848 protein-coding genes, 9 tRNA genes, 3 rRNA genes, 1 other RNA gene, 5 pseudogenes and 2 riboswitches (1 of these 868 only partly in view) are annotated in these 922,746 nt (G+C 47.6%); of the genes and pseudogenes, 515 read left to right on the top strand and 351 right to left on the bottom strand.

From position 1 onward, the window contains the following. The 3 genes from AC3AP5_RS12960 to AC3AP5_RS12950 all read left to right on the top strand — a co-directional run. Window positions 1–1,966 carry the 3' portion of a S9 family peptidase gene (locus AC3AP5_RS12960; protein ID WP_487326846.1) on the top strand. The gene continues 359 nt to the left of window position 1, outside the view, so 1,966 of the gene's 2,325 nt are visible here — the last part of the coding sequence; the start codon falls outside the window, past its left edge; it ends in the stop codon at window positions 1,964–1,966. A 116-nt stretch (window positions 1,967–2,082) separates the two neighbouring features. Then, a complete protein-coding gene (gorA, locus tag AC3AP5_RS12955) occupies window positions 2,083–3,435 on the top strand; it encodes a glutathione-disulfide reductase (protein WP_272977586.1) in 1,353 nt (450 codons plus the stop codon). A gap of 147 nt (window positions 3,436–3,582) precedes the next feature. After that, window positions 3,583–6,474 carry an insulinase family protein gene (locus tag AC3AP5_RS12950; RefSeq protein WP_487326845.1) on the top strand — a complete coding sequence of 964 codons (2,892 nt, stop codon included), beginning with the start codon at window positions 3,583–3,585 and terminating at the stop codon, window positions 6,472–6,474. A 55-nt stretch (window positions 6,475–6,529) separates the two neighbouring features. Here the strand turns inward: AC3AP5_RS12950 and AC3AP5_RS12945 are convergent, their stop codons facing one another. Then, window positions 6,530–7,855 carry an IS4 family transposase gene (locus AC3AP5_RS12945; protein ID WP_287832378.1) on the bottom strand — a complete coding sequence of 442 codons (1,326 nt, stop codon included), beginning with the start codon at window positions 7,853–7,855 and terminating at the stop codon, window positions 6,530–6,532. A 160-nt stretch (window positions 7,856–8,015) separates the two neighbouring features. After that, window positions 8,016–8,345, bottom strand: a complete 330-nt coding sequence (locus AC3AP5_RS12940) for a hypothetical protein (protein ID WP_006954399.1) — start codon at window positions 8,343–8,345, stop codon at window positions 8,016–8,018. Between the two features lie 261 nt (window positions 8,346–8,606). On the opposite strand from AC3AP5_RS12940, the gene AC3AP5_RS12935 reads away from it, so the two are divergent. Next, window positions 8,607–8,777 (top strand): hypothetical protein, encoded by a 171-nt coding sequence (locus AC3AP5_RS12935; RefSeq protein ID WP_487326844.1) that lies wholly within the window; start codon window positions 8,607–8,609, stop codon window positions 8,775–8,777. A gap of 47 nt (window positions 8,778–8,824) precedes the next feature. Here AC3AP5_RS12935 and gdhA read toward each other — a convergent pair whose 3' ends face one another. Further along, window positions 8,825–10,177, bottom strand: coding sequence for an NADP-specific glutamate dehydrogenase (gene gdhA / locus AC3AP5_RS12930; RefSeq protein ID WP_487326843.1), 1,353 nt, complete (start codon window positions 10,175–10,177; stop codon window positions 8,825–8,827). 62 nt (window positions 10,178–10,239) lie between these two features. Continuing rightward, window positions 10,240–11,946: a M1 family metallopeptidase gene (locus AC3AP5_RS12925; protein WP_487326842.1), complete on the bottom strand. Its 1,707-nt coding sequence runs from the start codon at window positions 11,944–11,946 to the stop codon at window positions 10,240–10,242. A 199-nt stretch (window positions 11,947–12,145) separates the two neighbouring features. Here AC3AP5_RS12925 and AC3AP5_RS12920 point away from each other — a divergent pair, with 199 nt between their 5' ends. Then, window positions 12,146–14,806, top strand: coding sequence for a putative bifunctional diguanylate cyclase/phosphodiesterase (locus AC3AP5_RS12920; RefSeq protein WP_487326841.1), 2,661 nt, complete (start codon window positions 12,146–12,148; stop codon window positions 14,804–14,806). Here the strand turns inward: AC3AP5_RS12920 and AC3AP5_RS12915 are convergent. The 3 genes from AC3AP5_RS12915 to hemH are packed head-to-tail and all read right to left on the bottom strand — an operon-like array spanning window position 14,799 to window position 16,883. Continuing rightward, a complete protein-coding gene (locus tag AC3AP5_RS12915; RefSeq protein ID WP_487326840.1) occupies window positions 14,799–15,266 on the bottom strand; it encodes a hypothetical protein in 468 nt (155 codons plus the stop codon). The two genes, AC3AP5_RS12920 and AC3AP5_RS12915, sit on opposite strands and share 8 nt — an antisense overlap. Window positions 15,267–15,274: 8 nt before the next feature. Further along, window positions 15,275–15,778 (bottom strand): retropepsin-like aspartic protease family protein, encoded by a 504-nt coding sequence (locus tag AC3AP5_RS12910; protein WP_487326839.1) that lies wholly within the window; start codon window positions 15,776–15,778, stop codon window positions 15,275–15,277. Between the two features lie 7 nt (window positions 15,779–15,785). Further along, window positions 15,786–16,883, bottom strand: a complete 1,098-nt coding sequence (hemH, locus tag AC3AP5_RS12905) for a ferrochelatase (RefSeq protein WP_487326838.1) — start codon at window positions 16,881–16,883, stop codon at window positions 15,786–15,788. Between the two features lie 129 nt (window positions 16,884–17,012). Between hemH and AC3AP5_RS12900 the strand changes: the two genes are divergently transcribed. Then, complete coding sequence (locus AC3AP5_RS12900) at window positions 17,013–17,630, top strand: YqaA family protein (protein ID WP_272977712.1); 618 nt, start codon at window positions 17,013–17,015, stop codon at window positions 17,628–17,630. Window positions 17,631–17,640: 10 nt separating this feature from the next. Further along, the gene (locus AC3AP5_RS12895) at window positions 17,641–18,675 is read left to right on the top strand and encodes a CNNM domain-containing protein (RefSeq protein WP_487326837.1); all 1,035 of its coding nucleotides are present in this window, start codon (window positions 17,641–17,643) and stop codon (window positions 18,673–18,675) included. On the opposite strand, the gene AC3AP5_RS12890 is transcribed toward AC3AP5_RS12895, so the two are convergent. Next, on the bottom strand, window positions 18,640–19,365 hold the full coding sequence (locus AC3AP5_RS12890) for a sulfite exporter TauE/SafE family protein (RefSeq protein ID WP_487326836.1): 726 nt from the start codon (window positions 19,363–19,365) through the stop codon (window positions 18,640–18,642). The two genes, AC3AP5_RS12895 and AC3AP5_RS12890, sit on opposite strands and share 36 nt — an antisense overlap. A gap of 96 nt (window positions 19,366–19,461) precedes the next feature. Here AC3AP5_RS12890 and trhO point away from each other — a divergent pair, with 96 nt between their 5' ends. Together trhO and AC3AP5_RS12880 are read left to right on the top strand one after the other, a co-directional pair. Then, complete coding sequence (gene trhO / locus AC3AP5_RS12885) at window positions 19,462–20,391, top strand: oxygen-dependent tRNA uridine(34) hydroxylase TrhO (protein ID WP_487326835.1); 930 nt, start codon at window positions 19,462–19,464, stop codon at window positions 20,389–20,391. A gap of 57 nt (window positions 20,392–20,448) precedes the next feature. After that, window positions 20,449–20,925, top strand: a complete 477-nt coding sequence (locus tag AC3AP5_RS12880; protein WP_006954414.1) for a Dps family protein — start codon at window positions 20,449–20,451, stop codon at window positions 20,923–20,925. 55 nt (window positions 20,926–20,980) lie between these two features. On the opposite strand, the gene AC3AP5_RS12875 is transcribed toward AC3AP5_RS12880, so the two are convergent. Beyond that, window positions 20,981–23,446: a TonB-dependent receptor plug domain-containing protein gene (locus tag AC3AP5_RS12875; protein WP_487326834.1), complete on the bottom strand. Its 2,466-nt coding sequence runs from the start codon at window positions 23,444–23,446 to the stop codon at window positions 20,981–20,983. Window positions 23,447–23,621: 175 nt separating this feature from the next. Here AC3AP5_RS12875 and AC3AP5_RS12870 point away from each other — a divergent pair, with 175 nt between their 5' ends. Continuing rightward, on the top strand, window positions 23,622–23,819 hold the full coding sequence (locus AC3AP5_RS12870; RefSeq protein ID WP_006954416.1) for a DUF3185 family protein: 198 nt from the start codon (window positions 23,622–23,624) through the stop codon (window positions 23,817–23,819). A 30-nt stretch (window positions 23,820–23,849) separates the two neighbouring features. Here AC3AP5_RS12870 and AC3AP5_RS12865 read toward each other — a convergent pair whose 3' ends face one another. The 9 genes from AC3AP5_RS12865 to trxA form a co-directional block, all read right to left on the bottom strand. Continuing rightward, complete coding sequence (locus AC3AP5_RS12865) at window positions 23,850–25,166, bottom strand: MFS transporter (protein ID WP_487326833.1); 1,317 nt, start codon at window positions 25,164–25,166, stop codon at window positions 23,850–23,852. 9 nt (window positions 25,167–25,175) lie between these two features. Beyond that, on the bottom strand, window positions 25,176–25,892 hold the full coding sequence (locus AC3AP5_RS12860) for a phosphotransferase (protein ID WP_487326832.1): 717 nt from the start codon (window positions 25,890–25,892) through the stop codon (window positions 25,176–25,178). Further along, a complete protein-coding gene (gene pnuC / locus AC3AP5_RS12855; RefSeq protein WP_487326831.1) occupies window positions 25,889–26,470 on the bottom strand; it encodes a nicotinamide riboside transporter PnuC in 582 nt (193 codons plus the stop codon). Before pnuC ends, AC3AP5_RS12860 begins: the two co-directional genes overlap by 4 nt. Before the next feature lie 16 nt (window positions 26,471–26,486). Then, the gene (locus AC3AP5_RS12850) at window positions 26,487–26,747 is read right to left on the bottom strand and encodes a hypothetical protein (protein WP_006954420.1); all 261 of its coding nucleotides are present in this window, start codon (window positions 26,745–26,747) and stop codon (window positions 26,487–26,489) included. Between the two features lie 9 nt (window positions 26,748–26,756). Further along, on the bottom strand, window positions 26,757–28,871 hold the full coding sequence (locus tag AC3AP5_RS12845; protein ID WP_487326830.1) for a TonB-dependent receptor: 2,115 nt from the start codon (window positions 28,869–28,871) through the stop codon (window positions 26,757–26,759). 84 nt (window positions 28,872–28,955) lie between these two features. Beyond that, window positions 28,956–29,054, bottom strand: a riboswitch (TPP riboswitch). Between the two features lie 35 nt (window positions 29,055–29,089). Next, window positions 29,090–29,791, bottom strand: coding sequence for an NAD(P)H-flavin reductase (gene fre, locus AC3AP5_RS12840; RefSeq protein ID WP_286682109.1), 702 nt, complete (start codon window positions 29,789–29,791; stop codon window positions 29,090–29,092). After that, window positions 29,792–31,264, bottom strand: a complete 1,473-nt coding sequence (gene ubiD / locus AC3AP5_RS12835; protein ID WP_487326829.1) for a 4-hydroxy-3-polyprenylbenzoate decarboxylase — start codon at window positions 31,262–31,264, stop codon at window positions 29,792–29,794. Between the two features lie 3 nt (window positions 31,265–31,267). Continuing rightward, complete coding sequence (gene rho / locus AC3AP5_RS12830; protein WP_487326828.1) at window positions 31,268–32,536, bottom strand: transcription termination factor Rho; 1,269 nt, start codon at window positions 32,534–32,536, stop codon at window positions 31,268–31,270. 264 nt (window positions 32,537–32,800) lie between these two features. Beyond that, complete coding sequence (gene trxA, locus AC3AP5_RS12825) at window positions 32,801–33,127, bottom strand: thioredoxin TrxA (RefSeq protein ID WP_272977632.1); 327 nt, start codon at window positions 33,125–33,127, stop codon at window positions 32,801–32,803. A gap of 93 nt (window positions 33,128–33,220) precedes the next feature. Between trxA and rhlB the strand changes: the two genes are divergently transcribed. Together rhlB and AC3AP5_RS12815 are read left to right on the top strand one after the other, a co-directional pair. Further along, window positions 33,221–34,486: an ATP-dependent RNA helicase RhlB gene (gene rhlB / locus AC3AP5_RS12820; protein WP_286682111.1), complete on the top strand. Its 1,266-nt coding sequence runs from the start codon at window positions 33,221–33,223 to the stop codon at window positions 34,484–34,486. Between the two features lies 1 nt (window position 34,487). Further along, on the top strand, window positions 34,488–35,426 hold the full coding sequence (locus tag AC3AP5_RS12815) for a Ppx/GppA family phosphatase (protein WP_006954427.1): 939 nt from the start codon (window positions 34,488–34,490) through the stop codon (window positions 35,424–35,426). Here the strand turns inward: AC3AP5_RS12815 and hemB are convergent. The 12 genes from hemB to AC3AP5_RS12755 are packed head-to-tail and all read right to left on the bottom strand — an operon-like array spanning window position 35,418 to window position 47,701. Beyond that, entirely contained in the window at window positions 35,418–36,413 is a 996-nt protein-coding gene (gene hemB / locus AC3AP5_RS12810) for a porphobilinogen synthase (protein WP_272977629.1), read from the bottom strand. The two genes, AC3AP5_RS12815 and hemB, sit on opposite strands and share 9 nt — an antisense overlap. Before the next feature lie 5 nt (window positions 36,414–36,418). Then, on the bottom strand, window positions 36,419–38,203 hold the full coding sequence (locus AC3AP5_RS12805) for a sensor domain-containing diguanylate cyclase (RefSeq protein WP_487326827.1): 1,785 nt from the start codon (window positions 38,201–38,203) through the stop codon (window positions 36,419–36,421). A 2-nt stretch (window positions 38,204–38,205) separates the two neighbouring features. After that, window positions 38,206–39,000 carry a TatD family hydrolase gene (locus AC3AP5_RS12800; RefSeq protein WP_287830620.1) on the bottom strand — a complete coding sequence of 265 codons (795 nt, stop codon included), beginning with the start codon at window positions 38,998–39,000 and terminating at the stop codon, window positions 38,206–38,208. 14 nt (window positions 39,001–39,014) lie between these two features. Then, entirely contained in the window at window positions 39,015–39,737 is a 723-nt protein-coding gene (tatC, locus tag AC3AP5_RS12795; RefSeq protein WP_287830619.1) for a twin-arginine translocase subunit TatC, read from the bottom strand. After that, window positions 39,730–40,068, bottom strand: coding sequence for a Sec-independent protein translocase protein TatB (tatB, locus tag AC3AP5_RS12790; protein WP_487326826.1), 339 nt, complete (start codon window positions 40,066–40,068; stop codon window positions 39,730–39,732). The genes tatC and tatB overlap by 8 nt, the downstream gene beginning before the upstream one ends. Before the next feature lie 6 nt (window positions 40,069–40,074). Continuing rightward, complete coding sequence (tatA, locus tag AC3AP5_RS12785) at window positions 40,075–40,320, bottom strand: twin-arginine translocase TatA/TatE family subunit (RefSeq protein ID WP_006954433.1); 246 nt, start codon at window positions 40,318–40,320, stop codon at window positions 40,075–40,077. Window positions 40,321–40,327: 7 nt separating this feature from the next. Then, window positions 40,328–41,980 (bottom strand): ubiquinone biosynthesis regulatory protein kinase UbiB, encoded by a 1,653-nt coding sequence (gene ubiB / locus AC3AP5_RS12780; protein ID WP_006954434.1) that lies wholly within the window; start codon window positions 41,978–41,980, stop codon window positions 40,328–40,330. 9 nt (window positions 41,981–41,989) lie between these two features. Continuing rightward, a complete protein-coding gene (locus AC3AP5_RS12775) occupies window positions 41,990–42,583 on the bottom strand; it encodes a ubiquinone biosynthesis accessory factor UbiJ (protein WP_487326825.1) in 594 nt (197 codons plus the stop codon). After that, entirely contained in the window at window positions 42,583–43,338 is a 756-nt protein-coding gene (gene ubiE, locus AC3AP5_RS12770) for a bifunctional demethylmenaquinone methyltransferase/2-methoxy-6-polyprenyl-1,4-benzoquinol methylase UbiE (protein WP_071462076.1), read from the bottom strand. The genes AC3AP5_RS12775 and ubiE overlap by 1 nt, the downstream gene beginning before the upstream one ends. Window positions 43,339–43,390: 52 nt before the next feature. Beyond that, window positions 43,391–45,466 carry an ATP-dependent DNA helicase RecG gene (gene recG, locus AC3AP5_RS12765; protein WP_487326824.1) on the bottom strand — a complete coding sequence of 692 codons (2,076 nt, stop codon included), beginning with the start codon at window positions 45,464–45,466 and terminating at the stop codon, window positions 43,391–43,393. 3 nt (window positions 45,467–45,469) lie between these two features. Further along, window positions 45,470–46,162: a tRNA (guanosine(18)-2'-O)-methyltransferase TrmH gene (gene trmH, locus AC3AP5_RS12760; RefSeq protein ID WP_487326823.1), complete on the bottom strand. Its 693-nt coding sequence runs from the start codon at window positions 46,160–46,162 to the stop codon at window positions 45,470–45,472. Window positions 46,163–46,171: 9 nt separating this feature from the next. Further along, window positions 46,172–47,701 carry a bifunctional GNAT family N-acetyltransferase/carbon-nitrogen hydrolase family protein gene (locus tag AC3AP5_RS12755; protein ID WP_006954439.1) on the bottom strand — a complete coding sequence of 510 codons (1,530 nt, stop codon included), beginning with the start codon at window positions 47,699–47,701 and terminating at the stop codon, window positions 46,172–46,174. A 130-nt stretch (window positions 47,702–47,831) separates the two neighbouring features. Between AC3AP5_RS12755 and AC3AP5_RS12750 the strand changes: the two genes are divergently transcribed. Next, window positions 47,832–49,181: a Na+/H+ antiporter NhaC family protein gene (locus tag AC3AP5_RS12750; protein WP_006954440.1), complete on the top strand. Its 1,350-nt coding sequence runs from the start codon at window positions 47,832–47,834 to the stop codon at window positions 49,179–49,181. A 17-nt stretch (window positions 49,182–49,198) separates the two neighbouring features. On the opposite strand, the gene AC3AP5_RS12745 is transcribed toward AC3AP5_RS12750, so the two are convergent. From AC3AP5_RS12745 to gmk, 4 genes are all read right to left on the bottom strand, one after another. After that, window positions 49,199–49,591 (bottom strand): RidA family protein, encoded by a 393-nt coding sequence (locus tag AC3AP5_RS12745; RefSeq protein WP_006954441.1) that lies wholly within the window; start codon window positions 49,589–49,591, stop codon window positions 49,199–49,201. Window position 49,592: 1 nt separating this feature from the next. After that, window positions 49,593–51,698: a bifunctional GTP diphosphokinase/guanosine-3',5'-bis pyrophosphate 3'-pyrophosphohydrolase gene (spoT, locus tag AC3AP5_RS12740; protein ID WP_006954442.1), complete on the bottom strand. Its 2,106-nt coding sequence runs from the start codon at window positions 51,696–51,698 to the stop codon at window positions 49,593–49,595. Between the two features lie 170 nt (window positions 51,699–51,868). Continuing rightward, entirely contained in the window at window positions 51,869–52,141 is a 273-nt protein-coding gene (gene rpoZ, locus AC3AP5_RS12735) for a DNA-directed RNA polymerase subunit omega (RefSeq protein ID WP_006954443.1), read from the bottom strand. A 68-nt stretch (window positions 52,142–52,209) separates the two neighbouring features. Continuing rightward, entirely contained in the window at window positions 52,210–52,836 is a 627-nt protein-coding gene (gene gmk, locus AC3AP5_RS12730; protein WP_272977357.1) for a guanylate kinase, read from the bottom strand. A gap of 130 nt (window positions 52,837–52,966) precedes the next feature. On the opposite strand from gmk, the gene AC3AP5_RS12725 reads away from it, so the two are divergent. Beyond that, entirely contained in the window at window positions 52,967–54,160 is a 1,194-nt protein-coding gene (locus tag AC3AP5_RS12725) for a cyanate transporter (protein WP_006954447.1), read from the top strand. Here the strand turns inward: AC3AP5_RS12725 and AC3AP5_RS12720 are convergent. Then, the gene (locus tag AC3AP5_RS12720) at window positions 54,146–54,736 is read right to left on the bottom strand and encodes a TetR/AcrR family transcriptional regulator (protein WP_006954450.1); all 591 of its coding nucleotides are present in this window, start codon (window positions 54,734–54,736) and stop codon (window positions 54,146–54,148) included. The genes AC3AP5_RS12725 and AC3AP5_RS12720 overlap by 15 nt on opposite strands. A 122-nt stretch (window positions 54,737–54,858) precedes the next feature. On the opposite strand from AC3AP5_RS12720, the gene AC3AP5_RS12715 reads away from it, so the two are divergent. From AC3AP5_RS12715 to AC3AP5_RS12700, 4 genes are all read left to right on the top strand, one after another. Further along, the gene (locus AC3AP5_RS12715; protein WP_287830243.1) at window positions 54,859–56,898 is read left to right on the top strand and encodes a BCCT family transporter; all 2,040 of its coding nucleotides are present in this window, start codon (window positions 54,859–54,861) and stop codon (window positions 56,896–56,898) included. A gap of 77 nt (window positions 56,899–56,975) precedes the next feature. Further along, a complete protein-coding gene (locus tag AC3AP5_RS12710; protein ID WP_006954454.1) occupies window positions 56,976–58,124 on the top strand; it encodes an exonuclease SbcCD subunit D in 1,149 nt (382 codons plus the stop codon). Further along, window positions 58,121–61,189 carry an AAA family ATPase gene (locus AC3AP5_RS12705; RefSeq protein ID WP_487326822.1) on the top strand — a complete coding sequence of 1,023 codons (3,069 nt, stop codon included), beginning with the start codon at window positions 58,121–58,123 and terminating at the stop codon, window positions 61,187–61,189. Before AC3AP5_RS12710 ends, AC3AP5_RS12705 begins: the two co-directional genes overlap by 4 nt. Before the next feature lie 13 nt (window positions 61,190–61,202). Further along, window positions 61,203–62,075, top strand: coding sequence for a MaoC family dehydratase (locus tag AC3AP5_RS12700; RefSeq protein ID WP_286682122.1), 873 nt, complete (start codon window positions 61,203–61,205; stop codon window positions 62,073–62,075). Window positions 62,076–62,085: 10 nt separating this feature from the next. Here the strand turns inward: AC3AP5_RS12700 and AC3AP5_RS12695 are convergent, their stop codons facing one another. From AC3AP5_RS12695 to AC3AP5_RS12685, 3 genes are read right to left on the bottom strand one after another with little or no spacing between them, the layout of a single operon-like run. Then, window positions 62,086–63,351 (bottom strand): metal-dependent hydrolase family protein, encoded by a 1,266-nt coding sequence (locus tag AC3AP5_RS12695; RefSeq protein WP_287830245.1) that lies wholly within the window; start codon window positions 63,349–63,351, stop codon window positions 62,086–62,088. Further along, window positions 63,341–63,793, bottom strand: a complete 453-nt coding sequence (locus AC3AP5_RS12690) for an RrF2 family transcriptional regulator (RefSeq protein WP_272978153.1) — start codon at window positions 63,791–63,793, stop codon at window positions 63,341–63,343. The genes AC3AP5_RS12695 and AC3AP5_RS12690 overlap by 11 nt, the downstream gene beginning before the upstream one ends. Window positions 63,794–63,801: 8 nt before the next feature. Continuing rightward, a complete protein-coding gene (locus AC3AP5_RS12685; RefSeq protein ID WP_348671266.1) occupies window positions 63,802–64,734 on the bottom strand; it encodes an META domain-containing protein in 933 nt (310 codons plus the stop codon). A gap of 198 nt (window positions 64,735–64,932) precedes the next feature. On the opposite strand from AC3AP5_RS12685, the gene AC3AP5_RS12680 reads away from it, so the two are divergent. Continuing rightward, window positions 64,933–67,065 (top strand): TonB-dependent receptor family protein, encoded by a 2,133-nt coding sequence (locus AC3AP5_RS12680; RefSeq protein WP_272978151.1) that lies wholly within the window; start codon window positions 64,933–64,935, stop codon window positions 67,063–67,065. A 46-nt stretch (window positions 67,066–67,111) separates the two neighbouring features. Here AC3AP5_RS12680 and AC3AP5_RS12675 read toward each other — a convergent pair whose 3' ends face one another. Beyond that, on the bottom strand, window positions 67,112–68,011 hold the full coding sequence (locus AC3AP5_RS12675) for an ATP-grasp domain-containing protein (RefSeq protein ID WP_487326821.1): 900 nt from the start codon (window positions 68,009–68,011) through the stop codon (window positions 67,112–67,114). Window positions 68,012–68,055: 44 nt separating this feature from the next. Between AC3AP5_RS12675 and AC3AP5_RS12670 the strand changes: the two genes are divergently transcribed. From AC3AP5_RS12670 to pgsW, 6 genes are all read left to right on the top strand, one after another. After that, window positions 68,056–69,420, top strand: coding sequence for an SLC13 family permease (locus AC3AP5_RS12670; protein ID WP_286682125.1), 1,365 nt, complete (start codon window positions 68,056–68,058; stop codon window positions 69,418–69,420). Between the two features lie 62 nt (window positions 69,421–69,482). Next, on the top strand, window positions 69,483–69,818 hold the full coding sequence (locus tag AC3AP5_RS12665; protein WP_272978148.1) for a zinc ribbon domain-containing protein YjdM: 336 nt from the start codon (window positions 69,483–69,485) through the stop codon (window positions 69,816–69,818). A gap of 23 nt (window positions 69,819–69,841) precedes the next feature. Continuing rightward, a complete protein-coding gene (locus AC3AP5_RS12660) occupies window positions 69,842–71,062 on the top strand; it encodes an alkaline phosphatase family protein (RefSeq protein ID WP_286682126.1) in 1,221 nt (406 codons plus the stop codon). Window positions 71,063–71,202: 140 nt separating this feature from the next. Further along, the gene (gene pgsB, locus AC3AP5_RS12655) at window positions 71,203–72,456 is read left to right on the top strand and encodes a poly-gamma-glutamate synthase PgsB (RefSeq protein WP_487326820.1); all 1,254 of its coding nucleotides are present in this window, start codon (window positions 71,203–71,205) and stop codon (window positions 72,454–72,456) included. Next, entirely contained in the window at window positions 72,453–73,028 is a 576-nt protein-coding gene (pgsC, locus tag AC3AP5_RS12650) for a poly-gamma-glutamate biosynthesis protein PgsC (protein WP_006954481.1), read from the top strand. Before pgsB ends, pgsC begins: the two co-directional genes overlap by 4 nt. A 12-nt stretch (window positions 73,029–73,040) precedes the next feature. After that, on the top strand, window positions 73,041–74,192 hold the full coding sequence (gene pgsW / locus AC3AP5_RS12645; protein WP_272978145.1) for a poly-gamma-glutamate system protein: 1,152 nt from the start codon (window positions 73,041–73,043) through the stop codon (window positions 74,190–74,192). A 44-nt stretch (window positions 74,193–74,236) separates the two neighbouring features. Here the strand turns inward: pgsW and AC3AP5_RS12640 are convergent, their stop codons facing one another. Genes AC3AP5_RS12640 through AC3AP5_RS12625 form a run of 4 tightly spaced genes read right to left on the bottom strand, consistent with a single transcriptional unit; the run spans window position 74,237 to window position 77,707 of the window. Continuing rightward, entirely contained in the window at window positions 74,237–75,364 is a 1,128-nt protein-coding gene (locus AC3AP5_RS12640; RefSeq protein ID WP_487326819.1) for a DSD1 family PLP-dependent enzyme, read from the bottom strand. Continuing rightward, the gene (locus AC3AP5_RS12635) at window positions 75,361–76,254 is read right to left on the bottom strand and encodes an LOG family protein (RefSeq protein ID WP_272978143.1); all 894 of its coding nucleotides are present in this window, start codon (window positions 76,252–76,254) and stop codon (window positions 75,361–75,363) included. Before AC3AP5_RS12635 ends, AC3AP5_RS12640 begins: the two co-directional genes overlap by 4 nt. Before the next feature lie 9 nt (window positions 76,255–76,263). Further along, window positions 76,264–76,767, bottom strand: a complete 504-nt coding sequence (locus AC3AP5_RS12630) for a DUF1543 domain-containing protein (RefSeq protein ID WP_272978162.1) — start codon at window positions 76,765–76,767, stop codon at window positions 76,264–76,266. A 10-nt stretch (window positions 76,768–76,777) separates the two neighbouring features. Then, window positions 76,778–77,707 (bottom strand): LysR family transcriptional regulator, encoded by a 930-nt coding sequence (locus AC3AP5_RS12625; protein WP_272978142.1) that lies wholly within the window; start codon window positions 77,705–77,707, stop codon window positions 76,778–76,780. 106 nt (window positions 77,708–77,813) lie between these two features. Between AC3AP5_RS12625 and AC3AP5_RS12620 the strand changes: the two genes are divergently transcribed. Beyond that, window positions 77,814–78,668, top strand: coding sequence for a type 1 glutamine amidotransferase domain-containing protein (locus AC3AP5_RS12620; RefSeq protein WP_487326818.1), 855 nt, complete (start codon window positions 77,814–77,816; stop codon window positions 78,666–78,668). A 19-nt stretch (window positions 78,669–78,687) separates the two neighbouring features. Further along, on the top strand, window positions 78,688–79,776 hold the full coding sequence (locus AC3AP5_RS12615; protein ID WP_487326817.1) for an NADH:flavin oxidoreductase/NADH oxidase: 1,089 nt from the start codon (window positions 78,688–78,690) through the stop codon (window positions 79,774–79,776). A gap of 15 nt (window positions 79,777–79,791) precedes the next feature. On the opposite strand, the gene AC3AP5_RS12610 is transcribed toward AC3AP5_RS12615, so the two are convergent. Next, entirely contained in the window at window positions 79,792–80,214 is a 423-nt protein-coding gene (locus AC3AP5_RS12610) for a secondary thiamine-phosphate synthase enzyme YjbQ (RefSeq protein WP_487326816.1), read from the bottom strand. A gap of 24 nt (window positions 80,215–80,238) precedes the next feature. Then, on the bottom strand, window positions 80,239–80,685 hold the full coding sequence (locus AC3AP5_RS12605; protein WP_487326815.1) for a GNAT family N-acetyltransferase: 447 nt from the start codon (window positions 80,683–80,685) through the stop codon (window positions 80,239–80,241). A gap of 237 nt (window positions 80,686–80,922) precedes the next feature. Here AC3AP5_RS12605 and AC3AP5_RS12600 point away from each other — a divergent pair, with 237 nt between their 5' ends. Both AC3AP5_RS12600 and AC3AP5_RS12595 read left to right on the top strand, forming a co-directional pair. Then, entirely contained in the window at window positions 80,923–82,017 is a 1,095-nt protein-coding gene (locus AC3AP5_RS12600; protein WP_487326814.1) for a GGDEF domain-containing protein, read from the top strand. After that, the gene (locus AC3AP5_RS12595; RefSeq protein WP_006954500.1) at window positions 81,975–82,688 is read left to right on the top strand and encodes an SIMPL domain-containing protein; all 714 of its coding nucleotides are present in this window, start codon (window positions 81,975–81,977) and stop codon (window positions 82,686–82,688) included. Before AC3AP5_RS12600 ends, AC3AP5_RS12595 begins: the two co-directional genes overlap by 43 nt. On the opposite strand, the gene AC3AP5_RS12590 is transcribed toward AC3AP5_RS12595, so the two are convergent. Beyond that, entirely contained in the window at window positions 82,685–83,299 is a 615-nt protein-coding gene (locus tag AC3AP5_RS12590) for a hypothetical protein (protein ID WP_487326813.1), read from the bottom strand. The two genes, AC3AP5_RS12595 and AC3AP5_RS12590, sit on opposite strands and share 4 nt — an antisense overlap. A gap of 174 nt (window positions 83,300–83,473) precedes the next feature. Here AC3AP5_RS12590 and trhP point away from each other — a divergent pair, with 174 nt between their 5' ends. From trhP to upp, 3 genes are read left to right on the top strand one after another with little or no spacing between them, the layout of a single operon-like run. Next, window positions 83,474–84,763 (top strand): prephenate-dependent tRNA uridine(34) hydroxylase TrhP, encoded by a 1,290-nt coding sequence (trhP, locus tag AC3AP5_RS12585; protein WP_487327314.1) that lies wholly within the window; start codon window positions 83,474–83,476, stop codon window positions 84,761–84,763. After that, window positions 84,750–84,938, top strand: coding sequence for a 4Fe-4S dicluster domain-containing protein (locus AC3AP5_RS12580; protein ID WP_006954506.1), 189 nt, complete (start codon window positions 84,750–84,752; stop codon window positions 84,936–84,938). The genes trhP and AC3AP5_RS12580 overlap by 14 nt, the downstream gene beginning before the upstream one ends. A 57-nt stretch (window positions 84,939–84,995) precedes the next feature. Then, window positions 84,996–85,625 (top strand): uracil phosphoribosyltransferase, encoded by a 630-nt coding sequence (upp, locus tag AC3AP5_RS12575; RefSeq protein WP_487326812.1) that lies wholly within the window; start codon window positions 84,996–84,998, stop codon window positions 85,623–85,625. A gap of 47 nt (window positions 85,626–85,672) precedes the next feature. On the opposite strand, the gene AC3AP5_RS12570 is transcribed toward upp, so the two are convergent. After that, on the bottom strand, window positions 85,673–86,146 hold the full coding sequence (locus AC3AP5_RS12570) for a helix-turn-helix transcriptional regulator (protein ID WP_006954508.1): 474 nt from the start codon (window positions 86,144–86,146) through the stop codon (window positions 85,673–85,675). A gap of 94 nt (window positions 86,147–86,240) precedes the next feature. Between AC3AP5_RS12570 and AC3AP5_RS12565 the strand changes: the two genes are divergently transcribed. Genes AC3AP5_RS12565 through ppiC form a run of 6 tightly spaced genes read left to right on the top strand, consistent with a single transcriptional unit; the run spans window position 86,241 to window position 92,514 of the window. Further along, a complete protein-coding gene (locus AC3AP5_RS12565) occupies window positions 86,241–87,413 on the top strand; it encodes a TolC family protein (RefSeq protein ID WP_487326811.1) in 1,173 nt (390 codons plus the stop codon). Continuing rightward, window positions 87,410–88,426: an efflux RND transporter periplasmic adaptor subunit gene (locus AC3AP5_RS12560; RefSeq protein ID WP_487326810.1), complete on the top strand. Its 1,017-nt coding sequence runs from the start codon at window positions 87,410–87,412 to the stop codon at window positions 88,424–88,426. Before AC3AP5_RS12565 ends, AC3AP5_RS12560 begins: the two co-directional genes overlap by 4 nt. Continuing rightward, window positions 88,423–91,491 carry an efflux RND transporter permease subunit gene (locus AC3AP5_RS12555; RefSeq protein ID WP_487326809.1) on the top strand — a complete coding sequence of 1,023 codons (3,069 nt, stop codon included), beginning with the start codon at window positions 88,423–88,425 and terminating at the stop codon, window positions 91,489–91,491. The genes AC3AP5_RS12560 and AC3AP5_RS12555 overlap by 4 nt, the downstream gene beginning before the upstream one ends. Continuing rightward, on the top strand, window positions 91,481–91,783 hold the full coding sequence (locus AC3AP5_RS12550; protein ID WP_006954512.1) for a DUF3240 family protein: 303 nt from the start codon (window positions 91,481–91,483) through the stop codon (window positions 91,781–91,783). The genes AC3AP5_RS12555 and AC3AP5_RS12550 overlap by 11 nt, the downstream gene beginning before the upstream one ends. Before the next feature lie 53 nt (window positions 91,784–91,836). Then, window positions 91,837–92,184 (top strand): VOC family protein, encoded by a 348-nt coding sequence (locus tag AC3AP5_RS12545; RefSeq protein ID WP_006954513.1) that lies wholly within the window; start codon window positions 91,837–91,839, stop codon window positions 92,182–92,184. A 51-nt stretch (window positions 92,185–92,235) separates the two neighbouring features. Further along, window positions 92,236–92,514 (top strand): peptidylprolyl isomerase PpiC, encoded by a 279-nt coding sequence (ppiC, locus tag AC3AP5_RS12540; RefSeq protein ID WP_006954514.1) that lies wholly within the window; start codon window positions 92,236–92,238, stop codon window positions 92,512–92,514. Between the two features lie 18 nt (window positions 92,515–92,532). On the opposite strand, the gene AC3AP5_RS12535 is transcribed toward ppiC, so the two are convergent. Next, window positions 92,533–93,759: an NnrS family protein gene (locus AC3AP5_RS12535; RefSeq protein WP_006954515.1), complete on the bottom strand. Its 1,227-nt coding sequence runs from the start codon at window positions 93,757–93,759 to the stop codon at window positions 92,533–92,535. A gap of 80 nt (window positions 93,760–93,839) precedes the next feature. Further along, window positions 93,840–94,289, bottom strand: a complete 450-nt coding sequence (locus AC3AP5_RS12530; RefSeq protein WP_006954516.1) for a YaiI/YqxD family protein — start codon at window positions 94,287–94,289, stop codon at window positions 93,840–93,842. A gap of 107 nt (window positions 94,290–94,396) precedes the next feature. On the opposite strand from AC3AP5_RS12530, the gene AC3AP5_RS12525 reads away from it, so the two are divergent. After that, window positions 94,397–95,299: a sensor domain-containing diguanylate cyclase gene (locus AC3AP5_RS12525; RefSeq protein WP_006954517.1), complete on the top strand. Its 903-nt coding sequence runs from the start codon at window positions 94,397–94,399 to the stop codon at window positions 95,297–95,299. Here the strand turns inward: AC3AP5_RS12525 and AC3AP5_RS12520 are convergent. Further along, on the bottom strand, window positions 95,296–95,592 hold the full coding sequence (locus AC3AP5_RS12520) for a hypothetical protein (RefSeq protein WP_006954518.1): 297 nt from the start codon (window positions 95,590–95,592) through the stop codon (window positions 95,296–95,298). The two genes, AC3AP5_RS12525 and AC3AP5_RS12520, sit on opposite strands and share 4 nt — an antisense overlap. A gap of 107 nt (window positions 95,593–95,699) precedes the next feature. Here AC3AP5_RS12520 and AC3AP5_RS12515 point away from each other — a divergent pair, with 107 nt between their 5' ends. Next, the gene (locus AC3AP5_RS12515; protein WP_006954519.1) at window positions 95,700–98,843 is read left to right on the top strand and encodes a DUF3427 domain-containing protein; all 3,144 of its coding nucleotides are present in this window, start codon (window positions 95,700–95,702) and stop codon (window positions 98,841–98,843) included. 48 nt (window positions 98,844–98,891) lie between these two features. Here AC3AP5_RS12515 and AC3AP5_RS12510 read toward each other — a convergent pair whose 3' ends face one another. The 6 genes from AC3AP5_RS12510 to AC3AP5_RS12485 form a co-directional block, all read right to left on the bottom strand. Further along, the gene (locus AC3AP5_RS12510) at window positions 98,892–99,617 is read right to left on the bottom strand and encodes a hypothetical protein (RefSeq protein WP_487326808.1); all 726 of its coding nucleotides are present in this window, start codon (window positions 99,615–99,617) and stop codon (window positions 98,892–98,894) included. A 308-nt stretch (window positions 99,618–99,925) separates the two neighbouring features. Continuing rightward, the gene (locus AC3AP5_RS12505; RefSeq protein ID WP_006954521.1) at window positions 99,926–100,180 is read right to left on the bottom strand and encodes a hypothetical protein; all 255 of its coding nucleotides are present in this window, start codon (window positions 100,178–100,180) and stop codon (window positions 99,926–99,928) included. After that, entirely contained in the window at window positions 100,177–100,896 is a 720-nt protein-coding gene (locus tag AC3AP5_RS12500) for a hypothetical protein (RefSeq protein WP_006954522.1), read from the bottom strand. Before AC3AP5_RS12500 ends, AC3AP5_RS12505 begins: the two co-directional genes overlap by 4 nt. Before the next feature lie 42 nt (window positions 100,897–100,938). After that, the gene (locus AC3AP5_RS12495; protein ID WP_006954523.1) at window positions 100,939–101,217 is read right to left on the bottom strand and encodes a site-specific integrase; all 279 of its coding nucleotides are present in this window, start codon (window positions 101,215–101,217) and stop codon (window positions 100,939–100,941) included. Between the two features lie 208 nt (window positions 101,218–101,425). Further along, window positions 101,426–102,535, bottom strand: coding sequence for a hypothetical protein (locus AC3AP5_RS12490; protein ID WP_006954524.1), 1,110 nt, complete (start codon window positions 102,533–102,535; stop codon window positions 101,426–101,428). Window positions 102,536–102,564: 29 nt separating this feature from the next. Beyond that, window positions 102,565–102,807, bottom strand: a complete 243-nt coding sequence (locus AC3AP5_RS12485) for a helix-turn-helix domain-containing protein (protein WP_487326807.1) — start codon at window positions 102,805–102,807, stop codon at window positions 102,565–102,567. A gap of 72 nt (window positions 102,808–102,879) precedes the next feature. On the opposite strand from AC3AP5_RS12485, the gene AC3AP5_RS12480 reads away from it, so the two are divergent. From AC3AP5_RS12480 to AC3AP5_RS12445, 8 genes and pseudogenes are all read left to right on the top strand, one after another. Continuing rightward, window positions 102,880–103,683, top strand: coding sequence for a hypothetical protein (locus AC3AP5_RS12480; protein WP_006954526.1), 804 nt, complete (start codon window positions 102,880–102,882; stop codon window positions 103,681–103,683). An 86-nt stretch (window positions 103,684–103,769) separates the two neighbouring features. After that, window positions 103,770–104,327: a hypothetical protein gene (locus AC3AP5_RS12475; RefSeq protein WP_487326806.1), complete on the top strand. Its 558-nt coding sequence runs from the start codon at window positions 103,770–103,772 to the stop codon at window positions 104,325–104,327. Next, complete coding sequence (locus AC3AP5_RS12470; RefSeq protein WP_242603642.1) at window positions 104,299–106,353, top strand: McrB family protein; 2,055 nt, start codon at window positions 104,299–104,301, stop codon at window positions 106,351–106,353. The genes AC3AP5_RS12475 and AC3AP5_RS12470 overlap by 29 nt, the downstream gene beginning before the upstream one ends. Then, window positions 106,353–107,654, top strand: a complete 1,302-nt coding sequence (locus AC3AP5_RS12465) for an McrC family protein (protein WP_006954529.1) — start codon at window positions 106,353–106,355, stop codon at window positions 107,652–107,654. Before AC3AP5_RS12470 ends, AC3AP5_RS12465 begins: the two co-directional genes overlap by 1 nt. A gap of 218 nt (window positions 107,655–107,872) precedes the next feature. After that, on the top strand, window positions 107,873–109,435 hold the full coding sequence (locus tag AC3AP5_RS12460) for a type I restriction-modification system subunit M (RefSeq protein ID WP_487326805.1): 1,563 nt from the start codon (window positions 107,873–107,875) through the stop codon (window positions 109,433–109,435). Continuing rightward, window positions 109,435–109,983, top strand: a pseudogene (locus AC3AP5_RS12455) (restriction endonuclease subunit S); the annotation flags it as partial. The gene AC3AP5_RS12460 and the pseudogene AC3AP5_RS12455, both read left to right, overlap by 1 nt. Before the next feature lie 15 nt (window positions 109,984–109,998). Then, window positions 109,999–110,715, top strand: coding sequence for a restriction endonuclease subunit S (locus AC3AP5_RS12450; protein ID WP_242603643.1), 717 nt, complete (start codon window positions 109,999–110,001; stop codon window positions 110,713–110,715). Further along, a complete protein-coding gene (locus AC3AP5_RS12445) occupies window positions 110,712–113,930 on the top strand; it encodes a type I restriction endonuclease subunit R (protein ID WP_487326804.1) in 3,219 nt (1,072 codons plus the stop codon). The genes AC3AP5_RS12450 and AC3AP5_RS12445 overlap by 4 nt, the downstream gene beginning before the upstream one ends. A 121-nt stretch (window positions 113,931–114,051) precedes the next feature. On the opposite strand, the gene AC3AP5_RS12440 is transcribed toward AC3AP5_RS12445, so the two are convergent. The 7 genes from AC3AP5_RS12440 to AC3AP5_RS12410 form a co-directional block, all read right to left on the bottom strand. Continuing rightward, entirely contained in the window at window positions 114,052–115,293 is a 1,242-nt protein-coding gene (locus AC3AP5_RS12440) for a hypothetical protein (protein ID WP_131382119.1), read from the bottom strand. Window positions 115,294–115,353: 60 nt separating this feature from the next. Then, a complete protein-coding gene (locus AC3AP5_RS12435) occupies window positions 115,354–115,590 on the bottom strand; it encodes a hypothetical protein (protein ID WP_006954538.1) in 237 nt (78 codons plus the stop codon). Window positions 115,591–115,756: 166 nt separating this feature from the next. Next, the gene (locus AC3AP5_RS12430) at window positions 115,757–116,479 is read right to left on the bottom strand and encodes a hypothetical protein (protein WP_006954541.1); all 723 of its coding nucleotides are present in this window, start codon (window positions 116,477–116,479) and stop codon (window positions 115,757–115,759) included. A gap of 780 nt (window positions 116,480–117,259) precedes the next feature. Further along, window positions 117,260–117,490, bottom strand: a complete 231-nt coding sequence (locus AC3AP5_RS12425) for a helix-turn-helix transcriptional regulator (RefSeq protein ID WP_006954543.1) — start codon at window positions 117,488–117,490, stop codon at window positions 117,260–117,262. A 103-nt stretch (window positions 117,491–117,593) separates the two neighbouring features. Continuing rightward, window positions 117,594–118,133 carry a hypothetical protein gene (locus tag AC3AP5_RS12420; protein WP_006954546.1) on the bottom strand — a complete coding sequence of 180 codons (540 nt, stop codon included), beginning with the start codon at window positions 118,131–118,133 and terminating at the stop codon, window positions 117,594–117,596. Beyond that, window positions 118,120–119,355: a tyrosine-type recombinase/integrase gene (locus AC3AP5_RS12415; RefSeq protein ID WP_006954548.1), complete on the bottom strand. Its 1,236-nt coding sequence runs from the start codon at window positions 119,353–119,355 to the stop codon at window positions 118,120–118,122. The genes AC3AP5_RS12420 and AC3AP5_RS12415 overlap by 14 nt, the downstream gene beginning before the upstream one ends. A gap of 179 nt (window positions 119,356–119,534) precedes the next feature. Next, on the bottom strand, window positions 119,535–120,398 hold the full coding sequence (locus AC3AP5_RS12410) for a YicC/YloC family endoribonuclease (RefSeq protein ID WP_487326803.1): 864 nt from the start codon (window positions 120,396–120,398) through the stop codon (window positions 119,535–119,537). A gap of 197 nt (window positions 120,399–120,595) precedes the next feature. On the opposite strand from AC3AP5_RS12410, the gene AC3AP5_RS12405 reads away from it, so the two are divergent. After that, window positions 120,596–121,495 (top strand): alpha/beta fold hydrolase, encoded by a 900-nt coding sequence (locus AC3AP5_RS12405; RefSeq protein ID WP_487326802.1) that lies wholly within the window; start codon window positions 120,596–120,598, stop codon window positions 121,493–121,495. After that, window positions 121,488–122,567 (top strand): sigma-70 family RNA polymerase sigma factor, encoded by a 1,080-nt coding sequence (locus AC3AP5_RS12400; RefSeq protein ID WP_006954554.1) that lies wholly within the window; start codon window positions 121,488–121,490, stop codon window positions 122,565–122,567. Before AC3AP5_RS12405 ends, AC3AP5_RS12400 begins: the two co-directional genes overlap by 8 nt. Window positions 122,568–122,585: 18 nt before the next feature. Here the strand turns inward: AC3AP5_RS12400 and smrA are convergent, their stop codons facing one another. Further along, complete coding sequence (smrA, locus tag AC3AP5_RS12395; RefSeq protein WP_006954555.1) at window positions 122,586–123,173, bottom strand: DNA endonuclease SmrA; 588 nt, start codon at window positions 123,171–123,173, stop codon at window positions 122,586–122,588. A gap of 154 nt (window positions 123,174–123,327) precedes the next feature. On the opposite strand from smrA, the gene rph reads away from it, so the two are divergent. Next, window positions 123,328–124,041 (top strand): ribonuclease PH, encoded by a 714-nt coding sequence (rph, locus tag AC3AP5_RS12390; protein ID WP_006954556.1) that lies wholly within the window; start codon window positions 123,328–123,330, stop codon window positions 124,039–124,041. Between the two features lie 9 nt (window positions 124,042–124,050). Then, on the top strand, window positions 124,051–124,695 hold the full coding sequence (pyrE, locus tag AC3AP5_RS12385; protein ID WP_006954557.1) for an orotate phosphoribosyltransferase: 645 nt from the start codon (window positions 124,051–124,053) through the stop codon (window positions 124,693–124,695). Window positions 124,696–124,777: 82 nt separating this feature from the next. Here pyrE and AC3AP5_RS12380 read toward each other — a convergent pair whose 3' ends face one another. Continuing rightward, a complete protein-coding gene (locus AC3AP5_RS12380) occupies window positions 124,778–126,475 on the bottom strand; it encodes a cyanophycinase (RefSeq protein ID WP_006954558.1) in 1,698 nt (565 codons plus the stop codon). Between the two features lie 229 nt (window positions 126,476–126,704). On the opposite strand from AC3AP5_RS12380, the gene AC3AP5_RS12375 reads away from it, so the two are divergent. Then, a complete protein-coding gene (locus tag AC3AP5_RS12375; RefSeq protein WP_006954559.1) occupies window positions 126,705–128,084 on the top strand; it encodes a substrate-binding periplasmic protein in 1,380 nt (459 codons plus the stop codon). On the opposite strand, the gene trmL is transcribed toward AC3AP5_RS12375, so the two are convergent. Then, on the bottom strand, window positions 128,068–128,532 hold the full coding sequence (trmL, locus tag AC3AP5_RS12370; RefSeq protein ID WP_006954560.1) for a tRNA (uridine(34)/cytosine(34)/5-carboxymethylaminomethyluridine(34)-2'-O)-methyltransferase TrmL: 465 nt from the start codon (window positions 128,530–128,532) through the stop codon (window positions 128,068–128,070). The genes AC3AP5_RS12375 and trmL overlap by 17 nt on opposite strands. A gap of 66 nt (window positions 128,533–128,598) precedes the next feature. On the opposite strand from trmL, the gene fieF reads away from it, so the two are divergent. Continuing rightward, window positions 128,599–129,525 (top strand): cation efflux pump FieF, encoded by a 927-nt coding sequence (gene fieF / locus AC3AP5_RS12365; protein ID WP_006954561.1) that lies wholly within the window; start codon window positions 128,599–128,601, stop codon window positions 129,523–129,525. On the opposite strand, the gene AC3AP5_RS12360 is transcribed toward fieF, so the two are convergent. From AC3AP5_RS12360 to glnA, 6 genes are all read right to left on the bottom strand, one after another. Further along, on the bottom strand, window positions 129,503–130,489 hold the full coding sequence (locus AC3AP5_RS12360) for an alpha/beta fold hydrolase (RefSeq protein WP_006954562.1): 987 nt from the start codon (window positions 130,487–130,489) through the stop codon (window positions 129,503–129,505). The genes fieF and AC3AP5_RS12360 overlap by 23 nt on opposite strands. 31 nt (window positions 130,490–130,520) lie before the next feature. Next, window positions 130,521–131,876 carry a sensor histidine kinase gene (locus AC3AP5_RS12355; protein ID WP_006954563.1) on the bottom strand — a complete coding sequence of 452 codons (1,356 nt, stop codon included), beginning with the start codon at window positions 131,874–131,876 and terminating at the stop codon, window positions 130,521–130,523. Next, the gene (locus AC3AP5_RS12350) at window positions 131,876–132,553 is read right to left on the bottom strand and encodes a response regulator transcription factor (protein WP_006954564.1); all 678 of its coding nucleotides are present in this window, start codon (window positions 132,551–132,553) and stop codon (window positions 131,876–131,878) included. Before AC3AP5_RS12350 ends, AC3AP5_RS12355 begins: the two co-directional genes overlap by 1 nt. Window positions 132,554–132,631: 78 nt before the next feature. Next, entirely contained in the window at window positions 132,632–134,026 is a 1,395-nt protein-coding gene (gene ntrC, locus AC3AP5_RS12345; RefSeq protein ID WP_006954565.1) for a nitrogen regulation protein NR(I), read from the bottom strand. Then, window positions 134,023–135,087 carry a nitrogen regulation protein NR(II) gene (gene glnL, locus AC3AP5_RS12340; RefSeq protein WP_006954566.1) on the bottom strand — a complete coding sequence of 355 codons (1,065 nt, stop codon included), beginning with the start codon at window positions 135,085–135,087 and terminating at the stop codon, window positions 134,023–134,025. The genes ntrC and glnL overlap by 4 nt, the downstream gene beginning before the upstream one ends. A 92-nt stretch (window positions 135,088–135,179) precedes the next feature. Further along, a complete protein-coding gene (gene glnA, locus AC3AP5_RS12335; RefSeq protein ID WP_006954567.1) occupies window positions 135,180–136,589 on the bottom strand; it encodes a glutamate--ammonia ligase in 1,410 nt (469 codons plus the stop codon). Window positions 136,590–136,991: 402 nt separating this feature from the next. Here glnA and typA point away from each other — a divergent pair, with 402 nt between their 5' ends. After that, window positions 136,992–138,830, top strand: coding sequence for a translational GTPase TypA (gene typA, locus AC3AP5_RS12330; protein ID WP_006954568.1), 1,839 nt, complete (start codon window positions 136,992–136,994; stop codon window positions 138,828–138,830). Between the two features lie 65 nt (window positions 138,831–138,895). On the opposite strand, the gene trhA is transcribed toward typA, so the two are convergent. Both trhA and AC3AP5_RS12320 read right to left on the bottom strand, forming a co-directional pair. After that, on the bottom strand, window positions 138,896–139,558 hold the full coding sequence (gene trhA, locus AC3AP5_RS12325; protein ID WP_006954569.1) for a PAQR family membrane homeostasis protein TrhA: 663 nt from the start codon (window positions 139,556–139,558) through the stop codon (window positions 138,896–138,898). Next, a complete protein-coding gene (locus AC3AP5_RS12320; RefSeq protein WP_006954570.1) occupies window positions 139,555–139,836 on the bottom strand; it encodes a DUF3081 domain-containing protein in 282 nt (93 codons plus the stop codon). The genes trhA and AC3AP5_RS12320 overlap by 4 nt, the downstream gene beginning before the upstream one ends. A gap of 213 nt (window positions 139,837–140,049) precedes the next feature. Between AC3AP5_RS12320 and AC3AP5_RS12315 the strand changes: the two genes are divergently transcribed. Further along, window positions 140,050–140,664, top strand: coding sequence for a TetR family transcriptional regulator (locus AC3AP5_RS12315; RefSeq protein WP_006954571.1), 615 nt, complete (start codon window positions 140,050–140,052; stop codon window positions 140,662–140,664). Here the strand turns inward: AC3AP5_RS12315 and AC3AP5_RS12310 are convergent. The 5 genes from AC3AP5_RS12310 to AC3AP5_RS12290 form a co-directional block, all read right to left on the bottom strand. Continuing rightward, window positions 140,661–141,167 carry an MgtC/SapB family protein gene (locus AC3AP5_RS12310; RefSeq protein WP_006954572.1) on the bottom strand — a complete coding sequence of 169 codons (507 nt, stop codon included), beginning with the start codon at window positions 141,165–141,167 and terminating at the stop codon, window positions 140,661–140,663. The two genes, AC3AP5_RS12315 and AC3AP5_RS12310, sit on opposite strands and share 4 nt — an antisense overlap. Beyond that, window positions 141,167–141,679 (bottom strand): NADPH-dependent FMN reductase, encoded by a 513-nt coding sequence (locus AC3AP5_RS12305; protein WP_006954573.1) that lies wholly within the window; start codon window positions 141,677–141,679, stop codon window positions 141,167–141,169. Before AC3AP5_RS12305 ends, AC3AP5_RS12310 begins: the two co-directional genes overlap by 1 nt. A 21-nt stretch (window positions 141,680–141,700) precedes the next feature. After that, complete coding sequence (locus tag AC3AP5_RS12300) at window positions 141,701–142,345, bottom strand: DUF2959 domain-containing protein (RefSeq protein ID WP_006954574.1); 645 nt, start codon at window positions 142,343–142,345, stop codon at window positions 141,701–141,703. Beyond that, on the bottom strand, window positions 142,345–142,581 hold the full coding sequence (locus AC3AP5_RS12295; RefSeq protein WP_006954575.1) for a YqaE/Pmp3 family membrane protein: 237 nt from the start codon (window positions 142,579–142,581) through the stop codon (window positions 142,345–142,347). Before AC3AP5_RS12295 ends, AC3AP5_RS12300 begins: the two co-directional genes overlap by 1 nt. A 78-nt stretch (window positions 142,582–142,659) precedes the next feature. Further along, entirely contained in the window at window positions 142,660–143,376 is a 717-nt protein-coding gene (locus AC3AP5_RS12290) for an SDR family NAD(P)-dependent oxidoreductase (protein WP_006954576.1), read from the bottom strand. Between the two features lie 65 nt (window positions 143,377–143,441). On the opposite strand from AC3AP5_RS12290, the gene AC3AP5_RS12285 reads away from it, so the two are divergent. The 3 genes from AC3AP5_RS12285 to AC3AP5_RS12275 are packed head-to-tail and all read left to right on the top strand — an operon-like array spanning window position 143,442 to window position 145,689. Further along, entirely contained in the window at window positions 143,442–144,290 is an 849-nt protein-coding gene (locus tag AC3AP5_RS12285) for a virulence factor BrkB family protein (protein ID WP_006954577.1), read from the top strand. Window positions 144,291–144,344: 54 nt separating this feature from the next. Further along, the gene (gene dtd / locus AC3AP5_RS12280; RefSeq protein ID WP_006954578.1) at window positions 144,345–144,785 is read left to right on the top strand and encodes a D-aminoacyl-tRNA deacylase; all 441 of its coding nucleotides are present in this window, start codon (window positions 144,345–144,347) and stop codon (window positions 144,783–144,785) included. Window position 144,786: 1 nt separating this feature from the next. Then, window positions 144,787–145,689, top strand: a complete 903-nt coding sequence (locus tag AC3AP5_RS12275) for a bifunctional GNAT family N-acetyltransferase/hotdog fold thioesterase (RefSeq protein ID WP_006954579.1) — start codon at window positions 144,787–144,789, stop codon at window positions 145,687–145,689. On the opposite strand, the gene hutH is transcribed toward AC3AP5_RS12275, so the two are convergent. The 3 genes from hutH to hutC are packed head-to-tail and all read right to left on the bottom strand — an operon-like array spanning window position 145,686 to window position 149,623. Further along, window positions 145,686–147,212: a histidine ammonia-lyase gene (hutH, locus tag AC3AP5_RS12270; RefSeq protein WP_487326801.1), complete on the bottom strand. Its 1,527-nt coding sequence runs from the start codon at window positions 147,210–147,212 to the stop codon at window positions 145,686–145,688. The genes AC3AP5_RS12275 and hutH overlap by 4 nt on opposite strands. Before the next feature lie 9 nt (window positions 147,213–147,221). Then, on the bottom strand, window positions 147,222–148,895 hold the full coding sequence (gene hutU, locus AC3AP5_RS12265; protein ID WP_286682408.1) for a urocanate hydratase: 1,674 nt from the start codon (window positions 148,893–148,895) through the stop codon (window positions 147,222–147,224). A gap of 14 nt (window positions 148,896–148,909) precedes the next feature. Beyond that, window positions 148,910–149,623, bottom strand: coding sequence for a histidine utilization transcriptional repressor HutC (hutC, locus tag AC3AP5_RS12260; protein WP_272977705.1), 714 nt, complete (start codon window positions 149,621–149,623; stop codon window positions 148,910–148,912). A 127-nt stretch (window positions 149,624–149,750) separates the two neighbouring features. Between hutC and hutI the strand changes: the two genes are divergently transcribed. Next, window positions 149,751–150,971, top strand: coding sequence for an imidazolonepropionase (gene hutI / locus AC3AP5_RS12255; RefSeq protein ID WP_006954583.1), 1,221 nt, complete (start codon window positions 149,751–149,753; stop codon window positions 150,969–150,971). Here hutI and AC3AP5_RS12250 read toward each other — a convergent pair. Continuing rightward, window positions 150,922–151,977, bottom strand: a complete 1,056-nt coding sequence (locus AC3AP5_RS12250) for a formimidoylglutamase (RefSeq protein ID WP_006954584.1) — start codon at window positions 151,975–151,977, stop codon at window positions 150,922–150,924. The genes hutI and AC3AP5_RS12250 overlap by 50 nt on opposite strands. After that, on the bottom strand, window positions 151,977–152,462 hold the full coding sequence (gene rraA, locus AC3AP5_RS12245) for a ribonuclease E activity regulator RraA (RefSeq protein WP_006954585.1): 486 nt from the start codon (window positions 152,460–152,462) through the stop codon (window positions 151,977–151,979). The genes AC3AP5_RS12250 and rraA overlap by 1 nt, the downstream gene beginning before the upstream one ends. A 171-nt stretch (window positions 152,463–152,633) precedes the next feature. On the opposite strand from rraA, the gene AC3AP5_RS12240 reads away from it, so the two are divergent. Further along, the gene (locus AC3AP5_RS12240) at window positions 152,634–154,700 is read left to right on the top strand and encodes a putative bifunctional diguanylate cyclase/phosphodiesterase (protein ID WP_006954586.1); all 2,067 of its coding nucleotides are present in this window, start codon (window positions 152,634–152,636) and stop codon (window positions 154,698–154,700) included. A gap of 9 nt (window positions 154,701–154,709) precedes the next feature. Here the strand turns inward: AC3AP5_RS12240 and hslU are convergent, their stop codons facing one another. The 5 genes from hslU to priA all read right to left on the bottom strand — a co-directional run bounded on the left by hslU (window position 154,710) and on the right by priA (window position 161,322). Further along, window positions 154,710–156,053 carry an ATP-dependent protease ATPase subunit HslU gene (gene hslU, locus AC3AP5_RS12235; protein WP_006954587.1) on the bottom strand — a complete coding sequence of 448 codons (1,344 nt, stop codon included), beginning with the start codon at window positions 156,051–156,053 and terminating at the stop codon, window positions 154,710–154,712. A 10-nt stretch (window positions 156,054–156,063) separates the two neighbouring features. Further along, the gene (gene hslV, locus AC3AP5_RS12230) at window positions 156,064–156,609 is read right to left on the bottom strand and encodes an ATP-dependent protease subunit HslV (protein ID WP_040487670.1); all 546 of its coding nucleotides are present in this window, start codon (window positions 156,607–156,609) and stop codon (window positions 156,064–156,066) included. Between the two features lie 124 nt (window positions 156,610–156,733). Next, window positions 156,734–157,297, bottom strand: coding sequence for an SPOR domain-containing protein (locus AC3AP5_RS12225; protein WP_287830404.1), 564 nt, complete (start codon window positions 157,295–157,297; stop codon window positions 156,734–156,736). Window positions 157,298–157,300: 3 nt separating this feature from the next. Beyond that, window positions 157,301–159,043, bottom strand: a complete 1,743-nt coding sequence (gene argS / locus AC3AP5_RS12220) for an arginine--tRNA ligase (RefSeq protein WP_272978375.1) — start codon at window positions 159,041–159,043, stop codon at window positions 157,301–157,303. A gap of 83 nt (window positions 159,044–159,126) precedes the next feature. Beyond that, window positions 159,127–161,322, bottom strand: a complete 2,196-nt coding sequence (gene priA, locus AC3AP5_RS12215) for a primosomal protein N' (protein WP_006954591.1) — start codon at window positions 161,320–161,322, stop codon at window positions 159,127–159,129. A gap of 171 nt (window positions 161,323–161,493) precedes the next feature. Here priA and rpmE point away from each other — a divergent pair, with 171 nt between their 5' ends. Further along, on the top strand, window positions 161,494–161,706 hold the full coding sequence (gene rpmE / locus AC3AP5_RS12210; protein WP_006954592.1) for a 50S ribosomal protein L31: 213 nt from the start codon (window positions 161,494–161,496) through the stop codon (window positions 161,704–161,706). Between the two features lie 253 nt (window positions 161,707–161,959). Then, window positions 161,960–163,204: a malic enzyme-like NAD(P)-binding protein gene (locus tag AC3AP5_RS12205; protein WP_272978373.1), complete on the top strand. Its 1,245-nt coding sequence runs from the start codon at window positions 161,960–161,962 to the stop codon at window positions 163,202–163,204. Here the strand turns inward: AC3AP5_RS12205 and metJ are convergent. Beyond that, entirely contained in the window at window positions 163,201–163,527 is a 327-nt protein-coding gene (metJ, locus tag AC3AP5_RS12200) for a met regulon transcriptional regulator MetJ (RefSeq protein WP_006954594.1), read from the bottom strand. The genes AC3AP5_RS12205 and metJ overlap by 4 nt on opposite strands. A gap of 174 nt (window positions 163,528–163,701) precedes the next feature. Here metJ and metL point away from each other — a divergent pair, with 174 nt between their 5' ends. After that, on the top strand, window positions 163,702–166,140 hold the full coding sequence (metL, locus tag AC3AP5_RS12195) for a bifunctional aspartate kinase/homoserine dehydrogenase II (protein WP_487326800.1): 2,439 nt from the start codon (window positions 163,702–163,704) through the stop codon (window positions 166,138–166,140). Here the strand turns inward: metL and AC3AP5_RS12190 are convergent. Next, window positions 166,137–168,596, bottom strand: a complete 2,460-nt coding sequence (locus tag AC3AP5_RS12190) for a penicillin-binding protein 1A (protein WP_487326799.1) — start codon at window positions 168,594–168,596, stop codon at window positions 166,137–166,139. The two genes, metL and AC3AP5_RS12190, sit on opposite strands and share 4 nt — an antisense overlap. A gap of 141 nt (window positions 168,597–168,737) precedes the next feature. On the opposite strand from AC3AP5_RS12190, the gene AC3AP5_RS12185 reads away from it, so the two are divergent. The 13 genes from AC3AP5_RS12185 (at window position 168,738) to AC3AP5_RS12125 (ending at window position 179,456) form a co-directional block, all read left to right on the top strand. Then, a complete protein-coding gene (locus AC3AP5_RS12185) occupies window positions 168,738–169,439 on the top strand; it encodes a hypothetical protein (protein ID WP_487326798.1) in 702 nt (233 codons plus the stop codon). Then, on the top strand, window positions 169,427–169,909 hold the full coding sequence (locus AC3AP5_RS12180) for a hypothetical protein (protein WP_487326797.1): 483 nt from the start codon (window positions 169,427–169,429) through the stop codon (window positions 169,907–169,909). Before AC3AP5_RS12185 ends, AC3AP5_RS12180 begins: the two co-directional genes overlap by 13 nt. 11 nt (window positions 169,910–169,920) lie before the next feature. Further along, window positions 169,921–170,685, top strand: a complete 765-nt coding sequence (locus tag AC3AP5_RS12175) for a hypothetical protein (protein WP_487326796.1) — start codon at window positions 169,921–169,923, stop codon at window positions 170,683–170,685. A 44-nt stretch (window positions 170,686–170,729) separates the two neighbouring features. Beyond that, entirely contained in the window at window positions 170,730–171,926 is a 1,197-nt protein-coding gene (gene pilQ, locus AC3AP5_RS12170; protein WP_488301211.1) for a type IV pilus secretin PilQ, read from the top strand. A gap of 119 nt (window positions 171,927–172,045) precedes the next feature. After that, window positions 172,046–172,576 carry a shikimate kinase AroK gene (aroK, locus tag AC3AP5_RS12165; RefSeq protein ID WP_272978369.1) on the top strand — a complete coding sequence of 177 codons (531 nt, stop codon included), beginning with the start codon at window positions 172,046–172,048 and terminating at the stop codon, window positions 172,574–172,576. A 20-nt stretch (window positions 172,577–172,596) separates the two neighbouring features. Then, a complete protein-coding gene (gene aroB / locus AC3AP5_RS12160; RefSeq protein WP_006954602.1) occupies window positions 172,597–173,667 on the top strand; it encodes a 3-dehydroquinate synthase in 1,071 nt (356 codons plus the stop codon). A 24-nt stretch (window positions 173,668–173,691) separates the two neighbouring features. Next, window positions 173,692–175,179 carry an AAA family ATPase gene (locus AC3AP5_RS12155; protein ID WP_487326794.1) on the top strand — a complete coding sequence of 496 codons (1,488 nt, stop codon included), beginning with the start codon at window positions 173,692–173,694 and terminating at the stop codon, window positions 175,177–175,179. 57 nt (window positions 175,180–175,236) lie between these two features. Continuing rightward, entirely contained in the window at window positions 175,237–176,106 is an 870-nt protein-coding gene (locus tag AC3AP5_RS12150) for a Dam family site-specific DNA-(adenine-N6)-methyltransferase (RefSeq protein ID WP_286682419.1), read from the top strand. Next, complete coding sequence (locus AC3AP5_RS12145; RefSeq protein ID WP_006954605.1) at window positions 176,103–176,558, top strand: GNAT family N-acetyltransferase; 456 nt, start codon at window positions 176,103–176,105, stop codon at window positions 176,556–176,558. The genes AC3AP5_RS12150 and AC3AP5_RS12145 overlap by 4 nt, the downstream gene beginning before the upstream one ends. After that, window positions 176,555–177,232 (top strand): class I SAM-dependent methyltransferase, encoded by a 678-nt coding sequence (locus tag AC3AP5_RS12140; protein WP_006954606.1) that lies wholly within the window; start codon window positions 176,555–176,557, stop codon window positions 177,230–177,232. The genes AC3AP5_RS12145 and AC3AP5_RS12140 overlap by 4 nt, the downstream gene beginning before the upstream one ends. After that, the gene (locus AC3AP5_RS12135; protein WP_272978366.1) at window positions 177,229–177,717 is read left to right on the top strand and encodes a peroxiredoxin; all 489 of its coding nucleotides are present in this window, start codon (window positions 177,229–177,231) and stop codon (window positions 177,715–177,717) included. The genes AC3AP5_RS12140 and AC3AP5_RS12135 overlap by 4 nt, the downstream gene beginning before the upstream one ends. Further along, on the top strand, window positions 177,717–178,913 hold the full coding sequence (locus AC3AP5_RS12130; RefSeq protein ID WP_487326793.1) for a BaiN/RdsA family NAD(P)/FAD-dependent oxidoreductase: 1,197 nt from the start codon (window positions 177,717–177,719) through the stop codon (window positions 178,911–178,913). The genes AC3AP5_RS12135 and AC3AP5_RS12130 overlap by 1 nt, the downstream gene beginning before the upstream one ends. 72 nt (window positions 178,914–178,985) lie before the next feature. Beyond that, window positions 178,986–179,456 carry a hypothetical protein gene (locus tag AC3AP5_RS12125; RefSeq protein WP_487326792.1) on the top strand — a complete coding sequence of 157 codons (471 nt, stop codon included), beginning with the start codon at window positions 178,986–178,988 and terminating at the stop codon, window positions 179,454–179,456. A gap of 16 nt (window positions 179,457–179,472) precedes the next feature. Here AC3AP5_RS12125 and AC3AP5_RS12120 read toward each other — a convergent pair whose 3' ends face one another. Then, window positions 179,473–180,678 carry an IS256 family transposase gene (locus tag AC3AP5_RS12120; RefSeq protein WP_487326572.1) on the bottom strand — a complete coding sequence of 402 codons (1,206 nt, stop codon included), beginning with the start codon at window positions 180,676–180,678 and terminating at the stop codon, window positions 179,473–179,475. 188 nt (window positions 180,679–180,866) lie between these two features. Between AC3AP5_RS12120 and AC3AP5_RS12115 the strand changes: the two genes are divergently transcribed. Continuing rightward, window positions 180,867–181,331, top strand: coding sequence for a hypothetical protein (locus AC3AP5_RS12115; protein ID WP_287830456.1), 465 nt, complete (start codon window positions 180,867–180,869; stop codon window positions 181,329–181,331). A 39-nt stretch (window positions 181,332–181,370) separates the two neighbouring features. On the opposite strand, the gene AC3AP5_RS12110 is transcribed toward AC3AP5_RS12115, so the two are convergent. Then, on the bottom strand, window positions 181,371–182,015 hold the full coding sequence (locus AC3AP5_RS12110; RefSeq protein ID WP_272978332.1) for an SDR family oxidoreductase: 645 nt from the start codon (window positions 182,013–182,015) through the stop codon (window positions 181,371–181,373). Between the two features lie 148 nt (window positions 182,016–182,163). Here AC3AP5_RS12110 and AC3AP5_RS12105 point away from each other — a divergent pair, with 148 nt between their 5' ends. After that, the gene (locus AC3AP5_RS12105; protein WP_287830458.1) at window positions 182,164–183,192 is read left to right on the top strand and encodes a phospholipase A; all 1,029 of its coding nucleotides are present in this window, start codon (window positions 182,164–182,166) and stop codon (window positions 183,190–183,192) included. Here AC3AP5_RS12105 and AC3AP5_RS12100 read toward each other — a convergent pair. Then, window positions 183,189–183,740 carry a DUF1415 domain-containing protein gene (locus AC3AP5_RS12100; protein ID WP_487326791.1) on the bottom strand — a complete coding sequence of 184 codons (552 nt, stop codon included), beginning with the start codon at window positions 183,738–183,740 and terminating at the stop codon, window positions 183,189–183,191. The genes AC3AP5_RS12105 and AC3AP5_RS12100 overlap by 4 nt on opposite strands. An 18-nt stretch (window positions 183,741–183,758) precedes the next feature. Here AC3AP5_RS12100 and AC3AP5_RS12095 point away from each other — a divergent pair, with 18 nt between their 5' ends. Beyond that, window positions 183,759–184,217 carry a methyltransferase family protein gene (locus tag AC3AP5_RS12095; RefSeq protein ID WP_272978329.1) on the top strand — a complete coding sequence of 153 codons (459 nt, stop codon included), beginning with the start codon at window positions 183,759–183,761 and terminating at the stop codon, window positions 184,215–184,217. Here AC3AP5_RS12095 and yjjG read toward each other — a convergent pair whose 3' ends face one another. The 8 genes from yjjG to recC form a co-directional block, all read right to left on the bottom strand. After that, a complete protein-coding gene (gene yjjG / locus AC3AP5_RS12090; RefSeq protein ID WP_487326790.1) occupies window positions 184,218–184,895 on the bottom strand; it encodes a pyrimidine 5'-nucleotidase in 678 nt (225 codons plus the stop codon). It lies immediately after the preceding gene. Between the two features lie 9 nt (window positions 184,896–184,904). Next, window positions 184,905–185,417 carry a DUF2937 family protein gene (locus tag AC3AP5_RS12085; RefSeq protein ID WP_006954620.1) on the bottom strand — a complete coding sequence of 171 codons (513 nt, stop codon included), beginning with the start codon at window positions 185,415–185,417 and terminating at the stop codon, window positions 184,905–184,907. Further along, on the bottom strand, window positions 185,414–186,019 hold the full coding sequence (locus tag AC3AP5_RS12080) for a uracil-DNA glycosylase family protein (RefSeq protein ID WP_006954621.1): 606 nt from the start codon (window positions 186,017–186,019) through the stop codon (window positions 185,414–185,416). Before AC3AP5_RS12080 ends, AC3AP5_RS12085 begins: the two co-directional genes overlap by 4 nt. Window positions 186,020–186,083: 64 nt before the next feature. Continuing rightward, window positions 186,084–186,866 carry a ferredoxin--NADP reductase gene (locus AC3AP5_RS12075; protein ID WP_006954623.1) on the bottom strand — a complete coding sequence of 261 codons (783 nt, stop codon included), beginning with the start codon at window positions 186,864–186,866 and terminating at the stop codon, window positions 186,084–186,086. A gap of 195 nt (window positions 186,867–187,061) precedes the next feature. Next, complete coding sequence (locus tag AC3AP5_RS12070) at window positions 187,062–191,960, bottom strand: diguanylate cyclase (RefSeq protein WP_487326789.1); 4,899 nt, start codon at window positions 191,958–191,960, stop codon at window positions 187,062–187,064. 93 nt (window positions 191,961–192,053) lie between these two features. Continuing rightward, entirely contained in the window at window positions 192,054–193,958 is a 1,905-nt protein-coding gene (gene recD, locus AC3AP5_RS12065; protein ID WP_487326788.1) for an exodeoxyribonuclease V subunit alpha, read from the bottom strand. Further along, window positions 193,945–197,637 (bottom strand): exodeoxyribonuclease V subunit beta, encoded by a 3,693-nt coding sequence (gene recB, locus AC3AP5_RS12060; RefSeq protein ID WP_487326787.1) that lies wholly within the window; start codon window positions 197,635–197,637, stop codon window positions 193,945–193,947. The genes recD and recB overlap by 14 nt, the downstream gene beginning before the upstream one ends. Continuing rightward, entirely contained in the window at window positions 197,634–201,086 is a 3,453-nt protein-coding gene (gene recC, locus AC3AP5_RS12055) for an exodeoxyribonuclease V subunit gamma (RefSeq protein WP_487326786.1), read from the bottom strand. Before recC ends, recB begins: the two co-directional genes overlap by 4 nt. A gap of 178 nt (window positions 201,087–201,264) precedes the next feature. Between recC and AC3AP5_RS12050 the strand changes: the two genes are divergently transcribed. After that, window positions 201,265–202,353 (top strand): sensor domain-containing diguanylate cyclase, encoded by a 1,089-nt coding sequence (locus tag AC3AP5_RS12050; protein ID WP_487326785.1) that lies wholly within the window; start codon window positions 201,265–201,267, stop codon window positions 202,351–202,353. Here the strand turns inward: AC3AP5_RS12050 and AC3AP5_RS12045 are convergent. Both AC3AP5_RS12045 and AC3AP5_RS12040 read right to left on the bottom strand, forming a co-directional pair. Beyond that, the gene (locus AC3AP5_RS12045; protein ID WP_487326784.1) at window positions 202,350–203,126 is read right to left on the bottom strand and encodes a hypothetical protein; all 777 of its coding nucleotides are present in this window, start codon (window positions 203,124–203,126) and stop codon (window positions 202,350–202,352) included. The two genes, AC3AP5_RS12050 and AC3AP5_RS12045, sit on opposite strands and share 4 nt — an antisense overlap. Before the next feature lies 1 nt (window position 203,127). Beyond that, complete coding sequence (locus AC3AP5_RS12040) at window positions 203,128–203,883, bottom strand: hypothetical protein (protein ID WP_487326783.1); 756 nt, start codon at window positions 203,881–203,883, stop codon at window positions 203,128–203,130. A 132-nt stretch (window positions 203,884–204,015) separates the two neighbouring features. On the opposite strand from AC3AP5_RS12040, the gene AC3AP5_RS12035 reads away from it, so the two are divergent. The 4 genes from AC3AP5_RS12035 (at window position 204,016) to AC3AP5_RS12020 (ending at window position 207,221) form a co-directional block, all read left to right on the top strand. Further along, the gene (locus tag AC3AP5_RS12035) at window positions 204,016–205,170 is read left to right on the top strand and encodes a sensor histidine kinase (protein WP_487326782.1); all 1,155 of its coding nucleotides are present in this window, start codon (window positions 204,016–204,018) and stop codon (window positions 205,168–205,170) included. Beyond that, the gene (locus AC3AP5_RS12030) at window positions 205,167–205,805 is read left to right on the top strand and encodes a response regulator transcription factor (protein ID WP_487326781.1); all 639 of its coding nucleotides are present in this window, start codon (window positions 205,167–205,169) and stop codon (window positions 205,803–205,805) included. The genes AC3AP5_RS12035 and AC3AP5_RS12030 overlap by 4 nt, the downstream gene beginning before the upstream one ends. Before the next feature lie 69 nt (window positions 205,806–205,874). Continuing rightward, the gene (locus AC3AP5_RS12025) at window positions 205,875–206,126 is read left to right on the top strand and encodes a hypothetical protein (RefSeq protein ID WP_006954641.1); all 252 of its coding nucleotides are present in this window, start codon (window positions 205,875–205,877) and stop codon (window positions 206,124–206,126) included. A 3-nt stretch (window positions 206,127–206,129) separates the two neighbouring features. Continuing rightward, a complete protein-coding gene (locus AC3AP5_RS12020; protein ID WP_487326780.1) occupies window positions 206,130–207,221 on the top strand; it encodes a threonine aldolase family protein in 1,092 nt (363 codons plus the stop codon). A 3-nt stretch (window positions 207,222–207,224) separates the two neighbouring features. Here AC3AP5_RS12020 and AC3AP5_RS12015 read toward each other — a convergent pair whose 3' ends face one another. Next, the gene (locus tag AC3AP5_RS12015; protein ID WP_006954645.1) at window positions 207,225–207,608 is read right to left on the bottom strand and encodes a DUF6746 family protein; all 384 of its coding nucleotides are present in this window, start codon (window positions 207,606–207,608) and stop codon (window positions 207,225–207,227) included. 116 nt (window positions 207,609–207,724) lie between these two features. Between AC3AP5_RS12015 and AC3AP5_RS12010 the strand changes: the two genes are divergently transcribed. Together AC3AP5_RS12010 and AC3AP5_RS12005 are read left to right on the top strand one after the other, a co-directional pair. Continuing rightward, entirely contained in the window at window positions 207,725–208,801 is a 1,077-nt protein-coding gene (locus AC3AP5_RS12010) for a transporter substrate-binding domain-containing protein (protein ID WP_487326779.1), read from the top strand. Window positions 208,802–208,823: 22 nt separating this feature from the next. Next, window positions 208,824–210,677, top strand: a complete 1,854-nt coding sequence (locus AC3AP5_RS12005) for an ABC transporter ATP-binding protein (RefSeq protein ID WP_487327313.1) — start codon at window positions 208,824–208,826, stop codon at window positions 210,675–210,677. Here AC3AP5_RS12005 and AC3AP5_RS12000 read toward each other — a convergent pair. The 3 genes from AC3AP5_RS12000 to AC3AP5_RS11990 all read right to left on the bottom strand — a co-directional run bounded on the left by AC3AP5_RS12000 (window position 210,607) and on the right by AC3AP5_RS11990 (window position 213,753). After that, window positions 210,607–211,836, bottom strand: coding sequence for an EAL domain-containing response regulator (locus AC3AP5_RS12000; protein ID WP_272978247.1), 1,230 nt, complete (start codon window positions 211,834–211,836; stop codon window positions 210,607–210,609). The genes AC3AP5_RS12005 and AC3AP5_RS12000 overlap by 71 nt on opposite strands. Window positions 211,837–211,935: 99 nt before the next feature. Beyond that, window positions 211,936–212,739, bottom strand: a complete 804-nt coding sequence (locus tag AC3AP5_RS11995) for a mechanosensitive ion channel family protein (RefSeq protein WP_487326778.1) — start codon at window positions 212,737–212,739, stop codon at window positions 211,936–211,938. A gap of 12 nt (window positions 212,740–212,751) precedes the next feature. Further along, window positions 212,752–213,753, bottom strand: coding sequence for a hypothetical protein (locus tag AC3AP5_RS11990; protein WP_487326777.1), 1,002 nt, complete (start codon window positions 213,751–213,753; stop codon window positions 212,752–212,754). A 210-nt stretch (window positions 213,754–213,963) separates the two neighbouring features. Here AC3AP5_RS11990 and AC3AP5_RS11985 point away from each other — a divergent pair, with 210 nt between their 5' ends. After that, a complete protein-coding gene (locus AC3AP5_RS11985; RefSeq protein ID WP_006954656.1) occupies window positions 213,964–214,428 on the top strand; it encodes an Hsp20 family protein in 465 nt (154 codons plus the stop codon). Between the two features lie 77 nt (window positions 214,429–214,505). Here AC3AP5_RS11985 and AC3AP5_RS11980 read toward each other — a convergent pair whose 3' ends face one another. Genes AC3AP5_RS11980 through recQ form a run of 3 tightly spaced genes read right to left on the bottom strand, consistent with a single transcriptional unit; the run spans window position 214,506 to window position 219,436 of the window. Next, window positions 214,506–217,292, bottom strand: a complete 2,787-nt coding sequence (locus AC3AP5_RS11980; RefSeq protein WP_487326776.1) for an EAL domain-containing protein — start codon at window positions 217,290–217,292, stop codon at window positions 214,506–214,508. A gap of 52 nt (window positions 217,293–217,344) precedes the next feature. Further along, window positions 217,345–217,602, bottom strand: coding sequence for a DUF3630 family protein (locus tag AC3AP5_RS11975; protein WP_006954659.1), 258 nt, complete (start codon window positions 217,600–217,602; stop codon window positions 217,345–217,347). Then, window positions 217,595–219,436 carry a DNA helicase RecQ gene (gene recQ / locus AC3AP5_RS11970; RefSeq protein ID WP_487326775.1) on the bottom strand — a complete coding sequence of 614 codons (1,842 nt, stop codon included), beginning with the start codon at window positions 219,434–219,436 and terminating at the stop codon, window positions 217,595–217,597. The genes AC3AP5_RS11975 and recQ overlap by 8 nt, the downstream gene beginning before the upstream one ends. A gap of 84 nt (window positions 219,437–219,520) precedes the next feature. Between recQ and AC3AP5_RS11965 the strand changes: the two genes are divergently transcribed. Together AC3AP5_RS11965 and rarD are read left to right on the top strand one after the other, a co-directional pair. Continuing rightward, window positions 219,521–219,976: a thioesterase family protein gene (locus tag AC3AP5_RS11965; RefSeq protein WP_006954664.1), complete on the top strand. Its 456-nt coding sequence runs from the start codon at window positions 219,521–219,523 to the stop codon at window positions 219,974–219,976. A 15-nt stretch (window positions 219,977–219,991) separates the two neighbouring features. After that, window positions 219,992–220,921, top strand: a complete 930-nt coding sequence (gene rarD / locus AC3AP5_RS11960) for an EamA family transporter RarD (RefSeq protein ID WP_006954666.1) — start codon at window positions 219,992–219,994, stop codon at window positions 220,919–220,921. Here rarD and AC3AP5_RS11955 read toward each other — a convergent pair. The 8 genes from AC3AP5_RS11955 to lptM all read right to left on the bottom strand — a co-directional run bounded on the left by AC3AP5_RS11955 (window position 220,914) and on the right by lptM (window position 228,179). Then, entirely contained in the window at window positions 220,914–221,336 is a 423-nt protein-coding gene (locus AC3AP5_RS11955; RefSeq protein ID WP_287830352.1) for an OsmC family protein, read from the bottom strand. The genes rarD and AC3AP5_RS11955 overlap by 8 nt on opposite strands. A 62-nt stretch (window positions 221,337–221,398) precedes the next feature. Next, on the bottom strand, window positions 221,399–223,573 hold the full coding sequence (gene uvrD / locus AC3AP5_RS11950) for a DNA helicase II (RefSeq protein WP_286682529.1): 2,175 nt from the start codon (window positions 223,571–223,573) through the stop codon (window positions 221,399–221,401). A gap of 69 nt (window positions 223,574–223,642) precedes the next feature. Then, complete coding sequence (locus AC3AP5_RS11945) at window positions 223,643–224,350, bottom strand: HAD-IA family hydrolase (protein WP_487326774.1); 708 nt, start codon at window positions 224,348–224,350, stop codon at window positions 223,643–223,645. Continuing rightward, complete coding sequence (locus AC3AP5_RS11940) at window positions 224,347–225,255, bottom strand: tyrosine recombinase XerC (protein WP_487326773.1); 909 nt, start codon at window positions 225,253–225,255, stop codon at window positions 224,347–224,349. The genes AC3AP5_RS11945 and AC3AP5_RS11940 overlap by 4 nt, the downstream gene beginning before the upstream one ends. Continuing rightward, entirely contained in the window at window positions 225,242–225,937 is a 696-nt protein-coding gene (locus AC3AP5_RS11935) for a DUF484 family protein (RefSeq protein WP_006954675.1), read from the bottom strand. The genes AC3AP5_RS11940 and AC3AP5_RS11935 overlap by 14 nt, the downstream gene beginning before the upstream one ends. Next, window positions 225,934–226,761 (bottom strand): diaminopimelate epimerase, encoded by an 828-nt coding sequence (dapF, locus tag AC3AP5_RS11930; RefSeq protein WP_286682536.1) that lies wholly within the window; start codon window positions 226,759–226,761, stop codon window positions 225,934–225,936. Before dapF ends, AC3AP5_RS11935 begins: the two co-directional genes overlap by 4 nt. Window positions 226,762–226,765: 4 nt before the next feature. After that, the gene (gene lysA / locus AC3AP5_RS11925) at window positions 226,766–228,019 is read right to left on the bottom strand and encodes a diaminopimelate decarboxylase (protein WP_487326772.1); all 1,254 of its coding nucleotides are present in this window, start codon (window positions 228,017–228,019) and stop codon (window positions 226,766–226,768) included. Continuing rightward, complete coding sequence (gene lptM / locus AC3AP5_RS11920) at window positions 228,000–228,179, bottom strand: LPS translocon maturation chaperone LptM (RefSeq protein ID WP_006954679.1); 180 nt, start codon at window positions 228,177–228,179, stop codon at window positions 228,000–228,002. The genes lysA and lptM overlap by 20 nt, the downstream gene beginning before the upstream one ends. 89 nt (window positions 228,180–228,268) lie before the next feature. On the opposite strand from lptM, the gene hemC reads away from it, so the two are divergent. The 4 genes from hemC to AC3AP5_RS11900 are packed head-to-tail and all read left to right on the top strand — an operon-like array spanning window position 228,269 to window position 232,229. Further along, window positions 228,269–229,201, top strand: coding sequence for a hydroxymethylbilane synthase (gene hemC / locus AC3AP5_RS11915; RefSeq protein ID WP_286682532.1), 933 nt, complete (start codon window positions 228,269–228,271; stop codon window positions 229,199–229,201). Beyond that, entirely contained in the window at window positions 229,185–229,910 is a 726-nt protein-coding gene (locus AC3AP5_RS11910; protein ID WP_286682533.1) for a uroporphyrinogen-III synthase, read from the top strand. Before hemC ends, AC3AP5_RS11910 begins: the two co-directional genes overlap by 17 nt. Then, window positions 229,903–231,057, top strand: a complete 1,155-nt coding sequence (locus AC3AP5_RS11905; RefSeq protein WP_272977396.1) for a uroporphyrinogen-III C-methyltransferase — start codon at window positions 229,903–229,905, stop codon at window positions 231,055–231,057. The genes AC3AP5_RS11910 and AC3AP5_RS11905 overlap by 8 nt, the downstream gene beginning before the upstream one ends. Then, window positions 231,054–232,229 carry a heme biosynthesis HemY N-terminal domain-containing protein gene (locus AC3AP5_RS11900; protein WP_006954687.1) on the top strand — a complete coding sequence of 392 codons (1,176 nt, stop codon included), beginning with the start codon at window positions 231,054–231,056 and terminating at the stop codon, window positions 232,227–232,229. Before AC3AP5_RS11905 ends, AC3AP5_RS11900 begins: the two co-directional genes overlap by 4 nt. Here the strand turns inward: AC3AP5_RS11900 and AC3AP5_RS11895 are convergent, their stop codons facing one another. The 7 genes from AC3AP5_RS11895 to AC3AP5_RS11865 all read right to left on the bottom strand — a co-directional run bounded on the left by AC3AP5_RS11895 (window position 232,230) and on the right by AC3AP5_RS11865 (window position 239,327). Continuing rightward, on the bottom strand, window positions 232,230–232,811 hold the full coding sequence (locus tag AC3AP5_RS11895) for a YceI family protein (protein ID WP_006954690.1): 582 nt from the start codon (window positions 232,809–232,811) through the stop codon (window positions 232,230–232,232). Between the two features lie 14 nt (window positions 232,812–232,825). After that, window positions 232,826–233,362, bottom strand: a complete 537-nt coding sequence (locus AC3AP5_RS11890; RefSeq protein WP_272977394.1) for a cytochrome b — start codon at window positions 233,360–233,362, stop codon at window positions 232,826–232,828. Window positions 233,363–234,051: 689 nt separating this feature from the next. Then, window positions 234,052–234,167 (bottom strand): 5S ribosomal RNA (gene rrf, locus AC3AP5_RS11885). A gap of 103 nt (window positions 234,168–234,270) precedes the next feature. Beyond that, window positions 234,271–237,155 (bottom strand): 23S ribosomal RNA (locus tag AC3AP5_RS11880). 242 nt (window positions 237,156–237,397) lie between these two features. After that, window positions 237,398–237,473: transfer RNA gene (locus AC3AP5_RS11875), tRNA-Ala, on the bottom strand. A 127-nt stretch (window positions 237,474–237,600) separates the two neighbouring features. Continuing rightward, window positions 237,601–237,677: transfer RNA gene (locus AC3AP5_RS11870), tRNA-Ile, on the bottom strand. 108 nt (window positions 237,678–237,785) lie between these two features. Further along, window positions 237,786–239,327 (bottom strand): 16S ribosomal RNA (locus AC3AP5_RS11865). Together the 16S, 23S and 5S rRNA genes with 2 tRNA genes alongside form the textbook arrangement of a ribosomal RNA operon. Window positions 239,328–239,801: 474 nt before the next feature. Here AC3AP5_RS11865 and AC3AP5_RS11860 point away from each other — a divergent pair. Beyond that, window positions 239,802–240,350, top strand: a complete 549-nt coding sequence (locus tag AC3AP5_RS11860; protein WP_006954694.1) for a gamma carbonic anhydrase family protein — start codon at window positions 239,802–239,804, stop codon at window positions 240,348–240,350. 13 nt (window positions 240,351–240,363) lie between these two features. Here AC3AP5_RS11860 and AC3AP5_RS11855 read toward each other — a convergent pair whose 3' ends face one another. Genes AC3AP5_RS11855 through AC3AP5_RS11845 form a run of 3 tightly spaced genes read right to left on the bottom strand, consistent with a single transcriptional unit; the run spans window position 240,364 to window position 245,455 of the window. Beyond that, window positions 240,364–243,447: an error-prone DNA polymerase gene (locus AC3AP5_RS11855; RefSeq protein ID WP_006954696.1), complete on the bottom strand. Its 3,084-nt coding sequence runs from the start codon at window positions 243,445–243,447 to the stop codon at window positions 240,364–240,366. After that, complete coding sequence (locus AC3AP5_RS11850; RefSeq protein ID WP_286682540.1) at window positions 243,447–244,862, bottom strand: Y-family DNA polymerase; 1,416 nt, start codon at window positions 244,860–244,862, stop codon at window positions 243,447–243,449. Before AC3AP5_RS11850 ends, AC3AP5_RS11855 begins: the two co-directional genes overlap by 1 nt. Next, entirely contained in the window at window positions 244,859–245,455 is a 597-nt protein-coding gene (locus tag AC3AP5_RS11845; RefSeq protein WP_006954698.1) for a hypothetical protein, read from the bottom strand. Before AC3AP5_RS11845 ends, AC3AP5_RS11850 begins: the two co-directional genes overlap by 4 nt. Before the next feature lie 125 nt (window positions 245,456–245,580). Between AC3AP5_RS11845 and yihG the strand changes: the two genes are divergently transcribed. Both yihG and AC3AP5_RS11835 read left to right on the top strand, forming a co-directional pair. Continuing rightward, window positions 245,581–246,495 (top strand): 1-acylglycerol-3-phosphate O-acyltransferase, YihG family, encoded by a 915-nt coding sequence (yihG, locus tag AC3AP5_RS11840; protein WP_487326771.1) that lies wholly within the window; start codon window positions 245,581–245,583, stop codon window positions 246,493–246,495. A gap of 11 nt (window positions 246,496–246,506) precedes the next feature. Then, window positions 246,507–247,778, top strand: coding sequence for a mechanosensitive ion channel family protein (locus tag AC3AP5_RS11835; RefSeq protein WP_487326770.1), 1,272 nt, complete (start codon window positions 246,507–246,509; stop codon window positions 247,776–247,778). A 48-nt stretch (window positions 247,779–247,826) separates the two neighbouring features. Here the strand turns inward: AC3AP5_RS11835 and AC3AP5_RS11830 are convergent, their stop codons facing one another. The 6 genes from AC3AP5_RS11830 to AC3AP5_RS11805 form a co-directional block, all read right to left on the bottom strand. Next, window positions 247,827–248,447, bottom strand: coding sequence for a thiol:disulfide interchange protein DsbA/DsbL (locus tag AC3AP5_RS11830; RefSeq protein ID WP_286682543.1), 621 nt, complete (start codon window positions 248,445–248,447; stop codon window positions 247,827–247,829). 27 nt (window positions 248,448–248,474) lie between these two features. After that, on the bottom strand, window positions 248,475–249,461 hold the full coding sequence (locus tag AC3AP5_RS11825) for a serine/threonine protein kinase (protein ID WP_487326769.1): 987 nt from the start codon (window positions 249,459–249,461) through the stop codon (window positions 248,475–248,477). A 6-nt stretch (window positions 249,462–249,467) separates the two neighbouring features. Further along, entirely contained in the window at window positions 249,468–250,892 is a 1,425-nt protein-coding gene (gene ccoG, locus AC3AP5_RS11820; protein ID WP_272978503.1) for a cytochrome c oxidase accessory protein CcoG, read from the bottom strand. A gap of 62 nt (window positions 250,893–250,954) precedes the next feature. Continuing rightward, on the bottom strand, window positions 250,955–252,184 hold the full coding sequence (locus AC3AP5_RS11815) for an allantoate amidohydrolase (RefSeq protein ID WP_487326768.1): 1,230 nt from the start codon (window positions 252,182–252,184) through the stop codon (window positions 250,955–250,957). Between the two features lie 140 nt (window positions 252,185–252,324). Next, window positions 252,325–252,855: a carboxymuconolactone decarboxylase family protein gene (locus AC3AP5_RS11810; protein WP_487326767.1), complete on the bottom strand. Its 531-nt coding sequence runs from the start codon at window positions 252,853–252,855 to the stop codon at window positions 252,325–252,327. Window positions 252,856–252,918: 63 nt separating this feature from the next. After that, window positions 252,919–253,464, bottom strand: a complete 546-nt coding sequence (locus AC3AP5_RS11805) for a peroxiredoxin (RefSeq protein WP_487326766.1) — start codon at window positions 253,462–253,464, stop codon at window positions 252,919–252,921. 127 nt (window positions 253,465–253,591) lie between these two features. On the opposite strand from AC3AP5_RS11805, the gene AC3AP5_RS11800 reads away from it, so the two are divergent. Further along, entirely contained in the window at window positions 253,592–254,506 is a 915-nt protein-coding gene (locus tag AC3AP5_RS11800; protein WP_487326765.1) for a LysR substrate-binding domain-containing protein, read from the top strand. A gap of 2 nt (window positions 254,507–254,508) precedes the next feature. Here the strand turns inward: AC3AP5_RS11800 and AC3AP5_RS11795 are convergent, their stop codons facing one another. Both AC3AP5_RS11795 and AC3AP5_RS11790 read right to left on the bottom strand, forming a co-directional pair. Continuing rightward, window positions 254,509–256,023, bottom strand: coding sequence for an FMN-binding glutamate synthase family protein (locus AC3AP5_RS11795; protein WP_006954720.1), 1,515 nt, complete (start codon window positions 256,021–256,023; stop codon window positions 254,509–254,511). Continuing rightward, window positions 256,023–256,448 (bottom strand): hypothetical protein, encoded by a 426-nt coding sequence (locus AC3AP5_RS11790; RefSeq protein WP_006954722.1) that lies wholly within the window; start codon window positions 256,446–256,448, stop codon window positions 256,023–256,025. The genes AC3AP5_RS11795 and AC3AP5_RS11790 overlap by 1 nt, the downstream gene beginning before the upstream one ends. Window positions 256,449–256,597: 149 nt before the next feature. Between AC3AP5_RS11790 and AC3AP5_RS11785 the strand changes: the two genes are divergently transcribed. Next, window positions 256,598–257,731, top strand: coding sequence for a PQQ-dependent sugar dehydrogenase (locus AC3AP5_RS11785; protein ID WP_487326764.1), 1,134 nt, complete (start codon window positions 256,598–256,600; stop codon window positions 257,729–257,731). A 2-nt stretch (window positions 257,732–257,733) separates the two neighbouring features. Next, the gene (locus AC3AP5_RS11780) at window positions 257,734–259,749 is read left to right on the top strand and encodes a TonB-dependent receptor family protein (protein ID WP_487326763.1); all 2,016 of its coding nucleotides are present in this window, start codon (window positions 257,734–257,736) and stop codon (window positions 259,747–259,749) included. A gap of 22 nt (window positions 259,750–259,771) precedes the next feature. Here AC3AP5_RS11780 and AC3AP5_RS11775 read toward each other — a convergent pair whose 3' ends face one another. The 3 genes from AC3AP5_RS11775 to AC3AP5_RS11765 are packed head-to-tail and all read right to left on the bottom strand — an operon-like array spanning window position 259,772 to window position 263,318. After that, window positions 259,772–260,458 carry a type 1 glutamine amidotransferase domain-containing protein gene (locus tag AC3AP5_RS11775; protein WP_006954726.1) on the bottom strand — a complete coding sequence of 229 codons (687 nt, stop codon included), beginning with the start codon at window positions 260,456–260,458 and terminating at the stop codon, window positions 259,772–259,774. A gap of 42 nt (window positions 260,459–260,500) precedes the next feature. Next, the gene (locus AC3AP5_RS11770) at window positions 260,501–261,847 is read right to left on the bottom strand and encodes a sigma-54-dependent transcriptional regulator (RefSeq protein WP_487326762.1); all 1,347 of its coding nucleotides are present in this window, start codon (window positions 261,845–261,847) and stop codon (window positions 260,501–260,503) included. Then, window positions 261,834–263,318 (bottom strand): sensor histidine kinase, encoded by a 1,485-nt coding sequence (locus AC3AP5_RS11765; RefSeq protein WP_487326761.1) that lies wholly within the window; start codon window positions 263,316–263,318, stop codon window positions 261,834–261,836. Before AC3AP5_RS11765 ends, AC3AP5_RS11770 begins: the two co-directional genes overlap by 14 nt. A gap of 163 nt (window positions 263,319–263,481) precedes the next feature. Between AC3AP5_RS11765 and AC3AP5_RS11760 the strand changes: the two genes are divergently transcribed. Together AC3AP5_RS11760 and AC3AP5_RS11755 are read left to right on the top strand one after the other, a co-directional pair. Continuing rightward, window positions 263,482–263,868 (top strand): DUF4168 domain-containing protein, encoded by a 387-nt coding sequence (locus AC3AP5_RS11760; RefSeq protein WP_006954729.1) that lies wholly within the window; start codon window positions 263,482–263,484, stop codon window positions 263,866–263,868. 114 nt (window positions 263,869–263,982) lie between these two features. Continuing rightward, window positions 263,983–265,629, top strand: coding sequence for an acetolactate synthase large subunit (locus AC3AP5_RS11755; protein WP_006954735.1), 1,647 nt, complete (start codon window positions 263,983–263,985; stop codon window positions 265,627–265,629). On the opposite strand, the gene AC3AP5_RS11750 is transcribed toward AC3AP5_RS11755, so the two are convergent. Together AC3AP5_RS11750 and AC3AP5_RS11745 are read right to left on the bottom strand one after the other, a co-directional pair. Beyond that, on the bottom strand, window positions 265,626–266,201 hold the full coding sequence (locus AC3AP5_RS11750) for a glutathione S-transferase family protein (RefSeq protein WP_006954736.1): 576 nt from the start codon (window positions 266,199–266,201) through the stop codon (window positions 265,626–265,628). The genes AC3AP5_RS11755 and AC3AP5_RS11750 overlap by 4 nt on opposite strands. A 14-nt stretch (window positions 266,202–266,215) precedes the next feature. Beyond that, a complete protein-coding gene (locus tag AC3AP5_RS11745; RefSeq protein WP_040487614.1) occupies window positions 266,216–267,103 on the bottom strand; it encodes a cation diffusion facilitator family transporter in 888 nt (295 codons plus the stop codon). A gap of 188 nt (window positions 267,104–267,291) precedes the next feature. Here AC3AP5_RS11745 and AC3AP5_RS11740 point away from each other — a divergent pair, with 188 nt between their 5' ends. Both AC3AP5_RS11740 and AC3AP5_RS11735 read left to right on the top strand, forming a co-directional pair. Further along, window positions 267,292–268,362 carry a hypothetical protein gene (locus AC3AP5_RS11740; RefSeq protein WP_006954738.1) on the top strand — a complete coding sequence of 357 codons (1,071 nt, stop codon included), beginning with the start codon at window positions 267,292–267,294 and terminating at the stop codon, window positions 268,360–268,362. A 411-nt stretch (window positions 268,363–268,773) separates the two neighbouring features. Next, a complete protein-coding gene (locus AC3AP5_RS11735; protein ID WP_131382123.1) occupies window positions 268,774–269,247 on the top strand; it encodes a hypothetical protein in 474 nt (157 codons plus the stop codon). A gap of 87 nt (window positions 269,248–269,334) precedes the next feature. Here the strand turns inward: AC3AP5_RS11735 and glmS are convergent, their stop codons facing one another. From glmS to AC3AP5_RS11655, 16 genes are all read right to left on the bottom strand, one after another. Beyond that, entirely contained in the window at window positions 269,335–271,167 is a 1,833-nt protein-coding gene (glmS, locus tag AC3AP5_RS11730; RefSeq protein ID WP_006954740.1) for a glutamine--fructose-6-phosphate transaminase (isomerizing), read from the bottom strand. A gap of 2 nt (window positions 271,168–271,169) precedes the next feature. Beyond that, window positions 271,170–272,540 carry a bifunctional UDP-N-acetylglucosamine diphosphorylase/glucosamine-1-phosphate N-acetyltransferase GlmU gene (gene glmU / locus AC3AP5_RS11725; RefSeq protein WP_006954741.1) on the bottom strand — a complete coding sequence of 457 codons (1,371 nt, stop codon included), beginning with the start codon at window positions 272,538–272,540 and terminating at the stop codon, window positions 271,170–271,172. A 111-nt stretch (window positions 272,541–272,651) separates the two neighbouring features. Continuing rightward, complete coding sequence (locus AC3AP5_RS11720; RefSeq protein ID WP_006954742.1) at window positions 272,652–273,068, bottom strand: F0F1 ATP synthase subunit epsilon; 417 nt, start codon at window positions 273,066–273,068, stop codon at window positions 272,652–272,654. A gap of 17 nt (window positions 273,069–273,085) precedes the next feature. Next, window positions 273,086–274,471, bottom strand: a complete 1,386-nt coding sequence (gene atpD / locus AC3AP5_RS11715) for a F0F1 ATP synthase subunit beta (RefSeq protein WP_006954743.1) — start codon at window positions 274,469–274,471, stop codon at window positions 273,086–273,088. 41 nt (window positions 274,472–274,512) lie between these two features. Continuing rightward, complete coding sequence (gene atpG / locus AC3AP5_RS11710; RefSeq protein ID WP_006954744.1) at window positions 274,513–275,379, bottom strand: F0F1 ATP synthase subunit gamma; 867 nt, start codon at window positions 275,377–275,379, stop codon at window positions 274,513–274,515. Between the two features lie 55 nt (window positions 275,380–275,434). Continuing rightward, window positions 275,435–276,976, bottom strand: a complete 1,542-nt coding sequence (gene atpA / locus AC3AP5_RS11705) for a F0F1 ATP synthase subunit alpha (RefSeq protein ID WP_006954745.1) — start codon at window positions 276,974–276,976, stop codon at window positions 275,435–275,437. 14 nt (window positions 276,977–276,990) lie between these two features. Continuing rightward, entirely contained in the window at window positions 276,991–277,524 is a 534-nt protein-coding gene (gene atpH / locus AC3AP5_RS11700) for a F0F1 ATP synthase subunit delta (protein ID WP_006954748.1), read from the bottom strand. A 17-nt stretch (window positions 277,525–277,541) separates the two neighbouring features. Next, window positions 277,542–278,012, bottom strand: a complete 471-nt coding sequence (gene atpF, locus AC3AP5_RS11695; protein WP_006954751.1) for a F0F1 ATP synthase subunit B — start codon at window positions 278,010–278,012, stop codon at window positions 277,542–277,544. Window positions 278,013–278,049: 37 nt separating this feature from the next. Beyond that, window positions 278,050–278,307, bottom strand: a complete 258-nt coding sequence (gene atpE / locus AC3AP5_RS11690; protein ID WP_006954753.1) for a F0F1 ATP synthase subunit C — start codon at window positions 278,305–278,307, stop codon at window positions 278,050–278,052. Between the two features lie 54 nt (window positions 278,308–278,361). Beyond that, window positions 278,362–279,159, bottom strand: coding sequence for a F0F1 ATP synthase subunit A (gene atpB / locus AC3AP5_RS11685; RefSeq protein ID WP_286682554.1), 798 nt, complete (start codon window positions 279,157–279,159; stop codon window positions 278,362–278,364). Window positions 279,160–279,171: 12 nt separating this feature from the next. Then, a complete protein-coding gene (locus tag AC3AP5_RS11680) occupies window positions 279,172–279,558 on the bottom strand; it encodes an ATP synthase subunit I (RefSeq protein ID WP_006954758.1) in 387 nt (128 codons plus the stop codon). A 161-nt stretch (window positions 279,559–279,719) separates the two neighbouring features. Next, window positions 279,720–280,616: a ParB/RepB/Spo0J family partition protein gene (locus tag AC3AP5_RS11675; protein ID WP_286682555.1), complete on the bottom strand. Its 897-nt coding sequence runs from the start codon at window positions 280,614–280,616 to the stop codon at window positions 279,720–279,722. Between the two features lie 32 nt (window positions 280,617–280,648). After that, entirely contained in the window at window positions 280,649–281,446 is a 798-nt protein-coding gene (locus AC3AP5_RS11670; protein ID WP_286682556.1) for a ParA family protein, read from the bottom strand. 20 nt (window positions 281,447–281,466) lie between these two features. Beyond that, window positions 281,467–282,108, bottom strand: a complete 642-nt coding sequence (gene rsmG, locus AC3AP5_RS11665) for a 16S rRNA (guanine(527)-N(7))-methyltransferase RsmG (protein WP_165477439.1) — start codon at window positions 282,106–282,108, stop codon at window positions 281,467–281,469. Between the two features lie 9 nt (window positions 282,109–282,117). After that, on the bottom strand, window positions 282,118–284,013 hold the full coding sequence (gene mnmG, locus AC3AP5_RS11660) for a tRNA uridine-5-carboxymethylaminomethyl(34) synthesis enzyme MnmG (protein ID WP_006954764.1): 1,896 nt from the start codon (window positions 284,011–284,013) through the stop codon (window positions 282,118–282,120). Window positions 284,014–284,467: 454 nt separating this feature from the next. Continuing rightward, complete coding sequence (locus AC3AP5_RS11655; protein ID WP_286682558.1) at window positions 284,468–284,929, bottom strand: flavodoxin domain-containing protein; 462 nt, start codon at window positions 284,927–284,929, stop codon at window positions 284,468–284,470. Window positions 284,930–284,985: 56 nt separating this feature from the next. On the opposite strand from AC3AP5_RS11655, the gene AC3AP5_RS11650 reads away from it, so the two are divergent. Continuing rightward, the gene (locus AC3AP5_RS11650) at window positions 284,986–285,474 is read left to right on the top strand and encodes a protein tyrosine phosphatase family protein (RefSeq protein WP_286682559.1); all 489 of its coding nucleotides are present in this window, start codon (window positions 284,986–284,988) and stop codon (window positions 285,472–285,474) included. Here the strand turns inward: AC3AP5_RS11650 and gloA are convergent. Continuing rightward, on the bottom strand, window positions 285,454–286,005 hold the full coding sequence (gloA, locus tag AC3AP5_RS11645; RefSeq protein WP_006954770.1) for a lactoylglutathione lyase: 552 nt from the start codon (window positions 286,003–286,005) through the stop codon (window positions 285,454–285,456). The two genes, AC3AP5_RS11650 and gloA, sit on opposite strands and share 21 nt — an antisense overlap. Window positions 286,006–286,025: 20 nt before the next feature. Here gloA and AC3AP5_RS11640 point away from each other — a divergent pair, with 20 nt between their 5' ends. Next, window positions 286,026–286,331 carry a GIY-YIG nuclease family protein gene (locus tag AC3AP5_RS11640; RefSeq protein WP_487326760.1) on the top strand — a complete coding sequence of 102 codons (306 nt, stop codon included), beginning with the start codon at window positions 286,026–286,028 and terminating at the stop codon, window positions 286,329–286,331. Here AC3AP5_RS11640 and AC3AP5_RS11635 read toward each other — a convergent pair. From AC3AP5_RS11635 to rpmH, 7 genes are all read right to left on the bottom strand, one after another. Beyond that, window positions 286,321–286,647, bottom strand: coding sequence for a putative signal transducing protein (locus tag AC3AP5_RS11635; RefSeq protein WP_487326759.1), 327 nt, complete (start codon window positions 286,645–286,647; stop codon window positions 286,321–286,323). The two genes, AC3AP5_RS11640 and AC3AP5_RS11635, sit on opposite strands and share 11 nt — an antisense overlap. Continuing rightward, window positions 286,610–288,325, bottom strand: a complete 1,716-nt coding sequence (locus AC3AP5_RS11630) for an FUSC family protein (RefSeq protein WP_487326758.1) — start codon at window positions 288,323–288,325, stop codon at window positions 286,610–286,612. Before AC3AP5_RS11630 ends, AC3AP5_RS11635 begins: the two co-directional genes overlap by 38 nt. A 5-nt stretch (window positions 288,326–288,330) precedes the next feature. Next, on the bottom strand, window positions 288,331–289,734 hold the full coding sequence (gene mnmE / locus AC3AP5_RS11625; protein WP_487326757.1) for a tRNA uridine-5-carboxymethylaminomethyl(34) synthesis GTPase MnmE: 1,404 nt from the start codon (window positions 289,732–289,734) through the stop codon (window positions 288,331–288,333). A gap of 123 nt (window positions 289,735–289,857) precedes the next feature. Beyond that, window positions 289,858–291,522: a membrane protein insertase YidC gene (gene yidC / locus AC3AP5_RS11620; RefSeq protein ID WP_487326756.1), complete on the bottom strand. Its 1,665-nt coding sequence runs from the start codon at window positions 291,520–291,522 to the stop codon at window positions 289,858–289,860. 24 nt (window positions 291,523–291,546) lie between these two features. Then, window positions 291,547–291,825, bottom strand: coding sequence for a membrane protein insertion efficiency factor YidD (yidD, locus tag AC3AP5_RS11615; RefSeq protein ID WP_083773219.1), 279 nt, complete (start codon window positions 291,823–291,825; stop codon window positions 291,547–291,549). Then, window positions 291,780–292,151, bottom strand: coding sequence for a ribonuclease P protein component (gene rnpA, locus AC3AP5_RS11610; protein ID WP_040487619.1), 372 nt, complete (start codon window positions 292,149–292,151; stop codon window positions 291,780–291,782). The genes yidD and rnpA overlap by 46 nt, the downstream gene beginning before the upstream one ends. A 19-nt stretch (window positions 292,152–292,170) precedes the next feature. Continuing rightward, on the bottom strand, window positions 292,171–292,305 hold the full coding sequence (gene rpmH / locus AC3AP5_RS11605) for a 50S ribosomal protein L34 (protein ID WP_040487621.1): 135 nt from the start codon (window positions 292,303–292,305) through the stop codon (window positions 292,171–292,173). A gap of 344 nt (window positions 292,306–292,649) precedes the next feature. Between rpmH and dnaA the strand changes: the two genes are divergently transcribed. The 4 genes from dnaA to gyrB are packed head-to-tail and all read left to right on the top strand — an operon-like array spanning window position 292,650 to window position 298,669. Continuing rightward, window positions 292,650–294,014 carry a chromosomal replication initiator protein DnaA gene (dnaA, locus tag AC3AP5_RS11600; RefSeq protein ID WP_272977463.1) on the top strand — a complete coding sequence of 455 codons (1,365 nt, stop codon included), beginning with the start codon at window positions 292,650–292,652 and terminating at the stop codon, window positions 294,012–294,014. A 32-nt stretch (window positions 294,015–294,046) separates the two neighbouring features. Beyond that, window positions 294,047–295,150 carry a DNA polymerase III subunit beta gene (gene dnaN, locus AC3AP5_RS11595; RefSeq protein WP_006954141.1) on the top strand — a complete coding sequence of 368 codons (1,104 nt, stop codon included), beginning with the start codon at window positions 294,047–294,049 and terminating at the stop codon, window positions 295,148–295,150. 7 nt (window positions 295,151–295,157) lie between these two features. Beyond that, complete coding sequence (gene recF, locus AC3AP5_RS11590; RefSeq protein WP_487326755.1) at window positions 295,158–296,246, top strand: DNA replication/repair protein RecF; 1,089 nt, start codon at window positions 295,158–295,160, stop codon at window positions 296,244–296,246. A gap of 2 nt (window positions 296,247–296,248) precedes the next feature. Beyond that, entirely contained in the window at window positions 296,249–298,669 is a 2,421-nt protein-coding gene (gene gyrB, locus AC3AP5_RS11585) for a DNA topoisomerase (ATP-hydrolyzing) subunit B (protein WP_286682322.1), read from the top strand. Window positions 298,670–298,744: 75 nt separating this feature from the next. Here the strand turns inward: gyrB and glyS are convergent, their stop codons facing one another. Both glyS and glyQ read right to left on the bottom strand, forming a co-directional pair. Continuing rightward, window positions 298,745–300,811, bottom strand: coding sequence for a glycine--tRNA ligase subunit beta (gene glyS / locus AC3AP5_RS11580; RefSeq protein ID WP_487326754.1), 2,067 nt, complete (start codon window positions 300,809–300,811; stop codon window positions 298,745–298,747). A 2-nt stretch (window positions 300,812–300,813) separates the two neighbouring features. Then, window positions 300,814–301,734, bottom strand: a complete 921-nt coding sequence (glyQ, locus tag AC3AP5_RS11575) for a glycine--tRNA ligase subunit alpha (RefSeq protein ID WP_006954133.1) — start codon at window positions 301,732–301,734, stop codon at window positions 300,814–300,816. Between the two features lie 90 nt (window positions 301,735–301,824). Here glyQ and AC3AP5_RS11570 point away from each other — a divergent pair, with 90 nt between their 5' ends. Further along, window positions 301,825–302,439 (top strand): DNA-3-methyladenine glycosylase I, encoded by a 615-nt coding sequence (locus AC3AP5_RS11570; RefSeq protein ID WP_006954131.1) that lies wholly within the window; start codon window positions 301,825–301,827, stop codon window positions 302,437–302,439. A 1-nt stretch (window position 302,440) separates the two neighbouring features. Next, window positions 302,441–302,920, top strand: a complete 480-nt coding sequence (locus AC3AP5_RS11565) for a GNAT family N-acetyltransferase (protein ID WP_006954128.1) — start codon at window positions 302,441–302,443, stop codon at window positions 302,918–302,920. A 22-nt stretch (window positions 302,921–302,942) separates the two neighbouring features. Here AC3AP5_RS11565 and tusA read toward each other — a convergent pair whose 3' ends face one another. From tusA to fadB, 3 genes are all read right to left on the bottom strand, one after another. Then, on the bottom strand, window positions 302,943–303,182 hold the full coding sequence (gene tusA / locus AC3AP5_RS11560) for a sulfurtransferase TusA (RefSeq protein ID WP_487326753.1): 240 nt from the start codon (window positions 303,180–303,182) through the stop codon (window positions 302,943–302,945). Window positions 303,183–303,262: 80 nt separating this feature from the next. Continuing rightward, on the bottom strand, window positions 303,263–304,426 hold the full coding sequence (gene fadA, locus AC3AP5_RS11555) for an acetyl-CoA C-acyltransferase FadA (RefSeq protein WP_006954125.1): 1,164 nt from the start codon (window positions 304,424–304,426) through the stop codon (window positions 303,263–303,265). Window positions 304,427–304,444: 18 nt separating this feature from the next. Beyond that, the gene (fadB, locus tag AC3AP5_RS11550) at window positions 304,445–306,601 is read right to left on the bottom strand and encodes a fatty acid oxidation complex subunit alpha FadB (RefSeq protein ID WP_006954123.1); all 2,157 of its coding nucleotides are present in this window, start codon (window positions 306,599–306,601) and stop codon (window positions 304,445–304,447) included. 134 nt (window positions 306,602–306,735) lie between these two features. On the opposite strand from fadB, the gene AC3AP5_RS11545 reads away from it, so the two are divergent. Both AC3AP5_RS11545 and AC3AP5_RS11540 read left to right on the top strand, forming a co-directional pair. Continuing rightward, window positions 306,736–308,697, top strand: coding sequence for a transglycosylase SLT domain-containing protein (locus tag AC3AP5_RS11545; protein WP_272978774.1), 1,962 nt, complete (start codon window positions 306,736–306,738; stop codon window positions 308,695–308,697). Between the two features lie 14 nt (window positions 308,698–308,711). Then, complete coding sequence (locus AC3AP5_RS11540) at window positions 308,712–309,344, top strand: YigZ family protein (protein WP_287830586.1); 633 nt, start codon at window positions 308,712–308,714, stop codon at window positions 309,342–309,344. Here AC3AP5_RS11540 and trkA read toward each other — a convergent pair. From trkA to def, 4 genes are read right to left on the bottom strand one after another with little or no spacing between them, the layout of a single operon-like run. Continuing rightward, entirely contained in the window at window positions 309,315–310,691 is a 1,377-nt protein-coding gene (gene trkA / locus AC3AP5_RS11535; RefSeq protein WP_006954118.1) for a Trk system potassium transporter TrkA, read from the bottom strand. The two genes, AC3AP5_RS11540 and trkA, sit on opposite strands and share 30 nt — an antisense overlap. Continuing rightward, window positions 310,688–312,001, bottom strand: coding sequence for a 16S rRNA (cytosine(967)-C(5))-methyltransferase RsmB (gene rsmB, locus AC3AP5_RS11530; RefSeq protein WP_487326752.1), 1,314 nt, complete (start codon window positions 311,999–312,001; stop codon window positions 310,688–310,690). Before rsmB ends, trkA begins: the two co-directional genes overlap by 4 nt. Next, entirely contained in the window at window positions 311,991–312,965 is a 975-nt protein-coding gene (fmt, locus tag AC3AP5_RS11525) for a methionyl-tRNA formyltransferase (protein ID WP_487326751.1), read from the bottom strand. Before fmt ends, rsmB begins: the two co-directional genes overlap by 11 nt. 4 nt (window positions 312,966–312,969) lie before the next feature. Further along, window positions 312,970–313,491, bottom strand: a complete 522-nt coding sequence (gene def / locus AC3AP5_RS11520; protein WP_006954113.1) for a peptide deformylase — start codon at window positions 313,489–313,491, stop codon at window positions 312,970–312,972. 54 nt (window positions 313,492–313,545) lie between these two features. On the opposite strand from def, the gene dprA reads away from it, so the two are divergent. From dprA to aroE, 6 genes are read left to right on the top strand one after another with little or no spacing between them, the layout of a single operon-like run. Beyond that, window positions 313,546–314,589 (top strand): DNA-processing protein DprA, encoded by a 1,044-nt coding sequence (gene dprA / locus AC3AP5_RS11515; RefSeq protein WP_287830591.1) that lies wholly within the window; start codon window positions 313,546–313,548, stop codon window positions 314,587–314,589. Between the two features lie 2 nt (window positions 314,590–314,591). Next, window positions 314,592–315,065, top strand: a complete 474-nt coding sequence (locus AC3AP5_RS11510) for a DUF494 family protein (RefSeq protein ID WP_006954110.1) — start codon at window positions 314,592–314,594, stop codon at window positions 315,063–315,065. Between the two features lie 21 nt (window positions 315,066–315,086). Beyond that, window positions 315,087–315,605 carry a DNA topoisomerase family protein gene (locus AC3AP5_RS11505; protein WP_272978763.1) on the top strand — a complete coding sequence of 173 codons (519 nt, stop codon included), beginning with the start codon at window positions 315,087–315,089 and terminating at the stop codon, window positions 315,603–315,605. A gap of 34 nt (window positions 315,606–315,639) precedes the next feature. Next, window positions 315,640–316,194: an L-threonylcarbamoyladenylate synthase type 1 TsaC gene (gene tsaC, locus AC3AP5_RS11500; protein ID WP_272978762.1), complete on the top strand. Its 555-nt coding sequence runs from the start codon at window positions 315,640–315,642 to the stop codon at window positions 316,192–316,194. 13 nt (window positions 316,195–316,207) lie between these two features. Beyond that, window positions 316,208–317,137 carry an oxygen-dependent coproporphyrinogen oxidase gene (gene hemF, locus AC3AP5_RS11495; RefSeq protein ID WP_487327312.1) on the top strand — a complete coding sequence of 310 codons (930 nt, stop codon included), beginning with the start codon at window positions 316,208–316,210 and terminating at the stop codon, window positions 317,135–317,137. Then, window positions 317,130–317,951 carry a shikimate dehydrogenase gene (gene aroE, locus AC3AP5_RS11490; RefSeq protein ID WP_487326750.1) on the top strand — a complete coding sequence of 274 codons (822 nt, stop codon included), beginning with the start codon at window positions 317,130–317,132 and terminating at the stop codon, window positions 317,949–317,951. The genes hemF and aroE overlap by 8 nt, the downstream gene beginning before the upstream one ends. Here the strand turns inward: aroE and AC3AP5_RS11485 are convergent. Further along, window positions 317,934–319,556, bottom strand: coding sequence for a VRR-NUC domain-containing protein (locus AC3AP5_RS11485; protein ID WP_487326749.1), 1,623 nt, complete (start codon window positions 319,554–319,556; stop codon window positions 317,934–317,936). The genes aroE and AC3AP5_RS11485 overlap by 18 nt on opposite strands. A 412-nt stretch (window positions 319,557–319,968) precedes the next feature. On the opposite strand from AC3AP5_RS11485, the gene polA reads away from it, so the two are divergent. Further along, a complete protein-coding gene (gene polA / locus AC3AP5_RS11480) occupies window positions 319,969–322,743 on the top strand; it encodes a DNA polymerase I (RefSeq protein WP_487326748.1) in 2,775 nt (924 codons plus the stop codon). 124 nt (window positions 322,744–322,867) lie between these two features. On the opposite strand, the gene AC3AP5_RS11475 is transcribed toward polA, so the two are convergent. Next, window positions 322,868–323,791, bottom strand: a complete 924-nt coding sequence (locus AC3AP5_RS11475) for a DMT family transporter (protein ID WP_487326747.1) — start codon at window positions 323,789–323,791, stop codon at window positions 322,868–322,870. Continuing rightward, the gene (gene yihA / locus AC3AP5_RS11470; RefSeq protein ID WP_040487530.1) at window positions 323,781–324,428 is read right to left on the bottom strand and encodes a ribosome biogenesis GTP-binding protein YihA/YsxC; all 648 of its coding nucleotides are present in this window, start codon (window positions 324,426–324,428) and stop codon (window positions 323,781–323,783) included. The genes AC3AP5_RS11475 and yihA overlap by 11 nt, the downstream gene beginning before the upstream one ends. A gap of 194 nt (window positions 324,429–324,622) precedes the next feature. On the opposite strand from yihA, the gene AC3AP5_RS11465 reads away from it, so the two are divergent. The 5 genes from AC3AP5_RS11465 to cysE all read left to right on the top strand — a co-directional run bounded on the left by AC3AP5_RS11465 (window position 324,623) and on the right by cysE (window position 328,186). Next, window positions 324,623–325,249 (top strand): c-type cytochrome, encoded by a 627-nt coding sequence (locus AC3AP5_RS11465; protein WP_006954101.1) that lies wholly within the window; start codon window positions 324,623–324,625, stop codon window positions 325,247–325,249. Between the two features lie 455 nt (window positions 325,250–325,704). After that, the gene (locus AC3AP5_RS11460; RefSeq protein ID WP_487326746.1) at window positions 325,705–326,391 is read left to right on the top strand and encodes a class I SAM-dependent methyltransferase; all 687 of its coding nucleotides are present in this window, start codon (window positions 325,705–325,707) and stop codon (window positions 326,389–326,391) included. A gap of 56 nt (window positions 326,392–326,447) precedes the next feature. Further along, a complete protein-coding gene (yihI, locus tag AC3AP5_RS11455; RefSeq protein WP_487326745.1) occupies window positions 326,448–326,903 on the top strand; it encodes a Der GTPase-activating protein YihI in 456 nt (151 codons plus the stop codon). Next, window positions 326,903–327,358, top strand: coding sequence for a DUF2489 domain-containing protein (locus AC3AP5_RS11450; RefSeq protein WP_006954098.1), 456 nt, complete (start codon window positions 326,903–326,905; stop codon window positions 327,356–327,358). Before yihI ends, AC3AP5_RS11450 begins: the two co-directional genes overlap by 1 nt. Window positions 327,359–327,370: 12 nt before the next feature. Further along, on the top strand, window positions 327,371–328,186 hold the full coding sequence (gene cysE, locus AC3AP5_RS11445; protein WP_006954097.1) for a serine O-acetyltransferase: 816 nt from the start codon (window positions 327,371–327,373) through the stop codon (window positions 328,184–328,186). Here the strand turns inward: cysE and AC3AP5_RS11440 are convergent. From AC3AP5_RS11440 to AC3AP5_RS11430, 3 genes are all read right to left on the bottom strand, one after another. Then, window positions 328,183–329,754: a methyl-accepting chemotaxis protein gene (locus AC3AP5_RS11440; protein ID WP_487326744.1), complete on the bottom strand. Its 1,572-nt coding sequence runs from the start codon at window positions 329,752–329,754 to the stop codon at window positions 328,183–328,185. The genes cysE and AC3AP5_RS11440 overlap by 4 nt on opposite strands. A 144-nt stretch (window positions 329,755–329,898) precedes the next feature. Next, complete coding sequence (locus tag AC3AP5_RS11435) at window positions 329,899–330,105, bottom strand: cold-shock protein (protein WP_006954095.1); 207 nt, start codon at window positions 330,103–330,105, stop codon at window positions 329,899–329,901. A gap of 177 nt (window positions 330,106–330,282) precedes the next feature. After that, a complete protein-coding gene (locus AC3AP5_RS11430) occupies window positions 330,283–330,828 on the bottom strand; it encodes a hydrolase (RefSeq protein ID WP_272978749.1) in 546 nt (181 codons plus the stop codon). A gap of 182 nt (window positions 330,829–331,010) precedes the next feature. On the opposite strand from AC3AP5_RS11430, the gene purE reads away from it, so the two are divergent. Both purE and AC3AP5_RS11420 read left to right on the top strand, forming a co-directional pair. Beyond that, window positions 331,011–331,502, top strand: a complete 492-nt coding sequence (gene purE, locus AC3AP5_RS11425; protein ID WP_006954093.1) for a 5-(carboxyamino)imidazole ribonucleotide mutase — start codon at window positions 331,011–331,013, stop codon at window positions 331,500–331,502. After that, window positions 331,499–332,590: an ATP-grasp domain-containing protein gene (locus AC3AP5_RS11420; RefSeq protein WP_272978746.1), complete on the top strand. Its 1,092-nt coding sequence runs from the start codon at window positions 331,499–331,501 to the stop codon at window positions 332,588–332,590. Before purE ends, AC3AP5_RS11420 begins: the two co-directional genes overlap by 4 nt. Here AC3AP5_RS11420 and AC3AP5_RS11415 read toward each other — a convergent pair. Genes AC3AP5_RS11415 through AC3AP5_RS11405 form a run of 3 tightly spaced genes read right to left on the bottom strand, consistent with a single transcriptional unit; the run spans window position 332,587 to window position 336,111 of the window. Beyond that, entirely contained in the window at window positions 332,587–333,237 is a 651-nt protein-coding gene (locus AC3AP5_RS11415) for an alpha/beta hydrolase (protein ID WP_006954091.1), read from the bottom strand. The genes AC3AP5_RS11420 and AC3AP5_RS11415 overlap by 4 nt on opposite strands. Before the next feature lie 8 nt (window positions 333,238–333,245). Further along, complete coding sequence (locus AC3AP5_RS11410; RefSeq protein ID WP_272978744.1) at window positions 333,246–334,064, bottom strand: prephenate dehydratase; 819 nt, start codon at window positions 334,062–334,064, stop codon at window positions 333,246–333,248. Window positions 334,065–334,071: 7 nt separating this feature from the next. Next, on the bottom strand, window positions 334,072–336,111 hold the full coding sequence (locus AC3AP5_RS11405) for a S9 family peptidase (protein ID WP_487326743.1): 2,040 nt from the start codon (window positions 336,109–336,111) through the stop codon (window positions 334,072–334,074). A gap of 105 nt (window positions 336,112–336,216) precedes the next feature. Between AC3AP5_RS11405 and alr the strand changes: the two genes are divergently transcribed. After that, window positions 336,217–337,371 (top strand): alanine racemase, encoded by a 1,155-nt coding sequence (gene alr, locus AC3AP5_RS11400; RefSeq protein WP_487326742.1) that lies wholly within the window; start codon window positions 336,217–336,219, stop codon window positions 337,369–337,371. On the opposite strand, the gene AC3AP5_RS11395 is transcribed toward alr, so the two are convergent. Together AC3AP5_RS11395 and AC3AP5_RS11390 are read right to left on the bottom strand one after the other, a co-directional pair. Further along, window positions 337,368–338,402, bottom strand: a complete 1,035-nt coding sequence (locus tag AC3AP5_RS11395) for a PepSY-associated TM helix domain-containing protein (protein ID WP_287830370.1) — start codon at window positions 338,400–338,402, stop codon at window positions 337,368–337,370. The genes alr and AC3AP5_RS11395 overlap by 4 nt on opposite strands. Before the next feature lie 7 nt (window positions 338,403–338,409). After that, complete coding sequence (locus AC3AP5_RS11390) at window positions 338,410–340,512, bottom strand: TonB-dependent receptor (protein WP_272978737.1); 2,103 nt, start codon at window positions 340,510–340,512, stop codon at window positions 338,410–338,412. A 214-nt stretch (window positions 340,513–340,726) separates the two neighbouring features. Between AC3AP5_RS11390 and AC3AP5_RS11385 the strand changes: the two genes are divergently transcribed. After that, window positions 340,727–342,316 carry a serine hydrolase gene (locus AC3AP5_RS11385; RefSeq protein ID WP_487326741.1) on the top strand — a complete coding sequence of 530 codons (1,590 nt, stop codon included), beginning with the start codon at window positions 340,727–340,729 and terminating at the stop codon, window positions 342,314–342,316. A gap of 58 nt (window positions 342,317–342,374) precedes the next feature. Here AC3AP5_RS11385 and AC3AP5_RS11380 read toward each other — a convergent pair whose 3' ends face one another. Beyond that, a complete protein-coding gene (locus AC3AP5_RS11380; protein WP_487326740.1) occupies window positions 342,375–343,910 on the bottom strand; it encodes a leucyl aminopeptidase family protein in 1,536 nt (511 codons plus the stop codon). 216 nt (window positions 343,911–344,126) lie between these two features. Here AC3AP5_RS11380 and AC3AP5_RS11375 point away from each other — a divergent pair. Both AC3AP5_RS11375 and AC3AP5_RS11370 read left to right on the top strand, forming a co-directional pair. After that, a tRNA-Arg gene (locus tag AC3AP5_RS11375) sits at window positions 344,127–344,203 on the top strand. A gap of 626 nt (window positions 344,204–344,829) precedes the next feature. Then, on the top strand, window positions 344,830–345,003 hold the full coding sequence (locus tag AC3AP5_RS11370) for a dsDNA nuclease domain-containing protein (protein WP_487326739.1): 174 nt from the start codon (window positions 344,830–344,832) through the stop codon (window positions 345,001–345,003). Between the two features lie 124 nt (window positions 345,004–345,127). Here AC3AP5_RS11370 and tnpC read toward each other — a convergent pair whose 3' ends face one another. From tnpC to tnpA, 3 genes are all read right to left on the bottom strand, one after another. Continuing rightward, complete coding sequence (tnpC, locus tag AC3AP5_RS11365) at window positions 345,128–346,696, bottom strand: IS66 family transposase (RefSeq protein WP_006954081.1); 1,569 nt, start codon at window positions 346,694–346,696, stop codon at window positions 345,128–345,130. Window positions 346,697–346,810: 114 nt separating this feature from the next. Further along, window positions 346,811–347,167, bottom strand: coding sequence for an IS66 family insertion sequence element accessory protein TnpB (tnpB, locus tag AC3AP5_RS11360; RefSeq protein ID WP_006954082.1), 357 nt, complete (start codon window positions 347,165–347,167; stop codon window positions 346,811–346,813). Then, window positions 347,164–347,463 carry an IS66 family insertion sequence element accessory protein TnpA gene (gene tnpA / locus AC3AP5_RS11355; RefSeq protein WP_487326738.1) on the bottom strand — a complete coding sequence of 100 codons (300 nt, stop codon included), beginning with the start codon at window positions 347,461–347,463 and terminating at the stop codon, window positions 347,164–347,166. Before tnpA ends, tnpB begins: the two co-directional genes overlap by 4 nt. Window positions 347,464–347,512: 49 nt before the next feature. Here tnpA and AC3AP5_RS11350 point away from each other — a divergent pair, with 49 nt between their 5' ends. Next, window positions 347,513–348,460 carry a dsDNA nuclease domain-containing protein gene (locus AC3AP5_RS11350; RefSeq protein ID WP_487326737.1) on the top strand — a complete coding sequence of 316 codons (948 nt, stop codon included), beginning with the start codon at window positions 347,513–347,515 and terminating at the stop codon, window positions 348,458–348,460. Window positions 348,461–348,626: 166 nt separating this feature from the next. Here AC3AP5_RS11350 and AC3AP5_RS11345 read toward each other — a convergent pair whose 3' ends face one another. Both AC3AP5_RS11345 and AC3AP5_RS11340 read right to left on the bottom strand, forming a co-directional pair. Then, window positions 348,627–349,832, bottom strand: a complete 1,206-nt coding sequence (locus AC3AP5_RS11345) for an IS256 family transposase (RefSeq protein ID WP_487326572.1) — start codon at window positions 349,830–349,832, stop codon at window positions 348,627–348,629. Between the two features lie 178 nt (window positions 349,833–350,010). Then, on the bottom strand, window positions 350,011–351,216 hold the full coding sequence (locus AC3AP5_RS11340) for an IS256 family transposase (protein WP_487326376.1): 1,206 nt from the start codon (window positions 351,214–351,216) through the stop codon (window positions 350,011–350,013). Window positions 351,217–351,482: 266 nt separating this feature from the next. On the opposite strand from AC3AP5_RS11340, the gene AC3AP5_RS11335 reads away from it, so the two are divergent. From AC3AP5_RS11335 to AC3AP5_RS11300, 8 genes and pseudogenes are all read left to right on the top strand, one after another. Next, a complete protein-coding gene (locus tag AC3AP5_RS11335; RefSeq protein ID WP_487326736.1) occupies window positions 351,483–352,850 on the top strand; it encodes a hypothetical protein in 1,368 nt (455 codons plus the stop codon). A gap of 384 nt (window positions 352,851–353,234) precedes the next feature. After that, a complete protein-coding gene (locus tag AC3AP5_RS11330) occupies window positions 353,235–354,329 on the top strand; it encodes a hypothetical protein (RefSeq protein ID WP_487326735.1) in 1,095 nt (364 codons plus the stop codon). Beyond that, entirely contained in the window at window positions 354,326–354,844 is a 519-nt protein-coding gene (locus AC3AP5_RS11325) for a hypothetical protein (RefSeq protein ID WP_487326734.1), read from the top strand. The genes AC3AP5_RS11330 and AC3AP5_RS11325 overlap by 4 nt, the downstream gene beginning before the upstream one ends. Before the next feature lie 472 nt (window positions 354,845–355,316). Next, the gene (locus AC3AP5_RS11320; protein ID WP_487326733.1) at window positions 355,317–356,684 is read left to right on the top strand and encodes a hypothetical protein; all 1,368 of its coding nucleotides are present in this window, start codon (window positions 355,317–355,319) and stop codon (window positions 356,682–356,684) included. Between the two features lie 91 nt (window positions 356,685–356,775). Next, window positions 356,776–358,164 (top strand): ApeA N-terminal domain 1-containing protein, encoded by a 1,389-nt coding sequence (locus AC3AP5_RS11315; RefSeq protein WP_487326732.1) that lies wholly within the window; start codon window positions 356,776–356,778, stop codon window positions 358,162–358,164. Window positions 358,165–358,264: 100 nt separating this feature from the next. Then, window positions 358,265–358,891 carry a DUF2026 family protein gene (locus tag AC3AP5_RS11310; RefSeq protein WP_487326731.1) on the top strand — a complete coding sequence of 209 codons (627 nt, stop codon included), beginning with the start codon at window positions 358,265–358,267 and terminating at the stop codon, window positions 358,889–358,891. A gap of 104 nt (window positions 358,892–358,995) precedes the next feature. Next, on the top strand, window positions 358,996–359,439 hold the full coding sequence (locus tag AC3AP5_RS11305; RefSeq protein WP_487326730.1) for a hypothetical protein: 444 nt from the start codon (window positions 358,996–358,998) through the stop codon (window positions 359,437–359,439). Window positions 359,440–359,519: 80 nt separating this feature from the next. Continuing rightward, window positions 359,520–360,131 (top strand): annotated as a pseudogene (locus AC3AP5_RS11300) (IS3 family transposase); the annotation flags it as partial. 119 nt (window positions 360,132–360,250) lie between these two features. Here the strand turns inward: AC3AP5_RS11300 and AC3AP5_RS11295 are convergent. Together AC3AP5_RS11295 and AC3AP5_RS11290 are read right to left on the bottom strand one after the other, a co-directional pair. Next, complete coding sequence (locus AC3AP5_RS11295) at window positions 360,251–360,946, bottom strand: hypothetical protein (RefSeq protein ID WP_487326729.1); 696 nt, start codon at window positions 360,944–360,946, stop codon at window positions 360,251–360,253. A gap of 236 nt (window positions 360,947–361,182) precedes the next feature. Further along, window positions 361,183–361,227, bottom strand: a pseudogene (locus AC3AP5_RS11290) (hypothetical protein); the annotation flags it as partial. Between the two features lie 304 nt (window positions 361,228–361,531). Between AC3AP5_RS11290 and AC3AP5_RS11285 the strand changes: the two are divergent. Further along, window positions 361,532–361,696 carry a hypothetical protein gene (locus AC3AP5_RS11285; RefSeq protein WP_165477432.1) on the top strand — a complete coding sequence of 55 codons (165 nt, stop codon included), beginning with the start codon at window positions 361,532–361,534 and terminating at the stop codon, window positions 361,694–361,696. Window positions 361,697–361,760: 64 nt separating this feature from the next. Here the strand turns inward: AC3AP5_RS11285 and AC3AP5_RS11280 are convergent, their stop codons facing one another. The 3 genes from AC3AP5_RS11280 to AC3AP5_RS11270 form a co-directional block, all read right to left on the bottom strand. Then, window positions 361,761–364,967, bottom strand: a complete 3,207-nt coding sequence (locus AC3AP5_RS11280; protein ID WP_487326728.1) for a S41 family peptidase — start codon at window positions 364,965–364,967, stop codon at window positions 361,761–361,763. A 138-nt stretch (window positions 364,968–365,105) separates the two neighbouring features. Beyond that, the gene (locus tag AC3AP5_RS11275) at window positions 365,106–366,698 is read right to left on the bottom strand and encodes an ABC-F family ATPase (RefSeq protein WP_006954012.1); all 1,593 of its coding nucleotides are present in this window, start codon (window positions 366,696–366,698) and stop codon (window positions 365,106–365,108) included. A gap of 73 nt (window positions 366,699–366,771) precedes the next feature. Further along, window positions 366,772–367,419 (bottom strand): cupin domain-containing protein, encoded by a 648-nt coding sequence (locus AC3AP5_RS11270; protein ID WP_487326727.1) that lies wholly within the window; start codon window positions 367,417–367,419, stop codon window positions 366,772–366,774. A 176-nt stretch (window positions 367,420–367,595) separates the two neighbouring features. Here AC3AP5_RS11270 and AC3AP5_RS11265 point away from each other — a divergent pair, with 176 nt between their 5' ends. The 7 genes from AC3AP5_RS11265 to AC3AP5_RS11235 all read left to right on the top strand — a co-directional run bounded on the left by AC3AP5_RS11265 (window position 367,596) and on the right by AC3AP5_RS11235 (window position 373,415). Then, window positions 367,596–368,015, top strand: a complete 420-nt coding sequence (locus AC3AP5_RS11265; RefSeq protein WP_286682468.1) for a hypothetical protein — start codon at window positions 367,596–367,598, stop codon at window positions 368,013–368,015. 1 nt (window position 368,016) lies between these two features. After that, window positions 368,017–368,235: a helix-turn-helix transcriptional regulator gene (locus tag AC3AP5_RS11260; protein ID WP_006954006.1), complete on the top strand. Its 219-nt coding sequence runs from the start codon at window positions 368,017–368,019 to the stop codon at window positions 368,233–368,235. Window positions 368,236–368,318: 83 nt separating this feature from the next. Continuing rightward, window positions 368,319–369,023 (top strand): ZIP family metal transporter, encoded by a 705-nt coding sequence (locus AC3AP5_RS11255; RefSeq protein ID WP_006954004.1) that lies wholly within the window; start codon window positions 368,319–368,321, stop codon window positions 369,021–369,023. 16 nt (window positions 369,024–369,039) lie between these two features. Further along, window positions 369,040–369,408: a diacylglycerol kinase gene (locus AC3AP5_RS11250; RefSeq protein WP_006954002.1), complete on the top strand. Its 369-nt coding sequence runs from the start codon at window positions 369,040–369,042 to the stop codon at window positions 369,406–369,408. 58 nt (window positions 369,409–369,466) lie between these two features. Next, complete coding sequence (locus AC3AP5_RS11245; protein ID WP_006954000.1) at window positions 369,467–370,141, top strand: SDR family oxidoreductase; 675 nt, start codon at window positions 369,467–369,469, stop codon at window positions 370,139–370,141. Continuing rightward, window positions 370,141–371,190, top strand: a complete 1,050-nt coding sequence (locus AC3AP5_RS11240) for a lysylphosphatidylglycerol synthase transmembrane domain-containing protein (protein WP_006953998.1) — start codon at window positions 370,141–370,143, stop codon at window positions 371,188–371,190. Before AC3AP5_RS11245 ends, AC3AP5_RS11240 begins: the two co-directional genes overlap by 1 nt. Then, window positions 371,187–373,415 (top strand): glycosyltransferase, encoded by a 2,229-nt coding sequence (locus AC3AP5_RS11235; RefSeq protein ID WP_272978123.1) that lies wholly within the window; start codon window positions 371,187–371,189, stop codon window positions 373,413–373,415. Before AC3AP5_RS11240 ends, AC3AP5_RS11235 begins: the two co-directional genes overlap by 4 nt. An 11-nt stretch (window positions 373,416–373,426) precedes the next feature. On the opposite strand, the gene AC3AP5_RS11230 is transcribed toward AC3AP5_RS11235, so the two are convergent. Then, window positions 373,427–375,325: a metallophosphoesterase family protein gene (locus AC3AP5_RS11230; RefSeq protein ID WP_487326726.1), complete on the bottom strand. Its 1,899-nt coding sequence runs from the start codon at window positions 375,323–375,325 to the stop codon at window positions 373,427–373,429. Window positions 375,326–375,440: 115 nt separating this feature from the next. Between AC3AP5_RS11230 and AC3AP5_RS11225 the strand changes: the two genes are divergently transcribed. Further along, window positions 375,441–377,618 carry a prolyl oligopeptidase family serine peptidase gene (locus tag AC3AP5_RS11225; protein ID WP_487326725.1) on the top strand — a complete coding sequence of 726 codons (2,178 nt, stop codon included), beginning with the start codon at window positions 375,441–375,443 and terminating at the stop codon, window positions 377,616–377,618. Window positions 377,619–377,637: 19 nt separating this feature from the next. After that, a complete protein-coding gene (locus tag AC3AP5_RS11220; RefSeq protein ID WP_487326724.1) occupies window positions 377,638–377,988 on the top strand; it encodes a cytochrome b/b6 domain-containing protein in 351 nt (116 codons plus the stop codon). Here AC3AP5_RS11220 and AC3AP5_RS11215 read toward each other — a convergent pair. From AC3AP5_RS11215 to AC3AP5_RS11175, 9 genes are all read right to left on the bottom strand, one after another. After that, entirely contained in the window at window positions 377,985–378,392 is a 408-nt protein-coding gene (locus tag AC3AP5_RS11215) for a SufE family protein (RefSeq protein ID WP_006953982.1), read from the bottom strand. The genes AC3AP5_RS11220 and AC3AP5_RS11215 overlap by 4 nt on opposite strands. A gap of 31 nt (window positions 378,393–378,423) precedes the next feature. Continuing rightward, complete coding sequence (gene sufT, locus AC3AP5_RS11210; RefSeq protein WP_487326723.1) at window positions 378,424–378,957, bottom strand: putative Fe-S cluster assembly protein SufT; 534 nt, start codon at window positions 378,955–378,957, stop codon at window positions 378,424–378,426. A 10-nt stretch (window positions 378,958–378,967) separates the two neighbouring features. Then, window positions 378,968–379,327, bottom strand: coding sequence for a HesB/IscA family protein (locus tag AC3AP5_RS11205; RefSeq protein ID WP_286682476.1), 360 nt, complete (start codon window positions 379,325–379,327; stop codon window positions 378,968–378,970). A gap of 16 nt (window positions 379,328–379,343) precedes the next feature. Beyond that, entirely contained in the window at window positions 379,344–380,561 is a 1,218-nt protein-coding gene (locus AC3AP5_RS11200; RefSeq protein ID WP_487326722.1) for an aminotransferase class V-fold PLP-dependent enzyme, read from the bottom strand. Beyond that, complete coding sequence (sufD, locus tag AC3AP5_RS11195) at window positions 380,558–381,805, bottom strand: Fe-S cluster assembly protein SufD (RefSeq protein WP_487326721.1); 1,248 nt, start codon at window positions 381,803–381,805, stop codon at window positions 380,558–380,560. Before sufD ends, AC3AP5_RS11200 begins: the two co-directional genes overlap by 4 nt. After that, window positions 381,802–382,563 (bottom strand): Fe-S cluster assembly ATPase SufC, encoded by a 762-nt coding sequence (gene sufC, locus AC3AP5_RS11190; RefSeq protein WP_487326720.1) that lies wholly within the window; start codon window positions 382,561–382,563, stop codon window positions 381,802–381,804. Before sufC ends, sufD begins: the two co-directional genes overlap by 4 nt. A 3-nt stretch (window positions 382,564–382,566) precedes the next feature. Next, on the bottom strand, window positions 382,567–384,003 hold the full coding sequence (sufB, locus tag AC3AP5_RS11185) for a Fe-S cluster assembly protein SufB (protein WP_487326719.1): 1,437 nt from the start codon (window positions 384,001–384,003) through the stop codon (window positions 382,567–382,569). 214 nt (window positions 384,004–384,217) lie between these two features. Further along, complete coding sequence (locus tag AC3AP5_RS11180; protein WP_272978304.1) at window positions 384,218–384,850, bottom strand: peroxiredoxin; 633 nt, start codon at window positions 384,848–384,850, stop codon at window positions 384,218–384,220. Window positions 384,851–384,866: 16 nt separating this feature from the next. Further along, window positions 384,867–385,916: an isopenicillin N synthase family dioxygenase gene (locus tag AC3AP5_RS11175; protein WP_286682478.1), complete on the bottom strand. Its 1,050-nt coding sequence runs from the start codon at window positions 385,914–385,916 to the stop codon at window positions 384,867–384,869. A gap of 163 nt (window positions 385,917–386,079) precedes the next feature. Here AC3AP5_RS11175 and AC3AP5_RS11170 point away from each other — a divergent pair, with 163 nt between their 5' ends. Further along, the gene (locus tag AC3AP5_RS11170) at window positions 386,080–387,726 is read left to right on the top strand and encodes a GGDEF domain-containing protein (protein ID WP_286682479.1); all 1,647 of its coding nucleotides are present in this window, start codon (window positions 386,080–386,082) and stop codon (window positions 387,724–387,726) included. On the opposite strand, the gene AC3AP5_RS11165 is transcribed toward AC3AP5_RS11170, so the two are convergent. Further along, window positions 387,723–388,532, bottom strand: coding sequence for a UDP-2,3-diacylglucosamine diphosphatase (locus AC3AP5_RS11165; RefSeq protein WP_487326718.1), 810 nt, complete (start codon window positions 388,530–388,532; stop codon window positions 387,723–387,725). The genes AC3AP5_RS11170 and AC3AP5_RS11165 overlap by 4 nt on opposite strands. A 160-nt stretch (window positions 388,533–388,692) precedes the next feature. On the opposite strand from AC3AP5_RS11165, the gene AC3AP5_RS11160 reads away from it, so the two are divergent. The 5 genes from AC3AP5_RS11160 to AC3AP5_RS11140 all read left to right on the top strand — a co-directional run bounded on the left by AC3AP5_RS11160 (window position 388,693) and on the right by AC3AP5_RS11140 (window position 395,683). Further along, window positions 388,693–389,409, top strand: coding sequence for a YebC/PmpR family DNA-binding transcriptional regulator (locus AC3AP5_RS11160; RefSeq protein ID WP_272978308.1), 717 nt, complete (start codon window positions 388,693–388,695; stop codon window positions 389,407–389,409). An 81-nt stretch (window positions 389,410–389,490) separates the two neighbouring features. Continuing rightward, complete coding sequence (locus AC3AP5_RS11155; protein WP_272978309.1) at window positions 389,491–390,189, top strand: OmpW/AlkL family protein; 699 nt, start codon at window positions 389,491–389,493, stop codon at window positions 390,187–390,189. Window positions 390,190–390,269: 80 nt separating this feature from the next. Next, window positions 390,270–392,345 (top strand): polyphosphate kinase 1, encoded by a 2,076-nt coding sequence (ppk1, locus tag AC3AP5_RS11150; RefSeq protein WP_272978310.1) that lies wholly within the window; start codon window positions 390,270–390,272, stop codon window positions 392,343–392,345. Further along, window positions 392,329–393,843, top strand: a complete 1,515-nt coding sequence (locus AC3AP5_RS11145) for a Ppx/GppA phosphatase family protein (RefSeq protein WP_487326717.1) — start codon at window positions 392,329–392,331, stop codon at window positions 393,841–393,843. Before ppk1 ends, AC3AP5_RS11145 begins: the two co-directional genes overlap by 17 nt. A gap of 139 nt (window positions 393,844–393,982) precedes the next feature. Beyond that, on the top strand, window positions 393,983–395,683 hold the full coding sequence (locus tag AC3AP5_RS11140; RefSeq protein WP_272978312.1) for a bacteriohemerythrin: 1,701 nt from the start codon (window positions 393,983–393,985) through the stop codon (window positions 395,681–395,683). A 24-nt stretch (window positions 395,684–395,707) separates the two neighbouring features. Here the strand turns inward: AC3AP5_RS11140 and AC3AP5_RS11135 are convergent, their stop codons facing one another. From AC3AP5_RS11135 to AC3AP5_RS11115, 5 genes are all read right to left on the bottom strand, one after another. Continuing rightward, window positions 395,708–396,880, bottom strand: a complete 1,173-nt coding sequence (locus AC3AP5_RS11135) for an acyl-CoA dehydrogenase (protein ID WP_272978313.1) — start codon at window positions 396,878–396,880, stop codon at window positions 395,708–395,710. Window positions 396,881–396,897: 17 nt separating this feature from the next. Then, entirely contained in the window at window positions 396,898–397,587 is a 690-nt protein-coding gene (locus AC3AP5_RS11130; RefSeq protein WP_487326716.1) for a helix-turn-helix domain-containing protein, read from the bottom strand. A 161-nt stretch (window positions 397,588–397,748) separates the two neighbouring features. Then, window positions 397,749–399,104 carry an oxygen-independent coproporphyrinogen III oxidase gene (gene hemN / locus AC3AP5_RS11125; protein WP_487326715.1) on the bottom strand — a complete coding sequence of 452 codons (1,356 nt, stop codon included), beginning with the start codon at window positions 399,102–399,104 and terminating at the stop codon, window positions 397,749–397,751. Window positions 399,105–399,203: 99 nt separating this feature from the next. After that, window positions 399,204–399,590 (bottom strand): YbaN family protein, encoded by a 387-nt coding sequence (locus AC3AP5_RS11120; RefSeq protein ID WP_006953962.1) that lies wholly within the window; start codon window positions 399,588–399,590, stop codon window positions 399,204–399,206. Between the two features lie 64 nt (window positions 399,591–399,654). After that, window positions 399,655–400,137 (bottom strand): magnetosome magnetite crystal formation protein family, encoded by a 483-nt coding sequence (locus AC3AP5_RS11115; protein WP_006953961.1) that lies wholly within the window; start codon window positions 400,135–400,137, stop codon window positions 399,655–399,657. A 92-nt stretch (window positions 400,138–400,229) separates the two neighbouring features. Here AC3AP5_RS11115 and AC3AP5_RS11110 point away from each other — a divergent pair, with 92 nt between their 5' ends. From AC3AP5_RS11110 to AC3AP5_RS11085, 6 genes are read left to right on the top strand one after another with little or no spacing between them, the layout of a single operon-like run. Continuing rightward, window positions 400,230–402,911 (top strand): M14 family zinc carboxypeptidase, encoded by a 2,682-nt coding sequence (locus tag AC3AP5_RS11110; RefSeq protein WP_487326714.1) that lies wholly within the window; start codon window positions 400,230–400,232, stop codon window positions 402,909–402,911. 18 nt (window positions 402,912–402,929) lie between these two features. Then, window positions 402,930–403,961 (top strand): GGDEF domain-containing protein, encoded by a 1,032-nt coding sequence (locus AC3AP5_RS11105; protein WP_272978316.1) that lies wholly within the window; start codon window positions 402,930–402,932, stop codon window positions 403,959–403,961. Next, a complete protein-coding gene (locus AC3AP5_RS11100) occupies window positions 403,961–404,614 on the top strand; it encodes a potassium channel family protein (protein ID WP_006953958.1) in 654 nt (217 codons plus the stop codon). Before AC3AP5_RS11105 ends, AC3AP5_RS11100 begins: the two co-directional genes overlap by 1 nt. Window position 404,615: 1 nt before the next feature. Continuing rightward, a complete protein-coding gene (locus tag AC3AP5_RS11095) occupies window positions 404,616–405,986 on the top strand; it encodes a TrkH family potassium uptake protein (protein WP_272978317.1) in 1,371 nt (456 codons plus the stop codon). 29 nt (window positions 405,987–406,015) lie between these two features. After that, on the top strand, window positions 406,016–407,908 hold the full coding sequence (locus tag AC3AP5_RS11090; protein ID WP_006953956.1) for a methyl-accepting chemotaxis protein: 1,893 nt from the start codon (window positions 406,016–406,018) through the stop codon (window positions 407,906–407,908). Between the two features lie 19 nt (window positions 407,909–407,927). Further along, window positions 407,928–408,365: a DUF4399 domain-containing protein gene (locus AC3AP5_RS11085; protein ID WP_272978318.1), complete on the top strand. Its 438-nt coding sequence runs from the start codon at window positions 407,928–407,930 to the stop codon at window positions 408,363–408,365. Here AC3AP5_RS11085 and dinB read toward each other — a convergent pair. Continuing rightward, a complete protein-coding gene (dinB, locus tag AC3AP5_RS11080; protein ID WP_242603635.1) occupies window positions 408,362–409,423 on the bottom strand; it encodes a DNA polymerase IV in 1,062 nt (353 codons plus the stop codon). The genes AC3AP5_RS11085 and dinB overlap by 4 nt on opposite strands. A gap of 143 nt (window positions 409,424–409,566) precedes the next feature. On the opposite strand from dinB, the gene AC3AP5_RS11075 reads away from it, so the two are divergent. Beyond that, complete coding sequence (locus AC3AP5_RS11075; protein WP_487327311.1) at window positions 409,567–409,938, top strand: c-type cytochrome; 372 nt, start codon at window positions 409,567–409,569, stop codon at window positions 409,936–409,938. Between the two features lie 194 nt (window positions 409,939–410,132). Next, the gene (locus AC3AP5_RS11070; protein WP_272978319.1) at window positions 410,133–412,733 is read left to right on the top strand and encodes a sensor domain-containing phosphodiesterase; all 2,601 of its coding nucleotides are present in this window, start codon (window positions 410,133–410,135) and stop codon (window positions 412,731–412,733) included. On the opposite strand, the gene rep is transcribed toward AC3AP5_RS11070, so the two are convergent. After that, a complete protein-coding gene (gene rep, locus AC3AP5_RS11065; RefSeq protein ID WP_487327310.1) occupies window positions 412,730–414,751 on the bottom strand; it encodes a DNA helicase Rep in 2,022 nt (673 codons plus the stop codon). The two genes, AC3AP5_RS11070 and rep, sit on opposite strands and share 4 nt — an antisense overlap. Window positions 414,752–414,846: 95 nt before the next feature. On the opposite strand from rep, the gene AC3AP5_RS11060 reads away from it, so the two are divergent. The 3 genes from AC3AP5_RS11060 to AC3AP5_RS11050 all read left to right on the top strand — a co-directional run bounded on the left by AC3AP5_RS11060 (window position 414,847) and on the right by AC3AP5_RS11050 (window position 417,474). Further along, window positions 414,847–415,098, top strand: a complete 252-nt coding sequence (locus AC3AP5_RS11060; protein WP_006953950.1) for an accessory factor UbiK family protein — start codon at window positions 414,847–414,849, stop codon at window positions 415,096–415,098. A 14-nt stretch (window positions 415,099–415,112) separates the two neighbouring features. Next, window positions 415,113–415,853: a ferredoxin--NADP reductase gene (locus AC3AP5_RS11055; protein WP_006953949.1), complete on the top strand. Its 741-nt coding sequence runs from the start codon at window positions 415,113–415,115 to the stop codon at window positions 415,851–415,853. Between the two features lie 85 nt (window positions 415,854–415,938). After that, the gene (locus tag AC3AP5_RS11050) at window positions 415,939–417,474 is read left to right on the top strand and encodes a YifB family Mg chelatase-like AAA ATPase (RefSeq protein WP_487326713.1); all 1,536 of its coding nucleotides are present in this window, start codon (window positions 415,939–415,941) and stop codon (window positions 417,472–417,474) included. A gap of 112 nt (window positions 417,475–417,586) precedes the next feature. On the opposite strand, the gene ltaE is transcribed toward AC3AP5_RS11050, so the two are convergent. Then, window positions 417,587–418,600, bottom strand: a complete 1,014-nt coding sequence (ltaE, locus tag AC3AP5_RS11045; protein ID WP_272978297.1) for a low-specificity L-threonine aldolase — start codon at window positions 418,598–418,600, stop codon at window positions 417,587–417,589. Window positions 418,601–418,718: 118 nt separating this feature from the next. Here ltaE and AC3AP5_RS11040 point away from each other — a divergent pair, with 118 nt between their 5' ends. The 4 genes from AC3AP5_RS11040 to AC3AP5_RS11025 all read left to right on the top strand — a co-directional run bounded on the left by AC3AP5_RS11040 (window position 418,719) and on the right by AC3AP5_RS11025 (window position 421,709). Next, complete coding sequence (locus tag AC3AP5_RS11040; RefSeq protein ID WP_006953892.1) at window positions 418,719–419,684, top strand: cysteine synthase A; 966 nt, start codon at window positions 418,719–418,721, stop codon at window positions 419,682–419,684. A 12-nt stretch (window positions 419,685–419,696) separates the two neighbouring features. Next, on the top strand, window positions 419,697–420,869 hold the full coding sequence (locus AC3AP5_RS11035) for a trans-sulfuration enzyme family protein (protein WP_006953890.1): 1,173 nt from the start codon (window positions 419,697–419,699) through the stop codon (window positions 420,867–420,869). A gap of 183 nt (window positions 420,870–421,052) precedes the next feature. Further along, entirely contained in the window at window positions 421,053–421,280 is a 228-nt protein-coding gene (locus tag AC3AP5_RS11030) for a hypothetical protein (RefSeq protein ID WP_006953888.1), read from the top strand. Window positions 421,281–421,286: 6 nt separating this feature from the next. Continuing rightward, on the top strand, window positions 421,287–421,709 hold the full coding sequence (locus AC3AP5_RS11025) for a VOC family protein (RefSeq protein ID WP_272978296.1): 423 nt from the start codon (window positions 421,287–421,289) through the stop codon (window positions 421,707–421,709). Here AC3AP5_RS11025 and AC3AP5_RS11020 read toward each other — a convergent pair. Beyond that, complete coding sequence (locus tag AC3AP5_RS11020) at window positions 421,706–422,653, bottom strand: threonine ammonia-lyase (RefSeq protein ID WP_487326712.1); 948 nt, start codon at window positions 422,651–422,653, stop codon at window positions 421,706–421,708. The genes AC3AP5_RS11025 and AC3AP5_RS11020 overlap by 4 nt on opposite strands. 34 nt (window positions 422,654–422,687) lie before the next feature. On the opposite strand from AC3AP5_RS11020, the gene AC3AP5_RS11015 reads away from it, so the two are divergent. After that, entirely contained in the window at window positions 422,688–423,299 is a 612-nt protein-coding gene (locus tag AC3AP5_RS11015; protein WP_006953884.1) for a YjaG family protein, read from the top strand. On the opposite strand, the gene AC3AP5_RS11010 is transcribed toward AC3AP5_RS11015, so the two are convergent. Next, a complete protein-coding gene (locus AC3AP5_RS11010) occupies window positions 423,284–423,562 on the bottom strand; it encodes a DUF1145 domain-containing protein (RefSeq protein WP_006953882.1) in 279 nt (92 codons plus the stop codon). The two genes, AC3AP5_RS11015 and AC3AP5_RS11010, sit on opposite strands and share 16 nt — an antisense overlap. Continuing rightward, entirely contained in the window at window positions 423,559–424,158 is a 600-nt protein-coding gene (gene rsmD, locus AC3AP5_RS11005) for a 16S rRNA (guanine(966)-N(2))-methyltransferase RsmD (protein ID WP_487326711.1), read from the bottom strand. Before rsmD ends, AC3AP5_RS11010 begins: the two co-directional genes overlap by 4 nt. A gap of 109 nt (window positions 424,159–424,267) precedes the next feature. Here rsmD and ftsY point away from each other — a divergent pair, with 109 nt between their 5' ends. The 5 genes from ftsY to AC3AP5_RS10980 all read left to right on the top strand — a co-directional run bounded on the left by ftsY (window position 424,268) and on the right by AC3AP5_RS10980 (window position 428,617). Continuing rightward, window positions 424,268–425,548 (top strand): signal recognition particle-docking protein FtsY, encoded by a 1,281-nt coding sequence (gene ftsY / locus AC3AP5_RS11000; protein ID WP_272978292.1) that lies wholly within the window; start codon window positions 424,268–424,270, stop codon window positions 425,546–425,548. Window positions 425,549–425,565: 17 nt separating this feature from the next. Further along, the gene (gene ftsE / locus AC3AP5_RS10995; protein ID WP_272978291.1) at window positions 425,566–426,243 is read left to right on the top strand and encodes a cell division ATP-binding protein FtsE; all 678 of its coding nucleotides are present in this window, start codon (window positions 425,566–425,568) and stop codon (window positions 426,241–426,243) included. After that, window positions 426,240–427,232, top strand: coding sequence for a permease-like cell division protein FtsX (gene ftsX, locus AC3AP5_RS10990; RefSeq protein ID WP_272978290.1), 993 nt, complete (start codon window positions 426,240–426,242; stop codon window positions 427,230–427,232). Before ftsE ends, ftsX begins: the two co-directional genes overlap by 4 nt. Window positions 427,233–427,415: 183 nt before the next feature. Then, complete coding sequence (rpoH, locus tag AC3AP5_RS10985) at window positions 427,416–428,276, top strand: RNA polymerase sigma factor RpoH (RefSeq protein ID WP_006953876.1); 861 nt, start codon at window positions 427,416–427,418, stop codon at window positions 428,274–428,276. An 83-nt stretch (window positions 428,277–428,359) separates the two neighbouring features. After that, window positions 428,360–428,617: a YkgJ family cysteine cluster protein gene (locus AC3AP5_RS10980; RefSeq protein WP_083773204.1), complete on the top strand. Its 258-nt coding sequence runs from the start codon at window positions 428,360–428,362 to the stop codon at window positions 428,615–428,617. Here AC3AP5_RS10980 and AC3AP5_RS10975 read toward each other — a convergent pair. Genes AC3AP5_RS10975 through gpmI form a run of 3 tightly spaced genes read right to left on the bottom strand, consistent with a single transcriptional unit; the run spans window position 428,579 to window position 432,021 of the window. Then, the gene (locus AC3AP5_RS10975) at window positions 428,579–429,355 is read right to left on the bottom strand and encodes a divergent polysaccharide deacetylase family protein (protein WP_242603630.1); all 777 of its coding nucleotides are present in this window, start codon (window positions 429,353–429,355) and stop codon (window positions 428,579–428,581) included. The genes AC3AP5_RS10980 and AC3AP5_RS10975 overlap by 39 nt on opposite strands. Further along, window positions 429,343–430,485, bottom strand: coding sequence for a murein hydrolase activator EnvC family protein (locus AC3AP5_RS10970; protein ID WP_487326710.1), 1,143 nt, complete (start codon window positions 430,483–430,485; stop codon window positions 429,343–429,345). Before AC3AP5_RS10970 ends, AC3AP5_RS10975 begins: the two co-directional genes overlap by 13 nt. 3 nt (window positions 430,486–430,488) lie before the next feature. Then, complete coding sequence (gene gpmI / locus AC3AP5_RS10965) at window positions 430,489–432,021, bottom strand: 2,3-bisphosphoglycerate-independent phosphoglycerate mutase (RefSeq protein ID WP_006953872.1); 1,533 nt, start codon at window positions 432,019–432,021, stop codon at window positions 430,489–430,491. Window positions 432,022–432,207: 186 nt separating this feature from the next. Here gpmI and AC3AP5_RS10960 point away from each other — a divergent pair, with 186 nt between their 5' ends. The 3 genes from AC3AP5_RS10960 (at window position 432,208) to gpsA (ending at window position 434,234) form a co-directional block, all read left to right on the top strand. Beyond that, window positions 432,208–432,639 carry a rhodanese-like domain-containing protein gene (locus tag AC3AP5_RS10960; RefSeq protein ID WP_006953871.1) on the top strand — a complete coding sequence of 144 codons (432 nt, stop codon included), beginning with the start codon at window positions 432,208–432,210 and terminating at the stop codon, window positions 432,637–432,639. Window positions 432,640–432,721: 82 nt separating this feature from the next. Further along, window positions 432,722–433,216 carry a protein-export chaperone SecB gene (secB, locus tag AC3AP5_RS10955; protein ID WP_006953870.1) on the top strand — a complete coding sequence of 165 codons (495 nt, stop codon included), beginning with the start codon at window positions 432,722–432,724 and terminating at the stop codon, window positions 433,214–433,216. 16 nt (window positions 433,217–433,232) lie between these two features. Further along, window positions 433,233–434,234, top strand: a complete 1,002-nt coding sequence (gene gpsA, locus AC3AP5_RS10950; protein ID WP_006953869.1) for an NAD(P)H-dependent glycerol-3-phosphate dehydrogenase — start codon at window positions 433,233–433,235, stop codon at window positions 434,232–434,234. Between the two features lie 15 nt (window positions 434,235–434,249). On the opposite strand, the gene slmA is transcribed toward gpsA, so the two are convergent. Genes slmA through coaBC form a run of 3 tightly spaced genes read right to left on the bottom strand, consistent with a single transcriptional unit; the run spans window position 434,250 to window position 436,551 of the window. After that, the gene (gene slmA, locus AC3AP5_RS10945) at window positions 434,250–434,843 is read right to left on the bottom strand and encodes a nucleoid occlusion factor SlmA (protein WP_487326709.1); all 594 of its coding nucleotides are present in this window, start codon (window positions 434,841–434,843) and stop codon (window positions 434,250–434,252) included. Between the two features lie 16 nt (window positions 434,844–434,859). Next, window positions 434,860–435,315, bottom strand: coding sequence for a dUTP diphosphatase (gene dut, locus AC3AP5_RS10940; protein WP_272978287.1), 456 nt, complete (start codon window positions 435,313–435,315; stop codon window positions 434,860–434,862). A gap of 18 nt (window positions 435,316–435,333) precedes the next feature. After that, a complete protein-coding gene (gene coaBC, locus AC3AP5_RS10935; RefSeq protein ID WP_006953866.1) occupies window positions 435,334–436,551 on the bottom strand; it encodes a bifunctional phosphopantothenoylcysteine decarboxylase/phosphopantothenate--cysteine ligase CoaBC in 1,218 nt (405 codons plus the stop codon). Between the two features lie 106 nt (window positions 436,552–436,657). On the opposite strand from coaBC, the gene radC reads away from it, so the two are divergent. The 3 genes from radC (at window position 436,658) to rpmG (ending at window position 437,917) form a co-directional block, all read left to right on the top strand. Then, window positions 436,658–437,332, top strand: coding sequence for a RadC family protein (gene radC, locus AC3AP5_RS10930; RefSeq protein ID WP_040487498.1), 675 nt, complete (start codon window positions 436,658–436,660; stop codon window positions 437,330–437,332). Window positions 437,333–437,512: 180 nt separating this feature from the next. After that, window positions 437,513–437,749 carry a 50S ribosomal protein L28 gene (rpmB, locus tag AC3AP5_RS10925; protein WP_006953864.1) on the top strand — a complete coding sequence of 79 codons (237 nt, stop codon included), beginning with the start codon at window positions 437,513–437,515 and terminating at the stop codon, window positions 437,747–437,749. A 12-nt stretch (window positions 437,750–437,761) separates the two neighbouring features. Next, the gene (rpmG, locus tag AC3AP5_RS10920; RefSeq protein ID WP_006953863.1) at window positions 437,762–437,917 is read left to right on the top strand and encodes a 50S ribosomal protein L33; all 156 of its coding nucleotides are present in this window, start codon (window positions 437,762–437,764) and stop codon (window positions 437,915–437,917) included. 78 nt (window positions 437,918–437,995) lie between these two features. Here the strand turns inward: rpmG and AC3AP5_RS10915 are convergent, their stop codons facing one another. Beyond that, window positions 437,996–438,628 (bottom strand): 2OG-Fe(II) oxygenase, encoded by a 633-nt coding sequence (locus AC3AP5_RS10915; protein ID WP_006953862.1) that lies wholly within the window; start codon window positions 438,626–438,628, stop codon window positions 437,996–437,998. A 79-nt stretch (window positions 438,629–438,707) separates the two neighbouring features. Here AC3AP5_RS10915 and AC3AP5_RS10910 point away from each other — a divergent pair, with 79 nt between their 5' ends. Both AC3AP5_RS10910 and mutM read left to right on the top strand, forming a co-directional pair. Continuing rightward, a complete protein-coding gene (locus AC3AP5_RS10910) occupies window positions 438,708–439,193 on the top strand; it encodes a hypothetical protein (protein ID WP_006953861.1) in 486 nt (161 codons plus the stop codon). Window positions 439,194–439,205: 12 nt separating this feature from the next. Beyond that, window positions 439,206–440,018, top strand: coding sequence for a bifunctional DNA-formamidopyrimidine glycosylase/DNA-(apurinic or apyrimidinic site) lyase (mutM, locus tag AC3AP5_RS10905; protein WP_272978284.1), 813 nt, complete (start codon window positions 439,206–439,208; stop codon window positions 440,016–440,018). On the opposite strand, the gene bioH is transcribed toward mutM, so the two are convergent. Further along, on the bottom strand, window positions 440,019–440,783 hold the full coding sequence (bioH, locus tag AC3AP5_RS10900) for a pimeloyl-ACP methyl ester esterase BioH (RefSeq protein ID WP_487326708.1): 765 nt from the start codon (window positions 440,781–440,783) through the stop codon (window positions 440,019–440,021). It lies immediately after the preceding gene. A 322-nt stretch (window positions 440,784–441,105) separates the two neighbouring features. Between bioH and AC3AP5_RS10895 the strand changes: the two genes are divergently transcribed. From AC3AP5_RS10895 to AC3AP5_RS10885, 3 genes are all read left to right on the top strand, one after another. Further along, a complete protein-coding gene (locus AC3AP5_RS10895) occupies window positions 441,106–441,561 on the top strand; it encodes a ComF family protein (RefSeq protein WP_487326707.1) in 456 nt (151 codons plus the stop codon). 38 nt (window positions 441,562–441,599) lie between these two features. Continuing rightward, window positions 441,600–442,178: a Fe-S biogenesis protein NfuA gene (gene nfuA / locus AC3AP5_RS10890; protein WP_006953856.1), complete on the top strand. Its 579-nt coding sequence runs from the start codon at window positions 441,600–441,602 to the stop codon at window positions 442,176–442,178. 116 nt (window positions 442,179–442,294) lie between these two features. After that, complete coding sequence (locus AC3AP5_RS10885) at window positions 442,295–443,689, top strand: DUF4397 domain-containing protein (protein ID WP_272978282.1); 1,395 nt, start codon at window positions 442,295–442,297, stop codon at window positions 443,687–443,689. Here the strand turns inward: AC3AP5_RS10885 and AC3AP5_RS10880 are convergent. Continuing rightward, window positions 443,660–444,973: an MATE family efflux transporter gene (locus AC3AP5_RS10880; RefSeq protein ID WP_286682187.1), complete on the bottom strand. Its 1,314-nt coding sequence runs from the start codon at window positions 444,971–444,973 to the stop codon at window positions 443,660–443,662. The two genes, AC3AP5_RS10885 and AC3AP5_RS10880, sit on opposite strands and share 30 nt — an antisense overlap. Window positions 444,974–445,045: 72 nt before the next feature. Here AC3AP5_RS10880 and AC3AP5_RS10875 point away from each other — a divergent pair, with 72 nt between their 5' ends. Further along, on the top strand, window positions 445,046–446,116 hold the full coding sequence (locus AC3AP5_RS10875; protein ID WP_006953853.1) for a polysaccharide deacetylase family protein: 1,071 nt from the start codon (window positions 445,046–445,048) through the stop codon (window positions 446,114–446,116). On the opposite strand, the gene AC3AP5_RS10870 is transcribed toward AC3AP5_RS10875, so the two are convergent. From AC3AP5_RS10870 to AC3AP5_RS10850, 5 genes are read right to left on the bottom strand one after another with little or no spacing between them, the layout of a single operon-like run. Continuing rightward, window positions 446,113–446,733, bottom strand: a complete 621-nt coding sequence (locus AC3AP5_RS10870) for an SCO family protein (protein ID WP_487326706.1) — start codon at window positions 446,731–446,733, stop codon at window positions 446,113–446,115. The genes AC3AP5_RS10875 and AC3AP5_RS10870 overlap by 4 nt on opposite strands. A gap of 9 nt (window positions 446,734–446,742) precedes the next feature. Beyond that, window positions 446,743–447,639 (bottom strand): heme o synthase, encoded by an 897-nt coding sequence (gene cyoE, locus AC3AP5_RS10865; protein WP_006953851.1) that lies wholly within the window; start codon window positions 447,637–447,639, stop codon window positions 446,743–446,745. Between the two features lie 9 nt (window positions 447,640–447,648). Beyond that, complete coding sequence (locus AC3AP5_RS10860) at window positions 447,649–448,641, bottom strand: COX15/CtaA family protein (RefSeq protein WP_006953850.1); 993 nt, start codon at window positions 448,639–448,641, stop codon at window positions 447,649–447,651. A gap of 9 nt (window positions 448,642–448,650) precedes the next feature. Next, entirely contained in the window at window positions 448,651–449,193 is a 543-nt protein-coding gene (locus AC3AP5_RS10855; protein WP_006953849.1) for a hypothetical protein, read from the bottom strand. Then, complete coding sequence (locus AC3AP5_RS10850; protein ID WP_040487462.1) at window positions 449,190–449,936, bottom strand: SURF1 family protein; 747 nt, start codon at window positions 449,934–449,936, stop codon at window positions 449,190–449,192. Before AC3AP5_RS10850 ends, AC3AP5_RS10855 begins: the two co-directional genes overlap by 4 nt. On the opposite strand from AC3AP5_RS10850, the gene AC3AP5_RS10845 reads away from it, so the two are divergent. Next, window positions 449,914–450,129: a DUF2909 domain-containing protein gene (locus AC3AP5_RS10845; RefSeq protein WP_006953847.1), complete on the top strand. Its 216-nt coding sequence runs from the start codon at window positions 449,914–449,916 to the stop codon at window positions 450,127–450,129. The genes AC3AP5_RS10850 and AC3AP5_RS10845 overlap by 23 nt on opposite strands. Window positions 450,130–450,132: 3 nt before the next feature. On the opposite strand, the gene AC3AP5_RS10840 is transcribed toward AC3AP5_RS10845, so the two are convergent. The 6 genes from AC3AP5_RS10840 to lexA all read right to left on the bottom strand — a co-directional run bounded on the left by AC3AP5_RS10840 (window position 450,133) and on the right by lexA (window position 455,644). After that, on the bottom strand, window positions 450,133–451,011 hold the full coding sequence (locus AC3AP5_RS10840; RefSeq protein WP_006953846.1) for a cytochrome c oxidase subunit 3: 879 nt from the start codon (window positions 451,009–451,011) through the stop codon (window positions 450,133–450,135). Window positions 451,012–451,024: 13 nt separating this feature from the next. Beyond that, on the bottom strand, window positions 451,025–451,594 hold the full coding sequence (locus AC3AP5_RS10835) for a cytochrome c oxidase assembly protein (protein WP_006953845.1): 570 nt from the start codon (window positions 451,592–451,594) through the stop codon (window positions 451,025–451,027). A 4-nt stretch (window positions 451,595–451,598) separates the two neighbouring features. Continuing rightward, window positions 451,599–453,185 (bottom strand): cytochrome c oxidase subunit I, encoded by a 1,587-nt coding sequence (gene ctaD / locus AC3AP5_RS10830; protein ID WP_286682182.1) that lies wholly within the window; start codon window positions 453,183–453,185, stop codon window positions 451,599–451,601. A 10-nt stretch (window positions 453,186–453,195) separates the two neighbouring features. Further along, entirely contained in the window at window positions 453,196–454,320 is a 1,125-nt protein-coding gene (coxB, locus tag AC3AP5_RS10825) for a cytochrome c oxidase subunit II (RefSeq protein ID WP_040487493.1), read from the bottom strand. Window positions 454,321–454,610: 290 nt separating this feature from the next. After that, entirely contained in the window at window positions 454,611–455,030 is a 420-nt protein-coding gene (locus tag AC3AP5_RS10820) for a hypothetical protein (protein ID WP_286682181.1), read from the bottom strand. After that, window positions 455,027–455,644: a transcriptional repressor LexA gene (gene lexA, locus AC3AP5_RS10815; RefSeq protein ID WP_006953841.1), complete on the bottom strand. Its 618-nt coding sequence runs from the start codon at window positions 455,642–455,644 to the stop codon at window positions 455,027–455,029. The genes AC3AP5_RS10820 and lexA overlap by 4 nt, the downstream gene beginning before the upstream one ends. A gap of 146 nt (window positions 455,645–455,790) precedes the next feature. On the opposite strand from lexA, the gene plsB reads away from it, so the two are divergent. Continuing rightward, window positions 455,791–458,241: a glycerol-3-phosphate 1-O-acyltransferase PlsB gene (gene plsB / locus AC3AP5_RS10810; RefSeq protein ID WP_487326705.1), complete on the top strand. Its 2,451-nt coding sequence runs from the start codon at window positions 455,791–455,793 to the stop codon at window positions 458,239–458,241. 25 nt (window positions 458,242–458,266) lie between these two features. On the opposite strand, the gene ubiA is transcribed toward plsB, so the two are convergent. After that, entirely contained in the window at window positions 458,267–459,118 is an 852-nt protein-coding gene (ubiA, locus tag AC3AP5_RS10805) for a 4-hydroxybenzoate octaprenyltransferase (RefSeq protein ID WP_487326704.1), read from the bottom strand. Window positions 459,119–459,126: 8 nt separating this feature from the next. Beyond that, window positions 459,127–459,669 carry a chorismate--pyruvate lyase family protein gene (locus AC3AP5_RS10800; protein WP_487326703.1) on the bottom strand — a complete coding sequence of 181 codons (543 nt, stop codon included), beginning with the start codon at window positions 459,667–459,669 and terminating at the stop codon, window positions 459,127–459,129. A 77-nt stretch (window positions 459,670–459,746) separates the two neighbouring features. On the opposite strand from AC3AP5_RS10800, the gene AC3AP5_RS10795 reads away from it, so the two are divergent. Then, entirely contained in the window at window positions 459,747–460,154 is a 408-nt protein-coding gene (locus AC3AP5_RS10795) for a flagellar basal body-associated FliL family protein (protein ID WP_006953837.1), read from the top strand. Here the strand turns inward: AC3AP5_RS10795 and AC3AP5_RS10790 are convergent. Genes AC3AP5_RS10790 through AC3AP5_RS10775 form a run of 4 tightly spaced genes read right to left on the bottom strand, consistent with a single transcriptional unit; the run spans window position 460,148 to window position 463,522 of the window. Continuing rightward, the gene (locus AC3AP5_RS10790; protein WP_487326702.1) at window positions 460,148–460,948 is read right to left on the bottom strand and encodes a rhomboid family intramembrane serine protease; all 801 of its coding nucleotides are present in this window, start codon (window positions 460,946–460,948) and stop codon (window positions 460,148–460,150) included. The genes AC3AP5_RS10795 and AC3AP5_RS10790 overlap by 7 nt on opposite strands. 4 nt (window positions 460,949–460,952) lie before the next feature. Continuing rightward, a complete protein-coding gene (gene glpE / locus AC3AP5_RS10785; protein ID WP_487326701.1) occupies window positions 460,953–461,282 on the bottom strand; it encodes a thiosulfate sulfurtransferase GlpE in 330 nt (109 codons plus the stop codon). Between the two features lie 2 nt (window positions 461,283–461,284). Continuing rightward, the gene (tdh, locus tag AC3AP5_RS10780) at window positions 461,285–462,310 is read right to left on the bottom strand and encodes an L-threonine 3-dehydrogenase (protein ID WP_487326700.1); all 1,026 of its coding nucleotides are present in this window, start codon (window positions 462,308–462,310) and stop codon (window positions 461,285–461,287) included. Window positions 462,311–462,331: 21 nt separating this feature from the next. Beyond that, window positions 462,332–463,522, bottom strand: a complete 1,191-nt coding sequence (locus AC3AP5_RS10775; protein WP_487326699.1) for a glycine C-acetyltransferase — start codon at window positions 463,520–463,522, stop codon at window positions 462,332–462,334. Between the two features lie 155 nt (window positions 463,523–463,677). Here AC3AP5_RS10775 and coaD point away from each other — a divergent pair, with 155 nt between their 5' ends. After that, window positions 463,678–464,169, top strand: coding sequence for a pantetheine-phosphate adenylyltransferase (gene coaD, locus AC3AP5_RS10770; protein WP_006953832.1), 492 nt, complete (start codon window positions 463,678–463,680; stop codon window positions 464,167–464,169). 4 nt (window positions 464,170–464,173) lie between these two features. Here coaD and AC3AP5_RS10765 read toward each other — a convergent pair whose 3' ends face one another. Further along, complete coding sequence (locus AC3AP5_RS10765) at window positions 464,174–465,493, bottom strand: sodium-dependent transporter (protein WP_487326698.1); 1,320 nt, start codon at window positions 465,491–465,493, stop codon at window positions 464,174–464,176. A 207-nt stretch (window positions 465,494–465,700) separates the two neighbouring features. On the opposite strand from AC3AP5_RS10765, the gene pckA reads away from it, so the two are divergent. The 3 genes from pckA to AC3AP5_RS10750 all read left to right on the top strand — a co-directional run bounded on the left by pckA (window position 465,701) and on the right by AC3AP5_RS10750 (window position 469,560). After that, on the top strand, window positions 465,701–467,305 hold the full coding sequence (pckA, locus tag AC3AP5_RS10760; protein WP_006953829.1) for a phosphoenolpyruvate carboxykinase (ATP): 1,605 nt from the start codon (window positions 465,701–465,703) through the stop codon (window positions 467,303–467,305). Between the two features lie 124 nt (window positions 467,306–467,429). Next, the gene (locus tag AC3AP5_RS10755) at window positions 467,430–468,377 is read left to right on the top strand and encodes an ABC transporter ATP-binding protein (protein WP_487326697.1); all 948 of its coding nucleotides are present in this window, start codon (window positions 467,430–467,432) and stop codon (window positions 468,375–468,377) included. Then, complete coding sequence (locus AC3AP5_RS10750; protein WP_487326696.1) at window positions 468,364–469,560, top strand: ABC transporter permease; 1,197 nt, start codon at window positions 468,364–468,366, stop codon at window positions 469,558–469,560. The genes AC3AP5_RS10755 and AC3AP5_RS10750 overlap by 14 nt, the downstream gene beginning before the upstream one ends. Window positions 469,561–469,614: 54 nt before the next feature. Here AC3AP5_RS10750 and AC3AP5_RS10745 read toward each other — a convergent pair whose 3' ends face one another. Both AC3AP5_RS10745 and fabR read right to left on the bottom strand, forming a co-directional pair. Next, entirely contained in the window at window positions 469,615–471,633 is a 2,019-nt protein-coding gene (locus AC3AP5_RS10745; RefSeq protein WP_286682177.1) for a S9 family peptidase, read from the bottom strand. A 28-nt stretch (window positions 471,634–471,661) separates the two neighbouring features. After that, a complete protein-coding gene (gene fabR, locus AC3AP5_RS10740) occupies window positions 471,662–472,291 on the bottom strand; it encodes an HTH-type transcriptional repressor FabR (protein ID WP_348671179.1) in 630 nt (209 codons plus the stop codon). Between the two features lie 178 nt (window positions 472,292–472,469). Between fabR and AC3AP5_RS10735 the strand changes: the two genes are divergently transcribed. Genes AC3AP5_RS10735 through AC3AP5_RS10725 form a run of 3 tightly spaced genes read left to right on the top strand, consistent with a single transcriptional unit; the run spans window position 472,470 to window position 474,672 of the window. Continuing rightward, entirely contained in the window at window positions 472,470–473,603 is a 1,134-nt protein-coding gene (locus AC3AP5_RS10735; RefSeq protein WP_272978271.1) for a fatty acid desaturase, read from the top strand. 57 nt (window positions 473,604–473,660) lie between these two features. Continuing rightward, window positions 473,661–473,963, top strand: a complete 303-nt coding sequence (locus AC3AP5_RS10730) for a flagellar basal body rod C-terminal domain-containing protein (RefSeq protein ID WP_487326695.1) — start codon at window positions 473,661–473,663, stop codon at window positions 473,961–473,963. Between the two features lie 7 nt (window positions 473,964–473,970). Beyond that, window positions 473,971–474,672 carry a putative metalloprotease CJM1_0395 family protein gene (locus tag AC3AP5_RS10725; protein WP_487326694.1) on the top strand — a complete coding sequence of 234 codons (702 nt, stop codon included), beginning with the start codon at window positions 473,971–473,973 and terminating at the stop codon, window positions 474,670–474,672. Here AC3AP5_RS10725 and AC3AP5_RS10720 read toward each other — a convergent pair. After that, entirely contained in the window at window positions 474,669–476,975 is a 2,307-nt protein-coding gene (locus AC3AP5_RS10720) for a Tex family protein (RefSeq protein WP_487326693.1), read from the bottom strand. The two genes, AC3AP5_RS10725 and AC3AP5_RS10720, sit on opposite strands and share 4 nt — an antisense overlap. A 34-nt stretch (window positions 476,976–477,009) precedes the next feature. Further along, window positions 477,010–477,519, bottom strand: a complete 510-nt coding sequence (gene greB, locus AC3AP5_RS10715; RefSeq protein WP_286682174.1) for a transcription elongation factor GreB — start codon at window positions 477,517–477,519, stop codon at window positions 477,010–477,012. A gap of 97 nt (window positions 477,520–477,616) precedes the next feature. Between greB and AC3AP5_RS10710 the strand changes: the two genes are divergently transcribed. From AC3AP5_RS10710 to envZ, 5 genes are all read left to right on the top strand, one after another. Beyond that, entirely contained in the window at window positions 477,617–480,163 is a 2,547-nt protein-coding gene (locus AC3AP5_RS10710) for an EAL domain-containing protein (protein WP_487326692.1), read from the top strand. Window positions 480,164–480,203: 40 nt separating this feature from the next. Further along, window positions 480,204–481,205 carry an efflux RND transporter periplasmic adaptor subunit gene (locus AC3AP5_RS10705; RefSeq protein ID WP_487326691.1) on the top strand — a complete coding sequence of 334 codons (1,002 nt, stop codon included), beginning with the start codon at window positions 480,204–480,206 and terminating at the stop codon, window positions 481,203–481,205. After that, window positions 481,198–484,404, top strand: coding sequence for an efflux RND transporter permease subunit (locus tag AC3AP5_RS10700; protein ID WP_487326690.1), 3,207 nt, complete (start codon window positions 481,198–481,200; stop codon window positions 484,402–484,404). Before AC3AP5_RS10705 ends, AC3AP5_RS10700 begins: the two co-directional genes overlap by 8 nt. Window positions 484,405–484,489: 85 nt before the next feature. Next, entirely contained in the window at window positions 484,490–485,215 is a 726-nt protein-coding gene (gene ompR / locus AC3AP5_RS10695) for an osmolarity response regulator transcription factor OmpR (protein WP_286682170.1), read from the top strand. Next, window positions 485,215–486,528: a two-component system sensor histidine kinase EnvZ gene (envZ, locus tag AC3AP5_RS10690; protein ID WP_487326689.1), complete on the top strand. Its 1,314-nt coding sequence runs from the start codon at window positions 485,215–485,217 to the stop codon at window positions 486,526–486,528. Before ompR ends, envZ begins: the two co-directional genes overlap by 1 nt. On the opposite strand, the gene sthA is transcribed toward envZ, so the two are convergent. Continuing rightward, a complete protein-coding gene (sthA, locus tag AC3AP5_RS10685) occupies window positions 486,525–487,940 on the bottom strand; it encodes a Si-specific NAD(P)(+) transhydrogenase (protein ID WP_040487486.1) in 1,416 nt (471 codons plus the stop codon). The genes envZ and sthA overlap by 4 nt on opposite strands. A 151-nt stretch (window positions 487,941–488,091) precedes the next feature. Here sthA and nudE point away from each other — a divergent pair, with 151 nt between their 5' ends. Together nudE and cysQ (AC3AP5_RS10675) are read left to right on the top strand one after the other, a co-directional pair. Further along, window positions 488,092–488,640 (top strand): ADP compounds hydrolase NudE, encoded by a 549-nt coding sequence (nudE, locus tag AC3AP5_RS10680; RefSeq protein WP_006953812.1) that lies wholly within the window; start codon window positions 488,092–488,094, stop codon window positions 488,638–488,640. Window positions 488,641–488,651: 11 nt separating this feature from the next. Beyond that, window positions 488,652–489,485, top strand: a complete 834-nt coding sequence (gene cysQ / locus AC3AP5_RS10675) for a 3'(2'),5'-bisphosphate nucleotidase CysQ (RefSeq protein ID WP_487326688.1) — start codon at window positions 488,652–488,654, stop codon at window positions 489,483–489,485. Here the strand turns inward: cysQ (AC3AP5_RS10675) and AC3AP5_RS10670 are convergent. From AC3AP5_RS10670 to AC3AP5_RS10660, 3 genes are read right to left on the bottom strand one after another with little or no spacing between them, the layout of a single operon-like run. Next, window positions 489,472–489,705 carry a YheU family protein gene (locus AC3AP5_RS10670; RefSeq protein ID WP_006953810.1) on the bottom strand — a complete coding sequence of 78 codons (234 nt, stop codon included), beginning with the start codon at window positions 489,703–489,705 and terminating at the stop codon, window positions 489,472–489,474. The two genes, cysQ (AC3AP5_RS10675) and AC3AP5_RS10670, sit on opposite strands and share 14 nt — an antisense overlap. Next, on the bottom strand, window positions 489,702–490,691 hold the full coding sequence (locus AC3AP5_RS10665) for a hydrolase (RefSeq protein WP_487326687.1): 990 nt from the start codon (window positions 490,689–490,691) through the stop codon (window positions 489,702–489,704). The genes AC3AP5_RS10670 and AC3AP5_RS10665 overlap by 4 nt, the downstream gene beginning before the upstream one ends. Further along, on the bottom strand, window positions 490,688–492,613 hold the full coding sequence (locus AC3AP5_RS10660) for an ATP-binding cassette domain-containing protein (protein ID WP_487326686.1): 1,926 nt from the start codon (window positions 492,611–492,613) through the stop codon (window positions 490,688–490,690). Before AC3AP5_RS10660 ends, AC3AP5_RS10665 begins: the two co-directional genes overlap by 4 nt. A 116-nt stretch (window positions 492,614–492,729) precedes the next feature. Between AC3AP5_RS10660 and AC3AP5_RS10655 the strand changes: the two genes are divergently transcribed. Further along, complete coding sequence (locus tag AC3AP5_RS10655; protein WP_040487456.1) at window positions 492,730–492,933, top strand: YheV family putative zinc ribbon protein; 204 nt, start codon at window positions 492,730–492,732, stop codon at window positions 492,931–492,933. Window position 492,934: 1 nt separating this feature from the next. Here AC3AP5_RS10655 and queG read toward each other — a convergent pair whose 3' ends face one another. Continuing rightward, window positions 492,935–494,086: a tRNA epoxyqueuosine(34) reductase QueG gene (gene queG, locus AC3AP5_RS10650; protein ID WP_487326685.1), complete on the bottom strand. Its 1,152-nt coding sequence runs from the start codon at window positions 494,084–494,086 to the stop codon at window positions 492,935–492,937. Between the two features lie 18 nt (window positions 494,087–494,104). Here queG and AC3AP5_RS10645 point away from each other — a divergent pair, with 18 nt between their 5' ends. The 29 genes from AC3AP5_RS10645 (at window position 494,105) to AC3AP5_RS10505 (ending at window position 524,843) form a co-directional block, all read left to right on the top strand. Continuing rightward, complete coding sequence (locus AC3AP5_RS10645) at window positions 494,105–495,616, top strand: NAD(P)H-hydrate dehydratase (protein ID WP_487326684.1); 1,512 nt, start codon at window positions 494,105–494,107, stop codon at window positions 495,614–495,616. Window positions 495,617–495,625: 9 nt separating this feature from the next. After that, window positions 495,626–496,087, top strand: coding sequence for a tRNA (adenosine(37)-N6)-threonylcarbamoyltransferase complex ATPase subunit type 1 TsaE (tsaE, locus tag AC3AP5_RS10640; RefSeq protein WP_487326683.1), 462 nt, complete (start codon window positions 495,626–495,628; stop codon window positions 496,085–496,087). Continuing rightward, window positions 496,087–497,412 carry an N-acetylmuramoyl-L-alanine amidase gene (locus AC3AP5_RS10635; protein ID WP_286682164.1) on the top strand — a complete coding sequence of 442 codons (1,326 nt, stop codon included), beginning with the start codon at window positions 496,087–496,089 and terminating at the stop codon, window positions 497,410–497,412. Before tsaE ends, AC3AP5_RS10635 begins: the two co-directional genes overlap by 1 nt. Then, the gene (gene mutL / locus AC3AP5_RS10630) at window positions 497,412–499,136 is read left to right on the top strand and encodes a DNA mismatch repair endonuclease MutL (protein WP_006953802.1); all 1,725 of its coding nucleotides are present in this window, start codon (window positions 497,412–497,414) and stop codon (window positions 499,134–499,136) included. The genes AC3AP5_RS10635 and mutL overlap by 1 nt, the downstream gene beginning before the upstream one ends. Next, window positions 499,126–500,082, top strand: a complete 957-nt coding sequence (gene miaA / locus AC3AP5_RS10625) for a tRNA (adenosine(37)-N6)-dimethylallyltransferase MiaA (RefSeq protein WP_487326682.1) — start codon at window positions 499,126–499,128, stop codon at window positions 500,080–500,082. The genes mutL and miaA overlap by 11 nt, the downstream gene beginning before the upstream one ends. Window positions 500,083–500,245: 163 nt before the next feature. Further along, window positions 500,246–500,503, top strand: a complete 258-nt coding sequence (gene hfq / locus AC3AP5_RS10620; RefSeq protein ID WP_006953800.1) for an RNA chaperone Hfq — start codon at window positions 500,246–500,248, stop codon at window positions 500,501–500,503. A gap of 25 nt (window positions 500,504–500,528) precedes the next feature. After that, window positions 500,529–501,812, top strand: a complete 1,284-nt coding sequence (hflX, locus tag AC3AP5_RS10615; protein ID WP_487326681.1) for a ribosome rescue GTPase HflX — start codon at window positions 500,529–500,531, stop codon at window positions 501,810–501,812. A 30-nt stretch (window positions 501,813–501,842) separates the two neighbouring features. After that, the gene (gene hflK / locus AC3AP5_RS10610) at window positions 501,843–503,006 is read left to right on the top strand and encodes an FtsH protease activity modulator HflK (protein WP_006953798.1); all 1,164 of its coding nucleotides are present in this window, start codon (window positions 501,843–501,845) and stop codon (window positions 503,004–503,006) included. A gap of 2 nt (window positions 503,007–503,008) precedes the next feature. After that, window positions 503,009–503,902, top strand: a complete 894-nt coding sequence (hflC, locus tag AC3AP5_RS10605) for a protease modulator HflC (RefSeq protein WP_006953797.1) — start codon at window positions 503,009–503,011, stop codon at window positions 503,900–503,902. 105 nt (window positions 503,903–504,007) lie between these two features. After that, a complete protein-coding gene (locus AC3AP5_RS10600; RefSeq protein WP_006953796.1) occupies window positions 504,008–505,306 on the top strand; it encodes an adenylosuccinate synthase in 1,299 nt (432 codons plus the stop codon). 177 nt (window positions 505,307–505,483) lie between these two features. Next, window positions 505,484–505,559 (top strand) — tRNA-Thr (locus tag AC3AP5_RS10595). 19 nt (window positions 505,560–505,578) lie between these two features. After that, a tRNA-Tyr gene (locus tag AC3AP5_RS10590) sits at window positions 505,579–505,663 on the top strand. Window positions 505,664–505,698: 35 nt separating this feature from the next. Further along, window positions 505,699–505,773: transfer RNA gene (locus tag AC3AP5_RS10585), tRNA-Gly, on the top strand. 11 nt (window positions 505,774–505,784) lie between these two features. Further along, window positions 505,785–505,860, top strand: a tRNA-Thr gene (locus tag AC3AP5_RS10580). 86 nt (window positions 505,861–505,946) lie between these two features. Then, a complete protein-coding gene (tuf, locus tag AC3AP5_RS10575) occupies window positions 505,947–507,131 on the top strand; it encodes an elongation factor Tu (RefSeq protein WP_006956842.1) in 1,185 nt (394 codons plus the stop codon). Window positions 507,132–507,302: 171 nt separating this feature from the next. Beyond that, window positions 507,303–507,379, top strand: a tRNA-Trp gene (locus tag AC3AP5_RS10570). A gap of 58 nt (window positions 507,380–507,437) precedes the next feature. Beyond that, on the top strand, window positions 507,438–507,818 hold the full coding sequence (gene secE, locus AC3AP5_RS10565) for a preprotein translocase subunit SecE (RefSeq protein ID WP_286682733.1): 381 nt from the start codon (window positions 507,438–507,440) through the stop codon (window positions 507,816–507,818). Between the two features lie 4 nt (window positions 507,819–507,822). Then, a complete protein-coding gene (nusG, locus tag AC3AP5_RS10560; RefSeq protein WP_286682732.1) occupies window positions 507,823–508,362 on the top strand; it encodes a transcription termination/antitermination protein NusG in 540 nt (179 codons plus the stop codon). Window positions 508,363–508,498: 136 nt separating this feature from the next. Continuing rightward, complete coding sequence (rplK, locus tag AC3AP5_RS10555) at window positions 508,499–508,927, top strand: 50S ribosomal protein L11 (RefSeq protein WP_006956851.1); 429 nt, start codon at window positions 508,499–508,501, stop codon at window positions 508,925–508,927. A gap of 3 nt (window positions 508,928–508,930) precedes the next feature. Further along, window positions 508,931–509,626: a 50S ribosomal protein L1 gene (gene rplA / locus AC3AP5_RS10550; RefSeq protein WP_006956850.1), complete on the top strand. Its 696-nt coding sequence runs from the start codon at window positions 508,931–508,933 to the stop codon at window positions 509,624–509,626. 231 nt (window positions 509,627–509,857) lie between these two features. Then, window positions 509,858–510,376: a 50S ribosomal protein L10 gene (gene rplJ, locus AC3AP5_RS10545; RefSeq protein ID WP_006956849.1), complete on the top strand. Its 519-nt coding sequence runs from the start codon at window positions 509,858–509,860 to the stop codon at window positions 510,374–510,376. A gap of 53 nt (window positions 510,377–510,429) precedes the next feature. Beyond that, the gene (gene rplL / locus AC3AP5_RS10540; protein WP_006956848.1) at window positions 510,430–510,807 is read left to right on the top strand and encodes a 50S ribosomal protein L7/L12; all 378 of its coding nucleotides are present in this window, start codon (window positions 510,430–510,432) and stop codon (window positions 510,805–510,807) included. Between the two features lie 213 nt (window positions 510,808–511,020). Continuing rightward, on the top strand, window positions 511,021–515,049 hold the full coding sequence (gene rpoB, locus AC3AP5_RS10535) for a DNA-directed RNA polymerase subunit beta (RefSeq protein ID WP_348671533.1): 4,029 nt from the start codon (window positions 511,021–511,023) through the stop codon (window positions 515,047–515,049). 71 nt (window positions 515,050–515,120) lie between these two features. Continuing rightward, window positions 515,121–519,356, top strand: coding sequence for a DNA-directed RNA polymerase subunit beta' (gene rpoC, locus AC3AP5_RS10530; protein WP_286682730.1), 4,236 nt, complete (start codon window positions 515,121–515,123; stop codon window positions 519,354–519,356). A 195-nt stretch (window positions 519,357–519,551) separates the two neighbouring features. Beyond that, entirely contained in the window at window positions 519,552–519,926 is a 375-nt protein-coding gene (rpsL, locus tag AC3AP5_RS10525) for a 30S ribosomal protein S12 (RefSeq protein ID WP_006956845.1), read from the top strand. Window positions 519,927–519,999: 73 nt separating this feature from the next. Continuing rightward, entirely contained in the window at window positions 520,000–520,470 is a 471-nt protein-coding gene (gene rpsG / locus AC3AP5_RS10520) for a 30S ribosomal protein S7 (RefSeq protein WP_006956844.1), read from the top strand. A gap of 30 nt (window positions 520,471–520,500) precedes the next feature. Continuing rightward, window positions 520,501–522,624: an elongation factor G gene (gene fusA / locus AC3AP5_RS10515; RefSeq protein WP_006956843.1), complete on the top strand. Its 2,124-nt coding sequence runs from the start codon at window positions 520,501–520,503 to the stop codon at window positions 522,622–522,624. A 60-nt stretch (window positions 522,625–522,684) separates the two neighbouring features. After that, window positions 522,685–523,869 (top strand): elongation factor Tu, encoded by a 1,185-nt coding sequence (gene tuf / locus AC3AP5_RS10510; protein ID WP_006956842.1) that lies wholly within the window; start codon window positions 522,685–522,687, stop codon window positions 523,867–523,869. 260 nt (window positions 523,870–524,129) lie between these two features. After that, window positions 524,130–524,843 (top strand): substrate-binding periplasmic protein, encoded by a 714-nt coding sequence (locus AC3AP5_RS10505; protein ID WP_487326680.1) that lies wholly within the window; start codon window positions 524,130–524,132, stop codon window positions 524,841–524,843. On the opposite strand, the gene AC3AP5_RS10500 is transcribed toward AC3AP5_RS10505, so the two are convergent. The 3 genes from AC3AP5_RS10500 to uvrA are packed head-to-tail and all read right to left on the bottom strand — an operon-like array spanning window position 524,840 to window position 529,031. Continuing rightward, complete coding sequence (locus AC3AP5_RS10500; RefSeq protein ID WP_006956840.1) at window positions 524,840–525,796, bottom strand: glutaminase; 957 nt, start codon at window positions 525,794–525,796, stop codon at window positions 524,840–524,842. The two genes, AC3AP5_RS10505 and AC3AP5_RS10500, sit on opposite strands and share 4 nt — an antisense overlap. Then, window positions 525,786–526,193 (bottom strand): acyl-CoA thioesterase, encoded by a 408-nt coding sequence (locus tag AC3AP5_RS10495; RefSeq protein ID WP_286682742.1) that lies wholly within the window; start codon window positions 526,191–526,193, stop codon window positions 525,786–525,788. The genes AC3AP5_RS10500 and AC3AP5_RS10495 overlap by 11 nt, the downstream gene beginning before the upstream one ends. Before the next feature lie 9 nt (window positions 526,194–526,202). Then, window positions 526,203–529,031 carry an excinuclease ABC subunit UvrA gene (gene uvrA, locus AC3AP5_RS10490; RefSeq protein ID WP_487326679.1) on the bottom strand — a complete coding sequence of 943 codons (2,829 nt, stop codon included), beginning with the start codon at window positions 529,029–529,031 and terminating at the stop codon, window positions 526,203–526,205. Between the two features lie 31 nt (window positions 529,032–529,062). On the opposite strand from uvrA, the gene AC3AP5_RS10485 reads away from it, so the two are divergent. The 6 genes from AC3AP5_RS10485 to AC3AP5_RS10460 all read left to right on the top strand — a co-directional run bounded on the left by AC3AP5_RS10485 (window position 529,063) and on the right by AC3AP5_RS10460 (window position 536,505). Then, on the top strand, window positions 529,063–530,529 hold the full coding sequence (locus tag AC3AP5_RS10485; protein WP_272977543.1) for an MFS transporter: 1,467 nt from the start codon (window positions 529,063–529,065) through the stop codon (window positions 530,527–530,529). A gap of 45 nt (window positions 530,530–530,574) precedes the next feature. After that, window positions 530,575–531,198 carry a single-stranded DNA-binding protein gene (ssb, locus tag AC3AP5_RS10480; protein WP_286682744.1) on the top strand — a complete coding sequence of 208 codons (624 nt, stop codon included), beginning with the start codon at window positions 530,575–530,577 and terminating at the stop codon, window positions 531,196–531,198. Window positions 531,199–531,349: 151 nt separating this feature from the next. Then, window positions 531,350–531,844 carry a MarR family transcriptional regulator gene (locus AC3AP5_RS10475; protein ID WP_286681539.1) on the top strand — a complete coding sequence of 165 codons (495 nt, stop codon included), beginning with the start codon at window positions 531,350–531,352 and terminating at the stop codon, window positions 531,842–531,844. Continuing rightward, a complete protein-coding gene (locus AC3AP5_RS10470) occupies window positions 531,841–532,902 on the top strand; it encodes an HlyD family secretion protein (protein WP_487326678.1) in 1,062 nt (353 codons plus the stop codon). The genes AC3AP5_RS10475 and AC3AP5_RS10470 overlap by 4 nt, the downstream gene beginning before the upstream one ends. Window positions 532,903–532,915: 13 nt before the next feature. Then, window positions 532,916–533,941, top strand: coding sequence for a DUF2955 domain-containing protein (locus AC3AP5_RS10465; protein ID WP_487326677.1), 1,026 nt, complete (start codon window positions 532,916–532,918; stop codon window positions 533,939–533,941). Window positions 533,942–534,039: 98 nt separating this feature from the next. Then, the gene (locus tag AC3AP5_RS10460; protein WP_487326676.1) at window positions 534,040–536,505 is read left to right on the top strand and encodes a putative bifunctional diguanylate cyclase/phosphodiesterase; all 2,466 of its coding nucleotides are present in this window, start codon (window positions 534,040–534,042) and stop codon (window positions 536,503–536,505) included. Here AC3AP5_RS10460 and AC3AP5_RS10455 read toward each other — a convergent pair. After that, the gene (locus tag AC3AP5_RS10455; RefSeq protein ID WP_487326675.1) at window positions 536,451–537,689 is read right to left on the bottom strand and encodes an adenosine deaminase family protein; all 1,239 of its coding nucleotides are present in this window, start codon (window positions 537,687–537,689) and stop codon (window positions 536,451–536,453) included. The genes AC3AP5_RS10460 and AC3AP5_RS10455 overlap by 55 nt on opposite strands. Window positions 537,690–537,766: 77 nt before the next feature. Here AC3AP5_RS10455 and AC3AP5_RS10450 point away from each other — a divergent pair, with 77 nt between their 5' ends. From AC3AP5_RS10450 to tldD, 29 genes are all read left to right on the top strand, one after another. Continuing rightward, window positions 537,767–538,348: a thymidine kinase gene (locus AC3AP5_RS10450; RefSeq protein WP_487326674.1), complete on the top strand. Its 582-nt coding sequence runs from the start codon at window positions 537,767–537,769 to the stop codon at window positions 538,346–538,348. 70 nt (window positions 538,349–538,418) lie between these two features. Continuing rightward, window positions 538,419–539,450 carry a dihydroorotase gene (gene pyrC / locus AC3AP5_RS10445; RefSeq protein ID WP_272977549.1) on the top strand — a complete coding sequence of 344 codons (1,032 nt, stop codon included), beginning with the start codon at window positions 538,419–538,421 and terminating at the stop codon, window positions 539,448–539,450. Window positions 539,451–539,564: 114 nt separating this feature from the next. Beyond that, window positions 539,565–541,187: a methyl-accepting chemotaxis protein gene (locus AC3AP5_RS10440; protein WP_487326673.1), complete on the top strand. Its 1,623-nt coding sequence runs from the start codon at window positions 539,565–539,567 to the stop codon at window positions 541,185–541,187. A gap of 100 nt (window positions 541,188–541,287) precedes the next feature. Continuing rightward, the gene (locus AC3AP5_RS10435) at window positions 541,288–542,220 is read left to right on the top strand and encodes a hypothetical protein (protein ID WP_006956826.1); all 933 of its coding nucleotides are present in this window, start codon (window positions 541,288–541,290) and stop codon (window positions 542,218–542,220) included. Then, window positions 542,217–542,810, top strand: coding sequence for a PilN domain-containing protein (locus AC3AP5_RS10430; protein WP_487326672.1), 594 nt, complete (start codon window positions 542,217–542,219; stop codon window positions 542,808–542,810). The genes AC3AP5_RS10435 and AC3AP5_RS10430 overlap by 4 nt, the downstream gene beginning before the upstream one ends. After that, on the top strand, window positions 542,803–543,438 hold the full coding sequence (locus AC3AP5_RS10425; protein WP_487326671.1) for a hypothetical protein: 636 nt from the start codon (window positions 542,803–542,805) through the stop codon (window positions 543,436–543,438). The genes AC3AP5_RS10430 and AC3AP5_RS10425 overlap by 8 nt, the downstream gene beginning before the upstream one ends. Further along, the gene (locus AC3AP5_RS10420; RefSeq protein WP_006956820.1) at window positions 543,428–543,781 is read left to right on the top strand and encodes a hypothetical protein; all 354 of its coding nucleotides are present in this window, start codon (window positions 543,428–543,430) and stop codon (window positions 543,779–543,781) included. The genes AC3AP5_RS10425 and AC3AP5_RS10420 overlap by 11 nt, the downstream gene beginning before the upstream one ends. Beyond that, window positions 543,778–545,460 carry a pilus (MSHA type) biogenesis protein MshL gene (gene mshL / locus AC3AP5_RS10415; protein WP_006956818.1) on the top strand — a complete coding sequence of 561 codons (1,683 nt, stop codon included), beginning with the start codon at window positions 543,778–543,780 and terminating at the stop codon, window positions 545,458–545,460. The genes AC3AP5_RS10420 and mshL overlap by 4 nt, the downstream gene beginning before the upstream one ends. A 14-nt stretch (window positions 545,461–545,474) precedes the next feature. After that, a complete protein-coding gene (locus tag AC3AP5_RS10410; protein WP_487326670.1) occupies window positions 545,475–546,404 on the top strand; it encodes an ExeA family protein in 930 nt (309 codons plus the stop codon). Further along, the gene (locus AC3AP5_RS10405; RefSeq protein ID WP_487326669.1) at window positions 546,401–547,528 is read left to right on the top strand and encodes a tetratricopeptide repeat protein; all 1,128 of its coding nucleotides are present in this window, start codon (window positions 546,401–546,403) and stop codon (window positions 547,526–547,528) included. Before AC3AP5_RS10410 ends, AC3AP5_RS10405 begins: the two co-directional genes overlap by 4 nt. Then, window positions 547,509–549,272 carry a GspE/PulE family protein gene (locus AC3AP5_RS10400; protein ID WP_006956812.1) on the top strand — a complete coding sequence of 588 codons (1,764 nt, stop codon included), beginning with the start codon at window positions 547,509–547,511 and terminating at the stop codon, window positions 549,270–549,272. The genes AC3AP5_RS10405 and AC3AP5_RS10400 overlap by 20 nt, the downstream gene beginning before the upstream one ends. A 2-nt stretch (window positions 549,273–549,274) precedes the next feature. Next, a complete protein-coding gene (locus AC3AP5_RS10395; protein WP_487326668.1) occupies window positions 549,275–550,528 on the top strand; it encodes a type II secretion system F family protein in 1,254 nt (417 codons plus the stop codon). After that, complete coding sequence (locus AC3AP5_RS10390) at window positions 550,525–550,983, top strand: hypothetical protein (protein WP_487326667.1); 459 nt, start codon at window positions 550,525–550,527, stop codon at window positions 550,981–550,983. Before AC3AP5_RS10395 ends, AC3AP5_RS10390 begins: the two co-directional genes overlap by 4 nt. 53 nt (window positions 550,984–551,036) lie before the next feature. Beyond that, on the top strand, window positions 551,037–551,654 hold the full coding sequence (locus tag AC3AP5_RS10385; RefSeq protein ID WP_006956806.1) for a prepilin-type N-terminal cleavage/methylation domain-containing protein: 618 nt from the start codon (window positions 551,037–551,039) through the stop codon (window positions 551,652–551,654). Between the two features lie 38 nt (window positions 551,655–551,692). Next, a complete protein-coding gene (locus AC3AP5_RS10380; RefSeq protein ID WP_487326666.1) occupies window positions 551,693–552,193 on the top strand; it encodes a type II secretion system protein in 501 nt (166 codons plus the stop codon). 69 nt (window positions 552,194–552,262) lie between these two features. Then, entirely contained in the window at window positions 552,263–552,766 is a 504-nt protein-coding gene (locus AC3AP5_RS10375) for a prepilin-type N-terminal cleavage/methylation domain-containing protein (protein WP_487326665.1), read from the top strand. Beyond that, on the top strand, window positions 552,756–553,292 hold the full coding sequence (locus AC3AP5_RS10370) for a type IV pilus modification PilV family protein (protein WP_272977719.1): 537 nt from the start codon (window positions 552,756–552,758) through the stop codon (window positions 553,290–553,292). Before AC3AP5_RS10375 ends, AC3AP5_RS10370 begins: the two co-directional genes overlap by 11 nt. Continuing rightward, window positions 553,292–554,116, top strand: a complete 825-nt coding sequence (locus AC3AP5_RS10365; protein WP_487326664.1) for a PilW family protein — start codon at window positions 553,292–553,294, stop codon at window positions 554,114–554,116. Before AC3AP5_RS10370 ends, AC3AP5_RS10365 begins: the two co-directional genes overlap by 1 nt. Next, the gene (locus AC3AP5_RS10360) at window positions 554,106–554,519 is read left to right on the top strand and encodes a hypothetical protein (RefSeq protein ID WP_006956797.1); all 414 of its coding nucleotides are present in this window, start codon (window positions 554,106–554,108) and stop codon (window positions 554,517–554,519) included. The genes AC3AP5_RS10365 and AC3AP5_RS10360 overlap by 11 nt, the downstream gene beginning before the upstream one ends. Then, on the top strand, window positions 554,516–560,089 hold the full coding sequence (locus AC3AP5_RS10355) for a LamG-like jellyroll fold domain-containing protein (RefSeq protein WP_487326663.1): 5,574 nt from the start codon (window positions 554,516–554,518) through the stop codon (window positions 560,087–560,089). Before AC3AP5_RS10360 ends, AC3AP5_RS10355 begins: the two co-directional genes overlap by 4 nt. A 193-nt stretch (window positions 560,090–560,282) precedes the next feature. Then, the gene (locus AC3AP5_RS10350; RefSeq protein WP_487326662.1) at window positions 560,283–562,157 is read left to right on the top strand and encodes an SUMF1/EgtB/PvdO family nonheme iron enzyme; all 1,875 of its coding nucleotides are present in this window, start codon (window positions 560,283–560,285) and stop codon (window positions 562,155–562,157) included. Between the two features lie 50 nt (window positions 562,158–562,207). Then, window positions 562,208–563,251 (top strand): rod shape-determining protein, encoded by a 1,044-nt coding sequence (locus AC3AP5_RS10345; protein WP_006956882.1) that lies wholly within the window; start codon window positions 562,208–562,210, stop codon window positions 563,249–563,251. A gap of 32 nt (window positions 563,252–563,283) precedes the next feature. Continuing rightward, window positions 563,284–564,138 carry a rod shape-determining protein MreC gene (gene mreC, locus AC3AP5_RS10340; RefSeq protein WP_286681514.1) on the top strand — a complete coding sequence of 285 codons (855 nt, stop codon included), beginning with the start codon at window positions 563,284–563,286 and terminating at the stop codon, window positions 564,136–564,138. Window positions 564,139–564,140: 2 nt separating this feature from the next. Continuing rightward, window positions 564,141–564,620, top strand: a complete 480-nt coding sequence (mreD, locus tag AC3AP5_RS10335; RefSeq protein ID WP_006956880.1) for a rod shape-determining protein MreD — start codon at window positions 564,141–564,143, stop codon at window positions 564,618–564,620. Further along, entirely contained in the window at window positions 564,620–565,204 is a 585-nt protein-coding gene (locus tag AC3AP5_RS10330) for a nucleoside triphosphate pyrophosphatase (protein ID WP_286681513.1), read from the top strand. The genes mreD and AC3AP5_RS10330 overlap by 1 nt, the downstream gene beginning before the upstream one ends. A gap of 4 nt (window positions 565,205–565,208) precedes the next feature. Next, entirely contained in the window at window positions 565,209–566,678 is a 1,470-nt protein-coding gene (gene rng, locus AC3AP5_RS10325; protein ID WP_006956878.1) for a ribonuclease G, read from the top strand. Then, on the top strand, window positions 566,678–570,550 hold the full coding sequence (locus AC3AP5_RS10320) for a YhdP family protein (protein WP_487326661.1): 3,873 nt from the start codon (window positions 566,678–566,680) through the stop codon (window positions 570,548–570,550). Before rng ends, AC3AP5_RS10320 begins: the two co-directional genes overlap by 1 nt. Continuing rightward, window positions 570,513–571,352 carry a carbon-nitrogen hydrolase family protein gene (locus tag AC3AP5_RS10315; protein WP_006956876.1) on the top strand — a complete coding sequence of 280 codons (840 nt, stop codon included), beginning with the start codon at window positions 570,513–570,515 and terminating at the stop codon, window positions 571,350–571,352. Before AC3AP5_RS10320 ends, AC3AP5_RS10315 begins: the two co-directional genes overlap by 38 nt. Further along, window positions 571,349–572,785: a metalloprotease TldD gene (gene tldD, locus AC3AP5_RS10310; protein WP_006956875.1), complete on the top strand. Its 1,437-nt coding sequence runs from the start codon at window positions 571,349–571,351 to the stop codon at window positions 572,783–572,785. The genes AC3AP5_RS10315 and tldD overlap by 4 nt, the downstream gene beginning before the upstream one ends. Window positions 572,786–572,788: 3 nt before the next feature. On the opposite strand, the gene yjgA is transcribed toward tldD, so the two are convergent. Continuing rightward, the gene (gene yjgA, locus AC3AP5_RS10305) at window positions 572,789–573,322 is read right to left on the bottom strand and encodes a ribosome biogenesis factor YjgA (RefSeq protein WP_272978203.1); all 534 of its coding nucleotides are present in this window, start codon (window positions 573,320–573,322) and stop codon (window positions 572,789–572,791) included. Window positions 573,323–573,406: 84 nt separating this feature from the next. On the opposite strand from yjgA, the gene pmbA reads away from it, so the two are divergent. Next, window positions 573,407–574,753, top strand: a complete 1,347-nt coding sequence (pmbA, locus tag AC3AP5_RS10300) for a metalloprotease PmbA (RefSeq protein ID WP_487326660.1) — start codon at window positions 573,407–573,409, stop codon at window positions 574,751–574,753. Window positions 574,754–574,774: 21 nt separating this feature from the next. Here pmbA and mgtE read toward each other — a convergent pair whose 3' ends face one another. The 11 genes from mgtE to AC3AP5_RS10245 are packed head-to-tail and all read right to left on the bottom strand — an operon-like array spanning window position 574,775 to window position 582,870. Further along, entirely contained in the window at window positions 574,775–576,136 is a 1,362-nt protein-coding gene (gene mgtE / locus AC3AP5_RS10295; protein WP_006956872.1) for a magnesium transporter, read from the bottom strand. 2 nt (window positions 576,137–576,138) lie between these two features. After that, window positions 576,139–576,417: an HPr family phosphocarrier protein gene (locus AC3AP5_RS10290; protein WP_006956871.1), complete on the bottom strand. Its 279-nt coding sequence runs from the start codon at window positions 576,415–576,417 to the stop codon at window positions 576,139–576,141. Next, on the bottom strand, window positions 576,414–577,259 hold the full coding sequence (gene rapZ, locus AC3AP5_RS10285; RefSeq protein ID WP_272978204.1) for an RNase adapter RapZ: 846 nt from the start codon (window positions 577,257–577,259) through the stop codon (window positions 576,414–576,416). Before rapZ ends, AC3AP5_RS10290 begins: the two co-directional genes overlap by 4 nt. Further along, window positions 577,244–577,720, bottom strand: coding sequence for a PTS IIA-like nitrogen regulatory protein PtsN (gene ptsN, locus AC3AP5_RS10280; RefSeq protein ID WP_006956869.1), 477 nt, complete (start codon window positions 577,718–577,720; stop codon window positions 577,244–577,246). Before ptsN ends, rapZ begins: the two co-directional genes overlap by 16 nt. Before the next feature lie 3 nt (window positions 577,721–577,723). Next, window positions 577,724–578,011 (bottom strand): ribosome hibernation promoting factor, encoded by a 288-nt coding sequence (gene hpf / locus AC3AP5_RS10275; RefSeq protein WP_006956868.1) that lies wholly within the window; start codon window positions 578,009–578,011, stop codon window positions 577,724–577,726. Between the two features lie 28 nt (window positions 578,012–578,039). Continuing rightward, a complete protein-coding gene (locus AC3AP5_RS10270) occupies window positions 578,040–579,491 on the bottom strand; it encodes an RNA polymerase factor sigma-54 (protein ID WP_487326659.1) in 1,452 nt (483 codons plus the stop codon). A gap of 29 nt (window positions 579,492–579,520) precedes the next feature. After that, entirely contained in the window at window positions 579,521–580,246 is a 726-nt protein-coding gene (lptB, locus tag AC3AP5_RS10265; RefSeq protein WP_006956866.1) for an LPS export ABC transporter ATP-binding protein, read from the bottom strand. 3 nt (window positions 580,247–580,249) lie between these two features. Continuing rightward, a complete protein-coding gene (gene lptA / locus AC3AP5_RS10260; protein WP_006956865.1) occupies window positions 580,250–580,792 on the bottom strand; it encodes a lipopolysaccharide transport periplasmic protein LptA in 543 nt (180 codons plus the stop codon). Further along, the gene (gene lptC, locus AC3AP5_RS10255) at window positions 580,764–581,324 is read right to left on the bottom strand and encodes an LPS export ABC transporter periplasmic protein LptC (RefSeq protein ID WP_006956864.1); all 561 of its coding nucleotides are present in this window, start codon (window positions 581,322–581,324) and stop codon (window positions 580,764–580,766) included. The genes lptA and lptC overlap by 29 nt, the downstream gene beginning before the upstream one ends. Continuing rightward, complete coding sequence (gene kdsC, locus AC3AP5_RS10250) at window positions 581,321–581,893, bottom strand: 3-deoxy-manno-octulosonate-8-phosphatase KdsC (protein WP_272977416.1); 573 nt, start codon at window positions 581,891–581,893, stop codon at window positions 581,321–581,323. Before kdsC ends, lptC begins: the two co-directional genes overlap by 4 nt. Next, complete coding sequence (locus AC3AP5_RS10245; protein ID WP_006956862.1) at window positions 581,893–582,870, bottom strand: KpsF/GutQ family sugar-phosphate isomerase; 978 nt, start codon at window positions 582,868–582,870, stop codon at window positions 581,893–581,895. Before AC3AP5_RS10245 ends, kdsC begins: the two co-directional genes overlap by 1 nt. A gap of 164 nt (window positions 582,871–583,034) precedes the next feature. Between AC3AP5_RS10245 and AC3AP5_RS10240 the strand changes: the two genes are divergently transcribed. The 8 genes from AC3AP5_RS10240 (at window position 583,035) to murA (ending at window position 588,284) form a co-directional block, all read left to right on the top strand. Further along, window positions 583,035–583,595 (top strand): TetR/AcrR family transcriptional regulator, encoded by a 561-nt coding sequence (locus AC3AP5_RS10240; protein ID WP_272977418.1) that lies wholly within the window; start codon window positions 583,035–583,037, stop codon window positions 583,593–583,595. 90 nt (window positions 583,596–583,685) lie between these two features. Beyond that, entirely contained in the window at window positions 583,686–584,489 is an 804-nt protein-coding gene (gene mlaF / locus AC3AP5_RS10235; RefSeq protein ID WP_272977419.1) for a phospholipid ABC transporter ATP-binding protein MlaF, read from the top strand. Further along, window positions 584,482–585,258: a lipid asymmetry maintenance ABC transporter permease subunit MlaE gene (gene mlaE / locus AC3AP5_RS10230; RefSeq protein WP_006956859.1), complete on the top strand. Its 777-nt coding sequence runs from the start codon at window positions 584,482–584,484 to the stop codon at window positions 585,256–585,258. The genes mlaF and mlaE overlap by 8 nt, the downstream gene beginning before the upstream one ends. Window positions 585,259–585,263: 5 nt before the next feature. After that, window positions 585,264–585,731: an outer membrane lipid asymmetry maintenance protein MlaD gene (gene mlaD / locus AC3AP5_RS10225; protein ID WP_006956858.1), complete on the top strand. Its 468-nt coding sequence runs from the start codon at window positions 585,264–585,266 to the stop codon at window positions 585,729–585,731. An 18-nt stretch (window positions 585,732–585,749) separates the two neighbouring features. Beyond that, entirely contained in the window at window positions 585,750–586,406 is a 657-nt protein-coding gene (locus AC3AP5_RS10220) for an ABC transporter substrate-binding protein (RefSeq protein ID WP_006956857.1), read from the top strand. A 9-nt stretch (window positions 586,407–586,415) separates the two neighbouring features. After that, complete coding sequence (locus AC3AP5_RS10215) at window positions 586,416–586,718, top strand: STAS domain-containing protein (protein WP_006956856.1); 303 nt, start codon at window positions 586,416–586,418, stop codon at window positions 586,716–586,718. Window positions 586,719–586,755: 37 nt separating this feature from the next. Beyond that, entirely contained in the window at window positions 586,756–587,010 is a 255-nt protein-coding gene (locus AC3AP5_RS10210; protein ID WP_006956855.1) for a BolA family protein, read from the top strand. A 17-nt stretch (window positions 587,011–587,027) separates the two neighbouring features. Next, window positions 587,028–588,284: a UDP-N-acetylglucosamine 1-carboxyvinyltransferase gene (gene murA, locus AC3AP5_RS10205; RefSeq protein WP_006956854.1), complete on the top strand. Its 1,257-nt coding sequence runs from the start codon at window positions 587,028–587,030 to the stop codon at window positions 588,282–588,284. On the opposite strand, the gene AC3AP5_RS10200 is transcribed toward murA, so the two are convergent. The 3 genes from AC3AP5_RS10200 to AC3AP5_RS10190 form a co-directional block, all read right to left on the bottom strand. Continuing rightward, window positions 588,278–589,348, bottom strand: coding sequence for a trypsin-like peptidase domain-containing protein (locus tag AC3AP5_RS10200; protein ID WP_272977420.1), 1,071 nt, complete (start codon window positions 589,346–589,348; stop codon window positions 588,278–588,280). The two genes, murA and AC3AP5_RS10200, sit on opposite strands and share 7 nt — an antisense overlap. A gap of 87 nt (window positions 589,349–589,435) precedes the next feature. Further along, the gene (locus AC3AP5_RS10195) at window positions 589,436–590,797 is read right to left on the bottom strand and encodes a DegQ family serine endoprotease (RefSeq protein WP_487326658.1); all 1,362 of its coding nucleotides are present in this window, start codon (window positions 590,795–590,797) and stop codon (window positions 589,436–589,438) included. Window positions 590,798–590,894: 97 nt separating this feature from the next. Next, the gene (locus AC3AP5_RS10190; RefSeq protein ID WP_272977422.1) at window positions 590,895–591,335 is read right to left on the bottom strand and encodes a Z-ring associated ZapG family protein; all 441 of its coding nucleotides are present in this window, start codon (window positions 591,333–591,335) and stop codon (window positions 590,895–590,897) included. Between the two features lie 95 nt (window positions 591,336–591,430). On the opposite strand from AC3AP5_RS10190, the gene zapE reads away from it, so the two are divergent. The 8 genes from zapE to AC3AP5_RS10150 all read left to right on the top strand — a co-directional run bounded on the left by zapE (window position 591,431) and on the right by AC3AP5_RS10150 (window position 597,626). Then, a complete protein-coding gene (gene zapE / locus AC3AP5_RS10185) occupies window positions 591,431–592,540 on the top strand; it encodes a cell division protein ZapE (protein ID WP_487326657.1) in 1,110 nt (369 codons plus the stop codon). Window positions 592,541–592,761: 221 nt separating this feature from the next. Then, complete coding sequence (gene rplM, locus AC3AP5_RS10180) at window positions 592,762–593,190, top strand: 50S ribosomal protein L13 (protein ID WP_071463061.1); 429 nt, start codon at window positions 592,762–592,764, stop codon at window positions 593,188–593,190. Between the two features lie 15 nt (window positions 593,191–593,205). Further along, window positions 593,206–593,598: a 30S ribosomal protein S9 gene (gene rpsI, locus AC3AP5_RS10175; RefSeq protein WP_071463062.1), complete on the top strand. Its 393-nt coding sequence runs from the start codon at window positions 593,206–593,208 to the stop codon at window positions 593,596–593,598. Between the two features lie 252 nt (window positions 593,599–593,850). Next, window positions 593,851–594,441: a ubiquinol-cytochrome c reductase iron-sulfur subunit gene (gene petA / locus AC3AP5_RS10170; protein WP_006956791.1), complete on the top strand. Its 591-nt coding sequence runs from the start codon at window positions 593,851–593,853 to the stop codon at window positions 594,439–594,441. After that, on the top strand, window positions 594,441–595,706 hold the full coding sequence (locus AC3AP5_RS10165; RefSeq protein WP_006956790.1) for a cytochrome b: 1,266 nt from the start codon (window positions 594,441–594,443) through the stop codon (window positions 595,704–595,706). Before petA ends, AC3AP5_RS10165 begins: the two co-directional genes overlap by 1 nt. Continuing rightward, window positions 595,706–596,440 (top strand): cytochrome c1, encoded by a 735-nt coding sequence (locus AC3AP5_RS10160; RefSeq protein ID WP_287830230.1) that lies wholly within the window; start codon window positions 595,706–595,708, stop codon window positions 596,438–596,440. The genes AC3AP5_RS10165 and AC3AP5_RS10160 overlap by 1 nt, the downstream gene beginning before the upstream one ends. A gap of 70 nt (window positions 596,441–596,510) precedes the next feature. After that, window positions 596,511–597,134: a stringent starvation protein SspA gene (gene sspA, locus AC3AP5_RS10155; RefSeq protein ID WP_006956788.1), complete on the top strand. Its 624-nt coding sequence runs from the start codon at window positions 596,511–596,513 to the stop codon at window positions 597,132–597,134. 42 nt (window positions 597,135–597,176) lie between these two features. Beyond that, on the top strand, window positions 597,177–597,626 hold the full coding sequence (locus AC3AP5_RS10150; RefSeq protein WP_287830236.1) for a ClpXP protease specificity-enhancing factor: 450 nt from the start codon (window positions 597,177–597,179) through the stop codon (window positions 597,624–597,626). Window positions 597,627–597,647: 21 nt separating this feature from the next. Here the strand turns inward: AC3AP5_RS10150 and dolP are convergent, their stop codons facing one another. From dolP to AC3AP5_RS10130, 4 genes are read right to left on the bottom strand one after another with little or no spacing between them, the layout of a single operon-like run. Further along, window positions 597,648–598,232, bottom strand: coding sequence for a division/outer membrane stress-associated lipid-binding lipoprotein (dolP, locus tag AC3AP5_RS10145; protein WP_487326656.1), 585 nt, complete (start codon window positions 598,230–598,232; stop codon window positions 597,648–597,650). 1 nt (window position 598,233) lies between these two features. Further along, on the bottom strand, window positions 598,234–598,782 hold the full coding sequence (locus tag AC3AP5_RS10140) for an SIS domain-containing protein (RefSeq protein ID WP_006956785.1): 549 nt from the start codon (window positions 598,780–598,782) through the stop codon (window positions 598,234–598,236). A 1-nt stretch (window position 598,783) separates the two neighbouring features. Then, window positions 598,784–599,134 carry a YraN family protein gene (locus tag AC3AP5_RS10135; RefSeq protein ID WP_006956784.1) on the bottom strand — a complete coding sequence of 117 codons (351 nt, stop codon included), beginning with the start codon at window positions 599,132–599,134 and terminating at the stop codon, window positions 598,784–598,786. After that, complete coding sequence (locus AC3AP5_RS10130; RefSeq protein WP_487326655.1) at window positions 599,134–600,978, bottom strand: penicillin-binding protein activator; 1,845 nt, start codon at window positions 600,976–600,978, stop codon at window positions 599,134–599,136. The genes AC3AP5_RS10135 and AC3AP5_RS10130 overlap by 1 nt, the downstream gene beginning before the upstream one ends. Window positions 600,979–601,063: 85 nt before the next feature. Between AC3AP5_RS10130 and rsmI the strand changes: the two genes are divergently transcribed. The 18 genes from rsmI (at window position 601,064) to lpxC (ending at window position 620,365) form a co-directional block, all read left to right on the top strand. Beyond that, the gene (rsmI, locus tag AC3AP5_RS10125) at window positions 601,064–601,939 is read left to right on the top strand and encodes a 16S rRNA (cytidine(1402)-2'-O)-methyltransferase (RefSeq protein WP_286681503.1); all 876 of its coding nucleotides are present in this window, start codon (window positions 601,064–601,066) and stop codon (window positions 601,937–601,939) included. Between the two features lie 45 nt (window positions 601,940–601,984). Further along, window positions 601,985–602,340: RNase P RNA component class A (gene rnpB / locus AC3AP5_RS10120), an RNA gene on the top strand. 259 nt (window positions 602,341–602,599) lie between these two features. Next, on the top strand, window positions 602,600–603,058 hold the full coding sequence (gene mraZ, locus AC3AP5_RS10115) for a division/cell wall cluster transcriptional repressor MraZ (protein WP_071463071.1): 459 nt from the start codon (window positions 602,600–602,602) through the stop codon (window positions 603,056–603,058). Then, window positions 603,058–604,005 carry a 16S rRNA (cytosine(1402)-N(4))-methyltransferase RsmH gene (gene rsmH, locus AC3AP5_RS10110; protein ID WP_006956778.1) on the top strand — a complete coding sequence of 316 codons (948 nt, stop codon included), beginning with the start codon at window positions 603,058–603,060 and terminating at the stop codon, window positions 604,003–604,005. The genes mraZ and rsmH overlap by 1 nt, the downstream gene beginning before the upstream one ends. After that, the gene (ftsL, locus tag AC3AP5_RS10105; RefSeq protein ID WP_006956777.1) at window positions 603,998–604,315 is read left to right on the top strand and encodes a cell division protein FtsL; all 318 of its coding nucleotides are present in this window, start codon (window positions 603,998–604,000) and stop codon (window positions 604,313–604,315) included. Before rsmH ends, ftsL begins: the two co-directional genes overlap by 8 nt. Continuing rightward, on the top strand, window positions 604,306–606,072 hold the full coding sequence (locus AC3AP5_RS10100) for a peptidoglycan D,D-transpeptidase FtsI family protein (protein WP_272977426.1): 1,767 nt from the start codon (window positions 604,306–604,308) through the stop codon (window positions 606,070–606,072). Before ftsL ends, AC3AP5_RS10100 begins: the two co-directional genes overlap by 10 nt. Continuing rightward, complete coding sequence (gene murE / locus AC3AP5_RS10095; protein ID WP_487326654.1) at window positions 606,059–607,516, top strand: UDP-N-acetylmuramoyl-L-alanyl-D-glutamate--2,6-diaminopimelate ligase; 1,458 nt, start codon at window positions 606,059–606,061, stop codon at window positions 607,514–607,516. Before AC3AP5_RS10100 ends, murE begins: the two co-directional genes overlap by 14 nt. After that, complete coding sequence (locus AC3AP5_RS10090; protein ID WP_487326653.1) at window positions 607,509–608,921, top strand: UDP-N-acetylmuramoyl-tripeptide--D-alanyl-D-alanine ligase; 1,413 nt, start codon at window positions 607,509–607,511, stop codon at window positions 608,919–608,921. Before murE ends, AC3AP5_RS10090 begins: the two co-directional genes overlap by 8 nt. Continuing rightward, window positions 608,915–609,997, top strand: coding sequence for a phospho-N-acetylmuramoyl-pentapeptide-transferase (gene mraY / locus AC3AP5_RS10085; protein WP_287831041.1), 1,083 nt, complete (start codon window positions 608,915–608,917; stop codon window positions 609,995–609,997). The genes AC3AP5_RS10090 and mraY overlap by 7 nt, the downstream gene beginning before the upstream one ends. Before the next feature lie 10 nt (window positions 609,998–610,007). After that, complete coding sequence (murD, locus tag AC3AP5_RS10080) at window positions 610,008–611,375, top strand: UDP-N-acetylmuramoyl-L-alanine--D-glutamate ligase (protein WP_287831040.1); 1,368 nt, start codon at window positions 610,008–610,010, stop codon at window positions 611,373–611,375. Then, the gene (ftsW, locus tag AC3AP5_RS10075; RefSeq protein ID WP_006956771.1) at window positions 611,359–612,585 is read left to right on the top strand and encodes a putative lipid II flippase FtsW; all 1,227 of its coding nucleotides are present in this window, start codon (window positions 611,359–611,361) and stop codon (window positions 612,583–612,585) included. Before murD ends, ftsW begins: the two co-directional genes overlap by 17 nt. After that, window positions 612,582–613,721 (top strand): undecaprenyldiphospho-muramoylpentapeptide beta-N-acetylglucosaminyltransferase, encoded by a 1,140-nt coding sequence (murG, locus tag AC3AP5_RS10070; protein WP_487326652.1) that lies wholly within the window; start codon window positions 612,582–612,584, stop codon window positions 613,719–613,721. Before ftsW ends, murG begins: the two co-directional genes overlap by 4 nt. Then, window positions 613,718–615,187: a UDP-N-acetylmuramate--L-alanine ligase gene (murC, locus tag AC3AP5_RS10065; RefSeq protein ID WP_272977432.1), complete on the top strand. Its 1,470-nt coding sequence runs from the start codon at window positions 613,718–613,720 to the stop codon at window positions 615,185–615,187. Before murG ends, murC begins: the two co-directional genes overlap by 4 nt. Then, a complete protein-coding gene (locus tag AC3AP5_RS10060; protein ID WP_272977433.1) occupies window positions 615,184–616,110 on the top strand; it encodes a D-alanine--D-alanine ligase in 927 nt (308 codons plus the stop codon). The genes murC and AC3AP5_RS10060 overlap by 4 nt, the downstream gene beginning before the upstream one ends. Continuing rightward, window positions 616,111–616,875, top strand: a complete 765-nt coding sequence (locus tag AC3AP5_RS10055; protein ID WP_287831404.1) for a cell division protein FtsQ/DivIB — start codon at window positions 616,111–616,113, stop codon at window positions 616,873–616,875. It abuts the gene before it with no gap. Between the two features lie 6 nt (window positions 616,876–616,881). Beyond that, a complete protein-coding gene (ftsA, locus tag AC3AP5_RS10050; protein WP_006956766.1) occupies window positions 616,882–618,114 on the top strand; it encodes a cell division protein FtsA in 1,233 nt (410 codons plus the stop codon). Between the two features lie 40 nt (window positions 618,115–618,154). Beyond that, window positions 618,155–619,348: a cell division protein FtsZ gene (gene ftsZ, locus AC3AP5_RS10045; protein ID WP_286681498.1), complete on the top strand. Its 1,194-nt coding sequence runs from the start codon at window positions 618,155–618,157 to the stop codon at window positions 619,346–619,348. 102 nt (window positions 619,349–619,450) lie between these two features. Then, the gene (gene lpxC, locus AC3AP5_RS10040; protein WP_006956764.1) at window positions 619,451–620,365 is read left to right on the top strand and encodes a UDP-3-O-acyl-N-acetylglucosamine deacetylase; all 915 of its coding nucleotides are present in this window, start codon (window positions 619,451–619,453) and stop codon (window positions 620,363–620,365) included. Between the two features lie 60 nt (window positions 620,366–620,425). Here the strand turns inward: lpxC and AC3AP5_RS10035 are convergent, their stop codons facing one another. Further along, a complete protein-coding gene (locus AC3AP5_RS10035) occupies window positions 620,426–620,884 on the bottom strand; it encodes a DciA family protein (RefSeq protein ID WP_272977436.1) in 459 nt (152 codons plus the stop codon). A 43-nt stretch (window positions 620,885–620,927) separates the two neighbouring features. On the opposite strand from AC3AP5_RS10035, the gene AC3AP5_RS10030 reads away from it, so the two are divergent. The 3 genes from AC3AP5_RS10030 to mutT all read left to right on the top strand — a co-directional run bounded on the left by AC3AP5_RS10030 (window position 620,928) and on the right by mutT (window position 625,069). Beyond that, window positions 620,928–621,854, top strand: a complete 927-nt coding sequence (locus AC3AP5_RS10030) for a M23 family metallopeptidase (RefSeq protein WP_287831676.1) — start codon at window positions 620,928–620,930, stop codon at window positions 621,852–621,854. A gap of 81 nt (window positions 621,855–621,935) precedes the next feature. Continuing rightward, window positions 621,936–624,653 (top strand): preprotein translocase subunit SecA, encoded by a 2,718-nt coding sequence (secA, locus tag AC3AP5_RS10025; RefSeq protein ID WP_348671337.1) that lies wholly within the window; start codon window positions 621,936–621,938, stop codon window positions 624,651–624,653. Between the two features lie 2 nt (window positions 624,654–624,655). Then, the gene (gene mutT, locus AC3AP5_RS10020) at window positions 624,656–625,069 is read left to right on the top strand and encodes an 8-oxo-dGTP diphosphatase MutT (RefSeq protein ID WP_006956760.1); all 414 of its coding nucleotides are present in this window, start codon (window positions 624,656–624,658) and stop codon (window positions 625,067–625,069) included. On the opposite strand, the gene yacG is transcribed toward mutT, so the two are convergent. From yacG to nadC, 8 genes are all read right to left on the bottom strand, one after another. After that, window positions 625,066–625,251 (bottom strand): DNA gyrase inhibitor YacG, encoded by a 186-nt coding sequence (gene yacG / locus AC3AP5_RS10015; protein ID WP_040488200.1) that lies wholly within the window; start codon window positions 625,249–625,251, stop codon window positions 625,066–625,068. The genes mutT and yacG overlap by 4 nt on opposite strands. A 16-nt stretch (window positions 625,252–625,267) precedes the next feature. Beyond that, the gene (zapD, locus tag AC3AP5_RS10010) at window positions 625,268–626,029 is read right to left on the bottom strand and encodes a cell division protein ZapD (RefSeq protein WP_487326651.1); all 762 of its coding nucleotides are present in this window, start codon (window positions 626,027–626,029) and stop codon (window positions 625,268–625,270) included. Window positions 626,030–626,093: 64 nt separating this feature from the next. After that, window positions 626,094–626,699: a dephospho-CoA kinase gene (gene coaE / locus AC3AP5_RS10005; protein WP_006956756.1), complete on the bottom strand. Its 606-nt coding sequence runs from the start codon at window positions 626,697–626,699 to the stop codon at window positions 626,094–626,096. Further along, the gene (locus tag AC3AP5_RS10000) at window positions 626,699–627,559 is read right to left on the bottom strand and encodes a prepilin peptidase (protein WP_272978344.1); all 861 of its coding nucleotides are present in this window, start codon (window positions 627,557–627,559) and stop codon (window positions 626,699–626,701) included. Before AC3AP5_RS10000 ends, coaE begins: the two co-directional genes overlap by 1 nt. Before the next feature lie 10 nt (window positions 627,560–627,569). Next, window positions 627,570–628,616, bottom strand: coding sequence for a type II secretion system F family protein (locus AC3AP5_RS09995; protein WP_272978343.1), 1,047 nt, complete (start codon window positions 628,614–628,616; stop codon window positions 627,570–627,572). After that, window positions 628,594–629,856 (bottom strand): GspE/PulE family protein, encoded by a 1,263-nt coding sequence (locus AC3AP5_RS09990; RefSeq protein WP_487326650.1) that lies wholly within the window; start codon window positions 629,854–629,856, stop codon window positions 628,594–628,596. The genes AC3AP5_RS09995 and AC3AP5_RS09990 overlap by 23 nt, the downstream gene beginning before the upstream one ends. Beyond that, entirely contained in the window at window positions 629,853–630,302 is a 450-nt protein-coding gene (locus tag AC3AP5_RS09985; protein WP_272978340.1) for a pilin, read from the bottom strand. Before AC3AP5_RS09985 ends, AC3AP5_RS09990 begins: the two co-directional genes overlap by 4 nt. Window positions 630,303–630,359: 57 nt before the next feature. Next, a complete protein-coding gene (nadC, locus tag AC3AP5_RS09980; protein ID WP_487326649.1) occupies window positions 630,360–631,235 on the bottom strand; it encodes a carboxylating nicotinate-nucleotide diphosphorylase in 876 nt (291 codons plus the stop codon). Window positions 631,236–631,260: 25 nt separating this feature from the next. Here nadC and ampD point away from each other — a divergent pair, with 25 nt between their 5' ends. The 9 genes from ampD to AC3AP5_RS09935 all read left to right on the top strand — a co-directional run bounded on the left by ampD (window position 631,261) and on the right by AC3AP5_RS09935 (window position 642,425). Further along, a complete protein-coding gene (gene ampD, locus AC3AP5_RS09975) occupies window positions 631,261–631,869 on the top strand; it encodes a 1,6-anhydro-N-acetylmuramyl-L-alanine amidase AmpD (RefSeq protein ID WP_272978337.1) in 609 nt (202 codons plus the stop codon). Continuing rightward, complete coding sequence (gene ampE / locus AC3AP5_RS09970; RefSeq protein WP_487326648.1) at window positions 631,866–632,702, top strand: regulatory signaling modulator protein AmpE; 837 nt, start codon at window positions 631,866–631,868, stop codon at window positions 632,700–632,702. The genes ampD and ampE overlap by 4 nt, the downstream gene beginning before the upstream one ends. 116 nt (window positions 632,703–632,818) lie before the next feature. Beyond that, a complete protein-coding gene (gene pdhR, locus AC3AP5_RS09965; protein ID WP_006956747.1) occupies window positions 632,819–633,565 on the top strand; it encodes a pyruvate dehydrogenase complex transcriptional repressor PdhR in 747 nt (248 codons plus the stop codon). 27 nt (window positions 633,566–633,592) lie between these two features. After that, window positions 633,593–636,265: a pyruvate dehydrogenase (acetyl-transferring), homodimeric type gene (gene aceE, locus AC3AP5_RS09960; RefSeq protein WP_487326647.1), complete on the top strand. Its 2,673-nt coding sequence runs from the start codon at window positions 633,593–633,595 to the stop codon at window positions 636,263–636,265. A gap of 11 nt (window positions 636,266–636,276) precedes the next feature. Next, the gene (aceF, locus tag AC3AP5_RS09955) at window positions 636,277–638,022 is read left to right on the top strand and encodes a dihydrolipoyllysine-residue acetyltransferase (RefSeq protein ID WP_286681487.1); all 1,746 of its coding nucleotides are present in this window, start codon (window positions 636,277–636,279) and stop codon (window positions 638,020–638,022) included. Between the two features lie 111 nt (window positions 638,023–638,133). Continuing rightward, window positions 638,134–639,561 (top strand): dihydrolipoyl dehydrogenase, encoded by a 1,428-nt coding sequence (gene lpdA / locus AC3AP5_RS09950; protein ID WP_287830969.1) that lies wholly within the window; start codon window positions 638,134–638,136, stop codon window positions 639,559–639,561. A gap of 145 nt (window positions 639,562–639,706) precedes the next feature. After that, window positions 639,707–641,791 carry a M13 family metallopeptidase gene (locus AC3AP5_RS09945; RefSeq protein WP_287830970.1) on the top strand — a complete coding sequence of 695 codons (2,085 nt, stop codon included), beginning with the start codon at window positions 639,707–639,709 and terminating at the stop codon, window positions 641,789–641,791. 57 nt (window positions 641,792–641,848) lie between these two features. Continuing rightward, window positions 641,849–642,163: a hypothetical protein gene (locus AC3AP5_RS09940; protein WP_487326646.1), complete on the top strand. Its 315-nt coding sequence runs from the start codon at window positions 641,849–641,851 to the stop codon at window positions 642,161–642,163. Window positions 642,164–642,209: 46 nt separating this feature from the next. Then, a complete protein-coding gene (locus tag AC3AP5_RS09935) occupies window positions 642,210–642,425 on the top strand; it encodes a heavy metal-binding domain-containing protein (RefSeq protein WP_287206963.1) in 216 nt (71 codons plus the stop codon). Between the two features lie 5 nt (window positions 642,426–642,430). Here AC3AP5_RS09935 and AC3AP5_RS09930 read toward each other — a convergent pair. Continuing rightward, a protein-coding gene (locus AC3AP5_RS09930) for an IS3 family transposase (RefSeq protein WP_414653239.1) occupies window positions 642,431–643,506 on the bottom strand; the annotation gives its coding sequence in 2 pieces (ribosomal slippage) (window positions 642,431–643,257 and window positions 643,257–643,506; 1,077 coding nt in all). Between the two features lie 144 nt (window positions 643,507–643,650). On the opposite strand from AC3AP5_RS09930, the gene AC3AP5_RS09925 reads away from it, so the two are divergent. The 7 genes from AC3AP5_RS09925 (at window position 643,651) to AC3AP5_RS09895 (ending at window position 653,067) form a co-directional block, all read left to right on the top strand. Beyond that, window positions 643,651–644,637, top strand: coding sequence for an efflux RND transporter periplasmic adaptor subunit (locus AC3AP5_RS09925; RefSeq protein WP_272978567.1), 987 nt, complete (start codon window positions 643,651–643,653; stop codon window positions 644,635–644,637). Further along, window positions 644,630–647,743, top strand: coding sequence for an efflux RND transporter permease subunit (locus AC3AP5_RS09920; protein ID WP_487326645.1), 3,114 nt, complete (start codon window positions 644,630–644,632; stop codon window positions 647,741–647,743). The genes AC3AP5_RS09925 and AC3AP5_RS09920 overlap by 8 nt, the downstream gene beginning before the upstream one ends. Before the next feature lie 166 nt (window positions 647,744–647,909). After that, window positions 647,910–647,996, top strand: a riboswitch (cyclic di-GMP riboswitch). Window positions 647,997–648,013: 17 nt separating this feature from the next. Continuing rightward, window positions 648,014–648,517, top strand: coding sequence for a Csu type fimbrial protein (locus AC3AP5_RS09915; protein ID WP_006956728.1), 504 nt, complete (start codon window positions 648,014–648,016; stop codon window positions 648,515–648,517). A 72-nt stretch (window positions 648,518–648,589) separates the two neighbouring features. Beyond that, window positions 648,590–649,294: a fimbria/pilus periplasmic chaperone gene (locus AC3AP5_RS09910; RefSeq protein WP_272978572.1), complete on the top strand. Its 705-nt coding sequence runs from the start codon at window positions 648,590–648,592 to the stop codon at window positions 649,292–649,294. Then, complete coding sequence (locus AC3AP5_RS09905; protein WP_487326644.1) at window positions 649,263–651,647, top strand: fimbria/pilus outer membrane usher protein; 2,385 nt, start codon at window positions 649,263–649,265, stop codon at window positions 651,645–651,647. Before AC3AP5_RS09910 ends, AC3AP5_RS09905 begins: the two co-directional genes overlap by 32 nt. Further along, a complete protein-coding gene (locus AC3AP5_RS09900; RefSeq protein WP_272978577.1) occupies window positions 651,644–652,513 on the top strand; it encodes a hypothetical protein in 870 nt (289 codons plus the stop codon). Before AC3AP5_RS09905 ends, AC3AP5_RS09900 begins: the two co-directional genes overlap by 4 nt. An 8-nt stretch (window positions 652,514–652,521) precedes the next feature. Then, entirely contained in the window at window positions 652,522–653,067 is a 546-nt protein-coding gene (locus tag AC3AP5_RS09895; RefSeq protein WP_272978578.1) for a prepilin-type N-terminal cleavage/methylation domain-containing protein, read from the top strand. A gap of 68 nt (window positions 653,068–653,135) precedes the next feature. Here the strand turns inward: AC3AP5_RS09895 and AC3AP5_RS09890 are convergent, their stop codons facing one another. After that, window positions 653,136–655,724: a bifunctional aconitate hydratase 2/2-methylisocitrate dehydratase gene (locus AC3AP5_RS09890; protein ID WP_286681547.1), complete on the bottom strand. Its 2,589-nt coding sequence runs from the start codon at window positions 655,722–655,724 to the stop codon at window positions 653,136–653,138. 142 nt (window positions 655,725–655,866) lie between these two features. Next, the gene (locus AC3AP5_RS09885; protein ID WP_272978583.1) at window positions 655,867–656,742 is read right to left on the bottom strand and encodes a LysR family transcriptional regulator; all 876 of its coding nucleotides are present in this window, start codon (window positions 656,740–656,742) and stop codon (window positions 655,867–655,869) included. Window positions 656,743–656,876: 134 nt separating this feature from the next. Between AC3AP5_RS09885 and AC3AP5_RS09880 the strand changes: the two genes are divergently transcribed. After that, entirely contained in the window at window positions 656,877–657,950 is a 1,074-nt protein-coding gene (locus tag AC3AP5_RS09880; protein ID WP_487326643.1) for an efflux RND transporter periplasmic adaptor subunit, read from the top strand. After that, window positions 657,950–661,009 (top strand): efflux RND transporter permease subunit, encoded by a 3,060-nt coding sequence (locus AC3AP5_RS09875; RefSeq protein WP_272978586.1) that lies wholly within the window; start codon window positions 657,950–657,952, stop codon window positions 661,007–661,009. The genes AC3AP5_RS09880 and AC3AP5_RS09875 overlap by 1 nt, the downstream gene beginning before the upstream one ends. 72 nt (window positions 661,010–661,081) lie before the next feature. Here AC3AP5_RS09875 and AC3AP5_RS09870 read toward each other — a convergent pair whose 3' ends face one another. Then, window positions 661,082–662,839, bottom strand: coding sequence for a DUF885 domain-containing protein (locus tag AC3AP5_RS09870; RefSeq protein ID WP_272978588.1), 1,758 nt, complete (start codon window positions 662,837–662,839; stop codon window positions 661,082–661,084). A gap of 107 nt (window positions 662,840–662,946) precedes the next feature. Between AC3AP5_RS09870 and AC3AP5_RS09865 the strand changes: the two genes are divergently transcribed. Beyond that, entirely contained in the window at window positions 662,947–663,882 is a 936-nt protein-coding gene (locus tag AC3AP5_RS09865) for a Dyp-type peroxidase (RefSeq protein WP_272978590.1), read from the top strand. 16 nt (window positions 663,883–663,898) lie between these two features. On the opposite strand, the gene argR is transcribed toward AC3AP5_RS09865, so the two are convergent. Next, window positions 663,899–664,378, bottom strand: a complete 480-nt coding sequence (argR, locus tag AC3AP5_RS09860) for a transcriptional regulator ArgR (protein ID WP_272978592.1) — start codon at window positions 664,376–664,378, stop codon at window positions 663,899–663,901. Between the two features lie 122 nt (window positions 664,379–664,500). Between argR and mdh the strand changes: the two genes are divergently transcribed. Continuing rightward, window positions 664,501–665,433, top strand: coding sequence for a malate dehydrogenase (mdh, locus tag AC3AP5_RS09855; RefSeq protein ID WP_006956704.1), 933 nt, complete (start codon window positions 664,501–664,503; stop codon window positions 665,431–665,433). A 71-nt stretch (window positions 665,434–665,504) separates the two neighbouring features. Here mdh and ispB read toward each other — a convergent pair whose 3' ends face one another. Beyond that, entirely contained in the window at window positions 665,505–666,476 is a 972-nt protein-coding gene (gene ispB / locus AC3AP5_RS09850; protein ID WP_487327309.1) for an octaprenyl diphosphate synthase, read from the bottom strand. 216 nt (window positions 666,477–666,692) lie between these two features. On the opposite strand from ispB, the gene rplU reads away from it, so the two are divergent. The 8 genes from rplU (at window position 666,693) to AC3AP5_RS09810 (ending at window position 673,091) form a co-directional block, all read left to right on the top strand. Continuing rightward, on the top strand, window positions 666,693–667,004 hold the full coding sequence (gene rplU, locus AC3AP5_RS09845; protein WP_110574123.1) for a 50S ribosomal protein L21: 312 nt from the start codon (window positions 666,693–666,695) through the stop codon (window positions 667,002–667,004). Window positions 667,005–667,022: 18 nt separating this feature from the next. Next, complete coding sequence (gene rpmA / locus AC3AP5_RS09840) at window positions 667,023–667,280, top strand: 50S ribosomal protein L27 (protein WP_006956701.1); 258 nt, start codon at window positions 667,023–667,025, stop codon at window positions 667,278–667,280. 104 nt (window positions 667,281–667,384) lie between these two features. Beyond that, on the top strand, window positions 667,385–668,551 hold the full coding sequence (gene cgtA, locus AC3AP5_RS09835) for an Obg family GTPase CgtA (protein ID WP_286681476.1): 1,167 nt from the start codon (window positions 667,385–667,387) through the stop codon (window positions 668,549–668,551). A gap of 22 nt (window positions 668,552–668,573) precedes the next feature. Beyond that, window positions 668,574–669,074 (top strand): type 3 dihydrofolate reductase, encoded by a 501-nt coding sequence (gene folA / locus AC3AP5_RS09830; protein ID WP_487326642.1) that lies wholly within the window; start codon window positions 668,574–668,576, stop codon window positions 669,072–669,074. Window positions 669,075–669,188: 114 nt separating this feature from the next. Further along, window positions 669,189–669,566, top strand: coding sequence for a DUF3718 domain-containing protein (locus AC3AP5_RS09825; protein WP_487326641.1), 378 nt, complete (start codon window positions 669,189–669,191; stop codon window positions 669,564–669,566). Between the two features lie 144 nt (window positions 669,567–669,710). Further along, a complete protein-coding gene (locus tag AC3AP5_RS09820; protein ID WP_487326640.1) occupies window positions 669,711–671,210 on the top strand; it encodes an alpha/beta hydrolase in 1,500 nt (499 codons plus the stop codon). A 1-nt stretch (window position 671,211) separates the two neighbouring features. Next, on the top strand, window positions 671,212–671,946 hold the full coding sequence (locus tag AC3AP5_RS09815; protein ID WP_006956890.1) for an ABC transporter ATP-binding protein: 735 nt from the start codon (window positions 671,212–671,214) through the stop codon (window positions 671,944–671,946). Continuing rightward, window positions 671,946–673,091: an ABC transporter permease gene (locus tag AC3AP5_RS09810; protein WP_006956889.1), complete on the top strand. Its 1,146-nt coding sequence runs from the start codon at window positions 671,946–671,948 to the stop codon at window positions 673,089–673,091. The genes AC3AP5_RS09815 and AC3AP5_RS09810 overlap by 1 nt, the downstream gene beginning before the upstream one ends. Window positions 673,092–673,104: 13 nt before the next feature. Here the strand turns inward: AC3AP5_RS09810 and AC3AP5_RS09805 are convergent, their stop codons facing one another. The 7 genes from AC3AP5_RS09805 to folE2 form a co-directional block, all read right to left on the bottom strand. Next, window positions 673,105–674,427: an NAD(P)/FAD-dependent oxidoreductase gene (locus tag AC3AP5_RS09805; RefSeq protein WP_487326639.1), complete on the bottom strand. Its 1,323-nt coding sequence runs from the start codon at window positions 674,425–674,427 to the stop codon at window positions 673,105–673,107. A gap of 3 nt (window positions 674,428–674,430) precedes the next feature. Continuing rightward, window positions 674,431–675,012 (bottom strand): GNAT family N-acetyltransferase, encoded by a 582-nt coding sequence (locus AC3AP5_RS09800; protein ID WP_348671160.1) that lies wholly within the window; start codon window positions 675,010–675,012, stop codon window positions 674,431–674,433. A gap of 2 nt (window positions 675,013–675,014) precedes the next feature. Beyond that, complete coding sequence (gene ahcY / locus AC3AP5_RS09795; RefSeq protein ID WP_006956886.1) at window positions 675,015–676,400, bottom strand: adenosylhomocysteinase; 1,386 nt, start codon at window positions 676,398–676,400, stop codon at window positions 675,015–675,017. Window positions 676,401–676,435: 35 nt separating this feature from the next. Next, window positions 676,436–677,440, bottom strand: a complete 1,005-nt coding sequence (locus tag AC3AP5_RS09790; protein WP_487326638.1) for an adenosine kinase — start codon at window positions 677,438–677,440, stop codon at window positions 676,436–676,438. Between the two features lie 49 nt (window positions 677,441–677,489). Then, a complete protein-coding gene (locus tag AC3AP5_RS09785) occupies window positions 677,490–678,440 on the bottom strand; it encodes a cobalamin biosynthesis protein (protein ID WP_487326637.1) in 951 nt (316 codons plus the stop codon). A gap of 24 nt (window positions 678,441–678,464) precedes the next feature. Beyond that, the gene (locus AC3AP5_RS09780) at window positions 678,465–679,049 is read right to left on the bottom strand and encodes a DUF2726 domain-containing protein (protein WP_286681468.1); all 585 of its coding nucleotides are present in this window, start codon (window positions 679,047–679,049) and stop codon (window positions 678,465–678,467) included. Between the two features lie 123 nt (window positions 679,050–679,172). Next, window positions 679,173–680,099 carry a GTP cyclohydrolase FolE2 gene (folE2, locus tag AC3AP5_RS09775; RefSeq protein WP_286681467.1) on the bottom strand — a complete coding sequence of 309 codons (927 nt, stop codon included), beginning with the start codon at window positions 680,097–680,099 and terminating at the stop codon, window positions 679,173–679,175. A gap of 188 nt (window positions 680,100–680,287) precedes the next feature. On the opposite strand from folE2, the gene AC3AP5_RS09770 reads away from it, so the two are divergent. Then, the gene (locus AC3AP5_RS09770; protein ID WP_286681466.1) at window positions 680,288–680,641 is read left to right on the top strand and encodes an Hpt domain-containing protein; all 354 of its coding nucleotides are present in this window, start codon (window positions 680,288–680,290) and stop codon (window positions 680,639–680,641) included. On the opposite strand, the gene arcA is transcribed toward AC3AP5_RS09770, so the two are convergent. The 8 genes from arcA to AC3AP5_RS09730 all read right to left on the bottom strand — a co-directional run bounded on the left by arcA (window position 680,635) and on the right by AC3AP5_RS09730 (window position 688,693). Continuing rightward, window positions 680,635–681,357 carry a two-component system response regulator ArcA gene (gene arcA, locus AC3AP5_RS09765; RefSeq protein ID WP_006957035.1) on the bottom strand — a complete coding sequence of 241 codons (723 nt, stop codon included), beginning with the start codon at window positions 681,355–681,357 and terminating at the stop codon, window positions 680,635–680,637. The two genes, AC3AP5_RS09770 and arcA, sit on opposite strands and share 7 nt — an antisense overlap. A 113-nt stretch (window positions 681,358–681,470) precedes the next feature. After that, window positions 681,471–683,090: a HAMP domain-containing histidine kinase gene (locus AC3AP5_RS09760; protein WP_006957036.1), complete on the bottom strand. Its 1,620-nt coding sequence runs from the start codon at window positions 683,088–683,090 to the stop codon at window positions 681,471–681,473. Between the two features lie 106 nt (window positions 683,091–683,196). Then, on the bottom strand, window positions 683,197–684,216 hold the full coding sequence (locus AC3AP5_RS09755; protein WP_487326636.1) for a class I SAM-dependent methyltransferase: 1,020 nt from the start codon (window positions 684,214–684,216) through the stop codon (window positions 683,197–683,199). 3 nt (window positions 684,217–684,219) lie between these two features. Continuing rightward, window positions 684,220–685,923 carry a flagellar assembly protein A gene (locus AC3AP5_RS09750; RefSeq protein WP_488301210.1) on the bottom strand — a complete coding sequence of 568 codons (1,704 nt, stop codon included), beginning with the start codon at window positions 685,921–685,923 and terminating at the stop codon, window positions 684,220–684,222. Between the two features lie 80 nt (window positions 685,924–686,003). After that, window positions 686,004–686,351, bottom strand: coding sequence for an Hpt domain-containing protein (locus tag AC3AP5_RS09745; RefSeq protein WP_487326634.1), 348 nt, complete (start codon window positions 686,349–686,351; stop codon window positions 686,004–686,006). Then, entirely contained in the window at window positions 686,344–687,369 is a 1,026-nt protein-coding gene (locus tag AC3AP5_RS09740; protein ID WP_006957040.1) for a succinylglutamate desuccinylase/aspartoacylase family protein, read from the bottom strand. The genes AC3AP5_RS09745 and AC3AP5_RS09740 overlap by 8 nt, the downstream gene beginning before the upstream one ends. Further along, a complete protein-coding gene (gene rimK / locus AC3AP5_RS09735; RefSeq protein ID WP_006957041.1) occupies window positions 687,369–688,274 on the bottom strand; it encodes a 30S ribosomal protein S6--L-glutamate ligase in 906 nt (301 codons plus the stop codon). Before rimK ends, AC3AP5_RS09740 begins: the two co-directional genes overlap by 1 nt. After that, window positions 688,271–688,693 (bottom strand): ATP-dependent zinc protease family protein, encoded by a 423-nt coding sequence (locus tag AC3AP5_RS09730; protein ID WP_006957042.1) that lies wholly within the window; start codon window positions 688,691–688,693, stop codon window positions 688,271–688,273. The genes rimK and AC3AP5_RS09730 overlap by 4 nt, the downstream gene beginning before the upstream one ends. Before the next feature lie 159 nt (window positions 688,694–688,852). Between AC3AP5_RS09730 and AC3AP5_RS09725 the strand changes: the two genes are divergently transcribed. Next, on the top strand, window positions 688,853–689,599 hold the full coding sequence (locus AC3AP5_RS09725) for an EAL domain-containing protein (RefSeq protein ID WP_272977664.1): 747 nt from the start codon (window positions 688,853–688,855) through the stop codon (window positions 689,597–689,599). On the opposite strand, the gene AC3AP5_RS09720 is transcribed toward AC3AP5_RS09725, so the two are convergent. Both AC3AP5_RS09720 and mutH read right to left on the bottom strand, forming a co-directional pair. Then, window positions 689,596–690,282, bottom strand: coding sequence for a DUF2982 domain-containing protein (locus AC3AP5_RS09720; protein ID WP_006957020.1), 687 nt, complete (start codon window positions 690,280–690,282; stop codon window positions 689,596–689,598). The genes AC3AP5_RS09725 and AC3AP5_RS09720 overlap by 4 nt on opposite strands. Continuing rightward, a complete protein-coding gene (gene mutH / locus AC3AP5_RS09715) occupies window positions 690,272–690,952 on the bottom strand; it encodes a DNA mismatch repair endonuclease MutH (protein ID WP_487326633.1) in 681 nt (226 codons plus the stop codon). Before mutH ends, AC3AP5_RS09720 begins: the two co-directional genes overlap by 11 nt. 66 nt (window positions 690,953–691,018) lie before the next feature. Here mutH and rppH point away from each other — a divergent pair, with 66 nt between their 5' ends. The 8 genes from rppH to tcdA are packed head-to-tail and all read left to right on the top strand — an operon-like array spanning window position 691,019 to window position 698,524. Continuing rightward, on the top strand, window positions 691,019–691,558 hold the full coding sequence (gene rppH, locus AC3AP5_RS09710) for an RNA pyrophosphohydrolase (RefSeq protein ID WP_006957022.1): 540 nt from the start codon (window positions 691,019–691,021) through the stop codon (window positions 691,556–691,558). Window positions 691,559–691,560: 2 nt separating this feature from the next. Then, window positions 691,561–693,831 carry a phosphoenolpyruvate--protein phosphotransferase gene (gene ptsP, locus AC3AP5_RS09705; RefSeq protein WP_272977676.1) on the top strand — a complete coding sequence of 757 codons (2,271 nt, stop codon included), beginning with the start codon at window positions 691,561–691,563 and terminating at the stop codon, window positions 693,829–693,831. 3 nt (window positions 693,832–693,834) lie between these two features. Further along, on the top strand, window positions 693,835–694,629 hold the full coding sequence (locus AC3AP5_RS09700) for a sulfite exporter TauE/SafE family protein (protein ID WP_487326632.1): 795 nt from the start codon (window positions 693,835–693,837) through the stop codon (window positions 694,627–694,629). Between the two features lie 10 nt (window positions 694,630–694,639). Continuing rightward, window positions 694,640–695,437 (top strand): prolipoprotein diacylglyceryl transferase, encoded by a 798-nt coding sequence (lgt, locus tag AC3AP5_RS09695; RefSeq protein WP_487326631.1) that lies wholly within the window; start codon window positions 694,640–694,642, stop codon window positions 695,435–695,437. 7 nt (window positions 695,438–695,444) lie between these two features. Beyond that, on the top strand, window positions 695,445–696,296 hold the full coding sequence (locus AC3AP5_RS09690; RefSeq protein WP_487326630.1) for a thymidylate synthase: 852 nt from the start codon (window positions 695,445–695,447) through the stop codon (window positions 696,294–696,296). 18 nt (window positions 696,297–696,314) lie between these two features. Continuing rightward, window positions 696,315–697,319, top strand: coding sequence for a response regulator (locus tag AC3AP5_RS09685; RefSeq protein ID WP_487326629.1), 1,005 nt, complete (start codon window positions 696,315–696,317; stop codon window positions 697,317–697,319). Between the two features lie 10 nt (window positions 697,320–697,329). Next, the gene (locus AC3AP5_RS09680) at window positions 697,330–697,749 is read left to right on the top strand and encodes a PAS domain-containing protein (protein WP_071463145.1); all 420 of its coding nucleotides are present in this window, start codon (window positions 697,330–697,332) and stop codon (window positions 697,747–697,749) included. Next, window positions 697,715–698,524, top strand: a complete 810-nt coding sequence (tcdA, locus tag AC3AP5_RS09675; protein WP_487326628.1) for a tRNA cyclic N6-threonylcarbamoyladenosine(37) synthase TcdA — start codon at window positions 697,715–697,717, stop codon at window positions 698,522–698,524. Before AC3AP5_RS09680 ends, tcdA begins: the two co-directional genes overlap by 35 nt. On the opposite strand, the gene AC3AP5_RS09670 is transcribed toward tcdA, so the two are convergent. Beyond that, window positions 698,496–698,885 (bottom strand): SufE family protein, encoded by a 390-nt coding sequence (locus AC3AP5_RS09670; RefSeq protein ID WP_006957030.1) that lies wholly within the window; start codon window positions 698,883–698,885, stop codon window positions 698,496–698,498. The genes tcdA and AC3AP5_RS09670 overlap by 29 nt on opposite strands. 137 nt (window positions 698,886–699,022) lie before the next feature. Here AC3AP5_RS09670 and AC3AP5_RS09665 point away from each other — a divergent pair, with 137 nt between their 5' ends. The 4 genes from AC3AP5_RS09665 to AC3AP5_RS09650 all read left to right on the top strand — a co-directional run bounded on the left by AC3AP5_RS09665 (window position 699,023) and on the right by AC3AP5_RS09650 (window position 704,839). Further along, window positions 699,023–699,772, top strand: coding sequence for an electron transfer flavoprotein subunit beta/FixA family protein (locus AC3AP5_RS09665; protein WP_006957031.1), 750 nt, complete (start codon window positions 699,023–699,025; stop codon window positions 699,770–699,772). Further along, window positions 699,769–700,698 carry an electron transfer flavoprotein subunit alpha/FixB family protein gene (locus AC3AP5_RS09660; protein WP_006957032.1) on the top strand — a complete coding sequence of 310 codons (930 nt, stop codon included), beginning with the start codon at window positions 699,769–699,771 and terminating at the stop codon, window positions 700,696–700,698. The genes AC3AP5_RS09665 and AC3AP5_RS09660 overlap by 4 nt, the downstream gene beginning before the upstream one ends. A gap of 176 nt (window positions 700,699–700,874) precedes the next feature. Further along, entirely contained in the window at window positions 700,875–702,695 is a 1,821-nt protein-coding gene (locus tag AC3AP5_RS09655) for a DUF1302 domain-containing protein (protein ID WP_487326627.1), read from the top strand. A 119-nt stretch (window positions 702,696–702,814) separates the two neighbouring features. Then, on the top strand, window positions 702,815–704,839 hold the full coding sequence (locus AC3AP5_RS09650) for a S9 family peptidase (RefSeq protein WP_487326626.1): 2,025 nt from the start codon (window positions 702,815–702,817) through the stop codon (window positions 704,837–704,839). 59 nt (window positions 704,840–704,898) lie between these two features. Here AC3AP5_RS09650 and AC3AP5_RS09645 read toward each other — a convergent pair whose 3' ends face one another. From AC3AP5_RS09645 to AC3AP5_RS09635, 3 genes are read right to left on the bottom strand one after another with little or no spacing between them, the layout of a single operon-like run. Continuing rightward, on the bottom strand, window positions 704,899–706,011 hold the full coding sequence (locus tag AC3AP5_RS09645; RefSeq protein WP_006956967.1) for a glycosyltransferase: 1,113 nt from the start codon (window positions 706,009–706,011) through the stop codon (window positions 704,899–704,901). After that, window positions 706,008–706,730, bottom strand: coding sequence for a glycosyltransferase family 25 protein (locus AC3AP5_RS09640; protein ID WP_006956966.1), 723 nt, complete (start codon window positions 706,728–706,730; stop codon window positions 706,008–706,010). The genes AC3AP5_RS09645 and AC3AP5_RS09640 overlap by 4 nt, the downstream gene beginning before the upstream one ends. Next, window positions 706,730–707,827: a glycosyltransferase gene (locus AC3AP5_RS09635; protein ID WP_487326625.1), complete on the bottom strand. Its 1,098-nt coding sequence runs from the start codon at window positions 707,825–707,827 to the stop codon at window positions 706,730–706,732. The genes AC3AP5_RS09640 and AC3AP5_RS09635 overlap by 1 nt, the downstream gene beginning before the upstream one ends. Window positions 707,828–707,902: 75 nt before the next feature. Here AC3AP5_RS09635 and ung point away from each other — a divergent pair, with 75 nt between their 5' ends. Beyond that, complete coding sequence (gene ung, locus AC3AP5_RS09630; protein WP_487326624.1) at window positions 707,903–708,577, top strand: uracil-DNA glycosylase; 675 nt, start codon at window positions 707,903–707,905, stop codon at window positions 708,575–708,577. On the opposite strand, the gene AC3AP5_RS09625 is transcribed toward ung, so the two are convergent. Beyond that, entirely contained in the window at window positions 708,564–709,076 is a 513-nt protein-coding gene (locus AC3AP5_RS09625) for a cytochrome b/b6 domain-containing protein (protein ID WP_286681453.1), read from the bottom strand. The genes ung and AC3AP5_RS09625 overlap by 14 nt on opposite strands. 265 nt (window positions 709,077–709,341) lie before the next feature. Between AC3AP5_RS09625 and AC3AP5_RS09620 the strand changes: the two genes are divergently transcribed. After that, window positions 709,342–709,515, top strand: coding sequence for a DUF3545 family protein (locus tag AC3AP5_RS09620; protein WP_006956962.1), 174 nt, complete (start codon window positions 709,342–709,344; stop codon window positions 709,513–709,515). A 50-nt stretch (window positions 709,516–709,565) separates the two neighbouring features. On the opposite strand, the gene suhB is transcribed toward AC3AP5_RS09620, so the two are convergent. Further along, the gene (gene suhB, locus AC3AP5_RS09615; protein WP_272978711.1) at window positions 709,566–710,363 is read right to left on the bottom strand and encodes an inositol-1-monophosphatase; all 798 of its coding nucleotides are present in this window, start codon (window positions 710,361–710,363) and stop codon (window positions 709,566–709,568) included. 113 nt (window positions 710,364–710,476) lie between these two features. Here suhB and trmJ point away from each other — a divergent pair, with 113 nt between their 5' ends. From trmJ to AC3AP5_RS09600, 3 genes are all read left to right on the top strand, one after another. Then, complete coding sequence (trmJ, locus tag AC3AP5_RS09610) at window positions 710,477–711,202, top strand: tRNA (cytosine(32)/uridine(32)-2'-O)-methyltransferase TrmJ (protein ID WP_487326623.1); 726 nt, start codon at window positions 710,477–710,479, stop codon at window positions 711,200–711,202. Between the two features lie 76 nt (window positions 711,203–711,278). Next, window positions 711,279–711,746, top strand: coding sequence for a Fe-S cluster assembly transcriptional regulator IscR (gene iscR / locus AC3AP5_RS09605; protein WP_006956955.1), 468 nt, complete (start codon window positions 711,279–711,281; stop codon window positions 711,744–711,746). Between the two features lie 15 nt (window positions 711,747–711,761). Continuing rightward, on the top strand, window positions 711,762–712,913 hold the full coding sequence (locus AC3AP5_RS09600) for an IscS subfamily cysteine desulfurase (protein WP_487326622.1): 1,152 nt from the start codon (window positions 711,762–711,764) through the stop codon (window positions 712,911–712,913). On the opposite strand, the gene msrA is transcribed toward AC3AP5_RS09600, so the two are convergent. Further along, window positions 712,899–713,447: a peptide-methionine (S)-S-oxide reductase MsrA gene (gene msrA / locus AC3AP5_RS09595; protein ID WP_006956951.1), complete on the bottom strand. Its 549-nt coding sequence runs from the start codon at window positions 713,445–713,447 to the stop codon at window positions 712,899–712,901. The genes AC3AP5_RS09600 and msrA overlap by 15 nt on opposite strands. A gap of 164 nt (window positions 713,448–713,611) precedes the next feature. Here msrA and ndk point away from each other — a divergent pair, with 164 nt between their 5' ends. The 9 genes from ndk to der all read left to right on the top strand — a co-directional run bounded on the left by ndk (window position 713,612) and on the right by der (window position 722,732). Continuing rightward, window positions 713,612–714,043, top strand: a complete 432-nt coding sequence (gene ndk, locus AC3AP5_RS09590; RefSeq protein WP_006956949.1) for a nucleoside-diphosphate kinase — start codon at window positions 713,612–713,614, stop codon at window positions 714,041–714,043. Between the two features lie 79 nt (window positions 714,044–714,122). Then, window positions 714,123–715,259, top strand: a complete 1,137-nt coding sequence (gene rlmN, locus AC3AP5_RS09585) for a dual-specificity RNA methyltransferase RlmN (protein ID WP_006956946.1) — start codon at window positions 714,123–714,125, stop codon at window positions 715,257–715,259. Between the two features lie 49 nt (window positions 715,260–715,308). Further along, window positions 715,309–715,719, top strand: a complete 411-nt coding sequence (locus AC3AP5_RS09580) for a tetratricopeptide repeat protein (RefSeq protein ID WP_487326621.1) — start codon at window positions 715,309–715,311, stop codon at window positions 715,717–715,719. A 48-nt stretch (window positions 715,720–715,767) separates the two neighbouring features. Further along, on the top strand, window positions 715,768–716,931 hold the full coding sequence (locus AC3AP5_RS09575; RefSeq protein WP_286681451.1) for a RodZ domain-containing protein: 1,164 nt from the start codon (window positions 715,768–715,770) through the stop codon (window positions 716,929–716,931). Window positions 716,932–716,951: 20 nt separating this feature from the next. After that, the gene (gene ispG, locus AC3AP5_RS09570; protein WP_040488229.1) at window positions 716,952–718,070 is read left to right on the top strand and encodes a flavodoxin-dependent (E)-4-hydroxy-3-methylbut-2-enyl-diphosphate synthase; all 1,119 of its coding nucleotides are present in this window, start codon (window positions 716,952–716,954) and stop codon (window positions 718,068–718,070) included. 66 nt (window positions 718,071–718,136) lie between these two features. Further along, window positions 718,137–719,414, top strand: a complete 1,278-nt coding sequence (gene hisS, locus AC3AP5_RS09565) for a histidine--tRNA ligase (protein ID WP_487326620.1) — start codon at window positions 718,137–718,139, stop codon at window positions 719,412–719,414. Window positions 719,415–719,423: 9 nt separating this feature from the next. Next, complete coding sequence (locus AC3AP5_RS09560) at window positions 719,424–720,041, top strand: YfgM family protein (RefSeq protein WP_006956937.1); 618 nt, start codon at window positions 719,424–719,426, stop codon at window positions 720,039–720,041. Beyond that, on the top strand, window positions 720,041–721,279 hold the full coding sequence (gene bamB, locus AC3AP5_RS09555) for an outer membrane protein assembly factor BamB (protein WP_272978700.1): 1,239 nt from the start codon (window positions 720,041–720,043) through the stop codon (window positions 721,277–721,279). The genes AC3AP5_RS09560 and bamB overlap by 1 nt, the downstream gene beginning before the upstream one ends. Window positions 721,280–721,292: 13 nt before the next feature. After that, a complete protein-coding gene (gene der / locus AC3AP5_RS09550; protein WP_006956933.1) occupies window positions 721,293–722,732 on the top strand; it encodes a ribosome biogenesis GTPase Der in 1,440 nt (479 codons plus the stop codon). Window positions 722,733–722,783: 51 nt separating this feature from the next. Here der and hslO read toward each other — a convergent pair whose 3' ends face one another. Both hslO and hslR read right to left on the bottom strand, forming a co-directional pair. Beyond that, the gene (gene hslO / locus AC3AP5_RS09545) at window positions 722,784–723,620 is read right to left on the bottom strand and encodes an Hsp33 family molecular chaperone HslO (RefSeq protein WP_487326619.1); all 837 of its coding nucleotides are present in this window, start codon (window positions 723,618–723,620) and stop codon (window positions 722,784–722,786) included. After that, a complete protein-coding gene (gene hslR / locus AC3AP5_RS09540) occupies window positions 723,617–724,012 on the bottom strand; it encodes a ribosome-associated heat shock protein Hsp15 (protein WP_487326618.1) in 396 nt (131 codons plus the stop codon). The genes hslO and hslR overlap by 4 nt, the downstream gene beginning before the upstream one ends. 203 nt (window positions 724,013–724,215) lie before the next feature. Between hslR and gspC the strand changes: the two genes are divergently transcribed. The 13 genes from gspC (at window position 724,216) to AC3AP5_RS09475 (ending at window position 736,333) form a co-directional block, all read left to right on the top strand. Beyond that, window positions 724,216–725,097, top strand: a complete 882-nt coding sequence (gspC, locus tag AC3AP5_RS09535) for a type II secretion system protein GspC (RefSeq protein WP_487326617.1) — start codon at window positions 724,216–724,218, stop codon at window positions 725,095–725,097. A gap of 5 nt (window positions 725,098–725,102) precedes the next feature. After that, window positions 725,103–727,190 (top strand): type II secretion system secretin GspD, encoded by a 2,088-nt coding sequence (gene gspD / locus AC3AP5_RS09530; RefSeq protein WP_006956925.1) that lies wholly within the window; start codon window positions 725,103–725,105, stop codon window positions 727,188–727,190. Then, window positions 727,183–728,664 carry a type II secretion system ATPase GspE gene (gspE, locus tag AC3AP5_RS09525; protein WP_272978694.1) on the top strand — a complete coding sequence of 494 codons (1,482 nt, stop codon included), beginning with the start codon at window positions 727,183–727,185 and terminating at the stop codon, window positions 728,662–728,664. Before gspD ends, gspE begins: the two co-directional genes overlap by 8 nt. A gap of 3 nt (window positions 728,665–728,667) precedes the next feature. Then, on the top strand, window positions 728,668–729,894 hold the full coding sequence (gene gspF, locus AC3AP5_RS09520; RefSeq protein ID WP_006956923.1) for a type II secretion system inner membrane protein GspF: 1,227 nt from the start codon (window positions 728,668–728,670) through the stop codon (window positions 729,892–729,894). 2 nt (window positions 729,895–729,896) lie between these two features. Beyond that, window positions 729,897–730,334 (top strand): type II secretion system major pseudopilin GspG, encoded by a 438-nt coding sequence (gene gspG / locus AC3AP5_RS09515; protein WP_006956922.1) that lies wholly within the window; start codon window positions 729,897–729,899, stop codon window positions 730,332–730,334. Window positions 730,335–730,337: 3 nt separating this feature from the next. Then, window positions 730,338–730,916: a type II secretion system minor pseudopilin GspH gene (gspH, locus tag AC3AP5_RS09510; RefSeq protein ID WP_487326616.1), complete on the top strand. Its 579-nt coding sequence runs from the start codon at window positions 730,338–730,340 to the stop codon at window positions 730,914–730,916. Next, window positions 730,903–731,304: a type II secretion system minor pseudopilin GspI gene (gspI, locus tag AC3AP5_RS09505; RefSeq protein WP_006956920.1), complete on the top strand. Its 402-nt coding sequence runs from the start codon at window positions 730,903–730,905 to the stop codon at window positions 731,302–731,304. The genes gspH and gspI overlap by 14 nt, the downstream gene beginning before the upstream one ends. Then, complete coding sequence (gspJ, locus tag AC3AP5_RS09500; protein WP_006956919.1) at window positions 731,294–731,962, top strand: type II secretion system minor pseudopilin GspJ; 669 nt, start codon at window positions 731,294–731,296, stop codon at window positions 731,960–731,962. The genes gspI and gspJ overlap by 11 nt, the downstream gene beginning before the upstream one ends. Next, window positions 731,955–732,923: a type II secretion system minor pseudopilin GspK gene (gspK, locus tag AC3AP5_RS09495; protein WP_487326615.1), complete on the top strand. Its 969-nt coding sequence runs from the start codon at window positions 731,955–731,957 to the stop codon at window positions 732,921–732,923. Before gspJ ends, gspK begins: the two co-directional genes overlap by 8 nt. Before the next feature lies 1 nt (window position 732,924). Next, the gene (gene gspL, locus AC3AP5_RS09490) at window positions 732,925–734,142 is read left to right on the top strand and encodes a type II secretion system protein GspL (RefSeq protein WP_487326614.1); all 1,218 of its coding nucleotides are present in this window, start codon (window positions 732,925–732,927) and stop codon (window positions 734,140–734,142) included. Continuing rightward, window positions 734,139–734,669: a type II secretion system protein M gene (locus tag AC3AP5_RS09485; RefSeq protein WP_487326613.1), complete on the top strand. Its 531-nt coding sequence runs from the start codon at window positions 734,139–734,141 to the stop codon at window positions 734,667–734,669. Before gspL ends, AC3AP5_RS09485 begins: the two co-directional genes overlap by 4 nt. Beyond that, window positions 734,666–735,403 carry a type II secretion system protein N gene (gene gspN / locus AC3AP5_RS09480; RefSeq protein WP_487326612.1) on the top strand — a complete coding sequence of 246 codons (738 nt, stop codon included), beginning with the start codon at window positions 734,666–734,668 and terminating at the stop codon, window positions 735,401–735,403. The genes AC3AP5_RS09485 and gspN overlap by 4 nt, the downstream gene beginning before the upstream one ends. A gap of 105 nt (window positions 735,404–735,508) precedes the next feature. Then, on the top strand, window positions 735,509–736,333 hold the full coding sequence (locus AC3AP5_RS09475; protein WP_006956914.1) for a mechanosensitive ion channel family protein: 825 nt from the start codon (window positions 735,509–735,511) through the stop codon (window positions 736,331–736,333). Between the two features lie 31 nt (window positions 736,334–736,364). On the opposite strand, the gene AC3AP5_RS09470 is transcribed toward AC3AP5_RS09475, so the two are convergent. Together AC3AP5_RS09470 and AC3AP5_RS09465 are read right to left on the bottom strand one after the other, a co-directional pair. Further along, on the bottom strand, window positions 736,365–737,639 hold the full coding sequence (locus AC3AP5_RS09470; RefSeq protein WP_272977376.1) for an O-acetylhomoserine aminocarboxypropyltransferase/cysteine synthase family protein: 1,275 nt from the start codon (window positions 737,637–737,639) through the stop codon (window positions 736,365–736,367). Next, window positions 737,636–738,586 (bottom strand): alpha/beta fold hydrolase, encoded by a 951-nt coding sequence (locus AC3AP5_RS09465; protein WP_487326611.1) that lies wholly within the window; start codon window positions 738,584–738,586, stop codon window positions 737,636–737,638. The genes AC3AP5_RS09470 and AC3AP5_RS09465 overlap by 4 nt, the downstream gene beginning before the upstream one ends. A 123-nt stretch (window positions 738,587–738,709) precedes the next feature. Between AC3AP5_RS09465 and xseA the strand changes: the two genes are divergently transcribed. From xseA to AC3AP5_RS09440, 5 genes are all read left to right on the top strand, one after another. Then, the gene (gene xseA, locus AC3AP5_RS09460; protein WP_487326610.1) at window positions 738,710–740,029 is read left to right on the top strand and encodes an exodeoxyribonuclease VII large subunit; all 1,320 of its coding nucleotides are present in this window, start codon (window positions 738,710–738,712) and stop codon (window positions 740,027–740,029) included. Window positions 740,030–740,096: 67 nt separating this feature from the next. Continuing rightward, window positions 740,097–741,566, top strand: coding sequence for an IMP dehydrogenase (guaB, locus tag AC3AP5_RS09455; RefSeq protein WP_006956910.1), 1,470 nt, complete (start codon window positions 740,097–740,099; stop codon window positions 741,564–741,566). A 69-nt stretch (window positions 741,567–741,635) separates the two neighbouring features. After that, window positions 741,636–743,213 (top strand): glutamine-hydrolyzing GMP synthase, encoded by a 1,578-nt coding sequence (gene guaA, locus AC3AP5_RS09450; protein WP_272977373.1) that lies wholly within the window; start codon window positions 741,636–741,638, stop codon window positions 743,211–743,213. Between the two features lie 107 nt (window positions 743,214–743,320). After that, entirely contained in the window at window positions 743,321–745,777 is a 2,457-nt protein-coding gene (locus AC3AP5_RS09445) for an ATP-binding protein (protein WP_006956908.1), read from the top strand. Between the two features lie 6 nt (window positions 745,778–745,783). Continuing rightward, window positions 745,784–746,161: a response regulator gene (locus AC3AP5_RS09440; protein WP_006956907.1), complete on the top strand. Its 378-nt coding sequence runs from the start codon at window positions 745,784–745,786 to the stop codon at window positions 746,159–746,161. A gap of 31 nt (window positions 746,162–746,192) precedes the next feature. Here AC3AP5_RS09440 and AC3AP5_RS09435 read toward each other — a convergent pair whose 3' ends face one another. Next, window positions 746,193–747,386, bottom strand: a complete 1,194-nt coding sequence (locus AC3AP5_RS09435; protein ID WP_416361480.1) for an endonuclease/exonuclease/phosphatase family protein — start codon at window positions 747,384–747,386, stop codon at window positions 746,193–746,195. 140 nt (window positions 747,387–747,526) lie between these two features. Here AC3AP5_RS09435 and AC3AP5_RS09430 point away from each other — a divergent pair, with 140 nt between their 5' ends. The 4 genes from AC3AP5_RS09430 to AC3AP5_RS09415 all read left to right on the top strand — a co-directional run bounded on the left by AC3AP5_RS09430 (window position 747,527) and on the right by AC3AP5_RS09415 (window position 757,129). After that, complete coding sequence (locus tag AC3AP5_RS09430; RefSeq protein WP_487326572.1) at window positions 747,527–748,732, top strand: IS256 family transposase; 1,206 nt, start codon at window positions 747,527–747,529, stop codon at window positions 748,730–748,732. A gap of 398 nt (window positions 748,733–749,130) precedes the next feature. After that, on the top strand, window positions 749,131–752,334 hold the full coding sequence (locus AC3AP5_RS09425) for a TonB-dependent receptor (RefSeq protein WP_272977371.1): 3,204 nt from the start codon (window positions 749,131–749,133) through the stop codon (window positions 752,332–752,334). 129 nt (window positions 752,335–752,463) lie between these two features. Then, complete coding sequence (locus AC3AP5_RS09420; RefSeq protein WP_487326609.1) at window positions 752,464–755,619, top strand: TonB-dependent receptor; 3,156 nt, start codon at window positions 752,464–752,466, stop codon at window positions 755,617–755,619. 118 nt (window positions 755,620–755,737) lie between these two features. Then, a complete protein-coding gene (locus AC3AP5_RS09415) occupies window positions 755,738–757,129 on the top strand; it encodes a Na+/H+ antiporter NhaC family protein (protein WP_487326608.1) in 1,392 nt (463 codons plus the stop codon). Here the strand turns inward: AC3AP5_RS09415 and tadA are convergent. After that, window positions 757,088–757,585 (bottom strand): tRNA adenosine(34) deaminase TadA, encoded by a 498-nt coding sequence (tadA, locus tag AC3AP5_RS09410; RefSeq protein ID WP_487326607.1) that lies wholly within the window; start codon window positions 757,583–757,585, stop codon window positions 757,088–757,090. The two genes, AC3AP5_RS09415 and tadA, sit on opposite strands and share 42 nt — an antisense overlap. 115 nt (window positions 757,586–757,700) lie before the next feature. Between tadA and AC3AP5_RS09405 the strand changes: the two genes are divergently transcribed. Together AC3AP5_RS09405 and mltF are read left to right on the top strand one after the other, a co-directional pair. Further along, window positions 757,701–758,963 (top strand): amidohydrolase, encoded by a 1,263-nt coding sequence (locus AC3AP5_RS09405; protein WP_487327308.1) that lies wholly within the window; start codon window positions 757,701–757,703, stop codon window positions 758,961–758,963. Next, entirely contained in the window at window positions 758,964–760,337 is a 1,374-nt protein-coding gene (mltF, locus tag AC3AP5_RS09400; protein WP_487326606.1) for a membrane-bound lytic murein transglycosylase MltF, read from the top strand. 6 nt (window positions 760,338–760,343) lie between these two features. Here mltF and rfaH read toward each other — a convergent pair whose 3' ends face one another. Both rfaH and AC3AP5_RS09390 read right to left on the bottom strand, forming a co-directional pair. Next, entirely contained in the window at window positions 760,344–760,841 is a 498-nt protein-coding gene (gene rfaH, locus AC3AP5_RS09395) for a transcription/translation regulatory transformer protein RfaH (protein ID WP_006956899.1), read from the bottom strand. Between the two features lie 203 nt (window positions 760,842–761,044). Further along, window positions 761,045–761,188 carry a hypothetical protein gene (locus AC3AP5_RS09390; RefSeq protein ID WP_006956898.1) on the bottom strand — a complete coding sequence of 48 codons (144 nt, stop codon included), beginning with the start codon at window positions 761,186–761,188 and terminating at the stop codon, window positions 761,045–761,047. A 146-nt stretch (window positions 761,189–761,334) separates the two neighbouring features. Here AC3AP5_RS09390 and purL point away from each other — a divergent pair, with 146 nt between their 5' ends. After that, window positions 761,335–765,225, top strand: a complete 3,891-nt coding sequence (purL, locus tag AC3AP5_RS09385; RefSeq protein ID WP_487326605.1) for a phosphoribosylformylglycinamidine synthase — start codon at window positions 761,335–761,337, stop codon at window positions 765,223–765,225. 135 nt (window positions 765,226–765,360) lie between these two features. Next, window positions 765,361–765,864 (top strand): porin family protein, encoded by a 504-nt coding sequence (locus AC3AP5_RS09380; protein WP_242603679.1) that lies wholly within the window; start codon window positions 765,361–765,363, stop codon window positions 765,862–765,864. Window positions 765,865–765,897: 33 nt separating this feature from the next. Here the strand turns inward: AC3AP5_RS09380 and AC3AP5_RS09375 are convergent, their stop codons facing one another. Next, window positions 765,898–768,819 carry a zinc-dependent metalloprotease family protein gene (locus AC3AP5_RS09375; RefSeq protein ID WP_487326604.1) on the bottom strand — a complete coding sequence of 974 codons (2,922 nt, stop codon included), beginning with the start codon at window positions 768,817–768,819 and terminating at the stop codon, window positions 765,898–765,900. Between the two features lie 211 nt (window positions 768,820–769,030). On the opposite strand from AC3AP5_RS09375, the gene AC3AP5_RS09370 reads away from it, so the two are divergent. From AC3AP5_RS09370 to AC3AP5_RS09315, 12 genes are all read left to right on the top strand, one after another. After that, complete coding sequence (locus tag AC3AP5_RS09370; RefSeq protein ID WP_487326603.1) at window positions 769,031–769,381, top strand: hypothetical protein; 351 nt, start codon at window positions 769,031–769,033, stop codon at window positions 769,379–769,381. A 96-nt stretch (window positions 769,382–769,477) separates the two neighbouring features. Then, window positions 769,478–770,215 carry a YjbF family lipoprotein gene (locus AC3AP5_RS09365; protein WP_487326602.1) on the top strand — a complete coding sequence of 246 codons (738 nt, stop codon included), beginning with the start codon at window positions 769,478–769,480 and terminating at the stop codon, window positions 770,213–770,215. Beyond that, complete coding sequence (locus AC3AP5_RS09360) at window positions 770,215–771,069, top strand: capsule biosynthesis GfcC D2 domain-containing protein (protein WP_272977577.1); 855 nt, start codon at window positions 770,215–770,217, stop codon at window positions 771,067–771,069. The genes AC3AP5_RS09365 and AC3AP5_RS09360 overlap by 1 nt, the downstream gene beginning before the upstream one ends. Before the next feature lie 5 nt (window positions 771,070–771,074). Then, window positions 771,075–773,219: a YjbH domain-containing protein gene (locus AC3AP5_RS09355; protein ID WP_286681426.1), complete on the top strand. Its 2,145-nt coding sequence runs from the start codon at window positions 771,075–771,077 to the stop codon at window positions 773,217–773,219. Between the two features lie 19 nt (window positions 773,220–773,238). Further along, window positions 773,239–774,405, top strand: a complete 1,167-nt coding sequence (locus AC3AP5_RS09350; RefSeq protein WP_487326601.1) for a nucleotide sugar dehydrogenase — start codon at window positions 773,239–773,241, stop codon at window positions 774,403–774,405. A 74-nt stretch (window positions 774,406–774,479) separates the two neighbouring features. Then, entirely contained in the window at window positions 774,480–775,502 is a 1,023-nt protein-coding gene (gene galE / locus AC3AP5_RS09345; protein ID WP_006954166.1) for a UDP-glucose 4-epimerase GalE, read from the top strand. Window positions 775,503–775,516: 14 nt separating this feature from the next. After that, a complete protein-coding gene (gene pgi / locus AC3AP5_RS09340; RefSeq protein ID WP_286681424.1) occupies window positions 775,517–777,019 on the top strand; it encodes a glucose-6-phosphate isomerase in 1,503 nt (500 codons plus the stop codon). Beyond that, window positions 777,019–777,774: a 3'(2'),5'-bisphosphate nucleotidase CysQ gene (gene cysQ / locus AC3AP5_RS09335; RefSeq protein ID WP_272977572.1), complete on the top strand. Its 756-nt coding sequence runs from the start codon at window positions 777,019–777,021 to the stop codon at window positions 777,772–777,774. The genes pgi and cysQ (AC3AP5_RS09335) overlap by 1 nt, the downstream gene beginning before the upstream one ends. Window positions 777,775–777,907: 133 nt before the next feature. Further along, a complete protein-coding gene (locus AC3AP5_RS09330) occupies window positions 777,908–780,130 on the top strand; it encodes a S8 family serine peptidase (protein ID WP_487326600.1) in 2,223 nt (740 codons plus the stop codon). 23 nt (window positions 780,131–780,153) lie between these two features. Next, window positions 780,154–780,639, top strand: coding sequence for a hypothetical protein (locus AC3AP5_RS09325; protein WP_286681422.1), 486 nt, complete (start codon window positions 780,154–780,156; stop codon window positions 780,637–780,639). 122 nt (window positions 780,640–780,761) lie between these two features. Further along, window positions 780,762–782,069: an alkaline phosphatase gene (locus AC3AP5_RS09320; protein ID WP_487326599.1), complete on the top strand. Its 1,308-nt coding sequence runs from the start codon at window positions 780,762–780,764 to the stop codon at window positions 782,067–782,069. Between the two features lie 139 nt (window positions 782,070–782,208). After that, window positions 782,209–782,607, top strand: coding sequence for a hypothetical protein (locus tag AC3AP5_RS09315; protein WP_487326598.1), 399 nt, complete (start codon window positions 782,209–782,211; stop codon window positions 782,605–782,607). 25 nt (window positions 782,608–782,632) lie between these two features. Here AC3AP5_RS09315 and AC3AP5_RS09310 read toward each other — a convergent pair whose 3' ends face one another. Beyond that, a complete protein-coding gene (locus tag AC3AP5_RS09310) occupies window positions 782,633–783,808 on the bottom strand; it encodes a DcaP family trimeric outer membrane transporter (RefSeq protein WP_487326597.1) in 1,176 nt (391 codons plus the stop codon). Window positions 783,809–783,966: 158 nt separating this feature from the next. On the opposite strand from AC3AP5_RS09310, the gene acs reads away from it, so the two are divergent. The 9 genes from acs (at window position 783,967) to AC3AP5_RS09265 (ending at window position 793,209) form a co-directional block, all read left to right on the top strand. Then, complete coding sequence (acs, locus tag AC3AP5_RS09305) at window positions 783,967–785,907, top strand: acetate--CoA ligase (protein ID WP_487326596.1); 1,941 nt, start codon at window positions 783,967–783,969, stop codon at window positions 785,905–785,907. A gap of 12 nt (window positions 785,908–785,919) precedes the next feature. Continuing rightward, window positions 785,920–786,552 carry a response regulator transcription factor gene (locus tag AC3AP5_RS09300; protein ID WP_006954150.1) on the top strand — a complete coding sequence of 211 codons (633 nt, stop codon included), beginning with the start codon at window positions 785,920–785,922 and terminating at the stop codon, window positions 786,550–786,552. Between the two features lie 51 nt (window positions 786,553–786,603). After that, on the top strand, window positions 786,604–790,050 hold the full coding sequence (locus AC3AP5_RS09295) for a PAS domain-containing hybrid sensor histidine kinase/response regulator (protein ID WP_487326595.1): 3,447 nt from the start codon (window positions 786,604–786,606) through the stop codon (window positions 790,048–790,050). Between the two features lie 10 nt (window positions 790,051–790,060). After that, window positions 790,061–790,216 carry a hypothetical protein gene (locus AC3AP5_RS09290; protein ID WP_487326594.1) on the top strand — a complete coding sequence of 52 codons (156 nt, stop codon included), beginning with the start codon at window positions 790,061–790,063 and terminating at the stop codon, window positions 790,214–790,216. A 9-nt stretch (window positions 790,217–790,225) separates the two neighbouring features. Then, window positions 790,226–790,492, top strand: a complete 267-nt coding sequence (locus AC3AP5_RS09285; RefSeq protein ID WP_487326593.1) for a hypothetical protein — start codon at window positions 790,226–790,228, stop codon at window positions 790,490–790,492. A gap of 9 nt (window positions 790,493–790,501) precedes the next feature. Further along, window positions 790,502–790,840: a hypothetical protein gene (locus tag AC3AP5_RS09280; protein WP_487326592.1), complete on the top strand. Its 339-nt coding sequence runs from the start codon at window positions 790,502–790,504 to the stop codon at window positions 790,838–790,840. A gap of 127 nt (window positions 790,841–790,967) precedes the next feature. Beyond that, the gene (locus AC3AP5_RS09275; protein WP_487326591.1) at window positions 790,968–791,732 is read left to right on the top strand and encodes an RHS repeat-associated core domain-containing protein; all 765 of its coding nucleotides are present in this window, start codon (window positions 790,968–790,970) and stop codon (window positions 791,730–791,732) included. Further along, window positions 791,729–792,370: a hypothetical protein gene (locus AC3AP5_RS09270; protein WP_286682728.1), complete on the top strand. Its 642-nt coding sequence runs from the start codon at window positions 791,729–791,731 to the stop codon at window positions 792,368–792,370. Before AC3AP5_RS09275 ends, AC3AP5_RS09270 begins: the two co-directional genes overlap by 4 nt. Window positions 792,371–792,606: 236 nt before the next feature. Then, entirely contained in the window at window positions 792,607–793,209 is a 603-nt protein-coding gene (locus AC3AP5_RS09265; protein WP_487326590.1) for a DUF6012 family protein, read from the top strand. A 30-nt stretch (window positions 793,210–793,239) separates the two neighbouring features. Here the strand turns inward: AC3AP5_RS09265 and AC3AP5_RS09260 are convergent, their stop codons facing one another. Next, on the bottom strand, window positions 793,240–794,445 hold the full coding sequence (locus AC3AP5_RS09260; protein WP_487326572.1) for an IS256 family transposase: 1,206 nt from the start codon (window positions 794,443–794,445) through the stop codon (window positions 793,240–793,242). A 302-nt stretch (window positions 794,446–794,747) separates the two neighbouring features. Next, complete coding sequence (locus tag AC3AP5_RS09255; protein ID WP_487326589.1) at window positions 794,748–795,011, bottom strand: hypothetical protein; 264 nt, start codon at window positions 795,009–795,011, stop codon at window positions 794,748–794,750. Window positions 795,012–795,502: 491 nt separating this feature from the next. Between AC3AP5_RS09255 and AC3AP5_RS09250 the strand changes: the two genes are divergently transcribed. Then, entirely contained in the window at window positions 795,503–796,303 is an 801-nt protein-coding gene (locus AC3AP5_RS09250) for an RHS repeat-associated core domain-containing protein (RefSeq protein ID WP_487326588.1), read from the top strand. Between the two features lie 9 nt (window positions 796,304–796,312). Continuing rightward, the gene (locus tag AC3AP5_RS09245; RefSeq protein ID WP_487326587.1) at window positions 796,313–797,014 is read left to right on the top strand and encodes a hypothetical protein; all 702 of its coding nucleotides are present in this window, start codon (window positions 796,313–796,315) and stop codon (window positions 797,012–797,014) included. A gap of 75 nt (window positions 797,015–797,089) precedes the next feature. On the opposite strand, the gene AC3AP5_RS09240 is transcribed toward AC3AP5_RS09245, so the two are convergent. Then, window positions 797,090–797,407, bottom strand: coding sequence for a hypothetical protein (locus AC3AP5_RS09240; RefSeq protein WP_487326586.1), 318 nt, complete (start codon window positions 797,405–797,407; stop codon window positions 797,090–797,092). A 373-nt stretch (window positions 797,408–797,780) separates the two neighbouring features. Between AC3AP5_RS09240 and AC3AP5_RS09235 the strand changes: the two genes are divergently transcribed. The 7 genes and pseudogenes from AC3AP5_RS09235 to AC3AP5_RS09205 all read left to right on the top strand — a co-directional run bounded on the left by AC3AP5_RS09235 (window position 797,781) and on the right by AC3AP5_RS09205 (window position 805,277). Next, window positions 797,781–798,449 carry an RHS repeat-associated core domain-containing protein gene (locus AC3AP5_RS09235; RefSeq protein ID WP_487326585.1) on the top strand — a complete coding sequence of 223 codons (669 nt, stop codon included), beginning with the start codon at window positions 797,781–797,783 and terminating at the stop codon, window positions 798,447–798,449. 8 nt (window positions 798,450–798,457) lie between these two features. Next, the gene (locus tag AC3AP5_RS09230) at window positions 798,458–798,883 is read left to right on the top strand and encodes a hypothetical protein (protein WP_487326584.1); all 426 of its coding nucleotides are present in this window, start codon (window positions 798,458–798,460) and stop codon (window positions 798,881–798,883) included. A 1,234-nt stretch (window positions 798,884–800,117) separates the two neighbouring features. Beyond that, the gene (locus AC3AP5_RS09225) at window positions 800,118–800,399 is read left to right on the top strand and encodes an RHS repeat domain-containing protein (protein ID WP_487326583.1); all 282 of its coding nucleotides are present in this window, start codon (window positions 800,118–800,120) and stop codon (window positions 800,397–800,399) included. Further along, a complete protein-coding gene (locus AC3AP5_RS09220) occupies window positions 800,396–802,363 on the top strand; it encodes an RHS repeat domain-containing protein (RefSeq protein ID WP_487326582.1) in 1,968 nt (655 codons plus the stop codon). The genes AC3AP5_RS09225 and AC3AP5_RS09220 overlap by 4 nt, the downstream gene beginning before the upstream one ends. 143 nt (window positions 802,364–802,506) lie before the next feature. After that, a complete protein-coding gene (locus tag AC3AP5_RS09215) occupies window positions 802,507–803,307 on the top strand; it encodes an RHS repeat-associated core domain-containing protein (RefSeq protein ID WP_487326581.1) in 801 nt (266 codons plus the stop codon). Window positions 803,308–803,318: 11 nt separating this feature from the next. Further along, on the top strand, window positions 803,319–803,660 hold the full coding sequence (locus tag AC3AP5_RS09210) for a hypothetical protein (protein WP_487326580.1): 342 nt from the start codon (window positions 803,319–803,321) through the stop codon (window positions 803,658–803,660). A gap of 160 nt (window positions 803,661–803,820) precedes the next feature. Beyond that, window positions 803,821–805,277 (top strand): annotated as a pseudogene (locus AC3AP5_RS09205) (IS3 family transposase). A gap of 50 nt (window positions 805,278–805,327) precedes the next feature. On the opposite strand, the gene AC3AP5_RS09200 reads toward AC3AP5_RS09205, so the two are convergent. After that, window positions 805,328–805,660 carry a hypothetical protein gene (locus AC3AP5_RS09200; protein WP_487326579.1) on the bottom strand — a complete coding sequence of 111 codons (333 nt, stop codon included), beginning with the start codon at window positions 805,658–805,660 and terminating at the stop codon, window positions 805,328–805,330. 145 nt (window positions 805,661–805,805) lie between these two features. On the opposite strand from AC3AP5_RS09200, the gene AC3AP5_RS09195 reads away from it, so the two are divergent. From AC3AP5_RS09195 to AC3AP5_RS09165, 7 genes are all read left to right on the top strand, one after another. Next, window positions 805,806–806,549, top strand: coding sequence for an RHS repeat-associated core domain-containing protein (locus AC3AP5_RS09195; protein WP_487326578.1), 744 nt, complete (start codon window positions 805,806–805,808; stop codon window positions 806,547–806,549). Next, window positions 806,530–806,802 carry a hypothetical protein gene (locus AC3AP5_RS09190; protein ID WP_487326577.1) on the top strand — a complete coding sequence of 91 codons (273 nt, stop codon included), beginning with the start codon at window positions 806,530–806,532 and terminating at the stop codon, window positions 806,800–806,802. Before AC3AP5_RS09195 ends, AC3AP5_RS09190 begins: the two co-directional genes overlap by 20 nt. 854 nt (window positions 806,803–807,656) lie before the next feature. Further along, complete coding sequence (locus tag AC3AP5_RS09185; protein ID WP_487326576.1) at window positions 807,657–808,418, top strand: RHS repeat-associated core domain-containing protein; 762 nt, start codon at window positions 807,657–807,659, stop codon at window positions 808,416–808,418. Then, a complete protein-coding gene (locus tag AC3AP5_RS09180; protein ID WP_487326575.1) occupies window positions 808,418–808,843 on the top strand; it encodes a hypothetical protein in 426 nt (141 codons plus the stop codon). Before AC3AP5_RS09185 ends, AC3AP5_RS09180 begins: the two co-directional genes overlap by 1 nt. 680 nt (window positions 808,844–809,523) lie before the next feature. Continuing rightward, window positions 809,524–810,267: an RHS repeat-associated core domain-containing protein gene (locus tag AC3AP5_RS09175; RefSeq protein ID WP_487326574.1), complete on the top strand. Its 744-nt coding sequence runs from the start codon at window positions 809,524–809,526 to the stop codon at window positions 810,265–810,267. A 10-nt stretch (window positions 810,268–810,277) separates the two neighbouring features. After that, complete coding sequence (locus tag AC3AP5_RS09170) at window positions 810,278–810,682, top strand: hypothetical protein (protein ID WP_487326573.1); 405 nt, start codon at window positions 810,278–810,280, stop codon at window positions 810,680–810,682. Window positions 810,683–810,757: 75 nt separating this feature from the next. Beyond that, window positions 810,758–811,963 (top strand): IS256 family transposase, encoded by a 1,206-nt coding sequence (locus AC3AP5_RS09165; protein WP_487326572.1) that lies wholly within the window; start codon window positions 810,758–810,760, stop codon window positions 811,961–811,963. Window positions 811,964–812,085: 122 nt separating this feature from the next. On the opposite strand, the gene AC3AP5_RS09160 is transcribed toward AC3AP5_RS09165, so the two are convergent. Beyond that, on the bottom strand, window positions 812,086–812,409 hold the full coding sequence (locus AC3AP5_RS09160) for a hypothetical protein (protein ID WP_487326571.1): 324 nt from the start codon (window positions 812,407–812,409) through the stop codon (window positions 812,086–812,088). A gap of 145 nt (window positions 812,410–812,554) precedes the next feature. Between AC3AP5_RS09160 and AC3AP5_RS09155 the strand changes: the two genes are divergently transcribed. Continuing rightward, window positions 812,555–813,367, top strand: coding sequence for an RHS repeat-associated core domain-containing protein (locus AC3AP5_RS09155; protein ID WP_487326570.1), 813 nt, complete (start codon window positions 812,555–812,557; stop codon window positions 813,365–813,367). A gap of 8 nt (window positions 813,368–813,375) precedes the next feature. Beyond that, window positions 813,376–813,606 carry a hypothetical protein gene (locus tag AC3AP5_RS09150; protein WP_487326569.1) on the top strand — a complete coding sequence of 77 codons (231 nt, stop codon included), beginning with the start codon at window positions 813,376–813,378 and terminating at the stop codon, window positions 813,604–813,606. Between the two features lie 43 nt (window positions 813,607–813,649). Here the strand turns inward: AC3AP5_RS09150 and AC3AP5_RS09145 are convergent. Continuing rightward, window positions 813,650–814,621 (bottom strand): annotated as a pseudogene (locus AC3AP5_RS09145) (IS30 family transposase). 128 nt (window positions 814,622–814,749) lie between these two features. On the opposite strand from AC3AP5_RS09145, the gene AC3AP5_RS09140 reads away from it, so the two are divergent. The 23 genes from AC3AP5_RS09140 to AC3AP5_RS09030 all read left to right on the top strand — a co-directional run bounded on the left by AC3AP5_RS09140 (window position 814,750) and on the right by AC3AP5_RS09030 (window position 848,219). Then, window positions 814,750–815,022 carry a hypothetical protein gene (locus tag AC3AP5_RS09140; protein WP_487326568.1) on the top strand — a complete coding sequence of 91 codons (273 nt, stop codon included), beginning with the start codon at window positions 814,750–814,752 and terminating at the stop codon, window positions 815,020–815,022. A 1,045-nt stretch (window positions 815,023–816,067) separates the two neighbouring features. After that, on the top strand, window positions 816,068–816,676 hold the full coding sequence (locus AC3AP5_RS09135) for a hypothetical protein (protein WP_487326567.1): 609 nt from the start codon (window positions 816,068–816,070) through the stop codon (window positions 816,674–816,676). 165 nt (window positions 816,677–816,841) lie between these two features. Further along, window positions 816,842–817,108: a DUF4212 domain-containing protein gene (locus AC3AP5_RS09130; protein WP_006954159.1), complete on the top strand. Its 267-nt coding sequence runs from the start codon at window positions 816,842–816,844 to the stop codon at window positions 817,106–817,108. Between the two features lie 6 nt (window positions 817,109–817,114). After that, window positions 817,115–818,821: a sodium:solute symporter family protein gene (locus AC3AP5_RS09125; RefSeq protein ID WP_487326566.1), complete on the top strand. Its 1,707-nt coding sequence runs from the start codon at window positions 817,115–817,117 to the stop codon at window positions 818,819–818,821. A gap of 70 nt (window positions 818,822–818,891) precedes the next feature. Further along, window positions 818,892–820,730, top strand: a complete 1,839-nt coding sequence (locus AC3AP5_RS09120) for a DUF294 nucleotidyltransferase-like domain-containing protein (protein WP_487326565.1) — start codon at window positions 818,892–818,894, stop codon at window positions 820,728–820,730. Next, window positions 820,730–821,383, top strand: coding sequence for a 3'-5' exonuclease (locus AC3AP5_RS09115; RefSeq protein WP_487326564.1), 654 nt, complete (start codon window positions 820,730–820,732; stop codon window positions 821,381–821,383). The genes AC3AP5_RS09120 and AC3AP5_RS09115 overlap by 1 nt, the downstream gene beginning before the upstream one ends. 134 nt (window positions 821,384–821,517) lie before the next feature. After that, complete coding sequence (locus tag AC3AP5_RS09110) at window positions 821,518–824,478, top strand: TonB-dependent receptor (protein ID WP_487326563.1); 2,961 nt, start codon at window positions 821,518–821,520, stop codon at window positions 824,476–824,478. A gap of 251 nt (window positions 824,479–824,729) precedes the next feature. Next, window positions 824,730–827,630 (top strand): TonB-dependent receptor domain-containing protein, encoded by a 2,901-nt coding sequence (locus AC3AP5_RS09105; RefSeq protein WP_487326562.1) that lies wholly within the window; start codon window positions 824,730–824,732, stop codon window positions 827,628–827,630. 288 nt (window positions 827,631–827,918) lie between these two features. Beyond that, window positions 827,919–830,573 (top strand): TonB-dependent receptor plug domain-containing protein, encoded by a 2,655-nt coding sequence (locus tag AC3AP5_RS09100; protein WP_487326561.1) that lies wholly within the window; start codon window positions 827,919–827,921, stop codon window positions 830,571–830,573. A gap of 106 nt (window positions 830,574–830,679) precedes the next feature. Continuing rightward, the gene (locus AC3AP5_RS09095; RefSeq protein ID WP_272977271.1) at window positions 830,680–831,609 is read left to right on the top strand and encodes a class I SAM-dependent methyltransferase; all 930 of its coding nucleotides are present in this window, start codon (window positions 830,680–830,682) and stop codon (window positions 831,607–831,609) included. Between the two features lie 161 nt (window positions 831,610–831,770). Further along, a complete protein-coding gene (locus AC3AP5_RS09090) occupies window positions 831,771–834,734 on the top strand; it encodes a TonB-dependent receptor plug domain-containing protein (RefSeq protein WP_006954823.1) in 2,964 nt (987 codons plus the stop codon). Between the two features lie 211 nt (window positions 834,735–834,945). Next, window positions 834,946–835,278 carry a LytR/AlgR family response regulator transcription factor gene (locus AC3AP5_RS09085; protein WP_165477441.1) on the top strand — a complete coding sequence of 111 codons (333 nt, stop codon included), beginning with the start codon at window positions 834,946–834,948 and terminating at the stop codon, window positions 835,276–835,278. Between the two features lie 72 nt (window positions 835,279–835,350). Then, entirely contained in the window at window positions 835,351–835,902 is a 552-nt protein-coding gene (locus tag AC3AP5_RS09080) for a FlgO family outer membrane protein (protein ID WP_006954825.1), read from the top strand. A gap of 9 nt (window positions 835,903–835,911) precedes the next feature. After that, complete coding sequence (locus tag AC3AP5_RS09075; RefSeq protein ID WP_286682009.1) at window positions 835,912–836,478, top strand: FlgO family outer membrane protein; 567 nt, start codon at window positions 835,912–835,914, stop codon at window positions 836,476–836,478. Between the two features lie 64 nt (window positions 836,479–836,542). Then, window positions 836,543–837,250, top strand: a complete 708-nt coding sequence (locus AC3AP5_RS09070; protein ID WP_006954833.1) for a DUF1499 domain-containing protein — start codon at window positions 836,543–836,545, stop codon at window positions 837,248–837,250. 13 nt (window positions 837,251–837,263) lie between these two features. Further along, window positions 837,264–839,564 (top strand): TonB-dependent receptor, encoded by a 2,301-nt coding sequence (locus tag AC3AP5_RS09065; protein ID WP_487326560.1) that lies wholly within the window; start codon window positions 837,264–837,266, stop codon window positions 839,562–839,564. An 11-nt stretch (window positions 839,565–839,575) separates the two neighbouring features. After that, the gene (lpdA, locus tag AC3AP5_RS09060; protein WP_487326559.1) at window positions 839,576–841,717 is read left to right on the top strand and encodes a dihydrolipoyl dehydrogenase; all 2,142 of its coding nucleotides are present in this window, start codon (window positions 839,576–839,578) and stop codon (window positions 841,715–841,717) included. Beyond that, window positions 841,714–842,799 (top strand): ABC transporter substrate-binding protein, encoded by a 1,086-nt coding sequence (locus AC3AP5_RS09055; RefSeq protein ID WP_487326558.1) that lies wholly within the window; start codon window positions 841,714–841,716, stop codon window positions 842,797–842,799. The genes lpdA (AC3AP5_RS09060) and AC3AP5_RS09055 overlap by 4 nt, the downstream gene beginning before the upstream one ends. After that, window positions 842,799–844,373, top strand: a complete 1,575-nt coding sequence (locus AC3AP5_RS09050; RefSeq protein WP_487326557.1) for an ABC transporter permease family protein — start codon at window positions 842,799–842,801, stop codon at window positions 844,371–844,373. The genes AC3AP5_RS09055 and AC3AP5_RS09050 overlap by 1 nt, the downstream gene beginning before the upstream one ends. After that, window positions 844,360–844,992, top strand: coding sequence for an ATP-binding cassette domain-containing protein (locus AC3AP5_RS09045; RefSeq protein ID WP_487326556.1), 633 nt, complete (start codon window positions 844,360–844,362; stop codon window positions 844,990–844,992). The genes AC3AP5_RS09050 and AC3AP5_RS09045 overlap by 14 nt, the downstream gene beginning before the upstream one ends. After that, entirely contained in the window at window positions 844,985–845,599 is a 615-nt protein-coding gene (locus AC3AP5_RS09040) for a CDP-alcohol phosphatidyltransferase family protein (protein WP_286682015.1), read from the top strand. The genes AC3AP5_RS09045 and AC3AP5_RS09040 overlap by 8 nt, the downstream gene beginning before the upstream one ends. 4 nt (window positions 845,600–845,603) lie before the next feature. Next, window positions 845,604–846,389: a sterol desaturase family protein gene (locus tag AC3AP5_RS09035; protein WP_487326555.1), complete on the top strand. Its 786-nt coding sequence runs from the start codon at window positions 845,604–845,606 to the stop codon at window positions 846,387–846,389. A gap of 216 nt (window positions 846,390–846,605) precedes the next feature. Further along, window positions 846,606–848,219, top strand: a complete 1,614-nt coding sequence (locus tag AC3AP5_RS09030; RefSeq protein ID WP_487326554.1) for an EAL domain-containing protein — start codon at window positions 846,606–846,608, stop codon at window positions 848,217–848,219. 11 nt (window positions 848,220–848,230) lie between these two features. Here the strand turns inward: AC3AP5_RS09030 and AC3AP5_RS09025 are convergent. The 6 genes from AC3AP5_RS09025 to flgA all read right to left on the bottom strand — a co-directional run bounded on the left by AC3AP5_RS09025 (window position 848,231) and on the right by flgA (window position 851,697). Continuing rightward, a tRNA-Arg gene (locus AC3AP5_RS09025) sits at window positions 848,231–848,307 on the bottom strand. A gap of 55 nt (window positions 848,308–848,362) precedes the next feature. Beyond that, window positions 848,363–849,547: a flagella assembly protein FlgT gene (locus AC3AP5_RS09020; RefSeq protein WP_006954842.1), complete on the bottom strand. Its 1,185-nt coding sequence runs from the start codon at window positions 849,545–849,547 to the stop codon at window positions 848,363–848,365. A 66-nt stretch (window positions 849,548–849,613) separates the two neighbouring features. After that, a complete protein-coding gene (locus AC3AP5_RS09015; RefSeq protein ID WP_272977877.1) occupies window positions 849,614–850,081 on the bottom strand; it encodes an LPP20 family lipoprotein in 468 nt (155 codons plus the stop codon). A 63-nt stretch (window positions 850,082–850,144) separates the two neighbouring features. Then, window positions 850,145–850,549 carry a flagellar export chaperone FlgN gene (gene flgN / locus AC3AP5_RS09010; RefSeq protein ID WP_487326553.1) on the bottom strand — a complete coding sequence of 135 codons (405 nt, stop codon included), beginning with the start codon at window positions 850,547–850,549 and terminating at the stop codon, window positions 850,145–850,147. A 17-nt stretch (window positions 850,550–850,566) separates the two neighbouring features. After that, window positions 850,567–850,902, bottom strand: a complete 336-nt coding sequence (gene flgM / locus AC3AP5_RS09005) for a flagellar biosynthesis anti-sigma factor FlgM (RefSeq protein ID WP_006954845.1) — start codon at window positions 850,900–850,902, stop codon at window positions 850,567–850,569. 93 nt (window positions 850,903–850,995) lie between these two features. Then, window positions 850,996–851,697, bottom strand: coding sequence for a flagellar basal body P-ring formation chaperone FlgA (gene flgA, locus AC3AP5_RS09000; protein ID WP_006954846.1), 702 nt, complete (start codon window positions 851,695–851,697; stop codon window positions 850,996–850,998). 159 nt (window positions 851,698–851,856) lie between these two features. On the opposite strand from flgA, the gene AC3AP5_RS08995 reads away from it, so the two are divergent. The 19 genes from AC3AP5_RS08995 (at window position 851,857) to AC3AP5_RS08905 (ending at window position 870,229) form a co-directional block, all read left to right on the top strand. Further along, window positions 851,857–852,804: a chemotaxis protein gene (locus tag AC3AP5_RS08995; protein WP_040487708.1), complete on the top strand. Its 948-nt coding sequence runs from the start codon at window positions 851,857–851,859 to the stop codon at window positions 852,802–852,804. A 16-nt stretch (window positions 852,805–852,820) separates the two neighbouring features. Continuing rightward, window positions 852,821–853,660: a CheR family methyltransferase gene (locus AC3AP5_RS08990; protein WP_487326552.1), complete on the top strand. Its 840-nt coding sequence runs from the start codon at window positions 852,821–852,823 to the stop codon at window positions 853,658–853,660. Window positions 853,661–853,714: 54 nt separating this feature from the next. Next, window positions 853,715–854,119 carry a flagellar basal body rod protein FlgB gene (gene flgB, locus AC3AP5_RS08985; RefSeq protein WP_006954849.1) on the top strand — a complete coding sequence of 135 codons (405 nt, stop codon included), beginning with the start codon at window positions 853,715–853,717 and terminating at the stop codon, window positions 854,117–854,119. A 10-nt stretch (window positions 854,120–854,129) separates the two neighbouring features. After that, the gene (flgC, locus tag AC3AP5_RS08980) at window positions 854,130–854,582 is read left to right on the top strand and encodes a flagellar basal body rod protein FlgC (RefSeq protein WP_006954850.1); all 453 of its coding nucleotides are present in this window, start codon (window positions 854,130–854,132) and stop codon (window positions 854,580–854,582) included. A 13-nt stretch (window positions 854,583–854,595) separates the two neighbouring features. Beyond that, a complete protein-coding gene (locus tag AC3AP5_RS08975) occupies window positions 854,596–855,279 on the top strand; it encodes a flagellar hook assembly protein FlgD (protein WP_006954851.1) in 684 nt (227 codons plus the stop codon). Window positions 855,280–855,294: 15 nt separating this feature from the next. Next, window positions 855,295–856,695, top strand: a complete 1,401-nt coding sequence (flgE, locus tag AC3AP5_RS08970) for a flagellar hook protein FlgE (RefSeq protein WP_006954852.1) — start codon at window positions 855,295–855,297, stop codon at window positions 856,693–856,695. 151 nt (window positions 856,696–856,846) lie between these two features. Next, window positions 856,847–857,590: a flagellar basal-body rod protein FlgF gene (flgF, locus tag AC3AP5_RS08965; protein ID WP_006954853.1), complete on the top strand. Its 744-nt coding sequence runs from the start codon at window positions 856,847–856,849 to the stop codon at window positions 857,588–857,590. Window positions 857,591–857,611: 21 nt separating this feature from the next. Beyond that, window positions 857,612–858,400 carry a flagellar basal-body rod protein FlgG gene (gene flgG / locus AC3AP5_RS08960; RefSeq protein WP_006954854.1) on the top strand — a complete coding sequence of 263 codons (789 nt, stop codon included), beginning with the start codon at window positions 857,612–857,614 and terminating at the stop codon, window positions 858,398–858,400. A 14-nt stretch (window positions 858,401–858,414) separates the two neighbouring features. Next, a complete protein-coding gene (gene flgH, locus AC3AP5_RS08955; RefSeq protein ID WP_006954855.1) occupies window positions 858,415–859,089 on the top strand; it encodes a flagellar basal body L-ring protein FlgH in 675 nt (224 codons plus the stop codon). Window positions 859,090–859,107: 18 nt separating this feature from the next. Continuing rightward, window positions 859,108–860,208, top strand: a complete 1,101-nt coding sequence (locus AC3AP5_RS08950) for a flagellar basal body P-ring protein FlgI (RefSeq protein WP_006954856.1) — start codon at window positions 859,108–859,110, stop codon at window positions 860,206–860,208. Then, complete coding sequence (gene flgJ / locus AC3AP5_RS08945; protein ID WP_272977878.1) at window positions 860,189–861,166, top strand: flagellar assembly peptidoglycan hydrolase FlgJ; 978 nt, start codon at window positions 860,189–860,191, stop codon at window positions 861,164–861,166. The genes AC3AP5_RS08950 and flgJ overlap by 20 nt, the downstream gene beginning before the upstream one ends. A 95-nt stretch (window positions 861,167–861,261) precedes the next feature. Next, window positions 861,262–863,319, top strand: coding sequence for a flagellar hook-associated protein FlgK (gene flgK, locus AC3AP5_RS08940; RefSeq protein ID WP_487326551.1), 2,058 nt, complete (start codon window positions 861,262–861,264; stop codon window positions 863,317–863,319). Window positions 863,320–863,325: 6 nt separating this feature from the next. Then, window positions 863,326–864,540, top strand: a complete 1,215-nt coding sequence (gene flgL, locus AC3AP5_RS08935) for a flagellar hook-associated protein FlgL (RefSeq protein ID WP_487326550.1) — start codon at window positions 863,326–863,328, stop codon at window positions 864,538–864,540. A gap of 400 nt (window positions 864,541–864,940) precedes the next feature. Continuing rightward, on the top strand, window positions 864,941–866,497 hold the full coding sequence (locus tag AC3AP5_RS08930; RefSeq protein ID WP_487326549.1) for a flagellin N-terminal helical domain-containing protein: 1,557 nt from the start codon (window positions 864,941–864,943) through the stop codon (window positions 866,495–866,497). Between the two features lie 351 nt (window positions 866,498–866,848). Next, a complete protein-coding gene (locus AC3AP5_RS08925) occupies window positions 866,849–867,220 on the top strand; it encodes a four helix bundle protein (RefSeq protein ID WP_487326548.1) in 372 nt (123 codons plus the stop codon). Between the two features lie 390 nt (window positions 867,221–867,610). Beyond that, window positions 867,611–868,048: a flagellar protein FlaG gene (locus AC3AP5_RS08920; protein ID WP_006954864.1), complete on the top strand. Its 438-nt coding sequence runs from the start codon at window positions 867,611–867,613 to the stop codon at window positions 868,046–868,048. An 11-nt stretch (window positions 868,049–868,059) separates the two neighbouring features. Next, entirely contained in the window at window positions 868,060–869,445 is a 1,386-nt protein-coding gene (gene fliD, locus AC3AP5_RS08915; protein ID WP_487326547.1) for a flagellar filament capping protein FliD, read from the top strand. Window positions 869,446–869,467: 22 nt separating this feature from the next. Continuing rightward, complete coding sequence (fliS, locus tag AC3AP5_RS08910) at window positions 869,468–869,938, top strand: flagellar export chaperone FliS (RefSeq protein ID WP_006954866.1); 471 nt, start codon at window positions 869,468–869,470, stop codon at window positions 869,936–869,938. A gap of 3 nt (window positions 869,939–869,941) precedes the next feature. Beyond that, on the top strand, window positions 869,942–870,229 hold the full coding sequence (locus AC3AP5_RS08905) for a hypothetical protein (RefSeq protein WP_487326546.1): 288 nt from the start codon (window positions 869,942–869,944) through the stop codon (window positions 870,227–870,229). Between the two features lie 53 nt (window positions 870,230–870,282). On the opposite strand, the gene AC3AP5_RS08900 is transcribed toward AC3AP5_RS08905, so the two are convergent. The 3 genes from AC3AP5_RS08900 to rpsT form a co-directional block, all read right to left on the bottom strand. Then, window positions 870,283–872,214 carry an alpha/beta hydrolase family protein gene (locus AC3AP5_RS08900; RefSeq protein ID WP_286682027.1) on the bottom strand — a complete coding sequence of 644 codons (1,932 nt, stop codon included), beginning with the start codon at window positions 872,212–872,214 and terminating at the stop codon, window positions 870,283–870,285. 126 nt (window positions 872,215–872,340) lie between these two features. Further along, the gene (locus tag AC3AP5_RS08895) at window positions 872,341–872,823 is read right to left on the bottom strand and encodes a hypothetical protein (RefSeq protein ID WP_272977886.1); all 483 of its coding nucleotides are present in this window, start codon (window positions 872,821–872,823) and stop codon (window positions 872,341–872,343) included. Window positions 872,824–873,012: 189 nt separating this feature from the next. Then, the gene (gene rpsT, locus AC3AP5_RS08890; protein WP_006954872.1) at window positions 873,013–873,273 is read right to left on the bottom strand and encodes a 30S ribosomal protein S20; all 261 of its coding nucleotides are present in this window, start codon (window positions 873,271–873,273) and stop codon (window positions 873,013–873,015) included. A gap of 167 nt (window positions 873,274–873,440) precedes the next feature. Between rpsT and AC3AP5_RS08885 the strand changes: the two genes are divergently transcribed. From AC3AP5_RS08885 to ispH, 7 genes are all read left to right on the top strand, one after another. Continuing rightward, window positions 873,441–875,741 (top strand): sensor domain-containing diguanylate cyclase, encoded by a 2,301-nt coding sequence (locus AC3AP5_RS08885; protein ID WP_487326545.1) that lies wholly within the window; start codon window positions 873,441–873,443, stop codon window positions 875,739–875,741. Between the two features lie 42 nt (window positions 875,742–875,783). Beyond that, entirely contained in the window at window positions 875,784–877,346 is a 1,563-nt protein-coding gene (gene murJ, locus AC3AP5_RS08880; RefSeq protein WP_487326544.1) for a murein biosynthesis integral membrane protein MurJ, read from the top strand. Between the two features lie 74 nt (window positions 877,347–877,420). Continuing rightward, the gene (ribF, locus tag AC3AP5_RS08875; protein WP_487326543.1) at window positions 877,421–878,347 is read left to right on the top strand and encodes a bifunctional riboflavin kinase/FAD synthetase; all 927 of its coding nucleotides are present in this window, start codon (window positions 877,421–877,423) and stop codon (window positions 878,345–878,347) included. Window positions 878,348–878,394: 47 nt separating this feature from the next. Further along, the gene (gene ileS / locus AC3AP5_RS08870; protein ID WP_487326542.1) at window positions 878,395–881,229 is read left to right on the top strand and encodes an isoleucine--tRNA ligase; all 2,835 of its coding nucleotides are present in this window, start codon (window positions 878,395–878,397) and stop codon (window positions 881,227–881,229) included. Continuing rightward, window positions 881,222–881,755, top strand: a complete 534-nt coding sequence (gene lspA, locus AC3AP5_RS08865) for a signal peptidase II (protein WP_487326541.1) — start codon at window positions 881,222–881,224, stop codon at window positions 881,753–881,755. Before ileS ends, lspA begins: the two co-directional genes overlap by 8 nt. 2 nt (window positions 881,756–881,757) lie before the next feature. Beyond that, window positions 881,758–882,198 (top strand): FKBP-type peptidyl-prolyl cis-trans isomerase, encoded by a 441-nt coding sequence (gene fkpB / locus AC3AP5_RS08860; protein ID WP_006954889.1) that lies wholly within the window; start codon window positions 881,758–881,760, stop codon window positions 882,196–882,198. Window positions 882,199–882,216: 18 nt separating this feature from the next. After that, window positions 882,217–883,146, top strand: coding sequence for a 4-hydroxy-3-methylbut-2-enyl diphosphate reductase (gene ispH, locus AC3AP5_RS08855; RefSeq protein WP_487326540.1), 930 nt, complete (start codon window positions 882,217–882,219; stop codon window positions 883,144–883,146). On the opposite strand, the gene AC3AP5_RS08850 is transcribed toward ispH, so the two are convergent. The 3 genes from AC3AP5_RS08850 to AC3AP5_RS08840 are packed head-to-tail and all read right to left on the bottom strand — an operon-like array spanning window position 883,121 to window position 884,534. Further along, window positions 883,121–883,426, bottom strand: a complete 306-nt coding sequence (locus AC3AP5_RS08850) for a hypothetical protein (RefSeq protein ID WP_487326539.1) — start codon at window positions 883,424–883,426, stop codon at window positions 883,121–883,123. The two genes, ispH and AC3AP5_RS08850, sit on opposite strands and share 26 nt — an antisense overlap. Before the next feature lie 44 nt (window positions 883,427–883,470). Then, on the bottom strand, window positions 883,471–884,124 hold the full coding sequence (locus tag AC3AP5_RS08845) for a PulJ/GspJ family protein (RefSeq protein WP_487326538.1): 654 nt from the start codon (window positions 884,122–884,124) through the stop codon (window positions 883,471–883,473). After that, window positions 884,115–884,534, bottom strand: a complete 420-nt coding sequence (locus tag AC3AP5_RS08840; RefSeq protein WP_286682033.1) for a hypothetical protein — start codon at window positions 884,532–884,534, stop codon at window positions 884,115–884,117. The genes AC3AP5_RS08845 and AC3AP5_RS08840 overlap by 10 nt, the downstream gene beginning before the upstream one ends. A gap of 165 nt (window positions 884,535–884,699) precedes the next feature. On the opposite strand from AC3AP5_RS08840, the gene flhA reads away from it, so the two are divergent. The 12 genes from flhA to AC3AP5_RS08780 are packed head-to-tail and all read left to right on the top strand — an operon-like array spanning window position 884,700 to window position 896,924. Beyond that, window positions 884,700–886,838, top strand: coding sequence for a flagellar biosynthesis protein FlhA (gene flhA, locus AC3AP5_RS08835; RefSeq protein ID WP_006954895.1), 2,139 nt, complete (start codon window positions 884,700–884,702; stop codon window positions 886,836–886,838). A gap of 15 nt (window positions 886,839–886,853) precedes the next feature. Then, a complete protein-coding gene (gene flhF, locus AC3AP5_RS08830; protein WP_487326537.1) occupies window positions 886,854–888,161 on the top strand; it encodes a flagellar biosynthesis GTPase FlhF in 1,308 nt (435 codons plus the stop codon). A 47-nt stretch (window positions 888,162–888,208) separates the two neighbouring features. Then, on the top strand, window positions 888,209–889,081 hold the full coding sequence (locus AC3AP5_RS08825; RefSeq protein WP_006954897.1) for a MinD/ParA family protein: 873 nt from the start codon (window positions 888,209–888,211) through the stop codon (window positions 889,079–889,081). Further along, window positions 889,074–889,799 carry an RNA polymerase sigma factor FliA gene (gene fliA, locus AC3AP5_RS08820; RefSeq protein WP_487326536.1) on the top strand — a complete coding sequence of 242 codons (726 nt, stop codon included), beginning with the start codon at window positions 889,074–889,076 and terminating at the stop codon, window positions 889,797–889,799. The genes AC3AP5_RS08825 and fliA overlap by 8 nt, the downstream gene beginning before the upstream one ends. A gap of 36 nt (window positions 889,800–889,835) precedes the next feature. After that, complete coding sequence (gene cheY, locus AC3AP5_RS08815) at window positions 889,836–890,219, top strand: chemotaxis response regulator CheY (RefSeq protein ID WP_006954899.1); 384 nt, start codon at window positions 889,836–889,838, stop codon at window positions 890,217–890,219. 11 nt (window positions 890,220–890,230) lie between these two features. Further along, the gene (locus AC3AP5_RS08810; protein ID WP_487326535.1) at window positions 890,231–890,971 is read left to right on the top strand and encodes a protein phosphatase CheZ; all 741 of its coding nucleotides are present in this window, start codon (window positions 890,231–890,233) and stop codon (window positions 890,969–890,971) included. 13 nt (window positions 890,972–890,984) lie between these two features. Next, a complete protein-coding gene (locus AC3AP5_RS08805) occupies window positions 890,985–893,141 on the top strand; it encodes a chemotaxis protein CheA (RefSeq protein WP_487326534.1) in 2,157 nt (718 codons plus the stop codon). 15 nt (window positions 893,142–893,156) lie between these two features. Next, window positions 893,157–894,335 carry a protein-glutamate methylesterase/protein-glutamine glutaminase gene (locus AC3AP5_RS08800; protein ID WP_487326533.1) on the top strand — a complete coding sequence of 393 codons (1,179 nt, stop codon included), beginning with the start codon at window positions 893,157–893,159 and terminating at the stop codon, window positions 894,333–894,335. Between the two features lie 3 nt (window positions 894,336–894,338). Next, the gene (locus tag AC3AP5_RS08795; RefSeq protein WP_487326532.1) at window positions 894,339–895,112 is read left to right on the top strand and encodes a ParA family protein; all 774 of its coding nucleotides are present in this window, start codon (window positions 894,339–894,341) and stop codon (window positions 895,110–895,112) included. Window positions 895,113–895,120: 8 nt separating this feature from the next. Continuing rightward, window positions 895,121–895,972: a chemotaxis protein CheW gene (locus AC3AP5_RS08790; RefSeq protein WP_487326531.1), complete on the top strand. Its 852-nt coding sequence runs from the start codon at window positions 895,121–895,123 to the stop codon at window positions 895,970–895,972. Between the two features lies 1 nt (window position 895,973). After that, a complete protein-coding gene (locus AC3AP5_RS08785) occupies window positions 895,974–896,477 on the top strand; it encodes a chemotaxis protein CheW (RefSeq protein WP_006954905.1) in 504 nt (167 codons plus the stop codon). Window positions 896,478–896,486: 9 nt separating this feature from the next. Next, the gene (locus AC3AP5_RS08780) at window positions 896,487–896,924 is read left to right on the top strand and encodes a DUF2802 domain-containing protein (RefSeq protein WP_487326530.1); all 438 of its coding nucleotides are present in this window, start codon (window positions 896,487–896,489) and stop codon (window positions 896,922–896,924) included. On the opposite strand, the gene AC3AP5_RS08775 is transcribed toward AC3AP5_RS08780, so the two are convergent. Together AC3AP5_RS08775 and AC3AP5_RS08770 are read right to left on the bottom strand one after the other, a co-directional pair. Next, entirely contained in the window at window positions 896,921–897,196 is a 276-nt protein-coding gene (locus AC3AP5_RS08775; RefSeq protein ID WP_272978870.1) for an EscU/YscU/HrcU family type III secretion system export apparatus switch protein, read from the bottom strand. The two genes, AC3AP5_RS08780 and AC3AP5_RS08775, sit on opposite strands and share 4 nt — an antisense overlap. Continuing rightward, window positions 897,193–898,896, bottom strand: coding sequence for a flagellar hook-length control protein FliK (locus tag AC3AP5_RS08770; protein WP_487326529.1), 1,704 nt, complete (start codon window positions 898,894–898,896; stop codon window positions 897,193–897,195). The genes AC3AP5_RS08775 and AC3AP5_RS08770 overlap by 4 nt, the downstream gene beginning before the upstream one ends. Before the next feature lie 117 nt (window positions 898,897–899,013). Here AC3AP5_RS08770 and ccmA point away from each other — a divergent pair, with 117 nt between their 5' ends. The 11 genes from ccmA to AC3AP5_RS08715 all read left to right on the top strand — a co-directional run bounded on the left by ccmA (window position 899,014) and on the right by AC3AP5_RS08715 (window position 907,879). After that, on the top strand, window positions 899,014–899,700 hold the full coding sequence (gene ccmA, locus AC3AP5_RS08765; RefSeq protein ID WP_487326528.1) for a cytochrome c biogenesis heme-transporting ATPase CcmA: 687 nt from the start codon (window positions 899,014–899,016) through the stop codon (window positions 899,698–899,700). Beyond that, window positions 899,697–900,371 carry a heme exporter protein CcmB gene (gene ccmB / locus AC3AP5_RS08760; RefSeq protein WP_006954910.1) on the top strand — a complete coding sequence of 225 codons (675 nt, stop codon included), beginning with the start codon at window positions 899,697–899,699 and terminating at the stop codon, window positions 900,369–900,371. The genes ccmA and ccmB overlap by 4 nt, the downstream gene beginning before the upstream one ends. A 1-nt stretch (window position 900,372) precedes the next feature. Beyond that, window positions 900,373–901,137, top strand: coding sequence for a heme ABC transporter permease (locus AC3AP5_RS08755; RefSeq protein ID WP_487326527.1), 765 nt, complete (start codon window positions 900,373–900,375; stop codon window positions 901,135–901,137). Next, window positions 901,137–901,346 (top strand): heme exporter protein CcmD, encoded by a 210-nt coding sequence (gene ccmD / locus AC3AP5_RS08750; protein WP_006954912.1) that lies wholly within the window; start codon window positions 901,137–901,139, stop codon window positions 901,344–901,346. Before AC3AP5_RS08755 ends, ccmD begins: the two co-directional genes overlap by 1 nt. A 4-nt stretch (window positions 901,347–901,350) precedes the next feature. After that, on the top strand, window positions 901,351–901,833 hold the full coding sequence (gene ccmE, locus AC3AP5_RS08745) for a cytochrome c maturation protein CcmE (RefSeq protein ID WP_006954913.1): 483 nt from the start codon (window positions 901,351–901,353) through the stop codon (window positions 901,831–901,833). After that, window positions 901,830–903,794, top strand: coding sequence for a heme lyase CcmF/NrfE family subunit (locus tag AC3AP5_RS08740; RefSeq protein ID WP_006954914.1), 1,965 nt, complete (start codon window positions 901,830–901,832; stop codon window positions 903,792–903,794). The genes ccmE and AC3AP5_RS08740 overlap by 4 nt, the downstream gene beginning before the upstream one ends. Next, window positions 903,791–904,363, top strand: coding sequence for a DsbE family thiol:disulfide interchange protein (locus AC3AP5_RS08735; RefSeq protein WP_487326526.1), 573 nt, complete (start codon window positions 903,791–903,793; stop codon window positions 904,361–904,363). Before AC3AP5_RS08740 ends, AC3AP5_RS08735 begins: the two co-directional genes overlap by 4 nt. Continuing rightward, on the top strand, window positions 904,363–904,839 hold the full coding sequence (locus AC3AP5_RS08730) for a cytochrome c-type biogenesis protein (RefSeq protein WP_006954916.1): 477 nt from the start codon (window positions 904,363–904,365) through the stop codon (window positions 904,837–904,839). The genes AC3AP5_RS08735 and AC3AP5_RS08730 overlap by 1 nt, the downstream gene beginning before the upstream one ends. Further along, window positions 904,832–906,055, top strand: coding sequence for a c-type cytochrome biogenesis protein CcmI (gene ccmI, locus AC3AP5_RS08725; protein ID WP_006954917.1), 1,224 nt, complete (start codon window positions 904,832–904,834; stop codon window positions 906,053–906,055). Before AC3AP5_RS08730 ends, ccmI begins: the two co-directional genes overlap by 8 nt. Then, the gene (locus tag AC3AP5_RS08720; RefSeq protein WP_006954919.1) at window positions 906,048–906,788 is read left to right on the top strand and encodes an MlaA family lipoprotein; all 741 of its coding nucleotides are present in this window, start codon (window positions 906,048–906,050) and stop codon (window positions 906,786–906,788) included. Before ccmI ends, AC3AP5_RS08720 begins: the two co-directional genes overlap by 8 nt. 89 nt (window positions 906,789–906,877) lie before the next feature. Continuing rightward, window positions 906,878–907,879, top strand: coding sequence for a response regulator (locus tag AC3AP5_RS08715; protein WP_272978858.1), 1,002 nt, complete (start codon window positions 906,878–906,880; stop codon window positions 907,877–907,879). On the opposite strand, the gene AC3AP5_RS08710 is transcribed toward AC3AP5_RS08715, so the two are convergent. After that, a complete protein-coding gene (locus AC3AP5_RS08710) occupies window positions 907,849–908,187 on the bottom strand; it encodes a DUF6170 family protein (RefSeq protein WP_272978856.1) in 339 nt (112 codons plus the stop codon). The two genes, AC3AP5_RS08715 and AC3AP5_RS08710, sit on opposite strands and share 31 nt — an antisense overlap. Window positions 908,188–908,296: 109 nt before the next feature. Between AC3AP5_RS08710 and galU the strand changes: the two genes are divergently transcribed. Beyond that, window positions 908,297–909,196, top strand: coding sequence for a UTP--glucose-1-phosphate uridylyltransferase GalU (gene galU / locus AC3AP5_RS08705; protein WP_006954924.1), 900 nt, complete (start codon window positions 908,297–908,299; stop codon window positions 909,194–909,196). Between the two features lie 41 nt (window positions 909,197–909,237). On the opposite strand, the gene AC3AP5_RS08700 is transcribed toward galU, so the two are convergent. The 3 genes from AC3AP5_RS08700 to cmoA are packed head-to-tail and all read right to left on the bottom strand — an operon-like array spanning window position 909,238 to window position 911,907. Continuing rightward, on the bottom strand, window positions 909,238–910,164 hold the full coding sequence (locus AC3AP5_RS08700) for a LysR family transcriptional regulator (RefSeq protein ID WP_272978854.1): 927 nt from the start codon (window positions 910,162–910,164) through the stop codon (window positions 909,238–909,240). A gap of 30 nt (window positions 910,165–910,194) precedes the next feature. After that, on the bottom strand, window positions 910,195–911,166 hold the full coding sequence (gene cmoB, locus AC3AP5_RS08695) for a tRNA 5-methoxyuridine(34)/uridine 5-oxyacetic acid(34) synthase CmoB (protein WP_487326525.1): 972 nt from the start codon (window positions 911,164–911,166) through the stop codon (window positions 910,195–910,197). Window positions 911,167–911,169: 3 nt separating this feature from the next. After that, window positions 911,170–911,907: a carboxy-S-adenosyl-L-methionine synthase CmoA gene (gene cmoA, locus AC3AP5_RS08690; RefSeq protein WP_487326524.1), complete on the bottom strand. Its 738-nt coding sequence runs from the start codon at window positions 911,905–911,907 to the stop codon at window positions 911,170–911,172. A gap of 166 nt (window positions 911,908–912,073) precedes the next feature. Here cmoA and AC3AP5_RS08685 point away from each other — a divergent pair, with 166 nt between their 5' ends. The 11 genes from AC3AP5_RS08685 to tolB all read left to right on the top strand — a co-directional run bounded on the left by AC3AP5_RS08685 (window position 912,074) and on the right by tolB (window position 922,678). After that, on the top strand, window positions 912,074–913,498 hold the full coding sequence (locus AC3AP5_RS08685; RefSeq protein ID WP_487326523.1) for a diguanylate cyclase domain-containing protein: 1,425 nt from the start codon (window positions 912,074–912,076) through the stop codon (window positions 913,496–913,498). A 77-nt stretch (window positions 913,499–913,575) separates the two neighbouring features. Beyond that, complete coding sequence (gene aspS / locus AC3AP5_RS08680) at window positions 913,576–915,348, top strand: aspartate--tRNA ligase (RefSeq protein WP_487326522.1); 1,773 nt, start codon at window positions 913,576–913,578, stop codon at window positions 915,346–915,348. A gap of 19 nt (window positions 915,349–915,367) precedes the next feature. Further along, window positions 915,368–916,117 (top strand): YebC/PmpR family DNA-binding transcriptional regulator, encoded by a 750-nt coding sequence (locus AC3AP5_RS08675; protein ID WP_006954935.1) that lies wholly within the window; start codon window positions 915,368–915,370, stop codon window positions 916,115–916,117. 6 nt (window positions 916,118–916,123) lie between these two features. Next, window positions 916,124–916,663, top strand: coding sequence for a crossover junction endodeoxyribonuclease RuvC (gene ruvC, locus AC3AP5_RS08670; protein ID WP_006954938.1), 540 nt, complete (start codon window positions 916,124–916,126; stop codon window positions 916,661–916,663). A gap of 36 nt (window positions 916,664–916,699) precedes the next feature. Continuing rightward, on the top strand, window positions 916,700–917,320 hold the full coding sequence (ruvA, locus tag AC3AP5_RS08665) for a Holliday junction branch migration protein RuvA (RefSeq protein ID WP_272977561.1): 621 nt from the start codon (window positions 916,700–916,702) through the stop codon (window positions 917,318–917,320). Between the two features lie 27 nt (window positions 917,321–917,347). Continuing rightward, entirely contained in the window at window positions 917,348–918,373 is a 1,026-nt protein-coding gene (gene ruvB, locus AC3AP5_RS08660) for a Holliday junction branch migration DNA helicase RuvB (RefSeq protein WP_286682052.1), read from the top strand. 440 nt (window positions 918,374–918,813) lie between these two features. Continuing rightward, on the top strand, window positions 918,814–919,227 hold the full coding sequence (ybgC, locus tag AC3AP5_RS08655; protein ID WP_487326521.1) for a tol-pal system-associated acyl-CoA thioesterase: 414 nt from the start codon (window positions 918,814–918,816) through the stop codon (window positions 919,225–919,227). 1 nt (window position 919,228) lies between these two features. After that, on the top strand, window positions 919,229–919,933 hold the full coding sequence (gene tolQ, locus AC3AP5_RS08650; RefSeq protein WP_286682054.1) for a protein TolQ: 705 nt from the start codon (window positions 919,229–919,231) through the stop codon (window positions 919,931–919,933). Continuing rightward, a complete protein-coding gene (gene tolR, locus AC3AP5_RS08645; RefSeq protein ID WP_414653223.1) occupies window positions 919,930–920,358 on the top strand; it encodes a protein TolR in 429 nt (142 codons plus the stop codon). Before tolQ ends, tolR begins: the two co-directional genes overlap by 4 nt. A 2-nt stretch (window positions 920,359–920,360) precedes the next feature. Then, window positions 920,361–921,314, top strand: a complete 954-nt coding sequence (gene tolA, locus AC3AP5_RS08640) for a cell envelope integrity protein TolA (RefSeq protein ID WP_487326520.1) — start codon at window positions 920,361–920,363, stop codon at window positions 921,312–921,314. A 14-nt stretch (window positions 921,315–921,328) separates the two neighbouring features. Continuing rightward, complete coding sequence (gene tolB / locus AC3AP5_RS08635; RefSeq protein WP_272978164.1) at window positions 921,329–922,678, top strand: Tol-Pal system beta propeller repeat protein TolB; 1,350 nt, start codon at window positions 921,329–921,331, stop codon at window positions 922,676–922,678. Window positions 922,679–922,746 lie beyond the last annotated feature (68 nt).

The raw sequence follows: 922,746 nt of genomic DNA, 5'->3' as shown, positions 1-922,746 counted from the left end.
CTGGGATCACGCGCTTAATATTGCAGATTACCAATGGTCTAACGACGGCGATAAGGTATTAATTTTCACTAATACTAAGCGCAGTTGGCGTACGCATACACTGGGCGACTATTGGGTCCTGAATCGCACAACCGGTGAATTGCGTCAGTTGGGCGGTGATGCGCCTGAATCAACGCTTCAGTTTGCAAAATTTAATCCACAAGGCACTAAAGTCGCTTACGTGATGCAGAACAACATTTACGTACAAGACTTGGATACGTTTAACATTCAAACGTTAACTAATGACGGTAGCGACACCATTGTTAACGGTACCTTTGACTGGGTTAACGAAGAAGAATTCTTCTTGCGTGATGGTTTCCGCTGGAGTCCTGATGGTCAGCACATTGCTTACTGGCAGTTAGATACGGAAGGCACGCCGACCTTTACGATGATCAATAACACCGATTCGCTTTATCCGACGTTAAAGCAGTTCCCTTATCCTAAAGTGGGTGAAACCAACGCTGCCATGCGTATTGGCGTGATGCCAGCAGACGGAGGCGACACCACGTGGATGCAACTACCTGGCGACCCACGCATGCACTACCTCGTACGCATGAATTGGGCGGGCAATTCAAGCCAACTGTTAATTCAACAACTCACGCGTAAACAAGACGTCAATCGCGTTTACCTGAGTGACATCAGCAACGGACGTAGTCAAAAATTATTAAGTGAAACAACCGACTCGTGGGCCGAATACGTTGATGACGTCAAGTTCCTCGATAATGGCAAGTCATTCACTTGGCTGAGCGAACGCTCTGGATACCGTCATATTTACCGTGTTGAACGTGATACCGGCAAGATGACGACGATTACTCGCGGTAACTGGGACGTGGTTGAAGTCTTGCGTATTAACGAAAACGACGGCTGGGTTTACTTTATTGCATCACCTGAAACGCCACTCGAGCGCTATTTATTCCGTGCCAAACTCGATGGGAGTGGTGTATTAGAGCGTTTAACGCCTGATCAACCAGGCACTCACAGTTATAGTGTTTCACAAGATGCAAAATACGCCGAGCACACCTATAGCGACGTCAACCATGTTCCCGTGACTGATATGGTCAGTTTACCCGACCACAAAGTTATTCGTACGGTTGTCGCTAACGATGAAGCGCAAAAAGCCGTTGATGCACTTAACCACAAGCCGCTCGAGTTTTTCCGAGTATCCGCTCGCGATGGGTTAGCGCTTGATGGCTATATCATGCGTCCGACTGACTTTGACCCTAATAAAAAGTATCCCATTTTATTCTACGTTTATGGTGAACCTTGGGGTCAAACGGTTGCTAATCGCTGGGGTGGTTGGTTGTATCTTTGGCATACCATGCTAACCCAACAAGGCTATATCGTAGCTTCAATTGATAACCGCGGAACTAAATCTCCACGCGGCTTCGATTGGCGTCGTTCGATTTACAAAAATCTCGGTGTTGTGACTGTTCGTGATCAGTACGATGCACTGCAAGAAATGGCAAAACGTTGGGATTACATCGATACCGATCGTGTCGGCATCTGGGGTCACAGTGGCGGCGGTTCACAAACGCTGAACGCCCTATTCCGTTATCCTGAAGCCTACGATATGGGTATGGCACTCGCCCCCGTACCAGACTTAACGTTATACGACACAATTTACCAAGAGCGTTACTCAGGTCTGTTGCCGGAATCAGCTGAACGTTATAAAGAAACTTCAGCTATCACTCACGCCAAAAATCTCGAGGGTGATTTGCTACTGATCCACGGTACCGGCGACGATAACGTCCACTTCCAGGGCAGTGAACGCTTAGTCAACGAATTGATTAAATACAATAAGCAGTTTGAATTTTTTGCTTATCCCAATCGTTCACACGGTCTTTATGAGGGCGAGGGTACCACGCTACACCTTCGGACCATGATGACTGAGTTCTTGAAGGAGAACCTGCCAGCAGGTGCTCGCTAACTGATCTTCCGATTAAGTTAATCGGTATTAACCACTGATAAACCCCGTATCTTCGTTGCATGATACGGGGTTTTTACTCATCATATGCGCATCTTAGATTTGAGGAGTCGATTTTCATGAGCAGACATTATGACTATTTAGCTATCGGTGCAGGAAGCGGCGGCATCGCTTCAGCTAACCGTGCGGCCATTCGCGGCGCAAAAGCCGCTGTTATAGAAGCCAATGCGGTGGGTGGCACCTGCGTTAACGTCGGTTGTGTACCGAAAAAGGTCATGTGGTATGGCGCTCATATTGCCGAAGCAGTGAAATACTCATCCGCATATGGCTTTGATCTCGATCAGAAAGGTTTTGATTGGGCAACGATGGTTAAAAACCGTGAGGCTTACATTGAACGTATTCACGGCGGTTACCATCGTGGGTTCCAAGGCAATGGTGTTGAATTTATCGAAGGCTTTGCCAAATTCGTTGACCACCGCACCGTCGAAGTTAACGGTGAGAAAATTACTGCCGACCACATTACCATCGCTACTGGCGGTCGACCGATGATTCCCGATGTGCCGGGTGCAGAACACGGTATCGATTCAGATGGCTTCTTTGCGTTAACAGAACAACCTAAAAAGGCTGCCGTAGTAGGTGCAGGCTACATTGCCGTTGAGATTGCCGGCGTTTTTCAGGCGCTAGGAACAGACACACACTTACTCGTGCGTCGTGATCGTCCACTACGTTCGTTCGACCGTTACATCACCGATGGTCTATTAGAACGTATGGAGCAAGACGGACCTACGTTGCATACCGAAACCGTGGTTAAAGAAGTGGTTAAAGAGCAAAACGGTACGCTCACCTTGCACTTTGAAAACGGCGAAACCATGAAGGATGTCGACTGTCTTGTGTGGGCAATTGGCCGTGTCCCTGCAACCGATAAGATCAACCTCGAAACAACAGGTGTTGAGCTTGACGCGCAAGGCTTTATTAAAGTCGATAAGTTCCAAAACACCAGCGTGCAAGGCATTTACGCCGTAGGCGACAATACCGGTGCTACTGCACTCACGCCCGTTGCCATTAAAGCGGGTCGCCAGCTGGCTGAGCGTTTGTTTAATGATATGCCGAACGCTCATATGGATTATGAGAATATCCCGACCGTGGTTTTCAGCCATCCAACCATTGGTACTGTCGGCTTAAGCGAAGAAGATGCCATCGTTAAATACGGTAAGAGCAATATCAAAGTGTATACCTCTTCTTTTGCTGCGATGTATAACGCCGTCACGCCACACCGCGCACTCAGCTACTTCAAAATTGTGTGCTACGGAAAAGAAGAGCGAGTCGTCGGTATTCACGGCATTGGTGAAGGTATGGATGAAATCCTACAAGGCTTCGCGACTGCGATGAAGATGGGCGCAACTAAAGCTGATCTCGATTCAACCGTGGCTCTGCACCCGACCAGCGCGGAAGAGTTTGTGACGATGCGCTAGCCACTTACTGACAGTCGCTTAGTCTGCAAAGGCAGGCGGCTGTCAAATTCTGTTACAAATTGCTTTGTGCCGTTGCATTTCTTTACTGCAAGAAACGGCGTATTTCTGTTTATTATAAAGTACACCCTAAACAGGAATATGACGCTTATGAAGAATCTATTTATGCTGTCTGCACTCACTTCAGCCCTTATTTTGGCTGGTTGCAGCAGTTCAGAAACTCAATCTAATAATGGGCAAGTAGCAGCGCAGTCACAACAAGCACTCGCTGAACAAGTCGTAAAGAGTCCGAACGACGAACGCCAATATCGAGTCGTCACACTGCCCAACCAACTCGAAGTCATGCTCATTTCTGATCCAAACACGGAAAAATCAGCAGCTGCTTTGAGTGTAGGCGTTGGCTTGCTCAAAGATCCCATGACCCAACAAGGTATGGCGCATTATCTTGAACACATGCTGTTTCTCGGAACCGACAAGTATCCGGATACCAATGGTTATAGCGAGTTCATGAGTAATAACGGTGGTAGCCAAAACGCATCCACTTGGCTTGATATCACGAACTATATGTTCAAAGTCAACAACAGCGCCTACGACGAAGCACTCGACCGCTTCTCAGACTTTTTCAAATCACCCAAGTTATATGCCGAATACGCCGACAAAGAAAAAAATGCTGTCAACGCCGAGTGGTCTATGCGCCGCGAGATGGACTTCTTTGGTCAGTTTAAGCTCGCTCGCATGCTTTTAGGTGAACACCCGGCAAACCGCTTTTTAATTGGTAACAACGATTCACTCGGTGATAAAGAGAACAGCAAGCTGCACGAAGAGCTTGTGAACTTTTATAACCGCTATTACTCAGCGAACATCATGAAAGTTGCAATGATCAGCAACGAATCGCTCGACAAAATGGAATCATTAGCGAAAAAGCATTTCGCCAGCATCGAAAATGATGACATTGAGCCACCAGAAACCACTGATAAAGTCGACTTTGCGAAAGCGGGTAAAAAGCGTATCCACTACGTACCCAATGAAGATGTTAAGCAATTGCGCCTTGAGTTTATTATCAACGATAACCAAGACCAGTTTGCGGTCAAACCGAATCGCTTTGTGACCTATCTGTTGGGCTCAGAAATGCCAGGCACACCGACTGAGCGCCTCAAGGCAATGGGCTTGATTTCTAGCTTAAATGCGTCAGCGTCCCCGACTGAATATGGTAATTACGGCGCATTGACCGTCGATATTAACCTGACTGATGCAGGTATGAAGCATCGTGAAGATATCACCGCCTTAATCATGCAATATATCAACATGATTAAAGAGCAGGGCGTTGATAAAAAATACTTTAAAGAAATTCAAACTAGTCTAGCTAACAGCTTCCGCTTCTTAGAAAAAGGAGACGAGTTTGGTTACGTTGCTTCACTTGCTTCCGCGATGCAGAATTATCCTGCTCAGTACGTGATCAGCGCACCTTACGAATACAAAGAATTTGATGCCGAAGCGATTAATAACGTACTTAATCAGTTAACGCCTGAACACCTGCGCGTTTGGTACATTTCTAAAGATGAACCTCACGACAAAGAGCTGAGTTTTTACGACGGTAAATACCAAGTCGAAGATATTGCAGCTTCAGAGGTTGCCACTTGGTCAGCCGAGCCACAGCTCGCAATTAACTTACCTAAAGTTAATACGTTGCTTCCTGAAAACTTCGATTTAAAGAAAAATGCTGACTTTGACCAGCCGAAAGTCGTTATCGAAGAGCCCGGCATTGAGGTATGGCAGTACCCAAGCCAAGTATTTGCCGACCAACCACGAGGCGTGCTAACCACCATCATTAACAATCCAGATCCGATTACTGATGTTAAGAAATCAGTACTGCTTGCTTTATGGCAGGATCTTTACAACCTGCGTGTGAGTGCTTTATCGACTGAGGCGAGCATCGCGGGCATGAGCTTAAGTCTTAACGATAACCGGGGTCTTACCTTTAATATTTCGGGCTTTACCGACAAGCAGCCAGAACTCATGCAACGAGCATTAGATGAGCTCACGTTTGATGTCGAGCCGCAAGCATTTGCACAGGCTGTTGATCGTCTGGTTCGCGGTATTAAAAATAAAGGTCAGCAATTCCCGCTGTATCAATCTTTTGATGCTTATGGTCAGATTATTCGTGAAGGCCAGTTTGCTGATGACAGCCTTATCGAAGCTGCTCAGAACGTAAAACCAGCTGATTTAGCAACTTACATGGATGAGCTATTAGCGAATAACTCAATTAAAATGTTTGCCTTTGGTAACTACGACAAGGCTGATTTACAGTTAGCAGTCAATGAAATCAAAGATCTATTGCCCGCCGACAGAAGCGTCACCGAATACCGCACTGCACGCTTCTGGAAGCCGCAAGCTGACACTTCTTTAGTGTTACGTAAGGACTTATCTGTTGCAGACGTGGGAATTGTTGATGCCCATATCAACGGCACACCGAGCTTCGCTACACAAGCAGCAGCGACCGTATTGCAAGGCCACTTCCGTACCGAGGCGTTTGATACCTTACGTACCGAAGAGCAGCTTGCCTATGCGGTAGGTACTTTTGCACCACAACTGGACCGCTACACCGGCTTTGGGCTTTATATTCAGACTCCGGTGAAAAATGTTGCCGATATGCAGGCGCGTTTTGAATCCTTCAAAAAGGAGTACTGGGAAACATTGCAGAACTTAAAGCCTGAGACGTTTGAACAGTTGAAATCAAGCACCTTAGTCACGCTTAACGAACCGCCGAAGAACCTGTCTGAAGAGTTACAGCCGGTGTTGAGCGATTGGTATTTACATCGTTATGACTTTGATACCAAGCAACAGCTGATTAATGCGGTTGAGCAAGTGACTCTGGAAAACGCGAAACAGTTCTACAAGGATACGGTATTAAACGAAGATAGTGCCCGGATCTCTGTACAACTACGCGGTGAGAAGTTCCAAGATGCTAGCTTTGCTGACCTTCCAAATCAGCAAGTGATTGAAGACTTAGCAGAGTTCCATCAAGAGATGCCTAAGCAATAGGCGATGATATGAAGAAAAGTAAAAGGCGCCGCTAGGCTAATGCTTGTCAGTTAAGCTAACGACTAGCATTTTTTCTAGGCGACCGCATCGGATAACGTTGCGGTCGCCTTTTTATTGCTCGTGGATAGTGCCGTTCTCGTCGGTCAGGTAATACAAACGCGCTGGCCATTTCCATCATCTGCTCCATGACTTTGGGTATTTTCCCTGGAGAGATATTTACGAGCATATGAAGCTGTCCAACGAGGTAGTGCGATGCCTGTTTAAAGCTGATTTGATTGGGCTCGACCTGCTTCAGGCTGTAAGCCATTTGAGCCATCATATATCGTAACAAGTTGTATGCTACGAGCATGCCCCAGAGCTCTTGTTCAACTAGCTCGGGACGCTTACTTCGCAAGGTCAGTTCATTTTTCAGCATATACTGCTTCATTTCTCGGTAAGCTTGTTCGATTTCCCAGCGGTGAGCATATAAGTCCACGATATCCGCTTCCGGATAGCGCATCGTATCTGTCATTGAGGTTAAGATAGCCACATCTTTCTTACCGACTTTCTTGCTCACCAACCGAGCTTCAACGGTTTCGGGTGCGTTATCCCACTTCTTTTTTGCCTGTGGGGATAACTTAATTTCCACCAGTTTATCGGTGCTACTGAATGATGTTTTTACAGTATATTGCGCGCCTTTTCTGAGCGGGATAAGCCAGTGGCGCTCTTCACCCGCCCGATGCCACTGCTCTAATAGCCCCAGCGCATAGAAGCCCTTATCGAATAGCGTCAGTGAATGGTCAGGCGTTCGCTCGATAAGTTTAGCTGCCAAATCAACTTCACTGGCTTGTGCAATACTGCCAAACTCCGTTGCTGTCACTAAATGACTGCTGACTTCCATTTGATTAACCATACGAATTTGAGGATAGTCTGACTCTTTGAGTTGATTCGCTGTGCGTCCAAACCTCGCACTATTTTCAGGCGTATCGGGTGTACGCCAGACAGTCCCGTCTACTGCCAAAATCGATAGGTTATTCCAATGAGACGTGGGTAATTTATCGAACCATAACTGATTAGTGAGCTCAAACATCCGCTTCATCACATCAGCGCCTAAGCGCTGACGTGCCTGAACCACAGCACTGGGTGCAACGTAGGGCCTGTTACCAGGCAACATTAAATCAAGATGCGAAACCAGTTGCCGCATGGGCATGTCTCTGAAAAGCGCCATGCCAACAACAGCCCACACCATAAAATCCATGGGCAAACGACGCTTACGCACCGTCGTAACGCCTGTATCCTGCAAGCATTGCTCGACTAATTCAGGCTCGAGTAAGTCGGGTAACTTACTGAAATCATCTGGGGTAAACTCTTGCAGCTGTTCTAACGCTTGACTTAAAAACATAAAAAAATCCATAGCCAGAAATTCTGACTATGGATTTTGAAGACTCTGCCGGATCGGTCAACCGATCATTGAAAATTTCTTAACTGATCGGCATTACGCCGCTAGGCGCCTTTTTTATAACTGCCGAATCAACTCGACAGTGGTTGGGAACAAGGTACAACTATTTGTCAGCGCGGAGCTTTAGTGCACTCGGAAATCCGGTTGCCGCAACGCTGCTCGTCCGAAACTGCTCACGAACTTGAGATACGACGGTTTGAGCATCATTCGCTAACATCGCTTGGTTACTTAACATCAGGTCATACATCATGCGCTGCTGAGTCAGACGCACACTGCCACGAATGGTTTCATGATAACCCGTTTGTCCTGGTGTCACTGTGTAGTGTTGCATGACACTTGATGACGCAGGTGCCTGTTCTATATTCATTTCTGCACTTGCCATTACGTTCGCTGATACGACTAAGCCAGCGACTATCGAAATTAAACGTTTCATAATCTTGACTCCTAATCTTGAGGCTTACTTAATGAGTCGTACTCGCGTAAGCAAAGGTTGCATCACCGTGAAATTATTTTTGTTATGAGCTAACTATAGCGAGTTATCTATGTATTTGGGTTTCAAAAAGATGTCCATTTGTAAATGATTGGATCAAATCACGCAGATTAGGCTGGCTTTGATGAAATTTTTCGAACACAGCATCCAAACTGGTTATTTTTTCGTCTAATAGGTGATTGCCCTAATCTAGAGGAACTTATCATGGCTAACAGCAACCACTCGCAATGGGATTCACACCCCGATATTGGACCACAACCCGCCTGTACTGGAGCAGACTTGGATAACGAAACAGGCTTTTGGGAGCGGAGTCGACCTATCGACCCCTTTATCGAACAGAAAGAGTCGGACAGTATCGATGATCAACTGGAATAAAAAAAGGGAGTGCGTGCACTCCCTTTTTTAATGATGCCATCGTCAGATTAAACGACACCCTGCTCAATCATCGCATCAGCGACCTTTTTGAAGCCCGCAATATTGGCCCCCAAAACGAGGTTATTAGGTGAGCCAAATTGTTCAGCCGTGCGCTTACAGTCAGAGTAGATAGTTTTCATAATCTCTTGTAACTTACGATCCACCTCATCAAACGACCACTGCTGCATACTCGCATTCTGGGCCATTTCTAGCTGACTGGTTGCCACGCCGCCCGCATTCGCTGCTTTACCGGGACCATAACCGATTTTTTGTTCAATAAAGAAGTCGACCGCAGCTTGCGTCGATGGCATATTCGCTCCTTCAACCACCGCTAAACAGCCATTTTCAGCGAGTGCTTGAGCATCCTGCTCAGTCAGTTCATTCTGCGTTGCACACGGAAACGCGATATCCCCCTCATAACGCCAGACACTATGCCCGTCTTCAGGGTAATCTTCACGAGCGATATATTCAGCGTCGCCGTGGGTGTCTAAATATGTTTTTAGGCGTTCATGGTTTTCTTCTTTAATCTGTTTAACTAGGTCTAAGTCAATACCTGATTTATGATAAACCATACCATTTGAATCGCTGCATGTGACCGGTTTAGCACCGAGCTCGTAGAGCTTTTCCATCGCGTATATGGCGACATTACCGGATCCAGATACAAGGCACCGCTTGTCACTGAGCTTTTCGCCACGATCACCTAAAAGGCATTGAGCAAAGTAAACAGCCCCGTAGCCAGTGGCCTGTTTGCGTGCGTGCGAACCTCCCCAACGCAAACTTTTACCAGTCAGTACACCCTCGAATCGATTTTTTAGCCGCTTATACTGGCCAAAAAGATAGCCAATCTCGCGGGTTCCCACACCAATATCGCCTGCCGGAACATCGGTATGAGGACCTATGTGGCGATGCAACTCGGTCATAAACGATTGACAAAAACGCATGATCTCCGCGTCAGACTTGCCCTTCGGATCAAAGTTTGAGCCGCCTTTACCGCCCCCAATTGGGAGTCCAGTCAACGCGTTTTTAAATATCTGCTCGAAACCAAGAAACTTAATGATGCCAGCGTTCACTGATGGATGGAATCGCAACCCACCTTTATAAGGACCTAGGGCTGAATTGAATTCAATCCGATAGCCCTTATTCACATGAACCTGACCTTCATCATCTTGCCATGGCACGCGAAACATGATCTGTCGCTCGGGTTCTACGAGTCGCTCAATGATCGCCTGTTGACGATATTTGGGGTGCTCCTCCAACAACGGTTCGATAGACTCCAATACCTCTTCCACCGCTTGATAAAACTCATTTTGCGCCGGAGAGGTGCGTTTCAACATATCAATAGTTTCTTTTACGTAGCTCATGCGTTCCTTCTCGTTTCTAAAAGATACTTAATAAATAAACCTTCCATGGTGTTTTGGATCGCTTATTTGGCTTCAAACGCCGAATATTCATCCAAATAATCTTGTTGCCGCAAAATTTTCGACTCTGGATCGAGTACAATGTGTACGTCGTTAGACGGGAGTGTAATTGTCTTCGCCTCCTTCGATACGACAACGGTTCTTACCTCACCACCGACGCGTATTTCGACGGGCATCGTAAAAGGAGCCTTTGCTGCCGATTTAAAGTGCAGCGTAAGTTGGTCGCCGTCGCGTTCGGAGACTAACTCGGGTAGAGCCGCTTGATAAATATAATGCTCAAAAAACCATGTCATGTCTTTTCCCGTTTCGGCATTAACGGCATCGATGAAGTCTTGGGTATCGGCAAAATGTGGCTTGAAGTTACCTGGCTTGGGATCGTCCGTACCGTAGACAAGCTGTTGGGTTGCGTTAAAAAAGGCTTCATCGCCAATCAGGTAACGCAGCGTGTGCAAGACCCAAGCGCCTTTTTGATAAATATCGCTACCCGGTCCACGATCAGCTTTGTAGACGTCATCCTCGGACATTGGTTTATTTGAAACAATGGGATGCTCGTTACGAATCCCAATACGCTGGTCATACATCATTGTATGGTATAGGGCATCACCATGTAGATACTGGCCGTAGAGTGGTTGCATATAAGTACCAAATCCCTCATGTAGCCACATATGGTCCCAGTCCGTATTCGTGACTTGGTTGCCAAACCACTCATGCGCCAGCTCATGTTGTAGTAGCCAGTCAAAGTCGTACTTCCCTGGTTTATAATCCTGCCCATAGGCATTAATGGTCTGGTGCTCCATCCCTAAATGAGGTGTTTGTACAACCCCCATTTTTTCAGCATAAAAGGGGTATGGCCCTATGACCCGTTCGTAAAATTCAAGTTGCTTAGGAAACTCCGCAAAGAGTTTTTGTGCTTTTTCCTTCTCGCCTCGCAAGTAATAGAATACAAGCGGGTATTCATGCCCGTAACGACTGTGATAGGTCGTCTCGAGCTTATCGTAAGGACCGATATTTAACGCGATGCCATAATTATTTTGTGACTGTTCGCTACGCCAATGATATTCGCTCCAATCATCGCCCTCAGTGGTTTCGATAAGTCGACCATTGCTTGCCGCGACGAGTCCCTTTGGCACACGAATGCGAATATCTGTTTGCTGCGGCTCAAACGTTGGGTGATCGAGGCAGGGCCAAATTAAATCACATCCCTCACCTTGCACTGCGGTCGCGATCCACGGTTGACCTGACTCAGTTTTAGACCACACATAGCCGCCATCCCAGGGCGCTCGTTCAGCCACATGAGGCTGGCCCTCATAATTGATAGTTACCTCGAACGGCTGGTTGACGGTGACATTATCAGGTAGGGTAAAACGGATCTCACCCTTTTCGTGACTAAAGTCACTCACCGGATGCCCTGCGGCGGTAATTGATGAGATACGATAGTTGTTGTCCAAGTCTAACAATAGCTGCTTCTGTTCAGCCGTTACGGTGAGTGTCAATGTCGTTGTGCCAATTACCGACTTTGTCTCAGGGTGAATATCAAAAAATAAGTCCGCCTGATCGAGTTCAATGTTTTTTTGTAAAGGCTTAAGCGCACCTCCAGTTTCAAGCGTTTGCGCTAGTGTTGGTTGTTTTTGAATTGGTGTGCTGCACCCTGACAATGCAGAAGCAGATAAGACCCCCAGCACGAAAGCCGATTTTATAGCGTTAGACCCCATGTTTTCACCTCGTTTGTTTTTGTACTTATACACTAGCGCGTCTTCCACTTGGCATACAGTTCGTTAGTCGCTTCAAATACGGTGTTGACAGAAAGTTACATGACATTGATCAAAAATATATGTGCTCAGCGACATAATCTGTTACCTTGCAAATATACAGATATCAATAATAAAAATAACCTAATTAGAGAGAGCCGCTTTGTTAAAAGCATTACTCAAACATGCATCAACTTCCGTTGTTCATACGGCGGCATTTACGTGCGTGTTATTTGGAATGTTAGGCTTTGCAAACTATCTTTTTATCGAACCATCAAGCCGTATTAATTCTGCAAGTCTGTCATTAAGCGCCGCAGCGCTATGTATTGGCGTCGCACTTTACGGTCAGCAAGCTCATCGATACTGGCTTGCACGTATTGGTGGGATTGGGTTATTCGCCACCGGCCTCTACGCACTTAAAGCCACTGATCTGCAATTGCCCCTATTCCTGCCCACCTGTTGTTTCATATTAGCGGCGGTCTACATCACCACGGGTAAGACTCAATTACATCGCATTGTTTGGAAAGCCGTCGGTAGTATTTTTATCTTTGTTGCGCTGATTAGCTTTGCTATTACTTGGCTCGATATTACTACCTACCCACTGATTCAAAACCCTATCGCATTTTCAGCAGCCACCATCATTGGTCTCATTGCTGGTTTGGGCATGCTATTTTATTGCTTTAATCAATCACCCCCAAAGCAATCTGTTCTTTCTCTAACTGGCTTAGTCTTAGCCTTGAGTGCCACAATCGCAATTTGGTTCGCTCAATCGAATGCCGACATTAATGAAATACGCAGTCGAGGCGAAGTAAACCTGACTCAGTCAGCGGATGTGATTGGCCAAAGGCTCAGCTCTCAATTCAGCGCGCTTCAGCGCCTCTATCGACGTTGGAGCGAGCTACCAGCAGAATCTGTCGAACAAATTATCAATATTGATACAGAGGACTACACGCGCGACTTTTCATTGATTGAGTGGATGGGAGTCTACGATGATAGTCAACAGCTGATGTTTAGCCCTATCCCGATATCGGATATTGATAAAGAGATTTTAGAGCAGCCTTCAATCAAGGCATGGCGCGCCAATAATATGCATAATGAAAGTCGCGTTATTTCCGCCTATTCATTACAACAAGGCGTTCCACGATTAATTCTTAGTTACCCGATCACGAACCCAGACATCGAAGCCGACCAGTTAATCGTCAATTTAAATATCAAAGACCTCATGCGGATCGATCGCATACCTTATTTAGATATCTTCGACAGTTACGTCGAACTATCAGAAAATTACCTATTACCGATAAGTAGTGATTCATTTGATGTTATTTCACTGTCCGAACTCACGGACATCCATGCCTACAAGGTATCGACCATGTCTTCGATTCTTGGGCAACCCATTAAGCTACACGCTGTTATTGCCGACGCTCATGTATTCTGGCAAGCGGCTCGCGTTAATCAAACCATACTCATCGCCGGAATCCTTCTTGCCTTTTTATTGTTGGAGTCGATAGAGAGTAACCGCAAACTAACCGAACAACAGGGTCGCTTGATTCAAATGGCAAATTTTGACTCGGTGACTCAGCTAATGCGTCGCGATGTCTTAGAGACGAATATCAACCAGTGGCTATCGGTCAATCCAACTGACGCGCATATTTTGTTTATTGATTTAGATGGGTTTAAGCCCATTAATGATAGTTTAGGGCTTCATACAGGTAATGAGTTACTCAAGCGTATTGCGACACGCTTAGCAGAGGTCAGCCCTGCAACGGCGCAGTTATCAAGATTTAGTAGCGATGAGTTTATCGTCTTTCTACCCGGAGCCGATAAAACATCGTCGACGGAGGTGGCGCGTTCTTTGTTAACTGCGCTACGCGACAAGTTTGAAATCGATTATATCGATCTGTACCTCACTGCAAGTATCGGTATTGCATCGCGTGAGTTTCAAGTGTCTTCTGCCGAAGCCTTTATTCAAAATGCTGACGTCGCGATGACTAAAGCGAAAGAGAGTGGGGGAAATACCTTCGCCTTCTTCACACAAGCGATGGGGCTGAAGTATCAGACAGATTTAACGCTACGTAATCAACTTCAAGTGGCGATTGAAAACCAACAACTGGAAGTCTTCTATCAACCATTCGTCGACCTCAAAAGCGAGCAGATAATCGGCGTTGAGGCGCTCGCTCGTTGGCGTGATAAACAAGGCAACTGGATACCTCCCGACGTCTTTATACCGCTAGCTGAGCATACTGGACAGATTATGCCGCTTTCCGATTTGATCCTAGAAATGTCAATTCGTGAGGTAGCTCAGTATGTTGCTCAACCGAACTTTATATTGTCGATAAATTTGTCACCCAAACAGTTGCAAAATGGTCAGTTGGTCAGTCAAGTGACACAGTTGGCTCACAAGTACAAGATACCGTTCAGTACGCTACAGTTTGAGTTGACAGAAACTATGCTAGTCGATGATGCAAAGGCTGCATTTAAACAACTCGCCGAGCTCAGAACACTCGGCTGCAAAATCGCTATTGATGACTTTGGCACCGGTTACTCATCGCTTTCTTATTTGAATGATTTACCCGCCGATATTATTAAAATTGACCGAAGCTTCACACGGCGAGTGCTTACCGATAGCTCATCGCACCCCATCACTGAGGCAGTGATTTCGATGGCGTTGGGTCTGAATAAGTCAATTACTGTTGAGGGAATTGAAAATGCCGAAGAAGCAGCTTACTTTGCTCGGCGTAGCTGCCAAGCGGCACAAGGTTTCTATTTCTACCGCCCTATGCCGCTCGAGCAACTCATAGAAGTGATTAATCCTACGACTACTTAATGCGTTCGATTTTCATGCGTTTATTGACCTCTTTGCGTGACAGAAAATACGCATTAAACATGCCTCGCGTAATGGTATAGTTGCCCTCATCGTGCCAAGGAAAATAGTCTTCTGAGCCCTTTTGCTTCCAAACTTGACCGTTATCGAAAGTAAGTATCCATTTACCGTAAGCATCCTTGTCGCGACTTGTCAGTTTAACTGACATGCTTTCATCTTGTTTCAGCTTTTTATGCTCTAAACCAAAGTCAGCATTGTTGTCACGCTTCTGCTCGACTTTCTCTTTCATTTTGGCAGCAGGGACCGGCTTTTTATCTTGCTCATTCAATCGGTCGTAGCACATCAACCGCTCTTGGTCATCCTGAATGAGCGCACAATCACGATATGATTGCTGTGCCATGGCCGCTGACGATACAACGCCAGACACGAGTACTAACGAAATCGTCACAATATTAACTCTCATACCACCTCTTAATATTTAATGGTTAATGTATCGCCCTTTTGTACCAACTCCAGTTGTTTTAACGCACTCATGCCCAACAAGATCACATCATCCTCTAAGCCAGGCGTGATCGAGGCATCCACATTATCGAGTACAATATCGCCCAGAGTTAATGAGTTTAGGTGGGTTCTATAGGTAACAATACGTCCATTGGCGGTTGCAGAAATACCCTTTCGTCCTTTTACAAGGCCCAGTCTGTCAGCAATATGTTCTGGAATAGCCACTAAGGTAGCGCCGGTATCTAATAGAAACGTAACGGGTTGCTGGTTTATCTTGCCTGATACTACGTAGTGACCCATGCGGTTTTGCGTCAGTTCGACCACAGTTTGACCACTCAACCGCTGAGAAACAACCTCTTGATTGGGGTTAAATTGCTGTTCGAGCTTGTCTTGGAAGAACCAAAAAAGTAGCGCGAGGGCAAGTCCCCACGCTATAAAACTAAATGTTTTACCAAATCCTTGAGTGCTACTCATGCTTGACTCAATTCGCCGTATTTCGCTCTACCTTATCAGCTTCACGTTGTCTTGTCGCTAACGCTTCAGCTTGTTGCTCAGGCACCGTCCAGCCCGCGAGGTTATCTTTAATTAAGCTAACAAGTGCCGAGATATGCTCCTCTTCGGCATTGAGAGCGCTAATATATTCATAGCGTTCGCCCCCGTTCTCGATAAAGTACTCACGATTCTCTTCGCCTATCTCTTCAATAGTCTCCAAACAGTCGGATGAGAAGCCCGGACACATCACTTGAACTGATTTGACTGACTGCTTCGGCAACGCCTTTAACGTCTCATCGGTGTATGGCTTTAACCATTCCTCACGACCAAAGCGCGATTGAAAAGTTGTCATATACTCTTGCTCACTGAGGCCGAGACGTTCAGCCACTAGGCGCGTGGTCTTATAACACTCACAATGATACGGATCACCGTTTTTTAGATAGCGCAAAGGCACACCGTGATAAGAAAAAATCAGCTTATCGGCACGTCCGTGCGTTTCCCAATGGCGCTCTACCTTATTAACTAAAGCGCTGATAAACGGGTCATAGTCGTGATAATGCGAAATGAAACGAAACTCGGGTAACCAACGTCGCTGAGTAAAGTCATTCGCTATTGCATCGAAGGTTGAGCCTACGGTAGATGCGGAATATTGAGGATAGAGTGGTAACACCAATAGTTTGCGTACGCCCGCACGCATCATTCTGTCCAGCGCATCTTGAATCGATGGTTTTCCGTAGCGCATCGCATAGTCCACTATCACATGTTCACCTAAATCCTCCGTCAGCGCGTGTTGCACCGCAGCGGCTTGGTCCTCTGTGTGATACAGCAAGGGCGAGCCCCGATCAGTCCATACGGTCTTATACGCCTCTGCAGAACGTTTAGGTCTGATATTCAGAATGATACCGTTAAGGATAATTTTCCAAAGCCAACGTGGAAACTCAACAACTCTGGGGTCAGACAGGAATTCTTTAAGGTAAGGCTTGAGCGCTGCTTTAGTCGGCGCATCGGGCGTACCTAAATTAGTGAGCAAAACACCGACTTTATCAGCTTGTTGATGTGAGAACGCGCTATTACCACGATAATTCATTGAGGAAACACCTTATTAACTTCATTCTGGGTTTAGTTTACGAAATTTTTCGACTTTACGATCCACTAAATTCCAATTTATGCAGTATAACGATACGATTAACTTAATCGAGTAAAAAGGATACCTAAAGTGAGTAACGAGCCTGCTTCAGCGCAGAAAATCGAACCGGATGATAAAAAAGCGAACAAGTGGTTCCAGAAACTCATTGACTCGCCTCATGCATTGGTGCTTTTATTTTTCTTCTCAGCGCTAGAAGCCACCATTATACCTATTCCTTTAGAACTCATATTAGTGCCATACATGCTTGTTGAGCGCCAGCGCATTTGGCTCATTGCTTCTGTCGCGCTAGCAGGTTGTCTAACAGGTGCGACCGCAGGCTATTTCGTGGGTCAAGCATTCATGGATACGGCAGGCGTTTGGGCAATCAACTATTTTGGTATTGAAGACTCTTTTGAACAATTTAAAAGCACACTCGAAGCTCAAGGTTTCTGGGCCGTATTTTTAGTCGGCGTAACACCCGTCCCCTTTCAAACAGCGATGTTAGCTGCCGGCGCTGTTGACTACTCCTTTGCTATGTTCATGCTGGCATCCGCGCTGTCACGCGGTATTCGCTATTACGGACTGGCGTTACTCGCTCTCTGGTTAGGTCCTTATGCACAAAAATGGTGGCAAAAGCACGCTGTTAAGCTTGGTTGGGGGGTTGTACTTATAGCCGCAATGGTTATTATCGGCGTTCAACTCGTATAGGTACTCATTCATGTTTTTGCTGATTGTATTTGCGTTTATAGCTATTGGTATATCGTTTTTGTGCTCCATGCTTGAAGCGTCGTTGCTTTCGATTACACCAAGCTACATTGCTGGCCTCAAAGAACAGCGCCCCAAGCTGCACAAACAGCTATCTAAATTGAAACAGACGATTGATCGCCCGCTCGCCGCTATCTTGACCCTGAATACGATCGCGCATACGGCCGGTGCGGCGGGTGTGGGCGCCCAAGTCGGTGTTGTATTCGGAGATGGTTATCTCGGTGCCGCGAGTGCAGTCATGACTTTACTGATTTTGATTCTGTCAGAAATCATTCCGAAAACCATCGGTGCAAAATTTTGGCGTTCGCTCGCGCCTCTACTCCCGGGGGTTTTGAACTTCTTAATCACTAGCCTTAAGCCATTTATCTGGCTATCGGATCAAATCACCAAACGTATTGGCGCCAACGAAGCGGATATCGATGTGCGCTCAGAAATAAAAGCGATGGCGACTATGGGACTTGAGCAAAATGCCCTCGATGAGGACGAGCGCCGAGTTATTTGGAACATTCTAGACCTACACGATATTCGCGTTAAACAAGTCATGACGCCGCGCACAGTATGCGAGACAGTGCGTCCGGATATGACCATTAGCGAATTCTATAAGCACACTAAACAACTACCATTTTCTCGTTTCCCAGTCATCGACGCTGATGAGGAGCCGCATGGTATCTTGTTTCGCAGTGACGCGTTAGAGGCCGATCAAGAAACACAACTTGCAGAACTTACGCGTCCGGTTGAAATTGTCACTGAAACGGTGAGTGTTGAAGCGTTAATGGCGCATCTGCTAAAAGAACGCCAGCATATGTGTTTGGTCTACGATGAGCATGGAAGTTGGCTTGGGTTAATTACTTTAGAAGATATCATCGAGACCATTTTAGGTACGCCCATAATGGACGAAACAGATAATATCGCCAGCCTGCGTCGTTATGCTCGGCAGCGCTGGGATAAACGCTTAAAAAGCACTCCAAAGCAAGCGCAGAGCGAGTAAGGTAATGACCCATTTAAAGAGTTGGTCAAAGTGCTGGTTAGTCATTTTCTTTAACCAGCGAACCCCTATATAGGTTCCTAAAAAGCCTGCAGCTATCATACACATGATAAGCAGCCACCACTGCTCAAAGACAAAACCTTGTGCGCCAAAGACAATTGCTTTCGGCGCATGTTGCATTGTCATAATAGCGGCAAATGTCGCCACAACCGTATGCCTATGATCAAAGCGTGCTTTTACGAAACTGGCGACCACAGGCCCTGAAGCACCAACAAACAGCGAAATAAAGCCACATAATGCCGCGCCAAGCGCTAAACCAACACGTCCCAAAATTAATTTAGGTAACCGCGGCCCCCAGGTTAAAAACAACAGAAACCCAGCAATACTCAACTGCAACCAGTGTTGCGGTAATTGCAACAATACGAGGCTACCCAGCAGCGTCCCGACCAGTCCAAAGGGCACGAACCAAATGACGGTTCGCCAATCAATATGCCGCCACGTCAATGCTGAACGCCCTACATTCGATCCCATTTGCACAAAACCGTGTACCGGGATGATTGCATGCGCCGGCAATACCGAAGCTAGGACGGCAATCAGCACAGCGCCACCGCCCGCACCCGCGACAGCACTCAATAGTGATGTCAAAAACGAAAGACCCACTAATAAACTAAACCAGATATCCTGAACGCCCAACTCGCCCCCCTACACACACCGCTCTAATTTGGTTATAATCCGCTCGATTTTAACGCCTCGGATTTGCGATCCGACCTGCTGAAAAAGGAAGTAAACATGTATATCTGTGCAGCGCTCTATAAGTTCGTTGAACTCAACGACTTTGAATCCCTCCGTGAACCACTCTACCAAGTGATGTTAGAGAATGATGTCAAAGGCACATTATTGCTCGCACGTGAGGGCATTAACGGTACTATTTGTGGCACCCGCCAAGGCATTGACAATGTACTAGCACACATCAACGCGGATGAACGCCTCGCTGGTATTGAGCATAAAGAGTCACCGAGCGATGAACAAGCGTTCTATCGCACAAAAGTGAAGCTCAAAAACGAGATTGTCACCATGGGTGTTGATTGGGTGGATCCGAAGAACACTGTAGGCACTTATGTCGAGCCAGAAAAGTGGAACGACCTTATCTCAGATCCCGAAGTGCTTTTAATTGATACCCGTAATGAGTACGAATACGCCGTAGGCACGTTCAAAGGCTCGGTCAACCCCAAAACAGAAACCTTCCGTGAGTTCCCTGAATACGTCAAGGAGCACTTAGATCCGTCTAAACACAAAAAAGTAGCCATGTTTTGTACCGGCGGTATTCGTTGTGAAAAGTCGACAGCTTACTTGAAAGAGCAAGGATTTGATGAGGTTTATCATTTAAAAGGCGGCATCTTAAAGTACCTAGAAATGGTGCCAGAGGAAACCAGCCTTTGGGATGGTGAGTGCTTTGTCTTTGACCAGCGTGTAACGGTAAAACACGGTTTAGAGCAAGGTGCGTACGACCAGTGCTATGCTTGCCGCATGCCTATCACTGATGAAGAGAAGCAATCGGAACATTATGTGAAAGGGGTCAGTTGTCCACACTGTTACGACAAAACAACTGACGAGCAAAAAGCGCGCTATGCCGAACGCGAACGCCAAATCCAACTTGCTAAACAGCGAGGCGAAGCACATATTCGCGATGGTAAACGCGATGCCACACTACAAAACTGATCGGAATTGCGCTAGATTCGTATCAGTTCAACAGCATCGATTTACTGGAGATAGGTAATGAAGCAATTAAAAGTGATTGGTTTAGATGAGAAAAAAGCTGAGCAATTAGCCGACAAACTCAACGAGTTGTTGTCTAACTATCAGATTTTTTACATGAACGTTCGTGGCTTTCACTGGAATATTAAAGGTGAGCGCTTTTTTGAGCTACATGCCAAGTTCGAAGAAACTTACGACGATTTATTGTTGAAGATTGATGAAATTGCCGAGCGTATTTTGACATTAGGTCAACGCCCGATGCATGCCTATTCGACTTACATCAAGACCAGTGACATCGAAGAAGTCAAAGACGTTCATGATGGTCGTGCGTGTGTGGCTAACATCTTAGATAGCTATCAAACGACAATTCGCCTACAACGCGAAATTCAAGATCTGGCGAATGACGCAAATGATGAAGGCACCTCAGCACTGATGAGTGATTATATTCGCGAGCAAGAGAAAACTGCGTGGATGCTCACCTCATACCTAAACGACTAAAGTTACGAAGCTAGAAAATGAAAGCCCACCCTGCGGTGGGCTTTTTTGTGAGCGATTAAAAGCTGTACTTCGCTTTTACGTAGTAGTAGCCGCCGTTGATACCAAAAGGTAGTGTTTCCCAGCCATATTTAAAACCTGCTTGAGAGAACGGAACGCCTGCACTCCCCCATTCATCCGGATAAGTATCAAACAGGTTGTTTGCACCCACGACCAGTTTAAAATCATCAGTCAGGTCGTAACCGACCGACAAGTCAGTAAGCCACTTTCCATCCCATTTATGTTTGATACCGGTGAAAGCCTGACCTTCTACGGCGCCAAAGTAGTTAAATGCAAGATTAACGCTCCAACGATCACGCTCCCAGTCGGCCATAATCGATGCTTTCTCACTCGGTTGACCTTCTTCGATACGTAATACTTGAGTTTCGTTAAATATCTGCTCGGCAGGGATAAGTGATGAGACTGAGTTAACGCGTTCAACATCGGTATTAACAAAGCTCAACGCCGTAGTTAATACAAGATCGCCACTCAAAACTTCTGTCGGATATGACGCGATAATATCGACACCCTGCGTTTTGGTATCCACAGAGTTAGTGAAGAACTGCGCCGCGCCGAGATTGTTATTATCGAGTATAGTTGCGAACTCGGTACCAATATCTGCCGTTAGGGGCTCTGAGATAACGATGCGATCATCAATATTTATTTGATACAAATCGATGGTTAGGTCGAGTCCGTTTCGCCAACGTTTGATGATACCGATACTCGCGCTCTCAGATGTTTCTTCTTCGAGTCGGTTAATGCCAAATTGACGGGCAACTTCATCGTCATTCGACACAGTACCCGTTTGTACCAAAGTACCATTTACGATATTAGTAAGCACTTGTGAGTAATATATCTGTTGCACACCGGGCGCTCTAAAACCGGTCGCCAAAGTGCCACGGACCGAGAAATCATTGGTAATATCGTACCGCGTTGAGATTTTACCGGAGATGTTGTCACCGGCGATATCGTAATCTTCGTAACGCAACGCACCAGCAAGTAGCCAATCCGGTGTTACGTAGTACTCGGCATCAACGTATGCGCCGTAGCTATCACGTGAGGCATCTACTTCTTGTCCTGGACTAAAGCCAGGAAAGCCTTGGATACCGGCTTCTGCGGGCGCACCGGAAGGCGTTAGAATGGTTATTGAAGGATCATTGCTACGACCATAAGCCCAAGACACAGGATCACCTGCATTGATCTCATAACCATCGGTTCTAAACTCAACGCCCAAAGCCAGGTAGAGCAATTCGTTGTTGACGTCGATGGTGCCATTAAAATCGAGGTTGAAGGTGGTTTGGTCAAACACTAATTCACCATCAAAAGCCTCGGTCGGCGTGTCTGCGTAGATTCCACCGCCGGGTGCCGGCTCATAATACCAACTGACGTTTGCTGAGTTAGCGGAGTTAAAACCAAACTCATTTTTGCCATACACAATACTCGCGTCCCACAACCATGCATTGGGTAAGTCCCCCCGCAACCCAACCGCTATCGACTGATCATCCGCTTCGGTTTTAAGTTGTGGCAAAAAGCCATCTGGATAGATTGTCTCAATTGTACGAGGGTGTCCGCGACCACGGAAAAAGCCCGCTGAGCCACCATCGCGTGATGAAATACCACCAAAAGCATAGAGCTCGGTCGAGCCCGTCAATGTGTAGGCTGCGTTAAACCAAGCGTAATAGTTTTCTGAATCTGCATCACCCACATGTAAACGTACAACAGGATCACCATTACGATCCCACCAGTCACCGATTAATTGTCCACCGGTCGCTTCTAAGGTCGCTGGTGCAGCGCGATTAGTCATACCGCGATCACGATATTCTAGAGTAAAATTAAAGTAGCCTTTATCGTTCGTAGTGCCCAAGTTGAGGCCAACTTGATTAACCTCACCATCACCTTCATAAGTTTGTCCGATTTCCGCACTCACGCTTCCACCGTCTCCTGATTTAAGCGTGATGTTGATAACGCCTGCAATAGCATCCGATCCATATTGTGCGGCTGCACCATCCCGCAGGATTTCTACGCGCTCAACCGCAGTGATTGGAATCGCATTGATATCGTAGCCTGCCGAACCTTTGCCGATGGTTTCTTGAACGTTAACAAGCGCTTGTTGATGACGACGCTTACCATTGACGAGTACAAGTACTTGGTCAGGTCCTAGACCACGTAACGTCGCTGGTCGAATGATATCCGAGCCATCTGAAATGGTGGTGGAAGAAAAGTTAAACGAAGGCGCACTCATTTGAATAGCTTTACCGAGTTCAGAAGCGCCTGTCTCAGCCAGTTGCTCACTTGAGATAATGTCCACAGGTGACGCCGACTCAGTGGCCGTTCGCCCGTTTACTCGTGAACCCAAAGTAACAATACGCTCGATATTTTCAGGCACTTCTTCAGCTTGCTGTTGCTGTGCCAAAACCGGTGAGGCACTGCAAACGGCTGATACAGCAAGCGCGATGACACTCAATTTTATTGTTTTTTCTTTCATGCTCGCTCTTCCTTCACCATTTTGTAATAGTTCATTTACAGTGTTTACTTATATTGGTGAAGAATATATATATGACATTTGACGTAACGTTGACGTCAAACTAAAAAATACATGCTATGGTAGTCATTGCAGTTAAATTATTTAATATATATAACAACAAGTTAGGAAGATTCAGATGAACAAAATCGTAGGTCTTATTCTTTTAGTGGTCGGAGCAATTTTATTGTACTTTTCTTATGAGGCATCTCAGTCGCTTGCTTCTGAAGCTTCACAAATGGTCACCAATGAGCCAACGGATAACACCATGTGGTATTTAATCGGTGGTGTAGTCGCCGTGATTATTGGGTTATACGCGGTATTTAAAGGAAAGTAAGTAAATTAGACTATAAAGCAGTGTGTCTGGCTAACTGCCAGACACATTTTTAAGTGAAAGCGATGACAGTGTGGCAAGCACCCCAATGCCGACAAGTAGCCATAATACTGCCGACACACCGTAAGAAGCATCGAGCCAACCAAGCAAGATACCAGCCAGTAGAATAACGCCCATCACCGTATTAGATACTGCAGTCAACTGCGCTCGGTTATCTTGATTTGCCATGTCCACTAGGTAGGTTTTGCGCCCCACACGCGCGCCATGATGCGCCACTGCAGATAGGAACATTAAACCACCCGCCGCCCAAATTGAACTTAACGCTTGTGGGAACCAGTAATAAATCGCCAAGGCTACTAACATCACAAGCGTCGACATTACCGACGCCGCCGCCATCACATGATGGCTAGCCGAATCTGACCAACGTCCCCAAAACCGTCCGGCCAATAAGCCGGCTAAGCCACTAGCCAATAGTAAACTCCCTAGACTGGTATAGCCTGCATCGCCTTCGCGCTGAATAAGAACAACGATATAGGGAATCGCAAAAGCCGCCGCAACTAATAAAGCTCGGGTAAGGACAAAGTGACCAAAAAGCGCATTACGCCACAGTAATGACAGTGACTTTAACGCTTCGCTGATAGCGTTCCCGCCGCCCTCAGTTGCACCAGCAACTTCCGGTATACCCGCGTAGGTGATTGCCGCACAGGTCCACAGCAGCACGCCACCACCGAGCAATACGAGAAAGAGACTGCGTTGCCCCTCAACATCGGGAAACATCACAATGACTAACGCTGTCACTAAGGTCAGTAATCCCGCAGCTGAAGCGGCGACACCCGACAGTCGCCCACGCCGCGTTTTCGAGACGGTTTTGCCAGTCACGTCTTTATTGGCTACGGAACAAACTCCACGCGACAGTGAAAAAGTAATTAGGAATAAAATGACTGTCCAGCCCAACGCCGAACCGTCCAAAGTCGCGACAGCCACAAGCATTAAAGCCAATGACACGGCTTGACCACCGCTTCCGGCGACCCAAAACCACTTTCGTACAGGTTGCTCGCGTAATTTTTGCGCAACAAAGAGTTGTGGTAGTAACGCCAAAGATTCTCTTATGGGCACTAAGGCACTAATAAATACGGGTGGCGCGCCCAGTGCACTGAGCATCCAGGCTAAGACTAAACGTGCGCTCACCAGTGAATCGCCAAGTTTGGTCAGCATTAGAGAAACAAGCATCAACACGAATGAACGCGGTTGTTCATTGCATGCATTTTCGGGGATATCTTTACAAACGCGTGCGTCTTCGTCTTCAGCAAGGTAGCCGTAGACACGATTCATCAATTGCTTATCAGCCATCACATTTCCCTAATCGTCAGCTAATTGATACCAAATGTCATTGACCCATTGCATCAATTGCAGCGCAGCTAGCACATCATCCCACTTTAAAGGTACCGGCGACTGCCGACGGTACTCATCAAAGCAGTCATGCTGTTCAGCCACTGAGCAGCGATTAATTAACATAGCACTGGCAAAATCAACGGCGGGGTTACCAAAACTGGCGTACTCCCAGTCCAACGCCACAGGTCGTTCTGTTAGTACGATATTATCGAAAGAAAGATCGAAATGGCAAAGACAAGATTGCGCTGCATCAATCGTTAACTGTTCTTGCAGTGCATGTATGCGTGCTAACTGTTGCTCAGAAGCGCACGCAAAATAGCCCTCAAGGCGTTGCCAGAAAGAAGGACCCTGGTAATCAACGCGCGTTTGATGCAACGTGACCATAAGGCTGACCATGGTCGTTAGTTTTTCGGTTCGCGGTAACTGGCTTTGCGCTAGGGTAGGTCCTTCAACGAACGCTTGGAGCACCCAACGACTGTAGTCGCTATCAATAATCTGAGGGGCCAAACCTTGCACCGCCAGAGCACTTTGCAACTTCAGCTCATCCTCGCGATTAAGTAATAGCCCCTGTGCCGCATTGAGCCACTTAAACAAGTAGCTTTCCTGAGCGCAGTTAATGCGCCAAACATCGTTCACTTGTCCAGTCGATATGCGTTCAACATGTTGAGGGGCCGGCAGTTTCATGTCGTCTGAACCGCAGGTCCATCATCCACTCGCCAGCGGTACATGGCATACACCACGAGTACCAGGTAGAGCACAAATAACATGGCTGTAGCGACGAATCCTTTACTTAAATAGAGATATACATAGACCGAATCGATTACAAGCCAATACCACCAGGTTTCCATCGCCTTTTTGGTAACCAAGTAGGTCGCTAGTAGACTAAATGCGGTCGTAAAGGTATCGAGCCAAACTGCATCTGCATCGGTATAATTTTGTAAAAGCAAGGCGGTAACCACCGCAACCACTGATACCCAAACCCATTGCTTGAAATGCCACTTAAAGGAATAATGATGACCGCGTTGATTTTCCTCAATTGCAGTCCCCTGCTGTCGCCATTGCCACCAGCCATAACCTGCCATGATGACGTATATCACTTGCAGTAGCGATTCCATATACAGCTTTGCGTCCCAAAAGATGCTCGCATAAACACAACAGCTTAGCGCCGCAGCCAGCCAACACCCTTGCCTTTGATGCGCGGCGAGCACTAAGTAAGCAAGCGCAAGTAGCAAAGCGCCGAGCTCCCAAAAGGAGCTCAGCATAAGTTGGTCCATTAACTCACTTAACATGGTCAGGGGTCAGATCTTTATTGATAAACTTACAAACAAGAACCTGCGATGGCACCCGATCGTATAACCAGTTGAGTTCCTTTGTTAGGGCGCCCATGACCACCTCAAGGTCACCAAATACTTGCGTACTCATCGTGTTAGTGAGCACTGTTAAATCAGGATACTCATTCAGCCTATCAATAAACGCTTGAATCACCTCTAAGTAATTATTTGCAAGCGGATAGAGCGAGAGTTCTGCAGAAAATGGCATACAACCTCCTTAAAATGTGTAACGTGCGGTAAGGCCAAATCGACGCGGCTCACCATATTGGACGTAGGTCTCCGTCACGTATTCATCGCGCGGGTCGTTACCGAAATAGAAGCCTCGAATTTCGTAGTCTTCATCGGTTAAGTTACGTCCCCAAAGGGTAAAACGCCACTGGTTCCAATCGTAGTTAAGTTGCGCGTGCAGCAAGGCCATACTATCGGCCTGCTGATTGTGTGAGTTAGAGAAGTAAAAGCCATCTTTTAGATCGGTTTGAACGCTCCAGCTCAACGCATTCGTCAGTTGTCCCTCTAAGCCAATGTTGGCTTGGTAGTTAGGTGCGTGAGCTTGATCGCGCCCACTCATATCCCTGCCATCTTCAGTGACGAAGCCATCGATTTCCGTATCCAACCAGCCCATTGATGCAAACGCACTGATGGAATCACTCAAACGGTACCTCAGCTCGGCTTCTAACCCATAGTTACTGCCTTGTGCGGCGTTCTCAATGTAACCCACGAACGACTGATTGCGATTTACCCAGCTCTTGAGCTGCACATCATCACGCCAGTTGTAAAACGCCGCCACCCGATAACTCCAATCGCTGCGCGTGGCCTTCATACCCACTTCCGCATTCCACAATATTTCAGGGGCAAAAGTCGCACGATCGAGTAAATAGGCTTCAAGTTCGTCGAGTTGTTGGTCTTTCGCGCGCCCTAACGCCTCACCATTAACACCACCCGCTTTATAACCGCGTGCGAGCGTGGCATAAGCATAACTTTGCGGCGCATATTGATACCGTAAACTCAGATTTCCACCAACCATGGTATCGCTAGGCTCTGCAACCACTCCGTTACTATCAACATAGTCATTGTCGTAACGTTCGATACGCAAACCACCAATCCAACTCCAGTTATCGTTGACTTGCTGGACAAGCTCACCATAAACAGCTTGGTTCTGAGTTTCATAGTGACTACCGAAAATACTTGGTGAGTCGATGTCCCAATTATAGTAATCACGGGTCAGGTTCACGTCTTTACTGTAATAATAAACACCGGCTGTCCAATCTGTTGGCAAACCCCACAGGTTAATGGGTGCATCCGATGTAAAACGAACTTCAGCAGTTACATCGTCTCGCTCACGATAATACGCGTCAAAAGAAGAGTACTCCCAACCCGGAGCGATGCCGACGTAAGTCCAGTCTTCATCAAATGCGTAGTCTTTGTCAGCGCTGAGCACATTTAATGCGGCCTCGACGGTAAAATTTTCAAAACCGCTGTAATCGAGTTGTAATCGAGCTGCCGTTGAATCCAAACGATCAAACCCAGGTTCATCAGATAAGGTGGTGCGGTCGTTCTCTAAACTAAAGGCATCGTAGCCATTATCAATATCCATTTTATGGATACGCGTTTTTAAAAGCCAATCTTGCCCGAGCTGAGTATCGATGCTTAAGCGCGCAGTGAATTCATCACGTTGCTCAGTATCATCGCGGTTTAGAAAGGTATTTTCGGTGTAGCCATCTTGGTCGAATTGCATGAGGGATAAGCGTGCATTGCCCAACGCGCCCAAGGAACCACCCACAGCGCCGGCCAATGTGCTTTCAGAGTAGTTACCCACACCGATTAGCCACTCACCACTGGTAACCTCGGTGGGCCGATTCGACTCGAGCAACACCATACCCGCCAGCCCGTTAACGCCAAAGCGCCCACTTTGTGGACCACGGTAGACTTCCACTTGTCCGACATCGAATAGTGTCGCTGCAGAACCCAACCCAGAATAGTCGATGCCATCAATGACTAAGCCGACCGATGGATTAATTGCATCAACAAATTGCGAACGTTCGCCGATACCGCGGATCTGGATGAAACGTGCCGTACTGGAGCCACCCGAAAAATTGACGTTAGCAACCGAGTTCAAGACGTCCTGCAAGTGACGTGATGCGCGTTGATGCATTGAGTTTTCATCAACAATGGCGATGCTGCGAGTGGTTTGTGTGATGGTCTGCTTTTGAAAGTCACCGACCACCTCAATGGATTCATCAATAGTGGTTTCGTTGGTGTCTTGTGCCCAAACAGAAGTGCTGCTCAGCACACCGATCAGAAGCGCAGATAGTTTAAAACTGTTGTTATGCATGGATCATTTCCCTTATTGACTGCAAAGAAACGACCCGGTTGGATCAGTCAGAGACTGATACTGAAGGAGGTTATTCACTCATTGTATGCGAGACTTTACCATCCCTACGCCAGTATTAACCGGATCAGGTAAAAAGGGTTCGCTTTCGCATCTCAGCCTAAAAAGGCACCCCTTGGTACTCGGGCGCTAGTATAACGCCTTGTTTAAAATTGGCAAACCTAGATGAATGCCAACGCGTCACCGTGCATATTTTCCATTGGCACATCACGTGCCGTAAAATCATCACGAATGACACGAACCATTTCAAAACGCCCAGCCATATAAATCTGACATTCAGACAAATTCGGCTGCTGAGCCATGACTTCGTGATGGACTAAACCAACGCCATAAGCCCAACCCTGCGGCGCCTCTTCGACCACAGGATGGTAAGTAAATAATGGATGTTGAGTTGCTAATGCCTGCAGCTCCTTATGCAAATAAAGGTCATCCGCCGACTTTGCGCCCCAATAGAAATAAACAGGTTTATCTAAGCCATCTGTCAGCAATTTTTGCAAAATAGAATATGTGTAAGAGAAGCCCGTACCTCCGGCAATCAACACCGTATCTCCAGCACGATCGGACTTAAATACAGCCTCACCCGCCGGTGCTTCAATGGTGAGTTCGCCTTTATCTTTTACAACATCCAATACTTCTGTCGCGTAGCTGTTATCCGGTGGCGCGCCAATATGAAGTAACCATTCTTTATGCGCAGTCGGTGCAGACGCAATGCTAAACGGCCGTTTATCTCGCTCGCCCATCACCACCATTAAGTACTGACCCGCTTCAAATTTTGTCGCCTCAGGTAAGGTCACACTGACTTCCCAGACGTGCTCTGCTAACTGACGGCTCACATGCGCTTTACAGTGCATCACTTGCGACATTTACTTCTCCAAAATATTTAATTCATCCCACAGCGAATCAACGCGCTGCTTGACTGCTTCGCTCATCACGATGGGTTCGCCCCACTCACGATTAGTCTCCCCGGGCCACTTATTCGTGGCATCGAGACCCATTTTTGAGCCTAGACCCGAAACCGGTGAAGCAAAGTCTAAATAGTCAATTGGCGTATGCTCAACCATCGTCGTATCTCGCGCTGGATCCATACGCGTTGTCATCGCCCAAATTACGTCCTTCCAGTCGCGCGCGTTGACATCATCGTCACACACGATGACAAACTTGGTATACATGAATTGTCGTAAAAAAGACCAAACACCCATCATCACACGCTTTGCATGACCGGGGTATTGCTTTTTCATGGTCACAACGGCCAATCGATACGAGCAACCTTCGGGCGGTAAATAAAAGTCGACTATTTCTGGAAACTGTTTTTGTAAAAGCGGAATAAACACTTCGTTCAATGCAACACCCAATACGGCGGGCTCATCCGGCGGACGCCCGGTATAGGTACTGTGGTAGATTGGATCTTTACGATGTGTAATGTGAGTCACTGTGAAGACAGGGAACTCATCCACTTCGTTGTAATAACCGGTATGGTCGCCGTAAGGCCCTTCCGGCGCCATTTCTCCCGGCTCAATATAGCCTTCTAAGATCATCTCAGCGTGAGCCGGCACTTGTAAGTCGTTGCTTACACTCTGAGTCACTTGCGTACGACTATCGCGTAACAAGCCAGCAAAAGCATACTCCGATAAACTGTCTGGAACCGGCGTGACCGCCCCCAAAATTGTTGCAGGATCAGCGCCCAAAGCGACCGACACAGGAAACCGTTCACCCGGATTTTGCTGACACCATTCCTGGAAGTCGAGCGCGCCGCCACGGTGCGACAACCAACGCATGATGAGCTTATTTTTGCCAAGTACCTGTTGGCGGTAAATACCCAAGTTCTGACGCTCTTTGTGCGGACCTCGGGTAATCGTTAAACCCCACGTAATTAAAGGTGCGGCATCACCTGGCCAACAATGTTGAATAGGCAACTGGGTCAAGTCAACGTCATCACCCTCTACAACCACTTCTTGGCACGGCGCCTTTTTAATCGACTTAGGTGCCATGCTCAGCACTTTTTTGTACGTGGGTAGTAGATTTAGCGCGTCTTTGAAGCCTTTAGGGGGTTCAGGCTCTTTCAAAAAAGCCAATAGCTTACCGACATCACGCAGTGCAGTGACCGATGTTTGTCCCATACCCATGGCGACACGGTCGGGAGTACCAAATAAATTGGCGAGCACCGGGATGGTGTGACCTTTCACATTCTCAAATAACAATGCCGGCCCGCCCGCTTTTAGCGTGCGGTCGGCAATTTCTGTCATTTCTAAGTATGGATCGATCTCGTGTTGAATACGCTTGAGTTCACCTTTCGCCTCAAGCTGCTGAATAAAATCACGCAGATCTTGATATTTCATAGGTTAACTATTGCGTTGACGCTTCATTGACTCAAAGAACTCGTCGTTGGTTTTGGTCATTTGCAGACGATCGATTAAGAACTCCATGGCCTCAACTTCACCCATCGGGTTCATGATCTTACGTAGTATCCACATCTTCTGCAGTTCGTCTTGAGATGTAAGTAGTTCCTCACGACGAGTACCAGAGCGGTTAAAGTCAATCGCTGGGAATACACGGCGCTCTGCAAGCTTACGGTTTAAGTGCAGCTCCATGTTACCGGTACCTTTAAACTCTTCGTAGATGACTTCATCCATCTTCGAGCCAGTATCAATCAGTGCCGTCGCAATAATGGTTAAGCTACCGCCTTCCTCGACATTACGCGCAGCGCCAAAGAAGCGCTTAGGCTTATGTAACGCATTGGCATCAACACCACCAGTCAGTACTTTACCTGAACTGGGAATCACGGTGTTGTAAGCACGCGCTAAACGCGTGATTGAGTCGAGCAAGATAACCACATCTTTTTTGTGTTCAACTAGACGCTTAGCTTTCTCAATCACCATCTCCGCAACCTGGACGTGACGGTTTGCCGGTTCATCAAACGTCGACGCAACCACTTCGCCTTTAACCAAGCGATGCATTTCGGTCACTTCTTCTGGACGTTCATCAATCAACAATACGATGAGTTCAGCATCAGGGTGATTGGCTGCTAACGACGTTGCAATGTTTTGCAGCAACATGGTTTTACCCGCCTTAGGCGGCGCAACGATAAGACCACGCTGACCTTTACCGATAGGTGCTGATAAATCGAGCACACGTGCAGTGATGTCTTCAGTACTGCCGTTACCACGTTCAAGGTGGAAGCGCTCATTCGCATGCAGAGGCGTTAGGTTTTCGAATAGGATCTTATTACGTGAGTTCTCTGGTTTATCAAAGTTTACTTCACGAATTTTTAGTAGAGCAAAGTAGCGTTCGCTATCTTTCGGAGGGCGAATCTTACCGCCAATCGTATCACCGGTACGCAAGTTAAAGCGTCGGATCTGACTCGGCGAGACATAAATGTCATCGGGTCCTGCGAGATATGAAGAATCGGCTGAGCGTAAAAAGCCAAAGCCATCTTGCAATATTTCTAGGACACCACCGCCGTATATATCCTCACCACTTTTGGCGTGCGCCTTTAAAATCGCGAAGATAATGTCTTGCTTACGCAGACGAGCCATGTTTTCAAGGCCCATGCTATCGGCTAGTTCTACTAATTCATTTACAGGTTTATTTTTAAGTTCAGTCAGATTCATAGGGGGGTTTCGAATTATCGATTCATCACAAAGTCGGTAAGGACTCGCTAAGGTTATAAGTTAGGGTTACATTAAAATTTGAAATTTGGATTCCGAGCGGTTGGAAATCGAGTCAAGAAAGACTTGTTTTGCGTGCAATGATTAGCGCACATTGCCTCGATGCTCAGTTAATGAGCAAAACCTAACACCAAACTTCGGATTCGTCCAGTTTTTAGGCCATAAAAATTAAAAAACGGCGTCATGGACGCCGTTTTTTACGATCAATTAGATGTGTTGATCAAGAAACTCAGTTAATTGAGCTCGAGACAACGCACCTACTTTAGTGGCAACCACTTCACCGTTTTTAAACAACAGCAAGGTAGGGATACCACGAATACCATATTTCGGTGGCGTCTGATCGTTATGGTCTACGTTCAGCTTGCCGATGATCAAGCGACCTTCGTAGTCTTTCGAAATATCGTCCAAAATAGGCGCAATCATTTTACAAGGACCGCACCATTCTGCCCAAAAGTCTACTAAAACAGGTTTATCAGAATTGATGACATCTGCTTCAAAGCTGTCATCGCTAAGCTGAACAATTACTTCACTCATGTTAATCTCCGCTACTCTTTTCGCGACTAATGTGTGTATGATGATATTATTTCTGTTTTTGATTACAAGCGCAAACTGATATGCTTATAACCTATGAATAAAACACATTTAACTGAAACTCGATTTGAAACGCTGGGTTTGCATGACAAAATCCAACAGGCTCTCACGTCTGCAGGATTTGAAAATTGCACGCCTATTCAAGCACTTAGCCTACCAGTGGCGCTCTCTAATCAGGATGTAGCAGGCCAAGCCCAAACAGGTACCGGCAAAACCTTGGCATTTTTGTTAGCAACTTTCAACCGATTAATGCAATCGCAAAAATCGTCTGAAGCGGGTCCCCGCGCTATCATTATGGCACCGACGCGTGAACTTGCGATACAAATTGCCAACGATGCGAAAATTCTTACACAAACATGCGAGCTGAAAACGGCCGTTATTTATGGTGGTGAGGGTTATGAGGCGCAGCAGCAGCAATTAGCAGATAAACCCGACATCATCATTGGTACAACGGGTCGGATTATTGACTTCTATAAGCAAAGCTTATTCCCTCTCGATAACATCGAGGTGGTGGTACTCGATGAGGCTGATCGCATGTTCGATTTGGGCTTTATCAACGACATCCGGTATTTACTAAAGGCCATGCCCGATCCGAGTGAGCGACTCAACTTGTTGTTTTCTGCCACTTTATCTTATCGGGTGCAGGAGCTGGCGTATGAGCATATGAATGCGCCAACCAAAGTCGAGGTGGAGCCTCAACAGAAAACCGGCGTACGTATTTCGGAGGAGCTATTTTATCCGTCTAAGTACGACAAGATGCCGCTGTTGCTCACGTTGATTGAGGAAGACTGGCCTGATCGCGCTATCGTATTTGCCAACACCAAGCATGGTTGCGACAAAGTTTATCAATGGCTCGACATTAACGGTCACCGGGTGGGCCTCTTAACGGGCGATGTACCACAAAAGAAACGCCTGAAAATTTTGGATGACTTTGCCGAGGGGCACCTCGATATTTTAGTGGCAACCGACGTCGCAGCGCGCGGACTCCACATCCCAGAAGTTACGCACGTTTATAATTTCGACTTACCAGACGACTGCGAAGACTATGTACACCGTATTGGTCGAACAGGTCGTGCGGGAGCGAGTGGCGCAGCTGTTAGTCTTGCATGCGAAGAGTATGTCTATAACTTGCCTGCGATTGAAGACTATATCGGTCATACGATTCCGGTTACGAAATACGACGAGACCGCGATTCTGACGGATTTAAAACGTCCTCGAAATCAAAATCGTCGCCGCCGTGGGCCACATCCTAATAACCGTAATCGTAACCGTAATAACAAGCACCGAGGTCCTAAGAACTAACATGACCTCAAATAACCGCCGCATTGCTGCCATTGATTTAGGTTCCAACAGTTTTCACTTACTCTTGGCTGAAATGGTAACGCGCGGCGGTGTTGATTTTCCTCGTATCATCAAACGCGTAAAGCAAAAAGTGCGTTTAGCCGATGGCTTTGATGCCTCTCGAAACATCAGCCAACAAGGTATAGATCGAGCTAAGGCGTGCTTGAGTCTGTTTCATGATGAGATCGTTCAGTTCGGCGCAGGTACCATTAAAGCCGTTGCAACAGCCGCGATGCGCCAAGCGAATAACCAATCGGATGTCCTGCTCGCGCTCGAAACTGCGTTGAAATTTCCTATCGAGATAATTAGTGGGTTACGCGAGGCAGAACTGATATACGCAGGTGTGACCTCAACAGCGCGCAGTCGCGGTGATACGTTGGTCATCGATATTGGTGGTGCGAGTACGGAAATCATTGCGGGCCACGATAAAACCCCCAAACTATTGCACAGCTTTGATATGGGTTGTGTCGTATTTCAAAATAATTATTTTCCTGAAGGTATTATCACTCGGAGTCGTATCGAGTCCGCGCAAGCACAAGTGCGTAATCAACTCAGTCACTATCAACACGCATTTAAGCGTCTTGGCTGGAAACGCGTCATTGGTGCATCAGGCACCTTCAGAGCAGTGCACGAAATCGCTCAGGCGAATCAGCAAGATACCATCGACAGCGACTATCTAACCTCTTTGGTTTCAAGATGTATTCAATCAGGCGCAGTAAAAAACCTAACATTATTGGGTCTACGCGAGGATCGTAAACCCATTTTCTTAGGTGGCCTGGTGATTTTGGCCACCCTCGTCGAACAATTGGGGATAAACGCCATTGAGATCACCAATGGCGCTTTACGTGAAGGCTTACTCGCTGAAATATCTCAGCCCAATGAGCAATTAGCGCTACGCTAACTCGCGCGCAATCTGTTTCGCAAAATAGGTGAGAATCCCGTCTGCGCCAGCACGCTTAAATGCGAGCAAACTTTCCTGCACGACATCGTTCGCTAGCCAACCGTTCTCAATTGCTGCCTGAAGCATCGCGTATTCACCACTCACTTGATAAGCAAACGTCGGCACTTTAAATTGATCTTTGACTTCGCGGACAATATCTAAGTACGGCATACCGGGCTTGACCATCACCATATCGGCACCTTCTTCGATATCCAGCGCAATCTCATGCAACGCTTCGAGACGGTTAGCCGGGTCCATTTGATAGGTTTTCTTGTCGCCGCCTTTAAGGTTACCTGCTGACCCCACTGCATCCCTGAAAGGTCCATAAAATGCACTGGCGTATTTCGCTGAATAAGCCATGATTTGTGTGTTCGAGAACCCCTCATGTTCTAGCGCGTCGCGGATGGCACCAATTCGTCCATCCATCATGTCTGAGGGCGCGACCATGTCAGCGCCTGCCCGTGCATGGGACAACGCTTGTTTAACCAATACATCAGTGGTTATATCATTCAATACGTAACCCGACTCGTCGATAATGCCATCTTGCCCGTGGATGGTAAACGGATCGAGAGCGACATCGGTCATTACACCTAACTGCGGGAATTTGGCTTTAATTGCACGCACTGCACGTTGGGCAAGACCATCGTCATCATATGCAGCTTCAGCCATTTCTGACTTTACTGACGCGGGCGTAACGGGAAATAACGCCACCAGCGGAACCCCAAGCTCTACCAATTCAGCGCATTCATCGAGCAACAAGTCAATGGACTTACGTTCCACACCGGGCATCGAGGGAACTACTTCGCGTTGCTGCTCTCCCTCTAAAACAAACACGGGATAAATTAAGTCATTTACCGTGAGCGAGTTCTCTGCGACCAACCGGCGTCTAAAATCAGATACGCGATTGCGGCGCATACGCGTGCGTGGAAAATTGCCATTCGTCGACATGACGGTTACTCCTCAATGGACGTTGTTACAACTTGATCGCGGCCCTCGCGCTTGGCTTTGTATAGCGCCGAGTCTGCCGCAGTAAATAAATCATGCACACTATGATCGCGCGTATTATCTATCGCTGCAACTCCAGCGCTGATAGTAATTGAGTGCTCGCCGTCACGTGTCGAGAACACACATTGCCTAATATGCTTAACCAACCGCTCAGCGAACACCAAACCGTTCTGAGGGTCTGTTTCCGCCAAAATAAAAGCAAATTCTTCACCACCGTAACGGCAGACTGCATCGGTAGGACGACGTGCTTGCTTACGTAGTTCCGTACTCACAGCCTGCAAGATATCGTCGCCGACGCCATGACCATAGGTATCATTCACTGCCTTAAATTTATCAATATCGATCATCAATAAGCACATCGGCTTTTGATTACGGCGGCTACGACGATACTCTCGCTCAATTTGCTGAGTAAAATAACGACGATTATGTAAACCTGTCAAAGGGTCTTCTAAGTTACGTTGCTCTAACTCATTATTCGCTTCTTGTAGCTCTCGTAACGTGATTTCTAACTCAAATGTTCGCTCCTCTACACGTGTTTCAAGCTCCTCATTATAACGCTGTTGTGCAATCAAACGTTCCCGCCGTTGCTCGTTATAACGCACCGCCAAAACCCACGAGAGCAACAAAATTTCTAAACCAGAGCCCAGCATGATAGCGTGACGCTGGATAAACATACTGTCGATAATGCCAAGGTAGCCCAACGAGTTGACCATCACGGAGAGAAGTAATGCGCCCCATGCAATGGTGAACGTGCGCGCGTAAATTAGACCTTTTTTCCATAAGTAGACGCCAATAATCAATAAATAAAGGCAGCCGGGTACGGCTAATGCGAGTAGCGCATGGATACCGACTTTATAGCTACTGAAAGCACCAACAGCCAGACTAACCAAAGCCAAACCCGCCATGATAAAAAGACCACGCGCTAACGTTCGTCGATAGTTCTTAAGTCGTAATAATTGATAGGCAAATAACGCAGCCGTTAACAGCGTCAAACTCCCAAATATCGGTATACCTTTGTCTTGCAGGTACAGCCAGTTGGGCCATAAATACCGGAAACCAAGTCCATCAAGACTCAGCATTAAACCACCGAAGAAGATCGTATATAAAGAATAGATGCCAAATTCAGGTTCACGTGAAGCGATGAACCCAAATAAGTTATACACGGTCATACAAAAAAGCACGCCAAAATAGAGACCCTCTACAAGCCGTCGCTGTAGCTTGGCATCAAAAAAGTCGGCTTCCGAAATCAACGAAACAGGAACACGCATTGAACTTGATGTCACAACTTCGATGAAAACCTCGCCGGTTTGATTCGCCGGTACTGGAATCGCGAAATCAGAAATTAATATCGCTCGTTGAAAAAACGGTTGCTTATCACCTAGGTTGTATTCAATTAAACCGTCATTGGAAAACCAGTGGATGTGAATTGAATCGAGTAATGGATACGCCATGTATAGCACGCGATCATAATCGACGTCGCTAATGTTAAAGGTTAACCAGTAGTGATCATCGGTATAGCCGAATGAGCCGCGTGATCCATTGAGCACATGCCAATTTTCATCTGAGCGCGCCTTCACCGCTTCGATACTTAACGATTCCGGCGTACTAAAGTACTCAATATTTAAGGCTTCTGAGCTCCGACGTTGGTCCATAGTGAGCGATGAAAACACAAACCACAAAACAGTTGCGGCAATCACCACCAAAAATAAAACGATCGAGGACCATCGCGTCATATTCAACTCGAATAGTTGTCAAGTGCGAACAAACGTAAGGCGTTAGCGGTCGTCAATTGTGCAACCTCTGCTACGCTCATACACCAGCTTTCAGCCAGTGCCTCGCCGACGTAGGGCAGATAAGCGGGTTCATTATCTCGCGGTCGCGGGCGAATATTTCGCGGCAGTAGAAAAGGTGCATCGGTCTCAAGAACCGTTCGTTGTTTTGGCAACGCAGGCAATACTGACAATAATTCTTGATTTCTGCGTTCATCACACAGCCAGCCCGTTAGACCAAAGCAATGTCCACGTTCGTTATAGGCATCTAAGGCCTTATGCCCGCCTGTAAAGCAATGAGTCAGTCGTGGCAACTTGGGCTTCGCGTAACGGTCGAGTAGACTAATTTGTTCTTCCAGTGCATCACGCTCATGGAGATAAAGTGGCAAAGATAACTCATTGGCCACCTCGATCTGTTGAATAAATACACGCTTTTGATTTGCTGAGCTTGCGAAGTTGCGATTAAAATCCAAGCCACATTCGCCAATGGCTTTAACAAATGGAGATTGGGCTAATTCAAAGAGTTGAGACTGAAGGTCTGTTGGCGCGTTATCAGCTTCATGCGGGTGAACACCCACGGTCGTATACAATGAGTCAGGAAAGCGTTCGCACAGCTCGATCGCTGCATGCGCTTCAGCAATATCGGTTGCAATAACAAGTTGATGACTCACGCCGGCCGCATGTGCTCGCGTAATAACGGACTCAAGTTGGCGATGAAGCCGAGTGTGTGTCAGATTTACGCCCGCATCGAACCATTCCATAACACCTACTTATTTCACTTTTCGTTCATCTTAGGTTTATACCAGCTTCCGATAATAAGTCCAAACTCAAACAACAGCCACATTGGGACCGCCATCAATGTTTGTGAGATCACATCGGGCGGAGTCAATAACATACCGATAGTGAAGGCCGCGACAATAACGTATGGCCTTTTTTTACGTAAACTAGCCGGTGACGCGACGCCCGACAAAATAAGTAAAAAGATAGCGACAGGAGTCTCAAATGCGATACCGAAAGCGACAAAAATCGCCAGAACGAAGTCGAGATAATTTGAGATATCCGTAGCAACCTGAATGTCGTCAGGGGCGGCTGCCATAAAAAAACTCATTGCTAATGGCAACACAACGAAGTACGCAAACGCGATACCGAGATAGAACAGCAATGTACTACTGGCTAATAATGGCACGACAAAACGCTTTTCCTTTTTGTACAGCCCTGGCGCAATGAAGGCCCATATTTGCCATAAAATAATAGGCACTGCTAACGCGAACGCGACCACAAAAGTCAGCTTGAAAGGCGTGAAGAAAGGTGCCGCGACATTAGTCGCGATCATCTGCGAACCCTCTGGCAAGTACCGAATGAGCGGGTCAGCCAGTAAACGATATAGGTCATTAGCAAAATAAGCTAACGCAGCAAACACGACCACCACTGCGATGACAGCTCTGAGCAAGCGTTTGCGAAGCTCGATAAGGTGACTAAGGAGAGGCGAATCAGTCATGCTTTTTAGCCTCAGTATCAGATTCTTTTGCCGCTTGGTAGGGGCGCTGAACGTCAGCTGCGGCATTTTGTAACTCAACGATTGAACGCTGTAACTCAGGACTTAATTCGTGAAAATCTTTGCCTTCTTGCTCGAACTTACGTAAATGCTCGTGTAGCTCTTTAACTCTGAGTTCATGATCAAGCTCATTTTGTACGTTTTGAGAGAACGACTTTACTTTCGCCATACCTCGCTGAACGCCACGCAAAGCAGACGGCAAGCGCTCGGGCCCTAGCACTAATAGGCCGACCACGATAATGACCAGCAACTCCCAAAATCCAATATCGAACATAAAAAATTAGGCGTTCTTATCTTTCTCGGATTCGCTGGTTGTGCTTTCCGTTTGTTGGTTTTGCTTCAGGTTTTTGGTTGGCTCACCGTCTTCGTTAGCGTCGTCATCCTTCTTAGGTTCGTCACTCACTGACTTTTTAAAGCCGCGTACAGCACTGCCAACGTCTGAACCGAGGTTTCGTAGGCGCTTACTACCAAAAAGTAGCACGATAATGAGTAATAAAATCAGTAATTGCCAAGGACCTGGACTCATAATTCACCTATTCCTTTATCTTAATTTGAGGGCGCGCGCGCCACGCTTTTAATCCAACCATTACGGTAAGTATACCAGAACCCAGCGCCCACGCAGCAGTGCCCTGGCTAATTAACCATACCGAGCTGACAACTCCGCTTGCCGTCAAAATAGTCCAAAACTGACTAGTGGCCGCTTGCTGCTGCGTCATCAACTGCTCTATACGGTGCCGCTCTAGCTGCGCTTGAATACGTTGTTGCGAACGCAGTCCATCGTACAATAGATTCGGGAGCTCTGGCAGCTTTTCGGCCCAATAAGGTGCGTTTTCCTTCACTGAACGCACCACCGCTCGCCATCCTAGTTGCTCATTCATCCAACGCTCTAAAAACGGTTTAGCGGTCTTCCATAAATCCAATTCAGGATACAACTGGCGACCTAACCCCTCGATATACAGTAAGGTCTTTTGTAAAAGTACCAACTGCGGTTGTACTTCCATCTGAAACCGACGGGCGGTATTAAAAAGATTGACTAGCACATGCCCGAATGAAATCTCCGCGAGAGGTTTTTCGAATATGGGTTCGCACACCGTTCGGATCGCTGATTCAAATTCTTCGATATTCGTTTCTCGTGGCACCCAGCCCGAATCCACATGAAGCTCAGCCACCTTACGATAGTCGCGATTAAAAAAGGCGAGAAAGTTTTCCGCTAAGTATCGTTTATCTTCACGATTGAGGGTGCCGACGATACCAAAATCAATACCGATGTACCGAGGGTACGTCGGGTCATCCTTGGCGACAAAAATATTGCCTGGATGCATATCCGCGTGAAAGAAGCTATCGCGAAACACTTGTGTGAAGAACACTTCGACTCCACGCTCCGCTAACTTTTTCATATCCACGCCACGTGCCTTCAACATATCGACTTCGCTGACAGGGATTCCGTCGATACGCTCCATTACCATCACGTTTTTACGACTTAAATCGCTGTAAACCGTGGGGATATAAAGTAACTCAGAGTCCTCAAAGTTGCGCTTTAACTGAATAGCGTTGGCGGCTTCACGCAACAAATCTAATTCATCCAATAACGTCTTACGATATTCTCGTACCACTTCTTTCGGTTTTAATCGACGTCCATCGGGCAAATGCCGCGCTAATACGGCAGCAAGCGATTCCATCAGCTCTAAGTCAGCATTAATCGTCTCACGTATGTCTGGACGAATCACCTTAATGACGATGTCTTTAAGCTCGCCATCTTTTTGTTTTAGCTTGGCTGTATGTACTTGAGCGATCGATGCAGAGGCTAATGGCTTAACAGCGAAGTCTTGAAACAACTCACCGATATGCTCAATATCTAACGACTTTTCAATGATGCGTTGTGCTGCATGGCCATCGAATGGCGCCACGCGATCTTGCAAATAGGCCAGTTCCAATGCGATGTCTGGGGGCAGTAAGTCACGCCGCGTCGACAACATTTGGCCGAACTTGACCCAGACAGGACCCAGCGACTCCAGCGCTAAACGCAAACGCTCTCCAGCGGGCTTTTCTTTATGCTTATTAGGCCACCAAAACATCATATGGCGCCCAAAACGCAGATACCACGGTAGCCAACGTGCCGGAATCAAGTCATCCAAACCATAATTTAAAAAGGTTTTTGCAATGCGATATATACGTTTACTGCGCATGCTGGGTCTCTACTTTAATTTTCGCTGAAGTCGCTCAATTTGCGCACGCAAAGCCTGCACATCGTCTTTAAATAACTCGAATTCCAAACGGTTAGGAAGCACTTGCTTTTCTTCTGTGAGTACACCTTTTAGCCAACGTTGACGCATTTCACTTTGTTGCTGAAAGCGCTCGCGACTCTGTTTAAACAAGGTACTGATACGGTGCGCCATACCGTCACCGAGTTTTTCGGCTAGTTTGGCTTCCCAATCAATATCCAGCGCTTTAACCAAATTCACCAATTGCTGCGCCAGCATAGGATCGCCATCAATATCTAATTTATCAGCTTTAATAAGGCGCGTAAGGTTAGCTGTATCGCTTAACTCTGGTAACACGCCAAGTTCCGTTTTTACATGGCAATCCACTTCACCGCCATCGTCAACAGAGCTTAAACTGAGTCCGTCGGTGTGCACAGCGATATTGATGTCAAAGGGTAGCTCTTTGAAGCTAAATCGAAAATGCTTACCCGCCAACTGATTTAATCGCTCGGTTGAATTCGGGTCCTGCTGCAACAGTGCATTGATAGTGCGCTCAAGCACCATCCACGGAATCAATTGCCAAATCATTAAAATTTGTATCCTCGATGAAGTGCGACAATGCCGCCCGTCAAATTCTGATAGTCGACGTTCTCGTAACCCGCTTCCGACATCATCTGCTTCAAGGTGTCTTGATCAGGATGCATACGAATCGACTCAGCCAAATACTGGTAACTGTCTGCATCATTGGCAACCAGTTGCCCCATTTTGGGCAGAATATTAAATGAGTAAAAGTCGTAAAGCTGATTCAGTGTCGCTGTTGTTGGCTTGGAAAACTCTAAGATCAGTAAGCGGCCGCCTGGCTTCAATACCCTTAGCATGGAGCGCAAAGCCGCTGGCTTATCGGTCACATTTCGCAAACCAAAAGCAATAGTCACAATATCAAAGCTATTATCAGCAAAGGGCAGATTTTCCGCATCGGCTTGTACACAATTAACATTTCCCACGATGCCCTTGTCGCGCAATTTATCGCGACCCACTTTAAGCATGGCATCATTGATATCCGCTAAAACGACTTCGCCCGTCTCGCCAACGCGGCGTGAAAACTGTGCCGTTAAGTCGCCCGTGCCACCGGCAATATCGAGCACTTTCATGCCTTTACGCACACCACTGCAGTCAATGGTATAGCGCTTCCAAACACGGTGGATGCCCATCGACATGAGGTCATTCATGACATCATATTTGGCTGCCACTGAGTTGAATACATTGGCAACGAGGCCCTTTTTCGCATCTTTTGGCACGCGCTGGTAGCCAAAATCGATTCCATCTTCGTGTTTATCTGACATAATTATTCCTAACGACTTTTTACCCTATTGTACGGGCGTCACTGCTGTAATACTACACCTGAGCGTAATGATCTCGCCGAGGTAACCACCGCGCAATCAACGCATTGACAGTGTTGGGGTAATTGCGAATAAGCTCCTCGGCAACCGCCTGAGCCTCGGGTATTAATACCTCATCACGTTCAATATCCGCCACTTTCATCTGTGTTAGACCGGTTTGTCGTTGCCCAAGAAGTTCACCGTACCCTCGGATCTCCATATCTCGTTGCGCGATCACAAAGCCATCATTACTATCCCTTAATACGGACAAACGCTCGGTCGCGGTTCTTGATAAGGGCGTTTTGTAGAGCAAAACACAATGACTCGCTACCGAGCCTCGACCCACACGTCCTCGCAACTGATGAAGCTGCGCTAAGCCTAACCGTTCTGGGTTCTCGATAATCATTAAAGATGAATTAGGTACATCGACACCCACCTCGATCACAGTGGTCGCCACCAGCAAGTCAATTTCGCCGCTTTTAAAACGCGACATCACCGCTTCCTTTTGGTCGGCTTTCATACGCCCATGCACGAGCCCGACCGTCAACCCATCCAGTTGTTCTTGTAACTCCGTTGCGGTGTCTTCAGCCGCCTGACATTCCAACACCTCAGATTCTTCAATCAAAGTACAGACCCAATAAGCCTGTCGACCTTCGTGAGTACACACTTCGCGCACACGCTCGATCACTTGGTCACGTCGTGTATCCGGGATGGCCACTGTTGTGATCGGCGTGCGCCCCGGTGGTAGCTCGTCAATTACTGACGTCGCTAAGTCCGCATAGGCGGTCATCGCTAACGTTCGCGGAATCGGTGTGGCTGTCATAATTAATTGGTGCGGTTGAAAGCCCGCTTGTACACCTTTTTCTCGCAATTGTAACCGCTGATGCACACCAAAACGGTGCTGTTCATCAATAATAACTAACGCGAGTGAGTGATAGTGCACGTCGGCTTGAAACAATGCATGGGTGCCCACAATAAGCTGAACTCCACCGCTCGCAAGCTGGTCTAACGTGCGCTGACGCGCTTTACCCTTGCTGCGCCCACTGAGCCAAGCAACTTCAATACCTAAGGGCGCAAACCATTGTTCGAACGTCAATGCGTGCTGTTCTGACAGAATTTCGGTGGGCGCCATAATCGCCACTTGATGACCTTGCTCGATAGCGGCCAATGCGGCCAAGGCCGCCACGAGCGTTTTCCCCGAGCCCACGTCACCTTGAACCAAACGCATCATCGGCTGATCTTGCGCGAGATCCGCATGGATTTCACTTAACACGCGCTGTTGTGCAGCCGTTGGCTTAAACGGGAGTTGCTTTAAGAATTCACTTTGTAAGTGCGGATCCGCATTCAGCGCATGTGCACGCTCTTGCTGACGTTTTTCACGTAACTGCAATAAACTGACCTGATGTGCAATCAATTCTTCCATTGCTAACCGCTGTTGTGCAGGATGTGACCCCTGTTCAAGTTGCGCAAGACCAACATCCTTGGGCGGGTTATGCAATGTTTTGAGTGCCTCGACCAAAGATAGATCGTGGGGCTGAAGAGGTTCTGGCAATAACTCGGGCAACGCTCGCTCGGTCACATAAGAGAGAGCCTGGTCGATAATCTTACGTAGAGAAGCCTGATAGACGCCCTCGGTCGTGGGATAGATAGGCGTCAAGGTATCGGGTAACTCAATCGCATCGGATGAAGAAAGTACACGATATTCGGGATGAATCACTTCTAGACCGCTAAGCCCCGCACGCACTTCACCAAAGACTAATAACGAGGTGCCAGCGCTGAACTGTTTTAGTTGCGCAGCGCTAAATTGGAAAAAGCGCAATGTCATAGTGCCTGTTTCGTCACGCACTCGGCACACCAACATACGCTTGCGACCATATTTAATGTCCGCATTATCGACTGTTACCTGAAAGTGACCCGCCACCCCAGGACGCGCATAAGCAATTCGGTAAATCTGTGTGCGATCCTCATACCGCGCAGGTAGATGAAAGATCGCATCATTTACCGTCACTAAGCCCAGCTTTTCCAACTTCTTAGCGACTTTATCGCCGACTCCTTTGAGCGTGGTCAGTGGAATTTTGCTGAGAGGCTGCATTGATTAGGCTCGCTTTTTAGCTGCGCGCATGGCTAACCACCACTCGTTATCCGCGACAATTTGTCCATGTTCATCTAGCGGCGGATACGGTAGTCCCTTGCGTTTACAGGCTTTGGCATAAATTGGATGGCCACCTTCAAACAGTACGCGGTGCTGTTCGGCATCACTTAAACGTATAGCGTCATACATACCCGCTTGCTCACGTTGACGCTGCGCCTCATAAAGCATTACCGCACCTGCGACTGAGACATTCAGCGACTGCACCATACCAACCATCGGAATCTTGACGTGATGATCGGCAATTTTCAGCGCCTCTTCAGTCGCACCGTGCTTTTCCTGACCTAACAAGATTGCAGTAGGCTGGGTGTAATCGATTTCACGAAAATTCACCGCTTGATCAGACAAGTGAGTCACCACGACTTGCATACCTTGTTGCTTTATTTGCTCTACCGCAGGGCTTAACTGGCTATGATGATGCACGTTAACCCAGTTTTGACTTCCCAAAGCAGTGCCGCCGGACACACGCATTTTGCTGCTAAGCCATATGGCATGCATTTCATGGACGCCGACAGCATCCGCAGTACGCACCACCGCAGATAAATTATGGTGCTTATGCACCCCTTCCATGACGACGGTTAAGTCGGGCTGGCGAAACGCCAGCATCTCGGTAATGCGTTGATAACGTTCTGGACTCATTGATAGCCTTTAACTTCTATGCTTTCTTACTACATCGTAAATATCGGTACGACGATCTTTCTTATTAGTCACTGAACCTTCGTGATGCAGATAACGCAGTTCATCTAAATTCAAATCAGAGAACATTAACATTTCTGTATTCGGAGTCGTCTCTGACATCACCGCATCGTGTGGGAAGGCAAAGTCTGACGGCGAAAATACAGCAGACTGCGCGTATTGTACGTCTAAGCTTTCGACTTCAGGTAAGTTACCAACACTGCCACAAATCACTACGTAACACTCGTTTTCAACGGCACGTGCCTGTGCACAGTGGCGAACTCGCAGATACGCGTTCCGTGTATCGGTCCAAAAGGGCACAAACAAGATCTCAAGTCCCTCTTCAGCCATAATACGACCCAACTCAGGAAATTCGACGTCGTAACAAATCAAAATACCGACACGCCCCGCATCGGTGTCAAATACGCGCACATCATCGCCGCCTTCAATGACCCAGTCACGCTTCTCGTGCGGAGTGATATGCAGTTTACGCTGCTCTTCAACTGAGCCATCGCGACGACACAGGTAAGACACGTTGTAAATACTCTCGCCTTCTTGTAATGGCATTGAGCCCGTGATGATATTGACGTTGTAACTGACCGCCATTTGCGACATTTCGCGTTTAAATCGCTCGGTGAAACCGGCGAGAAAGCGAATAGCATTCATCTGTTGACTCTGATCGGTTAACCCCATCAGCGGCGCATTAAAGAATTCAGGTAGCACAGCAAAGTCACTCTGATAGCTTGAAAGCGCATCAACAAAGTACTCGACTTGCTGCAGAAGCTCATCGACAGACTCGACTGACCGCATTTGCCACTGCACCGCACCAACACGCACATTCTGAACCCGCGTATTCAACATGTTTGTCGAAGGATCGTAGAGGAAATTATTCCACTCCAACAACGTGGCGAAACCACGCGAACGTTCGTCCTCAGGCAAATATTTTCCGAGCAAACGCTTCACACTAAAGTCGTTCGCTAACTGGAACGTGAGAATCGGATCATAAATTTCACGACGTTGAACTTTGTCTAAGTACTGTGACGGAGACAGATCGTTTGAGTACTTGTGATAATTAACGATACGTCCACCGGCAAGAATAGCGCGCAGGTTTTTCTGTCGGCATAGCTCTTTGCGTGCATCGTATAAACGACGGCCTAAACGATAACCGCGATAATCCGGATGAATCAGCACATCAAGGCCATACAATGCATCGCCTTTCTTATCATTAAGAATGGCTTCGCGATGCCCAATCAAATCATCGTAAGTGTGCGGGTTCGAAAATTTGTTATAGGCAACTTTCACGGTCAACGCGACACCAATAATACGACCATTATCTTCGAGGCAAAACTGTCCTTCGGCGAAGTCTTTGATTAACTTCTCGATGGTAAAACTGCTCCACGCACCACCGATATCGGTGTAGATGGCATCCATTAACTCTTTTAACTGCTCGTAATCATCTAATCGAAGATTACGAATCTGAAGATGCAATTCTTCTGGGCTCATACTTGCCTCTTTACGTCAATTACTATACGAGTAGTGTACACGGTTTTTAATAAAGGTTGCATCACAACAGTTAGCTATATAAACTTCTGGACGTCTAAATATAATAATGAATTAACCATAAAGGTCACCTATGTCGTCACAAATTCCTGCGCAACCCGCCAGCGCTAAGGCACTGTTGCCACTCGCCTTGTTCCTCGCGCTGTTTTTAGGAACAGGCATTTATTTTCAGTCAGAGGGTGTGGAATACGCTTTTTATCAACTGCCAAGTCCCGTCGCTATTTTACCTGCGATTGCGTTAGGTATTTTGCTCAGCAAACAAGCGTTCGAGGAACGCATCGCCACCTTTGTCGCGGGCGTGGGTGACAGCAACATTGTCACCATGTGCATGATCTATTTATTAGCCGGCGCATTTTCTACGGTCGCCGAAGCAACCGGTGGTGTTGATGCCATGGTAGCTCTGGGGTTAGGTATTATCCCGGCGTCATTTCTCCTGCCTGGCCTGTTTATTATTGCTGGTGTGATCTCGACCGCAATGGGGACTTCAATGGGTACCTTGGCTGCCCTCGCTCCCGTCGCGTTGGGCATTGGCGAAGCAACAGATATCAGTCTGCCTTTGCTCGCAGGGGTCTTGGTCAGTGGTGCCATGTTCGGTGATAACTTATCCATCATTTCAGACACAACAATTGCAGCCACACGCACACAAGGCTGCAGTATGCGAGACAAGTTTAAAGCAAACTTAAAAATCTCGATTCCCGCAGCGATCATCACCTTGCTGTGGTTAGTCAGTTACGACACCAGTAACGCGCCTTTGAACATTCCTGAAGCCAACCTATGGTTATGTATTCCCTACTTCGCCATCATTGTGCTAGCAGTAATGGGCTTGAATGTATTTGCGGTGTTAGGTCTCGGTATCGTATTGGCTGCTGCATTTGGCATGGTTGCGGTAGATTACCAGTGGGTGAAATTTAGTCAGGATATCTACGATGGCTTTTCATCGATGCAAGAAATCTTCTTGCTGTCGTTGCTGATAGGTGGGCTTTCGGGCTTGATCCGTCAGCAGGGCGGTTTGGCTTTCCTTGCCAAAGCCGTTGAAGCGGTCACCAGCCGCTTAAGTAAGCACAAACAACGGTCTTCTGCGCTTGGCGTCGCTGGCCTTACATCACTTACAAATCTCTGTGTTGCGAATAACACGGTGAGTATTCTGCTTGCGGGAGAAGTCAGTGCACGCTTAGCTAAAAAAGGTAATTTAGCAGCGCGCCAAAGCGCCAGCTTATTGGATATTTTTGCCTGTGTTGTGCAAGGCGTCTTGCCTTATGGCGCGCAGGCATTACTCATGGGGGCGAGTTTCGGTATTTCGCCATTGTCGGTGAGTATCCATACCGGCTATTGCTTTATCTTAGGTGCAGTCGCTTTGGTGATTATCGTATGGCGCAAGCCACTTGAAGATCGTATACCGGAGCAAACAGAAGCGGTCACTTAGACCGCTTCTATCAAAAATTAATTGGTACTTGGTAATTCGAGAATACCGTCGATTTCAATCTGAGCACCTTTGGGCAGCTGCTTCACACCAATAGCCGCGCGCGCTGGATAAGGTTTGCTGAAGTGGCGAGCCATGACCTCATTGACGATGGCAAACTCACCTAAATCAGTTAAGTAGATTTGTACTTTCACCATATCCTGAAGTTCGCCACCGGCGGCTTCACACACCGCTGCTAGGTTCTTAAATACCTGCTCGGCTTGCTGTTGAAAGTCCTCAGAGACCAACTCCATGGTTTCGGGATCAAGCGGGATCTGACCCGAAAGGTAGACAGTAGTGCCAATTTTTACCGCTTGCGAATAAGTGCCGATCGCCGCAGGCGCTTTATCTGTTGCAATGATTACTTTAGACATTTTACTTCCTTAAGCGCGTCACGCGCTGAACATCGGGCATCTTACGGATATGACGGATCACGTCAGCAAGATGCTTTCTATTTTTAATAGTCAGTGCCACATCAATAAAATAAATGTTGGCATCGATTTCTTCAGTTTTAAGACCATCGATATTACAACCCGTCGTCGCAATAGCTGACGTGAGTTTAGCGAGCGCACCTTGATGGTTAATAATCTCGATTCTAATCTCTGAAATAAATTCCGCTTCAGGGTTATTATCCCACTCCACTGGAAAGTAGCGGCCTGGCTCTTCCTCATGACCGCGAACGTTTTTACACTCACGACGGTGAATGACCAGACCTTTCCCTGGACTCACATGAGCAATAATGTCGTCACCAGGAATGGGTCGACAGCATTTCGCAAAACTCACCAATAGCCCTTCGGCACCCTTAATGGATAAACTCTTGCGACTCAAACTTTCGTCCTTGAAAGGCTGTAGCTCACCCAGTAAGCGCTTTGCAACTGCCAATGACATGAGGTTACCCAGGCCAATTTGTTTTAATAACTCGCCACGTGTTTCTATTTTAAGCTCCGCGATTACCCGCTCAAACTCAGCGTTCGGAATCTCATCATAGCTCAGCGAACCTAAAGCAGATCGCAATAGACGCTCGCCTAAATGCTCAGCTTCGGATGCTTGCTGTCCTTTCAAAAACTGTCTAATTTTCGCACGAGCCTTGCCCGTTACAACGAAGTTGAGCCATGCGATATTAGGCCGTGAACCTGGAACGGTTTTAATTTCTACCGTTTGTCCCGTTTCCAATGGTTTACTCAATGAGTAAGTACGATGATTAACACGAGCACCGACGCATGTATTGCCCACATCGGTATGTACTGCATAAGCGAAGTCGACAGCAGTAGCGCCTTGAGGTAACTCGACGATGCGCCCATCTGGCGTAAATACGTATATTTCGTCGGGGAACAAATCCGATTTCACGTTTTCAATAAACTCGAACGAACTACCCGCGCTTTGTTGCAGCTCCAACAGGCTTTGCATCCATTTACGCGCTCTTACCTGAGCCGTGGTGCCCGAGTCATCATTATTTTTATAAAGCCAGTGTGCAGCCACCCCGCGATCGGCCATCAAGTCCATTTCTTCCGTACGAATTTGAATCTCGACAGGAACGCCGTGGGGCCCTTTGAGGGACGTATGTAGCGACTGATAACCGTTCGATTTCGGAATCGCAATGTAGTCTTTAAAACGTGTTTCAATCGGTTTATATAAGTTATGCAGCGCACCCAACACGCGATAACACGTATCCACTGAATCAACGATGACACGAAAAGCATAAATGTCCATCACCTGATTAAAGCGCAACTCTTTGTTCAGCATCTTGCGATAAATACTATGCAAATGCTTCTCGCGTCCCATCACTCGCGCGCTGATGTGGTTACCTTCAAGTCGAGCCTGAATTTCATGCTGAACACGCTCCATAAACTCACGCCGATTGCCGCGCGCTTTTTTGACCTCCGACTCTAGAAGTTTCGCGCGCCATGGAAACAGCGCCCAAAAGCCGAGTCGCTCGAGTTCATTTTTAACATCGTGAATACCCAATCGATGCGCAAGCGGCGCATAAATTTCTAGTGTCTCTCGGGCAATCCTGCGACGTTTATCGGGTCTTAAGTGCTGTATTGTTCGCATGTTATGCGTACGGTCAGCTAGCTTGATCAAAATGACACGAATATCCTGCGTCATCGCCATGATCATTTTACGATAGTTTTCGGCTTGCGCTTCTTCTTTGGAATTAAACTGCAATTTATCAAGCTTTGATACACCCTCGACCAACGAGGCAACCGTTGACCCAAACATCTCAGCGAGTTCTTCTTCTTTGATCTCGGTATCTTCGATCACATCGTGTAGTAAAGCCGCCATCAACGTTTCATGGTCAAGGCGCATATCGGCAAGCAAACTAGCCACAGCGACTGGGTGGGTTATATAAGGCTCACCGCTGCTGCGTTTCTGACTACTGTGTGCATCCTTGGCCACTTTAAAGGCATGTTCAACACGATCAATTTGATCGCTTGGTAAATACTCACTTATTTGATTTTTCAGGCCTTCAAATAAATACACCGAAAGACTCCATTTATGGGCGATAAGGCAAAGTTTCTTCTGCGGTTAATACCGACACTAACTGACAGCATAAGAGCAAAAGACAAAAAAGCCAACGGAATACACCGTTGGCTTTTAGTATGAGTGCGAACTCATTGTGCTAAAGGGCTAGCCTCTAGCTAATAATAAGCTTATTCAACGCGACGCAACGCATCAACGGCGCGCATCTCTTCTGCGTCTGCTTCTTGCTGCGCTGCACGTTCTTCAGCATCTAAACGATCTGCGTCGATTTTACCCTGCTCGATCTCGCGTAAAGCGATAACCGTGGGCTTCTCGTTTTTAGTTTCAACCAATGGATCTTTGCCTTGGACTGACAGCTGACGCGCTCGGCGTGCAGCAAGCAAGATCAAATCAAAACGGTTACCTACGCGGTCAACAGCGTCTTCTACAGTTACGCGAGCCATGCTCTACTCTCCATCCAACCTGAGTGAAATTCTTCGAAAGGCTAATAATTATACGGAAATAAGCGCAATTAGCCAAGTAATTCGTTAATCACCGCTTTATGGCGCTCTTGCTGCACGGCCATTGCATTGCGTTGCGCTAAAACAATATGCTCGAGCTGTGCCAGTGAGTCATCAAACTGGTCATTCACCAACAAATAATCAAACTCATGGTAGTGCGACATTTCTGCTTGTGCTTTTGCCATCCGCTTACTGATGACTTCATCACTGTCTTGTCCGCGGCGCCGAAGTCGCTGTTCTAAAGTTGCCAAACAAGGCGGCATAATAAAAATAGAGCAGGTGTCAGGATGATGTTCGCGCACTTGTTGCGCGCCTTGCCAGTCAATATCAAGAAAAATGTCAATGCCGGCGGCTAAGCCTTCTTCAATAACCTTTTTAGAAGTGCCGTAGTAGTTATCAAACACTTTCGCCCACTCGTAAAATTCACCTTTCTCGATACGCTCCTCAAAGCTTTCAGCCGATAAAAAGTGATAGTGTATGCCATCATGCTCACCGGGACGTGGAGCACGTGTTGTGCAAGAGACAGAGACCTGCATCGAGCCATCATTATGTTTGTTTAAAAGAGCACCGATAAGGCTCGACTTGCCCGCTCCGCTTGGAGCCGCGATGATAAATAGATTGCCAGTGTGATTTGCCATAGAAAACACAGTACCTTGCTTTATATGGCGAAGAAGAATAACACGAGCAACGAGATTTGGAAAAAGTTAACATTCACTCTTCGTGACTAAATCAGTATTATTAATGCTTTTAACGTGCGCTAGGGAAGCTATGAGCAATACACACCAAGGCAAAACATCGGTCGGCTTTGCGATTTTATTATTAATACTGCTAGGCTTAAACCTACGCCCGTTATTGACATCAATCGGGCCATTGACGCAAGCCCTACAAGCAGCTACAAGCATGCCTTACAGTAGTTTCTCGCTGCTCACCACTATTCCTATCATGATGATTGGTGTGCTCGCTTTGTTTGCCGGTCGAATGACCCGAGCGCTAGGCTATCAACGGGGAATTGCCACAGGTTTATTGGTACTGATTGCCGGCTTAGTCATTCGGGCATGGCCTGCCTCCGCCGCAATATTGGTGGTCAGCGCGGTTATTGGCGGTTTTGGCATTGCTTTACTGCATATCATTATTCCCGAACTGACTAAACAGCAATTTCGTCATCGTCTCGGAGCCATGACCGGTCTTTGGTCCGCAGCACTGATGGGCGGCGCGGCGCTTGGCGCAGTAGTGACACCATGGCTTGACGCTCACTTTAGTTCCCACTCAGTTGCTCTCGCCAGTTGGGCATTACTGGCACTTATAACGCTAATACTATGGCTGAGCCCAGCGAACCGTGTGCCTAAAGCCGATATCCCGCCACGCCATGAATTACTTAAAGCCTTTAAATATCCTCGAAGCTGGCTATTAGGTGCCTATTTTGCCCTAGTTAATGCAGGTTACGCCGGGTTTATAGCCTGGATAGCGCCTTTTTATGGTGAATTCGGTTGGACCACTCAACAGGCAGGTAATCTTCTCGCGCTGTTTTCGTTAGTGCAGGTGATGGGTGCTCTGATTCTTCCGACCCTATCACGTAGCATGGATCGCCGTCCGTGGCTGGCATTGGCGGTGATCACACAAATGGTTGGGTTTGCTGGGCTCTGTTGGCTACCTGAGCAGGCGCCTTGGCTGTGGTCAGCACTTTGTGGTTTCGGCTTAGGAGGTGCATTCCCATTGTGTATTGTCATGGCACTCGATCACATCGACGATCCGGTGCAGTCGGGCAGACTCGTCTCGTTTATGCAAGGTATCGGATTTATTTTTGCCAGCATAATGCCATTAGTGACCGGCGCATTTCGTGATATTAGCGGTAACTATCAGTTAGGATGGGGATTTCACATTCTAGTTGGCGTCGTCATCTTGTTAATGACGACGCGGTTTAGACCTTCAGGGTATAAAGCAGCTTTTTCAGTTACGCGGTAATACGCGCTCGAGAGCGTCTTCAACTAGCTGATTTAATGCTGTTTTTTCTAGACCTCGGTGAGCGTATGTGGTCACGCCAATGAGTGTAGCTTGATAGAGCACCGCAAGACGCTCTGGATCTTCATCTGGACCCAATTGACCGCGCTCTTTAGCAAGCAAAAATGCTTCTTTGAAGATGTTCTCGAATCGATCAATATAACTAATTGCGGTTGATGCATCCGCATCATCGAGCGTGTGTAACTCGAGAAGGCTTTTTACAACCATACACGCCATGCTTGGCTTTTGCTGACCACACTCATCCACCATGGTAATTAAGACTTTGCGGAAGCCTTCAATGGTGTCGGAACCCTCAAATAAAAAACCGGTGTACTGCTCTATAAGCTGTTCACCATAAGTTCTCAGTGCTTCATTAAATAGTGATTCTTTATTGCCGAAGGCCGCATAGATTGACCCAGGGCGCATATCCAATGCATATTCAATATCTTTCATTGACGTTGCGTGGTAGCCCTGTTTCCAAAACAAAAGCATCGCGTTGTTGAGTGCAATATCCCTATCAAATTGTGGTGTTCTAGCCATTTTCCTTCCCTAAGAATGATTTCTTTACCTTAAAACAGTAATGACCAATTGTGAGCTTTTTCCATAAAGACACAGTAGGCTATATGTAAATGAACAATAATTATAGAGAACAGGAGCAATTTATGTCCAACGCCAAAGGTAATTGGCGGAATGCCATTTTGGTTCCCGTCTTTCTCCCTGCAGTCATCGTCATAGCCTTATTGGTAATAGGCACTTTAAGCGCACCGGAGCTAGCTGGCAACCTTTTTAGTGCAACTCTTGCGGGAATCACCGAACACTTCGGATGGTTTTACATGCTGGCCGTCGCATTATTCTTGATTTTTATAGTCGGTGTAGCATTGTCACGCTGGGGACGCATCAAATTGGGTCCCGATCATTGCGAGCCGGAATACAGCTTCACCTCTTGGTTTGCCATGCTATTTTCCGCAGGTTACGGTATTGCACTACTGTTCTTTGGTGTCGCCGAGCCTGTCTTGCACTACGCCGAACCACCCGTTGGGGCTGCGGAGACGGTAGATGCCGCCAAACAAGCAATGCAAATCGCCTATTTCCATTGGGGCTTTCATATCTGGGCTATTTACGGTCTCGTCGGCTTGGTTTTGGCATACTTCTCCTTTCGGCATGGCTTACCGCTATCCATGCGATCAACCTTATACCCTCTAATTGGTGACAAAATACACGGTCCGGCAGGACATACGATCGACACCTTTGCCATCCTGAGCACCCTATTTGGTATTGCAACCACGCTGGGGCTTTCCGTTATCCAGATTAATACCGGGTTAAATTATCTGTGGGAGGACATCCCCGTTGATACCACGGTACAAGTGATTGCCATTGCCGTGATTACGCTTGCCGCCATTGCATCGGTCGTTGCCGGTATGGATAAAGGAATTAAACGACTGTCTTTGTTGAACATGGCGCTGGTGATGTTCTTGCTGATATTCGTTTTCGCCGTCGGTCCGACTATCCACATCTTAGAAACTTATCTACAGAATACAGGCGCATACCTGAGCGGTATCGTCGAACGAACCTTTAACCTGCAGGCCTATACTCGCAGTGACTGGATAGGCAACTGGACACTCTTTATCTTTGGTTGGACCATCGCTTGGGCACCATTTGTCGGTCTATTTATTGCCAAAATCAGTCGGGGGCGCACGATTCGTCAGTTCGTATTGGGTGTCATGTTAGTGCCAACCTTCTTCACTTTCTTTTGGTTCGCAGTATTTGGGGATACAGCGCTTAACATGATTATGAACGAGGGCTATACCTCGTTAATCTCTGAGGTGCAAAACAACCAGGCTATCGCGTTGTTCAAGCTATTTGAAAACTTGCCACTTACTAATGTGCTCAGTTTCGCAACCGTGCTATTGATAATCACTTTCTTCGTTACTTCGTCTGATTCAGGCTCGCTCGTTGTCGACTCATTAGCCTCTGGCGGTGTGGGTGAAACGCCCGTATGGCAACGTGTATTTTGGGCATCGACCGAAGGCGTTGTTGCTGCGGTGCTACTTGTCGCAGGAGGCTTAAATGCGTTACAAACCGCGGCCATCACAAGCGCCTTTCCGTTTGCAATTATTATATTAATTGCTGCCGTCGGCATGTGGCGCGCGCTAGTTATTGAGGGTCACCAGTATTCAAGTCTGAAGAGCCACCGTCAGTCTCATCGCCGTGGCGTTAATGAAGGACCCGACTATTGGAAGAAACGTCTACGTGGCTTGGTCAAGTTCCCACAACAAAGCGAAGTAAAAGAGTTTATTTATGGTCGTGCGAGCGAAGCTTTAGAAAAGGTAAAATCCGAGCTCGAAACACAAGATTGGCCCGCTCGATTCACTAAAGACGAGGAGCATGAGCGTATTATGCTGACGGTCGAACGCGAAGGCGACCTCGACTTTGCCTACGAGATTCGTTTACGCGAGTATTCGATGCCACAATTCGTGCTACGTCCGAGTCACAAGAATGAGCACTACTATCGTGCCGAATTATTCTTGCGCCAGGGCGGTCAGTCATACGACCTCTATGGTTACGAAATGACAGATATTATTAATGATGTCATTAACCAGTTTGAAAATTACTTGCACTTCAGACATCACAGCCCAGGCGTGTTGCCATGGGAGATGGAAAAACACGATGAGGATTTACAAGACATCGAAACCAATAAGTAGACAATTTAAGCCCTCAGCGATGGGGGCTTTTTTTATCTGATATACTGACTTTTTTGTTTGGCGTTCAGTTAATCATCATGAAGATTTTGCACACCTCAGACTGGCATCTAGGTCGCCTGTTTCACCAGCAGTCGTTACTAGAGCAGCAAATTGAATTACTCCAACAAATAGTGGAGATTATTGACCAGCAAGCGGTCGACGCCGTCATCATTGCAGGCGATATTTATGACCGTTCTGTGCCTCCTTCAGCGGCGATTAGCGCATTTAACGACTTTATTGAAGAAGTCGCAGTCTCGCGTCAGAAAACGATTATTGCGATATCAGGAAATCACGATGGCGCAGAGCGATTAGGATTCGCAACCTCCTTACTAAAGCAATCCAACCTTCATTTAGTCACCGAATTACCGCAAGCTTTGGAGCCCATCGTACTGAATGATTCGGCAACCACGATCGATATTTGGTGCGTCCCCTTTCACGACCCTCTACAAGTGAATAACTGGCTAGATACTGATTGTAAAGAATTTAATACGGCTCACCAAATGATCGTTGACCGAATCAATGCAGAACGAAACCCCGCTCATCTGAATATGATTGTAAGTCACTGTTATTTAGATGGCGCCTCAGAATCAGAATCGGAGCGTCCTCTATCGATAGGCGGTGCCGATCGCGTTGATTGGCAGTTGTTTAAGGACTTTGATTATGCCGCGTTGGGTCATTTGCACCAACCTCAGCATAAAGGCATGGAACATATTCGTTACAGTGGATCGCTAATGAAATATAGTTTTTCGGAGGTCAACCAAAGCAAGTCCATTACGTTGCTCGATGTTAACGAGAAAGGTGTACAAAACATTCAACAGATTTCTCTGAAGCCGAGTCGGGATATGCGAGTGCTCAAAGGCACACTAGCAGAGCTAATTGCTCAAGCGGAACACGATCCTCAGCGCAACGACTTTATCCAGGCAATATTGACCGATAAGCAAGCAATCTTATATCCGATGGCAAAGCTACGCGCCCATTATCCGAACTTAATGCAACTGCGCAAAGAGCAACTTGAGCACATCCGTAAAGCATCAGACACAAGTGGCCAGGAGCAACTAAAAAAGGCGGATAGCGAACTCATCCATGACTTTTTTACTGAAGTCTATGGTACCCCCCTAAATGCGGACCAAAAAGCCAGCATTAATCAGGTGATCCAACAGATTGAACAAGAGGAGTCAGAATCTTGAAACCACTCGTTCTTAAAATGCAGGCATTTGGTCCCTTCCCTACGCAGCAGTCGATAAACTTTACATTACTGGGTGAACACCCACTCTTTTTAATCAACGGAGCCACCGGTGCCGGGAAGACAACATTGCTCGACGCCATCAGCTTTGCACTTTACGGAGAAACTACAGGGCAAGATCGTATCGGCAAACAAATGCGGTGCGACCACGCAGCGGACGACTGTGCCACTGAAGTTGAGTTTATCTTTGCCGTAGGTGAAAAGACCTATCGCGTGATGCGTCAGCCTACACAGCATATACTCGGCCAGCGTGGGAACAGCAAAGTGGAGCGACGTACCACGGCATCGCTGTATCAGTTGCAAGGGGAGTGGTCAAACGATCAGTTGCCGAACGCGATGGATTGGCAGCCGCTCGAGACGCGCAAAGTTACCGAAGTGAATAAACACATAGAAACGTTGCTAGGTTTGCGGGCTGAACAATTCCGTCAGGTCGTTGTATTACCACAAGGCAAGTTTCGCGAACTACTTAATGCCGATGCGAATGAGCGCGAAACGATTCTGTCGCAACTGTTCCAAACTCAACGATTCAAGCGCTACGAAGAATTATTTAAGCAGCAAGCAAGCGAACTCAAAAAGAGCTTTGAGCAACTCGAACAGCAAAAAGCGCATATCCTCGACGGCTCCGAGTGTGAGGATCTAACACAGCTTGAGCAACACATCGCTGATCTAAAGCCGCAGTTAGAAGCTAAGCAAACTGTTCTAAACCAGCTTCAACAACAGATCAACGACACCGATTACCAACTTAAGCAACAACACACGCGCAACGCCAAATACAAAGATTTACAACACGCTAAACACCAACAGGATGCATTAAAAGCCAAACAAGCGGATATCGATTATAAACAGCAGCAAATCAAAGCCGCTCAAGCTGCCATTCGCTTGTTGCCGACATATAACGAATGGCAGCAAAACGAGAAGCACGTCAAGACAAGTCAAGAAAAGCAACTACAGCTCGAAACCAGACAACAACAGCAAGCTAAGACGCTAAAGGTTGCTCAGACGAGTCTCCAAGAGGCTAAGACGAAACTTGAACAGAATCATTCGCTTAGAACGACTCTCCAGCGATTAGAAGAGCTATTACCAACCGTTGAACAATTAGAAGGTTTGACAAAGCAAGTCGAGCAACATCAATCTAAGCTTGCGTTGCAAGAAAAAGAGGGGAAACAACTAAGAGCTTCGTATGATGCCGTTCAGTTAGATATTAAGCGGCTACGATCAGAACAACTGCAGGTGCAATCAAAAATTGATGAGTTGCCTGAGTTAGAAGTTCGTGTGCAGGCATTGTCTGAGCAACGCAAGCAACTGCTAAAAAAGCAACAGCTCACTGAGCAAGCGACGACAGTTAAAAATGACCAAGCTAAATTGCAGCACGCGTTAGAGAAAAGGCTGGACGACAAACAACAGGCTTATAACCGCGCCAACGAGCTCGAGCAACGCTGGCTGGCAAGCCAAGCTCCCTTGCTTGCCAGCCAGCTTAAGCCGCAACAACCTTGTCCTGTGTGTGGCAGCAAACAGCATCCGGACCCCGCTCAATCAGACACAACAGCATTAGTTTCGCAGCATGAGCTTGAGCACGCACGAGCAACCTATAGAGCTGCCGAGCAGGCGTTTTATGATGAACAAACAGCACTCACGAAAGCAAATGAACATGAACGTCAGTTAAATCAGCAGTTATCTGAATTCACCGATTTATCGGAAGCATTGATTGAGCAACAACAAGTCCAATTAAATGACGAACGAAGAACACGCGCAGAACTATTAACTCGCCGCCAAACCCTTCAAAGCAAACTCGATCAGGCGGAACAACAGCGCAGTGAATTGGAACACCAACTTGAACAGTGTCGCGCTAAGTACACTGAAGTTAAAGCTCAGCATGCTCGCGTAAATGCTGACCTGGAACACTTAAATCAACGTTGGCAACAAAGTGATATCAATGTTGCGGAAGTTAAACCACGGATAGATCAAATTAAGCAGCAGCTGCGTCAGCTTGAAAAGCAATTCGAGCAAGCACAGCATGCGATGCAACAGCAGTCTGAGCAATACCATGCGACACGCACTCAATTAAAGGCCGAAGTAGAAGAAAACAAACGACTCGCGCAAGCGCTCGAAGCGGCTGAAAAAGCATGGCAAGCACAGCTCGCCAGTAGCCCCTTTGCCACATACAACGAATTTCAGTCGGCGCACGTCAGTGAACCTGAACTTGAGCAACTTAATTCAGCGGTGGCGGAGCATAATCAACGTATGGTCGAGCTGCGTTCAATGATCGCAGAGCTACAACGCTATGTCGATGACATTCAACCCGCTGATACCGAGCAATTAACCTTACGACTCGAAAAGTTACGTAAAGATTTTGAGTCGGAACAGACTCAATTTAACCAGCAGCAAAGCGCATTATTTAACAACGAAAAGGCAGCGCAGCGGTTACGTCAGTTGGCAACACAGAACAAAGAGCTAGAAGCTAAGTATGCCAATATTGGTACACTTGCAAACCTGACAAATGGACAAAACGACCAACGTTTAAGTTTGCACCGATTTATATTAAGTGTTCTACTAGATGATATACTAATTGTTGCATCGAAGCATTTAGCACAAATGACGCACCATCGGTATCTATTAGTGCGCGAAAACGAAGTCAATGACGCTCGCTCCGCAAGCGGTTTGAACCTCGCGGTGACGGACGCTTACACGGGCATCCAACGCTCCACTAAGACACTTTCCGGTGGCGAGAGCTTCCAAGCAGCACTCGCATTGGCGCTCGGACTCTCCGAAGTGGTTCAGCAGTATTCGGGCGGAATTAGACTCGATATGTTGTTTGTTGATGAGGGCTTCGGCAGTCTTGATGAGCAAGCATTAGATGCCGCTATCGATGTGCTCGCCAATCTAAGAGCCAGTGGTCGGAGTGTCGGAATCATCTCCCATGTGCGAGAATTAAAAGAACGTATTGATATGCGCATCGATGTTCATAAAGGTCAATATGGTAGCCACATCACGACGAGGGTAAATAACTAATATGGATGGTGTCATGCATTCACCAACAACGCTCCCAGCAATGCCCGGCATGCTCGCACGTTCGTTACTCACCTTGCTACGTAACGACAATAGCGAAGCAGAAGCGGATAAAATCGAGCATGAGTATAGTTTAGAAGCCCTCTCTAGCAAGCGAATAAGCGCCTATAAAACTATGTTTGGTGGCTTTGTCAGTGATATACCGCTATCGCTTTTCTATTGCTTAGCGCAAAGAACCCATTTAGCCCAGATGCTCGATAAACGTTTTCCTTGGCCAGCCCCGGGTTTGGTGCATTTAAACAATCGATTAGAGCAGTTAGGCAACATAAAGACCGATCAACCTTTTTATATCAAAGCATCCGTCAACGTTCCGGCTCGTGGTCCGCAAGTATCTCCGCGTCGGTTACGTCCTAAATTTGAAGTCAGCTTCTTTCAAGATGGTCAAGAAGTTGTGCGGTGCGAGAGTACGTACCAGGTCATGAAAGCACAAGGCAAAGAAGCTCCTCGCGCTAAGAAGCCTGAGACGAAGATCGAAAAGCCAGATTGGACCTACTTACATCACTGGCAATTAGGCTCGGGCCTCGGCCGACGCTATGCTCGTGTTTCGGGTGACTTTAACCCCATCCATCTACACCCATTTACATCGCGTTGGTTTGGTTTTAATAAGCCCATTATTCACGGGATGTATATGATGGCAAGAGCGCAAGCCGACCTTGAACGCATCGAGGGAAAAAGCGCTAATTATATTGATGTGACATTTAAACGCCCTGTCATTCTACCTGCGCGTATACGTTTATGGCGCAACACTGAATCATCGGAAGGTTACGAAGTCCGAAACAACGATAATACGCAAGTACAACTCGAAGGGAAGATTCGCTTCCCTTCGTAGTTACTGCTCATTATTGCTTGTGAATTTCACCATCCTTCATAACAAAGGTCACTCGCTGTAGCTCCGTAATGTCTTCAAGCGGATTACCATCCACGGCAATGATATCCGCGTATGAACCGCTTTTAATACGACCTAAACGCGGGTCTCTTAGAATATCTGAGGCGGCAATTGTCGCCGCTTGAATGGCTTGATTCGCAGGCATTCCCGCCTCAACCATGTACTCAAATTCTTTAGCATTATCGCCGTGCGCTGATACACCGCTGTCAGTGCCAAAACCAATTTTCACACCGGCTTTATAAGCTTTGGCAAAGGTATCTTGAATTTTAGGTCCAATTGCAAGTGCTTTGGGTTTAACCACAGCCGGGAAGTAGCCGTCGATCTTTGCTTTTTCAGCAACGAACTTACCCGCCATAATCGTAGGCACTAAGTAAGTTCCATTAGCCTTCATCGCTGCGATCACCTCATCATCCATATAAGTGCCGTGCTCAATGGTATCGATACCCGCATTGACGGCACGCAACATACCGCTTTTGCCATGCGCGTGCGCAGCGATGTGGAAATTATAGTCATCCGCAATCGCGACCAATGCTTCAAGCTCTTCATCAGTAAACTGAGGATTCTCACCACTTGAAGCCATACTTAACACGCCTCCGGTAGCCGTGATTTTTATAAAGTCAGCGCCATCCTTGTAATGCTGACGAATCGCTTCCTTTATATCCGATGGACTATTTACAACCCCCTGCTTAGGACCGGGTTCTCCCATCAAATCGGGTCTCACACCGTTGGTGGGATCAGCATGACCGCCAGTGGTCGCAAGTGATTTTCCAGCACTATAGATACGTGGCCCTTTAACCTTGCCCGCCTTGATCGCATCTCGTAAAGCGAGCGTCACATTATAGGAGTCGCCTGGATTACGCACCGTAGTAAAACCCGCTAGCAAGGTCTTCATACCGTAATTTTGAGCAGTGTACGCAAGATCGGCGGGGCCTTCGGTAAAACGATTCAGATAGGCGCCCGGCCCCGACTGGCCATCCAAATGAACGTGCAAATCAGTTAACCCTGGGAGACAGGTTTTATCACTGAGATCAACACTGTCTGCTGCAGGTTTATCAGACGTCACGGCAAGGATTTTATTTGCATTAAAGTGAACATAGCGTTCGCCAACCAACTTACCTTGTTCGCTATCAAATAGGTTACCGCAATGTAACCAGCCATCTGCCTGCGCAGCAGAACTACAGACTGCTAACACCAACCCAAGCGCTATTCTATGATTCATCGTTCAACTCCTGAGTGTCTATGTGCCAACGCACTTTTATTTCCTCGGGTCTTTCAACCAACGAAGCAATGGTGTATTTAGCAAGGTAACTATAGAACTGCTCTTTACCTGCGTGGATAATTCCCTTCAAATCACATACTGAGTAAATCTTACAAGTTGGGTTCAGACAATCAATCCAGTCTTCATCCCCTTCAAGCTGGCGGATAACCGTATCCAAACGTGTGTGACGGGCATCCACGGCGAGTGAAAAGCCGCCGCCTTTGCCTCGCCACGTCTTTATCAGACCAAGCTTACCCAAGTGGTGAACCACTTTATTTAAATGATTTTTAGATACCGAGAATACGCTACTTAAATCGTTTATCGTTGCTCGCTCATCGGACTCTGCTGCCGCCAAGTAAATCAGTACCCGTAATCCATAATCTGTGTATTTCTTTAGTTGCACGCGATTTCCTAAGGCTTCTCATTTTTTAGCTTTAATTGGGTCCCGTTACGACTTTCTATAATGAGCCGATTATCTTCAAAGCTAATTGACCGTACATTATTAACAGCTTCGGCAAAGGTGGTTGCATCCTGCATAATGGATTCCGAGCAGGCACGACGTGTACTGCCTACCCACTTTAAATGAATCATTTCGCTACCAAACTGATATTGTCCAAAACGACGATTACACCCATCAGACCCCACTAGCTTGCCATCGGCTAAAAATTGAATGTACATATTAGATGATGGTGTCATCGATGCATTGGTTTCGGTCAAAATCCACTTAGGTCCTTGTAATAAGCTCAGTGTCTCACCACCACACCCGACACCGTCAAACTGTCCGGAGTAACTCACAGAAAAAGGATAGACCATACCGCTCATCGTGTCCCGACACACCTCGGACCGAATATCTACTTGATCACCGTTCGCGGTCGCGAGTCGCCACTGTGATACGGTGCCGTTTTCAAGCAAAGGCTGAACAGATGTCACTGAAGCAATCCACTCTTTTTCTGGCGTACTTACTTCGAGCTCTTGCCCCTCTAGCGATAATGCCCAAAATGGTTCATTTCCGGATGCTGAAAACGCTTTGGGAAGGGAGTCAGCAGCTCGGCACTCAGGAAGTGACTCGCCCCGCCAGATAAATGTGGCCATATTGCCTTTATTCCAGAAGCTACTTTCACCATCATCAGAAACAAATTTAGCGCCCGATGCCACGCGCTGCTGCTTCAATGTGTCATGACGATCACCAAAGCGTACTTTAAGTTGCTCATTCTGCCACTCGGTATACACCGTATAAGCGCCACAAATAAACACCTGCTCTTGGCTCATATCTCGTTGCGAAGAAGACGAGCACCCGGCGACAATGACACTAGTCAGAAAAATAACGACTGCAAACCGCAACATAATCAACCCAACAAAATTAATATAAAACGTTGATTGTCAGCATACCGCGCCAGGTTAAAAGCTCAAGCAATTAACTGCGCGTTTACATTAAATGCACCTTTGCTAAATAAAGAGTTAATAAATTCTTAATTTTTAATTGCGAATTATTCGTATTTTAATTACTATCTGCCGCATCAAAATAACGTGTGGAGATAAACCATGAATAAAGCCCCGATCGCATTAGCTATCGCAAGCTTGCTAAGTAGCCCGCTGGTAATCGCGGAAGAGAATACTGAGATCGAAACAATAAAAATTATTGGCTCAACCGAACAAGCGCGTCAGATTGCAGGCTCATCAGCCGTGATAGATGAAGAACAAATGCGCGTTGAAGTACCCACCGATATTAACCAGTTAATGAAAACCCTTCCGGGCGTTTACGTGTTAGAAGAAGACGGCTTCGGGCTACGTCCAAACATCGGTATTCGCGCCGCAAATGCGGGGCGGGTAAGTAAAGTCACACTATTAGAAGATGGTGTGATGATGGCGCCAGCCCCTTATTCAAACCCAGCAGCGTATTATTTCCCAACCACTATGCGCATGGCCTCTGTTGAAGTACTGAAAGGGGCACCATTACTGCGTTACGGCCCTCAAACAACGGGCGGCGTGCTTAACCTGGTATCTACTCCCATTCCTGAACAAGCTATTTCAGGTCAGGTATTAGCACAATGGGGTGAGTTCAGCAGTAACGATATTCATGCTTATGTCGGTGGCACGCAAGGCGCTTGGGGCTTCTTACTTGAGACAGTGCAACGCGAGAGTAATGGTTTTAAAGCCATTGATCGCAGTCATGGCGACAGCGGCTATGATATTCAAGACTACACCGCAAAGCTGAGCTTTGATCAAGGACCACACCACCTGCTTTTCAAGGCGCAGTACTCAGAAGAAATCTCTAACGAGACCTATCTTGGCCTAACCGATGCCGATTTCGCGAAGACACCAAATCGTCGTTACGGCATCTCATCGATTGACCAAATGGACAACAGCCATAAAGGCTTTAGCTTGGCTTACGGCTTTGATGTAAACAGTGATGTTACGCTCAATGCTGTCGCATATCGTAACGAATTCAAACGTGACTGGTTTAAGCTCAACGGTGGTGGGTCGTATGTTAGTGCCGCGAACCAAGGCGACATGCTAGCACAAGGTATTCTTGACGGTACCGAAGATGCCTTCGACCTTGAATACAAACATAATAACCGCGCTTATGAAAGCTATGGCATTGAGCTCAATGCACAGTGGCAACTTGGCGCGCATGCACTTGAAGTCGGTGGGCGCGACCACACGGATGAAATGGATCGCTTTCAACCTGTGGAGATCTTCGACCAAATCAACGGCAGCTTAGTCTATCAATCCACGGTCAGCCCTTCCGGTAGCAATAACCGTATTGAAGGTGCCGATGCAACCAGCCTCTGGGTGACCGATAGTTGGCAAGTTAACCAAGCGCTAAAAGTTAATTTAGCCTTGCGTTATGAAGATGTGTCATCATTCCGTAACCAGTACGATGAGGCTGCACGTACTACTGCGCCAGCATTCCGTTCCAACTCAAGCGATGAGTGGCTACCCGGCGCATCGTTTACCTACGACTTAAGCGACTCATGGCAGGTGCTTGCGGGCATCCACAAAGGCTTTTCACCACTCGGTGGCGGTGCAACAGAAAACCAAGAGCCAGAAACGAGTATCAACTACGAAGCCGGCCTACGCTATCAACAACAAAATACTTTTGTCGAAGCCATTGCATTCTATAGCGACTTTAGCGACACCACCCAGTTGTGCTCTATCGCTACACCATGTGATAACGGTGCTGAATCAGGTACTTATGTACTTGGCGAATCGGTTGTGCAAGGTTTAGAGTTCCAAGCGCAACACACCTTTGCTGCGGGCAAGTTTTTGATTCCGGTTGATATTGCTTACACCTACACTCAAGGTGAGATCAGTAAAGATAATGCAGTCTCGGGGCTGATGGACGGCGATCGGCTAAACGACATTCCAGAGCACACGGCAAACGTTCGTATTAGCCTTGATAACAATGCCGGTTGGGTTAACTACCTCAACTTTAAATATATTGATTCTATGTGTGTCAGCGTAGGCTGTAACAACAGCACTGCGGCGTTTAACGAAACAGAGTCTCTATTCGTTACCGATGCAGTCAGCCGCTACGAACTTAACACGCAGACATCCGTCTATGTAAAAGTCGAGAATATCTTCGACCAGCAAGCGATTGTTGCACGCACACCTGATGGTGCTCGCCCGAACAAACCACAGACCGTTTGGATGGGTATCGACTATAAATTTTAGTGGTAAAGAACAAGCGACCGAGCTCATCAAGAGCTCGGTCATTTTTCTATCCGGCTAATGCGATTAAATAATCCGCCAACGCACCCATGCCAGTTTTAGCAACGTGCGCACGCTGCTCTGCGTCTTGGTTATAATTTGTATTGGTATTCACATCATAAACAAACAGCTCACCCTGACTGTTTTCAATAAACTCAATGCCTGCCACGTCAATGTCGTTACTACGTAAGAACGTTTCCAATTGGTGAATAACCGAATGCTCATTAAAACGTGTGGTAATTTTGAATTTTTCAGCAATCTCACAAGCGTCCGCTGGGCACAATTCGAAACCCTGTTCAGTATTAACCTGCACCGCGTAAACGAACTTCTGACCGACGAATTCAGCCCGCGTAATAACCGGTGATTTAGCTTTTATGTATTGTTGCACTAACCAGGTGCCATCGAGCGGCTCCTCATAGTCGGCACTCTCTGTGTAAGCAACCAACTCATCAAGCTGATTGAACTTTTGTACGCCGAGACCTTTACCTCCGCGGTTAGGCTTAACGATTAAAGGCCAATCGTTAAATTGCCTCGCAGCTTCAACGAGTTGCGCTTTGCCCACCGCTGCAAAAGTGCGCGGTACCGACAAGCCTGAACGTTGCAATGCGGCATACTGCGAGAGTTTACACACCTCGAGCGCTAACACTTGCGAGCCATTCACGACGGTACGATTCTGGCTCTCTAACCAAGTTAACACCAGTTTCGTCAGTTCAGGCGCGAAGCGATGTCCCCGCGTATGTGACGACGCACTCATTCGATTGTAGTAAACCGCATCGTCAGGCTGATTGTGAAACGGCACAACACCTTCATCTAAAAACCAACTTTTAGGTGTAACGCCACGTTCTTTGAACGCTTCGTATAGAGGCTTCAACCATTCTTCATTTTCGTGCAAGATTACGATATCGCGCATGCTACACTTCCTTACAATAAAAAGAACACGCCTACAGGTCGCTCATGTCCCATAAAATTATCGGCCCTATTGCCGCCCTATTAAGTGTCATAGTAACACGAAGTTTAGACATGCCGCTTGATGCGGCGCTGACCCTAGCAATCGTCATATGGGTGGCTTGGTGGTGGGTTTCTGAATGTATTCCACTGGCGATAACAGCGTTGCTACCTTTTATTTTACTACCCGTTATTGGTGTTCTCGACCCTAAAGAGGCGGCGACAGCCTTAGGCGATAACATTATTCTGCTATTCATGGCGGCGTTCATGATGGCAAAAGCCATTGAAGCCAGCGGTGTACATAAGCGTCTCGCACTGTCATTAATTGCGCTCATTGGACCCGACAGTGGCCGTCGCATCGTCGTTGCATTTATGTGTGCAACCGCCTTCCTTTCGATGTGGATCTCTAACACCGCGAGTGTATTAGCTTTGCTCCCCGTGGCATTGGCACTTGCAGATGCCACCGACAACAAGCCATTCCAAAAAGCCCTATTATTAGGTCTTGCCTATTCAGGGTCGGTGGGTGGCATTGCCACCTTAGTGGGCACCCCACCTAATCTTATATTTGCCTCAATATATGAGAATATCTCAGGGCAAGGCTTCGACTTCACGCGTTGGCTAGGTATTGGCATACCCATGATGGTTATCAGCATTCCATTAATGGCTTGGTATCTCACTCGTAACGTTCATTTGAGCATGCCATTACAATTACCCCAACAAGATAAAATGTCAGCTTATGAGAGACGCGTGCTGACTGTGTTTGGTGTCGTGGTATTACTGTGGGTGATGCGCACCACCCCGTTTGGCGGCTGGACAGGTCTGTTGGGGCTACCCTCACTGAACGATGCGACTGTCGCTTTAGCGGGTGCGCTGGCCATGTTCATTATTCCAACGGGAGAAAAGCAACAACCCACCTTACTCGATTGGTCGCTAGCGAAAGACATCCCATGGGGTATTTTATTATTATTCGCGGGCGGTATTTGTCTCGCTAAAGGCGTCATGGCAAGTGGTCTCGGCACGTTAATGGGCGAGTCTTTAACGGTATTAGGAGAATGGCCACTGTGGTTGTTGATACTGGTACTCACGCTGGCGGTTTCATTTATGACCGAGTTTACCTCTAACACAGCCACAGCAACGCTTCTAATGCCCATTTTAGCAGCAACCGCACAGGCCATTAATCAGCCTATTGAGATACTCATGATTCCAGCGGTGATTGCTTGCAGCTGTGCATTTTGCATGCCCGTAGCAACGCCACCTAACTCAATTGTATTTGCGTCTAATCGCATCAGCATCCGCGATATGGCGCGCACAGGCGTTGTACTAAACATTATTCTAGCGTTTGTAACGACCGCAATTGTCATGGTTTTGGTCTAAATCAAATGTTCTGTTAAGCAAACTCAGGTAAACTGAGCGCTTTTTAAAGATGGAGTCTCTCGATGGATCAATTGCCTGCTTGCCCACAATGCGCTTCTGAATACGCATACGAAGACGGTAACGTATTAGTCTGCCCTGAGTGCGGACACGAATGGTCACCGCATGACGAGAGCAATGAAGACAATAAAGTGATTCGTGATGCCAATGGCAATGAACTTAATGATGGCGACACCGTCACCGTTATTAAAGACCTTAAAGTCAAAGGTTCATCATTAGTTGTTAAGGTCGGCACTAAGGTTAAAAACATTCGTTTAGTCGATGGCGATCATGATATCGATTGCAAGATTGACGGTGTAGGTGCAATGAAATTGAAATCTGAGTTTGTTAAAAAGGTCTAATAGACCGAATCAGGGAATCTGCCATGCAACGTTTTCTTACCTCACTACTATTAGTTTTTAGTGGTTTATTAGCCGCGACGTCAGCCTTTGCAAAAGCTGACCAACAGACTATTGTGCTTATTTCTATTGATGGCTTTCGCTACAACTATATTGAGCAACATCACGCCGAGCATCTTAGTCATTTAGCCGAGCAAGGTGTTCGCGCCAAGGGGCTCATGCCGGTTTATCCATCTAAGACGTTTCCAAACCATCTTTCCATAGTCACCGGTCAGTATCCATCACACCACGGTATCGTTGATAATAATTTTTATGATACTGAGCGCAAACAACGCTACAAAATGGCCGACGGTGCAAAGGATGGTACTTGGTTACATACCGTACCAATTTGGAATTTGGCTGAGTTCCAAGGCGTGAAATCAGCGACTTTTTTCTGGCCTGAATCGGGCGCTCGTATCAACGGACGCACACCCACTTATTACTATCCCTACAGCAATTTCACGCCTAACCAGCAGCGAGTTGATCAAATCATTCAATGGTTACAACTGCCCGAACAAAGCCGCCCTCGGATGATTACAGGCTACTTTTCAATCGTTGATTCGATGGGTCACAAGTTCGGTCCCGACTCGAAGCAAACGAAAGGCGCAGTTCAAGCAGTCGATAAGCTGATAGGACAACTGTGGCAGCGTATTCAGAACGAAACCGAAGGTTCAGTTAACTTAATTGTGGTTTCCGATCACGGCATGGCGCCGATCAAAGCAGATGCCATGATCGACCCAGATGACTTAGCTATTGATGAAGAAAAGTTTACCACCGTCAATTCGCAAACACGCTATCTCATTTATGCTAACGAAGACACCTGCGCTGATGATATTGCGGCACTTCGAACACAGCTAGAGGAAGGTAGCGACCTTGGCTATCGCGTTGAAACCGATGATAAGCTTAAACAATTACATGTCAGTGATGGCCCACGTAAACCCGCCATTGTACTTTCAACTGATGCACCTGTGAGTTTCGCAACTCGACCTGTCGAAGAGCGCTCTGACGGTGGCACGCATGGTTATTACAACAATCGTGACATGGATGGCTTATTTGTCGCAGTGGGTCCAGCGTTTAAAAACGGGGTGACTATCGATCGGTTTGAAAATATTCACATATATCCATTAATGGCGGATATTTTAGACCTTAAATTAATGACCCAAATTGATGGCGAAATAGCTGTTTTAAAACCTATTTTAAATAATTAATTCGCCTTCGAGTGATCTGTTTTAAATAGCCGAGCGAATTGTAAAGATTACTAAAATACTTGGTATTTTTCTTTGCAGTTCGCTAAATATATACATGCACGTTCGTATGTATATTCATAACCTAAAAGGCTATTTAAATTATGGCAGAGACACTCTCGTCACAGTATTGGGCCGAGGGATATTGGATGAACGATATTCCCACCCTGCTCGGAATTGTCGCTGCGATCTGGCTTTTACTGGTTATTGCTGCGGCGTTTGAAGCGTTCCGGCACAAATTACTGGTCGATAAAATTCCAGTACGAGTGCATGTTAATGGAACCCGCGGCAAAACCAGTGTCACCCGGCTTATCGCAGCGGGCTTAAGATCAGGTGGCAAGCGTATTTGCGCTAAAACCACCGGCTCTGCAGCCGCTATCACTGACCCTCAAGGAAGAGAGTTTCCCATCTACCGCATTAGCGGTGCCAACATTATTGAGCAAATGCGTACGCTCAAACGCATGGCCTCACTTAAACCCGAAATTGTAGTGATGGAATGTATGGCACTGCAGCCGCATTACCAATCGCTCAGCGAACTGCGTATGGTGCGCTCCAACGTGGGCGTCATCACCAATGCGCGCGCCGACCACCTTGATGTCATGGGTCCGGGCGAAGAGGATGTGGCTCTAGCATTAGCAGGTAGCACGCCTGTCAAGGGTAACCTCTTTACCGCGGAACGCGATTTACTGGGTGTTTTCGAGCACTCGACCAAAGACCGCAACAGCCAGCTACACGGCGTCACTGAACAAGAGGTCGAGGCCATCAGCGACGATATTCTCAAGCAATTTAAATATTCTGAACACGCTGAGAATGTGGCGTTAGCATTAAAAGTTTGCGAGCACTTAGGTGTTGAGCGAGAGCAGGCGTTGCAAGGCATGATTGGACTCGAACCCGAAGCCGGTGCTATGCAAGTACTTCACGTAAATTATTTCCGTCGCGAAATTGTTTTCGTTAATGCATTTGCAGCAAACGATCCCGAGTCGACCGGTAAAATTTGGGAAAACATGTTGGAAAAGCACGGTAATGAGCGCAGACGTATCGTATTAATCAACTGTCGTGCCGACCGTCCGCACCGTTCTCAGCAAATGGCTGAAGCGGCTGTTGAGTGGACCCAAGCTGACCGCTATATCCTAATGGGATCGGGCACCTTTATTTTTGTTCGCGCCGCAGTGAAATACGGACTCGACCCAGAAAAAATTCTCGTAATGGAGAACGCAGCCATTACTGATATTACCGAAACCTTGCTGGAAGAAGCTGGCAACAGTGCACTCGTTGTCGGCATGTGTAACATTCATGGTGGCGGCGAAGAAGTCGCTCGGTTCTTCCAAAACCGTTCCTTGAAGGAGGAAGACCTGTGATCGCATTAAATATTTTAGCCGTTGCCATTGGCATCGGATTATTCTTTACCTTATTGCTCACACAAACGCTCGGACTCGCCGCAGGTGGCCTCGTTGTTCCTGGTTATGTTGCCCTGCAACTGACCGAACCCATGAGTCTGGTGATTACGCTCGTCGCCGCCTTACTCACGTTCTTGATTGTGCGCGTAATATCCAGTTTTGCCATTATCTATGGACGTCGACAAACGATCATTATGATCCTGACTGGCTATCTCATCGCAGGCTTGATGGATTTGTTCCTCGGCAGTTTGGTTAACTGGGTCGACTTACAAATGGTTGCGGGGGGCGACGATGCACAAGCACAAGTCGCAACACTGGAGTCATCCTTTATGATGGCCGTCATGTCGAGCAATATTATCGGCTATATTATTCCCGGTCTGATAGCGATCTGGTTTGAACGCCAAGGTGTTCTGCAGACGCTGTGCGGCTTGGCCGTCACCGCCGTATTGGTGCGCCTCGCACTGATTGTCATCATGCCTGAAGCGTTGCAGATGTATGAAGCAAGCAGCGCCTTCCACATGCCTGGCTGGTAAGGAGAATCCCAAATGAGTAGTTTTACTAAGATTTATTGGCGTTCTTCAGGTGTGCCAGCCTGGGGACTCATCGTATTAATGATCGCGGCATTAATTGCTTTACTCGCCGTCGAAAACGTTAAAGAAACCGATCCAATCGTGGACGAAAACTATGCCACCATGGTAACGGCTGCAAAAATTATGCGCCAAGGAATGGAAGTTATCCGTCCCTTGCGCGCTGAAAAGGAGCCGATTAATCCAGAGTTCGACCCTCAGCGCTCGGGCTTTGTCGGTCTCGATAACAGCATCGTCACGACCAACCACGGTGGACGCGAGTCTAAACAGACCACAGTGAACCCCAACTGGGCAGCCGTGGCGGTTAAACTATTAGCTAAAGCAGGCGTTGAAAAAGGTGACTTAGTCGCGGTAACGGTCTCTGGCTCTTTCCCTGCTCTTAATCTTGCCGTGTATTCTGCATTAGAAGCCATGGAAGCGGAGCCGATTATTATCGCTTCGGCCTCTTCATCGCAGTGGGGGGCTAACGTACCCGGTTTCTTATGGTTGGACATGGCACGTGAACTCAACAAAGCCGGCGTGATTTCGTTCGAACCTAAGTATGCCTCGATTGGCGGTATCGAGGACCGCGGCATTGGTATTCCACAAGTCGGTATTCAATCGATTCGTCAAACGATTGAGCGCGCTGGCTTGCCGATTATTGAGCCGGCGAACTACCAAGAAGCGGTGGCCGACCGTATCGCGATTTTCCGTGAATACTCATCCGATCGTAACTACAAAGCGTTCGTCAACGTCGGTGGTGGTGCAACTATCGTAGGTCCTCCAGGTATCGATGATATGTTTAAGTCAGGACTACAGTATGACGCACCTGCTCGTGCATACGCGGTGGATACAGTGATGGGCTACTTCTTACAAGAGAATATCCCAGGCATTCATTTTATCGGCATTAAGAAAATGGCGGAACGCTACGGACTTCCACTGATGCCGCCCGAGCCGGTACCCGTCGGTAATGGTGGTATCTATTCTTCAAGCACCTACAGCCGGTTGCTCGCTTTCGGACTTGCTGTGGCATTGTTTGGACTCACTTGGCTCATCGTACGCTCAGCGCGGATCACCAGCCTCTGGCGTCGCGATAGTAGCAGCGGTAAAGGTACTAAACCGATGGTATAAACACCTCGGTCTCATAAAAAAGGAGCCAACTGGCTCCTTTTTTGTTACCAGAAATTAAACCGTGACCATTGTTCGCTCAATTGCCCCTCTGCATCAGCGACATAGTACTTATCGAACTGAGACGCTGTGGCACAAGCATGATTCGGAAGGATGCGTAATTTATCGCCGACCTGAACAGTGGTGGGTATCGCACTCGAACCTGAACGATGTTTAATAACCCCATGCTCTTGGCTAGCGCTCTCTACAATCCAGTCGGGAAGCGGTCGTCCTACAGCATCTAGCACCATACCGTAACCATAATCGACCGCTTGCGATGCTGTACCGCGGTCGCGCGATAACGCCATCCAGCCCGCATCAATGAGGATCCAACCTTTCTCTGGCTTCACCCCTATGACAGTAGTCACCACAGACAACGCAATATCATCAAGTGAGCACACATTGATATTTGCCATCACTAAATCAAAAAATGTATAAACACCGGCACGCACTTCCGTCACGCCTGTCAGATCTTGAGCAAAGTGTGCGGTAGGCGTAGAGCCGATACTGACCATCGGGCAGTCAACTCCTGCCAGTTCAAGTCGCTCCTTCACATGAACAGCAGTCGCGCGTTCGTTCTCAGCCGCCGCGACTTTTTCTGAACGCGTCGTACAACCGTATGAGCCACCTGCATGCAACAGAACACCTTTAAAAAGTTGAGCTTGCGCCAGGATCTGGCTGACATCCATCAGCGCAGGGCTCTCAGCAGTTAAGCCTGCGCGGCTGCCATCGCAATCAATTTCAATAAGCACGGGAATAACGATGTCATGCAAACGGCAAAACTCGACCACCTGAAGCGCCTGTGTCTCACTTTCTAAGATGATTTTTAAATCAACGCCTTGTTCGATCAATCGTTTAACGTGAGGCAATTTGTTCTGCGCAATTCCCACTGCATAGATTTGGTCAAAAAAGCCGTGTTCTGCAAAAAAGTCAGCTTCTTTTAGCGTCGATACGGTAATCGGTCCCGTGCCACCATTAAAGATAGCCTTAACCGCAGGCAGCGATTTGAGCGTTTTTACGTGGGGCCGTAAGGGCGTCTTTAATATACTAAGATGGCAATTCAAACGCTTGATGTTGGCATCAAACCGCGGACGATCAACACGTAAATAAGGCGTTTCCAGAGCATCCCATGTCATTTATTTATTCCCTCATTGAGTTCATAGCATCGGCAGATATGCGCCCACGCTTCTTCGGCCGTATTCACTAACGTAAACAACTTCACGTCATCGGGCGCTATTAAACCCTCTTCAATTAATAAGTCGAAATTAATTAACTTCGACCAAAAGCCTTTGCCTATCAGTACAATAGGCACCGGATCGATTTTCTTTGTTTGAATTAGGGTGAGCGTCTCGAACAACTCATCTAACGTGCCGTAGCCGCCTGGGAGAGCAACGAGAGCGCGTGCCCGCATCAAGAAATGCATTTTTCGAATGGCAAAATAGTGAAATTGGAAGCAAAACTCGGGCGTGATGTAAGGGTTCGGATATTGCTCCTTGGGTAACACAATATTAAGGCCGATACTCTCACCACCGGCCTCAGTCGCACCGCGATTAGCCGCCTCCATCACACCTGGACCACCGCCTGAAATTACCACAACCCGATGCTCAGGGTAATTCTGGCTGTGCTCAGTAACTAAATGCGCAAATTTCTGCGACTCCGAGTAATAGCGGCTGTTCTTTAAATCCCGCTTTGCTTTAATCCAGTGTGCTTTAGTGGTCGCATCGTTGGGGGTTTTATCAAGCTCAGCTTGCGCAATATCGAGGTTATATTGCGCCTGTTCCGGTGATAAAAAACGCGCGCTACCAAAAACGACTACCGTCGCGTCAATCTGATGCTTATCGAGCACGCGCTCAGGCTTTAAGTACTCTAATTGCAATCGAACATGACGAAGATCATCTTCCAGTAGAAAGTCGTTATCAGCAAATGCCAGTTTATAACTGTCATTATTCTGCAGTCGCGCGATGGCTTCTTCCGACTGCTTAGCCGAAGCGTGGTGTCGTTGGTGCAGGGGGTGTTTGTCCGCCATTCGAGAATCCTAAGGTAAAGGGTGGTAGCCCATCCAATCGGGCTTTAACGGCTGTTGCACGCCATCGTATTCAAGTTTAATGGCATAGCCATCGAGTAAATCAATCTTGAGGCAGTCATCGACTTCAAGCAAGTCGTCTTTATGCAGTTGTTCGGCGCCCGCAAGCCCTGTGGCAGAAACGTGCACTCGTGCCCGTTGTTTAGCATCCGCGGCTGACTTCGCCACCACTACAGTAAAATCATGGAATTCCGCCAAACGACCCGGGAAATAACCACCAAAATTCACAAAGTATAAGGATACTCCCTGATTGTCGACGGGCTCTTTGGTGAGCAAAATGCGATAGCCATCGACATGATGTAAGGCAACGTAGCTATCCATATGGAGACCCTGCTGCGAACCGAACCACTGCTGTCGTAATGCCGGAAAAGTGGCTTCAATCACTGGCGCGACCGCAAACCGCACATCATGGAGCTCAATATGTGCACCCGGCGCGCTACCGCCGATATAAATCATAAAAAGTTGGTTAACTTGAGTGCTCTCTGCAGACACGTTGGAGTACCTCTTGTATTGTGTTTCTTAACCATCGACGCATCGGATCAGCATCCGTCCGTTCATGCCAAATCTGCATTACCTGCACATTCGGAAGGTCAAGGGGTGGTTCAAGTATGACTAAATTATCATCCAATACGGTCGCCTGCTCAGCTATTGAGCGCAAACAAGTCAGCAACCAACGCGTCCCGGTTAATAACCGAGTCGGCACAATAAAACTGGATAAACCTGCAACGATACTACGTTCACGCCCCAACTCTGCCAGCTTTTGATCGACCAACCCTTTCAAATCACCGGTTAAGGTAGTAAGTAAATGCTCACACTCTAAGTAATCGTCAAGTGAAAAGCCGCCGATGACATGCGGATTATCCCTAGCTGCTAATACTTTAAATGGCTCCTCAATCAAGCGTTGTTGTCGCAACGTGTCAGGTAAGTCACTGTAAAACCCTGCAATAGCAATATCACATTCGCCGGTTTCCAACTCCTGGCGTGGGAGACGACCTCGCGTATTTTGCGTAACTATGGTGACATTAGGTGCAGCTTGCCGAACTAAAGGCAATAAATGAGGCAATAGCGCCTGCTCCATATAATCTGTCGTATAGATCCGTATCGACTCCGTTCTACTCAGATAATCATGTCCTTCGGTTTGTTCATAAAAGTTTCTGAGCTGATGAATAAGTGGTTGCATCTGACGCGCAAGCTCATGGGCACGCGGTGTCGCGGTCAATCCCCTCGCTGCACGCACGAATAATGAGTCTCCCATTTCGTGGCGAAGTTTATTTAACTTATGACTTAATGCGGGCTGACTCAGTGACATACGTTGCGCTGCCCGGGTAGCATTTAACTCTTCATAAAGTGTATGAAAAACCAACAGAAGGTTAATATCCTTAGTGTATAAATTCATTTGCTATTCATTTTTTCGATGGGTCAAATAGATTTTTTCTTATTATCGAATGATAGTACACACGCTACTATGAGCGCATCAAATTTACGCCTTAATTGGAGGCTTTATGACAACCGGTTTTGTCAAGTCACTCTTACTCACTGCCACTTTAGGTGCAGTATTGCTGTTTTGCCAAGTAGCGATGGCGAGCAAGGGCAAGGTACTCGTTTTACTCTCCAGTGAAACACAATTGGAACTTGCTGATGGCAGCCAATATCCAACGGGATACTACCTGAACGAATTTGGTGTACCGGCTGATGCGCTTCAGCAAGCGGGCTACGAGCTCGTTTTGGTCACTCCAAAAGGTAACGCACCGCGGGTCGACCAACGTTCTGTCGATACACAATATTTCGGCGGCGATGAGCAAGAAATGCAGCGCATTCAAAAAGTCATCGCTAACCTTGATGGTATTAACGATACCCGCAAACTCGCCGACGTACTCAAAGGTGATTTGAGCCAGTTTGAGGGTCTATTCATACCTGGCGGTCATGCACCTCTGATTGACTTGGTCGGTAATCCTGAAGTCGGTAAGCTACTGACTTATTTCCACAACCAACAAAAGCCTACCGCCGCAATTTGCCACGGCCCTATTGCGCTGCTGTCACCACAGCAAATGCCGGCACAGTTTATTGACCAATTTGCGAAAGATGGTCAATCACAAGCGCAAGATTGGATCTACAAGGGCTATAACATGACTATCTTCTCGAACCCAGAAGAACAAGTTTTCGAGCGCTCACTTAATGGCAAACAAATCCGTTATTACCCAGCCGCTGCGATGCAAGCCGCAGGCGCGAATCTCGAACAAGCCGAAGCGTGGCAGCCCAACGTCGTTATCGACCGCGAACTGATTACCGGTCAGAACCCTTTTTCCGACAAAGTTCTAGCAGAAGCGTTAATTAAGCAACTAGAACAAGCGCAGTAATCAACAAGGAGTACTTAGCGTGTCAGCTTTATTTCAACCATTTGAGTTAAAAGATGTTCGTTTGCGTAACCGTATTGCCGTACCTCCGATGTGCCAGTACATGGCAGAAGAAGGCGTGGTCAACGATTGGCACCTCAGTCACTACACCAGCTTAGCGCGCGGTGGTGCGGGCTTAGTTATTGTTGAGGCGACCGCAGTTTCTCCTGAAGGACGTATCACCCCGAACTGCACCGGGTTGTGGAATGACGAGCAGGCACAAGCGATGCAGCCGATTGTCGACAACATCAAAGCCGCCGGTGCGGTAGCGGGTATTCAAATTGGTCATGCGGGACGGAAGGCAAGTGCCAACCGTCCATGGGACGGCGACGACCATATTGCTGAAGAGGACGTCCGAGGCTGGGAGACGCTCTCGCCCTCACCAATCGCTTTTGGTGCGAACCTGCCTCGCCAACCCAAAGAGATGACTCTCGACGACATTCAGCGTGTGCAAAATGACTTTGTTGCTGCCGCAGAGCGTGCTCGCGACTTAGGGTTCGAGTGGTTAGAACTGCACTTTGCTCATGGGTACCTCGGTCAAAGCTTTTTCTCGCCACACGCTAACCAGCGTACTGACGAGTATGGCGGGTCATTTGAGAACCGCGCACGCTTCTTAGTCGAAACTGTGCGGGCGGTCAAAGCCGTATGGCCCGATAACTTCCCGCTAACTGCGCGTTTTGGCGTTATCGAATTTGATGGCAACGACGAGGAGCAGTTGCAAGAGTCGATTGAGTTAACTGAGTTACTCAAAGCAGAAGGGTTGGATTTTTTAAACGTCAGTATCAGTTTCTCAACGCCGCACGCCAATATTCCATGGGGACCGGGCTTTATGGCGCCGATTGCTGAACGCATCAGAAACGCCGCGGATATTCCCGTTGCATCGGCGTGGGGAATCGATTTACCACAGCTGGCAGAACACACCGTCGCACAGGGTCAGTTAGACTTAGTGATGGTTGGCCGTGCACATTTATCGAACCCACACTGGCCTTACGATACTGCTAAAGCATTGCGTGTTGAGAAGCCGTCTTGGGTATTACCCGCCCCTTATGCGCATTGGTTAGAACGGTATTAAGCTCACTTTTAAAGCTTAAACACCTTGTACAGTGAGCACCAGTTTTCGACTGCTGGCGCGGTCACGGTGCTCACACAAGTAGATACCCTGCCATGTGCCCATATTAAGACGCCCTTGTGTTAAGGGTACAGTCACACTCGCGCCCAGAATACTCGACTTCAAGTGAGCTGGCATATCGTCAGGTCCCTCGTAGGTATGCTCATAGTAGGGCGCATTCTCAGGCACCATCTCGTTGAAATGACGTTCAAAGTCACCCCGCACGGTCACATCGGCGTTTTCATTGATCGTCAATGAAGCCGAGGTATGTTGAATGAACACATGCACGAGGCCAGTCGATAATTGGCACTTTTCCGCTAATAACCGCTCTACGCGATCAGTGATTAAGTGAAAGCCTCGATTAAAGGCAGGCAGCGTTAACTCAAATTGTTGTACGTGCATAGAACTCTCAAAAATAAGCGTGTACTAGCGCATTAAACGCATAGGCACCATCTGTGGATCGCTATTGGTTTGCTCTACAAACCCTAAACTGCGATATAGATTCAATGCGCGATGATTTTCTGGCAATACGTTTAATGTAACATGCTCAACGTCAGGATGTTGCCAAGCGTAATCAAGTAACTCCTGCACAAATAGGCGCCCTAACCCTTTACCTCGCTCCTGTGGGTTTACAATCAAACATGCAATGTGTCTTGCACCCTCGTGCTTTTCATAACATTGTGCAAAACCAACTAACTTATTGTCGTACCAAAACCCAAGAGAAGGGCGTTCGTCACATTTTAAGCGCGCCCAAACATCATCTATGGGACTATTTGCATCAACATTTGGACCCAGCCAAAAGAGACGATCGCGTGCCGTTTGAGCCCATGAAAAAACTTCTTGAAACTGCTGTGGTGAAATCGTTTTTAGCATTTTGATTCTATTTAAAGGCTTTATCAGAACTATAAAGGATAAGCGCGTTAAGCCAATAAGCGGATTGTCAGATTCATAGCGTAATCGCCTAATTGCGCAGATATATACGATAAACCGACTATTAAAGGCGCTAGACAGCAAACTAACGGGTAAAAAATGCATTGAAATATTCTGTTACAACCAAGATAATATAACATAAATATATTATTATAATCATAAAAGGATGTTACTCGAGACATGGAACTGTCCTCGCTCAGCGCGCTTTCACCCAAGCGCCCACAGTTTTGGCAAGTTGCCAAGCGTTGCTGCATTATAGCGGCGTTCATCGATGTGGCGTTCTTCGTCATCTTTATGCTGCTCGACTCGCCCTTGCTTGCATGGATTAATCTATTAAGTATTACCATGTATCTGACCGCGTATTGGGCGTACACAACGCGTAAAAACACACTCGCAACTCTGCTAATCTGGGCAGAGGTGTTATATCACTCTGCATTCGGCACGCTGTTGATCGGTTGGGATAGTGGCTTCCATTATTTTCTACTGATGTTTGTACCCGCAATTTTTGTCAGTATGAGTTTAAAGCCCGCTATCCTATCACTGTGTGGCTTGTGGATTTACTATGTCTCGCTCGATTTATTCGGTTGGTGCTATCCGCCCATTCAGCCTATCCGCGGTGATGCATTGGTTTTGGTGCACCTATTCAACTTAACCGTTGTTTTTGCAATGTTTGCCTACCTTGCACTCTATTATCTCAATAAGGTCAATATCACACACGACAAGCTACGCTTTTTTGCCACCACCGATCCTCTAACGCGGTTACGCAACCGTCGCCACATGTCTGAATTATTGAAACGTGCGGTGGAGAGCTATCAAAAAGAACAACGGCTTGTCTCGGTATTATTGCTCGATCTCGACCACTTTAAGACAATTAACGATACTTATGGGCACGATGCAGGCGATACGGTACTAAAAGTAGCAGCGGATATTCTTCGCGACACCGTACGCGACCATGACAAAGTCTCTCGTTGGGGAGGTGAGGAGTTTTTGGTGTTTTTACCACGAACAAACTTAAATCACGCCGCGCAAGTTGCTGAGCGCATTCGCAAAGCAATTGCAAAATATCCCTGGCACACAATTATAAATGAGAACATTCAATTGACTACTAGCATCGGAGTGAGTGAACTCAAACCCGATGACTCGGTCAATACATTAGTAAAGCGTGCGGATGACGCGCTATATCGCGGCAAGGAAGCTGGTAGAAATTGGGTCGAACTCGAATCGGAGGCTTCATGTCGCAAACCAAAAACAGCATCATCATCGCCATCGGACTGATCGTCAGTTGTGGGGTACTTGGTACATTTTTTTCAAAAGGCTTAACCGACTTTCGATCAATGGATCGCAGTGTCACTGTGAAAGGGCTCTCTGAACGCGAGTATGTTGCCGACACCGTCATTTGGCCGATTCAATTTACCGCTGCCAGCAATCAGCTTTCGGATATTTATCAAACTATTGAACAAGGCAAACAGCAGGTCACCGAATTTCTAAAGGGTAAAGGGGTTAAAGCCGATGAGATTTCCGTCGCAGCTCCCTCGATCACCGATAAGTCGGCACAACGTTATGGTTCAGGTCAACCGGCTGAGTTTCGCTATACCGCCACCCAAACCATTACCGTGTATTCAACGCGCGTCGAAACAATACGCGACATGATGAGTTCGCTATCGGAATTAGGTAAACAAGGTATGGTGCTATCTACCGACGATTACCAAGCGCAACCCGAATACCTATTCACCCGATTAAACGATGTGAAACCCGAAATGATAGAAGAAGCCACTAAGAATGCACGCGAAGTGGCAGAGAAGTTCGCCGAAGATAGTAATAGCGAGCTCGGCAAGATAAAAGATGCCCGCCAAGGCCTATTCAGTATTCAAGAACGAGACCGTCATAACCCACACCTTAAAAAAGTACGTGTCGTCTCAACGGTTGAATATTACTTATCCGACTAGTCAGCCGTTTCATCATTTTTAGGTCGAGGGCATTGTCCCTCGACATTCACTTCAACATAATTCATATCGAAGCATCGCAGATAAGATTCAACAATAGTTAAGTTAGGTGGCCACGGCACTTCAATCGGATTACCTTCAGCATCGCGCGGATCAAATCCCTCGGGGCGCGGAACGGCTTTTAGACGCGCTATTGCATCAACCAGTTTCGGTTTGTCCTTTTTAATAAATGCAATGGTCGCATCCATATAGGGGTTCCACCCGCTACGGTCCTGCTCGTCCGGCTTATAACTCTGTCTAAATAAAGCAATCGCCGCCTCATTGTGACCCAACTCCGCATGCAACTGGGCTTGATGTAGACGGAGCGTTTGCTTCATACCGTCCGATAAATCAGTTCGTTGTTGTTGATACGCCTCAATCAGTTTAACCGCTTCTGGCTTACAACCGGGTGTATCGGCAACGGCGCGCCAGCCCCCTTCAAAGTCTTGGTCAAAACTCATAAAATCTAACTCAAGCAGCGCTGCCTTGTCTTCAATGCATGTGGCTTGCGCCGCTTTCGCACCAATAGGTACCAACATAACACTAACCAATAAGAACTGAACGAAACGACTCATTACAAATAACCAAAGTTTATTTATTTTGTTTATCATTAGCACTCTTTCGACCCCATCTCAAGCGCCTCACATCGGCAGTTTATTGATTCACATCAACGCGTGATAAGGCATTTAGCAGTAACCTGCGAGCATTTAGCTCCGCACGTAACTGGATCAGTACCTTAAACTATGTCGATGTATAAAAGCCCCGAACTACTCGCGCCAGCCGGTAACCCCACCGCCATGAAAATCGCCTTTGCCTACGGTGCAGATGCGGTTTATGCGGGCGAGCCACGCTACAGCTTACGGGTAAGAAACAACAGCTTTACGTTGGCAAATTTAGGTGAGTCTATCGACTACGCCCACAAACTAGGTAAACGCTTCTACGTCGTGGTCAACATCGCTCCGCATAACGCAAAACTGACGCAGTTTGTTGAACACATGGCTCAGGTGGTTGCTCTACAACCTGATGCATTAATCGTCTCAGATCCGGGTATCGTGATGTTGCTGCGTCAGCACTTCCCTGAACAAGCACTGCACTTATCTGTGCAAGCGAATACAGTGAACTGGGCGGCACTCAAGTTCTGGCAACAACAGGGCATCGAGCGGGTGATCCTATCACGCGAACTGTCTTTGCAAGAGATCAAAGAAATGCGCGAACACGTGCCTGATATGGAGCTTGAGGTGTTCGTCCACGGCGCTCTATGTATGGCTTATTCGGGTCGCTGTTTACTCTCCGGTTACACCAATAAACGTGATCCCAACCAAGGCGCATGCACCAACGCATGCCGTTGGAAGTACCACACGCAACCTGCACAGCAAGACGAAGTCGGCCAATATATACCTGACCCCATCTTAGTCGCCGATCCTCAACGTCCCGATGAGCCCATGCTACTGGATGAAGATATTCATGGCAGTTATCTGATGAACTCCAAAGATCTTCGTGCCGTTGATTTAGTCGAACCGCTGACGCAAATGGGTGTTCACTCACTGAAGATTGAAGGCCGGACCAAGTCCGACTATTACGTCGCACGTACAACCCAAGTCTACCGACGTGCCATTGATGATGCCGTAGCGGGCAAGCCATTCAACCCGCACCTGCTCAATGCGCTTGATGGCATGGCGAACCGTGGTTTTACTCATGGCTTCTTACAACGTCACAGCGCACAGTCACTGCAGAACTACGAACGCGCTCATAGTGAAGGAAAAGAGCAACTTGTCGGTCAGTTACTCGCAAGCGACAACCAAGATGCCTACCTTATTGATGTAAAAAATGCATTCTCGGTGGGCGATGAACTTTTACTCATCACGCCCAAAGGTAACTATCCACTTAAAGTCACTGAGCTTGTGGATAACAAGGGAACGCCTCTTTTACGTGCACCGGGCTCGGGTTATCAAGTCTATGTTCCTGCTGAAGTCGCTATCGACTCAGGAGATAGAGCCATGTGTTTTCTGATAAAAAGGAGCGAGCATGATCACCATTAACGAAGACTGCATCAACTGCGATATGTGTGTACCTGAGTGCCCGGTCGAAGCGATCGAGATGGGTGACGAGCATTACGAAATTAAGCAGTCGTTATGTGTCGAATGCGAAGGTTTCTATCCTGAGCCCAGCTGTTATGCAGTGTGTCCGGTCGATGCAGTGGACATCGGCAAGTAAAAAACAGCGAAATTTGCTATGCTTTGCCGCCAAGAACATGAATAAAGGGGCATCGCCATGGGATTACAGGTCATTAAGCATCCGCTTGTACAGCATAAGCTTGGATTAATGCGTAAACACGGGATCTCGACCAAGAGCTTCCGCGAACTTGCTAATGAAATCAGTACGTTACTCACCTACGAGGCGACCAGTGACTTTATGCTGGAGCCACATACCATTGAGGGCTGGAACGAAACACCTATTGAGGTCGAGCAACTTAAAGGTAAAAAAGTCACGGTAGTCCCTATTCTACGCGCGGGTATGGGGATGCTGGATGGCGTTACCACACTCATCCCCAGCGCAAAAGTTAGTGTTGTCGGCTTATACCGTAATGAGGAAACGTTAGAGCCCGTCAGCTATTTCGATAAATTCGTTAACGACATCGGCCAGCGCATCGCCCTCGTTATCGACCCGATGCTCGCTACCGGCGGCAGTATGATTGCCACCCTCGACATGCTCAAGCAACAAGGCTGTAAGGACATTCGCGTACTCGTGTTGGTGGCGGCGCCCGAAGGCGTTGAAGCCGTATTGGCCAAGCATCCCGATGTACGAATTTTTACTGCATCACTCGATGACAAGCTCAATGAGCAGGGCTATATCATCCCGGGGCTGGGCGATGCCGGGGATAAAATTTTTGGTACCCGTTAACCGAGCTAAACAAAGAGACTGCTAAAGCACTGACACTTTAGCAGTCATCAATTAAGTAATGCATCGATCAGCCACGCTGATAAATTATTGCGACCACTCAAACCAGACTTCGCATAGATGGCGGATGCCTGTTGTCGCACGGTTTTTTCCTTCGTACTCCTGACTTCCGCAATTTCGTTAAATGTCAGCCCTTTGATCATCAATACAGCGACCTCTTGCTCACTCGGCGAAAGCTTCCATTCATTAAACCAAGTTTTTACCGTTGAGTAAGAGGCCTCCTCTCTCGCATCTGCACTTTCTTGATGCTTTATCAACGCAGTGCGTAAATGCGCCAGTTCATTGTTTCTGCGAATAACACGACGCCAGAGCACGATGAAAGCGATAATAGAAATGACGACGGTAATCCCCTCAACGATCAAATGCCACACTGCCACTTCCATTTTATAGTCAGCTACAACGTCCGACACATTGGCCCCTGCAATCAACAAAAAAACGACCATCAACAATCGGTCAATTGTCATAAATCCCCCTGCTATAGCTGTTATAGGACATGTGTCCGATGTCTTTTCATCATAAAAACCCTAGATTATGTGTTGATATTAACCGATGGAGTTGATGATGTCTTTTACCCGCATCAAAGCACCGAAAATTTTTGTTTCGCTAAGTGCGTTATTTTTTCTGAACAATGCTTTTGCAAATGACCTCGTAGATTACGCTCGGTCGAATATTCTCGAACATGATCCTACGACCTTACAAACCTTCAACACACGGAGTTGGTTAGCAGAACCCATCACCGCCTCTATTATGCGCTGGCAGACCCAAGATAATGCGATAGGTAGTGATGAAACTGAACTATTATTTGAATTTGCGTTTCTCACACCCAAGCAACATGAACTTCTTCAGTCATCAAAACAATTGAGTCATCAATACCATGTTGTTCAACAGCAACAAATCGACTTGTGGATATCTGGCACAATTCGTCAACTGTTTTGGGAAACTCAACAAGCTGAGGTCGAGCAACGCTTTATAAAGCACACTATCGATGCACTCAATAAAATGCTGGCGACTGTCGAGCTTCAAGTTCAGCAAAAGCAATCGCCTAAGTATGCGCAACTCATTATTGAGCAGCGCCTTAATAGCTATAACGTTGAGCTCAATAAAAAGCAGGTCGAGTTACAGCATTTCTATCGGCTATGGCAGCAATACACGGGTCAAGCTCAGTTGCCCGACACCCTAGAAGAACCTAATTCGGACTCGTCGAATCTGACGCACCCGAGCGTTCAAGCGATTGAATTACAATGGCAACTTGCGCTATTAAACGCCGAAAATAATGCCGCGAGTCAAAGTAACTGGCGCGTAACGGCCGGTGTTAAAGATATTCGTTCAGTCGCAGGAACAGAAACACAGCTCGGGGGCGGACTCGCGATACCCTTAACATTTTCTCGGACACTTTCGTCGCTCGACCTTGATGCGTTGCAGCGCGAGCAATCTGATATCAATACCCGCTTAAAAACGACCGTGATCGACATTCAAACCCGAATCGCCCAGCGCCGAAGTCAGTATCAACAATTACAACAACAAGTTGAGCTGGCGAAACAAAATGCTTCTATCAGTTCGCAAGCACTCGATGAGCTCGACGCGCTATATCGACAACACCAAATTGATACAAAAATGTACATCGAGCGGCTGATAGAACAACTCAACTATCAGAAGTTCTTCCAACTCACGCAAGTACAGCTTCAGATGGCCAAAGCACAACTCAATCAAGCTCAGGGAGTCTCTTTATGAACCGTCGTACCCTTGGTTATTCATTTCTTTTAATACTAGTGGCGTTGAGTTCAACGCAAGTATCTGCACAAACAGCAGTCTCTATCGCAGAACTTAAGAACTATGAGCTTGGGCTACAGCAGCCGGAAGTTGCTGATATGGTACCAGGAGCACCGCTATTGGCGACTTACCAACCGATGACCCAGAAGCATTTAGTGATTGCGAATCCGTTCGAGAACGCACATGTCCAATTTGCAGTGACGGATGGTACTCGCGTTAATTTAGGTCAACGCATTGCAACCATCACGGGCCCGTCTGTCGAACACTTTTTTCACCGTCTCGAGACGGTAAAAGCACAATATGACGTTGCTCAACAACAGCATAAAAGTAAGTACAATTTATACCAACGCAATGCCTTGTCAGCTGATGATTGGCAAAACTTTTTAGACCAATACCTCCGTCTGTCGGATCAAATGCATGAAATTAAAATTCTTTTATTGCGCTTTCATCAACTCGCCGATGATAGCGCAGAACTAAAGGCCCCCATCGACGGCGTATGGCAATCAGACGCCGATGACATGCGAATTGGCTACGTCATTGATAGGTCTGAAATACGCCTTGCCGTTCAAGCGCCCAATGAACTTGCATCGTCGGTGCACCACATCAGCGTTCAAGGCGAACGATTCACTATTGACTATCGCGAGCAATCGACACGAAATGGCTTTACCACACTGTGGTCATCGCCGCTAACAGAGAGCAAATTTACACTTTACCAACGAATGAGTGTAATTCCGCTCCGAAACATCGCAAACGCATTCAAAGTACCTGGCTCAGCGGTGTCATCATTAAACGGCGAACCTGTCGTTTTTAGTGTTGATAAACAAACCATTCATCCGATTCCAGTTAGCGTAAGCGCTGTTGAAGGTGAAGATTACTATGTAGCCGCTTCCACATCGCTCGATAATCCCATCGTGACTCATTCTGTCGCTGCGCTTAAAGGTATAATCGATGGTCGCGAGGAGGCGCAGCAATGATTGCCAACTTGCTCAGTTTCTCATTAAAAAACCGACTATTCGTTTTTATCACCTTTTTGCTCATCATAGCAGCGGGAATACAATCATTTCGGCACCTCCCGGTGGATGCCTTTCCAGAGATATCACCGACACAAGTTAAAATTATCTTGCGAGCTCCCGGAATGGCTGCAGAACGGGTAGAAAATCAAGTCACGCACCCCATCGAAACCGAATTGCTGGGGATTCCTAACCAGACCATCTTACGTTCGACAACTAAATACGGTATCACCTCGATTACATTAGATTTTGAGGAAGGCACTGACATTTATTGGGCGCGCCAACAAGTGGCAGAGAAGCTTGCCGCAGTGCGCGATGCGCTGCCCGCGGGTATACAAGGTGGACTTGCGCCCATGAGTACACCATTAAGTGAAATGTTTATGTTCACTGTTGAAAACCCCGACCTCACGCTCAGTGAAAAGCGACACTTACTCGACTGGGTCATTCGTCCTGCGTTGCGTACAGTAGAGGGCGTAGCCGATGTGACTAATTTAGGCGGCAAGGTAAGGACTTTTCAGTTCAGTCCCGATCCCATCAAACTGAGCGAAGCTAAGGTGTCATTAGATGCCATCAAGACACGTTTGGAGGAAGCCAATCAAGTCGGTAACTTAGGACGCGTCACACTGGGCACCGAAACCTTTAGTGCTCGCGTCTCGGGCCGTATCGTTGAATTAAACGATTTAGCCGTACTGAGCGTGGAAAATGCCAATGGTGATATCTACCGACTCGAGCAGCTTGGCGAAGTCTCATTGAGTTACTTACCGCGATTTGGCGCTATCACCAAAGACGGTCAAGAGGCGGTAGAAGGCTTAGTGGTTGGCTTAAAAGGCGCTAATGCAGCGGCTGTAGTCGCGTCTGTTAAAGATAAGCTCACACAACTACAAAGCAGCTTGCCGCAACACACTGACATCAATGTTTTCTATAACCGTAAAGGCCTGATCGATACAGCGATTGCCGGAATTTCTGATGCGTTGATGGAATCTATTGTATTGGTCATCGCGGTATTGGTGTTCTTTTTACGAAATATCCGCGCGTCTATCTTAGTCTCGCTGTCCATTCCTATCGCAGCGCTCATTACATTCATCTGCTTGCGTCAGATTGGCTTATCAGCCAACTTGATGAGCTTGGGCGGGTTAGTTATTGCCATCGGTATGATTGTCGATTCATCCGTCGTCATTACCGAGAAAGTTGAAACCGAACTCAACTCAGAGAAAAACTTGCCGATTCTGCATAAAATTTATCGAGCAAGCTTATCGGTTGCGCCCTCAGTAGTCAGTGGAACCATTATTATCGTACTCGTGTTTCTACCCCTATTGACGCTGACAGGCCTTGAAGGCAAATTATTTTCGCCAGTCGCGCTCACAATTGTCATCGCTATTGCAGCATCACTTGTTACCGCATTGACCTTGATACCCGCACTCGCCTCGTTGATGATGCGTCCTAATAAACGCCGCAATAAGATGTTAGAACGCTTGCAGGCAAGCTACCGTGTAATACTCAATAGCGCATTAACGCACAAACCTTTGTTAATCACGGGTTTTGTAGTCCTGTTTGGTCTGAGCGCCTTAAGTTTCATCATGGTCGGTAAGACATTTATGCCGACCATGGATGAAGGCGACATTATCGTACAGTTTGAAAAAGCGCCCACCTTGTCACTCAGCGAGTCAATAGCCATTGATACGCAAGTCGAAAACGCACTACTAGAACAAGTCCCTGAAATTAAGCAAATTGTCGCACGTACAGGGTCTGATGAACTGGGTCTTGATCCCATGGGATTAAATGAGACCGATGTGTTTATGGAGCTGAAACCACGAGATGAGTGGCGTTTTGACAATAAACAAGCCTTAATTGATGCCATCCGTGAAGTTGTATCAGGTTACCCTGGCATGAATGTGAACGTGACGCAGCCGATTCAAATGCGTATTTCGGAAATGCTAACGGGCAGCACCGGTGCAGTTTCAATTAAAGTGTTCGGCGATGAGATGGACACATTGGCAGGTTTGACCGATGAAATTGTTGCGTCGGCACGCGATGTTGAGGGTGCCGTCGATGTGCAGGCAAGCGTGATAACCGGTGCGCAGTTTCTAAGTATCGTTCCTGATATGCAAAAGCTGAATTACTATGGCATTTCAAAGCGTGCCTTTAGCGAATTTATCCACTCACAATTAAGTGGCTACTCGGTCAGCGAGGCGGTGAATGGAAGAATTCGCACACCTATTGTGTTCGGCTCACAGAGTGAACGTTCCGGATACCAAGCTGTGACACGACTCAACTCGCTCACAATTATTGCCGAACAAGGTAAAGCCGTGCCACTTAGCGAGGTCGCTACTATCAGTTTCGAGCAAGGTCCAGCCATTATCGAGCGCGAAAATAGTCACCGTTATGCACTCATTACAACGAACGTTGAAAATCGTGACGTCGTTGGGTTTGTAAATGAACTACAAAGCCAAATTGAGAAGCAGGTTGAGCTACCTGCCGGCTATTTTGTCGAATATGGCGGTGAGTTCGAGAACCAAGCGCGTGCCAGCGCCAACCTACTGATGGTAATACCCGTTGCACTGTTGCTGATTGTCATACTTTTGTTTACTTCGATGGGCTCACTTGGGTTAACCGCGATCGTACTCACGAATATACCGTTCGCATTAAGTGGCGGTGCTATTTCACTGTGGATTAGCGGTCAATATATGTCTGTGCCTGCATCCGTAGGTTTCATCGCATTAATGGGTGTGGCGATTCTTAATGGGATCGTTATGGTCAGCCACTTCGAGCAAACCAAAATACACTTCTCGCACCTGCCCTCGCTCGTGATCGCTGGCGCAACCGATCGTTTAAGGCCGGTATTAATTACAGCCATCACGGCGATATTTGGACTCATTCCCCTGTTGGTCTCTACCGGTCCAGGTTCCGAGATTCAACGTCCGCTCGCCGCCGTGGTCATCGGTGGACTGGTAACCGCGACGCTGGCGACCTTGTTGTTATTACCGGCGCTCTATCAAATCACAAATAGGAAGCACTACCATGAACAGTAAACTGCTAAAGTTGTATTTTAGTCGTGAGCAAAAAGCGGATGTGGTCGACTGCCTATTACAAATAGACGCTCTTTCGGGCTTTAGCCTATATGAGATTGATGGCTTCAGTCGTCGCCACGAACGCTACGATATTGCCGAACAAATCCGCGGCGCCCGACGTATGTTAGCGGCCGAGGTCGTGTGTAACGAACACGACCTCACCGAAATAAGAGCCGCCTTGCAAAGACTCAACTTTAAAGAGCCCATTCGGTTCACCCTGCACCCTATTGAGGCAATGGGGCACTTAATTTGAGCACTCACAATTATGGGCTACACTTAGATGCCATGGTTGCTTAGGAGCCAAGAATGAGTACCACTAAAATTAATTATATTGAAATGCCTGCAAGCGATATCGCCGCAACTAAGCAGTTTTTCAATGACGCCTTCGGTTGGGAGTATATCGACTATGGTCCCGATTACGCGGCTATCAAAAATGCCGGCATTGATGGTGGCTTTTACAGTGCGCCTCTAAAAGCACAAACGGCACAAGGCAGCGTATTAGTGGTACTGTACAGCCCCGACTTACAAAAGAGTCTACATGCCGTCGAACAAGCAGGCGGTGAAATCATTAAGCCCATTTTCAGCTTTCCAGGCGGTCATCGATTTCACTTCACCTGCCCCAGCGGCAATGAATATGCGGTTTGGTCAGAGTAGTCCGTACAAGCTGTGATAAACTGATGAAAGTATCAGTAAAGGAGAAATCTCATGGCACGTGCGCATGCATTACACATTTTGGTTAAAACCAAGCCCGAAGCCGAAGAGCTAAAAAAGCAGCTCGCTAACGGCGCAAAATTTGCCGACTTAGCGCGTAAACATTCACTCTGTCCGTCAGGCAAACAGGGTGGCGACTTAGGCGAGTTCCGTCGCGGTGAAATGGTACCTGCCTTTGACAAGGTGGTATTCGGTCAACCGACACTAGAAGTACATGGTCCCGTTAAAACCGCATTTGGTTACCATCTTATTAAAACACTCTCGCGCGGCTAAACCGCACTATATGAGTAATTACCCAGGGCGGCCATCCGCTCTGGGGCTTCGCAAGATGTTCTGATACACACCAACAAAACAACCATAGCTCAACATCCATCCCAGTGCCGCAACCAATAACCAACTGAACGTAGCCTCGGGCATCACCACAATACCCACAACACGGGCTAACGCAGCCAGTACTATTAGCAAGAGCGCAACAGACATCACGGGTTTAGATTTTAAAGGGCGTCCGCTATGGCCGAGTGAGATACGTGCCATCATCGCCAAAATCAAGCTACCCATTGCACCGACGGTTAACGCATGCAGTGCTGTACTTTTGGCAAGCTGAATATGAGTTGCTAATAAACCTGCACTTTGCGCGTAATAGATAGCAAGCAAGCCCAACCCAACAGGAATAAACGCATAAGCGCCATGCAGGGACCATACTAACGGCACGCGCCAAGTTATCCATGGGCGCCAGCGCAACCAGCGGATAGTGTGGAACACACAGGCGAACGCAAACAATAAGGCAAGCACAGCGCCCGATACCACTCTATCTAGGCTGAACAAAAACATCGCCGCGATCAGCCACGAGCAACCCAAAGCAGCACGTTCTAACCAAGCCCAAGCGCTTACCCGAGCAGTACCGGTACCATTTGCAGTAAACATGGGTATGACACGCCCACCGATCACACTCATCAACAGGGTAATTAGAAAGACCGCAGCATAAGCGCCCTGTACCTGCCACGCATACTGCTCAAACCAAAGTCCTGCGTGCATCATCGCATTTGTCGCGGTGAGTAACAGTAAAATAGGCACAAAGAATAAGTTACGGGTTTGATTCACATTAAGCAACAGACGCGCAAACAACAGCGCCGCTATTGGCATTACGCTTAAATCAATAAGGACGACGGCAAGTGCAGGCAAATAGGCACCAAACAGCAACGCCAACCTTGCTAAGCTCCAAAGCATGACGAGAACAAACAATGTCTTACCATGAGTAGCGCGCTGCCCGGTCCAGTTTTGTACTGCGGTTAGTAAAAAACCGAGAATAATTGCAGTAACAAACCCAAATAGCATTTCGTGAGCGTGCCAAAACAGTATATTGCCGTAGACAGGTAGTGAGACCCAGCCGCCAAGCATCGCTATCCACAGACCAACCGCAACAATGCTAAAGCTAGCGCCGAATAAAAAGAAAGGTCGAAATGCCTGGCGCAGTAGCGGCGTCAGGCGCATTTCCTGTTCCATTTGTGTCACTTGCATGGATTACTCCTTGTTTGGCTATTTTAGCCCTATAGAGTAATCATACATTTAAAATGTATTTTAAAGCCAGTCGAAATAGATTAGCGAGTGAGCTGTGTCAAAATCCGGTCGAGTTGGTTCGCAAACGCCATTTTATCGCGGGCATGCAAAGGGGGAGGACCTCCGGTATGTTCACCGCTGCTGCGCATGGTATCCATAAAATCGCGCATATTAAGACGCCCACCAATATTTTCTTTGGTGTACAGTTCGCCTCTTGGGCTCAGCGCTTGCCCCCCTTTTTTGATCACATCCGCCGCCAACGGGATATCTGCGGTGATCACTAAATCACCTGCCTCGCAGCGTTCAGCAATTTCGTTATCCGCCACATCAAACCCCGACTCCACGCGCACTGAGCGAATGAACTTAGAGGGCGGCACGCGCAACGCTTGGTTAGCGACCAAAATAAGCGGCACCTGCTTGCGCTCAGCGGCGCGATACAAAATCTCTTTTATGACCGCCGGACACGCATCGGCGTCCACCCAAATATTCATATCCGTTCATCACTCACTAATAAAAGATGGAAAGCATAGACAGACGGGCTAATCTAAGCAAACATAAGGTTTTAGAACAATCATACTAACAAAATCTAAGGCGGCTTATGAATAAACCTGCATTTGCAGCCCTTGCAGAATATATGGATCTGCTCCTTGATGCCATTTGCGTTGTGGATCCAGACCACCGCTTTAGTTACCTCAGCCCAGGCGCCAAACGCGTATTTGGTTATGAGCCTGAAGAAATGATTGGCCGTTCAATGTTTGACTTTATGCACCCGGATCATCATGCCGAGACGCTGTTGCGTGCCGAGCAGGTCAATAATGGAGGGGACGTGCTACATTTTGAAAATCGCTACATACACAAAGACGGCTCTGTAATTTATTTGCACTGGACAGCACGCTGGTCCGAAAAAGACCAAATGCGTATTGGTGTGGCACGCGATGTCACTGCACAGCGAGCGTTGGAACACGAACGCGAAGCACTGATCGAGCGGCTAGAGCACATGGCGCTCACCGACTCCCTGACTCAACTCCCTAACCGGGCGTTATTTTATGACCGCGTGCGTACCGCACAAGCGCGTGCAGAGCGTGATGCCGGCGGGCTAGGTATACTCTACCTCGATCTCGATAAGTTCAAAGCGGTTAACGACCATTACGGTCATGCTACGGGCGATGAACTATTAAAAGCAGTCGCCACTCGGATTCAATCCGCGATCCGTAATACCGATACCGCAGCACGCTTGGGTGGAGACGAGTTTGTGGTGTTGGTGGATGCTTCGCATACCCGACAACTCGATAGTGCGATTGATAAGGTGGTTAATAAGATCCAGGCTGCATTAAAGCCACCCCACATCATGAAGCATGGATCGTTAGCCATTACTACCAGCATTGGCGTGGCCATGTGGCCGGAACACGGTCATAGCATTGAGCAACTACTACATCACGCCGATCAAGCCATGTATAACGCCAAACGGCGAGGAGGAAACTCGGCAAGCATCATCTGCTAATGCATCGTGTGTTCGTAGCGCGCCTCAATCTGACGTGCAGGCAAATCACCACCCACAATCGGCTTCAACGCGCGCTGCACTTCGGGCACTAACGCGGCCAAAGCCGCTAGCATAGATGACTCACTGACATACTCATCAAACACCAAGGTCACCACTAATCTCTGTGGAAAACGCTGATAGTTCACCTCGTGCGTGAGCCACACGAAGCCCTCATGCTCAACCTTGGCATCCTCGCAGACCTCGGTCAGCGCTCGAATAATGTCACGTTCGGTGTGTTTGTGTTTTGGGGGCATGGTTGGTCGCTATGCAAAAATGATGAGTTCATTCTAACCATCTTGCCCAAGCCCGACAAACCTGGCATCTTGAGATGCTTAAGTATTGGGCTCAAAGGACCATGGTAATGAAAAAGGGATTTTACGAGCTACTCAAAAGCGAAGAGCTACAGGAAGCTATTGATCAGTCGGGCTATACAGAGGTAAGCGAGGAGCTTGACCTCACCACCAGCAGTCGCCATTTAGCAGAAGTTCTAACTGAACAAATCGCCCAAGCGCTCTCTGAGCTCACTACCCAAACTCAAGAAAATGAGTCTGCTAACGATGCCAGGTTAAGACGGCAAATCGAAGTTCTTAATGAAGTGTTACTCACTGCTCGACAGCTCAGCCAAACTGAGACGAACACACCGACTTACTTAAATCCACCTTCAGTCTTGCGTGCTCTGCATTCTCCTGATCAGCCATTAAGTTTACCGCAAATAGGTATGTCGCAACCTTGGTTGTTTACATCAGGAAAAGACTCGCCAGGATTACTCAATGAGTTACAAGCGGAGCTTTCGCACTGCAATCACGTTGATATTTTGATGAGTTTTATCACCATGTCAGGTATACGAAAAATCATTAATATCCTCAAGGAAATTACCGCAGTAGACGCCGAACAACGTTCGCAGACCAGCATAAGAATTATAACCACGACGTACATCGGCGCGACTGAACAGTCCGCAGTCGATATGTTAGCTCAACTACCCAATTGCCAGGTTAAAGTGTCTTTGGATGGACGCCGTACTCGTTTACACGCAAAAGCATGGATATTTGAGCGAGACACAGGGTTTGGTTCCGCTTACGTCGGTAGTGCAAACCTCTCTAAAGCGGCACTGATGGGGGGCTTAGAGTGGACGGTTAAGTTCACCGAACAGGGTCAGAAGCAATTATATCAACGCGCCCGTGCGCACTTCGAAACACTTTGGCAGGATGAAGAGTTTCAACTTTACGATCCTAATAATGAAACACACAAAGCTGAACTCAAAAAAGCACTGACGCGCGAGAGCGGCAAGCCAGAATACAATGCCGATATCATTACCACTTTCTTTGACATTCGGCCTAAACCATTCCAACAGATTATCCTCGATCAACTACAAAATGAGCGAGACCACGGACGTTACAAAAACTTGTTAGTCTCAGCGACCGGTACGGGTAAAACCGTTATGGCCGCTTTAGATTATCGGCGGATCTGCTCACAAGAAGGCGGACAGCCTCGATTATTGTTTGTTGCTCATCGAGAACAGATTTTACAGCAGTCTCTACAAGTATTTCGTCACGTTTTACGAGACTCTAATTTTGGTGAGTTACTCTCGGGAAACCACCAACCTGACTCTGACTCGCATCTGTTTGCCACGATACAAACACTGAATTCGCGCGATTACACAACACGACACGATGAAAACTATTGGAATATGGTCATTATCGATGAGTGTCATCATATTGAAGCGGCCTCATTCCAGCGCATCACAGAAGCACTAACGCCTAAATACCTACTCGGTTTAACTGCAACGCCAGAGCGTGCGGACGGATTGAATATCATGCGTCATTTCGATCCCCGACCTGATGGTTCACCTGCTGTACAGTTGCGTTTATGGCATGCGCTAGAACAGCAACTGTTAGCGCCATTTGAATATTATGCATGCGACGACGGAGTTAACTATCGAGGTATAAATTGGCGCTCAGCTAATGAACGCTCACAGCTTGATAACCTATTATCTGAAAGTGATATAAGAGCACTTGCAGTCCTTCGAGCTTGGCAAGAACACGTGAACAACATCAGCGACTGTCGAGCGCTGGCATTCTGTGTTTCAGTGCAGCATGCCCAGTTCATGACTCACTACTTCTGTGATAAGGGCGTTAAAGCCAAGCTACTCACCGGCGAAACCCCACAAAGTCAACGCGAACAAATCAAAAGAGAGCTAGAGCAGCGAGACATTAATATCATCGTAACCGTTGACCTCTTTAATGAGGGAGTCGATTTACCCTATGTCGATACGCTCCTTTTACTGCGACCAACACAAAGTGTGTCGCTATTCCAACAGCAAATTGGGCGAGGATTACGATTATTCGAGGGTAAAGAGAGTTGTCTCATCCTCGACTTTGTAGGTCAATACGATACTCATTTCCGGTTCGATATTTTATACAGTGCGATTACAGGATTAAGTAAAAAAGAAGTTCTCGACGGTGTGGAAAATGGATTTTCGCGCTTACCGCCCGGTTGTTATTTGCAAATGAATCGGCAAGCGCGTCAGCAAATCCTGACCAATTTACGGCAAACAATCAATCTAAGCTGGAATCGCCTAAGGCAAGAACTTGTCCAATATCAACTGCGCCACCCACAAGACGAAATAAAATTAACGGATTTCGTTAATGATCAAGCGATTGAGTTAACTGACATTTACCGTAAAGGTAGCGGGCAAACCGCATCGGGCTGGACACGCCTCAAGCGTGATGCAGAAATTATCTCACCCGCATTTACTGCACAAGAAACGTCAATCAATCGACGCTTTAAAGATGTACTGCATCTCGATGACCCTGACTATATTGATGTTATTAGAAAGCTTGGACAACACGTCAGTATTTCACCAACCTCACCCCAATATAAAAGAGCGTTGATGTTTACATATCAGGTAAAAGGCGGTCGCTCTACACAGTCTGTTGCCGAGCTACAAACAGAACTCAATGAATGTCCTGAACTTGCAAAAGAGCTCATCGAGCTCAGTGATGCCTTGGACGCACGGACTAATCAAAGCTTTTATGAAATACCGGGCATTAAGTGGACCGGCTTGAAGCTACACAGTAGCTACAAAATTAGAGAGATATTAACCGCATTTGAATACTATACTGAGACCCGCTACAGCCCTTTCCAAGCTGGCGTGTGGCGCGACTTCGAACGGAAAATTGAAGCTTTGTTCGTAACCTTAGATAAATCAAATGCATTGCATGAAGGCGTCGAGTACAACGACTACGCAATAAGCCCCGAGCTATTTCATTGGCAATCTCAAAATACGACAGGGCCAGCAACAGCAGCGGGACTCCGCTATATACAAGGAGCTGAAGAAGGCTGGCAGTTTCAACTGTTCGTGCGTTTGAACAAGGACTCTCCTTATAGACCTTGTGGGCCTGTGGAATTTGTTAAACACGAAGGCGCTGCCCCAATGAGCATCACATGGCGCCTTGCACACCCTTTACCTGCTCATCTATTTCAAGAATTTTCGGTAGTTAGGTGATGGTGTGGTTGGTGAGTTTGGGCGGAGTCGCGCCAAAGGCGCGACAAATCAAACCAACCGCAAGTCCGGTCCTTGTTTATGCGGATTGGGAAAGTCACCTTCTTTGGTTCCCGGGATAGGACCGTCGCAGAGTCCTTTCGCATACCGGTACAGGTTGTCGTATAAGAATCGTTCAAGAGGTACAAACTCCGCACTTTTACGGCGTTGTTTGTTCACTCGTTTTGCTTCTTGATTAAGCATTTCACAAAAGTGCCAGGCGTGTTCGCTATCGAATAGGCGTGGTTTAACATCGCGTTTATAAGCTTCTAGCCAAAGCTTTGCATCGGCTAGATGGCCGTTAATGCTCATATCTAAGTTGCGATGGTATTCTGCTACCGGTTTCGTGTTAAATTGCCGCACGACTTCAGCAATTTGTGGATCTGTTCGCACAAAATCACCCATACGAAACCACGCCAAAATATGCTCTAACCATAACGCATCAAAATCCCGCGCAATTTCAGTCCAGACCGGTTTTAATACGTAGGGCATGACAATGCTATAGCGGCTATAAGATTCCATCGCAAACACCAACCAACAAAGCTCATCGCGCACGACATGAAATTGCCAGCCACATTGCACGCTGTTTGTTACCACTGGCTGTACACCAGGGTTTTCTCCGTTCACATCAGTAAGCCGGGGCAATTCCAGTTTACATAGCTTGGTGAGTTGATTTGAGATACTGAATTTGAGCTTCATCTGCTTTACTGATAGCTTGAAGAAAAGAAAAACCGCCAAGGTTTCGCGTTACCCTCTCGAGCACTAAGCGTGGCGGCTATGTTGCGTTCTATTTTACGCTCAAGTTGCGAATATGCAATGTACTGTCAAAGGCTCGACAAATGCATATACATAGATTTTAGTCATTGAAACTTGCATTAACCGGCCTATATGCAAGATTTGACCTATGAAACTTGTATATAGATTTGCTTATCCAAGATTGGCAGGATTTGCACTTCGTTTCACATTCACTCTTGCCAAGCAAGTCATCTACTATGGTATACTTCACACTGAAAGTGTTAGCCCCTCGTATATCTGTATCCGATCTGTCAATAGAAAATCAACTGGTCATACCACATAAGCATCCCAAATGTTTTATCATTACTTATAGTAAGAGCAGGATCGTTCGGATTGCGAAGTTTTACACTTCTAAAAACCCTGCCTCCCGCTGGATAACTGTACTGATGAGTCAACTGACGATTCAGGTGCCAGCGCTCTGCAAGACAGAGATAACTGGGTAATCCAGAAATAGGGATCTCGGAAAAACTATTGGAAACCTCGCCTTTTTGGCGAGGTTTTTTCATTTTTGGCGTTTCTTTTTTGCTTTTTTATAGCTTTTCTTGGCTCGCTTTTTTGCCTTCCCTTCAAACGGCTTTCGGTTAGCGAATACATTATTTGCAATAACGAAAAACGGTTTTCCTTTGTCCTTGGAGTTTAACAAGTGCACGCGAAAGTCATCTCCATCTATCAAAAATGCGGTTTCTATAACCATTGACAGCTGACGAGCACTTAGCTTATGTAATTTGAAAATGACTACGAAGCACTCTTTTTGTTGCGGCCCGTGCTCGAACTCAAATAACGCTGTTAAACAACTTCTGTCATCGTCTCGGTTAGCTAAAACGCATAGCTTGGCTGGACCGGCTTCAAGTGCATCGACAAAATCAGGTATGTTGAGACTCGACTGATATTTCTCTTCGCAAAAAGCGCGTACATCTGATGACACAACTGGATTACCATCATCGCCTTTTTTGATCTTATTTGGTGCATCCTCATGATGCTCATATCTAATTATTAATCGTCCGGTCTGTCTTAGGATGTTACGGTCTTCCTCCGGTTTTAGGGCACGACTGTATACATGGTTGGTTGGTCGGACAAAAACTTCAACAGTATCCGTTCTTCCATCCTCGAAGTGAAAATTCGGAATAGTGACGACGAGATCCCACAGGTGTTCAAGCGAATAAGACGCCTCTCTACCATCTTCGACAATCTTTATATCACTGACTCCATCATGGATCGTCACAATAGCTTCCCTACCTTCATGTATTCCAATGATCTTATGCGGCTATAGTTTACCATCAAACCCTACCCAAACCAGCGGCTCAATTACATCAGCAATCCTCTGATGCGCCTGCCGCCGTTCTTCGTAGTAATCATAACGGTCATAAATACCTTCCACGCCTTTCAGACTATGGTTTATGGCCCGCTCACCAACAGCACCACTGAAACCTAATGCTGACACTTGGCTGCGGAAAGTGCGTCGTAAATCGTGCACGGTAAAATGCGCGATATCACCCATCAAATTAGGGCCGGGTCGTTTGCGGCCTTGTTCGTTGCCACACATTTTGTTGATTACACGATTAATGCCGTCGTCGTGGACGAATCATTAAACCGCTAGGAGATGGTTGGGATAGGCGGAGTCGCGCCAAAGGCGCGACCTACTCGATGTTTTGGATCTGAATATTTATAAACTACTTATGTATATGATAGTTATGACGAATGATTGAAATAGGCGTTGCATTGTCACCATTTTAGTCACCAATCAAACAGCTTCAGATGAAGTCTTCGCCATGATATTCAACTTGGTCTTCGTTCAAGACTGCATGTCTGTAATGCAAGAGGCTGTTAGGTACCGGGTGGGTTGGCTCGGGACATAAGTATCGCATCGACTGAACGCTTTCTAAAGCATGCAAATTCAATCTGTCTACTATCCAAACGCCTGAAACACCTCTTTTACTTAGCTGCTGCTCTCTCAACTGCCAAAAACCATCATTTGCCCGGTAAACACTACTATCCCAAGCCCTCATCGTCGAAGTTCCGTAGAGAGCATCTACATTATCGTCCTCTATTCTGCCTGGGAGATCTATCGTTTGCACAGCAATAATAAACGGTTTATCGAGTTCACCATATCGCTTTGATTTTTTGCCTAGCTTTCTTATTAATGATGTCTTTCTGTCTAAAACGCCACCTTGTATCGAACCCATGCCGATTAAGCGATTCTCTCTAATATCTTCTTGATTCTGACGTATTGGGAGGGCCTCAACCTTTATGGTCAGGCCGCGATCCTCCCACTCTGTTCTGGGCAGGCTTTCTGGAGCAGTTCTTAAAGTTTTCTCACACACTTCAAAATCGAGATTATCAAGCCAACGATGAATATGATTAGCGGCCTGAACAGCACTAGGCGGAACAGCAGGCTCTCCCTCATATGAGATACCAATCATAAAATTGGGGTGTGGTCGTTGATCCAGTTCTAAAAGAAAATCTTCGATTTGTCGATTCGTTGGTAACCCACTGGCATTCATAACTACTGACGCTTCAATATAAAACTGTTCACCATTCTGGTCAGTAACTAAAAAGTCTGGTCGACGACCATTGTCGTTAGGCAAGACTGGATGTATCTCGAGATGAAAGCCGCGCTCAAGCATCTGAGATGCTAGATATAGTTCAAAAATGACGGAGTAAAAATGTTCGCTTTCACCACTTTGAAATTTAGCCTTTAACTCTTCACGCTCACACTCATCGGGAAAGTTCCTGAACCACCGCTCTATAAGCGACCGCGATGCGGCTATTTCCTCACTAGCACTTCGATTGTAAAGCGCGTATAGAGACTCTCGCGGAAGCAACGGACGACTATCAGTGCGTTCATAATCATCAAATAACATGTTACCGACTCCTTTCGATCCGACTTGAATTATCCGAGCGGCCCTCGCACTACTTTTATGGCATCCTCTGGTTTCAAGCCAAGGCACTCACAATACTGAATAAACTCAACTAAGTCTAACCGTCGCTCTCCCTGCTCGACCTTGCCCACAAAGGAGTGAGGAACTCCCAGCTTTACTGCCAGATCACGCATAGTGAGGCCTTGGTCGCATCTGGCTTTTTTGAGCCAGGCAACTAAGCGCTGATGTTGTGGGCTATGAAGTGTCTTGTGCATTGTCCCATTCTTAGGTACAAGTAGCGTTGTACCCAATTCGGGAACAAGGCTGAGCTAAGGAGGGAAACATCAATGAGCTATGGGTATGAGCCTGCGGTTTGGAAAGAACAAGCAAGAGAGCATTGGGCTGAGTTTCAACCAACACGGTTTCGTGAATTACATGAAGCGGGCAAGCTGGAAGATGCGCTTGATTATGCAGTGGAACAAACTTGGCGGGAAATGAAGAGCCTCATAGACTCGGGAGTCCCTGCGCACGAAGCATGGGTAATGGTGCGGGAAAACTATTTATTCTTACCGGAAGAGCCTGGTTTATGTGACGATGAGTACGAAAATACACCATTCGATGACATTATGAATGAGGTTCACCAGATATTGAATGAGGACTATCAGCGCCAACGTGAAGAGTGGCAAAAGGAATTTAAACAAAAAGCCGCTCAAACCGAAGAAGCAATTCAAATGATACCCGGTACTAACCAAGTCTCTTCACCAATAGACTGGCTGAATTTAGCTCGTTGGATACTGATGCTTCCGGTGGCGGTGACAGCTGCATATCTTGCTAGCCAACTAGCGCTGATATTGACAAGCATTGGAATGGCTAGCGATGGCTATTCTACTGCATCCTTTTGGGGACAGTTTTATCGCGTAACGACTGAGAATATAGCGTTAGGCGCAGTACTTATACTCGCTGGATCTGCAATCGCACCAACACACAAACACATGGTCGCAATTTCATTAGCAGTAGCTTCCTTGCTACTTACAGGATTTCTAGTATACCCAATGCTAGCCTTACGTGATTATTGGGCGTTGTGGGGTACTTTCTGTTTATTAGCTGCATTATTGTTAAGCACCGTTTCAGTTTATCGACGTCATCACTAACTTGCAGATGAATACGTAACAGGGGTATTTTATTGATTAATTGTTAGCGATAAGACAAGGTGATCACCCTAATAACCGAAAGGACTATGATGAGCAGCGGAGCGCACAATAAATTAATCGGCCAAATTGGTGAAAATCTCGTGGCCGCCAAACTTGGCACGTTGGGTTACTACGCATCACCTTATGCTGGGAATGTGCCCGGCTTCGATCTTACCGCAGTCGATAGCAAAACCTTATCGTCATTTCCCGTGCAAGTTAAATGCAGCACTGGCAACACACTGGTTCACTCTCAAATAGACCGTTGGGTTGAAACGCATATCGATTCAACAGGCAAATACTCTTTCGGTGAATTAATTCGGCTCGACCACCCGAATATGCTTTGGATCATGGTTAATCTACCCCATGGTCAGATTGAGAATGCCCGCTACTTTATTTGCCGTGAATCTGATATTCAGAAGCTGGCTGTCGAACGCTTTATTGCCTTTATTAAGCGTCATAATTACCGGCGCCCCAACGGCGGCAACTCAAAACAAGCCATACTAACTCTCAAAGAACTTGGTAGATATGAAGATAATTGGTCGCTCATTGCGCCAGCTAGCAAGACTGTAACAACTCATGATGGAAGGGAATCAAATGACTTATAGCTCAAATGGATTCAAAACCTTTCTCCGCAATGAGCGGAAATCCAATGGCGAGGCATATTCAAATAATACGGTTAGCCAGTATGTCTCAGCTGTAAATAGAGCCGCACACCATGCAGGTTTTGATTTGTGGTCCTCTCAAAGCGAAGAAGTCGATAACTTTGTGCAAAAGTTTGAACCGGGTCATGAATTTGAAGAGTTCGGCGCGCAAGGTAACAACACGGTCATATCTGCTTTGCGATTATTAAAAAGATACTTTGCCAGTAGCAACAGTTATTTACTCACGTGGAATCCCGAAAAATATCACGTTGGCGGTAATTCAGGCGTTGAACTGGGGAACGAACAACAGTGGAGTTGCAATAGCACCAAACCACAAGTGGGAGATCGTGTTTACCTCATGCAAGTAGGTGTTGAACCAAGGGGAATTATTGCAGCTGGTATCGTTACTCAGGAGTCTTTTGAAGACAAAGATTGGGGTGATGAAACCAAAACAAGAAAATATATAAAGTTCAAACCAGTAGCCGTACGGAACACCCCTGAAGCTGGTCAACAGATCTTGAACCAGCTGAATCAACTATCCCAAGAAACCGGCATTAATTATAGCTGGAGCCCCCAAAGTTCTGGCATCAGCATTCCAAATAAAATATCCGATAAATTGGCGAGTTATTGGTTTATTGAAGATAGCTTGGTTGAGGAGATATCAATGACCAACAACAGCACCACACAAGTATCTCAGCCTCTCAATCAAATCCTATTCGGCCCACCTGGCACCGGGAAAACGTTCACAACCATTGAGCGCGCGGTGCGAGCTGCAGAGCCAAATTTCAGTTGGGCCAACCGAGATGAGCTAAAAGCAAAGTACCAAGAACTCATTCGCGAAGGGCGCATTCGGTTCGTCACCTTTCACCAAAGCTTTAGTTACGAAGACTTTGTGGAGGGGCTTACCGCACATACTGATGATGAAAAGTTAGTCTATGAAAAGCGACTCGGGATTTTCCGTCAAATCGTCAGAGATGCGAAGGAGCACCAGAACACAGAAGTGAAGAACCCTACTAATTCATTTAGTGATTGTTGGGATGCTTTTTTAACGGAATTTGAAGATCATCCAGAGGGTGTTCAAATCTCGATGAAGCGGTCCAAATTCATCATCACAGAAGTAGACGGAAATACTATTAGGTTTGATAAAAACCAAGGTGATTCTGTTAATACCTTATCTGTCAGCACCCTGGAGGCGATATTTAATGGTGAACGCAGGTTTAATGGGGGGTTAAAACCTTACTATCAATCGCTCATATCGCATCTTGAGTCTCTGGGTGAGCAACTGGACAAGAAAGCTGTTAAGCGCCAGAACTACGTGCTCATCATCGATGAAATCAATCGCGGTAACATCTCACGGATTTTTGGTGAGTTGATCACACTAATCGAACCCTCTAAGCGCTCTGGTACTACCGAAGCGCTAGAGGTCACGCTTCCACTGACTGGCGATCGGTTCTCTGTGCCCGATAACCTTTACATCATCGGTACAATGAACACTGCCGACCGCTCACTTGCTGGGCTCGATTTGGCTTTGCGTCGTCGCTTCGATTTCATTGAGATGCCTCCCCTTCCTGAAGAGCTAAAAGGGGTTAGCGTTGACGGCATTAATGTTGAAAAGATGCTCGACGTTATCAACCGCCGAATTACGGCACTACTCGATAAAGACCACTGTATTGGCCATGCCTATTTTATTCACTTGAAAGATAGATCAGACGTTGCCTTAACCGACCTCGCTGAGATTTTTAAGCAGAAGATCATTCCGCTGCTTCAGGAATACTTCTTTGAAGATTGGCAGCGCATCCGTTGGGTATTGAATGACCAAAGCAAAGCCTCAGCAAATGCATTTATCGTAAAAGATGATGCGATTAATTTTGATGAGCTGTTCCCCGGCGATGTGCAGCTAAACTCGCGTGACCGGTGGCGATTGAATGAGTCTGCTTTTGAACAGGCGACATCTTACAAACGGATATATGAAGTAGGTAGTGCTGAGTAATGACGTCAACGGTTGTCGTTCGCGAATACGCCTATTTGACCACTGCATCGGTAGCGGCGAACACTCTTGATCGCGCACATATTAGCGAGTCGGCGTTTCGCTGGCTCGTTGAACTTGGGCAGCAGTTTCGACGCAATGGCCTCCCGTTATTTGAACTTGATAGTCAGAAGCTTCTTCGTTTGGATAATTACGTCGGCGTACTTGAGTCACCCTGCGGAACAGTGATTGAGGTGCTACCGAAGCACACCACAGAACAAACTTCGGCGGCCGAGGCTCGCGCTTTGCTTAAACGGCTAATCAAAACCTCGACGCAGCTCTCAGTGCGTGAGGCCGACTTTGCCGATGTTGAGCGATTTGAAATACCGATTCGCGAATGGCTTATCACTTGTTTTTTGGGCGAGCTGGAAGTTCTGCTCAAGCGAGGTCTGCAGTTCGATTACCAAGTTCGAGAGGAAGAAGCACGCTTCTTACGCGGCCAGCTGGATATCGCAAAACAACTGCGCCAGCCCCCCGGAAAAGCGCATGTATTTAATATCCGCCATGACTTGTTTTTACCGGATAGACCAGAGAACCGCCTTATTAAATCTGCACTTGTTACTGTGTGCTCAGCCACTCAAGACAACGACAACTGGCGGTTAGCACACGAGATAATCTCACAGCTCCTTCAGTTGCCCGAATCATCGGATATTAGGGCTGACTTCAAGTCTTGGTCAACAGACCGCTTACTGACGCATTACCGCCCGATTAAGCCTTGGTGTGAGTTTATCCTCAACCAACATGTTCCACTTTCTGTCTCTGGTGGCTGGCGCGGAATAAGCATGCTCTTCCCAATGGAAAAGCTGTTTGAGAACTATGTTGCTGAACAGCTTCGACGAGCGATTGGCAGCAAGGGTACAGTTAGGACGCAACTTGCTACTGAGTACCTTTGCCAACATAAGGGTAAAGGAGTTTTCAAATTACGACCGGATATTGAGGTTGTTATTGGTGACCAGCGATGGATCATGGATACCAAGTGGAAGCTGCTTGATGTAGATAACGGTGGTCAGACCTATGGGTTGAGTGAGAAAGATTTTTATCAGATGTTGGCCTATGGATCTAAATTATTACATTCTCAAGGAGACTTGGTGTTGATATACCCTGCATGGAAAAATTTTCCAAGCAACGAGAACATTTCACCATTTGAGTTTGATAATCAGACGACACTTTTGGTAACCAGCTTCAACTTAAACGATAATACTCGAACTAATGATTGTCGGTGGAACCTGACGTTGGCGGAATCATTTGCACAGGTGCACAATTGAGTAGACCATCTGCCATACGAGGCATCAATTTACTGACGGTTAGAACCATACTCAGTCAGTAAGCCTAGAATTTGAAACTCGGATCATCTTGACCGGATATGAGCGTGCAAATAATTTCATTAGAATATAGTTACAATTAATAGAATGACTTTTTGATATTATCGTAGATTGAAAAGCTGAAAGCTTATCAATAATCAGCTTTTATTTAGGGGTATATAGTGGTTAAAGGAAATGCAGCAAAGCGCTTATGGGCAGCAGCTGACCAGTTATGGGCGAATACCGGTCTTAAACCGGCTGAGTTCTCGGCACCTGTGCTGGGGCTCATCTTCCTGAAGTACGCCGACAAGAAGTACTCAGCCGCCGAGGAGAAGCTCGGGCCGGTGGGCTCCGGTGGCCGACGCAAGGTGAGCAAGGATGACTATCTTGCCGAGGGAGTGATCTTCCTCCCTGAGACCGCCCGCTTCTCGCACCTGCTGTCGCTCACCGAGGGCGACAATATCGGCAAGGCTATCAACGATGCCATGAAGGCCATCGAGGACGAAAACCCCGACCTCAAAGGTGCCCTGCCGCGCACCTACACGCGCCTGGAGAACTGGGTGCTGCAGGAACTGCTCAAGCAGCTCGCTCCGGTTGATCTGTCAGGAGACGCCTTCGGCAAGGTCTACGAGTACTTCCTGGGCAACTTCGCCCTGAAGGAAGGTCAGAAAGGCGGTGTCTTCTACACGCCCGAGTCCATCGTCAAGCTGATCGTTGAGATCATCGAGCCCTATCACGGTCGCATCTTCGATCCGGCTTGTGGGTCAGGTGGCATGTTCGTCCACTCGGCGGACTTCGTGGAGCGCCACCACAAGACGGCCATGGACGAAATCTCGATTTTCGGCACCGAGAAGGATCGGACCACCGTCAACCTCAACAAGATGAACCTCGCGGTGCATGGCCTCTCCGGCGATGTGCGGGTGTCCAACACCTACTATGAGGATCCTCACGGGGCGGTCTACAAGAACGGTGACGGCTTCTTCGACTTTGTGATGGCTAATCCCCCGTTCAACGTCTCGGGAGTGGATAAGGAGCGCTTGGAAGGCGACCCACGGTTCCCGTTCGGTGTGCCAAAGACCGATAACGCCAACTACCTCTGGATCCAGCTCTTCTACGCCTCGCTCAAGCCGACCGGGCGAGCTGGCTTTGTCATGGCCAACTCAGCGGGTGATGCCCGAGGCAGCGAGCAGGTGGTCCGTCAGAAGCTGATTGAGTCGGGTGCCGTAGATGTGATCGTCTCGGTGGGACCGAACTTCTTTTACACCGTCACGCTGCCCTGCACCTTGTGGTTTTTCGACCGGGCCAAGAGTGAGACCGAGCGCCGCGACAAAGTGTTGTTCATAGATGCTCGCCACATCTACAACCAGATCGACCGGGCGCACCGCGACTGGTTGCCGGAGCAGGTCGAGTTCCTAGCCAATATCGTCCGCCTTTACCGTGGCGAAGACGTCGAGCTGGATCAGGGCAGTGAGCCGCTGCTGGCCGAGAAGGGGCTAGCCGAGGGCTATGCCGATGTGCCTGGGCTCTGCAAGTTGGCGACTCGGGAAGAGATCGAAGCGCAGGGGTGGTCATTGAATCCTGGGCGCTATGTCGGGGCAGCTGCAAGAGACGCAGAGAATGTGGACTTTGCTGAGCGGCTGGAAGAGCTGGCTGAAGAACTAGAAGTGCTAAACGCTGAAGCAAGAGAGCTTGAAGACAAGATCTCAATGAACATCAGCGGAGTTCTGGGCGGAGGAGCTGCTTGATGACTTGGAACGAGTCGACGCTAGGTGACATCTGCGATGCTGGCCAAGGGATCATCAAAACGGGGCCTTTTGGATCTCAACTTCATCAGAGCGACTATTCCGATGCCGGAACCCCTGTGGTCATGCCAAAAGACATAGTCGGAGGACGGGTTTCTGAGTCTTCAATAGCTCGGGTTGCGGAGGAGCATGTGGAGCGCCTCTCTCACCACCAGCTTTACCCCGGCGATATTGTTTATGGCCGTAGGGGGGATATCGGGAGATGTGCTTTAGTAACACCCAGAGAAAGTGGCTGGCTATGTGGAACAGGCTGCTTGAGAATTCATCTTGGTAATGGCGAAGTCTCCCCCAAGTTCTTATTTTACTTCCTTAACAACCCGAGCACGGTAGATTGGATATACAACCAAGCCGTGGGCGCGACAATGCCGAATCTGAATACAAGCATACTCAGGTCGATTCCTGTCCGCTATCCTACTCGTGAAACGCAGGAGAGAATTGCCGCGTTCCTCTCCGCCTACGACGACCTCATCGAGAACAACACGCGCCGCATCGAGATCCTTGAGGAGATGGCTCGTCGGCTGTACGAGGAGTGGTTCGTCCACTTCCGCTTCCCGGGGCATGAGGGGGTGAGCTTCAAGGAGAGTGAGCTTGGGGATATACCTGAGGGGTGGGAGGTTCGACGCCTTGAGGATGCCGTCGCTCTGAACCCACGCACAAAGGTTCCCAAGGAAGGAGAAAAGTTGTTTGTACCGATGGGCGCGTTATCAGAATCGAGCATGATTGTAGGTAGCTTGGAGAGGAAAACAGGTAACAGTGGTGCAAAATTCCAGAATGGTGACACCTTGTTTGCTCGGATTACGCCTTGTCTTGAGAACGGAAAGACTGGATTTGTTGATTTCCTTCCTGAAGACCAGCCGACAGCATGTGGTTCTACTGAGTTCATCGTATTGCGTTCAGTCAGCTTGTGCCCAGAAATGGTTTACTTACTCGCGAGAAGTGACCGATTCCGTGATGTCGCGATTAAAAGCATGTCAGGGGCTACTGGAAGGCAGCGGGTGCGGGTCGAGAGCTTGGTAGAGTTTCCGGTGGTTCAACCTGACAACGCGACCTTGGAAGCCTTCCAGCGTTTTGTATCGCCGTGTTTCAAACAAGCACGCACATTGGCGCTAAAGAACGCGAACCTACGCGCCCAACGTGACTTGCTGCTCCCCAAGCTGGTCTCCGGTGAGATCGACGTATCAGACATTCCCATGCCCGACGATAGGGAGTACGAAGCCGCATGACGCCCCCGCCATCCCCCGCTTATGCCTACTCCGAGGATGCCCTGGTCGAGCAGCCCGCTATCGAGCTGTTCGCAGACTTGGGCTGGGACACCGCCAATCTCTATGGGGAGTGGTCGGGTACGGTATCGAGCGAGGGACGGCAGACACAACAGGATGTGGTGCTGGTGCCTCGGCTGCAGGTGGCTTTGGAGAAGCTCAACCCCGAGCTACCCGCCGATGCCGTGGAGAAGGCCATCGAGGAGCTGACCCGCGACCGCTCCAAGCTGCTCCCGGTGAACGCCAACCTGGAGGTTTACCGGCTGCTCAAGGATGGCGTAAAGGTCGAGGTGTCGGGCGATGATGGTGGCACCGCTATCGAGACGGTGCGGGTGATCAACTGGAGCAAGCCCGAGGAGAACGACTTCCTGCTGACCTCGCAGTTCTGGGTAAGGGGTGAGCTGCATACCCGACGTACCGATCTTGTCGGCTTCGTGAATGGGCTACCGTTGCTATTCGTGGAGCTGAAGGCCAGCCACAAGACCCTCAAGGCTGCCTATGACGGCAACCTGAGAGATTACCGCTCGGTGATCCCTCAGTTGTTCACCTATAACGCCGTGGTGATGCTCTCCAACGGCTCCGAGACCCTGGTGGGCAGCACCTTCTCCCCCTGGGAGCATCTCTTCGAGTGGAAGCGGATCAACGACGAGGGTGAGAAAGGCGTGGTGTCGCTGGAAACTGCCATCCGAGGGATCGCTGAGCGGACACGGCTTCTGGATATCGTGGAGAACTTCACGGTGTTCGAGGAGGCCCAGGGTGGCACCATCAAGAAAATCGCCAAGAACCACCAGTACCTCGGGGTGAATAAGGCCATCGCCGAGCTGCAGCGCATCAAGAATCGCCCTCCCGGTGAGGCGGGTCGGCTTGGGGTCTTCTGGCATACCCAGGGTTCGGGCAAGTCCCTCTCCATGGTGTTCTTCACTCAGAAGATCCACCGCACCATCCCCGGCAACTGGACGTTTGTGGTCGTCACCGACCGCAACGAGCTGGACGAGCAGATCTACAAGACCTTTGCTGCCACCAGGGCAATCAACGAGGTAGAGGCCCACGCCGAGAGCGGTGCTCACCTCAAGCAGCTCCTCAGCGAGGATCACCGCTACGTCTTCACGCTGATCCAGAAGTTCGGAACTAAGCAAGGTGAGACATATCCCAAGCTCTCCGACCGCCAAGACATCATCGTTATCACCGACGAAGCTCACCGCTCCCAATACGACACTTTGGCCATGAACATGCGGACGGCGCTGCCCCATGCTGCCTTCCTGGGCTTCACTGGGACACCACTTATGGCTGGTGAGGAGAAGACCAAGGAGGTGTTCGGGGACTACATCTCGGTCTACGACTTCGGACAGTCCATCGCCGATGGGGCCACGGTGCCGCTGTACTACGAGAACCGGATCCCCGAACTGCAGTTGATCAATGAGAACCTCAACGACGATCTGACTCGGTTGCTGGAAGATGCCGAGCTGGACGAGGATCAGGAGAAGAAGGTCGAGCGCGTGTTCGCCCGTGAATACCACCTGATCACCCGTGATGACCGCCTGGAAGCCATCGCCGAGGATCTGGTGCAGCACTTCGTCGGCAGGGGCCACCAAGGCAAGGCGATGATGGTCTGTATCGACAAGGCCACCGCCGTGAAGATGTACAACAAGGTTCAGGCCCACTGGAAAGACTACCTGGCCCGACTTCAGGCTGACCTGGCGTCTGCCCCCGAGGAGCAGCTGGAGGCGCTAAAGCACAAGATCAAGGTGCTGGAGACGACCGATATGGCAGTGGTGGTTTCCCAGGGCCAGAACGAGGTAAAGGAGCTGGCGGACAAGGGGCTCGACATCCTGCCTCACCGCAAGCGCATGGTAGAGGAAGACCTAGACGAGCAGTTCAAAGATCCTGATGGACCGCTGCGGTTGGTGTTTGTCTGCGCCATGTGGATCACCGGCTTCGATGTGCCGTCCTGCTCGACCATCTACCTAGACAAGCCGATGAAGAATCACACCCTGATGCAGACCATTGCCAGGGCAAACCGCAAGTACCCCGGCAAGGAAGCGGGCCTGATCGTGGACTACGCGGGTGTCTTCAGGAAGCTGCAGGAGGCGCTGGCCATCTACGGTGGAGCTTCATCCAAGGTCGCTGAACCGAGACCTGGATATGGGGATGAGCCACCCCAAGACGGTGATACACCGATCCACCAGAAGGCCGAACTGGTGGAGTACCTCAAGCATCTGCTGGCCAAGGGGATCACTTTCCTGACCGAGAAGCAGGTAGACACAGAGGCTATCAAAACGGCTGGAGGCTTCGATAAGGTTGCCCTGCTGGATGATGCCGTTGAGAAGCTACTTGAGAGTGAAGAGACCAAGAAGGCCTTCTTGAACCTAGCCAGGGCCACCTCCCGAGTCTACCGAGCCATCCTCCCCGACCCCTCAGCCAATGATCTGGCCCCCGATGCGGTACTGCTCTCCGTACTGGCCCAGAAGATCAAAGCCCTTGAGCCCGAGGTGGATATCTCTCAGGTGATGAAGGACGTGGACGACCTGCTGGATCAGTCGGTCGCTCCAGTGCCCTACGTCATCGAGGATGAGGATGACAAGCCCCTATTCGACCTCAGCCAGATCGACTTCGAGAAGCTCAAGGAGCGGTTCAATAAGGGCAAGAAGCGCACCGAGGCAGAGAAGCTACGGGCGCTGCTGAACCAGAAACTGGAGAGCATGGTGGCCAAGAACCCCAGCCGCACCGACTTCATGGAGAAGCTGCAGAAGCTGATCGAGAAGTACAACTCGGGAAGCCTGAACATCGAGGCGTTCTTCCAGCAGCTGATGAAGTTCACCGAAGAGCTGCAGGAGGAAGACCAGCGGGCAATCCGTGAGGGGCTGACCGAAGAGGAGCTGGCGCTGTTCGACATCATCACCAAGCCAGCCCCGGAGATGACCGACAAAGAGGTAGCCCAGGTGAAGGCAATGTGTCGGGAGCTACTGGAGACCCTCAAGGAGGAGAAACTGGTACTGGACTGGCGGAAGAAGGCCCAGGCTAAGGGCGATGTCCGCCGTACCCTGGAAATCGTCTTCGACCGGGGACTACCGGAGAGCTTCGATGAGGCGGTCTACAACGAGAAGTGCGAGGCAGCGTTCCATCACCTGATGACCAGCTACTACGGTGGTGGGCAGAGCGTCTATTCAGCCAGGTGTTAATTACCTCCAATACGTTGCTTTAGGAGGGATAAAATTCTGTCTGCTCATGAAGCTACTCAATTTAATTTTGTTTACTGAATAATAATCGGCAATGTTGCTTGGCAAAAGCTCATCTCAATTTTTAACTAGTCCACCAAGCCCATACCAATGCAATCATGCCAACGAGCGCCAGCGAAATTTTTAACAAAATACGAGAACCCCGTATATCATAGAGCTTTACCAAAAACTGAGCATTAGACACTCTCGAATAGTACTCTTTCGTGGCTAGATAAAGAATGAAGGCAAAAATAACAATCAGAAGAGGCCAAAACCATGATAAGTTGCCAGCCAATTCCACTTTAGGAGACCTTTGAAAATTAAAATTTGTAAATCCCCAAATGGAAATGAGTGCAAACCCCAACCATACTTTTGATTTTGCTTTTATAGTTTCAACTTTTTGTTCAGCTCTCGTAATTGTATATTCTTGAGATTCAAAGGAAGTTTCTACATTTTCTAAATATTTTTGCTCTCTATCGCGCTCCGACTCATCTATCAGGTTTTCTCTATACAACGCAATTACTAATGACTTAGCGTAGCCGATTATACCTTTAGCATTGTTAGACTCGTGCAGCCTGTTATCAATTCTTTGGGTTCTGCTAAGTGAGGTTAGTTCACGCTTAAGTTGACCAAGTAATCGAAGACCACACCCTGATGTTTCAAGCGTGATAGTGGTCAAAGAATCTTGTTCATCAACGTGGTGCCGATGACTATGGATTGAATACTTTAAATAATAAAATGCCTGTCGGGCTAACAGGTACAAACTCTCATCATCGAGTTCATCACCACCTTCGTTTTGCTCAATTCTAATCAAGCCAGTAGGCGTTACATTGAACTTAAACGAAGCTTTAAAACAGTCACTGTGAAGACCTGTAATAGAGCGAGGGTCATTGATTTGGCTATCAAGCTTATCAAACTCTGAACTAATATTACTTTTAGTTAGCTCATGAGAAATTTGATGGACCGAAACGTCATGAACTTCGTTTTTATCCGCTGGTTCAGCTTCCTTCGGATATAGCAGAATATTACCGCTTAAACTTCTACAGTCCATATGATCGGAGACCGAAACTTTAGCTGTAACAAAGACTCGAAAAGCTCCTAATGATTCTTCATGCTCATCAGTGTCTCGCCAATTAACTCTTGATTGAAGAACGATTAGTCTGTCGTGCTTGCTCGACACTCCCGATGCAGAATGATTTAGCTCAATAATTCGCTCATCACTGATTTTCTTGTCTGTAAATCCACCTTTAATACCGACCTTCATTAGCCCGAAATCAAGGTTACCGTTTACGCAAGGAATCCATCCTATATATTTATGTTTATGCATAAAAAATCCCGTCTAGTTGACGGGATCTTATTGTAATAATTAGGTGCCAGCAAGCAAACTTTATGCTAAGCGTTTAAACCACGAATCGCTGGGCTTTTCATCATGCACTACACGCCGCTTGTTAGTTTTATCAATGACGATTCCATGACATAAACCAGAACCAGACGGGGTGACGCCATTTTCGCGCAGTTCAACCTCTCGGCGCTTCATAGCCCGAGATTTCTTATATAGCGCTACTTGGAAGCCCACATACACTGCGAGACAGCCAACTACAAAAACTATTAATGCGTCAAACATGATCCTTCTCCCTTGCCTAACCCGTCAAAACGGGTGCCCGAATTTATCACAAATTAGGTCATTAGTCGAGCGAGTATGCTCTTAAGATGGTTTGTAAACTTTTCGTTGTCAAGCATTTTACGGTGAATGGTGAGAAGACTCCCGACGTCTTGATATGAATTAGTTGCTACGGATCCGGGTCACTCCACTCAACGCGATCAGGGTCTATTCTTCGGATGGGTTTAGCGGTCAGCATACCGTTTTTTCTCTCAACACGATAAGACCATCCCAATTGCATCATATGCCCTGACGCGTCAATAAATCGAAAAATGCGATACTGTTTGCGAACGCCGCTAAAATCCACCATCAAGGTAGATGCCCAACCAAGGGGGCGAGTCGGCTTATCGATTGACTCCACGATGCCGTATTTTCCCGCCATCTCGATGGCTCCGTAATAATGGTCGGCTGCAAAATCAGAACGCATTAATACTTGGCTACCCACCTCAATAGCTATCGTTTCTGGTTCTTCATCAAAAGCTCGTTCTGACCCGCAAAATTTCTTGTAGTCGATTTGAGATACGACCTTACCACCGATCTTTCTTGTCTTATCTCGCCCTTGTATTCTTATGTGTGACATTTTACACGGTCCAAAATTCTGCAATCTTAAAGCGAATCTCGACTCACTATCTCCAACGATCACCAAGTAATGCGTTCCCGGTATTAATGCAACTCCGTTAGGGTCACGAACTTTGTGAACAGCCATGTAACGAATCACACTATTGCGCTTTACTCGAACTCTAATCTCGTGCTGGAAGCTAAACCCTTCAACTTTCCACTTTGTCAAGTCTGAGAGCGTAACAATGTCGCCAGCTTGTACTCTGAATTGCTTGTCGTGTGAGCTACGTTTCATTTCAAATCCTTTTGCTCAACTAAAGGTTGTTCTTGAGATTTATAGATTAGGTCGAATCACCGCGATTAAGTTCAGTATAATTTCGTCAATGAGGTGCTAAACCGCCGCACATTGCTCAACTTGACTTCTTTTCCTCTAAGTTTCGCTAGATAACTTAAATGCCACACCACTTGGAATAATTGATCAATGTCAGGCCTATTTAGATTGTAGTATCTGATCGCTGTGTATCGCCCATAATTTCGCCAATATCGTTCAATCCATTCCGTCAAACGGTAGGACGAGTTAACTCTGCTGCCATCTAATGCAATTGCTATATGGTAATGTGGGGTCTTAGCAGAGTGAATTTCACGAGCCCAACATATTGCTACTCTTCTCGAGTAGTGCTCTCTACAGATTTTAGTTTTGATCCGACACAAAAATAGACTTAGTTGCTTATTATTCGGTTGCGATGTGTTACAGGATAGGTCGAACCGGAAAAGAAACACCTTTCTATGATGGGTCAGCATCCATAACGGTACATCAATAACTTTGCGAAGGATTTGAGGATCTAACGCACTCCCACGGGTATTAACTTGCCAGTCGACCCCTCTGTGATGAAACCAAGTTTCCTTATTAGGGAAAGCCATAAGATACCCATAAATTAGATATTATTAATTACCCAGTAAATTCCCCATGGACTGTGCTCCTCCATGAGCCATGTTGATTGGGCTAGGTATAAATAGTTGCACGCTCAAAAAGTTGGGTTGACGCTCTTAACAGTCCGAGAAAGACACCTGTGGATCAAGTCAGTCCATTTTCGGACACTTCATCAATCCACTTTTCAAGATCGCTCAAGCGCCATGCAACGGATCGCGTACCGAGGTGAACACGCTTAGGAAACTTGCCTTGCTTCTCAAGTTCCCAGCGTCGCTGACGTGCTAACCCGGTAATCGCTCTGCATTCCCGTTCACGAACTAAACGATCTTTAGGCTTTCTCTGCACAGGTATGAAGGTTGTGGTTTGTATTTTCATGTCGTTGCCTCTAACAGGTTGTGAATGTCAGAGGCAAATTAACTGATAGGAATCGGCGACATGCGCGCAACATTTGCGCTGTCCGTGGGGTTGCGCGCATGTTTCACGATAAATTTTGAATTGCTTTATAGAAGAAGTTTTTTGTCGGCTTAAATTTACGTTCGATCGGTGGCTCTGGACTTCCATGAAGGTTGCCCATCGTTGCGTCAATCGGCTTACCATCGGTTTCGGTTTCACTTTCAAATTTCCGATCTTCCCAATAAAGTTTTAAAAGCCATTCGTCGGCACTATTTGGAGCATCTTTCTTCGGCCGCATAACCTTCTCGTTATCGCGCCGCCATTGCTTTTCTTGCAGATATTTTTGTAACGCCCACTCTCGTAATTCGAATTTGTAATCATCTAATGAACGATGGCGAGCCAAGGCGGCATTTTTAGGCTGCTTTCTCCACTTCACATTAGCCTTGAAAACCGGTTCTACCGAATCATAAACAGCCCCAGCTTTCTGCCGCAGCATTTCAATCTCACTCCTAAGCAATTCCGCCTCGCGCTCAAATCCAGCATCTTTAATCCTCTGCAAGCTTTGCTCTATTTGCGCCAGCCTGAGTGCATTAGGACCTTTGATAAATTCATCACGTTGACTCATCACTACCTCCCTGTATTAATGGTTCAAGGAAATCAGCTACTTTGGCATTTGCTTCTCTACGCTCTTCCAGGTAATCGTATTGATTGTAGACCTTTAGGACGCCTCGCAGTTCATGGTTCAAGCATCTCTCGGCAATGGCATCTGGGACTTTCAACTTAGCAAGCAATGTTCGATAGGTTCTGCGTAGGTCATGCACCGTAAAGTGGTCGACTCCGGCTGAACCAAGAACATTGGGGTAGGGTTGTTTCTTGCTATCAACTTTCTGTCCGAATAGTTTGGCTAACGCATGATTCAACGTATCGTCAGAAATATACCCTCGTCTTTTGCTTCTTCTGCGCGAAGGAAACACATATTCAGAACCTGCACAGCGCACTTTTAGCTCTTCGATCACGGGTAGCATTTGATTTGGGATCGGCACCGTAATTGGTTTACTGGTTTTGTTCTCGGGAAAGAACCAGGTCTGGTCCTCTAAATCAATTTGTTCCCACCGCGACGATATGATTTCAGATTTTCGACAGCCTAGGTGCAAGAGCAAAAGGCATGCAAGATAGTTGTCACGAGTGAAAATGTCTTGCTGCTTTCGGAAAACAGAGAATGCAGTTTTTATTTCATCCGCCGACAACGACCGCTCTCGAGGCGAATAGTCTTGGCCAACATCGACTCCGGTAAAATAGATCGCTGGATTACTGCTGACCAAATTTAGTTTGATGCCGTGATTAAACATACGCTTCATTATGCTTAGCGCTCGCGATGAGGTCGTCTTATTACCTGTCTGCTGCAGCTCATCAAGAACATTGCGAACATCAATCGGTGTAATGTCTTTTAGTGAATATTTGCCCAAGCGACTTTTGAGGTAGTTACGATATACGCGCTCGTCATTACCTGGATGCTTAACGCGGTTCTTTACTGCGCGGTCAAACCAATCATTAAAAAGATCGTGAACTGTGTGAATAGCACCACCAGTTTCTCGACGACGTTCAAGCTGAGGGTCAATGCCATTCTTAACTTTTGAGCGAATTGCAGCAGCTTGGATCTTAGCGTCAGCCAACGAGCAGTTAGGATACCCTTCCGACAAGGTTATCGTCTTGCGCTTACCGGCGTAGGTATATCGCACAAACCATGACGCAGTACCCTGTTCAATTCTGAAATAAAGCCCATCACCGACACTTTTCCGAACGTCCTCTCCAGCTCTAACAAGTGCTTTGATCTGACTGCTGTTCATGACTATCTCCAAATGGTGACAAAACCTAAAGATGGAGACCCTATAAATTATTTGTCACCACCCTTGTCACCACAATATAGCGGACAATCACGAACATTGCATTACCATTAAATACAAAAAAGGCCGCAATGCCGCGACCTTATCCAAACTTAGTATACTTAACAAAACTTAACATGACCCTATTCAATATTCTGAATCTGCTCACGCATCTGTTCGATCAACACCTTTAGCTCGACTGCGGCCGCGGTGATTTCGGCGTTGATGGATTTAGAGGCGAGGGTGTTCGCTTCGCGGTTGAACTCTTGCATCATAAAGTCGAGGCGTCGGCCGCAGGCGCCGCCCTTTTTCAGGATCTTGCGGGCTTCGGCGACGTGGGCGTCGAGGCGGTCGAGTTCTTCGGCGACGTCGACTTTTTGCGCCAGCATGACCATTTCGGCTTCGAGGCGTTGTGGTTCGAGTTCGACTTTGGCTTCTTCAAAGCGGGTTAGTAAGCGCTCACGTTGCCATTTAACGACTTCTAGCATGCGTTCGCGTACAAAGGCGACGTGTTCGATGATGCCGTCTAAGCGTTGCTGAAGCATGGTGTTAATGGCTTCGCCTTCACTGGCTCGGTTTTCGATAAATTCGTTAAGCGCGGGTTTTACGGCGTCGAACAGTTCTTTTTGAAGCTCGTCGATATCTTGGTCGTCACTGCTGACGACGCCAGGCCATTTCAACACGTCGAGTGCGTTAATTTGTGCGTTGTGAACTTGGCGGTTGACCCATTTGGCTTGGTTGATCACGCTCTCGGCGAGTGCTTCGTTAATCACTAACTCGCTTTGCTTGCTCTCATCCAAATGCAGGTGCAAGCGACATTCGACTTTGCCGCGCTGTAATTGCTTGCGGAATAGCTCTCGCAGGTTGTTCTCGAGGGCGCGCACGCTCTCGGGCAGTCGAAAGTAGGTTTCTAAATAGCGTTGGTTAACCGAGCGGATTTCCCACACGGCGCTACCCCATTCTGCTTTGTGCTCGTAACGAGCGTAACCGGTCATACTTTGAATCATGGCGTATCCTACTTTTTTGTCGGGAGGTCTTTCCTTCAACCTGCCGAAAACAATGTGTGCGTTAAGCGTATAAGCCAAATATTACCTGCGCAAAGAGGCAATATGAAGTAATAGTACAAAAAAGATGTCACACTTTTCTGTGCGAGTCTGACCTTATTGAGCAACCTTTATTAAAAGTGACTCAATAGGAACGTATTATGTCTTTGAAAAACCAATTTTTTATCTTGTTATTAGGCGTGTCGTTTGGCCTTTTCAGCCTACCCTCGCATTCACAAAACACCGTGCTACATGCGCAGGTTTCGGGTCAGGGTCAGCCGGTGGTGCTTATCCCGGGTTTAATGTCCGATGAGCGTGTTTGGCAGCAAACTGAAGCGGCGTTGGCGCAGCATTATGAGGTGCACACGCTGGCATTTGCTGGCTTTGGCGCGCATCCAAGCAATCCTCAATTACGCGAGGCATTTACTGAAAACGCAGGTGCTGCGCTAGAACGTTATTTGCAGGAGAACACCGCTGGCGATGCGGTGGTCATTGGGCATAGTTTGGGCGCGTTTTTAGGCTATCAACTGGCAGGCCAGCAACCTCAGGCGTTGGAATGTCTTATCGCGGTTGATGGTGTGCCGTTTTTCTCGGCGCTGGTCAGTGGTAACTCGGCGTTAACCGCTCAAGCGGTTGAGCCGCAAGCACAGCAAATGCTGGCGGTGTATCAACAACTCACCCCCGAACAAATGGCGATGCAAGTGCAAATGGGGGCGTCACGGCAAACCTCATCTGAGGAGAATCAAGCGCGCGTGGTCGCGATGGCAAAAACGTCGGATCCTGCCACGGTGGGCCGCGCGATGTATGAGCTGATGACCACAGATTTACGCGCTGAGGTCGCTGACCTCAACGTACCGACGTTACAAATGGCGGCGACCGGTGGCTTCTCAACTGCCGAGCAAAAGCAAACGGCGCTTAATGCCTATCAACAGCAGATCGCTGGTGATAATGCCATCAACTTGCTAGAGTTTGCTGAGTCACGCCATTTTATTATGTGGGATCAACCCGAGGCCTTTTTGTCGGCCGTTAATCACTTCATCGAGGAGCGCTGCCATGACTAATCAAACTGCACCGTATGCGGCGCTTAACGCTTCGATTGAGCAAGCGCGCCAAGGGAATTCGCAGGCGTTCGCCGAGGTGGTCACACATACACAAAACTTAGTGGCGAGTATTGCCTTGGCCATTGTTAAAGATATCCGAGCCTCAGAAGAGGTGGCGCAAGAGGCTTATCTCATTGTCTGGCAAAAAATGAATACACTTCGTAAGACGCGTAGCTTTTTGCCCTGGCTACGACAAATCACGCGGCATTGTGCTTATCAGTGGTTAAGCAAAGAGCATGTGCGTCGTACCGACTATAGGGATAATCTCGATGAGGAGCTGGGTGCGGTACTGAGCGATGAATCACCCGAGGCGTCGCTCAGTGAGCAACAGCAGCAGGCGATTATTTATCATGCGTTGGATAAGTTGCCAGAGCAAAGCCGCGATGTCGTACTGCTGTATTACCGCGAACAGCAGTCGGCTGAGCATGTAGCGGACTTGCTAGGGATCACACCCGAGGCGGTGCGCCAGCGTTTGTCTCGCGCTCGCAAGCAGTTAGCTCAACAATTACTAAGCCGTGTGGGTAAAGCGGCGTTGCTTTCGGCGCCATCCATCAGTATTTCGACGTTACTGACAACAGGCGCGATGGTGGGTAGTGCACCTGCCGCTGCGGCGGGCTTTTCGTTGACCTCTGGTGTTGCCACAAGCGTGAAGTGGTTAGCATTATTAGGTGCCATGGCGGTCACTATTCTCGGTGGTTTGGCGGGTTTGTTTATCGGCTCTCACCGCGCGCAGAAGATGGCAGCTAACGACGCTATTCGCCAACAGTTGGTGCGAATGCGTAATCAGGCTGCAGTATTCATGATCGTTGTCGGTAGCTTGTTTATTCTAAGTTACGAGGTTGATCCCGGCTGGTTACTGCCGACACTCAGTTATCTAGTGCTATTGCTGGGCATTCTAACCTATCAACGCCGAGTGCAGCGTTTGGTATGCTCCGGTGGTCGGTCACTGAGCTGCTATTTGGGGCTAGCGCTTGGGCTTGGTGGCGGTCTAACTGGCTTCTTTGCGGGATTAATACTGAGTGGTCGTCTCTAACGACCACTCGTTTTACGGTTATTTTTTCGCGTGTTTTTCGCGGTTCTTTTGTTTTTGTTCCGCGTTCTTCTTCATCATGATATACACCGCGCCGCGTCCACCATGGTGGCGCTGTGCGCTATGAAACGCGAGTACTGGCGGCATTTCACGCAACCATTTATTCACATAGCTTTTTATCAGCGCGGGATGCGGTTTACTGTGTTTACCTTGTCCGTGAATAATCAGTGCCGTGCGTATACCGGCGTTATGGCAATCCTGAATAAAGTTAAATACTGCGGTACGCGCCTCGCGCAGCGTATGCTGGTGCAAATTGAGACTCGCTTCCATGGTGTAACGGCCTTGTTTAAGCCGTTTGTACACGCCTTCTTGCACGCCATCGCGCCGAAATTCGATGCATTCCTCTGGCTCCACCAACTCAACATACTCGGTCGATAAAAAGTTAACGTTTTCTTGTTCTTCGGCTTCAGCCGCACGGCGCCGCTCCTTTTGTGCCAATGTTGGCTCAAAAGCAGTGCGAATGTCTGCAACTTCCTCACCCACCAAGGGTGTTACGTCGTTCATTTCTTGGCGGAACAATTCAAATTCTTCGTCTTTTGAACGCGACATACGGCCTCCCGTTCAGTGATTACCACGTGTTTTCAGCTTGCGTTAGTTTAATACGTTACAGAACGATTCGCGATCCATTCAACGGTCAAATTTGCTACACTAACGGCTAATTCGTTTTACTTATCCCCGTTTACTATCAAATAAAGGAGATGCCATGCGTCCAAGTGGTCGTACTGCCCAACAAATTCGCCCGGTCACCATCACGCGTAACTTCACCAAACATGCCGAGGGTTCAGTTCTGATTGAATTCGGCGATACTAAGGTGTTGTGTAATGCCACGGTTGAAGCCGGTGTGCCACGCTTTTTAAAAGGTCAGGGACAAGGTTGGGTGACCGCTGAATACAGCATGCTCCCACGCTCTACCCACACTCGCTCGCAGCGCGAAGCTGCGCGTGGCAAGCAAGGTGGTCGCACGATGGAAATCCAGCGGTTAATCGCGCGTTCTTTGCGTGCTTGCATCGACCTTAAGGCGCTCGGCGAAAACACCATTACGCTCGACTGCGACGTATTGCAGGCTGACGGTGGTACACGTACCGCCTCAATTACCGGTGCTTGCGTGGCGTTGGTTGATGCGCTGAACTACATGCGCGCTAGCAAAATGGTTAAGGTCAATCCGTTAAAAGAAATGGTTGCGGCGATTTCTGTCGGCATTGTTGATGGCGATGCCGTGAGCGACTTAGAGTACATTGAAGATTCTCAAGCCGAGACTGACATGAACGTTGTGATGACGGAAGCCGGTAAGTTCATTGAAATCCAAGGCACCGCTGAGGGTGAGGCATTTAGTTACGACGAGATGCAAAGCCTAGTCGACATTGCGCGTGTCAGCATTAAAGAATTGATCGATATCCAAAAAGCAGCATTGGCATAAGGGATCAGCATGAAAACCTATCAAAAAGAGTTTATCGAGTTTGCGATTGAGCGCGGTGTACTAAAATTTGGTGAGTTTACGCTGAAATCCGGTCGCACCAGTCCTTACTTTTTTAATGCAGGCTTGTTTAACAAAGGTTCTGACTTGGCGAAGTTAGGGCGCTTTTACGCAGCGGCGTTAAAAGACTCAGGCATCGACTTTGATGTGTTGTTTGGTCCAGCCTACAAGGGTATTCCTATCGCCAGCGCGACGGCCGTAGCCTTGTTTGATCATTTTCAGACCGATACCCCTTACTGCTTTAATCGTAAAGAGAAAAAGGACCACGGCGAAGGGGGTAACTTAGTCGGTTCACCCCTTGAGGGTCGCGTGATGTTGGTCGATGATGTGATCACCGCGGGCACGGCAATTCGTGAATCCATGGATATTGTTGAGCAAAACGGTGCGCAGCTCGCGGGTGTGTTGATTGCCTTAGATCGTCAAGAAAAAGGCAAAGGCGAGCTATCCGCGATTCAGGAAGTTGAACGTGACTTTAATGCGCAAGTGATTGCGATTGTCTCACTGAACGATGTGATTGAGTATCTTAAGGACGACGAGCAGTTTAAAGCGCACTTACCTGCGGTTGAAGCGTATCGCGCTCAATACGGTGTAGCATAACGCGCTACGCCACTAAAAGGCAGCGCATAAAAAAGCTCGCCTCCGTGCCAACGGGGCGAGCTTTTTAGTAACTAGGTGCTACTTACAGTTTTTCTTCAGGCTGATAAGCAATACCGATTTTACCGTTAATCACTTGGCATTCACCACCGGCTTCAGCGGTACGGCTTGCGTCGTTGATACGCGCGATCAAGCGATAGTCTTTATTCAGAAGCGTTACTTCGTTGCGTTCTTCACCACACAACACGCGAATCGAATCAACTAAACCGCGATCGGTTAAGAAATTGGTGGTTGGGTTCTCTTTTACAATACCTGACTGGTCCGAGAATTCCGCAGTTTGTAAGCCATACGGATTCATCATACCGGACGCACCAGCGACTAAATAATGGAAGGTGCTTGCGACCGCCGTAGGCACCGATTGTGCGTTTTCTACAAAGAACACGCCTCGCTCGCCGACAATATCAAATAGACCTTTCTCAAGGTTCACTTTCATGGCGGTATTCTCATCAATCCCTAGCGAGAGCGGTGTACCACTATCGCCCGCGAGACGGATCAAGCGACCATAACGACCTTTATCAGAGAAGTCGCTATCCAAAATACCAAAGTGAAACAGCCCTAAACCGCCCAATGGATGAAACGTCAGCGTGTCTGGGTTGGTATTGGTTGGACAGGTTGCATCCAAATCACAACCGAACGGTGGTGGCTCAGAAGCAAAGGCGCCGTCTTTTATCGCTGATTCGGTGGTGCCGTTAGAAATCATCGGTTTAGATGTCAGCGCAACAGCACCCGCGCCGTTACCACCTACCACTAGACGCTTCGATTGCACGAAGCTAACGATGTCGCGTAACAAATCAGACGGCTGGTTATCTTCATTAATAAAGGTTGAGCGGGTAAGGTTCGCATCACCATCATTGATAAAAATCGCATTGGCTTGGCGCACCATCTTTAAGGCTTCTTTGGGCGCTTTACAAAACTCAACCTGTTGCTGATAGCGGTCGCGATACACACGGTCTCGCGCATATGCACCGAGCACTTCCTCTTGCACGTCAGCCAATTCGTCACAACGACCCTCTTGTTGCGCTTTAATTAAAGCCGCATCAACCGGGAACCAATGCGGCTCAGCTCCCAACTGACTGAACAAGTCCATGTAGTAATCGACTTCGTTGTAAGGATCGCGCGATGACGACGTCGTGAAGAAGACCACGGGCTTCTTGCTGTCATCAAAGCGAGTGGTCTTCGCCATATCAACGAACTGACGATAGATATCGATCGCAGGTTTATTCTGCGACTCATTTAAATTAATCTTTTCATCGAGCTCAGCAGGGACTGGCATTTCGAGTAAGTCGACCAGCTTGTTCCACTCAGCTTCAGATAATGAATTGTACGTTTTTAATGTGGCACGACGAGTAAATTCACGCATGAACACGCGTTCTGTGATGATTTCCTCGTTCATACGGTCATAAATGAGCTTTAACGCTTCGTCGACCTTCTTTCGAGCCTCTTCACGAAAGCCGGTCCAGTATTCATCTGAAACAGCCGTCTTGATTGACTTCTCCGACAAGTCGATATACCGATTAGTACGCATTGTCTTGCTATCAATCCAGTCGGTTTCGTTACAGCTATCGGACGCCATGCTCGTGCAGAGCGTTAAACCGCCCCCGGCCAACATTAAGTGGCGGTAACCATCATCTTTGATGGTTGGCTGTTCTTGTGCGGATACCGCACTGGTCATCAGTCCTGCAAGCACGATGCTGAGGCTTGATGCGATCCATCCTTTATTCATGAGACACCCTTCTGATTACTGCAAAGTTGCGGGTTAATGAATCCTAGTATAACGGGTCAATGGATAAAAATCGCTCTCAGTTTTATCAACATCGACCCCATCTGCTCTGACCTCAATAAGAAGAATAAATTCAATCACCCTGCGGGTGTTGGATTTTTGTAAATGCTGTGCATAATACCCTGCAATTGATATACTTCTGAGGTCAAATTGACCAAGGTTCTGTGTTCTGGTGATTAACTTATTTCGCGCTATCGTTTTTTCTACGCTTTTTTTTGTAAGTGGGCAGCCTCATGCGCAGCAATCATCAAGCAACCTATCGACTGACTTAAAATTAGACGATGAGCAAACAACCCAAACGCTCGTCTTTCGAGCGCCGCAAGACGGTCCATTGCCGGAGCTCGTTCAGTCGATATTAGAAGAAGCCTATGCTGAACTTAATATTAAACTACGCTATGAGTCTTTGCCGCGCCTACGCGGCGAACAGCTGGCTTCCGAGGGGATCATTGCTGGTGAGTTAGGGCGCATTCCTGGCCTATCTGAGCAACTCACCAATCTCATTCGTGTCGATTTTCCGATCTATGAGTTTTCCTTGCTTCTTATCGCCGACCCTTCACAGTGTGGTGTCTGTACGCCCGATAAGTTAAGTAATTTGGCTTACTTAAGTGGTTTACGCGCCGGTGATGAAGTGGTTGATTCTTACCAACTGGATATTCCGATTGCAAAGCCCATCAAATTAGAGCAGGTAATCAAGCTAATGGATGCGGGCCGCGTTGAAGCAGCGCTGATGGCTGACTTTCAGTATCGTGGTTCCGCGCTACATGACCGCGATGATTTGATTGTTTACGAAATTAAGCGCTATCAAGGCTATCACTATTTACATAAGAAGCACGCAGATCTCATTCCTGATTTATTAAGCACTCTAAAACTAATGCAAGCGACCGGTAGGATCACGGCATTGCGAGAAACGTATCAATCAAAAATCGCGCGTCCCATCACGCCCGTTCGTATTCCAAATCCATTAATTGGTGCCAGTGCGTTAATGCCCCGGCAAACCGAGATGGACGGTGAAGGAAGCTTGTGGCAACGGTTCATTGAACTAACTGCCGATTGGGCTGAACAGGTTGAAACCGAAACTTCGAACTGGCCGCGTGCTAAACAACTCGTTGACTCCGGGAAAGCACAAGTTCTCGTTGGAATCCGAGAAGAACAGATTGATCAACGCTTTATCAAAACAGAACATGCCTTCGCTCGCAGTGCGCCTGTATATCTATTTAGCAAAACTCAAGCAGCGATAGACGATACGCTTGACCACAAGAATGTAAGTTTGTGCGTTGCGGGTGGCGACTATCAACACTCATTGCTACCCTCAAATGCCAATATTTACACCGCGAATACGTCATTAGACTGCTTTGCACTATTGGATATGGGTCGAGTTGCAGGTGTTGTCGATTACGCGGCCAACTTACCAGACTGGATGGAGACGCCGTATGAACGTTACGCGTTGAGTGACGAAGTGCCACTCTATTTAGCATTCAAAGACAACGCACAAGGTCAGCTACTGCGCAGTCTGTTTGATAAAGCAATTAAAAACGCTATACCGCGCCCTTAAAACCCAACTGACGCCAGGCTTCATACGTAAAAATCGCGACTGAATTTGATAAGTTTAAGCTCCGGCTATCTGGCACCATTGGTAGACGTAACCAATTTTCCTGCGGAAATGTCTGTAAAACGTCCATCGGCAACCCGCGCGTTTCGGGACCAAACAACAGTACATCATTTTCCTCGTACGCGACCTCGGTGTAACGTGTTGAGCCTTTCGTCGTGCACGCAAAAATGCGGTTATAATCCACGTTTTCTAGAAAGTCCGACCAATTTTTATGGATTTTCACTTGGGTAAGGGCGTGGTAGTCCAAGCCAGCACGGCGCACCTTCTTCTCATCTAAGTCGAAACCCAGAGGTTCGATAAGATGCAATTGCATGCCCGTATTCGCCGCCAAGCGAATAACATTACCCGTGTTCGGTGGTATTTCCGGTTCAAATAAGACCAAATGCAACATAGTGATTTTATCAGCTACTTAAAAAACGCTAGAATACCATTATCTTAATACGAGGTGTGTATCGAATTGAATTCTCCAACGAGTTATAAGCATCAATACGCTTTTTGGGTAAAGCTCGCCAGTGCTTCATCGGTCACTACGGCCGCTTTGCTGATAGCCATGAAACTCTACGCTTGGTTTGATACTGAGTCGGCGAGTATGCTCGCCTCGTTAACTGATTCGTTGCTCGATAGTGGTGCCTCGATTTTTAGTTTTTTCGCCATCCGTTACTCTTTGCAACCCGCAGATGATGAGCACCGATTCGGCCACGGTAAAGCCGAATCCCTTGCCGCGTTAGCGCAAAGTGCTTTTGTCGCTGGCTCAGGCATGCTACTTATTTTTCACAGTGCGCAACAATGGATGGACGATTCACAACTACCTAACTTAGAAACGGGTATTTGGGTCAGTGTGGCAGCCATCGTCATCACCATGGTATTACTGGTGATTCAACGGATAGCCATCCGCGTCACCGACTCGCAAGCAGTTAAAGCCGATCATTTGCATTATCAGTCTGATATCTTACTCAACGCGGCGGTTTTAGTTGCGCTGGTACTGAGCCAGTTTGGCATGCACTGGGCGGATGGCGTGTTTGCCATTTTAATTGCGTTGTATCTAATCTGGGGGGCGATTCGCATCGGCACTGAGGCATTTAACTCGTTGATGGATCGCGAACTACCCGAACACTTACAAAAGAAAGTGGTGGATACGGCGCTAGCCATTGACGGTGTTTTAGGGATCCACGGCCTGCGTACTCGTGAGGCAGGCTCCACACGCTTTATTCAGTTACACATCGAACTCGACAATCATTTGTCTCTGCTCAAAGCCCACGCGATTTCTGATGAAGTCGAAAGTGCATTGATGAAGGTGTTCCCAAGCGCCGATATCATTGTCCACATGGATCCCGAAATAATCGCCTATGTTGAGGGTTCAATTACTGAGCGTCACTCGACTTGAGCCTGGCATAGATCGAGTCCATGATGGGCTGTCGATAAACGTCGCTCTCCATCATTAATTCGTGTTTCGCTCCTTTGATCGAGCGAAACTCAACGTTGGCACCCGCATTGTTAGCAAAACGCTGTTGCGCTTTTTTACTCACCACCACATCGGCTCCCGCATTGAACAATGTCGCCGTTACTTTGAGTTGGCTCCCCATGCCCTGCAATTGTTTACAAGTCGTCAGTGCTTCATGTAACCAAGCAAACGTCGGTCCGCCGAGTTTAACCCGGGGCTCGCTTTCATAGGCTTCGCGAAATACTTGGTAACGTTGCTCACTGTGGGTCAACACATTCTCAGCAAAAGGAATCGCAATATAGTCCTTCATACCTAAGAAGTACCACGGGTTATCCGGTGCAACAGTCTCGTTTAACCAGCGTCCTGCGCCAGCAATCGCACGCGCAATCGCTGCTGGAATACCGGCTGTTCTGATGCCGAACATCGGTGCCGTCAAAAACAAATGCTTAAATTTGAAATCCTGCTCGCAACACGCCCAGGATAAAATCGCTCCGCCCATCGAGTGCCCAAGTGCATAACGAGACGCTTTAGGAAAGCGCTCGTCGATGTGATTCATGAATACACTAAAGTCATCAATAAAATCGCGGAAGTTTGCGACATGGCCCTGATGGCTATTCTTCGTCATGCGCTCTGATAAACCTTGCCCGCGATGATCGATGACAGCACAGGAAATACCTTGTTGCGCCAGTTCCCAAATCACTTCTTGGTATTTAATCGCCGCCTCAATACGACCCGTTGAAATCACCAGTAGTGGCGCTGTATCGCTGACTTTATGATAGGCATAAAAAAGGCGCAGGCCATCCGCTGCGTCTAAATAAATGTGCTCAACTGAATCCGCCCAGAAAGGGGCGATATGTTGGTGATAAAATTCGAGCCATTGGGGCTCATTATCCGCCGGTCGGATCATCCGCTTTGATTCCAGTCGCTATGATTAAGCCCTAGTCTAACGGTAAATCCAAGATAACTTCTAGTCCTCCTTGTGGATGATTGCGTGCACGCAGTTGACCGCCTAGAACCAACGCTGAGCGCTGACTTAACGCTAAACCTAAACCGACACCTGCCTGATGCTTACGCGACGGGTCGCCGCGGTAAAACGGCTCAAATAGCTTCTCAATGGTTTCTTCATCAACGCCAGGCCCATGGTCACGCACATAAAGCTGCAACCACTTGCCATGCTTTTCGCAACCAAACTCGACCGCTTTGTCGGTGTAGTGCAGGGCATTACGCATAATATTTTCTAACACTAACCGGATCAGCTCATCATCGCTCTCAAGTTCGCGCCAATCGCCCTCGCGAATAACGAGCCGATCTTTATATTCAGGATGACTGTACAAGGTGTCGTCGACAAGCCGTTGCACCAACTTGCGCAGATCAACGGTATGCGTATTTAAGCTGATTAAGCCGTTCTCAAGTTTCGAGAGTGACAAGATACGTTCAATGATTTGATTCAAGCGCTCACTATCGCGACGCAACTGTTGCCAATGTGCATCCTCTTGATGCTCATCTTCGCTGAGATCGAGGGCGACTTGCATCCGTGCCATCGGCGAACGCAATTCGTGTGACACATCACTTAATAAGCGCCGTTGCGCATCACGAGAAATAGCAAGATCGCGCGCTGTCTGCGCTAGGGCTCGCGCCAGCTCGCCCACTTCATCTTTACGTCGAGGCAACTGGCCTAACTCAGGCTCAGCACTACCTTGAGCAACCTCACGGGTAGCTCGGATCATGCGCTTTATCGGTCGAATCAGCCAGATACCCAACAAAATCGCAATCGCTAAACTACCGCCCACCAACGTCCAACTGCGCGCCCGCATCAACTCTTGCTCTGCTTCTTCACGATCAGTCCACTCCGACGCTTTTAGTGGACGAGTGATTAGAAGCTTATTGCCTTTAAACTCGAAAGGACCTATCAACAAACGATCTTCGAGTGGCATTTGCATCGGCTCATCGTAGTTTAAAAAGCGCAACATGGTTTGCCGATAACGTTGCGATAAGAACTCATCCATCATCAACTTTTGCTGACCTTGCGCGAGTACTCGGGCTGCAACGCGATAATCACCTGTCAATAAACGTCCAGGCTGCAAAGAAAGATAGGTCAGCTCATTTTCGAGCAACGGCGCTAAGGTACGCCGAATGGGTTCCGCGATAGGTTTAACTTCGGGTGTGACTTTATTCCAGACCGCAAGCAAGTAACCGCTGCTGGCGGTTAAAAACAGTAACGCCCAAAACAGCAGGAGCAACCGCAGCGTAAGCGATTGGTACCAGCGGATCGGGCGTTTACGGTGCGGCTTCATTATTCGTTGACGAGACGATATCCCCGACCACGAACGGTTTGAATGCGCTCAGGATTAGCCGGTAATTTTTTACGAATATTGCTGATATGTACGTCGAGACTACGATCAAACGGCCCCATCTTACGGCCCAGCGCAGCCACCGAGAGTTGGTCTTTACTCACCATTTGTCCCGCTTGCTGCATCAAACAACGCAGAATATCGAACTCTGTCGGTGTCATAACCAACGGCTGGCGGTCGCAGGTGACTTCTGCCTTACTCGGATCGAGTGTAAAGCCACTCACCGTTAATACCTCGTTTTGCATCATGGTATTAGCCGTTCGGCGTAGTAGCGCTCGTACGCGTGCTATTAACTCACGCGGATTAAATGGTTTGGGTAAATAGTCGTCTGCGCCGAGCTCGAGCCCCATTACACGGTCATCATCATCTCCGCGCGCGGTTAACATCAGTACTGCGGTATCACGATGTTGCTGACGTAAGCGTTGTAATAACTGCATACCATCAATACCGGGCAGCATGACGTCTAACAAGATCAGCTCGAAGTCCCCGTTTAAAGCGGCATCCAGTCCTTTAACGCCATCATCAACTACGGTCAGCTCGACCGCCTCTCGTTTAAAGAGCTCGGTCAGCATCGCTGACATTTCATGGTCGTCATCAATGAGTAGAACAGAATGTGTCATGGTCAATTGAGTCCCGTTTAAAGTGTAAAGACCATCTTCTAAAATAGCACAGCGTAACGCGACTCTCTTTACAAAGATTTACTTGCTCAATAACTTGAGCTTGCGCGTTAGCGTATTGCGCCCCCAGCCAAGCCAATGTGCGGCTTTTTGCTTGTGTCCGTCGCACTTCTCCAGTGCAATGCGCAAGGCGATGCGCTCAACATCCTGTATAATAGGTGTCATATTATCATAGTTATGGGTTTGTGTGCGCAACTCGTGTGCCAGTAGCTCGCGCCAATTCCCTGTCGATTGACCGTTTTCCAGCTGTTCGCTCTGTTCTAGAAGCTCATGGGGCAGTTCATCGGGGCTGACTTGTTGTGCGGGCGCCATCACCGTAAGCCAACGACACACATTTTCGAGCTGCCTTACATTACCCGGCCACCCGTATGCTTCAAGTTGCGCCAACGCTGCGTCTGATAACTGTTTCTCGCTCACTTCGAGCTCAATAGCTGACTGCTTTAAAAAGTACCTTGCCAGCAAAGGTATATCCTGCTTGCGTTCACGCAAGGCAGGCAACCGCAACTGAATAACATTGAGTCGATGATATAAGTCCTCACGGAATTCGTTGTTTGCAACAGCCTCTTTTAAATCTCGGTGGGTAGCGGCGATGACCCGCACATTAACCTGTACCGGCTGATGCGCACCGACTGGATAAAACTGGCCTTCGGCTAACACACGCAATAAGCGGGTTTGCACCGAAAGTGGCATATCGCCAATTTCATCTAAAAATAGCGTCCCACCATCGGCTTGTAAAAACCGTCCATCGCGCTTTTTATCAGCCCCAGTAAATGCGCCTCGCTCGTGACCGAACAGCTCGGATTCAACCAAGTCGGCTGGAATGGCTGCCATATTCAATGCAATAAACGGCTTATCTGATCGTGGACTATGTTTGTGCAATGCACGCGCAACGCGCTCTTTACCCGTGCCCGTCTCACCCGTAATCAATACGCTTACGCTCGAAGCCGACAGCCGACCAATGGCACGAAATACATCTTGCATGGGGGCTGACTCGCCAATAATATCATTATTCGCTTGCTGCGCACTGACCCTCACCTCAGGCTTACTGCGATGCGCCATTGCTTTCGCAACCACGTTGCGAGCTTCCTCAATATCAAAGGGCTTAGCCAAATACTCGAAGGCACCGCCTTTGAAAGCACTCACCGCGGTATCCAGATCCGAATGAGCGGTCATAATCACGATGGGTAAATCAGGGTCTCGCTGTTTTATTTGCTTTAGCAAGGCTAAGCCATCGGTGCCCGGCATACGAATATCACTAATGATGGTATCGGGAACTTTCGAATCAAGCGCTCGCGTGAGTTCATCGGCACGCTCAAAGACTTGCACTTGATAACCCGAGCGTTCAAATGCTTTATGAAGTACCCATCGAATAGAGGGGTCATCGTCTAGAATCCATAGGTGTTGCGCTTGGCTCATAGATTCGCCTCCTCAGTAACTTGTCGTTGATACGGGAGGTATATCCTAAACACCGTGTTTCCCGGCTCGGAGTCGACCTCGATTTTGCCTTGGTGTTGATGAACTAAACTATGCGCCATGGATAACCCCAAACCCGTGCCTTCGGCTCGACCGCTCACCATTGGATAAAATAAACTCGCCTTAATTGCATCATCGATACCCGGGCCATCATCGATAATACTGATCACTGCACATTGACGATAACGACGCCCCAATAACGTCAATTGATGCTCAATGCGCGATTTAAAAGTAATTTGTCCCTCACCATTCAGTGCTTGAGCCGCATTTTGCGCGATATTTAAGAAAACTTGTTCACAGGATTCAGCCATTGCCCACAGTTCAGGCAATGAAGGATCATAGTCACGTTTTATGCTAAGACGTTCGCCGTATTCGTAACGCACGGTTTTGGCCACGCGTTCGAGTAGCTCATGCAGGTTAGTTTCACGTTTTTGCTCGGCTTGTACCGGGCCCATCATGCGATCAATCAAAGTACGTAACCTATCGGCTTGCGTCACAATAAGGTCGGTATACTCTTTTAATTCCTCATCTGGCAATTCGAGTGCCAGCAATTGCGCAGCGCCCCGCAGGCCCCCTAATGGGTTTTTAATTTCATGCGCCATCCCACGTAACAATGACTGTGTAGCAAATAGCTGCTGTTGTTGCTGTGTTTCACGTGAAATCTGGCGTTGTAAGTCGACTTGTTTGAGCTCGATAAGCCAGTGCTTTTTTGCATCATCATGCAATGACTGAATACTGACTTCAGTAGTCACCCTTTGCCCCGAATGAAGAAAGAAGCTGGCTTCGGAGTTCACCACGGTTTGGTCTTCGGACAAACAATTCTGCAGTGTACTTAATGGTAGGTCGCTCTCGTAGTATGCCTCAGCAAAAGGCTCACCAATAAGACGCTTGGCGCTATGGTCAAAAATCGATTCAGCTGCAGCGTTGACGTAACGCACGATCCATTGATCGTCGACAATAACCACACCGGTCAGTAGCTGATTCAATATGGACGCCAGATTCACTCAAATACACTCCACAATAGCCTGCACTAATTTGGTGCATATACACGGCTTAAAAAGGGAGGCTTTGCCTCCCTTCTTGCAACCGTCTTAATTTAAACGCTGTAGTACATATCGAATTCAACAGGGTGTGTTGTTTTCTTCAATGTTTCTACTTCGTTGTACTTGAGGCCGATGTATGCGTCGATCATGTCGTCATCCATCACACCGCCTTGCTTGAGGAAGTCACGGTCTTTATCCAGTGCATCCAGTGCCATTTCAAGTGAATGACATACTGTTGGGATGTCTTTCGCTTCTTCCGGTGGCAGGTTGTACAAGTCTTTGTCCATCGCATCGCCAGGGTGGATCTTGTTACGGATACCGTCCAAGCCCGCCATTAATAGTGCGGTGAAGCACAAGTATGGGTTCGCGCTTGGGTCAGGGAAGCGCACTTCGATACGACGCGCTTTAGCACTCGATACCAATGGAATACGAATCGATGCAGAACGGTTACGCGCTGAGTAAGCCAACATAACAGGCGCCTCAAACCCAGGTACCAAACGTTTGTACGAGTTAGTCGATGGGTTAGTAAACGCGTTGATAGCGCGTGCGTGCTTAATGATACCGCCAATGTAATATAACGCGGTTTCGCTCAAGCCTGCGTACTGGTCGCCGGCAAACAGGTTTTGACCATCTTTCGCCAGTGACATATGAACGTGCATACCCGAGCCGTTATCACCGACCAATGGCTTAGGCATAAAGGTCGCGGTCATACCATAGGAGTGCGCTACGTTGTGCACAACATATTTGTAGATTTGAATTTCGTCGGCTTTCTTAGTCAGGCTGTTGAACTGAGTTGCCACTTCGTTCTGACCCGCTGTCGCCACTTCGTGGTGGTGAGCTTCAACAACCAAGCCCATGTCTTCCATCACCAAGCTCATGGTGCCACGAATATCATGCGCAGAGTCAACCGGAGGCACTGGGAAGTAACCGCCTTTTACGCCCGGACGGTGCGCCAAGTTACCTTCTGAGTATTCACGACCCGAGTTCCACTTTGCTTCCTCGGCATCGATCTTGTAGAACGAACCGCTCATGTCGGTGTGGAAACGCACATCATTAAATAAGAAGAACTCTGGTTCAGGACCAAAGAATGCACTGTCAGCCACGCCTGATGCTTGCAAGAACTCTTCTGCGCGTTTCGCGATAGAACGAGGATCGCGGCTGTAGCCTTGCATGGTATCAGGTTCTAAAATGTCACACCGTACGTTCAGTGTCATTTCGTCGGTAAACGGGTCGAGTACCAACGACTCTGCGTCTGGCATCAACACCATGTCTGACTCGTTAATACCTTTCCAGCCAGCGATTGAAGAACCGTCGAACATTTTACCTTCTTCGAAGAAATCGTCGTCGATTTGCGACACCGGGATTGTGACGTGCTGTTCTTTACCTTTGGTATCGGTAAAGCGTAAGTCGACGAATTTGACGTCATGCTCTTTAATGGCGTCGAAAATCTTACTTGCTGACATGTTTTCCTCCAGCGGAATCTTGAATATCAAAAGTCAAAATAAACATATATCAATAACTGATTAAATCCAGTTTTATACAGCTATTGTTGTGTACCTCTTAGGATGCATATTGGATTGCAATCCACGTGCCAAATATATAACTCATTGTTTTTAAAGTTTTTTAATAAATTAGAGTTCCGTTGAAACGTTGAAAACAACTAAAATTTGCACCAATTTGGTTCATTGTAGACCATTTTGGTGCAAATAAGCATTAATTCCTATTGATTCATGTCATTCTGATGAAAAATTCAACAGCCCCTTTTTATATCGTTAGCAAACAGGTAGAATACGCCGCTATTTTCATCAACCCCTTGTCGGTTTAGACAACGTTGTTCACTTTCCGACATCAATAGGCTGTTCTTAATGACAACTCAGGCATTTGATATTAATAAACTTCGCAACATTGCGATTATTGCGCACGTTGACCATGGTAAAACGACATTGGTCGACAAGCTGCTTCAACAATCTGGCACGTTAGAGAGCCGTGGTGAGCTTGAAGAGCGCATCATGGACTCAAACGATCTAGAAAAAGAGCGCGGTATTACCATCCTCGCTAAAAACACAGCGATCAACTGGCAAGACTACCGCATCAACATTCTAGATACCCCTGGGCACGCCGATTTCGGTGGTGAGGTTGAGCGTGTCATGTCAATGGCTGACTCAGTTTTGCTACTCGTTGACGCTGTTGATGGTCCAATGCCGCAAACACGCTTTGTAACGCAAAAAGCGTTTGCTCACGGGCTTAATCCAATCGTCGTTATTAATAAAATTGACCGTCCGGGCGCGCGTCCTGACTGGGTCATGGATCAAGTGTTTGATTTGTTCGACAACCTTGGCGCGACCGATGAGCAGTTGGACTTCCCTGTTATCTATGCATCAGCATTAAATGGCTGGGCAAGTCTGGATGCGGAACAATCAGGCGGCGACATGACGCCATTGTTCGAAACTATCGTTGACCAAGTCAGTCATCCCGACGCGGATCCTGAAGGCGACCTGCAAATGCAGATTTCTCAGTTGGACTATTCAAGCTATTTAGGTGTCATCGGTATCGGCCGTGTCACTCAGGGTAGCGTTAAAGTGAACCAACAAGTGACTATCGTGGGTGCTGACGGCACAACCCGCAATGGTAAAGTCGGTCAAGTGTTTAATTACCTTGGCTTGGATCGCATCGATGCACAAGCTGCGCACGCTGGCGATATCTGTGCAATTACAGGTTTAGGTGAATTAAAAATCTCTGACACAGTGTGCGCTGTGGGTAAACCAAACCCGCTTAAGCCACTGACGGTTGACGAGCCAACGGTAACAATGACCTTCCAGGTCAACACCTCTCCGTTCGCAGGTAAAGAAGGTAAATTCGTTACTTCTCGTCAGATCCTTGAACGTTTGCAGCAAGAGTTGGTTCACAACGTTGCGCTGCGTGTTGAAGAGACTGATAACCCGGATAAATTCCGTGTATCGGGTCGTGGTGAATTACACTTGGGTGTTTTAATCGAGAACATGCGTCGTGAAGGCTTCGAGCTCGCAGTATCGCGTCCAGAAGTTATCATCAAGCATGAAGAAGGTCAGAAGATGGAACCGTACGAAACACTGACGGTTGATATCGAAGATCAACACCAAGGTGCTGTCATGGAAAAACTTGGCTTACGTAAAGCCGAGATGACTGACATGAATCCAGATGGTAAAGGTCGTGTACGTATCGACTTTGAAGTACCTAGCCGTGGCTTGATTGGCTTCCAAACCGAGTTCATGACCCTGACTTCAGGTACCGGTTTGATGTACCACACCTTTGATCACTACGGTCCGCATAAAGGCGGTACTATCGGTCAACGTGTGAACGGCGTGTTGATTTCAAACGCCCAGGGTAAAGCACTGACTTACGCACTGTTTAACCTGCAAGAACGTGGTAAGTTGTTCGCATCACACGGTGACGAAGTATACGAAGGTCAAATCATCGGTATTCATAACCGTTCAAATGACCTGACTGTTAACTGTTTGAAAGGTAAGCAGCTGACTAACGTACGTGCTTCAGGTACTGATGATGCACAAACCTTGAGCCCACCGATCCGTTATACACTTGAGCAAGCGCTTGAGTTCATTAACGATGACGAGCTGGTCGAGGTAACGCCGGTATCTATCCGTATTCGTAAACGCGCGCTCACAGAGAACGAGCGTAAGCGTGCGAGTCGCGAACCGAAAAGCTAAGTGTCTATGTGATGACACACAAAAAACCCGCCAACCGGCGGGTTTTTTTATGGGTGATATAAAAGTCATTGTGCTGCTATTAATTCGGGCTGCGGCAACACATAATAAAAAATCGAGAAGAAATGTAGGATGCTTCCGGCCAGCACAAATAAGTGCCAAATCGCATGGTGGTAAGGCATCTGCTTACGTACGTAAAATATCACGCCTAAGGTGTAGGCAAGCCCCCCTGCAAGTAGCAATAGTAAGCCGCCCGTATCAACGTTATCGAGCATCGGCTTAATGGCGACCAACGCCATCCAGCCGAGTCCAAGATACAACGTCAAAGACAACCACTTAGGTGGATTCTTCACAACCAACTCTAGAATCACGCCGAATAATGCGATTCCCCAAACCACACCGAGTAGTGACCAACCCCAAGGTCCACGCAGGTTAATTAGCGCAAAGGGTGTGTAGGTGCCCGCAATAAGTACAAATATAGCGGCGTGGTCTAACTGTTGGAATACAGCCTTAATACGCGGCCAAGGAAAGGCGTGATAAAGCGTTGAGGCGGTATAGAGCAAAATGAGGCTAGCCCCATAGATACTCGCTGCCACCACGTGCCAAGTATCGCCATAGGCGACAGACCACACCAGCATCACCACGAGCCCAACGATGCTCAGCACCGCCCCTATGCCATGCGTTAGCGCATGAGCGACTTCTTCTAAAACTGTATACGACTTATTACTCATCCACGCTCCAAACCTGGGGTTTCGTAGCCTTCACTGATATTTTTAAGCGCACGAATGAATTGGTCGAACTGCTTGCCATTGTCGTAATCTAACCGGTATTTGTTATGAAACTCTAGCGTCAGTTTTACGCCGTGGCCTTCCAAAAATACCGTGTAGCCATCATGGTCAGTATACGCAGTAATACCATCAAGGACGTGCTTGCCTTGCTTTGCCTCGCCATGCTCATGGATCTTCTCATAAGCATCTAAAATAAGACGAAAATCGATCTCGTTTTTCATGCACTGTCTCCTTGCTTGTCCATTAATGTATACACAGTAATTATACGTAACAACGCCACTACTAGACTTGTTCTGCTCCAAATGCCCTTTCAGAGTCTATCGAAATGACTCAGTTGTCAAATATGAACATGTACACAAAATATACATACAATAATGCATGATAAGCAGAAAATCGCTATAATCAGACTGTATTCTAATTTGATGAGGTGTAATTTGGTTAGGCGTACAAAAGAAGATGCGCTCGCGACTCGCTCACAGCTGCTTGATGCGGCCGAGCGTGTATTTAGTGAGCGAGGTGTCACCCATACGTCAATGGCACAGGTCGCCGAAGCTGCAGGTGTCACTCGAGGCGCTATTTACCACCATTTTAGTAATAAGATGGCGTTGATTGAGTCGTTAATGGAGCGTGTGCGTTTGCCCATTGATGAGATGCGCGAGCAAATTGCACAACAACCTGAGTTCGATGCGCTCGTCGAAATACAGGAACGCACCAATGAGTTTTTAAACCGTGTTGCCACCGATCCGCGCGTGCAAGCACTCGCAAATATTTTAATGCATAAATGTGAATACATTGATGAGGTCAATCCGATCAAGTTACGCCATTTGAGTGGCCGCAATGACTGTATCTGTGATGTCGAAGCGTTATTCGAGAAAGCGGTTAACGAGGGTCAGTTGCCACCCCAAGTGAGCCCACGCATTGCGGTTATCGGATTATTTGGCTTAGTCGATGGGCTGATTTACAACTGGTTAATGGATGATGGCTACTTCCCTCTTGTCGAGTATGGTGAAGCAGCCATAAATACGTATATGAACGGACTAAAAGCCTAAGGCTCGTTGCTATCTGCGCGGCGCTTGCGCCAGCCATCGTACTTTTGATGAACGCCGCGCGTAAGCGACTGAAAACTCTCTTCTAACAAGTCAACGCCCACTAATACCACCACAACGATCAGTGCTAAAGCGAAAGCTGTAGGATATAACCCTAAACCGGCAACAACGCCGATTGCTGCGAGCATCCAAATGGTGGCCGCCGATGTAACGCCGACTACCACTCCGTCTTTGGCAAGCATCACGCCCGCACCAAGAAAGCCAATACCCGTGATCACTTGCCCGATGATGCGCGAAGCGTCGGTGTGATCATTCATAACTAGTTTGGCACTCACTAAGAAGACGTAGGTGCCGAGTGTGATCAGTGCTGAAGTTCGAATACCGACAGGTTTGCCACGAATTTGCCGCTCAAGCCCTACAATGGCACCGCTGGCAATCGCGGTGGCAATGCCCTTCCAAGTGAAGGGCGCCATGTGCTCAAACACCAAAATATCCGAGAGGCTCATTAGTCACCCTGACTAAGGAAAGTCGATAGGAAATCTTCGTCCATTGCCGCGATGGTCTCATCATTAGCATTAGGACAGCAGGCAAAAAGAGGAGCTGTCCATGCCTGTACGTTACCCAAGATGTCACGCAAATGGCTGAGACCACGGATACCACCCAGCCCACCGGGTGAGGCAGCTGCCAGTAACACTTTTTTGCCTTTCCAGACCTGACCGTCAACGCGCGACGTCCAATCAATCGCATTTTTAATCAGTGGCGAAACAGAGGCGTTATATTCTGGGCTGACAAGCACAACTTTATCAGCCGCCGCAACAGCCTTTGCCAACTGTTGCATTGCCTTAGGAACACCTTCTGCCTGCTCGTGGTCGCCGTGATAGATCGGCGCGTCTAATGCGTCAGCATCGAGTAACTCAAAATCAAACGTGTGCTTTTCGGCAACCTGCACCAAGCGATGCTTTAATTTTGCATTAATTGACTCTTTACGACGACTGCCGCCGATAAACAAAATACTCATGAAAACTCCTGTAAAAGTGGGTTAAGCACCGCTGTTCATGCTTTCAATAAAGCGATTAGACTCATCAATGGCAGACTCCATCTCATCAATTAGGTCTGAGATATCGGTCTGTAAACGACTAAATTCACCGCGAATTGCGTCGATAGCACGCGCGTTCAGGTTGTGTTTGAGATACAACACGTTGTCTTGCATCTTTTGTAACACAGGGTCCATTTTTCCAGCCGCTCGTTCCATCACGCGAATGAGTTCACCATAATGACGTTCTGTCTCACGCAGACGTCGCTCACTCTCGCGGCGCATGGCATCATTACTGTAGAGCTCTAGCTCTTCGCTCCATTCATCAAACAAATCTTGAGCCACGTCGTCGACTTCTTCGATACGTTCGTTGACACGCTCAGCCGCAGACTTACTTGCCTCATAATCGTCACGCAGTGCGTTGTAGCGTTCTTCGAGTTCACCACCGTCAAATTGCAGCAGCGCATCCAAGCGCTCAAGAGCCGATTTGAACTCTTCTTGAGCATCGCTTTGTGCCTCTTTGGCGTCGTCAACACGATCGACCAAAATATCGCGCTTCTCGATGCCCAATTTCTCCATCGCTCCATAGTAGGCGCTTTGACAACCCACTAAGAACAACAACGTAAAAATACTTAACGCCAGCTTTTTCATTAGTCTCCCCTTACAGCGCGAACCAGTCGTTCATCTCGTTTATCTTGGTTGTAACTACGTACGACCAAAATCGCGTGAATGATCGCAAGGATATAAACTAAACCTAGAGCACCAAATGAAAAAACAAATAGCACAATGCCTAAAGCTGTGAGTATCACGTTAAATAGGAATTGAAAGATCCGTCCTGTCGTCAACACCGCGAGCGGTGGAATCAAAACAGCTAAAATGTAACGCATAAAACCCCCTGTCGAGATAAATGAAATCCCCCCGTACGACCTCATATTAATGCATTGGTTGCACAATGAATACAAGTCTTAATAGGGCAGTCGTTTGCCATCCCAATGAAATAAGCCACCGGAATCTTCAGCGGTGAGCCCCTGAATCACCTTAACAATGCGATCCGCCGAAAGTTCAGGCGAATAAAGTTTGTCTTCGGGCACACGCTTTTGAAATGGTTTCGAGAGATCGGTATCTGTCGTGCCTGGGTGGATTGCGGCAACCACAAAGGATTTATGTGAGCGTTTAAGTTCAATTGATGCAGTTTTGAGTAACATGTTTAAAGCCGCTTTACTGGCCCGGTAGCTGTACCAACCGCCCAAATAATTATCCTCGATGCTACCAACTTTCGCTGACAGTTGAATGAAAAAACGACTCTTCTTCTTGTCCAACAGCGGTTTGCACGCTTTAAGAATCATTAACGGCATGACAGCATTAACGCTAAAGAGCTTACTCAAGTTTGCTTCATTTAAATCGTCGAGCTGCTTTTCTGGGAACGTATCATCGTCATGCAGCATGCCTACCGTCGAAACAACGCCCTCAAGCACTTCACCGCGCTGATTAAATTCAGTGACCCACTGCTCTAAGGGTTCAGCGGTGTAATCCTCTATCGTCGTGTAATGTACACCGGCGACGCGTTGGTTAATTGGCTGACGCGATACTGCGATAATGGTGCTATCGTTGAACTTTTGCTTCAAAGCTTTCGTTAATGAAAGCCCGAGACCACCTGCGGCACCAAAGACTACAATTGCCATCTTGTGCGTTCTCCATCAATATAAGACTCATTCATCGTACGCAGAGATATGTAATTTTGACCAATATGAACTGGAAACTTTGGCTTAAACACGGTTTTAAATTTTCTCGGCATGTCGCACTTCGCAGTCAGTCCGACTCAATTAACGTGACCGCCGGCCATCTCACCTATGTCAGTTTATTGTCCCTAGTGCCATTGCTAGTGGTCACATTCACTGTATTTTCCGCCTTTCCAGTCTTCGATGATCTCAAAAACAACATAGAGAGTGCGCTGTTTGCTAACCTGCTGCCCACTTCGGGTGAGCAGCTAAAAGAATATATCGATGAGTTTGTTGGTAATGCATCACAGATGACCGCCGTCGGTATCGCATTTTTATTTTTTGTGGCTGTCGCCCTTATTTCGGCGATAGATTCTGCGTTAAATAATATCTGGCGCGATACCAGCAGCCGACGTTGGACAGTATCTTTTGCCATTTATTGGATGATTTTGACACTCGGCCCTGTTCTTATTGGTACGGGATTGGCGGCAACGTCTTACTTAGTCTCGCTGTCTCAGTTTGCAGAAACTTATGTTTCGGGGATTCGTAGCTTTTTGCTGTCCGCAGTACCGGTCGTGACTAGCTTCATCGCCTTTGTATTGCTCTACCAACTCGTGCCTAATCGCCCCGTTAAATTCCGCTATGCGGCTTTTGGTGCCGCCTTTTCAGCCATTCTATTCGAGGTCAGTAAACAATTATTCTCGCTGTACATCACCCACTTCCCAACCTATCAGGCGATTTATGGTGCGCTTGCCACGGTGCCTATACTCATCGTTTGGATCTATTTGTCATGGTTGATTGTCTTAGCAGGTGCAGAGATGACAGTGAGTCTGGAGGAATACCGTTTAATCCATAAAAAGCGTACGCAGTCAGATTGATCTGTGCGATAGAATCGACAACCATATACTTTTTCACAAGCAAGAGTAGATAGCATGATAGGTTTAATTCAGCGCGTAAGCCGTGCTCAGGTAGATGTCAATAACAACAAGGTTGGCGGAATCGACGCTGGGTTATTGATATTACTGGGTGTTGAGCAGGGTGATAACGAGCAAAAAGCCAAACGTCTTGCCGAGCGTATTATCCACTACCGCGTGTTTACCGATGCTGAAGGCAAAATGAATCAAAGCCTCGTCGACAAGGGCTATCCGACTCTAGTTGTGTCGCAATTTACGCTCGCTGCCGATACTCGTAAAGGGCGCCGTCCCAGTTTTTCGAGCGCAGCTCACCCATCCGAAGCACAGACGTTGTACCATGTATTTTGCGACCATATCCAAGCACAGGGTGTGCATGTAGAAACCGGTCAATTTGGTGCCGATATGCAAGTCAGTTTGGTAAATGACGGACCTGTCACCTTTGAACTACGAGTAGATTAATATGTATAAAGTGATAACCCCGACTACCGACACCGACTTTGAAAAATACTTTCATCTCCGATGGCGCGTATTGCGTGAACCCTTTCAGCGCCCGCTAGGTTCTGAGCAAGATGAGTACGATCAGGTCGGTTTGCACCGCATGGTCGTCAACGAAGCAGGTGAGCCGGTTGCGGTCGGACGTTTACATTTTAATAGCCCAGAGGAAGCGCAAATTCGCTTCATGGCCACCGCGCCTGAATATCGAGGCGAAGGTCATGGTGTTGCGATTATTTTTGCACTCGAAAGCGCAGCTCGCGCCGAAGGTGCCACTCACGTCATTATTAATTCACGTGATACGACCATTGGTTTTTATAAAAGATGTGGTTACCAGGTGGTGGAGGAAGCGGATACCGTCAAAAATCCGATGGCAGAACACCAACTGAAGAAGTCGTTCAGTGAACAAAACCGTATTATCTATCGCCCTGAATGGTGTGAAGAACTACAAAATACATGGACAAAAGAGATTCCTATATCTGACGCGATGGGGATCAAAATTCATCAATACACCGGACGCATGTTCGAAACGCGTGCTCAACTGTCACGTAACATCAACGTACACGGTACGATGTTTGCTGGTAGCATCTACTCGCTCGGCACATTAACGTGTTGGGGGCTGTTGCATCTGCAACTTTTAGAGAGAGAACTCGAAGGATCGGTTGTACTAGGAGATGGTAATATTCACTATCATAAACCGGTCACACGAGAGCCTCGAGCGGTCGCTTATTTGAGTGACGTAACAGGCGATTTTTCAGCGCTAAAAGAGGGTAAGAACGCGCGTATGATGATGAAAGCCCAGATCATGGATGATGAACGGCCTGTGGCTGAATTTACAGGCCGTTTTGTCGTGTTGGCTAAACGTGATTAAGCGGGCGTTATGTCCGCTAGCGTCACGCCTAAGCGACCCGACTTAATCAAATCACTCGCCGCCTTAATATCCGGTGCAAAATAGCGATCTTCCGCATAGTAGTCGACCTGTTCACGTAAGATAGCGAACACTTCTTCTAATTTTGCACTGGCTTTTAGTGGGCGTCTAAAGTTTAAGCCTTGCGCAGCCTCCAACCACTCGATAGCAACAATATCGGCGATATTGTCAGCAATATCACTGATTTTACGCGCTGCAAAGGTTGCCATGGAAACATGATCTTCTTGATTCGCTGAGGTTGGCAGACTGTCAATCGACGCTGGATGAGCTAAGGTTTTGTTTTCTGAGGCAAGCGCTGCCGCAGTCACTTGCACCATCATAAAGCCCGAGTTCACACCACCTTCCTCGACTAGGAACGCAGGCAAGTTGCTCAGATGTTTGTCAATCAATAGCGCGCCACGACGTTCTGACATTGCACCGATCTCACTCGCCGCGATAGAAATAATATCTGCCGCCATAGCCACGGGCTCAGCATGGAAGTTACCACCTGAAATAATATCTTCCTGCTCACTAAACACGAGTGGGTTATCGGTCACGCCGTTCGCTTCACGTTCTAAAATCGTCGCTGCGTGCTTCAATTGATCATAAACCGCACCCATCACCTGAGGCTGGCAACGCAACGAGTAAGGGTCTTGAACCTTCTCACAATTTTCGTGATCTTTAGCAATCTCAGAGCTATCAGTCAGGATATCACGGAATGCAGCCGCCACTTGTTGCTGTCCGATTTGTCCGCGGACTTGGTGAATACGCGCGTCAAACGGTGCGCGTGACCCCATCGCCGCTTCCACTGACAAGGCGCCTACAAGAATCGAGCTATGGAATACACGCTCCACTTTAAACAATCCAGCCAATGCCAATGCGGTGGATGCCTGCGTACCGTTCAACAACGCAAGGCCTTCTTTTGGCGCCAGCTCGAACGGCTCTAAACCAGCTTTTGCCAAGCCTTCTTTGGCGGGCATACGTTCACCATTAACACGCACCTCGCCCTCTCCTAACAACGGCAGCACCATGTGTGCCAGAGGCGCGAGATCACCGGATGCTCCAACCGAACCTTTGCTCGGAATACACGGATAGACCTGATGGTTCAGCAGCGCAGTAAGGGCATTGATAACTTTTAGGCGAATACCCGAGAAGCCGCGCGCCAACGAGTTTATTTTTAGCAATAGCATTAGACGGACGACTTCATCGTCCATAAGCTCACCCGTACCGACCGAATGTGACAGCACAATACGGCGCTGTAAGTCGGTTAACTTTTCGGGTGGAATGCGTGTATTGGCGAGCAAGCCGAAGCCGGTATTAATACCGTAAACAACGCGCCCTTTATCCAATACTTTTTGTACAGTCGCTGCCGATCGCTCAATATCTTCGATAGCGGATTCCGCGAGCTCAAGCTGCTGTGGTTCGAAGTACCACGCACGGAGGTCAGCCAATGTAAGCTGACCAGGATTTAATGGAAATTGGCTCATTGTTACTCCTTATTTCTCGAGCATGGGCAAATCAAGCCCCTGTTCTTGCGCACAGTTCTTCGCGATATCGTAGCCAGCATCCGCATGGCGCATCACCCCGGTGCCCGGGTCATTCCACAACACACGGCCCAAACGTTGCTCAGCTTCGTCGGTGCCATCGGCAACGATAACCACACCCGCGTGCTGGGAATAACCCATTCCCACGCCGCCGCCGTGGTGTAAGCTGACCCAAGTCGCGCCGCCTGCGGTGTTCAAGAGTGCGTTCAGTAGCGGCCAATCAGATACAGCATCGGAGCCGTCCGCCATACTTTCAGTTTCACGGTTAGGGCTCGCAACCGAGCCGCTGTCGAGATGGTCACGACCAATGACGATAGGCGCTTTTAATTCACCGTCACGCACCATTTCGTTAAACGCTTTCGCAATACGGGCACGGTCCTTCAGACCAATCCAGCAAATACGTGAAGGCAAGCCTTGGAAACTAATGCGTTCTTTCGCCATATCCAGCCAGTTATGCAGATGTGGGTTATCAGGAATCAGCTCTTTGACCTTAGCGTCGGTTTTGTAAATGTCTTCTGGATCGCCTGAAAGCGCAACCCAACGGAACGGACCAATACCCTCGCAGAATAACGGACGAATATAGGCTGGTACGAAGCCTGGGAAATCAAAGGCGTTAGCAACACCCTCATCTTGAGCCATCTGGCGAATATTGTTGCCGTAATCCAGTACGGCAGCGCCTTGTTGCTGGAAGTGCAACATTGCTTTCACTTGCACTGCCATTGAGCGTTTGGCTGCAAGCACAGTCGCCTGTGGATCGTTATCTTGCTCAGCCTGATATTTTTCGAGTGTCCAACCCTGAGGTAGATAACCATGCAAGGGATCATGCGCTGAGGTTTGGTCAGTCACCACATCGGGCGTTACGTTCCGTTGTTTTAGTTCTTCGTACACGTCAGCGGCGTTCCCGAGTAATCCAACCGAAATGGCCTTACCTTCCGCCATAGCGTTGTTCATTAATTCCAGCGCTTCATCCAAACTGGTCGCTTTGTGGTCCACGTAACGTGTGCGAAGTCTAAAGTCGATGCGGCTTTCATCACACTCAACCGCGAGCATACAAAAGCCCGCCATCGTTGCGGCCAGTGGTTGAGCACCACCCATGCCGCCGAGGCCACCGGTTAGAATCCATTTCCCGGTTGCATCACCCTCAAAGTGTTTGCGCGCTACCGCACCAAAGGTTTCATAGGTGCCTTGAACAATGCCTTGTGAACCTATATAGATCCAAGAACCAGCGGTCATCTGACCGTACATCATCAGACCCTTTTTATCGAGTTCGTTAAAGTGCTCCCAATTCGCCCATTCGGGTACCAAATTAGAGTTAGCAATCAGCACACGCGGCGCGTTCTCATGAGTCGGAAATACACCGACTGGTTTGCCAGATTGGACTAATAGTGACTCGTTCGGTTTTAACCGTTCAAGCGTTTCAACGATTTTATCAAAACACTCCCAGCTGCGTGCTGCACGACCAATACCTCCGTATACGACGAGCGCTTGCGGGTGCTCTGCCACCTCTTCATCAAGGTTATTCATTAACATGCGCTTGGCAGCTTCAATTTGCCAATTTGCGCAGGTTAATTCTGCGCCGCGATCAGCGCGGATAACGCGCGACTTATCTAAACGGGTAAATGACATTATTAACTCCTTTTTTAATCTAGTTTTGGCGCATCAAAGTTCATATGTCCGCCCAATTTGAATCGCGAGCCTGGGTGAGTCAGGATGGCGTAGCTCACGACGCCGCCGGAACTCCATGTCCGACGTATAATTCTTAAACACGGTTCGTCACGACTCACTTGCAGCAACTGACATACCGACGAAATCGGATGAATCGCTTCAATCTGGTGACTCGCTTCAGTCAGCGGCGTAACCACGCATAAATATTCGTGGGGCGTCACTTTGGTGTAATCCTGCTTTAAGTAGTCGGGCACCAGTTTGGGATTTACATAGCGCTCCTCTAACTGCACCGGTAAGTCGTTTTCCAAGTGCGTAATAGTGGAGTGCAAGACTTCGCTGCCCGGTTCAATTTGTAACGCCTCGGCGACTTGGCTCGACGCATCCTGAATTCGTAAATGATGGACCTTAGCGCGGTATTCGTGACCTCGGTCGCGCACTTCATCAGCAATGTTTTTAATCGCCATGAACGATGTTTGCGATTTAATCGGTGCCACAAACGTGCCAGCGCCTTGCGTTCGAATCACAAGTCCCTCATCTGCTAATTCCTGCAAGGCGCGACGAGCGGTCATGCGGCTGACAGAAAACTGTTCGGCAAGAACGTTTTCAGAACTAACGGGGTGATTCTCCGGCCACTCGCCGGTCTCGATTTTGTCGTAAATGAATTGCTTTATATTGGAAAACTTGGCCATAGGACACCCAGCGGCATAAGCGTTGAACATAACAAAAAGTTTAGATCAGATCATTTGTCTATACAACCTGTATTTGCTAATCTAACGAGTATCATCTAGCTAAACAGAATCCTAAGAGCCTTACATCATGCAACGAATCGAGAATATTCAACTAGTTACTTTAGATGCTGAACTGTCCGACTATGGACTGATTGAAGATGCCATCGTGATTGTTAACGGCACCCACATCGAGTGGGCAGGACCGGCGTTTGATGCCCCGTCCACACCCACCGCGGAAGTGATTGACGGTCAAGGTGGTTTAATGACGCCGGGGTTAGTTGATTGCCATACTCACTTGATCTGGGCTGGCTCGCGCGCTAACGAGTTTGCTCAGCGGCTGCATGGCGCTACTTACGCTGAGATAGCAAAAGCCGGTGGAGGTATAGCCGCGACCGTGCGAGCAACCCGAGAGGCAAGCTATGATGAGCTATTACAACTGGCACTAAAGCGCGCTAAAGCACTTATCGCACAGGGTGTAACAACTCTTGAGATTAAATCGGGCTATGGCCTTGACCTCGAGACCGAGCGTAAGCAATTACAAGTGGCGCGCGCAGTCGGCGAACAATTACCCGTACGAGTGAAAACCACGTTGCTAGCGGCTCACGCGATTCCACCCGAATTCAAAAATAACGCCGACGGCTATATCGACGAAATAGTAGAACGTATTCTCCCAACCCTTGCTGATGAGGGACTGGTGGATGCCGTTGATGCGTTCTGTGAATCAATTGGTTTCTCACCCGCGCAAACACAACGCGTATTTGAAGCGGCTCAATCCTTAGGTTTGCCCGTCAAATTACACGCCGAGCAAATCACGAATCAACAGGGTGCTCAGCTCGCAGCACAGTTTGAAGCGCTTTCGGCCGATCATTTAGAGCAACTCGACGAAGAAGGTGTTCAAGCCATGGCAGCGTCCGGTACCGTCGCAGTGCTGCTGCCTGGAGCGTTTTACTTTCTCCGAGATGACCAAGTGCCGCCGATTGAACTGCTGCGTAAGCACCGAGTGCCGATGGCGATTGCTACCGATGCTAATCCTGGATCGTCGCCGATTCACAACTTGCAACTGATGCTACAAATGGCGGCGACTTTCTTTAAGTTAACACCAGAAGAGTGTTTGCGGGGCGTCACGGTTAATGCAGCCAAAGCCCTCGGTATGTATGGGCAGGTCGGTGAAATCAAAGCAGGTATGAAAGCTGATCTAGCTTTATGGGACATTCAGGATGCCGCCGAACTGACTTATCAGTTCGGCGTCAATCCACTGATTAAGCGTTGGTACGACGGCGTCGTTCACGTCCCAGCATATAAGCAATAACGAGCTCAGTTAACACTTGCCCCGTTTGCTTTTGACCCTCGTCAAAACCGGTGGGGCATAATGAAGGTGCTGCTTCAGCAAGGTGCAGGTAGGCAGCATCTTCGAGCTCGGCCAAACGTTTCACGAAACTAAATCCTTGCGCAAGGCTCAAGCCACTATAATTAACTGCGCTGGCGGGAACGCCTGTTAAACAATCAACATCGACCTCGATACCCAGTGGACGTTGCCAGCTGACTGACTTAGCTGCGACTTCATCCATGACCTCCGCAAAAGGACGCCCGATAATACTGTGGATCGCATGATAGCGCATACCGGCATCAGCCATTTGTCGCAGGCTTGAGGCTGAATTTTTGGCTTGGTGTAAGCCCACAACATGATAGTGCGATAAAGCCCCATCGACATAGGCGTAACTGAAACCATTACCACTGTGCCGACCCTCACGAGCTCTAAAGTCCGCATGGGGATCGAGGTTAATAGCCCCACAAGGCTGCTGCTTAGCAGTCGAGAGACTTTTAAGTAACGGGTACGCGTTATTGTGTCCACCACCGACTAAAACAACTTCAAATCCGCGTACGAATAACGGCTCAACCACTTCGCGAACGCGCGCATCAACACGTTCAACAAGCTGTCGAATCGTTTGTAAGTCATGTTCATTATTGGCGTCTAAGGGTTCTGCCTGACTCATAAGATCGCTGCAGTCGACGGATCCGACAAGTAGCAATTCGTGCGTGGAAAGTAAGCCCGTATGTTGCAGGTTCGCAAAACTACCTAGGAAAGCCTGCCAGCCACCCTCTGCACCGGGGCGACCGAGGTTTCCTTTAACACCGATACTCTCAGGAACACCAACAAGGGCAACGCGTTGTCCTAATTCCCACGCTTTGTCTAACGCCTCAGAGTAAGACCCCGAAGGCAGACCATTCATGGCCTGCCCGACTTTTGTTTCATGTGGCCGAAGTTTAACGTAGCGGCTTAAATCGTCGGTAATTAAAAACTCAGGCTTTTGCATTATTCGATATCAAGTGGCTCAGGAGATAAAATAACGCCGGTGCTATCCACGTAAATATGATCTTCTGGTAGAAACGTTACTCCGCCAAAATTGACTGGAATATCTATTTCACCAATTCCTTCGCTTGAGGCACCTACAGGAATCGAGGCAACACCCAAAATTCCCATATCCAGTTCTTCAAGTGAGTCAACATCACGCACTGAGCCATAACAAATGATACCTTCCCAGTCATTATCCAACGCTTGCTCTGCAATGGCGAGGTCGATCAAAGCGCGGCGCACAGATCCACCGCCATCAATCAATAACACTTTGCCCCCACCATCTTGGTTCAGGGTCTCTTCAATCAGCCCTTTGTCTTCATGGCATTTAACGATGACGAGTTGTCCGCCAAATGAAGAGCGCCCGCCATAGGATTCAAACATCGGTTCAACGACATCGACCATATCGGGGTATAAATCACAAAGTTCTGAGGTATTGTATTCCATGACTGTATCCTGCGTTAGACAGTGCGAATTCAGGTAAGTATAACGGTAATTGGTGGTTTTAAAAATGCTCAATAGCCGCTTTGTTAAAATCTTTGAACGGTTATACTTGAATTACCCCACCAATGGCGCGTAATCTAATATAAATATAACAATAATTATTACTGTTTTCTGATGCCTGATCTCGATTTGGTCACCTCTTTGGCGATCGAAACATTAACTCATGTCATTCAAACCCTGATGTTGCTGGGATTCGCTGGCTTACTGCGGTTTTATCTTAAATCGTATCAGCAAGCATACCTCGGGGATTGGTCGGTCGCATGCTTGAGCTATGGTGCAAGCGAGCTTATTCGCGCTGTTCTAACATCGAGCGCACTCATCGGGACAAACTATCCTGAGTGGATTACACAGAGTCTTTATACAGGCTCAATTTTTCTTCACTACTTGGCACTCACCTATATTGCTCTCGGCGCCTACAACGCCATTAAGGAACGTCACCTAAGCCAAACAACTCGGCATTTACTCCTCCTTATAACTACGTTAGCTGCCTCAGCCACAATTGCCTGGATGTTCTCAAATCAAACCGGTGAGTTGTCATTATTTGAATCTGAATTGCCACGCTTTATCGTGCCGGCCCTATTGTTCTTAGGTATTGCGCTCTTCATGTTTTTGCGCATCCCACCTGGCTTAGGTCCCAAAATTGTCGCCTCCGCATTTACATTTTTAGCAATCAAGAATCTTATTTTGTCGGCGGTGTTGTTATTCACTAATACCATTTATTTAGATTGGGTTATCAGCACTCAGGGCTTATTTACCATTGTATTCCTGACTATCATAATGGTCGGTATCGTAATCTGGCTGTTGGAATCGGAGCGTTCGACCTCGTTTTATGCTGTGCAGCGCGCCGAATATTTACACACACACGACGCCTTAACCGGTGTCGCTAACCGTCATCAATTAGTCAGTAAAATCCCCGTTTTAGTCGACTACTGCCGTTCAAATAACCGTCACCTATCCGTGATGTTACTTGGCGTTTCACGGTTTAAGTCCGTCAACGAACGGTTGGGTATTCGGGGGGGCGATCAAGTATTAAAAGAAATTGCCCGACGCTTACAACAATTTAAGCGTAAACCCGTTACCGTAGCTCGAATTAGTGGCGACGTATTTGCAGTCATCTTCGATCACTTAAAAAGTCGTCGTCATATCATTGAACTTGCCACAGAGCTCCAGCACGAGTTGTCTCGTCCTATCGAGGTGAATCAGCGACAGATCACGCTGTCGGTTGGCGTGGGAATTTCACGCTACCCTCAACACGGTGTAAATGCTGAAATTTTGCTGAACAAAGCAACGCTAGCCCTAACCGATGCGAAGCGCCAAAACGCCTCCAATATTACTTTTTATGAACGCGGGATGGATGACGCGTTCTCTCAACTTATTGATATGGAGCCGATTCTAAGAAAGGCGTTTAAAAATAACGAATTTGTGATTTATCTTCAGCCTCAGTTTGATTTCGACTACCAGCAATTATGTGGCTTTGAGGCACTAATCCGTTGGCAGCACCCCGAACGAGGCTTGCTCTCGCCAGCTGAGTTTATTCCGCACATCGAACAGTTAGGCCTAACCGAGTTGCTTGATAATTGGGTACTTGAACGCGCTGCCGAAATACTCGCAGATTGGAACAAACGTTTTAGTCACGTGTGGCCTATCGCGGTGAACTTATCGGCACAACAATTCCAACAGTCTAAACTCGTCGAACACCTCACTCGATTAGTCGACAATTACCAATTAGATGCCAGTTATCTCGAGTTAGAAATTACCGAGACTGTCGCAATGTCCGATTTAAGTAATGGCATGGATGTCATTCGTCGACTTAGAGACCTCGGCTTTAAAGTCGCTATAGATGACTTCGGCACAGGTCATAGCTCACTTGCCTACTTGCGCTCTTTACCCATTAATAAGATTAAAATTGATCGAAGTTTTGTCAGCGAGCTGCAGGTTAATCGCACCGATGCGACAATATTAAAAGCAATGATTCGCTTGGCTCATGGTCTTGGTAAACGTGTCATAGCAGAAGGTATCGAAACACAAGACCAACAAGATATTCTGCAACAGCTTGGGTGCGACATGATGCAGGGCTATTTCTACTCACCGCCCATTAAGCTTGAGTTGGCAGAGCAGCTCATCGAGAACGAGCTCAAACTAGGAAGAGAGCCGTTGCCAGCATCTTTGGCAACGGCATAAAGGCACCACTTATAGAATAAAGCGGCTTAGGTCTTCGTCTTGCGATAACTCACCAATGTGTTTATCGACATACGAAGCGTCAACGCTAATGCTTTCACCGCTATGATCAGTAGCATTAAAGGAGATTTCCTCCATCAGACGCTCTAGCACTGTGTGTAATCGACGCGCGCCGATGTTTTCGGTGGTCTCATTCACATGGAAGGCGATTTCTGCGATCCGTTGAATGCCATCGTCTGTAAAGCCAATTTCAACACCCTCGGTATTCAACAAGGCCTTATACTGAGTCGTTAGTGAAGCATTCGGCTCTGTCAAAATGCGTACAAAGTCACCACTGGTCAGTGCATCCAACTCAACACGAATTGGTAGACGACCTTGTAGCTCTGGAATTAGATCCGATGGCTTGCTCATCTGGAAGGCGCCTGATGCAATGAATAGGATATGATCAGTACGGATCATGCCATGCTTGGTATTGACCGTCGTACCTTCCACCAACGGCAACAGGTCGCGTTGTACGCCTTCTCTCGAAACATCAGGGCCACTACTGTCACCACGCTTACAGATCTTGTCGATCTCATCGAGGAAGACAATACCGTTCTGCTCGACAGATTCAATTGCCGCTTCCTTGACCTCGTCCGGATTAAGCAACTTGGCTGCTTCTTCATCGATTAATTGCTTAAACGCATCTTTGATCTTTATTTTGCGCTTCTTGGTCTTGTCATTGCCCATGTTCTGGAACATGTTTTGTAGCTGTGACGTCATTTCTTCCATGCCTGGCGGCGCCATGATCTCAACGCCCATTTGCGGCATCGCCAAATCAATTTCGATCTCTTTATCGTCTAAGCTACCTTCGCGCAACTTTTTACGGAACACTTGCCGTGAGTGACGTTGCTCATCATTGCCTTTATCTTCTTCTGCACCCCAGCCTCCTGAGGTACGCGCAGGCGGTAGTAGCACATCTAAAATGCGGTCTTCGGCAGCTTCCTCTGCGCGATAACGCACTTTTTGCATCATTTCTTCGCGCTTTTGCTTCACTGCTACATCGGTCAAATCCTTGATAATGGATTCAATTTCTTTACCAACGTAGCCCACCTCAGTAAATTTGGTTGCTTCTACTTTAATAAAAGGTGCACGTGCGAGCTTAGCCAAGCGACGTGCAATCTCAGTTTTACCCACGCCCGTTGGGCCAATCATTAGAATATTTTTAGGCGTTACTTCATTACGCAAATCATCATCTAACTGCATCCGGCGCCAGCGATTTCTAAGCGCTACGGCTACCGCTCGTTTAGCTTTATCTTGACCGATGATGTGACGATTGAGTTCGTCTACAATTTCTCTTGGGGTCATATCTGACATCTTTTATCCCCTACTTATTTTTTGAGGCAGCGATTGACTGCTGTTCTTCGATGGTCTGGTAGCCATTCGTGTAAACACAAATGTCGCCTGCAATGGTGAGTGCCTTTTCTACGATATCGCGCGCCGATAACTCGGTCGTCTCCAACATGGCCGTTGCCGCTGCTTGAGCATACGGCCCACCGGAACCGATAGCAATCAGGTCGTTTTCGGGCTGAACTACGTCACCATTACCGGTAATGATGAGCGACGTTTCTTTATCGGCAACCGCGAGCAATGCCTCTAAGCGTCGTAGTGCGCGGTCTGTTCGCCAATCTTTCGCGAGTTCTACAGCAGCTCGCATCAAGTTACCCTGATGTTGCTCTAGCTTTGATTCAAAGCGCTCAAATAGTGTAAATGCATCTGCGGTTCCGCCAGCAAAACCGGCTAATACTTGATCGTGGTAAAGGCGGCGTACTTTTTTAGCGTTACCTTTCATGACGGTGTTACCAAGCGAGACTTGGCCATCACCACCAATAGCGACTTTGTCGCCGCGTCTTACGGATACTATCGTGGTCAAAACAAAACCCTCTCTAGCTAATACGGTGAACTGCAAGCGATGTTGCAATGCGATTATTAGCTATTTGAGGGTGTATTGATAAGATTTCAAGGCATCCAACGATGCCTTTGCAGTTTTAACGAGTTTAGTCGAGGTTCCAGTTCCAAATCGCGCAACCGTAAATCTTAGCTCGTTGCAATTTATGCCGCTCTCTTTCAGCCGCGCGCTTGGTCTCGTAAGGCCCAAGAATCACGCGATACCAAAGACCGTTTTTACCCTCAGAGCTTCGTACTTGACTCTCTAAGCCGGCCATTGCAATTTCAGCCCTAAGACGTTCGGCGTCAGATTGCTTTCTAAATGACCCACACTGCATCAGTTTGGGAGGTCCGAGTTCGCGCTCAGGCACATCGACTTCAACCTGTTTACTTTCTAGTTCCTGAATATATTGCCACTTTTCCTTTGGCTTTGGGGGTAACTCGTCAGCCGCCTGTTGGTCTGTCGGTTTCGCTGGCAACTTATCACCATCACCATTAATACTCAGCAAACCGTAAATAAATGCGGCCATTAAAGCCAAGACAAGCACAATTGCAACCCACGGAACTTGTTTGGGTTGCTTAGCGGCAGCACCGCGAGCCGACGGTTTACCCCGTTGACCGGACGATTTGCCAGACTTCTTTTTAGGTTTGGGTTTACGATTAGCGTAATCCATGACTTACATCTTTTCTAACGTCGGTATACCCAATAATGCTAAGCCTTTTTCAAGCGTATTAGCCGTTAAACGGGCTAGTTTAAGACGACTATTACGCACCGCCTCGTCCTCTTGGTTGAGGATAGGGCAGGCTTCATAGAAGCTCGAGAAGTAACCTGCGAGTTCAAACAAGTAACCACATAAGAAGTGCGGCATGGCTTTATCGAATACACGGTTCACCACTTCCTCAAACCGAATCAGTTGATTTGCGAGCGCAAGCTCACGCTCATCTTCGAGCAGCCAGTCAGCGTCCATATCAAACGAACGTTCACCTAACTTATCGAAAATACTATTCACGCGAGTAAATGCATAAAGTAGATAAGGCGCTGTATTGCCCTCAAACGTGAGCATTAAATCCCAATCGAAAATATAATCCGATGTTCTGTTTTTTGATAAGTCGGCATATTTAACTGAGCTAATACCGACCACTTTCGCGACCGCCTCTTGCTGCTCAGCAGTCAGGTCAGAGTTCTTCTGCTGTAACAGTTCGAGTGCTCTGCGCTCAGCTTCATCCAATAAATCAGCAAGTTTAGTCACACCACCGTCGCGACTCTTATAAGGACGCCCGTCCTTACCCATAACAGTGCCGAATCCATAATGCTGAGTTTTAATATCACCCTCAATGAACTTGGCTTTACGCGCTAAGGTAAAGATCTGTTCGAAGTGCAAAGATTGACGCGCATCGACAAAATACATCAGGTAGTCGCCACCGAGTTCTTTTTGACGATACTGGATTGCAGCAAGGTCAGTGGTCGCATACAAATAACCGCCGCCCTTTTTCTGCACAATAATTGGAAGGGGTTCACCTTCTTTACCTTTAAACTCGTCTAAAAATACGCACTGCGCACCTTGGTCTTCTACTAACAGCCCTTGCTCTTTGAGATGTTCGATAACACCGGGCAGACGGTCGTTATAAGCACTTTCGGCCATCACATCGTCACGGGTTAACTTCACACCCAAACGATCATACACTTCCTGACAGTGCGTCAGCGATACATCAATAAATTGATTCCACAGCTTCAAGCAATAGTCATCACCTGACTGTAGCTTGACGACTAATTCACGTGCCCGCTCGGCAAAATCTTCGCTTTCGTCGAAGCGCTTTTTGGCAGCTTTATAAAAAGTTTCTAAATTACTGAGCTCATAGTTAGCCGCTTCGCTATCCAGCTCTTCCATGTGCGCCAGCAACATCCCGAACTGAGTGCCCCAATCACCTACGTGGTTTTGGCGAATCACCTTATGGCCCAACATTTCGGCGGTACGCGATACCGCATCGCCAATAATCGCCGAGCGCAAATGACCTACGTGCATTTCTTTCGCTAGGTTAGGTGATGAATAATCAATAACAATGGTCATTGGCTTTTCAGCACGCTGAATACCGAGATCAGCACTACTCAGCATGGTGGTTAACTGACTCTTTAACTGGTCCTGTGCGATCGTAAAGTTAATAAAGCCAGGTCCAGCGATATCGGTTTTGGCAATCAGCGTGTTCGCCGGAATCGCTTCAATAACCTTTTCCGCTAATTGACGCGGATTCATTTTTGCAGGCTTTGCCAGCATCAACGCCAGATTGGACGCAAAGTCGCCGTGTGACTTATCTCGTGGTCGGTCCAACTGAATCTTCACGGTTAGATCCGTAGGAAGAATACCGTCAGCTTTTAATTGGCCCACAGCATCAGTAATTAACTGTTCAAGTTGCTCTTTCATCGACACGACTACCTGTATTAACGTTAAAAAGGAAAGAAAAAGTGATTCACAATAAGAGGGTTAGTTTACCTGTTTTTGCGCGTTTATGTGAAGTCTTGTGGATCAATGTCCAACGACCATCGTATACGGTTGAGAATACTGAGGTTTTCCCACTGGCTGAGTAAATATTTAACGACTTGATAGCGTTGTTTACGCGATGTCGTCTGCAGTATCCATTGATAACGATAACGACCTGCTCGTTTTTCCATTAACGCGGGAATCGGACCGACGCCCATGACGCCCGCAACCTCGGGTAAGCAAGCAGCCATATGATTCAATGCCTCGACAACTTGCGCTTTGTCGGTACTTTCGGCCCGCACCAGCGCCCAATGCTTGAACGGGGGAAGCGCTGTCGCCTGCCGTTCAGCCAAAGCGGTTAGCGCAAAGTGTTGGTATCCATTATTTAGCAAATCTTGCACTAAGTCGTGCTCGGGATGATGCGTTTGTAGCACGACTCGGCCGCGTTTGTGAGCTCGACCCGCGCGACCCGATACTTGTGTAAACAGCTGAGCCAACCGCTCTGGCGCGCGAAAATCAGCGCTATACAAAGCGCCATCGACATCCAACAGCGCGACTAAAGTCACATTGGGGAAATGGTGCCCCTTGGCGAGCATCTGGGTACCCACCAAAATGTGATGTTTATGCTCGGAGGCCGATTTTAAGTGTGCGTCTAACTCGCCTTTGCGTCGTGTAGAGTCCCGGTCTATCCGCAAAACGCTGTGCTCGGGAAATCGTTGATTAAGAAAATCTTCGAGTTGTTCGGTACCCACACCATGCGATATTAAATGCGTTGAGCCACATTGCTCACACTGCTTTGGGACAGGCCGTTGGCTATCGCAATGGTGACAATGTAGGCGCCGTTGTGCTTGGTGCAACGTATAATACGCATCGCAACGTTTACACTGAGCAATCCACCCACACTCATGACACATCAGCGCAGGTGCGAAGCCACGCCTATTTAAAAACAGTAGCACCTGGTTATGCTTACTTAGCTCCTGTTCTATTTGTTGTAGCAAGGGTTCCGACAAGCCCGCCTGCATCGGTAGACCTTTCAAGTCTATAAGTTCATGCTCAACGCTTTCTGCAACACCGGCGCGTTGAGTTAGTTGCAACCAGTGAAAGCGCTGATTAACGGCATTATTAAGGGTCTCGAGCGCAGGCGTAGCACTGCCTAGAATGATCGGAATATCAAGTAATTGCGCACGTTTAATCGCAATATCGCGAGCGTGATAACGAAATCCATCCTGCTGCTTATAGGACAAGTCGTGCTCTTCATCGACGACGATCATGCCTAAATCAGCGAACGGAGTGAAAATGGCTGAACGTGTACCAATGACAATGCCTGCCCGATTCGATCGACTGTTGAGCCAAGCATGAAGGCGTTCTGTATCATTAAGGTTAGAGTGTAAGACCTCGACTGGAACATCAAAACGTTGCCGAAAGCGCTTAATCGTTTGCATCGTCAAGCCAATTTCAGGTACTAAGACTAGCACTTGCCGACCTGCTGCTAAGACATGCTCGATAGCTTGTAAATACACCTCGGTTTTGCCACTCCCGGTTACACCCTCGAGGAGAAAGCTTGCATGACCAGATATTTGCTTAATTGCGCTAAGCGCAACCGCTTGTTCTTGGTTAACCGCGAGTGGTTCTTCGCTGAGCGCCATCTGCCAATGTTGTTCTGCATTAAGCTCAGGCCTTTCTTCAATGCGTCTAACCCAGCCTTTATCGCAAGCAGCGCTACTGACTGTGGTACTAATCTGAGCCTGCTTAAGTTGCGCTGCGCTGACTCGACCTTGTCTTAATAGCCCGAGTAATTGCTTCTGCTTGGGCGCTCGGTCAAGCGCAGTATCACTCGCACTCGGTGCATCCTGCGCCAACTCATAATAAGTAACGGGCGCATAGCCGATGGGTTTCCCCTGTCTCAACAATATGGGTAAAGCATTAGCAAATACATCACCCAGACTATGCTGATAGTAATCTGACGCCCAATTTAAAAGTTGCCACAGCTCGGCTTTCCATACCGCGGTGGTATCTAGTTGTGCCAGCACTGACTTGGCTTCAAACGTGCTCGGCGCTGCAACATTAAGTTGCGTTATAATGCCGACCAATTGCCGTTGACCAAAAGGCACCCGCACACGCGCACCGAGCACTGCCGGTTCCGACAAATCATATTGGTAAGTGAAGCTGCGCCGCAACGGCAACGGTAACGCCACTTCAATGTAGTGAGGGCTGTCTATCATAGCGCTATTCTGAAACGCAATGAGCGATAAAACAAGCGTAATAAGCCTCTTGAATGATCAGTGAAGATCGCATAAAATGCCGCGCTCTTAAACATTGTTGTTTTTTTACACATGGTGTCCTGCGCAGACGAGGCGACTGGATAGCGATGTGGCCTAACTCGAGGTATTCCCATGAAACAAGGTATTCATCCTAAGTACGAAGCAATCAAAGTAACTTGCTCGTGCGGTAACGAATTTGAAACTCGCTCTACTCGCGTAGAAGATCTACACATCGACGTATGTTCAGAGTGCCACCCATTCTACACTGGTAAGCAACGTGTAATGGATACAGGTGGTCGTGTCGACAAATTCAAGAAACGTTTTGGTACTTTGGGCAAAAAATAGTTGCCGGTACGCAAAACGTATAAAAATGAGCTTTTCAGCCCATTTTTACAAAAAAGGCGCCAAATGGCGCCTTTTTTCATATCTACTCTGCTCAGAGACACCATTGTTAAAGAAAAGTTGACTGGTGTGTTTTTAAACACATCAAAAGTTAGCATGATCTGAGTGAGTCCACATAAGCAGGTAAGATTTGTTATTTTCCTAATTGCCTTTATCCTAATACATCATCCTTTATTCATTTTTTCAGGTTGCCTAAATGTCAGATTTCCGCCAAAAAGCGTTGGATTATCACCAATACCCCACACCAGGTAAGATTTCAGTTGAACTCACCAAGCCAGCTGACTCTGCGAAAGACTTAGCGCTTGCCTACAGTCCGGGTGTTGCGGAACCAGTGAGAGCCATAGCTGAAGATCCCGACAATGCCTATAAATATACGGCGAAAGGCAATATGGTCGCTGTTATTTCTAATGGTACCGCGATTCTTGGTTTGGGTAACTTGGGGCCGCTGGCATCAAAGCCCGTGATGGAAGGGAAAGCACTGTTATTTAAGCGGTTTGCAGGATTAGACTCCATCGATATTGAAGTCTCCCATCGCACTACTCAAGATTTCATTAATACAGTGGCGAATATAGCCGACACATTTGGTGGTATTAATCTTGAGGATATCAAGGCGCCTGAGTGTTTCGAAATCGAGCAAGCGCTTATTGAAAAATGTAACGTACCTGTGTTTCATGATGACCAACACGGCACGGCTATTGTGACCGCTGCAGGCATGTTGAATGCACTTGAAATCCAAGGTAAGTCCCTTAAAGATGCCCATATTGTTTGCATGGGTGCGGGGGCCGCCGCCATCGCCTGTATGGAGCTACTTATCAAATGTGGTGCGCAACGCGAACATATTTACATGTTGGATTCCAAAGGTGTCATCCATACTCGCCGCGAGGATCTCAACGAATATAAAGCGCTCTTCGCAAACAACACTGACAAACGGACGCTCGAAGAAGTCATTGAAGGGGCCGACCTGTTTCTCGGTGTTTCGGGACCTGACCTACTCTCGCCAGAAACGCTTAAACTGATGGCTGATAAGCCGATCGTGTTCGCTTGCTCTAACCCGGATCCAGAAATTAAGCCCGAATTAGCTCAGCAAACTCGCGACGACATTATTATCGGCACAGGTCGTTCTGACTACCCTAACCAAGTCAACAATGTGTTGTGCTTTCCGTTCATGTTTCGCGGCGCTTTAGATGTGCGTGCAACCGCAATTAACGATGAGATGAAAATTGCAGCGGTTGAAGCCATCCGCCAGCTCGCAAAAGAGGAAGTGCCTGATGAGGTCAAAAAAGCAGCCGGTATTGATGAACTCACTTTCGGCGCTGATTACATCATTCCTAAACCCATGGACCCTCGCTTGTGTCAGCGCGTAGCTAAGGCAGTGGCAGAGGCAGCGGTCGATTCTGGTGTTGCCAAAATCCCGCTACCTGAAAACTATATGCAAGATTAAGGCGTATCGAGTTCATCATCTGCAGGAATTGGAAGCCCTCGTGCTTCTAATTCTTCGCGTACTGCCTTAGGTATTTTATTTGGATTGGTCTTTTCTAAATCGGTATCCGTCGGCAACGGTTGGCCCGTAAAAGCGTGTAAAAAGGCTTCGCAGAGTAGTTCGCTGTTCGTAGCATGACGTAAGTTCTTAACTTGACGGCGAGTTCGCTCATCGGTGAGTACTTTAAGCACGCGAGTCGGTATTGATACGGTTACCTTTTTTACCTGTTCGCTTTTACGCCCGTGCTCTGCATAGGGGTAGATATAATCACCATTCCACTTCATCGTGAGAGTCCTGCCTTAGTCAAAAACCATATAAGTTATATTGAATTTTACTCAATCCCAGATGAAGGTCAAATTTTATCCGTCTAGATGGCTAAAATTTGCTGACATTTGGCGTTTGATGTTTTAGCCTTAGTCATTACATCAGTTAATTCATTTATTTGAGAGGTATCGCCAATGACCGCAGAGCCGAGCTTAGATCAGATTCGGACGGTAGCCGATAACGTTCAAGTGCATAAGTTTGGCGGCAGTAGTTTGGCTGACGCTTTTTGTTATCGTCGCGTGGCACGCATTGTAACCGAATATGCAGGCGCAAGCGATGTTGTGGTGGTCTCGGCGGCGGGTGATACCACTAACCGTATTTTAGCAATTATTAAAGCTCAAAAGGAGTCTGGCGATACGGCTGATATTTTACTCGACCAACTGGAGCGGTTCCAACAAGGATTAATCCACGAACTTCTCGGTAGCGAGTTTGCGGCACCTATCCTTGAGCAGTCGACTGTGGATTTTCAACGCTTCCGCGACTTCGTTGCGGGTAAAGAAATTATCGAACACGAAGCAGAACTGCTGTCTTACGGTGAACTTTGGTCAGCTCGACTCCTTGCGGCATTATTAAGGAAACAAGGTACTAAAGCAGACCATATTGATGCACGTGACTTCCTAAAGGCTGAAGACGCCCCTGAGCCCGTTATTCAGGAGTTAGAGTCGCGCCATAATTTATTAAATCGCGTAGCACCTTTTCCCGGCACACGATTTATTGTTACAGGCTTTATTGCACGCGGTTTAAACGGTGAGAGCCTCACACTAGGTCGTAACGGCAGTGACTATTCTGCGACTTTGGTTGGTAGCTTACTTAATTCAAAGCAAGTCACTATTTGGAAAGACGTCGCCGGTGTTTATTCAGCCGATCCGCGTAAGATAGAACGTGTCGTCAGTTTGTCGACCTTAGATTGGAGCGAAGCAGAAGAGCTGGCTCGATTAGGCAGCCCGGTGCTACACCCTCGCACATTCCAACCTGTTGACCGCGATCGTATGGTCATTTCGGTGCGCTCAAGCCTAAAAGTTGAAAATCAGCAGACCCGTATTGGCAATTTCGAACATACAGAACCTAAGGGTAAAGTATTCACATCTTTGTCCGAAGTTGTATTGTTTAAGGTCGAACTCAACGACCGCGAGCTCGTCAAACAACTTGACGCGCTGGATTTAACGCCATTGGTAAGCTGGACCGAACCCGAAAAACATCAGCAATACTTGGTTTTCCACCAAAACCACTTGAACTACATCAGCCACTGGCTCGACCGCATCAATGCGGGTAATGCGGTCACGCAAATCCACGGCTATTCAATGGTGGCACTGGTTGGTAATCGCATTCAAGAGACGGATCAATACAATACCTTCAAACTACAGTTAGGCGAACAGAAGGTGCGTCGCTTTGCGGTCAGCGAAGATGGGTGCTCTGCGGTCGCAATATTAGAACAAAAACTCGATAACCGTTTACTCAATCGTCTTCATAGCCAGTTATTTAACTATCGCCGTAGCTTAGGCGTGTTAGTCATTGGTCGCGGGAACATTGGTACTGCTTGGTTGGACTTATTCCGCCAGCAACGCGACCGCATTAATCAGGTGATGGATGTACGTGTTATCGGTATCGCTAACTCTAAGAAGCTCTGGCTTGACTATAGCGGCGTCGAATTGAGTGAATGGCAAGCAGGGTTTGACCGTTTATCACGTCCTTACGTGCTAACCGAGTTACTACGCGAATTACCTAATGCCCCTTATGATGAACTGGTCATGATTGATTTAACCGACGCGAAGCCGGTCGCTCAACTGTACCCAAGCTTGTTTGCTAATGGTTTACATATTATCAGCGCAAATAAACGAGCAGGGTCGGCCGAGGAGGCACTGTATCGCGAAATTCGCACGATTCAACATGAGTATAAACGCGAGTGGCTATATAACACTACGGTCGGTGCTGGCCTGCCGCTTAATTATGCCATCAACGATCTGCGTGGTTCCGGTGACGAGATTCGCAGTATTTCAGGGATTTTTTCGGGCACCATGTCTTGGCTATTCGAGAACTTCACAGACGGTGTTAAATTCAGTGATTTAGTATTAGAAGCTAAAAAGCGCGGCTATTCAGAGCCCGACCCACGTGAGGATTTATCCTGTCAGGATCTGGTACGTAAGCTATTAATCTTAGCTCGCGAAATTGGTCTTAAACTTGATTGGGAAGATATCAGCGTGAGCAGTTTGGTGCCTGAAAGTCTTCGCGATATCTCTGCCAGTGAGTTTTTACAACGAGCTCACGAGTTAGACGAGCCAATGGATACCATGCTTAAGGAAGCAGCCAAAGACGGTAATGTGCCGCGCTTACTCGCTAGCTTCTCGGTCTCTGAAGAAGGGCGGGTCAGTGCGAAAATAGGTGTCGAATATATTCCAGCAGGCGATATGCTGGCCAACCTGATCCCTGGCGAGAATATCTTTGTGATATACACCGATTGGTATTCAGAAATGCCACTGGTTATTAGCGGCCCAGGCGCAGGTAAGCACGTCACAGCCGGCGGCGTACAATCTGATCTCAACCAATTACTGGCAAAACTAACGGTGACGGGTTAGAACAACCCGTCTTCGTTATTAAAGATATCTTTGTTATCGCGCTCATCTTGAGCATATTCAGTTGGCTCGGTGCCACTGATAAAATACTCGAAGCGGCTCGTGTAGTCGTTTCGATGCGATAACTTACCCGTTTCCATATCAATTCTCACACTCACCACGTTGGGTGGAATGGTAAAGTCATCGGCTGGAAATTTGCCGACCGCTTTTTCCATGAATAAGATCCACCCTGGCAATGCGGTTTTCGCACCCGCTTCACCTCCTGAGATTGGTTGTTCTTTACTACTCAGCAACGGGTTCATCGTAGTCCGACCCAACTCGCGTGATACATCGTCAAAGCCCACCCATGTGGTGGTCACTAACCCCGTCGTAAAGCCAGAGAACCAGGTGTCTTTAACATCATTGGTGGTACCGGTTTTACCTGTAATCGATCGTCCCGTGACATTAACGATAGGTTTAGAACGTTGGATGCGCCATGAAGTACCATTCCAGCCTGTTTTATGAGCCCAACTGCCTCCACCCCATACCGCTGAATTCATCGCTTGGGCAACCAAAAAAGCGTTCTGCTCAGAAATTATACGGGGCGCTGCATTCTCACAGTCTTCGCAAGCTAGCTTCGGCTGTGCTTCGTAGACCACCTCTCCTTCGCCGTCTTCTATTCGCTCGATAATGTAGGGGTTGATCAAGAAGCCGCCATTAGCGAAAGTCGCATAGGCACGCGCAACTTCCATCGGTGTCATAGATAACGAGCCCAGCGAGATGGATTCATTTTCTGGAATCGTATCGCGTGGAATACCAAACTTCGCGATATGATCGGCGGCGGTTTTAACGCCAAGTTCCCGTATTAGGCGAACAGAGACCACGTTTTTTGACTTAGCTAATGCCTTGCGAAGGCGAATAGGGCCTTCATAGACGTCCGGAGAGTTTTTAGGACGCCAGGCGATACCCGCGCCCGGATTCCACTGATTAATAGGTGCGTCATTCACCAAGGTAGCCAAGGTGAAACCTTGCTCGAAGGCTGCCGAGTAAATCAGGGGCTTGATATTTGAGCCTACTTGTCGCGCTGCTTGCAAGGCGCGATTATATTGGCTGAGATTAAAGCTATAGCCTCCAACTACTGCCTCTACGGCACCATCTTGCGGCTTTAAGGAAACAATCGCAGAACTTGGTTCCGGCACTTGTGCTAATCGGAGTTGATGCTCCTCACCCACCGAACGCACATAGATAACGTGTCCCGGCTGCATAATATCTGTAGCAGACTTAGGCGCCTCACCTTGGCGCTCTTCATTAAGATACGGACGCGCCCATTTCATCGCATCCCAGTTTAAGGTCGTTGCTTGTTCATCACCTTTGATTAGGATTTGCGCTGATTGTTCATCAACGCCCATAACTACTGCGGGAACGACAGCGCCAATGCGATCGACACGCGCTAAATAGTCAATAACCTCGGCCTGCGATAATGCCGGTTTACCCTCTTTTTCGTTCCAAAGTACGCTGACAGGTCCCCGATAGCCATGACGCTCATCATAACCATGTAGGTTATTCCAAATAGCCTGTTGAGCGGCTTGCTGGACATCGCTACGGACAGTGGTATAAACGTTGTAGCCGCCATTGTAGGCTTCCTCTTCACCAAACCGCTCGACCATATCTTGGCGCACAATTTCAGCAAGGTAAGGAGCGTTCACTGTTACTTCAGCACCATGACGACGCGCGGTTACAGGTGCGTTCACAGCATCATCAAATTGTGCTTGGGTGATTTTCTTCTCATCCAGCATCCGCAGTAATACTACACGACGGCGTGCTTTAGAAGCTTGTGGATTACTAATCGGGTTTAAATTCGATGGCGCTTTGGGCAACCCTGCGATAGTTGCGATCTGTGCTAAACTCAACTCATTTAAAGGTTTACCGTAATAAACTTGGGCAGCGGCACCCACGCCATAAGCGCGATGACCAAAGGCGATTTTATTCAGGTAAAGCTCTAGAATTTCGTCTTTTGTCAGTAGCTGCTCGATATGCAAAGCAATAAATGTTTCTTTTATCTTACGCATCCAAGCTCGGTCAAAACTTAGGAAAAAGTTTCGCGCCAACTGCATGGTGATGGTGCTGGCACCTTCTTTTACTTCACCCGTCGTAACAAGGACACCAAAAGCTCTCACGACACCGATAGGATCAACGCCAAAGTGTTGGTAGAAACGGCTATCCTCAGTTGCGAGAAAAGCATCAACCATGGTCTGTGGGACATCCTCAAGCTTAACTGGAATTCGGCGTTTTTCACCAAACTGCGAGATCATCTGCCCATCTTTGGTGAATACCTGCATTGGCGTTTGTAACTTGACATCCCTTAGCGTTTCAACACTCGGGAGCTCGGGCTTAACATAAAGATAGAGCCCTCCCACGGTCAAGATCCCCAATACGCCCAAAGCGGCGACTATCCACGCGAATCGCTTTAAAAACCTCAAAAACCTACCCCACTTCTGTGACGTTGTTGAATATCTGACACCTTTGTATAACTAACTATTATGGCTGATTTTCAAACTAAACACTACGCTTGCAACCCTCAACCCAAGACAAAATTTTATAACCCAAGATGGTGTAAATAAATGAAGCCTTATTTATCCGCTGCAATGATTGAAAACAATGACATAAGGCTAATGACGCTAGAAATAAAAAAGGGACAACTCGCGACCAAACATTACCTAACTGACGCAATTGATCAAATGAATTGGCGATACTATAAGTCCCGTTTAAGCCTATTAATCCCGTGTCAGTTTGTATACTTGCAGACAGAAATCAGCTCACAGCCAAGCAACCTCTATCAAGACAGTCACATCATCCCGATGCTCGGTCGCCAACAAATCAATGGTCATGAGGACGCTATCGAGCGACTGACCGAAAAGCTACCACTGAAACCCCGTGTATTGGAGCCTGCACCTCAGGCATGGGTACGCTGTACTAACTACTTCCTTCCGCGCCTGCCCGCCTACGCGAGACTCGCAAAACCGGCAACACAGTGGACCATCATTTTTCGCGAACAACATCTGTATATTGTGCTACGAGTGACACGAGGTGTTCTAGTGTCTTTACACTCAATTTCACTCCTTGAGGCCATCAACATCGAAGAGCTTGATTCAGTGGTGATGAGTTACCTAAGTACCGAAGAGGATGACATTTTAAAAGCACGATTATTTAATTTCTCGGGACTTTGGCAGAACCTATGCTCAGCGACACAGTCATTTGCAGGCGAGGCGTCACCCGCTTTAATCGGTGCCGCTCTGAGAGGCTTTTTCCCATGGCGTGGTTAAACCTCAGTGACTGGCGCACGGCTAACAGGCACAGAAATCAGCAACAACGTCTTATCGCCGTTGTTCTTTTAAGCCTATTTAGCCTACTTAATGTCACCGCAGTGGTGGAACCCTTATACAGTCAGTTTATCCTTCACAACTTAGATGTAGTCCATTCACGCGTGACTCAATGGCAAACAGCCCAACAAAATCAGTTATCGGCGGCAACACGTTACCAGCAAGATTCATTCGCTATCCAACAACAAGTCAACCAAGTTAGCCAGCTATTAACTTTAGAGTTGAGTAATTTGACGGGGTTAAACATCGACCGCGCTCATTGGACATCTTCCCAACTATCATTAAGTGGTACATACCATAGCCCCGCTGAGCTGACACAATTGAGTGAGCGTTTGCGGCACGATGGAACGCAGAGCGTACAACTGCAATTAAAAGCTCATAACCATGCACAACTCGATGTTTATAAACCATAGTAGAAGTGCCGATGAAAAGTACATTAGGTTTCTATTTAGCGCTATGTTTAACATTGGTACCTGCACCAGCAAGCTTTATCTTAGCTTCATGGTATTTCGAATCTAACCAACGGGAGACTCGCCATGAAACTCAGATACTTTGGCAACAGACAGAGAAAAGTAAACTCACCTTCGCCGCTCATCAACAGTCAGTAGAGCGACGCCCAATAGCGCGTTGGCTGACCCTCGCCTTAGCGGCAGCTCAACGTTATTCGCTAACCCAGCAGATCCCCATAGCATCGGATGTAAAACTGCGGATTAAGTTACGCGGTCAGTCGAAACAATTAATTGAGTGGTGGGCTGATGTATCTACCTCATGGCCAAGCCAAGATAAGCATCCATTTGTACTAGACAGTCTCATTATGACTCGGCACACAGATGATAAGAATGAGCTGATACTTAGCTTTGTTGAAAATGGCCTACCCATGCTTGCACTCTCTATCGCGCCGCGAGGCCAAAAGCCATGTGACTTATCGCCTCCGGGCAAATTACTCGGTGACTGGCACGATTACCAACTTCTTGCCACCCTCGCCACTGAAGGCAACTTCTCAGCTTACTTTCAAGGTAGTGATAAGCAATGGCTAACGGCCAAGGTTGGCGACTACTTTAGCTCACCAACCACGATGATTACGGCGATTTCTCGCGAGTCCGTCACCTTCAAACAATTGGAGTCATTTCCGTGCGTTGTTACAACACTTCAAAACAAGGTCAAACACACAAATGCAATCGCTTTCTGACACCTGCGAGCGTGTTGTTTTTTTACATGTTATGGCAACTCAATGTGACCAGCGCTGTGGCAGATGAATTGCCTAAAATCACGTTGAGCCTAAAAAATGTCGATTTAGTGACCGCCTTCGAAATTATTGCTGATAAAGTCGACTTAAACCTGATCGCTGATAAGGCAATTGACGAGACGGTCAGCTTATCCGTCAGTCATATTGATGCACTCAAATTAATGCGTGAGCTTGCCGACAGCTATGGTTTAACGCTACGGATGACGGATAACCTCATTCGGGTGACACGATCTCAACCTTCTCCAACTGACGAACAGGCAAATACATCTGTCACATTGCCACTTTTAATTCCGCTCAATCATGCCAAAGCCGAAGATATAGCGGCATTATTGTCACAAAGCGAGCAGCGCTTGCTCTCAGATCAGGGGGCGGTATCTATCGATGCTCGAACCAACACTCTTATTCTAAAAGAAACACCACACAACGTCAGCGGGATAAAGCAACTCATCACACAACTTGATATACCTGTTAAACAAGTAATGATCGAAGCGCGAATGGTGACCATGAAAAGTAACGCCATTGAACAGTTCGGAGTGCGCTGGGGCGATCTGACCCCACGCAACGACGATCAAGTCATTGCAGATGTAATAGACGGTATGCGAGTTGAGTTGCCGGCCGTGCCAGCCGCAGGACGCTTGAAAGCAAACGTCGGTAAACTCTCGGAAGGCCTACTATTGGATTTGGAGTTGTCCGCGATGGAGCAAGATAACGAGGCTGAAATTATCGCGCGCCCAAAAATATTTACCTCTAATCAACAGCCTGCTTATATAGAGCAAGGAACTGAGATCCCCTACGTAGAGAGTGCCGCATCGGGGGCGACTGCGGTCAAATTTAAAAAGGCAGTCATGGGTTTACGCGTGACACCACAAATTACGTCTAACGACTATGTCATGCTAGATTTAACTATTACACAGAATACGCGTGGCGATACGGTATCAACACCGACAGGACCTGCTGTGGCCATTGATACTCAAGAAATGGCCACACGCGTTTTGGTAAAAAGTGGAGAAACTATAGTTTTAGGTGGAATTTTTCAGCAATATGAGTTGAAGGACGATACAGGCGTCCCCATATTGTCGTCGTTGCCGTTTGTCGGTAATCTTTTTAAAAATCAGCGTGAACAATCAGAAAAACGTGAACTGGTTATTTTCGTTACACCCACGCTGTTAAGTGAATCGGAATAAATTTGCTAAAATGCAATCTAATTGAGATAATCCCGCTTCTTTTCGTTGAGTTGGGGGACGTCTCCAGACACTCCGGATTCGTGATTTACAGCTAATTTAACAGTGATGTAAGCAGGAATATGGCTGAGAAACGTAATATTTTTCTTGTCGGCCCAATGGGCGCCGGCAAAAGTACGATTGGTCGTCAAATTGCCAGACAACTTCATTTAGATTTCTACGATTCAGATACAGAAATTGAACGACGCACCGGCGCTGACATCAGCTGGGTTTTTGAGCTGGAAGGTGAAGAAGGCTTTCGTGCGCGTGAAGAAAAAGTTATCGAAGAGTTGACTGAGCATATGGGGATCGTTTTGGCGACAGGTGGAGGCTCGGTAATGAGCAAAGAGAGCCGTAACCGTCTCTCCGCTCGTGGCGTTGTGGTTTACCTCGAAACGACTATCGATAAACAATTAGCGCGCACACAACGTGATAAGCGTCGTCCTCTCATTGCTGAGGCAGACGATCCACGGAAGGTGCTCGAGGATTTAGCAGAAGTACGCAATCCGCTATATGAAGAAATAGCGGACATTGTTGTACGCACTGACGAACAAAGCGCCAAAGTCGTGGTCAATGAAATCATTGATAAACTCGGGGTTAACGGTCTAGGTTAATCTCTCTAGGGAGCTGTGTTATGGCCAATATACATGTCGAATTGGGCGAACGCAGCTACCTTATTCATGTCGCCTCAAATAACTTACAATGCTTAACCAGCCTATTGCCTGATTTAAAGCAGAGTATACTTGTGGTCAGCAACCCTACCGTATCAGAACTCTATTTCTCACAACTAAGAGAGTCGCTTTCAGGTCACCGTGTTGTCCTGTTTAATATGGAAGATGGCGAACAGTACAAAAGTCTCAAATCATTCGAATCTGTTACGAATAGACTGATTGAAGAAGGGTTTAGTCGGGATTGTGCAATTATTGCTCTCGGCGGTGGTGTAGTCGGTGATCTAGCAGGTTTTGTCGCCGCAACCTATCATCGCGGAGTTGATTTCTATCAGATTCCAACGACTTTGCTTGCACAAGTTGACTCTTCAGTTGGCGGAAAAACCGCGATCAATCATCCACAAGGCAAAAATCTTATCGGCGCCTTCTATCAACCCAAAGCCGTCGTCATTGATCTCAACTGTTTAATGACGCTGAACGAACGTGACTATCGCAGTGGCTTAGCCGAGATTGTTAAATACGGCATCATTTATGACGCTGAATTTTTTTGCTGGCTAGAGAAACATACCGACAAACTGTCGCAACGAGACGAGCAAACGCTTCAGTATGCTATTCAGAAGAGCTGCCAAATAAAAGCCGAAATTGTTGCTCAAGATGAACGCGAATCAGGCATTCGTGCATGGTTAAATTTAGGTCACACATTCGGTCATGCGATTGAAGCAGCGACTGAATACGGCACATGGACTCATGGTGAGGCGGTGGCAGCTGGCACTATTATTGCATCAAAGCTTTCAGAGAAAACACAGCGGATGTCCTCGTCAGATTTCCGTCGCGTTCTGAATCTTTTGTCAGCATTGAAGTTGCCGATAAAAGCGCCACATATGCCTTTGGCAAACTGGTTGAGTTACATGCAACGCGATAAGAAAGTCAAAGACAATCGGATTAACTTCGTATTACCCGTCGGCATTGGCCGAGCGGAAGTAACGAACGCAACAACTGATGAGGAAATTGCCGCTGTGCTGACTGAATGTTGCTAACACGCATCACATAGGAAGCAAATTATGCCGGCTCACGCCTACTCAACACATATTGTCGCAGCACCTGTAAAATCAAAACCCTCTCAGCAGGCCGTTATTGATCGGTTGCATGAGCACTGTCAACACAGTGACACGCTGGTCTTACTTCACGGTCCACAGGGTAGCGGGAAATCGACCATTAGTGAGCTATTTATTGAGCAAGCCTCTAATTATGCAGAGTGTGCATGGGTGCAAGTCTCTGAGCGGTCATCGGTCGAGCGATTACGAGCACAAATTCTCAACCAATTATTTGGTACCATTAGTTTAAATGACGATACGTTAAGCCGCGAAATACAGCGTCAACGCCCCTTAAATCATGCCGTTATTGTTATCGACAATGGCGAACTGATGCCTGACAGTTTTTTGGCTGAATGCGTTAATACTGTCAATCAACTATGTGCATTAGGGCAACGTGTTAGCATTATCATTTCGGCAGAATCGCGTTGGGTGTTTCAACAAACCCCGCCCCCACAATTACGTGTTAAACGTCCCGAATTAGTGGAAGTACCGCCGCTCGGCAAAGAGGAGCAGATGCGCTTTGTTCAAGCACTTTTACCCGAACGTCAGCGCCCGCTGTGGAGTCTCGATAAAGTCCAACAGTTTTTAGCCACCATCAATGGTTATCCAGGTGAAATTCAGCAGCGCCTGCAGCTCAAACTCATGACGCAAGCTCAACGTTATGTGGAGCCAGAAACGCAAGAAGAAGAAACCTTCTCAGCCTCTTTAGAACACGCCGAAAGCAACCTTGAATCTGTAAAAGCGAAATCGAGCACGCCACTCTTTAAGATTTTATTAGCCAGTACCATACTCGCTTTATTGGGTCTTGCAGCACTAAAACATGAAGCTATTATGACTGCATTTGGGCCAACCAGTTCGGAAGAGTCATCAATTACTGAAGCTGAAGCTAAAACCAATGAACAAGCAAAACCTGAGGCTTACACCGATATCAATGCAGCCAACGCGACGGTAGAATTTGAACCTATTGAGGTCAATCAGTTTGATTTTGTTCCGGCTGAGCTAGCTGCCTCCTATCGTGCTGCACTGCATTCACTTAATCGTGTCGCGGCCGCGGACGCCGACCCACGCGAGGTCGAGATAGCATTATTTAACGATAAGCGCGTCCCTGTTGCAGTTGCGGACTCCGACACGGCCTCTGGCAGTGAACCCAATCAATTAACCGATAGCCAGTGGATTCGTCAGCAGCCTGCAACAAATTACGCAGTACAAATAACTATCGCCAGCAATAAGCCCACACTGACCGAATTTATCAAGCGTCACGATCTTGAACAAACCGCACGCGTATATCAACGTCAAAAGGACAACAGCTATGTCGTCATTATTGGCAGCTATGACACTATCGCGGCGGCACGCGCTTATGCAGAATCACTCCCCGAGGCATTAAAAGCCGGCGGTCCTTGGCCTAAGTCATTTGCGGCAGTCCAACGAGAACAAGTTTCCGTCGGTGGAGAGTAATTTTCATATCTTTAGCTTTCGGGTACACTAGCCGTTCAATCCACTAAAGGCCGGCTAATGAAACGAAATCGGGCATTTTTAAAATGGGCAGGAGGCAAGTACGGCCTTGTCGAGCCCATAAAAGCTTGTTTGCCCGAGGGGCGTAAGTTAATTGAACCTTTTGTGGGTGCAGGATCAGTGTTCCTAAATACTGATTATGATCGCTATTTGCTGAACGATATCAACCCCGATCTCATCACCTTGTATCAATTTGTAAAGCGCCGTCCTAAGACGTTTATTGCCGATGCGCGTAGACTTTTTACCGCACGTAATAATCAATCAGACGCATACTACGCGCTCCGTAAGTCGTTTAACGAAAGCAATGATCCTTACTACCGTTCACTACTCTTTTTATATCTCAACCGGCATGGTTACAACGGCCTTTGTCGTTACAATAGTCGCGGTATTTTTAATGTCCCATTTGGCGATTATCGTAAGCCCTATTTTCCAGAGGCGGAAATCGAAGTTTTTGCAGAAAAGGCAAAGCGTGCTAAATTCGTCTGCAGCTCTTTTGAACAAGTGTTCAGGAGAGCCCGAAAAGGCGATGTTATCTACTGCGATCCTCCTTATGCACCACTTGTACAAGCAAGCAATTTCACAAGTTATGCGACGGGTGGCTTTAGTTTAGATGAGCAAAGTGAACTCGCTCGGCATGCCATACGGGCCGCTTGCAAACGTCATATTCCTGTACTAATTAGTAATCATGATACGCCGCTTACACGCGCATTGTACGAGCGAGCAAAAATTAGTAGTCTTAAAGTAGCTCGCAATATTAGCCAAAAGGGTGATGCACGAAAACCCGTCGCCGAATTATTGGCATTGTTCTCCCATGAACATCAGCAAAATGTGATTCCGATTAAACGTGACATTAAAAAAGTAGGGACATGAACTGGTTTTTAAGAACTTTTGAAGAATTAAACACCCATCAGCTATATGAAATTCTGCGCATTCGCCAAGACGTTTTTGTTGTAGAGCAAAACTGTCCATATTTAGATGCTGACGGAACTGACTTTGATGCCGAGCATCTTTTTGCTCGCAACAATCAAGGCAAAATGCTTGCTTACGCGCGCATTTTTAAAGCGTCTGACATAAATCCAATATCAAAAGTCGGTCGCGTTCTCACGACCGCAGACGCGCGACAGTTGGGCTTAGGACGAGAGCTCATGCAACGGGCAATTCAATATCTTGATTCGCGAGCACCGAACGCGCCTATTCAAGTCCAAGCTCAGACATACTTACGGGCGTTTTATCAGTCGTTTGGTTTTGAGGCCGTTAGCGAGGACTATCTTGAAGATAATATTCCACACGTCGATATGCAACGCTCTGCTAAAAATCAATGAGCTCTGAATTCGAACTACAACAAACCGCAGACGGCGTGCAATTAGTTTGGACAGCAGGGCCTAAAGGGATCAAACCGCTTCATCTTGACTTCCGGGCGGGAAAGTCAGGGTACCGCGCGGTGAACTCGAGCTTGAAATCAGAATCACTGATAAAGGCTCTCGGTATTACTGGCAAACGCAAACCATCCGTACTCGACGCAACGGCCGGTTTAGCGCGCGACGCACTCATGGTTGCTGCGTTCGGATCATCGGTTGATTTAATTGAGCGTCACCCGATGGTTCGTATTCTACTCCAGGATGCGCTTGAACGTGGTCGTAATGGCACCGATAAAATCGCGGACTGCTGCCGCCGTATGCAACTACTTGAGGTCGAGCACGTTAAACAGGTTTCTTCAGAACAATACGATGTGGTATACCTCGATCCCATGTATCCAAAGTCGGGTAAACAGCGCGCTCAAGTAAAAAAAGACATGCAGATGTTTCAGCAGTTGGTCGGCGGCGATGAAGATGCGAACGACCTAATTGCTCCAGCGCTAGATGCGGCTAAATTTCGTGTGGTCGTAAAACGACCCGATCATGCCGACTTTTTAGGGCAAAGAGAACCGAACACGCAAATCAAGAGTAAAAAGCATCGATTTGATGTTTATATAAAGCAAGGATTCGAACAGCTATGATTAAAGAAAACGATTTATTACCTTCTGGGTCACTCACTTCAAAAGGCGAACTCGGCATTCAACATTACGACCCGCAAGAGCTATTTGCAAAAGGCACACACATCCTGTTCGCTGTCCCGGGGGCTTTTACTCCGACCTGTTCGGAGAAACACTTGCCAGGCTATGTGTCACTCGCAAACGAGCTGGCTGAACAAGGGGTGCAGAGTATTAATTGCGTTTCAGTCAATGATGCATTTGTAATGAAAGCTTGGGGTGACCACCTAGGGATCGGAGATGAGGTTCGGTTATTGTCAGATGGTAACGGTGAATATAGCCAAACCCTAGGGCTCGCTAATGACACTGGCGCGTTTGGTGGCATTCGCTCAAAACGTTACGCCATGATTATCGTTGATGGCATCGTGGAACATCTATTCGTGGAAGATGAGAAGCAATTCGAAGTGAGTGCAGCAAAATACGTGCTTAATGTATTGAAATCTGAGCAGTAATGGCGTTATTTGATGTAGTGATTATTGGTGCGGGAGCTGCCGGTTTACACTGTGCAGCTCATGCCGCGCGAAACGGCCACAAGGTTATCGTGGTAGACCATGCCAAACAGGCTGGTAAAAAGATCCTCATTTCGGGGGGCGGTCGATGTAACTTCACTAACATGTATGCCAGTCCCGAAAACTACCTTTCCAGTAACCCTCACTTTTGTAAATCGGCGCTTAGTCGTTACACCCAGTGGGACTTTATTGGTTTAGTCTCAGAATACCAAATCCCGTATCATGAAAAGACTTTGGGACAGTTATTCTGTGATGAATCAGCAAAGGACATCGTTCGCATGTTACTCGACGAGTGCGCTCGCTACGGTGCCAAAGTACAACTGAGAACCGAAGTGCTGGATGTCGAATACGAGCATGACACTTATCGTATTAATACGTCGCAGGGTCAACTGAGCGGTCATCAACTAGTCGTCGCCTGTGGTGGACTCTCAATGCCCAAGCTAGGGGCGACACCGTTGGGCTACCAAATTGCAGAGCAATTCGGTCATTCGATCATACCGGTGCGTGCGGGCTTAGTGCCTTTCACTTTGCATCCAACCGAAAAGGACGCTTTTGCTGAGCTAGCGGGCGTTTCAATGAACGTAGCCGCCAGCGCCAATGATGGTCACTTTAGTGAGGCGATGTTGTTTACTCACCGCGGCTTATCGGGTCCGGCGATGCTGCAGGTGTCCTCTTATTGGCAACCTGGTGAGGCGATTACCGTTGACTGCCTGCCCAGTACCGATGCGTTTGAATGGCTACAAGAGAACCAAACTAAACAACCAAAGGCTCAGCTGAATACCGTATTACAGCAGCTGTTCGCGAAACGCGTCGTTACTCAACTCGGTGCGTATCATCAATGGCCGTTGAGTCAACGCCTTGCCGATATCAGCAAAAAGACGTTTAAAGCAATCGCTGAGCAACTTAACCAATGGCAAATCAAGCCCAATGGCACCGAAGGCTATCGCACCGCCGAGGTCACCCTCGGCGGTGTTAATGTCGATGAAGTCAGCTCCCAAACTATGCAAAGTAAACTACAGCCTGGACTATTTTTCATTGGCGAAGTGCTGGATGTCACCGGTTGGCTCGGTGGCTACAACTTCCAATGGGCATGGTCAAGCGCCTATGCGTGTGCGGAAGGGTTGGTTAAAATCAAGTGAGAGTAAACTCATTTAAACGCCTTTTTACAGAGAAGTAGAAGACTCTTTAAGTTGTCTTAAAGGTAAAAAATTATGTCTAGTAATGAAAAAACGTTTTCGTTTAATGTAGCAAATATAATTTGGATTTTGTTTTTTGTTGGTGTCCTCGTACTTTTTACAAATGCTTTTTCTTTCCACGGTATAATTGTATTAGATAAAGATATTGAATACGGAAGTGTCTTATCTATATTAACTCTTCCGGCGTATATATATTTTGTTTTTCACTCACTTAGAAAAATTAAAGAAAACAGAAACGATTACATTAAGATAGATGATAACCAACTAATTTACAGAACCTCTGAGGGTACAACGCGGGTGGCGATGAAAGAAATAACGAAGTCACATCTGATTCACAACTTCATGAATAAAGAAATATTTATTGAAACTAATGGCTCAAATTTTTTAATAGACGCTTTTGGATTTCCGAGAGAGGTACTCAAACTCCCTGAAATGATCGAACAAAACAAAAACTCGAAAGTGGAGACTGTAAAAAATTTTGTGTAAATGGCTGTTTGCACTGTTAAATCCGATCCTGATACATGATCTCGAATTGCGCCATGGCCGGTTTCCAGTTGCGTATGGGCATCGTCCACTTTTTCGATGCCTGATGCAAGGCTAAGTACAATACCTTCATGATGGCCTCATCATTCGGGAACGACCGGCGAGTCTTGGTAATTTTACGCAATGACGCGTTCAGCGATTCGATGGCGTTAGTGGTGTAGATAGCCTTACGTATCTCCGCCGGGTATTCGAAGAATACGCTTAAGCGTTCCCAGTTTGCCCGCCATGAGCGGCTTATGGTCGGATGCTCTTCATCCCACTTTTCAGCGAACTCTTCCAGCGCCTGCTCTGCTGCAGCGCGGGTGGCAGCACCATAAATTAGCTTTAAGTCAGCTGCGATGATCTTGCGTTGCTTCCAGTTTACGTAACGCATAGAGTGGCGAATTTGATGCACGATGCACAGCTGTACCTGAGTCTTCGGGTAAACCGCTTCAATGGCTTCGGGGAAGCCCTTCAAGCCATCGCAGCAGGCGATAAAGATATCATCGACGCCGCGATTTTTAAGCTCGTTCATCACAGATAACCAGAATTTAGCGCCTTCGGTTTGCGCCATCCACAGGCCAAGGAGCTCTTTTTCACCGTCGGTGTTAATACCAAGCGCCAGGTAGACTGACTTATTTTGAACAACGCCAGAGTCACGGCTGCGAACCACCAGGCAATCAAGGTAAACGACCGGGTAAAGCTTTGCCAGTGGTCGATGTTGCCAGGCCTTTACTTCGTCCATCACCTCGTTTGTAACCTGAGATATGAATGTGGGAGATACTTCAACACCGTAGGCTTCTTCAAGGTAAGCCTGGATATCCCGGGTAGTCATGCCTCTGGCATAGAGCGCGACGATGCGCTCATCGAATCCGTTAAGCTGGCGTTCACCTTTGCGAACCAGTTTAGGCTCAAAGCTACCGTTGCGATCACGGGGAATATCCAGCTCGACGTCACCGTTGGTGCTACGAACAGCCTTCTTGGTTTTACCGTTGCGGGAGTTACCGCTGTTATTGCCGGCCGCATCATTTGGGGCGTAGCCTAAATGGGCTTGCATCTCGGCTTCTAAAGCGCGTTCAGCGACTTTTTTGGTAAGCTGCTTGAGCAGCCCAGCTTCACCTAAAATGTCGTCGGGTGAGTCACAGCCATCAAGCAGCTGATCGATGAGTTTGTCTGATATTGGCATTCTGATATCCTTCTTCGATATTGCTAAGAATGCCATTTACACAGATATTTTTACACTCTCCGAAAGTGGGCATTGATAAATCCTGATGCTATAGAAGTCACGACTCTTTATCATTTTCATGTAAAGGACGCACTAAAAGCCGATAAATTACGTATACTCAATCAATAGGGACTTGTTTGGAGTGTATTATGCGTAACACTTTTTCTCGAATTTCGGCCTTGCTGACAACAACTGTTATACTGTTAGGGTTGGTGGCTTGTTCCTCGAAACCCTCTACCGTTATGGTTGGCGAGGCACGTCCTGCAATCAACGTCGACGCTGTCAAACTCTACCTAAAAGAACCCACGCAATATGAAACGGTCGCGCTCTTATCTGTTTCAAGTGACGGTAGTTGGAGCTTCGGTGATCAAGCCCAAATGGATGCTGTTGTCCAACGACTTAAGGAACAAGCGGCAAAGTTAGGCGCCAATGGTGTTCTGTTACAAGCGACGGGCGAAAAACGCGATAGCTCCGTCTATGTTGGTACCGGGTTGGGCAGTTATTCGGGTAATTTAGGCTTGAGTGTCCAACTTGGACGTATGTTTGGTTTAACCGATAAAACCGCCGAAGGTGTGGCGATATACGTGCCGGCGGAAGAATCCAAGAAACCATAGCAGCGTGCGCCTTAGCCGGACGCACGCCATGCAATTGGTCTAGATCGCCTTAACAGCGGCCTCTACACCTTGATCGCCTGTCAGCGCATCGAAGTGCTTGCCAATCGTATTATCTGCATCAAGACAACGGATTAGAATACGAGCCACATCTTCTCTTGCAATGGTGCCACGCCCTAAGTTCTCGGCAAGTTCCACCTTCTCTGTACCTGGCTCGTCTGTTAAGCCACCAGGACGCACAATAGTCCAGTCAAGCTCGCTACGCATTAACTCTTTATCGGCGTAATGTTTTGCGACATAGTAGGGCAGTAAATCTTCGTTCCAATGCTCGCGGTTATGTGCCTGCAACGCACTGACCAAGATAAAACGATCCGCAGCCACCGCATGCGCTGCTTCCATCGTTTTAACGGCTCCGTCTAAATCAACCATGAGCGTTTTATCATCGCCTGTCGCGCCACCAGAGCCCGCTGTAAAAATCACCGCATCGATATCTTCAAACGCTTTCTCAATGTCGTTTACAGGACCTTCAAGATCCAACAAACGCGCGTCGACACCCTGATCTTTCCAACCATCCACTTGTGCTTGCTTGCGCACCATAGCAACGACTGGATGGGTCTTTGCATGTTGCAACTGCTCGACCACATGCGTGCCTATTTTCCCATTTGCACCAATCACGGCAACTTTCATAACGCCTCCAGATTTTAATAAATTGTCTATATATATTTCACTTACGAAAAATTATCGTTAAGAGTTCATGAACTAGAGGGATCTGAGTAGACATTTAGATACGTATTAGTCATGATTTATTACATTCAATTATATGGAATTTTTTATCATGCCGCGTCGTACCTTACTCCCTGTATTCTGCTTATTCTTTGTTGCTATGCCTTCACTTAAAGCGCAGGAGTTATCAGCAATGCAAGAATGCCTCCTTGATGCAATGAATAAGGAAAAGGCCTCGTTAACGATTGCAGAAGTGCGTCAGCAATGCATGGAGAAGCTACGTCAAGAAGAGTCAGAAGACGTGGTTAAGATTGATAAAGTCGAAGATCCTGGCGCATTGACCAAACGCTTACAAAGCGAAAAAGTAACCGAGTTTGACCCGTACGTACTCACGCCTCACCGCCGTAATTACATCTTACCCGTTTGGGGAACAACCGACATTAACACGGCGCCGTACCAGAACTTCCAAGGCTATGAGGACAATCTTGAAGAGTACGAAGCAAAGCTTCAGCTAAGCTTTAAAGTGCCTGTCAATAAAGAGAGCTTGCTCGTTGAAGGCGACAAGCTTTTCTTCGGCTTTACAATGCAGTCTTGGTGGCAAGTATACGCGAGTAATATCTCAAAGCCGTTTAGAGAGACCAATTACCAACCTGAGGTATTTTATACAACACCGACAGGCTGGCATCCATTTGGTACTAATACGGGCTTAGCTGTTGGTGTTGAGCACTTGTCAAACGGGCGTAGCCAAGAACTTTCGCGCAGCTGGAACCGTGCTTACGTGCAGTTAGTCGCAGAAAAGGGGCCCTTTGTGTTCAGCCTAAAACCATGGATTCGCTTCCAAGAGGATGAAAAGTCCGATCCGATGCAGTCTTCAGGCGACGACAACCCTGATATTACCGACTACGTTGGCGACTATGAATTCACCATCGCTGCTAATATCGATGACTTTGAATATACATTAAACTTGCGACATGCCATCGAAACAGGTCGAGGCTCAGCAGAATTCAACTTCACTTTCCCACTTTGGGGCAAATTCATTGGCTATACCAGTTTGTTTACTGGGTACGGCGAGAGCTTAATTGACTACAACCACAAACAAACACGTTTTGGTGTGGGTATCGCGCTCAATAATGTTCTCTAACGCTTACCGGCCGTAATCGTCGCCAGCTGTTGAGCAAAATACTCAGCACCTCGGCGGCGGCAATATTCTATATTACGCTCGGGAATCTTCTCGGGGTGCTCGAATTGTTCCAATGCCTCTTCCATCATAGCCTCTCGAAGTAGGTGCAGTACCGGATAAGGAGAGCGATTGGTATAGTTCTCTGGGTCACTTTGCTTGGCATCCGCAAAACAGTAGTCGGGATGAAAGTGTGCCAGTTGAAATTCGCCATCAAAGCCTTGCATCACTATGAGTTCATTGGCTTGGTCTACCAAATCCAAGAAATCGTAAAACCCCTCCACGCCTCTAGGAACAATAAGAAGTGTAGTCGCAATAGCTTCGTTCTGTTGCAAGTTTAACAACTCATGATTCAGCGCTTCGAGCTGAGACTGTCGGTCTTGCTCAGCTACAACGCAGTACCGGATACGCTTAGCATCGACCTCCGGTCGAGCAAATGGGCAAAAGTTGAACTTAACCACAACCTCTTGTACCCAGCGTTGGGTTTGGTCAATAATGGTTTGCTGGCTCATCGTTAATCATCCTAAATTATGAAAGCACTTGAACTCAAAGTTCCACCGCTATTACTCATTTTTTTAATCGCCCTACTTATGTATGGTTGCGCGGTCCTGTTCCCTTCTGTTCGCTTCGGGTGGGTGCCGGTGTGGATACGCATTATTTTATTAGCACTGGGTATTCTATTACCTCTATTGGGATGGATTGAATTTCGTAAAGCAAACACCACCGTTGATCCCCGCATACCCGATAAGTCGAGCACATTGGTGACGCGCGGTATTTACCGCTGGACACGTAACCCAATGTATCTAGGCTTTCTAATTATTCTTTTTGCTTGGGGTTTATCACTACACAACATGGCAGCCTTGTTGGGCTTACCCCTCTATATGTTCTACATGAACCTATTTCAAATCAAACCAGAAGAGCGCCAGCTCGAAAGCTACTTTGGTGATACCTACCGTGACTATAAAAAACGCGTGGGACGCTGGTGGTGATTAAACCACTAGCTCCACCAGTTCGCTTAAATGACGGATAGTATGATTCGGTTTAACTTCTTCGGGACAAGTGGCTTGGTGTTCATTCAACCAGCAAGTATGCCAGCCTGCACGCTGTCCCCCCAATATATCCGAATACGGATTATCCCCGACCATTAAGATGCGACTGGTCGGAACCTCCTCCGAGATATGCTGACGATGCGTATGCTGGAAAATCTCAGGGTGTGGTTTTGCCACACCAAGCGCTTCAGAAACCACCACAAACTGAAAAAACTGTTCAAACTGATGCGTTGCGAGTCGCTCCTGCTGAAGCTCGACGAAGCCATTGGTGATAATGCCCATGCGAACTTTATCGTCGAGTGCAGTGAGCATTGACCCTGCCCCATCAAGCGTTGAGGAAATAGTACCCATCTGCGCCATAAATTGACGGTTGAGCTCTGTAGATGAAACCCCCAAACGATCTTCCCAATCCACAAAGCGTCGCGCTTTAATATCTGCGGCAGAAATTTCGCCACGTTGGAACGCCTCCCATAAGGGTGCATTCACTTCTTTAAACCGTTTAAAGTGCGCTTCGGTAAAATCAACGTCGTAAGACTGTAATAGTTGAGTTAGACCGCGCTTAGCATCGAACCTAAATAGTGTTTCATCGGCATCAAATACAACCCAATCATACGCCATTGCATACTCCTAGTTAGCGACTGTCCTGCGTTTTCTGAGCGGCCATAATAACAAGCTCAACAACAGATCGGCTAGCAAACTAATAAATAAGCCGACTACAACAGCCATAACGAGAGCCTCAGGTGTCAGGCGTACCGCATAGTCATAACGCGCCCAAGCTTCTCTACGAATATCAGTAATCGGAGACAAAAATGTCGTTTGGTAACGTTGCCAATAGCCCTGTTGGTATTGGTTCCAAGCGGACTGAAGCATCTGGTAGCGCTGATAAATGGTCTCGATGCTATCTCCGCCATCAATGAATACCGGATCATCTGAAGCGCGGTAATAGTCAATAAGACGCTCAATAGAGCCATCAAAATAGCGGTCGGCTTCCTGTTGAAACTCCGCTACGCTCGCTTTCGCCTCGTTAAGATGTGCGTAGACAGCATCACCGTATTGGTCGACAAATTGCGGTATTTGAACACCTATCATAGCCGCCACAAAAAAACATATTAAGCGTCCATACGCTGCTAATCTTTTCATTTTTGAGAGCCTCGCCATCGCGCGATCTGCGCTTTCAACTCGGGTAACACCTCATCTTCGAACCATGGATTTTTAGCAAGCCAGCGGTTATTGCGAGGGCTCGGATGGGGTAATGGCAGTATGCCCTGTTCTAACCACGCCTGCCAATTCTTTACGCGCTCTGTGAGTGTTCGCTGGAGCTTGATACCGGTAAGTTGCTGAGCATGCCATTGCTGAGCATATTGTCCGATTGCGAGCGTGAGTTGTAAGTGGGGTAGTTGTTCAAGTAATTGCTCGCGCCAAGCGTCGGCGCATTCAGGTCGTGGGGGCGCATCTCCAGAGCTCGTAGTACCCGGGTAGCAAAAGCCCATCGGTAGGATGGCAAACTGCCGTGCGTCGTAAAAATCTGACTTATCGACACCAAGCCACGCTCTCAAGCGCTCACCGCTCGGATCATCAAACGGTTTGCCCGAACGATGTACGCGAATACCTGGCGCTTGGCCGGCTATGAGTATCCTGGCGTGCGGATGAAATTGAATAACAGGGCGAGCCCCTAAAGGTAATTTGGGCTCACATAGAGAGCAATTACGTACATGTTGTACAGTGGTTTGCCACGCGCTCATTACAAGCTCCTTAATATAAGACGCTTAAATAGCGTGGCAAACTTACTCGCTCAATTCAATCGGTTTACTTTTCGATGAACGCTTGCTCGATAACGTAACTGCCTTGTTTACGCGAGGTCGCTTTACTAAAGCCGCGTTCGTTCAAGATAACCATTAAATCTTGTAGCATGGCATCATTGCCACATAACATGAAACGATCGTGCTCAGGGTCGATATCAGGTAAATTCAGCTTACGCGTAAGCGTGTTCGACTCGAGCAACTCGGTGATACGTTTCTGATGATCTTCATCACGGAAGGGCTCACGCGTCACTGTTGGGTAGTAGCGTAGCTTTTCCTTGACCCAATCACCGAAAAATTCATTGTTGGGCAAATCCTCGCCGATTTCTTTCTGATAGGCGAGTTCAGAAACATAACGCACACCATGCACCAACACCACTTGTTCGTACTGCTCGTAGATATCGGGATCTTTAATCACACTCATAAACGGCGCTAGACCAGTCCCCGTCGAGAGCAAATACAAGCGCTTACCAGGTAGGAGGTGTCCTGGTACCAAGGTACCTGTTGGCCGTGTTGACATGATCACTTCATCGCCTACTTCGATATGTTGAAGACGCGAGGTCAGTGCGCCATCCGGTACTTTAATACTGAAAAACTCGAGCTCTTCTTCATAGTTTGCGCTTGCAATACTGTAAGCGCGCAGCAGAGGTTTATCGTCGACCTCTAAGCCAATCATCACGAATTGTCCGTTTTCGAATGTGAACGAACGTTGTCGTGTGGTTTTAAAACTAAAGAGGGTATCGTTCCAATGACGTACTTGAGTGACTTTTTCTGCAATGGTACTGCGCATAGCGACTCCTAAATCACTGTTTAAATCTCGAACAGTTTAACATACGAAAATCTAAATGAGAATTTTTTTCATTTAGTATTGAAAATGAGAATAGATCGCATATAATTAAATTGCACTTCACGTTAGTTAGCTGTGTGAGCAGTTGTCGTACGGTGATTCGAATTACAGGCGCGAAGCACCGTACGGCTCACATTTCTAGAGTGCACCATGGCACACTCTGTTCTTACCTAAAGACTTGGCACGGTAGAGTGCTCTATCAGCACGATTCAGAATCGATTCAAATTCATCGTCTTGCGTCTCGAATAATGAAATCCCAATACTCACTGTATAATCCACTTCCTCGCCGCTGTGCACAATAGAGTCGAGCTCTATCGCTTGTCGTAATCGTTCTGCAATTGCCAACACCTGTGGCATATCTGCATCGCGGATTAACAAAGCGAATTCTTCGCCACCAATGCGGGCTGCAATATCGTTCATGCGTACAGCGTGATTAAACTGTTTTGCTAACGCCTTTAGCACCTCGTCCCCCGCACTATGGCCGTAGCGGTCATTGATGACCTTAAAAGAGTCGATATCCATCATAACGACAGCGGCTTGATGACCCTTTCGTTTGAATAAATCATGGCTTTGCTGCAGTTCACTCATAAAAAAGCGACGGTTGGGTAATTGCGTTAACGCGTCGGTATTAGCAAGATGCTGTAACTGTTTTGTTACTTTGTCATGGGAAGCCATCTCAGCATCCGCGAATCGCATGCGCATTTCTGCTTCCGCTCTTGCCTCGCCCTCTCGCGCCAGCGCACGCATCAGATCTAAATTACGGATGGAAATTGCCGCCTGTGCAGCAATAAATTCCACAATGGGCATCTGCCTGTCGTTAAAAGCATATCGGTTGCGGCTATGCTCCAAATACAACACACCGACCAATTCACCCAAATAAACCAACGGCACAGTCACTGCCGAACCGGAAAATTCACCTAATTGGTTACTCTTAATATCTTCGGCACGGTTGTGCCAACTTCGGTTGGTCAGCGTATTTTCATTAATGTGTTGCAGCTTTTTTACTCTGGCGACATGGCGAATCATTGCCGTCGGTAAATTATTTACGTGCTCCAACCTAACGCTTGGCTCAAAATATTTTTCCAAGTGATGTTCTACGTCCATTACTAGCTTTAGCTCGTCATCTTCACACTGCAAAAGTGCCAATCGCTGGGCGCCTGTTTGTCGAACCAGTATACGAGAAACTTCAGAAACAAGTTGCTCATGCTCAGTAAACGCGGACAGCGCTTGCGCAATTTCAATCACAACATCCATACTCATCGCGTACCCCGTCGACCGGGTCTTACGCTCGCTGTCATGTATCAATTCGATCGCATCCCAACGCTCCATCGCATGATGCCGTTGGGAGGAATACTCCGATGCAAATCCAGGGTGCCCTTTACTTTGCCAGTAATGCTGCGCGCGCGTCGCTATCATAGCTGCTGTGTGCCACTGCCCTTGCTTCTGCGCTTGGCGCAAGGCAGCGTCATAATCTTCCAATGTTTGCGGCATATCACCTTGTCGACGTGCTTGCTCAGCACGCATTAACGTCAACCAATGGCTAAAGTTATCAGGCTGCCATTCTGCCCAGGTTTGATAGCGCGTGATTGCTACGTTTAATGAATCTGTATCTAACTGTTCAAGCTGGCTCAATGCCAGCGCACGAAGGCCAGGCCAGTGCGCCATCGGCAGTAAGCTTTGTACCGATATATGTTCAATGTAGCGCTCGCACCGTTCGAGCGACTTTTGCACAATAATTCTATCGTTACCGACTAACCCTTCAATCAAACGCATGCAACTGAGGATGGCGAGCACTTGGTGATTATGGTTGGCTTCGGCTTGAGCTACATGTTGCTCAAAGCTACCTCGAAAGTGACCTATGCCACTCAACCGGTACATGACCCCTAACGCCCCTGTCATTAAATCAATGCCCCAAGTATTACCGCGCTGCATGGCGTACTCTAGGTAGTGCTCTACACGCGGAACGAGCTCGGAAAGCGGTTCCCCGGAAAAAAACCGACAGTAAGTATCATGACCAAAGCCATATACTGCATACTGTAAATTTCCCGACTGTTGACCACATCGGTATGCCGCCATGTAATCATCACTCGCGAGACGTTGGGCTCTAAACCAATGATTTAAGGAACTCCCCATCATCAGAAAACCCATACTTTGCGCACTCGTATCGCCACGTTTTCGAGTTAACCGTTCGGTGGCATCGTAAAGCATTTTAATTTGTTGACTATCAGCCAACTGGTGATTAACCATCAGCCCACCGAGCGCTGGTAGCGTATAACCGGTAGCACCGTTCGCACCATAAGCGCTGATTAACTTGAACTGCGCGATGACCACACTCGACCATAGACGTGGAAATGCTCGATAACACGGCGGCCCCATCGCTATCAATAAGGCGAGAATGGCCTGTTGTGTTTTATCGGTGAGCACTGGCAAATGCGCTAAGTCATTAAAAGAGAGGCTGTCTAAAGAATCCGATAAGTTGCAACGCAACGCTGCCGTGCTGAGTTGTGCTTCCTCAGGCAGGCTCACATCGAACAATGCAAGCCCTTCACGCGCTACATTGACCGCTTTCTGATAGTCAGCATTTAAGGTGGCTTGCTGCACCCATTGGGTATATAAGCTGGCCTTATCAAGTAACGAATCAGTATTGCCTATCGCTTGGCGTACAAAATACTCGGCGCGCTCAAGATTTGAGTTGAGGTACTCAAGTTCACCACGCTCAGAATACACTTGGTAAGCAAGTTCTGGATCTACCGACCATAAATCATCAAGGCATGGATTTTCATGCATTCCCTGATGCACGATCGTTAAAGCCTCGGCAAAGGCGCCTGCCGAAGCCGCTTTCTTAGCAGCATTGATAACTAGCCTAAGAAATTCTCTTTGTTCGACTCGAGTGTCAATAAACTGCTTACCACGGTACAAGTGATTAACGATTCGGATTGAGTAAACTTCTGGATGAGCCGTGGCTTGCTGCAATAAATGTGTACCCAACTGATAATGCACTTTGGCACGACTGCTCGCATCAAGCGTGCGATGGGCGACCTCCTGTACTCGATCATGGATGAAACGAAATCTCATGTTGGATTCATCCAATATCGGCGACTTAATATTAGCCTCTACGACAACAAACTCGTCGTTAATTGCAGGTAACAGTTGCTCCAAAATCGTTTCAGGTGTCTGTCCCGTCAGTCTAACTAAAGACGCCATATCGAAGCGCACACCAATGCACGCGGCTTTAGCGAGTAGGTACTGCACGTCAGTTTGCAAAAGTTGAAACCGCAACTGTATGACTGAGAAAATATCGTCAACTTGGTCCAACTCATTAATTACATCCATTCGCCACCGCCAGCCAGTCTCCAGTTGATACTGAAGTAACCCTTTCTGACTGAGAGCTTTTAATAGTTGCCAAACCATAAACGGGTTGCCGTGGCTATGTTGATGCAACCAATCAGCTAACTGTTTAAATTGACGCGTTTCGTGTTGAACCTTTTCAGCGAGCAACAAAGAAATATCGTCGACAGATAACTCGTCAAGTTGAATATGCTTAAACGGAATCACATTAGCACGTTCAATTTCCTGAACCGCGATACTGAGCGGATGTCCACTATTCACCTCATCTTCTCGCACTGAACCAATCAACAAAACAGGCGCTCGACTCGGTTGAGTCAGTATCCATTCCAACAGTTCCACGGACGCTTGATCCGCCCATTGCAAATCATCTAGAAAGATCACCAAAGGACGTTCAGCATACTCAAATACGGAAAGCAATCGGCGAACGGTTTCATTAAGTCGTTGCTTTGCCTCCGACGAGGGCAAATTAGTCTGTCGCGTTGCTATTGTCGAGTCGGAAAACCCAAGACTGCTTTTAATATCAGGTACCCAACTCAAAAAGGTAGCCAGGTAGTCAGACATTGCTTCAGCGAGCCAAGCTCGCCATTGAGTAAGCTGCTCACTCGACATCTGCTTAAAATAGCCCGCCAGCGACTCAATTGCTGACAGCCAACCAATGTATGGAACACCGCTAGTCGAGTGCTCATACTTACCCGAGATAAAAAAAGCATTGTCAGCGGTCATTTGTGGATACAAATTACGCACTAACGATGTTTTTCCTAAACCTGAGCGACCATTAATGAATACGCCTTGCGTTCCACCCTCGCGACTCATGCTGTATTTTTTTTCAAGCTGTCGAAGTTGGTTATCGCGTCCATAGAGCGAACCGACCCGCTCTATCTCGCTCGTGAATCCCAATCGCGAAATGATGCTGATATCATCCTTACGCTGTCCTAATACCACTTGGCGTACTGTCACGAGATCGTTCAGTAATGCATCTACGTCACGGTAGCGTTGATACGGCTGCTTAGCCAACAATCGCGCGACGACCTCTGCCAGAACCTCAGGTAACTGAGGATTAATGTGATTCAAACGTTTGGGTGTTACTACTAGATGCTGGTGGACGATTCGCGCACTTGAGTCAGCGGTAAATGGATAGGCTCCAGCAAACCAATAATATAAAATCACTCCAAGACTATAAAGATCACAGCGAGCGTCACCTATCGCTTGTGAACGACCGGTTAACTCCGGTGCGACGCACCTCAAAGAGGATACGTTCTGTGGAAGAGGGAGCCAGGGTGTGTGAATAAATCGAATCTGCGTGACGGTCGCTAAATCAATCACTATGGCATGTTGGTCGGTTACGTAGAAAATCGAGGGGTTCAAAGCACGATGAATTAAACCCGTCTGATGAATGTGCTTTACCGCACCCACAATACGCTCTGCAACACCAATCGCTTCAAGTAAGTTATCCCAACGTAGTTCGTCGAGCCAGCCTCCTTGAGGCAAAACAAGCCCATGCTGATCGCCGTTATCGAGGAAGTAGTTAGGATTAACAATCTGATGCCAACGGTTATCGTTTTTTAATCGCTCGCCTGCTAAAGACTCAGCCCCTGCCTCAACACGCTTTAACCAAACTGAGCGCTGATTGTCCCGTTCAATACAATCAAATAAAACGCGGTCATCGAGCTTTCGTGTTGAATATGGCATTCGCGACAGAGATCCTTTTGTCATGGTTCTCTAAATATAGTTAAAGATAGGCGTCTTTACATTACGATCTTTACATTTACGCTCGAAACGCTGTCAGCGATTAATTCGTTTTGAAACCGCGTTTAAGAATACTGACTTTTTACTCACAACTAAGGTCAGTTTTTTCTTCGCTCGAGTGACCCCTGTATAAAGGAGTTCTTTAGTTAGTACAGGTGAGTCATGCTGAGGTGTTACTAATACGGTATGCGCAAATTCTGACCCTTGAGACTTATGCACTGTCATCACATAAACGGTTTCAACATGATTTAGGCGACTCGGTAATACCCATTTTACTTTTCCGTGACTGTCAAAAAACGCCACTCTCAAGCGACCGGTTTCGGGCATCCGAAACGTGACACCGATATCTCCATTGTTCAACCTCAGCCCGTAATCATTTTTAGTGACCATAACCGGACGACCTTCATACCACCGGTCGGCTTCAACGCCCAAAACATCGGCAACATATCGATTCAGTGCATGAGCGCCCCAGGGTCCATTGCGTAAACCTGTTAATAGCTGAAATGTTGCGTATGCATCCAGCACTGCCGCTGTATCGCGTTGTTCAGCGGGGGCTTCGCGCCATTGTTCGAGCGCTCTTAAGTAGTGCGAAAAACCCTGTTTTATCAATGCGTCAAAACTATTCTGGTGATCGTGTTCCAACATGAGCCACGTGACAATACTGGACTCATTTTCTGACATGGGCGCCGCACTGAGTCGCTCGATCGTGCGTATATCCTGTTCATTAATTGCGTTAGCAACCTCTGCAATAGCCTGCTCAAAACGTCGTGTTTGACGCAGCATCACCACGTGCTGTAAGCGCTTGGGCCCGGCCTCATCCTGATACTGGATTAGCGTATCCCGTTGTGCATGGGTACTGGCCAAACTGTTAATCGTCGATGACCAATACCCCCCTTTCTCGGCCCCTTCACACAAGTTACCTAAAACAGCACCCGCCTCTACCGAAGCCAGTTGATCCTTATCACCTAGCAGTACCAATTGGGCCTGTGTCGGAGTCGCCTGAAGGAGTGCTGTCATCATTTCGATGTCTAACATTGATGCTTCATCAATCACTATAAGGTCGGCTCGAACAGGATTCTTTTCATGGTGACGGTAACGGCGAGAGTTAGCGATAACTCCTAACAATTTATGTACAGTGGAAGCTTCTATTTGAATAGTCGCCAGCAACGGTTGAAGCGTTTCCGGTAACTTTGTTTGTAGTTCTGACAACGCCTCGTTGATAGATTCACTTAAGCGCGCCGCCGCTTTGCCCGTAGGTGCCGCAAGTTTAATACGCAGTGGTCTTCCATGGGCTTGTTGAAATTGTTGCTGCAGTACTACGAGCAACCTTACAACAGTGTATGTCTTGCCGGTTCCAGGCCCGCCAGTAATCACACTAAAGGCGCTTCTCGCCGCGTTAGCACAGGCCATTCGTTGCCAGTCTAATTGTTTGCTGGTATCACCAAACAAGGCGTCCAAGGTCATATTGAGCTGGTCATCGTTTACCTCAAGCGTATTATCCATCCGCATCTCGAGGTTTTGGCTGTTGTAGTGTTCACAATACCAATAGCGCCGCAAATATAAGCGCTCACCATCGCTACTTTTATTCAGAACCAATGGACTACTGTCACTATTGAGTGAAACAGATGTTTGCCAATCGCCCTCAAACACACTCAACTCATTGAGTAGTTTGCTAGGCAACGTGACGTCATGACTTCGCCCCGACGGCGGCAACGCCAAACAGCGCTCGGGCGACGCTTTAAGGTCCTCAAGCTTTAACGAGGTTAACCCTCGTCCAGCCTGGTGAGACGTCAGCATAGCGAGCGCCAGCATAGCGACATTTGTTTCTCCGCTGCGGAATAGAAAGTCGACCATGGCACGATCCAGCGCACGTATCCATTCATGCTCAAACCACTCATCAGCAATAGCACGCAAATAGCTCAGTCGTTCATGCGACATCATGGTTCTCCCTTCCTTTAAACAGAGCATCGAGCTCGGCTATGAGTTCATAGGGAGGTTTTGCTCGATAAACACCACCCGTTTCCGCGTGATTACCCCTTAAAAATAAATAGGCAATACCACCAACGTGCGTATCGTAATCGTACTCATCGCCTAAACGCTGTTTTAACTGCCGATGCAGAGCTAAGGTATAGAGTACATACTGCACATCGTAGCGACTCGCTAATATCTTATCGGTCATGGCTACTTCACTGTAATCATCGTCCGAGTCGCCCAGCCAGTTTGATTTATAGTCAACGACGAAATACTGACCTTGATGCTCAAACACCAAATCGATAAAGCCTTTGAGCATGCCGTTTAACTCGATGCTCTCTAAACGAGGTCGACTTTGCCCTGGGTGAAGATGTCGCTGTATTAACGCATCCAACTGTTCTGCTTCAAGCTCAATTACCGGTAACCAGAATTCAGGCTCGGCTTTATAGCTTGTAAGGTCACTCAGTGCCGTTGGTTGCATAGTGTCACTGAATACCATCGGAAGTGCTAAATACTGCATAAGCCAATGTGCCAAATTATCCCGGTACTCATCCCAAACTTCGCCTCGCAGTTCTTGCGCGATAACATCGCTGAGCCGTTGTGGATCTGAGAGAACGGTCGAGAACCCTTCTATCGCGCAGTGTTCGAGAACGTTGTGTAAAAGCGTTCCTGGAGTCGCACCCTTCGGAAACTGATGTAAATGACTCGGTAAATAAGTCAAATCATTTGCCTCAACATTACCCTCGCCTGTGGCGGTGTTTGCCTCCTCTAATAGGTTCATTTCGACTGCCGTTTGCGGACCTGACTGTGTGTAGTCATTGGCTGCTCGATAACGCAATGCGCTATAACTCGACACCCACCAGCGCTCAAGCAGTTGGGTTCTGGGCATCTCACGCGCCTTCAAAGCCGTATATTCGGCAACTTGCTCTTGCAACGCTTCAAATCGCTCGTCGTCTTCTAGTTTGGAAACCACACTCACATCTGACTGTCCCCAGGCTTCGCTCGCAGCTTTATACAGATCGTCAGTTAGTGCGTCGTCACCAAGCAAATAAGCAAGCGGGTTATGCTCAAATTGTCCGACATTCTCGACTGTAATAAAAGTGGCGTGTTGTGCACGCGTTACGGCGACATAAAGCTTGCGTAAATCCTCAGCCAACAACTCATCTAACACACGCGATTTAGCAGAGTCGTCCTTTGACCAGAGCACTTGGACGTCACCTTGTTCGTCATGATAAGTCATCGGTGGCTTAATACGATATTGCTCTTGTGGCGTGTAAGTTATAAAGGGCAAAAACACCAGCGGGTATTGCAAACCCTTTGATTTATGAATAGTAATAACTTTAACAAGATCGTCATCACTCTCGAGTCTGAGTTGTTGTTCATCGCGCTGCGTGCGGCTACTTGCACCAAAGCTCTGCCGCTCATAAACTTTCTCGGCAAAGTCATTAACCAACGCGGCCATGCCCTCTAACGCCATGCTGTTCTGTTGCAGCAGCTCCGCAATATGTAGCGCATCCGCCAATTTACGTTCGCCGTTGATTTTATCCTGTAACAAAGTTGCCGGCACCTGAAAGTGATGCATTAAACGATGTAGCATGGCTAAGACACCTTGGCTGCGCCATACTTCATGAAAATCAATGAAGGTATCGACCGTTCTTTCCCACGTGTTCTCGTCTTCCTGTAATTGAATTAATTCAGACAAAGATAAGTTCAGCAAGGGCGCCGCAACCGCAGTTTTCAGTGCGCTGGCATTTCGGGGCGCAGCACAGGCTTTTAAAATATAGAGTAAATCTCGCGCAACGGGTTGAGCATAAACCGATTCTCGCTCGGATAAATAAACACTTTTAACGCCCCGCGCTGAAAGCGCCGTACGAATAGCATCCGCTTCGGCAAAGTTATTAACCAAGATCGCGATATCCTTGGCACAAACACGTTGGTGCAAAGCATCGTTGTCATCATAGTAGCCCGCTTGCGGATCATTAAGTAAATTAACGATTAGCTGTGCATGATGACTTGCGAGGTGATTAAACGCGTCACTCTTTTTTCGCTTTTGTTCTGAACTTACGCTCCAGTAGAGCGCAGGCGCCGGCTCAAGCTGTTGACTTCGCAACCGATGTCTAAATGTTGTTTTTACGCCGTTCGCGGATACGGGTTCAAAGGGTAACTCATTTTTTTCTTCTTGCTTAAACAAGAAAGCCCCGCGTTCATACTGCTCGGCACGCTGAAAAAGATAGTTCACGGCTTCAACCATCTGTATTGACGAGCGAAAATTAGTTGCCAGACTATAGTGCCGTCCTTCTGTATCACGACGCGCTTTTAGATAGGTAAAAATATCCGCATTACGGAAGCTGTAGATGGCTTGCTTGGGATCGCCGATTAAAAATATACCCGTGTCTGGCAACGGTTCTTTTAGGCGATAAATACGATTAAAAATTTCATATTGAACGGGATCGGTATCTTGGAACTCATCAACCAATGCGATCGGGTACTGTTGTCTGATTGTCGTCGCTAACTGCTCACCATCCGGTCCTCGAAGCGCATCGCGCAGTCTTGTCAGCATATCGTCATGATTCATTTCAGCACGTTGATTTTGCAGCTCGGTGAAACGCGCTTTAACCCATTGAGTTGCATGACGGTTAATTAGCTCGTCAAAACCGCGCTTAATTTGATGTACCGCTTCAAATTTAGCTTTGAACTGGGCCACTTGAAGCCAGTAAGGTGGTAACTCAGCACCCGCTAATTTCTTCTCGTGCAGTTTTGTTAAATCAGTTTCACTGATCGTTCGCCAGTTAGCATCTGTGAACTTCACATCGGTTTGTGCGTCACTCGCACACCAGTCAACAAATTTTTGTATCTGCTTGGTTTTCTGCGCCACACCTTTAACACCTTCAAGGTCGGCTAACACGCGCTCAAATGCAGAACAGCTATGTTGCTTGAGCGAGTTCAGCTCGCTTTGGTAGCGCTGAGCTTCGCGTTGTAATCGCTCCGCGATATCATCGTCAACCTGTACAGACCCGCTGTCCTCCACGCTCGACAGCTGTGCCAAAATCTTGTCGGGAGTATCAAACACCGCTAACAGAGCAGTTTGCGTAGCTCTATCACTTTGATAAATAAAGCGACGGAAGTAGTCCTCGGCCGCTTGCCGACGCAACTCCTCGTCATCGGTTTCAACATTTTGTGTAAACAGGCTTCCACTGGCGAATGCGTGTTCTTTAAGCATCGACTGACACCAGCCGTGGATTGTTTTTACAGCCGCTTCATCCATGGACTCGGACGCAAGCTCAAGCAGTCGCGCCAGGTAATTGAGTGATTCGCCTTGTGCTTCAGACGTGGCACGTAACTGCGTTAAAAACGGATCGGCAGCCACACTATCATCATCACGAAAATAACGCGCTGCTTCAGCGAGACGTGCACGAATACGGTCGCTTAACTCTTCAGTCGCCGCTTTGGTAAACGTCATCACCAGAATATTGCGTGGCAAGAGGGGGGTCTCTAATGCAGCGTTGCTGTCACTATCAGCCCGCATGCCAATAACGAGCCGAACATACAGCGCTGCGATAGTATAAGTTTTCCCTGTCCCCGCACTCGCCTCTATCAGCCGACTACCCGCTAACGGAAAGTCCAAAGGATTTTGTAATACCTGGCTCATGACTTTTCCCCTCCCTGTTGTTCGACGAACTCAAACATGGGGCGGTACAAGGAATTTATAAAAAGTTTAAAGTAGCGCTGACCGTGTATGTCATTAAAGGTACCTGCTGTACGAGCACAATACTGTGCTGTCTGTACCAGCGGTTTACGTTGTGATGTGCCAACCTCATAGTACTCACGCAACGCGGCTTCAGCGGCTGTTTCATCATCTTCTTTACTCATCGTTTTTAAATAGATACGGGCTAAATCAAGATGCATTGCTATAGGCTCGCGGTACGCCAGTGAAATTAACTTTGTTATCGCATCAAGCTGAAAGTTAACTACATCAGGAGCAACTGCCGGCAACTTAAAGTGGCAGCCACCGCGAGACACGATATGTGTCACTGTTGGTTGTCGGCTATTTAACAGCAAATGTCCTACGTAATAAGGTGCGAAATGCTTCCATCCACTATCTGTAATGTTATCAGCCTTTTTTGCGGCGACCTGACTTGCCGTAGTAATAATCCAAGCACACTGTCCATTATCATCCCAGTGCAAACCTTCGATACCCTCCTCAATAGTGACGTCATTATGTCGAACACCAACCCAATAAGGCGTTATATTTTGACGCGTGTACCCTTGCGCCACGACACCGTAAGTCTCTAGAATATCTTCAGCTTGCTGCTGAATGTGTTGTTGATGACGCTCCGCTATCATCGACGTACCAATCGCACCTTCTCGACGTATACGCGCCAGTTCTTCGTGCATCTGTTGCTCAGGCTCGAGTTCTTTCTTTACTGCTTCGCGCGTTTTATCCACCACCCGCTGTAACAGTTTCCACTCCGTTAACGCATCCAGTTGAAATGCCTCACGATCAATCGTTTCATCCGCGTCAACCGAAAAGTAAGTTTCCAACCGACTGTTAAAAAACAAACGCGCTGGCTCTTGAACAAAACGTTTAATATCGTTGAGGTTTACCGTCCGTTCATCCGCGAGGTCATCAGTAAGCGTAACCGAACTTGAAGACGATTGATGAGAGACGGAATCATGCGCCTGAGCCCACTCACTCGCGTATGAGAATACGCGCGAGCTGTCATCAAAGTAAGCTCGATTAAATGGCTGTAACTTATGCGCTAGCGTGTGCTCACTCAGATCGCTGTGCCATCCTTGCTGTAAATGTTCGCGTAGTTGCGCAACCAATACCGAAGGCGTGCGTGCGCTGTTATCTCGTGCGCTAAAGCCCACCCAGCTTACGTAAAAAACGTCACGAGCAGAGAGTAACGCCTCGAGAAATAGATAGCGGTCGTCATCTCGACGTGAGCGGTCACCGGGTCGATAACGTGATGCCATCAGATCAAAATCAATCTGACTGGTGTTTCGTGGATAATCACTCTCGTTCATGCCTAATATGGCAACAAACTTAAATGGAATAGCGCGCATCGGCATCAGCGTTGCAAAATTTACTGCACCGGCCAAAAACCGTTGATTTAAATTCTGCTCATCAACTCGGGATAGCCAAGACTCGCGGAATAATGCAATATTCAGTTCCGTTTTATTATCGGCCTCATCCACATGCTCGGCAACTTGATATAGCTGGTCGAGAATTTGGTTTTTCAGTAGCGCATCACTCGCCTCTTCCGACTCGAAAAAGGTGTCGATGAGCCACTCCGCTATGGGTAGCCAATCGCTATAAGTACGCGCCTCTCGCGAGTCATCCCACCAGCGCTCCAACTGCTCGATAAAATAACCGAAGCGTCCAACTAAGTCGGCACCTAGGCCGCCAATATCCGTATACGCAGCGATGTCTTGCCAGTCACTCTCTACTTCTGCGTAACCAATGCTATAGCCTGCCATCATTCGTTTGATCGCAAACCACCAACTATTGGTCTCATCGTCATCGGGCATGAAAAACAGTTTCCGGTGCTCAGCACTCAATCCCCATCGTCCACCCGCATTCGTCATCCAAGTTCGAAGTTGCTCGACATCATCATCGTCAATGTTAAATTGACGCTGAATCGCAGGTGTACCTAATAACGTCAGCAGATCGGTTTGGGTAAACCGAAGCTGATCACTCGAAAGCAGCAGCTCTAAGGCAATCAACAATGGTGCTCGATGACGCGACGTCTGATCAGCAATCGTATACGGAATAGCGCGCGTATCTTGTCCGTTACCATCTCGCGCATAGCGACCAAACACAGCGTCAATATAGGGCGCATAGGTATCGACATCAGGCAACATCACCATTACGTCTCGCGGCTTCAACGTGGGATCCTCTGCAAATGCCGCGAGTAAACGATCATGTAACACCTCAACTTCTCGCTGAGGACTGTGGCAGATATGAAACTGGACCGATTGATCCTGCACTGAAAGCGGCGACCAATGTTGCTGTGTTTCGTGCAGCGGCCTCAGGTTGAGAATGTCGTCTTGCAACTGTCCTAGCACATGCTCGGTGGCATGCGATTCAAACAGCTCCAGTGTCATATGACCCAATTCGGCCTGCTTTTGAATTGACTCATCATATAAATCGAGCAGGCGAATGTAGTCGCGACCCTGTTTACCCCACGATGCTAGCAAAGGGTGAGCAAGTTGATGCAACTCTTCGTCATTCCACTCCAACGGCATACCCGGTTTGTGAGCTAACCGCGACTTGGCTTTGACCACCTGTTTTAACTGTTCTTTTCCATCGACAATATCGGCCCAATAAAATTTTGACGGATTATGCACACACAACACGATCTGGCTGAGATGTTTTAAGGCATCGAGCACTTCTAGCATTTGTTGAGGTAAAGACGATATCCCAAACACCATAATACGAGGTGGTATCGTGGCGGGGCGTTGATTTAAAGCGCGTGCCGATTTAATAAATTGCTGATGTAAGGTGGCGCGGTTGTTCCACAAGTGTTCAGCACCAATGTCGTTTGCTACTCGACGCCATAACTCTGGTTGCCAAGCGTGCTCATTAGCGACAGGTTCGTCGTTATCGAGTACATCACGCTCGTTTAACCAGTTATCTAGCCAATCGGCACGATAGATAGCGTACTGATCAAATAAATCCGCTAAGCGTTCACTTAACTGATACAGCTTGCGATTATCGAGATCGTTAGCAATATAGTTTTTTAACGGCGTAAAACGCGCGTCCTGTTCGAGAACATCGGGTAGTAAGCGCAATAGTCGCCAACTCAAACGTGCTTTATCAAAAGGCGAGGTACGAGGTATATCGTCACCTAAAACGGCCCGATAAGCTTGCCACTGAAATCGCGCAGGCAACGTCACATCAATCATCGAAGCAATGCCGGCATGTTGTGCAAGGTTGATTTTTAACCACTGTGCAATACCGTTGCTTTGCACCAATACGGTTTCTTGCTCAAGTGGTGCAAGAGGAAACCGCTCAATAAAATTAACTGCGATATCCGTTAAGTCTTCCAATCGATGACTATGTGCAACAATGAACCCTGGCGCTTGATTAGCCAAACTCAACTCCTTTTACCCTTTCACTAAAGACAACGCTATGCCTATCCTAGGGCACTTAATGCCTTATCGATAGCGCTTTATCACGACCTTCACTGATTTAGTGGAAAAAATGATGATTTTTCGTGCAACTTTAGTAATCTTAAGGCAGTGTTATAGAAATACAAAAATTCAAAAATAAATGTCATCATTTGATCAATTGCTCTCGAAGCTCTCTACCCGCTTAATTAATTCTCAGGGTTCAGAAACATCTCAATGTGTTTCTGAGGTCATTGCTGCCTATGGTGATTATTGCCAAGCGGACAGATGCTACATTTTTGAATTTAATGAAGACATCACAAGCATGTCGAATACGTTCGAATGGGTACGCGAGGGTTTCACACGGCATATTGACGATCTTCAGAACGTCGGACACGATGATCTACCCTATTTTTTCGCCACGATGCGAAATGACTTTCGATTCGTATGCCCGGATGTATCGCGCCTCCCTGACTCTGCTAAGGCAGAGCGCGACGAGTTTGAACGTGAACAGATCAAATCGGTGTTATGCATTGGTCTAGTGGCAAAAGGACGCCTATTAGGGTTTGTCGGGTGCGACAAGGTGCGCCAAAAATACCATTGGACTGAGGAAGACATTCAGCACCTGAGTTTAATTGCTGACATGATAGCGAACACCATTGAGCGTGAACGTACACACGCCGCGTTGCTCGAGACCAAACGAGCGCTTGAGTTAGCCAACCAACAATTAACTCAGCAAGCCAATATCGACGGCTTAACCGGTGTTGCTAACCGTCGCGCGCTCGATGAGCGTTTAGCCACGGAGATTAGACGTGCTAAAAGGCAACAAACGGGGATTGCGATGTTGCTGTTAGATATCGACGACTTCAAAGCCTATAACGATCATTTTGGTCACTTGGCGGGTGATGATGCGCTCAAAGCCGTTAGTCAGAGCTTAGCTCAACTGGTAAAGCGAGGTACCGATTTTGTTGCTCGCTATGGCGGTGAAGAATTTGCCATTCTGATGTCTTCTGCCAATGCCAGTAGTGTATTAAAGATGGCAAATAACATCAGTGAACAAATCAGTCGACTTGCGATTACACATCCAAAATCACAGTGCGCAGACATACTGACTGTCAGCATTGGTGGCTATTATGAGCCACCGATTGCAGATTCTGAACTTGTTAAAACGAGTAAACGTTTGATTAAAAATGCAGATACGGCTTTATACCGTGCCAAGCTCGCTGGTCGCAACTGTATTCGCTTTTATTAACGCTTTGACAGCAGTGACTGCCACGCCTCGTTCAACATTTCTTCCTCATGTTTATCACGGGCTTTCACTAACTCATTAAATTGCTGCTGTGCACCCTGGTGAGCATATAACTGCGCTAAGCGATAGCGTGCCCAATCAGCACTTGGTAAAGATGTATCAGGTTTGTGCAGCGTTGTGATCTCTTTAAGGTACCTATTTAGCGCAGTCACACCATCAGCAGTTCGTGACTCCGAAAAGATACTCGTCCGAGCAAATTGATAATAACCCATCAATCGCTCATTTAGCCTTTCAGCAGACATCATCCTTTCAAAAACCTGAAACGCATCTGCCCAGCTTTTTTCTTCTTGCAGGACAAGCCCGTAATGAAGCTGAAATTCATAGCGTTCTGGGTAACCGGTGTAACTTTGCTTGATGAGCGCGCTTGCATGCGCTTCGCCACCTCCAACGATACCGGGCGCATTACGATAATAACCGACCAGCCCCATAACCATCATCGGGTTGTTGGGTTCCAGTTCGACTGCCTTTTTGAAAGCTTCAAGTGATTCATTCGCGTAACTGAAAGCACTAAAAAAACTGTTACTTGCCTGCACTGCCATTACGCGTCCATGCCAGAACCAGGCATTAGCATCCGTCGGCTTGTCCCGAATCCATTGCTGAGAAATTATCTCAGCTTGGTCATATTGCTCCATGTTCAGCAGTTTCTCGATGTCGCTCCTTTGTGCGTTTGAGCAGCAGCTCCAAAGGAGCACTATCATGAGTATTATTTTTTTCATATTAGACTCCTTTGCGCACATTTAAGGCTTCATACTTTTTGCTGTAAAAATAAATCGCAACACCACCCAACACACCAGGCATAACCCAAAACAGCAACTGCCATTGTCCGATGTGTGCTAGCGCATGCCGCGCACCAAAAGCAAAGAAGGCTGTGTAGACCGCGATACCGGAACCACACATTGAACTTAAGTGTTCAATTAACCAACGATTGCGCGCGACATTTTGGGAAAATATGTAAGACAGCATTTGATAGCCGTTGACGATGCCCAGCACAGCAAAAATAAAGTGTAAGTAAGGACTTACCAATGCATGTTGTGCCATCAATATCCCCTGCACAAAAAGCACACTGGCAACCACCATTAATAACACCGGCATTGCGACATAGTGCCATTTTCTTAGCGGTGCTCTATTGCCCTTCGTTTGCAACACACGGTTCGCATGATGAATAGATGTAAAGGTTAGTAATGACAAGAAAAGAAGCAACGTCCAAAACATGCGTACCGTCGCTAAGGTATCTTCTGGCGAGGTAGATTGATTAATCAATTGCCCCTTAAAGTAAGTCGGAGCTACGAGTACCATCACCGACATCACTAAGGCTGAGATGGCCAGTACATACATCGTGTAAGTGTAAAAACATCCATACTTACGATGATTGAGACTGCCTTTGCGAGCCACCATCGGGATGACAAATAAGACCATAGCCAGCGCACCTGCCAGAATGTGCGTGTATAAAAGAAAGGAATGTAATTGCAACATGGATGTTCTCCGTCAGTTCACTGATTGAAAGCTTAAGCAACTTAAGCCCTCTTTGTGAGTGACAAAGGTCATGACTTAAAAGGTGACTTTCGGCCTATTTCTAAAAGCTAATATTCACGGCATACTGCTAATATGAACATTGCCAAATATATTTCACATATCGCGCAAATGGGCGCTGACCGTTGGGCAGGCCTGCTCACTTGGCTCATTGTCTCCGCGACCTCGGTTTACTTTACTCATCGACAAGGTTTGCTACCGTGGAGTGATATAACAACTTACGTAACTTGCCTCGCATTGATTGGGTTTATTATTTGCTTTAGTCTCGCCACACGACAAAAGCCATTCAAACATGAACCCCATACTCGTTACGGCCTTATTTTTCTGCAATTAGCGTGTATTTACTTCACCTTCTTTTTTATCCCGCATAATTATGTCGCGATTCTGTTGGTAATCTGGGCCGCACAATTGCCCTATTTTATGTCGCTGCTAGGTGCAGTCATACTCATGGCTGTGTTATCCACTATTTTTGGTGTCATTTATCACGTTCATTGGCAACAGTCAGGCGCTTGGCTCAGCGCCGTTTTGTTTTGGACGTTTGAAATTTTTTCTATCGTAATGATGATGACCCAGCTAAAAGAGCAACAAGCCCGTGAGCGAGAAGAAGCAATTAATCGTGAGCTTCGCGCAACACAGGCACTACTCACTGAAGCGAGTAAACAATCTGAACGTACCCGTATTGCTCGCAATATCCATGACTTAGTCGGGCATCATCTAACAGCTCTCACTATTCAGTTGCAAGTAGCCGAACGAAAGTCCGAGGGTGAGGTAAAAACGCTTATTGAACGCAGTCAGCAGGTGGCCAAACTATTGCTTGCCGATGTCCGCGAAGCGGTGAACGATATACGCAGCACGGCTGCAATCGATGTTAAAAGCGCTTTGCTCGCCTTGCAACTAAGCAGCCAAGACAAGCAGGTCGTTTTTAATATTTCGGACGACCTTACCGTGACTGACGTTGCTACGGCCGAGACGCTATTACTCATTGCAAAAGAGGCCATTACTAACTTTTTCCGGCACTCCAACGGCAACACGCTGACTATTGAGCTATCGAGTAACGAGGATATCGAAATGCGAATTGCTGATTCGGGCACAATAAAGCAATCATTGCGGCCCGGTAATGGCCTGCGAGGCATGGTTGAACGCGTCACAGAACTTAAAGGCCAGTTACGCATTCATGACCAGCCAACGTTAACCATCACGGCGATACTACCTAAGGAGCTAGCGTTATGATCAGGGTACTACTGGTCGATGATCAAACGCTTATTCGACAAGGGTTAGAGAGTCTTTTGACCATGAGCGATGCGCTCACCATTTGTGGGCAGGCGAGCGATGGTGAGGAAGCCATTAACGTGATCGACTCAGTACAACCGGATGTCGTGCTGATGGATATTCGTATGCCACGTATGGATGGTATTGAAGCGACAAGACACCTGCGCCAGACACATCCTCAGTTACCGATATTAATTTTAACGACCTTTGATGATCACGAGTTAATTATTAAGGCCATTGCAGCAGGTGCGAAAGGCTATCTACTTAAAGATGTCTCTTTAGAAACGCTGGTTGATGCAATTCGCGCGCTCGTCGACGGCGGCACTTGGCTCCAGCCTGCTATTACTGAGCGCATCGTTAACAGCCTAACACACAATACCAACAAGACCGCTCCCGTCTTGATAGAGCCGTTAACCGATAAAGAACTCGCTGTTCTAAGACTGATGGCGGCAGGACTCAGTAATCAAGAAATCGCCGATAGCTTGTTTAAATCGACTGGGACGATAAAAAACCAAGTCTCGTCGGTTATGGCCAAACTGGGCGTTCATGACCGCACCCGCGCGGTACTCAAAGCAATTGATTTGGGAGTTTTATAGGCTTTCGTTAGCCAACCGACCTCCTCAGTTGCTAATATTAGCTAAAACCTACGCAACCTATTGGGAGATATGGCTAAGCCAAATAAAAAAGGTCCCGTTCGCACCGTACAGATTTCTTGTTTGCAATGTAAAACCACCTTATTTAAATATCGCAAAGGTGGTAAAGGTGCACTGGTAAAATGTTTTATCGAACGGATAGTCGAGGATCACACGCAAACCCCATGCCACTGCCCAGGTTGTGGGCAAGAGTTCGCACGGGAAACGATGATTCGAGGCACTCCAGCGTATAAAATGATTGGCGGCAAAGTCCATATGAAATAAGAGATGCACATCCCTGACGCTTTAAAATCTGAGTTTCACTCACAATTAAACACCGCCTCGGCGGTCATTCATCGCCATCCACAACCGACTCTAAAAAACGAGTTGGTGCAATTAAGCGAGTATGCGCAAGAACGCGACTCGCGCGATAGCTATGGAAGGGGCGGTATTGTCAGCGAGTTTGAAGAGCAAATCTGCGAACTCTTTGACAAACCTTCAGCGCTCTTCTTACCAACCGGCACACTCGCCCAGTGTGTTGCGATGAAGTGTTACAGCGAAGCCAGTGGCAAAAACGGCGTTGGTTTGCATCCGACGTCCCATTTACGACTCCATGAGCATGATGCGATACAGCACTTGTGGGGGCTGTCCGTACACTCTATGGGTGAAGCGCAGCGCGCGCTCACAGCGGTCGATATCACTCAGCTTAACCCTGAACACGTGGCTGCGATTATTGTCGAGACGCCGATGCGTGAAATAGGTGGCGCAATGCCGTCTTGGGATGATCTGCTCACGATGCGCGCATGGTGTAGCCAGCACAACGTACGTATGCACTTAGATGGTGCCCGTATTTGGCAAGCGACCGAATATTACCAACGCTCACTGGCTCAAATTGCCGAGTTATTCGACAGTATTTATGTCAGCTTTTATAAAGATTTAGGCGGTATATTTGGGGCCGCCCTGATTGGTACCGATGAATTAATGGAACCTGCACGTGTATGGTCACGCCGCGCCGGTGGAAATCCCATTACACTGTATCCTGAGGTGCTTTCCGCTCGCAAAGGGTTAGAGAGTTATCTGTTGAAGATGCCTGATTTCGTTGAATTCACTAAAACCCTGACGGACTTGCTAAGCTCCGCTGGCTTCGAAATCATTCCCTCACAGCCCAAAGCGGCTATGTTTCATATTCGTCTCCCATATAACGCGACAATAACGGCTGAAAAACTTGTTCATTATGCCCAACAACAGGGGATCATCGTGTTACCTTTGCCACGAGCCGAACATGATGAAAAGGCTATTTGCGAGGTTTCAATTGGCGATCGGGCACTTGAGCAAGCGCCCGAGTTCTGGGTTAAGCATCTATCCGCCTGTTTCTCATGAAGGCTAGTTTTTCTTAGCCGAGGTGATTGTGTCGAGCGTGCGTAGGTAGTCTTTCGCAAAGCCTTTCACGCGCGCTTGGTTCATGGCCTCTGAACCTAAGTGGACCTGCTCCAATGAATTCGCCGCAACATCCAGCTCTTTACTCAGGCGCGCCAGCGCAACTTCTAATGTGTAGGTAATTTCATGCACTTTGGCTAAATCCTGAGCGGTCATCTCGCCTTCGGTTAAAGATTTCAGCTTCGCGTTATACTCATCAATATTGGCGAGCGCTTGCGCTAAATTTTCAGAAGGCTTCGGCTTAAAATGCTGATAGCTTTGTTGTTGCGCTAGCGCGCCGGCAGTCATTAGCACACTACACGCCGCCAAGGTGTAAACCAGTTTTCGCATAGAACATTCCTCTTACTATTTTTCCAAAGTATTCAAATAATCAATCGGTATGACACTATTTTATGTAATCATAACTGCTAATCTTTAATTTGTATTAATTAATAAGGTACGTTCACATGCGTCATTTTGTTTTCGCGTTTATCGCCGTACTCATATCCTCATCTGCGTTTGCACAGCAGCAGGCGACACCGCAGCCTGAAGAGCCATTAAAAATTGCAGTACGCGTGAATGCGCCATTTGTCATAGAACAAAGTAACCAGCAATATCAAGGTTTGGCAATTCAACTATGGCAAGATATCGCAGATCGGTTAAACGTCAATTATGAACTGTATCCACTGCCCTTAGACGAGGTTATCAATGGTGTGGAGCGGGGCGACTATGATCTCGGCCTCGGTGCACTCACCATCACCTCTGAACGCGAAGCACGACTAGACTTTAGTCAACCGTTTATCAATGGCGGTCTGGCTATTGCTGTACCCGTCAATAACGAGTCAACTTGGTGGGCAATGACTAAACGCTTTGTGTCCTTTGATTTTCTATACATCATTATGATTCTATCGTTGGTGCTCTTTGTTGCCGGTGCATTAGTTTGGTATTTCGAGCGCAAAGAAAATACTGAAGAGTTCTCTGACCAGCCACTAAAGGGCCTGGGATCAGGCTTTTGGTGGGCCGCCGTGACCATGACCACCGTGGGTTACGGTGATAAATCGCCGCGGAGCTTGGGCGGACGAGCGGTCAGTCTGATCTGGATGTTTACCTGTGTCATCATTATTTCGAGCTTCACCGCAAGTATCGCTTCGTCGTTGACCGTTTCTAAGTTTCAGTCAAAAGTATCCAGTGTTGCAGATTTAGGTAATGCGCGTGTAGCGACCATTGGCTCTTCAGCGACAGCGCGCTGGTTAGAAGATAAGAATATCGGCTTTGAATCTGTAACCGATCTCAACACAGCCCTAGAGAAACTCGACAATGGTGAGCTCGATGCTGTGGTTTATGATGAACCTATCATTCGCTACCTGATTCGTACACAGTCATATAATAACGTCCGTGTATTACCCGAACGCGTGATTTCGCAAGACTATGGCTTTGTACTACCACAAGGCAGCCCGCTCCGCGAGTCTATCAACCGCGAGCTTTTAGCTATCATCCAAACTGAAGCATGGCGCCAAGAACGCAGCCGCTACCTCGGTCAATAATTTTTCTGGAGTTCAATTGATGTTGTTTAAATGGTTTGAAAATCGTATCAACCCGTTTCCCGAGGAAGAGCCAACGCAACCGCCGAAAGGCTTTTTTGCGTTTTGTTGGCACTTTACTAAAGGCTCAACGCCCTATTTACTGATGACTGCGCTCTTTATGGCTGGAATAGCCATCGCAGAAGTTTGGCTTTTCGGTTTTTTAGGGCAAATTGTCGATTGGCTGTCACAGCAAGATCGCGAAACAATTTTTCAAGATCAGTTCATACCTTTAGTGTGGATGAGCGCACTCGTCCTTATCGGACTACCCTTGTTGGTTTGGGTGCACTCCATGCTGACTCACCAAACACTGCTCGGCAACTTTCCTATGCGCATTCGTTGGCAGGGACATCGTTATTTAATGAAGCAGTCGATGAGCTATTATCAGGATGAGTTTGCTGGCCGCGTCGCAACCAAGCTGATGCAAACCTCGTTAGCTGTCAGACAATGTATCATGTCGTTTATTGAGATCATTAACTACGTAGTGGTCTATTTTATTGGCATGTTCTTTATTATTGGTTCCGCCGATTGGCGTCTCATGTTACCACTCGCAATTTGGCTCGTACTTTATGGGATCTTGTTGCGCTATTATGTTCCAAAACTGGGAAAGGTTTCCGCTTTACAAGCAGATGCACGCTCGGTGATGACGGGGCGTATTGTCGATTCCTACACCAATATCCAAACCGTCAAACTGTTCTCCCATGCACAACGTGAAGCACGGTTTGCTAAAGAGGGGATGAGCGAGTTTTTAACCACCGTCCATGCGCAAATGCGCCTCGTCACGCAACTCTACGGCTTTCTATATTTTATCAACTGTGGACTATTATTCGGCTCTGCTGCGACCGCCATCGTCCTGTGGAGAGGCGACTGGGTCACCTTGGGTGCCGTGGCGGTTGTCATTGGTTTAGTACTGCGCTTGTTCGGTATGTCACAAATGGTCATGTGGCAACTATCAACGCTGTTCGAGAGCATCGGCACCGTACAAGATGGTATTGGCTCACTCGCCGTTCCCCAGCGTATTGTTGATAAACCCGATGCCAAACCGTTAAACGTACCGCACGGTAACATTCGGTTTAACCATGTCAGCTTTCACTATGGAAAAGGCTCCGGTGTAATGGAAGATTTCAATCTAGACATTAAACCGGGTGAAAAAATTGGCGTTGTCGGTCGCTCGGGGGCGGGCAAGTCGACGTTGGTTAACTTATTACTGCGTTTTTACGATGTAGAAAAAGGTGCCATTACGATTGATGGTCAAGATATTAGCCAAGTACAGCAAGACACGCTGCGCGCTAATATTGGTATGGTCACGCAAGATACATCTCTACTGCATCGCTCCGTGCGCGACAATATCCTCTATGGCCGTCCCGACGCCACCGAAGAAGAGCTGTTACTCGCGGTAAAACGCGCGCATTGCAATGAGTTCATCGACCAACTTGAGGACTCAAAAGGACGACGGGGACTCGAGGCGCATGTTGGTGAACGCGGCGTTAAGCTCTCGGGTGGACAGCGTCAACGTATTGCCATAGCGCGGGTAATGCTCAAAGACGCGCCGTTACTTATTTTAGATGAAGCAACATCAGCGCTCGACTCTGAGGTTGAAAATGCTATTCAAGATAACTTGTATCAACTGATGCAAGGTAAGACCGTCATTGCTATCGCGCATCGTTTATCCACTATCGCTGCGATGGATAAACTGATCGTGATGGATAAAGGTCAGATTATTGAGCAAGGTAGTCACGAGCAGCTACTTGAGCAAGATGGCCTCTACGCTAAACTCTGGCGTCACCAGTCAGGTGGCTTTCTACCTGAGACACTTGATGAAGAGGCCACTCAATATTAAAAGCGCTCTCAATGGGTTGCGGTTTTGCAAAGCGGAAGCCTTGCATGACACCGCAGCCCATCTGAGTTATTAACTGTTCTTCTTCTACGGTCTCTACACCTTCAGCAACCACTTCCATATTAAGCTCTTTAGCAAGCTGCATAGAAGAGCGAATAACCGCTTGCGCAGAGTTATCTTTGACGGCGTCCTGAACAAAGGAACGATCGAGCTTAAGCTCTTCAAACGGTGTGTGCTTCAACCGATAAAGCGATGAGTACCCTGTTCCAAAATCATCAATGGAGAGACGGAAACCCGCTAGATGTAAACGTGCTAAAACCTCTAAAACATTAATTCGATCATGAGCTAAGCGAGACTCTGTTACTTCAATCACGATACGAGACGGAGAGACATTATATTCACGCAGCAGGTCGATCAGCATGTCCGGCAGGTGACGATCGCTAAGGCTCTCGATACTGAAGTTGACCGAAACGCTGACCTGCTCATCAAAGGCGTGAAACTGTTTAAAGTCGCTCAAGACAGTCTTTAAAAAGGTCAAACTCAGCTCACTGATAATACCAAACCGCTCAGCAACAGGAATAAACGTAGCTGGCGATAAAACCTGATCAGTTTTTTTATCGCGCCAGCGCGCCAAAGATTCAAAGCCAACCACCCGATTATCCTTCACATCAACCTTAGGTTGATAATAAGGGACCAATGCACCACTTCGAATGCCTTTGATAATCTGATTTGCTGATAACGAATATATAGAGTGAGGCTGTGGTGCAGGTTCATTAATCGGTCGCGCCATTAGCATGCGGACCACCTGATTGGGCGTAACGGGCTTGGTTAATCCCCCTAGAACTGAGTAGCCAAGTGAGCGAGCCAATTGCTGAACAACATCCAGCACTCGACTATCGTTGCCGCTGATAAATCCAATATCGCCTTCATAATGGGTTTCTGTTAAAAACCGTACAAATTGAAGACCATCCATATCCGACAAACGGAGGTCACATAAAATTAGGTCAGGGTGTTTGCTGTGTTCAACTTCATGCAACACCTCAAACCCGCTTTCAAATCGCGTGACCGATGTAATACCTTGTTTAACTAAAATGCTCGAAAGGTGTTCCGCGGTAACCGCATCGTCCTCAAGAATTAATACATGCTGGTAATTTGAGTTCATAACTGATTGTTCCGCAGCTTTATCGAAGTGCGCCCTGCTGACTAATTGAGTCTTTAGTTTTACATTAATCACTCAAAAACGGATTAAGCCCTTAAAAAATTAGTTCACTTTTGCGGTTTCAACTTTGGCAAACTTTATCTTCAAGTCGAGCAAACGTTGTTTACCACGAAGACTTAAGTCAGTGATGAACTTAAATTGCTGTCGCGGATCAACAGGGTATGCTTTCAAGCGATATCGTGTGCCCCACGGTTCATCGCTTACAGTGACCACGACAGGTTTGTGAATTTGTAGATAAGGGCTCGTTAATGCTATTTGCTCCAATGCCTCCTTTACCATCACCCCGTTAGATTCCGGGGTCAAAAAGAACTCTGTAACACACATCAACGACGGTCCACCGTTATTGGCATTGAGCACCGCATGTTGCCAAATTTTCTCGTGTGGCATCGCGACCACCGTATCATCGGGCGTGACCAACTCGACGGTACGCAATCCTATGTGGGTCACCTCACCATAAACGCCGTCAATGGTCACCCAGTCACCGGGGCGATAAGGCATTTCGTGAATCGCAACGACTCCCGCTATCAAGCTCGACACATAATCTTTAATCGCAAAGCCAATAGCTAACCCAAGCGCTCCCAAGGCTGCGACCATATTTTTTAGCGTCGGCTCTATAAAAATCGGCACAAGCATAACTAACGCGACGATTACGACAACTAAGCGAATCAAAGGAATCAGCGCCAGCGTGTACAAGCGCTGTTTGCTATGAAGTAAGTTCGCTAGACGAGGCAGTAATCGCTGACTCAAAAATACAATAAGCCACGCGATTAGGATGATCGTAACAACTTGCAGAGCTGCATTTGAATCAACCGTCTTAAACAAGTCGGAAATTTTTTCTGTGTCCATAAAATCCTGCACCTAACACGATGTCCAATTAAAGTCGCGTTGCGCTAAAAACTGCTTAGCGGCTGGGTAACCGAGTTCAGTGACCGACCACTGATCATCCTGATACCTCACAATTCCGTGACTACGCAATAAGTTTAGACTGTGCTCAATAAGGTGGGGCGCAATACTGTTGAGCACTTCTCCTAACAAAAACGTGCTAAGCCCACCATGTAAAAGTAGTGCATAAATGACAAACGTTGATGTTTCTCCATGAACGGTTGGCACCTGAGGCATTTCAAGTACAATTTCAGTTTGTTCAGCCGAGACAGCAAAAGCGTTACGATAAGCCGCCGCAATGCCCGGGTGACCCTCACTCACCGCAACGAGACGCTTAGCATGCGCTCGACTCACAGCGATGCGACTGGTCACCATAGACTCAGTATCGAAAGGTCGTAACGTTAACGCCTGACGATTGAGCCCGCCATGAGTCTTCTCTAAGTAGTAATATAACCAGCTACCACAAATGACAAGCCCCGGTGATTGAGGCGTCTGAAGCGTTTTTCTCAAAAAGTTTTGCAACCAACGTATACCAAGAGGATGCCGAACAAAACCGTGCGATAAATCGTCCACCACCCAGGGTTCAGACGGTATATTTAACTCATCAACCGAACTTGAAGTCAGTAATGAGTCACGCTGAGGCATTGATACGGGTTGCCAGCCGTTTTGATTAGCCCATTTTCGTATCACACTCCAAGCTGGAGATGCCGGTGCGAGTACTAGCCAAGTAACACGTGGATCATCTTGATTCTGCTGGTCCAATAGCGTGTTTAGCGAATCCAGTAAAGGTTGCTCATCAAACTTAAATTCGACGCCTTTCGGTTCCTCCTCTGCCGAGTTTGCGGTGGATACTTCGACGCGGCTCGGCCTGAGTGTTTGCAGCATCTTCTGCCACCAACGCTTTGCCAACATCGTTGTCGGCACACTGGGCGTTTCGTATTCGTTGAGTTCAATCCATCGCCAAAGGTTTTTGTCCACAGCTGTACTCGTTAGTTCATCTTAGTTTCATTTAAAAGGGTTGGTTGCCAAGATGCAATTTTTTTCTTTCTCTACTTGAATTAGCTTACGCCTGTCCCTATTTAGAAATTAAGGGTGAGGTCTCAAAGAGAGTCACCCTCAGCAAAGGCGACAACGATTTGTGCCTTTTTATTGAAAATTAAAATGTTATTGCTTCTAAGGAGAATGACTATGGCTACTATAGATTTAAGTCCTCTGTATCGCAGCAGCGTAGGTTTTGATCGTATGGCATCACTACTCGACGCAGCACTTCGTTCTGACACCAGTGCGAGCGGTTACCCTCCATACAACATTGAGCGTGTGGCAGATAATCAATATGCGATCACTATCGCAGTCGCGGGCTTCGAAGATGACGATTTAGAAATCGAAGTCGAGAACGGTGTACTACGTGTTACTGGCAAGAAAGCAGAAGAAAACGAACAACGTGAGTATCTGCATCGAGGTATCGCAAACCGAGCATTCGAGCGTAAATTCAGCCTTGCAGAACACGTCGAAGTAACGGGTGCAGCACTTAAGAATGGGTTGTTAACTATTGGGTTAGTAAAACGCATTCCTGAAGCGATGAAACCTAAGCGTATCGATATTGGTAGTTCGCCAAAAGAACTACTCGAGAATCGAGTTAAAAGCGAAAGCTAGTCTATTTTGTTTTCCCTGGGCAAAATAGTACAAGTTGAACAGAGGGCAGCATAAGGCTGCCCTTTTTCTTTGCATCATTACCAGCACGTCGGCTTACCGCAGGCAAAGCCTTGTAAGTAGTCAACCTGAGCTTTCGTTAACAACGCTCGCGTTTCATCATTTTCTACTCCGACTGCGGTCACTTCAATTTTATTAATTTGCGCTAAACGGATGCAGCTGTTTACCAACTCAGCATCAGTCGGGTCTAGCAACATATTTTGAACCCAAAATCGATTCACTTTTATCTGAGTCAGAGGTAAATACTTGAGCAAACGAAAGCTATTGAAGCCAGTACCAAACTGATCGATAGCCGTACCAAAACCTAAGTGATTTAACTCCTTGAATAGGCGATACGTTTCCTCAAATCGATCGTTTGCGATAGGTTCCGCAACTTCAAACATCAACTGCTTGGGTTGAATATTCGAGTGCGCTACCATCGACTCAATGAAGTTTATAAAGTCTGCATCCTCTAAGCTCTGCTGTGATAAATTCACATGACAACGCCAAGTACGTGTTGCTTCAAAGGGTTGTTCTTCGAAACGTTCTATAAGCTCTCGAAACAGCCAACGATCCGCCTTTCCCATAATCCCCGCTTGTACCGCGGCGTTTAGAAACTGCTGCGGAGCAATTGCTTCATCGGGCTCGAGTGCATCGTCATTGGGTAATCGCAACAAGATTTCATAACAGTGTTTATCCTGCTCAAGTGATGCGCTTAATATGGGCTGCCGAAATACTTGCCAGTCTTGGTTGACTAATGCACTACGAAGCCGATCTTCCCAACGCCGCTCTTCACTTGTCTGCAGCCGGCGATGATCATCCGCTGTAGCACTGTACACTTTAAAATCACCCAACTGCTGAGCAATTTTTTCTGCATCGTGCGCCTGTCGGATGAGCCGTTCTGCTATACTCAAGTTCGCATCTTTAGCAACGGCCATGCCCGCGTTTGCAGTGAACTGAAAAACGCGACCCTCGGTGCTATACCTAAACTCCCGTACAATTTGCACAAGCTGATAGCAAAGCGCGAAGACCGCTTGCTCGTCATCCGGTCCGAGAATAGCAATACCATTCACTGGGTAACGCGCAAGCCGCATTGTTTGCGGAGTTTTCTTCTTCATTTGCAGAATAAGTTGTAATAATGCCTGATCTCGATGTTGTCCTCCAACCTGATCACAGAGCACGTCGAAGCCTTTAATATCGATCAACATCACCGTACATGGCTTTTGCTTGTCGAGCTTCGCCTGGAAAATTCGCTTAAACTCTTCAAAGTTAAGCAAGCCTGTTAACGAGTCATGTTTGGCCAAATAGTTGAGTTGCATTTCTGCATCGATTTGCTTGGATACATCCATCACGTGGCCCAAACCATCTGGATAGATGGATACCGAAAACCAACGCCGTTGACCACTAATTAACGTGATATTCACCAACTGTTGCCAGTGCTCACTGCGACCTGGCTCGCGCCAGCTTAAAGCAGCTTCACCGAAAAGCTCTTCAGCACTGGGCCAATGTTGCACCAACATGCTTTTATTTGAACATCCCAGCATAGAAAGAAAAGGCTTGTTGGCACGGATCCACTGCATCTTTCTATCCAGCTCAAACCAACCCTCTGAGCTACGCTGCTGAAACAGTCGCATACGTCTGCGAATAGTTAGATTCGCCGCTTTTAAACGATGAACTTTGTGGGCAAGTTGCTCGGATATACGCTCGAAGTTGGCAATCAATAACGCCAAGAGTGTTGCTGTCATCGCACAATATACGACAATGGTATTCTGACCAACCCAGGTTGAAGACATTCGCGGCCATGTTATCAGTAAGCTGAGAACGGTTAGCACAGTGAGTAGGGAGGCTTCCCAAAAGACGCGGTTGCGCGCGCGGCTCGATGTAATAAAGAACATCGCTAATAGGGCGGTAAGCATCAACGCTGAATTTTGCGCCGCCAGCCACCAAGCGCTCCTTAGTATAGGAGCCCATGGCTGCAATACCGCACTAACGATGAACACTAAGGTAATCAACTTTAAGCCGCGTACAATTTGCGATTGACGCGCTAGCCGACTAAATAACTCAACACATGCCCACCCCAGAACAACCAATAACCATTGTTGCGAGTAGGGCATTAATAGTTGTGCAATACTGGGCTTTAACGGCGAGAAATAGGTGATCCAAAGACCACTGTGCAATAACACGACGAGTATGAGAGTGACGCAAACACACGCAATACTCAGCTGAAGACGTCTCCGATTGCCTCGAGTCATACTAAATGCTGCAACAGCAATCAATACCATCAATCCCACATTAATACCCAATGCAGTTTGTTTTTGTTGCAGATGGAGCTGTAATGAGCCGGGATTCCAAAGCTGTATTGGATTGACATATTCGGGAGGGGTTTCGACAGAGACGAGCAAACGTACTGTAGTGCGAGCCGGCACTTCTATGGGTAACATCATTTGTTGTGCAAGGTACGGACGCTGAATCAGGCCATCTTTAAAGCGAACATCAGCCGAATCAATAACTTCTTCATTCCGATTTATCACAAATACTTGTGCGTATTTGACGTAAGAACCGCCAAGATCAACGACAAAAGCCTGATTGATAGCACTGCGATTGTAGAGCGTTGCCAACCCCCATACCGTTGTGTCGTTGTTGGCTTGCGCGCTTTGTTTTAGCGCTTCGAAAGACTGCCAGTATCGGGCACGATTAATATCGAGCTGCTGTAGAGACGTATTCGCTGGCAACACGCGAAATGTCATGTGCTGCGAAAGAAGCAGACGGTCGGTTTGCGCCGAAACAGTAACGATATCGCTCGCTGAAGCGTGGCTACCTATTAACATCAGAGCCCATATCACCAATAAAAAGCCGCTCTGCCTAGCGAATTTCATGATATTACAATTTCCTGACTTGTGCTTCGATCCATTGCTCTGTTCCCTCAAGTGGCACTAACCACGCAGCATCGCACAATGACGAGTAATGCAATAACCAATGTTTGCCGTCAATCGCAAGACGCCAGCTCCATAAGTCTGCACTGCATTCTCGTTCCTTAATCGTTGCATTTATACGTTGAGTTACCAAGGTTAACCACGCATTAATTTCCTGGTCGGTATCATCTTTCGGAAGCCTCGGTAGTGTGACGGTCTCATCCATCCAATACATCCTTTTCCGAACTGAGTGTAAGAAATGACTCTATCTCATCAATGAACGTCTCGCCATAACGCTCCAATTTGACCTGACCAACACCACTAATCACCAACATTTCTGGAGCTGAAGTTGGATATTTCTGACACATTTCTACCAAACTATTATCATTAAATACAACAAACGGCGGAACGCCCTCCCGATCGGCGATGTCTTTACGCAATTTCCTTAAACGTCTAAACAGCACTTTATTGTAGTCACCTCGGTCAGTGATTTTGCTTTGACCCGACGTCAAATTAAGACGAGGCTTAGCCAGTTCAAGCGTACTTTCGCCGCGCAGTATGGGACGCGCTTCTGCTGTTAACTGCAGGGCTGCATGTCGGCGGATATCTTGTACCAAAAAGCCACGGTGAATCAACTGACGGAGTATCGAATACCAGTATTCATGTGTCTGATCACGACCCAACCCATAAGTACTGAGCTCGTGGTGTTGGTGTTCAAGTACCTTTTGATTTTTTGAGCCGCGCAACACTTCGACTACATGAGAAATACCAAACTGCTGACCAACCCGATAAACGCAACTTAATGCTTTTTGTGCATCTTCAAGCGCGTCAAAACGCGTTGGCGGATCGAGACACAAGTCACAGTTACCACATTCTTTTTCAGAAAACTCATTAAAATAATTGAGCAGTACTAAACGCCGACAAGTTTGGGCTTCTGCCATCGCTTGCATTGCAGAAAACTTTTGACGTTCTACGATCCCCCGATGCTCATTATCATGCTCATCTAGAATGCGCCGTATCCATTGCGCATCACTTGGGTCGTATAATAATAGTGCTTCCGCTGGCAAACCATCACGGCCAGCTCGGCCGGTTTCCTGATAATAGGACTCAATGCTACGCGGAATATCAAAGTGAATGACATAACGGATGTTGGGTTTGTTGATACCCATACCAAAGGCGACTGTCGCGACCACCACATCCAAGTCGTCGCGTAAAAACTGTCTTAATGTTGTCTCTTTCAGTTCACTCGCGAGACCTGCGTGATAAGGTGCTGCTCGAACGCCTGCATCTTGTAGGCTCTCGGCAATGTCTTCGGTCTTCTTTCGACTACCACAATAAATGATACCTGCTGCGCCTTTCTGCTTGCGTACGTAGTCTTTGACCTGCTTAAAAGGCTTATACTTATCTTGCACGACATAGCGAATATTCGGTCGGTCAAAGGAGCTACGGTGACAATAGGGTTGTCTTAGTCCCAACCGTTCGATGATATCTTGTTGCGTTGCCGCATCCGCCGTAGCAGTCAAAGCCATAAAAGGAACATTAGGTAATACGTGACGTAGCTGACCTAGTTGACCGTACTCGGGTCGAAAGTCATGCCCCCACTGACTGATACAATGCGCTTCGTCGATCGCAATAAACTGAGGTTGGTATGTTTGCAAACGCTCAATAAACGCAGCTTGCAACGCTCTCTCCGGACTTACGTAGAGTAAAGATACGTCGCCATTTTGTAAGCGTCTTAATACGTTTAAGGCTTGTTCAGAAGATAGACCCGAGTGCAACGCCTCAGCCGCAACACCCATTGCCTGTAATGCCTCGACCTGATCTTGCATCAATGACAACAACGGTGAAATAACGACCGTCAGCCCAGGTTGATGAATTGCGGGTAACTGATAGCAAAGTGACTTTCCACCGCCTGTTGGCATCAACACAAGTGTGTCTCGCCCTTCAAGCAGTTGCTGGATGACAGCTTCTTGACCCGCTCTAAATTGGGTATACCCAAAAACGTTGGCTAGCGTCTGCTGCAAGCTAGATGTTGTCGGCTGAGCTTCACTTAACGTCATAATAAAATCGGCTAGCTGTTATTGACTTAATGATTCGCATCACTCTATTGTAAGCGTCCTAGCCTCTTTGCACCATGATAAATAATGAATACCCAAGAAATTCTCACACGCGTATCTGCTTTTATGAACGAACAAGTACCTTTTCAAAAGTTACTTGGCTTTGAAATTACCGAGTTCACACCCGAGCGCGGCCAAGTGAAGTTTCGTTGGCAAGATCCACTCATGGGTAATGTTCCACAACGCATGTTACACGGCGGTGTAACCGCAACCGCCCTTGATACTGCCGGAGGGTTGGTCGCTATCGCCGGCATGATTGAACGTTTACAGGAGCCTTCAGAGCATTACCTGATGGAACGGTTGAGTCGGTGTGGCACAATTGATCTTCGCGTCGACTACCTGCGTCCCGGTCGGGGTAAAGAATTTATTGCAAATGCATCGATAATCCGTTCAGGCAACAAGGTTGCCGTGGCGCGAATGGAACTTCATAATGAAGACGGTACGCATATCGCCTTTGGTACAGGCACTTATCTCGTCGGATAATCACTAGGTAACATCATGACCGAAGATGCTGTTCGAGCGCGTCAGGGCGTTTTCTTCGCGCTGGCCGCCTATTCATTTTGGGGTTTCGCACCCATCTATTTTAAATCAGTCCAACAAGTGCCGGCGTTCGAAATCCTGGCACATCGAATTATTTGGGCGTTTATATTAGTTTTTATCCTCATCGTAGGCTTAAAACGACTGAATCGTTTAAAGCCGATTATCCGTTCACCAAAAATGATGTTTCGTCTTACCGTCGCCACCTGTCTATTGGGGGGTAACTGGTTTCTATTTATATGGGCGGTTAATGCGAATCATATGTTAGATGCAAGTTTGGGTTACTACATTAACCCACTGCTCAATGTCGCCATTGGCATGGCTTTTTTCCAAGAGAAGATGAGACGGTTACAACTATTTGCTATTGGGTTAGCCATTGTTGGTGTGGGAATACAAGTCGTTACATTTGGCTCAGTGCCTTGGGTGGCGCTCGCTTTAGCGAGCAGCTTTGCGATCTATGGCGCGATAAGAAAGCGTTTGCCTGTCGATTCGATTTCGGGTCTATGGTTAGAGACGACATTGCTTGTGCCGGTCATGTTGGGATATTTACTGTTTTTCGCAGACTCACCCAGTGCTGATATGACAGCCAACTCATGGCAACTTAACGTGTTGCTGATGGCCGCAGGGTTAGTTACGACGATACCGCTCCTTTGCTTTACGGCGGCTGCGCAACGCATTCGCTACGCAACACTCGGTTTTTTCCAATATATCGCACCGAGTCTGATGTTTATTCTTGCCGTGAACTTGTATGACGAACCGTTAGCAGAGAGTAAGCTCATTACTTTTGTGATTATTTGGAGTGCGTTGGCGCTATACACCTTTGACTCGGTGATACAGCGCCAGCGAAACCGCCGTCTAAAAAAGTCAGCGGTACAGGAGCCGATTAGTTAAGCGTTGCTTCCATCGTGATTTCTGCATTGAGAAGTTTGCTGATAGGACAGCCTTTCTTGGCTTCTTCAGCGAGCTTCTCGAACTCGTCCTGCCCAATGCCGTCAATATCGGCTTGCACTGTTAAGTGAATCTTATCCACTTTGAAACCACCGTCAGCTTCAACTAAGCTCACTTCAGCTTTTGCATCAATCGAGTTAGGCTCATAACCGGCCTCGCCTAGCATCAGCGAAAAAGCCATCGCGTAACAGCCTGAATGAGCTGCGCCGATCAACTCTTCAGGGTTAGTACCTTTGCCTGATTCAAAGCGGCTTTTGAACGAATACTGTGTTTCATCCAAGATGCCACTTTGAGTTGATACAACACCTGAACCTTCTTTGATACTTCCTTTCCAAACTGCGTTTGCACTGCGTTTCATAATAACTTCCTCATTAATGAGAGTGTATTATGGCTTACGCGCATAACGCGAATGTCGATCAACTAACTGATAGATGGTTCAAGTTTGGCATAAGCAACCACAAGCCACTTAGTCCCTACTTGATCGAAATTTATTTGGATACGGCTTTGCGGACCTGTGCCTTCATAATTGAGCACGGTTCCATCACCGAACTTCGCATGACGCACGCGCTGTCCCAACGAAAATCCAGTTTGCTCAAAGGCCTCATGACTTGCACCGGTATTGAAGCGTCCATAACTTGTCGGCTTTTGTACCTGAGTTTGCAAGCGCACTTCATGCAGAGCATCTGCTGGCATCTCGCTAATAAAGCGACTCACTTTGTGGAAAAAGTCTTGTCCATAAATACGCCGCTGTTCGGCGTATGTGATAACTAACTTTTGCATCGCTCGTGTCATACCGACATAGCACAACCGACGCTCTTCTTCTAAGCGTCCTGGTTCGTCCATCGACTGCTGCGAAGGAAATACGCCTTCCTCGACGCCAGTCATAAAGACCATCGGAAATTCGAGCCCTTTCGCACTGTGTAGCGTCATCAGCTGAACCGCATCTTGGTATTCATCGGCTTGCTCTTCACCCGCTTCCAACGCCGCGTGCGCTAAAAAGGCATTAAGGGGTGTAAGGTCTTCTTCAGTCTCGTCTTGAGTAAAGTTTTCGCAGGCACTAACTAACTCTTTCAAGTTCTCAACTCGTGTTTCCGCTTTCTCACCTTTTTCGGCCTCGTACATTGCTAACAAGCCTGAGCGCGAGATTACTTCGTTACTTAAACGACCCAGAGTAAAATCTTCCGTTTCATCGTCAGTGGTATTGATAAGTTCGATAAAGCTCGCCACGGCATTGCGCGCTCGACCCGCCAATTGCTTTTCATCTACAAGCTGGGTCGCCGCCTGCCAGAGAGACTTCTTCTGCTCTCGAGCCGTCTGCCGGATGATGTCTAAAGTGCGATTACCAATCCCGCGCGTCGGTGTATTAATGACACGCTCAATCGCCGCATCATCATCACGATTACTAACTAAACGTAAATAAGCGAGTGCATCTTTGATTTCTTGCCGTTCGAAGAATCGCAAGCCTCCATAAATGCGGTAAGGAAGACGCGCATGCAGTAGCGCTTCTTCAAGCACACGTGACTGCGCATTGCTGCGATACAACAGCGCTACGTCCTGTAAGGCACCACCTTGATCGCGCCATTCCTCAATGCGACCCACGATATAGCGTGCCTCGTCCATTTCATTAAACGCAGCATAGAGGCTAATAGGCTCGCCCTCATTGCCTTCTGTCCAAAGATCTTTGCCAAGTCTGTCTGAATTATTTGCGATCACTGAGTTCGCGGCACGCAATATATTTCCGGTCGAACGATAATTTTGCTCGAGGCGAATAGTCATAGCTGCAGGGTAATCGTCTAAAAACTGCTGAATATTCTCAACCCGAGCACCGCGCCAACCATAAATTGACTGGTCATCATCGCCGACAATGGTGACGATATTATCTTGCCCAGAAAGCAAACGAATCCAAGCATACTGAATCGAGTTAGTATCCTGAAACTCGTCTACGAGGATATGGCGGAAGCGTTTTTGGTAATGTTCCCGCACGGTTTTGTTATCACGCAGTAGCTCATGCGCACGCAAAAGCAGCTCGGCAAAATCAACTAGACCGGCACGGTCACAACTCTCTTGGTATGCCTCGTAAATCTGTTTTAAGGTTTGTTCGGTGGGATCAAAGGTTTCAATATGCTGTGCTCTTAAACCTTCGTCTTTTTTACCATTGATATACCATTGCGCTTGTTTTGCTGGCCAACGCTTTTCATCCAAATTCATTGACTTAATTAAGCGCTTAACCAAACGTTGTTGATCGTCACTATCCAATATTTGGAAGTTTTGCGGTAAGCCTACATCCATATAGTGCGCTCGCAACAGACGATGGGCGAGACCATGGAACGTACCTATCCACATATTTCTGACCGATGAACCGAGGAGTTGCTCAACACGACCTCGCATTTCCGAGGCAGCCTTGTTAGTAAAGGTCACGGCTAAAATACTGTAAGGAGAATAACGACGTTCTTGAATCAGCCAAGCAATTCGGTGCACTAATACCCGAGTTTTACCACTCCCGGCGCCAGCCAATACCAGCATAGGCCGATCATCAGCGCTTACCGCCGTGGCTTGCTTCTCATTTAAACCGGAAATTAACGGGTGCGTGCTCATGCATGACTCCTTGGCTAACTGAATGAGGCTCAGTGTAATGATCCAATACTGTATAAGCAACCAGTTATCTTAAAGGAGTAATGCGCTAAGTTCCTGTAAGTCATCAATGGTCACCGTTGGCAATACGCGCAACTGGTGTGAGCGTCCTAAGCCACTGGTTAACCAAACACTTTGCATTCCAGCACGTTGAGCACCGAAAACATCCGACTGCGGCGAGTCACCAACGTGCAAAATAGCCTCGGGTGCGCAATTCATTGCCTGCTTTACGCACTCGAACATATCGCTATTGGGCTTGCCACGTAAATCATGGGTCGGTTGTAAAGCAAGTTTAAAGTAATGCCCGATGCCCACGCGCTTAACATCGGCATTGCCATTACTTACAGCCACTAAGCTATACCGAGATGCTAATTGATCGAGCAAGTCATGCACTTGTTCACTGACACTAAAGTCGCTGCGAAAGGCGAGGAATGCATCCATAATCTCATCGGTTACCGTTTCCGCATCATCGATCTCAAGTTCACGAAAGCCTTGTAGCAAAGTGGCACGACGCAGCGCAGTCATATTGTCTGCTAGGGCATCATCGCGTCGCATTAAGTCCAACCGACGCTGCCGCCAGTGCTCAATATCCCACTCTCGCGTCTCAGGCACACGTTCAGTGATGAGCGAATGGGTACGCTCCTCAGTCCGTTTAATAATCGGAACGTTGTCGTATAAAGTATCGTCTAAATCAAAACTAATGACTTTAGGCGGATGAAAGCGTCGATGGAAACGTATCATGAGGACTTCTTACCTTTAGTTGCACGAGGATGAGCCGAATCGTAAACTTCTGCCAATCGCTTAAAGTCCAAGTGAGTATAGACTTGCGTAGTCGACAGGTTCGCGTGCCCGAGTAACTCTTGTACGGCTCTTAGGTCGCCACTGGATTCCAACATGTGTGAAGCAAAAGAGTGGCGCAATTTGTGTGGATGTAAATTGCCCACCACGCCTTGCTGTTTTCCCCAAAAATTGAGCCGTTGTTGCACGGTTCGCTGACTAATACGTTGGTTACGCTGACTAATAAATAGCGCGACCTCGGGACGCATAGCCAACCAATTGGCCCGTACTTTCAGCCAACGCTGTATCGCTTTTATAGCGACCTTACCCACAGGGACAATTCGTGTTTTGCTTCCTTTACCGACAACGCGCAGCTGTCCATAGCGAAGGTCGATACTATCCATATCTAAGCTCACTAACTCAGCTAAACGTAAGCCGCTCGAGTAAAGCAATTCCATCATCGCGGAGTCTCGGATCGCTAATTCATCATCGAGGGGAAGTTCCAATAAATGTGAAATACTATCGACATCAAGGTTTTTAGGTAGCCTTTTAGGGATCTTAGGTGCCTTTAGGCCACTGAGGGGATCATCATTTAAATGTTGATAGTCAAGCATGTACTGCACAAAGGTTCGCCATGCAGATAGTTTAAGCGCAATTGAACGTTCGCCGAGACCATCTCGGCGCCACCCCACAAGTAGTCGTTCAAAAATCGAGCGAGTCAATTGATGGGCATGCTCGACACCTTGTCGGTCGAGCTGCTCAATATCGATCCCCGTCAGGCGTTGATAGTTTTTAATCGTCAGCTGAGCTAACCCACGCTCGCCTTCAAGTTGTTGCAACCAACGATGCTGAATCTCATGCAGCTTCATGATCAACGAGCAAGCGAGGCAATAAGGCGCTTAACAAGGCTTGTAATTGATTAATTAACAAAGGATCCATTGCTGGCTCAAAGTGGTCCGCTTGGCTACTGCCGACCGCAAACATGCCGACTTCACCTTGATCACCGAGTGACATCAGCGCGACCGAATGAACCGCTTCATCTTGAAACAACAGCTTGCGTTCTTGTTCAGTTAAGCGTCCAAGATAGATGGGACTCTCCTCAAAGCGCTTACTCAATAACTGACGGTGAGTATCTGCCGCAAACACTAGTTGATCGCTGACTTCGATGGGGCTATCGAATACTTTCAACGTTAGGGCCGATAAACCTAAATCATCTTCAAATGTGTCACTTAAAGCATCGAGCGCCTGCTGTAGAGTTCGGCAATTTAGTAATTGAACATATAATTTACTATAGGCTTTAAAAATGGCCTCGTTTCGCCTTGCATTAATCATTAATTCGGTTATTTCTTCTTCCAACTGATTAACGCGCTCACGTAGCTTCTGTTGTTGACGTTCGACTAACGATACCGAGCCTTTACGTTCGTGAGAAACTGACAGACGACTGAGTAAATCATCATGTCGTTCGAAAAAGTCGGGATTTTGTTCCAAATAGGCTCGAATAAGGGTGTCATCAATGACAGGTGTATCAAGCGCTTGTTTGTTATCGTTCATATCACCATTTGTCCATCAAAAATAAGTGTTGCAGGTCCTGTCATTTTTACCGACTGACCCGCCTGCCAACGAATAGTCAACTCGCCACCGGGCAGCGCAACTTTAACTTGGCGCTCCAGTTTGTCTTGCTGCATTCCAATGACCGCGGCGGCACAAGCTCCGCTACCACAAGCTTGAGTCTCACCGACACCACGTTCAAACACACGTAATTTTATCTGCTGACGCGAGACAATCTGCATAAAGCCCACATTGACGCTTTCAGGGAAGCGCTCATGCTGAGCAATTTTTTCACCTAATGACGCGACCGGAGCGGTATTTACATCGTCAGTTTCGATAACGCAGTGTGGATTTCCAAGCCCCATTACACCACACAACACGGTCTCATCGGCGACTCTCAATACATAGGTATGCTCGGGTTTCTGAGCTTTAAAAGGGACACTGGCTGGCTCAAACATGGGCTCACCCATTTCGACCGTTACTTGGCCATCCTTTTCTATATGCAAAACCATCGTGCCGGCTTTGGTACTCACTTTTAGGTGATTTTTATTTGATAAACCTTTCGCTTTAACAAATTTAGCAAAGCATCGCGCCCCATTACCGCATTGTGCGACCTCGCTTCCATCAGCATTAAAAATGCGATAGTGAAAATCGAGATCAGGGTCATATGGCGGCTCGACCAATAGCAGTTGATCGAACCCGATACCACGGTGCCTGTCTGCCCACTGCTTGATTTGCTCAGGATTCACATAAAAGTTCTGTGTGACATTATCGATGACAACAAAGTCATTACCTAATCCGTGCATTTTTGAGAACTGCAGTAACATCATTCTACTCCTCAGCGATAAGCCGCTCACCGCGGATCAGATCATCGAATGTTTCACGCTCACGTATTAACCATGCTCGGTCGTTTTCAACCAAGACTTCAGCAGGTCGTACACGCGTATTGTAATTTGACGCCATAGTAAACCCATAAGCCCCCGCGTGCTTTATAGCAATAAGGTCATCGGCGTTTACATTGAGATGGCGCGCATGGCCCAAAAAGCAACCTGTTTCACAAACAGGACCCACAACATCTACGATGCCATCCGCAACCCCGGTCAACTCACGTACAGGCACAATATCGTGCCATGCTTGATAAAGCGAAGGACGCATCAGGTCGTTCATTCCCGCATCGACTAACACAAACTGTTTGTCATCTGAGCGCTTTATGTATTCAACTTTACTAATCAACACGCCAGCGTCCCCAACGATTGCACGTCCTGGTTCCAACATTAACGTGAGCTTAGGATAGTCGTGAGCTAGATCAATAACACCTTGAAGATAATTTTCTAAATCGAGGGTTGCGTGGCCTTCATAATCGACACCGAAACCTCCCCCTAAATCAAGGTGTGAAAGCTCAATTGCCTCTTCTTGCAGTCTTTCTAAGAGCTTAAACATACGCTTTGCTGCATCTAAAAAAGGCGCATCAGACATAATTTGTGAACCAATATGGCAATCTGCACCTAACAACTCGATATGGTTAAGCGTATGAGCTCTACGAAAAACTGCCATAGCATCATTTATGGCTATCCCAAACTTATTAGCTTTTAAACCTGTCGAGATATAAGGGTGTGTTTTAGCGTCAACATCGGGATTGACGCGCAGAGACACGGGAGCACGTGTTTTTAGCGCCCGAGCAACTTGCTCAATCCGCTCTAGCTCTGCTGCAGACTCAACGTTAAAACATGCAATGCCTTTTTCGAGTGCGAAACGAATCTCTGCTTCTGACTTGGCGACGCCCGAAAATACCACCTGATTAGCGGATCCACCGGCTGCTAACACACGCTTGAGCTCGCCTCCTGAAACAATATCAAACCATGCACCCTGTTGAGCAAGTAGTTGCAATATAGCCAAGTTGCTGTTCGCCTTAACCGCATAGCACAACTTATGCTGACTCGGCCAAAACGCACGAAACTTTTGCCAATTCGCTAAAATTTGGTTTTTTGAGTAAACATAAAGTGGCGTACCAAATTGCTCAGCTAACGCTGAAAGGTTGGTAGACTCTATATGAAGCTGTCCCGCTTTATAACTTAACTGACTCATCGGCGTTACTTGGTTGTTGTGGTTGTGGTTGCTGTTGGTTTTTTTCAGGCATTGGCGCTGGTTGCAGAGGTCCTTTTTGACCACAAGCGGCTAGGGCGCATACACTGGAGAAAACGATACACAGTTGAATCAATGGCTTGGTTACATTTCGCTTAAACATCGCTAAACTATATCTTTATATTGAATATGCTCGTGGCGCCTATCATCGCACCACCAAAGCGAAATGTCATTAAGTAGTAAGGGGTAGACATGTCAAAGACGGTAAGAATTGCTACGCGCAAAAGTAAACTCGCCATGTGGCAGGCGGAACATATACAAGCTCGTTTAGCGTCGCTCTATCCAGAGCTCACAATTGAGCTTGTACCCATGTCGACGCGCGGCGATATTATCCTCGATACACCTTTAGCTAAAATTGGCGGTAAGGGCTTATTCGTAAAGGAACTTGAAGCAGCGATGTTAGAAGGCAGAGCCGACCTCGCGGTACATTCTATGAAAGATCTTCCGGTTGAGTTCCCTCCTGGACTAGAGCTGCACACTATCTGCGAGAGCGAAGACCCTCGCGATGCCTTTGTCTCTAACCACTACCAGTCATTGAATGAATTGCCAGAAGGCGCTGTTGTTGGAACCTGCAGTCTGCGCCGTCGTTGCCAGGTTAAAGAGCGTTTTCCACATTTAATAATCAACGATCTACGCGGCAATGTTCAAACGCGCTTACGCAAACTGGATGAAGGTCAGTTTGATGCGATTATTCTAGCTGCTTCAGGTCTTATCCGATTAGAGCTCGGTGAACGTATTACATCATTTATCCCCGTTGAAGATTCATTGCCAGCTAATGGCCAAGGCGTATTAGGTATTGAAGTACGTAGCGATGATGACGAGATAAAAGCGCTGCTCGAACCACTGCAGTGCTCTACGACACGTTATCGCGTATTAGCCGAGCGTGCGATGAATCGTCGACTTCAAGGCGGCTGCCAAGTACCTATTGGTGCGTTTGCAGTGGTGGATGGTGATCGCCTCAGTTTACGAGGCTTGGTCGGCGATCCAGACGGTGTCGAGGTCATCCGAGAAGAAATCCAAGGTCCTGTCGAACAAGCCGAGGCGCTGGGTATCGAACTCGCGGAGAAGCTACTCGCACGGGGTGCAGGAGAAATTTTGAAGGCGGTGTATGACCAGCACGACTAAGGCGCTGATATTACAACCCGATGACTCTAGACAGCGTATTATCGGTGCGTTGTCGGAGTCAGCAATTCAATTCACACAACACAGTTTTATTGATATCGAGCCTATTAGCGTAAAGCCGCTTGTAAACCCGGACTACGATGGTGTGATTTGGATAAGCAAAAATGCTGTCAAGTTTGCGGCAGACGCCGGCTTTCGTTTTCTGCCCCAAACGTCAATGTTTGCAGTGGGACCAACAACGGCTCGACTGGCTGCCAATACGTTCGGCATTTCCGCATACTGTCCGACATATAAACATGATAGTGAGTCATTACTAGCTCTGCCAGAAATAGTTAATGTCGATAATCAAAAATGGCTTATTATCAAAGGCGAGAAGGGTCGGGATTTACTATTCGATACGTTGCGAGCACGAGGCGCTACTGTCAGTAGCATTGATGTCTATCGGCGAGTAAAACGGCCATTAAATGACGAAACGCAAGTGACGCAGTGGATGAATACAGTTAATCTAATTGTAGTGACAAGCGCAGAGCAGTTAGGCTATTTTTTATCCAGCCTGCCTCGAGAAGCTGGTGGATGGCTATCCCGTTGCGATTGGATTGTTCCGAGTGAACGCTTGAGAGACCTAATTCCCTTTGTTGCAGCAGACACTATCACCGTGACTGGCAGTGCAACTGAGAGCAAGATGATTGAGGCGATAATAAAACATGGATAACGATAAGAACGAAACCCCAGAAACGGCGGCTGATTTAGCAACAGAGTCTAATCAGGCCACTTCATCAGACCCACACAAGTCGCCTAAACGATCACGCTCGCGACTTAAAAGTGCTATTTATTGGCTGTTGCTTATTTCAGTCATAGGTCTGGCTGTTTGGATTTATTTAAAGCAGCCATATAAACAATTACCATTTTGGCCGGAATCTGAAACACAGACTCAAGTAAAAGAGCCCGTCATAGAATATGCGCGTCAGGCAACCGTCGCCCGCACTCAGAAGCAACTTGAACAGCTGCAGACCGAACTGCAACAGGCGAAGCGACAGATTGAACAAAACTCAGACAACCGTGAACAAACTCAGCTCAATCGACGCCTGAACCAGATAGAACAGGAACTCAACCGGCAACAACAAACGTTGCAACAATTAGCTGATCAGCTACCTCAACAACAGGCCGAGCGTATACGTGAGTGGCGTTTATTTGAAGTCAAGCAAACCTTAGCGGCAGCGGCTCGTTCAGCGATTTTTAATGCCGACGCACAAACCGCACTTCAACTTCTTGATATTGCCAGTCAGCAATTAGCAGGTATTGAATCATCAGGAGCCTTGCAAATTCGCCAGGCAATCGAAGAGGACAAGCAAGCCTTATTGGAGTACCAACAGAGCGATGCAACGCAATGGGTCGTTGAACTTGCGGCAGCAAAACGCCAAGCCCTCTCGCTAGCAAATAAAACACCGACCCATGATTTCGCAAGTGAAAATAGACAAACCAAAGAACCGACCAATTGGCGCGAACATCTTGCTTATAACTGGCGTGCCTTTATGGATAATTTTTTCCGTATTCAAAAGTCGACTGACTCTATAGAGCCCGTTATATCAAACGAAGCCATCACCCTTAAACAGCAACAGCTCGATTTGACGCTTAGCGTTGCAGAAAATGCCGCATTAAAAGGTCAAGTTGAGCTAGCCAAAACCAAACTGAAAGAAGCGAGTGCATTAATTAGTGACATAAAAGCGGATAGTCCGGCACAACAACGCGTACTGAAGAAGCTAGCGCAATTGGAGGATGGCATTAAACAAGCCGCTGAGCTGCCCGAAGTGTCGTCTCTTTCCGTAGCAGCAAGTCAGCTAGGGGGACGTTTACAATGAAATGGTGGGTGTACGTCCTAGTTGTTTTAATTGCGGGGGCTATTTTAGGTCCGATCTCTGCTGGCAACGCAGGTTATCTGTTAATTAATTTTGCGGGCTATACGATAGAAAGCACCGTTATTGGCTTGGTTGTATTTCTAGTAATCGCGATATTAGCGTTCAGCATAGTTATTGCTGCCATTAGAGCTTTATTAGGTAAGACGCGTGCAGGAAGTCAGTGGTTCTCGCGGCGAAAAGCTAAGAAACTTAAACAGCGAGAAAGGCGAGCTATACTTGCTATGCTGAAGCACGACTACACGTCCGCATTAGTCGATTTCGAGCTTCTCTATAAACAGCAACGTTCTGAGAATTTGGCTGCGCTATTAGCGTTCACCGCAGATAGAGCAGGGGAGCCTGGCAAAGCAAAATATTGGCTCGATACTGCGGGTTCAGACTTCAAGTCGGCGGTGGGTTTTATTTCTATGCAAAGTGAAACTCAGAATAATGGCGATCATCAGCAGCTTTCAATACGCCACGTGGAGAGTCAGCTCGATCGGGGTGAGCTTCCTCCTAGTCAATGGGCTCAGACCATTGAGTTATATAAAACCGAAAAGCGCTTAGATGACTTGCAACCTCATTTGAATCAAATCCAAGAGCAAGCAAAGCTCAGCCAACAGGATTATGACCAACTCGTATTATCGGTTTACCTGCAGCATTTTATTCGTATCGCCCATAACGATGCCAAAGCACTATTTAAAGACTGGAAAAGTCTAAGCCGCACACAGCGTAGCACACCGTCTATTCGACTCGCGTACGCAAAGGCACTTAACTACTACGGACAACACGCTGCGTGCACTAAAGTCGTCAAAAAGGGCTTGGAGCGTGGTGAGCTTAATTTGAATGACTGTGTTAATGAACACGTGTTAGTCGGTACCGACCCCAACATCATTGATTGGGTACAATCTCACTTGAAGCGCAAACCTAACGACAGTCAGTATATCCGCGCACTTGCTGTGTTAGCTTTGGGGAACAAAGACTATTCGTTGGCTCAGCGAGCGTTAAAGAAACTTAGCGATTTAAATGCGTGCAATAAGGACGATTACATTAGGATGGGTGACGCATACGCTGCGCTAGGTGATAACCGCTTAGCGGCTAATGCTTATAAGCAAGCACTAACCGCTAAAGCGCGCTAATTACTGGCGGACACCTTCGATGGAAAGGTATAGCTCAACTTCTTTGGCCTCTGGGCCTAAGTTGTAATCAATGTTGTAGTCGGCCAATGTCAGGTCGACTTCACCTTCAAAACCACGGCGGAAGCCACCCCATGGATCTTCGCCTGCACCGACCTGTTCTACTTCGATAGCAATTTCTTTGGTTACACCATTCAGAGTAAAGTTGCCGTACAGCGTACCCTCATTTTCATCATCACTATCTGGGACGTAACGTGTACTGACAAAGCTTGCCTCAGGGTATTCTCCCGTGTTTAAAAAGTCGTCGCTACGGAGATGTTTATCGCGTTCCGCATGGTTGGTATCAACGCTCGCTGTATCGATTGTCACTTCAACGGAAGCATTGCCCGGATTCGCCTCGTCGTAACTAAATTTGCCTTCAAAGTCATTGAAGCGCCCTAGCAACCAGCTATAACCTAAGTGTTTAATCTTGAACTGAATAAAAGCGTGTTGACCTTCAGTATCAATGACGTAATCGTCTGCAACCGCGGGAGCTGCTAATACGCTACCTACGATGGCGGATAATGCTAAAAGTTGTGTTTTCATAACTTAGTTTCCTCTTACGGTTTTATCATTCGAATAAGTGTTGAACGTTTATCAATAAAGTGATGCTTTACTGCCATAACGCCATGACCTAGCGCTAGGATCACTAAGACATAAGCGGCATATTCGTGGATGGCACCTGCTAATGTGGCTTGTTGATCTACCTGAAAAGGCAACGCAGGGACGTCAAACCAATCGAAAAAGCTAATAGGTTTGCCTTCACCCGTTGAGATTAAATAACCGCTAAAAACAACCGCGAGTAGACTGATATAGAGTAGTACGTGACCGAGTTTTGCAGCTTTTTTCTCGAGTGCAGAACCATCAATTGTCGGGGTGCCTTTTACAAGCCGCCAAACAACTCTAAAAAGGGTGATGAAGAGTACCAACAAACCAAGGGACTTGTGCCACCACGGTGCCGTTGTGTACCAATTAGAGTAGTAGGTAAGATCGACCATCCACCAACCCAGCACAAACAGCCCGAATACAAGCAGAGCACTGCTCCAGTGAATGATGATCATGAGGGCATCATAACCTTTTACCCCTACTTCTCTCATATTTCCTCGCTATTTCGCTGATATGTTATTGCATGACATCTGAATAATAGTATGGATATATAGAAATAAAAGCAGCCATTTTAGGAGATAACGTTCGATTTATTTGTAGCGTGCGCATTCTGCGCACGGCGCGATGTGGATTGTCGCGCACAATGCGCGACGTACGTGGCGCGGTCGTAGCGTGCGCCTTGGGCGCACGGGGCGATGTGGATTGTCGCGCACAATGCGCGACTTACGTGGTGCGGGCGTAGCGTGCGCATTCTGCGCACGGGTCGGTGTGGATGGTCGCGCAGGATGCGCGACGTACGTGGCGCGGGCGTAGCGTGCGCCTTGGGCGCACGGGGCGATATGGATTGTCGCGCACAATGCGCGACGTACGTGGCGCGGTCGTAGCGTGCGCATTCTGCGCACGGGCCGGTGTGGATTGTCGCGCACAATGCGCGACGTACAGGGTGCGGGCGCGACGTGCGTCTGGCGAGCAGGCATAAAAAAACCCCAGCCGCTTGGCTGGGGTCATTCTATTTGAAGTCTGGCGCCGCCACAGGCGCTCGCAGAGCTCGCACCGTTCAAGCGGCGTCTTGCCACATGGGTGGCAAGCCGAATTCCCGCTTTCACCCTACTCTCACGTAGCACACCACCAGGAAATAAAAAATCCCCCGTGCTTGCGCACGAGGGATTGTTCATTTGAAGTCTGGCGGTGTCCTACTCTCACATGGGGAGACCCCACACTACCATCGGCGCTGGTATGTTTCACTTCTGGGTTCGGAATGGAGCCAGGTGGTGCCATACCGCTATGGCCGCCAGACATAAACTGTCACAACATGGATTCGGCTGATTGTTTCGCCACTCTCTTATTCAATTCGATAAAGCGTCTTACGTGCTCAACAAGCAAACACCTTGGGTGTTGTATGGTTAAGTCTCACGGGCAATTAGTACGGGTTAGCTCAACGCCTTACAACGCTTCCACACCCCGCCTATCAACGTCGTCGTCTGCAACGACCCTTCAGAGCACTTAATGTGCTAGTGAGAGCTTATCTCGAGGCTCGCTTCCCGCTTAGATGCTTTCAGCGGTTATCGATTCCGAACTTAGCTACCCGGCAGTGCCACTGGCGTGACAACCGGAACACCAGAGGTTCGTCCACTCCGGTCCTCTCGTACTAGGAGCAGCTCCTCTCAACTCTCAAACGCCCACGGCAGATAGGGACCGAACTGTCTCACGACGTTCTAAACCCAGCTCGCGTACCACTTTAAATGGCGAACAGCCATACCCTTGGGACCGACTTCAGCCCCAGGATGTGATGAGCCGACATCGAGGTGCCAAACACCGCCGTCGATATGAACTCTTGGGCGGTATCAGCCTGTTATCCCCGGAGTACCTTTTATCCGTTGAGCGATGGCCCTTCCATTCAGAACCACCGGATCACTATGACCTACTTTCGTATCTGCTCGACGTGTCTGTCTCGCAGTTAAGCTGGCTTCTGCCATTACACTAACCGTACGATGTCCGACCGTACTTAGCCAACCTTCGTGCTCCTCCGTTACTCTTTGGGAGGAGACCGCCCCAGTCAAACTACCCACCAGGCACTGTCCCCACACCCGATTAGGGTGCTAGGTTAGAACATCAAACATACAAGGGTGGTATTTCAAGGATGGCTCCACACCAACTAGCGCCAGTGCTTCTAAGCCTCCCACCTATCCTACACATGTAGGTTCAATGTTCAGTGCCAAGCTGTAGTAAAGGTTCACGGGGTCTTTCCGTCTAGCCGCGGGTACACTGCATCTTCACAGCGATTTCAATTTCACTGAGTCTCGGGTGGAGACAGCGTGGCCATGGTTACACCATTCGTGCAGGTCGGAACTTACCCGACAAGGAATTTCGCTACCTTAGGACCGTTATAGTTACGGCCGCCGTTTACCGGGGCTTCGATCAAGAGCTTCGCTTACGCTAACCCCATCAATTAACCTTCCGGCACCGGGCAGGTGTCACACCCTATACGTCCTCTTTCGAGTTAGCAGAGTGCTGTGTTTTTAATAAACAGTCCCAGCCACCTGGTCACTGCGACCACCTTCAGCTTACGACGCGAAGTCTTCACCAAAGGTGGCGTACCTTCTCCCGAAGTTACGGTACTATTTTGCCTAGTTCCTTCACCCGAGTTCTCTCAAGCGCCTTAGTATTCTCTACCTGACCACCTGTGTCGGTTTCGGGTACGGTCAACATGTACCTGAAGCTTAGAGGCTTTTCCCGGAAGCAGGGCATCAATGGCTTCGCACCCGTAGGTGCTCGTCTCGTTTCTCGGCCTTAAGGGTCCGGATTTGCCTAAACCCTCAGCCTACTAACTTTCACCAGGACTACCAACGCCTGGCCCACCTAGCCTTCTCCGTCCCCCCATCGCAGTACATGTCGGTACAGGAATATTAACCTGTTTCCCATCGACTACGCGTTTCCGCCTCGCCTTAGGGGCCGACTTACCCTACCCTGATTAGCATGGGATAGGAAACCTTGGTCTTCCGGCGTGCGGGTTTTTCACCCGCATTATCGTTACTCATGTCAGCATTCGCACTTCTGATACGTCCAGCATGCTTCTCAACACACCTTCTTCCGCTTACAGAACGCTCCCCTACCCAGCACATAAATGTGCTGCCGCAGCTTCGGTGTATGGCTTAGCCCCGTTACATCTTCCGCGCAGGCCGACTCGACTAGTGAGCTATTACGCTTTCTTTAAAGGGTGGCTGCTTCTAAGCCAACCTCCTAGCTGTCTATGCCTTCCCACATCGTTTCCCACTGAGCCATAACTTGGGGACCTTAGCTGGCGGTCTGGGTTGTTTCCCTCTCCACGACGGACGTTAGCACCCGCCGTGTGTCTCCCGGATAGTACTCTACGGTATTCGGAGTTTGCATGGGGTTGGTAAGTCGGGATGACCCCCTAGCCCAAACAGTGCTCTACCCCCGTAGGTATTCATCCGAGGCTCTACCTAAATAGATTTCGGGGAGAACCAGCTATCTCCGGGCTTGATTAGCCTTTCACTCCTAACCACAAGTCATCCCCTAATTTTTCAACATTAGTGGGTTCGGTCCTCCAATTGATGTTACTCAATCTTCAACCTGCTCATGGCTAGATCGCCCGGTTTCGGGTCTATACCTTGCAACTCGACGCCCAGTTAAGACTCGGTTTCCCTACGGCTCCCCTATTCGGTTAACCTTGCTACAAAATATAAGTCGCTGACCCATTATACAAAAGGTACGCAGTCACCCCACAAGGAGGCTCCTACTGCTTGTACGTACACGGTTTCAGGTTCTATTTCACTCCCCTCGCCGGGGTTCTTTTCGCCTTTCCCTCACGGTACTGGTTCACTATCGGTCAGTTGGGAGTATTTAGCCTTGGAGGATGGTCCCCCCATATTCAGTCAAGATAACACGTGTCCCGACCTACTCGTTTTCACTCACTATGCGCCGTCACATACCGGGCTATCACCGTCTATGGCTCTGCTTCCCAACAGATTCTGTTAACGCATTGTCAGCTTAAGGGCTGCTTCCCGTTCGCTCGCCGCTACTAGGGAAATCTCGGTTGATTTCTTTTCCTCCGGGTACTTAGATGTTTCAGTTCTCCGGGTTTGCCTCCAAGCACCTATATATTCAGTGCCGGATACTCTGTAAACAGAGTGGGTTGCCCCATTCGGAAATCCATGACTGATAACGACTCTTACTGTCTCGTCATGGCTTATCGCAAGTTAGTACGTCCTTCATCGCCTCCAACTGCCTAGGCATCCACCGTGTACGCTTAGTCACTTAACCATACAACACCTAAGATGTCTGCTATGCAGAACCTCGTGCATTGTATTGCAACTAAGATTGTTTGTTCTCGCTGTACACTTGTAAGATACGCCTCTACCAATTTGAATAAGGTTCAAGTAGAGTGGCATTTCATTACTTTATTACAATCAGCTTGTCCATGTTGTTAAAGAGCATGTAACGCAAAGTTACCGGTAAACATTCAGCTTTGAACGCTTAACGCTAACATCGCTATAGAGAAGAAGTGGTGGAGCCAAGCGGGATCGAACCGCTGACCTCCTGCGTGCAAGGCAGGCGCTCTCCCAGCTGAGCTATGGCCCCACAGACCCCAGGTCTGTCGGCACATCCAACAAAACCCGAAAAGGGAATTTCAAGCTGTGGCAAGGCCGCAAGGAGGACGCATGCACCAGCATGCGACGACGCAGCAACGCAGTTCACAGCGCAGAAATGGTGGGTCTGAGTAGACTTGAACTACCGACCTCACCCTTATCAGGGGTGCGCTCTAACCAGCTGAGCTACAGACCCAGTATAATTTAAGGCTTTATCTTGTGCCAAAGGCACAAGCTACCCCAATTCTTCTCTATTCATCAAACCAAGCAATCTGTGTGGACACTTACATCCATAAGCGAAGTGTAAGGAGGTGATCCAGCCGCAGGTTCCCCTACGGCTACCTTGTTACGACTTCACCCCAGTCATGAACCACACCGTGGTGATCGTTCTCCCGAAGGTTAAACTAACCACTTCTGGTGCAGCCCACTCCCATGGTGTGACGGGCGGTGTGTACAAGGCCCGGGAACGTATTCACCGTGGCATTCTGATCCACGATTACTAGCGATTCCGACTTCATGGAGTCGAGTTGCAGACTCCAATCCGGACTACGACGCGCTTTATGAGATTCGCTTACCCTCGCAGGTTCGCTGCCCTTTGTACGCGCCATTGTAGCACGTGTGTAGCCCATCCCGTAAGGGCCATGATGACTTGACGTCGTCCCCACCTTCCTCCGGTTTATCACCGGCAGTCTCCCCAGAGTTCCCGACCGAATCGCTGGCAACTAAGGATAAGGGTTGCGCTCGTTGCGGGACTTAACCCAACATCTCACAACACGAGCTGACGACAGCCATGCAGCACCTGTCTCAGTGTTCCCGAAGGCACCAATCTATCTCTAGAAAGTTCACTGGATGTCAAGGGATGGTAAGGTTCTTCGCGTTGCATCGAATTAAACCACATGCTCCACCGCTTGTGCGGGCCCCCGTCAATTCATTTGAGTTTTAACCTTGCGGCCGTACTCCCCAGGCGGTCAACTTAGTGCGTTAGCTGCGTTACTCACGTCTTAGTGACACGAACAACTAGTTGACATCGTTTACGGCGTGGACTACCAGGGTATCTAATCCTGTTTGCTCCCCACGCTTTCGTACCTCAGCGTCAGTCTCTGACCAGGTGGCCGCCTTCGCCACTGGTATTCCTTCCAATATCTACGCATTTCACCGCTACACTGGAAATTCTACCACCCTCTTCAGGACTCTAGCGTGCCAGTTCAAAATGCAATTCCCAGGTTGAGCCCGGGGCTTTCACATCTTGCTTAACACACCGCCTACGTACGCTTTACGCCCAGTAATTCCGATTAACGCTTGCACCCTCCGTATTACCGCGGCTGCTGGCACGGAGTTAGCCGGTGCTTCTTCTGTGGCTAACGTCAATTCAGCAAGCTATTAACTTACTGACCTTCCTCACCACTGAAAGTGCTTTACAACCCGAAGGCCTTCTTCACACACGCGGCATGGCTGCATCAGGCTTGCGCCCATTGTGCAATATTCCCCACTGCTGCCTCCCGTAGGAGTCTGGGCCGTGTCTCAGTCCCAGTGTGGCTGATCATCCTCTCAGAACAGCTAGGGATCGTCGCCTTGGTGAGCCTTTACCTCACCAACTAGCTAATCCCGCTTGGGCCCATCTCTAGGTGTGAGGCCCGAAGGTCCCCCACTTTGGTCCGTAGACATTATGCGGTATTAGCCACCGTTTCCAGTGGTTGTCCCCCGCCTAGAGGCAAGTTCCCAAGTATTACTCACCCGTCCGCCGCTCGTCAGCAAAGAAGCAAGCTTCTCTCTGTTACCGCTCGACTTGCATGTGTTAGGCCTGCCGCCAGCGTTCAATCTGAGCCATGATCAAACTCTTCAATTAAAAAGTTCAATCAACTCAATGAATTACGTGTGCTTGCTACCTCAGTAGCTAGACACTCATTCAAAAGTTGCAATATTTTTTGTTGCTTACTTTTGCAAGTGCCCACACAGTTTGCTTGGCTTGATATATTGTTAAAGAGCGTTTCTCAGCAGCCTTGCTGCGAGAGGTGCGTATTCTACACACCGTCAGTTTTCTGTCAACACTTTTTTGAAAAAAGATTTTTTAGAAAACTTATGTTTTCGGCGACTTCGTTGTCTGCCTCAAACGTGGGGCGTATTTTAGACATTTATCTCCGTGGGTCAAGGGCTATTTTTCAATTTTAATTGATTTTTTTGCTGTTCGGTCAAAGTTAAATCAGTTCGTTTCTTTTATGACCAATTTTCCCAGTAGACTGTACAAACTATGCGCTTTTAAGCAAAACAGCTATAGTTAAATGCACAATTCGAAAAGACAAAAGATGATAGGAGTAGGGTTATGGCTGATATCCGTAGCTACCATGAAAAGGAGCCGCAATTAGGCGAGCGCGTCTATATAGATGATAGCTCAGTCATCGTAGGTGAAGTTACTATTGGCGATGATGCAAGCATCTGGCCACTCGTCGCAGCCCGTGGCGACGTTAACTATATCCATATTGGCGCTCGTACCAATGTACAAGACGGTTCTATTCTTCACGTGAGTCGCGCAAGCGCTGGTAAACCCGATGGCGATCCACTCATTATAGGAGAAGACGTCACTGTAGGACATCAATGCATGTTACATGGTTGTCGTATTGGTAACCGTGTATTAGTAGGAATGTCCGCTATCGTTATGGACGGCGTAGAAGTACAAGATGACGTCATCATCGGTGCGGGTAGTTTAGTTCCGCCGGGTAAAGTATTAGAGTCCGGCTTTCTTTATGTTGGTAGCCCAGTAGAAAAGAAGAGACCATTGAACGATAAAGAAATGTCATTCCTAAGTGCATCAGCAGAAAACTATGTTCGCTTAAAAGATGAGTATCTGATCGACGTTAAGCCAATATCGTGAATCACACTCGCAATTAATGAAAGCGCCGAGAGGCGAACTTGTTCAGTTGTAGCAGGTCACTTTTATCTTCTAAGCGACCTGCTACAACATGAACCACACCTTCACTCATCTCAATAACGCCCTTAACCCATAATAGTTGGGCCGATAAAAAAGCCTTTCTATATAGAGTCGCTGTATTGGCCCAAACTACAACATTCATATTGCCCGTTTCATCTTCTAAGGTTAAAAAAGTGACACCACTTTTAGTTCCCGGTCTTTGTCGACAAGTCACAAGACCGATAACCTCAATTACCTGCCCAGAGCGACAGCCTGCTAGAGTCTCGGCAGTAATACTCTTAGTCACTTCAGGGTGGTTGCGTATAAGCGCCATCGGATGTCGACGTAAGCTAAGTCCGGTACTCGCATAGTCTGCTTTTATATCCTCAGTCTCAGACGGCTTAATTGAGATTTCACTCTTATTATCAGCCACTTCATTAAAAAGTGGCATTTGCTGATCGCTGAGTGACAAAGCATCCCATTGGGCTTGATAACGATGTCCTGATAAAGATGTGAGTGCATCAGCTTTTGCTAGGGCTTGAATATCTGATTCATGTAAGCCCCCTCGACGTAACTGCTCAGTGTTAGCAAACAAAGCGTCTGCACGCGAGTTCAACAACAACGCGGTTCGTGAGCGAGATAGTCCGAAGATCTGGCGTAAGCCAATACGCACACAGTTCCCTTGGTCAGCAAGCCACTGGTAATCCCACTGACTATAATTAACATCCGCAGGTAGAAACCGAACACCATGGCGCTTTGCGTCTTGAATTAATTGGGACGGTGAATAAAAACCCATGGGTAAGCTATTTAATAAGCCTACAAAAAATGCCGCCGGATAGTGCACTTTTAGCCAAGCCGAGGCATACGCTAAATTAGCAAAGCTCGCCGAGTGTGATTCTGGAAAGCCATACTGACCAAAGCCACAAATCTGGTGAAACAGCCGTTGCGCAAAGGATTCACTGTAGCCTCGCGCTCGCATACCAGAAATCAGCTTATGCTCAAACTGCTGCAATTTACCAGTACTCTTCCAAGCTGCCATAGCACGTCTTAACTGATCGGCTTCACCCCCACTAAAGCCTGCCGCTACCATCGCCAACTTAATTGCTTGCTCTTGAAAGATAGGCACACCCAGCGTCCGTTGCAGAACTTGCCTCACTTCATCGCTGGGATAATCCACTTTTTCTTTACCGGCTCTTCGGCGTAAATAGGGATGCACCATATCGCCTTGAATAGGTCCTGGCCGGACAATCGCAATTTGTATGACTAAATCATAAAAAGTGTTGGGCTTAAGGCGCGGTAACATGTTCATTTGCGCGCGAGATTCAATTTGAAACACACCCACCGAATCACCTTGCTGCAAGGCCCGATAAACAACGGGATCTTCTTGAGGAATATCAGCCAACCCAAGCGTTAGATTACGTTTTTCTTTTAATAACCCAAGCGACTTACGTAATGCAGTCAGCATACCTAGCGCCAGCACGTCCACTTTCAATAGTTTAAGCACTTCAAGATCGTCCTTATCCCACTGGATAACAGTACGATCACGCATACTGGCATTTTCAATGGGGACGAGTTGAGTCAGTTCATTGGCAGCGATAACAAAACCACCCACATGTTGAGAAAGATGCCGTGGAAATCCCATTAGCTGCTCAGTTAAAGATAATAAGTGCTGTCCTCGTTTAGACTGAACGAGAGCAGGGTATTGCTCAGCAAGTTGCTCCTTCCAATTCTGTGTTTTATCCCGACGATCAAGGTTTTGTCGATACGTTTGTAGTTGTTGTTCGCTAAAACCAAGTGCTTTACCTACATCTCTAAAAGCACTTTTAAAACGATAGCGAATAACGGTTGCCGCTAAAGCTGCACGCTTACGACCGTACTTCTTGTAGATATACTGAATTACCTCCTCACGTCGCTCATGCTCAAAGTCCACATCAATATCAGGGGGTTCATCTCGCTCTTTGGATATAAAACGCTCAAACAACACATCGAACTGAGCGGGATTAACCGCGGTAATCTTAAGGCAGTAACAAACCACCGAGTTTGCCGCAGAGCCTCGCCCTTGATAGAAAATCCCCTGAGACTGAGCAAACTCTACTAGGTCATAAATGGTAAGAAAGAAATACTCATAGTGTTGCTCGGCTATCAGCTTCAGCTCTTTCTCATACTGACTCACAACTGACTCTGGAACGCCTTCTGGATAACGTTGCTGAGCACCCTGTTCTGTAAGGTGCCGTAAATACTGCTGTGCCGTCATACCTTTAGGCACCAGTTCGGCAGGGTATTCGTAACGTAACTCTGACAAACAAAAAGTGCAGCGGTCAGCTATTTTTGCAGACTCCGTTAACCAGTTGGCTGGGTAACACGCCTGTAATGCCTTTAGATCACGTAACCGACGTTCGCTGTTTAACGCACAGACCTCCGGATGCTGTACCAGCGACTGGTTAGCGTTAGTCGCACTCAGAATATCCAGTAATGGCTGCCGATTTTCGTCATGCATAACCGCGCCATTAGATGCTGTAACAGGTAATTTAACCTGTTGACTTAAGCGACAGACCATCCGAAATAAGGCTTTGTCATTATGTTGATAGTGTCTTTCGTAGAGTAACCATAAACGATCGCGCCAGTGACGCTTGAGTTGATGCCCCAAGTTTAAAGCTTTTGCGTAAGAAAGACCCTCGGTGTCGCACTGTGGCCACCATAGCAAAAGCGCTTCATCGAACCCATGCAAAAAGTCATCCAGCTGAACGGCGTATGAACCTTTCTCGGAACGTTGTCGAAATAAAGTGATTTTCTCACACAAGCCTGCATAAGCGCTGCGAGTAGGGCACAGCACCACAAAAACACCTGCTCCAGGCAGCATAAACTCACTCCCTACAATGAGTTTAATAGGCCGCTCGCGAGCCGCTTCATAGGCGCGTACCACACCAGCGACTGAGCATTCATCGGTTACTGCAATCGCCTCGTAACCGAGCTCTGTTGCTCGATCAACAAACTCACTAGGGTGAGAGGCTGAACGCAAAAAACTATAGTTCGACAAACAGTGCAGTTCTGCATAACGCATCAGCTAAACCACCCCTGTAAAAACCAGTGACTCTTTTCAAAGAAAAGCCAGCCTAGTCGTTGTTGCTCATCTTTAGCGAGCCAGTAATCTCTGCAGACTTCAGACGTTGACCACCAACCCGACTGGATTCGCTCGGGCCCTTCTAATAACTGCCAATGCTCAATTTGTACTAACTCGGGTTCCGTTAATAACCAAAGTGGTCGTCGCGGCGCATGCCGCTGAACTGTGAGTGTTGTCATTTGAGCGGCGCGCTGTTCATTGATTAAAGGGCGGGGATCACTCGATAGCTGCGGACTATAAACGGCCTTTTCGCCGAGTCGAGCTTGTAATCGGCTGACTAATTCTGTGACTGTTTGCTGATGTGCAACACCCTTTGTTAATAAGGACCCAGAGTCACGCGTCAATTCAAATAACTCAAGCGCTCTCATCTCAATAGCGATAACCGGCGCCGTAAGCGGGTAGCGATTCATTTGTAACTGCAATAAATTAAGAAACTCTGATGCCCGCCAACTATCCGAGGCTAACTTAAGCGGTACAGATGTTGGTTCCATATCACGGTGCTGTAACTCAATGGTTAACTGACGAATCACTTTTTGCCGCTGATATAAAAATTGCTCTAACTCTTGTAAGAGCCGCTTGAGAGGAAACAGCATACCTTGCCAGTGCTGTATTTCTGTTACTAAATCCAACTGCGTAATAAACGCATCGCGGGGACGGAAAAAGTCAAACGCTTGTGACTCATTGCCTTTTAAACGCTGAATATCATCCACCATACCTGCGCCAAAGCGCTTACCGATATCGGCTGCAGATAATGACCAAAGCTGTTTAAGTTGATGAATACCGGTGCTGAGCAGACGCTTTTCAATTTGAGAAGAAAGTAACAACTGCTTGATAGGTAAGTGCCCCAGCTCATGTTCAATCACACATCGATCCGTACTGAGTTGTTCAATACCTGCACACGCCAAACATTGTGCCGAGCGGGCACTAAACCCTAAACTCATCTGATAACTCACCCCTAGTGTATCGAGCTCTTCTTTTAAGTGATCGATTAAAGGTTGAGTACCTTGATAGAGCTTCAGTAGGCTATCAAGCTCGATAGCAATACCTTGCGGCTTAAACAGTACTTGTTTATCAACAGATAAATATAATCGCTCAGCCAGTCGCGTTAACACCCGCGACTCTTTTTCTTCAGAGTAGGGCATAAGTACGACATCGTTGACTAATGTATGGGCTAAAACCGCACTGTGACCCACTTCTAAACCTTGGCTAAGCGCAGTCTCATTACACTGTAAAAGCCACTCTTTTTGATGCTCCTGATAAACCAGCGCGACGGGCAACGGCTGAATCTGCGGTTGCAAACGCTGTATGTTGTCGAGCAATAGCCGAGGAAAATGTAAATAAAGCCACAGTTTCATAAACTGATATTATTAACTGGCCAACCATAACGACGCTTAACAACATCCACTGTGTGATTAGGATGCAAATGCAGCCGGTTAGTATAGGCACGCGCTTCCACTGTTTTCTCAAGTGCTGTTAAGACAAAGCCCATTTGATGGCCTTGCTGCACTGCCTTTTGCCAACGCCGAACATAACTCGACTGATTTTCGGACTCGGGTTGCCATAAAAACGCAACACCCGCGCCACTTTGTAGAATTTGTTCAAAAGCCCACGCCGCTTCGTTAGCCGAGGTGTTCAGCACAATATGCAAGCTATCGGCCTGCTTCAAGCGCCAGCGTAAACCCGCAGCCGATAGTAAAGCTGGGGGGTTTAACCAAAATATAGGCTGGTTCATCTCGTGTAATTGTTCGAGTAACGGCCAAAGTAACTTTTGCTCTATAAAAGGAGAGTCGAGCTGCCACTCATGCACCGCATCAAACTGCCACCCACCGCCTAACAACTCATTTAATGACGGATGTCCTGTACTGAGAAAACGCTGCTCTTGGTAATGTGTTTGCCGTCCTTGCCAGAGCAGTCCTTTATTCACCAATTGCTTTAATTTCGGTTGCATTGTGTCACCCCCGCAATACTGTATATATGTACAGTATATTAAAAATGGTGAATTTCGCAACAGACAACCTTTATTTGTTCCGTTATGATTGTTGTTTTAAACAAAGGGAAGGGAATGCCACCATCATGATCCGTACACTCTTAATTCCGTTTCGCGTCCTTATCAATTTCACATGGGCAGCACTGACGACGGCGATTGTCGGGTTAATGGTGATCTTGGTGGGTATATTTAAACTGCTGCTTCCTATTCCGCCACTCACTCGGTTTTTCTCTCACCTAGCCAACTCAGTATTTCGTATCTGGGGCTATTGCATGTCAGTCACCTTTCAGCTCACTCAGCGAATGACTTGGCATATCGAGGGGGACTTAAATATTCACAAAAAAGGTTGGTACCTAATTATGGCCAACCATATGAGCTGGGTTGATATTCTGGTACTCATGCACCTAACACGCCGTAACGTGCCTATGCCTCGGTTTTTCTTAAAGTATCAGTTACTGTGGGTTCCCATTGTAGGAATGGGCTGTTGGACGCTTGATATGCCGTTTATGCGCCGCTACTCAAAAGAGAAACTACAGAAAAAGCCGCACTTAAAAGGCAAGGATATCGAAACCACCGCGCGCTCTTGTGCAAAGTTTAAACATATCCCCACCACGGTAGTGAATTTCTGTGAAGGCACACGCTTTACACCTGAAAAACACGCCAAAAAGTCGAGTCCTTACCAACATTTACTCACACCCAAAGCAGGTGGTACTGCCTTTGCTTTACAAATCATGGGTGATCAATTTGAGGCTATTCTTGATATAACCATCGTATACCCTGGTAACGATGATCGCCCGGTCGTTTGGCACTTACTGAGTGGCCAACTCCGTGATGTGTACGTTGATATAAAAACACGACCTATTACACCTGAATTAATCGGTGACTATCAAAATGATCCCGAGTTTAAGGCGTCGTTTCAAACTTGGCTCAATGAACGTTGGCAGGAGAAAGATGCCACTATCAGTCGCTTAAAAACAAAGGCGGAGCAAGATAACCAATAAGGACAAACAGTATGGATTTAAACTTCATCAACGAATGGTTGAGCCAGCTCGGACTTGAAGGTGATTTACTGACCTACGCAGTGCTCGGCATACAATCCGTACTCGTCATCATCGCGGGTTATATTATTTATCAAGTCACCCGCTTAATCATCAATAAAACCATCCATCGCATGCTCAGAAAAGCCCCTGAGCGATGGTATAACTCTCTCGTAAACAGTGGTTTTTTTAAGCGGTGTGCTAATCTCGCCCCTGTTCTACTTATTAATCTATTTATTCCCGTAGTCTTCGTTGATGACTTCGAAAAATGGCAAGGTCCTCTACAAACCGCCGTTGGTATCTATTTAACGTGGGTGATCACCAGTATTTTATTGGCGCTAGCGAACGTCGTTTCAATTGCTTACGAGTATTCAAGCAAGGCCAAAGAGGTCCCCATTACCGGCGTCATTCAAGTCGCCAAGCTCATATTAGTACTCATGGCAATTATCATCTCAGTTGCTATTGTGATGAATAAATCCCCTATGTACTTATTGAGTGGCTTTGGCGCCATGACGGCGATACTGATGGTGGTCTTTCGTGACACCTTAATGGGATTTGTTGCAGGGGTACAACTTGCAACTAACCGTATGGTTGGTATTGGCGACTGGATTCAAGTCCCCGACTCGGACGTCGACGGTACCGTTCAAGAAGTCGGTCTTATCACTGTAAAAGTGGAAAACTGGGATAAAACAACGGTTTACTTACCCACCTATGTGCTCATTCATCAATCATTTAAAAACTGGCAGGGGATGATTAACTCCGGAGGTCGTCGCATCAAACGATCGCTGATGCTCGATCTCGACAGTGCCCAGATACTTGATGACGATACCCTTGAGTCGTTGGCATCAAGCTACTTTAATGAATCACTCGATGAGTGGCTCAACCGCCATCAGATTCAGAATCCTGTTTCCAACTTAACGGCGTTTAGATGTTACGTGCAAGACTATGTAAGTAGTCATGAACAAATTCATGAGGATATGACATTGATGGTACGCTTGCTTGAGCCTACTGCCTCTGGATTGCCACTTGAGATTTATGCTTTCTCTAAGCAAACAAGTTGGACAGACTACGAGCAAGTCCAGTCCATTCTATTCGAATACCTATACACTATTATGGGTGACTTTAAACTGAGCTACTATCAGTACTTCCCCAAAACACAGACCATCAAAAAGCAGCCTTCTGAGCAACAACGAGAAACTAATGATGACGAAAATGACCAGGATAGCAAAGATAAAGACGATCAATAGATAGAAAAAAGCCCCGCCATTTGGGCGGGGCTCTCATTCTGAATCTTTTTAAGACTTATTAAGTAAGTAACCTGCAAGCTTACTGAAGTCCGCAGCAAAGTCATCGCTATCGCGGAAGCCCTGAGGCAACATTTTATATTTACCGTTTACGATAAACGTTGGTGTTGCACGCACGTCCATATCTGTCGCTTTACGGTCCATTTTACTCGCCGCTGCACGCACCGCGAAGCTCGACATAGCTTTATCAAACTCTTCGCCAGAAACACCATTTAAGATGAATACATTACGGATATCATCCTCGCTGGTCAGCATATTGCGCTGAGCAAAATTGTAATCGAATACGGCTGGAATAATTTTTTCTTCAATACCGAGTTTTTGAGCAACAACAAACGCTTTTGTCATCGTTTCACCCACATCATCTTTGGGACTTAAAAATGACACATGCATTTTCTCAAAAGCGTCTGGGTATTCCTTTTTCAGGCGCTCCGCAATAGGTTCAAAGCGATAGCAATGAACACAATAAAACGAGAAAAACTCGAGTATTTGTGCGTCACTTGTCGCTGCATCAGAAATCACTTCGTAATGGGTGCCTTCCTCAAACTCTTGAGCTTGCACCATGCCCGTTACCAACAGTAACGCGCTCGCTAATCCTAACAACCAGTTTTTCATATGCTCTTACCTATTTAATTCGCTTTATTAATAACCGAGTTTAATGGGTGCTTCGTCTAATGCAGCCCGCTGTTCTTTAAGCGCTAATATTTGTGACTCCCAGTAGCGAGCTTCGCTAAACCATGGAAACGCACGTTGAAAAGCACTGTCCTGCCAACGTTTAGAAAGCCATGCCATGTAATGAATGAGTCTAAACCCGCGTAAAGGTTCAATAAACGCAATTTCTTTTTTATCAAAATTGCAGAAATCTTGGTAGCCCTCAACTAACGCATCGAGCTGACACGTTTGATCTTCACGAGAGCCATTGAGCATCATCCAAAGGTCCTGTATTGCCGGACCCATACGGCAATCATCTAAGTCGACGAAGGTTAGTTCTGTATCATACTGCAATACGTTACCAATGTGACAGTCGCCGTGTAATCTTTGATAGGTCAAACTATCCCATGCAAAAGTTTGTAGTGCCTCTGCTAACGGCGACAAAATGGCCCAGAACGCGGCATCTAACTCTCGAGGTAATAGTTGTGACTGCCGCAATTCATCAATGGATTCCGACAGCAGTCGTTGAATGTCTAATGATTCACGTGCCTTAAATGCGTCTTTCTTTCCAACTTGATGCAAACGACCTATTTGCCGTCCGAGTCGCTCCAAGTCATCTAAATCGTTCGGCTCAAAAGCACGCCCACCAATGCTTGGAAACACCGCAAAGCGGTAACCTTCATATTCATGCAAAGATTGACCTGACACTTTTAGCGGCGCTACAACGGGGACTTCGTCATCGAGTAGTTGTTGAGAAAACAGATGCTCTTCTTCTATTTGAGCATTGCTCCAACGGTAAGGGCGATAAAACTTAGCGACATAGCGCATGCCCTCGTCACAGCGAAATTGGTAGACCCTATTTTCGTAACTATTGAGGGGAAGCAAACCGGAGCTTGGGTAAATACCCAAGCTCTCGATAGCATTGATAACTACATCGGGCAACAGACCTGCGAATGCAAAGTCCTTGTCATTAACCATAGTGACCTATTGATAAATAAAGCGAGATTCTTGCTTTATAGTAACACCTTCCGATGTCTCCGAGGTCACAACAAAGTTAAATTCGGTAATTGAGTCACTCAATTCGGTTGGTGGTACCGCCAGAGTTATAGGTAAACTACCCACTTCTCCTGCACCCACTGATTTCTCAGCACTGCCAATCAAACGATACTGCGACAAGCCTTCTACATCAATCTTGTACGTTTGATCGATCTGCGACTTGTTGACAATTTTCAGGGTATACACGTTTTCTATCTCGCCCTGAATATTTTCTTGATACAGAGAGTTACGGTCACGCAATACATCCACCTCAAGCGGAACCCGTGTTGCGACATCCCAAATCATCACCGAAGTGACAACTAACATGATGACGAAGTAGCCAATTGTTTTCATTCGCCACGGATTGGTTTTCTTAGATTTATCCGTCGTGTTGAGGTTGCGTTCAGTGGTAAACCGAATTAAACCACGAGGATAATTCATCTTATCCATCACATCGTTACAGGCATCAATACACGCACCGCAATCGATGCACTCATATTGTAGTCCGTTACGAATATCAATCCCTGTTGGGCAGACCTGAACACACATGTAACAGTCGATACAATGCCCAAGGCCCTTTTCCTCAGGATCCGCTTTACGCGATCGTGGTCCACGTGGCTCTCCGCGGTTTGCATCGTAACTGACCGTATAGGTATCTTTATCGAACATCGCTGACTGAAAACGCGCATACGGGCACATGTGAGTACACATAATCTCGCGCATGTAGCCTGCATTACCGTAGGTACAAAACGCGAAGAACAATACAGAAAATGTTGCCCAGAAACCGGCGTCTAAGGTAAAAAAGTCAGCAAAAAGTTGGCGTACATCGGTGAAGTAACCGACAAAGGTCAATGAAGTGAGTAGCGCAACTGAAATCCAACCCAGTTGTTTACCGGTCTTACGCCAGAACTTGTCAAAGTCCATTTTGCGTTCGTCCAGCTTAATACGCTTATTACGCGGCCCTTCAAACTTCTTCTCAAACCACATAAAAATAAAGGTCCAGGTGGTTTGTGGGCACATAAAACCACACCAGACACGTCCCCATATTGTGGTCACAAAAAACAACGCTACAGCTGCAACAATCGCGAACCACGCCAACACCGTGAAGTCTTGTGGCCATAATGTAAGACCATAGATCCGGAAGCGTTGCTCCATGATATCCAGCAATACGGCTTGCTGACCGTTATAAGTTAACCAAGGGATGAGGGCAAAAACAGCAAGTAAAATAAAGCCCCAAGAACGCCGAAAGTATTCCATCCCGCCTTTGACGTCACGAACATAGATACGATTGCGAGCCGTGTCTGAGCCGCCTTTTTTGGAAGGACGCTGGATTTTGACCTTATCGGCCGATTGAACTGTGACTTTTTGTTCCATGACATTACCACTAGAAACAGGTCATTGTGCGAGCAGTATAACAGTTATCGTATAAAGCCGCATTACTCTGCTGAATTTAAGATGCAATCTAAAAGTATGTTTGCACCCGCCTCCACATCATGCCAGTGAGACCATTCATCAGGAGCATGGCTCACACCATTGACCGAGGGAATAAAGATGAGTCCAGCCTGCGTAATCTCTGAAAAAAACTGCGTATCGTGACCCGCACCACTAGGCATTCTGATGCAGCTTAAGTTACGCGCTTTGGCGCTTTTTTCTATGATCTGCGTCAACTTATCTGAACAGGATTGAGGCTTTAACCAACTGACTTGTTCATACTCAAACATCAACCGATGCTTCCGAGCGATAGCTGACAAGGCTTTCCGACACGCATCAGCAAGATCATTCATCACCTCATTACTCATATCACGGCCGACAATCGTAAATATGGCCTCACCCGGCACAGTGTGTGGACTACCAGGTTTGAGCTCAACCTTACCTACAGTGATGCGCGTTTTATCGGTGCCATCCTCGGCAATAATACGCTCAATTTCATGTGCAAAATCAGCTAATCCCATAAACGCATCGCTGCGCATATTCATAGGAGCGGTGCCCGCATGGTCAGCTTTGCCTTTTAAATGCACAATCCATTTAAACACGCCTGAAATGCCCTCAACTGCGCCGATACTCACCTCTTCATTAAAGAGCACAGGACCTTGCTCAATGTGTAGCTCGTAAAACGCTTTTAAGCGACTCGGCGGCCATGCAGCGTCGAGTACATCCATGACATCCAAGTCATGCTTTGCCATCGCATCTTTCAGGTACACCCCATCAGCGTCATGCGCAGACATCAACCAATCCATATTGACTACGCCAGCCAGTGCTTGCGAACCCATCATACCACCGAAACGACCTTCCTCTTCTGCCGTACCAACGACCCATACAGGATGTTTCAGCTTTACATCGTTTTCTTTCAACGTGCGCAATACTTCAAGTCCAGCTAGTACCCCGAGCGCACCATCAAACATACCGCCTGCAGGCACTGTATCAAGATGAGATCCTGTTAAAACGGCGGGGGTCTCATGGTAATCGCCGATGCCCGCGAACACATTACCCGCACCATCCATGTGACATTTAAAGCCTTCTTGTTCGGCCAAGTCTAGAAACCACCGACGAGCCTCCATGTCAGCATCGGTGAAGCCCCACCGATAAACACCGTGGTCCGACTCGTTGTAACCAATTTGAGAAAGCTCTCGTAACGTAGATTTCAGACGTTCAGCATTGATATTCATAGTTCCTCCGCTCATTGTATTAATAAGCTTAGGACACATCTTTGAAAAGATAAAAAAAGCCCACCGACAAGCGGTGGGCAAAGCGTTGTGAGCAGTTGGGGCTGCTCTAGACAGGGATCGGAGCACAGCTCCTAGGGGGATTACGACAGTTTACGTGCAGTCAATGCTGCATTAAGTACCGCCGCCAACTTAATTGATGTTTGAATCGCTTGTGCTGTGACATCATGTTGAACGAGTGTCTTCACGTGCGAATCAATACATAAACCACAACCATTTAACGCTGAAACAGCGAGCGAGAACAATTCAAAATCCGCTTTATCGACACCAGGATTTGCCATCGCATTCATCCGCAGACCCGCTGGCATCTTAGAAAATTGTTTATCACTCGATAAGTGAAGAAAACGATAATAGACGTTGTTCATCGCCATGAGCGTTGCCGCTAACTTTGCCGCTTGCTTCACGTTATCTTCGACTTTATCACCAGTCTCGTTCTCAATCGCCTGAATGAGTTCTTCATCGCCTAAGCTGTAAGCCAAGGATAAAGCAGTGCCATAGAATTGGTCTGTCGTTAGACCGGATGTATCGACACTGTTAAACAGACTCGACAAATTCAGCTTAGTATCTTTGCCGTGGTCGCCTAACAACTGTTTGTAATCTGCAATCGCCATCATTACCTCTACTTCGACGAGTCATTCATCAAGGGGACTCGAGTGAGCCCCCCAACCAATCATCACTTACAGAGTGTCACCACCGACAGCGCGGTTGCATGGGCACAGCTCGTCAGTTTGCAAACCATCTAAGATACGGAGGATCTCAGCAGGGTTACGACCGACATTTAAGTTGTTGACTGACACATGTTGAATAACGTTGTGTGGGTCTACAACAAAGGTTGCACGTAGTGCCACATTCTCTGCTTTATCACGCACACCTAAACCATCAACGAGTGAACCATTGTCAGCGAATGAATACTGGTTCAAACGGTCAAGGTCAGGATGCTCTCGACGCCATGCCAACTTAACGAACTCATTATCCGTGCTGCCACCTAAAACCACAGCATCGCGGTCAGCAAATTCTTCGTTCAACTTAGCGAATTCAACAATTTCAGTGGGGCATACAAAGGTGAAATCTTTTGGATAAAAGAAAATAATTTTCCATTTACCTGTAAAGCTGTCTCGCGTCACTGTTTCGAATGCGCTCTCGCCATTTTCCTCTGGCATATTAAATTTTGGCTTCGCAGCAACTACACTGAAATCTGGTAATTTATCGCCTACTGTCAACATAATGTTATCTCCTAATCATTGAGTCGTGTCTTAACGTTTCGAGGAGCATAGTAGGGAAATTTATTGATTGGATAAAACGAATAAAACCTATTAAGATAATCGAAAAAGCGATAACCACAGGTGAACAATGAGCAAATTACCGAGTTTGAAAAATCTGAACTACCTTATTGCATTACATCAGCAGCAAAACTTTAATCGCGCCGCAGCCGCCTGTAACGTCAGTCAGTCGACGCTAAGTAGCGGCATTCAGAACCTAGAAGAGCAATTGGGCTGCCAATTGATAGAGCGTGACCATAAGTCATTTTTGTTTACCGCGCTCGGTGAAGAGGTCGTTGAACAAGCGAGAAAGATTATCACCTCGACCGAAGAGCTGGTGCACTATGCCAAAGGCCATGGCAATATTATGGAAGGCCCTGTACGCCTAGGTATTATCCCTACCATCGCGCCTTTCGTCGTCGCTGAACTGAGTCGTCGCGTTCAGGCCAAGTTTACCAAACTCGATCTACAGATTTCGGAAGACACCACGGCCAATTTATTGAGTGCTCTACGCGACGGTGAGCTGGATATATTGCTGTTAGCGCTACCGATGGATATTCATGGCAACCAGAAGTGGTTACTCGGGCGCGATCCGTTCAAATTGGTTGCGCACAAAGAAATAGCTGATCAGCTTGGAGAGCCCGTTGACTACGATAAGCTACCCGATGGTAGTATTTTCTTGCTCGAGAAAGAGCACTGTTTAACGGGACATGCGGTATCGGCATGCCAATTAACCGATACGGTTAAAGTCAATCCGTTTACGGCGACAAGCTTACACAGCCTAGTTCAGATGGCCGACGCTAAGAAAGGTGCCACTTTTATGTCACAAATGGCGATTGACCGCGGCATCCTTGATAACACCGACCTCAAGCCTTTGAAGCCAGCAGGTCAGGAAGCGTTCCGTGATATCGGTATGGTTTATCGACCCACCACAAGTCGACGCCAAACTTTTCGTAAACTGGCAGAACTCATCGCGCCGTTACTGCCAGTGAATACGCTGAACTGAGTCTATCGCCTACGTGCTGGCGGAAGCGGATAACGCTCCGCCAGACTGATACTTTCACCATCCGGTTTAATGACACGCGCATGGCGACGATTAAGCTGACGCGGATCGGTGACCCCACACGAATGAGCAATTATATTAACGCCGTACTCAAGGTACTTGTGGTAATTGGCGACACGTTCCGATTTATCTTGCGGGTCTAAGCCACGTTGCAATTTAGGGTCATCAGTCGTCACACCGGTCGGACAAGTGTTTTTATTACACTGCATGGCTTGAATACAACCGAGTGAAAACATAAAACCACGGGCTGAGACAACAAAGTCCGCTCCCATCGCAATCGCCCACGCAACATCCGCAGGCGAGATCATTTTGCCAGAGCAAATAATACGAATACGTTTGTGTAAACCGGCTTCTGTTAACTTATCGACCAAGATAGGCAGACTCTCTGAAAGCTTTAGCCCGACATAATCAATGAGTGGCTGTGGTGCCGCTCCTGTACCACCATCCGCACTATCGAGCGTAATAAAATCTGGGGCCGCTTCTTCACCGCGGCTGAGTATGCTATCGACTAACTCGTCTATCCAACTTGGGTCACCCATGACAAACTTAAAGCCCGTGGGTTTGCCGGTAATCGTGCGTACTTTATCGATGAAATCGAGTAGCTCTTCATTATTGCTAATTTCAGGGTGGCGGTTAGGGCTAATCGCATCTTCACCCACCTTAATACCACGAATTTCGGCAATTTCTTGATTGACCTTAATGCCCGGTAGAATACCGCCTTTACCTGGTTTGGCGCCCTGGCTTAATTTAATTTCAAACATTTTAACCGAATCATGTCGCCCTAATTCAGCTAGACGTGACTCATCGAGTTTGCCGTCTTTCGTGCGCACACCAAACTTTGCTGTGCCCATCTGAAAAACCACATCGCAGTGACCCGATAAATGATAGGGCGATAAGCCACCTTCCCCGGTGTTAAGCCAGCAACCGGCCTTCTTTGCTCCTGCAGATAACGCTTTAACGGCAACCGGCGATAACGCGCCATAACTCATGCCGGAAATATGAAAATATGATGTCGGCGAGTAGGGCTTTTCACAATACGGACCAATTTTTACGGGTTGCGGACTCACCGATTGCTCGGCTAGTGGCGGATAGGGCGCATTACTAAAAATAATCGTCCCTGTGCGAGTCAAATCTCGGGTCGAGCCAAAAGCAACATTACGATCGGCGTTTTTAGCGGCGCGATATACCCAACTTCGTTGCGCTCGGTTAAAAGGCATTTCCTCGCGATCCATGGCGAAAAAATATTGCCGCATAAATTCGCCCATACGTTCAAATATATAACGAAAGCGACCAACTACAGGGTAGTTACGCCTGATCGTATGACGCGTTTGTATTTTATCAACAACATACATCACACCCACACTAACAACGAGCGTAATGATGCCTAAAACAAAAAGCGCTACTAACCACTGAGCAACGGTTAGTAGCGCTGAGTTATCAAACCAAGATTGACTTTGCATTATCGAGCTTCTTGTACCTTATTCAGTGAAGCAGTGATTGAATCCGCATTAACACGATCCATTGAATGCGTTTGCAATTGACTCCAATCGACAGGTCCACCGACGTGTTCCTCAATTAATCGACGGCTCTCATCCTTGGTGAGAGGACCATCTACTTTGATGGTATATAAGCCATCACCCTCGTTATTTTCTGCATTCGCAGAGTCCGGCAAATAAATTGTACCGTTGTTAAAGTCCACAGCGTAAGCAATAAGACCAGGAATAACGAATAATAATAAGCCAACACCGTTCAGAGCTGCGACGCCAGCATCAATACGTCCACCCGTTTGGCCTTTACGCTCAGGATATAACAAAGTTCCGCACGCAGTTAAGTGCAAAATCAGTGTGACACTCACGGCCGCCTTTAACAATGACTTGGATTTCATAAGCTTTCCTTTAGTTTTGTAATTAATAGTTAACAACATTATTAAGTAAGGCTGTGATTTATAAAGAGATCAAGAAAAGTCATCAAAATCTTAAATTAATACGTATACTAAAAATATTAAAAACTATACAAGTTAATTATGGAGGCTCCATGAAAAGCAACCTCACTGCAGTAGCAGCTGCGCTTTTGTCAGCGACGATGAGTACCTCGGTACTCGCGCAAGAAGTCGAGACAGAACGTCACACGCTGTCGCTAGAGACCATTAGCGAAGGACTTAACCACCCTTGGGGAATCGCCTTTTTACCATCGGGCGATATGCTGGTTACCGAGCGTTCAGGTACGCTAAATATTATTACTCAAGAAGGTCAGAAAACACCCATACAAGGTACGCCTGAGGTGGTTGCAAAAAGCCAAGGCGGTCTACTAGACGTTAACATCGATCCCGACTACGCAGATAATGGCTGGGTCTATATCAGTTATTCAGAAAAAGACCCCAAAGGAGGTAATGGCAATAGCACCGCCGTTATGCGAGGTAAAATTGACGGAGATAAGTGGACTCAAGGCGAGGTTATTTTCCGCCAAGCGCCAAAGTACGAAAGTAACGCTCACTTCGGGTCCCGTCTTGTATTCTCTCCCGAAGGGCATCTATTTATTACTTTAGGCGAGCGTTATTCCAGAATGCAAGATGCACAAACGTTAGATAATCATCACGGAAAAATTGTGCGTATTTGGCCCGATGGCTCAATCCCTAAAGATAATCCCTTTGTCGGCAATGACGATGCACTTGACGAGATCTGGTCTTATGGACACCGCAACGTCCAAGGTGCCGCTATTCATCCTGATACGGGCGAGCTATGGACGATTGAACATGGCCCACAGGGCGGTGATGAAGTTAATATTCCCAAAGCAGGTAAGAACTATGGTTGGCCGACCATCACTTATGGCGAAGACTACGGTGGCGGTGAAATCGGTATTGGCACACATAAGGAAGGCATGGAGCAACCGTTTTACTACTGGCTTCCTTCAATCGCCACGGCTGGCTCAATTTTCTATACCGGCGATAAATTTCCAAAGTGGAAAGGCGATTTACTGGTGACTGCCTTACGCGGACAAACAATTGCACGGTTAGATCTTGAAGAAGGTCGTGTTCTGCACGAAGAACGGATGTTAGAAGACGCAACCAGCTTCCGTATCCGTGATATTGAACAAGGTCCTGAAGGATTCTTATATATCCTGACCGATGCCGATAGTGGCCAACTTATTAAACTGTCACCCGTAAAATAATTATGAAGTATTTACGCACAATAACAGGGCTGGCTCTTACGCCAGCCCTTTGTTTTAGCCAAGAAATTAATGAAATCATCGAGGTGAATGCGCAGCAGTCCGGTAGCGAATGGCGCATGACCCCCGGTAGCGTTGACCTTATCGATATCAACCAGCAACTGCCATCTTTGAATATTGATGCGGGAGATACACTTCGCGCCATTCCGGGTATTCAGGCGGATACACGCTACAACTATGCCCAGGACACGCGTCTCGTCGTGCGTGGATTCGGTGCACGCGCAGCATTCGGTGTGCGTGGCTTGCAGTTGAATGTCGATGGTGTACCTCTGTCCATGCCTGATGGCCAAGCGCAAACCTCAAGTATCATTTTAGACGAAGCAGAAACAGTCGAAGTGTTCCGCGGTCCACTCGCTGTTCTATACGGTAACACGGGCGGAGGCGTGGTCGAATGGAACACGCGTGCACCACAGCGAACCACGAGTGAGATTGCTGTAGCCGCAGGTGCCAACGATCTTACCCGCGCCAAAGGCCAGTTTGACTGGGTCAATGATGCCCACAAATTGCGCTTCATCGCCACCGACTTGTACACCGCGGGACCTCGCCCTCACAATACGGCAAAGCGGCAGCAACAAGGATTGCGGTACTACTTTGATATCAACGACCAACAACAACTTATCCTACGGTACGACAACAACAACGCACCATTGTTAGAAGATCCAAGTGCGCTAACCCCCAGTGCTTGGCGCCAAAACCCCGACCAAACCGTCAGTCGAGCCATTGATTTCAATACCCGAAAATCCATTCATCATCGGCAAGGTTCTCTGACATGGAAGCTCGACGCAGATGGTTATCGCGCACGCATTGCGGCTTGGCAGGGTGATCGCGACGTTGTCCAGTTCCTACCCTTCGCAGGAGATGCCATTGGTAGTTCGGGCGCCGTGATCGATTTATCACGCCAGTTCGAAGGCAGCTCAGCTTATGTAGAGTGGCAAGCCACAGCGCAAACAGATATCGGTTTTGGTTTGCGATACGAGCGCCAGCAAGACCACCGGTTCGGTTTTGTGAACGATGAAGGTGAAAAGGGTGACTTGCGTCGCAGCGAGTTTAACTATGTTAGAAAGCAAGCCGTTTATACTCGTTTAACGCATCGGTTTAATGAACAATGGCGAATAACCGCTGGCGCTCGACACAGCCGCTTTGACTTCTCGGTAGACGACCAGTTTATTATGCCAGGCGATCCCGATGACAGCGGTCAAAATGAGCTCAGTGATAACTCCGGAGCGGTCGGTCTTACATGGGCGTTTGCGCCGCGTTGGTCAACCTATATCAGCCTAGGGTCAGGCTTCGAAACACCCACCTTGACTGAGTTGGCTTATCGTAATAATGGCAGTGGCCTCAATACCGAACTATCGCCCAGTCAATATCGACAAACCGAATGGGGCTTAAAGTTTAATTCAGCAGGGCGGTTTTCCTCGCAATTGGCAATGTTCGATATTCAGTCTGAGGACGACATTGTTATTGATCAATCGAACGACGGACGCACGACCTACCGCAACGCAGGTGAGACTGAGCGTCAAGGTATCGAGTGGCAGCTTAACGTACAGCTAACTGAGCAATTAGATAGCTTTGTATCCTATAGTTATATCGATGCCAACTATCAAGGAGGTCTTTATAACGGTAATCAACTGCCTGGGGTCGCTGACAGCCAATGGTTTACAAGACTCACTTGGCACCCCACACAAGCCACTCAAGTTCAATTACTTGGACAATATCGCGGTGAAACTTACGCCGACGATAGTAATACAGTAAAAGCACCGAGCTACGTAAAATGGGATTTGGCCATAACCCAGCAATGGCAAATAGCCGAGAACGAGTTTGAAGCTTGGCTTCGAGTGGATAATTTGTTGGATAGAAACTACGTAGGAGCAGTCGTTGTTAATCAGGGCAGTGGTCGTTCATTTGAACCCGGAATCGGTCGTTCGGCAAGTATCGGGATTAGCTGGCATCATCTATTTTGATGCCAGCTCTATTATCATACGATTACAACATTGCCCGTAACACATCGAGCAAACGCTCAGCCGTTTGCTCAGATGATGCCGGGTTTTGACCCGTAATCAGCATACCATCCTGCACAGCATAAGACTGCCAGTCGTCAACCTTACGATAGTGACCGCCTTTTGCTGATAACTCATCCTCGAGGAGGAAAGGAACCACGTCTGATAAACCGACGCCGTCCTCTTCGGAGTTACTAAATCCAGTAACCGTGCGACCTTGGACTAAAGGGTCTCCACCCGGTGTTTTTGCATTAAGCAGTACCGCAGGGGCATGACATACTGCCGCGACAGGCTTACCTTTCGACCAAAACTTTTCAATCAAATCAATCGATTGTTCATCGTTAGTGAGATCCCACAATGGACCATGTCCACCTGGGTAAAAGATAGCATCAAAATCATCAACACAGACTTCATCTAGCTTGCATGTACTACTGAGCTTGTTCTGCGCATCCTGATCTTCATTAAAGCGTTTCGTCGCCTCTGTTTGAGCATCTTCCGCTTCACTATTCGGATCAATCGGTGGTTGCCCGCCTTTGGGCGAAGCAATTGTCACATCCGCGCCAGCATCGACAAACGTGTAAAACGGTGCGGCAAATTCCTCTAACCAAAACCCTGTTTTATTACCCGTATCACCTAACTCATCGTGAGACGTCATAACCATTAAAATCTTCACGGTTTACTCCTTAGCGTTTGTACTCGTGCCCTTAATACGTTTTCAGCTTTCAGATTGATCAGTTTGACCTTCAAGCCAACGATAAAGCGTGCGCCGCGTGACCCCTAAAATCTCCGCCGCTTTCTTCTTATTGCCACCCACATGATTCATAACGTCCTGAATATATGCATCTTGATGGGCTTGCAATGTATGCCAGTGTGGTTGCTTATCGGCTGTCGGATCACGCACTTCCAGCATGCGCTCGGGTAAATCATCGACTTGTAAATGGTGCGACTGCGCGAAAGTCACCGCGCGCTCAATCGCGTTTTGTAGTTCTCGGACGTTGCCAGGAAAACGATAACGATAGAGTATATCCAAAGCATCGGTATCAATGTCAGTGATACGCTTGCCTGCCTTTTCTGCATACACACTAATAAAGTGATGCGCTAAACGCTCAACGTCCTCACCTCGCTCCCGCAACGCGGGGACTTTCACACTGAAGGTTTCTAGTCGGTAAAATAAATCTTCACGAAACTCGCCATCCCGCACACGCTGTTCTAAATTTTGATGAGTTGCAGCAATAATACGTACATCAACTTTTTCTTCCTCATCACTGCCGACCGCGCGTAGCGTTCCTTCTTGTAACACCCGCAGCAGTTTAGCTTGAAGTGCCAACGGCATTTCACCGATTTCATCAAGCAGTAGAGTGCCACCATCAACCTGTTTGAACAGCCCCAAGCGTTTACCCTGAGCGCCAGTGAATGCCCCTTGCGTATGACCAAAAAACTCACTTTCCATCAGTTCTGAGGGAATGCCCGCGCAGTTCACTGCTTGAAAAGGTTTGTCGCGCCGCTCGCTAAGCTCATGGATTGCGCGTGCAACCAGCTCTTTACCGGTGCCGGATTCGCCCGTAATAAGTACACTACCTCCGGCTGTGCCGAGCCGCTCAATTTGATGATACAACTTGCGCATTGCGGGACTTTGCCCGATAAGGCCCGCGGGTCCTTTTTGCTGTGACTTAAAACGAGTCAACTCTTGCTTTAATAAGCGGTGCTCCAACACACGTTGAACACTCAGAAGCAGGTGCTCAACATCAAGTGGCTTAGTCAAAAAGTCAGCTGCCCCTTGTTTTAGCGCATCAACCGCCTGGTCGACAGTGGCAAACGCAGTAATAAGAATAAGTGCAGGAGCGCCCGCCTCTCTGACATGCTCAAGTAGTGACAAACCTGAAGAACCGGGTAAGCGAATATCACTGACAACGACATCAACCGAAGGCAGCTCAGCTTGATAGTCCTCGGTTGATGGAAAGGCAAAAACTTTGTAGTCCTCTGCTTCAAGCTCCTCAACAAGTAGCTCACGTAGCGCTGAATCATCTTCAACAACGGCGATTTGCGCTTTACTCGCTGTCATTCGAACCTCCTGTCTTTAGTACCTTTTGAGGAAGTGACAAAATAACGCAACAACCACCTTCAGGGCGGTTCTCAAGCTTCAACTCACCCTCGTGATCGCTCATGATGTGCTGCACAATAGTCAATCCCAGCCCCGTGCCTTCACCGGTTGTTTTGCTACTGTAAAAAGGCGAGGTGGCATGTGCTTGAGCGCGCTGAGTGAGTCCGTCGCCATCATCCATAATCATGATTTCGGTCGAGCTAGGTGTTTGACTCACAGCAAGACGCACCTCTGATTTAGCCGCTTGATACGCGTTTCGTAGTACATTCACTAACGCAAGCTCCATACGCGAGACATCAACCGTACAAACATCATCGCCCTGATACTCAACGACACACTGGATATCATCATTCTCCAGCTCAAACCCCACACTGGTGCATGCACGCTCTATCAGCACTTTTATTGCCACTTGTTGGCGTTCACTCACAGGCGTGCGAGAAAAGGCGAGTAGTTGATTGACCAATCTTGTTAAGCGATGCACTTGCCCTCGAATGGCTTGTAACTGACGCCTGTCATCTTCAGAATCGGTATGCCGTAAAAGCTTTTTAGCACGATTATCAATCACCGTAAGCGGTGCACCTAGCTCGTGAGCGACACCACTCGAAACCGAACCGATAGCCGCCATTTTTTCTTGTTCACGTAAGGCTTCATTTAGACGCTGCTCTTCTTGACGTCTATCCCGGATCTCTTGCTCGGCACGAGTGACCGCTTCTAGCATCTCGTTAAGACCTTGGCTTATCGCGACGATCTCGCTCGGTCCATGGGTATCAACCCGAACATCGCGCCGTCCTTCAGCGACCTGTTGCATAATATTGCGAAGATACAAAACATGGCGCCCAACGCCGCGATAATGACCAAAAACTAAAACGGCAATCGTCACCACGGCAAAAATAAACCAACTAATCCACGCTACTTGGCTTAGTTGCTCAAACCGTTCATCAAAATCGCTGGCGCGTCGATTAATTTGCAGAAGGCCAATAATACGGCCGCCACGATCAACAATAGGAAGGAACTGGGAAAACACCTCACGCCCCTCAACTTGACGGTAGTCATCTTGTGAGACGCCAGTTTGTACAGTTTGTCGAGCTAACCAACTGTCTGATAAGTCAGTCTCAGTAACACCTGCCTCTGCGACTTGCTGACCATTTACGTCATAAACTGAAGCGCCATAAACGCGTCCAATATTAAAAACCGAATCTAAGTTCGCTTGCACAGTCGCCAAGTCATTGTTTAAAAGCGCATCACTGATCGGCAAACTAATCGCCCGCCCAATCAATTTAAGATCGGTCTTAAGACGTTCCTCTTCTTGCTGACCCGCTATATTCAATCCAAACGTTATCGCAGCCCCAGAAATTAATAGCATTGGAATAACCACATAAAGCAATAAACGGCGCTGAATACTCGAGAGCGGTAAAGTGTATCTTTTTGTCACATTACCTCCTTTGTGTGTATCAAAAGGATACATAAGAAATCGTAAATTTTCCTTGTTTGATTACAGGTATTTATTTTTTCCTTATTTTTCATGATGTTAAAAACTTGGCACAGTATTCGCTTTATCTAAAGTGATTAAATTTCTTGAACAACAGGAGTTCACGATGAAAAAGACAATGATTGCAATCGCATCAGCAATGACATTAGCGACTACTGCAGCCGCTGCGCAAACTCAAGACAACGCAGCACAAAATCAAATGGCACAACAGCAAGCTCAGCAAAAAATTACTGAAGGCATGCTGGTCAAGTTTGTCGCTGCAATGGAAGACGTTCAAAAAGTAACGACGAAATATCGCGACAAATTTCAAAATGCTGAAAATCAAGAAGAAGCGCGTAGCATCCAGCAAGAAGCGCAGAAAGAGATGATCGCAGCAGTGAAAGACTCTGGTCTTTCACCACAACAGTACAACATGATCATTCAACGCGCTCAAAGCGATAAAGAGTTGCGTTCTCGCCTTAAAGAAATGACTTCAGGTGAAGGTAACTCGTAAGCATCGATGTTAACGTTAATTTAAAGGGCGGTCATAGTACCGCCCTTTTTTGATCATAATTGACCTCCACAACGTAGCATTTAATATTCACACGAATTTAAAAGGAGTGTCTTAGTGAAAGCAGCAGACCTCATGGTAAAAGCTCTCGAAAATGAGGGTGTACAATATGTGTTCGGTATCCCAGGAGAAGAGAATCTCGATTTACTTGAATCTCTCTCAAACTCATCAATTGAACTGGTGTTAACGCGCCATGAGCAAGCTGCGGGCTTTATGGCGGCGACCTATGGGCGGTTGACAGGAAAGCCGGGGGTTTGTTTATCAACACTTGGGCCTGGAGCGACCAATTTAGTGACATCCGTTGCTTATGCACAACTTGGTGCGATGCCAATGGTCGTGATCACGGGACAGAAGCCAATAAAAGATCGGCCGCAAGGTCAATTCCAGATCATTGATGTCATCGATATGATGACGCCTATCACCAAGTACACTCAACCGATTATCAGTGCAAAGACGATACCTTCACACGTGCGGGAGGCTTTCCGTCGTGCCGAAGATGAACGACCAGGTGCAGCGCACCTTGAGCTATCAGACGATATTGCAGCTGAAGAAGTGGATGCTACCCCAATTACACCGAGTTACTCGCGTCGTCCAATTACTGAGCATAAGTCTGTCGATTACGTTTTGAAACTGCTTAAGGAAGCTAAGCATCCGCTCATCGTCATTGGTGCCGCAGCCAACCGTAAAATTACGGCAAAAATGCTTCGTGCGTTCGTCGATAAAACAGGAATTCCATTTATCACAACGCAAATGGGTAAAGGTGTCATTAATGAAGATCACCCACGTTGGTTAGGGAATGCAGCGGTATCTGATGGCGATTACCCACATCGTGCCATAGAACAAGCTGACTTAATCCTCAATGTCGGCCACGATGTCGTTGAGAAACCGCCATTCATGATGAAACCTGATCAACGCAAGGTGGTTCATATTAACTTCCAAGGCGCCCAAGTCGATTCTGTTTATTTCCCACACGCCAGTATGATTGGCGATATCGGCAACAGCATTTGGCAGCTTAAAGAAGGTATCGAGCCGCAGTCTCATTGGGATTTTGAATTTATGCTGAAAGTCCGCGAACACATGCGTGACCACACCGACGAAGGCGCACATGACGAGGCTTTCCCTATGCTACCTCAGCGCCTAGTAGAGGAAGTGAGAGAAGTTATGCCAGACGACGGCATCATTGCGTTGGACAACGGTATTTATAAAATTTGGTTTGCTCGCAATTATCCTGCACGCCAGCCAAACACCGTGTTGCTCGATAATGCACTGGCCTCGATGGGCGCCGGTTTACCATCTGCCATGGCTGCTAAACTGGTCCACCCAAACCGCAAGGTAGTTTCTATCTGCGGCGACGGCGGCTTTATGATGAATTCGCAAGAAATCGAAACCGCTGTTCGTATGAATCTCGATTTGGTTGTGCTTATTCTTAACGACAGCGCTTACGGTATGATTAAGTGGAAACAAGAGCACATGGGTTTGCACGACTTTGGCTTGGACTTTAAGAACCCTGACTTTATCAAATACGCGGAAGCTTACGGTGCTAACGGCTACCGGTTAGAAGCAACAGAAAAATTGCAGCCACTGATGCGTGACTGCATGGAGAAAGGTGGCGTGCACATCATCGACGTTCCCGTTGATTACTCACGCAATGTTGAATTACTCAACGAGGAAATTCCTAAACGCGCAAAAGCGATCCAAGCCTAATCTTTAAGGCTTGGATGCGTATCTGCAAAGATAGGATAGTCGTTAATTTTGTCTAAAAATGCCTGCAGCTTGGGGAATTCGTTTAACGAAATCAGTGAACGAAAGAGTCCCCAGCTCAGGAAACAGCCTAAGCGCAGTTCACCATCGCTGAACGGATGCGGTCCCTCATAAGCAACAGCATGGTCACGGCTCTCCATTAAAGCGAGAATTTCATGCACGCGCTCATGCTGGCGCTTCATGTAGCCATTGTTTTCTGGCGTCACACCTTCCTTGCTCAATAAGAACAGATTAATGGTGGCGTCCATCGCTGTATTCACCAAACAATACTGGTCAAAGTCAGTGGTGTCCGCGAAAAAACGCTCGCCGTTCTTTTCACGCACATATTTTAATATGCTCGAAGAATCAAAAAAGCGCAGGTCGTTATGATGTAAAAAAGGCACCTTTTTAGCAGGACTCAGCTTTGCACTCATATCGTGATCAGTCTCGGTAAACGAATACGCTAACCCCGTTTCTTTAAAGGCAATACGACAGTGCCGTACATACGGTGAAGTATAACTACCAAACAGTTCCATAAACCGCTCTCCTATTAATGGTCTCGACAGGGCTCGTCGGGATACTCAAGTTCAATTGTAGTATGCGCTAAATTAAAGCCTTGTAGCGCATCGGAAATATTAAGTTTGAGCCGGCCCCGCTGCTCCGCAGTCAGCTCACGCGCAACCACAATATGCGCGGTTAATACATGACGCTCACCATCAAGCGACCAAAAGTGAATATGATGAGCATCTTGCACATCATCTAGTTTTATCAGTTTTTCTTGAATAGCGATATAGGCCTCTTCGCTGGGCGCTGCTTGCACAAACAGTTTCACTGTAGAGGCCAAAGTGCGAATAACATTAAGTAAAATAAATAAGGTAAAACCGATAGATAACAAAGGGTCAAGAATAGGCCAGTCGACAAAATACAACACGATTGAGACTATCAATACCGCGACCCAGCCCAACACGTCTTCGATCAGGTGCCAATTTAATACGCGTTCATTAAGCGTCTCACCTGCACTTAATTTAAACGCCGCATAACCATTAACGGCGACACCAAAAACCGCCAGTCCGATCATTCCTTCAGCAACGGGCATCACGGGATCAAATAAGCGAGGGATGGCGGTATAAAGCACCCAGACCGAACCGGCAATTAGAATCACCGCATTAATAAAAGCCCCGACCAATGAAAGCCGCTGATACCCGTATGTGAAGGTGCGAGATGGATCCCGCTTACTGAACTTGTTGAGTAACCAGGCTAGGCCTATAGATAAGCTATCGCCTAGATCGTGCACCGCATCTGCAAGGATCGCTGTACTGTTCGTTAAAACACCACCAATAAACTCAATGATGGTGAAAGCCAAGTTGAGAAAAAATGCCCAACCAATCCGGTTCGAAGACATATCGTGGTGATGGTGATGATGGTGGTCGTGACTCATAAACTCCACTTGTTAACTCAGTGAGACGGACAACAGAGTGTGTGTTGGTTTAGTAACTACTATGACACGATAAGACGTATATGCGAAGCATATCGCGATTTATGTCGCTCTGACTTCGTCATTTTGGGCTGACAACACAGTACTATTATATTATTGTAAAAATAATGTTATCAAAATGAGAGAACACAGTGCGAAAACTTCTTATACTTGGATTGCTTTTAACGAGCTTCAACGCCCTTGGCAAAACATTTGAAACACCTACTTTTCTCATTCAATGCCAAGATTGTACAACCGGTCAACTCCGTGACTGGTTCTTCAACACGATCGTTCTTAATACAAATAAAAACCCGGAAAAAGAACATCAACGCATCTACTCAGAATATCGCATCATCGTACATCGACCTGAGTCATCTCGGTACGACGCGTTTAAAGTGATCGCACCCGTAACACGCTTAATGCAAGGCGATATTAAACCAGAAACCTTTAACGTCTCAAAGACCTCTCATACAAACAGTGAAACCTACCTCGCGAAGCAGCTGTTTGCCTATGCAAAGCAAATCGATAAACAATTAGATCATATCGGCGACCAATTAAGCCGTTCGTTTAAAACTACGGATGAGTATCAGCAATGGCTTAACTCAAATAACACGCAAGCTAATAACCACGTCTGCACAAATAACCCTCAATATCTTGGATTAACGTCTTTCTTTTCAGTTGATGCGCGTAAACAGTTACAACAACAAGCAAGCCAACTGTTCAGCGAAATCGACTTCAACAGTGAACCAACGACGATCGAGGTAGCCAACCAGTCTCGGTTTATTAAGGGCACTCTCAATCAGTCTTCTATTTACTTGATTAAGCGAAAGCCGTTTCATAATTCGACAATATCCTTAAATTTTGCCGATCCGGAGGACCCAAAAGACTCTGCGAAAGCAACATTCCTCCTGACATTAAAGGGCGATACGCTGACTATTAATCCTACTGAGTCGTTAACACGGCTAGGCAACAAGAGCCTGAGTCTTTTCGAAGACTTTGGCGGAGAAGTGTCGCCATGTGCTGTTGTGGCAATGAATAGCTATCAAACACCTCAAACAATTCGACAAACACAGAAAGAGCCTAGACTTGCAGCTAATGTTAATCCCGATAATCCACATTTATGCGCATACATTTATGATGCGCAAGATAAAACACGCAGATTGATTCTAGGAGCAACCTGTAGCTTGATGTCGGATGGAGCTGATACCGTTGATAGCCGCTAGCTATAGGATTCCGAAAGGCTTCTATCTTTCGTCTGACGGCAACAAATTGGTCAAGAGTTGAATTTACCAGAGGCTACATTATGACCTTAATACTAGTCCACGTTGCGATCATAGCTCTCATCACGCTAATCTGTATAAAAATTAAAGTATGGGTGCCTATGCTTATCACCTTAATTCTATCCTTTACTTATTTTTATTGGATAATCAGTAACAGCCAACCGGACGGTCTTTCAAACATAGTTTTCTTTATTTGGCCTCCTCTTTATACAATATTATGTGGCGGATTTTGGTTTCTCTTTAATAAAATACGGTTAGCGTTATAAAGGTTATCAGTGGGAAAATACGGGGTTTTATATCAAGCCTAATGACTATCGTTTTAATCTAATTAAAAAATTGAAGTAGGTTGTGCAAGTGATTAAATTTAAGTTCAATCATTTTTGGTTTGTTTTTCTTTTGTTGTTTTTTTTAAGTAGCCTCTATTTTATTTGGCCAGAAAAAGATCTAGTCATCAATTTTTATAAGACGGGCGACGGCACTCAGTTTGAAGCAAAAATGACCATTGGCATGACACTTATGATTTTTGCAGTTTTTATTTATATGCCATTTCGAATGATTACTGAACCGTTTTTTTCGTATTGGTTAGAAAATAATAGTCTTTTCATAAAAAAGTTTGGAAAAACTAAAGAGGTTCCACTTAGTAAAATGGTTTATGTGCTTCGGAAACCATTATGGACAAGGTTTTTTGGCGCACCATATATGCTATTTTACTATAATGACAAGCGTTACAGAATACCGTCAGGATTTTACCTTTCTGAAAAAGATTATGAGTATTTAAAAACAAAAGTAGATATAACGGAACAGGGTAACTTAGAGGTGAAAGTTTAGTGTCATCCAGCAAAAAAAGGACATCTAATGTTACTCAAAAGATACATTTTATGTCCTTATTAGCCGTTGTTTAAAACGCAGTGACGGTTATTCAACCGTCACTGACTTCGCAAGGTTTCTTGGTTGGTCGACATCGGTGCCTTTAATGATAGCCACGTAGTACGACAACAACTGCAGAGGAATGGTGTACACGATAGGCGCGATGACTTCATCACAGTGACAGACATTTAATACATTCATCGTGTCATCACTGGTGAAGCGTGCGTTCTTATCAGAGAACACATACATAATCCCGCCACGGGCGCGCACTTCTTCAACGTTTGATTTAAGCTTCTCGAGCAGCTCGTTGTTAGGTGCAACAACAATGACCGGCATCTCTTCGTCGATTAACGCTAATGGGCCATGCTTAAGCTCTCCAGCTGCGTACGCTTCCGCGTGAATATACGAGATCTCTTTGAGCTTTAACGCACCTTCCATGGCTATTGGGTATTGATTACCACGTCCAAGGAATAGACTATGATCCTTGCTTGCAAAGTCGGGCGCTAGCGCTTCAATTTCAGCATCGAGTTCAACCGCTTCTTCGAGTTTAGCAGGTAAGGTTTGTAACGCTTTTACAATAGCGGATTGCTGTTGTTCGTTCATGCCACGGTACTTACCAATCGCAACGGTGAGCATTAATAGCCCCGTAAGCTGGGTAGTAAATGCTTTCGTTGATGCGACGCCGATTTCTGCGCCAGCACGCGTCATAAAAGCAAGATCTGACTCACGTACCATGGACGAGGTTGCGACGTTACAAATCGTCAGACTGCCTCGATAGCCCATTTCTTTTGAGAGACGAAGCGCTGCGAGCGTATCCGCCGTTTCGCCACTTTGCGAGATAGTCACAAGCAGACTGTTAGGGCGCACAAACGACTGGCGATACCTGAACTCAGAGGCTATCTCTACATTACACGAGATGTTTGCCATTGATTCAAGCCAGTATTTTGCCACCATGCCCGCATGGTAACTGGTACCACAAGCAATGATTTGGACATGCTCAACCGTCTTAAATAACTCCGCTGCACCTTCACCAAACGCATCATCAAGCACGGTCGTTTCGGATAATCGACCTTCCAACGCATTTCGCACCGCGATAGGTTGCTCGTGAATTTCTTTCAACATGAAATGGCGATACTGACCTTTACCGCCTGCATCGTAATTGACATCTGAATCAACGACTTCGCGCTCAACAGCTTCGTCAGCGCTATCATAAATTTTGATGTCGTTACGGTTGATATCGGCAACGTCACCTTCTTCGAGATAAATAAACTTGCGTGTTACAGGTAATAGCGCCAACTGATCAGAGGCGACAAAGTTTTCACCAATACCTACGCCAATCACTAGGGGACTTCCAGAGCGAGCAACAACCAAACGTTCAGGATCATTGGTATCCATTACGACCGTTCCGTAGGCGCCCTCTAATTGTCTTACAGCCGCTTTCAACGCATCAAGTAAGTCATCATGGGTTTTACGTTCATGATGGATAAGGTGAGCAATTACTTCGGTATCGGTCTGACTCACAAATTCATAGCCTAACGCTTGCAGTTGCTCGCGCAAAGTCTCATGGTTTTCGATGATGCCATTATGCACAACGGCAATTTCGTGTTCCGATAGGTGAGGGTGGGCATTTCTCTCTGTCACTCCACCATGCGTGGCCCACCGAGTATGTGCGATACCTATGGTGCCATCAACTGGACTCTCATCAATAGCGTCTGCTAACGCTTGCACTTTACCTGTACGCTTAATCGTTTGTAAGTGTTGAGATTTATCGATAACAGCAATACCAGCTGAGTCATAACCTCGATATTCGAGACGTTTAAGACCTTCTAATAAAATTCCGCTGACACGTCGCTCAGACGTTGCTCCTACAATACCGCACATAATTACTGTTCCCTTTTCTTTGGTCTTTCCCAACCATCTATGTTTCTTTGCTTACCGCGCGCAACGGCTAGTTGCTGATCTTCAACATCTCGAGTGACGACAGAACCTGCACCGATAGTCGCTTCTTTGCCAATTTTCACAGGTGCGACTAGTGAACTATTAGAGCCAATAAATGCACCATCACCGATTTCGGTTTTGGATTTGTTAACACCATCGTAATTACAAGTAATAGTACCTGCACCGATGTTTGCTTGTTTACCGATCTCTGTATCACCTAAGTAAGTTAAGTGATTCGCTTTTGAGCCCTCGCCGAGACGAGTTTTTTTCATCTCTACGAAATTACCAACAAGGGCTCCTCGCTCCATAATCGCGCCTGGACGTAGTCGCGCAAAGGGACCGACTTGGCAATCGGTCTCTATGTGAGCATCCTCAATATGGCTGTTCGCCTTAATAACTGTGTTTGCACCAATTTTAGCGTTTCGAATAACACAGTTTGGCTCAATAACGACACCATTACCAAGTTCAACATGCCCTTCAAACACAACATTTACATCTATTACCACATCTTCGCCAACAACAACCGAACCGCGAACATCAAAACGCATCGGATCCATCAACGTAGCGCCTTGGGTCATCAAGTCGCGCGCAACTCGTTGCTGGTAAGCTCGCTCTAAGCTGGCAAGTTGAATACGGTTGTTCGCTCCCTCAACTTCGTTTGTTTCACCTGGTTGAGTTGAGGCGATATCGACGCCTTCACTAGCTGCCATAGCAACAATGTCAGTTAAATAATACTCTTGCTGGGCATTATTATTATCTAATGCGCCCAGCCAGCGCTTAAGCGCATCACCGCTTGCTACCATGATACCGGTATTTACTTCGTTCACCTGAAGCTCTTCGTCGCTCGCATCTTTCTGTTCAACAATACCAACGATACGCTGTGTAGCCTTGTCACGAATGATACGCCCATAACCAGATGGGTCATCTAACTTCATTGTAAGAAGACCTAAGTCGGTGCGTGTAGCAACGTCGAGTAGTTTAGATAGAGTTTCCGGCGTTAACAGAGGAACATCGCCATATAAGATTGCGACTTTTTCGTCAGGCAGGAGCTCATCCATTACTTGTTGAACAGCGTGCCCGGTTCCTAGCTGCTCCTTTTGTTCGTTCCACACCAAGGATGAGTCCGAAACGTGCGCTTTTAATTGCTCCCCTCCATGGCCATAAACTAAATTTATAGCGTGAGGCTTTAACACCTTTGCACAGTCAATTACGTGCTGCACCATCGGCTTGTGAGCAACCTTGTGTAACACTTTGGGCAGGCTCGAACGCATCCGTGTTCCTTTTCCCGCAGCCAAGATGATTACGCGAAGTTTCATATCTTTTACATCCTTAGTGTTATCGATTTGTTGAAAACGGACATATTCTACATACAAAAAAGGCCTTGTTGTACCAACAACAAGGCCTTTTGCGTAATTTTTTTCTAATTTTTAACGTCTAAGCTTACGAATAACTTCAAGTTGCGCCATCGCGCGTGATAATTCTGCAATTGCTTCAGCATACGACAAGTCAGAACCTGAATCCGCAATCGCTTCTTCCGCACGCTTACGCGCTGCTTCAGCTTCTTGCTCATCTAGCTCATGACCACGTACAGCAACATCAGCAAGAACAATCACTTGACCTGGTTGCACTTCAAGAACACCGCCGGCAACATACAGCAGTTCTTCTTGACCTTCCTCACTCAAAAAACGAACCATTCCTGGTTTGATTTTGGTCAGTAAGGGTGCGTGTCCTGGGTAAATACCCAGTTCACCTTCGCTACCCGACACCTGGACCGTCTGCACAACGCCGGTAAACAACCGACGTTCTGCACTCACGATTTCCAGATTTAACGTTTGTGTCGCCATTTAAACCTCCCAGTTGGTTACAGGTTTTTGGCTTTTTCAATCGCTTCTTCGATGGTACCTACCATGTAGAAAGCTTGCTCTGGAAGATCATCGTAGTCACCTTCAAGGATGCCCTTGAAGCCAGCGATAGTATCTTTGAGCGATACGTACTTACCAGGTGCTCCTGTAAATACTTCTGCTACGAAGAACGGCTGTGATAAGAAACGCTGGATCTTACGTGCACGAGCAACGGTACGCTTATCTTCTTCAGATAACTCATCCATACCCAAGATAGCAATGATGTCTTTCAACTCTTTATAGCGTTGAAGTACTTCTTGCACACCCATCGCTGTGTCGTAGTGCTCTTCACCGATAACCAGTGGGTCGAGCTGACGCGAGGTTGAATCCAATGGGTCAACCGCAGGGTAGATACCCAGTGATGCGATATCACGGTTAAGTACAACAGTTGCATCCAAGTGAGCAAAGGTTGTTGCTGGTGATGGATCCGTCAAGTCATCCGCAGGTACGTATACGGCTTGAACCGAGGTGATTGAGCCTGTTTTGGTTGACGTAATACGTTCCTGAAGTACGCCCATCTCCTCAGCCAATGTAGGCTGATAACCTACTGCTGATGGCATACGACCCAACAATGCAGATACTTCCGTACCGGCTAGGGTGTAACGGTAGATGTTATCAACGAAGAACAATACATCGCGACCTTCGTCACGGAATTTCTCCGCGATGGTCAAACCGGTCAATGCAACACGTAAACGGTTGCCCGGTGGCTCGTTCATCTGACCATAAACCAATGATACTTTGTCGAGAACGTTTGAATCGTTCATTTCGTGATAGAAGTCATTACCCTCACGAGTACGCTCACCAACACCGGCGAATACTGAGTAGCCGCTGTGCTCGATAGCGATGTTACGGATAAGCTCCATCATGTTTACGGTTTTACCAACACCCGCACCACCGAACAAGCCAACTTTACCACCTTTTGCGAAAGGACAGATCAAGTCGATAACTTTGATACCTGTCTCAAGCAAATCGCTGGTGTTTGACTGCTCTTCGTACGTAGGTGCTGCGCGGTGAATAGACATACGCTCTTCTTCACCGATAGGGCCCGCTTCATCGATAGGCTGACCTAATACGTTCATAATACGGCCCAGGGTTTTCTTACCCACTGGAACCATGATCGGCTCACCGGTGTTTTCAGCGATGATGCCGCGACGCAAACCGTCGGTAGTACCCATTGCGATGGCACGAACAATACCACCACCTAGCTGCTGCTGAACTTCTAGCACTAGGCCTTCAAGGTTACCTTCGGTCACTTTCAATGCGTCGTATACTTTTGGCACTGCGTCTTGTGGAAACTCAAAGTCCACAACGGCGCCGATAATCTGTACGACTTTACCTTGACTCATGACTATTCCTCTAACTCTTCAATTCTTTTACCGTTGCCGCGTTATACCGCTTCGGCGCCGGAGACGATTTCCGATATTTCTTGCGTAATCGCTGCCTGACGAGCTTTGTTGTACTGCAGCTGAAGCTTATCAATAAGGTCTTCAGCATTGTCAGTTGCAGCTTTCATCGCAATCATACGAGCAGCTTGCTCACTGGCGAAGTTATCTACAACACCCTGATACACCTGGGTCTCAACATATCGACGAATAAGCGTGTCGAGAATGCTTTCAGGGTTTGGCTCGTACAAGTAGTCCCAGCTACCCGTTTGGACATTTTCGTCCTTTTCCGCTTGCGGCAATGGCAGCAATTGGTGAATGGTCGGCTCTTGTGTCATGGTGTTAACGAACTTGTTGTACACCACGTACAAGCGGTCGATTTTGCCTTCTTCAAAAGCGTCCAACATAATTTGGACAGAACCTGTAATTTCTTTAAGTTCTGGCTTGTCACCTAGACCCGATACTTGGGCTTGCAACTTACCACCAAAACGTTTGAAAAAGCCGGTTGCTTTACTTCCGATGGCTGCAAAATCAGCCTCAATGCCTTGTTCTTTCCACTCGTTTGCGTGTTTTACGACGGCTTTAAACTCGTTAGAGTTAAGGCCACCACATAAACCACGGTCGGTAGAAATAACAATGTAGCCCACACGCTTCACTTCGCGTTCTTCCATAAATGGATGACGATACTCAATGTTTCCGCGTGCGACATGACCAATCACTTTGCGAATGGTGTCCGCGTATGGACGACTTTCATCCATACGTTCCTGCGCCTTTTTCATTTTTGACGCAGCCACCATCTCCATAGCGCTAGTGATCTTCTGAGTATTACCGATACTCGAGATCTGTGTCTTTATCTCTTTACCGCTGGCCATGATGATTCTCCTTTAACTCAACGACAAATGGCCGCTTACTAGCGGCCACCGCCAATTACCATGATTGCGTTTGCTTGAATTTCTCAAGTGCCGCTTTCAATTGGCTATCGATGTCGTCGTTATAGTTTCCGGTTTTATCAATTTCAGCCATCAGCTCAGAGTATTCGCTCGCCATGAATGATTGTAGAGACTCTTCAAAATCCATGATTTTGTCGATAGCCACATCTTTCAGGAAGCCTTTCTCAACGGCGTAAATTGATACAGCCATTTGAGCCACGCTCATAGGCTTATATTGCTTCTGCTTCATCAACTCGGTGACGCGCTGGCCATGCTCAAGTTGAGCACGAGTCGATTCATCAAGGTCAGATGCGAACTGAGCAAAGGCTGCCAATTCACGGTACTGAGCCAAGGCTAGACGGATACCGCCGCCCAATTTCTTGATGATCTTAGTCTGTGCAGCACCACCAACACGAGAAACTGAGATACCCGCGTTAACCGCTGGGCGAATACCTGAGTTGAACAGGTCAGTTTCAAGGAAGATCTGACCGTCAGTGATTGAAATCACGTTAGTCGGTACGAACGCAGATACGTCACCCGCTTGTGTTTCAATGATAGGTAATGCGGTCAAAGAACCTGTTTTACCTTTCACTTCACCGTTGGTGTGCTTTTCTACATAGTCAGCGTTGACGCGAGCAGCGCGCTCAAGTAGACGCGAATGTAGATAGAAAACGTCACCAGGGAATGCTTCACGACCTGGAGGACGACGCAGTAGCAATGAAATTTGACGATAAGCAACTGCTTGCTTCGACAAATCATCATAAATAATTAATGCATCTTCACCGCGGTCACGGAAGAACTCACCCATAGTACAGCCAGAGTATGCTGACAAGTACTGAAGCGCCGCAGATTCAGAAGCAGAAGCGGCTACAACAATGGTGTTTTCCAATGCGCCGTGCTCTTCCAGCTTACGAACAACTGCAGAAATCGTTGAGTTTTTCTGCCCGATTGCGACGTAAACACATTTAATTCCAGAGTTTTTCTGGTTGATGATTGCGTCAACTGCTAAAGCCGTTTTACCGGTTTGACGGTCACCGATGATCAACTCACGTTGACCACGACCGACTGGGATCATCGAGTCGATTGATTTGTAGCCGGTTTGTACTGGCTCATCAACAGATTGACGATCGATAACACCCGGTGCAATTTTTTCGACAGGCTCGTAAGCTTCCGCTTCGATAGGGCCTTTACCGTCGATAGGTTGACCAAGCGTGTTAACTACACGGCCAAGCAACTTGTTACCAACAGGTACTTCAAGAATACGACCCGTAGATTTAACTTTTACACCCTCTTGCAAGTCAGCATAAGGGCCCATTACAACCGCACCAACAGAGTCACGCTCAAGGTTCAGTGCGATAGCGTAGCGGTTTCCAGGAAGCTCGATCATCTCACCTTGCAAGCAGTCTGCAAGGCCGTGAACGCGAATGATACCGTCTTGTACAGACATGATGGTACCTTCGTTGCGCGCTTCGCTGGTGACTTCGAACTTCTCAATACGCTCTTTGATTAGTTCTGCGATTTCATTTGAATTCAGTTGCATGCTCAAGTCCCCAATTAGGATTGCAGTGCATAGGCAAGACGTTCTAGCTTGCCACGCAGTGAACCGTCAATCACGGTATCGCCTGCTTGAATGGTTAATCCGCCAATCATTGACGCATCTACACTGCAGTTCAGCTTAATTTTGCGTTGCAAACGTGCTTCGAGTGCCTTAGAAAGCTCAGCTTGCTGAGCATCCGACATTTCGACCGCACCCGTTACATCTACGACAATTTCCTTTTCGTAATCAGCACGGAGCACGTTAAATTGTTCCAACACCGCTGGCAGGGCAGTTAAACGTTCGTTTTCTGCCATCACCTTGATAAGATTCTGTGCTTGTTCGGTTAATGCGTCTCCGCAAACACCGATAAACACCTCACTCGTGCGACCAACGGTAGCAGAGCTACTCAAAAAGCTCGCCATACGGTCATCTTGCGCCACTGAAGCGGCAAAAGACAACATCTCGGCCCACTTATCGAGCGCTCCTTGTTGCAAAGCAAAATCAAAAGCTGCTTTTGCGTAGGGGCGAGCGACAGTAGTCAGTTCTGACATAAGCTCAAACCCCTTGATTAAAGTTCAGCGACCAGTTTTTCAACGATGTCGCGATGAGCGTTCTCATCAATCTCACGCTCGATAATTTTCTGAGCACCAGTCACAGCTAGAACAGCGACTTGCTTACGCAACTCTTCACGAGCACGATGGCGTTCAGCTTCGACTTCCTCATGACCAGACGCGACGATTTTCTCGCGTTCTTCGTGACCACGCTGAGTTTCGTCCTCAACGATTTTTGCGCCACGTTTCTTAGCCTGCTCAATGATTTCAGCCGCTTGCTGCTTCGCCTCTTTAAGCTGTTCAGCGATGTCTTCCTGGGCTTTTTCTAAATCTTTTTGAGCACGTTCACCAGCACTAAGCCCGTCAGCAATTTTCTTCTGACGTTCTTCAATTGCCTTGATGATCGGTGGCCACACGAACTTCATGCAGAACCACACGAACACGGCGAACGCGATCGTTTGTCCAATTATAGTAGCGTTGATATCCACAACGGACCTCCTTTATTTGGTGACCGTCGAATCGCGCTTAGCCTGCTACCTGAGTTAAGAACGGGTTTGCGAATGTGAATAGCAAAGCAACCGCAACACCGATCATAGCGATAGCATCGATAAGGCCCGCAACGATGAACATTTTAACTTGTAATTGAGGCGCTAGTTCTGGTTGACGAGCGGCCGCTTCCAAGAATTTGCCACCCAACATACCGAAGCCAAGCGCTGTACCCAACGCAGCAAGACCGATCATGATTGATACAGCGATAGCGGTAAAAGCAACTACAGTTTCCATTGATATCTCCAATTTTCAGTAGATTAAAGTTAAAAAATAAAAGTAAAACCAAACTTAGTGTTCAGATGATGCCATGCTTAAGTAAACAATGGTCAACATCATGAAAATAAACGCTTGTAACACGATAACGAGGATATGGAATACAGCCCAGGCGAAGTGCGCTGGCAACTGGAAGAATCCAATCATCGCAATAAGAATAAAGATCAATTCACCCGCGTAGAGGTTACCAAACAAACGCAGTGCCAGCGACGCCGGCTTAGCGAGTAGCGTGATACTCTCGAGCACAAAGTTCACAGGGACAAGCGCCCAGTGATTAAATGGCGTAAACGTCATTTCTTTGGCAAAGCCCTTGATGCCTTTGTATTTGATCGAATAGATAATGATCAAAGCAAAAACACTTAAGCTCAGTGCGAATGTAGTATTCAAGTCGGTGGTTGGCACCACTTTGAAATACACGTCATGAGGATCATTAACAAACCCTAGCCAATAGCCCGTGTACATAGCTGCCGTAGGCAACCAATCGACAGGTATTAAATCCATCAAGTTCATCAAGAAGATCCAGACGAAGATGGTTAACGCTAAAGGTGCAATGAGTTTATCTTTGCCGTGGAATGACTCTTTGACGCTGTTATCGACAAACTCGACAACCATTTCGACAAAGCATTGCCACTTACCAGGCACCCCCGCAGAGGATTTTTTGGCTACTCTGCGGAAACTCCACAGAAATAGCACACCTAGTAACACGGACCAGAAGATAGTATCGACATTTACCGCCCAGAATCCTTCACCAACCGTCCAGTTTTGAAGGTGGTGTTGAATATACTGAGTCGGAGTTTGCTCTCCACTTACCATGTTGTTTCCCAGTTACGTTGATTTTAAAAACAAAATCGGTGCAATCCACTGTGCAACAACGGCTAGAATAAAGCCGGTTAATAACCACAATGCATTAGAATTTGTAAGCAGTAAAACTAAACTCAGTAGTACTGCTGTAAGTACTAGCTTGACGCCCTCACCAACAAAAAAACTTTTGACCACTTGTTGGTTGGCACGCGCGCCCGCATATCTAAACGCTATCCAGCCAAACAGCGCGTTGGGAATCAGTGCCGAAAAACTCCCCAATAAAGCGGCTAATGCAGCATCTGTTTGGCTCACAAGAAAGGCCAATAAAGCAGTGCACAACGACACAACTAACTGACTCAAAACCGTTTTTCGTGCTAGTTTTTTTCCTGCCAAAGCAAGGGGCTGAGTCACTATTGAACCTTTCTTCAAAATTTGGGTGTTGACCTATTTTTAAACAGGCACAAATAAACTCGCGCTAGTATAAAGATCTGCCCGCTAAATGCAAACAAATTTGCCTACAGCCTTTGAGTTTAATGCTACTTAACATACCCGTTACAAATGTGACAAGGGTCTTATTTTATGTGCGCTAATATGCCATCTAACTCATCTAAGTTAGTGTAATTGATAACGACTTTTCCTTTACCTTTTCGGCCATGATTGATAGCAACTTTTGCGCCCAAGCGCTCTGATAAGGATGCCTCAAGGCGTTCGATATCAGCATCAGGTTGAGGTTTGTCTTGTTGTTTGGGAGGTTCAATGGTTTTGCGAACTAATTTTTCAGCTTCGCGCACCGTCATATCTTTTGCAGCAATATGCTGAGCAACGCTCGCTTGCTGTTCACCTTCGAGCGCTAATAATAATTTAGCGTGCCCGAGTTCAATGTCGCCACGTTCAAGTAGCAACTTAACGCTCGCCTCTAAGTTATTGAGGCGCAAAAGATTAGTCACCGTAGTGCGAGATTTACCAACCGCTTGCGCGACGTCTTGATGTGTCATATTAAATTCATCAAGTAGTCGTTGGAGTGCCGTTGCCTCCTCCATCGCATTAAGATCTTCGCGCTGGATGTTTTCAATTAAAGCAATCGCCACGGCAGCTTCGTCTGGCACGTCTTTTACCAAGCAGGGAACCAATTCAAGCTTAGCTAATTGCGCGGCTCGCCAGCGGCGCTCACCAGCAATGATTTCATATTCATCGTCTGCGATGATACGCACCACGATAGGCTGAATTATACCCTGTGCTTTTACCGAAGCAGCGAGATCTTCAAGTGCCTCAGGAGACATATCTTTACGCGGTTGATAACGTCCAGGTTGCAGTTGCTCGATAGGTAGCTTTTGAAGTTCACCTTTAACCAACGTATGTTGTTCATCTTCCACGGGTGGCTGTTGACCATCTTGGCGTTGTTGACTCGCCGAATTGCTTGTCAATAAAGCGTCTAATCCACGACCTAAACCACGTTTTTTCGGCGACATATATTTATTTCCTCAAACCCTACTACTCGTTTTTATGAATTAACCGATTGCTGCTCTTTTTCCAGCTTTTCAGCTCGCCGGATGATCTCTCCAGCAAGTGATAAATAAGCTTTTGCACCAGTTGATGACTTATCATAATACATGGCCGGAGCACCAAACGAAGGGGCCTCAGCCAACCGTACGTTACGTGGAATAACCGTGCGATAAACTTTTTCACCAAAATGTTGCTTAAGCTGTTCTGATACATCATTAGCTAAGCGATTACGCGGGTCGTACATCGTACGCAGAATGCCTTCAATTGTCAGGCTTGGATTAACCACTTCAGCAAGCTGTCGGATTGTCTCCATTAACGCAGTCAGTCCCTCTAATGCATAATACTCGCACTGCATCGGTACAAGAATAGAATCGGCTGCTGCCATCGCATTAACGGTCAACATATTTAAGGAAGGAGGGCAGTCGATAAAAATAAAGTCATAATCGTCTTGCACGCTCTTAAGTGCGTTTCGAAGCCGTACTTCGCGCGCAAAAAATTCCATTAATTTGATTTCTGCGGCTGTGACATCAGAGTTTGCAGCGATAAGATGATATTTGCCGTTAGTATCGGTAACAACCACTTCTTTAATGGGTTTTTCGTCCACTAACAATTCATACACGGTGCTATCGACTTCATACTTATCAACACCGCTACCCATAGTCGCATTACCTTGAGGATCTAAATCAATGAGTAGAACTTTACGCTTGGTTGCAGCCATGGATGCAGCCAAATTCACTGCGGTGGTCGTTTTGCCCACGCCGCCTTTTTGATTAGCTATCGCAATAGTTGTAGCCACGGGTGCATCACCTCTTATTATTAATGGGCGTTAATTGGACGGATAATAACCATGTGCCGCTCGCCTTCCAAGCCGGGCACCATCAATCGGTTGATTTCATCAATACCGTATTGGGTGTCAAGGTCAGCTATCTCTTGCTCTGGATACATACCTTTGAGCGCATAAAATCGCCCTGACGGCTTTGGTAAATGATGACACCATGAAAGCATATCATTAAGCGAGGCAAAGGCTCTACTCAACACACCGTCAAAATCGTGTAAGCGACTATCATAAGCTTCTACTCGGCTTTGTACGGCCGTTACATTCTCGATATTAAGTTCATGACAAACTTGCCTGATAAAGCGAATTCGTTTACCTAAGCTATCTAACAATACGAATTCACAGTGTGGCATACAAATAGCCAATGGCAAGCCAGGTAAGCCCGGACCTGTGCCTACATCAATAAATTGCTCACCTTTTAAATGTGGCATTACCACAAGGCTATCAATGATATGCTTAGTAAGCATTTCATTTGGATCACGGACTGATGTCAGATTATACGCTTTATTCCATTTATCCAGCAATTCAACCAGTTGCACAAGTTTAACCACTTGTTCATCTGACACTGTGCCACGGACAGAATCATCCGTTTGTGCAAGTAACCTCTCTAATTTTTCTTTCAAACTCATCCCTTACGCGCTTTTTCTGAGCAAACCTTGCTTCTTAAGATGTACGAGCAGCATTGATATCGCCGCGGGCGTAATACCTGAAATTCGAGCAGCTTTACCAACGGTTTCAGGTTGGTGTTGGTTCAATTTAGCAATCACCTCGTTAGAGAGACCTTTAATGCTCGTATAATCAAACTGATTCGGTAAACGCGTATTTTCATGGCGTTGTTGTTTCGCAATCTCATCTTGCTGCCGTGAAATATAGCCTGCATATTTAGTTTGGATCTCAACCTGTTCGGCTGCAGCTGAATCACTTAAACCCGGCGCAAAGAACGGTGTTTTAACCAACTGCTGATAGTTTACTTCTGGTCGACGTAGTAGCTCCTCACCACTGACCTCTTTTGTTATCGGACTTTTCACAAAGGCGTTAATACTATCAATTTCTGGGTGATCTTTATGAACCCAAGTGCTACGCAAGCGCTGCTTTTCTTGCTCGATAGCTTCCATTTTTAAATTAAACGCTTGCCAACGTTCATCATCAACCAAACCAAGTTCACGACCTGTTTCAGTTAAGCGAATATCCGCATTATCTTCACGCAATAATAGTCTATATTCTGCTCGTGATGTAAACATACGATAGGGCTCTTGCGTACCCAAAGTCGACAGATCATCAATGAGTACGCCCATGTAAGCTTGATCACGACGAGGAGACCACGTTTCTTTATCTTGAGCTAAACGTGCTGCATTTAGGCCAGCTATCAAACCTTGTGCACCTGCTTCTTCATAACCAGTGGTGCCATTGATTTGACCAGCAAAAAACAAACCATTAATCACTTTAGTTTCCAGTGACTGCTTGAGATCTCGTGGATCAAAATAATCATACTCGATCGCATAACCAGGACGTGTAATCACAGCATTCTCGAAACCACGAATTGACTGAACCAATTGCTGTTGTACGTCAAAAGGCAAACTCGTTGAGATCCCGTTGGGATACACTTCAAACGTATTGAGACCCTCAGGCTCTACAAATATTTGATGCGAAGTTTTGTCCGCAAAACGGACAATTTTGTCCTCTATTGAAGGGCAGTAACGCGGTCCAACACCTTCAATCTCGCCCGAATACATGGGTGAACGATCAAGTCCTGAACGAATCACATCATGAGTTTGCTCATTGGTATGTGTAATATAGCAAGGGATCTGTTGAGGATGATCAGCGCGACTTCCTAAGTACGAGAACACAGGTGTTGGTGTGTCACCGGGTTGTTCTTGCATGACTGAAAAATCAATTGAATGACTTGCAATACGAGGTGGGGTACCTGTCTTCAAGCGATCAACACGAAGTGGTAACGCACGTAAACGTTGCGATAGGGCATTTGCTGGTGGATCTCCTGCACGACCGCCTTGGTAATTATCTAAACCAATATGGATCCGACCACCAAGGAAAGTGCCCACTGTAAGTACGACTGCTCGAGCATGGAATTTGAGCCCCATTTGGGTCACTACACCCGTCACCTGATCATTCTCTACGATCAGATCGTCACAGCCTTGCTGAAATAACGTTAAGTTAGGTTGGGTCTCCAACGCATAACGGATTGCTTGCTTATATAGTTGACGATCGGCTTGCGCTCGCGTAGCGCGCACCGCAGGGCCTTTCGACGAGTTCAATGTTCTGAATTGAATACCTGCTTTGTCAGCGGCTTTTGCCATGATACCGCCGAGTGCATCGATCTCTTTGACCAAATGCCCTTTACCAATACCACCGATCGCTGGGTTACATGACATTTGTCCCAACGTATCAATGTTATGGGTTAGCAATAAAGTACGCGATCCCATGCGTGCTGCGGCTAGCGCTGCTTCGGTACCTGCATGTCCACCACCGACGACAATGACGTCATAGGTTTGGGCGTTATTTTTCAACATTCAGAACAACCTCGATGAAAGGAGATAAAGATAAAACTGATCATCATCAGTGAACCGCGTATTTTAACGCGTTTTGGCTGTGATCGAAACGGTTATTTTTTATTCAGACTGTAAAGCTATGCTCGATCAATAAAGATCAGTAAAGGATCTTTATTTAGATCTTTATTATTGCTTCTATTAGGATCGCGTTTTCTGTGAATAGATCGCTACAAGGCTTATTTTTACTGCTTTTTAGAGCGATCAAAACATGTGAAAAAGATCCCTTAAACTGCGATCATAGATCGTGGATAACTAGGGTGTTTATACACAGCTTGAGTTATCCCCACAGTTATACCCAATTCAATGACAGCGCTTATGTCTGCTTATCCTTATTTTGATCACAAGTAAAAAAATTTGTGTATAGAACTGTGGATACGATCACGTGATCGTGTTGCAAACCCCATAAAATACGCGATCAATCTTGTGGGTATGATCGCAATTTATCGATCAATTCAGTAACCCATTTTGATGCTTTGTCTTCAGGATCATCTTCCATCATGTCGATCTCTAATCGTTCAAATAGTCGTGTGGCATTCAAAACGCTGAGCTTTTTATCGCAATGTCGACCGGCTTCACAAAAAGTGTCATAACAAGATTCACCGATGGCACAGACCGCATAGCTAAGATCAGGCAATAAAGGGACATTCGTAGAAGCGATGACATCATAGAAATCAAGCATTGAATCGGCATAGTCGCCTGCTCCGTGAGTGGCTAGGAAGATCAGCCAAATACCTGATTTGGGTAAATCATCGAAAGTGGGTTCGTAATGCATCTGGGTAGAAAGATCATGACTTTCTAGAATTTGTTGAACGTGGTCGGCTAACGCTTCAGTGTTGCCCGACGTGGTGCCTACCAATATATGTATCGTATTCGTCATCGTAAAATGCTTAAATAGTTGTGACAGATACTCGTATTGTACAGGAGTGAAAAACCATGCGTGCAATTTATCTATTTGCAGTTGTCATATTGAGTTTGCCTATATTTTCCACGGCCAAAGGTATTGAGACTGCAAAGCAAGTTGAACAGAATTTGTGGGTGATGGGAATGCCCGCTGAAGCCGATATTGAACGTTTCGCCGAGCAAGGCGGCGATATCGTAATCAGTCTGTTGTCTGTACCAGAACAATCACAAACAGCTGAATCGACATGGGTAACAGAAAACGGCATGGCGTTTTACCATGTTGCAATTCCAGGCGCTGATGGTTTGACACTCGCAAAGGTGCGCTTGTTGGATAAAGTGTTACTTGAGCATAAAGATAAAAATGTGCTCGTGCATTGTGCATCGGGTAATCGAGTGGGTGCTTTGTTTGCACTGCGTGCAGCGTGGCTCGATGGAAAGGAAAAAGACCTAGCGCTCAAAATAGGGCGTGAGCGAGGTTTAACCTCGCTCGAAAAGACGGTATCAGAGATGCTCGCGCAATAAATCTGGTTGGCGATTCGGAGTAAAGATCTCGATCCAGTAGCCATCGGGATCTTTAATAAAAGCAATGCCTTTCATGTTGCCATCATTAGGTTTTTTCTGGAATTCAACGCCGAGCTCTTCAAAGCGCTCGCAGGCGGAGTCAATGTCGGGCACGGCAAAGCCGATATGACCAAACCCCTTTGGCTCTTGGTTACCGCTGTGATACGACACGTTGTCATCGTTCTCATCTCCCCAGTTATGCGTAAGTTCTAGCATGGCGGGTCGGCCAAAGGTTTGAACGATGCGTTCATCGTGATCGGTTGACCAATGACTGCGTTCTTCGGGCGAGATTGAGGCCATGAAATAGAGCGTGAACTTCATCTCAGGGAAGTCCAAACGCTTGATAAGCGTCATGCCGAGTACCTCTGAATAGAACTTTAAAGTACGCTCGGGATCTTTAATACGAAACATCGTCTGATTGAAAACAAATTTGTGGGTTGCGGGATCGTGATGTTCTGATAACCCCTTAGCTTGGTCAAAATGACGACTCATGGAATGCTCCTAAGACAACAATGTGTGAATCAATAGAAATTGGGAATAAGACATTAAATTTCAAGCCAGAGCCCGAAGCTCGTTGGTATGTATACATGGTTGAATGCGGTGATCGATCACTTTACACCGGTGTCACTACGTGTTTAGAACGACGCATTCGTCAACATAACGGCGAGTTAAGTGGTGGGGCTCGCTATACACAGAGTCGCCGACCAGTCGTGTTGAGTTGGCGTCAGGGGCCTTTTTCTAAAACTCGTGCCTGTCAGCTCGAAGCTCAATTGAAACAACTCTCGCGTGCAGATAAACGAAAATTAATTAGTCTGTAATCGGTCGTTCTTTTTGACACTGCCAACATTCTTCAAATGAGGCAGGATTAAGTTCACCACATGCAGGACAACACCATTCTGCGTTATTAGCGCTATTTTGTTCATAGAGACTGAGAATATGTTTCGCGGCATCGTAAGCTTCTGGCATGACGTAGATGGCCGTTTCGATAGCGTCAGCAGGTAACTCGCCAACGCCGCCGGCACTGGGATTATTGGGAACGTGAACCTGAATTCCCTCAGCACGCAATAACCCGCCGAGTAATTCGGCCTCTATCGGGCTACTGGCGCGATAAATCTTTATCCATTGATCGCTCATGAGACACCATGACTTGTTGATAACGTAATAACCAACTTATCACGCTTTTATATGATGCGTGAGTTTTGTCAGCAATTTGTATGAGTTTGAATATTCGGTGGTAAAATCGCGCCCGATAGCGACGCCGTCGAGAAGCGGATGCCGGTGTTTGGCCAAAGGCTTCAAGTTCATGGGCAATTGCGATAGTTAACGCATGTTCACGACGAGCGAGATTGGTTGGATAGAGCAGTTTGTAACCAAGCATCGCTGTGATAGGGGCTAACACAACAGCAAGCGCAATACTCACCGAATTAAATACCTCAAAACTGTACGGTATTACCGGCTGCATCAACAATAGAAAGACCAGAATAAAGTCCATGCTCCCGTTAATCGTACGGTGATGGGATAAAGGAAACGCGGCGATAAACATTATAGGTAGGAGTGACATTACCATGGCGCCGGTACTTTCTAGATAAGGCCATATTGCCGCATGAATGACTATCGAGAGTAATGCCCCTGCACATTGACCGATGAATACTGTTTTCATTGTCTTAGCAGGGTTATCTGTGGTGGAAAACAGCGTTAGCATGATGCTTGCGCCCAACAACAAAAAGGCGACTTGGAACCACTCGGTATACCACCATAAAGCACTGATTAATCCCATGATGACCATGGTTCGAATACTGGCCTCGCGTGCGCCTATCCAGTCACGGTGAAGCAACGATAGCGAGCGGCGTGTTGAGGACGCCGCGCGACCGGAATCACGAAATGAAAGACGCTCGTCACAGGCCTCAATAAATTCATCAAATGCACTGCGTAATGGTGACTGTCTAACGCTCAAAGAGGCGTTCTTTAATGCGGCTAAAATGTCTGAGCGTTTCGCATTTTGCCGGAGTAAACTTGCTGCATTAAGTAAGTGCTTACTTATCTCTTGGTTTGCTTCAAGGGGCAAGAAATAAATCTGAGCCAACCACTCAAGTTGGCTATTAATAACCTTTCTTACCAGTCGAGCGGATTCATGTGCTGCAGGAGAACCCGTACCATGTTCGAGCAATTGTGCTTCAATTTGTGCTAGTTTCGATAGCCGGTCATCAAAATTAAGGAGTGTTTTGTCTTGCTTACTGAATAATTGTGCTACATTTTCTAGAGAAATAATGGTTTCGCGTCGCATTTGGTTGATAAGGCTTTGCTCCGCGCGTTTGTAGGTGAATAACCAACCTACAACCAGTGCCATCATGACACCAACAAATACCGTTAATAACCGGTCGATCCCCAAAGGCAAGAGCGCATCAGGGCTGCGGCTTAGCAAAGCAACCATGGAAGCAGAATAACCCGCCAAAATAGTGCCATAAGACACTAAGCCATGAATTAGATTACCAAGATAAACACAGAGAGCGACCCAAAGTGTAAGACCCATCGCGACAGGCAGTATTTGATGATCCGCTGTCACCACTAAAATCATACCAAACAAGGTTCCGATTAGAGTGCCTAGCGCGCGATATGCGCCTTTTTCTAACAGCAGACCGCGAGTAGGTTGCGAAACAGCCCATACGGTCATAGCGGCCCACTGTGGGTGTTCTAATCCTAATGCCCAGGCTATGATCAATGATAAGCAGGCAGCCAACGCAGTCCGCAATCCAAAGCGGAAGCGAATATAGTCAAAACCGAGTTTAGCAAGCGGCTGCCTCACAAGCTCCATAAAGTCTATTTACCAATGCAGAACGAACCAAAGATCTGGCCCAACAGATCGTCTGAGGTAAATTCGCCCGTGATCTCATTTAAATGTTGTTGTGTCAGCCGAAGCTCTTCAGCGAGTAGCTCGCCGGCAAGGTTAAGCTCTAGGTGCTCTTGTCCGAGTAACAAATGAGACTTGGCTTTCTCCAAGGCATCGAGATGACGGCGACGCGCCATAAAGCTACCTTCCGAGGTAGCGCTATAGCCCACACAATGTTTTAGGTGTTCACGCAGTTGTTCAATCCCATGCCCTGTCTTAGCAGACAGTTGAATTACTGGGATACCGTTGTGTTCGGTTAACCCCGTGTTTTCTTGCGTCAGATCGATCTTATTGCGAATGACCGTAAACGGCGTATCATCAGGTAACTGGGCGAAAAACTCCGGCCAAATATCGTCGGGATGAATTGCACTGGTTTCTTGGCTATCAACCATAAACAACACGCGGTCGGCTTGGCGAATCTCATCCCAGGCGCGTTCAATACCAATACGTTCGACTTGGTCGGGTGAATCGCGCAAACCTGCGGTATCAATAATATGAAGTGGCATTCCGTCAATTTGAATGTGCTCGCGAAGCACATCACGAGTCGTACCCGCAATCTCCGTGACGATAGCGGATTCGCGACCCGCTAAGGCATTTAATAAGCTCGATTTACCGGCATTTGGGCGCCCCGCAATCACAATACGCATGCCTTCACGCATTAACGTGCCTTGTTTGGCTTGTTGTTCTATATGGAACAGCTGATCAATGATTTCTGCCAAATCGTTGGCGACCTTGCCATCGGAAAGAAAGTCGATTTCTTCATCGGGAAAATCGATCGCCGCTTCGACGTACATGCGTAGGTGAATAACAGCGTCGACCAGGACGTCTATTTTGTGAGAAAACTCGCCTTTTAAACTTTGCAGCGCAGCCTTTGCGGCTTGCTCGGAGTTGGTATCGATGAGGTCGGCAATAGCCTCGGCTTGGGTCAGATCGAGTTTATCATTTAAAAATGCGCGCTCGCTGAACTCGCCGGGACGAGCAGGACGAATATCGGGCAATTCTAGAATTGCCTTGATAATCATATCAATGAGAACAGGGCCGCCGTGTCCTTGGAGTTCCAGCACATCCTCACCGGTGAATGAGTTAGGGCCTTTGAAAAAGAGTGCGATGCCCTCATCGAGCAAATGACCTTCTTTATCATAGAAGGGGACATATTCAGCTTTACGTGGAGGTGGACAATGGCCAATGAGTGCATTCGCTACTTGTTTTGCTTGAGGACCGCTAACACGAACAATACCGACTCCACCGCGACCGGGGGGAGTTGCCTGTGCGACGATGCTGTCATTACTGAACTCATCGTCTGTGCTCGTTGGCTCATGTATTGAAGGGTTCATAAATGGGACCTCAACGCTAAATAAAAATGAATCTAATGACTAGTTTACAAGAAAATTGCTGCTAGTCGCTCAGAAAAAACAAAGCCCGGTCGAAACCGGGCTTTTTATTCTCACGCTCTACTGTTATTTACCGCGAACGTTAATACCTTTCTTCTCAAGCCCTTTATAAATAATGAGCATTTGAGTAATGGTTATCAGGTTACTAACCAACCAGTAGAGTACCAGGCCAGACGGGAACCATAAGAAGAACACCGTAAATATGACAGGCATATACTGGAATAACTTCTGCTGCATTGGGTCAGTCGCTGGCGTCGGTTGTAGACGTTGCATTACAAACATACTGATACCCATCAAAATAGGCAGTATGTAGTACGGATCCTTGGTTGATAAATCTTGGATCCAGAATACAAAGGATGAATGACGCAGCTCGACACTCTCTAACAGCACCCAATATAATGATAAAAATATGGGCAACTGAAGCAACATGGGTAGGCAGCCGCCAAGAGGATTGACCTTTTCCTCTTTATACAGCTTCATCATAGCCTGGCCCATCTTCTGGCGATCGTCACCATAACGTTCGCGCAGAGACTTCATTTTTGGCTGAAGCAAGCGCATTTTCGCCATTGACACATATTGCGCTTTAGTCAGTGGGAACAACAACGCTTTGATGATCACGGTAATCAAGATAATCGCTAGACCCCAGTTAATGACAAAGCTTTGTAAAAACTGAAGTAATTTGAATATCGGTTGAGCGAGCCACCACAGGAATCCGTAGTCGACTGTTAAATCAAGATACGGTGCAACTTTGGCCATCGCGTCTTGGTCTTTTGGACCTACGAATATAGTTGCGTCGATGGTTTTCGATGCACCCGATTGTACGGTGGTGGATGGATATAAAACGCCGATGACAGCTTGGTTCGAAGGTGTAACCTGCGAGTAAAACTTGTTTTGCTGTGTTTGCGTAGGGACCCAAGCGGCAACAAAGTAATGCTGCAGCATGCTAACCCAACCTGTCTGGGTTGTAACGCTCAGCTTTTTCTCACGCATGTCGTCAAACGGGTATTTCTCAAACTTATCTTCATCTTGAGAATAGGCAGCACCAAAATAAGTCGGCATGATCATGCTACCGCTTTCGCCTGCAGTCATTGTTTGTTGCAACTGCCCGTAAAACTGTAACTGAGCGGCCTCTGAACTTTGGTTTTCAATCGCATAGTTGACACCAATATCATAGTGCCCGCGCTTGATAACGAAAGTTTTAGTAACATTAAGCCCTGACTCGGTTTGCGTAGTCAAAGGGACTTCAAGGGTGTCGCCGGTTAAACGGTATCGCTCTTGAGCGGCTTGATATTGCGCACGACCGTTATTTGAATCGATACCCTGAGGGCCAATGAGTCCTGATTGCGCGATATAAATGTGATTGCTGTTACGTTTAAGTAATTGGAAACGCTCTTCGGAATCGAGTGTAGCCGCAAACTCTAAAAGCTTTGCTGAAACGATATCACCGCCGTTCAAATCGATTTTTAATTCGAGTTCGTCAGTTACTACGGTGATTAAGCGACCATTACTAGTGATGGCATTAGGGCTGTTACTCTCAGGTACAGCGGTATCTGCGGTATTTGAACCTGACTGAGGAACAGTGGAGCTATTTTGATCTTCGGTTTGCTGCGTCGTTTGTTGTGTTTGCTGAGGCGCTTTCGTGCCAGGGGCAGTGTCGATTGTCCATTGTTGGAACAAAAAGAACGACACAACAATAAACGCAACCAATAGTATCGAGCGTGGCGAATTCATAATGATTTCGTCTCTATTACTTGTCTATTTCTTTGACTGTGAATGATTCGGTTCGATGTTATCAGAAGAAACTTCCGGCACAGGATCGAAACCACCTTCGGAACCCGGATGACAACGGCTAAGCCTTTTTGCTGCCAACCCAATGCCGCGTATTGTACCGTGTTTCTTTATTGCCTCACAGGCATAATGTGAACATGACGGATAAAAACGACATCGAGGGCCGATTAACGGCGAAATAACCAGCTGATAAAACTTTATCAGGCCGATTGGTATTGCTTGCAACGCTTTGCTAACTTTCGCCATAGATAATTTAATGTATCAGCCATTTGAGCATTATCGAGAGTATCAATACCGTGCTTTGCAATAACAACGATATCGAACGCTGGGATATTATGCTGTTTTAGTCTGAACGTTTCGCGCACTTGACGCTTGAATCGATTCCTAGCGACAGCTGTTTTAGCACGTTTTTTGCTGATAGTAACGCCAATTCTGGGATGCCCAAGTTGATTAGGGCAGGCAAGCATGGTGATATGCGCTGTGACAGCTTTAACGGGAGGATTATCGAAAACCGTCTGGAAGTGCGAGGGAGTTAAGAGCCTTAACTCCCGTCCATAATGATAGTGCGTCACTGAGTGAACACTATCTATCTTATGCGCTTAATACTTTACGACCACGTGCACGGCGACGTGCAATAACTTTACGGCCGTTTTTGGTTGCCATGCGAGCACGGAAACCGTGAGTACGTTTGCGTTTTAGTACGCTTGGTTGAAAAGTTCTTTTCATAACATTAATTCCGTCGGTCAGATTGTTACTTTCCCACGCTGGCCGAAAATATTCTGAATCACCAAACGTGAAGGTAAAAAATTGTGAGCGCGGATCTTACTCGATCCTGCGTAGGCTAGTCAATGTATTTAGGCTAAAAAGTCACGTCTAGTTGAAAAAAATTAATCCACAATTTTGCCGGCATGCCGATCTTCGATTGTGGATAAAAAAGGTGTTATCCAATTCAAGGCTGTTGTTCAAAAAAACAACTTTCTATCGCTGAGGGGCTTTTATTAGTGGCGATTTTAGGTGGTTTAGCGTAAACTAACGGGTATTAAAATTATAATTAAAAGGGAGTGGGTAGTGTGAATAATTCGCTTTGGCAACAATGTGTTGAGCGACTGCAAACAGAATTGCCGTTGCAGCAGTTCAATACGTGGATCAGGCCGCTACAGTCTGAGCTAAATGGCGATACATTGACGCTATATGCACCAAACATTTATTCCCTTGATTGGGTACGTGATAAGTATCTTAATACGATTAACAGTTATTTAAGTGCTTTGACCAATGATAAAGCGCCTGATGTGGTGCTTGAAGTGGGCAACGTCAGTAATCGGTCACCGTCGCGCTCGTCGAATCAACCCCGTACAAGCCCGCGTCGAAGCCAGGTCAGTCGAGGCGCCGATAGTTCGCTTAGGTCGGAGTCTTTTGAAAGTAATATTCATCCCGAGTATACCTTCGATAACTTCGTAGAGGGTAAGAGCAATCAGCTGGCCAGAGCGGCTGCGATTCAAGTTGCTGAAAATCCAGGTGGTGTCTATAACCCGTTATTTGTATACGGTGGCACAGGTCTTGGTAAGACTCACTTGTTGCATGCGGTGGGTAACGGCATTATGCAACACAAAAAGGATGCAAAAGTCTTTTACATTCGAGCTGAGCGATTTGTTCAAGATATGGTCAACTCGATACGCAATAGTTCGACCAATGAATTTAAAAAGTACTATCGGTCTGTCGATGCTTTACTGATTGATGACATTCATTTTTTTGCCAATAAAAAAGGCTCTCAAGAAGAATTCTTTCACACTTTTAACGCCTTGCTCGAAGGTAACCAACAAATCATCATGACTAGCGATCTTTATCCCAAGGAAATCGATGGTGTTGAAGATCGGCTTAAATCACGTTTTGGTTGGGGTTTGACCATAGCGATAGAGCCACCGGAGCTAGAAACGCGCGTTGCTATTTTAATCCGAAAGGCAGAAGAACGTGGTTTGCATATGCCTCACGAAGTCGCGTTTTTTATCGCAAAGCGCTTGCGTTCGAATGTGCGTGAATTGGAGGGCGCTTTGAACAGGGTGGTCGCTAATGTATCGTTAACAGGTCGTCCGATTACCATCGATTTTGTTCGAGAAGCATTACGCGATTTGATAGCCGCGCAAGAAAAACTGGTAACTATCGACAATATTCAGAAAACAGTGGCTGAATACTACAACATTAAATTAGCTGATATATTATCTAAACGTAGAAGTCGTTCGGTAGCTAGACCTCGCCAGTTAGCGATGGCATTGGCAAAGGAACTAACGAACCACAGTCTTCCTGAAATAGGTGATGCGTTTGGTGGTCGTGACCATACAACAGTCTTGCATGCGTGCCGAAAGATTCAGGAATTAAAAGAAGAACAACACGACATAAAAGAAGACTATCGTAATCTAATTAGGACGCTATCCTCTTAATTGGAACGGCACTCTCAACAGGGGACTCATCAATGAAATTTACGGTAAGCCGAGATGCATTTTTAAAACCTCTACAAATTGTCAGCGGAGCGGTTGAACGTCGACACACGTTGCCGATTCTGTCGAACTTATTATTGAAGGTCGAAGGCGATACGCTACGCCTTACTGGAACCGACCTTGAAGTCGAGCTTATCTCTTCGGTCAAGGTGGAGTCCTCCGGTGGCGACGGGATGGTAACGGTGCCGGCGAAAAAGTTGCTCGATATTGTGCGTAGTCTCCCAGATGAGTCACCGATTGAGTTAGTCGGTGATGATGAGGGCGTCCGTGTTCGCTCGGGGCGAAGCAAATTTAAACTGAGTTCGTTGAGTGCTGATGACTTTCCTAATATAGAGGACTGGTCGAGCGAAGTGAATTTTATTACATCCCAAGATACTTTAAAACGACTCATGGAAAAGACTCACTTTTCTATGGCTAATCAGGATGTCCGCTATTATCTCAATGGCATGTTGTTTGAGACAGACGCGAATATGTTGCGTTCCGTTGCGACGGATGGTCATCGATTAGCAATGAGTAATTGTCACATAGAGCAGCCTGGTTTGAGTCAGCGGCAGGTTATCGTTCCAAGAAAAGGTGTCGTTGAGTTACTACGTTTGCTTAACGAAGATGACTCTGAGGTAGCCGTTGCTATCGGTAACAATCATATTCGTGTTGAGACTGCTGATATTGTTTTTACGAGCAAGCTGGTTGATGGACGGTTCCCTGACTATCGTCGAGTTGTTCCGCAGGGCGGTGATAAGCAAATCTTCGCGGATCGTGATCTTCTTCGCCAAGCATTTGGACGCGCGTCGATTCTGTCGAATGAAAAGTTTCGTGGTGTTCGCTTAAATATTACAGCTGGCGAGCTATGTATTACGGCAACCAACCCTGAACAAGAACAGGCGGAAGAGGTAATCGAAGTTAACTACGAAGGCGAAGCGATTGAGATAGGCTTTAATGTAAGTTATTTGCTCGATGTGCTTAATAATATTGAAGCGGAAGAAGTTTGCTTTGTTCTCTCTGATGCAAATAGCAGCGCGTTGATTGAGCCTAAAGATGATGACTCATGCTGCTATGTCGTGATGCCAATGAGATTATAATTCCTATATGCGACTTAATGCGCTTAAGGCAATAAATTTCCGGAATTTTAAGCGCTTTGATTTTGAGCCTTCGCCTTACGCAAACTTGATAGGTGGCTTGAATGGGTCCGGTAAAACTTCGCTGATTGAGGCGATATACCTCTTGGGCTTTGGTCGAAGCTTTCGCCCTGGAGGCTATAAGCAGCTGATAAATAGTAGTGAGTCAGATTTTACCGTGTTTTGCGAAGCGATGTCTGATACAGACGAAGTTTTTAAGATAGGGCTTCGTAGAACAAGTGAGGGCGAGGTTCAGCTTCGGTTGAATGGTGAGACAGTACATAAGTTGTCTGAAATAGCGCGTTTTATACCCGTTCAATTATTCACACCGGAGTCTGTAGAGCTCATTTTAGGCGGTCCTAGCCTTAGGCGTCAGTTTATGGATTGGGGAGTGTTCCACGTGGAACACACTTTTTATGAGCTTTGGGTCGCTTATACAAAATCCCTCAAACAGCGTAACTTTCTACTGCGTAGCAAAGGCGATGTAAGGCAAGACTCCTTTTGGCGCGCTCAGCTGGCTCGATTGGGCGAGGAGATTATTCAATTACGTATCCGGTATATACAAGAAATTGAAAATTTCATTACAAAGAGTGCAACATTCTTTCTGCCGGATGTTAAACTGGAAGTTGGTTTAAAGCAGGGCTGGGACCAAAGTTTGAGCCTGGCTGATGCCCTTGATAAGCACACAGAACGTGACCGGCGCTACGGGCATACATCGATTGGACCTCACAAGGCCGATATTAAATTAACGGTAGATGGCATAGATGCAAAGCTTGTATTGTCGCGAGGTCAGTTGAAGCTTCTCGTAGCGAGTTTAAAGCTTGCTCAAGCTGCTCATTATAATGAGAAGAGAGATAGCAGCTGCATTTTTTTAGTCGATGATATTACCTCAGAGTTAGATGAGGCGAATCAGAAAAAATTTATAACAGCGCTCGAGGGGTTGAAGTGTCAGAGTTTTATTACCGCGATTGACTCTTCGCCAGTGGCTCGGCTGTTTAAACAAAATCCGAAAATGTTCCACGTGGAACACGGGATATTGAAACAACAAACTGAGAACTAATTATGTCAGATAACAATTACGGCTCTTCGAGTATTAAAGTTCTTAAAGGACTTGATGCGGTGAGAAAGCGCCCGGGAATGTATATCGGCGACACCGATGATGGAACAGGTTTACACCACATGGTCTTTGAGGTGGTGGACAACTCAATTGATGAAGCGCTTGCAGGTCACTGTACCGGTGTTGATGTCCGCATTCATTCAGACGGTTCAGTGTCGGTACGCGACGATGGTCGAGGTATTCCCGTCGACCTTCACGAAGAGGAAGGCGTATCAGCTGCGCAGGTCATTATGACGGTACTTCATGCGGGTGGTAAGTTTGATGACAATTCGTATAAAGTTTCCGGTGGACTGCATGGCGTGGGTGTATCCGTTGTAAACGCCTTGTCTGATAAGTTGAAACTAACGATTAGACGCCAAGGTCACGTTTATGAGCAGACCTATCATCTCGGTGAGCCTGAGACTGACGTACAACAAATAGGCGACACTGACCAAACAGGCACAGAACTTCGTTTTTGGCCTAGCGCTAGCATATTCTCTGATACTGAGTTCCACTATGATATTTTAGCTAAGCGCTTGCGAGAACTCTCGTTTCTAAACTCTGGCGTTGCAATTCGTCTATCGGACGAGCGCGATGACCGCAAAGATGAATTTAAGTATGAAGGCGGAATTTCAGCGTTTGTCACTTATCTTAATAAGGCAAAAACGCCAATTCACCCGAATCCATTTCATTTCACGTCTGAACGTGAGGAAGATGGCATTTCGGTTGAAGTAAGCATGCAGTGGAATGATTCGTTCCAAGAAAATATCTATTGTTATACCAATAATATTCCACAGCGAGATGGCGGTACGCACTTGGCTGGTTTCCGAGCTGCGCTAACGCGTACGCTGAATAGTTATATGGAAAAGGAAGGTTTCACCAAGAAAACCAAAACAGCAGCAACAGGCGATGATGCGCGTGAAGGACTCACGGCTGTTATTTCTGTAAAGGTACCTGATCCGAAGTTTTCATCACAGACAAAAGAAAAACTAGTTTCGTCAGAGGTTAAGTCAGCTGTTGAGCAAGCGATGAATGAACGTTTAGCGGATTTTCTTTTAGAAAACCCGCAAGACTCAAAGCTTATCGTCAACAAAATTGTCGATGCTGCGCGAGCGCGTGAAGCGGCCCGTAAAGCGCGTGAGATGACGCGCCGAAAAGGCGCCTTAGATATCGCAGGCTTGCCTGGTAAGCTTGCGGACTGCCAGGAAAAAGATCCTGCACTTTCTGAACTCTATATTGTGGAGGGTGACTCTGCAGGTGGCTCAGCAAAGCAGGGTCGTAATCGTAAAAACCAAGCGATACTGCCTCTAAAGGGTAAAATTCTTAACGTAGAAAAAGCGCGTTTCGATAAAATGTTGTCTTCACAAGAAGTCGGCACATTAATTACCGCAATGGGTTGTGGTATCGGACGTGATGAATATGATCCCGACAAGACTCGCTATCACCGCATCATTATCATGACCGATGCTGATGTCGATGGCTCTCATATACGTACACTGCTTTTGACTTTCTTCTATCGTCAGATGCCAGAAATCATTGAGCGTGGTTACATTTATATCGCTCAGCCACCGCTTTATAAGGTTAAAAAGGGTAAGCAGGAAACTTACATAAAAGATGACCCTGCTTTAATTCGCTACCTAACAAGCTTGGCGTTAGATAACGCGTCACTCCACCCCACGGCTGAAGCACCTGGAATCGGTGGCGAACATCTTGAGAATCTCGTGAACGGTTATCAATTAGCGCAAGAGACAATTAAGCGTTTGTCACGTCGTATTCCTGAGAAGTTCTTGCAACGTCTATTCTATGCTCCGCGTCTGACCGATGATGCACTGCGTGACAAGGCGTACATGGAAGAATGGGCTCAGCAATTAAACGATGACCTGACTGCACGCGAAGTCGATTCAGCAACTTACACAATATCTTTGCATGAAGATTCTGAGCGTAAGATGTGGCTGCCTACAACGCGTATCCGTCAACATGGTGTTGATACCGATTATCCTCTTAATTATGAATTCTTGATGTCGAAGGATTACGAGCAAATCGTGACAGTCGGCAAGGAAATTCATGCATTAGTGGAAGAGGGCGGCTATGTGACACGTGGTGAAAAACGTCAGCCAGTTTCACACTTTGTTGAGGCGGTCGAATGGTTGATTTCAGAGTCTAAGCGCGGTCTCTACGTACAGCGTTACAAAGGGCTTGGTGAAATGAACCCAGAGCAACTATGGGAAACGACGATGGATCCCGAGACACGTCGTATGCTTCAAGTGACGATTGAAGATGCAATCGGTGCCGATCAGTTGTTTTCAACCTTGATGGGTGACGATGTTGAACCTCGTCGTAACTTTATTGAATCGAACGCACTAAAAGTGGCAAATCTGGATGTATAAAGTACGGTTAAGCTACTGACAAATAAGTATAAAAAAACCCGCTCACTGAGCGGGTTTTTTATTCCGTTATCTCATTTACTGCAATAACGATATATCAGCAACTCGCAAGAACATACCGCGGAGCTGATACAAAAGGTTCAATCGATTTTGGCGGACTGCTGGGTCTTCATCATTAACCATCACGTTTTCAAAGAAATCGTCGATAGGTGACTTTAATGATGCCATTCGTGTAAGTGCACCTTCGTAGTTACCCGCAGCGATTTCCGGCTCAGCACTTTTCTCTGTTTCAGATATCTGCGCTGCTAAAGTTTTTTCCTCTGCCGCCACCAAGAGCGCATGATCAATTTTACCCGTAAGATCGCCTTCGGATTTAGACAGTATATTACCGACACGCTTATTAGCCGCTGAGAGGCTCTCTGCCGCATCATGTTGCTTAAATGCATCAACAGCGTGAATGCGGAGGTTAAAGTCGGCAGGGCGTGATGGAGCGCGTGCTAAGACCGCCTGAATAACATCTACAGAGATACCTTGTTCTTGATACCAAGGACGGAAACGACCAATAATGAAGTTAAAGACGTTTTCGCGCACATCATTGTTACTAAGACGGTCACCGAATTCACCAATTGCTGCGTCAATTAACTCGTAAAGGTCGAGGTTTAAGTTAGATTCAACAATGATACGAATTAAACCTAGAGCCGCTCGGCGCAGCGCAAAAGGATCACGATCCCCTTTAGGTGTTTGGCCAATACCAAATATACCCACTAAAGAATCAAGTTTGTCGGCTAATGCAACGGATCGACTTACATCCGAAGTAGGCAAATTGTCGCCCGCAAAGCGTGGCCAGTAGTGCTGTTCAATAGCATCAGCCACTTCAGCATCTAAACCATCATTGAGCGCGTAATGACGACCCATTACGCCCTGTGTTTCTGGGAATTCAGAAACCATATCAGTGACTAAATCTGTCTTACATAACTCACCGGCTAAGCGCGCATGCTGCTCATCGGCATTAAGAGAACCTGCAATTCGAGCACTCAATCTAGAAATGCGTTCAGATTTGTCTTTCATCGTGCCTAGTTGCTTTTGAAACAACACCGTCCCAAGCTTATCGAGCCGCGAGGAAAGCGTTACCTTTTTATCAGATTCAAAGAAGAACTGTGCATCGGCAAGACGCGGGCGAACGACACGTTCGTTACCCTTAATGATTTGCTCAGGATCTTTGCTATCGATATTGGTGATAAAGATGAATACAGGCTTCAATTCACCCTTATCATCTTGGACGGGAAAGTAACGTTGATCGTCTTTCATCGTCACGATAAGCGCTTCTTTTGGCACTGTTAAAAACTGTTCATCAAAACTCGCTGATAGTGCAACGGGCCATTCAACAAGCGCTGATACTTCCTCGACCAAATCCTCGTCAGTTTCGACCGTGCCACCTAACTGTGAAGCGAGGTCATTGATGGAGGTGCGGATTAATTCCATACGTTTTGTTTGGTCGGCGATCACGTGGTGTTTATAAAGTTGCGCTTCGTAATCATCGGCATGCTGAATATCGAAACCATCAGGTGCGTGGAAACGATGCGTATTAATGTGCCGACCGCTTTTAATTCCAAGCAAGTTAGCATTAATGAGTTCATCACCAAACAGTAAGGTTAGGGTATGCACAGGGCGAATGAATTGTGCATCGGAATCGCCCCAACGCATCGGTTTCGGAATAGGAAGTTTCTTTAAAGCATCCTCGACAATGCCTGGCAATACCTGCGCAAGCGATTCGCCTTTAACCTCAGCTTTATGTAACAGCCAAGCACCTTTATCCGTCTCTAAACGTTCGGCTTCGCTCACCTCAATACCATTAGAGCGTGCCCAACCTTGTGCTGCTTTAGTCGGTTGACCCGCTTCATCAAAAGCAACATCTACTGAGGGACCACGTTTTTCGACCACTTTATCTTGTTGTTGGCCTTCTAACGAATTAACCAAAACAGCTAAGCGGCGGGGTGTTGCAAGGGCCTTAATTTCACCAAATGCCAACTCTGCTTTGTTTAAGCCTTCCTCAATACCATGCTTAAAGCTCTCGCTTAACTGCTTGAGTGCTTTCGGTGGAAGCTCTTCGGTTCCTAATTCAACGAGTAAAGTATCCTGCTTCACAACTAAGCTCCTTTCGCTTCCGATGAGGTTTCACATAAAGGAAACCCGAGTGCTTCGCGCGCTTGATAATAGACTTCAGCACATGCCTTAGCCATTGTTCTGACGCGCAAGATATAGCGTTGGCGTTCTGTCACTGAAATAGCGTGACGGGCGTCTAATAAGTTAAAAGCGTGTGACGCCTTCATGACCTGTTCATAAGCGGGTAGTGATAGACCACGCTCGATCAGCACATTACATTCTTGCTCACACTCATCAAAACGACGAAATAGGGTATCGGTATTGGCAATTTCAAAGTTGTACGTCGATTGCTCAACTTCGTTTTGGTGGAATACGTCACGGTAGAAAATTTTACCACGCGGGCCGTCGGCCCAAACCAAATCATAGATGCTGTCAACACCTTGAATATACATGGCAAGACGTTCAAGGCCGTAGGTGATCTCTCCAGCAACAGGTTTACATTCAATGCCGCCGACTTGCTGGAAGTACGTGAACTGAGTGACCTCCATGCCGTTCAACCAAACCTCCCAGCCTAAGCCCCAAGCGCCCAGTGTTGGACTTTCCCAGTTGTCCTCGACAAAACGAATGTCGTGAGTAAGTGGGTCGAAACCGAGCAACTTAAGTGAGCCAAGATAGAGTTCTTGAATATCCTTTGGTGACGGTTTCATGATGACTTGAAATTGGTAGTAATGTTGCAGTCGGTTAGGGTTTTCACCATAGCGCCCATCGGTCGGGCGACGACAAGGTTGCACATACGCAAAGCTTGCCGGTTCAGGACCCAGTGACCGCAAAAAGGTCATGGGGTGGAATGTACCTGCACCCACTTCCATGTCTAGCGGCTGTACTACCGCACAACCTTGCTGAGCCCAGTAATCTTGGAGGGCGAGTATCAGCCCCTGGAAAGTATTAACGTCGTATTTTGCCATAAGTGTATGCAACCTATTTTTTGGTTGACCAAAGATAATCATGTATGTCTAGATTATACCCTTTGATAAGCCTCGGTTATAGGGGATAAAATGACAAATCAGCAACTCGTTCGCTGTGGTTGGTGTGAAGGCGACAGCGAATACGAGCATTATCACGATACGCTCTGGGGGATGCCGGTTAAGGATCCGCAGGATTTGTTTGCAAAGCTATGTCTTGATGGACAACAAGCGGGATTAAGTTGGCTTACCATTTTACGCAAGTGGGACGCCTACCATGCGCTGTTCCATAACTTTAATCCAGATGCGCTTGTGAGAATGCCAGATTACGAACGTGAAGCACTGTATACCAACCCTGCCATCATTCGTAGCCAAGCGAAAATTGACGCGATATTTACTAATGCGCGTGCATACCTTAAATTGCGTGATAGGGGACAAGACTTTAGCGAATTTTTGTGGAAATTCGTCGACTTTGAACCCACAATTAATGCGTATCAGGCATTATCTGAAGTACCCACTGAAACAACTGCGTCGCGTCAGATGGCAAAGGCCCTAAAAAAAGAAGGCTTTAAATTTGTCGGCCCGACAATTTGCTACGCTTTTATGGAGGCCGTGGGTATGGTGAACGACCATTTGATCGACTGTCATCGCTATGAACCGTGTAAGACAGCGATGGAAACCTTTAGACTGAGCACTAAACGGAAGTGATATGATAGAAATTACCTTGGCTGACTACGCCAACCCAGCACATGCCCAAGCAGTGGTGAATATGCTCGACATGTATGCAAAAGACCCAATGGGGGGCGGAGAAGGAATATCGGAAGAGGTTAAGGATAACCTCATTAAAGAGATGGCCAAACGGGATAACGTATTTTCCTTACTTGCATTCGACGGTGACCAACCTGTAGGCGTTGTGAATTGTGTAGAAGGTTTCTCAACTTTTGCGGCAAAACCGTTGATGAATATCCACGACATTGCAGTGGTCGATGAGTATCGTGGCCAAGGTGTTGCTCAAAAGCTACTTGAAGAAGTTAAAACCTTGGCGCAGTTTCGTGGTTGCGTAAAACTGACTCTAGAAGTACTCACTCACAACGACCGCGCTAAAAAGGCATACGAGAACTTTGGCTTCAAGCCTTACGAGCTGGGCGATGTTGGCCAAGCAGAGTTCTGGGAGTGCTATTTAAACTAAATGGGTTACCAAAGTCGCACGTCTAATCGTGCGACTTTTCTATCCAGTATCTGAATGGTGTGTCTGCAACAGATTGTTGCACTAACTTGTGCTCCATGAACTCACAGAATTGTGGAATGTCGCGTCGCGTGGCAGGGTCATCGGCTATCACCATCAGTATCTGACCCACCGTTAGCTTACGGATCGTGGCACGCACCAACATGACGGGCTCCGGGCATCTCAGACCTAAAGTATCTAATTCTTTATCGACTTTGATTTGCATCGCTCATCGCTCGTATAAGGCAGTCATAAAAAAGCCCATGATACCATAGGTACCATGGGCTTTTATCTATCTAAGAGCGTTTAAACGCGCTCAAATACCGTTGCTATACCCTGACCTAGACCAATGCACATAGTTGCTAAGCCGAGTTTAGCGTCTTTCTCTTCCATTAAGTTAATCAGCGTCGTAGAGATACGGGCGCCAGAACAACCGAGTGGATGACCTAAAGCAATGGCGCCGCCGTTCAAGTTGACCTTGTCTTCCATTTGGTCGAATAGTTTAAGACCTTTAAGTACAGGGAGTGATTGAGCGGCAAACGCTTCGTTAAGCTCAACGACATCGATGTCATCCATACTTACGCCTGCACGTTTCAGTGCCTTTTCGGTCGCTGGCACCGGGCCATACCCCATGATGCTTGGATCGCAACCTGCGACGGCCATCGAGCGAATTTTAACGCGCGGCGTTAAACCTAATGCTTTTGCTTTTTCTGCAGACATGACTAGCATTGCTGCAGCGCCGTCAGATAGTGCAGATGAAGTACCTGCGGTAACCGTCCCGTTAGCAGGGTCGAATACTGGGCGCAGCTGAGCGAGAGACTCCGCTGTGGTTTCCGGACGAATGACTTCATCGGTTGTAACACGAACCAGTTCGCCTTTTTCGTTGTGGCCGTTAATTGCATAGATTTCCTTAGCGAAACGTCCCTCAACCGTGGCTTGATGCGCGCGTTGGTGAGAGCGTGCACCAAAGGCATCTTGTTGTTCGCGAGATATACCAAACTTGCGAGACAACAGTTCTGCGGTCATTCCCATGCTCCCCGCAGCGCGTGCCACGGACTTATTCATGCCTGGATGGAAGTCGATGCCGTGGGTCATTGGCACGTGACCCATGTGTTCAACACCACCCGCCATAAAGATGTCCCCGTCGCCATTCATGATTGCGCGTGTTGCATCATGCAGCGCCTGCATTGATGAGCCACATAAGCGGTTTACGGTAACGCCAGCTACCGAGTGCGGAATGCCTGCGATAAGCGCTGAATTACGAGCAATATTAAAGCCTTGTTCAAGCGTTTGCTGAACACAACCCCAATAGATATCTTCTAGTTCATTGACATCCACCTCGGGATTGCGCTCAAGAAGACCTTTCATCAATGCGGCCGAAAGGTCTTCGGCGCGCGTATGGCGAAAAACGCCATTCTTAGAACGTCCCATTGGGGTACGAATACAGTCTACGATAACTACGTCTTTCATTATAAAATCCTCCTCGCCTTACTTCGCGCTAGTTGTGTCGAAGTAAGATTTGCCCGCTTTCGCCATTTCGCGCATACCGTCAGTCACTTGGTAGATTTCACCTAAGTGCGCGTATTTATCTGCGAGCTTCACAAAATTCTCGATACCCACGGTTTCTAAGTAACGGAAAGGTCCGCCACGGAAGGGAGGGAAGCCAAGACCGTAAAGTAACGCAATGTCTGCTTCTGCAGCTGAACCAATAATGCCTTCTTCAAGACAACGAACGACCTCGTTCACCATTGGGATCATGCAGCGAGCGATAACTTCATCTTTATCTGCTTGCTTACCAGGTTCTGCACCAATGAGTTTATAGGTTTCAGGATCGGCTTCTTTCGTTGGTTTACCTTTCTTATCGGTGCCATACACATAGAAGCCTTTGCCGTTTTTCTGACCGTAGCGTTCTGCTTTTGCTAACTGAGCAATTGCGCTACTCTCGTTGCGCGCCATGCGCGATGGGAAGCCATCAGCCATGACCACGGTACAATGATCAGCGGTATCAATACCGACAACGTCGCTTAAGTAAGCAGGGCCCATGGGCCAACCGAACATCTTCTCCATGACCTTATCAATACCAACAAAGTCGATACCTTCGTCGACCATGCCAGCAAAACCAGCTAAGTAAGGAAAAAGTACACGGTTAACGTAGAAGCCAGGGCAGTCGTTAACAACAATCGGTGTTTTACCCAACTTCAGTGCGTAAGCGACAACTGCGGCAACGGTTTCGTCGGAGGTTTTTTCGCCACGGATAATTTCAACCAATGGCATTTTATGCACTGGATTGAAGAAGTGCATACCGCAGAATTTCTCGGGACGCTTGAGGTTTTTCGCCAGTTCCGTGATAGAAATAGTCGATGTGTTTGACGTTAAAATAGCATCGTCGCTGATCACGCCTTCGACTTCTGCTAACACCGAGCCTTTGACTTTTGGATTCTCAACAACCGCCTCAACAACGATATCAACGTCTTTAACTGCGTCGTTTAGTAACGTGGGTGTGATAGAAGAAAGTACCTTAATCATTTTTTCGCTAGATACTTTGCCGCGTTCAACACCTTTTTTAAGGATCTTGCCAGCTTCTTTCATACCCAGATCAAGCGCATCTTGCTTGATGTCTTTCATCACTGCAGGAACGCCTTTGAGGGCTGATTGGTAAGCAATACCGCCGCCCATGATGCCAGCACCCAGTACCGCTGCGGTGTTGATCTCTTTACTTGCTGACTTAGCGTATTTCTTTGATTTTCCTTTAACGGCTTGGTCAGCGAGGAAAATCCCCACTTGTGCGTGGCATGCATCAGTCTGAGTTAAATCAAAGAATGCCTGATTCTCGGCATTTAATGCACCTTCGCGCGCTTCGCGGGCACCGTTTTCAATGGCTTCAATAGCTTTATGAGGCGCGGGGTAGTGTTTACCCGCTTTGGCTGCGACCATACCTTTAGCGGTCACTAAAGTCATGGTTAGCTCAGTATCGTTCGCTTTAAGCGGTTCCAACTTCGGTTGACGCTTAGCTTTCCAGTCTTGTTCGCCTGCAGCAGCTGCTTTAGCAAGATTCAAAGCTGCTTCCGTGAGGTTGTCCGGTTCAACAACAGCATCGACGGCACCCACTTTTAGTGCGTCTAAAGCAGAGTTGTTCTTACCTGTAGTAATCCACTCAAGCGCGTTGTCAGGGCCGATTACACGCGGTAAACGCATCGTGCCACCGAAGCCTGGAATGAGACCTAACTTCACCTCAGGCAAACCAATTGTGGCAGTGCTATCGGCAACGCGATAATCACACGCAAGTAATGCTTCACAGCCACCACCGAGTGCAAAGCCTTTAACGGCACCAACGGTTGGAACCGGCAGGTCTTCTAATTGGTCGAATACGCGTGAAGCTTTTGCGACCCATTCGCGAGTGTTCTCAGGGTCTGCAAACATGTTTAAGAATTCAGTGATATCAGCGCCGACGATGAACGTTGGTTTAGAACTGGTGACAATCACACCACGCAAGTCATCGGTTTGTGCTAATTGAGTAAGTGCGTCACTAAACTCTTGTAAGGTTTTTTGGTCAAATTTATTAACCGAGCCTTTGGCATCAAACTGAAGCTCTGCAAAACCCGGCTCTATAAAATCAACCCGGATGCTTTCGCCTTGATAAATCATGTTGGGTCTCCCAAGACATCATTAAATTTTTACGTTTCCAATACTTTATTTGGAAAGTAGTTAAGTTAAAGTAAGAAGAGTGTGGCGCGAAAGCGCTAAATTTTCAACGGTTATTTAAACATGCGTTTGAATCAATGGATAAACTGACGTCTATCATTCGTTACAGCTTATTGGCTTGTTTTCTCAGCACAGTGCACGCTATCGCTGCGCAGCCGGGTGGACAATCCGTAGCCAATGCACCTCAGCAGTCGGCGGATGTTAGCCAACAGCGTGAGCTATTTAAAAAGGCTGAATATGCAGCCCGTCGAGGCCGCATTGCTGAATATAACCAACTTTTAGCCCAGTTGGAAAACTATCCTCTCAAACCTTATCTTGAACTTGAGCGGTTACAGCAGATCGGCTATTTAGCTAACGAAGATAGAGTAGTCAGTTTTCTTGAGCAATATAAAGGTACGCCGTTAGACTGGCAATTGCGTCAGCCGTGGTTAGATTACTTAGCGAACCAAGGGGAATATCAGCGTTTTATTCGCGATTTTCGACATCCAGGTACGTTAACGCATCAATGCTACCTCATTGAGGCGGAAAGGGCTCGCGGACTTCAAGACGGTCCCTTTATCCGGAAAGTAGACGCGATATGGCGGCATGGATTTTCCGTGCCTTCAGCGTGTGATGGTATTCTGAATGAATGGGCGGACTTAGGCGCGCGTACCAAAGATAAGGTTTGGCAGAGACTGGTACTTGCCGCAGAGGACGGAAACCCGACTTTAATCCCATATTTGACGAGTTTGTTACCCAACAAAGAACAGTATCTGGGCGATCTCTACTATAAAGTACGCTATTCACCCGCAGCGATTGGTCAGCTATCGAGATTTCGTGGTGTTGATGCTGCTAAAGAAGCACAAATAGCAACGTTTGCGTTGACCAAACTCATTTGGCGAGCAGAAGAGCTCGCACTTAAAGCCTATGAGCGCCTGGTGTCACGTTTGCCATTTACCGCAGCGCAGCGGCACAGAATAGCTGAGGAGTTTGCCGTCGCGTTGAGTTTGAAAGAGCACCCAGAAGCTCGGGTTTGGCATCAAAAAGTACCACCGTCTGAGCTCGATGAGCGCGTTTTACAGTGGCGTCTTGCGGCATACTTGCGTGATCATGACTTCGCGGCCTTAAAGATGACCATTCAAACATTGCCGCCGGCCATATCGGGTGGAAACCAGTGGCAATACTGGCTTGCTCGTGCCATGGAGGAAACGGGCGATAAGCTTAACGCAAATAAAATCTACTCGGAGCTGGCAAAAGAACGCCACTACTATGGCTTTTTGGCCGCGGCGCGTATTGGTGCACCGGTGAGTTTAGAGAAGGACCCGGTCAAGGCGACGCAAACGCAGATAACTACCTTGTTAGAGCGCGATGATGTTAAACGGGCTTATGAATTTCTTCAGCTAGGGCGCGATGTCGATGCCCGCCGCGAGTGGAATCATCTACTCAGTGACATCGACGGTGAGGCATTTAAGACCGCCGCCGTGATAGCCAGTGACTGGGGCTGGCATGATCAGGCGATTTGGACGTTGGCCCAAATTGGTCACTTTGATGCCGTCGAGATAAGGTTTCCCATGGCTTATAGCGAAATCATCAATCTCTCGTCCGAAAAATACGGTATCGACCCAGCGTGGGCGATGGCAATAACACGACGTGAGAGTAGCTTTCGAGCCGATGCCTACTCAGGAGCTGGCGCGCGCGGGCTCATGCAGATCTTGCCCGGTACCGCGAAGTTGCTACGCAATGATGATAGCTTTAAACGTCTCAACACACCGGAAGTTAATGTCGCGCTTGGTACTTACTATTTGAGTCGGCTGAAAGAACGCTTTGATGGTAATCATGTGCTGGCTACCGCGGCCTACAATGCGGGCTATTATAAGGTCAAAGATTGGCTACCTTCTGAGCCGACTGCGCTCGATGAATGGGTCGAGATGATTCCTTATTACGAAACGCGGGACTATGTAAAAGCGGTACTCAGTTATCAACAGATTTATGAACTTCTCAATGGTAAAGAGGTTAATTTATTTGATGCCTTTGCTACCATGAGAGTGAAAGATGACTAACGGTTCAGAAGTACGTGAAAAAAGCTAATTACCTGCGCTTGACGGAAGCTGTTGAGCATGAGATTGAAATTAAAAACAGTCGTTTCATTGCGTCGTTAGCGCCTATATTGAGCGCGGACGATGTGGCGAACCATATTGCCGACGTTAAGCAACGTTGGACTAAAGCCAATCACTATTGTACTGCATCTGTCGTCGGGAGCCCCTTTGATGATACCTGTTATGCAAGCAGTGATGATGGCGAGCCCAGTGGCACCGCGGGGCGACCAATGCTTAACGTATTAACCCATCATCCGTTAGGTGAGGTTTCTGCTGTTGTCGTGCGTTACTTTGGGGGGATCAAGCTAGGTACAGGTGGTTTACAGCGTGCTTACAGCCAAGCCGTAGCGGAAGCACTCCCGTTCATCAAAACAGCAGAGCGTAAATACCGTGAATACTACAGTTTAGTCTATGAGTACGGGGATCAGGGTGCTGTTGAGAGCATTTTGAGCAGCTGCGAATATAAAGTCATTGAGCAAACATACACTGAGACAGTACATCAAATCATCGCCATTGAGCCTGAATACCGCGCTCAACTCGACAAGCAGTTTCAGGCTCAAACACAAGGGCGCGTAAAGCTTTTAGAAGAACATCGCGCTGGGTTGGAATAATCGTTCGACCTGATCGATGTACTTCTTGTCTAGCAAGAATAGCATCACATGGTCATCAGATTGAATAATGGTCTCGCTATGAGCCATCAGTACTTCGCTACCTCGCACAACCGCACCGATAGTCGTTCCTGGGGGAAGCTTAATATCTTTAATGGCTTTACCCACCACTTTTGACGTTGATTCATCCCCATGTGCAATCGCCTCAATCGCCTCGGCCGCACCTTTGCGTAGCGAGTAAACGTTGACGATATCGCCGCGGCGCACGTGCGTTAACAAGGCGGAAATCGTTGCCCGCTGTGGTGATATAGCAATATCAATCTCACCGCCTTGAACTAAATCGACATAAGCACTGCGTTGGATAAGCACCATGGTTTTGCGGGCGCCCATACGTTTTGCCAGCATCGCCGACATGATGTTAGCTTCATCATCGTTGGTTACGGCAATAAAGACATCGGTATCTTCAACGTGTTCTTCTTCTAGTAACTTTTGGTCGGAAGCATCACCTTTGAACACTAGTGTGTGTTCAAGTTGCTGCGATAGAGCCTCTGCACGCGACTCAGACCGCTCAATGAGCTTAACGCGATGGTCCGCCTCAAGCTGTTTGGCAAGCCCTGCACCAATATTACCACCGCCCACAATCATAATTCGGCGGTATCTATTTTCGAGTTTTTGCAACTCTTCCATGACCCGGTTTACATGGCGTGTATCGGCAATGAAAAACACTTCGTCATCGGCTTCAATGACGGTAGTACCGGTAGGACGAATCGGTTTACCTTGGCGATAAATAGCCGCCACCCGCGTATCGATATTGGGCATGTGCTCTTTGAGTGTTGAGATAGCATGACCGACCAGCTTGCCTCCGTAATACGCTTTTACGGCCACCAAACTGGCTTTGCCTGAGGCAAACTCCATGACCTGCAGTGCGCCCGGGTAGTCAATCAACTTACGAATATAGTTAGTGACGAGTTGCTCCGGTGAAATGATGTAATCCACCGGTGCGTCGTTCTTGTGAAACAATTGATCACGGTACCGAATGTACTCTTCAGAGCGAATACGAGCGATTTTAGTCGGCGTATTAAAGATTGAGTAGGCGACCTGACAGGCAATCATGTTGGTTTCATCACTGCTTGTTACAGCGATTAATAAATCGGCATCTTCGGCGCCGGCGCGACGCAACGTGTCTGGATGAGAGCCATGACCTACAACAATACGTAAATCGTACTTATCTTGAAACGACTCTAGCAGTTCGGCATTAGTATCGACGAGTGTAATGTCGTTACGTTCGCCGACAAGGTTTTCAGCGAGCGTTCCGCCAACCTGACCTACACCCAATATAATTATTTTCATGACAGTTTTTCTATCTTCGCGTAAAAGAATCCGTCACCATCATTTTCGCCCGGTAGAAGCTGTAACATGGGACGGTTCGCCTCAATAGCTATAAGGTTAGCATCGGAATGCTGACCGAGGAAGCGCGATATTTGCTCACTATTTTCCTCGGGTAAGATAGAGCATGTGGCATATATGAGCTGACCTCCAGGCTTTAATGTAGGCCAAAGACGCTCTAACATGCTTTGCTGTAACTCAACAAGCTGATCGATATCTGATGAACGGCGCAACCACTTGATATCTGGATGGCGACGAATGACACCCGTAGCGGAGCAGGGGGCATCTAACAAAATACGGTCAAAAGGCTGCTTATCCCACCAACTATCAAGCTCTAAAACGTCGGCACAAACCACTTCGCATGAGAGGTCGGCGCGATATAAGTTCTCATTGACGCGCTCAAGGCGCTGCTCATCAACGTCAATAGCGATTAAGGGTGTTTGAAACTCGGTGCGTTCAAGCAGGTGAACCGTTTTCCCGCCGGGTGCTGCGCAGCAATCAAGCACTCTGTGCTCGGGTTGGGCGTCTACCATATCCGCTGCTAGTTGTGCTGAACGGTCCTGAACTGAGACCCAGCCTGCTTCAAAATGCGGGAGTTTAGTCACCGGCACCGGTTTAACAAGTCGAATCGCATCGCTTGCCTGACTGTCGGCAACGGCTTCAATACCGTTCTCAGCTAACAGTGCAGTGTAGTCAGTCACGTTAGTGTGGCGTCGGTTTGCGCGGAGCCAGAGTGGCGGCTGAGTATCATTCGCTGTGAAAACAGCTTCCGCTTTTTCACCGTAGGCGGCTTTAATTTTCTCTCTAAGCCAACGCGGATGGTTAACACCTTGCGCGCTTGGCAGGTCGCGTTCGCCATCATCGTTACGAGCAGGCGCTTCACGTAAAACTTGACGTAAAACCCCATTCACCAAACCACTTAATGCTTTACGTTTTAATAATTTGCTTGCCTCAACGGTGGCGCTCACCGCTGCGTGATCTTTAGTTCGCAATTTAAACAGTTGGTAAGTGCCCACTAACAGTAGCGACTGGATAATTTGGTTTTTGCCCTTCAAGGGTTTATCTAGCTTGCCGCTGACTTTTTCAGTCAACACGGGTAAGTAGCGCATGACACCATAACTAATCGCTTGTGCGAGGCGCTTATCTTCCGCGGATAACTGCTCACTATAGGAGGTTAATGCTTGAGTCAGTGACTGGCCTTGTTCCAGTACTGCGTGGATAGCTTGAGCGGCGACAGCGCGACTGTGCGCGCCCGTCGATGTGTTAGTCGACATTGGTTAAATTAACCCCAATTGCAAAGGTGGTGGCATACCCATTCAATAGGTCACTCACGGGTAACGGCTTTTTACCGGGTAACTGCAATGAGTGAAGGGTTAAGGCACCTTGTGAGCAGGCAACGGTAATACCCGCAGGTGAACAGTCGATAATGGTGCCTGGCGCTGAGCGGTGATCGGTTTGGCTAACGCTGGCTTGATGAACCTTAACAGTGCGTTGGCCGGGTTTACCGCCAGGAAGCTCAAACCAAGCAAACGGCCAGGGATTAAATGCACGTACATTTCTCTCGAGCTGGGTCGCGTCCGACCAGTCAATTTTGCCTTCGTCCTTACTCAGTTTTTTTGCGTACGTCGCGGCATCGTGGTTTTGAACTTCCGCGCGTTCACGGTAGCTTTCAATATCGTCCAATGTGGTTACCAGTGCACGGGGTCCGAGTTGAGCGAGTTTTTTATAAAGCGAAGCGGATGTCTCTTGTGCATCAATGGCACAACGCTCAACGTGAAGGACTGGACCCGTGTCGAGTCCTTTTTCCATTTGCATAACGGCAACACCGGAAGCCTCATCGCCCGCCCAAATCGAGCGTTGGATAGGCGCCGCTCCACGCCAGCGTGGTAGCAACGAACCATGTACATTAATACATCCATACTTGGGCGTGGTCAAAATAGGTTCTGGCAACAATAAGCCATAAGCGACAACGACCATCACGTCGGGACGATACTCCGCGAGTTGCTGCTGAGCCAACGCTGTGTTTAGTTTTTCGGGTTGCTCCACTGCAATCGTGTGTTCAAGAGCCAGCTGTTTGACAGCACTGGGCTGTAGCTTTTTCCCTCGTCCGGCTTTGCGGTCCGGTTGGGTATAAACCGCAACGACTTCGTGATCACTGTTAAGTAGCGCCGCTAAATGGTCGGCTGCAAATTCAGGTGTACCCGCAAAAACAATACGTAATGGTCTGTGTGTGCTCAATCGATTAGGCTCCAGTGCTTAATTTTTCTTGCAAACGTTGCTCTTTCTCGAGTTTCTTACGAATTCGTTCACGTTTAAGCGGTGACAAGTAATCGACGAACAGTTTGCCATCTAGGTGATCAATTTCGTGTTGCACACAGATGGCTAATAGACCTTCCGCATCCATTGAGAATCGCTCACCATTTTTATCCAACGCTTGCACGGTAATACTTTCTGCACGCTCAACTTTAGCAAAAACGTTCGGAAACGACAGGCAACCCTCTTCGTTGGTGAAATGACCCTCAGAGCGTGTAATCTCAGGGTTAATAAATACTAAGGGTTCGTTCTGATTTTCACTACAGTCAGCGACGAATAAACGTTGATGAACGTCTACTTGAGTAGCCGCTAAACCGACGCCTTGAGATTCATACATCGTCTCAAACATATCGTCAATTGTGGCGCGTAGCGCATCGTCAACCTGTTCGATAGGCTGCGCAACAGTGCGTAAGCGCTCATCGGGGTACTTAAGTACCGTTAACTTAGTCATTCCAAAATCTCCTTCGCTTTAACTACTTTTATTTTACCTTAAATTGGGGGAGGAATGACAGCCGTGCAGTATCATGAACTTGCTTTATTAATGAGTCTCAACAAAGCGCCAATCGCTGTACAGCGGGAATGTAGAGAGTCTGAGCAGCTAGAAGCGATTGAAGATCGATGTCTGCAATCGATTAAGTCGGTGCAGAGAGCTTACGTACTTCAGGCAATGCATTGGCTGGAAAACGATAACTGTGGTGTCGTGGGCTGGTTTGATGACCAATATCCCACACTTTTAAGAACCATAGAGCGCCCGCCTATGGTGTTATTTTATAAAGGGCGCACTGAACTACTATCCCAAGCGAGTGTCGCCATGGTCGGTAGTCGAAAGGCGAGTCACTATGGTATTCAGGTTACCGATCAATTGGCTCGGGAATGCGCGCAATCAGGGTTAGCAGTAGTGAGTGGCTTAGCGATGGGCATCGATGCGGCGGCGCATCGCGCAGCGTTAGACTATGGGGCGACCATCGCGGTATTAGGCACCGGCATCGATCAGATCTATCCGCGTAGAAATCGAGAGCTCTATGAGTTGATCAGCCATCAGGGGTTAATCATCAGTGAGTTTTCACCAGGCACGCCAGCACGCATGGATCATTTTCCGCGTCGCAACCGTATTATAAGTGGACTGTCGAAAGGTGTCGTTGTTATCGAAGCCGCTCGACGCAGCGGCTCCATTTCCACAGCGTTGTCTGCATTAAGAGAGGGCCGCGAGGTCGGTGCCGTGCCTAACAGTATTTTTGCGAAGTCGCAGGAAGGGTGTCACTGGTTGTTGAAAGAGGGTGCTCATTTGATCACGTGTGCAAGTGATATCTTGTCTTGGTTTGACATCAGTGCGAGTGAACCGAGTCAGCAAACAAGATGTACAATTCCTAAACACTTGGCAAACAATCCATTGTTCGCTAATGTGAGCAATGACCCAGTGAGTTTAGATGAGCTGGTTGAACGAACGGGGTTATCGGTTGCTGAGGTAAGCGAACAATTATTATTACTTGAGCTTGAAGGACTGATTACAGCAATTCCGGGTGGTTACATAAAAGTGGGGAGGCGCTAACCATGTTTGATATCCTCATGTACTTGTTTGAGAACTATATACATTCCGACTCTGAAGTTGTGGTTGACCACGATGAGTTGACGGACGAACTCGCCCGGGCCGGATTCCATCGGCAAGAAATCCAAAAGGCGTTAGCGTGGCTTGAACGCTTGGCGGATTTGCAGGAAACAGAGGCTAAGACCTATCTCAACGTCACACCTGTTGCTTCAATGCGGGTCTATACGGAAATTGAGTGCAGTCGGTTAGATACTCAATGTCGTGGGTTTTTAACTTATCTCGAAAACCTGGGCGTATTGGATTTTAGTACCCGAGAAATGGTCGTTGATAGAGTGATGGAGCTTGAAACCAGTCGATTTAGTCTCGACGATCTCAAGTGGGTTGTGCTTATGGTATTATTTAACCTACCAGGGCGTGAAGCGGCCTACGATAAGATGGAAGGTTTGCTATTTGAGGAGCCGGAGGGGCCGCTGCACTAATCTACTTAAGGATATAGAGTCATGCAGGCGTGTCCGAAATGCGGCCGAGAGCTGGTTGTAAAGCACAAAGGTCAGCAGAGTTTTTTGGGGTGCAGTGGCTACCCCGATTGTGAGTATACCCAAGGGCTTCGCGAACAATCAGAGATTGAGCCGGAGAGCTTGGGTGTGCCTTGTCCCCAATGCGGCAATGACTTGCAGTTAAAAAGTGGGCGGTTTGGGCTTTTTGTTGGTTGCAGTAATTATCCAGACTGTGACTTTATTGCTGAGGATCCAACTCAACGAGAACAGGACTCGGTTCCGTGTCCTGAGTGTGAAAAGGCTGGCCGAAAAGGTCGAGTTGTTGCAAAGACGGGTCGTTCAGGTAAACAGTTTTTTTCTTGTGATCAGTTTCCAACCTGCGATTTTTCATTGCCATTACCTCCCGTTAAGGAAGCCTGTCCCGAGTGTGATTTCCCTTTATTAATGCGAAAGCGCAGTCAGGGCTCCGAGCGACTTGTTTGTCCGCAAAAGCACTGCGACTACCGCTCCAAGCCGCTATAATACGCTTAGTTTTTAGTTTTAGAGAGGAACTCCAGTGTCAGCACTCGATATTGAATCAGCGCGTTCGGCGCTACTGAATGGTGTAATCGCGTACCCAACTGAAGCAGTGTTCGGTTTAGGCTGCGATCCACGCAATGAGGAAGCGATCCGCAAGATTTTAACTTTGAAAGACCGTCCCGAGGACAAAGGGCTTATTCTTATCGCCGCTGACTACAGTCAGCTGACGCCTTATGTTAAGGACTCTGCCATCGGTCAAGATAAGCGCTTTAGCGTGCTATCACATTGGCCTGGCCCGGTGACACTGATTCTTCCCGCGCGCGATACGGTTTCACCATTGCTGACCGGTGGGCGAGACACCATCGCAGTGCGTGTTACAGCGTATGAGCCCGTGCGAGAGCTTTGCCGAAAGCTAGGTACTGCATTGGTATCTACCAGCGCCAACCCCAGCGGTAAAGAGCCCGCTAGAACAGCATCAGAAGTGAGTGATTACTTCGGCGATAATATCGACTGGGTTTGGGATGAAGAAACAGGTGGCGCAGAGCAACCCTCTAAAATCATCGATCCATTTAATAACACCGTGTTGAGGTAAGGTTTTTGTCATGATGGAACAGACTATGTTGCAGCCGGTATTGAATTACCTGCTCAGCTTGCAAGATAGTATTTGCCAACAATTGGAAGCTGTTGATGGTGGAGGACGTTTCCAACAGGATGAGTGGCAGCGGGAGCAAGGTGGTGGCGGCCGCTCTCGAGTTATGAAAGAGGGCGAAACTTTTGAACAGGCTGGCGTGGGCTTCTCGCATGTATACGGTGAGCAGTTGCCAAAGAGTGCAACAGCGCATCGGCCTGAACTTGAAGGTCGTGATTTCAATGCCTGCGGCGTGTCTTTGGTCATTCATCCACGGAATCCCCATGTGCCGACCGTTCATCTTAACGTCCGGTTCTTTATTGCTGAAAAGGAAGGAGAGGATCCCGTTTGGTGGTTTGGTGGAGGCTTTGACTTAACACCTTATTACCCCTACACCAATGATTGCATTGAGTGGCATAAAAAGGCGAAAGCATCGCTCGATAAAGTAGATCCTGCTCTCTATGACAAATACAAAGTGTGGTGTGATGATTATTTCTATTTGAAACATCGAAATGAAGCGCGTGGCATCGGCGGTATTTTCTTTGATGACTTGAACGATCGATCGTTTGACGAGGCATTTGACGTAATCAAAGCGGTTGGCGATGCTTTTTGTGAAGCTTATGTGCCTATCGTAGAACGTCGCAAAGAACACGAATACTCAGAGCATCAACGTCAATTTCAATTGTATCGCCGTGGTCGTTATGTTGAATTTAATCTAGTCTGGGATCGAGGCACCTTGTTTGGCTTACAAACCGGTGGTCGAACCGAGTCAATTCTGATGTCGATGCCCCCGTTAGTGCGGTGGGAGTATGACTGGCAACCGCAGCCTGATTCAGCCGAGGCCGCACTGACGGAATACTATTTGCTACCGCGGGATTGGGCTGCCATGGACTATGTTAATGAGTGATAAGCTAGGCGTTTTCGGTAATCCAATTAAACACAGTCTTTCACCGAGAATACACAGCTTATTTGCTGAGCAAACCGGGCGCAGTGTTGATTACCAGCGTCTATTAGTCAGCCCTCACGGTTTTCCTAAAGCGGTAGCTCGGCAATTTTCGCAAGGCTTAGCTGGCGCCAATGTAACGGTGCCATTTAAGCAGGTGGCGTATCAGCTTGTAACTCAACATATGGGTTCTGCGGCACACAGCGGTGCCGTTAATACGCTTATTAGCGCGCCTCATGGTGGCCTGATCGGTGCCAATACCGATGGCGACGGGTTAGTCGCTGCGCTCAGATCGAAAGGCGTTAGTTTAGCGGGGCGCCGCATTCTCTTGCTTGGGGCCGGCGGTGCGAGTCGCGGTGTCATGCCAGCGCTTAATGCCGAGAAGCCGGATGTGATTTGGGTGTGGAACCGCACAGTGGAACGTGCCGAGCAACTTGCTTCGCTATTTAATTCGGCGCAGGCGTTACGGCATTGGTCTGATGCGCGTAAACCTGACCTCATTATTAATGCAACCAGTGCAAGTCTGTTTGGCGAGTCGTTGGCGCTCCCCGAACATATCATTGATACCGATACCCTTGGTTATGACATGGTTTACAGCCGTGATGCGACGGCTTTTCAAAGTCAGTTCAAGGCATCCGGTGGTGGTGTTTGTTTTGATGGTTTAAGAATGCTCGTGGAACAAGCGGCGGTCAGCTTTAGCCTTTGGTTCTCCTGTGACAAACCTAAAACCGAAGCCATCTATCATCAGTTGCGTAATGAGTTAGCCAAGCTTGACTAATGCGAGGTTGGCATTCACACCGATCTCGTTAAGAGCTCTCAGCCAACGGATTTGATTTGGGCGTAATGTGTCGCCTGGACCTTTAACTTCGATCAGCATGACCTGTTTATCGCGATACAACCATAAGTCGGGAAAGCCGGCGCGATTGTTGTGTACGTCGCGAGCGATACGCTCAAAAATAGCCGCCCATTGCTGACTATGGAGGCGTAACCACCAATCTATGAGCGCACTCTTATCAACACCGGGCCAGTAAATAAACGGATTCGCGAGGCCTATTTTTTCATCGATAACCTGAGTAATACGTTGCGTTACGGTGTCGGGGCTGTGCTTGATTTCATCAAGTCGTTTTTTTATTAACGCTTCGCGACGATGATAAAACTCATGACTATTGAGATCTCTGGGGCCTCGCTGAAACGGGTGAACAAAGGCCCCCTCGATATCTTCAAATATGATATCCCAAAAAAGAATGCCAAATAGTGTTTGTGGGATTGTGTTTTCGTGGTGTGCACCCTGCCAACCTTGCTGCTCAAAGTGAGTTAAGGTTTCTGCTTCTATTGAGGTTCCCCTCGATGCAAAGCTTAAATGGTACGTTTCAGGCTCGATTTGCTGTGCCTTAGGCTCAGCAAACCAACGTGACAATAATTGCTCAGCAATAGCGTGCTCTGGGTCGTTCCATGGGTCCCTTGCCATTTGATTCAGGGTCGAATAAGCCTGCTTATTGTTACCTTGCTTTCTGTAAATTCTTGCCATTCGCTCGCGGGCAGGGGGGCGAAATGACTGCTGATAAATCTTTAGAGCATCGTCGAGTGCATCGGCTCGTTCACAGTCCCGCGCGAGCTTATTGCAGAGTCGGCTATAGGCGCCCCGAAATTTCTTCCATCCTTGATGATTTGCTGCGCGTTTATACCAGTCGCGGATAATACGTATACGCTCAGTTAAGCCTTCTGTATCGGAGTAACGCTGGCGAAACGCACTCATCGCATGGTAGTTAGCAACATCCTCAGAACTATTGAATAAGCTTTTAGGTCGAATCGTGTAGGTTTCATAACGAACATGACCGAGTGCTGTCTTAATAAACTCGGTGAGATCTTGATGCGCGTTGCCAAAAAATAGTAGCGATAAGCGATCAAAGTTTGCTTGTTGTGTTAACGCATACCATTGCAGTTGAGCTGCGACTAGCCATGGCGTTGGACATGCCCGTAATGCCTCGAGAATGTCGGCTTTCTTAGCCGATGCAGAGAGCGTGCAGCCGTTTTCTCGCGCCAACTGCAGTAGTTCGGCGCGCTTTAACAGCTCAAGTCCTTCAGGACTATCAATCTTATGATATACGTTCAGCCAGCCCTCACGCTCAAGCGCGGCGAGTGCTCGATCGAGGTTGATTTCGGAGTAACTTAGGGCATCCCCCCGAAATTGTTGACCGCGGCGACTCGATAACCGGATCCATAGTTTTTGTGCGTCAGTGTTGAGCAACTCATAGCGTGCGAGTGTCAGCCGTGTCTCTTCATCCAACAGCGTATCGTGGTGGTGTCGCACCCAACGCAAGATAGTATTGAAGTTCTGCCAATAGTAATCGGGCTGATCAACATCAGCGGGTTCCCAACGCATTGAATTCTCGATATATAAGTTAGTCGATTATAAAGGTACGCTTAGTTTGGAAGAAAAGAGTATAAAAAAACCGACAGTGTGACTAGACCTTGTCTCATTTTGTGGTAGTCTACTTAGTCTGCTCGATTCGACATGTAGTCTGGCCTCGAAAAATCGGGTAGCAAAAATAAGTTTCCACAGCGAAACAAATAATAAGAAGTAGGGCACATAGGGTAGCCCGCCGTTTGAAAATCCCTTTTTAAATCAAGCAGTTACAACCAATCGAGCACACGATAACCATTTGGTTCTATTCGTGGGGTGAGCTATTGTCAACAGATTTATCCACAGCGTATCCACATTGACTGACTAGCCTTGTTTCAACGCCTATGGCATTCTTAGCCTATTAATTTTTAGATCAGCGAGAATCGCATTCATGGCGCAGACAGTACCTGAGAATCCTTTCATTTTAGTCGATGGCTCCTCGTATTTATTTCGAGCTTTTCATGCTCCGCCACATTTGACCAACTCAGCCGGAGAACCCACGGGTGCAGTTTATGGCGTCGTTAATATGCTGCGCAGCTTGCTTAAGCGTTACAAGCCGTCGCATATGGCGGTGGTATTCGATGCCAAAGGCAAGACGTTTCGCAGCGATATCTATGATGAATATAAAGCTCATCGTCCGCCAATGCCGGACGACTTGCGCACGCAAATTGAACCCTTACATGCCATTGTTAAGGCAATGGGACTGCCATTATTGTGTGTTGAGGGCGTCGAGGCGGATGACGTGATTGGCACGCTGGCTAAGCAAGCCGGTGATAAGGGTCGATTTACGCTGATAAGCACCGGCGACAAGGATATGGCGCAACTGGTTAATGATCATGTCATGTTGATTAATACCATGACAGATACGTTGCTTGATGAGTCAGGCGTGATCGAGAAATTTGGTGTAAAACCGAACCAAATTATCGACTACTTGGCGTTGATGGGCGATAGCTCAGATAATATTCCGGGTCTTCCCAAGGTTGGTGAGAAAACAGCGCAGGCGATGCTTCAAGGTATTCCAAGCATCGACAAAATCTACGAAGATATTGATGCGGTGACAGAATTGGGCTTTCGGGGCGCTAAATCAATGCCGAAGAAGTTGGAAGAATTCAAAGACCAACTGTTGATGTCGCGTGAGTTAGCAACTATCAAGTGTGATGTTGAGCTCGAGTGCGGCCCCGATGCGTTAACGATTGAGCCGGCGGACACCGATCAGTTACAAACGCTGTATGGCAAAATGGAATTTCGTCGTTGGCTGAACGAGCTATTAGAAACCGGCGCGGCAACGGATCAAGCCTTAGGCGAAGCGAGTCCTGCCGAAGAGCAAAGCGAACAGTTCAGTGTTAACCGCGATGCGTACAAGACGTTATTTAATGAAGAAGAAGTCTCTGATTATATTGAGCAATTAAAATCAGCAGACGTTATCGCATTTGATACTGAGACCACCAGCCTTAACTATATGGAAGCGCAACTCGTCGGTGTTTCGTTTTCAATAGTGGAAGGCGAAGCGGTTTACATACCCGTCGCGCACGATTATGTCGGGGTCGAACAACAAGTGGATCGTGACTGGTTGTTAAAAGTCTTAAAACCACTACTCGAAGATTCCAGTATTGCCAAAGTAGGTCAGAATCTTAAGTACGATGCGCACATTCTACGCCGTTACGGTATTAAGCTTCGTGGTATAAAAAATGACACCATGTTGGCGTCGTACGTTTATAATAGTGTCGGTTCGCGTCACGATATGGACACGCTCAGCCTTCAATATTTGAATCATAAGCCGATTAAGTTCGAAGAGATTGCGGGCAAAGGAGCAAAACAGCTTACTTTTAACCAAATTGAGCTGGCGCAGGCAGCACCTTATGCTGCGGAAGATGCCGATATTACGTTGCGGTTGCATCATATTCTATGGGACAAAGTCCACCAGACCGGTGAGCAGCTCGCTTCTGTGTTAACCGATATTGAGGTGCCTCTGGTCAGTATTCTAACCGACATGGAAGAGTACGGCGTAAAAGTTGATGCTGAAATGCTCGGTAAACAGAGTGAAGAGATCGCTAACAAGCTAGATGAACTCGAGCAAAAAGCCTTTGAAATTGCTGGTGAAGAGTTCAACCTCGGTTCACCTAAGCAACTGCAGCAAATTTTGTTTGAAAAGCTTGAGCTACCGGTCATCAAAAAAACGCCGAAAGGCGCACCGTCGACCGCTGAGGAAGTGTTGCAAGAGCTGGCGCATGACTACCCTCTGCCGGATGTGATTTTGCAGCATCGTAGTTTGGCTAAATTGAAGTCGACCTACACCGATAAATTACCGCGTATGATTAACCCCGACACTGGACGCGTGCATACTTCGTATCAGCAAGCTGTCGCCGCGACGGGTCGATTGTCATCTACTGAACCCAACTTACAGAATATTCCGATTCGTACGCCCGAAGGGCGCCGTGTTCGCCAAGCCTTTGTGGCTGAGGAAGGCTTTACGGTCGTAGCTATCGACTACAGTCAGATAGAGCTCAGAATCATGGCGCATTTATCGCAAGATGCCTCGCTGCTAAGAGCTTTTGCCCAAGGCCAAGACATCCACCGCGCGACGGCCAGTGAAGTGTTTGGTTGTAGCTTAGAGGAAGTTACTGACGAACAGCGTCGCCGAGCTAAGGCGGTTAACTTTGGTTTGATATACGGTATGTCTGCGTTTGGGTTATCGCGCCAACTCGATATTCCTCGACATGAAGCGCAAGCCTACATGGACAAGTACTTTGAGCGTTTCCCGGGTGTTTTAGAATATATGGAAAATACCCGCGAAACAGCGAAGAAACAGGGTTATGTATCGACACTCTTTGGCCGTCGCTTACCGCTTCCGGAAATCAAAGCATCTAATGGTGCTCGTCGCAAAGCAGCCGAGCGCGCAGCGATTAACGCACCGATGCAAGGTACAGCGGCCGATATCATTAAGCGAGCAATGATTAAGGTAGGCGACTGGATCGATGAAAAAGCCTGTCAGTCAGATGTTCGGATGCTGATGCAGGTGCACGATGAATTAGTTTTTGAAATTCGTACAGAACATGCCGAGAGTTATGCCAAAGCCCTTGCTGATGTGATGGGTGAGGCGGCTGACTTGGATGTGCCACTGCTTGCTGAGTATGGCTTTGGCGCGAACTGGGATGAGGCGCATTAATTTTTTTGAGAAATTTTGAACTTTCTTAATTAGGGCGACTCTGAATAAGTGAAGGCGAGAGGTAAGCCTTCAAAAATTTGTTCTCCCTGGATTGTTTTTAGCCCGGCCTTTTGGTCGGGCTTTTTTATTTGTTTTTCTGCGGGATACCTGCAAGTCCGCTACGACCACGGCGGTTAGCAAACCAAACACCGATTAAAATAGCGAGCATGCCCAAACCGTGCTGCAGAAAGAAGGGCTCGCCATCAAGCACTCCCAGCATCATAGCGACAATGGGAATCAAGTAAGTCACCGAGCTGGTGAACACGGTGTTGGTCAGCTGTACCACATAGTTGAAAATGATCAATGCACCGGCGGTGCCTACAATTCCTAGTACGAGTACAGCAGTCAGTGAAAGTGGCGCGTCAGGTCGTTGTGTATGGGCTAAAAAGTCAGTACCTATAAATAAGAAGATCGCTGCTGGAATACTGGCCATAAGGAGTGATACGCCCGTAATTGTTAGCGGCTTTAGGTCGGCAATTTTATGTTTAATTAGATTTAAGTTAATGCCGTAGCATACGGTTGCAAGCATGACCAATAACGCATAGCTATTAAACGTAAAGGAGCCATTTGCGGTTGCGGTAATCAACAATACGGTGCCAACTAAACCAATGACGATACCCACCCACTGTGCCCAGCGAGCTGACTGGCTAAACAGCAATACGCCAATCACGAGCGTCGATATGGGGGTTAACGCGTTTAATACACCCGTAACACCGCTTTGTAGCTGAGTTTGTGCGATAGCAAACATAAAGGCAGGTATGAAACTGCCTACTAAACCCACGCATGCCAGTTTAAGCCAATGTTTACGCGAAATTTGTCGCAATTTCGGCAGAATTAAAGGTGTTAGAACAATGCCCGCTGAGGCGATACGCAAGGCACCTACCTCAAGTGCAGTAAAGGCAATCAGTCCCTTTTTAATGAGTAAAAATGAACTGCCCCAAATGAGTGCTAAAAGACCCAGCAATAGCCATGCTTTTAGCGGCGGATTTTCTGAGGAGCTATGAGTCATCGCTTTGCACAAAGTTATCGTCTACAGGAGATTCGCCTAAAAACCATTGGTCGAGTTTATTCTCGAGTTGATCAATACCGAACTTTTTAAGAGAAGAAAACACCTCAACTTGAACATCACCATTAAAGGCAATCGCTGCTTGGCGCGCTTTTAGTAACGTCGACTTTCGAGCACCTTGTTTGAGTTTATCGGCCTTGGTTAATAGGGCCAATACTGGGATACCGCAATCCACCGCCCAATAAATCAGCTCTTGGTCGGTCTCACGAAACGGATGGCGAATATCCATGAGCACGACCAACCCTTTGAGCGAATCACGCTTTTCTAAGTACTCGGACAGTGAACGTTGCCACTGCTCTTTGACCTCCATGGGAACCTTGGCAAAGCCATAACCTGGTAAATCAATTAAGCGTTGACCGGTTGCGGTTTCAAAGACGTTAATTAATTGCGTTCGCCCAGGTGTCTTACTGGTCCGCGCTAAGTTGCGTTGACGCGTGAGCGTGTTCAACGCACTGGATTTCCCGGCGTTTGACCGGCCGGCGAAAGCGATCTCGATACCACTATCCTCCGGCAACTTGCGTATATTAGGGGCACTGGTAATAAAGGTAGCTGTTTGATAATTGATGCGCTTTTCTGACACGACAGGCTCACTTGCTTGTAAAATGTTCACTAATGCGCCGTATTATGAAGCATCTGTACACTTTCTCCAACGCTGAATTGCATAAACAATGTGCATTAGACGTTTAATCGTGCGTTGTTTTGTGTAAAATAAGCTACCGTTAGATGCGATCGGTTCAGGCACGAGGGTGCCTCACAGAGACAAGAGAAGCAGACATGAAAAAATTCGCGATCATTCTAGGATTGTTTATTAGTTCGACCAGCGTTGCGATGGCGCAACAGGGTGATGTCGAAGCAGGGAAACAAAAGTCTCAGGTATGTGCAGCATGTCACGGACCTAACGGCGTTTCCCCCTCAGATATGTATCCCAACTTAGCAGGTCAACACCCCAAGTACATCTATAAGCAGTTGATGGACTTCAAAACCGCCTCTGAAACAGGCGGTGAACAAGGTCGTAACAATGCTATCATGATGGGCCAAGTTGCTAACTTGTCGGAACAGGACATGAAAGACTTAGCCGCTTATTTTGCAGCACAAGATCCTGCAAAAGGTGATACCCCAGAGGACCTGATCGCTAAAGGCTCAGATCTATTCCGTCGCGGTAACCCAGAGACAAATATTCCATCATGTGCGGGTTGTCACGGACCACGCGGTAACGGTATGGGTCTTGCGGCTTTTCCTGATATTTCAGGCCAGCATCCGGCGTACGTTATTTCTCAATTAGAAAATTTCCGTAGCGGTAAGCGCGCCAATGATCCTAATGGCATGATGCGCGGTGTCGCTGCAAAAATGACCGATGAAGAGATGAAGTTACTCGCTGAGTACTTACATGGTCTGTATTAATAAGTGATTTTAATTCTGAAGGGTGGCTCGAATGCCACCCTTTTTTATTTCATTTGTTATGTTTTTATGCGTTTTTTACGTCTTATAAACAAAAATGTTATAAAAAAATGAATTTTTAGAGCGATAAAATCATTGAACTCATCCGTATAAATACGTAGTCTGTAAAGCGTCCGAGGGAGATACTGTCTTCCCAGACAAAAATAATAAAAAGACTGTTTTAAAACAGCGATAAAAATCGATACACAAAAATAACAATAAATCGATTCTGGATTTCGTTTCGCAAAAACAATAATAATTGAATAGAAATCCAGGGAGTAAAACGTAGTATTGGTTGCTCCTTTCAATAATAACAACAACTAGAAAACTAGGTTACGGAAGACCGAGACAACAACTCGGAAGCAGTGACAACCATTCTCATAGTTGCAGTGCGCTGCCAAATATGAGAAATAAAGGCGATGGAAACATCGCCTTTTTTCTTTTCTAAAGAGCCTATTATGTTGTTATGCCCACTATGTCACGCTTCTAGTTCATTCTATGCACGCGATAAAAGACGAGCCTTTCATCAATGTAGGCAGTGTAGACTCGTATTTGCTGATCCAGCAACTCATGTTGATCGAGAAGAAGAAAAGCGGTTATACGAAACACATGAGAACGATCCGCTTGACCCTCGTTATAGGGCTTTTTTAAATCAACTGTGGCAGCCACTGCAAAAAGTGTGTAGAGATTCCGGCTACCGAACAGCACTTGATTTTGGTTCCGGTCCAGGCCCAACTTTACATCTAATGATGGAAGAGTCGGGTCTTAATGCACGTCATTACGATCCTATCTATTCACCCGATGAAATACTGTTGAGTCATAGCTATGATGTGGTGACCTGCACCGAGGTTATCGAGCACTTTTTCTACCCACAACGAGAATTTGCACAGTTACGTCGTTTAGTTAAATCGGGCGGTACGCTAGCGACGATGACAAAGCCCTATGTGTCCGCGGAACGGTTTCCCAACTGGCATTACAAAAATGATCTCACCCATGTGTCGTTCTTTAATGACGAGACATATCGGTATATCGCTGAGCAGTTCGGATTTCGAGTCGAGCGAATCACAAATGAAGTAACCTTCTTTCGTTGCATTAAATCCTGCTGATTACAAGCGTGCTATGCGTTACAATAGGCACAACTTTATGAAATAAGGAGTCGGCTATGACTCGTAAGAAGAAAACACGCAAAACCGGTCCTCTGGCGCCGTCGAAAGCGCCCAAAGAAAAGCGCCAAGTTGAAAACCTATCTCGCGGTAAGAAAAAGGGTAAAGGACAGCCTGCGGGCAAACGTCATAGTGAACCTAAGCGGGAGCAACAGCCCGGTCAACACAATGAACTGCAAACGGATCCGCGAAAGGGAAGTAAACGTAAGATCGAATTGGTGCCTGTTGCTTCGGCAACGGCTGAAACGGCGCTATCGCCTCAACAAGAGCTTGAACAACTGCAAAGTGATTTACGATTGCAGGAGTTGGTTGAGCGTTTTGAGCAAGGCGAAGTGCTATCAAATGACGATCAACGTTATCTCGATGAGCAGTCTGAACGCTACGAAAAGCTAGCAAGTCAGCTAGGTCTCGATCTTGACGATGATGACGATGAGTGGGATGACGAGGAGTATTGATGTCTACATTAGCGATCATTTTATACATACTGGGTGTCATTGTTATCGTGGGGTTAGCTGTCTATGCGGTGACCTTGCTGAAGCGTTTACGCTATCAAAACCAGCTTCGCCAACAGGCTGTTAAGAAGCGTGTCGATCGTATTGATGAGAGCATTATCACAATTGCCAAGGGCATGCAGCAAGATCAATGTCCACTGTCGGAGGGATGTTTGCGTATTGTTGTGCTGCTGGATCATCGTCCTGAATCGACGGAGTATGACTACTCGAAAGATTATCCTGCAATGCATGATATGTACGAGCGAATCAAACATATGCCGACGCACGAAAACCGTAAAAAGTTTCCTAAGCAAAAGATTAAGGAACTTGATAAAGAGCGTGAGGGTTATGAGGTTGAGTTGAAAGACGTTATTTTAGCTGACGTCGAGAAATTGTTGCGCGAGTTTCCCACTCGGTAAAAGGAAGCGCCGATGTTATTTAAAGGCATTCGAGAAGATATAAAAAGCGTCTATAGTCGCGATCCAGCGGCCCGCAACGCCTTTGAAATACTCTTTAATTATCCTGGATTACATGCGATTTGGCTGCATCGATTCAGCCATCGCTTGTGGATGTTAAAACTCTATTGGTTGGCTCGTTTTATTTCCAATCTTGGGCGCTGGTTTACTGGGGTTGAGATTCATCCAGGCGCCAAAATTGGACGGCGATTCTTTATCGATCACGGTATGGGTGTAGTCATCGGTGAAACGGCGGAGATAGGCGATGACGTGACTTTGTATCATGGCGTGACTCTAGGCGGAACGTCTTGGAACAAAGGTAAACGGCATCCGACGTTAAAAAATGGCGTAGTCATCGGGGCGGGTGCAAAGGTATTAGGTCCGTTAACGGTTGGAACTGAAGCTCGAATCGGTTCAAATGCTGTAGTGGTCCGTGATGTACCTGAAGGTGCCACGATGGTTGGTATTCCTGCGCGCGTTGCTAAGTCAGGTCAAGACAAAGAAACAAACGAGCGAAGAGCGAAGATGGCAAAAGCTTATGGCTTTGATGCTTACGCTATCGCAGCTGATAACCCCGATCCAGTGGCAACAGCCATTGGTCGAATGCTCGATCATGTACACGTATTGGATCAAAAGGTCTCGGATTTGTGTCAAGCAGTCAACCGGTTAGGCGGTGACGTCTGTGGTGAATTGCCTGAAGTCGAGATGGATGACGTGGCGTTTCTGGAAGAAAAACAACGTGCTGCACAACAGCGCGAAGCGCAGCACGAAAGTAAGCACGAAGCAGACTAATTTTTCAGATTGAAGCGCTCAATAAGCTCGTATAATTCATACGATGTGCGCTTCAAGTCATCACTGGATTTTTGAGTACTTTCTGATGTTTGCTCGGTTTGACGAGCAATTTCGGCAATTTCTGAGAGCTGTTGGTTGATGTGTTCTGCAACGCCTGATTGTTGTTCCACGGCTGAGGCCATTTGCGTAGACATATCTGCAATTTGCTCAATAGAGGATGATATCTGCGACAACGCGTTATCTGCGCGCTTCACTTTATCGACACCTTCTGCCGCCGATTGTTCACCCTGCTGGGATACCGTGACCGCCTCTTTTGCGCGGCCGCGTAATTGGTTGATAACGTTGTGAATACTATCGGTCGACTCTGAGGTTCGGCGAGCGAGGTTACGAACTTCGTCCGCGACCACGGAGAAGCCTCGCCCATGTTCGCCCGCACGCGCAGCTTCAATCGCCGCATTCAATGCCAACAGATTGGTTTGTTCGGCAATCGATGAAATCAGATCGGCGGCTTCGCCAATTTCAGCGGTCGAGGCATCAAGCGCTTCCACGGTTTGTGCTATCTGCTTAACCGCTTCATGCAGTTCGACAATGACCGCACTCGCTTGACGCGCAAGGTTTACACTTTCATCGGTATTCTGTTTCGCGCTATCCGCTTGTTCTGCGTTTTGCTCAACGGTTGCCGCCACCTGTTGAATGGTCGTCGACATCTCGTTCATCGCAGCCGCTGTTTGGTCGGTGGCTTGAGTTTGACGTTGCACGTGCTCGTTCGACGTTTTGGCTTGTTGACTTGTATCATCAGCAACCCGGAGTAAACGCCCAACAGCATCTTTTATTCGTGCTAATGCTGTTCGGTTGCGCGCGCCTTCACTGAGTAACATCAGTGATAACTGAGCTTCTCGACCTTGAGCGTTAAAGTAAGTGCTACCGACTAGCTCATCATGAAACGCCTCAGGTCGGATATCCAACATACGTTGCATGATAGAAGACACGTAGCGCGCATACCACAACCCACTTACTGCCATTGCAGCAAAAGTTGTTGCACCGGCTTGCCAAGATCCAAACAGCGAAGCCGCGATAGTTGCAGCAATACCCGGTACGATCACCGGTAGCAAGTCGCGCAGTGCGTAATACGTGCTTGTCGCTACAGGCACAGGGCGTTTGCCTTGATTTATGCGTTGGTAAATAGTCATTGCGCGTATTTTACGCTCATCGGAGGTTTTTACCCGCACCGACTCAAAGCCAGCGGGTTTTCCGTCATGAATAATGGGTGTTACATACGCGCTTACCCAATAGTGGTCGCCATTTTTACATCGATTCTTAACCAGTCCCATCCATGGTTGACCTTTCTTAATGGTCCTCCACATATTTTCAAAGACAATAGCGGGCATATCGGGATGACGTAAAATGTTATGCGGCGAACCAATTAATTCTGCTCGGGTATAGCCGCTGACTTCTACAAAATCGTCATTGCAATGGGTAATGACACCCTTGCGATCGGTCGATGAGATGAGGCGATACTCATCCGGAATATGTCGTTCTTTTTGAGTGATGGGTCCGTTATCTTTCATAATATCCCTTTTAACTTGATATACATCAAGGATATACGATTATCGGAAAAATAAAAAAAATCTTTAGGAAGTGTGGAAGGTTTTGGGGCTGGCAATAAAAAACGCCGCTAAAAAGCGGCGTTTAGAATTCTTTTTAAACGTAGATTACATAGGAACTACGTTTTCTGCTTGAGGACCTTTAGGACCTTGAGCAACAGTGAAAGAAACTTGTTGGCCTTCAGCTAAAGTTTTGAAACCGTCAGCTTGGATTGCACTGAAGTGAACGAAAACGTCTGCGCCGTTTTCTTGTTCGATGAAACCAAAGCCTTTAGCTTCGTTGAAAAACTTAACTTTACCAGTAGTAGTAGACATGCTGATATTCCTCGTAATGCATGTGAATTAAAAATGCTCAGAAATTGGTATTACTTGGACTTACAAAACGAGGTACAGCAAAGAAGGACTTCGTACACAAATCTCAAAACAATAGCCGAATTTCATCAGCGATCATCAGTATATACCCTTGTTTAGGTCTGTCAATTAAACTCGGGCTTATTTTAGCCAGTTTTTGCTGATGTGTCGGAACGTGTCGGTCCCTGACTTTTCTAACCACTCAAAGGCAACCATTTCTGAAGTCACGATTTGCACACCGGCCTCTCGCATACGTGCAACGGCCGTGTCTTTATCATTAGGTCGACGAGAACCGACTGTATCTGTGGGCAAGAATACTTGATAGCCTTGTGCCACAAGGTCCAGCGCCGTTTGCATGACACACACATGGGTTTCCATACCCATGATTACAATTTGCTTTTTGTCGTATTCTTTAACCACATCTTGAAACGTTGATTCACGCCAGGCGCTAAAATGTGTCTTCTCGACAACACGTGCGACTTCGATAATTTCTGCCAATGCAGAGACCGTATAGCCTAATCCCTTAGGATATTGCTCGGTAATTAGTACGGGAACGTCAAGTTGCAAACCGATCTCGCCCAGCCAACGCATTCTAGAAGTCACAATATCGCGTTGGTGAATCGCTGGTGTAATGCGCTCCTGAGCATCGACAACCAAAATAATTGAATCATCACGTTTTAACAGCATACGACTGACCTTAATTCTCAATGTTTGAACTCATACTACCGAAAAGGTGTGTGATGTACATAGTGCTTTGGTCGCAACGGGGTTCGCTAACGGTCAAAAAAACCGCAGAATATTTGCAGTTTTGTCCCCTGATCGCTACAATTTCGGCCTTTTCAGCCCCCTCTCTTTCAAAAAGGTGATACATGGCTACCGTACTGATCTTAATGGGTTCGCAATCTGACTGGCCAACCATGCAGAAAGCTGCCTATATGCTCAAAGACTTGGGCGTAAGCTGGGAAGCAAAAGTGGTTTCAGCACACCGTACGCCTGATTTGCTCAAATCGTCTATGGAGCAAGCAGAAAAGGATGACGTAAAGGTAGTCATCGCAGGTGCGGGTGGTGCCGCTCACCTACCCGGCATGCTTGCCGCACACACGTCGATTCCTGTGCTGGGTGTACCGGTATCGAGCAAACAGCTTAAAGGACTTGATAGTTTGCTTTCTATTGTGCAAATGCCCAAAGGCGTAGCGGTAGGTACTTTGGCGATCGGTGACGCAGGTGCGGCTAATGCCGGCTTACTCGCAGCACAAATTGTCGGCTCATTCGACGCGACCGTGCGTCAGCGTGTGACCGAGTTTCGCAACCAACAGCGCGATAAAGTAATGGCGAATGCAGACTTGGAGTTACCAGAATGAAAGTACTGATTTTAGGTAACGGACAGTTGGGGCAGATGCTGGGTAAAGCGGCTATCCAGCAAGGTCATGAATGTATTTTGTACAGCGACCGCGACCATCAAGTGAAGGCACTGGGTAGCCAGCAAGCACTGGCTTTAACCTTGGAAGAAGCAAAAGAGTGGGCTGACGTTGTCACTTGGGAACATGAACACCTTGCCGATGAACTGATTGATGCGACCGCAGATAAGTGGTTATTAAAAGCCAGTTTGTTCCGTCAATTAACCGACCGTCGCACGCAAAAAGCCCTGTGTGACACGCTAGAGATTCCAACATCTGAATGGCAACCTTTTAATGACGCTGCTGAGCTCGAGAGCATTTTGGCTGACTGTGACCGTGCTGTTGTCATTAAATCAGCCAAGGGCGGCTATGATGGTAAAGGTCAGTGGCGCTGGAAGCCCGGTCAGGCTAAAGATGACATCATCGCCGAGGCGGGACAACGTCCGGGTATCGTCGAGGATATGATCGACTTTAGCGATGAAGTCTCAGTTGTCGCAGCACGCGATCATCATGGTGAACAGCGCGGATATCCATTGACGTTGAATGTCCATCGCAAAGGCATTCTGGCTTATAGCATTGCCGGTGCACAGAGTTTTTCCGAAGCACTGGAGCGTCAAGCACAAGCGTATCACCAAAAACTGACCGATGAACTCGATTATATTGGCGTGTTGGCTATCGAGTTTTTTGTGGTGGGCGAGGGTGACGACCAGCAATTATTGGTCAACGAAATTGCGCCGCGTGTTCATAACTCGGGTCATTGGACGATGAGTGGTTCAAATTGTGACCAGTTTAACCTGCACATGCGCGCAATTACAGGGTTACCCACGCCTGATTTACTGGTTGCTCCCACATTGATGCTAAATGCCATTGGCATTGACGGTTTTCCGGAAGTGTTATGGGAAGCCGGTGCCGCTGATTGTCATTGGTACGGCAAAGACGCGCGCCCCGGTCGTAAAGTGGGCCACGTCAACCTCATGGTCGACAGTGCTGAACGCGCTCATAAGCTCGCCGACCAATGGTGCGACGAGCTACAAGTGCTAAAAGACGCTTAAAGGCGCTCGATTAACCACTTCTGCATATCCTCAACCTGCTCCATGCACAGTGAATGCGGCATGGGGTAGGTTTGATAAGTCACTTCGTAACCCATCTCTTTTAAATGCGCCACAGCCCGTTGACCGAGCGTTTCAGGAACAACGGGGTCTTGCGTACCGTGTTGTACTAAAATCGGCAGTGAACGATTAGCCTCGGCAGGTTTTATGTCACCTTGCGTTGCGAAATAAGTCGAGTGTGCCATCAAACCACCCAAGGGTTTGGGGTAGGTTAACGCGGCCTCATAGCCGACCGCACCGCCTTGTGAAAAGCCAGCAATAATAATGCGTTTGCTATCAATGCCTTGCTCTATTTGCTCATCGATCATTTGATGAATCGCGGCAGCAGAAGCGCGTAATTGGGTCGCATCAATCTCACGATCAATGGTCATCGCTGTGATGTCATACCAAGCGGGCATCACCATACCTTGATTAATGGTGACCGGAAGACGTGGCGCGTGAGGGAATAAGAAACGTACGCGGGCCGGGGCCAAATTTAAGTGTTCAACCATGGGGACGAAGTCGTTTCCCGAGGCGCCCAGTCCGTGCAACCAGATAATGACCGCATCGGCGGGTTCGCTTGGATCGTGTTTGATTACTTCTAACTGCATAAAATCTCCTAATTAAAGGCTGGATACGAACCCAACCAGCGAATTTGATTCAACTCAGCGAGCTTTTTGAGCGCCTTTTGTACCGAAGGGTCCTGTTCATGACCATCAAAATCAATGAAAAAGTGATACTGGCCAAAATCATCCCCGGTAGGACGTGAAACAATCGATGTTAAGTTAATGCCTTGCTCGGCAAATGCTTTCAAACTATCGACGAGTAAGCCCGGGTGGTCATTATCGTCGATCAGCATCACGCTACTTTTCCAACGTCTATCTTGCAGTGCCAGCAAGGGCTCCGCGTGCGCGGATAGTAACACAAAGCGCGTTTGGTTTTTGTGGCTATCGGCGATAGTACGCTGAATGCAATGCAACTGTTCTGGGCAGGGTATATGGCTCGGGACGATGGCGGCCGATGGCTTATCGGCGGCGATTAACTCATTTAACGAAGCGGTGTTGCTTGCGGTATGCACAATCGGTAATGACAGGGTATTTAACGCGTGATGACATTGGCCAGCCGCGACAAACTGCGCCCACACCTGTTCGGGTTTCTCGCTATTGGCGAGCAAATGATACTGAATCGGTAGTCGGTATTCTGCGTGAATATACAATGGATGGTGCGCGAAATAGTCGACAACGGGCGAAACGAAACCATCAATCAGATTTTCGATAGGAACGACCGCAAGTTGCGTGTCATTTACACTGTGCAGGACATCTGCCAACGTGCTTTTAAACACGATGGGCACTGAATCGCCTAACTGCTGCTGAAAGTGCTGCGCGGCACGCTCCGAGAACGTGCCGGCAGGACCGAGTGTCACTAACTGTTCAATCATAAAACCTTTACTTCTTATAGTGTTCGAACCAGGCTAACGCGTGTTCGATCTTGGCAATCATATGTGAAGGACGGTGGGTTACACCGTGAGATGCGCCGGGCACACGTACCATGGCGGTATCGATGTGGCGCAATTTCAGCGCTTGATAGAACTGCTCGGTTTCCGAAATGGGCGTGCGGCGGTCATTTTCTCCAGTAAATAGCAACACAGGCGTCGAGACATTACCTACGAGTGACAATGGCGAACGTTTCCAATAATGGTCTAAATCCTCCCATGGCATCGCCGGAAACTGATTGGTAATTTGCCCAATGGAACTATCTGCCGTGAGTACTTTACTGACCCAGTTAATCACAGGGTTGGTGGCCGCTGCTGCATTAAATCGGTCAGTTAAGCCTACCGCATAAGCTGTGGCAATACCGCCCGCCGAGCCACCGGCTATAAACAAGTTATCGGCATCAACAAAGCCCTTATCAATCATCGCATCAACACCGCTCATGTGATCGGCAAAGTCATACTCTGAGGCGTAGTTGCCATCGAGTAGCATCGCAAAGTCTTTACCGTATGAGGTACTACCACGATAGTTTACATACAGAACGACGTAACCTTCAGCCGCGTAGCGCTGGTGCTCGGCCGCAAAATGAGGACCGTAAGACAGATGCGGACCACCATGAATTTCAACGATCAGCGGATACTCTTTATCCTCGTCAAAGTCGGGGGGTGTGATATACCAACCCTGAATCGGTTGATCATCGTAGCTTGAGTTGTATGTGATTTCGTGTACCTTGCCGAGCTTTTTGTTGCCCAACAAGTCTTCGTTAAGCTGAGTCAACGTTTGTGTTTCATCCCCAGACGCTTGATAACCTACATCAGCGGGACGGTAAGGAGTACCTTGCGTATAAGCGATAGCGCCATTATTCGAGGCACTGAAACTGCCCATCGTATATGGACGACTGACATAGGTACCTGACACATCATCAGCGCGGCGGGTTAATTCATCGTCAAGACTGACGTTGGCGATCACGGTTTTACCGCGGTCTGCAAATTGCACCGCAATCGTGTCTGCGCCATTCCACTGTGGGTTGGCAAACGAGCGATCCAATTCACTTTGCAGCTCGCGCTTTTGTTTCGAGGACCAGTCCATGACCCACAGTTCACCTTTGTGATAAGGAACCGGCTCATCACTACTGTGTAAATAAACCAAACGCTCACCATCGGGTGAAAACTGTGGTGCGTATTCCTGACCCGCCGTCTGAGTGATGCGCGTGAGCTGCTGAGTCTTCACATTAACGGCATAAAGGTCACTGTCATTCACCTCATAGGCCCAGTCTTTGTCGCGGTTAGCGGAAAACACGATCGACTCGCCATCGTGGCTCCAAGTCAGCGGCCCAGAATGGCGGAACGCCCCCGTGGTTAATTGCTGTACACTGCCACCGGTCGCTGGAACAGTAAAAATTTGTGCATGTGCGGGTTTTAGCACACCTTGACCATCGCTTTGATAGTAAGCTTCTTGCACAACAACCGGTTGCCCACCCCAGTCGGCGCCCTCCGGTTTAGTGGGACGTTTTACTTTCTTTTCAAAGGCCGTTTTTTCTGCCGGCACATCCATTAAGAACGCGATCGACTCACCATCAGGTGACCAGGCCAATTGACTTGGCGATTCATGCACATGGGTAATCTCTGCGTGCTTATCTTGGTTGAGCCAATACACATGAACCTGATAACTGTCCTTGCGATTAGATGTTAATGCCAGCTGTTGACTGTCAGGTGACCAAGTTAAGTTGCCGTAGGCGTCGCCCTTATCAAAGAGCGGATAATGTTGATTTGATGCCGTATCAAGGATCCAGACCGAGCGCTCGGTGTTGTCCTTCATATCGTTAAAGCGATTACGAATGTACGCGATATAGCGCCCATCAGGCGAGATGCTTACATCGTTGGCATACTCAAGCTGAAAGATATCGTCGATAGCAAAATAGTCATTGGTTTGCGCGTTAATAGACGGTGACAATGTTGCAAGCCCAATAACCAGGGCGGATGTTTTTAACCACATAATGCGTCCTTAATTTTTATTCTAACGGGTGTTCTGTAAACGCTTCGAAAAATCATCATTGAAACCGCGCTAAAACGCTCGAAGCCAAGCCACGAACATGATTAAATGTTCGCTATCATTTACCTATTTGAGCTTTGGATCGCCTGCATGTCTCAGCCGCATCGACAAACCCGCGCTCGTATCTTACTGACAAATTTACGGGACAATGCCAAACAATTAAAGTCGTATATCGACCAGCAGCCGATGCTAGGCGTTATAAAAGCGGACGGATATGGTCATGGCGCGACAGAAGTGGCGCATGCAATCGCGGATTATGTAGAGAAATACGCCGTTGCATTTATTGATGAAGCGATCGCGTTACGCGACTCAGGTATCGACAAACCCATCGTCATTTTGCAGGGGGTATACAGCACAGAAGACTGGTTGCTATGCGCTGAGCAGCAGTTTGAACCCGTAATACATAACGCGCAGCAAATTGAGTTTCTGAGCGAAATCACTTCGGAAGCCAATCGGGTTAACGTTTGGCTGAAGCAAGACTCAGGTATGCACCGATTAGGCTTTTTTGCCGATGACGTCGAAGGGGCGGTAGGGCAGCTTCGTGCGCATGCGCTGATCAACCAAATTGTGCTGATGACTCACTTTGCTGAGGCGGATAATCCTGAGAGCCCACTGACCGCGATACAGTTAGAACGCTTTTATGCGGTACTCCATGTGGTGCGCGATAAAATAGATGGCGTTAGCGTGGCAAACAGTGCCTTTATGTTGGGTGACGATGTACTGGACGCGATGGGCCTGACTAAATGGTTTCGGGCTGGGATTGCGCTTTATGGGCAAAACCCTTCTCAGGCTAAATTAAGCGATGCTGAACTACTCAAACCAACCATGGTGCTTGAAGCGCCCGTGATCGCGTTACGCACAATTCAGCCAGGTGAAACCGTAGGTTATGGGAGTCGCTGGCGAGCACAACGAGAGAGCCGTATCGCGACGGTGGCAATAGGTTACGCCGATGGCTACCCGCGTAGCTTACCCGATGGCACACCGATGATTATTAATGATCAAGTAGGCTGTTTAGTCGGTCGTATTTCGATGGATATGATTACTGTCGATGTGACCGATATTGAGGGTATTGAGCTCGGCGATAACGTTGAGCTCTGGGGTGAACAGCTACCGATACAAGTGATTGCCGATCAAGCGCGGACAATCACTTACGAGCTATTTGCTCAAGTGACACGTCGCGTGCCACGCGTTTATGCAGACTAACGTTTGTTGCGACGTTTTAGGTAAAACCAAACACCGGTCATAGGTAGTAGTAATAGCGCAATCCCCCCTGCCAAAATAACCAAGGTCATGGCGGTGCCACCGATAGCCGCCACATGCAGCGGATAGATCATATGGGACACTTGCTCACCTAAGGGGCGTGTCCGCACATCCGTAATGCTGGAAAGTGTCCCTGTTTCATCAAACGCAATGTAATTACGACCATTCGGATGCCACTCATCAGGCCATTTTAAGCGCATGCGCCCTGAATCTAAATAAATTAGGCGAATATCGGCGTTAGGTAGGACGGTACGGGCGACTTCAAAGCGTTCCTTCCAGTGTGTTGCTGAGAGTTCGGGTACTGAGTGGTGTATCCGTGAATCGGTCATCGGTAATAGGGTGGTTAAACCGCCTTTGACCGTGCTCGCATACATAATCGCACTACCAGTAAGCATCAGTAATGCCACCGGGATAAAGACGATAGCACCGGTGCTGCGGTGCAATTGCCATAAGGTTTGCATGCCTTTAGCCGAGAACGGGTTATAAAAGCGTACGGCGAGGTTTTTCCAGCGCCATTGTCGCTTAGGCCACCAGCGTACTAGCCCGGTGGTAATCAATACCAAGGCAAGTAGCGACAATACTCCGAGGATGTCCTTGCCGAACTCATCAAGCGCAAGATGATGGTGCAGTTCGACAAACCAGCTCACCGTGTCAGCGTAGGGCGCTCGAGTAAGCAGTTGCTCACCTTGAGGGCCAAAATAATGATGGTTACCGTCACCATCAACCAGCTCAAACCAGGGACGGTCGTCAGTAGGAAGATACGCGTACCCTGCCGTATAGTGATCGGCAATAGTTGCTGATGTCGCTTGCGACACGGGATTGTCGAGTCGCAGACTGGGGTATTGCCACATCAGCCACTGATTTTTGAATAACAGCATTGAGCCCGTCACTGCCATGAGCAGAACCCAGCCACTCAGCACAAGGCCAAGCCAGCGATGCCACTGTGTCAGTGACGGTAGCTTAATGCGCTTCACGTATGACTTACCAAGCGTAGTTCCAGTTTAAGCTGATAGTACGTCCGCGACCGGTAAAGTTACGGTTATCACCACCGACCGTTTGTGCATAGTAGGTGAAGTAGTACTCATCGAATAAGTTCTCGATACCGAGTGCAAATTGACCATAGTCGCGAGTTTCAAGCAAGACCGATGCATCGACGGTGTTATAGCCATCAAAGTTATTAACGGCTTCGGCACCTGAGTAGATGTCGCGGTCAAAGAACTTGTTCCATTGTACCCGGCTCGAAACTTGTCCAGTCCATTGTTGTGACCAGTACAGGTTCGCGCGTTTCGGGGCGATATTACGACCACCAAGCTGTGTATCGACTTGGTTATCGCCATCACTGTCAAACTCGCCGTCAGTATCAGCGTAGTTCAAACCAAATGCCGTATCGTTCGAGAACGCATATTCTGCGCTGGCTTCGATACCGTCGATTTCAGTGCGTTCACGTTTAACCGAGTAAATGCCATCAGCATCCGCTTGCAAACGAGCGCCTAAATCCGATTCAGAACGGTAATAGCTGATTGAAGCGCGCCATGCGTTGTTGTTGAACTCGACGCCGATTTCCTCGTTATCAGCAAGTACTGGCTGTAAGTCTAAGAAGCTACTGACACTCAAATCAGGTGTTGAGATACCGCGCAACACACGCCCTACGTCTGGCATGCTAAAGCCTTCAGAGTAACTCGCGAATACACGCCAGTTATCGTTCAACGCATAAACTGCGCCTAAGTTGGTGAGCAATTCATTGAAGCTTGGCTCGCCACCTTCAACGAACACACTGCCGTAAGAGGCGAGGGTGGTGAAGCTATCTGCTTTGAGCTTGCCGTATTCGTAACGTAAACCACCACTCAGCGTGAGTCCGTTGGCTTGATAGCTCAACTGTGCGTATGGCGCCCAGTTTTCAAATTCAGTCTCCGGTACCCACTTACGACCGGTTTGTGCGAGCTCTTGGAACGTCTTATCGTTCATGAAGTCGACACCTGCTGTTACATCAACAGGCAGGTCAGCAACTTTTGCCCAGTTCATGGTAATGCGAGAACCATACTTACGCGAGTCATTTCGAGACTGGTCAAAGATATCATCGCCGTACTGCGGATCTTGGAAGGTAGCATAGTTGCCGCCACCATAAAGTGCGGAGAAGTCTTGCAAGAACAGCTGCCAGTTGAGGTCAGCACCTAAAATATCGGTGTTTTTATATGTCAAACTACTGGTGGTGACTTCGTTTTCTGGTGCATCGCCTGGGTATTCACCTTCGACCGATAGAGCAGGAACGCCCAGTTCGCGGTTACCTACAGTAGCAAAGTAATCACCATTACCCGCCATATCAAAGTGATTGACCATTAACGCCAGTGACTGAGTGCTATCAATGCGGTATTCACCTTTGAAAAACACGTCGTAGCTCTTCGAGTCCATGGTGTCGCCTTGTGTGGTATCGACACCAATTAACTGACCCTTACCATCCACGTACATACCGGTATCGCGGTATTGTGCACCAGCAACAAACTTCCAATCGCCCTCGGCGTGACGTACTAAATAGCCCGCTTCGTAGCTGAGCCCTTCTGAGATTTCGCTATCGGGTGCTGTGAAACCGGCGTTTACTTCTTGCGTGGTGCCTTCTTGCGCTTGTTTAGTGACGATATTAATAATACCGCCGCTCGCGCCTAAACCTTGAATAGCGCTGGCGCCATGGATGACTTCTACACGCTCAATCATGAACGGATCAATGGTGTACGCCGCGCGCGAACCATCCCGTAATGGGTTGGACTGAGGCACGCCATCAATTAAGTATAGTGGTTGGCGGCCGCGTAATGTTTCGCCCGATGAGGTTAACTTTTGACGCGAGGGAGAAAATGCAGGAATCAACTTGCCGAGGACATCAGAAAGCGACTCTGCAACCATCATTTGCTGGCGCAACTGCTCTCCATCAATGACGGTCACCGTAGCTGGAATCGCGCTTTGAGGGATTTTAGTCCGTGTTGCAGTAATTTCGATGGTCTCATCGACACCTGTACGGTTAACTTCGTCTTGGGCCAACGCCTGACCCGATACAATGGATGCAATTAAAAGAGAAAGCAGCTTCTTGGACATGAGAATCCTTATCATTTTCTATAAGTGGCGCAGATGATAATTGTTCTCATTACATAGTCAACTACTTATTTTAATTTTCTTTTAAGAAAAACGTTTCGGCTATCGTTCAATTTGTTGTACGGCAGGCATACAGGGCTGAAATAGAAGTTTTCTCGGCATTATGGTAATTAATAGGGTCCTTTACATTTCCGTCGAGCCGAGAGAGAAACGAGATATGAAAACACGCATCAGTTTGTTAAGTGCCGTCATTAGTGTGGCGCTGCTTGCAGGTTGCTCAGAACCACAAACAACGACAAAAAAAGAAGCGACAAGCCAAAGCCAACAGCAGACTGTTGCACTGGATGAAAAGATCCGCACTACGGCGCAGCAAACGCTTAAGGCGTTTAATATTCCTGGGCTTGCCGTTGTCGCAGTAAAAGATGGCAAAGTGATTTTAGCCGAAGGCTTCGGCGTTCGCGATATCGAAAGCCAAGAACCGGTCACCAAAAATACCTTGTTTGGTATCGCCTCGCATACTAAGGCGTTTACGGCTGCCGCGATTGCTCACCTTGTCGACCAAGGTAAACTGCATTGGGATGACAAAGTCACTGATTATCTGCCGGACTTTAAGTTATCCGATCCGGAGCTGACCCATCGCCTGACCATTCGTGATTTACTAAGCCACCGTTCTGGCTTGGGTTTAGGCGCCGGCGACTTAATGATCTGGCCTAATACCGATAAATCGGTCGATGAGATTATAGCAGGCCTCGCTAACGTGCCGATGGATCACGGGTTTAGAACGCAATTTGCCTACAATAACTTAATGTTTTTAACAGCAGGCGAACTTATTCATCAGGTCACCGGTGTACCTTACTCCGACTACATTGAGCAGACGTTCTTCGAGCCGCTCAACATGGACGAGAGCGTCGTTGGCTTTTCTAACATCCCAACATCGAACGACAATGTCGCGGTCGGTACTATCGAGAAGGACGGCGAATTACATCGCTTTCCACTCGATTTTCTTGAAGACTTTGGCGGCGCGGGTGCAACGGCCGCAAGTGTTGATGACATGGGCAACTGGTTAATTACACAGTTACAGCATGGCAAAAGCCCATCGGGCGAGCAGGTCTTTTCGCCCGAGTCACAGCATCAAATGTGGCAATTAACCACCCCTATTGGCGTTTCGGATAAAGCCGCTGAGCAGGGCACGTTCTTCCAAGGCTATGGCTTAGGTTGGTTCGTAAAAGACTATCACGGCGTTAAACAGGTTTATCATAGTGGCGGTATCTTGGGCATGTTGTCATTAACCACACTCATCCCAGAAGAAAATTTCGGTATTACCGTGGTGAGCAACCAACAAGCCTTTGGCGGTCTGACAGCGATTACGCAAGAAGCACTTGAGCAAGTACTTAATCTACCTGACCAAGATTGGGTTGCAGAGCAGTCAGAAAATTATCGTCAATTTATGCAACGCAAAACGGACTTTAAAATACCCAAACCCGACACTGAAGAAGACGCCACGTTAGCTCAACAAGCATACGTGGGCACTTATACCGATGCGTGGTACGGCGATGTCGAGGTACGTAAGCAAGGCGATGAGTTACGCTTGGACTTTACTCATACCCCGATGCTCAAAGGCACCTTAGAACATTACAACGGTGATACGTTTATCGTACATTGGGATGAACCCTTGCTTGAAGCGGATGCCTATGTGCGTTTTGAATTGAACGAGGATGACTCAATAAAACAGGCGACCATGAAAGCGGTTGCGCCATTCACCGACTTTAGCTTTGATTTTCATAACCTGACGCTGGTGCGTCAGTAGTGTGACAGGCAGTAGGTGAAAAAAAGCACGGCACTAAGGCCGTGCTTTTTTATGTGTATTATTTATTCAGTTGGTGTACCCACTCTGTTAGCAAGCGAACACCAAAACCTGTCGGACCTGCCGGGTGAATACCCGTTGGGCTACTGACCATTGCATCAGCGGCCATATCAATATGAATCCACGGCGTATCACCCGCAAAGTGTTTTAAGAACGCTGCACCGGCTTGGGTACCTGGCGAACCAATATTACGGATATCGGCTAACGGGCTGTCGATAATACCGGGATAACCGTCTAATGGGAGTTCCCATACCTTTTCATCAGTCACCTTACCAGCCTCAATAATAGCGGCACGAAGATCATCCGCTGAAGCAAACATCGCCGCATAACCGGTACCCAGCGCACCGACTTTAGAGCCTGTTAATGTCGCAATATTAGCGATAGCGCGCGGTTTGAACACATCGTTCGCGTACCAGTTCGCATCACCTAAAATTAAACGACCTTCCGCATCAGTATTGGCGATCTCAACCAGCGTACCGTCACCGGCTTTAACCACATCCCCCGGTAATGTTGCTGAACCCGAAATCAGGTTGTGCGAAAGAGGGGCAATCGCGACCACGTTAACAGGCGCTTGCTGCTTGGCAAATGCCATGACCGCGCCAATGACAGCACCTGCGCCGGCTTTGTCGGTTTGCATGCGAAGAATCGAAGATGAGCTGGTTTTAAGGTTGTAGCCACCGGTATCAAAGGTGTTACCTTTGCCCACCAATGCGATCGGCGCCTCATCACTGCCTTTGTAATGCGCCGCTAATAGGTACGAACCATGTTGGCTGCCCGCACTCACACTCTCGAGCAAACCCATTCCCATTTCTTTGACTTGCTCAGGCGTAATAACGGTGAGCTCAATATCTAAATCGCTCATGGCTTGCTTAGCAAGCTCAACGATCGCTTCAGGATAGCCATCGCTGCCTGGTAATGCCGTAATATCACGCGCCACAAAAACGCCCTCGGCGATAGCACGATAATCTTCATAGTGTCGTTCAGCCACCTGCGGTGACTGTGTCACCCAGTGATAAGTGGTCTGCGGGCGCGCTTTGGGCTCAGACTGGTAACGATCAAAACGATAGTTGCGCAAGTCGATACCATGCGCCACTTGTGCACTGATTTCAGCCGCGACACCCGGGTTAGTAATTAACCGAGTATCAAAAACAACATCCGTTAGTTCCGGTTTTAACGCTGCCGCAATCGCCGCGCCTAACTTTTCAGCATTAAACCGTGATAATTCAGCAGGATTCCCCACGCCCGCCAGCATCAGGTGGTCCGCTTGGGTTCCTTCTGGTGCAATCAAAGTGACGTGCTGGGATGCCGCACCGGTGAACGCCTCAATGCGAGCTGCGCGCGCAACCGCCTGATTCTGCTCGGCAGTCCAGCCCTCAATAGCAATCGATTGATCTTCAGGCACAAAAACAACCCGCGTTGAAGCCGACGCGTTATCACTTGTAAAACGCACGTTGGTGGATAAATAGTCGCTTGCCGCCGCCGGCAAAGCCAACGCCGCTGAGATAGCAAGCGTTGATATCGCTCGTTGTAGAGACATAGTGGTTCCTTTTATTAAAAGACAGAGTGTTCTACCTGCACTATATCTCGACCAACACTACCAACAACCTGTATAAGACCAATTATCTAAAAAAAGCGACGTTTTTAAGAGGTTCTAAAATAACTATAAATAAAAACTTGAGAAATTGAACCGAAGGTCAACGCTGGACAGCGTGCGGCCAAATCCATATAATGCCCTCGCTTTTCTATCGCATGCGCACCCTTAGCTCAGCTGGATAGAGCGTTGCCCTCCGGAGGCAAAGGTCATAGGTTCGACTCCTATAGGGTGCGCCATTCGTAGGTCGCGCATTTTGCGCGACAATATGTTCCCATCGCTCCTTTGACCAGATTGCTTTCTTTTAATTGCTGAGGTCACAGGTTCGAATCCTGCCGGGCGCGCCATTAAAGGCTTTCAGCACATTATCCCTTTCGATTCCCATCGGTTTCCTCTTGTTGAGTTGAAGTCACTCTTAATACACTCATGACCTTTGCTCGAAACTGCTCAAATTCCCGAAAAAATAAGCCGTGACACATGCGTGACAAATCCGTGACAAAATTTTTTAAATGGATTTTTGAACCGAGTAATTTTGACCTTTACCCTGAAACGCTATCGGCCCAAATTGAGTCAAATTTCGAGTCTTATAAGAAGAATGCTACAAATCGTAGTTGTCCGCTTAGTGCCAAGAGCGGACATTTAGCTTAGTTCATAATTGGACATAAATGAACCAAGTTACTTGCTTTAACCAACTGCGTCAGAAAGGAAAATAGATCTAAAATCTAAAAAACCTAAGAACTCGTTTCACTTTTTAGAGGTAAGTTAAAAATCAGTTGCTAGTTCAATTGGATAAAAGATCTAAACACAAATTTTATGCTAAAGTGAATTTCAAGGTTACAAATCACTTTTAGCTAATACAGGTCATATGGAAGATAATCCACTCGCAGTAGCTCAACGAGAATCCGCAGGAGCAAACACCTTTGGTAAGTATAATTTCCAATTTCATTGGGCGTTATGCGAGATTATTGAGAAGCACAAGAACAATAAAGAGTATGCATTACTGGTTGAGTATCATGAGGATGTTGTAATTGCAGAGTAAGCGTCACATAAACCACACAACCGGCCAAGATAATTGTCGCTGAGATGATTTCGGTGCCACCCGATCACGCGTTTCGGTTTAATCCGATCATTGATTTCGGTCTATCCGAACAGTCTTTGGCGGGTCAGTTTGATTGACCGTTTTTGTCGGCGTTGATGTGCCAGGGCAGCAGTTGGTCGAGGTCATCACCGTCGTTGAGTAGCGGCAGTTGCTCGAACAACATCATGAGATAGTCGACCGGCATCAGGCCGTTGGCCTTGGCGGTTTCGACCATGCTGTACAGGATAGCGCTGGCCTGCGCGCCGCCTCGTGAGTTTGAGAACAGCCAGGCTTTGCGACCGATAACGAACGGTTTTATTGCGCGCTCGGCACGGTTGTTATCGATATTAACGTGGCCGTCATGCAGGTAAACCTGCAGTTTGTCCCATTGTTTAAGCGTGTAATGGATGGCTTTGCCGAGCAGTGACTGCGGGTTGACCTGCAGCGCCGACTTATCCAACCAGGTTTTTAGCTTGTCCATCACAGGTTGTGCTAAGGCGGTGCGTTTTTCCTGCTTTTGCACCGGGCAGGCGTCTTTGATTTTCTGCTCAACGCCGTACAGTTTCTGGATAAAGCTCAGCGCCTGGTCGGCTTTGCCGCTTTTGCCTTTACCTTGTACGGTTTTGGCTTCAATAAACTTACGACGGGCATGCGCCCAGCAACCGGCCAGCCGGGCGCCGGTTTGCTCATAGCCCTGATAGCCGTCCACCTGCAGTGGACCGCAATAGTCAGCTAAAAACGCAGCGGGGTGGGCGCCACCGCGCCCGTCCTGGTAATCATACAGCACGATATTCGGTGATTTATCCGGCCTCGGCTTATCGGTGCCACAGCCGTAAACCCACATGTAGCATTTGGATTTATCCACATCGAGCACGTTTAAGGTCGTCTCGTCAGCCCAGAGAGCCGGTTGTTTTAGCAGGATGTCGTGCATGCGCTGATAAAGCGGCCGCAGTTTGTCGCTGACGGTCAACATCCAGCGACTCATGGTCTGGCGACTCAACTCGATGCCGTATTGTTTGAACATCGCTTCCTGACGATACAGCGGCAACCCGAACTGGAACTTGGCGCTGATGATTTGTGCCAGCAAGCTCGGCGTTGCGATGCTCTTGGGCAGTAGGCTCGGTTTAACCAGTGCGATTTTGACAGCGGTTTGTGTGCCGTGCTTTTCGCAGGCGCGGCAGCTGTATTTCGGGCGTACATGGCGCACCACCCGGCTGGTGGCCGGGATAAATTCCAGCTCTTCGCTGGTTTCCTCGCCCATACGGTGCAAGTCATGGCCACAACAGTCACAGACTTTGTCTTCGTCTGCGATATCGTGCAACACCTCTTCGCGCGGCAATGATTCATCAATACGCGGGCGGCGCGGTTTTTTACGGGTGTAGGTAACGGTTTGCTCTGCGGCTACTTCTTCCGCTGTCGGCTCAAGAGCCTCTTCAAGCTCGTTAAACAATTCACCCTGACCGGGCAGCCCTTCGCTACTGGCACCGAAGCGTTTTTGCACCAACAGTTGCCACTGCTCTCTCAGGTAATCGAGTTGATGTTGCAAACGCGACTTCTCAGCCTGCTCTGTTTGCAGCTGAGATTGCATGTCGAGAACCATCTTTTTCAGGCTCTCAACATCATCCGGGAGTGTGTTTGCATCGCTCGTTTTCATGGGGGCTATTATACCCCAAAAATACCGTCGAAGCCGTTGTTTTAGCGGGTTTACTTAGACCAATTCGTGATCGTAAAACGGTTTTTATGCAGGATCTTTATAAGCCGTTTTCGATCAGATGGTGGCACTAAAATGCAATGGCTGATGGCCTTTCATCAGGGTAATATCGAGGCCCTCGAGCAACCACTGCCATTGCTGTGCGCTTAAATTAAGGACATCGCCTTTTACCTTGCGCGGCCATTTAAACTTATTCTTTTCCAACCGCTTATACCAAAGACAAAAACCGGTTTTGTCCCAGTAAAGCGCCCGGACTTTATCGCGCCGGCGGTTGCAGAACACAAACACGGCACCGCTGAACGGCGAGCGGTCCATCTCGGCTTCGACAATAGCACTGAGGCCATTGATGCTCTTGCGAAAATCGACCGGCTGCTTATACAAATAAATCGCCGGCGGCTCGACGAACATCTTCATACGCTGAGGGCTTTGACCAGCTCAGCCACCCAGCGGGGCGATACCGACATCGGCAATACTAACTGCGCATCGCCGACGCGAACCTGCATGGCCGCCGCGGATGCCGGCGACGACTCAGTCGCCACCTGTGCAAAACCGGTACTCTCGGTTTCCTGCTGCAACTGACGGCGGCGCTGACTAAAGTAGTTCGGATTAATACCCCGGGCTTCACAAAACGCCTTGCGGCTTAGACCGCTTTGCTCAAACTCATTAATTAGCGCCTGCCACTGCGCTTTAGAGCGGTATGCTCGACTCATAAATCACCTCGTTGGTTAGAACGTGGCGATAAATTAGGCTATCTGCAACGTGCTGACTAGGCGTGGTTTATGTGACGCTTACATTGCAGATAATTTAGATGCAGCTCAAGCTCAATTTGAATTTTATCAGGTAAAAAATCAACAGGCTAAGTATACGGCGGCTTCTTTAACTAAGAGAAAAAAAGGGGCTAGCGATACCCTCAAGAATTCGGTCCTTGGGAAGTTAATTAGCTCCTGCATCAATACAGAATACGAAAAGCGGATAACAACTATTGGGTTAGTCTCATCGAGCGGGTTTAGCCTGAACCTTGATAATGGTTTGACGCTGGACGTTATCAAGGTTGGAGACATTGCTGAAAATGATTTGGCAAGATTGACGCGAGATATTGATAATGAGCTAGGGATTGAAGTGCTACCTGAGCACTTACAGTTTATTGTTCCTGAAATACAGTTAAAGAATCAGGAAGACTACGTGTTGTCCCACTTTGCGCGTCTCGTAACTACGATATTTCCAGGAGCATTTTGCAATCCTGTAAACATTTATCGCTCAGTTATAGATGAGATGGGACGAATTGGTCGAGTAGAGTATGACTATAAAGATTGGGCTCGACTGATCGAGAAGAAAGCCCTCACTTCTAATGAAGTACATAACGTGATCACCCAGCATACAACTCACCCATCTGTCGATGATTTAAAAAGCGACTTTGACGACTTAGCAAGAGATTTAGGTTGGAAGTCGAAACAAAAGCGTACTTTCAAAAGTAAACTTGCTCTACTCGCACTGCGAAGAGCTGGATTTATGAGCGCATTAGATATTGAGATTACAAAGGAATTTGAACAGTCTCATATCAAGGTCGATGAAAATAACTATCCTGACGATAGTGCGTATCTTGAGGCTCTAAGTAAACAAGCAATTAAAGATGGATTACTTGCGAAGGTTAGTGACCAAAATGAATTGTTGTTAGAAATCATCTACTGCTTATTAAAGGCTCAATAATGAAAAATAATTACAAATTATTGATTAGAAATCTTAGGAAGCATAAAAATGAAAGGATTGCAATTTCAACGTCTAGTTCTTCTGTCCGATTCGAAAAGACTTGCGAATCAATTTACGTTTCCGAAGGAGACTGTAAAAAATTTTGTGTAAATGGCTGTTTGCACTGTTAAATCCGATCCTGATACATGATCTCGAATTGCGCCATGGCCGGTTTCCAGTTGCGTATGGGCATCGTCCACTTTTTCGATGCCTGATGCAAGGCTAAGTACAATACCTTCATGATGGCCTCATCATTCGGGAACGACCGGCGAGTCTTGGTAATTTTACGCAATGACGCGTTCAGCGATTCGATGGCGTTAGTGGTGTAGATAGCCTTACGTATCTCCGCCGGGTATTCGAAGAATACGCTTAAGCGTTCCCAGTTTGCCCGCCATGAGCGGCTTATGGTCGGATGCTCTTCATCCCACTTTTCAGCGAACTCTTCCAGCGCCTGCTCTGCTGCAGCGCGGGTGGCAGCACCATAAATTAGCTTTAAGTCAGCTGCGATGATCTTGCGTTGCTTCCAGTTTACGTAACGCATAGAGTGGCGAATTTGATGCACGATGCACAGCTGTACCTGAGTCTTCGGGTAAACCGCTTCAATGGCTTCGGGGAAGCCCTTCAAGCCATCGCAGCAGGCGATAAAGATATCATCGACGCCGCGATTTTTAAGCTCGTTCATCACAGATAACCAGAATTTAGCGCCTTCGGTTTGCGCCATCCACAGGCCAAGGAGCTCTTTTTCACCGTCGGTGTTAATACCAAGCGCCAGGTAGACTGACTTATTTTGAACAACGCCAGAGTCACGGCTGCGAACCACCAGGCAATCAAGGTAAACGACCGGGTAAAGCTTTGCCAGTGGTCGATGTTGCCAGGCCTTTACTTCGTCCATCACCTCGTTTGTAACCTGAGATATGAATGTGGGAGATACTTCAACACCGTAGGCTTCTTCAAGGTAAGCCTGGATATCCCGGGTAGTCATGCCTCTGGCATAGAGCGCGACGATGCGCTCATCGAATCCGTTAAGCTGGCGTTCACCTTTGCGAACCAGTTTAGGCTCAAAGCTACCGTTGCGATCACGGGGAATATCCAGCTCGACGTCACCGTTGGTGCTACGAACAGCCTTCTTGGTTTTACCGTTGCGGGAGTTACCGCTGTTATTGCCGGCCGCATCATTTGGGGCGTAGCCTAAATGGGCTTGCATCTCGGCTTCTAAAGCGCGTTCAGCGACTTTTTTGGTAAGCTGCTTGAGCAGCCCAGCTTCACCTAAAATGTCGTCGGGTGAGTCACAGCCATCAAGCAGCTGATCGATGAGTTTGTCTGATATTGGCATTCTGATATCCTTCTTCGATATTGCTAAGAATGCCATTTACACAGATATTTTTACACTCTCTTCCGAAGAGACTCAATCTCGTTACCGGAAGCGATAATAGTATTGGTAAATCAACACTAATAAAAAGCCTTTTCTGGGCCATTGGGAGAGTGTTCAATATTCTGTGTCAGCCAAGTTTTCATAAATCTATGTGGCCATCCAGTCGACCTTCAAAGTGGATGGTTAGCTGAGACAGTGTCAGATTCCAGTTCTGCACCGGGTGCGACCAGCGCTCAGTTGCTTTTAACATACCCGCGTACAGCAGCTTAAGCAAGCTACCTTCATTGCTAAAACCGCCTTTGGTTTTGGTCAGTTTTCTGAACTGGCGGTGTACCGCCTCAACGGCATTGGTTGTGTAGATGACGGTCCGCACATAGTCGGGGTATTTAAAATACGCTGAGAGTGTCGCCCACTTATTGCGCCAGGATTGAATAACGATGGGATATTTATCGCCCCATTTGGTTTCTAAATCATCCAGCGCGCTTTCGGCAGCGGATAGCGTCGCGGCTTTATACACGCATTTTAAATCGGCCATGAAGGCTTTCTGATTTTTGCTGGCCACGTACTTCAGCGAATTACGAATTTGGTGAATGATGCAGTGTTGCACCTCGGTTTTCGGGTAGATGCTTTCTATGGCTTCAGGGAAGCCTTTTAAGCCGTCTACGCAGGCAATCAGAATATCCTGAACGCCTCGATTATGGAGATCGGTCAACACACTCAGCCAGTGATGAGCGCCTTCTGACTCGGATAAATAAAGCCCCAGAAGCTCTTTTTTACCGTCAATATTGAGGCCTAGAATGGTATAAACAGCTTTGCTGATAAAACGCCCATTCTCTTTGATTTTATAGTGAATGGCATCGAGCCATACAATGGGGTAAACCGCTTCTAAAGGCCGTTCACGCCATGCCTGAAGCTCCGGCAGAAGCTTATCCGTGACGGCATTAATGGTGCCGTTTGAGACATGAATGCCGTACAGATCTTCAATGTGCATGCGAATGTCTTGATAGCTGGTTCCAAGCGAAAACAATGCAATAATTTTACGCTCCAGCTCATCGGTTAAATGCGTCTGATGTTTTTTAACCAGTTGCGGCTCAAACGAGCCGGCTCTGTCGCGGGGCGTATCTAATTCAAAGCTGCCGGCAGGACTCTTGACTGTTTTTGACGTCGAACCGTTCTTGCGGTTAGATTGCTCTTTATCACTGAGATGCTCTTCAAGCTCAGCCTGCATCGCGGCTTCGGTGAGTTGTTTAATAAGCGGTGTCAGGATGCCGTCTTTGCCGGTGAGGTCTTTGCCTTCACGCAACTGCTTTAAAGCGGCATCCATGTCGAAATTGTTTTTGGTCATATGTCATCTCTTTTTTGCTTAGTTTAACGAAATGACACAGAATTCTGAACACTACCGCCATTGGTTGCGATCCTCATTTTGATGAAGAGTGGAAGTCAAAAGACGTCAAGGCAACCCTGTATTTCAAAGTAAATCAACAGGAATACATTGTTAGTCGCTACTCGGATGGCATTTATTTTGGCCGTAAAGGTACCCCATTAAAGAAGTACTCTAAAGTAACAGGCGAATATGCTGAAGATTTCTCAACAGCAGTTAACTTTAATCTAATGCTTGCAAACAGACAGGATGGTCTAGATTGCCCTCCACCCGCTTTTTACTTCCTACCATTCTACATCGACCAAAAGAAAAGTTGGGATGAACCATGGAATGGGTTTGAAGGGCTTGGTCAATACAAAAATTTCAAAAAGACCTTAATAAAATACTTTTGTGGTTACTTACCAAGTGAACACTTTGAACTTGAAGAAGATATCTTTGCGCAAAAAGCCATAGAGCAAGAAGCTAATCAACAAGTAGCCCGTATTGCAGAAGCAATAAGTGTCCTTAAAGAGACAGGTCCAGAGCAGACTATTGCGGTCTCTCAAGCTGAATTAGAAGCTATTCAGATGGAGATTGAGAAGGAGTTAACAGAGTTTTCCGCACTCCAATCTAAACTGTTTGAGCAACAATCAGCGTTAGCAATTGAAATCCATGATTTAGAACATGAACACCTTATCGCGAGCACTTCAGCAAGAGAGCTCGACGAAGATTACACTTTTGCAGTAGAGAACGTACCATCAGATTCTCTAGAGTGCCCTTTATGTGGTGTTGAACATGATAACTCACTGTTAAGCCGTGCTGGGCTTTTGGCTGATAAGGAAGGCCTAGAGCAACAAGCAAATAGCATTAAGGTTGTACTTGAAGGTAAATATAGACAACGCAGAGAGCTAACTGACAAGTTAAATTTTGTAGTGTCTGAAATCGAGCGAATTAGTGAAAAGTACTTGAGCGAGGATGCTGCTCAAGATAAACCCGGGGAGCAACAAGCGTTTGAGCAAGCTCTTCATGCTGTTTCGCAAAAGAAAGTTAACACTTGCATTTTTAAGAAAAAAGAAAGTTATCTACTTCAGTCGCAATACGCTAAAGATAAGCAGAACGACATTAAGAAAGAACAACGCAAGCTAGTTAAAAAGAAAGATAAAGACGAGCTGAACGAGCTATTCATGGGCAACTTAGTTGAAAGCATCAATACACTATCAGCGACTGGAGTTAATCTAAGTGGTGTAAAAGCCCCTATGGATTATAGAAAGATTTTAGGTGGTGGTGCAGCAGAAGGTACACGAGGTACACTTGCGTATCAGCTAGCCGTTCTTCGTCAGATTAATTACGTTAATCATTGCCAACTGGCCCCATTTGTTATCGATACTCCTAATCAACAAGAACAAGCAAAACATCGATATGAGCAAGTTATAGATGTTGTCACTGAAAATATTCCTAATGGCTATCAAGTGATTTTATGTGCTATGAACAGCGATGCTTTATCGGTCTATAAAAAAGATGCTCATATCATTGAGCTAGGCGACAGTCGTCTATTGCAGCGTAAGCCTTATGCTCAACTTCGCGCTGAGTATGAGCAAGTTGTTTTAAACAATACTTAAATATAAGGCTACCCTCAGGTAGCCTTATATTTTTTGGGGACATATAGCAAAGTCGTTTTAAGAGGAGAAATGAGTTGCCTCTCATGTCTATTTTACCCACGAAACTGCAGAGCTATTCCAAGGATGCAAATGACTGTTGCTTGTCTAAGTCTGTTATTGCTGAATGCAACGCTATCCTTATTTAAGGGAGGGTCGCGTCATGAACAGCTCAATTCATTCCTCGAGTGGTTCTAATAATGGGGGCCTGTCATAAAACCGAAATTTCATCGATAAGATGGCGTTAGTTCAGGGGAAAGGTCAGAAGTAACAACTATTAACACGGTAACTTTGAGTTAAGCGCTGTTTGTGATTTACTGGAACTCATAATGAATAAATGGAGTTTTCATGAGCGAAGGGCTGGTTACATTTTTCAAATACAAGTCTTTGGGGTTTGCACGGCGAGGTGATGATTATTTCGAACCTTTAAGTATGAATGTATTACTCGACTCCTTACACGAGTGGTTTCAAGAAAGGATCTCTTTAGAAGATACGCTGCCATGGGACGACCAGACAGTCGGTTACGGTAACCGGAAAAAAGTATATTTGAAGTCAATAGAGTGTGATAAAGAAACAGGCGATTATATGCTTATCCTTTGGCGTGCTATTGGTCAGGGAAATGGCGTATACGGCATCAAGGCTGATGCGGGGTTAGAAGACACTAACCTTTATAATGCCGACGATAATGTGGGTAACGATCGAGTTATTTGGGGTGAAGCCGCCTATTACTGGTTTATTCCGTCGTTAGATATTTTCGCCTCTATTCGTTTTCCTAACTCTGTTGCTGACACAGAAGTTATGAATCGATTCATGCGTGACTATGTAGAACTACATAGCGACTTCAGACAAAGAAAAGTCGAAGAAAAAGAGCGGAAAGGTGGCAAAGGTAAGTATCTTTCTATTTCGTTTACCCCTACTAAACCTGGCGAGAAAGGCAATTTATGGTTTCAGGCTTATTCTGAACAGTTTAAGAAGCCGACTACTGAAGCTGATTTGGAGCAGCTGACAGGTGAAATCACGCACTTCGTTAAACGCGACGTGATTAGTGCTCAGGTAGTGAAGCAAGGCGGTTGGACTAACTTTTTCAAAGGTCTACCTTTTGTCTCAAGCCAGGTTACGAGAGGCAACCGTAGAGTAGAGGTTAACATTGAGGCTAAGCCGACAGTACAAGAGCTTAAACACCTCATTGATCTTTACGAGCGTGAGTACACGGGCGGTGACGAGTGGCGAAACATTGGCTTCAAAAAAGAAAACTCGGGGGTTGTCTGGTTAGATAAATTCGTCGTCAAAAGTATTTTTCCGGTAAACGACTTAGTAGGTGGCGGTCGTGATGACACAGGCCATTACACGACAGAGCGATTGTTTAAAGCAATGGAGTTTACGCGTTCTAAGCTACTGTCAGCGTTTATTGAGGAAGACCAGCAAGAAGCGGTTGGACAATGAAGGCCTTGTTTTGGCATATTATTTTAGCTTGCGTAATAGCGTTAGTTAGTTGGCTATTTAAAGGTGACATAACCTACGAAGACCTATCGCCTGTAGTGAGTATTTTGCAAAGCGGGTCGGCCATGATTTTTACTATTATGGGGATTTGGATTGCATACATTTACCCGCAAGCTATGCGTAAGGTTATTCAGCCAAGCTCGTCTGCTATCTTCCCGGAGGAAGACAAAAAGCGTGTCCGGTTGTTGGTTGGTGTAGTAGTTATCTCGGCAGTAATATTGGCGGCACTATTGATTGGTATTTCTATGAAACCATTTCTAGTGAATACGAAATTGTACCTGAAAGTGCCTGAGCTATTTTCTTTTGTTGGGCTTTTTGTGTTACTTTGCCTCGTCTATGCTCAGTTGTTTTGCATTTATAGCGTGATAGCGTCAAACATTAATTTCATAACGGATTTAGCTAATAAAGAGAATGACCAAAAACTAAACAAGAAGCTGAACAGAACGACTGAAAATTAATGAGCAAAAAAGTGGGAAAACGACTCGCTTATTCGGGACGCCAGAAAATTCGTAAAGGAGCATAGACAAGTTAGTGATAACGAATCTTTTTCTGTAGAGCTGAAGGTCGGCAATGGGCGGACTTTCTAATTCTCAGCCAACTCCAACTAGTGACTAGCCGTCCCTTTATTAGTAAGTGAGGGTATTGCTAGCGGTGTACGGCACATTCACTTCGGCAATGTTGTGCGCTTTATCGTTGTGTTGTGTATTTAAGTCGTTTACTGTCAATGACATAACAAGAAATAAATTTTGGATATTGTGCGCTCGGTAAGGAGTAACTGAGCATGCTTAAATTGCCTTTGCTAACTTGGAACCATTCAAGTCAGGAGTGCCGGCTTGATCAGTAAGTTAAGAGCCGAGAACTATTAATTGGACGAGTTTCTAGGTGTGTACGCACAATATTCAAATGTTAGGCTATCAATCAGGAATCGTCATGGACGAGATCATCGTAAAAAGTTTAGATCTAAAAAGATTCAATGCCTTGGCCGCTCAGTCTAGAAGCCCTGCAGCAGCATACATGAGTAAAGAGCTCGAATGGTATGCTGATGATTCCGAGGTTGTCTTGGGGATTGTTCTTCGCGATACAATTGATGATGACTTTGTTGGAATTATCTTGGGTAGAGATGAAGGCGACCGATTCAGAGCATTTGATGTGCAAGCCTCAATTGAAACGCTTGAAGAAGCCAGGGCGTGGGTGCAAGGCGGTATCAAGTGGCACGCTGGCACAGGCAATACTGTATTTCCTCAAGGTGATGAAACGAAGGGATTGGACTTATTTACACCAGTAGTACCAATTGCAAAGCAACACCCATTCTTTACAAAGTTATCTCAAGAAGATTCATTTATTCCTGCCAAAACAATTATCAATGAGCTTATGCCTCATTTTGTTGATATTGACGGGAATTTTATTGAGCAGTTTCAAAGTTCTGGTTTTGACGCCAGACTATGGGAGCTCTATTTGAATACGTATTTCAATGAAGAGCAGCTTTTTTTTGAGCGGGAACATCATGCCCCAGACTTTTTGGTTCAAAAATATGGGCATAAGGTTGCGATTGAAGCAGTGATAGTGGGCAGAAAAAATGACAATCCGGCCTCACTTCTCCAGACAGAGCCAAAATTTTTGCACCCGTCTGAGATAGCAGAAAAACACAAAAATGAAATGCCAATAAAATTTGGAAGCCCCCTTTATAGCAAGTTAAAAAAAGAGTACTGGAAGCTTGATCATGTGAGAGACAATCCACTCGTCTTCGCAATAGCGGATTTCCATGATGACCAGTCTATGCAATGGAGTTCCAATGCGCTAATAAACTACCTCTATGGAGTAAAGCACGAATTTACTAGAGATAAAGATGGAAAACTTATCATTTCCGTCCTAAAAATCGAAAAACATCAAGTGGGTGATAAGGTGATTCCATCAGGCTACTTCTTTCAGCCTGATGCCGAGAATATTAGCGCTGTGTTGTTCTCCGCAAGTGGGACTATATCTAAATTTAATCGCATAGGCCGTCAGGCAGGCTTCGGGCCTGATAACATCATAATGCATCGATTTGGTACCCATCATGATCATGATCCGAATGCATCTTTGCCTAAGCAATTCGCATATCAAGTCACTACAGAATCAAATGAAACTTGGGGCGAAGGTTTATCCATGTTCCATAATCCAAATTCTAAGCATCCAGTGCCAGAAGAGTTGTTTCCATCAATTGCACACCACTATTTTGATAACGGTCGAATAATCAGTCATTTACCGGAATTTCACCCGTATTCGTCGATGACAATAAACATGAAGATCGTGCCGTGATAAGCCTAACAAGCGCATGTTGTCGGACTGGTTTTCCGCTGCGCTCCAAACCAGCCGCAAATGCGGGCGTTAGATTTCTAAAGAGGACCTGATGAGAATCGAGAAAGAATACGTAAAAACAGGCTATTTCTGGCTTCCCGAAAATGAAGATAGAAAAATACCAGGTACATTAACTATATCGAATGGTGGAGATATAGAACTGGAGGTTGTTGGTCTTTTTGATGAAAGTATACAAGCACTTAACAGCAATGATGATCTGAGCAGAATAATTGGTCACATTGAGAAAGACGGCTTGGTAACATTAGATAACTGTTTCTACACCAAGAAAAATATATCATTCGGTGGCATTTCGAAATCAAAAGTTTGTGTAAATAGAGTTTTAAGTGGTGCTGCATACGATAAAGATGAACTCATCACGTTTAATTCTTTGTCATTTTCAGTCGATTGCTTTGACGAATGGATAGGGATTAGCGGAATAAGCGTAAATAACGACTGGGAAAATAAGACTGCCGCTATTACATATAAACCACCTAAAAATATTGACTATCAGCTAGACAATGGAATGCAGTTAAAAATCTTCTTTGCATATACCCTCCCCGGTTTTCCTAACACAACAGAAGCAAAAATAACGCAAAGAGCATATTTTAAGCTGGTGTCTGAAGACCTGAGGCCACTGGGTGACTTTACTGAAATTGCATATAAATTAACCAATTTAATGTGCTTTGCGATTGATACAACGGTTACATTAAATAATTTGATTGCAAAATCTACGGAAATACAAAGAGAGATTGGTGAAGGGAAAATGTATCCGGTTCCTATACGAATTTACTATCCTAGCATCCCTTTTTCGGAAGAAATACCAAAGAAGAGTTGGCACCAGATGTTGTTCAGTTATGGAGCGATCAAGTCTAATGCCCAGGATGTTTTTAATAATTGGATAAATGCATACGAGATTATTGCCCCCGCTTTAAGCCTGTACTTCTCAACAAAGATAGGCGCTCAAAGATATCTTGATGGTAAATTCTTGGCCTTAGCTCAAGGCTTGGAGACTTACCATAGAAGAACAAGTGATGAGAAGCTGATGGATTCTAATGAATTCGAGTCGTTGGTTTCTGAAATTATCGAAGCATGCCCAGCGCAGCATTTGGAGTGGCTCAGAGGGCGCTTAACGCATGGAAATGAAATAAATCTTGGCAAGCGATTAAAGCGAATTATTGAGCCCTTCAAAGACAAGTTGGGTAACAATAGAGAGAGGAGTAGTCTACTGAGAAAAATCGTAGATACACGTAACTATCTCACTCATTACAATGAGGATTTAAAAGATAGTGCAGCACAAGGCAATGATCTGTGGGTTCTTTGTCAGAAAATGGAAGTAATTTTTCAGCTACATTTTTTAAAAGTTATTGGTTTTAGTGATGAGGAAATATCTTCTGTCATAGAAAATTGTTACCCACTCAAGCGTAAAATAAGTGAAACCTAACAAGGCAATCAAATTCACTACGGCACTTCGTGCCTCCGTCGGACAGCTAATGCGTAGCTGCCGTTTATTGCGGCGTTAGCCATAAACGAGCACTTATCAAATGAAGTTTGATATTACACTTAAACAGTACGAGCTTATTTATAAAGTAGTTGCAAGCATTGGTCGCGAGCTTTCTCACGGGGCGGGAAAATCATGCCAATTCTACAATGTTAATGGGGCCTTCATTCTAGAAAATCTTTTTAAGGTAAAGGCCAGACCTGTTATGGGGGCAGCTGTTATTCGGCTCACAGAGAATGGCGACGCGCTGTCGTTCGCACACGAGGAGGAAGGTAATTTTTATAGTAGCCTTGACGCTTTTCATTGCTGGATTGAGACCGAGAACAATATTATTGATTTCACTGCTCCAGAATATAAAGAAGCGCTTAGCCAAGCTGGCTCCAAGAGCCGCGTAAAAAGAAATATGCTCCAGAAGTCAAAGTCCTCTGGCTGCCCAAGCCCCCATGATCTAGTCAGTATTGGGGACTTCTACTTTGAGTCAAATCCAGCACTAACTGCTCACTTGTTACAAAACATGTTTGCAAAGCCTGCCGCTCAAGATTTGGAAAAAATATGCTTAGAATGGTGTAAAAAAAGCAAAAAGAAGCTTTCCAAATTCGAAATCATTGATGACTTAGGTAAAAAGACAACTATTAGACCAATAAGCCACAGTGTGGTTGGGGCATGGTAATGCCTAACAATCTTCTCAAATTCGCTCCAGCCGCAAACGGCGTGGCCTCCACCGGGCTCGCTAACGCTCGCCGTTTAGCCGAACGTTATGCAAATAGGTAGGCGATGAAGGCTCAAGAATGGTTGCAAAGATCACGAGAGACGGAGGACCCAATTGATGGATTCTCAAATGTCTGGCGTGCATTCAACAACCTGTATTATCCAGTGAATGGAGCACGCGAACGAGCTAAAATCCTTCGCTATTTGGAAGAGAACGTTGAAGAGGAACTAGCTGAGGAGCTCCTAGCTGAACAAGAAAAAGAGGTGAACTATCTTTTGGGAGAGCCAGTGGTTGACATGCGGGGGAATGGTCGAAACACCGCTCACTATATTGAAGCGTTTCAAGCGGGTAATACATGCTTAGATAAGCTTAAAGAGCTTTTTATGATCATTTACCAAGTGAGGTGCAACCTAGAGCATGGTCAGAAATCACCGTTTAGAGATCGAGATGTTGAGCTTTGTAGGTCAGCGCGACTTCTCGTGGAGCTGGTCGTGGAAGCAAATGTATAACCAAGCAATTAAATTCGTTCCTCGAGCCTTTTTTTGCAGTCATTAACGTCCGCTCCTGGCACTGAGCGGACATCTATACACTTATCAGTTGTCAGGTTCCCGGACACACATACAAGAAAACAGGCGATGAACATGTTGAGATACAGAATCATTTAGAGCGTCAATTTGGTGTTAGTGCGCCGAATCGCGTGTGGTGTGGCGATGTGACCTATATCTGGACTGGTAGCCGTTGGGCATATCTGGCCGTAGTCATTGATTTATACGCCCGCAAACCTGTGGGCTGGGCAATGTCGCTTTCACCGGACAGTACGTTAACCAGCAACGCCTTGAAAATGGCCGATGAAAGCCGTGGACGTCCTAAAGGCGGGATGTTCCATAGAGATCAGGGCAGCCATTATACGAGCAGAAAGTTCCGACAGACGCTCTGGAAGTGCCAGATAAAGCAAAGCTTAAGTCGACGGGATAACTGCTGGGATAATGCACCAATGGAGCGCTTTTTCAGAAGTCTAAAGATAGAATGGATGCCGACTTATGGATATCGTTCATTTGTGCAGGCGCAGAATCACATATTGAAGTATTTAATCGGGTATTACAGCCAGCTTCGGCCGCATCAGCATAACAACGGTTTGAGCCCGAATCAGGCAGAGCAAAAATACTGGATTAACTATAAACCGGTGGCCAGTTTTTCTTGACCACTACACCACTGCCATGATATCGCCGTGGCAGAGAGACTTCTCCGCAATTTAAAGAGGAAAAAATACGTCGTCGTATTTTTATCAACTCGCGCTGAAGCTTAGCAGTCGGTATTTCATTACATCGAGCTTCTTCTAACGCCTTTAGCAAAAACACAATCTTTAATCTGACTCTCACTCTCCAACGGGTGCAAGCTTACAATATCTACTTTTCCCGAAAAATCAGTTTGAGTTTCAAATTCAACCTTATAATAAAAATTTAGCCCGGTACTATTTTTACTGAGATTTACATATGGCATCTCATTAATTTTCCACACTCCAGTCAATTGCTCGCTATTTGTATATTCAATAGAGAACTTGGAGTCGCTGTAGAGAGTAAGAGACTTCATTGACGCGCAGGTTTCAGCTATATACTTACCAGCAATCTTGTCCGTGGGATTACGCCGATATCCGTTGTCGACAAGATAAAGTCCAATGTTTCCGTCTCGATACCAATGATTGCCAGTTTCTATATATGCTACTTCAATATCGTCGTACCCTAAATCATTCAAAATAGGCATAAACTGATCAAAAGAGTCTTTAATAATCGCTTTCGAACCACTAACAACTGTTGATGTGTTAAAAGTATTAGGTGGCCGAACAGATATAACTTTTACCTTATACCCCTCCCTCTCGAGAGAAGTTCTTACTTTTTCAGTATTATGCTCTTTTAAATTATAATCATTTAAGTAGATAGTTGATGTTGAACAGCTACTAATAAAGGCTACGGCTAAAAAATTAAAAAATAAACTAATAAATTTTTTACTTGAAATCATTAAATAAAATCCTCAACCAATGAGACATTATTTATTAAATTAGGAAAACCCACTATGTCAGCCTAGTTGTCCAGTTGGCAATTTCGCCATTAGTTAATAAGCAGTGGGCGGCATAGGTTCATGTATGCCACGTTATTCTGAAGAGCGCAAAGCGGCAACGCTCAAAAAATTATTACCGCCACAGAGTCGTCCGTTATCTCCGCTTTTTGCATCGGTAGGCTTAGGGATATAGCACGACCGCCATCTACTTCTAACCACTCTGTGGCGTACTTAAAGCCCATACGGCCTTTTTTTAAGTACAACTCACCTACCGGAAACCCGTTCATAGAGCAATAAAGCGTTCGGGTATGCGATTTTCGTCCCATTAGAATCTCAATGATTTTTTCGCAAGTGAATTAGTCGGCGTGGACACTTCATTCTTGGGCAGGTTGACGATCTTAAACTCCAATTCGAGTACCGCACACAGTTTGATAAGCATATCGACAGAGACTTTTTCATGTCAGTTTTTTATGCAGAATTGTGAATAAAGCAAGTTTATACATATATCTGTATAAAAGCGGGCCGACGATTGGATCTTTAAACGATGTGAGTCTGTTTCGACGCTGGCTTTATTTTACATTGCGTTGGGATGTAACTGACTGGCTGATGGCACAGCAGAAGTTGTTCTATCAAACGCCACCGGAGCCTGAATTGCAACCGCCGGATATTGTTGAATGTCCGCAGGCATTACAGTTCTTTAGAAGTTTTTGACACCCCACAAAAAAAGCGAACCCTTAACAGAGCTCGCTTTTTATTAAACTACCCTTAAAACGGCTTAAAGCGTCTTCAACAACTCTTCAACGGCACGTTCTAATTGCGGATCCACGTTCTTAGCTTTATACGCCGGTGGATTAAAGACCTCAATATCGGGTTGTGCTGGGGTAAAGTCCATGTTGGCGTCGGACTCTTTTACCCACCAGCCTCTAAACGGCATTCTGATAATTGAGCCATCGACTAAGCGCTCAGCCCCGGTACTGATAACTGCGCCAAAGGTCGGGCGGCCAACGAGTTTACCAATATCTAATGACTTATACGCGTGAGCGAAAATTTCAGCGTTTGAGTAGCTGTTTTCGTTGCTCATGGCAATCGATGGTTTGGTCCATGCTGACAACGGTAAACGTTCAGAGTAGGGGTATTTATCTCTGAATTTCTTCTGGTCTTTGTCCAGATTGTCAGTCGCACCGCGCGGGATCGTGTAAGCGTGTTGCTCTACGTTTAATACCGCCATGAGGTAGTCGGTTGTCCAGCCACCACCGTTGTAGCGTACGTCAATGACGATACCGTCTTTGCCGTAACCGGCGGCCATTAGTTCACGCTCAAAACGTTCGAAGCTGGTCCAGTTCATACCGCGAATATGCAAGTAGCCTAGGCGACCGTTGGAATATTCTTCGGTCAGCTTGCGACGTGTTTCGACCCAGTTGTCGTACTTCTCGTCACTTAAACTTGTGGTTGGCCAAAGTACCACTTCGGTTGGCTGGTCGGCTCGATTAATATCGAGCAATACGCGTTGGTTAGCATAGCCGTTCAGCAGCTGATAAAAGTTTGCACTTTTAACCGACTGTTGGTTGACCTGTGTGATGACATCGCCGACTTGCAGGCGGCCCTCATCACGGGCGGCAGGGCTTTTATCCAAGACAGAGGTCACTTTTAAGCCATCGGCAGTGGGCACGACTTCGACACCCAGCAAACCGGTGCGGGTTTCTTGGGTGTCTTTCGGGTTTTCACCACGATACAAGCCCATGTGACTTGCGTTCACTTGGCCAAGCATCAAGTTAAAGATGTACTGAAAGTCTTCTTTCGTTGATGCCTTTAACGCCAGTGGACGATATTTTTCTTTCAGCGCTTTCCAGTCGTTACCGTGAAATTCAGGATCATAGAAACCTGCATTCAGCGCTTGCCACGCCTCATCAAAGATCTGCGCCCGTTCGGCCATATGCTCGATGGTTTGTTGAGATACCGTCGATAAGGTTTCTGGTTCGTCCTTTTTGGTATCTACCTTCACTAAAGTGCCGCGTTCGACAAGTGCAAAAAGGCTTTTGCCATCGGTACTTAGCGATAAGCTGCGAGGGCTTTGGTCGCCTTTAATAATGTGCTCTTTGTCTTCGCCATTCCACTTAATTTTGAACAGGTCTTGGTCCATCTCGAAGTTCTGGCGACCGGCACCACCAATGGTGTAATAAACGTGCTCGCCTTCTTTGTCGAACGCTAAACCGGATTCGTTACCTGCAAAACGTGTTACTTGAACAAGCCGTTTATAGATGCCGTCCAAATCAATCTGCATAGGCTCAACGGCGTCTTCCGCAGCGTCCGAATCGTCTTCAGGTTCTTTGGCATCCGCAGTTTCCTCAACAAACTCGTCGCGTTTCCACTCCTCTTGTGAACGTTGCCAATCGCTTTCTTTTAACCATGCAAACCAAATGTCGTAATCGCCATTGTTCCGCATGGAACTAAAGCCTAACTTGCTGCCATCCGGAGACCAGACTGGGCTGTAATCGCCTTTTGGATGCATGCTGACGTTAACGGGGTCTTGAGAGTTATCCGCCGCATGAATAAAGATTTCGCTGTTAAATGATAAGTCAGATTTAGCGTAGGCTAACCACTGGCTGTCTGGCGACCAGCTGACACCGCTCGGTGTTGCCCAGCCGTCTAATAGCACCACGGGGTTGGTCAGTGACTGATCATCGGCTACATCCGCGACAATGAGTTTTCCACGACCTTCACGGTAAGCCACTTTTTTACCATCTGGCGAGACCAAAGGCTCATGTTCTTCGGCATCTGTGCGCGTTACCGGTTTAACTGAATGCTTTAACGACCTAAATAGGTTTGGCTCTTCAGAATCCGCTGATGTCACTGCAAAAATATCATTTTGACCATCGCGGTCAGAAACAAACAACACGGTGTTGTCGTCTAACCAAGCAACATCTCTATCGCGTGCGGCACCCGAGGTGAGTCTGACCGAGCGCTTATCTTCTTTATCGTTGCGCTTAACAAATACGTCGCCGCGCACAATATAAGAAATCAATTTACCGTTGGGTGAGACACTGTACTCATCCAAAGCGTTGGTGGTTGATTTGTTGGTGACCGGGTCAAAACGAAAGTCTGTAGGAATCGATAGGTCGAGTGATTGGCGCTTGCTACCGGCTATTAACTGTACTTTATCGGCGGCTTGATAAACAAGGTGATTGGCCTGTTTATCGATGCTGAAGTGCTCGACGCCAAACTCGCGCTCATCAGTAATTTGCTCGGCGCGGTTTGAACCCAACTTCTGCCTAAACACGTTGTATTTGCCCGCGCGCGATGAAATAAAATACAGCTCGTTGTTACTAGACCATTGTGGCATAAAGTCGTTGCCATCAAAGTCGGTCAATTGCTCGTATTCACCCGTTTCGGTATCGTAAATCCAGATATTGCGGTTTGCCGGACCGCGATAATCTTCGCGTGAAATGCGGCATGTGCCTCGAACAAAAGCAATTTTTTTGCCGTCAGGCGATACCACCGCGTCAAAACCGAGCGCATCCATAAAGCGGGCTTCGGTCGCATCGCCACTTGGCGCAACGCCGTAAACTTCCCACTCACGCTCAACTTCAGCGTATAAACGACGCGTATTAAATAGCACTTGGTTGTCGTGACCAAACCCAAGCACACGATCAGGCGCACTATGATAGGTCAAACGATCGGGACGACCGCCTTGGCTAGGCATCACAAACACATCGTCATTACCAAATCGGTCACTACTAAATGCGATGGTTTTACCGTCTTTTGACCACTTTGGTGAGCTCTCATAGCCCTCGTGGATGGTTAAACGGTTGGGGTTTGTTCCCGACGTTGACATGGTCCAGATATCACCTTGATAACTGAAGGCGATTTGGGTGCCATCGGGGCTGATTTCGGGTTGCATGATTAGCGGTCGTTCTGGAGCTCCGTTTGACGCAGAGGCGCCAAAGGCCGCAGAAACAAGCAGGCTGGTTACCAGTCGTTTCATAGTTTAACTACCTATTTTAGTTAGAATTATTAAAATTTTGTTGATGGTAGCAAAAATATGAGGTCGGGTACGGAGGTTCAGCTCATTACTCGGTAGGTCGCGCATTTTGCGCGACGTACCATTTTTTAATTAATTAACTTAAGCGGATTGAAGTTGTTTCAAATAGTCGTCGTAACTTCCCGAGAAGTCACGCATGCCTTTGTCGGTTAATTCAATAATACGAGATGCCAGTGACGATACAAACTCGCGGTCATGACTGACGAAGAGCACTGTTCCATCGTAGTTTTCGAGTGCTAGGTTCAGTGCTTCAATTGATTCCATATCCAAGTGGTTGGTCGGCTCATCCATCACTAATACGTTGGGACGCTGCATAATGAGCTTGCCGAAGATCATGCGTCCTTTTTCACCACCCGATAAAATCGACACTGGCTTTTTGATATCGTCCTGAGAGAACAACATGCGACCCAATACACCGCGAATTGCCTGCTCATCATGGTGTGGTTGCTTCCACTGGCTCATCCAATCAAATACGGTCATTTCCTGTTTGAACCAGTCGGCATGGTCTTGTGCATAGTAACCTATATTAACGTTTTCAGACCACTTAATGATGCCATCGTCAGCTGCGTATTGATCGACCAAACACTTCAGCAGCGTGGTTTTGCCGATACCGTTAGCGCCGAGTATGGCGACCTTTTCGCCGACTTCGACCATGGCATTCAAATCTTTTAATACGTGTAAGTCACCAAAGGACTTATTGAGTCCCTCGATCTCGAGTGCTAAGCGATAAAGTTTCTTTTCTTGCTCGAAACGAATGTATGGGCTCACTCGGCTCGATGCTTTGACTTCGGCTAATTGAATCTTCTCAATCTGTTTTGCCCGCGAGGTCGCTTGTTTGGCTTTTGATGCGTTAGCAGAGAATCGGCTGACAAACTGTTGCAGTTCGGCGATTTTATCCTTTTTACGCGCATTCTCATTCAGCAGTTGTTCGCGTGCCTGTGTTGCGGCGAACATGTACTGGTCGTAGTTACCTGGATACACGCGTAACTCGCCGTAATCGATGTCAGCCATGTGGGTGCACACGCTGTTTAGGAAGTGCCGATCGTGCGAAATAATGATCATCGTCGCTTGGCGTTCATTGAGTACCGTTTCTAGCCAACGAATCGTATTGATATCCAAGTTGTTGGTCGGTTCGTCCAGTAACATAATATCAGGTTCTGAAAACAAGACCTGTGCGAGCAAAACCCGCAATTTAAGACCCGGTGCAAGTTCGCTCATCAAGCCAAAGTGCGCTTCGAGCGGAATACCGACACCGAGTAATAGTTCGCCTGCGCGTGACTCTGCTGTGTAACCGTCCATTTCGGCAAATGCGACTTCAAGGTCAGCAACACGCATGCCGTCTTCTTCGCTCATTTCAGGTAAGCTATAAATACGATCGCGTTCTGATTTTACTTGCCACAGTTCCTCGTGACCCATGATAACGGTATCAACGACACTGAATTGCTCATAAGCGAACTGATCCTGCCTCAATTTACCGACGCGCATGTTTGGATCAGTGGATACATTGCCAGACGAGGGCTCTTGGTCGCCGCTGAGGATGCGCATAAACGTCGATTTACCGCAGCCGTTGGCGCCGATCAGACCGTAGCGGTTACCTTCGCCAAATTTCACTGATATGTTTTCGAATAGAGGTTTTGCACCAAATTGCATGGTGATGTTTGAAGCAGAAATCACGTTTACGCACCTGAATAAAAAATAGGCGCGTAATCTACGCGTTTTGGGCGCAAATGACAAAGGAAGATTGCATTTATCCTAAATGTCCTGTTTTGACCCAGATAACGGTTTCTTCATCCACGAACGGGTGGTGAACGCTCATATGTGGGTTACGGAGCCAGGTTCCTCTAGGATAGCGACCGTGTTCATCGCAAAATTCGCCGGACAACACAAATATTTCTTCGCCACCGAGGTGCCTATGAGGCTTGAATCTCTCATTGTGTGGCCATTTTACGAGTGCGACGTGTTCGGTACCGTGACTATGCAACGGCATCACCTTGAGTCGGCCTTGACCGGCTAGCCAGTCCGTCTGCTGAGTATTAACTCTGACTGTGGCGGTATCATCCTGTTGGAACTGGTGGAGTTTTACCAATAATACGCAACCCTCTTTACTAAAAGGGGCATGGCTACTGCCGGGCGGATTTCTGAGGTAGGTACCCGCTGGATAGTCACCATATTCGTCAGAAAAAACACCCGAAAGCACCAGTATTTCTTCACCCAAAGGGTGTGAGTGGGTATTAAACGATGCGCCGGGCTTATATTCAACGATACTGGTTGCGCGACCACGCTCAGCCTCTTCTCGTTCGAGTAGTTTACGCTTAACGCCTGCTGAGGGGCTATCGATCCAATCTTGTTCTGAAGTATTAATTACGACACGTTGCTGAAAATCTAAATTTAACACAATGACTCTGCCGACTGACTAACGGGACTAAGTACAATTACGCAAAAAGCATAATATGTGGCTCACTTTGATGGATAATTATAATCTTTTTTTCTGCGGTGTTAAAAATATTTGACATCATAAGGCGATGAATCTAATCTTCAAGTGTTAACTATTTTTAACATGGTGGGTGGGTTATGGCATTTCGTGAAAAATCAGCATGGCTGATGTTAATCATTACTTTATTGGTCGGTGGCGGTCTTACTTTCGAGGTTGTGCAGGGCTTTAATTCAACAAGCCAGTGGCCGCCAGCGGTTTCGGTCTTTACACGTTTAACGGTGGGGCTCATTGTGCTGAGTATTGTCGGTCAGATCGCGCTAGCGCTTGTTGACCGCAAGTCGGCGAATCGCTCCGCAGATGAACGCGAGAAAACCATTCAACAACGTGCGGATGCCTATTCTGGTATCTTGTTGGGTGTGCTCATTGTTTCTAGTTTAATGACGTACTTGGTGCATCAACACGGGGACCTTCTGTTTTTGATGGCATTGTTGAGTTTAGTGGTGGCGCAAGCTGCGGAGTACGTTGTAGAAATTATCGGCTATCGACGGGGTTATTAATATGTTGCCCATTGATAACTGTGTGCGTGCTTTGCGCGAACAACACGGTGGAATGACCCAGGCCGAACTCGGCGACAAGGTTAATTTAACGCGTCAGACCATTGCGGCAATTGAACAACGACGTTATTCACCCTCACTTGAAACTGCATTTCTGATAGCGCGCGTTTTTGGGCAACGCCTTGAAGATGTATTCTGGTTTGACGAGAGTGCGACTTCCTAATGTGTTTTTAATCACGCATCGAGCTTTTTAACATAGGCCGCTTGCTTTAAGATGGCTTGAATCACTGTGCAAGGGAGCACTGTATGATTTTGAACATGATTGCCTTAACTTGGCTAGCCGGTTTTACGGCGTTCTTAGGCGCTTTGTTAGCCAAGTGGGAGGGGTCGGCCGAATCTGCGAATAAACAGAAATTAGTGCATGGCGTTGTCGCCATCGGTGGAGGGATCCTCCTTTCCGCGGTTATGTTTGCATTGTTACCGGAGGCCAACAATAACTTGCCCGTCTGGGCTGTCGCGTTGGCATTTATGGCTGGCGGTGTCCTGTTCTGTTTAGTTGACCAATGGCTAGCAAAGCAGGCAAGCCAAGCCTCCCAACTACTGGCAATGTTGTTGGACTTTATTCCAGAAGCTTTGAGTTTGGGTGCGATGTTTGCAATCAAGCCCGAGTTTGGCATGTTACTGGCGCTATTTATCGGTTTGCAAAATCTACCTGAAGGTTTTAATGCCTTTAGGGAACTCCAAGGTTCTAAGTTGTCTGAGAAAAAGCGTTTAGTGGGCTTTTTTCTGGTGGCGTTTATCGGCCCTCTGGCGGCACTCACTGGGCACTGGGTTCTTGCTGATTATACCGAGGCGACAGCTGTTATCATGGCGACTGCTTCAGGTGGTATTCTCTATCTTATCTTTCAAGATATTGCGCCGCAATCGACCATGCCACGTTATTGGACGCCGCCGCTAGGCGCTGTATTTGGATTTATTATTGGTTTATTAGGTAATCAACTACTCGGTTAAAACAAGGAAACGTTAAGTGAAGCCAAGTCAAAAAGGTTTACGCAGAATCATTAATGCGAACCGTTATTCTTTCCGTGGTTTAGTCGCCGCACTCCGAAGTGAAGCTGCATTTAGACAAGAATGTGCGTTGCTTATTATTATTGTTCCCACACTGCTATTTGTTCAGACAGGTTTGATTGCCAAACTGCTATTGATCATCACTTACGGAATTGTGCTGATCACTGAATTATTGAACTCTGCTATTGAAGCGGTCGTTGATCGTATTGGCCCTGACTTTCATGAGCTGAGTGGTAAAGCAAAGGATATTGCCTCGGCAGCGGTTTTCATTTCGATTCTGCTGATGTTAATCACATGGGTGAGTATCTTGTTTTTAGCGCCGAGCTAAACCGTTTAATCGAATTTATCGTAAGAACGACTTTAACAAACCGAAAGGAGTAGTTTCCATGGCCAAAGTATTGTTGATTACAGGCGCCTCTTCGGGGATTGGCGAGGCCACCGCGAAAGAAGCAGTAAAGCAAGGTTACAAGGTTGTGGCAACCGCTCGCAGTGAAGATAAGCTGCAAGCATTGGCAAATGATTTGGGCGCTGAGCACGTATTACCTATTGCGGCCGATGTAACGGACTATCAGCAACTGGAGCGCGTGGTGCAGCAAACCGTTGATCAGTTTGGTCAACTGGATGCCGTGTTCGCTAATGCGGGCAAAGGATTAAACGCTGCAGGCACTGAAAATGGCGACCCTAACGAGTGGCGCGAAATGATTGATCTTAATATCAATGCATTACTTTATACCGCCAAGCTTACTTTGCCACACTTAAAGAAATCCACGGGTCACTTTATTATGACCGGTTCGGCAGCAGGGCGCACAGCGATTAAGGGCTCTGTCTACGGGGCAAGCAAGTGGTTTGTGCATGGTTTTGCCCAAAACTTAGCGGAAGAGATGCGCGAATGGAGCGGACGCTGCACGGTGATTGCACCGGGTATGGTCAATACGCCGTTCTTTGATGAGCCCAAACCGGATAAATTGGACCCTCAAGATGTCGCCGACGCGGTCTTACATGCGCTTAATGCGCATCCGCGGAACTGTGTTCGCGAAGTGTTCTTAATGCCTGGCTACTAATGCCTATCAACACAGAGAAACAACCTATCGCGTGGAAGAGGCTGCTGATTTTCAGTGGCCTCTTTGTTGTATTAACGGCGCTTGGTTTTTACAGCATTCAGCAGTTTTTCCAAGGTGCCGAGCTACAATTTGATAGCCAGTTATTGCAACCTGCGGTGTTGCTCAGTTTACTGGCGCTACTCATTGTTTATTTCGCCAGTGACGGATTGCGCCTCTATTTTACTTTACGGGCACTGGGGTATCGTGTGCCGGCAGCGCCAATGACTCGGCTGATTTTTATTAATATGTTTTTTTCCAATGTTACACCGATGGCGACCGGTGGAGGCTTTGCGCAAGTATGGTATTTGGCGAAGCAGGGGGTGCCGGTGGGACGAGCGACTGCAGCCACAACGATTCGGACTGTGTTAGCGGTGATTTTTATCTTCACATTTACGCCGGTTTTATTGCTGATACTGCCTGCACTTTCTGACTCAACTTTGTCTAAAGGCATTGGCGGCTCGCTTGCTATACTGGTCACGGCTTACTTAGCATTCTTTGCGATGGTGCTTTTTAAAACCCACTGGCTGATTGCGCCAATCAATGGCGTGCTTAGAGTACTTGCGACAGTCAATTTAATGAGTGCACATAAATGCCGTGTACTTGGCTTTTGGAGCAAACGTGAAATGCTCCGTTTTGCTGGCAGTTTTCGAGATTATTGTAAGGGCAAACCGCTCTATGTGTGGGGCTCTGTGTTTTTCACGGTTGTCTTTTTATTAAGCCTCTTCAGCTTCCCCGCTATTCTATTATGGGGACTCGACTATACGGTGCCTTATTGGCAGTCCGTTGGTCTTTTGGTGGTGACTACCTTTGTCATGTATTTTGCACCAACCCCCGGAGCATCAGGCGTTTCTGAGGGAGTTTTCGGTTCGTTTTTCGCACAGTTTGTGCAAAGTCATCATTTATTATTAATTATCTTTAGCTGGCGCTTTATCACTATTTATTTGGGCATGCTGATTGGCATGGTGACGTTGCAGTATGAGATGTTGGCAAGTCGCAGGAAGGGCGCATGAATAAAAATCAATGGCTGAAGATACTGTTTTACGTCAATGTCGTCATTGTGGGGCTGGTTATCGGCTATAAGATTTATTTGAATTTTAGCCAACCAGAATTTGAGGTAGTACACAGTGAACAGGTCGCCAGCATCAGTAGTCGCTTACAAGGAGATTCAGATTATCAGTTTGCGGTACTCGGCAATATTAACAATTCGATTGGTATCTTTGAGCAGCGGATCATTCCTGAATTAAATCAAGCTGATATCGACTTTGTCGTATCTGCTGGTAATGCGGTCAGCGGTGGTGGAGAGGATAAATATCGCGCGCTCTATGGCAGTCTTTCACACTTGAATAAACCTTATTTGCTCACCTTTGGTGACAATGAATACGACGAGTTTGGTAGTTTTCGCTACTACGAACATTTTGGCCCTCACTTTTTTAGCTTTGTAGCAGACAGCACGCGTTTTATCTTTTTGGATAGTACGGGTAAAACGCCATGGCAGTGGCAGTTGCGTTGGTTGACGGATATTTTGCGCGCCGATGAGTCAAAGCATCGCTTTATTTTTGTATCTCACCCCCCGGTGCAGCCGAAAAACGAGACCTTGTTTGCGACGGAGGATGACTTTTTACAACCATTGGGTTTTCGCTCTGGGCTATTGCAACTGGTCGAGCAGCATTCAGTTGACGCGGTATTTTCCAGTCATTTATCGATTTACGATAAAGTCATGTACAAAGGTACGCCATTTTATATCACGGGTGGTGCAGGTGGCTTAGTACTTAATCACGATAACAGCTTCTACCATTACTTGATGGTGCGTGTAACAGATGCCGGTATCGAGGTGAATGTGAATGAGCTTGAAGTCGGTCAACATCCGGTGCTCAAAATACTCGAAAGCCTCTGGTTCTTTATTTACTCTTTGCTTTATGCAGGCTACATCAACTTTATTCTTATCGTAAGCGCACTGCTACTTGTGAGCGTAAAGCTGTATCAAATGGTGTTCGTGGGCAAGTCTTATTATCCTGATTATGATATCGACCCGAAGCCATGGTTAAGTAAGCCACTAAACATCGTGATGTTCACTAACAACTATTTGCCGTTCATCGGCGGTGTACCTATTTCTATCGAGCGCTTAAGAGTCGGTCTAAAGCATCTAGGTCATAAGATCTCGATCGTAGCACCCAAATACGCGAATGCGCGTACCGATGAGGCGCATGTTATTCGTATGCCTAATTGGTTCTCGTTTGGTGAAAACAGTGAATTCCAGTTCGCGCATTTATTTTCACGCGTCGTGAGACAAAAGGTGAAAGCACTCAAGCCTGATATTATTCATGTGCATCATCCGTTTTGGATAGGCTCGCTCGGTGTTTACATGGCCAAGCGTTTGAAAGTGCCCGTCGTTTATACCTACCACACACGGCTAGAACACTACGCTCATTATGTCATGCTGCCGGGTAACCTATTTCGGAATATCATCGCGCATATTATGGTGCGCCGTTTTGCCAACAAATGCGATAGTGTGATTGTGCCCACCCAGTCGGTTGAAGAGTATTTGCGTATGATTGGTGTGACGCGACCTATCTACGTACAACCAACGGGTATTGAGTATCAGCGCTTTCAAAAAGTCAGCCACGATAAAATTAAGTCAATAAAAGCGTCACAGTCCATGAATGACGACGAATGTATATTGGTAAGTGTGGCGCGTCTCTCTGACGAGAAAAATATCGACTTCATGATAGACGCGATGGTGGATATCCGTAAGCGTGCCAATAAGTCTGTGCGCCTGCTGCAAATCGGTGAAGGACATCAGCGCGACTATCTGCAACAGCGGATTGATGACAATGGGCTGACTGACTGTGTTCAGTTAGTGGGTGCCGTACCGCCCAAGGACATGCCTGAATGGTATGCGTTGGGTGACTTATTTGTGTTTGCGTCGCAGTCTGAAACTCAAGGTATGGTTATTCTTGAGGCGATGGCTGCGGGTATGCCGGTTGTTGCTGTGCGCTCGAGCGGTATAGAAGATGTCGTCGAAGATGATATTAACGGCTATAAAACGCCTGCAAAACAAGACCGTTGGAGTGAGCAAGTGGTCAAGCTCATCAATGACGATGAGCTTCGTGAGCGACTCGGTAAACAAGCACTTAGGTTCGCTGCGGACTACTCTGTGGAGGCGTTTACTCGCCATGTTGAGTGTGTCTACGGTGAAACTTTAGCGCGATTCAATAATAAGGATAAGCGCGACTAACAAACGAGTTTCTACTCTTCTTTTAGAAACTCGGTTTCGTTACCGTCTGCATTTAATTGTCGGATACGCGACGGAGCACCCTCCTGATCAAAACTGACCCAGCCGATACCAGAGTGGTTCCAGAGTCGTTCGCCGGCATCACGGCCCGTCGGCAGCCGTGGAGACACGGCGAAACGGCGTCGTTTAGTAAGCCAGTTGAGAGGTGAACGCGGGGAGTAAAGCCACCGGTTCATACGGTCGAGCCACTCTAATAAAGTGTTCGGAAATTCGTTTTTAACGCCACTACTGGTGATTTGCCAGATTGATGACTCGGCTTTTTCACGACGCAACTGCACGTCGTATACAAATGAATAGTGCACGTCACCCGAGAGAATCGTGAACTTTTGCGGTGTGCGTTTGTGAGAAAAGATATTGAGTAAGGTATTGGCGGCACCATTGTGCGCCATCCAGTTTTCAGCATCAACAACCAGCGGTTTACCCAACGCGGTAAACACCGTTTGGATCGCTTCTATTAGTTTCACGCCAAATATCGGTGCAGGGGACACTAAAATCACAGCCTCTTCATCCATAATTTGGTGCTGCATCTCCATTAAAGATTCCCAATCCATTAATCCCGATGGTTTGCGGATACTACGCTCACTTCGCCAGCGACGGGTGCGGGTATCGAGCACAAGAATTTTGGGGTGCGTGTCTAGGGTGAACTGCCATTGCTCCCAATCCAGCAGTTGCTCAATAAGTTGATCGTGCTCTTCCGGTTGCTCAGTTAATGGCTTTTCAAGTAATTGTGCAGTGGCATCCATAAGGGGGGTTACCACTTCGGGCTGGTTGCCCCAACCTTGAAAAATTAAATAGCCCCACAGCGCGTTGCCGACAATACGTTTTGAAAAAGGATGGTGGTAGGCCGTGAGCTCCCAAGCGGCTGATAAGTTCCAGTCATCGGTCACATCGTGATCGTCAAACATCATATAGCTGATGCTGTGTGCCATGGCACGCGCTGCTTGAGGCAATGTTTTAACGAATTTATCAACGGTTGCCTGTTCATCGGTAAAGCGCTTTTGTTGTTCTTGATTTAACTGCGACGGTTGTTGCACCTTGATTAAACGCCAAGGCGTGGGTGACCAACAGAGCAGATACATGGCGAAGACTTCAGCGGCAGTAATCAGGTGGTTACCCGCGTGTGCTGAGGTAAAAATCGGTTTTTTCACGCCACCAAAAAATTTCTCAGTCAGCGCTTCATTCGCTTTAGTATCCGGTAGCAAGGATTGGCGGCTGTAATAGCCATTTGGGTGTTGAATTAGGTCATCCAGTTGATTCAGTTGATCATCGGGCAAAGTCTCATCAGATAGCTTTAGTACTTCAATTAATGCGTGTATGGATGCCAACATCGGGCCAGCGACATCATCGACGTAGACTTGATCCCCTGTGTGCAGAAGAATACCCGCTCGTTTCGAGGGGCGATCGAGGTGTGCCTGAATCTCTTTATCAGCACGTGATAACCCATCATCAGCGGGATGATGAGGGCGGCGACATGAACCATGAAGCAGTTGGTCAATCGTCTCTTTATAAACAAACTGCGGACATGTTTGTCCTGAATAAAGCAAGAAGTCGTGTTGTTCTGATAAACGCTCGTTTTCGGTAGGCCAAACCAGGTCGTAACCGATTCGTTGGTTGTGGGCAAGCGGTTGAGCAGGCTCGACCCTTATCAACATCACATAAGCATGCTTGCCAATAGCAATGACTCGGTCTGTTTGTTTGATATCGACCGGCGTCTCATCGATACTACATTCCACCTGAGGAACATGGTCGCTTTTCGTGACCAGCCACAAGTAAAAATGATCAGACTCAACATGCCGAACTAAAGGACCGCAGAGCAGTTGCGGTAAGTCTTTTAAAGTCGATTCATTCTGCATTTTGGCTTTGTCTCAAGTTAGGCATGTTCGGTCGAAATACTGTTCTATCAAAGTTTCGCAATTCAGGACAGTCTGTTAACTTAATAGTTACAAAATAACAACAAAGGAACTATCTATGAAATACGTACTCAGTGCTGTCGCTGTTAGCGTACTTGTCGCGTGCTCTCCAGCACAAAACGATTCGTCGCAAACAGCCGAAACTCAGCAAGTGGAAAAGCAACAAGCGGAGTCGATGCAAGTGAAGTACCCAGAAACACGCAAAGGGGATACCGTCGATACTTATTTCGATACAAAAGTGAAAGACCCGTATCGTTGGTTAGAAGATGATCGGAGTGCCGAAACCGAAGCGTGGGTAGAAGCGCAAAATGAGGTCACCTTCAATCATTTAGAAAAAATCCCGTTCCGTGACAAAATTGAAAAGCGCCTGACGGAGTTGTGGAATTACGAAAAAGTCAGTGCACCATTCAAAGAGGGTGACTACACCTACTACTATAAGAACGATGGTTTGCAGAACCAATACGTGGTCTATCGTAAGAAGAACGATAGTGACGAAGAAGAAGTGTTCTTGGATCCGAATACCTTCAGCGAAGATGGAACAACGTCATTAGCACAACTGACCTTTAGTGAAGATGGAAAACTAGCAGCTTATTCGATTTCTGAGGGCGGGAGTGACTGGCGTAAAATTATTGTCATTGATGCTGAAACGAAAGAGCGTCTTGAGGACCCACTGGTTGATGTGAAGTTCAGTGGTATCTCTTGGAAAGGTAACGAAGGGTTCTACTATTCAAGCTATGATAAGCCGGAAGGTAGTGAGCTCTCGGCAAAAACTGATCAACATAAGCTGTATTACCATGAGTTAGGTACGCCACAGAGCGATGACGAGCTGGTATTCGGTGGCACGGACGCGCAGAAGCACCGCTATGTGGGCGGCTACGTGACAGACGACAATCAGTTTTTGGTGATCTCTGCCGCTAATTCAACATCAGGTAATAAACTCTTTATCAAAGACTTGAGCAAAGAGGATGCGCCTCTGGTCACTGTGGTTGACGACTATGACTCAGATGTATCGGTGTTAGATAGTGAAGACGGTAAACTCTATATCGAGACCAACCGTGAAGCGCCTAACGGCCGTGTCGTAGTCGTTGATGCTGGAGCGCCACAAGAAGCGAACTGGAGTGACTTGATCCCTGAGACTGAGCACGTACTCAACCCAACCACCGGGGCAGGCTACATTTTCGCGGAATATATGGTGGACGCGGTCTCGCAAGTGAAGCAATTTGACTACCAAGGTAAAGAAATTCGTCAAATTGACTTACCGGGTGTCGGGAGTGCAGGTGGTTTCGGCGGTAAAGACGACGCTGAAACGTTGTACTACTCATTTACTAATTACAGCACGCCACAAACTATTTATGCTTTGAATCCGGATACTGGCGAATCAACCGTTTATGAAGAGTCGGGCGCGGATTTCGATTCCAGTAACTATGAGTCGAAGCAGGTGTTCTACACGTCTAAAGATGGTACTCAGGTGCCGATGATCATTACCTATAAGAAAGGTACGGAACTCGACGGTAGTAATCCAACGATCCTATATGGTTACGGTGGTTTTAATATCAGCTTAACGCCTTCGTTCAGCATCGCAAATGCGGCGTGGTTAGAAATGGGCGGTGTTTATGCCGTTGCTAACCTACGCGGTGGTGGTGAGTATGGTAAGGCATGGCACGATGCCGGTACGAAGATGCAAAAGCAGAACGTTTTTGACGACTTTATTGCCGCTGCAGAGTACTTGATTGATGAAGACTACACGTCAAAAGAAAAACTTGCTATCCGTGGCGGTTCCAATGGCGGCTTATTAGTTGGCGCAACGATGACACAACGTCCTGACTTGTTTGCGGTTGCCTTACCTGCCGTCGGCGTTTTGGATATGTTGCGTTACCATACCTTCACTGCTGGCGCAGGCTGGGCCTACGACTACGGTACAGCAGAGGACAGCAAAGAGATGTTCCAATACCTGCTGAACTACTCGCCCGTTCATAACGTAAAACAAGGTGTGGAGTATCCAGCAACATTGATTACTACCGGTGATCACGATGACCGTGTGGTGCCTGCGCACTCATTTAAGTTTGCCGCAGAGTTGCAGGATAAAGCAGGTGGTGATGCACCGCAGCTGATCCGTATCGAAACAAATGCGGGACATGGTGCAGGCACGCCTGTATCGAAGACCATTGAGCAGTATTCGGATATTTTCGGCTTTACCCTATATCACATGGGTTATCAGTCGCTACCAAACGAATAGGAGGCGTAATGAGAGCGCTATGCAAATTTGGGACATCGGCATTCGTTTGTTTCATTGGAGCATAGCGCTCGTTTTTGTACTGAATTATTTCTTACTCGGGCCGGGTGAGACAGCGCATCAAATTGCTGGTTATTATGCCTTTGCTTGGCTTATTTTCCGCGTTGTCTGGGGCTTTTTAGGACCTCAACGCGCGAGGTTCAGTGACTTTTTTCCAACGCCCTCGCGCATTAAGACTCACATCACGCAGTTAAAACAACGTCAGTTACCTCGAGATGCCGGGCACAATCCGTTAGGTGGAGTCGTTATCTTTGTGCAATGGTGGGGGCGCATTCAATTAATACGCCCAATGATCACAGGTCGGCGCGACTAAGCGTTCTGTGCTATTGACTGAATTTTAGCGACAATCGCTTTAAGCCCATTACCACGGGTCGGCGTAATGTGATTTTCTAAATCCAGTTCTTTGAAGTAACCATCAATATCAAACGCTAAAATTTGCTCAGGTGTCTTATTGTGAAATGCCGCTAATACTAATGTCAGTAAGCCTTGTACGATGACTGCGTCACTGTCCACTTGAAACAATAAACGGCCGTCTTTTTGCTCAGCAATGAGCCACACATTACTTTGACAACCCCGCACGATAAATTCGTCTTTACGAAGCGCCTCAGGGAGACCCGGCAAGCCCTTACCGAGGTCGATAATATACTGGTAGCGTTGCTCCCAATCATCTAAAAACTCGAGATCTTCAATGATTTCATCAGTGCTGGGTAGATTCATCTTCACGTCGACCTTTATTGACTGCTAACAATTAAAAGAATACGCCTGCTTCAAGCTGAGCTTCTTCGGACATCATGTCGCGCGACCACGGTGGATCGAATACCAAATTGACTTGGACGTCCTTCACATGAGGCACTAAGCTCAAGCGATACTCGACATCACCTACGAGTACGGGGCCCATACCGCAACCGGGAGCCGTTAGCGTCATATCAATATCAATGCGTTGCGCATCTTGATCGATGTTGACGGCATAAATCAGTCCTAAAGAGACTAAGTTGATAGGGATCTCTGGATCGAAAATAGTCTCGAGTGCTTCCCATACTTGGGACTCACTAATCTGGCCATCAACAGGCGGCTCGAAGTTAAGCGTCTGCGGTTTACGACCAATCGCATCGGCGTCTGTGCCGTCAATGCGCAGCATGTTACCCATCCAAGTCACGGTGTAGTTGCCACCTAAGTCTTGGGTTATATTGACGAATTCGCCTTTAGGGATAATTTTAACTTCGCCCGAGGGTACTTTACGACACTTAACTTCGCGTTGGGTGGTGACCATTTTTTGTTGCATGAATCAGTACCTATTCCTGCACGCTGAAGCTTTCACCACAGCCACACTCATTAACCACGTTAGGGTTATTAAATTTTACCACACCATTGATGCCTTCTTTGACGTAATCAATTTCGGTATTACGCAGGACATCAACGGCATCTTTAGCAATGGCCACGGTGAGTGTGTCATTAACGTGCACCAGCTCATCATCAGCCTCAGCTTCAGGAACCGCATTCAACACGTATGCATAACCAGTACAACCGCTCATTTTGGTCGATAGGCGCAGTATCGCGCCAGGTTGATCAGCTAGTTTGCCCTCAAAATGCTTAATAGCGGTTGGGGTCATGCTAATGAGTTGTTGATTAGGTACAAAAGATTCGACAGACATAATTTACCTCCTGTCGTTACGCTAACATCATTTGTGCTTTTTTGATTGCACTAAACAAGCGATCGATGTCAGCTCGCGTATTATATATTGAGAACGATGCCCGCGCGGTGCCTGGCACGCCTAAGCGCTTCATCAAAGGCTGTGCACAGTGATCACCGGTACGTATCGCCACGCCTTGTTTATCGAGGATAAAACCAACATCCGCTGGATGAGTGCCTTCGAGCACAAAACTCATCACGCCAATTTTATTTTTCGCAGTACCGATTAAACGCATACCCTCAATGGTACTCGCACATTCGGTGGCATAGGTCAGCAAGTCTTGCTCATGCGCTAAAATTGCATCAGCATCGAACTGCTGTAACCAACGCAAAGCAGCAGCAAGACCGATAACGCCAGCGATATTGGGTGTGCCAGCTTCTAATCGGTTGGGTAATTCACCCCAGGTCGCATCTTGATAGGTGACTGTGGCAATCATCTCGCCACCGACCAACCATACAGGCCAGTCTTGTAGTAATTCGTAACGCCCCCACAGCGCGCCAACACCGGTTGGGCCAAATACTTTATGACCTGAGAATACGTAAAAGTCGCAGCCGATTGCTTGCACGTCAACGGCGCCATGAGCAACACCCTGAGCCCCGTCCACCAAAACCAATGCGTCTACAGCTTTGGCGATTTGGGTCAGCTCTTTAACTGGATTAATGGTGCCCAACGCATTAGAGATATGAGGGAATGCCACGAACGCTGTGCGCTCAGTGACGAGACCTTCAAATGCCGTGATATCAAGTTCGCCTGCATCATTAATTGGCGCGACCTTAAGTGTGGCTCCTGCCTTTTTACAAGCTTGCTGCCAGGTGACCAGGTTTGCATGGTGTTCCATTTCGGTCACAACAACTTCATCGCCGGCTTCTAAGCGCTGTGCAACACCGTTAGCAATCAAATTAATGCCTTCGGTGGTGCCTGAAGTCCAAATCATTTCTTCGGTGCGTGAAGCGTTAAGATAGTGTGCAATGACTTGACGCGCCTCTTCATAACGACGTGTTGCTTTATCCGATAAAAAATGCGCACCACGGTGAACATTCGAATTATAGGTCGAATAGTATTCGACTAATGCATCGATCACTGCCTGTGGCTTTTGCGTGGTCGCTGCGTTATCAAGATAAACTAACGGCTGACCGTTGACTTGCTCCTGCAACACCGGAAACTGGGCACGAATTTGCTCCACATTCAGGCTCATGAGCGCTCCATCATGTCTTCAAAGCGCTGCTTCAGAATAGGCTGTAACCATTCCGCTAACGCTTCATTTGGCATGTCGAAAACCATCTCTTGGACGAAACCAAAGTTGAGCATCACCAACGCTTTTTGCTTATCAATACCACGTGTCAGCAAGTAGTACAGTGCTTCTTCGTCTATTTCTGCGACGGTTGCGCCGTGAGCACATTGCACGTCATCTGCGTAGATTTCGAGCTCGGGTTTGGTATTAATTTGCGCTCCACGCGATAGCAATAGGTTGCGGTTATTCAGCTCTGCTAGTGTTTTTTGCGCATCGCGATGAATGTGGATACGACCGTTAAATACAGCTTTCGCTTTATCGCCGATGATGCCGCGTGCATTTTCTTCAGTGGTACCATTAGGCATCGCGTGCTCAATCGTACTGTGTAAATCAAAATGCTCTTTGGGTGCTAACAAGTACGCGTTATTAAATTTCGCGTGGGCGTGCTCACCTGCGTGAATAATATCCACGTCTAAACGCGTTAATTGTGAGCCGTAACCGATTAACGTGCTATTTAAACGACTTTTATTAGCGAGCTTAAAGTGACTACCGCCGACATGGATCGCTTCACCCTGATGCAGTGCAAAACGATAATGTTCTAAACGTGCATTATCAGCAATATCATACTCAGCAAAGGCGGTATTCAAGCTATGACCCGTACCGCTACCGTGCTCGATTACCGTTGCTTTAGCATTGTCGCCTAAGCTTACCAACACACGCGTGTGCGACTCGACGTTGTCGGTCGCAAAGTTCACGACACGGATAGGGCGCTCAATGGTTGCATTAGGCGCTACCTCGATAACGACCCCCTGTGTCGCGAGTACGTCATTAACCAGTCCAAATAAATGGTGACTTGGTTTTACCTGAGTAAAGACTTGTTCAGCGATGTCCGATTTATCCGTTAAAGAACGAATCGTTAAGCCTTCGGGCAGGTTGAGTGCCGCCAAATCGCTGGTTAAGCGTCCATCAACAAATACTAAGTCGATGGCATCGAGCCCCTTAATTGCGGGCGCTTCTGCTTGCGCATTACTCTCGGTCGGCAACGATAAATCTTCGACCGCGTGCAGCGACGTGTATCGCCACGCTTCGGTGCGACGTCCAGGCCAAGATTGTTCTTTCAGCTTGGCCAGTGCCTCCGCACGTACTGGTGATAACCAATCATCAACGGCGGCGGCACGCTCAATTACGTGGGCTAACCATTGACTCATGCTTTTTCTCCCTCGTCTGCTTGACCTAACCAAGCGTAACCGGATGCTTCAACTTCTTTCGCAAGCTCTGGACCACCACTCTTGACGATCTTACCCTGTGCCAGGATATGCACGTAGTCTGGCTCGATGAAATCAAGTAGGCGCTGATAATGAGTTACAACGATAAAGCTACGTTCGCCGTCACGTTGGCTATTAACGCCGTTAGCGACCACTTGTAATGCGTCAACGTCGAGTCCCGAGTCTGATTCATCGAGAATCGCTAGCTTCGGCTCTAGCATGATTAACTGCATGATTTCGTTGCGCTTTTTCTCGCCGCCCGAGAAGCCTTCGTTGACACCACGCTTGAGGAAGTCAAGCGGCAAGTTCACTTGTTTGCACGCTTCTTTCGCCTTTTTCAAGAACTCAGCAGAACTCAGTTCGTCTTCGCCACGCGCTTTACGCATTGCGTTAACAGATTCTTTCATGAACTCCATGTTGCTCACACCAGGAATCTCGACAGGGTACTGGAACGCTAAGAACAGGCCAGCTTGCGCACGTTCTTCGACTTCCATATCGAGCAGATTAGCGCCGTTGAAGTTGACTTCACCTTGTTCCACTTCATAGCCATCACGACCCGACAATACGTATCCTAAGGTACTTTTACCAGCACCGTTGGGGCCCATGATTGCGTGCACTTCACCGGGCTTAATTTCCAAGTTAAGCCCTTTGATAATGGTTTTTTCTTCGACGCGTGCATGTAGATCTTTGATCGTAAGCATTTATTACCCCACTGAACCTTCAAGACTGATTTCAAGCAACTTACCGGCTTCCACGGCGAACTCCATAGGAAGCTCGCGGAATACTTCTTTACAGAAGCCATTCACAATCATTGAGACTGCTTTCTCAGGGTCAAGGCCTCGTTGCTGACATAAAAAGAGCTGGTCATCGCTGACCTTAGATGTTGTTGCTTCGTGTTCAACAATCGCACTCGGATTGCTGCTTTCGATATACGGGAATGTATGCGCGCCGCACTTATCGCCAATGAGTAGCGAGTCACACTCAGTGAAGTTACGCGCGCCTTCGGCACCTGGCCCCATCCGTACCAAACCACGATAGGCATTATCACTGTAGCCCGCTGAAATACCCTTAGAGATGATGGTCGATTTGGTGTTTTTACCCAAGTGAATCATCTTAGTGCCGGTATCGGCTTGTTGTTTACCGCGGGTGAGCGCCACTGAATAGAATTCACCGACACTGTTATCACCTTTAAGAATACAGCTTGGATACTTCCACGTCACAGCAGAACCTGTTTCAACTTGCGTCCAAGAGATCTTGGCGTTTTTCTCGCACAGACCACGCTTGGTAACGAAGTTGTAGATGCCGCCTTTACCGTTTTCATCGCCTGGATACCAGTTTTGTACCGTTGAATATTTGATTTCTGCATCGTCTAAGGCGACGAGCTCTACTACCGCAGCGTGCAACTGATTCTCGTCACGTTGCGGTGCCGTGCAACCTTCGAGGTAGCTTACATAACTGCCTTCTTCGGCAACGATTAATGTACGCTCAAATTGACCTGTATTTTGCTCGTTGATGCGGAAATACGTTGAGAGCTCCATAGGGCAACGAACGCCTTTCGGGATGTACACGAAAGAACCATCAGTAAATACAGCGCTGTTGAGTGCAGCGAAGTAGTTATCGCCGCGCGGCACTACCGTGCCAAGATATTTTTTTACCAAGTCGGGGTACTTGTGCAGTGCTTCAGAAATTGGGCAGAAGATAACACCGGCTTCCTCGAGTTTCTCGCGGAAGGTGGTGACCACGGAAACAGAATCAAACACAGCATCAACGGCCACGCCCGCAAGCATTTCTTGCTCATGCAAAGGAATCCCGAGTTTTTCATAGGTGCGTAATAGCTCAGGGTCAACCTCATCCAGTGACTTCGGCTTGTCTTTCATCGACTTAGGCGCAGAGTAATAGGAAATATCTTGATAGTCGATCTTTGGATAATCGACGTGCGCCCACTCGGGCTCAGTTAGTTTGAGCCAAGTTCGGTAGGCTTTTAATCGCCATTCAAGCATCCACTCAGGTTCACCTTTAATGGCCGACAGGCGGCGGATGACATCCTCATCTAACCCCTTGGGAAAGGTTTCTGATTCGATTTCTGAGACAAAACCCGCATCATATTTACGTGCGAGTGCCTGATCAATTTGTTCGCTCATGCTTACCACCTTGCTGAACTTAAGATACTTTCATTATAAAATACCCGAGTAAAACACTCAACTTTAAACCGCCCTTCGGGCGCGTATTATATGCTTTTTTAATGCACAAGTCTTTGCTGGGATCGGTGGATGATCATGAAAGGATCGATTGTGGCAAGAGAGGAAACAAAAAAGCCGGCGAAAGTGCCGGCTCAATTAAACAGGTTCGTTTAAGTTACTTGTTGATATCCGTTAAGCGTAGATATGGACGCAATGTTTCATAGCCTTGCGGGAACTTCTTCTGTGCATCTTCTTCCGATACCGTCGGGCGGATTATCACACGATCGCCCGGCACCCAATCAGCGGGACAAGCCACTTCTTGTGAATCCGTAGTTTGTAGTGCGTCGATCACACGTAGAATTTCTGCAAAGTTACGACCGACTGTCATCGGGTAAGTCATGGTTAAACGAATTTTCTGGTCGGGATCGATAATAAATACTGAACGTACCGTTGCCGTTTGGCTTTCACCCGGGTGGATCATATCGTAGAGTTCAGCTACTTTGCGCTCTTGGTCGGCAACGATCGGGAACTCAAGTAATGTGTTTTGAGTGTCGTTGACGTCATTAATCCAGCCTTTGTGTGCGTCGACTGTATCCGTGGATAAGCCCAGTGGCTTCACATTACGCTTTTCAAATTCAGGCGCTAGCTGAGCTGTTCGGCCCATCTCGGTGGTACACACGGGGGTATAATCGGCTGGATGGCTAAAAAAGAAGACCCAAGAGCCTTTTGCCCAATCATGGAAGTCGATTTTGCCTTGAGTGGTTTCAATTTCAAAGTTTGGTGCTGTATCGCCAATTCGTAAACCCATTGCTGTTCTCCTTACATTAAATACTGCATTCATTACAAATATCGGTGATCGGCATGTATGCAAAACTTCTTGCCAACAATGTCCGTGCTTGTTGCTGACAGTAATACCGACGTGTCACATGTGTGTGTGAACGTAAACGACCTTTGAGTACATTATTACCGACATCGGTTAGTAACGGATTATCGGGATCGGTAGTTGGCCCTAATGCACGAGCCTTGAGCTCCTCAGGTAACGCGAGCACAGGCACTGTCGCAGAGAGCTGAGCCGCCATAAAAAAAGCGATCGAATAGCGTTCGACACCTTGCTTTGGACTTTCAACTTTGTGATTAGTTGCCTTTAAAAAGCCATTTGATGCAAGTTCTAGCAGTTCACCAATATTGACAACAAAAGCGCCGGGAATAGGCTCCACAGCTATCCATTGACCGTTGCGTTCAACCTTAAGCCCGCTTTGCTCATCTTGCATGACCAACGTTAAGTAACCTGGATCCTTGTGCGCTCCGACTCCTTGCTGTGGCCTATTTTGACCAGGGTAGCGAATCAATTTGGCGTGGGTATAAGGTTGCTTACCTATTGTGTGATCGAGGGCATGCGCTTCAACACCTAACGACGCACATAATCTTTGTAATAGATTAACGGTGATGTCGCTCAACTGATCTTGTAGCTTCGTTAACGACGGCTTTAACGCCGGCATACTGGTTGGCCATAGATTAGGCCCAATCAGCTTTTGCCAAGGTTGCGACAATGCTGAGTCAGGAATTGCCTGTTCTTCGTTCATCCAGTCAAACTGCTCACGCGCATCGAGTCGACCTGCAGTCATCTCACTACCCATCGCGTTATAGCCACGAAAGTGTGGTGAGTGAATCATATCGACTGACTGTTTTTGTTGTGCAGAGAGTTGAAAAAACTCACGGCTTAGCCGCAAATAGTCTTGCTGACTCTCGTGACTGATACCGTGATCAACTAAATAAAAGAAGCCTACATCACTGGCAGCGCGACGAAGTTCAGCTAATCCTGACTCAGATTCAAGCGCAGTCATTGAGATGACGGGTAATGTCGGTGCATTCATAAGCGCCTCCCTTAAATTTAATGACGCTCAATATATGACGCACGGTATACTTTATAAACGAACGAATGTTTCTATATTAGATTGAAACGCTATATTCACTGCTATATTCTGTTTTGCTGAATATTGAATCAAAAACCATTGAGCAAAAGGAACCTGCGTTCTGATGTTTACATCCTTAACTCCGCCTGAATCATTGTATGTAAAAAAGCTTTTATCGATGATTGAGGCGACTCAAGCAGGCACATGGGAATGGAACGTACAAACCGGCGAGTGTCGTTTTAACAAACGCTGGGCTGAAATCATTGGCTATCAACTAGATGAGCTAGCGCCGACCATTGATAGTTGGCTGCAACATTCACACCCCGAAGATTTGGTGCTATCGAATCAGCGCTTACAGGATCATTTTGCGGGTCGATCACCGTTTTATGAATGTGAAGCGCGTATGCGTCACAAAGACGGACATTGGGTGTGGGTACGCGATTCGGGACGATGTGAGACGTGGACCGACGACGGCAAACCTGAATGGGTCATTGGAAGTCATATTGAAATTACCCATCTGGTCGAGTTGCGTCATCGCTTTTCGACGATTGCTTCGTTAATTCCAGGTGTCGTCTATGAGTTTCAGCAGTTTAAAGATGGTCGCACACGATTCCCATACGCGAGCGCAGGCATTAAAGAAATTTACGGTGTCGAACCGGAGCACGTCATTGAGGATGCATCGGCGGTTTTTGAAACCCTTCACCCGGATGATATGCCTCACATCACAGAAACTATCGCAGAATCGCGTGCCAATATGACTGATTGGATCTGTGAATATCGCGTGGTCGTGGATGGTAAAGAGCGCTGGGTATTCGGGCAAGCTCGACCGGTTTATAAAACGAACGACTCGATTAGCTGGTACGGCATGATTGTCGATATCTCTGAGCGTAAAATGATGGAACTCGAGCTCGAACGCAGTCGGCGGAATTTAAAACAAGCGCAAGCGTTAACCAAACTCGGCCACTGGGAAGCCAACCTTAAAGAAAAAACAATCTATTGGTCAGATATGATCTATACCATCTTAGGTTGGCGCGAAAAGCCAGACAGTGGCGACTTTCACTTTTTTCGAGACAGAACCCACCCCGATGACCTCGATCAAATTATAAAAGCCGAACGTGAATTAAAGCCGGGTCACACGGTTGATATTCAGCATCGCATCCAACACACCGATGGGCATTATCTATGGGTGAGGCAGATCGTGGAAATGGAAGCTGACGGTGAAATGGTGTTGGGTACACTCAGGGATATTACCGAGGAAAAAGAACTCGAGTTGAAACTGAAAGAACAAGCTGAACGTGACCCGTTAACGGGGGCTTACAATCGACGTTTCTTTACCGAGGCTTTAGAAACACTAGTGTATCGAAGTGAGCGCTATCAAGAATCTTTGGCGATAGTCACGTTTGATATCGATCATTTTAAGCGCATTAATGATAATTTTGGACACGAAGCGGGTGATCGCGTATTAATTGATTTGGTGCAGACACTCGGTCGACTGGTACGAGAAAGCGATATCTTTGCGCGTACTGGCGGTGAAGAGTTTTCGCTTTTGTTACCCAATCAGACGCTGCAACAAGCAACCCGTACCGCTGAGCGATTCCGCGCCGCCTTAGAGACGTTAGTGATTCGATCTGAGGGTCATGAAATTCAAGTGACAGCGTCGTTTGGCGTTGCCATCCATCGCAACGGCGCGACGCATAATGAAGTACTACGTCACGCTGACAAGGCACTGTATGCCGCGAAAAGTCGCGGACGTAATTGTGTGGTGAGCTAAGCTACGCGAGGTTTGAGTTGTTTGATGCTCGCTTGGCTGTTGAGCCATGAAGGCACATCTAATAGTTCCCAATCGCCATTTTCGTGTTCAATGATAGCGCTGCAGGAGTCTTGCCAATCACCGGTATTTAAGTAGTGCGTGTTATTAAAATGACGCTCAGCAGGCACATGAATATGTCCGCATATCACGCCATCGTAACCTTTACGCTCTGCGTAGGCGGTCGCAGCATGTTGGTAACGGTGAACATATTTTAATGCTTGCGAAGAACGCGACTTTACCGCTTTGGCTAGGCTCCAATAGACATAACCCTTTCGAGAGCGCCAACGATTAAAGCAACGGTTAATTTTAAGCAACCCTTCATAGATGTTATCGCCAACCCAATTGAGCAAGCGGTGTCCTCTTACTTGATTATCAAATTGATCCCCGTGCATTACGATATAACGGCGACCATTTAACGCGTGATAATCATAGGTGTTGGTCAACTGGATATTGACGATCCCCTTATCAAAGGGGTAGTCGTCGAGTAGCTGGCGTAAGCCACCATCGTGATTGCCTGTAATATAAATTACCTGTACGCCTTCTTGCGCCTGCTTGAGCAGTTTGCGGATCACTTTAATATGCGACTCATCCAGCCCTTGGCCTTTGCTACGGATCGCCCATAAATCAATGACATCGCCCACCAATACTAATTTTTTAAAGCGAATATGCTTTAAAAACTCAAGTAGCAGTTCACAATGACTGGTGGATGAACCGAGGTGAATATCAGAAAGAAACAGCGTATTAACCGATAGCTTGTGTTTGCTCATGTTCAGCCTCCCGATGATGAACGCTGAAAAAATAGCCCGTAAAGATGACAGCCCGTTTAATAGCGCATGACAAATCTGTGAATAAAATAGACCGTTCAGCCCTGGCTGTGTAAAATCTGGTGCGTTTTATGAACTGATTTGTAAGGTAAGAGAGACTATTATGGGCCGCGCCTATCAAAACCGAAAAGAATCCATTGCAAAAACAGCGACCGCAAAAAGCCGTGTTTACAGTCGCTTTGGTCGCGAAATTTATGTCTGTGCAAAACAAAGTGGGCCCGACCCTGATGCGAACTTGGCATTACGGAGCTTGATTGACCGGGCTAAAAAAGAGCAAGTGCCGTCTCACGTAATTGATAAAGCGCTTGATAAAGCTCAGGGCGGTGCGGGTGAAGACTTTTCACCGGCTCGTTACGAGGGTTATGGACCCAGTAACTGTATGGTTATCGTCGAGTGTCTTACGGATAACCCAAACCGCACGTTTGGTGAGGTGCGCAACTGCTTCACGAAAAGCAAATGTAAGATTGGTGAGCAGGGCAGTGTCATGCACTCGTTCGAACATTGTGCGATTTTTGCGTTCAAACATGACAACGAAGATGACGTGCTAGAGGCATTGATGGAAGCCGATGTGGATGTGGGCGACGTGGAGTTTGATGACGGTGTTGTTACTGTATTTGCTCCCCATACCGAATATGCAGCTACGCGCCAAGCATTAACCGCTGCTTTCGCCGATATTGACTTTGACACGGACGAAATTCAATTTGTTCCTCATGTCACGACCGAAATTGCGGAAGATGACATGCCGATGTTTGAGCGTTTGATGGATATGCTTAACGATTGTGATGATGTGCAAAACATCTATCACAATGCTGAGGTATAAAAGGCTCTGTTGATACAGGTCAAGCCTCGCTGATCTCAAACTCGTTATGCTTCATGGGTCATCTAAAAGTAGGAGTGACCCATGAAGCGTTTAACTTCCGCCGTTGCACTTGCAACACTTTTCGCCGCATCTTTCGCTCAAGCGCAAGACTTTTCAATTAATGTGGGCGCTATTTCAGTGATTCCTGATGATAGCAGCAGCTCATTAAACACCGTAGAGCAAGTGGCAGGACTACCTGCTAATTCAACCGGTGTCGCCGTAAACACTAACACCCAGCTCGGTCTGACTTTTGACTATCAGTGGGAAAATGGTTGGGGTCTTGAATTGGTAGCAGCGACGCCATTCGCGCACGACATCTACGGTTCGGGTACGTTGAGTGGCTTATCGATTGGTAAGACCAAACATTTACCGCCGACCTTATTCGTGCAATACCATTGGGATACTGGCGTACAAGGACTTGAGCCCTTTGTTGGCGTAGGTGTTAACTACACCACGTTTTTCGATGACCAGGCATCGAGCGAGCTAACCCAAACGTTACAAACACTCGGTGTAGCGGGCGCTGACGACTCCGTAGATTTGGCGTTGTCGAACTCTTGGGGAGCCGCAATACAAGCGGGTGTCAACTGGAAGCTATCAGAACAATGGGGCGCGCAGTTAATGGTAAGCCATATCGATATTGATACCACAGCGTCGGTTCGTTTAAATGGTAGTACAATTGAGCAGACGGATGTAGCAATTGACCCTTATGTAGCGATGATTGCTCTACGTTATACCTTCTAGTTGTCATTTTACTGTCATACTGTAATCGCTTGGTCGCGCTATTCTGTATATTAAATAGATAAGCGGCCAGGCGTTTTTGTATGAAGTTCTATTTTAAAGAGTTGAGTTGGCTTTCGTTTAACGAGCGCGTGCTTCAAGAAGCCAATGACGAGGAAGTGCCCGTTATCGAACGGGTAAGATTCCTTGGTATATTTTCCTCTAACATGGACGAGTTTTTTCAGGTCCGTGTCGCCGACGTGCGTCGACGAATTTTCTTTGCTCAAACCGATGCACAGCGTAAAGACAGCGAACGTCTACTGCATCTTATCCAACAAAAGGTAGTGCAGTTACAGGAACAGTTCGAGCTGATTCACCGTAAAGTGATAAAAGCGTTGCGGGCTGAAAATATTATTTGGGCCTCTGGTGAGCAGGTTACAGAAGACGAAAAGGCAGGCTTACGGGAATATTTTGATAACAAAATAAAGCCACAAATTGTTCCCATCCTTATCAACGACACGACTGATTTAGTTAAAGTCATAAACGAAGACAAAACTTATTTACTGGCGCAATTGCAGCAATCTGGGCAACGTAAGTATGCTGCGGTGCAGATCCCCTCTCATGAGTTATCGCGTTTTGTTATTTTGCCTAAAAAGCGTGATAGTAAGTTGCGTAAAGTACTATTTTTAGATGATGTTGTTTTACTCAATTTGGCCAGTTTATTTAAAGGCATCGTGCCGTTTCAGTCTATCATTGCCTTTTCTTTCAAAATGACCCGTGATGCAGAGTACCGCCCCTCTGATGATATTGAGCAGAGTTTACTTGAACGTATGGAAGAAGGCTTAAAACAGCGCGAAAAAGCGGACCCGGTCAGGCTTGTCTATGATCGTGCAATGCCAATTCATATGTTGAACCTGTTGAGTAAGAAACTGCATCTCAATCAGTACGATGCCATGGTTGCGGGCGGGCGCTATCGTAATACGAAAGACTTTCTAAGTTTTGAAAACTTAGGTGGCAAAAAGCTCGAGCACCCACCGATTCCCGCACTGAAGCACCCGCGTTTTGAGCAGGCTGACAATGTATTTGATGCGATTAAGCGTAATGACATTTTACTCTACTACCCGTATCACCGGTTTGCACATTTTACTGAGGTAATTCGCCAGGCCTGTTATGACCCTCATGTATTAAAAATTCACATGTGTATTTACCGTGTTGCGCCTAATTCTAGGATTATTCATTCGCTCATGGAGGCTGTGCAAAATGGAAAGAAAGTCACTGTGATGGTCGAGCTGCAAGCGCGGTTTGACGAGGAGGCTAATATAGAATGGGCGAAGGAACTGACTGAATCGGGTGTGAAAGTGATTTTTGGTCTGCAAGGGCTCAAAGTGCACTCGAAGTTATTATTGATACATCGGCAAGAGGATCATGCTATTCGTCGTTATGGTGTTATTGGAACGGGGAACTTTCATGAAAAAACAGCAAAACTCTATACCGACTTTAGCTTGTTTACTTGTCATCCTGAGATCTGCTCAGACATTGAGAATGTGTTTAATTATCTCGAGCAACCCTATCGTTTTTACCCTTGGCACCAGTTGTTGGTGGCACCGAATAATCTGCGCACCCGAATTAACGAACTTATTGAGCGGGAAATTAACCACGCAAAGAATGGCAAGCCCGCGGAAATCTTTCTAAAGCTGAACAACCTAGTTGATAATGCGCTGATCGTACAACTCTACCGAGCGAGTCGCGCAGGCGTAAAAATTCGGTGTATTGTGCGCGGAATGTGTACGCTGCGACCGAATGTGCCTAAGCTCAGCGAAAATATCGAAATCATTAGTATTATTGATCGGTTTTTAGAGCATGCGCGTGTCTATATCTTTGGTAACGATGGTGATACAAAGGTCTTTATTTCGTCGGCTGATTTGATGACACGTAATGTCGATCATCGTGTTGAGGTCGCATGTCCTATATACGATCACACGGCACAACAAGATATACTGACGATTATGGACATGCAGTGGCGCGATAACATCAAAGCACGCCGCATCGATGCGGAACAAGTGAATGAGTATGTCACTCCAGTGTCTGAGCGTGGCAAAATCCCTCGTCGCAAGCGCTTGAGGTCACAGTTAAAAATACATGACTACTTTAAAAGCAGAGCCTATGACTCAAACAAATGACACGCAGCGGCTAACGTCTGACAGTCGAGAACACTTGGCGGCGCTTGATTTAGGCTCCAATAGCTTTCACTTGATCATTGGTCGAGTCATTGAGGGGCAAATTCAACCCATACATAAATTTAAGCAGCGAGTATCGTTGGCGGAAGGGTTAGTCAATAAGGGGATTAGTGTTGAGGCCTTTGATCGAGGCTTAGATGCGTTATCCCAATTTGCTATGCATTTACGAGATTTTGCGCCTGAACGCGTCCGTGTCGTGGCGACTCATACGTTGCGAGAAGCCAATAATCGCAAGGAGTTTATCCAGGCGGCTCGCCAGTTACTGCCGTTTCCAATTGAGGTCATTTCGGGTCGAGAGGAGGCGCGACTCATATACTTGGGTGTGGCACAAGCAGTTCCGTTTCGTGGTGTACGACTGATTATCGACATTGGCGGTGGTAGTACTGAATTTGCCGTGGGCCACGCTGAGGAACCAGAATTATTATTATCAAAAAGTTTTGGTAGTTTAGTGGTTTCTGAGCGCTTTTTTGCAAAAGGAAAAGTCACTCCCAAGCGTTTTAATAAAGCCGTATTGAGTGTGAAGCAGGAGCTTGAGCCGTTTAGTAAACAGCTTAAGAAAGCACGAGCCGAACAGGTATTAGGTACCTCAGGAACGATCAAAGCGCTGGCTAAGTGGATTCACGGTAGCACAGACGGTGATCTCACGATTACGCTCAAAGCATTGCATCAATTACGCGATAGGCTTTTAACTTTAAGGCATATATCGGAGATTAACTCGAGTGATGTTGAACAGCAGCGTATCCCCTCGATAGTCGGCGGGTTAGCAGTGCTTATCGCTGTCTGTGAAGAGATCGGTATTGATGAGCTCAGTTCTGTTGATGCAGCCTTGCGCGAGGGTGTGCTATTTGAACTTGCTGAACAGGCTGTATTTCACAAAGATATACGGTATAAGACGATTCAAAGCATGGCGGTTCGTTATCAAGTCGATGAAGCACAAGCCAAGCGGGTCCTTTCCTCGGCAGAGCTAATACTGGAAGGCGTAGGCAATACATGGCAACTTAATACACCCGATATCCGATTATTATTGGCCGGTGCGTGTAGCCTACATGAAGTAGGTATGAACATTAGCTCAAGCGGCATTCAAAAGCATTCAGGTTATATTCTAGCGAATGCCTATATGCCTGGATTTAGCTCTGATGAACAGCGTGTGTTGGCGATGTTGTGTCGTTATTATCGTAAAAAAATCATCGCTGAAGAGTTGACCGATTTTGCTCAGTTCGAGCATTTTACGGTGGCGCGCATGATAGTGGTGATACGCTTAGCTGTATTGCTTAATGCGAGTCGGCAAACTCACGAGGCGTTATGTTCGGTCTCGTTGAAGGGAGCAAAACTGATTCTTACCCTACAAGGGCCATTGGCAAAAAGTGCTATTTTAGAGGCCGACATTGCTCGCGAAAACAAGCACCTGAGTGTTTTAGGGTACCAACTGGTCATCGCTTAACTAACGCAAGCCACGGGCTCAGATCAAATCTTTGGTTAACTTTTGATCGGGATCAAATCATTTCCGACGCAAATTGGATAACGTGCCTTTTGAAATACTGCCGTTCGGGCAGCTATTTGAGTCAATTTGCGGAGGACTTGTGCAGGTACTTGTCTCAGTCACTAAACCAATTCAATTGTTTTTTAACAGTCTGCGTTTTAGAAATAAGTTTATCATTACCGGAATATTGTTATTTCTACCCGTGATCGTGCTGAGCCTGCTCATGATGTGGGACTCTTATCAGCGTCAACAAGCGGCGATCAGTGGACAGGCAATGGATATCAGCGACCCAAAGCAGGTAATTCTTTGGAACGCGGTTATGCTGGCCGGGATGGTCTTGGTGCAGTTGGTTGTCTTTACAGCAATGTATACTGGTATCAAGCGCTCTCTGGCTGAAGCGAATCGAATTTCAAATGCCCTGGCAAACGGCGATCTTAATAATACTGCCCAGCTCAAGGGGAGCGACGAGCTAGCACGACTCACCGAGCGACTCAACACGATTTCTGTTGAGACAAGCTATTCCGTACACGCGATCCGGACTGCAAGTGATGGTTTAAACCGTCTCGGGACGGCCAATTACGATGCAAACAAGGCGCTGGCAGAAAAAACGAAGCAACAGGCAGACACGATGTATCAGGTGTCGGCAGCGGCAGAACAAATGACGGCTGCTATTAATGAGGTATCAGAGTCGACACAGCGTGCAGCAACCAGTGCACATGAGAGCCTTAATGCTGCTAGCGGAGGACGTGAACGTGTTCAACAGTTAGCGCAACACAACATTACGTTAAGCGAAGATATTCTTCATTCTCAATCGGTTATCAAGAGTCTCTCTGAGGATAGCAAAGCCATCGGCACGATCTTAACCACTATCAATGACATTGCTGAGCAAACCAATTTACTGGCTCTTAACGCCGCTATCGAAGCAGCGCGAGCAGGGGAGACAGGACGTGGTTTTGCGGTAGTCGCTGATGAAGTGCGTAAGCTTGCTCATCGAGTACAAACATCAACTGGCGAGATCCAAAGTGTGGTGGAGCGTTTGGAGCAAAATACTCAGCAAGCGGTGAGCAGTCTCAACAATAATGCGCAACAAGCAGAGCGAGCTAAGTTATCAGCTGAAGAGGCGGAAGCTGCACTCGATACGATAGTCACTTTCACTCATCAGATTACTGACCTTAATACTCAAGTTGCTTCTGCGACTGAGCAGCAGGCAATGACGACGGCGACGATCAAAGAAGCGATTACTACTGCAACCGATGCAGCGAAAGAGGTCGACAGCTACTCTCAACATGCGCTTGAAAGCGCTGCGCAGTTAACAACGCTCGGCGGTGAGATACAATCATTAGGCGACCGCTATTCAGTCGACGCGCAAATAATCGAATCACGTCTGGCGCAGCAGGAAAAGCTAATTGAATGGTCGTCGCAATTTGACGTAGGCATTGAGGAGATTAATCGTCAGCACCAGCGATTGATTTACATTGCTAATGAGTTGTACCGAATACAGCAGCGAGGTGGCGACCGTCAGGCGGTCGAACGGCTGTTGAGCTCGTTGATTAACTACACTGCGACTCATTTTAGTTACGAAGAACTGTTGATGGAGCGCCACGACTACCCCGACCTGGATGCACATAAACACAAGCATCAGCAGTTGGTGCAGCAAGTCGTTGATTTTCGTAACCGTATCGAGCGGGGCGACCAAGTGGTCGGTGAGTTGCTCGAATTTGTGAAGCGTTGGCTATTGCAGCACATTCAGCACAGTGATAAAGCCTATCAAGCCCACCTGAATGATCGAGGGGTTCATTAACCCCTCGTCAATCTATCTACGTGGTTAAAAAGCGCTGATACCCGTTTGACTGCGACCTAAGATCAGTGCATGCACATCGTGGGTTCCCTCGTAGGTATTAACCGATTCGAGATTCATAACGTGACGTATCACATGATACTCATCGGAAATACCGTTCCCGCCATGCATATCACGCGCTTGACGAGCGATATCCAGCGCTTTGCCACAGTTATTGCGTTTAATAAGCGAAATAGCCGTTGGGTTAAGTGCGTCTAAATCGAGTTGACGACCCGCCTGAAGCGCTGCAAGCAAGCCCAAGCTTATCTCCGTTTGCATATCGGCTAACTTTTTTTGGATAAGTTGGTTTGCTGCCAACGGACGTCCAAACTGCTCACGGTCCAAGGTGTATTGACGCGCTGCATGCCAACAAAATTCGGCAGCACCCATGGCTCCCCAAGCGATACCGTATCGTGCTTTATTGAGACAGCTGAACGGTCCCTTCAGCCCGCGCACATTAGGAAGTCGTTGTTCTTCGCTGACTTCAACCTCATCCATTACAATTTCACCGGTAATCGATGCGCGTAATGAAAACTTACCCTCGATTTCCGGTGTAGATAAGCCTTTCATGCCTCGTTCTAAAATGAAGCCGACAATATCGTTTTCGAGTTTAGCCCAGATAACAAACACATCAGCGATAGGTGAATTAGTAATCCACATTTTTGAACCCGTTATGCGATAACCCGCCTCGGTTTTTATCGCCTTAGTTCGCATACTCGCAGGATCAGAGCCCGCGTCAGGCTCCGTCAAACCAAAGCTTCCGATCCATTCGCCGGTTGCCAGTTTAGGGAGGTATTTTTTACGTTGTTGTTCGTTCCCGAAGGCGTAAATAGGATGCATGACGAGCGAGGATTGAACGCTCATCGCACTGCGGTAACCACTATCGACGCGTTCGATTTCCCGAGCAATTAAGCCATAACTGACGTGATTTACACCGGCACCACCGTATGCTTCTGGAATGGTCGCACCGAGCAAGCCTAACTGACCGAGTTCTTGCATGATCTCACGATCAAAGCGTTCTTCGCGAAATGCAGATTGAACGCGAGGCATCAGCCTCGCCTGCGCATATTGATGAGCTGTTTTCTGTATTAACAGCTCTTCTTCAGTCAGTTGATGGCGTAAGTTCAGTGGATCTGACCAATCAAACGCAGGTTGTGGCATGATACCTCTCTTAAGTTTTAGTTCGCCATTTGTTTAAGTTCAGCTGGCGCTTGGATAAATAGAATCGACTGTTTGGTGTCGATGATATCCTTTTGTTTTAACGAGGAAAATACGCGGCTCACAGTTTCTACTGCTAAACCAAGGTAGTTCGCAATGTCAGTACGTGTCATGGGAAGTTTAAACTCATGACGGGAGAAGCCATGTTCATAAAGGTGGTCTGAAAGACCCATTAGAAATGAAGCAACCCGCTGTTCAGCTGTTGTATTGACCACGTTTAGATAATGCGTGTTACGTTGACCAATGCGATGACTGAGGAGTCTCAACAGATTTTTATCAACACCGGTGAAGTTTTGTGCGAATAAACGGTTAAGCTTTATTTCGCACAACATCGAGGTTTCCATCGCTTCGCAGTAGGTCACCGCGGCACCATTAGAAATAGACTCCATGCCAATGATATCGCCGGTTAAATGGAAACTGGTGATTTGTTGCTTACCTTCGCTGTCGATGGTGTAGCATTTCACGGAACCACTCTTTACCGCAAATAGTGAGTTAAGCGGTTGGTCAGGGCTGTATACCATATCACGCTTGCTATATACGTGAGGCTCACGGCTGCTTTTATCCAATTTATCGATCTCGCTCGAGACAAGACCTGCAGGCACGCATATAGATTGCATACTGCATTGGTTACATTGGATTGGGTTTCTCATACCTAACTCGCTTCGACGGTGATTCATGCGGCACATCTGACGTCCCCTTAACACCTATTGGTGTTGATATAGATCAGTATTAATCGTGATGCAGAGCGTAGCAAAAGCCTGCTTTGCAAAACTTGATCTATATCAAGTTGGTTATAAATTATCCGCTATCATTATATTACACGAGAATAACGCATTTGATGAATATTTAAATACTCATCGAAGCAGCTAGCAATTGTGCGTACAAGTAATTTGCCTGGGTTCGTGATAACTAAATGCTCTTCGGATAGCTTGACTAGCCCGTCATCAATAAATGGCTGTAGGCGCTGAAGCTCGTCGTGAAAGTGTTGAGAAAAGCTATTTAAAGACCACCGAGTCGAAAATTGTTGAAGATTGACTTCAAATTCACACAGTAATTGTTTTATCAGATCACCACGAATTTTATCTTCAGTGGTCGAGTGATAACCTTTAACGATGGGCAACTTATTTTTGATAAGCGCATTATAGTAGCTTTTTAAATCTTTTTCATTTTGCCAGTAATGCCCATCAATATGAGAAATAGAAGATACACCGAGCCCAAGTACTGCACTCTGATCCTTAGTGACATACCCTTGGAAGTTACGTGTGAGTTTTCCCTCTCGCTGCGCAATCGCCAGTTTGTCGTTGGGTTTTGCAAAATGGTCCATACCGATGAATTGATAATCCAGTCCTGTCAGGTGTTCGATGGCCTGTTTGAATAAACCTAACTTTTGCGCTGCCTTGGGTAGCCAGCTCTCTTTTATTTTGCGCTGTGCTGCGAATCGCTCGGGTAAGTGAGCATAGTTAAATAGCGATATGCGGTCGGGACTTAGGCGTTCAACTAAAGCCAGTGTATGTGCGAAACGGGCTTCTGTTTGCAGAGGCAGTCCATAGATTAGGTCAAAGCTAATCGACTCAAATCCGAGTGAGCGAGCATGATTGACTTGGTCAGCAACAAGCTTATAAGACTGCGTACGATGGATAGCGACTTGAACATCATTATCGAAATCTTGAATGCCGAAGCTTAAGCGGTTAAAACCTAGCGCCCTTAAGACACTGAGCTTATCATTATCACATTGGCGTGGATCGACTTCGATACTCAGTTCATCTATTGCTTGATTTGAACTGACGTCTTTAATTAACGCCATTAAACGTCTTAGTTGTGGCGTGTTCAAAAAGGTTGGCGTGCCGCCTCCCAAGTGCACACTGGCGATATCCTTTTTAGCGAGCACACTGCGATATAATTCTAACTCAGTGCCAAGCGCATCAAGGTATTCGTCTGCTTTATATTGATGCCGAGTAATCACTTTATTACAACCACAGTAATAACAAAGTGAAGCGCAAAACGGTAGGTGGATATAGAGCGAGATCGGCTTTTGATACTCGGCAACGACGTTTTGACAAGTCGCCGTATTAACGGACTCATGAAAGCTTAACGCGGTTGGATAAGACGTATATCTCGGTCCGTTAATATTGTACTTTTTTAACCAGTTCCATTCCCAGTGTTGCATACTGCACCTCTCGTTCTATCAATACGATGGCAGTTTAGCAGTTAAGTGTGGTGGGTTTAGACTCACCCTTGATTTGCATCAAGGGTGGTTTAAAAACGTTCAAACATGCTCTTTAGACTCTTTATATTCATCAAGGCACGCGAGCCATACAGCAACAACAAGTAAGATACTTCCCACAGTAATGCGCAGCCACATGGGTAACGGTATAAACCAAGAAATAAGATATCCACTTGCCATCATAAGGATGGCAATAATCTTATTGCGACGCCGTATTTGTCGATGTTCGCGCCAGGCAATCAGATCAGGGCCGTATTTAGGATGGTTTAACAGCCAAGTTTCCAGTTGTGGCCAGCCTTTACTGGCGGCCCATAAAGCGACAATAAGGAATGGCACCGTGGGCATGACCGGCAACGCAAGGCCGATGATGCCCAACAAGACAAATAAAATAGCAATACAACGCCAGACTGTGATGTACATCCACTTCATGGTAAACGCTCTATTTTTACGGTAGCCCGAGTTTACGCAAAAGGGGCTACTAAGACCAGTAGCGCTACTTCATGAAACGAATGGCCAATGGGTAGTCTTTGATAATGCCTTCTTTAGCATTTTTAGCGCCAAGAATGACGAATATGATTGAAAGCAACCCAAGAATGACGATGGGAATAAAAGTGAGTCCTAACGTGAACACTGCAAGCACTAAAAGTACGCTGGTATATATAGTAATACTTAGCAGCCAGTTGAAAATGACCTTACCGTGAGCATCGATATAAGGATCTTCTCGTTTCATTATCCACATAATCATGGGGGCTAGTAATCCGATTAGTGGAAGAATAAAAGTAGCGAACTGAGACAGGTGCATAAAAAATGCGTAGGTTTTTTCATCTTCAGTTAATTTTCGCAGATCATCGAATTCAGATTTGGAAGAGAGTTCGCTCTCACGACTCAGCTTCTCACGTTGCCGCTGATACTCTTCCTCTGAAATAGAACCTTCGTCTTTTAACTGATTGAGCACTCTTAATTTTTCATAATCCATAATTTGTCCATCTGATTGGAAAACGAGATATTAAATATCTATCCAATACGTAAAAAAGTCGGTAAGCTTATTGCTTAAAAAAGGTACGGAAAATGCTTAAACTGATTCGCTTATCACGTCCTAAACGACCCTTAATATGCGCGCTAATTTGGGCCTGCTCATTCGCTACGCCGGCGTTTTTGAATGCAAAACCAGTGTTCAATCAGTATCAACAGTCTGTGCCTACTGTCAAGGACACATTGGGTTACGAAATGGGCGCAAGAATTTCGTCACCTGACGCTATTTATAAGTATTTCCAAACTCTAAGCGAGCGCTATAGCGAGCGTGTGCGATTAATAGAATATGGCCGGTCATGGGAAGATCGTCCATTGTACTTCGTTGCTGTATCGGCACCTCACCATATTGCACAGTTAGATAAATACTCCCAGCGAATGGCAGCGTTCGGTGATCCGCGCAAAACCTCTGCTCGTGAAGCAGAACAGTTAATGAATAAGCTCCCAAGTAGTGTTTGGTTATCTTACGGCGTACATGGAAACGAGATATCGTCTCCTGAGGCCGCAATGATGACGCTGTATCATCTTTTAGCCGATACATCAGACGAAACAAAAAATTGGTTAGAGAATACTGTGGTATTTATCGATCCGCTACAAAACCCAGACGGCAGAGCGCGTTTTGTGAGTCGCTATTATGCCACCGTTGGGCTTACTCATGATGCCGATCGACGGAGCGCAGAACACAATGAACCTTGGCCGCAAGGACGCTCAAACCACTACTTATTTGATCTCAACCGTGATTGGATTGCGTTGACGCAACCAGAAATAAAAGGGCAAGTTGCAGCGCTTAAAGAGTTTCCACCGCTACTTTTTGTCGACTTGCATGAGATGGGGGGTGACTCAAGCTACTACTTTACGCCCGAGGCGCGACCTTACAACCCCTACATTACCGAGTCGCAACGCGAGATTTTACATTGGGTGGGAAGAAATAATGCGAACTGGTTTGATAACGCTGGCTACGATTATTACACGCGAGAAATTTTTGATGCCTTTTATCCGGGGTATGGTGCGAGTTGGCCGCTATACTCCGGTTCAGTAGCGATGACCTACGAAATGGCATCAGCGCGAGGACATACGTTCGCGCGCAAAGACGGAACTACGTTGACTTATTTAGACGGTGTTGAACGCCATTTCACAAGCAGCTTAGCTACTATTCAAACTGCTAGCGAGCGTCGTGAAGCATTGTTAAGAAGATATCGTGACTATCGAGTCAGTGCCGTGAATGAAGGGCGCGAAAGTGAGCAACGTACGTTAATTATTGCAGACTCCAAAAACGTTGCCGGACAACAGCGATTAGCGTCGTTATTGCAAGAGCACGGTATCGAGGTCACGCGTAACTCTAACGCCATTGATGCCTGTGGTAATCAATACCCAGAGGGAAGCTACTTTATCGATATGGCACAGCCGAATTACCGCCTCATTCGGGTTTTGCTAGACGAACAGATTAATATGGCGGGCGATTTTATCGAGCAGCAACAGCAGCGCAAGGCGAACTTATTAGCTGATCAAATATATGATGTCACCGGTTGGTCGTTGCCGTTGATGTTTAACGTCAATATCAGCGCTTGCGATGAGGTCGTACGCGTGCCAACAGCTCAGGAAAGAATTGAGCCGATTAAGCCGGGCACTGTCCATAATCTAGAGGCTCGTGTTGCCTTTTTGGTGCGGTCAGGAGATACGAATAGTAGTCGATTTATCGCCTCAGCGCTCCGCGCAGGCGTGAACCTAAAACAAAGTGAATTGTCATTTACGCATGAAAAAGCAGGCACTTTTGCTGCCGGCAGTGTGATTGTAACTCGCGCTGATAATCAGCGGAGCGATCTCCCGTCGGTGCTAACGCGTTTAGCTCGAGAGACAGGTGTCGATATCGTAGGAGTCGATAGCAGCTGGATTGTTAAAGGACCCAATTTTGGCTCCGAGAATGTGCAATCATTGGCAGCGCCAACTATCGCTATGGCGTGGGATGAGCCTGTTTCTTCATTAAGCGCGGGTCACACGCGCTTTGTCATTGAGCGACAAATCGGCTATCCCGTGATGGCGATTCGTACAACGCAACTGGTTCAGTCTGATCTGACCGGGATCGATGTATTGGTCATGCCGGAGAGTCAAGCGAGTTATTCAAGCTACTTCTCAACCGCTAGTGTGGAGAAATTACGTCGTTGGGTTGAGCACGGAGGTGTTCTCATTACCTTGGGGAGCGCCACAGGCTGGGCGGTAGAGGCGAACTTACTATCGACCCACATGGAGTATGCGGCTGACTCAGCTACCCCAGCAATGAATGAAGAGGAGACTTTGCAGACAGCGCAGCTGATTGAATCAGAAAGCCAACTGAAGGAAGTAGTGAAGGCGTCCGATAAACGCCCTGATTATGTTCCCGGTGCGTTGGTGCGAGTCAAGGTTGACCAGAATCACTGGCTAACCGCTGGCGTTCAGCGCGATCTCGTGGCAACGTTCACTGGGGATCAGGTCTTCGCTCCTTTGAGTATCGACGATGGACGCAATTTAGCGTGGTTTGCCCAACAAGAGGATGTGCTTGCAAGCGGTTTATTGTGGCCGGGAATAAAGCGACAGATTCCATTTAAGCCACAGTTAATGGTTGAACCCATGGGCGATGGAATGCTCATAGCCTATGCGCAATCACCGACTTACCGTGCTTACATGGATGGTTGGATACCTATTTTGACAAATAGTTTGTTTTTAGCGCCTGCAAAAACGCACTAATAGAGGACATGTTTTAGCATGGATTTAAACAAGGTCAGTGAAACGCCGAGTGATTCAGCTGAGGACGTTGTTAGTCAATTTACTGGGAAGGTTGCCCATCGGATATATTGGGGTGCGTTCTTAGTCACTTTACCACTGACGGTTATTCAGGCACTTGAGGGTAAGTGGCTCATGCTGGCATGGCTATGTGCTTTCTTGTGTTACACAGCTTTTACTGCATTGCGTGTAAAGAAAATGAGTAAGCGCCGTGGGCGCCACATTATTTTTATTACGTTATTGTGCGCCGCAGTGATGTACTCGACACTCGTTAATGGTATCCACGGTCTACTGTGGGCGTATCCGGTGATGGCTTCGATTGCTTTTTTGCTTGCGTGGAAATTAGCTATTGTAGTGACCGTGGTATTCGTCACACTGTTGACCGCTGTCAGCATTTATACCATAGAACCTGATGTTGCTTGGCGGGCTTTAGTCTCTCTGTTGGTGCTGATGATCCTCACTTTAACCTTGGTTAGATTATTGACTCGTATGCAACGTCACTTTACCGAGTTGGCGGTGACGGATACTTTAACGGGAGTCTATAACCGTAAGCAATTACAAACTGATCTTGAACATCTCGTGGCGCTAAAAAAGCGGCATGGTCGACCTATTTCAGCGGCACTATGTGATATTGACTATTTCAAAGAGGTGAATGATAAATACGGTCACTTTGATGGAGATAGGCTACTAATCCAGGCAGCGCAGCTGATTAAATCAAGTTTTAGGGCGTCTGATAAAGTATTCAGAGTGGGTGGTGAGGAGTTTGTTATATTAATGCCAGATACCGATCTTGAGGGCGCCACCCGAGCAGCGGAAAAGTTGCGTGCGACATTTTCAGCAAATCACTTTGAGTTGAAAGAAGACCCCGTCAATATGACGATATCGATTGGGGTCAGTGAACTTGAGAGTGAAGAGAATTGGCTGGCATGGCTAGAGCGTGCTGATAAGTTGCTTTATCATGCAAAAGACATGGGACGAAACCAAGTCCGTAATACGGTGCAGGAGATAACGTAATGGCGCAGTTTGGTGTGGTCGGTTTAGGGCGTTTTGGTGCACGGACCTCTTTAGAATTACTTAACTTAGGACATGAAGTCATCGGTGTTGATTCGGATGAGAAACGTGTCGATGCGTTGGCTGATCAATTAACACATGCCGCTATCGCCGATGTCACCGATGAACAAGCGTTGCGCGAATTAAACCTGGAAAGCTGTGACACGGTATTGGTTGCTATTGGTGAAGATCTGCAAGCTAGTTTGCTGACCGTCCTGCATTTGAAAAGCATCGGCGTTGAGACAATTTGGGCCAAAGCGACCTCAAAAGAACATCACCAAATACTTTCTAAGCTCGGTGTTTCAAGAATCGTCCACCCGGAAGAGGAAATGGGTATTCGTGTCGCGCAATCGCTAAACTATCCAATGGTTAACGAATACATGTCGCTGGGTCACAACTGGTTTTGTGTTGAGATCGCAGTGAGCGAAAACTTAGAGGGTAAAACAATCAACGATATTCTACCTGATGATGTTGATAATTTTCATGTCCTACTACTTAAACGTCGTGATGAAGTGCATGCAAGTCCTGACTTCACGAGTGAGTTACAGGGAAATGAGACAATGGTCATTGCGGGTAGCTTAAAAGCGCTCAAATCAATGGCTCCGAAGTTGAAATAATATGAAGTTGTGGAAGCCGTCACTCGCCTTTTTATATAAAACTTCTGCGCGAACCCAAAGCAAAGCGCTTAAAGCAAGCCCGCCCGTGGTGCTTGCTTCGGGCTTTGCTGTATTGATTCTCTTAGGCACACTTGCGCTCAAATTACCCTTTGCTACGGTTGTCCCTATTACTTGGTTACAAGCGGTGTTTACGGCAACGTCGGCGGTAACGGTAACAGGCTTGGTTGTAGCAGATACGGGGGGCGATTTTACGCTCTTCGGTACCAGTGTTATCGCAGTCTTAATTCAATTAGGCGGCATTGGCTTTATGACTTTTGCGATTCTGGCGGTGTCGTCGCTCGGCGGAAAAATATCAATTCAGCAGCGTTTGCTCGCCAAGGAAGCGATGAATCAAACCAGTCTTATGAATATCGTTAAAACGGCAAAAGCCGTATTAATACTCGCTGTGATTTGTGAGTTGGTAGCGGCTATTGCTTTGACGTTGTTATGGTGGCCTGAAATGCCACTTTTGAAAGCCTTTGGGCATGGTCTCTTCTACGCGATCTCTGCCTTTAATAATGCGGGTTTTGGGCTCTCACCCGATAGCTTGATTCCTTATGCGAGCAATGTGCCTATTAACCTCATTATCTCATGCTTGTTTATTGTCGGCGGACTCGGGTTTTCGGTCATTACCAACATGTATGAAGGAAGACGCTGGCGCAATTTTTCGGTATACACAAAAAGTATCCTGATTACCACGCTCGTTATTAACCTCGTATCAATGTTCGTGATTTATGGGCTTGAGCATAATAACCCCCAGACCTTGGGGGGGTTATCAAACGTTGGGCAGTGGACGGCTGCTTGGTTTCAAGCCGTGACCCCACGGACCGCGGGTTTTAATAGTGTGGATATTGGTGCATTAACTGATGCAAGCGCTGTATATATGCTTTTGCTGATGTTTATTGGTGGTGGCTCCATGAGTACTGCGGGCGGCATAAAATTAGGCACCTTCATTATTTTAATGCTCGCTACCTACACCTTTATTCGCCGTAGAGAGCATGTCACATTGATGGAACGTTCGCTCTCTCAAGAAGCGGTGATGAAAGCGCTCGCGGTGACGATGGTAACCATCGCAATGCTATTTATTGGTATATTTGTGCTAATGATTCTGAACAATCTGCCGTTTATAGATATAGCGTTTGAAGTTTTATCGGCTTCTGCAACCGTTGGGTTGTCCAGAGGAGTCACTGATCAGCTAACCCCGCTGAGTCAATGCATTATTATGCTTTTGATGTTTGCGGGACGCGTTGGACCATTGACTTTAGTTTATTTTTTAACAACCCCAAATAAAAGAAGAATTCGTTATCCACAAACCACAATTCAGGTCGGTTAGCGTGAAGTGGTGTTGAGAGATAGTAAAACATGTTGAAATCATTGAAGTTTACTCAAAAAGTTATTATTGCTGCATCGGCAATACTGGTGTTGGTACTCGGTATTTTTACGGCTACAAACTTTTGGCAGATGTCAGACCAGATACGCGAGGACCTGCGTACCCAGATAAATGCAATGTCCGACTCGGTATCAAACAATATTGCTCAGTGGCTGAATGACCGCATGCGGATAATTCAAGCGTCAGCGCAGTCTTATGACGCTTCTGATGATACGCAAGCAGCGTTACGTAAAGTCCAACAAGCAAAGCGATCGGGCGATTTCAAAAATGTTTACTATGGTCTGACGGACGGTCAGTTTATTCTTGATGACACAACAATTGACTTACCAGATGATTATGACGCGCGACAACGACCTTGGTATCAATTAGCGGTTAAGCAACAGCAGCCGACTTATACACAACCTTATATTGATGTAACCACCAACGAACTGACTATTTCTGCCGTTGTTCCAATGAAAGAGAACGGGCGTTTAGTGGGGGTAGCGGGTGGCGATATGATGCTCGATACTGTATCCGGGATTGTTAATAACACCGATTTTATGGGCTTGGGATTTGCCTTTTTGGTGAATAAAGAGGGTAAAATTTTAAGTCATCCGGTAACTGAAAATGTCGATAAGACGATTACGCAATACTTAGGTAAGGATGCGCGAATTACTAAAGATCTCGTTGATTATCAAATTAACGATCGCGAATTCATGCTCACTTTTCAGCCTGTTGAAGGAATTGATGGCGTAGATTGGTACCTTGCTGTAGCAATAGACAGTGAGAAAGCGTACGCCGACGTTGAATCGTTTGCATGGTCAGCGCTGATCTATCTGGTGATTGGTATTGTTGCCGTCATCCTACTTCTTAATGCGTTGTTATCGGTTCTGCTGAAGCCGTTACGTCAACTCAACTATGCAGTAACTGACTTGGCACGAGGTGAGGGCGATTTAACCCAGCGTATCTCGGTGACGAGTCACGATGAATTCGGTGTGGTTGCGTCTCGCATGAATGAATTTATCGAAAAAATTCAGTACGCGATTATGGATGTTCGTAAAGCGTCCCATCAGCTGGAAACCAATGTTCAGCAAATGGTGTCAGCAAATAGAGACTCAGTATCACTCGGTGATGAACAGTCCGAGCGCACCAATACGGTCGTGACTGCAATCAATGAATTAGGCGCCAGTTCAAGTGAAATATCCACAAGCGCGGGCAGTGCATCAGAGCAAGCAACGAGAGCAACAGAAATATCGGTTTCGGCACGTGAGGCTTTGAAGTTTAATATGCAGCAGATTACGACGCTCTCGCGCCGGATGAAAGAGTCGGTTGATGCCATTCATAGCTTAGACGAGAACACACAAAATATTGGTAAGATTGTCGAAGTTATCATGGGAATAACCGAGCAAACCAATTTGCTTGCACTGAATGCAGCCATAGAGGCTGCACGTGCGGGAGAAGCAGGGCGTGGCTTTGCTGTTGTTGCTGATGAAGTACGTAGCTTAGCTCAGCGCACGTCGCAGTCGGCTGGCGAAATTGAAACGATGATCTCGCAAGTCCGAGAGGGTACCCGTAAAGTGGTCGATATCATTAATGATAGTCAAGAAACCAGTGAGGCCTGTGTGGCAAGCGCCGATGAATCTACACGCCACATGAGCGAAATTGATCAAGTCATTGCACAAATTGATGATATGAATCATTCTGTTGCTTCTGCGACACAGCAGCAAAGCCAAGTGATTCGCTCGCTGGACCGTGATGTGACTGATATCAATGAAATGAATGAGCGTAGCCAGCACAACTTGAAGAAAACGCATCAGGCTTGTCAATCATTGAAAGGTGAATTTGATCGTTTAGAGTCCTTGGTCAGTAAGTTTAAATTGTCGTAACTAATTTAGGAGAAGGATTATGAAGCGCGCATGGTTAATTGGTGCCCTAGCAATGTTCGGTAGTACTGTCGTTGCGACGGCACAAGCTCAAGAGATGGCGCAGAGCCAAGCACCGAAAGATGCTCATGCCTATATTATTTCGCCACAAGATGGGGAAGTTGTAAATTCTACCTTTAAGGTTAAATTTGGCTTATCAGGCATGGGTGTCGCGCCCGCTGGCGTTGATGTGAAGAATACTGGACACCATCATTTGTTAGTGGATATGGATTCGTTACCACCAATGGATCAGCCGATGGGCGGTGATATCATCCATTTTGGTGGCGGTCAGACAGAGACAACGCTAACGCTTGAGCCGGGTGAACATACTTTACAAATTATTCTTGGTGATAAGAATCACGTTCCCCACAACCCAGCTGTTGTTTCGAAAAAAATCACCATCACTGTAAAAGCTGACTAATCGAGCTCAAGCTCGAGTTGAGTTTGTTGATTGGGATCAGGCAGAGTTACACTGATTCCAATCAATCTTACATGTTTTCCCGCGCCCCGTTGCCATGCCTCTTCAGCCAACTGATAATACAAACTGGGTGACACAAACCCGTGCCCTTTTGAAACGGTCGTCTGGTTGAAATCTGAAAACTTTAATTTCAGCGTTTGAGTCTTGATAGGCTGTTCGCGCCAATGGTCAATTTTGAGTCGTTTCTTTAACTGTGGCAGTAACTGTTGTTGTATATAATCTTGTACAGTACGGAGTTGCTGTATATCGGCGGGTAACGTTTGTTCAACGCCGACGCTTTTACGAATTCGGTCGACAGTCACAGGGCGTGGGTCGATACCTTGGCAACGTTGAAAGAGCAACCAACCTGCTTTTTCCCCTAGTATTTGTTGTAGCTGCTCAGTGCTTGCAGCCTGTATGTGGTGCCCGTGTGTAAATCCATATCGCGCAAGGGTTGCTTGGCTTTTCGGTCCCACGCCCGGGACACGTTTAAGCGGCAAAACGGCTAAATAATCAAATACGTTTTCTGGGGGCACCACCTTTTGCCCATTCGGTTTATTGTCGTCACTAGCAATTTTCGCAACCATTTTTTGATTAGAGATGCCCGCAGAACCGGTAATTCCAAGTTGACTGATTTCTCTCCTAATCGCCTCAACGGTAAGACTAGCACTGCCCTTGAAAGCATCATTTTCAGTCAGGTCGAGATAAAACTCATCGATTGATGCAGGTTCAACCAGCGGCGTGTAGCGAGCGAGTATGTCGCGGACTTGATAGGATAGCGCTTTATACTCGGCAAAGTTGGGTTTTACAAAAACAAGCTGAGGACATAGTTGGCGCGCTCGATGCCCCGACATGGCGCTGTGCACGCCAAAGCGACGGGCGATATAATTGGCCGTAGCCACCACGCCACGGTCGCCCCCGCCACCGACAGCAAAGGGACGATTTTGTAGGCTTGGGTCGCGTAACACTTCAACCGCCGCGAAGAAAGCGTCAAGATCAAGTAACGCAATTTTACGAGTCACTTCTTTCAAGTGTTTATCCTTTGAGCTTTTGTGGGTATAATCTCCTAGCACTGGGTATAGTGTACCAGCCAGATTCTTAGGAGACACTCGTGAAACGATTGACGACACTTGCACTTAAAGGCCTTTCATTTGGCTTGGCCGCCATGATTAGTTTTGGTGCCTCTGCCGCTGTTCAAGATGGCATGTCTAAGGACGCCATTGCAAAACGTATTGAGCCGATTGGTAAAGTCCGAGTAGCAGGCGAAAGCGCAGCTAACGAGGCCGCGGCGAGTGGACCTCGCTCAGGCGAAGAAGTATTCGGTCAGTACTGCACAGCGTGTCATACGGCAGGTGTGATGGGCGCCCCAAAAATCAATAACGCAGATGATTGGAAGCCGCGTCTAGCGCAAGGTATGGATACTGTCTTAAAACACGCGATTAATGGTTACAATGCGATGCCTCCGAAAGGTACGTGTGCTGATTGTTCTGAAGATGAAATCAAAGCTGCTATTGAATACATGACAGCTGAAATCTGATTATTACAGCGTGCCTCAAAGGCAGAATATGAGCCATCGCAAGTCGCGGTGGCTTTTTTGTATATATAAGCGGCAATTTCTTGCAACCCACTGGTTATAGTTTATACTTTACGTTTGTTAATAATTATAACAAGCCAATAAGAAAAACAACAAACAACTATAATTAGAAGTGATGGGTAGGGAGTCCCCGCAGCATGGCGGCAACGAATAGCCCGAATGATAATCAAACGGCGCTTGCTAAAGAAAATCAAAAGCTGACTAAGGTCATTGGACGCCTAAAGCGGCTTACGTATAGTTATCGCTCAGCAGAAGTCGTGCAGAAGGCGCTCTTTCGTATTTCTGAGCTTGCTGCGTCCGCACGCAGCATGGATAACTTCTACCAATCTGTGCATGCCATTATTGGCGAGCTAATGTACGCTCGCAACTTCTACGTTTGTTTTTATGAACCCGATAAAAAGGTTGTCAACTTTGCCTACTTCGTAGATGAACTCGACGAAAAGCAAGTGATCGAACAAATGCCTATGGAGTCCTTGGCACGCGGCTTAACGGGCTATGTAATGCGAACGGGTCAATCACTTCTTTGTCCTCCAGCAGTATTTAAAGAACTTATTCAGCAAAATGAAGTTGAGGAAATGGGGTCTGCCCCAATCGATTGGCTTGGCGTCCCGCTGATATCCGGTAACAGCGTGATTGGCGCGATGGTTGTACAGAGTTATCACGATAACCACCGCTATGATGAGAGTGACAAAGATCTCCTTACATTTGTATCCCAACATGTTGTTAATGCGCTTGAACGGCTTAAACAAAAGGAAATTTTACAAAAGGAAATAGCCCATCAAACGGCTGAGCTGCGTCATGCCAATGAAAGCCTCATGAAAGAAATAACCGTTCGAGAAAAGGTCGAGCAACAAACCTCAGTGTTATTTGCAATCTCAGAGCTGACCAACACATCGGAAGACATGGTTACTTTCTACGAAGCGCTACATAAGCAAATTGCGACACTGATTCATGCGGACAATTTTTATGTCGCGCTTGTGTCCACAGACAAAAAGTATATTCGCTTTCCTTACCATAAAGATGAACGAGACAATAAGGCCGAACGGCGGCGAATCGGAAAAGGACTGACTGAGTACGTCATGCGCAAGGCGGAGCCTGCATTCATTGACGCAGAACAACGTGCTCTGCTGACCCAAAATGGCGAAATTAATTTAACCGAAGATACAGGTATTGTTGCAAAGCAGTGGCTAGGAAGCCCGTTAGTCCTCGATGGCAAGGTGTTTGGCGTGATTGCCGTACAAACGTACGATGAGGAGTTTTTCTATAAGCACGAGGATCTTGAGTTACTTAACTTTGTCTCTCAACATGTCGCGGTCGCAATCGAACGTCGTCGAGCGAACGAAGAAATCCAACGGGTTAATCAATTCCTCGAGAAAAAAGTTGAGGAACGCACGGAAGAACTTGTTTCCGAGATCGAGCGCCGTAAAAAAATCGAAGCCCGACTGTTTCATGATGCGCACCACGATAATTTAACAGGATTACCGAATCGCGCCTTATTTACCGAGAGTTTGCAACAAGCGCTTGCTCACCAGAGGCGTCATCCAGAACACTTCTTTGCGGTCTTATTTTTAGACCTAGATCGCTTCAAAAATATCAATGATACGCTGGGACACTCGGCAGGTGATGAATTCTTACTCGATGTGAGTAAACGCATTCAAACTTGTGTTCGAGAGAATGATTTAGTTGCCCGACTTGGGGGCGACGAATTTGTTATTTTACTCGATACGATGTCTTCGGTCGATGATGCGCGTGAAATCGCTAAACGTATTATCTCGAGTTTGAATGCTCCATTTATATTAAACGGACATGAACATTATTCGGGCGCCAGTATTGGCATTGCTATTTGCGATGACTCTCAGGATTCTGTTGAACGTTTGCTGAGAGATGCAGATGCGGCAATGTACGAAGCTAAATCACAGGGTCGTGGTCGTTATGTGGTGTTCGATAATACCATGCACCGTACATTGGTTGAGTCGGTAAAACGCGAGCGCGCGTTGCGTCATGCCCGAATCGACCAAGATTTCTTCGTTGAGTTTGAAGCCATTGCAGATATTTCGGGTCGTCACAAACATGCATCAGAAGCTTTTCTGCGATGGAATATCGAAAACAATCGGGTAAAGACTTCGGATTATCTCGCTCTCGCTGAAAAAACAGGGTTGATCGTTAAGTTAGACCAATATCTGTTAAAGCGTTGCTGCGAGCACTTATTGAATACGGAGGTTGAAGCTGAACGTATTCATTTAAATCTCTCTGTGCGGCACTTGCTTAAATCCGGTTACATAAGGCAGTTGCTCAATATCGTCGAGCGCTATAAGGTCAACCCAGCGCAGCTGGTTTTAGAGTTTTCAGAAACAGCGTTAACCCAAAACGATAAACGCTCGGTAGCGAGTTTACGACGGTTATCTCAGGCGGGTTTCAAATTGGTTATTGATCACTTTGGTCGGGGCGCCGGACCACTACAATTTTTATACAATTACCCATTCTCTAAGCTTAAACTCGACCAAGACTATGTGCAGCGGCTTGAAACGAGTACTCGTGCTCGAGCAATGTTGCGTCACGTTGCCACACTGTGTGATGAGTTAGAAATTGAACTTTATGCAGCCGGCGTAAAAAATGAATCTTTGGCGAACATTCTCTGTGAATTAGGCGTAGAGTTTGGCCAAGGTAACTATGTCACAAAACGACTCAGGTCGCTGGAATCCAAGGCACCTAGCAAGGCTAACGGCACGCTAAGTTAAGAGGGTTTGTTAAGTGCGTTTTTAAGCATTTCTAAACCGCGCTGCCGGGTTGTTTCACGCTCTTCCTCGCTCGGTTTATGTTTGTCGTGCTCCCAAGAAATATCATCTTGCGGAAGTTCCAACAAAAACCGGCTCGGTTGAGGTTGAAATACCTCGCCAAACTGACGCCGCTCTTTTGCTAGAGTAAACACTAAACGATGTTGAGCACGGGTAATTCCTACATACGCAAGTCGACGTTCCTCCTCAATATCATCACCCTCAATACTACTTTGATGGGGAAGCAAGCCTTCTTCCATGCCAACCAGAAAAACAAAAGGAAATTCCAAGCCCTTGGATGCGTGTAATGTCATTAGCTGTACTTGATCAAACTGCTCGTCATCTTCATTGCGGGACATCATGTCGCGCAAACACAGCTTGGCGACTGCTTGCTCCAGTGATATTGGCTCGTATTCGTCGTTGCCCGCTAACATATCGGACACCCACTTATGCAACTCATACACGTTTTTAACGCGCATTTCCGCGGCCTTAGCGCTTGGGCTGGTTTCGAATAACCAGTCATCGTAGCCAATTTCCGCAAGCAGAGTGCGCACAGCGACGGCAGCACTGTCGTCATGATCGGCTTCCCGCGCAGCGTTTTTAATCATCTGAGCAAAGGTATCAACCGCGTTAAAGGTCTGCGTATTCAGTAAGGTCTTCAAGTGAATCGAGTCGCAGGCTTCTAGCAGGCTACAGCCTAGCTGCTTAGACAGCTCACCGATGCGTTGCACCGTCTGCGGACCTATCCCTCGACGTGGCACATTTATGATGCGTAGGAACGCAGTATCATCAGCAGGGTTAACCAGTAGGCGTAGATACGCCATAATATCTTTGACTTCCGCCCGCGCAAAAAACGACTGTCCACCAGTAATTTTGTAAGGAATCCGGTTGTTCATCAGCGCCTTTTCGAACAAACGAGACTGATGGTTGCCCCGATATAAAATCGCAAAATGATGATAAGGTGTTTTGCTTAAAAAGCGTTGCTTTACGATTTCGGCGACTACACGCTCCGCCTCATGTTCCTCGTTGCGGCCAAAAATAACCCGCAGGGATTCACCGTACTCTTTATCTGAAAATAATTTTTTCTCAAATACGTGAGGGTTATTTTCTATCAGAATATTCGCCGCTTTTAGAATACGACCGTGAGAGCGGTAATTTTGCTCCAACTTAACGACCTTCAAAGTAGGGAAGTCTTGCTGCAAAAGCGCTAGGTTTTGTGGTTGTGCGCCGCGCCATGAGTAAATTGATTGATCGTCGTCGCCAACTACAGTAAAGCGCGCACGCTCACCGACCAGTAGTTTGACCAAAAGGTACTGGCTCGTATTAGTGTCTTGGTACTCATCAACGAGTAAGTAGCGAAATTTCTTTTGCCAGCGAGCGCGAACGTGTTCGTTGCGTTGTAATAATTGACTCGGTAAGCGAATTAGATCATCGAAATCTACTGCATTGCATGCCAGCAAGTGTTTCTCGTATTGCGCAAAGACCGTAGCAAATTGTCGGTCATCTTCCGTCGAAGCCTCTTGCAACGCTTGCTCTGGCGATATCATGGCGTTTTTCCATTGACCGATACGGTGCTGACATTTTTGAATGACGGCTTTATCGCCTTCCCACGCATCTTCGGTAAGACCATTGAGCAGTGCATAGGTATCTTGATCATCGAACAAAGAAAATCCGGGCTTGAGACCGAGTGCGCTGAGCTCGCGTCGGATAATATTCAGACCGAGCGTGTGAAACGTGGATACTGTTAAGCCGCGTGCACCACCGGCCCCCATGGTTTGGTTGACACGCTCACGCATTTCGCGCGCGGCTTTATTGGTGAACGTAACCGCAGCGATTTGACGGGCAGTGTAAATATTTTCACGAATAAGATAAGCGATTTTTTCTGTAATTACGCGCGTTTTACCACTGCCTGCGCCCGCTAAAACGAGTAAAGGACCTTGCACATAGTGAACGGCTTGTCGCTGTCGATCGTTTAACATTATTAAGGCTCGGTTAGGAGTGGTACAATAAATCAAGAGCGGCGATTTTAGCGTACTTTTGTCTGAGCCCAAACGGTTAAATTAATTAAGGACCCCTTATGGACAACAAGACCATTGAAAACATTGCTAAACAAATTAGCGAAAGCATGCCATCTGGCGTTAAAGAGTTAGCCGGTAATGTTGAGCAGCGTGTTAAACAAACCTTGCAATCACAACTTTCTAAACTCGATCTCGTCACTCGCGAAGAGATGGATGTTCAGCAACAATTGTTGCTACGTCTGCGAGAGCGTGTAGAGCAGTTAGAGCAGCAATTAGCTGAACAGAATAAGCAAGACGACACTCAAGAGTAAGGGTAAAGAGCACGATGATTCAATGGATTAGCGGTAAAGTCGTTGAGAACTTTCAATGGAGTGACAGTGTTTTTAGCCTACGCGTAATCACTGAATCATTTGACTTTAAAGCCGGTCAGTTTGTGCGACTCGGCTTAAATGTGGGCGGCGAGCAGGTTCTACGTGCGTATTCGGTCGCCAGTGCACCGCAAGAGTCTATTCTCGATTTTGTGATTGCAAAGGTCGAAGGTGGATTATTGAGCCCACTATTAGCAGAGCTGAAGCCAGGCGATGAAGTCAATATCACTCAGCCGGCAGGGGGCTTTTTTACGCTGGATGAGGTACCCGATGGCGATGATCTGTGGATGCTCTCAACAGGCACGGGCATTGGCCCTTTTATTTCAATGTTGCGTACTGAGCAACCTTGGCGCCGGTTTAAACGCATCGTAATAGTGCAAGGTGTCCGCGAAGCGCAAGATCTGACGTATCGGGAATTTATTAATGAATGTCAGCAACGTTATCCTGGGCAGCTCGTGTACCAGCCGATCGTATCTCGCGAGGCGCTTCCGGAAGCATTGGCCGGTCGGATTCCGGACTTAATCGCGAGTAATGAATTACAAGAGGCCTGTGGTGTTCATTTTAACGAGCGTAGTCAGGTCATGCTATGTGGTAATCCCGATATGATACAAGCATCGCGTGAACAGTTAAAAGCGCTCGGTTTAGAGAAAAATACGCGCCGTAAACCCGGACAAGTAACCTCCGAGAATTATTGGTAATAGCTGCACCGACATGAAAGTCGGTACAAGCTGACATCGATGAACCTTGTTTAGGGCTATGCTCTCTCTATTTGCGAGAGAGAGTATGGCCACAGCAACTGTTTTTACCCGCGCCAGTATTGGTATTGAGGCTCCTGAAGTTCGCGTAGAAGTTGATCTCGCTCGTGGGTTACCGTCATTCACGATTGTTGGAATGCCTGCGACATCGGTAAGAGAAGCGAGGGATCGTGTTAAATCAGCGATTCTCAATGTAGGTCTCGAATTCCCCGCGGCAACGCGTATTATCGTCAACTTAGCTCCCGCTGAAATTCCCAAGCAGGGGGCTCGTTTCGACTTGGCGATAGCCGTAGGTATTCTTGCCGCCTCCGATCAGATTGATGCGGGTCAACTGGCTAAATTCGAATTTTATGGAGAGCTCGCTTTAGCAGGAAACACGCAAGCAGTGTCTGGCCTTATACCGGCATTAATAGCGGCTAAGCGTGCAGATCGCTCTGTTTTCGTTCCCTCTACTAATGTCGCCGAAGCGGGATATGCGGCGCAGCAAAATCACTTTTTAGTGCCCGATTTAGCTGCGCTGTTCGAACATTTGCAGGGACACAATCAACTCAACGCCGCAGAAAGCGATAAACCGTATTTATCGCAAGAAAACGATGTTGGCGATCTCGCGGATATTATCGGACAAACACAAGCGAAACGTGCTTTACTTATTGCTGCAGCAGGTCGCCATCACTTGCTCTTTGTTGGGCCGCCTGGGACTGGTAAAACAATGCTCGCGCAACGTTTTCTAACTATCCTACCCACCCCGACTCATAGTGAAGGTATGCAGATCGCATGTATTAAGTCATTGGTTGAGACACATCTTGCGCCACAACAACTGACTCAACGCAATTTGCGTATGCCTCATCATACATGCTCGGCAGCGGCATTGGTCGGTGGTGGCTCACCACCTAAACCCGGTGAAGTCAGTCTCGCTCATCAGGGCGTGTTGTTCCTTGATGAACTGGCTGAGTTCTCTCGCTATGTGCTTGATTCATTACGTGAGCCATTACAGTCGGGCGAAGTCACCATAAGTCGAGCGGGATACCAGACAACTTATCCGGCTCAATTTCAATTAATTGCGGCGCTTAATCCTTCTCCCTGTGGACAGTTTGACGGAACGCTTGAGAGTTGCCGTTCCACGCCCGATCAAATACTTAAATACCTCAATAAATTATCAGGACCATTGCTTGACCGGATCGATCTGCAAGTTGAGGTGCCAAGAGAAACACAGTCGCTTCGAGCGCTTGATGCTCAGCATAAGCCGACACCTCAGTCACCTCAAATTCGTAATCAAGTTGCTGCGTGTCATGTTAAACAGAGAGAGCGACAAGGCTGTCTAAATGCCGAACTGACCACACAAGCGGTGTTGGAACATAGTCAATTAAGCAAGGCGGATCATACGTTTTTAGTTGAAGTGGTGGAAAAGTTGGGTCTCTCACATCGTGCTTTTTACCGAACACTACGACTTGCCCGCACGATAGCCGATCTGGATGATGCGACCTCGGTGGGTCGGCGTCACCTTGCGGAGGCATTGAGTTACCGCGCCCTGGATCGTTTGTTAGAGCAATTAAAAAAATTATAAGCAACAATAAGCCTGGTGTTGCTAAGCTTGACCTCGGGCAACGCTTTTGCGGAACACGACTGATAAAGTGGCGCTTATAGCGCCACTTTACGCTAACGTTCGGTTAAATGCGTTATCTTTTTAGAAAGTCTTCAAAAAGCACAACAAAACGTTGTAAATTGTCTCGAGAAATATCTAAATGCGTGACTAACCGCAACTTCTTCGCTGCTCCAATTTTTATATGGTGTTGCTCCATAAAGTGCTTTAGAGATTGAGCGAGTTCAAGCGAGGGTAAGGTCAAGTAAACCATGTTAGTACGAGCATTGCTGACCACGATATTGGTGTCAGCGCAGATTGTTTTGAGCGTGGTAGCAAGCCACTGGGCATTATCGTGATCGTCTTGAATACGTTCAAGGTGATGATCTAATGCGTAATCGATCGCAGCTGCTAAAATACCCGCTTGCCGCATACCGCCACCGACCATCTTACGCCAACGTCGAGCACGGGCAATATAGTCAGCCGAACCGACAAGTAGTGACCCGACCGGTGCTCCTAAACCTTTTGAACAGCATACTGAAACAGAATCGAACGGCGCAGCCAGCTCGGTGGCCGTCAATTGCGTTGCTGCCATAGCGTTTACTAATCGGGCACCATCAAGGTGCATGTTTAAACCGTGCTGTTCAGCCAGGGTACGCGCTTGGTCGAAGTAGTCTTGAGCAATCACCTGACCGGCATGCGTGTTCTCAAATGCGAGTAGTCGGGTAATCGGAAAATGAGGATCATTTGGCTTGATGCGTTCGGCGATAGTGTCTAACGACAGAGTACCATCGGCTTCGACTTCGATGGTTTGTGGCACGATGCCTCCGAGCACCGCAGCGCCGCCTGCCTCATAGCGATAGGTGTGATATTCCTGACCCACGATATATTCTTCACCGTTACGACAATGACTGAGCAAACCTAATAAGTTACTTTGTGTGCCGGAACTGCAGAAAAGCGCATCCTCTTTACCTAACCACTGGGCAACGCGCTGCTCTAACGCGTTAATTGTGGCATCTTCACCATACACATCGTCACCCACATCAGCACGAATCATCGCATCACGCATGGCAGATGTTGGCTGGGTCACTGTATCGCTTCTTAAATCCATTTGCGTCTCGCTTAACTAGTTATTGTTTTGAACAAAGCGTTCTAAGGCGGTGGTTGTTAAGTGGTCAAAGTATAGGGATAATGAACCGCATTGAACAGATGAGAAAAAGCGACGCGATATGAAAGTATATGACAACGTATTGGAAATGATCGGCAACACGCCGTTGGTAAAAGTGAACAACATCGATACAGGTCCCTGCGATTTGTATCTTAAGTTAGAGCTGCAAAACCCGGGTGGGTCTATCAAGGACCGCATCGCCGTTGAGATGATTAATGCGGCTGAGCGTGATGGCAAATTGAAGCCAGGCGATACCATCATCGAGGCGACTGCAGGCAATACAGGCTTGGGCTTGGCGTTAGTTGCGGCGAGTAAGGGCTACCCCTTGATGATCGTAATGCCTGATAAAATGAGCCAAGAGAAAGTCAACAATTTGCGTGCGATGGGGGCGACTGTCAAACAGACTCGCTCAGATGTACAAAAAGGTCACCCTGAATACTACCAAGATATGGCCGCTCGCTTAGCCGAAGAAAACGGCTGGTTCTATGTAAACCAATTTGAAAACCCTGCCAACGTAGAAGCGCATTACAAAACCACGGGTCCAGAGATTTGGCAACAAACGGACGGCGACATTGATGCCTTCGTTTGTGGTGTTGGTTCAGGCGGTACACTAACAGGTATTGGCCGCTATCTCCGTGAGCAGAAGTCCGATGTTGATTTAGTGCTTGCCGATCCCGCGGGTTCAATTTTGGAACCATTAGTGAATCGTGGAGAGCATGTCGAAGCCGGTAGCTGGTTGGCAGAGGGTATTGGCGAGGATTTCGTACCAAAAATCTGCGAAATTGAATTAGCCAATAAAGCCTACGCTATCTCAGATAAAGAAGGTATGCAGATGGCGCGTCAGGTGCTCGAGAAAGAGGGCGTCATGGTGGGCTCTTCGAGCGGCACCTTAATCGCTGCTGCAGTGCGTTATTGCCAAGATCAAACCGAGAGAAAGCAAGTGGTGACACTTGCGTGTGATACAGGTAATCGCTACTTATCGAAGTTATTCAACGATGAGTGGATGCGTGAAAATAATTTGCTGTAAGGAGTTGTAATAATGGCATCAAACAAACCAATGAAATTTGCGACACGCACCATTCATGGTGGTCAGTCACCTGAGCCGGTCACTGGGGCAGTCATGCCTCCGATTTTTACCAGTTCAACCTACGCGCAAGAGAGCCCGGGTGAACACAAAGGCTTTGAATATTCGCGCTCGCATAACCCAACACGTTTTGCTTGGGAGCGCGCCGTCGCGAATTTGGAAGGGGGCACTCAAGGGCTTGCTTTTGCTTCCGGCATGGCGGCAACTTCAACAATTTTAGAGCTGCTTGATAGCGGTGATCACGTGGTCGCTATGGATGACTTATACGGCGGCAGTTTCCGTTTGTTCGACAAGGTACGTGGGCGTTCAGCAGGACTTAAGTTCTCATACGTTGACCTTGCCGACATTAAGCAAGTCGAACAGGCGCTGACCTCAGAAACACGTATGATTTGGGTTGAAACACCCAGCAACCCTATGTTGAAACTGGTTGATATCGAAGCCATTGTAAAAACAGCAAAGACACATAATCCAGACATCATCGTGGTAGTGGATAATACGTTCGCGACGCCTTTTAATCAGCGTCCAATTGAGCTGGGAGCCGACATCGTAATGCATTCGGCGACTAAGTACTTGAATGGGCACTCTGACATGGTGGGTGGTATCGCTGTTGTCGGTGATAACCAAGACTTAGTCGAACAGATGCTATTCTTGCAAAATTCGGTGGGTGCTGTTGCGGGTCCTTTTGACTCCTACTTAGCGCTCCGAGGTGTCAAGACGTTGGCGTTACGTATGCGTCATCATAACCAAGCAGCACTCGAGTTGGCACAGTGGCTCGAGCAACATCCGAAAGTTGAGAAGGTGATCTACCCAGGTCTTGAAAGCCACCCGCAACATGAGCTTGCTAAGCGTCAGATGTCCGGTTTTGGTGGCATGATCTCAATTTTATTGAAAGGCGATTTAGCGGCCGCTCGTAAGTTCTTAGAGTCGGTCGAAATCTTTGCGCTGGCAGAAAGCTTAGGGGGGGTCGAGTCGTTAATTGAACACCCTGCGATCATGACTCATGCGTCGGTACCTAAAGAAAATCGTGAGAAACTAGGTATCCTAGACAACTTTGTTCGTGTCTCGGTGGGTATTGAAGATCTAGACGATCTTAAAGCCGATCTGGATACTGCTTTAAACGCGTTCTAAACGATAGAACCGATTAAAATAAAAAACATAAAACTTAAAAACCGGTCAATAGACCGGTTTTTTTGTATTTAAATCAATAACTTATACATTATTTTACAGTTTAGTCATAATTGAGTAGGCTTAGAAATAACAAAAAACTGCAGTTTGCAGTGATAAAAATGTTCGCTAAAGAAGGAAATAATTATGCTATTGAGCCTACTGTTACTTCAGGGACTCGTAGCCGCGTTATTGTTTTACGGCTTAGTCGGTCAGTATCAATCTAAACCCCTCTGGAGTTTATTGGCGGTATTGACTGCAGGGTTTATTCCTCCGCTTAATTGGGGTCTATTGCTTGCTGCTATCGGGCACCGTATGTGGAAGCGCTCTCCAGCGATGCGTCAGTCGATTCATGAACCTCAAGCACGGATGTAATCGCCAATGTCAGCAGTACGTCCGTTTCATTTAGCCTTACCTGTAAAGTCCCTCGATAACGCCCGCAAGTTCTATGGTGAGATCTTGGGGCTGGAACAGGGGCGTAGTAGTGACGATTGGATCGATTGGAACTTCTTTGGTCATCAATTTGTTACGCATGTGGCACCTGAAATAGCGGGTGTTAAAAACCACAGCGGCGTCGATGGTCACAATGTGCCCGTGCCTCACTTCGGTGTCGTGTTATTACGCGAAGATTGGGATGACGTTGCGCGCAAGATTGCTGAGTCGGATATTGAGTTTGTCATCGAACCTTACATTCGTTTCCAGGGCAAACCGGGTGAGCAAGGCACGATGTTTTTTTACGACTACTGCGGCAACGCGCTTGAATTTAAAACGTTCAAAAGCGATGACGATATCTTCGCAACTTAAACCTTGAGCGGCTGACTGAGCTCGGCCGCGATATTCCCTCCACTTAATATAATTCCAACCCGTTTCCCGGCGAATCGACTTCGCTCTTGATTCAGCGCCGCCAGCGTGATCGCTGAGGATGGTTCTATAATGATTTTAAGACGCTGCCAGATCAGTTCCATGGCCGCTTTTGTGTCTTTATCCTCAACGACAAGCACAGCACTTACGTGGCGTTTTAATATTTCGAAATTATATTCCCCCAATTGCGTCAGTAAGCCATCGCAAATACTACGCGGTGGTTTAGCGGGTTGTCGGACTCCGGTGCTGAGCGACTCAAACCCATCATTGGCGAGCATCGGTTCAGCGCCATAAACTTCGAGTCCTTGCGCTGCTAGGCATGCGCCTGCCAGCAGACCACCACCGCCCAAAGGGGTGACGACGGCGTCTAAATCTTCGACTTGTTTGAGTAGCTCTAACGTTGCTGTTCCTTGTCCCGCGATAATATCGGGATGGTCATAGGGGGGAATAAATGTCTCTCCGGTCTGCGCTCGTTCTGCTGCAAATCGCTCTCGCGCTTCCATACCTGGCTCTATAGTCACTATTGAAGCACCGCTGGCTTCAATATTGTTACGTTTTATCGCAGGCGCATTATAGGGCACCGCGACCGTAACGGAGATGCCTAAACGTGCTCCAGCATAGCCCAGTGCGGCACCGTGATTACCTGATGATACGGTAAACACTCCAGTTTGCCGTTGTTGCTCTGACAGAGATAACAACGCATTGCTGGCGCCCCGGTACTTAAACGCGCCGGATTTCTGAAGGTTTTCGCACTTAAAGAAAACTTCACAGCCCAGGGCCTCATCGATTTCTGAACATGTGAGTACCGGTGTGTGTTTAATGAAACCTTCCAAGCGATTGGCAGCTAATACAATGTCATCGTAGCGAGGCAAGCTTATTTTAGGCATAATACGGGTCCTTCAGCGAAAACGAGGATTGCTTGTGGGTCAATTAAATACGTTTCAGCGCATCCGTGCGATGGAAGCCGAAAAACAATCATTGTTTGCATTGTATCTGTGCGAGCGGATGCTGCCAAATTATGAATTTTTTCATCAGCTCACGGGGTTCGGTGAACTCAAGCCGCTACGTGGCGCCCTCAACGCGCTATGGGACCGTCATGCAAATCCTAAACACAGCAAAATCAACGCAGAACGTTGGCAAGAGAAAGTCGATGAAGTGACGCCGAGTGAATACGGTCATGACATGCTTGGGGTTTATCCCGCGATGGATGCGTGTACTGCAATCAGTACCTTGCTGCAGGGCGTGCTTGATAAAGACTCAAAAAACTTTGTTGATGTGGCGAAAGTATCGCAAGCCTCGGTGGCTAAATTCATTGAGCTCAATATCGCCGATGAGGTACCCGCTGAACAGTTACGAGAGGCGGTTAATCAACATGAGCTGTATCAGTACGAAGTTGAAATGCAGCAAGCGATGCTCAATTACCTCGAAGCGCAACCGACCGTCACAAAGGCGTTGGTTAACCAGCTGAAGCAAATGGTGGCCGATGAAGGTATTTCTAACATCGGCCTTGAAGTGAATCAGTCATCAGACTGACGTGCGTAGATTGTTAGCCATCCGAAAATGCCGAAGATAAGAATCTGCCAGCCATCTCCCTTTTTCCAAGGGAGTTGAGCTTTCATCGTGGCAACAAAAATCCCCAGCAATAACAAATGCATAATCACAAGTACGCCGAGTAACATAGCAATCAGACCATAAGCTTGGGTGCTCATGTCGACGACTAAACCCGATAAAAGCGCAAGCAAAGCAATCCATATAATGGCAAAAATCGCTTTGCCGAGAAGTAAAATCATATTCATGCGTGTGTTGTCTCTTCAGTTGATGGAGTGAGCAGTCTAAAGCTGACTTGACCGTGATGTTTTTCTCTGAGGATATCGAAGTCATTGAAGATTTCAGGCGGTAAGTTGCGTTCACTTTCGACGTAAACTAGCGAATCCGAATGTAACCACTCACCTCGCTTCAGCGCGCCAAGCGTCGGACTGACGAGTGATTTATTAAATGGTGGATCGATAAATACGATGTCTAGTTTAGTGTGTTGAGTTGACTCCGCTTTTAGCCAATCGAGAGCGCTTTGTTGTATCACATTAATTTGTGGTGCCGATAAGCGACTGACATTTTGACTCAATTGCCGCGCCGCCGCTTTATCCATCTCTATCAATGTTACCTGTTGGGCGCCTCTTGATGCGGCTTCAAAGCCTAAACTACCGCTGCCAGCAAACAAATCGACAACCTGAGCGCCTTGAATATCAAATTGAAGCCAATTAAATAACGTCTCTCGTACGCGGTCCGTGGTGGGGCGAAGTCCCTCGGATGTCAGTATGGGCAGCTTGCGCCCGCGCCATTGCCCGGCAATAAGGCGCAATTCTCCTGTTTTCTTGTTGCTTTGTTTTCTCACAATATAATTGGCCTGGTTAATTATCTGGGTGCGTCGTCAGTTTCGCTACAGCGTGGTAAACTATCACTAGTTTAACGATTTAATGGTTGTAGTTCCAAGGTATTCAATTATGGCAAAAGGTTTGTTTTCAATGTTTCGACGCAATAAATCGTCGAAACAAGATGAGAAAGAAATAAAACAAGATGAGCAAGAGCAGCAGTCGACCCCACGTGATGCTGATGCAACGGAAGACTGTGCGCAAGTGACGGCCGATTCAGCCGCAGGAAAGCCGTTACCTGAGGTCGAGCCGGAACCTCCTAAGCAGTCTGAACCCGAACCTGAGCTCGAACCAGAACCTGAGGTTGTCTCTGCAGAGGAGACAAGATCTGAGTCTAACATTGAGCCTGAGCCCGAGCCTGAAGCCGCTCCAGCAATAGAACCTGAAGTTGAGTCAACACCCGAAGCGGCACCCGCTAAGAAGAAGGGGCTTTGGGCTCGCCTGACCGAGGGACTCAAGCGGACATCGGGCAGTATTGGTTCGGGCTTATTCGGCGTCTTTAAAGGTAAGAAGATCGATGACGATCTGTTTGAAGAACTTGAAACGCAGCTATTAATGGCTGATTTAGGCGTAAAAACGACCACAAAAATCATCGATAATCTGACGCAACAAGCGGATCGCAAACAACTTAAAGATGCCGAAGCACTATATGAATTGCTGCAAGAGCAGATGGAAGCCTTGCTCGAGCCGGTCGATAAGCCGCTCGCGATTGATACCAGTAAAACGCCGTATGTCATTTTGATGACCGGTGTTAATGGAGTGGGTAAAACCACCACCATTGGTAAGCTCGCTAAACAGTTCAAACGTGAGGGCAAGTCAGTCATGCTCGCAGCCGGGGACACGTTCCGCGCCGCTGCCGTAGAACAGTTACAGATCTGGGGCGAACGCAACGAAATTCCTGTTATTGCACAACAGACCGGTTCTGATAGTGCATCAGTATTATTCGATGCGATGCAGGCCGCTAAAGCGCGGGGTATCGACGTACTGATTGCCGATACGGCTGGGCGTTTGCAAAATAAATCTAACCTCATGGAAGAGCTAAAGAAAATTGTGCGGGTAATGAAAAAGCAGGATCCGGAAGCGCCACACGAAGTGATGCTGACGTTAGACGCGGGCACGGGCCAAAATGCAATCTCGCAAGCCAAATTGTTCACCGAAGCTGTCGGAGTGAGCGGAATTGTAATGACGAAATTGGATGGTACCGCTAAAGGCGGTGTGATTTTTGCCGTAGCCGATGAGTTTAAGATACCAATCCGATACATCGGTGTGGGTGAGCAACTGGACGATCTGAGGCCATTTGTCGCGCGAGACTTTATTCAAGCGCTATTTGACCGTAAGCTAGAACAAGAATAAAGCAACTTTAAGCCACTATGATACGCTTCGAGCAAGTTAGTAAAACTTATCCTGGGGGTCACCAAGCCCTCAGTCATGTTGATTTTCATGTTGAGCCGGGAGAAATGGCATTTTTAACGGGTCACTCCGGCGCCGGTAAAAGTACCTTGCTCAAACTAATCAGTGTGATGGAGCGCCCGACCGCCGGTCGAGTGCGTATCAATGGTCATGATCTCAACACGATTAAGCCGAAGCAGGTCCCTTTTGTACGTCGCGACATTGGTATGATATTCCAAGACCACCGGCTGTTAATGGATAAATCGGTGTTTGATAACGTCGCGTTGCCCTTGATCATTGAGGGTTACAGCGTACAAGAAGCACGTAAACGGGTACTTGCGGCCCTTGAAAAGGTTGGCTTGGCCGACAAATACCGGCATTTTCCCATGATGCTCTCCGGTGGTGAACAACAGCGTGTCGGTATCGCACGCGCTATCGTTACCAAACCGCCTTTACTATTGGCGGATGAACCTACGGGTAACCTCGACCCTAAGCTCTCTATGGACATTATTCGGCTATTTGAGGAATTCAACCAAGTCGGTGTATCGGTACTCATTGCTACGCATGATTTAGGTCTCATTGCGCGGTTAAAATATCGGACGTTGACTTTAAAAGAGGGGCTGCTCATTAATGATGGGTTAGAGGAGCAATCGGTATGAGTCTATTGTTCCGCAACCGAGTCGTCGAAAAAGGTGCTCAACAACAAACCAGCTTACCGTTTTGGCGGCGTATTTTGATGATCCCGGTGCATCATTTGCAACAGGCGGTCAGTAGTCTAGGGGAGTTGTGGCGTAATCCGATTGCGAGCTTAATGACTGTTGCTGTACTTGGTTTGAGCTTAACGCTACCTAGCGCACTCTATGTGATGGTAAAAAACACCTCCCAAATTGCTGGACAGTGGCAGCAAGCCTCTGAAATTTCTTTGTTTCTGCGTACCGATGCAAGCCAGCAATCGGTTGCTACATTAAAGCAGCAGATAAGTATCCGTAATGACGTCGAGTCAGTTCAGTGGGTTACCAAACAAGAAGGGTTTGAGCAGTTTAAAGCGACTTCTGGTTTTGGTGAAACATTGGATTATTTTGACAGTAACCCGCTTCCCGACGTACTGGTTGTAACACCAGCGCAACAAGCACGCACACCTGCGCGGGCGAAGGCATTGCTTGAAGAACTACAACAGGCTCGCGAAGTGCAGATGGGTAAACTCGATGTTGATTGGCTGTCTCGTCTGCAAGCGATTGTTGATTTAATTCAGGATGTATTGGCCGCATTAGCGCTGCTTTTATGTATCTCTGTCATTCTGATCGTGAGCAATACAATCCGACTGAATATACTCAGTAAACGTGATGAAATCGTGATTATGAAACTCGTCGGAGCCACTGATGCATTCATTCAACGGCCGTTTCTTTATACCGGTGTTTGGTATGGTGTGGCAGGCGGTGTGATTGCATGGTTGGCAACCCAGTTATTGATCTGGTGGATTGGTTCTGCCGTAACCAATGTAACTGAATTATATCAATCACAGTTTTCCCTTTCAGGATTGACTGTGGGCGAGATGTTAATGGTCTGGTTGGTTGCTGTGGCGCTGGGTTTAATCGGTAGTTTTCTAGCGGTGCGAAAGCACATAAAAAGTATCGAACCAGAGGCATGATCGAAAACGATCGCAAAACTTGCGTTGACAAACATGCGCGTTATACTGAGATTCTTGGCGATCGTTTTTTCGGGTCCAGCACTGACGATCTGTTGCGCTAAAAGGGAACTTGCGTGTAAAAAAGCGGTCATATGAATAGGTTATGCTAGTCGATACATGTAGTGAGTAATTAGAGGTTGTTAAATGAGCACTGAATTAAAAACCATGGCTTTATCGGTCCCTCAGGGCGGGGGTCTTGACGGTTACATTCAGTCAGTCAACCGCATTCCAATGCTGAGCGCTGAGAAAGAAAAAGCGCTGGCAAAACGTTTGCAGGAAGATAAAGACTTAGATGCAGCGAAAGAGTTAATCATGTCGCATCTACGTTTTGTCGTGCACATCGCCCGTGGCTATTCTGGCTACGGCCTGCCGCAAGCGGATTTGATTCAAGAAGGTAACATTGGTCTCATGAAAGCGGTAAAACGCTTTAACCCAGAAGTGGGTGTGCGCCTTGTTTCATTTGCTGTGCATTGGATTAAGGCAGAGATTCACGAATATGTATTGCGTAATTGGCGAGTTGTAAAAGTCGCGACCACCAAAGCGCAGCGTAAATTGTTTTTCAATTTGCGTAAGATGAAGAAACGTTTAGGCTGGTTCAATCAAGATGAAGTCGAAACGGTGGCAAAAGAGCTAGGTGTTTCGAGCAAAGAAGTCATGGAAATGGAAGCGCGCATGAGTGCCCATGACCAAGCTTTTGAACTGAGTTCTGACGATGATGATTCTAAAGAAGGCTCGACCTACTCACCGGCGATGTATCTTGAGGACAAACGCTCAGATCTCGCGGAAGAAATCGAGACTGAAGACTACGAAGCACACACTCAGAAAAAGCTGTTTTCAGCGATGAGCGAGCTTGATGAACGTAGTCAGGATATCGTTCAGTCACGCTGGTTGTCTGAAAGTAAAGTTACGTTACATGATTTAGCCGCGAAGTATGAAGTGTCTGCTGAACGTGTTCGTCAGCTGGAACAAAATGCGATGAAGAAATTGCGTGCAGCGATGTCATAACTGAGTCTGTATTGTGTACCAAAGGCGCTGCGCAAGTAGCGCCTTTTTCGTTTCTGATTGCCCAGTAGATTTTTGGAGGATTCATGGAGTGTCGTATGGGGTGTGGCGCTTGTTGCATTGCGCCGTCGATCAGTTCTCCGATTCCGGGAATGTCCGAGGGTAAAAGGGCAGGTGAGCGTTGTGTCCAACTCGATGACGATAATTTGTGTCGTTTATTTGGTGACCCGCGCCGTCCTCAGGTGTGCTCAGACTTTGATGCGACGCACGATGTATGCGGGGATAGTCGTGATCAAGCGCTGATTCTACTGACCCGTCTTGAACAAGCCACTGGCGATGCTTAACTCGCTTTTAACTGTCAATTCCGATGCGAAAACTAGCTGAACATCATCTTCTTTTAACGACTTTAAGCGCTGTTTTAAAAATTTAATCGTTTCCGGGTAAGGGTGACCAATTGCAATAGCACTCCCGTGTGCGTGAGCGATCTGTATTAGCTCATCAAACTGCTCAGTGAGATATTGCTCGTCTGTTTCATTATCGATAAAGACGTGTCGCCGGGCGACAGGTACTTGGTAGGACTGTGCCATCTTTTCTGCCACGGTGTACTCGGTTGTTCTACTGTCGATAAAGTACAAATCGTGATTTTTTAATGACTCCATCACCGCTTGCATAGGTTGAGTTAACTGCGTGAGTTGACTGCCCATGTGATTATTAATGCCGGCCACATAAGGAATATCATCTAATACTTGCCGTAACTTGAGCTTTATTTCGGCACTCGACATATCGGCGGTGAGCGCACCTAAGCCCAAGGCATTTCCCGCTAAAGCTTGCATCGGTACATGTGCCATAATTTGTTTGCCTTGGTGATGCGCTTTTAAGGCAAAAGACCGACCGTAAGGGGTAAAGGGAAGAATAGCAAAGGTAATATCTCCGGGGAGGTCCGCGGCTGCGAGATCTTCTGGGTGATTACCGATATCATCGATAATAATAGCGATCCTATCGGCAGCGACCACAGGGGAAACCATTATAAAACTGAGTACGAGTAGACACAGGTAACGGCCCATGACGGCTAGCGAATCCATTGGGTTGGATTTTCGGGCTGCCCTTTAAAGCGAATTTCGAAATAAAGTGCAGGAGAATTTTGCGCGCCGCTTTGACCCATGAGTGCAATTTCCTCGTTTTGTTGTACCTCTTCGCCGACATTCTTGAATATCACTTGGTTGTAGCCATACAAGCTCATATAGCCCTCACCGTGGTCGATCACAATAACCAGTCCGAATCCACGTAACCAGTCGGCAAAAACAACACGACCGTCTGCAATGCTACGGATGCTTTGCCCCTGTTCGCCATCAATGAGTACGCCTTTCCAACGGATAGGTCCCTCACGACGTTCACCGAACAAACGCTGTACTTTACCATTGGTCGGCCATTGTAAACTCGCTTTAATAGGCTTCAAACCGACTAACTCAACACGATCACTAAGTGCTTCCTCAATGGCAGCAATCACCTGCTCTAATTCAGCTTGACTACTTCGCAGCTCGGCAATTTTTTCTTCCTCTGAGCGCTGTTCATTACGCAGTTCGGCAATGGCTTGTTCTTGCTTTTGTTGTTGCTTCTCAAGTGCGGAACGTTGTGCTGACTGTTCGCCGCGCAACTCAGTTTGTTGTTGGTATTGCGCTTTTAATGCCTGTTTGACCTGTTCCAATTCAGTTTGCGTTTGTTTTAACTTATCAATCGCCGCGATGCGGGCATCGTTTAGGTACTTATAATACGTCAGTTGACGTTCGAGAGTGGATGCCTTTTGTTGATTCAATAGCAGTTTAAGATAATCGTAATCGCCGTTTGCGTAGGCGGCAACCACTTGATCCTTCAGCGCCTTAAGTTGTTCGCGGATATCGCTTTCCAACCGACTTTGCTCTGCTTCGTTGTTTTCAATCTCTCCAGCTAAGGTTTGCAATCGCTCGCGGGTGTTTTGCAGCGCTTCAGCCAATTTGGCGGTACGTAACTCTAATTTTTTGAGCGCCCGCTGACTCGATGTTAATGCTTGTTTGCGCGACTCAAACGCTTCAAGCCGAGATTCAATCTCGGCTTGAATTGCTTTAAGTTCTGCCTGTTTTTCAGCCTTGGTTTGCTCAGTCGGCTGCTGCGCACTAACGTCAGCAGCCAACAAAGTGATTGCAAGAAACAGACTCCATACAAACGCTTTCAGCATTAATTAACCGTCCAATTGCATGAGCGTTTTACCCGTCATTTCATTTGGCTGTTCAAGTCCCATTAAATGCAACATGGTGGGTGCCACATCGGAGAGAATACCATTACGTGGTGTAGCATGACGACCGACATAAATAAACGGAACAAGCTCACTGGTGTGCGCAGTATGGGCTTGGCCAGTGCTCGGGTCGCTCATTTGCTCGGCGTTACCGTGGTCAGCAGTAATAAGGCATTCACCGCCCACTTTTTGTAATGCTTCAACTACTCTTCCCACCGAATGGTCAACGGCTTCACAGGCTTTTACTGCTGCATCAAAGTTACCTGTATGACCCACCATATCACCATTGGGGTAGTTACAAATAATGACGTCATACTCTTGATTATCGACAGCTTCAACAATCGCATCAGTGAGTTGCTTTGAACTCATTTCAGGTTGCAGATCGTAGGTTTTTACCTTAGGTGAAGGAATAAGTTTGCGTTGTTCGCCATCAAACGCTTGTTCCCGTCCTCCACTAAAGAAGAATGTGACATGCGCGTATTTCTCTGTTTCAGAAATGCGCAACTGCGTTTTATCGTGCTTAGCTAACCACTCGCCTAACACATTGTCGAGTCTTACCGGTGGGAAGGCACAAGGCGTGTCAAATTCATCAGCGTACTGGGTTAACATGACAAAGCCGCTGAGTTGTTTGCGAATGCCACGCTCAAACGTATCGAGTTCATTATCAATAAACGCACGTGTCATCTCGCGCGCTCGGTCAGCGCGGAAATTCATAAAGAACACCGCATCACCGTCCTCTATCGCGGCCGGCTCTCCAATGACCACCGGGCTGACAAACTCATCGGATTCGCCCCGCTCATACGCGTCGGCGAGGGCGTTATGAGCGTTATTTGCGCGATGTTCAGCACGTCCATGATAAACGGCGTTAAATGCACCTTCGATGCGCTCCCAGCGATTATCGCGGTCCATTGCGTAAAATCGACCCGATAGTGAGGCAAAGCGACCTACACCGAGTCGTTCGAAGAGTGCTTCAAACTTTTCAATCGACGGACCTGCTGATTTAGGCGGGGTATCGCGACCATCAAGAAAGCCATGCACGTAGATACGTTGAGCGCCTTTTTTATGCGCCAATTCGACCATCGCCATGAGATGCTCCTCATGACTGTGAACACCCCCTGCTGAGAGTAGTCCCATGATATGGACTGCTCCGTTTTTAGCGACCGCTTGTTCCACGTTTTCGGTCAACACAGGGTTATCGAAAAACTCTCCCGTTTTTATACTTTGCGAGATGCGCGTAAAATCTTGATAAACAACGCGGCCTGCACCCAAATTAACGTGGCCTACTTCAGAATTGCCCATTTGGCCATCCGGCAAACCAACGGCGCCTCCCGAGCCGTCGACTAAACAGTGAGGGTACTCATTCCACAACCGATCCATCACTGGCGTGTTCGCCGCGGTTATCGCGTTGTCCGGAGCTGAATCACGGTATCCCCAGCCATCTAAGATCATCAAAACCAATGGTTTTTTATCATGTGCCATATCGACTACCTATGCGCTTGAAAGCAAAAATATATTCTGTCCAGTTTACTGGATTTCTGCCGATTTCGCATCCACTCGATTTGCTATTGGTAGTTAGGGCTACAGAGGGTATACTTTCACCCTCTAAAAGGACATACCCTCCTCCTGTGAGGGGTCACCATTAACCGAATAAATAAACGAGTTAGCATGCAACAACTAATGACATTTGTAGCGAATAATCCATTCATGAGCGGACTATGGGTTGTTCTTTTGCTCGCGTTAATCATTATGACCATTCGCTCTACCATGCAAGGTATCAAGCAGTTACAGGCGCAACAAGCGATTATCTGGACTAACCGAGAGGACGGAATATTTGTCGATATCCGTTCAGCGGATGAGTACCGAAAGGGACACGTGAGTGGTGCTAAATCATTGCCGCAGCAGCAGATCAAAGACAATAAGGTGCATGCTATTGAAAAGTTTAAGGATGCCCCCATTGTATTGGTATGCAACACTGGACACACGGCGGTTTCGGTCGCGAAAAGTTTACAAGCACAAGGCTTTAACCAAGTCGCTGTCCTAGCAGGTGGCATGAATGCTTGGCGTAATGATAAATTACCGATTGCAACAGGAAAGTAGTTTTTAACTAAAAATTTAGCTAAAGTCGTCAATCGACAATTTAGTTTAGTGAACAACCAACGTTTTAATAGGAAGTATCATCATGGCTGACGAACAGCAAGCAAATGGCGCAACTGCCGAAAATCAACAACAACAACCGCAGTTTGCTATCCAACGCGTTTACACTAAGGACGTTTCTTTTGAAGCGCCAAATTCGCCTTCAGTATTCCGTAAAGAATGGAAGCCTGACCTGAAACTCGACATGAACGTTAAGCATGAAAAACTTGAAGACAACGTTTATGAGGTCGTGCTGACTTTGACGGCAACTAATAAAGTAGGCGACGAAGTCGCATTCCTTTGTGAAGTTCATCAAGCGGGTATCTTCACCATCGGTGACGAAGTTCAAGAAGGTCAATTAGCGCATACGTTAGGTTCGTTCTGCCCGAACATCTTGTTCCCGTACGCACGTGAATGTGTAGCAAGCTTGGTTAACCGTGCGACTTTCCCACAGTTGAACTTAGCACCTGTGAACTTTGATGCGATCTTCGCGCAACACGTTCAGCAGCAACAAGCACAACAACAGCAAGCTGACGCGTAAGGACTGGTTGCTTAATATGAAGCAAGCAGAAGTTGCGATTCTAGGGGCGGGGTCTTATGGCACCGCCCTTGCTATTTGTTTCGCTCGAAAAGGGGTGAAAACCTTACTCTGGGGACGCGATGAGGTGCAAGTTGCGGCGATGCGAGAACATCGCGAAAATGCGCATTACTTGCCAGGTTGTAAATTTCCAGAAAGCTTAACAGTTACCGCAGATATTAAAGCGGCGGTGGATGGCGTGAAAAATGTGGTTGTGGTAGTACCGAGCCATGCTTTCGCTGACATCTTAAATACCATCAATCCGCTACTAGCAACGCACGCACGCGTCGCTTGGGCGACTAAAGGTCTCGAGCCAGAGAGTGGACGCCTATTGTATGAGGTCGCTGAGGATGTGCTTGGCAACACTCACGCATTAGCGGTATTGTCGGGTCCTACCTTTGCAATTGAAATGGCTAAAGGCCTACCGACGGCTATCTCGATGTCATCGACAGATCAAGATTTTGTGGATGAGCTGTCAGAAATGTTGCATTGCGAGCGTTCTTTTCGCGTTTATACCAATGATGACTTTATCGGTGTGCAACTCGGTGGTGCAGTCAAGAATGTCATTGCAATTGGTGCTGGTATGGCGGATGGCATTGGTTTTGGTGCGAACGCACGTACTGCGCTTATTACCCGTGGTTTAGCCGAGTTGACACGCTTAGGTCTCAAGCTGGGTGCCAAAAGTGAAACCTTCACTGGGATGGCCGGTTTAGGTGATCTTATCCTTACTTGTACAGATAACCAGTCACGAAATCGTCGTTTTGGATTAGCGTTAGGTCAGGGTAAGTCTGTAGATGATGCATTAGAATCCATCGGTCAAGCCGTCGAAGGCTACCGTAACACGAGAGAAGTCGTGTCTTTAGCGCATCGTGAAGACTGCGAAATGCCGATCTGTGAGCAGATTTATAAAGTGTTATACGAGGGTAAGGCGCCGGAAGAGGCGGCTATCGCGTTATTGAGTCGTGCTAAGAAGAATGAATGATACAATTACTGGCTGCTAGGATGCAGCCAGTAATTGTTGTTCCATAAGTTGCCACTGTTGCTCAAAGTGTTCCGTAGGTAAGCGTTTAAAATCTGAACGTACGAATTGACTAATCTTACCATCAGCGAATGACAATAATAGATTCGCGAGTACACCTTCTTCTACAGCGAACCGCTTTTGTTCTCTTAATGCCTTTTCACGTAAAACTTGCTTCAGTTGTGACTCAATACGGTTAAATAAATCCTCTATCCTATGGCGTAGCCTGTCATGCTCCCCCATTAATGCATCACCTGATATGACACGAGTAATTCCAGGATTTCTTTCAGCGAAAGTAAGCACTAACTTAAGGATCGTTTGGCAACGCATCAGCGTGTCTTTCTCTTCGTCCATAATTAAATTAATGCGGCTTAAAAGCGTATCTTCGACAAACTCAATAAGCCCCTCGAGCATACGTGCTTTTGATGGAAAGTGACGGTATAACGCTGCTTCCGAAACACCCAAGTTAGCCGCTAATTTTGCCGTGGTAATCCGTTGCCCGGGGCTTGTCTCCAACATGGCGGCAAGGGCTTGTAGAATCTCTTCACGACGGTTTCTTTTTTGTTGTGTCATCGCGTTACCTAATTAACTATTGCTTACCAGAATGGCCAAACCCGCCTTGGCCGCGATCGCTTGCAGCGAACTCGTTTACAATGTTGAGATCGGCCTGAATGACAGGAACAATCACTAGTTGTGCAATGCGGTCGCCAGGTTCAATTACGTAATCTCTTTCACTACGATTCCAAACGGACACCTTAAGCTCGCCCTGATAGTCCGAGTCAATGAGTCCGACAAGGTTGCCAAGAACGATACCGTGTTTGTGTCCAAGTCCAGAGCGAGGTAATAACGTCGCTGCATAGTTTGGGTTACCGATATGCATGGCAAGTCCAGTTCCGACTAAGTGCGTCTGTCCTGCTGCAATAGTCATGGGCGCATCAATACACGCGCGAAGATCCATGCCTGCTGAACCGCTAGTGGCGTACTCAGGAAGCGGGATGTCGGTGCCAATTTTAGGATTAAGTATCTTGACTTCTACCGAGGTCATATTGATTCGGTTCCTTAATTATCTACGAAAATTCTGATGAAAGTGGTTCGCAATATAGTGTGCCAGCTGATGGGCAAGCGATGTTTTACTTTGTTGCTCAAACACCACACGCTCGTCAGCACTGAGCACCACGGCGGCGTTATTATCACTATTAAAGCCAATATCACTATTGCTAACATCATTGGCGATGATGAGCGCTAACTTTTTACGTTTCAATTTATCAATCGCATACGTTTCTACGTCGCGTGTTTCCGCTGCAAAGCCAACGCACATCGGTGCAGGGTTCTGTTCAGCAATGGTTTTTAGAATGTCTGGGTTTTCAATAAGCTCGAGTTGCGGAGCACCCGATTGAGCGTTCTTCTTTATTTTGTGTTCGGCGATATTCGCGACACGATAATCTGCCACTGCAGCACAACCGATAAAAATGTCACTCGGGTTCGCCAGGGCTGCTTCTAACATCTCTTGCGCTGATTCTACATCAAGCCGTTTCACCCCCGTGGGCGTTTGAAGGTCAACAGGACCTGCTATCAGTGTCACTTCAGCACCGAGTTTGGCTGCCGACTGAGCCAGGGCAAATCCCATTTTACCGGAGCTGTGGTTACTGATGTAACGCACGGGGTCAATTGCTTCTCGCGTTGGACCTGCAGTGATAGTGAGTCGCACGCCTGCAAGCGGTTTACTCACTGAATCCTGTAACTGCTCAATGATGAACGTTTTAATTTGATGGGGCTCACTCATGCGTCCAGCACCTACATCGCCACAGGCCTGCGAGCCCGACTCGGGGCCAATCGCCTTGACTCCTTGCTCGCTAAGCCGTTGCATATTGGCCTTAACCGCAGGGTGTTGCCACATTTGTTGATTCATTGCCGGCGCCAGCAACAACGGTGCAGCAGTGGCAAGACAAACGGTACTGAGTAGATCATCAGCAAAGCCATGAGCGAGTTTAGCTAACGTATTAGCGCTGGCCGGCGCAATCATAACAATATCGGCCCACTTCGCCAGTTGAATGTGACCCATACCGGCTTCTGCTTGTGTGTCGAGTAGTTCACTATGCACTTCTTCACCGGATACCGCTTGAAGTGTCATGGGCGTCACAAAGGCTTCGCCACCTTTGGTCAGTATGACACGAACCTGCGCGCCCTCGTCTTTGAGGCGACGTATCAGTTCGGGTATTTTATAGGCTGCTATGCCTCCGGTGATACCGATTAAAATATGTTGACCTGCAAGTGCACTCATGATGAATCACCAACGTCCGTATGTTAAGACACGTAAAGATAACATGAGCTACGGCGAGGCGGTAGTCTGTAAGGCTACACTCGAGTATTTTAGCGGAGCTGAATCAATGAGTGTAAAGTCTTGGCCTGAGTCTGAAAGACCCCGGGAAAAGTTACAGCAGTTTGGAGTTAGTGCGCTGTCAGATGCGGAACTGTTGGCGATCTTATTGGGGAGTGGTTGTCGAGGTTTGGACGTGGTTACGTTTGCACGACAGCTGCTCGTGCAATTCAACGGGATTGGCCCATTACTGACATCCTCGAACCAGCAGCTGATGGCTGTAAAAGGGCTAGGGCCCGCGCGGATTAATCAGCTACAAGTGGTACTCGAACTCTCAAAACGCTACTTAGCTTGGCAACTTTCGCGGCGGGACGGATTTACTGAACCCTCGATGGTGAAGGAGTATTTGTCAACTCAGTTGCGTCATCAGCGGCGAGAGGTTTTTGCACTGCTATTGCTTGATAGCCAACATCGTTTGTTGCGTTATGAAGAGCTATTCTACGGTACGATTAATGCTGCTCCAGTTTATCCGCGTGAAGTGCTTAAACTTGTCATGCAGCATAATGCGGCTGCCGTTATCCTGGCGCATAACCACCCATCGGGAGTTGCGGAACCGAGCCAGGCGGATAAACGGGTAACAGAGAGACTCCAGAAAGCACTCGCCCTGGTTGACGTTGCGTTGCTTGATCACTTCGTGATCGGTAGTGGTGATCCTGTGTCATTTGCCGAAAGAGGGCTTATTTAATAATCACTGGAGATCTATTGCAAGATAGCGTAAAATTGCGCCCGAACGATCAAAGAGATCAAAAAACCGCCGTTTTAGCTTGATTAGCGGGCCTGTTTGCTGTATAAAATGCGCCCTCGGATTTCTAGGCAAGGTCAAATTGGGCGACAGGCGAGCTTGCAGCAATTTTGGAGTAGAGACATGTCACAAGTATGCCAAGTTACAGGTAAGCGTCCGGTAGTCGGTAACAACCGCTCGCACGCACGCAATGCGACTAAGCGTCGCTTTTTACCAAACTTACAAACTCACCGCTTCTGGGTTGAGAGCGAGAAGCGTTGGGTAAAATTACGCATTTCTACCAAAGGTATGCGTATCATCGATAAAAATGGTATTGACTCGGTATTAGCGGATCTCCGCGGCCGTGGTATCAAGGTGTAAGGAACAGATATTATGCGCGATAAGATTCGTTTGGTGTCGTCTGCTGGTACAGGTTATTTCTATACTACAGACAAAAATAAACGCACCATGCCAGAGAAAATGGAGATCAAAAAGTTCGATCCAGTGGTTCGTAAACACGTGATCTTCAAGGAAGCAAAAATCAAGTAATTTGGTTTTGTTTCGCAAAAAACCGGCTACTACGCCGGTTTTTTTATATCTAAAATTTATGCTACATGCGCGACTAGATTAGCGTGGTGGATCGATAATGCCGGAGATGCTGGCGTTTAACCGGAACCAACCTGTTAAACTGAAACGATCTTTTTGGCTAGGAAGTACCTCGTGTACAAACTGGTCGCTTAAAAACACAACTAATGTGCCACGTTTTGGTAACACTTTTTCCAACACCTCACCGCGCTTTCCGTACATTACTAATTCGCCGCCATCGGCCTCGCTCCACTTGGGGTTAAGATACAGCACCGTGGTTAACTTGCGATTACTTTTACCTTTAAACGCGTCCAGATGTTTTTTATAAAACGCGCCTTTAGGGTAGTGAGCTAAGTGACATTCGTAGTCGAACAAACCCATAAAGAGCGTGCGGTTAACAGCGAGTCGTAACTGTTCCATTAAATTCAGGAAGGGGGCGCCGTAAGTGCTGTTATCGTCTAGCCAAATAATCCTATCGTTACGAACCATCGTATTAATGGTATGTGTTTGAGCGCGTCCAATGGCAGCGGTTTGCCAATGAGCTGAGGCAATTTGGCTCGCTTCTTGATACAGTGGTTCTGCGACGGCGTGGGGTAAAAAACTCGGAATAATTGCGTATCCACGCTCAACGAGCGCGTCGATTATCGAGTCAATGTGATGGGATATTTTTTCCATAGCCATGATTAAATAAGATAAGCGGCGAGAATATAAAGTATTATTGTGATATCAACAATTGTTTTGTCGAAGAGAGTCTATGGATATTAACGAAAAGCGACGGTTTTTTGGACTCACATTTAAAAAAAGCACTTGGAATAATATCATCGTTTACGTGGTACTTATCATCGTGGCGACTTTTTGGTTTGCTTTTCCAAATCCGAATACCAAGATAAGCTCGGGACCCACTCAGTCGTTGATGGGCAAGTCAGATGAACTCACAGGAATCGAATTTGCAGGCTCAAAATACCAACTGAAGGAGCAGCAATGGACCTGCCAAGGCGATTGTATTCAATCCCAAGAGCAAGTGTTGGCGCTTATTAATCAATGGCTACAGTTGGCGATTTCAGCGACAAGCCAGAGGCCTCAAGGCGATCCAGTCATCGTTACTTTGTATTTTGGCAACGATAATTATGCTGAAGTTGAGCTTTATGATAAACCCACGGTAATGCTTAGGCTGCCGCAACAAGGACAATTATATTTAATAGAAAACGCAACTCGCGCGTCTCTAATTCCTAGTAACTAGTGGAGCCTCATTGTGCCAGAATTACCAGAAGTTGAAGTGAGTCGTATGGGGATAGCCCCGCATATTGAAGGGCATAAAATTGAGCGTGTTAATGTTCACGATACACGATTACGCTGGCCTGTGCCTGACCAAGTTCATCACGTTGAGGGAAGCCGTCTTCTTCGCGTGGTTCGACGAGCTAAATATTTACTGCTAGAAACTGAGCAGGGCACACTCATTTTGCATCTCGGCATGTCAGGAAAGCTACGCGTAGTGCCGATTGAAACACCGCGCGTTAAGCATGACCACATCGAAATAGAGTTCGCGACGGGGCAGTGTTTGCGGCTCAACGATCCGCGTCGGTTTGGCGCCCTATTATTTACTGAAACGAATGCTGACGAGCATAAGCTGCTAGCGATGCTTGGACCCGAGCCTTTGACGGATGAATTTAATGCAGATTATTTATTCGAGCGATCACGCAACAAAAAGCAACCGATAAAGACGTTCATCATGGACAACCATCAAGTGGTTGGTGTGGGTAATATCTACGCCAATGAAGCGCTCTTTAAAGCAGGTATTCATCCCAAGCGCGCCGCTGGAGCAATAAGTAAAGTGCGCTATGAACGATTGGTTAAGCACATCAAAGAGACATTAGCTGAGGCGATACAGCAGGGTGGCACGACGTTACGTGACTTTACTCGAGTGGATGGTTCCCCCGGTTATTTTGCCCAAAAACTTCAGGTTTATGGACGTGGAGGAAAAATGTGCATGGTCTGTAAAAAGCCATTGCGAGAAATTCGTTTAGGCCAGCGCAGTACGGTGTATTGCACACAATGCCAACGTTAATCAGCCTTTGATAAAGTTTATCAGGCGTTCGATAAACAATTCGGGTTCGGTGATAAACGGCGCGTGAGCGCTGTCATTAAATACGTAGGACGTGGACTGTGGAACTAAGCGCTCGATCGCCTGACGAGCGCTGATAGGTACCAGCCCATCAAGTCGACCATACATGCGTAGCATAGGCGCTTGGATATGCTTGAGAGTGTTGCGAAGATCGGTTTTTTCAAGCAATTTCAGTCCTGTAAGCAATGTTTCTTCAGAGGCTAACGGGGATTCAAATAACCACTGTTTGAGTTGCTTTACTTGCTGCTTTGCATTTTTACTGCCCATCGCTTGGAGTGATAAAAAGCGCTCCACCGTTTTACGAAAATCATTTTGTAAATCGGTTTCTAGCTGGGTCACTAATCGTGGCTTGATGCCTGGCCAATCACTCGACTCCAGAAAGTAAGGGGATGACGCTACGGTGATCAATTTATCGACGCGCTGGCAGTGTCGGGTAGCTAACGACGTGGCTATTAATCCACCCATTGACCAGCCCAATATATGGAAACGTTGAGGTAGGGAAGATAGCAATTGGTCAGCGATGGAATCGACGGAATTCGATAGGGTTTCTTCATGACTATCACCAAAGCCTGGTAGATCGACCAGCCATACATTGAAGTGTTTGCTGAGTTCGTCTTTTATCAAGCTCCATACGTGACGATTCATACCCCAGCCATGGAGTACAACTAAATCTTCCCCTTGCCCCTGTCGTGTTATTGCAATACTCACTATGTTTCTCTTTTTTTGTCGATATTGATGAACTATGCTATCTCGCCTTAATCACCTCGCCATCATACTGCAATTCAATGATTGTGTCTTTTGCCAACAACCAACGAACTCGCTAACCGGAATTTGCACTATTTGCAGTGCGCAGTTGCCTAGAATGTGCCCTCGTTCCTTTCGGCACTTGTTGTTGGAACATGCACCACCGCATGGAGAGCGTTGCTTCCGTCGACAGCGGCTTTGCATCGCAGTTTGGCGATATCACACGTCAATACGTTGGCTAATCAATCGCTTTAAGGAGAGTGGAAACAGTCACTGGGCTCGACTATTGGCATTACAACTGAGCGCACAGGTTTTGCTTACCTATCGCTATCACAGCATGCCTTTGCCTGACTATTTAGTCGCTATGCCAAGTACTGACAAGGATTGGTTAAAACGAGGCTTTCATCCCGCCGGCTTGATTGCTCACCATTGCGGATGTTTACTTTCGATCCCGGTTGCCAAACGTGGCTTGCTATGGATAAAACGTTTGGACAAGCAAAAGTATCGCAGTCGACAACAGCGCTGGCAGAGTCGAATAGGAGCTATTAAGGCGAATCGCAAATTATCGGGTCAGTCGATTGCGGTAATTGATGATATCTGCACAACAGGCGCAAGTTTTTGCGCTGCGAGTGAGGCACTACATGCCGTTGGTGCGCGTTCAGTTGATGTTTGGAGTCTGGCGTATAACCTAGGAGCGTCCCGCTCGAACACTAGTCTTTTGGCAGTGTCTGCGTTAGAATAAAACCTAGTAAATTACTCAAGTATAGGAACGGTGATATTATGATCCGCATTTCGGAATCTGCACAAAAGCACTTCTGTAAGTTGTTAGCTGATCAGCCCGAAGGCACAAACATTCGCGTATTTGTTGTTAATCCTGGGATGCCGAATGCTGAGTGCGGTGTATCTTACTGCCCACCCGACTCAGTTGAGCCAGATGATGAACGACTTCCTTTTAACGGTTTCGACGCAGTCGTTGATTCAGGAAGTGCGCCGTTTTTAGAAGACGCTGTGATTGATTTTGAGGAACAAGAACTTGGTTCACAATTGACATTGAAGGCGCCTAACGCTAAAGCACGCAAAGTGGCTGACGACGCGCCTCTGATTGACCGTGTGGAATATGTGATTCAAGCGGAAATTAATCCTCAGCTTGCCAATCATGGGGGTCATGTTTTAGTGACTGAAATCACCGAGGACGGTAAAGCGGTCTTACAATTTGGTGGTGGTTGTAACGGCTGTAGCATGATCGACGTGACGGTGAAAAACGGTATTGAGAAAGAACTCATCGAGCGTTTCCCAGATGAGATCACGGGCGTCCGAGATGTGACTGAACATGAACGTGGTGAACACTCGTATTACTAGATCATTCTAGCTATACAAGCTTACAAATTCTTTACAAAATTTGTTAAGCAAATGTGATCCCTCGCATTTGCACAGTTCGTAGTGATATTTGCCCTAATCATTACGAGGAAATTACAATGCGAGGAATCACTAAACTCAGTGTACTACTTTTGCCGACGCTTGTCTTGTCGGGATGTTGGTTAGATGACGATGACAACGACGATGAAGTAGTTGTCGACCCCACACCAGAAAGTAGTTTCGTACGCGTGCATCATACAGCCTCTGATGCGCCGAACGTCAATGTAATAGCAGAAGATACAACGCTTTTAGAAAACGTACCTTATCAAGCCAGCTCCAGCGTTATCGAAGTCGAAGAAGGTGAGTATTCGATAACGGTTGAGGGCATTTTACCCGACCAATCGACAGCTGCAGTCATTGGACCGGCGGACCTGACTTTTAACGCAGACACACGCTACGAAATATTTGCCGTGGGTAATGTGAGTGATGAAAGTCTCGAACCTTTAGTCATTAGTAATCCAGTGTCGGACGTTGCGAGTGGCAATAGCCGCATTCAAGTAGTCCATGCAGCTTATAACGCCCCCGGAGTTGATGTCTATCTGACTGCGCCTGACGCAGCACTTGCCGACGCATCGCCCGCGGCCACATTGGAGTTTAGTGATGACTCAGGTCAAGTCTCGGTTGAAGCCGGTGACTATCGTGTTCGTCTAACCCCAGTAGGTGAAACAACCGTGGTCTATGACTCGGGTACCATTACGCTTCCAGACGGCAGTGACTATATCGTGGCTGCAACAGATAATACAGCAACAGGCGATTCACCTGTGACGCTGCAGATTGCAACGGGTGACGGTACGGTTTTAGTTCCTGACGCAAACGCAGGAGCGGATGTACGTGTTATTCACGCCGCTGCCGACGCACCAAATGTTGATGTAACGCTGAATAACGCAGCCGATCCGCAAATCACTGATCTTGCGTTTCAATCAGCCACTGACTATATCAACGTCGCAGAAGGTGACTATTTGGTCGATGTCGCCGCAACAGGTGGCACACCGCAAGTGTTAGATGATGTCGAGTTCTCGCTAGAAGCCACAATGAGTTATAGCATTTATGCGGTGGGTGCTTTAGGTGATGACTCATTAGCTCTACAGGCATTAACTGAGCAACGTCGTAGTATTGCAACGGCCGCGCAGCTTCAAGTGGTGCACGCGTCTCCTTCAGCGGGTAACGTGGATATCTATTTGACCGCAGCTGAAGATATTAGCGATGCTGATCCCGTTGTTGCCGATGTACCTTTTGATGTTGAAGGCTTGGTGTCAACAGGTAGCTTACAAGTCACTCCAGGTGAATACTACGCGACTGTCACTGCAGCAGGCACTAAGACTGCAGCAATTGGTCCTGTATTATTCAACTTAGAAGGTGGTGGTATCTATACAGTTATCGCGGTCGATGCTGACGGTGGTGGCACACCTCCACAAGTTATTTTACTAGACGACCTTGCGACTCCTGCGCAGTAACCAAATCGCTTGGTAAACAGCACGCATAATGAGAAAGCCACTCAGAGCCAGCCACAAACCATGGTTCTCGAGTGGCTTACTTAGCCACCAAATCGGGATAAAACCAGTAATAGCCGCAAGCAACATGGTATCTCGCATGGCTTTTGACCATGCTAGACCGATAAACACACCATCCAGCCAATAGCTCCAATGTGCAAGCAACGGTAGTGCGATCACCCACGGTAAATAGCGCATTGCAGTATCCACTACGGCTGATAAGTCAGTAATCAAGCCAATAATTTGCTGCCCTAACAACCAAAATATGAGTGAATAGCCGACCGCGAACAGGCTTGACCACAACAGTGTAATCCTGCACCAGTAGCGTACTTGATTTGGGCGATTTCGTCCTTTGGCTTCGCCGGCTAACGCCTCAACAGCATATGCGATGCCATCAAGCCCAAGTGATATCAGCATTAAGAATTGCATTAACACTGCATTGGCAGCCACTATGGTCGTGCCATATCGTGCGGCGTAGCCTGTCATCATCGCCATGCAAAGTTGCAGTGTCAGGCTGCGAACAAAAATATTGCCATTAGCCTGTAAGAACAAGCTTAATTTACTGGCAACAATACGTGCCTTGCGCAACTGCCAACCTAAGGTGTGACGACACCAATAGAAACCGACGATAGCTGTTGTCCACTCAGCACAGAGTGACGCGTAGGCTGCACCTTTAACGTTCATGTTTAAGCCGACGATAAGGATGAGATCAAGTACGACGTTGACGAAGTTAGTAATAATCACTAACCACATCGCTCTTCGACTATCTTGACGGCCGAGTAAAACACCCAGGCAGATCAGTGTTGTGAGCGCCGCTGGCGCTGACCATAATCGAATTTGAATATAGTCCGTGGCGTAATTGAGTAACTTTGGGTCTGGTGCGACGAGCCACAATGACACTGAAGTTATAAAAGGACTCAAGCTAATGATTACCACGCCCAGTATTAAGGCGGTGAGAATCCCATGGGTGAACAGTTGATGTTGTTCTGTTTGATCATCGGCGCCAAAGGCTTGGGCAATAGCGCCCGTTGTCGCCATACGAAGAAATACCGCAAGTAGATATATAAAGCTGACGACCATGGCGCCAATCGCAACTGAAGAGAGATACACGCTGTTTGGCAAGTGCCCGATAATTGCCGTATCGACTAGCCCTAAAAGCGGTGCAGCGATATTCGAGATCATCATGGGTAACGCGATTGCAAATACGCGACGATGATCGGCGCGCGCAAAGCCCAACAACTTTTGCATTAAGCGAATTCCAACTAAATCATGTAGACTGGCATTAATGTAACATTCACCAGCAACTTTCTGGATAGTCTGATGAAATTAATCACAGGTTTATTGGCTCTTATCGCACTCTCTAGTTTTACAGTGGATGCCATGGCATCTAATGATTATTATCCGGGGGTACATATTCTTCAGTATCATCATGTCTCTGATAGCACCCCAGCGGTGACCTCGATTACACCAGAACAGTTCGAGCAACATTTAAAGTACTTGAAAGACAATAACTTTAATGTTGTTGATATCGAGCAAGCCGCAACATGGGTAGACGAGGGGGCAAGTATCCCGGCCAAGACCGTCGTTATTACTTTTGATGATGGTTACGACAATGTGTTTGAAAACGCTCATCCGATACTTACAGAGTATAATTATCCGTACGCTGTTTTCGTTAATCCTGATTTACTTGAAGCGCATCCATCGGCCTATATGAGTTGGCAGGAGTTGAAAACAATTGATGCAGAAGGCGCGACCATAGTGAACCATGGACAGACTCATGCTCACTTAATTCGTCGCAAAGACAATGAATCAGAGGCGCAATGGCAGGCTCGAATGAAACAGGATGTTGTTTCAGCGCAACAAGCGATTGATACTCAGTTAGGTGAACAACCTAAGTACTTTGCCTATCCTTACGGCGAATATTCGCCGGCGCTTGAGAAGCTACTAAAAGACTGGGGCTTTAAAGGGTTTGCTCAGCATTCAGGTGCTTGGAGTCAATGGAGTCCGACCACAGCGATCCCACGTTTTCCAGCATCAGGACGCTACGCTAACTTAGAGACGTTGGCGGTCAAACTGAATAGTTTACCTATGCCTGTAACTCATTATACGCCAGCAGATCCGTTAGTTTCACATTCCGAAACACGCCCGACTGTGACCGTCGAACTTAGTAAGAAAGAGGGAATGAACACCAATGCATTGCGCTGTTTTGCAGGAAGTGATGTGCTTGAGCCGCATTGGGACTCTGAAATGCAATTTAGCGTGACACCTAAGAACGACATCCCTATGGGACGCTCTCGTATCAATTGCACAGCTCCGAGTACCAGTGGTGGTTATCATTGGTTCTCGGTGGCGCTCATTCGTCCCGATAGTCAGGGTAACTGGCCCGACTAGCCCGCTAATATAGCAAAATCGCGTACTAGCTGTTCCATATCGACTGTTGGAATAGCGCCCGGCTCGTGAGTCGCATTAAAGATAGCGAGCCGCCTCCCGTTAGGATTCACCAAAATAATCGCTGCACTGTGATTGACCAAATAATTTGTTTCCCCTTCTTCAGGAACTGAATACATTAACCCTAAATCTCTGACAAATGGGAACAGTTGTGGGTGCTCAGCGCGCACCCCAACGAAATGTTTACCGAAGTAACCCGTGTACTCCGTTAAGCGCGCCAGTGAATCTCGCTGAGGGTCGACGGAGATCATCCAAACTTTGACCGGGACATCAGCATGAGCTTGCAACTGGGGCAGAATTGTTTTTAGAGAAGAAAGCGTGGTCGGGCAAATATCCGGACAATAGGTGTAGCCCGTAAAAAGTAATGTCCACTGACCCTTTAACGCTTCGTTATCAACGGTTCCACCAGTAGCCGTGGACTCAATCTTAAAAGGAGCAAGTGCCCTTGGTGGATCATATACCAAGGCTTCCGGCTTTTCTTGCGGCATTGTGATAAAAGCCAAAGCCCCGGCAGCGGCTGCCAATATTCCACCGATAATTATAAGCCAACGCGATTGCATGGTATGTCCTTACAAATAATGATCAACTAAGAGAATGACGAACATTAACATCAGATGCCAAATGGAGAAGGTGAACATGCTATATGCCGTATTTTTTTCCGGTGCATATTTAAGCTTCCATGCATACCCCAAGAAGATCATGTTTAAAGCGGTTGATCCAATCAGATAAAGCACGCCTGACATACCAACGAGATAAGGCAGAAGACATACCACCGATAGCAAAATAGTGTATAGAAAGATGCAAGTCTTGGTAAATTCGACGCCATGGGTGACCGGTAGCATTGGGACTTTAGCTCGCGCATAGTCCTTTTCTCGATGCACGGCGAGTGCCCAGAAATGGGGCGGTGTCCAGGTAAACACGATCATGACTAAAAGAATCGCAAAACCGTGGATCTCATTGGTCATGGCTGTCCAACCTAACAGCGGTGGCGCTGCACCTGCCAAACCACCAATCACAATATTCTGTGGCGTGGCGCGCTTTAAAAACATGGTGTAGACCACTGCATAGCCCACCATACTGGCAAAGGTTAACCAAGCTGTTAGTGGGTTTACCCACGCGTATAACATGACAAAACCTACGAGCCCCAGGATCGTAGCAAAGGTCAATACACGCGTTGGTGAGAGACTTCCTTGTGGTAGCGGACGACGTAAGGTTCGCGCCATCTTGGCATCAATATGGCGGTCGACTAAGTGATTAATCGCCGCTGCGGCGGCAGACATTAGACCAATACCCGCGAGGGCCGGAATCAGAGTCCAAACGGGCAACGCGTTCTGCGTCGACAAACACATGCCGACCACCGCCGTCAGAAGTAGCATGGCGACGACCCGTGGCTTTGTGAGCTCTAGATATTCGCGCCATTTGATGATGGGGTGTTCGAGCTTTTTATGGCTTGTTATGGTTTGCATAAACACCTCTTACGCTTTGCGTGAAAGATTATAATTGAGTGCAACGAGTGACAGCAGTAGTAGCGCACCCACAGCGTTGTGTGCGACAGCGACCGGTAAAGGAAGGCTGTAAATTACATTGCTAAGGCCAAGGCTGATCTGGACTGTGAGTAATAAGGCTACCCAAGCTAATGAGCGTCTAAAAAAGCCAGACTGAGCTTTGCGCCAACATTTAAATAATAGCCAAGCTAATACCAGTGTAGTAAAGATCGCACCAAAACGATGCATGATGTGCATCGTCATTCGGTCGTCGTAATCATGGGCGCCAAATTGATAACTCGTTGCCTCAGGTACACTGAACGCGCCCGCAAAATCGAGCTGAGAAGTCCAATTACCCTCACAAACGGGTAGCTCGGTACAGGCGACTGCCGCATAGTTTGCGGCAACCCACCCACCAAGCGCTATTTGTCCGATAACGACTAACAACGCAAATAGTGCCAGTCCACGATATTTGCGTAGCTCCGGGTCGCCTCCTCCCAATCGGTAGGGTTCTAAACGCAGTGATAGCAGAAATAACAGCGACAGTACGCTAAAGCCACCGAGCAAGTGTCCCATGACAATGAGTGGCTGCAGGTTCATTGTGACAGTGAGCATGCCAAGCGTTGCCTGGAATATGACTAATAGCAAAATAAACAAAGGTAACTTCTTAGGCGTTGACTTTGAGTCGAACGTAGAACGCCTCTTTAATACTGAGCCGACAGCGATGACTAGAATTAAAAGACCTAACGTGCCAGCAAAGTAGCGATGAATCATTTCATTCCATGCTTTATGGTGTTCAAGCGGCGCATCAGGGAAACGCATTTGTGCTTCAGCAACATGATGCTCTTGAGTAGGAACACTCATAAACCCATAGCAGCCAGGCCAGTCAGGACACCCCAAACCCGCCTCGGTAAGTCGGGTATAAGCACCGAGAACAATTACACAAAATGCTAAAAGCAAACTGATTTTAACGAGTGTACGCATGAGTCAATCCTACCCAATCCGAGAAAGCTTTAACATTTTGCGAAGGTCAGCCAAGATGTTCTTGCCTTCTAAAACCATCGTTTCATGATCGGCATAAGTGGGGTAGTGCAGCATGACGTGGCCTTGTGGATCGATGATAAATACATGATCTGACGGAATGACCTTAACGGCGTTTATGATCTCGGGTGACTGTATGGCTACAATATCCTGCCAATGAGGCAACTCGCGTTGTTTGGACACCGTGTGTGGTGATAGCACGACGGGGGTCACGCGGTCGCTATCTTTTCCCAAAGCCACATCGAGTTGACCCAGCACATATAATGTATTCTTACATTGCTGACTGCACTCGTCCGGCATTCGATAAGCGACGCGCCAACCTTCCGGTAACACTTCGAGTTGCGATAACGTGAGCGGTTGCTCAAGCAACACGCCTTTATTGGTAGCGGGCTGATACCAGTGTGTTTTAAGGGTCAGCCATGCGCCTATGACGGGCAGAGCGAATACTGCAATAACAATGAGCAACGTGCGTTGTGAGCGTGTGAGGGAGCTCATGGTGTCTCCTCTTGTTTTGATTTATTTAATTTGTATAGCACTACAAGGTATACCACTAAGCAGGCAATAGCGAGTGAAAACCATTGTACCGCGTAAGCCTGATGTTTTTCCGGTGCCATGACTTGAGGCTCCCACTGTTGCCGAAAACCTTTCAGTTGTGGCGAAACCAACAATAGCTCATAAGGTTTTAGCGCTATCCCCGTGTGCTCACTAATGGTTTGCGGGATAAACTCTTGGACGCGTTTTGGCCATTTCGTGTGTTGCTCCTCAAATACTTGAGAAATAAATTGATTCGCCTGAGGGATGCGAACTAAACCTTCTATTGTTAATTCCTGTTGCGGTAACTCGACGGTTGGAATTTCTGAGCGGGACCGTGGCGCCGCTATCCAACCTAAGTTAACAGGTAACAGCTCGCTTAATTGAGTGCTTTTGAGTAAAGCAATGACGTGATAACCAGGTTGCCCTTCAACCATTTGATTATCGAGCAAAAAGTAGCGTTTAGTATCGATTTGGCCTGTAACGCTAATTAACTCGAAGCGGTTTAGGGAGTTGCGATCCGATAGTCTGTCTGTCAGTGGGCGAGCCTGCTGATTTTGTGCCTGCGCAAAATCGGTGAACAGCTGTTGTTTCTGTTGAGCGCGATCGAGTTGCCAGAATCCCAACTTGACCAAAATGGCAATAGCAATCACAGTAACTATTGACGCTACTAAGGGGATTTTTATGTTACTTCTTTTCAAACTCATTATTGTCGCGCTTCTTCTTTATATGATTTTTAATTTATTTCGCGCTCTGTTCGTGATGTTGAGCAATGACCCAGAAAAACCGCCGATGTCGCGTTATTTAGGACGTCGGGTGGGTATCGCCGCGATCGTTTTACTGCTCATGGTGATCGCGGCGTATGCAGGCTTTTTACCGTTTCATCCAAGGCCCTATTAAGCCTTAAAGCACATACACAATCACAAATAGGCAAATCCACACCACGTCAACGAAGTGCCAGTACCAACTGGTTGCCTGAAAGGCGAAATGCTTTTGTGGCGTGAAGTGTCCTTTAAGCACGCGTAAAAACATAATGATCAACATCAGTGTGCCTAGCGTGACATGCATGCCATGGAAGCCTGTTAGCAGATAAAAGGTGTTTCCGTACACGCCAGATTGTAAGGTGAGTCCCAACTCCTCGTAAGCATGCACATACTCAGTGCCTTGCAAATAGAGAAATATCATGCCGAGCACTATTGTTAGGCCAAGCATTGCAGTGAGTTGGGTCCGTTTGTTTTTCTCCAGGCCCACGTGGGCAAAATGGCAGGTTATCGAACTGGTGATCAAGATGACGGTATTAATCAATGGTAATCCGTACCAGCCCATCGCTTGTGTTTTGGTTCCACCCGGTGTTTCAACGAGAGGCCATTGAGCAACGAACTGAGGCCATAAAACTTCACCTGTCATGACGTTATTGCTGGCGCCATCTAACCAAGGCACCGCAATCATTCGCGCGTAGAAAAGCGCGCCAAAAAAGGCACCAAAAAACATCACCTCAGAGAAGATGAACCAACTCATACCTTGCTTATAAGAGGTGTCGAGTTGATCGCTATGAAGTCCGCTCATTGTTTCATTGATCTGATCGCGGAACCAACCGAACAGCATCACCGCAATGACACCAAATCCGGCGAAAAGAACGTGCGACCCCCAACCTTGCGTATCGCTGGTTGCTTCAATAACGGTATGGGCGGCGCCCCATGCAATTAATCCTAAGCCAAGCGCTCCCACGATGGGCCAAATGCTTGACGGTGGTACATAATAACTTTGTTGTTGTTCTGCCATAACGACGTATTCCTTATTCTGTTGACTCAAGCAAAGCCAGAGCTTCTGGCGTCGCGTTGGCTGTCATATCATACAGCGTGTATGACAGGGTGAAGGTGGTGATATGGGCTGGAATGTCAGGGTCAATATAAAACTGCATTGGCATTTTGGCATCGTTGCCGGCGGCCAGCGGTTGCTGATTGAAACAAAAACATTCGACTTTATTAAGATAAAGTGATGCCTCTGCTGGCGCGATAGAAGGAATCGCTTGAGCGACCATATCATCAGGCGTTGGGTTCGCGGCAAGAAAGTTTACGACACGTACTTCGCCAGGATGAACGCGCACCTCTTTAATTTCCGGTTCGAACTTCCACGGAATGCCCTGTGCTGTTCGCGTAATAAATTGCACTCTGACGGTACGACTTTTATCGACCTCATGTTGACTGACCGCAGCAGGTTCGTTGTTGGTACGTCCGTTAAACCCGGTGACCTCGCAAAATACGTTATACAACGGTACCAGCGCAAAACCAAAGGCAAACATGCCTGCTACGGTGAGTAGCAGGCGTTTGACGATTTTACTATTGTTAGCACGTTTATCAGACATAAGATCACTCCACTTTGGGTGGTGTCTCAAACGTGTGATAGGGAGCTGGTGACGGAACGGTCCACTCGAGGCCTTCCGCGCCATCCCACGGCTTGGCTGCTGCTTTTTCACCACCACGCGCACATTTGATCACCAACCATAAAAAGATGAGTTGTGATAAACCAAAGGCGAAGCCGCCGATACTGGTGATTTGGTTGATATCTGCGAACTGCACCGCGTAGTCGGGGATACGACGAGGCATACCGGCTAATCCCGCGAAATGCATTGGGAAAAACAACACATTAACCGAGATGAGAGAGCACCAGAAGTGCAGCCTTGCCAATGTTGTATCGTACATGTGTCCGGTCCACTTCGGCAGCCAATAATAGCTTGCTGCCATGACAGAGAAGATTGCTCCGGTTACCAACACGTAATGAAAGTGAGCGACGACAAAGTAAGTATCATGATACTGGAAGTCGACAGGGGTCATCGCAAGCATGACACCGGAGAAGCCGCCAATCGTGAACAAAATCACGAATGCGAGTGCGAATAGCATGGGAACCTCAAACGAAATCGCGCCTCGCCACATCGTGGCAACCCAGTTAAAGACTTTAACACCTGTCGGTACAGCAATTAGCATCGTGCAGTACATGAAAAAGAGCTCGGCGAAAACGGGCATACCTGTAGTAAACATATGATGTGCCCAGACCAGAAACGATAAAATGGCAATCGAGGCGGTTGCATACACCATCGAGGAATAACCAAATAATTTTTTCCTTGAGAAAGTCGGTATGATCGCTGAAATAATGCCGAAAGACGGCAATATCATAATGTAGACCTCGGGGTGACCGAAGAACCAGAAAATATGCTGGAACATGACCGGATCACCGCCGCCGGCGGCATTAAAAAAGCTTGTGCCAAAGTACTTATCGGTGAGGACCATCGTCACAGCGCCTGCAAGTACAGGCATGACGGCAATCAATAAAAAGGCAGTAATTAACCACGTCCAGACAAATAAAGGCATCTTCATGTAAGTCATGCCCGGCGCGCGCATGTTGAATATGGTTACGATAACGTTGATCGCGCCCATAATGGATGAAATACCCATGATGTGTACGGCGAATACGAACAGCGCTGTGGAGTCATTACTGTACGTTGTTGAGAGCGGCGCGTAGAACGTCCAGCCAAAGTCGGGACCGCCGCCTTCCATGAATAATGATGACAAAAGAATCACGAAGGCGAATGGAAGAATCCAAAAGCTCCAGTTATTCATGCGCGGCAATGCCATATCAGGCGCGCCAATCATCATCGGCACCATCCAGTTCGCAAGTCCCGTAAAGGCCGGCATTACGGCGCCAAAAATCATAACGAGTCCATGCACGGTGGTCATCTGGTTAAAAAACTGAGGCTCCACCAGTTGTAAACCCGGTTGAAAAAGTTCGGCACGAATGACCATCGCCATTGCACCGCCAACAAAAAACATAATTAAACTAAACCACAAATACATCGAACCAATATCTTTGTGGTTTGTGGTAAACAACCAACGAGTAATGCCAGACGGCTTATGATCGTGGTGTGCTTCGTGATTGTGATCGTCCACTACTGTGCTCATCACCGTCTCCTTATTTATTCATTGCTGCGTTAATGTCGGCGGCTTGTACCATCTCGCCCGTATCATTACCCCAGGCATTACGCTCGTAAGTAATAACAGAAGCCAGCTCTTGCATTGTTAATTGCTGAGCAAAAGCTTGCATCGCTGATCCTTGGACACCGTGCAAAACAATATCAATGTGCTTATCGATATTTTCTGGCTTAGACGCAATCGGACTGCCTGCAAGCGCAGGGAAGGTGCCTGAAATGCCTTGACCGTTAGGCTGATGGCATGCAGCACACGTACTGTTATAAATTTTTTCACCCATCGCCATTAACTCGTCCATCGACATTTCCATATCAAGCAATTCTTGCTGGCGCTTTTGCTCGGCAATTTGCTTTGCTTCTGTCTCGTCGATCCATTTAGCGTAGTCTTCAGGGGTCTTTGCAATTACAACGATGGGCATAAAGCCGTGGTCTTTGCCGCACAACTCGGCACACTGACCGCGATAAATACCGGGTTCATCAATTCGAGTCCAGGCTTCGTTAATAAAGCCGGGGTTGGCATCCTTTTTAACGGCAAAATCAGGTACCCACCAACTGTGGATAACATCGTCAGAAGTGACGAGAAAACGAACCTTTTGACCCGTCGGCAAAACAAGTGGGTTATCGACCTCTCTAAGGTAGTTTTCACTCTTATCAAACTTATTATCTATTTGTTGTTGTTGAGTCGCTAAGCGACTAAAAAATTCTACTTCGCGATCAAAATATTTGTAGTGCCATTTCCATTGGGATCCGGTGACCTGAATAGTTACGTCAGCATCTGATGTATCTTCCATTGCTATTAAGGTCGATGTTGCAGGTATCGCCATACCCACCAAAATAAGGAACGGAATCAGCGTCCAAAGAATTTCAACCTTTACATTCTCATGGAACTTCGCGGGCTCACGACCGCGGGATTTGCGGTGTCTAATCATTGAATAGAACATCAGTCCAAAAACGACAACACCGATCACACAGCAGATATAAAATATCGTCATGTGCAAGTCGTAAACGTCCCGACTGACTTCTGTTACACCTTTCGTGAGGTTGAGGCTGCGCTCTTGGGAAAGCGCAGATGCACTATACAACAGGGGTAGTGCCCATAACGGCTTCATTTTCACGTGACTTCTCCTCTCATTCTTCTCTGCTTGAGCAAAATGCTAGCTTGGAAGAACAAAGAGGTAAGCAGAAAAAGGAACAGCTTCTCCCCAGAAATCACTTTCTCTACCAACTCTTTGTTGTAGTTTATAAGTTATACTAATTTATATAGTTGGGTAGTATCATTTATTAACTAAAATCTACACAAAGATCTAGATCAAAAACGTTAAATGGTCAAAAAGTGTCCATAAATGTTAAAAAAAAGGCTGCCGAAGCAGCCAGAAATGTATTAACCCTGTTGGGGGGATTAGTGCAGGTGGGGGGTTAATACATCCTCTTCAAACATGAAGCTCTGAGTTTGGCTCACTCGAGATGATAGACGAATACGCTGCGCAGCGCGCTTGTCGAAGCCACTAACCCAAGCGACCACAACGTCACTGGTTCCTGATAATACGGCTTGTTCGAGTGCCCATGCGCGATCGTCCGTCTTGCCTGGGCGTAGCCAACGAATACGTTGGCGAGGAATACCTGCGTTAACAAGTTGTTGTACAAAACTCGCCTGTCCACCGATAACTGTAATCCAGCGCTGTCCGATGCTGTGTACTGCCGCTTCAAGTGCCGCTGATAAACTAGGCGGAACAACATTAGGCGTAATCACTTCGGCCTGTTGATTGTTGTATGTCCATAGTCCAGGGTGATTGCTGCTGTTTGATTGTAGTCTTTTCATAAAGATGCTCCGTTACGAATGATGCCAACGGCAAGTCCTTCGATAGCAAATACTTGCTGGGCAAGGTCGACAACAATCGTAGAGAACTCTTCGTTCTCGGGATGCAATAGTACTTGACGACCTTTTTGTTCAAACCGTTTAACCGTGACTTCGTCTTCAACGCGGGCGACTACAATCTGCCCATTGCGCGCTTGTTCAGTTTTATGGACAGCGAGCAAATCACCGTCCAAAATTCCAATATTTCTCATGCTCATCCCGTTAACACGAAGCAAAAATTGTGCACTGGGATAAAACATTGATTCATCGAGTTGATAATGGCGTTCGATATGCTCTTGGGCCAATATGGGCTCACCAGCTGCCACTTGACCAATGAGCGGCAAGCCAAGCTCTTCTTCTATATCTTCAGCCACTAAGCGAATGCCGCGAGACATGCCCGGCATGATTTCAATCACGCCCTTTTTGGCTAACGCTTTTAAATGCTCTTCAGCAGCGTTGGCTGAGCGAAAGCCCAACCGACTCGCGATTTCGGCGCGCGTAGGCGGCATACCGGTTGCTTGTAAGTTATCTTTAATTAACTCAAGAATTTCGGCTTGTCTGGGAGTCAGTGGACGCATAGCAATTACCTGTTTATCTGTACAGTATACTGTGAGTATATACAGGTATTGTTGAGATGCAAGTCATTTTATTCGACGACTTTTTCGAACGGAATTGTTATGATTATTGTCTTACTGTTTTAAACGCAAGGGTAGCAAGGAATATCATGACCGCGGTGAGTTGGAGTTACGCGCTCTTTAAACATCCTATCCGTTGGATGACACGAGCAATGACCATAATTGATAAACCTGAGGCCGATCAGGCGGATATCACGGTAGCACCTGTGGTGTACGTGATGCGCTCAAATGCCAAGTCTGACTTCGCCATTTTGCAGCGTTCCGCGCGTGAAAATCAGCTACCCGATCCACAACAGCCCCTGTACATCAACGGAAAGTCGTTTGATCGAGTGCTACTGTTACCGGAGCGCGATGACGCCGCTTCAGCACGAGCACTTTCGCAATTTCAAGCGCTACTAGAAGCGCATCAAGCCGATCCTGAGCTGGATGTACAATTACTCCCAGTGGGGATATTTTGGGGCCGCAAGCCCGGACAAGAGGCCCACGCGGGAAATGCCATGACCGGTGACTTAGATAACCCGGGGCATTTGCGTAAGTTCTGGTTGATCATGTTCTCCGGGCGTCAAGTTCTATGCCGCATGTCGCGTCCTGTAAGCTTAGGCCAGATGAGTCGTCAAAGTGGCGCCGATTATCGTATCGCGCATAAACTAGCGCGTGTGGCACGGGTCCACTTCGTGCGCATGCGTTATGCGGTTGCGGGTCCTAAATTGAGCGATCGCAATGAACTTTTGAACCAGCTTCTGAAAACACCGGCGCTTAAAAAGGCGATAAAAGATGAGCAACGCTCGAATAAAGTGGATGAGGCGCAAGCCTTAAAAAAGGCTAAAGGCTATTTAAACGAAATTGCCGCAAACTACAGCGAAACCCTGGTACGTGTATTAGATCGCTTTATGACATGGATGTGGAGTCGAATCTATAACGGTATCGATGTACGCGGCGCCGATGAAGTGCGTAAGCTTGCCCAGCAAGGGCATGAAATCATTTATGTACCTTGTCACCGAAGTCATATGGATTACTTGCTGCTAAGTTACGTTATCTATAAGCAAGGTCTTGTACCTCCGCATATCGCCGCAGGGGTTAATTTAAACTTTTTCCCTGTGGGTTCGATTTTCCGCCGTGGCGGCGCATTCTTTATTCGTCGTTCGTTTCGCGGCAACAAGCTCTATTCATCTGTATTTCGTGAGTATCTATGCTGGTTGTTCCAGAAAGGCTACCCGGTCGAATACTTTACCGAGGGTGGACGCTCACGTACGGGGCGTTTATTGCCGCCTAAGACGGGTATGTTTGCCATGACCGTGCAAGGTATGTTGAGAGGTCAGCAAAGACCGATTTCGATTGTACCCGTGTACTTAGGTTATGAGCACGTAATGGAGGTAGCAACTTACCTCAAAGAGCTCAAAGGTAAAAATAAAGAGAAAGAATCGTTGTTCCAAGTTTTGAAGTCCGTCACTAAGCTGAAAAACTTTGGTCAGGGATTTGTTACTTTCGGCTCGCCCATCGATCTAAAAGCCTATATGGATGACCATGTTGAGGACTGGCAGCGTTCTGTCACACGAGGCGCAGAAGAGCCCGAAAGACCCAGTTGGCTAACACCGACGGTCAATGGCTTAGCCGAGCAAGTAATGCGCGGTATTAATGATTGTGCGGCTGCCAATAGCGTTAATCTCACGGCATTGGCGTTATTAAGTTCGGAGCATAACGCACTAACGCGAGAGGAACTGATTGCCCAAATCAATGTTTACCTGGATTTACTACGCGAGGTGCCATATACGCATCACGTCAACGTACCTGAGCAGTCAGCAGAAGAGCTGTTGTCGTTGGCGCTACGCACCGATAAGTTTGACGTACAAGATGACTCAATGGGGCAGGTCATCTCATTGCACGCAGCGAATGCTATTGCAATGACGTATTACCGAAATAATGTACTTCACTTAATGATATTACCCGGTGTGATTGCATCTTTGATTCATGCCAAACAAAAAGTGAACGTCACAACTATTATTGAGCGTTGTAGCGCAGTATACCCCATGTTGCAGGCTGAGTTATTTTTGTCACACAGCGACAAGGATTTAGATACTTGGGTGCGTGCTATCGTGGAAGAATTAGAACGCCAACAGCTTATTAGCCTTGATGGTGAGATGGTGCGCGCAGCAAACCGCGAAACGGCGGCGTGGTTACAACTTAAGTTATTGGCGGGCAGCGCAAGCGAAACGTTACAGCGTTATGCAATCGTTTTAGAGTTGTTGCAGCAAGCGCAGCCGATTAAGCGTGCCGAGCTTGAGCGTCAGTCGATAACGCTCGCTGAACGACTCAGCGCGATTCATGGCATTGATGCGCCAGAGTTCTATGATAAGAAAGTCATGACAAGTTTTATCGCAAGCCTTAAGGCCCAATCTCTCTTGCAAGTCAACGATGATGGCGATCAAGTGGCTGCGCCTGAAATAGGTCCATTAAGTGACGACATAGACGAGTTGCTCGATCCGACAATCTTGCAGACGATTCGTCAATCGGTGCAACAGTTGATGGTCAGCGCAGACTAAATGCGTTGACCATCCGCTCGAATCATTAATACCAGTAATGAAGCGCAAGGCTGACGCCAATCACCATTCCGACGTAGTGATTATGCAAAAAGGCTTGGAAACAGGCCTTAGGTGCTCGTTCTCGTATCATCCAATGTTGATAACTAAACAGACAAGCGGCGGCTATGAGACCGAGCCAAGCGTACCACTGCAAATTGAGGTGATGCCAAACCACGGTGAGAATAATTAAAGTCACAATCTGCAAGGCAGCGATAATGAGTCTATCGTACCGACCGAACAGGATGGCGGTACTTTTTATGCCTACTTTGAGGTCATCTGCTCGATCCGCCATAGCGTACTCGGTATCGTAGGCAATGGTCCAAACGATATTAGCAATAAACAAGCCACCCGCAAGCCACCATTGATCGCTATTCAGCGCACTAAATGCCATCAAAATACCGAAACTAAACGCGATACCTAACACGACTTGAGGAAGTTGTGTCCAACGTTTGCAAAATGGATAGAGAGATGCCACACCCGCTGCGGCAAAAGCCAGCATAATGGTTTGTGTATTAAACTGGAGCACCAGCAGAAATGCGAGTATCAAAAGTCCAAAGAATAACAGGATGGCCTCGGTGCTGTTGACCTCACCGGAAGCAAGAGGGCGTAATTTTGTGCGCTCCACATGACCATCAAGATTACGGTCTGCGAAGTCATTAATCACACAGCCTGCTGAGCGCATTAAAAATGTACCTAACATAAATATGACTACGACTTTGAGCGGTGGATTACCGTCACCGGCAATAAGAAGTGCCCATAACGTTGGCCATGCGAGCAGATAAGTACCAATAGGACGGTCAGCGCGCATTAAACGCCAATAGCTGTTAAGTTTACTCATTGATTACCTCAGTATATCGGTACAGGGCTTAAGAAAAACTCGCTTACTAAAACACTTTGTCCCTGGGTTTCGAACAGGCTCCGTCGTCCCCAAAGAGGGCCTTTTTGCTGATAAAAGTGCTGATTAATTTCGTTGATACCATGGTTTAAAGGTAGTTGAGTAACCTCAAAAGTCGAGCGAGTCAAATCGGGCTGGTTAAATAATGACTGACCTAACGACTGTGTCCCGAGCTCACCCAAATTAAGGTTATGCCGGTCTGCCGCCGATATAGGAAAAACGCTACGAGCGAATACGAATGGACGCTCGTCTAGAGTGAGTAATACTTCCCGAACAACAAAAAGAGTTTGCTGTGGAAACTCTGAACGTTCATTGGCAAAGGGTGATGCCGCAGTTTGACCGATGAGTTCCACCGCAAAAGAGCCTGGTAACGAACGTAACTTGGCTGTAAGTGAACTCTCGTCTAGTAACCAATCTCGGACGGTTGGTTCTAGTTGGATATCGGAGGCACGCTGCCAACAACAAGGTTCGGTACTGAGAAATTCAATAGACATAGTGATTGGTGCTCATGATATTCTTTGGCTATCATACCAAAGCCACTGCCGTTAAACATTATAAAGGCTAATGAATTATGACCTTGCAACGTTGGTTGTTCAGCATTTTGTTACTTTTCAGTCTGACGCTATTCTCGGCAAGCGCCGCGCGAGCTCAGGATGTCGCTTACTATGGATTTGAGCCAGATATCATTACAAATTTTATTAAGGATAAAGAAGAGTATCGACTTGGCTTTATTCGGGTTGCTGTAGAGGTCATGGTCGATAATCCACAAAATGTGAGCGTGGTAGAGCATCACGCTCCATTGTTGAGAGATGCTTTTATTCAGATCCTAAGTACAGCGAGTGAACAGCAAATCAGAACAATGACGGGCAGAGATCAGTTGCGACTTAAGTGTTTTGAACAAGCACAGCGATTGATGGCGAAGGAGACCGGCAGTACGGTGATCAAGCAAGTCATTTTCACGAAATATATTTATCAATAGCGTGGTTTGGGCGTGAGTTTGCGAACGGTGATCCCTGCAATGCAACCTGCTATCAGCCCAGCTAAGTGAGCTTCGTTTGCCACGTTGACCCAGAGCACATCAGTGTAGCCAAGTATCAGCCAACCCAGCATAAATAGAATGAGTGCAGGTGGCAGTTTAAGCGGAGTATTGCGCTGCCCACTATATAGCCAACAAAAACCCAATAAACCGTAAACCACACCGGACATCCCGCCAAAATTAGGACCACTTACTTGAAATTGAATGACGTTAGCACTGACAGCGGTGAGTACGAACAAGGCAAACAACCAACGTGTCCCTAAATAGACCTCTATCCGACCACCTAAATACCACCACCAAAATAAGTTAAAAACGATGTGGGTAGCGGAAAAATGAAGAAAGGCAGGCGTTATAAACCGCCAAGGAGCATCGAGCGGGAGCTGAGAAAAGCTATCGCTAATGATAAAGTAACGAACAAAAGCATCACCGCCCGCCATAATGCCCATAAACATAAGCACGCAAACCACGGCAATGATGCGGGTTAACCAACCTGTATTTTTCATCAGGTCATTCAGCAATTCACGATTTTTTGTCTGTTCACGAACCGCAACGATGTCTGGGTCAGCCTTAAACTCGTCTATAAGTTGGCGAGCTCGTGCCTCGTAACTGCTTTGATGCAGTAGCAAATCCAGTTTGCCATTTCGCTCACTCACACTGACAGGGATACCTTGGCTACGAAGCCACGCATATAACTGCTGAAGGTAAGGACCATCCTGAGTTGTGAGTAAGCGTTTCATTAATTTACCCCTGCTCGACCGCTTCTGGGTAGGCCGTTTGCCAAGCGGTAAAGCCGCCATCCATGCTACTCACTTGCGTGAGGCCTTGCGACTCCAGCACCAGCGCGGCTTGTTGACTGCTTATACCGTGGTAACACACAACAATGACCTGCGTGTCTTTATCGGTATTCGCTAGAAAGTCACCAATATTGTCGTTGTTGAGCGGTTGCGCATTAGGGATATGACCCGCGTGAAAGGATTGCGGGTCTCTAATATCAACGAACACAGGAGAGGCATCCGAAGCCCATGCTTGGTGGGCTTCTACCAATGAAATATGACGAACAGACTGAGTCATCGTTAGTCCCAATTAAGAATGACTTTACCTGACTGACCCGAAACCATGGTTTCGAATCCCTCTTCGTAGTCATCGACTGACATTTGATGGGTCAGAATCGGTGAAATATCTAGACCTGATTGCAGCAAACTGGCCATTTTGTACCAAGTTTCAAACATTTCACGACCATAGATACCTTTAATGACCAGTCCCTTAAAGATAACTTCGTTCCAGTCAATGGCAACGTTTTCAGGTGGAATACCTAACATTGCCACCTTACCGCCATGGTTCATCGTCGCGAGCATTTGCGAGAATGCTGACGGTACACCAGACATCTCTAGCCCAACGTCAAAGCCTTCTTTCATGCCCAGCTCTGACATAACGTCTTTGAGACTCTCTTCTGCCACGTTAACGGCACGAGTTACACCCATCTTTTTGGCTAGCTCAAGTCGGTACTCATTCACGTCGGTGATCACTACATGGCGTGCCCCGACATGGCGAGCCACTGCCGCCGCCATAATACCGATAGGACCTGCGCCGGTAATCAGAACATCCTCGCCAACGAGATCAAAGGCAAGGGCGGTATGTACCGCATTACCCAAAGGATCCATGATGGCCGCCATATCGTCGGTGACGTCGTCCGGCAACTTAAATGCGTTGTCAGCCGGGATAACGAGGTACTCGGCAAAGGCACCAGGGCGGTTGACCCCAACACCATAGGTATTGCGGCACAAATGACGGCGTCCAGCACGACAGTTGCGGCAGTGACCACAGGTAATATGCCCTTCACCGGATACACGGTCACCGATTTCAAAACCGCGCACACCATCGCCCATGGCGGCTACTTCACCCACGTATTCGTGGCCTACAACCATAGGCACTGGAATCGTTTTCTGTGACCAATCGTCCCATTTATAAATGTGAACATCGGTACCGCAAATCGCGGTTTTCTTAATTTTGATGAGTACGTCGTTATAACCATATTCCGGCTTCTCGACGTCTGTCATCCAAATACCCGGTTTTGAATGCAGTTTCGCTAGTGCTTTCATAATCAGTCCCCAGACTCGGCGTTAAATAACGCCGAGCTCTTTACCAATACGTGTGAATGCTTCAATAGTGCGGTCAAGTTGTTCGCGTGTGTGTGCCGCAGACATTTGCGTACGGATACGCGCTTTGCCCTTAGGTACGACAGGGAACGAGAATCCGATGACATAGATACCTTCTTCGAGCAAACGATCAGCCATTTCAGAAGCAAGGCGAGCGTCGCCAATCATGACCGGAATAATCGCATGGTCAGCACCGCTGAGGGTAAAGCCCGCCGCTTCCATTTCGGTTCTGAAATAGGTTGCGTTGTCCCAGAGTTGCTCACGCAATTCGTTACCTTGTTCAAGCATTTCAAGTACTTTGATGGATGCCTGCACGATAGCTGGTGCTACCGAGTTAGAGAATAAATAGGGACGCGAACGTTGGCGTAACCAATCGATCACTTCCTTTTTGCCCGACGTATAACCACCTGAAGCGCCGCCTAAGGCTTTACCCAAAGTACCCGTGATGATATCGACACGACCCAAAACGTCGCAGTATTCATGGGTACCTTTACCATTAGCGCCTAAGAAGCCAGTTGCGTGGCAGTCATCCATCATCACCAAGGCGTCATATTTATCTGCTAAGTCACAGATACCTTTAAGATCGGCAATAACACCGTCCATCGAGAATACACCGTCGGTCGCAATCAACTTAAAACGTGCGCCATCGGCATCGGCTTGTTTAAGTTGTTGTTCAAGGTCATCAAGATTATTGTTTTTGTAGCGGTAGCGTTTTGCTTTACTAAGACGGATGCCATCAATAATACTGGCGTGATTTAACTCATCGCTGATAATAGCGTCCTCTGGGCCCATCAAGGTCTCAAATAGACCTCCATTGGCGTCAAAACACGAAGAATAAAGAATCGTGTCTTCGGTACCCAGAAAGTCACTCAGTTTAGTTTCCAGTGTTTTGTGAATATCTTGCGTACCACAAATAAAACGCACCGACGCAGTACCAAAGCCGTGTTCATCAAGACCTTGCTTAGCCGCTTTAATTAGGTCCGGATGATTGGCAAGGCCTAAGTAATTGTTGGCACAAAAGTTCAACACTTGTTGGCCATTAACGGTAATTTCAGAACTTTGATCAGAAGTGATAATACGTTCTTTTTTGTACAGACCGTCTGATTTGGTCTGTTCGAGTTGCTCATTAAGGTGCTGATAAAAATTTGTGTTCATTACGAAATCCTGTTCAGTCATTTGGCTTTCTTAACATTACCCTGTATTTTACGCATGTTCACTGAAAGCCGCATCCCTAATTTGCAAAAGCTATAAAGATGAGCCAGTTTTGAGGATGTACTGTAAAGTTTGCACAACGTTAAAACGAGGAACCTATGCACCGTAGAGCTATTTATCCTGGCACTTTTGATCCCATAACTAATGGCCACGCCGACCTCATTGAGCGCGCTGCAAGCCTGTTCAGTGAGATCATCGTCGGTGTAGCAGAAAGTCCAAGTAAGAAGCCGTTATTTAGCCTGCAAGAACGGGTACTATTAGCTCAACAAGTGACTGAGAAGTTGGATAATGTGCGTGTGGTGGGTTTTTCAGGGCTGTTAGTTAATTTTGCTAAGGACCATGATGCATCGGTATTGATTCGTGGCTTGCGCGCGGTCTCGGATTTTGAGTACGAATTCCAGCTTGCCAATATGAATCGACGACTATTCCCCGAGCTGGAAAGTGTGTTTTTAACACCCGCTGAAGAAAACTCCTTTATTTCGTCGACTCTAGTTAAAGAAGTTGCTTTGCATGGCGGAGACGTTGGCGAATTTGTGGATGGGCGTGTGGCTGAGGCGCTGCAACAAAAATTTGCTGGTCAGCGCCCTTAATCAGCTAAGCAATCGCGCTTTGGTAAAAAACCAGCCCCATTAAGACTGGGCAAATATACCTTAAGTGCCAACGTAGCAATCGGTAGCGCAAGCCCTGCGCTGCCAGCGCTGTAACATGGTTACTGCGTTTCCAGAACCAGCCAACAACTAGTAAGTAAAACAGTCCCGACAGCGGTAATTGGAATTGGGTTACAGCGGTAACTACCCAGCCAAACAGCGGCTCAAACCAAAGCACTAAGGATAGTGCGAGCAACGCGATTACGAGCATGGCAATGGCAACGGCGACTGGGCGAGGTAAGTCGTGTTCTTCTAATAAATAAGAGACGGGCACCTCAGCCTGAGCCATAGTCGATGTGAGTGCGGCGATGCTGAGTAAAATAAAGAAGCCAAAGCCAACCCATAAACCGGCAAAGCCCATACTGCCGAACAGCTCCGGTAAAACAGCGAATATCAGCTGTCCCTCACCAATAAATTGGTTACCTTGTTCAACGGAAACGCCCAATTTAATAGCGACAAATAATGCAGGAATAATCAGCAAACCTGCTAAAAATGCGACCAACGTATCTAACGCGGCTACAGATAAACTTAAACGACCCAACTGTGCTCCGGGGCGCAAATACGATCCGTAAATCATCATGCCACCCAAGCCAATCGATAAAGAGAAGAATGCCTGACCCATGGCGGCGATATAGATATCGGGATCAGTGAATTGTTCAACCTCTGGGATCAGATAGGTTTTAAAACCTTCACCCGCACCCGGTAAACTGGCTATGTAAACGATGAGCCCGACTAATAGAATAACCAGAAGCGGCATTAAGCGTTTTGACCAGAGTTCGATACCTTGTTCGACACCTTTAAGTACGACGGATGCGGTGAGAACCAAAAACACCGAAGTAAAAACTAAATCGCGCACCATGCTGCCGGTAAGTAAAAACTCAGCAATGCCTGACAAGCCCATGGCAGTGGCAAGATAGCCTAGTGCGTGAACTAACATCCAACCGGCAACGATGTGATAGAAACTTAACATTAAACATGAGCCAATGACGTTGAGTAGTCCCATCGTCCCACCAACTGGGCGCATGCGTCCTTCGCTAAGTTGTTTGAGCGAGCGAACAGGGTTGGCTTGGGCATGATGACCAATCAGCATTTCGCTATAAAGCGCGGGAATAGCAAGGACAAAAATCACACACAAATAAACCAGCAAAAAAGCGCCGCCACCATGGTTAGCAACCTGGGTTGGAAACCCCCAAATGTTACCTAAACCAACAGCCGATCCTGCTGCTGCCAGCACAAATCCGATTCTTGACTTAAATGAGTCACGCATAAGGACAAAACAACTTTAGTTAAATATTAAGTAAAAGAGGGGGCATTCTAACGGACTGAGAAAATTTTGCCCTATCTTTTTTTGTCAATTAAAGGTAACATTCGCGACCAAATTTTATGCTTGTGGCGAGTGCGTAAAGGGATTAATGCGTGTGCCGCAAGAAGTAACGTTCGTTTAATGCAAGACCGTATCTCAGGAGCCCTTGTCATGCCAAATTTGGATCTGAGCCGCTACGGCATCAATGATGTCCAAGAAGTTGTTCATAACCCCTCTTATGATGTGTTATTTGAGGAAGAAACTCGCAATGACCTGCATGGTTTTGAAAAAGGAACCGTGACCAAGCTCGGTGCCGTTGCAGTCGACACGGGTATCTTTACCGGTCGTTCACCAAAAGATAAATACATCGTTAAAGATGACACGACACGGGACACTGTATGGTGGGCAGATCAAGGCAAAAATGACAACAAGGCGATGTCACAAGAAACTTGGACCCACTTAAAAGGATTAGTGACTAACCAGCTATCAAACAAGCGTTTGTTCGTCGTTGATACCTATTGTGGTGCTAATGAAGATACACGCTTAGCAGTGCGCTTTATTACTGAGGTGGCGTGGCAAGCGCATTTTGTGAAGAATATGTTTATCCGTCCTTCAGGCGAAGAGTTAGAAACGTTTGAGCCTGACTTTGTGGTGATGAACGGAGCAAAATGCATTAACCCAGATTGGCAAGAGCAAGGTCTTAACTCAGAAAATTTCGTGGCGTTTAACCTGACCGAAAAAATTCAGTTAATCGGCGGTACATGGTATGGCGGTGAGATGAAGAAAGGTATGTTCTCGATGATGAACTACTTCTTGCCGCTACAAGGCATGGCCTCTATGCACTGCTCGGCTAACGTGGGCAAAGACGGTGATGTGGCAGTGTTCTTCGGTTTATCGGGAACGGGCAAAACAACATTGTCGACGGATCCAAAGCGCGCCCTTATCGGTGATGATGAGCACGGTTGGGATGACGATGGCGTATTTAACTTCGAAGGCGGTTGTTATGCGAAAACGATCAACCTGTCGAAAGAAGCGGAACCTGATATTTATAATGCCATTCGCCGCGATGCGTTATTAGAAAACGTGACCGTGCGCGAAGATGGCAGCGTTGATTTTGATGACAATAGCAAAACCGAGAATACGCGCGTTTCTTATCCTATTTATCACATCGATAATATCGTTAAACCTGTTTCAAAAGCGGGCCACGCGAAGAAAGTGATTTTCCTAACTGCCGATGCGTTTGGCGTGTTGCCGCCAGTATCGAAACTCACTAAAGAGCAGGCGCAGTATCACTTTTTATCGGGCTTTACGGCCAAATTGGCGGGTACTGAACGTGGTGTTACGGAACCTACGCCAACGTTTTCAAGCTGTTTTGGCGCGGCTTTTTTGACATTGCATCCTACCCAATACGCTGAAGTATTAGTAAAACGTATGGAAGCAGCTGGCGCCGAGGCATATTTGGTAAATACCGGCTGGAATGGTACTGGTAAACGTATCTCGATTAAAGCGACGCGCGCGATCATTGATGCCATTCTCGACGGCTCAATTGAAGATGCTGAATTCCATCAGTTGCCATACTTCAACTTGGCTATGCCAACTGAATTGGCGGGTGTTGAAGATAGCGCTATCCTCGATCCACGTAATACTTACGAGGATGCAGAAGACTGGAACTTAAAAGCGAAAGATCTCGCGCAGCGTTTTGTAGCGAACTTTGAGAAGTTCACTGATACAGAAAACGGCAAAGCGTTAGTCGCTGCAGGACCGAGTGTTAAGTAAACACACAACTTACAAATTGAAACAAAATAAAAACCCGCAACGGCTGTTGCGGGTTTTTTTTGCTCTGTAATATATACTCAATTGGTTACTTAATTTTTACATTTATCTAAACGCTGCGAGAATCATGAATATACAAATAACAAACCTAACCAAGCGTTATAAAACCGTCACCGCGGTTGACAATATATCGCTTACGGTCAACTCAGGTGAAATATACGCATTGCTCGGACCCAACGGCGCCGGCAAATCATCTTTAGTGCGTATGTTGGTGGGGCTGACCCAAGCTGACGAGGGCAGTATTGAAATTTCCGATGCTAGCGGTCCTCGTCCTCAGCTCAGCCCTGAGGACTTTGCTTATCTACCCGAAGACCGAGGGTTATATCAAGATCGAACGATTGTGGATAATCTGGGTTTTATTGCCGAACTACGAGGTCTGGATAAATCATTGGCGCAGCAGCGCATTGACCAATGGTTGGATTACTTTGACCTTACTGAACGCAAAAAGGAGCCCATGCGACAGCTTTCTAAAGGTAACCAACAAAAAGTTCAGTTGATCGCGACATTGATACACGATCCCGATTTGGTCATTTTAGATGAGCCATTTTCAGGTCTTGACCCGGTGAACCAAGAACATGTGATGAACGTGTTAACCGATTTGAAGCAAAGGGGGAAAACGGTATTACTGAGCGCTCATCAAATGGCATTAGTGGAACGTCTTGCGGATAAGATGTTGTTAATGTCACATGGTCGCGCGCTAGCGCAGGGTACGTTGGCGGAAATTCGCGCCAAACTTCAGCCTCAGCGGGTTTATCGTATCGAATGTGACGCTGAAGTGGCTCGCGACCAATGGGGGCAGCACGAGGCAATCGTTGATGTGTCTGTGGTCGACACCGATCTAGCGCATGTGACGGTGGACCCTTATGTTGATGTTCAGCATTTATGGCCTGAGTTAAATCAGCATGTACCCATGCGCAGCTTCTCACCGCTACAGCTTGGATTGCATGAGTTGTACCTCAACACCATTGAGCAAAACAATAACAAATCAAAGGATGTTCAGCATGAGTCTGCTTAGTAGCAAAGTATCGAAAATCGCATGGTGGGAATTCCGCCGCTTTTTTAAATGGAAGCAAGAGCTCATTTCGATAGGCTTACTGGTTGTCATTATGGCAGTGAGTACAGGCTGGGGAGCTATCAGCGCAGTATTTGAAGAGCAATATAATGGCGCTATTTACTTTGAACAACGCGCGGATCCCGGCGGCTATGAAGCACCTAAAGATATTACTCTGCGTGACGCCGGTTCGATGGAGGTTGAGAAGTGGAAGTCGCAGCTACCGGAAACGCTCGATGTCGTGGTGATCGTTCATCCTGATAACACAGCGACACTGCGCGTGCATAAACGTGACGATTGGCAAAGCGATTTAACCGACTCACTACAAAGTTACTTACAAACGTTACGCGTTGCTGGATTAGCGCTTACCGATGAGCAGCGTGCAGTTCTCGACTCTAAACCCGAAGTAACGCTTGATATTGCGCAAGTCGACGTGGATGAGTCGGCAACTGATGACGAAGGGAGTAGCGAGCTGGGAATGTTCTTAGGTATTGGCATCTCTGTCGGCGTATTTACCGGCTTTGGTTTGATGATGATGTCAATTACGGCGGAGAAACAGCAGCGAGTGACTGAGCAACTACTAACGATTATTTCGCCACGCGAGTGGATGGATGGGAAAATTGTTGGGATCACCTTACACAGTTTGAAGGCGATGGTATTCATCGGTTTATTCTTTGGCGCTATCGCACTGCTTGCTGCAAGCTTTAGTAGCGAGGGTTCCATAAGTTTTACTTTTGATCCCTTTGTTGTGATCGCATCGTTCGTGTTTGTGTTGCTCGGCTTACTGATGATTAATGCAATGCTGGCAGGTTTCTCGGCCACGATTGATGATCCCAACCATTCATCACGTAGCTCATTTATGCTTATCCCGTTATTGCCGATATTCCTAAGTTTCAGCGTTGTCGATAGTCCAGACGGTACGCTCGCACAAATTATGAGTATTTTACCCGTTTCATCATTCATGATGATGCCCGCGCGTTTGGCACAAACTGATGTAGCGTGGTGGCAAATAGGCCTCAGTTTGGCGTTGTTAGTGGTCAGTCTTATCTGGATGCGGAACGTTGCGGCTCGTTTGTTTACGATGGGAATACAATTCTATGGTAAAGAGCCCAGTTGGAAAGATATTTGGAATGCTATACGAGGTTAATACTTAAACTAAAAAGACGCCGCAGAATGCGGCGTCTTTTATGAGACTCAAGACTTACTTGATTTGCTTAATATGGTCGATAGCAAAAGGTGGCTTTTCTTCTGCTTGCTCGACTAAGAATGAGTCCATCCAACGCATCAGACGAATACTGTAATCGAGTTGCGCCGCCATATGACGGTTACCATGTCCTTCTCCTGGGTATAACACCAAGCGGACGGGCACATTGCCATGCGTCTTAAGGTAACGATAAAGCTCCATTGACTGTGAAGGATGCACACGGGTGTCTTCCTTACCGTGCATAATAAGGATAGGCGTGCGCGCTTTTTCCGCATGATAAATGGGTGAGCGCTCGAGGTACCACTGCCATTTGTCCCACGGATAGCTGCGAGCGTGTACCGCGTTCATTTCTTTGGCAATATCGGTCGTACCAAACTTAGAGAGGTTATCGCTGATACCAACAAACATAACGCTTGCGGCAAAGTGTTCAGTTTGAGCGGTCGCGCCCCAAGCCGAAGCATAACCACCGTAAGAGCCACCCGTTATCCCAACGCGAGTCTCGTCAGCTAGACCCATATCGACCAGATGCTGCTTGCCATCAACAATATCGTCAAACTCTTTTCCTGCGTAGTCATTTTGGCTGAGTTTAGAGAACTCAACACCACGGCCTGTGCTGCCACGGTAATTAGGGAAGAATAACGCATAGCCTTGTGCGGCAGCATGTTTCACTGGCGATGAATAACGATCCAGCCAGCCATTAGAATAATGTGACTCAGGACCTCCATGAATAACCATAATCAAAGGGTATTTTTCACCTTCTTGATAGTCAGTTGGATAAACAAGGATTCCTTCGAGTTCAAGACCATCGCGTGCTTTATAAGTGATAGTTTCCTGCTTAGGCATCGTCACTTCTTCTAACCATGGATTAGAAACGGTTAAACGGTCTAAACCACGCGAGGTCAACTCAAATGCTTCATTAGGATGGGCAGGGCGGTTGCCTCGTAACACAATTTTATCCACGCCAGCAGAGCCGTCTAAACCGGTAAAGATCGCTTCACCCGCGTCGATCAAGTCGCGATTCTCCAGGAACTGAAGAGTTAACGCTTTGACTTCTGATTCGGTGCCCCGGTGACCTAACCAAACTAACTCCTGCTCAGTACGCCAGGTAAAGTCTTGAATTGAACCTTGGTAATCAGGTAATACACGACGGATGGTAGCGTTTTGCGTATTGTATACCTTGAGTACGCTGGCTGATGGGTCGTTGTAATCAGCGGCACTGATCAATGCAACATACTGACCGTTTGGTGAAAATTCAGCTTTGCCCAGCTTTCCTTCAGTAGGAATACTCGCAACAGTCTCACCATTTAAAGACATGATGTGGTACTGACTGCTCATGTAGTAGTCATCAATCAACGGTGTGGGTGCAGTACGCACCAGCAGTTGTTCGTCGTTTGGACTCCATTGAGCAGAGATGACCTGAACATCATCAGCCGTCACTTGCTTGGCTTCTGCATCGGCTTGGCTCAAGTCGACTTGGTATAAATGACGGTAGGTAAGATCCTCTTCATAGACTTCTGCTTTGAAACCGTACTCAGCCTCTTTTTTGGCGTCTTTATCGCGACTACCCGTTGATAGAAAAATCAATGACTGGCCATCTGAACTTAAATCATAGGCTGTGATTGAACCATCGAATTCGTAAACAGATTGGACGCCACCACCGGCGAGCGGGATACGATAGAGTTCGCTGTAATCATCGCCGTCTCGCTTAGCGGTAAAATAAATATATTCGCTGTTAGGACCGAACTCAACGTCAGAGAAAGACTCTTCTTTGCTTAAATAAACCGTTTCTTTGCCGTTCGCGGTGCGAATAACTAACTCAGTTTTACCGCTGTCTTCTTTATCGGTATACGGGTGCGCAGGGTAATACTTGGTAATAGCCGTGAATTGACCGTTAGGTGACAAATTAACATCGACAACTGATTGTGCAGTCACGGTTTCCATTAGTGTCATATCGCGCGCTTGGCCAGTGACGGCTAAGCCAAGCAAGCTGACAGCTCCGAGCGTTCTCGCTATCATGGTGTTCTCCAGTTAAGGTTGTTGTAATTTATTCTACTCTAGCACGTCGAGTGGCTTCTGCACCGCGAGCGACAAGACGCACTTGTTGTATTGTTTGCTCCGCTATTCGTAAGCGTTGTGTATTATCGACGTCGAAACAGTCAGCGCCTGCACTAAATACGATTTTTACGATTGCATCCGATTGCAGATCGGCGAGCGCAGCGTTGAAGCCCTGTTCATCGCGTAAATACTCGATAAGTTCAGCTTTGAAGTGTTCTAGTTCACGCTCAACTGCCTTACGGAACTCGCGGGAGCGACCTGTTCGCTCTTGTAATAGCAGTCGAAAAATAGCCGTATTATCAGCTACAAACTGCATGAAGGTCTCGATTGAAACACGAATAATCGAGCCACCCTTATCAATACGTTGTCGCGCTTGTCGGAGCAGTTGTCGAAGAGTCAAGCCACACTCGTCGACCAGGGTGAGTCCGAGCTCATCCATGTTACGGAAATGCCGATAAAATGAGGTCGGTGCGATACCGGCTTCGCGTGCAACCTCACGCAAACTCAGACTCGAAAAGCCAGTTTCCGCGCTTAATTGATTCATCGCTGCGTTAATGAGAGCACGCCTTGTTTTCTCTTTTTGTTGCGCGCGCACACCAATCGATTGAGATTTTGCCAAAATTTTTTCCAAAATTGTGCTTTATATCTGATTCAAGATAATAACATAGCTTAAAAGACAATCATCGCTTGAGTTTTTTTATTAAAGAAGTAGAATTCAGCGTACAAGTGTTAGCTGATCAGTCAAAAAGATCAAAAAATGCTTGGCGTGGTAAGAATTAACTAAATGTGAGTTACGAATGAATTCGATTAATGCAAAACCCCCAATCATCTGGTTAAACGTTTGGGTGTTCGCAATCACCTTCGCTATTGCAGCGATCGGTGTACCTGTTTATGCCTATGTACATGGCATTGATTCCAGTCTTTGGTGGGCAATGATAGGAACCGCCTGTTTTGCAGGCATCTCGATCACCGCCGGTTATCACCGCTTATGGTCCCACAAGGCCTATAAAGCGCACCCTATTGTGCGTTTCCTGTTCGCAATTGGTGGTGCCGTTGCGTTGCAAAATAGTGTGCTGCACTGGTCGAGTGACCATCGTGTACACCACACACATGTCGACGATAATGACAAAGACCCCTACTCAGCGAAACGTGGTTTTTGGTATTCGCACATTGGCTGGATGCTACGTGAGTATCAAGCCAGTCGCTATAGCGATTACAACAACGTTAAAGATTTACAAGAAGATCCGATTGTCATGTGGCAACACAAGCACTATCTGTCACTCACCTTGCTCACTAACTTTGGTTGGCCACTATTATTTGGCTGGATGGTGGGCGATGTGCTAGGGGGCTTATTGGTTGTCGGCGTATTGCGTCTTGTACTGAATCACCATACGACGTTCTTTATTAATTCGCTTGCCCATATTTGGGGCTCGCAACCGTATACTGATAAAAATACTGCGCGCGATAATGGTGTGCTCGCCTTCTTGACCTTTGGCGAGGGTTATCATAACTACCATCATATTTTTTCGGCAGATTATCGAAATGGCATCCGTTGGTATCAATTCGACCCAACCAAGTGGTTAATTCGTGGGTTATCCTACGCGAAGCTGACGAGCGACTTGAAGCGTACGTCGGGGTATCAGATTGAGCGGGCGAAATTGACGATGCAGCTGACGAGAGCGTCGAAAAAGGCGAAGTCGGCGCCTCAAGTGTTGATTGATAGCGCACACGAGCATTATCAGCAAATGGCGACCTGTTTACGCGAGTATTATCAAACTCGCAAAAAGTTGCTAGATGCTAAAGCTAAGCAACTGAAAGAGCAGGTACATTTTGACGGCTTACAAGATCGTATTGATGAGCTTAAACAGAATCTTGATGAGCAACAGCGTCATTGGCGTTCGTTATTATCAGAAATAAAGCGTTACGCTTGATATTGAGTAAAAAGTAAACAATAATGAGCACTGCTTGGGTTTTTTCGAGGAGTGCTCATGGAAATTAGCAACGTACTTTCAGCTGGCATGCAAGGCATGCAACGTTCAAGTCAGCAAGTGACTGAAGCAAGCGCTGAACTTGCCGATCCCCAACAAACGAATCAGCGGTGGCAACAGAGTGCCGCAGATGTAGCGTCTGGTTCGGAAATCGCGAGTGAAACACTTAATAGTGTCCCCGCCAATACGGCAACCGATGCCCTCGTCTCGCTAAAGCAAGGGCAGCAAAGCTTTGAAGCCAACACGAAAAGTGTGCAAACCGCTGATGAAATGTTGGGTACAATGATAGACACTAAGGTGTGATCATTTTTTGAATATCTCACCTGCACTGCCATCGTTTCCTCCTTTATCTCCTCCAGCCAGAGAGCAATTAGCAGGAGACAACCAACAGCGTCCCGCGGTTACTCAACCTGAACCGACTCAAGGTGAGCATGGTACCGAGTCACAGGCTGAGGGTAAGCGTGATGATGTCCAGCAAGGGGTAAATCAACGCTCAAGTCATGAGGAGATTCAGGCGCTTGAAGAACTGCAGCGACTGGAGCGACGAGACCAAGAAGTCCGAGTGCACGAGCAGGCGCATGCGGCCATAGGAGGTCGTTATACTGGCGCCCCTAGCTATGAATACGAGCGCGGCAGTAATGGAAAGTCCTACGCTGTCGCCGGAGAGGTTCAGATTGATGTCAGCGTCGTCGAAGGCGACCCACAAGCAACCATCGAAAAAATGGCGGTTGTAAGGCGTGCTGCACTTGCACCTGCACAACCGTCTAGCGCTGATAGGGCTATTGCGGCTGAGGCTTCACAAAAAGAGGCTCAAGCACGCGCGGAATTGAATCAACAAGACTCAAAACCTAAATCGTCGCGTCAAACAGAGCCGAGTACAGAGGCAGAAGATAAAGACTCTGACAAAGAGAAATCAGTTGCAGCGTCTGAAACAACGCAACGTGTGGTTGAGGCTAAGTATCAGAGAGCAACGAGCCCGAGTGTAGACTCGGGCTTTCAAGTTGTTGCCTAACCTTTTTTTGCTTTGGCAAAGGCATCTGCAAACGCACTGCCCATTGCGGAGGATGCGTTGTCGACAGGCTTTTTCTTCGGCTTAGAAGGTGCACCCGACTTATTCTTTGAAGTCGGTTTTTTCACGGGCGCAGGCTGGTCATCCTTACGCATGCTCAAGCCGATACGTTTTCTATCGATATCGACTTCGACGACGCGCACGGTAACAATGTCACCCGCTTTGACGATATCTCGTGGATCACTGACAAAGGTATCAGCAAGTGCAGAAATATGTACCAGACCGTCCTGATGCACACCGATATCAACAAACGCACCAAAATTAGCGACATTTGTGACAACACCCTCTAACGTCATGCCGGGCTCGAGATCTGAAACCTTTTCAACCCCTTCTTTGAACTGTGCTGTTTTGAATTCAGGGCGAGGATCGCGTCCCGGCTTTTCGAGTTCACGCACGATATCCCGCAACGTTGGTAAGCCCACGGTATCGGTGACAAAGGCATTTAGATCGAGTTGCTCTATTGCTGACTTGTTACCAACGAGCTGGTCAAGTGCAATGCCTGCTTTGTCAGCCATCGCCTCAACAATGTAATAAGACTCTGGGTGGACAGCCGAGGCGTCGAGTAGATGCTCGCCTTCATTTATTCGCATGAAGCCGGCACTCTGTTCGAATGCTTTAGGGCCCATGCGAGGTACGTCCATTAAAATTTTACGAGAAGAAAAGGCACCATGCATGTCACGAAACTCGACGATATTTTTCGCTAACGTTTTCGACAGACCTGCCACACGTTGCAGCAACGCTGCTGAAGCACGGTTAACGTCGACGCCGACAGCGTTTACGCAGTCCTCTACAACGGCATCAAGACTTTGCGCGAGTTGAGCTTGGCTCACGTCATGTTGATACTGACCAACACCAATTGATTTGGGCTCTATTTTTACTAACTCTGCAAGAGGGTCTTGTAAACGGCGGGCGATCGAGACAGCGCCACGCAGTGCAACATCCATCTCAGGAAACTCTTGTGCAGCAAGTTCGGAGGCAGAATAAACGGAAGCGCCCGCCTCATTGACCATCACTTTAGTCGCTTTCACGTCAGCGTTCCCTTTTAGCATCTCTGCGACTAAGCTATCGGTCTCACGAGAGTGAGTGCCGTTACCTATACTGATCAGTTCGACTTTGTGTTGCTTGCATAGCCCAGCAAGTGTGCGTATTGCTTTATCTTTTTGATTTTGTGGCTGGAAAGGAAACACCGTATTTGTATCGAGCACTTTGCCCGTTTCATCGACGACAGCGACTTTAACACCTGTTCTAACCCCTGGGTCGAGTCCCATGGTGCGTTTCGCTCCAGCGGGTGCTGCCATGAGTAGATCCGCTAAGTTATTAGCAAACACTTGAATCGCCGCGGTTTCGGCCTGTTCACGCACGCGCGCCATGAGTTCGGTTTCTAAGTGGAGTGATAGTTTGACCTTCCATGTCCACTGTACGACTTGACCACGCCAAGCATCAGCGGGGCGACGTTGATCAGAAAAGCCGACAAAATCGGCAATCATCTGCTCAACCTCAGCATCTTTTTGTGTTTCCAACGTGGGTGCAGGATCTAACGATAGTTGTAAGATACCCTCATTGCGTCCGCGAAATAACGCAAGGGCGCGATGAGATGGTATATGGTTAAAGGCTTCAGTAAAGTCAAAATAGTCTCTGAACTTACTGCCTTCAGTCTCTTTGTCTTTAACCACTTGCGCGCGCAAATGAGCGTGCGTCCAAAGATGGTTTCTGAGCTGCTTTAGCAATTCGGCTTGCTCCGAGAACCGTTCCATCAGAATGGCTCTCGCGCCATCTAAGGCGTCTTTCGCGTCATTAATTTTGTGTTCTGCATTAAGAAACTCGGTAGCGGTCTCATCAGGCGTTAAGTCGGGATTCTGCCAAAGTTTATCGGCTAGAGGCTCTAGGCCTGCTTCAATCGCAATTTGGCCTTTAGTTCGACGCTTCGGTTTGTAGGGTAAATACAGGTCTTCAAGTTCAGTTTTGGTTTCCGCGGCATTAATTTTTGCCGCCAGATCGTTACTGAGCTTTCCTTGCTCTTCGACTGATCGAAGGATTACGCCTCGACGTTCCTCAAGCTCTGTTAGGTAATTCAACCTTTGATGCGCTTGGCGTAACTGAGTGTCGTCGAGACCACCCGTAAGCTCTTTCCGATAACGCGCAATAAACGGGATGGTCGCGCCTTCATCAAGTAATTTGATGACGGCAGCAATTTGCTTTTGTTGCACACTAAGTTCTTGCGCGATTTGCAGACTAATTCGTTCCATAAGGTGCTCTACTTCTCAATCCAACGGACCTTTATTAGTTCGGGGCTTTATTGTCGCCGCACGACTCATCAAAGGCATGATATTGTATTTTGTTGACGAACCAACATTGTTCGCCTTTCGGGGTCACAACAGTGACTTCATCATCAACATGTTTTTTTAAAAGTGCTCTTGCCATTGGCGCATCGATAGACACAACGTCTTTCGAATCATAGATTTCATCCGGACCAACGATCTGAAAACGACGGATTGTACCTTGCTCGTCCTCTATCTCAACAAATGCGCCAAAAAATACTTGCCCGTCTTGTTGAGGTGAATAGTCAACCACTTTGAGTTGGTCAAGACGTTTTGTCAGGTAGCGAATACGACTGTCTATCCGGCGTAATTTTTGTTTGTTGTATTTATAATCGGCGTTTTCGCTTCGATCGCCAAGGCTTGCCGCCCACGACACTTTTTCCACAGTTTCGCGCCGCTCTACTCGCCATAGTTGGTTGAGTTCACGTTGCAACATATCAAAGCCACGTCGAGTGATAAGATTGGTTTTCATAATTATTTAATGAATGTTATATATAGATTAATAAGTATGCACGCTGCCTGTAGATGCGTGTTGTCATCCGACCTAATCTTTAGCAAAGGACTATCAGTTGCGCAGAGTACTTACGTTTCTTATTGGCCTCAGTTTATACGTTCCGGCAAGTGATGTCTTTGCTGATTCCGTAAAGCATCTGAAAGTTGGGGTGTACGACAATCCGCCCAAGCTTATGCTAACAGAAGAGGGTAACATCTCAGGTATTTTGGGTGACTTACTCGTTCAGATTAGTCAGCAACAGGACTGGCAATTGACACCTGTGATGTGTCGATTCGCCGACTGCTTAGCGCTACTTGAAGCCGGACACATTGATATTTTGCCTGACGTGGCGATGACGCCCTCACGTAATCAATTCATTTCGACCCATAGCGAACCCGCGTTGCTTAGTTGGTCAAAAATATACACTCGGTCGGGTGCCAATATTCGCGATATTTTTGATCTCGAAAATAAACGGATTGCCGTCGTAGAAGATTCGGTTCAGCAAAGCTATTTGACAGATATCGCTACGGGGTTTGATACACCGCTTATCTTAGTACCCGTGGAAAGCTTCGAGAAAGGCTTTGAACAGGTACTAAATGCAGAAGTGGATGCGGTGGCGAGCAACCAATTTTTTGGTGACAACTATGTGATGGATAAGGCGCTCGATAGCACGCCAATCGTATTTATGCCGACTGAGCTTTACTACGCTGTACCGAAAGGTCAACACCGAGATGTACTGAGGGTGATAGACAGCAGACTCAAATCGTTAAAAGCGAATAGTAAATCAGCGTACTATCAGATACTGGATCAGTACGCGCCTACGGCAAGCTTTATCAAGTTACCCAACTGGATATGGTACATAATAGCCGCACTCCTGTTATCCACGGTCGGGTTTATTATCTTCAACCGTATGTTGACACGCCGCGTCGCTGACAAAACACGTCAGTTGGCGGTGAGTGAAAAGCGACTTGAAGTCATTCTCAATAGTGTTGATGGCTGTATCTTTATTAAAGATCTTGATCTTAAATATCAATACGCAAACCAACGTTGTGCCGACTTATTGCAGATCCCGGTCGAGCAAATCTATGGATGCAATGATTACGAGCTGTTTGCAGAACCGCTGGCAGACTTTTTAACTGAAAAGGACCGTCATGTTCTTCGCACACGCAAACGGCTCGCGTATCAAGAGCAACATGTTGATCCAAAAACCGGTGAAGAACGCTTGCTCTGGTCGGTTAAAGTGCCCCTTATCGGACCTGACGGACATTTGAATGGTCTTTGTGGTATCGCTACCGACGTGTCCGAATACGAGGCGCTAAAATCACAGGTGAATAAGCTTGCGAAGTTCGATGCTCTGACCAATTTAGGCAATCGCCAAACGTTAATCGAGCATTTATCCGACCGTTATTCAAAACACTCTTCGAAATCTACCGACTGGCTCATGTTCATTGATATTGATCAGTTTAAGACATTTAATGACCGTTACGGTCACGACATTGGTGACCAACTATTAAAGCAAGTGGGTGAACGTATCAGGTCTCACTGCCGCGCTGGGGAATTTGTTGGTCGCTTAGGAGCCGATGAGTTCTATTGTCTGAGCCAAACGCTGGGTCATCAATCTCGCCTAAGCGGGTTTGATGAGTGGCTCAATCAACTTGAAGTTAAACTCGGTGCGCCATTCGTAGTGGATGACACTCAACTTTTTGTCTCTTTTAGTTTCGGAGTTGTTCGCCTGGCCGATTGCAAGGACTACATTGAGGCCATGAAGGCTGCTGATTTATCGGTTCAGCATGCGAAAGTTTCAGGTGGGGCGTGTATTAGATTTTTTAATGAAGATATGCAGCAAGAGTTTAATCAGCGTCAGTTGCTTCTTGACGCGTTAAAAAACGCAATAACACACGAGCAGTTGACCCTTCATTACCAACCCCAATATTTACATAACGGTGAAGGACCTGCACGTTGTATTGGTTTTGAAGCCTTACTCAGGTGGTATGACGACGAGCATGGGCAAGTATCTCCCGCTGATTTTATTCCGCTTGCGGAGTCTAATGGCTTAATGTCACAGCTTCATTTTGTTGTTATGAACCAAGTGATGGCTGACATGGATAACCTGTCGACGTGCTTTGATCATGATGATTGGATAGTGGCGATAAACGTGAGCGCAAGCCAGTTGAGAGCGAATGATTTCTTAAGCGATCTGAAGCACCGCGTTGCTACTGAACCTCGACTTGCTCGTCATCTCGAACTGGAAGTTACGGAAAGCGTATTGATTGAGGATATTGATGGAATTGCTCAATTGATGAGAGAGATATCGTCAATCGGTATTCAGTTTGCTCTTGATGACTTCGGTACGGGGTATTCCTCTCTGATTTATCTCAAGTTATTGCCGCTTAGACGGTTGAAAATTGACCAAGGTTTTGTCAAAGATCTCTTGTCAGATCGCAGTGATGAGGCGATTGTTAAGACAGTAATTGCTTTGGCAGATGGCCTAGGCTTAGAAACTATTGCTGAAGGCGTAGAAACTAAAGCACAGCAACAGAGACTTGTGGCAATGGGCTGTAAGCAACTCCAAGGTTATTATCTAGGGCGACCTGAGCCGCTAGCGCATTGGCGAAAAGACTGATATTATCATTATATCTAAAAACATATTGTAAGAGATTGAAATGACCAGCCTACGTTTCCTCTTGATAGTGTCTACGCTATTTTTGAGCTTCACTACTGTTGCCCAGCAATCGATAGAAGCGATGGCAACACAGCAGCCCGAGTGGCTAAAATTAAATGGCGTTGTCGAAGCGACGCAGCGCTCCACGGTTTCTGCACAAACAGCGGGAACTGTTGTAGAGCTGCCTTTTGATGTCGACGATATGGTGCCACAAGGCGAGCTGATAGTACGACTAGAGGACTCAGAACAACGAGCGCGCTTGCAACAACGTGAAGCCGGGTTATCCAGTGCTGAAGCGACACTGAGCCAGACTCGGAAGCAATATGAACGTGTGCAGCAACTATTTGAGCAGAATGTCGCGTCCACCTCGGAGTTAGATCAGGCCAAAACCGCACTTGATCGAGCTCAATCAGCTGTAAAGCAAGCTAAGGCAGCGGTTGAAGAAGCGCAAAAACAACTCTCTTATACTCGGGTAAAAGCGCCCTATGCCGGCATCGTGACGGATCGTTGGGTTGAATTGGGCGAGTCGGTACAACCGGGGCAGCGTTTGATCACTGGTTTATCACTCGAACAACTCCGTGTCGTGGTTGAGGTGCCTCAGCAGTTTAATGCCACAGCCAGAAATTTCTCGACTGCAAAAATTGCCTTGGGCGACGGCGCGTTTATCGACGCAAATCAATTGACGTTTTTTCCCTACGCTGAACTGCCTAGCCATAGTTTTAGACTACGTATGATGATGCCATCACAAGGCCTGCGTGTATTACCCGGTTCTGCGGTTGATGTATGGTTAAAAATAGGTGAACGCACCGTTATTGAAGTTCCTCGGTCGGCCGTGCGTATCGACGGCGAGCTGCGAGCGGTCTACGTAATGGATAGCGAAAAAGGTCCTCAATTAAGACAAGTGTACACTGGACGTGTGGATCAGCAACAGGTTGAGATTCAAGCCGGGCTCAAGGCGGGCGAACGTGTGCTAGAAGATTGGAGTCAGATCCATTATGAGTAACGCTGATTCTCTCGGTCCGTCGGGCCATATAGCCCGTATTTTTCAGCATTCTCAGTTGACACCGCTGATTATCTTATTAGCTGTTGTATTGGGCGTTATCGCTGTTTGGGTGACGCCGAAAGAGGAGGAACCGCAGATTGATGTCACGATGGCGGATGTCATGGTGGCATTCCCGGGGGCGAGTCGACAGCAAGTCGAGAGTCTGATTACCACTCCTGGAGAACAAGTTCTCAGCGAAATGTCCGATGTCGAGCATGTTTACTCGGTTGCTAGCCCGGGGATGGGTATTCTGACTGTTCAATTTGAGGTTGGACTGTCGCGACAGCAAGCTTTAGTGCGCTTGTATAATAAAGTGCAGTCAAATGCCGATTGGTTTCCTATGCAGTTAGGTATTGGACAACCTATCATTAAACCGAAAGGCATTGATGACGTGCCGATTATGACGCTGACTTTGCGTGGGAAGGATTCGGTAAAAAGCGCTCAATCATTAACAGCGATCGCACACCGCCTTGAAATCGCGCTTAAGCAGATCCCTGGTACTCGCGACATAAGAACGCTTGGCAGCGTACCCCGGTCAGTCAACTTAACCATTCAACCTGCTGCGTTAGCGCGCTATAAGGTATCGGTTGAGTCGCTACAGCAAGCCTTACAGCAGAGCAATATGGTCAGCGCAGAGCAACGTATTGTAGCCAACGGGCAGTCGATTCCATTACAAGTAGGCCAGCCACTGAGTTCAATCGAAGACTTAAAACAGGTTGTTGTCGCCACTTATGATAATGCGCCCGTATATTTGAGTGATGTTGCAGATGTGAGTGATTCGGATGTGCAAGTCCATCATTCAGTACTGAGCTCAGGAGGGTCGGTCGATGCACCCGCAGTCACAATCACAGTTGCCAAAAAACCGGGTGAAAATGCAATCGATGTAGCAGAATCGGTTAAATCAAGTTTGGATAAGTTGCAAAACCGACTGATTCCGGCAGATGTCGATGTACAAATTACCCGAAACTATGGGCAAACCGCGGCTGAAAAGTCCAATAAGCTGATTACTGATCTTATTTCGGCAACCGTCTCAGTGATCGTACTTGTACTATTGACCATGGGCTGGCGCCAATCGTTAATTGTTGGTGTTGTCGTCCTAGTGACGCTGTTGTTTACTCTGGTTTTTAGCTGGTTTTGGGGCTTCACTCTTAACCGGGTATCTTTGTTCGCACTGATATTCTCAATCGGCATTTTAGTCGATGATGGTATTGTCATCACCGAGAATATTCACCGTCGCTTGGGGCTTTCAAAACAGCCGGCTAAGACGTTAATTCCACAAGCTGTAGATGAAGTGGGCTCACCAACTATCATGGCAACGTTAACGATCATTGCAGCGTTATTACCAATGGCGTTTGTTTCAGGGTTGATGGGTCCATATATGAGCCCGATACCGATTAATGCATCCGCCGGTATGGTTTTCTCCCAGTTGATGGCATTCATCGTTGCACCATGGTTAGCACTGCGTCTGTTAAAGAGCCAGCGTCATGACAACAATAATACGTCCGACCCAGAGGATGGTGCACCCGATAAAGTTTTAAATGTGTTTAATCGCGTGTTAGGTGCATTTATAGGTTCGCAATATCGCAAACGACGTTTTTTCTTGGGATTAGGTATTTTCGGGCTGTTAATAGGAAGTATTCTTTTGCCTGTCAATCAGGCGGTGATCCTTAAGATGCTTCCCTTTGACAATAAGTCTGAACTTCAGATTGTATTAGATATGCCCGAGTCAAGCTCAGCGCTTGAGACTCAGCGAGTACTGGGCGAAATGACAGATTTTTTAGATACTGTCGATGAAGTCGAGGGTTGGCAACGCTACGCTGGCACCGCAAGTCCTATCAACTTCAATGGTTTGGTACGCCAATATTATTTACGCAGCGCACCCTATCAAGGTGATATACAGGTTCAGCTACAGCATAAGTCAGATCGTGAACGTGATTCACATACCATCGCCTTAGCTATCCGGAATACGTTGACAGAGATTGCTGAGCATAATGGAGGTCGTGTCAAAGTGGTCGAAGTGCCACCGGGGCCACCGGTTTTCGCACCCATTGTAGCGGAGATCTATGGTGGCACGATGGCCGCTCAAGCGGCGCTGGCAGAAAAACTGACTCAGTTGATGCAGGGTGTACCGGGTGTTGTTGATGTCGATAGTTCGATAACTGAGTCGGCTCCTAAATGGCAATTGACGATTGATCGTGACGCCGCGGCCAAAGCGGGGCTGTCACAAGCGAACGCAGCGCAAACGGTAGAAACGCTGAGTGGCGGAAAACCAGCCGGCTATTTAAATGATCCCTACGCGAAGTATGCCGTACCGATTTGGCTGCAACTACCATCGGAAATGCGAGCTAGTCAAAACGACTGGTTGAGCCTGCCTATTGTCAGCCGAGCAGGTGATTCGATTCCCCTGAGTAGCTTTGCGCAATTTGAACAGCAGCAATGGCAAGGTAGTATCTACCACAAAGATTTGCGACCCGTAACTTATGTGCAGGGTAATATGGCTGGCGAAACGGATTCGCCGATTTACGGTATGCTAGCCATCGCCGATCAGGTGTCTAAGCTGGAGAACGCGCCCGAGCAATATTTTATTAATGAGCCGAGTGCCGAAGGCCCAGTCGCCATCAAATGGGAAGGTGAATGGCAAATTACCTATGAAACCTTTCGCGACATGGGCATCGCCTACAGTGTTGGCATATTTATGATTTTTGTTCTGCTCGTGGCACAATTCCGATCTTATTTGATGCCTTTGGTGATCATGTCTCCAATACCACTGACTTTAGTCGGAATTCTGCCGGGTCACTGGTTACTGGATAAAGAGTTCACCGCCACATCAATGATTGGCATGATTGCGTTAGCAGGTATTATTGTGCGTAATTCAATTCTGATTGTGGTCTTTATTCGACAGCGTATTGCCCGCGGTATGGCATTGGAAAAGGCGGTTGTGCTCGCAGGAGCTGTAAGGTTAAAGCCGATTGCTTTAACAGCGATATCAGCCATGGTGGGGGCCTACTTTATCCTGAGTGACCCTATCTTTAATGGCCTAGCGATATCGCTCATCTTTGGACTTGCTGTATCAACGTTACTGACATTAGTGGTCGTGCCTTTACTTTATTATGCACTCTACCCTTGGCTTGCAGACAGCCGCTCTTTGGCGCAAGATTGACACATTTGTTAACACACGCGAGCTTCATTAGTGATGGATCTCGCGCTATCTTAACAGTCTAGAATGGTTTAAGTCAGGGAACATCATGGGTCAGGAAACGTTTAAAATATTGGTTGTCGATGACGACGCACGTTTACGTTCGCTCTTAGAGCGCTACTTAAATGAACAAGGTTTTCAGGTACGCGTTGCCTCGGATGCTGAACAAATGGATCGCCTGTTAACGCGAGAAAACTATCATTTATTAGTACTTGATTTAATGCTGCCGGGCGAAGATGGCTTATCAATTTGCAAACGTCTACGTCAGGCGAATAACACGATTCCAGTGATTATGCTGACAGCCAAAGGTGATGAAGTCGATCGTATTATTGGTCTGGAGCTCGGCGCGGATGATTATTTAGCAAAACCGTTCAATCCGCGCGAATTGCTGGCGCGTATTCGTGCTGTGCTGCGGCGTCGAGGTGTAGAAGCACCAGGTGCTCCTTCACAAGATGACCAAGAAATTACCTTTGGAACCTATCGACTTAATCTCGGCACTCGCGAAATGTTTGACGGTGATACACCGATGCCACTGACCAGTGGTGAGTTTGCCGTACTCAAAGCGCTCGTGAGTCATCCTCGTGAACCGCTCTCGCGCGATAAGCTAATGAACTTAGCTCGCGGAAGAGACTACAGTGCTCTCGAGCGCTCTATCGATGTGCAAGTATCTCGTCTACGCCGCATGCTCGAAACGGATCCAGCTAAACCCCGCTACATCCAAACGGTATGGGGTTTAGGTTATGTATTCGTACCCGATGGAAAGCTTAAAAATTAATGAAGTTATTTCCTAAATCGGCATTTGCCCGTACGGTCGGTTTGCTTGCACTGGTTTTGTTATTGAATCAAATAGTGTCGTATTTGATGGTAAGTAACTACGTTGTAAAGCCGTCTATTGAGCAAATGTCGCAATTGGTCGCTAAACAAATACGCACTATGTTTATTAGCGATCGCGTTCTATCGAGTCAAAATGAGTCACTTGCTGTAGCGTTTTACAATGCTACGGGCATTCGTGTTTTTTCAGATGAACAAGCAGAAGTTGAAGGCTTAGAAAAGACGACTTATTACGGTTACTTATCTAGTTTAATGTCAAAGCATTTAAATGGACCGGCAGAGGTACGCGTCTCGCAGGGGCAAGCATTTTTCATTTGGGTAAAGCCACCGCAAGCGCCGCGATATTGGGTAAGAGTGCCATTAGAAAGTCTTCACTCTGGCGAATTTTCACCGTTAGTTATCTACCTTGTCGTAATTGGTGTACTTAGCGTTCTGGGCGGGATTCTGTTTGCGAATTGGCTCAACCGACCACTCAAAGCGCTTGAAAACGCGGCTCAACAGGTGGGGCGAGGTGAGTTCCCTGAGCAGTTGAGTGAGAAAGGCGCCAGTGAAATCATGTCAGTGACGAAGGCATTTAACCAGATGTCGCGTGGGATTAAAGAGCTGGAAAACGATCGTAACCTGTTGATGGCAGGGGTCTCACACGATCTAAGAACACCCCTCACACGCATTCGTTTAGCTGCAGAAATGATGCCCGAATCGGAAGATTACTTGGCGCGAGGAATCGTCGAGGATGTCGATGATATGAATGATATCATCGATCAGTTTATTGACTATGTGCGGCTTGATCAGCAAGAAAAGGCATCGCGTGAATCTTTAAATGAGTTGCTCGAGCAAACGCTGGCAAACTTGCCCGATAGTTGGGAGAAAACGTTCAGTGCTGATTTGGGCGATTGCCCTCTTGTTTGGGTACGTCCGCTATCGATAAAACGAGTGGTCGTGAACTTGTTAGAAAATGCAGAGCGTTATGGGCGCAGCAAGGCCTGTGTGCGATCGGGATACGACAAGCAGAGTAAAACCGTGTGGTTTTCGGTCGCTGATGATGGTCCGGGCATTCCTGAAGAGCAACAACAGAGCTTGTTCCAACCCTTTACACAAGGCGATAAAGCGCGCGGTGGAGTGGGGTCTGGTCTAGGCTTGGCTATCATTAAGCGCATCGTCGACCGCCACAATGGTCGTATTACACTGCGGAATCAAGATGAAGGCGGGCTCTGCGTGCGTATCGATTTGCCGCTACGCAAAGCCCTTTCGGGTTAGTTTCCGAGCCGGTTAATACCATTCAAAGCTGCTACCCGGTATGCCTCTGCCATGGTTGGATAGTTAAACGTTGTATTAACGAAATAATCAACAGTGTTACCACCGTTTTTCTGTTCCATAATGGCTTGACCGATATGAATGATTTCTGAAGCGCGCTCGCCAAAACAATGCAAACCAAGAATCTCACGGGATTCGCGATGGAAGAGAATTTTCAAACAACCGACATCGTTACCAGATATTTGCGCGCGCGCGAGGTGTTTGAATTGTGCTCTACCGACTTCGTAAGGTACTTTGGCTTCTGTAAGTTCTTCTTCAGATTTTCCAACGGAACTGATCTCTGGGATCGTATAAATGCCGGTCGGGATGTTCGATATTAACGCCTTATCACAGCTACCGTGTAATAGCGCGGTGGCGCAAATGCGACCTTGATCATAGGCAGCACTCGCCAAACTAGGATAGCCAATTATATCGCCGACGGCGTATATATTATCGACCTGAGTGCGATAATTTTCATCCACTTCCAGTTGTCCACGATAGTTCGGTTTTAGCCCGACGGCGTCACAATTGAGCGCCTCAATATTACCGGAGCGGCCATTAGCAAAAAGCAAACAGTCGGCTTGCATGACTTTGCCAGATTTTGTTTTAAGAATAACTTTATCGTCATACCCACGAATACTTTCATACTCTTCGTTATGACGAATGACCACACCGTTATTCCGTAAATGGTAGCTTAGTGCGTCAGATATTTCAGCATCTAAGAACGATAGTAAGCGCTCACGTTGGTTGATGAGATCAACTTTAACGCCCATGCCTCGGAAAATACTTGCGTATTCGCTTCCGATAACACCCGCACCGTAAATCAAAATATTTTTAGGATCATGGTTAAGGCTTAAAACAGTGTCGGAATCGTAAATACGTGGATGGTCAAAGTCGATATCGGTTGGATGATAAGGACGCGAGCCTGTGGCAATGACGATTTGGTCAACATTCAGAAAGTCGAATGAGCCATCATTTTTGGTCACTTTAAGGCGATTTTGATCGATGAACGATGCATTACCGTGAATAACGGTGACATGGTTGCGGTCGTAAAACGAAGACCGCAATTTAACTTGTTTGCGAATGACGCCCGATGCGTAATGCAGAATCTGCGAGAATGTCATGCCACTTTGCCAACCCACGCCAGTAAATAATGGGCTATTATTGTATTCAATCAGTCGACTTACAGAGTGCCGTAGCGCCTTTGAGGGAATCGTTCCCCAGTGCGTGCAGCCTCCACCTATAGAATCGTGACGTTCAATGACCGCGACTTTCTTACCATTTTTGGCAAGCTGCATAGCAGCGCCTTCGCCGCCGGGACCTGTCCCGATAACGGCAACATCAAAATTTGCTTCGGTTGCTTTATGTTTAGTCACCTTCCACCTCACTGCTGATCCTGCTTGAAATGCTTTCTATATCATAACATTAGCGGCAGTTATGCGCCTAATGTGAATATTTTTGTCAGGTTTAATACTAGCGTTAGCGTTTTGAGACGTTATAGTAGGGGGAGCATAGGAGGAGCAGTACATGGCATCACGACAAGTTCCTAAAGTACTTAAACGCGAAGTAGTTGCGCAAAGTCGCTTGCTACGTATCGAAGCCGTCGATCTTAAATTCAGTAATGGTGAGCAGCGACAATTCGAGCGCATGCAGGGGAGCGGGCGTGGCGCTGTCATGGTTGTACCGTTTGTTGACGACCAGCACATTATGCTCATTCGGGAATACGCAGCCGGCCTGCATGATTACCAACTTGGCTTTCCGAAGGGACTCATCGATCCCGGCGAAACACCTGAGCAAGCAGCTCAACGTGAGCTTAAAGAAGAGATTGGTTTTGGCTGTGAAGAACTTAATCGACTTGCCGAAGTTACCATGGCCCCTCAGTTTTTTTCCGCTAAGATGACGTTGTTTACTGCACGCTCACTTTATCCTGAGCAGCTTGCTGGCGACGAGCCGGAACCTCTTGAGCAAATTGTTTGGTCACTCGATAACGTAGATGAGCTCCTCGCACAACCGGATTTCACAGAAGCGCGAAGTGTCGCGGCGTTATTGATGACTTTACGCCAATTAAAAAAATAAAGGTACGAACTGTGCAATTTAGTTTAACTGAGATTGCTGAAAAACTCGCCGAAGTCGCTCGTGATGCTGGTAAACTCGTCATGGAACTCTATGATAGCGGCGCATTTGCAACGGCTGAAAAGGCCGATGAATCGCCCGTTACCACTGCTGATATCAAAGCCAGCGAGTTCATTGTTGCCTCCCTCAAAAAGGCATTTCCAAATATTCCGGTGTTATCCGAAGAAAGTCGTCATGAGAAACTCAGTACACGGGCAAGCTGGTCCTCTTACTTTTTAATTGACCCCATTGATGGGACGCAAGAGTTTATTGCTCGGTCTGGAGACTTTGCAGTCAACATTGCCTACATTGAAGAAAGACAGCCCAGCATTGGCGTTATTTATTGGCCACCAGGTGAAACACTCTATTCAGCAATAAGAGAGCAGGGTGCCTACAAGCATGCACTGGGACAAAAGCAGGCGATTTCGGTCCGAAAGCTGAACAATCCTCAACATGATCCCCTGATATTAGCTATAAGCCGCCGTCAGCCGCGACACAAAGTGATGGCGCGTGTTCAAACCGAACGCGATATTCAGCCTTTGCCAACAGGGAGTTGTTCATTAAAAGCCTGCTTTATTGCTGAGGGAAAAGCAGACTGCTTTTTGCGGTTAGGACCCACCGGTGAGTGGGATACTGCTGCGTCTCAAGTCATTGTAACTGAGGCAGGGGGCAGTTTATTAAATGAAAATTTCGAGCCGATTACTTATAACGAAACTGAAAGTTTACTGAACCCTAACTTTTATGTTTTGGGCGACCCTGAGGTGGACTGGCAAGCTGTGTTTATAGCTCACCCACCTAACTTTCGTTGAGATCGCCGGTGACAGCGTCTTTATCGACAATGTCGACGGTCTCGTGAAGCTCTGAATAAACCAGTACTGCTTGGCCTTCTTTTAGGCGCGAATGCAATTGTTCAACTTTGGTTGCTAAGCTAAGCTCGCGCTCACCATAATCGGTGCCTTCTCGCAAAATAACGGCTTCAATAATGTTGTTGAGCGTTTCGGCGTCGAGTTCCTGCCACGGTATCATCATAATTGTTCTGCCTCTTTTTCACTCACCCACTTCACTAATCTCGTTGGAAGCCAACTGTAAAACCGATGTTGATAATTAATAAATCCCATGTGCCCGCCATGTGGATGCTTTTCATAAGTAACGTGCGGGTTCATTTCGTCTGGATGAGGTACGACATCGGGACCTAAAAACGGATCGTCATTGGCATGCACAATCAATGTCGGTTTCCTAACTTGTTTAAGAAACTGTTTTCCGCTGGCGCGATGATAATAATCCTCAACGTCATTAAATCCATGCAGTGGTGCCGTCACCTTATCATCGAACTCCAGAAAACTCGTCATTTTGTTCACATCTAGGCTATTAAGATGCGTACAATCCTTGAACATGCCACGTTGCTGTTTAATTGTGAACTTCTGTTTAAGTGGAGTCAGGAGGTACTTTCGGTAGAGACGTGAAAAACCGCGATCAATTCGCTTTGAGCAGCTCATCAAGTCAAGTGGCGCACAACACACCGCAGCGCTGGTCAGGACATCAGCCAATTCGGTACTCATCAATTGTACAAGCATGTTACCGCCCAAGCTAAAACCGATAGTATGTATTGACCGGTTAGGATAGCGCTCTCTCAATGCCACGATGACGGCTGTTGGGTCGCCGATATCACCCGAGTGATAAGCTCGCGGCAAGCGATTAATCGGTGTTTTACCACACCCACGGAAGTGCATAACAACTGAGTCGATGCCGTGCTCCGCAAGCTCCTCCATCGTTTGCCAAATATAGGGGGAGTCTACAGACCCTTCGAGACCGTGAAACAACACCACCAGCGGTCGTTGGCTATCAGGGGTTGCGTGGGGGTGCCAGCACAACTCGATGAAGTCACCATCGTTGAGCGCAAAAGTCTCCCATTGACCGTACCATTGGCGGCGACGGAAAACCAAGCGAGGAAGTAATGTTTGAATATGTGGCGGTCGCAGCCAGGCACTTGGGTTGAATGATTCGATAGTGCTCATCCGTGCGTGTCCTGTTCAAACTTTTCAGTCATTTCAGCAAGCGCTTCTTCAGCTTCCATCCAGCGCGATTCGAGTCGGTCCTGTTCGGTCTGTAAATTACGTTGCTCATCAAGTAACTTATTTAATTTATGCTTATTTTCGGTCTCATAAATCGTACTCTCGGAGAGTGACTGATGAACCTCTGCCAATGCTTCAGCGATTTTTTCTAGCTGTGTCTCAGATTGGGCGATAGTGTCTCGAAGGGGCTTTGTTTCCTTGCGAAACTCGGCGTCGCGTCGCTTTTGTTCTTTGCGATCGAGCTTAGTATCGTTGTGTGTGCTCGTGTTACTCGTACTTTTTTCACGCCGTTGTTTCGCTTGCTGCTCGAGCCACTCGTGGTATTGATCTAAGTCGCCTGGAAATGGCTCTACGCTTCCATCGTGTACGCGATAGAATTCGTCGACCGTTGTGCGGAGTAGGTGACGATCATGCGATACTACAATAAGTGCTCCCTCAAACGCTTGCAAAGCGTTAACGAGCGCGTCGCGTAAACCAATATCTAAATGGTTGGTGGGCTCATCGAGTAAAAGAAGGTTAGGCTTTTGATAAATGATAAGCGCCAGAGCTAATCTTGCTTTTTCGCCTCCAGACATGGGAGCGACAGGTGCCAGCGCTTGGTCACCTGAAAAACCGAAGCCACCAATAAAGTCGCGTAGCTGTTGTTCCGTGGCATGACTATCCAAACGTTGTAGATGTAACAATGGGGAAGCTTCGGGATCGAGTGCTTCGAGTTGATGCTGGGCAAAGTAGCCGATAGAGACACCCTGGCTGAGGGTTCGCTCGCCTGCAAGCGGTTCGAGCGCGCCAGATAGGGTTTTAATTAACGTCGATTTACCCGCTCCGTTACGCCCAAGCAACCCCATTCGGGTGCCGGGCACTAGATTGAGTTTAATGTTCTCAAGAATGACGGTTTCGCCATAGCCCGCTTTTACTTCACGCATATTAATGAGCGGGTTAGGTAATTTAGTCGGCGGCAAGAATTCAAAGTCGATACCCCGCTCGGCCTGCAGGGGGGCTTGGACTGACAGCTTCTCAATCGCTTTTAAGCGGCTTTGTGCTTGCTTGGCTTTACTCGCTTTATAACGAAACCGGTCTACATAAGCCTGCATATGTTTTTTAATGGCTTGTGCTTTTTCGTATGCACTTTGCTGTTGCATGAGGTGTTCGGCGCGCTGGTGCTCAAATTGTGAGTAGTTACCGGTGTAGCTCGAGATACCTTGGTTCTCCACATGCAGAATATCAGTGGCGACATTATCCAAGAAATCACGATCATGCGAAATGATAACCAAAGTGCCTGAGTAGCTTTTTAGCCATGATTCGAGCCAAAAAATAGCATCAACATCTAAGTGGTTAGTAGGCTCATCCAGCAACATCAGGTCAGATGGGGCAATCAATGCTTGCGCCAAATTAAGACGCATACGCCATCCACCAGAAAAGGCGCTTACCGGCTGCTCAATCTGCTCTGGTAGAAAGCCTAAGCCATCGAGCAACATCGCTGCGCGCGAACGAATATCGTACGCGCCAAGTTGAGCCAATTGCTCATGACTATGCGCAATGGCATGACCATCTCCCTTAGCTTCGGCTGCTTGCAGAGCTTGCTCGGCCGTCCGAAAGCCTTGATCACCGTCCATCACGTAATCAATAGCTGAACGCGCTAGGGCGGGTGTTTCCTGAGCAACGCTAGCGATTCGCCATTCGTTGGGTAGTTGCAACTCGCCCTCTTCAAGTTGTAACTCGTCACGAAAAAGCGCAAATAGCGAGGATTTACCACAGCCATTTTTACCAATCAAACCGATCCGGTGTTGGGGAAAGATCGTAAAACTGGTATCCGAAAGCAGCGTTTTTCCGCCGCGCATTAATGAAATGTGATTGGCTTTTATCATGGTTAATGTCTATTCAATCCTCAACTGCGAGCGTGAATGGGCGTCTGCCAATTTCATGGGCTGACCAACTTAACTATGGTAACATTGACCGAGTAGTTTATGACATAGGAGCTGTCGTGGCACGTCAAAAGAAACGATTTATTGCCGGTGCGACCTGTCCCAAGTGCGACAGTATGGACACCTTGATGCTGTTCATTGAGAACGATGTTGAACAAGTCGAGTGCGTGAAGTGTAAACACCGCTTTAGTGAACCCAAGCAGCAGGGCACGGGGAGCGAGCGCGAATTCGATCAAGTGATTGGTGTATTTAAGCCCGAGTAAGTTAAGCGTCGCGAGGTAGCCCTTTACTGACGGCTCGCACTAAACGCTTAAGTTGTTGTGTCACTTGCGCTGCGCCGCTGCGTTGCCGGTCGAGCGCCCAATCAATATGCTCTTGTACCATTTCCGAGACTTGACCACTGCGCCATTCGAGCGCTTCAATAACTTCAGCGTCTGCTTGTGCATTACCCAGCGCAACCGCAATGTTACGTAACCAACACTCGTGACCAATGCGCCGAATCGGAGACCCCTGTAACCGTTGGTCAAAGGTCTCCTCATCCCACTGCCACAGCGCAAGCAGTTCCGGTGTGTGCAAATAATGGCGTGGATTAAAGTCCGCTTCGTCAGTCAGTTGTGCGTAGCGATTCCATGGGCAGATAAGCTGACAGTCGTCACAACCGTAGATACGGTTTCCCATAAGCGGGCGCAAATCCTCAGGAATGCTACCTTTTAGTTCGATAGTTAAATAAGAAATACAGCGTCGAGCATCGAGTTCATAAGGGGCGACAATGGCTTGGGTAGGGCAAATGGTCATGCACGCCGAACAGCTACCACAGGCCTCTTCGACTGGGCTATCAATTGGAAGTGGTAAGTTGATTAATAGCTCCCCCAAGAAAAACCAAGAACCGCTGTCTTTATCGAGTATTAAAGTGTGTTTGCCAGTCCAGCCTAATCCCGCCTTTTCGGCGAGAGGGCGCTCCATTATGGGGGCGGAATCGACAAATGGACGAAAGTCTGTGTCAGCGAATTCTGCCTTTATTTTGTCGCCTAATTGCTTGAGGCGTTTTCGTAGTAGTTTATGATAGTCACGACCCAGTGAGTAGCGTGAAATATAGCCCAGTCGGTCATTATTGAGTGTTTTTGCAAAGCCTGCCTCGGCCGGTAAATAGTTCATACGCACTGAGATGGCTCTGACAGAACCTGGGTGAAGTTCAGCAGGTCGTGCGCGTAGCATCCCGTGGCGCTCCATAAACCCCATTTCTCCGTGATAGCCTTTATCTAACCAGTTCTGTAGAGTGGCCTCGTGCTTTTGTAAATCAAGATCGGCAATGCCGACCTTCTGAAAGCCTAGTTCTCGGCCCCATTGCTTGATTTTTTGGGCTAATTGTTCAAGTTCGGTGTAAGACAAACTAGAATACATTGAAGAATTCGACATGATGTTGGGAGCTTTAGCATGGAAACGTCACAGTCCATCAGCTTAGCACAGAATCTATACTGTGCAGAACAGCTACAACGCAGTGAAGCGCGTGCTGGCGAATTAGCAGGATACAGCCTAGGGCAGTTGATGTCTCTGGCAGGTCGTTCTGTGTTTGGGGAGCTCGAGCGAATAGTGGGCGTGGGGGCTTCTATTGCAGTCTGCTGTGGAGAGGGCAACAACGGTGGTGATGGTTATATCGTCGCGCGTTTAGCCCATCAAGCAGGTTACAAAGTGTCTCTGTATGCATTGAACGCAAAAGCTGAGCTGAAGCAGACTAGCCATGAGCCTGCTGTGCAAGCGCGACGCGCGTGTCGTGAGCTGGGACTTGAGGAAAGACCGCTAACTGATTGCACAGCAAATGATTACGACCTGATTGTCGATGCGGTGTTTGGCATTGGTTTAAGTCGACCTGTTGAAGGAGCGCTCGCGGAATGGGTCAGAGCACTTAACAAGTCTCGCGTACCAGTACTTGCGATTGACGTTCCAACAGGCATTAATGCCGATAGTGGCTGTATTATGGGTGAGGCAATTGTCGCGCAGGTTACGGTCACAATGATTGCGTACAAACGAGGGCTCTTTACGGGCGCCAGCCCAGGTCACGTCGGACGAATTGTGTTAGCAGATTTGGGGGCTGGTAAGTACTTTGAACGATTAGAGCAGCCAGCGTGGCGACGTGTGACAGAAAATCCGTACAGCTGGTTAGGTGATCGTGTTGCCCACTCTCATAAGGGAACGCATGGTCATGTGCTGATTGTCGGTGCCGGCCCTGGTATGCCCGGTGCGGCTATCCTAGCTATGGTTGCGGCGTTACGAGCGGGCGCAGGTAAAGTGTCAGTTGCGTGTCATCCGAGTAATGTAGGTATTATCGCGAGTCAACAACCGGAAGCAATGGTGCACGGCGTTGAAGCGCCAGAGCAACTTAACCACCTTTTAAACGCAGCAACCTCGCTGGTTGTCGGCCCGGGACTTGGGCGTGATGAATGGGGGTATAAAATTTACCAAGCATGCATGGCCGTCAACACCTGCAAAGTTATTGATGCCGATGGGCTATACTGGTTGGCGCAAGACCCTGTGCATAGTTCGCAGCTGATTCTAACGCCTCACCCTGGAGAAGCCGCGCGCTTACTAAAATGCAACACGCGAGATATCGAGGCCAACCGATTCGAACATGCGTTATCGCTGCATAATCAGTATCATGCACAGATCGTATTAAAAGGCGCAGGCAGTTTAATCAGTTCAACCCGGGGCAATTGGCTGATCGACCGCGGCTCGCCGGCAATGGCCTCTGGCGGCATGGGAGACTGTTTGGCTGGATTAATAGGTGCCTTAGTCGCACAAGGTTTAGCACCTGCACAGGCGCTGACCGCAGGAGTATACTGGCATGCCGTCGCGGGAGAGGTGGCCGGCTCAAAAGCGCCACGGGGTACTTTAGCGAGTGACTTAATGCCAATTATTCGTAAATTAGTGAACGGTTGGATACCGGAGTAGTCGTAGACCATGAATCAAACATTAACACAATACTTAGCTGATGAAGCCGCTACGCAAACGTGGGCTAAACGTCTAGCACAGTTCGCGAAAGCGCCTTTGGTTATTTACTTAAATGGTCCTCTTGGCGCGGGTAAAACGGCGTTGAGTCGAGGATTTATTCAAGCATTAGGACATGCAGGCGCTGTGAAAAGCCCGACTTACACACTGGTAGAGCCTTACGATCTGGGAGACATTGCGGTATATCATTTTGATTTATATCGACTCGCTGATCCAGAAGAACTCGAGTTTATGGGCATTCGCGATTATTTCTCACAACGAAGCATGAGTCTTATCGAATGGCCAGAACGTGGCGAGGGATGGTTGCCGAAAGCCGATATTGTGATTAATGTAGCTTATGAAAACGAGGGCCGCCAGCTTGAATGTATTGCTCGTACGCCTATCGGTGAACACATTGTTAAGCAACTAAAATAATGATAAAAACGCTATATCGTTCGATCACTGCTGTCTTACTTTTTTGCCTAATAACCCCGGTCTGGGCGAGTCAGAATGCAATTGAGAGTGTCCGTGTCTGGCCGTCTCCGGATAAGACGCGCATTGTATTTGATTTAAGCCAAGCGCCGGATTATAGCTACTTTAAGTTGTACCAGGGCACACCTTATCGAATTGTGATCGATTTCAACGCGACTCAGCTCAATGCTGAGTTAGAAAACTTAGCCAACGAATCACTGTTGGTAGACAAAGTACGCACAAGTAGCCCTAAAAACTCGCAGTCAACGCGCATCGTCATTGAACTGAATAAGCAAGCAGAGTTTGAGGTTTTTCCGTTGCCGGCTAACGACCGCTATAACGATCGTCTGGTGGTTGATATTAAAGGTAAATCGATAGAGCGCAGTGGCCCTGCTAAGTCGATTGAGGAACTTAAAGATCGTAAAATTACGATTGCCGTCGATGCTGGACATGGCGGCGATGATCCCGGCTCTATTGGACCTAGCGGAACCTACGAGAAGACCGTAGTGCTAAAAATTGCCCGAGCACTTGCAAAAATGATTAATGACGATCCGAGTATGCAGGCCTATTTAGTGCGAACGGGGGACTATTATTTAGGTTTAAACGATAGGCCCCAAAAAGCGTGGGATGCAAAAGCGGATTTCTTTGTATCGGTGCATGCAGATGCGTTTCGAACACCTCAACCCAGAGGCGGCTCTGTTTGGGTGCTATCGAAACGTCGCGCAGACTCAGAAATCGGTCGTTGGCTCGAGTCGCGAGAACGTCAGTCTGAATTGCTCGGCGGCGCTGAGGCCATCATTCAAAGTAATAGCCACGAGCCTTTTTTGGCACAAACGTTACTCGATATGTCAATGGACCGGTCGATTGCCGGAGCCTACAGTGCGGCTCGCCATATTATTGATGAAATGGGTAGTGTAACAAAAATGCACAAAACAGCCCCTCAAGCCGCTAGCCTTGCAGTACTTAAGTCGCCGGATAAACCTTCCATCTTGGTCGAGACAGGGTTCATTTCTAATCCAAGTGAAGAAAGGTTACTACTGAGCAACGCTCATCAACAAAAGCTAGCTCGTGCAATTTATAACGGCATTAGACGTTACTTTATCAATAACCCAATCGAAAACACGTTGTTGGCTCAGCAAGCATCGATGGAGTACACCGTGAAATCGGGTGACTCCCTATCTGAAATTGCTGAACGTTATGGAACAACGGTTAAAGCTATCAAGCGTGAAAACCAGTTGCGAAGTGACGTGGTTAGAATTGGGCAGAAGCTGACGATTCCGAGAGACTAATGCCAATTAAACAATTACCGGTTGAACTAGCCAACCAAATTGCTGCAGGTGAAGTGGTTGAGCGTCCTGCTTCAATCGTCAAAGAACTGGTTGAAAACGCGCTCGATGCAAAGGCGTCAGAATTAGTCATTGATATTGAGTCAGGTGGCGCTAAGCGCATTCGTATAAGAGATAATGGTGTCGGCATTCCGCGTGACGAGTTAGCGCTTGCGCTCAGTCGGCATGCCACCAGTAAAATAGCTGACATTGATGACTTAGAAGCGATTACGAGTTTAGGTTTTCGCGGTGAAGCGTTGGCGAGTATTAGCTCGGTATCGCGGCTGCGCTTGGTATCCAAACCGGCCGAACAGTCGGCGGCGTGGCAAGCCTGGTCGGAAGGCAAAGATATGCAGGTACGCATCGAACCTGCGTCACACCCTGATGGTACGACCGTCGATATCCAAGATGTCTTTTACAACACACCGGCTCGACGAAAGTTCTTGCGTACAGATAAAACTGAATTTGGCCATATTGATGAAGTCATTAAGCGTATCGCATTGAGCCGTTGGGATATTGATATTACTCTCAATCACAATGGCAAACGTGTCCGATACTATCCTGCGGTTAGCGAACATGATCAACTGCATTGGCGACGCCGATTAGCAAAAGTCTGTGGCTCAGGCTTTGCTCAAGATGCGTTGTACTTTCAACAGCACGCACATGATATACATATCGAGGGTTGGCTTGCGGCGCCCGAACAATGCCGACATCAAGGCGACGTACAGTACAGCTTTGTAAACGGGCGGATGATGAAAGATAAGCTTATCAATCATGCGATTCGTCAAGCTTATGATTCGTTTTTAACGGCGGAGCGGGTACCCACATTTGCAATTTATCTGACGGTACCGGCGGATCAAGTCGATGTGAATGTGCATCCCGCCAAACACGAGGTTCGCTTTCATCAGCAACGGCAAGTGCATGACTTCGTTCTCAATACCGTCAAACAATTATTACTGGGCCAACATCAAGAGGATACGAATAGCGCGTCGGACCGTGTGGAAGACGCAACTCAGCAACCGCGCCATTTATACCAAACGGGTGGTTCAAAAAAGCACGTAACGTCAAATCCATCTGTTCGAGACTATAGTGCCCACGCTCAATCCAATACGGCGAACCGGTCAAGATTAGGCGCGTCGATACTACCCAATGCGGTGGAGCTTACGGTCGACGCTCGACAGTGGCGAATTGTTGATGTATTCCATGGGCGTTTTGCGCTCATTAGGCGCGACGAACAGCCAGCCTGGCTAGATTTAGTTAATGTTCAAAGAAGATTACTCGAGCCACAGATAAAGCAACAATATCAGCAGGGCATGGCTGGGCAACCGCTGCTTGTCGAGCAAAAAATCAACTTATCGGAAACAGAGTGGACTAAAAAGCAGGTCTCACAGTACAGTTCTGAACTTGCTCAATCAGGTGTTAGTTTCTACTGGCAAGGCGCGTCGTTTATCGTAACTCAGGTGCCCTCCATGTTACGACGCAAGCATATTGCAAGCAGCGTACTGTCGTTACTCGAACAGTGCAAACTCAGCGACCAGGCGATTATCGAGTTTCTTGCTGACGCTGCAGTCGACACGATGTTGTCAAAGTCACAAGCGGATTACTGGTGTCAGCAGTGGCAGACTCAGTTAGACAGCACATCGACATTGCTTCAACAAATTAAGGTGCCAGAAGTCAATGAAACTTAATACCTCGCCAGCCGTGATATGCATATACGGACCAACCGCCGCGGGTAAGACGGCCTTATCCATTGAACTTGCAAAGCAACTCGACGGCGAGATTATTTCAGTCGATTCAGCGTTGATTTATCGCGGGATGGATATTGGCACAGCAAAGCCCAGTCTCGCCGAGAGGCAAGGTATCCCACATCATTTGCTTGATATTTGTGATCCCGCAGAAACTTATTCAGCGTCGGAGTTCCAGCGAGATGCGACGAGCTTAATCGAAAAGATTCTAGCACGCGGTCACACTCCTATTTTGGTCGGTGGCACGATGCTTTATTTTAAAGCGCTGTTGGAAGGCATGTCGGCTTTGCCAGAATCCGATGCCAATGTTCGCCAGCAACTGCAGTCTGAACTCGATACGCATGGTTTATCGACACTTCATCAAAGGTTAGCCGAAGTCGATCCTGAGGCGGCTGCGAGAATTCATCCCAATGACCCGCAACGTACATTGCGTGCTTTAGAGGTCTATCAGTTGTCTGGCAAACCAATGACGCAGCTAGTTCAACAACGGCAAGGTGCCTTAAATTATCCTATTTACCAATTTGCGGTTGCGCCACAGCAGCGCGCACTATTACACGAGCGCATTGCTCAGCGTTTTGATCAAATGCTAGCGGAGGGCTTTCAGCAAGAAGTAGAAGCGCTGTTCAAGCGTAACGACTTACATCCGGATTTACCCGCTATCCGCAGTGTGGGTTACCGTCAAATGTGGCACTATTTAACGGGTGAATTGACTTATCAAGCGATGAAAGAGCGCGGGATTATTGCGACACGACAGCTTGCAAAGCGGCAGTTAACGTGGCTACGCGGTTGGCCAGATGTGCACTGGCTGGATACTTTCGCCCATGATAAACTCGATCAGGTTCGATCGCGGTTGCAACAGCCAACCGAAAAGTTTTCGGTAAAAGATTGAAAAATAAAGATTCGCCCTAAGATCAAAGACTGGGAATGCAGCGTATGTTATGGCATGTTTAAGTTGCAAAATTTTACCGTTGGTCTAGGGTGATTAATAGGTTCTACCATTTAACTGGCCACCCCATTGACTTGGATATTAATAACAAAAAAAGGAATCCGCCATGGCGAAAGGGCAAACGCTTCAAGATCCGTTTTTAAACGCGTTACGTCGCGAGAGAGTACCCGTCTCAATTTACCTTGTAAACGGAATCAAGTTGCAAGGTCAGATTGAGTCGTTTGATCAGTTTGTTGTGTTATTAAAAAACACGGTGAGCCAAATGGTTTATAAGCATGCAATATCAACCGTTGTGCCTGCTCGTATTCCGCAAAACTATTTGCCTCAGCAAGGTGTGCACAACCAAGGTGACATTGAAGAATAAGCAATATTGAGGAGGTCTAGAAACGTTGTTCGACAGATATGAAGGTGGCGATTATGCCGTATTGGTCCATATGGACTTGCCCGCCGAAGTCGATAGAGAAGACCTCTCTGAACTTCATCTTTTAGCTAGCTCAGCAGGTGTCGAACCGCTTGGAGTGGTGACGGCCTCTCGCAGTGCGCCTAGTCCTAAGTACTTCGTGGGAAGTGGTAAAGCAGAAGAAATTGCTGAGCAGGTGCAGGCGTTGGACGCCAATATTGTCATTTTTAATCACGCGTTATCACCCACTCAAGAGCGAAACCTCGAAAAAATTTGTAAGTGTCGAGTCTTAGACCGTACCGGCTTAATACTCGATATTTTTGCGCAACGCGCGCGGACTCACGAAGGTAAGTTGCAGGTTGAATTAGCGCAACTGCGCCATATATCCACTCGCCTAGTACGTGGTTGGACACACTTAGAAAGACAAAAAGGTGGCATTGGGCTAAGAGGGCCCGGTGAAACGCAGCTAGAAACTGACCGAAGACTCATCCGGGGGCGTATTAAAAATATTTTGCGCCGTCTAGAGAAGGTACAAAAGCAGCGAGAGCAGGGGCGTCGTGCGCGCCAACGAGCAGAAATTCCAACCGTGAGTCTTGTTGGCTATACTAACGCAGGTAAGTCGACCTTGTTCAATACCATGACAGAGTCGGGGGTGTATGCTGCGGATCAGCTCTTCGCCACACTCGATCCAACGTTACGAAAGCTCGAAGTAGAAGATGTTGGGCGCATTATTCTTGCTGACACTGTGGGCTTTATTCGCCATTTACCGCACGACTTAGTCGCTGCGTTTAAGGCAACGCTACAAGAAACGCAGGAAGCGGATATTCTGTTGCACGTTGTTGATGTCGCCGATGAGCATCAACAAAGCAATATTGAACAAGTGAGTGAAGTGCTGGGTGAAATTGGTGCAGGTGAAGTACCGCAGTTAATGATTTGCAACAAAATTGATAAACTGGAGGACTCTGCGCCGCGTATTGATAGAGACGATGAAGGGAAGCCCGTTAGAGTCTGGGTTTCAGCGCAAGACAATATCGGCACCGAGCTTATTTTCGAGGCTCTGAAAGAGCGACTCGGACCGCAAATGGTCAATTTAAGCTTAAAATTGCCACCATCTATGGGTAAACTGCGTGGTACGCTGTATCAACTCAATAGCGTTTCGGCAGAACGAATAGATGAACAAGGCGAATTAGAGCTCGACATTAAAATGTCGATAGTTGATTGGAATAAATTACAGAAAGAATACGACAATCGACTCGATAACTATATTCAGTAAACGATTTTTTTAACTTTAACGGAGTCATCCATGGCATGGAACCAACCGGGGAATGGCGGTAACAAAGACCGCGACCCATGGAAAAACCAAGGGGGGAACGATCAGGGACCCCCAGATCTTGATGAGGCGCTGCGAAAATTTTTTGCCAAGTTAGGTCTTGGTGGAAATAAAGGCAGTGGTGGTGGCAAGTCGGGCATCCCGGCGAAGGGCATCGGCATTATCGCAGTACTCGCTGTCATCATCTGGTTTATCGCAGGTTTTTACACGGTAAAAGAAGCTGACCGGGGCGTGGTGCTGCGCTTTGGTAATTTCCACACGCTTGTCGAGTCGGGTCTGCATTGGCGCCCTGTGTTCGTTGATACAGTCGAGCATGTGGACGTTAACAACATTCGCTCTGATAGCACCGAAGGCTTTATGTTGACCCAAGACGAAAACGTCGTAGTGGTACAACTCGATGTGCAGTATCGTGTCGTCGATCCGCGCAACTACTTGTTCAACGTCGATAACGCAGACCAAGTATTGTCACGCGCGACGGATAGTGCGTTACGTTACGTGGTGGGTCACACGACCATGGATGAAGTCCTAACACGCGGTCGTGAGGATGTTCGTGCGCGTACGCTTGACTTACTTGAACGTACCATCGACCCGTATTCAATGGGTCTGCAAATCGTAGATATTAACCTGCTCCCAGCGCGTCCGCCAGAAGAGGTTAAAGAAGCATTTGATGACGCAATCGCTGCGCAAGAGGACGAAGAACGCTTTATCCGTGAAGCGGAAGCGTATGCACGTGAAGTCGAGCCTTTGGCACGTGGCCAAGTACGTCGTATGCTGCAAGAAGCGCAAGCGTATAAAGAGCAGATCATCCTAGAGGCTCAAGGTGAAGTGGCTCGCTTTAACGAACTGTTACCGCAGTACGAAAACGCGCCGCAGGTAACGCGTGAGCGTATCTACTTAGATACCTTGCAAGACCTCTACGCAAAAACACCGAAAGTGTTGGTCGATGTTGAGGGTAGCAATAACATGATGTACCTACCGCTCGACAAGATTCTTGAAAAGCAAGGAAGAAAGGTCAATGACCTATCGCCTTTGCGTGTACCAACCGACTCAAACATGAATCAATCGCGCAACAGCGCAAATGGCTCGAGCAATTCGACTGATTCGGGTCGTACAAATACGCGTGGCGGGGGTCGATAATTATGAAAAATTTAATCGCAATTATTGTAGTAGTACTCGTCGCTTTGGGTTTGTCGTCTCTTTATGTTGTTAAAGAGGGTGAGCGTGCCATTCTTATTCAATTTGGTAAGGTTGAGCGTAATGCCGAGACTGGCGAGGCGATGGTTTTTGAACCTGGCTTGCACTTTAAAATACCATTTATCGAGCAAGTAAAACGCTTAGATGCTCGCTTACAAACGCTTGATGGTGATCCAGACCGTTTTGTTACCAGTGAGAAAAAGGATTTGATCGTTGATACGTACGTAATGTGGCGCATCAATGACTTTTCTACTTTCTACTTGAGTACCAATGGTGGTAATAAGATGCAGGCTGAGGCCTTGCTGACTCGACGGATTAACAGTGGCTTACGTAGTGAATTTGGTAGCCGCACCATTTCCGATATCGTGTCTGGTGAGCGTGACGAGTTGATGCGTGAAGCCCTCATTAAAGGTGCTGAGAGTGCGTCTGACTTAGGTGTCGAAGTCGTCGATGTACGAGTGATGCAGATTAACTTACCAGATGAAGTAAGTCAGTCTATTTACCAGCGGATGCGCGCTGAGCGTCAAGCTGTTGCGACTGAGCACCGTTCAGAGGGTCGCGAGCAGGCGGAAATTATCCGTGCTGATGTGGATGCACGCGTAACCGTTATGTTAGCGGATGCTAAGCGTCAATCTCGCCAACTAAGAGGTGAAGGTGATGCGCAAGCTGCGAAGATTTATGCGGACTCTTATCAACAAGATCCAGAGTTCTTTGCATTCATTCGTAGCATGCAAGCATACAGTGAATCGTTCAGTTCGGGATCGGATGTACTGGTGCTTGATGCGGAGAGTGATTTCTTCCGCTACCTTCAGGATCTTCAAGGCGAGCCGAAAGAGTAAGCTCAAACAAATTGAAGCCCGCGTCATCGCGGGCTTTTTTATGTCCATATACAAACCGAACGCAACAGGGTAAAATTACGTCGATTTTTTTTAAGCGGGGCAAACATGAGTCAAAACGTCGTGATTCTAGGCACCCAATGGGGTGACGAGGGTAAAGGTAAAATTGTTGATCTACTGACAGATAAAGCATCGCTCGTGGTGCGTTATCAGGGGGGTCACAATGCCGGTCATACATTGGTTATTGATGGTGAAAAAACCGTACTTCACTTAATTCCGTCGGGCATACTACGCACCAACGTACAATGTGTGATTGGTAATGGTGTGGTACTTTCGCCTGAAGCCTTAATGGAAGAAATGGAGATGTTAGAGGCGCGGAATGTGCCAGTAAAAGAACGTCTGCGTATCAGTGAGGCGTGCCCATTAATCTTGCCTTTCCACATCGCTTTAGACCAAGCGCGTGAGCGTGCGCTAGGTAAGGAAGCGATAGGTACCACAGGTCGTGGTATCGGTCCCGCGTATGAGGACAAAGTCGCTCGTAGAGGTTTGCGCGTGGGTGACCTATTTAATGCTGCGCGTTTAGAAGACAAGCTTAAAGAATTAACCGATTTCCACAATTTTGCACTCACCAAACTTTACGATGAACCTGCGATTGATTTTGATGCAGTATTAAAGCAATGCAGAGAATTTGCCGAGCTGTTAAAACCGATGGTTGCCGACGTACCGGCATTGCTTGATAAAGCGCGTAAGAGCGGTGAAGAAATTATGTTCGAGGGCGCTCAAGGCACCCTTCTTGATATTGATCACGGTACTTACCCTTACGTGACATCATCCAACACGACAGCGGGTGGTGTTGCGACAGGCGCTGGCTTTGGTCCTCGATACATTGACTACGTACTGGGTATTGTTAAAGCCTATACGACACGTGTAGGTAGTGGGCCATTTCCAACTGAATTAGATTGTGACGTGGGACAACATCTTGGCGTTAAAGGTCATGAGTTTGGTGCAACGACAGGTCGTAAGCGTCGTACTGGCTGGTTAGATGCGGTCGCGATGCGTCGCGCAGTACAAATCAATTCAGTGAGTGGATTCTGCCTAACTAAACTCGACGTGTTAGATGGTTTGGATGAATTAAAAATTTGTACCAGCTACAAACTACCCGATGGGACCATTAGTGAATACCCACCAATGGCTGCCGAGGACTATGAAGCGGTAGAGCCGGTCTATGAAACATTGCCTGGCTGGCAGGAAAGCACGGTCGGCGTTACTGAACATAATCAGTTGCCGCCGCAAGCGCTTGCGTATATTTCACGTATTGAGGCACTAACGGGAGTGCCCGTTGATATTATTTCAACCGGTCCCGACCGTAAAGAAACGATTATTTTGCGTCATCCGTTCGCAAAATAAATTGATTTGCCTTGTTGCAGTAATGACTGAAACAAGGCAAAATCTCTTAAATTCTGGTTACAAAATCGCCGAATCAGGTAAAAACTAACCAATCGCATCAAAAACTTAAAAAAAATCGCGCAAAGCTATTGCACTATCAAATTTAGTACCATAGAATGCGCTCCACCTAACCGGGGTGCCGGCATAGCTCAGCTGGTAGAGCAACTGACTTGTAATCAGTAGGTCGGGAGTTCGACTCTCTCTGCCGGCACCAATTCAAATTGCACTTTTTGGGAGGGGTTCCCGAGCGGTCAAAGGGATCAGACTGTAAATCTGACGGCTCAGCCTTCGCAGGTTCGAATCCTGCCCCCTCCACCACGCAATTCTTGGTTTTGAGGTGGCCCAATGTTTCAGCGGGTGTCGTATAGTGGCTATTACCTCAGCCTTCCAAGCTGATGACGCGGGTTCGATTCCCGCCACCCGCTCCAAACAATCCAGTGCTGATATAGCTCAGTTGGTAGAGCGCACCCTTGGTAAGGGTGAGGTCGGCGGTTCAAATCCGCCTATCAGCACCACGTCATCATAGGCTACTCTCTAACCGTTTCCGGTATGCAACTTTGTTGCTAGGTACACCCAACAGAATTTTGTTAGAGAGGCTGCAATGTCTAAAGAAAAATTTGAACGTTCGAAGCCGCACGTAAACGTCGGCACCATCGGTCACGTTGACCACGGTAAAACTACCTTAACCGCTGCTATTACGACAGTTCTGGCTAAAGTCTATGGTGGTGCGGCGAAAGACTTCGCAGCCATCGATAACGCGCCAGAAGAGAAAGAGCGTGGTATCACCATCTCAACTTCACACGTTGAGTATGACACGCCAACTCGTCACTACGCGCACGTAGACTGTCCTGGACACGCTGACTACGTTAAAAACATGATCACTGGTGCCGCTCAGATGGACGGCGCGATCTTGGTAGTAGCAGCTACAGACGGCCCAATGCCACAAACACGTGAGCACATCTTGTTGTCACGTCAGGTAGGCGTACCTTACATCGTTGTATTCATGAACAAATGTGACATGGTAGACGATGAAGAGTTGTTGGAATTGGTAGAAATGGAAGTTCGTGAACTGTTATCAGAATACGAATTCCCAGGCGACGACTTGCCAGTCATCCAAGGTTCAGCACTTAAAGCGCTGGAAGGCGACGAAGAGTGGGCGAAGAAAATCGTTGAATTGGCTGACGCACTAGACAGCTACATCCCAGAGCCAGAGCGTGATATCGACAAGCCGTTCATCATGCCAATCGAAGACGTATTCTCGATTTCTGGTCGTGGTACGGTAGTAACAGGTCGTGTAGAGCGCGGTATCGTTAAGACAGGTGACGAGTGTGAAATCGTTGGTATGAAAGATACCATGAAGACCACAGTTACAGGTGTAGAGATGTTCCGTAAGTTGCTAGACGAAGGTCGTGCAGGCGAGAACATCGGTGCGTTGTTACGTGGTACTAAGCGTGACGAAGTAGAGCGTGGTCAAGTATTGGCGAAGCCAGGTACAATCACTCCGCACACCAAGTTCGAAGCCGAAGTATACGTACTGAGCAAAGACGAAGGTGGCCGTCACACGCCATTCTTCAAAGGCTATCGTCCACAGTTCTACTTCCGTACAACAGACGTAACGGGCGCAGTAGAATTGCCAGAAGGCGTAGAAATGGTCATGCCAGGCGACAACTTGAAGTTCGTTGTAGAGCTAATTGCTCCAATCGCAATGGACGAAGGCTTGCGTTTCGCAATCCGTGAAGGTGGTCGTACTGTAGGTGCAGGCGTTGTATCTAAGATCATCGACTAATAATGTAACTTGCGCCTAAGGCGTAAGCGACAGAGAGTCCAAAACCCGGCTTCGGCCGGGTTTTTTGTTGCATATCTATGATAAAACCGGCGACGCTGAGCTTGCGCCGAGCACAGTCTTAGGTATAATACCGCGTCCGATCCTGTATCGAGTCAGTCTCGCCAGGAATCAAGGGGTGTAGTTCCAATTGGTAGAACAGCGGTCTCCAAAACCGACGGTTGGGGGTTCGAATCCCTCCACCCCTGCCAAACGAATTCAAAGAGTTTCGTAAGAGCGAAATGGCCAATCGCAAATTGGGAATTAAAAATGAGCGCAAACAAAGATACGCAAAGCAGTTCATTCGATAGTGTAAAGTGGATAGTTACGGTTTTGTTGTTAGCAGCAGCCGTTATTGGTAACCATTATTACACTGAAGAAGTATCCGTACTGTACCGCGCGGTTGCCGTGGTAGTACTGGTTGGCCTCGCAGGCTTTACTGCCGCAGCGACTGCTAAAGGTAAGAAATTTTTATCGTTCGCCAAAGAGAGTCGTACAGAAGTGCGCAAAGTGGTTTGGCCATCGCGTCAAGAAGCCACGCAAACTACCTTAATCGTAGTTGTAGCAACAGTTATCGTTGCATTAGTCCTTTGGGGTCTAGATGGAATTCTTGTTAGACTAGTAGGCTTCATCACCGGTTTGGAGATATAAGGGCATGAGCGATAAAAAACGTTGGTACGTTGTACAAGCATTTTCCGGCTTCGAGGCTCGTGTAGCTGAATCGCTTAAAGAACACGTTAAGATGCATGGCATGGAAGACAAGTTCGGCGAAATCTTAGTGCCTAAAGAAGAAGTCGTTGAGATGCGCGGTGGAAAGCGTCGTAAAAGCGAGCGTAAATTTTTTCCAGGTTACGTTTTAGTTGAAATGATCATGGATGATGAAACATGGCATTTGATTAAAAGTGTACCCCGTGTATTAGGCTTTATCGGTGGTAGCAGCGATCGCCCTACACCGATTTCAAAGAAAGAAGCGGATGCTATTCTTGATAGACTGCAAGATTCGCAAGATAAGCCCAAACCGAAAACACTATTCGAACCTGGCGAAGTGGTGCGCGTTAATGACGGTCCATTTGCTGATTTCAATGGTACGGTCGAAGAAGTTGATTATGAGAAGAGTCGTTTGACTGTTTCAGTTTCAATCTTTGGTCGCGCGACACCAGTAGAGCTAGAGTTCAGCCAAATCGAAAAATCCTGATCAAAAAATCAGCAATTATCATTGATCGAGTACGCGAATTGTCTTATAATTCGCGTCCTTTTTTAACGGGGAGCCGATTGAGTAACGTGACTCTGCAACGTTACGAGGCGTTAAACCCACAACAGAGGTAACTATCATGGCGAAAAAAGTATCAGCCATTATTAAATTACAGGTAGCTGCTGGTTCAGCTAACCCGTCACCACCGGTTGGTCCTGCATTGGGTCAGCATGGTGTGAACATCATGGAATTCTGTAAGGCGTTCAACGCACAGACTGACAACTTGGAAAAAGGTGCGCCTGTTCCAGTTGAAATTACTGTGTTTGAAGACCGTTCTTTCACGTTCATCACGAAAACTCCACCAGCATCTTTCTTGCTTAAGAAAGCAGCTGGCATCAAGAGTGGTTCTGGCCGTCCTAACACTGAAAAAGTGGGTACGGTAACTCGCGAGCAGTTAGAAGAAATCGCGAAAACTAAAGAACCAGACTTAACTGCTGCTGATTTAGACGCAGCTGTACGCACTATCGCCGGCTCTGCTCGTGCGATGGGCTTGAACGTGGAGGGCTAAGACATGGCTAAATTAACTAAGCGCGCTCGCATGATCCGCGAGAAAGTAGAAGCCCGTGACTACGATGTAAACGAAGCTATCACGTTGTTAAAAGAATTGGCGACCGCTAAGTTTACCGAGAGTGTTGACGTGTCTGTTAACCTAGGCATTGATGCACGTAAATCGGACCAAAACGTTCGTGGCGCAACTGTATTGCCAAATGGTACAGGTCGTGACGTTCGCGTTGCTGTTTTCACTTCAGGCGCTAACGCTGATAAAGCGAAAGAAGCCGGTGCCGACATCGTTGGTATGGAAGACTTAGCTGAGCAAGTTAAGAAAGGTGAAATGAACTTCGACGTAGTTGTTGCTTCTCCTGATGCAATGCGCGTTGTTGGTCAGTTAGGCCAAATCTTGGGTCCACGTGGCCTGATGCCTAACCCTAAAACCGGTACTGTAACGCCAGACGTTGCAACGGCTGTTAAAAATGCTAAAGCAGGTCAGGTTCGCTACCGTAACGATAAAAACGGCATCATCCACGCGACGATCGGTCGTGTAGATTTTGACAACGACAAGTTGAAAGAAAACTTAGAATCGTTGTTAGCCGCGCTGAAGAAAGCTAAGCCTTCTTCTGCTAAAGGCGTATACATCAAGCGCATCAGCCTTTCGACTACGATGGGTGCTGGTGTTGCGATTGACCAGGGTACTGTCAGCGCTGGTTAATAAAGGTTTGTGGGTTGGAGCTGCGGTGGATTGCTCAAAAGGCATGAAGCATAGCTCCCATCCAAGACCGTAGGTGTACCGCAGGAATATTGCGGCACTTAATGTCCTACGCAGATGGTGATATCCGACTCAGGCTCTCTGGGTAGAGAATCACCGTGACAACGTGGTGAGTTTAGGCTCACCTAATTGTAACGAGGGGCTTAGGCTCCAAAAGAAAACGAGGTGATATCAGTGGCAATTGGTTTAGCCGGAAAGAAAGCAATCGTTAAAGAAGTTAACGACGTCGCTTCAAATGCGCTAGCCGTCACCGTTGCTGAATATCGAGGCATCGAAGTAGCCGACATGACCGCGTTGCGCAAAAAAGCACGTGAGCAAGGTGTGTTCCTTAAAGTAGTACGTAACACACTTGCAAAACGCGCCTTTGAGGGCACGCAGTTTGAGGATATGAGCGAAGCGCTTAAAGGACCTCTTGTTTATGGATTCTCTTTGGACGCACCGGGCGCATCTGCTCGTTTGTTCAAAGATTTCTCTAAAGAGAACAAGAACCTTCAGGTAACGGCTCTATCTATCGGTAACGGCATCATGGGTCCTGAAAAATTGGACGCAGTTGCTTCACTTCCGACTCGTGATGAAGCATTGGCTAAATTGCTCGCCACCTTCAAAGCACCGGTTAGCAAATTCGTTAAAACAGTTAACGAAGTACCTGCTAAGTTCGTGCGTACGTTGGCAGCAATTAAAGACGCTAAATAAATCGTTGGTTTTAAAACCGTTTTTTGTAATTATCAACCCAGGAGTTTAGAGTAATGGCTCTGACTAAAGAAGATATCTTAAACGCGATCGCTGAAATGCCAGTAATGGAATTGGTAGAGTTGATCGAAGCAGCTGAAGAAAAATTCGGCGTTGACGCATCTGCAGCAGTAGCAGTAGCAGCTGGCCCAGCGGCTGGCGGCGAAGCAGCAGCTGAAGAGCAAACTGAATTCGACGTTATCTTGAAAGGCGCTGGTAGCAACAAAGTTGCAGCTATCAAAGCTGTTCGCGGCGCAACTGGCCTTGGCTTGAAAGAAGCTAAAGCTATGGTTGAGTCTGCACCTGTTGCTGTTAAAGAAGGCATCAGCAAAGACGACGCTGAAGAGTTGAAGAAGCAGCTTGAAGAAGCTGGTGCGGAAGTTGAAGTTAAGTAATTCAACTGTTGCACGAAATCTGGCCTAAGGGCCATAGGCTGGTGGTTAAATAACCACCAGCCTTTTCGCGCTTTAACGCTTGTACGATTTTTGCCCGTATTTCGTTGCAGTCGCGTGAAAAAATAAAACGGGAACGACAGATTTTTGTTATCTGTTTTTAACCATCGAACCACTCGTTGGTTAGGGTCATCAATCAGCTAGCTGAGGAACCCCATGGCGTACTCCTACTCAGAGAAAAAACGTATTCGTAAGGACTTTGGTAAAAGACCTCAGGTCTTAGAAGTGCCTTACTTGCTGTCAATGCAGCTTGATTCATTCAAAAAATTTATTGAAGTCGATCCAGAGGCTAATAATGGCCTTGAAGCGGCTTTCCGTTCGGTCTTTCCGATTGCCAGCTATTCCGGTAATGCGGAACTGCAGTACGTCAGTTACCACTTAGGTGAGCCGGCTTTCGATGTTGAAGAATGTCAAATCCGCGGCATCACTTACTCTGCACCGCTGCGCGTTAAACTTCGCTTAGTGTTGTTTGATAAAGAAGCGGCTGCTGGCACAGTTAAGGACATCAAAGAGCAAGAAGTCTACATGGGCGAGATCCCATTGATGACAGAAAACGGTACTTTTGTCATCAATGGTACCGAGCGTGTGATTGTCTCTCAGTTACACCGTTCGCCAGGCGTGTTCTTTGATCATGATAAAGGTAAATCACACTCGTCAGGTAAAGTCCTGTATAACGCGCGTGTTATTCCTTACCGTGGTTCTTGGCTCGATTTTGAATTCGATCCTAAAGACAACGTATTCGTACGTATTGACCGTCGTCGCAAGTTACCTGCGTCGATCATCTTGCGTGCATTAGAGTACACCACCGAAGAAATCCTTGAGATGTTCTTCGAGACGACGTATTTCGAAATTCTGAAAACCAAAGTTAAGATGCAGTTGGTGCCAGAACGTCTTCGTGGTGAGACTGCTAAGTTCGATATTAAAGACAGCAACGGCGAAATCGTTGTTGAGAAAGGTCGTCGTGTAACGGCTCGTCATATCCGTCAATTAGAAAAGTCGGAGATGAAAGAGCTAGAAGTGCCTGTTGAATACATGGTCGGCAAAGTGCTTGCCAAAGACTATGTCAGCAAGGAAACCGGCGAAGTTGTCGCAAATGCGAACGATGAATTAACACTTGAGCTTATCGCTAATTTAAGCGAAGCGGGCGTGAAGAAGATCGAGACACTATTCGTCAACGATCTCGATCATGGTCCTTACATGAGCGAAACATTACGCGTTGATTCAACCACCAATCGCCTCGAGGCATTGGTCGAAATCTATCGCATGATGCGTCCAGGTGAGCCGCCCACGCGAGAAGCTGCCGAAGCACTCTTCGATAACCTGTTCTTTAGCGAAGAACGTTACGACTTATCGACTGTTGGTCGAATGAAATTCAATCGTCGTTTAGGTCGCGAAGACTTATCAGGGAAAAACACCCTGACCAACGAAGATATTATTGACGTCATGAAAAAGCTCATCGAGATCCGTAACGGTCTTGACGAGGTTGACGATATCGATCACTTGGGTAACCGCCGTATCCGTTCAGTCGGTGAAATGGCAGAAAACCAATTCCGTGTTGGTTTGGTACGTGTTGAACGCGCGGTGAAAGAGCGTCTTTCATTAGGTGATCTTGACAATACAATGCCGCAAGATTTGATAAACGCAAAACCTATCAGTGCTGCGGTTAAAGAGTTCTTTGGCTCAAGCCAATTGTCACAGTTCATGGACCAGAACAACCCATTGTCAGAAGTAACGCACAAGCGTCGTATTTCTGCTTTAGGTCCAGGTGGTTTGACGCGTGAACGAGCGGGCTTCGAAGTACGTGACGTACATCCAACTCACTACGGTCGTCTATGCCCAATCGAAACGCCTGAAGGTCCAAACATCGGTTTGATTAACTCGTTGTCGACCTTCGCACGCACTAATGAATATGGCTTCCTAGAGACGCCTTATCGTCGGATTGAAAACGGTGTCGTGACCGATGAGGTTGAATACCTCTCTGCAATCGAAGAAGGTAACTACGTAATCGCTCAGGCTAACGTTGCGTTGAACGACCAAGGTGAGCTCGTTGACGATCTCGTACCGTGCCGTCATAAAAACGAATTCACCTTGATGAACCGTGAGCAAGTTCAGTTCATGGACGTTGCGCCACAGCAGATCGTATCGATTGCGGCAAGTATGATCCCGTTCTTAGAACACGATGATGCTAACCGTGCCTTGATGGGCTCGAACATGCAACGTCAAGCCGTACCAACGCTACGGGCTGATAAGCCGTTAGTAGGTACCGGCATTGAGCGTACGATTGCGGTTGATTCAGGCGTTACTATCGTCGCTAAACGCGGCGGTGTTGTAGATTACGTCGATGCTGCGCGTATCGTTGTTAAGGTAAATGAGGAAGAGATGGTACCGGGTGAAGCAGGTATCGACATTTACAACTTAACCAAATACAAGCGCTCGAACCAGAACACATGTATTAACCAAAAGCCAACGGTACGTCTTGGCGAACCGGTAATGCGTGGTGATGTGTTAGCAGACGGCCCATCGACTGACTTAGGTGAACTCGCTTTAGGTCAAAACCTTCGCGTGGCATTTATGCCATGGAATGGTTATAACTTTGAGGATTCGATTCTTCTTTCTGAGCGTGTTGCTCAAGAGGACCGTTTGACCACGATTCACATTCAAGAATTGAACTGTGTAGCGCGTGATACCAAGTTGGGTGCGGAAGAAATTACGAGTGATATCCCGAACGTTGGCGAGTCTGCGTTAGGTAAATTGGATGAAGCCGGTGTTGTTTACGTGGGTGCTGAAGTTAAAGGCGGCGACATCCTCGTAGGTAAAGTAACACCTAAAGGCGAAACCCAATTAACGCCAGAAGAAAAACTTTTGCGTGCAATCTTTGGTGAGAAAGCGTCTGATGTTAAAGATAGCTCTCTGCGCGTACCTAACGGTGTGAACGGCACGGTAATAGACGTTCAAGTATTCACCCGCGACGGTGTTGAAAAAGATAAACGTGCAGTCGCTATCGAAGAGATGCAATTGGCTAAGGTTAAGAAAGATTTAACCGAAGAGTTCAAGATCCTCGAAGATGGCATTTATGGCCGCGCACGTAGTCTGTTATTGAACAACGGTTTTGACGAAGCCAAGCTGGCAAGCATGGATCGTTCAAACTGGTTAACACAAGGTCTGGCAGACGAGAGTGCTCAGGAGCAACTTGAGCAGATCGCTGAGCAATATCAACAGACGCGTGAAGATTTCGATCAGAAGTTTGAGATGAAACGCCGCAAGATTACCCAAGGTGATGACTTAGCACCGGGTGTCCTTAAGATTGTTAAGGTCTACCTCGCTGTACGTCGTCGCATTCAACCGGGTGACAAATTAGCGGGTCGTCACGGTAACAAAGGTGTTATCTCGACTATCATCCCGAACGAAGATATGCCTCATGATGAAGAGGGTAATCCGGTCGATATCGTACTAAACCCGTTGGGTGTACCATCGCGGATGAACATTGGTCAGATCCTTGAGACCCATTTAGGTATGGCAGCTCGTGGTATCGGTACCAAGATCGACAAGATGTTAAAAGCGCAACGCGCAATGGCCGAGTTACGTGACTTTATCCAGCAGGTTTATGACTTGGGTGAAGGTCGCCAGAAAGTAGACTTAACTGAGTTCAGTGATGACGAAGTACTTCGTCTAGCAGGCAACTTGCGTGCAGGTCTACCGACAGCAACCCCGGCATTTGACGGTGCGATTGAAGAAGAAATTAAAGCGCTTCTTAAATTAGCGGACATCCCTGAATCAGGTCAGATACCGTTGATTGATGGTCGTACAGGCGAACGTTTTGAGCGTGATGTAACAGTCGGTTACATGTACATGCTGAAACTGAATCACTTGGTCGACGATAAGATGCACGCACGTTCAACCGGTTCTTATAGCTTGGTTACGCAACAGCCGCTGGGTGGTAAAGCTCAGTTCGGTGGTCAGCGCTTCGGTGAGATGGAAGTATGGGCCCTCGAAGCTTACGGCGCAGCTTACACCTTGCAAGAAATGTTGACCGTTAAGTCGGACGACGTAAATGGTCGTACGAAGATGTACAAGAACATCGTGGATAACAACTTGCAGATGGAAGCGGGTATGCCTGAATCCTTCAACGTATTGCTGAAGGAAATCCGTTCACTCGGTATTAATATCGAGTTGGAAGAAGGCTAATCGAGCTTTTTGTTATTGAATTTGGGGAGTGCTTGCACTCCCCGTGGTTGAACTCCGACAGGAGATAAATCGTGAAAGACTTGCTTAAGTTTTTAAAACCGGCTAACCAATCAGAAGAATTTGATGGAATTCGTATTGCGTTAGCGTCACCAGACATGATCCGTAGTTGGTCATATGGTGAAGTTAAAAAGCCGGAAACCATTAACTATCGTACGTTCAAACCTGAACGTGATGGTCTTTTCTGTGCGCGTATCTTTGGTCCAGTTAAGGATTACGAGTGTCTTTGCGGCAAGTATAAGCGCCTGAAGCACCGTGGTGTTATCTGCGAGAAGTGTGGCGTAGAAGTTACTTTGACCAAAGTTCGCCGTGAGCGTATGGGCCATATCGAATTGGCGAGCCCAGTGGCGCACATTTGGTTCTTGAAATCATTGCCCTCACGCATTGGCTTGATGCTTGATATGACATTGCGCGACATTGAGCGCGTGTTGTACTTCGAATCATATGTTGTGACTGAGCCTGGTTTGACGACGTTAGAGCGTTATCAAATCTTGACTGAAGAAGAGTACCTCGATGCACTCGAAGAGCACGGCGATGAGTTCGATGCGAAAATGGGTGCGGAAGGTATACTTGATTTGCTGCGCACTATCGATATCGATGGTGATATCCAGCAATTGCGTGAAGAGTTACCAGAGACAAACTCTGAAACTAAGCGTAAGAAGATCAGTAAACGTCTGAAGTTGCTTGAATCTTTCCAGATGTCAGGAAACAAACCTGAGTGGATGATCTTGCGCGTATTGCCGGTGTTGCCACCTGACTTGCGTCCATTGGTACCACTTGATGGCGGCCGCTTCGCAACATCAGACTTGAACGACCTATACCGTCGTGTCATTAACCGTAACAACCGTCTTAAGCGTCTACTTGACTTAGCCGCACCAGACATCATCGTTCGCAACGAAAAACGTATGTTGCAAGAAGCGGTTGATGCGTTGTTAGACAACGGTCGCCGTGGTCGTGCGATCACAGGTTCTAATAAACGTCCTCTGAAATCGCTTGCTGACATGATCAAAGGTAAGCAGGGTCGTTTCCGTCAGAACCTTCTGGGTAAACGTGTTGACTATTCAGGTCGTTCGGTTATCACCGTAGGTCCTAAACTACGTTTGCACCAGTGTGGTCTGCCTAAGAAGATGGCACTCGAATTATTTAAACCATTTATCTACGGCAAGCTTGAGCGTCGTGGTTTAGCGACCACCATCAAAGCGGCTAAGAAAATGGTTGAGCGTGAAACCGCAGAAGTTTGGGATATCTTGGATGAAGTGATCAAAGAGCACCCGGTGTTATTGAACCGTGCGCCAACACTTCACCGTTTGGGTATCCAAGCTTTTGAACCGGTCCTCATCGAAGGTAAAGCGATTCAGCTACACCCATTGGTGTGTGCGGCTTATAACGCTGACTTTGACGGCGACCAAATGGCGGTTCATTTGCCATTGACGCTTGAAGCGCAGCTCGAAGCGCGCGCGTTGATGATGTCAACCAATAACGTACTATCGCCTGCGAGCGGTGACCCGATCATCGTTCCATCACAAGACGTTGTCTTAGGTCTTTATTACATGACCAAAGAGAAAATCAACGGCAAAGGCGAAGGTATGGCATTCAAGAACCCTAAAGAGGTCGAGAAAGCCTATCGTAGCGGTGCAGTCGAATTGCACACGCGTATTAAAGTGCGTATCGCGGATACAATTATCCATGAAGATGGCACCCGTGAAAAACGCTTGATGTTGCGTGACACCACTGTAGGTCGTGCGATTTTGTCACTGATCATGCCAGAGGGCTTACCATTTGAGCTGATCGATCAGCCAATGGGTAAAAAGCCTATCGCGCGTATGCTTAATCAAGCGTATCGCGATATCGGTTTGAAAGAGACGGTCGTATTCGCTGACCAAGTGATGTATACCGGTTTCCATTACGCGATGATTTCTGGTGCGTCTGTCGGTATTAACGACATGGTGATTCCTGAAGCGAAGAAAGAAATCGTTGCCGCCGCGGAAGAAGAAGTCGCTGAGATTCAAGAGCAGTTCGAATCGGGTTTGGTAACCGCAGGCGAAAAATACAACAAAGTTATCGATATCTGGTCAACCGCTAACGAGAAAGTCTCGAAGGCGATGATGGAAAACCTGTCGAAAGAAGTCGTCAAGAACAAAGAGGGTGAGGACGAAGAACAAGCGTCGTTCAACTCGATCTTTATGATGGCGGACTCAGGCGCTCGTGGTAGCCCCGCACAGATTCGTCAGTTGGCCGGTATGCGTGGTCTGATGGCTAAGCCGGATGGCTCAATCATCGAAACACCAATCGTTGCGAACTTCCGTGAAGGTTTGAACGTACTTCAGTACTTCATCTCGACTCACGGTGCACGTAAAGGTTTGGCCGATACGGCATTGAAGACAGCGAACTCAGGTTATCTGACACGTCGTCTGGTCGACGTTTCACAAGACGTGGTTATCATGGAAGAAGACTGTGGTACACACGATGGCTTGTACATGAAACCGTTGATCGAAGGTGGTGATGTTGTAGAACCACTGCGCGAGCGTGTATTAGGTCGTGTTTTATGTGAAGACGTCATGCAACCAGGCAGCGATAAAGACGTGCTATTACCACGTAACACGCTGCTCGACGAAAAGAACTGTGACGTTCTCGAAGAGAACTCAATCGACGAAGTTAAAGTTCGCTCTGTTATTACGTGTGATACTGACTTCGGTGTCTGTGCACACTGTTATGGTCGTGACTTGGCGCGTGGCCACATGGTTAACCAAGGTGAGGCCGTCGGTGTAATCGCTGCGCAGTCAATCGGTGAACCTGGTACACAGTTGACGATGCGTACCTTCCACATCGGTGGTGCGGCATCACGTGCGACAGCAGAAAACAACATTCAGGTGAAGAATCCAGGTACCTTGAAGCTACACAACGCGAAATGGGTTGTTAACAGCGACAATCAACCGGTGATTACTTCACGTTCAACTGAATTAACGCTTATCGACGAGTTTGGTCGTGAGCGCGAGCGTTACAAAGTACCTTATGGTGCGGTGTTGAAGAAAGGCGAAGGCGACAGTGTAGACGGCGGCGAAACCGTTGCAAACTGGGACCCGCATACGCACCCAATCATCACTGAGGTAGAAGGTCGCTTGAAGTTCGTTGACCTGATTGATGGTGTTACTATGACCCGTCAAACCGACGAACTCACCGGTTTATCAAGTATCGTTGTACTGGAAACAGGTCAGCGTACGAGCGCCGGTAAAGACATGCGTCCAATGGTTAAATTGGTCGACGGCCAAGGCAATGATGTAAACATCGCGGGTACAGACATTCCTGCACAGTACTTCTTGCCAGGTAACGCGATCATTAACCTTGAAGATAACGCTGAAGTTAAAGTGGGTGATACGGTTGCTCGTATCCCGCAAGAAGGTTCGAAAACGCGCGACATCACGGGTGGTCTTCCACGCGTTGCCGACTTGTTCGAAGCACGTCGCCCGAAAGAGCCTGCAATTTTGGCAGAGAAAACAGGTACCGTATCCTTTGGTAAAGAAACCAAAGGTAAACGTCGCCTAATCATCACGCCAAATGACGGTACTGATCAGCACGAAGAGATGATTCCGAAATGGCGTCAGCTGAACGTGTTTGAAGGTGAACAGGTCCAAAAAGGTGAGGTAATCGCCGATGGTCCAGAAGCACCGCATGACATCTTGCGTCTACGTGGCGTTAGCGCAGTAGCTAACTACATCGTTAACGAAGTACAAGAAGTCTACCGTTTACAAGGTGTTAAGATTAACGATAAGCATATTGAAACTATCGTTCGTCAAATGCTACGTAAAGCGCTTATCTTGCGCGCCAACGATACCAACTTGCTTGAGGGCGAGATGGTAGAAATGGCAGAAGTGCTAGCAGCCAACGCGAAAGCAGAAGCTGAAGGCAAACAGCCAGCTACCTTCGAGCGTCAGTTGTTGGGTATTACGAAGGCATCATTGTCGACTGAATCATTTATTTCAGCGGCATCGTTCCAGGAAACAACACGCGTGCTTACTGAAGCCGCTGTTGCGGGACGCAAAGATACCTTACGTGGCTTGAAAGAAAACGTCATAGTAGGTCGCCTAATTCCTGCTGGTACTGGTTATTCGTACCACAAGGAGCGTATGGAGCGTCGTCAAGCAGAGCTTGAAGTCGAAGATACAGCACCTAAGATGACAGCTGAAGAAGCCGAACAGCAGTTGGCCGATGCGCTAAATGCAGGCGGTGACAGTGGGTCTACATCTGAGTAATTCACTCGATTAAACCCTCGCTCAGCGATTAAGCCGGTGCTCATTGAGTGCCGGCTTTCTTATATAGCCTTGACAGGTGAAAATATGACCATTAAAATTCCCGCTCCCGAATTTCGGGATCTGGTCCATTTATTGGTCAGAAACCAAGTGATTTTTCACTGGTGTAAGCGACATCAACAAAACTAGGAGTATTTAATGGCAACAGTTAACCAGCTGGTGCGTAAAGGCCGTCAAAAGCCCGTTGTGAAAAGCAACGTTCCGGCTCTTGAAGCGTGCCCTCAAAAACGCGGTGTTTGTACCCGTGTTTACACAACAACCCCAAAGAAGCCGAACTCGGCGATGCGTAAAGTGTGTCGTGTGCGTCTTACTAACGGTTACGAAGTATCTTCGTACATCGGTGGCGAAGGCCACAACTTGCAAGAGCACTCGGTTGTATTGATCCGTGGCGGTCGTGTAAAAGACTTGCCAGGTGTTCGTTATCACACCGTTCGTGGCGCACTTGACTGTTCAGGTGTAAACGATCGTAAACAAGGCCGTTCTAAATACGGCGCGAAGCGGCCTAAATCTTAACGGTTCTCCGTTAGTAAGGCCAAACTGTTTGTACGTTTTGGGGAATACCCTGAATTAATCGGAGAATATTGAGATGCCAAGAAGACGCGTCATAGGTCAACGTAAAATCCTTCCAGATCCTAAGTTCGGATCAGAGTTGTTGGCCAAATTTATCAATGTCGTCATGGTAGACGGCAAAAAAGCAGTCGCTGAAAAGATTATCTACGGTGCACTAGACATTCTTGCTGAGAAATCTGGTAAAGACCACTTAGACATCTTCGAGAATGCGCTTGATAACGTTCGCCCAACCGTCGAGGTTAAATCTCGTCGCGTAGGTGGTTCAACCTATCAGGTTCCGGTCGAAGTACGTCCTGTGCGTCGTAATGCACTGGCAATGCGCTGGTTAGTTGATGCAGCGCGCACCCGTGGTGAAAAATCAATGTCGCAGCGTTTGGCAGCAGAAATGCTAGACGCATCTGAAAACAAAGGGTCTGCTGTGAAGAAACGTGAAGACGTTCACCGCATGGCTGAAGCAAACAAAGCGTTTGCTCACTATCGCTGGTAATTTCACAGTTAACCGACTAAGGAGTTTATTGTGGCTCGTAAAACTTCCATTGAGCGCTATCGTAATATTGGTATCTGCGCTCACGTAGACGCTGGTAAAACAACCACCACTGAACGTGTGTTGTTCTACACTGGCCTGTCTCACAAGATTGGTGAGGTGCACGATGGTGCAGCTACCATGGACTGGATGGAACAGGAGCAGGAACGTGGTATCACCATCACCTCTGCCGCAACGACATGTTTCTGGCAAGGTATGGACAAACAGTTCCCTGAGCATCGTATCAATATCATCGATACTCCCGGACACGTTGACTTTACCATTGAGGTAGAGCGTTCATTACGTGTTCTTGACGGTGCAGTCGTCGTATTGTGTGCTTCATCAGGTGTTCAGCCTCAGACTGAAACTGTATGGCGTCAGGCGAACAAATACGAAGTACCACGTATGGTATTCGTGAACAAGATGGACCGTGCAGGTGCGGACTTCTTGTCAGTTGTTCATCAAATGAAAACCCGCTTGAATGCAGAAGCAGTACCAATGCAACTGCCTGTAGGCGCAGAAGACAACTTCCGCGGCGTGGTTGATTTGATCAAAATGAAGTTCATCAACTGGAACGATGAAGACATGGGTACTTCATTCACATATGAAGATATCCCTGCTGACATGGTTGACGAGTGTGAAGAACATCACAACAACTTGGTTGAAGCTGCGGCTGAAGCTAACGAAGAGTTGATGAACAAATACCTTGAAGAAGGTGAATTGACTGAAGCAGAAATCAAACAAGGTCTTCGCGCACGCACGTTGGCGAACGAGATCTGCTTGGTTGCTGCTGGTTCAGCGTTCAAAAACAAAGGTGTTCAAGCAGTGCTTGACGCGGTCATCGAGTATCTTCCGTCACCGACAGAAGTTAAGCCTATTACAGGTATCCTTGATGACGAGTCTGAAGGTGTTCGTAAGTCTTCTGACGACGAGCCGTTCTCAGCACTTGCGTTTAAAATCGCGACTGACCCGTTCGTGGGTACACTGACGTTCGTTCGCGTATACTCCGGTGTACTTAATCAGGGTGACGGTGTTGTTAACCCAGTTAAGAACAAGAAAGAGCGCGTTGGACGTATGGTTCAGATGCACTCAAACAGCCGTGAAGAGATCAAAGAAGTGCGCGCGGGCGACATCGCGGCCTTGATTGGTCTTAAAGACGTGACAACCGGTGACACGCTGTGTGATCCAAGCAACAAGATTATTCTTGAGCGTATGGAATTCCCAGAACCGGTTATTTCTGTTGCAGTAGAACCGAAAACTAAAGCCGACCAAGAGAAAATGGGTATTGCCCTTGGTAAGTTGGCCGCAGAAGATCCATCATTCCGCGTTAAAACGGATGAAGAGTCAGGTCAAACTATCATCTCTGGTATGGGTGAGCTTCACCTTGATATCATCGTTGACCGTATGAAGCGTGAATTCAAAGTTGAATGTAACGTTGGTCAGCCTCAGGTTGCATACCGTGAAGCAATCCGTAACGCGGTTGAAGTTGAAGGCAAATTCGTTCGTCAATCAGGTGGTCGTGGTCAATTCGGTCACGTATGGCTGAAGCTTGAGCCAATGGCGATTGAAGAAGATGAAAACGGTGATGACATCACTTACCAATTCGTAAACGAAATCGTTGGTGGTGTGGTACCTAAGGAATACATTCCTGCGGTAGACCGTGGTATCAAAGAGCAGATGGAACAAGGTGTTCTTGCTGGCTACCCAGTATTGGGTGTTAAGGCAACCTTGTACGACGGTTCTTACCACGATGTTGACTCATCAGAGATGGCGTTTAAAATCGCCGGTAGCATGGCTTTCAAAAAGGGTGCATTGCAAGCGCAACCTGTATTGCTTGAGCCTATGATGAAAGTTGAAGTTATCACTCCAGAAGAGTCAATGGGTGATGTTGTCGGTGACCTTAACCGCCGTCGTGGTCTTATCGAAGGTATGGAAGAGGCACCAGGTGGCTTGAAAGCAGTTAATGCTCAAGTTCCATTGTCAGAAATGTTCGGTTACGCGACTGACTTGCGTTCACAAACTCAAGGTCGTGCATCGTACTCAATGGAATTCTTGAAGTATGCTGAAGCACCTAACAACATCGCTGAAAAAGTGATGGCTGAGCGTAACGCTAAATAAGTAAGGTCTGGTCCGGTTTTTTGCGAGACCGGGCTTTTAACTTAAGTTTGAGGAACTATCATGTCTAAAGAAAAATTTGAACGTTCGAAGCCGCACGTAAACGTCGGCACCATCGGTCACGTTGACCACGGTAAAACTACTTTGACTGCTGCTATTACTACTGTATTAGCAAAAGTCTATGGTGGCGCGGCGAAAGACTTCGCAGCCATCGATAACGCGCCAGAAGAGAAAGAGCGTGGTATCACCATCTCAACTTCACACGTTGAGTATGACACGCCAACTCGTCACTACGCGCACGTAGACTGTCCTGGACACGCTGACTACGTTAAAAACATGATCACTGGTGCCGCTCAGATGGACGGCGCGATCTTGGTAGTAGCAGCTACAGACGGCCCAATGCCACAAACACGTGAGCACATCTTGTTGTCACGTCAGGTAGGCGTACCTTACATCGTTGTATTCATGAACAAATGTGACATGGTAGACGATGAAGAGTTGTTGGAATTGGTAGAAATGGAAGTTCGTGAACTGTTATCAGAATACGAATTCCCAGGCGACGACTTGCCAGTCATCCAAGGTTCAGCACTTAAAGCGCTGGAAGGCGACGAAGAGTGGGCGAAGAAAATCGTTGAATTGGCTGACGCACTAGACAGCTACATCCCAGAGCCAGAGCGTGATATCGACAAGCCGTTCATCATGCCAATCGAAGACGTATTCTCGATTTCTGGTCGTGGTACGGTAGTAACAGGTCGTGTAGAGCGCGGTATCGTTAAGACAGGTGACGAGTGTGAAATCGTTGGTATGAAAGATACCATGAAGACCACAGTTACAGGTGTAGAGATGTTCCGTAAGTTGCTAGACGAAGGTCGTGCAGGCGAGAACATCGGTGCGTTGTTACGTGGTACTAAGCGTGACGAAGTAGAGCGTGGTCAAGTATTGGCGAAGCCAGGTACAATCACTCCGCACACCAAGTTCGAAGCCGAAGTATACGTACTGAGCAAAGACGAAGGTGGCCGTCACACGCCATTCTTCAAAGGCTATCGTCCACAGTTCTACTTCCGTACAACAGACGTAACGGGCGCAGTAGAATTGCCAGAAGGCGTAGAAATGGTCATGCCAGGCGACAACTTGAAGTTCGTTGTAGAGCTAATCGCTCCAATCGCAATGGACGAAGGCTTGCGTTTCGCAATCCGTGAAGGTGGTCGTACTGTAGGTGCAGGCGTTGTATCTAAGATCATCGACTAATGTAACTTGCGCCTAAGGCGTAAGCGACAGAGAGTTCAAAACCCGGCTTCGGCCGGGTTTTTTTATGGTGAATTATTTTGCACTGCCGTAAGCCTTGCTTCCGTGATTTGGCCTCGATTATTGACTTTTATCAGGTTTAACCTCAATATATCTGTCCAGTTTCAACGTAAATAAGTGCAGTGAAAAGAAGTTTTTTTCTACTCATAACCTGCTTTCTCGCAAGCGTTTCATTCGTAAAGGATGTAAGCGCGCAAACGCCTGTGTATGTTGCAGCGTACGATTATCCTCCCTATTTTTCTACTGGACTTGAAACTGACGTAACCCGCGAACTCATTCAGATTTTGAACGACTATCAAGATACCTACGACTTTCAACTTCAGGTGATTCCACCGAATGCTCGATATCAAGCATTATCAAAGGATGGGTGTTGCGATGTCATCTTTTTTGAGTCAGAGGAGTGGGGTTGGAAAGGCAAAGCGGTAGATGCAACGATTCCTATTATTCGCGGGCGCGAACGGTTTATCGCAAAGCGAATACCGGGTCGGACGCAGGCATTTTTTAGCTCTTTAGACGATAAAACCGTTGGTGCAGTTAAAGGTTATCATTATAACTTTGATGGTAACGAGCGAACCGCGGATGAACTAGGTAGTAGTTATCGCGCCTACCTTTCTCATTCGGCATTGACCAATCTACGCATGCTCATGGGTGGACGCATTGATATCATGCCGATTAATGATGAACTGCTATCAGCCCTACAAAATGCCGGTGATCAATACGAGAAGGATTTGCTTGTCTCTGATCAGATCTTTGATGATTACATGTTGAGCATGATCGTAGGTCATAATAAACGCCTGACTCAAGAAACAATGCAGCAACTTGTTCGTGAATTAGCGCGTCAGGGGCATATCGACAAATTGTTACAGCGATTTAATTTGACGCGCTTTCAAGTTTATCGTCTTGGCTTAAGACGCTAATAAACACTTAAGCCAAGCCTATTGGCTAATTCTCTCACCATGAACATGCCGCGTGCGCTGTTGCCAAATTCATTCAGTTTTGGGCTCCATGCTGAAATCACCCCAAAATCAGGCACTATCGCGACAATACCGCCACCGACACCACTTTTCGCAGGCACGCCAACGGTAAAAGCAAACTCACCACTTTGGTCATACATACCGCTCGTTGATAGCAGCGCATTGATGCGTTGAGCATCTCGCTTAGTAATGATTTCGCGCTGAGAGAATGGACATACACCGGCATTTGCGAGGAATGTAAACGAGCGCGCGAGGTTTTCACAGCTCATGCTAATCGCGCATTGCCAGAAATAATGATCAAGGACTTCATCTACATCGGACTCAATGTTGTCGAAGCTCTTCATTAAGTGAGCGGAAGCCGCGTTCCTATGACCATGTTCTTTTTCCGATGCATGTACTGATTCATCAGCATATATTCGGTCATTACCACACAGGCTTCGTACAAGGCTCATTACAGCGTTTTTACTGGTCGAGTAGTGGCTAACTAGCACATCGCTAATTAAAATCGCTCCTGCGTTGATCATGGGATTTCGGGGAATACCCTTTTCCCATTCTAACTGCACAATGGAATTAAACGCCTGTCCTGAAGGCTCCATTTTGACTCGTTGCCACAAATCGTCACCCAAGCGATCCATCGCCATCATTAAGCCAAATATTTTGGAGATGGACTGGATCGAAAACAACGTGTCCGTGTCACCGACGTTGAACACCTCTCCATCCAATGTCGTCAGAGTCAGCGCACATTGCTCCGGCTCGACAGCAGCAAGCGCAGGAATGTAGTCGGCGACGTTGCCCGACTGGATCTGCATCGCTTGCTGATGGATTTCCTTCAATAACCGGTTGAGATCATCGGGGGCTTTTATTTGCTGGCCACCACTTACCAAATCACGCGTCAATGGGATGCTCCGGATGTTGTAGCTCGACTAGGCGTTGCCTTAGCTCGTCACTTAAGGTAACCGAACGTTGTTGCTCAAAATCGAAATAAACGAGTACGGTTTTGCCCTTCGCGCAGAGCTCACCTTTTTGCCAGATTTCGGTACCAATATCAAAGGAACTGCCGCCAAGACGTTGAACAAAAGTCTTCACAGTCACATTCGAGCCAAAGAAAATGGGTCGTGCGAAATCAACTTCAAGACGAGCAACGATCAAACTTTTTGTTTTTGGCGACATTTCACCAAAGAACTCAAATATAGGTAACCGGCCGGTCTCAATCCACATAGGCACAACGGTGTTGTTTACATGACCTAAGGCATCGGTTTCATAAAAACGAACTTTAAACTGCTCTTCTAACATCCTGTCTTCCTATGACGATTTAAGCATGGGTTTAAGAAAGCGAGCGGTGTGAGACCGCGTTTCATTAACGATTTTTTCAGGAGCGCCCTCGGTGAGGATCTCACCACCGCCCGAGCCACCTTCGGGACCTAAGTCAACAATCCAGTCAGCGGTTTTAATCACATCTAAGTTGTGCTCGATAACGACCACGGTATTCCCATGGTCACGCAGACGATGAATCACTGCCAGTAATTGCTTGATATCATGGAAGTGAAGTCCTGTAGTGGGCTCATCCAGAATATAAAGCGTACGCCCAGTATCTCGCTTCGATAATTCTCGCGACAGCTTCACGCGTTGTGCTTCACCACCTGACAACGTCGTTGCAGATTGACCAAGCCGTACATAAGACAAACCTACATCCATTAAGGTCTGAAGTTTGCGTGCAATCGCGGGAATCGGATCAAAGAACGCGCGCGCCTCTTCAATGGTCATATCGAGTACTTCATGGATATTTTTGCCTTTATACTGAATATCCAGCGTTTCACGGTTGTAGCGCTTACCCTTACAAATATCACAGGGTACATAGACGTCCGGCAAGAAGTGCATTTCAACTTTAATCACACCATCGCCTTGGCAAGCTTCACAACGGCCGCCCTTAACGTTAAAGCTAAACCGCCCTGGCTTATAACCGCGCGCTCTGGCTTCTGGTACGCCGGCAAAGAGCTCCCGTATTGGAGTGAAGATACCCGTATAGGTCGCGGGATTAGAACGAGGCGTACGTCCGATGGGACTCTGATCGATATCAACCACCTTATCCAACAGTTCCATACCTTCAACACGTTGGTGTGGAGCTGGCTCACTGGTGGTTGCACCGTTAAGCTCGCGGTGAGCAACTTTGAATAAGGTATCATTAACTAACGTCGACTTACCTGACCCCGACACGCCCGTCACACAGGTCATCAACCCTAAAGGAATGTTTAAATCGACATCTTTTAGGTTGTTACCCGTAGCACCAATAATTTTAAGCCAGCGCTCATCTGGCTCATGCCGTCGACTTGGCACATCGATCAATTTGCGACCCGATAAATAATCACCTGTTAAAGACCGCTCAGTTTTGACAATATCATCGACCGTTCCTTGTGCCACGATCTCGCCGCCATGCACACCCGCACCAGGACCGATATCAATCACATGATCCGCCTGACGAATTGCGTCTTCATCGTGTTCAACGACCAACACGGTATTGCCTAGATCGCGCAAATGAATCAGTGTATTAAGGAGACGTTCGTTATCACGTTGATGCAAGCCAATACTTGGTTCGTCCAGTACGTACATCACACCCACCAAGCCCGCGCCAATTTGACTGGCTAAACGGATTCGTTGAGCCTCACCACCGGATAAGGTTTCTGCACTACGTGACAGGCTCAGGTAATTCAACCCCACATTGACCAGGAACCCGAGCCGATCGTTAATCTCTTTCAATATTTTTTCAGCGATTTTTCCGCGCTGACCGTCAAGATCAAGACTTTGGAAAAAGTCTAATGCATCACCAATCGACCGTTCTGCAACTTGAGGTAGATTTGTATTTTCGATAAATACATGGCGCGCCTCAGTGCGCAAACGGCTACCGTGACAGCTCTTACAGGGTTGAACCGCAATATATTTTGCTAACTCGTCGCGCACCGCTTGTGATTCTGTTTCGCGGTATCGGCGTTGCATGTTGGGAATAATACCTTCGAACGTATGTGCACGAACGACCTTATCGCCCCGATCATTCATGTAAGTGAACTTGATTTCTTCTTTGCCGCTGCCGTAGAGCAACACTGCACGAGTATCTTCACTTAATTCATTAAACGGCACCGACAACTTAAAGTCATAATGCTTAGCCAATGACTGTAGCATCTGGTAATAATAAAAATTACGTTTATCCCAACCGCGGATGGCGCCGCCCGTGAGCGATAAGTCGCCATTGACGACCACCTTACTCGGATCAAAAAATTGCTCTACCCCCAAGCCATCGCAGGTTTGGCAAGCTCCGGCTGGGTTATTGAACGAAAACAAGCGTGGTTCTAATTCTTGCATACTGTAACCACAGTGCGGGCAAGCAAAGTTAGCCGAGAATACCAGTGTTTCACCGTCTTCACCCGGCATTGGTGCAACAAACGCAGTACCGCCTGTCATATCAATAGCGGTTTCAAACGACTCGGCCAAGCGTTGCTCGATACCCTCACGCACTTTAAAACGGTCAACAACCACCTCAATGGTGTGCTTCTTTTGTAACTCGAGTGTCGGCGGATCGCTTAGATCACAAATTTCACCATCGATGCGCGCCCGGATAAAGCCTTGTAAAGCAAGGTTTTCTAGCACCTTGACGTGTTCACCCTTGCGGTTCTGTACAATGGGTGCCAATAACATGCGTTTTGATTCCGCAGGCTCGGTAAGTACTTGGTCAACCATTTGTGAAATGGTTTGCGCCGCCAATGGGACATCATGTGTTGGGCAACGAGGTTCGCCCACACGGGCAAATAATAGACGTAAGTAATCGTATATCTCGGTAATGGTACCCACCGTCGAGCGCGGGTTATGAGACGTTGACTTCTGCTCAATGGAGATCGCAGGTGATAAACCTTCAATGCCGTCTACATCAGGCTTTTCCATCAGTGACAAAAACTGACGAGCGTAGGCGGAGAGTGACTCAACATAACGTCGTTGACCTTCCGCGTATAACGTATCAAACGCCAGCGACGACTTGCCTGAACCGGATAATCCCGTAATGACTACGAGCTTATCGCGCGGTATGGTTAGGTTAAAATTCTTTAGGTTGTGTGTTCGCGCACCACGTACTTCGATTTTGTCCATAGTAAACTTTTTTCTCCGCGCATAGGCGTCAATGATTCAACCGAGTGAGCCGAGTATTATCGCACAGACTTGGGTATCTGGTACAATGCCCGCTCGGTCGTTCATAATAGCGAGCATTATGAGTCAGCAACAGTTAAATAGAACAGAAAAGCGCGCAGCGTTCGCACTTGCCTCCGTCTTTGGCATACGCATGTTGGGCCTGTTTTTGATCATGCCTGTCATGGCAATTTATGCCCACGAGTATCCAGATTACACACCCGCGTTGATGGGAATCGCTCTAGGAGCTTATGGTTTAACTCAAGCCTTTTTCCAAATTCCGCTGGGTATGTTATCGGATCGAATAGGGCGTCGTCCTATCATCGTTGGCGGCCTTTTGGTGTTTGCTCTAGGTAGTATGATTGCTGCGCAAGCAGATAGTTTGGTGGGGGTCGTCGTAGGTCGCGCCGTGCAAGGTATTGGTGCCATTGCAGCGGCTATTTTAGCGATGGCTGCCGATGTTTCACGCGATAATCAACGATCGAAAGTCATGGCGATTATTGGTATGTGTATCGGCTTGGCATTTGCGCTAGCGCTGATTATCGGTCCGTTACTCGCCGACCATATTGGCTTACAAGGCCTATTTTGGTTTACTGCCGCGAGCGCCCTTGTGGGGATTGGCCTATTACTCGTCGCAGTGCCGAAAGCATTGACTAAATCAGCCCGTCGCGAGGCGTTGCCTGTTGCCACGGAACTTAAACATTTGGTGAGACACCGGCAACTTTGGTTACTCAATGGCGGCGTATTCGTACTGCACGCGGTACTCACGTCTTGGTTTATTAGCTTACCCACTTTGTTAGCAGCGCATGATGTACGAACGGAATACCATGCCTTATTTTATTTACCGACCTTAGTGCTATCGATCGCGTTAATGGTGCCCATGATTATTCACGGCGCAAAAACCAATCAACATGTCACTTGGTTTAGGTTGTCGATTTTATTGTTGATGGTGGGTGCAACACTGATTACATGGTGGGGTGCTTCGCTGATTGTGATAGCCATCGCGTTGGTGGTTTTTTTCACAGGCTTTAACTTCTTAGAAGCGACACTACCTTCATTGCTTACACGTATTGCCCCTGCAGGTAGTAAAGGGAGCGCCAGTGGCATCTATTCGACCTGCCAGTTTAGCGGGGCGTTCGTCGGTGGCGCGCTAGGCGGTTGGCTCTTACAAACTTATCAGCTTAAAGGGATTGGTGTGGCGAGTTTAGCTATACTAGCGTTATGGTTTGTTTTGAGCCGTTTGATGCAAAACCCTAAAGCCGTAACGAACGTGGTGATTAGTTTGAAAGGGCTTGAGCAACAAACCCTTGATCAGTTTAATGACGCGCTACTTGGAATATCAGGCGTCGAAGAAGTTCGCTACGCGCCTGATGATGCGACAAGCTATTTAAAAGTTGATAAAAAGCAGTATGATGAGCATGCAGTCGAAGCATTGATCGAACGTCACAAATCGGCCCAATAGCGTGTTAAACTATTAAAAGAGAAAATTTTAGAACAGGAGAGAAATATGGCCAGTCGCGGTGTGAATAAGGTAATTTTGGTCGGTAACTTGGGCGCCGATCCTGAAGTTCGGTATACCCAGAACAGTACCGCTATTGCTAATCTCTCAATCGCAACCAGCGAAACGTGGAAAGACAAGCAAACAGGTGAACCGCGTGAACAAACTGAGTGGCACCGTTGTGTTGCTTATCGTCGCTTAGCAGAAATCGCCGGTGAGTATCTTAAAAAGGGCTCAAAAGTGTACGTTGAAGGTCGCTTACAAACACGTAAATGGCAAGGTCAAGACGGCCAAGATCGCTACACGACAGAAATCGTAATTAACGAAATGCAAATGCTCGATTCTCGTGGCGGCTCTGGCATGGGTCAAGGCCAAGGTATGAATCAGGGTATGAACCAAGGCATGAATCAAGGTATGAACCAGGGCATGAATCAAAACCAAGGCGGCAATCAGCCTGCACCGAATCAGCAGGGTAATCCGAACCAAGGTTTTGGACAGCAGCAAGGCTTTCAAGGCGGCCAAGGCGGTCAGTCAAACCAAGGCAATGCGATGCGTTCTAACCAAAATCAGCAGCCTTCACAACCAGAACCGTTTTCACCCGACAACGATTTTGATGACGATATTCCGTTCTAGGTCACGACTTCAGTCGCTGTTTATCGAAAGCCCTCACTCGAGGGCTTTTTTGTGTCTGTCTTTCCGATTAGACCCATCGAAATCACCTTAATTTACTTAGCATGCTAACTTTGTTAATATACTTAGCAAGCTAACTAAATGAGATCAGGTTATGACACTCTCACAGGAGCAACTCAAACAACTGTCCGTGCCCGAACGTTTAGGACGGGTGGCACGACAATGGCAATCTGTCGCAGACCGTGAACTGGCACCCTTAGGTTTAACTTACCCACGCTGGAGCGCGATGTGGAAGCTGGTGCGAATCGGCGATGGTGCAAGTCAAAAGCAATTGGCAGAGGCGTTGGAGATAGAGCTCGCATCATTAATGCGAACCTTGACACAGCTAGAGCAACAGTCACTTGTTGTAAGGCGTGTATGTCCAGACGATGGCCGTGCGAAGCGAGTTTACCTAACCGATGCAGGTCATGCGTTGGTGAAAAAAATGGAAGCCAAAATCCTAAAAGTACGTCGTACGCTGATGGCTGACATTGCCGACGAAGACATTGAAACGGTTAAGCATGTACTAGCTGTGATTTCGCGTAACGCCCACCAAATGTGCAGTGAACAAAAGAAGCGAGACGATAAGCAAGGAGGTGACACACAATGACAGCTGATGAAAAATTCGCAAAGTGGGTTAAGCGTGCGCTTATCGGCTTTATCGCATTGTTTGCTTATTTTCTCTGGGCCGATTTAGCGTTACCGCTTACGCCGCAAGCAATGGTGACTCGCGTAGTCACTCAGGTCGCGCCGCAGGTTAACGGTACGGTAGAGCAAGTGTTGGTTGACAATAATCAGTATGTGGAGCCGGGCGACCCTTTATTTACGCTAGATCCTCGCCCGTTTCGTTTGCAGTTACAGCAAGCTGAATTAGCTTTGCAGCAAGCACAACAGTCGAACCGTCAACTGGATGCACAAATTCGTGCTGCACAAGCAAAGCTAAAGTCAGCACAAGCGACTGCTGATGAGCAAAGTCGTGAGGCGCAGCGAATCAAAGACTTAGTGAAGGAAGGCAGCACGTCTGAGCAAGCGTTTGATCAGGCGCAGAGCGCGGCGCTGCAAGCGCAAGCAAATGTTGATGCGGTTAAATCGCAACTGGAGAGCCTCAAAGTTCAGCGCGGTGACTCAGACAATGCCCACAACCTGCTTATTCAACAGGCTAAAAATGCGATCGATAATGCCGAGCTGAACTTGAGCTATACCACAGTGCGAGCGCAACACGCGGGTCGTGTAAGTAACTTAAAACTCAGCGAAGGTGTGTATGCTCGTCAAGGTAACCCGTTACTCGCATTGGTATCACCTCAAGCAGATATTGTAGCTGATTTTAGGGAAAAGAATTTGCGCCATGTAAAAAAAGGTCAGCGCGCACTGGTTGTCTTTGATGCCGAGCCAGGTACCGTTTATGAGGCGACGATCGATAGCGTTGATGCCGGTGTTAACGCAGGTCAGTTGAGCGCGGATGGCACACTCGCACAGCCGGTTAACTCGAACCGCTGGGTGCGTGATGCCCAACGTATGCGTGTGCACCTGAGCCTTGCCAAAGGTATTGATAACACCCGTCCAGCGGGCGCTAAGGCAACGGTACAAATTGTGCCCGATGGGCGCTTTAAAGCCACCGTTGCACAAGCTCAAGTGCGTCTACTGGGTTGGTTACATTACATTTACTAGCATGGGAGCTGCGATGAAACCGCTCGGATTAACTGAAAATGGTCTACGGCAATGCTTGCGCATTGCCTTCGGGGCGTCCATTGGCTTCTTAGTTACCACGCTGTTTGATTTATCCTATGGTGTGTTCTTTACCGTACTGCCCATGCTCTTGCTGGGTTTAGTGCCGGTCATTAACGGACATGTGGCGCGTCAACTTATCGGCGCCTCGGTGATGTGTGGGATTGAAGTTGGTCTTGTGGCACAGCTGTTAGGTGGCCATCCGATACTCATGACGATGGTCGCATTTTTGTTGTTTCTGTATCGCTTTGCTTTTATGGCACGCGGCACTGCGTTTCTATTTGGTGCCAATGGCGTGTTGATGCTAAGCATCATGTTGCACTATGCGAGCTATCCAAATACTGACGTCAATAACCTCATTGCGAGTAACTTTTTCGCGTCATTGTTGGCTATCGTTATTGCTTTTATGATGCATACATTAATTCCCAACAAAGCGGAGCCCAGTGCGCCTCCCGTAGCCCCCGAAAAATCATCCAACCGTGTCCGTCATGAGGCGATTTTGGGTGCCTCGGTGACAACCCTATCATTTTTGGTCTTTCAGCTGTTTGATTTGCAAGACTCAATATCCGCGCAAGCAACCACTATTTTGGTGTTATTCCCGATGCATTGGAATGGGGCGCTGACTTACGCGCGTAAACGCGCGATGGGCACGCTGATCGGTGTCATGTTTGGGCTTTCAGTACAGCTATTACTTTATGATTGGTACGACGCATTATGGCTTATTGTGCCCTTATTTTGGGTTGGTGTGATGTTGTTTGCTCGACTTCATGTGCTTGAGGCTTCCGGCGCTGGCGTCGGCTTTGGTGCACTCACAACGTTAGGTATTCTTTTTGGGCAGTACTTATCACCTACGCAAGATCTTGTGTATTCAGGTCTCTACCGGCTTAGTAGTACCTTGGTCGCTATTATTGCGGCAATGATGGTGTGTTATGTCGTGCATAAGGCTTTGAATCAGTTTGTTGCGACGCGCTTTGGCAGTTAATGAAGAAAAAAGACCGCTGAGTGTTGATTAAATTTAGTGAAGCCGCATAATTCGCGTTAATGATATTTAATATCTGTTTTCAGCGATGGAGCGCTACAATGACAGCGACGGCGATCAAGTTTTTTCAACGGCTAAGCACACAGATTTCTTTCTTAGTGGGCTTTGTCGGTATTGCTATGTTTGTCAGTTTAGCAACCTTCACGATTACGGAACAGACAACTGAAAACAGACACGTGGTCGAACAAGAAGTTTTAACTACAGCGCGCATGATGCAAGCAACGTTCGACCGCGTGGTACGTTATGAACGCACGGATTTGTTGCATGAAATTCTCTCCCAACTGCTCGAGCAACCCAATGTCCTAGCTGCTTTTATCTATAATAGAGAGGGGCGTATCGAGTATGCCGCTGATCATCACTGGCTTGATAAACCTTTATATCAAGCATTGAATATCGCGCCGCAAACTTGGCATGAACTCAATGCAAACAGCGATATCACGTTACATCACGTTGAGGACCAAGGTCGCTTGATTGTTTACGTGCCGCTGACGGTATCTTCGGACTTTCCTGAATTTCGACCTTTCTCACTCATGATCGCGTTCGAGCAAAAGCATACCTTTTGGAGTGTGGCTCAGTCACGTATTACCACGTTGACAATTCAGCTCATTATCGTGCTGTTGTTGGTTGCACTTCTGCACCGATATCTGAATTACCGTATTAGTAAACGGCTTGGCCACATGCAAACCGGTGTGCAAGCGATGCGGGATGAACAACGACGTGTTGCTATTGACGTACGCGGCAAGGATGATATCGCGGCACTGGCGCGTCAGGTTGAAGCTATCGCTGCCGAGCGTCATGCGCATTGGTCGAAACTTAAAAACCTAGAAACCGCCGTAGATCAAAGTAATGAGTGCATCATCATTACCGATGCCAAAGGCCAAATTGAGTATGTGAACAAGGCGTTTGAGTGGATTACCGGGTATCAACGAGACGAGCTCGTTGGCAATAATCCCCGCATTCTCAAGTCAGGTCTGACGCAACAATCGGTTTACCGTGAACTTTGGAACACCCTTAACCAAGGTAAAACGTGGCGCGGTGAGTTGCTTAACCAACGCAAAGATGGGCAAGTTTATACGGTGTATTCAATTATTACGCCGGTCTATAACGAACAAGGCGAATGTACTCACTATATTGCGGTTGAAGACGATATTACCGAGCGTAAAGCCGACGAGCAACGGCTTCACTATATGGCTTATTACGAGACGCTGACCGGTTTACCCAACCGTTTGCATATCACTCAGATCATCGACCAAGTACTTGTATCATTAGAAGAGGGTGAGTTGGGCAACTTGCTACTCGTCGACATTGATCGATTACAACAGATTAATGATGCGCGTGGTCATGAGTTTGGCAATCGTTTGGTACAATCTTTTGCTGAACGAATGAAGCAGTGGACGGAACAACAGGGCTTGCAGCTCGCGCATTTGGGCGCTGATTTGTTTGCTGTTCTGTTCCCTCCGCAAGTTTCTAAACGCGAAGTGGTCAAAGAGAAGCTCTATGAGACCTGCGAGGCGTTGCTCACGGTCATCCGCAAGCCGATTCAGTTAGACGATGATGTACTAACCATGTCAGCAACCATAGGCGCGGTCGTCTATCCACAAAAAGGTGGTAATGCAGAACAATTGTTACGTCGTGCCGAAACAGCCCTGCATAAGGCAAAACGATACGGGGGCAATCATTTCGCCGTCTATCGTCAGCAATACGGAGAGGAGATTAAGCGGCAATTCGATGTTGAGAGAATGCTACGGCATGCGCTAAAAAACGATGAGCTTGATTTATATTTGCAGTCGCAAGTGGATGCGACGGGCAAAGTGGTCAGTGCCGAAGGTTTGGTACGGTGGCATCACCCGGAGCAGGGACTCATTAGCCCGGGCATATTTATACCGATTGCTGAGCGCTCAGATTTGATTCTATCGATTGACCGTTGGGTACTGCAGCGTGCGGCACAGATTCTCGCCTCAAAAGAAATGGCTGAGCATCACATTGATGCATTGTCAGTGAACATCTCTGCCCGACATTTTGTTCGGGGCGATTTAGTTCATGCAGTGAGTGAGTTACTAGAAAACTATCATTTTAAACCCCATCAGTTGATGATCGAGGTCACCGAGGGGGTATTGATAGAAGACACAGAGAAAGTCATCGAAGTCATGCGCGAGTTAAGCAAACTGGGTATACGTTTCTCTATCGATGACTTTGGTACAGGCTACTCATCCTTAGCGTATATCCAAAAGCTACCAGTGAGTGAGCTCAAGATAGACCAAAGTTTTGTTCGCAGTATCGGTGAGAAAACGACCCATGATGCGCTCGTTGAGACGATTCTCTCGATAGGTGAACACTTAGACTTACGCATGATTGCCGAGGGTGTTGAAACAGAGCGTGAGGCGCGCTTCTTGACCGAGCGCTGCCCCACGATTGTTATGCAAGGGTATTTATTCGCTTATCCTGTTCCCGCTCAAGAGTGGCTGGCGTCTTTTAGTCCAAATTGTTCAACCACACGATCAAAGTAAGCTAAGTTTTTCTTCGCATACTCGCGCTTAGCCACATAGTCGCCTGGGAAGAAGTTCTTTTTAAAACCGTAGGCGACCATGTCTTTTAGACGTTTTAGCGAGATATCAAAATTATCGACAGCTAATTGATATTCGTTGCTGACGGTCGTGCGCGATACCAATCGGTTATCGGTACAAATAACCGTGGCTAGACGGTTGTCGAGCATATGCTTAAAGTTGTGGTTCTCGATACCACCGATGCTTGGGTTGGTTTGAAGATTACTGGTAAGGCAAACCTCAACAGCAATACGGCGGTCGGCAATATATGAAGCCAAGTTTTCGCCATACGCTTTAGGATCTTCAATCGTTGGGTCTTCGGTCATCTCTGGTGAGAACAACGAGTAGCCATGACCTAGACGATCCGCGTGGCACTGTGTGAGCGCTTCGAAGATACTTTCCGCGCCATAGGCTTCACCCGCGTGTACGGTTTTTAACAAGAAGTTTTCGTGGGCGTATTCGTACACATCTTTGAACTGACTTGCCGGATAGCCGATTTCTTGTCCTGCGATATCTAAACCGACGATAGGTAAGCCTTCATCGTCGCGCATTCTGACGCTGGCGCGTACCAATTCCATCGCCGCCGTGCGAATCACTTGCATCGGTTCAAAGTCGCGTAGATGTTGGAAGAGCTGAGTATAGTAGGGTGAGAAACCTTTCTTACCGAACATGCGCATGGCGCAGTTGATGATGCCATAGTCAAAGGGTGGCTTTTCGCCTTGTTGCACACTCGGCTGTTGGTTGTATTCGTTTTTAGCTCGCTTTAAACCATCGTTGACCACATGCATGATGGTATCAAAAGTCACACCTGCAGCTGGATTCATTAATAACTGAGGGGCAAAGCGAACCTCGATATAGTTGACACCTTCTTCCTGGTTATCGATAGCAAGCTCGTAGGCGGCTTGTTCGAGGTTTTCGAGGTTGCGGAGCGCAGCACAGGTATATTGAAAGCCGTTTAAGTACTCACCTAAATTGTTGTAGTGAGACTTAAAAACCTGATCAAATAACCCTTCTTCTGTATAACTGGGGAGTTCGATACTGGCGCGTTTAGCCATATCAATGAGGCTTGATGCACGTAAGCTACCATCTAAGTGCAAGTGAAGATCAGCTTTAGGAATGGCCTTGATAAAATCGGCAGGGTATTGCATATCGAAAACTCCTCGGTAACATTTGCTTGGCATTATTTTGGCACAGAATTGACTTGGATAATAAAAAGAATCCCACTATGGCATCACTTTATTTTACCTATTCGGCGATGAATGCCGGCAAAAGCACCTCGTTATTACAGGTGGCACATAACTATGAAGAGCGTGAGCAGCAAGTGTTACTCATGACCCCCGCGATTGATAACCGCGCAGGACAGGGGAAAATTGCCTCACGTTTAGGTATAGCGCGTGATGCCCTCCAGTTTACGCAGGGCTGTGATCTCGTTGAACTGATTTTAAAGCAGTACCATCAGCGTCGAATTGACTGTGTTTTGCTTGATGAGGCGCAATTTTTAACGGAACAACAAGTTTGGCAGCTAACGACCATTGTCGATACACACAATATTCCGGTCATGTGCTACGGCATCCGTACCGACGCTTTTGGTGATGCGTTTCCTGGTAGCGCTGTACTGCTCGCCGTCGCGGATAAACTGGTTGAAATGAAGACGATTTGTCATTGTGGACGCAAAGCAACGATGTCGCTTCGGGTGGACGAGCACGGCAATGCTGTGAAAATGGGTCAACAAATTGCGATTGGTGGCAACGACCGCTATATCTCATGTTGTAGAACCCATTGGAAAGAATCGATGGGTATTCGTTAACGAGGTTCTGTTGCTGACTTGACGAACACAGTATACTAGGGGTGTGTATTCGCTCCGATGAGGTAACTTGATGAACTCAATTACGATCCGCCGCCCCGATGATTGGCACTTACACTTACGCGATGAAGAAATGCTGGCGACTACAGTGCCGCATTCTGCTGAAGTGTTTCACCGTGCTGTGGTCATGCCGAATTTAGTCCCCCCGGTGACAACCGTGTCTTCCGCATTAAGTTATCGTGAACGCATCATGGCCCAGCTCGGCGCGGATCAGCGCTTTGACCCTCGTATGGCACTTTATTTAACAGGCGAGACGACGGTCGAAGAAGTAAAAAAAGCAGCCGCTGAAGACAAAGTCATCGGCTTTAAACTCTATCCTTCAGGCGCAACCACTAACTCAGCCTCTGGCGTAAAATCAGTCGAAGCTTTAGCCCCCGTACTCGAAGCGATGCAGGCGCACGCTGTGCCGTTGCTGGTTCATGGTGAAGTGACCGACGCTGATATCGATATTTTTGACCGCGAGAAAGTGTTCATTGAGCGTCATTTGATCCCGATTACTCAGCAATTTCCTGAGCTGAAGTTGATTTTGGAGCACATTACGACCGGTGACGCAGTCGACTTTGTGACTTCGGCTCATGACAATGTGGCGGCTACGATAACCCCTCAGCATTTGTTGATGAATCGCAATCATCTGTTAGTGGGGGGAGTGCGTCCGCACAACTATTGCTTACCGATTTTAAAACGTCGTGAGCATCAGGAGCGTTTACAAAATGCGGCTTTATCGGGGAGTGCCAAATTCTTTCTAGGAACAGATTCCGCGCCGCATGTAAAAGCCAACAAAGAGACCGCATGTGGCTGCGCAGGCTGTTATTCGGCCCCTGCTGCCATTGAACTCTACGCGGAGTTTTTTAGTCAGCATAATGCGCTCGATAAGTTAGAGAATTTTAGTTCGGTGTTTGGCGCGCAGTTTTATCAACTACCATTGAATGAAGAGCGCTTAACCTTAACGCAGGACACTTGGCAAGTACCTGAGCAAGTCGCAACCGCGACAGGGCCTATTGTACCTTACTATGCCGGTCAAACGTTGCACTGGAAGCGTTCATAATAAGCGCGTTTGACCGCAGCCCTGAGTTTACTATGACATTTCTCAGGGCTGAAGTTATCTTTTGATTGACCGATACTAAATTAAGTATTCTTAATTTTGGTATTGGTCAAGCCCATGAAACTAACCCACAAGCTGTACACGGCATTTGCTGCCATCCTCCTAGTCCTCGTTGTATTGATCACAACGACGCTATTCAGTATTCGATCACTCGTAAACACAACTTCTCAAGCAGAGCAAACGTTTACTGTTATTACTGTTGCGGAAGATTTGGTTAAGCAATTATTGCTGATTCAAAGTGGTCAACGTGGCTATGTCATCAGTGGAAACGACGAGGACAAGGTGCCCTATGATGAAGGAAAGGCTCACCTGTCTAAATCATGGGAACAGCTAAAACAGCTCAGCCAGAGCTCATCGGCGCAACTCAAACGTTTAGAGGAGTTTAATCAGCTGTATCAACGCTGGCTCGAAGAGGCTATGGAGCCGGTTATTTCGATACGGTTGCAATACGGTCCCGGTGCGATGGGCTTAGATCAGGCTGCATATCTTGTAAAACAAGGTCGTGGCCGCGAAGACATGCAAGCGATGCGTGAGTTAATGGATAGCTTTATCGCTTTTGAGCGCACGCAACTCACGGAACGCCATGCAGAGGCCGATCAGGCGAGCCTATTGGCGGAATGGACAACATTATTGGGTGGTTTAGTGGTGGCACTTGTTGCGATTGGTTCGGCTTGGACATTCAAAAAGCAACTTCAGAATCGCTTGGCCGATGCGCAACAGGCGATTGATGCCATTGCCGACGGGCAATTAAACTATCGAATTACCACGGACGGTAAGGATGAAATAGCGCAGGTGCTCACGACCTTAAAGTCGATGCAAGACAAGCTGAAAGCGATGCTAAATAACATCCGACACGCCGTTAATGAGCTGAATGATTCCAGCGGCGTGGTGGCGAGTACCGCCGAACAATTGTCTGCATCTTCGGATGAACAAACACAAGCATCTGATTCGGTTGCGACTGCGATACAAGAATTAAGTGCGAGTATTGAGCAGGTGTCAAACAATGCCGAGCAAGCACGAAGTATTGCTCATCGCTCGAGTGAGGAAGCCCGCGAGAGCAGTACGGTCATTGAGCAGATGACACAAGCGATGGATCGTATTAACCAAGCTGTCACGCAAGCTTCACAACGACTGACTGAACTTGATGCTCAGTCAGAGAAAATTAACGATATTGTGTCGGTTATCAAAGGTATCGCTGATCAAACAAACTTGCTGGCGTTAAATGCAGCGATTGAAGCGGCTCGTGCGGGCGACCAAGGACGGGGCTTCTCAGTTGTAGCAGATGAGGTCAGAAGCCTGGCACAACGTACTGCAGAGTCAACGGATGAGATTGAACACATGGTTGGAGAGATTCAACGCGGTACGCAAAGTAGCGTTAAGCAAATGAAGCATGGCGTCAGTGAAGTCGAGGAAGGCGTTGAACTTGCGGACATGACTGGACAAGCAATGAGACGGATACGCGACAGTTTTAATGACGTGATGCAGGTCGTACAAGAGATTAGCGAAGCGTTGAATGAGCAGAACCGTGCCAGCGATGAGGTCGCTGAAACCGTTGAGCGATTTGCCGGTATGGCGCAACAAAACCAAGAAGCGACACGCCATTCAAGCGGTACTGCGCACACTTTGCAGTCACTGGCGGCAAAACTCGAACAAACGGTGAAACGTTTTTCTTTAGATTAGTGAGAGGATAATCAAAAAACGGGGAAATAACGCGCATTTTTGTTCCAAAAGGCGTATGAGGTTTGATAACATAAACAAAAAATAAACAAAGGAATGCTCAGTGCGCTTTTTGTTCGGGAAAAAAAACGCTTCAAATTATCAGCTTGTAGTCAGTATTAATGCGACTGAGCTTCGTTTCCTTGTCCTTAAAATAAAAACAGAGCAAGAGCCTGAGTTGATCGTGAATGATGTTGAACCGATCAAAAACAATCACATTGACCATGCGTTAAATGCCTTTAACGAACGTTATAAAAAACTGTCTTTAGAGCATGCACCCGTTACTGTTGTGCTGCAGCCCGCTCATTATCAATCAACCACTGTTGAACGTCCCGACGTACCTGAACAGGATCTTGCCGCAAGTTTACGGTTTCAATTAGATGAGCTGACCGATATGAGTCCCGATGAGATGGTGACCGATTATTACGATCTGCCATTAAATGCGAGTGGACAAGATAAAATAACGGCCGTTGTTGCCTCCAAGACATTGCTGAGTCAAATCGTTGAGGCGGTCGCTTCGCAGTCGTGGCAACTCGATAGCATTACCGTCAGTGAAGTGGTGTTGAAGAATTTATTTCAAACCACCGACAATGCTTGCTTGGTGCTTTACGGTTTGAGTAAAAGTCGCTACGTGGTGCAAATATATCGCGCTGGAGCGTTGGTGTTCACACGTGAACTGAGAGGCGTCCGAGACTTGTCTAAGTATTCAGCGCAAGAGATTGAACTCGGCGCCTTGGAACCTTTGGCGACAGAAATACAGCGCTCGATGGATTACTATGAAGGGCAGCTCCGTCAAGCGAGTCTACGCCGAATTGTGTTAGCGATAGCCGGTCCACAACGAGAGGCCATGGCAGAATCATTGCGTGACTTGCTAGCAGCTGATGTTGAGTTGTTTGAGTATCCGAGCTGGATGAGCGAGCTATGTGAGGGAGACTTCTCGGACTTAGAAGCGCTGGGTGCTAGCTTATCCTCACGGATAGAGGGGGCGGCACAATGAAGCAGTTCATAAATTTATATACCGATGAGCTCAAACCCATTGTTCTCCGACTCTCGCTTGCTCGCAGTTTAGTGGTAGCTGTCGCACTGGCTATTTTATTACTTGTTGCGTGGATAGTGTTAAAGAGCTTAGCCAGCGAACGGCAAACGACCGCTGATGAGATGAGTGAGCAATTACAGCAGTTGCAGCAGCAACAAACACAACTACAGGCGCAAGTTCAGCAGAAAAGCCCCAATCAACAATTGATCGATCAGTCCGATAAATTATCTCGTCAGATCCAACAGCAAATGGAGCTTAACGAGCGGCTCACTAATCTCGAATCGCGTCAATTGATTGCGCCTCAGCAGTTGATGTCGGAATTAAGCGCCATTGATATGGATGGACTCTGGTTAACCGAGTTTGGTATTGAAGAGGGTCGGATTAACTTGCACGGTAAAGCTATAAAGGGGCACCTCATTCCGAAGTGGATGGCGCGTTTTGAAGGAAAGCCTGTACTCAAGAATAGTCGCTTCTCGGTCGTCGATTTGTCTCAAGATGAACAAGACAATCAAACCTTTAGCCTAGCGAGTGAGCGAGGTTCAGATGAATAAGCGCTGGCAACAGTTAAATCAATGGTTTCAGCAACAACCTCGGGATAGACGCATTTTAATTGCGATATTAGTGTGGGTGCTTATTGCCGTATATATGGGGAGTACATTATTACTTCCAAACATTAAAGCAATGAATTCCAGCAAATTACGAACCGAACAGTTGGCTCAGCAGTTGAGCCAAGTACGCGCGTTGAACGAGCAATTGAAGTCACAGTTACAACAGGATGTAAACCAGCCGATTCGTCATGATATTGAACGTAAGCAGGCGCGTTTGACGCAACTAGTAGAGCGCGCAAGCGGCTATAGCGTATTAGGCGCGGCACAACGGAAAGCGTTTTTACGCGCCGCATTGAATTATCCTGATGACATGCAACTGGTTTCGTTGACGACACCTCAGCCTGAACGCATCACAGATGAGCAGAGTGGTGCTTTGTATCAGCATCGCGTCGATGCCGTATTCAAGGGTGACTTCGAACATATCATGGGCTATGCAGAGCAACTTCAAGCTGAGTTTCCTGAAGTTGAATGGCTGAAGTTTAATTATCGTGTGGATAGCTATCCCGAAGCTGAACTGAGTATCGCATGGCGTATTATCAGTATGGATAAGGAGTTTATCGGTGCAAACTAGTCCTTATCGTTTGACGTGGCTACTGGCGACCGTCGTATCAGTCGCTTCATTTACAGCGCAAGCTCAAGATCCAACTCAACCATACGGTTGGACTGCAGGGCGTGGGGTAAGTTCTCAGCAGGATACGAACTTAGTATTAGCGCAAGTCGTTGTCTCGGCTACGTCGCAGCGTGCCCTAATAAACAATCAATGGCTAAGTCTCGGTGACACTATTGCAGGGTTTCGTGTTGAGGACATCGGTTCGAACAGTGTTACCTTAAGCAATGGCTCGGTTCAACGAATACTTAAATTATTTCAGCCATTGAATATAAAGAATATCGAATCTCAGGGAGATCAACAATGAGAGTGCTTTGGATAGCAGCGGTGGCAACGTTGCTGACGAGCTGTGCCTATCAGCCCGATGAAAAACCGCGCGAGGCTTATAAGGCGATGCAGCAAGATACCCCTGTGCAAGGAAAGCAACCCGCATCATCAGCGGTACCGGACGATGTGGCCGCTTTCTTGAACCAGTCAGTAGAGCGCCAAGCAGGCGAGTCCCGTGCTCTCGTTGGTAGCGAACCTCGCTTTGTATTACAGGCTGATGGTGTGGCCGCAAAGCAATTTTTTTACAGTCTTACAGTGGATACACCTTACAATATCGTAGTTCACCCAGATGTCTCAGGTGATATTTCGCTTGATCTAAAAGATGTGACTATCGATGAAACGCTCGATGTTATAAGCGATATCTATGGTTATGAGATTCGTCGCGATGGTCGTATGATCCAGGTATACCCTGCCGGTGTTCGCACGCAAACCTTTACGCTAGATTATCTTTCGTTGAAGCGCTTTGGCTTATCGCAAACGCAAATTACGAGCGGCGGTGTTAGCCAAGAGCGAAATAACAATAATACCTATGGAAACAATAACAGCTACAATAATAGCGGTTCATCCAACATGGGTGGATTAGGTGGTCTCAACGGTGGCGGCCAAAATCAGAACTTCGGCAATATGAATGCCGGCGGTGCTAATGGCGCATCGGTCAATACGCAGTCAGAAACGGATCTTTGGGGTAGTTTGGAAGATATGATCCAAGGCATTGTCGGCGGTAATGGCAGCGTCGTGCTCTCGCCACAAGCCGGGCTTGTAAGTGTCACTGCACAACCATCAAAACTGCGTGCAGTGGGTCAGTTTCTCGACAATTTACAGTCCCGTTTACAAAGACAAGTGATTTTAGAAGCACGCATTGTTGAAGTAACACTAGGCGACCAATATCAACAGGGTATTCGCTGGAATGAATTAAACATGAGCGGGCGATTTGATTTCGGATTTAATGGCTCTGTCCCGAACGATATCGCTGCCGCGACGGCGGATGGTGTGTTCGGTTTAACCTTTAACTCTAATCGCTTTACCGGCTTTCTTGAATTGCTGCAAACGCAAGGCAGCGTGCAGGTGCTTTCAAACCCGCGTGTCACCGCATCAAATAATCAAAAGGCGGTGATAAAGATTGGTGAAGACGAATATTACGTCACGGATGTAACGTCGCAGACCAATACCACGGTCACACAAGACGCGTTGACGAGTTCAAATGTTGATTTGACGCCCTTTTTCTCGGGTATTTCGCTTGATGTCACACCGCAAATAAGTGACGACGGCGAGGTCACACTGCATGTGCATCCGTCAGTCGTTGAGACGAAGGAACAAGAAAAAGTAATTACGATTGGCGATGAAACACTGCGTTTGCCATTGGCGCGCAGTAATATTCGTGAATCTGATACGATTGTACGAGCGCGCAGTGGCGAGATCGTTGTACTCGGTGGTTTGATGCAAAACTCAACGTCAGAAAACGTAGAAAAGGTACCATTGCTCGGCGATCTGCCGCTGGTAGGGAACCTATTCAAAAACAAGAGTAACGATGCATCGAAAAAAGAGTTAGTTATATTGATCAAGCCAACAGTTATTGGCGCCGATACGTGGCAGAAGGAGTTAGAGCGCTCACGTGAACTGTTGGAAACCTGGTTTCCAGACATCGCGCATGAACAGTAGGTGTCAGGCGCGCTATGTACTTGTATCACTACGGGCTAAATCAACTGCCGTTTACCATTACGCCCAATACACAGTTTTATTGTGAGCTAAAGAGTCACGATCAAGCTGCTAAAGTGGTATTAACGGCATTGAATACCGGTGAAGGCTTTATCAAAGTAACCGGTGAAGTCGGTACGGGTAAAACGTTGCTATGCCGCCGTCTGTTGGAAGAAATTCCCGATTATTTTTACACGGCTTACGTACCAGACTCCTATCTTAATCCCGATCAATTACGTCGTGCTGTTGCGCAAGAACTTGGAGTTGAAACTGCGGATATTGAAAGTGAGCATCCTTTAGCTCGCGCACTGCAGGATAAACTGCTCGAAATTAATCACGCGGGACGTGCAGTGGTACTTATCGTGGATGAGGCGCAAGCGCTACCAGAAGATAGTTTAGAAGCATTAAGATTGCTATCTAATTTAGAAACTGAATCACGTAAATTGCTTCATATTATTTTGGTCGGACAGCCCGAACTTGATGAACGGCTAGCCCAGCATAACTTTCGGCAGCTCAGGCAGCGTATTTCGTTTTCGCATCGACTTACGGCAATGAACGTACGAGAAACTGCACAGTACATCGGCCACCGAATGCGCATTGCTGGCTATAAAGGGGAACCGATATTTTCAGCAGGTTTGGTTTCAGCCTTGTATGAGAGTAGCCGAGGTATTCCGAGACTCGTTAATGTGCTGGCGCACAAAATGCTCTTATTAGCCTATGGTGAAGGTCGTCGAAAGTTGTCACATAAAGATTTGAGGTTGGCAACGAAGGATACGTCAGATACGCGTTATCGTTCGCCGATGGTCAGACTGATCATTTGGTCCATTCTACTGGTGTGTGTGGCCGTTTCAGCGATCGTTAGTTTAACTTTTGAACATCCAGCGTGGCCGTGGAACTCTGTCGCATGAGTATATTGAATAAGGTATTAAAAGATTTAGATAAACGCGGTCAAAAGCCCGGCGAAGCAGAGAGTGTCGGCGGTTCTGCTGTTGCGGGTCCCTCTTCGCGTACCCCTTGGGTGGTTGCAATCGTTGCCGTAGTGCTACTTGTGATTGCATTAGTTTTCGGCGCCCTAAGTTGGGATCGCTGGGTCGAAAATGAGACGGTAAATACACCTCAACCGGTGCAAAAAGTGAGTGAGCCGGAGCCAGTTGAGTCGACTAATAATTTCGCACGTCCAGCGCAAACCGAGACGCAAACTGAAGCGCAAGCGGTGACACAATCATCGAGCAGGCAACAACCGGTTGAGCAGCATTCCTCTGCGGCTGAGCAATCTAAAGCGGACAATTCGACGCATGCTGCACAAGTACCGCCCGCGTCTTCTAGTGAAGAACAGCCGCAAGCAACAGATTCAACGGAGGTTGAGGATGCGCAGGAAGCAGTGCCTGAGAGCGAAGTAGAGCCCGCGCCAACACTCGTGCGAAAAACGGTACAACTGTCACCGGAGCAAGTCATCACGCGGGAAATAAATGCTGCAAAACAGACCGCCGAGCAAGGCTTATTGAGCGAAGCGGTGAAACATTGGCAGAAAGTGCTCAGTATCGATCCGGGTCACATCGAAGCGCGGCGACAACTGGCCGCGTTACAATTTGGCCGGAACCGCTGGCAGGAAGCATTAGCCGTGCTTACTCGCGGTTTGGAAGTTAATCCCCAAGCCCATGAATTAAGACTGCTCGCGGCTAAGATGCTCGATAAGCGGCAGCAACCACAACTCGCGTTGACCATGCTTAAGCAAGCGCAACCGCAGGCTAGTCGTCATTTGGAGTATTACCGGCTTAAGGCTCAGCTAGCCCAACAACTGAACCAGTGGACGCTAATGGCCGACAGTTATCAGTCGCTGGCACAGGCTCAACCGACAGAGGGGCGTTGGTGGTTAGGGCGGGCAATAGCTGCGCAACAATTGGCTCAAAGGGATGCGGCGATTCGTTTCTTTAATCGAGCAAAAGAATTAATCCAACATGCACCCACGCTCGAATTTATCGAGCAACAACTCAACTTATTGGTAGATCAAGATGAAGCGACCTCGTCTTAAAATGCGATTGGGTGACTTGCTGGTTCACGAGCAAGTCATCAGCGAAGCACAACTCGAAAGTGCGCTTAAAGAACAGCAAATCAGTGGGCGCAAGTTGGGTGCGACGCTCAGTGATCTTGGCTACATTACCGAAGAGCAACTGCTCGACTTTTTGGCTCAGCAACTGAAACTAGAGCGTGTGAGCGTTGCTGACCGTAAAATTAATCCAAAGGATGTTCAGTTACTACCTGAAGTTCAAGCACGACGCTATCGAGCGCTGGTGATCGAAGCGAACGATGAAAGTGCGCTAGTCGGGATGAGTGATCCCGCCGATCTTGCAGCGGTCGATGCGGTGACTCAGCATTTGTCGCCCCGTGAAGTGACCTTAGCGGTCGTATCCGAAGCTGAGCTCTTATCGGCATTCGACTCTCTATATCGTCGCACTAAAGAAATAGAAACCTTCGCAAGTCAACTACAAACCGAATATGAAGAAACCGCTGATTTTACACTCGGGTCAGATAGCTTAGATGACGACGACGATGATGCGACCGTCGCGAAGTTATTAAAGTCGATTTTTGAGGATGCAGTACAAGTTCGAGCGTCTGACATTCATATCGAGCCTGATCAAAAAATGCTGCGTATTCGCCAGCGTGTTGATGGCGTATTACAGGAAAATGTGCTTGATGAAACGAACATCGCTAATGCGCTCGTTTTACGATTAAAGCTAATGGCGGGGCTTGATATTTCGGAGCGACGGCTACCGCAAGATGGCCGCTTTAATATCAAAGTCAAAAAGCACAGTATTGATGTGCGGGTATCAACGATGCCAGTGCAGTATGGTGAAGCCTGTGTCATGCGTTTGCTCGACCAATCGAGTGGTATCTTATCGCTGGATCAAGTCGGTATGCCGCCTGATATTCTCAAGCGCGTCCGCCATCTAATTCATCGACCACACGGTATGTTACTTGTCACGGGGCCAACGGGCTCGGGTAAAACGACAACGCTTTACGGTGCTCTAAGTGAACTTAACACGGAAGAGAAGAAAGTGATCACTGTCGAGGATCCCGTTGAATATCGTTTACCGAGGATTTCGCAGGTCCAAGTGAGTAATAAGATTGGACTTGATTTCGCTCGCGTGTTGCGCACGACACTTCGACAAGATCCAGATATCATCATGGTGGGTGAGATGCGTGACCACGAGACGGTAGAAATTGGTCTACGTGGAGCAATTACAGGTCACATGGTGTTATCGACGCTACACACTAACGATGCGATTACCAGTGCCATGCGGTTGATTGATATGGGGGCGCCATCGTACCTAGTAGCGGCTGCCCTGCGGGGTGTGATTGCACAGCGACTTGTCAGACGAGTATGTGAGCGGTGTGCGCATGACGATACGCCCGATGAGGCACAGCGCGCGATTCTTGAACATTTAGAAAAGGGTAGTTGCAACCAAACCTTTAAGAAAGGTGTCGGCTGCCAGAACTGTAACCATACGGGCTATCGAGGTCGAATCGGTGTATTTGAATTGCTTGAGATGAATAGCGCGATGATGGACGCTTTGCGGCAAGAGGACACCCAACGCTTTGCTGAGGCGGCCAAACATGCGCAGGGCTACCGATCGATGGCCAATGTCGCACTGGACTTTGCCAAGCAGGGCGTTACCAGTATTGATGAAGTATTGTTCTTGGCAGAAAGTGTCGAGGAAAATTTTGCGGCTACCAACGTAAGCGAAATCGCACAACGTAGCGAGAGTGATGACTAACCATGCAGTTTAGCTACAAAGCCAGAGACAAAGCCGGCGCGCTTCAACAAGGCACAGTAGAGGCAAATGATGCCAAAAGTGCCGCGCAAGCACTCATGCAGCGTGGGCTGATCCCGGTTGATGTAGCGGTTAGTAAAGGCAAACTTGAAGGCGGTAAAGCGAGCGCGCCGAGAGGTTCATTATGGATGCAACTGAAAGCATTAACCGAGCCGAGTGTCGAGCTGGATCAACTCATTATATTTTGCCGTCAGATGTATTCATTGACCAATGCCGGTATCCCCATTCTGCGCGCTATCGAGGGACTCGCCGATACCACCCAAAATAAGCGCTTGGAGCGCGCCTTACGTGATGTTCATAGTCAATTGGAGCGCGGCCGCACGTTGTCAGCAGGTATGGCGCAACATCCTAAAGTCTTCTCGCGTCTTATTGTCGCTATCGTGCACGTTGGCGAGAATACCGGTCAGCTAGAGGAGTCATTCGAGCAACTCGCCCTCTACCTCGAAAAAGAGCAAGATACGCGTAAGCGTATCAAGGCAGCGACACGCTACCCGACCTTTGTGATGATTGCGCTTGTGGTTGCATTATTCGTTTTAAACATATTTGTTATTCCAACGTTCGCCAATATGTTTAGCCGTTTTAACGTCGAGTTACCTTGGGCGACGCGAGCACTGCTGGGGACTTCGGAGTTTTTTGTGGCGTACTGGCCGTTGATGCTTGTCGCAATGGTGGCGGCGTTTTTTGCTGTGCGCGCCTATGTGAATAGCCCTTCCGGTCGGCTACTTTGGGACCGTTGGAAATTAAGAATGCCGATTATCGGCTCGATTCTTGAGCGTTCGATACTGTCTCGCTTTGCACGCAGTTTCGCGGTTATGCTGTCGGCGGGAGTCCCCTTAACGCAGGCGCTTTCATTGGTGTCTGAAGCTGTTGATAATGCCTACATGGAGCGCAAAATTTTAGACATTCGGCGCACTATTGAGCGTGGTGAGAATTTGTCTCGTGCCGCACGACAGTCCAAGCTTTTTACGCCGCTGGTATTACAAATGATCGTAGTCGGCGAGGAAACGGGTCGAAGCGATACGCTGTTAAAAGAGGTCGCTGATTATTATGAACGAGAAACGGATTACGATTTAAAAACGCTGACTGCGCGTATTGAACCCGTCATGATTGGTTTTGTGGCGGTGTTAGTATTAATTCTTGCGCTGGGTATCTTCACGCCAATGTGGGATATGATGAATGCGTATCAGGGGCGAGGATGAAAAGCCAAGCGCAAAGCGAGCAGAGTTTTCGCAGTTTGTTACAAAACGTTGTTGTTATAATCAGCGTATTGGTGCTATCCGCAGTCGCGTTATGGATTTGGTTCGCGCCGAGCGACGACAATGGGTGGCAAGAAACACAACGAGATATGGAACTGCGGCGTTTTAATGACACCTTATTACTCGCTCGGGCGGAATGGATGCGGCGTGGTCGTCCGACACATGTATCACTTAACATAAGTGGTAGTGAAGAAACTATACAAATGAATGCGCGTGGCTGGCCTGCCGTGCAACAAGGTTGTGTAACACTTTGGCAACGTCTTGCTGATGTGCCACGCCAGCTAACTGCAAGGGTTGAGGGCAATCGATGTATTTTCAGTATTAATGAAAAGCCGTGGCAAGTATATGACGCTGAGACAGGTCAAGTTCGGCCAAAAAATGTCGGATCTGACCTATGAATTGTAAAAATGTCGTTATACAATATCACGAGAAATGATAAAGGACGCTGACTATGGATAAACGGCAACACGGTTTCACAATCATCGAGTTAATCATCGTTGTGGTGATTCTTGGCTTGCTCGCCGCATCGGCACTGCCGCGCTTTACCGATGTGACGGCGGATGCGGAAGACTCTGCTATCGAAGGCGTCGCGGGTGGTTTTGCCAGTGCTGTCGGCATCGTACGTGGCGAGTGGGAGCTACGAGGTCGCCCTAAAGGCGGGACAAACGGCGCAGGCGCTCAGTTGCAGATGGATGGTGTTCCCGTGTATGTCGACGGTGATACCGGCTATCCGGTGAGTGGTAATAATAGTTCGGCAACTGATGCAACGTTAACCAATGCCGATTGCCGTACTGTGATGACCGCAATCTTGCAAGGATCACCGACCGTGATGGCAGAAGGTGATAGCGGTTCTATCGATGAGTATCGATACTACACGTATGCAACCGATGATCCGAACGGTAGCGCAGCACAAGGACAGGCTGCTAATCAAGTTTGTGTTTATTATTTAGTGAACACGATAAAAGGAGTTAGCCCTTTACCCACGGGTAACGACTTTCAGACAGTTGGAAACTCGTTTGTATATAACCCTAGGAATGGTGGTGTAAACGTGTTCAGTAATAATAACTAACACCGCACCTGAATATTTTTTTAATGGAGAAAGTAATCATGCGTAATCAAAAAGGCTTCACGCTCATCGAGCTAATTATCGTTATTGTGGTGCTCGGTATTCTTGCCGTGACTGCTGCGCCTCAGTTCTTTAACTTCTCGGGTGACGCGCGCACTTCGACCGTTAAAGGTTTGAAGGGTAACATTCAAGGTGCTTATCAAACTGTTTATGCGAAAGCAGCGGTTGATGGTAGCTTAGGTGCCTCAGACAGTGTAGAAAGTATTAATACTGTTTATGGTTATCCTGCGGCTACTGCGGATGGTATTGTGAAAGCAGCATCACTGGATTCTTCTGAGTGGGTGAGTCTTGTTGACCCAGATGACTCAACAGTTATTTATATCGGTCCTGCAGATTACATCGCAGCATCGCCTACAGCTACTGATGCATTTACAGATGTTAATGGTGATGGTTCTGGTGGTTGCTATGTCTCATACGATGAAGCAACAAGTGCCAATCAGCCTCCGGTCGTTGCCATCAACACTGAAGCTTGTGGTAACTAATCCAACCATCTTTTAATGGTCGAATCTCGGCTCGCCGCCTTGGCGGGCCGAATATCTAAGGTCTCTCCTATGAAAGGCTTCACCCTAGTAGAACTCATTATTGTTTTAGTAGTGGTGGGTATCCTTGCGGTTGGCGCCTCACCGTTATTCATTGGCTCGGGCGGCACCGAAAGCTTAGTATTACGCGAGCGAACCTTGTCTATTCTGCGTAATAGCCAGCTCAAAGCAATGCAGAATACCTCATTGGTCTGTACCGCGGTTGTTTTGCAACCCAACTCTCTTGGACAAGCGACCTCTACAAACTGTGGCGTTGCCACCTCGACATTCAGCCTAGATCCCGACGACGCACGTCAAATCGCAGATTTTCAAGGAAAAACGTTTACGGTCACCAACAGCGCGAACACGAATGTCGCTTTACCGACAGAAATAGAGTTCGACTCACTGGGTCGCCCCCGTGATGAATCTGGCTTAGTCTGTAGCGGCGCACAACCGTGCCGATTCACCTTCACCGAAACCAGTGGCGCAAGTCAGTCAGTCTGTATCAACCGCGAAGGTTATATCTATGGCTGTTAAAGAGCTCAAGCCACAGCGTGGTTTCACGCTTATCGAGATTATCGCCGGCATTGTTGTCGTGGGCATTATCACGCTGGTCGTAACGGCGGGCATGGGACCGCTGTTTAAACAAAGCGTTAATCCGTGGCAGCAAGTGCGCGCCGCCGAGCTGGGTCAAAGTTTGATTAATGAAATTCTATCGCGCCGTTTTGATGAAAACGGCTCTAGTGCCGTTGGCGAGGCTCGTTGCGGCGAAACGGGTGGACCGAGTTGCACGACGATCCCCAATGACTGCAGTAATACAAGTTATCGAGAGGAGGCGTCACGAGAGAACTTTGACGATGTGGACGACTATCACTGCCTGGAACTCTCGGGGAACCAAGTCGCTGATACGTTAGCGAATGACCTGACCGACGATTATCGACAGTTTCGTTTGCAGGTGCGCGTCGCGGTCGAGCAACCAGATAGACTCAAGCGTATCGAAGTTACTGTCATTACGCCACAAGGGCAGAATATCGACTTCTCGGCGTTCAGAGGCAATTGGTAATGCGTAATAGAGGCTTCACGCTCGTTGAGTTAGTCATTGTCATTTTGCTATTGGCAATTATCGCCATTTTCTCGTTTCAGTTCGTGGGGTTCGGCTCACAGATGTTTGTCAGTGGAGCCGAGCGAGTACGCGTACTCGATCAAAGTCGATTTGTGATCGAACGTTTAACGCGAGAACTGAGAAATTCGGTACCGAATAGTGCACGGGTTACTCCCAAAAATATCGGCAATAATACCGCAACACAGTGTTTAGAGTTTGTCCCGACACGCGTAGCAGGTACCTATTACGACGCACCGTTTCGTAATAACCAACCCAATACGTTAACCTTTGTTTCATTGGCCAACTGGTCCGTTATCGAAGTGACTGACAGACTCTATATTTACGCGACGCGTACTAATCATGTTTACGCCAATAATTCGAATCGATACGAGCAGGTCAATGCACAAACAACTCGTTCTGGCAATGTGACTGAGCTAACGTTGGCGAGTAGCAACGCGCGCTATGGTCAGCGTTCGCCGCGTCAACGACTGTATATCGGACGTACGCCCGTCAGCTATTGTGTTGAGGGACAAAACATATATCGTTACGCTAATTATGGCTGGTCGCAGCAGCAGCCTACGCCAGCCAATGGGCGATTTGCGGGTGTCACAGGCACGCTAATGGGGAACGACTTGGCGAATTTAGTTAATAACGCGCCGGCTTTTCAAGTAGATGAAACCACCTTGTTGCAAAATAATATTGTGCATCTGTTCCTGCAATTTAATAGTATAGATAATGAACAGTTGTTTTTTAGTCAAGAGGTTCATATTCCCAATGCGCCCTAGTTATCAATCACAACGTGGCAGTGCGTTGATAGTCGCTATATTCGTGATCGTGGTAACTAGTCTGCTGGTGGCAACGCTTTCGGGTCTCTTACGTACCAGTAACGAAAGTGTTGTAACTGAGGTGTATGGCACACGGGCATTCACCGCAGCGCAAAGTGGTTTGCAGCAGGGGATGAATCAATTATTCCCGTTAGATAGTGAGATGCAAGCTTGCCCTGCCGTAGACACGTCTATGGACTTTAGCGATGCCAAGGGCCTGCAGAACTGCGAAGTTAGTATTCAATGCATGAGTGATAATTACGAATCTGATACACATTATCGGTTGATAGCAACGGGAGAGTGCACAGTCGGAGCACAAGTCACGACACGTGTGTTAGCAATGGAAGCGAGGACATTAGAATGAGACGGATGAGTTTATGTTTGCTGATGTTTTCGTTATTTGCGGCTTCTGCGGTGTCACACGCCAAACAGTATGAGTTTCCAAAAGATATTGGGAAGAAGAACAAGCCTTTTGAGCAATGCACGGCTGTTAATGCAAATTCAGGTGGAGTGAGCATCACTTGTCCAGGAAGTGTTTTTACTGCGCTGAATGGCTCGGATGGAATTAGGTTTAAGAAGACCTCTCAAGCAGAGCTTATTATTACGGGTAATACCGTCATTAAGTCAACTATTAACAACAAACAGTCAATTCCTCTGTTGCTCCGCTTTCAAACACAGAATTCGGTAAAGATAGATGCCTCATCAACCATCAAAGCGGATATTTTTGCTAACGGGAGTATTACTTCTGACGGTGTAATCGATGGCAACCTCTATACTGACAAGGATCTCATTAACAACCGCATTATCAACGGTAATGTCGATGCTGAGGGAAACATTAGAAATAATGGCAGTGGTGTCATTAACGGAAGCATAAATGTCGATGGCGATCTTTGGAACGATGGTCAAATAAACGGTACTTATGTCAACGCAAAGTGTACCGATAGTAGTCAGAGTAATGCTTGTGGTAATAGACCACTCAATGTCGACGAAACCTGTAATATCAATGCAAATGAAGGACCGTGCACAGGCGGAAACAATGTTGGGTATCAACTTGTTGGTGACTGGCACTTTGATGAATCGAGTTGGACAGGCGAGCCGGGCGAAGTTCTTAACAGTGCTTCGAGTTCCTTGTCGGGAACCGCTGTCGGTCAGCCTACGACGAGTTCATTTTCGCCGGCGATTGCTGGGAATATCGGAACGTGTCGTTATGGGCGTTTCGGGGGCGATGACTTTGTAAGAGTTCCACAACCCCAGCAGCTTTCAGCTTCTGAAAGTGTCAGTCTTTCAATGTGGTTTAATATCAGCGCATCAGCACAACGCTCATCGTCCGAACGATATCAAACACTATTGATTTATGGTGAAGGACCCACCGAAGGACCTAACGGGCGTTTTGAAGTTTATAGACGGGTGTCTGATGGTGCGTTGTACTTTGAGATTCGCGATAGTTTAGGCCAGATTCACAACGTCTCGGTATCTGGTCAACAGGTATTTGATGGCAACTGGCATCATATAGCGGCAACCTATGATGCGCAGTCGGACGATATTAACCTCTATATTGATGGCGTACTTAAAGCAACCGCTGGAGTGAGTAATAGATCGCTTAACCCACTGTCATCCCGTGCTAATTTATATATTGGCGGGCAGTCATTTGCTGGCCATGGTGTCAACGGCTCAATTGATGAGGTCACAGTCGCGACCGGCGTGTATTCCAGTCAAAAAGTGAATCAACTCTTTAATCGTAGCCGCCCGTGCGGAGCTGTAGATACGCTTAAACAGTGTTCAGATATTTGGGACCAAGCGCTAACGTCCGGAAATAATAGTCTGGTAAATATTCGTCCCGATGTTCCCCCATACGGACAGCAGTTACCGAGAACGCTAGATCCCATCGATTATTTACGTCAAGGCTCATTTGCAAACGTAGGCGAAGACTACCAGACACCTGCGCCAACTTCTCGGGTATACATTGATGGTTCCCTGACCATAGAACAAGGCGCTCGATTAAACCAGAACGATGATGCTGATAATTTCATGCTGATCGTTAACGGCGATTTAACCATTGAACGCGATGTGCGAATTAATGGCTATATCTACGCAACGGGCGATATTTTTCTTGCGAATGCCGGCGAACCTTGGTTTTTATTTTGTTACGAGGCGAATACATCGATCGTAAATGGTGCCCTTGCCGCTGCGGGTGATATTTACCAGACAGGTTGTGGTCAACCCGCACAGATTAACTATCAACAACCTGGTGTAGATATTCAAGGTGGAGGCTATTGTACTGTCGGCACCGCAGCGCCTCTTCAGCCGATATTGCAGTGGTCAATGAATGACGGTCCATGGACGACAAATACAGACGTGCTTGATGGCTCGAAGAATTTACTCAATGGACAAGCAAAACAGGGACTTGAATGGCAACAAGCAAGCGCAAGTTCTGCCTTACCAGTCGACGAAAACGGCATGGGTACGTGTGGGTATGGATATTTTAAACGCTCCGCCAAGCAGTATATAGAGCTGCCCGATGATCCGGTTCTGGACTTGACCAACGAATATACGATAGCACTATGGGCTCGGTATAGCACGACACCAGACTCCGGGTTAATGACTCTGGTGAGTAAAGATACTAATTACGAGTTGCACGTAACGTCTTCTGGTCAAATTAACTGGTGGTGGCAAGGACAAAGGGGTGTCCATTCCCTAACCAGCACGCAACGGTTTGATGATGGTGAATGGCATTACGTCGTCGCTCGTTTTAAATCAGGTAAGCAAACATTAACCGTCGATAACGAAGTCATTATCGACGCTTCGATTAACGATAAACCAACAACGAACAATGGCTCGCTTCGGTTAGGAGCGGACAAAGAAGGGGATGGTAACCGCTTTTTTGATGGCGCTATTGATGAGTTCCAAATGTTTGATAGCTATTTATCTGGCAACGATATAAAACGCTTGATGGACCAACGGAGTGTTTGCCAAGCAAGTGGCAATCAATGCTATTCATTGAATATGGCTGGGCAAGTGTTTGGCAATGACTGGCTGAGTTATTCCAAGGATGAAAATTACTCACCTAAGTTAGTTGAAGCTCACAATGAGCAATATTTAGAACTGACTGATAATCGAAATAATCGAGCGACTGCGGTAACGTTACAGAAGGCATTTCCGGGTAAAGGGCATCGCATTGAAATTGAGTTTAAACTATACGCTTGGGGCTCGCAGTCGCCAGGCTTCACCGGTGCAGATGGTATTGCTTTAGTACTGTCTGATGCGAGTCGTATTAGTAATGGCAATCCTCGTGCGGGTAGTTATGGTGGCTCTCTAGGTTACGCTCAACGTAATGGTGGTGTGCCCGGTTTTCAAGCCGGTTGGCTTGGTATTGGCTTTGATGAGTATGGTAACTTTTCACAAAGCAACGAGGGTCGAGTTGGCGGCTTTAATCGATTGGTCCCCAATCGTGTCGGCGTTCGTGGAGCCGACTCAACGAATTACCAGTTTTTAGGTGCCTCAGAGGAACTTGATCCTGCAATTGATTCGCCAGAGAATCAAAACCCATATTCTGTGTTTAACCCTAAACCGGGACATACCTATAAAGTCTTGATCGATGGAACGGGTGATAAACCAAGTATCGAGGTACTACGTAAGCTGGACGAAAACGGCGCGAACAATAATTTTGTCAGTATTTTGAAGCTGGATAATATTCAAGATCAGCCGCAGATGCCCGAACAGGTGTATTTAAGTTTTACCGGTAGTACTGGAGGCGAGACGAATTATCATTGGATTAAGGACTTGTCAGTTTGCTCAATTCCTGGCTCTCCAAACGAGCAGGACGTGCATCATTATCAACTGGCATTCAACCAAAATGCAGTTTTATGCAACGGTGCCGAAGTAGCGGTTAAAGCGTGCGCTAATGCCGATTGCTCGGAAACGTTTAATCGTCCTGCATCAATTGAGCTTGGTACTGATAACGGAAACTTCTCACCGTCTTCGCTGAGTTGGCAGGCGACGAGTTCGCAGTTGCTAACGCAGTTGAACCCTACTCAGGCGGGCGTTTCTAACCTATCTGTAACCAATCAAAGCTCGCCACAACCGGCTAACCCGACAGTGTGTTTAGTGGATGGCGTGGTAGACGATTGTCAAATCGCAATAAGCAATGCTGGGTTTATATTCTATTATGCTGGTTTACAGAGCACGCAAATACCACGGCAAACGGCGGGAATTCAATCTGAAGGTGTTACAATTCGCGCTGTAGAAACGAACACCAATACACTGCAGTGTCAAGCGCTGACAAATAACTTAACGCAAGTTGAAATGCAGTTGGAGTGTGTGGATCCAAACCAATGTCGTTCAGAAAGCGAGTATTTGGTAAGCGGCCAAGTGGGCTCCGAGCTTACGGCTGCAAATGCAACCGACTTAATTGCGGGTAACTATCAAAATGTAGCGGTTGAATTTAATGACAGTAGAGCGAATTTAGCGATGCGGTATGATGATGTAGGCGCGGTGAAGCTCTCGGCGAAAGCAACTTTGAGCAACGGTGTGACGCTACGCGGCGATTCAAACACTTTTGTTTGGCAACCGCACCATATCAATATGCAATCGAGCCAGCTAGATACTGATTTATCGAGTTCGAATGAGATTTTAGCTAAGGCAGGCGAGCCGTTTAAGGTCGTGTTAACGGCACGTAATGCGCAAGATCAGATTACCCCGAATTTTGGCCTTGAACAGGTGGCTGAACGACTGATTATACAAGAGACAGCGACCGCTGCGCCGCCAGTAGCTAATAACGACGGCTCGTTGGAAAATGGAGTACAATTTTCGCGTTCAGCATTAGGTACCTTTACTAATGGTCAGGTTACTTACTCTGAAGTCGGTAATGCTAATATTACAGCACAAGTAGCCCAACAGAATGGCGGCGGGTATCTATCTCAGTGGCAAGATACTAGCGACTTGCTTGAAACCCCGTTTGTTGTCGGTCGATTTATTCCGCACCACTTTACGCTTGAGGCGGGCACTGGCTTTGCAAATACCTGTGGAGCGCAACCGTCGTATTACATTGGTGAGCCACAAAGCTTGCTACCTATCCAACTCGTGGCACGTAACGCTAGCGGTAATATCACTCGTAATTATGCGAGTGATTTGGCAAAAGCGTTCTTGGAGTTTGCAGCGTTTAATGTCAATGGCCAATCGTTTAATTTGCGAGTTACGCCAAACGCTCAAGAGTCGAGTTTAGTGGGTCCAATTGACTGGGACGATTCGGCTGGCAACTGGGGCTACGGGTCGTTAAACAATGCTCAAGCAACGTTTTTACGTAGTGACGCTGAAGAGGGACCTTACGAGAACTATACCCTTGGGATTCGCATAAACGATGGGGAAGGGGATCATTATTATAGCCAACTTGAGAACACCGGTTTATCGGCACCCGCAGACGATGATTACGTAGATGCGGATTATGCTGCTTTTGATTCGGCGCGGCTGGTGTTTGCTCGTATGGTACTCAACAATGTCGCATCAGCAATCAGCGACCCACTACTCATTCAGGGACACGTTGAGTTCTGGAATGGCAACGAGTACCAACTCGACGAAAACAATAACTGCTATACCGTTGCAAACAATGCGTTTTCGGAAGAGCGGTATGTGGTAGAAGAGGGTGCAGAAACACCGGGTGTTGACCTTGAACTTGGTCCTATAGCGAATACTGCTGATAACTCAGTAACGCTGAGCGGTGGTCGAATTCAGTCAGTGGAGCGGGGAGATGACGAAAGTTTGCGCTGGTTGCCGGCAGACGAAAACCTCCAATTTGAATTTGACTTAGAGGTTCCCCCCCATTTGCAGTACGACTGGACGGGTGACGGTGTTTATGATGAGAACCCAACTGCACTTGGCATTTTTGGTATTTACAGTGGCAGTGATCGGCAAATCTATTGGCAAGAGGTCGGTTTGTAAGTAGCTACTTACTCATTTGTAGGCAATTTACCGAGATTCTTCCTTGCGCTTTTGTTGACAAGCAAATAGCATAAGGCAAAGTTGTTACACATGCGCGACGTTAACGACGTTTACCAATAAATATTCGAATAAAGAGCGCTGGTAAGGCTTAACGTCTCTACCGCTTTATTACTTTCAAGCTTGGAATGGGAACATGATGCGACTGGCTCAACTGGCCTTAGTGATGGCCTCGACTTTGACAATCGCTTCGCCGGCTTATGCTCTGCAAGAGCAACAGCAGTCAATGACGGTGGAGCAGATCTCCGACAAGATCACGAGTTTGCAAAATGAATATGATAACTATACGCAAACGGTGCAACGTCTTATAGACGAAGCCGAGCAGCTGGAACAAAAGCTAACCTCGCTGCGCGAACGCAATCAAACGCTCGAGAAACAAAGACAAACTGCGTTGCAAGAAATGAACAACCGCTATCAACAGCTGGTGGATGATCCGACAATTGATATTGCGGGTGCTCAGCAAGCGTATAAAGAAGCCGTTATGGCTCATCAGCAAAACAAGAAAGATATAGCAACACAGATTCAATTAGTTGATGACAAACAGCAAGAAGTTGAGGAAGCGCGAGTCAGCCGTCACGCACTGCTCAATGAGATCGAGTCGCTGAAAGATCAGCGCGAGGTGGCTCGTGTAGAGCGTTTGGAACGTGAATTCAACCAAACGGGTGAGCTCGAAGTGAGTCAGTCGATTGTGTGTGACCGTGAGGAAACACTCAGCCAATGCGAGACGCGTGGTAAATTATTAGCCAAACAAAAGGCCTCGAAGCAATACCTCAACGAAATCGTAAGTGGCTTGAGCGAGGCCGAGCAGGCTCGTCAAAACCTTGAGCAAGTGAGCCCCAATGTTCAGATCCTAGGCTCCAAGACAGTCAGTAATGGCTTTAGTGGACAAGGAAACTACGGTGTAAAAATTGCTGTTGAATTACGTGGACAGCTTCCTCGTGCACAAGCTTGCCGATTGCTTGAAATCGACGCGCGATACTGTGTCGTTGAAAATGCCGAACAGGCCAGCACAACCCAGACGAATGCAGGCTCATCGAGCGATGCTGTCATGCATCCTCTTACTTTGCGCTCGAACGTGTACGACGATGAAGTGTTAATTGATGGCGTCAGCTATGGCTCAACACCCATTGAGATTATGTTGCCTCGTGGGGAACACCGCGTTGAAGTTCGTAAGTATGGTTATAGTTCATACAGTGACGTCATTCGGCTGAGCGATGCGCAATCTATTCGCGCTGAATTAGAAAAATCGGACTACTCGTTTACGCGTGGTGAAAAGGTTCAAGACATTTTATTTCGTGATGTCAGAGGACCTGAACTTGTAGTCGTACCGGCCGGTAACTATCAAATGGGCGACTTAAGCGGTGATGGTTTACCTAACGAACGTCCTGTGCAAACCGTAACGATTGACGGACCTTTTGGTATCAGTGATACAGAGGTGACGGTGGGAAAGTTTCGTGATTTCGTTAATGATACCGCCTATGTCACAGAAGCAGAGAAGAACGGTAATTGTGCTGAACTGAACAACGGCATGCCGAAAATGGACGGTACGTTAAATTGGCGCAGTCCAGGATTTCAGCAAACAGAGAATTCACCGGTTGTCTGTATTAGTTATGAAGATGTAAAGGCATACACGGACTGGTTGTCAGACAAAAGCGGTTTCGATTACGATATCCCCTCTGAGAAGCAATGGGAATATGCGGCTCGCGCTGGCACAGAAACTGACTTTTGGTGGGGAGATGACGTTGGCGTGAAAAACGCTAACTGTCGCCACTGTGGGTCTGAATGGTCAAATGAGCGTTCAGCACCTGTTGCTCAATTCGCGCGTAATCCGTGGGGATTGTTCGACACCGTAGGTAATGTCTGGGAATGGACTCGCTCTGAAGACGGACAAGTTGTCCGTGGCGGTGCATGGAACTTTGCACCTAGCCTAGCGCGTGTTTCGACGCGAATGGAACTTCCAGCAGATTTTAGTTCTAACTATATTGGGTTTCGGGTAGTACGAGCGCAATAATGTGCGCTTGATTGCAGTTTTTAGCACTTTTTTTAGGGATTTACCGCTACATGTTTAAGAAAATTCGCGGCTTGTTTTCAAACGACTTATCCATTGACTTGGGTACTGCCAATACGTTGATTTATGTAAAGGACGAGGGCATCGTGCTCAACGAGCCATCTGTCGTGGCTATTCGACAGGAGCGCTCAGGTGGACCTAAAGCAATTGCAGCCGTGGGTGCAGCAGCGAAGCAGATGTTAGGCCGTACTCCTGGCAACATCAAAGCGATTCGCCCGATGAAGGATGGTGTTATCGCCGACTTTTATGTGTGCGAAAAAATGCTTCAGTTCTTTATTAAGCAAGTGCATGACAGCCATTACTTTAAGCCAAGCCCACGCGTATTGGTTTGTGTTCCTTGCGGCTCGACGCAAGTAGAGCGCCGCGCAATTCGTGAATCAGCGTTAGGTGCTGGCGCACGTGAAGTTCACCTTATTGACGAGCCTATGGCTGCCGCGATTGGTGCCGGCTTACCAGTATCTGAGGCGACGGGTTCGATGGTTGTTGATATTGGTGGTGGTACAACAGAAGTCGCGATTATTTCATTAAATGGTGTAGTTTACTCATCATCTGTTCGTATTGGTGGTGACAAATTTGATGAAGCCATTATTAATTATGTACGTCGTAACTTTGGTGCGTTGATTGGTGACGCGACAGCGGAACGAATCAAACACGAAATCGGCTCCGCATTCCCAGGTGAAGAGCTGAAGGAAATCGAAGTGCGCGGGCGTAACCTAGCGGAGGGCGTGCCGCGTTCGTTCACACTCAACAGCAATGAGATTCTCGAAGCTTTACAAGAGCCGTTAATGGGTATCGTTAGTGCCGTGATGGTTGCACTTGAGCAGTCGCCACCCGAGTTAGCGTCTGATATTTCGGAGCGTGGAATGGTTCTAACAGGCGGAGGGGCTTTACTTAAAGATCTCGACCGTTTGTTGATGGAAGAAACCGGCATCCCTGTTGTGATTGCAGATGACCCACTCACTTGTGTAGCACGTGGGGGCGGTAAGGCACTTGAAATGATCGCTATGCACGGCGGTGATTTGTTTAGTTACGAGTAAGTCAATTTAGGTGGGGTGTAGTTAGCGCACAGATGAAAACCTTATTCACTCGTGGACCCTCATTACTATCCAGGCTAGTGCTCGCACTAGCCTGTTCGTTTCTATTGATTTTTGTCGACCATCGACTGCAAGCGATGCAGCCTGTGCGGATGTTTCTGAACTCCTTGGTCACACCCGTCCAGTATTTAGCCATTTTACCAGAGCAAATCCTAAGTAACTTTTCTGAGAGTGTTAAAAACCAAGAACAGCTTGCTGAAGAGAATCAAGCGCTGAAAAAGCAAATGCTTGAATTACGTGCTCAGCTTCAACAGTTGCAATTCATTAGTAACGAAAATAAGCGTCTACGTGCACTTCTGGGTTCAGAACAACGTCAACCGAGTCGGCGTATGGTAGCTGAAGTGGTAGCGGTGGCTTCGGAGCCGTTTAGCCAACAATTGGTGATCAACAAAGGAACGCTCAATGGCGTCTACGAGGGACAACCGGTTATTGATAGCAAGGGTGTGGTCGGCCAAATCCAAGATGTTGGCAGTAACACAGCCCGTGTGCTACTGATCTCTGATCAGAGCCATGGCATTGCGTTACGCGCCGAGCGAAATGATATTCGGGTACTCGCGCAAGGAACCGGTGAGATTGGCAAGCTGCAGCTTATGTTTGTGCCACACAGCTCCGAACTTGCCGAGGGAGACTTACTGATGACCTCCGGGTTAGGGGGCGTGTATCCAGAAGGCTACCCGGTGGCGCGTATCACGCATATCAATCGCAACGAATCACTGCCATTTGCCGAAGTGACAGCCGATTCAATCAGTGCACTCGACCGCGTGCGAACGGTATTGTTGCTATGGCCACAAGGTGCCGAGCAAGCGCCGATTTTTGAGGATCAGAAATAACCATGTTTAAGCACGGATTAATACCGCTCGTACTCACGTACTTAGTTGCACTGGTATTGATGGTGATGCCGATGCCTGCGAGTATTGATGTGTATCGACCCGATTGGGTGACGTTGGTATTGCTCTATTGGATTATCGCGCTTCCGCATCGAGTGAGCCTGGGTACTGCACTCGTCCTTGGCGTGTTAACCGATATTTTGCTGGGCTCCGTGCTGGGCGTGCATGCGCTCGGAATGGTTGTTGTGAGCTACTTCGCTGCCCGCCACTTTCAGCGTATTCGCAACTTCTCGCTACCCCAGCAGGTGATATTAATCGCATTTTTAATATTGATTAAGCGACTCATCGTGTTTCAAGCAAATGTGTTTATTCATGATGCACAATTCACATCAAGCTACTTTTGGCCAGCGCTGACGTCGGCATTGTTTTGGTTTTGGCTGTTTCCTCTGTTACGCAAAATCCGTCGTCGCTTTGGAGTTGTTTAATGCAGTTAGTCCTCGCCTCTGGTTCACCTCGTCGACGTGAGCTATTGCAACAAATTCGTGCCGACTTTGTCTGTTTAGCAAGCGATATTCCGGAACAACAAGGTACACATGAAACGGCATCGGCATACGTTAAAAGATTAGCTTACGAAAAAGCGATTGCATCTGCTAAACAATATGGCGCACCCTGTATCGTGATAGGTTCCGATACGCTTATCGATCGCGATGGTGAGGTTATGGAAAAGCCGCGAGACCAAGCGCACGGTATTGCAATGCTACGCTCCCTAGCCGAACGTACCCATAAGGTACGCACAGCCGTTTGCATCATGTATTATGATGGCAATGCGCCCAGCTTGGTTCAAAGAGAAGAAGTGACCACGGAGGTGAGCATGGGCGCTATCAGCGAGTCAGCAGCGTTAACTTACTGGCAAACTGGAGAACCTCTAGATAAAGCGGCAGGTTACGCGATTCAAGGCGGAGCAGCCCGTTGGGTTAAACGGATAAGCGGGAGTTATACTGCGGTCGTCGGTTTGCCTCTTTACGAAACCGAACAGCTTTTACAGGCCGTCGAAGCCAAACTAGGATGAGACCATGAGCGTAGAAGTACTAATGAATGTGACGCCCACCGAGAGTCGAGTGGTGTTGGTTGAGAACGGCATTTTGCAAGAAGTGCATATCGAACGCCAAGTCAAACGTGGTCTCGTGGGCAATATCTATATGGGCAAGGTATCGCGGGTGTTGCCGGGCATGCAGGCAGCGTTTGTAGATATCGGCTTAGATAAAGCAGCTTTTCTGCACGCATCGGATATTGTGACAACACTGGACGGTGGTGAAACGATTGAGCGTGAAGAGAAGTCACAGTTGAATATCACTCAGCTTGTGCACCAAGGCCAGCCGATTATGGTTCAGGTTGTTAAAGATCCGCTGGGTACAAAGGGAGCACGGCTTACCACCGATATTACGTTACCGTCCCGTTATTTGGTTTTCATGCCACAGAGTAATCACGTTGGCGTATCACAACGCATTGATGATGCCGATGAACGTGAACGCCTACGTTCGATTGCGGAGTCACTCAGTCACGATGAAGGCAAGTTCATCGTCCGAACTGCGGGCGAGGGTGTTGACGAGGGTTCGCTAACAAGTGATGCAGAGTTTTTAACACGCTTGTGGTCGCAGATTAAGAAGCGCAAAAAGTCGCAACGCCGGGTCGGAATTTTATATGAAGATTTAAACCTCTGTTGTCGCGTGCTGCGGGACTTTGTCGGTGAGGCGATAGAGCGCATTCGTGTCGATTCTCGCACCACACTCGATCAACTGAAGTTATTTACTAAGGATTTTATTCCAGAACTAACGCACGTGTTGGAGTATTATCGCGGAGATCGTCCGATTTTTGACCTGTTTGATATTGAAAATGAAATTCAGCGTGCTTTAGATAGACGCGTCGAATTGAAGTCGGGTGGGTCATTAATTATTGATCAGACCGAAGCGATGACGACTATCGATATCAACACCGGTGCATTTGTGGGACATCGAAACCTCGAAGAGACGATATTCAATACTAATATTGAAGCCACCCAAGCCATAGCACGGCAATTACGCTTGCGAAACTTAGGCGGTATTATCATTATTGATTTTATCGATATGCAAGATGAAGAGCATAAGCGGCGAGTTCTTCATAGCCTTGAACAAGCATTAAATAAGGATCGTGCTAAGACCTCGATAAATGGCTTTACCACACTCGGCTTAGTCGAGATGACGCGTAAACGTACACGCGAGAGTCTCGAACACGTATTGTGTGGTGAGTGTCCGGTATGTCGCGGACGGGGCTCAATGAAAACCGTTGAAACAGTATGTTATGAAATTATGCGAGAAATTGTCCGCGTGCACAAAGCCTATGAAGCCGATAAATTCGTCGTTTACGCATCCGCACCGGTGAGTGAAGCTTTGTTGAATGAAGAATCTCATGCATTGGCTGAACTTGAGTTGTTTGTTTCGCGTCAAATAACAATACAAACAGAGCCGCTCTACAACCAAGAGCAATTTGATGTGGTGATGATGTAGTGACTTTAAAACGCGCAATAAGCTGGAGTTTTCACAAGCTGGTTTGGTTATCGGCCATTTTATTAGTGGTGGCTGCCGTACTGCTGAGCTTATTACGCTATGGATTGCCTTATTTTCCTGACCTCACTAAACCGTTAGAAAGGCAAGTGAGCGCAAGTCTTGGGCAACAGGTTCATATTAATCAATTAGCATTATCTTGGCGTCAACAAGGCCCCGCCATCGAGTTATCAAACTTCAAACTCGGTGACGCCGACCATGACGCGCTCAGTGTTGATGTGGGTCGACTTTGGGTGGTTATTGATTTCTGGGAATCAGTGGCCGAGCGCCAATGGGTACTGCAACAGTTTATTCTTGAGCAGGCAGATATTCAATTAGATCTGCGGCGTTTGACACAGGGTGAGAGTGAAAGCGTAAAGCTTGATCAAGTCGAGCAATTATTTCTGAATCAATTAGAAAGCTTTTCCTTTCAGCAAAGTAGCTTGCATGTAACCCCGCTCAGCGGCAACTCACGAACCATCGATATCGAAAGGTTATCTTGGAGTAACCGAGGTAGCATCCACCAAGGTGTTGGTCAATTCAGAGTCAAAAATTTTACGCCGAATCGCTTAAACTTCGTGTTGCAACTCGAAGGGCGTCGTTGGCGTGATATGGTCGGTCAGTTTTACGTAGACTCACGCGGGATAGATGTGAGTCCTTGGCTCGAAAAACAAATTCCTGGTATCGACATCACCGACTCAAATGTCAATTTTACGGTGTGGTTGGATATTTTCCAAGGTCAAGTATCGAAGGCTTTGATGCGGATCTTGGATAATCGTTTGACGATGCAACGAGACAATAGAGTCGTTGATTTACATATACCGTCGGGTGAAGTACAGATGGAAAGACACGGTCAGGGGTGGCTTATTAACAGTACCCCAATGACCGTCGAAGTCGACAACAATTCGCTGGAATGGCCAGCAATGCGCGTGCAAAGTATTGCGGATACACTGAGTGCCAGTATAGAACATTTGCCGCTGTCGAAACTGACGCCGCTTTTGCAATTAGTGGATGATGGTGGGCTGACATATCAGACAGTGCAGTCGTCTGGCCTTGAGGCTGAGGCCGATCTCTATTTGCGGAGCGATGCTAAGCATCCATGGCACTGGCGAGCAGAGCTCAATAATGTGAGTGCCTCTGGTTCAGACACAATTCCGGCCTTTTCACCTTTATCTATGATAGCTGAGGGCGATCTCCAACAGGCGCATTGGACGATTCAAGCACCGCAGTTAACAATTACCAGTGATCATCTATCCGAACAACGTGCTTGGCAACTGAATAACGTAGCAATAGGTGGCTCCGCTGACTATGGCTCTGACGGCTGGCAAGTGGCATGGCAAGATAGCCAACTTGCAATTGCCGATATGCAACTTGAAGGGCGAGGTGTTTGGCGCTCAAACGAGGCGCTAGGTCCAGGGTTTGAACTGGCATTGCTTAGCAAACAACCCTTTGCTGTGGACTCGTTGAAAACGGCATTACCGGATGTGATGGGGGAAGGGCTCAAGCGTTACTTATCCGGCGCATTAGCGGAAGGCGCGGTAAAGCAAATGACGCTGGCATGGCGAGCCGAGCACTTTATGCTTCCTCGCAATATAAATCAGGGGGTTTTTAATGCAAGTGTGCAGTTCGATACGCTGACTTATCGTTTTCAGCCCGATTGGCCAGCTCTGCAGGAACTACCACTGACGCTCGATTTTTATCAACATAGTTTGAACATGCGAGCTTCACAGGGACGTATCAATGGTGTGACGATCGAACAAGTCAATGCCACTATTGCTGATTTACTCGATCCAAGCCGTGGTTTACAGGTTAACGCAAAAGTCGCTGGACCGGCATCGTCCGTACGCTCGGTGTTTCAGCAGTCACCGTTGACCTCGGTCGCTGAAGTGTTTAACCAAGTGATGCCTGAAAGCCGCATCAGTGGTCAGTTTAACCTCGATATTCCATTTGACGGTTCGCGAGAGGTTGGGGTTGATGTGCAAGCCGACTTAGCGGGTAACCGAGTCTATATCGCGGCGATCGATCAATGGTTTGATGTTCAGTCAGGTACCTTGTTGATAGACGACCAGCAAGTCGCGACCGAGAATCTTGTGCTGAAATGGTTTGGACGTCCCTTCGCTAGTAAGGTTGTTGGTAAACCTCAATCAGAGGGTTATCACCTGACGGTTGAAAATGAATTAGATTGGCAACTTGAACCGCTCTTCAAAGCGCTACCGAAACAGGGATGGGCGCGTTATTTTTATGGTGCAATCAATGGTATCGTCAATGTCGATCTGAATATTCAGGATGAGGTTCAGGTATCGGCGAATTCACAACTCGATCTTACTGGGCTCGAATCACGGCTCCCGGAACCTTTGAATAAGGAGTTCGGTGAAAACTGGCAATTAGATGTAAGTCTCGATGGTAACGGCAACGATCTAGCACTCGAGGTAAAATCTGGTGACCGTTTGCGCTGGCGAAGTGCCTGGCAACCGGGTGTCCCCCAGTGGCAGTATGCAAGCCTGACCATTGGCGATAGGACATCGTTGCCGGACCTCAATAGTGAAGCGACCTTTGATATTCGTGCCTACTTACCGAATCTAGCCATCGGTCAATGGTACGACTTGCTGTATTTCATAAGTGATTCGTTCGCCGATGATGGCCCATCAAATGCCAACAGTGAGCAGTCGCTAAGTGCTTGGTATCTGCCTGATTCTATCCGCATCAAAACCGATGCTCTTTCATGGGGACAGCAGTCGTTTAATAATGCTGATATTGATATTTATCCCGAAAAGCGTGTTTGGCAGGCGCGCATTTTGGCAGATAACTTATCAGTGAAAGCAACGCTCCCCGAAGCGTTTTTAGAAGATCCCATTGAGGTTAATGCAGATTTCGCGCAGCTCAATACCAGCACGCCGGCGAATACAACTTCTGAGCCTGCTGACTCCTCCGACTACGAGTGGGTCAGCCGCGTTCCGCCGCTCAACATTACTTGTAAGGTGTGTCGTTTGGATGATCACCATTTAGGGCGAGTACATGCTGAGTTAGTTCCTATCCAAGGGGGCATTGCACTCAATCAACTGAAAATGACGACGGAAACGGAGCAGCTTGAGGCGTCGGGTTTTTGGATGGTCAGTGAAGGACAGCCGTTAACACAACTAAGTGGTGAGTTGACAACCAGTGATATTGGGGAATTGTTACGAGAGTATGGCCTTGAAACCGCGATTCGTGATAGCTCAGCTAAGGTCAGTTTTGGTGTACGTTGGAACGATCATCCTCATCAGGTGGATTTCGATACCTTATCGGGAGCACTTCAGTGGGACTTTGGACAAGGTTACTTGGCTGAGGTCAGTGATGGCGGAGCACGACTTTTTTCTCTACTAAGCTTAGATGGTATCTTGCGTAAACTCACTTTGGATTTTCGTGACGTGTTTTCGCAAGGAATGTTCTATACCGACCTCAATGGAAGCGTGCAGATCGCGCAGGGTGTTTTGACTACCAATGATACGCAATTATTTGGGTCCGCCGGCGATATGGCGATTCGTGGCTCGACTGATTTAGAGACGCAGTCGTTAAATTATGAGTTAACTTACGCCCCTAAAGTGACCTCTAGTTTACCTGTGATTTTGGCTTGGATGGTTAATCCACCGAGCGGATTAGCGGCACTGCTCATTGACAAGGTGCTGCAAGACGCCAAAGTTATCTCATTGTTGCGCTACCACGTCACTGGTACTATTGATAACCCTGTCGTTCAAGAAGTTGAACGAGACAGCCGCCCTGTGGACATTCCAGAATTGGAAAAAGATAAGGAGGCAAACAATGACGTCACCTCTACTCAGCGCAATCCAACTCAGTAGTTTTAAGACGCCCACTGAAAACCTTGCTCTGCTTGAACGTTTATTAGAACAATTGCCAGAGCAACGCCCGCAACTGGTAGTGGTTCCTGAAGCGTTTAGCTGCTTTGGTGCTGGCGACCGAGCTCAGTTAGATATGGCCGAACCTGTTGGTAATGGACCCGTACAACAACGCTTATCTGAGCTAGCTAAACAGCATGAAATATACCTTGTCGGTGGCACCATTCCGCTTCAGGCGGGCGAACGCTTTGCAGCAGCCAGCTTGTGTTATGGGCCCGACGGTCGCTGCCTGGCGCGTTATGATAAAATCCACTTGTTTGATGTGGACGTTGCCGACAACACGCGGCAATACCGAGAATCCCGCTGGACACGTGCGGGAAGTTCGATTGTCACCATCGACCTCGGCTTCGCTGTGGTCGGTATGGCGGTGTGTTATGATTTACGTTTTCCGGAGTTATTCAAAGCGCTGCGTGCCAAGGGCGCCGATATTATTTTATTACCCTCAGCATTTACTGAGGTAACAGGTGCAGCACACTGGCATCCGCTGGTGAGAGCGCGGGCGATTGAGCAGCAAGTGTATATGTTGGCACCCAACCAATACGGTGAAGCCGCCAACGGACGACGTACCTATGGACACTCGATGATCGTTGACCCCTGGGGTGAAGTCGTAGCCGAGCAAGCCGATGGAGAGGGCGTTGTCAGTGCCTATTTTGACAGAGAAAAATTAGAGAACATTCGCGCGCAAATGCCTGTCGCGGATCAAACGCGTCTAGCGGTGAGTGCTAATCTAAATGAGGATGTATGAGCGATAAATTGAGTTGGATAAATGAATTACCTGTGACTGAGTCGGATCTCGCTAGAGCGCTGGGTACCTTGTACAACGGCGATATCGACTTTGCTGACATTTATTTTCAAGGCAGTGTCAACGAGTCATGGGTATTAGAAGACGGCATTATTAAAGACGGTGCATATCACAATGAAACGGGTATGGGTGTCCGTGCCATACAAGGAGAAAAAACAGGCTTTGCTTATGCTGACGAGATTACTCAGCAAGCACTCACACAAACGTGTAACGCGGCACGCGGCATTGTTCGGCAAGGTCAAAGTAAACAGGTCAAGGCGTGGACTAAGCAGTCGGTAGCGGCACAGTATGCCGCTAAGAACCCACTGCAGTCACTCGAAGAGGCGGAGAAAATTGCGCTGTTGAAGCAGGTGGATGCCCATGCGCGTGCGCAAGATAAGCGTGTATCTCAGGTGGTTGTTAGTCTCTCGGGCAGTTACGACGACGTGCTTGTTGCAGCGACTGACGGCACGTTTGCTGAAGACCACAGACCACTAGTCCGCTTAAACTGCTCTGTCATTGTTGAACAAGAAGGGCGACGAGAGCGGGGTTCAGCAGGAGGTGGCGCGCGCGTCAGCTATGAGTACTTCTTTAAAGATGAAGAAGGCACACCCCGCTGGAAAGCGTTTGCTGAAGAAGCGGTTCGCCAAGCATTAGTAAACTTAGAAGCCATTGCCGCTCCGGCAGGAACGATGCCAGTAGTACTTGGTGCCGGCTGGCCGGGTGTATTGTTGCATGAAGCGGTTGGGCACGGACTTGAAGGTGACTTTAACCGTAAAGGTTCTTCGGCGTACGCGGGTAAAATAGGTGAAAAAGTGGCTTCGGAACTTTGTACTATCGTTGACGATGGCACCTTAGCCGATCGCCGCGGCTCGCTAAGTATTGACGACGAAGGCACACCTGCAGGGCGCAATGTGCTGATCGAAAATGGCATCTTGAAAGGCTACATGCAGGATAAAATGAATGCTCGTCTGATGGGCCACGCGGTGACGGGTAACGGTCGTCGCGAGAGCTATGCACACTTGCCTATGCCGCGGATGACAAATACTTACATGCTACCCGGTGAGCACCAGCCCGAGGATATTATCGCGTCTGTGAAGCGGGGGATTTACGCGCCGCACTTTGCTGGTGGTCAAGTCGATATCACGTCGGGTCAATTCGTGTTTTCGGCATCAGAAGCATACTTGATTGAGGACGGTAAAATTACTCAACCTATTAAAGGCGCGACTTTAATTGGTAACGGGCCCGAGGCAATGAGTAAGGTCTCAATGGTGGGTAATGATTTAGCGCTCGACCAAGGTGTCGGTGTGTGCGGCAAGGATGGTCAGAGCTTACCGGTCGGCGTCGGTCAGCCAACGCTGAAACTAGACGCTATGACAGTCGGTGGTACTGACTGAGGCTTAGGCCTCAGTCATTAGTTCACGTAAATAGACAAATAGCTGGCGCGCTGCCGTAGGCGGCTTGTTTTCCTCGGCTTGCTTTTTCGCTTGTCGAAGCCATTGGCGAATACGCTGAATATCGGCGTTGGGGTAACGGTTAAAAAAGTCTGTGAGCGCTTCTTCGTCACCTGACAACAGCAGGTCGCGTTGTTGCTCAACAGCATGAAATTGATTCACAGTTTGTTGATGAAAGGCGTTGAGGCGCTCCATTGCTTGTTCAATAGGTGCAACGTCTCTTTGGCGCATTAACTTGCCAATAAACTGGAGTTGGCGGCGATAGCCTTCGTGTTTATTTTTAATTTTACGAGCGAGTAAGACCGCATTGCGCAGCTCCTCATCGAGTGGAATGCTTTTGAGTTGCGCATCAGTTAAGTCGACGAGCTCAGTGCCCATTTTTTGTAGGGCTTCAACTTGGCGTTTGCGTTCACTTTTGCTGGGGACATCTGCAAATTCAGTTTCGTCTGGCGATGTCGAGTGGGTTGGTTTACGAGCCATAATCCATTCAGTTTTAATTGCTAATAATAACGAGCAGTTTACCAGTTTTACGCAAGACGCGTTAATCATTTAGAGGAGTGTACATTGAAACCTCAACTTAGCGAGTTACAGCAACAACTTGATGATGTTGAATTAGCGGTCCAATATGCGTTGGAGTTAGCGGCTAAAGAGGGGACTTCAGCGGCCGAGTGTTCGATCAGCAAAAGTGCCGGTATTTCAGTCGGTACGCGTATGGGCGATGTAGAGACCGTCGAATTTAATCAAGACGGTGCGCTGGGCATTAGTGTATATCGTGATCATCAAAAAGGCTCGGCATCGACTACCGATTTATCGCGTGAAGCCATTGCGGCGGCGGTAAAAAAAGCGGCGGAAATTGCCCGTTATACATCCGCTGATCCATTTAATGGCTTAGCACCGAAAGAACTGATGACCAAGGACTATCCTGAGTTGGACTTGTGCCATCCAGGCGATCAAAGCGCAGAATATGCGATAGAACAAGCACTTGCATGTGAACGTCATGGCTTAGCTTTAGATGATCGCATTATTAACTCAGACGGCGCTCATTATGGTTCGCATACGGGCTTTCGAGTGTACGGTAATAGCCACGGTTTTTTGGGCGGCTATTTGCAGTCACGTCATAATTTAAGTTGCGTGTTGATAGCGAAAGAGGGCGAGCGCATGCAACGCGATATGAGCTATTCGGTCGCTCGTCGTACGCAGGACTTAGCTGCACCCGAAAAAGTTGCTGAGGAAGCCGCTCAGGAGACGTTATCACGTTTAGGGGGCCGTAAGATTGATACCGCCAAAGTCCCCATAATTTTCCGCGCTGACGTGGCTGGCAGTTTGTTCGGTCATTTCGTGAGTGCGATCAGTGGCGGCAACCTTTACCGGAAATCGAGTTTCTTGCTAGATGCATTGGGCCAGCCGGTGTTGCCGTCGTGGTTAAACATTAAAGAATGTCCTCATATCGTGGGTGGTTTAGCAAGCAGTCCGTTTGACCATGAAGGTTTAGCTACGATTGAACGTGATATCGTTACGGCCGGTGAGTTGCAGACTTACCTACTTACTAGCTATGCGGCCCGCAAGATGGATATGCAGCCCACCGGTCATGCTGGGGGCATCCATAACTGGCGCTTAACCCATGGTGATAAGAGTTTGGCTGAACTGTGCAAACAGATGGGCACAGGCTTATTAGTCACCGAACTGATGGGGCAAGGCGTTAACTTAGTCAACGGTGATTATTCGCGCGGCGCTGCTGGATTCTGGGTTGAGAATGGCGAAATTCAGTATCCTGTTGAGGAAGTGACGATTGCAGGTAACTTAAAAGACATGCTGGCAAATATCGTCGCTATTGGTAACGATGTTGACGAGCGCCATGCCTTGCATACGGGATCAGTGTTGTTAGAAGAAATGCGGATAGCAGGTCAGTAAGTCAATCGGCGACATTGCTGTTTATGACAGCAGCAATGTCGCAGTACCCAAGAATGCAAAGATACCGACTACATCGGTGACGGTGGTCAAAATCACACCACCCGCGAGTGCCGGGTCAATATCAAAACGCTTCAGTATCATGGGTACGGTCACGCCGGCAAGCGCCGCCGCTAAGAGGTTCATCATCATCGCGAAGGCGATAATGCCACCGACCAACCAACTTTGCATCCAGAGCGCCACAACAGCGGCAATAAGGATTGACCAAATAATACCGTTCAGCGCACCAATGGCGAGTTCTTTGCCGATCAACCACCTTGAGTTGCTACTACCGATATGACCAAGCGCCATACCTCGAATCACCAAGGTCAGGGTTTGACTACCCGCGATCCCGCCCATACTTGGCACAATGGTATTCAGGATGGCGAGCACTGCCATCTGCGCTAACACATCTTCGAATAATGAACTCACCATGGCGGCGAGTAACGCCGTAACCAAGTTAATAGCCAACCATACCGTACGGCGGCGAGTACTTTTAAGTACCGGCGCAAAAGTATCCTCGTCATCTTCTAAACCCGCCATACTCAACATCGAGTGTTGGGCATCCTCACGAATGATATCAACCACGTCATCGATGGTAATTCGACCAACAAGTTGTTGCTCTCCGTCGACAACGGGCGCTGAAACCCAGTCGTGACGTTCAAATAGTTTAGCGACCTCGGTCTCATCCATATCGACAGGAATACTGACGATATCCGGTGACATAATATCACTGACCACTTTTGACGGGTCGACGGTCACTAAACGTGATAAAGCAATTTCACCGATGAGTTTATCGTTGCGGTCGGCGACATAAAGTTTATCGGTGGCTTCTGGTAGCTCACCTTTTAGACGAAGGTAACGTAATACCACATCGACGGTGACATCGGCTCGTACCGTGATGGTATCCGTATTCATGATGCCGCCGGCAGAGTCCTCATCGTATGACAATGCCGTTTCTGCGCGCTCTCGGTCGCGCTCGTCCATTGATTTGAGAACTTCTTGATAAACTTGGTCGGGCAAACCACGCAGTACGTAAGCCAAGTCATCGGTATCCATTCCCTCGGTGGCAGCCGCCAATTTCTCCGGCGCCATCTGGCGAATAATGGATTTTTGAACTTCTTCTGAGAGCTCTTCAAGGATATCGCCGTGTTCATCGGCATCGACAAGCTTCCAAACGATAGCTCGACTTTTCGGCGGCGATGATTCAAGCAATAATGCAATATCGCAGGCTGGCATATTGTGCAGCATGCGGCGGGCAGCCACATACATACCGTCCGACAGGGCAGTATTTACCTCTTGAATACGCTGCATTGCGTATTCTTTATCGGACAACTCAGCCATCATGATTATTCTGCTTCCTCAAATTTATCTTCAAATAAGGTGGTGATGGCAACCAAAGCCGCCTCTGCATCGTCACCATCGGCACAGACTTGGACTTCACGTCCTTGCTGGCTTGCTAGTAACATTAAGCACATGACACTACCTGCATCGACCTCTTGACCGTCTTGGCTAATTGTAATCTTAGCAGCGAAGGTTTGCGTCAAACGCGCCAATTTAGTTGCTGCGCGTGCGTGAAGTCCTAGTTTATTGCGAATGATCAAGGATTTACAGACTTTTTGCGTCATTTTGACAATTCCCGGTGACGAACTTGAACATGAGTCCCCTCTGATCGGAACTGTTCTGCTAAAGTTTCGGCTAGATAGACCGAGCGATGTTGACCGCCAGTACAGCCCATTGCAATAGTTAAATAACTACGGTTACTGCGTCGAAAATAAGGAAGCCAGGTAGCCAAAAAGTTTTCAACTTGTAATAAATATTTAGTGACCAAGCTTTCCTTTCGGAAAAATTGTTTTACGTCTTCATCCTGTCCCGTTAGCAATTTGAGCTCTGGGTTCCAATGTGGGTTTGGAAGAATACGCGCATCAAATACAAAGTCGGCGTCTTTTGGCACACCATGTTTAAAGCCGAATGACTGAAACACAATGACCACTTGTTTTGATGCTTTGCCAAGTACTCTGGCACTGACTTCTTCACTTAATTGGTGGAGCGAAAGGTGACTACTATCAATACGCCAAGTTGCACGTACGGCGATTGGGTCAAGAAGGCGGTTCTCAAGCTGAAGAGCCTCAAGCAAGGGGAGTTGCTTTTGCGACAGAGGATGGAGTCGACGAGTTTCTCCAAAACGCTGCAGTAGGGTTTGATCATCGGCGTCAATGAATAATACTTCAATATCGACTTCCGCCGGTAAAAAATCAATGGATTCGAGCAGCTCTTGAGAGTCTTCGGGCAGATTACGTACATCGATACTTATCGCGACGCGGTCATACTGCGCTATGACGGAATGCACAAGTGTGGACAGTAAAGCGATCGGCAAATTGTCGACACAATAAAAACCTAAATCTTCGAGTACCCTAAGGGCAATGGTTTTTCCCGAGCCGGAGCGTCCACTAACTATGATAAGTTGCATTCAGGTGCCTGATCCTCGCTGACAAAAATCGTATAAAGTTCGCGATCACTGTGTGCATCGCGCAATGAACGTGTGCACTCTTTATTGTTCATTCGCTTCGCTACGGTCGCGAGCGTATTTAAGTGATTTTCATGTTCCGATTCTGGTACAAGCAACGCAAACACGATATCAACGGGTTGGTTATCAATGGCATCGAATTCAATCGGTTGATCCAATGTCATAAGCACTGCTACTGGCTGGGTTGCATTCGCCAAGCGACCGTGAGGTATTGCAATCCCTAACCCTATACCCGTGCTACCGAGGCGTTCGCGATTAATTAGACTCTCAAAAATGTCATGTTTAGTAATTCCCACAAGTTTAGGAGCTGCGATGGCGCTGATAGTTTCTAACAAACGCTTTTTGCTTGCACCCTCGACTGCACATTTGGTGCAGTCGGGGCTCAAAAGATCGGACAATTGCATGATTTAGTGTTTTTTCAACTTTTCTTTGTGTTTAATCACTTGGCGATCGAGCTTGTTAATAAGCCCATCGATTGCCGCGTACATATCTTCGTGTTCTGCATCGGCGAAAATCTCTCCGCCATTGACGTGAAGCGTAGCTTCCGCTTTTTGAATCGTTTTTTCAACATTTAGGATGACGTGAACGTTGTTTATGTGGTCAAAGTGGCGCTCTAGTTTGGCAAATTTTGTATCCACGTATTCACGCAACGCGTCGGTAATATCAATGTGATGACCTGTTAGGTTGATTTGCATAACGTCTTCCTTCTACGGTTGAACAATATTAAAGCAGACTCTTCCGCTGGCTTGAAGAGGGAATATTGAGCGATTCGCGATATTTCGCGATCGTTCTCCTAGCTACTTGGATTCCCTGATCTGCGATGAGTTCAGCAATTTTGTTGTCGCTTAATGGTTTTGCGCGGTTCTCCGCGGCAACCAATTTTTTGATTAGCGCTCTTATAGCGGTACTTGAACACTCACCTCCTGTTTCGGTACTCACATGACTGGAAAAGAAGTACTTGAGTTCAAAGATGCCGCGGGGACAATGAAGGTATTTCTGAGTTGTAACGCGCGAAATCGTACTTTCGTGCATATCTACGGCTTCTGCGACATCATTCAGAACCATCGGCTTCATTGCCTCCTCACCATGCTCAAAAAAGCCTTGTTGGCGTTGAACGATACAATGTGCAACTTTAAGTAGCGTGTCGTTTCGACTCTCTAAGCTTTTTATAAACCAGCGTGCTTCCTGTGTGTGCTGCTTTATATACTGAGAGTCTGCACTTGATTTTGCCTGCCGACTCAGTGCTGCATATTCTTCGTTCACTCTTAATTTAGGTACGCTATCTGGATTTAATTCGACCACCCAACGACCATTCTTTTTAACCACGGAGATATCAGGGATAACGTATTCAGTTGGCTTTTGGTCGATTACATCTCCGGGATAAGGATTCAAGGTTTGAATCAACCGTAATGTACTTTTTAGTTCGGCCTCATCTATTCTTAGCTTGCGTTGCAGACCTTTGTAATCCCTTGCACCCATAAGTTCCATGTAATCGTTAATCAGGGTCAATGCCAGATTTTTATGGGGTGTTTCATCATTTAGTTGTTGTAATTGAATACTCAAACATTCTTGGATCGTGCGCGCCCCAACGCCGACCGGGTCAAAGCGCTGAATTCGCTTTAGCACCATAGCGACTTCTTCGACGTCAACCTCGGGGAGTGCAATGGCCTCAACGAGCTCTGTAACATCGGTCGTGAGATAACCGCGCTCATCGATAGACTCAATAATCGCGGTGGCGATAGCCGCATCCTCGTCGGTAAAGTGAGATAGCTGCATTTGCCATAACAGATGGTCATGCAGGGAGTCGTTGGTTTCGCCTTGGTAAACATCATGTTCACCATCAAATGACTGGCTAGAGCTTAAGCTGCTGGAGGGCGTGGTTGAGGTATAGGTATCGTCCCAAGTGCTGTCTAATGGTAAATCGTCAGGCAGAGATTGCTCGTTCAGCGCATCAGACGTTTCTTTTTGGCTATCGTCATTTTTAGCTTGTTGAGAAGACTCTTGAGGCGCGTCGTCGGCCTCGTTCTCTACCTCAAGTAAGGGGTTACTATCTAAGGCTTCTTGAATCTCAGCTTGTAGATCGAGCGATGAGAGTTGCAACAACCGAATGGCTTGTTGTAATTGTGGGGTCATCGTCAATTGTTGACCCATTTTTAGTTGCAAACTTTGTTTCATCTGATTATCCCGGCCTCACTTGTGCTCCGTTACAAGGTGAACTGCTCACCGAGGTAGACATCTTTAACCTGTTGGTTTGACAATACGCTATTTGCATCACCGCTGGCAATCAGTTCCCCGTGACTAACGATATAAGCATGCTCGCATACTGACAACGTTTCGCGCACGTTATGGTCGGTAATCAACACGCCTATGCCACGGTGCTTGAGGTGTTCGATAATTTTTTTGATATCCAAGACTGAAATGGGGTCAACACCTGCAAACGGCTCATCAAGCAATATGAACGTCGGATCAGCGGCAAGCGCTCGAGCAATTTCAACCCGTCGCCGTTCACCCCCCGATAAGCTCATGCCTAAACTGTTAACAATATGCCCGATATTGAACTCTTCTAATAAAGCGTCGAGCTTTTCTTCTCGTTCTATCGTTGTAAGCGATTTGCGAGTTTCGAGGATAGCCATTAAATTATCGCGCACTGTCATTTTGCGAAAAATAGACGACTCCTGTGGTAAATACCCAATGCCTCGTCGAGCGCGTTCGTGCATAGGAAGCAACGTTAAATCATGTTGGTCTAGCTTAATACTGCCTTTATCAGAATTCACTAAGCCAACAATCATATAGAAGGTGGTTGTTTTACCCGCACCGTTAGGTCCTAATAAGCCGATCACTTGCCCTTGACTTACTTCCAAGCTGACATCTTTAACGACTTGGCGTCGGTTATATGATTTAGCGAGGTGCTCGACAGATAATTTCGCCATTTATCATTGCTCTTTTTGCTGTTGTTCGGTTTCAGGCTGCTCTTTCTCAGACTGCTTGTTGGGGTTAAAAATGGTGGTTACGCGTTCGCCCGACTCTTTTGAACCGCGCGCTGAAACGTGCTGGTTTGTCAGGTCATAAACGATAGTGTCGCCGCGCGATAAACTACTGCCTTGCGTGATCTGTGCGTTGCCCTTGAGTTCGATACGCCCTTGACTCTGAAAGTAGGTGATTTGGTCGGCTTCTGCACTGATTTCGGTGCCGTTTTCGAGTAGCTGCGTATAAACAGCAGGGCGACCGTGGGCGACAAAAGTGTCAGCTTGATCTTTAGCTTCACCGCCTGAGGCCTCTAAACGGTCGGCTTCAATACGTAACGACCCTTGTGTGACGATAACGTTATCGGTCAGCAACAACTGGTTGTTTTTAATATCAAAGTGCTCGTGTCCTGCACTTACTTCAATCGGCTTTTCGAAGTCCGACTCACCTTGAGCGACAGCCAATTGACTCACTGCTGCAAGACTAGCGAGGATTAAAAACCGTTTTAACATGACGTTTTAACTCCATAGTTTCTGCGTACAAGTCGGCATTGAGCCCGTGACCTTGTACCGCAATCTGGGGTCCCGAAATCGTGACGGGATAATCTGTGTTCATCGTTTCAGCGGGTATATCGATGACTAAGTATTCGGTGTTTACACGTTTAATAGAAGTATCAGGTTGCAGTGCCAATATTTCAACGTTGCGCTCTAAAATGAGCGTTTGGTCATCATATAAAGTGCCTTGCTCGGCACTCACTTGCCAAGTTGCCTGACGTTCATCGGTATAGACCGAGTAGACAGGATTGCTCAGCTCAGTAAGACCAATCTGAATATAATGAGACATATGCTCAGCCGTCACCTGATGCGCTAAGCGTCCGCCAGACTCGTACAAGCGAGTTTTAAGACCCGAAGCCGTAAAATCGGGTGTCATTTTACGGGTTTGTACATTAGCGTCGTCGCCATCTGACGGCTGAAAAGGCCGCCAAAGCAGAATAATCACGGCACCAAATAAGACCAGCAACAAAAGTGCGACGCGGCGACTCACAAACTGACTCCCTCAGCGCTCGGTAGTTCACCGCGGCTCAGCAGGAGTAAATCACAAATTTCACGCACAGCGCCAAATCCACCGTGGCAACGCGTAATATATTGCGCGGCAAGCTGCACCGAGGGGTGCGCATCATGCACCGCAATCCCGAGTTTGGCTCGATTAATTAACTGTAGGTCGGGCACGTCGTCGCCTACATAAGCGACTTGCGAATCATTCAAGTTCAAATTATCGAGCAGCTGTTCGTAGCGTTCGACTTTATTTTTTACACCTTGAAAAATATGAGTCACGCCCAAGTGTTTCATGCGGCGCTCGACAATCGAAGATTCGCGCCCCGTTATCACGGCAGCGGGATAGCCGGCGTCCGTCCATGCTTTTAGCCCAAAGCCATCACGTGTATGAAATGCTTTGAGCTCCTCACCTTGGTTTCCTAAATAAATACGGCCATCAGAAAATACGCCGTCAACATCGAGAATCAACAACTCAACTTGAGCAAATTGTTCAAACAGTGTGGTACTGATGTCGCCGTACCACGTATTGATGGTTTTAGCTGTGCGATTATGAATCATTACACCACTCCTGCTTGCAACAAATCGTGCATATTCATCGCACCGTGGGGCTTGCCATCGTGGTCAACGATAATCAGACCATTAATTTTACGGTCTTGCATCAACTTAAGTGCTTGTGCTGCCAACATGTTTTCGTCTGCCGTTACGCAGGTACGCGTCATGAAGTCAGCGATTTTGCTCGTATGAACATCGACGCGGCTATCCAGGATCCGCCGCAAATCACCGTCCGTAAATATACCCGCTAAACGCCCGTGTTCGTCGACAATGGATGTCATCCCTAAGCCTTTGCGCGAGATTTCGAGCAATGCGTCGCGAATCAAAGCGTCTTGTTCGACCTGAGGAACACGATCGCCCGTGTGCATTACATCGCTGAGTCTCAGTAGCAGACGTTTACCTAACGAGCCACCAGGATGAGATAACGCAAAGTCATCCGCAGTGAATCCGCGCGCGTTCAGTAGTGCGACGGCCAGCGCATCCCCCATCACTAGACTCGCGGTGGTTGATGCTGTGGGCGCCAACCCTAATGGGCACGCCTCTTGCTCTACCCGGATGCAAACATGAACATCGGCCAAGGTGGCTAGCGTTGACTCCGGGTTACCCGTCATGGCGATGATTGTGACACCAAGTCGTTTCATCACCGGTATAATATTAAGTATTTCGCCCGTCTCGCCGCTGTTTGAAATTGCGATAACAATATCACTGTCAGTGACCATCCCCAGATCACCATGGCTAGCTTCACCCGGATGCACAAAAAAAGCGGGTGAGCCGGTTGAAGCGAGTGTCGCAGCAATTTTACCGCCGATGTGACCCGATTTACCCATGCCGGTTACAATGATACGACCCTTGCAATCGAACATTGCCTGACATGCACGATTGAAGTTATCGTCCAAAAAGGTTTTTAGGCCCTCTATGGCATCTCGCTCAATCTCAATAACTTCACGTGCGAGCGTGCAAAAGTCGTGGGTGATTTGCTTCATTACCTACCTAAAAAAGCTGAGAACTTACGCCTAATGATACGTCAAGATGAGGGTGACTGCCTACCGTATTTATGAACCTAAGATTGCGAATTCGATAAAATTGAATTACTATACCAACTAGACGGTTTAGTAATAAGCCTATTTAAGGTAGTGAGTGAGTCATTATGTGCGCAAAAAAGTGTGCCGGTCGCCCCAGTAATCGAGATGTCATTTTAGATGCAGCAGAACAATTAGTTGCGTCAGAAGGCGCTGCTCGTCTTACGTTTGATGCGCTTGGTCAAGCAACGGGGATTAGTAAAGGTGGTTTGCTCTATCACTTTGCAAGTAAGGACAAATTACTAGAGGCTATGTTGGAGCGCATGGTAGCGCGAAACAATGACCTTAAAGAGACCTTCATGAGCGAGTTTGAAGGTGATCCTAACCAAGAATTCAAAAGTATTTTGCTCGCATCGCTCAACAGTGATGCCGAGTGTGCGCAGTTAAGTTCTGGGCTATTAGCGGCAGCGGCCAATAACCCTGATTTATTGGCGCCGATGACTGCGCACGTACAGCAGACGTTTCAATCGTTAGAGCAATTTAGTCGCGATCCAATGCTCGCCAAAGTGCTGTTTTTCGCTGTGCATGGCGCTCGTTTGTTCGAACAATTGCAGTTGTGTGAGCACTGCCACGGTGACCGTAAAGCGTTTGCCGACAAGCTACTAGCGATGATTGATGCAAAAAACTGATATGTTTTGCAACATTTTTACAGTTACGTTTTAGGCGATCGGACCCTAGAATAGGTATTCTGAAATAAATAGCGCGTTAGGGACAGATAAGTGGATAACTTTGTTGCTTTAAAAGATGTGCATTTTTCGCACGGCCAACGCACCATATACGATGGGCTGTCATTGACGGTGCCGAAAGGTAAAATAGTCGCTGTTATGGGCCCCAGTGGTATTGGTAAAACAACGTTATTGCGCCTTATTGGGGGGCAGTTACGACCGGCATCCGGATCCATCAAAGTGGCCGATGAAGAAGTGACGCAGTTATCACGCAAGAAACTCTATGAGCTGCGTAAGCGAATGAGTATGCTTTTTCAAAGTGGTGCGCTGTTCACCGATATGAGTGTATTTGATAACGTTGCCTTCCCGTTAAGAGAGCATACAGAGCTCAGCGAGGATGTTATCCGCAGCATTGTCTTGATGAAGCTAGAAGCGGTAGGCTTGCGTGGGGCTCGCGATCTGATGCCTTCGGAGTTATCAGGCGGAATGGCGCGTCGGGCTGCACTGGCGCGTGCTATTGCACTTGATCCTGATCTAATCATGTATGACGAACCTTTTGCTGGCCAAGATCCAATTTCAATGGGCGTTATCGTCAAACTGATTCGCTCGCTGAACGAATCGTTAGGTTTAACTTCTATCGTGGTCTCCCATGATGTCGATGAAATACTATCGATAGCCGATTACGCGTATATTATCGCCGATAAAAAAGTCGTCGCCGAGGGGACTCCCGATGAGCTGAGAGAAAATGATAAGGCTATTGTAAGGCAGTTTCTTCAAGGTGAGGCTGATGGACCCGTCAAGTTTCATTATACCGAGGATGACTTTGCTATGGATTTAATGGGGGAAGCGCATGGATAGGTTGGCGCGCTTGGGCGCAACAGTCACAGACGCAATAGCAGGTATCGGTCGTGCGCTGGCGATGTTACTCGGAGCGATTATTGGTAAGCCCACACCACGAAAGTCATGGCCTCTATTTGTTCAACAAATGTATGTGGTTGGCGTACTATCCCTCATTATTATCGTGGTGAGCGGGTTATTTATTGGTATGGTATTGGGACTCCAAGGCTATACCATTTTGGTCGATTACGGTGCCGAACAGAGTTTAGGTCCGATGGTTGCGCTATCTCTTTTACGCGAATTGGGGCCTGTCGTCACAGCCTTGCTTTTTGCCGGTCGCGCCGGCTCCGCACTGACCGCCGAAATCGGCTTGATGAAAGCAACCGAGCAATTATCGAGTTTAGAAATGATGGCCGTTGATCCGTTACGACGTGTCGTTGCTCCACGTTTCTGGGCGGGGTTTGTCAGTATGCCTCTATTGGCACTTATTTTTTCAGCCGTTGGTATTTACGGCGGCTATTTAGTGGGCTCGGGTTGGCTCGGTGTCGATGAGGGCGCATTTTGGTCAGTAATGCAGTCAGCCGTTGACTGGCGTGACGATTTAATGAACGGGATCATTAAATCGCTCGTATTTGCTTTTGTGGTGACGTGGATTGCGCTCTACAAAGGCTATCGTTGTGAACCAACATCTGCGGGTATTAGCAAGGCGACCACTTCGACGGTGGTCACTGCTTCACTCGCTATTTTAGGACTCGATTTTATTCTTACAGCATTGATGTTTGGCGGGTAAAAACCATGGAATCACGGAAATCACATATTTTTGTTGGCTTATTTGTCGTTGTCGGGGTTTTGGCGCTGCTGTTTATTGCTTTGCGCGCTGCAAGTGGGAGCACCGTGACTGCTGGTGAAACCTACACGCTCTATGCGAAGTTCGACAATATTGGCAGTTTAAAAGTACGCTCGCCAGTTAAAGTGGGGGGTGTCGTTGTAGGACGCGTTACCAATATTTCGTTGTCGGGCGAGTATTACGAGCCACTTGTTGAGATGGAGATCAGTCAAGACTATGACAAGTTCTCAGAGACAAGTAGCTTATCGGTGCTGACAGCGGGTCTTTTAGGTGAGCAGTATTTAGGTCTGCAACCAGGGTTTATCGATGACACGGTGGGCACACTTGAAGACGGAGACACGATTTCTGATACCAAATCAGCATTGGTGTTGGAGCAGTTAATCGGACAATTCTTGTTTAGCCAAGGCGAGAATTAACGAACGGGGAGTTGTAATATGAAAGTTTTATTAACGTTAGTAATGGGTGCTTTTCTGACCGTGAGTAGCGCCTCGGCGGAAACGATTAAAGAGGAAAATCCCTATACTCTGGTTAAGAAAGTAGCGGATAAAACCTTTGAGCGTATCGGCGAAGAGCGCAGTAAGATTACGGAAAACCCCAACTATCTGAAGACTATTGTTAAAGATGAGCTGATGCCTTACGTCGATAATATATATGCGAGCAAGAAGGTATTGGGGCGTTACTTTAAAGATACTGATGAAAAGCAACGTCAGGAGTTTTACAAAGCATTTACGGATTATATTGTTGCAACTTATGCCCGAGCTTTTACACAATATGATGAGTCGAAGCACGAAGTAGAGTTTCTGCAACACCCTAAAGTAGGACCCGATGACAAGGTCGTAGTGGTAGAGACGCGCGTTAAAGAAGCGGGTCGCCCACCAATTCGTTTGGATTTTAAAGTCCGTTACGATAATAACGCTGACGTTTGGAAAGCATACGATTTAGTTGTCGAGGGTGTAAGCTTATTGAATAGTAAGCAGAGCGAGATAGCAGCAGTAATCCGCTCACGCGGCATCGAAGGTACCATTGCGCTGCTCGAGGATAAAGCGGGGCAACCCATCAAGTTGGACGATAAAGTCGACGTACCGTCTTAAGGGTCGCCCATGAGTCAGGCTCAAATGAACTTTCAACTCGCTAATGACGGTACATTGTCGTTAGCGGGTTCGCTTACGCGAAGCGCGATTCCGGCGCAATGGAATGCACTCAGCCAGCTGTTGAATGAGAAGACAGTAAAACAAGTGGATGTTGCAGAGGTTACTTTAATCGATACTGCGGGCGTGGCTATATTACTTGAAGTGATAAAGCACAATCGTGATGCTGTTCCCTTACAGTGTAAGGGCAGCTCGGAGCAGTTAAGGCAAATCGTCACAGTGAGTGGCGTCGACCATCTACTTTCGTTAAGCTAACGGCTTTAATTCTTCAGCTAAGTTGTGTGGATATAATATGAACGCCGAACAATTGACCGCGTTATTGAAAAATGAACTTGAAATCGATGAGGCGCATGTAAAGCTTGATGGCGCTAACGTTAACATTATTGCCGTAGGTGAGATTTTTGCCTCATTGAATCGTGTGAAAAGTCAGCAAATGGTGTACCAACCTCTTAAGCCCCTCATCGCTGATGGTACGCTTCACGCTGTTTCTATTAAGACCTACACGCCTGAAACTTGGGAACGTGATAAAAAATTAATGATGCCTTAATGTCATCAGGAGGCATCATGGACAAATTTTTAATTAAAGGCGGGCGTCCGCTACACGGCGAAGTGACTATTTCTGGCGCTAAGAATGCCGCATTGCCAATATTATTAGCAACGGTATTGGGTAGCGAGTCAATTACTATTTCGAATGTTCCTTTGCTTCAGGATGTAAAAACGTCACTTAAGTTACTTGGAAAGCTGGGGTTAGCCCACTCGGAACTCCAGCATGGCGAAGTCACCATCGAACCTGCAGAAATGTCGGAGCATGTAGCCCCGTATGAGCTCGTGAAGACGATGCGTGCCTCCATTTTAGTGCTCGGTCCTTTGTTAGCGAAAGTCGGAAAGGCTGAAGTGTCATTGCCTGGCGGCTGTGCCATTGGTGCTCGCCCGGTAAACTTACACATCGAGGGCTTGCGTCAGATGGGAGCTCAAATTGTGGTCGAAAATGGCTACATAAAAGCGTCCGTTGATGGGCGTTTAAAAGGAGCAGACATTCTGATGGATACCGTGAGTGTGACAGGCACGGAAAACCTGATGATGGCAGCAGCGCTTGCTGAGGGCACGACGCGCATTGAAAACGCCGCCCGCGAACCCGAAATTATTGATCTCGCGCGCTTTTTGAATCACTTGGGTGCGAAGGTTACAGGTGAGGGGACCGATACGCTTACGATTGAAGGCGTTGAACGCTTACACGGTGGCCATTACTCTGTGATGCCAGACCGTATTGAGACCGGTACGTTTCTTGTTGCAGGGTTAGCAACAGGAGGCGATGTGACTTGTCGTCATACCGATCCGAGTGCCTTAGATGCGGTGCTCAAGAAGCTTACCGAGGCCGGAGGCACGGTTGAAAAGGGAACTGATTGGATCCGTATTCGTAGTCAGGGCCGGCCTAAGCCCGTCACTATTATTACTGCTCCACACCCAGCATTTCCAACTGATATGCAGGCTCAGTTTTGCGCGTTGAACGCCATTGCGTCGGGAAGTGGGTGGGTGCGAGAGACGATTTTTGAAAACCGTTTCATGCACATTCCTGAACTTCGCCGTATGGGCGCTCATGTTGAGCTCGAGGGCAATACAGCTATTTCGAATGGGGTAGAGACTCTGACTGGTGCAGAAGTGATGTGTACCGATTTACGAGCTTCTGCTTCGTTGGTGATTGCCGGTTTGGTTGCTCAAGGGGAAACGCTCGTAGAACGCATCTATCATATCGATCGTGGCTACGAAGGTATTGAGCTTAAGCTTCAAGCGCTCGGTGCAGATATTCAGCGAATTCACTGAATTTGACGCGCGGACCCAACAGTTAATGTTGTGGTTCGCGTTTCGTCATTACGTACGTATTCGATTTTCAACTGTGTACCAGGCCGGCTTTTAACAACGCGCTCCATTCCTTCCGTTGCCGAGAAAATCGGTGAACCGCCAATTTGCGTGATTAAGTCATTGACTTGCAAACCCGCTCGATCAGCTGGGCTATTGGGCTCAACTTGCGTCACAAGAATTCCGTTAGCCGCATTTTGTAGATTGAAATTCGGGTTAACTTGAATACCAATATAGCCACGCACGACGCGACCCTCTGTAATGAGGGTATGCATGATCTCTTTGACCGTATTATAAGGCGTTGCAAAGTAGATACCTTCAACGGTGTCACCAAACGCCGAGTTAAATCGAGCATTATTGATACCGATTAACTCTCCCTTGCTATTGATAAGTGCTCCACCTGATGCGCCTTGATTGATGACCGCGTCCATTTGTATTAGGTCGGAATAGGCTGAGCCGGTGATACCAACTCGTCCCCCCGTGGCACTAATAATACCCTGTGTAATCGTTTGCCCGATATTATACGGATTGCCAATGGCAAACACGATATCCCCTACCTTTATGGGTCTTTCGCCCATCGTCGGAATGACGGGTAGGTTATCTGCCTCGACCTTGAGTACGGCGAGGTCGGTGTAAGTATCATTTCCAATCAGTTGCGCCTCGTAGCGCCGTCCATCTTGCAATGCCACCTGAATTTCATCGTAATTTTCCACTACATGATTGGCGGTGATGATGTAGCCACGATCACTCATGATGACACCCGAGCCTAAACGCCACAGACGTGAATTTGACTGAGACGAATAGCGTGAGCGCTCACTTTCACCCAAGCTATATATATTGACGACGGCAGGTGCTGCGCGACTGATGGCTTGGTTAAAACTCGCAACCTCATCATTCTTATTTAAATTAAATTGACTTGGACCGCCATTTTGTATGTATGGCTGGATGAGAAAAATAATGGCAGCAACGACCAAGCCTAAACCTACCGATTGGTAAAGGAATCGAACGAGTGACTTGATAGAGCTCATAAGTTAGGCGGTCCGTTAATTAAAAAAGTGACTTCAGCTTATCACTGAAGTCACTTTGATGTAAGTTTTTGAAACTAAAACGCGCGACTAAGATGCGGGGTTACGTAACATTAAGTAACGTACACTATTCCCACGTTGGATACTCAGCGCTACCACATCACCCGCGTTGTCAATCGCTTCACGCAGGTCGCCTAAGTTACTAATTGGTTGCCGATTAGCGCCTTTGATGATATCACCTTTTTCAAGTCCAATTCGCGCGGCGGGTGACCCCGTTTCTACTTCAGTAATGCGAATACCATCGTTGGAACCGTCAGCTTCAAGGGTCGCGCCTTCTAAAGCCGGGTGTATCGACTGAGCTGAAGTTTCGGTATCTTGCGCATCAAGCGTCACCTGCACATCTTGGCGTTCACCATCACGGATCAACTCAAGATCGACTTTCGTTCCCGACCCTAGGGTACTGATTAAAGCGCCTAGTTCTTGGAAACTTGCTATCTCATCACCGTTAACAGACACGATGACATCTCCCGACTGAATGCCGGCCTTGTCGGCTGCGCTCTCAGGTACAACTTCGGCAACGAATGCGCCCTCTGACACACTAATATCAAGTGCATCAGCAATATCTGAGTTGAGGTCGTTTCCGCGTACGCCTAACACGCCGCGACGTACTTCACCAAACTCGATTAATTGTTGCACGAGGTTACGCATCATATCCGCTGGGATTGCGAAACCGATACCGATGTTGCCGCCATTAGGACCTAAAATCGCTGTATTGATACCAATCAATTTGCCATCGAGCGTTACTAGCGCACCACCGCTATTACCACTATTAATTGCGGCATCTGTTTGGATAAAGTTCTCAAGCTCTTCGATACCGAGGTTGGCACGACTAAGGGCGCTGACAATACCGGATGTGACAGTTTGTCCAAGACCAAAAGGATTACCGATAGCAACGACGAAGTCGCCCACCCGTAATTCTGACGACTTACCGATCTCAATATCAGTAAGATCCTCGGCGTCCTCAATTTGCAGCAGTGCGATATCGCTTTGTTCGTCGCGGCCCACTAATTTGGCATCATATTCACGACCATTTTTCAGTGTCACAACGATTTCAGAGGCATCATCGATGACATGATTGTTGGTAACTACATAACCTTTGTCTGCATCAATGATAACTCCTGAACCGAGTCCACGGAATGGACGCTCTTGAACGCGTTCGCTCGGAGCATTGGGACCAAAGAAAAAACGTAACGCGTCAGGGACCCGTTGGCGTACTTCACGTTTACCTTTGACAGAAATATTAACGACGGCGGGAGTAACATCCTCGAGCATCGGTGCTAACGTTGGTTTTTCGTCATCTGCGCCGAAAAATGGAATGCCAGCTTGTGCGGTTTGAGAAAAGCCGCCAACGGTTAAAGCGGCTAGTGTGAGACCTACAATTAATTTATTCATCGTGTTACGAACTCCTAGTAGTAACTTTACAACCGTGTGCAGCCATTATGACCGCCGAGTTACTAAATGAGTTCACTGTTAAAATGTTTCAAGATATTTAATCGCGTTTGCTGGACTCATTTTCAGTAAACAAACCGCTACGCTGATCGGTGTAATCTTTAGGAACTTGGTTGGCTTCTTCTGAGCTGTGCGTCGAACGGTAATCTTTATTCATGCTACTTGCCACCCGCAATTGACGCATTGTGTCCTCAGAAAAGAATGGCAAATCGCTTTGTGCTTCGTTTTTTTGCAGTAAGTCAGCGCTGTGCGCTAGATAGTTTTTAAGTTTGTCTTGTGTTTCTTCGAGTTGTTCAACCAACGCATTGGCGGTTGCAAAGTGCTCGGCGACTTCGCGTTGATAATCAGCGAGCTGCTTCTGACTTTTTTCGACCTGCTCTTCAAGATCGCCGCCACTGCGAAGTCCAAACAAGTAACGTGCGACAAAAAAACCAATAATTGCGCCGACTGCGACCAATAAAATACCAATTAACCAATCCATGCCTAACTCCTAGACTGACCCTACTCATTGCTGATTCAGGGCATCGTGATAAAATACATGCCCTATAGGATAATCGTAACTGAGGTGAAGTGGTAGTGTCGAACCCGTGCTTTACGCCAATTGAGCGTTATAAAAAAGACTTAGAACGCGAAGATTTTAGTTATGATGAAGCGCAGGAGCACGCGGTTACGCAGTTACAGCGCCTTTATGATGAGTTAATCGAGTGGCAGGAAAATAAGCAACGGTCGCTAATAAAAAGGCTGTTTAGTAAGCCCGTACGTCCCCCTAAAGGACTCTATTTTTGGGGAGGGGTCGGTCGTGGCAAGACCTATTTAGTTGATACCTTTTACGAAAGTTTGCCGATTAAGAAAAAATGGCGCCTGCATTTTCATCGATTCATGCAGCGGGTACACAACGAACTCAAGCAATTACAGCAAAAATCAGATCCACTGATTATTGTAGCCGATCGCATTGCTGCGGAGACTGATGTCATCTGTTTTGATGAGTTTTTTGTACAGGATATTACGGATGCTATGTTACTCGGCAAACTATTTGAGTATCTTTTTGAGCGCGAAGTGATACTCGTTGCAACATCCAATATCGTACCCGACGACCTATACAAAAATGGGTTACAGCGCGCACGATTTATTCCGGCAATAAAATTAATTAAGCAGCATTGTGCTGTGGTTAATGTTGATAGCGGGATCGACTATCGCCTACGCACTTTGACGCAAGCAAAGCTATTTCATGTGCCTAATGATGACCAAGCTGACCAAAGGTTGGTAGAGTCCTTTCATAACCTAGCGCCGGAAAAGGGGTGTGATTTTGAGTCCCACGCTGTTGAAATCGAAGGACGATCGATTCGAGTGCGTGCGGAATGCGATGATGTTGTCTTTTTCGACTTCCCAGATATTTGTAAGACAGCGCGTAGCCACACCGACTACATGGAACTTGCGCAGTTATATCATGCCGTCATTATCTCGAATGTCGAACAAATGGGCCGTCACAACGATGACGTTGCGCGTCGCTTTATCGCGTTGGTGGACGAATTTTATGAGCGCCGAGTTAAATTGATTCTATCCGCGCAACAGCCCATTGACTCGCTGTATAGCGAAGGGCAATTAAGTTTTGAGTTTCGCCGCTGTGTGAGTCGTTTGCAAGAAATGCAAAGTGAAGAATATTTAGCACTGGCGCACCGCGCATAAATGGCACAGTGAATCGGTAAGAAATTTCAAAAAATGCGTGATCTTTGAGCGCATTTTTCCTATAATCCGCGCAGCCCACGTTACAGTCCATGGCGTTAACATCTCGTTAGCCCATGGTTGCAGCAAATAAACTAATGATTTCTATCATTTTTTTATTGTTGTGATTCGCGGGGAAGCCCGGAATTACTGTCCGTGAACATTTAAAATTAGGTTTTTTCAAAATGAAAACATTTGTAGCAAAACCAGAAACGGTAAAACGCGACTGGTACGTAATTGACGCAGAAGGTAAAACGTTAGGTCGTTTGGCTACCGAAGTAGCTCGCCGCCTGCGTGGTAAGCATAAGCCTGAGTATACGCCTCACGTTGACACAGGTGACTACATCGTCATCGTTAACGCTGAGAAAGTTGCTGTAACCGGTAACAAAGCTCAGGACAAAATGTACTACTCGCACACTGGATTCCCGGGTGGTATCAAATCAATCAGCTTTGAAAAACTGATTGCTAAGAAACCTGAAATGGTAATTCAGAAAGCGGTAAAAGGTATGTTGCCTCGTGGACCTCTAGGCCGTGCCATGTTCCGTAAACTGAAAGTGTACGCAGGTGCTGAGCACAACCACGTTGCTCAACAACCTAAACAACTGGATCTATAACGGAGCAAGCATACTATGGCAGATAATCAATACTACGGTACAGGTCGCCGCAAAAACTCAACTGCTCGCGTATTCTTGCGTCCGGGCAGCGGCAACATCCAAATCAACCAACGTGCGTTGGAAGATTACTTCGGTCGTAAAACTGCACAAATGGTTGTTCGTCAACCACTTGAAGCAGTAGAAATGACTGAGAAGTTCGACCTTTACATCACCGTGAGCGGTGGTGGTACAACAGGTCAAGCGGGCGCAATCCGTCACGGTATTACCCGTGCACTGATGCAATATGACGAAGGCCTACGCTCTACCTTGCGTAAAGAAGGCTACGTTACGCGTGACGCTCGTCAAGTTGAACGTAAGAAAGTGGGCTTACACAAAGCGCGTAAGCGTCCACAGTTCTCAAAACGTTAAGTTTACGTTTTACGGAAAGCCCAGCATTTGCTGGGCTTTTTTATTTTTGCTAGCCAGTGAACCTCTGTTTACGAATGTAAACGCTTGTTGTGACAGCAACACGCGCCATACACCGCGAATCACTTGTAAAACATGTGGGTTTTCTTTATCATTTCTGAGCATTTTTTGTAATCCGTATAGGCGGATAACGCAGCAGCTAATTCCCGACTTCGCGGCCATGGATCGCGGAGCGTCCAACTGGAGAGTAAATGGATGAGCAATGCGCCTGTAGATAAAGGCCGCCGTCGTTTTTTGACGGTCGCGACCGGAGTCGTTGGTGGTGCCGGAGCGGTGGGTGTCGCCGTTCCTTTTATCGCATCATGGAATCCGAGCGCGAGGGCAAAGAACGCCGGGGCACCGGTCGAAGTTAACATCGCGAAAGCAGAACCGGGTCAAATGATTCGTGTTAAATGGCGAGGCAAGCCCGTATGGGTCGTTCGTCGTTCAACAGAAATGCTTGATGGCCTAAAAACCCATGAAGACCGTCTTCGAGACCCTAATTCTGAAGAGCCACAACAACCTTCATATGCCGCTAACGAATATCGTTCAATTAAAAAAGAATTTTTCGTAGCTGTTGGTATCTGTACTCACTTAGGTTGTTCTCCGAGCTACTTACCCAAAGAAATGGAAGAGCACGTAGAAGGTGTTGAGTCAGGATTCTTCTGTCCGTGTCACGGTTCGACCTATGATATCGCTGGACGTGTTTTCCAGGGTGTTCCGGCACCATTAAACTTGGTTGTGCCGCCACATTATTACGTTGACGACAACACGATCTTGGTCGGCGAAGATAAGGGGCAAGCATAATGGCTAATAAATTCGTTGAGTGGATCGATGCACGTATTCCAATGACTAAAACTTGGAATATCCACCTTGCACAGTATCCTGCTCCGAAAAACTTCAACTTCTGGTACCTATTTGGCGTCTTGGCGATGCTCGTATTGGTCAACCAAATACTCACCGGTGTTTGGTTAACCATGAACTATGTGCCAAGCTCAGAGGGTGCATTTGCGTCCGTTGAGTACATCATGCGTGACATCGATTACGGCTGGTTACTCCGATACATGCATTCAACCGGGGCATCCGCGTTTTTCATCGTTGTGTATCTGCATATGTTCCGCGGTATGCTTTATGGTTCGTACCAAAAGCCGCGTGAATTATTGTGGTTATTTGGCATGTTTATCTTCTTGGTACTCATGGCCGAAGCATTTATGGGCTATTTGTTACCTTGGGGGCAAATGTCATACTGGGGTGCGCAGGTAATTATCTCACTGTTTGGTGCGATTCCGGTGATTGGTGATGACTTGACGCTATGGATCCGTGGTGATTACGTGATTTCTGGCGCAACCTTGAACCGCTTCTTTGCGCTTCACGTGATTGCCTTGCCGCTAGTGCTGGTGATTCTTGTATTCTTGCATATCATCGCATTGCACGAAGTGGGCTCTAACAACCCCGATGGTGTGCCGATTAAGAAGCCCAAAGGCTCCGTTCCGGATGAAGAAAAACCGAAATTCAAGTTTCACGAGCGTTTCACTAAGAAATACGACATTGTGGATGCGATTCCGTTCTACCCGTACTACATCGTAAAAGATTTGGTCGGTATCGGTATTTTCTTATTCCTGTTCTGTTATGTGATCTTCTTTATGCCAGAGATGGGCGGTTTCTTCCTTGAGCCACCGAACTTTGAGCCGGCAAACCCATTGAAGACACCAGAACATATTGCGCCTGTTTGGTACTTCACACCGTTCTACGCAATTTTGCGTGCGGTCCCTGATAAATTATTTGGCGTAATCTTAATGTTTGCATCGATTGTGCTACTGGCTCTATTGCCATGGTTAGACCGCGGTCGCGTACGTTCTATTCGCTATCGCTCTATCTTGCACAAGTTGAACTTGGCAGTTTTCTCAGTCAGTTTCTTGGTCTTAGGTTACTTAGGAACTCAGCCAGCAACGCCAACTTCAACTATGTTTGCGCAGATATTTACGTTCTTATACTTCGCTTTCTTCGTCTTACTGTTTTTCTATAGTAAGCGTGAGAAGACCAAGCCGGTACCAGAAAGGGTGACGTCATAATGAAAAAATTACTAATCGCTCTTGTTACATTTATCCCGTCGCTCGTATTTGCGGCGGGACCGACTGTGCCGCTTGATGAAGCAAAGGTCGATTTGCACGACAAAGCGTCTTTACAACGTGGTGCACAGTTGTTCATGAACTACTGTTTGGGTTGTCACTCGCTTCAATATGCGCGTTACAACCGCATGTTCGAAGACCTGGGTATTCCTGAGGAAGTCGGTCAGAAGAACTTGCAATTCACGGGTGAAAAAGAGGGTGACCTAATTACCAACAATATGTCTGAAGAAAAAGCGGGCGCATGGTTTGGTAATCCACCACCTGACTTGACCAACGTAGCGCGTGTGCGCGGTCCTGACTGGATTTACACGTACTTACGTTCTTTCTATCGCGATGATAGTCGTCCGTTTGGCGTGAACAACTCGGTTTTCCCTAACGTTGGGATGCCGCACGTTTTACAAGAGTTACAAGGCTTACCAGAAAAAACCTATGAAGAACGCCGTATCGATGGTGAGATGAAAAAGGTTTATGTCGGTTTGAAAACCGATGGTAAAGGCCGTTTGACTGAGAGTGAATATGACCAGGCAATGCTCGACCTTACGTCGTTCTTGGTCTATATGGGTGAACCAATGAAACTTGAACAACGCCGTATGGGCTGGTTCGTTTTTGGTTTCTTGTTGGTGTTCACCATTTTAGCTTGGTTGCTGAAGAAAGAGTTCTGGAAAGATCTTAAGTAAGCGGAGCTCGAGCTCAGTAAAAAAGGGTGGCTTGCCACCCTTTTGCTGTTGAAATTATCTGGAGAAATACATGGCGGTTGCAGCAAATAAACGTTCAGTAATGACGTTATATTCCAGCAAGAACGATCTTAAGAGCCACCAAGTTCGCTTGGTATTAGCGGAGAAAGGTGTTGGCGTAGAAATCAGTTTTGTCAGCGGTGATGATCGCCCTGAAGACTTGATGCAGCTTAACCCTTATCCTGATGCGACACCCACTCTCGTGGACCGTGAGCTTGTTCTTTATAATGCTCACATTATTATGGAATATCTCGATGAGCGTTTTCCGCATCCACCATTGATGCCCGTTTATCCGGTCGCAAGAGGCACAAGCCGCTTGATGATGCATAGAATTGAACGCGATTGGTACGCCTTGGCAGACAAGATTATGGCCGGTGATAACCAAGCGCGCCAAGAGTTACGCGAGGGGCTTTTATCGTTAGCACCTATTTTTGCTGACACGCCTTATTTTATGAGCGAAGAGTTCAGTTTAGTCGACTGCTACTTAGCGCCGTTATTGTGGCGTTTACCAAGCTATGGTATCGAACTAACCGGACAAGGTGCGAAAGATGTAAAAGCTTACATGGGTCGTGTGTTTGAGCGCAAGACGTTTCAAGAGTCACTGACTGATGTAGAGCGCGAAATAGCGCGTTTATAATTCTTTTAACCTTCAATTGGAGTGGTTATGGAATTAAGTGATATGACACCCAAGCGTCCTTACTTGATGCGGGCGCTTTATGACTGGATCGTCGATAATCAATTGACACCGCATTTGGTCGTTGACGCCACTATTGTGGGCACAAAGGTACCTCAGCAATTTGTTCAAGATGGACAAATTGTTCTTAATATTTCACCGACAGCGGTTGTGGGCCTTCAGTTAATGGATACTGAGGTTCGCTTTAATGCTCGTTTTGGCGGTCAACCGATGGAGGTCATCGTACCGATGACTGCTGCGCTCGCGATTTATGCTCGGGAAAACGGCGCAGGTGCAATGTTTGAAGCTGAACCGCAACTTGATGCGATGCCAGAATCCGAGGAGTCGAATGACGAGCCGCAAACGTCTTTTGATACGGTAGAAGGCTCACAGTCTGGGAAAGGTGCAAGTAAAAGCACCAATAAGAAGAAACCAAACCTTAAAGTGATCAAGTAGTGATAAGAGTGAGTAGAGCGCTTATCGCGCTCTACTAAATGCTTTTACGACTTTTTGTACACCGTCAATATTTCGCGCAATGTCGACGGCTCTATCAGCCGCTGAATCGTCGACAATACCGAGTAGAAAAACTTCACCATTTTCAGTTACGACCTGAATGTCAGTAGCATCCACCTGGTCATCAGCAATGAGCTTCATGCGCACACGGCTCGATATCCAAGTGTCGCTTGCTTGGGTTGCAATTCCGGCTTTGCTCGCTAAGCGAATCTGGTTAAATATGCGCTCTACGCCATTGGTATCCGCAATCACCTCGGCAGCGCGCTCGCGTTGCGTCTCGGTATCGACCTGTCCGACCAACAACACTTGCTTCCCATAGCTGATGGCTCGAATGCGATAGTTCTCGAGTTGCTTGTCATTACCGAGTTTTGCATTGGTTTTCATTTCGATCGCTTGATCGTCTAATTGAGTGCCTAGCGTGCGAGGATCAGTCGCCGATGATACCCCGACTACCGCCGCACCCACTGCGACCACCGCGCATCCTTGCAATACCGAAATACTCAGACCGGCAACTAATAACAGGCGAACAGCGTGTTTGTGAGGAATCATATTAATCGTGCTCCTGAGGAAAAATTGTATTTTCGACCAACTCGCTAATACATTGGCTAATCAATAACTGCTGTTCCAGTACCCGAGATTCATTCAGTGATGGAATCTGAAGCTCCAAATCACTTGCGCCTAATAGGCCGGAGACCATGTCATTTTGCTGACCTGTAATAGCAATCATGATCATGTTACGACTAAGCGCTGTTTCCATCGTTTCAATTAGCGCAGAGTCGTCGCTCTCGCGTGTAGCGAAGACCAGCAGCAAGTCGCCCGCTTGAGCTAAGGAAGCCACTTGTGCTTGCGCATAGTGGTTAAGTGCAACCACCGGGAAGGCCGGGCGCTCGATTTTATAACCGATGTTCATTACTCGTGCAAAATGTTCAGCTAACATGTGGCTCGCGCCACTGCCGCACACAAATAAGCGCTGTCCCGCCAGTAGGCTATTGACCAGTAAGTCGACGCAGTCTTCAATATGCTCAGATAAACTCTCAATGGCAGAAATTTGTGTTTGTATACTCTCGGTAAACAGCGCCTTGATGCGTTCTTCGTTCATTCTAAAAAGCGTCCTTATACCATTCAACCGTAACTTGGCTATCATTTATCGTAATAATATCAAAGCGCATCTTGGCAAGGTACTCATTTACTGTTTGCTCAACTAAAAAGTATTGAGCTGCTCGCCGAATACGTTGACATTGGCGTGTCGTTATTTGTTCCAGTATCGATGCAAAATCGCTATTTTGGCGGCGTTTGACTTCGACAAATACCCACGTATCGCTATCACGACAAATAATATCGATCTCACCACAGGGGACTCGAAAATTATGTTGCACGATGACGAGTCCCTGTTGTCGCAAGTATCGGCTTGCTTGAGACTCGCCTTCTAATCCACGTTTTCTTGTTGACATTAGGGCTTAATGAGCTTGACCTCTGATGGCGTTAATTTAGCCCAAGTCATCTGACGGTGAATATTATTTAAGTGTATGGAAAGTCTACCGGTCATACCTGAAACGGACTTCCCACGCATCCACTGCAACGAGTCAATTTGCTCTAATACCAACATACTGTCGTGGCCCATAGCGACTAAACGAGCATCATTGAGGTCGGCGTTGCGGTGAAGTTGTAACCAGGTGTTGATAGGGAATGGGCGTTGATTCGGTACAAGGATAGGTGCCTCAGTAAAGACGATACCTCGTAAGTCATTGTCACCTTGTTGATTGGCAACACGATGGATTGCTGAATTCGCGAAAACATCGGCGGGAGGGGCAAAGGGCGACAAATTCACGTCAATAAACGGCTTTAACAGACGTGCTTGCTCAAGGTTGCCTGCAATGTAAATTGCATCCACGTCACCGCGGCTGCGCTCTTGCGCATCAACGATAATTTTACCGGCTGCTATCTTCACACCACGGATACGGTCGGCACTCGCAGCAACGCCAAGCGCATGTTCGACTGCCGATTGCATTTCCTCGGTACTTGTATACCAGCTTGGTTCAACTTCACGCTGATCAGCCGACCAGCTTTGTGTAAAGGCATTGACCATCTTGGTGCCGGCGCTACTCTTGGCAGCAAAGACAATGCTGTTTAGCTCTTTGGTATTAGCAATGTATTGTGCTGCTTGTGCCGCTTCAGTCTCGCTGTCGAGTGCGAAGGTGACATGACCACTGGGTAAAATCGTATTGTCGGGAAGTTCGGGTTGATTAAGGTAGACTTGCGTGACACCGACCATCGGTTGTTGTATCCACGCATTGACATTTTTTTTGAGTAACGGACCCACAATTGCCTGAGGGAGTTCCGATAATAAACGGTTTTGAATCGCAGTTAAGTCTTGCGCTTCGGTATCATAAAAGCGTATGTGTATATCATTAAGCTTTGCGGCGGAAGCAATGATTCCATCACGCACTGCTTCGCCCTGAAGCCGATAATTACCCGATAAAGGAAGCAATACAGCAATTTCTTTAACGTTTCTAAACTCATTATTGGCCAAAAAGTCACTCACAAATACATGCGCATAGTGCTGACTGTAGGCATTAAGCCACTGTTCAAGTGAACGCTTAAAATCAGCAGCAGACGTTGCGCCATGAGTGCCTTCAATTAAACGCCACCACCCAGCCAAACTGGTGCGTGTTGGACGCTGTGCTGGCAGTTGCTCTGACGGTACCTGGCGAGCCACCGACCACAATGATTGGATATTCATATCACGGTCGGTTTGATATGCCTCATCTAAATAACTGAGCGCTTGCCAAAACTGCTGTAGCTGCTGGTGAGCGTCCGCGATTAATAATAATGCAGTCCGCTTTAGCTGACGATCGGTAAACTGATTAAGCGTCGGTTTGAGTTGCTCTATGACAGATTGCCATTCACCGTTATGATGATACCAACGTGCTAAAGCCAGTGCATACAAACGTTTATCAGACGGGCGCATGGTTTGGGTCTCTAACTGAGACAGCAAGGCCGCGCTGCGTTGATAATCGCCTTGATTTTGATAGGCAAATGACGCCTCGACAAGCATCATTTGTTGACTTGCTGCATTTGTTTGTTGCCGAGCTCGCTCGAGCCATTGTTCAGCGGTTAATGAGTCACTTTTATTTGCCGGGGTGATGACGGCTTGATCAGTCGATGAGCTGGGTGTTTGAGACGCACGTTTTGGTGTCTGCGCACAACTCGCGAGCAAAGCAGTCAACAACGCAATAGTGATAAGTCTGACAGCATTCGCCAGCACTCGCTCTCTTGATTGAAATAATTCGTTCACTCTCACCGCCCAGCAAAATTATCACGTGTTTAAAGTTAAATGATACTATAAGTCGCTACTTGAATTACAACACAACGGAATCACCATGTCACAGCAACCAAGTGAAAAGTCATCGCAAAGCTTAGGAACGCTATATATTGTGCCAACCCCAATCGGTAACTTGGCAGATATGACCGAGCGAGCGGTGACTATTTTACAGCAGGTTGACCTAATTGCTGCGGAAGACACACGCCATAGTAGACCTTTATTACAACAATACAATGTCAGTACGCAGGTGTTGTCAGTGCACGAACACAACGAGAGTAGTCGAGCGGGACAACTGATTGAAAAGCTGAAGCAAGGTTTAAATATTGCATTGATCAGTGACGCCGGCATGCCGCTCATCAGTGATCCCGGCTACCTGATTGTGCGCGAATGTCGCGCAGAACAGATACCCGTGGTTGCGTTACCAGGTGCCTGTGCGTTTGTAACAGCACTTGCCGGTTCTGGCCTCGCAACGGATAAATTTATGTTTGAGGGCTTCCTGCCTGCCAAATCTGCGGCGCGTAAAAAGGCGTTTGCAAACCTAGCCGATCAAACCCGTTCTGTTGTGTTTTATGAAAGCCCGCACCGGATTGAATCATGCCTTGAAGATCTCGCCGACATCTTGCCAACACGTGATGTGGTATTAGCCCGCGAGTTGTCAAAGCAATATGAAACCTATTTGAGCGGAACCGCGACTGAATTGCTTGCCCAGATGCATGAAGATAGCAACCAAAAGCGCGGTGAGATGGTATTGATGATCGGTGGCGTCGAGAAGGAAGCCGTGCAGGAAGATCAACCCAGCGCCGAGCAGCAACGCGCGGTTACCCTATTAATGCAGCACCTGCCACTGAAAAAAGCAGCCGCGGTGACAGCTGAACTTTATGGCGGCCGCAAAAATGCACTTTACCAATGGGCGATTGCTCAGTCAGACGACTAAAACATTTGTATAGCGTTGGCTAAATGCGTAGAATCGCCGCCTGAAGAAGCCTGCCAGACAATCGCTGCTTATCGTTTTCGGTAAGGGGAGGAAAGTCCGGGCTCCATAGGGCAGAGTGCCAGGTAACGCCTGGGCAGTGAAAGCTGACGACTAGTGCAACAGAGAGCAAACCGCCGATGGCCGCTTGCGGCTCAGGTAAGGGTGAAAGGGTGCGGTAAGAGCGCACCGCGCGTCTGGTAACAGCACGCGGCACGGTAAACTCCACTCGGAGCAAGGTCAAATAGGGGTTCGTTGGCGCGGCCCGCGTTGAACCCGGGTAGACTGCTTGAGAATACGGGCAACCGTATTACTAGATGAATGATTGTCCACGACAAAACCCGGCTTATCGGCGGGCTTCTTCACCTCCTTTCTTTATCGACCGTCCAGTTATAATCTCTAATTAATTTATAATTATCATTCAGTTAACTGATCCCGTTCTTATGCTTCTCAAGATAGCTGCATTTCCTACTAGCACTCAAGCGACCCTTCGATACTAGCAAAGCCTGTGTAAAAGCGTGTTTAGCCGCGTGATAAAACTTGACAGTGGGAATCTTATCTACCTAGACTGTAACATTGTGGGGATTTGTGGATAATTGTGGATCGCAACGATCAGGTGACATCATGTTTCGTGGTGCAACAACAATAAACTTGGACAGTAAAGGACGCTTGGCTATACCCGCCAAGTATCGTCATGCGCTGTCGATCGACTGTGACGGTAAGATGGTCTGCACCATTGATATCAAACAGCCGTGCCTGTTGTTGTATCCATTACCAGAATGGCAGGTCATCGAGAAAAAATTGACACAGTTATCCAGCATGAACCCCACCGAGCGACGCTTGCAGCGGCTTTTACTGGGCCACGCTGATGATTGTGACATGGATAAAAATGGTCGCTTACTTATTTCTTCGCCGCTGCGTTTGCATGCAGGGTTAGAGAAAAAACTGATGCTAGTTGGGCAACTGAATAAATTTGAAATTTGGTCAGAAGAGGCTTGGCAGCAACAGATTGCAGAGGATCTCAAGGTCGAGCAAGAAGGTGACTTTGAGTTAAATGAACGACTAGAAGATTTTTCACTTTAATGACTGAACAAAACGCACCGCATATTTCAGTTCTCCTCGAGGAGTCCATTCGCGCACTCGTGACGGACCCTGATGGGATCTACATAGACGCCACCTTCGGTCGTGGCGGTCACACGCGTGCGTTACTCAGCAAGTTATCCCCTAAAGGGCGTGTCATTGCCCTTGACCAAGACCCACAGGCAATAGCGTCAGCCCAGGCGCTGGCAGATGATGAGCGCTTCAGTATTATCCACACTCCCTTTAGCGATCTCGCGCACATCATTGAACAACAACAGCTTGCTCACCAAGTTACAGGTATTTTATTCGATCTTGGCGTCTCATCCCCACAACTTGATGATGCTGAGCGTGGCTTTAGTTTCATGCGCGACGGACCACTAGATATGCGTATGGATAGCAGTCGTGGCGAAACCGCCGCAGACTGGCTTAGTTACGCCGAAGAAGATGATATTACCTATGTATTGAAAACCTACGGCGAAGAGCGTTTTGCGCGCAAAATTGCGCGGGCGATTGTTCATGATCGGGAGCAAAAGCCGTTTACTCGAACTCGCCAGTTGGCTGAGTTGATTGGCCGTTTAGTACCATCTAAGGAAAAGCATAAGCATCCCGCGACACGCAGCTTTCAAGCGATTCGTATACATGTGAACCGTGAGTTGGAGCAAATCGAGGACGCACTAGAAGCTTCTTTGACTGCGTTAAAAGAGGACGGTCGCTTGGTCGTCATCAGTTTTCATAGTCTGGAAGATCGCATCGTGAAGCGCTTCATGCGTACCCATAGCCAACCCAAACAAGTTCCGCCGGGACTACCGATTACTGAGGCTGAACTGAATAAAGATCGTCGTTTAGCACTGGAAAGTAAAGCGATTAAACCCAGTGCGGCAGAACTTGAATTGAATCCACGCGCACGAAGTTCGGTGTTACGTATCGCACGGAGGCTAGCACATGGTTAAGACACGCTATCCTTCGTTGCCTATTATGCTGCTGCAAGATTTAATGCGGTTTAAGTGGGTCATCTTATTAGCGATCGCTGTGATTGGCTCGGCACTCACAGTGATATATACCGCTCACCAGAACCGGCTGTTGACCAGTGAGCGGGATGAATTACTTTCGACGCAAGATAAAATTGATCGCGAGTGGCGTCATTTAGTGCTCGAACAAACAGCACTCACAGAACATAGCCGAGTTGAACGAATCGCCCAAGAGCAACTGGGTATGATTGACGTCGATGCGAAACATGAGGTGCTAGTGCCATGGCAATAAAGCGCGCACCCAAAAAGAACCAACGTAACGTTAAGAAGCAGAATCCGGCGGGTGCTCGCTGGCGCTTCATTACAGCGTTGAGCGTGCTATTTTTCGTATTCAGTATCTTGGTTGCGCGTGCCGCCTATATTCAGGTGATCAACCCAGAACAGTACTCATTACAAGGTGATCTGCGTAGTCTGCGTTCCGATAGCTTAGGCGTGCAACGCGGCATGATCGTTGACCGCAATGGCCGCGAGCTCGCGGTGAGTGTTCCAGTAGAAACGGTTTGGGCCGATCCGAAGCGTATTGCAGAAAGCGGCGCGCTTGCTGATCAGCGCCGTTGGCAAGCGCTTGCGGAAACGTTTCGGATGAATCGAGATGAACTCGTCGCAAAAGTTGATAATCCTGAGCGTCGCTTTGTCTATCTGCAAAGAAAGGTATCGCCGAGCGAGGCTGATTATGTTCGGCAGCTCAGTATTCCGGGCGTTTATTTAAAAACAGAGTCACGGCGTTACTATCCCACTGGCGAAATTAGCGCGCACTTGGTGGGCATTACTAATATCGATGGACAAGGCCAGGAAGGTCTTGAGCTACTATACGACGATCACTTGACTGGTACGCCCGGTAAGCGAGTTTATCGCAAGGACGCGCAAGGGCGGGTTATTGAGGAAATTAGTCAAACAGATGCGCAGCCACCTAAACAATTAACACTTAGCATTGACCAGCGGATCCAAGCAACTGCCTATACCGAGCTGAAAAAAGCCGTGCGCTACAATCAGGCAACTTCGGGTTCTGCTGTGGTGGTCAATGTAAAAACAGGTGAACTGTTGGCAATGGTCAATAGCCCGTCCTACAACCCGAATAATCGTGCTGATTTGCAAAGTTTTAAAATGCGAAACCGTGCGATTACCGATGCCTATGAGCCTGGCTCGACAGTAAAGCCGCTCGTTGTCCTCAGTGCGCTGGAACATGGCACTCACAAGGTGGGTGATATTATCGATACAAACCCTGGTTGGTTGCGTATCGGCGGACGCCGTGTCAGCGATCATCGTAACTTGGGCAAAATTTCTTTAACAGAAGTGCTTGAACATTCTTCTAACGTAGGCGTGACAACAATGGCGCTGGAGTTAGGTGTCGATGAGTTATTAGAGACTTACTTTGATGCGGGCTTTGGTTCTGATACGGGCGTTTCGCTATTAGGAGAAAGCTACGGTTTACTGACAACAAGACGTCGCTGGTCTGATTTTGAATTGGCGACGCTATCCTATGGTTATGGACTTTCAGTCACTACACTGCAGCTGGCAAAGGCTTACACGATGATTGCCAACGGCGGGCGAGATATGCCTCTTACGGTCTTTCGCCGTGAGTCTAAACCAGAATCAGAACAGGTCTTTAACCCCGATAACACGCGAGCAGTCATGCACATGATGGAACGTGTGGTATCTGACGGTACGGCGACTGCAGCGCAAGTCCCAGGGTATCGTATAGCGGGTAAAACCGGTACCAGCAGAAAAGCGCGCGCAACTGGCGGATACGGAGATGAGTACGTTGCGTTATTTGCGGGTATTGCGCCTGCATCCAATCCAGAAATTGTCGTCGTCGTAACGATCAACGAACCCGGTACTGACGATTACTACGGGGGCACCGCAGCTGCACCCGTGTTTTCCAGTATTGTCTCACAAACAATGCGTTTACTTAACGTGCCGCCCGACGATATGACAGTTCAACCAATGAAAGCAGCAGGCTTTATGGGAGGTGCTGATGCAACTCCGTGATTTGCTACCACCGTTGCCGATTACGTTTCCTAATGTAGCGGTCAGCGGTATAAAATTGGATAGCCGACAAGTCGCCAACGGCGACTTATTTGTCGCTGTACCGGGCTATGTGACCGATGGACGCGATTATATCAACACCGCTATCGCAGCGGGTGCTCGAGCGATTCTGGCGGAAGGCTCGAGCTTAAGATACGAAGAAAACGGCGGCGCTGTCTGTGTGTTTATGCCTGGCGTAAAGGAGCAGCTATCTGAAATCGCAGGGCGCTTTTTCAATCACCCATCGCGTCACGCGATTTTGATTGGTGTTACGGGGACCAATGGGAAAACCTCGGTGACTCACCTAGCTGCGCAGTTGGCAGAAAAGTTAGGTTATACCGCAGCCGTCATTGGAACGACGGGCAGTGGACTTATTGGTCAACTGTTGCCGGAAAAGCACACCACCCCCGATGCTGTAACTGTGCAGCAACGCTTGTCGACCTTAGTCGCAGAGGGTGCTGACTTCATCGCCATGGAGGTATCATCGCATGCGCTGGTCCAACGTCGCGTTGAAGCATTGCGCTTTGATACTGCAGTCGCGACTAACATTAGCCGCGACCATCTCGATTATCACGGCAGCATGGCACATTATGTCGATGCTAAGCGGCGCCTATTTGAAGACTTTGAGCTCAATCACCGAGTGATAAATTTAGACGATCGGTATTTGAGAGATTGGCTCGAGGGTGCCTCCAATGGGCTGTCAATTTCATTACAAGGTCATTCTCGTGCGAATATTCAGGTGAGCAACCTTGCCTTTGCTGAGCACGGTACGACATTTACTTTGGCTTACGAGGGGCGCGAAGCACAATTCTCTACGCCGCTGCTAGGGCGGTTCAACGTATATAATGTTGTGAGCGCGGTGGCGATTATGCTGGCGCAGAAGCAATCGTTAACAGCCATCGCTCAACATTGTCGACACCTATCACCCGTGCCTGGCCGTATGGAAGCATTTCAGGCAGGCAGTTCAGCTTTGGTGGTCGTTGACTACGCTCACACTCCCGATGCCTTACAGCAAGTACTTCAAGCGCTACGATTGCACTGTAAAGGCAAGCTATGGTGCGTATTTGGTTGCGGCGGCGATCGCGATCGCGGTAAACGTCCGCAAATGGGCCAGGTGGCTGCGGAGTTTGCCGATCGTGTTGTGGTAACGGACGACAATCCACGCACCGAGGCACCACAACAAATTATTGCCGATATCATGGCCGGCATTGCCGACAAGCGCAAAGTGCATAGTATGGAGGGGCGTCGCCAAGCCGTACTGGATACCATTGAGCGTGCGGCCCCCGATGATGTCGTTTTGCTGGCAGGCAAAGGTCATGAAGACTATCAAGTGATTGGTCATGAGCGTATCGATTACAACGAACGGCAGATTGTGCAAGACTGGATAAGTGGGGTGAACGATGATTAGTGTGTCTTTGGCGTGGGTAGCGATGGCGGTCAATGGCGAGCTACGCGGCGCGAGTAACCCACAACAGGTTATCAATAAGGTCAGCACTGATACGCGCGACGCGCTCGATTCTACACTCTTCATTGCGCTTAAAGGCGAGCAATTTGATGCGCATGACTTTATCTCGCAAGCGCTCGCGCGGGGAGCTATTGCCGTTATCACGCAACAGCCTCTTGATGAGCAGACGCCGCATATCCTCGTCGAAGATACTCGTTATACGTTGGGTCTGCTTGGGGCGGCAGTAAAGGCTGAAGTCGCTCCTAAAACGATAGCTATCACCGGTAGTAACGGTAAAACTACAGTAAAAGAGATGCTCGCCGCTATCATTGGTCAGCGATATAACGTGCTGGCAACCGCGGGTAACTTTAATAACGATATTGGTGTACCGTTAACACTTTTACGTTTAGAAGCTCAGCATCAATATGCGGTGGTCGAGTTGGGTGCTAATCATGCCGGTGAAATCGCCTACACCACGTCATTAACCCGTCCTGACGTCGCTATTCTGAATAATGTCAGCGCGGCACATGTTGAGGGTTTCGGTTCGGTACATGGTGTTGCCAAAGCAAAAACTGAAATCTTTCAAGGCTTGCCAGAGGAAGGACTCGCTATAACTCCATACGAAAGTGAGTACTTACCATGCTGGCGAAACGTCCGTGCTGGTAAGCGGTTGCAAACCTTTGGTTTAAGTGAACAGGCCGATGTAAGAGCGAGTCAGATCGAACTGAATAGTTTGGGACAGCCCACATTTAAGTTGAGCATTAACGATCAGCATTGGACGGTTTCATTACAACTGAGCGGTTTACATAACGTCAAAAACGCACTGGCTGCCAGTGCCGCAGCATTAGAAGTGGGCATGTCTGCCGAGGAAATCGCTACCGGGCTTGCCAATGTAGCACCTGTCAAAGGTCGGTTGACCCCAATGCAACTCACCGAAAATGTGACTGTTATCGACGACACGTACAATGCCAGCGTTGCCTCAACAAAGGCAGCGCTCGATCTCCTGGGTAGTTATCAAGGCACCACTATCATGGTACTCGGTGATATGGCGGAGCTAGGGGCAGAAGCACGCGCTTATCACGAAGAAGTAGGCGACCACGCGATACAAGCAGGCATCAGCAAATTCTTTACGCTTGGTGTGTTGAGTCAAAGTGCTAGCGAGGTCTTCAATGGTCGTGGGGGCAAGCATTTTTCATCGTTCGCGACACTTGTGGATGAAATTTTACAAACCATTACGCAACGATCCGTGAGTGAACACGTCACAGTGTTGGTCAAAGGCTCACGCTCTTCACACATGGAGCGTGTTGTTAACGCGTTACAAGAACACTATGAAAGCGCTCGTTTACAAGGAGATCAGCACGCATGCTAGTTTGGTTGGCTGAGTATCTTACTCAGTTCGAAAGTGGTTTTAATGTTTTTTCTTATCTCACACTAAGAGCGATTCTAAGTGTGTTGAGTGCGCTTATGTTGTCGGTCTGGTTGGGACCTTGGTTGATTCGTAGGCTCCAGCGACTGCAAATTGGTCAAACAGTGCGCGATGACGGACCTGAGAGTCATCTCAGTAAATCCGGTACGCCTACGATGGGTGGGGTACTCATTCTAGCGGCGATCATGGCATCGTCACTGCTATGGGCCAATCTCGAAAACAAATACGTGATTGTCACACTTTTTGTCGTGGTTGGTTTTGGTGTCGTTGGTTTTGTTGATGATTACCGAAAGGTCGTTCGAAAGGATCCGAAAGGTCTGATTGCCAAGTGGAAATACTTTTGGCAGTCCATTATCGCCAGTTGCGCAATCGGATTTCTTTATTGGAGTAGCCAGATTCCTGCGGAAACGGCTTTACTCGTGCCGTTTTTTAAAGAAGTGATGCCGCAACTCGGTCTGTTGTACTTATTTTTAGGGTATTTTGTCATCGTCGGCACCAGCAACGCCGTCAACCTAACCGATGGTTTGGACGGGTTAGCGATTATGCCAACCGTGATGGTAGCCGGGGCGCTAGGCATTTTTGCTTATGTGTCGGGTAACGTCAATTTCGCGGAGTATCTGCAGATCCCTTATCTGCCTTTATCCGGTGAATTGTTAGTCGTATGTGCAGCTATCGTCGGTGCCGGACTCGGCTTCCTATGGTTTAACACCTACCCAGCGATGGTGTTCATGGGTGACGTGGGATCATTAGCACTCGGCGCAACGCTGGGTGTGATTGCTATTTTAGTCAGACAAGAGCTCGTGCTTTTCATCATGGGAGGCGTATTCGTCATGGAAACGCTCTCGGTGATGCTACAAGTCGGTTCTTACAAGTTGCGCGGTAAACGCGTATTTCGTATGGCACCTATTCACCACCACTACGAATTAAAAGGCTGGCCAGAACCGCGCGTAATCGTACGTTTCTGGATTTTGTCATTGATGTTTGTACTTATTGGTCTCGCAACCTTGAAGCTGAGGTAACTCAAGAGTTATGGAAAAACGTATTCATTGGCAGCAGATAGACAGTGTCGTTGTACTGGGGTTAGGTCAGTCCGGTAGCTCCGTTGTGCGCTTCTTTGTCGGTGAAAACAGTCCCCTAAATGCCGAGTGCGATATTCGCGTCTTTGATAGTCGCGAACACCCACCCGGGCTGAATGACATTGTAGACCGTGTTGGTGCAGAGCAAGTAACAACGGGCGGCTGGCGACTCGAAGATCTATTAGCCGCGGACCTAATTGTGGTAAGCCCTGGGCTAGACGCGCGTGATGCTGATATCCAGATGGCGCGTGATGCGGGTGTTCCTGTCGTAGGCGACGTAGAGATTTTTGCGCAACTGAATCAACGTCCTGTCGTTGCAGTTACAGGTTCGAATGGTAAGTCAACGGTGACAACACTGGTTGAGCAAATGGGTCAATATCACGGCTACCGATGGGTCGCCGCTGGTAATATTGGCGTGCCGGTGCTCGACGCGTTGCAGCAAGACGCAGATGCTTACGTGTTAGAGTTGTCCAGTTTTCAACTGGAGACCACACGGAGTTTGAAATTGAACGCGGCAGCACTGCTTAATGTCAGTGCTGATCATCTTGATAGATATGACTCTGAGCAGTCTTATTTTGAAGCAAAACTGAATATTTTTAACCATGCATCGGTGAGCGTGCTTAATCGACAAGACCAACAACACTGGCCGAAGATTGTGCCAGATTCAGTTGTGACCGTGGGCGTCGATGAGAGCGTCAGTGACTATGGGCTCTTAAAAGATGACGCGGGCATCGCGATGACTCGTAACGGGAGCACTTTGGCACGAGCTGATCGGTTTGCTCTAGCGGGTACGCACAATTTAGTGAACATTCAAGCGGCACTCGCACTTGCAGAAACGCTTGGTCTCAGTCCAGATCAAGGCATTGCCGCTATTGCAGACTTCACCGGCTTACCGCATCGTTGCCAAGTCGTTTACGAGGCTCAGGGTGTGCGCTGGGTAGATGACTCGAAAGCGACCAATATCGGTGCTACCGAGGCGGCGATCAATGGCCTACGCCCGATGATTAATGGGCGGCTCATTCTTATCGCTGGCGGTGATGGTAAAGGAGCACAGTTTACGCAACTCCTACCGGTATTGAGTCAGGTGGATGTATTACTGACGATCGGGCGCGACGGTAAAAAAATTGCTGAATTAAGAAAAGGAGCGCGTTACTGCGAGCACTTGTCGGAGGCGGTAAAAACGGCGCAACAAATCGCTGAAGCAGAAGACTGGGTTGTTCTCTCTCCAGCCTGCGCTAGTCTCGATCAGTTTAAAAACTTTGTTGAACGCGGCAAGGTTTTTCAGGAGCACATAGTGAGGTTGTATGAGCGCAGCGCGTGAACAGCAGTTGCAACTCAATATAACCGAGCGCAGCAAGCACTTGGGCGTTGCTGCATGGGCTTGGTTGCGCCCTAATGCATCGCAATGCTTATATGATCGTACATTGTTCACGTTGGCAATCACGCTGTTGGTCTTTGGCTTTGTTATGGTTACCTCAGCTTCTTTGCCTACTGCCGATAAGTTAACTGGACAGCCGTTTTATTTTGCGATTCGTCATACCATTTATGTCACTGCAGGTCTGGTTGTGCTATTTGCAACGCTCGCCGTACCAACACAGTTGTGGCAAAAACACAGCGGGAAGTTGCTACTGATAGGGTTAGCATTGTTGCTGGCTGTTCTCGCGGTAGGGCATTCGGTAAATGGGGCACAACGTTGGATAAAAATTGGACCCATTACCATTCAGGTCGCTGAGCTGGCTAAATTATTCTTTTATATTTATATGGCGAGTTATCTCGATCGTCGAGAGGTCGAGTTACGTGAGGCGACAAAAGGCTTTATAAAGCCCATGGCGCTGTTGTTTTTAGCTGCAGTGTTGTTGCTCATGCAACCGGATTTCGGCACCGTTGCGGTGTTATCAGCAACCACTATTGCAATGCTGTTTTTAGCAGGGGCTAAACTGTGGCAGTTCTTCAGTGTCTTTATCACCTGTGTGCTGGCGCTTATATTGCTGATTGTCATCGAGCCTTATCGCATGCAACGCTTACTGACCTTTCTAGAGCCCGAAAAGGATCCGTTCGGAGCTGGTTATCAGCTTATGCAGTCTCTGATTGCATTCGGGCAGGGGCACCTATCAGGAGTGGGACTGGGAAACAGTATCCAGAAATTACAATACCTGCCAGAGGCGCACACTGACTTTATTATGTCCGTCGTAGCTGAAGAACTAGGGTTCCTGGGCGTGATGGCGGTTATCACGCTCGTGTTGATGGTTGTGGTTCGTGCACTAATTATTGGCCGTCGTTGTCTAATGGTACAAAAGCGCTACGGCGGGTATCTTGCTTATGGTATTGGTGTCTGGTTCAGCATCCAAGCCTTCGTTAATATCGGCGTGGCATCCGGTGCTTTGCCAACCAAAGGACTGACACTCCCGTTAGTCAGTTATGGTGGTACCAGCCTCTTAGTATCCTGTATGGCTGTCGGACTGCTACTTCGAATTGATCATGAACGCCGCATGACCGGACGCAAAGTGACCCCACGCGGAGGTGCCGAATGAGTCGTATTTTAATCGCGGCCGCGGGCACCGGTGGTCACGTTTTTCCTGCGCTTGCCGTTGCTGAGCAGTTGCGCAGTGAGGGTCACCAGGTCGAGTGGGTAGGTACGGAAGAACAGCGTATCGAAGCACAAGTTGTGCCCCAACACGGTTTTACATTGCATCGCATTTCGATGACAGGACTTCGCGGTCACGGCGTTAAGAGGCTCATTAGCATGCCTAAGACACTGTTTTCGGCTTGGCGCCAGACGCGTAAATTGTTTCGTCAGCTTCAACCCGACTTAGTGCTTACATTTGGCGGTTACGTATGTGCCCCTGTCGGTTGGGTGGCGCATGGTCTTGGTGTGCCACTGATAACCCATGAGCAAAACTCAGTTCCGGGCATGACGACACTGTTACTTGCTCGATGGGCGAATACGGTATTACTGGGATTGCCATTGGATAAGTCACGCTCGAAGAGTTTGCAGTTATTAAAGCGCGATCATGTGTATCGAGTGGGTAATCCGTTGCGACAAGATATTATTAAAGCGGCGCATCAAGCAGATCGTGAACAAGCAACGGCGTCAACGAATATATTGATCGTCGGCGGCAGCCTGGGTGCGCGTGTCTTTAATCAAACGTTGCCCGAGGCACTCGTGCAAGTTGACGCGTCCTTAAATGTGACACACCAGGTAGGGGCTGGAAATGCTGCGTCGGTTGAGGCGCATTATGGTGCACTCAATAATGAACACCATACGGTTGAGGTTGTCGAGTTTATTGATGATATGGCAAGTGCTTATGCGGCTGCCGATATCATTATTAGTCGCGCTGGTGCGCTTTCGGTATCTGAGATCTGTGGCATTGGTAGAGCCGCTATTTTTGTGCCGCTTCCACATGCCGTTGATGATCACCAGACCGCAAACGCCAAGGCCGTGACTGATGCGGGTGGAGCGCTTCTCATCGCGCAGGATGAGTTCACCGATGAAAACCTTGCAAAGTCCTTGCAAAGTCTATTGCAAGCACCTTCGCAACTATGGAAAATGGCGAGCTTTTCCCGCTCGGTCGGTGAGTTGCAAGCAACAGACCATATTGTCGACCTGTGCCTTCAGGTTTTGGCGGGCGAGACCCACCCTCAACCAGCAGTAGAGAGAGCGTTATGAGCCAAACGTCACAACAGCCTTTTACCATTGTTAACGTGCCTGAGATGCGTCGCGTCAAGCGTATCCACTTTATCGGTATTGGTGGCGCTGGTATGGCAGGTATCGCCGAAGTATTGCTGAATCAGGGTTATTGCGTTGTTGGCTCCGATGTTGCCGAAAATGCGAATACACAGCGCTTGGCTGCTATCGGTGCAGAGCTTTTTATCGGACACCGGGCCGTCAATGTTGAAGACGCCGATGTCGTAGTTGTAAGTAGTGCGATTAAACCGGACAATGTTGAGCTTGATGCTGCGCAACAGCAGCGTATCCCGATTGTACGCCGTGCTGAAATGCTGGCTGAATTGATGCGCTTTAGACATGGCATCGCCGTCGCTGGAACGCACGGTAAAACAACGACGACTTCGTTAGTTGCCAGTGTATTCGCGCAAGCCGAGCGTGATCCGACTTTCGTTATCGGTGGCTTACTTAACTCGGCGGGAAGTAATGCTCGCTTGGGTTCGAGCAAATACCTGATTGCCGAAGCAGATGAAAGTGACGCCTCGTTTTTGCACCTGCAACCGATGGTGGCGGTGGTCACCAATATCGAAGCTGATCACATGGATACATACGGTGGGGACTTTAGCCGTTTACTCGATACTTATGTCGATTTTCTGCACAATTTGCCGTTTTATGGCTTAGCAGTCATGTGTATCGATGACCCTGCGGTACGTGAGTTGATTCCCCGCGTCGGTCGCCAAGCGATCACCTATGGTTTTAGCGAGGACGCTGATGTGCGAGCAGTGGACTACCATCAGCATCAAGGACAAAGTCATTTTAAAGTACTACGCGATGGACATGCGCCATTAAATGTCTCACTGAATCTGCCTGGACGCCACAATGTTCTCAATGCATTAGCGGCTGTTGCGGTCGCTTCGGATGAGGGGATTGAAGATGATGCCATCCAGCGCGCATTAAATAAATTTGAGGGAATCGGACGAAGGTTCGAATACCATGGTGAGTGTCGAGTTTCCGGTTGGTCAACCGAGACACCGGATGGTGTGATGGTGGTCGATGATTATGGTCACCACCCGTCCGAGGTTGATGCGACTATTAAAGCGGCGCGTCAAGGCTGGCCTGATAAACGTCTGGTCATGGCTTTTCAGCCACATCGATATTCGCGTACGCGAGACCTGTATGAAGATTTTGTCAACGTACTATCGCAGGTTGATACGTTATTACTACTTGAAGTTTATGGCGCCGGAGAAACTCCTATTTCAGGTGCTGACAGCCGTTCGCTCTGTCGCTCTATTCGTCAGCGCGGTCAGCTCGATCCAATCTATGTTTCTGACACGGATGCATTGCTGGAAATTATTGGCGATGTTTTACAACCGGGAGACCTTCTCCTGACTCAAGGCGCAGGTAACGTTGGGCAGTTAGCTAAACGACTGACAAGCGAAGTATTTGATTGTCGAAAGGAGGCTCTATGAAGTCTTCCGACTTTGGTAAGGTAGCTGTGCTGATGGGCGGAAACTCTGCGGAACGAGAAGTTTCGTTGAAATCGGGTCATGCGGTACTGAATGCGTTAATTGCCCAGCAAATTGATGCGTTCGCCTTCGATCCGGCGGAGCGTCCAATTACTGATTTATTGAGTCTTGGTGTCGACCGTGCATTTATCGTTTTACACGGTCGTGGAGGCGAGGATGGCGCAATGCAAGGCGCGCTGCAATCGTTAAACGTACCTTATACCGGTAGCGCCGTTTTAGGTTGCGCATTGGCGATGGATAAAGTGCGTACAAAGCAAATCTGGCAGAGTTTGCACTTGCCTGTTGCTCCGTCAATCGTCATTCGCGTCGGCAGTGCCCAGTGGGATGCAGCACAAATATTGAAACAGCTGGGTGATAAGGTCATCGTCAAGCCTGCCTTAGAAGGCTCATCAATTGGTATGAGCGTTGCGTCCGAAGCCGGCGAGTTAGATGCGGCGATAAGAGAAGCATTGCGCTACCAGAGCGACGTACTGGTCGAACGTTGGATCAACGGGAAAGAATACACCGTAGCACTGTTAAATGATGAGGCATTACCCGTCATACGGTTACAAACGCCGCATCAGTTTTATGATTTTTCTGCCAAATATCAGGCAAACGATACCCAGTATCACTGCCCGGCCGGATTATCTGACGAAGATGAGGGGTATCTGCGTCACTTAGCTGTGTTGGCATTTTCAGCCATCGATGGTCGCGGTTGGGGACGCATTGATGCCATGCGTGATGACGAAGGTCAGTGGTTTTTACTAGAAGCCAATGCAGTTCCAGGAATGACCGAGAAAAGTTTAGTACCTATGGCTGCAAAACAATATGGTCTGTCATTTGAACAGTTAGTCTGGAATATTTTGGCACAGACGCTGGAGCAGTAAATGAGCCAACATGCCAAGCTACCCCCGCTAACGCAGTGGAACTTTTGGCTCGGGGTGGTGATTTGTGTGGTGACCATAGGGGGCTTTGTATTTGGCACCTGGTATTTGATGGATGTGCTAGAAGATGAGCAACAAGTACCGTTAGCGCGATTCAACGTACAAGGTCAATTGCAGCAAACGGACGTGGCGGCCATTAGAGAAGCTATATTAGCGCAGCCGCTAGGCAGTTTTTTTACGGCCGATGTGGACCAAATTAGAGCGCGCATTGAGGCGTTACCGTGGGTTAAGCAAGCCTCACTGCGCAAAGTGTGGCCCGATCGATTATCGGTCCATGTGACGGAGCAGACGCCGATCGCTCATTGGAATGGCGACCGGTTATTGAATGCAGAAGGGGATGTATTTAGTGCTGAGCTCGATACCCGCAAGCTACCACAAGCGCTGCCTCAATTGTTTGGGCCAGAGCGCGAGGTAGAGCAAACGCTTACGGCGTATCGTGATTTACAAGGGCTACTGTCGTTAAATGGTCTAAGCATCTCAGCATTACGACTAACGGATAGATTTTCTGTCAATGTCGTATTGACGTCGGGTATCGAGTTAAAACTAGGACGCGAAGCGACGGCAGAACGGATAAAGCGCTTTATTGATTTATTACCGAAGATTAAGTCGCATCCGAACAATGAAAAGGAACGCATAGAAGCCGTTGATTTACGGTATGATACAGGGGTTGCCGTGAGTTGGCAGCCAAAGGAAGCAGAAGAGAGTTAAACAACTATGTCGAAGACCACTGAACGACAAATGGTCGTTGGATTAGATATCGGAACTAGCAAGGTCACTGCCTTGGTAGGAGAGTTGTTGCCTGATGATGATATCAGTGTCATTGGCGTAGGCGTAACAACAGCGCGCGGTATGGATAAGGGTGGCGTTAACGATCTTAATTTGGTTGTGCAGTCGATTCAGCGTGCAGTGGATGAAGCTGAGTTGATGGCTGACTGTCGAATTGCTTCGGTATACCTTAATATTTCGGGTCGTCATATTTCATGCCAGAACGAAAGCGGTATGGTGCCGGTTAATGAGGCAGAAGTAACACAAGATGATGTGGACAATGTTATTCACGCGGCACAATCCGTACCGATTGCGAAAGAACGTCGAATACTACACGTGCTACCACAGGAGTACGTGATCGATTCGCAAGAGAGTATTCGTAGCCCCATCGGCATGTCGGGCGTTCGCATGGAATCAAAGGTTCATATCATCACCTGTGCCAATGATATGGCAAAGAATATCACTAAAGCGGTTGAACGCTGTGGCTTGCAGGTTGATAAGCTGATTTTTTCAGCGTTAGCGTCCAGCATTTCCGTGCTGACCGATGACGAAAAGGATCTGGGTGTCGCCTTAGTTGATATGGGCGGTGGTACCATTGACATTTGTATTTATGCTGGCGGTGTACTGCGTCATACCGCAGTCATTCCGGCGGCGGGCAACCAAGTAACGAGTGATATCGCGAAGATATTCCGTACGCCGACTAATCATGCCGAGCAAATAAAAACCGAGCACGCCTGTGCATTGCGCGGGTTGGTCAGTATGGAAGATACCATCGAAGTCCCCTCTGTCGGCGGGCGACCCGCTCGGATGATGTCTCGTCACACGTTGGCAGAGGTGGTCGAGCCGCGTTACCAAGAGTTGTTCGAGTTAGTTCGCGAAGAGATAGTGCAGAGTGGCCTGGATGAGCAAGTGGCCGCCGGCGTTGTGCTAACGGGCGGCAGTGCAAAGATGCAGGGTTGTATTGAGTTCGCAGAAGAGATTTTTCAGATGCCAGTGCGCATAGGTAAACCGCTCCATATAAAAGGTTTAAAAGATTACGTAGAGGATCCGGTTTATGCGACCGCGGTTGGACTGTTAAAGTACGGTCAAGAAGACGCGACGGCATCGCAACAAGAAAGCAGTAAAACTGACGTAATCGGTATGTGGCAAAAGCTGCAAAACTGGTTTAAAGGTGAGTTTTAATCGCTGGGGTAGCAAGTAAAAGCAGGTAGGGAGAAGAAAAATGTTTGAACTGATGGATAATTACGAAAGTGAAGCCGTCATCAAGGTTATTGGTGTCGGCGGTGGTGGCGGTAACGCCGTCCAGCATATGGTTAAAGAGTCAATCGAAGGTGTACAGTTCATCGCTGCAAACACCGATGCGCAAGCACTCCGAAACCATAGTGCCGATGTTACTATTCAGCTCGGCTCTGATATTACTAAGGGCTTGGGTGCAGGCGCGAATCCAGAAGTCGGGCGCCAGTCGGCGGAAGAAGACCGCGATAACATTCGTGCGCAACTTGAAGGCGCCGACATGGTCTTTATCGCTGCGGGCATGGGCGGCGGCACCGGTACGGGTGCGGCACCGGTGGTCGCTGAGGTAGCGAAAGAACTGGGCATTCTAACCGTGGCTGTGGTGACCAAGCCGTTCCCGTTCGAGGGTAAGAAGCGTATGGCGGTAGCCGAAGAGGGTATCAACGCCTTGGCACAGAGTGTCGATTCATTGATTACCATTCCTAACGAAAAGCTATTAAAAGTGATGGGGCGTGGTACCACCTTACTCGATGCGTTTAGCGCGGCTAACAATGTACTGCTAGGTGCCGTACAAGGTATTGCCGAACTCATTACTCGTCCGGGTCTGATTAACGTCGACTTTGCCGATGTGCGGGCGGTCATGAAAGAAATGGGTACGGCTATGATGGGCACAGGCGTAGCCAGTGGCGAAGACCGAGCGCAAGAAGCCGCTGAAATGGCTATCAATAGTCCATTGCTAGAAGATATCGACCTTTCCGGTGCGCGTGGCGTTCTCGTCAACGTGACTGCGGGCATGGATATGAGTATCGATGAGTTTGAAACGGTTGGTAATACCGTCAAGGCGTTTGCTTCTGATAATGCAACCGTCATTGTGGGAACCGTTATCGATACTGAGATGTCTGATGAATTACGTGTCACTGTTGTTGCGACCGGTATTGGTGCAGAGCGCAAGCCAGATATCTCCTTGGTCAATAACGCAGCACAAGCACCTAAGCGCGAACCGGCAGCAACTTATCGACGCGATTTAGATCGTAGCTCGGCAGCACCGCACTACGACGAGGAGCAAGAGCCTGCAGCTGAACACAAAGCAGAGCCAGCGCGCAAGCCAGCACCTAAGCAAAGCGCAGAAAAAGAGCTCGACTATTTGGATATCCCAGCGTTTTTGCGGAAGCAAGTGGATTAATGCGTAAAAATTAAGCAAAATTTGCGTCATACATGACATTTATCGTATAATGTCAGACCGCGTTTCGCGCAGCAGATTTGATTGGATAGGTGAATTCGATTAATGATTACACAACGTACACTTAAAAAAGCGATTTCAACCACAGGTGTGGGTCTACACCGCGGCAACAAAGTGAACTTAACTTTGCGCCCCGCGCCGGCCAACACAGGGTTGATATTCCGCCGTGTCGATTTAGACCCGGTGGTGGACATCCCAGCTCGCGCTGATTGGGTACGAGATACCCAGTTGTGTACGTGTTTAATCAACGAAGACAACGTTCGAGTGTCGACGGTTGAGCACTTGCTCGCCGCATTAGCGGGCGTTGGCATCGACAACTTGATTATCGAAGTTGATTCGCACGAGATCCCGATTATGGACGGAAGCTCTCACCCCTTTGTGTACCTGCTACAAAGCGCGGGCATTGAAGAGCAAGCGAGTGCGAAGAAATTTATTCGAATCAAACAGCCTATTCGTGTCGAAGACGATGGAAAGTGGGCGGAACTGCTACCCCATGATGGTTTCCGCATCGACTTTGCTATCGATTTCGACCACCCTGCGATCTCTGAAACCGGTCAGACGGTCTCGATGGATTTCAGTAGTTCGGCGTTTATCAAGGAAATAAGTCGTGCGCGTACGTTCGGCTTTATGAAAGACATCGAATACTTGCGTGCAAACAACCTGGCTTTAGGTGGAAGTTTTGATAACGCAGTGGTGTTAGACGAGTTTAGAGTCCTGAATACAGATGGTCTGCGTTACGACGATGAGTTCGTTAAACATAAAATGTTAGACGCGATTGGTGATTTGTACATGGGTGGCCATAGTATTTTAGGTCACTTGAGAGCGTATAAATCAGGCCATGCGTTAAATAATCAGTTACTACAAGCGTTGCTAGCACAGCAGTCAGCTTGGGAGTTCGTGACATTTGAAGATAAAGCGTCTGAAGCACCCATTAAATATTGGTCACCTTCACTCGCTTGATGTCGAGACATAGCCTGTGCGTATTTGAAAAGGTGCTTAGTGAAAACTATGCACCTTTTTTTATTCGTCTGGCGTTAATTTAGTGCTGTTAGCAATTTGTTCTGCGAGCTTAAGCAGCTGAGTCTTAAGGGGTTCACTGCTTTGCTCAGCGAGCCTTAACAACCGTTGCTGGCGGCTCATTTCGGGCGAGGTTGGGTCACGCCGCTGAGAGCGGTTGGAAGGATCAATATCGACGCTAAGTGAGTGAACGCTGGTGCCCGTCTCGCAAAAAGTCTTGATTAACCGGGGCGCTAATGAGCGCAACTGAGTCCCTGCTGATGCCGAGCGCGTGCGTACGATAATCTTGCCGTCGCGAATATTAAGCAAATCGCATTCAGCGGCAAGGTTTGCGGGCAGGCTACGTGCAAAGAGTAGTTGCCAATCACGGAGTTGAACGGCAAACTGTGCGTATTGGCTCAACGTGTTATGATCGCGTTGATTATCTAGCCACTGTTTGGTGGTCTTAGGTTTAGAGTTCATGTGCGCTTAGTCGTTGCTGTAAACCCATAATAAGAGAGTACTAATGAGTTTATCAGTCTTTTATAAAGGCTCCAAAATTCGTTTTAGTTTCCGGCTATCGCGGCGTCGATTTTTTTCTTATATCGGCTTAGCTGCGTTAGTGGGTGTCGCTTATTTCAAGCCTTGGAGTTATCAAGGTGTCGATCCGCGTGTGGCACAAGAGAAAATTAGCGAAGAGCAAAAAAACTTGGCGTTACAATCTAAGGCGGTCGCTGATCTGTATAGCGAGACTGAGAAACGTCTCGGCGCGATGACCGTTTATTTGGGCGAGTTGAGAGCGCACATGCGTCGTTTAGATGCGCTTGGTGAAAGGCTCGCGCAAAAGGCGAACCTAAATAACGGTGAGTTCAGTTTTGAATCCGGCATTCCTTTAGGGGGGCCAGAAACTGAGGCGGTCGCATTGCCCAAATCAAATAGCACAGAAGTTTTATCTGATATTGAGCAAATGCTGTCAAAAATTGCTGACAAGCAAAAACAACTCTCGTTACTTGAATCTGTGATGATGAATCACAATGTTAATAATGAAAGCTTCATTGCAGGTAGTCCTATCAGTAGTGGTTGGCTCTCATCGCAGTATGGTGTGCGTAAGGATCCGTTTAATGGCAAACCCGCGATGCACAAAGGTCTGGACTTTGCCAGTTATGACGAGGACGTAAAAGTCATCGCCACAGGTGCGGGCGTGGTGACTTGGGCCGGTGAACGTTGGGGCTATGGAAACTTAGTCGAAATTGACCACGGGGGTGGTTTGAAGACGCGTTATGGCCATAATGAGACGATCAATGTGCAGGTTGGAGATGTGGTCACCCGTGGACAAGTCATTGCCGAGATGGGCAACACAGGTCGTTCGACCGGACCTCACGTCCATTATGAAGTGCTCCGTAATGGAAAGCAGATAGACCCGAATCGTTTCGTATATCGTTCAGCGGATTAACGGTTCAGTTTGAATCATTAGATGCGGTGGCCTGCAGCTGCCGAATTTTTTAATTTTGAAAAAACAGGATAACTCGTTCTCATGCTAGGCAGTTTGTTCAGAAAAGTATTTGGGAGTCGTAACGACCGTATTTTAAAAACGCTTCAAAAACGCGTGAATCGAATTAATCAACTCGAACCAGAGTTCGAGGCGTTATCAGACGAACAACTAAAAGAAAAAACCACAGAGTTCAGAAAACGTCTTAACGAAGGTGCCAAATTAGATAGCCTTCTTGAGGAGGCATTCGCTACAGTTCGCGAAGCAAGCAAGCGTGTGTTTAAAATGCGCCACTTCGACGTGCAGATGGTGGGTGGTATGGTTCTCGATGAAAACCGTATCGCGGAAATGAAAACCGGTGAGGGTAAAACCCTAACGGCGACTTTGCCTGCGTATCTTAATGCATTGACGGGCAAAGGCGTTCATATCATTACGGTTAACGACTATCTCGCTAAGCGTGATGCTGAGTTTAACCGCCCATTGTTTGAGTTTTTAGGCATGTCAGTAGCTTTCAATATCCCCGGCATGCAGCCGCAAGATAAGAAGGCGGCTTACCAAGCTGATATCACCTATGGCACAAACAACGAGTTCGGTTTTGACTATTTACGTGACAACATGGCATTTTCGCCAGAGGAACGTGTACAACGCGAACTACATTATGCGCTAGTGGATGAGGTTGATTCGATCTTGATCGATGAAGCGCGGACTCCGTTAATTATTTCGGGTCCCGCAGAAGATAGCTCTGAGATGTATAAAAAAATGAATGAGCTCGTACCTTTGTTGGTGCGTCAAGAAAAGGAAGACACCGAAGAAGAACGTGGCGACGGTGACTTTACCATCGATGAAAAAGCAAAGCAGCTGCATCTCACTGAGAATGGCCAAGAGCATATTGAGTCATTACTGAAAGAGCGTGGCATGTTGGGCGAGGACGACTCGCTGTATTCAGCCGCTAATATTACTTTACTGCATCACATTAATGCTGCGTTGAGAGCGCACCATTTATTTAGCCGCGATGTTGACTATATCGTTAAAGACGGAAAAATCATCATCGTTGACGAACACACTGGGCGTACGATGGAAGGCCGTCGTTGGTCGGAAGGTTTGCACCAAGCGATGGAAGCCAAAGAAGGCGTTGAAATCCAAAATGAAAACCAAACCTTGGCATCGATTACCTTCCAGAATTATTTCCGATTGTACGACAAGCTTGCCGGTATGACCGGTACAGCGGATACCGAAGCGTTCGAGTTCCAGTCGATTTATGGCTTAGAAACGGTCGTAATTCCGACCAACCGTCCGATGGTACGCGATGATCGTGCCGACTTGATATATCTAACGACTCGCGAAAAATACGAAGCCATCGCTGAGGATATAGAAGAGTGTCGAAAACAAGGCCGTCCCGTCTTGGTTGGTACCGTCTCTATAGAAAACTCAGAATTGCTTTCGAGCTTGCTGAAGAAGAAAAAGATCCCTCATGCGGTGCTTAATGCGAAGTTTCACCAACAAGAAGCTGACATTGTTGCCCAAGCGGGTCGTCCCGGCGCGGTAACCATCGCCACCAACATGGCGGGTCGTGGTACGGATATCGTATTAGGCGGCAACTGGAAATCAGATGTTGAGAAGCTGGAAGAGCCGGACAACGATAAGATTGAGAAAATCAAACAAGAATGGCAAGTGCTTCATGACAAAGTCATAGAAGCGGGCGGCTTACATATCATCGGTACTGAGCGCCATGAGTCACGCCGTATTGATAACCAGCTACGGGGTCGTTCAGGTCGCCAGGGTGACCCGGGTTCATCGCGTTTTTACCTCTCTTTAGAAGATCCATTGATGCGGATTTTCGCCTCAGAACGTATGGCGACTATGATGAAGCGCCTTGGAATGAAAGAGGGTGAAGCGATTGAGCACCCATGGGTGACTCGTGCAATTGAAAACGCTCAGCGCAAAGTCGAAGGTCGAAACTTTGATGTGCGTAAACAGTTGCTTGAATATGATGATGTTGCGAATGACCAGCGCCGTGTGGTGTATGAACAGCGTAACGAATTACTCGATGAAGGCGATATTTCAGCGACGATTGATGTAATACGTGAAGACGTTGTTAACGCGGTAATTGATGAATACGTACCGCCGCAGTCGCTTGCTGAGCTGTGGGATCTGCCAAGTTTGGAAGAGCGTCTTCGTGCCGACTTTGATATCGAAGTTGAATTGCAAAAGTCGCTTGATGAGGATGAGCACTTCCACGAGGAAGTATTGCGCGAGCGTGTTTTAAATGCGCTAGTCGATGCCTACAAAGAAAAAGAAGCGCTTGTGGGTGCAGAAGTTCTGCGCCGCTTTGAAAAGTCGGTGATGCTACAAAGCCTTGACCAACATTGGAAAGAGCACTTAGCAGCGATGGATCACCTGCGCCAAGGTATTCACTTACGTGGTTACGCGCAGAAGAACCCGAAACAAGAGTACAAGCGTGAGGCATTTGAATTATTCAGTGAAATGCTGGAAAACTTAAAACTTGATGTTGTCACGTTATTGAGCCGCGTCCGTGTGCGCGCGCCTGAAGATGTTGATGCGGTTGATCAGCAACGTAAGGCAGCAGACAGCGCACCGCGAGAGTTCAAGCATGAGCAAGCGAGTGCTACTGCATCAGCCGATACCAATGCAGAATCGGGCGATCAGCAACAACCGGCTCAACGCGGAACGAAAGTGGGCCGAAATGAGCCGTGTCCTTGTGGCTCGGGTAAAAAATATAAACATTGCCACGGTAAACTCTAATTATGTCTGATAGTACGACGCCCACAGTTCACGTAGCTGTGGGCGTAATTAAAAATGAGCAAGGTGAGATATTTATCGCCAAACGACTGAACCATCAGCACCAAGGCGGTAAATGGGAATTTCCTGGTGGAAAAGTCGAGCAGGGTGAGTCGGTCACCGAAGCACTCATTCGCGAACTAAAAGAAGAGTGCAATATCGCAGTGACGGACTGTGCACCACTCACGGTCGTCGAACACCAGTACCGTGATAAGCGCGTATTACTTGATGTGTGGTGGGTGCTGTCATATACCGGGACTGCACGCCAGATGGAAGGGCAAGAATTTGTTTGGGCTGATATCGCTCAGCTCGATGCTTATCAGTTTCCTGATGCGAATCAACCCATCGTCGACTGCCTTATGGACGCACAATCCCATTAATAATCATCGTTGGCTGACTGCTCGGGTATTTGAGCCGGCTCGCCAGGAATAGCTTTCTCTTCATTTGCCCACTCTCCTAGGTCGATAAGCTTACAGCGCTCGCTACAAAAAGGACGGTAGGCGGCCTTTTCTGACCATTGAACTGTATCGCCGCAAGTTGGGCAATCGACGTGCGTTGGCATACGCTGTTCCTCTTGTTTACTGCTCATAACATCGAGCAAGTTGAATATCTAAGTCGTGCTGATACGCGTTACTCTGACCACTGTTTAATGTCATCAAGCGTATTGTAAAGCGTTGACGGTGACCAGACACAACGGGATAAATCGCGTCATCGGCGGCTATTTTCATGCGTAGAATAGCTAATGGGTCGGCACTTTCCTGCCAAAAACCTTTTTTTGCTCGAACGGTTTCGAAAGGGGCACGCTCTCTCAATAAACCCAGTAGCTGCGACAGTGCGTGTTGAAAACCGGCAAGTTGAGTGCGCCAATGTTCTTGGTGTTCAATTTGACTCGCTGGGCTCTGACTCAGCCATGTTTGTAACTGCGGGAGATCAAACAGTGCTTGATATCCAGGTTGGGAAAATCGCTGTCTCATGCTTGATAAAAACGCATCTTCTTTCAAGGCTTTGACAGATTGAGCCGCAGTGCCAAGTTGTTCTTGAGCCTCTCCAAGCCGGTGTAAGAGCAGTGCGACCATCTCTTTATCGACTTGTGGGTGCTTCGACCACTGTTGCACGAATTGTTTCTGTGTGTCGAGATCACGGTTCAGTTCGGTTTTAAGATCAAAGCGTTCAAATAGTTCGAGCAAGCCAAATAGGGTATTAAAAAATGGTAGCGCTTGTTGTTCAGAGCCATCAAGAGGCATTTTGATTTGTAAAAAACCTTGTTCAAGCCTCAAGTAGGTACGAAACCGTTCTTGCAAAGGGTATTCATAAATCACGTATGGCACTGATTCCGACATGGGGCTCTCATCCTATTAATCCGACCGCCCATGATAATGATTTCGTCGCGGGGTGCAAACAGATTCATTTTTGTGAAGCCAATTCGAGATAGTGTGCGTGCAATTTATCCAACTGATGGTATAAAGCCCGCAGGTCGTCTTCATTGCTAACAATGTCATCGGCTTTGCTAAGGCGTGTCGCGCGATCAATTTGCGACGCAATGATCGCAGCGACTTGTTCTTCGCTGGCCTGATCGCGCTTTTGCGTTCGCGCTAACTGAGTTTGCTCATCGACATCGATAACCAGCACGCGATCACATAATTCATCTAAGCCATTTTCTAGCAGCAATGGCGCAACTAATACAACATAAGCAGATTGTGCCTGCTCAAGCTGAGCCAGGATTTGTTGACGAATGAGCGGATGCAGTAACTGATTAATCCATGCTTTTTCGTCCGGGTTATCGAACACGCGTTGGCGCAATTGACTACGGATAAGGGCACCCGATTCATCGATGACTTCTGGCCCGAAATGCGCCTTTATTTCCTTCAGACCTTCGGTTCCGGGCGCAACCACTTCTCGTGCAATGACATCCGCATCGACGATGGCAATACCTTGCTCCGCAATATAGTCGGAAGCTGCGCTTTTTCCGCTACCGATGCCGCCCGTTAGACCTAAAATAAAACGACTCATTACATGACTCCAAGCCATTGCCAATAGGATTGAAGCAGCGTCTCTCCCCACAGATAACTGATTACCCCCCCGATAGCCAAAAAAGGACCAAAAGGAATGGGTACCGATTGCTTATGTTTAATCGCCACAGCCAGACCAATCAAAATACCAGCTACGGCGCTAAAAATGACGGTGACAGGGAGTAGGGTAACACCTGTGAAGGCACTGAGTGCGGCTAATAGCTTAAAGTCGCCGTAACCCATCCCTTCTTTGCCAGTGAGTAGTTTAAATACCCAATAAAGGCTCCAAAGACTTAGATACCCAACCACGGCACCGATGATGGCCTGGCTTGGTGTTACAGTACTAAGTGGGCTGATAGACCAAAGTAGAGCCAACCATAACAGCGGGTAGGTGAGGTTATCCGGTAATAGTTGATGCTGGTAGTCAATCACTGTCATGGCAATCAGTAAGCTGAGAGCCGTGCCGAATACCCAGAAGCTAATCGTTAAACCGAACTGCCAACTGAGCGCGAGAAAAATAAGCGTCGTTGCGACTTCAACTAACCAGTAATAAATTGGAATTGGTGTATTGCAATGACGACACTGGGCGCGCAACACCAAATAACTCAAAATCGGAATGTTGTCATACCACGCCACCGAATGCTGACATTTAGGACAGTGGGAGCCGGGGACCGCAATATTAAACTGTGTTTTCTCGCGTACAGGCTCGCCGGCAAGTTCAGCACATTCATACTTCCACTGTAATTGCAGTTGCTTTGGCAGGCGCGCGATGACTACGTTCAAAAAGCTCCCGACTGACGCGCCGAGTAACCCCGCGATGAGGAGCGCTTGCCAAGAAGTAGCCGCTAATAATACATCCATTTTATGAGTCCTAAGCTAATTGTTGTGTCAGCGAAAAAATCGGTAAATACATCGCCAACAACATAAATCCTATAATGCCCGTTAGTATGATCATCAGTAAAGGGTTTAGCCACACCCTCAACTGCTCACAATAACGTTCGATACGCTGGCTAAAGTCCTGGCTTAAACGTTCTACAGCGTGATCGACGCGACCAATATGTTCTGCTGTTTGCAGGTACGCCTGGATCGTTGGATCGTTAATTTGTACCGTGCTAAAAGATCGAGACCAACTGTTACCTTGATTAAGTGCTTGTGCAATATTCAGTAATTTACTTTGCATGGGCAGCCACGTTGAGTGACTCGCAACCATTTGCGTAGCGTTGACCGCAGACATACCACTTTGCATCCCTAAGGCAAGGTATTCGAAGGTTGACTGATACACGCTTAGGCGCTTCAGTTTACCCCAAATCGGTAAACGCTGCATTACTGCCTGAACGCGTTGTTTCTGTAACCGATAAAGCACCGTAAAACTCAGTAGTAAAATACCTGTTATGGCGAGTATGTTAGTGGCAGATTGACGCAACCAAGTAACACATGTAATTAAATACTGGGTTAATGCAGGGAGCGGCTGGCTGTCGAATAGTTGTTGGATGGTGGGTAGTACCCAGGTGACAAACACCGTAATAATAATGAGTGCCATAAAAAGTAGTGCCACTGGATAGCGTAAGGCATTCTTGACCAACGCGCTGATATGCCGTTGTCGTTTCCAACTAGCCACTAGGCTTTGCATGACCAGAGGTAGTTGCCCGGTTTGTTCTGCAACCGCGATACCCGCCTGAGCTGCTTTTAACGCTCGACGCTTCTCAATGCTCAATGCCTCGGCCAGGCTGATTCCTGCCTGTACGCTGTGCTGCAGGTACTGATAATGTCTTTTGAGTGCTGGTTGATGCGTTTGTTTGGCGACAACCCCCAGTGCTAACGCGAGCGGCAACCCGCCCGTTATCAGCTGTTCTAGACGATTGAGCGCGAGATACCATTGAGTCGTTGAAAATTGATTATAACGTCGAAAAACGTTCATCTTCGTGACTCCGATAACTTGCCTGAATGAGTGCCTGTAAACTCGGTAACTGATAGTGTTTTAGAATAGTATCGCGATGCGTTTGCGCCAATGACTCGCTATAGCCGCGCAGACGCTCAGGCCACGGCAGTAACTCAAATATGACTTTAACACCGCCTTGCGCCTGCGCGAGCAGTCGCTGGCTTATTAACAGTCTTAATGCGGCGGTCACATCGGTTTGTTGCGCACCTAACTGAACTAAACGACGAATCACATCAATTGCAGTATCGGCATGTATTGAAGCAATGACTAAATGACCAGTTAGCGCTGCTTGTACAGCGATTTTAGCGGTTTCTGCATCGCGGATCTCACCGATCATGATGACGTCAGGATCTTGTCTCAAAAAGGCACGCAAAACCTTTGCAAAACTTAAATTGCGTTGTGAGTGTACCTGCGTTTGCAAAATTCCATCGAGCTCAACTTCAATCGGATCTTCGACACTACATACCCGAAGCCCTGACTCACTTAGCTGTTTAATAATACTGTACATGGTAGTGCTTTTGCCGCTACCTGTCGGGCCAGATACGAGGATGAGTCCTATCGCAGAGGAGAGTTGCTTAATTAAATGATGAAACTGTCTATCGGTGAATCCAAGTTGGTGCAGCGAGGGCAGTTGTTCAGCACTGTATAAACACCGTATAACAAGACTTTCGCCACGATTACCGGGGCATGAGTTGAGGCGAAACCGGGCGCTTAAATCGGGTAACTCCAAGTCAATGCGTCCGTCTTGAGGTTGTTTGCTCTCCGTGACATCCACCTCTGCCATTACTTTTAGCTGAGCAACCAATGTATCGACATCGTGCTGTGATAAACGCCGTTGCTCAATTAGTCGACCTTGAATACGCAGGCGAATGCGGCCACCTTCGCGGAGCGACTCAATATGAATGTCCGAGGCGTTAAGACGGCGTGCATTAGCAAGCACGCTCTGAGCGTTAACCGCTGATAGATGAACAGTAGATTGGGTGCGTGCATAGACGCACAGGATGGACTTGGCGTTCATCGCTTTTAAACGAAATGTAATCGTATCGCGTTGCGGCCACGCATCGCGAGTGAGTATCAGAATTAGACCGTGCTGAGTATCAATAAGTTCGGTCAAGGAGCCTTCCGGAAGCCCTAGTTGGCTTATAAGTCGTTGGCAGGTTGATGAGTTAGCAGGTAGTTCAGTGTGCCAATAGGAACCGATATGATGTGCAACAATCATTGCGCGACTCCTTCCACGCATTGGGTTGCAAGGGGGTGGCCCGAGTCGTAGTCCGAGCAACCAAGACGCCAATCAAATACCAAGCCACGAGTATCCGGCGATAAACTCAGTTTAAGCGGTGCTTGATCAACGACAACATCAGCCAAGGTTAGCTGAATGATGCCGCTTGAGGTGACTTCAAGCGACGTTAGCGCCTTAGGTAAAGGATCGGGGATTGGGGGAATACCGCGCTGCCCAGGTCGTGAACAACGGCTCATGTCACTTTCAGTTTGCCAGCACAGTGCCATGGCAAGCTGTAAGCTTTGGGTATGATTTAATGCGGCAGTGACGCGAGCTTGCTGGACATAACGCTGATATGCAGGCACCGCGAGCGATGAGAGAATAGCAATAATGGCAACAACGACCATTAACTCTATAAGACTAAAGGCGGACGAGTACTTTTTCATAATGGCTTTTGCGTAAAGCCAAAACTATGGTATCGCCCGCGCCGTTTGGCAAACGGATTAGTTTGTGCGAGGTTGCCCTATCCGCATCGACAAGTCGATAGCTGTGACGTGTTTAGTCAAGGCACCGCTGGAGATAAAATCGACGCCTGTTGCGCCGAGTGCTTGCAACGCTTCATCAGTAATATTGCCAGACACTTCTAACTTGAGTGGTGAACCTGCGGCTTTGTTTTGTGCCACAGCCGCTTCGATATCGCTGATAGTAAAATTATCTAACATGACAATATCGGCACCGGCATCCAGTGCATGTTTAAACTCCGCCAAGGATTCGACTTCGACTTCGACGGGCTTGCCTGGGTTTAATTCACGCGCCGTTTTGACGGCAGGCACAATACCACCACACGCGGCGATATGGTTTTCCTTTATCAGATAGGCATCAAATAAACCGATGCGATGATTAGTACCGCCGCCACAGCGAACCGCATACTTTTGCGCCATACGAAGACCCGGAATTGTTTTGCGTGTGTCGAGTAAACGCGTATTGAACCCTGCCAATTTACTGACATAAAAAGCCGTTTGTGAGGCTGTCGCTGACAGTGTTTGCAAAAAGTTAAGTGCACAACGTTCGCCTGTTAGTAAGCTGCGGCTGTTGCCTGATAAGTGGCACAAGGTTGTGTTAGCTTGCACCTTGTCGCCGTCGGTGACACACCACTCGATAGCCACATCGGCATCCACCTGACGAAACACCTCTTCGACCCAAGCAGTGCCGCAAACCACCATATCTTCACGGGTGATGATAGTCGCTTCGCTTACATGGTGAGCCGGAATCAACTGTGCCGTAATATCCAGTGTGGGATCCGCCGCTGACAAATCTTCTTCTAAACTATGAGTGACTTGCGACGCAATAGCATGGCGTTCGGCTTCGGTGAGCTGCATGGGATACTTTACCTTTTGACTGACAATGACGATACTAGGGCACAAACTTTACCGTTTTGCTGAGCCCGTGAAAAGACACACAATAAAAAATCACTGGATTCGAGACGTAAAACACTGTGTTTCACCGCACTATGATGAGCGCCCCGATGAACAGGACATTTCGCTATTGGTCATCCATTGTATCAGCTTACCCGAAGGTTGTTATGGGACGCCCTATATTGAGAAACTATTTACCCAGGGGTTGAGCCAGCAAGAGGGTGATTATTTCGCGCCTTTGACGGGCTTACGCGTATCAAGCCATTTGTTGATTAGACGTGATGGTACTATCGAGCAATACGTGCCTTTTGACAAACGCGCCTGGCATGCCGGCGTGTCCAGTTACGACGGGCGTGAACGCTGTAATGACTTTAGCATCGGTATTGAGCTTGAAGGCACCGATCATTCCCCTTACAGCAAACGCCAGTATCAGAGCTTGGTTGATGTTAGCCAGACAATATTAGACTATTACCCTAAACTGACATTAGACAGAATCACAGGCCATCAACATATTGCGCCCGGCCGAAAGACGGATCCCGGACGCTGTTTTGACTGGTCGTATTATTTGAACGCATTGTCGCGCAAGGACTCTCTATGACACTCATTGCTTTGCTCATAGCACTTAGTATCGAACGGCTTTACCCATTACCCGCGGTATGGTCGATCGACTTTTACATGCAGCGCTGGATGAATTGGAGCCAAACTAAAGTCCGTTACTTCCAGGGACAATCGGCTTGGGCGTTACTGCTTCAAATATTATTACCTGCTGCTTTAGCTTGGCTATTATTTCATTGGCTTGATAGTGGTTTAGTTAATTTTATTGGCGGCATTATCGTGTTGCTATTGGTGATGAATGCAGGGCCAGAACGAGTCGCGTATAAACAGCTATTAAAAACAGCAATGCGAGCAGATAGCGCAGGTTATCAAGAAGCCGCTGAGCAACTACGTCACTATGCCCATTTACCCGAGGGCACTCCAGTCGAACGCGCCGTAGTATGGCTGAATTTTGTCCACTTTTTGGCACCGATATTTTTCTTCGTCACCTTTGGAATTGCAGGTGTTTTAGCTTATGGCTGTTTGCGGAGTGTCTACCGCGGCACAGTCCAACAGGATTTTGATGAGGCCGCACGGGCTCAGGTAGAGCGAGCACTGTGGGCGCTTAATTTTATTCCAGCACGTTTTGCGGCGCTCGGAGCCGCCTTGGTGGGTCACTTTAGTCATGTTCTGCCTGCTGTCATGGCAATGGCGACGAACACTCAAGATGATAACCCCGAGCTATTGCACCATGTGGTCGAGAAGGCAGAAGGGCGGTCACACCACCCCGATGATCGATCCGATGCTGTCACTCACCAGCTTAATCTGATGAAACGACAACACCTATTTTGGTTTGTCGTCATCGCAGTATTAACCCTGACAGGGACCATCGTTTAGCTTTAATGCCAGTAAACAAAGGTCTGACCAGCTAAATTAATTTGGGGTTTACCGCTGAATGATTTAGAATATCGGGCAACTTTGGTCAGACCAATTTACCGAGGGTGGACAGCACATTGCCTTTTGAACGTATAAAAGTGGCGAAAATCTCCGATCAAATCGTTTCACAAATCGAGGCGATGATCGTTGATGGCCGTTTTGAAGCCGGTCAAAAGTTGCCCGCCGAGCGAGAGCTTGCGCAACAGTTCAGTGTTTCGCGGCAATCGTTGCGGGAAGCGATTCAAAAGCTCGAAGCGAAAGGTTTGTTAGAACGTCGCCACGGTGGTGGCACCTTTGTCACCGACAGTGTGAATGAGTCGGTGACAACGCCGTTGTTCGAGTTATTGGCAAAACACCCCGAATCACAATTCGACCTTCTCGAATTTCGTCATGCGCTGGAGGGCATTTCGTCGTTTTATGCCGCTTTACGAGGCACAGATGCCGATCTAGATCGTATCGAATTCAGTATCAATAGCATAATGGATTCACAAACGCGGGCTATCGACGAGCAAGTGCAGTCGCTCGTTAATTTCTATTTACGCATTGCTGAAGCATCACATAATGTGGTGCTTTTGCATGTGGTGCAGGGCATGCGCGAGCTCCTTGCAGAAAACATAAAGCAAAACTTAGAGGTGTTGGCTAACAATCCCTCGGTAGTGGAGCAGTTAAACCAACACCGTTTGCAAATTGCCAAGGCAATTATCAACGGTCAACCGGAGCAGGCACGAGATGCATGTCATCAACATTTGTCCTATATTGAACAGGCATTGATGGAGATGACGAAAGAACAATCTCGCATTCGGCGCTCGCTTCGTCGTTCCTGATTGAAACATTGAATGAAAGGAATAGCTATGAGTGAAGAAAACAAACAAGATGTTGACCAGCAAGAAACGCAGGAGTGGCTCGACGCCCTCGAAGGCGTTTTAGATGCCGAAGGTCCCGACCGTGCGCATTTCTTGTTGGAGCAACTGATTGACAAAGCGCGTCGTAACGGTGCGTATTTGCCTTATCGCCCAACCACTTCCTACTTAAATACTATTCCGGCAAGTCAGGAACCGACCATGCCGGGCAACCAAACCATGGAAGCACGCATTCGTTCAGCGATTCGCTGGAACGCCGCGATGATGGTTTTGCGTGCGTCACAGAAAGGTGAGGAACTGGGTGGCCATATTGCCAGCTTTGCGTCTTCAGCGATGCTGTATGATGTTGGCTTTAACCACTTCTTCCGCGCGCCGAGTGACGGTGACGGGGGGGATTTCCTATTTATTCAAGGTCACGCATCGCCAGGTATTTACGGCCGTGCATTTATCGAGGGTCGCTTAACCCAAGAGCAACTGGATAACTTCCGCCAAGAAGTCGACGGCAAAGGCTTGCCTTCGTATCCGCACCCGAACTTGATGCCTGACTTCTGGCAATTCCCGACGGTATCAATGGGCTTGGGTCCAATTCAGGCGATCTACCTCGCCCGTTTCTTGAAGTATTTGACTGACCGTGGCATTAAAGACTGCTCAAACCAACGCGTGTATTGCTTTATGGGCGATGGTGAAACCGATGAGCCAGAAAGCTTGGGTGCAATTAGCCTGGCATCACGCGAAGGCTTAGATAACTTGACCTTTGTTATCAACTGTAACTTGCAACGCTTGGATGGTCCGGTGCGTGGTAACGGTAAAATTATCCAAGAGCTGGAAGGTACTTTCCGCGGTGCTGGTTGGGAAGTTATCAAGGTGATCTGGGGTCGCTATTGGGATCCATTACTGTACCGCGACACGGAAGGTAAGTTACGTGAGTTGATGGAAGAAACCGTGGATGGTGACTACCAGAACTTTAAAGCAAAAGGTGGCGCATATACGCGTGAACACTTCTTCGGTAAATATCCAGAAACCGAAGAAATGGTTGCTAACTTATCGGATGAAGATATCTGGCGTCTAAACCGCGGTGGTCACGATCCCGTTAAGGTTTACTCGGCCTATCACAAAGCGGTGAACACCAAAGGACGTCCGCAAGTTATCTTAGCGAAGACCGTGAAAGGTTACGGCATGGGTGCGGCAGGCGAAGGTAAAAACATCGCCCACCAAGTTAAGAAAATGGATATGGATGCCATCAAGCATCTACGTGATCGCTTTAACATCCCGTTCAAAGATGAAGAGCTACAAGATCTGCCTTACTACAAGTTTGAGGAAGACAGTGAAGAGCTGAAGTACATGAACGAGCGTCGCGAGGCATTGGGCGGATACATGCCAACCCGTCGCGCTGAGAGCGATGTTGAGCTTGAGCTACCGTCGTTGAAAGCGTTTGATGCGGTGCTGAAAGGCTCAGGCGACCGCGAAATTTCATCAACGATGGCTTTCGTCCGCGTACTGACGGCATTATTGAAAGATAAGAAAATCGGTAAGCGAGTCGTACCTATTATTCCTGACGAAGCACGTACCTTTGGTATGGAAGGCTTGTTCCGTCAAGTGGGCATTTATGCGCACCATGGTCAAAAATATACCCCGCAAGATGCCGATCAAGTGGCCTACTATCGTGAAGATAAGAAAGGTCAGGTTATTCAAGAAGGTATCAACGAGCTGGGCGCAATGGCGTCGTGGGTGGCAGCAGGTACAAGCTACTCACTTAACAATGAGCCGATGATTCCGTTCTACATCTATTACTCGATGTTTGGTTTCCAACGTGTGGGCGACTTAGTGTGGGCCGCTGGCGACAGCCAAACACGCGGTTTCTTGATTGGTGGTACAGCCGGTCGTACAACGCTGAACGGCGAAGGCTTGCAGCACCAAGACGGACACAGCCATATCTTGTTCGGTACGGTGCCTAACTGTATTACTTATGACCCAACCTACGGTTATGAGATTGCAGTGATCGTTCATGACGGTCTGAAGCGCATGTATGAAGATCAAGAGAACGTGTTCTATTACCTGACTGTAATGAACGAAAACTATCATCAGCCAGAAATGCCAGAAGGTGTCGAAGAAGGTATCTTACGTGGTATTTACAAGCTCGACGAGGTGAAAGCTAAGAAGAAAGCCAAAGCCGATGTTCAGCTGTTAGGTAGCGGCACGATCTTAGAGCAGGTGCGCAAAGCAGCTGACATCTTGGCAGAGGACTTCGATATCAACTCGACCGTGTACAGTGTAACTTCGTTCAACGAGCTGGCGCGTGATGGTTTAGATGTTGAGCGTCATAACATGCTCAATGCCGATAAAGAGCCAAAAGAAGCCTTTATTACTAAGGCAATGAAAGATGCAAAAGGTCCCGCGGTTGCAGCGACGGATTACATGAAGTTATATGCTGACCAAGTGCGTCAGTGGGTGCCGACTTCGTATCGTGTCTTGGGTACCGATGGCTTTGGTCGTTCGGACAGCCGTGCAAATCTGCGTAAGCACTTTGAAGTGGACGCCAACCACGTGGTGGTTGCTGCACTTAAAGAGCTTGTTGATGCCGGCGACATTGACGCAAAAGTGTTGAGCAAAGCGATCAAAGACTACGGTATTGACGTCGACAAACTTAACCCACGTAACGCATAAGGAGTATTGATATGGCGGATAAGATTGAACTCAAAGTCCCCGACGTGGGCGGAGAAGAAGTCGAAGTCATTGAGATCCTCGTCAGCGCAGGCGACACCATCGAGAAAGAAGATGGTGTTGTCACAGTCGAGAGTGACAAAGCTTCTATGGATATTCCCGCCTCTGAGGGCGGGAAAATCGTCGAGTTAAAAGTAAAAGAAGGCGACACCATTAAAGAAGGTGACGTCCTCGCTATCATCGAAGCGGCGAGTGATGACAGCGCCGATGAAGAAGCGGACGACAGCGATGATGACAAAGCCGAAGATACGGCTGAAGAATCCTCTTCTGACGGCTCATCTTCTGACGCTTCGGACGACGATGACGATGCACAGGATGACCAGCAGCAGGAAGCAGCCAGTGGTGGCGAGAGCGAAGTCATTGACGTAGAAGTCCCTGATATTGGCGATGAAGAAGATGTCGAAATTATCGAGATCTTGGTCAACAAAGGTGATTCGGTCGAAAAAGAAGATGGCTTGATTACCTTAGAAACTGACAAAGCCACCATGGATGTGCCATGCCCCGAAGATGGCGAAGTGGAAGAAATGCTGGTCAAAGTCGGCGATAAAGTATCGCAAGGTTCTAAGATCGCGAAGTTGAAAGTCACGCGCAGTGGCGGTAGTTCGAGCTCAACCAAAGACGAGTCTAAATCAGCATCGAAATCCGAAGATAAGGCTGAGCAAGCACCCTCGAAGTCTGAGAGCGACGACAAAGAGTCCGCTAAGTCGAACTCTACGCCGACCAGCGAACGTCAGCCGCCTGTGCCGGATCATCCGACCGAGCGTAAAGATGGTTCACCGATTCATGCATCACCGGCCGTTCGTCGTGTTGCACGTGAATTCGGCGTCGACCTATCGCAAGTCAAAGGGACTGGGCCTAAGAGCCGTATCCTCAAAGAAGATGTGCAAGAGTACGTTAAGTACGAGTTGTCACGTCCGAAGGCAGTCGCTGGACAAACGTCCCAAGGCGGTGGTGGTCTGCAAGTAATTGATGGACCTAAAGTCGACTTCAGCAAATTCGGTGAAGTGGAAGAAGTTCAGTTATCGCGCATTCAGCGCAAGTCAGGTCCTAACCTGCATCGTAACTGGGTGACTATCCCACACGTGACGCAGTTTGATGAAGCGGATATCACTGAACTTGAGCGGTTCCGTAAATCGGAAAACGAAGTCGCTAAGAAGCAAGACCTGGGCTTTAAGATCACGCCATTGGTCTTCATCATGAAGGCCTGTGCGAAAGCATTGCGTGAATTCCCGAATTTCAACTCATCGTTGTCAGAGTCGGGTGAAGCCTTAATCATGAAGAAATACGTGCACATTGGTATCGCGGTGGACACGCCGAACGGTCTCGTTGTACCGGTCATCCGTGATGTCGATAAGAAAGGCATTTATGAGCTGTCAGAAGAGCTGGTTGACGTCAGTGCACGTGCACGCGACGGCAAGCTAAAAGCGGCTGACATGCAAGGTGGGTGTTTCTCAATCTCAAGCTTAGGTGGTATCGGTGGTACAGCCTTCACACCTATCGTTAATGCACCAGAAGTGGCTATCTTAGGCGTATCCCGTAATGAGATGAAGCCGAAGTGGAACGGTAAAGAGTTTGAACCTAAACTCATGTTGCCGTTGTGTCTGTCTTACGATCACCGCGTGATCGATGGTGCAGATGCGGCGCGTTTCACAGCGTATTTGAGCCAAGTTTTAGGTGATATTCGTAAATTGGTGCTTTAAGCACCAATTTTACCGAGAAATACGATCTAAATGGCGTTACAATAACCGCACATTTAGCGTTGACGGACCTCGGTGGGTAGCTCAACCCGCCGTGAATAACAAGGGGTTATCATGAGCGACAAAATTAAAGCACAGGTAGTAGTGTTAGGTTCTGGCCCAGGTGGCTATTCAGCAGCATTCCGTGCAGCTGACCTTGGTTTAGAAACGGTTCTAGTTGAACGTTACAGCACCTTAGGGGGTGTTTGTTTGAACGTAGGCTGTATCCCTTCAAAAGCTTTGTTGCATTTAGCAAAGCACATTGAAGATGCCAAAGTATTGGCGAACGAGGGCGTCGAATTTGGCGAGCCTAAAATCGATCTAGACAAGATCCGTAAGCACAAAGAAAAAGTCGTGGGTCAATTGACTGGCGGTTTAGGTCAGATGTCTAAAATGCGTAAAGTGAAAGTCGTCAACGGTTACGGCAAATTCACGAGCAGCAACACGTTGAACGTAGAAGGTGAAGACGGCAACACCGAAATTGAGTTTGAAAACGCAATCATCGCAGCCGGTTCACAACCTATCAAATTGCCATTCATCCCACATGATGATGAGCGTATTTGGGACTCTACTGATGCACTTGAGCTGAAAGAAATTCCTGAAAAAATGCTTCTTCTAGGTGGTGGTATCATCGCACTAGAGATGGGTCAGGTGTATAGCTCATTAGGCTCAAAAGTTGATGTCGTTGAAATGACCGATCAGTTGGTACCGCCTGCTGACGCCGACATCATGAAGAGCTTCAACAAGCAAGTAAAAGGGCGTTTCGAAAACGTCATGCTTAGCACTAAAGCGACTAAAGTTGAGGCGAAGAAAGATGGTATCTATGTGACCTTCGAAGGTAAAGGTGCACCTGAGAAACCGGTTAAATATGACGTAGTCCTGACCGCAGTCGGCCGTGCGCCGAATGGTAAGAAGATCGACGCGGATAAAGCGGGCGTTAAGGTCACCGAGCAAGGCTTTATCGAAGTGGATAGCCAAATGCGTACTAACGTGGACAACATCTTCGCGATCGGCGATATCGTTGGTCAGCCGATGTTAGCGCACAAAGCCGTTCACGAGTCGCACGTAGCGGCCGAAGTGATTGCAGGCAAGAAACACTTCTTCGAACCGAAAGTGATTCCTTCCATCATGTATACCGATCCAGAAGTAGCATGGGCCGGTGTGACCGAGAAAGAAGCGAAAGAAAAAGGCATCGAGTATGAAGCAGTAACCTTCCCATGGTCTGCATCAGGTCGTGCTATCGCCTCGAACGCACAGCAAGGTATGACTAAGCTTATCTTTGATAAGAACAACCGTATCATCGGTGGTTCAATGTGCGGCTCTAACGCAGGTGAGTTGCTAGGCGAAGTTTGCTTGGCGATCGAAATGGGTTGTGATGCAGAAGATATCGCATTGACCGTTCATGCTCACCCAACCTTACATGAATCAATTGGCTTAGCTGCTGAAATTCAAGAGGGTTCAATCACTGATATGCCTAATCCGAAAGCGAAAAAGAAAAAGTAACTTTTCGTTTACGGTAAATTATCAGCAAAACGGCAACATTCATCGCGAATGTTGCCGTTTTTCTTTACTTGTCGCCTAATTTTGCGCTAATTTGTTCGAACTTGTAGATATGAGTCGACAAAAACTAAATAACAGGTGACAACCAATGAATAAATTAACTACCGTTGCTCTGAGTGTCTCTATGGCACTTGCGTTAGGCGCATGTTCGCCGCAACAAGAAGCGCAATCGGAACAGTCTAGCCAACAGAAGCCCGCAGCCGAAAAACAACAAGCACAACAGCTGACCTCGGGCATCGTACTTGAAAACTTTGACAAAAGTGCGCGTCCTCAAGATGACCTGAACCAGTACGTGAATGGCGCGTGGATGGAAAAAACTGAGATTCCAGACGACCGTTCTTCAGTCGGCTCGTTCTTTGACTTGCGTGAGCGCAATCAAGAGCGTTTACATAATATTATTGAGAAATCAGCCAACATGAATGCGGCTGCAGGCACTAACGAACGTAAAGTGGGTGATTTCTTCAACGCGTATATGGACGTTGAGACGTTGAATGAGCTCGGTGCCAAGCCAATCCAGTCGGATCTTGAGTCGATCAACGCGCTTGATAGCTATGAGTCCGTTGCTGAATACTTCGCACACATGAGCCGCATGAGCACGTCAATTCCGTTCGGCTTCTATGTCTATCCGGATGCAAAAGACCCACAAACTAACGCGATGTATGTATCGCAAAGTGGTCTTGGCTTGCCGGATCGTGAGTACTACTTAAGCGACGAAGACAAATTTAAAGAGTTCCGTACCGCGTATGTTGAGTACATCAGCGATGTGATGGAAATGGCTGGCGTTGACAATGCCAAAGCGGCGGCTGAACGTGTGCTAGAGCTGGAAACAAAATTAGCCGAAGCACAGTGGACGCGTGTTGAAAGCCGTAACGCTGACAAAACTTACAACAAAATGACGGCAAGCGAAGTCGATGAATTGCTTGGTAGCTTTGACTTTGCGCGTTATTTGAAAGCCGCTGACTTGAACGATGTCGACAACATGATTGTCAGTCAACCATCGTATTTCGAGAAACTCGGTGAGATGTTCACGGATGTCGACCTGCAGACGTGGAAGGACTATTTATCGTTTAAAGTGATCAACGATGCCGCTTCAATCTTAAGTGAAGACTTCTCCGATCGCCGTTTTGCATTCTATGGTACTACGTTACGTGGCATTCCTGAGCAAGAGCCGCGTTGGAAGCGTGGCGTGGATGCGACCAACAGCGTACTAGGCGAAGTGTTAGGGCAGGTATACGTCAAAGAATACTTCCCGCCCGAAGCTAAAGAGAAGATGGAAGGCTTGATTGAAAACTTGCGTGCTGCGTACGCAGATTCCATTCAAGACTTAGACTGGATGACCGACGAAACTAAAGAAAAAGCGTTGGAAAAGCTCGCCAAGTTCGATCCAAAAGTAGGCTATCCAAACGAATGGCGTGATTACTCAGATTTAGATATTTCTTCAACGGACCTCGTTGGTAACTACAAAGCGTACGCTGAGTTCAATTACAACGAAGAAATCGAGAAAATCGGCGGTCCAGTCGATGAAGAAGACTGGGGCATGACACCACAAACGGTTAACGCATATTACAGCCCGGTGCGTAACGAGATCGTTTTCCCAGCTGGTATCTTGCAGCCTCCATTCTTTGATATGAATGCTGAGATGGCTGTTAACTATGGCGGCATCGGTGCCGTTATCGGCCACGAAATGGGCCATGGTTTTGATGACCAAGGTTCTAAATATGATGGTGAAGGTAACTTGAACAGCTGGTGGACTGATGCCGACCGTGAAGCCTTTGATAAACGGGGTAAAGCATTGTCAGCGCAGTACAGCGCTTATGAGCCTATCGAAGGTGTGAACATCAACGGTGATCTGACGCTGGGTGAAAACATTGGTGACCTTGCAGGATTAACTATCGCATATAAAGCTTACATGAAATCGCTCGACGGCGAACAAGCGCCTGTGATGGATGGCTTTACAGGTCCTCAGCGTGTATTCATCGGCTGGGCACAAGTATGGCGTGGTAAGTATCGTGAAGATGCGATTCGTCAACAAGTGTTGAGCGATCCGCATTCGCCAGCCGAATACCGTGTAAACGGAACGGTGGTCAACGTACCTGCGTTTTATGAAGCCTTTGACGTGAAGCCTGGTGATGAGCTTTACGTAGCACCAGAGAACCGTGTTACCATTTGGTAATAACTTGAGGATAGGTAGTCGTATACATTTATGAGAACTATCGTATTGTTGCTATGTATGGCTCTGACAATCGTGAGTGGGGTATTACCCGCTACTCACGCTCAAGCCATGCCGATGACAACAACGATGACGCATCATGAGCGCTGCGACTCCGGTGACGCTCAGCCTAGCGCTGAGCGTCACGCATCTTCATCCGACTGTGAGCAGGACACGCACGCCTGCGATAATTGCACACAGCATTGTTTCGCGCATGCGGGACTTCTTTCTATCTCTTCCAATATTCAAGTAACCGCTTACCAAGGTGTTTTTGCAACACCCATCGCCCAGTTACTTGATGCCTCCGAAGGTATTCTGCGCCCACCTAAGGCTTAACCAACTTTAAATAAAATAGCGTTGGTTTTTTTAATTAGGTGGAAACATGAATACTCGTATTTTATGGATCGTTTTGATCCTATTAACTCCGTTTGTCTCTGCACAAGAGCCGGTTTATGTGTGCCCAATGCACAGTGAAGTCACTCAACACGAACCAGGTAAGTGTCCTATTTGTGGCATGGATTTGGTGCTAAAGGAAAGCCAAAGCATGGATATGAATATGAACTGTAAATACCCCATTTATAACACAGTCATCTCGTAGAATATTTATGCCGCATTTCGGTACTCAAACGGTGTCATATCATTAAGTGAATCGTGCGGTCGTTCGTTGTTGTATAATTCAATCCAGTCTTCGGTTATTTGCTTCACTTCGTTCAGGTTGTTGAAGATGTAGCAGTCGAGTACATCGTCGCGATAAGTTCGGTTAAACCGCTCAATATATGCATTCTGGTATGGGCAGCCCGGCTTGATGTAATCAATCATAACGTCGTGTGCTTTTGCCCAATTTACGAACACTTCTGAAGTGAATTCGCTGCCATTATCAACCCGAATCTTCTCAGGGTAACCGTGCCATTCAGCAAGTTGGTCAAGATAGCGTATGACGCGCAATGACGGCATACTAGTCGCAATATCAATACCTAATACTTCACGATTAAAGTCGTCAATCACGTTAAATGTGCGGAACCTGACTTTGTTGTGCAAGCTGTCACTCATAAAGTCCATTGACCAGGATTTCCCAAGTGCATTTGGTGCAGCTAATGGCTCTGGATTGCGGTTGGGTAATCGCTTCTTACCTTTGCGTCGCAGATTCAGTTTCAGCTCCGTATAAACCCGATAAACACGCTTGTGGTTCCAGCGGTGGCCTAGCTTTCGAAGGCGTTTAAAGCACTTTGGGAAGCCCCAACGATGATGTCTTTCGATTAAAGCATTCAAGGCATCAATAATTTCATCATCATCGGTCAGCTTCGGCTCATAATAGTATGCGGTACGGCTGATGCCGACCACATCACAGCATTTTACAACGCTTGCGTTATGCTGCACCTGTAACTCGCGTGCCCATACTTTCCTTTCTGCCACAGGTGCTAGAGCTTTTTTATGATGTCTTCTTGCATCTGTGATTTGAGGCTCAACTCAGCATACATCTGCTTAAGTCGACGGTTTTCTTCTTCAAGCTCTTTTAGTCGGCGCACATCAGACGCTTCCATACCACCGTATTTTTCGCGCCATTTGTAAAACGTTGAATTACCGATGCCGTACTTACGGCAAATATCTTTCACCGGCATACCGGCTTCAGCTTCTTTCAAAATCGCCACGATCTGGCTTTCAGTCATTCGTTTGCTCATCGTAAAACTCCTTTGTTTTAGTTTAAAAGAAATTCTACGAGTGAGCTGTATTATTTTACGGGATAGTTACAGAACCATGCCAAGCAAAGTCCGATAACATCGCCATTATTTGAAATACCCGCCGCTCAACAGCAGGCGATTGGCGTGACAACGACTTCGGCGACCCGGAAGTCGCTTAAACCTGAACTGAGTGTGCAAGGAAAACTGCAATGGGCTGAAAATGAACAGACTCATATTCATCCACGCGCGAAAGGATGGGTTGAGAAGCTGTATGTGGACGTCGAGGGAGAGGCTGTTAATAAAGGCGATCCGCTTTATCAAGTCTATGCGCCAGATTTAGTTGTCGCTCAAGACGACTATTTGCAGTTACTTGATTCTCTACAACAAGTTGGCTCAGCTGAAAAGCAAACGAGTTTTAAAAACCGTGGTCGCAAGCGGCTCAAATTACTCGGTATGACCGACGAACAAATTGAACGATTAGAGCGCACAAAAGAAACGCGCTACACGGTTGATTACTTTGCACCTCAGTCGGGTTTTGTGAGTGCGCTGAATATTCAAGAAGGTATGTATATCGTGCCAGAACAGTCAGTTATGACCATCAGTGGTGAACAGTCACTTTGGCTGATGCTTGATATACCACAGCGGTATAGTGCGCTGATTAAGTCGGGGCAGATGGTTCATGTCGCTTCAAACACTGTGCAAGGTCACTGGATGGGGCATGTTGATTACGTTTATCCAGAGATAGACGAGGCATCACAAACGCTTCGCGCCCGAGTGCCGCTCAGCGTATCAAGTGACACCCTCGCGGTCGGTAGTTGGTTAAATGCTCATGTTGAGCTGCCAAAACTTCCCGCAACGCTGGTGGTGCCTGTCTCAAGCTTGATTCAAGTTGCTAAGCAAAACCGAGTTGTGGTTAAAAGCAGTGACCATGAATTCGCTGTAAGGGCGGTGAAAGTCGGTCAAATGGTGGGTGATGAAGTCCAGATATTAAGTGGACTCGATGCGGGAGAAGAGGTGGTCACTAATGGCCAGTTCATGCTCGACTCTGAGGCGTCTTTAAGGGGACTGTTGCCCGAGCAGTCAGCAGTGATGCCGATGAATCAGCATCAGCATGGAGGCGCGCATGATTAACTTTCTGATAGGACTCAGTTTACGACATCGTTGGCTTGTGCTGTTACTCGCCGCGGCGATAGCACTCGTCAGTCTTCAATCGTTACGCGATACGCAACTCGATGCGATTCCCGATCTATCGGACGTCCAGGTTGTCGTGAAGACCAGCTACCCAGGTCAAGCCCCTGCGGTAGTTGAAGAGCAAGTAACGTACCCCTTGTCGAGTACTTTATTGTCCGTCCCTAACACGAAGTCAGTGCGTGGCTTTTCATTTTTCGGCGACTCATATATTTATATTGTATTTGAGGAGGGCACAGACCCCTACTGGGCACGAAGTCGAGTACTCGAGTATTTGAATCAGGCACAGGCACAGTTGCCAACAGGTGTTCAACCGATGCTCGGACCGGATGCCTCCGGTGTCGGCTGGATTTATCAATATGCACTGGTGGATCGAGCAAATACGCATGACTTAGGCGAGTTAACGCGAATCCAAAACTGGTACTTAAAGCAAGGATTGCAGAGTGTTAAAGGTGTAGCTGAGGTAGCCCGAGTAGGGGGGATGGTCGAGACATACCAAGTGGTCGTTGATCCGACGCAACTGCAACGCTATCAAATCAGCCTAGGGGATGTCACAGCAGCGATTCGAAATGCTAATTCAGAGGTCGGTGGCTCGGTTATTGAAATGGCTGAGGCCGAATACATGGTGCGTGGATTCGGTTACTTACAATCTATCGAAGATTTTCAGAGGTTACCGATTGGCCCAGCTTCCTCAAATGATGGTGTTGTTACCTTAGGGGACGTTGCACATATTCGAGTGGGACCTGAATTACGAAGAGGCGTGGCCGATTTAGGTGGGCAGGGTGAAGTGGTGGGTGGCATTATTGTTATGCGCTATGACAGTAATGCGTTAAAGACGATTAACCGCGTAAAGGCTCAATTAAAACAGCTTGCTCAAGGTCTTCCCGAAGGCATCGAGGTCGTAACGACCTATGACCGCTCTGAATTAATCAATGCATCAGTTGATAATCTCAGTAGCAAGCTCATTGAAGAGATGGCGTTTGTCGCCGTGATCTGCTTTATCTTCTTGTTGCATGCCCGCTCGACGCTTGTCGCCGTTATCAGTTTACCGTTATCGGTGTTGATTGCCATTTGGATTATGAACCTGATGGGAATTACAGCGAATATAATGAGTTTGGGTGGTATTGCGATAGCCATTGGTGCTCTAGTCGATGCGGCTATCGTAATGATTGAAAATGCGCATAAACATTTGCAATTATTTACCGACAAGCAACAGCGACAACCTGATTCGTCTGAACGTCAGAAAGTGATACTCGATGCGTGTCGCGAAGTAGGTGGCTCACTGTTCTTTTCGTTGCTCATTATTACCGTTAGTTTTCTTCCTATATTCGCGTTACAAGGGCAGCAAGGGCGCTTATTTGAACCATTGGCATATACTAAAACGCTTGCGATGGCGTGTGCAGCGCTGTTATCGATCACTTTGATTCCAGTGCTCATCGTTTTTTTAATACGCGGTAAAATTCCATCAGAGGAAGGTAATTTTATTACTCGCGTATTAGTTTGGTTCTATCGACCTGCGCTTAATATGTCATTGAAGTGGCCTAAAGTAACGGTGTTACTTGCCATCGCTATCACCGCAAGCGCGGTCTATCCTTGGCAAAAATTAGGCTATGAACTGATGCCTCCCTTATATGAAGGGGATTTAATGTATATGCCGACGACGATGCCTGGCATTAGCGTCGAAGAGGCGTCTGAACTATTACAGCAGACGGATAAATTGATAGCTCAACATCCTCAAGTTGAGCGAGTATTCGGTAAGATTGGCAGAGCGGATACAGCAACTGATCCGGCTCCTCTTACGATGATTGAGACAAGCATAACCTTAACTCCCGAATCGGAATGGCCCGCGGGAAAGACCATTGAGGACATTAAAGCTGAACTTGACCAGTACGTACAAATTCCAGGCGTAACGAATGCTTGGGTCATGCCGATTAGAACCCGTATAGAAATGCTAGCAACGGGGGTGAAAACACCTTTGGCGATTAAAGTCAGCGGCTCTGAACCGAGCCAGCTACAGCATATTGCGACGCAAATCGAAAACCAGCTGAAGCAGCATCCTGCAACAGGCTCTGTTATAGCCGAACGTGCGCAGTCTGGTCGATATGTCGAAATTTCGCCCAAATTAAAGGAAGCGGCTCGCTATGGGGTTTCGCAAAATGAGCTACAACAACTTATTTCGCAAGCGATAGGGGGGCAGCAAATAGCAACATCTATTCAGGGTGATCAACGGTTCCCGATCAATATTCGTTATCCGCGTGCGACACGTGATCACATTGAAAAGCTTAAACAACTTCCTTTTTTCAGTGAGTCTGGTCGTTGGTTAGTGTTGAGTGATATCGCAGATATTCAGCTGACCGCAGGTCCTGCCGTGCTAAAAAGTGAGAACGCACGGCTCAGCAGCTGGATTTTTATTGAGCCGAAGGCGGGCGTGACGACTTCGGAGTTGATTGAAAAAACGACACCTTCTCTTCAATCATTGTCGCTCGCTGACGGTTACAGCTGGAACTGGACAGGGCAATTTGAAGCGATGCAACAGGTTGAGCGAGACTTGCAACTAATCATTCCAATTACATTGGTACTCATTCTTTGCCTGCTTTACGGCGCTTTTAACTCGCTATCGCAAGCGTTAGTTGTTATCGCGACTCTACCTTTGGCGCTAGCAGGTAGCCTTTGGTTTATTTATTTACTCGATTACCAATTATCATTAGCTGTAATTGTCGGAATGATTGCTTTAGCGGGGGTCGCTGCAGAATTTGGTATCGTCATGTTGCTTTACCTTAACCAAGCCTGGAAAGCCCGTAATAACGATGCTTCGCAATTGCTACAGGCAATACAGGATGGGGCGCTAAAACGCGTCCGCCCGAAAGCGATGACAGTATCTACAATCATTGTTGGATTATTACCTATCATGCTTGGAGCCGGTATTGGTAATGACGTTATGCAACGCATTGCCGCTCCGATGGTGGGCGGGATGGTATTGGCGCCGTTGGTGTCGATGGTATTAATCCCAGTTGTATTTTTGGTGTTAAATCGGCGTCAAAAAAGGTAGTCAATCAGCAAACCGATGTTCGCAGATGTGCGGTATTTACAAAATGCTTACAAAATAAACTATTAACAAACAATGGTTTAACAATCGATTGCAATAAAACGTTGCAATCGTTATGGCAAATACTAAAACGCTCATCTATTATTTTCTTCGACTCAAGTGGGTTGCCACTTGAGTCGGCCAAACCCTCCGTGAGGCGGGGACGGAAAGCTTCGGGTCTTCTAAAAATAAAAACGAAGATAGCCGGGTTGCGAAACTTAGGAATTTCGCAAAATGAAAACTTCAGTAAAAACCCTCTTAGTTGCTAGTCTATTCACCACCACCGCAGCAGTCGCTGAACAAATGGATTTAAGCAACACCGATACCACGTCATTTACTGTCAACGGTACCGTTGAGAAAGTCTGTAAAGTGGATAACAGCAGTGGTCCATCAAAAACTATCGCTCTCGACGGCGTTGCTACAGCTGGCTTTGGTGTTGGTTTCTGGTGTAATACTTCTGCAATGCCTACCATCACCTACAGCTCACAAAACGGTGGTGTGTTAGCACTAAACAACGATCCACAAGCTGGCTTCATTCCATACACTATGGATCATGGTTCAGCAGTGGGCGTTTCTCTCACCTCACCTTATTCAATGACTGGCAATGGAAACATGGTCGGTAACAACACCAATGGTGACCTCCATCGCCGTACCTTGAAGGTTTCTCCTGCACCTACAGGTTATGAGCGCGCCGGTGACTATAGTGACACGATCACTGTCACTGTGACTCCGAACTAATTGAGTTTTCCATATAAGCCATCGCTTTAGGGCGATGGCTTAATTTTCCCGAATAATCTCATGAGTTCAGCCATGTTAAAAAAAGCAATGTTGTGGCTGCTAGTACTGGTTGCTGTGCTGGTAGATGCCTACGAAGTGGAGCCGATGATCGCTGAAATCCAGGCGACCAGCGGTCATAACCGTGTGACTTATCGCGTCGCAAATCCGAGCGACACCACCTTGCCGCTTGAAGTTGAAGTGTACAAACGAAGCTTCGATGACAACCAAGTTGAACAGTTAGTCGAAACCGATGACATTATCGTACTGCCACCGCAGATTAAAGTGGGCGCCCAGTCCTATCAAGTTTTTCGAGCGCAATTTATTGGTGACCCACGTTTAGCTGAGACGCAGTCTTACCGAATTGTGTTTAAGCAATTGCCGCTAAAAAGTGAACCCGATGGCCAACCTGAAATTAACATGGTGTTTAATTTCGCTACACTGCTATTCGTCAATCCTCAACAGGGGGTTGAGGACCTACAACAGAAACTCGAGTGTAATGATGCCGAGATAGGCTGTCAGTTAGTGCTTACTAACAATGGTAACCAAGTGGTTAATCTTAATGGCAGTCAATTGATTATAGATTCAGGTAATGAGCATGCTGTTGAATGGACAATGTATCGCGAGTTACTACCGGTTTCCTATTTAATGCCATCGCATACCATTCGTTTAGCGCTGGCGTCTCTCAATGAGCAAGGACGAGTCGAAGATGCGCGCATTAAACTGGCTGATGATCGTTAGTGCGTCTGCCTCGGCTTATGCATTACCGGTACAATCTCAACAATATGCAATTGATTTGCCGGTCAATTATAATGAACGCGCGATTCAAGACATCGCGGCGACCATTCAATCGGGCCAAGTCGTTGCTGTTGTTAAACAGTCATTACTGAGCTCAATGGGCCGTATGCTGAATGACGACACCATGCATTGGGTAGAGGCTTATCCTGACAGTTTAATCCCCATCACTGCACTGCAAGATCGTGGGATTTTCATCGACTTTTCACCGCAAAATATGAGTCTAACGGCAAAGTTAGCGGGTAGTGCTATGCGTCCAACTGAGTTAAATTACGGTACGGCTGATTATGTCGTAATCCCCGATAGCACTGCGACTATTGCGAGCTTAAATCGATTTAACCTACTGACGGAGACTGTCGACTCAGACACGCGCTACGCCCTAGAATGGCTCGGTTCGGCAAACGTCGGTGGATACGATGGTGTGAACGCGCGTTGGTCTGCCTTTGCCGATCGAAACGATGAGGGCAATAACGAGTTCTATCGTGGAGAAGTCACACTATTTCACGATAACCCTCAATTGCCATTGCGCTATGAACTCGGCGATTTGACTACCTTTACGAGTGGGCATGTCAGCGGTCTCAATATGGGGGGTATTGGTGTTTCGCGCGCCTACCGTGAGCTTCAACCGCGTCGTGAAATCAGTCCAGGCAACAGTCAGCAGTTCTATCTACCGTCGAGCGCCGATGTTGAGATCCAAGTCAACGGCTTTACCGTCTTACGACAACAATTTAATCCAGGTCGTTATGAGTTAAATGATCTGCCCTTCACAGCAGGCGCCAATGAAGTGCTCGTCGTTGCGACTTTTGAGGACGGCTCCACACAGACATTTCGCTTTGACAACTTTTACAGCGGCGCATTGTTACGCAAAGGTCTTTCAGATTTCTCTTTTCAGCTCGGCTATGCGTCGGAGTTTGAAGAGTTTTCATATAACTATGGGGATGAACTGACATTCTCTGGCTATTACGATTACGGTTTCTCGGATAGTTTCACTGCCGGTGTGAACCTCGAACTTAGTAGTTTGGGCCATATTGTGGGCACGACGGTCTCCTATGGCTTTGATATCGGTGTCATTACATTGCGTGGCTCACAATCTAAGTTGGATGAATCTAATGGTTATGCAGCGTCTGTGGATGTCGGGTTCTCAGTCTGGGGAAGTGGTTATAATAGCTCGCCTAACCTGCGCTTCAGTTTTGAGAAAAGAGTTGAGTTTGCCCCCACAGTCGCCACGCAGCCACTGACGTTATTTGATGACCGTCGAGTGACGGCAGATTATACTTATTTCTTCAATGATGAGTTTGATTTAACCGCCAGTGTGTCGCGCTACGAAGCGGTCGATGGCACAACAATTAACACGGATTCGCTTCGATTCAGTTGGCGTCGTCGCGGCTGGTTACTGAGTGCCGAATATTATCGCAGTAACTTTGTTGATCCAGTAACGCAGCAGCAAGATGGCGTGTTTTTGAGCGTTTCATGGAATAGTTATGATTCACGTAGTCAGTTGCGTACAAGGGTTGAATACGATCACCGTAGAGAACAGGCGCAAGCGAGCTTTGGTCGCATTAACCGCAACCGTGTGGGCAACTATGGCTACGAAATCTATGGTATCGATAATCCACAACTACGGGATATTCGCGCCAGCGGTAGTTACACCGGAAACCGCATACGCGGCGAACTGACGGTGTCAAAACTAGAACTCGAGTCGGGCGCTCGTTTTGACATCTATCGAACCTCATTGAGTACAACGCTCGGTTTTGCTGATGGAAGCCTTGGTATGTCGAGTATTGTTGATGCTCCATTCGCGCTGATTAAAAAGCATAAGACACTCGCCGATAGTGATGTCGAGATTAATCCAGATTATTTGGGTGAAATTGAGGCTCGCGCGGGAGAGCATTTAGCAGGATTAGTGACATTAGGCGCGCCGTTTAGTGAAACCAGCCTTGTCGTTAATGTACCTAATGCACCGCTCGGTTATAACTGGGGCCCAGGGTTGTATGACTCAAGTGGTGGTAGTGTGACTGGACGCGTCATTACTGTGGGTTCGGATGCCGCTTATTTAGTCTTGGGCTACATTCAAGACGAATCAGGTCAGCCGTTGAGCTTAGAGCGTGGCGAATTGATTGGAAATGGATTGGTGTTGGATGTATTTACCAATCGCAGGGGCCGTTTTGCGGTCGAGGGCATTGCGCCAGGTACTTACCAGTTAGTGATAGGTAAGTATCAAGCAAAAGTGAACTTTAAAGCAGCGGAAGAGAATTTAATTGACGCGGGGGTTATTACCGTAAGCGAGGTGCAACCATGAACAGGTTCATAATCGTACTTATTTTTCTGGGATCAGCTGTGGCACAAGCTGATAGTCGTTACCCACACCAGTGTACGGGTGACTTTGATGTGCAAGTTAATCAATACAACTCGGTAAGGTTTGACGATGAAATTTTACTACCCATAAAAGTGCAGGCATTTCGAGAAGGACGTCCTTGTATCGATAGTTTGATTTTTAGCGCTGTGGATAACGGACCTTTTAAACTCATCGGTGAAGGAGGTGTACAACTCGACGCCACCTTATTGAACACTAACCGCAAGCCTTTGCCCGTGCGTACGGTCGATGGACGTCGTTCTTGGATTGTTGATTACAATGGTCATCAGCATTTAAACCTATGGTTACGTATTGACGCGCACCGCGTGATCACGGCAGGCGCCTACGCCGCTGCCCTGGTGGTTCAATCAAAGGATGGCCATCGTACATTAATGGACAAAGTGGTCGATCTTGGGTTTTACATGCCTGCCGTTGTCAGTATTGAAGTCGCTCGGTCGCACAGTGATTCGGTGCGCGGTCATGGCGGCCACTACCAAGTAGATTTAGGCAGCCTTAATGACGGGGCGCGTGCCGATTGGCGATTAAAAGTGTTTAGTAACAGTCTTTACGACGTATCGATTTATTCGGAGGACCGTGCGTTAGTACATCAGCAAGACAGTAGCAGTCGTATTGCGTATGAGATCCTTTTTGATGGCAACCGTTTTCCCGCGACCACCACCTACCAACGCAGCTACCAGCAAAGTTACTCAGGCAAGCGACGTTTTGATATGGGTATCGTCGTGGATGATGTGAAGTATCAACGCGCGGGTCGGTACCAGGATACCGTTTATGTGACCGTAACAGCAAGGTAGGAGTCGTTTTGAGTAAACAGACGTTAAATGCAGGTTTTACCCTGATTGAGTTAATTATTGTTATTGTGGTCATTGGTGTCTTAGCGGTGACGGCGGCGCCTAAGTTTTTTGACTTTGGTACCGCAGCACGGACCAATGCGGTTAAGTCGATGTCGGGTACCTTGACGGAAGCCTCCAAACATATTGATGCTGCGTTGCAGCTACCTAACCGCGTTATATACGTGAATGGCAGTCCGTGGTTAGATGTTAATGGTGACGGCATTATTGAAGCCGATGCCACGTCAGACCAAGAGAATCCGCGTAATAATGTCAGCCGTGACATCAAGCTAATAAAGAATGACGTGGGTCAATTGGGGCCTGATAACTTTGAGGTGGCAAAAATGGTAAGTTTCTCAGAGGATGTCACTATTGAGGTCGGTGAGCGTCATCAAACCTATATTGGTTTTGATCGTGATGATGACGGTGAGATAGCCGATGACAACTGTCGCGTTTACTTTACCCAACCGATTAATTCACGCGGCACGTTTGTCGCAAATAAAACTGACGGCTGTTAATTGATCATTAAAAAAGCCTCGCAGCAAAACTGCGAGGCTTTTTACTTTGATTTAATCAGGCGCTGCGATTAAGCAACGTTGATAGTCGGGATAATGTTCTCTTTCGCTGCTTTTTCAGCGTCGCGGAACGCATCCATTTGGTCAAAGTTTAGATACTTATAAACTTCGCCAGCCATCGCATTAATATCCTGCGCGTACTCGAGGTACTCTTCTGGTGTCGGTAAACGACCAACGATAGCACCGACTGCTGCAAGTTCTGCAGAAGTAAGGTAAACGTTTGCGCCATCACCTAAACGGTTAGGGAAGTTACGCGTTGAGGTCGATAACACTGTTGAGTTTGGCTCCACACGTGCTTGGTTACCCATGCACAGTGAACAACCCGGCATCTCAGTACGAACGCCATTACGTTCGTAAATGTCGTAGTAACCTTCAGTCTCAAGCTGAGCCTTATCCATTTTCGTTGGCGGCGCAATCCATAAGCGCGTGTTCAACGGATCTGAGTTCTTCTCAAGCAACTTACCGGCTGCACGGAAGTGACCGATATTGGTCATACAAGAACCGATGAAGACTTCGTCAACTTTATCGCCAGCGACTTCACTCAAGAATTTAGCGTCGTCAGGGTCGTTCGGACAACAAACGATAGGCTCTTTGATTTCATCAAGGTCGATTTCAATCACTTCTGCGTATTCAGCGTCTTTATCTGCACGCATTAACGACGGGTTCTCAAGCCATTCTTCCATCTTACGCGCACGGCGTTCAAGTGTACGTGCATCACCATAGCCTTCGTTGATCATCCAACGCAACATAGTGATGTTTGAGCGTAAGTACTCACCCACTGACTCTTCTGAAAGGTTGATAGTACAACCTGCCGCTGAACGCTCTGCAGAAGCGTCTGACAATTCGAACGCTTGCTCAACAGTTAGATGCTCAAGGCCTTCAATTTCTAAGATACGACCCGAGAATGCGTTTTTCTTACCGCGTTTCTCGACTGTTAACAAACCGTCTTTAATCGCAAACGCTGGGATCGCATGAACAAGATCACGTAATGTGATACCTGGCTGCATCTTACCTTTAAAACGCACCAATACAGACTCAGGCATATCCAGTGGCATAACGCCCGTTGCTGCAGCGAAAGCGACCAAACCAGAACCCGCAGGGAAAGAAATACCCAGAGGGAAACGAGTATGAGAGTCACCGCCAGTACCTACTGTGTCTGGTAATAACATACGGTTTAACCAGCTGTGGATGATACCGTCGCCTGGGCGCAGTGATACACCGCCACGGTTCATGATGAAGTCTGGCAACGTGTGCTGAGTCTCAACATCAACCGGTTTAGGGTACGCAGAGGTGTGACAGAATGACTGCATGACCAAGTCAGAGTTAAAGCCAAGGCACGCTAAGTCTTTGAGTTCGTCACGGGTCATTGGACCGGTGGTATCCTGTGAACCTACGGTTGCCATTTGCGGCTCACAGTAAGTACCTGGGCGTACGCCCTCCATACCGCATGCTTTACCGACCAGTTTCTGAGCAAGGCTGTAGCCCTTACCACTGTCTTGTGGTTGCTCAGGCGTTAAGAATAAATCGCTTGCGCCTAAGCCCAATGATTCACGCGCTTTTGCAGTCAAACCACGACCGATGATCAAGTTGATACGGCCACCTGCACGCACTTCGTCTAGGATAACGCGCGATGCGTAATCATATTCAGCGATCACTTCGCCCGTTTCGTTTTTGATTTTGCCTTCGTATGGGAAGATGCTGATCACATCGCCCATGTTCATTTTCTCAACGTCGGCCTCAAATACTAATGCGCCCGCGTCCTTCATCGTGTTAAAGAAGATAGGTGCAACTTTACCGCCGATACAGATACCGCCTGCACGCTTGTTTGGCGTACCTGGCATATCTTCACCGATGTTCCACAGTACAGAGTTAGTCGCTGACTTACGTGAAGAGCCAGTACCCACAACATCGCCTACGAATGCAACGGGGTGACCTTTCTTCTTAAGTTCTTCAATTTGCTCGCCGGCATTGGTGATGCCTTCACGCGGCATTTTGTACATCGCCTTAGCGTGCAAAGGAATGTCAGGACGTGACCATGCATCCGGTGCAGGTGATAAATCATCGGTGTTGGTCTCACCCGTTACTTTAAATACAGTCGCTTTGATTTCGTCCGCCATCTTGTCACGGCTAGTGAACCACTCACCTTCAGCCCATGATTCAACGACTTCTTTTGCAAGCGCGTTGCCTGCTTTCATTTTTTCTTCAACGTCGTGGAAGGCGTCGAACATCAAGATGGTGTGCTTAAGCTCTTCAGCCGCAAGACGACCTAATTCAGCGTCATCTAACAACGCGACTAAAGTCTCGATGTTATAGCCACCGTGCATGTTGCCCAACAATTTAACGGCTTGTTCTTTACTGATAACAGGGCTTTCGACGTCGCCTTTAACAACTGCGCTCAAGAAGCCTGCTTTCACATAAGCCGCTTCATCGACGCCTGGAGGTACACGCTCTGAAAGGAGCTCGACTAAAAACGCTTCTTCACCCGCGGGTGGGTTTTTTAGCAGCTCAACTAAATCTGCAACTTGTTCAGCCGTTAATGGCTTCGGAGGGATGCCCTCAGCGGCACGCTCTTCAACGTGCTGACGATATTCTTTTAGCACTCCAGTTACCTCTTGTGTGTTTGCATGAGAAATAATGACTTCACTAGTGGCGGGCATTATACGCATTTTCCCGCTAATTCACACGGCACGCGGCTATAAATCAGACAATGTAGGGTATAAATACTATGAATAACAGAAGGTTTTAGCTATCAACGGTCTTTTCGGCAAATGCTTGCCAAATGGCCTCAGCCGCAGGACCCGGACTGCGTATTGCCGAACGTATAATGTGTACTTCTAAATTGACCCGTTGCACGAACCCCGGAATTTCGATTTGTACCAACTCGCCACTGGCCAAATAAGGTGCGGCCATGTGCATAGGAATCGCCCCCCAACCTAGACCAGCAACGAGCATATCTCGTTGTGTCGCCACGTCACTGGTTTGAATACGTCGCTGACTCGGGAGTTTGAGGATAGCGTCGACATTAATACCGACTTCGAGTACTTGCGGCACCAACATCGGTAGCCCCAACAGTTGCTGCCGATTATCAGGCACACCGCCATTTTCTTTGCCAAGTTGACTATGCATTACAACGACAAGTTGAAAAGGGCTCACTTTGAGTGTCTCAAATTCGCCGTACTGTCGAAACAACGGCAGCCAAGGACAAATCGCGAGATCGGCTTCACCCTGATTAATGCGTCGCAAGGCTCGTAGTTGCGATTCGCCTTCAAAGCGTAATTCGGTGGCGGGAAATTCGCTTTGTACTAAGGTTATGGCATCGAACCAATAACGCGCATCGCAGGTGTGGTCAAAACAAAGCGTTAAATGGGGTTCAGCGCCGGTGCGCAAACGACTGGATAACGTATCCAAGCGCTCATGCTGGCGCAAGACTTCTTCAGCTTGTCGTAAAAACTGTTGACCGTGCGCTGTCAGTTGCAGACGGTAACCGTCCCGATTAAATAGTGCAAAGCCAGCCTCTTGCTCGAGCTTTTTGAGTGCCATACTAATGGCTGACTGGCTACGGTGCAGTTGCTGAGCACTTTTTTGAAGCGAGCCCGAAGCGGCGACGCTCGCCATCATTTTAAGATGCAGTATATTCATTAAAATTGAAGTAGTTAAAAAGATTTTTTCAATATAACTAAATTAAATTTAACGCTAAACTAAGCGATAAGCAAAGTTTTTCCTATTAACTTGCGCCCAATGGGAGTTCCAAAATGAATCGAATGATTGGCTGCATCACGCTATGCACGGCGTTTTTGTTAACAGCATGTTCCGAACCTGCATCCAGCAACGTCTCGGCAGAGAAGCCACCTCGCCCAGTGCGGATCGTCACGGTGCAAGATGCCGGCGGGGAACAACTACGCCAATTTCCAGCCGTCGTTGAAGCCGCCGAAGTGGCACAGTTGACCTTTCGTGTTGCGGGTGAGGTCAAGGAGCTACCAGTAAGGGCGGGCGCCCAGGTCAAAAAAGGCGACCTCATTGCTCGCCTTGACCCGACGGACTACCGTCTGGCGATGGAACAAGCAAAAGCGCAATTCGACTTGGCGTCGTCACAGTATCAACGCAACAAGAAGCTGGTTGCGCAGGGGCTGATGTCCGAGGCGCAGTTCGATCAAATTGAGTCGCAGCTGGCTGTTGCCCGAGCGAATTATGAAACCACCAAGGCTAACTTAGGCTATACCGAGCTACGCGCACCTTTTGATGGTGTAATAGCTCAACGACCTGTTGAGCGCTACGAAAATGTTCAAGCAAAGCAACCCATTGCGACTTTGCAAATAGCCAACGCAGTGGATGTTTCTATCCAAGTGCCGGAAAATCTCTTTGCGCAAGTGAATAAAAACCTTAATTATGAGCCGACGGTAGTATTTGATGCTGCGCCACAAAAACGCTTTGTCGGTCATTTGAAAGAGTGGGACTCCCAGGCAGATCCCGCTACCAACACCTATGAGGTCGTGTTTACCTTACCTCGCCCCGATGAATTGAATATTCTGCCAGGCATGACTGCAACGGTTATTGTCGATTTACGGCAAGTTATGCGCGGCACTCTGGAAGGCGTGTTAGTGCCTTCGACCGCCGTGTTTGATGAGCAAGATAACCAACATTATGTATGGGTCGTCGATGCGCAAATGCAAGTCGAAAAGCGAAGCGTCGAAGTCGGGAACATGACCAACGAGGGTCTACTCGTCACTGATGGGCTCGCAGTGGGTGAGCGTATCGTCAGCGCGGGTGTATACCAACTACAGCCGCAGCAGCAAGTGCGTGAATGGCAGCGTGAGCGGGGGCTGTGATGAATATAGCTCAATACAGTATGGAGCGAAAAACCAGTAGTTGGCTGTTGCTTATTGTTCTACTGGTTGGGGGCATTGTCAGTTTATTACAGCTTGGGCGACTTGAAGACCCCAAGTTTACTATTAAGCAAGCCATGGTAATCACCGCCTACCCAGGCTCATCGGCACAACAAGTCGAAGAAGAGGTTACTTACCCACTTGAAAATGCCATCCAGTCGCTCAGTTACGTCGATAATATTCGCTCGATCTCGAAGCCCGGCCTGTCGCAAATAACCGTTGAAATGAAGTCCACTTATCGCGCTGATGATCTAGAGCAAATTTGGGATGAATTGCGCCGTAAAATCAATGACAGCGCGCGTAATTTACCGCCAGGAACACAACAACCGATCATTCGTGACGATTTCGCTGATGTTTATGGTGTGCTGCTCGCCATTACCGGTGACGGTTATGATTATCAAGACATCGAATATTACGCAGACTTCCTACGTCGTGAATTGGTGCTGGTGGAGGGCGTCGGCAAAGTGATCGCCAGTGGCGAACAGCAAGAGCAGGTGATTGTTGAAGTATCACGGTCTAAGCTCTCAAATGTTGGTATTCCCACGAGTCGTATCGCTAACTTGCTAACCACACAAAATACCGTGGCCGATGCTGGGCGAGTCACGGTAGACGAGGAGCGTTTTCGGATTGCCACAACAGGTGAATTTGAATCCGTGGAAGAGCTTGCTAATTTGGTGATTAGTAATCCGGGAGCCGAGCAACGGATTTACTTACGTGACGTCGCACAGATTTACCGTGATACCAAAGAAATTCCCAGTCATATTGTACGCTTCAATGGACAGCCCTCAATTTGGCTAGGCGTCTCATTTGCAGATAATGTCAACGTGGTTGACGTAGGACAGCGTATTAACCAACGTTTGGACGAGTTGAGCTATGCTCAACCCGTGGGCATGAGCGTGGAGCGTATTTACGACCAGCCACACGAGGTCGAAAACTCGGTCGATAATTTCTTGATGAATTTGGTCGAAGCCGTAGTCATTGTGATTATCGCTCTTTTACTGAGTATGGGCTTTCGCAGTGGGATTCTCATTGGTGGCGTGCTGCTATTAACCGTATTGGGCACGTTCATCTTCATGAATATTTTTGATATCAACCTCCAGCGGGTGTCACTAGGAGCGCTCATCATTGCGCTGGGTATGCTGGTGGATAACGCCATTGTTATTGCCGATGGTATGATGGTCGGTATGCAACGCGGACAAACCAAGCTTAAAGCCGCGGTGACCGTGGTTCGCCAGAATCAATGGCCACTGCTCGGTGCCACCGTGATTGGCATTATCGCCTTTGCACCTATCGGGTTATCTTCTGATGCGACGGGGGAATTTGCCGGAAGCCTGTTTTGGGTGTTGTTGATTTCGTTACTACTCAGTTGGATAACCGCGCTGACACTTATTCCATTCTTAGCCGACCGAATGTATAAAGAGGGGGATAAATTGGCGGCGGATGGTGATGATGTGTATGGTCATCCGGTGTTTAAAGGTTATCGACGTGTATTATCGTGGTGCTTGCAGCATCGTTTGCTGACCATGTTAGCGATGCTGGCGCTCTTGGTCACTTCGGCGGTGGGCTTCAAACAAGTTAAACAGGCATTTTTTCCACCGTCGACGACGCCCATGTTTTACGTCGACCTTTGGTATCCAGAAGGCACTGACATTCGTTTTACGTCTCAAGATGCAAGACGTGCTGAGCAATACTTATTGGCGCAACCAGAAGTCGCCTCAGTTGCGACCACCGTTGGTCAGGGAGCGCCGCGCTTTACCCTGACTTACTTGGTCGAAAAGTCTTACGAAAGTTACGCGCAGTTGATCGTAAGGGTCGCTGACAAAGACACCATGATGAATGTCATGGCAGAGACACGTCAGTATTTAAGAGAACATCACCCTCAGGTCGAAGATAAACTCATACGTGTCAATATTGGTCCAGCAACGCCCGCTAAGATAGAAGCGCGCATCAGCGGTCCTGATCCGGAGGTCTTACGCAAACTGGCTCAGCAAGCTGAGACAATTTTACGCGACGATCCTGGGGCGATGAATATTCGTCATGATTGGCGCCAAAAGACCAAGTTGCTTCGACCGCAATTTGATGAAGCGGCCGCGCGTCGTTTGGGTATTACTAAACAAGATGTAGACCATTTACTCAAAACCAATTTTGAAGGTCGCACCGTTGGCATTTATCGCGACGGAACTGATTTATTACCGATTATCTCGCGCGCGCCGGCGCAAGAGCGAGTTGACTTGGATAACTGGCGCGAATTGCAAATATACAGTCCTGTGCTTGATCGCTACTTACCGCTAGGACAAGTGGTTCAAGATATTAATGTGGTCTGGGAAAACGCCCTGATTATGCGTCGTGATAGAAAACGGACGCTGACAGTGATGGCCGATCACGACGTGCTCGGTAACGAAACGGCGGCGGCTGTATTTGCGCGAGTAAAACCCAAAGTTGAACAGATGGAACTACCACTCGGTTACTCTATCGAGTGGGGCGGTGAGCATGAGGCATCCAATAAAGCGCAGAAAGCACTATTTGGTTCTTTACCACTCGGATTTCTCGCGATGTTCATTATTACCGTATTGTTGTTCAATTCGATCCGTCTAGCGACTGTGTTGTGGACTACAGTGCCCTTATCGATTGTGGGTGTCACCTTAGGCTTGTTAGTGCTGAATATGCCTTTCGGGTTTATGGCACTGTTAGGTTTTCTCAGTCTTTCCGGCATGCTAATCAAAAACGGTGTGGTATTACTTGAGCAGGTAAATGTTGAGCTTGAGGAGGGTAAGCCTGCGTATCAAGCTTTAGTGGATGCTTCGGTCAGTCGTGTAAGACCGGTATTTATGGCCGCTGCAACCACGATATTAGGCATGTTACCGCTATTACTGGATGACTTCTTTGCGAGTATGGCGACGGTCATTATGTTTGGTTTAGGTTTTGCAACGGTACTGACATTGTTTGTCGTCCCAGTGATGTATGCCGTTGTGCAGCGAGTTAAAACACCTAAATCATCGTAGTCGATAACATCGGCTCATAAAAAAGGCTTGCCGTATTTGGCAAGCCTTTTATTTATCTATCAGTCGTCTTGGTTAGGCCGACTTTTGGTCATCAATCCATTGATTAATATGCTGCTCTAACACATCCAGTGGCACACTGCCGTTCTCGAGTATCGCATCGTGGAACTCGCGTAGATCAAAATCACTACCAAGCTCGTCTTCTGCTCGCTTGCGCAGTGCTTTGATTTTCAACTCACCCAGCTTATAGGACAGTGCCTGAGCGGGCCAAGTGATATACCGATCAATTTCAGTTTTCACGTTATGCAACGATAGGGCGGTGTTGCTCGCCATAAAGTCAATTGCGCGTTCACGGCTCCAGCCCATGGCATGCATACCGGTGTCTACCACTAAACGTGCCGCACGCCACATCTCATAGCTTAGGCGACCAAAGTTGCTGTATGGATCTTGATAAAAACCGGCTTCTAAACCCAAATATTCAGAGTACAAGCCCCAGCCTTCACCAAAAGCAGAAATATAAGTTTGCTGGCGATACTCTGGCACATTTTCCATCTCTCCGGCGATTGCATTCTGCAAATGGTGACCTGGTACGGCCTCGTGCAAGGTCAATGCGGGGATTTGATACAGTGGACGACGATCCAATGCATAAGTATTTACCCAATAATAGCCCGCTTGGTCAGCACGGTTTGAGCCTTTATAACGACCGGTTGTGTACTTGGGAGCAATCTCGTCTGGTACAGGCGCAATACCATAGGGCTTACGTGGCAACGTTTTGAATAAGCCGGGTAGTTTACCATCCATCTTTTTAGCGACCAGCGCAGCGGTTGCGAGCAACTCTTCCGGCGTGTCTGCATAAAACTGATCATCGGTACGCAAGAATTCAACGAATTCATCAAAATCACCGTCAAAGCCTGATTCCGCAATTACTTCATCCATTTCTGCACGAATACGCTTAACTTCGCTCAACCCAATTTCGTGGATTTCTTCGGCGGTCATGTCGGTTGTCGTGTAATGCTCGATACGGTTCTTATAAAACGCTTTTCCATTAGGTAAGTCATAAGCGCCGATTGAATCACGTGAGTTCGGCAAGTACTCGGTGACCATAAAAGTAAAGTAGTCATCGTAAGCTGGCATAATCTGGTTATCGATGACGTTACGCGCTTGTTGTTGCAGTTCAGCCCAAGTGGCATCATCAACAAAGCGAGGTTGTTGTTTGAACGGGTCAAAATAAACACTTTGCTCAGGATTTTGCACAATATAGGCAAGGATACTTTCTTCAAATCCTTCCATCGCTGCTTTCGGTTGCGTGTAGCCTTCCTCAATTGCCTTACGCAGCCAGTTAGTTTGTTGTGTCATGTACCGCTGAATAGTTGCTAGCTTACTAAGGTAGTCGCGATAATCCTGAGTCGACTCAAACCGCGTATTACCTGGCATGAACGCCAATGACGAATGAAATGAGCCCTCTGCAGTGAGTGGCATATAATGAGCTTTAAAGCGATACTCGTCGACGCTATTTTTAAGTGAATATGAGATCATTGCATGGTTAATGCGATCTTGAGAACTGAGCTGGCTGACATCAATCGCATCAAGTTGTGCTAACCACTTTGCGTGCTTCTGATAACGCGCATTAAGTGCCGCTGGGGACATGTCCGGTAATGCCGTTTTGTGGCTTGCTGATAAGTCTTCCCAAACAGTATTGGCCAGTGTATGAAACGACTCGGTCAATGAAGTTTGCTGACTGACTTGATGAGTTTCAGCGTTCGGCGGTGTATGCGATTGGCTTGCACACGATACCAGTGAGACAATACTGGCGGCTAAAATCAATTGGCGCATGATTTTTCCTTGCGATTCTGTGTGATTTACAGGCATTCTATAATGCCTGCAGTTCCGATGAATGTAAAAATAACTAAAATAACGTTTAACTGGAACGGAGATACACTTTGTTAAAAGCGCAATCCGGAATTTGTGACGAGCCTAATCTACATGGGCTGAGTCTGTTTTGCCATGTTATGACCGATGATGTGGATGTCATGCGTCGCAAAATTGCTCGTATTCCATCGATTATCGATGAGCTCAGCGATCGCTTCTCGGAAGCGATGTTGAATGGGTTTATCGCGATTGGCAGTGAGTATTGGGATATTCTTTATCCTGAGCATCGTCCCGAGGGCTTTGGTAGCTTCCCCGAGCTGCGAGAGGGCCATAGAGATGCGCCCGAGCAGGTGTTCGATTTGCTGATTAACCTCCGATCAGATCGCTATGATGCCAATTACTTAGCCGCTCGCACACTTAATGAGTGGTTGGGTTATGATATCGAAATCGCGGAGCATGTTCATAGCTTCCGTTATCTCGATGGCCGTGATCTGATGGGATTCGTTGATGCGCCTGATAATCCACGTGGTTTACGCCGCCGAAATGTAGCGCTAATCGACAAACAACAAAGTGACTTGTTTGAGCACAGTAGTTATCTGTTCGTGCAAAAGTTTAAACATGATTTAAAGCGTTGGGACTATCTCGGTATTGAGCGTCAGGAGCAGGTATTAGGACGTGATAAAGTCACCTCGGAAAAGTTACCCGAGGCCGACATTATCGGTGTCACTCATGCCAGTAAAACGCGCTTGCTTGATAAAAATGAGCAACCTATTCCTTTATTACGGCAAAATATGGCGTGGGGTGATACGCGAGAGCAGGGTATGTTAGCGATGTATTTTACATGCCAGCCAAAGGCCGTAGTGAACTGGCTCAAGCAGCGCTATCAAGAAGATGACTCGAACCAATACGACCCTTTGCTCGATTACACGCAAGCCACAATCAATTCGGCATTCTTCGTGCCGAGCCGGGCGTTTCTTGCATTGAGTGTAGAACGCTCGGCTTGCTGAGCCCGCGAATCGCTATTTAACTTTCGTTGTCCGGTACAACCGAGTGTGCCTCAAATAACGACTTTACTTTTTCTAAGGTAAAATCGATCTCAGAGACCTTTAACGGCGCGATAAAAATGGTGTCGTCGCCCGCGATGGTTCCAAGTACGCCTTCCTTTTTACCGACCGAATCAAGTAAGCGAGCAATGAGTTGTGCGGCACCCGGGCTAGTACGAATAATGACCATGACATCATTGTGCTGAATATCCAAAACAAGTTGGTTTAATGGTGCTTTAGCCGAGGGCACTGATATTTCGGCGGGTAAACAGTACACCATCTCTTGTTTAGCATTCCGTGTTCGCACTGCACCATGCTTACTAAGCATACGCGAAACCTTGGATTGACTGACATTGCTAAAGCCTTGTTGCTTGAGTGCCTCAACGATTTCACCTTGTGAACCGTAGCGTTCTTCTTTCAATAATGCTTTAAATGCTGCCAGTAGTTTTGCTTGTGTCATGCCCTTCGCCTAGATCAGTTTATTTGTATTTTAAGCCCTATTGGAGTACAGTTTTGCGCCATATCCGCATAACTATTCTATGCTTATGCAGTCACTAATCCAACATAAAAACGGAGTCTGAGATGAAAGTAGCCGTATTAGGTGCGGCCGGTGGTATCGGCCAGGCGTTATCTTTGTTGTTAAAAACTCAACTACCTGCGGGTTCTGAACTGTCTTTATATGACGTTGCCCCAGTTGTTCCTGGTGTAGCGGTTGATCTGAGCCACATCCCAACTGACGTAAAAGTTACCGGTTACGGTAAAGATGATTTAGCGTCGGCGCTTGTTGGTAGCGATATCGTTTTGATTCCAGCAGGTGTTCCGCGTAAGCCAGGCATGGACCGCTCTGACCTGTTCAACATGAACGCCGGCATCGTTAAAAACCTTGTCGAAGGCGTCGCAGATAACTGTCCAGACGCGTGCGTCGGTATCATTACTAACCCAGTGAATACAACGGTTCCTATTGCGGCTGAAGTATTGAAGCAAAAGGGCGTTTATAATAAACAAAAACTTTTCGGCGTAACGACACTTGACGTTATCCGTTCTGAAGCTTTTGTTGCTGAACTGCGTGGTTTGAATCCTGCTAATGTCACTGTGCCAGTAATTGGCGGCCACAGCGGCACGACGATTCTGCCACTGTTGTCACAAGTCGAAGGCGTTGAGTTCACTGAGCAGGAAATCAAAGATTTGACTCACCGTATCCAGAATGCGGGTACCGAAGTTGTTGAAGCGAAAGCAGGCGGCGGTTCTGCAACACTATCAATGGGTCAAGCCGCAGCTCGTTTCTGCTTGTCATTAGTTAACGGATTGCAAGGTCAGGACACTATCGAGTGCACTTACGTTGAAGGTCCTGGTGATAACGCTAAATTCTTCGCACAGCCAGTTCGTTTAGGCAAGAATGGTGCAGAAGAAATCCTATCTTACGGTGAGTTAAGCGCATTCGAACAGAAATGCATGGATGACATGCTCGACGGTTTGAAAGGCGATATCCAAAAAGGTATCGACTTCGCATCTTAATCGCGAAGCGAACAAAAAAACCGCATGCTTGCATGCGGTTTTTTTATGTCTGATTTATGTGATGAGCCTATTTATGCGACGCGATCAACCGCTAAATGAGTCAGCGCGATCAACGCTTGCTTGTAATCTGATTCAGGTAAAACGGCTAAACTCTCCCGCGCCTGCTGCGCCGCCTCAAGCGCTTTTTGACGAGTGTACTCGAGTGCGCCCGTGGCGTGCATAGCCGCAAGCACGGTTTCTAAATGTTCACGCCCATCACCTTGTTCTATGGCTTCTCGAATCAACTTGCAAGCAGCTTCATCACCGTGCCACATCGCGTATAACAGCGGTAGTGTCGGTTTACCCTCAGCGAGATCATCGCCCGCGTTTTTGCCCATGGTTTGACTATCGGATGTATAATCCATCAGATCGTCGACCAATTGGAACGCGGTGCCCAAATAGCGACCATAGTCAGCCAATTGTTCGGTCACTGTGCTGTCTTGTTCGGTAAGCACGCCAGCCAGTTGTGTCGCAGCCTCAAACAACTTCGCCGTTTTGCCATAAATGACATCAAAGTAGCGTGCTTCGGTGGTGTCCGGATCATTACAGTTCATCAACTGCAAAACCTCACCCTCTGCGATCACGTTGGTGGCATCCGCTAAAATACTCAAAATCGTCATTGAGTCGAGCTGAACCATCATTTGGAACGCGCGGGTATATAGAAAGTCACCAACGAGTACCGAGGCTTCATTACCAAATACCGCGTTAGCGGTCTTGCGACCACGTCGCAGTTCCGACTCATCAACGACATCGTCATGCAGCAACGTTGCCGTGTGAATAAATTCGATAATAGTCGCCAGCGATAGGTGGGCACGGCCTTCATAACCGAGTGCACGACACGAAAGAACAGCAAGCAGAGGACGTAGTCGCTTACCGCCACTATTCACAATATACATGCCCAGTTGATTGATCAGCGCTACATCGGAGCTTAACTGTTCGCCAATGAGCGCGTTAACGCCTTGCATGTCTTTTTGTGCGAGATCGTTAATGGACTTCAGATCCATCATAATATGAGATGCTTTACGTAAATTTAACGGAGATGGGATGTTACAATATATGAGCGTGCGTTGCTAGCCATTGGCATCGACGTTGAATAACTCGAAAAAGTGGGCAAATGAATCATAAAAGAACACCATAAACTACTTGCGATCCTTTTGTTTATTCAGTAGAATTCGCGACCTATTTTAAATTCGAGTGCCTAATGGGCAGTGGAGATTACTATGTACGCAGTATTCCAAAGTGGCGGTAAGCAGCACCGTGTGACTGAAGGCCAAATCGTCCGCCTGGAAAAACTGGAAGCAGCTACCGGAGACGTAGTTGAGTTCGACCAGGTTCTTATGGTTTCTGACGGCAGCGATGTAAAAATCGGTGCGCCGTTTGTATCAGGTGGCAAAGTGACAGCTGAGATCGTTGATCACGGTCGTGGCGACAAAGTGAAGATTGTTAAATTCCGTCGTCGTAAGCATTCACGTAAGCAACAAGGTCACCGTCAGTGGTTCACAGAAGTGAAAATCACTGGTATCAACAGCTAATTTAAGGAGTAACGACACATGGCACACAAAAAGGCTGGTGGTTCTACTAAAAACGGTCGTGACTCAGAGAGTAAACGTCTGGGTGTTAAGCGTTTCGGTGGTGAGTCTGTATTGGCAGGCAACATCCTAGTTCGTCAACGTGGTACTAAATTCCACGCTGGTAGCAACGTAGGCATGGGTAAAGATCACACCTTATTCGCGACCGCGGAAGGTAAAGTTTCTTTCGAAACTAAAGGCAGCAAAAACCGTAAATTTATCAGTGTAATCACTGACTAATTTCAGCTGTCTCAAAAGATTTGAAAAGCCCTGCCTTTACGGCAGGGCTTTTTCATATGTGCTAACCTTAGTATCCTCAAGAATTGTTCTAAAAGAAGTCGCTCATGAAATTCGTAGATGAAGTAGAAATCCGTGTGGAAGCCGGTGATGGTGGTAATGGCTGTATCAGCTTTCGCCGTGAAAAATATATTCCCAAAGGTGGCCCCGATGGTGGCGACGGCGGAGATGGCGGCGATGTCTATTTAGAAGCCGACGAAAACCTCAACACCCTTATTGACTACCGTTTTGAGCGTTTTCACCGCGCTGAGCGGGGTCAAAACGGAATGAGTAAAAATTGTACAGGTAAACGGGGTGAAGATATTACCTTAAAGGTGCCGCCGGGCACTCGTGCGAAAGATATCGATACGGGTGAGGTGATTGGTGATTTAACACGCCACGGTCAGCGTATCATCGTCGCAAAAGGTGGTTTCCACGGGTTAGGCAACACGCGTTTTAAAAGCAGCGTTAACCGTGCCCCGCGACAAAAAACCAATGGTACGCCGGGTGAAGTACGACAACTTCAGCTCGAATTGATGCTGTTGGCTGACGTCGGGTTATTGGGAATGCCTAATGCAGGTAAATCGACCTTTATTCGTTCGGTATCTGCCGCAAAACCTAAAGTCGCGGATTACCCGTTTACCACTCTGGTACCCAATTTAGGTGTTGTGCGACCTGCGGCTCACCACAGCTTTGTGATCGCTGATATTCCAGGTTTGATTGAGGGTGCCGCCGAAGGTGCTGGTTTAGGTATACAGTTCTTGAAGCATTTAGAACGCTGCCGTCTGCTATTGCATCTTGTCGACTTAGCGCCATTTGATGAGAGCGATCCCGTTGAACAAGCGCGCGTTATCATTGAAGAGCTGGAGAAATACAGTCCTAAGTTGGCGGAAAAGCCGCGCTGGTTAGTGATCAATAAAGTTGATCTCGTACTCGAGGAAGAACGCCAAGAATTAGTTGATGACCTGGTTGAGCGATTAGGCTGGGAAGGTCCAGTGTATCAAATCGCCGCATTGGAAGGCCGCAATACGCAGCAGTTGTGTCATGATGTCGTCGAGTATATTGATACTTTGCCTTCACCTCATGAAGAAGCGCAAAAAGCGCAAGAGGAAGAAGCCGTCGACTTTAAATGGGATACGTACCATGATGAAGTGTTGGAAGAGTATCAAGATGAAGACGATTTTGATGACGACGATGATGATGACGACGGTGTCGAAGTCATCTACCAAAAGTAATGTCTAAAAAGGGCGACATTCAATGAAAGTTTCTATGATAGCCGCGATGGCGAATAATCGAGTCATAGGAAAGGACAACGCGATGCCATGGCATATTCCTAATGAGCTACAATATTTCAAAAAAGTTACATTAGGTAAGCCGATTGTTATGGGTCGGCGAACGTTTGAATCATTGGGTCGTCCCTTGCCAGGACGTAAGAATATTGTATTAACTTCGCAACCCGATCGACACCAAGACCCCGATAATGGCGTAATTTGGGTGGCAAGTGTCGACCAAGCGTTTGCCGCCGCTGGGGATGCTGAAGAGTTGATGATTATTGGTGGAGGAAAAATATATGAACTTTTTTTCCCGTATTGCGACCGTCTATATGTTACCGAAATCGAATTAGATGTTGAAGGCGATACATACTTCCCAGATTATCAAAAAGCGCATAGCTGGCAAGAACTTAAGCGGCAATTTGTTGCCGCCTCGGATGATCAAGTACCTGCCTATACTATTAAAGTACTCGACAAAGAAAGTTAATAAAGTGTTGTTTTTTCAAAGCGTTACTCCGACTTGCTTCGTTGATTGGGTCAGCGTTTCATAGTATTATTCGCGGCGAAAAAGTGAACAGTTGTAAGTGATGGGGGTCACACAATGAAATCATTCATCTTAAGTTCGTTAATTGCCGCGACGGCAATTGCGGGCGTATCTTTCAGCCAGCCGGCTAAAGCACAAAATGAACTAGCACTTAGTCTTTGTACGTATGTACAAGGCGATGACACGATGCGTTTGCGGAAAAAGTTACGCGATTCACGTGTACGTATGCGTGACGTATACTCGGGCATTCAGTGCAACGGTCAGTCGTTATTGCAATTTGCAATGACAAACGGCTCAAACGATATCGGCACCTTTATGGTTGGTCGACTTTCAGTTGATGACTTGGCAAGTTCAGGCGATTACGAATGGGCACAGCAAAATGGTCATGGCAGTTCACCTATAGCGGCAGCGATTAAAGAGCGTGCTGGCTTATAATTATTGAAGCTGTAAAAGATTGCAAAAAGCCTCCACTCTGGAGGCTTTTTTTGTGAACGTTAACAATTTGTTTCGATTCTTCTGTTGCCAAATAGGTGTGATACGAACAGAATATTCGTTCACCGTTATTTCTAGGACTTTTTCATGAACTTAGGTAATGATCGCAGCCCGCATGGAGGGTTAAGTTCGCGCCTGATAAAAACACTTTGTTGCTTGCTGATTGGATTTTTTGCGAGCGTGTCGAACGCGCAGGAGCAGCTCACTTCAACTGACGCGACTCATTGTTTTGTTAAAGGCTTTTCAGAGCGAATGGAGTGTGGTTACATCCAGGTTCCTGAGAATTACGAGCAGCCCGATGACCAACAAATCGATATTCACTACGCGATTATTCCCTCTATCCAAGAGAATGCACAACCGGATCCGTTACTGATTTTAGCCGGCGGGCCGGGTCAAGCAGCGACGGAACTCGCCCCGATGATTGCACGCATTTTCGCCGATGTTAGAAAGCAGCGTGATATCGTGTTGATCGACCAGCGGGGCACCGGTAAAAGTAATCCACTGTCATGTGAGGTAAATCGGCCGGATGAGCTGGTGAGATCCGACGATGAGCAAGACCTGTCAGAGCTCGCTGCAAAGTGCTTAGCACAGTATCCTAATGTCGATGTATCGCAATACAATACGCGAAATACTATTCGTGATTTTGAACAAGTTAGACAGGCGCTCGGCATTGAGCAGTGGAATCTATACGGCGGTTCTTACGGAAGCCGTGTTGGGCTGAAATATCTGCAACACGCTTCAAACTCAGTTCGTACTGCGACATTGGATGCCGTCGCGCCTCCCCAAGTGGTGATAGGTCCATTTGGCTTCAACGGCAGTTTGGCATTTGAAAAAATGCTGCAAGATTGCCAGCAGCAAAAGCCTTGTATGCAACGGTTTCCTAATCTGAAGCAAGACTATGATCAGGTCATGCAGTCGCTTGATCAGCAGAGTGTTCTTGTAGACACTCAAGATCCGTTATCTGCAGAACCTATGCAGATTCGCCTGACACCCGGTCGTTTTAGCTCTGTCGTACGGTTGGCGTTGTACAACCCTGCGACTAGACAACTCTTACCTTACGCGATCAGTGAGGCGCGTGCTGCTAACTATAAGCCGATTTTAGGACTTATGGGAGGCACCACCACTGCAGTTCAAAACTCGATATACTTAGGTCTGATGCTTTCAGTAGTATGCCGGGAAGACTTGCCGCGCGCGACTGAGAGCTTGTTAAAGCAGGACGCCAACAATGAGTTTATCGGAGGAAAAACAGGTCAAGCATTTGTCGACTTGTGTCAGGGTTGGCAAACGACGCCAGCGCCGAGCTCCTTTGCGCAGCCAGTTGAAAGCGAAAAGCCTGTGTTACTACTATCGGGTACTCAAGACCCTGTCACGCCGCCACGATGGGCTGATATTGCTGCGCGAACATTACCGAATAGTGTGCATGTAATAGCTCCATACGCAGGCCATACAATTGCGGGACATACGTGTGCTAATAGGATCGTCGCGCAATTCGTCCGCGCGGGTAGCGTCGAGGCGTTAGATACTCAATGTGTAAAGCAAAGAAAACTAGCACCTTTTGTGCTCAATGCTAACGGAGAGGGGCTTTAACATGATCGAAGTAAAATCGATAAGTAAGTCCTTCAAGACAGTAAGCGCGTTGAGTGAGCTGACATTCTCGGCCCGTGATGGTGAAATTACCGGTCTCTTAGGGCCGAATGGGGCAGGTAAGACAACTTGCCTTCGCATTATTTATGGATTACTTCGTGCCGACTCCGGGCAAGCGTTAATCGAAAGTGTGGATGCCAACAGATACCCGTTGCAGGCGCGAAGCAACTTGGGTATTTTCCCCGACAAATTTGGTCTCTATGAACGCTTAACAGTACGCGAACAAGTGCGCTACTTTGGCGAGTTACATGGACTACAAGCTGAACAACTTGAGCACAGTGTTGATAACGTTATCGAGCGCCTAGATATCGCCTCTCTGGCTGACAGGAAATCAGCTGGATTCTCGCAGGGGCAACGGATGAAAGTTGCCTTGGCACAGGCGTTGGTTCACAATCCTAAACATCTGATTTTAGATGAACCGAGTCGCGGTCTTGATGTGATGAGCACGCGGATTTTGCGCGATATTTTGCGTGAACAACGTGCGGCAGGCACCTGTATTTTATTTTCCAGTCACGTTATGCAAGAGGTGGCTGCGTTGTGTGACCGAGTGGTAGTGATGGCAGCTGGCAAAGTTGCAGCCGAGGGAACGCCGGATGAATTGTGCCAGTTAACCGGTGAAGCCGCTCTTGAAGATGCGTTCGTCAAGATTATTGGCAGTGACGAGGGGATAGCAGCCTAATGAGCGCTTACAAAACGATATGGAAAAAAGAGTTCAAGGATGCGCTCCGCGATAAGCGTTCAGTACTTGCGGCAATGTCGTATGCCTTCTTTGGTCCGATGCTGATGGCGGTTGCATTTTTCTTTTTGATTAGCCAATTAACCGATCCGAGCGATGTCAAAATAAGCATAGACGGTAAGCAGTATGCGCCTGAATTGATTGAGCATTTGCGTGAGAATGGAATCGTAGAACGTGACACCGATTGGCCGGCTGAGGTGACACCCATCGAACTCTCGATTCCAGAAAATTGGGCTGAAGCCATTGCCTCCGCCACTCCCATAGCGGTGACATTACGTGCAGACTGGTCCGCGCAAAAACAGCAAAGTGATATAAAAAGGGTAGAGCAGGCGCTACAAGCCTACTCCGCTCAAATAGCTAATTATCGACTGATTTTAAGAGGCATTGACCCACGCGTTATCCAGCCGGTTCAGGTAGCGAAACAAGACATGGCGACGCGGGGCTCTAAAGCCGCGCTTATCATGGGCAGCGTGCTAGTGTTTATCTTACTTTCGGTATTTTGGTCTGGCATGAATGTGGCGATCGATATTAGCGCCGGCGAGCGCGAACGTAATTCGCTTGAGTTTTTATTATCTCAGCCAGTCAGCTCGCAGGCGATCGTCATTGGTAAGGTGCTTGCTGCCTCCTGCTTCGCGTTATTTGGAGCCATGCTGTCGCTGATCCTTATTCCTATTATATTTAGTTTTGTACCGCTCCATCAAATTGGCATGAGCGTTGATTTCAGTTTAGAGATGTTGCTAATCATGTTTTTGGCATTAGTGCCATTGGCATTGTTAGCAACGAGTCTGCAACTATTCGTGTCTTTTCGAGCGAAGAACTTTAAAGAAGCGCAAACCTATATTAGCTTTCTGCTGATTATCCCGATGGCGGCGTCGTTTGGTGTCGAGTTTGCTCGTCTAAAAACGCCATTGCTTTACTATTTGCCATTAACGGGGCAGCATCAAACTTTCTTGTCTTTAATCCGGGGTGAGACAGTGAATTGGTTAGGAGCAGGTGTAAGCGCGGTATTCACGTTAGTAGTGGCCGTGTTATTAACTTATTTAATCGGACGTATGCTAAAGAGCGAAAAAACCGTGTTTGGACTATAAGCATTGTGGGGTGTTAGCCCCACATATCCCGTAGCCGTCCGTAATGATAAAACGCCCACTGCCCAACGCGACGAAAGCCAGCAAACGGAAACGGTTTAAGGTTCGACTGATAATACGGTAGAGCAGGTAACGGCAAACCGCAGGCTTTTTCCGCTAGCCTTTTACCCGCTAAAGCGCTAAAGCTAACGCCCGCGCCACAGTACCCCATGCTAGCAAAAACATTGTTGTCGAGTTGCATGATGCGCGGATAATCATCCAAAGACACACTGACCCAACCGCTCCAAAAGTCATCCCAATGCGTGATGTCCTTTAAGGCCGGGAAACTGGCATGAAGTGCGGCGAGTAGACGTTTAGCGTAGCGGGGACTCTCGGCATGGGCGCCTCGAATCGCACCACGACCACCGAATAATAGTCGACCGTCTGGCAGTAAGCGAAAGTAATACTTAAGTACGCGCGTGTCCATGTAAGCGAAGTCGTCTTTGAGCCCCGTCGCATCGAGCTGCGCGCGACTCAGCGGTGGCGTAACAATCACGCTAGAAACCACGGGCAAATTACGTTGTGCAAGGTCAGGGAACAGCCTTTGTGTGGTGTATGCATTCGTAGCAAAGAGTACATCACGCGCCACGATTTCGCCTCGTGCTGTGTTTACCCGCCACCCCTCGTCCGAACGGTGCATTGTGGTCGCCGCACAGTGTTCTATTAGCTGTGCGCCTGCTTGATGAGCTTGGCGAGCGACGCTAGCGGCTAGTTTTACTGGATTGATAGCAAAGCAATCATCAAACTTCAGACCCGCAAAGCCATGTTGTGTCTTGATGGTATCGGCAACCTGCTGCTTATCGAGCCATGTCACCGGCTGTTGAATCGAACGCAGGAATTGGTACTGCGCGCTTAGGGCTTTAACCGCCCCTTTATTATGTGCCAGTTTGACGTAGCCACCTTCGCGCAGGTCACATTGATCAGGGCAGTGCTTTACATGCGCTCTGATGCGCTCAAGGGCAAGTTGATGTTCGTTCGCCATTGCGTAGCCGACATCCTCACCGAAGCTATCGTGCCAGTGCTTCAAGCCGAGCCGGCCGGTACTTTTCATGACAAAGCCAGCATTGCGGCTTGAACACCCCCAAGCTAATTGCTGAGCATCGATGACAGTGACTTCACGTCCCTGTGCACGCAGTTCAATCGCTGCATTTAATCCCGTATAGCCTCCACCAATGACGAGTGCATCGGTCGCTTTAGGCAGCTGATTTAAACTCGCTGGCCATTTGACTGGATGACCTGCCCAATAGCCTGCACGTGGCGCTGCCTTGGGGAGCTCGGTGTCATTAAGCGGATCGTACATGGACTAAAGTCGCTCAGATGAAAAATAGAGTATCATTTCACCGGCTTTACAGTAGCAAGTACCATCGCATACGGGGCAGTAATAGCCGTCTTCAATCGAAGCTTGATACCAACGTTTAGCATGCGTGGTTATTAGTTCACCGCCACAGGCACTGAAGTAGCCATAAGCGCTGTTGTTCGGACTTTGCATCCATATATGCGCGAGTCCTGCTTCGCAACCGAGCTTTTTGGCGGCCTCGATACTAGCTGACAGCAATTTTTTACCAACGCCTAAGCCGCGAGCATTCTCGGCAACGGCAGCACATTTAAAGTAGCAAATATACTCAGGCGAAACCTGCCATGCGGCGGGTGTACATGCCTCGTCGATAGGCCACTGTCCCGGCGCGACCGTAAGCCGAACACCGAGTATTTCGCCTGCCTTTTCCGCTAAGAATGAAAGATTAATGTCACCCACTGTGCCTGCGTTGAGTAGCGCCGCGAGAGATTCCTCATTCAGGTAGTTATCGCCGTGAACTTCGTTTGCCAAACTAATAACGGCCGCTGAATCAGCGGCCGTTATAGGGCGAATAATCAATTCGTCTTGCATTATTAGTACCGATACTCGTCAGTTTTGAAAGGACCTTCGACCTCAACATGGATGTAATCAGCTTGCTGTTGAGTCAAGCGCGTGATCACACCACCAAAGCCTTGCACCATGTAGCGTGCAACTTCTTCGTCAAGCTGCTTAGGCAAGACTTCAACACGCAAGTATTCTTTTTGCTGCTCAATCGACATGTCGGCAAATTTCTGCTGGAACAAGTGCATTTGTGCGAGCACCTGGTTGGCAAAAGAGCCATCCATAATACGGCTAGGGTGGCCCGTTGCATTACCCAAGTTCACTAAGCGACCTTCAGCCAGCAACAATAAGTAGTCGTTGTCGTCATCAGAACGGTAGATCTTATGAACCTGTGGCTTAATTTCTTCCCAGCGCCAGTTTTTGCGCATGAACGCGGTATCGATTTCGTTATCGAAGTGGCCAATGTTACACACCACGGCGGTCGACTTAATCGCTGCTAACATGTGGCGGTCACAAACGTTCACGTTACCTGTCGTGGTAACCAATAAGTCGATGTTACCCAACAACGCTTTATTGATGGTGCTACCGTCGTCACTATTGACGCCGTCAATGTATGGCGAGACCACTTCATAACCGTCCATACACGCCTGCATTGCACAAATCGGGTCGATTTCTGTGACTTTAACGATCATGCCTTCTTGGCGTAAGCTCGCTGCAGAGCCTTTACCTACATCACCATAGCCGATGACCAACGCCTTTTTGCCTGACATTAAGTGGTCAGTCGAGCGCTTGATGGCATCATTCAATGAATGGCGGCAGCCGTATTTGTTATCGTTTTTCGACTTAGTTACTGAGTCGTTGACATTAATAGCAGGTACACGCAGGGTGCCTTGCTTGAGCATATCAAGGAGGCGGTGAACGCCCGTTGTGGTTTCCTCGGTAATACCGTGGATCTTCTCCAACATTTCTGGGAATTGCTCGTGGATCATTAGCGTCAAGTCGCCGCCATCATCCAAAATCATATTTGCATCCCAAAGCTCGCCATCTTTCTTACAGGTTTGCTCTAGGCACCACTCGTATTCTTCTTCTGTCTCGCCTTTCCAAGCAAAGACTGGAACGCCGGCTGCAGCAATGGCCGCGGCTGCGTGGTCTTGGGTTGAGAAGATATTACAAGAAGACCAGCGCACGTCCGCACCGAGTTCAACCAAAGTTTCGATAAGTACAGCCGTCTGAATGGTCATGTGGATACAACCAATAATACGGGCGCCCTTAAGCGGTTTCTCGTCCGCATATTTGCGACGAATAGTCATCAAAGCGGGCATTTCAGATTCAGCAATGGCAATTTCCTTGCGGCCCCAATCAGCCAGGTTAATATCTGCCACTTTAAAATCGGTGAACTTAGGATCGTTTAAACTCATAATGCTACCGTTATCCTTTGCATAAAAAATGGGTGTTAAGCGTAGCTTAGCAGCTTTTCTAAAAGTTGCTGTTGACGCTCTTTGCTCAAGCGCGCGCCGAACTCAGTGACAAGCTCTGCTGCTGCTAAACTGGCGAGTCGACCCGCTTGCTCAAGTTCCATATCTTGAGTAATACCGTATAGCATGGCACCGGCAAACATATCGCCTGCGCCGTTAGTATCGACCGCTTGAACAGGAACGCCTGGAATATGAATCTGACGCTCAGAATCAGCAATTAACGCACCTTCTTTACCGAGTGTGATAGCAACGGTCGATGCGCAGTTTAATAAACGTTGTGCAGCGGCGTGTGGATCCGTCTCACCTGTCAAAAGTTCGGCTTCTTCTCTATTACAGAACATCAAGTCGACACCGCCATCTAGAATTTCATCGATACCATCGCGGAAGTATTTAACCATCGCGGGATCGGAACAAGTCATGACAATTTTAGTATCATTTTCGCGGGCAACGTGTTTTGCTTCTGCAATAGCTTCACGGGCGATTTCAGAAGTAATTAAGTATCCTTCGATGTAGAGGTATTTCGCAGCGGCAATTGCCTCAGGATGAAGTTCATGAGTCGACAAATCGGCAGTAATACCAAGATGTGTACGCATCGTGCGCTCGGCATCGGGGGTGACCATCACTAAACAACGACCTGTGGTACCGTCATTATTTTGGCTGGTGAGGTTAGTTTGAATACCGACGTGCTCTAGGTCACGTTGATAAAAATCGCCCGCTTCATCGTTAGCGACTTTACAACAATAAAAAGCTGAGCCACCAAACTGTGCAAATGCGACCAACGAGTTAGCCGCAGAGCCACCGCCACATTGCTTTTTAAGGTCACCCATCGTACTGAGCTCGGCGATCAGTTTATTCTGATCCTCTTCCTCAATGAGTGCCATCATGCCTTTTTCCAAATGGTGTTTGGCTAGGAAGTCTTCGCTGACTTCAAATTCCTGATCGACGAGTGCGTTGCCGATGCCAATTACATCAATGGTTTTCATAATTACTTTCGGTTGCTTATTAGGGCGCACAGTATATACGAACTCGACCTCAGGGTCGATAAATGAACAAAACCAAACACAGAAAAACCTGCATGATTATTATTATATCGAGCCAAATACCTGTTAAATAAAGCTTATTTTGTACTATTTGGGGTGAAAGAGTGCCATCGAAGCGTGTACGACTGAGCCGTTTATGGTGGTATTTTTGCGGGCCACCGAGACTCAAGTTGTACAACCGACTTTGTGAATCTAACCACATAAAGGCACCGAGCGACAAGCCTTGGCCTTGTCGTAGCGCCACTGCTGGACGTCTTCTTATGAGCCAAAGCCACGGTCGTAAAAGTAAGGCCGGTACGACTAAAACCAGTGATTCAATTGTCTGATAGAGCACTTGAGCGGCGCGACCAAAGTGCTGGTAGCGTGGGGCGGGCACAGGCCATAAATGATGGCATTCGATAATTAGGCGTATCGCGAGTGCGGCGATAGGTCCCGATACGTACCAAGCAAGTAAAGGCGCGAGTACATTAACAACGAGAATCCGCAAACGAACCTCAAAAATTGCCTTGGCGAGGCCTATTTGACTGAGCTGTTCGCAGTCAAAGGGGACGAATCGACTCACGATAGCTCGAGCGGCACGTTTTTGCCCTTTATTCAGCGCCATAGCGGCGAGTTTTGTCTGATTTAATGTACGTTTGTATTTAATTGCAAACCAAAGCCAGACAACACCGGTTAGCTCATGCAATTCGGCACTCATTTGAATGATGCTCACGGGAAGCAAACATATTAGTAGCAAAAGCCCAAGCAACAAGGCTCCAGCGACAGTTTGCTGGGTGTTGCCGTGGGCTTGGTGACATACCTTATCTGTCAGAAACTTGGCAAACAAGCGGAAGATCGTCAGGGGATGCCAATGTTCTGGCAACGAAAAAAAGCGCTCAATAATGAGCGCTAATGTGGCCAGTACGATAGGGTGATAAACCCAAGAGAGCAAGTGTGCATCCATACACGAAGTCTTACAAATGTCGGCTTAAGCTGCAATAGGTGATTCATGGCCGTGCTTGCCATGGTGTTCGCCCGTTGCTGGACGTTGTTGATCACCTGGGATAGCCGCTTTAATATGCTCCGCCTGCTGAATTTTAGCGTGTATATACTGCTTTAACTCTGCCACGCGATAACCCGGTTGGGCTTTAAAGCGGAGAAATGGCAGGCCCGCAGCACCGAGCGCATTCTTCAAAAATAGATTACGTTTTTGCTGGTTCAGCTGTGGCGATGCAGGCTCGAGCTCGATCACGGCTTTGATTTCCATTGTCTCAATATCACACAATACGTAATCGAGGATTCGTTGACTTGCCTTGGTCTGCGCATCCTTTTGAGCAGCGCGAGAAAGACCGCTTTTGACGGAAACAAGATCACTCAAGCGAACTTTGGTAAAAATCCTAAAGTCGTCACTGACGGCTTTATCAAGTAATGTCAAAAATTGTGCTTCTTGTGCTGAGCAAAAAGTGACATCCTTCATCTTGTAAGGATAGGGGACATAGCTTTCTGACATGCGACTCGCAACAACAGCTACAGCAATTAATACAACAACGAACAGTAATAGAATAATTTCCATCGTGACACCTCAACAAAAGTTTGACGGATGATTTGCTGAGATATTTACTGCAACTAGTGTGCCAAAAGTAAAAAAGCTTGGCGGTTGCCAAGCTTTTTAATCGCGCATTCGATGATTTTAGCCTTATGAGCTATAACCACCTTTCACACCTTTAGTGGTCACACTCACTGCGTCATGCGCATGTAATGATTCATAATGATTAACGCGTACCCAGAAGTCTTCAAAGATAGGCATTTGAACAAGACGGTGCTGTAATCTGCGTGATGCATCTTCGCAGAACATCAAGTTCTGCCCATTTAGACGCGCAAACTCTTGCTCATCTTCACGCTTAACCGCTGCTTGAACGGGTGTCTTAAGCGCGTCTTCAATCGCATCGATCAGTGCAACAATCGGGAATTCTTCTACGCTATCGCTCAGCGCTACTTTGACTTGCGCTGTGGAGCGCTGACTGTGTGGCGTTGCAACGATGCCTTCGGTAGTCCCAAGCCATTGATGGATAGTCGCCTTATCAATATGCTCTTGCTCGGCAAACTTTGCATCGAATGCTTCTTGGATAAGTTGACGAGCCAATGCGGCAGAGCATGGGCATGTTGACGAATAGGGCACATCAACCGCCAACTCAAGATTCAGGTGACCTTCATCATAGCGACCTGTTAAACTGACCGGATAGGCTTTCCATCCTTTTTTGCGGCTAATCAGTGATTCACGACGAAGGTGATAATCAAAATCAAACTTGATGAAGGCGCGATCACTGATGTCTTGATGGCTTTCAATAAAGTCACGTAACAATTGCTTCAAAGAAGCGTGACTTAACTCACCTTCGGTTGATAGTTGATCCAAAAGAAGATAAAGGCGAGACATGTGAATGCCTTTAGCTTTTGGGTCTTTTAAATTAACAAAAGCTTCAACGTGAGCTGCAACAGGACGCTCTGATGCGTCAGAAGCTGCAACCATCATAGGTACTTCGATATTGCTCATGCCTACCCAATCTAAGGTCCCTTCAGTCTGGGCCTGTGTTTGGTTGGCTACGTCGGGCATACTGTTCGGCATTCGTTTGGAACTCCGCTCTTTCTTCAATTTATCAAGCATAAACTCTAGGTCCGGTAGTATATCTTAGATAGGGGGATCATTTCATTCCCGAAGCTAAAAATTAATCAAATAAAACCGATTAAAGGTATCGGTTGACTCAATGTACGATTACGCACAGGATAAGGTTTTAGATTCGAAATGGATAACTTATGACAAATTCGGATGTAATCGATACCGAACTGCTGCAACAATACTACGAGTCGCTGGGCGAAGATGGATTAGAAATGACGCTAAAAACCTTTGATCAAGTGATACAGGGTTATGCAAGCCTATTGCACGAAGCCGCGACGAAGAAAGACGAGGCACAGTTGCGCTCACAAGCGCACAAAGTCAAGGGAGCCTGTCGTTCCGTAGGACTCAAGGCTTTGGCCGTATATATGGAAAACCTTGAGAAGGAGTCGTGGGGTTGGCCAACCGCGGAGCAGTGGCTAGTAGAGTGGGCTGACAATGTGATCCCACACCGTCAGCAGATTCAACAATGGCTAGAGCAACAGTCTCATTGAGACTCTTGCTCTACCTCGCCTATAAACCGATAACCTTCACCGTGAATGGTGGTGATTAAATTGGGCGTGTCTGGATGTGATTCAAAATGACGACGAATGCGGCGAATAGCCACATCGACAGTTCGGTCATTGGGACGTAAGTCACGGTCCAACATACGTTTTACGAGTGTCTCACGGTCCAGAATACGGCCAGGGTTCGTTAAGAACAGTTCAAGCGCGCGGTACTCACTCTTGGGCAATCTAAACATTTGATTGTCGGGAGAGTATAAGCAACGGCTGTCACTGTTTAAACGCCAGCCGTGGAAGTTAAATTGTACACTATCGTTATCGACGGGGCTGCTTGAACGTGACGATTCGATACGACGGCACAAGTTACGAACACGAATAGTCAGTTCTTTAGGGTTATATGGCTTGATTAGATAATCGTCTGCACCAAGCTCCAGCGCAAGTAGACGATCATCTTCGCTGTCTCTTCCTGTTAAGAAGATAAGGCCAATGTTATCTCTTTCACGTAAAGACTCTGCAAGCTCGAGACCGTTTTTACCCGGAAGGTTAACATCCATGATAACAACATCGATACGCTCTTGACGCATGATATTTTCCATTTGCAAGCCGTCAGCAGCGTCAAACACTTCATAACCTTCTTGCTGAAAAAGTCGTGTTAATGTTTGGCGAGTAACCACCTCATCTTCAACAATTAAAAGTCTGGCGTTCATAAAGCAATGCGTTCCTAGCAATGAGTTCGAGTGACGAATTAAAATGTATTAAATACAGTTCTATTGATGCCACATTATGACTTTTGTTCAAAAATTTTCAACAAAAACCCCAGTTAAGTTTGATTTTCGCACGATTTGACCGGAAAACGAACAATAAATTCAACGCCGTGATTAAGTTCGCTAAAAAAGTGTATCTGACCGTCTAATACCTGGGTCACTAAGTTATAGACAAGGTGTAAGCCTAAACCACTACCGCCAGAGCCGCGCTTTGTTGTGACGAAAGGATCAAATATCTTTTTACCGATCTCATTAGGAACACCTTTGCCATCATCGCGATAAGTGATTTCGAGTTCGCTTTCACGTCGTTCAAATAAAATGTTAACTTTTCCTTGTTCGCGGCGATCAAATCCGTGCACCATCGAGTTGGTAATTAAATTTATAAGTATTTGGTTCAAAGGTCCGGCTTTAGTGACCACACAAAGTCCTGGGTCGAAACTAATCTCAATTGGAAATTTTTCGATGTCAAGTCGACGCGGCTTAACCGAAATCAGCAAATCGCGAGTGAACTGTTCAATATCAATCGCTCTATCGATTTCAGTAGATTGGTCGACAGCCACTTGCTTAAAGCTTGTTACAAGATCCGCTGCGCGATTTAAATTGCGATAGATAATGGATAGATTTTCTGTGCAGTCTTCAAGAAAGCGAGCAAACTCATTGGTTGAAATGCGCTTTTCATCGAACTTTTCACGCATGACCTCCAGCTTATCTTGTAGCAGCGTTGAAGCGGTGACCGACAAGCCGATAGGCGTATTTACCTCATGGGCTATGCCGGCCACCATATCGCCGAGAGATGCCATTTTTTCCGACTCAACCAGTTGTCCCTGATACTTATGCAACTGTTCGAGTGTGGTGAGCAGTTCCTGGTTTGATTCGCGTAGTGCTTTTGTTCGTTGAGTGACTTGTTGCTCAAGCTCTGCGTTCAACTGACTGGCTTCTCGTTCCGCCTTTTGTTGGCGTAAAATATGATGTTGTACACGCTCGAGCATGATATTGAGGGCATTACCTAATTCATTGAACTCATTAACGCGAGATTCCGGCAAGCGAAGACCGTAGTCTTTGTTTCGCGATATCTGTGACACAATGTCAACGATCCTATCAAGCGGTTGACTTAATATACGGCGTAAACGCAGCGCTAATAATGTGCACATGAGCAGCGTTAATACAAAAACAGTGCACGCGACCGCAATCGAACGTAACTTGAAGAGTCTTAATTCGTCGGCACTTGCGCGCAGATATACGTAACCGACGACTTGACCATCCAGCTGTATCGCTTGAGCAACCTCAATATAATCGTCTTGTAAACGGGGTGCGGTTAATCTTTCTATTTGTGCAAACTTAGCAGGAATGGGGGCGAGCCCTTCCTTGTTATAACTTGAGAAAAAGCTCAAGTCGCCGCTCACAGTATCAATTTTATAGATATGTACATGTTGAATAAATTGGTTGTTGCTCAACGTCGCGAGCCGCCGTTGTTCCGCGGTGTTATCGCTAAATGCTAAGTTTTGCACTGCGTGCGCGGCAATCATTCGAGCATCGGATTCACTGCGTTCCAAAAGTGCTTGACGGTATTGGCTAACTTGGCTGAATAGATTGATACTGAAACCGATAGCAAGGGCGACAACGGTAATCAATAGAACAATGTAGATTAAGCCTCTTTTGAGCGAAATGGTTTGCATTATTTTGCTGTATAAACGACTTTGTTATCCTGTTTAGACTATGTTATCAAATGGTTAATGAGTGTGCATCTAAATATCAATGTATTCAGCGCGAAGATTTGTATATTCAACTTAAGCGTTTGCTTAGTAACACTTTAAACTTGCCATTATCAGCCAGTTCATCACAATGACTGAATACCTGCCGCATGTGTTCTGGCCACGGTAAGAACCGGTTCGCAACAATGACCAGTGTGCCGTTCGGTGCGAGTTTCTTAAATGCCTGTTTAATAAATTGCTCACCAATGTCGTAATCGGTGCGTAATCCGGTATGAAATGGGGGGTTGCTAAGGATCCAGTTAAATGACCCATCGCTAAGGCTTGATAGACCGTCAGCGAGTATTAAACGTCCCTGGATGCCAAGCTTTTCCCAGTTCATTTGCGTACTCGCAATGGCCATTGGGCTAACATCGGATGCTGTCAGTTCGACGGCGAACTTCTGTGCGACGAGTGCGCCAATGACACCGCATCCACATGCAAAATCAAGCACTTTGCCTTGAATCGCCTCGGGCAAATGTTCAAGTAACAATGCAGTACCTGCATCCAGCCGGCCTTGGCTAAAAACTCCCGGGTACGCACTGAATGAGGCAGAAACACCTCGCCAATCCACATCGAATCCACTCAGTGCAGGTGCCTCTGAATCCGTCAACGGCTTTGTTAGGACGCGGGTTTGAAACAGTTGGCAATGATTACCCGAGGCAAGTTTTTGTGCTTTTAAAAAGGCGGGAGGCAATTTTTTTACCAAGCTAGTAACACCGCCGCGTTTTTCGCCGACGATCAGAATGCGAGCGGACGGGGCTTGAAGGGACAGTTGGTGCAGTATCCATTGGTTAAGAGACTGCTCCTTCGCAACCACCAACAGTATCAACTGATAAGCTTCGAGCTTTGGGGATAGCGCCTGAGTATAGGCATGTGAATAATGCATCGCATGACCCGCATGCAGACACCACGCGTTGTCGAACAGGGTTGCTAATTGGCTGCCATCGGGGTGTATCACTAAACGCTTATCGCGAGGAGTGGACAGCCACTCTGCATCTTGGTGACGGCTGAGTAGCCGAGCTACGGCATCAGAGGTCGATTGAGCGGGCATAAGTTATCTGAGGATATCCATTCGTAGTTCATGATCTTTAAGTAGTAACAGTGTACCACCTCGATGTTCCTTGATGCGCAGTTTTTTATGATCGTATTCGAGTTGAACACCAGGAAATACCTCTTTTGCTGCCATAATACGCAGTGTCGTATGATTTTTTAGCGAAGCGCGCATAACTTTGAGGTCATTCTGTATACTGCGTAACCTTTCAAGCTCCGACTTAGCGCCCGTTACAAGTGAGTGCTTCAGTGACTTTTGTTGCTCACTATTGGCAAGCGACTGGCAGCGTGTAATACCTTTTTCTACTCTTCTTAAGCGTGAGGTTATCGCGCGTAATTGATGATATAACTGGCTCAGTGCCTGTAAGGTGCTGACTGGTGGCGGTGGTACACTGAGTATAAAGCGAGTGAGTGTCCCTGCTCGAGCGCCCAATTGGCCTGCACAGATGTGGGCACAGGTCTCAAAGGTTCCGCCGATGATTTTTCCTCGAGCCGAGTTATCTTGCCCACCGATAAATGCCTCCCCATGACACACAACATGACAGTGAGTCAGTTGTCGGTCGATAGTCAGCGACTGATTGCATTTTAAAAAAGCATACTGTGCATAGGCACACCAGATCGAATCATTGGCATGAAGTTTGGATGATAAGTGGGGGATATAAGCCTCATCACTTTGCAAGCGTTGTTCATCTTCTGACGAGATGTGACCAATGCAACCTTTACGAACGGTAATACTCCCACCAGCGAAAAGGTGAGCGGAATCAACATAACCAGCTACGGTGATATCACCCGTGCATTCAACGCGCATGCCTTCTGTGACGTTACCAGTAACAATAACACTGCCTTTGAACTTCACATGGCCGGTAGAAACATCAACGGTTTTCAGGGTAAGTACATCATCAACACTGGCAGAGTTGTGCGTAAACCAAGGCATCCCTGTGCGAGCGGCAATAATTGTCATTGGGTCATTATCATCAAAGCGAGCGCCTTCCCCAGGCGCCATGTCAGTATCTTCGCCGTCGAAGGCTTCGATGACATCACCTTTTACCGTGCAGCCGTGGCGACCCTTAGTCGGAGGATGTTTGCGCAGTAAAGGATCACCTTCCAACACCGTGACTTGTTCACCTAAATCACGCATATCCACCGTTCCATCTTCGCGCGCTTGCGGACGTAAAACACGTTGCCGAGCATCGTCGACCAGTCGTTCAAACCAGGCGTTATGCCCATTTTTTGCGGTCACGCCTCGGGCAATAATGGCATCAAAATGACTGCCGGGCTCTACGTTTTGGGCATGGTTGATGACTTTGTCGACCATTTTTCGCTTTATACCCGCTACGACTCCAGCACCTTTGAGCGCTTCGAGGACATCTTGGCGTTCGATAGGCGTACCGCCTTGTGCGGCGTCACAGCTTAAGGTGGCGGTCATGTGGTCATCGCTGATTATCACGTATAGACGGGCGTCTTCCAGCGTGGCGATACGCTCAGAGTACCGGCTAGAGGGCGTCTGTTCACTCAGTTGCCATTGCTTAAAGTTTTTTATGACTTGTTCAAAGACATTTTCATCAACCAACAGCGCCTCAGCAAAACGGCTCATTTCAAAAGCCGTCTTGATCTGCTCCGCGGTCGTGTCCTTTGCCGATTTTAAAACACTGACGTAGACATCATTGGCGGAGCGCTCGAATTGTATCGCTCTGCTGGACTCTGGCATAACATTTTGTTCGAATGTTTATTGTTATTGTTATATCGACTGATAATAGCGAAAAATAAATAAGATTGCGCTTATTTTAATCAGTTATTTTGTGTTAAGTATTCTTTAATCTCGTCAAGGACTTTTGATAACTCAAATTGTATACTGTCGAGTGCTTTTATTCTTGAGTCATCACTCATGCTTGTCCAGTTCTTAAATGCGCTTTCTGTTAGCTCGCTAAGAGACTGAGCACCTATGGTCGCACTCAGTCCTTTCAGAGAGTGGAGTTCTTGATAGAGCGCATCACTTGCGATGCTGTGATGCTGGCAAAGGCGATTTGCATATTGTTCACGAAAGGCCTTTAGCACAGCTTGGTAAATATTCACTTGTCCGTCGCAGTGGCGCAAACCGCGCTGAAAGTTCATTAAGCAGTCAGTCATTTCATTCATAAGTTTCAGTAAAGGAATCTATAATATCGGTCGCTTCTTCTAAACTGTCTGACTCGAATTGTGCGATGTTAAATAGTGCTTCGCCTTCGTTTGCAACTGGGATGTTAGTACAGCCGATGATAATACCTGGCACGGGGGAGGTGATCACATCGACATCGTCACCATGCGGGCTGGCAATGTGTGCTAAAACTTGTTCAGGTTGCACTGTTTGCCCGAGTTCAACTTTGCGAAGCACCAAGCCATCTTTTTCGGCGCGTACCCAAGTAGAACGGCTTGAAATGACCGGCGATATTCTTCGGCCTTGGCGTCGTCCTTTAAGCATTTTGAGGTGCTTAAGTACATTAATAACACCAACCACGCCTGAGTTTATCGAGGCATCGTCAAATCGCAGCGCCTCGCCCGCTTCATACAAAATAAGTGGAATTCCTAAACTATTGGCTAGCGCGCGCAAGGAGCCGTCCCGCTCTTTTGAATTGAGAATGACCGGAGAACCAAAGGCTTTTGCCATTGCCAAAGCACTCTCGTTATCAATGTCGACACGAATTTGTGGCAAATTACTGCGATGGATGGCACCGGTGTGCAAATCCACAATGTGCGAAGCCTTTTGGACAAGTTCCTCGTTAAAGAGGTGGGCAATACGGGAGCCTAAAGCGCCCCGTTCGGAGCCAGGAAAACAACGGTTAAGATCTCTTCGATCCGGCAAGTAACGGGATTGCTGAATAAAGCCAAATAGATTGACGATGGGCACAACGATGAGCGTGCCAGCAAGTTCCAATGGATTAATGCGCTGAATGATTTGCCGACAAATTTCGATACCGTTCAGCTCATCGCCGTGAATTGCGGCGCTTAATAGCAGCACGGGACCTGGCTTAACACCATGAAAAACATCGACTCTTAGGTCGAGCGGCGCATCGTTATATAAACGCGCTGCTGGCAAACGTACATGCTGGTGGCTGCCTGGCTCAACCCGACAGCCTGCCAATTCAAACACCGCCATACGCGGCTTTCTCGCTGCCATTAGCCGCGTCCCTTAGTGCGCGTTTTATGAGCTTTGGCATTCTTTTCCATGAATGCAATAATTTGACTCGCGACATCTTTTTCGGTCGCCGCTTCAATCCCCTCAAGTCCTGGCGATGAGTTAACTTCCATGACCAGAGGGCCGTGGTTAGAGCGTAACAAATCAACACCCGCTACATTAAGACCCATGGTCTTGGCGGCTTTAACCGCTGTTGCGCGTTCGGCGGGTGTCAGTTTAATCAGTGATGCGCTACCCCCACGGTGTAAATTTGAGCGAAACTCTCCCTCTTTTGCTTGGCGCTTCATAGCCGCGATGACTTTATCGCCGATAACAAAGCAGCGAATATCGGCGCCACCGGCTTCGCGAATATACTCTTGCACCATAATGTTTGACTGTAGTCCCATAAACGCTTCGATAACACTTTCAGCAGCTTGCCGGGTTTCTGCTAAAACAACGCCAATGCCTTGTGTTCCCTCGAGCAATTTAATGACTAGAGGCGCACCACCGACCATATCAATGAGATCAGGAATATCCTGAGGCTGACTCGCGAAACCGGTTGTGGGTAAACCGATCCCTTTGCGAGAGAGTAACTGCAGTGAGCGCAACTTGTCGCGGCTACGGGAAATCGCTACCGATTCATTCAGCGGGTAGGTTCCCATCATCTCAAACTGACGCAATACGGCAGTACCGTAGAAAGTCACCGACGCACCGATACGAGGTATGACACAATCGTAATACGGTAATTCCACACCATGTTTATGAATTGATGACTCACGCGCATTGATGTTCATATAGCAGCTTAACGGATTTAGCACGTCGACGTCATGACCACGCGCTTTCGCAGCTTCGATTAAGCGACGTGTCGAATAAAGTTTGGAATTTCGAGATAGAATGGCGATTCTCATGGGCGCTCTCCTAGTTGATGAGCCAGTTCTGGATTTACCATAAACCGCTTCCGCATAGCTTGTCGACCTAGCAGCATACGAAACTTCATAGTATCGCGGTTGGTTAAAGTGAGTTCAACGGGTCCATCAAACTGACCAAGACACAGCCGTGTTTTTATGACGTAGCGAACTTCCGTATGACCGCCGGAATCAGTGACTTCACGCTGGTCATGAATAGGGGCTTCAAAGACATGCTCCTCAACACTGTCTTGATGCGGATGAACATAGACACGAAGCCAAGGCTGTTCATCCTTTTCAAAAGGCTCTAATTTGAATGCATGCAAACAAGACGTCTTGGCACCGGTATCAACTTTCATGTGAATTGCATCAATCCCGATGTCGGGCAACTGCCCCCATTCTTTCCAACCTAAAACTTCCATTAAAATCTCCATTCGATATACGCAGCGCTTAATTACACTATATTTAAATAAAGGCAAGAAAAATTTGTCGTGGCGCGTGCATTTTTATATTGATCAAAATCATCCTATATTCCGTTACCTTAGATCACGCGATAAATAATTGAAACGAGGAACCTGAACATGGCGGCTTGTCCATCATGCGATTGCCAGTCTGAACTAGGCTTTGATATCAAAATGGCTTTTCAGCCGATAGTGAACGTGCATAGTAAAAACGTGTTTGCGTTTGAAGCCCTAGTAAGAGGCTCTAACGGAGAAGGTGCTGGTGAGGTATTATCTCGAGTCAATGACTCGAACAAGTACACCTTTGATCAAACGTGTCGGATGACGGCAATAGAGACCGCTGCTCGCATTCAATTACCGTCGAAAGTGAGCATTAACTTTATGCCTAATGCGATCTATGAACCCGAGACATGTCTTGCGCAAACGCTCAAAACAGCACGTAAAACTGGGTTGCCACGTGAAAATATTATTTTCGAAGTGACCGAGCACGAGAAGGTCGAGAATCACAGTCTACTCGTTGATGTATTCAAAACCTATCGTGAACATGGCTTTTTAACAGCCATTGATGATTTTGGTGAGGGGTATGCTGGGCTAAACTTGTTAGCAGACTTTCAACCCGATTTACTTAAAATCGATATGAAGTTGATTCGAAATATTCATGAGGATCGCATCAAAAAGGCGCTGTTTGCAGCGGTTCAGCGTGCCGCAGAAGAATTAGACATCACGCTTGTAGCAGAAGGCATCGAAACGATAGAGGAATACTACTATCTTAAGTACAACGGCGTTGAGCTCATGCAAGGTTATTTGTTTCAAAAGCCGGAAGTCGAGGCGTACACAATCCCCGACTTCGAGCGTTTAACGCGTTAACGGGTATTGTCCAGTTTCGCTTCTTGTCGAGATGCCTGCAGTCGTTGCAGATGACTTCTAAATTCATAGATGTCTCGATCAAGTGCGTTTGCGCTGACATAAAGATCGTAACCGAGTAGTTCGCGCATTTGTTCCATGCGGCGACCAAAGACTGCGATAAGCCCCTTATAAACACGTCCCTCTGAGCTGACAAAACGCTCAGGTATATCAAAGTACTCACTGTAGTCAGCTTGTTCTGGACGCTCGTGACGCAACGCCATGGTCATCAACTGGCGTTGCTCAAATAAGATAGCAGACGCTAAGCGGGGCGAAATGGTTTGCAAAATTGCATCGTTGTTGTAAACACGAAAGCCCAAAAACGGCGCGTCCTCGAGCTCCATTAAGCGGTGCACTCGGGGAATATCGAAACGCACTACATTGTCCCAATCCAGTTGCCACTCGCCTTTTCGGTGAATGTAACGAATGGTGTCTGGGGTGATGGCTAATGATACGGGGGGCTCAATCAGCTTTCCTACGCCAAGCAGCAACAAAATACCAGCCGCAGCACCGATGACCACAGAAATTCCAACTGGAATATCGTCTCGCACTAAATGCATAAAAACCAAAAGTGCGATGAGCCCTATCGCAACAGCACAGAACGTAATGGCATTACGCTTTGCTTGTGGGGTGACGTTAAACTGCATTAAACACCTGTTCTAGTATCGCTCGGGTAAATGTTTTCTTTAAATAAAAGCCCCGCGGACGCACTTGGATCATCTGACCGTTGGGTCCGACCGCCTCAGTGAGCGCGCTACCATCCGCAGCCTTCGGGCGAATTTGCAAAAACTCGCCTTGTCGTGCTGTGATCGATTCGACCTCACCTAATGCAATACGATCCATATGTTCTTCCCAATCCGACTGCAAGGCTTGCTCTTGTTCGTTTGTTGGACGCCACAAAAAAGGCTGACCGACGACGCGTTTTGCTAAAGGAACGGCTCGACGTCCATCGATGGGTAACCATAATACACAGCTTAACTTATTACGTACGTTACTGTTTAACCAGTTCAACCCAGACGTATTTAGCAACGGGGCAACACATACAAAGGTCGTTTCCAATGGTTGGCCTTGTTCATCGACGGGTAATGTTTTTAGCTCTACACCCAGATCAGGAAAGTCCTGTAGCGGCTTAGATCCCGCACTGGCGCCTAAGTGTTGTTCGAGCATCATGCCCACCCAACCTTTATCCTTCTTTAAATCGTTGGGCATGTGTAAGTTGGCTATCTTTGCTAACTGGGCGAATGATTGTCCTGTTAGCCGATTTGCGCGCTGTAATAGTTCGTCTATAGAGGTTGGCGTCGGTACTGTATAACGCATTTGATTTGCCCCAAGTCGCCCTTTATGGAAGAATCACTTTATCAAAGAATAATTGAGGATGCTCGCGTGATAGATGCTGAAGGATTCCGAGCAAACGTAGGAATCGTCATCTGTAACGGGCATGGGCAGGTATTTTGGGCTCGCCGTATTAATCAGCATAGCTGGCAGTTTCCGCAAGGCGGCATAGATGATGGTGAGACCCCTGAACAGGCGATGTACCGAGAACTTTGGGAAGAGGTCGGTCTCAAGCCAGAGCAGGTAGAAATTCTGTACACCAGCCGTCACTGGTTTCGCTATCGTTTACCCAAGCGGTTAATTCGGCGAGAACAACGGCCCATGTGTGTTGGACAGAAACAAAAATGGTTTCTGTTAAAACTGAAGTGTCGTGAAGAAGATGTCGACGTTTTACAATCCGGACACCCGGAGTTTGATGGCTGGCGCTGGGTCAGTTTTTGGTACCCTGTGCGTCAAGTCGTCTCGTTTAAACGTGACGTTTACCGACGCGTGATGAGAGAGTTCGCTGCGTATGCAATGCCCAGTCTGAACACCCCAAAGACCTCGAACCGCCATGCTCGGCATGGTCGTTCAAATAGACGGAAGCGTTAATGATGCTGGTGACGCTACAGCGGATCGTCGAAAGTGTGAATAAAGCGGCTGACTTTCAGCTGGCGCTTCGCACGATGGTGTCTCAAGTGCGCTCGGCACTTGAGACAGACAGTTGTAGCGTATTTTTAGCCGATGCCCAAGCCCATCAGTACGTGATGGCGGCAAGTGATGGTTTAGCGGATGCGTCTGGCGAGCCGATTCGAGTTGATTTTGGGGATGGTATTATCTCGCTCGCCGCGCAACGTGAAGAGCCACTGAATATTGCTGATATCAGTAATCATCCAGCTAACAAAGAACTACTAGACTCGAATGAGTCGCAGTACCGCGCGTTACTGGCAGCGCCCATTATCCATCGCCGTAAAGTGCTGGGGATTCTTGTTGTACATCAAAGTGAGGCGCGTCACTTTACGCGTGAGGAAGAGGCCTTTGTCGTGACATTGGCGGCACAGCTATCGGTCGTCATCGCACACGCAAATACTAAGGGTCTACTCACCGATGAGCACTCGCCTTGGGTGCACAGCATTCAAGCGTTGCCCGGCTCGCCGGGAGTAGCGATTGGGGATGCGTATGTTGCGCGGCCCGAGGTCAGTTTAAAGGAAGTATCACCGCAAAAAACCGACCGTCCGTTACATGAAGTACGCAAGTTTCGACAGGCCGTCGCGCGTACCCGTGCTGAATTAAAGCAACTTGCTGAACGTATGTATGGTCAGGTGCCTGACGATACTTTGGCAATATTCGATGTCTATCAAGGTATGTTGGATGCGGCAAGCTTAGGCAATGCCGTTGAAGCAATGATCGGACAAGGGTGGCGAGCACAAACCGCGTTAAAGCACGTGGTCGAAGAGTTTGTTGATCAGTTTGAAGCACTCGAGGACTCTTATCTTCGTGAGCGTGCCACAGACGTACGAGATATTGGGCAAAGAGTACTCATGCACTTGCAGCAACGTCAACGTAAGCGGCGAGCGTTTCCCGAGCAAGGTATATTGGTCGCCGACGAGGTGACAGCCTCTATGTTGGCGGAGCTACCACGCACCAAAATTGCTGGCATCATCTCTTTACGAGGCTCAAGTAACTCGCATGCCGCGATTATGGCACGAAGCATGGGTATTCCCGCTGTCTTAGGCGTGGATGATATTGAGTTACATTATTTCTCCGAAAAAATCCTGATTGTTGATGGGTATACGGGCGAAGTCTACATTAACCCGCCGCCGCAAGTGCGTGAGCAGTATCAACACTTAGCTGATGAAGAAGAAGAGCTGAAATCCATCGTTGCAGAACATGCGCATTTGCCAGCACAAACGCAAGATGGACAACGTGTCAGCCTGCATCTCAACTTGGGACTCGATATTCATCAGGAGCACTTAAAACACCTCAATATTGATGGTGTAGGACTGTACCGCTCTGAAATCCCTTTCATGATGCGCGAACAATTGCCGACAGAGGATGAACAGGTTGAAATGTACAAGGAAGTATTGGATTGCTTCCCAGACCAGCCTGTCATTATGCGGACTTTGGATGTGGGGGGTGACAAGCCGCTGCCCTACTTACAATTACAGGAAGATAATCCGTTTTTAGGATGGCGTGGGATTCGACTCACACTCGATCATCCAGAGATATTTTTGGTACAAATTCGAGCGATGTTACGAGCGAGCATCGGGCGCAGTAATCTACGTATTTTGCTACCGATGATTACCAGTGTGAGCGAAGTGGAAGAGGCTTCACGCTTACTTAAACAGGCTTACTTTGAAGTCGCCGAAGAGCAAGGTTGCGCGGTCGGTGTTAACTTATTTCAACCTCAGTTGGGCGTTATGATAGAGGTACCCGCCGCGATTTATCAGCTCCCCATGTTGGCAAGCAAAGTCGATTTTTTCTCGGTGGGCAGCAATGATTTAACCCAATACTTACTTGCCGTCGATCGCAATAATCGGCGTGTTGCGAGTCTGTACGATGCCTACCATCCTGCCGTACTTGCCAGCCTCGATGAAATTGCACGACGGTGTGAAGAGCTCGGCAAACCTGTCAGCGTCTGTGGTGAACTCGCCGGTGACCCGGGTGGAGCCTTGTTACTTGTGGCGATGGGTTATCGACAGTTGAGTATGAACAGTTACAACGTCGATCGCGTCCGCTGGATTTTGCGGAACGTACGTTCGAGTACATTGCAGGTGATGTTGGCTAAAGCATTACAGGCGCGTAGACCTGAGCAAGTTCGAAGCATGATTTCAGAAAAAATGGAAAGCATGGGCTTGGGTGGTTTTGTAAGGGCAGGGAAATAGCATATGGAACTTACAGTCATTGTTTGGTGCCTATTGGGCGGTGTGCTGGCCGGGACCTTAGCGGGTTTACTGGGTATTGGTGGTGGCTTAGTTATTGTGCCGCTGCTCGTCTATCTTGCACCTGAATTAGGTATTGAGCCGGCATTAGTGATGCCGACTGCAATTGCAACGAGTTTGGCTACGATTTGCATGACAACCGCGAGTTCGGCCTTTAGCCATTATCGCTCGGGCTTACAGGAGCGCTTTTGGGTCGTCCGCGTGTTACCCGGATTGTCGTTAGGCGCGATGGTAGGGGCATTTTTAGTGACTGCTGTCGACCCGCACTGGCTGAAAATGTTGTTTTCGACGGTATTGGTGGTACTCGCCATTCGCATGTCTTTACCGCAAAGTAAACGCGAAGTGAACGCTAAACATATTAAGCAGCGTTGGTTAAGCGTGGGCTCAACAAGCATTGGTGTTATCTCAGGGCTCGTTGGCATAGGCGGCGGTGCATTAACGGTGCCTTTTTTACAGCGTTGCGGGTTGTCCGTGCGACAAGCTATTGCGATATCTTCGCTAGGCAGTTTTATCATTGGTTGTAGTGCGGTACTCATTTTTATTATCAAAGGGTACAGCTCGGGTGTGGCGCACGGTGCATTAGGTATCATTCATGTCCCCGCGTGGCTAACCATATCGATTGCGTCAGTCATTTGTGCTCCAGTGGGCGCCAAACTGGCGCACAGTTTGCCGGTCAAACAGTTGCGGCGTATATTTGCAATCTTCCTCATTGTTGTGGCTATAAAGCTGATATTTTTTTAAGGAGTGAGTAGTGCCACTAAACGAATACATGCAGTTCCCTGATATCGATCCTGTGCTTTTTAGTATAGGCCCGTTAGCTATCCACTGGTACGGTGTGATGTACTTATTAGGGTTCGTTTTTGCTTTGTGGTGGGGTGGGCGACAAGCCGAGCGGTCGCCAAATTGGACGCGCGATAAATTCTCCGATCTCGTATTTTGGTGTTTTCTAGGTGTTTTGGTCGGTGGCCGCATCGGCTATGTGATTTTCTATCACTTTGACTTGTTCATGGCTGACCCGCTGTATTTATTTCGAGTATGGGAAGGCGGAATGTCTTTCCATGGCGGTTTGCTGGGCGTTATTGCAGCGATGTATCTTTATGCTCGCGTAACCCACCGCCGGTTTTTGGCGGTCGGTGACATGATTGCGCCTCTCGTGCCGATGGGATTATTCTTTGGACGGATGGGTAACTTCATCAACGGCGAACTGTGGGGACGTGTAACGGACGTGCCTTGGGCAATGATTTTTCCATCGGGTGGGCCCGTACCGCGGCATCCCTCACAGCTTTATGAAGCCGCACTAGAGGGCTTACTCTTGTTTGCGCTACTGTGGTGGTTCCAACGTAAGCCACACGGCACCGGTGCGGTCAGCGGTTTATTCTTACTGGGTTACGGTATAGCGCGTTTTACCGTCGAATTTTTCCGTGAGCCGGATGCGCATTTAGGCCTTCTCTCCTTGGGCATGTCGATGGGACAATGGCTTACAATTCCGATGATTATTTTAGGTGTCGGACTTCTGATTTACGCGCAAAAAAATAGCTCAAAAGCATAGGTCGATAATGAAACAATATCTTCAGCTGTGTCAGCGTATCATTGATGAAGGAGAGTGGGTGCACAACGCCCGGACCGGGATCAACTGTTTGACGGTGATTAACGCCGATTTAGAGTACGATGTCGAGCACAATCAGTTTCCTCTCATTACTACGCGTAAAAGCTATTACAAGGCGGCTATCGCTGAGCTACTGGGCTATCTGCGCGGTTATGACAGCGCTGCGCAATTTCGCGATATCGGCTGTAATACGTGGAACGCCAATGCCAATGAAAACGCCAGCTGGCTAGCCAATCCTCATCGCAAAGGGCCCGATGACATGGGGCGTGTTTATGGTGTTCAAGGCCGCGCTTGGCAACGACCGGACGGTAGCCAGTTTGACCAACTGCAAAAGGTCGTTGATGACTTAACTCAGGGCATTGACGATAGAGGCGAGATCGTTACGTTTTATAACCCCGGCGAGCTCGACATGGGATGCTTGCGTCCGTGTATGCATACGCACACTTTTTCGCTACTGAATGGCAAATTGTATTTGACGTCCTATCAGCGCAGTTGCGATGTCCCGCTTGGGTTGAACTTTAATCAAATTCAGTGTTTTGTGTTGTTAGCGCTTGTAGCGCGTATTACGGGACATAAACCGGGTAAAGTGTTTCACAAAATCGTCAACGCACACATTTATGAAAATCAACTTGAGCTTATGCGCGATGTGCAACTAAAGCGGGAGCCGTATCCATCGCCACAACTGCGTATTAATCCCGATATTAAAACGCTGCAGGATATTGAAACGTGGGTGACGAAAGACGATTTCTCGATTGAGGGTTATCAGCATCACCCGCCGATTAAATATCCATTTGCAGTCTAATGACCAAAGGTTAAACAAATGACGTTGAAGGTGACCCTGTGTGATGACTCACGGATGGCGCGTAAGCAGCTGATAAAAAGTTTACCCAAGGACTGGGATGCGACCGTGTATCAAGCAGAGCATGGCGAACAAGCATTGCAGCGGATCGAGAACGGCGAAGCGCAATTACTGCTGCTCGATCTGAATATGCCGATCATGGACGGCTATGAGGTGCTCGAGCATTTAGCGCAGTATGAACGTGACTGCGTCGTCATTGTCATTTCTGGTGATATTCAACCTGAGGCCTATCAACGCGTAATAAAACTCGGTGCACTCGCTTTTGTAAAAAAGCCATTCAAAACGACTGAAATAGCTCAACATCTACAACAGTTTGGTCTTTATCAGCCCGGTAGCGGTCATTTGCAGGAGGCGAGCGAAGTTGAAGTGGCAGCCAGCGCGTTGGACGTTTATCGCGAAGTGGCAAATGTCGCCATGGGTCAGGCAGGTGACCATATTGCTCGCGTATTAAATCAATTTATTGAGCTACCGGTGCCCAATGTTAACTGGATAGCTCCGTCAGAGCTACACATGGCGCTGCAATCCATTGATCAAGCGGAGCGTGTATCGGCGGTCAGCCAAGGGTTTGCAGGGTCGGGTATTTTAGGCGAGGCGCTCACGTTGCTCACCGATACGTCAGTGGAAGACGTGCGTCAGTTATTGGGCGAACAACTTTCGGGTACTGAACAGCAGCAGCGCATTGAAGCACTGATGGATATTGCTTCGATTATTACCTCCGCGTGTCTCAACGGTTTAGGTCATCAATTGCACGTCGAATTTACCGCATCGCAACCGGTGTTGCTAGGACAGCATAAATCCCTAGCGGATTTGCTGAGTCAGCCACAACAGCGTTGGCAAAAGGTGTTGGCGATAGAAATTGGTTATCAGCTCCCCAAACATCGCATTGGTTTCGATTTACTTATTTTGCTACCGGAAGATGCGGTGCAACGTTTAGACCAACAGGTCGCCCACTGGTACGCGGAATAAGGAGGCAGTGATGAGTGAAATGGATGAGTTACACGCTAAACTAAGCCTGCTAGGTGCTATTGATATCGGTATCGTAGTGCTTGATCGTGATTATCGCGTACAAATGTGGAATGAGTTTATGACCAACCACAGCGGTCTGCGCCCCAGTCAAGTTCGTGATAAAATCCTATTTGAATGTTGCCCTGAGATCGATGAGCATTGGTTTCGCCAGAAAGTAGAGCGCGTGTGGAACCTAGATGCCCGGGTGTTCATTACTTGGGAACAGCGCCCCTATGTGTTTCGATTCCGACACAGTCGCCCGCTGAGCGGGCAGCAGCAATGGATGCAACAGAATATTACCCTTATGCCACTGCATGATACGCGTGGCGAGATATTTCAGGTAGGACTGATACTTTATGACGTCAGCGAGCAAGCAACCCGCACCGAATGACCAAGCCCAAGGTGGCGTTGAACGCGTCTACGGACGCAAAGCACTGAAGACATTTCGTAACCAACACATTGCTATTGCCGGACTCGGTGGCGTCGGTTCGTGGGCCGTTGAAGCGCTTGCGCGTAGTGGTGTTGGCGAATTGACCTTGATTGATCTTGATGATGTCTGCGTGACTAATATTAACCGCCAGCTTCCCGCTGACTTTAACACGATAGGGCAGCTTAAAACCGAGGTATTGGCGGAGCGGGTACGTGCGATTAATCCCGCATGCAAGGTCAATATTGTTGACGATTTTTTACTAGAAGAAAACTTTGCTACTCACTTAAGCGGCGTTACCGCGGTATTGGATGCTATTGATAGCGTTAACACCAAGGCTGCTTTAGTAGCGCACTGTAAGCGTAATAAACTGCCATTAGTGGTCTGTGGCGGTGCGGGAGGACAAATAGATCCAACCCAAATTCGTGTAGCGGACCTGGCAAAAGCAAAACAGGACCCGTTGTTGGCTAAGGTGCGCTCTAAACTGCGCCGTGATTTTAATTTCTCCAAGAACCCTAAGCGCAAATGGGGCGTTGACTGCATTTATTCCGAGGAGCAGCTACGGTATCCCTGGGTCGCCGGAGAGCATGAGGGTGAAGTCACTCTTCAAAAACCCGGCAGCGGCACCATGCAAATGAACTGCAGTTCTGGTTTTGGTGCGGCAATGGTGGTCACTTGTAGCTTTGCCATGTTTGCAGTATCAACTTTGCTCAAGCGCATTGAGCGACGCGCTGCTTGAGTACTTTGCTCACGTTGTATAAACCATTGGCTCTAGACGGCGTCAGTTGTTGTGTGAGGCCGTAGTTGGCGAATAATTCATCAATGTCGAATTGAGCAATGTCCGTTGCGCTATGGCCGTCGAGCTCCGCTTGAATCAATGCTAATAACCCCTTAACAATGCGTGAGACGCTATCAAAGCGCACGGTAATACGCTGCTTGTCTTGGCAATCCAAATAGAGCCATACCGTTGCTTCACAGCCCCCAACTTCATGGGCTTTATCACGATATTGTTCGGGTAACGCTGGCATCGTTTTGGCAAGTTCGATAAGCTCACGATAGCGCTTTTCCCAACCGATAGGTTTGCGTGAAGGCTGTATCACTGTGTAAACTCCTGATTACAACAAATTTCTGTTATTGTCGCATAACTTGTGAGATAGCCTCCAGTCTAGGATAATAGCGGAGTTAACAAATTTTAAATCCAGGTAACTTAGATCAGTTCCAACAAAAGGAAAGTGACATGAAAATACTTGTCGCGGTGAAGCGCGTCATTGACTACAACGTCAAAGTACGCGTGAAGCCAGATCAGTCAGACGTCGATTTGGCTAACGTCAAAATGGCGCTTAACCCGTTCTGTGAGATCGCAGTCGAAGAAGCTGTGCGCTTGAAAGAAGCAGGCACAGCCGATGAGGTTGTGGTGGTATCTATTGGACCCAAAGCAGTGCAAGAGCAATTGCGTACCGCATTGGCGTTAGGTGCTGACCGCGCTATCCAAGTTGAAACCGACGATATGCCGGATTCACTTTCAGCCGCAAAAATCCTTAAAGGCGTTGTTGAGCGTGAAGAGCCTGACATGATCATTTTAGGTAAGCAGTCGATTGACTCGGATAATAACCAAACCGGTCAAATGCTAGCTGCGCTTACTGATATGCCTCAAGGCACATTCGCATCGAAAGTAGAAGTGGCTGATGGTCACGTTTCTGTAACGCGCGAAGTTGATGGAGGCTTGCAAACGGTGAAGTTGGCTCTGCCGGCAGTCGTCACGACTGACTTACGTTTAAACGAACCGCGTTATGCTTCGTTGCCGAACATCATGAAAGCAAAGCGTAAGCCACTTGAAACTGTTTCAACTGACGACTTGGACGTTTCGGTGAAACGTACTGTGAAGCTACTCAAAGTTGAATCGCCAGCAGAACGTAGTGCGGGCGTTAAAGTGGCAGACGTAGATGAGCTTGTCGATAAACTGAAGAATGAGGCCAAAGTCCTATGAGCATCTTAGTGGTTGCAGAACACGACAATAACGCCGTAAATCCTGCCACGCTGAAAACCTTGGCGGCGGCGAAAGCCATTGGCGGTGATATTGATGTATTAGTCGCAGGTAAAGACTGCGCAACAGTCGCTGATGAGCTCGCAAAGGCTGAAGGCGTCAACAAAGTAGTGTTGGCCGACAATGCCGTGTACGAACATCAGCTCGCAGAAAATGTAAGCAAGTTAGTTGCCGATTTGGGCAAAGACTACAGTCACGTACTCGCGCCAGCAACGACAACGGGCAAAAACTTTATGCCGCGTGTGGCTGCATTGCTCGATGTGGCGCAAATTTCTGACATTATTGCGGTTGAATCTGCGGATACGTTTAAGCGTCCGATCTATGCAGGCAACGCGATTGCGACCGTGCAAGCCGAAGATGCCATTAAGGTGATTACGGTGCGGGCGACTGCTTTTGATGCGGTGGCAAGCGAAGGCGGTTCGGGCTCGGTTGAAGCGATTGATGCGGTCTTTGATAACGACAAGTCTGAATTTGTCGGAGAACAATTAGCCGAATCAGAGCGTCCAGAATTGACCGCCGCCGAAATCGTTATTTCGGGTGGTCGTGGTATGCAAAATGGCGAAAACTTTAAATTGATCGAAGATATCGCTGACAAACTAGGCGCAGCTGTGGGTGCTTCGCGCGCCGCTGTAGACGCAGGCTTTGTACCGAATGATATGCAGGTAGGTCAAACCGGTAAGATCGTTGCGCCACAATTGTATATTGCCGTCGGTATCAGTGGGGCTATCCAACACTTAGCGGGTATGAAAGACTCAAAAGTGATTGTCGCTATTAATAAAGACGAAGAAGCACCTATCTTCCAAGTGGCCGATTATGGCTTGGTCGCTGATTTATTTGAAGTCTTACCTGAGTTAAACGAAAAACTCTAGTTATTCTCGCCTTTAATGACACGGTCGATTACCGCGTTTTAACAATCGACCGTGTCAATTTCGATACTTTTCGACCTGATGTACTTGCATATTTTTAACTCATCGGACATGATTCAATCATCACCGCCGTAAAAGTCAAAAACATTAGGTGGATCACAATGAAAAGAAGAACAACTATGTTAAAAAAATTACCTCTCGCGTCAGCCATCGCGCTGGCATTCGCTTTGCCTGCGCAAGCCGCGGACTTTGAAGTTGGCGATTTCGACGTTAGCTTTACCTCGATTCTTTCTTATGGCGCTGCGTGGCGCATGGAAGACCCATCAATGCGTTTGATCCATCCAGGTAACCGTGCAGGCGGCATGGCCGGATCGAGTGTCGGTGATGATGGTAACCTGAACTTCGAAAAAGGTGACTTGGTTAGTTCTGTATTCAAAGGCGTGCACGATTTAAGTATCGACGGCGGCGATTACGGTGCGTTTATTCGCTTCAACTACTGGTATGACTTCGTCATCTCTGAAGAGAATATGCCGCATGGTCATCCGGGTAACAACTACTACCCTGACACAAAACTTAACGACGATGTGTTCGACGATTACTCGCAAGGGAGCGGTATTGAGTTACTCGATGCGTTTGTCTTCGCTAATTTCGATTTGGGTGATATGCCCACCAGCTTGCGCGTCGGTCGCCAAGTATTGAGTTGGGGTGAGAGTACCTTTGTCTTCAATGGTATCAACGACATCAACCCTCTTGATGTAAACGCCGCGCGTCGTCCCGGTGCAGAAATCAAGGAAGCGCTGTTGCCTGTGGGTATGGTCAGCCTCAACGTGGGCTTGACCGACAGCTTGAGTCTCGCAGCGTTTTATCAATACGAGTGGGACAACACCAAACTCGATGGTTGTGGTACATTTTTCTCAAGTGTCGACATTATCGGTGGCCCAGGTTGCGGCAAAGTGACGCTGAACCCACAATTGGTGCCAGGCGACCCTAATAGTTATTTAAGTGATAGAGAATCCGTAGAAGCGGGCGCTTATATTGGTAGTAACCCACGTCTTGAAGCCTCTGACAGTGGTCAGTGGGGTATGAACCTGCGCTACTACTCAATCGACCTCGATACCGAGTTCGGTTTGTATTTCATGAATTTGCATAATAATACGCCAATTATCTCAGCGTATAACTGGACCGTTGATCCTGAGCAATTCATGGATGCAGCGGATCGTCAGAACCCTAATTACACCTATGCAACGCCGAACGGTTACCCTATCGATGGTCCTCGTTTGGTTATTGAATACCCTGAAGATACAGAGTTGTACGGTGCAAGCTTCAGTACTAATATTGGTCTTTGGTCAATTGGCGGTGAGTATAGCTATCGCAAAGACATGCCTGTACAAATCAACACCACAGAGATCTTAACAGCGGGTTTGCGTCCTAACGTACCGAGTACCTTTGGTGACCGTGTACAAAGCACTGAACTAGGTGGTTTAGCTCACGGGTATGACCGGTTGGACGTGAGTCAGGCGCAAGCAAGTTTCGTTCGTTTCTTCGATCGTTTCATGGGCGCTGACCGCATGACCTTCGTGGGCGAAATCGCAATGAACCAAGTACATGACCTGCCGGGCTTAGAAGAGCAGCGTTACGGTCGTTTACCGTTATTTGGTAAGTGCCTATTACCGAGTGAAGTCGGTCCAACAGCAGCCGGTAACTGTGAAGGCTTTGTGACAGAAAACTCTTGGGGCTATCGCACACGCCTACAATGGGAATATTTGAGTGTTTGGAACGGTTGGAGCTTAACGCCAACGCTTCAGTTTAATCATGACGTTGACGGTTACTCTCCAAACAGTAACTTTATTGAAGACCGTAAGTCAGTCGGCTTAAATTTAGCGGCTGATTACTTGTCGACTTATAAAGTGACATTGGGTTATACCCAGTACACAGGTGGCGACTTTGATGCGACTACCGATCGTGACTACGCATCAGTAAGTTTCTCATACGCATTCTGATGATGCTGTCAGTTTGTACAAAAAGCATGCTTATTTAACTTGCATGTTTAACGCACTAACGCTAAAACCGTCTCTTATGAGGCGGTTTTTTATTTGTAGGCAACACGGAGAGAACACGCATGAAAAAGTGGCTAATGGGAGCGATAGCGGTGACGTTGTCGGCCAGTGCCGTTGCACAGACGGAGCGCACGTTGCAGTTACAGAATGTCTTTGATCTCGAGTATGCAGCGTCGCCCGCATTGCATCCAAGTGGAGACTACGGTGTGTTTGTGCGTCAATCGATGGACATTAAGCATGACCAAAAAACAGGGCGCATATGGACGGTAAAACCGAACGGTGACATCCGCCCGCTTACGGGCGATTCTGCTCATGAGTGGAGTCCTGTTTGGTCACCCGATGGCAAACGGCTCGCTTTTATCTCGGACGCTTCGGGTAGCCCACAAATTGCAATTTATTGGACCGACACGGGCAAACATGCGGTTGTGAGTGAATTGACGCAAACGCCGAGTTCGTTGAGTTGGTCGCCCAACGGTGACTATATCGCGTTTAGCCAATTTACTCCGATTAAGTCGGCAGCCCCTGTGTCGTTGCCGGGTAAGCCGGAAGGCGCTGACTGGACCGCGCCTCCGCAGTTCGTTGACAAAGACAACTATCGTTACGATGGTGGCGGTTACGTCAGTGATGGCTATCAACAAATTTATGTGATCAGCGCCGAGGGCGGCACTGCGCGTCAAATCACCGATGACGAGTATAATAGCGGTGGTGATCTGGAGTGGTCAGCGGACGGCAAACAAATTTATTTCTCGGCAAACCGCCGCAGCGATGCGTTTCGCCAACCGATGAACAGTGAAATTTATGCGGTTCAAGTCGATACGGGGCAAGTACGTACTCTAACTGACCGCAATGGTCCTGATGGTGCGCCAAAACGTTCGCCTAACGGCGATTGGCTCGCCTTCATTGGCAATGACGATAACGGCATGAGCTCACAGATTTCACGTCTTTACGTGATGTCCGTGGATGGTACCCAGTCACGTGTACTGACATCGGAATTAGATCGTAGTGTGACAGGTTTCGCATGGGACACTGACGGTGAGGGTATTTACTTTACATACGATGATAAGGGTGTCGGTCAATTAGCGCGCACTGATCTTGACGGTGACTACGAACCGTTAACGGATCGTGTTGGCGGTTTATCTTATGGTCGTCCTTATGGTGGCGGTGACTTTTCAGTCGCAGGTGATGATCAAGTGTTATATACCTTATCAAACCCATTGCGTCCTGCCGATTTAGCATGGTGGGATGATGGCGACAACCGACAAGTCACACAACTTAATGAAGATGCGCTCGGTCATAAGCAGCTCGCGCAGGTTGAAGAAATCACCTATAAATCGTCGGTGGATGGCCGAGATCTACAGGGCTGGATTGCTTATCCCCCCAATTTCGATAAAGATAAAAACTATCCATTAATTTTAGAAATTCACGGCGGCCCCCATACAAACTACGGTCCACGCTTTTCCGTAGAGGTACAGTTGTACGCAGCGGCAGGATACGTGGTGCTATATACCAACCCGCGGGGGTCAACCAGTTACGGTGATGACTTTGCCAATGAAATACATCAGAACTACCCCAGTCATGACTATGATGACTTGATGGATGGTGTGGATGCCGTTATCGATAAAGGCTTTATCGATGAAGACCAATTATATGTCACCGGCGGTAGCGGCGGTGGTGTTTTAACCGCTTGGATTGTCGGACACACCGATCGTTTCCGTGCAGCGGTGGTAGCGAAGCCTGTTATCAACTGGTACAGCTTCGTATTAACGGCGGATATGTATAACTACTTCTATCAATATTGGTTCCCTGGTTTACCATGGGAAAATCTTGAGCAGTATATGAAGCATTCGCCTATCAGTTACGTAGGTAACGTCACGACGCCCACCATGTTATTAACCGGTGAGCAAGATTATCGAACGCCGATTTCAGAGACTGAGCAGTATTATCAGGCGCTAAAATTAGCGGGTGTTGAGACAGCGATGGTACGAATTCAAAACTCTGGACATAGCATTTATGCGCGCCCGAGTAACTTGATGAATAAAGTAGCCTATATTTTGTATTGGTTTGAACAGCACAAATCAGACGACTAACGCTATATATCCTCAAAAAAGCCGGCATGAACGCCGGCTTTTTCGTATCTTAAACATACCTACTGGATACTTTCTAAGTAGCGATTCACCGCATACTCTGGCGTCACTTTATCGCGTAATGCCCACTGATCATGGTCAATGGTTACGGGCTCGTTTAGCATAGCCACTAAACGCTCTGCCAGTGCATTCGGGTCATTCATCGGTACCAACCAATCTTCTAAAATACCCTCAGCGATTTCGGTCGGACCACACTGACACCGTGTTGAAACAAACGGCGTGCCACACACAACAGACTCGACAAGTACGTTAGGAAGACCTTCAAAATCTGAACTTAACGCCAAACATTGGGCTTGTTTAATCCAAGGAAACGGATTGTTTTGGAACCCTGGCACAATCACGTCATCGTGTGCATCAAACCGATCGAGTAACCGGCGTAGCTTTTTATCTTTGCGGGTTAACAATACTAACTTAACGTCGGGTCGGTGTTGGCGAACCTGCTTAAATGCGGCGAGCAACACATCATGACGTTTTGCTTTGGCGCAACGTCCAATATGGATGACATAGGGCGTATCAGGGATCGCATCGTGAGTCTGTGCGGCCTGGCGCTGGATATCTTCCCAGTCAATAGGGTTGTGGATCGACTCGACGGTACCAAGGGGGAGCCAATCATTAGCCGCTGAGTATTCCCGTGCTAATTCGTCAGATACGGCAATAACGTGTTGATCCTTGAGTGACAACTTCTTGCGTTTTAGTCGCCAATGTTTTAACCAGCTCATACGGCGTGCGGTAGCCATCTCGCCTTCGAGGGAGGTATGCACCACATAGCGCTTGGGGATATCACGCGGTAAGCGACGGACCACCCAATGTGCTTCATCCAAATGGGCAAACAGTGCGCTAATACGGGTGTTGCTGTCTCCCTCTATTGTTTTTAAGCAGCGTTCAAGAGAGGCGACCATTTGCCTTGATTTACCCAGTAAATCAATATTCTTGGTATTCTCAAATGGAAGCATGTGAATATTGGTGAGCCGCTCGATGTCGTAGACACCTTTAGTACACAACACGACAATATGGTGATCAATTCCACGCTTGAGAAACTGTTCATGTAAGCGTAGGCACACTTTTTCAGCACCACCGCCTGTTAAGGTCGGTATAACAGTTACTATCGTCGTCATCGATGACTCGCCTTTTTTAATTTAAATTTGATAGATTCTTTTAGCTTTGTCCAACGGCGCTGCTTGAGGTCTTTGCGTTGGGCCATTTGCTGAATTTCACTTTCGGCATCACTCACGTTGGCGACATAGGGCACCAAGCCTTGAACCTTTATACCGAGTTCCCACTCCCATTGCAGATCAACATCAATGGCACGGAAAAAGGGTGGACGATGACTGAGCAGAGTCTCCGCCCCCTGAAAGCTAACTGCTTGTGCGACCGTGCCTGTGGGTGCTTTGGGATAATCTACAAGTGTGAAGCGGTCGAGTGCTGTTCGCGTTTGGTAAGGACGCTTTTTAAAGGGGTTAGCCAGCTTAATATAGTCCCATTCATTGCTATGAGTGAACTGTTCGATAGCACTGATAGCATGGGGGAATTGATCGTCTAAGACTAAATCATCTTCAAGAATAATGGCGAAATCGAGTTTGTCGGTAATAATCCGTCGCCAACACTCAACATGGCTGAGGTAGCATCCAATTTCACCAATCGTCAAATTATAAGCGGTTCGTCGTTCGGCTTGCTCAGTATCAAACGCCGCATCGATCTCTGCTCCCGTGAGCTTTGAACCATCCACCGCTGATACTCGCTCAAACGGCACATTGAGCCGATTCAATTGTTGCGCGGCTTTTTCCAAGCGCTCGGTAGAGCGATCTAAGTTAATCAAGAAAATTTTCACATTCATCAGCGGCTTGATCCTTGCTTTAGATCTCTAAATAGATTGAGATAGTGTTGGCTCATCTGAGTTTGCGTGTAATGCGAGAGGGCGTCTTGACGGGCCGATAGCGCAAGACGGTCGCAGAGTGAATCGTCTTTTACCAACCGCTCAAGTTGGTCAGCTAAGTGCTCCGCGTCTTGGTGCCGATGTGTCAGACCGTTGCTGTCTTCAACAATGACTTCTTGTACACCGGGTACTTGGCTACCAACGACCGCACATCCAGCCGCCATGGCTTCGATCAAAGTCAGCGGCATTCCCTCATAATGAGTACACTGCACAAAAATACGTGTGCTTTTTAGCAATTCCGGCACGTCTGAGCGAAAACCCGCAAACTCAACTTGAGATTCCAGACCTAATGTTTGGACTTGTTGTTTGAGCCCATCAACGATACGTGGCTTACCCTTGCCAACGAGGTGCAGCTTAACGTTTACATGGCGCTGCTGCAAAATGGCGATCGCCTCGATGAGAGTACGATGGTCCTTTTGCTTTGCAATACGCGCTACCATGATAATGTCATTTGGGCGCTTTGATGCTGGTACGGGTTCATCGATGAAAGGGTCGGGCTTAATGCCATTGCTAATCGCTATGCATTTGTCAGCGTCATAACCCCGCCTAAGGAGTACTTGGCGGACACCTTCTGAACAGCCAACAATGGCATCTGTGACTGTATTTAGTTTACGCGATAGCCAATAGCGAAACCGGGTGTAACGCTCTTTGGTGTTGTGTTCCACTTGAACGATATGCGGCACACCCGCCAAGTAAGCCGCCAAGCGGCCCCACAAATGTTCACTGAATCCATGGGCGACAAAAACATCAGGTTTTAACTGGTGACAAAGACGTACGAGTGCGAAGACAGTTGTAAGGTGTAGCCAGTTATTAACGACATACACGCGAATACCTTCCTGCCTGAGTGCTTCGACCCGCTGTTTGGGCATATGGCTTTTCTTTCGAAGCACCAGAATGCTCTCTACGTCGGGCTCGTGCTGCGTCGCACGCACCAAAGATAGAGCGACCTGCGTAGCGCCGCCGGAAAAACCACCCGTAACAAAATGAATGACTCGCAAAAACGATGTACCTTTTAAAACCTAGCTAGTGAGTGGCATTATAGGGCAAAGTGAATCATCAAGTAAGGTCGTATCATGGCAAAAGCGTGGCAGCCACTCCTGGCAGAGGAAAAGCAAAAAGAATACTTTGTGCAACTCATGCAGCGTGTCGAACAGGCGCGAGAAACAGAGGTTATCTTTCCACCCGAATCGGAGGTGTTTAACGCGCTTAAACTGACTGCGCCTGAGCAGGTTAAAGTCGTTATTTTGGGGCAAGACCCTTACCATGGGCCTGGACAAGCGCATGGCTTGAGCTTTTCGGTACCTGAGGGCGTTAAATTGCCGCCCTCATTGCGGAATATTCTCAAGGCAATTATGCAAGATTACCCCGAAGCACAAGCACCGACTCATGGTGATTTAACGGCTTGGGCGCAACAAGGTGTGCTGCTACTCAACACGGTACTCACGGTGGCACAGGGTCAGGCACATAGTCACGCAAATTGGGGCTGGGAAACCTTCACCGACACAGTGATTGAGCGCTTAGCTAACGAGTACGACAACATCGTATTTATGTTGTGGGGCGCTCATGCGCAAAAAAAGGCAGCACTTATCCCGGACGATAAGCACTGCATATTAAAGGCACCTCATCCTTCACCATTATCCGCTCATCGTGGCTTTTTCGAAGCGCATCACTTTGTGCAAGCCAATCAATACCTCATGGCGCACGGACGGACACCCATTCAATGGGCGCCGGGTATCAGCGTCGATTAACTTCACGATGAAACTGTTTGATAGCCGCAAGCATGTGCAGCGCGATCAAACTTGGTAGTACGTAAGTTGCCAGGATCTTGTGTATTTCTTCGGCGGGTTCATGAAGCCATGACCAACCGGAGAGATCAATAAGCCAAGTAGTTTGTGAAGAAAGAGCGATCCCTTCGCCTTCGGTGAATAAGTATAAAGGACCGGTGATGAGCACGACTAAGAGTGTCAGTAACATCAAGCTTTGTAATCCTTTAGCGAGCTTAAATGTTGTTTGCTCATCGGGCTCTGGCGCGCGAAAGCCTGCGAATGCTCTAAATCCAATGCGCACTAATAAGAAGAGCCCAAGATAAAAGCCTGTCGTTACATGAATGCCTTCAACGGCATGTTTAAAGGTGCGTTCGTCGGCAAATACCATCATAAAGCCGAGTGTTAACATGATTGAGAGTGCGATTACAGTGAGCCAGTGCATAAACTGTGCAAGCGCAGAGTAATGTGTGGATGTATTCATGAGTTTAACCTCGTTGATTCACTTGGCTTTAGCCTATGCCGTGAAACTTAAATTTATCTTAATTAGAGCAACTTTCGTTTAACTTATTCCTTACAAGTGTCTATGTCATGATCCATGTCATGTAAGATTCATCCACAGTTAACATATTTGAAACAAACTGCTTTTATTCTTGCAAAAAGTGTGATATTTAATCATATGTGAACAAATTGTTAGGCAGTTTGTTTTGTGCGCTAATCCATAATTATAATGATACTGAGAGGTAGTCATGGACCATTCAGAAGAGCTTCAGAAAGTAAGTGAAAAATCATCGAAAGGACGCACAAGTAAGCGTAGGTGGCGTGAAATAGAACAATTAAAAGAAAAATACCTCTTACGCGAGGAGCTCACCGATATCGATTCTTCGTTTGATATCGATTTGGAAGAAATCGAGCTTCGTTAAAAGAAAAAGGCCGGCAAATTTGCCGGCCTTTGTCGTTCTTATCATAGCGTTTAGTCGTTGCTTTCTGGCTTTTTACGCAGTTGTGCGAGCATCTGCTTGAGCACCTTAGGTGCGCCGGCCACGATATGGCCGCTTTGAACATAATTGTGGCCACCTTCAAAATCAGTCACGATGCCGCCTGCTTCTCGTACAAGGAGGTCACCGGCCATCAAATCCCATGGCTTCAAGCCAAGCTCGAAGAAGCCATCGTAACGACCCGCGGCAACATAGGCGAGGTCGAGGGCTGCAGCACCAGCACGGCGCATATCCGCACAACGCTCAAATAAGCGACCAAACATCGCCTGATATTCATCGTAGCGGTGTTTTGCTTTAAAAGGGAAACCTGTTGCGAGCAATGCACCATTAAGTTCTGTTAATGGTGATAAACGTAACCGACGGCCATTAAGCTGAGCGCCCGCGCCACGTGATGCGGTGAATAGTTCTTCGCGTACAGGATCGTAAACGACGCCTTGTTGTACCGTTCCTTTATGAACGACAGCAATAGAAATACAGAAGTGGGGAACACCGCGCAAGTAATTTGTTGTGCCGTCCAACGGATCGATAACCCACTGAAAATCGTTATCTTTACCCGTTTGCGTGCCGCTCTCTTCAGCGATAATACCGTGTTCAGGATAAGCCTTTTTAATGGTATTGATGATCGCTTGTTCAGCCGCCTTATCCATTTCAGATACCCAGTCGTTTGGGCCTTTGGCGGTTGCATCGATAGGTTGACCCTGATCGAATTCTTTAAGCAAAATTTTACCGGCTGCACGCGCTGCGCGCACCGCAATGTTTAACATCGGATGCATTTTCAAATTACCTGTGCTGTGAAAGAACGAATTTTAAGGTCGCGCATATTACCAGTGTTGAGGTAGAATGCGCAACTTTTCTACACTGGTTAAAATTAGATAAAGGCACTGTCATGCTCGATAACGTTCGAATTGTACTGGTGAATACCTCACATACTGGCAACATCGGTTCCGTCGCACGGGCGATGAAAACCATGGGTTTTAGCGATCTAGTATTAGTCGACCCGGTTTCGGAGCCGGACAGCCATGCATCGGCACTCGCCGCTGGCGCTACCGATATCTTAGCTAACGCGCGTATTGTTGAACGACTCGACCAAGCGATAGACGACTGTGGCTTAGTACTTGCTACCAGCGCCCGTAATCGTACCCTTGACTGGCCGTTGCTCGGTCCGCGTCAAGCAGCAGGGCAGGTGCTAAGCGAAGCACCGAAATACCCTGTCGCGATCGTATTTGGTCGTGAAAACAGTGGTCTCACAAACGAAGAGTTGCAGCAAAGCCATTTTCATTTACATATCCCGACCAACCCCGACTATGGTTCGCTGAATTTGGCGATGGCCGTTCAAACCGTGTGCTACGAAGTGCGCATGCAGTTCCTTGAACAGGACGAAATGCCTGAAGTTACTCAAGCGTATCCTCGCGTTGAGGCACTCGAGCAGTTTTATCAACATTTAGAGTCGACGCTGACAGATACGGGCTTCATTATTCGCCAACATCCAGGGCAAGTTATGACCAAGTTGCGACGCTTATTTAACCGTGCGCGTCCCGAGGAAAACGAACTCAACATCTTGCGCGGTATCCTGGCTTCCGTGGATAAGCAAACGAACAACTCGGGTTCTTAGAATACTTGACTAATTTAGTCGGAAAAGTACACTAATTAGGAGAACGATCACACTGAGTTATTAGAGGGGGAGATTGATGCGCCTGACTTCAAAAGGTCGCTATGCAGTGACAGCGATGCTCGACGTCGCGATGTTTGCAAAGCAAGCACCCGTGCCCCTAGCAGATATCTCAGATCGCCAAGGCATTTCGTTATCCTATCTTGAGCAACTCTTTGCTCGCTTACGTAAGCGGGGATTGGTTCACAGCGTGCGAGGACCTGGAGGTGGCTATCGCCTTGGGCGAGATGCCGACTCAATCTCTGTCGGTGCGGTGATCGATGCCGTTGACGAGTCTATCGACGCGACCAAATGCCAAGGCAAAGGTAATTGTCACAACGGTGAGCAGTGCCTGACCCATTCACTCTGGGAAGGGCTCAGTGATCGTATCGCACAATTTCTGGACGGCATTACCCTCGCCGAACTGATGGCCACTAAAGAGGTGGCACAAATTGGCAACCGCCAAGTGGGTGACAACAACCAGAAAATAGAGCTCAATGTGCTGTAATAGCGGAGAGTTGTTTTGAAACAGCCTATCTATCTTGATTATGCGGCAACCACGCCCGTGGACAAATCCGTCGCAGATGCCATGATGAAGTACTTAACAGCGGATGGCGTTTTTGCCAATCCGGCGTCGCGCTCGCACCGCCTCGGTTGGCAGGCGGAGGAGGCAGTAGACATCGCGCGAAATCAAGTTGCGGATTTAATCAACGCCGACCCGCGTGAAATCGTTTTCACCTCGGGTGCGACAGAATCGGATAATTTAGCATTAAAAGGTGTCATGCATCAGCCGCGTAATAAGGGAAAACATCTAATTACGGTGGCGACAGAGCACAAAGCCGTTATTGATCCGGCACTGCAGCTTGAGCGCGAAGGTTTTGATGTGACGTTTTTATCGGTTGATAAAGACGGCTTGATAGATAGCCAAGCATTACAACAAGCGATGCGCGAGGATACGGTATTAGTTAGTGTGATGCATGTAAACAATGAGCTGGGTGTTATTCAAGATATCCCAGCGATCAGTGCATGTTGTCGGGAACACAACGTACTTCTGCATGTCGATGCTGCGCAAAGTGCCGGTAAGCTGCCACTTGATGTAGAACAACTTGGTGTAGACTTGCTTTCTATATCGGCACACAAAATGTATGGGCCAAAAGGAATAGGTGCGCTCTATGTGCGTCGTAAACCTAAAGTACAACTTGAGGCTGAAATGCATGGGGGCGGGCATGAACGCGGCATGCGTTCGGGTACCTTGGCGACCCATCAGATTGTTGGTTTAGGCGAAGCGGCGCAGCTTGCCCGTCAACGCTTAGGCGATGATCGTGAACATTACCGTGCGTTGAGCCAGTTGTTTCTCGATAAATTATTAGCGGAGCCTGGCATTAAATTGAATGGTGATGTATCGCAACGCGTACCCAATATCATGAATTTACGCTTTGCTAATGTAGAAGGTGAGTTATTGCTGATGTCGTTAAAGGACTTAGCGATTTCTTCTGGGTCAGCCTGTACATCCGCGAGTGTAGAGCCTTCTTATGTGCTGCGCGCGATTGGTTTATCCGATGAACTGGCACATGCATCGCTCAGGTTTAGTTTGGGCCGCGACACCACCTTGCAGGAAATGGAATATGCCGCGGACCATGTACTGAACACCTATCGCGTGTTAGCTGCGCAGTAATTCAGCGAAGGTTTTACGGAATTTTGCCAGCTTAGGTGAAATAACCGCTTGGCAATACGGGTTCTCCGGATTGCGATTAAAGTAATCATCATGGTAATCCTCGGCACTGTAAAAGGTGTCGAGCGGTGCAACTTCTGTCACAATCGGATCTTCAAACACCACATCATTTTCGAGTTCATCAATGAGTTCAAGCGCGATCTGTTGTTGCTCGTCATCATGATAAAAGATAGAAGTGCGATATTGTGTGCCCACATCGTTACCTTGACGATTCACTTGGGTGGGATCGTGCAAGGTAAAAAAGATTTCCAAAATCTGACGATAACTAATAATCGACGGATCAAACGTTAACTGTACAACTTCCGCATGACCGGTATCGCCATTGCAGACCTGTTTGTAGGTCGGATTCTCGGTTGTGCCGCCAGTGTAACCTGACTGCGCCGATTCAATGCCTTTAAGTTGATTAAATGCGGATTCAATACACCAAAAACATCCACCGCCTAGGGTAGCTTTTTGGAACTGGGTCGTATTCGACATCTGACGGACTCCTTTTGGACGTCTATAAGGCTAAACGTTTTTCGATAGTAGCTGAGAACGAGTTAAAAAACAATCAATAGATATTCGATTTTTTCTGAGATCTAACGTATAATTCGCGCGGAAATTTTCACCTCTGGTTAAATACCCATTTTGGAGTAAAAAAGATGGCTTTAGAGCGCACTTTATCAATTATTAAGCCCGACGCGGTTGCGAAAAACTTAATCGGCGCAATCTATAATCGTTTCGAAAGCGCAGGTCTGCGTATCGTAGCGTCAAAAATGATGCACTTGAGCAAAGAACAAGCTGAAGGCTTCTATGCAGAGCACAGCGAGCGTCCTTTCTTTGGCGCGTTAGTTGAATTCATGACTTCAGGTCCAATCGTAGTTCAAGTATTGGAAGGCGAAGAAGCTATCCTGAAAAACCGTGAAATCATGGGTGCAACGAACCCAGCAGACGCATTGGCAGGCACGCTTCGCGCAGACTATGCTGAAACTATCGACGAGAACGCAGTACATGGTTCTGACGCAGCTGAAACTGCAGCACGCGAAATCGCGTACTTCTTCAGCGATGAAGAGATCTGCCCACGTACTCGATAAGTCTTACGCAAGACTGATCGTTTAACGAATAAAATCGTGCGCCCTTTGGCGCACGGTACTTTTTAGATACAGGAAATTTATGACCAACGCTATCGATAAAAAAGTGAATCTTCTAAACCTGAACCGCGATGGAATGAAAGCCTTTTTCAAAGAGATGGGCGAAAAACCGTTCCGTGCCGATCAGGTCATGAAATGGCTCTATCACTTTTGTGTCGACGACTTTGATGAGATGACCAATCTCAACAAAGGACTACGCGAGAAGCTCAAACAATGTGCTGAAATTCGCGCACCAGAAATTCGCGAGCAGCAGCAATCGAGCGATGGCACGATTAAATTCGTGATGACATTGTTTGATGGTCAAGATGTTGAAACTGTTTGGATCCCAGAACGTGACCGCGCCACCTTGTGTGTTTCATCACAGGTAGGCTGTGCTCTTGAGTGCACTTTCTGCTCAACGGGTCAACAAGGTTTCAACCGTAACCTCAACGTAGCGGAAATCATCGGCCAAGTGTGGCGTGTGAATCAGCTACTCGGAGCCTATGGTAAAACAGGTATCAAACCTGTGACTAACGTAGTCATGATGGGTATGGGCGAACCGCTGCTCAACCTCAACAATGTGGTGCCAGCGATGGACCTCATGATGGATGATTACGGTTTTGGTTTGTCTAAACGTCGAGTTACCTTGAGTACCTCAGGTGTGGTACCGGCATTGGACAAGCTACGCGAGCAAATCGATGTAATGCTCGCTATTTCGTTGCATGCGCCTAACGACGAGCTGCGCAATGAAATCGTACCGATTAACAAAAAGTACAACATCGAACAGTTTTTAGCGTCGAGTCGTAAATACGTTGAGCAGTCAAAAGCTCAGCATAAAGTGACGGTTGAGTATGTCATGCTCGATCACGTAAACGACTCGATGGATCAAGCGCATGAGCTCGCTCGTACGCTTAAAGATACACCGAGCAAAATCAACCTGATTCCGTTTAATCCATTCCCAGGTTCCGACTATGGTCGTTCGAGTAATTCGCGCATTGACCGTTTCGCTAAAGTATTAATGGACTATGGTTTTACTGTTATGGTTCGTAAAACTCGAGGCGACGATATCGATGCCGCATGCGGTCAGCTCGTAGGCGATGTTATCGACCGCACTAAGCGTATCCTAAAACGTCAGCAAGCGCAGCGCGGCGGTGATGCTATTCAGGTTAAGTCAGACTAGACAGTGATAAATACCTATGCCTTGAGTGACTAAGTAAGGAGTAACTTCAATGCATAGGTTTATCTTAGGAGCGATAGGATTTGCTTTAACGGCCTGTTCTGTTTCCACTGATGAAACGGTAGTTGATGCCCATTTGAGAGCGGGAATGGCTTATTTAGCGCAGAACCAGCTTGACCACGCCGAACGCCACTTTAAACAGGCATTTTTGGCAGACCCAAAGCGAGTAGACACTGTGTTAGCCCTAGGACACTGGTATTTACGTAAAGAACGTGTCAATTCTGCGTTGCTACTTTACCAAGAAGCATTATCATGGCAACCTATGAGCGGAGTTCTGCACAACAACTATGCCGTAGCGCTGTGTCTATCAGGCCAGCAGCAAGCCGCTCAGCGTGCATTTGCGCAAGCTAAACGATTAGGCGCGCAAGCGAGCCAGAAAAATCACTGTGCACAACATCACTAGAATGTAATTCGCTCAACTTTAGTTAAACTAGGGAACGATCCAAAGATCATGACTGCCGATAATTCATCTGCAAATAACAACTCAAGCGCAGACTCAAATAACGAAGAACTAATGTCGTCGCAAGAGCAATCACGTCGCCCCATTGCAGGTCCGGGACACATTCTTAAAGAAGCGCGTGAGGCAAAATCGATGACGCCTCGCGAGGCCGCTGATCGTTTACGTTTGCGTTTACAGGTCATTGAACTGATTGAAGCAGATGACTATGACACCTTTTCAACGACCACCTTTGTCAAAGGCTACCTCCGTGCTTACGCCAAACTGTTAGGTGTTGATCAAAGCAAAATTGATGAAGCCTACAAATCCCTGAATATCCAAGAACCTGAAAGCACGCCGATGCAAAGCTTTTCGCGTCGAGTAAAACATCAAGAGAGCGATAACCGATTGATGATGATCACTTGGCTAGTGGTTGTGGTCGTTATCGCGTTGGTAATTTGGTGGTGGCAAGACAGTGACTTGAGCTTCTCGAAGTTGAGCAATGATGTCGAACAAGCGGTTACTGAACAAACCGACTCAGCGCAACAAGAGGATAGCACAGATACACCGACTCTGCGTCAGTCAAATCAGGCGCAAGAAGCCACTTCGAGCGAACAGCCATTGCTTGAATCTGAAGTCAGTGCTGCCGATGCAAGTACTTCATTAAGTATTAATGATCCTGCCCAACAGGATGAAATGAGCCCAGACACGATTGAGCAACCTGTCGCAGAGATGCCAGAAACGTCATCAAACCAACAAGTCACATCCGAAGCGATGTCGGAGGTGGCGCAAGAAAGTGATGCGAACGAACCGCGTGAAGCACGCACCGCAGAGCAAAATACTGCGTCAGAACCTGAGCCAACAGTGTCGGCGAGCAGCGACGCTAACTCAGTATCTGGCGGCGATGAAGATGAAGCAGACAATACCGCACTAGCCGCCGATTTGGTGATGGAGTTCAGCGAAGAGTGCTGGGTAAAAGTTGAAGACGCCGATGGTGAAGTGCAAGCGATTGGTACAAAAGCACAGGGCTATCGTATGCCGGTACCTGGTAAAGCGCCGTTTTCGGCGACCATCTGCAAGCCCGCCGCCGTGACTATTACCTATGCAGGTAATGCGTTAGACTTATCAAATTATCGTCAAGATCGTGTCGCACGATTAACGATTCCTTCAAGTAATTAAAAGACCGAGTGTAAGCCGTTATGATGCACGAAAATCCAATTAAGCGCAGACCTTCCCGTCGGATCTATGTAGGTAATGTGCCGATTGGAGACAATGCGCCCATTGCTGTTCAGTCAATGACGAATACTGAAACGACGGATGTTCAAGCGACTGTTGAACAGATAAAACGTATTGCAGCCGCTGGTGCTGATATTGTTCGTGTCTCTGTGCCAACGATGGATGCAGCAGAGGCGTTTAAGCTGATTAAGCAACAAAGCCCTGTTCCCCTTGTTGCCGATATTCACTTCGATTACCGCATCGCACTTAAAGTGGCTGAATACGGCGTTGATTGTTTACGAATTAACCCGGGCAATATCGGTCGTGAAGATCGTATTCGCGCAGTTGTAGACGCCGCGCGCGACAAAAATATTCCGATTCGTATCGGTGTGAACGGCGGTTCGTTAGAGCGTGAATTGCAAGAGAAGTATGGTGAACCGACACCGGAAGCGCTCGTTGAATCAGCTATGCGACATGTTGATATCTTGGACCGTTTAGACTTTCAAGATTTTAAAGTCAGTGTTAAAGCATCCGATGTGTTCTTAGCGGTAGAATCGTACCGTCTTTTAGCGAAGCAAATCGATCAACCCTTACATTTGGGTATTACCGAAGCCGGTGGCCTTCGCAGTGGTTCGGTTAAGTCGTCCATTGGTTTAGGCATGCTGTTAGCAGAAGGCATTGGCGACACATTACGCGTGTCACTTGCCGCGGACCCTGTCGAAGAAATCAAAGTGGGTTTCGATATGTTGAAATCGCTGCGTATTCGCTCGCGCGGAATCAACTTTATTGCCTGCCCCAGCTGTTCACGGCAAGAGTTTGACGTGATTTCTACGGTGAATGCGTTGGAGCAGCGACTCGAGGACATCACCGAGCCGATGGATGTTTCTGTGATTGGCTGTGTGGTCAATGGTCCCGGTGAAGCATTGATTTCAGAAGTCGGTCTTGCCGGTGCCAAAAGCAAGAGTGGTTTGTATATTGGTGGTGAGCGCCAAAAGCTGCGGCTCGATAACAATGATCTCGTGGATCAATTGGAAGCTCAAATCCGTGATCGCGTAGAATATATAAAAAAGCATCGCATTGATGTAAAAGAAATCGACAACTGATTTTACCCGCCGTCGTAAAGACTCTATAATACGCGCTTATTTTGTAGGCTAAACGGAAGAGTAACCGTGGCAAAGACCATCCAAGCAATTCGAGGAATGAACGACCTGTTACCAGAGCAGACAGCTGCTTGGCAACAGGTCGAGGCGATAATCCGTCAAGTTGCCGCAAGCTATGGCTATCAAGAAATACGCATGCCAGTGCTTGAGAGCACGGCACTGTTCAAGCGTTCGATTGGTGAAGTGACCGATATCGTTGAGAAAGAAATGTACACCTTTGACGATCGGAACGGTGAGAGTGTGACCCTGCGTCCCGAGGGCACGGCGAGCTGTGTGCGAGCCGGTAACCAACATGGTTTGCTGTACAATCAGATTCAACGTTTGTGGTACATGGGCCCGATGTTTCGCTACGAGCGTCCACAAAAAGGGCGTTATCGCCAATTTCATCAATTTGGTATTGAAACCTTTGGCCTCGAAGGTGCCGATGCCGATGCTGAAGTGATTCTCTTATCAGCTCGACTTTGGAAAGCTCTGGGTATGGCCGATCAAGTTGAGTTGCAACTTAACTCGCTTGGTTCAAATGAAGCGCGGGCACGCTATCGTGATGCGCTGCGTGACTATTTAGAGCAATACAAGAGCGAATTAGACGAAGATAGTCAACGCCGACTAGACACTAACCCGCTACGTATTTTGGATTCGAAAGATGCCAATACGCAGCAACTGTTAGAACAGGCACCTAAGTTATCGGACTACTGGGACGAAGAATCCAAGCAACATTTTGATGAGTTAAAAGCTCGCCTCGATGCAGCAGGGATTCCCTATGTATTCAACGAACGTCTTGTGCGTGGTCTTGATTACTATAACCGCACCGTGTTCGAATGGGTCACTACCGCTTTAGGCGCGCAAGGTACTGTGTGTGCGGGTGGCCGTTACGATGGCCTGGTTGAGCAATTAGGTGGTAAGGCAACACCGGCTGTTGGCTTTGCCATGGGCATGGAACGTTTAGTTCTGCTGCTCCAAGAACAAGAGAAACTTGCACCGCGACGTGCTGTTGATGCCTATTTAATGCCTTTAGGTGAAGCTGCGGAACTTAACGCCCAAGCTGTTGCCGAAAAGCTGAGAAATGAACTACCGGACCTGCGCATCGTGGTGCACAGCGGCGGCGGTGCAATGAAAAAGCAAATTAAGAAAGCCGATAAATCCGGCGCTGAAGTGGCGCTGATTTTAGGCGAGAATGAATTAGAAAATAATCAGTTAACGGTCAAACCCTTGCGGACGACTGATGACCAACAAACACTTGGTTGGGGCGAACTGGTCGTTGCGCTCAAACCATTGACACAAGAATAGGGGTGTCCTGTGGATCAAACAGAAGAACAACAAGTAGAACGAATTAAAGAGTTTTGGGCCGAACACGGTAAAGGCATCATCGCAGGTGCGATCATTGGCTTAGGCTTGTTCTTTGGTTGGCGCTATTATGATAAAGCGACCATCGAAGCGCAAAACACCGCATCACGCGGCTACGAAGCGGTCGTGAGCCAGCTTAATGCGGGTGAAGAAGGTGCGATAAGTAATGCACAAAACTTCATTAAATCGCATCAAAATTCGCAATACGGTTATCTAGCAGCGTTGCAGCTCGGTCGTTTTGCCGCGGATGAAGGTGATTTAGCAACAGCGGTCACATCGTTCCAATCCGTGATTGATGGTGGTGCTGATGATAATCTAGCAGCGATTGCGCGTGTTCGTCTGGCGCGTGTGTTGGCAGCACAAGCGCAATATCAGCCTGCGCTCGATGTTCTTAACGTTGAACTACCAAAAGCGTATTTGGCGTTCGCTAATGAAATTAAGGGCGATGTATACGTTGCTCAAGGCGATACGGCAAAAGCACGTGAAGCTTATGAAAAAGCACTCAACAGCGACGGTTCGACTCTGTCTCCAGCGGTAGAACTCAAACTCAACAGCTTGGCGAAGTCATAATGCAGTCTAAAACAGCGATGAAATCTTTATTTCGTACCAGCCTGATTGCCTTAGCAGGGCTTTCATTGTCGGCGTGTTCTCTTTTCGGTGATGACGACGAAGAAATCAAAGTCGCTCCGTTACAACCAGTCAGCCAACAGGTCGATACACGGATCAAGTGGGAACGTTCGGTCGGCGATGGCATCGGCGATTATTTTTCACGGCTCAACCCAACGGTAGCCTATGGCAAGGTATTTGCCGCCGATAGACAGGGGCTTGTTAAAGCGTTTGATAAAGAAACCGGTGAAACCCTGTGGCAAGTTAATTTACATAGCCTGATAGAAATTAACGAAGGTTCAGACGATAGTTGGTTTGGAGGCTTGTTTGCTTCACCCTTCCCGGCTCGTATCGCCGGTGGCTTAGTCGCTCAATATAATAAGTTGTTTTTGGGCACCGAAAACGGTGATGTTGTCGCACTAGATACCGAAACAGGCAAACTTGTTTGGCATGCTGAAGTGGGCAATGAGGTCACATCTGACCCAGCCGTGGGTGATGGTATGGTTGTGGTGCACACAACCGGCGGCAAAGTGATCAGCCTCTCGGCTGACACCGGTGAACAGAACTGGACTTTCGAATATCAGACACCCACCCTAACTTTACGCGGCGCTTCGGCACCAACGATCGTAAGCGGTGGTGTGATTTTAGGTGATGCATCAGGCAAAGCTTCGGTCTTAATTGGCACTAGCGGTCAGCAAGCTTGGACGCAAACGGTGGGCGAGCCGACCGGTGCCACTGAGCTAGAGTCGTTAGCCGATATTGATGCCAACCCAGTGGTCGTGGGCGGTGTGATTTATATGATCGCTTATAACGGCGAACTCGTTGCGCTAGAGCTGCGTTCGGGTGAAGTGCGTTGGAAGCGTGATTACAGTTCTTATGAAAATCTCTTAGTCGACACGGGTAGCATCTATTTAACCGATGCGGATAGTCACGTGTTTGGGCTGGATATTCAAGGTGGTATTGAGCAGTGGAGCAATAACGAGCTGTTTGGAAGAGCACTCACCGGACCTAAGAAAGTAGGTAATTATTTAGCTCTCGGTGACTTTGAGGGTTACCTCCACATACTCTCGGCAAACTCGGGAGAAATAGTTGGTCGTATGGAATTGGGCGGAGATGGAATTTACGCGCAGCCAGTATCCGACGGCAACACTCTTTACGTACAAACCCGCGATGGCGACTTATACGCTATCGAGGTAAATTAGGAAATCGCTATACATGTTACCTGTCGTGGCCTTAGTAGGTCGACCCAATGTAGGCAAATCTACATTATTTAATCGTTTAACTCGAACTCGGGATGCGCTGGTAGCAGACTTCCCGGGCTTGACCCGTGATCGTAAGTATGGCCAAGCCAATTACGACGGTTATCAGTTCATAGTTGTCGATACCGGCGGTATTCACGGTGATGAAGAGGGTATTGACGAGGTGATGGCTAAACAATCGCTGCAAGCGATTGAAGAGGCTGATGTTGTCTTGTTTTTGGTCGATGCACGCGACGGCGTCACCGTAGGTGATCAAGCGATCGCGACTCATCTGCGTAAACAAAAGAAAAAAGTTTACTTAGTTGCTAACAAGATTGATGGAATCGATGCGGATTCTGCAATGGCAGACTTTTATTCGCTGGCACTAGGTAACCTCTATGGCATCGCGGCGGCGCACGGGCGCGGTGTTGAACATTTGTTGGATTCATGCTTTAAGCCGTTAGCCGACGACTACCCAGACGTTATCGTGCCGGATGAACCGGATAGCGAAGATCTGGAGCACGACGAAATTGATTACGATGCGTTACCGTTAAAGCTTGCTATTGTTGGGCGGCCAAATGTAGGTAAATCAACACTCACTAACCGTATTCTTGGTGAAGATAGAGTGGTGGTGTTTGATATGCCTGGCACGACGCGTGATTCAGTCTACATCCCCATGGAGCGCGATGGACGAGAATATGTCTTGATCGATACCGCAGGTGTGCGGCGTCGAGGGCGTATTGATGAAGCGATTGAAAAATACTCAGTGGTTAAGACCCTGCAGGCAATCGAAGATGCCAACGTAGTTTTAGCGGTTATTGATGCACGGGAAACCATCAGCGACCAAGATCTGAATCTGATTGGTTTTGCGCTGAACGCAGGTCGTTCCATCGTGATCGCTGTCAATAAATGGGATGGTTTGCAGCAAGATCATAAGGATGAAATTAAACGGGAACTCGATCGTCGCCTAGGCTTTGTCGATTTCGCCCGTTTGCACTTTATCTCAGCGCTACATGGTACAGGCGTTGGTCACTTATTTGAGTCCGTTGAAGAAGCTTATAAGAGTGCGACGCAACGTGTGTCGACCTCTAAGTTGACCAAGATTATGGAGATGGCACAAGAAGAGCACCAGCCGCCATTGGTTGGGGGGCGTCGAGTGAAACTGAAATATGCGCATGCTGGGGGGTATAACCCACCGCGTATCGTGATCCACGGTAATCAGGTTACGCGCTTGCCAGGTTCTTATCAGCGCTATTTAACGAACTATTTCCGTAAGGCGCTTGGGGTCATGGGAACACCGATTAAAGTTGAGTTCCGAGAACCTAAAAACCCGTATGCCGGTAAGAAGAACAACCTGACGCTATCGCAGCAACGCAAACGTCGTCGGTTGATGAAGTTTGTTAAAAAGAGCAAATAGCACAAAAAGAGGTCCTCAGGACCTCTTTTTTTATCATTACCTAGCGAACGGTTACACGAAATCTTCGTCTTTAAAGACATATTCCGTCAGGCAATAGTCACACGTCATGACAATCTCGCCATCCTGCTCAAGGATCTGTTTAAGCTCGTCAACAGGGACTGACGCCAATGCCTCTAATGTGCGCTCTTTCGAACAGCCACATACAAAGCTAACCGGTTGCGATGGATACATATGTACGGTTTCTTCGTGATACAGACGATGCAGCAGTTGTTCAGCCGGAAGTGTAAACAATTCTTGTGCGGTCACGGTCTCGGTCAAGGTCGCCAAGTGCTCAAAGCCAACCATGTCTTTCCCTGAGGCAGGCATGCGTTGTAAAAACATACCCGCAGCATGCTCGCCATCGGCGAATAGCCAAACGCGGGTCGACAACTGTTCAGACTGTTCGAAGTAGTCTTGAATAACCTCTGCGAGTGAATCGGCGTCGGCACTGACAACGCCCTGATAGCGCTCGCCATCTTGCGGAGTCAAGGTAATAATCAGTTGCCCGCGGCCAATCAGGCTGCGTAAATCAGTTTCACCAATATCAGCGCGCACTCGAGCAATACCGCGTAGTTCTAATGCATGGTTACCATTAACAGCGACAAAATTAACCGGTCCATCGCCTTGCAGTTGCACCGCAATATGACCTTCAAACTTGAGTGTCGCAGTCAGCAACGAAACGGCCGCCATCATTTCACCAAGCAACTGTTGTACCGCCGGATGATACTGATGTCCTTTAATTAAGCTTTGGTAACTACTGGTCAATTGCACCATCTCGCCGCGTACATCTTGCTCTGCAAAGCTGTAGCGCGCGAGTTGATCGGTTGGATAGTCAAGCTGGGTTGTCATGTATTACCACCATCTTTCATTTTAATCAGTTGCCGGCGTTGTTTCTTATCCGGACGTTTGTCGGGATGTGGGTTGTAAAGCGCATTCAACTTACGCGCCTCAGCATTCTGCTCGCGTTTCTCTATACTCGCTTCAGACTCTTGGTAAAGCAATTGTGCCTCAGACGCTCCCCGTCGTTGCTCGCTCAGCCCCAACACTTCGACCTCTTTGCTGTCAAAGCCTTGTCGTAAGGTAATTCGATCACCTATCTGCACGAGCTTAGAGGGCTTACTGCGTTTACCTGCAACGTGTACTTTGCCAGATTGAACCATCTGACGTGCAAGCGCCCGCGTTTTATAAAAGCGCGCTGCCCAGAGCCATTTGTCGAGCCTCACACCACTGTCTTGTGTCATAAAATCGTCACGAAAATATTATAAAATTAGTGTTAATCGATTGTTGACTACTCGAGCCTACGCTACAATGCCAAAACATCAAATTACTATAATTCGACGATGCGAGACTAGCGCTAGCCATCAAGTTGCGTATATTGTATCAAATTCCTATACGGATGTAGTGCATTGCTTCGGTAAAACAACAACGATAAAAGTGAATTAAATTGATAAGCCTAACGCCATCAACCCAGAACGCGAGTCAGTGGATATCCCGCTCGATCACCTTAGTAACGGTGCTTTTGTGGATATGGGTCGTCATTGTTGCTGCGCAAGCAACGTGGTGGTTTGTTACGCCCACGCCAGAGACTCAGCAACGTCCAGACGTAGACGTGCGTTCACAAAGTCGCGACAACCAAAGTGTCGATCTCGCTCAGTTACAGCAATTGCCTATTTTTGGCCGTCAGCAGGCCGGCACCCAAACGCGTGGTAATGATTATGCAAACGCACCTAAAACGTCATTGAACGTGCGTTTAGTCGGAGTCTCTGCCAGTTCGCGACCCGAGCGGTCAGCGGCTATTATTGAGCAGGCGGGTAAGCAATCGACCTACATTGTCGGTGATACGATAGGGCGAAGCCGTGTCAGTGTGGAACAAATCCTTGCCGATCGTGTCATTCTCGATAACGGTGGGCGTTTAGAAACATTGCAATTAGAGGACATTGGTGAAGACCGTCCAGCATTATCGTTAGTTGTCGAAAGTAGTGATAAAACTGACGCTAATGAACCGAAAGACACCGCGAACGCATTGCAAAGAGTTAAACAAGATCCGGGTCAACTATTAGACTACGTTTCTATCACACCCGTTTTAGAGCAAGGTAGCTTACAAGGCTACCGCCTTTCGCCTGGTAATCAGGCCGATATATTTTATCAAGCAGGCTTTCAGGAAGGCGATTTAGCCGTCGCAATCAACGGTTATGACTTGACCGATATGCAACAAGCCTCAGAGTTGAGCAGCCAATTACAGGACGCAACCGAAGCAAATGTGACGGTGCTACGTAACGGCGAGCGTATCGAGCTGAGTCTGCAGCTTCCTAACCAGCAGGAATAATAATTATGACAGTTACCCGTTTTGGTCCAAAAACATGGTTGAGTGCGCTGGCCATTGCAGTCGGTTCGGTATCAATGACGATGCCTGCGCCGTCAATTGCGCAAGAATACGCCGCTAGTTTTAAAAATACGGATATTACTGAGTTTATACAGGTGGTCGGTCGTAACTTGGGTAAAACCATTATTATCGATCCGAATGTGCGTGGCACCATCGATGTGCGTAGCTACGATGTAATGAACGAAGATCAGTATTATCAATTCTTTTTGAATGTCCTAGAAGTGTATGGCTTTGCTGCGGTGCAGATGGATTCGGGGGTGATTAAAGTTATCCGAGACAAAGACGCTCAACATGCGCCTTTGCCGGTGGTTGCGGGTGACCAAAACGAACAAGGCGACACCATGATCACTCGGGTGGTGCCGGTAGAAAACGTTTCAGTGCGTGAGTTGGCACCGTTATTACGTCAGTTAAACGACCAAACGGGCGGCGGCATGGTGGTAAGCTATGACCCCTCCAATGTCATCATGATGACAGGTCGTGCCGAGACGATTTCACGTTTGGTGCAAATTATCGAACGTGTCGATAAAGCCGGTGACCAGGATGTCGACATCGTCGAACTGCAGTATGCTTCGGCACGTGAACTGGTAGGGATTGCGCAAAATTTATTTGAAAAAGCGAATGCCGATGGCACTCCTGCATTATTGATTCCGAAAATTGTCGCCGATGAACGCAGTAACAGCGTTATTGTCAGCGGTGAGCCGCGCGCACGTTCTCGGGTTGTTAAATTGATAAAGCAACTCGACCAAGACCTTAAAACTGAGGGTAACACCCGCGTTTACTACCTCAAGTATGCGCGCGCCGAGGAAATGGTCGAAGTATTACAAAACGTCAGTCAGTCGATCAAAGCGGAAGAAGCGAAACAAACGGGCCAGAATTCGGTACGAAACCGTGCTGATAACAGCATCAGTATCAGTGCGCATGAATCCACTAACACTGTGGTAATAACCGCCGAACCCGACATGTTAGCAGCGCTTGAGAACGTAATCCGTGATCTCGATATTCGTCGAGCGCAAGTGCAAGTCGAGGCGATTATCGTCGAGGTATTAGAAGGCGATAATGTCGATTTTGGTATTCAATGGATCAGTGAAAATGGCGGCTTAGTTCAATACAATACGGGTAACCAAGTTCCGATCGGTAGTTTAGCCGCAGCAGCATACCAGGCTCGCCCGCGCGAGGGTACATCTGTGACTACTGTCAACGATAATGGTCAAACAGTGACAACGACCAATCCCGAAGAGCGTGGCAATTTAGAGCTTCTAGCGAACTTGCTTGGCAACGTAAACGGAATGATGTTTGGAACAATCCAAAATGATTGGGCGGCGGTTGTTCAAGCTGTTTCACAAGATACCAACTCTAATATCTTAGCCACACCAAGTATTGTTACAGTTGATAACGAAGAAGCCAGTTTTCTCGTCGGTCAGGAAGTACCAACGATCACAGGCTCCACACTCGGCAATGATAACCAAAGCCCATTCCAAACAGTGGATCGCCAAGAAATCGGTATTAAGCTCAAGGTCACCCCGCAAATTAACGAGGGTAATGCCGTACAAATGGTGATAGAACAAGAAGTCTCGAGTCTAAGTGGCGCAACATCGGTCGATGTTATCGTGAACAAACGCGAGTTAAAGACCACCGTGATGGCTGAGGACGGCGAAACTATCGTTTTAGGCGGTTTGATAGATGAGGATGTCCAAGAATCGGTATCGAAGATTCCATTACTTGGCGATATTCCCTTTATCGGTCGGTTGTTCAGTTCAACCTCAACATCCACACAAAAGCGCAACTTGATGGTATTTATCCGGCCAACTATCGTTCGTAACGGTAGTAAGCTCTCTGATATCAGTAAGCAAAAATACAACTACATGCGAGCACTACAACTCGATCGTCGGTCTCGTGGTGTGGCACTGATGCCTGACAAAGAAACACCAGTGATGAACGACTGGAACAGCGATTTAACCTTGCCGCCGAGCTTTGAGGAGTACCTCAACGAAAAGGGCGCGATTAAAGAAGAGTTAAAAGAGCAGCAAGATGACTGATGCCAGCAATATTGCCACAAAGCGCTTACCTTTTAGCTTTGCTAAGCGTTTTGGTGTTGTGGTTGAAGATGGCGAGCCGCCCGTCGTGCATCATCGCGACGGCGCGTCAGCAGAGACGCTACTTGAGGTACGGCGTCGTTTAGGCGAGGTATTTACCTTACAACGGCACGATACCGAAGCATTTGAGCGTTTGTTGACCCAAGCCTATCAGCGCGACTCATCCGAGGCGAAACAACTGATGGAAGATATCGGCAATGAGTCCGATTTATTCTCATTAGCGGATGAGCTGCCGCAAACCGAAGATTTATTAGAGAGTGAAGATGACGCGCCTATTATCAAACTGATCAACGCGATGTTGAGCGAGGCGATTAAAGAAGGTGCATCAGATATTCACATCGAAACCTACGAGAAGCAGTTAACCATTCGCTTTCGTATCGATGGCGTTCTGCGTGAGGTGCTGACACCTAATCGCAAGCTGTCTTCATTGTTGGTTTCGCGTATTAAAGTTATGGCGCAGCTGGATATTGCCGAGAAGCGAGTGCCACAAGACGGTCGTATCTCTTTACTGATTGCCGGACGCGCAGTCGATGTGCGGGTTTCGACTATGCCATCGAATCACGGTGAGCGGGTAGTGCTGCGCTTGTTAGATAAAAACAATGCCCGCCTTAATCTCGAGCAACTCGGTATGACAGAAGCCAACCGCGAAGTATTCGCCGAGCTGATCCATAAACCTCACGGTATTATCTTGGTTACCGGTCCTACCGGCTCGGGTAAGTCGACCACGCTCTATGCCGGACTGACGGAAATTAATTCGAAAGACCGCAACATTTTGACGGTTGAAGACCCGATCGAATACGCAATTGATGGTATCGGGCAGACGCAGGTTAATCCGCGTGTTGATATGACTTTTGCGCGGGGCTTACGTGCGATTTTGCGTCAGGACCCTGATGTCGTTATGGTCGGTGAGATCCGCGATATCGAAACCGCACAAATTGCGGTACAGGCGTCATTAACCGGTCACTTGGTTTTGTCGACGCTGCACACCAATACCGCAGCGGGCGCGATAACCCGCTTGGAAGATATGGGCGTAGAGCCATTCTTGTTGTCCTCAAGCCTACTCGCGGTGTTGTCACAGCGCTTAGTAAGGACCTTGTGCCCAGACTGTAAGCAACCGCATCAGGCCGATGAAAAAGAGCGGGCGCTACTCGGTGTGACTGATTCAGCGTTGACGATTTACCGTGCACAAGGTTGCGAAAAGTGTAATCAGACCGGTTATCGTGGCCGTACGGGCATACATGAACTCATCGAAGTGGATGAGCAAGTACGTGAGCTCATCCATAACGGTCACGGCGAGCAATCCATTGAACGCTATGTGCGTAAGCATACCCCGAGCATTCGCAGCGATGGTTTGGCGAAAGTACGCCATGGCGTAACCACCCTTGAGGAAGTTTTGCGCGTGACGCGCGAGGAGTAATCTGTGGCGGCTTTTGAGTATCATGCGCTGGCGGCAGATGGGCGTAAGAAGAAAGGCATCATCGAAGCAGACACCATTCGCCAGGTGCGTCAGCAATTACGCGATCAAGGGCTCATCCCTATGGATGTTATGCCCGCTGCCGAACAAGAACACAAGAAAGGTCAACAGCAAAGTCGTTGGCGTCGTGTACGCCGTGTCAAAGCACAAGATTTAGCGCTGATTACTCGCCAGCTATCCACTTTGGTCAACTCGGCTTTACCCATTGAGCAGTGTTTGCTCGCCGTGGCAGATCAAAGTGAAAAGCCACGCATGAAACAACTACTGATGGCGGTGCGCAGTAAAGTAGTCGAAGGTTATGGTCTCGCGGAGGCGATGGCGGAATATCCCGGCGTGTTCGATTCGCTCTACACAGCGATGGTCGCTGCCGGTGAAAAGTCAGGCCACTTGGATCAAGTCCTGGATGAGTTAGCCGATTACACCGAACAACGCCAGCATATGAAGAGCCAGTTGACGCAAGCCTTGGTGTATCCAGTGATGCTGACATTAGTGGCGATCAGTATTGTGATCTTTCTGCTGGTGTCTATTGTGCCGCAAATCGTGCACAACTTTTCTACCCTCGGACAGACGTTACCACCCACCACTCAATTTATGATTGGTTTATCGGAGTTTTTGCAGAACTGGGGCTTGTTTATCTTAGCCGGAATTGTGGTGTTGGTGTTTGCCTTTAAGCAATGGTTAAAGAAGCCCGAACATGAGCTTAAATACCATAAACGGCTGTTAAAGTTGCCGTTGCTAGGTCGAGTGATTCGGGGCGTCAGTACTGCACGTTTCGCGCGTACCTTGAGTATACTTACGTCATCGGCAGTGCCGTTACTCGATGGACTTAAAATCACAGCCACGGTGATTGGTAACCGTGCGATCAGAGAAGCCGTGGACGAAGCGGCAACGCGGGTACGTGAGGGGGCATCACTGCGTGCGGCATTGCAAGAAACCGGTTTGTTTCCACCAATGATGCTCCACATGATCGCCGCAGGTGAGAAATCCGGTGAGTTACAGCAAATGTTGCGACGCACCGCAGATAACCAAGACAGAGAATTTGAATCATTGGTGCAAATATCACTCAAAGTCTTTGAGCCGGTGCTTATTGTTTCGATGGCCGGGATTGTATTCTTTATTGTATTGTCAATTATTCAGCCCATTTTGCAGTTGAACCAGAGTATAGGGTTTTAAATATGATGCGTAAAAATCAAGGTTTTTCATTGGTCGAAATTATGGTGGTTATCGCCATCATCGGTATTCTCGCTACCATGATTCTACCCAATGTGTTGGGCAGCCAAGAGCAGGCGAATAAACAGAAAGTAACAGCAGATTTAGTCTCGCTTGAGAACGCGTTAGCGCAATATCACTTAGATAACGGCATGTTTCCAACCACAGAACAAGGTTTAGAAGCCTTGGTGGAGCGGCCTAATGTTGATCCGCAGCCACGCAACTACCGCAATGGCGGCTATATTCAACGTCTGCCGCAAGACCCGTATGGTAACGACTATATGTTACTTAACCCCGGTGAGTACGACGATATCGATATTTTCTCACCCGGTCCCGATCAACAGCCAGGCACTGATGATGATTTTGGTAACTGGATGATCGGACAAGACAACGAATCCAACTAAGTAATGCGCTCATCGGCGTGCAAGCCATCAGGGTTTACCCTTGTTGAGATTCTCGTGGTGATGGCGATCGTGGGTTTGATTGCTGCATCGGTGGTATTTACTGTGCCGAGCATGACCCGCGATGAAACCACGCCACAAACCGCCGCCGCCACACTGAAAGCCCAGCTCCAGTGGGCGCGTGAACGCGCCATGATAGAGCAACGTCCGCTCGGGTTGTTACTTAACACCGAAGGGTATGAGTTTTTAAGGTGGCAGCAAACCGAAGAAGGCTGGCGTTGGCAAGCGGTCAATGAAAAGGGCTTAGCCGCTCAGGATTACCAAGATAACCTCAGTCTCGAGTGGCGCATCGATGAACCGCCCTTTATTGCGCAAGAAAAGCAGTTAGAAAACCCCCTGTTTTCGCCGTCTGATGATAATGACGACGAAAATCAGCCGATGCCTCAGTTACTGATACTGCCGACAGGTGAGTTGACACAATTTTCGATTCAGTTTGCCGCGCCCTTTGATACCGAACCGAGCTACTGGTTAATTGCTGATAGCGCTTGGACCACTCGCATAGCAGATAGTGATGAAACGCAATAATCGTGGTTTTACATTAATCGAGGTCATGGTTGCCATCGCCATCTTTGCGATGGCGGCACTGGCGGCTGTGTCGGCTGCAAGCGGTCACCTTAATAGTTTAAGCACCATCCAACAGCGCACCTTTGCCCAGTACGTAGCGGCTAATCGGCTGACCGAGCTGAATCTAACAACCACTTGGCCGATTAAAGATAATCAGCGCGGTAGTGAACGCCAAGGCGGCGTTGAGTGGCAGTGGCGGCAACAAGTGGTTGAAACGGTCACACCCAATGTGGTGGCGGTGACTATTGAAGTCACACAGGGGGAGCAGGATTACCAATGGGCGCGACTGACCCAATATATTCGTAAACCTCAATTAGCCGATACCGACGGAGGCGATAATGCGCTCTGAACGCGGTTTCACCTTAGTTGAGATCATGGTCACCATGGTTATTTTTACCTTGATAGGGCTCGCAAGTTACACGGTGCTTGACCAAATGTCGCGTACCAAAAGCTTGTCGGAAGAATCCTCCGAACGTATCGAGCAACTGCAATTCACTTGGCTGCTTATCCAACAAGATATGCGCCAAGCGGTGCCTAAGCCGACGCGTCCCAATGGTTTAGAAGTCGCACAACAGCTGATTACCAACGACGAACGCATTATTGAATCACAAAGTGGCGTTTTAGGGTTTGTGCGCAGCGGCTACGATAACCCTGGCTTAATGTTGCCACGCAGTGAACTTCAGCCGGTGGTCTATCGCGTGCAAGATAATGTTTTACAGCGTATGACCTACCCGTATGTAAACGATCGCAGTGGTGAGCCGGTAGTGCAAGATCTGCTGGAGGGGGTAAAGTCCTTCCAAGTACGCTTTTATCGTTCGTCTCAACAGTCGCAATCGAATCAAGGCATTGAGGCCGGCTGGCGCACTAGCTGGGAAACACCGGATGACTTCCCGGCCGCCATCGAGTTAACGATTAACAGTGAAGACTACGGCGAAATTAGACGGCGCTTTTTAACCGGTGTTGAGCCTGCACAAACGGTCAAGAAAGAGGGTGACAACAATGCGTAAGCAGCAAGGTGTCGCTCTTATTACCGTGTTGTTGGTGATGGCTATCATCGCTGTCATTGCAACGAACTTGGGTACTCAATTACAACGCCAAGTGACGCGCACGGCCAGCTTTGAACAATCAGAACAAAGCTATTGGATGTGGCTAAGCGGCGAAGCCGTTCTCAAGGAAGTGCTGCAACAGGAAATCGAACGTGATGACGGCATCGTTCATGCCAATCAGAACTGGGCACAACGCGCCGGGCCGTTCCCGGTGGAAGGCGGACAGATAGCTGCGCAAGTAAAGGATTTGCGTAGTTGTTTCAACCTCAACAGTTTAGCTGGCACTGAGCAGCAAGGCCTCAGCCTTGAAAAACGCCGCAAGCAGTTTCAACAACTACTCGTGAGCCTAGAGCTTGATGCCTTCCAAGCCGAGAGTTTGGCAGGCGCACTGACCGACTGGCTCGACAGCGACAGTGAACTGTCGCAAAGTGGTGCCGAAGATCCCGATTACGAAGCGTTACCACACCCTTATCAAACCGCCAATGGGTTGTTATTTGATGTCAGTGAGCTGCGTATGATTAAAGGTTTTACGGCTGAAGTCGTGCAACGTATTAAGCCTTACGTGTGCGCTGTTCCGGGTAACGCAGAGTTACGTATTAACGTCAACACGCTCGATGAAGAGCGCGCGGTTTTGCTGGTGGCGGCGACTCAAGGTAAGCTAACCTTGGATGGTGCCAAACAATTGATCCAAGCACGTCCTGAAGCGGGCTATGAAAGCCGCGAAGAATTGCTGCAAGATAGTTTACTTACGGGGGCGCAGGACGGTGAAACCGGCTCGCTCGATGAACTCGCTGTTAGCAGTGAGTACTTTTTACTACAAGCTTATATACAATGGGGGTCGTTAGAGACCACCGCTCGCTCAGTGCTACATGTGACAGCAGGTCAAGCGCGTGTTGTGTACCGAGCCATGGGAGAAGATTGATATGCAAGAACGCTTACTCATCAGGTTACCGGCCTCCGATGCCGAGCCACGAATAAGCTGGCTGATTTGGCAGCCCTCAGGTGCCGAAGTGATTGCTAGTGGTGAGCTCAATGATCCAGCTGAACTGACGCAGCTGACCGAGCAGGCAAAGCGCTGTCAGGTGACCCTGTTGTGTCCGGGGCAAGCGATTTCGATGCGTAAAGTCACCATTCCTAACAGTGGCAAACGTCACCTCGATAAGCTAATCCCTTACGCGCTGGAAGATGAACTGGCAGATGACATTGATAGCCTGCATTTTGCTTGGGCGGAAAATGGCATTAAAGAAGGCCAGATCCCCGTCGCGGTTGTCCGTCATAGTGAAATGCAGCAGTGGCAGCAATGGTTGACCGCAGCACATCTTGAAGCCGATGAGTGGGCGGTTGACTACCTGATGCTGCCCGAACCAGAGAGCGAACAACAGTGGACAGGTGTGCAAATCGCTGACGACGTACTCATTCGTATGGGACGTTGGGATGGTTTGGCCGTAGAACAAACATTGGCGGACACCGTGGTCGGGTTAAAACAGCGTGAGTACCCACAAACCAATCAAGTGGTCGCTTATTCTGACATTGCGCTCAACGACAGAACGTTAGCGCTCGAATTTGCCAACAGTGAGCTGCCGATGGTGGCGTTTGCCAACCAGCGGGTCAGTCTTGATATTCGCGGTCAACGGTATGCACCCAAGCGAGCCAAACGAACCCTTGAAATACGTTGGCAGCCGCTGGCGTGGGCGGCAGGTATCGCTCTGGCAGTGACGCTGGCGAGTAGCTGGGTCAAAACAGCCTATTTAAATCACCAAGCAGAGCAGCTGCAACAGCAAGCAGAAGCGTTGTACAAAGAGACGTTTCCGAATCAAACACGCATCGTTAATCTACGCGCGCAGATGCGTCAGCAATTACAATCCTTAGGTATCGATGATCAAGCCATGCCATCGGCATTGGCAATGCTGGACCAGCTGGCGCCGGCGTTTTTACAACAACCACAACTGAGCCTTGAGTTGCTGCGTTATCAAGATGGCGCACTGCGGATGCAAGCAGTGGCACAAAACTTCTCACAATTCGAGGCCTTCCAGAACCAAGCACAACAACTCGGTTTTAAGGTACAACAGGGCGCACTGAATAACCGTGGTGATGGTGTTGCTGGCACCTTAACTATCGCCTATCAAGGAGGTCGTTCATGAGTCGTCTTACACCATTACTACAAAAAATCGCGCAAACGCCCGTAGTACAAAGTGCGCAACAGCGCTGGGCGCAACTTGCGGTACGTGAGCAAAACCTCGTCAAAGGGCTCGGCGCTGTTATCGTCGTTGCCATAATCTACTTTGCCATCTGGCAACCCACCTATAGCGCCCAGCAATTAGCAGAACGGCGCTTAGAGGGGCAACAGCAACAGTTACTCTGGCTGCGTGAACAAGTTGTACGCTATCAGTCATTGTCTGCAACCCAAGCACAATCCGAGGTCAGTGGGTCGTTGTCGCAGCGCGTCAACGAAGCGGCTGCCAGCAATAAGATCCAAATTGCACGGATGCAGCCGCAAAACAATGGACTCATCGTCAGTGTCGATGAAACCTCGTATCAACAAGCGATGAGCTGGTTATATGCGCTTGAACAAACCTATCAATTGCAAGTAACGACACTCGATTTAGCTCGATTAGACGAACCCGGCAAAGTACGTGTGCGACAAGTGTTGGTAACGGAGAAATCATGAAGAAGTGGTTGTGGTTAATTCCAGTCTATCTCATTGCACTGATTGCCTACATTCCCGCTGCGGTTGTGTATTGGTTGCCAATGCCAGCGGGTATTTATGTTGAGCAAGTATCGGGCACGTTATGGCAAGGCCGGATTGGTTATGCGGTGGTTAATCATACCGCTTTTCATAACGTCAGCTGGTCACTGGCACCAAGTCAGCTGATTACCGGTCAACTCGGCTTTTCTGTGACGGTACCGAGCAAAAATAATCCACTGGCCGCGCAAGCATCAGGCAGTGCGTCATTGAGTTCGATTGAATTGACTCAACTGCGTGCGACAGGTGAGTTGGCGCCGCTGATGCAACTGGTTAATTTTAATATGCCATTAAAGACAGAAGGACAATGGCGTATCGCATTAGAAAATTATGCACTGAATGATCTGTCGGGCGCCAAGTTTTGTAGTGTATTAAAAGGAAACGCGTCAGGTTCAAACATTCGCGTTCTGGTTAATCACCGCTGGGAGCCGCTGGGTGATTTTCCGCTTAGCCTAAGCTGTGCACAAGCCGGGGCAGTAGCCCTGTCGATGGCGGGAGAGAACAGTTTAGGTCTTAATTTCGAGGGTACGGTGAGCCCCAGTTCAATACGTGTGAATGGTACGGTGCAACTCAATCCCAGAACGCCCGAAGGACTGGCAAAAATGTTGAGTTATTTAGGACGACCGGACAATCAGGGACGTTATCGTTTCTCAATTTAGTGTTTGCCAACTTGCCGAGATCAAAATAAATCGTTAATCTGAACGCATCTTCAAGAAATCAGATGCTATATATATCCGTATCGTTGCCAACAAAAGGACATTTTGATGCAAGCTATAATTGATTGGATTAATAATAACCAAGACATGCTGATCGAATATTCGATCAAAGTGATTGTCGCGATTGTTATTCTGTTTGCCGCTTCAATAGTGACGCGAATCCTCGCCTCAATCATGCGCAAAGGGATGCAAAAACGTCAGGTCGACAATGCTGTTATCAGCTTTTTAACAGCCATTGTTAAATCACTGATTTTCATCGCCGCATTGATGGTCGCATTGAATCAAATCGGTGTTGAAACCACATCGTTTATTGCCATATTAGGTGCCGCGGGTCTTGCCATCGGTTTAGCATTGCAAGGTTCACTCTCGAACATCGCGTCGGGCGTATTATTAATCATGTTCCGTCCTATTCGTTCGGGTGAGTACGTCGAAGCCGCAGGGACAGCAGGTACGGTTGAAGAAATTAATATCTTCCAGACCATCTTAAAAACACCGGATCGTAAAGTAGTCTATCTGCCGAACTCACAAGTGATTGGCAGCGCTATTACTAACTACAACCGCGAACCGATCCGTCGTATCGATTTGGTGATCGGTGTCAGTTACAGCGCTAACTTGCAAAAAACCAAGAAAGTATTAATGGAGGTGCTCAAAAATGACGAGCGCATCTTGCAAGATCCAGAGCCTGTCGTGACCGTTACAGCACTCAATAGTTCGTCAGTGGACTTTAATGTGCGTCCGTGGACTAAAACCGAAGATCACTGGCCAACGCGCTGGGACTTACTCGAGAAGATTAAAGATCGGTTAGATGAAGAAGGTATTGGTATTCCGTTCCCACAAATGGATGTCCATATCAAAAAAGAAGACAAAGAATAAGATGACTAAACGGGGTCTCAGCCCCGTTTTTTTATGCTTGCTGTAAGGCTTGCTCGATATCCGCAAGGATATCATCAATGTGTTCGATACCCACACAAAGGCGTATCGCCTCAGGTGTCACACCAACCGCCGCTTGTTCTTGCTCATTGAGCTGGCGGTGAGTGGTTGAGGCAGGATGACACGCTAAACTTTTCGCATCACCAATGTTGACCAAACGTTTGAACAACGCCAATGCGTCGTAAAAGCGCACGCCCGCCTCAAAGCCACCTTTGATACCAAAGGTCAGCAGCGAAGCAGGAACACCGCCATTAATGTATTTTTGCACCCGTTGGTAATAAGCATCATCCTCAAAGCCAGCAAAACGAACCCAATCAACCTGCGGATGCTCACGCAAATACTCAGCCACTTTCAGTGCGTTTTCGCAATGACGCTCGATCCGTAGCGGGAGCGTTTCGAGCCCTTGCAGGATTAAAAACGCATTAAACGGTGAAATCGCCGCACCGGTATTGCGCAGCGCAACGGTCCTGACCCGCGCAATAAAAGCAGCAGACTCAAATGCCTCGGTATAGACAATGCCATGATACGCGGGCTCCGGCTGACTAAACTGTGGGAAGCGGTCTTTATGCTTAACCCAGTCAAAACGACCTGAGTCCACGATCAGTCCGCCCACCGAGGTCCCGTGGCCACCGATATACTTGGTTAACGAGTGCACGACAATATCGGCGCCAAAATCGATGGGTTTACAGAGCACCGGTGAAGCCACTGTGTTATCAACCACTAACGGTACGCCTTGGGCATGAGCGACCTCAGCGAGTCCTTCTAAATCCGCTACATTACCCGCGGGGTTGCCAATGGTTTCACAATAAACGGCTTTGGTGTTGTCATCAATGAGCGCAGCAACCGCTTCTGCTGTATCATTTTCAGCAAAGCGTACCTCGATGCCAAACGAGGGCAGCATGTGGCGGAACAAGGTATAGGTGCCCCCATAGAGCTGCGGCGTAGTGACAATATTATCGCCCTGACTGGCGAGCGTGATCAGCGCATACTCAATCGCAGCCATCCCCGATGCAACGGCGAGTGCTGCGATGCCATGTTCGAGCTCGGCAACGCGTTGCTCGAGTACATCATGAGTCGGATTCATAATGCGCGAATAAATATTACCCGGCACCGTCAAATCAAATAGATCGGCCCCATGCTGGGCGTTATCAAACTCAAAAGCGACCGACTGATAAATCGGCGTAGCAACCGCCTTGGTAGTTGCGTCGGTGGTATAACCATGATGAATCGCTAACGTTTCGTCTTTCATAAAATATCCTCGGTCAGGGGTGATTGAGCACCCCGTGTCGTCTCTAGTTGGGGCAAAAAATGGCGCACAACAGCGGCGTAGTCGGCTACGTTCTTAATAAAGCCGTCGTGACCAAAGGGTGTATCAATCAGGGCGAGTCCACGGCAATCAGGTAACGCCGCCTCTAACTGATGCATCAAGCGCGGGGGCGCAATAATGTCGGACTCAAAGCCAACCAGTTGCACCGGCACCGTAACGCGCGATGGGTCGATTCGGTACTCGTTTAAAATAGGCGTCAAATGGGTAAACAAGCTCTGCGCATGCTGGCCATGCCGCTTAAGTAACTTTTCACCTTGCGCCAGTAAATAGCTAAAGGCTTCATCGCCATCATTAAAGCGCTGCTCAAATTCATCTGCGCTGCGGTAAGTCAACATGGCCAGTGCCCGCGCCAACACGACGCCTTGTTGGGAACAATCGGCTTGTTGCAATAACGCTTGCTGAAATAGGCGCAGTGCCGCCGATTGCACCGATGGTTGATGGGCCGCGCCAATAACGACCAGTGCATCGGGTTTAATGAGCCCATCCTGAACCAACTGCAAACCGAGTACGCCGCCAAACGAACCACCCAACCAGGCACCTGGTTGTGTTAAACCGAGTGAACGCAATACGCTGGCATAAGCCTCAGCGTGCTGCGACAGAGTGATAGGCTCTTCTGGCGTATCAGAACCACCGACACCGCCGAGATAATCTAAACTGATCACTTGCAGCTCAGGGTGCGGCGCAAATAGCGGGTGTAACGACTGCCACCACCCATGACCGTCTAAGCGCCACAGTTGACCGCTGGCGCTGATACCGCCTTGCACAATAATCGTATGTTCGGGCTTCGCGTCACTATTGCCGAAGCAAAAGCCTTTCACCCGCCCATAGGGTGTCTGTGTATAAAAGGAGCGTCCTACCGGAAAAACCATGATGACCTCAACGCCGATTAATGGATGAGGTTAATTTAGCAATACTTACGTTTAACCGTCAAGATGTTTAGACGTCTAAATGTAGTGTGGTGGCACGTACTTCGGGTGTGCTATGATTTGCCCATGTCGATATATACCGTCACACAACTCAACAGCGATATCCGCAAGGCAATAGAGCAGGGCTTTGGGCACGTATGGTTGATGGGCGAAATCTCCAACTTTGCCGCACCAAACTCGGGTCATTGGTACCTCACCTTAAAGGATGAACGCGCCCAGATACGTTGTGCCATGTTCCGTGGTAATAATCAGCGCGCCAAAGTACGCCCGCAAAATGGCTTACAAGTATTGGTGCGTGGTCGGGTGACGGTGTACGAGCCGCGCGGCGACTACCAACTCATTGTTGAGCATATGGAAGAAGCCGGTATCGGCTTGCTACAGCAGCAGTTCGAGCAGCTCAAAGTAAAACTTGCGGCCGAGGGCTTATTTGCGCAAGAACGCAAGCGGCCACTGCCGGAACACATCCGCCGTGTTGGTGTTATCACGTCGCCGACAGGTGCAGCTATTCAAGATGTGTTAGCGGTGATGAAACGCCGCGACCCGAGCGTCGATGTCATTATTTACCCGACCGCCGTGCAAGGTGACGCCGCAATACCGCAAATAAAAAACGCATTACACACTGCGTTTCAGCGTAATGAAGTTGATGTGCTGATAGTAACCCGTGGCGGTGGCTCGTTAGAAGACCTTTGGTGTTTTAATGATGAGCAGGTTGGGCGCTTGTTACTTGATGCCCCGATGCCTGTTATCAGTGCGGTCGGCCACGAGGTTGATTTTACAATTTGTGATTTTATCGCCGACTTGCGAGCGCCGACACCCTCGGCAGCCGCCGAGCAGGTGACCCAAGATCGTAGCGCTCAAATCAACCGTTTACAGCAGTTGCAACAGCGTTTGGCGACGGGCCAAAAGCGCCGCATAGAGCGTCAACACAGTTTACTACAACAACTACAAATTCGATTGAATCAGCAGCATCCGCAACGACAGCTGCAACAACAAAGCCAGCGTTTAGATGAATTATTAGCGCGAGTGTATCGCGCCCAGCAACGAACCTTGGTTAGTCAGCAACAGCGACGTCAGCATGTTATCCAACGCTTGCAGCAGGTCCACCCGCAACGTGAATTGTCGCGCGCTCAACAAAAGCTCTCGCAGATTCAGCAACGTATACCGTTAGTGGCTGAAGCATGGCTCAAACAACAACACCAGCGCCACCGGGCGTTACTGCACGCATTAAACTTAGTGAGCCCACTGAATACTCTTGATAGAGGGTACGCTATTGTGCGAGATGAAGAGGGGCATGTGATTACGCAACCTGAGCAGACGCAAGCAGAACAAAAGCTCAGTGTTAAAGTAGCAGGTGGTGAATTTAACGTTAGAAAGTGTTCAGAATAAGTTGCTAAAATAACCATTATCGAGTAAAATCCACGCGCAACATGAATCCAGTCACGGAGTGTTGCAAATGCTGCGAATCGCCCAAGAAGCCCTTACTTTCGACGACGTCCTACTTGTCCCAGGGCACTCAAACGTATTACCGCATCAAGCGGATCTCAAAACCCAATTAACGCGTGGTATCACGCTCAATATCCCGTTGGTTTCAGCAGCGATGGATACCGTCACAGAAGCACCACTCGCTATCGCGCTGGCGCAAGAAGGCGGCCTAGGGTTCATCCACAAGAATATGACACCTGAAGATCAAGCAGCACACGTACGCAAAGTGAAAAAGTACGAGAGTGGCATGGTCAATGATCCTGTCACCGTGAACCCCGACACCACCATTGGTGAGATCAAAGCATTGACTGCCGAACACGGCTTCCAAGGCTTTCCTGTAATCGAGAAGAACGGCGACTTGGTCGGTATCGTGACCGGTCGTGATACACGTTTTGAGGACGATGATTCTAAGCCGGTAAAGGAAGTGATGAGCGATAAATCACGCCTAGTTACGGTACATGAGACCGCGCAAAGTGATGAAATCTTGCAGTTAATGCATAAGCACCGCATCGAAAAAATTCTCGTGGTCGATGATGCCTACAAATTAAAAGGCATGATCACCCTCAAAGACTTTGAAAAAGCCGAAAACAAACCGAATGCCTGTAAAGATGAACTCGGCTCGTTGCGCGTAGGTGCAGCGGTTGGTGTAGGTCCAGGTACCGAAGAGCGCATTAAGCTGTTAGTTGAAGCGGGCGTTGACGTACTGCTGATTGATACCTCGCACGGTCATTCAGAGGGTGTGCTAAAACGTGTCCAAGAAACCCGGAAAGCCTATCCGAACTTACAAATCATTGCCGGTAACGTGGCAACGGCGGCAGGTGCGAAAGCCTTGGTGGATGCCGGCGTAGACGCAGTCAAAGTCGGTATCGGTCCAGGTTCTATTTGTACGACACGCATCGTCACAGGTTGTGGTGTGCCACAAATCACTGCGATTAGCGACGCGGCAGATGCGCTGAAAGGCACTGGCGTACCCGTTATTGCAGACGGGGGGATTCGCTTCTCTGGCGATATTGCTAAAGCCTTAGTAGCAGGCGCGCACTGTGTGATGGTGGGTAGCATGTTAGCCGGTACCGAAGAGTCACCAGGCGAAGTCGAACTGTATCAAGGTCGTTACTACAAATCATACCGTGGCATGGGCAGCTTAGGCGCGATGAACCAGCGTAACGGCTCATCGGATCGCTATTTTCAAAATAGTAACGAGGCTGAGAAGCTCGTACCTGAAGGTATCGAAGGCCGGATTGCCTATAAAGGCCCTATTTCGGCGATTATTCATCAGCAGATGGGCGGCGTACGCTCAGCGATGGGCTTGACCGGCTGCGCCAACTTAGAAGAGATGCGCACCAAGCCACAGTTTGTCAAAGTCACTGCGGCTGGCATGGGTGAGTCACACGTACACGATGTGCAAATCACCAAAGAAGCGCCAAACTACCGCAGTTCTTAATACCGATTTGTGAGCCGCCGCTAAGGCGGCTCTTTTACTTTTAGTTTTATCTGTTACTGGGACCCAACAATGAGCAGAGATATCCACGACCACCGAATTTTAATTTTAGACTTCGGTTCTCAATATACCCAACTAATTGCGCGCCGTATCCGTGAAATTGGCGTTTACTGTGAGCTGTGGGCATGGGATGTCGACGAGCAAGACATTAAAGACTTCGACCCTAAAGGCATCATCCTTTCAGGTGGACCAGAAAGCGTCACCGAAGCCGGTTCTCCTCGCGCGCCAGACTATGTATTTAAGGCGGGCGTCCCTGTCTTGGGCGTGTGCTATGGCATGCAAACCATGGCGCATCAATTGGGTGGTTCAGTGCAAGGCTCACTCGAACGTGAATTTGGCTATGCCCAAATCGAGCTCGTAACAGAAAGCCCTTTATTTGAAGCGATCGAAGATGCGGTCAGCGAAGACGGCAAGCCATTGTTGGACGTGTGGATGAGCCACGGCGATAAAGTCGAAGCCATTCCTGAGGGTTTCCACACCGTTGCCACCACCTCGTACTGCCCATATGCGGCCATGGCCGATGAATCACGTCGTTTTTATGGTGTCCAGTTCCACCCAGAGGTCACCCACACGCGTCAGGGCATGCGCATGCTCGAGCATTTTGTCAGCGGTATCTGTGGTTGCGAAAAACAATGGACGCCCGCACAGATTATCGAAGACGCGATCGAGCGTATTCGTGAGCAAGTCGGTAGCGATAAAGTGATTTTGGGCTTAAGCGGTGGCGTCGATTCATCGGTAACAGCGATGTTGTTACACCGTGCAATTGGCTCACAGCTCACCTGCGTGTTTGTTGATAATGGCTTATTGCGTTTAAATGAAGCCGATCAAGTCATGGAAATGTTTGGTGACCACTTTGGGTTAAACATTATCCCCGTCGCAGCGGAGCAACGCTTCCTAGACGCGCTGAAAGGCGAAGCGGATCCAGAGAAGAAACGCAAAATTATCGGTAATACCTTTATTGAGATCTTCGACGAGCAAGCGTCTCAGTTGACCGAAGTCGACTGGCTGGCGCAAGGCACCATCTACCCCGATGTCATTGAGTCAGCAGGTTCAAAAACCGGTAAAGCACACGTCATTAAATCGCATCACAACGTAGGTGGCTTGCCCGAGGATATGAAACTCGGTTTAGTTGAACCATTGCGCGAGCTGTTTAAAGACGAAGTACGGAAAATTGGTCTAGAACTCGGTCTGCCTTATAACATGCTTTATCGTCATCCGTTCCCAGGGCCGGGTCTGGGTGTGCGCGTATTGGGCGAGATTAAGAAAGAGTACTGTGACTTATTGCGCCGCGCCGATGCGATCTTTATTGATGAGTTGCACAAAGCCGATTGGTATCACAAAGTAAGCCAAGCATTTGCGGTGTTCTTACCCGTACGCTCGGTCGGTGTTATGGGCGATCAGCGCAAGTATGATTGGGTTGTTTCACTGCGCGCAGTCGAAACTATCGATTTCATGACCGCACGTTGGGCACATTTACCGTACGAATTATTGGAAAAAGTGTCGAATCGTATCATTAACGAAGTCGACGGTATTTCGCGAGTCACCTACGATATTTCGGGCAAACCGCCTGCCACCATAGAGTGGGAATAACACAGTCATCGAAGCCCGCGACTCGCGGGCTTTTTTATGCCATTGCCGAACTAACAAAAAGTCGGCATAGTAGCGCTTATTCGTAGTTACTTGTTAAGCGGTATAAGATGGATCGAAACCGTTCGTTAAGTCAGAGTCTTTGGCAGGCATTTAGGCGCTATGCGCTGCTACCCATGATTATGGTGGAGCTGGCGCTGATAACTATTTATGTAGTGACCAATCAATGGGTAACACAGCAAACCAAACAAGAACTCGTCGAAACGGCTTTATCTGAATCAACGCAAATAGCCAAACGCCAAGCAACGGTCGTGGATGCTCAATTGGCCTCTGTACAGGACCAACTGGCTCTTTATCGTGAATCGATAGCTGCGGTGCTTGATGACCCACGGATCACATGGCAAGGGCATGAAGCGTGGACGCAGGGAGCGAACGGACAGTCCTTTACGCAGGAGGCACTGGGCAAAGATGGGATTGCTGCCTTCTATTCATCGCTGACACCATTGCCTCAACAGAATCTCGACCGTATCGAACAATTACATCTACTAACTCCAGTGATGCGGCAAATGGTCGCTGAAGACAGTTGGGTACAGCAGGTCTACTTTAATACACACGATAGCCTTAACGTTATTTATCCGTTTATCGATGTTGGTTCACAATACGCGGCCGACGTAAACATTCCTAAGTTTAATTTTTTCTATCTCGCTGATAAAAAACACAATCCCGAACGCAAGCCTGTTTGGACACCCGTTTACCTCGATCCTGCGGGACAAGGTTGGATGTTATCGGTGATTGCACCGGTCTATAAGGATGATTCTTTGGTAGGAGTCGCGGGCGCCGATGTCACCATCGAAAAGCTCGTTAACTATCTAACTCACACGCGCGTGCCGTGGGACGGCTTTGTGGTACTCGCCAGTCAGTCGGGGAAGATTCTTGCCTTATCGGAACGAGCGCAACAGCGCCTTGATATTACTGTGCCTAAAAGCGTTGCAGTAAAACACGCAAAGCAAGATGAAATCGGTTACCAAAGTGCCGCTTTGTCAGATATTAAAGGCGCTGAACATCTTTTGTCGCTTTGGCAACATGATCATGACAGCTTAGAAGCTATTGCGTTGGGTGGGATGTCTTATATTGCCGCCTGGCACCCTGTCGCAGAAACGGATTGGCAGGTTTTGGTATTAGTGGAAGAGGAAAAGCTACTTGCACGTACCAATAGCATTTACCGGCAAACTGAATTGCTCAGTCTGATCCTGCTTGCAGGACTCGTGATTTTCTACTTACTGTATTTTCAATTTGTAAAAAGTCGCACATATCGCTTCAGCCAGCGATTAAACCGTAATCTGAAAAAGTTATCCGATGCGTTGGCACAAACCGGTCGACAGGAATTCGAACTTACGATTCCCGATCTCGAAGCGCCGGAACTGAATCGGCTCGCTTTACAAATTACGCAAGTCGCTGAGCAATTACGCAGCAACCTATTTAGTTTGCGAAAGAATGAAGCGCGATTAAGATTTGCGCTAGAAAGCAGCGGTGAGTCGCTTATTACACAATCAATAGAACACAATCGAGTCGAAGTCACTGATAACTTCGAAGAGATATCTCAGCGTCCAGAACGAGTGTTTAACCTTGATGAGTATTCGAGCTGGATTCATCCCGACGACCGTGAAAAGGTCAAGGCATTACGACTGCATGCTCAGCGTACTAAACGACCATTGAGCGCTGACTACCGATTGCAACGAAAGGACGGTAGCTACGTGTGGGTGCAAAGTCGCGGCCAGGTACTCGAAGACGAAGCATCGGGACAAGCGCTGATTATCGGCACCCTGACCGATATTAGTGAGCGTAAGGCAATCGAGCAAAACCTCAGGGCTGCCAAGGATGCTGCTAATGAGGCAAACCGTGCTAAATCAAAGTTGTTGTCGTCGATTACGCATGAAATAAAAACACCATTGACGACCATACTGGGTATTGCAGATATTTTGCGCTTCAAGTTAGCGGATGTCGGGCAGAGAGATTCAATCAGACGTTTAATCAGTGCAGCGGAGCATTTAAATCATTTGGTTGATGATATATTAACGCTGTCGAAGCTAGAGTCTAAGTCACTTACAGTAACGATTGAGCAGGTCGTTCCACAATTTTTGATTGCTGAGACGATCGACTGGTTTAGCGAAACGCTAGAAACGTCAAAAATACAGGTTCAATGCGAGCTATTGCCAAACGCTATTGAACTGAAAGCCGATCCGATACGTTTTAAACAAGTACTCACTAACCTGTTGTCTAATGCGATTAAGTACAGTCCTAAACATTCGAAAGTAAAAGTGATTGAAGCCCAAACAGAAGAGGTGTACACAATAACGGTTAAGGACGAAGGTTGGGGGATTCCGCCGTTATATCGCGCTCGTTTATTTGAAGCATTTAATCGGTTTGGACGTGAACAAACGTCGGTGGAGGGAACTGGAGTCGGTTTGGCCATTTGTCGTGAGTTGATGCGCCTGATGGGAGGCGAGGTCAGTTATCAACCTCTAGAACAGGGAAGTGCGTTTACTATATCGTTTCCCATGAGGTGATTAGAAATGAAACGTTTAAAGCGTGCACTGGTTATCGATGATAACACCACGAATTTAATGGTGCTAAAAGAGCTCATTGAAATGATCGGTGTGCCACAAGTTATCGCAGAAACGAATCCTGTTTATGCATTGAATATTTTAAAAAAGACGCCCGTTGATTGCGTGTTAATCGATCAGAATATGCCACAGATGTCCGGACTCGAGCTATACAGCGAACTCAAACAGGTGATGCCTAGTATCCCCGCCACCTTCATGGTGAGTGCTATCGATGACTCCGAATTAAGAGAAAAAGCCCGCGCAATAGGAATGGTGGGCTTTATCAGCAAGCCGTTTAGGTATGAAATTATCGAGCGCATGTTGCGCGACTTGGATGAGCGTTTGTAGGCCAAGCCGTTGTGCTTGGCCTATGCCTCGATCACTCAGGTAGCTCGATATCGAGCCACACGAGACGGTGGTCAGAAGAAGCATCCCGTTTTTTCATCAATTCATAACCTGGTTCACCCTGAACCGGCCAAAAAATCCCCGCGTCTTTCACAATTAAGTCGTTAGAAGGCAGTACATAGTCTACCCGTTTACGCCACGCGGCGGTGTGATATTTAGATCCCTCAATATCCGGTGAGTGATTTGCGCCGCCCTCACTCATTGGCATCACATCGTTGACACGCGGATGTTCTAATAACTGAGTCATAGCACCATCCACGCCGCTCGCACCGGCTTGCGCGTTGAGATCGCCCAGTACTACAAAAGAGCCATTGGTAGCGATACCACCACGCTGACCTTTGTCATCGTAAATGTAGTTATCAGCGCCAGGGGTCAGATAGTCACGCACGAAACGAATTTCGTCGTAGTTCTTCATGCCATTGCGGTTCTCTGGACCGTCAAACGCTGGCGGGGTTGGATGCTGAGCTAAAACATGTACAACTTTACCACCTATTTGAACCGGGACATCCCAATGAGACTTTGAGCTCAGCGGGTATTGCGCCATAGCCTCATCGCTGTACCATGGCTCATTCGTTGGCTTGCCTTCTTCATCGTGTACATAAGGGACATGGTGACCCGGCATGTCTTTCCACAAAAAGTGTTGGAAAGTGCGAATTTGTTCTCTCAGTATCGGGTACTTTGATAAGATCACCATACCGTACTGCCCTGGATACCAACCAAAGCCCCAAGCATCATTGCCCCGGCCGGTGGCTTTGCCATCCCGGTTGAGGTCAAACGCAGAAGGGGAACCGGTATTGACAGGTGCGGTGTAAACATAAGGGTACGAAATAGGTTTAAGACTATTTTGCGATTCCCCTAAATAACTGTTTAAAAATACGTCAACCCCTTGTTCTTGGGGGACGTAGTCAAACTCGTTGAGAAGAATAATATCCGGCCGAACGCGCTGGATAATCTCTGCGATGCCACGAATTTGGGCATTGTTTTCCTGCAAAACTCGCGGTAACACCGATGCATGAGTGTTGGGAAGTTCTGAGTTTGGAAGGTGGTTGCTGGAGTCCATACTGACGTTGAAAGTCGCGATACGTACGGAGTCTTGCGCTAAAGAGAAGTTTGAATAAGTCATTATTAAAAGCAACGAGAATACAAAGATACTACGCATAGAATTCATCTGAAACCCTGCAAAATGGAACGATACGACAACACGGAAGAATAAAGGTTCCCTAAACACTAGGCAAGCGCATAAAAAATGAGAGTGTAAAAATATCTGTGTAAATGGCATTCTTAGCAATATCGAAGAAGGATATCAGAATGCCAATATCAGACAAACTCATCGATCAGCTGCTTGATGGCTGTGACTCACCCGACGACATTTTAGGTGAAGCTGGGCTGCTCAAGCAGCTTACCAAAAAAGTCGCTGAACGCGCTTTAGAAGCCGAGATGCAAGCCCATTTAGGCTACGCCCCAAATGATGCGGCCGGCAATAACAGCGGTAACTCCCGCAACGGTAAAACCAAGAAGGCTGTTCGTAGCACCAACGGTGACGTCGAGCTGGATATTCCCCGTGATCGCAACGGTAGCTTTGAGCCTAAACTGGTTCGCAAAGGTGAACGCCAGCTTAACGGATTCGATGAGCGCATCGTCGCGCTCTATGCCAGAGGCATGACTACCCGGGATATCCAGGCTTACCTTGAAGAAGCCTACGGTGTTGAAGTATCTCCCACATTCATATCTCAGGTTACAAACGAGGTGATGGACGAAGTAAAGGCCTGGCAACATCGACCACTGGCAAAGCTTTACCCGGTCGTTTACCTTGATTGCCTGGTGGTTCGCAGCCGTGACTCTGGCGTTGTTCAAAATAAGTCAGTCTACCTGGCGCTTGGTATTAACACCGACGGTGAAAAAGAGCTCCTTGGCCTGTGGATGGCGCAAACCGAAGGCGCTAAATTCTGGTTATCTGTGATGAACGAGCTTAAAAATCGCGGCGTCGATGATATCTTTATCGCCTGCTGCGATGGCTTGAAGGGCTTCCCCGAAGCCATTGAAGCGGTTTACCCGAAGACTCAGGTACAGCTGTGCATCGTGCATCAAATTCGCCACTCTATGCGTTACGTAAACTGGAAGCAACGCAAGATCATCGCAGCTGACTTAAAGCTAATTTATGGTGCTGCCACCCGCGCTGCAGCAGAGCAGGCGCTGGAAGAGTTCGCTGAAAAGTGGGATGAAGAGCATCCGACCATAAGCCGCTCATGGCGGGCAAACTGGGAACGCTTAAGCGTATTCTTCGAATACCCGGCGGAGATACGTAAGGCTATCTACACCACTAACGCCATCGAATCGCTGAACGCGTCATTGCGTAAAATTACCAAGACTCGCCGGTCGTTCCCGAATGATGAGGCCATCATGAAGGTATTGTACTTAGCCTTGCATCAGGCATCGAAAAAGTGGACGATGCCCATACGCAACTGGAAACCGGCCATGGCGCAATTCGAGATCATGTATCAGGATCGGATTTAACAGTGCAAACAGCCATTTACACAAAATTTTTTACAGTCTCATAAAAATTGATTAAAATATGTCACATATCTGACACGAAAATGTCGCAGAAGCTTAATGAATTTAAATGTTCTTCACAAACAGCCCGTTTTAAGCCGCTGCCGTGAAATTTTTCACGCAGTCAGCTTTCCCGTCTTAAACCGACGGTTATACCGTGGTTCATTAAGCGTTGCTAACTCGTTTTTATGTAAAGTAGAACGTCCAGCATCCCATCTCAGTTTTTTCTGCACACCCCTCAGTGTCATCAAGTTGTCATATTCCAGCGTTATAAATGCGCACTCAAAATTTAGCTCATTTGCTAGTGAGCTTGCTGTACCAAAACCATTAGTACGTTTAATTACAACCTCAGGGATAACTCAATGAAATTCAACTCCAAGGTGAGTCGTATTTCTGCTGCCATCGCGTTAGCAGTAGGAATGTCGACGAGTGTCATGGCTCAAGAGACCTCATCGTCAATGCGCGGTGTGATCACAGGCCCACAAGGAAACCCAGTAGCGAACACTAAAGTTATCGTTACCCATGAACCGACAGGGACTGTGAACGAGTTTGTCACTAGCGCTGACGGTACCTTTACTGCGAAAGGTCTGCGTGTAGGTGGTCCTTACACAGTCGTTATCGATTCAGACAAATACCAAGACGCAGAGCTTGATAATCTTTATCTTGCTTTGGGTGATACCTTACGTGTGACAAGCCAACTGAAAAATAACGACATGGAGCGTATTTCAGTATCTGGCTCAGTTATCATGACCGAAAGCGGTGGCGCGAGCAGTAACTTCGGTGAAGAAACCATCGATAACATGCCAAGCCTAAGCCGTGACCTTAAAGACATCGCGCGTATCAACCCATTGGTTTCTATCCGTGGTAATGGCGAAATGTCGATTGCAGGTGGTAACCCACGCTCAAACAGCATTACTGTTGACGGTATCGGCCAGAACGATGACTTCGGTCTAAACTATGGCGGTTACCCAACGGAGCAGCCACCGGTTTCATTGAGCTCAATCGAACAAATCTCAGTTGACGTGGCACCTTTCTCAAGTAAGAAAGGCGATTTCTCTGGCGGTACAATTAACGCAGTCACTAAATCAGGTACTAACGAGTTTGAAGGCGAATTCTTCTACGAATACTCTTCACCTGACATGAAAGGCGATTCAAAGCGCTTAAACCGTATTACCGGTTCTTCTGGTAATGACCAAGGTTTCCGTGAATACGAAACCGTTGACGTTGAGCCGATTCAAAAGACTTCAACCTTTGGTATGGCGCTGAGCGGCCCGATCATCGAAGACACTTTGTTCTTCTTCACCAACTATGAAGAGTGGAACAGTAAACTCGATTATCAATACGGCTTCCAGGGTAGCGGGGCGAGCAACGAATTCTACACGACACGTGAGAACTTCGAAGAGTTCCTAAGTATTTTGGAAAACACTTACGGCGTCCAAGATTCACTGCCAGGCGCGCCAGAAGATAAAGACCGTAAATGGTTAACTAAGTTAAGCTGGAACGTAAACCAAGATCACCGTCTTGATTTAACCTATCAGTGGCAAGATAACTCAGACATGCGTGGTCACTCAAGTGGCGGTAACACTGTCGTACTTAACTCACGTATTTATGATTATCACACGCGCATGAGCAACATCAGCGCACGTCTATACAGTGACTGGTCAGCAAACTTCATCACCGAAATGGGTATCACCTATAAAGATGTTGTGTCTGATTCAATCACCAACGCTGACTTTGGCGCAGTAAAAGTTGAAGAATTCTTCCGCGGTCCTGCGTACGAATTCGGTGCTGACCAATATCGTCACGCGAACAAAGTTGAGAACCAGAACCTGACTTTCAACTTTGATGCGACCTACCTATTAGGTGAGCATGAGCTTGCTTTCGGTGCTGAGTATGAGCGTCTGCGCTTATACAACAAGTTTGTTCCTGAGAGTTTAGGTGCATGGGAATTCGATAGCTTTGATGGATTCCAAAACCGTGAAATCGGTAACTACAACGGTACTTATGACTTCTCGTACCAGAACGCTTATACCGGTAATCCAGAAGACGCTGCGTATGACGCAGTACGTTACACTACAGCGCTGTATGTAGAAGATACTTTCTACCCAACAACTGACCTCGAGTTGACAGCCGGTGTTCGTTACGAGCGTTTGTCATCAGATGACAAGCCAACCTTGAACCAAAACTTTGTTGATACCTACGGTTTCAGTAACCAAGAAAACCTAGACGGTATGGACATCGTATTGCCACGCGTGAGCTTCAAGTACTACTTGAACGACGACGTTACTTTACGTGGTGGTTTAGGTCGTTTCTACGGAGGTGTGCCTAACGTTTGGTACAGTAACCCGTTCACTAAAGACGGTATCACGCTGGTAGCGGCAAACAGCGATTTCATCAACGATTACTTCGCTAACAGCTCAGATCCTGCGGACTTCACACAAGTACCACAAGCGATCCAAGACTCACTGCAGCAAGGCGCAGGTAGCACCAACTACATCGACCCTAACTTTGAATTGCCAAGCGACTGGCGCGCACAGTTAGCAGCTGACTACAGCTTCGATATCCCAATGGTGGGTGACGACTTCCGTGCGACAACATCATTGCTATACATTCGTAAGCAAGATGAAGCCGTATGGTTAAATACAGCGCTTGAACCAACAGGAACCGCGGCTGACGGCGAACGCATCATTTACGATACGATCTACAGCGGTAACCGCTCGGATAATTTCGATATCATGATGACTAACGCTGAAGATCATGGCCGTAGCTACATCTTTACTCAGTCATTGGCGAAGCAGTGGGATAATGGTCTCAACGTGACCATGAGCTATACGCACCAAGACGTCGAAGAGGTTTCTCCAGGATCTTCTTCACAGGCTCAGAGTAACTACCAGCATTATGTAGCTAAATCGCGTAACCAACCGTTCTCGGCTCGTGGCGACTATGAAATTGAGCACAGCTTCAAAGTTACCGTGGGTTACGAAAAAGAATTCTTTGATGGTTACAAAACTAACATCAACTTGTTCTACGAGCGTCGCTCAGGTCGTCCATTTAGCTACACCATGAGCATGTATCAAGATGGCGATTTCGGTGATACGCGCGACTTCTACACGCAGTCAGCTTATCTTGCTTACATCCCTTCTGGTGCAGACGATCCAAATGTCGACTGGGACAACTCAGTCTCTTGGGATGAGTTGAGTGCAGTGCTTGACCGTGCTGGTATCGCTCCAGGCGGATACATCATGGATCGCAACAGCGGTACTCAACCATGGGTCACCAATTTGGACTTAAGCATTAAGCAGCAAATCCCAGGTTTTGCTGAAGGTCATCGTGGTACCTTGTACTTCACCATCGATAACCTTGCAAACCTATTGAATAGTGACTGGGGTGTTGAGAAACGCTTAGGCTATCCACAAGTCGATCTTTATGATTTCGGTGGCTTGTCTGATGATGGTAAATATCAAATCGAACGCTTGTTCAACGGCTATGCTCCGCAGAACTACGACGAATATGATATTGGCGCATCATCATGGTCTGTCAAACTCGGCGTACGCTACGAGTTCTAAGGCTCAGAGCCCCTCAATTTTGTTGAGGGGCTTTTTTTTGATCATGTCACAGAACTGACACGATCACGGATTACACTTCACGGACTGAATTACATAACAACAGTGTTGAACTAACGGGGATGAACACACATGTTTAACTCAACTTTTAAGCGCACCGCTTTGGCCGCTGCCATCGCAATGACTGTATCAGGTGCTGCGCTTGCACAAGACACCTCATCAAGCATTCGAGGCGTCGTAACCGCAGAATCAGGTTCTATCATTAGCGGTGCAACTATTCAGTTGCGTGATGAACGCACTGGCTCAGTTAAAACCTTAACGACCAACGCGCAAGGAACATTTTCATCACGAGGCTTGCCAGTGGGTGGCCCATACACGTTGATGGTTAAAGGTCCTAACGGTCAAAGCCAAGTCATCGAAAACGTTTACCTCACGTTAGGTGACTCAGAAACCGTGAATGTAGTTCTTGAACCTCAAGATATTGAAACAATCAGTGTAACGGGTGCGGCGCCAACTAATGCGTTGTACGGCAGTAATAGCCCAGCGGCAAACTTCAATCTTGCAGACTTGCAAGACGCGCCGGCCGCTAACCGTGACCTAAAAGACGTAGTGCGTATCGACCCACGTATCTACATCAACGAAACGAATGCAGGCGACATCCAGTGTGGTGGTGCAAACCCGCGTTTCAACAGCTTGACTGTTGATGGTGTGCGTATGAACGATAACTTTGGCTTGAATTCAAGCGGTTATCCAACAGAGCGTATGCCTTTCTCTTATGATGCAATCGAACAGGTTGCAGTCGAATTCGCACCGTTCGATGTGCAATACGGTGGTTTCACCGCATGTAACATCAACGCTGTCACCAAATCAGGTGACAATGAAATGTTCGGTGGAGTGTTTTTTGACTACACCAACGACTCTTTACAAGGCAGTAAGCTTGAAGGCGACAGCATCAACGTTGGCGCATTCAACGAAAAACGCTATGGCTTTAATGTCGGCGGCGCTATTTTAGAAGACAAACTATTCTTCTTCACCTCTTATGAAAAGCTCGAAGGTTCTGACACCTTTGACCGCGGTCCAGAAGGCACCGGCGTTGCATCACCTGTATTAGGTGTTTCTGCAGCGGACGCGGAGCGTATTCGCCAAATCGCGATCAACAACTACAACTACGATCCCGGCACGTTCCCTGCGAGCTTGCCAGTGGAGGACGAGAAGTTCTTAGCTAAGTTAGATTGGTATATCAATGACGCACACCGTGCATCATTTACCTATAACTACAACGATGGTTTCTCGATTGCTGAATCAGACGGCGACGCAGATGAGCTTGAGTTCTCTAACCACTTCTATGAGCGTGGTTCTGAGTTCACTTCATATGTTGGTGAGTTCTTCTCTGACTGGACAGACAACTTCTCTACTGAAGTACGTGTGGGTTACTCAGAGCTAGACGCACGCGTTAACCCATTAGGCGGCACCGAGTTCGGTGAAGTACAAATCGGCGTTAACGATGCAACCGTCTACTTAGGTGCAGATGACTCGCGTCACGCAAACAAATTGAAGTATGACACGACGTTCTTCAAGTTAAAAGGGACTTACCTTGCCGGTGATCACATCATCTCCGCAGGTATAGAGCAAGAGAAATACGACGTTTATAACTTGTTCGTACAAGAAGCGGAAGGTGAATACCGTTTTGGCTCTATCGACGATTTTGAAGCCGGTACACCAAGCCGTGTAATCTATGAAAGCGCGGCAGGTACGAATAATCCAACGGATGCGGCAGCAGAATTCTCTTACGCTGTAAACACGGCATACGTACAGGACGAGTACTACTACGCGCCAATGGATATTACGTTTACTTATGGATTACGTTATGACTGGTACACCAGCAGCGATAACCCAGTAAACAACCCATTGGTAGAAGACCTTTACGGTTTCTCTAACCAGCAAAACATGGACGGCCAAGACTTGCTGCAACCACGTTTTGGTTTCAACTGGTTTGTGAGCCCACAGTTAGAAGTACGTGGTGGCGTTGGCTTGTACTCAGGCGGTAACCCGAACGTATGGATCTCTAACAACTATTCAAACAACGGTGTTACTCAGTACGAAGCGAACCTATTCGGTGACTTCTTCGCGGGCGGTAACACCTTGTTCAACATTCCTCACACAGGTGAAGGTCGTCCAATCTACGACATTCCACAAAACCTGTTTGACGAAGTCGCTAATGCGAACGGTGAAGGTCCAATCAACACCATGGATCCAAACTTCGAATTGCCAAACGAGTGGAAATACGCGTTGGGTGCAACTTACACGTTCGATAATGACTACGTGTTATTGGTTGACTTCTTACACACTGAGAAGAAAGACGCAGCCGTTATCTACAACCTTGGTTTAGAGCAAACAGGTACAGCACCAGATGGTCGTCCTATCTTCAGTGAGCTATCTACTGACGGTCGTGACCAAGGGGATGACTTCTTGTTGACCAATGTTAAAGGCGATTCTGGTTCACAAACGACTGTGTCATTGGCATTGAACAAGTCATATGACTTCGGTTTAGACTGGAGCTTCGCATACGCTTACAACCGTGCAGAAGACGTGAACCCAATGACCAGCTCAGTGGCGTTCTCTAACTACACCAACTTAGCAACGGCGAACCCACAGAACCCAGGCGTGTCGACCTCTAACTACGAGATCCCGCACCGCTTCACGTTCCGTGCAACGTACACTTCAGAAATCATGGGTTACGAGAACACTATGACCTTGTTTGCTACGCGCAACGAAGGTCGTCCATACTCGTTCACTATGTCTGACGGTGCATTCGGTGATGTTGCGTACCAAGGTCGTCAACTACTTTACGTACCGACCGGTATCGACGATCCTAACTTTGTCGCCGGCATGGATGGGGACGGTAATCCGTTCGACTCACAAGCGTTCTTCGACTTCATCAACTCACAAGGATTGGGTGAGTACGCGGGTGGTATCGCACCACGTAACGAATTCAACTCTAAGTGGTGGACCAAAGTTGATTTACGTGTTGAACAACAACTGCCAGCATTCAGCAACGACCACGAAGCATCAGCCTTTTTCGTTGTTGAGAACTTAGGTAACTTGTTGAACGACGACTGGGGTGTATTATACGAAGCAAGCTTCCCACGCGCTGTGACGGTTGCTGATGTGAGCATCAACGATCAAGGCCAGTACGTATTTGAAAGCTTCCGTGACCCACGCGTTCAATCACGTGCAGGTGCGCCTTCATTGTGGTCAGTACGTGTAGGCTTCGAATATAAGTTCTAAGTATGTCCTAAGACATCGTCAAAGGCCGCTCATTTGAGCGGCCTTTTTATTTTCATATCTTGCCGCTTACCGCTAATTCCGCTAACCTCGCTCAATCACTTATTAGATAAAAACCACTATGGAACTGAGCTGGACCAGTTTACTACCTTCACTACTTGCCATCATTTTTGCTATCGTTACGCGACGCGTTTTATTGGCGCTTATTGGCGGTATCTTACTCGCTAATATCATTCTGTTTTGGCCCTCGTTTGAAAATATAGCGCAGGGGACTGGGTGGTCCAGTTGGAGCACACTCACCGATAGCAGTAACATGCTGGTTTGGTTCTTTACACTCGGAATCGGTGCTTTGTTCGGTGTGCTGGAAAAGGGCGGTACCTTTAAACAGTTCGTACAAAAGCTTGAGCAACGCCAGTGGGTCGAAAATAAGCGTAGGGCACGAATGATGACCTGGATATTGGGTGTGGTGGTCTTTATCGAGTCCAATGTCACCATTATGATAGCCGGTACGACCTCGCGTCCGCTCTACGACCGCTTGGGTATTTCGCGCGAAAAACTCGCCTATATCGTGGATTCCACCTGTGCCGCTATTTGTATCTTGATTCCGCTGAATGCCTGGGGTGCGTTTAACCTCACATTGATCGCTAAACAAGGCGTTGAAGAACCCTTGTGGGTATTCATTCAGTCTTTAGGCTTTAGCTTTTATGCCATTTTTGCCGTATTACTGGCGTTAGTGGTGGCATGGTTTGACTGGAATATTGGCCCAATGAAAGCGTTCGAGCGCAACGCACAGCCTGACCGCGTATCAAAACATAACTGGGGTGATGAGGGTAAAAGTAAGCCAAGCTATGGCAAAGGCACCGCTGTCGTTTTAACGTCGCTGTTGAGCCTCGTGGTGATGGTACCGGTGATGTTATTAATTACGGGCAACGGTGTGTTGGTTAAAGGCGATGGCACCTTAAGCGTGTTTATCGCCATTTATACGGCACTTGCCATTGCGATCGTTGGCACTAAGTGGGTGCGCAACACGAGCATTATTACAATCATCAAGGCAGCCTTGCAGGGCGCATGGAACATTTTGCCACTCGCGATTATTTTATGGTTATCGATTACCTTAGGCGGGTTAACTCGCGATATGGGAACGGGCGAATTTTTAGCATCGATTCTGGATGGCAGTATACAGGTTTGGATGTTGTTGCCGCTGATATTTGTGCTGGCGGCATTAACGGGCTTTTCTATCGGTTCAAGCTGGGGTACCTTTGCCATCATGTTGCCGCTGGCGATCCCTATCGCAATGTCGTTGAATTTGCCGTTGGCTCCTTTTATCGCTGCGGCAATTTCAGGCGGTATCTTTGGTGACCATGCGTCGCCGATTTCCGACACCACGATTATTGCCTCCATGGCGTCAGGCACCGAGCATATCGACCACGTTCGTACGCAATTACCTTATGCGTTGCTGGCGGGTGGCGCGTCAATCGTTGCCTTTGCTATCACCGGCGCTGCTATCGGTTGACGCCTTCTTTCGGCGAGCCCTGAAAAATTGGCGTAGGATATCGCCACAGGGCTCGGCTAACACGCCAGACGTTACCTCAACACGGTGGTTCATTGAGACATGGTTGAGTACTTCAATTGCCGTGCCTGTCGCACCAGTTCGCGGATCGGGAGCACCAAAGACTAGACGTTTAACACGCGCATGAGTGATCAGCCCTGCACACATTGCACAGGGCTCTAAAGTGACGTACAACGTAGAGTCAATCAGACGGTAGTTATCCACGTTTTTTCCGGCAGCGCGGATCGCTTGTGCTTCGGCGTGGGCACTGGGGTCCGATAAGGTAATGACTTGGTTGTAGCCCTCGCCAACGATCATGTCATTAAGTACCAGCACCGCTCCAACCGGCACTTCACCCTCGTCAGCGGCTTTATGCGCCAACTCAAGGGCACGTTGCATGTAGATTTCATCAGTTGTCATGGCAGCGATTTTAGCGCAGACTAAGATGAATGACATCCACATTTTGCGGCCAAACCCTATCGCGGGGAGAACAATAATGAAGCACTGGGCATTTGCACTAACAACGGCAGTGGTGATGAGCGTATGGGCATCTCCAACGTATGCACAACAGCAGTCACCGGTGATGATTGACAGTACCTTGGAACAACAAGTGATTGATTGGCGTCGTCATATTCACGCGAACCCGGAGTTGAGTAACCGTGAATACGAAACCGCCAAGATGGTGGCCAACCACTTGCGTGAACTTGGGTTAGAAGTGAAAACCGATATCGCCCACACCGGCGTGGTGGGTTTATTAAAAGGCCGTGGCGATGGCCCCACGGTGGCATTACGCGCCGATATGGATGCCTTACCGGTCACGGAAAAAACCGATGTGCCATTCAAATCTACCGTGAAGTCAACCTATCGCGGCAAGGAAGTCGGTGTCATGCACGCGTGTGGACACGATACCCATGTCGCTATGTTGATGGGAGCGGCCGAAAAGCTCGCCAGTATGCGCGATGAGCTTAACGGCAACGTACTGTTTATCTTCCAACCTGCAGAAGAGGGGGCGCCAGAAGGGGAGGAAGGCGGTGCTGAGTTGATGCTCAAACAGGGCCTGTTTAGCGACGTGTTCCCAGACTACAAACCTGAGCGTGTTTTCGGAATTCACGTTTGGGCAGGTTTCCCAACCGGTCATATTGGTTATCGTAAAGGCCCATTAATGGCGTCATCGGATAAATTTGAGATCACCGTCAAAGGCAAACAGACTCATGGCTCGCGTCCGTGGGCTGGGGTTGACCCGATTGTGACGTCAGCGCAGATTATTAATAGCGCGCAAACGATTATCAGCCGTCAAACCGATATTACAAAAGCACCGGCAGTCCTCTCATTCGGTATAGTTGAGGGCGGTGTGCGAAACAATATTATTCCCGATGATGTTACCCTGATCGGCACCATAAGAAATTTTGATATGGATATCCGTTCGGATATTCATAATCGTCTGACGCATACAGCGGAAACCATTGCCGAGGCAAATGGCGCTGAAGCGGACGTTAAAATCGATCTAGGCTACCCTGTCACGGTTAATAACCCTGACCTTGTTGAGGAAATGCTGCCTATTACGCGCGAGATCGCTGGCGCAGACAACGTTAAAGAAGTGCCATTGGTCACAGGTGCTGAAGATTTCTCTTATTATGCGTTAGAAGTACCCGGCATGTTTGTGTTTTTGGGTGTAACACCCGAGGGGCGTGATATGGCGTCAGAGCCAAGTAATCACTCGCCGTATTTTTACGCTGATGAGAAGGCGCTTAAAACGGGTGTAAACCTCTACGTAAACTGGACTTTAGAGTCATTGTAGATGCAGTTAAATGCGGTAAAGTGGTGTTATGGGGTGCTCTTAGCAACTTTTCTAATAGGGTTGCAAGGTTGTACACCCCAACCGACACCCAATCAGCTAGAGATAGTGAAAGAACGGCAAGTGATCCGTGTCGGGACACTGATGAATCCGACGAGTTTTTTCTATGATCATGAGCGCGAGCAAGGCTTTGAGTATGAGTTAGCGCAGCGTTTCGCGAACCGTATGGGTGTCGAACTGCAGATGGTACCTCGCTTTGATGTCGCCGATCTTTTTACGCTATTGCAACGGGGAGAAATTGATATCGTTGCTGCGGGGCTCGATGAAACCGCCCAGCGGCGCGCTTTATTTCGATTTGGTCCTCCTTACGATGAGATAAGCCACAAGCTTATTTTTAAACAGGGGTCCAGGCAACGACCCAGAGACTGGGCACAAGTCGATGATGGTGAAGTTGTCGTCGTGACGGGTAGCTCACATGAAGAGTTTTTACGTTCAATTGAGGATGAATTCCCCAAGTTAAAATGGCGCTCAACCAGCGAACATGATGCTGTTGAGTTAATGCGAATGGTCGATCGCGAAGAAATTGACTATACCATTGCAGATAGCAATCAATTGGAAATCCAACGGCGAGCTCACCCGGGGCTCAGTGTTGCTTTTACAACCCAACGTGAGTTGGCAGTCGCGTGGGCAATGAAAGATATGCCGGATGACTCTTTGTATGCGGCGGTTATCGAATATTTTGGCGAAGTTCGAGAAAGTGGCCGCTTAGCTTACATCAAAGAAAAGCACTTCGGTCACGTCAAACAGTTTAACTATGTCACAACGCGGTTGTTTATTGATGCGGTCGAGCAACAACTTCCTAAATATATTAATTTATTTAAACAACACTCGGGCAAGCTTGATTGGCGTCTACTTGCCGCCATTTCATATCAGGAGTCATTATGGAACCCTCGCGCCGTATCACCGACGGGCGTTCGCGGTATGATGATGTTGACTCTACCAACAGCTAAAGCGATGGGGGTACAGAGTCGTTTGAATGCCGAGCAGAGTATTCGTGGTGGCGCGCGCTACTTTGAACGTATGCTGCAACGTATCCCCGCTCGTATCCCCGAGCCCGATCGCACGTGGTTCGCCTTAGCTGCCTATAATATTGGTTTTGGGCATTTAGAGGATGCGCGTGTATTAACACAGCGGCAAGGGGGCAACCCCGATCGTTGGCTGGATGTGAAGAAGCGGTTGCCACTGTTGCGTCAAAAGCAGTTTTATCGTCAAACTAAATTTGGGTTTGCACGCGGTGATGAGCCCGTCACCTATGTCGGTAACATTAGGCGTTTCTATGACACGCTGAAATGGTTAGATAAGCAAGGACGATTGTGAATGGGTTCACTGAATTTGCAGCTCGCTATACGACATGGACGCTTTAACCTCTTTTTGCATCCACTCTAGCAGAACAAAGCAACGAGACTCGCCATCAAGCGCAACGACTTTCGCAAGAAAACCCTTGAACGGTCCTTCGGTAATCTCGACCTGGTCACCCACTTCGGGGGCTTGAGTTTCCGCTGAGGCCTCCATGCCCCGTATTGAGTCTATCCATGACTGCGGAAGCTTTGGTATTCGATCGCCAAAACGTACGACCGAATGAACGCCATAAGTGCTTCGCAATTTGTAAAACTGCGTCGCTAATTCATCAGATTGTACAAAAATGTACCCAGGAAACATGGGTTCGGTGCGAACAGTACGCTTCCCGCGCAATATACGTTCGACAGCAAGCTTGGGTCCAAAGCTGTTGAACCCTTGACGAGCTAGGTTTTCTAAAGCGCGGTCTTCCTGACGCGGCTTTGTCTTCAGAACATACCAGCCATCGTTTGCCATTGAATCCATACGCAAAACCCTATGTGTTTCATCTGACGAAAAAAGTCTATCGCTACTACAAGCAAATTTACAAAACTTTAAAGATTATATTAGTTAACGTAAAAAATTGACGTCAAAAATCGTGAAAAATGCATCTAGAATATAGCATTGATTCTAAAAGACTCATATTGAATCCATCAAGCCACTACGATAATGCTAATGCGCTTGAGACATTAACGCTCGATTTTAGGTGTGCCTTCTTTTTTGACTAAACGAAACCACTTTTCTCTGCGCTCAATAATTCGTTTACGACGAGCGCGGACAACAGCACGGCGACGAGCATCATTGGCGGTCTTATTAATTCGGCGTTGTGACATACAAGACTCCTTTGCAGGTGGAACTTGATCCTAGCAGATCACTTCCTAAGCTGTCACTTAAAAAGCCAAAGTCAAACATGGCAGGCAGAGGGATTTTTCGATATAATCGCCGCGCAAATTTTACACAAGCGTTGGAGACTGTTGTCGTGGAAATCTTTCGTGGTTCACCTGCCTTATCGGCGTTCAAAATTACAAAAAAGCTTGAACAACTCAAACATGCGGGGATCCCCATAAAGAGTTTATATGCAGAATATCAGCACTTTATTCATCTTCGTAACACACTCTCTGACGCGCATCACGACATTCTCAAGCAACTGCTAACCTACGGCCCCACCGCTCAACAACAATCACCCAGCGAATCCAGCACGCTTATTCTAGTCGTCCCACGTCTTGGTACTATTTCGCCTTGGGCATCAAAAGCAACCAACATTGCCCATAACTGCGATATTAAAGAAGTCCATCGTATTGAACGCGGCGTTGCGTATTATCTCGAAGGCGACTTATCAGCAGAAGAGCAAAAACAAGCTGCACTGCTTTTGCATGATCGCATGACTGAGAGTGTGCTGTATCACATGAGCGATGCCGAAAAGCTGTTTCAACAAGCCGAACCAGCCCCATTATCCAACGTCGATATTCTTGCCGAGGGCCGCTCAGCTTTAGAAGACGCCAACGTATCGCTCGGTTTGGCGCTTGCTGATGACGAAATCGATTATCTATTAGAAAACTTCAAAAAGTTAGGGCGTAATCCAAACGATATCGAGCTGTACATGTTTGCCCAGGCAAACTCTGAACATTGTCGTCACAAAATCTTCAACGCGGATTGGACCATTGATGGTGAGGCACAGCCTAAATCGCTCTTTAAGATGATCAAAAATACCTTTGAAGTCACGCCAGACTATGTGTTGTCGGCATACAAAGACAACGCCGCGGTGATGGAAGGACACGAAGCAGGGCGCTTTTACCCAGCGCCCGAATCGACCACCTACAGCTACAATCACGAACCGATTCATATTTTGATGAAGGTCGAGACGCACAATCACCCGACAGCGATTGCTCCTTACGCCGGTGCCGCAACGGGGTCAGGGGGTGAAATCCGTGATGAAGGCGCCACCGGTATCGGCTCAAAGCCCAAAGCAGGCTTGGTGGGCTTTAGCGTATCTAACTTAAACATTCCTGGCTTCAAACAACCGTGGGAAGAAAACTACGGCAAGCCTGCGCGTATCGTGAGCGCACTCGATATTATGATCGAAGGTCCGCTCGGTGGTGCCGCATTTAACAATGAGTTTGGTCGCCCAGCGCTAACCGGTTACTTCCGTACTTATGAGCAAACCGTGAATAGTCATAATGGTCGTGAGGTGCGCGGTTATCATAAACCTATTATGATTGCCGGTGGTTTGGGTAATATTCGCGAGGCACACGTACAAAAAGACGACATCCCCGTGGGTGCCAAACTGGTGGTACTGGGTGGTCCTGCGATGAACATCGGTCTGGGGGGCGGCGCTGCGTCGTCAATGGCATCGGGCGAGTCAGCAGAAGACCTTGATTTTGCTTCCGTTCAGCGCGACAACCCAGAAATGGAGCGGCGTTGCCAAGAAGTGATCGACCGGTGTTGGCAACTCGGTTCAGATAACCCCATTGCCTTTATTCACGACGTGGGTGCCGGCGGTTTATCCAATGCCATGCCAGAGCTCGTCAGTGACGGGGGGCGCGGCGGCCGTTTCGAACTGCGTGACATACCCAACGACGAACCGGGTATGACACCGCTCGAAATCTGGTGTAACGAATCACAAGAGCGCTACGTGATTGCTATCGCTCCAGAAAACATGGCGCGTTTCGAGCAAATCTGTGAGCGCGAGCGTGCCGAGTACGCCGTAATTGGTGAAGCGACCGAAGAACTCACCATCTTGTTGAATGATGCGAAATTCAATAACCAGCCGATTGATCTACCGCTTGACGTGCTACTCGGTAAACCACCGAAAATGCACCGTGACGTCAAACGTCAACAAGCGGCTGGCGAAACGCTCAAACTCGACAGCATCGATGCCAACGAAGCTGCCGAACGACTGCTGCGCTTGCCAAGCATCGCCGAGAAAACCTTCTTGATTACTATTGGTGATCGCTCGGTCACCGGATTGGTTGCACGCGATCAAATGGTTGGTCCGTGGCAGGTACCGGTCGCCGATGTGGCGGTCACCGCCGCCTCGTACGACACCTATCATGGTGAAGCCATGGCGATGGGCGAGCGCACGCCATTAGCTTTGCTAAACTATGGCGCTTCTGCGCGCATGGCAGTGGCTGAGGCTTTAACTAACCTTGCCGCTGCTGATGTCGGTGAATTAAAACGCGTCAAATTGTCAGCTAACTGGATGGCCGCCGCCGGTCACCCCGGTGAGGATGCTGGCTTATACGAGGCGGTAAAAGCCATCGGTGAAGAACTATGTCCTGCATTGGAAATCACCATTCCGGTAGGTAAAGACTCCATGTCGATGAAAACCCAGTGGCAAGAGGAAGGCGAAGACAAAGCCGTAACCGCACCACTGTCATTGGTGATTACCGCCTTTGCACGGGTCAACGATGTACGTAACACCGTGACACCGCAACTACGTCTGGATAAAGGTGATACCCACCTGATTGCTATCGATTTAGGTCAAGGTAAGAACCGGTTAGGCGGTTCAGCGTTGGCACAAGTGTACAAGCAACTGGGTGAACAAACCCCCGACTTAGACGACGCGGCGCAGTTCAAAGCATTTTTCGAAACACTGCAACAGCTGATAGCCGAAGGGCGTATTCTTGCGTATCACGATCGCTCCGACGGCGGTTTAATGACGACCTTGGCTGAGATGGCGTTTGCCGGTCACTGTGGTGTCCAAGCCGATTTGAGCGATTTAGGTGATGAAGCCTTAGCGGCACTGTTTAGCGAGGAACTCGGTGCCGTCATACAAGTGACGGCCGATCAGCGTGAACACGTACTCTCAGCATTCCAAAAGGCAGGGCTTGAGAACGTCATCCATGTCATCGGTCAGCCAACCGAGCGAGATGAGATTAAACTGACCTTTAATGGTGACACCGTTATTGATTCATCGCGCACGCATTACCGTACGTTGTGGGCCGAAACCACGCATCAAATGCAGCGTTTACGTGATAACCCAGTCTGCGCCGATGAGGAATTTCAGCTTAAACAACGGGTAGACGACCCAGGCTTGCAAGCCGATTTAAGCTTTGATGTGCATGAAGATATCGCAGCCCCCTACATTGCTAAAGGCAGCGCACCGAAAGTGGCTATCTTGCGTGAGCAAGGTGTGAACTCGCATTACGAAATGGCCGCTGCCTTTGACCGTGCAGGTTTTGAAGCCGTCGATGTGCACATGAGTGATATTTTAACAGGGCGTGTCACCCTTGATGAGATGCAAGCACTCGCTGCCTGCGGTGGCTTCTCATACGGCGATGTACTGGGTGCCGGTGAAGGTTGGGCCAAATCCATCCTATTTAATCAACGCGCTCGTGATCAGTTCGAAGCGTTCTTTAACCGCGACAATACGTTAGCGTTAGGCGTGTGTAACGGTTGTCAGATGCTTTCAACACTGAAAAGCCTGATTCCGGGTACTGAACATTGGCCGCGTTTTGTCACCAACCGCAGCGAACGGTTTGAAGCGCGCTTTAGCTTGGTCGAAGTACAAGCGACAAATTCGGCGTTCTTTGACGGTATGCAAGGCTCGAAAATGCCGATTGCCGTATCGCATGGTGAAGGGCGTGCCGAATTTGCCGCAGCTGACCAACAAGCACAACTTGAGCAAGCGGGTCAGGTAGCATTGCGCTATATCGACAACTGGGGTGACGTGGCAGAGCAGTACCCTGCTAACCCGAACGGCTCGCCGAATGGTATTACCGCGGTCAGCAGTCGCGATGGCCGCGTGACGGCGATGATGCCGCACCCCGAGCGTGTATTCCGCACTGTTGCGAACAGCTGGCATCCCGATGAGTGGGGCGAGGATAGCCCATGGATGCGCATGTTCCGTAACGCACGTACGCGTTTCTAACAAGCGGGTGAATAAAAAAAGAGCAAGCCATTGAGCTTGCTCTTTTTTTTTGCCTTTTCAAAACATTTACGCCTGCGAGCCTAGCCAAATATCTGAGGAACCGCATAATAGAATTAAGACTCAACAGGAGGCAGTATGATGAAACGTATTATAGCACTCACAGGTATCCTAGCCGCATCGGTTGCGCTCACTGCACACGCAGAAGACCGTAACTATGTCAGCGGTGGTTACAACGATTTTGGTGATTCAGACTTTTATATTAAAGCATCACGTCAAATCGATTCACATTGGGTGATTGAAGGTGAGGCGTTTGATATTGGTGATTTTGGTACGCGTTTAGGCGGCCAATATTTGTTGAGCAACAGCCCGTTGTTCTTGAAAGGCGGCATGAGCCATTACGATTTTGGAAACACCGATGACACCGGCGGCTACGTGGGTATCGGTACTGAAATCGGCTTAAGCACGCAAGCAACAGCTATGTTTGATGCAACCTACGACTCAGCACTAGATGGCTATGCGTCAGTGGGCGCCAAGGTGCGTTATAACTTCGACCAGCGTTTCGCTGCCGATATCGGTTTCCGTGGAAACTTCGACGATATCGACAACGAATTCCGCGTGGGTATCACCTACAAATTCTAAGGTTTCCACTCCGAGCAAGGTGGTTTGCGGGGCTTAACGGCCCCGCTTTTTTATCCAACCTTGCTTGATTCCACCCAAGCCTGCCAGTAATAGCAGCATCAACCAACCTGTACTACCACCACTACTGCCACCACCTGAACTACCACCCGTTGTGGTCGTTGGTGCCGCAGCAACATCGATAGTTTCCTCAAAGGTATCCGTGTTACCGGCAGTATCAGTGACGGTGGCCGACACGGTGTACGTGCCTTGCTCACTAAAGCTTAAGCGCGCAGAGGTCAGATCCTCGTTGCTAATAGTGACAGAGCTATCACTAACGGCCCATTCCGTTGTATCGATCGTTAAAGTACCCGAGGTTGTAATCGTTGCAGTCGTTGCACCGCCGGCGCGAACGTTGGAAGGCGAGAAGCTCATCGCATCGACAGCAATCGGTTCAATCGCCTCAATGGAGACACTCAGGGTGTCCATAACGGAATTGCCGTTGCCGTCGTTAATAGTCGCCACAAAGTCATATATACCTGGCGCTTGCCCCGGAATATCAAACTCAAACACGTTGCCATTGCTACGCGCTGGCTCAAACACCACGTTGTCGCGGCCTGGTAAGCGTTGCTCAACGGTCAGGGTATCGTAGAACGAAGTATCGCTCGGCTCATTCAGCGTGACGGTCAAAGTAAACGGCTCATCCTCGAGAATGGTGTCGCTACTTGCGGTAAAACTCAAAATCGCAGGTTGGTTGTTACTGTATGCACGAATCGGAATCGTCACATTCGGTTCACCTTGAATACCTAAGTCAGCAATAACGGTGACTGTACCTGTATCGGTGATGCGGGTCGCATCGCCTTCAATACTAAGGGTAATGACGTCACCTTGCAGCGTGGAAGTGCGGTTGCTTTGACTCACCGTTAGGTTATCAATGCTGACATCACCGCCGATAGAATAGGTTGGCGTAACATCCGTAGGTACATTGACTAACTCAGCAGATAGGCTAACCGCTTCGTCCGATACAATCTCATAGCCTTGTGTTAGGTAACCTGTGACGGGGGTGTCGTTGCTCGTAGGACCTTCCCACCAAATCATGCTCGATACGTTGTACTCAGAGAAGTTAGTGTTTACTACGCGCAGGGGCATCTGAAACACATTACGTTGGTCGGTATCCGCCAATTCAGCCGCAATCGCTGCCTGAGAACGCTTCGGCGTAATAGTCAGCGTCCGCTCAGCACCACTCCCCGATACCGAGAAGTCAAACCACTCACGCGCTTGGGCGATGCCTTCACTGATACTCGGGCGACCCATGGATTCGTCAAAGTAAGTCGCGAGCTCGATATTTGCGTTAAGAATACTGTCGTCGCTTAATAGTACGGTGAACGATTGTGTCTGTTCGACGCCTGCTAAGAGTACGTTATCGTTAGTAAAAATAAATTCGTTACTGGTACCGTTAGATAACACCGAGGCAGAAAACTCGCCCATCAATTGATAGCCATTATTGGTTGAGGGCGCTAACACGCAGAGGCCTAGATTACCCGGTTGAATAGTGCCGGTAAGTGTTGATTCACTTATGACTTGGCCATCGTCAATTTGCTGCTGAGTAAAGTAGCGGTTGCTGTAACAGTTGCGGTTTAACACAACATAGTCACCGTTTGACTGGGCTGGCAACTGTAATTGGAGGGCTGAACCATCAACGCTCAGCCCAATATTACGATAATCGTCCCACTGTTGAAACCGGCGCGTCCATGGGGTCGTCAATGTCGTGGCGTGAGCTGCATTGGCTGCATCAACGTTAGCATCTGATTTGCCGGCGGGTGTACCGTTAACATCTAGGTCGGGGCTCGAGTATAGCGCTTCGCGATTACAAGTACCGTTAGGGGCAATATCTCGACAGCTCGAACCGTAGGCCATGATGGTATAAAACTCTCCTTCGGGATCAACATAGCCATAAGGTATATGATTGTCGATTTGAGTCCCGGCGCCCTGCTCATTATTATCGAGCGTGTAGCGATCATGGAGGAGGCCGATATTATGACCTAACTCATGAGGGAACGTGCCCGAACCTAGGCATTGGTATGTTGTAAATGCCACATGGAAGTCAGGCGACACACCAAAAAATGTATTATCGGCGGCAATGTCGGTAGCAACATAGGCTTGACCACAGACCGCATCACTGACGCCAATATAATGAATAACGTCTGCATTGTATTGATCGCGAAGCCGCTTTGCTGCGCCGCTATTGACCAACTGATCGAGTATGTCTTCGGAAGCCGCACCGACAAAATCATCGCGAGTCGCAGGCAAAACGATAGGGTGTGCGCCGACAATACGGTGACTTAAACTAAGTTCAGATTGTTCAAAAACGAAGTTTGTAACGGCATCCGCATATTCGATGTCAGCATCAAATGCCGCATTATTGTCTGCCATATAAGCAGGTAGGCGAGGGTCAAACAAAATAAGTGTGTCGATACTACTGTCGGATGGCGCTTCAGTGCTGATAGCCGTCGGTTGAAGACGTTGATCCGAGGCGGCGCTTTGCCAATTAATCGTATCGAGGGAGCGCTGTTGAGCAGTATTTGTCGGCATGCGTAGTGGTTCTGGATACCCCTGATTCAGTATTTCTCGGTGTGTGCCCTTAGCCGACTGGTATACCTTTATCCAAGCCCCTGCATCATTTTGCACCGTGTAAAGGGTTTGTTCGGCAGTGTGGTATAACGTACCTGCAAAGGGGACAAGCGTTCCATCAGGTGTGTGTTTACTCAGCACATAAAAGCCACGTTGAGGGTGACTTCCTTCAGCGACAACGAGTTGTCCAGTCAGATTAGGCCAATCTAACGGCAATGCACTGCCAATCGATAGTTGTTGCTGAGCAAGGCGCGTGTGAAGGAGGGGAGACGCGTGTTCTTGGGCGCCCACTGCCGAGTTATATAGTACGCTTGAAAGCGCGAAAGAAATCGCCAATAATAGTTTCATAAAGTCAACTCAAAACGTTTACATTATGTTAGTTTCGCTTAAATATGACTTATGATCAATGTTGTGAAAAAAACGTGTAAGCTCTGTAAAATAATTTGCAAACCAAACTAAAACTGCTAACGTATGAAGTAATCGTTAATGAGTGCTGTATAGCATTAACTGATTGGCCAATCGATTAAGTTTTTAGCAAGTGTACACAGAGGTGTAATTTATGAAAAAGTTAACAGCATTATTTGCTGCTGCGCTTTTAGCCGCAGCACCAGGTATTGCATCAGCACAAGCTGCTGGTAGCAACAGTGGTAGTGCTGCTCAAGCATCTGGCGCTGGCGCTGGTTCAGGCGCAGGCGCTGCTGGCGCAGCTGGCGCTGGCATTGGTGGTTTGAGCGCCGGTGCTATTGGTGTTATCGCAACGAGCGTCGTTGTTGGAACAGCAGTAGCTACAGACGGTGGTGCAGACGATGCAGAAATCGATGACGGAGACAACGGTGGCACGCCTCCGACTACGAGTACAAATACGTCAACAACAACCACGACTTCTACAAATACATCGACCAACGGTTAATTATTTGGGAAGTATGAGCTAAAACCGCTGTGAGAACAGCGGTTTTTTTATGTCTTTTGTCATTAGAAATTAACGTAACAAAGATGGAACATCTTTATGGGTATCGCGTTTCCCTGTAAACGAAGTAAAAGGTTTTTCGCTCTACTAATTGTCAGTGGGCTGCTGTCCGCATGTGGGTCACGGGTTTCGAGTGTTGCCGATACGGTGAAATTCGCATTTTCGGGACCTCAGGACGTAACCTTGACCGCTTCGCAAATAAATCAATTAAACTATGCTACAACGTACGCAACGTTAAGCGGTCAACCTAGAGCCGCGATAGTACTGACGTTTATCGATCACTCGACAGTGTACGGACAACAAACGCAGTGGGCCGCTCAAGATGATGAAATCATATTGTTACGCAACGGACGTCTGTATGGGACACGCAACTTGCGCGACGAGTTTAGTGCCGTAAAGTATGATGTGCTCGGTATCGAGAGTGCTCAAACCGACCCTTTAAACTGTTATCTGCGCAGCGCGAAAGCCCCTCAAAACTGTGCTAAATCCTGGCAAGCGATGGCAACCGTTACTTCCGATTTTCGTGATATTCGCTACGATCTAACGAGCCAGATTAACGAAGTGAGTCATGAATCGGTCGCACTCTCGAATGCCACGCTAGATGCAGTAAAAGTCACTGAGACATTGACGGTAAAAGCCCAGCACGGTGGTTCGCATAAATACAAGAATACGTATTGGTTTGCTCATCATCAGTTAATCAAGAGTGACCAACAGCTGGTGCCAGAACTTCCGCGTCTGACGACTGAGTCAATCAAGATGATAGGTGGGCTTGAATAATGATGAACCGTATGTTCCAAACGTTAGTCGCCGGGTTGTTAATTGTGTCGTTTACAGCTTTAGCACAGCAACATCATCCCGTCACGTTGACTTGGAAAACCGCAACTAGCGAACATAATTACACGATTAATCCAAATGCGACGTTGGGTGACTTCTTAGCACAACAAGTGAACGATCCGACCGTTTACAACTGGGCTGCCTCGCGACTTGTTTCAGATGATCTCACTCGGCAAGTAGAGCGCGAAAGAACTGCAGTGCTAGCTGAATTAAACTTACAAAAACAAAGTGCATTGAGTTCGGGTGAGTCAGAACGAGCGGCAGCGTTAAATGATATCCGCAGTTGGCTAGCAGCCTTACCTTTAGCGGGATCGCACTTCATCGGTGTTCCATTTTATCAGTTACGGGCCCATAAGAACTTTAATCCACAAATGCAGTTACCTAAACAGCGCACGCAGTTAACGCTGGTTTCGCCCAAGACTCAGAATGTTATAAAAGCAGAGGTGGTTGGCGCCGTCAATTCACCAATTTTAGTTGAACCTGGAACTGACTTGGTAACCGCTTTAGAACGTGCTCAGCCCAATCCACATGCTTTAGATAGTCGTGTTTGGCTTATCAAACAAAATGGAACCGTAATTCACATGCCTGCGGCGGTTTATAATCAAAACCAAGCTGCGGTCTGTTACAGACATGAAACGGCACTGCCATGGATCGATGTCGAACAGTGGCAAGGCATTGATTGTTGGCCAGATGAGGCAGTCAATGAGGGCGACATAATCTTTGTGGGATTAAAGAATGCAGTAAACCTCAATAAACGAATAAGCCAATTACTTAAACATCGAGCGATATTTCAATGAGTTCTATGAAAACGGTGAAACATATAACCCCACTATTTTTGCTATCAGCCGTGTTCTCGGTAACGAAGGTGCAAGCGCAAGATATCAGTGAGCATATGATTGGACAGCCAACGCAAAGTGACTTTGGTGGCGTTGGCTTAATGCAAATGCCCACGGCTCGAATGGGGCGCTCAGGTGAGTTCACATTATTTTATTACGACAACGAAGAATATCGTCGTATGGCATTTAATATGCAGCTTTTCCCTTGGTTTGAAGCGACGATTCGATATAACGACATTCGTACACGCTTATACAGCTCATCTCCAGAGTTTAGTGGCGATCAAACTTATAAGGATCGAGGTGTCGATGTTAAATTTCGTTTGTGGGAAGAGTCGAAATGGATACCCGAATTAAGCGTTGGATTACGTGACCTTGCTGGAACGGGAAAGTTTGCCGGCGAGTACATCGTTGCCTCAAAACGCTATAAGAACTTTGATTTTACGCTCGGATTAGGCTGGGGGAACCTAGGCACAAACGATAATATCTCTAATCCATTTTGCGAAGTCACGGACCGCTTTTGTAATCGACCTGAGGGCACCACCGCACGGGGCGGCACGTTTGAGACGGATAAGTGGTTCCGAGGAGACACGTCGCTATTTGCTGGCGTTGAATATCAGACGCCATGGGATCCTTTATCAATAAAAGTGGAATACGAGGGGAATGATTACTCGGATGAAGTGTCTGGTACGCCAATTGTACAAGACAGCCACTTTAATTATGGTGTGCATTATCGGGTGACTGATAACTTAAACGTGCAGTTAAGTTATGAACGCGGCAACACATGGATGTTCGGGTTTAACCTACGTGCGAACTTTAATGATATTAAGCAATATAAAAAGCGTGAGCGCAAACGCGATAAGTCAGACTTTGCTGATCGTCCGGTCGATATGCAGCAAGTCGACACGGATAAACTCGTCACGGATTTACGCGCCGAGGGCGGTTGGCTGAGCCACAATATCGCGCTTTCAGACGATGGTAAAACGCTTTCGTTAACCGGTTACCCTATTGGCTATAGTAATCAAATGGAGGCGTTGGATAGATCTTCTCGCGTTTTACTGACAGAACTTCCTGACTCGATTGAGCAGTATCAATTTATCGATAGAGTTCTGGGTATGCCGATGAGTCAAACTAACGTTGACGCTGTAAAGCTTGAAGATAATGTGAAGCAGCGTTACTTAACAAAACATGATGATATCTATCGGCTGACGGAAGTAAATGAGTCACAGGATAACACGCTATATGATCGACCGTTCGAGCTTGGTTGGCCGCGTGTCAGTGCTCGTCCTTATTTAGTCCAGAGTTTTGGCGGTCCTGAAAACTTTTACATGTACCAGCTGAGCGCCGACATACAGATGAATTGGCAGTTAGCCAATAATTTTGTTGTAACCGGCGCTCTGGGTGTAAATCTACTGACCAATTATGACGAATTTAATTTCTTAGTCCCTGGCTCAGATGAGGCACCATTGCCTCGGGTACGTACCTATATTCGTGAGTACGTCACTTACTCTGATGTATGGCTAGATGATCTGCAAGCGACTTATATCAAGCAATGGAATCAAAATTTGTATACCTCAGTTTATGGTGGGTATTTCGAACGAATGTTTGGTGGTGTCGGGTTCGAGACCCTATACAATCCACTCAATCAGGGCTGGGCGATTGGTATTGATATTAACTATGCAAAGCAGCGCGACTTTGATAGTTATACTGGCTTCCGCGATTACTCGGTCGTGACCGGACATGTGACGGGCTATTGGAAAGTACCCAAGCTTGATGATGTTCTTGTGAAAGTGGCATTGGGACGCTTCTTGGCCAAGGACGTCGGTGTGCAAGTGAACTTCGAGAAGAAATTCGATAGTGGTATTATCGTTGGCGCTTATGCCGCGAAGACTGATGTATCGGCAGACGAGTACGGTGAAGGCAGCTTTACTAAAGGCTTCTACTTAAGTATTCCGTTTGACTTGATGCAGATTTATGACTCGGTTGGTCGTGCCAGTTTTGGCTGGACACCGCTTACACGCGATGGCGGTCAAATGTTGATGCGTTCACAACGTTTATTTGGCGTGACCGAGCCGCGTAACCGCTACTATACCGAATCTGATTTATATAAGTAGAGCGAAGAAGGCGAGAGAAGTGAAAATTACAGTTGCAGGAACAGGCTATGTCGGTCTCTCCAATGCGGTGCTACTGTCGCAAAATAACGAGGTGGTTGCCTACGATATCGATCCTGAGAAGATCGATTCCATTAACCGTAGGCAAGCACCGATTGTGGATACAGAATTACAGCAGTACTTAACGGAAAAACCATTATTTCTCAACGCCACGAATGATGCAGCAGAAGCATTTAGTGACTGTGATTGGGTGATTGTAGCTACGCCGACAGATTATGATCCGATGACGAATCACTTTAATACCGCGTCGGTCGAAAGTGTCATTCAGCAAGTTATTGCAGTCAATCCGGATGCAGTCATTGTGATTAAATCCACGGTGCCTGTAGGTTATACTGAGAAAATAAAACGCCAGTTTAATACCAATAATATTATGTTTTCACCTGAGTTTTTACGTGAAGGTAGGGCGTTGTTTGATAACTTATATCCTTCACGTATTATTGTAGGTGAACGCTCCGAGCGGGCAAATTTATTCGCGGGCTTATTGCAGCAAGGCGCGATTAAGCAAGATATTCCAGTTTTGACAACCGATAGCACCGAAGCAGAAGCTATCAAACTATTTGCGAATACCTACTTAGCAATGCGTGTTGCCTACTTTAATGAACTTGATACATATGCCGAAGTCCACGGCTTAGATACGCGGCAAATCATTGAGGGAGTTTGTCTCGACCCTCGAATTGGTGATCACTATAATAATCCAAGCTTTGGTTATGGTGGCTATTGTCTACCCAAGGACACCAAGCAACTCCTCGCAAATTATCATCAAGTGCCGCAAACGCTGATACAAGCGATAGTCGATGCGAATACAACCAGAAAGGACTTCGTAGCGCACCAAATCGCTGCCAAACAACCCGAACACGTTGGTATTTATCGCTTGGTGATGAAAACCGGGTCTGATAATTTTCGGGCTTCCGCTGTGCAAGGAATCATAAGCCGTTTGAAGGAACGTCAACTTAATGTCGTTATCTATGAACCGGTGCTCGAAGAGGAAAACTTTTTGGGATGTGAGGTTATTCGTGATCTCTCAGTATTTAAAAGCAGAGCGGACTTGATTGTGAGTAATCGTCTTACCGAAGAACTCTTCGATGTTGCAGATCGCGTTTACACCAGAGACTTGTTTAATGCCGATTAAACATTAATATCATTTGATAATCTTTCTAATGAAACAGACATACGCTAATAACTATAGTTTTAAAAGGCCGGTGAATGAATAAGAGTATCCTATTAACAGGTGGCACAGGTTATATTGGCTCCCACACAACCCTCGAACTTTTAAATAACGGCTATGAGGTGGTAGTCATTGATAATCTCTCAAATAGTAGCCGTGAGAGTTTAAAGCGCGTTGAGCAATTGACACAAAAATCCGTGACCTTTGCACAGGTCGATGTGCGTGACGCAGAGGCATTAAACCAAGTATTTGAGAACCATAATATTCAGTCTGTGTTGCATTTTGCTGGCCACAAAGCGGTCGGTGAAAGTGTGGAAAAGCCCATTCAATATTACCAAAATAATGTCGCGGGTACGTTAACGCTGTGTGAGGTGATGGCGCGAAATAATGTATTTGAACTGATTTTTTCATCGTCAGCTACAGTTTATGGAGCAAACGCGCAATCGCCAATTAGTGAGTCAATGCCGATTGGTGCAACGACAAATCCGTACGGAACCAGCAAATATATGGTGGAGCGGATGCTGATGGATCTAGCCGCTTCGGATCCTCGTTGGCGCATCGCTACATTGCGCTATTTTAACCCAGTCGGTGCACACCGATCTGGCCAAATAGGCGAAGACCCCAATGGTATACCGAATAATCTCGTGCCTTTTGTCAGTCAGGTCGCTGTAGGTAAACTCGATCAGTTACAGGTATTCGGTAATGATTATGATACGACCGATGGCACGGGCGTTCGTGATTATATTCATGTTGTCGATCTGGCGTTAGGACATATTGCGGCATTGCGTTATATGGACAGTCACCAAGGTTTTGAGGCCTTTAACTTAGGCACAGGTAAAGGCTACTCAGTCTTGGAAGTGGTGGACGCTTTTGAGCAACAGTCTGGATTGAATATCCCCTATACGGTTGCGCAGCGTCGACCGGGTGATATTGCAAAATGTTTTGCAAACCCAGAAAAGGCGAGCAAGCTGCTAGGTTGGCAAGCCAAGTGTGAATTAGCAGAAATGATGCGAGATACTTGGCATTGGCAGTCGCAGAACCCGAATGGATACGACCAATAAGCGATAGACTCATCATGTTAAAAATAAAAAGCACTGACTCAAACCGCACACTGCTCTCACTTGACGATAGTTATTTATTTGACGACGTTCACGATTGGCGTGCGCAACGCCTTACCGAGATTGACCTTAAACCGGCAAAGCAGCAACTGGTTATTGGCGAATATAAGAACGTGACAGAGGGTCGAAAGGTCACTCATACGTTGTGTAGAAGCCGTGCGGCCATTGAAGCACTTCAACAACCCACTCATTCTTTTACAGCGATTGTAAACAAAATTCGCTCGAGTCAGTGGCTGGGTGTCACGGGAAAACCCATTACCGACGTTGTAAATATTGGTGTCGGAGGATCGGATTTAGGTCCTCAAATGGCAAGTTTTGCACTCAAAGAGTTTGATGATGAATCGTCTTCAAGCGCGGTTGATGTCCACTTTGTCTCATCGATGGATGGTGGGCAGCTATACGCAGTCCTTCCTATCGTTGATCCAGAAACCACGTTATTTGTAATTGCTTCAAAATCATTTGGCACGATAGATACGTTCGCGAATGTGGACACCGTAAAGTGCTGGGTGAATCATGTCATGTCCGAGTCAGCTTGGCTGGAGCACCATGTCATTGGTGTGTCTTCTAATAAGGAGAAAATGACGGCTTACGGTATACCTGAACATCACCAGCTCAGCTTTGACGAAGGCGTAGGCGGGCGTTTCTCGCTGTGGTCCACGATAGGTCTCAGTATTGCAGTGTCTATCGGTATGGCGCCATTTTGTAAGATGTTAGCCGGTGCGTTAGCGGTGGACGAGCATTTTTTAACTGTACCAGATAACGACAACGTACCTGTTCGATTGGCGTTAAATGGTGTCTATTTACGTCAGCAAAAGGGCATCAATAATTTAGCAATTTTGCCTTATGATGGGCGTTTACGCATGCTGCCTTCCTATCTTCAGCAACTGGATATGGAAAGTAATGGTAAGCAGGCCACACGTGACAATAAATCTTTGCATCAGCCGACAGGACCCATTTTATGGGGCGGATTTGGTCCAAATGGGCAACATGCCTTTTATCAACATTTACATCAAGGCTACGATGATTTTGCGGCTGATTTCGTACTGGTTCTTAATCGAAGTGCTACGAGGTTTTCTCCACAAGTAGCAGCCTCTTTGCAACAGCAACAACGGCTCTCTGTGGCAAACTGTCTAGCTCATCGACGCTTGCTGTGGTGGGGGGACAAAAGTGTTGAATCGCCGCGTGATAATTACCCGGGGAGTCATGCATCGAATCTTCTTCTCTTAGATGAATTGACGCCAGAGAGCTTTGGCGCATTGATAGCAGTGTACGAACACAAGATATTCATTCAAGGACTGCTGTGGGATGTTAACTCCTTTGATCAACCGGGTGTTGAGAAAGGTAAAAAGTACGCCCTCTCAGTGCTAGATGCGCTCTCGGATAATCAGAATGAAGACTTCGACGATGTGACTAACGCGTTGATAGATTATTATCGCCAGCATATAAATAGAGACAGCTAATGTTTAAACGCGACGTGATACGCATTGCGCGAGAGGCAGGGGCGGCTATCATGCGGGTAAAGCAAGAGCATTCGCTTCAGATTTCAACGAAAGCTGACGAGAGTCCAGTGACCCAGGCTGATTTAGCGGCGCACCATGTGATTGTCGATGCCTTGCGAAAACTAGCAACAACATACCCTGTGATATCGGAAGAGTGTTGTGATATTTCCTGGAGCCAACGCAAAAACTGGCATCGTTACTGGTTAGTTGACCCCCTAGATGGCACGCAAGAATTCATTAAAGGCAACGATGAATTTAGCGTTAATATCGCGTTGATCGAGCAGGGAGTTCCCATTTTAGGGGTTGTCTATGCACCTGCTTTAGATGATCTTTACTACGGTGAGCGCGATGTCGGCGCAGAGCTTAATGGACAATCGATTACTGCGGTTACTCGAGTGCCAGAAACACTACGTGTGATGATCTCACGTTCACACCCTTCTGAAGAAACCTTAACTTGGCTTGAGCAACTCACGGTGCCTTATGAGACGATTGCAGTGGGAAGCGCACTCAAACTGTGTTGGATTGCAGCGGGCAAAGCAGATTTATATCCTCGCCTAGGGCCCACCAGCGAATGGGATATCGCCGCCGGTCAAGCTGTATTACTATCAGCAGGGGGTGTTGTAAATAAAATTAACGGAGAACCCTTGCGGTATAACCAAAAAGAGTCCTTCTTAAATCCGTCGTTTATCGCTAAAACAAGGGCTTATGTCATATAGTTATGAGAATATGAAATATTAGTAACAACTAATTTACAAAATGTTACATTTTGTTCGATTTGGGGGTTACTAAATATTAACAACTTGGTGTAGGATTGGTGGTCCTGGGTAAAAACACAACAACGAGGTTCCCATGACAACCAAATCTTTCAAGCTGGCCTCTCTGTCAGCAGCAGTGCTTTTAGGCCTCACGGCATGTGGGGGCAGCGATGATACAAACTATGCTCCCGAGGTGAGTGGGCAAAACATTGCGTCAGCACAACAGTGGTCTCCAGTTTCTGGTTCTGTGACCGCTACTGATGCGAATAACGATAATCTAACGTATAACGCAAGAGTTGTTGTTCCTGAAAATTCTGAAGCCCCCGGAACGGTTTCGATTGATAGTAGCGGTCACTTCACTTACTTCCCGCTTACACTGGATCCTGCAACGATTGAAGTGTTAGTAAGTGATGGTGAGTCAACATCGATTGCAAAAATCGAAGTCCAACATGTCGATGGTGACCCGCTTGCCTATCAACAATGGCACCTGCGTAACACCGGGCAATTAGCGTTTGTGCAGAGCGAAGCATTCTTCGACTTCCTGATTAACAGTTTCGGTTACACCCAAGAGCAAGCTTACGACTTGTTCCTAGACCCAACCGTATCAATTGCAGGTAATGACATGAACGTCATTCGTGCATATGCCGAGGGTGCTTATGGCCAAGGCATGATGGTGGGTGTCGTGGATTCAGGTGTAGAAATTAATCACCCTGATCTGCGCGCTAATATCGCAGCCAATAAATCGCTAAACTTGGTTGCTGATGCAACAAATAAGTCGGATCCAACCAGTTCGGCGGTGTTGGGTGACCACGGTACTTCAGTCAGCGGTTTGATTGCCGCAACCGCAAACAATGGTATTGGCGGCCGTGGTGTAGCGCCTCAAGCAAAAGTATTTGGCGTAAATTATCTAGGTGGTAGTGGCACGCAAACTACACTTAACAATGGCTTAAGTCACGGTATCCCCGGTAGTGGAGTGAGTGAAAGCGATCCTGTCATTGCTTATAACCGAAGCTACGGAATTTCTGTACCTTTTGCACTTTATGCCTCAGCAACTGACGAAGCTTTTGCAACTTACTCAATGTTAAACCTACGTAACGGATTGGGTGCTGTAAACGTTAAGTCTGCGGGTAACTCGTTTGATGATACGGGTGCAGCAGGTTACTTTTCTGATATCTGTAGTGCATCTGGCGCGATAGAATTAGGTTTGAGTTGCCTAAATGGTAACTTGGATCCAAGTAATGCGAGCTTTTTTAACGTTTCGGTTGCAGCTGTTAATGCGGACGGCACACATACAAGCTACTCAACAGCGGGTTCAAATATTTTCATATCAGCACCGTCAGGTGAGTTTGGTGAGTTAGAACCAGCCATGGTTACCACTGACCAATCAACCTGCTTACAAGGCTATTCGAGCTTTCCTTACGGTGACTCGCTTGATGGTCAGGTGGGAGTGCCTGGATATTATGCCGGCATCCAGTCGTTCAATGCACCAGGCCATCCAGAGAACGTGTCGTGTGACTACACCAGTACGTTCAACGGTACGTCGTCTGCGGCACCAAACACTACCGGTGTGGTCGCTCTCATTGGTTCCGCTAACCCAAGCTTAAGTGCGCGTGAAATTCGTCATATCTTAGCAAGCACAGCGACCGTGATTGACGAGGCTGATCCAGGTGTTGTCTTGACCGTCGGTGATGGCGAGTTCGTCGCAGACGCTGGCTGGATCGAGAATGCCGCAGGTTATAACTTTAACCTAAAATATGGTTTTGGTCGTGTTAATGCCGGTGATGCGGTTCAAATGGCTAAAGAAATGAGCCCTGGCGCACTGGGTCCACTTACGACTTCAAATTGGGTTGACGTTTCTCCAGAAGAGCCAGTTGAAGTACCTGATAATAATGCAGAGGGCGCAACATACACCTTTGATATGGAAGCGGGTATCACCCTTGAAGGTTTAGAGTTTGAACTGACTGTAGCAAACGACGATTTTGACGGTTGCTCATTGTCAACAGCAGGTAACGACATCGCAATCGAGGTGACCTCTCCTGCGGGTACCACAACTCAATTGCTAACAGGTCGTCAGGCACTTAACGTCGGTGCGGATGCTACCTGTAGCGAATATATTCTTGAAGACACGCGCTTCTTAGCAAATGCCTTCTATGGCGAAGACGTAGGCGGCACTTGGACTATCCGTTTAGTCGATACTAACGGCGAAGATTTAATCGCTGACGGTCGGGCGTTAGGTGGCGCAGCAGAAGACACGTTCGCTAATAACTCTACACCTACACGCTTAGAAGCTGTTTCAGTGCGTGCCTTTGGTCACTAATAATTGAGCGCTAGGAGAATAACATGAAAAACGCATTATTAATCACAGCAGTGGCGCTCGGCGTGGCTTCGACCAGTGCGATGGCACAGGACGACGGAAAGTTGCCACACCGCGCAAAAGCGGAAGCGCCTACTAAAGCATTTAACGTAGGTAATGATTACAAAACCTATCGTTTTACCAAGTTACCAGAAGGCGCTGCACCAGTGCTCAAAGGTCGTGGCGATGTACTACTTGCTGGTACCGAGATGACTAACAGCATTACCGGTAAGCCAGCGTTGGTATCGGGTATTATCTCTGTATTAATGAATACCCACGATGCAGACGCCGTTGCTAACCAACTGGGCTTAACTGTTGAACGTGTTTACCCACGTTTAGACTTAGTACTTTTCAAGGCCTCTGAAGGCACTGAAATGCTGGCGTTACGTAATTCTATTAAGGCAATTGAGGGCGTTAATGGAGTTGACGTAGAGATCGTTGAAGAACGTATGACGCCAGATGTATTGAGATAATTTGACAAGGACTGTGTACAGGCTCAAATAGAGATTCCCTGGTGTTTTGAGTCTGACTACATACATTTGTCATAATTTCTCTGCTAAGATTGGCCCCACTAATAGTTAGTGGGGCCTTTTTTATGAAACGAACTTTGATCGCCGCAAGCTTAGTCGCTTGTTCTTTTTCTGCCGCAGCTCAGACTTCAACTGAAGAACCTAATATTATCTATATCATTGGTGATGGTATGGGCTTTGAATATATCAGTGCCTATCGCTATGCAATGTCTGATCTTGAGACGCATACTGTCGCACCGATTGAATTTGATGCTATGCTGACTGGCGCTGCAACGACTTACCCAGAGGACAAAACGTGGGTAACCGATTCAGCAGCGGGCGCGACAGCATTAGCAACAGGTGAAAAAACATATAACGGTGCAATCGGTGTAGATAACGATAAGCACCCACTTAAAACCATTATGGAAATGGCTAAGGACAACGGTTGGGCAACGGGTGCTGTTTCGACCTCTCAAGTCAATCACGCGACTCCTGCATCCTTCTTCAATCATCACCCCTCACGCTACGAGTATAATGAAATCGCTGACTTGATAGCTGAGCAAGTTGTTAATGGTCATCCTTCATTTGACGTGCTGTTGGGCGGCGGACGGAGTTACTTCGAGCGCGTAGATAAAAACTGGTTTGAAATTTTACCTGACTATGGACTAACAATTACTACCGATTTAAATTCGTTGGACGAAATTGACGAAACACCTGTTTTGGGTACGTTCGCTCCAAAAGGCTTGCCTTTTGCGATTGATGGGGACGTCAATGCTTTAGCAAAAATGACTGATGCAGCGTTACGTTTACTTGAGCCAAAAGAAGGCTCATTTGCCCTTATGATTGAAGGCAGTGAAATTGACTGGTGCGGTCACGCTAATGATATTGCCTGTGCGGTACACGAAATGGATGGCTTAAATCGCGCTCTTGAGGTGGTACGAGAATTTCAAGAGAAGCACCCAAATACGTTAGTGGTGATGACGGCTGACCACTCCACCGGTGGATTAACATTGGGCCGTGACGGTGATTATGCCTGGTATTCCGACCGAGTAATGAACATCGAGTCATCGATCAGCTCAATGGTTTCTGATCTGCTTAAACTGGATACTGAGAACTGGGCCGGTTACGTAGCAGACAAAGTGAACTACGATATGAGTGAAGAGTACATTGATGAGTTGATGTCAGCTGCCGACGAAGATGAGAAAGATCGCAAGGATGCATTGCATGACGCCTTGGTCTACATTACCGGCGACATAACAGGGACCGGCTGGACAACGAGCGGTCATACTGGCGTTGATGTCCCAGTATTTGCTCGCGGTCCTCATAGTGAGGCGTTCCGTGGCTACATGAACAATACAGATATCGCAAAAGCCCTAATCGATATCGTCAAATAGATACTCGGTAAATACCGGTTTTGTGACCGCGTGTATCCTAGTGGGTATGCGCGGTTTTTTTTGTAAATAACCTTGATACACACTTGCAAATGAGAAACGTTCGTATTTAAATGGTGTCATCCGTTGAGAGGGAGTAGCTATGAACGTGTTCCGACAGCAAGAATTATTGTATCAACAATTGCGTCAAGGCTCGGGGTATTTAAAACGTGCTCAGTGGCAAGACGCATGCACGGTGCTTAACGATGCTCAAGCCACCGCACTTGAGTTATCCCATGTGCCTTGGTTTGCGAGCAACGCTCAACAGCACTATGCCACAGCAGTCATGCTAAGCTGTGGTGCATATATACATTTAGATGACTTTGAGCATGCGTTGCGTTTGATTCAAACCGCTACGCGACAGTTTGATAGTTGGCTGAGTGATAGCTCGATGCATGAGGCGAGAAAAACCTTATACGCGTGCAGAGCACAGCTGATTAAAGCATGTCGTCATGTGCATCAAGTCGCTGCCGTGCAGACACAAAAAAGCCGCACTGAATGAGTGCGGCTTAGTCATAAAGCCACGCTTAAAATGCGTATTTTGCCATGAACTGTAAGCGGTTAAGATCACCGTCAAAACCGGCTTCTGTTTCACGCTGTGCTTTTGAAATTTCTGCACCAAACGTCAGATTCGAAGCGGCACTATACATCACGTTAAAAGCTAAACGTTGAGAGTACTTGGTCGAACTACCACCAACCCATGCCTCGGGGTTATCGGCCCAGCCGCGTGAGTAAATCACGTTCGAGCGAATTTTGTCGGTCCAAAAATGACGGTAAGCAAACGAAATACCAGTTGAATCGATCGCTTCTAAATCGCCGTTGCCATTAATCACAGCACCATTCCATTGGTTCAGCGCAAGGTAACGACCTAAACCCGAGCCTGTAGTAATTGACGCGCGGATGTCGTCCATGCCAAAGCTGTATTTTGCGCCTAAGCTCACGCCGTAACCAAATTCAGTTTCGTCGTCGCCATCACCGTTGACGTCATAGGTGAGCTGACGTAAGAGCGTTGATGCCTGCCAAGTGAGGTTATCGCTCTTGCCTGAGTATTTTAAGGTCACATCCGGCATAAAGCCGTCGCTAGAGACAATACGTCCATTACCATTCGCAATGGTATCAGTGACTGTGGTTTCTGGGTTTTCAATCGATACGCTGAAGCCGCCAGAGGTATAGCGGATCTGCGCTTGACGGTTAAAAACGATACCGTCCGTTACACCGATGAAGTCAACTGACTCACCCAAAATGTTCAGATCTTGGAAGTTTGACCAGGTTTGACCAAAGGTCCAATTTTTGTATTTGATGAACGCGTGACGCAAACGCGAATTATACGAGTTGGAGATGCGTTGGTCACCGTCTGGGGTCAATTGGAAATCCATTTCAACATGGCCGGTCAGTACTTCACCGTTATCGAGTTTCGTTTCTGTGCTGAGGAAAAAACGTGACTCACGTGCACTGAAATCAGTGACCATATCGTCGCCATTACCGCCTACTGGCGTCAGGCTTGGAATATATTGTTGGCGCGCAATGCTGCCACTGGCTGGCGCTTGACCATCGGTGTAGTCAGAAACCATTAAGTCGAGTTTTACGTATCCACCAAAAGATACGTCAGTGTCTGCTGCTTGTGCGCTGATTGATGCGGCGCCAAGCGCCGCTGCAATAGCTGCAGATAATGCAATAGATTGTGTAGAGCGTGCTTTTGCCATGGTGTTCTCCCGTGTGAAAGCCGTCGTTATTGTATTATTCACGTCAGTAATTCTCGGTAATTGGTCAGTTTTTAGCAATCTAGACTATGGTCTAATAGTGTTAATAAAGTGTAGTACGTACAACAGTTACCATCTTGCGAATAAAGGAGGAAGAGGTAATGTCGCAACTGTACAAAGTTCCAGAAAACATAAAAAACACAGCGAAAATTACAAACGACGATTATTTGGAAATGTATCAAGCGTCGATTAATGACCCAGAGGGTTTCTGGCGTGAACAGGGTAAACGAATCACGTGGTTTACTCCATACACCAAAGTCAAAAATACCTCTTTTAGTCCGGGTAACATCAATATTAAGTGGTATCAAGACGGTACGCTTAACGCCTGTTATAACTGTATTGACCGCCATCTTGCCGATAAGGCCGATAAAACAGCCATCATTTGGGAGGGCGACGACCCGAGTGTCGATAAACACATTACTTATCGCGAGATGCATAAAGAAGTTTCCCGCTTCGCCAATGGACTGAAGAAGCTGGGCGTTGGCAAAGGTGACCGTGTGGCGATTTACATGCCGATGGTGCCTGAGGCGGCTTATGCCATGCTAGCGTGTGCGCGTATCGGTGCAGTGCATTCGGTCATTTTCGGTGGCTTTTCTCCGAATGCTATTGCTGATCGTATCAACGACTGTGGCGCTAAGGTGATTATCACCGCCGATGAGGGACGTCGCGGTGGTAGCACCATTGGCCTTAAGAAGAACGTTGACGCAGCGCTCGAAGACGACGCCTGTCAAACCTTGGAGCATGTTGTCGTTAGCCAAGTCACCGAAGGCGCTGTGAATTGGACTGAAGGTCGCGATGTATGGTGGCATGAGCTCATTGCCGACGTCAGCGAAGAATGTCAGCCGGAAGTCATGGATGCAGAAGACCCACTGTTTATTCTTTATACATCAGGCTCTACGGGTAAGCCGAAAGGCGTGGTGCACACCACCGGTGGCTACATGGTGTGGGCTTCCATGACCCATGAATATGTATTTGATTGTCACGACGACGATATTTATTGGTGTGCGGCTGATGTGGGCTGGATTACCGGTCACTCGTACATTGTTTATGGTCCTTTTGCTAACGGTGCAACCTCGTTGATGTTCGAAGGCGTACCGACATACCCGGGCGTGGGTCGTATTGGAGAGATCGTCGATAAACATCAAGTATCGATTCTTTATACAGCGCCAACGGCGATTCGTGCGCTGATGGCAAAAGGCGATGAAGCTGCGAAAACCTCAACACGTGAATCACTCCGTGTACTGGGCAGTGTGGGTGAGCCGATCAACCCAGAAGCATGGGAGTGGTATCACAAACGCATTGGTAACGGTCAGTGTCCGATTATGGATACCTGGTGGCAGACCGAGACCGGTGGCATCATGATTACGCCATTGCCAGGCGCGACCGATTTAAAGCCAGGCTCAGCGACGCGACCTTTCTTTGGTGTCAAACCGGCGCTGGTCGACGGCGAAGGTAACAAACAAGAAGGCGAGGCTGAAGGTGGCTTGATCATTGAGGACTCATGGCCGGGCCAAATGCGTACGCTGTGGGGCGATCACGAACGCTTTGAGCAGACCTATTTCTCGACCTACAAAAATGTCTACTTTACCGGTGATGGTGCCAAACGCGATGCCGATGGCTATTACTGGATTACCGGGCGCGTCGATGATGTCTTGAACGTTTCAGGTCACCGCTTAGGTACTGCTGAAATTGAGAGCGCGTTGGTTGCACACAGTGCGGTCGCGGAAGCGGCTGTCGTAGGCTTCCCGCACGATATCAAAGGGCAGGGCATTTACGTTTATATTACGCCGGTCGATGGTGTTGAGGTGACCGATGAACTGACCAAAGAGGTACGCAACTGGGTACGTTCAGAGTTAAGCCCGATTGCGACGCCGGATATCTTGCATTGGACGAAAGGTTTACCTAAAACACGGTCAGGAAAAATCATGCGTCGTATCTTGCGCAAGATCGCAGCTAATGAGTTTGATAATTTAGGTGATACCTCTACGCTTGCCGATCCAAGTGTGGTAGATTCTTTGATAGAACATCGTAAGAATCAATAACCTAAAGCGCTCATGGCAAAATTTCTAATAGCAGATGACCACCCGCTGTTTCGCGAGGCGCTTCAAGGCGCGCTCGCGAACCATTTCGAAGAATTGACGCTGCGTGAAGCCGAGGATTTAGACTCGACACTCGCCGCGCTTAATGAAGACGATGACGTGGATCTTCTGCTGTTGGACTTACACATGCCGGGTAGCGGCGACCTGTATGGTCTTATTCGGGTGCGGGAAGATTATCCAATGCTTCCCGTTGCCATTATCTCGGGTTCTGAAGATGCATCCATCGTGGCTAAATGCATCGGTTTTGGCGCCCTGGGATTTATCCCCAAATCACTTCCTTCAGCGCAAATAGCCGAAGCCATTAGCACCATACTGGATGGCGATACTTGGGTCCCAAAGGACAACCGTGACCGACTCGATGGTATTTCAAACGAGGATCAAGAGCTGGCGCGTAAAGTTTCAGAATTAACACCTCAACAATATCGCGTGCTGCACTTTCTACACGAGGGACTACTCAATAAACAAATTGCGTATCAGCTCAACATCACTGAAGCGACTGTTAAAGCGCATATCACCGCCATCTTCCGTAAGCTTGGGGTTTATAGCCGTACGCAAGCTGTCCTAGTGGCTGAACGTTTGCAATTGTAGACTGCGCACGATGCGCAAGAAAATCACGATGCAATTACTGAGGATTCACCCATGACTTGGATACTCGTACTGGCCTCACTACTTTATGTTGTGTTTCTTTTCGCCATTGCGAGTTGGGGTGATAAAACGAACTCATGGGCGAACAAACTGAGTCATCGCCCGTTTGTTTATGCCATGTCGCTTGCGATTTACTGCACCAGTTGGACCTATTACGGCGCGGTGGGTAATGCGGCTGTTGATGGTTGGGCATTCTTTCCTATTCTGCTCGGTCCGATTTTGCTGTTTACCTTTGGTATCCGAGTGCTGAAAAAGCTCGTGTCGGTGAGTAAGCAGCAGAATATTACCTCGATTGCCGACTTTATTTCGTCACGCTATGGCAAAAAGCGGCGGTTAGCCGTGGTGGTGACCTGCATTGCAGCGCTTGCGATTGTGCCTTACATTGCGCTGCAGTTAAAAGCGGTTGGCTTGAGCTTTGCGGTGCTAACCGAAAGTGATTCGATCACCAGTGAGTTTTCTCTAAAAGAGCTTGGCGCAGCTGCCTTGATGGCGCTATTTGCAATGCTATTTGGTACTCGCCATGTCGAGGTGACAGAGTACCGCAGTGGTATGATGTTAGCGATTGCGGTTGAGTCGATGATAAAGCTCACTGCGCTCACAGCCGCGGGTATTTTTGCCTGGCATTTACTGAGCGAACAGCCGAGTTTCGATTGGACTCAAACATTTTCGGCGAGTGTGAACCCACATTGGAGCCTGGCGAGTTTTGGCTCTTTTGAATTTATCGTACAAACCTTTATGGCCGCTGGCGCGATACTCTGCTTACCGCGCCAATTCCACGTTGCTGTAGTTGATAATGTTGATATAAAACATTTGGGCACTGCACGTTGGGGCTTTCCTGTTTACTTAGCGCTGACAGCGTTGGCCATTGTGCCGATCGCGTTGGCGGGCAGTTTGTTGTTGCCCAACTATCAAGATGGCTCCACGTTTGCGTTGCAACTTCCACTGTTAAAAGACCAGCTTTGGCTCTCGCTAATTATCTTTATTGGCGGCATCTCTGCGGCCACTGCGATGGTGATTATTGCATCGGTGACACTGAGCACCATGATTACCAACGACGTGATCATGCCGATTTTGTTGCAGCGTGAGTCGCGCTTGCCACTGCGTGAGCGGCGCCGCGAGTATGACCGTAGTTTGCTGCTGTTCCGTCGTGTGGCGATCGGCGTCACCATGGCATTGGCGTTTCTTTGTTATTACTTTTGGGCGGCACGCACTAATTTAGTCAGTATTGGTTTACTTGCCTTCTCTTTAGTTTTACAGCTGTTGCCCACGCTCATTGGGGCACTGTATTGGCGGCGTGGTCATGCCCGAGGTGTCTATGCGGGGCTCGCTGCCGGCTCAATTGGCTGGATAGTGAGTGTATTGATACCACTCTACAGCGATGCGTTGCTCTCCGACGTTGAGATCATCACCCGTGGCACGGTAATTTCGCTGTTGATGAACAGCTTTGCCTATATTGCCTTCTCGTTGCTGTCGCGGCCACGATTAGTCGATCGCATTCAAGCGACTGCATTCGTAAAACCACGTGCATCTTTACCCGATAGTCCGCTGCATAAAAACCAGTCAGCGACTAACGCGGATATGTTGCTGCTGCTGAAGACTTTTTTAGGGGCGGAGCGCGCGCAACAACTGATGCGGTACTACCAAGCACCCAACGAATCGGTGTCCTTGCGTGCTGAAGCCGTTGCCGACCAGAACTTAATTAATTACGTCGAACGTGCGATTGCGGGTGTTTTAGGGTCTGCGACGGCGCGCTCTTTAGTCGAGGCGGCATTGCGCGATAGGCAACTCAACCTTGAGGAAGTGGTTCACTTCTTTGATGACACCACCCAAGCGTTACAAACCCAGCAGTCGATTCTGTTTAGTTCGCTAGAGAACTTAGCGCAGGGCATCAGTGTTGTTGATTCGGAGTTGCGCCTGGTCGCGTGGAATAAACGCTATACCGACCTATTCGACTATCCAGAAGGTATGGTGAGACCGGGTCAGCCGATAGCGACACTAATCCGTTATAACGCCGAGCGAGGCGAGTGTGGTCCCGGTGAAGTCGAAGAGTTAGTGAGTAAACGCTTACGCTACATGCAAATGGGTTCTGCGCACCGGTTTATTCGTCGCCGCGCCGACGGTCGCGTGATTGAAATGGTAGGTAATCCGTTACCAAGTGGTGGATTCGTAACCAGTTTTACCGATATTACCGAGCACGTAGAAACTCAGCAAGCGCTCGAGGATGCCAATATCGACCTTGAGCAACGCGTCGATACGCGGACGCAAGAGATCCGCGAAATCAACCAAGAGCTCACCGCTGAAATTGATCGACGCCGTGAAGTTGAGAAAGAACTGAAAAAGGCAAAAGCAGAAGCTGAGGCGGCAAACGCATCAAAAACGCGGTTTTTAGCACTCGCTAGTCACGATATCTTGCAGCCACTCAACGCGGCACGACTGTATCTATCGGCGGTGAATGAGGATGAGCTATCAGAACGCAATCAAGGCTTGTTGGGTAAGTTAGATACGGCGTTGGGGTCTACTGAACACTTGTTATCGACACTGCTCTCGATTGCAAAAATGGACCAAGGAGCGCTTAAGCCACAGTTTAAACATGTGATGTTAAGCAGTGTTTTAAAACCGTTGATTGAAGAGTATCACGTCCTGGCGGAGCAGCGACAACTTGAGTTCCGGGCGTTTTATGTGGATCGCCCGGTGTATACCGATCCAACTTATTTGCGCCGTATTGTGCAGAATTTTTTGTCGAATGCGATTAAATATACGCCTAAGGGTAAAGTGTTACTCGGGGTACGTAAGCGGGGTGACTACTTACAAATCGCGGTGTGGGATACGGGTCCGGGCATCGCTGCTCAGCAGCAGAACAAAATCTTCGACGCTTTTTATCGGATCCAGAACCAAACGGTGGATGGTGTTGGCTTGGGCTTGAGTGTTGCGCAAAGAATGAGTGAGCAGCTCGGCTGCGAACCGCAAATCCGTTCGGTTGAGGGTAAAGGCTCGTGCTTCTCGGTGACGATACCCTTAGGTCATCACGCACAAGTGGTCGCCAAACGCACCGAACAAACGGACCAAACACCGACAGCGGAATTGAGCCTGCTTGTGGTCGACGACGATAAGGATAACCTCAGTGCTGTTAGCGCACTGCTAGAAAAGTGGAACTGTCGCGCGATAACCTGTCGCTCTTACGCCGATGCTGTTGCCTATGCAGAGGCCAACGAGCCGTTAGACGGCCTGTTGCTTGACTACCAACTCGGCGGTGACGACGGTATTCAACTGGCAGACGAGCTCCGTACCATTTGGCAGCGTGACTTACCCGGTGCACTGGTCACCGCCATGCGCGATGACCACGTGAAGCGCAACGCCCGCCAAGCCGGCCTGCACTTCATGCCCAAACCAGTCAAACCCGCCGCCCTCAAAGCCCTCCTAAAATACATCTCCTCGCGGTAGGTCGCGCATTTTGCGCGACGATGCACAAGACCACCTGATGAAAGTATCGGGTCGTACGCATCGCAGTAGGTCGCGCATTTTGCGCGACGATGCACAAGCTCACCTGATGAGAGCATCGGGTCGTGCGCATCGCAGTAGGTCGCGCATTTTGCGCGACGATGCATAAGCCCACCTGATGAGAGTATCGGGTCGTAGGCATCGCAGTAGGTCGCGCATTTTGCGCGACGATGCACAAGACCACCTGATGAAAGTATCGGGTCGTACGCATCGCAGTAGGTCGCGCATTTTGCGCGACTTTGCACAAGCTCACCTGATGAGTGTATCGGGTCGTACGCATCGCAGTAGGTCGCGCATTTTGCGCGACGATGCACAAGCCCACCTGATGAAAGTATCGGGTCGTAGGCATCGCAGTAGGTCGCGCATTTTGCGCGACGATGCATAAGCCCACCTGATGAAAGTATCGGGTCGTAGGCATCGCAGTAGGTCGCGCATTTTGCGCGACGATGCACAAGCCCACCTGATGAAAGTATCGGGTCGTAGGCATCGCAGTAGGTCGCGCATTTTGCGCGACTTTGCACAAGCCCACCTGATGAAAGTATCGAGTCGTGCGCATCGCAGTAGGTCGCGCATTTTGCGCGACGATGCACAAGCCCACCTGATGAGAGCATCGGGTCGTGCGCATCGCAGTAGGTCGCGCATTTTGCGCGACGATGCACAAGCCCACCTGATGAAAGTATCGGGTCGTACGCATCGCGGTAGGTCGCGCATTTTGCGCGACGATGCACTATAACGGAGCGCGGCGTTTAACGCAATTAGGGGATACGCAGTACCAGTACGATGCGCACGGTCATCGCCTCACTGTAGAGCAGGGTGGACAAAAACGGCTAACGGTATACAGTCGAGAGGGTGCGCTGTTAATGAGCGCGCAGAACGGACATAGTAGCTATAAGATAATCCTAGATGGTGAAACAGTGGCTCAGGTGGGAGATGATGTAGGTCCAGCCAGCCAACAAGGATACACGGGTCATGTTGGCGATAACACCGGGCTCGTTTATATGCAGGCACGATACTGTGATCCAGTTATCGGGCGGTTTTATTCGAATGATCCTGTTGGCTGGACTCCTGCTAACCCTGTCATGTCTTTCAATCGCTACTTGTATGTTAATAACAACCCATACAAATATACTGATCCAAATGGTGAGTTTCTTAATGCAATAGTTGATATCGCGTTAATTGCATATGATTTGGGCGATATGGCATTCAATGGCGTGAATGCTACTAATACCGCGTCTTTGGGAGCTAATGTAGCGGGCTTATTAATTCCGGGAGCAACGGGATTAGGAACTGCTGTAAGGGCTGGTGACAAAGCCGCTGATACGATTTCTGTCACTTCAAATCAAGCATTGAGGAAAGCAAAAGAAACAAACGGAATTCCAAGAAGTGCTCAACCTGATAAAACTATTAAGTCGGGAACTCCAGAAGGTAATGCTGCTGGTTTAGACTCTAGAAATGTTAAACAGTACGAGTACACCAATGGTGCTGGTGAAAAAATTACCATAAGACAAGATAAAGCTGCTACATATGGACAAGGTGGTAAAGGTGGCCAGAAGCCTCACTTTAATGCGGGAAAAACTAAAGAAGGTAAACTTAAGCAGCACCATTATTACGAGGATAAGAAGTGATAAGAGAATTCAATAGCAGCGCTAGCCCGGATGATTATCAACTTTATATGCGTGGTACATTAAAAGAAACTGAGCAGATTAAGTTGATTAGCCTGAGAAATGAGGCTAGTTATGATGCTGACCCGGAACCTGAAGTGAAAGCTCTAAGGTTACTTGTTGATTGCTTTGAAGGCAGTAAGCTGAAAGTTTCATTTCTTTGGGCCTCAGATGATACAGGAAAGACTTCTGCTCTAAGGCTAAAAAAGTTTTCGATTGCTTCGCGTAAAGTCTTTGGTTTATACAAAAGAGAAGAACATGAAGTTTTTGTTGATGACTCAAATTCAAGGTTAGTAAGCGTAGTAGAACTAGATGACTTCAGTGAAAAGCCGTTGCCAGATGAAGTGTTACACAGTGGAACTGGCCTGTTCGTCATATCATCTGATGATAAGCACTTCGAGATTAATGATCAGCTAGTTTCTAAAGATTATTCTTCGAGCGCATTTGATATTAGAGGAATTCTTGATTTATCAGGTGAAGACGGTGATGTTTGCTTGATGAGGTATTTTCCTGCTGATAATGGAAGAGATGAGTCTATCTTGTTAATAGGGCAGAAGAATTCATTATTATTTCAAAGGTTGGAAAATAACTTTATGAAATGATGTAGTTGATTCGTATTTGAATCCAAAGCCTCGCACTCTGACCTAGGAAGCGGGGCTTTGTTTTTTCTGGCTTTGGTGATTTTGGGCTGTTATCAGGGTAGGAACATTTAGCTGACTTGCTCTGTATTCAAATATTTTGAAGGTTGGCTAAAATCAATTCGCCATATTTCGAGATCTCTTACTACAATGTTTACTGAAGGAAAAATCATTTTTAAACAGTAATAGGGAAGAATTCAGTGTTGGTTCATTTAACTCCTAGAATACTTAATCGATATTCGGACATAAATGTTGAGTTGGTTGATATAACTATTCCCGATTTCAATTTACGTTTGATAGGTGGTATAGATGTGGTTGCCAGAAGGCCATATCCGAACAAATGCCATTACGTAGCTTGCAAAAAGAAAGGTAGAAAAGCGATTAATGGCATACTAGTCAAGACTAGTGGAAATGTACGCGATTTTTCTGTTCATACTCGCTGGTGTTTTAATGCCGAGAGGGTTGTTAAGCATACCGTCAATTATTCAGTATTAGACAACGAGTTTGGGTGTGTGACGGAAGAAACAAAGGCGTGGTTCAAATATGGACAGTTTAAAGATAGAAGCCCATATCCTTTCGGAACCTCAAAAAATCATGCTCCTATTATGGAGATTCTATTTCAGGGCGTAGATGAGTCTAGGAAAGGTGGTGCAATAGACACATTTCAGGATGGTTGGCTAATACATAGGCAGCAGTGTATTGATGTCCCTTCTGTCGAACATGAAAGATTGTTCAGCGACAAATCAATACTTGAACGAATGCCTCCTGAAGAACATTTATTTGTTGCCAAGCCGAGACTGTAAAAAATTTTGTGTAAATGGCTGTTTGCACTGTTAAATCCGATCCTGATACATGATCTCGAATTGCGCCATGGCCGGTTTCCAGTTGCGTATGGGCATCGTCCACTTTTTCGATGCCTGATGCAAGGCTAAGTACAATACCTTCATGATGGCCTCATCATTCGGGAACGACCGGCGAGTCTTGGTAATTTTACGCAATGACGCGTTCAGCGATTCGATGGCGTTAGTGGTGTAGATAGCCTTACGTATCTCCGCCGGGTATTCGAAGAATACGCTTAAGCGTTCCCAGTTTGCCCGCCATGAGCGGCTTATGGTCGGATGCTCTTCATCCCACTTTTCAGCGAACTCTTCCAGCGCCTGCTCTGCTGCAGCGCGGGTGGCAGCACCATAAATTAGCTTTAAGTCAGCTGCGATGATCTTGCGTTGCTTCCAGTTTACGTAACGCATAGAGTGGCGAATTTGATGCACGATGCACAGCTGTACCTGAGTCTTCGGGTAAACCGCTTCAATGGCTTCGGGGAAGCCCTTCAAGCCATCGCAGCAGGCGATAAAGATATCATCGACGCCGCGATTTTTAAGCTCGTTCATCACAGATAACCAGAATTTAGCGCCTTCGGTTTGCGCCATCCACAGGCCAAGGAGCTCTTTTTCACCGTCGGTGTTAATACCAAGCGCCAGGTAGACTGACTTATTTTGAACAACGCCAGAGTCACGGCTGCGAACCACCAGGCAATCAAGGTAAACGACCGGGTAAAGCTTTGCCAGTGGTCGATGTTGCCAGGCCTTTACTTCGTCCATCACCTCGTTTGTAACCTGAGATATGAATGTGGGAGATACTTCAACACCGTAGGCTTCTTCAAGGTAAGCCTGGATATCCCGGGTAGTCATGCCTCTGGCATAGAGCGCGACGATGCGCTCATCGAATCCGTTAAGCTGGCGTTCACCTTTGCGAACCAGTTTAGGCTCAAAGCTACCGTTGCGATCACGGGGAATATCCAGCTCGACGTCACCGTTGGTGCTACGAACAGCCTTCTTGGTTTTACCGTTGCGGGAGTTACCGCTGTTATTGCCGGCCGCATCATTTGGGGCGTAGCCTAAATGGGCTTGCATCTCGGCTTCTAAAGCGCGTTCAGCGACTTTTTTGGTAAGCTGCTTGAGCAGCCCAGCTTCACCTAAAATGTCGTCGGGTGAGTCACAGCCATCAAGCAGCTGATCGATGAGTTTGTCTGATATTGGCATTCTGATATCCTTCTTCGATATTGCTAAGAATGCCATTTACACAGATATTTTTACACTCTCGCCAAGCCTGACAATAAGGAGTTTTGGACTCTTGTTTGATAAGAATCATTTAATGTGGACATCCACCTTTTTGTACAAAAGCCTCTCAGGGATTTTTTTCTGTCTAAGTGGCTGAGATTTGTTTTCAAGGCTGGCTAATATGTCTTAACCGATTTGAATCCAACCTCATCGCCTCGCACTCGCGGGGCTTTGTTTTATCTGGCTTGGCGCTTTGAATTTGTTTTCAATTCTGGCTGAGCAGCTCAATGAAAAAATCCGTTTGGTGCCAAATTCAATTGGGTGATCTGCTCAGGACTGAAGCCGTGACGGAGGAGTTCGAAGTCTTTCATTTGTACTTCTGCTTTTTTGCCTTCGCCAATAACTTGATAAAGGCTACCGCTAGCGGTTTTGATTAATTGATTGTTAGGAAAAATCTTTTCAATTTTTGATGTACTGATATAGCTTCCCGGTGAAAATCTGTAAGTCTCATCTTCTTCGCAAGTGCCCCAGAGGATTTTGCCGATCAATTCCTCATCATCAAAAACAGAAACGATGTATCAATCTTTAACCGTTGTATTCATAAGCCGCCCCTCGCTTTTTGCTTGATGACTTATGGTAGAAAAATACGGATTAAAAACATATCAAATGCGTGGATCTAATCTTGAGTTTTTTTCAGCGTGATCCGTTCTCAAAGGAAATTTGTTTCCAGAATTAATTATAAAAACAACTGTGTTTTTTCAGCGGAAATCGTGCGCTAGCTTAACTGGATTAGGACGCTATCTAATCTGAACTGGTGCGCTGTTAGAACCGGAGTATGCACGTATGACCGGCGGGGAAATCTGACGTCATTGGTGCAGGATGGGGTATCTCAAACCTACCACTACGATGCACAAGACCACCTGATGAGAGTATCGGGTCGTACGCATCGCAGTAGGTCGCGCATTTTGCGCGACTTTGCGCTGTAGAGCAGGGTGGACAAAAACGGCTAACGGTATACAGTCGAGAGGATGCGCTGTTAATGAGCGCGCAGAACGGACATAGTAGCTATAAGATAATCCTAGATGGTGAAACAGTGACTCAGGTGGGAGATGATTTAAGTTCAGCCAGCCAACAAGGATACACGGGTCATGTTGGCGATAACACCGGGCTCGTTTATATGCAGGCACGATACTACGATCCAGTAATTGGGCGGTTTTATTCGAATGAACCTGTTGGATACAGAGGTGTTCACAGTTTTAATCGATATAACTATGCAGCTAATAACCCCTACAAATTTGTTGATCCAACAGGTATGGCAGAAGTCTTTACGCAAGATGGTCATTTTGTCAAAGAGGTAAATCCTAAAGATGATAACGTTTATGTTCAAACGGCAAACGGCGAACAATCATTAAATACAACTGTCGGAGATTTCCATAGAATTTCATCAGTTGTTTATGGTGAAGGCCCCGCAGCAGGACGAACCACAGATGAATCTACAGGAATAGCTAACGTAATAGCTAACTCTGGTGATAAGAGAGGTCAATCAATGCTAGAGTCTGCAACTAGTGGTCGCTTTTTTGGTGACGGAAACGATGCAGCTACAGACTACTTGAAGAATTGGACCCAAGGTGGAAAAACAGAAGCCCCTGCTGCTAGAGCTGGTGTTATATCAGTTTTGACAGGTCAACCAGACCCAACAAATGGAAGTACCTTGTTTGAAGGAACAAAATTGTTGAACTCCCCATTATCAAACTTCACTCAGAAATTTGTGGATACTGGAGTAGCTCATTCTCCAGTTGTAATAGGCAATACAACATTCTTCCAAGAAAAGAATCCTTGAGGATATTAAATGATGAAATTTAAAAGTATGTTGTGGTTTTTCTTACTATGTATGAGCAACCTTTTTTCTTGTTCAAATGCGAGTGAACTGCGTGTAAAAGATGGGAAGCTCCTTTTGGGTGACGCAGTAGTTCCTACTGAATTGAACCTTGAAAACTATAGTTCTTCTTCTGAAGTAAAGCCGTTGTTCTCTTCTAGAAGCAGGGGGGATTTAACAGTTATTAAAATTGTTTCGACAGATGGAAATGTTCAATTTTTATTATATGACAGTAAAATTAATCAATTCCAAAAAATAGGTGATTTTCCAGTCGAACTGTCAGTGAATTGGTTTCGTGATGATGTATTCATTTTACAAAGAAAAAGTATGGGGACATCCGTATCTATATTGTATTTAGTAAAAAGCAACCAAGAAATATTACATTCTGGATATGTAAAGCAATTTTTATCCCTTGATTTGAATAATATGTTGATCTTCACGTTATCAAACGATGATAAAAAAATATTAGTAAGTAATTTCTCTTACACTGACCATGTTGAAATATCCGATAATTTAGATATTTTCAAGCCAGAAGCCATCAATGAAGATGCCATTAGCTTTAGTTATTCATCTTGTGGTTTGAAAATAAATCAAAGTGATTTAACAGAGAAATCAATTGAATTATTTTTAGGACAGCAAAAATGTGAACTTATTGAAAAGTTAATTAGTAATTAGATATCTTTTGAATCCAAAGCCCCGCCCTCGCGGGGCTTTTTTTCTACTCATATCAAAAGAAGTAGTAGCTGTTCACTATTCAGATGAGGCGGTGTAAGGTTTGGTGTCAATGCCATACTTGGTGGCAAAAGCTATCAGTTTCTTATCGTAAAAGTTCATATCCCGTTGGTAACGGCAGAAGAACTTTAATTCTGCATTTTCTTGGTCATAGATAGCCCGAATATCGTTTTCCCCGGCGTCAACGGAGTAAGAGCCATCGTTTAGCTGATAAGCGGATTGTCCTACGACAAAGCTCTCTTTGGTCAATGAAGAGAGCACTTCTTCAACTCGCTCTGGCGGCACAGTTCGAAAGTTAGTTTGGCAGTAAGGCATGAACGTCGGCTTGGTTGCCATTGCTGTTTAGGAGTTATAGACAGTAACCGGGCCTGAAGATTGCATTTGAAACAATGAACGATGCGTACGACCGGCGGGGAAATCTGACGTCATTGGCGCAGGATGGGGTATCTCAAACCTATCACTACGATGCACAAGACCCACTGATGAGAGTATCGGGTCGTAGGCATCGCAGTAGGTCGCGCATTTTGCGCGACTTTGCGCTGGACGCGTCACCCATACGGGCATAGATAGTTTAAGCTATAACGGAGCGGGGCGTTTAACGCAATTAGGGGATACGCAGTACCAGTACGATGCGCACGGTCATCGCCTCACTGTAGAGCAGGGTGGACAAAAACGGCTAACGGTATACAGTCGAGAGGGTGCGCTATTAATGAGCGCGCAGAACGGACATAGTAGCTATAAGATAATCCTAGATGGTGAAACAGTGGCTCAGGTGGGAGATGATTTAAGTCCAGCCAGCCAACAAGGGTACACGGGTCATGTTGGCGATAACACCGGGCTCGTTTATATGCAGGCACGATACTATGATCCAGTCATAGGTCGTTTCTACTCGAATGATCCGGTTGGATTTAAAAATGTACATAACTTTAATCGTTATGCATATGCAAACAATAATTCATATAAATATACGGACCCTGATGGTCGTGACGTAGTTTTAGCTGTTGATCCGAAGGCTGCCGGTGGGAATGGGCATACTAGTTTGTATTTCCAAGATGGTAAGGGAAATTGGAATGCGTACAATCAAGGAGCCGCTGGCGAAACATCGAGTGGTGGGAACTTAGGGTTCTTACTAGGGCAAGATGCTCAAATAGCATCGAGTGCAGCAAGTAGTATGGCAGCTCACAATTCTGGTGAAGTTAAATACAAACTATTCAGTAATAATTGTACCGATGCAGCCGTTGATGTGGTTAACAATTCGGGGGCAGGGATAACTATCTCTAACCCAGCAACTACGGTTAAGCCAAATAGTTGGATTAAAGAAGTTACAGCAGCCAAACCTCAGGTTGATCCTGATAAAATCGCTCCTAATGTTAACTAGAGGCTAATATGTTGAATCCTAGAATTATTATTAGTGTAAGTCTGATTTGTTTTGCTCTTAATGGGGGTGGAAAGGAAGGTGAAATAGTAGAGCTACATTTAGAATCGAAAGAAGTAAAAGTATCTGTAGATATATTAAAGGTTGAAAAATTAGAAAAAAATAATTATTCCCTGATATATGGAACTCTTACAGTTACACCGATATTACCTGTAAAAAGTTATATTGACTTGAGTTGCTTCCAACTTAAGTTGGGAAATGAGACTACAACTAGTATCTACATTGATAGCGTTGCAAACTTTAATCCCAAAAGGATGATATTGGGTCAAAAGGAATCAATTAATCAGAAGGTTTATTGGAATTTTAATACTCAAATTGAATCTGAACAAATAAATAATCTTACTCTTGTTAATGTTAAAGATAGCTGTTTGTATTAAATTGTAACTTTTGAATCCAAAGCCTCGCCCTCGCGGGGCTTTGTTTTCTGCTCACATCGAGGCAAGTCATGGTTGTTCACTATTCAGATGTGACTGTGCAAGATTTCGTGTCAATTCCATTCTTGAAGGTGCAGAAAGGCGTACTTACAGAAAAGGTGCGAGTGATACCGTCGCAGTAATAACGGAAGAAACGGCATCTCGTGTGGAAGAAGAGACAACAAAGTTAATAATAGAGGAAGATAGACTTGAATAAATCTAAGAAACTTAATTGGCTATATTTAATCGTTGCGATTGTACTCTTAGCACTTACTTACCATAGTTGGGATACAGGCCATATCTCTTACAGAGGTATTAAAATCCTCGAGAGTGAGCCTTTATATTGGCCTATCCTTATACTTGGTTTTTTAGGAGGGGTATATACTTTGTTTTTAGCTGTCTCTAGAATTTTTGATTATAGAAAGAATCACGAATAAACGTGATGCGATAAGGATGGTTTCAGAGTCATCTAAATAATACGCGCACTAATAATAAAGGCTAGCTAAATGAATTTAATAATAAATAAAAGATACTACCATTTAAAAAAGCACTAACATATTTTTTGTTACCGATTATCGCTATCTTAGCTGGATCAGTCTTTCCTCCATTAGCGATAATTGGGATGGTATTTGTAGCGTATGGTTTTTTCAGGTACATAGCTTATGCACTCAGTCCTTGCCCTAAGTGCGGCGGGCACTTTTTTGGTTTCCCTTCCATCATATCTGGGAGTTGCTATTCAATGATAAATGACTCATGGAAGTGCAATTGTTGTGGTGAAAAAATGCATGAATAAAAGACTAGAGTGATTATCGAACAAATTAGTACAAGATGAGAGTTATTATAAGCACTAGAACACCTTTAGTTGTTTACTTGGATAAAAGGTATTTGCTTGCCTTTAAGATTTGTATGCTTTTAGTATCACTTCCTTTTTTGTATGACGTATTCATCATACTTTCTTCGGGTATAGCGGACTCAGGGGAATATGTAGTTAAACGTGGCGAAGGATGGGGATATTATGTATATTTGTTTAAGAAATCAGCATTTGCATTTTTATTTGTTTGGTTGGGAACTCTAGGCTCTAAAGAGAAATTAAACACGCCTGAAGATTAATGATGTTAATCCAAAACTTCGCCCTCGCGGGGAGCAGTTTATCGCACAGGCACCTAATGGAGATACCTATACCTTTTCAAGGCTCCGCTTGATAAAAGTCAAACCGATAGAAAAGGACTTTAAGGCTATCGCGCGTTACCAAGCTTATATGATGGCAACGCGAGTTGAAGATGTGCATGGTAATGTCGTTCGGTATCACTATGATAACCAAGGGCGAGTAATTAGAATCAGTGCATCCGATGGGCGCGAGTTAATCATTTCATATCAAGATAATCGAGTAGCGTCTGTTAGCGCGAGAGCGAGAACGTGGACCTATCATTACACAGGTACCTCACTGACGCGTGTAACGCGCCCCGACAATCGCTATTGAGTTACCGCCCGAGCGAGCGAATTGGCCTTGCTGAAATGCTATTCACTCACCTTGATAGTTATGAGAAGCGAGCCGATTTGAAGCAGCGTCGTGTAGACTGGCATCTCAGCAATCAAGATATTTACACAACGGCATATAGCGACTTTACACGGTTTGGCTCTCCCCGTGTTGAGGTGCAGTCGGGGAGCGCGGGTTCGCGTAGGATTGAGCGAGACTATCAAACGCTCACGGACCTTTGGTTGATAGATAGACCAACAGCAAAACGGGTTGACGATATTAGCGAAACAACATGGTCGTATGATAACTGGGGCAATGTCACATCCATTGTCAATAACGGCGTGAATCATACCTTCGCGTATAACAATGGGCAGTTAGTAAAGTACGTATCGCCGCGTGGATTCGAAACAACGTATGCCGATTACTATCGAGGTATTCCGCGTCAGATTGAGCGTCCAATGGGTACCGAAACACGCGCGGTAAATCGTTATGGTGAAATTACGGCGATGACTAACGCGCTGAATATCACGACCACATACGCCTATGATGCTTTAGGTCGGCTGGCTGAAGAGCGCCCGGCAATTGGCATTCCCACAACTTACGATTGGCGTGCAAACGCGTATACAGTGACTCAAGGCGCTCATGTTAATCAATACACATTGGATGGATTTCATCGTGTCATACGTGAGGCAGATAGTGATGTATCAACGAATGACACGCGGTATCGAGAGCGTGCTTACACGCCGGATGGCCAATTGGCCTTTGAATCCACATGGAGCCATCAGTTGGGTAATGGAGTGGGAAATTATTACACTTATGACGCGCTACAACGTAAGACTCGCGTACAGACCCCGTATGGTGACACACAATGGCGTTATTTGAGTAATAATCGGGTGGAGGAGACCGACCCGCGAGGGTTCATCACGACACGTTATTATAGCGGCTACGGTTCAGCCGGAGATGGCGAACTGGTTCGCATTGAGGCGCCTTCGTCAAGTGGTACGATTGTGACTTCATTAACCTATGATAGCGTGGGACGAGCGCAATCGATCCAGCAAGCCGGTCAAACGATTCGCTATCGTTATGACTCTGTTTATACCGATTATGTAGTGGCTGAACAATATCCTGCATTTACTCACCACTATGAGCGAGACGCAGCGGGTAATGCGATTAAACGTTGGGTCGGGAGTGAAGCCCCAACCGTCCGTACCTTTAACGCACAAGACCAAGTGACCCATATTAACTATCCGGGCCAAACAGCGGATGCGACCTATACGTATCGTGCCGACGGCGAGATGGTTAGCGCAAGTAATGGTGATAGTGCGTGGACTTATAGCTATAACGCACTGGGACAATTAACGGAAGAGCGCTTAGAGTATGAGGGCAACAGTTATGCGTTTACATACCGTTATAATGATGCCCATGCCCTCACCCAACGTCGTTATCCCGATGGTTATACGGTGAACTATGCCCCTGATGGTCGTGGTCAAGCGACCCAAGCGGGAGATATCGTGACACGTCTGACGCGCCACAGTGATGGGCGTATGCGAAGTATGCAACTGGGGAACGGACTGACCAGTTACCGGTTAATGGATGAGGAGGGCTTACGGTTAGCGCGTACACAGGTGGTACGTAGTGGCTCATCTGTCATCGATAAGAGCTACGATTATGACGCGGCTGGCAACCTGATATTGGTGTTTGATGCGGTGCATGGAGCGCAATCGATTGATAACTTGACGTATGACGGCGTTAACCGTTTGATAAGCGCGCACGCTGATGCATTTGGTACAATGAATTATGCTTATGACCGGCGGGGAAATCTGACGTCATTGGCGCAGGATGGGGTATCTCAAACCTATCACTACGATGCACAAGACCAGCTGATGAGTGTATCGGGTCGTACGCATCGCAGTAGGTCGCGCATTTTGCGCGACTTTGCGCTGGACGCGTCACCCATACGGGCATAGCTAGTTTACGCTATAACGGAGCGGGGCGTTTAACGCAATTAGGGGATACGCAGTACCAGTACGATGCGCACGGTCATCGCCTCACTGTAGAGCAGGGTGGACAAAAACGGCTAACGGTATACAGTCGAGAGGGTGCGCTGTTAATGAGCGCGCAGAACGGACATAGTAGCTATAAGATAATCCTAGATGATGAAACAGTGGCTCAGGTGGGAGATGATTTAAGTCCAGCCAGCCAACAAGGATACACGGGTCATGTTGGCGATAACACCGGGCTCGTTTATATGCAGGCACGATACTATGATCCAGTGATTGGGCGGTTTTATTCGAATGATCCTGTTGATGCATTAGGTCATTTAAGTACGCCAAACGGTATTCACGGTTTTAACAGATATGCTTACGCCAACAATAATCCTTATAAGTTTACCGACCCTACAGGAATGAGTTCTGAAATTGAATTAGAGAAGTCAGATCTGGGTGAGGTAGTTGCAAATATGTTCGGATTCGAAAATGTAGCAGAAGGAACACAAGCTGGAAATGCTGCGATCGATGCTACAGGTGAAGCAATTGAAGGGACTACCAAAGAGCTAGGTAGCAGAACAAGTGTTTCTGTTAATGGTACAGCAGGGATGGGATTAGGCGCGAAAGCAGGTGCAACTGTAGATTCACAAACTGTTCAAGGTGAAGGGCTTGAGCTTTCTGCAGGTTTAACTGGCACTGCTCATGGAGCTACAGCTAGAGGAACAGTTAATTTTATTTTAATAAAACCAGATGCTAGTGCTAATGGTCCAATAGCATCTACCACTTTAATGGGCGGCGCTGGCTTGGGTGGAGGAGTTACGATTCAGTGGACCCCGTCTGTTGCGTTGACATTGCATGCAGGAGCTGTCGCCGGTGCAAGTGTCAGCTCTAAAGTTGCTGGCGTTAAAACTAGAGTTTTTGATTAGGATTAATATACATGCTCTCGATAGATGATTTGAAAACGGTTTGGTTGTTAATTTCGCTGTCTCTGATCCCTGTAACTATTGCTTACTTTATATATTTCAAAAAGATGATTAATATTTTAATCGTTAAACATAGCGAAGTATACAAAGAGCTTGGTGAGGTTGACTTTGTCAAAAATAATACTATTTCTAGTTCTGGTAAATTTGTTGCTTTTTTAATTTTAGGTAAATACAAATACCTTAAGGATTCTGAACTGAATAATGTCGGTAGGATATCTGGAATTCTATTGGTTTTAGGTTTCATAATATTTGCGGTGGCATTTATCATGCCAATTATTATTGGAAAGTTTAATTAAAAATATTATAAATACAGGATATTTATTTGAGAGGCCTGATAGATGGCATGCATATCGCAATGAGATACAATACAAGGACACCTTCCCACTATGTCAACCTAGTTGTCCAGTTGGCAATTCTGCCATCTTTTAATAAACAGTGGGCGGCATAGGTTCATGTATGCCACGTTATTCTGAAGAGCGCAAAGCGGCAACGCTCAAAAAATTATTACCGCCACAGAGTCGCTCTGTAAATTCTGTGGCCGATGACGATTGGATCAGTCCGCAAACCTTGTATCATTGGTTAAAACAATGTCGTGAGCAAGGAGTTGCAGTGCCCGGACATCAGAAACAGGCTGACCAGTGGTCAGCTGAAGATAAATTAGCCATCGTTATCGAAACCGCCGGTTTATCCGAAGCTGAGTTATCAGCGTATTGTCGTGAAAAAGGCTTATTTACCGAGCAGGTCAAACAGTGGCGGACGGATTGCCTGCAGGGCTTTGGTCGCACTGCTGACAGTGAGCGCCAGGTCAAGCAGGAGCGCAAAAAAACGGCCAAAGAAATTAAAAAGCTCAAGGCCGAGGTTCGCCGCAAAGCGAGCGTATAAGGCTACTCGATTACTTTAACGAAGCGGTGAATAACGGTGCTTCGCGTCATCGGGCAGCCCACGTTATGTGCATAAGCCAGCGCACGTTAAAGCGCTGGGCTCATAATCCGGCACGGGGTAAGCGGCCCACAACAGCCCCAGTTAGACAACCGCGGCAGTTGAGCGAAGACGAAGAGCAGCGCATCCTGATGGTCTGTAATTTACCGCAGTATGCAGATTTACCGGCCTCACAAATCGTACCGTTACTGGCCGATAAAGGCGTTTATATTGGCTCTGAGTCAACGATTTACAGGGTGCTGAAAAAGCACCGGCAATTAACACACCGGGGCAAAGCAAAACTCCGGAATAAACATCCGCTGCCGACCAGTTACACGGCAAGCGGACCGAGTCAGGTGTACACCTGGGACATCAGTTATTGTCCCTCAAACGTCAAAGGCGTTTTCTGGTACCTGTACTTAATACTCGATATTTACATCCGCAAAATTGTCGGCTGGGAAGTCCATGACACGGAATCCGGTGAACGGGCAACATGACTGGTTGAACGAACCCGGCTGCGCGAAAGTTGCTAGCACAATCCGCCGGTATTGCATTTAGATAAAGGGGTACCAACAGCCTCGTTTACACTGAAATCACGGCTGGCCGAGCTGGGCATGGCGATGTCTCATAACTGGCCGCGAGTGAGTAACGATAATCCGTATTCAGAGTCACTGTTCCGGACCGTAAAATATTGTCCGAAATGGCCACGCAAAGGGTTTAGCTCACTCAGCCATGTTCGCCAATGGATGATGGACTTCGTTAACGTTTATAACGAGCACCATCTGCACAGTGGCATTAACTTTGTCACACCGGGCAGCCGGCACCGTGGAGAAGATAACGCCATATTAGCGGCACGCGCCGCATTATATGAGCAACAAAAACGCAGTAGACCCGAGCGCTGGTCAGGCAGCATTCGAAACTGGGCGCCTGCTGGTGACGTTTCGCTGAATCCCTCCAATGTTGAGGAAATTAAGCGCAATATTGCGGTTGCTTAAAACAGGCTTTTTGGACAACTCGGTTGAAAAACACCGAATCAGAGATAAATCTACTTCGAGTTTTCAGATTGGCTTTGGGACATTTTAGTATGGGAAATGCTATGCTTGGAGGCAAAAGCCATCTGTTTCTTATCGTAAAAGTTCATATCTCGTTGGTAACGGCAGAAGAACTTTAATTCCGCATTTGCTGCATCATAGATAGCCCGAATATCGTTTTCCCCAGCGTCGACTGAATAAGTGCCATCGTCGAGTTGATAGGCTGCACGACCACCGACAAAGCTACGATGCACAAGACCTACTGATGAGAGTATCGGGTCGTACGCATCGCAGTAGGTCGCGCATTTTGCGCGACTTTGCGCTGGACGCGTCACCCATACGGGCATAGCTAGTTTAAGCTATAACGGAGCGGGGCGTTTAACGCAATTAGGGGATACGCAGTACCAGTACGATGCGCACGGTCATCGCCTCACTGTAGAGCAGGGTGGACAAAAACGGCTAACGGTATACAGTCGAGAGGGTGCGCTGTTAATGAGCGCGCAGAACGGACATAGTAGCTATAAGATAATCCTAGATGGTGAAACAGTGGCTCAGGTGGGAGATGATTTAAGTCCAGCCAGCCAACAAGGATACACGGGTCATGTTGGCGATAACACCGGGCTCGTTTATATGCAGGCACGATACTATGATCCAGTCATAGGTCGTTTCTACTCAAATGATCCGTTAGGGTTCCGTGATGTGCACAGCTTTAACCGTTATGCTTATGCGAATAATAATCCTTTTAAATTTACAGATCCTACAGGAATGGCACCTGAGCTTATTGGAGCTATCCAGCAGGAGCTTAAAAATTATGCGGCGATGTTTGGGTATTCGAGCGTAAGTCAGGCTAATATTCAAGGACCTAAGGATGTTGCGGCTACAGGCCAATTAATTAAAAAGGGGACTAGGGAAGCTGCGGGTAACATATCTGATGCTGCAACTATAGGTGCAGTTGGATCTGCGGCGGTTGGACAAGTTGAAGCGGCGGGCCCTTTAGTTGTTATTGCCGCTGTAAGTGGATTTGTTGAAGCTGGTTTATCAGAAACTCCTCAAAAAGATCTACTTGTCGAGGGTGTTGTGACTGTAATTGGTGCTAAATCTATAGGGACAGTTGCAAAGATAGCTACGGAATTAGCTGGAAATTCGAAAAAAGTTCAAGGTCTAATTAAGGCTGCTGATGAAGCAGGTCAAAATGAAGTTTCAGAGATTATTAAAGATGACGAAGAAAAACATTAAGCTAGTATCATTCGAATTGCCTTTAGCGGTAGCATGGGTATTAAAAATTATAGCTTTAATTGCTGCTATTTATTTTCTATACGATGTCTATATGGATATATCAAATGGATATGTGGTAAGGCGTGGAAACCAGTATACGTTAGAAGGTTCGCCAACAGCATTCTATTTGAATATTGCGAAACGATTGATCTTTAGTGCCTTATTCGGATACTTAGCTTTTTGGGGAATAAAATTTAAAAAGAAGGAGTTGTAGCCTTTCCTTGAATCTAAAGTCTCTGCCTTACCAGAAATAGTATTGCTAGTGCTTTTTTACCAAAGGTAACACTAAGGCTTTAGTTTTTGATGGCGAGGCGGCCGGTTTATCGGGTGATTTGGCTAATAACTCTGTTGGCACTACAGATTGGTGAAACACAAGAGCTTCAAAATAAGAAAGGTGAAGAAGGTAAATAAATTGAAAGCACTAGCACTAATTACCATTTCATTTTTATTCTTTGTCTCGGGAGGTTTATATGTTGCTGAAAGGACAATGTCAGAAGACTGGGTCTGGGCTGCAATATTGTTCTTGATTGGCTATCAGTGGGTTCATTTATTTATACTTAATAAGAATATGTACACTCTATATGTGGGCGAGCCATTATATGCTGACAGTGATAAATACAAATCATTACGAGTTTTTCACTTCGTAATAGGACTGATTATTTGCATATCCTCTTCATTAGTTTGAGTCCAAAGCCTCGCCCTCGCGGGGCTTTGTTTTTTGCTCACATCAAGCCAAGTCGTAGCTGTTCAATATTCAGATGAGGCGGTGTAAGGTTTGGTGTCAATGCCATGCTTGGTGGCAAAAGCCATCAGTTTCTTATCAAAAAAGTTTATATCTCGTTGGTAACGTCAGAAGAACTTTATTTCTATATTTTCTTGGTCATAGATAGCCCGAATGTCGTTTTTCCCAGCATCAGTAGAGTAAGAGCCACCGTCTAGCTGATAAGCGGATTGGCCTCCAACAAAGCTCTCTTTGGTCAATAAAAACAGCACCTCTTCAACTCGCTCTGGTGGTATAGCTCGAAAGTTAGTTTGGAGGAAAGGTCAAGTCGAGAGGCTGCGCTGTTAATGAGCGCGCAAAACGGACATAGTAGCTATAAGATAATCTTAGATGGTGAAACGGAGGCTCAGGTGGGTGATGACTTAAGTCCAGCGAGCCAACAAGGGTATACGGGGCATGTTGGCGATAACACCGGGCTCGTTTATATGCAGGCACGATACTATGATCCAGTCATAGGTCGTTTTTACTCGAATGATCCTGTTGATGCTGCAACCTTTTTAAGCGGTGGTAATATTCATGGATTCAATCGTTATACCTACGCAAACAATAATCCATATAAATACGTTGATCCTGATGGACAGGATGCTTACTTAGTTAGTCGCCCACTAAGCTTTACAAGTAAAGCAAACCATAATTTTATCGTTTATAACGCTAAATCTCTCGGTGATCCAAATGCTACTGTCCGTTCTTTTGGTGATGTTGGGAACGATACAATAGGGGAAGTTAATGCCAATACTGAAGGATTTTCTGAAGGAACATTGCAGACTGATACGGCAGCATGGCAAAGTCTAAGTGGTGATGGTTCTGATGCAAGCTTTAGGAAAATAGATGCTTCTGATGAAAAGGTAGGCCAAATAGCCGATTCAATAAAAGGAGGCCAAGAATACAGTGCCGTTCCTGAAATACAGGGTGGTGTTAACAGTAATTCCGCAGCCGGAGCTATTGCAAATAAATCCGACGGTGGTTCACCTAAAGTGGATAATGGTGTTGCTCAACCGGGGGCCAGTGTTCATGATCGGGTTGAGTTCAAAGAGAAGGAGCTGCACTAGTGGCAATTAAAGCAATTTTAATAGGCATTGTTTTATTATTAATAAGCTACCCGCTCTATTTGTGGATTACTTATATAGATGAGACTGTAACCAGTGGTCAGGCGTATGGTTTTGAAATAGGTGCCACCAAGAAAGAGGTTTACGCAAAACTCCCTGCGGCACTTAGTAAAATAAAGTCACCGAATGAATTGGTTTTCATACAAATCAAGGCTAGTGAAAAAACAGCCTCCGCTCTTGCAACGGATGCGGATTTTGATGTGATGGTTGCACCGTTATTTCATGCAGTGGGGTATGAGTCTTTTCGTGATCACGATTCATGGAGCTTTTATATTAACGCCTCATTTTTTAATAACTTAAAGTTGGACTTCTGCGATGATAAGTTGTGTAAAATTCACAGGCACAGAAAATACTTTGAGCTGCCTTAATTATTACTGTTGAGTCAAAAGCCCCGCCCTTACCAGATGGTGGGGCTTTTTTTAGCCTCGGAATGCTGGTTGGGTGTTGTTACCAAAGCTGGGTGTACTGGCTTTCCCGCATTGAATCCAACCCGAAAGCCTCGCCCTCGCGGGGCTTTATTTTTCTGTTCACATCAAGCCAAATCGTAGCGGTTCACTATTCAGATGAGGCTGTGTAAGGTTTGGTGTCAATGCTATGCTGGGTGGCAAAAGCCATCAGTTTTTTATCGTAAAATTTGATATCCCGTTGGTAACGGCAGAAGAGCTTTATTTCTGCATTTTCTTGGTCATAGATAGCCCGAATATCGTTTTCCCCGGCATCAATCGAGAAAGTTCCTGGACTTCCCAGCTTTCACTAGACAGTCTGTATATTCTCAAAGTACGCTTTTTAAAACCTACCACTACGATGCACAAGACCCACTGATGAGAGTATCGGGTCGTAGGCATCGCAGTAGGTCGCGCATTTTGCGCGACTTTGCGCTGGACGCGTCACCCATACGGGCATAGATAGTTTAAGCTATAACGGAGCGGGGCGTTTAACGCAATTAGGGGATACGCAGTACCAGTACGATGCGCACGGTCATCGCCTCACTGTAGAGCAGGGTGGACAAAAACGGCTAACGGTATACAGTCGAGAGGGTGCGCTGTTAATGAGCGCGCAGAACGGACATAGTAGCTATAAGATAATCCTAGATGGTGAAACAGTGGCTCAGGTGGGAGATGATTCAAGTCCAGCCAGCCAACAAGGATACACGGGTCATGTTGGCGATAACACCGGGCTCGTTTATATGCAGGCACGATACTATGATCCAGTCATAGGTCGTTTCTACTCGAATGATCCGGTTGATTCTGTAAGCCATCTCAGTCGCACAGGTGGCATACATGGATTTAACCGTTATGCATACGCCAATAATAATCCTTACAAGTATACAGACCCAGATGGACGCGAAACTCGCTTGATGGTTGAGGCAAAGCATTTAGATATGGATGTAGCCAAAGGTAATATGACCCAACAAGAGCGACTTGATATTAGCGCAGCGCAAGCTGAAGGCATGGTATCCGCAGTTGGAGCCTTAAGAGTAGGCGCTGTAGCAATAAAACAAGGACTTAAACAGTACGCTAAGAGTTTGGTAAAGCGAAATGGCAATAAAAATAGCGTTACAATGAAAACAAAAGATGGACATGTCAGAGTTGATCTTCAAGGTAAATCTCATTTTGTAAAAGGAAAAGGAGAAGTATCTACTCCTCATGTTCAGGCGTATAGAAATAATGTTATTCCGAAAGGGCCTAGGGCTGGTGAGGTTGGAAGCGTAACTAAAACAGGTGAAACAACCCCCGCAACACTTAAAGATTTAAGAAAAGTAGCTGAACATTTAAAATCTAATGGTCAATGAGGAAAGTAACATGACAGATTTTAATTTTACTGTAAGTGACAATATTGCAATTGAAAAAGATGGGGATTATCTAGATCTGCATTCGGATTTTGATTTTGTAAACATTTCCTTCGATCAAAGTCGATACATGCTAGAGCTTGAGTGGCAAAAGTTAGATGAAGATTGGGTTAATATTAAAGGAACAATAAATAAGCTGACATTGAAATTCAATAATGTCTCTTATCTTTCCTTTTCTAACATAAAGAGCGAATCTACTCTTGAATCATTCGGATGTCTTCATCCTGAAGATAAATCCATTATGAATGGATTTTTACCTTTGACTGAGATAAAAAGTGGTTATGATTTGATATTGCTTTTTGTGGATGAAGGTTCGATTAAAGTTAATTGTGATTCCGTAACGTGCATAGTTGATTAAAGTAATTTTAGGGCCGAGAGTGTAAAAATATCTGTGTAAATGGCATTCTTAGCAATATCGAAGAAGGATATCAGAATGCCAATATCAGACAAACTCATCGATCAGCTGCTTGATGGCTGTGACTCACCCGACGACATTTTAGGTGAAGCTGGGCTGCTCAAGCAGCTTACCAAAAAAGTCGCTGAACGCGCTTTAGAAGCCGAGATGCAAGCCCATTTAGGCTACGCCCCAAATGATGCGGCCGGCAATAACAGCGGTAACTCCCGCAACGGTAAAACCAAGAAGGCTGTTCGTAGCACCAACGGTGACGTCGAGCTGGATATTCCCCGTGATCGCAACGGTAGCTTTGAGCCTAAACTGGTTCGCAAAGGTGAACGCCAGCTTAACGGATTCGATGAGCGCATCGTCGCGCTCTATGCCAGAGGCATGACTACCCGGGATATCCAGGCTTACCTTGAAGAAGCCTACGGTGTTGAAGTATCTCCCACATTCATATCTCAGGTTACAAACGAGGTGATGGACGAAGTAAAGGCCTGGCAACATCGACCACTGGCAAAGCTTTACCCGGTCGTTTACCTTGATTGCCTGGTGGTTCGCAGCCGTGACTCTGGCGTTGTTCAAAATAAGTCAGTCTACCTGGCGCTTGGTATTAACACCGACGGTGAAAAAGAGCTCCTTGGCCTGTGGATGGCGCAAACCGAAGGCGCTAAATTCTGGTTATCTGTGATGAACGAGCTTAAAAATCGCGGCGTCGATGATATCTTTATCGCCTGCTGCGATGGCTTGAAGGGCTTCCCCGAAGCCATTGAAGCGGTTTACCCGAAGACTCAGGTACAGCTGTGCATCGTGCATCAAATTCGCCACTCTATGCGTTACGTAAACTGGAAGCAACGCAAGATCATCGCAGCTGACTTAAAGCTAATTTATGGTGCTGCCACCCGCGCTGCAGCAGAGCAGGCGCTGGAAGAGTTCGCTGAAAAGTGGGATGAAGAGCATCCGACCATAAGCCGCTCATGGCGGGCAAACTGGGAACGCTTAAGCGTATTCTTCGAATACCCGGCGGAGATACGTAAGGCTATCTACACCACTAACGCCATCGAATCGCTGAACGCGTCATTGCGTAAAATTACCAAGACTCGCCGGTCGTTCCCGAATGATGAGGCCATCATGAAGGTATTGTACTTAGCCTTGCATCAGGCATCGAAAAAGTGGACGATGCCCATACGCAACTGGAAACCGGCCATGGCGCAATTCGAGATCATGTATCAGGATCGGATTTAACAGTGCAAACAGCCATTTACACAAAATTTTTTACAGTCTCTTAGGGCCCACTCTTTTAAATCCAAAGCCTCGCCCTCGCGGGGCTTTATTTTTTTGTTCACATCAAGACAAGTCGTAGCGGTTCAATATTCAGATGAAACGGTACAAGATTTCGTCTCAATGCCATGCTTGGTGGCAAAAGCCATCAGTTTCTTATCGTAAAAGTTCATACCCCGTTGGTAACGGCAGAAGAACTTCATTTCTGCATTTTTTTGGTCATAGTTAGCCCGAATATCGTTTTCACCGGCATCGACTGAATAAGTGCCATCGTCGAGTTGATAGGCTGCACGACCACCGACAAAGCTACGATGCACAAGACCCACTGATGAGAGTATCGGGTCGTACGCAGCGCAGTAGGTCGCGCATTTTGCGCGACTTTGCGCTGGACGCGTCACCCATACGGGCATAGATAGTTTAAGCTATAACGGAGCGGGGCGTTTAACGCAATTAGGGGATACGCAGTACCAGTACGATGCGCACGGTCATCGCCTCACTGTAGAGCAGGGTGGACAAAAACGGCTAACGGTATACAGTCGAGAGGGTGCGCTGTTAATGAGCGCGCAGAACGGACATAGTAGCTATAAGATAATCCTAGATGGTGAAACAGTGGCTCAGGTGGGAGATGATTTAAGTCCAGCCAGCCAACAAGGATACACGGGTCATGTTGGCGATAACACCGGGCTCGTTTATATGCAGGCACGATACTATGATCCAGTCATAGGTCGGTTCTACTCGAATGATCCAATTGGATTCCGTGATGTACATAGCTTTAATCGGTATGCGTATGCAAACAACAATCCGTATAAGTATGTTGATCCGACCGGAATGGCAAGTAATAGGTTGGAGAAATACCAAGACCAGCAGCGTCAGAATTTTTGTGGTATTACAGGTTGTGACTACTCATATTCTAGTGGTTCTTCTAGCAATTCTAAAAAAGAAGATAGTAGCAGTAATGGAGAAACAGTCACGGCAACTACGGTTGCAATTGGAAGGACAGCGAGTCAAGCCGGAGTGGCAATTCCTAAATGGGTCAGAACACCTTGGGGTTTAGTTTTAATGGCGGTTCTGCCGACAAAAATGGGAGACGGGACTTTTTCTCAGCAAAAGCTTGAAGATATGCAACCGTCTCAATGTTTACCGATTTGCACCTTAGCGGATAGTTCGCAAATTCCCGTCGGATCAATATCATATCGGCTTGATATGGTGCCACCAAGCACTCCGCATTACCCATTTACGGGAGACCATGTGCATTTATATGAAGCAATGCAAAACCCCAACAACTGCCAATGCTTTTGGAAAGAGTTTAATATTGTTGCGCCTCCACCTCCGTTAAATGCTATCCCAATACAGCCATTTATAAGGTAGATAAGAAAATGAAATACAAAACGGGAGAAGTTGCAAAAGTTGGTGATATTGTACAATTATGGGAAGGAAATCTCGGTAAAGTTGTTTGCTCAATCGATACTAACGAGTATTCAAAAGAGTATGCATTCAATGAGTGGTCATATTTGAAAGTGGGAATTTTGATAATGTCAGACAGCGCTGGATTGGTTCATAAAACAAGCTCTGATGAAGACTTAAAGCTGATTAAACGTAGTGGTTAAAGCTTTCAACGAAGATTGCTAAATTTGTGTTTCCTAGATTCAACTAATAACTGCAACACTCGCTCTTAGCGTGTTGCAATTGCTCTTTAAAAATTATGTCTGGCTGAATAAAGCCCAGTGTTTTCCTGGGACGTAAATTCAGGCGTTGCTGATATTTAGCCATCAGCTCGTTGGTTACAGTGCTCAAATCAGTACCTTTTGGCACGTATTGACGCAATAAGCGGTTCGCATTTTCGTTCGCGCCGCGCTGATAAGAAGCATACGGGTCAGCAAAATAAACGTCGGTCTCGAGCTCTTTTGCAATTCGTTCATGGCCCGCGAATTCTAAACCGTTGTCGGCCGTAATGCTGTGAACCAGAGCTTTAAAGGGCTGCAGCATTTCTATAGTGGCGTCAGCAACGGCATCAGCGTGTTTGCTTGTGACTTTTTTCACAAGGTAAAAACGGCTTTTACGCTCTAACAGCGTGACAATAGCACCGGTTCCACGCTTGCCGATAACAGTGTCGATTTCCCAGTCGCCGTAGCGTTCTCGGTCATCAATAATTGCTGGCCGGTCGTGTATCGAGCGACGCCCTAAAATCCGACCTCGTTGCTTATGCAGGCGCTTTTTATAGCGTCTTAACCGGTGGCGAAGGTGAGTAAATAAACCACCTCCGCCATAAAAGTCAGCCAATACATAATTGTAAATCCACTCGTGACTGACTGGATAGCCTATTCGCGTGCAGATAGCCGATATTTGATCCGGGCTCCAGTCCATCTCGAGCATCAGCTCTACAGCGTTTCGCGTATTCTCGCAAACCCTTTTGGGCTTTGGCTTTAAACGCCGTTTTAGCGTGCGCTCTTGAGCCAGTTGAGGGTCATAAGACCCTCATAAACTGTTGTTACGTCGCAACTCTCGATGGACGGTCGAGGGCGCAATGTTCAGTTTTCTTGCAATCTCTCGTTGTGAAAATTCTTCTGAGAGCAACGCAGAAAACGGGTATAGTTGTCCCTCGGTCAGCTGCCGATAACTCATGTTAGAGCTCACTTTTTTTGGTCGAAAAGTAAGACTACCACATGTGGGTAGCTGACCTCCTTCCGACCTATCCCATTACATGAGTGTTGCGGTTATTATCTGAATTCAGGAAATAAAAGAAGAGATCAATGATGAGTAAAAGAGCTCGTTTGGTTGTCTATTTGGACAAAAGGTATTTGCTTGCCTTTAAGATTTGTATGCTTTTAGTATCACTTCCTTTTTTGTATGACGTATTCATCATACTTTCTTCTGGTATAGCGGACTCAGGGGAATATGTAGTTAAACGTGGCGAAGGATGGGGATATTATGCATATTTGTTTAAGAAATCAGCATTTGCATTTTTATTTGTTTGGTTGGGAACTCTAGGCTCTAAAGAGAAATTAAACACTCCTGAAGATTAATGATGTTAATCCAAAACTTCGCCCTCGCGGGGCTTTGTTTTCTGCTCACATCTAGGCAAGTCATGGTTGTTCACTATTCAGATGTGACTGTGCAAGATTTCGTGTCAATTCCATGCTTGAAGCTGCAGAAAGGCGTACTTACAGAAAAGGTGCGAGTGATACCGTCGCAGTAATAACGGAAGAAACGGCATCTCGTGTGGAAGAAGAGGCAACAAAGTTAATAATAGAGGAAGATAGGCTTGAATAAATCTAAGAAACTTAATTGGCTATATTTAATCGTTGCCATTGTACTCTTAGCACTTACTTACCATAGTTGGGACACAGGCCATATCTCTTACAGAGGTGTTAGAATCCTCGAAAGTGAGCCTTTATATTGGCCTATCCTTATACTTGGCTTTTTAGGAGGGGTATATACTTTGTTTTTAGCTGTCTCTGGAATTTTTGATTATAGAAAGAAACACGAATAAACGTGATGCGATAAGGATGGTTTTCAGAGTCATCTAAAAAAGACGTGCACTAATAATAAAGGCTATCCAAATGAATTTAATAATAAAGAAAAGATACTACCATTTAAAAAAAGCACTAACATATTTTTGGTTACCGATTATAGCTGTCTTGGCTGGATCGGTCTTTCCTCCATTAGCGGTAGTTGGGATGGTATTTGTAGCGTATGGCTTTTTCAGATACATAGCTTATGCACTCAGTCCTTGCCCTAAATGCGGCGGTCATTTTTTTGGTTTCCCTTCCATCATATCTGGGAGTTGTTATTCAATGATAAATGATTCATGGAAGTGCAATTGCTGTGGTGAAAAAACTAATCAGTAAAAGATACTTGCGTGTCTTTAAGGTTGGTAAGCCTTTGGTATCACTTCTTTTTTTCGGGTGTAACGGAATCAGGAGAATATGTCGTTAAACGTGGCTAATCTTTCTGGTTGTTTGGCTAAGCTCGTCTTCTGCATTCTCTCAGGAAACATACAGGTCTCAGCACAGTCACGCAGAGCAGAGAAGTTCTCAAACTTTAAGTAAGCTAGATGCTGAAACGTTTGTGGGTTGTATTGATTACGTTGTTACGTACGTAGCAGTTCCTACTGATAATCATGAGCAAAAAAAGAGGGCTGAGTTTGCTATAGCTGAGGTTCTCAAGTCTAGTGGCGATCAGCAGATGCAGTGTTTTAATGCAGATGGTGATTGGGTTCGAATATATAAAAACGGAGAACAGGTCGATCGAATTTGGTATTTTGCTGATACGAATGAAGAATACACCCTATTTAAGACTGGCTTACTTAAATATTTTGTAACCGATACAGCTGAGCCCGAGGGCTTTTCCGAGCTTGGAATTGAACGCATCATTAAAACAAAGCAGAAAAAACGCATCTTGGGATATGACTTGGTCAAATATACCGCAACGAAGGAGTCTGGAACTGTTGAGAGCTATTGGGTAAGTAAGGATTTGTTGAGAAACCCTGCATCCTACGAAAACAATAAATTTGCGTTTACAGACCAACTTTATGATGTTCTTAAAGGTGTTCCTCTTTATCACGAAAAAACAGTCGCCAACTTCATGACGACCCTTCGAGAAGCCAAAGCAATAAGAGAACAAGAGCCCAGTGCTGAACTCTTCGATCTACCCGCGGTAGATGTGTATCGTTGGTAGTTAGCGCATTATCCCCCCTCCGTTGGTCGCGCATTTTGCGCGACTATAAAGTGCCCAATAACCCACTACGACCAAAGTCCAATTTCACCTGTATACAACTCCACCTACATTTGTTAACGACCCTAACAAAGGTTAACAATTATTCTTACAACAGGAGGGGACGTTATGGCATTTAAAAACGAAGATGATGCCAAAGCGTATTGGAAAGAGAACCTGAGCTTAATGCTTAAACTGCTCGTCGTGTGGTTTGTGGTTTCCTATGGCTTTGGAATTCTCTTAGTGGATGTGCTGAATGAAATCCGTTTCTTTGGCTTTAAGCTAGGATTCTGGTTTGCGCAGCAGGGCTCCATTATTACCTTTATCGTGCTGATTTTCCTTTACGTGCGGGGAATGGCGAAACTCGATAATAAATACGAAGTTCACGAGGACTGATGCGCTATGGATATTCAAACGCTCACATTTATTATTGTCGGTCTGACCTTTGCACTGTATATCGGTATCGCAATTTGGTCTCGTGCCGGCTCAACCAATGATTTTTATGTTGCTGGCGGTGGTGTACACCCCATTGCTAACGGTATGGCGACCGCTGCTGACTGGATGTCGGCTGCGACCTATATCTCGATGGCGGGTATTATCGCTTTCGCAGGTTACGATGGCTCGGTTTATCTAATGGGCTGGACCGGTGGCTACGTGCTGCTTGCTATGTGTTTGGCACCGTATCTACGGAAATTCGGTAAGTTCACCGTGCCTGATTTTATCGGTGACCGCTATTACTCGCAGACAGCACGCACCATCGCAGTGCTGTGCGCGATCTTGGTTTCGTTCACCTACATCGCAGGTCAAATGCGAGGGGTTGGCGTGGTATTCTCGCGCTTCCTCGAAGTTGATATTGCGACGGGTGTCATCATCGGTATGGTCATCGTGTTCTTCTACACCGTGCTCGGCGGCATGAAGGGGATTACTTACACCCAGGTCGCGCAATACTGCGTGTTGATGTTCGCTTATATCGTACCTGCTGTTTTCTTGTCACTCTTAATGACAGGCCACATTTTGCCGCAAACCGGCTTTGGAGGTACCGTCGCCGACGGATCCGGCCAGTTCTTGCTCGAGCGGCTTGATGGGCTCTCGACCCAGCTGGGTTTTGCTGAGTACACCGAGGGTGTGCGTAGTAAAGTCGATGTGTTCTTTATTACCGCTGCCCTGATGGTGGGTACAGCAGGCTTGCCGCATGTCATTGTTCGCTTCTTTACGGTACCTAAAGTACGTGATGCGCGTCGTTCAGCGTTTTGGGCATTGGCATTCATCGCTGTTGTTTATCTGACTGCACCGACTATCGCTGCATTCGGTAAAATGAACATGATCAACACCGTTAACGGGCCCGATCTGCAAGGCGTTGAGTATGATAATGCGCCAAGCTGGATTAAGAACTGGGAAAAAACCGGTCTGATTTCTTGGGAAGACAAAAACGACGATGGTCGTATGTTCTACTCAGGTGATGAGCGCAACGAAATGACGATTGACCGAGACATTATGGTCTTGGCAAACCCAGAAATCGGTGACTTACCGGCGTGGGTTGTGGCACTGGTTGCTGCGGGTGGTGTGGCTGCTGCCCTGTCGACATCGGCGGGTCTGCTGTTGGTTATTTCAACATCAGTCTCCCATGACTTGCTCAAGCGAAATCTGATGCCTAACATTACCGATAAGCAGGAGCTGATGTATGCGCGTCTCGCTGCAGCGGTGGCTATCTTGATTTCCGGTTACTTTGGGGTCTATCCGCCCGGCTTCGTGGCGCAGGTGGTTGCCTTTGCCTTCGGTCTCGCGGCATCGAGCTTCTTCCCTGCGATCATTTTGGGTATTTTCAACAAACGCATGAACAGCAAGGGCGCTATTGCCGGCATGATCGTGGGTATTGTGTTCACCTTTAGTTACATTGTGTTCTTTAAATTTATCTCTCCAGAGTTAAATACACCTGACCATTGGTTATTTGGTATTTCGCCAGAGGGTATTGGTACTTTAGGTATGATCTTTAACTTTGTGGTGGCATTTATTGTTCATAAAATGACAGGCGATGCACCTAAAGACATTCAGGATTTGGTGGAGTCTATCCGCTATCCTAAAGGTGCAGGCGAAGCACAGGATCACTGATTTCCCAACCAGTGAGTGAAAGAGCAAGCTCCGGTGCATCGCATCGGAGCTTTTTTTATAAGGCGGACTTATGGATATCGAACGCTTTTTAACAGACTGCCCCCCGTTCGATGAGTTAACCGAACAACAGCGAACGTGGTCAGTCAATCAAATGCAGTCCACCTACATGAACGCGGACAACTGCAATGAGGTTATGCGTGATTGCAGTCCTGCGCTTTTTATCGTGCGCTCGGGTGTGTTTGACCTAAAAGGCAAAGATGGCACATTAGTCGAGCGACTCGAGCAGGGCGATCTATTTGGTTATCCATCGCTTCTCAGTGGCCGTGCCATCGTCAATACGCTGCAGTGTATTGAAGACGGGATTGTTTACGTGTTACCGCAATTCGCGTTTGATAAATTACGCAACCAATCGCGCGCGTTTGAGCGTTATTTTATCAACGCTCATGGTGAGCGCTTACTGACCGAACGACGAGGAAAGACAGGTGGCTACGACGACTACGACTGGACCGAGCAACGTGTAGAAGATGTGATTCAGCGAGCGCCGATTAGTCTCGCGAGTGATACGACGATTCAAAATGCAGCGCAGTGCATGTCTGAGAATGGTATCTCTTCGATACTGGTAGTCGATAACGACCAATTAGTCGGCATTCTTACCGACCGTGATATTCGCAACCGTGTCGTGGCAAAGGGACTGGGATTTAATGTCACTGTCGCTGCGGTGATGACTCATCTGCCTGAGTTTGTGTTTGCCCATCGTTCTTTATTAGATGCGCTGACGACCATGACGGCTAATAACGTCCATCACTTACCGGTCGTCGATGAACAGTTGCGCCCTGTCGGTATGATCACCGCCACCGATTTAATAAAGCAGCAACGCAGTGAGCCAGTCTATTTAATTAGTTCAATTTATAAGTCGACAACGCGGGCGCAGCTTGTTGAGGAAGCACAGAAAATCCCGCAATACCTGAATAGTTTTGCTTTACGAGTTAAGCAGACAGCCATTTTAGGACGACTAATGGCCTCGTTGACCGACGCTATGACCCGTCAGTTTATTAAGCTATTTGAAGCTGAAAATGGCGCGGCACCGGCACGCTATTGTTGGCTGGCTTTTGGTTCGCAAGGGCGCGAAGATCAAACCCTGAGCTCTGATCAGGACAATGGCCTATTGTTGGCCGATGGACTCACCGAGAGCCAATTAGACTGGTTCAGACGTTTGGGTGAGTATGTCTGTGAGGGGTTACATGATTGCGGGGTGCCACTTTGCCCAGGCAATATTATGGCATCGAACTCTGAATGTCGCGGCACCCAGCAGCAATGGCTGGCACGTTTTGAACGCTGGACGACACATCCTACCCCCAAAGCGCTCATGTATTGCCAGATATTTTTTGACAGCCGTGCGGTAGCCGGGCAACAAAAAATGTTTAACCAGTTTCGAGAGGCAGTCGCTGATATTGGAAAAAATGAATTTTTTATTGGCAACTTAGCTTTACTAGTTAACCGTATTTCGGTCCCACTGGGTTTATTTAATCGCTTTCGTACTGAAGATGTAAAGCAAGGTGAGCGAATTGATATTAAGCGCTACGGTATTGCTTTGATAAATGACATTGTGCGGCTGTACTCGCTCCATCAAGGATTGACTGAGCCGGCTACGGCACAACGGATTGAGCGATTACAGGACAGCCGTCTCATTAGCGAACGTGACCGCCAGTCGTTACTCGAAGCTTGGCAATTTTTAACGCAACTGAGGCTAGACCACCAGCTGCGAGTTTGGCATACCGACGAGCCTAAAAATGCCATTGACCCCGACAGTTTAAGCACGCTATCGCGGCGGCAACTCAAGACCGCGTTTAAAATTATAAAGCAAGCGCAACAGGGCGTGGGGCTTAAGTTTAGTCGGCAGGGGTATTGATGGGTAACCTGATGAGTATAAACAAGCTCCGTCAATCATGGACAAAGCACAGGCAGTTGCAGAAGCCCTGGCAGGATCACACCTATATAGCAATTGATATCGAGACCACGGGTCTTGATCCTATTAATGACCAAATCTTGTCAATCGCTTGGGTTCCAATAAAGCCGCCGATGATCTTAATTGGTGAAGCACAGTACCATGAATTTTGCGTAGACCCCGATGTCGATTTACAACAAAGTCCCACGATTCATGGATTAACAAAGGCTCAGCTAAGTAGCGGGGGTGATGTTAAAAAAGTCTTAAAAGACTTGGAAGAAAAACTTTACGGGTGTGTTATGGTGTGCCATCACCGAAGCCTTGACTGGTCTTACCTTCGTGACAACAGGTTAACAGAAAATTTACATTTTAAGCCTTTGGGCGTTTTTGACACGCTGAGTTTCGAAAAAAACAAAATGTCTTTTGATAATGAATTTCAGTTACACAACTCGTCATTGACCTTGGCCGCTTGTCGAACAAGGCACGGACTACCAATATATACAAGTCACCATGCAATGGATGATGCGATTGCGTGTGCTGAATTATTTTTGGCGCAGGCCACAAAAATCAAGCCTCACAACGAGAAATTACGCTTCCTGTTAAAACAAAGTAGATAACTAACACCAACCCCAAATATTTTAAACATATAGTTTACAATTCGGTTTGGGGTTGCTATGTTCTTTCTACGTCAAAAACCACAACGCTTGGTTTTAAGGCGCACAAAAAAAATATTCCAGGGAGTATTCCAATTATGAAATCTCAATTTTTCAAACGCACGCTAACTGCTGCAGCGGTTGCAGCAGCGATGGGTTTGTCAGCAACAGCTGTTGCACAGAGCACGACCGGTACCGTTAACGGTCAAGTTGTGACTTCTAGCGATGCTGCTGTTACTGGTGCAACTGTTACCATCCGTAACGTTGACACAGGCTTCACTCGTACTGTTCAGGTAGAGTCAGACGGTTCATATCGTTTCCCTCAATTACCGACAGGACGTTACACGGTCACTGCTAACGCTAACGGCTATGAGCCGAACCAAACTCAAGAGTTTGTAATCAGCGCAGGTGGCTCGCGTGAAATCACTGTACCTCTTTCAAGCGGTATTGAAACTATCGACGTTTCAGGTACTAGCATCTCGATGGTCGACACACGTGCTTCTGGTACGTCATTGAACATCGGCGAAGCTCAAATCGACCGTATCCCAGTTCCACGTAACGCTACTGCGGTTGCATTGCTTGCTCCAAGCACAACTGCTGGTGATGGCCGTTTCGGTAACTTAGCTTCTTTCGGTGGTTCATCAGTTGCGGAAAACGCTGTTTATATCAACGGCTTGAACGTAACCAACTTCCGTACAGGTACTGGCTTCTCAGACGTACCATTTGAATTCTACAAAGAATTCGAAGTTAAGACCGGTGGTTACTCTGCAGAGTTTGGTCGTTCTACTGGTGGTGTTATCAACGCTATCACGAAGAGCGGTACTAACGAATTTGAGTTCGGCGCAAACGTTTATTATCAACCAGAGAGCTTGCGTGAAAACGCACCAAATACAATCTTGTCTGATGGTTCTGTTTACGTACGTAATGATAATAGCGAACGTTCAGACATGGAAGGTAACATCTACGCGTCTGGTCCAATCATTAAAGACACGTTGTTCTTCTATGCAATCTATAATCCGCGTAATATCGAGAACAACTACTCATCTGGTCAAGGTGACTTCTTCAACGAAGCTGTCGCTGATGATGCGTTCTACGGTGGTAAAATTGACTGGCAAATCACCAGTAACCATCTAGTTGAACTGTTGGCATTCTCGGATTCAGCTACCACTGAAACAGACGCTTCCCGCGTAGCTGCGGACGGCAGCCTCAACTACACATCAACTTCGTATGAAGAGACTGGTGGCGACAACTGGTCAGTAAAATATACCGGTTACTTGACTGACGACTTAACGGTTTCAGCATTGTACGGTGAAAACAAATATGACTTGACCTCATACAGTAACGTACAAGCTAACTGTAACTTCGTATACGATCTTCGCGATGCAGCGCCTCTAGGCACGTTCGCAGGTTGTATCGGCAGCCCAGGTTACTTGACTGAAGAAGGTCAAGATAAACGTGAAGCGATGCGTGTGGACTTCGAATGGTATCTTGGCGACCACTTGCTACGCTTCGGTTATGATACTGAAACAAATACCTCAAATGCGCTTGAAGGCTATTCAGGTCCAGGTGGTAAGTTTGTGTATCTACGCGACGGAACCCCAGGCGGTCAGCTTGATAACGGTGCAAGTATCCCGGCAGGCGTTACTGAGTACGTTGAAGAGCGCGTTCGTACCGTTGAAGGTAGCTTCGAAACTGAAAACCAAGCGCTTTACGTTGAGGATATCTGGACTATCACCGATAACCTAACAGCAACGATTGGTCTTCGTTATGACTCGTTCGAAAACAAAAACGGTAACGGCGAAACTTTCGTAAAAGTTGATAACATGTATGCGCCACGTCTTGGCTTGTCATACGACATCAACGGTGACGGTCAGTCAAAAGTATTTGCAAACGTAGGTCGTTACTACTTACCAGTAGCAAGTAACACTAACGTACGTATGTCTGGTAACGAGTATGATGTAACTCAATACTTTGCACTGGCAGGTACTTCAATTGACCAGTTCAACGGCAACGATTATCTGACTTATACTAAAGGCGATAAGATCGGTGACGACCGCGTAAACGCGGATGGTACCGTGCCGAACACTAAAGAGTTCGTCGACCAAGATATCGACCCAATGTACCAAGACGAATACATCATCGGTTATGAAGCAGCATTCGCTGAAAACTGGAGCTGGGGCGTTCGTGGCATCCGTCGTGAATTGAACGGCGCAATCGATGACATGAGCGTTGAAAGTTATCTTGATGATACCTACGGTTGCCACGGCGGTAGCTCGTATGTATTGGGTAACCCAGGTAAAGTTGCAACTATCTTTGCTGATACCGACTGTAATGCAGACACTGCGCTTGAAAAAATCGACATCGATTTGGCAGAGCTTGGTTTCCCAGAAGGCCAACGTTCTTACAACGCTGTTGAGCTAACCTTAGCAAAAGCGTGGGACGGCAAATGGTCATTAAACGCGTCTTACACTTGGGCTCAAAGCTACGGTAACACCGAAGGTTTGGTTAAGTCTGACATCGCTCAAGACGATGCGGGTATCACTCAGGACTTTGACTTTGCAGAGTTGATGGATGGTGCTTACGGTTACTTGCCGAACGACCGTCGTCATACTTTCAAAGCATACGGTGCATACGCGTTGACTGAGAACTTCCGTTTAGGTGCAAACTTTACGTTGAGCTCAGGTCGTCCATTGAATGCATTCGGTATCGGTCACCCGAACGGTGTGCCTTCATACGGTGATACTTTCTACGTATGTACAGCGAGCTGTAATGACGGTGACGTAACTACCAATGAGTACAATCAAATTACTCGTGGTACTTACGGTCGTACAGACTGGACTCCAACCTTGGATCTTAACGCGACTTACGTAACCGAGTGGGCTGGAACTGAAATCGAATTCCGCGCAGACGTATACAACGTATTGAACTCTTCAGCAGTTCAGCGTCGTAACGAGTTCGCAGAAGAGAACGTTCCAGGGGATGCTAATGAATACTTCATGGCACCAACTTCTTACCAAACGCCTCGCTACGTTCAGTTGAGCGCTGGTATCAAGTTCTAATAGAACATTCAGTTAATACTGAATACAAAACCACCCTTCGGGGTGGTTTTTTTTTGTCCAATCCGCTCTCCGCGTACTTAATTGAGTTGTTATTGACTTCATAATAATTCTTTAAAGTCAAACACTTAATAATAAAGTTAATCATAATTTAGTAACAAGTTGTTTACATAAAATTAACTTATTGCTAAATTCAAATTACCTCAAACATATTTTGAGGTAAAAAACAATAAAGTTCCGGGGAGTTTCAAATCATGAAAAGCACAACTTTTCGTAAAAATTTGTTGGCAGTAGCCATTGCTGGCGTCTTTTCGATGCCCGTTATGGCGCAAGATCAGCAAGAATCTACTGCTGACGATCAGCAAGCAGAAAAAGTAGCTGAGCGCATTCAAGTGACAGGTTCGCGTATTCCGCAATCGTCTAACGTAGTGAGCTCTAGTCCTATATCTCAAGTAACCTCAGAGGAGTTCGAGTTTTCGGGTAACGTTCGGACCGAGGATTTAGTGAACGATTTACCACAAGTGTTTCCAGGTCAGACATCTACCGATTCAAACGGTGCAACTGGCACGGCAACTATTTCACTCCGGGGATTAGGCTCTAATCGTACATTAGTGCTTATGAATGGCCGCCGGTTGGTCATGGGATCGCCATTACAAGGCGCTATCGCGCCAGACTTAAATCAGATCCCAGGCGCACTGGTTGAAAATGTTGAGTTACTCACGGGCGGTGCATCGGCAACTTACGGTTCGGATGCTGTCGCGGGTGTCGTGAACTTCATCATGAAAGATGATTTTGAGGGCGTAAAGCTAGATTATCAGCACAGCTTTTATCAGTACAATAATCCCAACAGCAATGATGTAGCGCAATCGGCCCGTGACGCTAACTTCGACCTGGCGCCAGGTTCTGGTCGCGATGGTCATATGAATGATTTCTCGATCATTTGGGGGGTCAATGCGGATAATGGCAAAGGTAATATCACCGGCTACGCGACTTATCGCGATATCAAAGCGGTTACACAAGATAATCGCGACTATAGTATTTGCTCACTAGCAGGTGGACCTGGAGATTATTCCTGCGGTGGCTCCGGCACCATTCCAGACGGTCGCCTAACTGATTTCGTTGACTACGACTACTACATCGATCAAGGTACTTTCCAAGAGTATGACGGGCGTTTATACAACTTTGGTCCTCGCAATTATTTTCAGCGTCCCGATGAGCGTGTCACACTCGGTGCATTTGGTCATTACGAAATCAACAAAAACATGGAGTTTTTCGGTGAAGTTGGCTTCGTTAAAGACCGAAGTGTTTCACAGATCGCGGAATCAGGTGCCTTTTTTCCACAGGTTGATTTGAGTTGTGATAACCCGTTCCTATCGCCGCAACAAGCAAGCGTATTGTGTGGACCGGGTGGTCCCGCCACTGTATCAGGTGATCCGAATGTGTGGGAAGGTGTTTACATCGGCAAGCGCAATGTTGAAGGCGGTCCGCGTCAGAATGATATTCAGCATTTATCGTATCGCGGCGTGTTCGGAATTCGAGGATATTTGAACGATACGTGGAGTTATGATGTTTCTGCTAATTTCGGTAACGTGACATTAAGTTCGACCTATCTTAATGATTTCAGTATTACCAATATTGGACGAGCACTCAACGTCACAACGGATCCCGACACTGGGGAGGCGGTCTGTACCGCAGCTTTGAGTGGTGTTGATCCAAATTGCGTGCCTTGGAATATCTTTGCGCCAAATATTACCCAAGAAGCCCTCGATTATCTAACGCTACCGCTCTATGCCAATGGTGAAACTAATTTGCGTGAATATACTGCCTATGTGATCGGTAACCTTGGTGACTATGGTATCCGCAGTCCTTATGCCGTCGGTGGAGTCGAGCTTTTGCTGGGCGCGACCACACGCAGCGAAGAGCTCGTTTTCCAACCCGATAGTGGCTTTACATCAGGTGATGGGGCCGGTCAAGGCGGGCCTACAATCGGAGTTTCCGGTAGCTTAAGTGTTGATGAAATCTTTTCGGAAGCAAAAATCTATTTGGTTGAGGGAGCCGACTGGGCGGACACTCTTACAATGGATCTTGGTTATCGCTATTCGGAATATTCAACAGCCAAAGAAACCGATACCTACAAGTTAGCTTTAGGTTGGGATATTAACGAGATGTGGAAGGTACGTGGTAGCTTCCAGCGTTCGGCACGTCATGCCAACATTCGTGAATTGTATCAAGCTCAGTCTATCGGTTTGTACGATATGGATTCAGATCCGTGTGGTGGTGCTGATCCAGAAGCTACTCTAGAGGAGTGTCAACGCACCGGTGTCACTTCGGCGCAGTACGGCAATATCCCACAAAGTCCAGCTAACCAATACAACTCGATTTCAGGAGGTAACCCCGATCTAGAGCCTGAAACCTCAGATACAATATCTGTTGGTTTTGTCTATCGCACAATGGAAGGGGATTTCGATGTTTCTTTAGATTACTTCGATATAAAAGTTGAGGATGCCATTGGTATTGTCGCAGCTGAAACCACGCTCGATTTGTGTTTGGATACCGGTGATGCGCAGTTCTGTGATCTCATTAATCGCGGTCCGGATACAGGTTCACTTTGGTTGGGTCAAGATAATATCATTGCGACTAATGTGAATATTGGTTTTGAGCAGCGGTCTGGTTTTGACTTAAATTCAAGTTATACCATTCGCTTTGATAATGATTTTGGCAAGCTCAAATTCAACCTAGTGGGCACTTATTTCACTAAGTTTGATACTCAGCCGGTTGTCGGTCTTCGTGTGTATGAGTGTGCGGGCTATTGGGGAGGCGTATGTGGTGCGCCAAATCCAGAGTGGCAACATAACTTGCGAGCGACATGGGAAAACAACGACGGCTTAGCCGTTTCTGCAAATTGGCGGTACCTTGGTGAGACTCAGCAACTTGATAGTGGACCGCAAGATATCGATGCAGAAAACTATCTTGACTTAACTGCTCGTTACCGTTGGGGAGATAACACGACGATTAGTGTAGGCGTGAATAACGTGCTTGAAAATGATCCGCCGTACTTAACCGGTGCGCCAGGTAGTAATGGTAATACCTATCCAGGGTATTTTGATGCACTCGGACGCTACGTGTTCGCGAGTATCTCCTATCAATTCATGTAATCTTTTAAATTCAATGAGTTATATGCAAAAGGCAGCGCTTCAGCTGCCTTTTTTACATCCAAAGAACACTTGTTAACCTAAAGTGATACATTTGACTATGAGTTGTGCATATCGACTAAAAGGTGGTCAAACAGTTCGTTTAACAGGTCCATTTAGTTGAATTTCTCCTCAGCTGGCGTTAAAAGTCGGTGCGGCATCGCAAAGACCTCAATTGAGCGATGACCGCTCATTCACGTCACTTATCCTCTGATGAGCGACAGAATAAGAACATACACCAGGGAGAAAAACATGACGAATAGTACCTTCCGCAAGAGTTTAACTGCTCTCGCTGTAGCGGGTGGTCTAGCAACCCCAGCGTTGGCTGTCGCGCAGGACAGCAATACTGTTGAAGCGCAAGGCAATATCGAAAAAATTCAAGTTACGGGTTCACGCATTAAGCGTTCAGACCTAGAAAGTGCGTCTCCTGTAGAGGTTCTTTCCGCAGACGAACTGACAGATCAAGGCCGCTTATCGGTTGCCGATGCGTTACGTAATCTTACCTCGAACTCGTTTGGCTCATTTGTACCAAGCTCAGGTAGCTCAGCACAATCACAGTCTACGGTTAACTTACTTGGTGTCGGCGCAAGTCGTACGCTAGTTTTACTCGATGGTAAACGCGTAGCCGGTTCACCATCGTTGGGTGGCTCTTCGGCTAATTTAAGCACGATTCCAATGGCGGCTGTGGAGCGCATTGAGGTGCTTAAAGATGGTGCTTCAGCGGTATATGGTTCTGATGCCGTCGCAGGTGTCGTTAATATTATCCTAAAAGACGACTTCGAAGGTGTCGCAATTAACACCAAAGTCGGTCGTCCGGAGGCTGAAGGGGGTGATAATGAGAGTTTCAGTATCACCGCAGGTACGTCGTCAGATCGTGGTAATCTGACTATGGTGTTCGAGCATCAGACACGTGACGCGATCTATGACCGTGATCGTCCGTACACAGCACCACAGATGTTCGACGAAAATGGTGATGGTGTCATCTCGTTAAACGATGAAACGATTGGTATTTCAAAATACGGTGCGACGCTTGTTAATCCTGAGGGAAACTATGAGGCATCGCCGTTATGTGGTCAACTGACAGAAGACGTGGATGGCTTTGTGGGTGTACTCGACCAAGGTACCGCAAACGGTGGTATCGGTCAGGGGACGGTATGTGGATATGCCTATTCCAGTGTATCGACAAACATGGCTTCGACTGATCGTAACTCATTAATGGTGAATGGAAACTACCAGATTAACGACGACGTTGAACTGTATATGCGCGGTATGTTCGCTAAAAACAGTTCATTTGGTCGATATGCGCCAGCCGCGGCGAAGTGGGAAAATATCCCAGCGAATGCATCCCACAACCCTTATGATGAAACGCTCGATACAGGTTATTTTCGTTGGTATCCAGCAGGTAACCGGGATGGCTATGTAGACGATTACCAACAAGACTATGTAGTTGGATTCCGTGGCTTTGCTTTAGATAACATCGACTGGGAAGTCTACTATCAGCGTGCCGAAATGGACTATAAAACGGTTGGGCGTGACTATTTGAGTAAATCAGCCCTGAACTGGCTTGCAGCAGAAGGCCGCGACCCATTTGCACCCGAAAATTCTGACAAGCTGGGTATCACTACGTTGACCGAAGGCAAGACCATTTTTGATCACTATTACGCCGGTATGGGTTTTAATATCGGTGAACTACCAGGCGGTCAAATTGCGCACTATTTTGGCTGGGAAATGTATGAGCAGGTGTTCGAAAATAAATACGATGCACAGTCAGAAGCCGGTTTAGTCGGTGGTGGTGCAGGTAATTCCGCATCAGAGGATCGTACCGTTAGAGCCTATTTTTATGAAGTAGCGATGCCATTCACGTACGACCTTACTGTCAGTGCAGCATTTCGTTATGACGACTACAGCGACTTCGGATCTGCAAGCACCAGTAGTTTAAAAGCTGAATACCGGCCTATGGACGCTCTCTTGCTACGAGCTTCGTATAGTGAAGGATTTCGTGCACCGTCTTTAGAAGAACTGTCAGCACAAGATCAGTATTCGTCAACCTATGCTTACGATTATGTGGCGTGTCAGTCCAGCGGCGTCGACTTAACCGAGTGCCCAGAGATTCAGGTTGATAACCAGATTCAGAGTAATAATAACTTAGGTCCTGAAGAATCAGAATATATCAATGCGGGCATTGTTTACTCAGGACTTGATAACTGGGATTTCCGGTTAGATTACTTTGATCTAAAAGTTGAAAATGTTATTTCAGATGTCACAGTGCAAGACTTAATTAATATTGAGCTTGGCGGTAATCTAGACTCATTCTTAGCGGCAAATCCGGCGTTCGATTTGCAACGCCGTGACAATGGAACTATTGCGGGTGATGTTTACACGCGCACTGAAAACGGTTCTATTTTGGCGCGTCGAGGTTTCGACATGGAAATCGCAGCCGAATATCCGTTAGGTGCAGGACTTTTTAACGCGACATTTGGTACCACTTATATGATGGACGTCGAAGAAGATGTTTATTTTGGCGGACCTAGCCAAGATATGTCAGGTTCTTCTGGTGCCCCTGAATTGCGCTCGCAGCTGATGTTGCAATATGCGATTAACGACTTCAATGTGACATGGACAACGGACTACATTGACTCAACGGGCGAAACCGATGTGCTTGACACGTCTTGTGGCGATTCGAATTGCTTTAAGTACAACTTTGCTGGTGAACTTGAATCAACGACTTACCACAACGTGACTTTCTCATATAATTTCGGTCAATATGGCAAAGCGACATTGGGTGTTCGCAACGTATTTGACGAGGATCCGGTGCTGAACAGCAGTGGGCAATACACCAATCCTGAGCTGTATGTTCGAGGTCACATTGGACGCGAATTTGTAGCAGGCTATCAAATTCAATTCTAACTCAACGAATTGTTTTAAAAAGGCTCCTTCGGGAGTCTTTTTTTATGCGTGATTATCGGGGTATGATAGAACTGTTTGTTTTAAACCATAACCACAAGAGCAGTATATGAACAACACAAAAAAGCAAGTAAATAACGTGTGGGATAATTATTGGCGTTCAGGAGCGGAAGCGAGTTTCTTAAATAAAAATACCTCGTTGCAACGCTACCAAATGCGGAAGTTTTGGTTTGAGCGCATGAGCGAATTTGAAGCGAAGTCACCGATTGTCGATATTGGGTGCGGGAATGGCATTCTAATTGGCTGGCTGAACGAATATAAAAATGAAAAGAACAAATCAAAGTGGCAATTAATAGGCGTGGATAGCGCGGCATTGAGACCTACTAACCCCGAGCTGGATGTTCGTGAACTAACGCCATATCAAAGCTTTAAATTAACCGGCAACAAAAAATTGGGCACGGTGGTCTCGCACTACGGCTTAGAGTACGGCCCATTAATCGAGGGGCTGACGCATTTGCATACGCAACTCAAGAAGGATGGCGCGCTTGTTGCTCTCGTGCATTCAAGTAACTCAACATTAGTGCGCAATAATAAAGCAATGTATGAATTAATGCCGTCACTGATTCGCCACTTAGAGAAACATGTATATAACTTGTATACCTCTATCCTTGAAGCGCGTGGAAAGCCGTTAGGCAAGCAAGCGGCGTTGTCGCAGCGTAAGCTCGATCAACTGGCTCATACGCATCGTAATAACCCAACATTTAAGCGCAGTAATTTTGTCCCGGCTGTACGGCATATTTTACAAGCTGCTTCAAATGGCAAGAAACTAGAGGCTCGGCAGGTATACAATGATTTTCTCAATAACATGAAATTTCATTATGCCCAAATGGACGACATGATACAGGCAGTAGAGCAAGTGAAATCAGCTGATCACCTCGCTCAAGCTGCTGAAAAGGCGGGCTTCAAGCGTGTTATGGTACAAGACGTCGAGTTTCCAGAAACGGGTGAAGTCGGCTTCTGTTTACAGGCGATCAAGTAACGATCAGAAATTGTTAAAAGTGTTATAAAAAAGTTGCCTTTGTTATCAAAATGTGTTTTTCTTCTTCCTGAGCGCAGTCTTGTAAAGGACTGCGTTGAATAACGATTCTATTAACAAGTTGTAGAGGATCGTCATAATAATAATTTTCGGGGAGACTGAACATGAACGAACAGTCATTATTGGCGCGTTCTATCAGAACGATTTTGATGGCGGGTGTTAGCTCTGCGTTTATCGCAGCACCTGCTTTAGCACAAGATGCTCAGCAAGACGATCAAGACGTGGTCGTTTCTGCTTCTGGGCAGGAAGTTGTACAAAGCGAAAACGCACAAGTTGAAGAACGTATTCAGGTTACTGGTTCGCGTATCGGCCGTATCGGTGCCGAAGCACCTAGTCCTGTTACCGTAATCAGCGGTGACGATCTCGTTGAAACCGGTGCAATGAACATCGGTGAAGTACTGAGTCGCTTACCTGCATTGGCAACAACATTCACACTTGCTAACTCAGGCCGTTTCATCGGTACGGCAGGTATCAGTACACTGAACCTACGTAACATGGGTACTGACCGTACGTTGGTATTGGTCAACGGTAAACGTCACGTGGCTTCAGCGCCAGGTTCTAGCTCGGTTGATACCAACACCATTCCAAGTGCTTGGATTGATCGCGTTGAGATCATCACCGGCGGCGCGTCTGCGGTATACGGTGCCGACGCTGTCACAGGTGTTGTCAACTTTATCCTTAAGAAAAACGTCGAAGGTTTAGATGTTACCGCCACTCGTGGTTACGCTGAAAACAGCGACTATTCAAACGAGAAGTATACTTTCTCATACGGTACTGCATTTGCCGGTGGTAAAGGTAACATCGCGGTATCAGCAGAATACAACGCACAAGACTCATTAAATGCATTGGATAACCCGTGGACTGCAACGTCAACGGCTAGCATGCGTTATGAAGCGCTGTATGGCCCGCGTACCGAAGATCAACTCGACGATCCAGCATATCCTGATAATATCGTAGTACCGAATGCAGGTTACTATGCGATTTCTAATCAAGGTACTGTATGGGACCCGTTCACCGGCGGTATCTTAGGTACATTTAACCCAGACGGTTCTTATCGCGATACCTATATCGGCGATGTAAACGATACGGCAAGGTTGTACTGTCAAGATTGTGATTACATCAACTTACGTCGTTACAGCGAAGTACAGCCAGAATTCTCACGTGTAAACTATAACCTCAAAGGTAACTATGAGTTTACGCAAGACGTGAACATGTACTGGAACGCGAAGTACGTTAAGAGTGAAGGTCAGAATATCGGTCAGCCATTCTTCCGCTTCTTCTCAACGGGTGCCGCAGCGGATAACTACCCGTACTTGTTCAAACGTGACAACCCATTCTTGCCAGAAGCGTTGGCATCACAAATGGATGAGCTTGGCGTACCTTTCCTTGGTTTAAACCGTATGTACGACGACGCAGGTCGCCGTATCGAAGAAAACACGCGTGAAACAAAACGCGCAGTTATCGGCTTTGACGGTATGCTCAACCAAGATTGGAGCTATGACGTTTCATTGGTGTGGGGTAAATCAGACATCGAGCGTGTAAATGGTGCTAACGTAATCCTCCAGAACATGGAGTGGGCACTGGACGCGGTTGAAGACGAAACCGGTAACATCGTATGTCGTAGCGAAGAAGCACGTGCTGATGGTTGTGTGCCTTTCAACCCATTCGGTTTGGGCATGGCAAGCCAAGCGTCGCAAGACTACGTTACTACGACTTCTGTCGGTACCTCTGAAATCGAACAAACTGTATTTAACGCAACCTTCTCAAATTCATTCTTGTATGAATTGCCAGCCGGTCACATCGGTTTTGCGGGTGGTGTTGAGTACCGTGATGAATCAAGTGTAACGGTCGAAGACCCCTTTGCAAAAACGGGTGCTACCTTCTTTAACGCACTGGGTGAAACGGACGGTCAATACGACGTTTCAGAAATCTTTGGTGAGATCAGCGTTCCATTGTTACGTGACATGTTCATGGTACAACACCTGAACTTTGATGCGGCAGTGCGTTACGCAGACTACTCAACCATCGGCGGCGCTACTGCGTGGAAAGTTGGTTTAGACTGGACTATCAGCGATGAATTACGTTCACGTTTCACATACTCTGAAGCGATCCGTGCGCCAAACATCGATGAATTGTTCTCAGGCCAAAGCCAGTCATTCGCAGGTGTTGACGATCCGTGTAAAGTGTCTAACTTAGCTCAGCTATCAGCAGACGGCCGTGCGCGTCGTGAAGCTAACTGTGCGGCGTTAGGTGTACCTGCGGACTTCGATTCGAACTATGACTCAGCAACACTTGAGACATTAGTGGGTGGTAACCCAGACTTAAGCGAAGAAACATCAGAATCAATCACTGCTGGTTTCGTTTATTCACCAGAATGGTTGGAAGGTTTCTCTGCAACAGTTGACTATTGGGAAATCGACATCGATGACACGATTAGTGGCATTGGTTTCCAAACTATCCTAAACCGTTGTGTGGATGCTGAGACTATCGATAACCAGTTCTGTAACCTGATCACACGTGACCCAGATACGTCTGAGATTACATTGATCCGTGGTTTCGCACTGAACATCGCGCGTTCATTGAACTCAGGTGTTGACTTCGAGTTCGCGTACGACTTTGATGCGTTAGGTGGTCAGTTCCGCACTAACTTAATCGGTACGTACACAATCGAAGCAAAAGACTACCCATTTGCTGATGAGCCTGATAACTACACTGATTACGCGGGCGTTTTGGGTGACCAAGACTTGCAAATGCAATTGTCTGTACAGTACGGCATCGACAACTGGACGTTTGGCACAACCACTCGTTACGTTGACCGTGTAAACTTGTACGATCCAACCAGTCTTGAGACGAACCCTAACCCAAGTAACGAAATGCAGTATGGCACTTATGTCATTACTGACGTAACAGCGGGTTACAAGTTCGATAATGGCCTAGGTCTTACTTTAGGTGTCGATAACTTCTTCAACCGTGAGTTACCAGGTTATACAACAGGTACTGGCGCAGGCTCTGCAATCTACGACAACATTGGTCGTTTCGCATACCTTCGCGCATCACTTAGTTTCTAAGTGTAAAAAACGCAATCAAAAAGCCCTCTTCGGAGGGCTTTTTTTATGTTTGTCTTACAGAGAGATAGAACAAAATACGGCATTATTAATCATGTTATTTGATGCGTTTAGGTTGAATGATGTCGTGTTAGTCACAAAATATCCCATCTTGAACTGGGTGCCATACCATCAGGTTCTAAACCTTTCTGAGCCTGATGGATGCTGGCGTAGTATGGATAACGTATTTCCCGTAAGGATGGTAGGTAAAATCGTTTTCATTCCTGTCGACGATATTATCTGTATTAAAGGGGCCGCCAATTATGTTGAAATTCACACTCCCGATGAACGACTCCTTCACCGCGATACTATGAAAAATGTGGCAGATACGCTTTGCGGTAATCGTTTTCACCGAGCGCACCGCAGTGTTATCGTCAACTTAAATCATGTGAGAGAACTCACGAGCGAATTAGGCAGACTGACGCTTCTCGTGTTAAGTAATAATGACGAGATACGTATCGGTCAGTCCTACCGCGAAGGTCTATTTAAACGACTAGGCATTAGTTAAGCGCACTAACCAACTAAATTATTTCGATTTCGAGCCGATACAACACCATCACTCTTAATTCAGAGATACCTTATGCGTGTATTGGTTATATTACTCAGCTTAATGGTGCTGCCAGCTAAAGCGCACTCAATTAGTCCTTATGACGAGATCGCTGATAGGTTAGCGCAACAACTGGTAACACAGTTAAATCAATCATCACCTCGCCAAGCGCATGCCCAAGTAGGGATTACACGTTGGGTGATGTCCGACACGCTTGAATTACCGACGTCTGAAAACGCATTGTATTCCGTCAGCCATGAAGTCAGTGAAGCACTGTATAGCCATCTGACAGAGCGAAATGTCAAGCTTATCGACTTTCGCGCTCAGAATGGTGTGACGCTGACATCTGCGGGGGCGACGATGCTAACCAATGATAAACAGCAGTTAAATCTTAATCCCAACTTAGACTGGGTATTAGTGGGGACCATGAGCCGAGAAGATGATGGTGTAATGCTCAGCATTCGGGTGCTCGATCGTCGCTCTCAATCGGTGCTGGCGGCTGCTAATCATTATGTACCCAAGCATTTATATTGGCCGAATAAAAGTGCCCAGATCATCGATGGTCATCTGCAAAGAAGTCGGTAGGAGAAAAGTATGCGATTAACTCTTTTGATAGCGGCGGCATTGAGTTTGAGCGCCTGTACAGTTTTACCTAAGCCGGAGCAAAAAGTCCGCTACGATGATAACGGCAAAAGCGCAATACCCGCGCCCATCAATAGCTACAGTACGCAGTTGGCGCAGCAATTGGTAGCAAACAGTCAAATCGATTTATCGCAGACACACGTCGGCGTCACGGACTTTGTCGGTGTAGAGTCATCTTATCAGCAAGCATCGATACTGGCGCAAGCGATGTCTGAGCAGTTGCGTGGTGAGCTCGCGAGCCGAGAAGTGCCCATTATTGATTACAAAACAACGGACTTTATTCGTGTTACGCCCAAAGGAGACTTTGCCTTAACACGCGACTACCTCGAAGTCGATGAAATCATGCCCATCACCCATGTTGTTGTCGGTACGTATAGCTATTATCGTGACGGAATCTTAGCAAACGCTCGCTTGGTCGATATTAACAGTCGACATGTTGTTAGTACGGGGAGCATTTATATTCCGCGCGTTGATGCGGCACGTCTTAACTCATCTGAAGGACAACCTATTATTCGTTGATCTGGCTTAACCACGCTTTCGTAGTCTAATATCTTATAAAACAATAATTTGTTCGGGACAGACTATGAAAGCGTTGCACTCCATCTTAATTTTTCTTGGGTTACTTTCTCTTATTTTAATCGGCTTGTCCGGCCCGCTTTATCAACTCGAATGGCTCACTTTAGGTGGTGCCTTCACGTTGTTGCGTTGGGCTGTGTACCTTGCCATCGGTGCGGGCATATTAAACATTATTGCGTTATTCGTGCGCCGACCTAAGGGCGCTCGCGCAGGGCTTAGCGTTTTAGCTATTATTGCTGCATTTATTGCGTTTTATTTACCTTATACGCAGTACCAAACGGCAACCTCGGTGCCGCCTATTCATGATATCTCAACGGATACAGTTAACCCGCCTGAATTTGTGGCTATTGCACCTTTGCGTGCTAACGCGCCTAATCCAGTGGAATACGCGGGTGAGGAAACAGCAAAGCAACAAAAAGAAGCGTATCCCGACATTACCACCTATGTTTCTTCTAAATCACCGGACGAGCTCTATCAGCAGGCATTGACGGTGGCTAAGAATATGGGCTGGGAAATTATCGATACGTCGGATGAGCAACATCGGATTGAGGCAACAGCAACAACAACATGGTTTGGTTTTAAAGACGACGTGGTGATCCGCATTCAGGCGCAAAATGACGAAACACTGCTCGACATTCGCAGTAAGTCACGCGTGGGTCGCAGTGATGTGGGTAAAAATGCAGAACGTATACGCTCTTTCTTAAGTCAGCTATAAAAAGGATTTCCCGATGAAGTATGCGTGGTTGGCACTGCTTCCGGTGTCGGTAATGGCACAAGAACCTATCGAAATTATCGAGGTCACCGGCGAAGGGGAAACTCTGGTATTGCCGAGTGAAGAACCTATTGAGGGCCTGTTTGGGCTATCGAATGCATTGCAGGAGATCCCGCGCTCGGCCACCATGATATCGCGGTCACTCATGGACCAAGCGGCAATTAATGATCTACATGATATTGCTCGGTTTGCCCCCAACAGTTTTGCAGCTGCAGGTTTTGGTAATCCATCACTCCCGAGTATGCGTGGGCAACTCGGTGAGCTATTCGAGGCGGGTATGCGCCGTCAAGCCGGTAACAATGGCTTGGGTGTGCCAATGTCGTTTAATAGTATCGAAGGGATTGCCGTAGTGAAAGGAGCACCACCGGTGATGCTAGGTACGACCCAGCGCGTCGGTGGCTTTGTTAATTTGTTGCCGAAAAAGGCACTGACAGATAAAGAGCGCTCACGGATTCGCGGTGAATGGGGTCAGTGGAGTCAATATCGTCTGCAACTCGACCATAACGAAGTGCTTAAGCGTGATAAGCATGGGTTACGTGTCAGTGCTGAGTTTGTCGACCATGATAGCTTTTACGACTATACCTCGACTCGTAGCGATGATGTATTTGTCGCCTATCGCTTTACGCCGAACAGCCGCACGGAGTGGGATATCGGGCTTGAATACTATGATGTTGAGTGGACTGACAACGCGGGTATCAACCGTCCCACCCAAGCGCTCATCGATGACAACCTTTATATTACCGGACAAGGTGTACAGCCTAATGGTTCTACCGTGCCCGGGCCCTACGCTGTCGTCAGCCCGACGGGCGAGGTGGAAATTGATCGCAGCCGCGTACTGACCGATCCGGCGGATATCAATAATGCCAAAACGACGTTGGTTCATTCGACGTTTCAGCAGCAATGGTCTGACGCACTCACCTTTGTAAACCGTACGTATTATCAATACTTAGAGCGTGAAGGGATTAACCAAAACAGCTTTGTTGAGATTATTGATGGCGCACATACATTCGAAAACCGGGCTGAATTGCACATTAACGATCACACCATTGTAGGCATCAATTTACGTGTCAATGATGTATTGGGTTACAGCCAGTTCAGTACGGAAGCCGATTTACCAACTGACCTCACTGGCCCTATCTCAAATCGGCGTATTCCGCTGACAGCAGCGCAACAGGCACAATTAGTGGAGTTGCGTCCCGGTCTATTTGTTTCACCAGGCACTAACTATGACAACGATGGCGACGGCGTGGGTGATTATATCTTATCGGATACCACCGACTCGTTAAGCCAACAGTGGGGTCTGTTCGCACAGCATGAGCTGGCACTGACTGAGCGTTGGCAAGTCACCGCAGGGGCTCGGCTTGATTACTATGATGTGACCGCGAAAGATCCGCTGCCACCCGCTGGGTTTGAAGCGGCTGAGGATAGTTATAATGACTGGTTAAGTGCGATTAGCCTGTCGTCTCAGTATCAACTTTCAACGGCGGTGATGGTTTACGCATCAGCGTACGAAAGTGACTCGACCTCAAATTCAATGGCGGGCGGTACGGTTTTAAATGCGAATCAAGTCATTGATTCACAGAATTTCGCCACCGAAAATACATTGTATGAGATCGGTGTCAAAATAGCGCCAGTCAACAGTCGCTGGTATACCGATGTGGTGGTATTTGATCAAACACGTAGCTTGCGCAACCGTGACGGCTCTAATAGTGGAATTGCCACACAGGGTGTCGAGGCGCAGTGGAACTATCGTAGTGAAAACGGCTTTTGGGCAACACTGGCGGCTAGCTACTTAGATGCGCACTATGATAATTCGGCTGCGTTTCAAGATACGCGTCAAGTCGCGGACTTGTTTGATAATTCACGACCGGACATTATCAATGGTACCGGTGTGGGTGCGCCTAACTTTGCGGCCTTTCCAGCCTCGAACCAACGTTTGCAAGGCGTTCCTGAAGTGCAAGCGTCCGCCGTCGCAGGTTGGCAGCTAACGCCACAGTGGTCGGTGGGTGGTGATTTGAGTTATACCCAGAGCTATCCGCTTGATTACCTGCAGACTGTGATGATTCGTGATCAGTATATGTTGAACTTAAACGCGACTTATCAAGTGACTGCCCAATTGAGTGCGCGTTTAGATGTGTTCAACGCAACCGATGAAGAAAATTGGTCACCGGTGTTTGAGGGCGGCTATTTCGGCTCCACACTCGCCTTTCCATCACTCCCGAGCCATGCGCAGCTGACTGTTGATTACCGCTTTTAGAAGGAGCCGTTGTGTCTGTAAAAAAAATTCTGCTGGCGCTGGTGATTATCGCGGCCGTTGTCGCTGCGGTGATGTTCGATGTTACGCAGTATCTCAATCTTGATACGCTTAAAGCGCAGCAAACACGTGTTAATGGCTGGTTTGAGGCGGAACCGTTACTGACTTTTGCTATCTACTTTGTCGCTTATGTTTTGGTCACTGCATTATCGATCCCGGGTGCCACGATCCTAACCTTAGGTGCCGGTGCCATTTTTGGACTCGGCTGGGGGTTGCTACTAGCCAGTTTTGCCAGCTCGGTCGGTGCTCTGCTGGCCTTTTTAAGTGCACGCTTTTTATTAAAAGACTGGGTGCAAAACAAGTTTGATCAGCGGCTCGAAGCGATCAACCGCGGCGTCAAGCGTGACGGCGCCTTTTATCTGTTGAGCTTAAGGCTGGTACCCATTTTTCCGTTTTTTGTGATTAATCTGGCTTTAGGTCTTACACAGATTCGAACATGGACATTCTATTGGGTGAGTCAAGTCGGCATGTTGTTGGGTACCGTTGTTTATGTCAACGCCGGTACTCAGCTCGCAGAGATTGAACAAGTGGGCGATGTGGTCTCGGCCGATCTCATTGGCGCGTTTGTGTTATTGGGTATCTTTCCTCTGATCGCCAAATGGTTACTTACAGCTATCAAGCGTCGTCGGGCGTTTAAAGGTTTCACCCGCCCTCAACACTACGACAATAACCTTATCGTCATTGGTGCAGGCTCAGCGGGCTTAGTCAGCGCTTACATCGCGGCAACGGTGAAAGCCAAAGTGACCTTAATTGAACGCGACAAAATGGGTGGTGACTGCCTTAATACCGGGTGCGTGCCGTCAAAAGCATTATTGCATGTGGCTAATCAAGTGCATCACATGCGTCATAGCGAGCAGCTTGGTATTAAAGTTGACTCGGTATCTGTGGACTTTCAGCAAGTGCTTGCGCGAGTGCAGCAAGTGATACAACGTATTGAGCCGCATGACTCGGTCGAGCGCTACCAAGGTTTGGGTGTCAACGTAGAGCTCGGTGAAGCGACCATCAAATCGCCGTGGGAAGTGGAACTCAAGCAAGACGGCGAGTTGCGTCGCTTAACTACTAAACATATCGTAGTGGCGACGGGCGCGCGGCCGCTCGTGCCGAACTTACCGGGCATCAACGAAGTAGATTACCTGACGTCGGATAACCTGTGGCAGCTCCGCGAGTTACCTAAACGCTTATTGATTTTAGGCGGTGGACCGGTTGGTTGCGAAATGGCACAAGCTTTTCAAAGACTGGGCAGTGAGGTACATCTGGTCGAGATGAGTGAGCGTTTGTTGACGAACGAAGACCCGGATACGTCGACTTATGTTGCACGCGCGCTTCAAGGTGACGGCGTTACATTGCATCTGGGCACCCAGGCGAAAGCCTTTAGCCAAACCGAGCAGGGCGTTGAGCTCACGGTCGAAAGTGAGCAAGGAGAACAGTCATTGCACGCCGATCGGGTGCTTTTGGCGCTAGGCAGACAGGCGAATCTGGAAGGTTTTGGTTTAGAAGAACTGGGCATTGAGCAGAGTAAAACCATACAGGTCGATGAGTTCATGCAAACCAGCCTGCCCAATATTTATGCCTGTGGTGATGTTGCCGGCCCGTATCAGTTTACTCATGTTGCTTCACACCAAGCATGGTATGCCACGGTGAATGCGTTGTTTGGTCGTTTCAAACGCTTTCGTGTTGATTACTCGGTGATCCCCTGGGTCACTTATACCTCACCGCAAGTCGCCAATGTGGGTTTGACAGAACAGCAAGCAAAGGCACAGCAGGTTGATTATGAAACCACGTGCTATGACATTGCCGAGCTGGATCGCGCGATAGCCGATGGCAATGCCAACGGACGTGTAAAAGTGCTGACTGAGCCGGGTAAAGATACGATTTTAGGGGTTAATATTGTCGGTCCCCAGGCGGGGGAGTTACTGGCCGAGTTTGTCTTAGCAATGAAGCAGGGGATCGGACTTAATAAAATTCTTGGAACTATTCATAGTTACCCCACTCTGGCTGAGGCGAACAAATATGCAGCAGGTGAGTGGAAGCGCGCGCATGCGCCCGAAAAACTGTTAAAGTGGGTTGAGAAACTACACCGATGGTTACGATCATGAAACGTCTCACTCTATTACTGGCTGTTATTATGTACTTGGGCTATGTTGCGCCGAGCGCTGCGCAACAACAAACGACCCCCGTGTACTTTTATGCCTGGGGCGGTAATCCCACCATTAATGATTACATTCGCTGGGCAGCCAAGGAACTGCGACCGCAAGGTATTCAGTTACAACACGTGAAGGTGGCTGATATCGCCGAGGTAGTCAAACAACTGGTCGATGGTCAGAGCAACGCCGATTTAATATGGATTAATGGCGAGAACTTTCATGCGTTGAAAGAGGCTGATCGCCTGATGCCGATACTCACCGAGCTGAATATTAAAGAGAGATTGAATGATCAGCTGAGTTGGCAAAGCGACTTTGGTGAACCGGTCGCCGACCTCGAGGTACCGTGGGGCGTCGGACAGTTCTATCTGTTGACCTGTAACACATGCGTTGCCGGTGATCACATCAGTGCCGCGGAATTACTGGAGTATGCTGCCGAACATCCCGGTCGTATTACGTATCCTAAACCGCCGGAGTTTCATGGCACCACGTTTTTAAAATCATTATTGCTGTCGCTTTCTGAGCAAGATGAAGCATTTCTCAAGCCTGTCGATGCGGTCGACGCCGAAAAACTGACAGCACCTTTGTGGACCTACTTAGACGAGTTACAGCCGTTATTATGGCAAGGCGGTGAGAATTACCCGTCGAGTGCGGCACAACAACTAAATTGGTTCGCTAACAAGCAACTTGATGTCGCGCCGTCGTTTAATCCGAATGAGGTTAAAACGCTCGTCAATCAGGGACGAGTGCCGGCGGGCACCAAACGCATCACCTTAGGCAATGCGGCTATCACCAATAGTCATTATTTAGCGATTCCAAAGAGCAGTGGTCATCCCCAGGCCGCGAAGCAGGTGATTACCTTTTTCCTATCAGAGGCCGCACAACGCAAAAAAGCTGACTTATCGGGCTGGGGCGACCCGACAGTATTGGATATCGCGCTACCCGATACGCCGGCGATGCTGCCAGTCGCGGCGGAGTTTCATGTCAGTTGGCAAACCTATTTAGAGCAACAGTGGCAACAACGATATCCGCGCTAATGATAAGTCGTATGGTGCGCGTAGCAATAGCATTGCTGTGGTTAATACTGCCGTTGGGCGTTGTGCTCTGGCAAAGCACAACGGCGTCTTTTGAAGGGGCGTTGAGCGATGCATTCAGGGCGTTGAGCGGTAGTGCCTTGCTGACATTCGCGGTGACGTTGATAACCAGCCTGATAGTACTTTTTGGTGCCCTTGGCTTGGCTCGGGGTAAGCGCCTCAGTGCGACGTGGGCGAGCTTTATTGCCGTCCCCCATGTTGCGTTCGCCATTGGTCTATTATGGCTCGTGAGTCCGTCGGGTTGGTTAGTGCGTATCGTCGACGCGTTATTACCCATGTGGCAAGGGCCCTTACAGTCCAGTTGGCTCAGTAGCAAAAGCGCCTTTACCCTGATGGTGGTGTTAGTGCTCAAAGAACTACCATTTTTAATACTAATGACGCAGGCGAATGTTCAACAAATGCCCGTTCTACGCTGGCAACAGCAAGCACAGGCGTTAGGTTACAGTCGCCGCAGGTTTTGGTGGTTGATAGTCGTACCCGCTTTACTTAGACGAATCCGTTTGCCGCTTTACATCATTGCCATTTACACCGTGTCTGTGGTCGACATTCCATTGCTCGTTGGGCCTAACGCGCCCGCACTTTTGGCACAGGCAGTGTTTGAGCTGAACTGGCAGTTTACTAGCAATACGCAAGGATTAGTCCATTGGGGTTCGTTGCTTTTGGTGCTTGTGGCTATAGTCACCTTAGTCGTGCTACGTGTCGTCGAATGGGTACTGCAGCGTTGGCTTAGCTCCCTTGCTGCAAGCGGAAAGCGGACACCCGTCGCTCAAACCACAGGTAAACGTGCGGGTCTCCCTTGGTTTTGGGCGGGATTGGCAGTCATTATTTTTATGAGTTTATTACTGCAGTCAGTTCAGCAGTCGTGGTTTTATCCGTCCTTGTGGCCGCAGGGTTGGCAATGGTCACGTTGGCTCGCCGAATGGCCCTATATCGCACCTTTGCTTTACAACACTTGGATACTCGCCGTACTAAGTGCCACGCTAGCTTGGTTGTCAGCCGTCGCACTATTGGAAGTGCAGGCGCAACGTCAGCAACATCAACTGCACGTTGGCTGGCTGGCAATGCTGATGGTGCCGCAATTAGTTTTGGTTTTGGGCTGGCAACAGACCATTGGGCCCGATAGCGGGTTGATTGGGTTGTTATGGTCTCATACTGTGTTTTGTTTTCCTTATGCGTACTTAACATTGCACGGGGCTTACCATGCGTACCCTAGACGGTGGCTCTGGCAGGCGCGCAGTCTGGGGTATGGTCCTTGGGCGGCATGGTTTAAAATATTAGTTCCCATGTTAAAGCGACCATTAGCTTTAGCTTGGGCGATGGCATTTTCGATCAGTGTAGCTCAGTATTTACCAACTCAATGGCTGGCACCGGTGACCCATCCTACATTGACGACTGAGGCTGTCAGCATTGCGTCGGGCGGGGATTGGCGACTCGGTAGTGTCTATGCCCTGGCACAATGGGCGAGTGTTTGGATCGTATTCATGTTGGCTTTATGGGGGACACGTGCTCGAAATTAATCATCTCACTATGGTGTTTAAATATCATCAGTTAGTGATTCCATCGCTGACTGTATCAGCCGGTGAAGTACTGACGCTGACAGGTACGAGCGGTATTGGTAAATCAAGTTTATTACAGTGGATACTGGGTGTACCGCAACCTGACATCACGATTGAAGGTCAGATCAAACTCAACGGCGAGGATGTAGGAGCGTTACCCATTGAACGCCGACAGATAGGGTTAGTGACACAGCAAGTGGATTTATTTCCACACATGACCGTCGAGCAAAACCTATTGTTTGCACTCGCTACTAAGCAGGGTGATGATACAGCGCGGCACGACTGGGTAAAACAAGAGCTCGATTCGGTTGCACTCGCGGACTACGCCACGGCCTACCCAACGGAGCTCAGTGGTGGTCAAGCAGCCCGCATTGCCTTGTTACGCAGTCTTGCATCGGCACCTAAGAGTATACTGCTTGATGAACCCTTTTCAGCGCTCGACGTAAAACTAAGAAAGACCATACGCGATTTTACTTGGACAACGCTGACAGCAGCCAGCATGCCTGCCATCTTGGTGACGCATGATGTACAGGATGCCCCCGGCAACATCGTCAACTTAGAAGATTACTACTATGATTGATCGCTACTTGATTCCGCCATTGCATCGGTTGCTCAATAAACCCGGACAATGGATCGCTGCGCGTTCTATAACGGCGAATCAAGTGACCCTAATAGGGTTTATTATAGGTATGTTGGCACTGCCACTACTCGCCGTGGGTGCGTTTGAGCTGGCGCTTATCGCTATTTTATTTAATCGTATTGCGGATGGGCTTGATGGTGCCGTTGCTCGGTGTACTGAAACAACCGATGCGGGTGGTTTTTTAGATATCGTCTTGGACTTTATTTTCTATCAAGCGGTGGTGGTCGGGTTTATTTTAAATAGTCCACACGAGCACTTGTTACCTGGACTCTTCTTAATGTTGTCTTTCGTTGGCACTGGTACCAGCTTTTTAGCCTTTGCCGTGCAGGCGTCTAAACGGGGGGTGGACAACCCGCATTATCCGAACAAGTCGATGTATTACATGGGCGGACTTGCCGAAGGTTTTGAAACCTTCGCAGTTTTTATTGTGTTGTGTTTACTGCCGCAGCATTTTGGCATCATCGCTTGGTTATTTGGCGGGGTGTGCTGGGTGACGACGACGACACGTATTTGGGCCGGCTTTAAAACGCTCAAGGCATACGAGTAAAACGATGGAAACATGGATTCGATTAAGCATTTTTCTCGGTATACTTGCACTCATGCTTTTATGGGAAGCAAGACAGCCTAAACGTGTAGCGCGAGTGAGTCGCTGGCATCGTTGGCGCAGTCATCTTGCGCTGATCCTCACATCCAGTGTGCTCATGCGCTTAGTTGCTCCAGTTGGCTTAACAGGGATTGCTTTATGGGTCACTGAAAACAACTGGGGCGTGTTTAATCAATTTGAGCGACCATTGTGGCTCGCCATTGCTTTGGGTCTAATTGCACTGGATGTTGTACTGTATTGGCAACATCGAGCGTTCCACCGTATACCATGGCTATGGCGTTTGCATCGGGTACATCACGCAGATCCAGACTTTGACGTGACTACTGGGGTGCGCTTTCACCCGATTGAGATGTTGCTCAGCTTGGCCATTAAAGCCGCCACGATCACCTTACTGGGTATACCGGCGAGTGCTGTACTGATATTCGAAATAACTTTAAACGCTTGCTCGTTGTTTAATCATGGTAATGTGCAGCTACCTCCAAAGCTCGAATCGATTGTACGTAAAATTCTTATTACTCAAGAATTACACCGTATTCATCACAGTAGTCTTAAACGCGAGACGAATAGTAATTATGGCTTCAGTGTAGTCTGGTGGGACTGGCTATTTGGTAGTTACACCGATCGAGCGAGCGCGGGGTCTGATCACGTCGATATTGGCTTACAAGCGTATCGCAACGAAAAACAGAACACACCTTATATCGAGTTAATAAAGCTCCCATTTTACAAAAATTAGCAACGCTTGCGTAAGCTTTCATAAACATGATACTCATAGCAAAACAAGGAAGGTTTAAAACACACGATACTCTAAGTAAAAAAACAACGTATGAGTATGATATTAAGACTAGCGTTGCCTATTACAAACAGTGCTACTATTAATTAAGAAACATTAAGCAAATAGTCGTGAGTCTCTCTTTAATCATGTGTAAAAAATGAGCTAAAGGAATAGTTTATGCACCAAAGGTGTGAGCGTTATGAGATTTTTGATAATAGTCGCATCGCCATCGTCATTGTCGACAGCGACCGTATTGTCACGTTCGCAAACCAAGGTGCTCAAGATCTACTGGCAAATAAAGTCGATATTGGTAGGCAGCTTGGGGTGCACCTCCCAAATGATGATAAACAGTTTTTTTCAAGTTCCTTTCAGCCCAATGAAATAAGCGGACAGCCTATTTATTATTGCGCCATTGCCGTGGTCGATAACGGTGAGCAACACTTCTTGATTTATTTGCACCCGTTTAATATGAAGTTAAGCGGTACTGAGCATTTGCCGTTTTTGGCACAGCATGACCCATTAACCGGATTACCCAACCGTAATCAGTTTATAAAACGTCTTCAGCGGCACTGCTCATCAGACGCCTGTGAAAAAACACTGACCGCGGTTGTATTTATTGATTTAGATGGATTCAAAGCGATCAACGATAGCTTAGGTCATGAAATGGGCGATAAGCTATTGCAAGTCGTGGCAGGGCGGATTCGGAATCAGTTGCGAAACTCCGATACATTAACGCGATTAAGCGGTGATGAATTTCTAATTATTCTTACCGGTTTAGAAGCGCGCCAAGATGCAGCAACCGTGACACAACGGATCCTTGATGACCTGGCCCGGCCGTATAAAATTGACAGTACTGATCTCTACATTACCGCAAGTGCTGGATTGACCTATTGTCAAGATCGCACGGCACGCGCAGAAATCATGATTCAGCAGGCCGACATTGCCATGTTTGAAGCTAAGCGCGCCGGCAGAAACACCTTCCAGTGGTTCGATAGAGCGCTCAATGATGAGGTGAACCGAGCACTATTAATTCGCAACACCGTACAAAAAGGTCTCGATAAACAACAATTTCACTTGGTCTATCAACCTCAAATTTGCCTTGAAGCAGAGACGGTCTGTGGCATCGAGGCACTAGTACGCTGGCGCCATCCCGATATTGACGGCTTATCGCCCGCCGAGTTTATCCCCATCCTCGAGAGTTCTGGCCAAATTATCCCGCTCAGTTATTGGATCATGCGCCAGGCTTTTAGTGATTGGCACAAAATAAAGCCTTACTTAGCTGAAGGAGCGCGTGTATCGGTGAATATCTCAACGGTTCATATTTCACGTTCGGATTTCATCGAACAACTTGAGCGCGTCATGTTGGAGACAAACATCAAACCCAGTGATATTAAGTTAGAAATCACCGAATCAATGATGTTACGAAACGCGCAAACGGCTGTCGCGACGCTCGACAAATTAGCCGATAAAGGAATCGCGATCGCGCTTGATGATTTCGGTACAGGCTTCTCAAACTTGAGATACCTCACGCAAATGCCTATTTCGGACGTGAAGCTCGACCGTAGTTTTATCCGTGATATTGATACCCATAAAGCAAATCAAGCGATAGTGAGAGGTATCACCAGTATGTCTCATGAGCTAGGGCTTAAGATTGTTGCTGAAGGCGTGGAAACAATATCGGAAAAGGCAGAGGTCAAAAAACTTCAGGCAGACATTATGCAAGGTTACCTCGAAGCAACGCCGCTGCGGTTTGAGCCGCTCATTGAGTTTTTAACAAAGCGTCATCAATAATTCAGTAAACCTGGCGTCCCCGGCAGGAGTCGAACCTGCGACCTGCCGCTTAGGAGGCGGCTGCTCTATCCTGCTGAGCTACGGGGACAACCGAGTGAGCTGGCAAAGTATGCCAGACTCAGATTAAGCTTTCCAGCCAACCACTATCTCGAACTCGTGTTTTTCGACACGGCGGGGATCACCCAATCGTTAATCTGCACATTGGTTAATACATCTGTATTGTCGAGAGAGGCGACTGCACTATCAGGCTGCACCTGTTCAACCGTAACGGTAAAACGACTAACCTGCCAGCGCTGACGAAAATGTCCTTGCGCGTCGACATAGTTGCTAGGATGAACCACCTTTAATGTGTCACCGACCTTCACCCCATGCGATGAGCCCAGGTTGACCTGGATCTTTTGCCGATCATGCCAAACAACTCGACCACGGGTGGGTTTACACTGCACTTGCATCTGTATCCCTGTCGCCAGCTCTTCTAAGGATGAGGCAAGTGAGACACCAAAGGGTGCGTTCCAAAACGTATTAGTCGCGACATCAACCTGAGCATTACGCGAGAACGTCCAAGGTTCAGCATCCTCGACGCGTGCGCGAGTAATGAGTTCGCCACTCATTGCGTCGAGCAAATACAGGGTGAGAGAAAAATGCCGTGTTGGTTGCTGATCGAACACGCCCAAGAATGCGTTGTTTTCGGTCACCGAAAGGTCGTCAAAAATACCTAAAATGACAAATTGACTGTCATTGGCGTACCCAATCTGGCGTCCGATACGACCGACTTCATTTAAGTTCAGTCCATCCAGTGCTGCCTGAAGTCCGGCATGACGTTTTAATGTATGAGTGACAAAAAGTTGCTCGCTTTGTCGAGCGATATCCCGTGCAAGATGCTGAGCCGCCACTTCACCCAAGTCCCACACCTGTCCGTACGCAGCATGTTCACGATTCGAAAATTCGAACGGGGCAATAGTGACACCGGCTTTGTAGCGTTGACCAGCACAACTGTCCTGATTAGACCAAATCTCGGTTTGAACGAGCACGAATACGCGACCATCTCGGGTTTCTTCACGCAAGACTTCAACTCGTTCAAGCTCTCCGGAAGCCGCGAGTTCAGTTTCTTGGTTTTGTATGACACCGTTAACAACCAGTTGATTCGAACGAATCGTACTTCCGGTCATCATCAACGCTTGCTGGAGTGCGTTCTCAATCGCCTGATCCCGAGCTGCCTGAGTATCTCCTCCCACAATGCGAGCACTACCTTCCACCTCAATGACACGGGCAAACACAGGGAGTGTCATAATTCCGACGATAATGCCAATAATCAACGTACGCAGCATAGAAAAACCTTTAATCAATGACCCTCAAGGGCTGTGTGATTAAAGTAAGCAAGAATTAGACCAGAATTAGTAGTAGACCACACGTTTAATGGTTTGCTTACGACTCGTACTCTCGTACAACTGATGCACCTTCGCAAAATCAAGACGCAGCTCAGTGGCATAATAATCGCCTACTGTGTAGGTTCGTACGACCTCAGCTCCGCGGATAACACCATCAACCGATGCTTGAAATTGGTCGTTGCCCAGCGACCAGTTTTGCACTGAGGTCTTGCCGGAAATACGTTGACCATAAACTTGCTCGGCGAGCTCGCGATAGGCTTCGAGCTTGGATGCGCGCATTGCGGCGAGGTCTTTATGTTGAGGCGTTTCGCCAGGTTGCGCATCGATGGGGGCAAACCCCGTTGCCGTTAACACAGGAAAAGTATCGGGTGTTTTAGTTTCCCACTCAACGTATTGTTGGTCATGCACTAAACTACAACCGGATAGCGCCACCAACGTAGAAAATACGAACGCAATTGATGCTGACCGCTTCATACAAACCTCGTTAGAACCCATAAAGGATGATTACAAAGGTTAACGGCAACAGCGTAGAATTCTTTAGCGAATACGACCTTTAGAATCGTAAGTGACGGTATCGCCGCGGGCTTGGGAGGCATGACGAATAATCGTTTGCTTAAGCTGCTCGATATTAGAGAGTGTGCGGTTAACAACCTGCTCGTTAACATCGCTTTGCTGTTTTACACGCGCCAGTAAGTCATTAATGGTTCGCATTTGAGCAGCAAGCTCGTCGTCAGATTGAAGTAACGATTTATCAGGATGTTGCGCGATAAATGCGTCGTACTCTTGTAGTTGCTCAACAAGCGTCGATTTGATTTCTGTCAATTCGGCTACGCGCGCATGCTCGCGCTCAACTACGGCGGTCAATTCATGGTGCTGACACTCGCGCAACTGTTCGAGCGTTTGTGTCATTAAATCGAGAACTTCAGTTAATGGGGTAGACATAAATGTATTACTGCGCCCTATGATTGTTTATCAGTATCAATGGAGTCGCCGAATAAGTCACCCTCAAACTGTGCCAGTTTTGACGCTAGGCGCTCAACGTCTACTTTATAGGAGCCGTTTTCGATTGCCGCTTTAATGCGGTCTACTTTCGCTTGATCGATGCCGCTACTGTTCATTGCTTTTTCCTGTAAAGCATTGATGTTTTTCGCTTCCGATGTCAACGACACCGACTCAGCACTTTTTTGCGTTGCGCTGTCGGTCTGACCATTACTGTTGCTAGACACTTGACGTTGTGTCTGTTTGGTGTCAATCGTATTGTTCTTAACACCGTTATTGTTGATATTGATTGCCATGATGAAACCTCATTAACTATACGTTCTCGATTTGCTATCGGCGTCGCGACACATAACTTTAGCTGAAAGTATAAAAAAACTACGTATATTTACCTACAAATTGACGGTAACTTCGTTTAAACCGGTCACTATCGCCTCTAACGACTTGTTTGAACGGACATTTTTCACGGCAACCGACTCACCTTGCAAGCCATCAGCAAGCGCTTCACCCGTCGCGGTAATTTTTAACGCTTTACTCTTAGCCACTATTGTAACCTGTTCTCCCTCGCATACAAGACATGTGTCACGCGCCTCAATGGCCTTACCCGCCGCAACTCGGCGCTTAGTTCGCGAGCCAATCAGCAACTGATTATCTTCAAACAGGTTAGCACGAACTTGACTGACATCGACTTCCACTTGGGTTAAGTCGGAGGCGGCAATTAAGTGCCCCGGTTGCATCGGGGTCGCGGCTGCCCAAACGGTCTTGTAGCGATAAATACGGACGGGCACGTAAGTGCGCCACGCCGGTTGCGACTGGCATTTAATTTCTACCGTGGTATAACGTTCCAAAGAAGAGTTACGCGCGAAGTCAACTTGAGGTTCGTGGGCACACAGTTTGGGCGTCATACGTGGATCAAGTGAATTCGCTACAACTTCAACCCGACCGCTATCGGGTTGGACAATTTGTTGGTTTACAAAATTATCCGCCATGGCTTGTAACTGTTTATAGTTGTAAGTGTCGGAATCCGCCATGGCGACCGATGAGGTCAATATGAGAAAAATCGAACTGATTATCTGCAAGGTTCGTACTATCATACCAACTCCGTTTAAAGTTTTTGGTGACTCAGGCCGACAACAACCGTAATGGGTTGTTTTAGTCGTCAATCGATTGACACAGCCGCCTGAGAAAGACGCTTAACGGTATTGCAAGCAAAGAACATGCCAGCGCATGAAGCGCGGCAAACAGGAGCACACATGGCCAGTATCCTCGACTCGGTGAATCAACGTACACAAATGGTGGGTCAAAACCGCCTTGAACTGCTGCTATTTCGATTAGCAGGAAATCAACGGTTTGGCATCAACGTATTTAAAGTACGCGAAGTGTTACCCTGTCCACGCCTGACATCGATTCCTCGCCGTAATCGACTCGTGCGAGGTGTCGCGCATATTCGGGGACAAGCGATCTCCATCATTGATTTGAGTATGGCGACTGGCGGACCTGCAATTACCGATGTTGAAAATCGCTTTATTATCATTGCCGAGTACAACCGGACCGTACAGGGGTTCCTGGTCGGGGGCGTTGATCGTATTATCAATATCAACTGGGAAAACATCATGCCGCCGCCGAAGGGTACTGGGCGAGATGCTTATTTGACGGCCGTCACCGAGATAGAAGAAAAGCTCGTCGAGATTATTGACGTCGAACGGATTCTAGCCGACATCACGCCAGTCAATACGGATGTTAGTGACGAAGTTAAAAATCAACCGATTAATGTCTCGAAAGACAACCTGACGATTTTGATAACCGATGATTCCGCAGTGGCTCGTGGACAAATAAAGCGAGCGCTCGAATCATTGGAGATTCCACTAGAAGTTAAAAAGAACGGTAAAGAAGCGTTGGATTGGTTGAAAGAAAAAGCGCAAGAGGTGTCGGGTGATGTGCATCCACATGTTCCTGTTATCGTTTCCGATGTCGAAATGCCTGTTATGGATGGCTACACCTTAACTGCAGAAATAAAAGCCGATCCCCAATTGGCTGCGGTTCGTGTTATTCTACACACGTCGCTCAGTGGTGTGTTTAACCAAGCGATGGTTAAAAAAGTCGGTGCCGACGATTTCATCGCTAAATTTCATCCGGATGAACTCGCTTCGGCAGTTAAAAAGTGGCTCAATGAAGAGAATATTGTCGCTGATGTCGATTAATGGATTAATGCAGTAAATGACGAGTAATAAAGAACTCAACACAGCAGAGTATCAAGAGTTTAGACAGTTTTTAGAGCATCAATGCGGGATCGTATTAGGTGACAACAAACTGTATCTAGTTAAAAGCCGGCTATCACCGTTGATGAGCCGCTTCAGTATCGACTCGCTGGCAGAACTCGTCAAACGCTCAATGAAAATCAGCGAGCGTGCTTTACGATCCGCCGTGATTGATGCAATGACCACTAACGAAACGCTCTGGTTTCGAGACAGTTACCCATTTGAAATCCTCGCCAATCGCATTTTCGACGTGTATAAAAATGAAACCAGGCCGTTAAAAATTTGGTCGTCCGCTTGTTCAAGCGGCCAAGAGCCTTATTCTATCGCGATGACATACCTCGAATATAAAGCGCGCAACCCCGGTGCGCTAAAAGGCGGGATTAAAATCACTGCGACTGACATATCAAATAAGGTACTTGAACAATGTGCCAAAGCTGAATATGACAGTTTAGCTATCGTCCGAGGTTTATCTCCCGAACGACGTAAGCGATTTTTTGAAGACGGCGCTAAGCCCGGCGTTGCCGTACTTAAAAATGAAGTGAAGCAGTTTGTTCAGTTTCGTCATTTAAACTTGCTCGACAGCTATGCCTTGCTTGGCAAGTTTGATGTTATTTTTTGCCGAAATGTATTGATTTACTTTTCGGCGGCAATTAAACGGCAAATCATTGCCCAATTTAAGCAATCCCTCAATCCTAACGGCTACTTGTTTCTTGGTGCGTCTGAGTCGATATCTGGCTTAACTGACGACTTTGACATGATCCGCTGTAACCCCGGCATTATATACCAGCGCAAAAATTAAGCTTGGCATGAATCGTGCATTATGTTTCTCACCTAATACGTGGGAGACAAAATTATGGCACTCAGCATGGATAAGTTGCTCGGCATTCAGCAATACACGCTGGGTATTCGTACCCAGCGCGCCGAGCTTATTGCAAACAACATTGCCAACGCCGATACCCCAGGCTACAAAGCCAAGGGGCTCGACTTTCAACAAGCACTAGCACAAGCCCAACGTGGCATTCAGAGCCACTCACTCGCGCGTACCCACGAAAAGCATTTTTCGGTTGAAATCAGCCCACAAGGTCAAGAAAAGTTCCGCGTTCCTTCACAACCGGATACCGGTGATGGCAACACCGTCGATGTGCAAGTGGAACAAAACTTGTATGCCAAAAACGCATTGGAATACGAAATGACCATGAACTTCCTCAACGGCAAGATCAGTGGTGTCAAAAAAGCGTTAGGCAGTGGTCAAGCATAGGAACTAACCCATGAGTCTATTCAATATTTTTAACATCAGTGGATCGGCAATGAGCGCACAGTCCGTGCGCTTAAATACAACCGCCAGCAATTTAGCGAATGCCAACTCGGTAAGCAGCAGTATCGACGAAACCTACCGCGCGCGAAGCCCGATCTTTGCGGCAGCACTATCGGATGCAAGTGGCAAGTACCACGGCACCGAGCTGACCAATCAAACTCAAGCCGGTCAGTCGGCAGGAGTCAAGGTCTTAGGCGTCGTGGAAAGCGATAAACCGCTGCAAATCGAATACGCCCCTAACCATCCGATGGCGGATAAAAACGGGTACATCTATCGCTCCAACGTCAACACGATGGAAGAAATGGCAAACATGATTTCCGCCTCGCGCTCGTACCAAACGAACGTACAAGTTGCGGATACTGCAAAAACCATGACTCAGCGCTTGTTGCGCTTAGGTCAAGGCTAACAGGAGATAACCGATGGACGGTGTAAGCAATAACTCCTATATCGATAGCATGCGCTGGCGACGAGAAGAAGGGGCGGAAGCCGCGGACCCGTCGGAACAGCAAAAGCTCGAGCAGGAGGACTTTTTTAAGCTACTGACCGAACAGCTCAACATGCAAGACCCGACGAAGCCCGTCGACAATGATCAAATGATCTCACAGATGACGAGCTTCTCAATGGCCGAAGGCATTAGTCAGCTTTCCAGTCAGTTTACTCAGTTTACCCAAAACATGAGTTCAAATCAGGCGCTGCAGGCATCGACCATGGTGGGCCGCGATGTGCTGGTGCCATCCAACAAAACCTTTGTTGAGTCGGGCGGAACTGCGACCGGCGCCATTGCGCTTGAGCAATCCGGCTATGGGACGAAGGTCACCATCAAGGATAAAGTGGGTCAGGTGGTTGATGTCATTGACCTCGGCGATATGTCGCAAGGGCTTCATGACTTTAGCTGGGATGGCACTAACTCAGCAGGCGAACCGGTCCCCGAAGGCGTGTATAGCATGACAGCACAAAGCACGATGGGGGGTGAGCGGGTCGAAGTGCCATTACAAATGCGTGCCAAAGTTCAAAGCGTCAGCATGGGCAACGGCGAGGGGGTTGTACTTAACCTCAAAGGCCTAGGCGGCATCAAATTTAATCAAGTTTCAGAGATAAGCTAACAAGCGAGGTGACTTATGTCATTCAATATAGCACTTAGCGGGATTTCATCCGCTCAAAAAGATCTGGATGTCACCGCGAACAACGTGGCGAACGTTCGTACGACTGGCTTTAAAGGTTCGCGCGCAGAGTTCGCCGACGTCTTTGCCAACAATATTTTCAGTGGCTCCGACCAACAGACCGGTAACGGTTCTGCGACCGCCTCTGTTGCGCAACAGTTCAGTCAGGGCACGCTTAACTTTACCCAGAACTCACTGGATATGGCGATAAGCGGTAATGGCTTCTTCGCGACCACATCAGGTATCGCTCAGCAAGACTTTACCTACACTCGTGCCGGCGCATTTAAACTTAACGATGACAGCTACATCGTTAACAACCAAGGCCGGTTTTTGCATGGCTTCCCAGTCGATAGTGCCAGCGGCGCAACTCAATCAACGTCACTTGCCGCATCCGGACCGATCCGTATTCCCGATTCAGCAGGTGCACCGTCAGCGACCGAAAACCAATACCAATCATTTAACCTTGATGCGCGTGCACCAGGTATTGATGTTAGCAATGGGTTTAATCCAGAGGATCCGACGTCGTACACCTCGTCCACCTCAACCACGATTTATGACTCCTTAGGTGAGTCGCATGTGATGACAACCTACTATGTAAAACGTAACGCGGCAGATGTCGGCGGTCAGGAAAACGTGTGGGATGTTTACAATACAGTCGATGGTCAAATGGTCGACACCAATCCATCACAAGGTTATACCGGTGCACCAAGCTATGAGCCTTCACCAGGCGATGGTGTTGATAATACCGTATCGAGCCAGCGTATCGTATTTGACCAAAGCGGTTCACCGGTGGGCGTGCCAAATCCAGGCGGCTATAACCTCGACAGTGATACTTTCCCACCGGCAAGCATCTCGCTAGCCAATGTGTTAAGTAATGGCGCCGATACCTCGCAAAACGTACAGATCTTCTACCGCGATCGTCTCGATCAAGGCGGAGACACAGCGCCCACTCAGTTCGCTTCAGATTTTAGCGTCAACCTACTTGAACAAGATGGTACAACGGTCGGTCGTTTAACCAACATCGACATTGCGGAAGACGGCCTGATTTCAGCGAGCTACTCAAACGGTGACGTCCAATACTTAGGCAAAGTAGCGTTAGTGCGTTTTGCCAACGAACAGGGTTTGACCCAGCTCGGTGATGCGTCTTGGTCAGAAAGTCAGTCGTCAGGTATCGCGACCTCGGGTGAAGCAAACTCAGGCGTATTTGGCACCATCGAAGCTTCGGCACTCGAAAACTCAAACGTTGATTTGACCAAAGAATTGGTTGATCTGATTTCTGCACAGCGTAATTTCCAAGCAAACTCACGTTCGCTTGAAATCAATAACAGCTTGCAACAGAACATCTTACAGATTCGTTAATCAATGACGAAGGCTTGAGAGCATACAGTAAGGCTTGCTTCGGCAAGCCTTTTTTTATGTTGACCACCTATTTTGTAGGGAATGCCTCTGTTTTGGCACGAACTCTGCATAGCTAGTACCCAGATGACAAATTTTTGGCTGGAGGTCAGCGATGGATAAAATGCTGTGGATTGCCATGAGTGGTGCTAACGAGAACATGAAAGCAGTCTCGGTACGCGCCAACAATTTGGCTAACACCAACACCACTGGATTTAAAGCAGATCTAGAGCAAGCTCGCTCAATGCAGGCCTTTGGTGAAGGACTGCCAACGCGGGTCTTTTCGATGACAGAAAGCCCGGGGCAAAATTTTGCCGAAGGCCCGATTCGCACTACGGGACGTAATCTTGACGTGGCTATCAACGGCCAAGGCTGGATAGCGGTACAGGATGCCAATGGTAACGAGCGCTACACCCGCAACGGGAGTTTAGAAATTGACGCTGGCGGAATGTTGCGTACTTCATCAGGTGATCCTGTCATGGGCGACGCCGGTCCAGTTCTCATTCCAATGCCGATTGACTCGCTCACCATTGGTCGCAATGGCAATATCTCGATTCGCCCACAAGGTGCACCGGAAGACGCGAATGAAATTGTTGATCGAATCAAATTGGTTAACCCGCCGCTTAACAATGTTGAAAAGACCACGGATGGATACTTTGCATTAAAAGACGGTCAGCAAGCGCTGGCGGACGCTAACGTCAAACTTGAGGTGGGGGCGTTAGAGGGAAGCAACGTCAATGCAATTGGTGAAATGACGAGCATGATAGCGCTTCAGCGCCAATATGAAATGAACGTCAAAATGATGAAAACCGCTGATGAGAACGCTCAGCGTTCAGCAACATTGATGCGCATGAGCTAACGCGTGTCGAGGAGATAGATTATGAACCCCGCATTATGGATTAGTAAAACCGGACTCGACGCACAACAGCGCGACATTTCGGTGATTTCGAATAACTTAGCAAACGCCAGTACCGTGGGCTTTAAAAAAAGCCGCGCGATTTTCGAAGATCTACTCTATCAAAATATTAATCAACCAGGCGGCCAATCAGCGCAGGACGTAGAACTCCCCAATGGCTTGATGCTCGGTGCTGGTACTAAAGTCGTAGCAACCCAAAAATCGCATACGCAAGGTAATGTCCAGACGACCGATAACTCACTCGACGTGATGATCAATGGCAAGGGGTTCTTCCAAGTATTGATGCCCGATGGAACCTTATCCTACACACGTAATGGTCAGTTCTCAGTAAACGAGGAGGGGACTCTGGTTACCTCGGGCAACGGTTATCCTATTGAACCTCAGATTCAGATCCCAGAAGACGCTATCTCACTAAGTATCTCACAGGAAGGGGAAGTCACCGTACGTCAGCCTGGTAATGCGCAAAACGCTGTTATCGGTCAGTTGAACCTAGCCAGCTTTATTAATCCCGCGGGCCTCGAGCCCATCGGACAAAACCTCTATAAAGAAACCGCAGTCAGCGGCGCACCACAAGAGTCCGTGCCCGGTGTCGATGGTGTCGGTAATGTGCGTCAGGGAATGCTAGAAACATCGAATGTGAACGTCACAGAAGAACTGGTTAATCTTATTGAAGCGCAACGGGGCTACGAGATGAATTCAAAAGTCATTTCATCGGTGGACCAAATGTTGAGCTACATTAATCAGCAGTTATAACGGTGGAGGTGAGTATGCGCCTGATTATCATGGCCGGGGTTTTAGTGACATTGGCTGCTTGCAGTAGCAACCAGCCAGCACCGATGCCGAATGACCCATACTACGCGCCCGTACTGCCCGAGGAACGAGCAGAACCGGTCGTACCGACGGGTTCACTGTATCAAGCGCAGTACTCCGATAATATGTATTCAGACATAAAAGCGCGTCGATTAGGCGACATTATTACGGTTACCCTTCAAGAGCGTACGACGGCGAGTAAATCGGCGAACGCACAGACCACGAAGGAGAGTAATGTTGACCTACCGGTACCTACGATCCTTGGGCAAGCGGCGACCATTAATGGCAACCCCATTTCTGCCAACCTAGGAGGAACGCGCGATTTTACCGGTGATGCAACCGCTGACCAGAGCAATAGACTATCAGGCGAGATTACTGTGACCGTGATTCGAACGCTGGCGAACGGTAACCTAATTGTGCGTGGCGAGAAATGGTTACGCATTAACACCGGTGACGAGTATATCCGGTTGACGGGTATTATTCGCCCACAAGATGTCAGCGCTGATAACACCATTCCGTCTACTCGCGTGGCGAACGCGCGTATCGAATACAGTGGCACTGGTAGTCTGGCTTCGACTCAAGAGCAAGGCTGGCTCACTCGTTTCTTTAACAGCAGTTATTGGCCGTTTTAACGGATAAGGAGACGCGCTGTGAACTTTCTTAAAGTGATGTTACTTGGACTTGCCATCATGGGTCAGTTAGTGCTGCCAGTGCAAGCATCACGCATCAAAGATATTGCCTCTGTCGCAGGCATTCGTTCAAACCAACTTATCGGCTATGGCTTAGTGGTGGGTCTACCCGGTACGGGTGAGCAAACACCTTTTACCGATCAGACGTTCCGAACCATGCTCGGCAACTTTGGTATCAACGTACCCCAAGGTCAGCGTCCAAAAATTAATAACGTGGCGGCGGTAGCTGTGCATGCCGAAATTCCCGCATTTGCCAAACCGGGTCAAAAAATCGACGTCACCGTATCCTCTGTGGGGAGCGCTGACAGCTTAACCGGCGGCACGCTATTGCAAACCTTTTTGAAAGGCGCCAACGGTGAAGTCTATGCTGTTGCGCAGGGTAGCCTCATTGTTGGCGGCTTGGGTGCAGAGGGCAGCGATGGTTCTAAAATTGTAATCAATACGCCTACCGTCGGCCGTATTCCAGGCGGCGCTATTGTCGAGCGTGAGATCCCCACCGCATTTGCGCAAGGCGACTACTTTACCTTTAATCTGCATGACTCCGATTTTACCACGGCCAAACGTGTCGCTAACACGATCAATGGTTTAGTGGGTGAGGGCATGGCGCAAGCCATTGATGCAACGTCGATTCGTGTTAAAGCACCGCGCGATTTAAGTCAACGAGTGAGCTACATGTCAACGCTTGAAAACTTGCAAGTTGAACAAGCGATGGCGGCAGCGAAAATTATAATCAACGCACGCACGGGCACGATCGTAGTGGGTCAAAACGTGGAGTTACGTCCAGCCGCGGTGGCACATGGCAACATGCAAGTGACTATCACCGAGGACATGCAAGTCGACCAGCCCAATCCGTTTGGTCAAGGTGATACAGCGGTCACCCCACAGAGTGTGGTCGATATACAGCAGGAAGATGCGCGGATGTTTGTGTTTAACCCAGGCACCACACTGAACGATTTGGTGCGAGCTGTAAATCAAGTCGGCGCGGCCCCTGGTGATATAATCGCCGTACTGGAAGCCTTAAAGCAAGCAGGAGCTATTTCCGGTGAGCTCATCGTTATTTAATACCGACGCCACTCGCTTGTATGACCTTGCGCCCAAAGCGCAAGGTACTGGAGCCGTGCTCGATAACCACGCGCTCGACAGTCTTCGTGAACAAGCCTTTGGTGACGACAAAGAGCAAGCCCTGCGCGAGGCGGCGAAACAGTTCGAAGCGATTTTCTTAAACATGGTCATGGGAAGCATGCGTAAAGCCAACGATGTGTTTGCGGAAGGCAACATGCTCAATAGCCGCTACACAAAGATGTACCGCGACATGTATGACCAACAACTCACGTCAGAGTTATCAAATCAGGGGTCACTCGGACTCGCGGATCTCATGGTTCAGCAACTGAGCAAGCAAGGTGGATTTGATACGCAGCAACGGGTTGGCGCAAAACTCGATGACCCAAGAGCCGCGGTCGTGAATAATCGCTCCACTCGCTTAAGTGACCAAGGCGGGCGTCCTGTCGGGTTGTTTTACGGAGACACCCGGGTGAATACACTCAATATTGGTGATCAAGCACAACACATTTCCAGCCAAAATGACTTCATCGATGCTTTAAGACCACAAGCCGAAGCGGTTGCCAAAGAAACCGGCTTACCCGCCAAAGCATTGATCGCTCAAGCGGCGTTAGAAACAGGCTGGGGACAGCGCATGGTACCGGGACGGCATGGCGGCTCGAGTAATAATCTGTTTAATATTAAGGCTGATAGTCGTTGGCAAGGCGAACAGTCGCATGTAAACACCTTAGAGTTTGATGGCCACCAAGCCAACAAGCAACGCGCGGCATTTCGTAGTTACCAAAATATTGAGCAAAGTTTACACGATTATGCTAGTTTCATAACAGAACATCCGCGTTATCAACAAGCCGTCGCAGCGGCCGAGGATCCCGCCCAATATATCGAGCAATTACAGAGCGCGGGCTATGCAACGGATCCTAACTACGCCAACAAGGTTAAGTCCATTATGCAACGGTTATAAGCGGCAACTCATTGCCGCTTTACGTAATTTTACACTTAACTTTTTGCTGTTTTTGTCGATAACCGTAATAGACGAAGTATTAGGAGCGACCATTTATGGCGTCATTTGATTTATTGACCAAAGGACAAACCGCGGTTTTAGCGCATCAACGCGCACTCGCGATCACCGGGCAGAACATCAACAACATCAATAACCCGGACTACGTGCGTGAGCGAGCGGAGTATGTCAGTAATCCCTTTGGGGGCTTACGGGGTGTCGAGTCGCGCCGCATGATCGACGAATACATTGTCGGTCAATTGAATCGCTCCCATATGGATGTCGCCTTTCAAAACGGTAAACTCGATCAGGCCGAGCCGCTCGATTCACTGTTAGGAAACACGGAAAGCAGCATCAATAGTGCAGTGACCAGCTTCTTTAACAGTGTGCAAGATGCCAATAACGATCCCAGTTCATTGACCAACCGCCAAGTCGTGATCAGCGAAGCCGATGGTCTAATGACACGCATGAGCGACTTTTCTCGTTACTTAAACGATCAAGAGAACATTGTGAACGAGCGTGTGCGTGACTCTGTTCAGCAGATTAACACCTTGTCGAAGAATATCGCCGAGCTCAATAATGAGCTCAAGTTCGGCTCATCTAACGTCAAAGGCTTTGATGCCAACTCACTGCGAAACCAACGCGATCAACAGCTAGAAGAGCTGTCTAAGTTAGTATCGTTTGACGTGGTCAAAAGCGACTCTGACGCGGTGCAAGTCAACTTAAAGAACGGCGTACCATTGGTCTTAAAAGATGGTCGTTACAACATGATCACGGCGAACAGCCAGCCGGATACCGGTCGCGTTGAAATTCAAATTGAGTCGACGAATAGCTCCGATCCCACCAAGTTTTATCTCAAGCCAGATCAACTAGGTTCTGCGCTTGGTGGTTACATGGATTACCGCGATAATCAGCTGCTTCCCGCGCAACGTCGCATCGGTCAAATGGCGTTACGTATCGCCGACACCATGAATTCGCAAAACCAAAAGGGCATGGATCTCGACAACCAACTCGGGCAAAAACTGTTTGACCTCAGTAGCACCCCCGTGCGCGCTCTGGATTTTGAAGAAAACACCGGCAATGCCAATATTAATGTGGGCCTGTTAGAAGGTAACAGTGCCAAACTGACATCAGACAACCTGCTGATCACAAAAACCGGTGCCGACACCTTTACGGTGCAAGCCGCCGATAACCAAGGGCGTGCCATCAAAAATGCACCTGAAGTGACCATCAGTACCGCCGGCAATCCCAGCGCCATCGCTGTTGAAGAATATGGCGTTGAGCTGACGTCGGCGAATTTTAGCGCCGCAAGCGACGGCGATAAATTCCTCGCCAAACCGGTCGAAGACATCGCGGGCGATATTGCCGTGGCAATTAGCCGTCCAGAAGACCTAGCGCTTGCAAAGCCGGTACGTGTCAGTAATGACCTTGAAAACCAAGGCTCGGCTAACATTGAACTGGAGTCGATTAATGGCACCAGTAACTTCTTCGATGCAGCTGGCAAAACACTCGCCGACGGTGCCCCGACCGGCGTCGCGGTCGATGCCGTCAACAGTGATGGCACGTTCGATGTAACGCTGAGTCGCAAAAATGGCAGCGACATTACATTAACGGGTTTAAGTGACCTTAAAAACCTAGCGCAGCAAGCCAACGACCAAGCGGCAGCCAACGGCAACCCGGCACCGTTTGCAGGGTCACCGCTCGACTACGATATCAGTATCAATGGTCAGCCTGCTGCGGGCGACAGCTATTCAATTGAATACAATACCGATGGCTTTGATGACAATCGCAATGGCGAAGCCTTTACCGAGCTACAACAAAACGCGCAGCTACGTCGTTCGTCAGCCGACAGCGACGATGCCAACATGACCTTTGCAGAAGGTTACTCGCGCGTGGTATCTGATATTGGTAGCTACGTTCAACAAACGCGCACACGCCGCGATGCAGCGCAAGCCATCGAATCACAAACACAAGCGATGTATGAAGCAAAATCGGGCGTCAATCTAGAGGAAGAAGCCGCCAACTTGATTCAGTTCGAACGCGCGTACAACGCCGCCGCTCGAATCATCACCGTCGCACAACGTACGTTTGACAGCCTGTTAAACGCAGTGGGGTAATAAACGATGCGTATTAGTACTAACTTAATGTTTCAACGCGGACTCGACTCACTACAGCGCTCTGAAAGCGCGCTGTATAAAGTGCAGCAACAGCTCACTCGTCAGACCAAAATACTGTCACCATCAGATGACCCGATTGCTAACTCGCAAGTCATGAACCTCAACAATGCGCTGGCGCAGAACGAGCAATTCATGCGCAACAGTACCAGCCTCGAGGCCAACTTACGCCAATCAGAGGCCAACCTCGATGGCGTAAACAGTGGTCTCCAGCGCGCGCGCGAACTCGCCGTTGGCGTCGTTAATGGCAGTTATAGCGCCGACGATCGCAAAGCCGTTGCAAAAGAGCTACGCGCTATCGAAAAGCAATTGGTTGACCAAGCCAACGCCCGCGATGCACAAGGCGAATACATGTTCGCCGGCTTTCAAAGCCGCAAAGAGCCCATGCAATACGACGCGAGCACCCAAAGCTACCAATACGTAAGCGACCAAGGGGCGCGTAACATACAGCTAACCCCCAACCTCAAACTCGCCGCCAACGAACCCGGTAGCAAACCGTTTGCCAACGTATCACAACGCGTCGACATCAACGTCGAAAGCGGCCAAAACCTCGTAGGCGAACTGCGCGTAAGCAACCGCGAGCAATTCACCGACTTTACCGAGCAACAACAAAGTAACGGTAACCCACGCGACTTTAACATCAGCTTTGACGGCGCCGGCAACTACAGTATCGACGACACCAGCGGTAATAACCTCGCCAGTGGCGCCATTACCGATGGCAAAATCAGCTTTAACGGCATGGACATCACCCTCGCTAAAGACACAACCCCTAGCGCAACCGATACCATCCAAATCAGTAATGGCGAACCCATCGGTCGTAATCCCATCACGCTCGTGAGCGATCTCGCCGCCGCACTCGAAGGCAAAGGCACCAGCGGCCAATGGGAAGACGAAGCCAGCTGGGCGCTCGACGACCTCAACAAAGCCATGGACAACGTCGTCGGCACCCAAGCCGATATCGGCGCCCGCATGAACGTCATGGAATCCGCACGCACCCAACTCCGCGATGCCGACGTCGTGAACCAAACCGCCCGCGCCGAACTCGCCGACGTTGACTATAACGAAGCCGTCACCGAACTCGTCAAGAACGAAACCCTATACCAAGCATCACAACAAGTGTTTTCGCGTATCAATCAACTGAGCTTGTTTGATTACGTTCAGTAAACCCTGAGCTTGGATGCGGGCTGCGCCCGCAGGCTGTGATGGCGCTCGCTGCGCTTGCGCCAGGCCTTGCTTGCCTGTGCTTCGCACGGCAAGGCTGTGTAAAAGCCAAACCAATACGGGCCCTCGATTGTACACAGCCTCGCGCCGCGAAGCGGACGCGAACAAAGCCTGCGGCAAGCGCAGCGAGCCGCATGCAAACCTGGCGGCGAAGCCGTCATCCCCACTAAAGACCCCCCTGCTAAAAAAATTAAAATTTTTTCTAAAGGATCCCAACCGCCCGCCGATACCCCTTGTGAGAGGAAATTTTAACCAGGCAAAAAACAAGCCTACCCTTCCTCCAGCTTGGCGACACAATATTGGTAACACCAAGCTTTTGTATCAAACTAAGGGAGCATGAAAAATGGCTTTATACGTAAATACTAACGTCAGCTCGTTGAACGCACAGAACCAGTTGACTAAATCAGGCAACACGCTTGACCAAGCTTTCCAACGTTTGTCGTCAGGCCTCCGTATTAACAGCGCGGCAGACGACGCAGCTGGTCTACAAATTTCAAACCGTCTGACCTCACAGGTCAACGGCTTAAACGTAGCAACCCGCAACGCAAACGACGGCGTATCAGTAGCACAAACCGCTGAAGGCGCAATGCAAGAATCAACCAACATCTTACAACGTATGCGTGAGCTAGCACTGCAGTCAGCTAACGGTTCAAACAGTGATGAGGACCGTGGTGCGCTGCAAAAAGAAATCGGCTCATTGCAGGCAGAACTTACACGTATCGCTGATACTACATCTTTCGGTGGACAAAAATTGCTTGACGGTAACTTTGGTTCTCGCTCATTTCAAGTTGGTTCCCAAGCGAATGAAACAATTGATTTCTCTTTGGATTCCATAGCAGCTGAGGATATTGGTTCTACAGGTAAAAGTTTGACTTCGTTTGTGCCAAATACGGGTTTAGACGATATTGCTAGTTCTATTGATCCTCTTACCAGTAACGACAAACTCTCGGTTAAACTAGGAGGTGATACAACAGAATTAGAGCTAGAAGGTGCGATGTCTGCCTCCGACGTTGCCAATAAGCTTAATACTGTTGATGGGCTTTCTGGAGTCAGTGCTGAGACAAAAGTTAATTTAGAATTAACAACCGCGAGTGGTAACGCAGGTGATTCGGATTCAGCTATATTAACAATCGAGGGAAAAGAGTTCGCTCTTGGCCAAGCTGATTTGGCAAGTGATGCGGCCTTTAAAGCTGCAGTCGCATCAGCGGTGTCAGGCGATGCTGATTTATCAAGTCGAGGTATTACGGCAACAGAAAATGCCACAGCTGGCGTCGATATCTCCAGCTCTACCGGTGAAAATCTATCTATCTCAGTAAGTCTGACCGATGACAATACTAACTCCGCAGACGCTCTCGCAGTCACAGCGACTACTTATCAAAGCGCTGAAGAAACTACTGCCGCGGGCTCAACAGCGACTTTCTCAACAACGGCTGGAACGACTTCGAGCCAAACACAAAATGTTCGGGGTTATGCTGATTTTTCGGATGCTATTATCGACAGTCAGTTTGACTCCTTATCAATCACATCAAGTGGCTCAACATTGACCGACGGTACGACTGATGCGGTCATCGGAGCGGAGACTACAAATACTATTGATAGTATTGATATTTCATCGCAAGGCGGAGCGCAATCTGCTATTTCTGTAATTGATGGTGCTATCGCGCAAATCGATGGTCAGCGTGCTGACTTGGGTGCGGTGCAAAACCGTTTCCAAAGCACGATTTCGAACTTGAGCAATATCTCTGAAAACGTATCGGCGGCTCGTTCACGTGTTCGTGATGCGGATTTCGCGGCAGAGACAGCTAAGCTGACTCAGGCGCAGATCACTCAGCAGGCGTCGACTACTATCTTGGCGCAGGCGAACCAGCGTCCACAGGCTGCATTGTCACTGTTGGGTTAATCTTCAACATCGACTTAAACAGTCTACTGGAATACAGAGGGCTCCTTCGGGGGCCTTTTTTTGTTTTGAGTTTGGATGCGGGCTGCGCCCGCAGGCTGTGATGTTACTCGCTACGCTCGTAACAGGCTTTGCTTGCCTGCGCTTCGCACGGCAAGGCTGTGTACGAGCAGCTTCTGCACAGCCTCGCGCCGCGAAGCGGACGCGAACCCAGCCTGCGGCAAGCGAAGTGAGCCGCATCCCAGCCTGGCGGCGAAGCCGCCATCCACACTCAGAAGTCTCACACCACAATCATCCGCAAATTCAAAAACCATCCCCTAAACTGCAATAACCCCTCACAACCCAACACAAATAATGAATTATCAAAAACTCTGGCTTTGGCAATACTCACTCGATATCGCCATTGAAATCATGGAAGCCTTCCAGCACAGCAAAAATTTCAGTTTTAAAGACCAGGTATTCCGCAGCGCCATTTCGATACCCAGCAATATTGCCGAAGCTATGGCACGAGACACACCGGCTGACCGACGAAGAATCCTCTATTACGCCATCGGTTCATGCGCAGAACTCGATACACAATTGCAGATAGCTTTACGATTAAAGTGGATTGAGGCAAAGCAGCGAGAACAGTGGCGTCGGGCGCTACGACAGATTTATGTTGGACTTCACCGACTTCGCGGGAAACTGGAGCAAAGCCGGGATGCGAGCTCCGCCCGCAGGCTGTGATGGCGCTCGCTGAGCTTGCGCCAGGCTTTGTTTGCCTGTGCTTCGCACGGCAAGGCTGTGTACGAGCAGCTTGTGCACAGCCGCATGGCGCGAAGCGCACATGCACACAGCCTGCGGCAAGCGAAGCGAGCCGCATCCCAGCTTGGCGGCGCAGCCGCCATCCATGCACAAAGATCGTGCACAGCCTCGCACCGCGAAGCGGATGCGAACACAGCCTGCGGCAAGCGCAGCGAGCCGCATCCCGGCTTGGCGGCGCAGCCGCCATCCAAGCTCAAAAAATATTCAAAAAAATCACTAAAGTTCATCCACCCCTTGCCGATAACCAACACGTACCAGTGTATTTTTTGCGCTGAGACGCTATCATAACCATACTACAGAGAGGACACGGTTATGGGTGAATTTACCATCAGTTCCAGAGACATCACTCGCGCGAACAGTAGTAATGCCGCGGATCCCGTAACAGGCCGTGGGCAACTGCGTGAACAGGTGATGGGCGCTGTAAAGGCTATGCAGCAACAAAATAATGCGGCAATGCCAAGCGATGCAGTAAAGGAAGAGCAAGCGGCAATCAGTACGCCCGCGAGTGTGGCTGAAATGGCTGAACGTATTGCACAGCTTAATAAGTCTGAGGCAATTCGTAACACCAGTTTGCAATTTGTCATGCAGGAAAATAATGAACCGCCAGTGGTACAGGTGGTCGATAAAGACAGCGGCGATGTCATTCGACAAATTCCGTCGGAAGTGGCGGTGAAGATCGCTAAAGCTATTGATGAACTGGTCGATAACGAAGATAGTCGTAGCGGTTATCTGTTCGACAGCAGTATTTAAGGAGGCCTAACATGGCAGGTATTTCATCCCTCGGGGCACAATCAGGATTAGACTTAGAAGGCATCGTAAACGCAACGATTGAAGCGGAGCGCGTGCCTAAAGTCAATCGCCTGAATCGACAAGAAAGCAACTTGTCGGTTGAGCTCTCATTTATTGGGGAGCTGAAATCCGTCATGTCTGACTTTAAAGATGCTGCGGCTAAACTGGCTGATGTCGACCAGTACAACAAAAACAAAACCACGGTAACGCAACCCGAATCGGGCGATATCATCTCGGTATCGAGTGATGGCGATGCGGCACCGGGTAGTTTTGATGTTGAAGTGGTCAATATGGCAAAGGGCAGTCGTGCGACCTCTTCGGCAGGTGCATTTACGGATGCCGAACAAGTGATCAGTTCGCAATCTGGCAGCTTAACGTTCAGTGCTGGCGATAAAAGCTTTACGGTGGATATCGCGGCCGACGCAACGTTGGATGACATTCGCAGACAGGTGAATGACGCGGACGATAATTTTGGTGTTACTTTCAATATTATCAACACCGGCTCAGAGGCGCGTTTGGTGGCTACGTCATCAGAAACGGGCGCGGGCAACGATATTGAAATTACCAATACCAATGCAGACTTTGATGCATTATCGACCGTAGCCAACGCAGGCGGTGCCGGTGGTATGAGTATTGCTGCTGAAGATCAAGCAACGGATGCGTTAATTCGTGTCGATGGTATCGACGCGACCAGTGCTGACAATACCTTTGAGGACGTGATTCAAGGCTCAACGATTACTGTTGAGGGAGAGTCACAAAATGGCGAGACTGCGACTATGCGTATTGCCGAAGACAACAGTGCGGTGCGGAAAAACATCGACGGGTTTGTTAAGGCGTATAACAATGTCATGGGATTACTAGGTCAAGCCGGTGCCGAAGGTGCGCAGTTCCAAGGTGATGCGACCGTACGTAGTATCGAGAATCAAATGCGTCGCTTCCTCAGTGAAGAAGCGGGTGGCTTGAGTATGTTCAACGCCGGCTTTGGTATCGATGACGAAAATAAGTTGCAGCAGGAAAACACGTTAACCAGTGTCAGTGAAGTTGCCAAGGAACGTTTTGGCGATTTTGAAAAGCTGTTTGCTGGCGAAAACGGATTAGCGTCGCGCATTGAAGACTATGTAAACACTTACACCAGTTTTGGTGGGTCACTGCAAACTCGAACAGATTCATTAAATAACCGCTTAGATCGTATTGATGACCAACGCGAACAATTAGGTCAACGGCTTGATAGGCTTGAGACGTCGCTACGGCAGAAATACGCAGGACTTGACTCATTGCTTGGACAACTGCAATCCACCAGTAATCGGTTGGATCAACAGCTGAGCAATCTGCCAGGGTTCTCGCGTAATAAAGAGTAATCGACAACGATAGAGGTTCGTTATGAATAATAAGCTCAAGAATTACACCCGCGATAATGTGCGTAACCGTTTAGAAGACGCGGATCCGTACACCATTATTCAGATGTTAATGCAGGGTGTACTCGAGAATTGTAGCTATGCCAAAGGCGCGATTCAAAATAACAACATCGAGAAAAAAGCGCATCATATTGGTCGCGCGCAGGCGATTCTTGAGTCACTGATTGTGAGCTTAAACCCAGAAGCAGGCGCAGACGCAACCGATAATCTAATCGGTTTGTATGGCTACATGAGTGACCGCTTAATGACAGCATCGGTCGAGCGTAATGTTGAAATCATTGATGAAGTGATGGGCTTAATGTTGCAAATTAAAGGCGCTTGGGATCAAATTCCAGCGGACGCACGTCAAGAAGCTCATGAAGTGCTCAGTAAACTACATGCTGAAGAAGACGCTGCACATGAGCAAGAGGTGCAACGCATTGCGAGCAGTGCGTAAGCTATGAAAGAGGCATTGAAACGGCTACAAACACTTACGCAGCATTTCGAACAGACGGTAGCCGCGGAGGATTATGCAGCAGCTGAATTGGCGCTTCTACAACTTGAAAAGCATTTCACCCAGTTACCGGATGGATGGCAAAACGACGATGCGATTAAAACTGAGCTGTTGCGGGTACAAGAGACCCTGACCACCTATCGTCAAGCTTTACAGCAAGCGAAAGATACAGCGAAGGATGACATTAGCAGATTAGGAAAAAGCAAAAAGGGCGTTAAAGCTTACACCAAATAACGATTGAAATGTGGATAAAAAAGCCGCCAGATGCATTATCTGGCGGCTTTTTGTTATTCAATATTTGCTTTAACAAAGTTAATTACTCGGTCAAAAGCTTGTTTGCGATTAGGGTTGCTGTCTAATGAGTGGGTACCATTTTCAAGCAACAACAGCTCTACCGGGAGATTATACTCCTTAGCTGCCTTGTAAAATGCCTCCGACTGGTCGTCTGGAACCACGACATCGCCTGTCCCATGAACAAGCAAAGTAGGGCGTTTGAGTTTACCAAAGCTAGCGATAGGTGAAATAGCCTCTAAATGCGCTTTGCCTTTCTCGCTATCACGATCACCGACCATGATATTGTCAACCATTTGAGCCGTTTCGCTGGCTCGGGTGTCCTCTAAAATAGCGTTAATATCGCTGACGCCAGCAATTGATACATAACAGTTAAACTGTGTCGGCGTATTGGTCGCCGCGAATAGAGAAACATAGCCGCCGTACGACCAGCCCACGACACAACTATCATCAACATCGGCGAGTTGCTGTTCTTTTACCCAAGCGACGCCATCAAGCACGTCTTGCTGCATACGCTGTCCCCATTCACCGTAACCACGCGCTTCGTAAGAAGAACCAAAGCCCGACGAGCCGCGAAAGTTAACTTGCAAGACAGCATAGCCTGCATTAACGAACATGTGCTCTAGCGGATGGAATACTTGGGTATCGCGTTGCCAAGGTCCGCCGTGTGGCATCACAACTAACGGGCGATCGGCATCACCGCCGTTGATCAAATAACCATTCAGCACCAGGCCGTCACTGGCCTCGAATTCGATAGGTTGCTTGGCGGGAAACTGCTTGTTTTCAAGTGCTGGTTGTAGCGCCATCCATAAACCGCCAGCTTTATTGGCGAGATCAATAAAGTAAAAGCGAGAAGGGCCCGACGCTGAGTAGGTCTTAACAAGCAATTTATTGACGCTTTCGTCAAAGTCTACCACGATAGGATTCATGCCTTTGAACGTATTCTCGACAAGCGCTTGGCGCTGTTTAAATGCCGGAGCAATGAATTCCACTTCGGGCATATCAGCCGTGTAACCAAAGCCAATCACTTGACCGTTGTGCTCCATTACTCTCGCCACGTCATAAGTCTCGTTCTGGAACAACGGCTCGACCCATTCGTCAGTATCGAGCGAATAGCGCCAAACTTCTTGTTTATCACTCTTCTGATACGTCTTAACAATTAAAGTATTGTTGGCAGGCTCATACAAGACCGGCGTAAAACCATCCTCTTCAAATGCTTCATAAGAGCCAATTTCTTTCCATTGATCGGCATCTTCCTGCCACAAATAGAAAGTACGGGTTAAGTCCTCAATCGCCACCGCGACAACCGAGCGACCGGTCGAGTCGCCAATAAAGTAACTCGGTTTTTGCAAGCTCGGTGCGAACTTCTCTGAGGAACCGCTATAGACATTAATCTTATAAACCGATGGGAAGTAATTATCGCGCTCGCTGACCTGTTGCAACAAAATATGTTCTGGATCGTGAGGAAGCATAGAGACAATTTGGTCACCGCTAACTAACCAAGACCAATCTTTAGTATCGGTGAGCTTGCGTAGTTTTATCTCTTTTAACTCGCTACCATCTTTGTTGACCGCAAACAATTGTCCAACGCGACGAGAACTACCGTACATATGTTCAGGATAATCGGCGCTGACAAGTAACCGCTCGTTATTCACCCAGCGTAGTTTAACGATACGTTCAGACTGATTGCGTAACTTAAGGATAGTCGTTAAATCCACTTTCCCGAACGGAGAAATTACCACTTGCTGAGTTGCGCCATCGGTATTATAGACGGCAGCAATGAGTTCACCATTGGGCGAAATGGTAGGTTGTTCAACGATGTTCAGTTGACTGAATGCAGAACTTGGAAGTGTTTCACTCTGTGCCAAACTGGGGGTCGAGATCGACAATAGCGCAGAGGCGATAATCGTTTTTATTATTTTATTCATGGATAAATACATCTATTTTGTTAAAAAATTGATTTTATCAAATAAGTAGCCAATTAACGAGCACAGTTTGCTATCCAACGCTGGCATGAGAGGTTGACATCCTCGCATGCCAAGCGAGGAAAAGGCTTACAAAGTACTTGCCTCACACCGTGTCTTTTGACGCGATGGCGTATTGACAACTTCTTGCGTGATGAGTTTTTTGGTGACCTTATTCGTTACCGCTTTTTGTGTCTCGGCATCAACGATCCAAACCTCAGCAGTGCCGTTCTCTTGATCACGATTGTATTTAAACTCATAGATCTTACCCGGTTCAAAGGTACCGTTGAGTTTAAAATAGTTTTCTAACGGACCGCCGGGAACGTATTTTTTGATAAATGCATACCGCGCGATGATGGTATGTTCGCCTGCATCAAAGTCCCGAGCGGCGACATAGTCTGCTTCACGACCATAATAACAATAGTTGTAAATGACATGGCTACGTTGAATTGATGTGTCTTTGTAATTACGTAGCTTGAACTGATTGTCTCCCGGTGGAGGGCTGCTACATGCTGTGCTGCCCAAAACGACCGCCGCCGCTATCACGCCTTTTGCAAGGTTAAAACTGCGCATAAAATTCCCCTTTTTGTCGAAAATATGCACATTGACTATAAGTGATATCATATTAGAATGAAAACAAAGTGAGACAATAATTACATTTAATTGTTACAAAATTTGATCGTGTAGAGATTAAGGAAGGAATTTGGACACAAAAAAACCGGCATTAAAGCCGGTTTTTTGAACACGTTAAAAACGTGTCGATTAAAGCGCTTGGATCTTAGCGTTCAAACGGCTCTTATGACGTGCCGCTTTGTTTTTGCTGATCAAGCCTTTAGTTGCGTAACGGTCCAATAATGGGGTTACAGTTTGTAAAGCTGAGCTAGCAGCTTCTTTGTCTTTGCTCTCAATGGCTGCGTTTACACGTTTAAGGTAAGTACGCATCATTGAACGGCGGCTTGCATTATGGCGGCGATTTTTCTCGGCTTGAATCGCACGCTTTTTAGCAGACTTAATGTTAGCCAAGGTGAACTCCTAAAATTCGTTAACAGAACGCTTCTTTATAAAGGTCGTGGATTATGCCTAATCTGGCGGAAATGTCAACACTTATTGTGTGGATGTCGCGCACAAATTGGGGTATAAAAAATCAGTTGGTTGCGTATTGTGCGTGATATAGATAAATAAGGAATGTTATGTCTGAATCGTTACGTGAAAAAAAAATCAGAGAGTTTGGTCTTTATATCGGTCAAGAAGACCCGCAACTTAACGGGCTGATGAACGCTCTCGCCAGTTGGCTAAACGTTCCCATGGCATTTGTCAGCATTGTTGACGATCAAACGCAATTTTTTAAAGCAAAAACAGGATTCGAAGGCGACCAAATTGACCCAGAACCGTCTTTTTGCAATTACGTAGTGAATCACGATAAACGCCTCTTGATTAACGATGCCCTGACCGACGTTTTGTTTAAGGATAACCCGTATGTGGTTGATGCGCCACATATCCGCTTTTATGCCGGGGTCCCGTTACGACTGGATGACGTCACAGTCGGCACCGTATGTATTTTGGACACTGAACCGCACCAGTTGTCCGAGCGCGAACTTCAAAGCCTTGCCTATGTCAGTGAACATGTCAGTGAATATTTAGCGTTGTCGCTTAAACATCAACAGTTGATGCAGGAACACTCATTTATCGATGACACGCCTGCTGCACTCATAAAGTGGCGTTACAACATGGCGCTCGAATTACAGTACGTGTCCGCTAATATACAATCCTTATTCCACATCCCAACGGATGCCTTGCGTGAGGGAAGTAGAGACTTTGAGGATTTTCTCGACGAACGCGGTCGCAAAGAACTTAACTTCTTGCTCAGTAATCATTTAGCAGGGGTCGCGAGTAGTGAAGCGCAATTCCGCATTTTACCGCCTAAAGGCCCGGAGCGCTGGGTGAAGTTATTATCAAAAAGCTTTTATGATCCCGAGGGTCGGCTCGAGAACATCCATGCCATGCTGATTGATAACACTGCTAATCGCTATTTTGAGAAGCGCTTGAACGAAGCCAATCAGCAGATGCGTTTGGTCTTGGAGGCCTCAGGACTCGGTACCTGGGATTGGAATGTGCCATCAGACACCAACAAGGTCAATCAACGCTGGTGTGAATTATTAGGTATCGATTACGCTAACTTTGACCCGTCGCTCTACTTTTGGGAGAGCCTTGTTCATCCGGCGGACTTGAAGCGTGTTGAGCGTGAACTGCAGCAGCACATGGCAGGCGAGACGCCGGCGTTTTCGACTATTTACCGCATGCGTCATAAAAACGGATATTGGGTATGGATAGAAACCTATGGCCGTGTTGTTGAGCGAAGTGAATCCGGTGAGGCAATACGTTTGACAGGGACGCATCGGGACATTACCGAAAAGAAAGAAGCCGAACTACTCGATACCAAGCAGCGTCAATTACTGAGCTTTATTAATAAAGCGCAAGCGCTATATCTTAACGACAAAGATCTGTCCAAAGCGTGCCAAGATATCCTTCCAGAACTCATCGAAATTGCCGATAGCCAATTCGCTTTTATTGGCGAGATGCAAACGCGAGATAAAAAGGAGGTGTTATACATTCATGCGATCTCAGAACTGTCATGGAATGAACACAGTTCTGAGTTATATCGTGCTTATCTGCGTGGCGAATTATTTTTTGAAAGCCTCGATAATCTATTTGGTCGCACCATTACGGATAACCAAGTCATTCTGACCAATGAACCGAGTCAGCATAAAGCATCTAAGGGAACACCAAGCGGTCACCCGCGTATTACGCGCTTTTTAGGTCTGCCGATCCGGTTACGGGGTCAGGTCGTTGGCATGGTTGGACTGGCCAATAAACTCACTGACTATGAATCGAGTGACGCGATATTCTTACAGCCGCTACTCGATGCGCTCGGCGCGCTCTTTTATGCGGTTCAACTAGATAAAGCGCGCATGGATGCTGAGCGTCGTCTTAAAAATATGGCGATGACCGATGCGCTGACCGGTATCCCCAACCGGCGTGCATTTATCGAACGTTGTCAATTACTTAACCAAGAGCAGGGGCACCGCAGTGTCGCTATTCTCGATATTGATTACTTTAAAAAGGTGAATGATACCTACGGGCATGCCGCGGGTGATGCGGTTATCAAATACCTTGCTGAGACTCTGATGCGTCATATTCGCTCGGACGATATGGTTGCTCGTTTAGGCGGTGAAGAGTTTGCCTTGATTTTAAACGGCGGGACGCAAGCGGCTGCCGCGGCAATACTTGAGCAGATTAGGCAAGATATTCAGCAGTCAGTCGTACGTGTCGATGACCATGCGATCAACTTCACCATTAGTATCGGGGCTTTGTTCATCGACAATGAAACGGCTGCGTACGAGGATTTGGAACAAGCGGTACTCGATCACGCGGATAAAGCCTTGTACGAGGCTAAAAAGACCGGCCGAAATAAAATAGTTTGGGGTGAATAATCTGATACACTGACGCTTTTCATCGTCCGATCAGGAGAAGTCGTGTCTAAAGCCTTGCTACGTTCAGGATTCATCGTCAGCGCAATGACTCTGATTTCACGAGTGCTTGGCCTCGTACGTGATGTAGTGATTGCGAATCTCATGGGCGCAGGTGCCGCCGCGGACGTGTTTTTTTTCGCCAATAAAATTCCTAATTTTTTACGTCGGTTATTTGCCGAAGGTGCCTTTGCACAAGCCTTCGTGCCAGTGCTGACCGAGTACAAACAAGGGCAACCCCTCGACCAACAGCGACTTCTGATCGCACGGGTTTCGGGAACACTCGGAACCATTGTTACCATCGTGACACTCGTCGGCATGATCGCATCCCCGGTTGTGACTGCGCTGTTTGGCACCGGTTGGTTTTTAGATTGGTGGAACGATGGCCCACAAAGTGAGAAGTTTGTGCTGGCGAGCGATCTACTCCGTATCACCTTTCCCTATTTATGGTTTATCACCTTCACCGCGATGGCGGGCGCTATACTCAATACGCTGGGTAAGTTTGCTGTGGCCGCATTTACGCCTGTTTTCTTGAATATTGCGATTATTGCAGCCGCGATTTGGCTGGCGCCTAACCTTGAGCAGCCTGAGTTTGGTCTAGCCTGGGGGGTATTCTTTGGTGGCTTAATCCAGTTTCTATTTCAACTTCCCTTTCTAAAACGCGCAGGGCTGCTCACTCGACCGCGTTGGGGCTGGCACGATAGTGGTGTTACGCGCATTCGAAAGCTGATGTTACCCGCAATCTTTGGCGTCTCTGTGAGTCAAATTAACTTATTGTTAGACACCCTCATCGCCAGCTTCCTGATGACCGGCTCTATAAGCTGGCTGTATTATGCTGATCGTTTACTTGAGTTTCCGTTGGGCCTATTTGGTATTGCGATTGCCACCGTAATTCTGCCCGCGCTGTCCTCGCGCCATGTCGACCAATCAACGCAAAATTTTTCGGCGACACTTGACTGGGGGATCCGGATGGTACTCTTGCTCGGTTTACCGGCGATGGCGGGCCTTTTCTTCCTCGCCGAGCCCATGCTAATGGTGTTATTTATGCACGGCGCATTTACGCCAAACGATGCCGAGATGGCATCCTACAGCCTGATGGCTTATTCGGCGGGGCTGTTGAGCTTTATGCTGGTCAAAGTCTTAGCGACTGGGTTTTATTCGCGTCAAGATACCAAACGACCGGTTAAATTTGGCATCATTGCGATGGTCGCAAACATGGGGCTGAATATCGCTTTTGCCATTCCGTTTAGCTATGTTGGCTTAGCCATGGCAACGGCAGCATCGGCGGCACTCAACGCCTTGTTGCTCGGCATCACACTCTATCGAGAACGTGTCCTTGTAGCACAGCCGGGAACTTGGTCTTTCATCATCCGCGTAGTGGCTGCGGTAGCGGTGATGGTCGGGGTGGTATTATGGCTGACCCCATCAACCCAGCAATGGCGTGAAATGTCGCTCGTTGCGCGGCCTTGGCAATTAGCGCAAATTATTGGCGTAGGTGCGGGGGTCTATTTGTTGGTGTTGATGCTGAGTGGATTAAGACCACGCCATTTGCGTGCGCAAGAATACTGATTCTGAACGCAGCATCGGTTATAATCTCACCCGAGTTATTTTTATACATTTAATTAGTGGTACTTTGTTCGGCTATGGAACTCATTCGCGGCATACACAACTTGCGCTCAGAACATCATGGATGCGTGCTTACCATTGGTAACTTTGATGGCGTACATCTTGGTCATCAAGCCGTGCTGGCGCAAGTAAAAGCGCAGGCGCGCGCACTGGGTGTGGCAGCCGCGGTGATGACATTCGAACCGCAGCCGCAAGAAATCTTCCAGCCCGAAAAAGCACCGGCGCGACTCACTAATTGGCGAGAAAAATATTTAGCGCTGCGCGACCAGCAGATCGACCGCCATTTAGTGATTGAGTTTAATCGTAAATTTGCAAGCCAACCGCCGATCGAATTTATTGAGAATGTATTGGTCGAAAAACTCGGTGTTAAATTTTTAGTGGTGGGTGACGATTTTCGCTTTGGTTACAAACGCGAAGGCGATTTCGCGTTATTACAACGCGAGGGTAAACGGCTTGGTTTTGAAGTCGTCGATACGCGCAGCTACCGTCAGCAACAACTGCGGGTCAGCAGTACTGCGATTCGCGCGGCACTTGCCGAGGGCGACTTTGAGCGTGCCGAAAGTATGCTGGGGCGTCCGTATCAAATGATGGGCAAGATCGTGCATGGTCGTAAAAATGGCCGTACCATTGGCTTCCCCACGGCTAATATTCCATTAAAGCGGCTAAAAAGCCCGCTACACGGCGTATTCGCGGTAAAAATCAATGTCGGCCGCGCTGAAGACACGTACCATGGTGTCGCCAACCTAGGTACGCGACCTACGCTTAACGGCGATGAAGTCCAATTAGAAGTGCATTTATTTGATTTTTCAGGCAACCTGTACGGTCAGCACGCAACCGTGACACCGGTCGCCAAATTAAGATCCGAGCAGCGCTTTGCTTCGCTCGAACATTTAAAACAGCAAATAGAGAAAGATGCCGCTCGTGCCCGAGCACTTTTAAGTTGAACGGCCACGATAGTCAGTAAATATGCGGAAAATGGAAACAGTGACCCATGAGTGATTATAAGCACACATTAAACTTGCCGGAAACGGCGTTCCCAATGCGCGGAAATCTCGCGAAACGCGAGCCGGGCATGCTCAAACAATGGTATCAAGACGATCTCTACGGCGAGATCCGTAAAGCCAAACAGGGCAAGCCAAGTTTTATTTTGCACGATGGACCTCCGTACGCAAACGGTCAGATCCACATTGGTCATGCGGTCAATAAAATTCTCAAAGACATTATCATTAAGTCGAAAACCCTAAGCGACTTTGATGCACCTTACACCCCAGGCTGGGACTGTCATGGCTTGCCTATCGAACTGCAAGTCGAGAAAAAGCACGGCAAACCGGGCCAAAAGCTCGACTTGGCGGAGTTCCGTAAACACTGTCGTGACTACGCGCAGACGCAAATTGACCAGCAGCGCGAAGACTTTAAACGGTTGGGTGTATTGGGTGACTGGGATAATCCTTATTTAACGATGAACTTTAAGCAAGAAGCGGATAGTGTGCGCGCGCTTGCTAAAATCATCGATAAAGGTCATTTGCATCAGGGCTTTAAGCCTGTGCATTGGTGTACAGATTGTGGTTCAGCATTAGCCGAAGCAGAAGTCGAGTATAAAGATAAAGAATCACCCGCTATCGATGTGCGCATGCCGCTCACGGATAGCGACAAAGCACTGGCGGCGTTCACAACGCCAAAAAGGCATCAAGGTCAAGGTAAACTGAGCATGGTGATCTGGACCACCACGCCATGGACTATGCCGGCTAACCGTGCAGTGACGCTTGCCGAAGGACTTGAATACGCGTTAGTGCAAATCGAAGCAACTGACGACCAACAGGCTGAGCGTGTCATTCTTGCGAGTGACTTGGTAAATGATTGTATGGACCGTTGGGGCATCAATCACTATCACAAGTTAGGCTTCTGCAAAGGTAAAGCGCTTGAGCTGATGCAGCTCGACCACCCATTATTTGATATCAAAGTGCCGGTGATCATGGGCGACCATGTTACCACCGAAAGCGGTACAGGTTGTGTGCATACCGCACCGGGCCACGGTGTGGATGACTTCTTGGTGGGTCAAAAATATGATCTAGAAGTCTATAACCCGGTGGGCGACAACGGTGTTTACAAAGAAGATACGCCGCGCTTTGCTGGACAGCACGTGTTCAAGGCGAATGAGCCTATTATCGATGCCTTACGTGATGCAGGCAACTTGATGCACGCTGAGCGTTATAAGCACTCGTATCCGCATTGCTGGCGCCATAAAACGCCGATTATCTTCCGTGCTACACCACAGTGGTTTATCAGCATGGATCAAAAAGGCTTACGTAGCCAAGCGCTTGAGCAAATCAAGCAAGTGCGTTGGGTACCCGAGTGGGGGCAAAGCCGCATCGAGTCGATGGTTGAAGGCCGTCCAGACTGGTGTATCTCCCGTCAACGGACGTGGGGTAACCCGATTGCGATTTTCGTCAATCGCGAAACCGAAGAGCTGCATCCCAACACCCTTGAGCTGATGGAACAAGTCGCTCAGCTTATCGAGAAAGACGGTGTTCAGGCATGGTTCGATCTTGATCCGGCGACCTTGTTAGGTGATGAAGCGGACAAATATCGTAAAGTGACCGACACCTTGGATGTCTGGTTCGATTCGGGTGTGACTCACCATTGTGTATTACGTGAATTCCCGGGGTTAAGCTGGCCAGCAGATTTATACCTTGAAGGTTCTGACCAACACCGCGGCTGGTTCCAAAGTTCATTGGTAACGGGTGTCGCGATGTATGAACAAGCGCCATACCGTCAAGTGCTGACGCACGGCTTTACCGTAGACGCGCAAGGTCGCAAGATGTCGAAGTCAATCGGTAACGTAGTTGCGCCGCAGGACGTAATGAATAAACTCGGCGGCGATATCTTACGTTTGTGGGTCGCTTCGGCAGATTATTCAGGCGAGATGACCGTATCAGATGAGATCCTCAAACGTTCAGCCGATGCGTATCGCCGTATCCGTAACACGTCGCGTTTCTTGTTAGCGAACTTGAGCGGTTACGATCCTAAGCAGCACCAAGTGCCGATGGACGAGATGGTCGAGTTGGACCGTTGGATTGTTGGCCGTGCAGCTGACTTACAGAAACAACTGGTGGATGCCTACGACAACTATCAGTTCTTGTCGGTGGTACAAAAACTGATGCACTTCTGCTCGATTGAACTGGGTAGTTTCTATCTGGATATCATTAAAGACCGCCAGTATACCGCTAAAGCGGATAGCTTGGCGCGCCGCTCGTGTCAGACAGCATTGCATCATATTGCCGAAGCATTAGTACGTTGGATGGCGCCGATTTGTAGCTTTACCGCGCAAGAAATCTGGGATCTGTTGCCGGGTGAACGCGAGCAATACGTATTTACTCAAGCATGGTATGAAGGCTTTGAACAGTTTGCCGGCGTGAGTAGCGAGGAAAATACCTTCTGGATTGAGCTACTAAATGTACGTGATGCGGTTAACCAAGCGCTTGAACAAGCGCGTCGTGATGATGTCATTGGTGGCTCGCTGCAAGCTGAAGTAACCTTATATGCGGATACGGCACTCGCCGAAAAACTGAAGCGCTTAGGTGCGGAGTTACGTTTTGCGCTACTGACCTCAGAAGCATCAGTTGCGGACCTTGCGGATGCACCAGAGAGCGCGGTAAAAGCCGAGCAATTACCGCTCGCCGTGGCTGTGGTTGCAAGTGCTCACAAAAAATGTGAGCGTTGCTGGCATCACCGTGAAGAAGTCGGTCAAATCAGCGAGCACCCCGATCTATGTCAGCGTTGCGTAAGCAATATTGACGGGGCAGGGGAGGAGCGTCACTTTGCCTAAAGCTCAATCAGTAAAGCCTAACAAACGTGCATCGGGCCTGCAGTATCTGTGGGTCACGGTGGCGATTTTTATCATCGATCAACTTACCAAATGGTGGGTAGCGAGCGATTTCGAGCTATACGAAAGTCGCATTATTATTGATGGTCTTTTTAACCTCACATACGTGCATAACTACGGTGCGGCATTTAGCTTCTTAAGCGACGGTGGCGGCTGGCAACGTTGGTTCTTTACTCTGATAGCGGTCGCCGTCAGTGTGGTATTGCTGATCTGGTTGCGTCGCAATGATGTGAGCTTTTGGCGTCAAAATTTGTCATTTTCGTTGATTTTGGCAGGCGCCATTGGCAATGTGACGGATCGCTTTGTATTTGGCTATGTTATTGATTTTCTCGACGTCCATTATCAAGGCTGGCACTGGCCAGCATTCAATGTGGCAGATTGTGCAATTACATTAGGCGCCATACTTATGCTACTAGAAGCGTTTATTGATAATCGCCGAGATCCAGAAGAGACCCAAGGTAAGGAGTAGTCGTGGGACGTTTACCTATTGAAGATGGCCGCGAAGTGGTCATGCATTTCACTATCAAGCTAAGCGATGGCTCAGTGGCTGATAGTACGCGGATGTCGGGCAAACCGGCTAAGTTTCGGATGGGCGACGGTAGCTTAACCGAAAACTTCGAAGCGTGTTTAATTGGCTTGCGTCCAGGCAGTGAACGAGAGTTTACCTTGCCACCTGAAGATGCGTTTGGTGAACCTAATCCCGACAATTACTATTATGTTGATTCGTCTAAATTCAGCGACGAGACCAAACCCGAAGTGGGCGCTATCCTCGCTTTTACTCAGCCGGACGGTACAGAATTACCAGGTATCGTGAGAAAAATCGAAGGACCCACCGTGACCATCGATTTTAATCACCCTTTGGCAGGCCAAACGGTGATTTTTGAAGTTGAAATTATTAGCGTGGAGCCGTAACGGGCACACGGAGGAATTATGCAAATACTACTCGCTAACCCACGAGGCTTTTGTGCCGGCGTCGATCGCGCCATTACCATCGTCGAGCGAGCGCTTGAGATATTTGAACCACCCATTTATGTGCGCCATGAAGTCGTCCATAACAAATATGTGGTCAATAAGCTACGTGATGCGGGAGCCGTCTTTGTTGAGGAGCTCGATGAAGTACCCGATGAAGCAATTGTCATTTTTAGTGCGCACGGCGTGTCACAAGCAGTACGTCAAAATGCAAAGGATCGGGGACTAAAAGTCTTTGATGCGACGTGTCCGTTGGTCACCAAAGTGCACATGGAAGTCACTCGAGCGAGTCGAAAAGGTCATGAGTGTGTGTTGATAGGCCATGCGGGGCACCCAGAAGTCGAAGGTACGATGGGGCAATACGCGAACCCGAAGGGCGGCATCTACTTGGTGGAGTCACCCGAGGATGTGGGTACGCTCGAGATAAAAGATCCAAATAATCTACATTACATGAGTCAAACGACGCTGTCGGTGGATGATACGGCGGATGTGATTGATGCTTTGCGTCAACGCTTTCCAACTATTAACGGACCGCGTAAAGATGATATCTGCTATGCCACACAAAACCGTCAGGATGCGGTACGTCAATTAGCTGAGGAAGCGCAATTAATGTTGGTGGTGGGTGCAAAAAACAGCTCAAACTCCAACCGGTTGCGCGAATTGTCAGAAAAAATAGGCACGCCGGCTTATTTGATTGATGATGCCAATGGCATCCAACGCGAATGGCTTAACGATATTGACCGTGTGGCGGTGACCGCTGGAGCCTCGGCGCCCGAAGTCTTAGTACGTGAAGTGATCGAGCAATTAAAAACATGGGGCGGTAAAACCGTCAGTGAGCGCGAAGGGCGCGAGGAAAACATTACGTTTAGTATTCCGCCGGATCTTCGCTAGTCAGTTCAATAAACACGGGTATTGCCCCATCGAGTTCAGTATGGGTAAGCCAACATGTGGCTTGCCGTGCTGAATGCCATACTTTCTCTACCCTAATTTCAGCAGCCTTTGCATGCCAACGTGCTAAATCATCTTTGTTGACGATGTCCATCAGTGACTGTTGCGCGCGTTGCAACGCTAAAAGCGCGCGCTGACGCTGTGCCAATTGAGCGAGCTCCATCTGTGTAAGTTGTACTGTCGTGAGCCCGCTGGCGAGTGCGATACTCATGATCAAGGTCATAACCATCGCCTCCATAAGTGCCGAGCCTCTGTGCTTTGGTTTGCTCATAGGCGTGTTGTTGTAGGCTTTGATACTGTTGCCATTGCCAAATGAAGCGTTGTGAAAGCAGACTCAGCTGGTTGGCTGCAAAGAGCATGATCAACGCATGTATGCCAATCAGCGACACTAGGGGAGTCATAAAGCTGCTCATGGGCGGCGCTCCTATCTATTCCATTAAAATGACTCAGAGGTAACTCGACGGCGAACTTGGGGCTGGCGAGACGGATAAGATAGCCGGCGTTCATTGAAATAATCTCAAATTGCGTGAGGGGTACGCTCTGTGCCACAGAGAGTCCCTGCCAACCACGCCCATCACAATTAACTGCATTACCGTGATACTGCAAAACACCGTCGTTAAGCCGATAACCCACCTGATCTTCGGCTGCGGTTAAGATGATATAGCACGACTGACCGTTGGAACCCGAGTGTAAAGTAATCGACTGGCTGCCGAGTATATCGCGGCCCAATTGCAACGCCAGACTGTGTATTTCAAGTGGCGTATGGGCTTGCTTTAGCGCCGATGTTACCGTCGTCAACTGCCAAAGGATAACTTGCACCGATGAGCTAGCGAGCAGCGCCATTAGCAGGCAAGCCACCATTAACTCTATCAGCGCCATGCCACGACGATAGCGAGCTGCAGCACATCGGGCTAAACACATGTCGCAACCCCCGGAAGTTCGGCAGTGCCGGCATTGCAATAGCGTACGCGACCTAAGGCACTAATCACCCAGCGTAAATGAAGCTCACCTTTGTGCATATTCAAACGACCGGCGCGGGCGTATCCTTGCGGCGCATAAAAAGTCAACGGCCGCGTCTCGTCATCATAATTACTCGAAAACTGCCACCCTCGTGTATCTAACGCATGCTTAATGAATGTCAGGGGCACTTTAATATGACGTTTTTGCGCTTGTGCGCGCGCTTGGTACGCTTGCAACAAGTTGAGTCCGCGCAACGCCAGCGCTCGTGCCTCAAGTTGTGAGGTGGTATTTTGCATCGCGGGCACGCCTGCGCCCATTAATACTAAACTCAACAAAGAGCAGACAGACCATTCGAGCAAGCTACTCGGCATCACTTCGTTCCTCTTACATCACACCTCGCACAAAGCTAAATCTAAACACCCGAAATACCTAGCCGAGTCATCCGATACGAGCGTAAGCGATAAGCTGATTGTGTTGGCATAAAACTTGTATCTGTTCGGCAGAGAATCATTTTTTTGACGCGCAGGAAACGAAGTATGGCAAGTGGTGCTGCAAAACTGAACAATTTAAAAGGGTTAGCACAGGCAAACTCACACTTAATTAAAGGGTTCGGTACCCCGCTCGCCGTCATGGCAATATTGGCGATGGTGGTACTACCGATTCCGCCGTTCTTACTCGACGTGTTGTTTTCGTTTTCTATCACGCTCTCACTCGTAGTGATGTTGGTCGCCGTTTATACCCAACGCCCGCTCGATTTTGCCGCGTTTCCTACGGTGCTACTCATCGCCACGGTCTTGCGCCTGTCACTGAACGTGGCCTCCACCCGTGTGGTGTTGCTGAATGGTCACGAAGGCCCCGGTGCCGCCGGTAGTGTTATTGAGGCGTTCGGTAGTGTGGTTATCGGTGGCAACTATACTGTCGGTTTGGTGGTGTTTGCGATTTTGGTTATTATCAATTTTATCGTTATCACTAAAGGCGCCGGGCGTATCTCAGAGGTGACAGCGCGTTTTACTTTGGATGCGATGCCCGGCAAGCAAATGGCGATTGATGCTGACCTCAATGCCGGATTAATCAATCAAGAGGAAGCCAAAGCGCGCCGAAGTGATGTTACCCGTGAAGCCGACTTCTATGGCTCCATGGATGGTGCCAGTAAATTTGTTAAGGGCGATGCCATTGCCGGTATCTTAATATTGCTCATCAACGTGGTGGGTGGTTTCTTAATTGGCATGATCCAGCACAACCTGTCGTTTGGTCAGGCGATTGAGGTTTACACCTTGCTCACCATCGGTGATGGTTTGGTAGCACAGATCCCCGCACTTTTACTCTCTGTGGCTACAGCAATCATTATCACGCGCGAGAACGACACCAAAGATATGGGTGATGCGGTGGTGTTCCAGCTCATCAACAACCCTAAAGTGTTGGTCATCTCAAGTGCGGTGCTCTTTGCGATGGGTGTTATTCCAGGTATGCCGCACTTTGCCTTTTTATCCATGTCGGCTGTATTGGCCGGCGCGGCTTATTACAAAATGCGTCATGCCGAGAGCCAAGAAACTGAACAGGTTGAGCAACAGCAGCAAGAGCAACAACAGCAGCTGGCGCAAAAGGAACTCAGTTGGGACGACGTGCGTCACGTGGATACGCTCGGTTTAGAAGTCGGATATCGCTTAATTCCGTTGGTCGATCGAAGTCAGGGTGGCGAACTATTATCGCGCATCAAAGGAGTCCGTAAAAAGCAGTCGCAAGAATTTGGCTTCCTTGTGCCTGCCGTCCATATTCGCGACAACCTCGATCTCGGTCCTAACAGTTATCGCATCACGCTGATGGGGGTGACCATGGGCGAAGCCGAGATCCGTCATGATTGCGAACTCGCGATTAATCCGGGTCAAGTTTTTGGCGAGCTGGAAGGCGAAAAAACCACCGACCCTGCGTTTGGGCTCGAAGCGGTATGGATCCGACCTGAACAACGCGATAATGCGCAAACCATGGGCTACACCGTGGTCGATGCGGCAACCGTTGTGGCAACGCACCTCAGCCAAATCGTAACCAATCACGCATCCCAGCTACTCGGTCATGAAGAAGCACAAGAGTTACTCGATCGCCTCGGTCGCAGTCATCCGAAATTAGTCGAAGGTCTGGTACCCGATTTATTGTCACTGGGCAATTTTGTCAAAGTGCTACAAAACTTGCTGGATGAAGGCATCGCTATTCGCGATATGCGTACCATTGTACAAACATTAGTCGAGTACGCCGGACGCACTCAAGACACCGATGTGTTAACTGCGGCAGTGCGTATTTCGTTACGCCGACTGATCGTTCAAGACATCTCCGAAGGCCAGCAAGAACTCCCTGTCATTACTTTGGCGCCAGAGTTGGAACAAATGTTGCATCAGTCTTTACAGGCAGCAGGCAATGAAGCCGAACAACAAGGCGCAGGCATTGAACCTGGCCTAGCAGAACGCCTGCAGCAGTCGTTGAAAGATGTTCATCAACAGCAAGAGATGAACGGCGAGCCATCCGTTTTACTGACATCTGGGCTCCTTCGTTCAACGATGGCGCGTTTTGCGCGACACGCAACAGACGGAATGCGGGTACTGAGTTACCAAGAAATTCCAGACGATAAACAGATTCGAATTGTGAGCTCGATTGGTGGACAACAACAACCAGCAGCTCAATGATAGGGGGATTGACCTGTGAAAATGAAGCGCTTTTTTGCTGAGGATATGCGTCGTGCGTTATTGCAAGTAAAGGAAACGCTCGGACCCGATGCCGTTATCATGTCGAACAAAAAGGTCAACGGCGGCGTCGAGATCGTAGCGGCAATCGATGGTGATGCCGAGTCACCTGCGGCGCCACAACCTGCACCGACGCCTGCACCTGAGACAGAGTCCACGCCAGCCAATTCGCTCGCCGAAATTTTAGCGCGCCAGGCGGAGTCGCAAGCTGCGCCATCACAGCCCCAGCAGACATATAGCGAGCCGGAGCCTCAAGTGACCACCTCAGCGAGTGATGAACCAAGTTGGCAAGAACCCGAGCCCGACAATCATATTCCAGATTATGTGGGCGGCGGCAGTGCAAGCGAAATCGCTGAGCTGAAATCGCAAATCAAAGGTATTCAAAATCTGTTGCAACATCAGTTAAGCGGTTTGATGAAGCAGGAAATCGAACGCGAAGAACCGATGCGAGCATTACTCGTTAAGCGGCTAATGACAATGGGGATCAGTGAGCGTATTGCCGATCAAATCGCATGCTTTATTCCCGAAGGCGATGATATCGAGGATAGTTGGGAGCAAGCGCTACAGCTTCTTGAAGGTCAGCTCAATACCACCCATGACGATATTTTGACTCGTGGCGGTGCGGTCGCTTTAGTCGGGCCAACGGGTGTTGGTAAAACCACCACCATCGCCAAGCTCGCTGCACGTTATGCCCAGCGTCATGGATCTGACTCGGTCGCTTTAATCACCACGGACACGTTCCGTATCGGCGCCAGTGAACAATTAAAAGTTTATGGTCGTATCATCGGCTGCCCTGTAAAAATCGCAAACGATGCCAAAGAACTGGCAGATGCGATGCTGAGCCTGCGTGATAAGCGTCTGATTCTTATCGATACGGCGGGTATGGGCCAACGCGATAAGCGCTTGAGCGAACAGCTTGGACAAATTCTGCAGAATAAACGTCTCAGAATTCGTCCTTATTTGGTATTATCTGCTACAGCGCAGACACAAGTGCTAAACGATACCGTCAAGCAATTCAAAACACTGCCGCTAGCAGGGTGCATCTTTACTAAGCTAGATGAGTGCTTAAGCTTAGGTGAGAGTATCAGTGTTGCTATCGAACAAGGTCTCGCCGTCGGTTACTTGACTCATGGTCAACAAGTACCCGAGGATATCCGTGTAGCTGATGAACATTATATGGTGACCGAGGCTGAGCGCTTGTATGATAAAAGCATTTGTTCGAATGTGTCAGACATGCCAAAATCAAGTTGGCAGGCGGTCCAGTGATGGGCCTTAACGAATCAAGCATCAACCAGCAGTAAGAGTTAGAGCGCATGGATCAAGCAAGTGGCTTAAGAAAGATGAAACAGAGCAAAGTCAAAGTCATTGCAGTAACCGGTGGTAAGGGCGGTGTGGGTAAAACTAACATCTCTTTAAACATGGCGATTGCGATGGCCGAACAAGGCAAACGCGTATTGGTATTGGATGCCGATTTAGGTCTCGCCAATGTCGACGTGATGCTTGGGCTGCGCGTGCAAAAAAATCTTTCACATGTGCTCAGTGGACAAGCCGAACTGAGAGATATTTTGATTGAAGGCCCCGCCGGTATCAAAATCGTGCCCGCCACCTCCGGAACGCGCTCAATGATAGAGCTGAACGAGACTCAGCACGCCGAACTTATCCGCGCTTTTAGCGACCTACAAGGTGATTTTGATGTCTTGGTTGTCGATACCGCCGCCGGTATCGGTAACACGGTCGTACGCTTCGCACGCGCCGCGCAAGATGTATTACTTGTGGTGTGTGATGAACCGACTTCAATCACCGATGCGTATGCATTGATGAAAGTGCTCAGTAAAGAGCAGGACGTATTCAAATTTAAAGTGGTTGCCAACATGGTGCGTAATTTGCGCGAAGGGCAACTGCTATTCAATAAGTTGACTAAAGTCACAGATCGGTTTTTAGATGTCGCGATAGAATTGGCCGCCATAATTCCGTTCGATGACAATATTCGTCTGGCGGTACGCAAACAAAAACCGTTGGTCTTAATGCAGCCTCGGTCTCCCGCGTCATTAGCAATTAAAGCCCTTGCGCAGCGTGCGCTCGACTGGCCAGTGCCGGCGCAGCCTGGCGGGCATCTCGAATTTTTCCTTGAACAATTAATAGGATCGGCCGATAACGGTAAGAAGCAGGATGTTGCCAATGAATAAAGCGGCTGTTTACAGTGCCCATGCCGATAATCGCCAAGCGATTATCGAACAACACACGGGGCTCGTGAAGCGCATAGCTCATCACATGATGGCGCGTCTTCCCGCGAGCGTTCAGGTCGATGATCTGATCCAATCCGGCATGATTGGCTTACTGGAAGCAGCGCGAAACTTTGACAATAGCAAAGGAGCGAGCTTTGAAACCTTTGCGGGCATTCGTATTCGCGGCGCAATGTTAGACGAGATACGCCGTGGTGACTGGGCGCCGCGCTCAGTGCATCGCAATCATCGGCGCGTACTCGAAGCGATTCGACAGGTCGAGAACGAATCCGGGCGCGATGCCAAAGATGTCGAAGTCGCCGAAAAATTAGAAATGTCGCTTGAGGAATACCACGCCATTTTGCGCGATGTAAACTCGGGACGAATTATAGGAATTGAAGATCTAGGCGTCTCCGAAGATGCTATTATGCCTGAGCAAGTAACGGGTGCAAACTACGAGCCGCAGAAAGACGTTGAAAACGATGCCTTTCATCGCGCACTCGTCGAAACTATCTCGGGTTTACCCGAACGTGAAGCATTAGTGCTTTCGTTGTATTATGATGAGGAACTTAACCTGAAAGAAATCGGTGAAGTTCTCAGCGTGAGCGAATCACGCGTGAGCCAAATTCATAGCCAAGCAATGATGCGCCTAAAAACACGCATGCAGAGCTGGGTAGAGTAATTATCGTAGTAATCGAGAGCCCAAGTGGAGGGAGCTTTGGATAAAAACATGAAAATTCTTGTTGTTGATGACTTTTCAACAATGAGACGAATCATCAAAAATCTTCTTCGTGACCTTGGATTCACCAACATCCAAGAAGCTGACGATGGCAACACCGCATTACCGATGCTCCAACAAGGTGACTTTGATTTTGTCGTAACTGACTGGAACATGCCGGGGATGCAAGGTATCGACTTACTTAAGGAAATTCGTAAAGACGATGACCTCGCGCACTTACCCGTGTTAATGGTCACGGCCGAAGCCAAACGTGAGCAAATTATTCAAGCCGCACAAGCCGGTGTGAACGGCTACATTGTGAAGCCTTTCACCGCTGTAACGTTGAAAGAGAAGCTCGATAAAATCTTTGAACGTATCAGTTAGTGGGCACGGCTATGGTAAAACCATCAGCAAGCATATCGCTCAAGCAAGCGAAGCAATTGGTTGAGTGGCTTGAAGCGGGAGAGCAGTCTAAAGCCGATCAATGGCTAGACGATTTCCAGCAAGAGCATGATGACAAGTTGTTCACCTCTGTCGGGCAACTCACCCGAGACCTGCATGAAGCCTTGCAAGACTTCCAACTCGATCCGCGTATCATGCAACTGACACAAGACGATTTGCCCGATGCGCAGAACCGTCTGCAATATGTGATTGAAAAAACAGAAGACGCGGCTAACCGCACGATGGACGCCGTCGAAGCCTGCCTGCCCATGACGGATGAGATGCATCAGCGCGTGGAGCAAGTGATGCCTGCGTGGCAACGACTCATGAGCAACGATATTCAGTTAAATGAATTCAAAGAAATGTGTCATCAAGTCGATGCGTTAATGCGCGAATGTGGACAAAACATGCCGCAGATCCATGGTTTGATGACAGAAGTGCTCATGGCGCAGGACTATCAAGATATTACCGGTCAGATCATCCGTCGGGTGATTCAACTCGTAGAAGACGTTGAGAAAAATCTGATCGAGCTGCTCAAGTTGTTTGGTGAAGAGCAAAAATCTCAAGCTAAACAAAATGTAAAAGCAGTCGATAAGAATGCAGCAGAAGGACCGATCATAAACCCTGAGCAACGCGACGATGTTGTAGAAAATCAGGATGACGTGGACGACTTATTATCAAGCTTAGGTTTCTAGGAGAGAGCAGCGCATGAGCTTTGAGATGGACGAAGAGATCTTACAGGATTTCTTAATCGAGGCAGCAGAAATCCTCGAGCAGTTATCCGAGCAACTCGTTCAATTAGAAAACGACCCCGAAAACAAAGATCTCCTCAATGCGATTTTTAGAGGATTTCATACCGTAAAAGGGGGCGCCGGCTTTCTTGCCGTTTCGGCGCTGGTCGATACCTGTCATGGCGCAGAAAACGTGTTCGATACCTTGCGTAACGGACAACGCACAGTCACGTCTGACCTCATGGACGTGATCCTGCAAGCGCTCGACACCATCAATGCCCAATTTGCTCAATTACAAGCGCGAGAGGAACCCGAAGCCGCTGACAGCGAGCTCCTCGAAACCCTCCACAAGCTCTCCCAACCCGAATCTGACGACGACACCGCCGCCGATACCGACGTACGTCGCGCCTCTGGCGCGACAAATGATGCCGCCGCCGATACCGACGTACGTCGCGCCTCTGGCGCGACAAACGACGCCGAAAACACAGTCGACGACATCCAGGAAGACGAATTCGAAGCCCTGCTCGACGAACTCCACGGCAAAGGCCAAGGTCCCGGTGCCTCAAAAACAGCCAATAAAAAAGAAGCACCAAACACCCACACCGATAACGACGAGATCACAGACGACGAATTCGAAGCCTTGCTCGACGAACTCCACGGTTCGGGTAAAGCCCCAACCAGCGCAGAAAAACAGCAAGAAGAACAAAAATCAGCCAGCAAAAGCGACAGCGACGAAATTACCGATGACGAGTTTGAAGCGCTGCTCGACGATCTGCACGGCAAAGGCAATGCGCCTAAAGTCAACAAAGCCGCAGAAAAGCCAGCGCAACAACCCGCAGCAGCCAAAAAGCCCGAGCCTCAAAAAGCAGCGCCTAAACAGCCCGAGCCGAAAAAAGCTGAACCATCAAAAGAGCAAGCCAAGCAGCCGGCGAAGAAGCCCGCCGCGCCGCCACCACCGCCCCCAGAAACCACTGTGCGAGTGGATACCAAACGTCTTGATGAGATCATGAACATGGTCGGTGAGCTCGTGTTAGTACGAAACCGCCTGTTAAGCCTCAGCAACAGTGACGATCAAAAGCACGAAGAAATGAGCAAAGCCATCGCCAACCTCGATGTCGTAACCGGCGATCTACAAGGCTCGGTGATGAAAACCCGGATGCAGCCTATCAAGAAAGTTTTTGGCCGCTTCCCGCGGGTCGTGCGTGATCTGGCACGTAGCCTGAAAAAAGAAATTAATCTCGAGATGCACGGCGAAGAAACCGACCTCGATAAAAATTTAGTCGAAGCACTCGCTGACCCACTGGTGCATTTGGTGCGCAACTCGGTCGATCACGGCATCGAAATGCCCGATGAGCGCCAAGCAAAAGGCAAACCCCGCGAGGGAATGGTGACGCTATCGGCGTCACAAGAGGGTGACCACATTATGTTGTCTATTAAAGACGACGGTGCGGGGATGGATGCCGAAAAACTCAAACAAATCGCAATTAAACGGGGCGTTCTCGATGAAGATGCCGCCGCGCGTATGTCCAACGAAGATGCCTACAATCTGATTTTTGCCGCCGGTTTCTCAACCAAAGAGCAAGTGTCGGATATCTCGGGTCGTGGCGTCGGAATGGACGTGGTAAAAACCAAAATCAGTCAATTGAACGGTAGTATTAAAATTGAATCAGAGCTCGGTAAAGGCACTGAACTACTCATCAAAGTACCGCTCACGCTGGCGATCTTACCGACCTTAATGGTCGAGGTAAAAGATCAGACGTTTGCACTGCCGCTCGCCGTGGTCAGTGAAATTATCGACTTGGATATGGCAAAGACCAATACCGTCGATGGTCAGTTGACATTGATCGTGCGTAAACGAGCGATTCCTCTATTTTTCTTAGAGCATTGGCTGACGCGCCGACCAGAGCGTAATAAGCGAAACGAAAACGGTCACGTGGTTGTGGTGCAGATCGGCAACCAACAAGTGGGTTTTGTGGTCGATGCGCTGATCGGTCAAGAAGAAGTCGTGATAAAACCACTTGATAAACTATTGCAAGGGACGCCAGGCATGGCGGGAGCGACCATTACCAGTGATGGTGGTATCGCGTTAATCATTGATGTGCCAAGTATGCTCAAGTACTACGCGAAACGATAACGGGTAACACTAAAAATGACAGTGAGTGTTTTAGTGGTCGATGACTCGGCGTTCTTCCGACGCCGAGTAACAGAGATTCTTGAAAGTAATAGTCAGATAAAAGTCATCGGTTCAGCAAACGATGGCCGTCAAGCCGTTGAGCAAGCAAAAAGCTTACGTCCCGATGTCATCACCATGGATATCGAGATGCCCGTGATGAACGGCATCGACGCAGTCCGTGAAATCATGCGTGATGCACCTTGTCCTATTTTGATGTTTAGCTCGTTGACGCACGAAGGCGCGACGGCAACACTGAACGCGCTAGAAGCAGGCGCGGCGGACTTTTTACCAAAGAAATTCGAAGACGTTGCACGCAATCGCGAAGAAGCAGTCAAAACCCTGCAGGATCGCGTCATTGCAATAGCTGCCAAACCGAGCATTCGCCGTCGGCCTCCAGCACGTACAACCAGCCCAACGCCACCCCCGCGTTCAATAACGCCGCGTGAAAGCAGCCGTTCTCGGACCTTTGGCGATCGTACATCCACGCGCTCGACAATCGCGCGTGAACCGGCGCCGCGTGAAGCACCGTCGACTGCCGCACCGGTTGCGACCGAACGGCTAACCATTAATCGAGCATACCAAGTACTCGCGATAGGAACCTCCACCGGAGGACCCGTCGCGCTACAAAAAATTTTGACGCAGCTACCACAGAACTTTCCGTATCCGATCGTGATGGTACAGCACATGCCAGCGGCGTTTACCAAAGCGTTCTCGCAACGACTCGATGGCTTGTGCAAAATCCGCGTGCGAGAAGCGGAAGATGGCGATAACTTACAGCCTGGAGTTGCCTATTTAGCCCCCGGCGGTAAACAAATGTTAGTGGAAGGGCGAGCCGGAGCAGCACGCTTACGAATTCGCGAAGATAACTCCGGGCGTATCACCTATAAACCCAGTGTCGACCTGACCTTTGCCAGCTTATCCAAAGCTTACGGTGGTAAAGTGCTGGGAGTCATTTTAACCGGGATGGGTGCGGATGGTCGCGAGGGCGCGCGCATGCTTAAAGAGCAGGGTGCAACCATCTGGGCACAGGATGAAGCCAGCTGTGTCGTGTACGGCATGCCGCAAGCGGTCGCAAGCGCGGGTATTTCAACCCGCAGTGTCAGTTTAAACCAAATGGCGAGTGCGTTACTGACCGAAGTCGGTTACGGAGATTAAGCCATGCATGTGTGGACCATCGCAAACCAAAAAGGCGGCGTAGGTAAAACGACTACAACAGTGGCGTTAGCCGGCTTATTGCAACAGCGAGGTCAACGCGTGTTGTGTATCGACATCGATCCGCATGCATCGCTTACTTTTTATTTCGGTATTGATGCAGAAGAGCTCGATGCGACTGCGTACGACGTGTTCGCGATGGGTAAAAACGTTGATAAAGAAACAACGAAAAGTGCGATTGTCGCGACCGAACATGAGCACCTCGATGTCATGCCCGCGAGTATGGCGCTCGCGACGCTAGACCGTAAGCTCGGTACCCAAGGCGGTATGGGGCTGGTTCTGCAACGGGCGTTAGCGCACGTCGAGCATCGTTATGATTACGTACTAATTGATGTGCCACCCGTGCTGGGGGTACTGATGGTCAACGCCTTGGCATGTTGTGAGCGAGTATTAATTCCGGTACAAACCGAACCACTCGCTTTGAAAGGCTTAGAACGAATGATGCGAACGCTCGCTTTAATCCAAAAATCTCGAGGACAAGCGCATCAGTATACGATTATCCCGACCCTGTACGATAAACGGACGCGGGCGTCGTTAGATACCTATAAAAAGCTGGCACAGCGTTACAGTAAAAGCGTGTGGAATGGCATGATTCCAATTGATACAAAGTTCCGTGATGCGAGTAATGAACAGTTACCGCCTTCCATGTTTGCGCCTCAATCGCGCGGCGTATTGGCTTATCAAACCCTGCTGACTTATCTGCAGCAGTTGAACCTATAGGAGGTCATGTGAGTCGCTCAAACTACCAAAGTGAACAAGCCATGACCGAGTACCTCGATGCCCTATTGCTAGAGGAAGAGCCCGCGCCGGTTGATTTCGATGACTCGCCTGTGCGGGCATTACTTGAGCGCGCTATGCCTAAGATCCAGACGCTTAAGCCTGAGCCTGTGAGTGAACCAGAACCTGCGCTGAAAACCGAGCCAGCATTGACACCGGAATCTGAACGGGCACCGGAACCAGAGTCTGTGCCGGACGTGCCGGAGTCGGTAGCCGAACAGGACTTTACGCAGACGGAAGTCGCCAAAGCTACAGAAACTGCGGTTGACGCCGATATGCAAGATGACGGCGCAACGCCGCCGCCAACCGACGCGATGATGGAATACCAAGAGAATGACTTCCAAGCGTTATTTTTTAAAGTGGCAGGGCTGACACTCGCCGTGCCCTTAAAGAGCTTAGGTGGCATTCACACGTTAGGTAAAATCAGTCCACTGTTTGGCAAACCGCGTTGGTTTAAAGGCATCATGAACGAGCGTGGTAACAAGCTACAGGCGGTTGATACCGCACGCTGGGTGATGCCCGAAAAGCTCACCGCAGAAGTCGAAGACGGTATTAAATACGAGTATATGATTACATTGAGTGATAGCCCATGGGGACTGTTGTGCGAGGAACTGGTCGATAGCGAACCCTTGCAGCCCGATGCGATTCAATGGCGTAATGGCCCCAATCAAAAGCGACCTTGGCTCGCGGGTGTCGTGCGCAATAGAATGTGCGCATTACTCGATGTAAACGAATTAATTAAACTGCTAGATAAAGGCTTGGGTCATACGCAAAATGGCCCACACAATGAATCGGAGTCATAGTATGGCAACTGAAAACCGCAAAACAAAACAACAAGCTGAAGTCGATAGCAATGATGAAGTGCTTCAGTGGGTGACCTTTCAGCTCGAAGAGGAAACCTACGGCATTAACGTCATGCAGGTGCAAGAAGTGTTGCGCTACAGCGAGATTGCGCCAGTGCCGGGTGCGCCGGATTATGTACTCGGTATCATTAATTTGCGTGGCAACGTGGTCACCGTTATTGATACACGTCTGCGCTTTGGTTTGCCAGAAAACGAAATCACCGATAACACACGTATCGTGATTATTGAGTCGGATAAGCAAGTCATCGGTATTCTCGTTGATAGCGTTGCTGAGGTGGTTTATCTGAAGAAATCTGAGATCGATAGCGCACCGAACGTGGGTACCGAAGAAAGCGCGCGGTTTATTCAAGGCGTCTCGAACCGAGATGGCGAGTTGTTGATCCTTGTCGACTTAGATAAAATGCTGACCGATGAAGAGTGGGATGAAATTTCGCGGTTAGGATAAAACTATTTGATGACTTCAATAACTGTTTGGCTAGCAGCAGCGGCGCTGATGCTAGCTATTGTTGCACTGATCGTAGCGGTAATGACGAGCCGCAAGCATACCGAATTATTAGAACGACAACAGCAACGCTTATTAATGCTGACCGAGGCGCTGGGGGCGTTACAAAATACGCCACCACAACCTGAACAAGAAGACAATCAGGCACAATTGCAGCCGCTGCATGAGGCGCTTGAGCAATTGCGAGCTCAGCAACAAGCGCTCCATCAGCAGCAACAGCAATTTGCCAGCACGATAAAGCAGCTAGAGCAACAAGAGCCCGAGGTGAAGCTGTATCAGCGAGCTGCGAAACTGGTCGAGCAGGGCGCCAGTGTTGACGATCTCATGCAAGCCTGTGATCTACCCCGTGCCGAGGCAGAGCTGATGCTTGCCATGCATCAGCGTAGTTAGTACCAACTATCGGGAAATCGCCCATCCAGTAGATAAGAAAACGCAATCAGTTCCGCGATGAGCACGTAAAGCTCTCGCGGAATTTCTTCACCCACGTTAAGCCGCGCCAATGAATCAGATAACATGGGATCTTCGTGTACCATCACGCCATGCGCTTTAGCCACTTCAATAATCTCTTCTGCAAGCTCATCAAACCCTTTTGCGATCACCTGAGGCGCATTTAAGCCGTCGTAGGATAAGCCAATCGCTTGCTTGTGTTTACTATCGCTCATACCGTCACCCGAATGATGCCGCTGTGTTGTTGTGCGAGCGTGTCAGGCACTTTGCCTTGTTTAACCTGAAAGTCCACGCTAGCCACTTCTAATGTCGTTAAACGTTGCTCTAACTCTGGCAGTTGTTGCTGAAGATGCTGCTGCGCTGCCAACGATTCGGTATAAAATTGCACGCGCGTGCCGCCCACTTGATAACGCCCTTTAACTAACATCGGCCCCCACTGCTTGAGTTCAAAGCGCAAGTTAAATAACCACACCGAACGTTCGGTATCTTCATCATTGTGTTCATCGGGCTCGCGCTTAATCAGCAACTCAGTACTGGCTTCACTGAGTGGGTTCTGCGATGGCAATAGCAAGTAGAATTCCGGCTGCTGACTGGGACTATCCTGAAGCCGCATCTGGCTGCTCTGTACCGCGTTCATTGTTTGCGACAACGTGCTCAACAAGCGCTGTAACTGCGCCATCGGTTGCTGTAACAGTTGCGTATTGAGTCGCTCCCGCACCTCTGCGGTCATTGGCGTCGAGGCGTCTAAACGGCGCTCACTACCGGGATTGCGCTCAGCCGGACCACGCATGATTTGGTCTAACACGGCTTGGCTTAAGCCTTTGGCTGCTTGCGACGAAGCACCAGACTGTTGTGTCTGTAAACGAAGGCCGAGCAACGCCACAATCAGTTTGCCGACCACACCAAACTGATGACTCGGTTGCGGGCTTACCGGTTTCGCCGCAAACCAGTCATTCACATAGCGCGTGAGTTGTTGCGGCTGAGTCAATTGCTCGGCTTGGGGGAGCTGCGCCAATACCAGATTCAATAAATTTTTTACTTCGCCGTGCTGAGGTGACGTGGCGGCGAGGGTTTGCTGCAAAAACTGCGTCAGTTGCGCCGGCGTCATTGTTTGCGTTTGTTTGACAAAACGCCCATCAACAGCCGTCGGTTCAGCCATTGCCGCTTGCATCAGCCCACTCCGGGGTTGTGCGAGTTGCGCCGGTTCACGCGTGAGTTGTTGCAGTAACGAACGCAAAATAGCAGGGGGCATCTGCGCTATCGGTACGCGCACGTCGCTAACTACACGAGCACTGCTCTGCAACTGTAATATAAGCTGCGCTTGGTCTATCTTGACCGCGGTGAGTGTCATTGATAATGGATTCAATGGAGTAGATGACACCGAGTTTTGCCTATTTGCGGCGACCTTTACGTGTTGGCTTAATTGTTGGCCGAGCGACTCGGTAAGCGCCTTTTGTAACGCAGGTGGTAAGTCGCGGAGCGCGATCGTGGCGCCGCTCGACGTTGTAGCCGGTGACTGAGTCGGGTTCGTCGAACTCGGCAGACGGAGGGTGGCATCGCTTTGCAGGATCCGCTCAACAAGTCGCATAACCGCAGTGTGTTGCGCCTTGGCTCCCAAAGGCGGTTGATTTTGACCGCTTGCACGAAGCGCCAGTTGCTCAACTTGCTGTTGTATCGTAGAGGCTGTCCCGGCAGGCAACTGTAACTGAGCGTTGACTTGAGCCGCGCCAAACGAGCGTGGCTGAGGAACCGAGCTACTGAGTTGCGAGGTGAGCGCATTAAAGAGACTTTGTCGGGCGTGTTGTTGGGCTTGGTCAACTTTGGCTAGCGGTGTGTGAGCTGACGTCTGGGCAGCCTTATCCGATGACGTCGTTAAAGACTGCATCGCTTGTTGTAATAACTGTTTAATTTGCATGACGCATTGCCCCTACCCAGATCATGAAAAGCGACCGTTTTACGTGGCTTTTTCGGCAAATATTGTGGTAAACTCGAGCCAATTTTCACATCATTTGCAGACACTATCGTAGCCTTGATGAAGCATAAAACAACAGAACCTCTGCCCCGACTGCGAGCGCACGAACTTTCATCAGTTCGCGGCGGGCGTACCCTGTTTGAACACGTTTCCTTCGAGGTCCACGCGGGCGAACTTTGGCAAATCACGGGCGCCAACGGTGCTGGCAAATCAACGCTACTCAGAATGCTGGCTGGACTGATGCTAAGCAGTAGCGGTCGTATCGAGTTTAACAACCAACCCATACAGTATGACCGTAGTGTCTATCATCAGCAACTGCTGTTTATCGGTCATAAGCCCGCAGTAAAAGCCGAGCTAACCGCCTTAGAAAACGTCTACTGGCAACGCCGCTTGAGTGGCGATAAAACAGCACAGCAAGACAGTTCCAGTGATTGGGATCTGCTCGAGACAATTGGCCTTCTGGGGCTCGAGGATGAAGTCACAGGTCGGCTTTCTGCGGGGCAACAGCGTCGTGTTGCGCTCACCCGCTTATGGCATAGCCAAGCCCCTTTATGGATACTGGACGAACCCTTTACCGCACTCGATGTAAAGGGGATCGCCATGCTACAACAGCGGTTTCAGACCCATTTAGGGCAAGGCGGCAGCATTGTAATGACCTCACATCAAGCATTATCGCTGGCGAGTTTAAATCCTAAGCAACGGCACCTGGGTGAGACCTACGCCAATGCCATGGGAGCACAGTCATGAGCGCATTGCAGTTGTGGCGTTCGGTGCTCAGCAAAGATTTACGTCTCGCCGCGCGTCGGCGCTCAGATGCGATTAATCCGCTCATTTTCTTGTTGATGGTGATCACGTTATTCCCGCTGGGGGTTGGACCCGGACCCGATATACTCAGTCGTATTGCACCGGGGATCATCTGGGTGGCGGCTTTACTCGCCACACTGCTGGGTGTCGATCGCATTTTTAAAGATGACTATGCCGACGGTTCGCTCGAACAACTGTGTTTGTTGCCACAACCCCTTGCCTTTACAGTCAGCGCAAAAATGGTTTCGCATTGGCTGTTGAGTGGATTGCCATTAGTGATACTCTCGCCGCTACTGGCATTACTGTTGAATTTACCAGGCTCAGCGTATGGCGCACTGAGTCTATCGCTGTTATTCGGTACGCCAGCACTTAGTGCCTTGGCGGCAACAGGGGCTTCGTTGACGTTGCCGTTGCAGCGCGGGAGTGCCTTAGTCAGTTTAATTTTATTGCCATTGTTTATTCCCATACTAATTTTTGCCACCTCGGCAGTCGAAAGTGCAGGAATGGGCATGGCTGTGCACGGACAGTTGGCTATTTTGGCAGCCATATCCGTATTAACGGTAACATTAGCACCGCTGGCTGTCGCCGCGGGCGTTAGAATGAGTGTGAATTAATATGTGGCGTTGGTTACACCCTTATGCAAAACCCGAAGCGACTTACCGTCTAGTCGATAAGTTACTCCCATGGTTCGCCGGTTTGACGGTCGTCAGTTTACTCGTGGGCATGGTCTGGGGGCTTGCCTTTGCACCGTCGGACTACCAACAGGGCGATAGCTACCGCATTATTTATATCCACGTGCCCGCCGCTATTTTCTCCATGGGTGCGTACTTTGGTATGGCAATCTGTGGGGCGATAGCGCTGATATGGCAAATTAAAACTGCCGAGTGGGCGTTGCCCGCCATCGCGCCTGTCGGCGCGGCGATGACAGCGATCGCGTTGTTCACCGGTGCAATATGGGGCAAACCCATGTGGGGCACTTGGTGGGTGTGGGATGCGCGACTAACATCCGAACTTATTTTGCTGTTTTTATATGTCGGCGTCATGGCGCTGTATGCCGCTTTTGATGATGCCAGAGCAGGAGCAAAAGCCGCTTCGATTCTCGCGATTGTCGGGGTCGTCAATCTGCCCATTATCCATTACTCGGTCGAGTGGTGGAACACCTTGCATCAAGGTGCCACGATTACCAAATTAGAGCGTCCGTCGATCGCTACAAGCATGTTGTGGCCGCTGCTTATTAGTTTATTAGGTTTTATGTTACTGACCGCGACCTTAGTGCTGATGCGTTACAAAAATCAGTTACTTAAGCACGAGCTCAATCGTCCGTGGGCACAAGCAGAGCTCGCACAAGACAGCAGCGCAGTCGTCGAGGAGGAACGCTAATGGCATTTTCTAGTTTTAGCGAATTTGTACACATGGGGGGCTACGGACTGTATGTGTGGTCGTCTTTTTTTCTGACTTTTTTAGTGATTGCAGGTGTTGCCTTAGAAACCAGTGTACAGCGGCGACGTTTGCAGAAGGAAAGCTTAAAAGTTCAACGTCGTAAACAGCGTCTTGCGCGTCGTTCGCTACAAGCGAGTGCTGAGGAGTAGAGGTATGAACCCGCGTCGTAAAAAACGGTTAACTTGGGTAGTAGTGCTAATTATTGGTGTTGGCACAGCCTTAGGTTTAATGCTGTATGCCATGAGCCACAGTATCAATTTATTCTATACACCGAGTGACTTTGAACAGGTCGAGGCGGGCAAGCAACCGCCCGAAGTCGGTCAACGTATGCGGATTGGCGGTATGGTCGTAGAAGGCTCCGTCAATCGTGATCCAGAAACACTCGAGGTGAGCTTTAAAGTCACCGATACCGGGCCCGAAGTGACCATTCTTTACCAAGGCATTTTGCCGGACTTATTCCGCGAGGGACAAGGTATCGTTGCTCAGGGCGAGCTTATCGCACCGCGCACGTTGCAGGCGAGTGAAGTATTGGCAAAGCATGACGAAGAGTACATGCCGCCCGACCTTGCCGAAAAAATGAAAGGCATTAAGCATGTTAATCCGAATCAACCAGCTGAGCAAAAGGAGACCCCATGATTGCTGAGCTTGGTCATCTAAGTATTGCTATCGCTTTAGCTTTTTCCGCCTTGTTGGCAGGCTATGCACTGATAGGTGCACAACGTGGTCACGGCGGCATGATGAGCCTGTCACGACCGCTGGCGATAGGGCAGTTTGTATTTACTGCAATCGCGTTCACCTTGTTAGTCACTGCCTTCGTACAAAATGATTTTAGCATTGCCTATGTTGCGGCAAACTCCAATACCCAACTCCCATGGTTTTACCGCATCACCGCAGTGTGGGGCTCGCATGAAGGCTCTTTCCTCCTTTGGATGCTGATGCAGGCGGGCTGGATTGCAGCCGTTGCTTTATTCTCGCGGTCAATGCCATTACCCATGGTCGCGCGCGTGTTGGGTATTTTAGGTCTTATCAGCATTGGTTTTTATTTGTTTATGCTGACAGTGTCGAACCCGTTCGACCGCAGTTTGCCGATTATTCCGGTCGACGGCAATGACCTCAACCCATTGTTGCAAGACCCCGGCATGATTATTCATCCGCCCTTGTTGTATATGGGCTATGTCGGTTTCTCAGTGGCGTTCGCCTTTGCTATCGCGGCATTGATGTCCGGCAAATTAGATGCGGCGTGGGCGCGTTGGTCGCGCCCTTGGACGCTCGCCGCGTGGATGTTCCTCACGGTGGGAATTGCCGTGGGTAGTTGGTGGGCGTATTACGAACTCGGCTGGGGTGGCTGGTGGTTCTGGGATCCCGTTGAAAACGCGAGCTTTATGCCATGGCTGGTAGGTACGGCACTGATCCACTCCTTAGCCGTAACCGAAAAACGCGGCAGCTTTAAATCCTGGACCGTATTACTGGCGATAGCCGCATTCAGCTTAAGCCTGCTCGGCACCTTCTTAGTACGATCGGGCGTTTTGGTATCGGTGCACGCTTTTGCCTCCGATCCAACGCGCGGCTTATTTATACTGGTGTTGTTGGCGATCGTGATTGGTGGCTCATTGGCACTCTATGGCTGGCGCGCTTCGCAAATGCAAGGTTACAGTCGCTATGAAGCCGCCTCGCGTGAAGTATTCTTATTAGCCAATAATGTCTTATTGATGGCGGCTATGGTGGTGGTGCTGTTAGGTACCTTGCTGCCGCTTGTTTATAAGCAACTCGGGTTAGGCTCAATCTCAATCGGCGAACCGTTCTTTAACGAACTGTATAGCTACCTTATTGTACCTTTCGCATTGATGCTTGGCGTCGGCCCCTGGATGCGCTGGCGTCGACAACCCTTAGCGCCGCTATTAAAGCCATTGTTGCTGTGTTTAGCGCTGGCGGCGCTATTAGCCGTCGTGCTCCCCAAAATTTGGGCAAATCAGATGCATCTTTGGGCGGTGCTGGGTTTGTTCCTCGCGCTTTGGGTTGCTTTAGCAACCGTCACCGACGTACTGCAAAGTGTGCAACAACGGGGTGGCGATGTCAGTGCCTTGCGCCGGATTCCCGCCAGCCAGTGGGGCATGGTGCTAGGCCATATTGGCTTTGCGGTCACCCTGGTGGGTGTGGCGCTGGTATCGCACTACGAAACCGAGCGTGATATTTCGATTGAGCCGGGACAAACCGTGAATGTTGGTGAGTATGACCTGACCTTTGAGCATTTAAAACACAGAGAAGGCCCCAACTACGATTCCGACCACGGTGTGTTTACCGTGAGCGAAGACGGTGAGCGGGTCACACAGGTAGTGAGTGAAAAACGCTTTTATCGCGTGCAACGCATGAGTATGACCGAAGTTGGTCTTGATTCTGGTCTTCTGCGTGATCTCTATGTCGCAATGGGCGAGCCTTTAGAACAAGGTCAAGGAAACCAAACCAAGTGGGCGGTACGTTTTTACACCAAGCCCTTCGTGCGGTGGATCTGGTTAGGCGCGTTAATTATGGCAGCGGGGGGGCTTATCGCAATGGCCGATAAGCGATATCGCAAGCGTAAGCAGGGAGTTCAGGCATGAGTACACAAGAGACGCGTAGCGCAAGTAAAAAGTGGATCGTGCTGTTTGTGCCGTTGATTCTGTTTATTGTTTTGGTGGTATTTCTGCTCAAGGGGCTCGGTAAAGATCCTACTCATCTTGAGTCGGTGTTGATTAATAAACCGGTGCCCGAGTTCAGCGCCGAGGATTTGTTTGATCCCACCACGCAACACAGTGAACAGGTACTTAAAAAGGGACCCTTACTGTTTAACGTTTGGGCGACTTGGTGCCCCACCTGTCGTGCCGAGCATGAGTTTCTTAACGAACTTGCAGCGCAGGGCATACCTATTGTCGGGTTAAACTACAAAGACGACTCACGCGGTAAGGCAATGGACTGGCTCAATACTCTAGGCGACCCTTACATCGTCAACCTGTACGATCCAGAAGGTAAGGTCGCCTTCGAGTTCGGTGTCTATGGCGCGCCAGAAACTTATTTTATCGATGCCGACGGACGTGTTCGCTATCGCCATGTGGGTGATGTAAATCCCCGCAACTGGGAGAACCAGCTAAAAGCGATTTATCAGCAGATGGTGCAGGAGGCGAAACAATAATGCGAACCTTAACCAGCAGCGTCATCGGTGCGTTAGCATTAGTGGCGACATTATTTAGCCTGTATGCCACCGCGCAAGCATCGATTCGTGAGCATGAGTTTGAGACCGAAGCACAGCGCCAGTTGTATCAAACGCTCACGCAAGAACTCCGATGCCCTAAATGCCAAAACCAAAACATTGCCGATTCAAACGCGCCGCTTTCAGCGGATATGCGCGACCGCACTTACACCATGATCATGGAAGGTAAGAGTCGAGAGGAAATCATTGACTATATGGTCGCTCGTTACGGCAATTTCGTGCATTATCGTCCGCCGTTTAATTGGTACACCAGTATCCTCTGGTGGGGACCGTTGCTGATTATCGCGATCGGCATTGGCGTGGCGTGGGTAATGTCTCGCAAACGCAAGCAGCCGCTTGAGCTCTCGGCCGAAGAGCAAGAGCGACTCGAACAGTTAAGGAAGCCAGACCATGATTAAGTTGTATTTGGCGATGGCGGTATTGTTAATAATCGCAGTTATCATTGTTTTATTAGCGGGGCTTCGACAGCGTCGACAAAGTGTTGACCGCGAGAGTGAAAACCGTGATTGGTACGAACAACGTCTTGCCGAGCTAGAACAAGATAAAAACAAGCAACGTATCTCGCAAGAAACGTTCGAAGAGGCGAAGCTGGAGCTCGATAAAACCTTCATTAGTGACAGTCGTGATATCGAAGGCGAAGTCACGTGGAAACGCGCCAATCCATTTATTCCTATCGCGATTATTTTAGCGATAGCGGTTGGCTTTTACGCGATGTTTGGAAGTTGGTCTTTGCAAAAACAAGCGGATGATGCGCTTGCGCAGTTGCCCGAGTTAGGTCAACGCTTGTTGCAGGAGCAACAACAGGCCGATGTTGAATCCATGCAGACATTTGCCTTGGGCATGCGTCAAAAGCTAGCCGCAAAACCCGATGACCCGATGGCGTGGTGGTTATACGCTGGGATCATGTCAGATTTACGTCAATTTGACCAAGCCCAACAGGCGTTTGAAAAGTCGCTGGCGTTGGCACCGAACCGAACTGGCACCTTAATTAGCTACGCGCGCTTTTTAATGTCATCGCCGACCGAAGAACGTCTGCGTAAAGCCGCCGGTATGTTGGCGCGCGTATTACAGCAGCAACCGACGCACATCGAGGCATTGTCATTGACCGGTTTTGTCGCCTATGAGCGAGGCGACTGGAAACAAGCTATTGCGGCATGGCAGCAACTAATGCCATTGCTCGATAACGAGTCTCAGCGTAGCAATGCGGTTCAGCAGGCGATCGCCGACGCGCAGCAAAAACTGCAAGCCGCCGATCGCAGTGTCACGGTCACCGTTTCCTTAGGCGAACAAATGCGTGACCAATTACCGCAACAAGGCACCTTATTTATTTACGTCACGGCAACGCAAGGACCCCCCATGCCTGCGGCGGTTAAACGTCTCGCCGTTAATGATTGGCCGGTGACGGTCACCTTGACCGATGCTGACTCGATGTTGCCCGATTATCGCTTGAGCGGGTTAGATCAATGGCAAGTGAAGGCGATGGTATCGCAGGACGATAAAATTGACCGTGAAGCCGGTGATCTCTTTGCCGAGCCAATGACTATAAATGCACAGCGTTCGGTAGAAGTAGCGCTGACTCTTAATCAAAAAGTAACGGAAGTAGCGAATGACTAATTGGCTTAAAACCGCACCTAAGTGGGCCTTGCTCGCCAGTACATTGGCTTTGGGTGCATGTTCCTCACAACCAGACGACCCGTACGCCGACCCGCGTGACCCGTTTGAGGATACCAACCGCGCCGTGTGGGACTTTAACCGTGAGTTAGATAAAGCGGTTATCAAGCCGGCCGCAGAAGTGTATGAAAATGTGCCTGAACCGGTGCGTAATTCACTCTATCGTGCGCTTGAGAACCTGCAAGAGCCTTGGTCATTCGTCAATAATCTGCTGCAAGGCCAGTTTACCGACGCCGGTGTCACGGCAGGGCGCTTCTTCTTTAACAGTACAATTGGCCTGCTCGGGTTACTTGATCCAGCCACCGAAATGGGACTAACTAAGCGCGAAGAAAGCTTGGGTCAAACCCTTGCTGTATGGGGCGTGCCCAATGGTCCGTTCCTAATGCTACCGGTATTAGGTCCAACGGTGGTTATCGACCGAGGCACTGACTGGGTGGACAGTAACTACTTTCCATATACCGAGATCAGCGATGACTGGGATATCCCGCGTTATACAGTAAAAGGCTTGTCGTTACGTTTGCGATTACGCGACCAAGAGCAAGTGTTAGAGAACTCGCTTGATCCCTACACCTTCGTAAAAGAAGCCTATTACCAAAACTGGAACTACGAAGTTTACGACGGTAATCCGCCGCCAGACGTCGAAGCAGACGAGGCTGAGTTCACTGAGCAACCCTAGCTTCTCGTTATCTATCGAAAACCTCGTATTGACGCAGGTACTTCCTTGGACGATGCTTAAATGAATCGTCCGAGGATAGGTATACCTGAATGAGTCAAAAACATGTCTTACTGATTGAAGATGATCGTGTGTTTCAATCAGTGGTTGAGCAGTTTCTCATCCAGCAAAATTATGCAGTACACTGCGTAGAATATGGTGAGCAAGGCGTATTCTGGTGTCAGCAAAATACGCCTGATATCGTTCTGTGTGATCTCATGTTACCGGATATTAACGGCCTAGAGGTTATTGAGCGGCTACTCAGCCTGGCGCCTCATTTACCCGTGATTGTCATTTCTGCCAGCGACGACATGGGTGATATTCGTGAAGCGGTGCGATTAGGTGCGTGGGATTACTTGGTCAAGCCTATCGACAGGCTAGATACCATTACGCAGGCGATCGAACATTGCCTACAGCGGCATCGCCTCGAAGAAACTTATGTGAGCGATATCTGGGAACTCGATAGCCACATTAACCAACTCTATCAAGACGACCATATCGTCGCACGCTTAGCCAACGATCTCCTTGCCAAGCAACCCTTAAACGTCGGTGACTATCACATCGAAAGCCAAGTAGCGGCGGGAGCAGAGGCGAATATCTGGATCGACTATCGACCCTTAACAGAGGGGCGCGTGCTCATTGTCATGGCAACGGCGCACAGTCAAACCGAGCAGAACTTAATCCCGTTACTGGTACTTAAAACGCTGATTGATCCTTTGATTCGTCAACACTTAGCGGGCAGTGACGATACCATTTTGGATCCGCGCAGCTTAGTGCAACACATTAACTTTGAGTTATGTCATTCGCGCGTACGTACGGCATTTGATGGTGTTTTCGCCGTGCTCGATACCGAACAGCACGCATTTCGTTGGACCCAAGTTGGTGATCGGCTGCGTATGCAACCCCAAGCAAAACCCGATTTAGCGTTGGGTATTTGGCGTCATGCAAGTTTCCACAATTATATTCAAACCAAGCTCAAGCGCGTCCATTGCCAGTTGCCCGAGGCGATTTTAAGTATTGAGCGTCAGTCGTCCTCATCCTCTTCGTCTGAATGATCCGCGCGTTGCGCTTCGAACTGACGTACTGCCTTATCCATATAAGGTAGTGACATATTGAGGGTGATAGGTTGAGTAAATAAAGGATAGCCAATACCCGCGGCGAGTAGACCCAGCGCTTTCCACCAGCCCGGTAGGTCGACAATGGCAAAAAAGATAATGCAAATAGGTACTAATTTAGCTAGGTTACATATCATACGACGAGGGACGGGCATCGCTTGTTGCGCCATTGTTAAAATAAGCGCGCGTTCTGTAAACGGATATGATTTGAGTTGCGGAACCTGTCGTGAGGTTAAATAAAATCCCATGGCACCCTACCTAGACCGTTGTTAGCAAATAAATTGGATTTGCATTATAACAGTTCGGCAAGGTATAAACGTGCCCCAATAAAAAAATGTTCGAAAAAAGGAAGAATTCATGAGCACGAAACGGGTAAAAAAAGTTGTTATCCCAGTGGCTGGGCTTGGCACACGAATGCTACCGGCGACCAAGGCAATCCCAAAAGAGATGTTGCCGTTGGTTGATCGTCCATTAATTCAATACATTGTTGAAGAATGCTCCGCAGCGGGTTTAACCGATGTAATTTTGGTAACCCATTCCAGTAAGAACTCCATCGAGAACCACTTTGACACCAGTTTCGAGCTCGAAACCACGCTAGAGCGCCGGGTAAAACGCCAGTTGCTTGAAGAAGTACAAGCCATCTGTCCTAAAGGCACCACCATCATGCACGTGCGTCAAGGCGAGGCGAAAGGCCTAGGTCATGCGGTGCTGTGCGCGCGTCCGTTGGTCGGCGATGAGCCCTTTGCAGTGGTCCTGCCTGATGTACTCGTCGATTCGGCGAGCTGCGATTTACGTCAAGATAATATGGCTGAGATGGTGCGCAACTTTAAGGAAACCGGCGCGGCACAGGTAATGGTCGAGAAGGTTCCCCATGAGCAAGTCAGTAGCTATGGTATTGCTGATATCAACGGCGTTGATCTCGCCGAGGGCGAGCAAGCGCCTATTAAACAATTGGTAGAAAAACCCGAAGTGAGCAAGGCACCCTCGGATCTTGCCGTGGTAGGACGCTATGTGTTCCCGGAAACCTTATGGCCGCTGCTTGCTAAGACGCCCATTGGCGCAGGCAACGAAATCCAACTGACCGATGCGATGGCGATGTTACTCGAACAATCCCCAGTCAACGCCTACTACATGAAAGGTAAAAGCCACGATTGCGGCAATAAATTGGGTTATGCGCAGGCGTTCATCGAGCACGCAATGCGTCATCCTGCATTAGCGGATGATATGAAAAAGTACATCAAGCAATTGCAAGCGTAACGAGTCAGCTCGTTAAGCAAACGTAAAGCTTGAGGCCAGCGCTAGCCAGCGCTGGCTTCCATATCATCCGTTTGGCGCTTTGGGGCGTGTCGCAGGATCAGGTCAGCGAGTAAACGCGAACAGGGCCCTGTTTTATCTCCTTTGGGTAACACTAAGTAAAGTGAGCCTTTGCGGCACGTACTGCCTTTGAGTTCAAGCTTACGTAACGAACCTTTCTGCATAGCGCGTTGCGCAATATAGGGCGGCAACCAGCAAAAGCCTAAGCCTGAGCGCACTAAGCGCAATGCTTCGTCAAAATGACTGACCGTCCAACGTTGCTCAGCTTTTAACCAACCGCCTTCTTCGGCAGGTTGCGTGGCCGTGTCGCGGATCACGATTTGCAAATGTTGAGCGAGTTCATCTTGAGAAATAGGGGAATCTTGTTGCGCAAGCGGGTGTGAAGGATGGCAAACCAAATCCATATAATAGTCGTGGATAGGCTCTCCCAAAAAGCCTTTCGGAAGCTGATGCGTCACGACTAAATCAGCGGATTCATTGCGAATATGCTCGAGCGTTCCGGTCAGGACCGTATCTTCAATGGTGAGACGCGAACCCCGGCCATGTTCTTGAAAGTCTTTTAATGCCGGGATCAGGTCATCGCGGTCAAATACCATTTCGAGCGCCAGTTTAATCTCCGGCTCCCAGCCTTGCTCCATGTTGCAAGCGAGCTGCTCGAGCTCATACACGGTTTGAGTCAGTTGTCGCGAGCGTCGCAGCATGACCTCACCGACATGCGTTAACTCGGCCTTACGTCCCTTTATTTCTAAAAGCTGGACGCCTAACACCTGTTGAAGCTTAGAAACCGCATGGTTTAACGAAGACTGACTTTTGTTAAGTTTCTCTGCTGCATGAGCATAGCCACCACAGTCTACGACCGCTTGTAAAATGCGCCATTGTTCCAAAGTGGACTTAGCTCTGTAGTGTGGCATAGGATAATTGTCTAACCTCTTGTCTGACGATTAAATTGTCGCTTTAACAATCGCACGGATGGGTGCTTTATACCCCTCAATAGTCTTTTCTGGGTCATTTGGATCAAGAAAATCTTTTAAGGACTCACCGGTCATCCATTCAGTTGATCGCTGTTCGTCAAGAGAGGTGGGGTTATGATCAACAATCTCAGTCTGTTTAAAACCTAATCGTTCGAGCCAAACACACAGCGCTTTGGCGCTGGGTAAAAACCAAACATTGCGCATTTGGGCATAACGTTCACCGGGCATCATCACGGTCTGTTCGTCACCCTCAACGACGATTGTCTCCAATATCAACTGTCCACCTGGTTTTAATAAGTTTTTAAGTTGTTGTAAAAACTCAAGTGGTGAACGGCGATGATACAATACTCCCATGCTAAAAACCGTATCAAAACTTTGAAGTGAGGGCATATGCTCGATTCCGACCGGAAAGAAGTGCGCGCGCTCGGCAATAGCGCTCGGCATCATTTGCTTAATGGCTTGAAATTGAGTCATAAATAGTTCGCCTGGGTCAATCCCCCAAACCTCTGCTGCGCCTGCCTCTAACATTCGCCATAGGTGATAGCCACTGCCACAACCAACGTCTAAAACCTGATGACCTTTTAAATTATTTAAATGCGGTTGTACGCGCTGCCACTTCCAATCTGAGCGCCATTCGGTGTCAATCGACAATCCAAATAAATCGAAAGGTCCCTTACGCCAAGGCTGCAATTGCTTGAGTAGACCGTTCATGCGAGCTCTATCGGAGTCGCTGGCTTGCTCGGGCAAACCCACTTGCACGGTGTCTCCCAGCGAAACATGATCAGTCGCCAACGAAGGCAGTTGTTTAAGCACACGTTGCCATTTTTTAAACTCGCCATGGGGCGACTGCAAAAAGTCATTAAGTTGTTGAGGTAAGGTGGTGAGCCACTGGCGATGAGGACTTTGTGCAAGTGCGCTGAGGTCGTAAGCAAACATATCCATGCGCTATTCTCCTTTTACCGCAAGCATGGCGGCAAAATTAAAACATTGCAGCCAGACGCCTGCATGAGCAAAGCCGGCCTGTTTGAACCGTGCGAAATGCGTATCGAGGGTATCAATTTTCATGACATTTTCGATAGCGGCACGTTTTTGGCTAATCTCGAGTTCACTGTAGCCGTTAGCGCGTTTAAAATCATGATGCAGGTCGACAAGCGTATCGTGGATATGTGTATCAGGGTGCGCCACCTTCTCGGCGATTAATAAAACACCACCAGGGTTTAATCCAGAATAAATTTTATCGACAAGCGCGTTTCTGTCTTCTTTTGGCACAAATTGCAGTGTAAAATTAAGTACAACAATAGAAGCGTTATCGATAGGCGTTTGTTGCACGTCTTGGCAATTAAACTCAACGGAAATTTTACTTTTGAAGCCGTTAAGATGAAGCTGTGCGCGGTCGATCATCGGTTGCGAATTATCCACCGCAATAATGTGATTACCCTGATGTTTCTCGCAGCCTTTGCGTAAGGCGAGTGTCGCGGCGCCGAGCGAGCAGCCCAGATCGTACACATTTGTATTATCTTGACTATAACGTTCGGCTAGTTGTGGTAATGTTTGTATGATCGTAGCGTAGCCCGGAACTGAGCGGTTTATCATATCTGGGAAAACTTCTACCACGTGTTCATCAAAACGGAAGTCGCCAACGCTCGGTAACGCTTTAGAATAAATGGTGTCTTGTTGACTCATGATCAATAACTATCATTGCAGTTTAAAACATGATGCTAGTTTAACGTTAATTCGCCGTAAGGCACAGATTTAAACGCGAATAAAAGCATATCGCATAGGGTTAACCAAAACATAGGCGAGAAAAAATGCCTTTTAGCAACTCGTGAGCAGGGAAGCATCTAAATCAATGAAAAACGTTAAATTCTGGTTGTCGACCATCGCCTGCTTTTGGTTATCGCTAGTGCATGCGGCGACACTGGATACGGATGAGTGGTTAGCACAGCACAACACGGTTAGAGTGGGGGTGCCGACTAACCTGATGCCACTGATAGGCATCGAGAGCGGCGACGGCATTGGTTTTGATGCCGATATGTTGCGCCTCATCACACAAAAGTTACCGCTCACCATTAAATGGCAAGACTGCGGCTCTTGGAGTCGTTGCCTCAAAGCACTCGAGCAACGTGAGATCGATATTTTACCGAGTATGTCGTACTCCGAAGACCGCTCGCGCTACACCAGTTTTACACAACGCTACTGGTCCATGCCGTGGGCGGTGTTGTACCGCAACAAAGAGACCTTAAACGCGCGTGGCAGTGTCAACGTGGGTGATTTGCGAGGCCAACGCTTAGGGATTATCCAAGATTACAGTGTTGTATCGCTGCTTCGTAATCAGCGCGGAACTGAAGTGATTGAGTATGACAATATCGAGCAAGCCACCAAAGCGCTCAAAGAAAACCAAATTAATGTCTATGTCGATAGCCTGCCTATTTTAGTGTACGAACTACAAAATCACCCTATCACTCATGCCAATCTCGAGGTGTTAGATGATGCGCCAGGCCAAGATCTGTTTTTTGGTGTTCGGAGTGATTGGCAACCGTTAGTGGTAACGCTTAATCGAGGCATCGATAATATTACGCAGAGTCAGCAAAACCAGTTACGCAACAAATGGTATGGTTACGAGTTACAAACCGGTTGGAGCGATGAGGAACTGATTCAAGTCGCGTTGAAGGTAGGCTCTGGTGTCGTGTTAGTATTTTTGTTTATCGCCTTCAGAAACAGTCGTTTACGCCGCGAAGTCAAATTACGTAAGGATGCCGAGAAACGTATCCGCTATGTTGCAACCCATGATGAGTTGACCGGGTTGCCCAACCGAAAACTACTGTCGGACCGCCTCGAACAAGCGATTTTGCAGGCAGAACGTTCAAATAAAGCATTCGCGATTATGTTTTTAGACCTAGATGGCTTTAAGCAAATCAACGATAAATACGGACACGAAGTCGGCGATGAATTACTCATTCACGCGTCGCAACGCATGCAAAGCATGTTACGCCGTTCGGATACCGTGTGTCGCTATGGCGGTGACGAGTTCGTCATACTCTTACCCACCACACCGACCACCAGTGCCGCACTAGCGGTGGCACGTAAATTGGTGGTACACATAGCGCGACCTTATCAAATCAGTACACACATGCTCGAAGTCAGTACCAGTATCGGTGTGAGCCTATTTCCACAGCACGGCAGTGATGAAAATACCTTATTGCGGGCCGCGGATAAAGCCATGTATGCGGCGAAAGATGCCGGTAAAAACGATGTGCGCTTAGCAGCACCTTAACTCGGATGACATTAGCGCCCAGTTCGCTATAATATGCGCTTTAAATCATTCAGCAGAATAAAAGGTGTGAAAGGCGCATGCGAACGCATTACTGTGGGCAGGTAACTGCCGAACTAGCCGAACAAGAAGTCACTTTATGTGGTTGGGTCAACAAACGTCGCGATTTAGGTGGTTTGATCTTTATCGATCTGCGTGACCGCGAAGGCTTGGTTCAAGTGGTCTTTGACCCTGACGAAGACGCTTTGTTCGAGCAGGCAAACCGCCTGCGCCAAGAGTTCTGCGTACAAATCCGCGGTAAAGTAAACCGTCGTCCAGATAGCCAAGTCAACGCCAACATGAAAACCGGCGAAGTTGAAATCTTAGCCAAAGATTTGACTATCTTGAGCCGTTCCGAACCGCTACCTATCGATTTTAACTCGCAAGTGAGCGAAGAAGCCCGCTTGCGTTATCGCTATCTTGATTTGCGTCGTCCGCAAATGAATGAGAACTTGCAGTTCCGTGCCAAGGTGGCAAGTGCGGTCCGTCGTTTCTTAGACGACAATGGCTTTTTGGACATCGAAACACCGATGTTGACTCGTGCCACGCCCGAAGGCGCGCGCGACTATTTAGTGCCGAGCCGTACCCATAAAGGGCGCTTCTTTGCATTGCCGCAAAGCCCACAGTTATTTAAACAATTACTGATGATGTCGGGCTTTGATCGCTACTATCAAATCGTCAAGTGCTTCCGTGATGAAGACTTACGTGCCGACCGTCAGCCTGAATTCACTCAGATTGATATCGAAACCTCGTTCATGAGTGCCGAGCAGGTGATGGAAGTCACCGAAAGCATGACGCGTCAGTTGTTCCAACAGTTGCTCGATATCGATTTAGGCAAGTTCCCAACCATGACATGGCACGAAGCCATGCGTCGTTTTGGTTCGGATAAACCCGACTTGCGTAACCCGCTCGAATTGGTCGATGTGGCGGATTTACTGAAAGACGTTGAGTTTAAGGTCTTTTCAGGTCCTGCAAACGATGAAAAAGGGCGTGTCGCTGTAATTCGCTTACCGGGTCAGGCAGACAACGTATCGCGCAAAATGATCGACGAGTACACCCAATTTGTCGGTATCTACGGCGCTAAAGGCTTGGCGTGGATTAAAGTCAACGACCTCAGTCAAGGTCGCGAAGGCTTGCAGTCGCCTATACTTAAATTCTTGCCGGATGAAGCACTTAACGCCATTCTCGAGCGCACCGAAGCGGCAACGGGCGATATTCTGTTCTTTGGTTCAGACAAAGCCAACGTGGTTGCCGAAGCGATGGGCGCGTTACGTCTTAAGTTAGGTGAAACCTTTGAATTGGTTAGCGACGAATGGCGTCCGCTGTGGGTGGTTGACTTCCCAATGTTCGAAGAAGACGACGATGGCCGCTTAGCAGCGATGCACCATCCGTTTACCGCGCCGGTTAACGTCACGCCAGAAGAGCTTAAAGCAAACCCTGCGCAAGCACTGTCCAATGCCTATGACATGGTACTGAACGGCGTTGAAGTGGGCGGCGGCTCGGTTCGTATTCACGATAACGCCATGCAACAGGCCGCATTCGAAGTACTGGGCATTGGCGCAGAGGAAGCCAAAGAAAAATTCGGTTTCTTACTCGAAGCGTTGAAGTACGGTACGCCGCCGCACGCCGGTTTAGCCTTTGGCTTAGACCGTTTAGTCATGTTAATGGTCGGTGCAAGCTCAATCCGTGATGTGATCGCGTTCCCGAAAACCACCACCGCAGCCTGTGTATTGACCGATGCACCCGGGCTAGCGAACCCCGATGCATTGCAAGAATTGGGCGTTAAGAGTACGGTGGAAGACAAAGACGACTAGCAACATAATGGAGTGAGACATGGCAGGTCATTCCAAATGGGCCAACATTAAACATCGTAAAGCCGCGCAAGATGCAAAGCGCGGCAAGATTTTTACCAAACTCATTCGGGAAATCACCGTTTCTGCCCGTCAGGGCGGTGGTGATCCCGAGACGAACCCGCGCTTACGCGCGGCGATCGATAAAGCGCTTTCTAATAATATGAAGCGCGATACCATCGATACCGCAGTCAAGCGCGGCTCGGGTGAGCTCGAAGGTGAAAATGTCGAGGAGTTGACCTACGAAGGCTACGGACCCAGTGGCGTCGCCATTTTACTTGAATGCATGACCGATAACCGCAATCGCACGGTGTCTGAAGTGCGTCATGCGTTTAATAAATTTAACGGTAATTTAGGTACCGATGGCTCGGTCGCTTACTTATTTAATAAGCGCGGCGTTATCAGCTACGGTAGCGAGACCAGCGAAGAAACCATTCTTGAACCGGCGATTGAAGCGGGTGCCGATGATGTACTGAATCATGGTGATGGTCATATCGATGTGTTTACCAGCCCAGAGGTGTTTGGCGCAGTAAAGGACGCGTTAGATGCCACCGGTGCTGAGGCAACCAATGCCGAAGTCACCATGGTACCCGATACCAAAGTGGATTTAGATGAAGATGGCGCGCGCACTTTCCTCAAACTGCTCGACGCACTCGAGGATTTAGACGATGTGCAAAACGCTTATCATAACGCCGATATTTCGGATGACGTGTTGGCAAGTTTGGATGAGTAACCTCCGATGAGCGTGATCCTCGGTATCGATCCAGGCTCACGCTTAACGGGCTTCGGCATCATCCAGCAACAAGGTCGACACTTATCGTATATTGCCAGTGGCTGCATTCGCGTCACGGGTACCACCGCACAACCGCTCAGCCTTGCTGAGAAGCTCAAGCGGATCCACAACAGTGTGGTCGAGCTGATTACGCAGTACCAACCCGATGAATTTGCTATCGAACAAGTATTCATGGCACGTAACCCAGATTCTGCGTTAAAGTTAGGGCAAGCGCGCGGTGCCGCTATTGTAGCCGCTGCCTGTGCCGACTTGCCCGTCGCAGAATACAGCGCTCGACAGATAAAACAGGCGGTGGTGGGTAATGGCGGTGCTGATAAAACACAAGTGCAGCACATGGTCATGGCGTTACTGAACTTGAGCAAATCGCCGCAAGCAGACGCCGCGGACGCCTTAGCCGTCGCTTTGTGCCATGCGCACAGCGCGCAAAGTTTAATAAAAATGTCAGGTGCAGCACGTAAAATCGTGCGTGGGCGTTTACGCCGCTAACATCGGCATACAGTAGAATAATAAAGAGGACATTCTGTGATCGGACAAATTCGTGGCACACTAGTCAGCAAGCAACCCCCCGAGGTGTTAGTGGATGTGCAAGGGGTCGGCTATGAGATCCAATTGCCAATGACGTGTTTTTATCAATTACCCGCCACGGGCGAGCCCGTCACTTTGGTGACTCATTTTGTAGTACGCGAAGATGCTCAATTGCTGTATGGCTTTAATTCGCTTGCCGAACGGAGTTTATTTAGACTCTTAATAAAGACCCAGGGCGTCGGGCCGAAATTGGCGCTAGCGATATTATCCGGCATGAATGCCGACGAGTTTGTCTGGGCGGTGAATCAGAATGATGTCAGTCGTTTGGTCAAACTGCCCGGCGTGGGTAAAAAGACAGCCGAGCGCCTCGTCATCGAAATGCGTGATCGCTTAAAAGATTGGCAAGGCTCGAGCACGCCAGCGACCGATGCCGCACCGCTCGATAATATCAGTGGCGATACCATTGTACATCCGGCTGATGCCCGTGCTGATGCGCTCAGTGCTTTGCTGGCGCTCGGTTATAAGCCGGCACACGCAGAAAAGGCACTTAAAGCCGTATACCAGTCTGGCGAAAGCAGCGAAACGCTTATTCGTAGTGCGTTGAAACAGTTATCTTAATAGGCCAAAGGCCCTTTGGAACAGGTTATGATTGAAGCAGATCACATCCCCAGTCACCGCATTATAGAAGCCGATGTGCAAGGCGATGATGAAGCCATTGACCGTGCCATTCGGCCGAAAAAGCTTGCCGATTACACGGGCCAAAAGCACGTCGTCGAACAAATGGAAATTTTTATCGAGGCGGCGCGCAAGCGCGAAGAGGCGCTGGACCATTTGTTGATTTTTGGTCCTCCAGGTTTGGGTAAAACCACGTTGGCAAATATCGTCGCGAACGAGCTGGATGTGAACATCAAAACCACCTCGGGACCGGTGCTTGAGAAAGCCGGTGATCTCGCGGCGTTGCTGACCAATCTCGACGCCCATGATGTGTTGTTTATCGATGAGATCCATCGACTCAGTCCGGTGGTCGAAGAGATCCTTTATCCCGCTATGGAAGACTATCAGCTGGATATTATGATTGGCGAAGGTCCCGCCGCTAGGTCCATCAAGCTCGATTTGCCGCCATTCACTCTCATCGGTGCGACGACTCGAGCCGGTGCGCTCACCTCGCCGCTGCGCGACCGTTTTGGCATTGTGCAGCGCTTGGAGTTTTACCAAGTTGAAGAGCTCACCGAAATCATCAAACGCTCAGCGCACTACATGAATGTCAATATGGATGTCGGCGGCGCACAAGAAATCGCCCGTCGCTCACGCGGCACGCCTCGTATTGCTAACCGCTTGTTACGCCGCGTACGTGACTACGCCGAAGTCAAAGCAGACGGTAAGGTCAACCAAGATGTTGCCAGTGCCGCACTGACCATGGTGGATGTCGACCAAGCCGGTTTTGATTACATGGATAGAAAGCTGTTGTTGGCGATTATGGAAAAGTTTCTAGGTGGACCGGTGGGGCTCGATAACCTCGCAGCAGCGATAGGCGAAGAAAAGGACACCATCGAGGATGTACTAGAACCCTATCTTATTCAGCAGGGATTTTTACAGCGCACACCGCGCGGACGTATTGCAACACCGCGTGCCTATCAGCATTTTGGACTCAAGCCTGACAGTGAGTCGTAACGATAATGCCGTAAAGGGTAAATTTTGAGTAAAAAAAAGCCCGAACCAAACGGAACGGGCAAACAGAACAACAAGAAGGAAGTTAAAAATCCAGGGAACCTACTTTAAGTAATCAAAAAAAGTAAGTCACAATCTAAGAAGAAGTGACAACCAATCTCTTCAACTCGATTTAGTAGGTATTATACGCTTGAATGCGTTCTCATCAAGCTAGAAAAATTACAACGTCAGATTAGAAAAACTAATATGAAAGAATTGTAGATTGTTCGAAATTAGCACAACAAAAAAGCAACAAAACAAAAAATTGTATACAAAACAATAATTTGATTTTTTAATGTTTCAAATTTGTCATAAATAAAAGTCTGTTGATAAATTAATCAGCGCTACTTTTTCATACTTTTACAGAGTATTGGGACGAAACGGTTATTTCTCAAGGAATTTTTATGCAAAAGAACCATTTTAGTTGGCCTATACGGGTTTATTACGAAGATACCGATGCAGGTGGTATCGTTTATTATGCCAACTATCTCAAGTTTATTGAGCGAGCAAGGACAGAATGGTTAAGGTCGTTAGGGATTGAACAGGATAGCTGGTTAGATCACAATAGAGCCTTCGTAGTGCGGCATGTCGATCTCGACCTGCAAGCAGCGGCGCGTTTTAATGCTGAACTGACGGTCACGGTCGTGGTCGAACAGGTCAAGAAAGCATCGTTGGTGTTTACTCAGCACGTCTTGGGCGCCGATGGTACATTGCATTGTCAGGCGCGAGTCAAAGCCGCATGTGTCGACAAAGACGCGATGAAAGCTGTCGCAATACCCGATAGTATCTTACAAGCGATAAAAGCAGAGGTGAGTTAGCGTGGAAGCAGAATTGTCCTTTATTGATTTGTTTTTGCAGGCCAGTTTATTAGTTAAGTTGGTCATGCTGATGCTGTTAGCAATGTCCGTATGGGGCTGGGTACTGATTTTTCAGCGCAAGAAAGTCATCGGGCAAGCACACAGCGATGCGCTCAAATTTGAAGATCGCTTTTGGTCGGGTGTCGACCTTGCTCGCTTGTATCAGGAAATTTCTGCTCGTGCGAAGAACAGTCGTGGCATGGAGCTGCTGTTTCATGCCGGCTTTAAAGAATTCGCGCGGCTCAGTAATCACGACAATGCCGACTCACAAACACGCGTCGAAGGCGCTTTCCGTGCCATGCGCGTTGCCCACGCCCGAGAGTTGGAAAAACTCGACGCTAACCTCGGTATCCTCGCAACGATTGGTTCTATCAGTCCGTATATCGGCTTGTTCGGTACCGTATGGGGTATTATGAACGCGTTTATCGCACTCGGCGCTGTAAAACAAGCGACGCTCGCGATGGTTGCGCCGGGTATCGCCGAAGCGCTTATCGCAACAGCAATGGGTCTATTTGCCGCCATCCCAGCGGTAATTGCTTATAACCGGTTTACCAATCGTGTTGAGAAAGTCGATAACCAGTACATGAACTTTATCGATGAGTTTGTCGCAATTTTACAACGCCAGAGCTTGTCTAACGGTAAAACTGTAAAAGGTGACGCACTATGATGGTGATGCCACGTAAGCGCCGCAAGCCGGTCGCAGAAATCAACGTGGTGCCCTACATCGACGTGATGTTGGTGTTGCTGATCATTTTTATGGTGACGGCACCACTGATTACCCAAGGGGTTAAGGTTGAATTACCTAAAGCAACCGCCGAACCATTAGCGAAAGATACCAACCCACCGTTGGTCGCTTCGGTCGATGCCGAAGGCAATTACTACTTGAATCAAGGCACCGATCCGGATGTGCCGATCAGCGCAGATGAAGTCGCCACCTTGGTCGCTGCGCATTTACAGGTAGAGCCCGAAACACCGGTGATGGTGAACGGCGATGGGGCGGTGTCTTACAATCAAATTGTGCAATTGATGGTACTGCTGCAACGTGCTGGCGTACCCTCAGTTGGGCTTATGACAGATTCAGCGGATAAATAGTTGTGGCAAAATCAGCAGAGAGTTTTAAGTTACCGTTAATCTACTCAATAGGCATTCACGTCGCGATAGCGGTGGTATTGCTGGTGAGCTTTGAGTTTTCCTCGCCCACACCAACGCCGATGGAAGTGAATCTCGAGCAGAGCGAGATGAACCCCAAGCCCGAGGAAATTGTGAATGCTGTTTCGGTCGATAAGGCGGCGGTCGAACGTCAGGTGCAGCGGATTAAGGATCAGAAAGCCGCTGAGCGGCGCGCCGAACAACAGCGCATCCAAGAACTGGAGCGTAAAGCAGCAGAAGCACGTAAAGCGCGCGAACGTGAGCAACAGCGCTTAGAGCAAATTGCTGAACAGCAAAAGCAAGAAGAGCAACAAGCGGCGGAGGCACGTAAGCGTGCGCAACAAGCCAAAAAAGAAGCGGAGCAATTGGCGGAGCAACGTCGCAAAGAAGAACAAGCCGCTAAGCAAGCTGCGGAGCGTCGCGCGCAAGCAGAACGTGAGGCAGAAGAAGCCGCACGCAAAAAGGCAGCAGCAGAAGAGGCGGCGCGTAAAGCCGAGGAAGAACGTAAGCGGCGCGAAGAAGAAGAGCGTCAACGTCGCTTAGCAGCCGAGCGCGAGGCGCAGCTGCAAAAAGAAATGGAAGAAGAACGTCAACGTCGTTCAGCGGCTCGTCGTCGCCAAGTATTGAGCGAGCTAGAAAAATACCAAGCGTTGATCCAGCAAACTATTCAGCGCAATTGGAACGTAGACGATTCGATGTCGGGCAAGTCGTGCGAGCTGACCATTAGTTTGGCGCCTAGTGGCTTTGTTAAATCCGTCACCACCGGTGCGGGTGACCCCGCCGTTTGTCGCTCAGCCGAAAATGCGGTATTAAAAGCGACCACGTTACCGGTGTCAGAGGATCCCGAAGTCTACCAACAAATGAGTACCATTAAACTAACGGTTAAACCGCAGTTATAAACGTAAGGTGAACCATGAAAAAGCTGTTATTAAATATCTGTATCTTAGTTATGGCAGTCACGTCGACCGCTCGAGCCGGGGTGTTAGAAATTGTCATTACCGAAGGTATCGACAGTGCGCGCCCGATTGGCGTTGTGCCCTTTAAATGGTTGGGCGAAGGCGAAGCGCCCGGCAACCTTACTGAGGTAATTGCGGCGGACTTAACCCGCAGCGGTAAATTTAACCCGATTCCACAGTCTGCGATGCCGCAGTATCCGGCAAGTGATGAAGATCTCGATTACGCAGCCTGGGCGAAAATGGGCGTCGAAGCCGTGCTGATGGGGACTGTTGAACCATATTCGGTCGACCGATACATGGTGAAGTTCCAGCTCGTTGACGTACTGCGAGGTCAAATCACCGGCGGTAACGCGCAAATGCTTAAGAATGGTCAGTTAGTGCAAAGCAATGACCATATCCTCGATGCGCGCAGTTCCGTGATTGATGGCAATCAGTTCCGCCAGTACTCGCATCGTATTTCAGACGTAGTGTACGAAGCGCTGACGGGTGAGAAAGGCGCCTTCATGACACGGATTGCCTACGTCACCGTGAATCAAGACGACCAATATCCCTATAAACTCTTAGTCGCCGACTATGATGGTGCGAACGAGAAAGTATTACTGCGTAGCCCTGAGCCGCTCATGTCACCTTCGTGGTCACCGGACGGTAATAAGCTGGCGTACGTAAGCTTCGAAAACAAACGACCAGAAATCTTTGTGCAAGATATCTACACCACGCGGCGCGAGAAAGTCACCTCGTTCCCTGGTATCAACGGGAGTCCCGTTTTTTCTCCAAAAGGCGACAAAATGGCCATGGTATTGTCAAAAGATGGCAATCCTGAGTTGTATGTCATGGATCTTAAGACCAAAAACTTGCAACGTTTGACGCGTAATCGTACGATTGACACTGAGCCAAGTTGGACACCTGATGGTCGCTCTATTGTCTTCACTTCAGAAAGAGGTGGAAGACCGCAGTTATATAGCGTAAATTTATCGTCAGGTGACGTGCGCCGCTTAACCTTTGAGGGTGAGCAAAACCTAGGTGGCACGGTCATGCCATCGGGTGATTCGATGATTTTAGTGAACCGCACTAACGGTAACTATCACATCGCGCGGCAGGAGTTTCCGCGGGGTACAATGCAAGTGTTAACTCGCACAGCATTGGATGAGTCGCCTAGCGTGGCGCCAAATGGCAGTATGGTGATTTACAGCACTACCCACAATAACAAACAAGTGTTAGCGTTAGTGTCGACAGACGGGCGTTTTAAAGCGCGTTTACCGGCAAGTAGCGGCGAGGTGAAATCGCCATCGTGGTCGCCATTTATGTAAGTGCTTGTAAAAGTGCTATATAAGTTATGAAAAGGTGCGCAAAATTGTGCAATTTTCAATAAGACAAC

The sequence above is a fragment of the Idiomarina sp. D18 genome, assembly GCF_057748155.1.
The sequence above is the reverse complement of the archived record's forward strand: the minus strand, read 5'-3'. Positions and strand labels throughout refer to the sequence as shown.

Coding starts and splice junctions, on each gene's coding strand:
- gorA (WP_272977586.1), top strand. CDS start 2,083: ATGAGCAGACATTATGACTATTTAGCTATCGGTGCAGGAAGCGGCGGC.
- AC3AP5_RS12950 (WP_487326845.1), top strand. CDS start 3,583: ATGAAGAATCTATTTATGCTGTCTGCACTCACTTCAGCCCTTATTTTG.
- AC3AP5_RS12945 (WP_287832378.1), bottom strand. CDS start 7,855: ATGTTTTTAAGTCAAGCGTTAGAACAGCTGCAAGAGTTTACCCCAGAT.
- AC3AP5_RS12940 (WP_006954399.1), bottom strand. CDS start 8,345: ATGAAACGTTTAATTTCGATAGTCGCTGGCTTAGTCGTATCAGCGAAC.
- AC3AP5_RS12935 (WP_487326844.1), top strand. CDS start 8,607: ATGGCTAACAGCAACCACTCGCAATGGGATTCACACCCCGATATTGGA.
- gdhA (WP_487326843.1), bottom strand. CDS start 10,177: ATGAGCTACGTAAAAGAAACTATTGATATGTTGAAACGCACCTCTCCG.
- AC3AP5_RS12925 (WP_487326842.1), bottom strand. CDS start 11,946: ATGGGGTCTAACGCTATAAAATCGGCTTTCGTGCTGGGGGTCTTATCT.
- AC3AP5_RS12915 (WP_487326840.1), bottom strand. CDS start 15,266: ATGAGAGTTAATATTGTGACGATTTCGTTAGTACTCGTGTCTGGCGTT.
- AC3AP5_RS12910 (WP_487326839.1), bottom strand. CDS start 15,778: ATGAGTAGCACTCAAGGATTTGGTAAAACATTTAGTTTTATAGCGTGG.
- hemH (WP_487326838.1), bottom strand. CDS start 16,883: ATGAATTATCGTGGTAATAGCGCGTTCTCACATCAACAAGCTGATAAA.
- AC3AP5_RS12895 (WP_487326837.1), top strand. CDS start 17,641: ATGTTTTTGCTGATTGTATTTGCGTTTATAGCTATTGGTATATCGTTT.
- trhO (WP_487326835.1), top strand. CDS start 19,462: ATGTATATCTGTGCAGCGCTCTATAAGTTCGTTGAACTCAACGACTTT.
- AC3AP5_RS12880 (WP_006954414.1), top strand. CDS start 20,449: ATGAAGCAATTAAAAGTGATTGGTTTAGATGAGAAAAAAGCTGAGCAA.
- AC3AP5_RS12875 (WP_487326834.1), bottom strand. CDS start 23,446: ATGAAAGAAAAAACAATAAAATTGAGTGTCATCGCGCTTGCTGTATCA.
- AC3AP5_RS12870 (WP_006954416.1), top strand. CDS start 23,622: ATGAACAAAATCGTAGGTCTTATTCTTTTAGTGGTCGGAGCAATTTTA.
- AC3AP5_RS12865 (WP_487326833.1), bottom strand. CDS start 25,166: ATGGCTGATAAGCAATTGATGAATCGTGTCTACGGCTACCTTGCTGAA.
- AC3AP5_RS12860 (WP_487326832.1), bottom strand. CDS start 25,892: ATGAAACTGCCGGCCCCTCAACATGTTGAACGCATATCGACTGGACAA.
- pnuC (WP_487326831.1), bottom strand. CDS start 26,470: ATGCTGAGCTCCTTTTGGGAGCTCGGCGCTTTGCTACTTGCGCTTGCT.
- AC3AP5_RS12850 (WP_006954420.1), bottom strand. CDS start 26,747: ATGCCATTTTCTGCAGAACTCTCGCTCTATCCGCTTGCAAATAATTAC.
- AC3AP5_RS12845 (WP_487326830.1), bottom strand. CDS start 28,871: ATGCATAACAACAGTTTTAAACTATCTGCGCTTCTGATCGGTGTGCTG.
- fre (WP_286682109.1), bottom strand. CDS start 29,791: ATGTCGCAAGTGATGCACTGTAAAGCGCATGTGAGCCGTCAGTTAGCA.
- ubiD (WP_487326829.1), bottom strand. CDS start 31,264: ATGAAATATCAAGATCTGCGTGATTTTATTCAGCAGCTTGAGGCGAAA.
- rho (WP_487326828.1), bottom strand. CDS start 32,536: ATGAATCTGACTGAACTTAAAAATAAACCTGTAAATGAATTAGTAGAA.
- trxA (WP_272977632.1), bottom strand. CDS start 33,127: ATGAGTGAAGTAATTGTTCAGCTTAGCGATGACAGCTTTGAAGCAGAT.
- rhlB (WP_286682111.1), top strand. CDS start 33,221: ATGAATAAAACACATTTAACTGAAACTCGATTTGAAACGCTGGGTTTG.
- AC3AP5_RS12815 (WP_006954427.1), top strand. CDS start 34,488: ATGACCTCAAATAACCGCCGCATTGCTGCCATTGATTTAGGTTCCAAC.
- hemB (WP_272977629.1), bottom strand. CDS start 36,413: ATGTCGACGAATGGCAATTTTCCACGCACGCGTATGCGCCGCAATCGC.
- AC3AP5_RS12805 (WP_487326827.1), bottom strand. CDS start 38,203: ATGACGCGATGGTCCTCGATCGTTTTATTTTTGGTGGTGATTGCCGCA.
- AC3AP5_RS12800 (WP_287830620.1), bottom strand. CDS start 39,000: ATGGAATGGTTCGATGCGGGCGTAAATCTGACACACACTCGGCTTCAT.
- tatC (WP_287830619.1), bottom strand. CDS start 39,737: ATGACTGATTCGCCTCTCCTTAGTCACCTTATCGAGCTTCGCAAACGC.
- tatB (WP_487326826.1), bottom strand. CDS start 40,068: ATGTTCGATATTGGATTTTGGGAGTTGCTGGTCATTATCGTGGTCGGC.
- tatA (WP_006954433.1), bottom strand. CDS start 40,320: ATGAGTCCAGGTCCTTGGCAATTACTGATTTTATTACTCATTATCGTG.
- ubiB (WP_006954434.1), bottom strand. CDS start 41,980: ATGCGCAGTAAACGTATATATCGCATTGCAAAAACCTTTTTAAATTAT.
- AC3AP5_RS12775 (WP_487326825.1), bottom strand. CDS start 42,583: ATGATTTGGCAATTGATTCCGTGGATGGTGCTTGAGCGCACTATCAAT.
- ubiE (WP_071462076.1), bottom strand. CDS start 43,338: ATGTCAGATAAACACGAAGATGGAATCGATTTTGGCTACCAGCGCGTG.
- recG (WP_487326824.1), bottom strand. CDS start 45,466: ATGCAGCCTCTCAGCAAAATTCCACTGACCACGCTCAAAGGAGTCGGC.
- trmH (WP_487326823.1), bottom strand. CDS start 46,162: ATGAGTCCAGAACGTTATCAACGCATTACCGAGATGCTGGCGTTTCGC.
- AC3AP5_RS12755 (WP_006954439.1), bottom strand. CDS start 47,701: ATGAGCCCAGAAGAATTGCATCTTCAGATTCGTAATCTTCGATTAGAT.
- AC3AP5_RS12750 (WP_006954440.1), top strand. CDS start 47,832: ATGTCGTCACAAATTCCTGCGCAACCCGCCAGCGCTAAGGCACTGTTG.
- AC3AP5_RS12745 (WP_006954441.1), bottom strand. CDS start 49,591: ATGTCTAAAGTAATCATTGCAACAGATAAAGCGCCTGCGGCGATCGGC.
- rpoZ (WP_006954443.1), bottom strand. CDS start 52,141: ATGGCTCGCGTAACTGTAGAAGACGCTGTTGACCGCGTAGGTAACCGT.
- gmk (WP_272977357.1), bottom strand. CDS start 52,836: ATGGCAAATCACACTGGCAATCTATTTATCATCGCGGCTCCAAGCGGA.
- AC3AP5_RS12725 (WP_006954447.1), top strand. CDS start 52,967: ATGAGCAATACACACCAAGGCAAAACATCGGTCGGCTTTGCGATTTTA.
- AC3AP5_RS12720 (WP_006954450.1), bottom strand. CDS start 54,736: ATGGCTAGAACACCACAATTTGATAGGGATATTGCACTCAACAACGCG.
- AC3AP5_RS12715 (WP_287830243.1), top strand. CDS start 54,859: ATGTCCAACGCCAAAGGTAATTGGCGGAATGCCATTTTGGTTCCCGTC.
- AC3AP5_RS12710 (WP_006954454.1), top strand. CDS start 56,976: ATGAAGATTTTGCACACCTCAGACTGGCATCTAGGTCGCCTGTTTCAC.
- AC3AP5_RS12700 (WP_286682122.1), top strand. CDS start 61,203: ATGCATTCACCAACAACGCTCCCAGCAATGCCCGGCATGCTCGCACGT.
- AC3AP5_RS12695 (WP_287830245.1), bottom strand. CDS start 63,351: ATGAATCATAGAATAGCGCTTGGGTTGGTGTTAGCAGTCTGTAGTTCT.
- AC3AP5_RS12685 (WP_348671266.1), bottom strand. CDS start 64,734: ATGTTGCGGTTTGCAGTCGTTATTTTTCTGACTAGTGTCATTGTCGCC.
- AC3AP5_RS12680 (WP_272978151.1), top strand. CDS start 64,933: ATGAATAAAGCCCCGATCGCATTAGCTATCGCAAGCTTGCTAAGTAGC.
- AC3AP5_RS12675 (WP_487326821.1), bottom strand. CDS start 68,011: ATGCGCGATATCGTAATCTTGCACGAAAATGAAGAATGGTTGAAGCCT.
- AC3AP5_RS12670 (WP_286682125.1), top strand. CDS start 68,056: ATGTCCCATAAAATTATCGGCCCTATTGCCGCCCTATTAAGTGTCATA.
- AC3AP5_RS12665 (WP_272978148.1), top strand. CDS start 69,483: ATGGATCAATTGCCTGCTTGCCCACAATGCGCTTCTGAATACGCATAC.
- AC3AP5_RS12660 (WP_286682126.1), top strand. CDS start 69,842: ATGCAACGTTTTCTTACCTCACTACTATTAGTTTTTAGTGGTTTATTA.
- pgsB (WP_487326820.1), top strand. CDS start 71,203: ATGGCAGAGACACTCTCGTCACAGTATTGGGCCGAGGGATATTGGATG.
- pgsW (WP_272978145.1), top strand. CDS start 73,041: ATGAGTAGTTTTACTAAGATTTATTGGCGTTCTTCAGGTGTGCCAGCC.
- AC3AP5_RS12640 (WP_487326819.1), bottom strand. CDS start 75,364: ATGACATGGGATGCTCTGGAAACGCCTTATTTACGTGTTGATCGTCCG.
- AC3AP5_RS12635 (WP_272978143.1), bottom strand. CDS start 76,254: ATGGCGGACAAACACCCCCTGCACCAACGACACCACGCTTCGGCTAAG.
- AC3AP5_RS12630 (WP_272978162.1), bottom strand. CDS start 76,767: ATGATTTATATCGGCGGTAGCGCGCCGGGTGCACATATTGAGCTCCAT.
- AC3AP5_RS12625 (WP_272978142.1), bottom strand. CDS start 77,707: ATGAATTTATACACTAAGGATATTAACCTTCTGTTGGTTTTTCATACA.
- AC3AP5_RS12620 (WP_487326818.1), top strand. CDS start 77,814: ATGACAACCGGTTTTGTCAAGTCACTCTTACTCACTGCCACTTTAGGT.
- AC3AP5_RS12610 (WP_487326816.1), bottom strand. CDS start 80,214: ATGCACGTACAACAATTTGAGTTAACGCTGCCTGCCTTTAATCGAGGC.
- AC3AP5_RS12605 (WP_487326815.1), bottom strand. CDS start 80,685: ATGCTAAAAACGATTTCACCACAGCAGTTTCAAGAAGTTTTTTCATGG.
- AC3AP5_RS12600 (WP_487326814.1), top strand. CDS start 80,923: ATGGAACTGTCCTCGCTCAGCGCGCTTTCACCCAAGCGCCCACAGTTT.
- AC3AP5_RS12595 (WP_006954500.1), top strand. CDS start 81,975: ATGTCGCAAACCAAAAACAGCATCATCATCGCCATCGGACTGATCGTC.
- AC3AP5_RS12590 (WP_487326813.1), bottom strand. CDS start 83,299: ATGAGTCGTTTCGTTCAGTTCTTATTGGTTAGTGTTATGTTGGTACCT.
- trhP (WP_487327314.1), top strand. CDS start 83,474: ATGTATAAAAGCCCCGAACTACTCGCGCCAGCCGGTAACCCCACCGCC.
- AC3AP5_RS12580 (WP_006954506.1), top strand. CDS start 84,750: ATGATCACCATTAACGAAGACTGCATCAACTGCGATATGTGTGTACCT.
- upp (WP_487326812.1), top strand. CDS start 84,996: ATGGGATTACAGGTCATTAAGCATCCGCTTGTACAGCATAAGCTTGGA.
- AC3AP5_RS12570 (WP_006954508.1), bottom strand. CDS start 86,146: ATGACAATTGACCGATTGTTGATGGTCGTTTTTTTGTTGATTGCAGGG.
- AC3AP5_RS12565 (WP_487326811.1), top strand. CDS start 86,241: ATGATGTCTTTTACCCGCATCAAAGCACCGAAAATTTTTGTTTCGCTA.
- AC3AP5_RS12560 (WP_487326810.1), top strand. CDS start 87,410: ATGAACCGTCGTACCCTTGGTTATTCATTTCTTTTAATACTAGTGGCG.
- AC3AP5_RS12555 (WP_487326809.1), top strand. CDS start 88,423: ATGATTGCCAACTTGCTCAGTTTCTCATTAAAAAACCGACTATTCGTT.
- AC3AP5_RS12550 (WP_006954512.1), top strand. CDS start 91,481: ATGAACAGTAAACTGCTAAAGTTGTATTTTAGTCGTGAGCAAAAAGCG.
- AC3AP5_RS12545 (WP_006954513.1), top strand. CDS start 91,837: ATGAGTACCACTAAAATTAATTATATTGAAATGCCTGCAAGCGATATC.
- ppiC (WP_006954514.1), top strand. CDS start 92,236: ATGGCACGTGCGCATGCATTACACATTTTGGTTAAAACCAAGCCCGAA.
- AC3AP5_RS12535 (WP_006954515.1), bottom strand. CDS start 93,759: ATGCAAGTGACACAAATGGAACAGGAAATGCGCCTGACGCCGCTACTG.
- AC3AP5_RS12530 (WP_006954516.1), bottom strand. CDS start 94,289: ATGAATATTTGGGTGGACGCCGATGCGTGTCCGGCGGTCATAAAAGAG.
- AC3AP5_RS12525 (WP_006954517.1), top strand. CDS start 94,397: ATGAATAAACCTGCATTTGCAGCCCTTGCAGAATATATGGATCTGCTC.
- AC3AP5_RS12520 (WP_006954518.1), bottom strand. CDS start 95,592: ATGCCCCCAAAACACAAACACACCGAACGTGACATTATTCGAGCGCTG.
- AC3AP5_RS12515 (WP_006954519.1), top strand. CDS start 95,700: ATGAAAAAGGGATTTTACGAGCTACTCAAAAGCGAAGAGCTACAGGAA.
- AC3AP5_RS12505 (WP_006954521.1), bottom strand. CDS start 100,180: ATGAAAAAACCTCGCCAAAAAGGCGAGGTTTCCAATAGTTTTTCCGAG.
- AC3AP5_RS12495 (WP_006954523.1), bottom strand. CDS start 101,217: ATGTGTGGCAACGAACAAGGCCGCAAACGACCCGGCCCTAATTTGATG.
- AC3AP5_RS12490 (WP_006954524.1), bottom strand. CDS start 102,535: ATGTTATTTGATGATTATGAACGCACTGATAGTCGTCCGTTGCTTCCG.
- AC3AP5_RS12485 (WP_487326807.1), bottom strand. CDS start 102,807: ATGCACAAGACACTTCATAGCCCACAACATCAGCGCTTAGTTGCCTGG.
- AC3AP5_RS12480 (WP_006954526.1), top strand. CDS start 102,880: ATGAGCTATGGGTATGAGCCTGCGGTTTGGAAAGAACAAGCAAGAGAG.
- AC3AP5_RS12475 (WP_487326806.1), top strand. CDS start 103,770: ATGATGAGCAGCGGAGCGCACAATAAATTAATCGGCCAAATTGGTGAA.
- AC3AP5_RS12470 (WP_242603642.1), top strand. CDS start 104,299: ATGATGGAAGGGAATCAAATGACTTATAGCTCAAATGGATTCAAAACC.
- AC3AP5_RS12465 (WP_006954529.1), top strand. CDS start 106,353: ATGACGTCAACGGTTGTCGTTCGCGAATACGCCTATTTGACCACTGCA.
- AC3AP5_RS12450 (WP_242603643.1), top strand. CDS start 109,999: ATGGCTCGTCGGCTGTACGAGGAGTGGTTCGTCCACTTCCGCTTCCCG.
- AC3AP5_RS12445 (WP_487326804.1), top strand. CDS start 110,712: ATGACGCCCCCGCCATCCCCCGCTTATGCCTACTCCGAGGATGCCCTG.
- AC3AP5_RS12440 (WP_131382119.1), bottom strand. CDS start 115,293: ATGCATAAACATAAATATATAGGATGGATTCCTTGCGTAAACGGTAAC.
- AC3AP5_RS12435 (WP_006954538.1), bottom strand. CDS start 115,590: ATGTTTGACGCATTAATAGTTTTTGTAGTTGGCTGTCTCGCAGTGTAT.
- AC3AP5_RS12430 (WP_006954541.1), bottom strand. CDS start 116,479: ATGAAACGTAGCTCACACGACAAGCAATTCAGAGTACAAGCTGGCGAC.
- AC3AP5_RS12425 (WP_006954543.1), bottom strand. CDS start 117,490: ATGAAAATACAAACCACAACCTTCATACCTGTGCAGAGAAAGCCTAAA.
- AC3AP5_RS12420 (WP_006954546.1), bottom strand. CDS start 118,133: ATGAGTCAACGTGATGAATTTATCAAAGGTCCTAATGCACTCAGGCTG.
- AC3AP5_RS12415 (WP_006954548.1), bottom strand. CDS start 119,355: ATGAACAGCAGTCAGATCAAAGCACTTGTTAGAGCTGGAGAGGACGTT.
- AC3AP5_RS12410 (WP_487326803.1), bottom strand. CDS start 120,398: ATGATTCAAAGTATGACCGGTTACGCTCGTTACGAGCACAAAGCAGAA.
- AC3AP5_RS12405 (WP_487326802.1), top strand. CDS start 120,596: ATGTCTTTGAAAAACCAATTTTTTATCTTGTTATTAGGCGTGTCGTTT.
- AC3AP5_RS12400 (WP_006954554.1), top strand. CDS start 121,488: ATGACTAATCAAACTGCACCGTATGCGGCGCTTAACGCTTCGATTGAG.
- smrA (WP_006954555.1), bottom strand. CDS start 123,173: ATGTCGCGTTCAAAAGACGAAGAATTTGAATTGTTCCGCCAAGAAATG.
- rph (WP_006954556.1), top strand. CDS start 123,328: ATGCGTCCAAGTGGTCGTACTGCCCAACAAATTCGCCCGGTCACCATC.
- pyrE (WP_006954557.1), top strand. CDS start 124,051: ATGAAAACCTATCAAAAAGAGTTTATCGAGTTTGCGATTGAGCGCGGT.
- AC3AP5_RS12380 (WP_006954558.1), bottom strand. CDS start 126,475: ATGAATAAAGGATGGATCGCATCAAGCCTCAGCATCGTGCTTGCAGGA.
- trmL (WP_006954560.1), bottom strand. CDS start 128,532: ATGTTGCATTTGGTCTTATTTGAACCGGAAATACCACCGAACACGGGT.
- AC3AP5_RS12360 (WP_006954562.1), bottom strand. CDS start 130,489: ATGATCCGACCGGCGGATAATGAGCCCCAATGGCTCGAATTTTATCAC.
- AC3AP5_RS12355 (WP_006954563.1), bottom strand. CDS start 131,876: ATGAAGCCGCACCGTAAACGCCCGATCCGCTGGTACCAATCGCTTACG.
- AC3AP5_RS12350 (WP_006954564.1), bottom strand. CDS start 132,553: ATGACACATTCTGTTCTACTCATTGATGACGACCATGAAATGTCAGCG.
- ntrC (WP_006954565.1), bottom strand. CDS start 134,026: ATGAGCCAAGCGCAACACCTATGGATTCTAGACGATGACCCCTCTATT.
- glnA (WP_006954567.1), bottom strand. CDS start 136,589: ATGTCAGCAAGTAAGATTTTCGACGCCATTAAAGAGCATGACGTCAAA.
- typA (WP_006954568.1), top strand. CDS start 136,992: ATGACAACTCAGGCATTTGATATTAATAAACTTCGCAACATTGCGATT.
- trhA (WP_006954569.1), bottom strand. CDS start 139,558: ATGAGTAATAAGTCGTATACAGTTTTAGAAGAAGTCGCTCATGCGCTA.
- AC3AP5_RS12320 (WP_006954570.1), bottom strand. CDS start 139,836: ATGAAAAACGAGATCGATTTTCGTCTTATTTTAGATGCTTATGAGAAG.
- AC3AP5_RS12310 (WP_006954572.1), bottom strand. CDS start 141,167: ATGAGCCTCTCGGATATTTTGGTGTTTGAGCACATGGCGCCCTTCACT.
- AC3AP5_RS12305 (WP_006954573.1), bottom strand. CDS start 141,679: ATGAGTATTTTGTTTATCGGCGGCAGTCGTCGTAAAGAGTCAATTAAT.
- AC3AP5_RS12300 (WP_006954574.1), bottom strand. CDS start 142,345: ATGAAAAAGCTGGCGTTAAGTATTTTTACGTTGTTGTTCTTAGTGGGT.
- AC3AP5_RS12295 (WP_006954575.1), bottom strand. CDS start 142,581: ATGCGTTACATTTTAGCTGTTTTGATTCCACCGCTCGCGGTGTTGACG.
- AC3AP5_RS12290 (WP_006954576.1), bottom strand. CDS start 143,376: ATGGCAATTGTAGTCTTTGGTGCCGCAGGTGGTCTCGGGCTTTCATTA.
- AC3AP5_RS12285 (WP_006954577.1), top strand. CDS start 143,442: ATGAACTGGAAACTTTGGCTTAAACACGGTTTTAAATTTTCTCGGCAT.
- dtd (WP_006954578.1), top strand. CDS start 144,345: ATGATAGGTTTAATTCAGCGCGTAAGCCGTGCTCAGGTAGATGTCAAT.
- AC3AP5_RS12275 (WP_006954579.1), top strand. CDS start 144,787: ATGTATAAAGTGATAACCCCGACTACCGACACCGACTTTGAAAAATAC.
- hutH (WP_487326801.1), bottom strand. CDS start 147,212: ATGAGCCAATTTCCATTAAATCCTGGTCAGCTTACATTGGCTGACCTC.
- hutU (WP_286682408.1), bottom strand. CDS start 148,895: ATGTCATTTACCCGTTTAGATAAGTCGCGCGTTATCCGCGCTGATCGC.
- hutC (WP_272977705.1), bottom strand. CDS start 149,623: ATGGCCAAGTTTTCCAATATAAAGCAATTCATTTACGACAAAATCGAG.
- hutI (WP_006954583.1), top strand. CDS start 149,751: ATGCAACGAATCGAGAATATTCAACTAGTTACTTTAGATGCTGAACTG.
- AC3AP5_RS12250 (WP_006954584.1), bottom strand. CDS start 151,977: ATGCAAAAGCCTGAGTTTTTAATTACCGACGATTTAAGCCGCTACGTT.
- rraA (WP_006954585.1), bottom strand. CDS start 152,462: ATGGAATACAATACCTCAGAACTTTGTGATTTATACCCCGATATGGTC.
- AC3AP5_RS12240 (WP_006954586.1), top strand. CDS start 152,634: ATGCCTGATCTCGATTTGGTCACCTCTTTGGCGATCGAAACATTAACT.
- hslU (WP_006954587.1), bottom strand. CDS start 156,053: ATGTCAGATATGACCCCAAGAGAAATTGTAGACGAACTCAATCGTCAC.
- AC3AP5_RS12225 (WP_287830404.1), bottom strand. CDS start 157,297: ATGGATTACGCTAATCGTAAACCCAAACCTAAAAAGAAGTCTGGCAAA.
- argS (WP_272978375.1), bottom strand. CDS start 159,043: ATGAAAGAGCAACTTGAACAGTTAATTACTGATGCTGTGGGCCAATTA.
- priA (WP_006954591.1), bottom strand. CDS start 161,322: ATGATAGACAGCCCTCACTACATTGAAGTGGCGTTACCGTTGCCGTTG.
- rpmE (WP_006954592.1), top strand. CDS start 161,494: ATGAAACAAGGTATTCATCCTAAGTACGAAGCAATCAAAGTAACTTGC.
- AC3AP5_RS12205 (WP_272978373.1), top strand. CDS start 161,960: ATGTCAGATTTCCGCCAAAAAGCGTTGGATTATCACCAATACCCCACA.
- metJ (WP_006954594.1), bottom strand. CDS start 163,527: ATGAAGTGGAATGGTGATTATATCTACCCCTATGCAGAGCACGGGCGT.
- metL (WP_487326800.1), top strand. CDS start 163,702: ATGACCGCAGAGCCGAGCTTAGATCAGATTCGGACGGTAGCCGATAAC.
- AC3AP5_RS12185 (WP_487326798.1), top strand. CDS start 168,738: ATGAAGCCTTATTTATCCGCTGCAATGATTGAAAACAATGACATAAGG.
- AC3AP5_RS12180 (WP_487326797.1), top strand. CDS start 169,427: ATGGCGTGGTTAAACCTCAGTGACTGGCGCACGGCTAACAGGCACAGA.
- AC3AP5_RS12175 (WP_487326796.1), top strand. CDS start 169,921: ATGAAAAGTACATTAGGTTTCTATTTAGCGCTATGTTTAACATTGGTA.
- aroK (WP_272978369.1), top strand. CDS start 172,046: ATGGCTGAGAAACGTAATATTTTTCTTGTCGGCCCAATGGGCGCCGGC.
- aroB (WP_006954602.1), top strand. CDS start 172,597: ATGGCCAATATACATGTCGAATTGGGCGAACGCAGCTACCTTATTCAT.
- AC3AP5_RS12155 (WP_487326794.1), top strand. CDS start 173,692: ATGCCGGCTCACGCCTACTCAACACATATTGTCGCAGCACCTGTAAAA.
- AC3AP5_RS12150 (WP_286682419.1), top strand. CDS start 175,237: ATGAAACGAAATCGGGCATTTTTAAAATGGGCAGGAGGCAAGTACGGC.
- AC3AP5_RS12145 (WP_006954605.1), top strand. CDS start 176,103: ATGAACTGGTTTTTAAGAACTTTTGAAGAATTAAACACCCATCAGCTA.
- AC3AP5_RS12140 (WP_006954606.1), top strand. CDS start 176,555: ATGAGCTCTGAATTCGAACTACAACAAACCGCAGACGGCGTGCAATTA.
- AC3AP5_RS12135 (WP_272978366.1), top strand. CDS start 177,229: ATGATTAAAGAAAACGATTTATTACCTTCTGGGTCACTCACTTCAAAA.
- AC3AP5_RS12130 (WP_487326793.1), top strand. CDS start 177,717: ATGGCGTTATTTGATGTAGTGATTATTGGTGCGGGAGCTGCCGGTTTA.
- AC3AP5_RS12125 (WP_487326792.1), top strand. CDS start 178,986: ATGTCTAGTAATGAAAAAACGTTTTCGTTTAATGTAGCAAATATAATT.
- AC3AP5_RS12120 (WP_487326572.1), bottom strand. CDS start 180,678: ATGCCAATATCAGACAAACTCATCGATCAGCTGCTTGATGGCTGTGAC.
- AC3AP5_RS12115 (WP_287830456.1), top strand. CDS start 180,867: ATGCGTAACACTTTTTCTCGAATTTCGGCCTTGCTGACAACAACTGTT.
- AC3AP5_RS12110 (WP_272978332.1), bottom strand. CDS start 182,015: ATGAAAGTTGCCGTGATTGGTGCAAATGGGAAAATAGGCACGCATGTG.
- AC3AP5_RS12105 (WP_287830458.1), top strand. CDS start 182,164: ATGCCGCGTCGTACCTTACTCCCTGTATTCTGCTTATTCTTTGTTGCT.
- AC3AP5_RS12100 (WP_487326791.1), bottom strand. CDS start 183,740: ATGAGCCAGCAAACCATTATTGACCAAACCCAACGCTGGGTACAAGAG.
- AC3AP5_RS12095 (WP_272978329.1), top strand. CDS start 183,759: ATGAAAGCACTTGAACTCAAAGTTCCACCGCTATTACTCATTTTTTTA.
- yjjG (WP_487326790.1), bottom strand. CDS start 184,895: ATGGCGTATGATTGGGTTGTATTTGATGCCGATGAAACACTATTTAGG.
- AC3AP5_RS12085 (WP_006954620.1), bottom strand. CDS start 185,417: ATGAAAAGATTAGCAGCGTATGGACGCTTAATATGTTTTTTTGTGGCG.
- AC3AP5_RS12080 (WP_006954621.1), bottom strand. CDS start 186,019: ATGAGCGCGTGGCAAACCACTGTACAACATGTACGTAATTGCTCTCTA.
- AC3AP5_RS12075 (WP_006954623.1), bottom strand. CDS start 186,866: ATGCGCAGTACCATTGCAGAAAAAGTCACTCAAGTACGTCATTGGAAC.
- AC3AP5_RS12070 (WP_487326789.1), bottom strand. CDS start 191,960: ATGCCATATTCAACACGAAAGCTCGATGACCGCGTTTTATTTGATTGT.
- recD (WP_487326788.1), bottom strand. CDS start 193,958: ATGATGTCGCATGAACGACTGAGCTATTTGCGTGCTATTGCTGATGAG.
- recB (WP_487326787.1), bottom strand. CDS start 197,637: ATGAGCCAGGTATTACAAAATCCTTTGGACTTTCCGTTAGCGGGTAGT.
- AC3AP5_RS12050 (WP_487326785.1), top strand. CDS start 201,265: ATGTCATCATTTGATCAATTGCTCTCGAAGCTCTCTACCCGCTTAATT.
- AC3AP5_RS12045 (WP_487326784.1), bottom strand. CDS start 203,126: ATGAAAAAAATAATACTCATGATAGTGCTCCTTTGGAGCTGCTGCTCA.
- AC3AP5_RS12040 (WP_487326783.1), bottom strand. CDS start 203,883: ATGTTGCAATTACATTCCTTTCTTTTATACACGCACATTCTGGCAGGT.
- AC3AP5_RS12035 (WP_487326782.1), top strand. CDS start 204,016: ATGAACATTGCCAAATATATTTCACATATCGCGCAAATGGGCGCTGAC.
- AC3AP5_RS12030 (WP_487326781.1), top strand. CDS start 205,167: ATGATCAGGGTACTACTGGTCGATGATCAAACGCTTATTCGACAAGGG.
- AC3AP5_RS12025 (WP_006954641.1), top strand. CDS start 205,875: ATGGCTAAGCCAAATAAAAAAGGTCCCGTTCGCACCGTACAGATTTCT.
- AC3AP5_RS12020 (WP_487326780.1), top strand. CDS start 206,130: ATGCACATCCCTGACGCTTTAAAATCTGAGTTTCACTCACAATTAAAC.
- AC3AP5_RS12015 (WP_006954645.1), bottom strand. CDS start 207,608: ATGCGAAAACTGGTTTACACCTTGGCGGCGTGTAGTGTGCTAATGACT.
- AC3AP5_RS12010 (WP_487326779.1), top strand. CDS start 207,725: ATGCGTCATTTTGTTTTCGCGTTTATCGCCGTACTCATATCCTCATCT.
- AC3AP5_RS12000 (WP_272978247.1), bottom strand. CDS start 211,836: ATGAACTCAAATTACCAGCATGTATTAATTCTTGAGGACGATGCGGTT.
- AC3AP5_RS11995 (WP_487326778.1), bottom strand. CDS start 212,739: ATGGACACAGAAAAAATTTCCGACTTGTTTAAGACGGTTGATTCAAAT.
- AC3AP5_RS11985 (WP_006954656.1), top strand. CDS start 213,964: ATGGCTACTATAGATTTAAGTCCTCTGTATCGCAGCAGCGTAGGTTTT.
- AC3AP5_RS11980 (WP_487326776.1), bottom strand. CDS start 217,292: ATGTTAATAGGTAGCCACGCTTCAGCGAGCGATATCGTTACTGTTTCG.
- AC3AP5_RS11975 (WP_006954659.1), bottom strand. CDS start 217,602: ATGGATGAGACCGTCACACTACCGAGGCTTCCGAAAGATGATACCGAC.
- recQ (WP_487326775.1), bottom strand. CDS start 219,436: ATGACGTTAAGTGAAGCTCAGCCGACAACATCTAGCTTGCAGCAGACG.
- AC3AP5_RS11965 (WP_006954664.1), top strand. CDS start 219,521: ATGAATACCCAAGAAATTCTCACACGCGTATCTGCTTTTATGAACGAA.
- rarD (WP_006954666.1), top strand. CDS start 219,992: ATGACCGAAGATGCTGTTCGAGCGCGTCAGGGCGTTTTCTTCGCGCTG.
- AC3AP5_RS11955 (WP_287830352.1), bottom strand. CDS start 221,336: ATGAAACGCAGTGCAAACGCAGTTTGGAAAGGAAGTATCAAAGAAGGT.
- uvrD (WP_286682529.1), bottom strand. CDS start 223,573: ATGAGCACGCACCCGTTAATTTCCGGTTTAAATGAGAAGCAAGCCACG.
- AC3AP5_RS11945 (WP_487326774.1), bottom strand. CDS start 224,350: ATGATACGTTTCCATCGACGCTTTCATCCGCCTAAAGTCATTAGTTTT.
- AC3AP5_RS11940 (WP_487326773.1), bottom strand. CDS start 225,255: ATGAAGCTGCATGAGATTCAGCATCGTTGGTTGCAACAACTTGAAGGC.
- AC3AP5_RS11935 (WP_006954675.1), bottom strand. CDS start 225,937: ATGAACGATAACAAACAAGCGCTTGATACACCTGTCATTGATGACACC.
- dapF (WP_286682536.1), bottom strand. CDS start 226,761: ATGTTACTGCAGTTCTCAAAAATGCACGGATTAGGTAATGACTTTGTT.
- lysA (WP_487326772.1), bottom strand. CDS start 228,019: ATGAGTCAGTTAAGTTATAAAGCGGGACAGCTTCATATAGAGTCTACC.
- lptM (WP_006954679.1), bottom strand. CDS start 228,179: ATGTTTAAGCGAAATGTAACCAAGCCATTGATTCAACTGTGTATCGTT.
- hemC (WP_286682532.1), top strand. CDS start 228,269: ATGTCAAAGACGGTAAGAATTGCTACGCGCAAAAGTAAACTCGCCATG.
- AC3AP5_RS11910 (WP_286682533.1), top strand. CDS start 229,185: ATGACCAGCACGACTAAGGCGCTGATATTACAACCCGATGACTCTAGA.
- AC3AP5_RS11905 (WP_272977396.1), top strand. CDS start 229,903: ATGGATAACGATAAGAACGAAACCCCAGAAACGGCGGCTGATTTAGCA.
- AC3AP5_RS11900 (WP_006954687.1), top strand. CDS start 231,054: ATGAAATGGTGGGTGTACGTCCTAGTTGTTTTAATTGCGGGGGCTATT.
- AC3AP5_RS11895 (WP_006954690.1), bottom strand. CDS start 232,811: ATGAAAACACAACTTTTAGCATTATCCGCCATCGTAGGTAGCGTATTA.
- AC3AP5_RS11890 (WP_272977394.1), bottom strand. CDS start 233,362: ATGAGAGAAGTAGGGGTAAAAGGTTATGATGCCCTCATGATCATCATT.
- AC3AP5_RS11860 (WP_006954694.1), top strand. CDS start 239,802: ATGGCTGATATCCGTAGCTACCATGAAAAGGAGCCGCAATTAGGCGAG.
- AC3AP5_RS11855 (WP_006954696.1), bottom strand. CDS start 243,447: ATGCGTTATGCAGAACTGCACTGTTTGTCGAACTATAGTTTTTTGCGT.
- AC3AP5_RS11850 (WP_286682540.1), bottom strand. CDS start 244,862: ATGAAACTGTGGCTTTATTTACATTTTCCTCGGCTATTGCTCGACAAC.
- AC3AP5_RS11845 (WP_006954698.1), bottom strand. CDS start 245,455: ATGCAACCGAAATTAAAGCAATTGGTGAATAAAGGACTGCTCTGGCAA.
- yihG (WP_487326771.1), top strand. CDS start 245,581: ATGATCCGTACACTCTTAATTCCGTTTCGCGTCCTTATCAATTTCACA.
- AC3AP5_RS11835 (WP_487326770.1), top strand. CDS start 246,507: ATGGATTTAAACTTCATCAACGAATGGTTGAGCCAGCTCGGACTTGAA.
- AC3AP5_RS11830 (WP_286682543.1), bottom strand. CDS start 248,447: ATGAAAAACTGGTTGTTAGGATTAGCGAGCGCGTTACTGTTGGTAACG.
- AC3AP5_RS11825 (WP_487326769.1), bottom strand. CDS start 249,461: ATGGTTAATGACAAGGACTTTGCATTCGCAGGTCTGTTGCCCGATGTA.
- ccoG (WP_272978503.1), bottom strand. CDS start 250,892: ATGGAACAAAAAGTCACAGTTCAATCGGCCGATAAGGTCAAAATCCAG.
- AC3AP5_RS11815 (WP_487326768.1), bottom strand. CDS start 252,184: ATGAATATCAATGCTGAACGTCTGAAATCTACGTTACGAGAGCTTTCT.
- AC3AP5_RS11810 (WP_487326767.1), bottom strand. CDS start 252,855: ATGATGGCGATTGCAGATTACAAACAGTTGTTAGGCGACCACGGCAAA.
- AC3AP5_RS11805 (WP_487326766.1), bottom strand. CDS start 253,464: ATGTTGACAGTAGGCGATAAATTACCAGATTTCAGTGTAGTTGCTGCG.
- AC3AP5_RS11800 (WP_487326765.1), top strand. CDS start 253,592: ATGAGCAAATTACCGAGTTTGAAAAATCTGAACTACCTTATTGCATTA.
- AC3AP5_RS11795 (WP_006954720.1), bottom strand. CDS start 256,023: ATGCAAAGTCAATCTTGGTTTGATAACTCAGCGCTACTAACCGTTGCT.
- AC3AP5_RS11790 (WP_006954722.1), bottom strand. CDS start 256,448: ATGAAATCCAAGTCATTGTTAAAGGCGGCCGTGAGTGTCACACTGATT.
- AC3AP5_RS11785 (WP_487326764.1), top strand. CDS start 256,598: ATGAAAAGCAACCTCACTGCAGTAGCAGCTGCGCTTTTGTCAGCGACG.
- AC3AP5_RS11780 (WP_487326763.1), top strand. CDS start 257,734: ATGAAGTATTTACGCACAATAACAGGGCTGGCTCTTACGCCAGCCCTT.
- AC3AP5_RS11770 (WP_487326762.1), bottom strand. CDS start 261,847: ATGACAGCGAGTAAAGCGCAAATCGCCGTTGTTGAAGATGATTCAGCG.
- AC3AP5_RS11760 (WP_006954729.1), top strand. CDS start 263,482: ATGAAAAAGACAATGATTGCAATCGCATCAGCAATGACATTAGCGACT.
- AC3AP5_RS11750 (WP_006954736.1), bottom strand. CDS start 266,201: ATGGAACTGTTTGGTAGTTATACTTCACCGTATGTACGGCACTGTCGT.
- AC3AP5_RS11745 (WP_040487614.1), bottom strand. CDS start 267,103: ATGAGTCACGACCACCATCATCACCATCACCACGATATGTCTTCGAAC.
- glmS (WP_006954740.1), bottom strand. CDS start 271,167: ATGTGCGGTATTGTAGGAGCAACGTCTGAGCGACGTGTCAGCGGAATT.
- glmU (WP_006954741.1), bottom strand. CDS start 272,540: ATGAAACTTCGCGTAATCATCTTGGCTGCGGGAAAAGGAACACGGATG.
- AC3AP5_RS11720 (WP_006954742.1), bottom strand. CDS start 273,068: ATGGCGACACAAACGTTAAATCTGGAAATCGTGAGTGCAGAACGTCGG.
- atpD (WP_006954743.1), bottom strand. CDS start 274,471: ATGAGTCAAGGTAAAGTCGTACAGATTATCGGCGCCGTTGTGGACTTT.
- atpG (WP_006954744.1), bottom strand. CDS start 275,379: ATGGCCAGCGGTAAAGAGATAAAGACACAGATCTCGAGTATCGGTAAT.
- atpA (WP_006954745.1), bottom strand. CDS start 276,976: ATGCAACTGAATTCAAATGAAATCGCAGAACTAATCAAAGAGCGTATT.
- atpH (WP_006954748.1), bottom strand. CDS start 277,524: ATGTCAGAACTGACTACTGTCGCTCGCCCCTACGCAAAAGCAGCTTTT.
- atpE (WP_006954753.1), bottom strand. CDS start 278,307: ATGGAAACTGTAGTTGCTTTTACCGCTATCGCTGTATCAATCATGATC.
- atpB (WP_286682554.1), bottom strand. CDS start 279,159: ATGGTAAGTGGAGAGCAAACTCCGACTCAGTATATTCAACACCACCTT.
- AC3AP5_RS11675 (WP_286682555.1), bottom strand. CDS start 280,616: ATGTCGCCGAAAAAACGTGGTTTAGGTCGTGGATTAGACGCTTTATTG.
- mnmG (WP_006954764.1), bottom strand. CDS start 284,013: ATGTTGAAAAATAACGCCCAAACCTATGACGTCATTGTCGTCGGTGGT.
- AC3AP5_RS11655 (WP_286682558.1), bottom strand. CDS start 284,929: ATGACGAATACGATACATATATTGGTAGGCACCACGTCGGGCAACACT.
- AC3AP5_RS11650 (WP_286682559.1), top strand. CDS start 284,986: ATGCGTGCAATTTATCTATTTGCAGTTGTCATATTGAGTTTGCCTATA.
- gloA (WP_006954770.1), bottom strand. CDS start 286,005: ATGAGTCGTCATTTTGACCAAGCTAAGGGGTTATCAGAACATCACGAT.
- AC3AP5_RS11640 (WP_487326760.1), top strand. CDS start 286,026: ATGTGTGAATCAATAGAAATTGGGAATAAGACATTAAATTTCAAGCCA.
- AC3AP5_RS11635 (WP_487326759.1), bottom strand. CDS start 286,647: ATGAGCGATCAATGGATAAAGATTTATCGCGCCAGTAGCCCGATAGAG.
- AC3AP5_RS11630 (WP_487326758.1), bottom strand. CDS start 288,325: ATGGAGCTTGTGAGGCAGCCGCTTGCTAAACTCGGTTTTGACTATATT.
- mnmE (WP_487326757.1), bottom strand. CDS start 289,734: ATGAACCCTTCAATACATGAGCCAACGAGCACAGACGATGAGTTCAGT.
- yidC (WP_487326756.1), bottom strand. CDS start 291,522: ATGAATTCGCCACGCTCGATACTATTGGTTGCGTTTATTGTTGTGTCG.
- yidD (WP_083773219.1), bottom strand. CDS start 291,825: ATGGCGAAAGTTAGCAAAGCGTTGCAAGCAATACCAATCGGCCTGATA.
- rpmH (WP_040487621.1), bottom strand. CDS start 292,305: ATGAAAAGAACTTTTCAACCAAGCGTACTAAAACGCAAACGTACTCAC.
- dnaN (WP_006954141.1), top strand. CDS start 294,047: ATGAAATTTACGGTAAGCCGAGATGCATTTTTAAAACCTCTACAAATT.
- recF (WP_487326755.1), top strand. CDS start 295,158: ATGCGACTTAATGCGCTTAAGGCAATAAATTTCCGGAATTTTAAGCGC.
- gyrB (WP_286682322.1), top strand. CDS start 296,249: ATGTCAGATAACAATTACGGCTCTTCGAGTATTAAAGTTCTTAAAGGA.
- glyQ (WP_006954133.1), bottom strand. CDS start 301,734: ATGGCAAAATACGACGTTAATACTTTCCAGGGGCTGATACTCGCCCTC.
- AC3AP5_RS11570 (WP_006954131.1), top strand. CDS start 301,825: ATGACAAATCAGCAACTCGTTCGCTGTGGTTGGTGTGAAGGCGACAGC.
- AC3AP5_RS11565 (WP_006954128.1), top strand. CDS start 302,441: ATGATAGAAATTACCTTGGCTGACTACGCCAACCCAGCACATGCCCAA.
- tusA (WP_487326753.1), bottom strand. CDS start 303,182: ATGCAAATCAAAGTCGATAAAGAATTAGATACTTTAGGTCTGAGATGC.
- fadA (WP_006954125.1), bottom strand. CDS start 304,426: ATGAAAGACGTAGTTATCGTAGACTGTATTCGTACCCCAATGGGACGT.
- fadB (WP_006954123.1), bottom strand. CDS start 306,601: ATGATTTATCAAGGCGAAAGCATCCGGGTTGATTTTATAGAGCCGGGT.
- AC3AP5_RS11545 (WP_272978774.1), top strand. CDS start 306,736: ATGGATAAACTGACGTCTATCATTCGTTACAGCTTATTGGCTTGTTTT.
- trkA (WP_006954118.1), bottom strand. CDS start 310,691: ATGAAAATAATTATATTGGGTGTAGGTCAGGTTGGCGGAACGCTCGCT.
- rsmB (WP_487326752.1), bottom strand. CDS start 312,001: ATGTCGACTAACACATCGACGGGCGCGCACAGTCGCGCTGTCGCCGCT.
- def (WP_006954113.1), bottom strand. CDS start 313,491: ATGACTAAGTTAACGGTACTTAAGTACCCCGATGAGCGCTTACGCACT.
- dprA (WP_287830591.1), top strand. CDS start 313,546: ATGACAGCCGTGCAGTATCATGAACTTGCTTTATTAATGAGTCTCAAC.
- AC3AP5_RS11510 (WP_006954110.1), top strand. CDS start 314,592: ATGTTTGATATCCTCATGTACTTGTTTGAGAACTATATACATTCCGAC.
- AC3AP5_RS11505 (WP_272978763.1), top strand. CDS start 315,087: ATGCAGGCGTGTCCGAAATGCGGCCGAGAGCTGGTTGTAAAGCACAAA.
- hemF (WP_487327312.1), top strand. CDS start 316,208: ATGGAACAGACTATGTTGCAGCCGGTATTGAATTACCTGCTCAGCTTG.
- aroE (WP_487326750.1), top strand. CDS start 317,130: ATGAGTGATAAGCTAGGCGTTTTCGGTAATCCAATTAAACACAGTCTT.
- AC3AP5_RS11485 (WP_487326749.1), bottom strand. CDS start 319,556: ATGCGTTGGGAACCCGCTGATGTTGATCAGCCCGATTACTATTGGCAG.
- polA (WP_487326748.1), top strand. CDS start 319,969: ATGGCGCAGACAGTACCTGAGAATCCTTTCATTTTAGTCGATGGCTCC.
- AC3AP5_RS11475 (WP_487326747.1), bottom strand. CDS start 323,791: ATGACTCATAGCTCCTCAGAAAATCCGCCGCTAAAAGCATGGCTATTG.
- AC3AP5_RS11465 (WP_006954101.1), top strand. CDS start 324,623: ATGAAAAAATTCGCGATCATTCTAGGATTGTTTATTAGTTCGACCAGC.
- AC3AP5_RS11460 (WP_487326746.1), top strand. CDS start 325,705: ATGGAAACATCGCCTTTTTTCTTTTCTAAAGAGCCTATTATGTTGTTA.
- yihI (WP_487326745.1), top strand. CDS start 326,448: ATGACTCGTAAGAAGAAAACACGCAAAACCGGTCCTCTGGCGCCGTCG.
- AC3AP5_RS11450 (WP_006954098.1), top strand. CDS start 326,903: ATGTCTACATTAGCGATCATTTTATACATACTGGGTGTCATTGTTATC.
- cysE (WP_006954097.1), top strand. CDS start 327,371: ATGTTATTTAAAGGCATTCGAGAAGATATAAAAAGCGTCTATAGTCGC.
- AC3AP5_RS11440 (WP_487326744.1), bottom strand. CDS start 329,754: ATGAAAGATAACGGACCCATCACTCAAAAAGAACGACATATTCCGGAT.
- AC3AP5_RS11435 (WP_006954095.1), bottom strand. CDS start 330,105: ATGTCTACTACTACTGGTAAAGTTAAGTTTTTCAACGAAGCTAAAGGC.
- AC3AP5_RS11430 (WP_272978749.1), bottom strand. CDS start 330,828: ATGCTGTTAAAACGTGATGATTCAATTATTTTGGTTGTCGATGCTCAG.
- purE (WP_006954093.1), top strand. CDS start 331,011: ATGGCTACCGTACTGATCTTAATGGGTTCGCAATCTGACTGGCCAACC.
- AC3AP5_RS11420 (WP_272978746.1), top strand. CDS start 331,499: ATGAAAGTACTGATTTTAGGTAACGGACAGTTGGGGCAGATGCTGGGT.
- AC3AP5_RS11415 (WP_006954091.1), bottom strand. CDS start 333,237: ATGCAGTTAGAAGTAATCAAACACGATCCAAGCGAACCCGCCGATGCG.
- AC3AP5_RS11410 (WP_272978744.1), bottom strand. CDS start 334,064: ATGATTGAACAGTTAGTGACACTCGGTCCTGCCGGCACGTTCTCGGAG.
- AC3AP5_RS11405 (WP_487326743.1), bottom strand. CDS start 336,111: ATGTGGTTAAAAACATCCGCCCTGGTTATTGGGCTTGCAACATTGTCA.
- alr (WP_487326742.1), top strand. CDS start 336,217: ATGTTCGCTATCATTTACCTATTTGAGCTTTGGATCGCCTGCATGTCT.
- AC3AP5_RS11390 (WP_272978737.1), bottom strand. CDS start 340,512: ATGTCCAAGAAGCTGCTTTCTCTTTTAATTGCATCCATTGTATCGGGT.
- AC3AP5_RS11385 (WP_487326741.1), top strand. CDS start 340,727: ATGAAAACACGCATCAGTTTGTTAAGTGCCGTCATTAGTGTGGCGCTG.
- AC3AP5_RS11380 (WP_487326740.1), bottom strand. CDS start 343,910: ATGTCTCTACAACGAGCGATATCAACGCTTGCTATCTCAGCGGCGTTG.
- AC3AP5_RS11370 (WP_487326739.1), top strand. CDS start 344,830: ATGGAAGATAATCCACTCGCAGTAGCTCAACGAGAATCCGCAGGAGCA.
- tnpC (WP_006954081.1), bottom strand. CDS start 346,696: ATGAAAACGAGCGATGCAAACACACTCCCGGATGATGTTGAGAGCCTG.
- tnpB (WP_006954082.1), bottom strand. CDS start 347,167: ATGAAGATGTTCGTCGAGCCGCCGGCGATTTATTTGTATAAGCAGCCG.
- tnpA (WP_487326738.1), bottom strand. CDS start 347,463: ATGAGTCGAGCATACCGCTCTAAAGCGCAGTGGCAGGCGCTAATTAAT.
- AC3AP5_RS11345 (WP_487326572.1), bottom strand. CDS start 349,832: ATGCCAATATCAGACAAACTCATCGATCAGCTGCTTGATGGCTGTGAC.
- AC3AP5_RS11340 (WP_487326376.1), bottom strand. CDS start 351,216: ATGACCAAAAACAATTTCGACATGGATGCCGCTTTAAAGCAGTTGCGT.
- AC3AP5_RS11335 (WP_487326736.1), top strand. CDS start 351,483: ATGCTTGCAAACAGACAGGATGGTCTAGATTGCCCTCCACCCGCTTTT.
- AC3AP5_RS11330 (WP_487326735.1), top strand. CDS start 353,235: ATGAGCGAAGGGCTGGTTACATTTTTCAAATACAAGTCTTTGGGGTTT.
- AC3AP5_RS11325 (WP_487326734.1), top strand. CDS start 354,326: ATGAAGGCCTTGTTTTGGCATATTATTTTAGCTTGCGTAATAGCGTTA.
- AC3AP5_RS11320 (WP_487326733.1), top strand. CDS start 355,317: ATGGACGAGATCATCGTAAAAAGTTTAGATCTAAAAAGATTCAATGCC.
- AC3AP5_RS11315 (WP_487326732.1), top strand. CDS start 356,776: ATGAGAATCGAGAAAGAATACGTAAAAACAGGCTATTTCTGGCTTCCC.
- AC3AP5_RS11310 (WP_487326731.1), top strand. CDS start 358,265: ATGAAGTTTGATATTACACTTAAACAGTACGAGCTTATTTATAAAGTA.
- AC3AP5_RS11305 (WP_487326730.1), top strand. CDS start 358,996: ATGAAGGCTCAAGAATGGTTGCAAAGATCACGAGAGACGGAGGACCCA.
- AC3AP5_RS11295 (WP_487326729.1), bottom strand. CDS start 360,946: ATGATTTCAAGTAAAAAATTTATTAGTTTATTTTTTAATTTTTTAGCC.
- AC3AP5_RS11280 (WP_487326728.1), bottom strand. CDS start 364,967: ATGAAACGACTGGTAACCAGCCTGCTTGTTTCTGCGGCCTTTGGCGCC.
- AC3AP5_RS11265 (WP_286682468.1), top strand. CDS start 367,596: ATGGCATTTCGTGAAAAATCAGCATGGCTGATGTTAATCATTACTTTA.
- AC3AP5_RS11260 (WP_006954006.1), top strand. CDS start 368,017: ATGTTGCCCATTGATAACTGTGTGCGTGCTTTGCGCGAACAACACGGT.
- AC3AP5_RS11255 (WP_006954004.1), top strand. CDS start 368,319: ATGATTTTGAACATGATTGCCTTAACTTGGCTAGCCGGTTTTACGGCG.
- AC3AP5_RS11245 (WP_006954000.1), top strand. CDS start 369,467: ATGGCCAAAGTATTGTTGATTACAGGCGCCTCTTCGGGGATTGGCGAG.
- AC3AP5_RS11240 (WP_006953998.1), top strand. CDS start 370,141: ATGCCTATCAACACAGAGAAACAACCTATCGCGTGGAAGAGGCTGCTG.
- AC3AP5_RS11235 (WP_272978123.1), top strand. CDS start 371,187: ATGAATAAAAATCAATGGCTGAAGATACTGTTTTACGTCAATGTCGTC.
- AC3AP5_RS11230 (WP_487326726.1), bottom strand. CDS start 375,325: ATGCAGAATGAATCGACTTTAAAAGACTTACCGCAACTGCTCTGCGGT.
- AC3AP5_RS11225 (WP_487326725.1), top strand. CDS start 375,441: ATGAAATACGTACTCAGTGCTGTCGCTGTTAGCGTACTTGTCGCGTGC.
- AC3AP5_RS11220 (WP_487326724.1), top strand. CDS start 377,638: ATGCAAATTTGGGACATCGGCATTCGTTTGTTTCATTGGAGCATAGCG.
- AC3AP5_RS11215 (WP_006953982.1), bottom strand. CDS start 378,392: ATGAATCTACCCAGCACTGATGAAATCATTGAAGATCTCGAGTTTTTA.
- sufT (WP_487326723.1), bottom strand. CDS start 378,957: ATGCAACAAAAAATGGTCACCACCCAACGCGAAGTTAAGTGTCGTAAA.
- AC3AP5_RS11205 (WP_286682476.1), bottom strand. CDS start 379,327: ATGTCTGTCGAATCTTTTGTACCTAATCAACAACTCATTAGCATGACC.
- AC3AP5_RS11200 (WP_487326722.1), bottom strand. CDS start 380,561: ATGAGCCTGAATGTGGAGCAAATTCGTGCCCAGTTTCCGGTGTTGCAG.
- sufD (WP_487326721.1), bottom strand. CDS start 381,805: ATGAGTCAATGGTTAGCCCACGTAATTGAGCGTGCCGCCGCCGTTGAT.
- sufC (WP_487326720.1), bottom strand. CDS start 382,563: ATGCTTACGATCAAAGATCTACATGCACGCGTCGAAGAAAAAACCATT.
- sufB (WP_487326719.1), bottom strand. CDS start 384,003: ATGAGCGAACAAATTGATCAGGCACTCGCACGTAAATATGATGCGGGT.
- AC3AP5_RS11180 (WP_272978304.1), bottom strand. CDS start 384,850: ATGGGTTTACGAATTGGCGATACAGCACCAAACTTTGAAATTGAAACC.
- AC3AP5_RS11175 (WP_286682478.1), bottom strand. CDS start 385,916: ATGAATGCACCGACATTACCCGTCATCTCAATGACTGCGCTTGAATCT.
- AC3AP5_RS11170 (WP_286682479.1), top strand. CDS start 386,080: ATGTTTACATCCTTAACTCCGCCTGAATCATTGTATGTAAAAAAGCTT.
- AC3AP5_RS11165 (WP_487326718.1), bottom strand. CDS start 388,532: ATGAGCAAACACAAGCTATCGGTTAATACGCTGTTTCTTTCTGATATT.
- AC3AP5_RS11160 (WP_272978308.1), top strand. CDS start 388,693: ATGGGCCGCGCCTATCAAAACCGAAAAGAATCCATTGCAAAAACAGCG.
- AC3AP5_RS11155 (WP_272978309.1), top strand. CDS start 389,491: ATGAAGCGTTTAACTTCCGCCGTTGCACTTGCAACACTTTTCGCCGCA.
- ppk1 (WP_272978310.1), top strand. CDS start 390,270: ATGAAGTTCTATTTTAAAGAGTTGAGTTGGCTTTCGTTTAACGAGCGC.
- AC3AP5_RS11145 (WP_487326717.1), top strand. CDS start 392,329: ATGACTCAAACAAATGACACGCAGCGGCTAACGTCTGACAGTCGAGAA.
- AC3AP5_RS11135 (WP_272978313.1), bottom strand. CDS start 396,880: ATGCCACAACCTGCGTTTGATTGGTCAGATCCACTGAACTTACGCCAT.
- AC3AP5_RS11130 (WP_487326716.1), bottom strand. CDS start 397,587: ATGAGAAACCCAATCCAATGTAACCAATGCAGTATGCAATCTATATGC.
- hemN (WP_487326715.1), bottom strand. CDS start 399,104: ATGCAACACTGGGAATGGAACTGGTTAAAAAAGTACAATATTAACGGA.
- AC3AP5_RS11120 (WP_006953962.1), bottom strand. CDS start 399,590: ATGAAGTGGATGTACATCACAGTCTGGCGTTGTATTGCTATTTTATTT.
- AC3AP5_RS11115 (WP_006953961.1), bottom strand. CDS start 400,137: ATGGATTATGAAAAATTAAGAGTGCTCAATCAGTTAAAAGACGAAGGT.
- AC3AP5_RS11110 (WP_487326714.1), top strand. CDS start 400,230: ATGCTTAAACTGATTCGCTTATCACGTCCTAAACGACCCTTAATATGC.
- AC3AP5_RS11105 (WP_272978316.1), top strand. CDS start 402,930: ATGGATTTAAACAAGGTCAGTGAAACGCCGAGTGATTCAGCTGAGGAC.
- AC3AP5_RS11100 (WP_006953958.1), top strand. CDS start 403,961: ATGGCGCAGTTTGGTGTGGTCGGTTTAGGGCGTTTTGGTGCACGGACC.
- AC3AP5_RS11095 (WP_272978317.1), top strand. CDS start 404,616: ATGAAGTTGTGGAAGCCGTCACTCGCCTTTTTATATAAAACTTCTGCG.
- AC3AP5_RS11090 (WP_006953956.1), top strand. CDS start 406,016: ATGTTGAAATCATTGAAGTTTACTCAAAAAGTTATTATTGCTGCATCG.
- AC3AP5_RS11085 (WP_272978318.1), top strand. CDS start 407,928: ATGAAGCGCGCATGGTTAATTGGTGCCCTAGCAATGTTCGGTAGTACT.
- AC3AP5_RS11075 (WP_487327311.1), top strand. CDS start 409,567: ATGATTAGTTTTGGTGCCTCTGCCGCTGTTCAAGATGGCATGTCTAAG.
- AC3AP5_RS11070 (WP_272978319.1), top strand. CDS start 410,133: ATGGCGGCAACGAATAGCCCGAATGATAATCAAACGGCGCTTGCTAAA.
- AC3AP5_RS11060 (WP_006953950.1), top strand. CDS start 414,847: ATGGACAACAAGACCATTGAAAACATTGCTAAACAAATTAGCGAAAGC.
- AC3AP5_RS11055 (WP_006953949.1), top strand. CDS start 415,113: ATGATTCAATGGATTAGCGGTAAAGTCGTTGAGAACTTTCAATGGAGT.
- AC3AP5_RS11050 (WP_487326713.1), top strand. CDS start 415,939: ATGGCCACAGCAACTGTTTTTACCCGCGCCAGTATTGGTATTGAGGCT.
- ltaE (WP_272978297.1), bottom strand. CDS start 418,600: ATGGATTTAAGAAGCGATACAGTGACCCAGCCAACATCTGCCATGCGT.
- AC3AP5_RS11040 (WP_006953892.1), top strand. CDS start 418,719: ATGAAAGTATATGACAACGTATTGGAAATGATCGGCAACACGCCGTTG.
- AC3AP5_RS11035 (WP_006953890.1), top strand. CDS start 419,697: ATGGCATCAAACAAACCAATGAAATTTGCGACACGCACCATTCATGGT.
- AC3AP5_RS11030 (WP_006953888.1), top strand. CDS start 421,053: ATGCTATTGAGCCTACTGTTACTTCAGGGACTCGTAGCCGCGTTATTG.
- AC3AP5_RS11025 (WP_272978296.1), top strand. CDS start 421,287: ATGTCAGCAGTACGTCCGTTTCATTTAGCCTTACCTGTAAAGTCCCTC.
- AC3AP5_RS11020 (WP_487326712.1), bottom strand. CDS start 422,653: ATGCCTAAAATAAGCTTGCCTCGCTACGATGACATTGTATTAGCTGCC.
- AC3AP5_RS11010 (WP_006953882.1), bottom strand. CDS start 423,562: ATGAATATGATTTTACTTCTCGGCAAAGCGATTTTTGCCATTATATGG.
- ftsY (WP_272978292.1), top strand. CDS start 424,268: ATGGCAAAAGGTTTGTTTTCAATGTTTCGACGCAATAAATCGTCGAAA.
- ftsE (WP_272978291.1), top strand. CDS start 425,566: ATGATACGCTTCGAGCAAGTTAGTAAAACTTATCCTGGGGGTCACCAA.
- ftsX (WP_272978290.1), top strand. CDS start 426,240: ATGAGTCTATTGTTCCGCAACCGAGTCGTCGAAAAAGGTGCTCAACAA.
- rpoH (WP_006953876.1), top strand. CDS start 427,416: ATGAGCACTGAATTAAAAACCATGGCTTTATCGGTCCCTCAGGGCGGG.
- AC3AP5_RS10980 (WP_083773204.1), top strand. CDS start 428,360: ATGGAGTGTCGTATGGGGTGTGGCGCTTGTTGCATTGCGCCGTCGATC.
- AC3AP5_RS10975 (WP_242603630.1), bottom strand. CDS start 429,355: ATGGATTCGCTAGCCGTCATGGGCCGTTACCTGTGTCTACTCGTACTC.
- AC3AP5_RS10970 (WP_487326710.1), bottom strand. CDS start 430,485: ATGCTGAAAGCGTTTGTATGGAGTCTGTTTCTTGCAATCACTTTGTTG.
- gpmI (WP_006953872.1), bottom strand. CDS start 432,021: ATGGCACATGATAAAAAACCATTGGTTTTGATGATCTTAGATGGCTGG.
- AC3AP5_RS10960 (WP_006953871.1), top strand. CDS start 432,208: ATGCAACAACTAATGACATTTGTAGCGAATAATCCATTCATGAGCGGA.
- secB (WP_006953870.1), top strand. CDS start 432,722: ATGGCTGACGAACAGCAAGCAAATGGCGCAACTGCCGAAAATCAACAA.
- gpsA (WP_006953869.1), top strand. CDS start 433,233: ATGAAGCAAGCAGAAGTTGCGATTCTAGGGGCGGGGTCTTATGGCACC.
- slmA (WP_487326709.1), bottom strand. CDS start 434,843: ATGACACAACAAAAAAGAAACCGTCGTGAAGAGATTCTACAAGCCCTT.
- dut (WP_272978287.1), bottom strand. CDS start 435,315: ATGACCTCGGTAGAAGTCAAGATACTTAATCCTAAAATTGGCACCGAC.
- coaBC (WP_006953866.1), bottom strand. CDS start 436,551: ATGAGTGCACTTGCAGGTCAACATATTTTAATCGGTATCACCGGAGGC.
- radC (WP_040487498.1), top strand. CDS start 436,658: ATGAGTGTAAAGTCTTGGCCTGAGTCTGAAAGACCCCGGGAAAAGTTA.
- rpmB (WP_006953864.1), top strand. CDS start 437,513: ATGTCACAAGTATGCCAAGTTACAGGTAAGCGTCCGGTAGTCGGTAAC.
- rpmG (WP_006953863.1), top strand. CDS start 437,762: ATGCGCGATAAGATTCGTTTGGTGTCGTCTGCTGGTACAGGTTATTTC.
- AC3AP5_RS10915 (WP_006953862.1), bottom strand. CDS start 438,628: ATGGAAAAAATATCCCATCACATTGACTCGATAATCGACGCGCTCGTT.
- AC3AP5_RS10910 (WP_006953861.1), top strand. CDS start 438,708: ATGGATATTAACGAAAAGCGACGGTTTTTTGGACTCACATTTAAAAAA.
- nfuA (WP_006953856.1), top strand. CDS start 441,600: ATGATCCGCATTTCGGAATCTGCACAAAAGCACTTCTGTAAGTTGTTA.
- AC3AP5_RS10885 (WP_272978282.1), top strand. CDS start 442,295: ATGCGAGGAATCACTAAACTCAGTGTACTACTTTTGCCGACGCTTGTC.
- AC3AP5_RS10880 (WP_286682187.1), bottom strand. CDS start 444,973: ATGCAAAAGTTGTTGGGCTTTGCGCGCGCCGATCATCGTCGCGTATTT.
- AC3AP5_RS10875 (WP_006953853.1), top strand. CDS start 445,046: ATGAAATTAATCACAGGTTTATTGGCTCTTATCGCACTCTCTAGTTTT.
- AC3AP5_RS10870 (WP_487326706.1), bottom strand. CDS start 446,733: ATGCAATCGCGTTGGCTTATAATTATCGGTGGAATATTGGCAGCCGCT.
- cyoE (WP_006953851.1), bottom strand. CDS start 447,639: ATGCAAACCATAACAAGCCATAAAAAGCTCGAACACCCCATCATCAAA.
- AC3AP5_RS10860 (WP_006953850.1), bottom strand. CDS start 448,641: ATGCGTACACTCGTTAAAATCAGTTTGCTTTTAGCATTTTGTGTAATT.
- AC3AP5_RS10855 (WP_006953849.1), bottom strand. CDS start 449,193: ATGAGCTCCCTCACACGCTCACAACGCACGTTGCTCATTGTTATTGCA.
- AC3AP5_RS10845 (WP_006953847.1), top strand. CDS start 449,914: ATGTTACTTCTTTTCAAACTCATTATTGTCGCGCTTCTTCTTTATATG.
- AC3AP5_RS10850 (WP_040487462.1), bottom strand. CDS start 449,936: ATGAGTTTGAAAAGAAGTAACATAAAAATCCCCTTAGTAGCGTCAATA.
- AC3AP5_RS10840 (WP_006953846.1), bottom strand. CDS start 451,011: ATGGCAGAACAACAACAAAGTTATTATGTACCACCGTCAAGCATTTGG.
- AC3AP5_RS10835 (WP_006953845.1), bottom strand. CDS start 451,594: ATGTCTGATAAACGTGCTAACAATAGTAAAATCGTCAAACGCCTGCTA.
- ctaD (WP_286682182.1), bottom strand. CDS start 453,185: ATGAGCACAGTAGTGGACGATCACAATCACGAAGCACACCACGATCAT.
- coxB (WP_040487493.1), bottom strand. CDS start 454,320: ATGAAGCCGTTATGGGCACTACCCCTGTTGTATAGTGCATCTGCGCTT.
- AC3AP5_RS10820 (WP_286682181.1), bottom strand. CDS start 455,030: ATGAAAAGACTACAATCAAACAGCAGCAATCACCCTGGACTATGGACA.
- lexA (WP_006953841.1), bottom strand. CDS start 455,644: ATGCGTCCACTGACTCCCAGACAAGCCGAAATTCTTGAGTTAATTAAA.
- plsB (WP_487326705.1), top strand. CDS start 455,791: ATGACCGCGGTGAGTTGGAGTTACGCGCTCTTTAAACATCCTATCCGT.
- ubiA (WP_487326704.1), bottom strand. CDS start 459,118: ATGAGTAAACTTAACAGCTATTGGCGTTTAATGCGCGCTGACCGTCCT.
- AC3AP5_RS10800 (WP_487326703.1), bottom strand. CDS start 459,669: ATGTCTATTGAATTTCTCAGTACCGAACCTTGTTGTTGGCAGCGTGCC.
- AC3AP5_RS10795 (WP_006953837.1), top strand. CDS start 459,747: ATGACCTTGCAACGTTGGTTGTTCAGCATTTTGTTACTTTTCAGTCTG.
- AC3AP5_RS10790 (WP_487326702.1), bottom strand. CDS start 460,948: ATGAAACGCTTACTCACAACTCAGGATGGTCCTTACCTTCAGCAGTTA.
- glpE (WP_487326701.1), bottom strand. CDS start 461,282: ATGACTCAGTCTGTTCGTCATATTTCATTGGTAGAAGCCCACCAAGCA.
- tdh (WP_487326700.1), bottom strand. CDS start 462,310: ATGAAAGCACTAGCGAAACTGCATTCAAAACCGGGTATTTGGATGACA.
- AC3AP5_RS10775 (WP_487326699.1), bottom strand. CDS start 463,522: ATGAACACAAATTTTTATCAGCACCTTAATGAGCAACTCGAACAGACC.
- coaD (WP_006953832.1), top strand. CDS start 463,678: ATGCACCGTAGAGCTATTTATCCTGGCACTTTTGATCCCATAACTAAT.
- AC3AP5_RS10765 (WP_487326698.1), bottom strand. CDS start 465,493: ATGCGTGACTCATTTAAGTCAAGAATCGGATTTGTGCTGGCAGCAGCA.
- pckA (WP_006953829.1), top strand. CDS start 465,701: ATGCCAAATTTGGATCTGAGCCGCTACGGCATCAATGATGTCCAAGAA.
- AC3AP5_RS10755 (WP_487326697.1), top strand. CDS start 467,430: ATGAATATACAAATAACAAACCTAACCAAGCGTTATAAAACCGTCACC.
- AC3AP5_RS10750 (WP_487326696.1), top strand. CDS start 468,364: ATGAGTCTGCTTAGTAGCAAAGTATCGAAAATCGCATGGTGGGAATTC.
- AC3AP5_RS10745 (WP_286682177.1), bottom strand. CDS start 471,633: ATGATAGCGAGAACGCTCGGAGCTGTCAGCTTGCTTGGCTTAGCCGTC.
- AC3AP5_RS10735 (WP_272978271.1), top strand. CDS start 472,470: ATGAATTCGATTAATGCAAAACCCCCAATCATCTGGTTAAACGTTTGG.
- AC3AP5_RS10730 (WP_487326695.1), top strand. CDS start 473,661: ATGGAAATTAGCAACGTACTTTCAGCTGGCATGCAAGGCATGCAACGT.
- AC3AP5_RS10720 (WP_487326693.1), bottom strand. CDS start 476,975: ATGGAACGAATTAGTCTGCAAATCGCGCAAGAACTTAGTGTGCAACAA.
- greB (WP_286682174.1), bottom strand. CDS start 477,519: ATGAAAACCAATCTTATCACTCGACGTGGCTTTGATATGTTGCAACGT.
- AC3AP5_RS10705 (WP_487326691.1), top strand. CDS start 480,204: ATGACCAGCCTACGTTTCCTCTTGATAGTGTCTACGCTATTTTTGAGC.
- AC3AP5_RS10700 (WP_487326690.1), top strand. CDS start 481,198: ATGAGTAACGCTGATTCTCTCGGTCCGTCGGGCCATATAGCCCGTATT.
- ompR (WP_286682170.1), top strand. CDS start 484,490: ATGGGTCAGGAAACGTTTAAAATATTGGTTGTCGATGACGACGCACGT.
- envZ (WP_487326689.1), top strand. CDS start 485,215: ATGAAGTTATTTCCTAAATCGGCATTTGCCCGTACGGTCGGTTTGCTT.
- nudE (WP_006953812.1), top strand. CDS start 488,092: ATGGCATCACGACAAGTTCCTAAAGTACTTAAACGCGAAGTAGTTGCG.
- AC3AP5_RS10670 (WP_006953810.1), bottom strand. CDS start 489,705: ATGATGATACCGTGGCAGGAACTCGACGCCGAAACGCTCAACAACATT.
- AC3AP5_RS10665 (WP_487326687.1), bottom strand. CDS start 490,691: ATGAGCACTATCGAATCATTCAACCCAAGTGCCTGGCTGCGACCGCCA.
- AC3AP5_RS10660 (WP_487326686.1), bottom strand. CDS start 492,613: ATGATAAAAGCCAATCACATTTCATTAATGCGCGGCGGAAAAACGCTG.
- queG (WP_487326685.1), bottom strand. CDS start 494,086: ATGTCGAATTCTTCAATGTATTCTAGTTTGTCTTACACCGAACTTGAA.
- AC3AP5_RS10645 (WP_487326684.1), top strand. CDS start 494,105: ATGGAAACGTCACAGTCCATCAGCTTAGCACAGAATCTATACTGTGCA.
- tsaE (WP_487326683.1), top strand. CDS start 495,626: ATGAATCAAACATTAACACAATACTTAGCTGATGAAGCCGCTACGCAA.
- AC3AP5_RS10635 (WP_286682164.1), top strand. CDS start 496,087: ATGATAAAAACGCTATATCGTTCGATCACTGCTGTCTTACTTTTTTGC.
- mutL (WP_006953802.1), top strand. CDS start 497,412: ATGCCAATTAAACAATTACCGGTTGAACTAGCCAACCAAATTGCTGCA.
- miaA (WP_487326682.1), top strand. CDS start 499,126: ATGAAACTTAATACCTCGCCAGCCGTGATATGCATATACGGACCAACC.
- hfq (WP_006953800.1), top strand. CDS start 500,246: ATGGCGAAAGGGCAAACGCTTCAAGATCCGTTTTTAAACGCGTTACGT.
- hflK (WP_006953798.1), top strand. CDS start 501,843: ATGGCATGGAACCAACCGGGGAATGGCGGTAACAAAGACCGCGACCCA.
- hflC (WP_006953797.1), top strand. CDS start 503,009: ATGAAAAATTTAATCGCAATTATTGTAGTAGTACTCGTCGCTTTGGGT.
- AC3AP5_RS10600 (WP_006953796.1), top strand. CDS start 504,008: ATGAGTCAAAACGTCGTGATTCTAGGCACCCAATGGGGTGACGAGGGT.
- tuf (WP_006956842.1), top strand. CDS start 505,947: ATGTCTAAAGAAAAATTTGAACGTTCGAAGCCGCACGTAAACGTCGGC.
- secE (WP_286682733.1), top strand. CDS start 507,438: ATGAGCGCAAACAAAGATACGCAAAGCAGTTCATTCGATAGTGTAAAG.
- nusG (WP_286682732.1), top strand. CDS start 507,823: ATGAGCGATAAAAAACGTTGGTACGTTGTACAAGCATTTTCCGGCTTC.
- rplK (WP_006956851.1), top strand. CDS start 508,499: ATGGCGAAAAAAGTATCAGCCATTATTAAATTACAGGTAGCTGCTGGT.
- rplA (WP_006956850.1), top strand. CDS start 508,931: ATGGCTAAATTAACTAAGCGCGCTCGCATGATCCGCGAGAAAGTAGAA.
- rplL (WP_006956848.1), top strand. CDS start 510,430: ATGGCTCTGACTAAAGAAGATATCTTAAACGCGATCGCTGAAATGCCA.
- rpoB (WP_348671533.1), top strand. CDS start 511,021: ATGGCGTACTCCTACTCAGAGAAAAAACGTATTCGTAAGGACTTTGGT.
- rpsL (WP_006956845.1), top strand. CDS start 519,552: ATGGCAACAGTTAACCAGCTGGTGCGTAAAGGCCGTCAAAAGCCCGTT.
- rpsG (WP_006956844.1), top strand. CDS start 520,000: ATGCCAAGAAGACGCGTCATAGGTCAACGTAAAATCCTTCCAGATCCT.
- tuf (WP_006956842.1), top strand. CDS start 522,685: ATGTCTAAAGAAAAATTTGAACGTTCGAAGCCGCACGTAAACGTCGGC.
- AC3AP5_RS10495 (WP_286682742.1), bottom strand. CDS start 526,193: ATGTTAGAAGAGCAGTTTAAAGTTCGTTTTTATGAAACCGATGCCTTA.
- uvrA (WP_487326679.1), bottom strand. CDS start 529,031: ATGGACAAAATCGAAGTACGTGGTGCGCGAACACACAACCTAAAGAAT.
- AC3AP5_RS10485 (WP_272977543.1), top strand. CDS start 529,063: ATGATTCAACCGAGTGAGCCGAGTATTATCGCACAGACTTGGGTATCT.
- ssb (WP_286682744.1), top strand. CDS start 530,575: ATGGCCAGTCGCGGTGTGAATAAGGTAATTTTGGTCGGTAACTTGGGC.
- AC3AP5_RS10475 (WP_286681539.1), top strand. CDS start 531,350: ATGACACTCTCACAGGAGCAACTCAAACAACTGTCCGTGCCCGAACGT.
- AC3AP5_RS10470 (WP_487326678.1), top strand. CDS start 531,841: ATGACAGCTGATGAAAAATTCGCAAAGTGGGTTAAGCGTGCGCTTATC.
- AC3AP5_RS10465 (WP_487326677.1), top strand. CDS start 532,916: ATGAAACCGCTCGGATTAACTGAAAATGGTCTACGGCAATGCTTGCGC.
- AC3AP5_RS10460 (WP_487326676.1), top strand. CDS start 534,040: ATGACAGCGACGGCGATCAAGTTTTTTCAACGGCTAAGCACACAGATT.
- AC3AP5_RS10455 (WP_487326675.1), bottom strand. CDS start 537,689: ATGCAATACCCTGCCGATTTTATCAAGGCCATTCCTAAAGCTGATCTT.
- AC3AP5_RS10450 (WP_487326674.1), top strand. CDS start 537,767: ATGGCATCACTTTATTTTACCTATTCGGCGATGAATGCCGGCAAAAGC.
- pyrC (WP_272977549.1), top strand. CDS start 538,419: ATGAACTCAATTACGATCCGCCGCCCCGATGATTGGCACTTACACTTA.
- AC3AP5_RS10440 (WP_487326673.1), top strand. CDS start 539,565: ATGAAACTAACCCACAAGCTGTACACGGCATTTGCTGCCATCCTCCTA.
- AC3AP5_RS10430 (WP_487326672.1), top strand. CDS start 542,217: ATGAAGCAGTTCATAAATTTATATACCGATGAGCTCAAACCCATTGTT.
- AC3AP5_RS10425 (WP_487326671.1), top strand. CDS start 542,803: ATGAATAAGCGCTGGCAACAGTTAAATCAATGGTTTCAGCAACAACCT.
- mshL (WP_006956818.1), top strand. CDS start 543,778: ATGAGAGTGCTTTGGATAGCAGCGGTGGCAACGTTGCTGACGAGCTGT.
- AC3AP5_RS10410 (WP_487326670.1), top strand. CDS start 545,475: ATGTACTTGTATCACTACGGGCTAAATCAACTGCCGTTTACCATTACG.
- AC3AP5_RS10405 (WP_487326669.1), top strand. CDS start 546,401: ATGAGTATATTGAATAAGGTATTAAAAGATTTAGATAAACGCGGTCAA.
- AC3AP5_RS10400 (WP_006956812.1), top strand. CDS start 547,509: ATGAAGCGACCTCGTCTTAAAATGCGATTGGGTGACTTGCTGGTTCAC.
- AC3AP5_RS10395 (WP_487326668.1), top strand. CDS start 549,275: ATGCAGTTTAGCTACAAAGCCAGAGACAAAGCCGGCGCGCTTCAACAA.
- AC3AP5_RS10390 (WP_487326667.1), top strand. CDS start 550,525: ATGAAAAGCCAAGCGCAAAGCGAGCAGAGTTTTCGCAGTTTGTTACAA.
- AC3AP5_RS10385 (WP_006956806.1), top strand. CDS start 551,037: ATGGATAAACGGCAACACGGTTTCACAATCATCGAGTTAATCATCGTT.
- AC3AP5_RS10380 (WP_487326666.1), top strand. CDS start 551,693: ATGCGTAATCAAAAAGGCTTCACGCTCATCGAGCTAATTATCGTTATT.
- AC3AP5_RS10375 (WP_487326665.1), top strand. CDS start 552,263: ATGAAAGGCTTCACCCTAGTAGAACTCATTATTGTTTTAGTAGTGGTG.
- AC3AP5_RS10370 (WP_272977719.1), top strand. CDS start 552,756: ATGGCTGTTAAAGAGCTCAAGCCACAGCGTGGTTTCACGCTTATCGAG.
- AC3AP5_RS10365 (WP_487326664.1), top strand. CDS start 553,292: ATGCGTAATAGAGGCTTCACGCTCGTTGAGTTAGTCATTGTCATTTTG.
- AC3AP5_RS10360 (WP_006956797.1), top strand. CDS start 554,106: ATGCGCCCTAGTTATCAATCACAACGTGGCAGTGCGTTGATAGTCGCT.
- AC3AP5_RS10355 (WP_487326663.1), top strand. CDS start 554,516: ATGAGACGGATGAGTTTATGTTTGCTGATGTTTTCGTTATTTGCGGCT.
- AC3AP5_RS10350 (WP_487326662.1), top strand. CDS start 560,283: ATGATGCGACTGGCTCAACTGGCCTTAGTGATGGCCTCGACTTTGACA.
- AC3AP5_RS10345 (WP_006956882.1), top strand. CDS start 562,208: ATGTTTAAGAAAATTCGCGGCTTGTTTTCAAACGACTTATCCATTGAC.
- mreC (WP_286681514.1), top strand. CDS start 563,284: ATGAAAACCTTATTCACTCGTGGACCCTCATTACTATCCAGGCTAGTG.
- mreD (WP_006956880.1), top strand. CDS start 564,141: ATGTTTAAGCACGGATTAATACCGCTCGTACTCACGTACTTAGTTGCA.
- AC3AP5_RS10330 (WP_286681513.1), top strand. CDS start 564,620: ATGCAGTTAGTCCTCGCCTCTGGTTCACCTCGTCGACGTGAGCTATTG.
- rng (WP_006956878.1), top strand. CDS start 565,209: ATGAGCGTAGAAGTACTAATGAATGTGACGCCCACCGAGAGTCGAGTG.
- AC3AP5_RS10315 (WP_006956876.1), top strand. CDS start 570,513: ATGACGTCACCTCTACTCAGCGCAATCCAACTCAGTAGTTTTAAGACG.
- tldD (WP_006956875.1), top strand. CDS start 571,349: ATGAGCGATAAATTGAGTTGGATAAATGAATTACCTGTGACTGAGTCG.
- yjgA (WP_272978203.1), bottom strand. CDS start 573,322: ATGGCTCGTAAACCAACCCACTCGACATCGCCAGACGAAACTGAATTT.
- mgtE (WP_006956872.1), bottom strand. CDS start 576,136: ATGATGGCTGAGTTGTCCGATAAAGAATACGCAATGCAGCGTATTCAA.
- AC3AP5_RS10290 (WP_006956871.1), bottom strand. CDS start 576,417: ATGACGCAAAAAGTCTGTAAATCCTTGATCATTCGCAATAAACTAGGA.
- rapZ (WP_272978204.1), bottom strand. CDS start 577,259: ATGCAACTTATCATAGTTAGTGGACGCTCCGGCTCGGGAAAAACCATT.
- ptsN (WP_006956869.1), bottom strand. CDS start 577,720: ATGCAATTGTCCGATCTTTTGAGCCCCGACTGCACCAAATGTGCAGTC.
- hpf (WP_006956868.1), bottom strand. CDS start 578,011: ATGCAAATCAACCTAACAGGTCATCACATTGATATTACCGACGCGTTG.
- AC3AP5_RS10270 (WP_487326659.1), bottom strand. CDS start 579,491: ATGAAACAAAGTTTGCAACTAAAAATGGGTCAACAATTGACGATGACC.
- lptB (WP_006956866.1), bottom strand. CDS start 580,246: ATGGCGAAATTATCTGTCGAGCACCTCGCTAAATCATATAACCGACGC.
- lptA (WP_006956865.1), bottom strand. CDS start 580,792: ATGTTAAAACGGTTTTTAATCCTCGCTAGTCTTGCAGCAGTGAGTCAA.
- kdsC (WP_272977416.1), bottom strand. CDS start 581,893: ATGATTCATAATCGCACAGCTAAAACCATCAATACGTGGTACGGCGAC.
- AC3AP5_RS10245 (WP_006956862.1), bottom strand. CDS start 582,870: ATGAAGCAAATCACCCACGACTTTTGCACGCTCGCACGTGAAGTTATT.
- AC3AP5_RS10240 (WP_272977418.1), top strand. CDS start 583,035: ATGTGCGCAAAAAAGTGTGCCGGTCGCCCCAGTAATCGAGATGTCATT.
- mlaE (WP_006956859.1), top strand. CDS start 584,482: ATGGATAGGTTGGCGCGCTTGGGCGCAACAGTCACAGACGCAATAGCA.
- mlaD (WP_006956858.1), top strand. CDS start 585,264: ATGGAATCACGGAAATCACATATTTTTGTTGGCTTATTTGTCGTTGTC.
- AC3AP5_RS10220 (WP_006956857.1), top strand. CDS start 585,750: ATGAAAGTTTTATTAACGTTAGTAATGGGTGCTTTTCTGACCGTGAGT.
- AC3AP5_RS10215 (WP_006956856.1), top strand. CDS start 586,416: ATGAGTCAGGCTCAAATGAACTTTCAACTCGCTAATGACGGTACATTG.
- AC3AP5_RS10210 (WP_006956855.1), top strand. CDS start 586,756: ATGAACGCCGAACAATTGACCGCGTTATTGAAAAATGAACTTGAAATC.
- murA (WP_006956854.1), top strand. CDS start 587,028: ATGGACAAATTTTTAATTAAAGGCGGGCGTCCGCTACACGGCGAAGTG.
- AC3AP5_RS10200 (WP_272977420.1), bottom strand. CDS start 589,348: ATGAGCTCTATCAAGTCACTCGTTCGATTCCTTTACCAATCGGTAGGT.
- AC3AP5_RS10195 (WP_487326658.1), bottom strand. CDS start 590,797: ATGAATAAATTAATTGTAGGTCTCACACTAGCCGCTTTAACCGTTGGC.
- AC3AP5_RS10190 (WP_272977422.1), bottom strand. CDS start 591,335: ATGGATTGGTTAATTGGTATTTTATTGGTCGCAGTCGGCGCAATTATT.
- rplM (WP_071463061.1), top strand. CDS start 592,762: ATGAAAACATTTGTAGCAAAACCAGAAACGGTAAAACGCGACTGGTAC.
- rpsI (WP_071463062.1), top strand. CDS start 593,206: ATGGCAGATAATCAATACTACGGTACAGGTCGCCGCAAAAACTCAACT.
- petA (WP_006956791.1), top strand. CDS start 593,851: ATGAGCAATGCGCCTGTAGATAAAGGCCGCCGTCGTTTTTTGACGGTC.
- AC3AP5_RS10165 (WP_006956790.1), top strand. CDS start 594,441: ATGGCTAATAAATTCGTTGAGTGGATCGATGCACGTATTCCAATGACT.
- AC3AP5_RS10160 (WP_287830230.1), top strand. CDS start 595,706: ATGAAAAAATTACTAATCGCTCTTGTTACATTTATCCCGTCGCTCGTA.
- sspA (WP_006956788.1), top strand. CDS start 596,511: ATGGCGGTTGCAGCAAATAAACGTTCAGTAATGACGTTATATTCCAGC.
- AC3AP5_RS10150 (WP_287830236.1), top strand. CDS start 597,177: ATGACACCCAAGCGTCCTTACTTGATGCGGGCGCTTTATGACTGGATC.
- dolP (WP_487326656.1), bottom strand. CDS start 598,232: ATGATTCCTCACAAACACGCTGTTCGCCTGTTATTAGTTGCCGGTCTG.
- AC3AP5_RS10140 (WP_006956785.1), bottom strand. CDS start 598,782: ATGAACGAAGAACGCATCAAGGCGCTGTTTACCGAGAGTATACAAACA.
- AC3AP5_RS10135 (WP_006956784.1), bottom strand. CDS start 599,134: ATGTCAACAAGAAAACGTGGATTAGAAGGCGAGTCTCAAGCAAGCCGA.
- rsmI (WP_286681503.1), top strand. CDS start 601,064: ATGTCACAGCAACCAAGTGAAAAGTCATCGCAAAGCTTAGGAACGCTA.
- mraZ (WP_071463071.1), top strand. CDS start 602,600: ATGTTTCGTGGTGCAACAACAATAAACTTGGACAGTAAAGGACGCTTG.
- rsmH (WP_006956778.1), top strand. CDS start 603,058: ATGACTGAACAAAACGCACCGCATATTTCAGTTCTCCTCGAGGAGTCC.
- ftsL (WP_006956777.1), top strand. CDS start 603,998: ATGGTTAAGACACGCTATCCTTCGTTGCCTATTATGCTGCTGCAAGAT.
- AC3AP5_RS10100 (WP_272977426.1), top strand. CDS start 604,306: ATGGCAATAAAGCGCGCACCCAAAAAGAACCAACGTAACGTTAAGAAG.
- murE (WP_487326654.1), top strand. CDS start 606,059: ATGCAACTCCGTGATTTGCTACCACCGTTGCCGATTACGTTTCCTAAT.
- AC3AP5_RS10090 (WP_487326653.1), top strand. CDS start 607,509: ATGATTAGTGTGTCTTTGGCGTGGGTAGCGATGGCGGTCAATGGCGAG.
- mraY (WP_287831041.1), top strand. CDS start 608,915: ATGCTAGTTTGGTTGGCTGAGTATCTTACTCAGTTCGAAAGTGGTTTT.
- murD (WP_287831040.1), top strand. CDS start 610,008: ATGGAAAAACGTATTCATTGGCAGCAGATAGACAGTGTCGTTGTACTG.
- ftsW (WP_006956771.1), top strand. CDS start 611,359: ATGAGCGCAGCGCGTGAACAGCAGTTGCAACTCAATATAACCGAGCGC.
- murG (WP_487326652.1), top strand. CDS start 612,582: ATGAGTCGTATTTTAATCGCGGCCGCGGGCACCGGTGGTCACGTTTTT.
- murC (WP_272977432.1), top strand. CDS start 613,718: ATGAGCCAAACGTCACAACAGCCTTTTACCATTGTTAACGTGCCTGAG.
- AC3AP5_RS10060 (WP_272977433.1), top strand. CDS start 615,184: ATGAAGTCTTCCGACTTTGGTAAGGTAGCTGTGCTGATGGGCGGAAAC.
- AC3AP5_RS10055 (WP_287831404.1), top strand. CDS start 616,111: ATGAGCCAACATGCCAAGCTACCCCCGCTAACGCAGTGGAACTTTTGG.
- ftsA (WP_006956766.1), top strand. CDS start 616,882: ATGTCGAAGACCACTGAACGACAAATGGTCGTTGGATTAGATATCGGA.
- ftsZ (WP_286681498.1), top strand. CDS start 618,155: ATGTTTGAACTGATGGATAATTACGAAAGTGAAGCCGTCATCAAGGTT.
- lpxC (WP_006956764.1), top strand. CDS start 619,451: ATGATTACACAACGTACACTTAAAAAAGCGATTTCAACCACAGGTGTG.
- AC3AP5_RS10035 (WP_272977436.1), bottom strand. CDS start 620,884: ATGAACTCTAAACCTAAGACCACCAAACAGTGGCTAGATAATCAACGC.
- AC3AP5_RS10030 (WP_287831676.1), top strand. CDS start 620,928: ATGAGTTTATCAGTCTTTTATAAAGGCTCCAAAATTCGTTTTAGTTTC.
- secA (WP_348671337.1), top strand. CDS start 621,936: ATGCTAGGCAGTTTGTTCAGAAAAGTATTTGGGAGTCGTAACGACCGT.
- mutT (WP_006956760.1), top strand. CDS start 624,656: ATGTCTGATAGTACGACGCCCACAGTTCACGTAGCTGTGGGCGTAATT.
- yacG (WP_040488200.1), bottom strand. CDS start 625,251: ATGCCAACGCACGTCGATTGCCCAACTTGCGGCGATACAGTTCAATGG.
- zapD (WP_487326651.1), bottom strand. CDS start 626,029: ATGTCGGAATCAGTGCCATACGTGATTTATGAATACCCTTTGCAAGAA.
- coaE (WP_006956756.1), bottom strand. CDS start 626,699: ATGAGTCGTTTTATTTTAGGTCTAACGGGCGGCATCGGTAGCGGAAAA.
- AC3AP5_RS10000 (WP_272978344.1), bottom strand. CDS start 627,559: ATGGATGTATTATTAGCGGCTACTTCTTGGCAAGCGCTCCTCATCGCG.
- AC3AP5_RS09995 (WP_272978343.1), bottom strand. CDS start 628,616: ATGAACGTTTTTCGACGTTATAATCAATTTTCAACGACTCAATGGTAT.
- AC3AP5_RS09990 (WP_487326650.1), bottom strand. CDS start 629,856: ATGATTGTTGCACATCATATCGGTTCCTATTGGCACACTGAACTACCT.
- AC3AP5_RS09985 (WP_272978340.1), bottom strand. CDS start 630,302: ATGAAAAAGTACTCGTCCGCCTTTAGTCTTATAGAGTTAATGGTCGTT.
- nadC (WP_487326649.1), bottom strand. CDS start 631,235: ATGCAGCTCACCGAAGCCGAACGCCATGCTATTGCGTCGCAAGTCACT.
- ampD (WP_272978337.1), top strand. CDS start 631,261: ATGACGATACTAGGGCACAAACTTTACCGTTTTGCTGAGCCCGTGAAA.
- ampE (WP_487326648.1), top strand. CDS start 631,866: ATGACACTCATTGCTTTGCTCATAGCACTTAGTATCGAACGGCTTTAC.
- aceE (WP_487326647.1), top strand. CDS start 633,593: ATGAGTGAAGAAAACAAACAAGATGTTGACCAGCAAGAAACGCAGGAG.
- aceF (WP_286681487.1), top strand. CDS start 636,277: ATGGCGGATAAGATTGAACTCAAAGTCCCCGACGTGGGCGGAGAAGAA.
- lpdA (WP_287830969.1), top strand. CDS start 638,134: ATGAGCGACAAAATTAAAGCACAGGTAGTAGTGTTAGGTTCTGGCCCA.
- AC3AP5_RS09945 (WP_287830970.1), top strand. CDS start 639,707: ATGAATAAATTAACTACCGTTGCTCTGAGTGTCTCTATGGCACTTGCG.
- AC3AP5_RS09940 (WP_487326646.1), top strand. CDS start 641,849: ATGGCTCTGACAATCGTGAGTGGGGTATTACCCGCTACTCACGCTCAA.
- AC3AP5_RS09935 (WP_287206963.1), top strand. CDS start 642,210: ATGAATACTCGTATTTTATGGATCGTTTTGATCCTATTAACTCCGTTT.
- AC3AP5_RS09920 (WP_487326645.1), top strand. CDS start 644,630: ATGATTAACTTTCTGATAGGACTCAGTTTACGACATCGTTGGCTTGTG.
- AC3AP5_RS09915 (WP_006956728.1), top strand. CDS start 648,014: ATGAAAACTTCAGTAAAAACCCTCTTAGTTGCTAGTCTATTCACCACC.
- AC3AP5_RS09910 (WP_272978572.1), top strand. CDS start 648,590: ATGTTAAAAAAAGCAATGTTGTGGCTGCTAGTACTGGTTGCTGTGCTG.
- AC3AP5_RS09905 (WP_487326644.1), top strand. CDS start 649,263: ATGCGCGCATTAAACTGGCTGATGATCGTTAGTGCGTCTGCCTCGGCT.
- AC3AP5_RS09900 (WP_272978577.1), top strand. CDS start 651,644: ATGAACAGGTTCATAATCGTACTTATTTTTCTGGGATCAGCTGTGGCA.
- AC3AP5_RS09885 (WP_272978583.1), bottom strand. CDS start 656,742: ATGATGGCGAGCGTCGCCGCTTCGGGCTCGCTTCAAAAAAGTGCTCAG.
- AC3AP5_RS09880 (WP_487326643.1), top strand. CDS start 656,877: ATGAATCGAATGATTGGCTGCATCACGCTATGCACGGCGTTTTTGTTA.
- AC3AP5_RS09875 (WP_272978586.1), top strand. CDS start 657,950: ATGAATATAGCTCAATACAGTATGGAGCGAAAAACCAGTAGTTGGCTG.
- AC3AP5_RS09870 (WP_272978588.1), bottom strand. CDS start 662,839: ATGCGCCAATTGATTTTAGCCGCCAGTATTGTCTCACTGGTATCGTGT.
- argR (WP_272978592.1), bottom strand. CDS start 664,378: ATGACACAAGCAAAACTACTGGCAGCATTTAAAGCATTATTGAAAGAA.
- mdh (WP_006956704.1), top strand. CDS start 664,501: ATGAAAGTAGCCGTATTAGGTGCGGCCGGTGGTATCGGCCAGGCGTTA.
- ispB (WP_487327309.1), bottom strand. CDS start 666,476: ATGGATCTGAAGTCCATTAACGATCTCGCACAAAAAGACATGCAAGGC.
- rplU (WP_110574123.1), top strand. CDS start 666,693: ATGTACGCAGTATTCCAAAGTGGCGGTAAGCAGCACCGTGTGACTGAA.
- rpmA (WP_006956701.1), top strand. CDS start 667,023: ATGGCACACAAAAAGGCTGGTGGTTCTACTAAAAACGGTCGTGACTCA.
- cgtA (WP_286681476.1), top strand. CDS start 667,385: ATGAAATTCGTAGATGAAGTAGAAATCCGTGTGGAAGCCGGTGATGGT.
- folA (WP_487326642.1), top strand. CDS start 668,574: ATGAAAGTTTCTATGATAGCCGCGATGGCGAATAATCGAGTCATAGGA.
- AC3AP5_RS09825 (WP_487326641.1), top strand. CDS start 669,189: ATGAAATCATTCATCTTAAGTTCGTTAATTGCCGCGACGGCAATTGCG.
- AC3AP5_RS09820 (WP_487326640.1), top strand. CDS start 669,711: ATGAACTTAGGTAATGATCGCAGCCCGCATGGAGGGTTAAGTTCGCGC.
- AC3AP5_RS09815 (WP_006956890.1), top strand. CDS start 671,212: ATGATCGAAGTAAAATCGATAAGTAAGTCCTTCAAGACAGTAAGCGCG.
- AC3AP5_RS09810 (WP_006956889.1), top strand. CDS start 671,946: ATGAGCGCTTACAAAACGATATGGAAAAAAGAGTTCAAGGATGCGCTC.
- AC3AP5_RS09805 (WP_487326639.1), bottom strand. CDS start 674,427: ATGTACGATCCGCTTAATGACACCGAGCTCCCCAAGGCAGCGCCACGT.
- AC3AP5_RS09800 (WP_348671160.1), bottom strand. CDS start 675,012: ATGCAAGACGAATTGATTATTCGCCCTATAACGGCCGCTGATTCAGCG.
- ahcY (WP_006956886.1), bottom strand. CDS start 676,400: ATGAGTTTAAACGATCCTAAGTTCACCGATTTTAAAGTGGCAGATATT.
- AC3AP5_RS09790 (WP_487326638.1), bottom strand. CDS start 677,440: ATGAAAACCATTGATGTAATTGGCATCGGCAACGCACTCGTCGATCAG.
- AC3AP5_RS09785 (WP_487326637.1), bottom strand. CDS start 678,440: ATGGATGCACACTTGCTCTCTTGGGTTTATCACCCTATCGTACTGGCC.
- AC3AP5_RS09780 (WP_286681468.1), bottom strand. CDS start 679,049: ATGGAAATTATTCTATTACTGTTCGTTGTTGTATTAATTGCTGTAGCT.
- folE2 (WP_286681467.1), bottom strand. CDS start 680,099: ATGCCGAACAGTATGCCCGACGTAGCCAACCAAACACAGGCCCAGACT.
- AC3AP5_RS09770 (WP_286681466.1), top strand. CDS start 680,288: ATGACAAATTCGGATGTAATCGATACCGAACTGCTGCAACAATACTAC.
- arcA (WP_006957035.1), bottom strand. CDS start 681,357: ATGAACGCCAGACTTTTAATTGTTGAAGATGAGGTGGTTACTCGCCAA.
- AC3AP5_RS09760 (WP_006957036.1), bottom strand. CDS start 683,090: ATGCAAACCATTTCGCTCAAAAGAGGCTTAATCTACATTGTTCTATTG.
- AC3AP5_RS09755 (WP_487326636.1), bottom strand. CDS start 684,216: ATGCCCGCTCAATCGACCTCTGATGCCGTAGCTCGGCTACTCAGCCGT.
- AC3AP5_RS09750 (WP_488301210.1), bottom strand. CDS start 685,923: ATGCCAGAGTCCAGCAGAGCGATACAATTCGAGCGCTCCGCCAATGAT.
- AC3AP5_RS09745 (WP_487326634.1), bottom strand. CDS start 686,351: ATGAATGAAATGACTGACTGCTTAATGAACTTTCAGCGCGGTTTGCGC.
- AC3AP5_RS09740 (WP_006957040.1), bottom strand. CDS start 687,369: ATGGCAGCGAGAAAGCCGCGTATGGCGGTGTTTGAATTGGCAGGCTGT.
- rimK (WP_006957041.1), bottom strand. CDS start 688,274: ATGAGAATCGCCATTCTATCTCGAAATTCCAAACTTTATTCGACACGT.
- AC3AP5_RS09730 (WP_006957042.1), bottom strand. CDS start 688,693: ATGGAAGTTTTAGGTTGGAAAGAATGGGGGCAGTTGCCCGACATCGGG.
- AC3AP5_RS09725 (WP_272977664.1), top strand. CDS start 688,853: ATGGCGGCTTGTCCATCATGCGATTGCCAGTCTGAACTAGGCTTTGAT.
- AC3AP5_RS09720 (WP_006957020.1), bottom strand. CDS start 690,282: ATGCAGTTTAACGTCACCCCACAAGCAAAGCGTAATGCCATTACGTTC.
- mutH (WP_487326633.1), bottom strand. CDS start 690,952: ATGCGTTATACAGTACCGACGCCAACCTCTATAGACGAACTATTACAG.
- ptsP (WP_272977676.1), top strand. CDS start 691,561: ATGCTGGTGACGCTACAGCGGATCGTCGAAAGTGTGAATAAAGCGGCT.
- AC3AP5_RS09700 (WP_487326632.1), top strand. CDS start 693,835: ATGGAACTTACAGTCATTGTTTGGTGCCTATTGGGCGGTGTGCTGGCC.
- AC3AP5_RS09690 (WP_487326630.1), top strand. CDS start 695,445: ATGAAACAATATCTTCAGCTGTGTCAGCGTATCATTGATGAAGGAGAG.
- AC3AP5_RS09685 (WP_487326629.1), top strand. CDS start 696,315: ATGACGTTGAAGGTGACCCTGTGTGATGACTCACGGATGGCGCGTAAG.
- AC3AP5_RS09680 (WP_071463145.1), top strand. CDS start 697,330: ATGAGTGAAATGGATGAGTTACACGCTAAACTAAGCCTGCTAGGTGCT.
- tcdA (WP_487326628.1), top strand. CDS start 697,715: ATGACGTCAGCGAGCAAGCAACCCGCACCGAATGACCAAGCCCAAGGT.
- AC3AP5_RS09665 (WP_006957031.1), top strand. CDS start 699,023: ATGAAAATACTTGTCGCGGTGAAGCGCGTCATTGACTACAACGTCAAA.
- AC3AP5_RS09660 (WP_006957032.1), top strand. CDS start 699,769: ATGAGCATCTTAGTGGTTGCAGAACACGACAATAACGCCGTAAATCCT.
- AC3AP5_RS09655 (WP_487326627.1), top strand. CDS start 700,875: ATGTTAAAAAAATTACCTCTCGCGTCAGCCATCGCGCTGGCATTCGCT.
- AC3AP5_RS09650 (WP_487326626.1), top strand. CDS start 702,815: ATGAAAAAGTGGCTAATGGGAGCGATAGCGGTGACGTTGTCGGCCAGT.
- AC3AP5_RS09645 (WP_006956967.1), bottom strand. CDS start 706,011: ATGACGACGATAGTAACTGTTATACCGACCTTAACAGGCGGTGGTGCT.
- AC3AP5_RS09640 (WP_006956966.1), bottom strand. CDS start 706,730: ATGAATGTGAAAATTTTCTTGATTAACTTAGATCGCTCTACCGAGCGC.
- ung (WP_487326624.1), top strand. CDS start 707,903: ATGGCAAAAGCGTGGCAGCCACTCCTGGCAGAGGAAAAGCAAAAAGAA.
- AC3AP5_RS09625 (WP_286681453.1), bottom strand. CDS start 709,076: ATGAATACATCCACACATTACTCTGCGCTTGCACAGTTTATGCACTGG.
- AC3AP5_RS09620 (WP_006956962.1), top strand. CDS start 709,342: ATGGACCATTCAGAAGAGCTTCAGAAAGTAAGTGAAAAATCATCGAAA.
- suhB (WP_272978711.1), bottom strand. CDS start 710,363: ATGCATCCGATGTTAAACATTGCGGTGCGCGCAGCGCGTGCAGCCGGT.
- trmJ (WP_487326623.1), top strand. CDS start 710,477: ATGCTCGATAACGTTCGAATTGTACTGGTGAATACCTCACATACTGGC.
- iscR (WP_006956955.1), top strand. CDS start 711,279: ATGCGCCTGACTTCAAAAGGTCGCTATGCAGTGACAGCGATGCTCGAC.
- msrA (WP_006956951.1), bottom strand. CDS start 713,447: ATGTCGAATACGACCCAGTTCCAAAAAGCTACCCTAGGCGGTGGATGT.
- ndk (WP_006956949.1), top strand. CDS start 713,612: ATGGCTTTAGAGCGCACTTTATCAATTATTAAGCCCGACGCGGTTGCG.
- rlmN (WP_006956946.1), top strand. CDS start 714,123: ATGACCAACGCTATCGATAAAAAAGTGAATCTTCTAAACCTGAACCGC.
- AC3AP5_RS09580 (WP_487326621.1), top strand. CDS start 715,309: ATGCATAGGTTTATCTTAGGAGCGATAGGATTTGCTTTAACGGCCTGT.
- AC3AP5_RS09575 (WP_286681451.1), top strand. CDS start 715,768: ATGACTGCCGATAATTCATCTGCAAATAACAACTCAAGCGCAGACTCA.
- ispG (WP_040488229.1), top strand. CDS start 716,952: ATGATGCACGAAAATCCAATTAAGCGCAGACCTTCCCGTCGGATCTAT.
- bamB (WP_272978700.1), top strand. CDS start 720,041: ATGCAGTCTAAAACAGCGATGAAATCTTTATTTCGTACCAGCCTGATT.
- der (WP_006956933.1), top strand. CDS start 721,293: ATGTTACCTGTCGTGGCCTTAGTAGGTCGACCCAATGTAGGCAAATCT.
- hslO (WP_487326619.1), bottom strand. CDS start 723,620: ATGACAACCCAGCTTGACTATCCAACCGATCAACTCGCGCGCTACAGC.
- hslR (WP_487326618.1), bottom strand. CDS start 724,012: ATGACACAAGACAGTGGTGTGAGGCTCGACAAATGGCTCTGGGCAGCG.
- gspD (WP_006956925.1), top strand. CDS start 725,103: ATGACAGTTACCCGTTTTGGTCCAAAAACATGGTTGAGTGCGCTGGCC.
- gspE (WP_272978694.1), top strand. CDS start 727,183: ATGACTGATGCCAGCAATATTGCCACAAAGCGCTTACCTTTTAGCTTT.
- gspG (WP_006956922.1), top strand. CDS start 729,897: ATGATGCGTAAAAATCAAGGTTTTTCATTGGTCGAAATTATGGTGGTT.
- gspH (WP_487326616.1), top strand. CDS start 730,338: ATGCGCTCATCGGCGTGCAAGCCATCAGGGTTTACCCTTGTTGAGATT.
- gspI (WP_006956920.1), top strand. CDS start 730,903: ATGAAACGCAATAATCGTGGTTTTACATTAATCGAGGTCATGGTTGCC.
- gspJ (WP_006956919.1), top strand. CDS start 731,294: ATGCGCTCTGAACGCGGTTTCACCTTAGTTGAGATCATGGTCACCATG.
- gspK (WP_487326615.1), top strand. CDS start 731,955: ATGCGTAAGCAGCAAGGTGTCGCTCTTATTACCGTGTTGTTGGTGATG.
- gspL (WP_487326614.1), top strand. CDS start 732,925: ATGCAAGAACGCTTACTCATCAGGTTACCGGCCTCCGATGCCGAGCCA.
- AC3AP5_RS09485 (WP_487326613.1), top strand. CDS start 734,139: ATGAGTCGTCTTACACCATTACTACAAAAAATCGCGCAAACGCCCGTA.
- gspN (WP_487326612.1), top strand. CDS start 734,666: ATGAAGAAGTGGTTGTGGTTAATTCCAGTCTATCTCATTGCACTGATT.
- AC3AP5_RS09475 (WP_006956914.1), top strand. CDS start 735,509: ATGCAAGCTATAATTGATTGGATTAATAATAACCAAGACATGCTGATC.
- AC3AP5_RS09470 (WP_272977376.1), bottom strand. CDS start 737,639: ATGAAAGACGAAACGTTAGCGATTCATCATGGTTATACCACCGACGCA.
- AC3AP5_RS09465 (WP_487326611.1), bottom strand. CDS start 738,586: ATGGTTTTTCCGGTAGGACGCTCCTTTTATACACAGACACCCTATGGG.
- xseA (WP_487326610.1), top strand. CDS start 738,710: ATGTCGATATATACCGTCACACAACTCAACAGCGATATCCGCAAGGCA.
- guaB (WP_006956910.1), top strand. CDS start 740,097: ATGCTGCGAATCGCCCAAGAAGCCCTTACTTTCGACGACGTCCTACTT.
- guaA (WP_272977373.1), top strand. CDS start 741,636: ATGAGCAGAGATATCCACGACCACCGAATTTTAATTTTAGACTTCGGT.
- AC3AP5_RS09445 (WP_006956908.1), top strand. CDS start 743,321: ATGGATCGAAACCGTTCGTTAAGTCAGAGTCTTTGGCAGGCATTTAGG.
- AC3AP5_RS09440 (WP_006956907.1), top strand. CDS start 745,784: ATGAAACGTTTAAAGCGTGCACTGGTTATCGATGATAACACCACGAAT.
- AC3AP5_RS09435 (WP_416361480.1), bottom strand. CDS start 747,386: ATGAATTCTATGCGTAGTATCTTTGTATTCTCGTTGCTTTTAATAATG.
- AC3AP5_RS09430 (WP_487326572.1), top strand. CDS start 747,527: ATGCCAATATCAGACAAACTCATCGATCAGCTGCTTGATGGCTGTGAC.
- AC3AP5_RS09425 (WP_272977371.1), top strand. CDS start 749,131: ATGAAATTCAACTCCAAGGTGAGTCGTATTTCTGCTGCCATCGCGTTA.
- AC3AP5_RS09420 (WP_487326609.1), top strand. CDS start 752,464: ATGTTTAACTCAACTTTTAAGCGCACCGCTTTGGCCGCTGCCATCGCA.
- AC3AP5_RS09415 (WP_487326608.1), top strand. CDS start 755,738: ATGGAACTGAGCTGGACCAGTTTACTACCTTCACTACTTGCCATCATT.
- tadA (WP_487326607.1), bottom strand. CDS start 757,585: ATGACAACTGATGAAATCTACATGCAACGTGCCCTTGAGTTGGCGCAT.
- AC3AP5_RS09405 (WP_487327308.1), top strand. CDS start 757,701: ATGAGCGTATGGGCATCTCCAACGTATGCACAACAGCAGTCACCGGTG.
- mltF (WP_487326606.1), top strand. CDS start 758,964: ATGCAGTTAAATGCGGTAAAGTGGTGTTATGGGGTGCTCTTAGCAACT.
- rfaH (WP_006956899.1), bottom strand. CDS start 760,841: ATGGATTCAATGGCAAACGATGGCTGGTATGTTCTGAAGACAAAGCCG.
- AC3AP5_RS09390 (WP_006956898.1), bottom strand. CDS start 761,188: ATGTCACAACGCCGAATTAATAAGACCGCCAATGATGCTCGTCGCCGT.
- AC3AP5_RS09380 (WP_242603679.1), top strand. CDS start 765,361: ATGATGAAACGTATTATAGCACTCACAGGTATCCTAGCCGCATCGGTT.
- AC3AP5_RS09375 (WP_487326604.1), bottom strand. CDS start 768,819: ATGAAACTATTATTGGCGATTTCTTTCGCGCTTTCAAGCGTACTATAT.
- AC3AP5_RS09370 (WP_487326603.1), top strand. CDS start 769,031: ATGAAAAAGTTAACAGCATTATTTGCTGCTGCGCTTTTAGCCGCAGCA.
- AC3AP5_RS09365 (WP_487326602.1), top strand. CDS start 769,478: ATGGGTATCGCGTTTCCCTGTAAACGAAGTAAAAGGTTTTTCGCTCTA.
- AC3AP5_RS09360 (WP_272977577.1), top strand. CDS start 770,215: ATGATGAACCGTATGTTCCAAACGTTAGTCGCCGGGTTGTTAATTGTG.
- AC3AP5_RS09355 (WP_286681426.1), top strand. CDS start 771,075: ATGAAAACGGTGAAACATATAACCCCACTATTTTTGCTATCAGCCGTG.
- galE (WP_006954166.1), top strand. CDS start 774,480: ATGAATAAGAGTATCCTATTAACAGGTGGCACAGGTTATATTGGCTCC.
- pgi (WP_286681424.1), top strand. CDS start 775,517: ATGTTAAAAATAAAAAGCACTGACTCAAACCGCACACTGCTCTCACTT.
- cysQ (WP_272977572.1), top strand. CDS start 777,019: ATGTTTAAACGCGACGTGATACGCATTGCGCGAGAGGCAGGGGCGGCT.
- AC3AP5_RS09330 (WP_487326600.1), top strand. CDS start 777,908: ATGACAACCAAATCTTTCAAGCTGGCCTCTCTGTCAGCAGCAGTGCTT.
- AC3AP5_RS09325 (WP_286681422.1), top strand. CDS start 780,154: ATGAAAAACGCATTATTAATCACAGCAGTGGCGCTCGGCGTGGCTTCG.
- AC3AP5_RS09320 (WP_487326599.1), top strand. CDS start 780,762: ATGAAACGAACTTTGATCGCCGCAAGCTTAGTCGCTTGTTCTTTTTCT.
- AC3AP5_RS09315 (WP_487326598.1), top strand. CDS start 782,209: ATGAACGTGTTCCGACAGCAAGAATTATTGTATCAACAATTGCGTCAA.
- AC3AP5_RS09310 (WP_487326597.1), bottom strand. CDS start 783,808: ATGGCAAAAGCACGCTCTACACAATCTATTGCATTATCTGCAGCTATT.
- acs (WP_487326596.1), top strand. CDS start 783,967: ATGTCGCAACTGTACAAAGTTCCAGAAAACATAAAAAACACAGCGAAA.
- AC3AP5_RS09300 (WP_006954150.1), top strand. CDS start 785,920: ATGGCAAAATTTCTAATAGCAGATGACCACCCGCTGTTTCGCGAGGCG.
- AC3AP5_RS09295 (WP_487326595.1), top strand. CDS start 786,604: ATGACTTGGATACTCGTACTGGCCTCACTACTTTATGTTGTGTTTCTT.
- AC3AP5_RS09285 (WP_487326593.1), top strand. CDS start 790,226: ATGAGAGTATCGGGTCGTAGGCATCGCAGTAGGTCGCGCATTTTGCGC.
- AC3AP5_RS09280 (WP_487326592.1), top strand. CDS start 790,502: ATGAAAGTATCGGGTCGTAGGCATCGCAGTAGGTCGCGCATTTTGCGC.
- AC3AP5_RS09275 (WP_487326591.1), top strand. CDS start 790,968: ATGAGCGCGCAGAACGGACATAGTAGCTATAAGATAATCCTAGATGGT.
- AC3AP5_RS09260 (WP_487326572.1), bottom strand. CDS start 794,445: ATGCCAATATCAGACAAACTCATCGATCAGCTGCTTGATGGCTGTGAC.
- AC3AP5_RS09250 (WP_487326588.1), top strand. CDS start 795,503: ATGAGCGCGCAGAACGGACATAGTAGCTATAAGATAATCCTAGATGGT.
- AC3AP5_RS09245 (WP_487326587.1), top strand. CDS start 796,313: ATGATGAAATTTAAAAGTATGTTGTGGTTTTTCTTACTATGTATGAGC.
- AC3AP5_RS09240 (WP_487326586.1), bottom strand. CDS start 797,407: ATGGCAACCAAGCCGACGTTCATGCCTTACTGCCAAACTAACTTTCGA.
- AC3AP5_RS09235 (WP_487326585.1), top strand. CDS start 797,781: ATGAGCGCGCAGAACGGACATAGTAGCTATAAGATAATCCTAGATGGT.
- AC3AP5_RS09230 (WP_487326584.1), top strand. CDS start 798,458: ATGTTGAATCCTAGAATTATTATTAGTGTAAGTCTGATTTGTTTTGCT.
- AC3AP5_RS09215 (WP_487326581.1), top strand. CDS start 802,507: ATGAGCGCGCAGAACGGACATAGTAGCTATAAGATAATCCTAGATGAT.
- AC3AP5_RS09210 (WP_487326580.1), top strand. CDS start 803,319: ATGCTCTCGATAGATGATTTGAAAACGGTTTGGTTGTTAATTTCGCTG.
- AC3AP5_RS09200 (WP_487326579.1), bottom strand. CDS start 805,660: ATGCCCGTATGGGTGACGCGTCCAGCGCAAAGTCGCGCAAAATGCGCG.
- AC3AP5_RS09195 (WP_487326578.1), top strand. CDS start 805,806: ATGAGCGCGCAGAACGGACATAGTAGCTATAAGATAATCCTAGATGGT.
- AC3AP5_RS09190 (WP_487326577.1), top strand. CDS start 806,530: ATGACGAAGAAAAACATTAAGCTAGTATCATTCGAATTGCCTTTAGCG.
- AC3AP5_RS09185 (WP_487326576.1), top strand. CDS start 807,657: ATGAGCGCGCAAAACGGACATAGTAGCTATAAGATAATCTTAGATGGT.
- AC3AP5_RS09175 (WP_487326574.1), top strand. CDS start 809,524: ATGAGCGCGCAGAACGGACATAGTAGCTATAAGATAATCCTAGATGGT.
- AC3AP5_RS09170 (WP_487326573.1), top strand. CDS start 810,278: ATGACAGATTTTAATTTTACTGTAAGTGACAATATTGCAATTGAAAAA.
- AC3AP5_RS09165 (WP_487326572.1), top strand. CDS start 810,758: ATGCCAATATCAGACAAACTCATCGATCAGCTGCTTGATGGCTGTGAC.
- AC3AP5_RS09160 (WP_487326571.1), bottom strand. CDS start 812,409: ATGCCCGTATGGGTGACGCGTCCAGCGCAAAGTCGCGCAAAATGCGCG.
- AC3AP5_RS09155 (WP_487326570.1), top strand. CDS start 812,555: ATGAGCGCGCAGAACGGACATAGTAGCTATAAGATAATCCTAGATGGT.
- AC3AP5_RS09150 (WP_487326569.1), top strand. CDS start 813,376: ATGAAATACAAAACGGGAGAAGTTGCAAAAGTTGGTGATATTGTACAA.
- AC3AP5_RS09140 (WP_487326568.1), top strand. CDS start 814,750: ATGATGAGTAAAAGAGCTCGTTTGGTTGTCTATTTGGACAAAAGGTAT.
- AC3AP5_RS09130 (WP_006954159.1), top strand. CDS start 816,842: ATGGCATTTAAAAACGAAGATGATGCCAAAGCGTATTGGAAAGAGAAC.
- AC3AP5_RS09125 (WP_487326566.1), top strand. CDS start 817,115: ATGGATATTCAAACGCTCACATTTATTATTGTCGGTCTGACCTTTGCA.
- AC3AP5_RS09120 (WP_487326565.1), top strand. CDS start 818,892: ATGGATATCGAACGCTTTTTAACAGACTGCCCCCCGTTCGATGAGTTA.
- AC3AP5_RS09115 (WP_487326564.1), top strand. CDS start 820,730: ATGGGTAACCTGATGAGTATAAACAAGCTCCGTCAATCATGGACAAAG.
- AC3AP5_RS09110 (WP_487326563.1), top strand. CDS start 821,518: ATGAAATCTCAATTTTTCAAACGCACGCTAACTGCTGCAGCGGTTGCA.
- AC3AP5_RS09105 (WP_487326562.1), top strand. CDS start 824,730: ATGAAAAGCACAACTTTTCGTAAAAATTTGTTGGCAGTAGCCATTGCT.
- AC3AP5_RS09100 (WP_487326561.1), top strand. CDS start 827,919: ATGACGAATAGTACCTTCCGCAAGAGTTTAACTGCTCTCGCTGTAGCG.
- AC3AP5_RS09095 (WP_272977271.1), top strand. CDS start 830,680: ATGAACAACACAAAAAAGCAAGTAAATAACGTGTGGGATAATTATTGG.
- AC3AP5_RS09090 (WP_006954823.1), top strand. CDS start 831,771: ATGAACGAACAGTCATTATTGGCGCGTTCTATCAGAACGATTTTGATG.
- AC3AP5_RS09085 (WP_165477441.1), top strand. CDS start 834,946: ATGGATAACGTATTTCCCGTAAGGATGGTAGGTAAAATCGTTTTCATT.
- AC3AP5_RS09080 (WP_006954825.1), top strand. CDS start 835,351: ATGCGTGTATTGGTTATATTACTCAGCTTAATGGTGCTGCCAGCTAAA.
- AC3AP5_RS09075 (WP_286682009.1), top strand. CDS start 835,912: ATGCGATTAACTCTTTTGATAGCGGCGGCATTGAGTTTGAGCGCCTGT.
- AC3AP5_RS09070 (WP_006954833.1), top strand. CDS start 836,543: ATGAAAGCGTTGCACTCCATCTTAATTTTTCTTGGGTTACTTTCTCTT.
- AC3AP5_RS09065 (WP_487326560.1), top strand. CDS start 837,264: ATGAAGTATGCGTGGTTGGCACTGCTTCCGGTGTCGGTAATGGCACAA.
- AC3AP5_RS09055 (WP_487326558.1), top strand. CDS start 841,714: ATGAAACGTCTCACTCTATTACTGGCTGTTATTATGTACTTGGGCTAT.
- AC3AP5_RS09050 (WP_487326557.1), top strand. CDS start 842,799: ATGATAAGTCGTATGGTGCGCGTAGCAATAGCATTGCTGTGGTTAATA.
- AC3AP5_RS09040 (WP_286682015.1), top strand. CDS start 844,985: ATGATTGATCGCTACTTGATTCCGCCATTGCATCGGTTGCTCAATAAA.
- AC3AP5_RS09035 (WP_487326555.1), top strand. CDS start 845,604: ATGGAAACATGGATTCGATTAAGCATTTTTCTCGGTATACTTGCACTC.
- AC3AP5_RS09030 (WP_487326554.1), top strand. CDS start 846,606: ATGCACCAAAGGTGTGAGCGTTATGAGATTTTTGATAATAGTCGCATC.
- AC3AP5_RS09020 (WP_006954842.1), bottom strand. CDS start 849,547: ATGCTGCGTACGTTGATTATTGGCATTATCGTCGGAATTATGACACTC.
- AC3AP5_RS09015 (WP_272977877.1), bottom strand. CDS start 850,081: ATGAAGCGGTCAGCATCAATTGCGTTCGTATTTTCTACGTTGGTGGCG.
- flgN (WP_487326553.1), bottom strand. CDS start 850,549: ATGTCTACCCCATTAACTGAAGTTCTCGATTTAATGACACAAACGCTC.
- flgM (WP_006954845.1), bottom strand. CDS start 850,902: ATGGCAATCAATATCAACAATAACGGTGTTAAGAACAATACGATTGAC.
- flgA (WP_006954846.1), bottom strand. CDS start 851,697: ATGATAGTACGAACCTTGCAGATAATCAGTTCGATTTTTCTCATATTG.
- AC3AP5_RS08995 (WP_040487708.1), top strand. CDS start 851,857: ATGGCCAGTATCCTCGACTCGGTGAATCAACGTACACAAATGGTGGGT.
- AC3AP5_RS08990 (WP_487326552.1), top strand. CDS start 852,821: ATGACGAGTAATAAAGAACTCAACACAGCAGAGTATCAAGAGTTTAGA.
- flgB (WP_006954849.1), top strand. CDS start 853,715: ATGGCACTCAGCATGGATAAGTTGCTCGGCATTCAGCAATACACGCTG.
- flgC (WP_006954850.1), top strand. CDS start 854,130: ATGAGTCTATTCAATATTTTTAACATCAGTGGATCGGCAATGAGCGCA.
- AC3AP5_RS08975 (WP_006954851.1), top strand. CDS start 854,596: ATGGACGGTGTAAGCAATAACTCCTATATCGATAGCATGCGCTGGCGA.
- flgE (WP_006954852.1), top strand. CDS start 855,295: ATGTCATTCAATATAGCACTTAGCGGGATTTCATCCGCTCAAAAAGAT.
- flgF (WP_006954853.1), top strand. CDS start 856,847: ATGGATAAAATGCTGTGGATTGCCATGAGTGGTGCTAACGAGAACATG.
- flgG (WP_006954854.1), top strand. CDS start 857,612: ATGAACCCCGCATTATGGATTAGTAAAACCGGACTCGACGCACAACAG.
- flgH (WP_006954855.1), top strand. CDS start 858,415: ATGCGCCTGATTATCATGGCCGGGGTTTTAGTGACATTGGCTGCTTGC.
- flgK (WP_487326551.1), top strand. CDS start 861,262: ATGGCGTCATTTGATTTATTGACCAAAGGACAAACCGCGGTTTTAGCG.
- flgL (WP_487326550.1), top strand. CDS start 863,326: ATGCGTATTAGTACTAACTTAATGTTTCAACGCGGACTCGACTCACTA.
- AC3AP5_RS08930 (WP_487326549.1), top strand. CDS start 864,941: ATGGCTTTATACGTAAATACTAACGTCAGCTCGTTGAACGCACAGAAC.
- AC3AP5_RS08925 (WP_487326548.1), top strand. CDS start 866,849: ATGAATTATCAAAAACTCTGGCTTTGGCAATACTCACTCGATATCGCC.
- AC3AP5_RS08920 (WP_006954864.1), top strand. CDS start 867,611: ATGGGTGAATTTACCATCAGTTCCAGAGACATCACTCGCGCGAACAGT.
- fliD (WP_487326547.1), top strand. CDS start 868,060: ATGGCAGGTATTTCATCCCTCGGGGCACAATCAGGATTAGACTTAGAA.
- fliS (WP_006954866.1), top strand. CDS start 869,468: ATGAATAATAAGCTCAAGAATTACACCCGCGATAATGTGCGTAACCGT.
- AC3AP5_RS08905 (WP_487326546.1), top strand. CDS start 869,942: ATGAAAGAGGCATTGAAACGGCTACAAACACTTACGCAGCATTTCGAA.
- AC3AP5_RS08900 (WP_286682027.1), bottom strand. CDS start 872,214: ATGAATAAAATAATAAAAACGATTATCGCCTCTGCGCTATTGTCGATC.
- AC3AP5_RS08895 (WP_272977886.1), bottom strand. CDS start 872,823: ATGCGCAGTTTTAACCTTGCAAAAGGCGTGATAGCGGCGGCGGTCGTT.
- AC3AP5_RS08885 (WP_487326545.1), top strand. CDS start 873,441: ATGTCTGAATCGTTACGTGAAAAAAAAATCAGAGAGTTTGGTCTTTAT.
- ribF (WP_487326543.1), top strand. CDS start 877,421: ATGGAACTCATTCGCGGCATACACAACTTGCGCTCAGAACATCATGGA.
- ileS (WP_487326542.1), top strand. CDS start 878,395: ATGAGTGATTATAAGCACACATTAAACTTGCCGGAAACGGCGTTCCCA.
- ispH (WP_487326540.1), top strand. CDS start 882,217: ATGCAAATACTACTCGCTAACCCACGAGGCTTTTGTGCCGGCGTCGAT.
- AC3AP5_RS08850 (WP_487326539.1), bottom strand. CDS start 883,426: ATGACCTTGATCATGAGTATCGCACTCGCCAGCGGGCTCACGACAGTA.
- AC3AP5_RS08845 (WP_487326538.1), bottom strand. CDS start 884,124: ATGTGTTTAGCCCGATGTGCTGCAGCTCGCTATCGTCGTGGCATGGCG.
- AC3AP5_RS08840 (WP_286682033.1), bottom strand. CDS start 884,534: ATGCCGAGTAGCTTGCTCGAATGGTCTGTCTGCTCTTTGTTGAGTTTA.
- flhA (WP_006954895.1), top strand. CDS start 884,700: ATGGCAAGTGGTGCTGCAAAACTGAACAATTTAAAAGGGTTAGCACAG.
- AC3AP5_RS08825 (WP_006954897.1), top strand. CDS start 888,209: ATGGATCAAGCAAGTGGCTTAAGAAAGATGAAACAGAGCAAAGTCAAA.
- fliA (WP_487326536.1), top strand. CDS start 889,074: ATGAATAAAGCGGCTGTTTACAGTGCCCATGCCGATAATCGCCAAGCG.
- AC3AP5_RS08810 (WP_487326535.1), top strand. CDS start 890,231: ATGGTAAAACCATCAGCAAGCATATCGCTCAAGCAAGCGAAGCAATTG.
- AC3AP5_RS08805 (WP_487326534.1), top strand. CDS start 890,985: ATGAGCTTTGAGATGGACGAAGAGATCTTACAGGATTTCTTAATCGAG.
- AC3AP5_RS08800 (WP_487326533.1), top strand. CDS start 893,157: ATGACAGTGAGTGTTTTAGTGGTCGATGACTCGGCGTTCTTCCGACGC.
- AC3AP5_RS08795 (WP_487326532.1), top strand. CDS start 894,339: ATGCATGTGTGGACCATCGCAAACCAAAAAGGCGGCGTAGGTAAAACG.
- AC3AP5_RS08785 (WP_006954905.1), top strand. CDS start 895,974: ATGGCAACTGAAAACCGCAAAACAAAACAACAAGCTGAAGTCGATAGC.
- AC3AP5_RS08780 (WP_487326530.1), top strand. CDS start 896,487: ATGACTTCAATAACTGTTTGGCTAGCAGCAGCGGCGCTGATGCTAGCT.
- AC3AP5_RS08775 (WP_272978870.1), bottom strand. CDS start 897,196: ATGAGCGATAGTAAACACAAGCAAGCGATTGGCTTATCCTACGACGGC.
- AC3AP5_RS08770 (WP_487326529.1), bottom strand. CDS start 898,896: ATGCAAATTAAACAGTTATTACAACAAGCGATGCAGTCTTTAACGACG.
- ccmA (WP_487326528.1), top strand. CDS start 899,014: ATGAAGCATAAAACAACAGAACCTCTGCCCCGACTGCGAGCGCACGAA.
- ccmB (WP_006954910.1), top strand. CDS start 899,697: ATGAGCGCATTGCAGTTGTGGCGTTCGGTGCTCAGCAAAGATTTACGT.
- AC3AP5_RS08755 (WP_487326527.1), top strand. CDS start 900,373: ATGTGGCGTTGGTTACACCCTTATGCAAAACCCGAAGCGACTTACCGT.
- ccmD (WP_006954912.1), top strand. CDS start 901,137: ATGGCATTTTCTAGTTTTAGCGAATTTGTACACATGGGGGGCTACGGA.
- ccmE (WP_006954913.1), top strand. CDS start 901,351: ATGAACCCGCGTCGTAAAAAACGGTTAACTTGGGTAGTAGTGCTAATT.
- AC3AP5_RS08740 (WP_006954914.1), top strand. CDS start 901,830: ATGATTGCTGAGCTTGGTCATCTAAGTATTGCTATCGCTTTAGCTTTT.
- AC3AP5_RS08735 (WP_487326526.1), top strand. CDS start 903,791: ATGAGTACACAAGAGACGCGTAGCGCAAGTAAAAAGTGGATCGTGCTG.
- AC3AP5_RS08730 (WP_006954916.1), top strand. CDS start 904,363: ATGCGAACCTTAACCAGCAGCGTCATCGGTGCGTTAGCATTAGTGGCG.
- ccmI (WP_006954917.1), top strand. CDS start 904,832: ATGATTAAGTTGTATTTGGCGATGGCGGTATTGTTAATAATCGCAGTT.
- AC3AP5_RS08720 (WP_006954919.1), top strand. CDS start 906,048: ATGACTAATTGGCTTAAAACCGCACCTAAGTGGGCCTTGCTCGCCAGT.
- AC3AP5_RS08715 (WP_272978858.1), top strand. CDS start 906,878: ATGAGTCAAAAACATGTCTTACTGATTGAAGATGATCGTGTGTTTCAA.
- AC3AP5_RS08710 (WP_272978856.1), bottom strand. CDS start 908,187: ATGGGATTTTATTTAACCTCACGACAGGTTCCGCAACTCAAATCATAT.
- galU (WP_006954924.1), top strand. CDS start 908,297: ATGAGCACGAAACGGGTAAAAAAAGTTGTTATCCCAGTGGCTGGGCTT.
- AC3AP5_RS08700 (WP_272978854.1), bottom strand. CDS start 910,164: ATGCCACACTACAGAGCTAAGTCCACTTTGGAACAATGGCGCATTTTA.
- cmoB (WP_487326525.1), bottom strand. CDS start 911,166: ATGGATATGTTTGCTTACGACCTCAGCGCACTTGCACAAAGTCCTCAT.
- cmoA (WP_487326524.1), bottom strand. CDS start 911,907: ATGAGTCAACAAGACACCATTTATTCTAAAGCGTTACCGAGCGTTGGC.
- AC3AP5_RS08685 (WP_487326523.1), top strand. CDS start 912,074: ATGAAAAACGTTAAATTCTGGTTGTCGACCATCGCCTGCTTTTGGTTA.
- aspS (WP_487326522.1), top strand. CDS start 913,576: ATGCGAACGCATTACTGTGGGCAGGTAACTGCCGAACTAGCCGAACAA.
- AC3AP5_RS08675 (WP_006954935.1), top strand. CDS start 915,368: ATGGCAGGTCATTCCAAATGGGCCAACATTAAACATCGTAAAGCCGCG.
- ruvC (WP_006954938.1), top strand. CDS start 916,124: ATGAGCGTGATCCTCGGTATCGATCCAGGCTCACGCTTAACGGGCTTC.
- ruvB (WP_286682052.1), top strand. CDS start 917,348: ATGATTGAAGCAGATCACATCCCCAGTCACCGCATTATAGAAGCCGAT.
- ybgC (WP_487326521.1), top strand. CDS start 918,814: ATGCAAAAGAACCATTTTAGTTGGCCTATACGGGTTTATTACGAAGAT.
- tolR (WP_414653223.1), top strand. CDS start 919,930: ATGATGGTGATGCCACGTAAGCGCCGCAAGCCGGTCGCAGAAATCAAC.
- tolB (WP_272978164.1), top strand. CDS start 921,329: ATGAAAAAGCTGTTATTAAATATCTGTATCTTAGTTATGGCAGTCACG.